Origin of the sequence: Streptomyces sp. NBC_00989 (assembly GCF_045162655.1) — a bacterium.
GTDB lineage: Bacteria > Actinomycetota > Actinomycetes > Streptomycetales > Streptomycetaceae > Streptomyces.
The window spans coordinates 3,621,622-4,544,367 of record NZ_CP108728.1; the positions used below are offsets into that span (position 1 = coordinate 3,621,622).

Sequence of the window (922,746 nt, forward strand, 5' to 3'; positions counted from 1 at the left end):
CCCGGCCAGCAGTTGTACGGCCAGCAGCCCTACCCCCAGCAGGGCCAGCCCCCGGCGCAGCAGCCCGCCCCGCCGTATCCCCAGCACCCGGGTCAGCAGCCTCCGCCGCCGTACCCGCAGCACCCGGGCTACGCCCAGCCGGACGGCGAGCAGACTCCGCCCCCGCCCCCTCCGCCCGCACCCCCGCAGCAGTAGGCGCACGCGAAGGGCGGCCGGTACCCACAGGTACCGGCCGCCCTTCGGCGTCGTAGAAACACGAACGGGATCGAGACCGGTTACCCGGCGTCGCCCGCGTCCGTCGAGATCAGTTCCCGGCAGCGCTTCACGTCCTGCGCGATCTGCTCCAGCAGGCCCTCCAGCGAGTCGAACTTCGCCTGGCCGCGCACGAAGGCGAGGAAGTCGACGGCGACATGCAGGCCGTACAGGTCGAGGCCGACGCGGTCGATCGCGTACGCCTCCACCGTGCGCTCGGTGCCGTCGAACTGCGGGTTCGTGCCGACGGAGATCGCGGCCGGCATGGCCTCTCCCTGGACGTGGAGGTAACCGGCGTAGACGCCGTCCGCCGGGATCGCCGTGTGGGGCAGGGTCTCGACGTTGGCCGTCGGGAAGCCCATCTCGCGACCGCGCTGGGCACCGCGCACCACGACACCCTCCACCCGGTGGGGACGGCCGAGAATCTCGCGGGCGCCCTCGACGTCGCCCTCGGCGACCAGGCGCCTGGTCAGTGTGGAGGAGAAGGGCTCGCCACCGCCCGCCGCACCGCTCACGTAAAGATCCACCACCTCTACCTCGAAGTCGTATGTCTTGCCCTGCTCGATCAGGAAGGCCACATTGCCCGCGGCCTTGTGGCCGAAGCGGAAGTTGGGGCCCTCGACGACCGCCTTCGCGTGCAGCTTGTCCACCAGGACCTTGACCACGAAGTCGGCCGGGGACAGCTTCGAGAACTCTTTCGTGAACGGCAGGATCAGCGCCGCGTCGACCCCCAGCTCGGCCATCAGTTCGGCACGACGGTGGTGCGGGGCGAGCAGCGGCGGGTGGCTGCCGGGGCGCACGACCTCGCTGGGGTGCGGGTCGAAGGTGACGACGACCGAGGGAACGCCCAGCTCACGGGCGCGCTCCACGGCATGCCGGATGATCAGCTGGTGCCCGCGGTGGACCCCGTCGTAAGAACCGATGGTGACGACGCTGCGCCCCCAGTCCTCAGGGATGTCCTCCAAGCCACGCCAGCGCTGCACTGTGACCGCTCCTCATCGAACCCGTGTCCGTATGTAGACCTGTGTCGTTGACCTCTTACGCAGGTCTAAGGGTGCCATGCCGGGGGCCTGTGGCCCGCATCGGCATAGAGGCTGTGACCGGGCGCACGTACAAAGGCCGCTATGCCGGAACCCCCACCCCGGCCAGGTTCTCGATCATGCGCCGCGTGCTGGGTCCGACCACCGCGGCCCAGTCCTCCGGGGTGTCGGCCAGCCAGCGGGCCATCAGGGCCGCGAAGCCGGGCACGTGGCGGCCCAGGTCGACGAGCCCGCGGTCGAAACGGGTCGCGCCCGCGGGGGTGCGGACGAGCAGCCGGCCGGTGCGGTGGACGAGGTCGCGGATCTCGTCGTCGTCGCGGCGGCCGGCCGTGTGCAGGAGTGCGTCCAGTACGGCGGGGTCGTGCTCGTGCGTGAGCTGGAACTCCAGGAGTTCGCGGCGCAGGGGGCGCGAGGCGGGGGTGCCGGGGGCGGCGAGCACGGCCGCGAGGGCGGTCCGCACCGACGCGGGACCGCCGTCGAGGAGGCCGGTGACCAGGGGGAACAGAAGGGCGCGGGCGGTGGGGCCGTGGTCGAGGCACCGGTCGACGTAGACGCCGAGGTGGGCGGCCGTCTCCGGCCACCGTACGGCCGTCTCGCGCACCAGGGCGGCGGCCCGGCGGGCGAGGGCCGGGGTCGCGACGTCGGCGAGCGTGCGGACCGCCTCGCTCGCGTGCGGTCCGTGCAGCCGGGCGCGGAAGGCCTCCAGGACCGGTTCGGGGTGCGTGGTCAGGGCAGCCGCCAGCGCGCTGGGCGGGAACTGCGGGTCGCCGGACGCGAAGTGCCGTAGCGCCTGCGGGAGATGGCGGGCGCGGGTGTGCGGATCGCGGACGAGGAGGGCGAGCGCGCCGCCGTGCAGGGTGGAGTCGGCGGGGCGGGCGAGGAGGAACTGGGCCGCGTAGCGCAGGAGTTCGCGGTCGGCCTCGGTCCGTACGTGCGGGGCGGCCCGCAGTCCGTACGCCACCGCAGCCACCCGGCGCGCCGGCCGCTCGTCGTGCGCCCACCGGTCCACGGCCCGGCACACGGCCGAGGGTTCCTCCTCGGCCAGTACGGCGAGGAGTTCGTCGGCCCGCCCATGCGCACAGCCGACGAGCACCTCCGTCAGATCGTCCAGCGCCCGCCGCCGATGCGTGTGCAGCAACGCCTGCGCGGCCGTCGCCACGGTCGCCTCCGGCGTCGCGGGCAACGGCCGCTCGTCGTCGAACCACCGGGTCAGCAACGGCTGTACGGCGGTGGGGTCGGCGGCGAGCAACTCGGCGGCGGTGTCCAGGAATCGGGCCGGCGCGGTGCCCTGCGGGGCGCCGTCGACGAGCACGAGCCGCCGCAGCAACGCGAGCCGCTCGCCCTGCGGCAGACGCAGCGCGGTCCAGAACTCCGGCGCGAACTCCTTCGGCACGCCCGCCTGTTGCTGCCTCCGCGCCACCAACTGGTCGGCCAGCAACCGCAACGCCCCGCTGTACGGCGTGGCATCGGGCACCCGCAGCAACACCCCGGCGAGCAGCCGCGCGGCCCACCAGGAGTCCGGGTCGGCGTCCAGGGCTCCCGCCAACTCCTCCAGCCGTACGGCCAGTTGAAGGGTGCCGTGTTGCCGGGCGAGGAGCAGGAGGGCCTGTACGACGGGGCCGATGCGGTGGTGCGGAACGGGGAGGGGATGCCCGGTCCGCGGGGTACGGGACCGGTGCACCAGGGCGCGCAGAGCTTCGTCGAGGTCCAGGTGCGTGCCCTGGATCCAGTCCGCCAACTCCTCGTGGGCGAACCGGTATCCGGTCCCGGCCGGCACGAGCAGGCCCTCGGTGAGGACGGCGGACGCCCACCCGGTGCCGCCGCCGAGCCGCGCCGGTGCGGGTCCCCACGGGAACACCACCTCGAACGACTCCCGGTCCAACTCCCCCTGCCCCGGCCCGAGACTGCGCCGCGCCGCCTCGTGCACCTGCCCGGACACCTTCGCCGCGAGTCGCCGTACGGCGGTGCCGCGCAGCCCGTTCTCGGCGGCTAGCCGGACCGCGATCCGGAGGCACATGAGGTCCAGGTAGGCCGCGAACACGTCGTCCCGGTCGAGCCGGGCGCCCGGGGATGCGGGCAGCGCGGCGAGCACCTCGGAGAGAAGCCGGAGGGTGAGGGGGTGACGGGCGTCGGCTCCGGTGAGGACGCCCTCCGGGAGTCCATAGGCGGCGCGGGCCCGGCGTGCTTCGTCCGGCCGCAGGTCACCAAGGTGAACGCAAGCCGGAAGCACCGCCCTGGGGGCTGCGCCCCCAGACCCCCCATCGGCCTGAACGGCCTCGTCCTCGAACGCCGGACGAGCTGAAGAACACGGACCGGCGTCATCAGGCGCGGGCGCCCCGGAATGAGCCGGACCGGCCGCGTCAGACACGGACGCCTCGAAGAAAAGCGGACCCGCACGGTCAGCCCCAGGCGCCCCGGAGTAAGCCGGACCTGCACGGTCAGCCGCAGACGCCCCGGAGCGATCCGGACCTGCATGGTCAGCCGCAGGCACCCCAGAGCGATCCGGACCGTCCTCGCCGACCGCAGGCCCGCCGGAAGAAGACCCGCCGTACAGCAGCTCCCCCGGAAAACCCGCCCCCGCTCCTTCCCAGTACTCCGCCCGACACCCCACCACCAACCGCGCCCCACTCTCCCGCAGCCACTCCCCCGTCCCCCGGGTCCACTCGTCCAGCCGGTGCGCCAGCACGGGCGGCATCTCCTCGGGCCCGTCGAGCAGCAGCAGCAACGGCCGCCCGGCGTCACGGGCGACCCGCGCCAGCCGCTCGGGCCCGACATCGCCGAGGTCACCGGAGTCCCCCGGCAGCGAGACGGACGCCGCGACGATCCGTGCCGCCCGCTCCACAGTCCTGCGCACCGCGTCCGCCACGGAAGCGTCCCCGTCCCGCAGATCGGCCCCGCGCAGCCACAGCGTGGGAGCCGGTTCGGCACCCCCGTTGCGCCGTGCGGCGAGCGCCGCGAGTTCCGTCGTACGGCCGCTGCCCGGGGCCCCGACGAGCCCGAGCACGGCGGCCGGGCCCGCGGCGAACTCGGTGAACTCCCTTATCACCGAGGGGCGTTCGACGGGCTCCATGACGCAGGAGCCCTCGGCGTCCCGACCTGGGCCTACGAACCCCGCGAGCGCCCCCGGCGGCCCGTCCGACCCCACCGAAGTCGCCGTCAGTTCCAGGACGCCCGCCAGGTTGAGGTCGGCGCCGTAGGCGGGCACGGTCGCCGCGTTGCGCGCGAGGAGGTCGCCCAGCCGCCCATTGATGTCATCCAACGACCGCTCCCCGCCCGGCACTTGCCGCAACGGCACCGCGAACCCGGTGTCCCGTTGCCCGGACTGCAACGCCGTGCCGAGGACGCCGATCACCGCGCCGGTCACCGCGTCGAGGACCGGCCCCCCGGCCGCTCCCCCACCCAGTCGCAGCGCGTCCCGCCCCGCCGTGCCGATCGCCAACTCCAGGGCGTCGTCGAGGAGATGGAAGCGGTCGGTGGCGGTGTAGGTCACGGAGGTCGCGCCCAGGAGGCGGGCCTCGCGCCAGCGGTCCGCGGCGACGCGTACGTAGGTGCCGGTCTCGACGCGGTCCCGGACGGTGACGGGGAGCGGGTCGACACCGAGGCCCTCGGTGCGGACGAGGGCGAGGTCGAGGGCGGGCAGCGGGGTCACCGCGTCGGCGGTCACCAGGCAGGTGCGGTCGCCGGCGGCGTGCAGGACCAGGCGGGGCAGTCCGTCGACCGCTTCGTGGCTGGTGATCACCGTGCCGTGGTGGTCGGCGACGAATCCGGTGCCGCGTGGGCGTCCGGCGAGGTCGCGGATGCGTACCAAGGACTCGTCCAGGTCGCGGACGCGCGCCGGGGCCGTGTCGTCGAGGTCGTCGACGGCGGGCGCGGCGCCCCGCGTCGATCGCTCCGCCCGTGCGTCTTCCCGCGTCCGACGGCCGCCGCCCGTCCGCGGGCCACGTCCCGCCATGGTCGAACCTCCCCGCCGTACCCATGCCCTGTGTTCGACGGTAGGCGTGGCGTGATCAGCGGGACAGATCGCGTGGTGAACGCGCCCCCTTCCGCTCCCTCGGTTCACTCCGAGCGCCTGCCCGGACGGGTGAATAGACGTGGTGGGTTGGATACACCCTAGGGGTGGGGGAACCGAGGGGGGACCGTGGAGCGGCGGGAACGTAGACCCCGTGACCGCCGCTCCACGGGCGGGACTTGAGGACCGGCCAGGTCCTCGGTCCCGCCCCCGGGGTGTCTCTCAGGCGAAGACGGCGAGGCTCTTGGCCTTGCCCTTCTGTTCCTCCACGAGTGCCAGGAAGCGGCCCTCGGGATCGAAGACGCCGACCGCGCCGGCGCCCGTGTACTCCTCGGGGATGTCCAGGCGGACTCCGTTGAGCAGCAGCTTGGCCCGCCTCTCGTCCACCGACCAGCGCGGGAACGCGGCCTCGGCGGCTTCGGCGATCGGCATCACGGTCAGCTCCTCCTGGAGCTGGTCCAGGGTCTTCGCCGCGTCCAGCTTGTACGGGCCGACGCGGGTGCGGCGCAGGGCGGTCAGATGGCCGCCCACGCCGAGGTCCTCGCCCAGGTCGCGGGCCAGGGCCCGGATGTAGGTGCCGGACGAGCAGACCACCGAGACCACCAGGTCCAGGACGGGGGTGCCGTCCTCGGCGACGGCGTCCCGGACGTCGTAGACCGCGAAGGAGGAGATGGTGACGGGGCGGGCGGGGATCTCGAAGTCCTCGCCATCACGGGCCCGTTTGTACGAGCGCACGCCGTCGATCTTGATGGCACTGACCTTGGACGGGACCTGCATGATCTGGCCGCTGAGCTTGGCGATCCCGGCGTCGACGGCGTCCCGGGTGACCTTCGAGGCGTCTGTCGACCCCGTGATCTCGCCCTCTGCGTCGTCGGTCAGGGTGCTCTGGCCCAGGCGGATCGTGCCCAGGTACTCCTTCTCCGTGAGGGCGAGATGCCCCAGGAGCTTTGTCGCCTTCTCGACTCCCAGGACGAGTACGCCCGTTGCCATCGGGTCGAGGGTGCCTGCGTGCCCGACGCGGCGGGTGCGGGCGATGCCGCGCATCTTGGCGACCACGTCGTGCGAGGTGAAGCCCGACGGCTTGTCCACGATGACAAGGCCGTCGGGCGTCCGGGTTTTCTCGGTCATTCGGCGGTGTCGTCCTCGTCGTCGTCCTCGTCGTCCGGCTTCTTGTACGGGTCCGCGTCACCCGCGTACGCGGCGCCCGCCGAGACCTCGCGTACCTTCTCGTCGGACTGCCGGGCCTTGTCGAGGAGGTCCTCGATGGTCTTGGCGGTGTCCGGGAGGGCGTCCGCGACGAAGGTGAGGGTCGGCGTGAACTTCACGCCCGCCGCGGCGCCCACCGCGGAACGGAGCACGCCCTTGGCGCTCTCCAGTCCGGCGGCCGCCTCGGCCCGCGCCTCGTCGTCCCCGTACACCGTGTAGAAGACGGTCGCCTCCCGCAGGTCACCCGTCACCCGGGTGTCCGTGATGGTGACGTGCGTGCCGAGCCGCGGATCCTTGATCCCGCGCTGCAGCTTCTTGGCCACCACCTCTCGGATGAGGTCCGCCAGCCTCTTGGCACGCGCGTTGTCGGCCACTGGTCCGTCTCCTTAGTAACTACGTCTTGCTGCAACTACGTCTTGCCGCTTGCTTCGCTCTTCGTCCGGCTTCAGTCTTCGTCGCTGTGGAGTCTGCGTCGAACGGAGAGCAGTTCCACCTCGGGCCGCGCGGCGACGAGTCGCTCGCAGCGGTCCAGTACGTCGGTGAGGTGTCCCGTGTCCCCGGAGACCACCGCGAGCCCGATCTCGGCCCTGCGATGGAGGTCCTGACTGCCCGTCTCGGCCGCGCTCACCGCGTACTTGCGCTGGAGTTCGGCCACGATCGGACGGACGAGAGAGCGTTTCTCCTTCAGCGAGTGGACGTCGCCGAGGAGCAGGTCGAAGGACAGAGTCCCCACATACATGTGTGTCCGGATGTCCCGCCGGTTCGGGGTATGGGCGCCGGTCTCGGACGCCGATACAGGAACCGTACACGCAACGGCCGGGGCCGATCGACGGAAATTCTCTCCGCCGACCGGCCCCGATCGCGTGCTGTGTCGATCAGCCGCGAGGCTTCTCGCGCATCTCGTACGTCGCGATGACGTCGTCGACCTTGATGTCGTTGAAGTTCCCGAGGTTGATACCGCCCTCGAACCCTTCGCGGATCTCGGTGACGTCGTCCTTGAAGCGACGCAGACCGGAGATGTTGAGGCTCTCCGCGATGACCTTGCCGTCGCGGACGAGGCGCGCCTTGGTGTTGCGCTTGACCTCTCCGGAACGGACCAGGACACCGGCGATGTTGCCCAGCTTGGACGACTTGAAGACCTCGCGGATCTCCGCCGTGCCGAGCTCGACCTCCTCGTACTCCGGCTTGAGCATGCCCTTCAGGGCCGCCTCGATCTCCTCGATGGCCTGGTAGATCACCGAGTAGTACCGGACGTCGACGCCCTCGCGCTCCGCCATCTGCGCCGCGCGGCCCGCAGCGCGGACGTTGAAGCCGATGACGATCGCGTCGGAGCCGGTCGCCAGGTCGATGTCCGACTCGGTGACCGCACCCACGCCGCGGTGCAGGACGCGGATGTCGACCTCTTCGCCGACGTCGAGCTGGAGCAGCGAGGACTCGAGAGCCTCCACCGAACCGGACGCGTCGCCCTTGATGATGAGGTTGAGTTCCTGCACCAGACCGGCCTTGAGGGCCTCGTCCAGGTTCTCCAGGGAGAACCGGACTCCGCGCCGGGCGAAGTTGGCGTTGCGCTCGCGCGCCGCGCGCTTCTCGGCGATCTGACGTGCCGTGCGGTCCTCGTCGACGACGAGGAAGTTGTCGCCGGCGCCCGGGACGTTGGTGAGTCCGAGGACGAGGACCGGAGTCGAGGGACCCGCCTCTTCCACGTTGTCGCCCTTGTCGTCGAGCATCGCGCGGACACGGCCGTACGCGTCGCCGACCACCATGGTGTCGCCGACCCGCAGGGTGCCGCGCTGGACCAGGACGGTCGCGACGGCGCCGCGGCCCTTGTCCAGGTGGGACTCGATCGCGATGCCCTGCGCGTCCTGCTCCGGGTTGGCCCGCAGGTCGAGCGAGGCGTCCGCGGTGAGGACCACGGCCTCCAGCAGGCTCTCGATGTTGAGGCCCTGCTTGGCGGAGATGTCGACGAACATGGTGTCGCCGCCGTACTCCTCGGCCACCAGCCCGAACTCGGTGAGCTGACCGCGCACCTTGGTCGGGTCGGCGCCTTCGACGTCGATCTTGTTGACCGCGACCACGATCGGCACGTCGGCCGCCTTGGCGTGGTTCAGCGCCTCGATCGTCTGGGGCATCACACCGTCGTTGGCCGCCACCACGAGGATCGCGATGTCGGTCGACTTGGCACCACGGGCACGCATGGCGGTGAACGCCTCGTGGCCCGGGGTGTCGATGAAGGTGATGCGACGCTCTTCGCCGTTGACCTCGGTGGCGACCTGGTACGCACCGATGTGCTGCGTGATACCGCCGGCCTCGCCCGCGATGACGTTCGTCTTGCGGATGGTGTCCAGCAGTCGGGTCTTACCGTGGTCGACGTGACCCATGACGGTCACGACCGGCGGACGCGCGACGAGGAACTCCTCGCCACCCTCGTCCTCGCCGAACTCGATGTCGAAGGACTCGAGCAGCTCGCGGTCCTCCTCCTCGGGGCTGACGATCTCGAGGACGAAGTTCATCTCGTCCGCGAGGAGCTTCAGCGTCTCGTCGGAGACGGACTGCGTGGCAGTGACCATCTCGCCGAGGTTCATCATCACGCCGACGAGCGACGCCGGGTTGGCGTTGATCTTCTCGGCGAAGTCGGTGAGCGAGGCACCGCGCGACAGACGGACGGACTGTCCGTTGCCACGAGGCAGCATCACACCGCCGACCGACGGGGCCTGCATGGCCTCGTACTCCTGGCGCCTCTGCCGCTTCGACTTGCGACCACGACGCGCGGGACCACCGGGACGACCGAAGGCGCCCTGTGTGCCACCGCGGCCACCCGGACCACCGGGACGGCCACCGAAGCCGGGACGGCCACCGCCGCCACCGGCGGGAGCACCCGGACGACCGGCGAAACCGCCGCCACCGCCACCGGGACCCGCGGGACGACCGGCGAAACCGCCACCGCCGCCACCCGGACGACCGGCGAAGCCGCCGCCGCCACCGGGACGACCGCCGCCGCCACCCGGACCACCGGGACGACCGCCGCCGGCACCGGGACCGCGGCCACCGGGGCCGCCACCGGGACGGGGGCTACCCGCAGCGGGACGCTGCGGCATCATGCCGGGGTTCGGACGGTTGCCACCGGGGCCACCGCCGGGACGCGGAGCGCCGCCCTGCGGGCGGGGCATGCCGCCCGGGCTCGGACGCGCGCCACCGGGAGCACCCGGACGGGCACCGCCCGCAGCGCCCTGGGGACGGGGACCGCCCTGACCGGCACCCTGCGGACGCGGAGCGCCGCCGGGAGCACCACCGGGACGGTCCTGACCGCCGGGACGCGGGGCACCGGGACGGGGAGCCCCGGGGCGCGCCATGCCGGTGGAACCACCGGAGGTGAACGGGTTGTTGCCCGGACGGGGACCGGCCGGACGAGCACCGGGACGCGCGCCCTGACCGGCCGGACGCGGAGCGCCGGGACGGTCGCCGCGGTCACTGCGCTCGGGACGGTCGCCCCGACCCTGACCACCCTGGCCGGGACCGGCCGGACGGGCACCGCCCGGACGGGGGGCCTGGCTCGCCGGACGCGGGGCGCCCGGACGCGGGGCAGAACTGGAACCGCCGGTGGAGGCAGGGGCGGCGGGAGCCGCCGCCGGAGCCGCCGGGGGGGCGGTGAACTCGGGCGTGGTCGGCGCCGGCGAGGCCGGGGCCGGACGCGGCGCGGGCCGCGGGCCCGGACGGGGACCACCGGCGGAGGCCGGTGCGGCGGGCGCGGCCGGGGCTGCGGGAGCCGCGGCGGCGCTCTCGGCGACGGCCGGCTTCGGGGCCGGCGGGCGCGGGGCAGCAGGACCCGGACGGGCACCCTGCGCCGGAGAGGGGGCGCCCGGACGTGCCGGGGCAGCCTTGCGTGCGGGGGCGGGCTTGCCGCCTCCGCTGCCCTGCTGGAGGGCGTCTGTCAGCTTGCGTACAACGGGCGCCTCGATCGTCGAGGACGCCGAACGGACGAATTCACCGAGTTCTTGGAGCTTGGCCATGACGACCTTGCTCTCCACCCCGAACTCCTTGGCGAGTTCGTATACCCGGACCTTAGCCACTTCGCTCCTTTTAGGTCCGGGTGCGTCCGGACCGTCGCTACTTCATGGGCGTACTCATCGCGTGCTCATCGAGTGCTCATCGCAATCTCGACCTACTTCCAACTCGCGGAATACCGGGCCGCACGGAGGTTCCGTACGACTCGCTCTTACGGTGTCGCCTGCTCGACGTAGAGGCGCAACGCCTTTGTGTCGAGCGCTCCCTGGGCACGCAGCGCCCGTGGGAACGCCCGGCGGCGTACCGCCAGGTCCAGACAGACCAGGGCGGGGTGCAGATACGCACCCCGGCCGGGCAGCGTACCGCGATGATCGGGAGCGCATTCGCCCTCGACCGCCACGATGCGCAGCAGTTCGTTCTTGGCCGCTCGCTCCCGGCACCCCACACAGGTGCGTTCAGGGCATGCGCGGGCTCGCGTCCGGCCAGACACTGCTAAGTCTACCTCCCCGCACCGACCTCACCCCTTCGGGGGAAGAATCGAACGGTTGTTGTCGTGATCTAAGCCACTCGCGGCCGAGATCTATTCCCCGCGCTGGTCGGACGGCTGTTCGGTGTCCGGGCGGATGTCGATGCGCCACCCCGTCAGCCGGGCCGCGAGTCGGGCATTCTGCCCTTCCTTGCCGATCGCCAGGGACAGCTGGTAGTCCGGCACCGTCACGCGCGCGGAGCGGGCCGCGAGGTCCACCACCTCGACCTTGGAGACCCGCGCCGGGGAGAGCGCGTTGGCCACCATCTCGGCCGGGTCGTCCGACCAGTCGACGATGTCGATCTTCTCGCCGCTCAGCTCGCCCATCACCGCGCGCACCCGGCCGCCCATGGGGCCGATGCAGGCGCCCTTGGCGTTCAGACCGCTGCGGGTGGAGCGGACGGCGATCTTCGTACGGTGGCCGGCCTCGCGCGCGATGGCGGCGATCTCCACCGACCCGTCGGCGATCTCCGGCACCTCCATGGCGAACAGTTTCTTCACCAGATTGGGATGCGTGCGGGACAGCGTCACTGACGGACCGCGCACACCCTTCGCCACCCGGACGACGTACGACCTCAGGCGCATGCCGTGCGGGTACGTCTCGCCGGGGACCTGCTCCTGCACCGGCAGGATGGCCTCCAGCTTGCCGATGTCGACGAGCACGTTCTTCGGGTCGCGGCCCTGCTGGACCACGCCGGTGACGATGTCGCCCTCGCGGCCCGCGTACTCGCCGAGCGTCGCGTCGTCCTGGGCGTCGCGCAGCCGCTGCAGGATGACCTGCTTGGCGGTGGTGGCGGCGATCCGGCCGAAGTCGGACGGGGTGTCGTCGAACTCGCGCGCCTCCTGCCCCTCCTCCAGGTCCTCGGGGTCCTCCTTCGCCCACACCGTCACGTGGCCGGTCTCCCGGTTGAGCTCCACGCGCGCGTGGCGGCGGCTCCCGTCCGTACGGTGGTAGGCGATGAGGAGGGCCGACTCGATCGCCTCGACCAACAGGCTGAAGGAGATCTCCTTCTCCCGCACCAAGCCCCGCAGGGCACTCATGTCGATGTCCACGGCTACGCCTCCTCTTCGTTCTCTTCGTTGTCTTCGATGTCGTCGTTCTTGGTCTTGCGGTTGAACTCGACCTGGACGCGGGCCTTGACGACGTCCGCGAAGGCGAGCCGCTTGGCGGTGGGCTTGCGCCCCTTCACGCCGGGCACCTCGACGTCGATGCCCTCGTCGTCCACCTCGATGATCCGGGCGACCAGCTCACCGCTCTCGGCCAGCTGGAACTTCACCAGCCGGTCGGTGGCACGTACGTAGTGACGGTGTTCGGTGAGCTCGCGCTCGGCACCGGGGGTCCCGACTTCCAGGGTGTACTCGCCCGCGCCCATCGCGTCGGTCTCGTCGAGCTTCGCCGAGAGCGCGCGGCTCACATCGGCGATCTGGTCCAGATCGGCGCCCGTATCCGAATCGACGACCACACGCAGCACCCGCTTGCGTCCCACCGAGTCCACCGCGACCTCTTCGAGATCGAGTCCCTGGGAGCCGACGAGCGGTTCCAGCAGTTCTCGCAGCCTCTCGCTCTGGGTCGTGCTCATCCGGGTGACTCCTCGGCCGCGTGTGCTGTTGTGGGTAGGGCGCGTGTCTGCACAAAGGGTATCCGGTCCGGAGGTGTGTTGCCGTCCACCTGCGGACGGACCGGTGCCGGTGACTACCGTCAGGCATACGCGCGGGTACCGTGATCACGGGCGTGCCGCCCTTCCCATGTTTTCGCCCGCCTTTTCGTTCGTACGAGCCCCCGAGGACGATCTGCCGTGCCGTTCCCCCCACCCTCGCGCACCCTTCTGGGACCGCGCAGAAGGAGCCTGCTCGCCTCGGCCGCCGGAGCCGCCCTCCTGGTGGGCTGCTCCACCGACGGCGCCGACTCCGGGACCACGGGCGGCAGCGAGTCGGCCGCCGAACACGCACGCGCGCGTGCGGCCTCCGACAGCGACACCCTCCTCCAGCGCTACGACGCGGTCCTCGCCGCGCACCCGACGCTGGCGGAGCGCCTGGACCCGCTGCGGGCGGAGGTCGTACGGCACGCGGCGGCCTTCGGCGGCAGCGGCTCGACACCATCCGCTACGGCCACTGCCTCACCGTCCGCTTCGGCTTCGGCTACGGCCGTACCCGCGACGCCGAGCGACGCCCTCGCCGAGCTGGCCGCCGCCGAGCGGGCCCTCGCCGACCGGCGGGCCAAGGCGCTGCTCGACCTGCCCGGTGAACTGGCCCGGCTGCTGGCCTCGGTGGCCGCGGCGGGGGCCGCGCACGCGTATCTGCTGACGGAGGGTGCCAAGTGAGCGAGGAGAAGGCCGCGGAACTGACCGCACTACAGGCCGCGTTGGCCGCCGAGCACGCGGCGGTGTACGGCTACGGCGTCGTCGGCGGGCGCATCCGCGAGGGCCGGCGCACCGAGGCCAAGGCGGCCTACGACGCCCACCGCGCCCGGCGCGACGCACTCGTGCGCGAGGTGCGGGACCTGGGCGGCAAGCCCGTGGCCGCGTCCGCCGCGTACGCGCTGCCGTTCCCGGTGCCGGACTCGGCGGCGGCCGTGGAACTCGCCGCGGAGCTGGAGGAGCGGGTGGCCGGGGTCTACTCCGATCTCGTGCGGGCCTCGACGGACGGGGTGCGCGGTACGGCGACGGAGGCGCTGCGGGAAGCGGCGGTCCGCGCGGTGCGCTGGCGCGGCGGGAGCGTACCCTTCCCTGGTCTCGCCGAGCGGGCCGCGACCCCCACGGCCTCGGCGACACCCACGGCGTGATCCGCACCGGGTTGCAAGACCGCAGGACCGTAGGAAGGGAACAACTCGCGCATGGCTTTCGAACCGCCGCGGCGTCTGGTGAGGGCGCTCGGGGAGACGGCACCGAGCGGTGACGACTGGTTGGAGAAGCTGCCCGAGGTGGCCCGACAGGCCGTTGATCTACGCGAGTTGACCGTCGAACGGGTGCAGGTGCCCGGCGGGCGCAGCAGTCTGGTCGTGCTGGTACGGCGGGCCGATGGGGCCCCGGCCGTGCTGAAGCTGGCCCCGCGCCGGGCCCGCCCGGAGAGCGAGCGTGCCGCGCTCGCCCGCTGGGGTGGGCTGGGTGCCGTGCAGCTCGTCGAGCCGTTCGGGGCCGAGGGTGTGCTGGTGCTGGAGCGGTTGCATCCTGACGTGTCGGTGCGGTCGTTGCCCGAGGCGAAGGCGTTGCTGGAGGCGGCGGGGACGTTGCGGCGGTTGTGGGTGGAGCCGCCCGGTGATCACGCGTTCGAGACCGTGGCCGAGCGGACGGGGCGGCAGGCGCGGGTGATGCGCGGCAGCGGGCCGGAGGTCGCCTCGTTGGTCTCGGCGGCGTTGGAGGCCCGGGAGTCCTTGTTGGCCGCGCCGCCCGAGGTTCGGTTGCTGCATGGGACGTTTCGGCAGAGCAAGGTGCTGGCTGCGGAGCGGATGCCGTGGCTTGCGGTGGGGCCGGATCCGGTCGTGGGTGAGTGTGCGTTCGATCTGGCTCGGTTGGTTCGGGATCGGGTGGAGGATCTGATCGCCACGCCTTCGGGGGCGTCCACAACTCGGCGGCGGATCAAGCGACTTGCCGAGTCCTTGGATGTGGATCAGGAGCGGTTGCGGGGGTGGACGTTGTTCCGGGCCGTTGAGTCCGGGGTGCGGGCACTGCGCGTGGGGCGGCCTCGGGATGCCGAGTTGTTGCTGGAATTTGCCGGGTGGCTATAGGTCGTGTGTTTTCTGCGGGTGCGTGGGGGCTGAGCGCGCCCACGCGGCGGAGCCGCACATTGCTACAGCCCCGCGCCCCTAAAGGGGCGCTCCAGTTGGCGTCAGTTTCGAGTCGCCGTCAGTTTCAGGGCCAGGACCGGGCAGTCGGAGGCCGCACGGCGAGCCCGTCTTATCGTGCGAGGTGGGATTGGCGCCCCGTCCACCAAGGGGTAGCCCCACTCGTCCAGGGTGATGTGGTCCGGGAGGAGTTCCGCGCACAGGCCGTGTCCCTGGCAGGACGTCCAGTCGATGTCGATCTTCTGGGGTGTCTTCTGGTCCATGGTCAGTGGGCCTCGTTCGGGATCGGGAGCAAGGGGGTGGGGTCGCTCGCGGTGCACAAGCCCCTTGCGTGGGCGTCCAGTTCAGGGGCGAAGGTGGTCAGCGCGCTGCGGACCAGGCGGATCGTGCCGTCGGGGTGGTGGCAGGCGCCTCGGCCCTCCACCAGGCCGGACCAACGGGACACGTCCTGGCGGGTGTTGGCCTGGGGGCCGGGGGTGGCCAGGGTCTGGAAGGCGGAGGCAATGCGCGGGAGGCCGTTGAGGCAGGGGCCGCACTGGCCCGCCGATTGCAGGGCCAAGTAGCGGAGAACGCGGGCGGTTTCGGCAACGCCGCAGCGGTCTGCCGGGAGTGCGGCGAGGACGCCCGCTCCCAAGTCGGCCGCGTCGAGCGTGCGTTGGGCTGCCTCTGTGGCCGGGATCCAGGTGCCGTGGTAGCCGCCGACCAGTACCGCCGACGTTCCGTCCAGGGGCAGGAGTCGGTTCAGGGGGAGGCCGAACGGGGCTTCCACCACCCGGACTTCGCGGCCCGGCGCGTGCAGGGTGCACAGGGTGCTGCCCGGCTGGGCGGGCGTGCCGGCGGTGCGGAACCAGTCGGCGCCGTAGCGGGCGACCAGGGCGAGGTGGGCCAGGGTTTCCACGTTCTGGACGAGGGTGGGGGCTTTGCGCACTCCGCGTTCGCGGACCGGCGGGTGCTGGTGGCGGGGCAGCGGGGCGTTGCCCGAGACGTACTGCGCCAGCGCCGATGCCTGGCCCGACAGGAAGCGTTTGGGGAGGCGGACGACCTGTACGGGAAGCGGGTCATTGCGTTGGGCCAGGGCCGACTCCAGGTAGGACGCGCCGTCCTCCACGGCCAGGTGTGCCTCCCCCGCGCCCACTGCCCGGGCGGCCAACTGGAGCCCGTCCAGGACGAGATGGGGTGAGAGGCGCAGGAGTGTCTTGTCCTTGCGGCTGGCCGGTTCACCCTCCGCGCCGTTCGCCACGACCACGGGTGCGCGGCCCGTGCGGCGGCTCGCGTCGGCCACCGCGACGAGTTTGCGGTACGTCGGGAACGCGGCGCCTCCGCGCCCGGTGAGGCCGGATTCGGCGACGGTTCTCAGCAGGCCGTCGGAATCTCCGTACGACAGTGGGCCGTAGCGGAGTTCGTGGGTGGAGAGGTCGGCCGCGGTGCCGCCGGGGGCGAGGAGGCGGGGGGACATGTAGACGTCGGTGAAGGTCGTGGTCGTGGTCACGATCGGGCTCCTTCGGCTGTGCGGAGCAGGGCTGCGGGGGTGCGGCGGGACTCGCGGGCGGAGTGGGCCAGGCGGATGCCGAAGGCGGCGACCACGGCGGCCACGCAGGACACGGTCAGCCAGGTCATCCAGTCGGTACCGGTGTCCGTGCCGATGCCGATGCCGTGGATCAGGGCGACCGGCCAGGAGGCGTACGCGAGCCAGTGGAGCGCCCGCCAGGTGCGGTGTCCGATGCGTTCCCTGAGGAGGCTGGTGACCAGGACCGCGAGCATCAGGTCGAGGGCGACCGTGCCGAGGCCGAGCCAGAACGGCTCGTAGTCGGAGACGAAGGGGACGACCGCGTCGACGACGGTGATGTTCACGTATCCGTCGATCACCGCCATCGCGATGTGCAGGGCCAGGAAGGCGGTCGCGGAGAGGGAGAGGGTGCGGTGCAGGTTCACCGTGCCGAAGCGGGGCAGGCCGGGGAGCCGGGTGCGCAGCCGGACCGCGATGCCGAGCAGGACCACGACCGTGAACAGGACGAGGCAGACGGCGCCCGTGGCGCGGTTGGCGTACCAGAGGATCTCGGAGCTCATGCGGTGACCGCCCGCTGGGTGGGCCAGCCGGGGGTCGTGACGACCGTGCCGTCCTGCGCCACCAGGCGGGCGGGGAGGCCCAGGCGTGTCAACCAGCGTTCCGCGCCCGCTCCCTTGACCAGGGACGCCGTGCTCGCCGCGTTGGCGTCGGCGCTCGTCGCGGCGGCGACCGAGACCGTGCGCCAAGGGCTGCGGACGGGGAGGCCGGTGCGCGGGTCGACGATGTGGTGCAGCTCGTAGCCGCCTCGGCGCCAGCGGCGGGCTGCCGTGCCCGAGGTGGCGAGGCCGCCGGAGCGCAGGCCGATCGTGGCGTACGTGCCGTGCGCGGGCGTCTCGTCGACGGAACCGGTGACGTCCTGGACGCGGATGTTCCAGCCGCCGGCCGGGGGCTCCCCCGCGACGGCCGTGTCGCCGCCCAGGCTCACCAGGACTCCGCAGCCGGCCACTTGGGCGAGCATCGCGGCGGCCTTGTCGGCGGCCCAGGCCTTCGCCGTGGCACCGAGGTCCAGGCGGACGCCGGCCGGGACGGTGACCGTGCCCGTCGTACGGTCCAGGTCGATCGTGCGCCAGCCCGGGGCGCGCTTCACGGTGAGCCGGATCGGGCGGTCGTCCTCTTGGACGAGGGTGAAGTCGCGGTCGTAGCCGATGGCGTTCATGGCCGAGCCGACCGTCGGGTCGACCGCGCCGTCCGTCGCCTCGGCGGCGCGCAGCGCGACCGCCAACGCCTCGGCGAGCAGCGGGCTCACGGTGACCGGGCGGCCCAACGAGGCGTCGAGCGCGGCCAGTTCGGAGTCGGTACGGAACCTGCTGCAAGCCGCGTCGACCTCGGCGAGGTGCCGGGCGAGGAGCAGGTTGCAGGAGTCCAGCAGGGCCGGGTCGGTGACGACCAGCCGGACGCTGGTTCCGAGAGCACGCCAGTCGGCGGCGGCCGTCGTGCGCGGGGGCGCGGTACTCGTACGTGTACTCATCACGACGCTCCCGACGTGGAGTCGGTGGAGCTGCCGGAGGACGACGTCACGCCGGACGAGGACGACTGGAGGTCCGACGACGAAGACGAAGATGAGGAGGATGAGGACGATGACGAGGTCGAACTGTCCGACGTGGACGAGGTGTTGGAGGAAGCGGACGGCGAGGGCGACGACGAACTCGTCGTGCCGGTGCTGCTCGCCGTCGTGTCCGCCTCCGCGTCCGACTGCATCGTGCCGACCAGGGCGAACACCCCGGCCGCCGCGGCCAGCGTGATCGCCGCCGTGGCGGCCGCGATGCGCCGCTTGCCTCTGCGGACCGCCGTAGCGGCCCCACGCTCCTTGACTGTCATGACCGTTCCCCTCCGCAGTGACGCTCTGTCACGTCCTACGGTCGGGGACCAGCCTGAGAGAAGTCTGTGAGGCGCCCATACGCCTCACCAGAACTCTCTGAGAGGAATCTTAAATTGCTTGAGGCTTCAACAAGCCCCCGGTTGATCGCCGCTTGCGCGGTACTTGCTTACGCGGTACTTGCTTACGCGGTGAGGCGCGCGATCGCCTCGTCGACCGTCAGTTCCTCGCGCTCGCCGGTCCTGCGGTCCTTCAGCTCCAGGACACCCTCGGCGGAGCGGCGGCCCGCGACGAGGATCTTCGGTACGCCGATCAGCTCCGAGTCGGTGAACTTCACGCCCGGGGACACCCCGGCGCGGTCGTCGACCAGGACGCGCAGGCCGGCCGCGCGCAGCTTCTCCGATACGTCCAGGGCGAGTTCGGTCTGGAGGGCCTTGCCCGCGGCAACGACGTGCACGTCGGCCGGGGCGACCTCGGCGGGCCAGCACAGGCCCTTGTCGTCGGCGGTCTGCTCGGCGAGGGCGGCGACCGCGCGGGAGACGCCGATGCCGTAGGAGCCCATGGTCACGCGGACCGGCTTGCCGTGCTGGCCGAGGACGTCGAGCTTGAGGGCGTCGGCGTACTTGCGGCCGAGTTGGAAGATGTGGCCGATCTCGATCGCGCGGTCCAGCTTGAGGCCGGTGCCGCACTTGGGGCAGGGGTCGCCCTCCTGCACGACGACGACATCGACGTACTCGCCGACCTCGAAGTCACGGCCCGCGACGACGTTCTTCGCGTGCGTGCCCGCCTTGTTGGCGCCGGTGATCCAGGAGGTGCCGGGGGCCACGCGCGGGTCGGCGATGTACGTGACCTTCTCGCCCAGGCCCTGCGGACCGACGTACCCGCGCACGAGGTCGGGACGGCCGGTGAAGTCCTCCGCCGTCACCAACTCCACTGCGGCGGGGGCGAAATGGGCCTCGACCTTGCCCAGGTCGACCTCGCGGTCACCGGGGACTCCTACGGCGACGATCTCGCCGTCGACCTTCACGAGGAGGTTCTTCAGGGTGGCGGAGGCCTCGACGCCGAGGTGGGCGGCGAGGGTCTCGATGGTGGGGGTGTCGGGGGTCGGGATCTCTTCGAGCGCGGGCACGCCGGCGGCGTCCACGGGCTTCAACTCGTATGTGATCGCTTCGGTGTTGGCGGCGAAGTCGCAGTTCCGGCAGTCCGCGAAGGTGTCCTCGCCTGCCTCGGCCGGGGCGAGGAACTCCTCCGACTTGGAGCCGCCCATCGCGCCCGCGGTCGCGGCGCAGATGCGGTAGTCGAGGCCCAGGCGCGCGAACACCTTCTGGTAGGCCTCGCGGTGCAGGGCGTACGACTTGGCGAGGCCCTCGTCCTCCGTGTCGAAGGAGTACGAGTCCTTCATCAGGAACTCGCGGCCGCGGAGGATGCCGGCGCGGGGGCGGGCCTCGTCGCGGTACTTGTTCTGGATCTGGTAGAGGATGACCGGCAGGTCCTTGTAGGAGGACGCCTGGTCCTTCACGATCAGCGTGAAGATCTCCTCGTGGGTGGGGCCGAGGAGGTAGTCGCCGCCCTTGCGGTCCTGGAGGCGGAACAGCTCGGGGCCGTACTCCTCCCAGCGGCCGGTCGCCTCGTACGGCTCGCGGGGCAGGATCGCGGGGAGCAGCACCTCCTGGGCGCCGATCGCGTCCATCTCCTCACGCACGATCCGCTCGACGTTGGAGAGGACCTTCTTGCCGAGGGGCAGCCAGGACCAGATGCCGGCCGCGGTGCGGCGGACGTAGCCGGCCCGCACGAGCAGTTTGTGACTGAGGACCTCGGCGTCCGCCGGGTCGTCGCGCAGCGTCTTCGCCATCAACTGGGACATGCGCTGGACCGGTGCGTTCGCCATGGTTCCTGTACTCCTGCCGGGAAAGGGTGATGGCTAGGAGGTTAGCCGGGCGTGCTGTGCCCGTGGAAATCGGTTAACGGCGGCGGAGTGGCAAGGGGGCGCCCATGACGGCGTACGGCTTCGGGGCGCTCGGGAACAGGACCTGGCGGGCGAGGTCCTCGTAGCCGAGGGAGCGGTAGAGGCCCCGGGCCGGGCTGTCGGTGTCGATCGCGGAGAGGATCGAGCGGGGTTCGGTGGCGGCGTCCGTGATGGTGGTGATCAGGGAACGGCCCGCGCCGCGGTTCTGGTAGTGCGGGTGGACGTGCAACTCGGTGATCACGAAGGAGTGGTCGAGCCAGTCGTCGTGGTCGCGGGCCCGGAGGTACGACTCCACGACCGTGGACCACCAGTGGGTGCGGTTGTTGGGCATGCCGTAGACGAATCCGACGAGGCGGCCTTCGGTCGTGGCGCCGAGGGCGCGGGCGCCGGGGTAGGTCATGTGGCGCAGGACGATCTGGCGTCGTACCGCTACCTCGTCCTGGCCCAGGCCGAATGCGAGTGCCTGTACAGCCAGGGCTTCGTCCACGTGGGCCGAGAGGTCCAGGGGGCCGATCACGACGTCTTCGGGGTGGCGGTGACCGTGACCGGGAAATCGCATGTGGGGAGAGTACAGGGGGGTGACGGTTGTCGTTCGAGTGCGGGTTGTACGCGGCTGGTCGCGCCCACGCGGCGGAGCCGCACATGTCACGGCCCGCGCCGCCAAGGGCCTCTAGAACAGGACGCTCATGAAGGCGCCGACCTCTTGGAAGCCGACCCTCAAGTACGCCCTTCTCGCCGGGGTGTTGAAGTCGTTCACGTAGAGGCTGACCATCGGGGAGACGTCCGCGAGCGCGTAGCGCAGGACCGCTGCCATCGCGGGGGCGGCCACGCCCATCCCCCGGTACTCGGGGGCCACCCAGACGCCCTGGATCTGGCAGGCCTTCGGTGTCGCGGCGCCGATCTCCGCCTTGAAGACGACCTTGCCGTACTCGTCGAGGCGGGCGAACGAGCGCCCGGAGCTTACGAGTTCGGCGACTCGGGCCTGGTAGAGGAGGCCGCCGTCGCCGGCCAGCGGGGAGACGCCCACCTCCTCGGTGAACATCGCCACGCACGCCGGCATGATCGTGTCCATCTCGTCCTTGCGGATACGGCGGACGTACGGGTCGGCGGCGATGTCGGTGGGCATGCGGTCGGCGACCATGAGGGGCTGGCGGGCGCGGACCTCGCGGGCCGGGCCCCAGCTGGGTTCGAGGATGCGCCAGAGTAGGGCCGTCGCCTCGGCGGGGCCGACGATCGAGGAGCAGCGGCGGCCGGCCCTGCGGGCGCGGTCGGCGAAGGCGCGGACGGCTCTGGGGGTCGCGCAGATCGGGACGAGGTTGGCGCCCGCGTAGCAGAGGGACGTCAGCATGCCGTCCTCGTACCAGCCCCACATCTCGCCGCCGAGCCGCCAGGGGTCGAGGCCCGCGACCTGCACCCGCGAGGTCACGAAGGCGTTCGTGACCGGCTCGCGGTCGAGCACGGCGAGCGCGGCGTCCAGGTCGCTCGGTTCGAGCACCCGAGAGGTGGTCTGGGTCAACACGTGCGAGGCCTCACCCTAAGGTCTGCTGATCTCCGCACTGTACCTGCGGAAGCTGAGCGGTGCCGCGTTGTGTTGCCGTTCGCTTCTCTTGCGGGGGTGGGCCAGCGCGCCGTCTCTGGGGGCTGCCGCCCCCAGCCCCCCGCTTCGGCCTGAACGGCCTCGTCCTCAAGCGCCGGACGGGCTGGTTTGTACCGACCTGTACCGACCTGTACCGACAAGCGAAGCCCGAGAACCCGACCGGCGAAGCCCAGGCCCGTGCCAAGGGAGACCCTGGCACCTCTGTAGGCGAAGCCTCAAGCCCTCGGCAAGAGAAGCCCCGAGGTCTGGATATGTGCACCCCCCAGGCCTCGGCCCGTGAAGCCCCACGACCCGACAAGCGCGGCCTCAGGACCCCGGCTTGCGAAGCCCCATGAACGACAAGAGCGGCCCCGAGACCTCGACAGCCGAAGCCTCAGGGCCTCGACAGGTGCGGCCCCCGGACCCAAGCCGCTGGGCCCCGGCTCCCGGCTCCCGGCTCCCGGCTCCCGGCTCCCGGCTCCCGGCTCCCGGCTCCCGGCTCCCGGCAAGGGAAGCCCCAGAACCTCGACGAGTAAAGCCCCTAGGCCTCGACAAATACAGCCCCGAGACCTGCCAGCGCGCCGCAGACCTCTTCAGCCCGCCGTAGATCTTCAGCCGGAGCCAGATCTCTGAGCCCGCCATGGATCTTCAGCTCACGCCAGACCCTGCAGCTCACATCGGACCCTTCAACCCGCCCAGATCCTCAGGCCGCGCCAAACCTCTGAGCCCGCCACTGGCCTTGGACCTGCACCAGACCCCTCAACCTGCCCCAGATCTTCAGCCCGAGCCAGGCCTCTGAACCCGCCCGGGATCTTCAGCTCACGCCAGAGCCTTCAGCCCGCCCAGATCCTCAGGCCGCGCCAAACCTTGCGACCCACCCCAGGACCTGCGACCCACCCCAGACCTTCAACCCACGCCAGGCCCTGTCAGCCCACCCCAGACCCTCAGCCCGAGCTGAACCTCTCGGCCCACCCCAGCTCCTCAAGCCCGAACCAGACCCCTCGGCCCCCGCAAGCCCCCCCCACCCGCGACGATCGACCCCTCAACCCGCAACCGACACCGAAGGCTCGCCGGAGGCGATTCCGTCCGCTTCCATCTGTTCGGCGATCTTCATCGCCTCCTCGATCAGCGTCTCCACGATCTTCGACTCGGGCACCGTCTTGATGACCTCGCCCTTGACGAAGATCTGGCCCTTGCCGTTGCCGGAGGCGACGCCGAGGTCGGCCTCGCGGGCTTCGCCGGGGCCGTTCACCACGCAGCCCATGACGGCCACGCGGAGCGGGACCTCCATGCCCTCAAGGCCCGCCGTGACCTCCTCGGCCAGCTTGTAGACGTCGACCTGGGCGCGGCCGCAGGAGGGGCAGGAGACGATCTCCAGGCGGCGGGGCTTGAGGTTCAGGGACTCCAGGATCTGGTTGCCGACCTTGACCTCCTCGACCGGCGGCGCGGAGAGGGAGACGCGGATGGTGTCGCCGATGCCCTGGGAGAGGAGGGCGCCGAAGGCCACGGCCGACTTGATCGTGCCCTGGAAGGCGGGGCCCGCCTCGGTGACGCCGAGGTGGAGCGGGTAGTCGCACTGCGCCGCGAGCTGGCGGTACGCCTCGACCATCACGACCGGGTCGTTGTGCTTGACCGAGATCTTGATGTCCTGGAAGCCGTGCTCCTCGAAGAGGGACGCCTCCCAGAGGGCGGACTCGGCGAGGGCCTCCGGGGTGGCCTTGCCGTACTTCTTCAGCAGGCGAGCGTCCAGCGAGCCCGCGTTCACACCGATGCGGATCGGCGTGCCGTGGTCCTTCGCGGCCCGCGCGATCTCCTTGACCTTGTCGTCGAACTGCTTGATGTTGCCGGGGTTCACGCGAACCGCCGCGCAGCCCGCCTCGATCGCGGCGAACACGTACTTCGGCTGGAAGTGGATGTCCGCGATGACCGGGATCTGCGACTTGCGGGCGATCGTCGAGAGGGCGTCGGCGTCGTCCTGCGTGGGGCAGGCCACGCGGACGATCTGGCAGCCGGACGCGGTCAGTTCGGCGATCTGCTGAAGCGTGGCGCCGATGTCCGACGTACGGGTCGTCGTCATGGACTGCACCGACACCGGCGCGTCGCCGCCCACCGCCACGGTGCCGACCTGGATCTGCCGGCTCTTGCGGCGCTCGGCGAGCCGGGTCGGAACGGACGGAATGCCGAGAGAAATCGCAGTCATCTGCTGTGCAACCCCAAGTCGTGGATCAAGGCCCCGGTCCCGGAACAGCGGGCTCCAGGCTTCGAGATTACGTCAACCGTGCGGGCCCGAGCACATCCCGGCCGTAAACCCACTCAATGGAGGACGGCCCCGCATCAAGGATGCGAGGCCGCCACGAACCAGGGGTGACTAGGAGATTTTCACTGGGTTAACCACGTCCGCCACGAGGACCAGCAACGTGAAGCAGACGAAGATCCCCGCCACCACATAAGCCACCGGCATCAGCTTCGCCACGTCGAACGGGCCCGGGTCCGGGCGCTTGAGCACCTTCGCCAGGTTCCGCCGCAGCGCCTCCCACAGCGCGCCCGCGACATGCCCGCCGTCGAGCGGGAGCAGCGGGAGCATGTTGAACAGGAAGAGGGAGAGGTTGAAGCCCGCCACCAGCATCAGGGCCATGGCCAACTGCTGGGTGGGCGGGATGTCCAGGGTGAAGATCTCGCCGCCCACGCGGGCCGCGCCGACCACGCCCATCGGGGAGTCGGCCTGGCGGGGGGCGCCGTCGAAGGCCGCGTTCCACAGGGCCGGGATCTTGCCGGGGAGGGCCGCGATGGAGTCGACGGCCTCGCCCATGCGGTCTCCCATCCAGGTGACCGAGTCGCCGAAGTCCTGGCGGACGATGCCGGTGGCCGCGCTGAAGCCGAGGAAGCCGGCGGTGACGTACTGGCCCTGGACGATCTGGCCGCTGGAGTCCTTCTTGGCGACCTGGTTCGACGCGATCTTCGCGTGCAGGGTGAGGGGCTGGCCCTTGCGCTCGACGACGATCGGGACCGTCTTGCCGGGGGTGGCGCGGATCAGGTCGGAGAGTTTGTTCCAGTCAGTGGTCCTGACCCCGTTGAAGCTGACGATCTTGTCGCCCGCCTTCAGGCCCGCTGCCGCCGCCGGGGAGGCCGGGTCGGACTTCTTGCAGGTGTCGCGGTTCTGGCTCTGCGCGATGACGCACTCGGAGACCGAGCTGACCGTGTTGGTCTGCTGCGAGATGCCGAAGCCCATCAGGACGGTGAGGAAGAGCGCCACCGCGAGGATGAGGTTCATGAAGGGGCCCGCGAACATCACGATGACCCGTTTCCAGGGCTTGCGTGTGTAGAACAGGCGGGACTCGTCGCCGGGCTCCAGCTCCTCGAAGGCCGCCGAGCGCGCGTCCTCGATCATGCTGCGCCAGGGCGAGGTGGAGCGGGACTCGATCTTGCCGTCGGGGCCGGGCGGGAACATGCCGATCATGCGGATGTAGCCGCCGAACGGGATGGCCTTGAAGCCGTACTCGGTGTCGCCCTTCCGCTTGGACCAGATGGTCGGGCCGAAGCCCACCATGTACTGGGGCACCCGGATGCCGAAGAGCTTCGCCGTCGAGAGATGCCCCAGCTCGTGCCAGGCGATCGAGACCAGCAGGCCGACCGCGAAGACGACTATGCCGAGGATCATCATCAGGGCTGTCATGCACGCGCCTCCGCGTTCGCCGTGGTCGTCTGCGCTGTCAGTTCGCGGGCCCGGGCGCGTGCCCAGGTCTCCGCTTCGAGGACGTCCGACACGGTGAGTGAAGTTCCCGTGGCCGGTGTCCCATGTTCCTCGACCACCCGTGTCACCGTCTCCATGATTCCGTTGAACGGCAGCGCGCCCGCGCGGAACGCCTCCACGCACTCCTCGTTGGCCGCATTGAACACCGCCGGGGCCGTACCCGCGAGCTGTCCCACATGCCGGGCGAGCCCGACCGACGGGAACGCGTCGGTGTCGAGCGGGAAGAACTCCCACGTCGACGCCTTGCTCCAGTCGAACGCGGGCGCCGCGTCCGGGACCCGCTCGGGCCAGCCGAGCCCGATGGCGATCGGCCCCCGCATGTCGGGGGGCGTCGCCTGGGCGAGTGTCGAACCGTCCGTGAATTCCACCATCGAGTGGACATACGACTGCGGATGCACGACCACCTCAATGCGATCGAAGGGAATGTCGTACAGCAGGTGCGCCTCGATCACCTCCAGCCCCTTGTTCACCAAGGTTGCGGAGTTGATCGTGATCACCGGGCCCATCGCCCAGGTGGGGTGCGCGAGTGCCTCTTCTACGGTCACTCGCGCCAAGTCGGCTTTGCTACGACCCCGGAAGGGGCCGCCGGACGCGGTGACGACGAGCTTGCGGACATCGGCTCGCGTACCGGCCGCGAGGGCCTGGAACAGCGCCGCGTGCTCGGAGTCCACCGGGATGATCTGCCCCGGCTTGGCCAGCGCCTTCACCAGCGGACCGCCGACGATGAGCGACTCCTTGTTGGCGAGCGCGAGGACGCGGCCCGCCTCCAGGGCGGCGAGGGTGGGCGCCAGTCCGATGGACCCGGTGATGCCGTTCAGCACGGTGTGGCAGTCGGAGGCGGCGAGTTGGGTCGCCGCGTCCGGTCCGGCCAGGATCTCGGGAAGCGGCTCCCCCGCGCCGTACTGCGCGGCGAGCGCCTCGCGCAGTGCCGGTACGACGTCCTCGCGGGCGACCCCGACCGTCCGCACCCTGAGCTGGTACGCCTGCTCGGCGAGAAGCCCGACCCGGCCGCCGTTCGCGGAGAGTGCGGTGACCTTGAAACGGTCCGGGTTGCGCAGCACCAGGTCGATGGCCTGGGTGCCGATGGACCCGGTGGACCCGAGGATCACCAGGGCCTTGGGACCGTCGCCCACGACGGGGTCGTAGACGAGATGTGGGTCGGCGAGGGGTGCTGGACTGTCGCTCATCCCTCCATTGTTGCCGCAACGCGTGGTCGGGGGGACAGCGGTTCCCTCGGGCGGGTGGCTTATCGGCTCTCGTCGGTGATTGAAGGGAAATCCCCCTTTGTGAATACGGCGTGAAGATCGTGTGATAACACTTCAGTCCTGCGCCGGTGGACGACCGGCGCGTGGACGACATCCTGGGGGGATTCTCCATGCGGATACGCGCTGCCCTGCCCGCACTCGCGGGCGCCGCGATACTCACCGGCACCTTGCTGAGCACTCCGGCCGAGGCGGCCGGCGGGGTCACGGTCTACCGCGTCTGGTTCGACAGCCCGGGTTCGGACAACCGGTCCAACACGAGCCTGAACGGCGAGTGGGTGCAGATCAAGAACACCAGCAGGTCGGCGATCTCGCTCAAGGGCTGGATCCTGAAGGACGTCTCCAACCACCGCTACACCTTCAAGAACATCAAGATCGGCGCCGGCAAGTACATCAAGGTGCACACCGGCAAGGGCACGGACACCGCGTCGAACACGTACCAGGGCCGTGCCGCCTATGTCTGGAACAACACCAGCGACACGGCGACGCTGACGAAGTCCAACGGCAGCAAGGTCGACACCTGTTCGTGGACGACGCGGGATCCGAGCGACAAGTACTGCTGAACGAGGGCTAGTTGACCGGTCGGTGGAGGTTGTCCGCCTTGGACGGGCCCGGGGTCGTGTCGGCGATCCAGGGTCCGTCGCCCGACGGGTCGACGATGCCTTCCTCCAGCCACGTGTACGCGCCGCCCATGACGCCCTTGACGACCTTGTGGTCGATCGTGTCGGTGTTGGTCCACAGTCGGCCGAAGAGTTCCTCGACGCGGATGCGGGACTGTTCACAGAAGGCGTCGGCGAGTTGGTAGGCCTCGCGGCCGTGATCGCCCTGGGTGCGCAGGAGTTCGGCCCGTACGCAGACCGCGCTCATCGCGAAGAGTTCCGCGCCGATGTCGACGATCCGGCCCAGGAAGCCCTGTTTGGTCTCCATGCGGCCCTGCCAGCGGGACATGGCGTAGAAGGTGGAGCGGGCGAGTTTGCGGGCGCCGCGTTCGACGTAGCGAAGGTGCCGGGAGAGGTCGATGCCGTGGCGGAACTCGCCGTAGGTACCCGGGAGTTGGCCGGTGCCCGCGACCAGCTTCGGGAGCCACTTGGCGTAGAAGACGCCCGCGTTGGCGCCCGCCTTCGCCTTGTCCTGGAGGGACTTGTCCGGATCGATGAGGTCGCCGGCGACCTTGAGGTGGGCGTCGACGGCCTCGCGGGCGATCAGGAGGTGCATGATCTCCGTCGAGCCCTCGAAGATGCGGTTGATACGGAGGTCGCGCAGGACCTGTTCGGCGGGGACCGCCTTCTCGCCGCGGGCCGCGAGGGACTCGGCCGTCTCGAAGCCCCGGCCGCCGCGGATCTGGACCAGTTCGTCGGCCATCAGCCAGCCCATCTCGGAGGAGAAGAGCTTGGCGAGCGCGCCCTCGATGCGGATGTCGTTGCGGTCCTCGTCGGCCATCTGCGAGGAGAGGTCGAGTACGGCCTCCAGGGCGAAGGTCGTCGCCGCGATGAAGGAGATCTTCGCGCCGACGGCCTCGTGCTCGGCGATCGGCCTGCCCCACTGCTCGCGGGCCGCCGACCACTCGCGGGCGATCTTCAGGCACCACTTGCCCGCCGCGACGCAGGACGCGGGGAGGGAGAGGCGGCCGGTGTTGAGGGTGGTGAGGGCGATCTTCAGGCCCGCGCCCTCGGGGCCGATGCGGTTGGCGGCGGGCACCCGGACCTGGTGGAAGCGGGTGACGCCGTTCTCGATGCCGCGCAGGCCCATGAAGGCGTTGCGGTTCTCGACGGTGATGCCGGGCGAGTCGGTCTCCACGACGAACGCGGTGATGCCGCCCTTGTGGCCCTCGCTCTTCGGCACCCGGGCCATCACGACCAGGAGGTCGGCGATCACGCCGTTGGTGGTCCAGAGCTTCACCCCGTCGAGGACGTACGAGTCCCCGTCCGGCACCGCGCTCGTCGCGAGCCGCGCGGGGTCGGAGCCGACGTCCGGTTCGGTGAGCAGGAAGGCGCTGATGGCGGTGCGGGCGCAGCGGGGCAGGAACTCCGCCTTCTGCTCGTCCGTGCCGAACAGTTTCAGCGGCTGCGGTACGCCGATCGACTGGTGGGCGGAGAGCAGCACACCGACCGCGGGGCAGGCCGAGCCCGCCAGCGCGAGCGCCTTGTTGTAGTACACCTGGGTGAGGCCGAGACCGCCGTACTTGGTGTCGATCTTCATGCCGAGGGCGCCGAGTTCCTTGAGGCCGCTGATGACCTCGTCGGGGATGCGGGCCTCACGTTCGATGCGGGCGGCGTCGATCTCCGTCTCGCAGAAGACGCGCAGCTTCGCGAGGAACTCCTCGCCGCGCCGGGAGTCCTCGGCGGCCGGGAGGGGGTGGGGGTGGATCAGGTCGAGCCGGAAGCGGCCGAGGAACAGTTCCTTGGCGAAGCTGGGCTTGCGCCAGTCCTGTTCCCGGGCCGCTTCCGCCACCTGCCGGGCTTCTCGCTCGGTGACGGTGGGTTTGCTGGATGGAGCGGACATGAGGCTCACCTCGCCGCGAATCGGGCCCTCGGACCATGGCGGTTACCGACGGGTGCTACCCGATCGTATGTACCCGATCCACCGCGAAGCAGCCACCCTTCGCGCGTCCGTTCAGCCGATGTCGACGGAGTACGCCTTTGTGTCAAGCCGCCCCGAGCCCTTGAAGACCTCGGTGCCGGACTCGATGCCGGAGACGTACTTGTCGTTGCTGAGCAGCTTGCGCCGGACGAGGGCCTGGGTGAAGTCGTCGATGTCGAGGGACGCCTTGGTGGTGTTGGTCCGGCGGACGAAGGAGTACACGTTCCAGCCGATGTTGCCCTGGTAGATGTCCCACATCGCGCCGTCGAGGCTGACGCTGCCGTACTTGGTGCCGAGCGGGCCCGCGCCGCCCTGCCGGTTGAGCCAGATCATGATCTCGTCGGTGGGCTGGTCCGCCCAGTCCGCGGTGTTCTTGGAGTGCAGCCACAGGTCGTACGCGACGTCGAGCGTGCCGGGGTTGCCGCTGAGCGAGAAGTCCCAGGTCGTCTTCACCGGCTTACGGTCACCGACGCGGATCGGCAGCCCGGTGGTGGCCTTGTCGACCTTCCAGCCCCAGTGCCAGCCGAGGACGGTACTGGCGAACGTCTTCACGTCCGCGTCGGTGCCCTTGCTGTTGTTGGCCCAGCTGAAGGACGTGCCCCACGAAATGGTCGACCCCGACCGGGAGTTGTCCCACACGCACTGGCTGCCGGTGGCCTTGTCGCGTCCCCACTGGTTGTTGTTGACGTAGTACTTGCCGAGCGTGACGGTGTCGTCGGCCGCGCACTTCCTGCTCGTCTCACCCGCCTGGGCGACGGTGACACCGGCGAGGGCCGCGAGCGCGACCGAGGCGACGGCGAGCACCTTCGCCTTCTTCGAGAGACGGGGTCTGCGGTGTTGCATCGGGGGTCCTTCCGGGGGACGGTTCGTCTACGACCCGTCAGCGGCCGTTACGACCTCTCAGTGGCCGCCGACCCGCCCGGAGGTTGCCTCACCGGCGCGGAGAATCTCGCCGGACCGGGGTTTCCCGAACAGTCGAGCCCGGTGTTCCGAGAAAGTGTCGAAGCGCTTCGACAACCTATGGACACCCACACCGCCTGAAGCTAATGTCGAACCACCCTCACTCGCCCTTGTCAGCAACGCGCACTGTCGAAGCGCTTCACAAAGCTTGGAGAGCTGGATGGTCACCCTCGCCGAGGTCGCCCAGCACGCCGGAGTCTCGGCGAGCACGGTGAGCTATGTCCTCAGCGGCAAGCGGTCCATCTCCGGAGCCACCCGGCAGCGGGTCGAGCAGAGCATCCGCGAGCTGGGCTACCACCCGAACGCGGGCGCCCGCGCCCTGGCCAGCAGCCGGTCGAACATCATCGCGCTGATGGTGCCGCTGCGCACCGACATGTACGTGCCGGTGATGATGGAGATCGCCATCGCCGTGGCGACCACCGCCCGCCTGCACGGCTACGACGTGCTGCTGCTCACCGGCGAGGAGGGTCCCGACGCGGTGCGCCGGGTCACCGGCAGCGGGCTCGCAGACGCGATGATCCTGATGGACGTCGAACTCGACGACGAGCGGCTGCCGTTGCTGCGCGGCACCGACCAACCCTCCGTACTGATCGGCCTCCCCGCCGACACCACCGGACTGACCTGCGTCGACCTCGACTTCGGGGCGACCGGCGCACTGTGCGTCGAGCACCTCGCCAAACTCGGTCACCACGACATCGCTGTCATCGGCGAGGCACCCGCCGTCTACGAGCGGCACACCGGTTTCGCCGAGCGCACCCTCGACGGACTCCGGTCCCGCGCCCGGGAGTTGGGCCTGCGCGTGCTGCACCGGCCGTGCGAGGGCGGGTACGACGCGATGACCGTGACACTGTCCCGGATCTTCGACGAGCGCCCCGGCACCACGGGCTTCGTCGTGCAGAACGAGTCGGCGGTCGAGCCGCTGCTCGCGCTGCTGCGCCAGCAGGGCCGTGCCGTGCCGGAGGACGTGTCGGTGGTCGCGGTCTGCCCCGACCAGGTCGCCACCCAGGCCTCGGTGCGGCTGACGTCCGTCGCCATCCCCGCGCAGGAGATGGGCCGTTACGCCGTGGAGCATCTGGTGGCCAAGCTGGACGGCCGCGGCAGCGACGAAGTCGTGCTGATCGCACCGGAGTTGACGATGCGGGCGAGTACGGGACCGGCACCCGCCGTTTCCTGACCCTTTCGACCTCAGAGCTCCACCCCTGTGCTGCCGCCAGGGCACCGCCATGTCTGCACTCCTCACAGGAGCCCTCACGTGAATCAGCCTGCCGAAAACCAGCTCAGCCAGGGCGCGGGTGCGGTCAGCCTCGCGCAGTCCTCCCCCACCGTCGGAACGTTCCGTGAGCGGGACGGCGCGCTGGAGTGGAGCGGGCGCCAGGAGACCGTACGGATCGAACCGTGGGGGCCTGACGCGGTGCGCGTCAGGGCCCGGCTCGGCGGTCCGCTGCTCGACGGGCTGCCCGGCGCCCTCCTGGACGAGGCGCCGGTCACCGAGGCCACCATCAAGATCGAGGACGCGCAAGGGACCCTGATCGTCGGCAAGTTGACCGTCGAGATCGACGCCGAGGGCCTCATCCGCTTCCTGCGTACCGACGACTCCGGCGAACTCCTCGCCGAGGCCCGCGCCCACTTCTGGTGGCCCGGCTCGCGCCTCTACACGGCGGTCGGCAACGGCCACCACCGCCTGGAGCAGCGCTTCGCCGCGTACGAGGACGAGAGGCTGTACGGGCTCGGCCAGCACCAGCACGGGAAGTTGGACCAGAAGGGGCTGGTCCTCGACCTGGTCCAGCGCAACGCCGAGGTCGGCATCCCGGTGCTCGTCTCCAGTCGCGGCTACACCCTGCTGTGGAACAACCCGGCGATCGGCCGCGTGGAGCTGGCCGGCAACGGCACGCGCTGGGTGGCCGATTCGGCCCGGCAGATCGACTACTGGATCACCGCGGGCGACCCGGCCGACGGGCAGCGCCGCTACAGCGCGGTGACGGGCCGTACGCCGATGCTGCCGAAGTGGGCGGCGGGCTTCTGGCAGTGCAAGCTGCGCTACCGCACGCAGGCCGAACTCCTCGCCGTGGCAAGGGAGTACAAGCGCCGGGAGCTGCCCCTCTCGGCGATCGTCTGCGACTTCTTCCACTGGACGCACCTGGGCGACTGGAAGTTCGACCCGGCGGAGTGGCCGGACCCGGCCGCGATGGTGCGTGAACTGGACGAGCTGGGTGTGAAGTTGGTGGTGAGCGTCTGGCCGTCGGTGTCTCCGCTCAGTGAGAACCACGGGGTGCTGGAACAGCGCGGCTACCTCATCGGCACGCAGTACGGCCCGATGGCCCACGCCGACTGGCCGGACAAGGGGGTCGCGTCGACGGTCCAGGTGGCCTTCTACGACGCCACGAACCCCGAGGCCCGGGAGTTCCTGTGGTCGAAGATCCGCGACAACTACCTTGTGCCGTACGGCATCACGGCCTTCTGGCTGGACGCCTGCGAGCCCGAACTGAAGCCGGGTTTCCCGGAGAACCTGCGCTACTGGGCGGGCCCGGGCCTGGAGGTCGGCAACCTCTACCCGGCGGAGAACTCCCGCACGTTCCACGAAGGGCTGCTGGCCGAGGGCGAGTCGGAGATCATCACCCTCAACCGCTCGGCGTGGGCGGGCAGTCAGCGCCATGGCGCCGCGCTCTGGTCGGGTGACATCGGCACCGACTTCCCGACCCTGCGCCGCCAGATCGCCGCGGGCCTCAACACCGCGCTGTCCGGCATCCCTTGGTGGAACACGGACATCGGCGGCTTCCACGGCGGCGACCCGGACGATCCGGCGTACCAGGAGGTCATGGTCCGCTGGTTCCAGTTCGGCGCGCTGTCCCCGCTGATGCGCCTGCACGGCTTCCGCGACCCGGGCATGCCGCTGGGCCCCGACATGACCGGCGGCCCCAACGAGGTCTGGTCGTACGGCGATCGGGCCCTGCCGATCCTGGAGAAGTACCTGCGGCTGCGCGAGCGCCTGACGCCGTACGTCCTGGACGTGATGCGTGCCGCGCACGAGGAGGGGCTGCCGGTGATGCGGCCGCTGTTCCTGGAGTTCCCCGGGGACCCGGCGACCTGGTCGGTCGACGACGCGTACCTCTTCGGCCCGGACCTGCTGGTCGCCCCGGTGCTGACAGCGGGCGCCACGGTCCGTACGGCGTATCTCCCGGCGGGCGCGTGGTGGACGGACGCGTGGACGGGCGAGACGTACGAGGGCGGTACGGCGGTCACGGTCGACGCCCCGCTGGACCGGATACCGCTGTTCCTGCGGGACGGGGCGACGCTGCCGGTGGCGGAGTAGCGGCCTCACGGCTCGGGTGGCCGGCTGGACGGCCGCCCGAGCCGTGACGCTTCCGTTGTGCGGAACTGTGGGCTCCGTCACAGCCGTATCGATCTTGTTCTGCTGGACTCCTCCGATGGTGTTACGCAAGCTCGCCACTGTTGCGGGCCTCGCCGCGTTCGCCCTGTACTTGTGGGGTCTGCTCTGCGTCCTGGGCGCGCTCGTCCAGGCCGAGGACGGCGGCGCCGACTCCTCGCCGGCACTGCCCTGCCGTACGACCAACGGGCAGGTCGACGGGCCGGAGGATCCCCGAGCCGCCCGAGTCGTGGACTACTCCGTGGACTTCGTCCCGCTCAGGTTCGTCTGCGAGATGACGGGCGGGGGCAGCTACGTCACCGAAACGGTTCCCGGCTACGTCAACCCGGCGGTGTACGGCCTCGCGTTGGCCGCCCTCGGCTGCTGGGTCGCCGCGCTCGTCGCGGCGCCGCCCGGCCCTCGCGGAGTACGAGGACCGGGCGGCTGAGCGGAGCACCGAGGTGCCCGGGTGGGTCAACTACTGGTGACGCTCTCGCTGTTGGTGGTGAAGTCCAGGCCGCCGGACGAGGACGTGATCTCGAAGCCGAACTGCAGGTCCCCGATGGTCACGTTGCCGAACCAGCCCTTGGTGTCCTTGATCCACTTGAGGATCGGCAGGACGTTGACCGTGCCGGAGCTGGAGTTGGAGGTGCGCACGAACGAGAACACGTCGTTGGCGCCGTTGTTGCCCTTGTAGACGGTCCAGGTGTGACCGCCCAGGGTGAGGGTGCCCTGCGAGGTGCCGAGCGGGCCGACGGCTCCGGTCTTGTTCATCCAGAGCATGATCTCGTAGTCGTAGTTGGTGTCCCAGATGTCGTACGACGTGTTGTACGCGCCGGACGACGGCACCGTGACGTTGTAGCTGCTGGTGAGCGAACCGAGCGAGGTGATCGACTTGTTGATCACCTTCTTGGCGTTGGGATAGGACTTGATGCCGCCGGTGTTGGGGTGGTTGGCGTTGACACCCCAGTTGGTACCGGAGTTGGCCCAGATGCACTGGCTGCCGGCGCCGGAGCCCCAGATGTTGTTGTAGAGCGTGTAGCCGTTCAGGGTCGTGTTGCCGTACTGGGCGCACGAGCTCCAGACCGCGGCGGAGGCGGGGGCCGAGGCGAGTGCGACGGTGGCGCCGAGCGCGAGGGCGGGGGCGAGAACGGCCGTGATGACGCGGCCCGGCTTGCGTGTTGCCATGGTGTCCCTTCCATGGGTGGGGGGAGTTGCGAGTGGCTACCGCGCCCCCAGGGTGAGGACGCGGTCTTCTCCGGCGACGAGGTCGAGCGGCTCCGTGCCGGAGGAAGTCCGGAGTTCGACGCGGTGAGTGCGGGACGGCCGGATCAGCGCTGTGGCGGAGTGGGGCGCCCAGCTCAGATCGACCTCCGCCCCGAACCTCGTGCGTACGCCGGTGAGTTGACCGTGCGGATACGCCGCCGGCAGCGCGGGCAGCAGGACCAGCCGGTCCGGGGTGGACTGCACGAGCGCCTCGACGACCACGCCGGGCAGGGTGTGCGCGGCGTCCGCGTTGTAGACGTCACGGTTCGGGTAGTGCGCGCTCATCAGCGAGGCGTGGAAGAAGTCTCCGTCCAGCACCTGGCCGAGGGCGTGCGCGACCCGTTCACCGTCCCGGAGACGGGCGGCGACGAGCGCGTGGTGGAGGTGCCCGTGCGCGGAGTCGTTCTCGGCGCCCCGGAGTTGGAGGGCGCGGTGCGCGGCGGCGGCGAGCTGCGGGGTGTCGTAGGGGTTGATCTCGTCGAGCGGCCAGACACCGTAGAGGTGACTGAGGTGGCGGTGGTCGTAGGTGTCGTCGAGGCCCGGCCAGGCCCATTCGGCAAGCGCGCCGTCGGAGTTGACCCGGTGCGGCGGCAGCCGGTCGGCGAGCGCACGCCAGCGGAGGGCCTCCGGCGTGTCCGGGTGGTACGCGGCGGCCGTGTCGAGCGCGTGCCGGGCGGCCGAGAGGTCCATCGCCGCGTTGATCGCGCCCCAACTGGCGTTCGCGGGACGGTTCTCGGGCGAGTAGGACGGGACGACTACCAGGTTCCCTTCGGGGTCGCTGCGGCTGAGGAAGTCCTCGTAGAACAGGGCGACTTCGGCGAGTGCGGCGGCGGTACGCGGATCGCGCGCACCGCGCGTCTCGTCGTGGTCGACCAGCGGCTTGAGCAGCCAGTCCGCCCCCGCGGTCCACAGGTGCAGCGGGTACTCGCGGCTGAAGTGGTACGACAGCCCGGACTCCCCGTCGGTGTGCGCGGGCGCGACGACACCCCGGGCGCCGAAGGCGGCACGGGCGTTCTCCCGCCAGTCACCGAGTTGACGGTGGATCAGGGAGGCGAGGGAGTCGGTGACTTCGGGGAGGGCGGCGCTCGCGGCGGACGCGGTCTGGAGGTTGAGGTTCGCGTCGTTGGTGAACGCCCCTGACCAGGCCGTGTTCCAGTCGCCGGTCCACAGTCCGGTGAGCCGGGGCGGGAGCAGGCCGCTGGCGGAGAGGAGGTGATAGCGGCCCGCGGCGAAGAGCCGTTCGAGGAGGGCGGGGCTGTGGGTGCGCTTCAGCAACTCGGCGCCGGGGAGGGCGCGTTCGGCTTCGTCGGCGTGGAGGTCGAGGGTGACACGGGCGTAGGCCGTGCGGTGGAGGGCGAGGTGGCGGTCGAGGAGGGCGCCGTAGGGCTGCTGCCGGTCGGCGAGCAACTCCCCCAGCGCGCGGGACTCTTCCACGACGTCCAGCTCGCCGGTGTGGCGCCGGACCCGGGTGAGGAGGAGGACATCGGCGGCCCCGGAGATCCGGACTCCCCCCGAGGTGAGCTGTGTTGTGCCGCCGGTGACCACGGCCAGGGTGACTCCGGTGTACGCGCGGTCGCTGTCGGGGTAGCGGACCCGGAGGGTGAGGACGGCACCGTCGGAGGTGAGGAGCGTGCCGTGGCCGACACCCAACCCCGCCGGCGCTCCCGGAAGTTGATGGTCCTGGGCGAGGTCGAGAGTGAGGTCGGGAGCCGTGATGTGCTGAACGATCACGTCGTCGGCGCGGGAGACGAAGACGCGGCTGCGCCAGTCGCCACAGCTGGCGTCGACCTCGCCGGTGGTGAAGTCGACGGTACGGCGGTAGTCGCGCCCTGCCGCGCCGGGCGGCCTGCGCAGCCGTAGCTGGAACGCCGGGTGGAAGGGCTGCACCCACTGGAGCGGGCGGTCGTCCGTGAACTCCTCGGCGGCGGTGAGGTCGCCGGCGAGCAACCGGTCCTGGAGCGCGGGGAGTTCGGCGGCCAGGTGCGGGGGCCGGGCGTGTTCGGCGCCGTTCGGGCGGACGAGGGTGTGGTGGGTGACGATGACGCGATCGTCATTCGGATCGCCGAACGCAAGGACGCCGTGGTGGCCGTTGCCGCTGAGGAAGGCGTCCTCCCAGCGGGTGGCGGGGAGAGGTTCCCAGGTGGCGTGCGCGAGGCCGGGTGGCGAGGGGTCGGTGGATGCGGGTTCGTCTGTCATGGTCGCAGCACCGCCGCGCCGTAGCGGCCGAGGGTGATCTCGCCCTCGGTGGTCATGTCGGTGAGCAAGTCATGGTGGGGTCCCGGGAGTTCGACGGTTACCGGTTCGCGGCCGTGATTGAGCAGGAACAGCAACTCCCCGCGCCGTACGGCCTCGACGCCCGACGGGAGCCCGGTCAGCACCGGACGGACGCCCGCGCCGTCGGCGACACGGGCGAGCAGGGCGCGCAGCGCGTGCGGTTCCGGGAGCGTCGAGACGTACCAGGACCTGCCCTTGCGCAGGACGGCGGGGAGGCCGTCCAACTCCCCGCCCTTGTACGGGATCACCTCGTCCACGGTGTCGTCCTCGGCCTCGATCTCCTCCGACCAGAGCGTCCCCCGGAAACCCGCGCACTCGACGGTCTCCCCCGCGTCGAGCGGCCACCACTCGTGCAGGGTGCGGATGCCGAACAGTTCGCGGAGCCGGGCGTCCATGCCGCCGGAACGCACGCGGTCGTCCTCGTCGGCGATGCCGGTGAGGAAACCGGAGACGAGGGTGCCGCCGCCGCGGACGTACGCGAGGAGGTTGTCGATCGCGGTGTCCGTGAGGAGGTAGAGCTGCGGGACGACGACCAACTTGTAGGCGGACAGGTCGTGTTCGGGGTGGGCGAAGTCGGCGGTGAGGTGGGACTCCCAGAGGGCGCGGTGCCAGGCGCGCAGGACCTCGGGATAGTCGACCTCGGTGGAGAGACGGCCGTCCTGCGCGCCCGCCCACCAGGCGTTCCAGTCGTGCAGGATCGCGATGTCGGAGGTGATGCGAGTGTCCGTCACCTCGGCTCCGATGCGCGCGAGTTCGGCGCCCAGCCGCTTGACCTCCTGGAACGTACGCCCCCGCTCCCCCGCGTGGCTGAGCATCCCGGAGTGGAACTTCTCGGCGCCCTGCCGGGATTGGCGCCACTGGAAGTAGCAGACGGCGTCGGCGCCCCGGGCCACGGCCTGGAGGGACCAGAGGCGGTTGAGGCCGCGTGGCTTCGGGTGGTTCACGCCGCGCCAGTTGACCGGTCCGGCCGCCTGTTCCATGAGCATCCAGGGGCCGCGCGCCTGCGAACGGGTCAAGTCCTGGACGAGCGCGGCACTTTGGGCACCGAGCGGATCACGCGGATCGGGATAGAGGTCGACCGAGACGACGTCCTCCTCCTCGGACCAGCGCCAGCCGTCCTGCCCCACCCACATCGGCATGAAGTTGCTGGTGACCGGAATGTGCGGGGTGTGCCGGCGGACGATGTCGCGCTCGGCGGTGTAGCACTCCAGGAGCATGTCGGAGGTGAAGCGCCGGAAGTCGAGCACGTGGGTGGGGTTGTTGAGGTAGTGGGCGTGGCGCGGCGGCAGGATGCCGTCCCAGGTGTCGTAGCCCTGGCTCCAAAATGCCGTGCCCCAGGCCGAGTTGAGGGCGTCGAGCGTGCCGTACTCGGTGCGCAGCCAGCGGCGGAAGGCGACGGCGGCCTCGTCGCCGTAGTCGAAGGTGCAGTACTCGTTGTTGATGTGCCACATCGTGAGCGCGGGGTGGTTGCCGTAACGGGCGGCCAGGGCCTCGGTGATGGCGGCTGCGTGGTGGCGGTAGACGGCGCTGGAGTGCGAGAAGTGCTGCCGTCCGCCCCACCATTCGATGCGGCCGTCGGCGTCGCGGGGCAGGGTCTCCGGGTGGAGGCGTCCCAGCCACGGGGGCGGTGAGGAGGTGGGTGTGGCGAGGACGACGCCGATGCCGTTGGCGTGCATCAGATCCATCAGCCGGTCGAGCCAGCCGAACTCCCGTGCGCCCGGCTCGGGTTCGAGCCTGGCCCAGGAGAAGACGCCGAGGGTGACGGAGTTGACGCCGGCGTCCTTCATCAGCCGGACGTCCTCGTGCCAGGTCTCCTCGGGCCACTGCTCGGGGTTGTAGTCACCGCCGAAGAGGACGCGCCCGCGGGTGGCGTCGCTGAGCTGAGGCATCAGATCCGCTCCCCGTACTGGATGCCGCGCCCGTTGGTGGCGAGGTACACACGTCCGTGGACGCGCGGGTCACCGGTGATGGCCTGCCCGGTCCAACCCCACTGGTGCTGATCGTCGTTGATGCGCACCCAGGTCTTCGCCTCGTCGTCGGAGCGGTAGACGGCGGTGATGGTCTCGGTGGAGCCGACCTGATAGATCGCGGGGTAGTCCGCACCGGCGGCGGCCCTGCCGAAGCCGAGGGTGTACGAGGCCCAGCAGCTGGCGACCTTCGAGAAGCTGACGCCCCCGTCGACGGACCGGTAGAGCCCGTTCCACTTGACGCTCAGCCACAGGTCACCGGACCTGCCGGGCGCGGCGACCAGTTGGAACTGGCTGTCCCCGGCGGGCAGCCCACTCGCACGCGCAGTGAACGAAAGGCCACTGTCAGTGCTGGCGTACAGCGTTCCTGTGTCGGTGTCGTACGCGTAGAAGAGCGCCGGGTCGGCCGGGTCGGCGACCGGCGTGGCGCCCTTCGGGAAGGAGGAGACCTCGGACCAGGTCGCGCCGTTGTCCGCCGAGCGGTGAGTCGCGTACTTCGTGCCGTCCCAGTGCACGAAGGACCACAGCAGCGTACCGCCGTCGGCGCTGGTGGCGATCGGCCCCGGTGGGTCCCCGGCGATGTCGGGCTGGGCAGCGAAGGGCGCCCAGCTCCGCCCGCCGTCGCGGGAGTACGCACCGTTGCCGCTGTCGCCGAAGCCCGTGCGGACGACGTACGACGGCCTGCCCGCGGCCTGCGCGAGTCCCGTCGCCGACCCGAACACGGGGTTCGTCGCCATGCCGCGCGACGGAGACGCCGTGAGCCGCTCGTGGTACATCACGCCGATGTCCCCCGAGGCGCTGATCAGGTGCGCCTCCCCGACCGGGGGCGAGATCAGCTGTCTCACGGACGTCTCCTCCAGGCCACGGATCCGCGGCGCCCAGTGGGTGAGGTCACGGGTGCCGTAGAGGGTGGCGCCGGTGCCGTAGACGACGTGCTTCGAGTCGTACGGGTCGACGGCCACGGCCTGGATCCACCAGCCGAACTTCGGCTGGTCCGCACCCCACTTGAGGAAAGGAGTCTCGGACACGTCGAAGACGGCGGCGTCCTTGAGGGACGTCCAGGTACGGCCGCCGTCGGTGGTCCGGTACAGGGTGTCGACGGCCGCCCAGCGGTTGTTGGTGGAGACGACGACGGTGCCGGCGCGACGGGCGTCGACGGCGACTCCGCCATAGCCGAAGGTGTCGGCGGACCCGTCGGACGTGGTCCCGCCCGGCTTCACCGGCGTGACCTCGCGCCAAGTCCCGCTCGCGACGGCCAACTTGTGCACACTGCCGGTGGACTGGCCGTTGGGCCCGGGCGCGTCGGCGTACGTCACGTACAGCTCGCGGGCGCGGACGTCGTACGCGGCCCGGATCGGGACCTTGGCGGAGGTGCCGGCGGGCTGCGCGGGGACGGCCGTCCAGGTGGTGCCGTCGGTGGTGCGGTAGAGGTTGACGGCGGCAGCGCTCCCGTCGCCGTCACCCCACCCGGCGTAGACGGCACGCCCGACGGCGACGAGGAAGGTGACGCCCTGGCCGCTCTGACTGGCGGTCGCCGGGAAGCCGCTGACGGCTGCCCAAGTGGCGCCCCGGTCGGTCGACTTGAGCAGCCCGTCGTGCCGGGTACCGAGCCACAGGGTGTCACTGTCACGCGGGTCGACCAGCAACCGCTCCCCCGCACCACGCCCGTCCTCGTTGCCGCCGAGCTTCACGGCGAGGTCGGTACGGGTCCAGGTGGCACCCCGGTCCTCGGAGCGGAGTACGGCACCGTTGCCCGCCCAGGACTGGGCGTACGTGCCGACGGCGAGATACAGCCGGTCCCGATGCGCGGGGTCGACGGCGAGCGCCTCCACCCCGAGCAAGTTCCAGTCGTCCCACCCGAGTTGATCGGTGAGCGGGGTCCAGCGCGCGGTCCGATCGTCCCAGCGGTAAGCGCCGCCGATGTCGGTACGGGCGTAGGCGAGGCCGCGGACGGAGGGGTGGAACAACACACCGGTGACGAATCCAGTGCCTCCGATTACGGCATTGCGCCAGCGGTAGGAGGGGGTTTCCGCCGCATGTGCCTTCGCGGCGACACCCGGCACGGCGGTGAGCGCGGCGGCGGCCGCAGTCCCGGCAAGAACGGCCCGGCGGCTCACTCGGGACGCAAGCATGCACATACCTCGCTGTATGAGATGGGGTAAGGAGAGACACTTAAGGGGCGCGGGGCTGTATCGATTTGCGGCTCCGCCGCGTGGGCGCGACCAGACCCCACTCACCCGCAGACAAAAGACAACCGATTCAGCCCTTGACGGCGCCGGTAAGCATCCCCTTCTTGAAATGCCGCTGTACAAACGGCGAGAGCACGGCCACCGGCAACAACGCCATCACCATGACCGCCATCTGCACGGCAAGCCCCGACAACTCCCCCGTCTTGATCGCCTGACCAAGCCCCACCGGAGCCTCCTGCTTCTGCACCAACTGGATCATGACGTTCTGCAACGGCATCATGTCCTGGTCGTTCAGATACAGCGAGGCGTTGAACCAGGCGCTCCAGTACCCCACGGCGTAGAAGAGCGTGATGACGGCGAGCACCGCCCGCGACAACGGCATCACGATCACCCACAGAATCCGGAAGTCACCGGCGCCGTCGATCCGCGCACTGTCGATGAGTTCCTGCGAGATCCCCATGAAGAACCCGCGCAGCACAAGGATGTTGAAGACACTGAGCGCGCTGGGCAGGATCAGCGCGAGATAGCTGTCGGTCAGGCCGAGCGACTGCACCAGCAGATACGTCGGAATGAGCCCGGCGCTGAAGAACATCGTGGCCAGCATCATCATCAGGATCCACCGGTGCCCCAGCGACCCGATACGCGAGAGGCCGTAGGCACAGAGGACGGACACCGCCATCGAGAACGCCGTGCCGACGACGGTGATGAGGACGCTGATGACCGCCGCGCGGGTGACCTGGCCGCCGCTGAGGAGTTCCCGGTAGGCGACGAAGGTGATGCCCTTGGGCACCATGACGAGCCCGCCGGCCTGGTCGATGGTCTTGCGTGAGGAGAGGCTGGTGACGAGGACGATCCACAGCGGGAAGAGGATGGCGAGACAGGCGAGCGTGAGGACGAGTCCCTTGCCCGCGAGCCCGACCTTGCCGGGTTCCTCCTCCCAGGTCGGCCGGGGCGGCGCGGCCCAACGGCCGGGCGGCCGTACGGACTTGGCAGACTCGGCGGGCCCGACGGGTTGGTCGATGACGGCGGTCACTTCTTGTACACCCCCTGCTCGCCCATGAGGTGGGCCACTTTGTTCGCGGCGAGGACCAGGCCGAGGCTGATCACGCCCTTGACGAGTCCGGCGGCGGCCGCGTAGCCGAAGTCCTGGTTGCGGACGCCGTTCCACCAGACGAAGGTGTCGAGGACCTCCGCCGCTCCCGGTCCCACGGCGTCGCGTTGGAGCAGGATCTGTTCGAAGCCGACGGTCAGCGCATCACCGACGCGGAGGACCAACAGCAGCGCGATCACCGGTCGTAGCGCGGGCAGCGTGACGTGCCACATCCGGCGCCAGCGCCCCGCGCCGTCCATCGCGGCGGCCTCGTAGAGATCGGGACTGACGGAGGACAGCGCGGCGAGGAAGACGATGATCCCCCAGCCCGCGTCCTTCCACACGCTCTGCGCGGTGATCAGGAACTTGAACGTGTCGGGGTCGGTCATGACGTCGAGGCCGTCGAACCCGTGTTGCCGCAGGAGTTGCGAGAACAGCCCCGCCCCGCCCAGCAGTTGCTGGAAGACGGCGATGACCAGCACCCAGGAGAAGAAGTGCGGGAGGTAGAGGATCGCTTGTGAGAGCGCGCGGACCCGGGGCCTGACCACGCTGTTGATGAGCAGCGCGAGCAGGATCGGGATCGGGAAGAACAGGATGAGTTGGAGGAAGAACAGAACGAGCGTGTTCTGTACGGCGTTCCAGAAGGACGAGTCCGCGAAGATCTGCTGGAAGTTCTCCAGGCCGACCCAGGGGCTGTGCAGCATCGAGACGATGCCGTTGTCGCTGACGTAGGGGTCGTAGTCCTCGAAGGCGACGATGTTGCCCAGGATCGGCAGGTAGTTGAAGACCAGGATGAGCAGGATCGCCGGCAGGGTCATCAGGAGCAGGACGCGGTCGCGTCTGAACCTGAGCCGCCAACTCACCTTTGCCTTGGGCTTGTTCTGCCGGGAGCCGGTGGCGCCGCCGGACGCCACCGGGGTCTTGCCCGTCGTGTCGGCCTCGGCCCTGCTCCGAGGCACCGTGCTGTGGGACACGGCCGTTCTCCTTGCCTCAGCGCCCGGTCAGCTCGCCGCCGTGCCGTTGTCGTCGAGCAACTTCTGGTACCAGTCGCGGAGTTTGTCGCCGCCCTTGCTCTTCCAGTCGGAGACGGCCTGCTGCATGTCGCTGATCTTCTTGCGGCCGCGGGTGATGTCGTCCTCCAACTGCTCGAAGTCGTTGGAGAGGTTGGTGTAGCGGCTCGGCTCGGTGATCTGCTGGCCGTAGAAGCTCGACTTCTTTGTGAAGGCGCCCATCCGCTGCTGCCACTCGACCTGCGCCTTGGCGACCTCGGAGAAGTCGGGGTGGGCGATCGTCGCGGCGGGGCTGGCGACCATCACGTAGGCGTTGATGACCTCGTTGTTGCCCTGGTCGGTCTTGGTGGGGACACCGTTCTTGACGGTGTAATGGGTGCCCTCCACGCCGTAGTTGGTGAGCATGTACTCCTTGGTGCCGTACGGCGCGGCGGTGACGTTGGCGACGGCCAGCGCGTCACGGATCACGGACTCGGAGGCCTTCTTGCTGACGAAGGCGAAGATGTTGGCCGGTTCGCCCGCCCAGAACGTCGGGTCGCCGCCGTCGTGGCCGAAGATGTCCATGCCCCAGATCTTGTAGTCCGGGTTCTGCGTGGCCTGTTCGGCGGTACGGCTCCACCACTGCGAGATGTCCTGGTTGTAGATGAGGAACTCGCCGGCCGCGAACTTGGGGCCCGGGTCGGTGGCCGCGCTCTTGCCCAACTTGGCGTCGGGGTGCACGTATCCGGCGGCGAACAGCTTGCGGGTCCACTCCAGCGCTTCGAGATACTCCTGCGTCTCGATGCGGTTGATCAGCTTGCCGTCGACGAGGTTCCAGCCGAGCGACTTCTCGCTGCCGGAGAGCACGCCCCAGGCGTTGAACGCGGTCCACTTCATGTCCAGGCAGGCCCAGCGCTTGGCCTTGGCGTTGGTGATCTCCTTGGCCAGGGCCATGAACTCGTCGGCGGAGGCGGGGACTTCGTACCCCTCCTTGTCGAAGATGTCCTTGCGGTAGAGCGGCACGATGTTGGGGACGTACGAGGACGGCATCGGCAGTCCGCGCAGCGCGCCGCCGAAGATGCAGCGCTGCCAGGCGTCGGACGGGATCGCCGCGAGGTTCGGGTAGTCCTTGACCTTGTCGCCGGCGAGGTAGGGGCCGAGGTCGGCGAACTTGCCGATGATGGCGCTGGGTATCTTGCCGCCCATGTTCCAGCCGGGGACGACCACGACGTCCGGGATGTCGCTGGAGGCGAGCACCGCGCCGAGCTTCTGGTCGTAGGTGTTGCCGTCCTGGTTCTGCCAGGTCACGTCGACGCCGATGAGGCTGTTCATCGCCTTGTAGTAGGCGTTGTCGCTCTTCGGCGGGGAGCCCCAGAACGGCGACATGATGGAGACCTTGCCGCCCTTGCCGAGCTTCTTCGGCACCGAGGTCTTCAGCGTGGCGAGGTCCAGCTTGCTGGAGAAGCCGATCGCGGAGCCGTTCTTGGACGCGAGGTCCGGGGTCACCACGTTGCTGGCCACGAAGGCGGGCAGCAGCTTCTTGACGCCCTTGCCCTCCGAACTGCCCCCGCCCGAGCCGCTGTCCGAGGCCCCGCAGGCGGAGAGCAGCGGTACTCCTCCCGCCACCGCTGCGGCGACGACCGCCGTGGAGGCGAGGAAGCTTCTCCGGCTGGGAGCGGAGGCGGCGGAGGCGTTCGGCGTCATTGCGTCAACCCTTCATGGCGCACCAGGACACCCGGCGGTGGAGCCGTCGGCTGCGGTGTCTTGAGTGGAACAGAGCACTTAGTCGAAGCGCTTCGATGTTGCTGCGAGGTTAAGTGAACACCCAAGGGTGCACAAGGGTCGCTCCCAAGATTCCTCCGAGGTGTGCGGCATGACCTGTCCGTATGTGCTGCTTGAAATAACGGTGAAGGTCTCTTGACACCTGACGCGCATCGAATCAGCATCGAAGCGCTTCGAAAGAGCCGCGCCGCTCCATCGCAAGGGGAACCCCACGTGACCGCACAAACGCCGCCTACGCCGCCTTTCCGCGATCCGCGCCTGCCGTTCGCGAAGCGCATCGACGACCTGCTGGCGCGGCTCACCCTCGACGAGAAGGTCGGATTCCTGCACCAGTACGCGCCCGCCGTGGAGCGCCTGGACGTCGCCGCGTTCCGCACCGGCCAGGAGGCCCTGCACGGCGTCGCGTGGATGGGCCCGGCGACGGTCTTCCCGCAGGCGGTGGGCCTGGGCGCGACCTGGAACGAGGATCTCGTACGACGGGTCGGCGACGCGGTGTCCAAGGAGGTCCGCGCGATGCGCGCCCGCGACGACCGCGTCGGCCTCAACGTCTGGGCCCCCACGGTGAACCTGCTGCGCCACCCGCTGTGGGGCCGTAACGAGGAGGGCTACTCGGAGGACCCGAAGCTGACCTCGGCGATCGCCACCGCGTACACGCGCGGCCTGCGCGGCGACCATCCAACGTACTGGCGCACCGCGCCCGTCCTCAAGCACTGGCTGGCGCACAACAACGAGACGGGCCGCGCCGTCTCGTCCTCCTCCGTCCGCCCGCGCGTGCTGCACGAGTACGACCTGCGCGCGTTCCGCGAGACGGTCGAGGCGGGCACGGTGGCTGGTGTGATGCCCGCGTACAACCTGGTCAACGGCCGCCCCAACCACGTCTCGCCCTATCTGCGCGAGCATCTGCGCACCTGGACCGACGAGGACCTCCTCGTCTGCTCGGACGCGGGCGCGCCCTCCAACCTGGTCGACTCCGAGCACTACTTCGACACCCACGAGGAAGCGACGGCGGCCTCGCTGCTGTCCGGTGTGGACAGCTTCACCGACCACGGCACGGACGGCTCGACGATCGTCGCGCGGGTCCAAGGCGCCCTGGACCAGGGCCTGTTGACAGAGGCGGACCTCGACACGGCGGTCCGCCGGCAGCTCTCGGTCCGGTTCCGGCTCGGCGAGTTCGACCCGGCGCACGACCCGCACGCCGACATCAAGGACTTCGACACCCCGGCCCACCGGGCCCTCGCCCAGGAAACCGCCGAGCAGGCGGTGGTCCTCCTCAAGAACGACGACGACCTGCTGCCCCTCGCCCACGACACGCGTCTCGCCGTCGTCGGTCTGCTCGCGGACGAGTGCAAACTCGACTGGTACAGCGGCACGTTGATCCACCGCTCCACTCCGCTGGAGGGTCTGTACGAGCGGTTCGGCGCCGAGCGCGTCGAGTTCGCGGAGGGCGTGGACCGGGTCCGGCTGCGCAGCTCCCAAGGCACCTTCCTGCACGTCCCGTTGGCGGACGGGCCCGACGAAGTACGCGGCGCCGAGGGCGCGTTGGACCCCGCCCTCCTCGCCGGCCGCACCGACCTCCCGCCGCTCACCACGGACGACACCGGCACCGAACTCGCCCTCGTCGACTGGGGCGAGGGCGTCCTCACCCTCCGCGCCCCCGACGGCCGTTACCTCTCGGTCGCCGACGACGGCTACGTCCGCGCCTCCGCCGACCAGCCCGGAGGCTGGGTCGTCCAGGAGACATTCCGCCTGGAACCCCACGAGAACGGTCACCTCCTGCTGCACATCGGTACGGGTCGCCACGTCTCTGTCGCCGCCGACGGCGTGAAGGTTGCCGAAGAGGGCGCGGAAGTTTTCGAGCTGGTGATCGCCGAGCGCGGCGAGGACGCGGTGGCCCGGGTCGCGGAGGCGGCGGACGTGGTGCTCGTCGTCGCGGGCAACGACCCGCACATCAACGGCCGCGAGACCGAGGACCGTACGACACTCCTACTCCCCGCCCACCAGCGGCGCCTGCTGCGCGCGGCCCGCGCCGCCAACCCGAACACGGTCCTGGCCCTGGTCTCCGCGTACCCGTACACGGTCGACCCCGCCGAACTCCCCGCGATCCTGTGGACCGCCCACGGCGGCCAGGCGGCGGGCACCGCCCTGGCCCGCGTCCTCGCCGGCGACGTCTCCCCCGCCGGCCGCCTCCCCCAGACCTGGTACGCCGCCGACACCGACCTGCCCGACCTCCTCGACTACGACGTGATCGGCGGCCGCCAGACGTATCTCTACTTCGAGGGCACGCCCCTGTTCCCCTTCGGCCACGGCCTGTCGTACGCGTCCTTCGCTTACGGCGACCTGACGGCACGGGTCGAACTCGGCGCGGTGCACGTGCGGTTCACGGTCACCAACACCGGCGATGTGACGGCAGACGAGGTGGCGCAGCTGTACACGCGCGCCGCCGACCCGTCGGTCCCGCGCCCGCGCCGCGAACTCGTGGCGCACCGGCGGGTGACGCTGGCACCGGGCGAGCGGGCCGAGCTGGACTTCCGACTCCCGCTGTCCGTCTTCGAGTTCTGGGACGTGGCCCGGGGTGGCCACCGCCTCGAACCCGGCACCTACGACCTGCTCGTCGGCGCTTCCAGCGAGGACATCCGCCTCCGTACGACGGTGACGCTCGACGGCGAGCCCGCGGCACCCCGCCCCCTCCTCCAACACGGCCTGGACGCGGCCGACTTCGACGAACAGTCGGGCGGCGAGATCGTCGACCGCGCGAAGGCGGCGGGCGACGCGGTGACCCCGGCACAGGGCGGTACGGCCGAACTGGTCTACCGGCACTGCGACTTCGGCGCCGGTGTCACGGAGGTGACCGTGGAGGTGGCGGGCGAGGGGGTCGTGGAACTGTCCCTGGACGGTGGCCCGGCGCTCGCCCAACTCGCCCTGCCGGCGCCGACGTCGGGCCCGTACGACTACACCACGCTCGGCGCCGTGATCGTCGCCGAGGGCGTGCACGATGTGCACCTCAGGCTGCGCGGGCCCTTGCGGCTCGCGCACGTCGGCTTCTCCGGCTGAGGGTCCGGAGAGGCCGACGCCAGTCCGAAAAGGCCGGCGGCAATGAAGGGGCCCGGCACCGGAAGGCATCGGTGCCGGGCCCCTTCGGGGAGGCTATATGAAAATGGATCCCATTAGCTAGGGCCGCTGGGTGAGAGAACGGTCAGAACGACCGTGTTCACCTGGCGGGCGGTCAGAGCGCGAGGCCCGTGAGGACCAGCACCCGCTCGTAGGTGTAGTCGTCCATCGCGAACTTGACGCCCTCGCGGCCGACACCGGACTGCTTGGCGCCGCCGTACGGCATCTGGTCGGCGCGGTAGGACGGGACGTCGCCGATCACGACACCGCCGACTTCGAGCGCGCGGTGGGCGCGGAAGGCGACCTGCACGTCGTGCGTGAACACCCCTGCCTGGAGGCCGTACTTGGAGTCGTTGGCGGCGGCGAAGGCGGCGGCCTCGCCGTCCACCTTCGTCACGGTCAGCACCGGCCCGAAGACCTCCTCGCAGGAGATCGTCGTATCGGCCGGTACGTCGGTGAGGACGGTCGGCGCGTACGAGGCGCCGTCGCGCTTGCCGCCGGTGAGGAGGGTGGCGCCCGCCTCGACGGCCTCCTGCACCCACGACTCGACGCGCTGCGCGGCGGCCTCGCTGACCAGCGGCCCGACGTCGGTCTTGTCGTCGCTCGGGTCGCCGGTGACCTGGGCCTCGACGGCGGCGACGATGCGCGGGAGCAGCCGGTCGTAGACGGAGGCGTCCGCGATGACCCGCTGCACGGAGATGCAGGACTGGCCGCCCTGGTAGTTGGAGAAGGTCGCGATGCGGGTCGCGGCCCAGTCGAGGTCGGCGTCGGAGGAGTAGTCCCCGAGGACCACGGCCGCGCCGTTGCCGCCCAGCTCCAGGGTGCAGTGCTTGCGCGGCACCGAGTCCATGATCGCGTAGCCGACCTTCTCCGAACCGGTGAAGGAGATCACCGGCAGCCGCTCGTCCTGGACGAGGGCGGGCATGTGGTCGTTGGCGACCGGCAGGACGCTCCACGCGCCGGTGGGCAGCTCGGTCTCGGCGAGCAGGTCGCCGATGATCAGGCCGGAGAGCGGGGTGGCCGGGGCCGGCTTGAGGATGATCGGCACGCCGGCCGCGATCGCGGGGGCGATCTTGTGGGCGCACAGGTTCAGCGGGAAGTTGAAGGGCGCGATGCCGAGGACGACGCCCTTCGGGAAGCGCCGGGTGAGCGCGAGCCGGCCCTGGCCGCCGGCGTCGGTGTCGAGGCGCTGGGCCTCGCCGCCGTTGAAGCGCCGGGCCTCCTCGGCGGCGAACCGGAACACGGACACCGCGCGGCCGACCTCGCCGCGCGCCCACTTGATCGGCTTGCCGTTCTCGGCGGAGATCAGCTGCGCGATCTCCTCGGTGCGCTCGACGAGACGCCGGCTGACGTGGTCGAGGGCGGCGGCGCGGACGTGGGCGGGGGTCGCGGCGAACTCGTCCCGTACGGCGTACGCGGCGGCCACCGCCTCCTCGACCTGGGCGTCGGTCGGCACGCTGACCTTGCCGACGAGGCGTCCGTCCCAGGGCGAGGTGACGTCGAAGGTGTCCTCGCCGGTGGCCTGGCGGCCGGCGAGCCAGAAGGCGTGGGTGACTGCCACAGTTTCGTTGGGCATTGCGTGTGCCGGCCCTTCCACGTTGGGGGTGCTTGTTCTCAGTGCTACTCGGTGTTTCTCGGTGCTGCTCGGTGCTTCTCGGTCAACGGTAGGTGCGGGGAAGCGGGGGTGCGTTTGTCCGAGCCGTAGCAGTGCCGGGCCGGGACACTCCAGTTCGGCAGATGCCGTGCCGCCTACTCCGCCGCGGCCGTCGCCTTCAGCGCGAGCCACAGCTCCATCCGTACGTCCGGATCGTCCAGGGACCGCCCGAGGATCTCCTCGACCCGCCGCATCCGGTACCGCAGGGTGTGCCGGTGCACCCCGAGGTCGGCGGCGGCCGCGTCCCACTGCCCGTGCCGGGACAGCCACGCCCGCAGCGAGGCGACGAGATCCCCGCGCCCGGTGGCATCGTGCTCGGACAGCGGCCGTAGCAACCCGTCCGCGAACGCGCGCACCGCGTCGTCGGCGAGCAGCGGCAGCACGGACCCGGCGGCCAGTTGCTCATGCTCGACGAGCACCCGCCCCCGCCTCCGCGCCACGGACAACGCCTGTTCGGCCTGCTTGTAGGCGGCCGCCGCGGCGATGGGCCCGGCGGGCGCCGAGAGCCCCACGACCAGGTCGTCCTCATCACCGGTGTGCTCCCCGGTGGCCGAGGAGGCCCGCTCGCCCTCCCGCGTCGCCGCGTACTCCCCGCACGCCTCGACGGCCGCGCCGCCGTCCACGGCCAGCACGACCAGCCGTTCCGGTCCTTCCGCCACGACGAGCACGGCTTCCCCGGACCGCGCGGCGGCCGATTCCACGGCCTCGGCGAGCCCGTCCAGGGCTTCACCGTCCGCCGACTCCCCCACGATGATCCGGAACGGCGCGTCGAGGAGCCCGCCGTACAGGTCCCCGGCGACTGCCCGGGCGTGGTCCGGGTGCCCGGCGAGCAGCATCCGCAGCACCGCCGCGCCGATCCGCTCCTGGGCGGCCTGAAGGGACCGCGAGCGTTCCGTGGTGAGGGTCAGGAGCGCGATCGCCGAGTGCACGGCGTACCGCTCCGCCGTCCCGAGCGCCGATTCCGTCCCTACGGCGAGTGCGGCGCGCGGGCGGCGGCCGGTGCCGAGGGTGTGCAGTTCGACGCGGTCCTCGTTGTCCGGGCCGCCCACCACCGAGGAGGCCGGCGCGGGCCGGTCCCGGAGCCGCTCCACGTCCGCCGTGAGCCGTGCGGCGCGGCGGCCCGCCCACTCCGGTGCGGTGGCGACGACGGCGCCTGACGCGTCGTAGAGCGCGGCCCAGCCGTCGACCTGCGCGGCGAGCGCGGCGAGGAGTCCCTCCGGGCCGTCGGTGAGGGCCTGCTTGGTGAGCTCGCGCTGCGCGGCGAATCCGGCGGTGACGGAGCGGTACTGGTCGGCGGCGATCGCGGCGGAGACGGCCTTGCTGATCGCGATGAACGGGGTGCGCCGGGGTACTTCGAGCAGCGGCAGCCCCTCCTGCTCGGCGGTGTCGACCAGCACCTTGGGAATCTCGTCGTAGTTGACCCCGACGGCGAACCCCAGCCCGACGACTCCCGCCCCCACCAGCCGCTTCACATACCGCCGCATGGCCTTCGCGTCGTCCGCGTCCAGCTTGAGGGCGGTGGTCAGCAGCAGTTCCCCGCCCTCCATGTACGGCACCGGATCCGCCAGCTCACTGACATGCGCCCACCGGACGGGCACGTCCAGCCGGTCCTCGCCGGCGCGCACGGTGAGCTTGAGCGCGGAGTGGTGGACGAGCGAGGCGAGCGTGGGGGGCATGGGGCCTTCAGCTGGAGGAAGAACAGACGATCACGGCGATCTTTTGGCCGTCGCGTATGAACGGGCTGTGTCGATTCTGCCTCACCGTATGGTCGGGGTGTGTCTGTATGTCCGGTTCAGAGGGCCGGGGCTCGCAGATCCACCAGTGACGGCGGAGTGTGCTTCCCCTCGACCGTCGTGAGCGACAGCACCGCGTGCCCCGGCGGCACCTCGTGCGCGAGCTGGGACGCGGACCACCGCTCCCGCTCGACCTGCCGTACGGTCACGGCCTCCGTCGTCACCGCCCGGCCCGTCACCAGCTTGCGCAAGGCGTGGATGGCCCGGGTCATCGGCTGGTCCGCGAAGACGGTGTGCTGGGCCACGTCCCGGGTCTCCACCCACTCCGTGCCCCAGGCGTGGGCGAAGCGGCTGCCGTCCCAGGTCGTGACTCCCGAGAAGGCCATCCGGCAGCCGACCGCTCCGTGCAGCGGTCCGTGCAGCGCCTCGGGGACGTCGCCGAGCGTGCGCAGGGCGAGGAGCACGCCCGCGTTCTGCGAGCGCAGACGCTGCATGCGCCGTACGGACTCGGTGGTCACCGTCCCGGTGGCGTCGTCGAGGACGAGACAGGCGAAGTGCCGGCGCCCGGTGTCGTGCACGACGTGGTCGAACTGGGCCAGAACCAGCCGGGTGATCAGCCGGGAGGCCTCCTCGTGCCCGTGGGCCGGCACGTCGATGCGGACCCGCAGCGGGTGATGGGCGACGGCGCGCAGCGAGAACGGCCGGACGGCCGCGTCGCCGGTGCCGAAGAAGTCGGCGAACACGGGCCGGTCCAGCAGCGCGAGCCGGTCGGCGAGCCCCGGACCGGGGTCGGCGGCGCCGCCGGTCTGACGGGCCCGGGCGTCGAGATCGCGGCGCAGGCCGGTGTGCTCCGGCGCCGACAGCGCCTGGCGCAGGGCGTCGAGCGCCGACGGTTCGCCCTCCAGGAGTTCCCGCAGGACGGGCAGGGGCGGGAAGGTGCCGTACACCGCCCGATACGGCCCGAGCAGCTGGGCGAGCGCGGTCGCGGCCCGCTGGGCGCCGGCGGTGTCGAGGTCTCCGACCAGTCCCTCGGCGAGGAACGCGGCGGCCGCGTCGGGGTCGGTGGTGTCGGCGTAGGGATCCAGGTCGTAGACGGAGGCGGGGTCCCCGATCCGCACCACGACGTCGTACGCCGAGTCCGGGCCGAGCGGGGTGCCGGCCGCGCAGACCGCGACGACGGCACACTGTCCGGTCAGCGCCCGCAGGGCGAGGGACTCGACGACCGGGGCGACCACATGCCTGGTCTTGCCGGAGCCGGACGGCCCCACGACGAGGAGCGAGGTGCCGAGTGCGTCGGGGCCGAGGGCCGTGCCCGCGCCGCGGTAGGCCGACGGCGTACGGTCCCCGGCCGTCCACTGTCCGATGCGCACCTGTCCGTCCAGCAGATCGTGAAGTGCGGCGCGGCCGGGCAGGTCCCGGGCTCCGGACGGGTGGACCCAGGCCGCCGCCCCCTTGCGCAGCACCGTGTCACTGAAGGCGGCCAACTGCGCTTCCCTGCGGGCGGTTTCCCACGCGTGACCGACCCGGGCGCAGTCCACGTCGTTCATACGGCCGGTGAGCACTTCGGCGGTGAGGAGCTCCGCCGTCTCGTGCTGGCCCGCCTCGCGCAGCTCGGGCCACTGGGCGGGCAGCACCGCGGCGGGCGCCGGCCGGGCCTCGCCCTCTCCCGTACGGCCGCGCGCGGCAAGTCGTTCCTTCGCGAGCGCCCACCAGCCGCCGAGCCGGGCGAAGGGCCACAGGACCAGCGCGGTGATGAGTCCGTACAGCGTGTCGGTGAAGAGCACCGACTGGAAGAGATCGGGGCCTCCGGCGATCAGGACGACAAGGGAGAACAGCGGGTCCTGGACCGGCAGTGGCTCCCAGCCGACACCGGGAAACGCGGAGGGAAAGACGAAGCTGAGCGCGATGAGACCGCCGACGAGCGCCAGCAGAGCGCGAGCGGGCTGTGGGCGACCGCCGACCACGTGCCGGGCCATCTCGAGCCAGCCGCCCAGCCTGACGACGGCGTAGACGAGCAGGGCGAAGAAGGCACCGTCGTAGACGCTGATGGCGTCCGCGCCCTGGTTCCCCTTGGGAGACACCGTTCCCGCCCACCACCAGTCGCTCGGGGTGAACAGCTTGAGCAGGGCCCACTGGTACGGAACGGCACCGTGACGCCAGAAGGACCACACGATCACCGCCACCACCAGGGGGACCAGCAGACCGAGGATCGCGACCGGGGAGAGCCGTGCCGATGCCTGGTCGGCCTTGGGCGGGCGGTATCCGTAGCGCCAGATGCCGGGTGCGGCGGCCGGCCGGGGCTCGTTCAGCCAGTCGGCGACGGCCGGGGCGAACCGCGGCGGCTGTTCGGGCGCGGGCGTCGTACCCGGTGTCCGCGCAGGCCGCGGCGGCATGGCCGGTACCTCCGGCGGCCGCGCCGGACGCGGCACAGGATTGGCCTGTGTGTGTCGCGCGTCCTGCGTCCCGTCGCTGTCCATCGCCCTTGCCCCCTGACCAGCCGTTCCGTCCACCGTCAGCGAGTCAATCTAACGCGCCTGGAAGGGGAGTTCACCGTTTACGCGGCCGGGCTCGCACGGATCCTCGCGATACCGGCACTGTCCACGGCGGACAACCGGCGTCGCCGACACCGCCCACATGGAGCATGCCCACCCCCCTCCACCCGCCCTAGCCTGCGAGAAAGGAAGAAAGCAGAAAAGCGTCCGCACCACCCCAGGAGCCCCTCATGACCGCACTTCCGCAGGAGCGCCGCGTTCTCACCGCCATCCCCGGCCCGAAGTCGCAGGAGTTGCAGGCCCGCCGTACCGCCGCGGTCGCGGCCGGTGTGGGCTCCGTGCTGCCCGTGTTCACCGCGCGCGCGGGCGGCGGGATCATCGAGGACGTCGACGGGAACCGGTTCATCGACTTCGGTTCCGGCATCGCCGTGACGAGCGTCGGCGCCTCCGCCGAGGCCGTCGTACGCCGTGCCACCGCACAGCTCGCCGACTTCACCCACACCTGTTTCATGGTCACGCCCTACGAGGGGTACGTCGAGGTCGCCGAGGCGCTCGCCGAGCTGACCCCGGGTGACCACGCCAAGAAGTCCGCGCTGTTCAACTCCGGCGCCGAGGCCGTCGAGAACGCCGTGAAGATCGCGCGGGCGTACACCAAGCGGCAGGCCGTCGTCGTGTTCGACCACGGGTACCACGGCCGGACCAACCTGACGATGGCGCTGACGTCGAAGAACATGCCGTACAAGAACGGCTTCGGGCCGTTCGCGCCCGAGGTCTACCGTGTGCCGGTCGCCTACGGCTACCGCTGGCCGACCGGTCCGGACAACGCCGGTGCCGAGGCCTCCGCGCAGGCCATCGACATGATCAACAAGCAGATCGGTGCGGACAACGTCGCCGCGATCATCATCGAGCCGGTCCTCGGCGAGGGCGGTTTCATCGAGCCGGCGAAGGGCTTCCTGCCGGCGCTGAGCGAGTTCGCCAAGGCCAACGGGATCGTCTTCGTCGCCGACGAGATCCAGTCCGGGTTCTGCCGTACGGGGCAGTGGTTCGCGTGTGAGGACGAGGGTGTCGTCCCGGATCTCATCACGACCGCGAAGGGGATCGCGGGCGGGCTGCCGCTCGCCGCCGTCACCGGCCGTGCCGAGATCATGGACGCCGCGCACGCCGGTGGGCTGGGGGGTACGTACGGTGGCAACCCCGTCGCCTGTGCCGGTGCGCTCGGCTCGATCGAGACCATGAAGGAGCTGGACCTCAACGCCAAGGCCAAGGCCATCGAGGGCGTCATGAAGGTCCGGCTCGGGGCCATGGCGGAGAAGTTCGACATCATCGGCGACGTGCGCGGGCGCGGCGCGATGATCGCCATCGAGCTCGTCAAGGACCGTACGACCAAGGAGCCGAACCCGGAGGCGACGGCCGCGCTCGCCAAGGCCTGCCACCAGGAGGGGCTGCTGGTCCTGACCTGTGGCACCTACGGCAACGTGCTGCGCTTCCTGCCCCCGCTGGTCATCGGGGACGACCTGCTGAGCGAGGGGCTCGACATCATCGAGCAGGCGTTCGCACGTATCTGAGCCACTCCCGCCCGTACATCCCGGCCACACACAACTCGCAGCTCCCACACAGGAGTTGGGCCTCACACGCCTCAACCGCCCCACCCGTTTCATCCACAGCGATTCCGGGACCGGTGCGGCGGGCGTCAGGCCGTGTGAAGAAGGTGTGCGGGGTGCATGACGGGACGCGATTCCGCCTGTCGTACCCGCAGCCGCTGCCGTAGGTTCTAACCAGATGAGAGATACACCCCGCCCACAGGGGACTGTGGGCGACTTCAGGCCGGGGCCTCCCCAGCTTCGACCTGGTCGTGCCATCGCGCACACAACAGGAGCCTCTGGCTCCGAATCTCCTCACCGATCGGACAGTCGCCCGCCCCAAACCCCCCGGGGCGGCCGGCCCGCCGATCCGGACGGCCGGCCTGGAACTACCCCCCCTGTTCCAGGTCGGCCGACCTCCTTTCTCTGGCTGCTTCTCGCCCTTCCCGCGTTCCTCTTCGCGGTGATCACCTGGCAGGTGGCGGCCGACGGCCCCCTCCTCCGCCTGGACACCCGCCTCAGCCGCGCACTCGTCCACCCGGACCGGGCCTCCGAACTCCTCGCCGACCTCGGCAACATCCAGGTCGCGGTACCCGTCCTGGTCGTCGTTCTCGTCTACGTCGCGTGGCGCGGCCGTGCCACAGGTACGGACCACTGGTGGCGGCCACCCCTCGCGGCGGCCGTGCTGATGGCCGTCGTCCCGGCGATCGTCGTCCCCGTCAAGGAACTGATCGCCCGCGGCGGCACCCCGGCGGTCCCGCCCGGCACCGGCTACTACCCCTCCGGCCACACGGCCACCGCGATGATCGCGTACGGCGCCTCGGCCCTGGTCCTCCTCCCTTGGCTCCGGCCGGCATACGCCCGGCGCGGAGCCGTCGTCCTCTGCGCCCTCCTCGTCGCCGGCGTCAGCTTCGGCCTGGTCCGCCGGGGCTACCACTGGCCACTGGACGTCGTGGCCAGCTGGTGCCTCGGTACGGTGCTGCTCGCATCGCTGCGGCTGTTCCTGGGCCGCGCGCGAAGCCGGGTTCAGCCGAAGTAGCCGTCGAACGTCTTCTGGAACTCCCAGTTCGAGTACCGGTCCCAGTTGATCGACCAGGTCATCAGGCCGCGCAGGGTCGGCCAGGTGCCGTGGGTCGCGTACGAGCCGCAACTCACCTTCTTCGTCAGGCAGTCCAGGGTCTTGGTGACCTCGGCCGGAGCGACGTAGCCGTTGCCCGCGTTGACCGACGCCGGCATGCCGATGGCGATCTGGTCGGGGCGCAGGGCCGGGAACACGTTGTTCGTGTCGCCCGCCACCGGGAAGCCCGTGAGCAGCATGTCCGTCATCGCGATGTGGAAATCGGCGCCGCCCATGGTGTGGTACTGGTTGTCGAGACCCATGATCGGGCCCGAGTTGTAGTCCTGGACGTGGAGCAGGGTGAGGTCGTCGCGCAGGGCGTAGATGACGGGCAAGTACGCACCGCACCTCGGGTCCTGGCCGCCGAACTTGCCGGTGCCGTAGAACTGGTAGCCCATCTGCACGAAGAACGTCTCGGGCGCCATGCTCAGCACGAACTTCGAGCCGTACCTGGCCTTCAGGGTCTTCAGGGCCGCGATCAGGTTGGCCACCACGGGAGTTGTGGGGCTCTTGAAGTTCGTGTCGCTCGCGTCGAGCGTGAGCGAGTGGCCCTCGAAGTCGATGTCCAGGCCGTCGAGTCCGTAGGTGTCGATGATGTTCGAGACGGAGGAGACGAAGGTGTCGCGGGCCGCCGTGGTGGTCAGTTGGACCTGGCCGTTGGCGCCGCCGATGGAGATCAACACCTTCTTGCCCGCCGCCTGTTTGGCCTTGATCGCCGCCTTGAAGTCGGCGTCGCTCTCGACGTTCGCGCACTCGCTGACCGGACAGCGGTTGAAGCGGATGTCGCCCGAGGTCGCGGAGGTGGGTTCGCCGAAGGCCAGGTCGATGACGTCCCAGCTGTCGGGCACGTCGGCCAGGCGCGTGTAGCCGGAGCCGTTGGCGAAGCTCGCGTGGAGGTAGCCGACCAGGGCGTGGGTGGGCAGGCCGGTGCCGGGACCCGAGCCGGTGGACGTCGTCGCGGTGACCGCCGTCGACTTCGGTGACTCGCCCGCGTCGTTCACCGCGGTGACCTGGAAGCTGTACGCCGTCGCGGCCGACAGCCCGCTCACGGTCGCCGAAGTGCCGCTCGCCGTCTGGACTTTGACCCCGTCGCGGTAGATCGCGTAGCTCGTCGCGCCGGTGACGGCGGACCAGGAGAGAGCGACGGAGGAGGACGTCACGGAGCCTGCGGCGAGGCCCGTCGGGGTGGCGGGCGGCTGTCCTACGTCCACTGCCGGGCCGGTGAGGGAGAGGTCGTCGGCGTAGTAGGCGCCGGTGGCGTACCAGCCGTGCGTGTAGATCGTGACCTTGGTGGTGGACGGGCCGGTGCGGAACGTGGTCTTCAACTGCTGCCAGTCAGGGGCCGATTGGGTCCAGGTGGAGACGTCGGTGGTGCCGGTGCCGCTCGCGCCGAGGTAGACGTAGCTGCCGCGGACGTAGCCGGCGAGCGAGTACTGCGAGTCCGGTTTCACGGTCACCGTCTGCGCGCACTGGGCGTAGTCGTTGCCGGCCGGGGTCGCCTGTAGCGCCGAACTGCCGCCGTGCACGGGCGACTTGACCGTCGTACCGCTGTTCGCGGTGCAGGACCAGCTGTCGAGGCCCGCTTCGAAGCCTCCGTTCTTCGCCAGGTCCGCGTCGGCCGCACGGGCGGCCGACGAGAGCGCGGTGAATCCGGACACGGCCAGGGCCAGGGCCGTGAGCATGGTGAGGACGGGTCTGGTGCGGTCCACAGGTGCCTCCGGGCATGGGGGAATTGGAGGGGTGGAGCGCGCCCAATTTGGTCCAGACCAATTAGCTTGTCAAGACCTCAATCAGTTACCCGTCCTCCCCCTCCATGGCCAGGCCCGCCGCCGCCTCGTGCATGGCGAGTTCGAGGAGTGCGGGGTCGGTGAGGGTGCCGGAGCCGTCCGGCGGTACCAGCCAGCGGACTCCGCCGGTCGACCGGCCGGGGTACGGCACGACGATCCAGGTGCCGAGTCCGGCCGACCGGATCCCGGTGCCCAGCCAGCGGGTCGCGGTGCCGGGCGGTACGAGGAAACCCATCCGTGCGTCGCCGAAGTCGACGAGTACCGGGCCCAGTTGATCGATGACCCTGGTGAGCACATCGAGCGTGGGATAGCCGAGCTCACCCGGCAGGATGAGTACGTCCCAGGCCTTGCCGGCGGGCAGCAGCGCGACCCCGAGGGGGTTGCGCTCCCATTCCCAGCGGCAGGCCTCCGGATCCGGAGCTACGGATGCCAGCCACTCGACGGCCGTCTTCGCCCCAGTCATGAGGAGACCTCCCTTTCTCATGTCGACGCTGGTCGCGTCACAGGAGAGAGGGAGGTCTCCGCCAGGCATTACGCGGGTTCCGGCACCCCGAAGGAGTGAACCGGATCACACCCGCCAGAAGGCGCGCGGCTCAGCTGTCGAAGCCGAGGCCCAGCTTGTCCATCGTCTTCAGCCAGAGGTTGCGCCGGCCGCCGTGGTCGTCCGCGCGGGCAAGCGACCACTTGGTGAGTGCGATGCCGGTCCAGGCGAAGGGCTCGGGCGGGAAGGGCAGCGGCTTCTTGCGGACCATCTCCAGTTCCGTGCGCTCGGTCCGCTCCCCCGCGAGCAGGTCCAGCATCACGTCCGCGCCGAACCGGGTCGCGCCGACGCCGAGCCCGGTGAAGCCCGCCGCGTACGCCACCTTGCCCTGGTGGGCGGTGCCGAAGAACGCCGAGAAGCGCGAGCAGGTGTCGATCGCGCCGCCCCAGGCGTGGCTGAAGTTGAGGCCCTCCAACTGCGGGAAGCAGGTGAAGAAGTGCTCGGCGAGCTTGGCGTACGTCTCCGGCCGGTCGTCGTACTCGGCGCGCACCCGGCCGCCGTACGGATAGATCGCGTCGTAACCGCCCCACAGGATGCGGTTGTCGGCGGAGAGCCGGAAGTAGTGGAACTGGTTCGCCGAATCGCCGAGCCCCTGGCGGTTCTTCCAGCCGATCGACGCCAACTGGTCGGCGGAGAGCGGCTCGGTCATCAGCGCGTAGTCGTAGACCGGGACGGTGTACGAGCGGACGCGCTTGACCAGGTTCGGGAAGATGTTGGTGCCGAGCGCGACCCGGCGGGCACGGACCGAGCCGTAGGGCGTGCGTACGGCCATGCCGGCGCCGTACGGCTTGAGGGCGAGGGCGGGGGTGTGTTCGTAGACGCGGACGCCCAGTTGGAGGCAGGCGCGCTTCAACCCCCAGGCCAGCTTTGCCGGGTTGAGCATCGCGACGCCGCGGCTGTCGTACAGGCCGGCCAGGAAGGTCGGGGAGTCGACCTGCTCGCGGACCGCTTCCGCGTCCAGGAATTCGGTATCGTCGGCGAGGCCCTTGCTCTCCAACTCGCCGTACCAGTCGTGGAGTTCCTCGGCCTGGTGCGGTTCGGTGGCGACGTCGATCTCGCCGGTGCGCTCGAACTCGCAGTCAAGGGAGTAGCGGGCGACCGCGCTCTCGATCGCGTCGAGGTTGCGGGCGCCCAGCTCCTCCAGTTTGTGGATCTCGTCGGGCCAGCGGGTGAGGCCGTTGGACAGTCCGTGGGTGAGCGAGGCGGCGCAGAAACCGCCGTTGCGGCCCGAGGCGGCCCAGCCCACCTCGCGGCCCTCCACCAGCACCACGTCCCGCTGCGGGTCGCGCTCTTTCGCGATCAGCGCGGTCCACAGTCCGCTGTAACCGCCGCCGACGACCAGCAGATCGCAGGTCTCGGCGCCGGTGAGCGCGGGTTCGGGGTGGGGCTTGCCGGGGTCGTCCAGCCAGTACGGGACCGGCCGGGCTTCGGAAAGGGACTTGGTCCAGCGTGTCATGGCGCTCGGGGCCATGATTTCAACTCCCTACAGGGATAGTGCGGTTACGCCTTTACCTTGTTGCGGCGGTTGGTGATCGCCATCGAGAAGAGCACCAACAATACGGCGACGAGGAACATGGCCGTACCGATGACATTGATCTGAACGGGTGTCCCGCGCTGCGCCGAACCCCAGACGAACATGGGGAAGGTGACGGTCGAACCCGCGTTGAAATTGGTGATGATGAAATCGTCGAAGGAGAGCGCGAAGGAAAGCAGCGCGCCCGCCGCGATTCCGGGGGCCGCGATGGGGAGGGTGACCCGGACGAACGTCTGCACCGGGCCGGCGTAGAGGTCCCGGGCCGCCTCCTCCAGGCGGGGGTCCATCGACATCACGCGGGCCTTGACGGCGGTGACGACGAAGCTCAGGCAGAACATGATGTGGGCGATCAGGATGGTGTAGAAGCCCAGTTGGGCGCCCATGTTGAGGAACAGGGTGAGCAGCGAGGCCGCCATGACGACCTCGGGCATCGCCATCGGCAGGAAGATCAGCGAGTTGATCGCGCCGCGTGCGCGGAAGCGGTAGCGGACCAGCGCGAAGGCGATCATCGTGCCGAGGACGGTGGCGCCGATGGTCGCCCAGACGGCGATCTGGAGGCTGATGCTCAGCGAGCCGCACATGTCGGCGACACCGCACGGCTGCTTCCAGGCGTCCAGCGAGAACTGCTGCCACTCGTAATTGAAGCGCCCCTTCGGCTTGTTGAAGGAGAACACCGTGACGATGACGTTCGGGAGAAGGAGATATCCGAGGGTCACCAGGCCCGCGATGACTACGAGATGGCGCTTGAACCAGCGTACGACGGCCATTTAAACCAGATCCTCCGTCCCGGACTTGCGAATGTAGATGGTCACCATGGCGAGAATGGCGGCCATGAGGATGAAGGAAAGAGCCGCCGCCGTCGGGTAGTCCAGAATCCGCAGGAACTGCGTCTGGATGACGTTTCCGATCATGCGGGTGTCGGTGGAGCCGAGGAGTTCGGCGTTGACGTAGTCACCGGCCGCCGGGATGAAGGTCAGCAGGGTGCCGGAGACGACGCCGGGCATCGACAGCGGGAAGGTGACCTTGCGGAAGGTGGTGAACGGCTTGGCATACAGGTCGCCGGCCGCCTCGTGCAGCCGTCCGTCGATGCGTTCGAGGGAGGTGTAGAGCGGAAGCACCATGAACGGCAGGAAGTTGTACGTCAGTCCGCAGACGACCGCGAGTGGGGTGGCGAGGACGCGGTCCCCCGATGTCCAGCCGAGCCAGTTGGTGACGTCCAGGACGTGCAGCGTGTTGAGGGCGCTGACGACCGGGCCGCTGTCCGCGAGGATCGTCTTCCAGGCGAGGGTGCGGATCAGGAAGCTGGTGAAGAACGGCGCGATCACCAGGATCATGATCAGGTTCCGCCAGCGTCCCGCGCGGAACGCGATGAGGTACGCCAGCGGATAGCCGAGCAGCAGACAGAGGATGGTCGCGGCGGCGGCGTAGAGGACCGAGCGCAGGAACTGCGGCCAGTACTCGGACAGCGCGTCCCAGTAGGTCGCGAAGTGCCAGGTGACCTTGTAGCCGTCCTCCAGGGAGCCCGTCTGGATCGACGTGGAGCCCTGGTAGATCATCGGCAGCGCGAAGAAGACGATCAGCCAGAGGATGCCGGGCAGCAGCAGCCAGTACGGCGTCCAGCGGCCCCTCTTCTTGCGCGCCGGCTTCTCCTCCGGCGCGGGCGCCAGGGGCGGCGCCTCGGTGACAGCGGCCATCAGGCGGCCTCCTCCTCGATGTCGACGCCCGCGTCGATGTCCTGCGCCGCGTCGAGGCCGAAGGTGTGGGCCGGGTTCCAGTGCAGGACGACGTCGGCGCCGGGCCGCAGCCGGATGTCGCGGTCGATGTTCTGGGCGTAGACCTCGAACTCGGGGCAGACCGGGCTGTCGATGACGTACTGGGTGGAGACGCCGATGAAGCTGGAGTCGGCGATCTTGCCGGTGATGCGGTTGCGGCCGGCCGGGATCTCGCCCGCGTCGTCGGCGTGCGTGAGGGTGATCTTCTCCGGGCGTACGCCGACCAGGACCTTGCCGCCGGTCGTCGTGGGCGCCGAACATCGCGCCTCGGGGAGGACGAGCTTGCCGCCGCCCGCCTTGAGGATGATCTCGTCGCCGCTCTTGGAGTCGACCTCGGCCTCGATGAGGTTGGAGGTGCCGAGGAAGTTGGCGACGAAGGTGGTGTTCGGGTTCTCGTAGAGGTCGCTGGGCGAGCCGAGCTGCTCGACGCGGCCCGCGTTCATCACGGCGACCGTGTCGGCCATGGTCATGGCCTCCTCCTGGTCGTGCGTGACGTGGATGAACGTGATGCCGACCTCGGTCTGGATGCGCTTGAGCTCCAGCTGCATCTGGCGGCGGAGCTTGAGGTCGAGGGCGCCGAGGGGCTCGTCGAGGAGGAGCACCTTGGGGTGGTTGATCAGCGCGCGGGCGACGGCGACACGCTGCTGCTGGCCGCCGGAGAGCTGGTGCGGCTTCTTGCGTGCCTGCTCGCCGAGCTGGACCAGGTCGAGCATGTCGACGACCTGCTGCTTCACCGACTTGATGCCGCGCCGGCGCAGACCGAAGGCGACGTTCTCGAAGATGTCGAGGTGCGGGAAGAGGGCGTAGGACTGGAAGACCGTGTTCACCGGCCGCTTGTACGGCGGGAGGTTGGTGACCTCCTGGTCGCCGAGGTGGACGGTGCCGGAGGAAGGTTCCTCCAGGCCCGCGATCATGCGCAGGGTGGTGGTCTTGCCGCAGCCCGAGGCGCCGAGCAGGGCGAAGAAGGAGCCCTGGGGGACGGTCAGGTCGAGCGGCTGCACGGCGGTGAAGCCGTTGTCGTACGTCTTGCTGATACCGGAGAGGCGGACGTCGCCGCTGTTGTCCTTGGTGTTCATCGTCGTCACGCCCCTGTGAGCTTTGCGAACTTCTGCTGGTATGACGTCTCTTCCTTCGAGCTCAGGGAGCGGAAGGCGTGCGACTTGGCCGCCATGGCCTTGTCGGGAAGGATCAGCGGGTTGCTCGCCGCCGACTTGTCGAGCTTGGCGAGGTAGGGCTTCACGTCCGCGACCGGGCTCACGTAGTTGACGTATGCGGCGAGTTCGGCGGCCGGTTCGGGCTCGTAGTAGTAGTCGATGAGCCGCTCGGCGTTCGTCTTGTGCCGCGCCTTGTTGGGGATCAGCAGGTTGTCGGTCGACGTCATGTAGCCGGCGTCGGGGATCACATAGCCGACGTCCGGGTTGTCCGACTGGAGCTGCACGATGTCGCCGCCCCAGGCGACGCACGCGGCGAAGTCGCCCTTGGTGAGGTCGGACGTGTAGTCGTTGCCGGTGAAGCGGCGGATCTGGCCCTTGTCGACGGCCTTCTGAAGGCGGGCGATGACCGCGTCGTAGTCGTCGGTGGTGAACTTCGCCGGGTCCTTGCCCATGTCGAGCATGGTCATGCCGACGCTGTCACGCATCTCGGTGAGGAAGCCGACTCGGCCCTTGAGCTTGGGGTTGTCGAGCAGGTCGGAGATCGACTTCACCTCGACGCCGTCGAGCGCCTTCTTGTTGTAGGCGATGACGGTCGAGATGCCCTGCCACACGTACGAGTACGCCCGGCCCGGGTCCCAGTCGGGGCTGCGGAACTGGTCCGACAGGTTGGCGTAGGCGTGCGGCAGGTTCGAGGCGTCCAGCTTCTGGACGTAGCCGAGGCGGATCATGCGGGCGGCCAGCCAGTCGGTGAGGACGATCAGGTCACGGCCGGTGGACTGGCCGGCGGCGAGCTGCGGCTGGATCTTGCCGAAGAACTCGTCGTTGTCGTTGATGTCCTCGGTGTACTTGACCTTGATGCCGGTCCGCTTGGTGAACGCGTCCAGCGTCGGACGGTGCTTGCCGCTCTCGTCCGTGTCGATGTACTCGGGCCAGTTCGAGAAGTCGATCTCCTTCTCCGTGGCCGAGTGGTCGTCGGCGGACACCCCGCCCTGCGTCTTGCCCGCCGCGGGGATCCCGCAGCCGCTCAGGGCCCCGAGTCCGCCGACCGCGAGCGCGCCGCCCGCGGAGGCGCGCAGCACCGAACGGCGGGTCATGGCGGACCGGCTCTTGCGGAAGCTGCGCCGTACGGCGGCCACTTCGGCCGGGGTCAGGCGGTCGGGCTCGTACTGCTTCATGCGCGTGCTGCCCTTTCGGGAGGAGACGGCCGCGGCTTCGGCGGCCGTCAGTTCTGCTATCGGTCCCCGAAGATCGTGCGGTGCCAGTCCTTCCTGGCCACTGCGGTGTTGTCGAACATGACGTGCTTGATCTGCGTGTACTCCTCGAACGAGTAGGCGGACATGTCCTTGCCGAAGCCGGACGCCTTGTATCCGCCGTGGGGCATCTCGCTGATGATCGGGATGTGGTCGTTGATCCACACGCACCCGGCCTTGATCTCGCGGGTGGCGCGGTTCGCCCGGTAGACGTCCCGGCTCCACGCGGAGGCGGCCAGGCCGTACGGGGTGTCGTTGGCGAGCGCGATGCCTTCGTCGTCGGTGTCGAAGGGCAGGACCACGAGGACGGGGCCGAAGAGCTCCGACTGCACGATCTCGCTGTCCTGGGCGGCGTCCGCGACCAGGGTGGGGCGATAGTAGGCGCCGTTCTTGAGATCTCCCTGAGGAGCCTCGCCGCCGGTCACCACGCGCGCGTAGCCACGCGCCCGGTCGACGAAGGCGGCGACGCGGTCGCGCTGGACGTGCGAGATCAGCGGCCCGAGGTCGGTGCCGGGGGCGAAGGGGTCGCCGACCCGGACGCCCGCCATGAGGGCGGCGGTCTTCTCGACGAACGCTTCATAGAGGGGCCTTTGCACGTACGCGCGCGTGGCGGCCGTGCAGTCCTGCCCGGTGTTGATGAGGGAACCGGCGACGGCTCCGTTGACGGCGGCTTCGAGATCCGCGTCGTCGAAGACCACGAAGGGCGCCTTGCCGCCGAGTTCCAGGTGGATGCGCTTGACGGTGGCGGTCGCGATCTCGGCGACGCGCTTGCCGACGGCGGTGGACCCGGTGAAGGAGGTCATGGCCACGTCCGGGTGACCGACGAGATGCTCACCGGCGACCTTCCCCGCGCCGGTGATGATGTTGATGACACCGTCCGGGATGCCCGCCTCCGTGGCGGCCTGCGCGAACATCAGCGAGGTGAGCGGGGTCAGCTCGGCGGGCTTCAGCACGATCGTGTTGCCGGCGGCGATCGCCGGGAGGATCTTCCAGGCGGCCATCTGGAGGGGGTAGTTCCAGGGCGCGATGGAGCCGACGACACCGATGGGTTCCCGGCGTACGTACGACGTGTGGTCGCCGGAGTACTCACCGGCGGACTGCCCCTGCAGATGCCGTGCGGCACCGGCGAAGAAGGCCGTGTTGTCGATGGTCCCCGGGACGTCGAACTCACGGGTCAGTTTGAGGGGCTTGCCGCACTGGAGGGACTCGGCGCGGGCGAAGTCGTCCGCGCGCTCGGCGAGCACGGCGGCGAAGCGGTGCAGCGCGTCGGAGCGCTCGCCGGGGGTGGCGCCCGACCAGCCCGGGAACGCGGCGCGGGCGGCGGCCACGGCCGCGTCCACGTCATCGGTTCCGGCCAGCTCGTACGTGTAGACGTCCTCGCCGGTGGCCGGGTCGACGACGGCGTGGGTGTGTCCGGAGGTGCCCTTGGTCAGGCGGCCCGCGATGAACTGCGCGCCGTCCGCGAAGTACTCCTGTGCGGGGAATCGTTCCGGGGTGACGCTGCCCGGGTTGTGCATGTCGCTCTCCTCCGCCTTCGCCCCGCTTCGTCCGCTGGCGGGTGGCGTAGCTCCAGCTCGATTTGAATGCCGATCCTGACAGAGCAAAGGGACTCCAACAAGTGATTCCGTTGTTGCCTTTTGGTTACGCGACGGAATCTGTCGACCAGGTGTCGAGTCCGTACGGAAAAGGGGGGACGGAGTGTCAGTGGTGCCTGCAAGACTCGCGTGTATGGACGGGATCACGGGGAAGCTCGCGGCGGGGGCCGCGGAAAAGATCGATTCGCAGGAAGCCCTGATCAGGGAAGTGCGCGCCGGGGCCAGGGTCAAGTACCTGCACTTCTGGGGCCACCGGCCACGCCCGGACGGACGCGTGAGCGCGAGCTGTCTGAGCCAGTGGTGGCCGTCGCCGTTCACGGTGGACGGGGTGACCTATGCGACCGCCGAGCACTGGATGATGGCCGGCAAGGCACGGCTCTTCGACGACGCGGAGGCTCTCGCGCGCGTCCTGGCGGCGGGGCATCCGTCCCAGGCCAAGAAGGCGGGGCGGCTGGTGCGCGGCTTCGACGAGGAGACCTGGGCGCGGGAGCGGTTCGGGATCGTCGTCGAGGGGAGCGTCCACAAGTTCGCGGGGGATGAGGAACTGCGGGCGTTTCTGCTGGGGACGGGTGAGCGCGTGCTGGTGGAGGCGAGTCCCGTCGACCGGGTGTGGGGCATCGGTCTGGCCGCGGACGATCCGGCGGCGGAGGATCCCGCGCGGTGGCGAGGGCCGAATCTGTTGGGGTTCGCGTTGATGGAGGCGCGGGGGCGGTTGCGAGAGGGGTGACGGGGGGCTGACGGAGGGGGCTGGGGAGGAGTTACGGGAGCCTCACCGGGTGGCTGTGGGAGGGGTGACGGGGCCTGACGGGGTGGGCTGAGCAGCCCCGGTGATTTCGGCGGGGGGGCCCTGGTGGTTTCGGCCGGGGGGCTCAGCGGCTGGGGTGCAGATGGCCCCGGTCACCGGGACACCGGTGGCGAGGCGGCTGGCGTAGCCACGGCTGGGGCGTGCAGGGTCGGTGGCCGGAACGGGCCGGGCCCGGGGGGTACGCGACCACAGCTGGCGGGCACACCGGCGGGCGGGAGCCGAGCCGTGCCTTCAGCGGATGCGGAAGGCGGGAGTTGAGGCCGCGCGCGCCGGTCAGCCCTGAGGCTGGAGTGGGGGTAGCTCAGGCGGCCGGGGTGTACATGACCACGCTCACCGGGACACCGGGTGGCAGGGCCCGCATGGCCACGGCTGGGGCAGGCACGGCCGGAGGCCGGAACAGGCCGGGGACGCGACCACGGCTGGCCGGCACACCGGCAGGCGGGAGCCGAGCCCTTGGCTTCAGCAGCCGTGGGAGGGGGACGGTGGCTTAAGCAGCCCCGGCGGTCTGACCGGGGGCTCAGCAGCCGGTGCGCACATGACCACCATCACTGGGACACCGGTGGCGAGGTGAGTGAGCCCGGGGGCTGCCGTAGGCCTGGGTCGTGAGCGCGGGCGGGTCCCGTCCCGGTCAGAGCTGGGGCTGGAGCGGTGCCGTCACGCTGGGGGCGGAGTTGTAGAAGGGGTCGGTGTCCGTGGTGTCGGTGTCGTCGCCGTGCCTCACGGCGAACGCGATGAAGACGACCATCAAGATGATCGTGGCGATGCCGAAGACGGTCCCGATGATGCCCGTGATCAGCCCCGCCTGGGCCTGACCGCGGTTCGTGGCCTCGCCCCGGTCGGCCCGCTTCTTGCCCTTGATGCCGAGGATGATCGCGGTGACACCGAGGCCCAGGGAGACGACGCCGTAGATGCAGAACAGGCAGCAGGACAGGATGCCCAGCACCATCGCCGCGGTGCCCATGCCGTTCTGCGGGGCCATCGGCATACCGGGCCAGCCGTAGCCCTGCGGGTAGCCGGGGTAGCCGTAGCCGCCGGGCATGCCCGGGCCTCCCGGCATTCCGGGGGCGCCTGGCATTCCGGGCCCGGGGCCGTTCGGCGGGGGCGGGCCGGGGGGAGTGCCGGGCGCGTTGGGGGTGCCGTAGGAGGGAGCGCCGTAGCTGGGGAGTCCGGGGGGTGTGCCGGGCGGGCCGTAGCCGGGAGCGCCGGGCGGAGTGCCGGGCGCGGCGGAACCGGGCGGGGCGAAACCATCGGCCGGCATGGCCGTCATGGTGGCCTGGTTGTGCACCGACGGCGACTGCGGCGGAGGCTGCTGGGCCACGGGCGGACGGTCCTGGGGGTGGGGCTGCTGTGCGGGGACGGGCGGCTGATCCTCCGGAGGAGCCCACGGTCCGGGCGCGGGCGACGCTGGCGGTTGCGTGCCCTTCTCCAAGGATGTCCTGTTCTCCGGCGGTGCCCACAGGTCGCGATCCGCCGCGTCCGCACCGCCGTCCGGCTGTGTCTGGTCCCCCACTGCCCCGTCCCCCTCGGTAGATCGTCAGACCGACCATGCTAGAGCGTCCGCTTGCCTGCTCCGTCACCTGGGCTGTCCCTCAAGGGTGGCAGGTCACCGAGGCCGCGAGCACCAAGGGCACGGGCACGAGTGACGCCCGGCGGGTTGGCGGTCGGCGGCTGGTACCACCATCGACCGGTGCCGCCCGCACCACCAGTACCGCCTGCGTCACCGGTCCCGCCCGGCATCACCACCGCTCGGGGCCGACGGCGCCGATACAAGCACAGGCACCGACCGCAGTCCCGTCCGACACCGGCCGGCACCACTCAAGGTCCCGTCAAGATCCCGCCCGGCACCTCCCATCCCCCCTCCCCTCCCCGACCCTCCCCGACCCTCCCCAGGCCACCCCCGTCCGCCCCGGCCTACGATGATCCCGAGTCATCGATCAGCCGATCACCCGCGTCCCGCTCGGCACTGCCCGGGGCGCCGTTCCGGGGAGGAACCTTGTCCGACCACAGCGCCGCAATCGCCGGCGGTCAGGCCCGTGACCTGCATGCCTTTATCGCCGGGTTGCCGAAGGCCGAGCTGCATGTGCATCACGTCGGCTCCGCCTCCCCGCGGATCGTCTCGGAGCTGGCCGCCCGGCACTCCGACTCCAAGGTGCCCACCGACCCCGAGGCCCTGGTCGACTACTTCAGCTTCACGGACTTCGCGCACTTCATCGACGTGTACCTGTCCGTGGTCGACCTCATCCGCACGCCGGAGGACGTACGGCTGCTGACGTACGAGGTCGCCCGGGACATGGCCCGCCAGCAGGTGCGGTACGCCGAGTTGACCATCACGCCGTTCTCGTCGACCCGGCGCGGCATCGACGAGCGGGCCTTCATGGACGCGATCGAGGACGCCCGCAAGGCGGCCGAGGCGGAGTTCGGGACCGTGCTGCGCTGGTGCTTCGACATTCCCGGTGAGGCGGGTCTTGAGGCCGCCGAGGAGACCGTGCGGCTCGCCACCGAGGATCGCGTACGGCCCGAGGGGCTGGTGTCGTTCGGGCTCGGCGGGCCGGAGATCGGGGTGCCGCGGCCGCAGTTCAAGCCGTACTTCGACCGGGCCATCGCCGCCGGCCTGCACTCCGTGCCGCACGCCGGTGAGACCACCGGCCCCGAGACGGTCTGGGACGCGCTGAACGATCTGCGCGCCGAGCGCATCGGACACGGCACCACCTCCGCCCAGGACCCCAAGCTGCTCGCCCATCTCGCCGAGCACGGCATCGCGCTGGAGGTCTGCCCGACCTCCAACATCGCCACCCGCGCGGTCCGCACGCTGGACGAGCACCCGATCAAGGAGTTCGTCCGCGCCGGGGTCGCGGTCACGATCAACTCCGACGACCCGCCGATGTTCGGCACCGACCTCAACAACGAGTACGCGGTCGCCGCCCGCCTCCTCGACCTCGACGAACGCGGTGTCGCCGACCTCGCGAAGAACGCCGTGCGGGCGTCCTTCCTGGACGCGGCCGGCAAGGCACGCATCAACGACGAGATCGACACGTACACCTCGGCGTGGCTCGCCCCCTGACAACCGGCGCTCCGCGGACAACCAGCAGAATGGGCCCATGCAGAACGTGACCGCCGTGGGCCATCGCGGCGACCCCTACCGTGTCCGCGAGAACACCATCGACTCGCTGCGTTCCGCGCTCGACCAGGGCGCGGACGCCGTCGAGTTCGACGTACGGCTGACCCGTGACGGCGTCCCCGTGCTGCTGCACGACGAGACGCTGCAACGGCTGTGGGAGCTGGACCGGCCGCTCAAGTCCCTGTCGGTGGACGAGGTGCGCGGGCTCACGGACGGCCGGGTGCCGACGCTGGTCGAGGCGCTGGCCGCGACCGAGGGCAGCCGGGTGATGGTCGACCTGCCCGGCCCCGCCGACCAGCGGGCCGTGCGCCGGATCGTGGACGTGATCCAGGAGTACGGGGCGGACGACCGGGTGTACTACTGCGCGGGCGCCGGCGCCATGCTCGCCGTCCGCGCGGCCGACCCGTCCGCCGAGATCGCCCTGACCTGGACCTCACTCGCGCCCCCGCGTCCGGCGGTGCTCGAAGCGGTACGGCCGCGCTGGCTCAACTACCGCTTCACGCTGGTGGACCGGGACCTCACCGCACGCGTCCACCGCGACGGCTACCTCCTCTCGGTATGGACCCCGGACACTCGCCGCTCGATGCGCCGCCTCCTCGACATGGGCGTCGACTCGATCACCACCAATCGCGTCGACGTGTTGTGCGGGCTCAGGAAGAAGGGCTGAGGACCGCACCCCGCTCCCCCGCCAACTCCCTTGGCGGGGCGATGGATCACACCTGGGAGCGCTGAGCCACCGTCGCCGGGTCGGTCGGGGTGGTGCGGGTGACGTACTGGGGGATCGGGGTGTTGTCCTTGCCGGTGTCGCGGGTGAGGCCGTAGCGGGTCGCGCCCTGGGCGGGGCCGGTGGTGATGTCCTGCTCGACCGCGTCCCAGGTGGTGGGGAAGACGTTGAGGCCGTAGTCGGCGCCGCGTTCGTTGTTGGTGAGGGTGACGCTGCCGTCGACGTAGAAGTACTCGTTCTGCCACATCTGTTGGGTGCCGGTGGGCAGGACGTCGTAGCCGGTGGTCGAGCTGCCCATGCCGGTGGCGGTGGTGTCGGTCGTGCTGACCGGGTCGTCCATGCGGCGGCCGCCGCCCGAGGCCACGTGGAACAGCTTGCCCTTCAGGGCGGTCCAACTCGGCATGACCAGCGCGCCGTTGCGGTACTGCGGTGAGATCTGCCAGCGGACGAGGACGTAACCCTGGCCGCTGAGCGTCACGTTGTCCCCGCGATGGTTCATCGTGGCGTGCGCGCCGCCGGTGCTGGTCACGCCGGACGCGGGGCGGTGCGGGAGCGCTGCGGGCCGGGTGCTGGCGTCCGGGGCGCGGTCCACCGCGTCGACGACCGAGCCGTAGGGGCCGGTGGTCGTCTTCGACGGGGAGGCGGACGGGGTCGGGGACGGGGAGTTCGACTCGGATGTGGACGGGGAGGGTGACGCGGTGGTCGTCGCGGTGCCGGTTCCCGGGCCGGGTGTGGTGGCCGCCGCCGTGGGGGTGAGGGCCTTCGGGGGTGGGTCGTTCGGGGAGTGCGTGACGACGTAGACGCCACCCGCGGCGATCGTCGCGCCGGCCGCCACGGCGACGGCGGGCTTGGTCAACACCCCGAGCATCTTGGCCGTCCAGCCGGCGGGCGCCCCGGCCGAACCGGCGACACCGGAAGCACCCGAAGCCCCGGCCGAGCCTGCGACGCCCGAAGCACCCGCAGCCCCTGCCGAACCCCCGATGCCCGAAGCGCCCGCGGACCCTGCCGAGCCCACGGAACCCGCCGCTCCTACGGCCCCGGCAGAGCCGGCCGCACCTGCGGAGCCAGCGACTCCAGCAGCACCGGAAGCCCCGGCCGCACCCGCCGAACCCGCAACTCCAGCGGCCCCCGCCGAACCGGCAGAGCCTACGGTCCCTGCCGCACCCACCGAGCCGACTGCACCTGCGGAGCCCGCGACGCCCCCGGCACCCGCAACGCCGGAAGCGCCCGCCGCGCCTGCGAAGCCTGCGCCCGTGGCGAAGCCCCCAGTGCCCGCCGCGCCGACGCCCCCGACAGAACCCGCAACTCCCGCCGCGCCAGCGGCCCCTGCCGCACCCGCAGAGCCGACAACACCTGCCGCGCCTGCGGCCCCTGCCGAGCCGACTGCACCCGCTGAGCCCGCGACGCCAGAAGCCCCGGCCGAGCCCGCGAACCCCGCTGCCCCGGCGAAGCCCCCAGTGCCCGCCGCGCCACCGGCCCCTGCCGAGCCCACGAACCCCGCTGCACCCGCGAAACCGGCGGCGCCCGCCGCACCGGTCGCCCCTGCCGTCCCGCTTGCCCCCGCCACGAACGCCGCGCCCGCCACCCCCGCCGCCGCAGCCGCCGTCTTCGCTCCGAACGCCAGTGACAGCGTGAAGCCGAGGGGCAGGGGGACGAGGGCGATGCCGACAAGGAGGCGTTCCGCCGGTACGACGGACTCGCGGGGGTCGCCGCAGTAGGCGCAGCCGCGCAGGTGGCGGGCGATGCGCTTGCGCCAGACCGAGTCGCGGCGGCCGTCCCAGCGGGCGGTGGCGTCGCGGAGGTCGGGGCACGCGCCGTCGAGGGCGCGGACGATGGACCGGGCGGTCTCCAGGCGTTCCTTCATGCGCTGGACGCGGACCGCCGCGTGCTGGCGGCTGATGCCGACCGCCGATGCCAGTTCGCGGCGGGTGAGTTCGCCCGCGACCTCCAGCCACCACAGGGAGAGGAGTTGGCGGTCCTCGTCGTCGAGCCAGCGCACCGCCTCCGCGACCTCACGCCGTTGACCTTCCAACTGGAGGCGCAGAACGGTCAGTTCGGCGAAGTCGACGGCGTCTCCTGGTAGCCCGTCCGGGAGTCGGTCGGGGGATTTGCGGCGGCGGGCCCGGTCCCGGATCTGGCGCATGGCGATCGCCACCAGCCAGGAGCGGAAGCTGTCGGGGTCGCGGAGCGATCCCAGGTGGTCGACGGCGCGGAGCATCGTCTCCTGGACCACGTCGTCCACGTCCGCATGGCCGTTGAGGGCGCGGCCGACCACGTTGTAGACCAACGGCAGCCAGCCCGCGACCAGTTCGTCCAGCGCCCGCCGGTCACCGCCCTGTGCCGCCGCGATGGTGGAGCGCCACTGCCGCCCGTCCATGTCGCTCCCCGCCCTCCCAGGCATCACCCGATGTCCTCAGACGTCACTTGCTGTACAGCAGCGTCCCGAAGCCGAGTTGGTCGAAACCGCCGCTGTTCGGGCCGTAGTCGCCGCCACCGCCCTCCGCACGCACCTTCTCAGCCATGAGGGTGACGAACGGGGCGGAGAGGCGCCGTCGGCGGGCGTAGTGGTTGTACAGAATCTCCCAAACGGGGCGAACGGCGCCCCGCGCTATGTCGGAGATCACAGGCTGTTCCATGTACCTGCCGTTGCCCTGGCCGCTGCGCCAGCCGTACGTCGTGAAGGGCACGGCCGCGCCGAGGTTGTACTTGGCGACGTACTCGGCGGCCTTCATGAACCGGTTGTCGAGGTAGCCGTACAGGTCGACGTCCTGGTTCCAGGCCATCTCGCAGATCGCGCCCATGAGGCCCATGCCCATCATCGTGTGGCCCTGGTCGCGGCCGCTCTCCTGCCACTGGGCGAGGTCCTGGCCGCCGTAGACGAAGGGGATGGCGTGCTTGAACGAGCCGTTGCCCGCGCCGGACTTCATGTAGGTGACGGCGCGCTGGAAGGTGACGCGGTCGTCGCAGAGGATGCCGATGGCCATGAGGGAGGCGACGTTGCACAGGTCCCAATTGGCCCAGTAGTTGGTGATGTTGGCGGTGTTGTGGCGGGTGAGGAAGTCGATGTTCATCGGCTGGAAGACCGTGCGCATCATCTTCTTGAAGCGGGCGAACGCGAAGTGCGGGTGGTCGCGGACGAGTTCGGCGGCGTTCGCGAACTGGTAGCCGTAGATGCCGGCGGCCAGGAAGCGGTCGGCGTTGCCGTTGACCGAAGTGAGCGTGGCCGACCAGGCGTTGAGGATGGCGACGGCGGTGTCGCCGTTGGCCTTCGTGCCGCCGATCTTCCAGCGCAGGGCGTTCTGGTAGGCGGCGTGGATGTCGTTGTAGAGGGTGACGTAGTTCTGGCCGGTGCCTCCGCGTACGACGACGGCCTGCGCGCGGGGCTGCCAACCGCTCGCGGAATGCCGGTTGTCGGTGAGCCTCGTCCAGCCCTTCAGCCAGGGGTCCTTGCGGGCGGCGACGCGGACCTTGGCGCGGTGCAGGTCACCGGCGTTGTGCAGCATGCCGGGGTGCGCGAGGGCCCGCGGCCGGGCGGTCGCGGTGCCGATGGCGGTGGCCGTACCGGTCTGCGCGGCGTCCGCCCCTCCCCCGGAGAACGCGGCGATACCGCCGCCGACGACTCCCGCCGCCGCGACTCCGCCGCCGAGGGTGAAGAGGCCCCGGCGGGTGAGGCGGTGCTTGTTGGTGGGCTTGCGTGCGCTGGTGGCCATGTGGGTGGCTCCGGTGCGTGAGGAGACTGGGGACGCAGAGGGAGACGGAGTGAAGGCCGCCGCGATAACAGTTTTTCCGGCGCCGACCGCAACTCCGATTCCGCCGTGCCGAGTTGACTCGATCCCGTAGGGGGTATCCCCGGCAAATCCCTTGTGCGGTACGGCAGTTGCTCCGGGTAGCACCAGGGGCGGGCGCCCTCCTCGCCGACGATCCGCCTGCGGCCGTGGCGGGCGAGGCTGATCACCGACAGCCACCGGAGATCCCAGGAGCAGCCGATGCGCCCCCGCCGTCGCACCACCGTCCTCACCGCCTCCCTCGTACTCGCCCTCGCGGCAGGGCCGTTGGCCGCACCCGCGTGGGCCGGGTCCTCGTCCCCCTCGGCCACCGCACGCGAGACGACCGGACCGGACGCCGACGCACTGCGCGCCGCGCTCGCCGGACTCCCCGACTCCGACGCCACGGCGGCTCTCGTACGGGTGGGAGGCACCGACGGGTCCTGGCGCGGCAGCGCGGGTGTGCACGATCTGGAGAGCGGTGCCGCCGCCGACCCCGACGCGCGCTTCCGCGCCGGTTCGACGACGAAGGTCGTGACCGCGGCGACCGTGCTGCGGCTCGCGGCGCGGGGGCGGATCGACCTGGACACACCGGTCCAGCACTACCTCCCGGGGCTCCTCACCAAGGCCTTCGAGCCCGTCTCCGTACGGCAGTTGCTGAATCACACGAGCGGCATCCAGGCCGGTGACGGTTTCGGGGACGCCTTCGAGGACCAGTACGCGCACCGCTTCGACACGCTCGCGCCGAGACAGGTGGTGGCGTCGGCGGTGGCGAAGGGACCCGAGTTCCGGCCGGGCACGCGGCAGGACTATCTCAACGTCAACTACACGATCCTCGGCCTGCTGATCGAGAAGGTCACGGGCCACTCGTACGCCTCGGAGGCCACCCGGCTCGTCCTGCGCCCGGCGGGCATGCGGGACACGTACTTCCCCGGCACCGATCCGTACATCCGCGGTCCGCACAACCACGGCTACCAGGCGGTCCACCAGCCTGACGGCACAACGGAGTTCGTGGACGTCACGGACTGGAACCAGGCGGACCGCCGGGCGGCCGGCGACATGATCTCGACGACCGCCGACCTGGAGCGGCTGATCACGGCGCTGTTCCGGGGCCGTATCGTGCCGGGCCCGCAGCTGAAGGAGATGTTCACGGTCCCGGCGGGTATCGAGGGCGCCAGTTACAGCGCCGGGCTCCAGCGCTTCGAGTACGGCGGGCAGGTGTACTGGCTCAAGTCCGGTGCCCGGTACGGATACAGCACGGTGGTCGCCGCCACCCGCGATCTGTCCCGCACCCTCGTCTACTCGGTCGGCTCGACGGACGCGAAGGGCGAGTCGATGAACGCGGTCGCGGAACGGATCGCGCTGGCGGCGCTCAAATAGCCAGGGCGGGGGCGGGAGTTGCCGCGAGTGTCACGGCCTCCAGGCGCTTGATCTTCTTCCGTACGACGTACAGCGGGACGATGCCGATGATCCCGAAGGACATGTCGATCACCGTCCACCAGAAGGGAATTCCGCGGATCGGCCCGCAGATCAGGGCGAGCGGGATGATCCCGGCGCAGGCGATCATCGCGAACTCGACGACCCAGATGTTGCGGACCGGGTCGCGGTAGGGGCCGTAGAAGGCGACCGCGATGACGAGGTGTGCGAAGGCCAGCCAGTCCGTGCCGTAGAGGAGGAAGGGGTAGTCGGTGTCGGCGGTGTCGAGTCCCTGTCGCACCTGCACGATCCAGTCCATCAGCGTGGGCAGGTAGTGCGGTACGGACAGGGACCTCAACACGTCCTCGGTCCAGCGGAGTTCGTGGACCAGCGGAAAGGCGGTGGCGCCACTGAGCACCAGACAGACGACGAACAGGACCAGCCAGGCGCGGATGCCCTTCAGGAGGGCGGCTCTGTCGTTCATGGCGGCAGCTTACGCTGAGAATTGAACACGTTCAAAACAATGCCGGAAGCTGTTGGCCGGCAGGTGTCGTCACGACGACCCGAGGCTCCGCCAGAAGTCCAGGTCGTGCTCCTGGGCGAAGTCACGGGTGGGCTTGGAGCAGGCGGCCGGCGGTTCGTTGCTCGACGGGGCCGTGTCGCAGGCCTTCAGGGACATCAGCTCGTCCGTCCTGGTGGTGTACTTCGGCCAGGTCGGGGTGCCCCGGCCGTTCGGGTCGCCGGTCGTCGTGAAGTGGTCCCAGAAGGTGATCATCTGCCGGGACAGCTCCAGTTGGTCGTCGTCGTAGGGCAACGTCTGGCCGAGGTAGTCCCAGAGGTAGCCGAGGTCGTCGACGTGGATGGCTCCGCCGAAGGGGAAGTCCTTTGCCGTGGCGCTCTGTTGCTGGAGTCGGTAGATCGACGTGAAGTGCGGGGTGTCGCTCTCGGCGAACTCGTAGGCGTACGTCGGCACCCACTTCGACAGCCGCGCCATCAGCTGTTGGCGGTCGTAGGAGGTGGAGCCGTTCTGGACGGCGGTCCAGGCCTGGCCCGGGGTGGGGTAGGCGGTGAGCGGGTACTCGGCGAGGACCTTGTCCGCGTTCGTGCCGTACGTCGACTTCACCGCCTGGGTGTACTGGTCGGCGGTCATCGGTGTGCCGAGGTAGTCGTAGTTCTGGAAGGTGAACAGGCCGCGTTCGCTGTTGGTCTGGCCCAGCATGACCGGGACCTTGGCGAGGTTCCCCGTCCGTACGGCCGTCCCCGGGTCCACCGGGAACGCGGTGCCGCCGAGGGACGGGCGGATCGGGGCCTTCAGTTGGGCGGCGACGATCGCGGCGGCCGGTTCGGCGCGCAGGCAGGCGAGGACGTCGGAGGCGGTGGCGCAGCCGATCTCCTTGACGAAGGCCTGGCTCTGCGTCTCACCGGCCGCCGCCGTCTGGAGGGCACAGCCGCCGCTCATGATGACCGCCCGCGCGAACAGGCCCTTGGCGGTGGGCGAGGCGAGCTGGTCGCAGACCGAACTGCCGCCCGCGGACTGCCCGGCGATGGTGACGTTCCCGGCGTCGCCGCCGAAGTGCCCGATGTTGGCCCGCACCCAGCGCAGCGCCGACTGCTGGTCCAACAGGCCGTAGTTTCCGGCACCGTTGGCGTTCTCGGCGCGCAGTTCGGGGAGGTTCAGATAACCGAGCGGGCCCAGGCGGTAGTTGACGGTGACGACGATCGCGCCCGTCTGCTGGACGAACTTGCGCGGGTTGGTGTCCTGCCCTGCGCCGCCGGTGAAACCGCCGCCGTGAATCCACACGACGACCGGGGTGTCGGTCCCGCTCCCCCGTGTACTCCCCTGTGGCGCATAGACGTTGAGGTCGAGGCAGTCCTCGGTGGTGATCGCCCTCTCGTAGCCGGGGTCCCAGCCGGAGGACTGAGCGCAGCGGTCGCCGAAGCGGGAGGCGTCGCGGATGCCGCTCCAGGCGGGGGCGGGTCGAGGGGCCGTCCAGCGGTTGGCGGCGGTGGGGGTCGCGGCGTAGGGGATGCCGAGCCATGCGTCGTATCCGGTCTGGGCCAGTCCCCCGACCTTCCCGGTGGTGGTGGCCACCACCAGGGACGAGCGTTGCGAACTCCCTTGTGCGGGAGGGGACTTCAGTGCGTGTACGGCGAGCGGGGACAGTAGCCCGAGGCCGAGCACGCTTACGGTTGCCAGGGTGGTGCGGACTCTGCTGCGGAGTGTGGTCGTCCTTCCCATGACCCACTTGTGTAACGTCTCGGCAATATTGTCGGCAAGATACGCGACAGGATTGGCTGCAATTGCCCCTACGGACGCGGGAGTTACGGCGTGCGCGTCTGTACGGCCGACGGCTCGACGGAACGCGCGGTCGACGCGGACGAGGTGGACGCCGACGCGGAGGGCGATGCCAATGCCGATGGGGCCGTGGACGGTGCCGTGGTGGGGGCCGGTGTGCGGCTCGGGATGCGGGGGTCCGCGGGGGAACTCGGGTCCGCGGTGGGGCTGGGTGCCCTCGTCCCGGACGAGGCGGGCGGGGGCGTGGGACTGCTGCTCGCGGGGGGCGGGGCGAGGGGGACCGTGGGGGTCGTAGGAGAGTCGTGGCCGGACAGGCGGAACGGGAGGGCCGCGAGGACGATCACCGCGCAGGTCGCGCCGGCGCCGATCGTCGCGCGGAGCAGGCGGCGGCGGCCCGCGCCGCGGCGGATCGACTCGTAGCGGCCTGGGGGTGGGCCGAGGTATGCGGCGGAGGAGGGGCGCAGGATGACCGTGAGGGGGTCGTCGAGGTCGGTCTCCGGGCCCTCGTCTCCCTCGTCAAAGTGTGTGGTCAAGGCTTCTCCTCAGATGGGCGCGGAGCAGTTCGCGGGCCGCGTGGAGGTCGGCCTTGATGGTTCCTTCCTTGCGTCCGGTCAGCACGGACACCTCCCGGATCGGCATGTCAGCGTAGTAGTGCAGGAGGATCGGGACGCGCAGTCGTTCGGGCAGGGACTGCACGAGCAGCCGTACCGAGGGGTCTTCCTGTTCGGTCGGTGGGCGGACCGCCTCCTCCGTGGTGGCGCGGCGCACGGCCCGGCGTTCGCGCTCCAGTTTGCGCCAGTGGTCACGGACGAGGTTGGCCGCGGTGACGTAGAGGAAGCCGCGCGGTTCCGTCACCTTCGTCCACCGGGCCCAGAGCCGGGTGAACGCCTCGGAGGCGATCTCGTGCGCCGTCTCGTCGTCGTCGACGAGACGGCGGCACCAGCCGGCGAGGCGCGGGTAGACGGCGGCGAACAGTTCGGACGCTGCCCTCTCGCGGGACCGTTTCAACGCTCTCCATGGTCGTGACGTGCGAAGTGGCTACAGGTACGGGAATTCAGCCGGTCAGCGTGGCGAAGACGATCACGTTGTCGAGGTATCCCGTACCGGTGCGGGTCCCGCCGCAGGTGATGAGACGCAGTTCGGGGCGGGCCACGTTCCCGTACACCTCGTCGGACGGGAAGTCGGCCTTGGCGACCGTCCGTACGGTGGTGACGGTGAACGTGGCCGTCGTGCCGTTCTCCAGGCCCGCCTCGATCCGGTCGCCCTTGCGCAGCTTCGCGAGGTGACGGAAGACACCGTCGCCGTACGCGCCGACGGTCACATGCCCGAGGATCACCGACGGCCCGGTCTGGCCGGGTGTCGGCGAGTGCCGGTACCAGCCCGCCCGGTCGTGCGCGGTGATCGGCGGCACCTGCACGGTGCCGTCCGAGGCCAGCCCCAGTTGCATGACCGGGGTGTCGACCCCGATCGCCGGGACGCGCAGGGTGACCGGGGCGGAACGCGCGAGGGCGTGTGCCGTCTTGGCGGAGGGCTGTGCGGAGGGCTTTCCGGAAGACGTCGAACTCCCCTGTTGCCGAGGGGCGTTCGCGGCCGAGGTCGTCCCGTGCCCGCCGCCGCAGCCCGCGAGCAGCGTCGCCGTCGCCGCGGTGACGAAGGCGCGCCTGGAGAGCGAGGTCATACGCCGGTCGTCCTCCGACGCCGTACGACGACGAAGGCGCCGCCGCCGACGACCAGCGCGGCGGCTCCCCCGCCGACCAGCGTGGTCGTCATGTCGTCGGACGACTTCGACACCGTCGTGACACCGGTGTCCGGGGCGCCGCTGGGGACTACGGCGACCTGGCTCGGGGCCCGGGTGGGCTCGGCGGACGGTACGGCGGAGGGTGCGGTGCTCGCGCTGCGGGTGGGTTCGGCGCTGGGGGCCGAGCTCGGCGCCCTGGTGGCGCTCGGCACCGGGGACGGGGACGCGGAGGACCCGGCCGCGAACACGGGCGCGGCGCTCGCCAGGACCGCGCCGCACGTAAGTGCCAGGGCGCTGAGGACAGTTCGGCGCATGAATCGCTCTCTCTCGTCGGCCGCCCCATCGGGTCCGTCGGACGGTCCGGCGGTGGGGCGGGTCAGTGATCGAGTGGAGAGACGAGGCAGCGGGAGGGCGGGTTGTAAAGAGCCGGCAAAGTCGGCCGGGGGGGGCATCCAATCGGCGGGGAAGGCGAGTTGGGCGGCACGTCACATGTTGATCATGTGTCCCGCGAGACCGTGCACCGCTTCCTTCACCGCCTCGCCCAGGGTCGGGTGGGCGTGCACGTTGCGGGCGACCTCGTGGACGGTGAGGTCCCACTGCTGGGCCAGGGTGAGTTCGGGGAGGAGTTCGGTGACGTCGGGGCCGATGAGGTGGCCGCCGAGGAGTTCGCCGTACTTCGCGTCGCTGATCAGCTTCACGAAACCGGTGGTGTCGCCGAGGCCGTGCGACTTGCCGTTCGCGGTGAACGGGAACTTCGCGACCTTGACGTCGTGCCCCGACTCCCGTGCCTGCGCCTCGGTGTAGCCGAAGCTGGCGATCTGCGGCTGGCAGTACGTGGCGCGCGGGATCATCGCGTAGTCCAGCTCCATCGTCTCCGCGTCCGCGAGGGTCTCGGCGGCGATCACGCCCATCGCCTCGGCGGCGTGCGCGAGCATCAGCTTCGCGGTGACGTCGCCGATGGCGTACAGGTGCGGGACGGACGTACGGCACCGGCCGTCGACGTCGATCGCGCCGCGCTCGGTCAGTCGTACGCCCGTGTTCTCCAGGCCGTAGCCGGTGACGTTCGGGGCGAAGCCGATCGCCTGCAACACCTTGTCGGCTTCCAGGACTTGCTGGGCGCCGTCCTTGCCGGTGACGGTGACGCGGACCTGCGGGCCCGACTCGTCGATCGACTCGACGCGGGTGGAGGTGAGGACGTCGATGCCCAACTTGCGGTACTGCTTGGCGAGTTCGGTGGAGACCTCGATGTCCTCGAGCGGTGCCACGCGGTCGAGGAACTCCACGACGGTGACCTTCACACCGTAGTTGTGCAGCACGTACGCGAACTCGATGCCGATCGCGCCGGCGCCCGCGATGACGATCGACCGCGGGAGGTCGTCGGCGAGGATCTGCTCCTCGTAGGTCACCACGCGTGCGGTGCGCTTGGTGCCGGGCAGCAGTCTGGGGGTGGCGCCGGTCGCGATGACGCAGTGCTCGAAGCCGATGGTGCGCGATTCGCCGTCGTAGCCCGCCACTTGGAGGGTGTGCGGGTCGAGGAACGTGCCGCGGCCGTCGATCTCCGTGATCTTGTTCTTCTTCATCAGATAGTGGACGCCCTTGACCCGGCCGTCCGCGACCCGGCGGCTGCGGCGGAACGCCTCGCCGTAGTCGAAGGAGACCTCCCCCTCGACCTTGATGCCGAAGGTCTTCGCCTCGCGGGTGAAGATGTGCGCCAACTCGGCGTTCCGCAACAGGGCCTTGGTCGGGATGCAGCCCACGTTGAGACAGACTCCGCCCCAGTACTTCTCCTCGACCACGGCGACCCGCTTGCCGAGTTGGGCGGCACGGATGGCGGCGACGTAACCGCCGGGGCCCGCGCCGAGTACGACGACGTCGAACCGCTCGTCCTGCGCATCCATCGATGGTTCCTTTCCCGGAGGGAGATCCTCGCCTGCTTCCAGGATGCACGCCCCCGGACAGGACCGGCGAACCCGGCAGGCCCTGCGAGGCCCGGTACGTCGAGGTCAGCCGGTCACGGGTTCGGGCCCCGGCGCGCTCTTCTCCCCCGCACCCGCCGCCGCAGCCCCGCGCCGGTACACGTCCTTGAGGAAGAGGATCAGGGCCGCGCCGAGCACCCACACCGGGAGGATCACCAGGGCGCGGGACAGGCCGTCGTTCTGGAACCGGGACAGGCCCTGCATCGCGCGGACGCCGACGCCCACCGGCAGGATCTCGGAGAGCGGACGCAGCCAGCCCGGCAGGTACGCCGCGGGCATGATCCCGCCGCTGCTGCTGTTGCCCAGGATCAGCATGAGGATCGAGGCGAGACTGACACCGGCCGAGCCGAACAGCCGTAGCAGCACCATCGTCGTACCGCCGACAGCGGCACCCATCAGCGCGATGACCGCGACGAGGGGCACGAAGGAGCCGGGCAGCGCGCCGAAGCCCGTGCTGCCGGCGATGGTGGCGATCAGGAGGCCGCCGACGATGCCGAACAGGGCCAGGCTGGCCATCCGCCAGCGGTACTGGAGGCGGGGGGCGAGTTGGTACGTCGTCATACCGAAGAGGTAGCCCGCGAGGACCAGGCCGAAGGCGGCATAGAACACGGAGAGGCCCCGGGTGTCCCCCGCCGCCGCCGGGGCGACGTCCTCGACGGCGAGTTCGTGCTGTTCGGCGTGGGCCACGGAGCCGAAGGCGGTGGTCACGGTCGCGGTGACGGCGGCCCCGTTGGCACTGCCGTAGAGCAGCTTTCCGTCGCCGAGGTAGGCGGCGTAGACCTTCCTGTCCTGTACGGCGTTCCGGGCGGCGGACTCGTCGGGGTAGGTCTCGACGGTGAAGCCGCCCGGGGCGACGCGGTCGAGGTCCTCGTTCAGGTGGGCCTGCGCGGTGCCTATCTCCGTTGTGCCGACGCGGAGTTGGTGGGGGCTCGGGGCGTGGAAGGCCGCGAGGTAGACGCTGACGAACACGGCGCCGATCAGCAGCACGACCGCCACGGGGAGCAGAACGGCACGCAGGTTTCCGGGGCCGGGCGGCGGGTGGGCCACGTCCAGGGCGTGCTTGTGCGGCTGTCGGGGGGCGCCGGTGGTGCCGGTGGCTCGGGGAGCGACTTGCTGGGACATCGGGAACGGTCCTAGATTAGAAGGCAACTGATAATATTTGTACATCACAATCAGCTGCCTTACAAAAGTGTCCGCCGAGAAGTGCCCGCGAGGCGCCCCGCAGAAGAGGTCCACTCCGTGAAGCATCCCGACCGCCGTACCGGCTATGTGGCCTGGCAGATCGGCCAGATCATGGCGGCCCGGATGGAGCGCGCCCTGCGCCCGCTCCAGCTGACCCTCGCCCAGCACCGGGCCCTGATGCAGGCCGTCCTCGACCCGGGGGTCTCCAGCGCGACCGCGGCGCGCCGGGCGGCGATCACCCCGCAGTCGATGGGCACGGCGGTCAACGGGCTGGTCGAGCGGGGCATGCTGGAGCGCCGCACCACCCCCGGCGACCGGCGCACCCAGCGCCTGCACGCGACGGAGGCCGGCGTACGGCTCGCGGCGGAGGCGGCGGAGACGGTCGACGCCGCCCACGCCGAGGCGCTTCAGGTACTGACGCCGGCGGAGCAGGAACAGACGCACGCACTGCTGCTCAAGCTGCTGGCTTCGCTGAATCCCTCGGCCCTGGAGGGCGACCTGTCCTGAAGGGCCGGCGGGTGACCTGTCCTGAAGAGTCGGCGGGCGCCCCGCCCTGAGGAGCCGGGCGCGGGGACTACTCCCACACCACCACGTTGCGCCGCACCGGCACCGTCGAGGGACCGCTGGCGAACAGTTCCGGTGAGTGCGCCCGGATGCGCTCGATGTCGCTGAAGACGGCCCGGAGATGGGTGCGCATCGCGGCGCGGGCGAGCGGACGCCACGGCGCTGTGCGAGGCGTTGCGGGCGGGCGGCATCCGCTGGATCGAGTTCACCCGCACCACTTCCTCCCTCGCCGCGCAGCTCCGCCGAGCGCTGGCCGACGGGCAGGACGGCGTCGGCGCGGGCACGGTGATGACGGCGGACCAGGCCGAGGAGCTGATCGACGCGGGGGCCCAGTACCTCGTAACTCCCGGCTGCCGCACCGGAGTCGCGGAGGTGGCGGCGGCGGCCGGGGTACCGGTCGTCATGGGCGCCCTGTCCCCGACGGAGGTCGGCATGGCACTCGACCTCGGCGTGGACGCGGTGAAGATCTTCCCCGCGCGTGCCTTCGGCCCCCGGCGCTTCCGGGACCTGGCCGGCCCCTTCCCGGACGTACCGCTGGTGGCGTCGGGCGGCGTCAACGCGGAGAACGCGGCCGGTTTCCTCGCGGCGGGGGCGCGTGCGGTGTGCGCCGGTTCGGAGGTCGTACCGCCCGCCGTCGTGGCCGCCGGCGACTGGCCCGAGATCACCCGCCGCGCCCGCGCCTTCACCGACTCCCTGCCGGCCGAGCCGTCGCCGGCGTAACAGAACAACCCAACAGGCCGACGGGTACGGCCAGTTGCTCCTACGCCGGTTCCGGCCGCGGGCGCCATGTCCCGTCGAGCGGAATACCGGCGGCCGCCGCGATCCGGTCGCGTGAGGCGAGCAGCCGGGCCCGCAGGGCAGGCAGGTCCACGCCCACCAGCACGCCGTCCCGTTTGACCACGCGACCGGCGACGAGCACGGTGTCCACCAGGCCGGGATGGCCGGCGCTGACGACGGTGCCGGCCGGGTCGGTGACCGGGAACACGGTCAGGTCGTCGGTGCGCAGCAGGACGAGGTCGGCGTCCTTGCCGGGCGTGACGCTGCCGGTGCGGGTGTCGAGCCCGCAGGACCGGGCGGCGTCGACGGTGGCGAACTCCAGCAGGTCGCGGGAGCGCAGGCCGCCGTCCAGACCGCGCTGCACGGCGAAGGCCGTACGCATGGTGGAGAACATGTCACCACCGACCGACGGGACGTCGTCGATGGACAGCGTCGGACGCAGACCGGCGGCCAACGCCCGTCCGGTGACCGGCGATCCGAACCCCATCTTCAGCTCGACGTCCGGGCTGATCGACAGCGAGGCGCCCGCGTCGGCGAGCATCCGCAGCTCTTCGTCGCTGATCCCGTTGGCGTGCACGAACGTGGTGGTGTCCCGCAGCAGGCCGTGTTCGTGAAGGCCGGTGACCGTCCCGGCGGCTTCGATGTGCAGGCTGGTGCGCAGACCGAGTTCGGCCGCCAGTTTCAGCTCGCGGGCAACGGTGTCCATGCCGGTGTCGTCGGGTCCGCGCAGGCCGAACGCCATGGTGACGAGGCCGTCGCCGGGCAGGTCGGAGCGGACGCGGCGGATGTCGGTGTCGACGGGGTCGGGGGTGCCCCAGCCGGCGCCGAGGCAGAAGATCGACCGTCCCGGCGCGTCCCGCAGCGCGGCGACGGCGGCGTCCTCGTGCGCGGGGGTCTGCGCCACGTGGTACCAGTCGAGCATCGTGGTCACCCCGGAGTGCAGGGCCTCCAGGCGGCCGAGCAGGGTGCCGGCGTAGACGTCCTCGGGCCGGTAGTGGGGTTTGACCGTGCGGTGCATGGCCAGCGCCCACTCGGGGAACGTCCAGTCCGCGCCGACGCCTCGGAACGCGGTCTGCCAGGAGTGGCGGTGGTTGTCGACGAAGCCGGGCATGACGATGCGGTCGGTCGTGTCGATCACCTCGGCGTCCGGCGCGTCGACGCGCTCGGCCACCTCGACGATCACACCGTCCTCGATCAGTACGTCACCGCGTTCGAGATCGCCGGCAGCCGGGTCCATGCTGACCACGGTGCCGCCGGTGAGCAGGGTCTTCTTCGTCATCGGACACGCTCCTGAATAGTGGGGGGTGGGGGTGTCGTCGGCCGCTCAGGTGGTCGCCGCTTCCGTCAGCACGGCGTCGGCCGCTTCGACCGCGTCCGCGACCAGGTCGGCCGTGTCCTCCGTGCCCGCCGCCAGCCGGACGAGCCCCAACGGGACCGATTCCGCGAGCTGTTCGTCGCTGAGCATTCCGCGCCACATGGACGCCGGATGCACGGCCAGCGACTCCACGCCACCGAGGCTGGCCGACCGGCGCGGGTAACGCAGCCGGCCGAGAAAGGCGTCGGCCATCTCGAATCCACCGGCGAACTCGATACCGAGCACCCCGCCGAAACCGCTCATCTGGTCCACGGCCACCTTGTGCTGCGGGTGCGTCGCCAGCCCGGGATAGTGCACCTTCGTCACCGCCGGATGCGCGCTCAACGCCTCAGCGAGGGCAAGGCCGTTGGCGTTGTGCCGTGGCACCCGCAGCGGCAGGGTGCGCATGCCGCGCAGCAGCAGCCACGCGTCGATCGGGCCGAGCGTGGCGCCGGTGAGGAGCCCGACGTCCCATATCCGGTCGAGGATCTCGGCCGGTCCGGCCAGCACTCCCGCGGAGACGTCGGAGTGGCCGTTCAGATACTTGGTCGCGCTGTGCCAGACCAGGTCGATGCCGAAGTCCACCGGCCGCTGGTTCAGCGGGGTGGCGAAGGTGTTGTCCGCCATGGTCAACACGTCGTGCGCACGGGCCAGTTCCGCTACGGCGCGCAGGTCGGTGATCTGCAGCAGCGGGTTGCTCGGGGTCTCCACCAGGATGAGCCGGGTCCGCGGGGTCAGCGCGCTCGCGAACGCCTCGGGGTCGGTCTGGTCCACCAGCGTGGTCGTCACACCGAACCGAGGCAGCAGGTTGAGCAGCACCGACGCCGTGCCCCCGTAGGTGGACCGCTGCCCGATGACATGGTCACCGGCGGACACCAGCGCCAGCACGGCCGTGGTGAGCGCGGCCATCCCGGACGCGGTGACCATGGCCGCCTCGGTGTTCTCCAACTCGGCTACGACGGCGGCGACTTGGGCATGGTTCGGGTTGCCGAACCGGGTGTAGAAGTCCTTGCCCCGCGGGTCCACGGCCCCTCGCGCGAACGTCTCCGCGTCCTCGGCCGAGAACGCCGCCGTCTGGTAGATGGGCGGGGCCACGGCACGGCTGGGATGGACCTCGCGATCGGCGTGAACGGTGATGGTGCTCTTGCCCGGCATGGCTGCCCTTCCGTGGACCTGGACCGTCGGTGCGACTCCCTGAAGCGTGACCGGCCGGCGGTCCGATGTGACCGGATCCCGGCAATTTCGGCAGCAAATTGCGCGCGGGGCGGGCGTAGAATTGTGGTAGCGGAGCCTCCATCGCAATAATCTGCCCCATGGATGATGTGGACCGGTCGATCCTGGCCGTACTCGAAACGCACGGCCGCATCAGCAACAACGAGCTCGCGGCCCGGGTCGGGCTCTCCCCGTCCCCCTGTCTGCGGCGCGTGCGCCAGCTGGAGGAGTCCGGGGTCATCCGCGGCTACCGCGCGCTGATCGACCCCGCCGCGATCGGCCGCGGTCTGCGGGTCTTCGCGGGCGTACGGCTGATGCGGCACACCCGCGCGGACGTGGTCGCCTTCGAGCGCGGGGTCACCCGGCTGCCCGCGGTGGTCGCCTGCCACCACATCACCGGCAACTTCGACTACCTGCTCCAGGTCGAGGTGGCCGACCTGCCGGCCTACGAGGACTTCCACGCCAACCAGTTGGCCACCCTCCCCGGCGTGGCCACGGTGACCAGCTACGTCACCATGAAGACCCTCACCGCCGACACCGACACGGGCACCGCATGACGGGGGTGGTCAGAGAGTGATCGTGCCCCGGATACAGACGACGGCGGCACCGCTGACCCACACGGTGCCGTCCGCGTCGGCGGTGATCTCGATGCTCGCGGCCCGCCCCAGCCGTGTGCCCTGCGAGACCCGGTAGAAGGAGGGCGCGGCGCCGGTGGAGGTGAGCCACTGACCGACGGCGGCGTTCATGCTGCCGCACGCCGGGTCCTCGGGCACACCGGCGCCGGGGGCGAAGGTACGCATCTCGAAGCGGTGCCGGGACCCGTCCGGCCAGGCCCCGATCGCGCCGACCATCGCCTCCGGGATGAGGGAGAGGTCGGGTTCGAGGGCGAGGACCTCCTCGGCCGTGGCCAACCGCACCACAGCCCACCCAGGCCCGTTGTCGACCCACTGATGGGCCACGACCCGGTCGCGCGAGATCCCGAACGCGCCCACGATCCGCAGCAGTTGATCCTCGTCGAGCGCCCCCTCACGCACCCGTGGCGGAGCGGCGAAGGCCAGCGTGCCCTCCCCCCGCCGCACGGCGACCAGTCCTACGGCGCACTCCTGCACGACGCGTTCGGCGTCCCGCGGTGTGCCACCGCCGTCCAGCCAGGCGCGCGCCGAGCCGAGCGTGGGGTGCCCGGCGAACGGCAGCTCTCCCTGCGGGGTGAAGATCCGCACCCGGTAGTCCGCCTCCGGGACGGTGGGCGGCAGCAGGAACGTCGTCTCGGACAGATTCGTCCAACGCGCCAGCCGCTGCATCTCCTCGTCGCCGAGGTCGGTCCCGTCCAGGACGACCGCGACCGGATTGCCGGAGTAGGGGCTCGTGGAGAACACGTCGACCTGCACGAACGAGCGGTTGCGCGGCATGGTCATCAGGCCCTTTCGAACGGCTGAGGGGAAAGCGGGTCCATCCCAGCGGGCGCCCGCCCGGCGAGGACAGGGCCAGTCACAACAAAGTGGATTGATATGCCCCATCCGAAGCACCGAGTGTCAGCCGAAGCACCGGATGTCAGCCGAAGTGCCGGACGCGGGCGGCCGTCGCCGGCGTGTACGGCAGCCAGTCCTGCGCCGACCCGCTCGCGACGAACCCGGCGACCGCGGTGGCGAAGGTGCGCCCCAGCTCCCGTACGGCATCGGTGACCCGCCCCAGCATCGGACTGTCGGGATAGGCGTCGAACGTGCCGAAGAGGAAGGGGAGTTCACCGCAGTGGGTGGCACCCAGGCCGTACGGATCCTCGGCCGGCCGGTGGTCGAACTCGTACACGTAGGTCGCGTTGCCACCCGCGGCGTGATGGTCGGCGATCCGCAACGAACCCTCCCGGAAGAGCCCGTCGGTCTGCGCGGCGGTGAACACCCGTGCGGCGGTGGGCTCTTCGAACCGGGCTGCGTACCGCTGGTAGAACTCGTGCGCTTGCTCGCCGAGTTGGCCGGTCAGCAGGTCCAACGCGCCATCAGGGGTGAGGTTCTGGATGCGCGGGTCGAAGGCGGTGAAGGCGGTCGCCTCGTCCCGGGCGGTACCGATCAGCAGCGACCTGCCTTCCAGCCCACCGTCCACGAGCGCCCGATGCATATCGCGGGGAACGCCGGGTCCGCCGAGCACCGGGTACATGGGCGGAGCGGCGTTGCCCGGACGCGCGAGCTGCCCCGCGAGCCGGCCGTAGGCGGACAGGAGCTGCTCAACGGGCAGTGCCCGCAAGGCGGTTGCCGTATCCGCTCCGCCCGGCACGCCGAGCAGCCGTAGATACGCTTCGGCGTTCTCGGCCGCGTGCTGCGGGTCCTGTGGCGGCAGGCCGAACGAGCCGCTCTGGAGCAGCACGCGGTTCACGAGTCCCGAGGTCCGCGGATCGAGCGCCAGCGCCAGTGCCGAATACGCTCCGGCCGACTGCCCGCCGACCGTCACCTCGCGCGGGTCACCGCCGAAGGAGGCGATGTTGTCCCGCACCCAGGCCAGCAGGGCGGCCTGGTCCTGGGCACCGAGGTTGGCGGCGCCGATCTCCGGCAGATACAGGTAACCCAGGGGCCCCACCCGGTAGTTGGCGGTGACCACCACGATGTCGCCGAGCGCGGCCAGCCGCCCGCCGTCGTACCAGTCCCAGCCGCCGGAGCCACTGGTGAAGCCGCCCCCGTGCCACCACACGAGGACCGGCCGGGGTGCGTTGTCCTCCAACGCCCCTGCCGGGACATGGACGTTGACGGTCAGGCTGCCGTCCTCGTCCCAGTCCGGCACGCGGGCCCCCATCACCCGTTCCAGCCGGGAGGGGCCCTGCGGAACCGCCGGCCCGGCCTGCACGGCCTCCCGCACCCCGGTCCACCCCGGGTGCGGCCGGGGCGGCGCGAACCGCAGCTCACCGACAGGCGAAGCGGCGTACGGGATCCCCCGGAAGGAGACGACCTGGCCCCGCGCGACGCCTCTGACCCGACCGCGATCCGTCTCCGTGACAGCCACCATCACGTTCACCCTCTTCTCTCCGTCGGTTGCTCTGCACCGTTTCTAGCCGCGAGCACCGATCTGAGCCAGAATGAGGAGACGGAAGCGTGAAAGAAGGACAGAGGACCGGGTCGACATGTCGAAAGCAAGCCATCCCTTGAGCGAGACGGACAGTCGGATCGCCGCCGCGATGCTGGCCTCCCCGCGGGCCTCGTGGCGCACGGTCGGCCGCGTCCTGGGCATCTCGGAGCGCACGGTGGTGCGTCGCGCGGGACCGCTGTTCCACGACAGGACGCTGCGCGCCACCGCCGTACGCAACCCGGTGTGGTTCCCCGACCTGATCCCGCTGGCCCTGCGCATCCGCTGCCGGCCGAACCAGATCAGCGCCATCGCCGCCACCCTGGCCCGGCGCCCCGACACCATCTGGGTGGACATCCTCGGCGGCGGCGACGAGATCTGCACGATCCTGTTCCTGGACGGCCCGGACGCCCGCAACTCCCTGCTCCTGCGCGACCTCCCGGCCACCCCCGCGGTCCAGTCGTGGACCTCGCACATCCTCCTCCGGGTCTTCCCGGCGGCCTTCGACTGGAGCGGCGGCCTGCTGACGGAGGCCGAACTGACCAGCCTCAGGCCGGAGTTGCCCGCCCCGGCCACCACCGCCGCGGCGGCCCACCCGTCCCTCCAGCCCCTCGACCACGCCCTGATCACGACCCTGGTCGAGGACGGCCGGGCCTCCTACGCCGACCTCGCCCGCCGCGCCGACACCACCGCGCTCACCGCCCGCCGCCGACTGGAGGCACTGGTCGGCGACCAGGTCCTCAGACTCGCGACCGAGGTCGACCTGGCCCGGCTGGGCATCCGCACCGAGGCGCTGCTGTGGATCACGGTCGCCCCCGGCGGCCTGGAGGAGACGGGCCGCGAACTCAGCCGCCACCCCCAGGTCCGCTTCGCCTCGGCCACCACCGGCACGGCCAACCTCCTCGTGGCCGTCGCCGCCGCCGACCTCAACGCGCTCTATCACTTCCTGAGCGACACGATCGGCGCGCTGCCCCACGTCTCCACGATCGAGGTGACCCCCATCCTGAGCGGGGTCAAGAGAACGGGCCTGGTACGCCCCGGCAGCCTGTGAACCGACCGCACAGCGCAGTGGCAAAAGACCGCCCTACAACCCCACGATCTTGTTCCACTCCTTCGCGAACTCCACCCGCTCCGTCGACGTGATGTCCCGCGCGATGGCGAGGTGCTTGCGCATCGTCGCGTCCGGGAAGATCAGCGGGTTCTCGGCCAGCTCCGCGGTGTCCTTGTCCTTGGAGGCCGCGAGGACGGCCTGCGCCGCCGGGACGGGGCAGACGTAGTTGACCCAGGCGGCGAGTTCCGCGGCGACCTCGGGGTCGTAGTAGTAGTCGATCAGCTTTTCGGCGTTCGTCTTGTGGCGGGCCAGGTCGGGGATCATCAGGGAGTCCGCCCAGAGTTCGGCGCCCTCCTCGGGGACGACGAAGCGGATGTCCGGGTTGTCGGCCTGGAGCTGGATCACGTCTCCGGAGTAGGCCTGGCAGGCGAGGACGTCTCCGCTGACCAGGTCCTTGGTGTAGTCGTTGCCGGTGAAGCGGCGGATCTGGTTCCGGCTGATCTGGGTCTGTACCTGGTCGCACACCTTGTAGAAGTCGGCGGCGGTCCACTTGGTGATGTCGACGCCGTTGCCCTGCATCAGCAGCGCGAACGCCTCGTCGAGCCCGGAGAGCAGCGTGACCCGGCCCTTCAGGTCGCTCGCCCACAGGTCGGAGACATGGCGGATCTCGCGGCCGAGCCTGCGGTGGTTGTACGCGATACCGGTGATCCCCGACTGCCACGGCACCGTGTACCGGCGCCCGGGGTCGAACGCGGGCGAGCTGAGCTGCGGGTCGAGGTACTTCGCCACGTTGGGCTGGCTCGACCGGTCCATCCGCTGGACCCAGCCGAGCCGGACGAACCGCGCGCACATCCAGTCGCTCATGACGATCAGGTCGCGGCCGGTCTGCTGGTGGTTCATGAGCGCCGGGCTGATCTTGCCGAAGAACTCGTCGTTGTCGTTGATCTCCTCGATGTAGTCGACGGAGATCCCGGTCTTCTTCTCGAACGCGTCCAGCGTGGGCCGCTTCGTCTGGTCGTCGTCATCGGTGTCGATGTACAACGGCCAGTTCGCCCAGGTCAGCCGCTTGTCCTTGGCGGACAGATCGGCACCGGCACGGTCCCCCGCCTTCACATACGCGGCGGGCACACCGCACCCGGCGAGCGCACCGAGCCCGGCGGCGGAGCCGAACGCACGCAACAAGGAGCGACGGGAGGGCGAGTACGACTTCGGAGTCTGGGGCACCCGCGCAGCATGACCCGCCGACCCGTGCCCGATCAATGGACGCTGCGTCGAGCGGCTTCGTACGGACCCGACACCTTGTCGATCGGTTGCCTGTGAAGTAACCGCCCGTTCACACCGCACGAGCGGGGCGGACAAGAGGGAACAGGGAAACAGCGCGGCCCCGGACGGTCAACTCCCGTCCAGGGCCGCGCGATTGTGCTCGGAAGAGCTACGCGTCCAGCGACGTCATCACGTGCTTGATCCGCGTGTAGTCCTCGAAGCCGTAGCCCGAGAGGTCCTTGCCGTAGCCCGACTTCTTGAAGCCGCCGTGCGGCATCTCCGCGACCAGCGGGATGTGGGTGTTGATCCACACGCACCCGAAGTCCAGGGACTTCGACAGCCGCATCGCGCGCCCGTGGTCCTTCGTCCACACCGAGGACGCGAGCGCGTAGTCGACGCCGTTGGCCCACTCGATGGCCTGGGCCTCGTCCGTGAAGGACTGGACGGTGATGACCGGGCCGAAGACCTCGTTCTGGATGATCTCGTCGTCCTGCTTCAGGCCCGAGACGACGGTCGGCGCGTAGAAGTAGCCGACCTCACCGACCCGGTGGCCGCCCGACTCCACCTTCGCGTGCGCCGGCAGCCGCTCGATGAAGCCGGTCACCTGCTTGAGCTGGTTGGCGTTGTTGAGCGGGCCGTACAGCACGTCCTCGTCGTCCGGCTGCCCGGTCTTCGTCTCGGCGGCGGCCTTCGCGAGCGCGGCCACGAACTCGTCGTGGATCGACTCCTGGACCAGCACGCGCGTCGCCGCCGTGCAGTCCTGGCCCGCGTTGAAGAAGCCCGCGACCGAGATGTCCTCGACGGCCTTGGCGATGTCGGTGTCCTCGAAGACCACGACCGGGGCCTTGCCGCCCAGCTCCAGGTGGACCCGCTTGAGGTCCTTGGACGCGGACTCGGCGACCGACATGCCCGCGCGTACCGAACCGGTGATGGAGGCCATCGCCGGCGTGTGGTGCTCGACCATCGCGCGGCCGGTGTCCCGGTCGCCGCACACGACGTTGAAGACGCCCTTGGGCACGATCGAGCCGATGATCTCGGCGATCAGGACGGTGGAGGCGGGGGTGGTGTCCGAGGGCTTCAGGACGACCGTGTTGCCGGCCGCGAGCGCGGGGGCGAACTTCCAGACGGCCATCATCATCGGGTAGTTCCACGGCGCGACCTGCGCGCAGACGCCGATCGGCTCGCGCCGGATGATGGAGGTCATGCCCTCCATGTACTCGCCGGCCGAGCGGCCTTCGAGCATCCGGGCCGCGCCCGCGAAGAAGCGGATCTGGTCGACCATCGGCGGGATCTCTTCGGAGCGGGTGAGCCCGATCGGCTTGCCGGTGTTCTCCACCTCGGCCGCGATCAGCTCCTCCGCGCGCTCCTCGAACGCGGTGGCGATGTCCAGCAGGAACTTCTGCCGCTTGGCCGGGGTCTCGTCCCGCCAGGCCGGGAAGGCAGCGGCGGCGGCCGCCATCGCGGCGTCCACGTCCGCCGTCCCCGACAGCGGCGCGGTCGCGTACGCCTCGCCCGTCACGGGGTTGACCACCTCGGTGGTCCGTCCGTCGACGGCGTCACGGAACTCACCGTCGATGTAGTTGCGCAGACGACGCAGCTCGGTGCTCACTGCCGGCCTCCTGTCGGGATTGATCGGGATTGAACTGTCCGTTGTGTCCAGTCACTTCTGTCCAGTCACTGAGACACCCACCCTAATCGCCCAGCCCACGTTTTCAACACCCCCGATTGCGCCAAGGCTACGAAATCCGCAAGTCTCGACCACGTAAACAACGAATTTCATCGAAGCGGCCTTGCGGAACGGTCGAGACGTCGTGCACAGTGAAGCCGTGGCCAGTCGCAGCGCAGAACCTAGGGACTCCCGCGAGTCCAGGAACGGGACTCCTCACCTGGATTCCGTCTCCCTCGCCATCATCGAGCAGCTCCAGGAGGACGGCCGCCGGCCGTACGCCGCGATCGGCAAGGCCGTCGGCCTCTCCGAGGCGGCCGTGCGCCAGCGCGTCCAGAAGCTGCTCGACCAGGGCGTCATGCAGATCGTCGCCGTCACGGACCCGCTCACCGTGGGCTTCCGCAGACAGGCGATGGTCGGTGTCAACGTCGAAGGTGATGTCGAGAACGTCGCCGACGCGCTGACGGCCATGCCGGAAGTGGAGTACGTGGTGATGACCGCGGGCTCGTACGACCTCCTCGCCGAGATCGTCTGCGAGGACGACGACCACCTGCTGGACGTCATCAACAAACGCGTCCGGGCTCTCCCCGGCGTGCGCTCCACCGAGAGCTTCGTTTATCTGAAGCTCAAGAAGCAGACCTACATGTGGGGAACCCGATAACCGTGAGCAAGGACCTCAGCCGCACCGCGTACGACCACCTGTGGATGCACTTCACCCGCATGTCCTCGTACGAGAACGCGCCCGTTCCCACGATCGTCCGTGGTGAGGGCACCTACATCTACGACGACAAGGGCAAGCGCTACCTCGACGGTCTCGCGGGTCTGTTCGTGGTCCAGGCCGGTCACGGCCGCGCCGAGCTGGCCGAGACCGCCGCCAAGCAGGCGCAGGAGCTCGCGTTCTTCCCCATCTGGTCGTACGCCCACCCGAAGGCCGTAGAGCTGGCGGAGCGTCTCGCCCACTACGCGCCGGGCGACCTGAACAAGGTCTTCTTCACCACCGGCGGCGGCGAGGCCGTCGAGACCGCCTGGAAGCTCGCCAAGCAGTACTTCAAGCTCCAGGGCAAGCCCACCAAGTACAAGGTCATCTCCCGCGCGGTCGCCTACCACGGCACCCCGCAGGGCGCCCTGTCCATCACCGGACTCCCGGCGCTGAAGGCCCCGTTCGAGCCGCTCGTCCCGGGCGCGCACAAGGTGCCGAACACCAACATCTACCGCGCCCCGCTCTTCGGCGACGACCCGGAGGCCTACGGCCGCTGGGCCGCCGACCAGATCGAGCAGGAGATCCTCTTCGAGGGCCCGGAGACCGTCGCCGCGGTCTTCCTGGAGCCGGTGCAGAACGCCGGCGGCTGCTTCCCGCCGCCGCCCGGCTACTTCCAGCGCGTGCGCGAGATCTGCGACCAGTACGACGTGCTCCTGGTCTCCGACGAGGTCATCTGCGCCTTCGGCCGCCTGGGCACGATGTTCGGCTGCGACAAGTTCGGCTACGTCCCGGACATGATCACCTGCGCCAAGGGCATGACCTCGGGCTACTCCCCGATCGGCGCCTGCATCATCTCCGACCGGCTGGCCGAGCCGTTCTACAAGGGCGACAACACCTTCCTGCACGGCTACACCTTCGGCGGCCACCCGGTCTCCGCGGCGGTCGGCCTCGCCAACCTCGACATCTTCGAGCGCGAGGGCCTCAACCAGCACGTCCTCGACAACGAGGCCAACTTCCTCCAGACCCTCCAGAAGCTGCACGACCTCCCGATCGTCGGCGACGTCCGCGGCAACGGCTTCTTCTACGGCATCGAGCTCGTCAAGGACAAGGCCACCAAGGAGACCTTCACGGACGAGGAGTCGGAGCGCGTGCTCTACGGCTTCGTCTCCAAGAAGCTCTTCGAGTACGGCCTCTACTGCCGCGCCGACGACCGCGGTGACCCGGTCATCCAGCTGTCGCCGCCGCTGATCTCCGACCAGTCGACCTTCGACGAGATCGAGGGCATCGTCCGCCAGGTCCTCACGGAGGCCTGGACGAAGCTCTAGCCTTCGGCGATTCAGCGGTTTATACGGCCCGGGGTGCACCCGTACGAGTGAGAAGGACGCACCCCGGGCCGTGTGCTGTCCGGGGTCGTACCCCCACCCTCCTTAGCGTGCCTGGTAACCGATCGGCCCCGTCCTCGTTCCCCCGCAAGGGGGACGCGGTACGGAAAACGGATCAGAACGAGGTGTACGCGCATGGTGGCCCCGCCGGACAACGACGTGCTCTGGGCACGTGCCCTGCACTTCCAGCACAACGACGGCACGCCCGCGCTCGGCGGCGTCTCGCTCGGTGTCCGGGAGGGCGAGATCCTCGCCGTCATGGGCCCGCGCGGCAGCGGCAAGACGACCCTGCTGCGCTGCCTCTCCGGTCTGGAGCGGCCCGGCCGCGGCGAGGTCTGGTTCAACAGCGTGCCCGTGCACACCATGGGCCCGATGACCCGCGAACGGCTGCGCCGCGACCGCTTCGGCTGGATCGACCCGGCGCCCGTGCTCGTCCCCGAGCTGAACGTCTGGGAGAACGCGGCCCTCCCCCTGATGCTGCGCGGCACCAGCCGCCGGCGCGCCAAGACCGCCGCCCTGGAGTGGCTGGACCGCCTCGACATCGGCGACCACGCCCGCAAACGCCCGCACGAACTGCGCCAGGCGGAGCGCCAGCGCGTCTCGATCGCCCGCGCGCTGGCCCCGGCACCCACGGTGCTGTTCGCCGACGAGCCGACGGCGCCGCTGCACCGCGCGGACCGCGCCCAGGTCCTGCGCACGCTCACGACGGCCGCCCGCTCGCACGGCATCACGGTCGTCCTCGCGACCCACGAGGCGGAGACCGCGGCCCTCGCGGACCGCACGGTGTCGCTCCTGGACGGACGCCGTGTGAACACGGTTCACCTTCCCCCGGTCACCGAGACGGAAGGCCGGGCCGCGTGCTCGCTCTCCGTCTGACCCGCGGCTCGCACCCCGCCGTCCAACTGCGCCGCCTGCTGGTCGCGGTGGCCTCGGCGGGCACGGGCTTCCTTCTCCTCTGCACCCTCGGCTACGCGATGGGCCACCCCGACTCCCCCGCCGCCGCGGCCCTCCGCCTCGCCTGGTGCGCGACCCCGATGGCCGCCACCGTGTACTTCGCGGTCGCCGTCGCCCGCACCGACCCGGCGACGAGACCCCGCCCCGGCCTCTCCGCGATCGGCCTCGGCCCCGGCCGCCTGATGGCGATCTCGGCAACCACGACGGCCCTCGCCTGCACCCTCGGCTCCATGCTGGCCCTGCTCTTCTTCCTCCACCTCCGCGGCGACCTCACGGGCATGCCCTTCGACGGAGCGGCGGCGGAGTTCCTCGCCTCGGAACAGCCCCTCCCCCTCCCCGCCGCGCTGACCCTCCTCGCCCTCGTCCCGGTGACCGCCTCCCTCGCGGTCGCCCTCGTCCTACGCCCCCGTGACCTCCGCCCCACCTCCGGGAAGGGCCCGGCACGGTCGTACGGCCGCTTCGGCGCCTACGGCCGCTCGGGCGCGCAGGAGACCTTCGGGACGTACGGCCGCTTCGGCGCGCGCCTGCGCGGTGGTGGCCGTAACGCCACGGAGGACGGAACCACCGAACAGCCCGAGCCGACCCCCGACCCTGACCCCTCCCGCCCCGCGGCCCCCCGTGAGGCCCCCCGAGGCCTCCCCTGGGGTATCGCGGTGCTGGCCGCCGGGCTCGCCGTGGAGGCGTACGCGAGCCGGGCGAAGGACGGCGGCGGGCTGTCCCTGCCCGGCGGGCTCTCGGACGGGCCCGCGAGCGTCCTGGTCGGCTGGGTGCTGACCGCGATCGGCCTGGCGCTGGCCGGTCCCGGGCTCACGCACCTCTGCGGGCGGCTGCTCCAGTCCGTCGGCCCCGGCGCGCTGCGGCTGCTGGCCGGGCGGGTGCTGATGGAGGAGGCGACCCGGATCGGACGCCCGCTGGGCGTGGTCTGCGCGGTGGCGTCCGGCGGCTTCGCGATGACGGCGCTCTACGACGCGGACGCCCCGGCCTTCGGCCCGCTGACCACCCTCGGCGGGCTGCTGGTGACCGGCTGCACGGTCGCGACGCTGCTGACCGCCGCGCTGGAGGCCAAGCACGCCCGCGCCGACACCACGGCCGCGCTGCTCCGCCTCGGCGCTCCCGCGACCATGCTGCGCAGCGCCGCCGCCCTGCGCGCGGGCGCGCTGCTCGCCCTGTTCCTCCCGTTGACCCTGGTGATTGCCGAGCTGGCGGCTCTGCCGCTGGCCGGCCGATGAGTTTTGTGCCGGACTCCGGTCTACCCACCGAATAGCACGCACGCCCGATGGGAGAGCCACCGCATGTACCAGCAGATGATCTTCGTGAACCTGGCCGTGAACGACGCCGCCGCGTCGAAGAAGTTCTTCACCGAGCTCGGTTTCTCGATCAACCCCCAGTTCAGCAACGACGAAACCACCTGCGTCGTGATCAGCGAGACGATCATCACGATGCTCCTCGAAAAGAAGCGCTACAGCGACTTCACGAAGAAGGAGATCGCCGACTCGGCCAAGACCAGCGAGGTGCTGCTGTGCCTGAGCGCCGAGAGCCGCGAGAAGGTCGACGAGCTGATCAACAAGGCGGTCGCGGCGGGCGGCACCGCCAACGACGACGTCCAGGACCAGGGCTTCATGTACGGCCGTTCCTTCGAGGACCTCGACAACCACTCCTGGGAGGTCGTGTGGATGGACCCGGCGGCCGTCCAGGGCTGACCGGTTGGATGCCTAGCATGGGCGCGTGCAGACGAGCCCGGCCCATGCGGCCCACCACGACGAACGCGAGATCGAGACGGTCGAGGACTTCGACGCGACCGTCTCGTCCCGCGGCACCCTCGCCGGATACCGCGTCCAGGCCGTCGATCTGACGGACCGTACGCGGGAGTTGCTCACCACGGACACCTCGGGCGCCGTCTTCCTCGGCTGCCCGATGCGCGACGAGGCGGCGGCGAAGATCCGCGCCGACGGCGCCCTGGTCTTCCCGCCCGTCCCGCACCTCCCGTTCGACCCCTACCGCGGCCATCTCTACACGCCCGCCGAGCTGTTCGACTCGCTCGGCAAGGGATACGAGCAGACCCCCGACGCGCTCGCGTACGCCTGGCTCCAGCGGACCAAGGCCGACGGCGACATATACGCGTCGATGCTGCGCGCCGTCCACGACGACTCCGTCACCGATGCCCTCGACGAACTCCTGCGCGGCGCCCGGGTGGTGGGCGTGATGGGCGGCCACGCGATGGCGCGCGGGACGGAGGCCTACGGCGGCGCCGCGCGCCTGGGCCGCGAACTGAGCCGCGCCGGGTACACCGTGGCGACGGGCGGCGGGCCCGGCGCGATGGAGGCGGCGAACCTGGGCGCGTACGCGGCGCCGTACGAGGACGACATGCTGGAGGAGGCGTGCGAACTCCTCGCTTCCTCACCGTCGTTCAGCCCCTCGATCACCGACTGGGCGCAGCGCGCCTTCGACGTCCGCACCCGCTGGCCGAAGGGCAACCACTCCATCGGCATCCCGACGTGGTTCTACGGCCACGAGCCGCCGAACGCCTTCGCCTCGCACATCGCCAAGTACTTCGCCAACGCCACCCGCGAGGACGGCCTGTTGGCCCGCTCGAACGCGGGTGTGGTGTTCCTGCCGGGCGCGGCCGGGACCGTACAGGAGATCTTCGACAACGCGACGCCCAACTACTACGAGTCGCGCGGCGAGCCCACGCCGATGGTTCTCGTGAACCGGGAGCACTGGACGGAACGGCTGCCGACCTGGCCGCTGCTGTGTGCACTTGCCCGGGAACGGCCGATGGAGGCCCGTATCGCCCTCGTTGACCGGATCGAGGAGGCTCCGGAGGCACTGAAACGTCTCACTGATTAAAGTGCAGGTAAAGGCAACTGCTGTACACCGCATATGCATTGACACTGCTTACGCAGCACTTATAGACCAGTGAGACTCCTGGGGGTAGTGGTGCCTCACCTCATTGCCGCCCCATCTCCCCCTAAACCCCCCGCAGTTGCACATCCCGTGAAGGGCAAACGTGTCCATATCTCGACGTTCCGTACGCATCCTCGGTGTCGCGTCCGCCTCGGCCGCACTCGCGCTCGGATTCGCGGGCAACGCGCTCGCCTGCAACATCAGCGAGTTCTCTGCCACAGCGACCTGTGACGGCTCCAACGGTGTCATCACCGTCACCGACAAGGACGCCTCCGCCACCGAGGCGACCATCACGGTGTTCCTGGAGAACAACGGCTCCGACGCCAAGCAGGTCGGCGAGGCGCAGACGGTCAAGGGCTCGGCCAAGGGCGAAACCGTGTCCTTCTCCGAGGACTGGCAGCCGAACGCCACGTACCGCATCCACGTCAAGGCCAGCAACAAGGTCGACGAGGACATCACGCCGAACCTGATCACCCCGTCCAAGGCCTGCGAGACGGAGTCGCCCAGCCCGACCCCGAGCGAGTCCTCTCCGGCCCCCTCGGACAGCGCCTCGACCCCGGCCGAGTCCGACACCCCGACCCCGTCGGCCTCGGAGAGCAGCAGCACCGCCCCCGCGACCACGACGGACAACGCGCCGTCTCCCGCGGCCGGTGACTCGAACCTCGCCGAGACCGGTGCCAACTCCAACACCGGCATGATCGCCGGCATCGCGGGCGCCCTCGTCGTCGTGGGCGGCGGAGCCGTCTACTTCGGCATGCGCCGCCGCGGTGCGAGCAACGGCAGCTGATCCAACGGCCGCCGAACAACCCGCTGTTGTGGCCCGTCCGGTTCGTGGGGACGGGCCACACACATGTCTACCGGCCGCCGAGTACGACGATCTCGGCCGCGTCGAACTCCACCCCGACCGTGCCCCCGACCTCCGGCGCCTCCCGCAGCGCACAGGCCGCCTCCAGGCGCGGGGCTTCCTCCGGCTGAAGCTGTACGGCGACATGGGTGCCCTTGAAGGTGCGGGCGGCGACCGTACAGCGCAGGCCCTCGTCGGCGGGCAACAGGCGTACGCCCGCGGGGCGTACGAGGAGCGTGTGGGTGCCCTGGGGGGCGTCCTCGGGCACCGGCAGCTTGCCCCAGGGGGTGTCGGCGGCCTCTCCGGCCACGGTCGCCCCGACCACGTTGTCGAAGCCGAGGAAGCGGGCCACGAACTCGTCGGCGGGGTGCTGCCAGACCTCAAGCGGCGTACCGGACTGGGCGATCCGCCCGTCCCGCATCACCACGACCCGGTCGGCCAGCGCGAACGCCTCGCCCTGGTCGTGCGTGACCGCGAGCACGGTCGTGCCCAACGTGCCGAACAGCTCCCGGAGTTCGACGACCAGGCGCTCCCGCAGTGACCGGTCGAGCTGACCGAGCGGTTCGTCGAGCATGAGGAGACGGGGCTGGGGCGCCAGGGCACGGGCGAGCGCCACCCGCTGCTGCTCACCGCCGGACAGCCCGGCTACGGCACGACGAGCCGCGCCCGGCAGCCCGACGAGGTCGAGCAACTCACCCACCCGGTCGTCCTGTTGCCTCTTCGACGCCCCGTGCATACGCAGCCCGAAGGCGACGTTGCCGGCCACGTCCCGCTGCGGGAACAGCTGATGGTCCTGGAACATCAGGCCCACGCCCCGCTTGTGCGCGGGCACACCCGACTGGTCCCGGCCGTCGAGCAACACCCGCCCGGAGTCCAGGGGTTGCAGCCCGGCCACCGCGCGCAGCAGCGTCGACTTGCCGCTGCCGCTGGGCCCGAGCACACACACGATCTCGTGCTCCACGACTCCGAGGTCGACGGCGTCCAGCACCGGGCGTCCGCCGAACCGTACGGTCGCACCCTCAAGGCTCAGCAGCGGCCTGTTCTGCGGCACGTTCGGCGGCGTGTTCGGCGGCGTGTTCGGCGGCATCTAGAACTCCCCCGTCCGGTCGGTGCGCAGCCGCTCCAGCACCAGCAGGGCCACCGCGCACACCACCATCAGAATCGTCGAAAGGGCCATCGCCTGGCCGTAGTTGAGATCACCGGGCCGGGACAGCAGCCGGGCCACCGCGACCGGCAGCGTCGGGTTGTCGGGCCGCGCGATGAACACGGTCGCCCCGAACTCACCCAGCGACACCGCGAACGCGAACCCGGCGGCGATCAGCAACGCCCGCCGTACTAGCGGCAGATCGACCTCCCGCCACACCCGCCACGGCGACGCCCCGAGCACGGCCGCCGCTTCCCTGAGCCGCCCGTCCACCGCCCGCAGCACGGGCAGCATCGTCCGTACGACGAAGGGGACGCCCACCAGCGCCTGCGCGAGCGGCACCAGGATCCATGAACTCCGCAGATCCAGCGGGGGTTTGTCGAGCGAGATCAGGAACCCGAAGCCGACCGTCACCGCGGACACCCCGAGCGGCAGCATCAGCAGCGCGTCGAAGCCCCGCACCAGCCGCCCGGCATCACGCCGGGTCAGCGCCGCGGCGGCGAGTCCGCCGATCACCACGGCGATGGCGGTGGCGGCGACGGCGTACTCCAGCGAGTTGCCGATCGCGGCGATCGGCGGGACCAGGAAGGTGCCGCCGTCGTCGTGGGTCAGCGCCCGGTAGTACCCGAAGTCCGGTGAGTCCAGCGACCGTTGGACCAGCACGGCGAGCGGCAGCAGAAGCAGGACGGCGATGGACGCGACGACTCCGGCCAGCAGGGTCCACTGCCCGGCCCCGCGCGGGCGCCGTGCGGTCACCGACGGGTCCACGAGCCGTAGGGCGCTCTCCCGTCGCCGTACCGTCCAGGCGTGGACGGCGAGGATCGCGCCCACCGCGACGAACTGGACGATCGTGAGCACGGCCGCCGTGGACAGGTCGAAGACCTCCGAAGTCTGACGGTAGATCTCCACTTCGAGGGTCGAGAAGGTCGGGCCGCCGAGGATCTGGACCACGCCGAAGGACGTGAAGGTGAAGAGGAAGACCATCAGCGCGGCGGCGGCCACGGCGGGCCCGAGCGCGGGCAGCGTCACCTTCCGCCAGGCCCGGAGCCGGGAGGCGCCGAGCATCCGCGCGGCCTCCTCCTGACGCGGGTCGAGCTGCGCCCAGAGGCCGCCCACCGTCCGTACGACGACCGCGTAGTTGAAGAAGACGTGCGCGAGCAGGATGGCCCACACGGTCGTGTCCAGCCGTACGCCCCACAGGTCGTCCAGGAGTCCGCCCCGGCCGACGAGCGCCAGGAACGCCGTACCGACGACGACCGTGGGCAGCACGAAGGGCACCGTCACGACGGCCCGCAGGACGTGCCGGCCCGGGAAGTCGAAGCGCGCGAAGACGTACGCGCCGGGGAGCGCGACCATCAGCGTGAGCGCGGTGGACGCGAGCGCCTGCCAGGTGGTGAACCACAGGACGTGCCGGATGTCGGACTGCGCGAGCACGTCCCAGATGCGGCCCAACTGCCAGGCGCCGTCGGCCTTGAGGCCGCGCGCGACGATCGCGGCGACGGGGTAGGCGAAGAACACCGCGAAGAACGCGACGGGCAGGGCCATGAGGCCGAGCCGTGTCGCGTTGCCCCGACGGGTCCGCCGCGGGGCTGCTTCAACCGCCGCTTCGGCTACTTCAGTACGAGCGAGGTCCACGACTTGACCCACTGGTCCCGGTCGGCGGCGATCTTCGCGGGCGCCATGGTCTCGGGGTCCGAGGCCTGGCGGCCGTACTTCACGAACTCCTGCGGCACCTGGGCGCCCTCGATCACCGGGTAGACGAACATGTTGAGCGGCATGTCCTGCTGGAACTCCTTGGTGAGCAGGAAGTCGAGGAACGCCTTGCCGCCCTTGGTGTTCTCGGCGTTGCTGAGCAGCCCCGCGTACTCGGTCTGCCGGAAGCAGGTGCCGTACGACACCCCGGTGGGCGCGGTGGTCGGCTTCGGGTCGGCGTAGATGACCTCGGCGGGCGGCGAGGAGGCGTACGAGACGACGAGGGGCCGGTCGCCGCCCGCCTTCTTGCCGCCGGCGGAACCGGAGAACTCCTGGTCGTAGGCCTGCTCCCAGCCGTCGACGACCTTGACGCCGTTGGCCTTGAGCTTCTTCCAGTAGCCCTGCCAGCCGTCGTCCCCGTACTGCGCGGCGCTGCCGAGCAGGAAGCCGAGGCCGGGCGATGAGGTGGCCGCGTTCTCGGTGACGAGGAGGTTCTTGTACTCGGGCTTGACCAGATCCGCGAAGGACGTCGGCGGGGTCAGCTTGTGCTTGCTGAAGTACGCCTTGTCGTAGTTGACGCAGATGTCGCCGGTGTCGATGGGCGTGACCCGGTGCTTGGCCTGGTCGACGCGGTACTCGGGCTTGACGAGGCCGGAGCCCTTCGCGTCGTAGGACTGGAAGAGGCCGTTGTCGAGCGCGCGGGAGAGCAGGGTGTTGTCGACGCCGAAGAAGACGTCGCCCTGGGGGTTGTCCTTGGTCAGGATCGCCTTGTTGACGGCCTGGCCGGCGTCGCCGTCCTTGAGGACCTTGACGGTGTAGCCGGACTGCTTCTCGAAGTCCTTGAGGACGCTCTTCGAGACGGCCCACGAGTCGTGGCTGACGAGGGTGACGGTCTTGGAGTCGCCACCGCTGCCGCTGTCGGACGAGCCGCACGCGGAGAGCGTGAGCAGGCCGAGGCCGACGGCCGCGGCCATGAAGGTCTTGGTGTGCACGGTTGTTTTCCTCCTGGGGTGTCCAGGAAGAGACGCGGCCCCGCCCACGGGATGTGGGCAGGGCGCAACAGCAAGAGTGGTGACCGAACTTCCTACCCAGAATGACCTGGGCGAGGTTCAGAGGGTCTGCGGACAATCCCGCACTCTCAGCGCTGTGGCGCTCCCCTGTCGGAATATGAAGATGTACCTACGCCGGTCAGCCTACCGCTCGGTCGCGGCGAGCTGGCCGCACGCTCCGTCGATCTCCTGGCCACGGGTGTCCCGGACGGTGACCGGCACCCCGTGGGCCGCGATGGCCTCGACGAACGCCTTCTCGTCCTCGGGCCGGGAGGCGGTCCACTTCGAGCCCGGCGTCGGGTTCAGCGGGATCAGGTTGACGTGCACGGGCTTGCCCTTGAGGAGGCGGCCGAGCCGGTCGCCGCGCCACGCCTGGTCGTTGATGTCGCGGATCAGCGCGTACTCGATGGACAGCCGGCGTCCCGACTTCGCCGCGTACTCCCAGCCGGCGTCGAGGACCTCGCGCACCTTCCACCGCGTGTTCACGGGGACCAGGGTGTCGCGCAGGTCGTCATCGGGCGCGTGCAGCGAGATCGCGAGCCGGCACTTGAAGCCCTCGTCGGAGAAACGGTGGATGGCCGGGACCAGTCCGACCGTCGAGACGGTGATCCCACGCTGCGAGAGCCCGAGGCCGTCCGGCTCCGGGTCGGTGAGGGCACGGATGGACTGGACGACCCGCTTGTAGTTGGCGAGGGGCTCGCCCATGCCCATGAAGACGATGTTGGAGAGCCGCGCGGGCCCGCCGGGAATCTCGCCGTCGCGCAGCGCGCGCATCCCGTCGACGATCTGGTGCACGATCTCGCCGGTCGACAGATTGCGGTCGAGTCCGGCCTGTCCGGTCGCGCAGAACGGGCAGTTCATGCCACATCCCGCCTGCGAGCTGATGCACATGGTGACCCGGTCCGGGTACCGCATCAGCACGGACTCGACGAGCGTCCCGTCGAACAGCCGCCACAACGTCTTGCGGGTGGTGTCCTGGTCGGTCGACAGATGCCGTACGACGGTCATCAGCTCAGGAAGCAGCGCTTCCTGCAGCTTGGCGCGCGAACCGGCGGGGATGTCGGTCCACTCCGCCGGGTCGTGCGCGAACCGCGCGAAGTAGTGCTGCGAGAGCTGCTTGGCGCGAAACGGCTTCTCCCCGATCGCGGCGACGGCTTCCTTGCGCTCGGCGGGCGTGAGATCGGCAAGGTGCCGCGGCGGCTTCTGGGCTCCGCGGGGGGCGACGAATGTGAGTTCTCCGGGCTTAGGCATGGCCCTACCAGTGTCGCAGACATACGAAGAGGGACTCGCCGCCCTGTGGACAACGAGCCCCTCACGTACAGAACCGCAGGTCGGACCCTGTTTCAGCCGGATCCGACGAACAGCACCAGCAACAGCCACACCACCGGAGCGGTCGGCAGCAGGGAGTCCAAGCGGTCCATGATGCCGCCGTGACCCGGCAGCAGCGTGCCCATGTCCTTGATGCCTAGGTCGCGCTTGATCATGGACTCGCCGAGGTCGCCCAGCGTGGCGCTGGCCGCGACCGCGAGGCCCAGGACGAGGCCCTGCCACCAGCTGCCGTCGTCGATCAGGAACTGCATGCACAGCGCGCCCGCCACCATCGCGAAGGACACCGCCCCGAACAGGCCCTCGCGGGTCTTTCCGGGGCTGATGCGCGGGGCGAGCTTGTGCGTGCCGAAGCGCCAGCCGACGGCATAGGCGCCCGTGTCGCTGACCACGGTCAGCAGCAGGAACGTCAGGACCCGCCAGGCGCCGTCGTCGGCGGTGAGCATCAGGGCGACGAACGTGGCCAGGAACGGCACGTAGAACGCCGCGAAGACGCCCGCCGTGACGTCCTTGAGGTAGCCCTCGGGCGGCTCCGTCATCCGCCATACGAGGACCGCGAGCGCCGTGAGCGCCATGGCGACCCAGGCGCCCTCGGGGCCCCGGACGTATCCGGCGACGACCATCGCCGCGCCGCCGACCGCGAGGGGCACGAGGGGCGCCTTGATGCCCTTGCGCTCCTCCAGCCGCGAGGTCAGCTCCCACAGGCCCACGATGACGGCGACCGCTATCACGCCGACGAACACGGCCTTGACGACGAACAGGGACGCGATGATCACCGCGCCGAGTCCGACCCCGACCCCTATGGCCGCACCGAGGTCCCGGCCCGCGCTCTTCTTCTGCGGGGCGGGCGCCGGTAGCGGGGCGTCGGGCATGGGCTCCGGATTCTGCGGCACCGCCCCGTAGGGCTGCACCTGCGGCGTGTCAGAGGGCTGCGTCCGCGGGTCGTACGGCTGCGACTGCCGTACGTCGTACGGCGGTTGCTGCGTCTCGTCGCGGAACAAGGGGCCGCTCAGCCGAGCGGCCCCCCGGTCGTCATCCTGGTGTCCGCCGTATGCGGGCTCGTCGGGCACGATGGGCATGGGGCGAGTCTGCTGCGCCTCAGGCGCATCGTACGTGGGACCCGCCGGGGCAGCCCCCTGGACAGGCCCCTGGTCGGACGGCCCCCAGTACCCGGCTTGTGGCGGTGCCCCCCAGGAAGAGTCGTTCATCAGACCTCGAGCAGCTCCGCTTCCTTGTGCTTGAGGAGTTCGTCCACCTGGGCGACGTACTTCGCCGTGGTGTCGTCGAGCTCCTTCTCCGCACGACGAACCTCGTCCTCGCCGGACTCCTTGTCCTTGACGAGCTTGTCCAGCGCGTCCTTGGCCTTGCGGCGCACGGCGCGGATGGACACCTTGGAGTCCTCGGCCTTGGTCCGGGCGACCTTGATGTAGTCCTTGCGGCGCTCCTCGGTCAGCTCGGGGAACGTCACTCGGATGATGTTGCCGTCGTTGCTGGGATTGACGCCCAGGTCCGAGTCGCGGATCGCCTGCTCGATGTTCCGCAGCGCGGTCTTGTCGAACGGGGTCACCACGGCCATCCGCGGCTCCGGCACGGAGAACGAGGCCAGCTGGTTGATCGGCGTCAGTGCGCCGTAGTAGTCGGCCACGATCTTGTTGAACATCGCCGGGTGCGCACGGCCGGTGCGGATCGCGGCGAAGTCCTCCTTGGCGACCACGACGGCCTTCTCCATCTTCTCCTCGGCCTCGAGGAGGGTCTCTTCGATCACCACTTGCTCCTGCGTGTCTTGAGTAGGCCCGGCTGCTGTGCTGTGTCGGCGTCGGCGGCCGGCTGCGTCGCGTCTTCTTCCTGCACGGTTCCCGACCGGCAGGACATTGTCCATCCCCCGGTCAGGGTCATCAGCCCTGGCTGCCTTGGTCACCCACAAGCGTGCCGATCTTCTCACCCTTGACGGCGCGGGCGATATTGCCCTCCGCCAGAAGCTCGAAGACCAGGATCGGAAGCTTGTTGTCGCGGCACAGGGTGATGGCGGTCATGTCCGCGACCTTGAGGTCCTGGGTGATGACCTCGCCGTAGCTGAGCGAGTCGAACTTGACGGCTTCGGAGTTCGTCTTCGGGTCGGAGTCGTAGACCCCGTCCACGCCGTTCTTGCCCATCAGCAGCGCCTCGGCGTTGATCTCCAGGGCGCGCTGGGCGGCGGTGGTGTCGGTGGAGAAGTAGGGCATGCCCATGCCGGCGCCGAAGATGACCACGCGGCCCTTCTCCAGGTGGCGCACGGCGCGCAGCGGGATGTACGGCTCGGCGACCTGGCCCATGGTGATGGCGGTCTGGACGCGGCTGTCGATGCCCTCCTTCTCCAGGAAGTCCTGGAGGGCGAGGCAGTTCATCACGGTGCCGAGCATGCCCATGTAGTCGGAGCGGGCCCGGTCCATGCCGCGCTGCTGGAGTTCGGCGCCGCGGAAGAAGTTGCCGCCGCCGATGACGACGGCGACCTCCGCGCCGTCCCGGACGACGGCCGCGATCTCACGGGCGATCTTGTGCACCACGTCGGGGTCCACGCCCAGGCCGCCGCCTCCGGAGAAGGCCTCTCCGGACAGCTTCAGCATGAACCGGCCGCGTACCTTGCCGTCGTCGCTCTTCTGGGGCTTGGTGGTCATGAAGTTCTCGCCTCTTCAACGTGGTCGCACATACGAAGAAGGCCACTGCCGGTGGGGTGTCGTTCGCATCCCATGCTCGGCAATGGCCTCCTCGTCAGATCTGCTGTCGTCCGCCACGCGCGCGTGCGCGACGGCGTACCGGGCCGACTTCTGACGACCCTAGCGGGATTCCGCGGGGCGTCGCGCGTCGATCGCGGTACGGACTCAGATGCCGACCTTGATGCGCGTGAAGCGCTTCAGGGTGACACCCGCCTCGTCCAGAACCTTCTGGACGGACTTCTTGGGGTCGAGCGCGTACGGCTGACCGAGCAGCGTGGCGTCCTTGAAGAAGCCGTTGACACGACCCTCGACGATCTTGGCGATCGCGGCCTCGGGCTTGCCCTCGGCGCGGGTGACCTCCTCGGCGATACGGCGCTCGGACTCGACGACCTCGGCCGGCACGTCGTCCTTGGCCAGGTACTTCGGCGCGAAGGCGGCGATGTGCTGGGCGACGCCGCGGGCGACCTCGGCGTTCGGCTTGTCCAGCTCGACGAGGACACCGATCTGCGGCGGCAGGTCGGGCATCGTGCGGTGCATGTACGCGGAGACGTAGCCGTCGGCGTACTGGGCGAAGCGGTCCAGGACGATCTTCTCGCCCAGGTTCGCGTTGGCCTCGTCGACGAACGCCTGAACCGTCTTGCCGGACTCGATCTCGGACGCGAGCAGCGCCGCGATGTCGGCCGGGGAGGTGGCGGCGACGTGCTGGGCGATCTGGTTGGCGACGGCCTGGAACTTCTCGCCCTTGGCGACGAAGTCCGTCTCGCACTTCAGCTCGACCAGGACACCGGAGGTGTTGTCGTCGGCGATGACGGAGACCACGGCGCCGTTCTCGGCGGAGCGGCCCTCGCGCTTGGCGACGCCCTTCTGGCCCTTGATACGGAGCGCCTCGACGGCCTTCTCGACGTTGCCGTCGGCCTCGTCCAGGGCCTTCTTGCAGTCCATCATGCCGGCGCCGGTGAGCTCGCGGAGCTTCTTGACGTCGGCGGCGGTGTAGTTCGCCATGATCTGAAAATCTCTTCTCGGAGTTCGAAGTCTCGAAGTCGGCGGCGGCCGCGTGGTGAGCGGGCTTCCGCCAAAGATCTACGGGCTACGAAGATCTAGGGGCTGTGGATGAACGGCGGGTGGCGCGGTCCGCACCACCCGCCGTCCTTCTGCCAGCCCTTTGGCCCGGAAGGTCAGGCCGTTGGCCGGAGGGTCAGGCCTGCTCGGCGTCGGCGGCCGGAGCGGCCTCGACCTCAGCCTCGGCGACCGGAGCGGCCTCGGCGGCGGGGGCCTCGACCTCGGCAGCGGCCTCAGCGACGGGAACCTCGTCGGCCTGCTCGGCGTCGGCGACCTTCTCCGTCTCGGCGGAGGTCTGCACCTCGGCCTCGGCGGCGGGGGTCTCGTCGGCCTTCTTCTCGCCCTCGAGCAGGTCGCGCTCCCACGCGGCGAGCGGCTCGCCGGCGGCCTTGTCACCCTTGGCCTCGGCGGCGACACCGGAGCGGCTGATGAGGCCCTCGGCGACGGCGTCGGCGATCACGCGGGTGAGCAGGGTGACGGAGCGGATCGCGTCGTCGTTGCCCGGGATCTTGTAGTCGACCTCGTCGGGGTCGCAGTTCGTGTCGAGGATGGCGACGACCGGGATGTTGAGCTTCCGGGCCTCACCGACCGCGATGTGCTCCTTCTTGGTGTCCACGATCCAGACGGCGCTGGGAACCTTGGACATCTCGCGGATACCACCGAGGGTCTTCTCCAGCTTGGCCTTCTCGCGCGAGAGCACGAGAAGCTCCTTCTTGGTGAGACCGGACGCGGCGACGTCCTCGAAGTCGATCTGCTCGAGCTCCTTGAGGCGCTGCAGACGCTTGTAGACGGTGGAGAAGTTGGTGAGCATGCCGCCCAGCCAGCGCTGGTTGACGTAGGGCATGCCGACGCGGGTGGCCTGCTCGGCGATGGCCTCCTGCGCCTGCTTCTTCGTGCCGACGAACATGACCGTGCCGCCGTGGGCGACGGTCTCCTTGACGAACTCGTAGGCGCGGTCGATGTACGACAGCGACTGGAGCAGGTCGATGATGTAGATGCCGTTGCGCTCGGTGAAGATGAAGCGCTTCATCTTCGGGTTCCAGCGACGGGTCTGGTGACCGAAGTGGACGCCGCTTTCCAGCAGCTCCCGCATCGTGACGACGGCCATGGCCGTTCTCCTTGATTTACTCGGTTGTGCCGCGAGCGCCGGACGGCACTCGCGCCTGACGCCCACGTGCGCGTGCCCAGAGGACCGAGGAGCGCTGACACCGGATTTTCGTCTTTCGACGGAGGACCGGATGCCGGGGCGTGCGAAGTCGACCCGGTGACCCGGATCGCCAAAGGAAGTGTACGGGACCCGCGAGGTACCGGGTGACGCCGTTGTCCACAACCGCCCACCGGTCCACAGCTCCCGGCCATGATCGGCGCGGATACGGCACGGTTCGCCCATGCGGATGCGACGAAATGACCGAACTGCGCGCACTGGCCCCGCCCTACTACTGACCCTCTTCCTGACCCTGCTGACCTGCACGGCCCGAGCGAACGACAGCCCTCCACCGACGCCCGGGGTCCCTGCCCCCTCCGTACCGGCGATCGCACGTACCTGGCCGGTGGGCTCACACCCTCCGGTCCTACGAGGCTGGGAACCCCCGGCGACGCCCTACGCCCGAGGCCACCGAGGCGTGGACCTGGCGACCCCGGCCGGCACCGAGGTACGAGCGGTGGCGGCGGGCCGGGTGTCCTTCGCGGGCCGGGTCGCGGGAAGGGGCGTGGTGTCGGTGGAGTTGGCGGGGACGGATCTCCGCACGACGTACGAGCCGGTGAGCGCGACCGTGAAGAAGGGTGCCGAAGTGAAGCCGGGCGAGGTGGTGGGGACGGTGGAGGTCACCGGCTCCCATTGCGCAACGACGTGCGTGCACTGGGGCTTGCTGAGAGGGGAGACGTACTTGAACCCGTTGGAGCTACTGCCCCCATGGCTGCTGAACAGAGGGCCGTCACGCTTGTTGCCGGTGCTAGGAGCGCCCCTTTAGGGGCGCGGGGCTGTATCGGATGTGCGGCTCCGCCGCTGGGCGCGCCCAGCCCCCACCGGGCCCACACCCGCGGCTCAACCCAGAACCCCCCGCAAAGCCATACTCACCGCAGCCTCAGTAATCACCGAAGGATCTTCCGCCGCCCCCAGCTCAATCCTGCGGACCGCCGCATCGACAACCCCCTGAAGCAACATCGCCGCAAGCCGCGGCTCCGCATGCCCCATGTCCCCCAACGCCTCGACGATCATCGCGACGAGCCCACCATGCGCGGCACGAATCTTTTCCCGCGCCCCCGCATCGAGTTCACTCGCGGAGATGGCGACAACAGCCCGATGCCGCCGATCCCCGACCAACGCGAGCTGCTGCCGCACATACGCCTCGACCTTGCCCTCCGCCGAGTCCGCCCGCCGCATCGCCGCCGACACATCCGCCGCCCAGACGGGAAAGTCAACCTCGCACAGTTCCTCGACGACAGCCGCCCGCGACCGGAAGTACTCGTACACGGACGACCGCGCGAGCCCCGTCCGCTCGGCCAGGGCCGGGAAGGTCAGCGCCTCCGTCCCACCCTCGGACAGCAGGGAACGAGCCGCGTCCAGCAGGGCGGCTCGCTGCATCGACCGGTGCTCGGCCACGGAGGCCGCTCGAATCCTTGGCACGTCAACCACTCTACGGACGGCGCACCCCCGGCGGGAGTGACCCGGGCCATGCAGGCACGATTCTGCGAGGTCAAGAAGGCCGGACGGCTTTCGCTCAACGGCCGAAACTCGCCAGCTTGGCGCGCAGCTGCAACACGGACTTGGTGTGGATCTGGCTGACCCGGCTCTCGGTCACCCCGAGCACGTTGCCGATCTCGGCGAGGGTGAGGCCCTCGTAGTAGTACAGCGTGACGACGGTCTTCTCCCGCTCGGGCAGCGTGTTGATCGCCCGCGCCAGGAACCGCCGCAGCTCCCTGCCCTCGGCCACCTCCACCGGGTTGTCGGCGGCGGTGTCCTCCAGCGTGTCCATCAGGCTGAGCCGGTCGCCGCCCTCGCCGCCGGCGTGCAGCAACTCCTCCAGGGCGACCACGTTCGCCAGCGACAACTGGCTGAAGACGGCGTGGAGTTCCTCCACCGCGATGCCCATCTCGGCGGCCACCTCGCCCTCGCTGGGCGTGCGCCTGAGCCGCGCCTCCAGCGTGGCGTACGCCCGCTCCACGTTCCGCGCCTTCTGCCGTACCGAGCGCGGGATCCAGTCCAGCGCGCGCAGTTCGTCGATCATCGCGCCCCGGATGCGGGTGATCGCGTACGTCTCGAACTTGATCTCCCGCTCGATGTCGAACTTCTCGATCGCGTCGATCAGTCCGAACACCCCCGACGACACGAAGTCCGCCTGTTCCACATTGGGCGGCAGCCCGACGCTCACCCGTCCCGCGACGTACTTCACGAGCGGCGAGTAGTGCAGGATCAGCTGCTCACGCAGCCGCTCGTCGCCCGTCGTCTTGTACGACCGCCACAGCTCGTCGAGCGTCGAGGGAGCGGGCGGCCGGACGCTGCCACCGTCGCGGGCGGCTGGGGGGATCGCCGCCCGGTCGGACCCGGAGGTGTGCTGGGGCATTCGTCGCCTTGTGCCGTTCTGCCGTGAAGTGGGGTTGCCTGGGTGAGCTGTCGGACTGATGTCGAGTTACCGGTCTGTCTGCCGGTCTGTGCCGGAATCCCCGTGAGCGTAGCGTGACTGGAGTGTCGCGGTGTGCGAAGGGCGGGGCTCGGACCGGGCACGGACGCGTTCGACGGGGTGCCGGAACGGGGCACTCCGATCGCTCTGCGTGATCATCGGAATGCGCCAACTGCGGGAATTCCCAAGGGTGTCGGGGTTCCCCCGGACGGCCGAACACACTCGGTCAGCGGCGCCCCCGATCGGGCCGGACCGAGATCATCGCCTGGCGTGTCAACTTCCAGCCGTCGCTGTGTCGTTCGACGTAACCAAGTGCTCGGAGTTCGTACAGTCTCGCGATCGCGTCGTCCTCCGTGGTCTGCGCACCGCGCGCGATCTCCCGTGGCGGTGCCGCCCTGTTGCCGGGCAGTGCGGCGAGGATCCGCCGGGCGGCAGGCTCCAACAGGTCGCGCGGGAGCACCGGTCCGCGTCGGTCCGGGGCCAGTTCGCCGATGTCGCCGACCAGTTCGACGATTTCCGCGGCGTCGGTGACCAGCACCGCGTCCCCGCGCAGGAGTTCGTGCACTCCGGCGGACAGCGCGCTCGTGGCCGGCCCGGGCACCCCTATCGTGTGGCGCCCCAACCGCTGCGCGGCCCGCGCCGTGACGAGCGACCCGCTCCGGTACGCGGCCTCGACGACCACGGTGCCCCGCGTGAGCGCCGCGATCACCCTGTTCCGGAGGATGAACCTGCTCGGCGTCGGATGCTCACCGGGCGGCAACTCGCCCACCACGAGCCCCTGTTCGGCGATCCTGCGGATCAACTCGGCGTGCCCGCGCGGGTAGGGCCGGTCGACACCGCAGGCGAGTACGGCGACGGTGACGCCGGTCGCGCCGAGGGCGCCGCGATGAGCGGCACCGTCGACTCCGTAGGCGCCGCCGGACACGACCACCCAGCCGTGTTCGGCCAGTCCGGCGGCGAGGGTGGCGGCCATGTGCGCGCCGTACTCGGTGCAGGCGCGGGCGCCGACGACGGCGACCGACTTGAGGGCCCACGTCCGCAGGTTGGGCCGCCCGCGCACCCACAGTCCGATGGGCCGCGCGTCCCCGAGATCGTCGAGCTGAGCGGGCCACTCGACGTCACCGGGACACACGAACCGGACGCCCGCGTCCTGCGCGACGGCCAAGTCCCGCCCAGGCTCGACCAGTCCGGCCCGCGCGCACAGCCCGGCCCACCGCTTGTCGGTCACCCCGACGAGCTGCGGCCCGCCGTTCCCGAGCCGCCGGGCGACCTCCACGGCCCCGAGCTCCCGGACCCACCGGCCGGCGACCTCGTCACCGGGTTCGACGACCCGGGCGAGGAAGACACGGGCAAGCAGATCGTCGCCCGTGCCATGAGCCCCGCCCGCGTCACGAATCCCGCCCGCGTCACGAATCCCGCCCGCGTCACGAATCCCGGTCGGGTCTTGAGCCCGGGTCGGGCCATCGGTCCGGGTCCGGTCATGGGCCTCGCCCGCGTCATGGGTCCGGGTCCGGTCATGGGCCCCGCCCGCGTCATCGATCCCGGCCCGATCACGACTCCCAGCCCAACCATCGACCCCGGTCCGGTCCTTGGCCCCGCCCGTGCCTTCGGCCCGGGTCATGTCATCGCCCCGATGGCCATCGGTACGCCTCGCGGTACGCCCGTGCGCAGTTGGAGCGCGAGGGCGACATCGGTCGCACCGGGCCGGTCATGGCCGACGAGGTCCGCGACCGTCCAGGCGACGCGCAGCACCCGGTCGAGCCCGCGCGCGGTGAGCGCACCGCGCTCCAGACTTCGCTCGGCCTCGTCCATCGCCCCGCGCTCGGCGTGCCAGCGGCTGCGCAGTTCGCGGCCGGGCACCTCGCTGTTGGTGCGCCAGGGCGTGTCCGCGAGCCGCGCCGCCGCCCGCTCCCTGGCCGCCCGCACCCGGTCCGCGACCGTCGCCGTGGACTCGCCCCGCGAGCCGCGCCCGGTGAGCTGGTCCCGGGTGACGCGGTCCACCTCCACCCGCAGGTCCACCCGGTCGAGCAGCGGCCCGGAGAGCCTGGCCTGGTACCTCCGGATCGACATCGGCGCGCACTCGCACAGGTCGTCGGTCTGCGAGAAACGGCCGCACGGACAGGGGTTGGCCGCGAGGACCATCAGGAACCTCGCCGGGAACCGGACCACGCCCGCACTGCGGGCGATCACCACATGCCCGGCCTCCAGCGGCTGCCGTAGCGCATCGAGGGCCTGGCCGCTGAACTCCGGGGTCTCGTCAAGAAACAGAACCCCTCGATGGGACAGCGACACGGCACCGGGCCGCGCGATCCCCTGGCCGCCCCCGACGAGGGCCTGCATCGTGGCCGAGTGGTGCGGGGCGCAGTAGGGAGCGACGTCGATCAGGGGTTTGCCCGGGGGCAGCAGGCCCGCCACCGAGTGCACCGCCGTGACTTCCAGCGACTCCTGCCGACCGAGCCGGGGAAGGACCGCGGGCAGCCGCTCCGCGAGCATCGTCTTCCCGGCCCCCGGCGGGCCTTCGAGGAACAGATGATGGCCGCCGGCCGCCGAGACCTCCACCGCCGTCCGCGCCGAGAACTGGCCGACGACATCGGCGAGATCATGCCCCGGGTCGTGCTGGGACGCGCCCACGCTGTGCATCCCCGTGGCAGCCCCCGTACCGGGCATGCGCAGCCCGGCGAGCAACGGGTCCGGGCGCCCCAACTCGTCCGGCTCCTCGTCGGGCACGGGTTCGTCGGCGAGGACGGCGATCAGCTGTCGCAGTGTGCGGACGCCCAGCACGGAGACGCCGGGTACGAGCGACGCCTCGGCGGCGGCGCATTCCGGCACGACGACCTGTTCGTATCCGGAGTCCGCGGCGGCCAGCACCGCGGGCAGGATGCCCCGGACCGGCCGGACCCGTCCGTCCAGACCGAGTTCGCCGATCATCACGATGTCGGCGAGCACACGCGGATCGATCCGCTCGGCAGCACCGAGCACGGCCGCCGCCACGGCGAGGTCGAAGCCGCTGCCGCTCTTCGGTACCGACGCCGGGCTCAGTCCCACGGTCAGTTTCTTCTGCGGCCAGGGAGCGCCCGAGTTGACGACCGCGGCCCGCACCCGGTCCTTGCTCTCCGTCAGGCTCTTGTCGGGCAGCCCCACCAGCGTGAACGCCGCGACCCCGGGTTCGAGGTCGGCCTGGACCTCGACCACCACACCCTCGACGCCCACCAGCGCCACCGAACACGTACGAGCGAACCCCATCTCAGGCCACCCCCCGCGCGTGCTCGACGACCGGCCCGCCGCGCCGGGGCAGGACGACGCCGACCAGGTCGATGCGGACCCCTCCCGGCGGGGCTCCGCCGTGCGTGTGGATCCACCGCTCGGCGAGGCCGCGTAGGCGCTCCGCCTTCTCGGGTGTGACGGCGGCCATCGGGTGCTCGAAGGCACCGGTCCGCCGTGTCTTGACCTCGCAGACCACCAGGACGTCGCCGTCCCGCGCCACGATGTCGATCTCGCCGGTCCTGCCACAGCGCCAGTTGCGCTCCAGGACCGTCATCCCGGCCAAGGCCAGCCGTCGTGCGGCCAGCGTCTCGCCGTACCTGCCGAGTGCACTGCGTGCGTTCATGTCGGCACCACCTCCGGCTCCAACCGTCACGCGGAACGGCCCACCAAGTGGATCTTGGTGGGCCGTTCAGTGATTGTGGAGAACTCCGTCACCCACACGAGTGAGAGCCACCGTGTGGATCCCCGCCGTCACCCGCCCGGCAGCTCCAGGTCGCTCTTGTTCAGCTCCTCGATGTTCACGTCCTTGAACGTGAGTACGCGGACCTGTTTGACGAAACGAGCCGGTCGATACATGTCCCACACCCAGGCATCCGCCATGGACACCTCGAAGAACACCTCGCCCTGGACCGAGTGCACCTGCATCTCGTAGTCGTTGGTGAGGTAGAAGCGCCGTTCGGTCTCGATCACATATTTGAACAGACCGACGACATCGCGGTACTCCCGGTAGAGCTTCAGCTCCATCTCGGTCTCGTACTTTTCGAGGTCCTCGGCGCTCATGGCATGTTCCCCTTCACCCGTGCGATCCCACCATTGTGCGCCAGTCCCGTAAGCCCCTAGACGATTTCGGTGTCGAGGGTCACGGGCCCGGCCGGGGGACCTTCGTCGAGCAGCCTGCGGAGCAGCTCGGCGAGTCTGGTCGGATACACCGTCTCATGCGCCCGGTCCAGTTCCCGGCACGTCCACCAACGCGCTCCGGAGACGCTGCGCCGCTCCAGCTCGGTGAGGGCCGTGGCGCCGGGCACGCCCTCGGCCGTGGCGGACGTCCTGGCCAGGTAGTACCACTCGTCCTGGTCCCAGCGGCGGCCCGCGAACGGGAAGGAACACGTCCGGGTCCACAGCACCGGGCCGAGCTCGACCTGGGTGATGCCGGTCTCCTCCGCGAGTTCCCGTAGGGCCGCCTCCTCGTGGGTCTCGTCGCCCTCCAGGCCGCCGCCCGGCGTGAACCACCAGTCGTCGGACGGATCGTCCGGCTCATGGCCGTGGAGCAGCAGGATGCGGTCCTGCGGGTCGAGGAGGATCACCCGGGCGACCTTGCGCAGACCGCCCTCGTACGAGTCGCCGTACGCGCCCTCCTCGGTGGCCTCAGCGGGCACCGGCGGGCTCCGTCCGGGTGCGGGCGCGGCGGCCGGCCGCCAGCTTGGCGATCGGGCCGTAGGCACCGCCGCCGAGGACGAGGACCGCGCCCGCGACGATGACGGCGAGGATCGTGCCCAGCGGGCCGGGGTGGGAGAGGCTGCCGAGCGGTTCGAAGCCGGTGGGACGCTCCAGCATGCCCTTCATGGGCCAGACGACGGCGTCGACGCGGGCGCTCACGGCGCTGCTCGCGACGGTGCCTCCGGCGACGTCCGTGAGGTGGGCGCTGGAGTCCAGGGAACCCTGGCGTTCGTCGCCGAGGAGGAACAGGCGGCCCTTGGGGACCTTCACCGCGGGGATCGTCTTGTCCTCGGCCGCGCCGCCCTTGAGGTAGTCCTCGGCGATCTGCTTGCCGTTGACGACCAGTTTGCCGTTCGTGCAGCAGGAGACGGTGTCGCCGCCGACGGCGACCACGCGCTTGACCACGGGCGCGTTCGTCACCCAGGTCTTGTCGGTGAAGACCACGACGTCGCCGCGGTGCACCTCGTCGCCGTCGACGCGCTGGGCCAGCACCCGGTCGCCCGCGTCGATCGTCGGCGTCATCGAACTGGTCGGCACCGTGTACGGCCGGTAGACGACCGCTCCCCAGCCGAAGCCCCCGAGGAACAGCACAAGGCCCAGCGCGACGGCCAGTCCGGACAGTCTCTGTCCGGTCCGGCTGCCCACCGGGCCCTTGCCTGTGCCACCGCCGGTACGCGGGGCCGTACGTGTTGCGCTCTCGCCACCCATGGGTCCGCACCCTACCCGGCGGTACCGAGGGTGGTCAGCCCTTCCTCCGGGACCAAGGTCACAAGCTCTACAAGGCCTTTACTCGTCCTTGCCCGACCGCTTGCGGCGCCACAGCACCAACGGCAGGACACCGACGAGGGCGAGGCCCTGCGGAGCGGCCGTCAGGAGGCGGGAGGCCGAGGCCTGGGTGTTGATGCCCGCCTGGTCGAAGGTGTCCGGGATCGGCAGCGTGCCCCAGCGGTTGATGGGCCAGGCCTTGACGATCGCACGGCCGACGACGTCCTTCACCGGGACCATGCCGTGGTGCTTGTCGGACTGGTTGTAGCGCGAGTCCCGCGAGTTCTGCCGGTGGTCGCCCATCACCCAGATGTCGCCCTTGGGGACCTTGACGGTGAACTGGCCGCCCTGGTCGTCGTTGGTGCACGGGGTGTTGCCGGGGTAGACGTACGGCTCGTTCAGCGCCTTGCCGTTGACCGTCAGCGGGCCGGTGCCGCTGCAGGAGATGGTGTCGCCGCCGACGCCGATGACCCGCTTGATGAGGTCCTTCTCCTGGGCGGACGGCATCAGACCGATCCAGCTGAGCACCGTCTGCAGGGCGTTGGGGTCGGCCGCGGGCTCGCCCGCCAGCCAGTCGTCCGGGTCGTGGAAGACGACGACCTCGCCGCGCTCGGGCTCGGAGCCGAACCACGGGGTGAGCTTGTCGACCAGGACACGGTCACCCTGCTGGAGGGTGTTCTGCATCGAGTCGGAGGGGATCGAGAACGCCTGCACCAGGAACGTCTTGATCAGCAGCGCGAGGACCAGCGCGATGACGACCAGGATCGGCAGCTCCTTCCAGAAGGAGCGCGGCTTCCTCGGCTGGGGGGTCGGGTCGCCCGGCCCCTGTTCCTCGGTGCGGGTCGCGTCGCCCGGCGCCGTGCCGTCCTCGTCAGCTCCGGAGTCACTCCCGGAGGTCACGGCGCTGTCCGCAACCGGGGCGGGTGCTTCCACGGGACGTCCGTGGTGCTCCTCGCCGTCGTGTCCGGACCGTGCGCCAACCGCCACATCCCCCACGCCAACTCCTTACTCTGTGCCACCGCCTGCCCCATCCTCGGCGCAGACCCACCACTCCCATAACGAGCGGGAGTTCCGCAGGGCTCGGGAGTTGAACCGATCCGTTCGGATCGACCGGGGCAACCCTATGCGACAGTTCGGGACCGGCGGTCGTCCCCGACACGGAGTTGGAAACCGATGCGAAGGTTTTAGGTTCGTCCAGGCTGGTCCAGTGGCCCATGGGCCAGGCGATCACCTTGGCCCGGCCCACCACCGAACTGAGCGCGACCGTGCCTCCGTAGCTGGTGTTCTGGTGTGCGCGGGAGTCCGCCGAGTTGCCGCGGTGGTCGCCCATCACCCACAACCGCCCCTGGGGGACGGTGATGTCGAACTTCGTTTCGGACGGGGCGTTCCCGGGATACAGGTAGTCGCCCTCGGTCAGGGGGACGCCGTTGACGGTCACCCGCCCTTGCGCGTCACAGCACTTGACGTGGTCGCCGCCGACGCCGATGACCCGCTTGATGAGGTCCTTCTCGTTGTCGGACGGCAGCAGGCCGATGAACTGGAGGCCTTCCTTGACCTGCTTGACCACGATGGGGTCGTTCTTCTTGGTGGTCTGCTCGTCCGCGAGCCAGCCGCCCGGGTCGTGGAAGACGACGACGTCGCCGCGCTTGGGCTCGGAGCCGAACCACGGGGTGAACTTGTCGACCAGGACGCGGTCGCCGATCCGGATCGTCTGCTCCATGGAGCCCGACGGGATCACGAACGCCTGGAGGAGGAAGGTCTTCAGGACGAGGGCTATGAGGACCGCGACTCCGACCAGGAGGGGTATCTCCCGGACCGCGGAGCGCCGTCGGCGCCGCTTGACCTTGCGCTGGAGCTTGCGCCGCTCGGCCCGGCTGCGGCCGGCTCCCCCGGCCGGGGCCAGCGCGCCCGCGCCCGCGCGCCGGAAACCGGTCGGCAGCAGGTTCTCGTTCCCGTAGGAGCCGCCCGGCGGCGTGGCGCCGCGGGGCTTGCCGCGGTTACCCATGGACGCCGTCCGCGGCGGGTACGCGCGCGTAGGCACCGGGTCGGACGAGGTGGGTCCAGTGCCCGGCGGGCCAGACGATCCAGTCGGCTCGGCCGATGACGTCACCAACGGGAATCATGCCTCCGCCCGGGTCACCCAGGTGGTCCCGGGAGTCACTTGAGTCGCCGCGGTGGTCACCGAGGACGAACAGCGTGCCGTGGGGCACGACCACGTCGAAGGCCACGCTGGACGGAGCGTCCCCGGGGTACAGGAACGCCGTCTCGTCGACCGACCGCCCGTTCACCTCGAGCCTCCCCTTGTCGTCGCAGCAGACCACGTGGTCTCCCCCCACACCCACAACGCGCTTGATGTAGTCGGCGTCCCCGAAATAGCCGGTTCCGTCGAACACGACGATGTCGCCGCGCCGCGGATGAGCACCAAAACGGTACGCCAACTTATTTACGAGAACGCGGTCGCCGATCCTCAATCCGGATTCCATGGATCCGCTAGGAATTTGGAATGGCTGCAGCAAGAAGGTGTTGAGCAGCAGCAGAAACACCAGACAGACCAGGGCAGTCAGGGTGATCCGGCCGCCGGGCAGCCACTCGGCGACCCGCGCCACCAACGCGAAACGCGACCGGTCCTCCGGCCCTCCGGTGTCCGAGGTGTTCTCGGAGTCGGAAGGGCGGGAGGAGCGGTCGCGCTCCGTGTGCTGTGCTTCGGTGTCCATCGGAGCCAGATGTTATCCGGCCCCGATATGAACCCCGTATCAAGCTCAGTTGTCGCGCTTCTCCTTGATCTTCGCGGCCTTGCCGCGCAGGTCACGGAGGTAGTACAGCTTCGCGCGACGGACGTCACCACGGGTCACGAGCTCGATCTTCTCGACGATCGGGGTGTGCACCGGGAAGGTGCGCTCGACGCCGACGGAGAACGAGACCTTGCGGACCGTGAAGGTCTCGCGGACACCGGCGCCCTGGCGACGGATGACTACGCCCTTGAACTGCTGCACACGGGAGCGGTTGCCCTCGATGACGCGGACGTGGACGTTGACGGTGTCACCCGGGCGGAAGGCCGGGATGTCGGTGCGCAGGGAGGCGCCGTCGACGATGTCGAGCAGGTGGGACATTTCGTCTGCTTTCTTCATCGATGCCACAGGTCACCGACGGGAGATAGGTGAAGGGAAGGATGCTGTCCGTGTCGGGGCGGGCGTCATGTCCCCCTGTGGCAGGGGCGCACGCCGGACGACGCACAACAGCGACCTATTCTTCCACGCCGTCCGGCCTGCGCCAAAATCGGCCGTACGGCTCCCCCGCCGGGTCCGGTGCCCAGCCCAGGATCGAGAGCATCTCGCGGTCCTTCTTGTCGAAGGTCTTGGGCTCGCAGCGCTCGATCAGGTCCGGGCGGTGGGCGGCCGTTCGCTTGAGCGCCTCGTCGCGCCGCCAGCGGGCGATCTTGCCGTGGTGGCCGCTGAGCAGTACGTCCGGGATCCCCTGGCCGCGCCACTGGGGCGGCTTGGTGTAGATCGGCCCCTCCAGGAGGTTGGCCATGGCCCCGGGCGCGAAGGAGTCGTCGCGGTGGGACTCGGCGTTGCCCAGGACACCCGGCAGCAGCCGTGCCACGGCCTCCGTGACGACCAGGACGGCCGCCTCCCCGCCGGCGAGCACGTAGTCGCCGATGGACACCTCGTAGACGGGCATCCGGGTCGCGTACTCGTCGATGACCCGCCGGTCGATGCCTTCGTAGCGGGCGGGCGTGAAGACCAGCCAGGGCCGCTCGGAGAGCTCTACGGCGAGTTCCTGCGTGAAGGGCCGGCCGCTGGGCGTGGGCACGATGAGCGCGGGCGCACCGGAGCCCGTCTCGTAGCCGTCGGCCAGGACGGAGTCCAGGGCGTCGCCCCAGGGCTCGGTCTTCATGACCATGCCGGGGCCGCCGCCGTAGGGGGTGTCGTCGACCGTGTTGTGGCGGTCGTACGTCCAGGAGCGCAGATCATGCACGTGCACGTTCAGCTGTCCACGCGCGCGTGCCTTGCCGACGAGGGAGACGTTCAGCGGTTCGAGGTACTCGGGGAAGATCGTGACGACGTCGAGCCTCATGCGTCGGCGTCCTCGGAAGAGTCTTCCTCCGAAAGGTCTTCCTCCGAAGAGTCGCCCTTGGAGGACACGATCTCCGCCTGGTCGTCGATCAGCCCGGGCGGCGGGTCGATGACCGCGCGCTGCTCCTCCAGGTCGATCTCGGTGACGATCGACTCGACGAACGGGATCATCACCTCGCTGCCGTCGGGACGCTCCACGATGAAGAGGTCCTGGGAGGGCAGGTGCGAGATCTCGGTGATCCGGCCGATCTCCTCACCGTCCTTGGTGACGACGTCGAGGTCCATCAGCTGGTGGTCGTAGTACTCGTCCTCCTCCTCGGGCAACTCCTCGGGATCGACCTCGGCGATCAGGAGGGTGTTGCGCAGGGCCTCGGCGCCGGTGCGGTCGCGTACGCCCTCGAAGCGCAGGATGAGGCGGCCGCTGTGGACGCGGCCCGTCTCGATGGTGAGCGGTCCCGTCGGGGCGGGGTCCGTGAACAGGACGGCGCCGGGGGCGAGTCTGAGCTCGGGCTCGTCGGTGCGTACCTCGACGGTGACCTCGCCCTTGATGCCATGGGCACGGCCGATCCGTGCGACTACCAGTTGCACGTGTCCACATCTCCTGTTTCATGCAGATCGGGCCGGGGACGGCCAGTGGCCCTCCCCGGCCCGAGCCGGTGTGCGATAAGCGTCAGCGGACGTGGTCCACGTCGACAAGGTCGACGCGGACACCTCGGCCGCCGATGGCGCCCACGACGGTGCGCAGAGCGCGAGCGGTGCGGCCGTTGCGGCCGATCACCTTGCCGAGGTCGTCGGGGTGCACCCGGACCTCCAGCACGCGCCCGCGACGCAGGTCGCGCGAGGCGACCTGCACATCGTCAGGGTTGTCGACGATGCCCTTCACGAGGTGCTCGAGAGCCTCCTCGAGCATGCTCAGGCCTCGGTCGACTCGGACTCGGCCGCAGCCTCGTCCTTCTTGTCAGCCTTCTTCTTCTGGGTGATCGCCTCACCCTTGCTCGTGTCGTCGCCACCGAGGGCGTCGAACACGGGACGCGCGGCCTTCGGCGCGGCCACGAGCAGCGGAGCCGGGGCCGGCAGGCCCTTGAACTTCTGCCAGTCGCCGGTGAGCTTCAGGATGGCGAGCACGGGCTCGGTCGGCTGCGCGCCGACACTCAGCCAGTACTGCGCGCGGTCGGTGTCGACCTCGATGCGCGAGGGGTTCTGCACCGGGTGGTACAGACCGATCTCCTCGATGGCCCGGCCATCACGGCGGGTACGGGAGTCGGCGACGACGATGCGGTAGTGAGGCGAACGGATCTTGCCCAGACGCTTCAGCTTGATCTTGACTGCCACGGGAGTGGGTTCTCCTGGTTTTGACGTGGTTGGGCACGGCGAGATGGCCGCGTGGGGTTGCGGTACCCGAGTGCCCGATGGACGCGTCAGCCGGAGGCGAGAGGGTTCCTGTGCGGCTGTCGAGTACAGCTAGCCATTGTGCCACACCCTGGCGGCCGGCCCGACCGGGGAGCATGCCCCCGCATGCCCCCGCCCATGCCGAAGCGACACCCGGCGCCGGGAGGTGACCGGCGCGGGTGTGCGCAACCCGGCCTGCGGGATGCGGCTGCCACGAGCAGCCGCGTCCTCAGGCCGCGCCCACGACCTCCGGGATGCGGAAGGGCTTGCCGCAGCCCCCGCACACGATCGGCGCCTGGGCCAGCACCGACGGGACGACCCGTACGTTACGACCGCAGTCGCACACCGCCTTGACGCGGACGCCGCCACCGGACGAGCCGTGACGGGCGGCCGGGCCGCGGAAGGTACGGGAGGTGTCGGCCGAGGTGGCGACGGTGTGGGCCTTGAGCGCGCGCTGGAGGCGCTCGATCGTCGGCCGGTAGCGCCGCTTGGCCTCGGGGTTGAGCTGGACCAGCGAGAAACCGCTGCTGGGATGCGGTTCGTCGGGGTGGTCCAGGCCCAGCTCCTCGGCGATCGCGAGGAATCTGCGGTTGTGGTAGCGGCCGGCGCGGGACGTGTCACGCACTCCACGCGAAGCGGCGATGCCATGGACTGCCTCATGCAGCAGTCGCTCGAAGGAGAGCTCGTGTCCGCAGGCGGACGACGACTCTCCGATCAGGGACTCGGGCGCGGCCAGATCGGGCAGTTCGGGGTGGTACCGCTGAATGTCGGCCCACGCCTCTGCCAGCTCTGCGGCGAGAACAGGTGGTGTCTGTGTCGTGCTCACGTAATGACAACGAGCCGGAGTGCCCCTGTGTTCCGATTCCGGGGCATCCCAAATAATTTGCACGTACCCGTCAGTTGCCGCTGATGCGTCCGGAGGAGGGCGGGTGCGCTGATCTGCGGAGAAGCCTCGCAGCTCAGCACAAGGTGGTGCGTAGGCCCACGTACGACCCGGCGCGTAGACGCTGTCCACGCGCCGGGGGAGCTGATGTCCGCCGTTGCGCAAGGGGCGTTTCGGTCGCTCTCCCGCCCGAGCCCGCCGCTTCAGTAGGCGCGCGCGACGATCGCGACGTTACCGGGTGCCGTGTCGGCGTCCGGTACCGACCCGTCCTCGGCGACCAGACACCGTACGGTCACCGCGTGCTCGGCCAGCTCGGCCTCGCCTTCTTCACCGAGGGTCGCCCACGGGATGCGCGCCCAGCCGCCCGCGGTGGCGGCCTCGACGGCCTCCGCGATCGTCGACACCTCGGAGGTCCGCGACTCGCGCCGCTCGCGGGACTGCCTCAGCAGCAGCGCCTGATCCTCCTCCAGGACTACGGGAAGCAGCTCTACGAGGGAGTCGATCGCCACCGGCTCCTTGCCGCCCGGGATGCGGCGGGCCAGCATCGCCGTGCCGTTCTCCAGGTCACGGGGTCCGACCTCGATCCGTACGGGTACGCCCTTCAGCTCCCAGTCGACGGCCCGGCGCCCGAAGGGGATGTCCGTGCGGTCGTCGACGCGGACGCGGACGCCCGCCGCCTTCAGCCGGGCCCCGATCTCGCGGACCTTGGCCAGAACCGCCTCGTCGCCCTTGATCGCGAGGACGACGACCTGGATCTGCGCCAGTCGCGGCGGCACCCGGAGTCCGTCGTCGTCGCCGTGCATCATCACCAGGGCGCCGATCATCCGCGTGGTGGAGCCCCAGGAGGTCTGCCAGACGAGTTCCTGCTTGCCTTCCTTCGACAGGTACCGCGTGTTGAAGGCCTTCGCGAAGTTCTGGCCCAGCTCGTGACTGGTCGCCATCTGCAGCGCCTTGCCGTCGCCCATCATCCCTTCCAGGGTGAGGGTGTTGATCGCGCCCGCGAACCGCTCCTTGACCGTCTTGCGGCCCGGTACGACGTCCATCGCGAGGACGTTGACCATGAAGTCCTCGTACACCTGACGGTGGATGTGCGCGGCGAAGTCGCGCGCCTCCTCGTAGGTCGCGTGCGCGGTGTGTCCCTCCTGCCAGAGGAACTCGCTGGTGCGGAGGAAGAGCCTGGGCCGCAGTTCCCAACGGACCACGTTCGCCCACTGGTTGATCAGCAGGGGCAGGTCGCGGTAGCTCTGCACCCACTTCGAGAAGTACTCGTTGATGATCATCTCGGAGGTGGGCCGGACGACCGCGGGCTCCTCCAACTCCTTGCCGCCGCCGTGCGTGACCACGGCCAACTCGGGCGCGAAGCCCTCGACATGGTCGGCCTCGCGGGCTAGGTAGGACTGCGGGATCAGCAGCGGGAAGTACGCGTTCTCGGTGCCCGTCTCCTTGATGCGGGCGTCCATCTCGGCCTGCATCCGCTCCCAGAGGCCGTACCCGTACGGTCGGATGACCATGGAGCCGCGCACCGGGCCGTTGTCGGCCAGTTCGGCCTTGCTGATCAGATCCTGGTACCAGCGCGGGAAATCGTCCGCCCTGGGAGTGAGTACGGGTGCCTTAGCCATGGCGCGATGGTACGGGCCCACGTTGCCGTCATGTGAATTCTCGCCACTCCCACAGGGAAGCCACAAGCCGGGCCCCACAACCCCTGGACGCCGTAGCGCGTGCGGAGTTTGCTGGCATACGGGGGAAGTGCGGGCGCACATCACGGGGGCCTCGGAAACGGGCACGGCCACATCTCTCGGCGGATTGGGGCGCTTTCCATGACACCTACGCTCGTGCGGCAGTACCTGCCTCATGCGGGGCCAGCGCCCCGCGTGGACCTGGGTGCACGCGCGCGTGACTGGTCCGAGATCCAGGAGCGGATGCTGGTGCCGCTCTACGAAGCGGTCTACGAGCGACTGGAAGTGGGACCCGGCACCCGGCTGCTCGGCCTCGGCTGCGGTTCCGGGCTGGCCCTGCTGATGGCGGCCTCCAGAAGCGCGACGGTCACCGGTGTCGAGCGCTCCTCCCCCGAACGGCTGACGCTCGCCCGTGAGCGACTGCTGCCGGCCGTCTGGTCCCCACGCGCGCGTGCGCAGACCCGGCTCGTCTACGGCTCCCCCAGGGACGCGGCCGACGCGGAGACGCCCGCGTACACCCTGGTGACCGCCTTCGAGCCCATCGGGTGTCTCGCGGGCGACTCGGAGGGCCTCGGCGACGTGCTCGCCGCCGCGACACCGCTCGCCGCGCGCGGGACGCCCGTGGTGCTGGCGGGCTGGGGTCCGCCGGAGCGGTGCGCGACCGCGTCCGTGCTGCGGGTGGCCACCAGGCTGGCGGACCCGCTGCGCGGCACGGGCAGTCCGCGCCCGGTCCTGCGCGACGACCTGGAGGAGGTCGCCCACCGCGCGGGCCTCAGGCCGGACGGCTCGGGCCGGGTCGCCTGCCCCTTCGGGTACGCCGACGTCGAGAGTGCCGTACGGGGGCTGCTGTCGACGGGGCTCTTCGACGCGGCGATCGTCGCGACGGACCAGGCGCAGGTGGACAAGGAGTTGGCGGAGGCGTTGCATCCGTATCGACGGCAGGACGGCACGGTGTGGATGCCGAACGTGTTCCGGTATCTGATCGCGCGTACGGCCTGAGGACGACTCGTCGCGCGTCCGACCTGAGGACGACTACGGCTCTTCCTTGAAGAGGCGCGTGACGCCCGCGATGCGGTACGCGTCCGTCTCCTCCAGGGTCTCGTTCTCCAGGAGGGCCGCCGCGAGCGCGTCCAACTGGTCGCGGTGGTCGCCGAGTTTGTGGATGGCCTCGTCGTAGCACTCGTCGACGATGCGGCGCATCTCGTCGTCGATCACGTCCAGGGTCTGGGGCGCGGCGGAGAGGCCGTAGGCCTGCTGGGCGTCGCTGGGGAGGGCGGAGAGGCGGCCGACGCGCTCGCTCATGCCCCAGCGGGCGACCATCCCGCGCGCGATGTTGGTGACCTGTTCGAGGTCGTTCTCGGCACCGGTGGTGATCACGCCGTAGACGACCTGTTCCGCGGCCATGCCGCCGAGGGCGCCGATGATGCGGCCGCGCAGGTACTCCTCGGTGTAGGCGTACTTGTCGGCGTCCGGCGTCGAGAGCGTGACGCCGAGGGCCCTGCCGCGCGGGACGATGGTGATCTTGCGGACCGGGTCGGCGCCGGGCTGGAGCATGCCCAGGAGGGCGTGGCCGCTCTCGTGGTAGGCGGTGCGGCGGCGTTCCTCCTCGGGCATCACCAGCGGGCGTTCGGCGCCCAGTTGGACCTTCTCCAGGGCTTCCGAGAGGTCGGTCTGGGTGACCTGGTCCTGCTTGCGTTTGACGGCGAGGAGGGCGGCCTCGTTGGCGAGGTTGGCGAGTTCGGCGCCGGTCATGCCCGGGGTCGTGCGGGCGACCTGGGCGAGGTTCACGTCCTTCGCGAGCGGGATCTCGCGGGTGTGGATCTCCAGGATCGCCTTGCGGCCACCCCGGTCGGGCGGGGAGACCACGACCACCCGGTCGAAGCGGCCGGGGCGGGTGAGGGCCGGGTCCAGGACGTCGGCGCGGTTCGTCGCCGCGATCACGATGACGCCCTCGGAGCCCGAGAAGCCGTCCATCTCGGTGAGGATCTGGTTCAGGGTCTGCTCGCGCTCGTCGTGACCGCCCATGCCGCTGCCGCCGCCGCGGGCCCGGCCGATGGTGTCGATCTCGTCGATGAAGATGATCGAGGGGGCCACCTTGCGGGCCTCCGCGAACAGTTCACGCACGCGTGAGGCACCGACACCGACGATCATCTCGATGAACTCGGAGGCCGACGCCGAGAAGAACGGCACCCCGGCCTCCCCCGCGACCGCCCGCGCGAGCAGCGTCTTTCCGGTGCCGGGCGGGCCCGAGAGCAGCACGCCCCGGGGCATCTTGGCGCCCATCTTGCGGTACGCGTCCGGGTTCTTGAGGAAGTCGACGACGTCGTTCAGCTCGCCCTCGACCTCGTCGATGCCGGCGACGTCCTCGAAGGTCGTGCGCTGCTTGCCCGGCTCCAGCTCGACCGGCTTGGGCGGGGCCTTGCGGCCGAGCATGCCGCCCGCGCCGCCGAGCCCCGAGCTCATCCGCCGCGCGATGAAGAGCCACAGGACCACCAGGAGCAGCATCGGGGCCAGCGAGATCAGCAGATTGGCCAGAAAGCTCCGGTGCTGTACGACGGGTTCCGCCGTGACGGTGACGTTGTGCTTGGTCAGGTCCTCCCAGAGCTGGTCGTCCGCGAAGGTCGGCCGCTCGGTGTCGAACTTGGTGTACTTGCCGTCGCCGTCGGGGTTGTCCTGGCCCTTCTTGAGCTGGCCCTGGATCGCGTTGCCCTTGGCGTAGATCTTGGTGACGTTGCCCGCGTCGACCTGCTTGCTGAACTCCGTGTACGAGATCGTCGGTTCGTCGCCCTCGTTGAAGAACGACAGGATGAGGTTCGCGACCAGGTACACGACCAGCGCGGTGAGGATCAGGCTCCACCAGCCGCCGCGCATCTTCCTCCCGCCCGGCGACGGCTTCGGGGGCTCGTCGGGGGTGCCCTCGGTACGCCAGGGCTGGTCGGGAGACTTGCGCGGCGGCGCGGGGTTGGTCATATCGGGACGTTACGACACGGACCAGGCGTCGGCACGCCCAGCATGCGCCGAGGGCGCCCTTCCGGAGAAGGGCGCCCTCGGCGACGTAGAAGACGGGCTGTCAGGCCATGAGCCCTGTGCGGCTCAGCCCATGAACTTCTTGAACTCGTCCGGCAGCTCGAAGTCCTTGCCGCCCTGCTCGGGCAGTCCGAACGCGTTGCCGCCCTGGGCCGCACCCGCCTCGCGGCGCTGCGCCTCCTCCAGCTCCTGCTGCTTGCGCTTCATCGGGTTGCCGGAGCGCTGCTTGCCCTTGGCCTGCTTGGGCTGCTTCTTGGTGCGGCCGGGGCCGCCACCCATGCCCGGCATCCCCGGCATGCCGGGCATCCCGCCACCCTGAGCCATGCGGGACATCATCTTGCGGGCCTCGAAGAACCGCTCGACCAGGCCCTTCACGGCGCTGACCTCGACGCCGGAGCCCTTGGCGATACGGGCTCGGCGCGAGCCGTTGATGATGGTCGGCTCGGCGCGCTCGGCCGGGGTCATCGACTTGATGATCGCGGCCGTGCGGTCGACGTCCCGCTCGTCCAGGTTGTTGATCTGGTCCTTGATCTGGCCCATGCCGGGGAGCATGCCGAGCAGCTTGCTGATGCTGCCCATCTTCCTGACCTGTTCCATCTGGGACAGGAAGTCGTCGAGGGTGAAGTCCTGGCCCTTCTTGGACGCCAGCTTGGAGGCCATCTTCTCGGCCTCTTCTTGGCTGAACGTCTTCTCCGCCTGCTCGATCAGGGTGAGCAGGTCACCCATGTCGAGGATGCGGGAGGCCATCCGGTCCGGGTGGAAGGCGTCGAAGTCGTCGAGCTTCTCGCCGTTCGACGCGAACATGATCGGCTTGCCGGTGACCGAGGCGATCGACAGGGCCGCACCACCGCGGGCGTCGCCGTCGAGCTTGGAGAGGACCACGCCGTCGAAGCCGACGCCGTCGCGGAAGGACTCGGCGGTGTTGACCGCGTCCTGGCCGATCATCGCGTCGACGACGAACAGGATCTCGTCCGGCGAGACCGCGTCACGGATGTCCGCGGCCTGCTGCATCAACTCCTGGTCGATACCGAGGCGGCCCGCGGTGTCCACGATCACGATGTCGTGGACCTTGGACTTGGCGAACTCGATGGAGTCCTTGGCGACCTTGACCGGGTCGCCCACACCGTTGCCCGGCTCGGGCGCGTAGACCGCGACACCGGCGCGCTCGGCGACGACGCTCAGCTGGTTCACCGCGTTCGGGCGCTGGAGGTCGGCGGCGACGAGCAGCGGCGAGTGCCCCTGGTCCTTGAGCCACTTGCCGAGCTTGCCCGCGAGGGTCGTCTTACCGGCACCCTGGAGACCCGCGAGCATGATCACGGTCGGCGGGTTCTTGGCGAAGCGCAGGCGCCGGGTCTCGCCGCCGAGGATCGTGACGAGTTCCTCGTTGACGATCTTCACGACCTGCTGGGCCGGGTTGTTGAGCGCCCTGTTGAGGTCAGCGCCGAGCGCGCGCTCCTTGACGTTCTTGATGAACGTGCGGACGACCGGAAGCGCCACGTCCGCTTCGAGGAGGGCGATCCGGATCTCGCGCGCGGTGGCGTCGATGTCCGCCTCGCTCAGACGCCCCTTGCCACGCAAATTCTTGAAGGTCGCTGAGAGGCGGTCGGAGAGAGTATCGAACACGGCGGCGTCGGTCCTCGGAGTCGGGGGCAGTGTGAGCGTCTTCCAGGGTATCCGGCCGCGCAAGCGAATCGTCCCCGCCCGCAGGGACGGAAACCCTGGGCGGGATCACGCCCGCAACGTCTCCTCCAGTTTCCGCGCGATCGCCGTGGCCTCCTCGCCCGGCAGGGGCATGCCCTCCCCGCCGGTGACGTAGAAGGCGTCCACCGCGTTCGAGCCCAGGGTGCTGACATGCATGCTTCGCACCCGGACCTTCGCCTCGTCCAACGCCCGCCCGATGCGGTGCAGCAGCCCCGGGGCGTCATGCGCGCGCACTTCGATCACCGTCGCGTGCCGGGAGGCCGCCGCGGCGACCGTCACGCGCGCCGGCGGGGCCACGACACCCCGGCGGCGCGGATACGCGGCGTCGCGCTCCGCGAGGCGCGCGGCGATGTCGAACGACCCGTCCAGGGCGCGTACGAGATCGGCGCGCAGCCTGGCCGCCTGGGGCAGGGAGCCGTACTCGGCGGCGACCCGCCAGTTCAGCAGCAGGATCGAACCCTCCACGCCGTCGGGCAGGTCGAGCGCGCGCAGCTCCGCCGTGCGGACCGTCAGGCGGTGCATCGCCAGGACGCCCGCCACCGCGGGGAGTACGCCCGGCTGGTCGGGGACGGCGATCAGGAGTTCCACGCCGAGGGGTTCGGGGTCGCCGGCGGGCTCGTCCTCGGACGGGGGTTCGGTCTGGGCGCGCAGGGCGAGCACCGGGCCGCCGGTCGCGACGGCCTCGATGGCGAGCCGTTCCTGTTCGGCGGTGGCCGCGCCCGCCTCGGGCTCCTCGGGGGCGTCCCCGGAGAGCACGGCGGCGACCCGCTTCACCAGGTCGGTGACGAGGCCGGCCCGCCAGGACGACCAGGCGGCCGGGCCGGTGGCCAGCGCGTCCGCCTCGGTCAGCGCGTGCAGCAGCTCCAGGGTGCTCGTCGTACCGACCGCCTCGGCGACCGAACGGACCGTCGCCGGGTCCTCCAGGTCGCGCCGGGTGGCGGTCTCGATGAGCAGCAGGTGATGGCGTACGAGCGTGGCGAGCACGGCGACTTCCGCGCGGTCGAAGCCGATGCGGGCGGCCACGTCCTTGGCGATGATCTCGCCGGCCACGGAGTGGTCGCCGGGCCAGCCCTTGCCGATGTCGTGCAGCAGCGCGGCGACCAGCAGGAGGTCGGGGCGGCTGACGCGGCGGGCGAACTCGGAGGCGCGGACGGCGGTTTCGATGAGGTGCCGGTCGACGGTCCAGATGTGCACGGCGTTGCGCTGCGGCCGGCAGCGCACCCGCTCCCAGTCCGGGAGGAGGCGGGTGATCAGCCCCTCCGCCTCCAGCGCCTCCCACACGTCCACCGTGGGCTGCCCGGAACCGAGCAGCGTCACGAGCTGTTCGCGCGCCTCGGCGGGCCAGGGTGTGGGCAACGGGCGCACGGTGGCCGCGAGGCGCCGTACAGCGTGCAGGGAGAGCGGAAGACCGGCCTGCGCGGCGGCTGCGGCGGCGCGCAGCGGGAGGACCGGGTCGCGTTCGGGGCGTGCGGCGCGGGCGAGCACCACCTCGCCGTCCTGTTCCACGACGCCCTCGGCCAGCGGGGAGCGCTCGGCGGCGGGTTTCGCGCCCCCGCCGAGCATGGCGCGCAGCCTCGGCCGCACAGCGCGCGACCGCAGCACGCGCCCCACTTCACGCCAGGTGACATCACTGGCGTACGACACGACGCGTGCCGCTTCGTAGACCTGCCGCAGCAGCGTGTCCGCGTCGAGGAGACCCAGCTCGGCGGCGACCTGGTCCTGCTCCTGGAGCGCGAGCCGGTCGGTCGCGCGCCCGGTGGTGAGGTGCAGGGCGTCGCGTACGTCGAGGAGCCGGCGGCGGGCGTCGGCGAGTCCTTCGCGCGGGGCGTCGGCGAGCCAGGAGGCCGCTACGGCGCGCAGCGCGGTGGCGTCGCGGAGGCCGCCGCGGGCCTCCTTGAGGTCGGGTTCGAGGAGGTACTGCAACTCGCCCTGGCGCTCGGCGCGTTCGGCGCAGAGTTCCTGGAGTTCGGGGAGGCGCTTGGGTGCCTGGTTGCGCCAGTCGGCGAGGACGGCCGTACGCAGTCCGGCGGTCAGGCCGAGGTCGCCCGCGATGTGGCGGGCGTCGAGGAGGCCGAGCTGGACCTTGAGGTCCTCGCCGGCGGTCTTGCGGGCCTCGGCGGGTGTGCGGACGGAGTGGTCGAGGGCGAGGCCGAGGTCCCAGACCGGGTACCAGATGCGGTCGGCGAGCGCGGCGACCGCGCCGGAGTCGCCGCCGTCGTGCAGGAGGAGCAGGTCGAGGTCGCTGCGCGGGGAGAGTTCGCCGCGGCCGTAGCCGCCGACCGCGACCAGGGAGACGCCCTTGAGGGCTTCGGAGCCGGCGGTGAAGAGGCCGGTCAGCCAGTCGTCGGTCAGTTCGGCGAGGGCTGCACGGCGCGGCGGCCCGGACCGCACCCCCTCAGTGAGGAGGCGCAGCCGGGCCGCCGCGTAGCCGCTGGGTCCGGAGTCCTCTGCATCCTTGCGCACGTCCGTACTCGTCACCCAGCGACTCCTGTTCGTTTCTTTTTAGAGCGCGTCCGGTCCGCGCTCGCCGGTCCTGACCCGGACGGCCGTCTCGACCGGGAGGGACCAGACCTTGCCGTCACCGATCTTGCCGGTGCGGGCGGCCTTGACGATGACGTCGATCAGCTGCTCGGCGTCGTCGTCCTCGGCCAGCACCTCGATGCGGATCTTGGGGACCAGGTCGACCGTGTACTCGGCGCCCCGGTAGACCTCGGTGTGTCCCCGCTGACGACCGTAGCCGCTCGCCTCGGTGACCGTCAGACCGTGGACCCCGAAGGCCTGCAGGGCTTCCTTGATCTCGTCGAGCCGGTGGGGCTTCACGACGGCGGTGATGAGCTTCATGCGTCCACCTTCTTCGTCTCCGTGGCAGAGGTGAGCGTGCCGCCGCTGAGGCCGCCACCGGCGCCGCTGAAGTCGTATGCGGTCTCGGCGTGCTCGGCCTGGTCGATGCCGGAGACCTCTTCGTCCTCGGTGACCCGCATGCCGATGGTCTTGTCGAGGAGGAAGGCGAGGATCGCGGAGACGATCAGGGAGTAGAAGAGGACCGCGAAGACACCGGCGCACTGGATCCAGAACTGGTGCATGCCTCCGCCGTAGAAGAGACCCTTCACGTCGGACTGGCCCTTGCCGCTGGCGAAGAGGCCGATCAGCAGGGAGCCGAGGATACCGCCGACCATGTGGACGCCGACGACGTCGAGGGAGTCGTCGAAGCCGAACTTGTACTTCAGGCCGACGGCGGCGGCGCAGCCGACACCGGCGATGGCGCCGACGGCGATCGCGCCCATCGGGGAGACCGCACCACCGGACGGGGTGATGGCGACCAGACCGGCGACGGCACCCGAGGCCGCGCCGAGCGTGGTGAAGGCGCCGTGGCGGATCTTCTCGTAGGCGAGCCAGGCGAGCATGGCGGCGGCGGTGGCGACCTGGGTGTTGACGAACATCAGCGCGCCGACGCCGTCGTCGTTGCCGAGCCACGAACCGGCGTTGAAGCCGAACCAGCCGAACCACAGGAGACCGGCGCCGAGCATGACCAGCGGAAGGCTGTGCGGACGCATGGGGTCACGCTTGAAGCCGACGCGCTTGCCGATGACCAGGATGACGCCGAGGGCGCCGGCACCGGCGTTGATGTGGACCGCGGTACCACCGGCGAAGTCGATCACGCCGAGCTTGTAGGCCCAGCCGTCGGCGCCCCACACCCAGTGGGCGACCGGGACGTAGACGACCGTGAGCCACAGCGCGACGAAGAGCGCCCAGGCCGAGAACTTGACGCGGTCGGCGATGGCACCGCTTATCAGGGCGGGCGTGATGACGGCGAACATCATCTGGAAGACCATGAACACGAAGATCGGGATGGTGTAGCCGTCCCACAGCTCCGTCAGTCCGACGTTGCTCAGGCCCAGCCAGTCGGAGTTGTAGCCGATGAAGCCGTTACTCGAACCGAAGGCGAGCGAGAAGCCGTAGAGAACCCACAGGATGGTGACGATCCCGATGCTGATGAAGCTCATCATCAGCATGTTCAGGGTGCTCTTGACGCGGACCATGCCTCCGTAGAAGAAGGCCAGTCCCGGTGTCATGAGCAGCACCAGGGCAGAACAGATCAGCATGAAGCCTGTGTTCGCGGAGGACAGTTTGGGTGCCTCAGCGGCAAGCGTGATGGCGGCTGATGCCATCGGCGTCTCCTCGTCGGTTGTACGGCCCCGTGCGGGCGAAGCCTGGATGCGGTCCGGTCAAGGCGGGGGGTCCGGTTATGCGCCATGAGATTGGCGCAGCGCGGTTTCCGTCGAAGCCCCTCGATGTTTCGCCGGAGTGACGAAGGCGCCGTGCGTGTTACGCGTCGATGAACCGCCGGATCTCCGGCCGCGCGATCGTTATCGTGGCGCAACCTTTTCCGACGGCGTGAAACCGGCCGCGGCCGGCCTTGCGACGACCTGGCGCGCGGGCGCCGGGGCATGGGGCGCAGACCCTTTCGGCGCTCTCCCGCGGACCGGCCGGGAGTCTCCCGGCGAGGCGGACGATTCCGGCCGTCCCACCGACACCGCGCACCGCCGCGCGGCCGGTCTTTCGAATACGAGTGCCGATGAACAGGACCGGCCGCGGTCGGCCCTCCGATGACCTGGCATGGGGGAGCCGAGTCGGGCGGTTCGGGAGGGCCGGCCGCGGCCGGGGCTAGGGGTGGTCAGACCGCTTCGGCGGTCTCCGGCAGCTCGATCGCGAGCCGGTCGGTGAGGTCGACGACCACGGCCAGTTCACCGAAGTCGCGGACCGCCGTGTCGACGGTCTTTCGGATACGGGTGTTGACGCGCTCGGAGCGCACCTTCTTGGCGACGGTCATCGCCTCGGTCGCCAGCACCGCGCTCTGCTCGGGTTCCCGCTGCAACAGGTGCACGGTGGCCATGCCGATGAGATTGAGTGCGTACGACCGCTGGTGCACGTCGTCCTTGGCGAAGAGGTCCACCGCCCGCTGCATGACGGGCTCGGCCAGCGAGGCGTAGGCGGGGCTGCGGCCGGCGACGTAGGCGAGGTCGCGATAGGAGTGCGAGTTCTCGCCGTACAGCTCGGCCTCGGAGAAGAAACGGATCCAGTCCGGGTCCGGGTCGTCCCAGTCGTGTACGTCCCCGAAGGTGTCCTCGGCCATCCGGACGGCCCGCTTGCACTTGCCGGGCTGCCCCATGTTGGCGTAGGCGCGGGCCTCCATCGCATACAGCATCGACTGGGTCCGCGGACTCGCGCAGTCCCGGCTGCCGTACTGCGCGAGGTGGATCAGCTCCAGCGCGTCGTCGGGCCGGCCGAGGTGGATCATCTGCCGGCTCATGCTGGACAGCACGTACGACCCGAGCGGCTTGTCGCCCGCCTCCTTGGCGGCGTGCAGGGCCAGCACGAAGTACTTCTGCGCGGTGGGCTGAAGCCCCACGTCGTACGACATCCAGCCCGCCAGCTCGGCGAGTTCGGCGGCGACCTTGAACAACTTCCGTGTGGTGGCCTCGGGTTGGGGCTCCTGAAGCAGGTCGGTCACCTCGTGCAGCTGTCCTACGACGGCTTTGCGGCGCAGGCCGCCACCGCACTGGGCGTCCCACTTGCGGAACATCGCCGTGGTGGACTCCAGCAGCTCCAACTCGGGCCTGGAGAGCCGCCCGACGTGCCGGGGGGCGCTCGCGGGCTCGGGCTCCGGCTGGTGGGCGGAGGGGCCGGGGACGAGCCAGCGCTGCATGGGTTCGATGAGGGACGGTCCCGCGGACAGGGCCAGCGAGGCACCGAGGAAGCCGCGCCGGGCCAGCATGAGGTCGCTGCGCGAGAACTCGCTGAGCAGCGCCACCGTCTGCGGGGCGGTCCACGGGAGGTCGACGCCGGACGCGGAGGGCGCCTGGCGGGCCGCGCGCAGACCGAGGTCCTCGACCGAGACGACACAGCCGAAGCGCTCGGAGAACAGCTCCGAGAGGATCCTCGGAATCGGCTCGCGCGGGTTCTCGCCGTCCAGCCAGCGGCGCACGCGCGAGGTGTCCGTCGAGATGTGGTTGGCCCCCAACTGCCGTGCCCTGCGGTTCACTTGACGCGCCAGCTCACCCTTGGACCAGCCGCTGCGCACGAACCACGAGCCGAGCAGCTCATTGGGGCGCTTCTCCGTACTGGTCGCGGTTGTCCCGCTTCCGCCGTTGCCGCCCACTGGAACGCCCCCATCCCTGGAACCACTTGTCGCCGCTGTGCGCCAAGCCCTATCAGAATGCCGGTAAATACGGCTTCCCGTCCCGCACTTGTCACCCTTCGAACGAGATGACGAGTTGCCTCCGGCATACCCACGAGTGCATGTGCCCCGAGGGCTTGTGCACTCAAAGTAATCCTACGATCACCCGTCCAGCCACGGCGATCGCGGAAACGCCACCATTCGCCACCCCTTCGAATGAACCTACGGTTGCCCACGCACGATTCACTTGACATAGGACGACCGGAAGTGGGCGCAGCGGTGCACGCAGGGGCGCGCACCGTCGAGCACACCACCCGAGTCGCTCCCGGACGCTGCCTGGACCACGCGGCGCGGGGCAGGCGTGAACACAGAGTGACGGCACGCATCCGTCTCGTAACCACCGGTGCGTTGGACCCGTTGGAGGGGGCATGGGCTTCACGATCGGCAGCAGCCGGGGTATCCGCGACATCCGGTCCGGCACGCGCCGCCGCGGCCGCGCGTCGGAGTGCACAGCGGTGGCCGAGTTCACCGGCCTCTGGGGCTGGGACGTGGTCGCGGGCGCACGGGCCGCGGGCGGCGCGTGTTCCTGCGGCGACACCAAGTGCCCCACGCCGGGCGCGCATCCGCTGACCTTCGCGCCCGAGGTGCGGGCCGGCGCGACCCTGGACGAAGTGACGGACGCCTGGGCCGAGTTGCCGGGCGCGGCGGTGATGCTCCCCGTCGGCCGCGCGTTCGACGTGATCGAGGTGGCCGAGCCCGCCGGGCGCCGCGCGCTGGCCCGCCTGGAGCGGATGGGCCTCCCGCTCGGCCCGGTCGCGGCGACCCCCGACCACCGCGCCCACTTCTTCGTCGCCCCCGGCGCGGCCGCCGAACTCCCCTCCCTGCTCTACCGCATGGGCTGGGACGACCCCACCTCCCTAGACCTGCGCGGCCTGGGCCCCGGCACCCACATCACCGCCCCGCCCTCCGACCGAGGCGGCCTGGGCCCGGTCCGCTGGCTCCGCTCCCCCGCCCTCGACTCGGCGACAAAGCCCCCGGCGGCAAGGCTGTTGCTGGGCACGCTGGCGTACGTGGCACACCGGTCCCGCGCATAGCCGCAGAACGCCGAAGTGCCCGTCCCCAACGGTGAGTTGGGGACGGGCACTTCTCTGAACGAGGCTGACTGCAGCGCGCCCCACAGGGGCGCGGGGCTGTGACGTTTGCGGCTCCGCCGCGTGGGCGCGACAAGCCCCCATCGGCCCGCGGAAAAAGAACCGCGCAACCCAGGGAACGTCAGTCGCCGATAAGGGCGTCAACAAACGCCTCCGCATCGAACGGCGCCAGATCGTCCGCCCCCTCACCCAGCCCGATCAGCTTCACCGGCACACCCAGTTCACGCTGCACGGCGATCACGATGCCACCCTTGGCCGTACCGTCCAGCTTGGTCAGCACGATGCCCGTGATGTCGACGACCTCGGCGAAGACCCGCGCCTGCACCAGCCCGTTCTGCCCGGTCGTGGCGTCGAGGACGAGCAGCACCTCGTCGAGCGGCGCATGCTTCTCGACGACCCGCTTGACCTTGCCCAGCTCATCCATGAGCCCGGTCTTCGTGTGCAACCGCCCGGCCGTGTCGATGAGGACGACGTCGACCCCCATCTCCTTGCCCTCCTTCACCGCGTCGAACGCGACGGAGGCGGGGTCCCCGGCCTCGGGCCCGCGCACGGTGTGGGCACCGACCCGCTCACCCCAGGTCTGCAACTGGTCGGCGGCGGCGGCCCGGAACGTGTCGGCGGCGCCGAGCACGACGGTCCGCCCGTCGGCCACCAGGACGCGGGCGAGCTTGCCGGTGGTGGTGGTCTTGCCGGTGCCGTTGACCCCGACGACCATCACGATGCCGGGCTTGCGGTCCTCGGGCTCGGTCTTGACCGTGCGGTCGACGTCGGTGCCGACCAGCTTGAGCAACTCCTCGCGCAGCAGGGTGCGCAGCTCCTGCGGGGTGCGGGTGCCGAGCACCTTCACGCGGGCGCGCAGGCCGTCGACCAGTTCCTGGGTGGGGGCCACGCCGACGTCGGCGGTGAGGAGGATGTCCTCGATCTCCTCCCAGGTGTCCTCGTCGAGGTGCTCGCGCGACAGGAGCGTGAGCAGCCCCTTGCCGAGCGCGTTCTGCGAGCGGGAGAGCCGGGAGCGCAGCCGGACGAGCCGTCCGGCGGTCGGCTCGGGAACATCGAGTGCGGCGGGCGGCTCCTCGACTACGACCGGAGCCGAGCCGTCCGGAAGATCCACCTCCTCTATCGTCCGGCGCGCTTCGTCGCGCGGCGTCTCGGCCTCGTCGCCGACGTGCGGCTCGGCCGGCGGGGCGGTGATGTCGGGCACGGAGGTGGGCGGCGGGGGCAGCGGCTTCTTGCGCCGGCTGCCGACGACGAGCCCGCCCAGCGCACCGAGCACGACCACGGCGATGACTACAGCAAGGATGACGGTTTCCATAACCCACCCAGTATCAGCCATGGGTCTCGCCGGGGCCCAGTGCGGGCACGGCCGGGGCGTCGGCGCCCCCTGACCCCGTACCCACCGGAAGGTCCGGACGGTCGCGGTCCCGGGCATGGCCATCTGATGCACCGTCAGCTACCGTCCCCCACCACACACGAAGGGGGACCTCCCATGCCCGTCTCGGTCGTACGCTTCAACCTCGTCGAACCCGGCGCGACCCCCGCCTCGCTGAGCGCCCGCTACCGGGCCGCCCTGGAGATGGCCGCGTACGCCGACGAGCACGGAATCACCACGGTGCAGACGGAGGAGCACCACGGTGTCGCCAACAACTGGCTGCCGTCGCCCTTCGCCTTCGCGGGCGCGGTGTTCGGCGCGACCCGGCACATCGCGGTGACCGTCTCGGCGATCATCGGCCCGCTGCACGACCCGCTGCGGCTGGCCGAGGACATCGCCGTACTGGATCTGCTCAGCGGCGGCCGGCTGGTGACCGTGGCCGGGATCGGTTACCGGCCCGAGGAGTACGCCCAGTTCGACGTGGACTGGAAGCGCCGGGGCAGACTCCAGGACGAGCTGCTGGAGACGGTCCTGAAGGCGTGGTCCGGCGAGGAGTTCGAGTACCGCGGCCGTACGGTACGGGTCACCCCGCGCCCCTTCTCCGACCCGCACCCCCTGCTCCTGGTCGGCGGCTCCTCCAAGGCCGCCGCACGTCGAGCGGCACGGCTCGGCCTGCCGTTCTTCCCCAGCGCGCACCTGCCCGACCTGGAGGCGTACTACAAGGACCGGCTCGTCGAGTACGGCACCGAGGGCTGGACCATGATGCCGGGGGCCGAGACCCCGCTGCTGCACATCGCCGAGGACCCGGACCGGGCCTGGGCCGAGTACGGGGCGCACTTCCTGCACGAGGCGCGGACGTACGCCTCCTGGCAGTCCGGGGACATCCGCTCGGCGGTGAAGTCGGGGGCCACGACCGTGGCGGAGCTGCGCGCGGAGGGCGTCTACCGCATCCTCACGCCGGACGAGTGCGTGGCTCTGGGCCTCGACAACCTCGTACTGCATCCGCTGTCGGGCGGGATGCCGGTGGACGAGGGATGGCGCAGCCTGCGGCTGTTCGCGGAGCGGGTGCTGCCGCGGCTCGGGGAGTGACCCCGATCCGGAGAGTGACCTTTACCCGCAACCGGTGGACCGGCCGGTCGACCGGTGGTCCACTGCGGTCATGACCTTGGCTGTGGATGTGTTCCTGCGTGACGCGGACGGCCAGTGGAACGTGCTCGACGTTCCGGAGGGCTGCAACGACTCGGCCGGCTTCGAGAACTGGCGCGAGACCGTCTGGGGTTCGGCGCCCGTGCGCTCGCTGGGCTGCGTGTACCTTCCCGTGCTGGCCTCCAGCGACCTGTACGTCGAGGCCTCGGACGTACCGGACTTCCTGCGCGAGCTCGCGCTGCTGCGGGCGCACCTCGCCGCCGTCGCCGCGGCGGTCGGCGAGCGTCCCGACCTCGTCGAGAGCCGCCTGGACAACATCGAGGCCGCCGCCCGGCGGGCCCGGGACATCGGCGGCGGCGTCCTCATCTGGTGAGTCCGGTGAATCCGCCGACGTACGGCGGAGGGGTTTCGGGGAGACGGGCGGCGGGGGATTGAGCCCGTCTCCCCGAGTTCATGGGACCCAGGTTCACGGGTCCCGGTTCTTGGGGGCTGGTCAGCCCATGTCCTCCAGCTTCTTGCCCTTCGTCTCCTTCACGAACTTCAGGACGAACGGGATGGAGAGCGCGGCGAAGACCGTGTAGATCACGTAGGTCGCGGAGAGGTTCCAGTCGGCCAGCGACGGGAAGCTCGCGGTGATGGCCCAGTTGGCGATCCACTGCGCGGAGGCGGCGACACCGAGGGCGGCGGCGCGGATCCTGTTCGGGAACATCTCGCCGAGGAAGACCCAGACGACGACACCCCAGGACAGGGCGAAGAACAGGACGAAGACGTGGGCCGCGACCAGCGCGGTCCAGCCCTGCGCGGACGGCAGCTTGCCGTCGACGAGGTGGTAGGAGAAGGCCCAGGCCTCCAGCGCGAGACCGACGACCATGCCGACCGAGCCGATGAGGGCCAGTGGCCTACGGCCGATGCGGTCCACGAAGATCATGGCGATCACGGTGCCGATGATGTTCACGATCGACGTCGTGAAGGAGTAGAAGAACGACTCCGTGGGGTCGACGCCGACGGACTGCCACAGCGTCGAGGAGTAGTAGAACGCGACGTTGATGCCGACGAGCTGCTGGAAGGCCGAGAGGCCGATGCCGACCCAGACGATCGGCTTGAAGAAGAAGCCGCCGCCGCCGAGCAGGTCCTTGAAGGTCGACTTGTGCTCGCTCTTCATCGCGTGCTCGATCTCGGCGACGCGGCCGTCCAGGTCGATGTCGTCGCCCTCGACCTCACGCAGCACCTCATGGGCGCGGTCCAGCTTGCCCACGGAGATCAGGAAGCGCGGGGACTCGGGGATGGCGAAGGAGAGCAGGCCGTAGAGGACGGCCGGGATCACCATGACGCCGAGCATGACCTGCCAGGCCTCGATGCCCATGAGCTTGCCGCGCTGGTCGCCGCCGGCGGCGTTCAGCAGGGCCCAGTTGACGAGCTGCGAGATCGCGATGCCGATGACGATCGCGGCCTGCTGGAAGGAGCCGAGCCGGCCGCGGTAGGCGGGCGGGGACACCTCGGCGATGTAGGCGGGGCCGATGACGGAGGCCATGCCGATGGCGAAGCCGCCGACGATCCGCCAGAAGGCGAGGTCCCAGAGCGCGAAGGGCAGCGCGGAACCGACGGCGCTGACGGTGAACATCACCGCGGAGATCTGCATACAGCGGATACGGCCGATGCGGTCGGCTATCCGGCCGGCGGTCGCGGCACCGATCGCACAGCCGATCAGGGCGATCGCGATGACCTGGGCGAGGGCCGCGGAGCCGATGTCGTAGCGACTGCGGATCGCCTCGACGGCGCCGTTGATCACGGAGCTGTCGTAGCCGAAGAGGAAGCCGCCCATCGCGGCCGCCGCCGCGATGAAGATGACGTGCCCGAGATGTTCGGGATGAGCCGACCCGGCTCCTGACTGAGGTGCCTGCGCAGTGCTGGTCACGTGTAACTCCTCGGGCCACCGGCGTCGCTGCCGGGGTGGGGGGGCGACCCTTCCAGTGGCGCACAGCTTCCCGCTGCCCACCACCTGAAGGTAAAAGCAACGCTGAAGAGACTATGCCTTCAAGTTTCGAAGTCAACAGGGGGTCTCTTGTGAGATTCAACGGTGCAGGTGATCGCCCAGCGTTCAACACTTGAACACTTCGTGAGGGTCTAGCGAAGGCGCTGTGAGATGACCTTCGAGACCCCGTCGCCCTGCATGGAGACGCCGTACAACGCGTCGGCGACCTCCATCGTGCGCTTCTGGTGGGTGATCACGATCAGCTGCGAGGCCTCCTGCAGCTCCTGCATGATCCGGATCAGCCGCTGGAGGTTGGTGTCGTCGAGCGCCGCCTCGACCTCGTCCATCACATAGAACGGGCTGGGCCGAGCCTTGAAGATCGACACCAGCAGCGCTACGGCGGTCAGGGACCGCTCCCCGCCGGAGAGCAGCGAGAGCCGCTTGACCTTCTTGCCGGGCGGCCGGGCCTCGACGTCGACACCCGTGGTGAGCATGTTGTCGGGATCGGTCAGGATCAGCCGTCCCTCGCCGCCCGGGAACAGCCGGCTGAAGACGCCCTCGAACTGGATGGCCGTGTCCCGGTAGGCCTCGGTGAAGACCTGCTCGACGCGCTCGTCGACCTCCTTCACCACTTGAAGCAGGTCGGCGCGGGTCTTCTTCAGGTCCTCCAGCTGCTCACTGAGGAACTTGTGCCGCTCCTCCAGCGCCGCGAACTCCTCCAGCGCGAGCGGGTTCACCTTGCCGAGCTGCTGGTACGCCCGTTCGGCCGACTTGAGCCGCTTCTCCTGCTCGGCACGGTGGAACGTACGGGGCTGGTTGCGCGGATCCTCCGGATCATCGGGCAGCACCTCACCCTCGGCGGCGAGCGAGGGCGGCACGAGCTGATGCGGCCCGTACTCCTCGATCAGCCCCGCCGGCTCCACCCCCAGCTCCTCCAGCGCCTTGGTCTCCAGCTGCTCGATCCGCATCCGCTTCTCGGCACCGAGCACCTCACCGCGGTGCACCGAGTCGGTCAGCTTGTCGAGCTCGCCCTTGAGGTCGCGCCCCTGGTTCCGGGCGGCGGCCAGCTCCTGCTCGCGGCGCGCCTTGGCGGCATCGGCGGCGGTGCGCTCCTCGTCGGCGCGGTGCAGCGACACCTCGACGTGCGCGAGCAGCTGCCGAGCCCCGAAGGCGACGGCCTCCGCCACACCGGCCTCATGCCGCAGCCGCGCGAGCCGCTGCTCGGCACGCGCGCGTGCCTCCCGCTCGGCCCGGGCCCCCCGATCCAGCGAATCGGCCCGCCCGGCAAGCCCCTTGACCCGCTCCTCATGCGTACGGACCTGAAGCCGCGCCTCCATCTCCGTCTGCCGGGCATTGGCCCCATCGGCGGCGAGCCGGTCCCGCACGGAGGTATCAGGCTCCTCCTCGACCGGCATCTCCTCGGCCACAGCCAGCCGCTCGGCCAGCACTTCAGCCTCTTCTACGGCCTTGTCGAGCGCGTCCTGCGCCCGCGCCGCCGCCGCGGTCGACCTCTCGGCTTCTCCAGCAGCCCCGCGCGCCTGCCCGGCCAGCCGCCCCAACTGCTGCGCTACGGCGGACTTCTCGCGCTCTGCCGCTCGGCGCCGCTCCCCCAACTCCTCTACCAGCGCGGTGCATTCCTTGCGGCGCTCGGCTGCGGTCTGCTGGGCGGCGGCCAACTCGTCGCAGCGGACGGCAAGTTCTTCGAGTTCGGCGGCGGCTTCGTCCACGGAGGCCTGGACTTCGAGGAGGCTGGGGGCGCCTGCGGAGCCGCCGTGCGCGAAGTGGGCGCCGAGCAGGTCTCCTTCGGCGGTGACTGCGGTCAACTCGGGGTGCGTGTATACGAGTTGCTCGGCGTCTTCGAGGGTGTCGACCACGACGTAGTTGTGGAGGAGGCGGCGGACTGCGGGCATGAGGTCGGAGGGGGCGCGGACGAAATCGGCGGCGAAGGGTTGTCTGTTGTCTGCGGGCACGTCGTGGCTGGTCGCGCCGTTCCCCGCGCCCCTCTGGGACGCCCCGGTCGCCGGAGAGGAATCGTTCCCGTCGCCTGCCAGCAGGAGAGCTGCCCTGCCGCCGTCCTGCTTGCGAAGCAGGCGGATCGCGTCCGCCGCCGACGCCGGAGTCGTCACCGCGATCGCGTCCGCCGCCGCGCCGAAGGCCGCCGCGAGGGCTGTTTCGTGGCCCGGGGTCACGCTCAGGAGTTCCGCCGCCGGGCCGAGGATTCCGGTGAGGCGGTCACGGGCGCCGAGCAGTATCCCTGTGCCGTCCTTGCGGCGCAGGCCCAGGGCGAGTGCCTCGTGGCGGGCCTGGGTGGCGGCGCGCTTGCGTTCTGCCGCCGTGGACGCCTCGCGGGCTGCCGTCAACCCGGCCTCCGCCTCGGCCAGTTGGCGCCTGGCCGCCTCGTGCCGCTCGGAGAGTTCCGCGTCGCCTGCGTCCAGGCCGTCGACCTCGGCCTGGAGCGTCTCGTACTCCTCCTGTGCGGTGACCGCTCGTTCCTGGGCCTCGTCGCGGGCGGAGGCCAGGCGATCGATCTCGGCCTGGGCGGAGGCTGCGCGTGAACGGGCCGCGTTGACCTGGCCGTTGAGGCGGGCGAGGCCCTCGCGGCGGTCGGCGATGGAACGGGCCACGTCCTTGAGCCGGCGTTCCTCGGCCGTCAACTCCCGCTCCAGGTCGGATCGGTGGGCGACCGTGTCCTCCAGGGCGTGCTCGGCCGCCTCCAGGGCTGCTTCGAGTTCCGCCTCCTGTTCGCGGATCCGGGCCGCCTCGCGCTCCATGTCCTCGGGGTCGCGCCCCCGCCGTTCCTCGGGCGGAGCCGACGTCGCGCTCTTCACGCGCGCGTCGGCCAGCGAGATCGTGCCGCGCACCCGCTCGGCCAGCTGGGACAACTCGTACCAGGTCTGCTGGGCGCGCTGGAGGCGGGGCGTGAGCTGCCGTACCTCGTCCTCCAGGAGGCCCTCGCGCTGGAGCGCCTTGCGCAGCTCCAGTTCGGCGGCCTCCTTGCGTCCCTTCAGCGCGGCCTCGTCGGCGATCTCGGTGTTCAGCGCCTGGCGCAGTCGTACGAGATCGTCGGCCAACAGCCTCAGACGCGCGTCCCGCAGATCCGCCTGGATGACGGCGGCGCGGCGGGCGACGGCGGCCTGGCGGCCCAGGGGCTTGAGCTGGCGGCGGAGTTCGTCCGTCAGGTCCTGCACGCGCGCGAGGTTGGCCTGCATCGCGTCCAGCTTGCGGAGCGCCTTCTCCTTGCGCTTGCGGTGCTTGAGGACGCCGGCCGCCTCCTCGATGAAGGCGCGGCGGCCCATGGGGTCGGCGTGGAGCACGGAGTCGAGCTGGCCCTGGCCGACGATGACGTGCATCTCGCGGCCGATGCCGGAGTCGGAGAGGAGTTCCTGGATGTCGAGGAGGCGACACGTGTCGCCGTTGATCTGGTACTCGCTGCCGCCGTTGCGGAACATGATCCGCGTGATGGTGACCTCGGCGTACTCGATGGGCAGCGCCCCGTCGGAGTTGTCGATGGTCAGGGACACCTCGGCGCGGCCCAGCGGGGGGCGGCCGGTGGTGCCGGCGAAGATGACGTCCTCCATCTTGCCGCCGCGCAGCGACTTGGCGCCCTGTTCGCCCATGACCCAGCTGAGCGCGTCCACCACATTGGACTTGCCCGAGCCGTTCGGACCGACGACGCAGGTGATCCCCGGCTCGAACCGGAGCGTGGTCGCCGAGGCGAACGACTTGAACCCCCGCAGGGTCAGGGCCTTGAGGTGCACGCCGCTGGACTCTACCTTCCGCTGCTCGCTCTCTCCATGAACGTCCGGTTCCCCGCGGTTTCGCCCTTGAACGTGCAGGGCACACCAAACGTTAAAGAGGGTGGAGGCAGGCGGGGGAAAGAAAGAAGGGACGCCGAAGCGTCCCTTGCAAACTCTGACAATTTAGCGGTTGATGCAGGCCACCCAACCACTGCTTGTCATGTGATGCGTCGCAGTGATCAGGTGAGCGCGGGCTCCGCCTGGCGTGCGTCGAGCTCGAGAAGCGAATCGTGAGTTGCGGCAGCCGTCAGCGCGTCGTTCTCGTCCTGGATCCGAACGAGCTCGGATTCCAGGTCCTGGACGCGTTGCTGGAGCCGTCGCATCTCGGCGAGGAGTCGCGGGTCGGAGCCGCCGACGTAACCGAGAAGCGCCTTTGCCATGATGGATGGTCCTCCACACTGAGTGACCGACCGAAGCGGTGTGGGTCGTGAGGGAATCGCACCCGCGATGCTTGACACAATCGAGTGTTGCTCTGCTGTTCTTCCATGCCAAACAGCTAAGGTGCGCGGGGCTTTCAGAGTCTCACCAAAAAGTTTGACGGTCAACACGATCACGCCCCGTATTGGCGGACGACCCGGGGGCACGCGGCCCTGACCGGGCGGCGCTGCGACTCCTGCGGGGTCTCGCTGGGTATGGCGATCATCCTTAGGTGCGGAGCCTGCCAGAGCGAGCCGTTCTTGGCAACCACCAGGCAATTTCTGCTGTGGGCAGCTGCCGGTGGCATGTCCCTCCGCTTCCGCCAGGGCCGCTTTACACCGTTTCGCAGTTTGTGCTCAGCGGATCGCGAAGCCGTCGTAGCCGCCGCGAGGTGTGTCCCAGATCTCGGTCACGCCATCCACGCGCCCGGGCGTGTCGTACCCCTGGAGCCAGTCGAGGAGTCCTTCGCAGCCCTCGCGCGCGCCCTCCGCGACCACTTGCACGCGTCCGTCGCCCAAATTGAGAGCAAAACCACTCAGGCCCCCGATCTCCAGGGCCTTGGCACGGGTAAACCACCGAAAACCCACACCTTGCACACGCCCTCGCACCCAGGCGACCATCCGCACATCCTCGCTCATGGCTGCAACCTAACCGGCCAAAACCTCTCTGGGCACTTGCTCCCCTCGCGCCATGCGGTACCGTCCGCCCCAATGAATCTCATATGAAACTCACTCGATCGAGTGAGCTGGGTCACCGCACGGACGAGTTGACCGCAAGGACGAAAGGCAAGGACATGGGACGCCACCGACGCTCCGCCGCCGGCCGCGCCGCCACGAGCCGCGCCACGGGGGTCACAGAGACGCACGGCTCATACACGAGCGGCTACGACCCGCATGACTCGTACGACTGGAACGACCGCTCCGACCGGAACGACCGCTTCGCCTGGAACCCGGCCGACGGCTCGACCATCGGCATGGCGCCCTATCTCCACCCGGAGGGTCCCGCCGAGTTCCACCAGCCCCACCCGAACCACCAGGCCCCCACGGACCACCGGGTCCACGAGAGCCGCGCGCACCACGAGACCCCGCCCAAGAGCGAAGCCCGGCTGAAGGCCGAGAGCCGCCTGAAGGCCGACTCCCGCCGCAAGAGCGAGGCCTATCTCTTCGCCACCGAGGAGGACTACGCCGTGGTCTTCCCCGAGGCGGCCGGCGCCACCTCCTCCCGGGGCGACGGCTCACGCCCGGGCCGCGGTCGCCGTCGTAAGCGCAAGAGCGTCGCGCCGGTCAAGGCGGGCCTGCTCGGTGTCTCCGCCGCGGTCGCCATCGGCACCGTGGCGGTCGCCGCGGGTGCGATGCCGGGGCTGGAGAACTACAAGCTCGGCGGCGGTGGCGGCTCGGACAAGGTGCAGGCGGCCGGTTCGCCGTCCAACTCCGCGACCGAGCAGGGCGGCACCTCCGGCAGCGCGGAGTCCCGCGACGACGGCTCGTCCACGAGCCGCGACGCGAACCGCGCGGCCTCCCCGTCGGCGGCTCCGACCAAGTCCGCCACCGCGCCCGCCACGAAGGCCCCGGCGAAGAAGCCGGCGGCCACCCCGACCGAGGAGCCGACGACCTCGACTCCTTCGGCGAAGCCCACTCCGGCGCCTACGCAGTCCGCCGACACACCGGTGACGGTCTCCGCGGAGGCCGCCGCCGAGGCCGCGGTCCTCAAGCTCGTCAACGAACAGCGCGCGATCGTCGGCTGCAGCCCGGTGGCCGCCAACAGCTCGCTGACCACCCTGGCCGAGAACTTCAGCCAGCAGATGGCCGACCAGGACTTCTTCGACCACACCGACCCCAGCGGGGCCACCCCCTGGGACCGGGCGGAGAAGCTCGGCATCACCAACCTCGGCGGCGAGAACATCGCCCGCGGCCAGGCCGACGCGGCCGCGGTCATGGACGCCTGGATGAACAGCCCCGGCCACAAGGCCAACATCCTGAACTGCGACTTCAAGACCCTGGGTGTCGGTGTGCACTTCGGCACCGGCGGCCCCTGGTGGACGCAGGACTTCGGGTACTAGTCCGAAGCCGTAAGACACCTGTCCGACACCGCAGGACTCCCACAGGGAGCGCTAACCACTGGTTAGTGCTCCCTTTTGGTTAGCGCTGCGTTCGCGTACGCTGAAGAAATGGACACGACCCAGGAGCGTACGGAGGAGCAGAGCTTCCCGTACAGCGTCTTCGCGAAGGCCTGCCCCTCCCGAGGCACCCTGGAGCACGTCACGGGCCGCTGGGGCGGCCTCACCCTGTGCGCGCTGCACGAGGGCTCGCTGCGCTTCAACGAACTGCGGCGCCGCGTCGACGGCGTGAGCGAGAAGATGCTCTCGCAGACCCTGCACGCCCTGGAGCGCGACGGCCTGGTCCACCGCGAGGCCCAGCCGACCAACCCACCGCGCGTGGACTACGAGTTGACCCCCCTGGGCCGCGGCATCGCCGAACGCCTCATGGGACTGGTCGACTTCGTGGAGTCCCGCATGGACGACGTCCTCACGGCCCGCACGCGCTACGACGAGTCGCGCGGGGGCCTCTAGACCGTCAGCGGCTTCTGGACCCGCGGTGCCCGCTAACCCTTCGGCGCCCGCTGGCACTTCGGGCAGAAGTAGCTGGACCGGTTCATCCACGCCCGCCGGCTCATCGGCGTACCGCAGCGACGGCACGGCAGACCCTCGCGGCCGTACGCGTCGAGCGAGCGGTCGAAGTAGCCCGACTCCCCGTTCACGTTGACGTACAGGCTGTCGAAGCTGGTGCCGCCCACGGAGAGGGCCGCGTTCATCACATCCCGTGCGTGGCCCAGGAGTTCGGCGGTGCGCGGGCGGGTGAAGGTCGCGGTCGGGCGTTCGTAGTGGACGCGGGCCCGCCAAAGGGCCTCGTCCGCATAGATGTTGCCGACTCCGCTGATCAACGACTGGTCGAGCAGGGCCCGTTTGATGGTCGTCCGCTTGCGGCGCAGGGCCTGGTGGAACAACTCGTCGTCGAACAACGGGTCAAGGGGGTCACGCGCGATGTGCGCGATGACGTCCGGCAAACCGTCCGGGGTGTTGTCGTGCAACGACAGCCCACCGAAGGTGCGTTGGTCGACGAAACGCAGCTCCGTGTCAAGGCCGTCGGCGAACCGCACCCGTACGCGCAGATGCTTCTCGTCGGGCAACTCGTGCGGCTGGACCAGGAGTTGACCACTCATCCCGAGGTGCGCGAGCACCGACTGGCCGGTGTCCTCCAACGGCAGCCACAGGTACTTGCCGCGCCTGCTCGGCGTACCGATCCGATGCCCCTTGAGCCGGTGCGCGAAGTCGTCGGCACCGGCGACATGACGCCGCACCGCACGCGGATGCAGCACCTCGGCGTCGGCGACGGTCCGCTGGGCGACCCACCGCTCCAGACCTCGCCGGACGACTTCGACCTCGGGCAACTCGGGCATGGCATCCCCTGTGGTCACGGGTGAATGAGCCGAGCGCCCGCCCCACTCGGGGACGGGCGCTCGGGTCGCGCTGTTCGGTCAGGCGGAGGCCGACGACGTGTCGGTGTTCTCCTCGGCAGGCTGCTCAGCGGCCTCGGCGGCGGTTTCGGTGGCCTGTTGTTCGGCCGCCTCCTTCGCCTTCTCGGCTCGCTCGTCCGCGTCGGCCCGGATGGACCGCCAGGCGGACTCGGCGGCCTGCTGCTCCGCCTCCTTCTTGCTGCGGCCGGTGCCGGTGCCGTACGAGACGCCTCCGACGCGGGCGGCAGCAGTGAAGGTCTTCTCGTGATCGGGGCCGGTCTCCGTGACCAGGTACTCGGGGACACCGAGCCCCTCGGTCGCGGTGAGCTCCTGGAGACTGGTCTTCCAGTCCAGGCCGGCACCGAGGTTCGAGGACTTCTCGATGAGCGGGTCGAACAGGCGGTGTACCAGTTCGGAGGCCGCGTCGAGGCCCTGGTCGAGATAGACCGCGCCGATCACCGCTTCCAGGGTGTCGGCGAGGATGGACGCCTTGTCCCGGCCCCCCGTGCCCTCTTCACCGCGGCCGAGCCGGATGAAGGAGCCGAGTTCCAGACCGCGACCGACCTCCGCCAACGCACGAGAATTGACCACCGCGGCCCGCAGCTTGGCCAGTTGGCCTTCGGGCAGGTCGGGGTGGGTGGTGTACAGCGTGTCCGTGACGACGAGGCCGAGCACGGAGTCCCCGAGGAACTCCAGCCGCTCGTTCGTCGGCAGACCGCCGTTCTCGTACGCGTACGAACGGTGGGTCAGCGCACGCACCAGAAGGGCGGACTCGAGGTGATACCCGAGCCGCCCTTCCAACAGCGTGTGGGACGAGGCCGTGTCCGCGTGCTTCTTGGCGACTGAGTCCGCCTTGACGTCAGACATGGTGCCTCTCACCAGCCGCTCAGACCTCGAGGACCTGGCGCTTGTTGTACGTGCCGCAAGAAGGGCACGCGATGTGCTGCTGCTTGGGCTCGTGGCAGCGCTCGCACGCAACCAGAGGGGTGACCGCAGCCTTCCACTGCGACCGGCGGTGGCGCGTGTTGCTGCGCGACATCTTCCGCTTCGGAACAGCCACGGCTACTTCTCCTGCTTCTCGTTGGCGCGCGCCGGTCGGGGCGCCTCGCCACTGATCTCGTCCTTCTCGCCGTCTTCGAGTGAACCGGCGAGTCCCTGCAGTGCCGCCCAACGGATGTCGACGGCGTCGTGGTGGTGGTCCGGGTCGTCCGTGAGCCGCACTCCGCACTCGGAGCACAGGCCCAGACAGTCGTCCTGGCACACCGGCTGCATCGGCAGTGCGAGCACCACCGCATCGCGCAGCACGGGTTCGAGGTCGAACAGGCCGTCCTCGATGAAGAGCCTGTCCTCGTCTTCCTCGGCGTCGTCGACCGGTTCCGCTTTCACACGGCCACGGTCGTCGGCGTCAGGGTACGAGAACATCTCCTGGAAGTCCGCTTCGAGCGACAGCTCAAGCGGCTCCAGACACCTTACGCACTCCCCCTTGGCCAGTGCACGGGCGGTGCCTGTGACAAGCACCCCTTCCATGACCGACTCAAGGCGGAGGTCGAGCTCCACCGGGGCGCCTTCCGGCACTCCGATGACTCCCTGGATCCCGAGATCCTTGGGAGCGTCGATCGAACGGTTCAGGCGCTGCAGCGCACCAGGACGCCGACCCAGCTCGTGAGTGTCGAACACGAGTGGGTTGCGGTGGTCGAGGCGGGCGTTCAGAGCCATCCCTGTCTTTCGGTCTGCTAGCTCAAGAGGACGCTGCCCTTCGGTGCTTCCGGGCAGCGTTGATCGCGGACGTACACGCGACCGAAGAGCCAGGATACTGGACCTTTCGCTCTCGGCCCAATCCGGTGTGCGCTCTCGGCCACCGGCCCGGATCGCTACAGGCCGCGACCCTGCTCGTACGCCCGCAGCTGCTCCGCGCTGATCATGCCGGTGTCGAAGAGGCTGGTCTCGTCGAGCGCGTAGCCCTGCTGAGCCTGGGCCTGCTGGTTCTGCTGCTGGTCGAGCTGGGCCTGCTGCATCTGGTTCGGGTCGTACACGGGCTGCTGGCCGGTGTCGTAGCCCTGATAGGCGTAGGGGTCGGCCTGCTGGTACCCGTACGGGTCCTGCTGCTGGGGCTGGGCGTAACCCTGCTGCTGGTAGCCGTACGGGTCCTGCTGCTGGGCGGTCTGCTGGTAGTCGTAGGCCGCCTGCGGGGCGTAGTCCTGCTGCTCGGGCTGGAGCGGGGTGGCCGAGACCGGGGTGTCCGTGACGGTCGCGAGGTCGGCGAGGTAGTCGGCGTCGCTGGTGTGCTGGACCTGGTTGCCGTCGTCGTCCAGGGCGAGCGCCCCGAGATCGTCGCTGGCGATCCGCCCGTGCAGCTTCTGCCGGCCCTTCCCTACGGCCTCCAGGGTCTTGGCGAGAACCGCCTCGAAGGCGCCGAGCTTGACGTCCACGTACGCGTCGGCGTCGCGGCGCAGGGTCTCCGGGTCGTGGCTGCGCTCGGGGGCGTCCTCGTCCTCGTAGCCCTGGTCGTCGATGCCGGGGCCGGTGCCGAGCAGCTTCTCGCGGCCCCGCCCGACCGAGCCGAGGGTCTTGGTGAGGACGACCTCGAAGTTGGCGAGCTTGGAGTCGACGTAGTCGTCGGCCTCCGCGCGGACCTCCTCGGCCTCCTGGCGGGCCTCGGCGAGGATGCGGTCCGCCTCGTTCTGCGAGCGGCGGGCGACCTCGGTGTCGGAGATCAGCGAGCCGCGCTCGGCGTGCGCGGTCTGGATGATCCGCTCCGCCTCCTGGCGGGCCTGCTCGACCATCTCGTGCCGGCCGCCGATCAGCTCCTGCGCCTCCGCCAGCGAGTCGGGCAGGGCCGCACGCACCTCTTCGAGCAGCGTGAGCAGCTCGGCGCGGTTGACCACGCACGAGGCCGACATGGGCATGGAACGGGCGCTGGAGACCGAGGCGACGATCTCGTCGAGCTTCTTCTGCACGTCCACCGTGTGCTCGCCACTCTCTACCGACGTGTTGGAGACGGACGGGTCGACTGTACGACCACTCCCGCCCCGCCCGACACCGGGTGACGCACTGTCAGTCCCTCAGGCCTTGCCGAGCCGCTCCGTGAGCGCTTCCAGGACCACGCCCGGCACCAGGTGGGAGATGTCACCACCCCACTGCGCGACCTCCTTGACCAGCGAGGACGACAGGAAGCTGTAGGTGGGGCTGGTCGGGATGAACAGGGTTTCGACGCCCGACAAACCGTTGTTCATCTGGGCCATCTGGAGTTCGTAGTCGAAGTCGCTGACCGCGCGCAGGCCCTTGACGATGGCCGGGATGTCGCGCTGCTTGCAGAAGTCGACGAGCAGGCCGTGGTAGGCCTCGACCTGGATGTTCCCGAACTCCGCGGTGACCTCGCGGATCAGCTCGATCCGCTCGTCGACGGTGAACATGCCCTTCTTCGACTGGTTGATCATCACGACGACGTGCACGACGTCGTACAGCCGGGAGGCACGGGCGATGATGTCGAGGTGTCCATTGGTGATGGGGTCGAACGACCCCGGACAAACGGCGCGGCGCAACTGAGTTCCCTCGCTCTCCGGTCCGGTCATCGTGCGTCTTCGCACGTAGAGGCGGCGCGACCGTACCAAAAGGTCCCCTCGCCGTAGCGACGGGCCCGGATCGCGTCGAATCCGTCCGGCCACCCGAATTCGCCGCCTCTGGTGCTGCGCTCCACGGTGACGAGCGCGTCCGGCGCGAGCCAGCCCCCGGACCGGAGTGTGAGCAGAATCTCCCGAAGATCGTGATCTGCGACAACGTACGGCGGGTCGAGGAAGACGATGTCGTACGGGTCAGCCGGCGCCGGCGTCTGGGCGATCTGCTCCGCTTTGCCCGCCCTGACCTCGGCGCCGGGGAGGCCGATGTTCTTGACGTTCTCCCTGATGACGCGGGCGGCCTTCGGGTCGGCCTCGACAAGGAGGGTGTGGCTCGCGCCGCGGGAGAGAGCTTCGAGGCCGATGGCGCCCGAACCGGCGTACAGGTCGAGGACTCGTTCGCCGTTCAGGGGGGCGCCGAGGAGGGACTGCCAGGTGGAGAAGAGGCCCTCGCGTGCGCGGTCGGAGGTGGGGCGGGTGCCGGTGCCTGCCGGCACGGCGAGTCGACGTCCGCCGGCTTCGCCGGCGATCACGCGGGTCATCTGGGGTCCTTGGTGGTGGGCGGCTTCAGGTTTCATTGTGGCTGGTCGCGCAGTTCCCCGCGCCCCTGGGGGTCACCGCTAGCCCTTATCCAAGTACTGCTCCCTCTCCTCGTCCAAGAGGGCGTCCAGGGCAGTCCTCAAGCCGGGAAGCCGCGTGAGTTCCGGATCGGCTGCCACGACACTCGTCGCCTCCTCCCTCGCCTCCGCGATGACCTCCTCGTCCTCGATGACCGACAGGACCCGCAGGGAAGTGCGGGCACCGGACTGGGCCTGCCCCAACACATCGCCCTCTCGGCGCTGTTCGAGGTCGATGCGGGAGAGTTCGAAGCCGTCGAGGGTGGAGGCGACGGCGTTGAGGCGTTGGCGGGCCGGGCTGGCCTCGGGCATCTCGCTGACCAGGAGACAGAGGCCGGCCGCCGAGCCGCGGCCCACTCGGCCGCGCAGCTGGTGGAGCTGGGAGACGCCGAAGCGGTCGGCGTCCATGATCACCATCGCTGTGGCATTGGGCACGTTGACGCCGACCTCGATGACCGTCGTGGCGACCAGGACGTCCGTGTCCCCGGCGGCGAAACGGCGCATCACGGCGTCCTTGTCGTCGGGGTGCATACGGCCGTGCAGCACCTCGATCCTCAGCCCCTGGAGCGGGCCCTTCGCGAGCTGGGCGGCGATGTCGAGGACCGCGAGCGGTGGGCGCTTCTCGGCCTCGTCCTCCGGGGACTTCTTCTTACCCTTGCCGGCCTTCTTGGGGTCGTCGTCCTCGTCACCGATGCGTGGGCAGACGACGTACGCCTGATGGCCGTTGGAGACCTCCTCGCGGACGCGCTCCCAGGCGCGGGCCAGGAAGTGGGGTTTGTCGGCGGCGGGGACGACATGGCTGGCGATGGGTGAGCGGCCCGCCGGGAGCTGGTCGAGGACCGAGGTCTCCAGGTCGCCGAAGACCGTCATGGCGACCGTGCGCGGGATGGGGGTGGCGGTCATGACGAGGAGGTGCGGGGGTTGCTTGCCCTTGCCGCGCAGGGCGTCGCGCTGCTCCACGCCGAAGCGGTGCTGTTCGTCGACCACGACCAGGCCCAGGTCGTGGAACTGGACCTTGTCCTCGATCAACGCGTGCGTACCGATCACGATCCCGGCCTCACCGGTGACGAGGTCCAGGAGGGCCTGACGCCGCCCGGCCGTCCCCATCGAGCCGGTGAGCAAGGTGACCTTGGTGGCCCGCTCGGCCCCGCCCAGCATCCCGCCCTCGGCCAACTCCCCCATCATCTCGGTGATCGACCGGTGATGCTGCTGCGCGAGCACTTCGGTGGGCGCGAGCATCGCGGCCTGCCCGCCTGCGTCGACCACGGCGAGCATGGCGCGGAGGGCGACCATGGTGTTGTGGGTCACGGTGAAGTTGTCGGTGACGTAGGCGTGGCTCGGGTGCGCGACGCTGATGCACTGGACAGGCTTGCGCCCGACATACTCCACTGCTCGGATTCCGCGGCGGAACGTGTTGTCTTTCGGCCTGGTCCTCACGCGTTCGGCCTTGCGGGCGAGCCTGAACGGTGCGTAGTCATCGGGCAGTGCCACGGAGACGTTGAAGGATGCCTTCTTCTGCAGGACACGCGCTCGACCGCCGAGTGAACGCACCAGCCAGGCAACGTCGTTCGCCAATACGAGCGAGGCAGAACAGAACGAGACGCTGAAGCCGTCTGCGCTGACGGTCCCGTCCGTGTCCATCAGCCCTTGCAGCAGAGCGAGGCGGTTCTTGATCGATGCGTTCTTGAACTCGTCGGGAACGGATTTGCCGTGCGATGTGACACCCCAGAGATTCAACCCACGCAGGGTCTGAATCACGGGGTTGCGGACGCCTCCGGCCCGGTGGGCGAGCTGAATGGTGAAGTCACAACGGGAGCCCTTCACCGGAACCACTTGGCACTCCGGGGCCACAGCTGTCGCCACGGCGTCACGGATCTCGTCGTCCATCGTGGAAAACCGCAGGTTGTGCCGAAAAGAGCCGTCTCCCAGAAGGAGACCGAAGAGGTAAGGATCGAGAGGCAGTCCGCAGTCGCCTCCGAGATCGACCGGGGCAGCTGTCGGGAGATACCACTTCGAGGATCCGTTGGCCTTGAACGTGTCCAGACGGATCTCCCGAGTCGTCATGACCTTGGGAACCTGACCTCCGTGCCACCCGCAGCTCGTGCCGACGATCCAAAGATGCTCGTCGTCGCACTCCACGTGGCTGCCGTCGGAAAGAACCAGGCGCCAGACCTCGCGCTCTCCCTGGGGGAAGACCCCATCGATCAGCGCGATCTCCCCGTCCGGCACTACAACCTCGTCCCCCGCCTTCAGATCGCCCATACGGCAGAACCCCGTGGGTGTGAGCACGAGCGAGTCGAGCGGCTGAGCCTTCCCCGACCCCACCTCCCCCTGCAACAGCCGATGCATCGGATGCTCCGTCGCCAAGTCGTCGAAGATCTCCTTGGACACCTTCACCTGCCCGTCCGTGAGCGTGAACGGAAGCCGGTCGTCGAAGGCGGTGAGGAGGCCGTCGGGGGACGGCTTGCGGGCTACGGCGGGGAGTTGGGCGTCCGCGTGGCGGCGGCGGGCGAGGGCGACCTGGAGGACGAAGGCCTCGTCCCACTTGAGGCGGTCGCGGGCTGCGGCGATGTCCGCCTTGGTGTGGGGGCGGTGGATCTTGAGGAGGGCTTCCGGGAGGGAGACCAGGCCGCGGCCCTCGCGGAGGGAGTCCGGGAGGGGGTCGACGGCTTCCTGGGCGCTGGGCAGTGCGGTTTGGAGCGCCTTGCCGATCTTCCAGGACTCCAGTTTGGCGGTGGCGGGGTAGATGGGGATCAGGGTGCCCGCCCAGGTCTCGACCGCTTCCTCGGCCTCGCCCTTCAGCAACTCGTATGCCGGGTGGGCGAGTTGCAGGCGGCGGTTGAAGACGGAGACCTTGCCGGCGAACATCGCGCGCGTGCCCGGCAGCAGTTCCTTGTGGGGTTTGTGAACTCCCGAGCCGAAGAAGACGAGTTGGAGCCGGCCGCTGCCGTCCGTGATCGTGACTTCGAGACGCTGGCCCTTGCCCCGGGGGGCCTTGCTGGACGCGAAGGTGTGCAGCCGGGCGTCGGCGACCTGGGCGACCACGGTGACGTGCTCGTCCATCGGCAGCTCGGCGAGGTGCGTGAGCTGGCCCCGCTCCTCGTACCGGCGCGGGTAGTGGTGCAGGAGGTCGCCCACTGTGTGCAGGCCGAGATGCTCGGCCATCACCTTCGCGGTGGCGGGGCCGAGCACCTTTTTCAGTGGTTCTTCCAGTGCGGGCACGAGATCCATTGCACACCACGTCACTGACAATGCCGTATACGTCTTGCGAAAGTCCTGGTCAGGTGGGTCGTTCGCGGCCTAGGATGGCGCGCTCCGGCCATCCCCCGCGGTCACCGCCTCACAGGGACCGCCCGACCCTCGCGCCGTTCGCACTTCCCCCACCTCGGCGCTGCGACGATGGACTCCCAGACCTCACAGTCATCCCAGGCATCCCAGTCACCTCACACGTTCCAGGTCGACCTGCGCGGTCTGGTGGACCTGCTCTCCCATCACCTCTACTCGAGCCCCAAGGTCTATCTGCGCGAGCTGCTGCAGAACGCGGTGGACGCGATCACCGCCCGCCGGGCCGAGCAGCCCGACTCCCCTGCCCTGGTGCGGCTGTTCGCCGACGGGGGCACCCTGCGCGTCGAGGACTCCGGCGTCGGGCTCACCGAGGCGGACGTGCACAACCTCCTGGCGACCATCGGCCGTAGCTCCAAGCGCGCCGACGGGCTCCAGGAGGCCCGTTCCGACTTCCTCGGGCAGTTCGGCATCGGACTGCTCGCCTGTTTCGTGGTCGCCGAGCGGATCCGGGTCGTCAGCCGCAGCGCCCGTACGCCCGACGCGCCACCCGTGGAGTGGACGGCGACCGACGACGGCTCGTACACCGTGCGGACCCTCCCCGACAGCGAACGCCCCGAACCGGGCACCACCGTGCACCTCGTGGCGCGCGCGGGCGCCGGCGAGTGGCTCACCAAGGAGCGGGTCCTCGCACTGGCGCGGGACTTCGGGGCGCTGCTCCCGTACGACGTGCGCGTGGACGGTGAGGCGATCACCGATCTGCCCGCGCCCTGGGACCGGTCGTACCCGAGTCCCAGCACCCGGCGGGTGGCGCTGGCCCGGCACTGTCACGAGCTGTTCGGGTTCACGCCGTTGGACTCGATCGACCTGTCGGTGCCGCTCGCGGGGATCCGGGGGGTGGCCTACGTCCTTCCCGGCGCCGTGAGTCCGGCGCAGCGGGCGAGTCACCGGGTGCATCTCAAGGGCATGTTGCTGACCGAGCGGGCCGAACAGCTGCTGCCCGACTGGGCGTTCTTCGTGCGCTGTGTGCTGGACACGGACAGTCTGCGGCCCACGGCCTCGCGCGAGTCGCTGTACGAGGACGAGACGCTGGCCGCCGTACGGGAGGCGCTCGGGGAGCGGATCCGGGCCTGGCTGACCGGGCTCGCGGCGGGTGATCCGGAGCGGCTGGCCGCGTTCCTGTCGGTGCACCACCTGGGGGTGAAGTCCCTGGCGCGGCACGACAAGGAGATGCTGCGCACGATGCTGCCGTGGCTCCCGTTCGAGACGACCGACGGACGGGTGTCCCTGGAGGAGTTCGCGCAGCGCCACCCGGTGGTGCACTTCACGCGGACCGTCGAGGAGTACCGACAGGTCGCGCCGATCGCGTCCGCGCAGGGCATCGGGGTGATCAACGGCGGTTACACCTACGACGGCGAGCTGGTCGAGGCGCTGCCGTCGGTGCGTCCGGGGACGGTGGTCGCCGAGCTGGACTCGGACACCGTGACCGCGCACCTGGACTCGGTCGACCCGGCCGAGGAGCTGGCCCTGGCGGACTTCCTCGCCGCCGCGCGGGCCAAGCTGGACCCCCTGGGCTGCGATGTCGTCCTGCGGGCCTTCCATCCGCTGTCGGTGCCCGCGCTGCACCTGGACGACCGCTCCGCCCGGCACGAGCAGGCCCGCGCGGAGGCCGAGGAGCAGGCCGACGACCTGTGGGCGGGCATCCTGGGCTCGCTGCGGGGCAGTGCTCCACGCGCGCGTCTCGTGCTCAACCACCTCAACCCGCTGATCCGGCGGATCAGTTCGCTGCGGGACCGGGACCTGATCGGGACGGCCACGGAGTCGCTCTACGGGCAGGCACTCCTGATGGCGCAGCGACCACTGCGCCCCGCCGATTCGGCACTGCTGAACCGGGCGTTCATCGGCCTCCTGGAGTGGGCCACACACGGGGAGGGTGACCACTGATGGCAGGGATCACGGACTTCGACGCGCTGCGCCGGGCGATGGCGGAGAACTCCGAGGAGCCGGAGGGACCGGCCCGCAACGCGCGCGCGGAGCAACTGCTCGCCGAGGCCGAGAAGTTGGACATCCCCCTCGCGGTGATCGAGGCGCTCGGGCACCAGCTGAAGGTCTACAACTACAGCTCCGAGAAGGACAAGATGTTCGTCCCCTTCGCGCGCCTGCTGCGCATGTGGGACGAGCGGCCCGAGGACTTCGACGAGTACGAGGTCCACTCCCTGCACTGGGTCTTCAAGTGGATGTCGTCCGGCATGCTCGGCCAGCCGCACATCCCGCTCGCCTCGATCGAGAAGTGGCTCGGCGAGATGGAGCACCGCTACCGGCTGGCCGGACACTCCGAACGGGCCGTCCGCAGCGCCGAGTTCAGCGTCGCCTCGCACGTCGGGGACCTGGCGCGGGCCGAGCGGGCGTACGCCGCGTGGCTGGCCGCCGACCGCGACACCATGGCCGACTGCCACGCGTGCGAGCTGCACAGCCAGGGCGAGTGGCAGGTGCAGCGGGAGCAGGACGCCGAGGCCCTCGCCCTGTGGGAGCCGGTCCTGGAGGGCGAGTTCACCTGCGCCCACGAGCCGCACACCGTCCTCGCGTCCTCCCTGGCCCCGCTGCTGCGCCTGGGGCGGGCCGACGAGGCGCGCGCCCATCACCTGCGGGGCTTCCGTCTCGTACGGCCCATGGAGAGCATGCGGGGCGCCTACGCGGACCATGTGGAGTTCTGCGCGCTGAGCGGCAACGAGGCGCGCGGTCTGGAGCTGCTCGCGGAGCGTCCGGCGTACTTCACGGACTCCGGGAACCCGCGCAGCGGGCTGGACTTCCTGTCCGTGGTGGCCCTGCTGATGGACCGCCTGACCGAGCTGGGACTCGGCGACCAACAGGTTCCGGGGCCGGCTGACCGCACCTGGACGGCACGCGAACTCGCCGCCCACGCACGCGTGGAGACCCTCTCCCTGGCCGCCCGCTTCGACGAGCGCAACGGCACGACCCACATCGGCGACCAGGCACGCACGCGCATGGACCAGCGGCCGCTGGTGGAACGGCTCCCCCTGGGAGTGCGTTCGGCGGGCCGGCCGGTCGCGGCACCCGTGACGAGCGCGTCGGTCCCGGAGAAGACCCCGGCGAAGGACCTCGCCGAACTCCTCACGGAGGCGCGGCGCCTGTCGGACACCCTCCAACCGCACGCCGTGGAGGCCTGGTTGGCGGTCTCCCGGGCCGCCGAGGGTGTCGAGCTGTCCGCCCGCGACCGCGCCGAGATCGCCGACCACCAGGCGATGGACCAGGGCCCCGAGGGCATCGCCCTCTTCGAGCGCGCGGCCCAGCTGTTCGCCGAGGCGGGCGACCCCGGGGAGGCGTGGGCGGCACGCGCGCGTGGAGCGTACGTACGCGCTCTCACGGGCGAGCTGGACGAGGCCCTCACGGCGATCGCCGAACCGTACGACGGGGTGCTCGCCCTGTACGCCGAGGACGGCACGGGCGTACGGCAGACGGCGGCCGTGCTGATGAGCCGCGCCCGCATCCTGATGCGGAGGGTGCACGGGGAGTCCCCCGACCACACCCCCGGCAGCGGGGACCTGGCCGCCGCCGAAGCCGCCGTACGGGAAGTGCTGGCCCTCGTCGAGGGGCAGCCCCTTCCGGGTGACGTGGCCGATGTGCGGCTGGCCGCGCGGGGTGCCGAGGGGCAGGCGATGCTGGCCGAACTCGCGGTGCGGGACGGGGATGTGGAGACGGCTGTCCGGCTGTTCGCGAAGGCGTCGACGGCGTTCGTGGTCGCGGGGCTGCCGTGGTTCGCGGTGGAGTACGAGGCGCGGCTGGCCGGGCTCGCCCATCACCTCGGCGACGTCACGGAGGCGGAGCGGGCGCTGCGGGCGGCCCTGGAGCACGGTGGGCCGTATCTGGAGGCCCCTGGACGGGCTCAGCTGCATCTCCAGCTCGCCGAGGTGCTCGGCGGCCGGGGACGGTCCGAGGAGGCCGCTGAGCACGCCCTGGAGGCAGCGCACTGGTCCGACGAGGCCGGCGAGGGCCCGACGCTGGGCGCCTGGGCACGGCACCAGCTCGGCGGCTTCCTGCTGCGCCAGGGCCGCTGGGCCGAGGCCGCCGAGGTGCTGGAGTCGGCGCTGCCCGACCTGACCGTCGAGACGCACGGCGACGGCGCGATCGTCCAGACGCAGTGGTGGCTCGGTGACTGTCTGAGCGAGCTGGGCGAGCACCGCGCGGCGGCCGAACGGCGGTTGCAGGCGGCCGAGATCGCCCGGCACTGGCCCGAGCAGAACGACCACGCGACCCTCGCCCACCTCGCCGCCGAGTCGCTGGGCCACGCGGAGCTTCCCACCGAGGCGGACCAGGCGTACGAGCGCGCGGGCGACCTGTGGCGGTCCCTGGGCAACGTGCACGGACTCGTCCGCTCGCTGCGCGCCCGCGCGTGGCTGGCGTTGCGCGCGGACCGGGGCCTGGACCGCGCGCGGGAGTTGATGGCGGGCGCGATCGAGGAGTGCGAGGCCGCGCTCCTCGTGACGGACGACCAGGAGGCACGGCAGCGGCTCACCGGCGAACTCGCCCACACGCACCGGCAGTTCGGCGAGCTGCTGGCCCGGTCCGTCGCCGAGGAGGCCGAGGACACCGCGATCCAGGCCGCGTTCGAGGACGCCCTGACGCAGACCGCGGAGGCGGTCACCGTGTTCGCCGCCCTCGGGGAGGGCGCGGTGCACACCCGCACCGGCGCCGAACTCGCCGCGGGCTGGCTGGAGGCCGACCTCAGTCGCCCAACCGACGCGGCGGCACGCGCGCGTGGCGTACTGAAGGCCTACGAAGGTGCCGACGACGGCGACGAGACGGTACGGGCCCGTCGTGCCGAGGCCGAGCAGCTCCTCCAGTTGATGGAGGAACAGACCGAGAAGTAGGGGAGGTTGACGCCTACTCCACGCCGATGAGCAGCAGGGCACCCTGTCGGCCGCCCCGGTACACCACCGTGTCGACGGCGAGGTACGACTCCCGGACGTGGATCTCCAGGATGTCGGCGACGCTCACGGGTGCCTCGTCGCCGAGGACGAGCGTGACGAGTTCACCGCCGGCCGCGAGCATGCGGTCGAGGACGGCCCGGGCGGTGGCCGTGACATCGGCGCCGATCACCGCCACATCGCCGTCGACGAGCCCCAGGACGTCCCCGGCCTGGCAGATGCCGGCCATGGTCCAGGACTGGCGTTCGGCGACGGCGACCTCGGCGTAGCGGGTCGCGCCCGCCGCCGAGGTCATCGAGACGACGTCCTCGTCGAAGCGCCGCTCCGGCTCGTGCACGGCGAGCGCGGCGATCCCCTGCACCGCGGAGCGCGTCGGGATCAGCGCGACCCGGATGCCCTCGGCGCGGGCCTGCTCGGCGGCAGCGGCGGCGGTGTGGCGCAGGTCCGCGTCGTTGGGCAGCAGCACGACCTCACGCGCGTGTGCCCGCCGCAGGGCCGCGACCAACTCCCCGCTGGCGGGCGGCTCCCCGGGGCGTGCGAGCACGGTGGTCGCACCGGCCTCCCCGTAGAGCCCTGCCAGCCCCTCCCCCGGCACCACGGCGACGACGGCCCGCTGCGCACGCTCCCTGGGCGGCCGTTCGGCACCAGTGGTGTGCACGTCACCGAGCCCGAAGTGGGTGATCCGGATCCGGTACGGCCGTCCGGCCTCGACGCCCGCTTCCACAGCGGCGCCCGCGTCGTCGACGTGCACGTGGACGTTCCACAGGCCGTCGCCGCCGACCACGACGAGCGAGTCGCCGAGGGCGTCGAGCCGCTCCCGCAGCCGCGTCACGGCGGAGTCGTCGGCCTCCAGGAGGTAGATCACCTCGAAGGCGGGGCCGCCCTCGCACGGGGTGCCTTCGGGAGCACCAGAAGCGTCGGAGGCATCGGAAGCGTGGGAAGCGAAAACATCCTCCACGCGTGTGTGCGTCTCGTCGGCGGCCACGCGTGCGTGCGTCTCCAGGGCCGTGAAGACCGGCACCTCCCCCGTGAACGTCTCCACCAGCGCGGCCAGCACCGCCACCAGCCCCCGCCCGCCCGCGTCGACGACTCCCGCGCGCTCCAGGACGGCCAGTTGCCCGGGGGTCGCGGCCAGCGCCGCGCACGCTCGCTCGTAGGCGGCCCGTGCGACGGTCCCGCAGTCGCCCTGGGTGTCGTCGGCCGCGTCCGCCGCGGCCGAGGCGACGGAGAGGACGGTGCCCTCGACGGGGTGGGCCACCGCGTGCCGGGCGGAGTCGGCCGCACGGCGCAGGGCGAGCCGTAGGCCCTCCCCGTCCGTGTGAGCCGTCTCACCGTCGGCGGCGAGGACCTGGGCCATGCCCCGGAGCAGCTGCGCGAGGATCGTCCCGGAGTTGCCGCGCGCCCCTATGAGCGCCCCGTGGGCCATCGCGCGGGCGGCGTCGGCCAGCGGCGGTTTCTGCTCGGTCAGGGTGCCGTGTCCGTCGAACACCGCCTCGACCGCGGCGGCGGCGGACTCCATGGTCAGGTACAGGTTGGTGCCGGTGTCCCCGTCGGCCACCGGGTACACGTTGATCGCGTCGATCTCCTCGCGCGCACGCCCCAGCGCCCGCAGCGCGAGACCGCACCAGGTGCGCACCGCGAGAGCATCGAAGAATGTCTGCGGCACCTGCGGCACCTGCGCCTCCTTGAGCTGCTGGACTGGCACGCAGCGTAGACCCCGGAACGGCCCGGGCCCGAGGAGGGCCGGAGCGGGCCCCCGACCAGGCATGGTAGTTTCGTTGTACTGGCGCGGTCGTTGTATGCTGCTCCGGTTGCCCGATCCCGATCGGGCCATCCCTCCCTGGCAGCGCCACTTCCAGATCCTACGATCTCGATCCCGGCATGCCGGGATCATCCGTAAGTGCATCTGTGCATCTGAAGTCTTTGGAGTGACCCGTGGCTGCCAACTGCGACGTCTGCGGCAAGGGGCCGGGCTTCGGCAACAACATCTCGCACTCGCACCGCCGTACGTCCCGTCGCTGGAACCCGAACATCCAGCGCGTCCGTACCGTGGTCAGTGGGACGCCGAAGCGCGTGAACGCTTGCACCTCGTGCATCAAGGCCGGCAAGGTCTCGCGCTGACGCACTGCTGAGCGCGCGGCCACTGCTGGTTCGCTGCATCGAGCCGGTCCACCTCGTGTGGGCCGGCTTTTTGCCGTGCCTTCTTAAAAGAAGCGCACGTCAGGAAACCCTCTCGTCAGGCTTCACGCCGTAGCGCCCACCCGTGATCCACCGGCCCGATCCCCCCACCCAGCGCGAACCCCGCCGCGATCGCCCCGGTGACGTAATCCTTCGCCACTGCCACCGCCTCCGGCACCGACTGCCCCTTGGCGAGCTGAGAGGCGATCGCCGAGGCGAGCGTGCAGCCGGTCCCGTGGGTGTGCCGGTTGTCGTGCCGGGGCGCGCGCAGCCAGTGCTCCTCGGAACCGTCGGTGAGCAGATCCACGGCGTCACCCGGCAGATGACCACCCTTGATCAACACCCAACGCGGCCCGTACGACAGCACGGCCGCCGCGGCCTCCCGCAACTGCCCCTCCGAGTCGACCCGCACGCCGGTGAGTTGCGCCACCTCGTCGAGATTCGGCGTCGCGACCGTCGCCACCGGCAGCAGCTTCGTCCGTACGGCGTCCAGCGCGGAGTCCGCCAGCAGCGAGTCCCCGTGCTTCGAGATGCCCACCGGGTCGACGACCGTAGGAACGTCCGTGCCGCCGATCAACTCCGCAACCGTCTCGACGAGTTCGGCCGACGCGAGCATCCCGGTCTTCACGGCCTGTACGCCGATGTCGTCGACGACGCTCCGGTACTGGGCGCGCACCGCCTCCGCCGGAAGTTCCCAAGCCCCTTGCACCCCGAGGGAGTTCTGCGCGGTGACCGCCGTGACGACGCTCATGCCGTGCACGCCGAGCGCGAGCATGGTCTTCAAGTCGGCCTGGATTCCGGCCCCGCCACCGGAGTCGGAGCCGGCCACCGTCAGTACGAGGGGCTTCACGACTCGATGTCCCCGAAGTGGTCCCAGCCGCCCTTGCTGGTCCACGGCGCCCCGTCGACCGTCACCTGGGGCAGCGCGGAGGGGTTGAGCACCTCGCCGATCACCTTCCAGCGGGCCGGCAACTTCACGTCCGGCGCGAAGGTCGCCACGATCGCGTGGTCCTCTCCCCCGGTGAGCACCCACTGGATGGGGTCGACGCCGACGGCCTGCCCGATGTCGTTCATCTGCGTCGGGACGTCGATCGCGCCGGACCGGATGTCGATGCGAACCTTGCTGGCCTCCGCGATGTGCCCGAGGTCGGCGATCAGCCCGTCGCTGACGTCGCACATCGAGGTCGCCCCGAGCCCGGCCGCCGCCGGACCCGCGTGATACGGCGGCTCGGGGCGCCGGTGCGCCTCCACGAACGCGCGCGGCGAACGGAAGCCTCGCGACAGCACCGCGAACCCGGCCGCGGACCAGCCCAGCCACCCCGTCACGGCGACCACGTCACCGGGCTGCGCGCCGCCCCGGGTCACCGGCTCGCGGCCGCGCAGATCGCCGAGCGCGGTGATCGACACCATGATCGTGTCGCCTCGTACGACATCGCCGCCGACCACCGAAGCGCCCGCGACCTGGCATTCGTCGCGCAGGCCGTCCATCAGCTCCATGGGCCAGGTGACCGGGAGTTCGGCCGGCACGACCAGACCGAGGAGCAACGCGGTCGGTACGGCGCCCATCGCGGCGATGTCCGCGAGGTTCTGCGCGGCGGCCTTGCGTCCGACGTCGTAGGCGGTGGACCAGTCGCGGCGGAAGTGGCGGCCCTCCAGCAGTATGTCGGTGCTCGCCACGACCCTGCGGTCGGGCGCGGCGACGACCGCGGCGTCGTCGCCGGGGCCGACCCGGACCGCGGGGGTGGTGGTGAGCCGGGAAGTGAGCTCCCTGATGAGCCCGAACTCCCCCAACTCACCGACGGTGCCCTTCATCGTTCGTCCTCTTCTCGTGACGGCAGCGCCCGGTCGCGAGCCGTCGGTGTGCTCGGTACGGTCGAGGTGACCGTCGACTTCAGTCGTGCCCACGTCCTGGCACGGCCGCGGGTCTCCCCGTGGCGAGCGGCGACGCGATACCGTGGCGTTCCTTTTCCCCACATGATCCTCGTGGCCGCCCTGGAGGTTCCGTGGTACAGGCGTACATCCTGATCCAGACGGAGGTCGGCAAGGCGTCGACCGTCGCCGACACGATCAGCAAGATTCCTGGAGTGATCCAGGCCGAGGACGTGACAGGACCGTACGACGTGATCGTGCGCGCCCAGGCCGACACGGTCGACGATCTCGGCCGCATGGTGGTCGCCAAGGTCCAGCAAGTGGACGGCATCACCCGCACCCTGACCTGCCCGGTGGTGCATCTGTAGCCCCCGTCTACCCTTGGCCGGTGAACTCTCTCCGTCACCGGCACCGTTCTGTCATCGGGCTGTCCGTGCTCGCCGCGCTGATCACCGTCGCGGGCTGCTCCTCAGCAGACGACAGCGTGTCGGCGGCGGTTCCCTCGCCGGGCGCGAAGGTCACCGGGCTGTGCCGGAACCTGGACAAGATGCTGCCGTCGAAGGTCGACGACCAGGGCCGCCGGGATCCCGAGCCCGCGTCCGCGCTGACCGCGGGCTGGGGGAACCCGGCGATCATACTGCGCTGCGGTGTCGTCAGACCCGCCAAGATGAACGACCCGGAGGCCGACGGCGTCGAGGTGAACGGCGTCGGCTGGCTCCTCCAGAAGGAGGACGACGGCTCGTTCCGCTTCACCACGACGCTCCGGAAAGCGTACGTAGAGGTGACCATCCCGAAGGACCGCACCGGGGACGGCATGGCGCCCCTGGTCGACCTCGCGAAGTCCGTGAAGAAGGCGATCCCCGCAGGGATCGCCGACTAGCTCGACCTGACCGAGCTGACCGAGCTGATCAGCGAAGTCCGGTCGACCGGCGCAGCGCCGCCTGCACCAGGAGGTCCACCAGCTCGCCGTAGGGCACGCCGCTGGCCTCCCACATCTTCGGGTACATCGAGATCGGCGTGAACCCGGGCATCGTGTTGATCTCGTTGATGACGAACTCGCCGTCTTCGGTAAGGAAGAAGTCCGCCCGCACGAGCCCCTCGCAGGAGGCCGCGTCGAAGGCGTCCACCGCGAGCCGCTGGACCTCGGCGGTCTCCTCCGGCGTCAGCGGGGCGGGCACGATCCCGGGCGTCGAGTCGATGTACTTCGCCTCGAAGTCGTAGTACGCGTGCTCCTGGGGCGGCGGAATCTCGGCCGGCACGCTCGCACGCGGCCCGTCCTCGAACTCCAGGACCCCGCACTCGATCTCGCGGCCGCGCAGCGCGGCCTCCACGAGGATCTTCGGGTCGTGCCGCTGCGCCTCCTCGATCGCCTCGTCGAGACCGGCCAGTTCGTCGACCTTGGTGATGCCGATCGACGACCCCGCGCGCGCGGGCTTCACGAACAGCGGCCAGCCGTGCTCGCCCGCGAAGTCGATGATCTTCTTGCGCGCGGCGGACTCGTCCCGCTCCCACTCACGGGGCCGGATCACCACGTAGGGGCCGACCTTGAGGCCGAACGAGGTGAACACCCGCTTCATGTACTCCTTGTCCTGGCCGACGGCCGAGGCGAGCACACCGGCGCCCACGTACGGCACACCGGACAGCTCCAGGAGTCCCTGAAGGGTGCCGTCCTCGCCGTAGGGGCCGTGCAGGACGGGGAAGACGACGTCGACCTCACCGAGGGCCTTCGGCACGGATCCCGGTTCGCTGACGACGACTTCACGGTTTCCGGGGTCGAGCGGGAGCACCACGCCACCCTCGCTCGACTCGGCGAGCTCGTCGACGTCGGGCGTACGGCGGTCGGTGATCGCCATCCGCTCCGGGGCGTCGGCGGTGAGGGCCCAGCGGCCTTCGCGGGTGATACCGATCGGCAGGACGTCGTACTTGGTCCGGTCGATGGCCGCGAGGACGGCGCCGGCGGTGACCACGGAGATCCCGTGTTCGGAGCTGCGACCGCCGAACACGACGGCCACACGCGGCTTGCGAGGCGGCTGCTCAGGGTTCTGGGAGAGGTTCTCGGTGCTCATATCGCGATGAGAGTACCCGGTGGTAGTGCTTCGAGTCAGCGTCCCGTTGACGAGCGGCGGTTCGATAAGCGCCCCGGAAGGGGCGCGGGGAACTGCGCGACAAGCCACTACGGCGCGGCAGCCGCACAACGACACCCAGCGGCACCCCGTGGCGGAGCACTCACCGACGCTCGGGCTTGGCGCTGCGCGACATCAGCTCCTTGACGGCCACCACCGGCGACTTCCCCTCGTGCACGATCTCGAACACCGTCTCCGTGATGGGCATGTCGACATCATGCCGACGGGCCAAGTCCAGCACGGACTCACAGGACTTGACGCCCTCCGCGGTCTGCTTGGTGACCGCGATGGTCTCCTGGAGGGTCATGCCCTTGCCGAGGTTCGTACCGAAGGTGTGGTTGCGCGACAGCGGCGAGGAGCAGGTCGCCACCAGGTCGCCGAGGCCCGCGAGTCCGGAGAACGTGAGCGGGTCCGCGCCCATCGCGATACCGAGCCGGGTCGTCTCGACGAGACCGCGGGTGATGAGCGAGCCCTTGGCGTTGTCCCCGAGCCCCATGCCGTCCGCGATGCCGACGGCGAGCCCGATCACGTTCTTCACCGCGCCGCCGAGCTCGCAGCCCACGACGTCGGTGATGGTGTACGGCCTGAAGTACGGCGTGTGGCAGGCGGCTTGGAGCCGGCGGGCAACGGCCTCGTCGGTGCAGGCGACCACCGCGGCGGCCGGCATCCGCGAGGCGATCTCGCGCGCGAGGTTGGGCCCGGAGACCACGGCGATACGGTCCCGGCCGACCTTGGCGACGTCCTCGATGACCTCGCTCATCCGCATGACGGAGCCGAGCTCGACGCCCTTCATGAGCGAGACGAGGACCGTGTCGGGCGCCAACAGGGGTGCCCAGTCGGCCAAGTTGGCGCGCAGCGTCTGCGAGGGGACCGACAGGACGGTGAAGTCGGCGTCGGCGGCGGCCTCGGCGGCGTCGGTGGTGGCCCGCAGGTTCTCCGGGAGTTCCACACCGGGGAAGTAATCGGGGTTCGTACGCGTGGAGTTGATGGCTTCCACGACTTCCGCGCGGCGCCCCCACAGCGTGACCTCGCACCCCGCGTCGGCGAGCACCATGCCGAAAGCCGTGCCCCACGAACCGGCGCTGAATACAGCCGCCTTGACCGGCTTGCTCACGTGCCCTGCCCCTCTTCCTGCTCGACCTTCGGCAGGATCGCCGAATCGGCCTGAGACTCCAACTCCTGTGTTTCCGCGGCCGTCCGGCGCCGCTGCTCGATCCGCTCACGGCGCGGGTCGTAGGGCGTCTCGGGTGCCTTCGCGCCGCGGATCTGCTCCAACAGGCGGGTGATGTCGGCCATGATGACCTCGGTCGCCTCCTTGAGGAGGTCCGGGCTCATCTCCTTGCCGTAGAAACGCGTGAGATCCACCGGCGGGCCCGCGAGCACATGGCTGGTCTTGCGCGGAAAGACGTGCAGCTTCTTGGCGTACGGCGGGAGCAACTCGTTGGCGCCCCACTGCGCTACGGGAATCACCGGGCACTGGGTCTGCAGGGCCACCCGCGCGGCACCGGTCTTGGCGGTCATGGGCCATTGGTCGGGATCCCGGGTGATGGTGCCCTCGGGATAGAACGCGACGCACTCACCGCGTTCCACGGCGGCGATCGCGGCGCGGAAGGCACTCAACGCGTCCGTGGTCTCGCGGTAGACGGGGATCTGTCCGGTGCCGCGCATCGCGGCGCCGACGAATCCCTTCCCGAAAAGGCCGCTCTTCGCCAGGAATCGCGGAACACGTCCGGTGTTGTACTGAAAGTGTCCGTATGCGAAGGGGTCCACTTGGGAATTGTGGTTCACCGCGGTGATAAACCCGCCCTCGGCCGGAATGTGTTCCATTCCACCCCAGTCCCGCTTGATCAGAACCACCAGCGGCGGTTTGCAGAGGACCGCTGCGAAGCGGTACCAGAACCCGATTCTGCGGCGGGGCACGCGAACACCTTCCTCTAGGACCTGGGGGGCCGCACAAGTGTCGCCCCAGGCCGTCGGTCTGTCGAGAACACCGTACGCCCCGCCACCGACACCGCCAGGGGTGCCGGGTGACAATGGCCGCGACAAGAGAGGGGCGGAACGCCCGTGCAGTGGACCTTGGTCATCCCCCTGAAGCCTCTGGCGCGCGCCAAGAGCAGGCTGTCGGACACCGCGGGCGACGGGCTGCGCCCGGGCCTCGCCCTCGCCTTCGCCCAGGACACCGTGGCGGCCGCGCTGGCCTGCCCGGCGGTCCTCGATGTGGCGGTCGTCACGGACGACGCCCTGGCCGGCCGGGAACTGGCCGCACTGGGCGCCCGCATCGTCGCGGACGAGCCGGGAGGGGGCCTGAACGCCGCCCTGCGGCACGCTACGGCGGTCGTGCGGGTTTCCCGCCCCGAAAGCGCGGTCGCGGCCCTGAACGCCGATCTGCCGGCTCTGCGCCCCGCGGAATTGGCCCGGGTCCTGGACTCGGCCGCTGAATTCCCCCGCGCTTTTCTCCCGGACGCGGCCACAATCGGTACCACGTTGCTCACCGCGCGAGAGGGCCGCGAATTGCGCCCGGCTTTCGGCACGGATTCCCGAGCCCGCCATCGCGCCTCCGGTGCGGTCGAACTCACCCTGGACGCGGTGGATTCCGTACGCCAGGACGTGGACACCGGCGAGGACCTGCGCGCGGCACTGGCCCTCGGGGTGGGGCCGCGCACGGCGGCAGCGGCGGCGGGGCTGCTGATTCCGGGACAGTAGCCGGCAGTAGGCTGCGCCCATGCAGGCGACCGCTTACACCTACGACGCCGGGACCCGTACCGGAAGTGTGCTGCTCGACGACGGCACCCCGGTGTCCTTCGACGCCGCCGCGTTCGACGCGGGCGGGCTGCGGCTGCTGCGGCCGGGACAGCGGGTGCGGATCGAGACCGAGGGCCCCGAGGACGGCCTCAGGGTCACGCTGGTGACGCTGCAGACCTTCTGAACGCCTTATCCCGTACGAGACGTCCTGAACGCCCGTACAGGGGCCGTGAATACGCCGCGGGCCGGACTCCCAGAGGGAGTCCGGCCCGGCGCGTGAGTGCCCTGCGCCCCGTGACTAGCGGGTGGCGGTGGCCTTCTTGGCGGTGGTCTTGCGCGCCGTCGACTTCTTGGCGGGGGCCTTCTTGGCCGTCGCCTTCTTCGCCGGGGCCTTCTTGGCGGTGCCGGTGGCCTTCTTGGCCGCCGTCTTCTTGGCCGTCGCCGTGGTCTTCTTGGCGGTGGCCTTCTTGGCCGTGGCCTTCTTCGCGACGGTCTTCTTGGCGACCGTCTTCTTCGCCACGGTCTTCTTCGCGGCGGCCGTCGCCTTCTTGGCGGTGGTCTTCTTGGCCGCGGCCTTCTTGACCGTCGCCGCAGCGGTGCCGCTCAGGCTGCCCTTGGGCGCCTTCTTGACGGCGACCTCGCCGCCGCGCGGGAGCTTCTTCGAGCCGCTCACCAGGTCCTTGAACCCCTGGCCCGCGCGGAAGCGCGGCACGGAGGTCTTCTTGACCCGAACCCGCTCGCCCGTCTGGGGGTTGCGGGCGTAACGGGCCGGACGGTCGACCTTCTCGAACGAACCGAAGCCGGTGACCGAAACCCGGTCCCCATTGACGACGGCACGGACGATGGCGTCCAGAACCGCGTCGACCGCCTCGGCGGCCTGCTGACGGCCGCCGACCTTGTCCGCAATCGCTTCTACGAGCTGCGCCTTGTTCACGTCTTCCCCTTCGGAGACATTGCCGGAACGAAACTGCTCCGGCTTTTTCGCACGTTAGGCAGATATATACCGCAAATCAAACACGAAACGGGCTAATCACCCGTGCGCCGCAACGAACTCGGCTGTCCTGGACTTGTTTCAGCGTTCCTCTTCCGGGAATCGACCCGCGTCGAGGTCCTCTGTGAACCGGTCCAGCCGCCTTGTCGCGTCGGCGAGATCGTGCTTGGCCGCGGCCGTAATGACCAGCAGCTTCCGGGCCAGCGCCATCCGTACGCCCTCCGGGACTTGCAGTGCGCGCACCCTTGTGTGCGCTTCCTTGAGTTGGTCCGCGACTGCCGCATAGAGCTTGAGTTGGCCGTCGTGTTCCATGCACAGATTGTGCCATCTGGGGCGAGTTGTCGCCTGCGGGGGTAGCAACTGGTGCCTCAAACAGCCTTCTGGAGCGCGGCGGCAGCCTTGGCTCAAAGCTGCGCCTACCCCGTCAACACCCTGTCTAACACAGGGAGTTGAGCAAAGCGTTGCAGGCGCGCAGGGCCGTTCGGGTGCAGACACGGCTGTACCCCCAATCGTGGCGATCGGGGGTACAGACGGGGTGTCGTGTGGCCGAATCTCGACTCGGGGAAGGCCTCGTGAGGTCCTTCGGGTCAGATCTGGACCGTCCGCGGCTTGTACGAGGGGCGCTTGGCCTCGTACGCGGCGATGTCGCCCTCGTTCTGGAGGGTGATGGAGATGTCGTCCAGGCCGTTCAGCAGTCGCCAGCGGGCGTTCTCGTCGAGTTCGAAGGCGGCGGTGATGCCTTCGGCGCGCACCTCGCGGGCCTCCAGGTCGACCGTGATCTCGGCCTGCGGGTCCTTCTCGGCGAGGTCCTGCAGCGCGTCCACGATCTTCTGCTCCAGAACCACCGTGAGCAGGCCGTTCTTGAGCGAGTTGCCGCGGAAGATGTCGGCGAACCGGGAGGAGATGACGGCCTTGAATCCGTAGTTCTGCAGCGCCCACACGGCGTGCTCACGGGAGGATCCGGTGCCGAAGTCGGGGCCGGCGACCAGGACCGTCGCACCCTTGCGCTCGGGCTGGTTGAGGATGAATTTCTCGTCCTTGCGCCAGGCCTCGAAGAGCCCGTCCTCGAAGCCGTCCCTGGTCACCTTCTTGAGCCAGTGGGCGGGGATGATCTGGTCGGTGTCCACGTTGCTGCGGCGCAGCGGGACGGCCCGGCCGGTGTGCGTGGTGAATGCTTCCATGACTCTCAGACTCCAGCGGGCACAGGGGCGTCGGACAGGTCGGCGGGCGAGGCCAGGTGGCCCAGCACGGCGGTCGCGGCGGCGACCTGCGGCGAGACGAGGTGCGTACGGCCGCCCTTGCCCTGCCTGCCCTCGAAGTTGCGGTTGGAGGTGGACGCGGAGCGCTCACCGGGCGCCAACTGGTCCGGGTTCATGCCCAGACACATCGAGCAGCCCGCGTGCCGCCATTCGGCGCCGGCCTCCTTGAACACGAGGTCCAGGCCCTCGGAGACGGCCTGCAGACCGACCCGCGCGGAGCCCGGGACGACCAGCATCCGTACGCCGTCGGCGACTTTGCGTCCCTCGACGATCGCGGCGGCCGCACGCAGGTCCTCGATACGGCCGTTGGTGCACGAACCTACGAAGACGGTGTCCACCTTGATGTCGCGCAGCGGCTGGCCGGCCTCCAACCCCATGTATTCCAGGGCCTTTTCGGCGGCGAAGCGCTCCGAAGCGTCTTCGTACGAAGCCGGGTCGGGGACGGTCGCCGAAAGCGGCGCGCCCTGACCGGGGTTGGTGCCCCAGGTGACGAACGGCGCCAGCGAGGGACCGTCGATGACGACCTCGGCGTCGAATTCCGCGTCGTCGTCGGTCTTCAGGGTCTTCCAGTACGCGACGGCGGCGTCCCAGTCCTCGCCCTCGGGGGCGTGGGCGCGGCCCTCGATGTACTCGAAGGTGGTCTCGTCGGGGGCGATCATGCCCGCGCGGGCGCCGGCCTCGATCGACATGTTGCAGATGGTCATGCGGGCTTCCATCGAGAGCTTCTCGATGGCGGAGCCGCGGTATTCGAGGATGTAGCCCTGGCCGCCGCCGGTGCCGATCTTCGCGATGATGGCGAGGATCAGGTCCTTGGCGGTGACGCCGTCGGGCAGTTCGCCGTCGACCGTGATGGCCATGGTCTTCGGGCGGGCCAGCGGCAGCGTCTGGGTGGCCAGCACGTGCTCCACCTGGGAGGTGCCGATGCCGAACGCCAGCGCGCCGAAGGCGCCGTGGGTGGAGGTGTGGGAGTCACCGCACACGACCGTCGTACCGGGCTGGGTCAGACCCAGCTGCGGCCCTACGACGTGGACGACACCCTGCTCGACGTCGCCCAGGGAGTGCAGGCGCACGCCGAAGTCGGCCGCGTTCTTGCGCAGCGTCTCCAGCTGTACGCGCGAGACCGGGTCCGCGATGGGCTTGTCGATGTCGAGGGTCGGGGTGTTGTGATCCTCGGTGGCGATGGTGAGGTCGAGGCGCCGCACCGGACGGCCCGCCTGACGGAGACCGTCGAAGGCCTGCGGGCTGGTCACCTCGTGCAGCAGGTGCAGATCGATGAAGAGGAGGTCGGGCTCGCCCTCGGCGCGCCGGACGACGTGGTCGTCCCAGACCTTCTCCGCGAGTGTCCTACCCATCGCTTTCCCTCCGGCCGGCGAAACAGCGCCGGCCCAACTAGAGATCTTGAGGAGACGGCGCTCGCACCCCTGGTTCACGGGCAGCCGCCGCCTGGCCCGTTGGTCTGCGGGCCGCTGTGCCTACAAGAGTTGCGCGTCTCACGAAAAAAGGAACTTGCGTTTCACAGAGTGAGACGCGAGTATCGTTTCATGGACAACAGTAGCGGCGTCGGCGTCCTGGACAAGGCAGCCCTTGTCCTGGGCGCTCTGGAGTCCGGTCCGGCCACCCTCGCGGGTCTGGTCGCGGCGACCGGGCTGGCACGACCCACGGCACACCGGCTGGCCGTGGCTTTGGAACACCACCGCATGGTGGCGCGCGACATGCAGGGCCGTTTCATTCTCGGTCCCCGTCTCGCCGAGCTGGCCGCGGCCGCCGGCGAGGACCGTCTGCTCGCCACGGCGGGCCCGGTGCTCACGCACCTGCGGGACATCACGGGCGAGAGCGCGCAGCTCTACCGCCGCCAGGGCGACATGCGCATCTGCGTCGCCGCGGCGGAACGCCTGTCCGGACTGCGGGACACGGTCCCGGTCGGTTCGACGCTCACGATGAAAGCCGGTTCGTCCGCGCAGATCCTGATGGCCTGGGAGGAGCCGGAGCGCCTGCACCGCGGCCTCCAGGGCGCCCGCTTCACGGCCACGGCCCTCTCGGGCGTACGGCGCCGGGGCTGGGCCCAGTCCATCGGCGAGCGTGAGCCGGGCGTCGCGTCCGTCTCCGCGCCCGTGCGCGGCCCGTCGAACCGCGTGGTGGCCGCCGTGTCCGTCTCCGGCCCCATCGAGCGCCTGACGCGCCACCCGGGCCGTATGCACGCCCAGGCGGTCATCGACGCCGCCGCCCGCCTCTCCGAGGCCCTGCGCCGCACCGGCTGATCCGCCGGGAACATCTCAAGAAGGGCCTGCCTCAACGCCGCGGCAGGCCCTTCGTCATGTCCTGTCCCCCAACTCCCGGTGAACCACGTCGGGTTGACGCACCGGGGCGGACAATGCGAAAGGCCCTCCACCGAAGTGGAGGGCCTTTCGTCTACGTACCCCCGACCGGATTCGAACCGGCGCTACTGCCGTGAGAGGGCAGCGTGCTAGGCCGCTACACAACGGGGGCCTAGATCGTGCGTTTCCGCAGATCTGAGCTGGTCTACCAGGACTCGAACCTAGAATGACGGTACCAGAAACCGTAGTGTTGCCAATTACACCATAGACCAAGGTGATTCAAGGTAAAGCGTACCCCCGACCGGATTCGAACCGGCGCTACTGCCGTGAGAGGGCAGCGTGCTAGGCCGCTACACAACGGGGGCCCTAGCGATCCTGCATGAGAGGTGGCGGGTGCGACCCGGACCACCTTCCTGGGAAGGATCTGTACCCCCGACCGGATTCGAACCGGCGCTACTGCCGTGAGAGGGCAGCGTGCTAGGCCGCTACACAACGGGGGCTTTGCAGAGTTGACCTCTGCGGTTGCAGATGAGCTCTGCGAGCTGGCCTACCAGGACTCGAACCTAGACTAACGGAACCAGAAACCGTCGTGCTGCCAATTACACCATAGGCCACTAAAACTCAACACCCTGCGGTGATCTTGTTCTAGCGTGCGCCTCCAGGTAGCTGACCTTTCGGTCTGTTCTCCGGCGGCGCAGGAAGAACATTACCTGAAGGTGGACGGGGCTCCAAAACGGGTATCAGGGCCGAGGAGCGCGGGGAGTTCGGCGAGTGAGGCGATCCGGTGGCGTCCCACAGGGGCCTCATCAGGGGCGGGCCCGCCGTGGCGGTCGATCCAGACGGACAGCAGACCGGCGTCCGCGGCTCCGCGCCAGTCGATCTCGGGGTGATCTCCGACATACGCCACCTCGTGCGGCGGCAGTCGCAGCGCCTCGCAGGCCGCGAGGAAGGCGCCGGCCTCGGGTTTGGAGACGCCCAGCTCGGCCGCGCACAGGACGGCCTCGAAGCGGTCGTACACACCGAGGGCGCGCAGCTTGCGGTCCTGGACGATGAGGCTGGAGTTGGAGAGGACGGCGTGCCGGTGGCTGGTCGCGAGGGCGTCCAGGACGGGCAGGACGTCCGGGAAGAGGGCCCAGGCGGTCTCGTAGTGATCCTTGTAGCGCCGGAACCAGTCCTCGGCCTCGGTGTCGGTCAACTCCCGCCCCAGGAACAGCCGGACGCGGTCCAGTCGCTGCCCCTCGAACGAGACCTCCCCGGCCGAGAACCGCGCCCAGTGGAACTCGGTGGCCACACGCCAGCGCTCCAGGGCGTCCGCCACGCTCGCGGGCCCGTCGACCAGCCCCTCGGCCAGCAGGTACTCACGCATCGCCGCGCGGTCCGCACCGGTGTAGTCGAACAAGGTGTCGTCGACGTCCCAGACAACGGCCCGAATGGTCATGATCCGACGGTAACCCGCGGCCCGGGGGCGCGTCTGCCCCCGGCCCGCGATCACACGGGGGCGACGAAGAAGTCCGTGACGAAGCAGGTGACTTCGCCGGCCGCCGTACGGCCGATCCAGGTGGGGTAGGCGCCGTCGCCCCAGCCGGAGGTGAAGGCGATCAGGTTGTGCCCGGTGTCGGGGGCGGTGATCAGGTGGGGTCCCGGGGCCCACTTGTTCTGATCGAAGGCGTCCCACAGCGGGCCCTCGTCCGCCACGCACTCCGGGAAGGAGCCGTCGACCGACGCGTCGTAGAACGCGCCCGTGCCGGCGTCGACGCCGTAGCCGTAGAACTCGTCCTCGGTGAGTTCGGCGAGGTTCTGGCCGGGCTGGAGGGCGAGTTCCCAGGTGGCGGTGGGTTCGTCCCGTATGACCAGGCGGGCGGCGGCCACGCGCAAGTGCGGGTCGTCGGACGGGGGTTCCTCGGGCTGGGTGAGGGTGGCGACGGCCGCGTCGACGCGGTAGTGGCCGGGGGCCACGGCGACCGTGAACGGTTCGGACTCGCCCTGGCCGAGGCCGACGAAGGGGTCGCAGGCCACCACCTGGCCGGTGGGGAGCCAGAGTTGGCCGCCGTCGACGAGGTGGATCACGCCGACCGTGCCGGTCTCGTCCTCCGTGAACGTGCTGCCGGGCGTGAACAGCCACGTGTAGTCACGTGCGGTCATCGGCATGAAAGGCGCCTCTCCTGAACGATCTTCAATGATCCGGAACCCTAACGCGCCGCACTGACAACGCCGAAGGGACGGCAGGCCGTTGCGGCTGCCGCCCCTTCACGCGCGGGTGCGTTACGCGGCCAGCTTGGCGAGGGCCGCGTCGATCCGGGCGAGGGTCTTCTCCTTGCCCAGGATCTCCAAGGACTCGAAGAGCGGCAGGCCGATCGTGCGGCCGGTGACGGCGACGCGGACCGGGGCCTGCGCCTTGCCGAGCTTGAGGCCGTGGGTCTCACCGGCGGCCAGGACGGCCTCCTTGAGGGCCTCGGCCGAGGTCCAGTCCGCGGACTCCAGCTTCTCGCGGGCCGTGCGGAGAAGGGCGTCGGAGCCCTCCTTCATGGCCTTCGTCCAGGACGCCTCGTCCTCGGCCGGCTCGGCGAGGAACAGGAAGTCGACGTTGTCCGTGATCTCCGACAACACCTTCAGGCGGGTCTGCGCGTGCGGCGCGACCGCCTGCCACTTGGCCTCGTCGAAGTCCTCCGGCGCCCAGGGGGCGAAGGGGGCCTGAAGCCAGGGGGCGCAGCGCTCGGTGAAGTCCTTCACGTCGAGCAGGCGGATGTGGTCGGCGTTGATCGCCTCGCACTTCTTCAGGTCGAAGCGCGCCGGGTTGGGGTTCACGTCGGAGATCTCGAAGGCCGCGACCATCTCGTCCATCGAGAAGACGTCCCGGTCGGCGGCGAGCGACCAGCCCAGCAGGGAAAGGTAGTTGAGCAGTCCCTCGGGCAGGAAGCCGCGCTCCCTGTAGAGGTTGAGCGAGGACTCCGGGTCGCGCTTGGAGAGCTTCTTGTTGCCCTCGCCCATCACGTACGGCAGGTGCCCGAAGGAGGGGATCTCCTTCGCGATGCCCAGGTCGATCAGCGCCTTGTAGAGGGCGATCTGGCGCGGGGTGGAGGAGAGCAGGTCCTCGCCGCGCAGGACGTGGGTGATCTCCATCAGGGCGTCGTCGACCGGGTTGACCAGCGTGTACAGCGGGGCGCCGTTGGCCCGGACGATGCCGTAGTCCGGCACGTTCTCCGGGGTGAACGTCAGCTCGCCGCGGACCAGGTCCGTGAAGGTGATCGTCTCGTCGGGCATCCGGAAGCGGACGATCGGCGTGCGGCCCTCGGCCCGGTACGCCTCGACCTGCTCGGCGCTCAGGTCGCGGCAGTGGCCGTCGTAGCCGGACGGCTTGCCGGCGGCGCGGGCGGCGTCGCGGCGGGCGTCCAGCTCCGCGGTGGAGCAGTAGCAGTGGTAGGCGCGGCCGGCGTCCTGGAGCTTCTGCGCGACGTCCTTGTAGATGTCCATGCGCTGCGACTGGCGGTACGGCGCGTGCGGGCCGCCGACCTCGGGGCCCTCGTCCCAGTCGAAGCCCAGCCAGCGCAGCGAGTCGAGCAGCTGGTTGTACGACTCCTCGGAGTCGCGGGCCGCGTCGGTGTCCTCGATGCGGAAGACCAGGGTGCCCTGGTGGTGCTTGGCGAACGCCCAGTTGAACAGGGCGGTGCGGACCAGGCCCACGTGCGGGTTACCGGTCGGCGAGGGGCAGAAACGGACGCGTACGGGTGCGCTAGCCACGCTTGACAACCTTGTTGGTGAGAGTGCCGATGCCTTCGATGGAGACGGCGACCTCGTCGCCGACGGTGAGCGGTCCGACGCCTGCCGGGGTGCCCGTGAGGATCACGTCGCCGGGGAGCAGCGTCATGGCCTCGGTGATGTTGACGATGAGATCCTCGATCGAGTGGATCATCTCGCTGGTGCGGCCGAGCTGTCGCTGCTGTCCGTTGACCGTGAGCTGGATGGTGAGGTCGCTCGGGTCGAGGTCCGTCTCCACCCAGGGGCCGAGCGGGCAGGAGGTGTCGAAGCCCTTGGCGCGGGCCCACTGCTTCTCGCGCTTCTGGACGTCCCGCGCGGTGATGTCGTTGGCGCAGGTGTAGCCGAGGATGACGTCCTTCACACGCTCGCGCGGGACCTCGCGGCACATCCGGCCGATGACGACGGCCAGTTCGGCCTCGTGGTGGAGGTCCTCGGTGAAGGAGGGGTACTGGATCTCGTCGCCGGAGCCGATCACCGAGGTCGACGGCTTGAAGAAGGCGAAGGGGACGTCCGGCACGTCATTGCCCAGTTCGCGGGCGTGCTCGGCGTAGTTGCGGCCGTAGGCGACGACCTTGTTCGGGAGGACCGGCGGCAGCAGCCTGACCTTGCTGAGCGGGACCTTCGTACCGGAGAGCTCGAAGTCCGCGAACGGGATGCCCTTGATGATGTCGAGGACGAGCTCGTCCGGCTTGTCGCCCTCGACCGCGCCGAAGGCGACGTTCCCGTCGATGGAGAATCTGGCGATGCGCACGGGATCCTGGCGCCCCTCACTGAGCTGGCTGGAGTCTGACGCTCCAGGCTAACGCGGTGCGGGGCCCCTCCTCGCGCGATTACTCCGCGGCGGCGGTGACCGGGATCTCCATGAGAATGGTGCGGCGCGGATTGGCGGTCTGGGCCGGCAGGTCGAGCGAGTGTTCCTGCAGCTCCGGCGTCTGCAGCGGCTCGGCGTCCGTGAGGTGCGCCAGCGTCGTGCGTCGCGGGTTGGCAATGTTGCGGAACATCATCGTGGTCTTCACTGTTGTACTCGACCCTCGTCAGTCCGTGGGTGGGCGGTTGGCAGATTGTGCCCTCATGTAAAGCGTCAGGCTAAACATCCAATTCCCGGCCGAAGACGCGAAGAGCCCCTGATCCATGTGTGAGTTTGCTCACCACCCCGTGGGCATACCGACCAATTCGGACCCGCAACTCACCTCAACGAAACGGACATTGCCCCCCTGAAGCTCCCATTCCGCTCCTGATCATGGCGACTTGGGCACATCCTGCGCCTCACAGGATGGTGGGGATTTGCCCACTTTGGAGTGAATAGCTTTCTACGTCTCGTGACACTGTCCTCACGGGGTGTCACACAGGTCACAGCCTGGCCTACGGGCCTTGTTGGAGATCCGGCACTGTGCTGGAATTCCACGGACCGCCGCAGAATCAGCCCGGCGCGCAGAGGGCGCAACGCAGCGCCGAGGGCGGCGGAAGGGGGAGCGCCGGTCACTCACGACCACACACTGGGGGGCGCGTTCAGGGCGCTCCCTAAGACGCCGACACCGTCCTTCCGTTCGCGCGGAGGGGCGCCTGGTCCAGAGGTTGCGACGCTAGTGCAGGGACGTTTCAAGAGGGATGGCAGTGCTTCGGCGGAGCCGGAGCCGCATGGCGGGGCTGGCCCCAAGACCGGCAGCTCCTCGCCCCAGCACGCCCAGAACCCGGGCCCGGCGCCGTCAGGTGACGGTGGAGGCCCCGGGCGCCCCGGTGTGTCCGCAGCCCCGACCCCCACGCCCCCGGTGAAGCCGCCGTCGGGCGCACCAGGACCCGGTTCGCGCGTCGCTCTGCGTAACTGGCGCATCTCCACGCGCCTGGTCTCGCTGCTCGCGCTCCCGGTGGTCGCGGCCACCTCGCTGGGCGCCCTGCGCATCAGCGACTCCATGACCGACATCCAGCAGCTCGACAACATGAAGCTGCTGACGGACATGACCAAGCAGGCCACCGAGCTGGCCACCGCGCTCCAGGAGGAGCGCGACCAGTCGGCCGGTCCCCTCTCGCACGGCGGCAAGGCCACCGACTACGAGGTCAAGGGCTACGAGGAGAAGACCGACCGCGCCCGCGACAACTTCATCAACGCCTCTGAAGAGGTGGACAGCGCCAGCAAGAGCGGCAACCTCCAGGGCGTCCGGGAGAGCCTCGTCGGTCTCGCGACCGAGCTGGACAACCTCGACAAGATCCGCAAGACGGCGTACCAGTCGAAGGGCAACTCGACGCAGACGGTCGACGCCTACCACCGGCTGATCAGCCAGCTGCTGGACCTCTCGCAGGACATGGCGGAGGCCACCAGCAACCCGGAGATGATCCAGCGCACCCGCGCCCTGGCGGCCTTCTCCGCCGCCAAGGAGTTCTCGTCCGTGCAGCGCGCCGTGATCGCGGCGGCCCTGCCGAACAACAACACGACGCAGGGCGATCTCTCCGCCAACGACCGGCTCTACGCCGACTCCGCTCTGGAGAGCGAGAAGTCGGAACTGAGCATCTTCCGCAACATCTACGGCAACCAGGGCGCCGAGGACCTCATCGCGCCCATCGAGGACGGCAACCCGACCATCGAGTCGGCCGACACCTACGCCCAGCGCGTCCTCGACAACGCCAACGGCCTGGCCTCGCTGGACAAGCGGTCCTACAAGGACTGGGTGGACGACAGCTCGACCAAGATCGAGCAGATGAAGAAGATCGAGCACACGCTCCTTGAGGACATGGAGCAGAAGGCCCGCGAGCTGCGCTCCGCCTCCGAGCGCGAGGCGATCATCTCCGGTGCGCTGATCCTGCTCGTGCTCGGCGTCTCCCTCGTCGGCGCCTTCGTCATCGCCCGGTCCATGATCCGCTCGCTGCGCCGCCTCCAGGAGACCGCCAACAAGGTCGCCCAGGACCGCCTGCCCGAGCTGGTCAAGCAGCTGTCCGAGTCCGACCCGCAGGACGTCGACACGTCCGTGGAGTCGGTCGGTGTGCACTCCCGGGACGAGATCGGCCAGGTGGCCGCGGCCTTCGACGACGTGCACCGCGAGGCCGTACGACTGGCCGCCGAGCAGGCCCTCCTGCGAGGCAACGTCAACGCGATGTTCACCAACCTCTCGCGCCGCTCCCAGGGCCTCATCCAGCGTCAGCTCTCGCTCATCTCCGAGCTGGAGTCCCGCGAGGCCGACCCGGACCAGCTGTCCTCGCTCTTCAAGCTCGACCACCTCGCGACCCGCATGCGCCGTAACGGTGAGAACCTCCTGGTCCTCGCCGGTGAAGAGCCCGGCCGCCGCTGGACCCGCCCGGTCCCGCTGGTCGACGTGCTCCGCGCCGCCGCCTCCGAGGTGGAGCAGTACGAGCGCATCGAGCTCTCCTCCGTGCCGACCACCGAAGTCGCCGGCCGTGTGGTCAACGACCTCGTGCACCTGCTCGCCGAGCTGCTCGAGAACGCGACCTCCTTCTCCTCGCCGCAGACCAAGGTCAAGGTCACCGGTCACGCGCTGCCCGACGGCCGTGTGCTGATCGAGATCCACGACACCGGTATCGGCCTCTCCCCCGAGGACCTCGCGGCGATCAACGAGCGGCTCGCCTCGCCGCCCACCGTGGACGTCTCGGTCTCCCGCCGCATGGGTCTGTTCGTGGTCGGCCGCCTGTCGCAGCGCCACGGCATCCGCATCCAGCTGCGTCCCTCCGACTCCGGTGGTACGACCGCGCTGGTCATGCTCCCCGTCGACGTCGCCCAGGGCGGCAAGAAGCCCGCTCCGGGCAAGCCCGGTCAGGCCGCCGTCGGTTCCGCGGCGGCAGCCGCCGCGGCCGGTGCCGGTGCGGCCCGCCGGGGCAACGGCCAGGGTGGCTCCGCGCTCGGCGCGGGTGCGCCCGCCCCCGGCAACGGTGGACTTCTCGGTGCCGGGGCCGCTCCGCGCGGCCAGGTCGGTGCCGGTCAGGGCCCGCGGGCCGCGCTGCCCGGTGCGGGCGGTGGACGTCCGGGTGGACCCGGCGCTCCCGGTGGTCCGGGCGGTGCGCGCGGACCTCAGGGTCCCCCGGCGCCGCAGGGCCGTCCGGCCGCGGGTTCCGGTGCCGGTCTCTTCGGTCAGGCACCCGGTGCCCCGCAGGGCATGCAGGCCGCCGGTCCGGGTACCCCGCAGGGCTTCGGCGACGGTCGTCAGGACGCCTTCGGCGGGATACCGCCGCAGAACAACCCCGTACCCCCGCAGCGCACGAGCAACGACGAGCCCGAGCCGCCCCGCGGTGGTGGCCGGCGTCGCGGCCGTCAGCCGCAGCTCCCGCCGCGCGGCGGCGCGCGGGCCGAGCTGCCCGGCGGCAACAACCAGCGCCCCAGCTGGAGCGACGAGAACGCGCAGCCCCCGCTGGGCCGCGGCAACCTCGACGCCCCGCGCGGTCACGACGAGCGGGACGCGGAGCAGACCTCCCGGATGCCGCGCATCGACGACCGCCAGGGCCCCGCGGCCACGACGGAGATGCCGGCGATACCGCGCCTCGACGCACAGGACAGCGGCCAGTTCCCGCGCCCGGGCACCAACGGGCAGCAGAACACGGGCCAGTTCCCGCGTCCCGGCGCCAACGGATCGCAGAACACCGGACAGTTGCCCCGACCGGGCGGACCGCAGGACACCGGCTCGTTCCCGCGGCCGGACGTCGACGCCCCGCGTCCCGGCGCCAACTCCCCGCAGAACGGCGGCCAGTTCGTCCGCTCGGATGTCTTCGGCGCTCCGAACAGCCCGGCCAACAACCCGTCGAACCCGGCCAACACGGGACAGTTCGCCGTCCCGCAGGCGTACGACCCCAGCTCCACGGGCCAGTTCGCGACACCCGGCTTTGACAACGGCTCCACCGGTCAGCACAATCTGCCGAACCGTCAGAACCCCGCGAACACCGGGCAGTTCGAGCGGCCGCAGGTGAACGGGAACCGCAACGGCGCCGATCTCGGCACCCAGCGGCCGCCCGCCCCGCAGCGTCCCACCCGCCAGGAGCCCGAGGCGTTGCCGCCTGCCACGGGTCCCGGTGACGGCAGGACGCCGCTGTACGACACGCTGGAGACCAACTGGTTCCACGGCCAGCAGGCGGAGCAGCAGGGCCAGACCAACGGCTCCGCCCCCGTCCCGCAGCCGCAGGCACCGTCGGCTCCGGCGACACCCCCCCAACGTCCCACGGGCGGTACCTGGCGCAGCTCGCCGAACGACGACCTCGTTCGGCAGGCAGAGCGTGTACGGCAACCGGCCGCGGGCGGCGTCACCACTTCCGGCCTGCCGCGCCGGGTGCCCAGGGCGAACCTCGTCCCGGGTACGGCTCAGCAGCAACAGCACCAAACCGGTCCGCAGGTCTCCCGTGCGCCTGACGACGTACGTGGCCGGCTGACCAATCTCCGTCGGGGCATCGCACAGGGTCGACAGGCCGGTACGGGTACCGGCCAGACCGGCAGCTTCCCCAGCCCCACTCACCAGCAGGAGCGTTAGTTGAGCCAGATGAGCCAGGCGGCACAGAACCTCAACTGGTTGATAACCAACTTCGTGGACAACACCCCCGGGGTGTCCCACACCGTCGTCGTGTCTGCCGACGGACTCCTTCTGGCCATGTCGGAAGGGTTCCCGCGCGACCGCGCCGACCAGCTCGCGGCCGTGGCCTCCGGGCTCACCTCGCTGACGGCCGGGGCATCCCGGATCTTCGAGGGTGGCGACGTGGCACAGACGGTCGTGGAGATGGAGCGGGGATTCCTCTTCCTCATGTCCGTCTCGGACGGCTCGTCCCTGGCAGTGCTCGCGCATCCCGAGTGCGACATCGGTCTCGTCGGCTATGAGATGGCACTGCTCGTCGACCGTGCGGGGGCGGTCCTCACACCGGACCTGCGCGCCGAACTCCAGGGCAGTCTGCTTCACTGACCGGCCCCGGCACCACCCGTCTCACCAAATCACCGTCCGGCCGCCACAATCCCCCCACCGGCCCTGTCAGACGGCTAGCCCGACCGACTTGCTGTCCCGCCCGGAGGATTCATGACCCCGCCCACCGCCTCTCATGATCCGTACGCCGAGCCGTACGGGGACGAGGGCGACCAGCCGCTGGTACGTCCGTATGCGATGACCGGCGGCCGGACCCGGCCGCGCTATCAGCTCGCCATCGAGGCACTGATCAGCACCACGGCCGACCCGGCAGCGCTGATGGGACTGCTCCCTGAGCACCAGCGCATCTGCCACCTGTGCCGCGAGGTCAAGTCGGTCGCGGAGGTGTCGGCACTCCTCGCCATGCCCCTCGGTGTGGCCAGGATCCTCGTCGCGGACCTCGCCGAGGCCGGACTGGTGGCCATCCACCAGCCGGGCGGCGACGAGAACAACGGCGGCGCACCGGACGTGACGCTGCTCGAAAGGGTGCTCAGTGGACTTCGCAAGCTCTGACGGAGGGCGGGCGACCACCTCCGCGAAGATCGTGGTGGCGGGTGGCTTCGGCGTCGGCAAGACCACGTTCGTGGGTGCCGTCTCGGAGATCAACCCGCTGCGCACGGAGGCCGTCATGACGTCCGCGTCCGCGGGCATCGACGACCTCACCCACACCGGGGACAAGACCACCACCACGGTGGCCATGGACTTCGGACGTATCACCCTGGACCAGGACCTGATCCTGTACCTCTTCGGTACGCCGGGTCAGGACCGTTTCTGGTTCATGTGGGACGACCTGGTGCGCGGCGCGATCGGCGCCGTCGTCCTGGTCGACACCCGTCGTCTCGCCGACTGCTTCCCCGCGGTCGACTACTTCGAGAACAGCGGGCTGCCCTTCGTCATCGCCCTCAACGGATTCGACGGCCACCAGCCGTACAACCCCGAAGAGGTACGCGAGGCCTTGCAGATCGGTCCGGACGCGCCGATCATCACGACGGACGCCCGGCACCGTTCGGACGCCAAGAGTGCGCTGATCACGCTGGTCGAGCACGCGCTCATGGCCCGGCTCCGGTAGTTTTCGGCGGGTCTCCGCATATGCAGTTCTCAAGTCGGCAGCGCCATACGGCAGTTGTCGTAGACGCCCCGGAGCCGGCTGTGGCCTTTGACACGGTCGGCCCCGGTGTTCATAACGTTTCGGCAGAGGAATCGGGTGGTACCGCAACGCGTCGCGGTCATCCGGTACCACTGCGCTAACAAAGCCCCGTCTTTTGGCGGGGCTCGCTCTTTATGACCGTTTTATCTGGGGCTTACATCACTCGGAATCCGCGGTTCCGACTGTTTGGAATCGCGCAGGCTGACGTGCTGGAATGCCTGAACTGCCCAATAGTCAACGACGTACTGATAGGCAGAGGTCGTTGACGGGCTTGAGACACTGCGGCACGACGATAGGTGCCGACCGCCGGAAGGTTGTTGGTCGAGTGAGGCGAAGCAAGAACGGTCCCGAGCCGTCGGCCCGGGGCAACTTCACCCCGCCGCCGCGCGGAGCGGCGCCCGCCCCTGTGCCAGGCTCGGAGCCCACGGCGCCACCCGCTCCGAGCGGCGGCCGTTTCTCCCCCCGCAACTGGCGGGTGCCGACCAGGCTGAACGCGATCCTGCTCATACCCGTGGTGGTCGGCCTCGTCATGGGCGGCTTCCAGGTGAAGAGCTCGATCGACACCTGGCAGAACGCCGAGGACGCGGAGAAGACCGCCCGCCTGGTGCAGGCGGCCCTGACCTACAGCAACGCGATCACCAACGAGCGTGACACCACCGCCGCGCCGCTGCTGCTGGGCAAGGGCGTGAAGGACCCGACGGTCGTCGCCGCCCGCAAGGCCACCGACGACGCCGCGGACACCTTCGACAAGGCCGCGCAGAACATGCCGGACCAGTCGGGCCTGGAGCGCCGGCTCAGCCGTTTCCGCAAGGTCGAGCCGCAGCTGACGTCCATCCGGGCCGCCGCGTACACCACCAAGTTCACGGGTGTGCAGACCGAAGAGGCCTACGTGAACCTGGAGCACCCGCTCCTCGAGTTCTCGAACGAACTGGGCCTCGGCACCGGCAACATCACCAGCTACGGCCGCTCGGTCTACGCCATCGCACTCGCCAAGGGCGCGCTCTCCCTGGAGCGCTCCATCGGCATGCACCTGCTGGTCAAGCCGGGCCCCGGCCAGGGCAGCCTCGCCACCCAGCGCACCGCCATCACCTCGTACGCGTACCTGGAGGGCATCGCCATCCAGGAGTACCAGGCCGGTGGTACCGACGCGGACATCGCGAAGCTGAACACGGCCATGGCGAAGGTCAAGACCGACGGCACGGCCATGGTCAAGCAGGCCGCCGAGCAGGCGAAGGCCGCCAACGAGACGTACGTGCCGCCGCCGGCCAACCCGATCGACATGATCACGGCGATGTCCCAGTTGCAGACCACGGACGCCTCGGCGCGCGCGGTTCTCGCCACGAAGGGCATCACCGCGCAGAACTGGTGGGCGGGCACGACCCTCAAGTACGAGGCGTACCGCAAGATCGAGGAGGACAAGGCCGACACCGCGGTGAGCGAGGCGTCGGACATCGCCGACAACGCCAAGCGGGACGCCATCATCACCGGTGCCGCCGTCGTCGTCGCCCTGCTCCTCGCCTTCATCCTGGCCGGTGCCGTCGCCCGCCAGATGAGCCGCGCGATGCGCCAGCTGCGCAACGCCGCCTTCGGTATCGCCGAGCAGCGTCTGCCGATGCTGGTCGACCAGCTCTCGCGCACCGACCCCGGCCGGGTGGACACCCGGATCTCGCCGATCCCGATCAACACGACCGACGAGATCGGCGAAGTCGCCAGAGCCTTCGACCAGGTCCACCGCGAAGCCGTACGACTGGCCGCCGAGCAGGCCCTCCTGCGAGGCAACATCAACGCGATCTTCACCAACCTGTCGCGCCGCAACCAGTCGTTGATCGAGGGCCAGTTGACCCTGATCACCGACCTGGAGAACAACGAGGCCGACCCGGACCAGCTGGAGAACCTCTTCCGCCTGGACCACCTCGCGACCCGTATGCGCCGCAACGGCGAGAACCTCCTGGTCCTCGCCGGCGAGGAGCCCGGCCGCCGCTGGGACCAGCCGGTCCCGCTGGTCGACGTGCTGCGCGCCGCCTCCTCCGAGGTGGAGCAGTACGAGCGCATCGAGCTGTCGGGTGTCCCGGAGGCCGAGATCCACGGCCGCGCCGTGACCGACCTCGTGCACCTGCTCGCCGAGCTGCTGGAGAACGCGACGACGTTCTCCTCCCCGCAGACCAAGGTGCGCGTGACGGCCACCCGTCTCCCCGACGGCCGCGTCATGATCGAGATCCACGACAAGGGCATCGGCCTCACCGCCGAGGACTTCGCGGACATCAACCACAAGCTGGCCAACCCGCCGACCGTGGACGTCGCGATCTCCCAGCGCATGGGCCTCTTCGTGGTCGGCCGGCTGTCCGACCGGCACGGCATCCGCGTCCAGCTCCGCCCCTCGGGCGAGCAGGCCGGCACGACCTCGCTGGTCATGCTGCCGGACGCGATCACGCACGGTGGCGGTGGTGAATCGCAGCTCCAGCGCGACGAGTTCACCGTCTCGCAGATCATGCCGGAGCAGCCGCAGCTCCAGTACCAGGGCGAGGACTTCAACCAGACCCCGCTGCGCACGGCGGCCGAGCTCGGCTTCGACGACACCCGCTACTCCGAGGTGCCGGACGACATCCGCGAGCTGGACCCGGTGGGCCGCTCGCTGATGCGCGAGGAGCGCCGCGCGGCCCTGGAGTCCCAGAAGCCGGGCCAGGAGCTGGAGGCGGGCGACTACCCGGAGTTCACCGAGTTCGACGCCCAGCAGCAGCCGTACGGCAACGGGCAGCAGGGCTACCAGGACCAGCCGACGGGCTTCACCGGCCAGCCCGCGTACGAGGAGCAGCAGCAGACGTCGTACGACGAGCCGCGCCAGCCCTCGTACGACGAGCAGTACTTCGCGCCGAACGGCACCGCGCCGCAGGCCGACTCCTTCCCCGACTCCTTCCCGCCGAACGGCGGTTACCCGGAGCCCGGGTACGCGGAGCCGGCGCAGGAGGAGCGCGCGGCGCAGCATCCCGCGAGCTCGGAGACGTTCTCGGGCTTCGAAGAGCCGTCCTACCAGGACGACTGGCCCCAGCAGGACGGTTACCGCAACGGGTACCCGGACCAGTACGCTCCGGAAGCGGAGTCCACGCAGGCCGCTGACGTCAGTGAGCGGGACCACGTAGGCTTCGAGCGTCCGGGACCGGCGCCCTCCGCCGTCCACGCACTGACCGACGCCGGACTGCCGCGCCGCGGTTCGGCCGCGAACGGCACGAACGGTTCGCAGCCCGCGCAGCCGGGGCCGTCGGCCGCCGCGCCGGAGAGCAAGGTCGATGTCTTCGGCACCGCGAACGGCAGCACCGGCGCCGTGGACTGGCGGTCGGCGAACGATCAGCGCTGGCAGCAGGCGTCGGCACTGAAGAAGCCCAAGGCGGGCGGGGTCACCTCCTCCGGCCTGCCGCGGCGGGTACCCAAGGCCAACCTGGTCGAGGGCACCGCCGAGAGCACCCCCCAGGGCGGCCCCCAGGTCTCCCGCGCTCCCGAGGACATCCGGGGCAGGCTCAGCAACCTGCGCCGCGGGGTCCAGCGGGGACGCAGCGAAGGCAGTGAAACGAACGGTCGGGGCTTCGGCACCGACAGCACCTACAACCAGGAGCGTTAGTGTGAGCCCGATGAGCCAGGCGGCGCAGAACCTGAACTGGTTGATCACCAACTTCGTGGACAACACCCCTGGGGTGTCCCACACGGTGGTGGTCTCCGCCGACGGACTCCTTCTGGCGATGTCCGACGGGTTCCCACGCGACCGTGCCGACCAGTTGGCGGCCGTAGCGTCGGGACTCACCTCACTGACCGCCGGTGCCTCGCGCATCTTCGAGGGCGGCAGCGTGAACCAGACGGTTGTGGAGATGGCGCGGGGATTCCTCTTCCTCATGTCCGTGTCCGACGGTTCCTCGCTCGCTGTTCTCGCACACCCCGAGGCGGACATCGGTCTCATTGGGTACGAGATGGCCCTTCTGGTGGACCGTGCCGGCACGGTCCTGACCCCGGACCTTCGAGCGGAGCTCCAGGGGAGCCTTCTCAACTAACAGACGGACGGTGCGTTTTGGCGTCCTGAGGCCATAAGGTTTCGGGACGCGGCTCCACATTGATGGGTGCCCGGCACAGTCGGAGGAGGAGAAAGTGGCAACACCCCCAGGCGGTTCGTCTTCGGGCAACTGGTCGTACGGCCCCGGCCAGGGGCAGGGCGACGGTTCCCAGAACCGGTACAACTTCCCCTCCTCGCCGTCCCCGCGCCGCCAGCAGCCGTACCCGCAGGGCCCCGGCCCTTCGCCGTACGACCAGCCGCCGGCGCCGCGCATCCAGCCTGTGCAGCCCCATCGACGCTCTCCCGAGTCGGCGCCCGCCGGGTCGACGAGCAATCCTCTGGTACGTCCGTACGCCATGACCGGCGGCCGGACGCGCCCCCGCTACCAGCTCGCCATCGAGGCGCTGGTGCACACCACCGCGCAGCCGCACCAGATGCAGGGCCAGTTGCCCGAGCATCAGCGGATCTGCAACCTCTGCCGGGAGATCAAGTCGGTGGCCGAGATCTCGGCCCTCCTGACGATCCCTCTCGGTGTGGCCAGGATCCTCGTCGCCGACTTGGCGGAGGCGGGCCTGGTCGCCATCCATCAACCCGGCGGCGACGAGAACGCCGGCGGCCAGCCAGATGTGACACTGCTCGAAAGGGTGCTCAGTGGACTTCGCAAGCTCTAGCGGCGGTCCTTCCCGCTCCACCACATCAGCGAAGATCGTGGTGGCGGGTGGCTTCGGCGTGGGCAAGACCACGTTCGTGGGGGCCGTCTCGGAGATCAACCCGCTGCGTACCGAGGCTGTGATGACGTCCGCGAGCGCGGGCATCGACGACCTCACCCACACCGGAGACAAGACGACCACGACGGTCGCGATGGACTTCGGCCGTATCACCCTGGACCAGGACCTGATCCTGTACCTCTTCGGTACGCCGGGTCAGGACCGCTTCTGGTTCATGTGGGACGACCTGGTGCGCGGCGCGATCGGCGCGATCGTGCTCGTGGACACCCGTCGTCTCGCCGACTGCTTCCCCGCGGTCGACTACTTCGAGAACTCGGGTCTCCCCTTCGTCATCGCCCTCAACGGATTCGACGGCCACCAGCCGTACAACCCCGAAGAGGTACGCGAGGCCCTCCAGATCGGCCCGGACGCGCCGATCATCACGACGGACGCCCGCCACCGCGCGGACGCCAAGTCGGCTCTGATCACGCTGGTCGAGCACGCACTCATGGCCCGCCTCCGGTAGCACGCGGCACGACGACATCGAGGGGCCAACTCCGGCTGGAGTCGGCCCCTTTGTCGTACCCCCCTGCCACAATGAACGCTCTTCGGTTCGGCGAGGGGGACGGGATGAGCGCGGAGGCGGCGGCACTGCGTCTGGGGACGACCGTGGTGAAGGCGGCGGCGCAGACGTGGCTGGGAGGCAAGCGGCGCGAGCAGGAGCGCCGGCTGCCGATGGACGATCTCGTACGGCTGCGGGTGTCGGGGCTGCGCCAACAGCGCAGCGTCCAGCGCCAGTTCGAGGAGATGGCCGACACGGTGGCCGCGCGGATCGAGCCGTTCCTGGCCCAAGAGTTCCGCGGCCTGGACGAGAGCGGCCGGGAGGCGGCGCTCAACGGGGTGTGCCACACCTTCGCGCGCGCCGACCTGTCGGACGAGGCGGTCCTGGCGGCCGACGCGCAGCCGGCCGAACTGATCCGCCGCATCACGGCGTCGGTGAGCCCGCCGGTCGGCCTGAACGAACCCGAGACGCGCCTCTACGAACTCCTCTTCAGCGAGTGCTGCGAGTACTACGTCAGCATCGTGCGGACCCTCCCGGTCTTCGAGGAACGGACTCTGGCCGAACTCCTGGCCCGCACCAGCTCGTTGAGCGACCGGGTCGCCCGCGTCCTCGAACGGCTCCCCGACCGCTCCCTGTTCGCCCCGGACGGCACCGACCAGGACCAGGAGTTCCGCCGCTGGTACATGGAGTTGGTCAGCAACACCCTCGACGAGGTCGAACTGTTCCGCCGTACGTCCGACCGCGCCGCCGCGCAGGTACGGCTGTCGGTGGCCTACGTCAGCCTGCGCGCCACGGGTGACGACGGAACCCGGCGCCGCTCCGTCCGCGCACTACCGCTCAGGCCGGACCTGAGCGGCTGGGAGGAGTCCGGGACGGAGAGTTCCGGGATGCGGGTGGAGTCCGCGCTCGGCGGGGCCTCCAGGGTGCTGTTGCGCGGCGAGGCGGGCTCCGGCAAGACGACGCTGCTGCGCTGGCTGGCGATCACGGCGGCCCGGGGCGCCTTCACCGCCGAACTGGCCGACTGGAACGGCCTCACGCCCGTCTTCGTCAAGCTCCGCGAGTACAGCGGCCGTCAACTCCCCAAGAAGCCCGAGGAGTTGCTGGACGGTGTCGCCGGGAACATCACCGGGATCATGCCCAGGGGCTGGGTGGAGCGCCAACTCCGGGACAACAAGGTCCTGTTGCTGGTGGACGGAGTGGACGAACTCCTCGGCTCGGAGCGGCGGTTGGTGCGTGACTGGCTGCGCAAGCTGCTTGGGGCCTACGGCGGCATACGGGTCGTAGTGACCTCGCGTCCGACCGCGGCCGGAGCGGACTGGCTGCGCCGGGAGGACTTCACCGCGCTCCACCTGGACCGGATGACCCCACCGGACCTGGCCGCGTTCGTACGGCAGTGGCACGAGGCCGTACGGGAACTGGGCGACGAACTCCCCTGCGGCGTCGACGAGTTGCCGCGCTACGAGCAATCCCTGCTCAACAGCCTCAAGGACCGCGCCCACCTCCAGTCCCTGGCGGGCACCCCGCTGCTCGCCGCCATGCTCTGCGCGATGCACCTGAACCGGGGCAGCCAACTCCCCCGCGACCGCATGGAGTTGTACCGCAACGCCCTCCACACCCTGGTCCACGACCGCGACGCCGACCGGAACGTACCGAGCGCGCTGGACAGCAAACTCAGCCTCAGCGACAAGCTGGTCGTACTGCGGGATCTCGCCTGGCGCCTCTCGGACAACAACCGTAGCGAGATCGCCCTGGACCAGGCGGCCGTCCATGTCGCCTCGAAACTCTCCGCGATGCGGCACCTGGAGGTACAGGACGGTCTCGGTGTCCTGGAACAGCTAAGGGACCGCTCCGGCATCCTCCGCTCCCCCGTCGAGGGCCGCCTCGACTTCGTCCACCGGACCATCCAGGAGTATCTGGCCGCGGAGGAGGCGACGGAGGAGGACCGGATCGGCAATCTGGTCGGGCGGGCGCATCTGGATCTGTGGCGCGAGACGATCATCATGGCCGCGGGGCATGCCAACTCCCGTCAGAGGCAGGAGTTGTTGGACGGGATCCTTGATCGGGCGGAGGCGGAGCCGCGGTATGCGCGGGGGCTGCGGTTGCTCGCGGCTTCGTGTCAGGAAACGTTGCCGACGATTCCGGACGGGCTGGCGGGGCGGTTGGACGGAGCTATGTCGGCGCTGCTTCCGGCTCGGCGGGTCACAGATCCCCCCGCTCTGGCTGCTGTGGGGACGAGCCTGTTGCGGCGATTGCCGCGTTCTCTGGGCGAATTGACGGAGAAGGCCGCGGTGCAGACGGTGCGAACCGTGGCGATGATCGGGGGTGAGGAGGCGTTGGTGTTGATGGTGGGGTACACGGGGGACCGGCGCCCCCGCGTCATCAACGAAATCATCGAAGCCTGGGCGTACTTCGATGCGGACGCCTACGGCGAGCAGGTATTGGCCGGGCTGCCGTTGGAGAAGCACGCCGTGAAGCTCAGGCACTCCCAGCAGTGGCGCGCAGCGACTCGGTTGAAGTCCATCACTAGGCTTTCGATCCACTACCCGTTCCCGGCACTCGCTGCCATGGACCAGCTCCCACCCATACAGCGCCTGTCGGTCTACAACCTCCGTGGTCCCGGAGACCTTTCAGTGCTGATGGCTCACCCACACCTGCAGTGGTTCACGCTCTTTGGGCAAGCAAAGCTGCACGGGCTCGAATCTGTGGAGAACCTACGGAGCCTCTTCCACCTGGGGCTCGGCCGCAGTGCCACGGCCGACCTGGACAGTCTGCGTCTTGGGCCGACAATGTCCTGGTTGAGCCTCTACGGGCTAAGCGGGACCAGCGAACTGACCGCCTTGAGGAATTTCCGCGATGTCGCAGACCTCTTCCTGTCGACCGCGAGCACATGTACGCCGCGTGGCCTGAGCAGCGTCTCCGCCATGCCCGGGCTCCATGTCCTCCGCTTCACCGCCATGCACTTGCCGGAATGGCTGACAGCACGTGAACCCCTTCCGGCCGAACTGCGGATGCTCACGCTGGATGGCTGCGTCATGCCTGGGGACCCCCATGCCTACCGCGACCTCAGTTCCCTCAACTCGCTGTCCATCAGATCCTGCCGGACTCCCGACGGCACCCCCATCACCGCCCTCGACCTCCCGGTCAAGAACCTCACCATCACCTGACCCACAAACGCCAACGGCCCCACCCTCCCGAAGAAGAGTGGGGCCGCCGTGAACGCGCTAAAAGAGGCTCAGTGCCAGCTGTGCGGAGCCCGGAATCCACCCTCGCGCTCCAGCCGACGCCAGCCGGCCTTAGGAAGCGGACGGTGAGCCGGAGCTTCGGCAGGCGTGGCCGCCGCGCGGGCCAGGAGGATGGCCGTGATGGCGGCGACTTCCTCGGGCTCGGCGTGGCCCTTCTCGACACGAATGTCAGGGGTGCTCATAGGTTCAGTCTCCGTGGCTGAGGTTTCCGCACGGGTAGCGCGGAGGGTCCGCTGGGTTACTGCGGGGGGTTGCCGTGCTTACGCGAGGGCAGGTCGGCGTGCTTGGTGTGCAGCATCGCTAGCGACTTGATGAGTACTTCGCGGGTCTCGGCGGGGTCGATGACGTCGTCGACGAGTCCGCGCTCAGCCGCGTAATACGGGTGCATCAGCTCGGACTTGTACTCCTTGACCATGCGCGTCCGCATCGCCTCGGGGTCCTCGGCGTCGGCGATCTGGCGGCGGAAGATGACGTTGGCGGCACCTTCGGCGCCCATCACGGCGATCTCGTTGGTGGGCCAGGCGTAGGTGAGGTCGGCGCCGATGGACTGGCTGTCCATGACGATGTAGGCACCTCCGTACGCCTTGCGCAGGATGAGCGAAATCCTCGGCACGGTGGCGTTGCAGTACGCGTAGAGCAGCTTCGCTCCGTGCCGGATGATTCCGCCGTGCTCCTGGTCGACGCCGGGAAGGAATCCCGGAACGTCCAGGAACGTAACGATCGGAATGTTAAAAGCGTCACACATCTGGACAAAGCGCGCAGCTTTTTCGCTGGCCTCGATGTCCAGGACGCCCGCGAGGGTCTGCGGCTGGTTGGCGACGATGCCGACGACCTGGCCGTCGAGGCGGGCCAGCGCGCAGATGATGTTGCGGGCCCAACGCTCGTGGATCTCCAGGTAGTCGCCGTCGTCGACGATCTCCTCGATGACCTTGGTCATGTCGTACGGCCGGTTGCCGTCGGCCGGGACCAGGTCCAGCAGGATGTCCGAGCGGCGCTCGGCCTCGTCGCTCGACTCCGCGCGGGGCGGGTTCTCGCGGTTGTTCTGCGGGAGCATCGACAGGAGGTAGCGCACCTCGGCGAGGCAGGTCTCCTCGTCGTCGTAGGCGAAGTGACAGACGCCGGAGGTCTCGGCGTGCACGTCGGCGCCGCCGAGGCCGTTCTGCGAGATCTCCTCGCCGGTGACCGCCTTGACGACGTCCGGGCCGGTGATGAACATCTGCGAGGTCTCGCGGACCATGAACACGAAGTCGGTGAGGGCGGGGCTGTAGGCCGCGCCGCCCGCACACGGGCCGAGCATCACGGAGATCTGCGGGATGACCCCGGAGGCCTTGGTGTTGCGCTGGAAGATACCGCCGTACCCGGCGAGGGCGGAGACGCCCTCCTGGATACGCGCGCCCGCGCCGTCGTTCAGGGAGACCAGGGGCGCGCCGGCCGCGATGGCCATGTCCATGATCTTGTGGATCTTCGTGGCGTGGGCCTCGCCCAGCGCGCCGCCGAAGATCCGGAAGTCGTGCGCGTAGACGAACACCGTGCGGCCCTCGACCGTGCCCCAGCCGGTGATGACACCGTCGGTGTACGGCTTCTTGGCCTCAAGGCCGAAGCCCACGGCGCGGTGCCGCCGCAGCTGCTCGACCTCACGGAAGGACCCGGGGTCGAGGAGCAGGTCGATACGCTCCCGGCCGGTCAGCTTCCCCTTGGCGTGCTGCGCCTCGGTCGCCTTCTCGCTCGGGCCGGCCAGTGCCCGCGCACGGATCTCGTGCAGTTCGGCCACTCGCCCGCGCGCGTCCGTCGGCTCACCCGGCGCCTCATCCAAAACGGTCATGTACTGACCCTACGAAGCACACCAAGGAAAGGGCGCCGTCGACTCTGCACAGTCTCCGGCCCGTTTTCCTGGTACCCCTGAACAGAACCTCACCGGCATGCAGCCGTTCCGACTGCTCACGGGGCATGCTGGTTGTAGGGGTTACACAAAGCCGACAGCTGAGAGCCACCTCACATTCAGGTGCGGCTGATGCCATCCCCAGGGTGATTTCCGGAGTGGCTCCCGGAGTGGTTCCCGCGTTGCCGGGGCCGCCCGGAGGGCGTACTCGTAGTAGTTGGCACAACACCCTGCGGATGATGTTGAAAATTGAATGGAATAGGTCTACGGTCCTTCGTGTTGGCATCGTTGAACGTTCAACAGATTCATCCCCGCACACTCCCTGTCCCCTTTAGGAGCACGTCATGGGCATCTTCGGCCGCAAGAACGACGACACCGACACCACCTCGGCCCCCGCCGCCGGCAACCCCGACCTCGCCGCGCTGACCGGCGACTACGCGATCGACCCGTCGCACACCACGCTCGGCTTCACCGCCCGCCACGCGATGGTCACCAACGTCAAGGGCAAGTTCCTCGACTTCACCGGCACGCTGCACCTGGACGGGTCCGACCCGGCCAAATCCACCGCGTCCTTCGACGTGAAGATGGACAGCATCGACACCGGCTCGGCGGACCGCGACGGTCACCTCAAGAGCGCGGACTTCTTCAAGACGGAGGAGTTCCCCACGATGACCTTCCGCTCCACCTCGGCCGAGGCCCTCGGCGGCGACGACTACCGCATCACCGGTGACCTGGAGATCCTCGGCACCACCAAGCCGATCACCATCGACCTGGAGTTCAACGGCGCCGCGAAGGACCCGTTCGGCAACGAGCGCGTCGGCTTCGAGGGCAAGGCCGAGATCCTGCGCTCCGACTTCGGCCTCACCTGGAACGCGGCGCTGGAGACCGGTGGCGTCCTCGTCTCCGAGAAGATCAAGCTGAACTTCGACATCTCGGCGATCAAGAGCGCCTGAGGCCCAGCCAGACCGCCAGATCCTCGATCTCGGCGTCCACGGCATCGGCGATGCTCCGGGTGAACTCGACGTCCTGATGGACGGCGTTCACCAGGAGCACGCCGGCCTTGCGGTCGGCGGTGGCGTCGACCTTTCCGACGAGCTGGTCGCCGTGCAGGATCGGCAGGGCGAAGTAACCCCAGCGGCGCTTCTCGGCCGGCTTGTACATCTCCAACTGGTAGTCGTAGCCGAAGAGTTCGGTGGTGCGCTTCCGGTCGTGAATCAGCCGGTCGAAGGGCGACAGCAGTGCGGCCCGGCCGGTGAACGGCCGCTCCAGGTACGCCGGATCGACCCGCCACTCCCCCTTCACCCCCTCGACGACGGCCGGTTCGCCGGCCCCGCCGACGACGGCGGGTTCGACCGGGAGTGCGGTGCCGGTGGCCCTGGCGATACCGAGCGCGCGCAGTCTCCGTTCGTCGCGGAGACGGCGCGCTTCTTCGCGCGGGACGGCGGGTTCGTCCGGGTAGACGCGTGCCGCCAGGTCCCAGAGGCGTTCTCGTCCCGCCCGCCCCGCGATCGCGACTTCCCCTCGCAGCACCATCAGCTCCAGGAGCTGGCCGACGTTGCGGTTGTGCGTCCAGCCGGAGGACTTCCACGGCACCGCGCACGTGTCGGGCAACTCCCTTGAGGTGAGCGGCCCTTGACCGCCGAGCCGCTCCAGGATGTCGCGCCTGCACGCGTCGTTGGCGGCGACCCACTCGCGGTAGTGCTTCGACTCCCTTTCCCATACGGCCATGTCGGCGCGGTAGAGCGCCAGGTCCTCGCTCGGGCGGATCATCGCGCGGAGTTCGAGGAGGCCGCGGTTCGCGAGCGCGGCGGTGAGGTCTTCCCGTGCGTACGACGAACCGAGGCGGCTCCACGCGACCAGGTCGGCGTTGGGCGCGATCGCGGCGGTCGGGTCGATCTGGAGCAGGGTCAACTGCCGTACGACGGAGTGCAGTTCGGTGGGGCGGTGGGCGTCGAGGAGTTGGGCCTGGACGGCGATGCGGCGGGCTTGGGGGCGGGTGAGTTCATGCATGGGTGCCAGTCTCCCGGGCTCCGTCGGCTCCGCGCCGCACAGCCGGGTCCCACAATCCGCGCACTTGGGTCCCACAACTCCGCCACGGCATCGACAGCACCTCGCGTTGCAATCGAGAACGCCGAGGTGTGAGGATGCCGCCATGGTTGACGACGGGGGGAGTTCCTCGCTGCCCGCACAGGCGCGAAGGTCACCGTTTGCTGAATATGCGGACATGGCCACGCCGGCATCGAGCGACTCGGATGTGTCCACACCGGACTGGCTCAAGCCGCATGTCCCCGGGGAGCGCGCCGGTCCGGCCGCACCACCGGACGCGGTACCGGCGCCGGCCGAGGCACCGAAGCCGCCCCGGGACGACCCCCCTCCCAAGGACCCCGAGGACCCCGAAGTGGCGGCCTGCAGGCGGGCGTTTGCAAAGCTGCTGGGCGAGTTCCGCAGCACGGCGGTCCTCGTTCCGCTCGGTGACGGACCCGGCCCGGACGAGGAACGCGGCCTGCTCACCGCGGACTTCGACGGCATCCGCTTCATCCTCGCCTTCTCCGACGAACAGGCCCTGGCCCGCTACGCCCAGGCACGCGGCGCGTACACCCGCGAGTGGACGTACCAGTCGATCCTCGGCGCCCGCTTGCTGGACGTGGCGGTGCCCGCGGCGGGAGTGCCGTGCGGGGTGGCGCTGGACTGCGCGGACGGACCGGACGGGATGGTGTTCCCGCCGGTGCGGGGGATCGTGCCGGACGAGGCGGCGCTCGACGGTGCCGACGACACCACGCGGGATGTGTCATGAGCGGCGGGGGCGGGTCCGGCGAGGACCTCAAGGCGCAGGGTCTGGAGCTCATCGCGAAGGGCCTGACCGAGGCGCTCGGTGAGCTCAAGGAACTGGGCATGGTCGGGGTGGCCGGCGCCGGGCGCGGCTTCAGCGACATCGGCCTGTCCGGACTGGAGCTGGGCACGGACGACGTGAAGGACGCGTTGGGCTCGTTCTGCACACGCTGGGAGTGGGGTGTGCGCACGCTGATCAACGAGGGGAACGAGTTCGCGCAGGGGGTCGGCCTGTCGGCGGGCACGTACTACGAGACCGAGCAGTACGTCGAGGGAACCTTCAAGGTCGTCGCGAACGCGGCGATCGGCAACCCGTACGCGTCCGAGGACGAGGTCACCCAGGAGGGCTGGGGCGACATCTACGACTCCGGGATCTACAGCGGCAACACGGACTTCAGCGCCGACTCGTGGAAGCAGGCGAACGAGAACGTCGAGCAGGGCTGGAAGGACGCGGGCCGGGACGTGATGACCTCTTCCACGATGGGCCCGATGGGCCTGAACCCGCAGAACCTGCACGGCACGCTCGGGGTGTCCGACACCGAGTACGAGAAGTGGCTGGACAGCACCTTCGGCCCGTCCGCCGAGGAGCGTGCCCAGGCCGCGCGGCAACAGCAGGGTGTGCAGGGCGAGGGGGGCGGCTGATGGGCCTCGGAGATCTCGTCGGCGACATCAAGGATGGTCTCAACTCCGGTCTGAAGGCCGGCGAGGACCTGATCGACGCGGGCGAGGAGAAGCTCGGCGAGGCCGTCGACTACGGCAGCGACAAGCTCGGCGACGGCCTCGACTACGTGGGTCTGGACAAGGCCGGTGACTGGGTCCACGAAGCGGGCGACCAAGTGGCCGCGAACCTGGGCGCCACCCCCAGCGAGCAGAGCCTGGGCCACACCGACGACCCCACCGAGCTGGTGCACGGCAACCCCGGGAAGGTCCGGGAGAGCGCCAAGCACCTGAAGGACTTCTTCACCGCCTTCGACCATGTCGGGCAGGGCATGAAGAAGGTGAGCTCGCCGGGGTGGAGCGGCGAGGCCGCGGACGCCTTCCGCGAGAAGTTCGAGATGCACCCCACCAAGTGGCTCCAGGCCGCCGATGCCTGCGAGGACGCGGCCACGGCCCTGGACTCGTACGCGGACACCATCAAGTGGGCGCAGGACAAGGCCCATGAGGCCATCGACCAGTACAAGCGGGGCACGAAGAGCTACGAGACCGCGGCCGACGCGTACAACAAGAAGGTCCGCGCCTACAACGCCAAGGGCCTGACCGGCGAGGACCCCGGCCCGAAGCCCGAGCCCTTCGACGAATCCGTGGGCAAGGCCGACATGAACAGGGCCGCGGACATCCTTGAGGACGCCCGCCGGGGCCGTAACGAGGCATCGGCCAGGGCCGCCGCCGCGATCAGGGCCGCCCTTGCCCACGCGCCCGCCGAACCGCCGCCGCTGGACCGCATCCAGGACGACGTCACCGACGGCTTCCAGGCGTACCACATGGAACTCGCCCACGTCGGCGGAGGCATCCTCAAGGGAACCGCGGGCCTGGTCAACCTCGCCCGCGGTCTCAACCCGATGGACCCCTACGCGCTGACGCACCCGGCCGCGTACTACCAGAACGTCAACATGACGCTCTCCGGCCTGGTCTCCACCGCCGCCCACCCCGAGCGTGTCCTCCAGGCCGCCGTCGACGGCTTCAAGAAGGACCCCTCCGAGTTCATCGGCCGTCTCATCCCCGAACTCGTCGGGACCAAGGGCGCGGGCCTGGCCAAGGGCGGGCTACGGCTGGCCATGGAGGAGGGCGCGGAGGGCGCCGCGTCGACCCTGGCGTCCAAGGGGGTGCGGTACGGGGAGGACCTGAGCAAGGCGGGCGTGCACGCGGACTCGGTCGAGTCCGGGATGGCGCAGAAGTTCCTGGACGACCAGCATCCGTCGCTCGATCACCTCGACGACGGTCTCCAGGACGCCCAGAAGCTCTCGCACGACGACTTCGACAAGCTCAGCTCCGAGCAGAAGCACGCGGCGGCCTCTGCCGAGCTGTATGACGGGGCGCACGCGTTCCCGGACACGGACGCGGCGATTTCGTACGGAAGGGATGTCTGGAACGACTACGCGGACAATCTCCCCGAATCAACGAAGAAGTCGCTTCTCGACTATACGAATGAGCTGGGCAAGCCGAATCCCGAAAACGCCACCTACAAGGAAATGAACGGGTACCTCCGCGGTAACGCCGACCTGGGTACTCCGGACGTCCTCCGGAATATCGAGAACACGGACAAGGCGCTGGCCGGAACCCCGGTGCCGCAGGACCTCACGGTGGTCCGCGGACAAGGCGTCGACTACTTGGGGGCCGATACACCCGCCGAACTCGTCGGCAGGAAGATCACGGACGAGGGCTACATCTCCACCTCGCTCGGCGACAACGGCGCCGTGCCCGCATACGCGAACAAGGAAGGCATCCTGCACCTCCGGGTTCCTGAGGGAACTCCGGCTCTATGGGTGGAGAATGTCGGCACGTTCGGTATGGGTGAGCGGGAGCTGCTCCTCGGACGCGGCACCTCGTACGAGGTGACGCGCGCCTTCATGGAGAACGGCCAGTGGCACATCTACGGCAACGTCCTGCCGAAGTAGCGGAAGAGGAAAGCTCAGATGAACTCCGACCATGACGCCAAGCCCCGCTTCGTCAAGCGAACGACCAACCCTCGCATCCACGAGGACGACGGGGCGGGCCTCATCGTCTCCGGGGGGCCGCCGCGCTACGCGTTCCGGACCAGCGGTTCCGTGCGCCACGTGGCTGTGGCCGACAACGGCAACGACCTGCTCGGCTACTTGTGGTTCAACGACGAGGACGAGGCGGCGAGTTGGGTCCCGATCAGGAAGAGAGGCGACGACGGCGTCAATCGGGGCGCCGTATGGACCGGTCGGCTTGAGGAGGCCAAGGCCCGCGGGCTCACGCCGTCCCAGGCGGTGACCGAGCTTGTCGAGCAGTGGCCTTCCTCCAGCTCGTCGCACATTGTCGAGGGTTCCCTCGCCGAGGCCACGAGCTTGCAAGCGCTCAGGGAACTCGCCGGCCACCCCCTTGTGGAACGCGTCAGGAAAGCCGCCGCCGCCTCCCTCTTCGGCCTGGCCATCGGCGACGCCATGGGCTACCCCACCGAGTTCCTGAACATGGCGCAGATCACCGCGAAGTTCGGTCCGTGGCTCAAGATGGGCCTGCCCCTTTCCGAAGGTGACATCGCCCGGGTCAGCGACGACACCCAGATGGCACTGGCCGTAGGGGAAGCCCTGGTGGAGGCGAGCGCAGGTGACCCCGCCCCCGGAACCCGAGTGACCCGAGGGACCCGCGGCGCGGCCGCAGCCGCCACCGCCCTCACCCCGGCCACGGTCGAAGCCGCCCTGCGCAAGCACTTCGTGGCCTGGCTGCACGACCCGGACAACAACCGCGCCCCCGGCCAGACCTGCCTCACCGCCTGCACCAACCTGGAACGCGGCCTGCGCTGGCAGGACGCCACCGTCCTCGGCTCCAAGGGCTGCGGCGCCAACATGCGCGTCACGCCGGTCGCCCTCATCCCCGGTCTGAGCGCCGAACAGCGGGCGGGAATCGCCCAGTTGCAGGCGGCGATGACCCACGGCCACCCCACCGCGCTGGCGGCGAGCGACCTCACCGCCCACGCCACGTGGCTCCTGGCCCACGGCTGCACCCTCGCCGACCTCCTCCCCCGCCTCCGCGCCTACGCGCAGGAGTCCCGCCACACCTACCACGCCGACTGGCTGGGCGACCTGTACGCCAAGGCGGGCGCCCCCGACCCGGCGGCGTTCATCGCCTTCGGCTGGGACGAGTGCCTGCGCGCCCTGGACACCGCGGCGACCGCCCTGCGCGCCATGGACCAGGAGAGAGACCCGTCCGAGGTGGTCGGCGCCGGCTGGGTCGCCGAGGAGGCCCTCGCCACGGCCCTGTACTGCTTCCTCGTCGTCGAGGGCGACGCACGCTCATCGGTCATGCGCGCCTCCCACTCGTCCGGCGACTCCGACTCGATCGCGGCTCTGACCGGAGCCTTCGCGGGGGCCAAGCACGGCCTCCTCTACTGGGTGCCGGAGTGGCGCGAGGCCCTGGAGTACAAGGACCGGATCACGGCGCTGGCCGCCGTATGGGACGACGCGGCCTGACGCGCGAAGGACGGACGACGGACAGAGGCAGACAGATGACGGTCGCCACCGCGGACCCCGCCCGGCGGGCGACGGCATGGCTCGACGCGCTCTACGGCGGGCTCGTCGAACTCGCCGTGCCGCACCCCGTGCACGAGACGAAATCGTCCTGGTTGATGGCCTGCCGCACCCTGAACCAGCCCGGCTTCCCGCGCACACCGATGCTGGCGGCCTCCGTCGTGGTGCCCAAGATCGGCGGCTTCCCCTTCCACCCGGCATCGAGCGCGCCCTTCGCGGACCTGGAACCGGCATCGCCGGAGGAGGCCGCCCGCCGGGTCACCGCCCAGAACCGCAGGATCAACGCCCGCGGCTGTGTCACCGCCGTCGACGCGATGATCGACGGCAGCCAGTCGGTCGCCCTGCCCTGGCAGCCGGCCCACGAGGCGCCCGGCTGGTGGAGCCGACTGCATCGCCGTTACTTCCCGGGCTTCGAGCACGTACCCGTCCACAATTGGACCGCCATCGTCCGAGCCGTCCGCGACCCGGGTCCGGGCACGCGTGGTGTGGTCTGGGTACGGCGGGAGATCGGCGGGCAGGAGGCGACCGGGAACCTGGTCCATGTGCACAACGACCGGGGGCAGGCGGTGTTTCTGGACGGGATCACCGCGGCCCTGGCCCGGCTCGACACGGAATCGGTGCGGGAACTGGTTCTCGTACGGCAACTGCCCTGACCCTGACCCGCTCAGCCGTACCCCACCGCGAACTCGCACCACACCACCTTCCCCGGCGCCCGTTCCCCCACCCCCCACTTGTCCGCGAGCACGGAGACCAGCATCAGGCCGCGTCCGTCCTCCGCGTGGAGGTCCCGGTACGGGGTCCTGACCTTGCGGAGTTCGCCGGTGCCGCTGTCGTGGACCTCGACGCGGAGGACTCCGTCCAGGTGGATACGGAGACGGAGGGCGAGGCCCCGGCCCGGTGGTACGCCGTGCAGGATCGCGTTCGTCGTCAACTCGCTTACGCAGAGCAGGACATCGTCGGTCCGGTCGGTGATCTCCCAGTCGGCGAGGGTGTTCCGGGTGAACTCGCGGGCCAGGGCGACTGATCTGCGGTCGCGTCGGTAGAACGCCTCGCGGGTGTGGCCTTGTTGGAGTTGTTCGTTCATGGGGCCACTGTCACAGGCAGTCACTATCGTGGGTCAGTGAGTGAGGTCGTATTTGTTTTCTCTACGACCTCACTACGACGACTTCGGGTGTGCGCGGGGGAAAGGGACACGCATGCAATCGGCGAAGCGGCCCAAGAAGGTCGGTACTTGGCAGGCGGTCGGCGGGCTCGTCGCCCATTACCGGAGGCAGGCCGGGCTCACACAGGAGCAGTTCGCGGAGATCGCGAACTTGCACGTTGACACCATCAGGTCCATCGAGCAGGGGCGGCTTGCGCTACAGGAGCATCGGGCGATCGAGTTCGATGAACTGCTGCACACGGGCGGGGCGTTGTTCGCCCTCGTGGACAAGTTGCCGGTGCGGGAGCGGATGCCGCAGTTCGCGCAGGGGTTAGTCGACATCGAGCAGAGTGCAGTCAGCATCCTCTCGTATCAGACACAGATGATTCCCGGCCTCCTACAGACGGAGGACTACTGCCGTGCGTCCTTCGAGAGCCGCTTCCCGCGCTTCGAGGACGAAACGGAGGAGCAATGGGTGTCCTCGCGGATGGAGCGGCAGAAGATCTGGCAGCGCAAGCAACCGCCGTTCGGTCACTTCATCTTGGAGGAGTCGATCCTGCGGACGGCCCTTGGCGGCCCGGAAGTCATGCGGGCGCAGATCCGTAACTTGCGGGATGCCTGCGACCTCGTTCACATGGGGATCCAGATCATGCCCATGGGGCGTGTACCGCACGCGGGTCTCGCTGGGCCAATGATCCTGTTGGAAACGCCCGATCACGATCACGTGGTCTACCTGGAGGTGCAGCGCGCAAGTTTCCTGGTGGACGATCCGGACGAGGTCAGCGTCTATCAGCTGAAGTATGGAATGCTGCGGTCACAGGCCCTCTCTCCCGACGAGAGTGCGCGCCTCCTGGACAGACTGCTAGGAGAGTGATGAACACCGCAGCACGGCAGCACTTGGCGTGGTTCAAGTCCAGCTACAGCAGCAGCGAGGGCGGCAACTGCATCGAAGTCGCTTACGACTGGCGGAAGTCCAGTTACAGCAGCAACGAGGGCGGGGACTGCGTCGAGGTCGCCGCCCATCCCGCCGCCATTCACGTCCGTGACTCCAAGGTCCCCGCCGGTGGCATCCTCACCGTCTCCCCCGGCACTTGGGCCGAGTTCCTCGGTCAGGTCACGCGTCCCTCAGCCTGAACGCCGTTCCCCCGACCACCAACAACCCCACCGCGTAAGCCGCCAGTACCCCCAACCCCGGCCACGGAGTGATCGCCAGCCTCTCCAGGTTCTTCGTCGCCTGGATGGAGAGGGCCGCCGGCATGGGGGTCCAGCGTTGCAAACGGTGTTGCCAGGTCGGGGAGTTGACCAGGCGGGACAGGATCGGGACGACGTAGAGGACGCCCAGGCCGAGCGTGATCGCGCCGCCCGTGTCGCGGAGCAGGGTCGCCAGGGACAGGCCCAGGAGTGCCACCAGGACGAGGATGAGGACCGAGCCGCCCGCCGCTCGGAGCGTCGCGCCGTCCGCCGGGGTCGGGAGGATCAGGCGGGCCAGGCCCAGGGAGGACAGCACCGCCAGTGCTCCCGCCGTCGCCGTCAGGAGCGACAGGGCCAGCGCCTTCGATGCCAGCACTCGCCACCGCCCCGGCATCGCCGTGAGCGTCGTGCGGATCGTGCCCGTGCCGTACTCCGCGCCCATCGACAGGACGCCCAGGACCAGACACAGCGCCTGGCTCAACTGGACCCCGGTCAGGGCCAGTTTCACCGTGTCCTCGTGACAGGCGGCGGGAGACGGGCACACCTGGGTCGTGAGCGACGAGGCCGCCGCCGCGCCGACCGCCAGTGTGAGAGCCACCGTTGCCGTCACGAGCCACCAAGTGCTCGGCAGCGTACGGAGTTTGGTCCACTCGGCGTGGAGAGAGCTCATCCACCTCACGCGTCGCGCCTCTTTGTCGTCCAGGCCGCCAGCAGCAGGGCCGCTACCGCGTAGGCCGCCAGGACCGCCAGGCCGTGGTACGGGGTGAGGGGGTAACAGCCGCTCTCCGGGAGGCAGTTGTGGTGGACCTGCGGGTAGTACGTGACCCCTTGCTGGATCGCGAAGGCCGCCGCCGGTGTCACCCTCAGCAGCCACTGCGCCGCGGGAAGCGGCAAGGCCACGGAGAGGATCTGCGGGAGGAGCACCAGGACCACCACCGTCGCGATCGTGCCCGCGCTGCTGCGCAGCACGACGCCCACGGCGAGGGCCAGGACCGCGACCAGTGACAGCAGTACCGCACTGCCCACGACCGCCCTCAGGGCCGGGTTGTCCAGGAGGGAGAGGTCGGGGAACGCGGGCGGCTTGAAGCCGTTCGAGCGCAGCGTCTTCTGGGCCAGGGTGAAGCCGATGGCCGTAGCCAGCAGGCCTGTTGTGAAGGTGACGGCCCCGATCACCGTCGTCTTCGCCGCGAGCACCTTCAGCCGGGACGGCGTCGCCGTGAACGTCGTACGGATCAGGCCTCGTTTGTATTCGCTCGTCACGAAGAGCGTGCCCAGGGTGGCCATGAAGAGGAGGCCCACGAACACCCCCTGGAAGCTCATCTGGACCATGTCGGGGTTGTTCTCGTCCGGGGCGATGTCCCCCTGGCCGGTGAGGGTGTGGACGCCGGCCGGGGTCACCGTCGACGCGCCCGGCCGTGTGCTTCCCGGCGGGGCGTCGGGGGCGGGGGCTCCTACGTCCGTGGCCGTCCAACTGCCCGCGTCCGACGTGCCCGTGAGGCCGAGGTGGTCGAAGGTGCCGGTGGCCTGGCCGCTGCCCGCCACCGAGCTCGTACCGCCGAAGGACCGGTGCACGACCTCACGGTTGGGAGCCGCCACGAACACCCCCACCTGAACCGTCCTCCCCAGCCCCCCGACCCGTACCTCCCCAAGGCGGGTCCATTTCTCACCGTCCACCGACGCGTAACCGGTCAGTTTTCCCCCCAGCCTTTTCAACCGGAGCCATTGCGGGGCTTTCGTCAGGTCGCCGCGAGGGCCCGCCGTGTCGTGGGTGAAGTTCCACTGCATACGGACCCCGTGCGCGGGCGTCGCCAGTACCGCCGCGTACGGCGCCCCCTGCTTCAGGCTCGACTTGACGATGATCCCGGCCTTGGTCCAGGGCTCCAGCGACTGCCCGGAGGCACTCTTCAGCCCGGTGACCCGGGCCGTGACCGTGCCGTCGCCGGTCAGCGGCCGATGGACGAACCGGAAGGAGTCGTTGACGACCTCGCCCCCCGGCCCGAGCACAACCGGCGGCCCACCACCGACACTTGACCCGCTGGCCCCCAGCTGACAGACCACGACCACGACCACGCCGGCGATCGCCAACACCACCACCCAGACCCTCACCGTCCAGAACTTCGCCCACTCGGCCCGCAGCAGCCGCCCGAAGCCGGCGCGAGCGGGATGGAGGGTGGACCGGTACGGAGGAACCGTCCTGGTCATCGTCACCGGGTCACCTCGTCCGCTTCTTCACCAGTCGCCGACGCGAACTCGACGGCGTCCCGGGTGAGTTCCATGTAGGCCTCCTCCAACGAGGCCCGGTGCGCGCCCACTTCGGCGAAGGGAACCCGGGACGCGGAGAGCACCTCCACGACCCGTTCGGCGGAGAGGCCGGTGACGGTGAGGACGTCGCGATCGATGACGGCGACCGTCCCGCCTTCCCGGGCGAGCAGTTCCATGGCCTCCGTACGGCTGCCGGTACGCAACCGCACCCGGTCACCGGAGGCCGCCGCGAGGAGGTCGGCCACGGCCGTGTCGGCGATGAGTCGCCCCCGCCCGATGACGACCAAGTGGTCGGCGGTGTCCTCCAGTTCGCTCATCAGGTGACTGGAGACGAGGATCGCCCGCCCCTCGGAGGCGAGGTGCCGGAGCAGGGTCCGGATCCACTGAATCCCTTCGGGATCGAGCCCGTTGACCGGCTCGTCGAGGATGAGCACCGGTGGGTCGCCGAGCAACGCGACGGCCATACCGAGCCGTTGCCGCATCCCGAGGGAGTAGCCCCCGGCCCTCCGCCGGGACGCCGCCTCCATCCCGACCTGTTCGAGCACCTCGTCCACGCGCCGCATGGACAGACCGTGGGAATGGGCCAGCCAACGGAGATGGTCACGCCCCCGCCGACTGGGATGCAGAGCGGCGGCGTCGAGGAGGGCACCGACCTCCAACAGGGGTGTACGCAGGGCGTGATAGGACCGGCCGCCGATCAACGCCTGGCCTCCGTCCAGGGCGTCCAGCCCCAGCACCGCCCGCATGGTGGTGGACTTCCCCGCCCCGTTGGGACCGACGAAGCCGGTGACCGATCCGGGCTCGACCCTGAAGGACAGCCCATCGACCGCGAGCGTCCGCCCGAACCGCTTGCGCAGGTCCCGGACTTCGATGCTTACATCGGTTGTGTGACTCATGCTGAGGGAGGCTAGGCGCGGCGGCCATCGCCCGTCGTCACGCGACGGGGGTCCCTCACGAGGGGGACGCCGGGCGGCACGGGGGTCGGCACAATGACCGGGTGGACGTGGAGGGGGCGTCGGGCGTGGAGGGTTGGGCATCGCCGGGCGGCGCGGTCGGGGCGGAGGCGCACGGGCTGGTGACGGCTGAGATCCCGGGCCGGGACGGGGCGGGCGTGGAAGAGACGTCGGGGGCGGGGCGGTCCGCGACGCCGGAGGACACCGCCGGGGCGGAGGAACACCGGCCGGTGGCAGCTGGTGTCCCGGGCCGGAACCGGCGTTTCCGTCGGCTGGTCGGCGTTGGGCGGCTGTGCCTTGCCGCCACCTCGCCGCGCGCCGGGCTCGTCGTTCCCGTCGCCCTGGCCGTTCTCTCGCTCTCCGAAGTCCTTCTCCGCAGCGGCGACTTGGCCGGGGGCTTCGCCGCCCTGTTGCTGCTCGGCCTCGCCTCCACGCTTCCCCTCAGCTTCGTCCTCGGCAGCGGACGGTTCGCCCGGAGCTGCGCCGCCCTCGCGCTCAGTGCCGCCTGTCTGCTCTCCCTCGTGCCCTTCGGAGGGCTCACCGCCGGCGGGGTCGTGGCCCAACTGGTGTGCGTGTACGTGCTGGGCCGCGCCGGAGCCACCCGCCTCGGCGGGCTGCTCGTCCTCCCCTACGTCGCGATCGCCCTCGCCAGCCACGAGGAGCTGACCCGGATCGTCGCCGTCCTCGTCGCGACCCTCGCCTCCGCCGCCGCGGCCACCGGCATCGCCCACCACGTCCGCAGCACGGCGCAGGCGCACAGCGCGACGGAACAGGCCTTCGCGGACACCCTCCTCGAACACGCCGCCCGGGGTGAACGGGCGCGGATCGCACGGGAGTTGCACGACGTCGTCGCGCACCACATCTCGATGATCGCCGTCCAGGCGGAGACCGCCCGCCTCACCACCCCCGGTCTCCCGGCCGAGGGCGCCACCCGCCTGCTCGCCATCGGCGACACCGCGCGCACCGCACTGACCGAGATGCGGCGGCTGTTGGGCGTGCTCCGCGAGGACGCCGACACCGGGGTCCAACGGCGTCCCCAGCCCGGCCTCGCCCAACTCATCGACCTGGTCGACGAGTCACGCGACGCGGCCGGGTCCCGCACCCGCCTCATCGTCAGCGGACACGTCACCTCGCTGGACCCCGGCATCGAGGTCACCGCGTACCGCATCGTCCAGGAGGCCCTCACCAACGCCCGCCGGCACGCGCCGGGCGCGGCAGTGGACGTAGAACTCCGGTACGGGGACGAGGACTTGGCGCTGCGCGTGCGTGACAACGGTCCGGGGTCCATCGGTCCGGGGTCCGCCGCCGCCCTCTCCGGTCACGGTCTGCTCGGGATGCGTGAGCGGGCCGCGACGGTCGGCGGGACACTGCGCACCGGGTCCGCTCCCGGCGGCGGTTTCCTGGTCGAGGCGCGGCTTCCCGTCAAGCCGGAGGAAGAGGCGGCGCGGTCATGAGCATCCGTATCGTCGTCGCCGACGACCACGAGATCGTCCGGTTCGGATACGCCGGACTCCTCGCCACCCAGGCCGACTTCACGGTCGTGGGCACGGCTCGCGACGGCGCCGAGGCGGTGCGCGTCTGCGCAGAGGAGTCACCGGACGTGGTGCTGATGGACGTACGGATGCCGGTCATGGACGGCATCGAGGCCACCGCGCGACTCCAGAACTGCCCTGCCGTACCAAGGGTGTTGGTGCTGACCACCTTCGACCTCGACGAGCATGTCTACGACGCGCTCGCCGCCGGTGCCAGCGGGTTCCTGCTGAAGGACGTGACCGCGGAACGGCTCTTCGAGGCGGTACGGGTCGTGGCCGCCGGTGAGGCGCTGCTCGCGCCCGGGATCACCCGGCGGCTGATCGCGGAGTTCGCGCGGATGCGCCCGAAGGCGCCCACGCAGGGCACGTTGGACGTCCTCACCCCGCGCGAGACCGACGTCCTGCGGCTGCTCGCGGAGGGCCTGTCCAACCCCGAACTCGCCGAACGGCTGCACGTGGGCGAGGAGACCGTGAAGACCCACGTCAGCCGCATTCTGTCGAAGCTGGGGCTGCGGGACCGTACGCAGGCCGTGGTGATGGCCTACGAGACGGGACTCGTCGTGCCGAGGACCGGCTGACGGCGACGGGCGCGCGGCACCGGCAGCAGCCACCACGCCGACGCCACCGACAACACCGCCCCGACCGCGATCCCTTCGAGCCGGGTGGGCAGCAGGCTCAGGGCGTCCTGGCCGAAGTAGCCGAGGAGGAGGGAGAGCGCGCAGGTCATTCCGGCTGCCCAGTAGGCGTAGTTGAGGGGCCGCAGCCACAACGCGACCGCCAGGACGGCGAACATCAGCGCCACGGCCGTGTCGCCGGTGACGCCGGCCAGCGCGACCCCCGCGGCCAGCAGCGTGCCGACCGTGGCTCCGGCCAGGCGCTCGACTCCCTTGCGCAGTACGTCTGTTCGGCCGCGGTTGCCGCTCGCGGCGACGTACGCGGTGAGGACGACCCACGGCCAGTGGTCGTCGAAGAGGAGATGCCCGAGGACGAAGGCGGCGGCGATCCCGACCGCCATCTGCACGGCCATGCGGGTGCTGGGGCGGGGGTGGAGACGGGAGCGGCGCGGGGGCTTTTCGGGGTCGGGTTCCGCACGCCAGTGCCTGGGAGCGAACCGGTCCCCCAGCACCTGCACCAGCCACACCCCGCCGCACGCCAACACCCCGACCAGCGCCGCCCACCCCCAAGTGACCAGCCCGCTCTGCGCCTTGGACGGCAGCGCGGGGCCGGGGACGACGAGGAGCGCCACGAGCGGAAGGGCGAGCAGGGTGCCGGCCTTGGTGGCGGCGGGGCCGTAGCGGCGGATCCAGATGGCCAGCGCCATGCCCGCCGTGTAGACGGCGGCACCGAGCGTGTAGTGGGAGGCGAGCAGTCGGCCGACGAAGATCGAGGCACCGGCCGTGACGGGCAGCAGCACGAGCGTGGTGAGCCTGCGACGGGTGTCGGCGGTGCGCTGGGAGCGGAACAAGGTGAGGGTCAGGGCGACCGCGAGGACCAGCACATCGGTGTGGAGTCCTTCGGCGCCCTCCAGCCAGAGGGCGGCGCCCCAGCTGAGCAGCACAGCGGTCATCGTCAGAGCCGCTTCGTACGCATTGCGTATTAGTTTTGCGGTCACTTCACGAGAGTAACGGGGACAGCTGGCTCTGAATAGTAAGCATCCGCGTACGATATCCGTCATGGATCATCTCCCCGAGGCCGCCCGCATCCGTCGTGGCGTCGTACGGCTGAACCGGCGGCTGCGGCAGGAACGCGGCAACGAGGCCGGGCTCACCCCGAACCAGCTGATCGTGCTCGGGCATCTGCACCGGCATCACTCCGCAACCCCCGGCGAGATCGCGGCGACCGAGCGGCAGCGGCCCCAGTCCCTCACCCGGACCTTCGCCGAACTGGAGGCGGAGGGGCTGATCGCGCGCGAGCCGGGCACCGTGGACCGGCGTCAGTCCGTCCTCACCCTGACGGCGAAGGGGCGACGGGCGCTGGACCAGGACATGACCGAGCGGGACGTGTGGCTGGCGGAGGCGCTGGCGGCGCTGAGCGCGACGGAGCGGGGGGTGCTGGAGCTGGCGGGGGCACTGATGGAGCGGCTGGCCGATGGCTGAAACAGACCCCTTGTGCGGGTGTTCACAGGGTTCCCATAATCCTTCAACAGATTTGACCAGCCCATGTCAGAAATTGGGCATTTCTTTGATGCTCTCGATTGACATGTGCGCGTCATCGCCACCCCCACGGAAGGCATCACGTTGAAGAAGCTCCTCACAGCCCTCAAGAGATGCGCGGCCGTCGGCGCCGCCGCTCTCGCGATCGCCAGCCTTCAGCCCGTCTCGGCCGCCCAGGCCGCCCCCACGCCCGTCGTCGGCGGAACCACCGCGACGCAGGGCGAGTTCCCGTTCATGGTCCGGCTCTCGATGGGCTGCGGTGGTGCGCTCTACACCCCGCAGATCGTGCTGACCGCCGCGCACTGTGTGAGCGGGACCGGTGCCAACACCAGCATCACCGCCACCGCGGGTGTGGTGGACCTCCAGTCCACCACCGGGCGGGTCCAGGTCAAGTCGACGTACGTGTACCGGGCGCCGGGGTACAACGGCAACGGCAAGGACTGGGCGCTCATCAAGCTCGCCTCGCCCATCACCACCGTGCCGACGCTGAAGATCGCCACGACCACGCAGTACAACACCGGGACCTTCACCATCGCCGGGTGGGGTTCGGCCAGTGAGGGCGGAGCTCAGCAGCGGTATCTGCGCAAGGCCACCGTGCCGTTCGTCAGTGACGCCACCTGCCGGTCCTACAGCGGGTACAGCGGGCTCGTCGCCAGTGACGAGATCTGCGCCGGGTACACGGCCGGCGGGGTCGACACCTGCCAGGGTGACTCCGGTGGGCCGATGTTCCGCCGGGACAGCGCCAACGCCTGGATCCAGGTCGGCATCGTCAGCTGGGGCATAGGGTGCGCCCGCGCGAACGCGCCCGGCGTGTACAGCGAGGTGTCCACGTTCGCCTCCGCGATCGCGTCGGCGGCGGCTTCGCTCTGACGTACGTCCTTCTTCTGCGGGTCCGGCGCCGCATGTGCGCCGGGCCCGTGTTTCTCGCCCCCGCAGCTCGCTCAGAACCCGCCGCCGAAATCCCCGCCGCCACCGCCGTCCCCGCCGCCACCGAAGTCTCCTCCCCCGCCGCCGAAGTCGTCGGAGTCGAAGTTCGCGCCGGAGACGTCGCCGCCGTCGTAGCCGCCGCTGCCGAAGTCGCCGTAGCCCGTGCCGTAGTCGGAGGCGTAGGACGGGGTGGACATCATGCTGCCGAGGACCGTGCCGACGAGGAGGCCGGGGAGGAGGCCACCGCCGAAGTAGCCGCCTGCCCAGGGGCCGTAGGCCGGGCCCGCGTCCCAGTAAGGGCGGCGGCCGTGGTCGGTGTCGACCTCGCGGATCATCGGGTCCCGGCCGTCCGCGAGACGGGCCTGGTCGGCCGCGCAGACCGGGACCTCGCGGGGTGCGCCGCCCTGCGGGGTCCAGGTGGCGTCGGCGACCGAGGGGCCGTGGCGCGGGTCGAAGAAGCAGGGGGCCCGGCGCTCGGGCAGCGGGCGGCCCTCGCGGCGGGCGGCGAGCTGGGCGAGCGAGAAGCGGCCATCCTCAAGGGCCTGGGTGACCGACCGGACGTCCTCGGGTTTCGTGGCCGCCGCCATGTACGACTTCGCCTGCTCGTAGGCGTCGAGGGCGCGTTCGTAGTCCGCGCGCATGGCGTCGTCGGCGCCGGGTTCGGCCGGGTGGAATTCGAGACGGTCCAGTTCCTCGCCGAACGCGGTGATGTCCTCGTCGACCACGACCCGCAGCTTGTCGAGCGCCGCGCGCTGCTCCTCCTCGCGGCGCCGACGGCCGCGCTTCACCAGCGTGTACGCCCCCGCGCCACCGGCGACCAGGACCCCGCCCGCGACGACCAGCGCGGTCGTGGAGACTCCCCCGCCGCCGTCCGAGGAGCCGCCCCAGGACGCGGGCGCCGAGCCGCCCATGCCGGCGAGCGCGCGGTCGGTGAAGTCGTCGAGCTGGGTCTTCGCGTCCTCGCCCTGCACGCTGGCGACCAGGTTCTTCACGGCCGCGTTCGACAGCACCGAGGAGTCGGCGCGGGCGTCGAAACGGTCGCCGAGGCGGATCGCGTAGAGGCCGGTGATGCCGGTGGCGGTGCGGAGGTTCGGGAAGAGGTTCGCCGTCGGGTAGTCGGCGGGGAGGACCGTGATGAACACGGGTTTGTCGGCCTTCTTGATCCGCTGCGCGAGCGCGTCGGCGGACGACAGTCCGGAAGCCGCGGGATCGACGTAGACCGGGCCCTCGCGCAGGGCCCGCCCGATCGTCGAGACGCCGGTGTCCGCGGCGGCCGGGGTCGCCATGGTCAGTGCGGCGAGCAGCAGGGCGAACAGCAGCCCGGGGAGGCTTCGGGTCCGTACGACGGCCTTCATGATTCGACGCTACCCGACACCGGTCTCGTTGGTCGGCCCACCTGTGTCCGCTCGTCAGCAGCCGCTCACCAGCTGATCCGGGCCGCCACCGGCAGGTGATCGCTCCCGGTCCCGGGCAGCACCCACGAACTCCGCGCCCGCACCCCCCGTACCAGAATCTGGTCGATCCGCGCGATCGGGAAGGACGCCGGCCAGGTGAGGCCGAAGCCGTTCCCGGCCGTCTCCTGGGCCGAACGCAGCCGCGAGGTGAGGCCGTGGAACGCGCGGTCGTCCGTGGTGCCGTTCAGGTCGCCGAGCAGCACCACCCGCTTGTTCGGCTCGGCGGCGACAGCCTTGGCGAGCGCGTCCGCGCCGAAGTCGCGCGAGACCGTCCAGAAGCCCTCTCTGGGCATCACCCGCACGGACCCCAGGTGCGCCACGTACACCGCCAGCGGCCCCCGGGCCGTGGCCACCGTGGTGCGCAGCGCCCGGACCTCGTCCGCCGCCTCCGCCTTCGACTCGGCCGGCTTGGTCTTCGCCAGCGGCCCGACATCGCCCCGTACGACGTTCACCGGCCGCGTGTCCGACAGCGGCAGCCTGCTCCACAGTCCGACCGTGCCCCGCACCACGTGGTACGGGTACGCCTTCGCCAGCCCCTTCTCGTACGTGCCCCGGGCCTGATCGGTCAGCTCCTCCAGTGCGAGCAAGTCGGCGCCGGAGAGTGCCAGTTGGCGGGCGGTGCCGGTCGGGTCGGTGTTGCCCGCGCCGACGTTGTGGCTCACCACGGTGAGGTCGCCGCCCGGGTGGGACTTGTCGGTGAGCAGCCCGCCGAAGAGGCTCAGCCACACCGTGACCGGCAGCACCAGCGCGACCACCGCCGAGGCGGAGCGGCGCCACAGCGCCCCGGCGAGCAGCACCGGGACGAACACGCCGAACCACGGCAGGAGGTTCTCCAGCAGGCTGCCGACGCCCCCGACGTTCGGGATGTGGGCGTGCAGCAGCATGAGCAGCCCGAGCAGCAGGGCCAGCGCCGCGAACACCGGGCCGCGCTTCCAGGGTCCGAGAGGAATCCGGGGGATCATCACCCCGTCACCCAAGTCGGCCCGGTGTTGCCGTCGCGTATGGGGTTTTCGATACGCGGACGATATGTGCCGACTCCTACCATCGGACCCATGCGTGTGCTGATCGTCGAGGACGAGCCCTATCTGGCGGAAGCCATCCGCGACGGCCTGCGCCTGGCGGCGATCGCGGCCGACATCGCCGGTGACGGGAACACCGCGCTGGAGCTGCTCGGCGTCAACAGCTACGACATCGCCGTCCTCGACCGCGACATCCCCGGCCCCTCCGGCGACGAGGTCGCCCGCCGCATCGTCGCCTCCGGCAGCGGTATGCCGATCCTCATGCTCACGGCCGCCGACCGCCTCGACGACAAGACCACCGGGTTCGAACTCGGCGCCGACGACTATCTGACGAAGCCCTTCGAACTCCAGGAACTCGCGCTCCGGCTGCGGGCGTTGGACCGCCGACGCGCCCACAACCGGCCGCCCGTACGGGAGTTGGCGGGCCTGCGCGTCGATCCGTTCCGCCGGGAGGTCTACCGGGACGGCCGCTATGTCGCGCTGACCAGGAAGCAGTTCGCCGTGCTCGACGTCCTCGTCGCCGCCGAGGGCGGAGTCGTCAGCGCCGAGGAACTCCTGGAGCGGGCCTGGGACGAGAACGCCGACCCGTTCACCAACGCCGTACGCATCACCGTCTCGGCCCTGCGGAAGCGGCTCGGCGAACCGTGGACCATCGCCACCGTGCCGGGCGTCGGCTACCGCATCGACACGCAACCCGAAGCCGAAGACCACGGAGCCGGCGGAGCCGACCGTGGATAGGGCGCCCGGGTTGAGCGTCCGCCTCAAACTCACCCTCAGCTACGCCGGATTCCTCATGGTGGCCGGTGCCTTGCTGCTCGCTGCGGTGTGGGTGTTCCTCCTCCGCTACGTCCCCGACCGGGCGATGCTCATCAACCCCGACGACAGGCCCACGCACGGCGTTTTCCCCATCCGGTCCGTCCTCCTGGACGTCTTCGCGCCGAGAGCGGCCGCCGTCCTCGCGTTCCTGCTGGTGTTCGGCCTCGTGGGCGGGTGGATCCTCGCCGGCCGCATGCTCGCCCCGCTGACCCGCATCACCGAGGCCACCCGCATGGCCACGGACGGCTCGCTCTCCCACCGCGTCCAACTCCCGGGCCGCAAGGACGAGTTCCGCGAACTCGCCGACGCCTTCGACGCCATGCTCACGCGGCTCGAAGCGCACGACGCCGAACAGCGGAGATTCGCGGCCAACGCCTCCCACGAGCTGCGCACCCCCCTGGCGGTCACGAAGGCACTGCTCGACGTCGCCCGCACCGACCCGGACCACGACACCGGCGAACTCGTCGACCGCCTCCACGTCGTCAACACCCGAGCCATCGACCTCACCGAAGCACTGCTCCTGCTCAGCCGCGCCAACCAGCGGTCCTTCACCCGGGAACCCGTCGACCTCTCCCTCGTCGCGGAGGAGGCCACCGAGACCCTCCTCCCCCTCGCGGAGAAGCACGGCGTCACCATCGAGACCGGCGGCGACATCACCCCCACCCGCGGTTCCCAGGCACTCCTGCTCCAACTGACCACGAACCTCGTGCAGAACGCGATCGTCCACAACCTCCCCGAGCAGGGCACCGTGTGGGTGACCACCGCCGTCGGGCCCACATCCGCGGTGCTCACGGTCGAGAACACCGGCGAACCGCTCACCCCGCACCAGGTCTCGACCCTCACCGAGCCCTTCCAGCGCGGCACCGAACGCGTCCACACCGGCCACGCGGGAGTCGGCCTCGGCCTGGCGATCGTCAAGACCATCACCGGCGCCCACGACGGCGCCCTCACCCTGACCCCGCGCCCGGCCGGCGGCCTCCGCGTCACGGTGGAGCTACCCGCCAACTGACCGCACCCCCCGCTCCGTTGAGGCAGCGGGGGGTGCGGGGCACGAGACAGTCGCTACGCCGCCTTGTACGCCTCCTCCAGCTTCTTCACGGCCGCCGCGTACTTCCCGGTCAGCAGCAGATGGTCCGCGTCGGCGAACGGCTTGGACACCGCCGCCGTGATGTTCTGGCCCACCTTCGCCTGCACGATCAGCCGCGCCTTGGTGACGAGCGCCTTGCCGGTCTCCGCCGAGCGGGTCTTCGCCGCGGCGGCCTCCAGCGCCTTCAGAGCGGCCGTGCCGCCCGTCGGTGCCTTCGTCACGGTCGTCAGGCCCCAGCCGTACGGGAACTGCGGATCGTACGTCGCGTCGCCCACGCTGATCGGCAGCTGGGCCTCCGACTTCGGCCAGGTGACCGGGAGTTGACCGGTGAAGGACCGCTTGCCGTAGAGCACGTCGGCCACACCGTCGCCCTCCGTGCCGGGCAGCCAGGAGGCGACCACGGCGTCGATCTTCGGGAGCCGGTCGCCGATCAGCTGCGGGCGCCCGGAGACGATCAGCACCGCGCACTTCATCGCCGCGCACACCTTGTCCACGGCTGCCTGGTCGGCGGGGGTGAGGGTCAGGTCGTTGCCGTTGCCGACATCGCCCACGCCCTCGGCGTACGGAGTCTCGCCGACCACGACCACACCGACGTCATAACCACTCGTCGAGGCGGAGGCGTCCTTGGAGTACGTGACGTTCCCGCCGGCGTTCTTCATGCCCTGGAGGATCGTCGTGCCGGTGGTGTTCGTGCCGGACGCGCCCTGCCAGGTGATGGTCCAGCCGCCGGTCTGGTTGCCGAGGTCGTCGGCGTTCGAACCGGCGACGTAGACCTTCTGCGACTTCTTCAGCGGGAGGACGTTGTTCGCGTTCTTCAGCAGCACCTGCGACTCGGCCGCCGCCTGCCGGGCCACGGCCCGGTGCGAGGTCGAGCCGATCTTCGAGGCGTTGCTCGTGTCGGCGTACGGCTTCTCGAAGAGGCCGAGCTTGAACTTCTGGGTGAGGATGCGCGACACGGCGTCGTCGATCCGCTTCTCGGTGACGTGGCCGGCCTTCACCTCGGCGACGAGCGTCGAGCTGAAGTCCTTGTAGCTGTACGGGACCATCATCATGTCGACGCCCGCGTTGACCGAGGTGCTGACGTGGGACGCGTAGTCGCCGGGGAGCTGGTCGATGGCGTTCCAGTCACTGATGACGAAGCCGTCGAAGCCCATCCGCTTCTTGAGGACGCCGTTGATCATGTCGGCGCGGGCGTGCATCTTCACCGGTCCCAGACCGTCGCCGACGATGTCGAGCGAGGAGTAGGACGGCATGACCGTGCCGATACCCCGGTCCACGGCCGTCTGGTACGGCGCCAGGTGGATGGCTTCCAGCTGCTGGCGGGTGACGGTGGTGACACCCTGGTCGATCGTGTACGTGCCCGTCGTGGAGGAGCCGTACGCGGTGCCGCCGTCGCCGACGAAGTGCTTGGCGGTGGCCAGGACCTTGTCGTCGTCCTTCAAGTCCTTGCCGTTCGCGGCGCCTTGGAGACCCTGGATCATCGTCTCCATGGACTGCACGAGCGCCGGGTCCTCACCGAAGGACTCGTAGGAGCGGCCCCAGCGTTCGTCACGGGTGACGCAGAGGCAGGGCGCGAAGTCCCACGGGACGCCGGTCGAGCGGACCTCGCTGGCCGTCACCGCGCCTGTCTTCTCGGCGAGTTGGGGGTCGCGGGTCGCGCCGATGCCGATGTTGTGCGGCATGATCGTGGCGCCGGCCAGGTTGTTGTGGCCGTGCACCGCGTCGACGCCGTAGATCAGCGGGATCTGGAACCGCGTCGCCTGCGCCCGGAGTTGGAACGAGTCGATCATCTTCGCCCAAGCGGCCGCCGTGTTGGGCGTCGGGGTCGAGCCGCCGCCGGAGAGCAGCGAGCCGAGGTCGTAGGTGGCGACGTCGGCGCCGGTGCCCACACCGCCGCGTTCGGCCTGGGTCATCTGCCCGGCCTTCTCCTCCAGCGACATGCGCTTCACCAGGTCGGCGACGCGCTTCTTGATGGGCAACTTGCTGTCCAGGTACGGCAGTCCGTGCGCGTCGATGACGACCTGCGGGTTCTCGGCCGGGGCCTTGGCGCCGGTGACCGTGAGCTTCAGCGGGATCGTCTCGGCGTTCTCGCCGGACTTGTCCTTGAGCGTGCGGACCTTGACGGTCCGGGTGGCGCCGGACGCGGTGCCCGCCGGGAAGGTGAGCGTGCCGGAGACCGGGGTGTAGTCCTTGCCCGAGGTGGCGGTGCCGGCGTCGGACGCGTAGGCGACGGTCACCGGGTCGTCGAGCGGGACGGCGCCGGTGGTGGCGACGGTGACCTTGACCGAGGCCGTACCGCCCTCCTTGACCGGGTAGACGGCCGAGTCGGTGGTGACGGAGGCACGCAGCGACTGGTCGGCCTTGCCGTACAACTCGACGTCGTCCATGGCGAATTGACCGTGGATGCCGACCGGGAGGGTGACCGCGTAGCCCCACATCTGCGTGAGTCCGAGGACGTGGTCGATGCCGCCGACGGGCTGGTAGTCCGTGCGGTAGACGAAGTTCGTGAACGGGATCTCGATCTGCTTCCAGCCCGTGAAGTCGTCCGTGAAGGACGTCGTCCACAGCTCGGAGGCCTCGCCGTTCGCGCCGCCGTCCTTGATCTCGAAGTTGGTCGACTTGCCGGTGTTCTGGCCGTCCCACCAGAAGCGGATGCCCTGGTGCACCGACCAGTCGTGTCCTGGCTCGGTCGCGGCGTAGTCGTGGGTGAAGCCGCCGTAGCCGCTGATGTCGTACGTGCCGGTGAGTACCTTCGCGCCCTCGGGGGCGTCCGGTCTCGCGGTCAGGGCGAGTTGGGGCGGGTCGTCGGTGTCACCGCCCCAGGTGAAGATGCCCTCGGCGGGCTGGCTCGCGAAGGGCACCTCGCCCTCGAAGCGGTCGACGGGCGTGGGGGCTGGGTCGGCGGCGGCGGCCGCCTGGGAGACGGCGGCCGGTGACAGCAGCGCGGCGCACAGGGCGGTGGAAACGAGCAGGGCGGTTCTTGGCATGGACCTTCCCTCGGCTCTGGAGCTCTGGTTCACTCTGGGTTCGCACAGTTCACTCATGACTTAGATCACGCCGTGAGTTAACTAACGGCCCGCAGACCCGTCAAGACATCTCGTCAAGAAGGGCTAACGCATCCATGTCCAGGAGAACCCCCCGCACGGCCCGGCTGCTCGTCGCCGGACTGCTCTCCGTGGCCGGCTTCACCGCGGCCGTACCCCCCGCACACGCGGCCGGTGAACAGGTCACCGCCTGGCTCACCACCACCGACGACGCCGCCGGACGCCATGTCACGCGCGGCCTCCAGGCCCAGACGCCGTTCGCCTTCTCGCCCGGGACGGGCGGCAGCGGCGAGAACATCACCGTCGACGAGAACACCCGCTACCAGACCTTCACCGGGGGCGGCGCGTCCTTCACGGACACGGCGGCCTGGCTGATGAACAGCAGCGGCGCGCTGTCGACGGCGACCCGGAACGCGACCATGACCAAGCTTTTCTCACCCACGGACGGCATCGGCCTGTCGTTCCTGCGCAACCCGATGGGCGCCTCCGACCTGGCCCGCTACGGCTACTCGTACGACGACGTGGCGTCCGGCCAGACCGACCCGAACCTCAACTCCTTCTCGATCGCGCACGACCTCGCGGACGTCGTCCCGCTGACCAAGCAGGCGCTCTCACTCAACCCCTCTCTGACTGTCATGGCCTCGCCATGGACGGCACCGGCGTGGATGAAGGACAGCGGCTCGCTCAACGGCGGCTGGCTGAAGTCCGAGGACTACGGCGCCTACGCCAACTACTTCGTCAAGTACCTCCAGGCGTACAAGGACCAGGGCGTTCCGGTCTCGTACGTGACCGTCCAGAACGAGCCGACGTGCTGCTCCGGCTACCCGTCGATGAGCTGGAACGCGTCCGGGCTCGCCTACTTCACCAAGAGCGAGCTGCTGCCGAAGCTCAACGCGTCCGGCCTGACCACGAAGGTGCTGGCGCACGACTGGAACTGGGACGTGTACGACTCGTACGCGGCCTCGACCGTGGACGACGCGGCCGTCCGCTCGAACCCCAACTTCGGCGGGATCGCCTGGCACGGCTACGGCGGTGACATCGCCAAGCAGACCACCGTCCACAACCAGTACCCCACCCTCGACGCCTTCGGCACCGAGCACTCCGGCGGCACCTGGATCGCCAACCAGCAGCGCGAGGACATGAACAACATCATCGACTACACCCGCAACTGGGCGAAGTCGGTGACCAAGTGGTCCCTCGCCGTGGACCAGAACATGGGCCCGCACAACGGCGGTTGCGGCACCTGCACCGGGCTGATCACCGTGCACAACGGCGACGGCGCGAGCGGGACCGTCGACTACACCGTCGAGTACTACACGATGGGCCAGTTGACGAAGTTCGTACGGCCGGGCGCCCAGCGGATCGCGTCCACGGCGTCCACGAACGTGCCGAACGTGGCGTGGCGCAACCCGGACGGCTCGAAGGCGCTGATCGCGTACAACGACGCGTCCACGGCGAAGACGGTGACCATCAACTGGGGTGGCCAGCACGCGACTTACTCCCTCCCCGGCAAGACGTCCGCCACGTTCACCTGGGCGGGCACGCAGTCCGGCGGCGGCAGCCAGACCGGCGCGTTCGTCGGCCTCGCGAGCAAGTGCCTCGACGTGGCCGGTGGTTCGACCACCAACGGCACGGCCGTCCAGCTCTACGACTGCAACGGCTCGACCGCCCAGCAGTGGACCGTGGGCACCGACGGCACGGTCCGCTCCCTCGGCAAGTGCCTTGACGTGACGTCGGCTTCGACGGCCGACGGGGCGAAGGTGCAGTTGTACGACTGCAACGGAACCGCCGCGCAACAGTGGTCGTACGACTCCTCCACCGGTGATGTGGTGAACACGGCGGCCAACAAGTGCCTTGACGTGACGGGCAATTCGTCGACGAACGGGGCGAGGGCGCAGATCTGGACGTGCACGGGGGCTGCCAACCAGAAGTGGCACTTGCAGTAGGCGGGGCGGGTCGTGTCCCGCCCTCGACGGGGGGGCGGGACATGAGACGTGTCGTAGGGGCGGTCGTGGGTGTGGCGGCCGGGGTGGGGTTACTGAGCGCGTGCAGTCCCGCGCAACTCCCATTGGCGGCGGCCTGGTTGGGCACGGACGGACAGCCGGTCGTGCTGGTGAAGCCGTGCGGTCACGACCGCGCGGGGGACATCGACCTCGGCAGTTGGACCGAGGAGGAAATGGCCGACGTGGCGAGCGAGACAGCGGAGAGCGCAAGCGCGGAGAGCCCAAGCTTGGGCACCGGCTGGCGGACACCCCTGGTAGGGCCCCCACTGGAGCCCTTCGGCACGACGACGTTCCCGCTCTTCGAGCCGCCCCGCTCGTGGCGGACCGAGGCGACCGGGCCTCAGAAGCTGGCGCCCGGCCGCACCTATTCCCTGACGTTCAAGGTGTTCGAGGGCGGCGGCGTCCAGTACACCGGCGATCTCTACTTCACCGCGAAGGACCTCACGTCGCTGCACCCCGGCCAGGTCTGGGCCGACGACCGCGCGATGAGCCGGGACGACTTCGACGACCTCGTGGACGACTCGTGCTGACCCGGGCCCGGGGTGCGGCGGGGGTTGTGGGTGTGGTGGCGGGGTGTCTGCTGCTGAGTGGGTGCGGGGCGGAGATACTGCCGCTGGTCGCCGTGGAGCAGGACACGCGCGGGGGCTTCACGGCGGTGCTGCGGCCGTGCGGCGACGACCTGATCACGGGACTGTCGCTCTTCGGAACGCACGGCGATCCCGAACAGAACCTCTCGGGCTGGGACACGACGGTCGACCGGAGCGGGGCCGACGCACGGTTCCCGCTGTTCTCACCGCCGGCCGGCTGGCGCGCCGCACCCGTGGGGCCGCAGCGGGTGGTGCCGGGCTACACGTACGAACTCGCCTTCGGCAAGGCCGTACCCAACTACGAGTACACCGGCACCGTCACCTTCACCGCCAAGAACCTGTCCACGCTCAAGCCCGGCCAGGTCTGGGCCGACGGGAAGGCCATGAGCCTCGGCGAGTTCGAGAAGCTCGCCGAGGACTCCTGCTGAACCCGGGGACGCCTACTCGGCCGGCTCGACGCCCGCGCGCAGCAGGCCGTAGGTGTACGCGTCCGCCAGTGCCTGCCACGACGCGGCGATGACGTTCTCCGCGACGCCGACCGTCGACCACTCCGCCGAACCGTCCGACGTGGCGATCAGGACGCGGGTCGTGGAGGACGTGCCGTGCTTGCCCTCCAGGATGCGGACCTTGTAGTCGACGAGCTCCAGCTTGGCGAGCTGGGGGTAGATCTTCTCCAGGGCGACGCGCAGGGCGCTGTCGAGAGCGTGGACCGGGCCGTTGCCCTCGGCGGTGGCGACGATGCGCTCGCCCTTGGCGAAGAGCTTGACCGTGGCCTCGTTGGCGTGGGTGCCGTCGGGGCGGTCCTCGACGATCGCGCGCCAGGACTCGACCTCGAAGTAGGAGCGGGCCTTGCCCTCCGCCTCCTCGCGGAGCAACAGCTCGAAGCTCGCGTCGGCGGCCTCGTACGTGTAGCCCTTGAGCTCGCGCTCCTTCACGCGGTCCACGACCCGGCCGACCAGCTCGCGGTCGCCGCTGATGTCGACGCCGAGTTCCTTGCCCTTGAGCTCGATCGACGCGCGGCCCGCCATGTCGGAGACCAGCATCCGCATGGTGTTGCCGACCTGCTCGGGGTCGATGTGCTGGTACAGGTCCGGGTCGACCTTGATCGCGGAGGCGTGCAGTCCGGCCTTGTGCGCGAACGCCGAGACGCCCACGTACGGCTGGTGCGTGGACGGGGTGAGGTTCACGACCTCGGCGATGGCGTGCGAGATGCGGGTCATCTCGCGGAGCTTGCCGTCGGGGAGGACCTTCTTGCCGTACTTCAGCTCCAGGGCCGCGACGACGGGGAAGAGGTTGGCGTTGCCGACGCGCTCGCCGTAGCCGTTCGCCGTGCACTGGACGTGGGTCGCGCCCGCGTCGACGGCGGCGAGGGTGTTGGCGACCGCGCAGCCCGTGTCGTCCTGGGTGTGGATGCCGAGCCGGGCGCCGGTGTCGGCGAGGACCGTGGAGACGACGGCCTGGATCTGCGCCGGGAGCATGCCGCCGTTGGTGTCGCAGAGGATGACGACGGAGGCGCCGGCCTCGGCGGCGGACCGTACGACCGCTTTCGCGTACTCGGGGTTCGCGCGGTAGCCGTCGAAGAAGTGCTCACAGTCGACGAAGACGCGGCGGCCCTGGGCGACCAGGTGGGAGACGGTGTCGCCGACCATCGCGAGGTTCTCGTCGAGGGTGGTGCGCAGGGCCAGCTCGACATGCCGGTCGTGGGACTTGGCGACCAGGGTGATGACGTCGGCGCCGGAGTCCAGGAGCGCCTTGACCTGCGGGTCCTCGGCCGCCTTGGCGCCCGCGCGCCGGGTGGCGCCGAACGCGACCAGCTGGGCGTGCTTGAAGTCGATCTCCTGCCGGGCGCGGGCGAAGAACTCGGTGTCCCGCGGGTTGGCGCCGGGCCAGCCGCCCTCGATGAAGCCGACGCCGAAGTCGTCCAGGTGCCGAGCGATGGCCAGCTTGTCCGCGACGGTGAGGTTGATGCCCTCCCGCTGCGCGCCGTCACGCAGGGTCGTGTCGAAGACGTGGAACGAATCGTCGAGTTCGCTGGTTTCCGTCATGGTCTCTGGCTCCTGAGGATCTGAATCTCGGTCTGTACCGGAATGACCGGCTCCACCGTCCCTCAATGATCCCTCGCACTGTTTTCCCGGCTGAAGGTGGGCCAGAAAAGCGAAAAACCCCTCGCGGGTGCGAGAGGTCTGCGCGCGGGTCGAGTGACGACGGTGGCCGCCCGTACCTGGTCGTACGAGGCGGTCACTGCGGACCGGCGCGCCTGCTGCCAATAATCGTGGCGAACGAGAACACGGACGCAGTCTGGCACACCCGCGCCCGTGCTCACCGTCCGTCTCATGATGCGAACAGTCGGTTGATCAACTCGCCTGGCGTACGAACACGTCCGAGACGCCGTTGGTGTCGCCCGCCACCAGGTCCGGGGACGCCGACTCGAACGCCACGACCGTGCCGTCGTCGTTGACGGACGGGTGCAGGGCCGGGAGTTCGCTACGGCCGCCCCAGCGGTCGGCGCTCATCAACTGCCTCTTGCCGGTGGCGAGTTCGAGCAGGTACACGGAACCTCCCGAGGTGTACGCGACCCGCTTGCCGTCCCCGGAGAGCGAGGGCTCCGCGCCCTTGGCGACCCGGGTCGTGGTCCGGGCGTCGAGGTCACGGACGTAGACGTACCGGCCGTGCCGGAAGGCGACCTTGCGGCCGTCCTCGCTGATGGAGGGCGCCGATGCCTTGTCGGCGGCCTTCTCCAGGGTGCCGGTGTCCAGGTCGCGGACGTGGACGGCGCCGCCCTGCTCGAAGGCGATGTACCGGCCGTCGTAGCTGATGGACGGGTTGGCCGCCGCCTTGCCCGTGGGGGCGCTGACCACGTCGGTGGCACCGCCGTTGAACGTGAAGCGGTAGATCCGGGGCTGCGGCGCGGGGTCGGTGGGGGTGGCGGGCAGGGTGGCGGCGTAGGTGATCCACCGGCAGCCGGGTTCCACGGCGGGCTGTCCCATCCAGGTGAAGCGGACGCCCTGGTAGGAGGCGAGGCCGGTCAGCTTGCCGACCGAGCGGTTGCGGATGAAGACCTCCGGGGCGCCGTCGGTCGCGTGCGGGGCCACGTAGCCGACCATGCGGCCGCTGGTGCAGGGCGTGCCCTCGGACGAGGGTTGCTGGGTGGCGTCGTTGACCTGGGAGATGCCGCCGGGCGCGTTGACGAAGACGCTTCCGTCCGACGTGAAGGAGAGGTTGCGTCCGTCCGCCAGCACCGGGTCGTGGGACGCCGTGGTGCGCTGCTGCCCGTCCCGCGTGAGGCTGATCCGTTCGGTGACGTACGGCATCGGGGCCGGGTGGGTGGCGAGCTTCCCCGAGTAGACGAACACGTCCGACTCCCCGTTGGTGTCGTCCGGCACCAGGTACGACACCGCCGAACTGAACGCCACCGTACGGCCGTTCGCGGTCAGCGCGTCCGGTCCGTCCTGGCTGATCCACGGGAGGGCGGCGCCCTTCCGCCCCGTCCGCAGGTCACGCACCCGGGTGCCGTCCTCGCCCGAGACGACGGCGTACCGGCCGTCCGCCGTGGCCGCCCCGGGGCGCCCTTCGGCGACGCGCCGCGACTTTCCGGTGCGCAGGTCGCGGACGTAGAGGCCGCCCTCGGCGTAGAGGAGGACGCGGCGGCCGTCCCCGGTGACGCGGACCAGGTAGGCGGGGCCGAGACCCGCGTCGACCTGGGTGCGCTCGCCCGTCGTCCGGTCCTTGACGTAGACGTCGGCCGGGTCCGTCTCGGAGTCGGTGCTGATGCCGTACGCGACCCGCTTGCCGTCGCTGCTCACCGAGGCGCCGTTCTTGTCGCCCTCCTCGGCCGGTGAGACCAGTTCGTCGGCGCCGGTGGCCGTGTCGCGGACGTAGAGGAGCCGGGTGGCCGCCGGGCCGCCGCGGTTGCCGAGGGTGTACGCGACGTGCGTGCCGTCCGGGCTGAGCGACTCCACGCGGCCCAACTCGTTTGATCCGGGCGGGTTTTCGGGCCACAGCCTCGTCGCGCTGCCGGTGGTGCGGTCGTACAGGTATGGGGCCGTGAACCGGGTGCCGGCGGAGAACGCGACCCGGCTGCCGTCCGCGCTCAACACCGGTGCGCTGTACGCGTATCCGGGCCCGAGGTCGATCGCGGTCACCCCGCCGGTGGCCAGGTTCTTCACCCGCAGGCAGGAGAAGGAGCGTGCGCAGCCGAAGCTCGGCGCGGTCGACGTGAACGCGACGGACCGGCCGTCGGCACTGATCGCGGCCTCGGCGGACGACCCGTCGGCCTGGCTGCCGTCGGCGGCGGTGCTGACCCGCTGCGCACCGGGCGGCCGGTGCGGTGCCGCGTCGGCCGGGACGGCGGCGGCGCTCAGCGCGAGGAGCAGCGCGGCCCCCAAGGACATACCGGCGGTGCGTCTGGACATCACCATGGCTTCCCCCGAAACCTCGTCTTCCCCCGGTCCCGCACCGGGGACTCACAGGGATGCAAACGCACCGGGTTCCAGGGGGTCAATCGGCCTTATTGCGTACAACCGGGACGGAAGGTCAGGCGTCCGCGAGGAGCCCCTCGTCCAGGAACTCCCGTACGTGGCCGAGAACTTGCGCCCGGTCCGTGCCCCGCAGCCCGATCGCCACGTGGATGGAGAAACCGTCGAGGAGAGCGCGGAGCCGGGCCGCGAACCGGTCCGGGTCGACGGCCCGGAACTCCCCCCGCGACACACCCTCCGCGATCAGCGCGACCAGGTCGCGATGCCAGACGCCCTCGATCGCGGCCTGCCGGTCGCGGGCGTCGTCGTCGGCGTTCTGCGAGCGGTTCCAGACCTCCAGCCACAGGGTCCAGTGCGGATCGCGGTGCCCGTCCGGGACGTACAGGTCGACGTACGCGTCGACGCGCTCGCGGACCGTGCCTCCCGTACGGGTGAGCAGGCGTCCGCGCTCGGCGCCCAGCCTGCCCTCGCTCCACTCCAGGGCCTGGAGCAGCAGTTCGTCCTTGGAGTGGAAGTAGTAGAGGAGATGACCGCTGCTCATGCCGACCTCGCGGCCGAGCGCGGCCATGGTGAGCTGCTCCAGGCCACGTTCGGCGATCATGCGCATGGCTGCGGCGAGGAGGTCCTCGCGCGGCGGCGCGTTCTTCCGCGCACCGGCCATCGTCCAACTCCCTCGCGCTGGGTTCTTAGACCTTCGGCTGCTGTTGGGTGATGCAGTGGATGCCTCCACCGCCCGCGAAGATCGTACGGGCGTCCACCAGCGTGACCGTCCGCTCGGGGAAGAGGCGCCGGAAGATCCCGGCGGCGATCTCGTCCCGCGGGTCGTCGAAGGCGCAGAGCACGACCCCGCCGTTGCAGAGGTAGTGGTTGATGTAGGAGTAGTCGACCCAGTCGCCGTCCTCGTCCTTGAGGACGGTCGGGGCCGGGACCTCGACGACCTCCAGGCGACGGCCCTTCGCGTCGGTCGCGGCGCGGAGGAGAGCGAGGTACTCCTGCGAGCGGGCGTGGTCCGGGTGGGCCGGGTCGCGCTGGCTGTGGACCAGTACGGTGCCGGGCCGGGCGAAGGCCGCGACGATGTCGACATGGCCCTGGGTGCCGAAGACGCCGTAGTCGCCGGTGAGGCCGTGCGGGAGCCAGATCGCCTTGGTGGTGCCGAGCCTGGCGTGGATCTCCGCCTCGACCTGCTCGCGCGTCCGGCCGGGGTTGCGGCCGGCGCCGAGCTGGACCGTCTCGGTGAGCAGGACCGTGCCCTCGCCGTCGACGTGGATCGCGCCACCCTCGTTGACGAGCGTGCTGCCGAGTGCGGGGACCCCGGCCAGGTCGGCGACATGGCGGGCGATCTTGGAGTCGTGCTCCCAGCGGGCCCACTCCTGGGCGCCCCAGCCGTTGAACGTCCAGTCCACGGCCGCCAGTTGACGGCCGTCGGTGACGAACGTGGGGCCGATGTCCCGCATCCACGCGTCGTCCAGCTCACGCTCGACCAGGTCGACGTCCGGGCCGAGCAGCTCGCGCGCCGACTCGCCCTGCCCCGGCCCGTGCACCACCGTCACCGGTTCGAAGCGGCGCACGGCACGGGCCACGGACGCCCAGGCGGCACGGGCCTCCGCCAGCTCCTCGGCGTTGGAGAAGGTCGGGTTGGGCCCGGGCCAGGCCATCCAGGTGCGCTCGTGCGGGGCCCACTCGGGCGGCATACGGAAGCTCATCAGAAGTCCCAGGTCTCTTGGTGCTAGAGGAAGTAGAGGCGGTTGAGGGCGACCGAGTCGGCGGGCTCGGAGCGCAACGGTTCGCCATCGAGGGTGACCAGGCCGGTCCGCTGGTCCACATCGACCGCTCCGGTACGGGAGTTGAGCCGCAGGTCGGCGGGCCCGATCCCCCGGGTGCCGCGAACCGCCACGCGCCGACGCCGAGTTGGCATGGCGTCGCCGCCCTGGTCCAGGGCCGCCTGGGCGACGAACGCCACGGAGATGTCGGCGGGCGTCGAACCGTGCGCGCCGAACTGCGGTCCCAGGACGAGGGGTTCGCAGGTGTCGGTCGCCGCGTTGGGGTCGCCGACCACGCCGTAGGCCGGGAACCCGGACTTCAGCACCAGCTGCGGCTTCGCGCCGAAGTACTCGGGCCGCCACAGCACGATGTCCGCGAGCTTGCCGACCTCGATCGAGCCGACCTCGTGCGAGAGTCCGTGGGCGATCGCGGGGTTGATGGTCAGTTTGGCGATGTAGCGCAGGACGCGGTCGTTGTCGTGGTCCGTCTCCGGAACACCGTCGAGCGCGCCGAGTTCGGCCTTCATCTTCCCGGCCATCGCGAACGTACGGCGCACGGTCTCACCGGCCCGGCCCATGCCCTGCGCGTCGGACGAGGTGATGCCGATCGCGCCCAGGTCGTGCAGCACGTCCTCGGCGCCCATCGTCCCGGCGCGGATGCGGTCGCGGGCCATCGCGGCGTCGCCGGGCAGGTCGGTCTTCAGGTCGTGGACGGAGACGATCATGCCGTAGTGCTCGGCGACCGCGTCCCGGCCGAAGGGGAGGGTGGGGTTGGTGGAGGAGCCGATGACATTGGCAACTCCCGCCATTTTCAGGACGTTCGGCACGTGTCCGCCGCCGCAGCCCTCGATGTGGAAGGCGTGGATCGTCCGGCCGTCCAGGACACGCAGGGTGTCCTCCACCGACAGGCACTCGTTCAACCCGTCGCTGTGCAGGGCGACTTGGACGTCGTACTCCTCGGCGACCCGCAACGCGGTGTCCAGCGCGCGGGTGTGGGCGCCCATGTCCTCGTGCACCTTGAAGCCGCCGGCCCCGCCCTCGGCCAACGCCTCGATCAGCGGCGCGTCCGAGGACGACGAACCCCGGCCCAGGAAGCCGATGTTGACCGGCCAGGCGTCGAAGGCGTTGAAGGCGTGGCGCAGCGCCCAGGGCGAGTTGACGCCGACGCCCCAGACCGGGCCGAACTCCTGGCCGATGATCGTGGTCACCCCGGAGGCGAGCGAGGCCTCCATGATGCGGGGCGACAGCAGGTGCACGTGGGTGTCGACCGCGCCGGCGGTGGCGATGAGTCCCTCGCCGGAGACGATGGAGGTACCGGTGCCGACGACGACGTCCACGCCGTCGAGGGTGTCGGGGTTGCCGGCCCGCCCGATGGAACAGATCCGCCCCTCCCTGATCCCGATGGACACTTTCCGGATGCCCTGCACGGCGTCGATCACGACGACATTGCTGATCACGACGTCACAGGTCTCGCGCACGGCGGAGGCCTTGAGGTGCAGTCCGTCGCGGGCGGTCTTGCCGAACCCGGCGAGGAACTCGTCGCCGTAGCGCTGCGAATCGGACTCCACGCGGATGGTCAGCCCGGAGTCGCCGAGGCGGACCCGGTCGCCGGAGCGGGGGCCGTGGGTGGCGGCGTACTCGTACGGGTTCACAGCTCAACTCCCAGGTAGCCGCAGGCAGTTGCGCGCCGTAGCGCCTCCGCCTTCGTGCCCGGCGCGTCCAGCGGGCCGTCGACGAGGCCCGCGAAACCGATCGCGATCCGCTCGCCACCGATCGGCAGCAGGCCGACCTCGGCGCTCTCGCCCGGGCCGAAGCGGACGGACGATCCGGCGGGCACGGCGAGGCGCATGCCGTAGGCCTCGGCGCGGGGGAAGTCGAGGCGCGGGTTGGCCTCGAAGAAGTGGAAGTGGGAGGTCACGGAGACGGGGACGGTCGCGGTGTTGGTGACGGTGAGCCGCAGGACCGCCTCGGGTTCGGCGTGCTCGGGGCCGGGGAGGAGCGCGCCCGGGGCATCGGCCGCGAGTCCCCCGCCGATCGGATCCGAGACCACCGCGAGCCGCGAACCGTCGTCGAAGACGGCCTCGACATGCACCTCGGTGACGATGTCGGCGACGCCCGGCAGGACGTCGTCGGGGCCGAGGACGGAACGGGCGCGCTCGATGGCCTCGGCCAGCCGCCTCCCGTCCCGGGCGGCCTCGCACACCGTGTCCGCGATGAGCGCGGTGGCCTCCGGCACGTTGAGCCGCAGACCGCGCGCCTTGCGGGCGCGGGCCAGTTCGGCGGCCGAGAACAGCAGGAGCCGGTCGCGTTCCGTCGGGGTGAGCCTCATCCCGTATCCCTCCTTTAGAGCATCACTCTAAACCGTAAAACCCATCTCCGGAATGGTTGACGCGCGAGCACGACTCGGTTCACATTGAACGTCACTCTAAGAAAGAGGTGGCCCACCATGCCGATCGAACAACGCGGAGTCGACACCATCCCGGACGCGGAACGCACCAGCGGTCCGCGTGACCTGGTGTCGATCCTGCTCGGTTCCAACCTCTGTCTCGGCGTGATCATCTTCGGCTGGCTGCCGCCGTCGTTCGGCCTCGGCTGGTGGGCGTCGGTGAGCTCGATCGTGGCGGGCACGGTGATCGGAACGGTGTTCACGGCCCCGCTGGCCCTGGTCTCGCTGCGCACCGCCACCAACCTGTCGACGTCCTCCGGCGCCCAGTTCGGGGTGCGGGGCCGGCTGGTCGGCTCGGTCGTGGGACTCCTCCTCGCCCTCGGCTACACCGCACTGACCGTGTGGATCGGCGGCGATGTGATGGTGGGCGTGCTGGGGCGGCTGTTCGGGCTGCCGGCGGACGGGGCGTCGTACGCCGTCGTGTACGCGCTGCTCGCGGCGGCGACCGTGGCGGGCGCGGTGTACGGGTACCGGGTGCTGCTGGCCATGTCCCGCGTCCTGTCCATCGGCATGACGGCGCTGCTGGCCCTCGGCGTGGTCGCGTACGCCCCGCACTTCACGACCGACGCGCTGCCAGGGGCGGGCGGCTATCTGCTGGGCGGGTTCTGGCCGACGTGGTGTCTGGCGGCGGTGGCCGCGGGACTGTCCGGGCCGATCGCGTTCATCACCCTCCTCGGCGACTACACGCGCTACATCTCCCCGGCCCGCCACACCTCCCGCACGGTCCTGCACGCGACCTGGCTCGGCCTGATCGCCGGTCTCCTGGTGCCCCAGCTCTTCGGCACGTTCACGGCGTACGGGGCGCGGGCGGCCCTCGACTACGCGGGCCCGCTGGTGTCGGCGTCGCCCACCTGGTACCTGGTCCCGCTCCTGCTCGCCGCCTCGGCGGGGTCGGTCGGCAACGCGGGCCTGATGCTCTACTCGATGGGCCTCGACCTGGACGCGATCCTGCCCCGCGCCTCCCGCGCCCGCGCCACCTGCACGGTCGCGATCGTCGCCACGGCCTGTGTCTTCGTCGGTCACTACGCCTGGAACGCGCAGTCCGCGATGACGTCCTTCGTGCTCCTGCTGACGGCGATCGGCACACCGTGGGCGGTGATCACCCTGATCGGCTTCGTGCGGTGCGGCGGGATGTACGACGCGGATGCCTTGCAGGTGTTCAACCGCCGCGCCCGGGGCGGGATTTACTGGTTCCGGGCGGGCTGGAACGTCCCGGCGGTCATCTCCTGGGCGGTGGGCGCGGGCGTCGGACTGCTGGCCGTGTCGCTGCCGTCGTACGAGGGTCCGCTGCTGTCGCTCACGGGCGGGGTGGACTGCAGTTTCCTGCTGTCGGGGGCGGTCGGCGGGCTGGCGTTCGTCCTGTTGACGACGAAGGCCGCCACGGACAGCGAGTCCGCGACGGCCCCCGAGGTGACCAGTGGTGTCTAGCCGAGCCGGTGCATCCAGCCGTGCTTGTCCGGGCTGTCGCCGCGCTGGATGTCGAGGAGGGCGCCGCGCAGGCGGAGGGTGACCTCGCCGGGCTCGCCGTCGGACTGCTTCCACTCGGCGCCGGTGCGCTTGACCGTGCCGACCGGGGTGATGACCGCGGCCGTACCGCAGGCGAAGACCTCGGTCAGCGTGCCGTTCTCGGAGTCGCGCTGCCACTGGTCGACGGAGACGCGGCCCTCCTCGGGCTCGTAGCCGAGGTCGCGGGCGAGGGTGAGGAGGGAGTCGCGGGTGACGCCCTCCAGGATGGAGCCGGTGAGCGTGGGGGTGATGATCTTGTTGCCGTACACGAAGTACAGGTTCATGCCGCCGAGTTCCTCGACCCACTTGCGCTCGACCGCGTCGAGGTAGCAGACCTGGGCGCAGCCCTGCTCGGCGGCCTCGGCCTGGGCGAGGAGGGACGCGGCGTAGTTGCCGCCGGTCTTGGCGTCGCCCATGCCGCCGGGGACGGCGCGGACGTGATCCTCGGAGACCCAGATGGAGACGGGCTGCACGCCGCCGGGGAAGTAGGCGCCGGCCGGGGAGGCGATGACCAGGAAGAGGTACTCGTTGGCGGGCTTCACGCCCAGGCCGACCTCGGTCGCGATCATGAACGGGCGCAGGTACAGGGACTCCTCGCCGCCGTGCGCCGGGACCCAGTCGCGGTCCTGCTGGACCAGCACGTCACAGGCCTCGATGAACGTCTCGACCGGCAGCTCGGGCATGCCGAGGCGGCGGGCGGAGGTCTGGAAGCGGCGGGCGTTCTTCTCGGGGCGGAAGGTGGCGACGGAACCGTCGGCCTGCCGGTAGGCCTTGAGGCCCTCGAAGATCTCCTGCGCGTAGTGCAGGGTCATGTTCGCGGGGTCGAGGGAGAGCGGGCCGTACGGCACGAGCTGGCCGTCGTGCCAGCCGCGGCCCTCGGTCCACTTGATCGTCACCATGTGGTCGGTGAAGTGGCGGCCGAACCCGGGGTTCGTCAGAATCGCGTCGCGCTCGGCGGCGGAAAGTGGCGAGGCCGAGGGCTTGAGCTCGATCGTGGGCGTCGTCATGAGTGGTTGTCCTTCACCGGTTGTGTGTGACGGGCCGCGCTCACGCCCTCGACTGCCAGTGGCCAGTGTTAGGACGTCCGAGCATTGCCTCATTCCGCGGCTCCGCGTTCGATTATCGCGCGGGGAGGACCGTGGACGAAAACGGCGTGAATGCGACCCAGGGATGATGGTGGCACCCGGCGGGGACGTAAGAAAAGCCGCCGGGTGCGGTTGCGACCCGGCGGCTTCGAAATACTGCGTGAGTTTTTCGAGTGGCGGCGGGGTCAGCCGGCTACTCGTACGGTCAACGCGTCGCCGATTTCCGACGTGCTGCGCGCGGGCTTGCCGGTGCGGTCCGCGAGGTCGGCGGAGACGGCGTCCTCGATGCGGACGGCCTCGGTCTCGTAGCCGAGGTGGCGCAGCAGGAGGGCGACGGACAGGACCGTGGCGGTGGGGTCGGCCTTGCCCTGGCCCGCGATGTCGGGCGCGGAGCCGTGCACGGGCTCGAACATCGAGGGGAACTCGCCGGACGGGTTGATGTTCCCGCTCGCGGCGACGCCGATGCCGCCGGAGACGGCCGCGGCGAGGTCGGTGATGATGTCGCCGAAGAGGTTGTCGGTGACGATCACGTCGAAGCGGGCCGGGTCGGTGACGAGGTAGATCGTCGCCGCGTCGACGTGGATGTAGTCGGTGGTGACCTCGGGGAACTCGGCCGCGACCTTGTTGAAGACGTTCGTCCACAGGTGGCCCGCGAAGGTCAGCACGTTGTTCTTGTGGACCAGCGTGAGCTTCTTGCGGGGGCGGGCCTGGGCGCGGGAGAAGGCGTCGCGGACGACGCGCTCGACACCGAAGGCCGTGTTGACGGAGACCTCGGTGGCGACCTCGTGCTCGGTGCCCTTGCGGATGGTGCCGCCGTTGCCGGTGTACGGGCCCTCGGTGCCCTCGCGGACCACGACGAAGTCGATCTCCGGCTCACCGGCGAGGGGGGTCGCCACTCCCGGGAGCAGCTTGCTCGGCCGCAGGTTCACGTGGTGGTCGAAGGCGAAGCGCAGCTTGAGCAGGAAGCCCCGCTCCAGCACACCGGACGGGACCGAGGGGTCACCGATCGCGCCCAGCAGGATCGCGTCGTGCGGCTTCAGCGCGGCCAGGTCGGCGTCGGTGAGGGTCTCACCGGTGGCGTGGTAGCGCCGGGCGCCGAAGTCGAACTCCTTGGTCTCCAGCTTCACATCCTGCGGAAGGACGGCGGAGAGGACTTTCAGACCTTCGGCCACGACTTCCTGACCGATGCCGTCACCGGGGATCACTGCGAGATCGATGCTGCGAGACATGCCCGCCACCGTACTCCGCGTCCCATGGGATGACACCGGGTGTCCATGATGCGGACGCCTCTCGGGGTGCGGTGTCGGCCGTTCGACGGACGTTCACCCTTACGCATGGCCCCCGTTGGACTTCTGGGGGAGCTTCATCGACATGACTGTGCTTATCGGGGGGACACCCCCCGAACCCCCCGTACCTGACGTCGGCATCCCGGAACACCTCGCGGTCCGGATGAGCATGGCCGAGCAGTACGAGTACCTGCGCACCAAGCTGACCAGGCGCCGCACCCTCGTGACGGCGGGCGCGGTGGCAGGCGGCCTGCTGACGGGGTGCGCCGGCAAGGGCGGCACCACCGACGGCAAGGCGGCACTCCCCTCCCCCGCCACGTCGAAGGTGCCCGGCGCCGTCGTCACCCCCTTCGGCCGCCATCTCGCCTTCGGCGCCGACCCGAAGACGGAGATGCGGATCTCCTGGCAGGTCCCGTTCGCGGTCAGGAAGCCGTACGTGCGCGTCGGGACGCGGCCGGACGACCTGAGCCGCCGGATCACCGCCGAGGTACGCGACCTGCACACCCCCGGGCTGACCGGCGTCCGCCCCGCGGTCGAGCAGTACTACGTCCACGCGGCCCTGGACGGCCTCCGCCCCGGCACGACGTACTACTACGGCGTCGGCCACGAGGGCTACGACCCGGCGGCACCGGCACACCGCCCGACGATCGGCTCGTTCCGTACGGCGCCGGCGAACCCGGAGAAGTTCGTGTTCACGGCCTTCGGCGACCAGGGCGTGAGCAACGCGGCCGCCGCCAACGACCACGTCATCCTGCGCGAGGACCCCGCCTTCCACCTCCACGCCGGTGACATCTGCTACGCGGACACCAACGGCCAGGGCAAGACGACGGACGGCTACGACCCGACGTACTGGAACCTGTTCCTCAAGCAGAACGAGCCCGTCTCCCGGTCCGTCCCGTGGATGGTGACGACCGGCAACCACGACATGGAGGCCTGGTACTCCCCCGACGGCTACGGCGGCCAGCTCGCCCGCTGGTCCCTCCCGGAGAACGGCTTCGACCCAACGCACGCGCCGGGCGTGTACTCCTTCGTCTACGGCAACGTCGGCGTCGTGGCGCTCGACGCGAACGACGTGTCGTACGAGATCACCGCCAACCTCGGTTACACGGACGGGAAGCAGACGAAGTGGCTGGACGGCCGGCTGCGTGAGCTGCGGGCGACGGAGGGGGTCGACTTCGTCGTGGTCTTCTTCCACCACTGCGCGTACTCGACCTCCTCGCACGCCTCGGACGGCGGGGTGCGGGCCGAGTGGCTGCCGCTGTTCGCGCGGCACGAGGTGGACCTGGTGATCAACGGCCACAACCACGTCTACGAGCGCACCGACGCGATCAGGGACAACGCGGTCGGCCGGGCGGTACCGATCGGCGCGTCCACCGATCCGACGAAGGACGGGATCGTCTACGTCACGGCGGGCGGCGGCGGGCGCGATCTGTACGGCTTCCCGGCGGGCGTCAAGGAGAGCTACGAGGGGCACGTCACGCGGCACGGGACGGTCGACACCATGCAGTGGGGCGAGGGCCAGCACACGAAGGCGGAGACGGTGGAGTGGTCGCGGGTGCGCTACCGGGGCTTCTCGCTGCTGTCGATCGAGGCGGAGAGCGGCAGTACGCCCCGGCTCAAGGTCTCGGCGCTGGACGGGGACGGCAAGCGCATCGACCACTTCGAGGTGCGGCGCGGTCACTGAGACCGCGCCGCACCCCGTGCGGGCGCGGCTCCCGGCTAATGGGTGGTGTTACTCCGGCTCAGTGGCCGGTCTCTCCGCCGTTGTCCCGGCGGTCGAGGGCGCGCTGGAGGGCGGCGGCGGCGTTCTTGCGCTCGGACTCGCTCGTGCGGGACACGTGGCGGACTCGGCGGCGGGCGGTCGTCTCGGCCATGGGGAACCGACTCCTTCGATAATTCCTGGAGTACTGAAGGGGGTTACGAGACGCCGGAAGAGGCGGGGAGCGACGGACCGCAGGGGTTGCCTGCGCGGTGTCCGGCTCACGACCGCCATTCGCTTGGTCTAGCGAGACGTTCGGCTCCTACAAAGCTAGGACAGGACCGCGCATCTGTCTCCACAATTACTCGGACTTCCTACTATCTGAGACGGTGAAACGAGTCACACGCGGCTGACCTGCGGTTTCCTTCCGGCCCGCAGCTCGCGGACCAGCGCCCTGACGACCGCCGTCGCCGCCAGCTCGGGAGTGGTCACATAGCCGACCTTCCGCGTCGGCCGCCGCACCCCGAGATCGGTGACCTCGACCGAGGGCGGCGCCCCGGTGAGGGAGAGCCTGGGCATGATGGCCATGCCGAACCCGCTGCCCACCATGGAGAGCACCGCCCCGTCGTCCTCGGCGCGCACCGTCGCCGCCGGGATCCAGTCCTGCGCGGCCCACCAGGCGCGTGTGTACGAGGAGCAGTTCTCGGCCCAGTCGACCAGCGGCAGCGAGCGCGGCGCCGGGTGACCGGCCGGGTGCACCAGCGCGTACGGCTCTTCCAGGAGTACGTCGCCCACCAGGCCCGGCGGGACCGGCGAACCGGTGCCGACGGTCGCGATACCGAGGTCGGCACGCCCCTCGGCCACCTCGCCGGCGGTGCCGGGCCCGATCTCGCGGACCACCCGCACGGTCGGCTCGATCCCGGGGTGGGAGACGGCGAGGCGCGCCAGTACCGGCGGCAGCAGATGCAGGGCCGCGCTCCGGAAGGCGGCGATGCGCAGCGGCCCGCCGACCACGGCCGTCTGGACGCCCCGCGTCTCGGCGACCATCACCTCCAGCATCCGCAGCACACGGCGTGCGTGCGCGACGGCCCGCGCACCGGCGGGCGTGGGCCGGGCACCGTACCGCCCGCGCTCGAACAGCACGACGCCCAGCTTCCGTTCGATGCCGCGCACCGCGTGCGAGACGGCGGACTGGGTGCTCCCGAGCCGGGCACCGGCGGCCGAGAAGCCGCCCTCGTCGGCGACCGCCACCAGGGTCCTGAGCTCCTGCGGCGCAAGATCGACAGACTGCACTCCGGGTCTCCCACCTGCTGCTATGAGGACGATTCATGGACCGACCCGTTCCATGAGCGCAACCGTCTCCCCGACCCCCGCATTCCTGCCTACGGTCCCGTCCCATGACCAAGACCGACATCGCGCTCACCGTGCACCAGACGTCCCGCCCGACCGGCTTCCCCACCCCCGCCCATTTCCGCTTCGTGGAGTCACCTGTCCCGGAGCCGGCCCCGGGCACCGCCCTGGTCGAGAACCTCTACTGGTCCGTCGACCCCTACCACCGCGAAATGATGGACGGCGACTTCGAGTTGAACGCGCCGCTGGAGGGCCGCGCCCTCGGCCGGATCGTCGCCTCCCGCGACCCGGCGCTGCCCGAGGGCGAGATCGTCTTCCACCGCTCGGGCTGGCGCACGCACTCGGTCCTGCGGCCCGAGGAGGTCCGCCGGCTCCCCCACCACGACGGGGTTCCCCTGTCCGCCTACCTGAGCGTGCTCGGGGGCACCGGTCTGACGGCGTACGTCGGCCTCACCCGGATCGCTCGACTCCGCGAGGGCGACGACGTGTTCGTGTCCGCGGCTGCGGGCGGAGTCGGCACGGCGACCGGACGCTTCGCGAAGCTGCTGGGGGCGGGCCGGCTGATCGGCAGCGCCGGCTCGGCGGAGAAGGTCAAGTACCTGACGGAGTACGTGGGTTACGACGCGGCCTTCGACTACCGCACTGCCCCTGTGGCCGAACTCCTCGCCGAGGCGGCCCCCGACGGCATCGACCTGTTCGTCGACAACGTCGGAGGCGACCATCTCGGCGCCGCCGTGGGCGCGTTGCGCGAACGCGGGCGCGTGGTGCGCATCGGCACGGTCGGCCAGTACAACACCCCGGACGCGCCGCCCGTGCTCTTCGACCACGCCGATGTCGTGGAGAAGAGCCTGCGCATCGAGGGCTTCCTGGTACGCGACTACCGGGACGTACAGGAGGAGTTGTACGAGTTCGCCGTACCGCGTCTGCGCGCCGGGACGCTGGCCCTGGACGAGACGGTGGTGGACGGCTTCGAGCTGATCGTGGAGGCGTTCCTGTCGATGCTGCGGGGCGGGAACACGGGCAAGATCCTTGTACGGGCGACAGCGTGACGGTTCGTCAGAGCACGTCCCCGTCACGCCAGTCGAAGAGGAGGTCGGCGCCGAGGTCGAGCGGCCCGGCGAGCGCGGGGCGGACGTAGGTGCTGTCCTCCTCCTCGGGCAGATGGACGATCCCGTCCGGCCCGAGGGCGGAGATCTTGCCGCCCCACAGCCGCCAGCCGCGCACGGTGTAGAGCCGGGCCCCGTCGTCACTCGCGCCGAGCAGCCCGACGTCGTAGGCGTGATCGACGATCCGCTCCAGCTCGGCCATGACGAGCCCGCCGTACCCCTTGCGCCGGGCGTCGGGCCGCACCCCGACCCCCTCCACGTACCCGACCCGCAGCCAGCGCCCCCGATACCGCGCCCGGCGCATGACGACCGAGCCGTGGGCGACGAGTCCGGTGTCGTCGGCGAGCAGCGCGTGGACGCCGCCGAGGCCGTGCTCCCAGTCCTGGTCGGTGAGGTCGCCGCCGAAGGCCGCGTCAAGGAGTTCACGGGCGGCGCGGAGGTCGGCCGGGGTGAGGTCGGCCGTGTGGACGGTGCGCATACGGATGGTCACGGGATCAGTATCGGAGACAGGGGCTCAGAGCGCTGCCGTCATCGCCATCATCACCGCATCGCGAAATCCGTACGGATCCTCGACCCACGGCAGATGCCCGGCGTTCGCCAGGGTCACCCGCCACACCTGCGGCAATGCCCGCACGAGCGAGTCGACCGCCGAGCGCGGCCGGATGTCCCGCTCCCCGTCCACGACGACCACGGGCAACTCCAGCGCCTGGCAGGCGGCGTGGCGGGCGGGGGTGCCGGCACTCCGCTTCGCCTCGGCGTTCAGGGCTTTGTTGCAGGAGAAGTTGATCGGAAACCAGGGGTCGGCCATCCGCTCGGCGTACTCGACCGCCCGCTCGCGGTCCGCGAAGTCGGCCGACCATTGCAGCACCGCCCGTTCACGGCTCTCGCCGGGCAACTCCCGCCAGCGGGCGAGCCGTTGGGGGTCTTCGCCGAGGCGCGCGAGGAGGTTCGCCTCGTAGGCGCCGTGCCAGTCGGCGTTCGGCCCGATACCCGTGCCGCTGACGTAGATCAGCGCGGCTACCCGTTCCGGGTGGGCGAGGGCGTAGTCCAGGGCGAGCGACGCGCCCCAGGAGTGGCCGAGCAGCACGATCCGCTCCAACGCGAAGTGCCGTCGTACGGCGTCGAGATCGGCCACGAACCGGTCGGTGGTCCACGGTCCCGCGCACGGCTCGGATCGCCCGCAGCCGCGCTGGTCCCAACGCACCACCGTGGCCCGGTCGTCGAGCATCCCGGCCACGTCCTCGGACATGTCCCACAGCCCGGGCCCGCCGTGGCACAGCACCAGGGGTGTGGTGCCGGATGTGCCACGGCCGGACCGGGAGCCCCACAGGCGTACTCCGTCGTCCGCCGTCACCGTGTCGTCGTCCGTACGGGTCAGGGTCATGACGGGGAGTCTGCCCGCTGAGAGCAGCGTGCGCGTCAGCCCATGTGCGGGTACGCGTAGTCCGTCGGCGCGACCAGCGTCTCCTTGATGGCGCGGGTCAGGGTCCAGCGCATCAGGTTCTGCGGGGCGCCGGCCTTGTCGTTGGTGCCGGAGGAGCGGCCGCCGCCGAAGGGCTGCTGGCCGACCACCGCGCCGGTGGACTTGTCGTTGATGTAGAAGTTGCCGGCCGCGTAGCGGAGCTTCTCCATCGTGTAGGCCGCCGCCGCACGGTCGTTGGAGATGACCGCGCCCGTCAGCGCGTAGTCCGAGACCGACTCCATCTGGGTCAGCATCTCGTCGTAGTTCTCGTCCTCGTAGACGTGGACCGCGAGGAACGGGCCGAAGTACTCCGTCGTGAAGACCTCGTTCGTCGGGTCGCTGCACTCGACGACCGTCGGGCGGACGAAGTAGCCGACCGAGTCGTCGTACGAACCGCCCGCGACGATCGTGCAGTTGGGGTCCGCCTTCGCGCGGTCGATCGCCGCCTTGTTCTTGGCGAAGGAGCGCTCGTCGATGACCGCGCCGATGAAGTTCGACAGGTCGGTGACGTCACCCATCGTCAAGTAGTCGACCTCGGCGGCGAATTCCTCCTTGAAACCGGAGTTCCAGATCGACGCCGGGATGTACGCGCGGGAGCTCGCGGAGCACTTCTGGCCCTGGTACTCGAAGGAACCCCGGGTCAGCGCCGTCTTCAACACGGCGCGGTCCGCGCTCGGGTGGGCGACGACGAAGTCCTTGCCGCCGGTCTCGCCGACCAGACGCGGGTACGAGCGGTACTTCTCGATGTTGTTGCCGACCGTCTTCCACAGGTACTGGAAGGTCTTGGTGGAACCGGTGAAGTGGATGGCGGCCAGGTCGCGGTGGACCAGGGCGACCTTGGAGACCTCGATGCCGTCACCGGTGACGAGGTTGATGACGCCCTTGGGGAGACCCGCCTCCTCCAGCAACTGCATGAGGAGGACCGCGGAATGGGTCTGCGTCGGGCTCGGCTTCCAGACCACCACGTTGCCCATGAGCGCCGGGGCCGTCGGCAGGTTACCGGCGATCGCGGTGAAGTTGAAGGGCGTGATCGCGTAGACGAAGCCTTCGAGCGGGCGGTGGTCGAGCCGGTTCCAGACGCCCGCGGAGTTCGCCGGGGGCTGCTCGGCGAGCAGGTCGCGGGCGTACTTGACGTTGAAGCGCCAGAAGTCGACGAGCTCGCAGGGACAGTCGATCTCGGCCTGCTGGGCGGTCTTGGACTGACCGAGCATGGTGGACGCGGCGAGGGTCTCGCGCCAGGGGCCGGAGAGCAGCTCGGCCGCGCGCAGGATGATCGCGGCACGGTCGTCGAAGGACATCGCGCGCCAGGCGGGCGCGGCGGCGAGGGCCGCGTCGATCGCGTCCTGGGCGTCGTCCTGGGTGGCGTTGGCGTACGTGCCGATCCGCGCCTTGTGGTTGTGCGGCTGTACGACGTCCACGCGCTCGCCGCCGCCCAGCCGCTTCTCGCCGCCGATGGTCATCGGCAGGTCGATCGGGTTCTCGGCCAGTTCCTTGAGCTTGACCTCAAGACGGGCACGCTCGGGAGAGCCGGGCGCGTAGCCGTGCACCGGCTCGTTGACGGGGGTGGGGACCTGGGTCACAGCGTCCATGAGATCCGTAACTCCTTGTACGTGAGCGGGTGTTGGGGTCAATCCCTGTTCAGTCCTTGGTAAGGGTCGAGCGTGCGAAGAAGAGGAGGTTGGCCGGCTTCTCCGCGAGCCGCCGCATGAAGTATCCGTACCAGTCCGTGCCGTAGGCCGTGTAGACGCGCATGCGGTGTCCCTCGGCGGCGAGCCGAAGGTGCTCGTCGCTCCTGATCCCGTAGAGCATCTGGAACTCGTACTCGTCGAGCTTGCGGCCCGCGCGGCGGGCGAGTTCCTGGCCGATGGAGATGAGGCGCGGGTCGTGGGAGCCGATCATCGGGTACCCCTCGCCCTCCATGAGGATGCGCAGGATCCGGACGTACGCCTTGTCGATCTCGTGTTTCTGCTGGTAGGCGACCTCGGCGGGCTCCTTGTACGCGCCCTTCACGAGCCGCACGCGGCTGCCGGCCTCGGCGAGGCGGCGGGCGTCGGACTCGGTGCGGAAGAGGTAGGCCTGGATGACGCAGCCGGTCTGCGGGAAGTCCTTCCGCAGTTCCTCGTGGATCGCGAACATCGAGTCGAGGGTGGTGTGGTCCTCGGCGTCGAGCGTGACGGTCGTACCGATGGCGGCGGCGGCCTCGACGACCGGCCGGACGTTGGCGAGGGCCAGCTCGTGGCCGCCGTCCAGCGCCTGCCCGAACATCGACAGCTTGATGGACATCTCGGCCCGGGTGCCCAGCTCCAACTCCTTCAGCCGGTCGACGAGTTGGAGGTAAGCGTCGCGGGCGGCGGCGGCCTGCTCGGGGGTGGTGATGTCCTCGCCGACGACGTCCATCGTCAGTTCGAGCCCCTTGGCGGTGAGCTCCTGGACGATCGGCACGATCTCGTCCACGGTCTCGCCGGGGATGAAGCGGTCGACGACCTGCTTGGTCACGGGCGCCGCCGAGATCAGCCGACGCATCTGATCGCTGCGCGAGGCGGCGAGAATCACGGGACCCAGCACGGGGCACCTCCACAGAACCAGCAGACAGGACCACCGTGAAACCTAGGGACCTCTCCGATCGTCGACCATCGACAGCTGTCACGCATCCGTGCGGCAGATCTCAGACAGATGTATGAAGGCGGCGCGAGAATGCGCGAGAATGCCCGGGTGACAACCGATTCCAGAGGCGACTACCAAGAGCTGGTCGACGAGATCTCGGAGCTCCTGGGCGCCCCGGCGACCCTGGAGAACCGCGACTTCGAGCTGATCGCCTTCGGGGCCTACGACGGTGAGGGCGACCTGGACCCGTCCGCGCTGGACCCGGTCCGCACCCGCTCGATCCTGACCCGGCGCTCCACGACGGCGATCCGCACGTGGTTCGAGGGCTTCGGCATCACGCGGGCGACCGGCCCGGTCCGGATCCCGCCCACCCCCGAGGCGGGGGTCTACCGCGGCCGCATCTGTCTCCCCGTACGCCATCGGGGTGTCGTCCTCGGCTACGTCTGGCTCCTGGACGACGACGATCCGGGCCCCGCCGCTCCACAACTGGACGCGGCGATGAAGGTGACGGCCCGGATCGGCGATCTCCTCGCGGACGAGGCGCAGGCGGGCGCCGACCTCACGCGCGAACTCCGCGCGGTCCTCACCGCCGAACGCGGCTGGCAACGGGACATGGCGGTCGCCGCCCTCCGCACGGCCCTCGGCCCGCGCGGCGACGGCCCCCACGCGGTGGTCTGCGTCGCCCCCTGGCCGTCCGCCGACCCGGACGACGCCCCGTCGGCCCGTACGATCCCGCACGCGACAGCACTGTGCACGGTGCCGTGGGGCGCGGCGGAGGAGCAGTGCCTGGCGGTACTGGTCCGGCTGCGCTCGACGGATGTACGGACTCCGGCGGCGAGCGCGGCGGCGCGGGTGCTGGGGGATGTGCGGGGGCCGGGGACGAATACGGCGACGCAGGCGCCGGGGAACACGCGGGGGCCCGGGGCAAGTACGGCAGCACAGGTACCGGGGAACACGCGAGGACCCGGGGCGAATACGGCAGCACAGGCGCCAGGAAACACACGAGCGCCCGGGGCAAGTACGGCAGCACAGGCGCCAGGGAACACGCGAAGCCCCGGGGCAAGTACCGCATCACGGCCCCCGGCAGACGGCCGGACTGCGGGGGCCAGCGGCACTTCGCAACCGTCTTCCGCCGGAGGCACTCCCACCGCGAACACCACCTCACGACCGCCGACAGACGGCCGGACTCCCCCGGCGAACACCACCTCACGACCGCCGACAGACGGCCGGACTCCCCCGGCGAACACCACCTCACGACCACCGGCAGACGGCCGGACTCCCCCGGCGGGCAGCGCCTCGCGACCGCCGCGCGAGGCCACCCCCGTCGCCGGTATCGGCACCCCCCGTATCGGCCTCACCGACCTGGGCACCGCCTGGCAGGAAGCCACGGCGGCGTGCCGCGCGGCCCTCGCGGAACCCCGGTTCGCCCCGGTGGCCGAGTGGGCGGGCATCGGTCCGTACCGCCTCCTGACCGCCCTCTCCCCCGAGTCCCCCCACGACCCCGCGGTGGCCCCGCTCCTCTCCCCCGCCCACCACGAACTCGCCCGCACGGCCGAGGTGTACCTCGACTGCGCGGGCCAAGCGGGGCGCGCGGCGGCCGAGTTGGGGATCCATCGGCAGACGCTCTACTACCGGCTGTCGCGGGTGGAGCAGTTGACGGGCCTGGACCTGGACGACGGGGAGGACCGGCTGCTGCTCCACATGGCGTTGAAGAGGGCGCGGCTGTAGGGATGGCCGGCCGGTGATCTACTGCTCGGCATGCCCCTGCTGATGCTCGATCTGGACAACACCCTGGTCGACCGCGACGCCGCGTTCCGGGACGCGGTGACGGAGTTCCTGGCCGCTCACGGACTGCCGGGGGACGACCTCGCCTGGCTGATGTCGGTCGACGCCAGTGGCTACACGCCGAGGCAGACCATCGCCGAGGCCATGACCGAGCGCTACGACGGGACCGTCCCCGAGGACGCGGTCCGGACGTTCCTCGACCGGGGCGCCGCCGACCGGGGCGCCCTGGCCGGGCCCACGCGCGACGCCCTCGCGAAGGCCGTCGCCGCGGGCTGGACGTGTGTGATCGTCACCAACGGCCGTGTCGCACAACAGGAGTTGAAGATCCGGAACACCGGGCTCGACGCGATCGTCCACGGCTGGGTGATCTCCGAGTCGGCCGGTCACAAGAAGCCCGCGCCGGAGATCTTCCACACGGCGGCGGCCGAGGTCGGGGCCGCCCTCCAGTCGTCCTGGGTCGTCGGCGACTCGGCGCACGCCGACATCCAGGGCGCGACGGGCATCGACGCGCGCAGTGTGTGGGTGTCGAACGGCCGCCCATGGACCGAGCCGGCGTTCCGCCCCACACACATCGCCGTCGACGCCGCGTCCGCGATCCGTCACGTCATCGGCGCCCCGGACACAACAGCCCGCTGAGCAGACGGACTTCAGCACACTTCAGTACTGCTGCTCTTCAGTACTGCTGCACTTCAGTACTGCTGCACTTCAGTACTGCTGCACTTCAGTACTGCCGCACTTCAGCGCTTCAGCACTGCCGCAGACCGGGCGCCGGGTCCTGGCCGGTGGAGACGTCGACCGCGGGGACGTTGCCCCAGGCGCCGTTGTCCAGCTGGGTCCAGTACCAGATGTCGTTGCCGCCCGGGTGCGGGTCGCCGTGGCCCCAACACTGGAACCAGCTGAACGTGCCGTTCAACTGGCCCCGGGTCGCGGAGCGGTAGGACCGGTCCGCGTACCCCTTCGCACCGGCCTTGTTGCCGCAGTACAGCCGGGCGTCGGAACGGACACCGCACTCGGCCCTCGCGGACTTCCCCGGCGTGGCGGCCGAGGTGGCACTCGCCGGCGACTGCGCCGAGGCCATCCCCAGCGCCAGCGCGCCCGCCATGGCCAGCATGGTGATCTTCTTCCGTACGTTCACTGCCTGCTCCTCGTTCCGTGCGGTGCCTGCTTGCACGGTGATCATGGAGGAGGCACGGAACGCCCCGCAGGGGCCGTACGAGTGAACGACGGCGATACCGCTCGTGTGGGTGACGTCACGAGACAACCCCGCCCCGGCCCGAAGGCGGGGCGGGGCCAGGGGAGTTGAGGGGCGGGCCGGTCAGACAGCGGCGGTGTCGATGCCGGTGCCTGTGTCGAACTGTCCCGTCCGCACGCTCGCGACGAAGGAGGAGAAGGCACCGGCCGGAAGGCCGAGAACCGGACCGCCAGGGTTCTTGGAGTCGCGGACGGGGACCACGCCGCGCGAGGCGACAAGGTTGGTGGCGACCTCCAGGCACTGGCCGCCGTTGTTGCTGTAGGAGGACGTGAACCACTGTGGGGTTTCGGTCGTCACGGGGTGCCCTTTCGTAACTGGCTGATCATGGCCACGGATTCGGCCTGCGAGCAGGCATGGGCCTGTAGCTGATGGTAGGCCGTGAGGATCGGCAGTACGAACGCGCTTTCCCGTTCCAGATGCCCTCGATGGGCGGACTCGGCGTACGACACGAGAGTGCGGTCCGGCAGGGTCAGCAGCGACACCGGAAGGTCGAAGGGCCTCTGCTCCCCCATGGCGAAGGGGGCGACCTGAAGCACGGTGTTGGGCAGTTCGGCGAATTCGAGGAGCCTGGCCAACTGGGCCTCCATGACGGCGGGTTCACCGACGGGCCGCCGCAGACAACTCTCGTCCAGCACGACGAAGACCAACGGCGAGGGCGTCCTGTCGAGCGTGGCCTGCCGTTCCGCGACGAGCGTGACACGTTCCTCGGCCTGGTCGTCCGAGATGGCTCCGCGTTTGACGGCACCCTGCGCGAGGACGGCCGCGTAGTCCGGTGACTGGAGCAGACCGGGGACGACACCGACTTCGTACAGCCGGATCTCGGCCGCCTGTGCCTCGTGGTCGATGAACTGCGGGAATCCTTCCAGGAGTCCGGCGTGCCGCACCTTGCGCCAGGCGCGTTCGAACATGTCGCCCGTCCCCAACGCGGCGTCGGCACTACGCGCGAGACGCAAGGTAGGAAGTTTGCGCCCGACCTCGACCGACGAGATGTGCGTACTGGAGTACCCCATCTCCTCGGCCAGCTTCTCCTGCGTCCACCCACGCGCCTCCCGTGCGCTGCGCAAACGCGCGCCGAACGCCGCCTGGGGTGAGCTGTCGGGATCCAATTCCCTGCGGTTCAAGGGACTTTCACCAACCTTTCGTTCCCGTCCGACAAGTTGAATGGTTCCCCGCCGCCGGTCACGCTCAACCTCTGAGTAGTGGAAGCGCTACGGAGAGGAGCGACCGTGCCCGACGAGAACGTACCCGTGAGATCCGAGCCCCCTCCGGCCATTTCACCGAATCCACCAATTCCGCCTGTCGGCACCCTCGTTGTGGACGCGCAGGGCCGGATCGGGGAGTTCCGCGGCGAGTGGTGCGGCGCGTGGTCCCTGCGCAGGGTCACCGGCGGCACGGAATGGACGGTGTCCCCCGAGGACGTACGACCCCTGACCCCCGAACAACGCCTCCGCGCCGAGACCGCCCGCGCCAACGCCCGAAGCCGAGGTGAGGTGTTGTGACCGTCCCGATCCGCCGCACGTTCCGCTTCGTCAACTGGACGCTACGGCCCGACCAGGACACCGACGCCCCACCGGTCGCCTACGCGTTCCGCTGCCTCGCGCTCAGGGACAACGACACCGAGTGCGCCGCGACCTCGCCCCCGAGCAACGACCCGACAGAACCCCAGACTTGGGCTTTCGCCCATCTGCGCGAGCACCCCGGGCACACCGGTTACGCCGAAGTGATCGAACGGCCGTGGGTGATGTGGGAGGAGGGTCCAACATGACTACCGCAAAAGGCAGTTGTGCACTGAGCATGGGGACGTGATGAAGCTTCTCCTCACCGACTCCGGCGTCAGGAACGCGAGCATCCTGGCGGCCCTGGTCGACCTCCTCGGCAAACCGATCGCCGAGGCCGACGCCCTCTGCATCCCCACCGCGGGATACGGCGGCCCGTACGGCGAACTGACTCCCCGCATCGGAGAGGCCTTCGTCGACTGGAAGCCGCCCACCGGTGACGACAGCGCGCTGGGAGTCGTCGACTTCTCCCTCTTCCCGCACCTCGACAACCCGGACTGCCCGGACAACACCATGGCCGAGGCGGAACGTTGGGCCGCGGGGCTACAGGGTCCGGCGTACGCCATCGACGCGCAGACCGCGATCAAGGTGACCGACGGCGGTGGCGTCGAGGTCGTGTCCGAGGGCCACTGGAGGCTGTTCAACGGAGCGACCGGTCCAGTGGCCCGGAATTGGAGCTGACCGGCGGTCCGGTCGGAACCTAGTGTCGATGCCATGACGACCGGCCCGGCCTCCGACTCCCCGACCCCCACAACCCCCAACTCCCCTGCCCCTGACGCCGCTTCGGGCCCACGCCCCTCGCTCCTCACCCGCCCCCTTCTCCTCCGTTTCATCAGCATGGTCGGCGCCAGTCTCAGTTTCTTCCTGCTGCTCTCGGTCGTACCGGCCTACGCGGCCGAGCGGGGCGGCGTGGGCGCTGCGGGGCTCGCGACCGGTTCGTTGATGCTCGCGACGGTTCTCGGGGAGTTGGTGACGCCCCGGCTCGTCGGCCGCTTCGGCTATCGACTCACCCTGATCGCCGGGCTGTTCCTGCTCGGCGCCCCGGCGTTGGTCCTGACCGTCTCGGGACAGGCCGCCTGGATCGCGGCGGTGTGCTTCGTGCGCGGACTCGGTTTCGCGCTGACGATCGTCGCGGGCGGCGCCCTCACCGCGTCACTGATCCCGGACGAACGCAGGGGCGAGGGGCTCGCGTTGGTGGGTGTGGTGTCCGGCGTGCCGTCGCTGGTCGCCCTGCCGCTGGGACTCTGGCTGGCCGACCGCGTGGGCTACGGCCCGGTCGCCGTCGCCGGTGGCCTCGCCGCGCTGGCCGCGATCGTCTTCGTCCTCGGACTGCCGGACCGAGCGGACCGAGCGGACCGGGCGGACCGTTCCGAGCAACCGCTGGGTGTCGTACGGGGGTTGCGCACGGGCGTGCTGCTCCGGCCGGTCCTGGTCTTCGCGGCCACCGCAACCGCCGCCGGCATCCTCGTCACCTTCCTGCCGCTGGCCGTCCCGTCTGCGTCCGCCGGGATCGTCGCGGTGGCGCTGTTCATGCAGACCGCCGCCTCGACCCTGACCCGCTGGCTCGCGGGCCGCCACGGCGACCGCCACGGCAGCGCGCGGCTCGTCCTCCCCGGCCTGCTCCTGTCGGCGGCGGGCGTCCTGGTCATCGCCCCAACCGCCCACCCAGTAGCGGTCATCGCGGGCACCGCCCTGTTCGGCGCGGGCTTCGGCATCACCCAGAACGCCACGCTGGCCCTGATGTACACCCGCGTCTCCGCCGCCTCGTACGGCACGGTCAGCGCCCTGTGGAACCTGGCCTACGACGGCGGAATGGGCGTAGGCGCGGCCGGCTTCGGCATCGCGGCGGGGCTGACGGGTTACCCGTGGGCCTTCGCGCTGACCGCGCTGCTGATGCTGGGGGCGGTGGCACCGGCGCTGCGGGACCGCCGAACACCCGCCGGATCACAGTGACTTACCCGCACACCCGCCGGATCACTGTGACTTCCGCGCACCCTCCAGCACCTGCCGCAGCCCCTCGGTGAGTTGACCGGCGTCCGGCGCGGTCTTCGGGTCGAAGGTCCACTGCATGATGAGACCGGACATCACGACCATGTAGAACGCGCCGAGCGTGTCGGCGGTCTCGTCCGACACCTCCTCCTCCGGTACGCCCATGAGCAGCGAGACCAGCCCTCGGCCGCCCTCGCGCTGCGCACGCGACAACTGGTCGCGCGCCTCCGGGAGTTGGTCGCCCATCGTCATGATCTCCGCGCTGAGCCGCCACATCGAGCCCGGCTCGCGCAGGGAGGCGACGACGTTCGACCACAGCTCCCTGAACCGCTCCAGCGAACCCGGCGCCCCGCCCAACTGGCCACCCCACTCGAAGGACATGTCGTCCACCAACGCGACATACGCCTGCGCGAGCAACGCGTCCTTCGAGCCGTAGTGGTAGCCGATCGACGCGAGGTTCGTCCCCGACTCCTTCACGATGTCGCGCGCCGTCGTGCGCGCGAACCCCTTCTCCAGCAGGCAGCGCTTCGCGCCTTCGAGCAGATCCTCACGGTGTCCCATGCGCGCCAGCCTACCGCCGATCCATACATCCGTCCCAGACGAGTGATTTACACACGCGTCATAGACACACGTTTAATACGCGCGTACATTCCCAGTCATGACGAACTCGACGCACTCGCACAACCCTCCGAGCACCCCCAACTCCCGCGCCGGACGCCGCGAATGGACCGCCCTCGGCGTGTTGATGCTCCCCCTGCTCCTCGTCTCGATGGACGTCTCCGTCCTCTACTTCGCCATCCCGGCGATCAGCGCGGACCTGGAGCCCAGCGGCACCCAGCAGCTGTGGATCTTCGACATCTACGCCTTCGTCCTGGCCGGCCTGCTGATGACGATGGGCTCGGTCGGCGACCGCATCGGCTACCGCCGGCTCCTCCTGATCGGCGCCGCGGCCTTCGGCGCCGCGTCCTTGACCGCCGCGTACGCGAACAGCGCCGAGACCCTCATCGCCGCCCGCGCGGTCCTCGGCATCGGCGGCGCGACCCTGATGCCCTCGACGATGGCGCTGCTGCGCACGATGTTCACCGACCCCGGCCAGCGCGCGAAGGCGATCGGTCTGTGGTCCGGCGTGATGACCGCGGGCGTCGCGCTCGGCTCGGTGCTGAGCGGTGTCCTGGTCCAGTACTTCTGGTGGGGCTCGGTCTTCCTGATCAACCTGCCCGCGATGGCGCTGCTGCTCCTGATCGGCCCGTTCCTGCTCCCCGAGTCGAAGAACCCCGCCCCCGGCCGCTTCGACTGGCCGAGCGTCCCGCTGTCCCTGGCCGGCGTCCTGCCCGTGATCTACGGCCTCAAGGAGATCCCCTCCGAGGGCTGGCACGCGCAGTACGTCGTCTCGATCACCGTAGGCCTGCTCTTCGCGGCCCTGTTCGTCCACCGCCAGCGCACCACCGCCTCCCCGATGATCGACCCCACCCTCTTCCGCGCCCGCGGCTTCGCCCCCTCCGTCGTCCTCAACCTCGTCTCCGCCTTCGGCATGATGGGCTCGGCCCTCTTCACCACGCAGTACCTCCAGTCGGTGCTCGGCAAGAGTCCGCTGGAGGCGGCCCTGTGGGCACTGCTCCCCTCGGTACCGATCGGCATGGCGGCCCCGCTCGCAACAACCCTCGTACAGAGGGGAGTCGACCGCGCCTACGTGGTCGCGTCGGGCTTCGCACTCGCCGCCTGCGGCTACGGCATGCTCGCCCTCACCGGCACCGACTCCCTCTGGCCGGCCCTGGCCGCCGCCGGTGTCCTCGCCTCCGGGATCGTCATGGTGATGTCCCAGATCATGGACCTCGCGATGGGCAGCGCACCGGTCGAGAAGGCGGGCGTCGCGTCCTCCCTGATGGAAACGGGCGCGGAGTTCGGCGGCGCCCTCGGCATGGCGGTCCTCGGCTCCATCGGTACGGCCATCTACCGCCACGGCATCCCGACTTCGGCTCCCGCCCCGGCCCACGAGACCCTCGGCGGCGCCCTGGCCGTCGCCCGCCAACTGCCGGGGCACGCGGGAGATGCCCTGACGGCGACCGCGCGACAGGCCTTCACCGACGGCATGCACGGCGCGGCTATCGCGGGTGCGGTGCTGCTGCTGGGGGCGGCGTTCGCGGCGGCGCGGACCCTGCGGGGCATCCAGGTGCAGGCACCCGAGCCGGTCGCGGCGGAGCCGCAGAAGGCCGAGGCATGATCCCCGACTGCACAGAAACGCCGGGCGGGTCGAGGATCATCTCCTCAACCCGCCCGGCGTTCTCGTCAAACGTCGGACAGGAGCGTCAGGCCAGGTTCACCGAACGGGCCGACGTCGCGCCGATCTCCTCGGCCACCTCCGCCAGCACACCCGCGGCGACCGTGTCGTCGACGGTCAGCACGGCCAGCGCCTCGCCGCCCGCCACCGACCGCGACACCTGCATACCGGCGATGTTGATCCCGGCCTCACCGAAGACACGGCCGACCGTGCCGACGACGCCCGGACGGTCCTCGTACCGCAGCACCACCATGTGGTCGGCGAGCGCGAGGTCGACGTCGTAGTCCCCGACCGCGACGATCTTCTGGAGGTTCTTCGGACCGGCGAGCGTCCCGGAGACCGAAACCTCCTCGCCGCTGCCGAGCGTGCCCCGCACGGTGACGACGTTGCGGTGGTCGGCGGACTCCGAGCTGGTCGTCAGCCGTACCTCGACACCCCGCTCCTGCGCGAACAGCGGAGCGTTGACGTACGACACGGTCTCGGCGACGACGTCCTCGAACACGCCCTTGAGCGCGGAGAGTTCGAGCACCTTGACGTCGTGCTGGGTGATCTCGCCGTAGACCTCGACGTCGAGGCGGACCGCGACCTCGCCCGCGAGGGCGGTGAAGATGCGGCCGAGCTTCTCGGCGAGCGGCAGGCCCGGCTTGACGTCCTCGGCGATGACGCCGCCCTGGACGTTGACCGCGTCGGGGACGAGTTCACCGGCGAGCGCGAGGCGCACCGACTTGGCGACCGAGACACCGGCCTTCTCCTGCGCCTCGTCCGTGGAGGCGCCGAGGTGCGGGGTGGAGACGACCTGGTCGAACTCGAACAGCGGGGAGTCCGTGCAGGGCTCCTTCGCGTACACGTCGAGTCCGGCGCCGGCGACGCGGCCCTCCTTGAGCGCGGAGTACAGCGCCTCCTCGTCGACGATCCCGCCGCGCGCGGCGTTGACGATGCGCACGGTCGGCTTGACCTTGCGCAGCGCCTCGTCGCCGATCAGACCGACCGTCTCGGGGGTCTTGGGCAGGTGCACGGTGATGAAGTCGGAGACTTCGAGCAGCTCGTCGAGCGACAGGATCTTGACGCCCATCTGGGCGGCCCGCGCGGGCTGGATGTAGGGGTCGTAGGCGACGACCTTCATCCCGAACGCGGACATCCGCTGCGCCACGAGGGCACCGATACGTCCCAGACCCACGACACCGAGGGTCTTCTCGGCCAGCTCGACGCCCGTGTACTTGCTGCGCTTCCACTCACCGTTCTTCAGCGCGGCGTTGGCCTGCGGGATGTGGCGTGCGGTCGCCAGCAGCAGACCGCAGGCCAGCTCGGCGGCGGTGACGATGTTCGAGGTGGGGGCGTTGACGACCATCACGCCGGCCTTGGTGGCGGCGGACACGTCGACGTTGTCGAGGCCGACGCCGGCTCGTGCGACGACCTTCAACTTCCGTGCGGCGGCGACCGCTTCGGCGTCGACCTTGGTGGCCGAGCGGATCAGGATGGCGTCCACGTCGGCGATCGCGGGGAGCAGCTCGCCCCGGTCGGCGCCGTTGCAGTGCCGGATCTCGAAGTCCGGGCCGAGGGCGTCCACCGTCGCGGGCGACAGCTCTTCAGCGATGAGTACGACAGGTTTCGAGCTCACGTGAGTCCTCACAAGTCCATTGCGTGCGGACGGCCGTCCCGACGGCCGCAGGCGGTGGAGGTACGGGCCGCGTGGAGACGCACGACGCTGTGGGCCTGACGCGTATGTAGTACGGCAGTGTAGTGGCGCTCCGACAGTCGTCCTGCGCCTCTGCGGAAGGATCACCCGTCCGAGGCTGGACGGGTTGGACAAAGGGGCCGGAGCGCTCGCTCCGGCCCCTCGGCCCTTCGGACTTACGCCTCTTCGTCGACCCAGCTCATCAGCTTGCGGAGCTGCTTGCCGGTCGTCTCCAGCAGGGACTCGGCGTCCTTCTGCTTGTACTCGTTGTACTTCTTCAGGCCACCGTGGTACTCGGCCATCCACTCACGGGCGAAGGTGCCGTCCTGGATCTCGGCGAGGACCTGCTTCATCGTGGCCTTGGTCTCGTCCGTGATGATCCGCGGGCCGGTGACGTAGTCGCCCCACTCCGCGGTCTCGGAGATCGACCAGCGCATCTTCTCCAGGCCGCCCTCGTACATGAGGTCGACGATGAGCTTCAGCTCGTGGAGGCACTCGAAGTACGCGATCTCGGGCTGGTAACCGGCCTCGGTCAGCGTCTCGAAGCCGGCCTTGACCAGCGCGGCTGTACCACCGCAGAGAACGGCCTGCTCACCGAACAGGTCGGTCTCGGTCTCCTCGGTGAAGGTCGTCTTGATGACGCCGGCGCGGGTGCCGCCGATGCCCTTCGCGTACGACAGCGCGAGCGCGAAGCCGTTGCCCGTCGCGTCCTGCTCGACGGCCGCGATACACGGAACGCCGCGGCCCTCCTCGTACTGGCGGCGGACGAGGTGGCCCGGGCCCTTGGGGGCGACCATGCAGACGTCGACGCCGGCCGGCGGCTTGATGAAGTCGAAGCGGATGTTCAGGCCGTGGCCGAAGAACAGCGCGTCGCCGTCCTTCAGGTTGTCCTTGATGGACTCCTCGTAGACCTGGGCCTGGATCGGGTCCGGCACCAGGATCATGATGACGTCGGCCTCGGCGGCGGCCTCGGACGGCGTCACCACGCGCAGGCCCTGCTCCTCGGCCTTCGCCTTGGACTTGGAGCCCTCGTGCAGACCGACGCGCACGTCGACGCCGGAGTCACGGAGCGACAGCGCGTGGGCGTGGCCCTGGCTGCCGTAGCCGATGACCGCGACCTTGCGGCCCTGGATGATGGACAGGTCGGCGTCGGCGTCGTAGAACAGCTCGGCCACTTTGGGTTCTCTCCTTGGAGTGCAGGTGTTGCGTCCCACCGTATGACGGCGGTGGGAATCGAAGTTCGGGGGTCTCGGAATGCGGGCGGCCGGGGCCGCCCGCACACGGGTCTACGCGGAGCGGTCGAGCGCGCGCAGCGAGCGGTCGGTGATGGAGCGGGCGCCGCGGCCGATCGCGATCGTGCCGGACTGGACCAGTTCCTTGATGCCGTACGGCTCCAGCATCTTGAGCATGGCGGACAGCTTGTCGCTGGAGCCGGTGGCCTCGATGGTGACGGCCTCCGGGGAGACGTCGACCGTCTTGGCGCGGAACAGCTGGACGATCTCGACGATCTGGGAGCGCGTCTCGTTGTCGGCGCGCACCTTCACCAGAACGAGTTCGCGCTGAACGGCCGATCCGGCCTCCAGCTCGACGATCTTCAGCACGTTGACGAGCTTGTTGAGCTGCTTGGTGACCTGTTCGAGCGGGAGTGCCTCGATGACGTTCACCACGATCGTGATGCGGGAGATGTCGGGGTGTTCGGTGACGCCGACCGCGAGGGAGTCGATGTTGAAGCCGCGCCGGGAGAACAGGGCGGTGATCCGGGCGAGGACACCTGGCTTGTTCTCGACCAGGACCGAGAGCGTGTGCTTGGACATTTCTCTTTCGTCTCTCTCGCTCAGTCGTCTTCGTTGTCGCCGAAGTCGGGGCGGACGTCCCGGGCGAACATGACCTCGTCGTTCGAGGTGCCGGCGGCGACCATCGGCCACACCATGGCGTCCTCGTGGACGATGAAGTCGATCACGACGGGGCGGTCGTTGATCGAGTTCGCCTCCTCGATGACCTTGTCGAGGTCGTCGGGGGACTCGCAGCGGATCGCGTAACAGCCCATCGCCTCCGACAACTTGACGAAGTCGGGGATGCGCGTGCCGGCGCTGGGCTGCTTGCCGTCGGCCTCCGGGCCGCTGTGCAGCACGGTGTTGGAGTAGCGCTGGTTGTAGAACAGCGTCTGCCACTGGCGGACCATGCCGAGGGCGCCGTTGTTGATGATGGCGACCTTGATCGGGATGTTGTTCAGGGCGCAGGTGGTCAGTTCCTGATTGGTCATCTGGAAGCAGCCGTCGCCGTCGACCGCCCAGACCGTCTGGTCCGGGGCTCCGGCCTTGGCGCCCATCGCGGCCGGGACCGCGTAGCCCATGGTCCCGGCGCCGCCGGAGTTGAGCCAGGTCGCGGGCTTCTCGTACTGGATGTAGTGCGCGGCCCACATCTGGTGCTGGCCGACGCCCGCCGCGAAGATGGTGTTCTCCGGGGCGAGTTGGCCGATGCGCTCGATGACCTGCTGCGGGGAGAGCGAGCCGTTGTCGGGCTGCTCGTAGCCGAGCGGGTACGTCTCGCGCCAGCGGTTGAGGTCCTTCCACCAGGCGCTGTAGTCGCCGGTGTGGCCCTCGCTGTGCTCCTTCTGCACGGCCTGCACGAGGTCGGCGATGACCTCGCGGGCGTCACCGACGATCGGCACGTCGGCGGCGCGGTTCTTGCCGATCTCGGCCGGGTCGATGTCGGCGTGGACGATCTTCGCGAAGGGCGCGAAGCTGTCCAGCTTGCCGGTGACGCGGTCGTCGAAGCGGGCTCCGAGGGCGACGATCAGGTCGGCCTTCTGCAGCGCGGTGACGGCGGTGACCGCACCGTGCATGCCCGGCATTCCCACGTGCAGCTCGTGACTGTCGGGGAATGCGCCGAGCGCCATCAGGGTGGTGGTGACGGGCGCTCCGGTGAGTTCTGCGAGGACCTTCAGCTCGGCGGTGGCGTGTGCCTTGAGGACACCGCCGCCGACGTAGAGGACGGGCCGCTTCGCGGCGGTGATCAGCTTGGCGGCCTCGCGGATCTGCTTGGCGTGCGGCTTGGTCACCGGGCGGTAGCCGGGCAGGTCCATGACCGGCGGCCAGGAGAAGGTGGTCTTCGCCTGGAGGGCGTCCTTCGCGATGTCGACCAGCACCGGGCCGGGGCGGCCGGTGGAGGCGATGTGGAAGGCCTGCGCGATGACGCGCGGGATGTCCTCGGCCTTGGTGACCAGGAAGTTGTGCTTGGTGACCGGCATCGTGATGCCGACGATGTCCGCCTCCTGGAAGGCGTCCGTGCCGATCGCCTTGGACGCGACCTGCCCGGTGATCGCCACGAGCGGCACCGAGTCCATGTGCGCGTCGGCGATCGGGGTCACCAGGTTGGTGGCGCCGGGCCCTGAGGTCGCCATGCAGACGCCGACCTTCCCGGTGGCCTGCGCGTAGCCGGTGGCCGCGTGGCCCGCGCCCTGCTCGTGGCGGACCAGCACGTGACGCACCCGCGTCGAGTCCATCAGCGGGTCGTACGCCGGAAGGATCGCACCGCCGGGGATGCCGAATACCGTGTCGGCCCCGACTTCCTCGAGAGAGCGGATGAGGGACTGCGCGCCCGTGACGTGCTCGGGGGCGGACTGCTGTCCTCCGGATCGGGGCCGCGGCTGCGGATGGGCCCCGGTGGCCTGCTCGGTCATCGTCATTCTCTTCTCGATGCTGAGGGTTTTTGCGAGGTTTGTGCGGGGTTCTGCTGCTGCACGACTGGTTCCTGTGCAACAAAAAACCCCTCGTGCCGTGAGGCAAGCGAGGGGAGCGCGCCGGGTGCGGTCGCTGGGAGTTCCGGGTCCGTCCGGACGTCACCAGCTTCAGCCGACGCGCTTTCCAAGTACGAGAATTCGGGTGCGCATGGCATTGACCCTCCCCCCGGCACGCATCCACTGTCAAGTGGGTGGGACGGGAGTCTCATTATGTGAGCGGAGGGCTGTTCCACCCCCGAGAACGACGGGCACACCACTGGTGTACACCCCCGCGCCGCCACCCGCGAACGCGGGCTCGGCCGGGCCGTGCGGCACCGGATAGTGACCGCGGGACAGGGCCCGGCGCAGCCGGTACTCGTCCAGCGGCGCGGAGAAGGCCATGCCCTGTCCGTGCGTGCAGCCCATCGCGCGCAGGGCGACCACCTGTTCCGGCAGGTCGACCCCGTCGGCCACGGACTGGAGGCCGAGGTCGCAGGCGATCCGCAGCAGCCCGCTGGTGATCTTGTGCAGCCGCGCGGACTCGACGACGCCCTCGACCAGACTGCGGTCCAGTTTCAGTACGTCGACGGGGAGCCGCCGCAGCGTCGTGATGGCCGCGTAGCCGCTGCCGAAGCCGTCGAGGGCGATCCGGACGCCGAGCCGCCGCAGCGCGGTCAGCCGGCGCTCCAGCTCGTCCAGGGAGACCCGCGGATCGGTGTCGGACAGCTCGATCACCAACGACCCCGACGGCAGCCCGTGCCGGGTCAGCAGGGCCTCGATCGAGCCGAGCGGCATGGAGCGGTCCAGCAGCCGCCGGGCGCTCATCCGCACGGCCACGGACACGGCGAGCCCGGTCGCGGTGCGCTCGGCGGCCTGCTCCACGGCCTCCTCCAGCATCCAGCGGCCCAGCTCGGCGGTCTTGTCGCTGTCCTCGGCCACCCGCAGGAACTCGGCCGGCGTGAACAGCACTCCCTGCGACGACCGCCAGCGCGCCTGCGTGGACACCGACGCGATCCGGCCGTCCACCAGCGACACCACGGGCTGGTGCAGCAGCGCGAACTCCCCGTCGTGCAGCGCGGCCCGCAGCCGCGTGGCCAGCTCCGCCTTCCGTACGACGTCCTGCTGCATCTGCGGGGCGTACAGCTCGACCCGGCCCTTGCCGGCACCCTTGGCGCGGTACATCGCGAGGTCCGCGTTGCGCAGCAACTCACCCGCGCCCAGGCCCGGTTCGGCGAAGGCGACGCCGATGGAGGCGGCGACGCGGACATCGTTGCCGTCGATCAGGTACGGCTGGGACAGCGTGATGCGCAGGCGGTCGGCGAGCTCCATGATGTGCCGCTCGCGGGCGGTGCGGTCCCGGGTGCCGTCGCCGACGATCAGGGCCGCGAACTCGTCGCCGCCGAGCCGGGACGCGGTGTCGCCGTGCCGGACGGCGCCGTCGAGTCTGCGGGCGGCCTGGATGAGGAGTTCGTCCCCGGCCTGGTGGCCGATGGTGTCGTTGACGGCCTTGAAGCCGTCGAGGTCGATGAAGAGGACGGCCGTGCCGCGGTCGGTGGAGCGGCGGCCGGAGAGGGCCTGCTGGACGCGCTTGGTGAACAGCGCGCGGTTGGGCAGGTCGGTGAGCGGGTCGTGCTCGGCGTTGTGCTGCAACTGCGCCTGGAGGCGCACGCGTTCGGTCACGTCCCGGCTGTTGAAGATCAGGCCGCCGTGGTGGCGGTTGACCGTCGACTCGACGTTCAGCCAGCCGTCGTCGCCGGAGCGGAAGCGGCACTCGATGCGGGTGGTGGACTCCTCGAAGGGGCTGGCGGTGAGGAAGCGGCGCACCTCGTGCACCACACAGCCGAGGTCCTCCGGGTGGATCAGCGAGGCCAGTTCGGTCCCTACCAGCTCCTCCGCGGCCTTGCCGTAGACACCGGCGGCGGCCGGGGAGACGTAGCGGAGGATGCCGTTCGGGGCGGCGATCATGATGACGTCGCTGGAGCCCTGCACCAGGGAGCGGAAGTGGTTCTCCTTCTGCGCCAGCTCCTGGGTGAGGGTGATGTTGTCGAGCAGCATGATGCCCTGGCGCACGACGAGGGCGAGGACCACGCAGCCCGCGGTGATGAGCACCACGCGGTCGGGGCTGCGGCCGTTGAGGACGTTGTAGAGAATCCCCAACGTGCAGACGGCGGCGGCGAGATACGGGGTGAGCGCGGCCAGCGAACCGGCGATGGGCCGGGTGACCGGATACCGCCCCTGGTCGGCGCCCGGCGCGGCGGCCTGCGGCTGGACGCCGGTGCGCTGTCCGGGCCGGTGCTCGTGCACCACGCGCGTGTGCCCGTCGCCCTCGGGCTGGGTGTGCCGGGGCGCGGCCCAGGGGGCGTAGGCGAGGAGCAGCGAGCCGGCGAACCAGCCCGCGTCGAGCAACTGGCCCGAGTGGTAGTTGTTGTGGAGCAGCGGCGAGGTGAACAGGGCGTCGCACATCACGGTCAGGGCCAGCGCGCCGATCGCGGTGTTCACCGCGGTGCGGTTGACCGAGGAGCGCCGGAAGTGCAGCGCGAGCACCATGCTGACCAGCGCGATGTCGAGCAGCGGGTACGCCAGCGACAGCGCGGTGTGGGCCACGCTGGGTCCGTCGAACTTGGCGGCCTGGGCCAGCGCCAGGCTCCAGGACAGCGTGAGCAGCGAGCCCCCGATCAGCCAGGCGTCCAGCGCCAGACAGACCCAACCGGCCTTCGTGACAGGCCTCTTGGCGAGGACCAGGAGTCCGACGATGGCGGGCGGCGCGAAGCACAGGAAGAACAGATCGGCGAAACTGGGGCTGGGCACGGGCCGCTCCAGGACGACCTCGTACCACCCCCAGACCCCGTTGCCCAGCGCCGCCATCGCCGAGGAGAGCGAGAACAGCAGCCAGGCGGGTCGAAAGCGGATACGGCGGCTTCGCGCGTAGAGGAAGCAGGAGACGGCGGCGGTACCGGCTGCCGCGCTGAGCCCGAAGTCGCCCATGATCAGGGCGAGTTGGGCGGACCCCCAGTCGAGCGCGGAACCGACGGCGTATCCCGCGCACACCAGGGCCAGGACGAGTTGCTGGACCAGGCTCCACGCGCCGCTCGTTCCCGGCGGTCGTGGCTGCCGCGCTCCCGGCGAAGTCCGGTCCCGGAGCGCCCCGTTGAGGGTGGTCGTCGGAGACGGTGGCGAACTCACCGGGCCCTCCCGGTCCGCGTCGCTCCCGGGTCCCGCGGGCCCCGGTGCGGTGGATGAGCGTGCCTGCGGCGGCTGTTGGGCCTGCGGTGGGGATGGCTGTGGTTGCCGTGCTGTCCGCCGCGGCCGCCATGCGCGCCGTGACCGCAGTGGTCGGCGTGCTGGCCGCGGCTGCGCGCGGCGGTGCGCCAGGGTCGCCGTCGGCGGCCCCGCCGCGTCGGATCGCTCGTCCATAGGCCGTGCATCGCCCGTCGCCCCCCTCACAGTCTGAAATGTCCATCCCCGGCGCCGAACGGTGCGCGGCGCAGCCCCTGCCGGGACGATACACCAGTCTCGTCACTCAGGGACATAGTTCCTCTACGCTCCGTAACGACCAGCGGAGATGCGTACACGCCGCGCTTCCGGGAGGTTGCGGAGGGTACTGGAAGCGGATTACCCGCCTGTTGCGGCTAGTTCCCCGGCTTCCCCGTTTCGCCCGTCGTAAGGATCACGTTGCGCAGCGGCCGCCGGTTCACGAATCGCCCCAACTGGTCGGCAACCAGACGCTTTGCACGCGGCAGGAACGCCGAGGTGGGCCCGCCGACATGCGGACTGATCAGCACGCCGGGCGCCTGCCACAACGGGTGCCCCTGGGGCAGCGGTTCGGGGTCGGTGACGTCCAACGCCGCGGTGATACGGCCGCTTTCGAGCTCCGCGAGCAGCGCCTTGGTGTCGACGACCGGACCGCGGGCCACGTTGACCAGCAGCGCACCGTCCTTCATCCGGGCCAGGAACTCGGCGTCGACCAGGTGACGGGTGCTCTCGTCCAGGGGCGTGGACAGGATGACGACGTCCGCTTCCGGGAGCAGGGCGGGCAGTTCGGCGAGCGGATGCACCGGCCCGCGCGCGGTGGTACGCGCGGAGCGCGCCACCCGCGCCACCCGCGCGAGCTCGAAGGGAGTGAGCCGGTCCTCGATGGCGGAACCGATCGCCCCGTAGCCGACGATGAGGACGGACCGGTCGGCGAGCGCCGGGTGGAAGTCGCCCTGCCAGTGCTCCTGTTGCTGCGCCCGCACGAACCCCGGGATACCGCGCAACGAGGCGAGGGTCAGCGCCAGCGCGAGTTCGGCGGTGCTCGCCTCGTGCACTCCGCGCGCGTTGCAGAGCCGCACCCCCGGGACGATGGACGAGAGGCTCGCGGTCATGTCGTCGATCCCGGCGGTGAGCGTCTGGATGACCTGCAGATTCCGCATCTGCTCCAGGGGTCGCGTCTTCACGGGATGACGCTTCATGTACGGCACGACGTATAGGACACAGTCCGCGGGATCACCGGGGAACTCCTGAGCGCCGTCCTCACCTCCGTCCCAGAACAGGTAGTTGGGGCCCTCGGGGAGCCCTTCGATCTCCTCCGGCGGGATGGGCAGCCACACGTCAACAGTCATGGTCAGGAGGCTATGTCAGGCACGCGCGCGTGCAGAGGTTAGGTTTGGGGGCCGGAGAGGGAGGGTCGCAAGCAGGTGGAGCGCAGGACGATCGGCGCGGGGGCGCTCGCTATGGGGGCCGTCGGACTCGGCTGCATGCCGATGCACTGGGCCTACAGCGGGTCGCGGCGGCGGGGCGACGAGTCGGTCAGGGCCGTGCACCGGGCGCTCGATCTGGGGGTGACGCTGCTGGACACCGCAGACATGTACGGCCCGTTCACCAACGAGCTGTTGTTGGGGCGGGTGTTGAAGGAGCGGCGCGAGGACGCGTTCGTGTCGACCAAGGTCGGCCTGCTGGTCGGCGAACAGCACATCGTGGCCAACGGCCGCCCCGGCTACGTCAGACGAGCGTGCGACGCGTCACTGCGCCGCCTCCAGACGGACGTGATCGACCTCTACCAACTCCACCGCGCCGACCCCGAGGTCCCCGTCGAGGAGACGTGGGGTGCGATGGCGGACCTCGTACAGGCCGGAAAAGTAAGGGCGTTGGGCATCTGCGCGGTAGGCGCCCGCTCCGCCCGCCGCCCCGGGGCACGCCTCCATGACGGAACGATCCGCCAACTCCAGCGCGTACAACAGGTGTTCCCGGTCACAGCGGTACAGGCCGAACTGTCGGTGTGGTCCCCGGAGGCCCTGGACGCGCTGTTGCCGTGGTGCGCGGCACGCGGCGTCGGCTTCTTGGCGGCCATGCCCCTGGGCAACGGCTTCCTCACCGGCACCCTCACCCCGGGCGAGGGCTTCGAACCGGACGACGTCCGCGCCCGCCACCCCCGCTTCACCGCCGAGATGACCGCCGCGAACCAGCCGATCGTCGCCGGCCTGCGCCGAGTCGCCCGCCGCCACGGCCCGGACGCGACCCCGGCCCAGGTGGCCCTGGCGTGGGTACTGGCCCAGGGGGCGCATGTGGTGGCGGTACCGGGCACGAAGCACGAGCGCTGGGTGACGGAGAACGCGGGGGCGACGGGGTTGCGGTTGACGGCGGAGGATCTTGCGGAGGTGGCGGAATTGCCGGGGGCGTTGGGGTCCTGGGACTGATCGCGGGATCGGTCGCGCGAGGGCAACGGCTCGATCGTGCGTCGGTGCGCGGTGATCGGGAACCCGGGCGGTGTGAGCGGTGTATGAAAAGTAGAACCAGCCGCGGGGCCCGGCAGTGAGCCCACCACAAGTACCCGCCGTACCCACTTGGTGAGTACCCGCCCGTCGAAGGGACCTGATCGTGCAACGTCGAGTCGTGTCGGCCGCCCTGGCCGTGACCGCACTCCTGCTGACGGCCGGCTGCTCCTCCGACGGGGGTGGCTCTCCGGGTGACGGCACGAGTGCGCCGTCCAGCAGCGGCGGTACGGCCACGGGGGCCTCGCCCTCCCAGCAGGCCGCCGAACAGACCCCGCCCGCCAAGGGCACCGTGAAGGTGCTGCGCACGGTCACCGAGGGCCTGAAGACGCCCTGGGGTCTCGCCCCGCTCCCCGACGGGAACCTCCTCGTCTCCTCGCGCGACGACGGCACGATCACCCGGATCGACGAGAAGACCGGCAAGAAGACCGAGCTGGGCAAGGTGTCCGGGGTCTCCCCGGCCGGCGAGGGCGGTCTCCTCGGCATCGCGCTCTCCCCGGACTACGCCTCGGACCACATGATCTACGCCTACTTCACCTCGGCCTCGGACAACCGCATCGTCCGCGTGCTGTACGACGAGAAGAAGCCGGCCGGTGAGCAGCTGGGCGCGCCCGACACCGTCTTCAAGGGCATCCCCAAGGGCTACATCCACAACGGCGGCCGGATCGCCTTCGGCCCGGACGGCATGCTGTACGCGGGCACGGGCGAGAGCGGTCAGCGGGGCCTGGCCCAGGACAAGAAGTCCCTCGGCGGCAAGATCCTGCGGCTCACCCCGGAGGGCGACCCGGCCCCGGGCAACCCGTTCCCGAACTCGCCGGTGTACACCTACGGCCACCGCAATGTGCAGGGCCTCGCCTGGGACTCCAAACAACGCATGTTCGCCTCGGAGTTCGGCCAGGACACCTGGGACGAACTGAACGCGATCACCCCGGGCGACGACTACGGCTGGCCGAACGCGGAAGGCAAGGGCGACAACGCCGAGTACCACAACCCGATCACCCAGTGGCACACCGACGACGCCTCCCCCAGCGGCATCGCCTATGCCGAGGGTTCCCTATGGATGGCGGGGCTCAAGGGCCAGCGCCTGTGGCGCGTCCCGCTGGACGGCACCAAGGCGTCGGCCGCCCCGCAGGCCTTCCTCACCGGCGAGTACGGCCGGCTGCGCACGGTGGTCTCGGCCGGCGACGACAAGCTGTGGCTCGTCACCAGCAACACGGACGGCCGGGGCACGCCTAAGTCGGGGGACGATCGGATTCTTGAGCTTCAGGTGACGTAGCGGACGCGTCGGCGGAGGGGTCCGGCAGGCGTACGACGACCTTGCCGGACTCCAGGTCTATCGGCCCGCGCCCGGGGTCTCCGTCCGCGACGTCGACCCTGGTCAGCTCAAGCCGGTTGGCCTCGTCCTGGGTGTGCTTGCGGCCCGGTGAGAACAACTCCTCGAACATGTTGAACACGGCGCCTCCCCTGTGCCGGTCCCCTACAGCGTACGACTCATCGCGCGGAGCGCACGGTGAGCGGGTCGGGCGGGAACAGCTCCAGCCGGTGGGCGACGGCCGCCGCCTCGCCCCGGCCCGAGACGCCGAGCTTGCCGAGGATGTTCGAGACGTGGACGCTCGCGGTCTTCGGCGAGATGAAGAGTTCCTCGGCGATCTGCCGGTTGGTGCGGCCGGCGGAGACCAGCCGCAGGACGTCACGCTCCCGGCTGGTGAGCCCGAGCGCCTCGACCGGGTCGGCGGGGTCGGCGGAGACCGCTCTCCCCGCCGGGACCTTCGTGAGGGTCAGCCGGGCCCGCTGGGCGAGCAGCGCGACGGAGTCGGCGAGCGGGCGGGCGCCCAGGTGGTCGGCCACGGCGGCGGACAGGCGGAGCAGTTCCGTGGCACGGTCCCGCTCGTCGTCACCCCCGTCCGGGTCGGACAGCAGCGCTTCGGCCAGCCGGTGCCGGACGCGGGCGAGGTCGTAGGGGCGGTCGAGGCATTCGAAGGCGGCGACCGCCTCGGACCAGTCGCCCGGGGTGGAGCGGCCCTCGGCGTGCAGGAGTTCGGCGCGCAGCCAGCGTTCGTGGGCCCGCCAGACGGGGACGTTGGTGGCGACCGGCTTGGCGGCCTCCCGGATGCGTTCGAGGATCTTGGCGCGGCCGGGCTCGGCGACGGGCAGACCGATGGCCTGGGTCTCGGCGACGGCCGCGGTCACCAGCAGGGGCCAGGCCTCGAAGTGCGTGCCGGGGCGGAAGCCGGAGTCCAGGACCAGTTCGAGGGTGGCGCGGGCGTCGAAGAGACGGCCCTCGGCGGTGGCGACCTGGAGTTCGATCCGCTCCAGCGGCAGATGGTGCTGGGGGGCGATGTCATGGGTGCCGAAGTGCTCGCGGGCAGCGGCCAGTTGGTCACGGGCCTCCGCCAAGTCACCTCGGGCGAGCGCGAGTTCGGAGCGGATCCGGGCGTGGAAACCGCGGGGTTTGGCGCTCTGGTCCACGCGCCGCGAGTTGGTCGCCGCCTCGGCGGCCTCGTCCCAGCGGCCGAGGGTGAACAGGGACTCGGCGAGGTTTCCCCAGATCCAGGCCTCTTTGTCGAACTGGCCGAACTTCCTGGCGAAGGCGATCCCGGTCTCCAGGATCGGTACGGCCTCGCGGGAGCGGCCGACCGTTTCGAGGAAGGAGGGAAGGTTCACATAGCTGCGGCCGGCGACGGTGGAGATGCCCTCCGCGACCGTTCTTTCGTTCACCTCGACCAGCTCCGCGAGGCCCGCCTCGACGTCACCGGACACGACCATGAGGCCGGCCAGGGTGAGGCGCGCGTCCAGCTCGATCTCGCGGGCGCCCACCATGCGGGCGTACTCGACCGCGCGCTCGGCGGCCACGTAGGCGTCCGGTCCCGGTACGTGCACCGTGGACCAGCCGGCGACCTTGGCCAGTACCTCCGCGTGCACCTCGGAGGGCGGCAGTCCGCGGACCAGCTCCTGGGCGGCGGCGAGTTCCGGCCAGCCGTCGCCGCGGGACTGGGCCCGGACCAGGACGGAGCGCTGCACCCAGAACCAGGCGGCCCGCAGCGGGTCACCCTCGTCCTCCAGGAGGTGCAGGGCCCGCTTGGTGATCTTCAGGGCGCGCTCGCGCTCCCCGCTCAGCCGCCCGGCGACGGCGGCCTCCGCCATCAGGTCGAGATAGCGCAGGGGTGTGGTCTCCGGGTCGCAGCCGCAGGGCGGGTACACCTCGGTGTAGTCGACGGGGCGCAGGCCGGCACGTACGGCGTCGGGGGCGGTGTCCCAGAGCTCCATCGCCCGCTCCAGGAGCCGTAGTTGCTCGGAGTGGGCGTGCCGGCCGCGGGCGGCGACGGAGGCGTCCAGGACGGCTGGGAGGGCCTTGGCCGCGTCGTGGGCGTGGTACCAGTAGCTCGCCAGGCGCATGACGCGCTGGTCGGCCGGGACGAGCGTGGGGTCGGCCTCCAGGACCTCGGCGTAACGGCGGTTGATGCGGGAGCGCTCGCCGGGCAGCAGGTCGTCGCCGACGGCCTCGCGGACCAGGGAGTGGCGGAAGCGGTAGCCGTCGTCGCCGGGGGCCGCCTGGAGGATGTTGGCGCCGACGGCGGCCCGCAGCGCCTCGATGAGGTCGTCCTCGGCGAGCCGGGCGACGGCGGCGAGCAGTCGGTACTCGACGGTGGAGCCGCCCTCGGCGACGATCCGGGCGACCCGCTGGGCGCTCTCGGGCAGCGACTCGACCCGGACGAGGAGCAGGTCGCGCAGGGAGTCGGTGAGGTTGCTGCGGCAGCCGTCGTGGGCGGCGACGGCGAGTTCCTCGACGAAGAAGGCGTTGCCGTCGGAGCGTTCGAAGATCTCGTCGACCTGGGCGGGGTCGGGTTCGGCGGCGTGGATGCCGGCGATCTGGCGGCCCACCTCCTGCCGGTTGAAGCGGCCCAGTTCGATCCGGCGGACCGTGCGGAGCCGGTCGAGTTCGGCGAGCAGGGGGCGCAGCGGGTGGCGGCGGTGGATGTCGTCGGCGCGGTAGGTGGCGAGGACGACGAGGCGGCCGGTGCGCAGGGTGCGGAAGAGGTAGGCGAGGAGGTGGCGGGTGGAGGCGTCGGCCCAGTGCAGGTCCTCCAGGGCGACGACGACCGTGCGGTCGGCGGCGACGCGCTCCAGGAGGCGCGCGGTGAGCTCGAAGAGGCGGGCCATGCCCTCCTCGTCGTGCCGGCCGGCCCGCCGGTCGGTGGGCGTCTCCGCCAACTCGGGGAGCAGCCGGGCGAGTTCCTCCTCCTGGCCGGCGGCGGCCGCGGACAGCTCGGCGGGCAGTTCGCGGCGCAGCGCGCGCAGGGCCGTGGAGAACGGGGCGAAGGGCAGTCCGTCCGCGCCGATCTCGACACAGCCGCCCAGCGCGACGACGGCGCCCCGGCGGCAGGCCGCGGTGGCGAACTCCTCGACCAGCCGGGTCTTGCCGACGCCGGCCTCGCCGCCCAGCAGTAACGCCTGCGGCTCGCCCGCGGCGGCGCGGGCGAGCGCATCGTTCAGCGTGTCCAGTTCGCCGGCCCGGCCGACGAAGACCGGACTGACGGACCTGGTCTCCACGCTTGCGAGCATGTCACGCGGGTCTGACAACGCGGCACCGGTTTTCGGGAGGGCGGCCGCGGGGAGGAGCGCCCCTCCGGCCTGCCGGGCGGGCGCCGTACGGCCGTCCTCCCGGGGCCGGACGGTCACGAGACGCGGGCGAACAGATGCCTGCGGGGGCCTTCGGTATGCACCTCGCCCTCGGCGGCCCGGCGGGCCTGCTCGCGGCGGGCGGCGCGGGCGCCACGGACGGCCTCGCGGGCCAGGCGCTCGTTCGCGGCCTGCCGGCGGAGTTCGGCGGAGCGGATCTGGTGGAGTTCGTACTCGAACATCTCAAGTCCCTTGGAAGAGGCGGTTTTTTCGGCTTCGCTTCTTGCGATGCCTCAACCTTCGTCTCCCAGGGGGGTCCGCCACATCGGGAGAGTTCCGCATCTTGCGGGGCCGGGCGGGCCTTAGACATGCGTAAGGGGTCTTAGGGCCTTCGTAAGGTGCTTACGAAGGCCCTAAGACCCCTGGTGTACGTGCGGTGGCGCGAACCGGCCGTCAGGTGGCCGACGGCAGGCTGAGCAGGACGTCGGTGTACTTCAGGACGGCCAGGAGCAGTCCTACGACACCGAGCGCGACGCCCGACCAGGCGACCGACTTGATCCAGGTGGCCTGCGGCTTGCCCGGGGTGCCGAACGCGGGCCGGACGAGGGCCGCGACACCGACGAGCAGGCCGACCAGGGCGAAGATGCCGGCCCACAGCGCGGTGGTGTGCCAGGCATCGCCGTAGACCTCCTTGATCTGGGTGGACACGCTCGCGGTGGAGGCGGTGTGGAGCTGGCCCACGAGGGTCTCGCGGGCGCCGGCGACGGTGCCGATCCAGCCGCCGGAGAGCGAGATGAAGCCGAGCGCGGCGGAGACCACGGCGGCCGCGCCCTGGCCGACGCCGGAGGGGCCTTCCACCTCGTCGTGCCGGAGCTTCGCGAGCTCGGCCGCGTACTCCTCCTCGGTGAGGTCGTCGTCGTGCTCGACCTCGTCCGCGGGCTGGTTCTCGCCTTCCGTCCCGGTCACTTCCTCGTCGGTCGTGGTGACATCGGTCTTCGTCACATCGGACTTGGTGACGTCGACGGTCTCCGCGTCGCTCTTCACCTCGGTGGCCTCGTTCGCGGCCTCGTCAACAGTCTTGGTACCCATGGTGCGCACGGTAGGGGTGATTTCTGAGAAGTTCCTTAAAGATCGCTGTTCCGCGCACGCGCGCGTGCCTCGCGCCACTCGGGGGCGAGCACGGACCACACCTCTATGTCGTGCCGTACGCCCCCGTGGGGGTGAGATTCGCGGAGGACCGCGTCCCTGGTCATGCCCATGCGGCGGGCAACATTCAGGCTCTTCTCATTGCCCGCGGCGGCGTGCCATTCGACGCGGTGGATGTCGCGCCGCTCGATCGCGAAGTCGATGAGAATCCGCATCGCGCGGGTGATCAGCCCACGCCCGGCAGCGGCGGGTTCCAGCCAGCAGCCGACCTCGCAGTTGCCCTGGTCGGCGTGGAAGTTCAGGAAGAGGACCCCGCCGACGAGCTTGCCGTCCAGCCAGATGCCGTGCAGGGACGCGCTGTCGGCGGCGCGCAGGTCGGCGTAGCGCTGGAGCTCCCCCCGCGCCGACTCGACGTCCGTCGCCTTCGAGCCGAAGGAGATGAACTGTCCGATGAACTCCCGGCCGCGCTCCAGGTGCGCGAGGAACTCCTCGGCGTGCCACGGCTCCAGGGGACGCAGTTCGGCTCCGCCGTCACCCAGGGATATCGCGTACATCCTGCTCCTGCTCCTTCGCCAGGACGTCCGCCACCTCGGCGTCCGTCGCGGCGGCCAGCCTCTCATGGGCGGCTCGGCACTCGGGCGGCTCGATGCTGATGCGGGGCAGGACGCGGTCGAGGCCGCGGGGCAGCCACCAGTTGGCGCCGCCGAGGAGGTGCATGAGGGCCGGCACCAGGAGGGTGCGCAGGACGAAGGCGTCCAGGGCGACGGCGGAGGCGAGCGCGATGCCGAACATGGCGATCACGCGGTCGCCGCTGAGCACGAAGGCGAGGAAGACGGAGATCATGATGACCGCGGCGGAGTTGATCACGCGGCTGGTCTCGGCGAGGCCGACGCGGACGGCTCGGCGGTTGTCGCCGGTTTCCAGCCATTCCTCGTACATCCGGCTGACCAGGAAGACCTGGTAGTCCATGGACAGCCCGAAGAGGACCGACACCATGATCACGGGGAGGAAGGGTTCGATCGGCCCGGCCCTGCCGAGGCCCAGGAACTCGCTCCCCCAGCCCCACTGGAAGATCGCGACGACGACTCCGAAGGCGGCGGCCACGGCGGCGACGTTCATCGCGGCGGCCTTGAGCGGGATGCCGATCGACCGGAAGGCCAGCAGGAGCAGCACACAGCCGAGCGAGATGACGACCCCGACGAACAGCGGGAGCTTGCCGACGATCACGTCGGCGAAGTCGTCGTAGCTCGCCGTCACCCCGCCGACGTGGATGTCGAGCGAGGTGCCCGTCTCGGCCCGGGGCAGCACCTCGGTGCGCAGCCGGTCGACGAGGTCGCTGGTCCTCTGGGACTGCGGCGCCGAGTCCGGTACGACCGAGAAGTACCCGGTGGAGCCGCCGCTGTCGTAGGTCACCGGGGTCACGGAGGCGACGCCCTCGGTGGTGCGCAGGGTGGCGTCGAGGTTGTCGAGGGTGAGCCTGTCCTCGGCGCTGTCGATCTTGGTGACGAGGGTGAGGGGGCCGTTGACGCCGGGCCCGAAGCCGTCCGCGAGGAGGTCGTAGGCCTGGCGGGTGGTCGAGGACTTCGGGTCGTTGCCCTGGTCGGAGGTGCCGAGGTGGAGGGCGAGGGTGGGCAGGGCGAGGACGGTGATGACGATCAGGGCGAGGGCGCCGAGCAGTTTCGGGTGGCGTTCTACGAACGCGGACCAGCGGGCGGCGAGGCCGGTGGGGAGTTCCGGCTGGGGTCCGTGGTCGGCCAGCCGGCGCCGTTCGCGACGGCTGAGGGCGCGCGGGCCGATGAAGGACAGCAGGGCCGGGAGAAGGGTCACGGAGGCCGCGACGGTGAGCACCACGGTCAACGAGGCGGCGATCGCGACCCCGTTGAGGAAGCCGAGCCGCAGGATCAGCATCCCGAGCAGGGCTATGCACACGGTGGCGCCCGCGAAGACGACCGCGCGCCCGGTGGTGACGACCGCGTTGGTGACCGCCTCGGTGACGGACAGCCCGCGTTTCAGGCCGCGTCGGTGCCGGGTGACGATGAACAGGGCGTAGTCGATGCCGACGCCGAGCCCGATCAGCATGCCGAGCATGGGCGCGAAGTCGGCGACGGTCATGGCGTGCCCGAGCAGCACGATCGCCGCGTACGCGGTGCCGACGCTCACCAGGGCGGTGCCGATGGGCAGGAGCGAGGCGGCGAGCGAGCCGAAGGCGAGGAACAGCACGAGGGCGGCGACGGCGACCCCGACGATCTCGGCGGTGTGCCCGCTCGACGCCTCGGTGAGCGCGACGGCGCTGCCGCCCAACTCGACCTGGAGCCCGTCGGTCTCGACGGCCTTGGCGGCGCTCACGACCGCCCGCGCCTCGGACGTGTCGATGTCCTCGGCCTGGTGCGCGAAGGTGACGGTGGCGTACGCGGTGCGCCCGTCGGCGCTGATCCGGCCCGTGCCCTGCCCGTCGTACGGACTGACCACGGAGGCCACTCCGGGCAGGCTCGCGATCCTGTCCAGGGCGCCGGTCATGGTCTGTTCGACGCCGGCGGCGCGGACGGAGCCGGGTGAGGTGCGCCAGACGACGGTGTCGCTGTCGCCGCCGAGCCCCGGAAACCCCTCCTTGAGCAACTCGGTCGCACGACCCGACTCGGTGCCGGGGGCCTCGTAGTCGTTCGAGTACGCCGAGCCGGTGACGGCGGCGGCCGCGGTGACCCCGCCGAACGCGACGAGCCACAGCAGGACGGCGGCGAGGCGGTGCCGAACACACCAGCGGGCGAGGGCTGCCACGAACGTGCTCCCGGGGATGGTGATTTGTGGATCTTTGACCGGGAACCGTCGCTCAAAGAATGAACAGCCCGCAAAGAACGGATGAGCAATACGGAGTTCACTCTTGCAGCAGAAAATGATCGTTTATGACGTTCGTGCGCTGAATCACGGGAGTGGGAGCCAGATCACAGGACAGTAACGGCAACTCTGTAGTCCTGGCTGTCGCCTTGACCGGTGGCTCAGTCGAACTGATCGCCGAGCGCCATCACCATCGCCCCGACGACCAACAGCCAAAGCGCCCGTCTGGTACGCCCCTTGGAACCGAGCACCGCCGCCAGCGCACACACCGCGGCGCCCACCGCATAGGCGGCCGGAACGAGCACCGGCGCGGATCCACTCGCCCGCAGCGCCGCCGCGGCCACTCCCACGAGGGCCAGCACGGCACCGGTCAGCGCGGCCGTCCAACGGGCCCGCCGCGCGTCCAGCGCCGGATCCCCGAAGTCCGGTATCTCGGAATCTCCGCGTCCGTCCATGGCGGGCGAGCGTAGCCCCTCCACCTGAGAAACCTGATGCGCGGCCAACCGACGTCCTCCACAATCTCGTTGCTTCCTCACTGCAACCTACGCAGAACCGGAGGACCCCGTTCACCGATGCCCGACACCGACCTGACCACCCGCCTGACCCACCCCCACTACCCGCGCAGCAACACCTACGACGCCCGCTGGACCATCGAGAACCAGATGGGGCCCCACGCCCTGTGGCTCCTGGAATGGCTGGCCCCGACGCTGGGCCTGGACACCCTGCGCCCCGGCGCGCGCGTGCTCGACCTGGGCTGCGGGCGCGCCATGACCTCCGTCTTCCTCGCCAAGGAGTACGACGTCCAGGTCACCGCCGCCGACCTGTGGGTGAAGCCCGAGGAGAACGCCGTACGGATCGCCGAGGCGGGTGTCGCCGACCGGGTGCTCCCCCTGCACGTGGAGGCACACGATCTCCCCTTCGGGGACGGCACGTTCGACGCGATCGTGTCGATCGACGCCTACCAGTACTTCGGCACCGCCGACCTCTATCTGCCCACCCTGACCCGGCTGTTGAAGCCGGGCGGCCGGATCGGCATCGTCGTCCCCGCCCTCCGGGAGGAACTGGCGGGCGACGAACCACCGGAGCACCTGAAGCCCTACTGGGACCCCGGCTTCTGGGCCTTCCACTCCCCCGCCTGGTGGCGCCGCCACTGGACCCGCGGCGGCACCGTCGAGGTCGAGGCCGCCGACTGGCAGCCCGACGGCTGGAAGGACTGGCTGTTGTGGAGCGAGGTGTGTGCCGAGGAGAGCCCGTACGCGTGGATGGCGGACATGGCGCGGGATTCGGTGAAGCTGGTGCGCGCCGATGAAGGACGCACCCTCGGCTTCGCGCGGGTCGTGGGCCGCCGGGTGTGATGACACACCTGATGACACGCCTAGGGGGATGCATCGCTACCGATGCATCCCCCTAGGGCTGTCGATGTCCTACGACCGGGCTGCTCAGCCTTCGCTGACGCCCAGCTGCTCCAGGATGAGCTCCTTGACGCGGGCCGCGTCGGCCTGGCCCCGGGTGGCCTTCATGACCGCGCCCACCAGCGCGCCGGCCGCTGCCACCTTGCCGCCGCGGATCTTGTCGGCGATGCCCGGGTTGCCGGTGATGGCCTCCTGGACGGCGGTGGTGAGGGCGCCGTCGTCGGAGACGACCTTCAGGCCGCGCTTCTCGACGACCTCGTCCGGGGTGCCCTCGCCGGCGAGGACGCCCTCGATGACCTGGCGGGCCAGCTTGTCGTTCAGGTCGCCGGCCGTGACCAGCTCGGTGACCCGGGCGACCTGCTCCGGCGTGATGGGCAGCTCGTCGAGCGACTTGCCGGACTCGTTGGCGCTGCGGGCGAGTTCACCCATCCACCACTTGCGCGCGGAGGCCGCGTCGGCACCGGCGTCGATCGTCGCGACGATCGGGTCGATGGCACCGGCGTTGAGGATCGACTGCATGTCGAACGCGGTGATCCCCCACTCCTCGCTCAGCCGGTTGCGGCGGGCCAGCGGCTGCTCGGGCAGCCCGGCGCGGATCTCCTCGACCCACGCGCGCGCGGGGGCCACCGGCACCAGGTCCGGCTCCGGGAAGTACCGATAGTCCTCCGCCTCCTCCTTCACGCGGCCCGAGGTCGTCGACCCGGTGTCCTCGTGGAAGTGGCGGGTCTCCTGGATGATCGTGCCGCCGGAGTTCAGCACCGCGGCGTGGCGCTGGATCTCGTAACGGGCCGCGCGCTCCACGGAACGCAGCGAGTTGACGTTCTTCGTCTCGCTCCGGGTGCCGAACTTCTCGCGGCCGTGCGGACGCAGTGACAGGTTCACGTCGCAGCGCATCTGCCCCTGCTCCATGCGGGCTTCCGACACACCGAGCGCCCGGATCAGCTCGCGCAGCTCGGCGACGTACGCCTTCGCGACCTCGGGAGCACGCTCTCCCGCACCCTCGATCGGCTTGGTGACGATCTCGATGAGCGGGATGCCGGCGCGGTTGTAGTCGAGCAGCGAGTGCGAGGCGCCGTGGATACGGCCCGTCGCGCCGCCGACGTGCAGCGACTTGCCGGTGTCCTCCTCCATGTGGGCGCGCTCGATCTGCACCCGGAAGGTCTCGCCGTCCTCCAGCTGTACGTCGAGGTAGCCGTTGAAGGCGATCGGCTCGTCGTACTGGGAGGTCTGGAAGTTCTTCGGCATGTCCGGATAGAAGTAGTTCTTCCGGGCGAAGCGGCACCACTCGGCGATCTCGCAGTTCAGCGCGAGGCCGATCCTGATCGCGGACTCGACGCCGATCGCGTTGACGACCGGGAGCGCGCCGGGCATGCCGAGGCAGGTCGGGCAGGTCTGCGAGTTCGGTTCGGCGCCCAGCTCGGTCGAACAGCCGCAGAACATCTTGGTCTTGGTGCCGAGTTCGACATGGACCTCAAGGCCCATGACGGGGTCGTACGACGCGAGAGCGTCCTCGTACGACTCCAGGTCGGTCGTGGTGGTCACGGTGAACTTTCCCTCTCAGCCCAGCAGGACGTCGTCGTCGCCCAGCCGCTTCAGCTCGCGGTACAGGATGGCGAGGCCGGTGACGATCGCGACGGCGGAGACCGTGGCGTCGATCAGACGGAGCGTGTCGTGCTCGGTGCGCGCCTTCTTGATCTGCTTGGCGACACCCAGCGCGCCGAACGCGGTGGTGGCGATGGACACATACGTGCCGGACTTCGACTTCTTGAAGCCCTTGGCCTTCGACAGTGCGTTGCTCACAGCGACGGTGCCTCCTCAAGCAGCGGGTGGCCCCACTTTTCCACGAAGGCGGCCTCGACGGCGGCGCCGACCTTGTAAAGCCGGTCGTCCTTCAGCGCCGGGGCGATGATCTGCAGCCCGACCGGGAGACCGTCCTCCGGCGCGAGACCGCAGGGCAGCGACATGGCCGAGTTGCCCGCCAGGTTGGTCGGGATGGTGCACAGGTCCGCGAGGTACATCGCCATCGGGTCGTCGGCACGCTCGCCGATCGGGAAGGCGGTGGTCGGCGTCGTGGGCGACACGATCACGTCGACGCTCTCGAACGACTTCTCGAAGTCGCGGGTGATGAGCGTACGGACCTTCTGTGCGCTGCCGTAGTACGCGTCGTAGTAGCCGGAGCTGAGCGCGTACGTCCCGAGCATGATGCGGCGCTTCACCTCGGGGCCGAAGCCCGCCTCACGGGTGATCGAGGTGACCTCTTCGGCCGAGTGGGTGCCGTCGTCGCCGACCCGGAGGCCGTAACGCAGGCCGTCGAAGCGGGCGAGGTTGGAGGAGCACTCCGAGGGCGCGATCAGGTAGTACGCGGACAGGGCGAGGTCGAAGGACGGGCAGTCCAGCTCGACGATCTCCGCGCCCAGTTCCTTCAGGACCGCGACGGCCTCGTCGAAGCGCTGGATGACGCCGGCCTGGTAGCCCTCGCCGCGGAACTGCTTGACGACGCCGACACGCATGCCCTGCACGCTGCCGTTGCGGGCGGCCTCGACGACCGGCGGGACCGGCGCGTCGATCGAGGTGGAGTCGAGCGGGTCGTGTCCGGCGATGGCCTCGTGCAGGAGCGCCGCGTCCAGGACCGTACGGGCACAGGGTCCGCCCTGGTCGAGGGAGGACGAGAAGGCGACCATGCCGTAGCGCGAGACCGCGCCGTACGTCGGCTTGACGCCGACGGTGCCGGTGACGGCGGCCGGCTGGCGGATGGAACCGCCGGTGTCGGTGCCGATCGCGAGCGGCGACTGGAAGGAGGCCAGCGCGGCGGAGGAACCGCCGCCGGAGCCGCCGGGGATCCTGGTGAGGTCCCAGGGGTTGCCGGTCGGCCCGTAGGCGCTGTTCTCGGTGCTCGACCCCATGGCGAACTCGTCCATGTTGGTCTTGCCGAGGATGACGACGTCGGCGGCCTTCAGCCGCTTGGTGACGGTCGCGTCGTACGGCGGGATCCAGCCCTCGAGGATCTTGGAGCCGACCGTGGTCGGGATGCCCTCGGTGGTGAAGATGTCCTTGAGCGCGAGCGGTACGCCGGCCAGGGGGCCGAGCTTCTCGCCCTTGGCCCGCTTCTCGTCGACGGCACGGGCCTGCGCGAGGGCGCCCTCGCGGTCGACGTGCAGGAAGGCGTGCACCTTCTCGTCGACGGCCTCGATCCGGGCCAGGTGGGCCTCGGTGACCTCGACCGCGGTGAGTTCGCCGGCGGCGATCTTCCCGGCGATCTCGGCGGCGGTGAGCTTGATGATGTTGCTGTCCGTCATGGTGTTCTAGTCCTCCCCCAGGATCTGCGGCACCTTGAAACGCTGCTGCTCCTGGGCCGGGGCGCCGGAGAGCGCCTGCTCGGGGGTGAGCGAGGGACGGACCTCGTCCGCGCGCATGACGTTCGTCAGCGGCAGCGGGTGGGAGGTCGGCGGTACGTCTTGGTCGGCGACCTCGCTGACGCGGGCGACCGCGCCGATGATGTCGTCCAGCTGTCCCGCGAAGTGCTCGAGCTCTTCGGGCTTCAGCTCCAGACGCGCCAGCCGGGCGAGGTGGGCGACCTCCTCGCGCGTGATGCCAGGCATGCAGCGTTCCTCTGGGGTGAGTGTGTGTGGTTTGGCGCCAATCCTATGGGGCGGGGGCCCTCAGCCGTTAAACGGTTTCGCCGGGACCCCGGTCCGGGGCGCCGTGTCAGACGAGGAACAGCAGGACGGCACTGATGAGCACAACGACCGCCGTGGCGAAGTGGATCCCGTACGCCACGGCCTTCTTGCCCCCGTTGCGCAGCACTATCAGGGTGTCGCCGAGCGGGACGAGCGCCACGCAGAGCATGAACCAGGCCTCGGCATCCACCCCGACGAAGACCAGCACCGCGAGGCCCACCAGGCCCAAGGTGCCGTCCCTGAGGCCCTTGATCGTGAGGTAGGCACCGGCGTCGCCGGCGGGATCGGCCGGGACTCCGTAACCGGCGGCGGCGGAGGCGGGCTGGAACAGGAACCGGTAGCCGAGGAACAGGCAGAACAGGTCGAGCACGACGGCCAGGGTGTAGGCGGTGATGGTCACGTCATTTCTCCTCACGGCTGTTTTCTAGCAGCGCTAGCTATTGGAGCGAAGCTAGCAGAGCGCCGACAGGAACGCTAGCGATGCTAGAATCCTGGGCATGACGATTCAGACGCGCCGCGAGCGCGAACGGGCGGAGCGGGAGCGGCTGATCGTCTCGGCCGCGCGGGAACTGGCCGAGACGGAGGGCTGGGACGCGGTGACGACCCGCCGGCTGGCGGCCGAGATCGAGTACAGCCAGCCCGTGCTCTACAGCCACTTCAAGGACAAGGGCGCCATCATGGCGGCGGTCGCGGTGGAGGGCTGCGCGGAGATCGCGGCCGAGATGCGTACGGCGCGGCTGGCGGCGAAGGACACGCGGGGGGCACTGACCGCGGTGGGCGAGACGTACACGTCGTTCGGACGCCGTCGCCCCGCGCTCTACGACGTGATGTTCACGCACACGGTGGACTTGCCGTTCGCCACCCCGGAGGCACCGGCGCCCTTGCAGGCGGCCTTCGGCGAGATCTTCCAGGCCGTCGAGCCCATCGCGGCCGAGGGCGACGACGTAGGCCTACTCACCGAGACCTACTGGGCGGGCCTGCACGGCTTGGTGACGTTGATGCGCAGCGGCCGCCTACCGGAGGGCGCACACGAGCAACGCTTGGCGCTGCTGATCGCCCACTTCACAACAGGGTTGCGCTGAGACACCCAAGGGGCGCGGGGAACTGCGCGACAAGCCACAACGGACCGGCACTCGCGAACGAACAGCCCCCCACCCCATTAGGCGCGGAAGGTCACCCGATCCGCCCCGGATCATCGGCCGCAGCCGCAGGCAAGGCCGCCCGAGGCCGCTGCCACCCCCGAGACCCCCGCGCCCGCAACCAAGCCGTCATGTCCTCGGGCGGCATCGCGGCAGCAACCAACCACCCCTGAACCGCATCACACCCCAGATCCCGCAACCGCTCCCACGTCTCGTCGTCCTCAACGCCCTCGGCGACGACGAGCAACCCCAGGGAATGCGCGAGATCAACGGTGCACCGCACGATCTCCGCGTCCTCCGTGTCCACCGCGAGCCGAGCCACGAACGACCGGTCGATCTTCAACTCGCTGACCGGCAGCCGCCGTAGATGCACCAAGGACGAGTACCCCGTGCCGAAGTCGTCGAGGGACATCTTCACGCCGTGCCCGGTCAGCCCGTTGAGGGTGTCGGCGGCGCGCTGGGGGTCCTCCAGGAGGACGTGTTCCGTGATCTCCAGTTGGAGCGAGCCCGGCGGGACGCCGTGCCGGGCGAGGCGCGCGGCGACCGAGCCCGCGAAGCCGGGGGTGTGGACGTCGCGCGGGGAGACGTTCACCGCGACCGGTACGAACAGGCCCTGGGCGCGCCATCGGGCGACCTGGGCGAGCGCCGTGTCGAGCACGTACTCCGTGAGATGGGGCATCAGCCCGGACGACTCGGCGATCGCTATGAACTCGTCCGGCGGCACCTTCCCGCGCTCCGGGTGCACCCACCGCACGAGCGCCTCCAGGCCGGCGACCTGACCGTCGAAACGGACCTTGGGCTGGTAGTGCAGCTGCACCTCGTGCGCGTCGAGGGCGCGCCGCAGATCGCCCAACAGGCCCAGCCGGTCCGGGGTGTTGGAGTCCCGCTTGGACTCGTAGACCTCGACGCCCGTACGGTCCCGCTTCGCCTGGTACATCGCGACGTCCGCCCGGCGCAGCAGTCCCTCGGCGTCGAGGGCGTGGTCGGGGAAGACGGCGACGCCCGCGCTGGCCTCCAGGACGAGGGTGAGCCCGTCGAGGTCGAGCGGGGAGCTGAGCGCGGCGACGAGGTTGCGGGCGACCCGGGTCGCGGACGTGGTGGAGTCGGCGACGGGCAGCAGGACGGCGAACTCGTCACCGCCGAGCCGCGCGGCCTCCGCCCCGCGCGGCAGCGCCACCCGCAGCCGGTCGGCTATCTGCAACAGCAGCCGGTCACCGGCGAGATGGCCCAGGGTGTCGTTGACCGACCGGAACCGGTCGAGGTCGATCAGCATCAGCGCGGCCTTGGCGCCGATGCGCTCGGCGTCGTCCAGCGCGGTCCAGATGCGCTCCAGGAGCCACTGCCGGTTGGGCAGCCCGGTCAGCGGGTCGCGCAGCTGTTCCTCCGCTCTGGCCCGAGCCATCCACAAGGTGGAGTCGAGGGCGATGAGCGGGATCGAGAACAGGGGCAGAAGGACCGGCTGGGCCACGGCGACCACGCAGATGAGTGGTGCGATGCCGAGCAGGGCCACGGCTACCAGCCCCTGTCTGACCAGGGCGGTGCGGGCGACGGTGGGCAGTCCGCCGTGGCGCGGGGCGTGCAGGTACCAGAGCAGGGTGCGGGTCACGGCGAGATAGGCGACGGCGACCAGGACCACTTCGGGAGCGGTGTAGACCGTCCAGGTGTCCGGGTTCCAGGGCTTCTCGACGGACGGCACCCGGCCGAAGGCGCCCAGTACGAGTGCTCCGGCGGCGATGCCGAGGATGTCCACCGCGCCGTGCAGCACGCCCTGGCGCCAGCGGTTGCGCCGGGCTATGCCGACCAGGACGACGACGGTGAGGCTGACCATGCCGGCGGCGACCCAGCCGTAGAGCAGCAGCACGCCGAGGGTGAGGGCGGCGCCCGAGCCGGTGCCGCCCCACCAGCGGGCGCGGCCGAGGGCGACGAGGTGGCCGACGATGATGCCGGTCAGGACGGCGAGCGACCAGCCGACCGTGCCGGACGGGAAGAGCGCGTGGTCGCCGGTGAACGCCCGGAAGAAGCCGGCGCCGAGGACGAACCCGGCCGCGACCACGACCGCCGTGGGCAGAGCGGGCCAGGTCAGATGGCGTTCGCCGTCGCCGGACAGTCCTGGGCCCGGGTCGGCCGAGAGTGGTGCGGAGTGGCGGGCATCGGGTGTGGAGTACTGTCCGGTGGCGCGCGGCTGTGCGCCCGGACGCTCCACGGGGCGCGCTCCCCAACGGCTCTCCCGCCAGGCGCCGGTGAGCCGGCGCAGCGGTGAGTCCGGGGGGGCGCTCTCGGTCGGTTCCATTCCCGTCCCTCTCACAGCCGGCGGTGCCCACGCCACGCGGTCCGATGCCCGATTTCCGTCAACGGCACCGCGTTTGGAAAACCCCTCCCCCTGCTCACCAAGAGCAGGGGGTTGCCCCAACCGCAGCTGGGCACGGCAGGTGCACACCTCAACAGTAGGCCGCAGAAGGCTTCCACGGGCAGCGGTCGTAGACGGTTGCCCGAATGCGACCCGGCCACCCGTATGCATCTGGTATGCGCCGATCGGGTGGCCTTCAACCGCTGCTCCTCGCTACTCCTCGACCGGAAGCGCGACTTCGGCGGCCGCCTCGGGTCCCTGTTCCAGCAGGACGGTGAAGCCGTCCTCGTTCAGAACAGGCACCTTGACCTGCATCGCCTTGTCGTACTTCGAACCAGGATTGTCACCTACGACGACGAAAGACGTCTTCTTCGAAACAGAACCGGTCACTTTCGCTCCCCGGCTCTGGAGGGCGTCCTTCGCCCCGTCCCGTGTGAAGTGCTCGAGTGTGCCGGTGACGACCACGGTCAGCCCTTCGAGGGGACGCGGGCCCTCGTCCTCACCGGAAGCCTCCTCCTCCATACGGACTCCGGCGGCCCGCCACTTGCGGAGGATCTCCTGGTGCCAGTCCTCGGCGAACCACTCTTTGAGCGAGGCGGCGATGATCGGGCCGACGCCCTCGGTGTTCGCCAGCTCCACCTCGTCGGCCTGCTCGATCCGCTCGATCGATCGGAACTCGCGGGCCAGCGCCTCGGCCGCGACCGGGCCGACATGACGGATCGACAGGCCGGTGAGGATGCGGGCGAGCGGGCTGTCCTTGGCCGCCGCGATCGTCTCCAGCATCGCGAGGGCGTTCTTCTTGGGCTCGCCCTGCTGGTTGGCGAAGACCGTCGCGATCTTCTCCTCGCCGGTCTTCGGGTCGCGCTTGGGCAGCCCGCTGTCCTGGTCGAGGACGTACGCCTTGATGGGCAGCAGCTGCTCGATGGTGAGGCCGAACAGGTCGCCCTCGTCCCGCAGCGGCGGTTCCGCCGGCTCCAGCGGCTTGGTGAGGGCCGCCGCCGAGACGTAGCCGAAGTGGTCGATGTCCAGCGCCTTGCGGCCCGCGAGGTAGAAGAGCCGCTCCCTCAACTGGGCAGGACAGGCACGGGCGTTGGGGCAGCGGAGGTCGATGTCGGCCTCCTTCATCGGCCGCAGCGGCGTCCCGCACTCGGGGCACTCGGCGGGCATCACGAACTCCCGCTCGCTGCCGTCGCGCAGGTCGGCGACCGGGCCGAGGATCTCGGGGATGACGTCACCGGCCTTGCGCAGCACCACCGTGTCGCCGATGAGGACGCCCTTGGCCTTGACGACCTCCTGGTTGTGCAGCGTCGCGAACTCGACCTCCGAGCCGGCCACCGTCACCGGCTCGACCTGGGCGTACGGCGTGACCCGGCCCGTACGGCCCACGCCCACGCGGATGTTGACGAGCTTGGTGTTGACCTCCTCGGGCGCGTACTTCCACGCGATCGCCCAGCGCGGGGCACGGGAGGTGGAGCCGAGCCGTCCCTGGAGGGGGATCTCGTCGAGCTTGACGACGACGCCGTCGATCTCGTGCGCCACGGAGTGACGGTTCTCGCCGTAGTACCTGATGAACTCCCGCACGCCGTCGAGGTCGTCGACCACCTTGTTGTGCGAGGAGGTCGGCAGGCCCCAGGTCTTCAGCAGGTCGTAGGCCTCGGAGAGACGGGTGAGGGCGTCGAAGCCCTCCAGGGCGCCGATGCCGTGCACGACCATGTGCAGGGGGCGGGTGGCGGTGACGCGCGGGTCCTTCTGGCGCAGCGAACCGGCCGCCGCGTTACGGGGGTTGGCGAAGGGCTTGTCGCCCGCCTCCACCAGGCGGGCGTTGAGCTCCTCGAACTTCTCCATCGGGAAGTAGACCTCGCCGCGGATCTCCACGAGGCCGGGCACGCGCTCGCCGGTCAGCCGGTCCGGGATCTCCGCGATCGTACGGACGTTGGGCGTGATGTCCTCGCCCGTACGGCCGTCGCCGCGGGTCGCCGCGCGCGTGAGGCGGCCGTGCTCATACGTCAGGTTGACGGCGAGGCCGTCGACCTTCAGCTCGCACAGGAAGTGGTAGTCCGGGGTGCCGACGTCCTTGTGGACGCGCTCGGCCCACGCCGCCAGCTCCAGGTCATCGAAGGCGTTGTCCAGGGAGAGCATGCGGGAGCGGTGGACGACGGAGGTGAACTCCGTCTCGTACGCCCCCGCGACCTTCTGCGTCGGGGAGTCCGGCGTGCGCAGCTCGGGATACTCCTCCTCCAACGCCTCCAGGGAGCGCAGGAGTCTGTCGAAATCCGCGTCGCTGACGACCGGGGCGTCGTTCACGTAGTACCGGAAGCGGTGCTCCTCGATCTGCTCAGCGAGCTGCGCGTGCTTCTCCCGTGCCTCTGCGGGCACCGTCGTCTCCGCCTGCCTGTCGCCGGCCACCGTGTTGTCCTTCCGTCACTCAGGGTTGTCCGCGAGGGATCTCGCCGCCCGGACGCAGTGGGCGAGAGCTCGGCGCGCGTACTCGGGAGAAGCCCCCGCGAGTCCGCACGACGGGGTGATCGTGACCGCCTCCGCGAGAAGTCCCGGTCGCAGCCCCAGCCTGCGCCACAGCGTCCTGACACCCATGACGCTACCGGCAGGGTCTGACAATGCGGAGTCCGTGCCCGGCACGACACCGGCGAACAGCCGGGTGCCGGCCTCGACCGCCTCACCGATCACGTCGTCGTCACGCTCGGTGAGGAGCGAGAAGTCGAAGGAGACCCCGGCCGCGCCCGCCCGGCGCAGCAGGGCGAACGGGACGTCCGGTGCGCAGGAGTGGACGACGACCGGGCTGTCCACGTGCACCCGGACGACCTCGCGGAGCGTGCTCTCGACGAGTTGGCGGTCGACGGCGCGGTAGGTGCGGTAGCCGCTGGCGGACCTGACCTGTCCGCGCAGGACTCCGATCAGGGACGGCTCGTCGAGTTGCAGCACGATCTGGGCGGCGGGGACGCGGCGTTGGACCTCGGCGAGGTGGTTGCGCAGGCCCTCGGCGAGCGAGCCGGCGAGGTCGCGGCACGCGCCGGGGTCGGAGAGCACGGCCTCGCCGTTCCTCAACTCCAGGCTCGCGGCGAGGGTCCAGGGGCCCACGGCCTGCACCTTGAGCGGCCCCTCGTACCCCTGGGTGAACTCCTCGAACGCGTCGAGGTCCTCCCCCAGCCACGCCCACGCCCGCTTCGTGTCCCGCCCCGGCCGGTCCCCGATCCGCCAACCACTGGGCTCCACACGCGCGTACACCTCGACGAGCAGCCCGGCGGTCCGGCCGATCATGTCCGCGCCGGGTCCCCGGGCGGGCAGTTCGGGCAGGAACGGGAAGTCCTCGAAGGCCCCGGTGGCGGTCTTCGCGGCCTCACGGGCGTCGGTGCCGGGCAGGGAACCGATGCCGGTGGCCGCGCCGAAGCTGAACGTAGGTTTGTTGCTCACCCCGGCAGCCTACGGAACCCTGGGGCAGGGGTGACGCCCCTGGGGCTGCGCCCCCAGACCCCCGCTTCGGCCTGAACGGCCTCGTCCTCAAACGCCGGACGGGCTGAGGGTGCAGACCGGTGCTTCAACGCATCCGGATCCCGAGCCCCTCCAAGAACGCGATCAGCCGCTCCGGGTCCGCGACCTCCAGGTTGTTCCGGAATCGACCGCGCTCCCAAGAGACGTCCGTCAGACCGTGCACGCTGCCGCTCCCGATGAACTCACCCTCGGTATCGAGCAGGGCGATGGTCATGCTGCCGTGGCAGCGGCAAATGTCGTCTATGAACTCGCCGGTCGTCGTGAGAGCCCGCAGTTCAGCCACGTCCTCGGAGTCGAAGACCTCGCCACAGATCCTGCGTTCGGCCAGCGGCCCCGCGAAGTCGCCGCCTTCGAGGACGACCGCGGCCTGCGTACGCCCCCAGACCTCGTCGAGCCAGTCCCGGACCTCCGCGCCGTTCGCCCTGTTCCTGCGCTCCGGCCCGCTCACCTTCCCGGCCGCACCGTCAGGTCGTTGACCTCCGCGTCCCCCGGCAGGTCGATCGCCATCAGGATCGTCGTCGCGACCGACTCGGGGTCGATCCACTGGGAGGGGTCGTACTGCTTGCCCTCCTGTTGGTGGACCTTGGCCTGCATGGGGCTGGCGGTGCGGCCGGGGTAGACCGAGGTGACGCGGACGCCGTTGGCGTGCTCCTCGTGGCGCAGGGAGTCCGCCAGGGCCTTCAGGCCGTGCTTGGACGCGGCGTACGCGGACCAGTCGGCGCTCGCCCGCAGGCCCGCGCCGGAGTTCACGAAGAGGACGTGGCCGCCGGACAACCGGAGTTGGGGCAGGAAGTGGCGGGTCAGTTCGGCGGGGGCGATCAGGTTGACGTTCAGCTGGTGGCGCCAGGTCTTGGGGGTCAGCTCGCCCACCGGGCCCAGGTCGACCACCCCGGCGATGTGCAGGAGCGTGTCCACCCGGTCGGGCAGGCTCTGGTGCGAGAACGCCCAGCTGAGTTTGTCCGGGTCGGCCAGGTCGCCCACCAGGGTGCGTGCCCCTGGGTACTCCCCCGCCAGTTCCTTCGCGCGGCCCGCGTCGCGCGCGTGGAGCACGAGTTCGTCCCCGCGCGCGTGCAGCCTGCGGGCGACGGCCGCGCCGATGCCGGAACCGGCCCCGGTGATCACATGTGTAGCCATGCCCGCCATGCTCGCATCACTGCATACCGAGCGACTCCTCCAGGTAGGCCAGCGCCCCCACCGGCTCCTCCGCGAAGAACACCAGGTCGGTCAGCGGGACGGGCAGGAACCCCTCGTCCTCCATGCGCCGGAACTGCGTCTTGAGGCCGTCGTAGAAGCCCGCGGTGTTCAGCAGCACCACCGGCTTGTCGGTGTGGCCGTGCTTCTTCAGCTCCAGGATCTCCGTCGCCTCGTCCAGCGTCCCGGTGCCGCCGACCATGATGACCACGGCGTCGGACTTCTCCAGGAGCAGCCTTTTGCGTTCGGCGAGGTCGGACGCGATCACCATCTCGTCGGCGCCCTCCCGTGCCGACGCCGCCAGGAAGGTCACCGAGACGCCCACCAGCCGTCCGCCGGCCGCCTGGACGCCGTCGGCGACCACCTTCATCAGCCCGGACTCGGAACCGCCCCACACGAGCGTGTGCCCGCCCTTGCCCAGCAGTTCCGCGAACTCACGCGCGGGGCGCGTGTAGCGCTCGTCCAGATCGGCGGCGGAGAGAAAGACACAGATCTTCATGTCGTCACCGTACGCGGGAAGAACCAGGGGTCCGCGAGTGCTTTTCCGGTATGGCCCAAGGACACACGATCACGATCGAGCAGGGCGACCGGCACGTCCGCGTCGTCCACGGCGACCAGGTGCTGGCGGAGAGCGACCGCCCCCTGATCCTGAAGGAGACCGGCTCCCCGGTGCGCTACTACCTTCCCCCGGAGGACGTGCGCCTCGACCTCCTGACCCCCTCCGAGACCCACACCCACTGCCCCTTCAAGGGCGACGCGTCCTACTGGTCGCTCCCCGACGCGGCCGACCTGGTGTGGGCGTACCCCGACCCCAAGCCCGACGTCGCGCAGATCAAGGACCACCTCTGCTTCTACGAAGTAGAAGTGTCGTGACCGATTAGTCGGAGTTCCTTCGGCAGTCTTCACTCGCATGGAGAAGAAGACTGTTTCGCGCGACGGCACCGCCATCGCGTACGAGTGCATCGGCGCGGGTCCGCCCGTCGTCCTGGTGGGCGGCGCGATGACGACGGGCGACGGGCTGCTGCCGCTCGCGGCGCAGCTCGCGCACCGGTTCGGTGCCGTCCCGTACGACCGCCGGGGTCGTGGCGCCAGTGGCGACACGGCCCCGTTCGCCGTGGCCCGCGAGGTCGAGGACCTCGCGGTGCTGATCGACGCCGTGGGCGGCAGCGCGGCCCTGTATGGCCACTCGTCCGGCGCCGCCCTGGTCCTGCACGCGGCGGCGAGCGGCCTGCCCGTGACCCAAGTCGCCCTCTACGAGCCGCCGTTCGCCCTCGACGCGACCGGCGCCAAGGAGCGCGCCGAATACACCGAGCGCCTCACGGAACTCCTCGCCGAGGGCCGCGACGGAGCCGCCGTCGGGCTGTTCATGGCGCTCACCGGCGCACCCCCGGAGATGATCGAGGGCGCCCGCAACTCCCCCATGTGGCCCGGCATGGAGGCCATCGCCCCCACCCTCGCCTACGACGACGCGGCCATGGGCGACGGCCTGGTGCCTGCGGAGCGGCTGGCGTCCCTGTCCGTCCCGGTGCTCACGATCGCGGGCGGCGCGAGCGCCGAGTGGATGCGGCAGGCCGCGCGGGCGGTGGCGGACGCGGCGCCGGACGGGACGTACCGCACCCTGGACGGCCAGGCCCACATGGTGGACCCGGTCGTTCTGGCGTCGCTGCTCACGGAGTTCTTCTCGGACTGACCACGGACGAGCCGCGGACAAGCCCCGGACGAGCCCTGTACCGGTCGGGTCAGGCCATCGCCGTCGCCGCGCGCGTGGTCGTCGCGATCGTCGCCGACCCCACCACGCGCGTGTCGTCGTAGAGCACGATCGCCTGGCCGGGGGCCACGCCCCGTACCGGCTCGGTGAACGTCACCTCCAGGGTGCCGTCGACGAGTTCGGCGGTGACCTCGGTCTCGCCGCCGTGGGCGCGGAGCTGGGCGGTGTAGGTGCCGGGGCCGGAGGGCGCCGTGCCGCACCAGCACGGCTTGACGGCCGTGAGGCCGCTGACGTCCAGGGAGGCGGCCGGGCCGACCGTCACCGTGTTGTCGACCGGGGAGATGTCCAGGACGTAGCGCGGCTTGCCGTCGGCGGCCGGGGTGCCGATGCGCAGGCCCTTGCGCTGGCCGATGGTGAAGCCGTACGCGCCCTCGTGCGAGCCGATGACGGAGCCGGACTCGTCGACGATGTCGCCCTCCGCCTTGCCCAGACGGTTGGCGAGGAAGCCCTGGGTGTCGCCGTCGGCGATGAAGCAGATGTCGTGCGAGTCGGGCTTCTTGGCGACCGCGAGGCCGCGGCGCTCGGCCTCCGCGCGGATCTCGTCCTTCGTCGTCACCGTGTCGCCGAGCGGGAAGAGGGCGTGCGCGAGCTGCCGCTCGTCCAGGACACCGAGGACGTACGACTGGTCCTTCGCCATGTCGGAGGCGCGGTGCAGTTCGCGGCTGCCGTCCTCGTTCACGATCACCTGGGCGTAGTGGCCGGTGCAGACCGCGTCGAAGCCGAGCGCGAGGGCCTTGTCGAGGAGGGCGGCGAACTTGATCTTCTCGTTGCAGCGCAGACAGGGGTTCGGGGTGCGCCCGGCCTCGTACTCGGCGACGAAGTCCTCGACGACGTCCTCGCGGAAACGGTCGGCGAGGTCCCAGACGTAGAAGGGGATGCCGATGACGTCGGCGGCGCGGCGGGCGTCCCGGGAGTCCTCGATCGTGCAACAGCCACGCGCGCCCGTGCGGAACGATTGCGGGTTCGCGGAGAGCGCGAGGTGGACTCCGGTCACGTCGTGGCCGGCTTCGGCGGCGCGGGCGGCGGCGACGGCGGAGTCGACTCCACCGGACATGGCGGCGAGTACGCGAAGGGTGCGGGGGCGCGGCGAGGTCTCAGTCATAACCCTTCCAGGGTACGGGGCATCGGGAACCGGGACCCGCGAGTATCCGTTGACGATCACATGGGGGAGACACAGAGCGGTCGGAGCCATCAGGACAGTCATGACGACGCTCGGGACGATCGGGCGGGGAAGCCACCTGGCGGCGCGGACAGGTCACCGGGTTCCACCGGCCGGCGGCCCGGGCGGCGGGCGCTGCTGATCGGCGGCGCCGTGGCCGCCGTAGGGACTGCCGTGTTGGCTCGGGACGAGTTGTCGCGGTTGTGGTGGCGGACGCCGGGGGTGGAGAAGCCGCGGACTCCGGGGGCGGTCGATTTCCGGGGGGCGACGTGGGTGGCGGCGTCCTCGGCGAACTACCGGCGGGCGGACCGTCCGGACGACTACGCGATAGACCGGGTGGTCATCCATGTCACGCAGGGCAGTTACGGCAGTGCCGTGAAGGCCTTCCAGGACCCCGGGCACCAGGCGGCCGCGCACTACATCGTCCGCGAGGGCGGTGCCATAACGCAGATGATCCGCGAGCTGGACGTGGCGTTCCACGCGGGGAACCGGGAGTACAACGAGCGCAGCGTCGGCATCGAGCACGAGGGCTTCGTGGATCGGAAGTCGTCGTTCACGGCGGCGATGTACACGAGCTCCGCGCGGCTGACGGCTCAGATATGCCGGCGGTACGGCATCCCCGTGGACCGGGAGCACGTCATCGGACACGTGGAGGTACCGGGGACCGATCACACGGACCCCGGGCGGTACTGGGACTGGGACCGGTACATGACACTCGTAAGGCGGGCACACCGGACACAAGGGTGATCTGCGTCACATGCCGCTTTGGCTATGAGTCGTTTCAGTCACGGCGGTGTCCGATGCGTCCCCTGCTCCAGAGGTGACCTGGGGCACGCCAACTCGGCTTTCACTCAAGGGGAGTTGGTGAGCGATCACGCACGCACACCTTTCATAGACTGCTCTGCTGACTACTAACAACCCCCCAGTCTTTACACAGCCCTTAGGTCAAATCTCTGGCCCCATGACACACACCAGCGAGCCCGCGTCCGGACAGAACGGCGACGCGAAGGGCAACCACCGCAAGTCCATGGCGGAGAAGCGCGAGCACGGCAAGGACCTCGCGCTGCGGGGCAAGGGTCTGCACCGGCGCAAGTTCCTCGGCGGTATGGCCGGGGCCGGCATCGCGGCGGTCGTCGGGGCCGGGACGGCCTTCTCCCTGCTGAGCGACGCGGCGAAGAACAAGGCGTCCGCGGCGGACAGCACCCTGGTCATCCCGGACCTCCTGGAGGGCAAGACCACCGACAGCACCACGACCTTCACCCTGGAGGCCAAGACCGGCACCGCCGAGGTGCTGAGCGGGGTCACCAGCGACACCATGGGCTACAACCAGTCGTTCCTCGGCCCCACCATGAAGTGGACGAACGGCGACACGGTCCTGCTGAACATCACCAACAGCCTGGGCGAGGACACCACCGTCCACTTCCACGGCGCCCACGTCCCGCCCAAGATGGACGGCGGTCCGCAGGTCGCCTTCTCCGACGGCACGACATGGTCGCCCACGTTCACGGTCAAGGACCCGGCCACCACGCTCTGGTACCACCCGCACGCGCTGGGTACCACCGCCAAGCAGGCCGTGCACGGCCTGGCCGGGATGATCATCGTCGAGGACTCCTCGGACGCGTCCGCCGCGCTGCCCAGCGACTACGGCGTCGACGACATCCCGCTCATCTTCCAGTGCCTCGCCACCGACAGCGCCGGAGACATCAAGTACGACCTGACGGGCTACCTCAGCAGCGGACTCAGCTACCCGCTGCTGTTGAACGGCACGAACGTCGACTCCACCACGCTCGGCTTCACCGCCACCAAGACCCGCACCCGGTTCCGGGCGCTGAACGCCTCGCCCTCCGACATCATCACCATCCAGCGCAGCGACGGCGGCACCCTCACCCAGATCTCCACCGACCAGGGCTATCTGACCGAGGCGACCGACGTCACGACCATCCGCCTGGTGGCCGGCGCCCGCGCCGAGTTCACGATGGACCTGTCGGCGGACGCCACGCTCCAGGCCGTCGTCACCACCGGCTGGGTCCGCGGCGGCAGTGGCACCTACGACGTCCTCGCCATCACCGCGAGCGGCACGGACACCCCGGACGACCTGCCGTCCAGCCTCAACACCATCGAGCGGTACGACACCAGCGACTTCACCGCCCGCACCATCACGCTCGGCCAGAGCGGCACCACCATGCTGATCAACGGCTCGGCCGGCACCAGCATGTCGTCCATGGCGATGATCAGCACCACGGTGGGGTCGAAGGAGATCTGGACGATCACCAACAGCACCCAGCTGGAACACTCGTTCCATCTGCACGATGTGCCGTACCAGCTCATCTCGATCAACGGTGAGACACCGACGGGCGTCGAACTCGGCTGGTACGACACCTACGAGGTGGTCGGTGGCGGCTCGATCCAGATCGCCATGGAGTTCACCGACTTCAGCGACGACACGTACATGTACATGCTCCACTGCCATCTCCTCCAGCACGAGGACGAGGGCATGATGGCCGCCCTGATGGTGACGGACAGTTAGCCGCGGGGAAACCCGGCCGGACCGGCCGGGTCGATGTGTTCCGGCGGTCGGTGGATCCCCCGGAACATGTCGGCCCGGCCTTCCGCGCTGCCGACGGCGCTACGTCAGTCCCGCCGCCCGCGCCCGCTCCACCGCCGGCCCGATCGCCTTCGCCACGGCCTCCACGTCGGCCTCCGTGGAGGTGTGGCCGAGGGAGAAGCGCAGGGTGCCGCGGGCCAGGTCCGGATCGGTGCCGGTGGCGAGCAGGACGTGGCTGGGCTGGGCGACGCCCGCCGTGCAGGCCGAGCCGGTGGAGCACTCGATGCCCTGGGCGTCCAGCAGGAGCAGCAGGGAGTCGCCCTCGCAGCCGGGGAACGTGAAGTGGGCGTTGGCCGGGAGGCGTTCCACCGGGTCGCCGCCGAGGATCGCGTCCGGGACCGCCGTACGGACGGCCGCGACGAGGTCGTCGCGCAGGGCGCCGATCTCGCGGGCGAACCACTCGCGCTGTTCGGCGGCGAGGCGGCCGGCGACCGCGAAGGAGGCGATCGCGGGGACGTCGAGGGTGCCGGAGCGGACATGGCGTTCCTGGCCACCGCCGTGCAGGACGGGTACGGGGGTGTACTCGCGGCCCAGCAGCAGGGCGCCGATGCCGTACGGTCCGCCGATCTTGTGCCCGGAGACGGTCGCCGCGGCGAGCCCGGAGGCGGCGAAGTCGACGGGGACCTGGCCGAAGGCCTGCACCGCGTCGGCGTGCAGCGGGATGCCGAACTCCCCCGCCACATCGGCGAGTTCACGGACCGGCAGGACCGTGCCGATCTCGTTGTTGGCCCACATCACGGTCGCCAGGGCGACGTCGTCGGGGTTGCGGGCGATCGCCTCGCGCAGCGCCTCGGGGTGGACACGGCCGTAGGAGTCGACCGGGAGGTACTCGACGGTGGCGCCCTCGTGCTCGCCGAGCCAGTGCACGGCGTCCAGGACGGCGTGGTGCTCGACGGGGCTGGCCAGGACGCGGGTGCGGGCCGGGTCGGCGTCGCGGCGGGACCAGTACAGGCCCTTCACCGCAAGGTTGTCGGCCTCGGTGCCGCCGGAGGTGAACACGACCTCGCTGGGGCGGGCGCCGAGCGCTTCGGCGAGGGCCTCCCGGGACTCTTCGACCGTACGGCGGGCCTTGCGGCCGGAAGCGTGGAGGGAGGAGGCGTTGCCCGTGATGCTCAGGTGGGCCGTCATCGCCTCGACTGCCTCGGGAAGCATCGGGGTGGTCGCGGCGTGGTCGAGGTATGCCATGGTGACGCCGATTCTACGGGCCCCGGTGGGCGCGTCGGAGGGGCGGGCGCCTCGACGGGATCCGGCCCGCCTCCTAGAAGCTCCAGGAGACCGTGCTGTCCAGCTGCATGAAGGCGACGAGGACCAGCAGATCGGCGATGCCGAGTCCCAGGCCGAGGAAGGCACGGCCGCGACGGGCGGTGCCGCGCCACAGCGCCGCGCCGGCCAGGGCGATGGCGATCGGGCCGAGGAAGACGTTGAGCACGAGCAGACCGACGAGGCCGAGGATGAAGGACGCGACGGCCATGCCGTCGGCGTCACGACGGCCGGTGGGCTTCACGTCGGCGTTGTTGTCGGTGGTGGTGGTTACCGGTGCGGTGAGTTGCATGTGGGTTCAGCTCCCGATGATCGGGCGGGTGGTGGGACGGGCGGTAACAGGGCGACCGGGACGGTCAGTTGGCGGCCGTACGGCTGCGGCGGCCGTGCCGCTCGCGGAGGGCGAAGATGCCCAGCCAGACGGCGATGACGGTGGCGGCGACGGCGGTGAAGGCGAGTGGCGCGTGGGCCACGGTGCCCACCACGACGCCGAACAGCAGGAGCGCTACGACGAGGAACAGCATGGGATGAATCCCCCTCCGGGCCGACCGGTACGTCCGGGACGGCTCTCGTTACGTTTCGGTGAACGGTTGTAGTAACACTTGTTCACTGAACTTGAGTCTAGCGCGTCCGACGACTTTCCAATTACGGAGAACAGTTGTTAACTGGATGACATGAGTCACACCCTCGGCATCCGGCAGGTACAGAAGCAGAAGACCCGACAGGCGTTGCTGGACGCCGCGTTGGGGCTGCTGGAGGAGCAGAGCCTGAGCAGTCTGGGTCTGCGCGAGGTCACCCGGGCCGTGGGCGTCGCCCCGACCGCCTTCTACCGGCACTTCCGCTCCACGGCCGACCTCGGGGTCGCGCTCGTCGAGGAGGCGCTGGGCAGTCTGCATCCGATGATCCGCCAGACGGTGGCCCCGGCGGACAGCGGCCAACGCATCACGCGCGCGGTCGAGTTGATCGCCCATCACGTGGACGCGTATCCGGCCCACGTCCGCTTCATCGCGCGCGAGCGGCACGGCGGGGTGCAGCCGGTACGGGAGGCCATCCGGGACCAACTCGCCCGGTTCGCCGAGGAGGTGAAGGCCGAGCTCGCCAAGGACCCGGAGTCACGGGGCTGGCGCGACGACGACCTGCTGATGCTGGCCCACCTCTACGTCGACCAGATGCTCATCACGGCCTCGCTCTTCCTGGAGGCACTGGAGGCGTCGGCCGAGGAGCGCGAGCGCGTGGCCCAACTCGCCCAGCAGCAGATGCGGTTGATCAGCGTGGGCCGCCGGCACTGGCTCGGCTGAGCGCCCACGCGGGACAGGCATACGACAGGGGCGGCGCGCCCGGTGTACGGGCGCGCCGCCCCTGTCGTGCGGAGCGCGGTCAGCCCTGCTGCGGGGCCCCGCTCATCTGGCCACCGCCGGGGCCGCCGCCGCACCCGCCGCCGGGGCCGCCGCCCTGGCCGCCCTGTCCGCCCCCGCCGCCGGGTCCACCGGTCGGCATGCCGGAGGGGTTGCCGGTCGGCTGCCCCGTGGGCTTGCCCGAGGCCGCGGCGCCCGTGGGCGCACCGGACGGGGCACCGCTGGGCCGTACCGTGGAATTGCCGGTCGGCATGCCGGAGGCAGCGGAACAGGACTGCGTGGAGCCGGAGTTGCCGCTGCCGGAGGACGACGACGAGCCGCTAGAGCCGCAGGCCGCCAGGGCCAGGGGCGAGAGCGCCAGCAGGGCCACTGCGGGGATGAGACGCGCACGCTTCATGAGAAACAACTCCAAAAACGATGAGGAGGCCGTGTGACGGGAACTCAATCAACGCCGCTTAGGGCTTCGTTGTCGGCGCCCTGTCCCCACCCTGTGCGCCGGGTAAAGGGCACCCCAAGAGACCGCCGTGACCAGGGACTTCGCGATCAGGCCTCGCCTACTCGCTGGTACAGCTCCGTGACAGAAGCGGCCGCCGCGGCCACCTCCGCGCGCACCTCCGGCGGTGCCACGACCTCCAACGCGTCGGCGAACTGGAGCAGTTGACGTGCCTCGCGGACGACGCCGTACGACAGACGGACCGTCACCCACTCGTTCTCGCCCTGGTTCTCGGGGAGTTCGGCGAGCGAGGAGGCGTTGAGGCGCAGGAACATGTCGAGGTGGGAGCGGCGGACCCGGACGGTGACGTCGAGCCCGCCGGGGCGTTCCTCGACCTGGCGGCGCAACTCCTCCCAGGCGTGGGCGAGTTCGATGCCCGGGCGGCGCTTCACCGGGTCGGGGAGGAGGGTGGCCGAGCGGACGCGGTCGGCGCGGAAGAGGCGGGGGCGCGCACGGCGGTCGGCGACGAGGTACCAGACACCGGCCTTGGAGACGAGGCCGTACGGGTCGACGGTGTAGGTGCTCGGATCCTTCGCCCCGCTGTGCCGGTAGCGCAGCCGCAGCCGCCGGTCCGCGAACACGGCATCCTGCAACACGTCCAGATCCACGGCGGGTTGGGGCCCGCCCTTCCAGCGCGTGGCGTCGACGAGGATGCGCCGGGAGGTCACCTCGGCGGCCGGCCGGTACGGCGCCGGCAGCGCGGCCATCACCTTGCGCAGCGCGGAACCGAGCGCGGCGTCGAGGCCGAGTGCGGCGTGGGCGCCCTGCGCGGCCAGGATGAACAGGGCGCGTGACTCGTCGGCGGTCAGTCCCGTGACGTCGGTACGGAACCCGGCGAGCAGCTCGATCCCGCCGTGCCGCCCACGCTCGGCGTACACCGGCACCCCGGAGGCGGACAACGCCTCGACGTCCCGGTAGATGGTCCGCACCGACACCTCCAGCCGGTCGGCGAGTTCATGCGCGGGGACGCGGCCCCGGGTCTGCAGCAGCAACAGGATCGAGAGCAGTCGGTCGGCCTTCACACGCCCAGAGTCCACCGCCCGAAACCCCGGCGCAAATGTTGACGGAAACTGTCAGGTTATGGGTCCACCATCAGCGCCATGAACACAGACGCCACGGACCCCCGCCCCCTCTACACCCGAGCCACCGAGCAGGCCGCCGCCCTGATCAGGACGGTACGGCCGGAGCAGCTGTCCGCCCCCACCCCCTGCACGGAGTTCGACGTACGCACCCTGCTGAGCCACCTCGCCGGCGGCGCCCACCGCATCGCGACGATCGGCGAGGGCGGCGACGGCATGGCCGTACACCCCTTCGTCACCGGCGTCGACGACGAGGGCTGGCCGGCGGCGTACGACGAGGCCCGCACCCGGGTCACGCGAGCCTGGGCGGACGACTCGCGGCTGGACGCGCCGGTACAGGTGCCGTGGGGAGAGGCACCGGGCCGCATCGCCCTCTCCGGTTATGTCATGGAGGCGGTCACCCACACCTGGGACCTCTCCGAGTCCCTGGGCCACCCCGTCCAACTCGACCCGGAACTCGCCGAGTTCGCACTGACCATCGCCCGCCGGGTCCTCCCCGACGAGCAACGGGACGCGGACACACCTTTCGACACGGCCCAGCCGGCACCCGAAAAGGCGGATGCCTACGGCCAGTTGGCGGCTTGGCTTGGACGAAAGCCGCTCGGCTGAGCCGGGTGCGGGCCAGCGCTCGGACTTGGCGGCCCCGCGGGGACGGAAGCCCCCTCAGCCCAGCCTCGCCCGTGCCAACTGCCGTGACTGTGCCACCAGTCGGTCTCCGCTGTCCCAGACCTCCGCGTCCTCCTCCAGGAAGCCGCCCGCCAGGTTGCGGGTGGTGATGGAGATGCGGAGGGGGCCCGGGGCCGGGCGGGCGCGGACGTGGACGGTGAGTTCGACCGTGGGGACCCAGCCCTTCAAGCCGATCTCGAAGGCGGTCGGGGGGAGCGCGTCCACCGCGAGGAGCAGGGAGAGGGGGTCCGCGTCGCGGCCGTCCGCCAGGCCGAACCAGGAGCGCATCTCACCCTTGCCGGAGGGGGCACCCAGGGCCCAGCCGAGGGTGGACGGGTCGAGCTTGAGCATCAGGCGGTCGGCGATCGCCGAGCTGCCGGAGACCGGGGCGGGACCGTCCTCCGGGCCGAAGCACTGGTCCATCGGCGGGAACACCGGCGGGCGGGCCGTCGTACGGACGTCGTCCGGGAGGGTGTCCAGGTCGCCGTAGGAAGCCAGGACGCGGATGCGCTCGACCTCCACGCCCTCGTCGTCGTACTGGAAGAGGGACGCCTGGCCCGTGGAGAGGGTGCGGCCGGTGCGGACGGTGTCCGTGCGGATGACCGCCGGGCCCGGCTGGGACGCGGTCAGGTAGTGCGCGGAGATCGTGAACGGGTCGCTGTGCGGGAGGGCGTCCGCGAGGGCCCGGCCCAGGACGGCGAGGAGGTACCCGCCGTTGACGGCGCTGATGATCGTCCAGCCGGCCGAGAGGTCGATGCCGTAGACGCCCGGCGCGCGACGGGTGACCGCCGTGTCGCGGTCGAACTCGCTGTCGCCGATCGTGGCCCGGGTTGCCTGTGCGGCCCGCGTGGGCGCCGGGGCGGATGCTGCTTCTCGCATGGATGAACCGTACAACAGGTAATTACTAAGCGGTAGCTTTGTTGTTGCGGGCAGATGAAACCACCGGCGAACCACCGGCAAACCACGGGGAACCCACCGGACCCCCTGGTGAGGAACCGGCAATTTCTTGGTAAGTGTCCGGACTCGTCCGTGACCCGCGGCCGGTGATCCGCCTCTTTGGGGGCATGAGCCTCACCGGGACCTCGTTCCTCTACACCGCCGTCGTGCTGACGGTCGTCGCCCTCATACTGCCGCTCGTGCTGTGGTCGCGGATGCGCGGCCCCAAGGCCGTACGCGTGGCGGCACGGGCCCTGATGCTGCTGTTCGCCCAGGCGACCGCCGTCACCCTGGTCTTCGTCATGGTCAACAACCAGAACAACCTCTACGACAACTGGGCCGACCTCCTCGGCACCGGCAACCACGTCCAGCAGGCCGCCGATCTCGGCAAGAACGGCACCGGCAACATCTCGCTGAAACGGTTGCCCAAGGTCAGGCAGCACTTCTCCCCCGCCGAGGGCGCCGGCATGCGCGCGGCCGGCGGGGTCGAGGTCACTCAGCTCAAGGGCCAGGTCTCCGGCGTCAATGCCGAGGTGTACGTGTGGCTGCCGCCGCAGTACAAGGAGCCCGCCTACCGGCACCACAAGTTCCCGGTCGTCGAGCTGCTGCCCGGCTATCCCGGTTCGGCGAAGGCCTGGTTCGGGTCGCTGCACGCCAACGCGCAGCTGCTGCCGCTGATGAAGAGCGGGCGGGTCGCGCCGTTCATCCTGGTCGCCCCGCGCACCAACCTGCTGGCCGGTGTCGACACCGGCTGCGCCAACATCACCGGCACGGTCAACGCCGACACCTGGCTGAGCGTCGACGTACCTCGGATGGTCATGGACAACTTCCGCGCCGAGCCCGCCCCTTCGGGCTGGGCGGTGGCCGGCTACTCGGCCGGCGCGCACTGCGCGGTCAAGCTCGCCGTCGCCCACCCTGACCGCTACCGCGCGGCCGTGGGGATGTCCGGCTACAACGACCCGATCGGCGAACGCAATTCACTCGCGGCGGCCAGCCCTGCCCTGCGCGCCGCGAACAACCCGTACCTGCTGCTGAAGGCGAAGAAGACCCCGCCGCCGATCGCGCTGTACATCTCCGGCGAGTCCGGCGACGGCTACGAGGCGGGCACGGCTCTGGCATCCGTCGCCGAGGCGCCGACGACCGTGCACGTGGTGTTCCTGCCGCGCAGCGACGGCGGTCACACGATGGCGCTGTGGCGGCCGCAGGTGAAGGCGGTGTTCCGCTGGCTGACGCTGGAGATGGGCAAGAACCATCCGCACGCGAAGACCGGCACGACGACTACTCCTCACGGACGGTCGACCTCCGGTTCCACGCACGCGGAGCTCGCCAGTGGAACCGCATCGCGAGCAGGCGCAGCACGAAAGCGGTGACGACCGCGAGCCCGCTGGTGAACGGGCCCACCAGGTCGTAGCGGATACACAGGGCGATCATGGTGGCCCCGACGATCGCGGGCACCGCGTACAGGTCGCGGTCCCAGCGCAGCAGCGACGGGGTCTCGTTGGCCAGCACGTCCCGCAGCACACCGCCGCCGACGGCGGACCCGAGACCGAGGGCCACCGAGGAGGTCAGGCCGAGCCCGTAGTCGTACGCCTTCACCGTGCCGGTGACGCAGAAGAGGCCGAGGCCGGCCGCGTCGAAGACGTTGACCCCGAACTGGATCCGCTCCACCTGCGGGTGGAGGAAGAAGACGAGCAGGGCGGCGAGGAACGGAGTGAGGAAGTACCCCAGGTCCGTGAAGGCGGCCGGGGGCACCGCCCCGATGACGAGATCCCGGAACACCCCTCCGCCCAGCGCGGTGACCTCGGCGAGCACGGCGATGCCGAACACGTCGAAGTTCTTGCGGACGGCCAGCAGCGCGCCGGAGATCGCGAACACGAAGATGCCGACGAGGTCGAGCGTGTGCTGGACGGAGGGGCTGAACAGTTGCTGAAGCACCCCACATTCTTACCTACAGAAGGGTGCCTCCCTTTCAAAGCAAGGGTTAAAGGGTCGGTTTCCCTGGCGTGAACAGCCAGGTCTGGAACAGGTCGTCGAGCTGTTGCCCGCTGATCCTCTCGGCGAGCTTGATGAACTCGGCGGTGCTCGCGTTGCCGTAGCGGTGCAGCTTCGTCCAGGTCGGCAGCAGCTTGAAGAACGCGGTGTCGCCGATGCGTTCGCGGAGCATCTGGAGGGTCATCGCGCCGCGCTGGTAGACGGCCGAGGCGAACATGGTGTCCCGCTGCGGGTCCGCCACGACGGTCTGCCAGAACGCGCTCTCGGCGGGGCGGGAGTTGTAGCCGGCGAGGAACGAGTCGTGCGCGGTGCGGGTGCCCTGGTGCTCGGCCCACAGCCACTGGGCATAGGTCGCGAAGCCCTCGTTGAGCCAGATGTCCTTCCAGTGCGCGACCGACACGGAGTCGCCGAACCACTGGTGGGCCAGCTCGTGCACGATCGTCGTCTCACTGCGCACGGCCGAGTAGGCGGGCTTGCTCTGCACCTCCAGCGAGAACCCGGCCTCCGGCATGTCGTCGACGATCGCGCCGGTCTCCTCGAAGGGATACGGCCCGAAGATCTGCGACCAGTAGTCGGTGGCGGCGGCCGTCACGGCGTACACGTCGACGCTGTTGCTGTTGGCGAGGACGGGGTCGATGGCGACGTAGATCGGCGTCCCGCCGGGGGTCGTTCCCGTCTTGACGTCGAACTTCCCGATGGTGGCGGTGGCGAGATAGGTCGCCATCGGCTTGCTCTCCCGCCAGTGGGTGTACGTCGAGCCGCCCTTGTCGTACGTCGAGACGAGCCGGCCGTTGGAGACACCGGTGAGCCCCTTCGGGGCCTTGATACGGATGTCGTAGGTGGCCTTGTCGGAGGGGTGGTCGCTGGACGGGAACCAGGTGGAGGCGGCGTTGGGTTCGCAGGCGACGAAGACGCCGTCGGCGGTCTTCATCCACCCGTAGTCGGAGCCGAACACGATGGGCCCGTTGAGGGGTTCGGGTACACCGCCGTAGGTGACGGCGACCGTGAAGTCCCTGCCCTTGCGGAGGAAGTCCCGCGGGGTGATGCGCAGTTCGTCACCGGAGCGGGTGAACTGGGCCCGTCTTCCGTTCACTTCGACCTTCGTGACCTCCAGCTTCTGGAGGTCCAGGTCGAAGGAGGAGAGGTTCTGGGTGGCGCGGGCGGTGAGTGTCGTACGGCCGTCGAGGCGGTCGGTGTCGGGGTTGTAGGCGACGTCGAGGGCGTAGTGCCGGGCGTCGAAGCCGCCGTTGCCCAGTTGCGGGAAGTAGGGGTCACCGATGCCGTCGGCGCCGGGGGTGGGGGCGGAGGAGGCGGCTATGACAAGAAAAGAGGCCGCCGCGGTTGCGAGGGCCCCCAGACGTGCCGAACGGGAGAGTGCCATGAGTCGTCCCTTCGGGTGCGTTTCCGATCAGACGGACACGCTCGACTCTGCACTCTCCCGTTTCGCCATGAACATGACTTTACCAACTTGTCATGTGCTACTTGGCAGTTGACTCCTGATCGCCGGATTCCGCTTCGGGAGTCTCCGTCTCGGACGTCTCCGTCTCGGGAGCCGCCTTCTCCGAGGCCTCCGCCTCCGGGGTCTCCACCTTCGGAGTCTCCACCTTCGGAGTCTCGGCCTCGGGCTGCGTCTCCGCCGACTTCTCCAGGACCGCGGCGCCCACCAGTTCCACCGCTTCCTTCGCGGCGGTCAGCAGGACGGTGTCCTGCGGGGCCTGGTCCGCGAAGTTCTCCGGGTGGTGGCAGGCGACCCGCTGGCCGGGCCGCAGCTCGATCAGCTGGGGTTCCGCCGTCCGGCAGATCTCCGTGGCCTTCCAGCAGCGCGTGTGGAAACGGCAGCCGCTGGGCGGGGAGATCGGCGAGGGGACGTCGCCCTTGAGCAGGATGCGCTCGCTCTTGGCACCCCGGCGCTTGGGGTCCGGCACCGGCACGGCCGACATCAGGGCCTTGGTGTACGGGTGCATCGGCGACTCGTACAGCTTGGTGCTGTCCGCGAGTTCGACGATCTTGCCGAGGTACATCACCGCGACGCGGTCCGAGACATGGCGTACGACGGAGAGGTCGTGCGCGATGATCACGTACGTCAGGCCGAGCTCCGTCTGGAGGTCGTCCATGAGGTTGACGACCTGCGCCTGGATCGACACGTCGAGCGCCGAGACCGGCTCGTCCGCCACCACGAGCTTGGGCTTGAGGGCGAGCGCGCGGGCGATGCCGATGCGCTGGCGCTGGCCGCCGGAGAACTCGTGCGGGTAGCGGTTGAAGTGCTCGGGGCTCAGACCCACCAGCTCCAGAAGGCGCTGGACCTCCTTGCGCACCCCGCCCTCGGGCTCCACGCCCTGGAGCCGGAACGGCGCCGAGACGATCGAGCCGATGGTGTGCCGGGGGTTCAGGGAGCCGTACGGGTCCTGGAAGATCATCTGGATGTCCCGCCGCAGCGGACGCATCCCGGCCGCGTTCAGGGTCGTGATGTCCTGGCCCTCGAAGTGGATCGAGCCGCCCGTCGGATCCTGGAGCCGGGTGATGACCCGGCCCATGGTCGACTTGCCGCAGCCCGACTCCCCGACGACGCCCAGGGTCTCGCCCTTGCGCACCTCGAAGTCGATGCCGTCGACGGCCTTCACCGCGGCGACCTGACGTTGCAGGATCCCCTTCTTGATGGGGAAGTGCTTCTTCAGGCCCTCGACCTTGAGCAGCACCTCACGGTCCTCCGAGGAGGCCGCCTGCTCCGGTACGACCGCGGTGGCGGTCTGTTTGTTCGTATCGCTCACAGCTTCGGCGCAATCTCTTCGGTCCAGATCCGCGTACGGTCCTCAGCCGGGAGGTGACAGGCGGACCAGTGCCCGCCGGGGACCAGCTCCAGCTCGGGGCGCACGGTTCGCGTGACGTCGCCCTTGGGGATGTCCGCGTACGGGCAGCGCGGGTGGAAGGCGCAGCCCGAGGGGACGTTGATGAGGCTCGGCGGCTGGCCCTTGACCGGGATGAGCCGCTCCGAGGTCTCCCGGTCGATGCGCGGCATCGAGCCCAACAGGCCCCAGGTGTACGGGTGTTGCGGCTTCTCGAAGATCTCGTCGACGGGACCGCGCTCCACGCACCGGCCGCCGTACATGACCAGGACGTCGTCGGCGATCTCGGCGACGACACCGAGGTCGTGGGTGATCAGGACGACCGCGGAGCCGAACTCCTTCTGCAGGTCCCGGATCAGGTCGAGGATCTGCGCCTGGACGGTCACGTCCAGGGCGGTCGTCGGCTCGTCCGCGATGAGCAGTTCGGGGTTGTTGACCAGGGCCATCGCGATCATGGCGCGCTGGCGCATACCGCCGGAGAACTCGTGCGGGTAGCCGTCGACACGCTTGGCCGGCTCGGGGATGCCGACCCGGTCGAGCATCTCGATCGCACGGGTGCGGGCGACCTTCTTGCTGACGTCGTGGTGGACCCGGTACGCCTCGACGATCTGGTCGCCGATCTTGTAGTACGGGTGCATCGCGGACAGCGGGTCCTGGAAGATCATGGACATCTGCCGGCCGCGGAGCTTGCGCACCTCGTCCGGCTGGGCGCCCACGAGTTCCTGGCCGTCGAGCCAGATCTCGCCGGTCATCCGCACGTTCTTGCCGCGCGGGCCGAGCCGGTGCAGGCCCATGATCGCCAGCGAGGTGACGGACTTGCCGGAGCCCGACTCGCCCACGATGGAGAGGGTCTTGCCCTTCTCCAGCGAGAAGCTGAGCCCGTCGACGGACTTGACCACGCCGTCGTCGGTCGGGAAGTGCACCTTGAGGTCGCGGACCTCGAGGAACGCGTTCGGGGCCTTGGCCGTGTCGACAGGCTCGCCGACCGCGGCGCCAGTCTTGGAAAGGTCGGTCACGAGAGCCTCACCCGCGGGTCGGCGGCGGCGTACAACAGGTCCACCAGGAGATTTGCGATCACTACGAAGAACGCTGCGAGCAGGGTCACGCCGAGGATCGGGGGCAGGTCGTTGCTCTCGATCGACTGCACCGCGTACTGACCGATGCCGTGCAGGGAGAACACCGACTCGGTGATCAGCGCACCGCCGAGCAGCAGACCGAGGTCCATGCCGAACACGGTGATGATCGGCGTCAGGGCGGCCCGCAGACCGTGCTTGACGACGACGTTGCGTTCCCGCAGGCCCTTGGCGCGGGCCGTGCGGATGAAGTCCTCGTTCATCGTCTCCAGCATGCCCGAGCGGGTGAGCCGCGCGTAGATGGCGGAGTAGAGGAGTGCGAGCGAACACCACGCCGGGAACAGCGTGTTGGCCCACTGCACGGGGTTCTCGGTGAACGGGACGTAGGTGCGGCCGAAGATCGGCCACTGGTACGTGAAGAGCAGGATGGCGAGGTTGCCCGTGAAGAACATGGGCAGCGAGACACCCGCGAGCGCCACGCCCATGAAGGCGCGGTCGAAGAACGACCGCGGCTTGAGCGCGGAGATCACACCGACCGTGACACCGGACAGCAGCCAGAGCACGGCGGCGCCGGAGGCCAGCGAGACGGTGACCGGAAGGCGGGAGGTGAGCTGCGGCCAGACCTCGACGTGGTCCTTGAAGGAGTAGCCGAAGCAGGGCGCGTCACAGTGCACCGTGGTGGGGCCGAGGTTGTAGGTGGCGCCCGCCACGATCCCCTTGATGAAGTGCCAGTACTGCAGGTAAAGGGGCTGGTCCAGACCGAGGTTGTGCTTGACCGCGGCGATGTCCGCCGCGGACGGGCTCTTCCCGATGTACTGCTGGGCCAGCTGGTCCGCGGTCTGGCCGGCGAGCCGTGGCAGCAGGAAGAAGATGCCGAAGGTGACCGCGGAGACGACCAGCAGCAGGATCACCGCTGCGACCGTCCGACGGAGAATGTACGAGATCACGGGGATCGGCGCTGGTGCCCGCGGGCCGCGAAGCCCACGGGCACCAATGCCTTCACCTGCCTTCCGGGGCTACGACTACTTCGTGGTGCCGATGTTGAGGTAGTCGTACTGGCCGCTGAAGGCCGCCGTCGACACCAGGTTGCTGTAGTTCGCCGGACGGGCGAGCAGGACCTTGAAGTAGGTCAGCGGAACGAGGGCCGCGTCGCTCATGGTCTGCTTGTCAATCTGTGCGTACATGCTGTTGCGGGTGGTCACGTCCTCCGTGCCGATGGCCTTGGAGAGAAGCTCGTTGACCGTCTTGTTGTCGTACTGCGACAGGTTGGTGTTACCCGAGGCGCCGATCGCCGCACCGTTCAGGATCTGCTGCTCGAAGCCGTAGCCGGAGGGCCAGTCGGCACCCCACTGCATCATGATCAGGCCGATGTTCTGGTTCTCGGTGAACTTCGGGACACCCGCGTAGTCGGTGAAGTACTTGCCCGACGGGTACTGCTTCAGGCTGGCGTTGATGCCGACGGCCTTCAGCGAGTTGATGATCGCGGTGGCCGCGGAGATCTCCTGCGGGCGGTCGCTGCGAGCCGAGAGGTTGGTCGAGATCGACGTCTTGCCGCAGGCCGTCAGCTGCTCCTTGGCCTTGGCGACGTCACCCTTGTTGCCGGTGGTGGCGTACTGGTCGGCCTTCTCGTAACCGGTGATGTCCGGCGGGAGCACGGTGGTGGCGATCTCACCGCGGATCGGGCCGCCCTCGGCGGTCTGCACGGAGACCTTGTCGATGGCGTACTCGACGGCCTTGCGGCAGGCGACGTTGTCGAACGGCTTCACCTTGGTGTTGATCGCCATGTAGACGAGACGGCCACCGAAGGTGTTGTCCGTGCCCGCCTTCTTGTCGGCGGAGGTCAGCAGCTGCGCCTGGGTCGCGGCCTGGACACCCGTACCGCCCATGTCGATCGCGTTGCCCGCGAGGACGTCCTTGTCGATCGTGTCGGCGTTGACCTTCAGGTTGACGACGATCTTGTCCGGGTACTGCTTGCGCAGCGGGTCGGTCTTCGGGTCCCAGTTCTTGTTGCGCACGAGGGTGGCCGACTTGCCGTCCTCGTAGCTGGAGAACTGGTACGAGCCGGAGGACACGATGTTCTTGACGTAGTCGACGCCCTTGTCCTTCGCCTGCGGCACCGGAGCCGTCTGCGGCGCCGCGACCAGGTAGTCGAACTCCTGGAAGGCCGTGTTCAGGTGGAAGACGATCGTGGTGTCGTCCGGCGTCGCGATGGACTTGAGGCCCTCGGCGCTCTTGTCCTTGTACGGGCCCTTGTAGTCCTTGCCGCCGACCAGGAACTGCTGGAAGTAGTTCGGGCCGAGGGAGAGCACGTCACGCGCGAAGTTCGAACGCTCCACGGCGTACTTGACGTCCTTGGACGTGATCGCCGTGCCGTCCTGGTACTTCAGGCCCGAACGCAGCTTGTACGTCCAGGTCTTGCCGCCGTCGCTGGAGACACCCTTGCTCGCGGCGAGGTCCGGGACCAGGGTGTTGCCCTTGGAACCGGGGCCGGGCTCGAACGTCATCAGCGGACGGGCGTACAGCCGGCTGAAGTTGTACATGTACGCGTAGTACGTGTTGCCCGGGTCGAACGAGTCCGGAACGTCGGACAGTTCGTAGGTGACCGTCCCGCCCTTGTGCGTAGAGGCGTTGACGACGTCCTTGGTCGCTGCGTTGGCCCCAGCCGCCTTGGTACCACCGTTGTCACTCTTACTGTCATCGGCCTTGCTGCAACCTGCCATGAGCAGTGTCGCAGAGCCGATGGCCGCAACTGCGGCCAGCGCTGACCTTCGCATGATGGTCTGCTTCCTCCATTGTCGGAAACTTGATGGACTCTCGGGTGCGGGCCCTAGCGGCTGCGGGGGTCGAGAGCGTCGCGGAGACCGTCGCCCAGCAGGTTGAACGCCAGGACGGTCACGAAGATGGCGAGGCCGGGCACGATCATGTACGCGGGGTCGACCTCGTAATAGGTGACCGCGTCCCGCAACATGCCGCCCCAGGATGCCTGCGGGGGCTGGATACCGACCCCGAGGAAGCTGAGGGACGCCTCGAAGAGGATGTTCGTCGGGATGAGCAGCGTCGAGTAGACGATGATCGGGCCGACCAGGTTGGGCAGCAGCTCCCGGAAGAGGATGTACGGCGCCTTGGCGCCCATGCCCCGGGAGGCGTCCACGAACTCCCGCTCGCGCAGGGCGAGGGTCTGGCCGCGAACGATCCGGCCCAGGTAGGGCCAGTTGAAGAAGCCGATGACGAAGATCAGCACGCTCAGGTGCAGCGGCAGGCCGCTGAGGCCGAAGGCGCCGCCCTGGAGGGTGGCCGAGATGGCGATGGCGAAGAGCAGGAGGGGGAAGGCGAGGAAGGTGTCCATCAGCCGGCTGATGATCGAGTCGACCCGGCCGCCGTAGTACCCCGCGACGACGCCGAGGATCGTGCCGATCACGTTCGACAGGATCGTGGCACCGAAGGCGACCACCAGCGACACCCAGGAGCCTTCGAGGATGCGGGTGGCGACGTCCCGGCCGAACTGCGGGTCCACACCGAGCGGGTGGTCCCAGCTCATGCCGCCCCAACCGCCCTTGGGCAGCGAGGTGTTGGCGTCGATCAGGTTCTGGTGGAAGGCGTCGGGATCCAGTCCGAACATCGACTGGATCGGACGGGAGAGTGCCGCGACCAGGATCAGCAGGACGACGATGACGCCGCCGGCGACGGCGACCCTGTCCTTCTTGAACCGGGTCCAGGCGATCTGTCCAAGGGAACGGCCCTCGATCTGCCCCTTCTCGGCGCCGACGAGCACAGCCTCCGGCTGCGCCCCGGCTTCCGCCCCCGTGGTCTCGATCGGTGCGGTCACTGTGACCCGACCCCTCTCGCCGGTGGTTACCGGCTTACGCCTGCCGCGGATTAGCGGCTTTGTCGACATGCAGTGGACATGGGTCCCTGGACCCTGTGTCTGAAACGCGAGTCTTCAGCGTGGCTGCGATCACCCGCCAGGCCTGACGGCGAAAGTATGCGCAACCGTGATGCTTAACGAGGGATTCCGTTATCCGAACAGTGGGTAACGGACCCCGGACGCCGGGCACTTGGGACAGAACGGAGATTCGGCGTCTTTCGGGGCACCACGCCGCTATCTACGCGCGAAGAAATGTGTCGTAGACGTAAATCCTGCGGAGAAGCGGAGAAGAGGACTCGCCGGGTCAGTATCCACCACGGACGGGTGGGTAGCCGTACCCGCCCGCCTGGGCGGGCGCCGCGTGGGCCTCGCGGTCGTAGAACGGGCGCGCGTTCGCCCGCAGCCAGAGGGCCACCGGGTCGTACTCGTCGGACATCGCCACGGTCGAGACCGGCAGCCCGTCCGGGACCACACCGATCGACTGCTGCATCATGCCGCGCACCGAGTCCACGGCCGGCGGACTGGTGTCGTAGACATCCAGACCGATCGCGAGATACGGCGCTCCGAGCGCGGGCTGCACCCAGGCGCGGCGCAGGGCGCGGACCGCCGGGGTGCGGTGGGCGTTCTGCGTGAGCAGGGCGTAGAACTGCGGGATCTCGATGCCCGGTTCGGACAGGCGGAGCGGTCCCGCGGGCTGGCGCTCCAGGCCGGTGGCGATCCGGCGCAGGTCCAGCCAGGGGATGCCGACGCCGCCGCCCGGCGCGTGCGGGTTGAGCCAGAGGCCGAAGTGGTCGGGGTACAGGGTGCGGGCCACGTCGAGGCCGTCGACCACTTCGTAGGAGCGGTTCCAGCCGCTCGCCGACAGTTCCTGGGCGGAGGTGACGCAGGGGGCGTAGCCGTACTTGTCGACCTGCATGTTTCCGTACTGGGCGTCCGGGGAGCCGGACTGGCCGTGCCAGAGGAGCATCCAGATCTGGCCGGAGTGGGGGGTCGCGAGCGCGCGCAGGAGCGCCTCGTAGGCGTCGTAGCGCCCGGGCGTCACCTGGCGCAGCATGTGCTCGACCTGGCCGGTCGCGGTGCCGCTGGCGCTCACGTGTCCGCTCCTTCTGGTAGGTGCCCTGCGTTCGGAAACAGCTTAAGCGCCCAATGGGTGGGGGCCTGGGGTGCGTTCGCGAGTGGCGGTGCGTTGTGCCTGAGCGCGCAGTTCCCCGCGCCCCCAGGTCGGCTGCCCTTCTCGGAACTTCTAGTGACCCTGCGTATAGAAGGGTCGCACTGTCTGGCGCATCCAGTCCGCCACCGGGTCCTGGGTCACGTCCAGGAGGACCAGGTTGACCTGCCAGGGGATCGTGGTGGTGCCCAGGGCCCGGGCCAGGGCCTCCATCGGGGCCGCTCTCAAGTCGCCGTCCCAGTTGGTGAGTTCGACGCCCACGAACATCACCGGGTCGGCCGTCTCGATGGCGGCCAGGCAGCGGCGGGCCGAGCCGACGACGCCGATGGCGGCGAACTCCGCGGAGGCCGCGGCGAGGAAGTCGACCGGGTCGTCCTGCCAGTCGGGTTCGAAGAGGCGGACCCGGCCGCCGCTGGTGGGGCCGTCGAGAGCCGTGCGGCCGATGCGGCACAGCTCGGCCACCGCGAGCGGCGGGAGCGGGACGCCGACCATGCCGCCCGGGTTCACCGCGATGCCGACCTGCGGCGGCAGCCCGCGCGCGAACTCCACCGCCGGCGCGATCGTGAACGACAGATGCGAGCCGACGACCTGACGGAACTGCTCCTCGGAGCTGAAGACCGGGACGTACGCCTGCCCCTCGATGTCCAGCGTCGGCAGGTCCAGGGGACCGCTCCGCTGGTCGCCGCCGCTGGGGAGCGGGACCCAGACGAAGCTGCGGCCGAGCACCTCGACGATCCGGCCGCCGGCCGAGGGCATGCCGAGGGACGCCGAGAGCACCTCCTCCAGCTCGTTGCCCGGCCAGCCGCCGTGCGGGTGGGGGTGGGGGTACGCCTGACCGGGGAAGTCCGCCGGGAAGTCCATCTACCTACCGCCTGCTGGTGAAACCGCCTGCTGTAACCCTGCTGTGGCTGAAAAGGCTAGCGGTTCAGTCCGCGAAGTCGATCCGGCGCAGCACGTCCGCCGCGTCCCGGTCCAGGAGGACCGCCGAGTCGACGCCCCGGGGCAGATCACCGCGCTCCACCGAGCGCAGCAGCCGGGCGGCGGCCCTGCGGTGCCGCAGGAACGCGTACCGCGAGACTCCGCGCCCTCGCTCGCGCTGGCCGTCGAGCGCGAGATCCGGGCTGACGTCGAGGAACACCAGGTGCAGCGCGCCGCCCCGGCGTCCGGCGGCCCGGGCCAGCCAGCCGCGCACCCAGGTCTGCGTACCGCAGTCGTGCACGACGGCTCCGGACGCGGAACGCAGCACGCGGTGCAGCCCGGCGTAGTGCGCGACGCGGACCAGGGGGCGGTAGACCGCGTACGGAAGGACGCCCGACATACGGGACATACGGGCGTCCCAGCGGTCGCGGGTGTCCTGGCTGTCGACGCGGACGCCGGCGCCGCCCGCCACCGCGCGCCGCATCAGCGTGGACTTGCCGCTGCCGGGCAGGCCGGTGACCACGACCAGGTCGCGGGAGCCGAAGAGGAGTCCGTGCGGACTGCGGCCGGCGCGCTCGCGGAGATCGCGGACCGTCCGCACCGGGTGGGCCGGGCATGCCTCCCTGGCCGGGGCCGAGGGCTGCTTGGGCAGCGCTACGGCCGAGGTCGTGGCGTACACCGTGGTCCTTGTCACCGTGATCGTCCTCCCTGCGGGGTCAGGAAAGGTTCTCCCCACTGAACGTAAAGAGAAGGTAATGCACGGTGTCTCGCGGTTCCGTTCGCGTCCGGCCACAGGCCTGTTACAAAGCCTGTGCGATGATGTGCCCGCCTAACTGCATACCGGCCGCTTGAATCCGCGCGGGAGAGTCCCCGGTCGTACGTCGTCAGTCGTACGTCATCCGGGGCGCCGAAGGAGCAAGTCCCTCCCTTGAATCTCTCAGGCCCCGTTACCGCGCGGGCGAGGCACATCTGAAAAGCGGACCGCCCTCCCGGTGGTCCCACCCAAGGTGCAACCCATGTCCCGCTTGCGGTCATGGCGAACCTCTCAGGTCCCGATGACAGATGGGGAGGAACGACCTCGCCGTCATGCCTTGGGAGACCGACCGATGAGCAGTACCGCCCCCCGTCGTACCGCGCTCGACGCGCTGCACCGCTCGCTCGGTGCGACGATGACCGACTTCGCCGGCTGGGACATGCCGCTGCGCTACGGCTCGGAGCGCGACGAACACCTCGCCGTCCGCACGAGGGCCGGCCTCTTCGACCTCTCCCACATGGGCGAGATCACGGTCACGGGACCGGACGCGGCCCGTCTCCTCAACTACGCCCTCGTGGGCAACATCGCCTCCGTGGGCCTCGGCCGCGCCCGCTACACCATGATCTGCCGGGCCGACGGCGGCATCCTGGACGACCTCATCGTCTACCGGTTGGCCGACACCGAGGCTGCGTCTTCTACCTACATGGTGGTGGCCAACGCCTCCAACGCCCAGGTGGTGTTGGACGCGCTGGTGGAACGTGCCGAGGGCTTCGACGCCGTCGTCCGCGACGACCGGGAGGCGTACGCCCTGCTCGCCGTCCAGGGTCCCGAGTCCCCCGGCATCCTCAAGTCGCTCACCGACGCCGACCTCGACGGCCTGAAGTACTACGCCGGTCTGCCCGGCACGGTCGCGGGCGTCCCCGCGCTGATCGCCCGCACCGGCTACACCGGCGAGGACGGCTTCGAACTGTTCGTGTCGCCCGCCGACGCGGAGAAGCTGTGGCCGGCGCTGACCGAGGCCGGGGCGCCGGTCGGGCTGATCCCGTGCGGGCTGTCCTGCCGGGACACCCTGCGCCTGGAGGCGGGCATGCCGCTGTACGGGCATGAGCTGTCGACCGGGTTGACGCCGTTCGACGCGGGGCTCGGCCGGGTCGTGAAGTTCGAGAAGGACGGCGACTTCGTCGGGCGCGGCGCCCTGGAGGCCGCCGCCGAGCGCGCCGCCGAGCGGCCGCCGCGCGTCCTCGTCGGGCTCGTCGCCGAGGGCCGCCGGGTCCCGCGCGCCGGGTACCCCGTCGTCGCCGACGGCCAGGTGATCGGCGAGGTCACCTCCGGCGCCCCCTCCCCCACGCTGGGCAAGCCGATCGCCATGGCGTACGTCGACGCCGCGCACTCGGCGCCGGGTACGGCCGGTGTCGGCGTGGACATCCGGGGCAGTCACGAGCCGTACGAGGTCGTGGCGCTGCCGTTCTACAAGCGCGAGAAGTGACAGTCGTCGTAGCGTCACGTCTGTGACCCGGGGCGGATCGCCCCTGCATGCCGATGTCCTCCGTAGTCCCCCATTCATCAGCACTCCCCCGCGTACAGGAGAATTCAGGCCATGAGCAACCCCCAGCAGCTGCGCTACAGCAAGGAGCACGAGTGGCTGTCGGTCGCCGAGGACGGCGTCTCGACGGTCGGCATCACCGAGTTCGCGGCCAACGCGCTCGGCGATGTCGTCTACGCCCAGCTCCCCGACGTCGGCTCCACGGTGACCGCGGGCGAGTCCTGCGGTGAGCTGGAGTCGACGAAGTCGGTGTCCGACCTGTACTCGCCCGTCGGCGGCGAGGTCACCGAGATCAACGAGGACGTCGTGAACGACCCGTCGCTGGTGAACTCGGCCCCCTTCGAGGGCGGCTGGCTGTTCAAGGTGCGCGTCGCGGAGGAGCCGGGCGACCTGCTCTCCGCCGACGAGTACACCGCGTTTTCCGCCGGCTGAGGAGTCGTAGCACCATGTCTGACCACACGTCCGACCACACGTCCGTCCTGAACACTCCCCTGCACGAGCTCGACCCGGACATCGCCGCGGCCGTCGACGCCGAGCTGCGCCGGCAGCAGTCCACGCTGGAGATGATCGCCTCGGAGAACTTCGCTCCGGTCGCGGTCATGGAGGCGCAGGGCTCGGTCCTCACCAACAAGTACGCCGAGGGGTACCCGGGCCGTCGTTACTACGGCGGCTGCGAGTACGTCGACGTGGCCGAGCAGATCGCGATCGACCGGGTCAAGGAGCTGTTCGGCGCCGAGTACGCCAATGTCCAGCCGCACTCGGGCGCCTCCGCGAACCAGGCCGCGCTGTTCGCGTTGGCCCAGCCCGGCGACACCATCCTCGGCCTGGACCTGGCGCACGGCGGCCACCTCACCCACGGGATGCGGCTGAACTTCTCCGGCAAGCAGTTCAACGTGGTCGCCTACCACGTGGACTCCGCGACCGGTCTGGTCGACATGGCCGAGCTGGAGAAGCTCGCCAAGGAGCACCGCCCGAAGGTGATCATCGCGGGCTGGTCGGCGTACCCGCGCCAGCTGGACTTCGCCGAGTTCCGCCGGATCGCGGACGAGGTCGAGGCGTACCTGTGGGTCGACATGGCGCACTTCGCGGGCCTGGTCGCGGCCGGTCTGCACCCGAACCCGGTGCCGTACGCCGACGTCGTCACGTCCACCACCCACAAGACGCTGGGCGGCCCGCGCGGCGGGATCATCCTCGCCAGGAAGTCCTTCGCGAAGAAGCTCAACTCGTCCGTCTTCCCCGGCTTCCAGGGCGGTCCGCTGGAGCATGTGATCGCCGCGAAGGCGGTCTCGTTCAAGGTCGCGGCGGGCGAGGACTTCAAGGAGCGGCAGCGGCGTACGGTTGAGGGTGCGCGGCTGCTGGCCGAGCGGCTGGTGCGGGACGACGTGAAGGCCGTAGGGGTCGACGTCCTGTCCGGTGGTACGGACGTGCACCTGGTCCTGGTCGATCTGCGCACCTCCGAGCTGGACGGCCAGCAGGCCGAGGACCGGCTCCACGAGGTCGGCATCACGGTCAACCGGAACGCCGTCCCGAACGACCCGCGGCCCCCGATGGTGACGTCGGGTCTGCGCATCGGTACGCCGGCGCTGGCGACCCGCGGCTTCACGGCCGAGGACTTCGCCGAGGTCGCGGACGTGATCGCCGAGACGCTCAAGGCACCCAGTCCCTTCGGGGAGGCCGACGTGGCGGCCCTCAAGGCGCGGGTGACCGCGCTGGCGGAGAAGTACCCGCTGTATCCCGGGCTGTAGCCCCTCGGGGACACCGGCGCACACTGGGAGGTGCGCGCCGGTGTCCTACCCCTTGCACCACCCCGCACGTCCTGCGTTCTGAGGAGTCACCGTGGCCATCTCGGTCTTCGACCTGTTCTCGATCGGCATCGGCCCGTCCAGCTCCCACACGGTCGGCCCGATGCGGGCGGCCCGCATGTTCGCGCGCCGGCTGCGCAACGAGGAACTGCTGGACTCCGTCGCCTCCGTCCGCACCGAGCTGTACGGCTCCCTCGGCGCGACCGGCCATGGGCACGGCACCCCGAAGGCGGTGCTGCTCGGCCTGGAGGGCGAGTCGCCGCGCACGGTGGACGTGGAGGGGGCGGACGAGCGGGTCGAGCGGATCAAGGAGGCCGGGCGCATCCGCCTCCTGGGCGAGCACGAGATCCCGTTCTCCTACGACTCCGACCTGAAGCTGCACCGCCGGAAAACCCTGCCGTACCACGCGAACGGCATGACGCTGTGGGCCTACGACACGGCGGGTACCGAGCTGCTGTCGAAGACGTACTACTCGGTGGGCGGCGGTTTCGTGGTCGACGAGGAAGCCGTCGGCGCCGATCGCATCAAGCTGGACGACACGGTCCTCAAGTACCCGTTCCGCACGGGCGACGAGCTGCTGCGCCTCACGCAGGAGACGGGCCTGTCGATCTCCGCGCTGATGCTGGAGAACGAGCGCGCCTGGCGCACGGAGGAGGAGATCCGGACCGGGCTGCTGGAGATCTGGCGCGTGATGCAGGCGTGCGTCTCGCGGGGCATGTCGCGGGAGGGCATCCTGCCCGGCGGCCTCCGGGTCCGGCGCAGGGCGGCCATGTCGGCACGCCAACTCCGGGCGGAGGGCGACCCGTTGGCGCACGCGATGGAGTGGATCACGCTCTACGCGATGGCGGTGAACGAGGAGAACGCGGCGGGCGGCCGCGTGGTCACCGCCCCCACGAACGGCGCGGCCGGCATCATCCCGGCGGTCCTGCACTACTACATCAACTTCGTGCCCGGCGCGGACGAGGACGGCGTGGTCCGCTTCATGCTCGCCGCCGGCGCGATCGGCATGCTCTTCAAGGAGAACGCCTCCATCTCCGGCGCCGAGGTCGGCTGCCAGGGCGAGGTCGGCTCCGCCTGCTCCATGGCGGCGGGCGCCCTGGCCGAGGTCCTCGGCGGCAGCCCCGAACAGGTCGAGAACGCGGCCGAGATCGGCATGGAACACAATCTCGGCCTCACCTGCGACCCCGTCGGCGGCCTCGTCCAGATCCCCTGCATCGAACGCAACGGCATGGCCGCGGTGAAGGCGGTCACCGCCGCGCGGATGGCCATGCGGGGGGACGGGTCGCACAAGGTGTCCCTCGACAAGGTCATCAAGACGATGAAGGAGACGGGGGCGGACATGAGCGTGAAGTACAAGGAGACGGCCCGGGGCGGGCTCGCGGTGAACATCATCGAGTGCTGAGGATGTAGGCCCTGACCAGCGCGTTCTCAAGCTTTCAGGACTCGGTGCGAAACGGGTTCCAGCGGCTGGTCCTGAGGGGTGTGGAAGGCGGCGCGGAAGGGCGCGTGGGTGGGGGAGGTTCCGTCGTGGGGACCGGCTCCTGGCCCTTGGACAACGTACGGGCGTACTCGGCATAGGCGCCCAGGTCCGCGTCGTCCAGTGTTCTGATCAGAGCCCGGAACGACTCGGCGGTCTTCCATCGAGCCGTGTCACGGATCAGCGCATGCGCGCACCCGGTGAGCGAGACCTGATGCAGGGCGGTGAGGCACTCGAGCATGGGACGTGTGCGCATGAGGCTGGTGTCGCCGTGGAGCGCTGGTTCGACGTAGGCGTCGAGTCCGGCGGCGCACAGTGCGGACATGGCGTCCACGCGTTGCTCAAGAGGATGTCCGGTCACGTGTGCCCGTATGGCCTCCTTGTCCTTCTGGTCCAGCGCGAGTGTGCTGTCGTCGGCCCGGCCCTGACGGAGATAGATGCGGAGGATGAGTGCTTCCATCGAGGCACCGTCGTCCGGGATTGCTTCGAAGTCGGCCAGACGCTGCGCCGCCGAGGTGGTGTCGGTCCGGGCCAGGTGGCGCAGCAGCCCGGCCGCCGCATGGTGATGGTGGTGTTCGCGCAGCATGTGAAGGCTGCTGAGCAGTTCCTCGGTCGGGGCCAGCGCGATCGGGGTGAGGAGGTCGTCGTGGGCGTGGCCCCGGGCGTGCAGTGTCTGCAGCAGGGCCGCGCGGTCGCCCGGTGAACGAGCGGCCGTCGCGTTGAGCAGCCGGTCGCGGTCGCGGGTCCGGCCGTGCTGTTCGAGCCAGCACCAGAGTTCGGCGACATCCGCGATGGGCCGGTCGGCGACGTCGGTCAGCAGCCGGTTGCCGTCCACCGGGCGCCCCGCCTCGCGGAGGGCGTCGATGAATTCGCTGATCCGCTCGATCGGGCCGAGGGAAGCGGCCTGACGCAGCAGATACAGGACAGCCGTTTCATGGCCGGCCGCACGCAGGGAGTCGCCCAGCGCGATGGTGTCCGCGGTGGTGAGCCCGGTCGCCGACCATCTCAATACGGCCTGGGCCCGGGATTCCATGCCCATGGACCACAGCACCTCGCAGAGGTCCTGTACCTGCGGGGGCGCGGTGGTCGCCCGGACCGTCTCGCGCAGGAGTTCGTCGGCTGCTTGCGGGTGGTCGGCCTGGTCCATGGCCTGCAGTACACGCACGATGTCCGCTGTCGGTCTGCGGGAGACGACAGCGGCGGACTGCCGATACAGCTCGAACGCCTTCTCCTTCTGGCCCATCACCAGCAGCGCGTCCGCCAGCCGGGCGGTCTCCTCCAGGGATGACGTGGTCGCTGCCTTCAGTACCCGGTCGGCGTCCGCACCCATCTCCGCCGACCACAACGCGCCCGCCAGGTCCAGGATCTGCTCGGTCGTGCGCAGCCTCTCCGTCGCCGCGTTCATCAGCCATTCGGCTTCCGTCACACGTTGAGCAGAGCGCAACGCCTTGACGACCGCGGCGACTTCGTCCCCCGCGCACCCCGCCCTGGCACCCAGTAGATGATCGACGTCCTCGCTGTTGTCCGTGGCGTGGAGGGCGTCGACGAGTTCGACGATGTCCTGTGCCCTGCGCCCGGCCGCGGCCGGCAGCACGATGTCGGCGTCCTGTGTCCGCGTTCCGCCGCGCAGCAGCCACACCAGCGCCGCGACTTCCTGTGCCGGCCGCAACTGGGCGGCGAGGGAGAGCAGTTCGTCCGCCAGCGCGGTGTCCGCGGGGTCGTCGCCCTCCCGCAGCCGGGTGGCGTGGGCGATGATGGCGCGCGGTTGGTTCCGGAGCGCGGCCCTCAGTCGTTCCGGGACACGGTCCTCGGAAGTCTCACGAGTCGTCGTCCGGTCCCGCAGCCCGATGCTGTGGCGATTGCGGGCGAACGCGAGGGTCCGTCCCGCGTTGCTCAGCCGCTGTTGCGGCAACGGCCGCCCCTTGGCGCGCAGTTCGGTGTGCAGGTGCTCGTAGATCTTGCCGACTTCCAGTACGTCCCCGCCGTCCGGCGTACCGCCGTTCAGGAGCTGCACCAGTTCACCGGTGAACGCCGTGTACGGCTCCCCGGGCGGTGCCTGGGCCAGCCGGGTGGCCGCGGACGCGGTCAGCAGATAGGAACCGGCGATCCGCGCCTGCTCCGCCATCTCCACCGGCCCGCTCATGCCCCCGGTGATGGCCTGGCCGCTGTAGCAGCAGTCGAGGATCACCACCTTGTTGACGTTCCTGCCCGCGTTGAGGATCTCCCGGCGGATCTCGTCGAAGTTCACCGTGGTGTACGGGCGGTCGGGGTCGGAGGACGGCAGGGTGAGAAGCAGCCCGTCGATGTCGGGGTGGGTGAGTCCGTGGCCCGCGTAGTAGATGAGCAGGGTGTCCTCGGTACGCCGGGCGGTGTCATGGATGACGTCGAGGACCTCCGCGGCGGAGGCCGGGTCCGTCACCCGGATGCAGTGTTCCCGGGGCAGACCCCAGACGGTGGAGTCCTCCAGGAGTTCCCCCAGGGCGGTGATGTTGTTCTTCACCGCCGGGAGGTCCTCCAGCTTGTCGCTGGCGAAGGTCGATGAGCCGATGAGTACGGCGTAGGAGCCCGAGGGGTCAGCCAGTTCCATCGACACCACCCGGCTCCCGCCCCAGCACACCCGCCGCGTCCGGCGCCGACAGTGTCTCGACCAGCCGCCGCACCGTCTCCGGCGACGCGTTCTCCACCGTGATCGTCACCCCGTCCGAGGGCCGGGCGAAGGTGAACGTGGCCGCGCTGCGGCAGCGGGCGCTGCGCCAACTCGCGTACGCGAGGGCCAGGTTACCCACCGCCACGGCCTGGGTGACGATCACGTCGACGAATTCCAGACCGCCCATGCCGCCGGGCGTGGGATCGCTGTCCAGGCGGACCTCGTCCGGTCCGTCATCGTCGTCACGAAGCCAGCGGTACAGATCCTTCAGTTCGGAGCCGTCTCCGTCCGACATTCTGATCTGAAGTCGCATTCCATCCCCCGTCCACAGCGCTCGGCGTCCCGGCCGAGCACTCTCCCAGCGGGATATTTGCACACCGGACGCCGACAAGTGGGAGATACGGCTTTCTTCTGATTCTCCAGAGACCGCGGGCACCGTTCCCTTGTTCAGGTCGTGGAGCAGGATGACGCCGTCACGGTGGGTCCGGTCGAGTACCCGTTGGGTGACGGTCAGGACGACCTGCGGCGGATCCACCAGACGCACAACCCCGCGAGCCCCGCCGCCACCAGCAGGCACAAAGAGGAGAGCTGGCGGCCGGAACAGGCCCGGGACACCCGGCAGTTGGAGAAGGGCGACGAGTTGTGCTGAATCGAACCCCGCCCCGGAGCCGGTGACCGAGCTTCAACTCCCCCTGACAGCTTTGCCCTTGGGGCCGGGCGTGCCCTTGTGGCAGGGCATGGCCGCCCGCTCGTCACACTTCCCTGTACGGACCGCCCGCGCACCGGCACGAGGACTATGCTGCTGTACGGACGTCCCAGACCCCGGCGGCTCGTCGTAGCTCGACACAGATCGTTGCGGGGAGCGGATTCTTCGTCCGTCGCCCGGCGCATCCCCGGAGGGATCCGGGTGGGTCCGCCGTCCTGGAGCGCAGGCCCTCGGACCAACCCACGTTCCCTCTCCGCCGACCGTACGCCCCTGCCGGCAGCGCGCCCCGGGCGCCTGAACTCCCGTCGTCACCACGCCCGTTGCCGGATGGTCCCCCGAACCGAGGCGTCATGCACCGCACTCAGCTCACCGTCCACCGCCATGACAGAAGGAAACGGGCCCTGATCACCCTGGTCGGCGAGATCGACCTGGACTCGGCCCCGCTGGTGCGCACGGCACTGGCGCAGTGCCTGCACGACGGCATCCGTACCCTCGACAGCGACCTCGCCCTCGTCACCTTCTGCGACTGTAGCGGCCTCAACACCTTCCTCCGCGCGGCACAGCGGACCGCCGAAGCCGGCGGCACCCTGCGACTTCACCACCCGCCACCGGTACTTGGCCTGATCCTCGCTCTCACCGGCTCCGAATTCCTGCTCCTCGGCGTCCCGTTGGGGCGTCTGTCATCGCCTGTGGAGGATGTCCCGGGTCCCGTCGCTCACACCCCACCGCACCGAACGGTTCCGCTCGCCTCCCTACTCTCGGAAGACGCACGGTGACCGCCGTGACCGCCCGGCCGGGGTGGGTCCGGACATCTCCCGCGAACAGCCCAACAGCCGTACGCCCGGAGGGACTTCGGAACAGCCTCTGGACGCGGTGGCTCGAATGAGGTCCGGCAGCCGGTCGGCCCGTATCCAGGTGCTGGTCGCCGAGCAGGCGGCGCGGCGTGGCGCGCGGGCCGGTGTGGTGGACGTGTGCACCGCGGCCGTGGCCGCGCTCCCGGTCGGTGGGGCGGGGCTGTCCGCGATGTCCCGCACCTCGGCGAGCCATCCGTTGTGCAGCACCGACGACATCAGCGAGCAACTGGAGGAACTGCAACTGACGTTGGGCGAGGGCCCGTGCGTGGACGCGTTCCTGGAGGGGTCGGCGGTGCTGACGCCGGACCTCCTCACCGGTCAACTCCAGGACCGCTGGGCCGTGTTCGCGGACGCGGCCCTGGAAGTCGGGGCACGCGCGGTGTTCGCCCTCCCTCTCCAGGTCGGGGCGATCAGCCCGGGGGTCCTGGATCTGTACGCCGACGTGCCGACCGTACTGGACGCCGAACAGCTGGCCGACGCCCTCGCGTTCGCCGATCTCGCGACGCTGCTCCTGCTCGACGCGCGGATCGACGTGACAGGCGGGCCGCCCGGTCGGCAGAACCCGGCTGAACGGGACTTCGAGGACCTGGACGGATACCGCGCGGAGATCGACCAGGCCACCGGCATCCTCACCGTCCAGCTCGGCATCGGCATCGACGAGGCCTTCGTACGGCTGCGCGCGCACGCCTACATGCGGGGGCGTCGGCTCGCCGACGTGGCCTCCGATGTCGTGGCCCACCGGCTCCGTTTCTCCCCGCACGCGGAGCCGGACCGGGACGACCGGGACGACCGGGACGACCGGGACGACGAGGACACCTGACACATCGACCGCGGCCGGCGGACGTGCCGCACTTCCCGCCCCCTCCCGGCGGGACCCAGTCTCCAACGAAGGTGACACGATGAATCAGCAGCTCCTGGCCAAGACCTTCGTCGAACTGGCGGACAACCTGGTCGCCGACTTCGATCTGATCGACTTCCTGCGCCTGCTCACCGACCGTTGCGTGGGCATGCTCGGAGCCGACGCGGCGGGCGTGCTGCTCGCGGACCGCGACGGCGAACTGCGTGTGATGGCGGCCTCCGACGAACAGGTACGACTCCTGGAACTGTTCCAGCTCCAGAACGACGAGGGCCCTTGCCTGGAGTGCTTCCGCTCCGGCGTACCCGTGATCGTCGCCGATCTGACCCGGGAGGCCGAGCGCTGGCCGCGCTTCGTCACGACGGCCCACCGCATCGGTTTCACCGCCGTACAGGCGCTGCCGATGCGGCTGCGGGACGAGGTCGTCGGCGCCCTCAACCTCTTCCGGGTCGCCCCCGGTCCGTTCGACCCGGCCGGCACACTGATCGCCCAGGCCCTGGCCGACGTAGCCACCATCAGCCTGCTCCAGCAACGCTCCAGCCACCGCAGCACGATCCTCAACGAGCAGTTGCAGACCGCGCTGAACAGCCGTGTCCTGATCGAACAGGCCAAGGGCAAGCTCGCCGAGCGCCTCGGCATCGACATGGAGCGCGCCTTCACCACCCTGCGCGGCTACGCCCGCGCGCACAACCGGCGCCTGTCGGATGTGGCCCGCGCCTTCGTGGACGACTCCGAGCCCCTGCCGGGTCTGGGGTCGTGAGGCGGCTGCGGTCGGTGTCCTCACCTGCTGTTCCACGGTCCGGACGGCCGCCGCCGCTGTGGGGCGACGGCGGCCGTGGCCACGAGGATGAGAGGCCCCCCTCCACCGTTTCCTCGCGCGTGTCCTCCACAGCGGCGGGTCTGGTGCACCCCGTCCGGAACTGCCGGGAGAACGGAGCTGGAGCCGCGCACTCCGGCGATGCGGCTCCGGCCGGTCTCGATTCCGGCTCGGGGGCTGGGAGCCTGGGCGGGGAGATTCGCCGGTACCGGACATGCGTGGTCGCGGTCCCGTTCTTCCCTCCTTGGACCCTAGAGCAGACAGGGGCAAAGCGGAACAGTGCCTTACGCGGGACCCGCAGCCGGGGCGGGAGCCGGAGCCGGAGCCTGAGCGATCGGGTAGCGGTGGACAGGTGGCAGGCCGGGCAACAACCCCGGCCAGACCGTGTCGATGACATGCGCGCTCGGCGTGAACAGCGGCTGGGGCAGGGTGGGCAGGTCGGCGACCTCGTGCCACTCCCAGCGGTGGATCAACTGCGGTTCGGTGACGGTCGGTCGGCCGCTCCAGGCGGTGACTCGGACGGCACCCGTCATCCGGGGAATGCCGTGCGTGGAGTCCATCAGGAGGGCCAACAGCCGCGCACCGCCCGGGAGCGGGTCCGCCTTCAGGCCGGTCTCCTCCTCCAACTCCCGTACGCCCGCCTCCAGAAACCCCTCGCCGGCGTCGTTCTTCCCACCCGGCAACTCCCAGACTCCGCGCACCGACCAGCCCAGCAGGATCCGCCCCGCCGCATCGGTGACGACGACACCGGCACCGGTGAGGGCGTGCGGCGAGGGCCGCTTCTTGCCCGCGTACGTGGCAAGTGCGGGCGCGGGGACGGGATCACGCAGGACGACGAACGCGAGCCCGTCCGCGTCGTACCGCTCGGCCACCGCCCAGCCCGCGCACAGCACTCCGATCTCCTCGTCGTCGAGGGCGATGGAACGCCCTCGCCCTCCATCGAACACGTCCTCCGCGACAGGTGTGACGACGCAGACGACACCCCCCGGTCGCAGCCGCTCCCGCAGCCGGTTCATCACGCGGGTCCGGTCGTGGACGAAGGCCCAGCTGAGACGGAAGGTGATCAGGTCGTAGGCGGGACGCGGCAGGGCGTCGAGGCTGTCGCGCTCGATGTCGAACAGGTGGTAGTCCACCGCCGAGGCGGTGGCGGAGGGCCGGGTCTCGGCGCGGGCACGGGCGAGTGCGGCGGGCGCGAAGTCGACGGCGTCGACCTCGTACCCCAACTCGGCCAGATGGCGGGCGAGTTCACCCAGCCCGCAGCCGATGTCCAAGGCGAATCCGCCACCGCCACCGTCACCGTCGCGGGAGGGGGCGGGTGCGTGCTCGGCGAGGAGCGCGCGTTCGGAGTCACGGAGTGGGCTGAAGGTGTTGCCGTCGGCGTAGTGCGCGTCCCATGCGTCGGTCACGGGGTTCTCCTTTCGAGGCGGCGGACAGGGGCACTGCGGTCACCGGTCGTTCGACAGGGCCAGGAGTTCCGCGAACAGCCCGCCACCGTGGGCGAGTTCGTCGTACGTGCCCTGTTCGGCGATGCGGCCGTGCCGCATGACCACAACCCGGTCGGCGATCTTCGTGTTGACCAGTTGGTGGGTGACCACGATCGTCATGCGGTGGGCGGCGATCGCCTTGATCTGTTCGAGGATGGCGTGTTCTCCCCGCGCGTCCATCTGACTGGTCGGCTCGTCGAGGATCAGCAGATCAGGCTGCCGGTACAGGGCCCGCGCACACGCCAGCCGCTGCCACTGCCCACCGGACAGTTCGGTACCGCCCCACAGCTCGCGGGCGAGCAACGTGTCGAGTCCACAAGGGAGTTCCTCCACCGCGTCCCGCAGTCCTACGGCGTCCAGCGCCTCCCACACCAACATGTCGTCCCCCGTGCGGGGCTGGCCGAGGGTGACGTTGTCGCGGACGTTGAGAGGCCACTGGGCGAAATGCTGAGGCACCAGTCCCGACAACTCCCACAGCCCGTCCGGGGCGAGACCGGTGAGGTCGTGCCCGTTCCAGCTGACGGTGCCCTTGTCGGCGAGGAAGATGCCCGCGAGGAGCCGGGTCAGCGTGGACTTCCCGGAACCGTTCTCGCCGACCACGGCGAGGATCTCCCCGCGCCGCACGGTCAGCGAGACGCCGGCCACCGCCGGGATCTCCTTGCCCGGGTAGCAGTAGACCGCCTCGTCCAGCCGGATCTCCGCCACCGGCTCCCCCGGTCCCAACTCCCCTCGTTTCGGAGCGCGTTCGGCGGCGAAGGCGAGGAAGCCCTCCAGGTCGGCGAGGTAGAGGGCGGTGTGGAACATCGCGGCGCCGTAGACGACGAGCTGGCCCAGCGCGGCGAGGGTGGTCTGGACGGCGACGACCGCCGTGGCGGCGATGGCGGGTTCGACGCGTCCGGTGGCGGCCAGCCAGGCGAGCGCGGCCCAGGTCGCGATGAGGAAGACACCGCCGATCGCCGAACTGGCCAGCACGATCCGCAGCATGCGCGGCGCCACGTCCAGGACCCGGCGGTCGATGCGTTCGGAGATCGTACGGTGCCAGAACCCGAGGTAGGGGACCATGCCGTTGGCGCGGATCTCGTCCGAGAACTTGGGGCTGGTCACCCAACCCCGCATGTTCTGGCGGACGTTGCGGTCACCGATGTTGGCGTAGTGCGTCTCGTACTGGACCTTGGCGTGCAGGATCGCGCCCACGCCGGCGGGCACGACCGCGAGCAGCAACAGGGGCAGCATCAGCGGGTGCAGCACGGACAGCACCCCGCTCGCGCTGACCATCCGGACCACGGCGGCGGTGAAACGCGTCGCGTCCTGCACCATCACATGGCCCCGGATCACCCCCATCTCCGCGGCCTCCTGCCGGTCCGCGAACCCGTCCTCGGCGCGCGCGGCGGCCTCCACCCGGCACACCGCCTCGACGAGGGCACTGTCCGCCGCCGTGGTCAGCCGCGGGGTGATCCGCCCGTCCGCGTACGAGGACAACGCGCTCGCCACCCGGCCGACCGCCGCCGCGACGGCGATGACCAGCAGCGCGGGCAGCGCCTGATGCAGCCGGTCCGCCACGGGCCCGGCGGCCAGCACCGAGCGCATCGCCCGCGCGGTCGCCAGCAGCAGCACTACGGCGCTCGCGCCTACGGCCAGTTGGCAGCCGGCCAGCAGCAGCACGGCGGCCCGGTCGATGGCCCACGCCATCCGCGCGGTCTGCGCGAGCACGGAGGGCAGCCGCGCGCACAGCTTCCCGAACTCGGCCTCGGCCAGCGGGTTTTGGGCGTGCCGGCCCTCGTAGCGGATCTCGGCGGGTTGGGGTGGTGGCACGCGCGAGGCGGTTCCGGGCGGGGGTGTCGGGCCGGTCGCAGGGGACTGCGATGTCGTCCCGGGCGCCGGCGTCCGGTCTGTCGCCCCGGCGCTCATCGGGCCGCCCCGTCGGCCCGGCGGGGCGTCAACTGCCGTTCGGGCAGCCGGTGTTCGAGGTGAGTCATACGGCAGCCTCCCCCGACGGCACCCGCACCAGCCGCGCGGTCGCCCGCCGTGTGCAGGGCGGTCAGGCAGAACAGGGCGCGTTTCTCCTCGGGGATGAGTCGGCGGCCGTAGCCGGTGAAGAACGCGGTTCTCAGGCGGGGTTGTCCGGCCCAGGGTCCGCAGGCGAGGGGGACGAAGTCCTGGACGACGGGGGCGAACCGCGCACGGTCGAAGTCGATCAGCGCCAGGGGTTCCCGGGTGCCGGACCACCTCAGGGTGTGCTCGTCCAGGTCTCCGTGGATGTAGCCGAGCGGGACGCGCCCCACGGCGCGCAGTTCGGCGGCATGGGCCAGCACGAACTCCCTTTCCGCGGGCGGCATTTGGTCGCCCGCCGCGTGGACGCTCCGCTCGGCGCTGTCGGCGGTGCGCCGCAAGGCCCGCGCCGCTTCCTCGCGGGCCGCGGGGGTCGGTTTTCCGGCCTGGTGCAGTTGGGCGACGAGGGCGCCGGCCTTGCGGTGCACCGTCTCCAGTGCGGCGCCGGTCGCCCTGAGGGCGTTCAGGGGGGTACCGGGGAGGGCGGTCATGATCAGGGCGAGGTGCTGGGCCGAGGTCGCGGTGAGGCGGGGTGCGCGGCCGGGGCCGAGGTAGGACACGGCGTGCCGGTGGGCGAAGGTCTCGCGGGTGAAGGCGAGGGGGGACGCGGCGAGTTTCACGCGGAAGCGCTGTCCGCTGTCCGGCCCTGTCGTCGCGCGTCGACCGCTCTGCGGTCGCGTCGTCACCTCCCATACGCGCGGGGAGCGGTCGGCGGCGGTGTCGTCGAGGTGGGTGAGGGGGCCGATGACGGATTCGGCCCAGGCCCGGACGGGGTCCGGCAGTGTGGTCGCTCCGGTCATGCCCCCCACCTCGGTGCGCGTCGTGACGTATCCGCGTCGGCGGCGGCCGCCGCGTCAACCTCGTGCATCGCGACAGGGAACGGGAAGGTGATCGCGGGGGTGCGATGTTCGAACGCGAGCGGGACGAGGGCGGGGACGGGCACGGGATTCATGGCAACCTCCTGCGGTCGGTGCAGTGACTCGGTGCCTGAAGAACGTGCCTGATCAAGAAGCCGTCACAGGTACGGACGGGCGAACCGTCGGACGAACGTCCGAGGATGCGGGTGTGGCCCTAGGGGCCGCTGGGAGGTGCGGTCACGATCCGGTGTTCGATCGGGCGTACAGAGGGCCGTCACCTGATCGAGGGATTGCCGGACAGCACTGAACCGTCCCGGTGGCGCGGGGGATTGGCCACCGGGACGGTGAATCGGGCGGGGCTCTCAGCCGCGCGGTGCGGTCAGGCCGGGGCGCCGACGGGGAGGTCCGACGCATCGTCGGGGCGTACCTCGCCGTCCTCGTCGATGTCCGGCGGGATCGTCGACAGGGCGCTGGCGTGGAGGTCCTTCGTGCGCAGCATCGTGAAGCCGATGATCGCGGCGACGAAGCCGAGGATCGCGCTGAGGGTCATCGCTCCGTGGAAGGCGTTCATGAACGCGTCCTGTCCGGCGGCCAGTACCTTCTCGCGCAGCGGGCCCGCGGCCTGGGCGACGGCGTCGAGGCCGCCGGCGCTGATGCCGTGGGCGGCGCTCTCCGCGGTGTCGCCGCCGAGCTGCTTGCCGACGGCCGAGGAGGTGAAGTCCTTGGACACGGTGTGCTGGAAGTAGGCGCCGATGCCGGCGATGCCGACCGCGATGCCGACCTGCTGGAAGGTCTCGTTGATGCCGGACGCGACACCGGACTTGGCCGGTTCGGCGACTCCGATGGCCAGGGCGGCGCGGGCCGGGTTGAAGGCGCCCATGCCGAGGCCGGAGATGACCAGCGCCGGGACGAGCACGGTCCAGGACGAGTCGGCCTCGGTGAGGTTCAGGCAGAGGATGCCGATGGCCATGACCAGGGTCGAACCGCCGAGCAGGATCCGGAAGGGGACCTTGCCGATGAGTCCGCCGCCGAGGGCACCGGCCACGAACATCGCACCGGTCAGCGGCAGGAACCGTAGACCTGTCCCCCACGCGTCCACGTGCAGCATGTTCTCCAGGTAGCTGGTCTCGAAGAACACCGAGGGCAGGGCGCCCGCGTTGCCGATCATGGCGACGAGGGAGATGCCGACGAAGGTGGGGCTGCGGAAGAACGCCGGGTCGATCAGGGCGCGTTCGCCCAGACGGCGCTCGATGGCGACGAAGACGACCAGGAAGAGGACGCTCGCCGCATAGAGGCCGAGCGTGTTGCCGCTGGTCCAACCCTCCACCGGGCCACGGATGGTGGCGTAGACGAGGGCGCCGAGCGCGAGGCTGAAGGTGCCGAGGCCGGCCCAATCGGTGGGGTGGGCGCGCTTGTTGAGGGACTCGCGGACGCGCAGCGCGCCGATGAGGATGGCGAGCACGCCGACCGGCACGTTGATGTAGAAGATCCAGCGCCAGGACAGCGAGTTGATCAGCGAGCCGCCGATGAGCGGGCCGGTGGCCACGGCGAGACCGACGGCGGCGCCGAACGCGGTGAACGCGGTGGCCCGTTCCTTGCCGTGGAACTCATGACTGAGCATCGCGGGACCGACCGCGAACATGATGGCCGCGCCGACCCCCTGGATGGCCCGGAACCAGCTCAACTCCCCTGCTCCGTCGGCCAGTCCGCAGGCCAGGGACGCGGCGGTGAAGACGGCGAAGCCGACCTGGAAGAGCTTCTTGCGGCCGATCCGGTCGGCGAGCGAGCCCGCCGCGACCAGGAAGATCGCCAGCGTGAGGGCGTAGGCGTCGAACACCCACTGGAGGTCGGCGAAGCTGCTGCCCAGCGACTTGTGGATCTGCGGCAGCGCGATGGAGACCACGCTCAGGTCGAGCATCAGCATGAACGAGCCCAACGCCACGATCCCGAGTGTCCACCACCTAGTGGGAGATGGTGCGCGTTCTGCGGACATGCGGGGACCTTCCAATCAACAGGAACTCTGGACCTTAGGATCACTAGATGATGGAAATCTAGATGATTGGAAAGCCGGGAGTCAATGCCATCACGACCGGCGCGGCGAACACGGTCACCCGGAGTGACGATCGCCGGGCACGACAAAGCCCGCGGCGCCGGTCGGCACCACGGGCTCGGGCGAGTTCGAGGGTGTACTACGTCAACTCGCTTACGTTCTCCGTGAGTTGGCGGGCGTTCTACGTCAAGTTACGGGCTTTCTCCGTCAGTCCGAGCAGACCGACGCGGGCCAGCGGCCGGCCATCAGCGTGCCGAGCATCTTGCGCAGCACCCCGCGCTCGTCCTCCGAGAGCGCGCCGAAGAACGCCGACTCGACCTCCGTGGCCACCCGGTCCGCCGTCGCGAGCGCCTCGCGGCCGGTCTCGGTGAGGATCAGGTTGTAGCGCCGGCGGTCGGCGGGGTTGCGGCGGCGCTCCACGTGCTCGTTGCGCTCCATCTCGTCGATCACCGTCACGACCGTGGTCGGATCGAGGTTGAGCAGCCGGCTCAGGTCCTGCTGGGAGAGCTCGGGTCCGCCGGCCAGCGCGGCCAGCACGAAGAAGTAGCGGATGCGCATACCGACCGCGCCCAGCGCCTTCTCCACGTCCTCCACCAGCACCAGCCCCGCCTTGTGGAGCAGATAGCCGGGACGCTCGGCGATGAGGAAGTCCTCCCGGGGGGACACCCCGTACTGCTCCGTGCCGCCAGTGCGCACCATGAGCCGGCTCCTTCGATCGTCGCAATCTCCACCATCGAAGATACAACGTTCTACGGCCGCGGAACCCCCCGTCCGCCAGGGAAATCGCCCCGGCGGCACCCCGCCGACACGGCGTCCCGGTCGCCCCGCGGCGATCCCCGGGTCACACGGAATTCATCGGTCCGCCGCCCATGGCAACCCCCCGGACGGTTATCCCGACGCAAAATCCAACGGAATACAGTCGTCCGCATCCCGCGAAATGGAACGAGCCGTTCTCCAGAGACCATCGAGGTCAGCCACTCGGTGATCGATCACAGAATCGAACGTTCGAGAGGGAAAAGGAAACGCCGGGTGACCTGAGTCACGTGGCACCAAGTAGCGCGCCTGCTACGCTCTCGAAGCGCCTGGCCAGAACATTGCAGTCTGCGACCGGGCCGCACACGGGGAAGAACACGGGGACGAAACCGCGCTTCGCGCAACGGGGGTTTCACAATGGTTCAAGATTCCATCAGCTGTTGTATCGGACAACGCTGACGACGAGGAAACCGCGCCCATCGGCGCTGGTCAGACACTGGTGAACTGACTCTTTCGCACAGTGCTGCGCTTTTTCGGCAGCGCGTCGTGCGCTCTTTTCGCCTGCATTCTCCACCACGACGTGTATTCACGCGCAACATTCGCACGTCCACTTTCAGGTCCGTTTATCGGGCACGGCTGTGTCATCACGCCGCTGCCCTCTCAGGCATGGAATGGAAAGCTCATGAAAAGCTCAAGCAAGCAGTCTAGTACTGCCCTCGCGGAGGATCTGGAGGGCTGGCTCGGCGACCCGGAAGTGGAATCCAACGCTGTGTCGTTCGCCGGCGCGCTGGCGCTCGACGAACGGGACGAACTCCCGTCCGCCGGTATCGACCAGGTCCGCGCCTTCGGTTTCAACCGGTATTTCGTGCCCGAGCGGCTCGGCGGTGATCTCCGGGCCGCCGAGGACATCCTGATGCTGACCCGGGTGATCGCCCGCCGGGACATGAACGTCGCGGTGAGCGAGAGCACACAGGTGTGGATGATGCTCGCGTGGATCGGCGGCGACGCCGAGCAGCAGGCGAAGTACGCGGCGACGGTCCTGCGCGGCGGGGTCGTCCCGTGTCTGGCCTACTCCGAGCCGGGGCACGGCGCCGACCTGGCCGCCAACCGCTTCACGGCCGCCCCGGACGGCGATCAGTACGTCCTGTCCGGCGAGAAGTGGCCGATCAACCGGGGCCGCACCTCCACCCACGTGGTCCTGCTCGGCACCACCGGCGACGAGCACACCCCGGCCAAGCGCCAGCAGTCGATGTTCCTGGTGGACCGCTCGCAGGTGATCTCCGGCGAGGTGACCGGCGTGCCCCGCGTCCCGACCTACGGTCTGCGCGGCTGCGACATCAGCGGCGTCGCCTTCGACAACGCCCGCGTGGACGCCACGGCCCGGCTCGGCGCCGAGGGCGAGGGCCTCGAACTCGCCCTGCGCGGCCTGCTGATCACCCGCACCTTCTGCACCGGCCTCTCCCTGGGCACCGGCGACACCATGCTGCGCACCGTGGCCGGCTTCCTGTCCGACCGCATCCTCTACGACGGCCCCGCGAACGAGATCCCGTACGTCACCGAGTCCCTCGCCAACTCCTACCTGAGCCTGCTGGTCGCGGAGTGCGAGAGCCTCGTCGCGATGCGCGGACTGCACCTGTACACCGAGCAGTTCAGCATCTGGGGCAACCTCGCGAAGGTGCAGGTGGCCCGGCTGGTCGACACCAACAGCAAGGTGCTGGCGCGCACACTGGGCGCCCGGTACTTCCTGCGGGCCGCCGAACACGTGGGCACGTTCCAGAAGATGCTCCGTGACGGTGCCGTCGTCTCGGTCTTCGACGGCAGCGAGCCGGTCTGCCTGGACAGTCTCGCGCTCCAACTCCCCACGCTGGCCAAGGCACATGGGCGCGACCCGGACGAGGACTGGCGTCCGCTGTACGACCTGCGGGCCGAGCTGCCCACTTTCGAACCGCACCGGGTGAGTGTGTTCGGACGCGGCAGGGACGCCACGTTCGCCAGCCTGCCCGCGCTGATCACCCGCCTCGCCGAGCTGACGCCGTCGGCCGGCTGCGACGAGGACCGGCTGACCGCACTGCGCGGCCAAGCCGACGACCTGCGGCGGGAGTTGGACGCGCTGCTCGCCCGGGTGACCGAGATCCGGCGCTCGACGGCCGGCCGGCCCTCGGAGCCCACCACGTCCAGCAAGTCCACCGCGCCCCGGCTGATCCGGGTGGCGGAGGAACTCTGCTCCCTGCACGCGAAGGTCGCGGCCCTCGGCGTGTGGCTGTTCAACCGGGACCACCTCGACGCCTTCTTCGCCGACGGCGAGTGGCTGCTGGCCGCGCTGACCCGCCGCCAGGTCCACCAGTACGAGGTCGGCGACCTCGAACAGGCCACCGCCCGGCGGCTGTTCACCCGCATGAACACCCAGCGTGCCGACAACGAGTTCTTCTCGGTCCGCCAGGTGCGCATGGCCGAGCCCGGAGCGCGCGAGGCGGGCCGGGACGACGACCTGTCCACGACCGCCGCGTGAACGACATCCCTGACCACGACCACATACCGGCCGGAAGGTACTGACCAGCGATGACCACGACCAGCACCAAGAACCTGACACTCGACGACGTGAAGAAGGTCCTCGTCGAAGCGGTGGCCGCCGAAGCCGGCGTCGCACCCGCCGAGTTGGAGACCGACCGGCCCTTCACCGACTACGGCCTGGACTCCATGGCCGCGCTCTCCGTCGGCATGGAGATCGAGGACACCTGCGGTCTCTCCGACCCGCCGGTGGACCTCCTCTGGGACCACCCGACGGTGGACACCCTGGCCGAGGCCCTGTGGAAGCTGATGAACGCCGAGCCCGTCGCCGCCGGCGCCGCCACCTCCGCAGGGGACGGTCAGCGATGACGACGCCCCACTCGGTCAACGCCCAGCAGGCCGGCCTCTGGTTCATCCACGAGGCCGACCCGGAGTGCTCCGCGTACCACATCGTGTTCGGCGCGGAGGTCACCGCCGATCCCCAACTAGGCACCCAGGTAGGGGAGATACTCGCCGACCTGACCCGCGAGCACGACGCTCTCCGGATCGGCTTCCGCGCCGGTCCGGCGGGTCCGGAGCAGTTCGTGCGGGACGCCGTACCGCTCGACATCCGCCGTACCGACGCACGGGAGCTGGGCCCGGAGGCACTGCGCGACCTCGTCCGCACGGACACCCGCAGCCCCTTCGACCTCGCCCAACCTCCGCTGTGGCGCGTGCACTTGTACCGCACCGGCGAGCGCACCTGGGTGTTCGCCGTCGTGATGCACCACATCGCGGCCGACTTCTGGTCGCTGGCCCTGCTGCTGTCCGAGGTGCGCAGCCGGCTGGAGGGCACCCCGAACCGGTTCACGCTCGACGGCGGCGCCTTCGCCGCGTACGCCGAACGCCAACAGGCCTTCCTCGCCGGCGAGAACGCCCGCACGCTCCTCGACGCCGAGGCGAAGCGGCTGGCGGACATACCGCCCGCGCTGGATCTGTACGGCGACCGGACGCGCCCGCCCGTGCTGTCCTACGACGGCGGTTCGGCGCCGTTCGCGCTGTCCGTCACGGCGACCGAGGCGGTACGGCGGCTGGCGCGGGAGACCTCGTCGACGCCGTACACGGTGCTGCTGTCCGCGTACTTCGTACTGCTGAGCCGGTTGAGCGGTCAGTCGGAGATCGTGGTCGGCACCCCGACCTCGGGGCGGCTGCACCGGCAGTTCCGGGACGCGCTCGGCAACTTCGTGAACACCGTGGTCGTACGGGGCGAGGTGGACGAGGAGGTGACGTACCGCCAGTCGCTGGCGGCCTCGCGTGAGCGGGTGTCGGAGGCGATGCGGGCGCAGGAGCTGCCCTTCCCGTGGCTGGTACGGGAGTTGGCGCCGCCGCGCGATCCGAGCCGGACGCCGTTGTACCAGGCCGGTTTCGCCTGGGACCGGCTGCCCTTCCTCAACGACATGGACGCGTTCTTCCTGCTGGAGCCGGGCCCGGACGCCGAGTTGGCGATCGCGGGCGCGATCCTGCGGCCGTATCCGCTGCCGCAGCAGGAAGGTCAGACCGACCTCTGGGTCGAGATGGGCGCGGAGCGCGACGGCGCCTTCGCGGGGGTGCTGCGCTACAACACCGACATCTTCGGGGCGGGTACGGCACGGGAGTTGGCGGACGCGTTCGTCACCACGGTGGAGACCCTGGCCGGCCGCCCGGACGAGCCCCTGCGCGAGCTGGTGCGCGGCGACGAGCGGCAGCGGGCACGCCTCGCCGAGTGGGGTTCGGGACCCGAACGCGCCCTGCCCGCGGCCCGGTTGCCGGAGCTCTTCCGCGAGCAGGTGCGGCGGACGCCCGACGCGGTCGCGTTGGCCGCGGACGGCGAGGAGTGGAGTTACGGCCGTCTGCTCACCTCGGTCGAGGAGACGGCGGCCGCGTTGCGGGCGGCCGGGATCACCCCGGGTGACCGGGTCGCGGTGATGGTGGAACGCGGTGCGCCGCTGTTGGCCGCGCTGCTGGGGGTGCTGGAGGCCGGGGCGGCGTATGTGCCGCTCGACCCCAACCTGCCGGTGGAGCGGCTGACTTACATGGCCGAGGACTCCCGGGCCCGGCTGCTGTTGAGCCAGTCCGGTCTGCGGGAGAGCCGGCTGCCGGGGCTTCCGGTGCTGGGTCTGGACGACCTCGGGGCCGGGGTACTGCGCGGCGACGCGGGTGACGGGACGGACGGTGAAGTGGCCGCCGCGAGCGGCGACACGACGGCAGCCGCCTCCGCGGACCCGACCGCCGGTCCCTCCGACCTCGCCTACATCCTCTACACCTCGGGCTCCACCGGCCGCCCCAAGGGCGTGGCCATCCCCCACCACGCGCTGACGAACCTGCTGCTCGCGATGCGCGAGACCACCGGCTTCGGCGCCTCGGACAGTCTCCTCGCGGTCACCACGATCTCGTTCGACATCGCCGGACTGGAGCTGTATCTACCGCTGTTGACCGGCGGCCGGGTCGTCGTGTGCGACAGCGCCACCGCCGCCGACGGTGCCGCGCTCGCGGTGCGGATCCAGGAGTGCGGTGCCACCTGGATGCAGGCGACGCCCACCTCGTGGCGGATGCTGCGCGACGCCGGCTGGACGGGTGCCCCGCAGCTGAACGTGTTGTGCGGTGGGGAGGAACTCCCCCTGGATCTGGCCGAGTTCCTGTCCTCCCGGGTCGCGAGCCTGCGGAACGTCTACGGCCCGACCGAGACGACGATCTGGTCCACCGCCGGTGTGGTGGAGCCCGCGTCGGGCATCGACATCGGCGCTCCCCTCGACAACACCCAGCTGTACGTGCTGGATCCGCAGGGCCGGAGCGTGGAGCCCAGTTTCCCGGGCGAGTTGTGGATCGGCGGGGAGGGTCTGGCCGTCGGGTACTGGGACCGGCCGGAGTTGACGGAGGAGCGGTTCGTGACCGGGCTGCCGGCCGCACCGGACCAGCGGCTCTACCGCACCGGTGACCGGGCGCGCTGGAGCAGCGAGGGGCGGCTGCTGCACCACGGGCGACTGGACAACCAGGTCAAGCTGCGCGGCTACCGCATCGAACTCTCCGAGGTCGAGACGGTCCTGGAAGCGGTCGACGGCGTCTCCACAGCGGTCGTCGTGGTCCGTGACGACCGGCTTGTCGCCTATCTACTCGCGGAGAACGGCGCCGAGTTGAAGGCGTCCGAGGTCAGGTCGGCGGCCGGGGTGTCCCTCCCGCCGTACATGGTGCCCGGCATCGTGATGGTGCTGGACGAGCTGCCGCTGACGGCGAACAAGAAGATCGACCGCAATCGCCTGCCGGAGCCCGTGGTCGCCTCGGACGCCGGGTTCGAGAAGCCGCGTGACGCCACCGAGATCACCCTCGCGCGGATGTGGACGGAGATCCTGGGCCTGTCCCAGGTCGGCGTCCACGACCACTTCTTCGACGTGGGCGGGCACTCCCTGCTCGCCGTCCGGCTCAGTTCGGCGATCCGCGCCGAGTGGGACGTGGAGATCCCGATCTCGGTCATGCTCGGCCGGCAGGGCACCGTCGCCGAACTCGCCGCGATCGTCCGGTCCGGCGGCCAGGAGACCGCGCGCGGCCCGCTCGTCGTGCTGCGCGAGGGCGACCCGGAGCAGCGCCCGGTGTTCCTGTTCCACCCCTTCGGCGGGACCGTCTTCTGCTACGTCGAGCTGACCCGCCATCTCCCACCCGGCAGGCCGGTGTTGGCGATCGAGGCGCCCGGCATCCAGAACGAGGGCGAGGCCGAGATCAGCGTGGAGGCCATGGCCACCCGCTACATCGACCTGCTGAGGGAGGTGCAGCCCAACGGGCCGTACGCGCTGGGCGGTTGGTGCTTCGGCGGGGTCATCTCCTACGAGGTCGCGGGCCAACTGCGCGCGCTCGGCGAGGAGATCGAGTTCATCATCGGCATCGACAGCCGGGCACCGGTCGAGGCCAACATCCCGGAGTCCGCGGACGACTCGACGATCCTGTCCTGGTTCGCCCGCGACCTCGCCGTACCGGCCGGGAAGACCCTGGACATCCCGGCGGACGACCTGCGCGCCCTCGGCGGCGACGCCGCGTTCGACCACATCCTCCAACAGGCGGCCGCGATAGGCGTCTTGGCCGAGGACGCGGACCGCGCGACGATCCTGCGCTACTTCGAGGCCTACCTCGCCAACGGCATCGCCCTTCAGACCTACCTCCCCGAACCGGCCGACCTCGACCTGGTGCTGCTGCGCGCGGCCGACGAACAGGCCGACTACGGGCCCAAGCTCGGCTGGGAGGCCCTGATCAAGGGCGAGTTGCACGTCATCGACGTCTCCGGGGACCACAACTCGGTGATGTACCCGCCGTACGCGGAGCTGGCGGCCCGCGCGATCGCCCCCCACATGGAAGGACCCACCGATGACCAAAACTGAGCAGGTCACGGCCGAGTACGCGTTCCACCTCCCGGTACCGCCCGACGAGGCGTTCGCCCTGATCTCCGACCCCGTCCAGGACCCGGTCTGGCAGGCGGCCTGCGTGGACGTGACGCTCCTCGACGGCCCCGCACGGCCCGGCGGCCGGTACGAGATCACGTTCCAGCTGATCGGCAAGCGGATGCAGTTCACCGTGGAGATCAGCGAGTTCGAGCCCGGCCGGCGCTCCAGGTTCCACACCGTCGAGGGGCCGTTCGGCTACGTCGGCACCTACGAGTACGTGGAGCGCGAGGACGGCACCACCACCGTGCACTGGACGTTCGAGGTGGACCCCGGGGACTACTTCGGGATCATGCCGAAGTCCCTGCTGCGCAAGGTGCTCGTCAACTCGGTCAAGAAGGACTCCGGAAAGCTCGCCGCACAGCTCGGACAGGGAGCGCGCAACCGATGAAGACCCGCCAGGAAGAGAACCACAAGGTCGTCGTGACCGGCCTCGGCGAGACCACCCCGCTCGGCGGGACCGTCGCCACCACCTGGGACGCGATGCTGCGCGGCGAGAGCGGACTCGGGCTGCTGGAGGACGAGTCGTGGGCCAAGGACCTGCCGCCGCTGCTCGGCGGACGCGCAAAGGTCGACCCCGGTGCGGGACTTGAGCACCGGCAGCGCCGACGCCTCAGCCGTTCCGCCCAGTTCGCGGTGACGGCCGCGGCGGAGGCCTGGGCCGACGCGGGCCTCGACGACGGCACCACGGCCCCGAGCCGGGTGGCCGTGGTCGTCTCGGCCGCGCTGGGCGACATGACCTCGATCATCGACGGCTGGGAGACCCTCAAGACCCGGGGCTGGCGGCGCGTACCGCCCATGACCGTCCCGATGTCGATGGGCAACGGCTCGGCGGCGGCCGTAGCGCTGCTGGTCAACGCGCGCCTCGGCGTGCACGCCACCGTCAACGCCTGCTCCTCCGGGACCCAAGCCCTCGTCACAGCAGCGGAGTTGATCCGGCGCGGGGAGGCGGACGTCGTGGTCGCGGGCGGCGCGGAGGCGCCGCTGCACCCCATGGTCCTGTCCTCGTTCGCGGCCATGCGGGCACTCTCGCAGCGCTTCGACGACCCGGCGTCCGCCTGCCGTCCCTACGACGCGGACCGCGACGGCATGGTCCTGGGCGAGGGCGCCGGCATCCTCGTACTGGAATCGGAACGCCACGCACGCGAGCGCGGTGCCCGGATCTACGCCGAGTTGGCGGGAGTTGGGATCACCTCGGACGCGTACCACATGGTCCAGCCCGAGCCGAACGGCACCGGCACCGCCGCGGCCGTCCGCGCCTCGCTCGCCGACGCGGGCGTGACCCCGGCGGACGTGGCCCACTTCAACGCCAACGGCACCGCGACCGCACCCGGCGACGCGGCGGAGGCACGCGCGGTGATGACGGTGTTCGGCGACGCGGACGGAGACGCCACCCAGGGTCCGGCCGTGTCCGCGAACAAGTCGATGACCGGGCACAGCCTCGGCGCGGCCGGCGCGATCGAGTCGATCACCACCGTCCTCGCCCTCCACCACGGCCTGGTACCGCCGACCCGCAACTTCACCCGCCTCGACGAGGGCCTCTCCGTCGACGTGGTGCACGGCGGCCCGCTCAAGCTGGGCCCCGAGCAGATCGTCGCGGTCAAGAACTCGGCCGGGTTCGGCGGCCACAACGTCGCGCTCACCTTCCGCGCCGAGAAGGGCAAGTGACGTGACGTCGACTCTGGAGGCCGCAAGGGCTGTTCGCGCTACGACGGCCCCCTCCTCGGCCGCTCGCACCGGGCACCGGCACTCCTCGCTCACCGTCCGGGGCAAGGACCGGCCCGGCATCGTCGCGGCGGTCGGCGCGGTGCTCGGTGAGCACGGCGCGAACATCGTCTCCCTCGACCAGTACTCGGACAATCCGCAGGGCGGCGCGTTCTTCCAGCGCACGGTGTTCGGCCACGACCACCTCGGGGCGGCGCTGCCCGCGATCGAGGACGGACTGCGGCAACGGCTCGCCGGGGACTTCGAGTTGGAGTTCACGCTGCGGGACCTGTCGGTGCCCAAGCGGGTGGCGATCTTCGCGTCGAAGTCCGACCACTGTCTGCTGGACCTGCTGTGGCGGCACCGGCGCGGTCAGCTCCCCGTCACCGTCGCGATGGTGATCTCCAACCACCCGGACACGGCGGAGGAGGTCCGGTCGTTCGGGATCCCCTTCTTCCACGTGCCGACAACTGGCGCTGACAAGTCGGCCGCGGAGGCTGAGCAGTTGAGGCTGCTGCGGGGCAACGTCGACTTCGTCGTCCTGGCCCGCTACATGCGGATCCTGTCGGCGGACTTCATCGAGCGGCTGGACGTGCCGATCATCAACATCCACCACTCCTTCCTGCCGGCGTTCATCGGCGCGGGCCCCTACGCCAAGGCCAAGGAACGCGGCGTGAAACTCGTCGGCGCGACGGCCCACTACGTCACCGAGAACCTCGACGAGGGCCCGATCATCGAGCAGGACGTGGTCCGGGTCAGCCACGCGGACACCGCCGCCGAACTGCAACGACGCGGCGCCGACGTGGAACGGGCGGTGCTCACGCGAGCGGTGCAGTGGCACGGCGAGGACCGCGTGCTCCGCCACGGCAACCACACGATCGTCTTCGCATGAGCCGACTCGGAGATGTGGACGTGCTCGTGACCGGCCTGGGCGCCATGACCCCGCTCGGCGCGACGGCACCCGAATCATGGCAGGCGCTGCTCGACGGACGCTCCGGTGTGCGCGCCCTGCATGACGAACACGGCTCCTGGCCCGAGGAGTTACCGGTGCGGATCGCGGGCTCGGTGTCCGCCGACCCGGTCGACGTCCTCGGCCGGGTGCACGCCCGCAAGCTGGACCGCGGTGAGCAACTGGCCGTGGCGGCGGCCCGGGAGGCCTTCCAGGACGCGGGCCGGCCCCCGGTCGAACCCGAGCGGCTGGCCGTGGTCGTCGGCACCGGCATCGGGGGCGTGCTGAGCACGCTCGGCCAGAACGACGTCTACGAGCGGTCCGGCATGCGGAAGTTGTCGTCGTACGCCGTCCCGATGCTGATGCCGAACGGCCCGGCGGCCTGGGTCAGTATCGACCTCGATGCCCGGGCGGGCGCCCGTGCCCCGGTCAGCGCCTGTGCCTCGGGCGCCGAGTCCATCGCCCTGGCACTGGACCTGATCCGCCTCGGCCGCGCCGATGTCGTGGTGGCCGGGGGCACCGAGGCGAGTCTGCATCCGCTCATGGTCGCCGCGTTCGCGCAGATGAAGGCGCTCTCCCGGCAGGAGGGCGACCCGGCCGCCGTGTCCCGGCCGTTCGACGCCGACCGCTCGGGGTTCGTGATCGCCGAGGGCGCGGCCGTACTGGTCCTGGAACGCGCCGAGTTCGCCCGCGCCCGGGGTGCCCGCGTCTACGGCGCGGTGGCCGGTGCGGCCGTCACCTCCAGTGCCCGGCACATCTCGGCGTCCGACACCGAGGGGCAGGTCAGCGCGATCCAAGCGGCCCTGCGGGACGCGGAGTTGGAGCCCGCCGACATCGGCCATGTGCACGCCCACGCCACCTCGACACCGGGCGGCGACCTCGCGGAGGCCGACGCGGTGACGAAGGCGCTGGGTACGCACCCGGTGGTGACGGCGACCAAGTCGATGACGGGCCACATGCTGGGCGCGTCGGGGGCGTTCGGCGCCATGTCCGCCCTCCTCTCGCTGCGCCACGGGGTCGTCCCGGCCACCCGCAACCTCGACGCCCTCGACCCGCAGATCAACCTTGACGTGGTCAACGGCGAGAACCGCGGGGGCAGTTGGGACGCGGCACTGGCCAACTCCTTCGGCTTCGGCGGCCACAACGTCAGCCTGGTCCTGAAGCGGACGCCATGAAGCAGGAGCGAAGGAACACGGCACTGACGATCGGCGTACTGGGCACGGGCGACATCGCCGTCGCACTCGCGACGATGTTCGCCCGTGCCGGGCACGAGGTACGGACCGGCGGGCGCCACGAAGAGGTCGTGGCAGCGTCCTCGGTCGTGATCCCCGCCGTCCTCGGCGTACCGGGAGCGGTGCAGCGACTCCGGCCCTGGCGGGGCGAGTTGCGGGGGAAGATCCTGGTGGACATCACCAACCCGTTCACCGGCGGCCACGTCGACTTCGTGGGCCCCTGGGCCACCGGCGGCACTCCGGACCTGGCCGCCGCGTTCCCCGGGGCACGGCTGGTGGGCGCCTTCAAGAACGTGTGGTGGGAGGGGTTCGACGGCACCCCCGACCCGTCCGTCCCCGAAATCCACGTGATCTCCGACGACTTGGAGGCGAAACGGACGTTCCTTGGGCTGTGCGCGGGAACGCCCTTCACCTACGTCGACGGAGGCGGGCTGGACCAGGCGCGGCGGGTGGAACGGATGGCGTTGCGCGGGGTGGGGTCGGCGGGAGTGTTCGCGGAGGCACACCCCGCCGCCGTATAAGGCGGGCCGGAGGCGGGCAGTGATCATGGCGTCGTCTCAGCACTGTGAAGGGATTCACCGTGACCGTCGCGCCTCCCCCCATCCCCAGGGCCGCGGGTTCGCTGCCGCTTCTGGGCCACGCGATCCCCCTCCTCCGCGACAACCTCGGATTCGTCGCCTCCCTGCGCAGCTACGGCCCGCTCGTCGAGATCCGGCTCCAGCCCGGCCAGTCCACCATCGTCGTCAACGATCCGCCCCTGATCCGGGCCATGCTGGTCGACCTCGCCCCCACCCTCGACAAGGGCCGGTTCTTCGAGAAGATGGGCCAGTTGCTCGGCGACAGCGTCGTCACCGCGGCGGGCACCGAGCACGTGCGCAAACGGCGTCAGCTCCAACCGGCGTTCCGGCACGCCGAGATCACCCGGTACGTCGACATCATGCGCGAGCAGGTCACCGCCGCGGTGAACGGCTGGCGGTCCGGCCAGGTCCTCGACGTCCGCGAGGCCATGGTCCGGCTGTCCCTCGACATGCTGGCCGCGACCGTGTTCTCCGGCAGCATCGACGACGACGCCTTCCGCCGGCTCCGCGAGGACCTGTCGGTGGTCATGAACGGCGTCGGCGCCCGCATCATGCTGCCGGACTGGGTGGAGAGGCTCCCGCTGCCCGCCAACCGCCGCTTCACCGCGGCCCGCGACGCCGTCCGCGCGACCATCGACACGGCCGTCGCCGAACTGCGCGCCGCCGACCGGGACACCGGCGACATGCTCTCCCTGCTGCTCCGGGCAACCGACGAGGAGACCGGCCGGCCGCTCACCGCCCACCGGATCTGCTCCGAGATCCTCACCCTGGCCGTGGCCGGCACGGAGACCACCGCGTCGGTCCTGTCCTGGGTGCTGTACGAGCTCGCCCGCAACCCCGACATCGACGCCCGCGTCCAGGACGAGCTCGACACCGTCCTCGGCGACCGCCCGGTCACCTTCGAAGATTTGTCCCAACTCCCCTATCTGGCAAGGGTGATCCGCGAGACCCTACGGCTCCACCACACGGGCTGGCTGGTCACCCGCCGCACGCTCACCGCGACGCGGCTGGGCGACTGGGAGATCCCGGCCGACACCGAACTGGCGTACTGCCAGCACGCGTTGCACCGCGACCCGGCGCACTTCCCCGACCCGCTCGTCTTCGACCCCGACCGCTGGCTGGACGACGGCCGGCGGCGTTCCGCCGCTCCCGTTTCCCAGCTTCCTGATGAAACGTTCCTGCCGTTCGGTGCGGGCAAGCACAAGTGCATCGGCGACCGTTTCGCCCTGGCCGAGATCACCACCGCGATCGCCACCCTGACCCGCGCCTGGCACCTCGACCTCACCACCGACCGGGCCGTCCGCCCGGTGGCCCGCGCGACGGTCCGGCCCAGCACCCTCCGGATGACGGCCCGGCCCCGGACCCGGGCCCGCCCGACGACCATCTGACGGCCACCCGCCGACATCGTGGGGGCTCGCGCCGTACGACGCGGGCCCCACGTGCGACGACGACGGAATCCAGCCCTTTCCGGACTGGAGTAACGTGGCATTACCGAGCGCACCTCGCACGCCGTCAGCCGTTTCGGCGTCGCCCTCGGGGAACGGCAACGCCGGATCGCATCGCGTCCGGCCGGAGAAGAGCCGCCCCACATGAGCCTGATGAGTCTCGGAGTACTGCACTCCTCCCGCAAGGAGAACGAGTTCCGTCTGCCGCTGCACCCCCGCCACCTCGACCGGATCGCCCCGGACATCCGGGAACGAATCTTCCTCGAACAGGGCTACGGCGAAAGGTTCGGCATCGCCGACGACGCGCTGCGCCCCCTCGTCGGCGGACTCCGTTCCCGTGAGCGCCTGGTCGCCGAGTGCGACATCATGCTGCTGCCCAAGCCCATGCACGAGGACCTCGCCGAGCTGCGCGAGGGCCAGGTGCTGTGGGGCTGGCCGCACTGCGTGCAGGACGAGAAGACGACGCAGATCGGCATCGACCGACGGCTGACCCTGATCGCCTGGGAGGCCATGAACCACTGGACGTCCACGGGCGCCTTCAGCGTCCACGTCTTCCACAAGAACAACGAGCTCGCCGGCTACTGCTCGGTGCTGCACGCCCTCCAGCTCGGCGGGCTGACCGGGAGCTACGGCCGCCGGCTGCGCGCGGTGGTCATAAGCTTCGGCGCCACGGCACGCGGCGCGGTCACGGGCCTGGGCGCGATGGGCGTCTCCGACGTCACGGTGCTCACACAGCGCGCCGCGGCGGCCGTGGCGTCGCCGATGCCGTCGGTCGTGATGGGGCACTTCGAGGAGCAGGAGGACGACCCGACGCGCCTCCAGGCGGTCACCGGGCTCGGGCCCGTCCCGCTCGCGCAGTACCTCGCCGGGTTCGACATCGTCGTCAACTGCGTGCTCCAGGACACCGACGCGCCGCTCATGTTCGTCAACAACGAGGAACTCGCGCTGTTCCAGCCGGGGACCTTCTTCATCGACGTGGCCTGCGACGAGGGCATGGGCTTCGCCTGGGCCCGGCCGAGCGGCTTCGGCGACCCGATGTCCACGGTCGGACCGGGCTGCCACTACTACGCCGTGGACCACAGCCCGTCCCACCTGTGGAACTCCGCGACCTGGGAGATCAGCGAGGCGCTCCTGCCGTATCTGGGTACGGTCATGAGCGGCCCCGGCGCGTGGGACGACGACGTCACGGTACGGAAGGCCATCGAGATCCGGGACGGTGTCGTCCAGAACTCGAAGATCCTCTCCTTCCAGCACCGGTCGGCCGCCTACCCGCACGCCCCCGAGGCACAAAGGCCCGAAGGTCATGAGGTAAGGCGGCCTGACGGCAAGGCAGTTGGTGGTCCGGTGCCGGTCTAGTGGTCTAGCTCCGGTTGACCCCGGTGGCCACCGCGTGGCCGATGAAGAGATAGACGAGGGCGGGCAGGCCGTAGTTGACCACGGTGCGCCAGTCCGCCGAGTGGATGGTGAACAGGTTGTGCGACCAGCCCGACAGCCAGTTGGCCGCGTCGTGGACCCAGTCGACCGAGCTGTTCGCGCCGTTGGCGTTGAACAGATAGAGAGCGATCCACAGGATCAGGATCAGTGCCGCGATGTCCGCGATGACGGAGATGACCGTCCCCGCGGGGCTTCCGCCGTAGCGTCTGGACATGTTCAACGGATGGCCCGGAACGCCGAGTTGAAACCTCTCGGCGTCCGGTGCCGTCAACGGCGGGCCAGTTGGCGCTCGCCGCCGGCACCCGGCTGGTACGGCAGGCCGTAGTGCTTGAAGACGCCTTCCTCCTGCTCGGCGGGCAGTACGTCGTCCGTGCCGATCGAGGGGGCCAGCTTCACCAGCGCCTTGGGATACCCGACCTTGACGTAGTCCGGACCCACGATCGCGTGGTCCAGCGGGACGAAGACCAGCCGGTGCCGCGTGGGCAGTCCGACCCGGACCGTGGCCATGGCCGGCTCGTCGGTGGCGGTGTCCACGTACACGGCCTCCAGCACACCGATCTTGTGCGACTCCGCATCCACGACGTCACGCTCCCGCCACTCCCGGACATCGGCGATGCGAATCATGACCTTCTCCTTCGAACGGCTCGCCCACCGGTGGCGGCCCACTGCCGCCACAATCGGTCGATCTCGGCGCACATCACCACGGCTTCCCGCCCTGCCAGGTCCTATTCAGCCAGGTCGGCGCGAGAATCAGGACGCACACCGCGGGCCTCCCGGGAGCGGCACCCCGGCGTCACCGGCCGACGGACGGCCCGCCCGGAAAGTGGCGCTCGATCACCCGTGCCACCCCGTCCTCGTCGAGGGAGAGCGTGACCTGGGCGACCGCGTCCAGCACACTCGGGTGCGCGTTGGCGACGGCGTACGGCATGCCCGCCCAGGCCAGCATCGGGAGGTCGTTGGGCATGTCGCCGAAGGCCATCGTCTCGGCGGCGGTGATGCCGCGGTCGGCCGCGAACCGCCGTAGGGCATGGGCCTTGCTCACGCCCAGGGCGATGGCCTCGACCAGTCGCTCGCCGTTGGAGTGGTAGACGGTGACCAGGTCGGCCAGTGCGGGGGCGGCGAGGGCGAGCAGCTCGTCGGCGGTCAAGTGCGGGTGCCGGCCGACCAGTTTGGGCGCCGGGCGGTCCCACAGGCCGGCCTCGCCGGGACGCCGGACGGTGATGTCGTCGTCCCAGGCCCCGGCCTCGTAGAGGTCGTCGCCGTGGAGTTCGTCGGCGTACTCCACCGCGAGGCCGAGGCCCGGGATCGCCGCCCGGAGCCGACGGACGGTCTCGGCGAGGGTGCGCGGGTCGATGGCCTGCTCCGCCACGACGGTTCGGGTGCCCATGTCGTAGAGGAACGCCCCGTTGGAACAGATCGCCGTCCCGAACGCGCCGAAGGCGTCCGCGATGGGGTCCATCTGGCGAGGCGGCCGCCCGGTGGCGAACACGAACTCGGCGCCCGCGTCCCGGACTCGGGCGAAGGCCTCGACGGTGCGGGCGGAGACGGTGCCGTCCTCGCGCACGACGGTCCCGTCGAGGTCGGTGGCGACGAGCCGGGGCCGAACACCGCTGCTGGTCGTCCGCGTCATGCGTGGCTCCTCGCCGCGAGATGTTCTGCCGGGGTGGGCCGGCCGGTAACTCCCCGATGGGGGTGGGTGGTTCGCGTACGGCGACCACGGGGCCGACACGATCACCCTATGCAGGTCCGGCCCGCTCGGTAGAGTGGCCCGATCACCCGCCCGGTGGGCCGGTCGGCGTCGTCCTCGCCCAGGAGGACACGAAAGGGAGAGATGACCATCGCCCCCGCCAGCGACCCCGCACTCGTCCGCGCCCTGCTCACCGAGCAGTTCCCGCACTGGTCCCGACTCCCCCTGGTTCTCGTGGAACCCGCCGGTTCGGACCACGTCATCCACCGCCTCGGCGACACCATGTCCGTACGACTGCCCCGCAGCGACTGGGCCGACGGCGAGGCCGCCAAGGCACACACCTGGCTCCCCCTCCTCGCACCCCAACTGCCCCTGGCCGTCCCGGAACCGCTCGCGCTCGGCGCACCCGGCCGCGGCTACGCGTGGCACTGGTCCGTCACCCGCTGGCTGGACGGAACGACGGCGACCGTGGAGGGCCTCGCCGACCCCGACCTGGCCGCAGATCAACTCGCCGACTTCCTACGGACGTTGCAGCGCGTCCCCGCCGCCGGCACGCTGCGCCCCGGCCCCCACCCCGAGCTGACCCGCCCGCCGTTGGCCACCCGCGACCGCGACACCCGGGCGGCGATCGAGGCCGTGGCCGGCGTCTTCGACACCGCCGCCCTGACCGAGATCTGGGACAACGCGCTCGACGCCCCCGCCTGGGACCGCGAACCGGTCTGGTGCCACGGGGACTTCCACACGGGCAACCTGCTCACCGTCGACGGCCGTATCTCCGCCGTCATCGACTTCGGCGGGCTGAGCATGGGCGACCCCGCCTGTGATCTGGTCGTCGCCTACACCCTGTTGTCCACCACGACCCGCCCGCGCTTCCGCACCGCGCTCGGCCTGGACGACGCCACCTGGACGCGCGGCATGGGCTGGGCCATGACCACCGCCCTGAACGCGTACACGAGTTACGCGGCCACCGAACCCCGCGTCGCCCGGCAGACCACCCGCCAGCTCACCGAGGTCCTCACCGAGCACGCGGGTGTCACCCCAACAGACCGGCGGGCGCCCGCAGTTCGGAATGAAGCGGCAGCCGGACTCTGAAGGTCGCCCCCCGCCCGGGCGCCGAGTCGACCTCGACCCGACCCGCGTGCGCACCGACCAGGGAGTCGACGATGGCCAGCCCCAGCCCGGCGCCACCGGTGGCGCGCGTACGAGACGTGTCGGCACGGTAGAAGCGTTCGAAGATGTGGGCGGTCTGGGCCGGGGTGAGCCCCGGCCCCTCGTCCGCCACCTCCAGGACCGCGTCCTCGCCGAGCGTGCCCACACCGATGCGGATCGCGGTGCCGGGCGGGGTGTGGGCGACCGCGTTGCCGACGAGGTTGGTCACGACCTGGCGCAGCCGGGCCTCGTCGGCCAGGGCGGGAGCCGAGGCGGGGGCGCCGACGCCGTCCGGGCCTGTGAGGGCGACCGGGCGGGCCGCGTCCAGGGCCCGTACGTCGTGCAGGGCGTCGGCGGCGAGGGTGCGCAGGTCCGTGGGGGCCAGTTCGAGGGCCGGGCCCGGCTCGCCGGTGGTTCCCAGGCTGTGCTCGTCGAAGCGCGCCAGCAGCAGCATGTCCTCCACCAGCCGGGCGAGGCGGTCCGACTCCCGCGCGATGCGGGCCATCGTGGCGTCGATGTCCTCCCGGTCGGAGACCGCGCCCATGCGGTGCAGATCCGTGAGGCCCTTGATGCCGGCCAGCGGGGTGCGCAGCTCGTGGCTGGCGTCGGCGACGAAGCGGGTCATCCGCGCCTCGGACTCGGCACGCGCGGCGAACGCGGTCTCCACCTGGGCGAGCATGCCGTTCAGGGCGGTGGCGAGACGGCCCATCTCCGTGTGCGGGCCCGCCAGTTCGGGGACGCGGCGGGACAGGTCACCGGCCGCGATCTCGGCCGCCGTCTGCTCGATACGGGTCAGCGGGCGCAGCCCGGAACGCACCGCGAACCACCCGGCAAGACCCAGGACGACGAGCAGCCCGAGCCCGGTGGTCTCGTAGATGTGCCACATCCGGTCCACCGTGCCGTCCACCTGGCTCATCGACGCCGACACGACCACGCTGCCGCCCGCACCACCGCCCGCCAGCGTGGCACGGGGCACCCGGGGCACGACGATCGACCGCCACCGGGCGTCACCCGAAGTACCGGCCACGGTGAACGGCTTGCCCGCGCGGGCGGTGACGGCGGGCGCGTCCAGCCTGGGCAGGTCCGGCCCCGACGCGTCCTCGGTGCGTTTCGGACCGGCGAGCGAGTCGATGCTGCTCTCGACGGCGCCGTCCTCGTCCACGTACGTGATGACGGGGTTGCCCAGCACCTCCGTGCTGAAGTCGGTGAGACCGGCCGGCGGTCTCCCGTCGGCCCCGGTCTTCGCCACGGTCGGCGGGAGCAGGGCGAACACCTTGGCGGAGGCCCGGAGTTGGGCATCCACGCGGTCCACCATGTACGCGCGCAGGGCGTTCCCGGTGACCAGGCTGAACGCGGTGAACCCGGCCGTCAGCAGCACCACGGCAATGAGCAGCACCCGGCTCCGCAGCGAGGCCCGCGCCCAAAGGACGCGCGGCCGGAAGGAGTTGGTGCTCATGCCCGCGGCCCGCGCAGGACGTACCCGACTCCGTGCACCGTGTGGATCAGCTTCGGCCCGCCGTTGTCCAGCTTCCGGCGCAGATAGCTGATGTACGTGTCGACGATGCCGGTGTCGCCGCCGAAGTCGTACTCCCACACCCGCCCGAGGATCTGCGCCTTGCCGACCGTGCGCCCGGCGTTGGTCATCAGGTAGTGCAGCAGCCGGAATTCGGTCGGTGAGAGCCGTATCGGCTCGCCCGCGCGGGTCGTCTGGACGCCCTCCGGGTCGAGTTCGAGGTCGGCGACCCGCAGCAGCGCCGAGGGGTCGCCGCTCGTGCGGCGCAGCACCGCGCCGATCCGGGCGATCAGTTCCTGGAGGTCGAAGGGCTTGGTGACGTAGTCGTCGCCGCCCAGGAGCAGCCCCTCGATCTTGTCCTGGGTGGCGTCGCGGGCGGTGAGGAACACGACCGGGATGTGCCCCGCGCGCGAGTCCGCACCCCGCTGCTCGCGCAGCCGCCGGATCACCTCGAAGCCGTCCATGTCGGGCAGCATCACGTCCAGCAGGACCAGATCAGGCGACACGTCACGGGCCCCGTCCAGCGCCTCCTGCCCGGTGGCCGCCGAGGCGACCGTGAAACCGGCGTGCCGCAGCGCCGCGCACAGCAGCTCCCGTACGGTCGGTTCGTCGTCGACGACCAGCAGGTTCACGTCCGTCGTGGTGGGCCGGGACAGGTGCGGTCCCGCCCGCTCAATGGTCGCCAAGGGGTGCCTCCAGGGGGCCGGGACCGGTTCCCGGCGCCGGGGTGTGCGAGGACGCGGCCGACGGGGACTTGCGCGCGAGGATACGGCGGGGGGACGTCATTCCTCCGTAAAGGTCCGCTGTGCGCAGCAGGCTGCCCAGGAATCCGGCCACGCCTCCGGCGAGCAGCCCGAACACCACCGTCCACAGCACGCTGCCGCTCAGCTCGGCCCGCGTGCCGCCCATCTCACTGCCGAACATGCTGACGCCGAAGTTCCCGGACGCCCCGGCCAGCCAGGCCGCCGAGCCCAGGACGACCGCCGTGACGAGGCCGAACCGCTCGGCCATCCCGAGGTGCCGGGCCAGCGGGCCGTCGTAGCGGTGCAGCGGGCGGGTGTGCGCCGGGACCGTGTTCCGGGCGGCCGCATAAGCGCAGGTCAGCAGGATGACGGCGGTCACCGCGAGCGCCGCGGGCCACAGCGGCCAGCCTCCGGCCGACAGACTCCCGAGGTGTTCGGTACGGTCCGTCCGCTGCGCGGCGGCGGTCTGCTGTCCGCCGCCCAGGGCGCCCATCAGCGAGGCGAGCGGATTGCCGCCCTGGCTCTGCACGGGGTGCGTCGCGGCCGTCCACGGCGCGCCCACGCCCAGCGTCAACAGGACGGCCAGCGCGTTCGGCGCCGCCAGCAGCACCCCACCGGCCACCGTCCCGACCCGCCCACCGGTCACCGCTCCCACGAACGTCAACAGCGCCGTCGGTACGGCGACCAGGACCAGGAGCGCGCGCAGGACGGCCGAGAGACTCGGCGCCCACCCGGGCCGCACCCGGTCCACCGCGCCGCCCAACGGCACCCGCACCCGCCGGCCGACCAGGCACCCCAGCGCGAGCACCACGGCCACCCACACCAGCGCGCCGAACGCGGTCGCGCCGACATGGACGTCGTACGACATCGTCGTGTCCTGCGCCGAAGCGCTGCCGCCACCACCGCCGAACATTCCGCCCAGCGCGCCCGTCGCGCCACTGCCGGCACCGCTCGTCCCGGCGCTCTGCCCTCCACCGCCGAGCCCCTTGCTCATCGCCGACGCGGGCATGCTGAACGTCCCGTGCGCGAGGGTGGCGACGAGCACGAAGGCGACCAGCGCCGCCGCTCCGGCACCTGCGGCCCGGGCGCCCAACTCACTTGCGGTGACCGGCCGTTGCCGCAGTCGCCGCGAGAACACCAGCCACAGCACCACGGACCCGGCCAGCGTCACCCCGAGCGGCATGACCGAGGCCGCCCCGCTCATCGACGGGCTCATCCCGCCCCCGCCGAAGAGCCCGGACAGCATCGAACCCAGCGATCCCGAACCGCCAGTGTTCGCGCCGGAGTTGACCGACCCGGCACTCACCGATCCGCCAACCGCCATGGCGGTCAAGGCCATTGCCATCGTGCCCGGCGATCCCACCGAACCCGCCCCCAGCAGCCACAGCGCGAGCCACGCCACGGCGGCCATCGCGACGAGCCCGCACAGCGCGGCCGCCGCCCCTTCGAGGGCGCTCGCTCCCAGGCCGTCCGGCAGGGCCACCGAGGCAGGACGGGAAACAGGGCGGGACCTTGCGGTCGTAGAGGCAGAGGCAGGCATCGCGGGAACCCTCCGGAGCGTTTCGGGGACGTCGTCCGCACAAGGTGGCGTACGCGATTGCCGGGTTCCGGAGAGGTTCTGGGAGGTTTCTGAGAGTCGGCGCGGAACGGGCGCAGGTCACCGGCGCGGGGCGGCGCACGGCCGACCGGGTTCCCAGGAAGTTCCCAGACGCGCCGCAGTTCCGCCAGTCCGTCGGCCGTGCGGAAGGGCGCGGCCACGTCGTCCTGGGCCTGCCACTCGCCGTAGGCGTTGGTCTCGTGCAGGAAGAACGGGGCCATCCGCTCCCCGCCCTCGTCGGGATCCTCGGCGAGGGCCACCACCTGGTTCGGCCCGATCGGGCTGGGCCCGGGGTCGGGGCGGCCCAACTCACCGACCTCGTCGCGGTAGTACTCCCACACCTCGGGCACGGAGGGGACGAACCCGTCGGCGATCCAGGCGGCCCGGCGCGCCGGCGTGACGCGCACCGTACGGCCCCGGTAGCTGAACGGCTCCCCCGCGAAAGCCGACTTGAGGGTGGTCACCACCTCGGTGACCCGCTTGGCCCGCTCCTTCATCGGCACGTCGAACATGGCGAACTCCTCGCGCACATACCCGCCCGCGACGATCAGGTCGACGCGCCCCCGGCTGATGTTGTCGAGGACCGCCAACTCCTCGGCGAGGCGCAGCGGATCACGGACCAGGCGGGTCCAACGGGTCCAACGGGTCCGACAGGTAAGACAGGTAAGAAGCGGGCCCTGCGGAAGCCGAAGTTCCCCCAGGGGCTACCGGGCAGTAACCGCTTCCCCCTACGCTGCTGCCGCCAACAAGGCTCCAACGAGGCCACGGTGAAGGGGACTTGACCCATGAAGGCGATAAGACGGCTGGCCGCGCTGCTCGGCGCGACGGCCCTGCTGCTGACGGGGGCCGCGGGCAACGCCCATGCGGCGGCGGCGAAGTTCTCCGAGACGACGACGATCGGGACGCACAACGCGTACGAGAAGGACAAGTACACGTACTGGGCGCAGGCGTTGGACTCCGGGGCCTCACTGCTCGAACTGGACGTCTACGTCGACAGTTTGAGCAAGCGGTGGCGCGTCAGCCACAGCGACCTGCTCTCCAACGACAACAACTGCGAGTACGCGAGCACCCCCGCCGATCTGTACAGCAAGGACCGCAACCAGGACCTCGGCAGCTGCCTCGACAACATGGCCGCCTGGAACACCCTGCACCCGGACCACGCGCCCATCATCATCAAGGTGGAGATGAAGGTGGGCTTCAACCAGACCATCGGCCTCGGCCCGACCGCGTTCGACACCCTGGTCTCACAGAAGCTCGGCAGCAGCGTCTACAAGCCCTCCGACCTGCTCGGCTCCTCGTACTCCACGCTCGACGCGGCGGCGAAGGCGAACGCGTGGCCGTCCCGCGACGACCTCAAGGGCAAGTTCATCTTCGAACTGATCCCCGGCACGGTCGAGCAGTCCAACCCGTTCGACAGCTACTGGACGGACCAGGAGTACGGCGACCATCTGCGCGACCTGTACGCGGCCGGCACGATCGCGCAGGCGCAGGCCTTCCCGGCGGTGCTGGGCGCGGCGAACGGCGACCCCAGGGCGAGCCGTTGGACGTCGGACACCTCGATCCGCCCGTGGTTCATCTTCTTCGACGGTGACGCGGCGACCTACGTCAACAACGGCTACGACACGTCGTTCTACTCCACGAACCACTACATCCTGATCATGACGGACGCGTACGCGGTGGCCCCGGCGATCTCCTCGACCGCCCCCACGGACGCGGAAGTCGCCGCCAAACTGGCACTACTGGCAGCGGATCACGCAAGCGTGATCACTTCTGACTGGTCGTCGAAGTCGGCGTCGGTCCTGTCGTCGGTGGCCACCAGAACCTGAGGTTCCGGATCCTGGGGACGGGGCACAAGTCCCCCATGTTGCATGGCATCGACGTAAGCGCGTTCCAGTCCACCGCGTACGACACGGACGGCTCCTCCTTCGTCTTCATCAAGGCGACGGAGGGCCGCTCGTACGTCAACCCGAGACTCACCGCGCAGACGAAGACGGGCCGTGACGCGGGACTGGTCGTCGGTTTCTACCACTTCCTCTGGCCGGGCGACATCACGGCCCAGGCGGAGTACTTCGTCAGCAAGGCCCCCGAAAAGGCAGGCGACTTGCTGGCCGTCGACTGGGAGACCACGGGCGACGGCACCCACGCCACGAACGCGGAGAAGGACAGCTTCATCCGCAAGGTGAAGGCCCTCCGCCCGAACAACCGGGTCCTCCTCTACTGCAACCGCAGCTTCTGGCTGACCCTCGACAAGACCTCCTACGCGGGCGACGGCCTGTGGATCGCCGACTACACGACAGCCGGCAAGCCCCGCATCAAGGCGGACTGGACCTTCCACCAGTACACGTCCGACCCCCACGACAAGGACGTCGCCGACTTCACGGCCAAGGCGTCCTTGCAGACGTGGGCGAAGGACGCCTGATGGCCGTGCGAGCCGTCGGGTGAGCAGTGGTGCGAGCCGTCGAGTGAGCGGTCGGGTGAGCCGGCCCCTCAGCCCTTGAAGTCCCCGGTCCGCTCCGGCGAAGCCTCCGCCAGCCCCTTCACGATCCCGTCGACACCCTCCCGCAGCCCGTACACCGGCGTCTCCGGCTGCTGCCGCCAGGACTCGTCGAGGCTGCCCGCGTCCACCGTGTCGAAGCCGAGGTCGTTGATCAGGGCGCGGACCACACGCTTCGCCGCCTCGTCGTCGCCGGCCACCGGGAGGGCGAGGCGGTCGGGGGCGCCGGCCGGGCGGGGGCGGTCCAGGATGTCCTGGGCGTAGGTGCCGTTGAAGGCCTTGATCACGGTGTGGCCGATCTGCCGCGCGGTCCAGCGGCTCTCGGTGAGGCCCTCGTCGAGGATCGCGGCGATCCGGCCGTCACGCGCGGGGTAGTAGTTCCCGGTGTCGATGACCGCGACGTTCTCCGCCGCGCCGTCGAGGAAGCCCTTGGGCAGGCTCGGGACCGCCTTCAAGGGGACGGTGACCACGACGACCTCGGCCCCGTTCGCCGCCTCCTCGACCGGTACGGGGGTCGCCCCCGTCTCCTCGGCCAGCGCGGTGAGCGTCTGCGGGCCGCGCGAGTTGGCGACGGAGACGTCGTGGCCGAGTGCGGTGAGCCGCCGCGTGAGGTTGCCGCCGATGTTGCCCGCGCCGATGATGCCGATCTTCATGACAGACCCTTCGCCGATCCCGAATTCATGCACGCGCATGCTTCTGGATGGCCACAACCCCGGGCGGCCATCGCCTATTCCGAGTCCTCCGCCAGACGAGTGACAAGTACACGAGCGACAGGCAACGGCGACGGCGAACGACGGACAAACGGCCGACCGCCCCGGAACCTGCTCCCCGAACGGATCCTCCGACTCCGCCCGAAGCACCTCCGCCGCCGTCTCCCACCACCTGGAGGAACTGCCCGTCGGCACCACCCACGCCCTGCTCCTGCGCGACGGCCGCCCCCTCGCACAGGGCCCGGCGGCCGACGTGCTCACCAGTGACCAGGTCGGCAAGTGCTTCGGCCTGCCGCTGGTCCTGGAGCGGCACGAGGACCGCTGGAGCGTACGGATCAGACGCGGCTACCGGACATGACCCGCCGGACATGACGGAAGGGGCGCCCGTCCACGGTAGGACGGGCGCCCCTTCCGGCCGGTCGGGTCACTTGTTCAGGTGGGCCCAGAACTCGTCGAACGACAGGACCTTGTCCCCATTGAGGTCCCGGCTCTTGATGATGGCCTCGGCGACCGTCTCGGTGACGTTCCAGTCGCCTCCCTGAGCCAGGGCGGTCTTGAACTCGGCCGCGGTGATGAAGCCGTCACCGTCCGTGTCGATCCGCTGGAAATGCTTGCGTGCTTCCTCGATGTCCGCCACCGGATCCGCCCCTTCGTAACGCTTTACTGCCTGTTGACGGACGTCAGACTAACCGGCCGCGCGAGCCCGCAGCGCGGCGACCACCCACGCGAACTCCGGCCGGTGCGCCGCCGCGGGCTCCCCGCCCTTCACCGTGGCCAGCAACTCCCGGTACCGGGCGAGCCGTTCGTTGGACGCCGACTCCATCCGTTCGAGTACGACGGCCGGGTCGCCGCCGTCGCCCAGCACCTCCCGCAGGATCACCTCCGCCTCCGGCGACTCGGGGGCGATCCCCCGCTGCCTGGCCTCCGCACCCAGCTGCACCAGCCGCATGGGGAACCAGGTGGACCGCCCGCGGACGGCGGCGCGCTCCTGGTCCGAGGCATTGAACTCGACGGCCTTGCGCATCTGCGCGCGGAACTCCGGGTCCTGCACCATCTCCGCCAACTCCACCCAGGCGTCGACCTGTTCGGGGGTCGGGTCGTCCGGCAGGTCCACCGCGATGGAGCGCATCCGCTCCTTGATGCACGGATCAACGGCGTCGAGGTCGTGGAACAGTTCCTCCACGAACTCCTCCATGATCCGCCTGCGTTCGGCCGCCGACAGCCGTGCCAGCTTGTTCATCAACGTCATCTCCTCCGCGGTCGAGCCGCGTCTCGCGACGGTCGACAGCACCGCACGGGTCACCCGCAGCGAACGGATCTGCGCGTCCAGCGCCACGACATGCGCGGCGGCCACCTCGGCGACCGTCTTCTCACCGGCCAGCACCTTGCGCACGTCGTCCAGACCGAGGCCCAACTCGCGCAGGGTACGGATCAGTTCGAGGCGGGCGGCGCACTCGGCGTCGTAGAGCCGATAGCCGCCCGCGGAGCGGGTGACCGGGGTGAGGACGCCCTCGTCGGACCAGTAGCGGATGGTGCGCACGGTCAGTCCGGTGGACCTGGCCAGTTCCCCGATGGTGAGGAGTCCGGTGCCGTCGTCGATCATGTCTGGAGTGTGGGCCTTCCAGTGGGTGGAGACTCAAGCGGCGCGAGGAGCTTGGTGATGGAGACTCTCAGGGACATTCTCGACGCGGTGGCCCGGGACGACCTCCCGCCGGCGGACGGCCGCGTGACCGTCGTACCGCAGACGTCCGAACGGGACGCGGGAGTGCTCGCCTTCACCGCGCACGCGGTCGTCTTCCTCGACGAGGATCCGCGGTGGGTCCACGACACCCTCGCCGCCGTGCCGTGCGACGCGCTCGCGGCGCCGATGAACCCGTATTTCCTGATGGCCCTGCTGGAGCGGACGGGCCGCAGGGCGGAGACGATCGACGCGATGCTCGTGGGTTCCCCGCTGCCGGGCCAACCCCCGCTCCCCCTGCGGGAGATCACGGACGGCGACCATCCACGGATCGTGTACGCCCGCGGCCGCCGCGACGACGTGCGCGCCTGGACGACGGACGGCGGTGTGCTGGTGCTGGGCCGCGGGGTCGGGGGCCGCCTTGAGGTCTCCGTGGAGATCGACGAGGACGTACGACACCGGGGGCTGGGGCGCGCGCTGGTGGCCGCCGCCCGGCACCTCACCACCGAGCCGCTGTGGGCGCAGGTCGCGCCGGGGAACGCCCGCAGCATGCGGGCGTTCCTGGCGGCGGGCTACCGCCCGGTGGGGTCGGAGGCGGTGCTGCTCAGCGCCCGATAGGCCGTACTTGTACCGGATGAAACGCGGCGGGTCTCAGCGGAAGATGCCGGTGTGGCCCAGCGAGTAGCGCCCCGGCTGCGGGTACACCGCGAGACCGTGCGGCCCCCCGCCGACCTTGATGCGGGCGAGCTGGGTGCCGGTGCGGGTGTCGATGGCGTAGACCTCGGAGTTGTAGCGGCCGGACAGCCACAGGACCTTGCCGTCGGCCGAGACGCCGCCCATGTCGGGGCTGCCGCCGTTCGGGAGGTGCCATTTCTTCGTCAGCTTGTTCTTCGTGAAGTCGAAGATGGAGATGGTGCCTTCGCCCCGGTTGGAGATGTACATCTCGCGCGAGTCCCGGCTGATGTACAGGCCGTGGCAGCCCTTGCCGGTGGGCAGGAAGTCCGGCTTGGCGAAGGTGTCGCCGTCCAGGACCCACATGCCGTTGGCCATCATGTCGGCGATGTAGAACTTCCTGCCGTCCGGCGAGATCTTGACGTCCTGCGGCATCGAGCCGTGGAACGGGAGCTTCTGCTGACCGATGACCTTCATCTTCTCGGTGTCGACCTTGAGCAGTTCGCCGCTGAACTCGCAGGAGACGACGAAGTACCGCCCGTCCGGGGAGAAGTCGGCGTGGTTGACGCCGTAGCAGCTGACCGGCACGGCCTTCACGGTCTTCATCGTGTGCGCGTCCCGGAACACCAACTGCCGGTCCAGCGAGGCCATGACGATCGCGTACTTCCCGTTGGGCGTGAAGTACAGGTTGTACGGGTCGTGCACGTCGACGGGCTTGCCGGCCCTGCCCGTTCGCGGGTCGATCGGGGTGAGGGTGTTGCCCCGGTCGTTGTTGACCCACAGCGTCTTCAAGTCCCAGGAAGGGACGACGTGTTGGGGCTGCGCGCCGACCGGGATGGTCTCGACGACCTTGTACGTCCTCGGGTCGATCACCGAGACCGTGTTGGCGTTGGTGTTGGGGACGTAGACCCGGGACGGGAAGTCCCGTACCACCGGGGAGAGTTGGTTGGGCCGGTCGGCCGCGTACACGTCGGCCGGGTCGAGCACCGGCGGCATACCGGGCAGCGCCCGCGCGACCTGCGCCTTCTTCTCCTGCTGCGGCGGCGGCGCGGCCTGGGTGCCGAGGGCCTCGTCGGCGTGGTCCTGCGATCCGCAGCCGGCGAGGGCGGCCAGCGCGGCGAGCGCGGCGCCGCCGACCAGGACGCGGGCGGCGCGGGTGAGGGGGATGTGTCGCATCAGCTCAGCAGCTCCGTGGTCGTCACCGCGCGCAGTCCGCGGCGGTCGAGTTCTTCCAGTACGGCGGGGAGCGCGGCGACCGTGTCGGCGTACCCGAAGTGCATGCTGACGACCGACCCGTCGCGGACCTCGGCGCGCACCTTGCGGGTGACGGCGGGGGCGCCGGGCGCGGTGAAGTCGAGGGAGTCGACGTCGTAGGACAGCACGTGCGGGTAGCCCACGCGGTGGGCCAGGCGCTGGACGAGCGGGGACGCGGCCGGGGCGCGCGAGGGCCTGAACCAGGTGCCGATCGAGCCGGTGAGCCGCTTGAGGCGGTCGGCACAGCCGGTGATCTCGGCCAGCGCGTCGGCCTCGGACAGGGTGTTGACGGCGATGTGCCGCTGGGTGTGGTTGCCGAGGTCGTGGCCGCCGTCGAGGATGCGGCGGGCCATCCCGGGGTGGGTGTCGAGCCAGGTCCCGACGGCGAGGACGGTGACGCGGGCGCCGTGTCTCTCGGCCTCGGTGAGGAGCGCGGTGGCGATCTCGGGGTCGCCCTGGCCGTGGAAGGTGAGCGCGATCCTGGGGTGGTCGCGGGGTCCGTGGGTGATCTGCGCGGGCTGGTGGGGGAAGGCGCGGGGGGCGGGGGCGGTGAGCGGCGTCGCCTTGGCGGCGGGGGCCGGTCCGCTGGCGGGGGCGGCGGGGGATGCGGTGGAGCCGGTCGTGGCACATCCGGCGGCGAGAGCGCCCCCGGCGACGAGCCCGGCACCCGCACGCAACGCCGTACGGCGGTCGGTCGTGGTCACCCGCCCCATTTAAGGGGCGCCGAGTAAGAAACCGGGGCATTAACCCGTTCGGGGGACCCACACGGGTCGCGCCTGGAACGAGGGTTCACAACAGCACCCGAAGGGGCGCGGGGCTGTGTCGATTTGCGGCTCCGCCGCGTGGGCGCGACCAGCCACGACGGCGCCGCGGAAAACCGACAACCTACCGCGGCGTCACAACAGCCCGCTCAGCGATCAGAGACCCGCATCTCGAACCACGTCGTCTTCCCACGCGGCAGCAGATCGACGCCCCACCGATCGGAGAGCTTGTCGACGAGGAACAGCCCCCGTCCACTCAGGTCCATCTCCTGTACCGGCATCAGACACGGCAACCCACGCGAGGGATCCCGAACCTCGACCCGGATCCAGCCCCGCCGCCGCTTCATCCGCAGCCCGAACACCCGGGCGCCGGTGTGCCGTACGGCATTTCCGACGAGCTCCGAGACAAGTAAGACGGCATCCTCGGTCAGTTTCGGACTGAGCCCCCAGTGCCGCAGAACGACGATCTGGGTGAGCCGGCGGGCCGTCGCGGCGGACTCCGGACGGGACGGGAGCGGAACTTCCGCCTCCGTCGGATTGCCGAACAACTCGATCGCCTTGAGCGCCCGCTCGTCCTCGACCGCAGGCGACCAGCGCGCCGCGGTCGCACGGCCTTGTCCCCGCGGCTGTCCGATACCTTCCAGCCCCGCCATGCGTCCATCATGGCGGCCCCGAACGGGCTCCGGGGCGGTTCCGGAGGAATACGCCCCCCGGAAGCCCCCGTTCCGCGACATCCGATTGGCATGTGCCAATGGCATTGCAGGGCTTGTCACAGCCCCTCCGACCTGCGGTGAAGGCTCTGTTGGAGGCAATCGCCAGGCTCCCTCGACAAGGCAGGCTTAAGGTCACGTTAAGGTTCCCATAAACCGCCTCACCGAGGGACCCGTATGAGACATCACGTCAATTGCAAGTGGTTGAGCGGTATTTGACGGTCCAGTACACCCGGGTTGACGGTCCGGTTCAGAGGAACTTCGCCTTGCCAGGGCCCTCTTCGACGAAGCTCCGCATCCCCCGCTCACGGTCCTCGGTCGCGAACAGCCCCGCGAACCACGTGCGTTCGACCGCGAGCCCGGTCTCGATGTCCGTCTCCAACCCCGTGTCGATCGCTTCCTTCGCCGCACGCAACGCGATCGCCGGACCCTGCGCCAACTTCGCCGCCCACGCATGCGCTTCGGTGAACACCTCGGCGGCGGGGGCGAGTCGGTCGACGAGCCCCAGCGCCAACGCCTCGTCCGCCCTGACCATCCGACCCGTGAAGATCAGGTCCTTCGCCTTCGACGGACCGATCAGCCGCGCCAGCCGCTGCGTGCCGCCCGCACCCGGAATCAGCCCCAGCAGAATCTCCGGCTGCCCCAACTTCGCGTTGTCCGCCGCGATCCGGAAGTCCGCGCACAACGCCAACTCACAACCCCCACCCAGCGCATAGCCCGTGATCGCAGCCACCACCGGCTTCGGAATACGGGCCACCGCCGTGAACGACTCCTGCAACGCCCGCGACCGTACGACCATCGCCGCATGGTCCATACGCTGCATCTCCTTGATGTCCGCGCCGGCCGCGAACACCTTCTCCCCGCCGTAGACCACCACAGCGCGCACGTCATCACGACGGCTCGCCTCCTCGGCGAGTTCCTTGAGGCGGTCCTGGGTGGCGACGTCCAGCGCGTTCATGGGCGGGCGGTCGAGGCGGATGGTGCCGACGCCCTCGGCGACTTCGAGATTCACGGTCATGAGGGCAGGTTAACGCGCGCTAACGACAACGGGCCCGGTGCTGTGTGTCACAGCACCGGGCCCGTACATCAACTAATGACTGCCGACAACGACCGCCGACCGGAGGCTTACGCCTTCCACTTGGCCCACGACATGTTCCAGCCGTTGAGCCCGTTGTCCGGCGCCACGGTCGCGTCGTTGGAGTGCTTGACGACGACCACGTCACCGATCATCGAGTGGTTGTAGAACCAGGCGGCCGGAACGCTGCCGCTGTAACCGCCCTTGACGTCCTGGAGACCGACGCAGCCGTGGCTGGCGTTGTAGTTGCCGAAGGCGCCGCCGCCCCAGTAGTTGCCGTGGATGAAGGTGCCGGAGGTGGTGAGGCGGATGGCGTGCGGGACGTCCTTGATGTCGTACTCGCCGCCGTAGCCGACCGTTTCACCGTTCATCCGGGTCACTTCGAGCTTCTGGCTCATGACCATCTGGCCGTTCCACGTGTCGTAGCCGGGCTTGCCGGTGGTGACCGGGATGGTCCTGATGGTCTTGCCGTCCTGGGTGACCTTCATGGTGTGCTTCTTGGCGTCGACCACGGAGACCTGGTTGCGGCCGATGGTGAAGGAGACCGTCTTGGACTGCTTGCCGTAGACGCCCGAACGGCCTTCGACGCCGTCGAGGTTGAGCTTGACGGTGACCTTGGTGCCGGACTTCCAGTAGTTCTCGGGGCGGAAGTCGAGGCGGTCGTTGCCGAACCAGTGACCCTCGACGTCGACGGCCGGCACGGTCGTGATGGTGATGGCCTTCTTCACGTCGTCGGGGTGCGTGATGCCCCGGGTGAAGTTGACCGAGAACGGCATCCCGACGCCGACCGTGGAGCCGTCCTCCGGGGTGAAGTCACCGATGAAGGTGTTCTTCGGGGTCAGCGTGGTGAAGCTGGAGTCCTCGGCGGCGACCCGGCCGTCGGAGTCCTTGGCGACCGCGTGCACGGTGTACTTGGTGGAGGCCGCGAGATGCGTCGCCGGCGTCCAGCTCGCGCCGCCGCCGGTGATCGCGCCGGAGACCTTGGCGCCGTCGGAGTCCTTGACCTCGACCTCGGTCAACTTGCCCTTCGCGGCGCTGATCTTGAGGGCGCCGCTGGTGTCGACGGACTTCGAGCCGTTCTTGGGGGCGATGGTGACGACCGCCTGCGACTGCTTGGTCTCGGCCGTGTCCGACCCCTTGGCCTTGCTGTCGCTGGAGCCGGACCCGGAGTCGGAACCGCCGCCGCCCCCGCACGCGGTGACGGCGAGCAGCAGTACGCCGAGGATCAACGCCAGCAGCCCCTTGTTCCTCCGGCCGCGCGCGTCCCCCGACGCCCCCGATATCGGTCGCACGTTCAAGACTTTCTCCCCTCGCCGGGCCTGGTCCGGCCCGCACACCCCAGCGCATCTGACGTGCGCATCCGCGCATATTAACCGCCAGGTTTTGAGCTTCATGTCAGGCGAATGTCACCATTCGGTCGCAACTTCAACTGCCGCCTGACACAGGCTCCCCGCCCCGTCTCCGATCACGTGCGGGCACCGCTCGCTCGAAGGCTCCGGTCACTTGAGGGCACTGCCCGCCTTCCACTCCTTCCAACCCATGTTCCACCCGCCGAGGCCATTGTCCGGAGCGACCTGTTTGTCGTTGCTGTGCACGACCTCGACGACGTCCCCGACGAGGCTGCGGTCGAAGAACCACCCGGCCGGGGTGTCCGAGCTCCCGCCCTTCACATCGCGCAGACCCACGCACCCGTGGCTGACGTTGACGCGTCCGGGGGCGGTCGGCGCCCAGTAGTTGCCGTGCAGGAAGGTGCCGGAGTCGGTGAGCTTCATGGCGTGCGGGACGTCGGGGATGTCGTACTCGCCGCCGAAGCCGACCGTGCGGCTGTTCATACGGGTCACCTCCAGCATCTCCATGACCACCATTTTCCCGTTGTACGTGGTCTTCCCGGGGGCGCCCGCGGTGATCGGCACGGTGGCCAGCAGGTCGCCGTCGCGCCGCACCTCCATCGTGTGCCTGGCGGCGTCGACGAGGGAGGCCTGGCTGCGGCCGACGGTGAAGGAGAACGTCTTGTACTGGAGGCCGTAGACGCCCTTCGCCCCTTCCACGTCCCGCAGGCGCAGCGAGACGGTGACCTGGGTGCCGGGTTTCCAGTAGGTCTCGGGGCGGAGGTCGAGACGGGCCTTGCCGAACCAGTGCGGGCGGATCTCGACGGCGGGTTTCGCGGTGACGTGGATCGCGCGCTCGACGGCGGCCCGGTTCTCGATCTCCCGGTTGAAACCGAGGGAGACGATCATCCCGGTGCCGACGGTGGCGCGGTTCTCCGGAGTGACGTAGGAGATGAACCGTTCGTCGGGGACGTAGGTCGTGAACGTGGTGTGCCGGGCGGAGCGGCGGCCGTGGCCGTCGAGGGCGACCGCGTCGACGGTGTACGCGGCGGCGAGTGCGAGCCGTCCGTCCTCGGGTTCCCAGCGCAGTCCGTCGTCGGAGATGTGGCCCGGGACGGGACTGTCCTGGGCGTCCTGCTCCTTCACGACCTGCACGGACTCCAGGCGCCCGCTGGGCACCCGGACCACGAGCCGCTGGTCCGGTTTGACTCCTTTGCTGGCGTCCTCGGGCGAGATCCGGATCACATCCTCGGGCGCCGGTGCCTTGCCGAAGATCTCGTCGATACCGCTCCCGCCCGAGCCGTCCGAAGTACAGCCGGCGGCTCCGGCCAGCAGTCCTGCCCATGTCAGTACGGCGGCCAGTGCGAACCCTGCGCGTCGCGCGCGCCCTTGTGCATGCCTCACGGGGTGCCCAACGAGCGGGCACGCTCCGGGGAAACGTGAGTGCGACCCAAGCTCTGGGCAGAACAGTGGGGAGAACGACATGACAAGGGACCGTGACCGGGACGCCGCGCCCCCTTCACCTCGTCGTTCCATGAGCCGCAGGAGGCCGGACGGTGTCGAGCGCAGCCGAGCAGGAGGCCGTGCAGGAGGAGCGCGTCGACGACGGCGTGCCGATGGAGCGATCCGTCGTCGAGACGGCCGTGCCGTCGCCACGCGCCGCGCCCGTCCTGAACGGCGCCCCGCACACGGGGCCGCCGGTGCCCGTGTGGCCGGGGACGCCGATGCCGTTGGGGGCCCGGTTCCGGGTCGGCCCGGACGGGGTGGCGGGCACCAACTTCGCGCTGTGGGCGGGGGGTGCGGAGGCGGTCGAGCTGTGCCTGTTCGACGCGGAGGGCGTAGAGATCAAGGTCCCGCTCACCGAGCTGACGCACGAGATCTGGCACGGCTTCCTGCCGCACGTCATGCCGGGACAGCGCTACGGCTTCCGGGTGCACGGCCGCTGGGACCCGTGGACCGGCGCCCGCTGGAACCCGGCGAAGCTGCTCCTCGACCCCTACGCCCGTGCGGTGGACGGCGAGTTCGGGCTGCCGCCCGAGGTGTACGCGCACGTCCGTGACTGGCCGCAGCAGCAGGTCGCGGACACCGTGCGCGACGACCGCGACTCCGCGCCCCACGTCCCGAAGGGCGTCGTAGTCCACGACGACACCACCGACGACGAGTGGATGGACGACCGCCGCCCGAAGACACCGTGGGCGGACTCGGTCATCTACGAACTCCACGTCGGCGGCTTCACCAAGCTGCACCCCGGCATACCCGAGGAACTCCGGGGCACCTACGCCGGGTTGGCGCACCCTGCGGCGATCGAGCACCTGGTGAAGCTGGGCGTGACGGCCGTGGAGCTGCTGCCCGTCCACCAGTTCGCGCACGAGGACCATCTGCTGCGCAAGGGCCTGAAGAACTACTGGGGTTACAACTCGATCGGCTACTTCGCCCCGCACGCGGGCTACGCGGCGACCGGCACGGCGGGCCAACAGGTCGGCGAGTTCAAGCGGATGGTGCGGGCCCTGCACGAGGCCGGGATCGAGGTCATCCTCGACGTGGTCTACAACCACACGGCGGAGGCGGGCGAGTTGGGCCCGATGCTGTCGTTGAAGGGCATCGACAACCGCGGCTACTACCGACTCCAGAGCGACGCCCGCCGCTACGCGGACTACACCGGCTGCGGCAACACCCTGCACGTCGTCCAGCCGCACGTGCTCCGGCTCATCACCGACTCCCTGCGCTACTGGGTCACCGAGATGGGCGTCGACGGCTTCCGCTTCGACCTCGCCGCCGCGCTGGCCCGCTCGATGCACGACGTCGACATGCTGTCCCCGTTCCTCGCGGTGATCGCTCAGGACCCGGTCCTACGGCGGGTGAAGCTGATCGCCGAGCCGTGGGACGTCGGCTCGGGCGGCTACCAGGTCGGCGCGTTCCCACCGCTGTGGACGGAGTGGAACGACCGTTACCGCAACGCCGTCCGGGACTTCTGGCGGGGCGCGCTGCCGGACGTACGGGACCTCGGGTACCGCCTGTCGGGCTCCAGCGACCTGTACGCGTGGGGAGGCCGCCGCCCCTACGCCTCGGTCAACTTCATCACGGCGCACGACGGTTACACCCTGCGGGACCTGGTGTCGTACGAGCGCAAGCACAACGAGGCCAACGGCGAGGGCAATCGGGACGGCACCGACGACAACCGCTCCTGGAACTGCGGGGTCGAGGGCGAGACCGACGACGAGCGGGTGAAGGCGCTGCGGCGACGGCAGTTGAGGAACCTCCTCACCACCCTCCTGCTCTCCACGGGTGTGCCGATGCTGGTCGCGGGTGACGAGCTGGGGCGGACGCAGCGGGGCAGCAACAACGCCTACTGCCAGGACAACGAGATCAGTTGGGTGGACTGGGGCCTGCGGGAGGACCCCGGCTGGCGGGCGCTGACCGATCTCACCGCCCGGCTGATCGACCTGCGCCACCGCCACCCGGTGCTGCGCCGCCGGGCGTTCTTCTCCGGGCGGGCCCATTCGGCGGACGGCATAAGGGACTTGGCCTGGTTCACCGCGCGCGGCACGGAGATGACGGAACGGGACTGGTACGCGCCTGCCGCCACCCTCGGCATGTACCTCTCGGGCCGGGACATCCCCGGCCGCGACGAACGCGGCGCCCCGATCGTCGACGACAGCTTCCTCGCCGTCCTGCACGCGGGGCACCGGCCGGTGAGCTTCGTGCTGCCGGGGCCGCCGTGGGCGGAGCGGTACGAGGTGGTCGTCGACACGTCACGGGAGGAGCAGGGGGAGGCGCCGGGGGTGGTGCACCGTGCGGGGACGGCGATCACGGTGCCGGCCAGGGCTGTGCTGTTGCTGAAGGTGGGCTGAGAGGCGGCTGAGGGACGACCGGGGTCGCGGCCGGGGTGACGTTTCAGGTCCGTGAACTCCGGGGCTGATGGCTGGGCTTGGGGCGGGCCCGGTGATCACATGGAGGGCGCCCCCCACGGCTTCCGCCCGCTCCCGCCGTCTTCCCCACAAGGACCTCGCATGCCCGAGATATCCCGCCGCGCCTTCGGCGGCCTGGTCGGCGGCGGTGCCGTCACCGCCGTCGCCGGTACGGCCACCACCGCCGAGGCCGCCGGATCCGCCCCCGCCGAGCGCCCCTTCAAGGCCCGCCCCGCCACCTCCGGCAAGCGTCCCAACCTCCTCGTCATCCTCGGCGACGACCTCGGCTGGGCCGACCTCTCCTCCTACGGCGCCCCGCACATCAGGACGCCGAACCTGGACCGGCTGGCCCGGCAGGGGGTGCGCTTCACCGACGCGTACTCGGGGTCGGCGACCTGCTCCCCGACCCGGTTCAGCCTGTACACCGGGCGCTATCCGGGCCGTACGCCAGGCGGGTTGGCCGAGCCGATCGCCAACAGGACGCAGGGGCTCGACCCGAGCCACCCCACTCTCGCCTCCCTGTTGAAGAAGGCGGGCTACTCCACCGCCCTCATCGGCAAGTGGCACTGCGGCTGGCTGCCCGACTACAGCCCCACGAAGTCGGGTTGGGACGAGTTCTTCGGCAACCACGGGGGCGTGCTGGAGTACTTCTCCAAGCTCGGCCAGCTCGGCGACTACGACCTCTACGAGGGCGACGCGACCTACAAGGACCTGCGCTACTACACCCAGGTGCTGACCGAGCGGGCCGTGGAGTACGTCGGCCGCGAGCACCACCAGCCCTGGCTGCTGAACCTCAACTTCACCACCCCGCACTGGCCTTGGCTCGCGGAGGGCGACGAGGACACCGGCGCCGGGATCGCCGCGAAGATCCGGGCGGCCACGACCCCGGCCGGCATCACCGCCGCGCTGCTGCACAACGACGGCGGGTCGGTCGAGAAGTACACGGAGATGGTCGAGAGCCTCGACGCGGCCGTCGGCGAGGTGCTGGCCGCGCTGCGCCGGTCCGGGCAGGAGGAGAACACGCTGGTGTACTTCGCCAGCGACAACGGCGGTGAACGCTGGTCGTACCTCTGGCCGTTGAGCGGTGAGAAGTCCTCCCTGCTGGAGGGCGGCATCCGGGTCCCGACGATCGTCCGCTGGCCGCACCGCGTCGACGGCAACCAGGTCAGCCACGAGCCGAACTTCTCCCCCGACTGGACGGCGACCTTCCTGGAGCTGGCCGGTGCCCGCCCCGACCCGGCGTACCCCCTGGACGGCACCAGCCTCGCGGGCTATCTCCTGAAGGGCGAACAGCCGCCCGAGCGGGAGCTGTTCTGGCGGGTGCGGGCCAACCGGGCGCTGCGGCGCGGTGATTGGAAGTACTACCAGGACGCGGCCGGGGCCGATCACCTCTATCACCTGTCCGCGGACAACCGCGAGCAGGCCGATCTCGCCCCGGACAGGCCGGAGTTGCTCGCCGAGCTGAAGGCGGCCTGGGAGAGGACGAACGCCGGGCTGCTGCCGTATCCGGCCGCCTAGGAGCTGCCCGTCAGCCGAGAATCCCCCGGTCGTACGCCACCGCCACGGCGGCCGCGCGGTCCTTGACGCCCAACTTGCCGTACAGGTGGGTGAGATGGGTCTTCACGGTCGCCTCGCTGATGAAGAGTTCGCGGGCGATCTCGCGGTTGGAGGTGCCCTTGGCGACCAGGGCCAGGACCTCGCGTTCGCGGGCGGAGAGCGGTTCGTTGCCCGGGGACTGGGGGCTGCGGACCGCGGAGACCAGGCGGGAGGCGACGGCGGGCGAGAGGACCGTGCGGCCTTCCGCCGCCCCACGGACGGCGGTGAAGAGTTCGTCGCGCGGGGCGTCCTTCAGCAGGTAACCCGTCGCGCCCGCCTCGATCGCGGGGAGCGTGTCGGAGTCGGTGTCGTACGTCGTCAGGACGAGCACCTTCGCGCGGGCTGAGCGGCGGGTCAGCTCGCGGATGGCGTCGACTCCCCCGCCGCCCGGCATGCGCAGGTCCATCAGGATGACGTCCGGGTCGAGGGCGGCGGCCCGCTCCACGGCCTCGACGCCGTTGGACGCCTCGCCCAGGACGCGGAATCCGGGCGCGGACTCGAACATGCCGCGCAGACCGTCCCGTACGACGGGATGGTCGTCGACGATCAACAGGGAGATCAGCAACTCGTCACTCATGGCGGACCAACGGTACGCGAGCCGACAGGGCCGTGCCGTGCCCCGGCTCGGTCTCGATCGCGAGGGAGCCCGCGATGCGCTCGGCGCGGGCGCGCATACCGTCGAGGCCGAAGCCGCCGGTGCGGGTGCGGTCGGGAAGGGCGAGCGGGTCGAAACCCCGGCCGTCGTCGCGGATGTCGAGGATGACGTCCTCGCCGAGGAAGGAGAGGGTCACGCCGACGCGGGTGGCCCGGGCGTGCCGGGCCGCGTTCGACAGGGCCTCCTGGGCGATGCGCAGCAGGGTCGCGGAGACCTCGTCGTGGAGGTGCTCGGTGATGCCGGTGACGGTGAACTCGGCGCGGACTCCGGTGCGTTCGCCCCACTCCGCGACCGTGTTCTTCAGTGCCTCGGGCAGTCCGTCGTTCTCCAGGGCCATGGGGGCGAGGTTCTGCACGGACCGGCGGGCCTCGCCGAGGCTGTGCCGGGCGAGGTTGGAGGCGCGGTCGAGGTGGGTGCGGGCGGTCGCCAAGTCGGGTGCGTTCGCCACGACTTGGAGCTGGGCGATGATGCCGGTCAGGCCCTGCGCGATGGTGTCGTGGATCTCGGCCGCCAGCCGCCTCCGCTCGTCCGCGACCCCGGCCTCCCTTGCCTGGACGAGGAGTTGGGCGTGCAGCGCGGCGTTCTCGTCGAGGGCCTGCTGGAGCGCGGTGTTGGTGCGTTCGAGTTCGGCGATGGTCTCGTTGCGCTCGTGGGACCGCAGCGTCTCCTGCTGGGTGAGATGCGCGATCGCCATCTGAAGGCCGGAGTTGGCGGCCACGAGCGCCACGAAGAGCACCCATTGCAGCCCGCTCCCGAGCGGCAGCCCACCCGCCTGCGCACCGGCCACGGTGACCGCGCTCGCGAACAGCCCCACCCGCTGCGCCACCGTGCCCGGGATCAGTTCGTCGGCGTCCATGAAGCCGGAGGCGGCGTAGAACGCGAAGAACGGGTCGATCCAGGTGAGGGCGAAGCCGATGGCCCAGCGGACGACGTAGTACGCCGTCCCCGCCCGCGACGGGGTCCGGCCGCGGCCGGGACGGCGGGAACGGGTGCCGTGCCACCACAGCTGGAGGACGAGCGCGGCGCCGGCCAGACCCCAGCCGGTCCACCACTCGGCGGCGGTGTAGTCGAACAGACCGGAGGAGGCGAGCGCGAGGACGACACTGATACCGAGCAGCCCGTACGGCCCCCATGTGTGCAGCTGCTCCCAGCGCCGCTCGATCTGCCCGTCCCTGGTGGTCATCTCCCCAGTCTGCACGGCTGTTCCCCCTACTCCCAGCGGAACCAGCGCGAGGCGCCGGCCGTCAGCAGTACGGTCCACGCGACCAGTACGCCCAGGTGGGTCCAGCCCGGCCAGTTCCCGGCCGCCGCCCGGTTGAGGGCCTCGGCGGCGGCGCCGAACGGGGTGTAGCCGACGATGCGGGCCATGACGTCCGGCATGGAGTTCACGGGGATCCACACGCCCGCGCAGAACATCATCGGGAAGAACACCGCCGACCCGATCGCACCGGCGATCTTCGTGGTCCGGGACAGCGCGGAGACCACCGCGCCCAGCGCGAGCGCGGCCAGGACGGCGAGGACCAGGGCGAGGAGGTAGCCGCCGGGCTGCTTCGGCAGGCGTACGTCGAAGGCGAGGCGGCCGACGATCAGCGCGCACAGGGCGGACGCGAGGGCGGCCGTGCCGTAGACGACCATCTGGGCGGCGAGCAGGGCGGTGGGCCGGACCGGGGTGGCGGACATGCGGCGGAGGATGCCGCGTTCGCGGTAGCCGGTGAGGTTCTGCGGCATGGACTGGAGCGCGCCGACGATCATGCCGAGCAGGACGGTGACCGGGACGTACACGTCGATGGTGCGCAGGCCGCCCAGGTCGGCCTCGTGGTGGCGGAAGCCCGGGATGGAGCCCAGGATCACCAGCAGCAGGGTCGGGAACAGCAGGATCCAGAAGAGGGCGCCCGGTTCACGGCGGAAGAGCCTCAACTCGGTGCGCAGGACTGCGGTGTTCATGCGGAGACCTCCGTCAGGTCCAGGAACGCGTCGTCCAACGTGGCGTCGGAGACCCGGAGTTGGTGGGCGGTGATGTGGTTGCGGGCGAGCAGCGTGATGACGGCGTTGACGGTCTCGTCGGAGCCGGAGAGCGTGATCCGGCCGTCCTTGCGGGCCACGGACGTGAGCGCGGGCAGCGCGTTCAGGTCACCGTCGTCCAGCGACGCCGAGGGCGTGAAGCTGATGACGGTGGAGCCCGCCGAGCGCCGGATCAACCCGTCCGGGGTGTCCAGGGCGGCCACCCGCCCCCTGTCGATCACGGCGATCCGGTCGCACAGCCGCTGCGCCTCCTCCATGAAGTGCGTGACCAGCAGGACGGTGACCCCGCTCGCCCGCACGTCCTCGATGAGCTGCCAGGTGTCACGGCGGGCGCGCGGGTCGAGGCCGGTGGTCAGTTCGTCGAGGACGACGACCTTGGGGTCGCCGATCAGCGCGAGCGCGATGAACAGACGCTGCTTCTGGCCGCCGGACAGCTTCGCGAACCGGGTGGTGAGCTTGGCGGTCAGCCCGAGGCGTTCGGCGAGGGGCCGCCAGTCGGCGGGGTGCGGATAGAAGGACGCGTACAGCTCCAGCGCCTCGCGGACGGTGAGCTTGGCCTGGAGCTCGCTCTCCTGGAGCTGGGCGCCGAGGACCCGCGCGACCTCCGCGTGGTCGGCGACGGGGTCGAGGCCGGCGACCCGGACCCGGCCCGCGTCGGGGACGCGCAGGCCCTCGACGCACTCGACGGTGGTGGTCTTGCCGGCGCCGTTCGGGCCGAGGATCCCGAAGATCTCGCCCTCCTCGACGGCGAACGAGACCCCGTCCACGACGGCCCGGCCGCCGTAGGACTTCCGTAGTGCGGTGACTTCGATGACTGGTGTGGCTGGCATGTTCCGAGGGTCCCGCCGGGGCCGGGCCGGGCACATCGGCCATCGCGCTCGACCGGACATCAACCGATCGGTTGATGCCCCGCTACGACCCCCTGGTCGGCCAAAACTCGGTGGGCACTGTCAGTGGTGGTCCGTAGGCTCGCCCGTGATGACCACGACACCCGCCTCCGCCGAGGACCACCCCGACCGGTCCGCCGTCCGCACCCTGCTGCGGCTGTGGCCGTACGTCCGCCCCGTGCGGGTACGGCTGTTCGCCGCGGCCGGGGTCGCCGTCGTCGCGTCCTGTACGGGGCTGGTGTTCCCGCTCGTCCTGAAGTGGATGGTGGACGGACCGGTCGCCGACCGGGACACGGCGGGCGTGTGGCTCGGGGCGCTGTACCTGCTGCTGCTCGGGATCGCGGAGGCGGGACTGTTCGGGCTGCGGCGCTGGCTGGTCGCGCGCCCGTTGTCACATGTCGAGGCGGAGATGCGGGCGGATCTGTACCGGCATCTCCAGCGCCTGCCGGTGTCCTTCCACGACAGATGGCCATCGGGCCAGCTCCTCTCCCGGGGCACCACAGACCTGATGCTGCTCCGGATGTTCCTCGCCTTCCCCCTGACGTTCCTGCTGGTCAACGCCGTGACGATCCTGGTCGGCGTGATCATCATGCTGCTCCAGGACTGGACGCTGGGGCTGGTCATCCTGGGTCCCGCCGTGCCGGTGATCGTCATGTGCGTGGTCTTCGAGCAGCGGTACGCGCATGTGGCGCGCCTCGCGCAGGACCAGGTCGGCGACCTGACGACGGTCGTCGAGGAGAGCGTGCTCGGCATCCGCATCATCAAGGGCTTCGGCCGTCACCGCAGCCAGGCCCGCGCCTTCCGCGAACTCTCCCGCACCCTGCGCGGCACCGAACTCCGCAAGGCCCGACTCCTCGCCACGATCTGGGGCGTCATCGTCACCCTCCCCGAACTGGCCCTCGGGGCGACCCTGGTCCTGGGCACGGTGCAGGTCGCGGACGGGAACCTGTCGGCGGGCACGCTGGTGGCGTTTCTTTCGACGGCGCTCGCGTTGCGCTGGCCGGTGGAGTCGATCGGCTTCCTGCTCGCGATGAGCCAGGAGGCGGCGACGGCGACGGAGCGCTACTTCGAGGTGATGGACGAGAACCAGGAGGAGGAAGCACCCTCAGGGGTCGCGCCCCAAAGGGGCGCGGGGAACGGCGCGCTCAGCCCCCACGAACCGGCACCCGAAAACGACGGCATCCGTTTCTCCTCCGTCTCCTTCCGCTACCCCGACGCCCCGGCCGATTCCCCACCCACCCTCGACCGCATAGACCTGCACATCAGATCCGGCGAGTCCATGGCCCTGGTAGGCGCGACCGGCACCGGCAAGACCACACTCACCGCCCTCGTCCCCCGCCTCCACGAGGTGACCTCCGGCCAGATCACACTGGACGGCAAGGACATCACGGCCATGCCCCGCCAAACGCTGCGCGCCATGGTGGCCGTGGCCTTCGAGGAACCGACGTTGTTCTCGGCAGGCGTCGGGGAGAACGTACTCATGGGAGCCGAAGAGGGCGCGGGACAACCGGAGTTGGAGCACGCACTGGCGGTCGCACAGGCCGACTTCGTGCACACCCTCCCCCAGGGCACGGACACCCAGGTAGGCGAACAGGGCCTGAGCCTCTCCGGCGGCCAGCGCCAACGCCTCGCACTGGCAAGGGCGGTGGTGGGCAAACCCCGTTTCCTGGTCCTCGACGACCCGCTCTCCGCGCTGGACGTCCACACCGAGGCGGCCGTCGAAGCAGCCCTCCGCCAAGTCCTGGCCGACACAACGGCGTTGATCGTGGCCCACCGCCCGTCCACGGTCCTCCTCGCCGACCGCGTGGCCCTGCTGTCCGACGGCCGCATCACGGCGGTCGGCACCCACCAGGAACTCCTGCGGACGAACGCGGAGTACGCGTACCTGATGTCGGGCGCCGAGCGCCCCAAAGGTGCGCGGGGCAGTATCGATATGCGGCTCCGCCGCGGGGCGCGACCAGCCCCCACCGGCCCGCAGACACAGAACCACCCAGTCGGTGAGCAGGAGGACGCACGATGACCGCCCCGACCACCTCCGCACCGCCCACCGACCCGGACGACACCCCCGAACCCCCGCCTCCGCACAAGCCCGCCGCAGGCGACCCCTTCGACCACGACGACCTGCCCACTCCCCCGGGCGCGACCGCCACCCTCCTGCGTTCCCTGCTCGCCCCGATGAAGGCACGGGTCACGTTCACCACGCTCCTCCTGCTGCTCCAGCAGGCGGCCGTACAGGTGGGCCCGCTCCTGGTGGCGTACGCCATCGACCGGGCGGTGCCCGCGTTCCGCGATCACGACCGCGGCCCGCTGATCGCCGTCGGGGTGGGCTACCTGCTCTGCGCGCTGATCTCCGGCGGACTCCAGTACGCGTTCATCGGCGCCTCCGCCCGCGTCAACCAGGACGTGCTGCTCGATCTGCGCGGCCGTATCTTCCGGCACGCGCAGGCGCTCAGCATCGACTTCCACGAGCGGTACACGTCCGGCCGGCTCATCTCCCGTTCCACCACGGACATCGAGGCCCTGCGCGAACTGCTCAGCGAGGGGCTCCAGGAGCTGATCACGGTCGTCCTGTCGTTCGTGTACATCTCGGCGATGCTGCTCTGGCTGGACCTGGGTCTCGGCGCGGTCGCGGTGGCGTCCTTCGTGCCGTTGTACCTGCTGGTGCGGATCTACCAGCGGCGCGCGGTGCGGGTGTACGGGGTCCGCTCCACGGCGATCGCGCGCGTGATCGTGAAGTTCGTCGAGACGATGAACGGCATCCGCCCGGTCCGCGCGTTCCGCCGCGAGGACGTGAACGACGCCGACTTCCGGGTCCTCAACCGACGGCACGAACGGTCCAACGGCGACGCCCTGTTGGAGATGGCCCGCTATGTCACCGGCTCCCGCCTGGTCGCCAACACGGCCGTCGCGGTGATCGTCCTGTGGGGCGCGACCCGGGTCGCGGACGGCTCACTGGAACTGGGCGTACTGGCCGCCGCGGTGCTGTATCTGCGGCGGCTCTACGACCCGATCGACCGGCTCGGCATGTTCCTCAACTCGTACCAGTCGGCCGCGGCTTCCCTGGAGAAGATCGCGGGCCTGCTGGCCCAGACCCCGTCGGTCCCCGAACCCTCAACCCCTGTCCAGCTCCCGGCACTTGAGTCGGAGCAGCCCGGCCGCGAGGTCGTCTTCGACGGCGTCCGCTTCGCCTACCGCACCGGCGGCGAGGTCCTGCCCGTCTTCGACCTCACCCTCCCCGCCGGCCAGACCGTCGCCGTCGTCGGCTCCACCGGCGCCGGCAAGTCCACCCTGGCCAAGCTGCTGGCCCGGTTCTACGACCCCTCGGACGGGCGGGTCCTGCTCGACGGGGTCGATCTGCGCGAGCTGTCCGTGCCCGAACTGCGGCGCGGGGTGGTGATGGTGACGCAGGAGGCGTTCCTGTTCTCCGGCACGGTCGCCGAGAACATCGCGATCGGCCGCCCGGACGCACCGCGTGAGGAGATCGAGCGGGCGGCGAAGGCTATCGGCGCGCACGACTTCATCAGCGCGCTGCCCGACGGCTACGACACGGACGTACGCAAGCGGGGTGGCCGTATCTCGGCGGGTCAGCGCCAACTCGTCGCGTTCGCGCGGGCGTTGCTGGCCGACCCCGCCGTCCTGATCCTCGACGAGGCGACCAGTTCGCTCGACGTCCCGGGCGAACAGGCCGTACAGCGCGCCATGTCGACGGTCCTGCGCGGCCGTACGGCGGTGGTGATCGCGCACCGGCTGTCCACGGTCGAGATCGCGGACCGGGTGCTGGTCATGGAACACGGCCGGGTCGTCGAGGACGGCACCCCGGCCGAACTGATCGCGGGCACCGGCCGGTTCTCGGATCTGCACCGGGCGTGGCGGGACAGCCTGGCGTGAGCGCGGGGTCCGCAGTCCCGCGGTGTCCGCAGTCCCGCGCCGTCCACCCCGAGGACACCGGTGGAGGGGCTCAGGAGAACCACACCTCCCCGATGTTCGCCTCACCCTCCTCGTTGCGTTCGACGACGAACGTCGACTCGACGCGCTCATCGTCCGCGTAGACGGACAGCGCGCCGCCGGTCAGCACGTGCAGCAGACCGTCGTAGTCGGCGAAGTCCTCGTCGTCGTCGCCCAGTTGACCGGGGTCGATACCCGCGGCCGCCAGCGTGGCCCGAAGGTCGCCGGTGACATCCAGTTCGTCGAAGCCCTCGACCGCGAGGTCCGGGGCACCGGGCACCGCGACCAGGATCTTCAAGTAGGCCGCTCCGAAGTCCCGTTCACAGACGGCGACGATCCGGGCGTCGGGATGCCTCTTCTTCTGGGCCCTGAACTCGTCCTCCAGCGCGCTGGACAGCACCCCGTCCTCGACGAGCGCCGGGTCGGTGATCTTCACCGTCGAGCCCCAGGCGGCCGCGCGTACGACGTCCAACTCCCCCCGGTCCACAGCGCTTTCGGGATGCCCCAGCGGGGCCGGAGCCTCCGCACTGCGGATCGTCGCGACGGACGACAGGGACGACACGGCCGCCCTCGCCGCCTCCGGGTCATGGGCCGTGACGGGCGGTCGCTCCTCGGGTCGTAGCGGAGGTGCGAAGGGCGGCTGGACCACGACCAGATGCGCGTGCCCGCCGTGTCGGGGGGCCACCCGTGTTCCGGGAGATACGGGGCTCATGGCGCCGAGCGTATGCCGCGGCCCCGCGCCGGCCTGTGAACACCCTGTGGAGAAGGCGGGTTGACCCGGTCACCGAAGCGCGGATCGGCCTCGGCATGTACATGGGCGTGTCTAGCGTGTGGTCCGTTCGTCGGCGCCACATCGACCACGGGGGCCCCTGGTGCCGCGCGAACACCCCATGCCTATTGGGCCCCCACGGGGACTTCACGTGCAAACACCCATACGCCACCGGCGGTTGCGCGCACTGCGGCGGTCGGTCGTCGCGCTCGCGTGCGCCTCGGTCATGGCGCTCACCGGCCTTCCGGGGATCACGGCGGCGGATGCCGCGCCGAGACCGCTGGACCCGGGCAAGCGCTGTGACGAGTTGTACGGCCTGCCCTCCAACACCCGCCCGACCACGGGGCTGCCGCAGTTCGACGCGTCCCGGGCGACAGCTCAGTGGGACGACTACGCGTACGTCAATCCGGCCAAGGAGTGGGACGGGCTCGGGGCGCCGTCCGCCGCCCAGCAGGCCGCGCTGTCCGAGCTGACCAAGGCTCCGGCGACGCAGCCCGACCGGGTCTGGTGGAGGTGGCTCCAGCAGAAGGACAAGTACCCGAACTTCACGGACTATCGGGACGCCGTGTTCATCCCGAACTCCGGGAACGACCCGCGCGGCAAGGCCTTCGAGCAGAAGGTGATCAAGGATCACGGGCTGGTCGGGCCCGAGTGGATCTGCCAGAAGGAGGTCGAGTTCAAGGACCCCGACACCGGCAAGACCTACCGGCGCAAGCTCGACGCGTACAACACGCGCACGAAGCAGATCCTTGAGATCAAGTCCAACGGCAGCCCGGACCGGACGCAGGTCCCCAAGGATCTGGCGTGGGCCAAGGACCCGGCGTGGAAGGACAGCAAGGTCAAGTACGTCTTCGCCGAGCCGCAGAAGGCGGACGCGAAGAAGTTCCTGGGGAACATGCGGCAGCTCGCCGGGGACCGGGTCACCGAGTACAACTACCGTACGGACCGGGTGGAGTTGGCGCCCAGGAGCGGCGGTCAGCGCGCGACCAGCGGGCTGATGCAGCCGCCCGGCCAGTCCGGCTCGACACGTGGTGGGCTCACCGATCTGATCCGTGAGTCGCGGCCCACGCCGAAGACCATGGCGGACTTCCTGAACGCCAAGAACGCCGCCAACCCGGGTGGTCTGCCGCGCGGTCCGGGCGGTGTCGACTTCTCCACGCTGGACCTGAAGTACGTCGGCAAGCCGGTCAGAGGCAAGGGCGTCGACTTCGCGTTCGACGCCAAGGAGGACCCCACCGAGCAGTCCGGCTGGGGCGGCAAGGCCAACTCCCAGCTGATCTCCGACGCGTTCTTCACCTGGCTCGCGCTGACCCCGGACAAGTTCTGGGTCAATCTCAACCCGGACGAGCCGGACCGCATCATGGACGCCAAGTTCGGCAGGACGGACGCGGGTCGGGTGCTGCTGGAGGCCGACCTCCAGATGAAGCACGACTTCTACAAGGCCATGGACCCCGCCACCGACCTCGGCAAGCGCTACTGGGCGGCCCTGCCCAAGGAGAACGGCAAGCCCTGCATGCCCGGTCTGCGCAACTGGATCGAGCCGAAGACCGCGCAGGTCCGTGAGCAGGACGGCGGCATCTACATCCTCGACACCCCGCTGCGCCTGAAGTCGACCGCGCAGACCACGGTCACCCAGGGTCCCGGCGAGCCGATCTGCACCCCGGACGAGGCCACGACCAAGGCGGCCCAGCGGGTCATCGACCAGATGATCGTGCCCGCGGTGGAGAAGACCATCAACACCGCACCCCAGTACGCCGATCTGCGCCGCGTCTACACCGCGCGCGTGGCCGCCGAGTACATCCGCCAGCAGGACGCCAAGTCGCCCACCGACTACCACGCCATCATCGACAGCGGCGACGCCTCCCGCTGGCCGCTGCGCGCCCCCAACCAGGACTGGACCCGCGAGGCCCTGTTCCAGAAGTACCGGAACATCTACACGCACGGCGAGTTCACCTACGACGTCCCCGACGCGAACGGCACCGTGCAGGTCTACATCGTGGGCGGCGTCGACCTGTCGAAGCAGCCCAAGCAGAACGTCGGCAAGGTCCAGTTCACCGCTCAGCACCGCTACCTGCCCCGGCAGACGCGGACCAGCGTGAAGACCCTCACCGACAACACCGACACGACGGGGCAGTTGCTCCTCGGCGCGAACACGGCCGCCGACGACACCGGCACGTCCACCCCCACCCCGACCCCGACACCCACCCCGACGCACACCGGGCAGCCGACGCCCACTCCGACCCACAGTGGTGGAGGCGGCGGGAGCACACCCGCACCGGCACCCACGACACCCGCACCCGACGACCCCGGCGGCGACCTCGCCCACACCGGCAACGACGCGCCGGTCGGCCTGATCGCGGGCATCGCCGGCGTCCTCGCCGTGGCGGGCCGAGCGCTCGTGTGGTGGATGCGCCGCCGTAGGACCGCGCAGGGGTAACTCCCGGCGGCAGTACATCTGTCGGGGCCGGTACGCGCACTCCGCGTACCGGCCCCTCGGCGTGCGGCGCGCGATATTCGATGGGCAACCGCGCTCACGCTCGGTAATCTTCGTTGCCTCCAACCACCCCCGGATCGCTCACGGCTGCGCGCGCCCGGCAGCCTGGGCAAGGAGGCACATGATCGACGCGTACGAGGATCCCGGGACACCCGACTGCCGGGGCGGCTGGCGGTTCCTGTGGTGGCTGGTGCTGCGGCAACCGGGGCGTGCGGTGTCCGGGGCGCTGCTGTCGAGCGTGTGGATGGTGCTGATGGCTGCGGCGCCGTATCTGATGTCCAAGGCGGTCGACGACGGGCTGGTGCCGGGCGACCTGGGCGCGCTGGCCTGGTGGACCGGGGTGCTGTTCGTGGTCGGCGCGGTCAACTCGTGGCTGAGCATCATGCGCCACCGCACGATGACCCGGGTCCGCATCGACGCCAACTTCCGTACGGTCAAACTGATCGTCGGCCAGACGGTCCGGCTGGGTGCCGTGCTCTCCCGCCGGGCGCGGGCCGGTGAGGTGATCACCACCGGCGTCGGCGACGTATGGACGATCGCCCAGTCCCTCACCGTCGTCGGCCCCGGCTTCGGCGCCCTCGTCGTCTACGGCGTGGTCGCGGGCGTGCTGCTGTCCATCTCGGCGCCGCTGGCCGCCGTAGTGCTGCTGGGTGTGCCGGTGATCGCGTTGCTCGCAGGGCCGTTGACGCTGCGGCTGCAGAGCGTGGAGACGGAGTACCGGGAGCGGCAGAGCGTGCTGACCGCGCGCATCGGCGACCTCGCGGGCGGTCTGCGCGTCCTCAACGGCCTTGGCGGCAAAGGGCTGTTCGCGGACGCGTTCCGCCAGGACTCGCAGCGGCTGCGCGCGCAGGGCTACCGGGTGGGCTCGGTGGCCAGCTGGGTGCAGGCGATCGGGGTCGGGCTGCCGACGCTGTTCCTCGCCGTCGTGACCTGGCTCGCCGCCCGGCTCGCGGCCCAGGGGCAGCTCAGTATCGGCGAGTTGGTCGCCGTGTACGGCTATGTCGCGGTGCTGATCGGCCCGGTGGCGTTCTTCGTGCAGATGGTCTACGAGCTGAGCCGGGGCGTGGTGGCCGCGCGCAGGGTCGTAGAGCTGCTGCGGCTCGAACCCGTGCCGGACAAGGGGGAGTTGGACGCTCCCGCCGAGCCGGCCATCCTGCACGATCCCGACTCGGGGGTGCGGGTGCTGCCGGGGCGGCTGACCGCGCTGGTCGGGGCGCGGCCCGCCGACGCGCTGGCCGTGGTGGACCGGCTAGGGCGGTACGCGCCGTCGGTGGCGACCTGGGGCGGGGTGCGGCTCGACGCGATTCGGCTGGAGCAGGTGCGGGCGCGGATCCTGGTCGCCGACAACGAGGCCGACCTGTTCGCCGGACCGCTGGCGGAGGTCGTGTCCGGGCGCCGGGAGCGGTCGGCGGCGGCGGTGGCGAAGGCCGTGCGCGCGTCCGCCGCCGACGACATCGTGCAGGGGCTGCCGGAGGGTCTTGACTCGGAGGTGGCCGCACAGGGGCGCAGCCTCTCCGGGGGACAGCGTCAACGGGTGCGGCTGGTACGGGCGTTGCTCGCCGAGCCCGAGGTGCTGCTCGCGGTGGAGCCGACCTCGGCGCTCGACGCGCACACGGAGGCGGCGGTCGCGCGACGGCTGCACGCGGAGCGCACGGGCCGTACGACGGTGGTGACCACGACGTCCCCGTTGGTCCTCGACCACGCGGACACCGTGCACTACCTGGTCGACGGCAAGGTCGCGGCCAGCGGCGGCCACCGCCGGCTGCTGGCGGAGGAACCCGGCTACCGCGCACTGGTGGCCCGGGACGCGGAAGAGGAAGAGGTCGTACGGTGACGCAGTCCTCACTGGCGAAGGGGACACAGTCCTCACTGGCCAAGGGTCAACTGCCCGTCGCGGGACGGGCGGACGTGCGGCGGGCCGCGCTGCGCCTGGTGCGGGCGGACCGGCGGGCGTTCGCCGTCGTGCTCGTCGTGAACGCGCTGGCCGCCGGGGCCGGGCTCGCCGGGCCGTGGCTGCTCGGGCGGATCGTGGACGAGGTGCGGGCCGGGGCCGGGGTGGGGGTGGTGGACCGGCTGGCCCTCGTCATCGTGGCGTGTGCGCTGGCCCAGTTGCTGCTGGCGCGGTGGGCGCGGTACGTGGGGCACAGGTTCGGTGAGCGCACGCTGGCCCGGGTGCGGGAGGACTTCGTCGACCGGGCGCTGGCGCTGCCCGCGTCGGTGGTGGAGCGGGCCGGAACGGGCGATCTGACCGCGCGCGGCACGGCGGACGTGGCGATCGTGGGCACGACCCTGCGTGATGTCGGACCCGAACTGCTGGTCTGCTCGGTGCAGGCGCTGTTCGTGATGGGCGCGGTTTTCGCGCTCGACCCGCTGCTCGGGCTGTTCGGGGTGCTGGGTCTGACGCCGATCTGGTTCGCGCTGCGCTGGTATCTGCGCCGGGCCCGGGACGGCTATCTCGCGGAGGGCGCGGCCAACTCGGAGGTCGCCGAGAGCCTCACGGCGACCGTGGCCGGGGCGCGCACGGTGGAGGCGTTCCGGCTCCAGGAGCGGCGGGTGACCGCGAGCCGCGACACGCTGCGGACGGCGCTGCGGAGCCGCCTGTACACGCTGTTCCTGCGGACGGTGTTCTTCCCGGCGGTCGAGGTGTCGTACACGATCCCGGTGGCGGGCGTGCTGTTCGTCGGCGGCTGGCTGCACGGGCGCGGGGAGGTGGGCCTGGGCGCGGTGGTGGCGGCGGCGCTGTATCTGCGGCAGTTCACCGACCCGCTGGACGAGATCCTGATGCGGATCGAGCAACTCCAGAGCAGCGGCGCCTCGTTCGCCCGCGTGGAGGGGCTCGCCCGGGCACCCCGCGCGGAGGGCGACGGTGCCGCCCCGGTTCCGGCGGACGACCGGATCGACGTGACGGGCGTGCGGTACGCCTACGAGCGCGGCGGCGAGGTGCTGCACGGCGTCGACCTGACCGTACGGCCGGGTGAGCGGCTGGCGGTGGTCGGCCCGTCCGGCGCCGGGAAGACCACGCTGAGCCGGCTGCTCGCGGGCGTCGACGCGCCGACCGAGGGCACGGTGACCGTGGGCGGGGTGCCGGTCCACGGGCTGGAACCGGAGACGCTGCGCCGTCAGGTGGTGCTGGTCACCCAGGAGCACCACGTGTTCCTGGGCTCGGTCCGTGACAACCTCCTGATCGCCGAACCGGCCGCCACGGACGAGGAGTTGTGGGCGGCCCTGACGGCGGTCGGCGCCGAGGAGTGGGTGCGGGAGCTGCCGGACGGCCTGAACACCCGGCTGGGCGCGGGCGGTTCGGTCACGGACGGCTCACAGGCCCAGCAACTCGCCCTGGCCCGCGTCGTGCTGGCCGACCCGCACACGCTGATCCTGGACGAGGCGACGGCCCTGCTGGATCCGGCCACCGCCCGTCACACCGAGCGCGCCCTGGCCGCCGTACTGGAGGGCCGTACCGTCATCGCCATCGCCCACCGTCTGCACACCGCCCACGACGCGGACCGGGTCGCGGTCATGGAGAACGGCCTGCTGACCGAACTGGGCCCGCACGAGGAGCTGGTGGCGGCGGAGGGGGCGTACGCGGCGCTGTGGCATTCGTGGCACGGGGAGCGGCCGGGCAGCGCGGCCCCCTGACCCGACCCGGCGGCCCGGAGACTTGCTCGGACGGTGTCGCCGAAGGCGTCCTCGTCCGGTGATCAGGGGTGCGCTCGGCCGTCGAAGTACCCGAGTCCGTGGAGCCACGGAAGCTGAGCGGCGTACCCGAAGGCCCACGCGGAGACCGCGCCGACAAGGACGAGGAGAACCGTGTTCAGCGTCCAACGGCGCCTGGTCCCGGGGGTGTTCAGGAGGTTCGCCATGACGGTGAGGGCGATGACGAGGGCGCCCTCCGCCACGAGCGCGGCTACCGCCTGCGGCTGGTGATCCGCCGTCCGGAGTTCGGCGGCCGTCACCGCGCCGACGGCCGCGGCAGCTCCCACGGCCACGACGGTCAGCAGGAGCAGCGCCCGGAAGAGCAGGGGCCGCTTCCGGCGCCCTTGCCTCCACCACGACGACAGAGCCCCCTTCATGTTCCCGAAGTGCTCGCCGATCCGGCTCGTGGCCGCGGGCGACCGGAAGGAGCGATCGGGCCGGTTCCGGGCGAAGATGCGCTCACCACGCGCCTGGAAGAGACCGCGCAGCCGATCCCACCACCACTCGACCGCCGGGCTGGAGCCGGAGAAACGACCGGTGTACGCACTGGCGGCGGGTGCGTGCCAGGACACCTTCGCGCTTCCGTTCCACGTCGAAGTGCCGAGCACGAGACCGAGCACCTGAGGCTGTTCTCGCTCAAGGGACTTCCAGGACTCCCGCAGGAGACGCGCTTCAGACTGGTCCGGCTCCGGAGGCCTCCCGTTCTTCTGCCTGAGCCATACGATCCGGCGCCGGCCGCCGAGGGTTCCGCGGGCCAGCACGCCGCCATGGGTGAGGTCTTCGACGGCCCAGTGGACTCGCACACCCGGTGTGGCGGCGGACAGCCGCAGCCATCCGGTCATCGGCCGGTACCCGGACAGGTACGTCGGCGGCCGGACACCCACCACGCCCCTGACGGCCTCGCGGTCAACGCCACCCACGTACCAGGCGAGTTCAGGCTGTCCGGGGAGACGCCACTTCTTGGGCACGTGGGCGGCTTCGGGAGGCGTCGAACGCACATGCCGCAGGGGGTAGCGGCGCAGTTCCGTCGGGAGCTCCGTGGCCAGGACCGTCAGCCAGAGAAGTCCGAGCGGGATCATGAGCCACATCGTGGTGCGCGCCCAGTACATCGATCCGACGCAGGCGAGCACCTGCACGATGCTCAGGTAGATCCGGGGCCTCGCCGCCGGCGGGGTCTTCAGCGGAGGTTCGAGGCCGGAGACGACGCTGTGGTCGGCGTTGTAGAACTCCCTGGCTTCCGTCCTGTTTCGGGCCGAATTCTCATAGCCCCTGAGGAACAGGGCGACGGACCAGGCCCGCGGCATTTCGGGCTTCTCCGCGGAACGCGGAACAGGCAGCGGCGTGTTGTCCGCCGGAGCGGAGTCCTTCGGCCCCGACGCGTCCCGCTTCCTCGATCGTTCCCATGCTTCCCATGATGTCCGCAGTTCAGAGCGCCGCTCATCCTGATCGACCGGCGTCAGAAGCGGCAGGCACACCTTGAGGATGTGCTCGAACTGGTGCGGCTCCATGGGCCTGTGGTGAAGCAACGCCTTCGACAACGCGTCGTCAGTGATGAGGCGTTTGTCGCCTTTCCCGTCCGCGTTGATGGCCTCGACGACCTTGCGCTGACTGCCGAGCGTCTCGTCGATCAGCTTGAGCAGCGCGTTGCGTACGCCGATCCAGGCGGCCGGCACATTCCTCGCGACCAGGACTTCTTCCTTGAGAGGGCTTCGACCGCCGACCTGTTTTCTTCCTCCCTCGCCTCCCCGCTCCGCGTTCTCTCCGGTTTTCTCAGCCACCTGCACCCCTCCTGAGCTGGGAAGACGTTTTCTTCCAGTACCTGTTATCGGCTGGCCAGAAATCCTGGCCCACTGCTTTCGTGGCGTGTGGGGCCGCTCCCGGAGAGGGCCCCCACACCCATCGGTTCGTCCTGCCCCTCTTTCGTGGCGCGCGGCAGGACGTTCCCCGCACCTTGGAAGGGGTTCCGCATGACCGACGTGCTGACCCTGGCAACAGCTGTTGCCGGCGCCCTACAGGCAACGCTGCTGGTCGTCCACAGCATGCGGACGCGAAGGAAACGGCCCACCCCGCCGCCGCAGGTGCGGCGCCTGCCGAAGCGGATCAGGCGGGTGAGGCGCCGACGGTAACTCCATCGCGAGGTCGAACTCCCGCCCGTCTCCAGGCGGGAGGAGTGATCGTGTCCACCTTCACCGAACCGCTCGACTTCCGTCTGCTGCCGCTCGCGCCCAGCACGCCACCACGCCTTCCGGCGACCACTGCCCCACGCCCGCCCCATTCGTCGCCCCACCCCGGGATCCGCCCGTTCAGCCCAACGAGGCGCACAGCGACGGGAAACGGGAGGCCTGAGCCACCGGGCATCACCAAGTCGCGGTCCGTATAACGGACATGAACATCCGGACAACGAACGATTTCCGGCCAACCTGCTGACGCGGCCCTGACAGAAAGCGGGAACTGCTGCCACTCTTCCCACTGGCGCTTCACAGCAACCCCACAGCTCCACTCCTGTGATCCCTGTGATCTCCCCTGGTCGCGCGATCCGCGACCGTCCTGAAGGAGTCAGTGTTGAGAAGCAATTCCTCTCGCAGACGCACCTCCCACATAGTCGCCGTAGCCGGCGTCACCGCTCTGCTCGCCGCGGCCGTCCAGGCCGGCGCGACCTCCTCCGCCGCTCCGGCCAAACCCCTTGCGAGCAAGGGGAATCCGGCGCACACGGCCGTCTCGCTCTCCCCCTCGCAGCGCGCCGAGCTGCTCCGCGACGCCACGTCGGCGCGGACCTCGACGGCGAAGGACATCGGCCTCGGCACCAAGGAGGCGCTCGTCGTCCGCGACGTCATCAAGGACGCCGACGGCACGGTCCACACCCGCTACGAGCGCACCTACGGCGGACTCCCGGTCCTGGGCGGCGACCTGGTCGTCGACACCGCCAAGTCGGGCGCGACCACGCACGTCGTCAAGGCGACGAACGCCGCCATCAAGGTCGCCGACCTCACCCCGGACGTGACGACGGCGGCGGCCGAGAAGCAGGCCGTCTCGCGCGCCAAGGCCCTCGGCTCCACCAAGTCGGCGGCGGACTCGGCCCGCAAGGTGATCTGGGCGGCGAGCGGCAAGCCGGTCCTCGCCTACGAGACGGTCGTCGGCGGCCTCCAGGACGACGGCACCCCGAACGAACTCCACGTCATCACCGACGCGGCCACCGGCAAGAAGCTCTACGAGTACCAGGGCATCGAGAACGCCACCGGTGTCGGCAACACCCAGTACAGCGGCCAGGTCTCGCTGACGACGACCCAGTCGGGCTCCAACTACAACCTGACCGACGGCGACCGCGGCGGCCACAAGACGTACAACCTGAACCACGGCACGTCCGGCACCGGCACCCTGTTCTCCCAGACCAGCAACACCTGGGGCAACAGCACCACGTCGAACGCGGCGACGGCCGGCGCGGACGCGCACTACGGCGCGGCGGAGACCTGGGACTTCTACAAGAACACGTTCGGCCGCAGCGGCATCAAGAACAACGGCGTCGGCGCCTACTCCCGTGTCCACTACGGGAATTCGTACGTCAACGCGTTCTGGGACGACGGCTGCTTCTGCATGACGTACGGCGACGGCTCCGGCAACGCGGACCCGCTGACCGCCATCGACGTGGCGGGGCACGAGATGAGCCACGGCGTCACCTCCAACACCGCCGGGCTCAACTACTCCGGTGAATCGGGCGGGCTGAACGAGGCGACCTCCGACATCTTCGGCACGGGTGTCGAGTTCTACGCCAACAACTCGACCGACGTGGGCGACTACCTCATCGGCGAGAAGATCGACATCAACGGCGACGGCACGCCGCTGCGTTACATGGACAAGCCGAGCAAGGACGGCGGCTCGGCGGACAGTTGGTACTCGGGTGTCGGCAACCTCGACGTGCACTACTCCTCGGGCATCGCCAACCACTTCTTCTACCTGCTGAGCGAGGGCAGCGGCGCCAAGGTCATCAACGGCGTCAGCTACAACTCGCCCACCTCGGACGGACTTCCGGTCACCGGCATCGGCCGCGACAAGGCGCTGCAGATCTGGTACCGCGCGCTCACCACGAAGTTCACGTCCACCACCAACTACGCGGCGGCCCGCACCGGGACGCTCGCGGCGGCCGGTGAGCTGTACGGCACGACGGGCGCCGAGTACAAGGCGGTGCAGGACGCGTGGGCGGCCGTCGCGGTCGGTGCGCGCTCCGGTGGCGGCGGCGGTGGCGGCACGTCGTTCGAGAACACGGCCGACGTGTCGATTCCGGACAACGGGGCGGCAGTCACCTCGTCGGTCACCGTGTCCGGGCGGACGGGCAACGCGCCCTCGAACCTCTCGGTCACGGTCGACATCACGCACACCTGGCGCGGTGACCTGGTGATCGACCTGGTGGCTCCGGACGGGTCGACGTACCGCCTGAAGAACTCCAGCTCGTCCGACTCCGCGGACAACGTGCAGGCCACCTACACGGTCAACGCGTCCTCCGAAGTGGCCAACGGCGTCTGGAAGTTGAAGGTCCAGGACGTAGCTGCACAGGACACCGGCTACATCAACAGCTGGAAGCTTACGTTCCCGTAAAAACCAGCCGTCCACTTCCGGCCGCACGAATTGGGCGCCGCCTCGGGGTTTCAACTCCGGGGCGGCGCTCTGTTGTGGACGTTTACATTGCCGCAATGTTTCTCGGACAGTCGATTTTCAGCCAACATCACTTGGGGGTCCTGACATGTACGCGCCCCTGATGCCACTCTTCCCTCACGCCGCTTCAGCACAGCCAATTCACAACCCGCTCCGGTCAGTAACCCCACGCTGCCGGACTCCCCCACAGAGGAGCTTGCGTGACCCCCCTCTACGCGCGTCACAAGCGCACCACCCTGGCCATCGCCACCGCGGTCGCCGCTGGAGCCCTGCTCGCCACCGGTGTCTCCACCGGTGCCTCCGCCCAGCCCGCCGCGGGCAAGGCGGCCCCTCTCGCCGCCGCCCCGCAGCTGCTCTCCAACTCCGCGCGTGTCGCGCTGGTCCAGGAGAAGCAGGCCGCCGCGCCCGAGACCGCCCAGCAGATAGGCCTCGGCACCAAGGAGAAGCTGGTCGTCAAGGACGTCGTCAAGGACGTCGACGGCACGGTCCACACCCGCTACGAGCGCACCTACGCGGGCCTCCCGGTCCTCGGTGGCGACCTGGTCGTCCACACCGCGGCGTCGGGCAAGACCGAGGGTGTCACCAAGGCGCACTCGGCGGCCATCAAGGTCGCCACCGTCACGCCGAAGATCTCCACCGCCAAGGCCGAGAAGCAGGCGCTGACCATCGCCCAGGCCGCCGGCTCCGACAAGACCGCCGCCGACGGTGCCCGCAAGGTCATCTGGGCCGGCAGCGGCACCCCCGTCCTCGCCTACGAGACGATCGTCGGCGGCTTCCAGGACGACGGCACCCCCAACCAGCTGCACGTCATCACCGACGCGGCCACCGGCAAGAAGCTCTTCGAGTACCAGGGCATCGAGAACGCCACCGGCACCGGCAAGACCCTGTACTCGGGCACCGTCAGCCTCACCACCACGCTGTCGGGCACGACGTACTCGCTGACCGACGCCTCGCGCGGCAGCCACAAGACGTACAACCTGAAGCACGGCACGTCCGGCACCGGCACCCTCTTCACCAACACCACCAACACGTGGGGCACCGGCGCCGCCTCCAGCTCCACCACCGACGTGACCGCCGCCGCGGACGCCGCCTACGGCGCCCAGGAGACGTGGGACTTCTACAAGGACACGTTCGGCCGCAGCGGCATCAAGAACAACGGTGTCGGCGCCTACTCCCGCGTCCACTACGGCAGTTCGTACGTGAACGCGTTCTGGGACGACAGCTGCTTCTGCATGACGTACGGCGACGGGTCGAGCAACACCCACCCGCTCACCTCGCTCGACGTGGCCGGCCACGAGATGAGCCACGGCGTCACCTCCAACACCGCGGGCCTGAACTACTCGGGCGAGTCCGGCGGCCTGAACGAGGCGACCTCGGACATCTTCGGCACCGGCGTCGAGTTCTACGCCAACAACAGCAGCGACGTCGGCGACTACCTCATCGGCGAGAAGATCAACATCAACGGCGACGGCACCCCGCTGCGCTACATGGACAAGCCGAGCAAGGACGGCGGCTCCAAGGACTCCTGGTCCTCCACCGTCGGCAACCTCGACGTGCACTACTCGTCGGGCGTCGCCAACCACTTCTTCTACCTGCTGTCCGAGGGCAGCGGCGCGAAGACCATCAACGGCGTGAGCTACAACTCGCCCACGTCCAACGGCTCCACGGTCACCGGCATCGGCCGCGCCAAGGCGCTCCAGATCTGGTACAAGGCGCTGACGACGTACTTCACGTCGACCACCAAGTACGCGGGCGCCCGCACCGGCACCCTGAGCGCGGCGGCCGCCCTGTACGGCTCCGGCTCCACCGAGTACAACGCGGTGGCGGCGGCCTGGTCGGCGGTCAACGTCAGCTGACGCCAGCCGAGTTGACAGTCAAGCGGTAAGGGCGGTACCCGGAGCGAAGGCATCTCCGGGTACCGCCCTACTCTTGGGTTCCATGTCCTTCACGTACGACGACGTCGGCGCGACCCGCGAACGCGGCTTCTGCCCCCCGGGCTTCCACCCCCTCTATGTGCGCACCCGGATCGGCGAGGGCGAGAAGGTCTTCCGCCGGGCGTCCGAAGCGGTCCTGACCTGGGAACTGCACCGCGAGATGGGCGTAGGCATCGAGGCGAGCGCCGAAAAAGCGGCCCCCGGCGTAGACGTAACGGTTACTCTCGCCGGCCTCATCAAAGCCCCCTGCCGCATCGTCTGGACGGTCGAGGAACACCGCAGGTCCGGCTGGGCCTACGGCACCCTCCCCGGCCACCCCGAATGCGGCGAGGAAGCCTTCGTCGTCGACCGCACAGGCGACGGCACGGTCTGGCTGACGGTCTCGGCCTTCAGCCGAGGCGCCAAGTGGTACGCACGCCTGGGCGGCCCGGCAACCCGCGGCTTGCAGCACGCGTACGCACGCCGGATCGGCAACACACTGCGCCAGATGTGCGCGCCGTACTCGGAGGTGTGAGGGGGCGAGCCGATGTCCGGTTGTTCGGAGGTGTGAGGGGGGCAAGGGAAGTCCGGCGCTCACGACAGCTTTCAGGGGCGCGGGGAACTGCGCGACCAGCCCCCACCGGACCCGCAGCCAAAGCACCGGACTTCCCAGCGGAGTGCTACCGCATCAACACGCCCGCGCCTTCCACCCCGTCCTCCAAAGGCACCGCCACCAACCCCAACTCCGCACCGGACGCCAGCAGTCGATGCGCGGGCAGGATCCGGACCGTGTACCCATAGGGCCCGGTGCGATCAAGGGCGAGCGGCCCCTCGTACAACCAGTGCCCCTCCGCATCCGGACCCCCCGCCGGCTTCAAGGGAACCGTCGTCGCGTCCCCGATCCGGTCCTCCGGGTCCACCCGCCCCGACACCGCCTGCACTTCGACGTCGTCCGGAGCAAGCCCGGCCAGCCCCACCCGCACCCGGAGATTGAGCGTCGTACCGAGTTCCGCGGTGGCCGTAGCCGCGGACGTCTCCACATGGTCGACGGTCACCCCGTGCCAAGCGGAGCGCACCCGCCCCTTCCACACGGCCAGTTCGCGCGCCGCGTCCGGGGTCATCGCGCGATGGGCGTGCGCGGCCGGGGCGTACAGCCGCTCCACGTACTCCCGCACCATGCGCCCCGCCAGCACCTTCGGACCGAGCAACGTCAGTGTCTGGCGGACCATTTCGATCCAGCGGTCGGGCAGCCCGTCCTGGCCGCGCTCATAGAAGCGCGGGGTGACGCGCTGCTCCAGGAGGTCGTAGAGCGCGGCGGCCTCCACGTCGTCCCGGTGGTCGGGGTCCGTGGCGGTGCCGTCCGCCGTGGGGATGGCCCAGCCGAAGTCGGGCTGGAACCACTCGTCCCACCAGCCGTCCAGCACCGAGAGGTTGAGGCAGCCGTTCAGGGCGGCCTTCATACCGCTCGTGCCGCAGGCCTCCAGCGGGCGGAGCGGGTTGTTGAGCCAGATGTCGCAGCCGGGGTACAGCTTCTGCGCCATCGCCATGCCGTAGTCGGGGAGGAAGACGATGCGGTGCCGGACGCGCGGGTCGTCCGCGAACTTCACCAACTCCTGGACCAGCCGCTTGCCCCCGTCGTCCGCCGGGTGCGCCTTGCCCGCCACCACGATCTGGATCGGGTGGTCGGGGTGCAGGAGCAGATCCATCAGCCGGTCGCGGTCGCGCAGCATCAACGTCAGGCGCTTGTACGACGGGACGCGGCGCGCGAATCCGATGGTGAGGACGTCGGGGTCGAGCACGCCGTCGATCCAGCCCAACTCGGCCGACCCCGCGCCGCGTTGACGCCAGGACGCGCGGAGCCGTTCCCGTACCTCCACGACCAGCTGCTCACGCAGATCGCGGCGCAGTTCCCAGATGTCCTGGTCCGGGATCTCCGCGACCGCGTCCCAGCGGTCCGAACCGCCCACCGTCAGCGCGTCCTCGGTGCGCTGGGCGCCGATCTGCCGCGCGCCCAGCCGGAACACCTCGGGGGCGACCCAGGTCGGCGCGTGCACCCCGTTGGTCACGGAGGTGATCGGCACCTCCTCGGCGTCGAACCCCGGCCAGAGACCGGAGAACATCTCCCGGCTGACCTGACCGTGCAACAGGGAGACGCCATTGGCCCGTTGACCCAGCCGCAGGCCCATCACGGCCATGTTGAACAGGTTGGGTTCGCCGCCCGGGTAGGTCTCCATGCCGAGGCTCAGGATGTGCTGGACGTCCATGCGCGGGAGTTCGGCCTCCGGCCCGAAGTGCCGGGCCACCAACTCCCGGTCGAAACGGTCGATTCCGGCCGGTACGGGCGTGTGCGTGGTGAAGACCGTGCCGGCCCGCACCGCCTCCAGACCCGCGGCGAAGTCCAGCCCCGCGTCGCAGAGTTCGGCGATCCGCTCCAGGCCGAGGAAGCCCGCGTGCCCCTCGTTCGTGTGGAACACCTCGGGCTCGGGGTGACCGGTGAGGCGACAGTACGTCCGCACCGCCCGCACACCCCCTATGCCGAGCAACATCTCCTGGAGCAGCCGGTGTTCGCTGCCGCCGCCGTAGAGAACGTCGGTCACGCCGCGCTCACTGACGTCGTTCTCCTCGACGTCCGAGTCCAGCATCAGCAGCGGCACCCGGCCGACCTGCGCGAGCCAGATCCGGGCCCGCAGCGAACGGCCGCCGGGCAGCGCCAGGGAGACCTGGGCCGGGGAGCCGTCCTCCTCCCGCAGCAGCGCCACCGGGAGTTCGTTGGGATCGAGGACCGGATAGTGCTCCTGCTGCCAGCCGTCCCGGGACAGCGACTGGCGGAAGTAGCCGTGCCGGTAGAGGAGTCCGACACCGATCAGCGGTACGCCGAGGTCGCTGGCCGATTTGAGATGGTCGCCGGCGAGGATGCCGAGGCCGCCGGAGTACTGCGGCAGGGCGGCCGTGACACCGAACTCGGGTGAGAAGTAGGCGACGGCGGCGGGCAGTTCACCGCCCTGGGTCTGATACCAGCGGTCACCGCCCACATAGTCGGCGAGGTCGCCCGCGACCTCGGTGAGCCGGCGCAGGAAGTGGTGGTCCTCGGCCAGCTCCGCGAGCCGCTCGGCGGACACGCTGCCGAGGAGTCGTACGGGATCGCGTTCCGACGCGGCCCAGTGCTCGGGATCGACGGACTGGAAGAGATCACGCGTGTCGGCGTGCCAGGACCAGCGCAGATTGCGCGCCAGATCACTGAGAGGTCGGAGGGGTTCGGGGAGAACGGGACGGACGGTGAATCGACGGATCGCCTTCACAGCTCCACCTCGGCGCTTCGCTGGATGACACACGGCTATGTGTGTCGTCGTGTGTGATGACGTTACCGGCGATGGTGTCGCCCTCGCTGGGGGCTTCGCCCCCAGACCCCCGTCGGCCTGGACGGCCTCGTCCTCAAACGCCGGACGGGCTGGATTTTGCCGACCTGGGCTGGAGGGGAACCGGCCTGTGCTGAAGAAGTTGAACCGGCATGTACTGAAAAGGCGCCCTCATGCGCCATTGTGGTGCTTCGCACCGCACGAGAGGCTGCCCCGTGGAGAGTTGAAGGAGGGGAACTCGACATGGCACGGACGCGTACGCGGCGTCTGCGCCGGGCGGGGGGACTGACCGCGGTCACCACAGTCGTGGTGCTTTCGGCCATCACCCTGCCCGCGCACGCCGCACCGGAGGGGACCATACTCGGCGCCGGTGAACCCGGCTCCGTCAGCGGTAGCTACCTGGTGACGTTGAAAGGGGGGACGAAGGCTCCGTCGGCGGCAGGCAAGGGGCTCGCCGAGAAGTACGGGGCGAAAATAAGCCACACCTACGGCACGGCCCTCAACGGCTACGCCATCGAGGCGAACGAGAGACAGGCGAGACTCCTCGCGGCGGACGCGCGGGTCGCCTCGGTCGCCCAGGACACCCGCGTCACCGTGGACGGCGTCGGCCGCGTGCAGCGCAACCCGCCGTCCTGGGGCCTGGACCGTCTCGACCAGCCGAGCCTGCCGCTGAACAAGAGCTACACCTCGCCGGCCTCCGGGGGCAGCGGGGTGACGGTCTACGTGATCGACACCGGCATCCGCGTCACCCACAAGGACTTCGGCGGCCGGGCGAGCTACGGCTGGGACTTCGTCGACAACGACACCACCGCCCAGGACGGCAACGGCCACGGCACCCATGTCGCCGGCACGATCGCCGGCACCACGTACGGCGTCGCCAAGAAGGCCAAGGTCGTCGCCGTACGGGTCCTGGACAACGCCGGAGCCGGTACGACCTCGCAGGTCATCGCGGGTATCGACTGGGTCACCCGGCACGCGCGCAAACCCGCGGTCGCCAATCTCAGCCTGGGCGGCTACCACAACGCCCAGCTGGACACGGCCGTACGCAACTCGATCGCCTCCGGTGTCACGTACACGGTCGCGGCGGGCAACGACGGGCTGCCGGCCGGTCTGTACTCCCCCGCCGACGTCAAGGAGGCCGTCACGGTCGGCGCCACCGACAAGAACGACGCCCGGGCGGCCTTCTCGAACTACGGCCCGGCCGTCGACCTCTTCGCCCCGGGCGTCTCGATCACCTCCGCGTCGTACGCGAGCGACACGGGCAAGGCGACCTTCTCCGGTACGTCGATGGCGTCACCGCACGCGGCCGGCGCGGCGGCCGTCTATCTCGCCGGTCACCCGCGCGCCACACCCGCGCAGGTCTCCGCGGCACTCGTCGCGGGGGCGGTTTCCGGCAAGGTGTCCGGCGAGGGACCCGGTTCGCCGGACAAACTCCTGCAAGTACCGCGGTCCTAGTGCGAGAGTGTCGGGACCGGCCCCGTTCGCCCAGGACGGGGCCGGATCTTTCTGTGGAGATCTGCGCGTAAGTAGTTAGCAACCTGCCGGATTGCTAACCCGAATAGGGTGGGAAGGCTCCACCGGTATGCCCCCAGACGCACCACGGGATCTCCTTCGCAGGACCCACCTCCCCACATCCATCCGCCCACACCCACGTTGACGCGGACAGGAGCGGTCATGCCCGCCACGCACCACTCGTCAGCACCCCCGACATCCGGCACGGCCACGCCCCCCGTGCGCCCCGCCGGCACGGCACCACCCGCCCCGGAGCCACCCTCCGCGGACGGCACACCTCCCGGCATCGGACGCATCCCCGTCCTCGATGTCCGGCCGGTCGTCCAGCACGGCCACCGGTCCGCCAAGGCGGTGACCGGTGAGGCGTTCGAGGTCTCGGCCATCGTCTTCCGCGAGGGCCACGACGCGGTCGCCGCCAACGCCGTGCTCTACGACCCGGACGGCCACCCCGGCCCATGGACCCCGATGCGGGAGCTCGCCCCGGGCTCCGACCGCTGGGGCGCCACCGTCACACCCGGCGAACCCGGCCGGTGGACCTACACCGTGGAGGCCTGGAGCGACCCGGTCGCCACCTGGCGCCACCACGCCCAGATCAAGATCCCGGCCGGTATGGACACGGACCTGGTCCTGGAGGAGGGCGCGCGCCTGTACGAACGCGCCATCACCGGCGTACCGAAGGGCAAGGGCCTCCGCCCCGTCCTCCGCGCCGCCGTGTCCGCTCTCCGCGACGAGACCCGCCCGGCCGCCGCCCGCCTCGCCGCCGCACTGACGCCGGAGGTGGACGGGGTGCTGGCCCGCCATCCCCTACGGGAACTGGTCACGGCCGCCGAACCGCGCCCGCTGCTGGTCGAGCGGGAGCGGGCTCTCTACGGCGCCTGGTACGAGTTCTTCCCGCGTTCCGAGGGCACTCCGGCCCAGCCTCACGGCACGTTCCGTACGGCCGCGAAGCGGCTGGACGGCATCGCGGCGATGGGCTTCGACGTCGTCTATCTGCCGCCGATCCATCCGATCGGGAGCACCTTCCGCAAGGGCCCCAACAACACCCTCTCCGCCGGGCGTGAGGACGTCGGCGTCCCCTGGGCGATCGGCTCCCCGGAGGGCGGGCACGACGCGATCCACCCGCAGCTGGGCACGCTGGAGGACTTCGACGCGTTCGTCGCGCGGGCCGCCGAGCTGGGCATGGAGATCGCGCTCGACTTCGCGCTCCAGTGCTCCCCCGATCACCCGTGGGTGGAGAAGCACCCGGAGTGGTTCCACCACCGCCCGGACGGCACGATCGCGTACGCGGAGAACCCGCCGAAGAAGTACCAGGACATCTACCCGATCGCCTTCGACCGGGACATGGACGGCCTGATCACCGAGACCGTCCGCGTGCTGCGGCACTGGATGGACCACGGCGTGCGGATCTTCCGCGTGGACAACCCGCACACCAAGCCGGTCGTGTTCTGGGAACGGGTGATCGCCGAGATCAACGGCGCCGACCCGGACATCATCTTCCTGGCCGAGGCGTTCACGCGTCCGGCGATGATGGCCACCCTGGCGCAGGTCGGCTTCCAGCAGTCGTACACCTACTTCACCTGGCGCAACACGAAGGAAGAACTCACCGAATACCTCAGCGAGTTGTCGGGCGAGGCGGCTGCCTACATGCGGCCGAACTTCTTCGTGAACACCCCGGACATCCTGCACGAGTTCCTCCAGGAGGGCGGTCGGCCCGCCTTCGAACTGCGCGCGGTACTGGCGGCGACCCTCTCTCCCACCTGGGGGGTGTACAGCGGGTATGAGTTGTGCGAGAACACCCCGTTGCGGCCCGGCAGCGAGGAGTATCTGGACTCCGAGAAGTACCAACTCCGTCCCCGCGACTGGGTGTCGGCCGAGCGGGAAGGACGTAGCATCGCGCCATTGCTGGGCAAGCTCAACGACATCCGGCGCCGCAGCCCGGCGTTGCGGCAGCTGCGTGACCTCCACTTCCATCAGACGGATCAGGAGGCGGTGATCGCGTACTCGAAGCGGAACGGTTCGAACACGGTTCTGGTGGTCGTCAACCTCGACCCTCACCACACCCAGGAGGCCACGGTCTCGTTGGACATGCCGCAACTCGGCCTGGAATGGCACGAGTCGGTACCGGTGCGCGACGAGCTCACCGGTGAGACCTATCACTGGGGCAGGGCCAACTATGTGCGCCTGGAGCCGGGTAACCGGCCCGCACACATCCTCACCGTCCTGCGACCGTCCCCGCAGATCGGAGGGTCACCCACCATATGATCGTCAACGAGCCCGTCCCGGACACCTTCGAGGACACTCCCGCCAAGGACCGGGACCCCGAGTGGTTCAAACGCGCCGTCTTCTACGAGGTCCTGGTCCGCTCCTTCCAGGACAGCAACGGCGACGGCGTCGGTGACCTCAAGGGCATCACCGCCAAACTCGACTACCTCCAGTGGCTCGGCGTCGACTGCCTCTGGCTACCCCCCTTCTTCAAATCCCCACTCCGCGACGGCGGTTACGACGTCTCCGACTACACCGCCGTACTCCCCGAATTCGGCGACCTCGCCGACTTCGTCGAGTTCGTCGACTCCGCCCACCAACGCGGCATGCGCGTCATCATCGACTTCGTCATGAACCACACCAGCGACCAGCACCCGTGGTTCCAGGAATCCCGCAAGGACCCCGACGGGCCCTACGGCGACTACTACATGTGGGCCGACGACGACAAGCAGTACCCCGACGCCCGCATCATCTTCGTCGACACCGAAGCCTCCAACTGGACCTTCGACCCCGTCCGCAAGCAGTACTTCTGGCACCGCTTCTTCTCCCACCAGCCGGACCTCAACTACGAGAACCCGGCCGTGCAGGAAGAGATCATCTCGGCGCTGAAGTTCTGGCTGGACCTGGGCATCGACGGCTTCCGCCTGGACGCGGTCCCGTACCTGTTCGCGGCCGAGGGCACCAACTGCGAAAACCTTCCGGCAACCCACGAGTTCCTCCGCCGGGTGCGCAAGGAGATCGACGCGCAGTACCCCGACACGGTGGTGCTGGCGGAGGCGAACCAGTGGCCCGAGGACGTCGTCGACTACTTCGGCGACTTCCGGAGCGGCGGCGACGAGTGCCACATGGCGTTCCACTTCCCGGTGATGCCGAGGATCTTCATGGCGGTCCGCCGGGAATCGAGGTATCCGGTCTCGGAGATCCTGGCCAAGACCCCGGCGATCCCGTCCGGCTGCCAGTGGGGCATCTTCCTGCGCAACCACGACGAGCTGACCCTGGAGATGGTCACCGACGAGGAACGCGACTACATGTGGGCGGAGTACGCGAAGGACCCGCGTATGCGCGCCAACATCGGTATCAGGCGGCGGCTGGCCCCGCTCCTGGACAACGACCGCAACCAGATCGAGCTGTTCACGGCCCTGCTCCTGTCGCTCCCCGGCTCGCCGATCCTCTACTACGGCGACGAGATCGGCATGGGCGACAACATCTGGCTCGGCGACCGCGACGCCGTCCGCACGCCGATGCAGTGGACACCGGATCGCAACGCAGGTTTTTCGTCCTGTGACCCCGGCCGACTGTCACTGCCGACCATCATGGATCCCGTCTACGGCTACCAGGTCACCAACGTCGAGGCGTCGATGTCGTCGCCCTCCTCGCTGCTGCACTGGACGCGCCGCATGATCGAGATCCGTAAGCAGAACCTGGCGTTCGGCCTCGGCTCGTACCGGGAACTGCCGTCGTCGAATCCTGCGGTGATCGCGTTCCTGCGCGAGTACGAGGACGACCTCGTCCTGTGCGTGAACAACTTCTCCCGGTTCGCGCAGCCGACGGAACTGGACCTGCGGGCGTTCAATGGGAGGCATCCGGTCGAACTGTTCGGCGGGGTGCGCTTTCCGGCCGTAGGACAGCTGCCGTACTTGCTGACGCTGGCGGGCCACGGCTTCTACTGGTTCAGGCTCCGCAAGGAAGCCGCCTAGATCCCGGCCGGTCCCTGCGGGGCGGGGCGGTTTCGGTTTCCCCCGCCCCGCCCGGGGCACGCAACAGTGACACCCCGACCCACCCCCGGGGAAAGGAACGTGACGCCATGGCGGAAACTGTCACACTTTCCGGCCGGACCAGTCCCGGTCACGGCCTCCTCGCGTCGCTCGACCCCCTCCTTCGGGAGTGGCTGCCGAGGCAACGGTGGTTCGCGGGCAAAGGCCGTCCCGTCACGGGTTTCTCGCTGGTGGCGGCGACGGAGCTGCTGCCGCTGGACGGCAAGCTGGGCCTGTACCACCTCCTGGTCCGCGCCCACCAGTCCCCAGCCCCCGGCGACTGCTACCAGCTCCTCATAGGCGTGCGCGAGGCGCTGTCACCCCGGCTCGCGCCCGCGCTGATCGGACATGTGGAGGAGGGCCCGTTCGCCGGTCACACGGTGTACGAGGCCCTGTACGACCCCCGGCCCGCCGAGGTGCTCCTGGAGGCGCTGCGCTCCCAGGCCCGCATCGGCGGGCTGCGCTTCGAACGGGCCCCGGACGCCCCCGACATCGGCCCCGGCCTGACACCACGCCTGATGACGGCCGAGCAGTCCAATTCGTCGGTGGTCTACGGCGATACGTTCATCCTGAAACTGCTGCGCAGGATCGTGCCCGGCACCAACCCCGACCTGGAACTCCCGCTGGCGCTGGCCCTGGAGGGCTGCCCCCGGGTACCGGCCCCGACGGCGTGGCTCCGCGCGGAATTCGCCGACGAGCCGTACGTCCTGGGAGTCCTCCAACCATTCGTGCAGGGCGCGGCGGACGGCTGGGAACTGGCGCTGAGCGAACTGTCCAAGGGCGAGGACTTCGGCGCGGAGGCGAGGTCGCTGGGCAGGGCGACGGCGGAGGTCCACGTGGCGTTGGCGCGAGCGCTGCCGACGATGACGCTGGGGCACGCGCAGTTGGAACTCCTGGTCACCGGCATGACCGAGCGCCTGGACGCGGCGGCACAAGCGGTACCGGCCCTGCGCCCGTACGCTCCTGGCCTGCGCTCGGCGTTCTCGGCCCTGGCGGACCTGGCGGCGGAGGGTCACACCTGGACCGCCCAACGCATCCACGGCGACCTGCACCTGGGCCAGTGCCTGCACTCCCCCTCCGGCGAATGGTCCCTGATCGACTTCGAGGGCGAACCGTCCAGACCCCTCGCGGAACGCCGCATGCCCCAGCCTCCGGTACGGGACATCGCGGGGATGCTCCGTTCTTTCGACTACGCGGCCCACTCGACGACACCGCCGGCACCGGCCTGGGCGGACACGGCCCGGGCGGCGTACTGCTCGGGGTACGCGGAGGTGACGGGCGTGGACCCCCGCACGGACCCGGTCCTGCTCCGCGCATACGAGACGGACAAGGCGATCTACGAGGTCCTCTACGAGGCCCGCCACCGCCCCGACTGGCTCCCGGTGCCGTTGTCGGCGATCCGCCGCCTGGCCAACCCCAAGACCTGACCCCACCCACCACCCCGAACTCACCCCGACCCCACCCCGCCTCAGGAGGCTCCACCCGTGACCCCGCGTCCCCCGTCCAACGGTTCGGATCCAAAGCCGAGGAAGAAAACGGCCGAGGGGAAGAGCGGTGCGGAAGTGCAGTTGACGGCTCCTGGGGGGAAGGGGCGCGGTGGGGGCGGCGGCACGAAGAAGACTGCGGGTGAGGGGGCGACGGGCAAGGGGGGCGCGGGCAAGAAGGCTGCGGGCAAGGGAGCGGCCGCGAAGAAGGCGATGAAGAAGAGGGGCGGGACGGAGAGCGCCGTCGCGAAGAAGGCCGGTACGAAGGGTGCGGCGGCTGGGAAGGCTGAGCCCGGGGAGGCTGAGGCCAAGAGGGCGTCGACGAAGAACGCGTCGGCGGCGACGGCTGAGCCCCGGAAGGCCGAAGCCAAGGGGACGGCGGCGAAGAGCGCACCGGCTGCGACGGCTGGATCGGGGAAAACCAAAGCGAAGGGGACGGGGACCAAGAACACCCCGGCTGCGACGGCTCGCCCCGCGAAGGCCGAGGCGAAGGGGGCTACGGCGAAGAACGCCCCGGCCGAGACGGCTGGACCCGGGAAGACCGAAGCGAAGGGACCGGCGACCAAGAACGCGCCGGCCGAGACGGCTGAGCCTGGAAAGGCCGCCGCAAAGAGGACGACGACGAAGAACGCCGGTACGAAGAAGGCAGCGGCAACGAAGGCGGCGGCCAAGAACGCCGTGATCAAGAAGGCGGCGGCCAAGAAGGCGGCGACGAAGAACGCCATGGCGAAGACTGGTTCGGCGGAAGAGACCTCGGCGACAAGAGCTGCGACGGAGAAGGCCATGACGAAGACGGGCGCCGCGAAGACGGGTACGGCGAAGAGGACGAGCGTGACGGCCAAGGTCCCGGCGGAGACGGGCTCGGCAGAAGAAGTCGTGGCGGAAACGAGCAGCGCGAGGAAGACCGTGACGAAGAGGACCGCGAAGAACTCCGTGACCAAGAAAGCCGCCGCCAAGAAGGGCGCCGGGAAGAAGAACTCGGCGAAGAAGGGCCTGACCAGGAAGACGATCGCGGCTGACGAGAAGCCCACGCGGAGGACGGTGACCGCGGACACGGGGGTGGATTCGGAGGCGGATTCTCCCTCGCCGGAAAGCGCGGCTTCCGCATCCGAAGGGGCGACTTCCACGCCGGAGCAGGTGGATTCCGCACCGGATCAGGGAGCTTCCGAACCGGAGCAGACGGCTGCCGCGACGGAGCAGGGACCTTCCGCATCGGATCAGGCGGCTGCCGCTCCCGGCATCGCGTCCACCTCGGAACTGGGACCGACCTCGGAGCCAGGTCCCACCTCGGAGTCAGGTCCCGTTTCGGAGCCGGCCACGCCGGTGGCAGCCAAGGCCGCAGAGCCGACCACATCTTCGACACCGCCCGCTGGACCAGTCCCGACCGTGCCGACGCCCCTGGCCGAAACCTCTGAGTCACCCACACCGCCGACCCCGTCCACTGCGCCGACCTCGCCCACCGCACCGGCTTCGACAGCGGCTCCGGCTCCGCTGTCGGCACCGGCTAGCGCCCCGAAGTTGGCCACACCGCCGACACCGACCACGGAACCGGCCCCGGCGCTGACCTCGCTGACGGCCCCGGCTGACACACCGAAGCCGGCCACACCGTCGCCACTAACCGCACCCGCTCTGGACCAGACTCCGGCCGACGCCCCAGAGTCAGCCATACCTCCGACCCCGGCCAACGCCATGGAGTCGAGCACACCCCCGCACACCGCACCGGCCTCACCCACGCAACCGGCCTCGGCCTACGCCCCGAAGCCGACCGCCCCACCGACGCCGACCGCTGCCCCGAAACTGCCCGCCGCTCCCACTTCGACGCCGACCTCGTTGACGGCCGCGACTGACACCCCGGAACCGACCACCACGCCGGCCTCGCCCGCGGCTCCCGCTTCGACACCGGCCCCGCTGATGACCTCGGCTGACACCCCGAAGGCGGCTGCCGCACCGGCGACGCCATCCACCGCAGAGGCCTCCGCCGACACCCCGAAGGCGACTACGCCGCCGACCTCGGCCGAGTCCTCGAAGCCGACCACATCCACGCCCCCACTGGCAGCACCCGCCGACACCCCGAAGTTGCCCACGCCCCCCGCCCCGCCCACCACAGCGACCCCTGCCCCTGCCTCGGCCCCGCTACCGACCCCGGGCAACACCCCGGAACCAGCCCCAGCATCCACCCCACCAACCTCCCCCACCCCCGTAACTCCCCCCACCCCCACCGCTCCCCCCAACACCACCATCTCCCCCGCCCTGGACGCCACAGACCGCGACCGACTCCTCCACGGCACCCACCACGCCCCCCACTCCGTACTCGGCGCCCACCAGGTCTCCGGCGGAGTCGCGTTCCGGGTGTTTCGGCCGTTCGCGCTCGGAGTGACCGTCGTGGCCGGGCAGTTGAGGGCCGAGTTGCATGACGACGGGGACGGGTTCTTCTCCGGGTTGCTGCCCCTCCACGGTGTGCCGGAGTATCGGCTCGCCGTGGCCTACGAGGGCACCGTGCAGGAGGTCGAGGACGCGTACCGGTTCCTCCCCGCGCTCGGCGACCTGGATCTCCATCTCATCGGCGAGGGTCGGCACGAGGAGCTGTGGCAGGCGCTCGGGGCACGGACGATGACGCATCAAGGCGTCACCGGTACCCGTTTCACCGTGTGGGCGCCGGACGCGCAAGGCGTTCGCCTCGCCGGTACCTTCAACTTCTGGGACGGTACGGGCGCCCCGCTGCGCTCACTCGGCGGCACCGGTGTCTGGGAACTGTTCATGCCCGGCATCGGCGAGGGCGAGCTGTACAAGTTCGAGATCACCCGGCCCGACGGTTCCAAGACGCTCCGCGCCGACCCGATGGCCCGCCGCACCGAGGTCCCGCCGAGCACCTCCTCGATCGTCCACGCCTCGCACTACGAGTGGAACGACGAGGAATGGCTCGCCCAGCGCGCCGAAGTCCCCGCCCACGAGGCCGCCTTCTCCGTCTACGAGCTCCATCTCGCCTCCTGGCGCCCGGGATTGACGTACCGCCAACTGGCCGAGCAACTCCCCGCCTACGTCAGGGACTTGGGGTTCACCCACGTCGAGATGATGCCGGTCGCCGAGCACCCCTTCGGCGGCTCGTGGGGTTACCAGGTCACCGGCTTCTACGCCCCGACCGCCCGCCTCGGCACCCCCGACGACTTCAAGTTCCTCGTCGACGCCCTGCACCAGGCGGGCATCGGCGTCCTCATGGACTGGGTCCCGGCCCACTTCCCGCGCGACGACTGGGCGTTGGCCGAGTTCGACGGCCGCCCCCTGTACGAGCACGCGGACCCGCTCCGTGCCGCGCACCCGGACTGGGGCACCCTGGAGTTCGACTTCGGCCGCCGTGAGGTGCGCAACTTCCTTGTGGCGAACGCCGTCTACTGGTGCCAGGAGTTCCACATCGACGGCCTGCGCGTGGACGCGGTCGCCTCGATGCTCTACCTCGACTACTCACGCGAGCCGGGCCAGTGGACCCCGAACGAGCACGGCGGCCGGGAGAACCTCGACGCCGTCGCCTTCCTCCAGGAGATGAACGCGACCGTGTACCGCAGGGTGCCCGGTGTCGTGACGATCGCCGAGGAGTCCACCGCCTGGGACGGCGTCACGCGCGCCACGCACCACATCGGACCGGGCGGATTCGGCGGCCTGGGCTTCGGGTTGAAGTGGAACATGGGCTGGATGCACGACTCGCTCGACTACATGTCGCACGAGCCCGTCCACCGCAAGCACCACCACGGCGAGATGACCTTCTCCATGGTCTACGCCTACAGCGAGAACTACGTCCTCCCCATCTCCCACGACGAAGTGGTCCACGGCAAGCGCTCGTTGGTGTCCAAGATGCCCGGCGACTGGTGGCAGCAACGCGCCAACCTCCGCGCCTACCTCGCCTTCATGTGGGCCCACCCCGGCAAGCAACTCCTCTTCATGGGCCAGGAGTTCGCCCAGGGCGCGGAGTGGTCGGAGACCCACGGCCCCGACTGGTGGCTCCTCGACCCGGCCTACGGCGCCGAGGCCGACCACCGAGGCGTGCGCGACCTCGTCCGCGACCTCAACACGGTGTACCGCCACACCCCCGCCCTCTGGCAACTCGACACCGACCCGGCCGGCTTCCAGTGGGTCACGGGCGACGCCTCCGAGGACAACGTCTTCGCCTTCCTCCGCTACGACACCGACGGCTCCCCCCTCCTCGCCGTCAGCAACTTCTCCCCCGTGGTCCGCCACGACTACCGCCTCGGCACCCCCGACGACATCCCCGCCTGGCACGAAACCCTCAACACCGACACCGCCCTCTACGGCGGCAGCGACATCACCAACCCGGATCACATCAAGCCCGAACCCCAACCGTGGCACGGCCGCCCGACGAGTATCCGGGTGACGTTGCCGCCGCTGGCAACGGTCTGGCTGCGCCCGGCATAGGTACCTGGCGATGTAAGTGCCGGCCGGCAAAATCCAGCCCGTCCGGCACTTACTGACGCAGGCCGGCACTACTCAGCCCGTCCGGCGTTTGAGGACGAGGCCCCTTCAGGGCCGATGGGGGTCTGGGGGCGCAGCCCCCAGGACGCCCACACCAACACCGGTCACCAACACCGGCCACCCTCACACCGCCTCCGCCTCCGACAAGCTCAGCGGCAGCGAACCCGTATGCAACACCCCCAACCTCTGCGTAGCCCGAGTAAGCGCCACATACAAATCACTCGTCCCGTATCGCCCCGGCTCGACAACCAACACCGAGTCGAACTCCAGCCCCTTCGCCTGCCGAGGATCAAGCAGAACAACACTCCGCGTCAGATCCGGCTCGGCGCCGGCCGTGACCCCGTCCAGCCGCGCAGCCAACCTCCGGTGCAGATCCCGCGGCGCGATGATCGCCAACCGCCCCTCCGCAGGGGCGAGTTCACCCACGGCCTTGGCAACGGCACCCGGCAGATCGTCGGTGGCCCGCACCCAGGGCCGTACACCAGTGGTCCGCACGGAACTCGGCGGTTCGAAGCCGGGATTCTCCGCGCGGACGACCGCCGCCGCGAGGTCCATGATCTCGGCGGGCGTGCGGTAGTTGACGCCGAGGCGGGTGTGGTCGAAGCGGTCCTCGACGTACGGGGCGAGGATCTCCGACCAGGAGCCCACACCCGCCGCTTCCGCCGTCTGGGCCGGGTCGCCGACCAGGGTCATCGACCGGGTGGGGCTGCGCCGCATCAGCAACCGCCAGGCCATCGGGGAGAGTTCCTGCGCCTCGTCGACGATGATGTGCCCGAACGCCCAGGTCCGGTCGGCCGCCGCGCGTTCCGCGGCACTGCGGTGATCCTCCTCCTCATGACGCTCCGCGAAGCGCTCCGCGTCGATGATGTCGTGCGCGGACAGCACCTCGGAGCCCTCGGGGTCGCCCTCCTCCTTGTCCTCGAACTCGAACGTCCGGGAGGCGAAGGAAACGTCCAACACCCCCTGCGCGAACGACACCTGCTCCTCCCGCTCCCGCTGCACCCGTGCCCGCCGCACCCGGTCGTCCCGCCCGAGGAGTTCCGCGGCCTCGTCGAGCAGCGGTACGTCCGCCACGGTCCACTCGCGGGTCACCGGGCGGCGGATGGCGTCCGCGTCGTCGTCGGAGACGTAGCCCACGGGGTCGGCGAGGAAGTCCGCGACGAGGTACTGCGGGGTCAGGCGCGGCCACAACTGGTCGATGGCGGCCCAGACTTCGGGGTTCTCGGCGAGTTCGTCGCGGATCTGGGTGATGTCGCTGGGGTCGAGGAGGTTGCTGCCGTCGAAAGGGTCGGTGCCGATGCGTTCGGCGACCATCTCGGTGAGCGTGTTGAGGATGTGCCCCTCGAAGTGCTCCCGGGACTCGTTGTGCGGGAGCCCGGCCTCGCGGGCGCGGTCGCGGGCCACCCGTACCAGGCCGTCGTCGAGCATGAGGATCTCGCGGTCGTGCTCGATCGCGATCACCGGGTCGGGCAGCGACTGCCAGTCGCGTACGACGGCGGCGAGGACGTCGGCCATGTCGGCGCGGCCCTTCACCGCGGCGGCGGCCCGGCTGTCGCCGGCCGTGGCCTTCACGCCGGGGAACAACTCGCCGACGGTGGCGAGGAGTACGCCGGTCTCGCCGAGGGAGGGCAGCACCTCGCCGATGTAGCCGAGGAACGCGGGGTTCGGTCCGACGATCAGGACGGCGCGCTTGGCGAGCAACTCCCGGTATTCGTAGAGGAGATACGCGGCCCGGTGCAGCGCGACGGCGGTCTTGCCGGTGCCGGGGCCGCCCTCGACGACGAGCACCCCGCGGTGGGGCGCGCGGATGATCTCGTCCTGTTCGGCCTGGATGGTCTGCACGATGTCGCTCATCCGGCCGGTGCGCGCGGAGTTGAGCGCGGCGAGCAGGACGGCGTCGCCGCTCGGGTCCTCGTGGCCGGTGCGGGTGGCGTCGCCGAGGTCGAGGATCTCGTCGTGCAGGGCGGTGACGCGGCGCCCGTCGGTGGTGAGGTGCCGACGGCGGCGCAGGTCCATCGGGGTGTGGCCGGTGGCCAGGTAGAAGGGGCGGGCGACGTCGGCCCGCCAGTCGATCAGGATCGGCGTGAGATCGGCGTCGTCGGAGCGGATGCCGATACGGCCGATGTGGTGGGTGACGCCGGAGGTCAGGTCGATCCGGCCGAAGCAGAGCGAGCCGTCCACGGCGTTCAGCGCGGCGAGCAGCCCCGAGCGCTCGGCGACCAGGATGTCCCGCTCCAGCCGCGCCTGCATGGGCGTGTTGCCCTGCCCGAGCGCGTCCGTGACGGAGTCCTCGGTGGCACCGCGCAGCGCGTCCACGCGTGCGTACAGACCGTCGATGAATTCCTGCTCACCGTGAATTTCATCGCTGTTTGACAATTCCACTCCCGGACCTATATACTGTGCTCACTGAGCCTCTTTGCGACCCAATTCCCGTGAAGTCGCGAACCATTGAATATACGCAAAAGAATCCCCCGAGCGCAATTGCTCAGGGGATTTTCTCGTTTCCGGGTTCGTTTCCAGGTTCGTTCCCGGGGTTCAGATCACATCGGCTCGGATCACGTCGGCCAGTTCCTCCAGCAGCCGTCGCTTGGGCCGGGCCCCCACCATGGCCTTCACCGGCTCACCGCCCCGGAAGACCATGAACGTGGGCATCGAGAGGACCTTGTAGGCGTTCGTGGTCTCCGGATTCTGGTCCACGTTCAACTGCACCACCTTGAGGCGGTCGGCCTCCTCGGCGGCGAGGGCCCGCAGTACCGGTCCCATCTGCCGGCACGGCGGACACCAGTCCGCCGTGAACTCCACCAGCACCGGCAGCTCGGCCCCGATCACCTCCGCCGCGAAATTCCCGTCCGTCACGTCCATTACGTGCGTCACGTCGATCACAGTTCATGCCCTCCCAGTTCGCACAACGGTGGTGGCTCCTCGACGGTCGCCAGCCGCACCCCGATCTCCGCCCGGACCGCCTGCAACTCCCCGATCAGGGAATCCAGTTCACCCAGCTTCCGCCGGTAGACCGCGAGCGAGGCCGGGCACGAGTCGCCCTCCGGGTGCCCCGCCCGCAGGCACTCCACGAAGGGCCGCGTCTCCTCCAGGTCGAACCCGAAGTCCTGCAAGGTCCTGATCTGCCGGAGCAGCTTCAGATCGCCCTCGTCGTACGTCCGGTACCCGTTGCCGCCCCGCCGCGCGGGCAGCAGCCCCCGCGCCTCGTAGTACCGCAACGCCCGCGTCGTGGTCCCGGCCCGCGCGGCCAGCTCGCCGATTCGCATGCCTACGACGGTAATCCTTGACGTCGGCGTCAGGGCAACAGCGGTTTGCGCTCCACCGGGGAGGTCAGCACGATCGACGTCGTGGTGCGCCCCAGCGCGGAGACCGCTTCCAGGACCTCCTCCAGGTGGACGGTGTCCCGGACGGCGACCTTGAGGATCCAGCAGTCCTCGCCGACGACGTGGTGCACCTCGGTGATCTCGGGCCACCCGATCAGCTCCAGGGTGCGGGGGTGCTTCAGGGTGTAGCCGCCGTGCGGGTCGACCCGGATGAACGCCTGGATGCCGTAGCCGAGCCGGCCGGGGACGACATGGGCGCCGTAGCCGCTGATCACACCCGCGGCCTCCAGCCGGCGGACCCGTTCGGTGACCGCCGCCGGGCTCAGCCGGACGCGTCGTCCGAGCTCGCTGAGCTTGATCCGGCCGTCGGTCTGGAGGAGGTGGAGGATCTGCCGGTCCACCGCGTCGAAGGCCACCGGTGTTTCGTCGGCGGTCGCTCGCGGATGCCGTGGTTCTTTTGGTGCGGCGGCCTGAACTCCCATGTCCCCCCTTCAGATCCCGCGGATACACCCGAAGAATTATGGCCATGGAAAAGGCACGGGACGTCCTGGTCATCGGCGGCAGCCGCTACTTCGGCAAGCGGCTGATCGCGCGGCTGCTGGCCGCCGGGGACCGGGTCACGGTCCTCAACCGGGGTTCGTCGCCGCCGCCCGCCGAGGTCGTCCACCTGACCGCCGACCGCGACGACGAGGACGCGCTGCGCGCCGCTCTCGGCCCGCGCACCTTCGACGTCGTCGTCGACCAGGTCTGCTACACCCCGCGCCAGGCGGCGATCGCCCGCCGCGTGTTCACCGGCCGCACCGGCCGCTATGTGATGACGTCGACGGTCGAGGTGTACGAGGACGAGGACTCGTCCGCGCCGGTGAGCGAGGCGGCCGTCGATCCGCTCGCCGTGACCGTCGACCTCGAACTCCCCTGGGACGAACCGGAGTTCCGCGACGCGCACTACGGCGAGGGCAAGCGGCAGGCGGAGGCGGTGTTCGCGGCGGCCGGACCGGAGTTCCCGTACACGGCGGTCCGCGTGGCCCATGTCCTGGGCGGCGCCGACGACTTCACCGGCCGCCTGGCCCACTACGCGGACCGCATCCGCACCGGCGAGCCCATCGCCGTCCCCGCCACCAACCACCCGGCGACGTACATCCACGTGGACGAGATCGCCGGCTTCCTGTTCTGGACGGCGGGCCAGGACTTCACCGGCCCGGTCAACGCGGCCTCCCACGACCCGCTGACCACCCAGGACCTGTGCGAGGCACTCGCCGCCCAACTCCCTTCCGGCAAGGTGGCGTTCCGGACGGCGGAGGAGGGTGAGATCCCCTCTCCGTTCTCCTTCGCCCGCTCCTACGGCATGGACAACTCCCGTGCCACGCGGCTCGGTTACACCTTCACTCGGGCCCGGGAGTGGCTGCCGGAGTTGGTGCGGTAGCCGAGGGCGCCACCCCGAGCAGCCGGCGCGTCAACTGGTCGTGGTCGGAGAGGAGTTCGTCGAGGGCCGCGCGGAGGTCGGCCGGTTCCGTACGGAGCGACTCGCGCTCGGCCGCGATGAGGACGGACCGGCGTACCAGCTCCTTCGTGAAGGACGCCGTCGTGCCCTCCGTGCGGGTCACCACCTCGGCGGTGGTCTCCTCGTCGAGGTCCAGGCCGGTGCCGTAGAGGCCGAGGAGGCGGGCGCGGCCCGGGGCGTCCGGGAGGGGGATCTCCACGGCGAGATCGACGCGGCCGGGGCGTTGGACCAGGGCCGGTTCGAGGAGGTCGGCGCGGTTGGTGGTGAGGAGGAAGGCCACGTCGGCGTCGTCGCCGAGGCCGTCCATCTCGTTCAGGATCTGGAAGAGCAGGGGCTGTTCGCCGCTGCCGTGGTCGCGGGCCTCGGCGATCAGGTCGCAGTCCTCCAGGACGACGAGCGCGGGCTGGAGCATCCGGGCCAGGGCGCAGGCGGGGCCGATCGCGTCGATGCTCGTGCCGGAGAGGACGACGACCGTGAACTGCGGGAGGTGGGAGAGGAGATAGCGGATCGTGTGGGTCTTGCCGGTGCCGGGCGGGCCGTAGAGGAGGAGGCCGCGGCGCAGGTGCTGGCCGGCGGCGCGGAGTTGCTCGCGGCGGCGGGCCACGCCGACGACCTGGCGCTCGACGCGCTCCAGCAGGCCCTCGGGGAGCACGATGTCGTCACGGGTCAGGCCGGGGCGGCGGTGGAAGCGGAGCGGGCCGAGGCCGTGGCCGAACTCGGAGCCCTCGAAGGAGAGCACCTGGCCGCGGAAGATGTTGTGCTCGCGCACCAGCACGTCGATCTCGGCGAGCAGCCGGTCCGCGAACTCCTTGTCCCGCGCGAGGACTTCGATCTCGACCTTGTCGCGCCCGTACTCGTCGGCCGGTCCGCGCAGCAGCACCGCGAACCGGTCCTCGCCGTCCGCGCCGAGGTAGAACCCGCAGGAGACACAGGCGAGTTCGTCGTCGGGCGAGACCGGCAGGTGGGCGTAGTCGACGGCGCCGATCGTGAACCGGTCGTGGCGGTCGGCGGCTTCGAGGATGTCGCCGAGGGTGAGGTCGGTGCGGTTCTGCGCGCCGCGCATGCCGATCAGTTCGTACGAGCGCCCGTCCCCGGCGAACCACTTCTCCAGCGCGAGCTGCACGTTCGGGAGGTCGTACGGCGGATACGCGGCCTTGACGACGGGCCGGTCGCCGGGGGCGGTGCCGAGGTGGGCGCGGAGGCGTTCGGTGAGGTTGCGGGCGGGGTCGTACTCCTTGGATCCGGGGTGGGCGACCGCGGCGAGGAACTGGTGGAAGAGTTCGCCGACCTGGTGCAACGACAGGGGCGAGGACTCGCGTTCGGCGCCGTACCGGCGCTCGTGCTCGGCCTCGCTCATGAACTCCGATCCGCCCGGTTCGCCCATGTCTGCCTCCATAGTTCCGAAGTCACGACGTTTCGGACCAGAGTGTCAGACCAGGACCCCTCGGACGTCAGACCATGACCCCGGCCGACGTCTCCACCTCCAGCAGGGACGCGCTCTCCCGCTCCTCGTCGAAGGCCTTCCGGCCGCCGCGCAGCCCGAACAGCCGCTTGGCCAGGGCGATATAGAGGACGGCGAGGATGTTGAGGACGAGGGTGGCGATCTTCAACCAGCTGATGTGTTCGGTGAGTTCGTAGACCTCAAGCGGCAGGAACGCGGCGGTGGCGACCACCGTCAGGTACTCCGCCCAGCGCTTGGCGTACCAGAGTCCGCCGGCCTCGACGAGTTCGATCAGCGCGTACGCCAGCAGCAGGACGGCGACCAGGACCAGCGTGGAGTGCTTGTAGCCGAAGGTCTTCTGTATGGTGCCGACGATCGGCGAGTGGTCGAGGTCGTAGTGGAAGTGCCTGAAGACCGGCCGGAAGACCTCGAGGTACTCGTCGAAGAGCTGGCGCACCGAGTCCTGGCTGTTGCTGAACTTCCACACGGCGGCGGCGACCAGCACGATGAACACCCCGCGCACGGCCCGCTCGATCGCCAGGAACCGCAGGATGAACAGGTCCCGCAGCACCTTGCCGCGCGGCACCAGCGGGGCGTGGTCGGCGGGTCCGGAGCCGTGCGGTTCGCCGAGGACGAAGTCGCCGCAGCGCAGACAGCGCCAGGCCTCCCCGAACCCGGTCTCGGCGCGCAGCCTCTCCCGCAGTGCCGTCTCGTCGGGCGCGTACGTCGCGTGCCCGTGCCGTGCGCAGTGCCGCCGGTCCCAGTCGATCTTCATGCCCATGGCCCCCGTGACTCCCACCGAACGCGAACGTGCCGTGCGCGCCGGAGGTTTCCGGCACGGCACGGCACGCTAGTGCATCTGCTTGAACGTCCGCCCCGGAGGGCGGGTGACGCGGTGTGGACCGGGCGGCTGAGCGACGGGGGGACACCCAGCCGCCCGGCGTCTTCGGGGCGTCCGGACCGTGTTCAGGTCGGCCCGGGCGCCACGTTCGGGAGGGGCGCTCAGGCCTTGGCGAGTTCCTTCTCGCCGCCCTGCTCGGGCACTCCGTCGAGGTGCTCGTCGCCGTCCTTCTCGTCGAGCAACGTCTTCTCGTCGAAGGGGAGTTCACCGGCGAGGACCCGGTTCACCCGCTCCTTGTCGACCTCGCCGGTCCAGGTGCCGATGAGCAGCGTGGCGACGGCGTTGCCGGCGAAGTTGGTGACGGCGCGGGCCTCGCTCATGAAGCGGTCGATGCCGATGATCAGGCCGACACCGTCGACCAGGGCCGGCTTGTGCGACTGGAGACCGCTGGCGAGTACGGCGATACCGGAGCCGGAGACACCGGCCGCGCCCTTGGAGGCGACCATCATGAAGAGCAGCAGGCCGATCTGCTGGCCGATGCTCATCGGCTGGTCCATCGCGTCGGCGATGAACAGCGAGGCCATCGTCAGGTAGATCATCGTGCCGTCGAGGTTGAAGGAGTAGCCGGTCGGCACGGTGATGCCGACGACCGGGCGGCTGACACCCAGGTGCTCCATCTTCGCGATGAGCCGCGGCAGCGCGGACTCGGAGGAGGAGGTGGAGACGATCAGCAGGAACTCGCGGCCGAGGTACTTCAGCAGCTGGAAGAGGTTGACCTTGGCGACCAGCTTGGTCAGCGTGCCGAGCACGACGACGATGAAGAGCGCACAGGTGATGTAGAAGCCGGCCATGATCGCGCCCAGTGCTTTCAGCGCGTCCATGCCGGTCTCGCCGATCACGGCGGCCATCGCGCCGAAGGCACCGACGGGCGCGGCCCACATGATCATGCCGAGGATGCGGAAGACCAGCTTCTGGATGTACTCGACACCGCGCAGCACCGGCTCGCCGCTCCGGCCCATGGCCTGGAGCGCGAAGCCCGCGAGGAGCGCGATCAGCAGCGTCTGGAGGACCTGGCCCTCGGTGAACGCCGACACGAAGGTGGTCGGGATGACCCCGAGCAGGAAGTCGACCGGGCCCTCGGCGGCGGCCTGGGCCTGCGTGTGTCCGACGCCCTTGACGGCCTCGGTCAGGTGCATGCCGCTGCCCGGGTGGATGATGTTGCCGACGACCAGGCCGATGGCCAGCGCCACGAACGACATCCCGACGAAGTAGGCGAGCGCGAGTCCGCCGACCTTGCCGACCTGAGCGGCCTTCCGGACCGAGCCGACGCCGAGCACGATCGTGCAGAAGATGATCGGCGAGATCATCATCTTGATCAGCGCGACGAAGCCCGTGCCGAGCGGCTTGAGCTCCTTCGCGAAGTCCGGCGCGGCGAACCCGACGGCGATGCCGAGGGCGACCGCGACGATCACCGCGATGTAGAGGTAGTGGGTGCGGTCCCGCTTCACGGGCGGTGCTGCGGGTGCGGCAGGTGCGGGTGCGGGGGTGCTGGCCACGGCTGCCCTCCTTGACGACGTCATCGGCATCATCCGGCGTGCGGCTCACGACCGGCGGAACCCGGGTGGCGAGTGCGGCTCACGTCCGGGGATTCATGGGTTCTACGGGTTCTACGGCGGTCCGCACTGATCGATGTGCGGCCTGCTCCGGGAGGCGACTGCTTCCGGGGGTTGCGGTGACTATCTCCCGGCTTGTGAGGGCGGTCACCCTTACGTTCATTTAGTTCGCGCTTATCAGGAGAGGCACACTGACGGCATGCGCCTCCCGCACGTCCCCAGCCCCCGCAGCCTGGCCGGCCAGCTCTTCGCCATGCAGGCCGTGCTGATAGCGGTCGTCGTCGCGGGGTACGCGCTGTTCACCTACGTCAGCGACGGCAGCCAGGCCGAGGACGCGGCCGGGCGTCAGGCCATGGCGGTGGCGCGCTCGGTCGCGGACTCGCCGTCGGTGGTGGCGGCGATCGGTACGTCCGATCCGACCGCGCATCTGGAGGCGTACTCCGTGCGCGTCCAGCGGGACACCGAGGTCGACTTCGTCACGATCATGAATCCGCAGGGCATCCGCTGGACGCACCCCAAGACGAGCGAGATCGGGAAACCCTTCCTCGGCCACATCGCCCGCGCCCAGCAGGGATACTCCTTCACCGAGACCTTCACCGGCACGCTCGGCGCGTCCGTCCGCGCGGTCACCCCCGTCTACGACACCGGCCACACCCGGGTCATCGGCCTGGTCAGCGCCGGCATCCGGGTCGAGGCGATCACGCAGCGGGTACAGGACCAGGTCACGGCGCTGATCGGGGTGGCGGCCGGTGCCCTGGCACTGGGTGCCGTAGGAACGTACGTCGTGAACGCCCGCCTCCGCCGCCACACCCACGGCATGAACGCGACCGAGCTGAGCCACATGCACGACTACCACCAGGCCGCGCTGCACGCGGTGCGCGAAGGGCTGCTGATGCTCGACGGTCAGTACAGGGTGGCGCTGATGAACGACGGCGGGCGGGAACTGCTCGGGGTGACGGAGGACGTGGTGGGCCGGTCGGTGGCGGACCTGGGCCTGCCCGCGCCGCTGACGGGGGCGCTGCTGTCGTCGGAGGAGCGGGTGGACGAGGTGCATCTGACGGCGTCCCGGGTGCTGGTGGTGAACACGTCGCCGGTGTCGGGCGGTGAGCGCCGGGGAACGGTGGTGACCCTCCGGGACGTCACCGAACTCCAGTCCCTGATGGGCGAGTTGGACTCGGAGCGCGGCTTCACGCAGGCGCTGCGCTCGCAGGCCCACGAGGCGGCGAACCGCCTGCACACGGTCGTCTCGCTGATCGAGCTGGGCCGCGCGGAGGAGGCGGTGGACTTCGCGACGGCCGAACTGGAGCTGGCCCAGACGCTCACCGACCAGGTCGTCTCGGCGGTGAACGAGCCTGTGCTGGCTGCCCTGTTGCTGGGCAAGACGGCGCAGTCCAACGAGCGGGGCGTCGAGTTGGTGGTGTCCGAGGACAGCGGCATGGACGACGGCCTGCTGCCGGATTCGTTGTCCGCGCGGGACTTGGTGACCATCCTCGGGAACCTGATCGACAACGCGGTGGACGCGGCACAGGGCAGCCTGCGGGCGCGGGTCACGGTGACGGCGTACACGGAGGCGGACGAGGCGGGCTCCGCGCTGGTGCTGCGGGTCGCCGACACCGGTTCGGGAGTGGATCCGGCACACGCGGAGGCGGTGTTCCAACGGGGCTTCTCGACGAAGCCGGCCGGGCCCGGTGGTCGGGGGCTGGGGCTGGCGCTGGTCCGCCAGGCGGTGAACCGGCATGAGGGCACGTTGACGGTGGCCGAGGCGGAGGGAGGCGGGGCGGTGTTCGAGGTGCGGCTGCCTTTGTGGGGGGCGTCGGCGTCGGCGTCGGCGTCGGCGTCGGCGTCGGCGTCGGCGCAGGGTTCGGTTTCTTCTCAGGATTCTGCTTCGTCCCAGGGTTCTCTTTCCAAAGGTGGCACCTCATGACTACGGCCGAGCCGATCCGCGTACTCATCGTGGAGGACGATCCCGTCGCCGCCGACGCGCACGTGATGTACGTAGGACGGGTCCCGGGGTTCGTGGCGGTGGGCAAGGCGCACACCGGTGCGGAGGCGCGGCGGGCGCTGGAGCGCACGCAGGTGGACCTGTTGCTGCTGGACCTGCATCTGCCGGACGCGCACGGGCTGCAACTCGCGCGGTCCTTGCGGGCGGCCGGGTATCACGCCGACGTCATCGCGGTGACGTCGGCACGGGATCTGGCCGTGGTGCGGGAGGGGGTGTCGCTGGGGGTCGTCCAGTACGTGCTGAAGCCGTTCACGTTCGCGACCCTTCGGGATCGGCTGGTGCGCTATGCCGAGTTCCATGCGGCGGCGGGCGAGGCGAGCGGCCAGGACGAGGTCGACCGGGCGTTGGCCACGCTGCGGGCGCCGTCGCCCGCGGCGCTGCCCAAAGGGCTGAGCGCGCCGACGTTGGAACGGGTGACCGTCACCCTGCGGGACTGCGGGGAAGGGCTCACCGCGGCGGGGGTCGCGGAGGCGGTGGGGATCTCCCGGATCACGGCTCGGCGGTATCTGGAGCACTTGGTGGAGGCGGGAAGGGCGGCGAGGAGTCCTCAGTACGGGACTGTGGGGCGGCCCGAGTTGCAGTACCGGTGGGTCAAGGGGTAGGCGGGCGGGGCGAGTTGAAGGGTCTGGCGTAACTGAGGACTTGGTGCGCGAGACCGACGACGATGAGCGCCTCGCAGACGGACAGGGCGAGCAGGCCGGGTGACGTCTGACCGGCGGCCCAGTAGACGACGAGACCGGCGAGCGGGACGACGCAGAACGCCAGCAGGTCGATCACACACTGGATGGCCTTGCGGGAACGGCGCCGGGTGTCGGACCGGTGGGCTGTCTCCCAGGCGAACACCGTCTGACCGTCGGTGAGTTCGGCGAGCCGGGGCCCCAGGTCGTCCCGTACGTACGTCCCGATCGCGGAGATCTTCTCGTCGTTCACGAGGTAGGTCCAGCCGAGCACGACACACACCGGCGGCAGCGCGAGCAGCATCTCGGACTGCTTGGCCTGGGCCGCGGCGGCGATGACGGCGGCGACGACGGTGAGGGTGACGTAGAGGAGGTTGTCGCGGAAGCCGATACGGGTCTTCTGCTCGTCCTTGACGGTCTGGTACTCGGCGAGGAGCAACTGGCCCACGGTGACGTCACGTTCCGGCATTGCCCTGGCCTCTCCCCCGAGTGGTGCCAACACAGCATCTGCGCAGGCGACTTGGAAGTACCTTAAGGGAGTGTCTGAGATGCCTGAGTTGCAACCCACTGTCGCGGTGCTGACCGCGCTGCCGCTGGAGTACAAGGCCGTGCACGCCCATCTCACGGACGTACGGAAGCGGGAGCATCCGCGAGGCACCCGGGCCGTGGTCGGCCAACTCCCCGGAACACCCTGGTCCGTCGCCCTGGTCGAGATGGGCGAGGGCAACCTGACGGCCGCCGCGCTCACCGAGCGCGTGATGACATGGCTGGAGCCGCAGGCGGTGCTGTTCGTGGGGGTCGCCGGGGGCCTGAAGAGCGACATCGGCCTGGGCGACGTAGTGGTGGCGACGAAGGTGTACGGCATCCACGGCGGCAAGGAGACACCGGAGGGCTTTCTCGTACGGCCGGAGGCGTGGCGGGCCTCGCACCGGCTGACCGCGGCCGCCCGGGAGGCGCTGCGGGACGACCCCCATGCCCACCTGAAGCCGATCGCCGCGGGCGATGTCGTCCTGGCCGCACCCGAATCCGCGCTCGCGGAACACCTGCGGAGGCACTACAACGACGCGGCGGCCATCGAGATGGAGGGCTCGGGGGTCGTGAGCGCCGTGGACCTCGCCGGCGGGGACGCCCTGGTGATCCGGGGCATCAGCGACCGGGCCGACGCGGACAAGTCCCGTACGGACGAGGAGGGTTGGCAGCCCCGGGCCGCCGAGAACGCGGCCGCCGCCGCGGTGGCGGTGCTGCGGGAGCTGCGGCCGTTCCGTGGTGGGCGGGTCGGGGGTTCCGACAGGGAGGTCGAGGACTCCGAGGAGGGGCCCCATCGGGGGGCTACGGGGGCGACGGGGGCCACGTACGGAGGGGATCACCTCGACTTCCGGGGGAGCACCTTCAACGGGCCGTTCGTCGCCAAACGGGTGGGGCGGGAGAACGGGGAGCGGTAACAGCGGGGCGGGGCGCGGGTCCGTTCACGGTCCGGTGCCGGTTGCTACTGCCGCGTTGCCTGCGGTGCCGGCGGGGTTCATCGGGCGGGGCGAGGACTTGGCGCGGCTGTTTCCGGTACTGGACCCGGCCGCGGCGTCCGATCTGCCTGTGGTGATCTGCGCGGTGTCGGGGCTGGGCGGGATCGGGAAGACGTCGTTGGCGTTGCGTGCCGCGCACAAGGCAGTGCGGGACGGGTGGTTTCCGGGCGGGACGTTGTTCGTCGACTTCCGGGGGTACGACGAGGATCCGGTCACGGCGGATCAGGCGGTGGTCGCGCTGCTGGACGGGATGGGGGTGCGGGGGGCGGATCTTCCGCAGACGACGGCGGGGCAGTACGGGCTGTATCGGCGGCTGTTGGCGGAGGAGCGGCGGTCGATGTTGCTGGTCCTCGACAATGCGTCGGATGCGGGGCAGGTGATGCCGCTTGTGCCGGGGACGGATCATCACCGGGTGCTGGTCACCTCCCGGGACCGGCTGACTGATCTGGACGCTCAGCTGGTCGACCTCGATGTCCTCAACGCGGCGGATGCCACCGACCTCATCGACAGGTCCTTGCGGCTCAGCGACCGCGGCGACGATCGGGCGACGCGCGAACCGGAGGCTGTCTCGGAGCTCGCTACGCTCTGCGGCCACCATCCGCTCGCCCTGAGGATCACCGCCGGCATGCTGCGCAAGCGCCGCCACCGCTCCGTCGCATCCTTCGTGGACGAGTTGCGGGGTGTCGAGGATCGGACGGCGGCTGTCGGACTCCGCCCGGTCTTCGAAGCGGCGTACCGGCAACTGCCGCCCGAGCAGGCCCGGTTGCTCCGTCTGCTCGCCCTGGCTCCGGCGGCCGAAGTCGGCAGCGAAACGGCCGCCGCGCTGGCGGACCTCAGCGTCGACCGAACGCTCACCCTGCTCGAAGAGCTCGCCGCATGCAACCTTGTCACGCCTGTTCCGAGTGGGGCGGACGTGCGATGGCGGTTGCATGACTTGGTGCGGGCGTTCGGGGAGGGTGTGGTCAAGGGGGATGTGGGGTTGCGGGAGGAGGGGGAGACGGCGCGGGAGCGCGTGCTGGAGTTCTACTACCGGTGGGCGGGTGCGGCGGATGACTGGTTGCGATGGCTGCCGGGGATGCCGGTGCCAGAGCTGTTTGTAGATCGGGCGGGTGCGTTGGCGTGGTTTGACGGCGAGCGGGCGGGGTTGGTGGCGGTGGTGCAGTGGGCGCGGGAGGAGCGGTTCGCGGGCACGGCGGTGTGGCTGTCGCAGTGTCTGGGGGAGTTTCTGGACTGGCGGCGCTCTTTCGAAGACAAGATCACGGTGTGCGGTGTCGCGCGGGAGGTCGCCCACCGCGCCGGTGACCGGGTGGGTGAGGCCAGTGCGTGGACCGGCCTTGGCATCGCCCTGCAGCAGACGGGCCGGGCGGAGGAGGCCATCGACGCCCACATCCGCGCCCGCGACCTGTTCCAGGCCGCCGGGGACCGTCACCGCGAGGCTTTCGCGTGGGGCAACCTCGGCAGCGCCTTGCGGCAGGCGGGCCGAGCGCAGGAAGCCGTCGACGCCCACATCCGCGCCCGCGACCTCCTCCAGGCCGCCCGGGATCGCCCCCGCGAGGCCATGGCGTGGAACAACCTCGGCAACGCCCTGCGGGAGGCGGGCCGGCCGGAGGAAGCTATCGACGCTCACACCCGCGCCCGCGATCTGCACCAAGCCGTCGAGGACCGCCACGGCGAAGCCAGGGCCTGGTACAACCTCGGCAACGTCCTGCGGGACACGGGCCGGGGGGAGGAGGCGATTGAGGCGTACGAGAAGGCATTGAACGGCTACCGGGAGTTCGAGGACTGGTACCGGGCAGGCCGCGCCCTCTCCAGCCTCGCCCGCGCCCACCAGCAAGCCGCCCGCCCCGCCGAGGCCCGCACCCACTACCTCCAGTCCGCCGACGCCTACACCCGAGCCGACGCCCCCGCCGAAGCCGCCCGAGCCCAATCCCGCGCAGACGCATTGACCTGACTAGACCACTCCACTTACCTTCACCGGGCAGCCATCCGCCCAGGCCACAACGTAGTGAGCCCGTAGGAGGTCATGCCCGTGCGCCCCACCGCCGCCAGCCCCCACCGAACTGCCGTACTCACACCTCTAGTTGCTCTCGCCGCTCTCTCCCTCGCCGCGACAACCCTCACCGCCTGCGGCAGCGGTTCCGGCAGCAGCCCCGACACCGTCAAGATCTCCTTCAAGCAGTCGACGGACAACTCCATCAAGGTGATGGACACCTACCTCGCCGACATGAAGAAGCAGTTCGAGAAGCAGTACCCCGGCAAGAAGGTCGAGCTCGTCCCCATCAAGGCCCCGGACTCGGAGTACTACACCAAGCTCCAGCAGATGCTCCGCTCGCCGAAGACCGCCCCGGACCTGGTCTACGAGGACACGTTCCTCATCAACAGCGACATCACGTCCGGGTACTTGAAGCCCCTCGACGCCTACCTCGACAAGTGGCCGGACTGGAACCAGTTCATCGACACGGCGAAGTCGGCGGCGAAGGCCGAGGACGGGAAGACGTACGGCGTCCCGGACGGCACGGACACGCGAGGGCTCTGGTTCGACAAGGGGATCTTCAAGAAGGCGGGTCTGCCCGCGAATTGGCAGCCGAAGACGTGGGACGACGTGCTCGCCGCGGCCCGCACGATCAAGCAGAAGGTCCCGAACGTCACCCCCCTCAACGTCTACACCGGCAAGCCGGCCGGCGAGGCAGCCACCATGCAGGGCTTCGAGATGCTGCTCTACGGCACCAACGACGGCTCCACGGACCCCCTTTACGACAAGTCGTCGAAGAAGTGGATCGCCGGCGGCCAGGGTTTCAAGGACTCCCTCTCCTTCGTCCACACGGTCTACAAGGAGAAGCTCGGCCCGGACGTCTCGGACGCCCTCGACCCCAACATCCAGACCTACGTGGCCGGTGAACTGCTCCCCAAGGGCAAACTCGGCATCGCGCTCGACGGATCGTGGCTGCCCCAGGCCTGGTTGAAGGGCAGCGGGCACGAATGGCCGGACTGGTCAAAGGAGTTGGGCCTCGCGTACATGCCCACGCAGCAGGGCCAGGCGCCCGGCAAGGTGAGCATGTCCGGCGGCTGGACCTGGGCGATCCCCTCCAAGGCCGGCAACCCCGACCTGGCCTTCGACTTCATCAAGACGATGCAGACGAAGGCGAACGCGGAGAAGTGGTACATCGCCAACTCCGGTATCTCCGTGCGGAAGGACGTCGCCGCCGACCCCGCCTACGCGACCGCCCAGCCCGGCATCAAGTTCTTCACGGACCTGGTCGCGAGCACGCACTACCGCCCCGCCTACCCGGCGTACCCGAAGGTCTCCACCGCCATCCAGGAGGCGATGGAGGGCGTGACGACGGGCGACATGTCGGTGGACAAGGCGGCGAGTTCGTACGACGACGAGCTCAAGTCGGCCACGAACAACCAGGTCACCGAGAAATGAGCGGCGGCGACCGCCGATGACCACAGCACCGCAGCACCCGGGCCCGGCCGTGACGAAGGTCCCCGCCGGGCCCGGCGGCCCCGACACCTCAACTCCCCAACTGCCCGCCCAGAAACGTCCGTTCGCCCAGACCCTCACGCGCATCCTCCCCCTCTCCCCCGCCCTGATCCTCCTGCTCCTCTTCCTGGCCGGCCCGATCGCGTACTGCGCCTACATCGCCTTCACCGACCTCCAGCTCACCGGCCAGGCCCACTCCTCCTTCGTCGGCTTCGCGAATTTCCGTACGGCCTTCAAGGACACGGAATTCCTGAACGCCGTATGGCTGACGCTGGTGTTCACGGTCCTGTCGTCCCTGATCGGCCAGAACACGATCGGCCTTGCCCTGGCCGCACTGATGCAGCGCGCGTCAAAACCGGTGCGCACGTTCACGGGCGGAATCGTCATCACGGCGTGGGTACTCCCGGAGGTGGTGGCGGGCTTCCTCCTCTACGCCTTCTTCCGCCGCGAAGGCACCCTGAACGCCATCCTGGACTGGCTCCATCTCCCCTCCCAGAACTGGCTGTTCACGCTCCCGATCCTCGCGGTGTCCTTCGCGAACGTATGGAGGGGCACAGCATTCTCGATGCTGGTCTACTCCGCCGCTCTGAACGAGATCCCCAAGGAGATCACCGAAGCGGCGGAGGTCGACGGCGCGAGCGGCTGGCGCCGGATGTGGCACATCACGCTGCCGATGATCCGCCGCTCGATCGGCACGAACCTGATGCTGAACACCCTCCAGACCCTGTCCGTCTTCGGTCTGATCTGGGTGATGACGAGAGGCGGCCCGGGAGACAGGAGCCAGACCCTCCCCCTCTACATGTACGAACAGGCGTTCCAGAACAGCATGATCGGCTACGCCACGGCGGTCGCACTGCTCCTGCTCCTGGTCGGCTCGCTCTTCTCGGTGATCTACATGCGCCTGCTGCGAACGGAGGTCTGACCCATGGCACTCACCCTCTCCTCCCGCCGCACGAGCCGACGCCTGGCGGCGGACGCGGGGCTGCTGGTGGTCGCGGCGACGTTCGTGCTGCCGCTGCTCTGGGTGGTCCTGTCGTCCCTCGACGCCCACGCGGACCTCAAGGTGAAGGCCCCCGACGGTCTGACCCTGGACAACTTCCACGCGATCCTGAACTCGGACATCACCTTCACGCCCCTGCTCAACAGCCTGATCCTGTGCGGGTTCGGGACGCTGCTGACGGTGGTGTGCGCGGCGCTGGCGGCGTACCCGCTGTCGCGGTTCCGGTCGCGCCTGAACCGTCCGTTCCTGCTGACGATCCTCTTCGCGACGAGCCTTCCGATCACGGCGATCATGGTGCCGGTGTACGCGTTGTTCGTGCAGGTGAATCTCATCGACACCATGCAGGGCACGATCTTCTTCTTCGCCGCGTCCCAACTCCCCTTCGCCATCTGGCTGATGAAGAACTTCATGGACGGCGTACCGAAGGAACTGGAGGAGGCGGCGTGGACCGACGGGGCGTCGTCACTTCAGTCCCTCGTACGGATCGTTCTTCCGCTGATGGGGCCGGGCGTCGCGGTGGTGACCGTCTTCTCGTTCGTGATGATGTGGGGGAACTTCTTCGTCCCGTTCATGCTGCTGCTCACTCCGGACCAGATGCCGGCGAGCGTGAGCATCAATGAGTTCTTCGGGAATCGGGGGATGGTGGCTTACGGGCAGTTGGCCGCGTTCTCGGTTGTTTATTCGACGCCGGTGATTTTGTTGTATGTGCTGGTGGCGCGGCGGTTGGGTGGGGGGTTTGCTTTGGGTGGGGCTGTTAAGGGGTGATTCCTTCGGCTCGGGTGCGGGCTCGGGCGGCTTCGGTGGGGGCGTCGGCGCGGGTGAAGGCGTCGGCGGACTGGAGAAAGTGAGTGCGGGCCTCGGCTGGGCGGGCGGCGTGCTGGTGGGCGAGGGCCAGGTTGTAGAGGGTCCCGCCTGCCCGGTACCAGTCCTCGAACTCCCGGAAGCCGTCCAGGGCTTTCTCGTACGCCTGAACCGCCTCCTCTACACGGCCCGCCTTCTGCAGGGTGGCGCCGAGGTTGTTCCACACGCTGGCCTCGCTGTGGCGGTCTCCGACGGCCTGGTACAGGTCACGGGCCCGAATGTGGGCGTCGATGGTCTCCTCTACACGGCCCGTGGCACCCAGGGCGTTGCCGAGGTTGTTCCACGCCCTGGCCTCGCTGTGGCGGTCCCCGACTGCCTGGTGCAGGTCGCGGGCTTGGATGTGGGCATCGATCGCCTCCTCCACCCGACCCGCCTCCTGCAGCGCGTTGCCGAGGTTGTCCCACGCCCTGGCCTCTCCGAGGCGGTCCCCGGCCGCCTGGTCCAGGTCACGGGCCCGGATGTGGGCATCGATCGCCTCCTCCACCCGACCCGTCTCCCGCAGGGCGCTGCCGAGACTGGTCCACGCGATGGCCTCCCCGACCCGGTTACCGGCGCGGTGGGCGGCCTCCCGCGCGACACCGCACACCGTGATCTTGTCGTCGAAAAGGCGCCGCCAGTTCAGATACTCCGCCAGACACTGCGAAAGCCACACCGCCGTGTCCGCGAACCGCTCCTCCCGCGCCCACTGCACCGCCGCCACCAGCCCCGCCCGCTCCCCGTCAAACCACGCCAACGCCCCCGCCCGATCCGCGAACCGCTCCGGCACTGGCATACCCGGCAGCCACCGCAACCGGTCATCAGCGGCATCCGCCCACCGGTAGTAGAACTCCAACACCCGCTCCCGCGCCGCCTCCCCCTCCTCCCACAACGCCGCGTCCCCCTTGACCACACCCACCCCGAACGCCCGCACCAAGTCGTGCAACCGCCACCGCCCACGCCCGCTCCCCCGCTCAACAAGGTGCGCGCGGGACAACGCATCGAGCACACGCACCGGCGGAGTCTCCGCCCCGTCCAGCACGGCGACGACCTCGGCCGTCACCTCGGGCCCCGGAGCCAGGGCCAACAGCCGCAGCAACCGGGCCTGCTCAGCCGGCAAACGCCGGTACGACAAGTCAAAGGCGGCGGCAACGCTGCGCTCGCCGTCGTCGAAGTGCGGGAGTAGTCGGTCACCGGACTCGGCGAGTTCTGCGACGAGTTCGGCCACGAGCTTGTCCCCGTCGAGGACGAGCAAGGCCGCGGCGATCTGAAGGGCCAGAGGCAAATGCCCGCAGAGCAAGGCGAGTTCGACAGCCGCGTCACTCTCATTCGCCACCCGCGCATCACCCGGAGCGGCGATCCGCAACGCCCGGTCCAGAAGGCCGTACGCCTCCTCCGGACTCAACTCCCCCAACGGCAGCAGCCGCGCGCCCAGTTGGGGCAACTTACTCCGCGAGGTGGCAAGCAGCCGGTGCCGCACACCCCCCGGATGCAACGGACGCACCTGCTCCGCCGAAGACGCGTTGTCGGCCAGGACCAGCACCGCCCCCAACTCCCGCTCCCGCGCCCGAAGCACCGAGCGATACCACGCGGCCCGTGCGTCCACCCCGTTCGGAATGTGCTCCGGAGGCGTCCCCAGGGCCCTCAGCAGGTCCTCCAGCGCTTGCTCCGCCGTCACGTAATCGTCGTCGTACCCATGCAAGTTGACGAAGAGCACCCCACCCGGGAACCACCCATTCTTACGGGCTGCGTGTGCCGCCTCCACCGCGAGCGCGGTCTTGCCGATACCACCGAGCCCGGACACCGCGGCGACCAACACGGCTCCCGGCGCTTCACCGCCATCCGGGTCGAACGCGCCGAGCAGCTCCGCGAGTTGGTCACGGCGACCGGTGAACCCGGCGACCTTCGGTGGCAGGGCATCCAACGCGGTGGGCGCCGGCCCGTGCTGGTGGCAATCCACCTGCTTCGCGATGAAGTCCCCGTTGAACTCCCCGCCCCGGAAATCCTGGTGATCCCCGCCGTACCGCTCGCCCATCGTGCCGTCCCCGTGCCGCTGCCCCCGAATCGCGTGCCAACACGGTACGCCTACGGCCCCCGCCCAACACCCGGTCTGGCCAGGCGACTTGGCAGTACCTTGAAGAGGTGCCCGACACACCGCCCACGGTCGCCGTCCTGACCGCACAGCCGCTCGAATACACGGCAGTACGTGCCCACCTGACGGACATCGAGAAGCGGGTACACCCCACCGGCACGCGCGCCGAGACCGGCCAACTCCCCGGCACTTCCTGGCGCGTGGCCCTGCTGGAGATGGGCGAGGGCACACGCGGGGCGGCGGCGCTCACCGAGCGGGTGATGTCGTGGTTCAAGCCGGACGCGGTGCTCTTCGTCGGTACGGCGGTAGGTCTACGGGAGGACATCCGCGTCGGCGACGTCGTGATCGCGACCAAGGTGTACGCCGTCCACGGCGGCAAGGAGACCCCGGACGGCTTCCTCGACCGCCCGGAGACCTGGCACGCCCCGCACCACCTCGAACAGGCGGCGCGCCACGCCCTACGGGGACACCAGCACGTCCGCTCCCACTTCGAGCCGATCGCCGCAGGTGACGTGACCATCGCCGACCCCGCCTCCCCTCTCGCCCAGCGCATCCACCGCCGCTTCAACGACGCGGTGGCCGTCGAGACGGAGGGTTCCGGCGTCGCTCACGCGGCCCATCTGGCAGGTACGGCAGGGGCGTTGATCATTCGAGGGATCAGCGGCAGCGCGGGCGCGGAGCCCGACGACCGGACGGCGGCGACGAACGCGGCCGAGGCGGCCGTAGCCGTACTGAAGGAATTGGAACCGACCCCACCCACTGCCGCCAGGCCGACCCCTGCACCGACCCACGGCCCGGTGCCGACCGCCACTGCCGTCCTCCCACCCCGCCCCCTCGGCTTCACCGGCCGATCGGCGGAACTGGAGCGTCTGCTCCCCCACCTCGCCCCGACCTCACCCGAAGTACCCGGCCGCCCCGTCCTGATCTTCGCCGTCACCGGAATGGGCGGCATCGGAAAGACAGCACTGGCGATCGAGGCCGCACACCGGGCACGCGATGAGGGCTGGTTCCCGGGCGGAACGCTCTTCGTGGACCTGCGGGGTTACGACGACAACCCCGTCACCGCCGATCAAGCGGTCGTGGCCCTGCTCGACGCGCTCGGAGTCCGGGGCCCGGATCTGCCCCACACGACAGCTCAGCAGTACGACCGATACCGCCAACTCCTCACCGAGCAGCGGGAACGGACCCTGCTCGTCCTGGACAACTCCTCGGACCCGTCCCAGTTCCTCCCACTCCTCCCCGGCACGGACCACCACCGGGTCCTGATCACCTCCCGGGACCGCCCGCACGCCCTCCCCGTCCGCCTCATCGACCTCGAATCACTCACTCCGGACGAGTCGGCCGCCCTCATCACCCGCGCCCTCCACGACACGGACGAACGGGACGACCGCCCGGCCCGGGAGCCCGACGCACTGCACGAACTGACCGCCCTGTGCGGGCACTTGCCCCTCGCCCTCCAGATCGCCGCCGGCATGCTGCGCAAGCGCCGGCATCGCGGCATCGCCTCACTGGTGACCGACATCAAGGAAGCCGAGGACCCAACTGCCGTACTCGACAAAGGCAGTCCGGGCAGCGACCTGTACGGCCGCTCACTCGTCCTCCGACCGGTGCTGGAGACGTCGTACCGCCGGCTGCCGCCCGACCAGGCCCGGTTGCTACGACTGCTGGCCCTCGCACCCGGGGCGGAGACGGGCACGGAGGCCGTGGCCGCGCTGGCCGATGTCACCGTGGGGGCTGCTCTGACCTTGCTGGAGGATCTGGCGGCTACTCATCTGGTCACGTCAGACGAGCATGTCGATGGCTCGGCTTCCGGTGGGCGGTGGCGGTTGCATGACTTGGTGCGGGTGTTCGGGGTGGGTGTGGCCAAGGGGGATGCGGGGTTGTGGGAGGAGGGGGAGGCGGCGCGGGGGCGGGTGCTGGAGTTCTACCACTGCTGGGCGGGTGCAGCTGACGACCGGCTTCGGTGGCTGCCCGGTATGTGGGAACCAGAGCAGTTTGTGGATCGGGCGGGGGCGTTGGCGTGGCTGGATTCGGAGCGGGCGGGTCTGGTGGCGGCGGTGCAGTGGGCGCGGGAGGAGCGGTTCGCGGCCACGGCGGTGCTGCTGTCGCAGTGTCTGGTGGAGTATCTGGACTGGCGGCGTTCTTTCGACGACTGGATCACGGTGTGCGGTGTCGCGCAGGAGGCCGCCCATCGCGCCGGTAACCAGGCGTGGGAGGCCAGCGCGTGGAACAGCCTCGGCAACGCCCTGCGGGAGGCGGGCCGGACGGAGGAGGCCATCGACGCCCACACCCGCGCCCGCGACCTGCACCAAGCCGCCGGAGACCGCCCCCGCGAGGCCATGGCGTGGAACAACCTCGGCAACGCCCTGCGGGAGGCGGGCCGGGTGGGGGAGGCGATCGACGCCCAAACCCGCGCCCTCAACCTGTTCCAGAGCGTCGGGGACCGCCCCAACGAGGCCTCGGCGTGGAACAACCTCGGCTTCGCTATGTGGGAGGCAGGCCGGGCTGAGGAGGCCATCGACGCCCGCACCCGCGCCCGCGACCTGTTCCAGGCCGTCGGGGACCGCCATGGCGAGGCCCTCGCATGGAACAACCTCGGCGCCGTCCTGGGTGGGCTGGGCCGGATGGAGAAGGCGATTGACGCGTACGAGAAGGCCCTGGAGCGCTACCAGGAGTTCGAAGACTGGTACGGGACGGGCCAGACTCTCTACAACCTGGCTCTCGTCCACTAGTCCGCCGCCCGCCCCGCCGAGGCCCGCACCCACTTCCTCCACTCCGCCGACGCCTACACCCGAGCCAGCGCACCCACCGAAGCAGCCAAAGCCCGCACCCGAGCCAACGCCCTGGAGTAGCCCTTCCTCCTCACCCCCATAACCGCAAGCGCAGGCAACGCATCGTGCAAGGCCGTCAGCGCAGGACCTCGGTCACCACGCAGCCGGATCGGGTCGACACCTGACGCATATGCGATGACTTCGAGCGGGACGTCCGTATCACCACGTTCACCGCGTTCACGGCATTCGATCTCGCAGACGGTTCCGAGCGCGACACACACCGCCACGACAAGCCGCCGCTACGTCACCTTCGGCCGAACGACATTGCGGCAGTGGGCGATCCCCCTGCCCACCCTTCTCCCCTAAACACGGCCATACAGACTCCAGTTGAGGGCACCCGCTCCGAACCGCACCCGCGACGCTACAACCGGCCCCCCACGATCGACGCGAGCCGGCCAAGACCGTCGATGCGCCAGTCAGCCGCCGCCACCACCTCGGGATCATCCGCCCACAGGTGCCCCCACGGACCACGGCGGATGTGCGCGACGCGCAGCCCTGCCCGCTTGGCGGGGAAGATGTCGTTGGCCGGATGGTCACCCACGTAGACCGTCCGGTCCGGTGCCGCCTGGGCCGCCTCAACTACCCGGCCGAAGAACTCCAGTTGCGGCTTGGCCACTCCCCACTCCCCCGACGTGACGACGAGGTCCACCGGCAGGTCGAGGGCGCGCAGCAACTCGCCGGCGCGGGACGTCTGGTTCCCGGCGACGACGACACGCACCCCTAGTGCGCGCAGCGCGGACAGGGCCGGGCGGACATCGTCGTAGAGGTCGCTCTCGTCGAGATACTCGCCACGGCCGGCCGCTTCGCGAGCACGGTATTCGGCGGCGACGTCGATGCCCGGCCGAGCGAGGCGGAGCGCCTCCGCATTGTCCTGACCCCTGGCCACGACCGCCCCGACGAGCGCGGAGACGGTATGGCGGGGAACGTCCAGCCAGTCGGCCCACGACTGCCAGTACCGGTCGTCCCTGGTGATCGTCTCGCCGACGTCGCACACGACGGTCTCAATCATCTCTTCGCCTTCACCGCCGCCCATCTCTCACCTCTCACAGACCGCCCACAGCCCACCCCCCGGACACCCACCATCGAATTCCCGCCACCCCCCACTTCCCCCCACACCCGATCACCACCCCCACCACAAACGCACTCCCCTTCGAACCCCGCCCACACACCCGACGCCGACCGAGCACCCCCCGCCGGCCCCCAGCCCCCGCCGCACCAGGCGAATGGCAAGGTAGAGCGGCATATTCACCGCCGGGCAGTCGCCGCCAGAGGCCCCTCAGCCACCCCCCACCCACCACTCACCGTCACCGACCACCCCCACCCCGCCCGCGATGGATCTCCGTGGTCCGACCGAATCCGTACGTTCCTACAATCCGTAATCCTGGCCGAACAGACCGTAGTAACCGCACCCAGGCACCCCTAGCTTGTGGCCCGTGCGCCGACCCCCAGCTCAGCCCAGCCAGTCCACGCCGCCCACGCCGCCGTTCAACGCGCCCGCCGCCCACCGGCTCCGTACCGCTCTCAACATGGGTCCCGAACACGTGGCGTACGGCATGCGCGCCTCGTACGGGCTCCCTTACGTCACGCCTGACCTGGTCATCGCCTGGGAGCGTGGACTCACCGCGCCCTCCGGTCCCGAACTCACCGCGCTCTCGGGCGTGTTGTGGTGCTCCCCGGCCGAACTCATCGGCAAGCCACGCACGCTGCGTGAGCATCGCCTCGCCCGGGGCCTTCCACCGGAGGACGTCGCCCGGGCCGTCGGGCTCGAACTCCTCGCGTATCTACGGATGGAGGAGCACGACGAGTGGCACGGCACCGAGCGCCAGTCCTCCGCGCTCGCCGATCTCCTCGACCTCTCGCTGCCGGACTTCATCAGCGTCACCGGCCGCGACACCCGCCTCGCGGAGTTGCTGCGCAGCGCCATGACCACCCGCTGGCAGGCCTACGTACGCCAGATCGGCAAGATGGTGCCCCTGGACCGGCGTCTCCTGGAGGACTCCCTCCAGGAGTTGCACGACGACTACCAGGCGCAGATGGTCGCCACCCTCAGCTGGGGCGGCGGCAACTCCGCCGTCGAGGCGGGCGAGGCCGGCCGGGACTTCCTCGACCAGATCATCAGCCGTTTCTGGTCCATGGTCGAGAAGAGCACCTACTGAAACTCGGTCTGAACACTCGGTACCAAAACCCGGCCAGAAGCCGGAAGTTGGAAGCCAGAAGCTGGAAGCTGGAGCCCCGACAGCAGAAGTCGGAATCTAGAAAACCGACTCCGCCTCGTCCATCCGGTCCTTCGGCACCGTCTTCAACTCGGTGACCGCCTCGGCCAACGGCACCATCACCACGTCCGTCCCGCGCAGCGCGGTCATCCGCCCGAACTCCCCCTGGTGCGCGGCCTCCACCGCGTGCCAGCCGAAGCGCGTCGCCAACACCCGGTCGTACGCGGTCGGTACGCCGCCGCGCTGGATGTGGCCGAGGATGACCGGCTTGGCCTCCTTGCCGAGGCGGCGCTCCAACTCGTAGGCCAGCGCCGTGCCGATGCCCTGGAAGCGCTCGTGGCCGAACTGGTCGATCGCGCCCTTGTTGTAGTCCATGGACCCCTCGGCGGGGTGCGCGCCCTCGGCCACGCACACGACGGCGAACTTCTTGCCACGGGCGAAGCGTTCCTCGACCATCTTGACCAGGTCGGCGGGGTCGAAGGGGCGCTCGGGCAGGCAGATGCCGTGCGCGCCCGCCGCCATCCCGGACTCCAGCGCGATCCAGCCCGCGTGCCGGCCCATGACCTCGACGACCATCACCCGCTGGTGCGACTCCGCCGTCGTCTTCAGGCGGTCCATCGCCTCCGTCGCGACCCCGACCGCCGTGTCGAAGCCGAACGTGCGGTCCGTCGACGAGATGTCGTTGTCGATCGTCTTGGGGACTCCCACGACCGGCAGGCCGGCGTCCGACAGCATGCGCGCCGCCGTCAGCGTCCCCTCCCCGCCGATCGGGATCAGCGCGTCGATCCCGAAGTCGCGCGCGATGTCCAGCGCGTTCTCGCACGCCTCGCGGAGGCGGTCCCGCTCCAGTCGTGACGAACCCAGGATCGTGCCGCCGCGGGCGAGGATGCCGCTGACCGCGTCCAGGTCGAGGGTGCGGTAGCGGCCGTCGAGCAGGCCGGCGTAGCCGTCCTCGAAGCCGATGACCTCGTCGCCGTAGTTGTCGACCGCTCGGTGCACGACCGATCGGATCACGGCGTTCAGGCCGGGGCAGTCGCCGCCTGCGGTGAGAACTCCGATACGCATCGTGCTGTGTCTCCTGCTCGCTGTTGAGACCGGTGAGCCGGACCCGATTGTTTCACGTCCCTCAGGGCGTCGCCGCTCCCGCCGGACCGAGGGGCGTCTTAACCACCCCCGGAGGTATTGTCAAGAGGGTTCTGCTCACCTCGGTGGGCGATTTTTATGACCGCCGACGGCCACCGAAACACCGGTCGGAAACCACCGGAAACCATCGGAAGATCACCGAACCGGAGAGGGAGAACAACCCTGTGACCCGCAGCGTGTACGTGACCGGGATCGACCGCGGCGACGGCCGTCAGGTCGTCGAGCTGGGGGTCATGGAGCTCCTGACCCGCCAGGTCGACCGGGTGGGGGTGTTCCGCCCCCTCGTCCACGACGGCCCCGATCGCCTGTTCGAACTGCTGCGTGCGCGCTACCGGCTCTCCCAGGACCCCGCGACCGTCTACGGCATGGACTACCACGAGGCCTCCGCCCTCCAGGCCGAGCAGGGGACCGACGAGCTGGTGTCGACGCTCGTCGACCGGTTCCATCTCGTCGCCCGTGACTACGACGTCGTCCTCGTCCTCGGGACCGACTACGCGGACACGCAGTTCCCGGACGAGCTGTCCCTCAACGCCCGCCTCGCGAACGAGTTCGGCGCCTCCGTGATCCCCGTCGTCGGCGGCCGCAAGCAGACCGCCGAGTCCGTCCTCGCGGAGACGCGCAACGCCTATCGCGCCTACGACGGCCTCGGCTGCGACGTCCTCGCCATGGTCACCAACCGGGTCGCCCGCGAGGACCGGGACGAGATCGCCCAGCGGCTCACCACCCGGCTGCCGGTGCCCTGTTACGTCGTACCGGACGAGCCCGCCCTCTCCGCGCCGACCGTCGCGCAGATCACCCACGCCCTCGGCGGCAGGGTGCTCCTCGGGGACGACTCCGGGCTCGCCCGGGACGCGCTCGACTTCGTCTTCGGCGGCGCGATGCTGCCCAACTTCCTCAAGGCGCTGACCCCGGGCTGCCTCGTCGTCACCCCGGGCGACCGCGCCGACCTCGTCATCGGCGCGCTCGCCGCGCACAGCGCCGGCACCCCGCCGATAGCCGGCGTCCTGCTCACCCTGAACGAGGTGCCCAGCCACGGGATCCTCACCCTCGCCGCCCGCCTCGCACCCGGCACCCCGGTGGTCTCCGTGGCCGGCACCTCCTTCCCCACCGCCGCCGAACTCTTCTCCCTGGAGGGGAAGTTGAACGCGGCCACCCCGCGCAAGGCGGAGACCGCGCTCGGCCTCTTCGAGCGGTACGTCGACACCGGCGACCTCCTCAAGCGCGTCTCGGCGCCGAGCAGCGACCGGGTCACCCCGATGATGTTCGAGCACACGCTCCTGGAGCGGGCCCGCTCCGACAAGCGCCGGATCGTCCTCCCCGAAGGCACCGAGGCCCGCGTCCTGCACGCCGCCGAGGTGCTGCTGCGGCGCGGTGTCTGCGAGTTGACCCTCCTCGGCCCCGAGGACCAGATCCGCAAGAAGGCCGCCGACCTCGGCATCGACCTCACCGCGGCCCAGTTGATCGACCCGCACACCTCCGAACTCCGCGACCGCTTCGCCGAGAAGTACGCCGCCCTGCGCGCCCACAAGGGCGTGACCGTCGAGCTGGCCTACGACGTCGTCGCCGACGTGAACTACTTCGGGACGTTGATGGTCCAGGAGGGGCTCGCGGACGGGATGGTCTCCGGCGCCGTGCACTCCACGGCGGCCACCATCCGGCCCGCCTTCGAGATCATCAAGACCAAGCCGGACGCCGACATCGTCTCGTCCGTCTTCTTCATGTGCCTCGCCGACAAGGTCCTCGTCTACGGCGACTGCGCCGTCAACCCCGACCCGAACGCCGAGCAGTTGGCCGACATCGCCATCCAATCGGCCGCCACCGCCGAGCAGTTCGGCGTCCCGGCGCGGATCGCGATGCTGTCGTACTCGACGGGTACGTCCGGCTCGGGCGCCGACGTCGACAAGGTGCGCGAGGCGACCGAACTGGTCCGGCTGCGGCGGGCCGACCTGCGCATCGAGGGGCCGATCCAGTACGACGCCGCCGTCGAGCCGAGTGTCGCCGCCACCAAGATGCCGGAGTCCGAAGTCGCCGGTCAGGCAAGCGTGTTGATCTTCCCCGACCTGAACACCGGCAACAACACCTACAAGGCCGTGCAGCGTTCGGCCGGCGCGATCGCCGTCGGGCCGGTGTTGCAGGGCTTGCGCAAGCCCGTCAACGACCTGTCCCGGGGCGCCCTCGTCTCGGACATCGTCAACACCGTCGCCATCACGGCGATCCAGGCGCAGAACCCGAACGAGAAGGCCTCCCAGCAGTGACCGCGACCCGTGTCCTCGTCCTCAACTCCGGCTCCTCGTCGGTGAAGTACCAGCTGCTCGACATGCGCGACGGCGAGCGGCTCGCCATGGGGCTCGTCGAGCGCATCGGCGAGGAGACCTCCCGGCTCAAGCACACCTGCGTCACGACCGGCGCCGTACGGGAGTTCACCGGCCCGGTCCCCGATCACGAGGCCGCCCTGAAGGCCGTAGCGGATGAACTGACCAGGGACGGGCTCGGGTTGGGCTCCCCCGAGCTGGCCGCCATCGGGCATCGGGTCGTGCACGGTGGGCAGACCTTCACCGCGCCGACCATCGTCGACGACGCCGTGCTCTCCGAGATCGAACGGCTCATCCCCGTCGCGCCGTTGCACAATCCGGCGAACCTCGTCGGGATCCGGACCGCGATGGCGCTGCGGCCCGATCTGCCGCAGGTGGCCGTGTTCGACACCGCGTTCCACACGACGATGCCGGAGTCGGCCGCGCGGTACGCGATCGACGTGGCGACCGCGGACGCGTACCGGATCCGGCGGTACGGGTTCCACGGGACCTCGCACGCGTATGTGTCGCGGGCGACGGCGAAGCTGCTGGGGAAGGCGCCCGAGGACGTCAACGTGATCGTGCTGCACCTCGGGAACGGGGCGTCCGCCTCGGCCGTACGGGGTGGGCGGTGTGTGGACACCTCCATGGGGCTGACGCCGTTGGAGGGGCTGGTGATGGGGACGCGGTCGGGAGACCTGGATCCGGCCGTCATCTTCCATTTGATGCGTGTTGGCGAAATGTCCACCGACGAGATCGACACTCTTCTCAACAAGAAGAGCGGTCTGATCGGGTTGTGCGGGGACAACGACATGCGGGAGATCCGGCGCCGGATCGACGAGGGTGACGAACAGGCGGAGTTGGCCTTCGACATCTACATTCACCGATTGAAGAAGTACATCGGCGCCTACTGCGCGGTACTCGGCCGGGTGGACGCGGTCGCCTTCACAGCGGGAGTCGGGGAGAACGCGAGTGCGGTGCGGGAGGCTGCCGTCGCGGGCCTGGAGCTGCTGGGGCTTGAGGTGGACGGCGTGCTGAACGCCGTACGGAGTGATGAGCCGCGGCTGATCTCGCCCGCGTCCGGGCGGGTCGCGGTCGCGGTGGTGCCGACGGACGAGGAATTGGAGATCGCGACACAGACCTATGCACTGGTCGGAAATTACAACGCCTGAGCGCATGCCCGCCCATTTGTATCTTCCGCCAGACGGAATATTCCGTAGCGAAACAAACCGATAGGATCGTCCCATGCGCCGTTCGAAAATCGTCTGTACTCTCGGCCCCGCGGTCGACTCCCACGAACAACTGGTGTCGCTGATCGAGGCCGGCATGAATGTGGCCCGCTTCAATTTCAGCCACGGCACCCACGCCGAGCACCAGGGGCGGTACGACCGCGTCCGTGCCGCGGCCAAGGAGACCGGCCGTGCCATCGGCGTCCTCGCCGACCTGCAGGGCCCGAAGATCCGCCTGGAGACCTTCGCCGAGGGTCCCGTCGAGCTGGTGCGCGGTGACGAGTTCACCATCACCACCGAGGACATCCCGGGCGACAAGACCATCTGCGGTACGACGTACAAGGGCCTGCCCGGTGACGTCTCCCGCGGCGACCAGGTCCTCATCAACGACGGCAACGTCGAGCTGAAGGTCCTCAGCGTCGAAGGCCCCCGCGTGAAGACGATCGTCATCGAGGGCGGCGTCATCTCCGACCACAAGGGCATCAACCTGCCCGGCACGGCCGTGAATGTGCCCGCGCTGTCCGAGAAGGACGTCGAGGACCTGCGCTTCGCGCTGCGGATGGGCTGCGACATGGTCGCCCTGTCCTTCGTCCGCGACGCGAGCGACGTGTACGACGTCCACAAGGTGATGGACGAGGAGGGCCGCCGGGTCCCCGTCATCGCCAAGGTGGAGAAGCCGCAGGCGGTCGAGAACATGGAGTCCGTGGTCGCGGCGTTCGACGCGGTGATGGTGGCCCGTGGCGACCTCGCCGTGGAGTACCCGCTGGAGAAGGTCCCGATGGTGCAGAAGCGCCTGGTGGAGCTGTGCCGGCGCAACGCCAAGCCGGTGATCGTGGCGACCCAGATGATGGAGTCGATGATCACCAACTCCCGCCCCACGCGCGCCGAGGCCTCCGACGTGGCCAACGCGATCCTGGACGGCGCGGACGCGGTCATGCTGTCCGCCGAGTCCTCGGTGGGCGCCTACCCGATCGAGACCGTGCAGACGATGTCGAAGATCGTCCAGGCGGCCGAGGAGGAGCTGTTCTCCAAGGGCCTGCAGCCGCTCGTGCCGGGCAAGAAGCCGCGTACGCAGGGTGGTTCGATCGCGCGTGCCGCGTGCGAGATCGCCGACTTCCTCGGCGGCCGGGCCCTGGTGGCCTTCACGCAGTCCGGTGACACCGCCCGCCGGCTGTCCCGCTACCGCGCCTCCCAGCCGATCGTCGCGTTCACGACCGACGAGAGCACCCGCAACCAGCTCACGCTCAGCTGGGGCGTGGAGTCGCACGTGGTGCCGTTCGTCAACAGCACGGACGAGATGGTCGACATGGTCGACGGCGAGATCGCCAAGATCAACCGCTTCAACCCGGGCGAGACCGTCATCATCACCGCCGGCTCGCCTCCCGGCGTGGCCGGCACGACGAACATGCTCCGCGTCCACCACCTCGGCGGCGGCGAGGGCAACTGACACACCGCTGAAGGAACTTGTACGGCGCTGAGGGCGCCCCCTGTGGCAGGGGGCGCCCTCAGTTTGTGCGCGGCTCCCGAACGGGCCTGTGCGGACGCTCAGTCGGTCTGGTAGCTGTGCAGTCCGGGGACGGTCAGCGTGCCGCCGAACTGGCCGGCCTGGACCACCTTCACGTTGGTGAAGTAGATCAACGGGATGTTCAGCGGCGGCGGGTTGTCCGGGTCGAACGTGATCGGGATCAGACCGAACAGGTTGCCCGAGATGGACTCCGTGTACATCACGGTGTCGCCGTCGCGGATGGTGGACGTCGAGCCCTTGGCCGCCTGCACGTGGTAGGTCTTGCCGGACTGCTTGTCGTTCACCGTCTGGTGCAGGTCGCCGATGTCGGTCCCGCTGGAGATGACGTACTTCAGGACCTTCTTGACCTTGCCGCTGGCGGTCTTCACCTCGACGACGCCCTGGTAGTCGGCACCCTTGAGCAGCAGCGAGCTGGCGTTCAGGTACCACGGGTCGTCGGGCAGCAGCACCTTGTTGTCGACGCCGCTGGTGTCGTCCGTGGCGACCGGGCAGTCCGAGGTGTCGGCGCTCTCGCTCGCGGACGGGCTCGGAGTGGCCGTAGCGGTCGCGGTGGCCGTGTCGTCGGCCGCCTTGGACGCCGTGTCGGTCGTGTCCTTGACGGTGTCGTCCACCGTGTCGGTGACCTTCTTGGCCGTGTCCTTGACGGTGTCGGACGCGCTGGAGGAGTCGTCCGAGGACGTGTCCTTCGAGGCGCTCGCCGAGGCGGACGCGGTCGGCGTCGGGGTGGCGCTCGCCGTCGAGTCGGAGCTCGACGAACCGCCGGTCAGGAGGTCGGTGATGGCGTCGCCGATGGTGTCCAGCAGGTTGCCGCTGCTCGCGGACGCGGAGGGCGTCGCGGTGGCGGTGCTGCTCGACGAACCGCTCGAATCCGCCGACTTGCTCGCGGACGCGGACGGCGTGGGCGTGGCCGTGTCGTCGTCGGAACCTGAATCCGACGACCCCGAAGACGTCTTGCCCGAGTCCTTCGTGTCGGAGCTCGCGTCGTCCGTGGCCGTGGCCGAGGGCGTCGCGTCGTCCTTGGACGAGTCGGCGGACTCGCTCGCGGACGTGGACGGCGTGGCAGACGCACTCGACGTCGACTCGGCGAGGGCGGCGACACAGTCCTTGTACTCGTCGGCCGTCAGGCTCTTCGACGACGGCGAGGTCGTCGCACCGTTGTCGGCGAGGGCGAGCGAGGACGTGAAACCGAACCCCATGATCACGGCGGTCGGCATCGCCACCGTGGCTATCGCCTTGCCGGCGGGCATGTGGAGCCTGGTGAACAGCGGCTTCTTGGGTGCCGCATGCCGCGGCCCGGTTCTCACACGGGACTCGTCCACATCAGTCCCGTGGGTCACCTCGTCAGCCGGCACTGTGCCTCCCGTTCGCCCCGTTGTTCACCGGGCTCGTTCCTGACAGATCGTTCGGCTCGCTCGCACCGTCGGCGGACTCGTGCGGCGCGGACTCCTGAGGCGCGGTCTCGTAGTACGACGCGGACTCATGAGGTGCGGCTTCGTACGGAGCGGCCCCCGCGGGGGCGCCGCCCTCTCCCTGCGCGACGTCCTGGAGCGCCTGCGGCTCCGGCGGTGCGCCCGGCGCCCACGACACGGCCAGCGCCCCGCCGACCATGGCGAGGAGGAAGCCGATCAGGAAGCCGCCGAGGTTGGACACGGGGATGGACACCAGCGCCAGCAGGATCGCCGCGACACCCGCGAAGGTGCGGACGTGCTTCTGGAACCAGAGGCTGAAGCCCAGGACGACCAGCAGTACGCCGATGATCAGGGACCCGGCGCCCGCGGTGGTGGCCATCGCCAGCGTCAGATGGCCCACCTGGAGATGTGCGTACGGGAAGTAGGCGATCGGGAGTCCGCCGAGCATGACGAACAGACCGGCCCAGAACGGCCTCGTGCCACGCCAGGCACGAAACTGCAGCCTCCGGCGGGCGAACTGGCCGGATGCGGCAGGAGTCTCGGCGCTCATGGAAAACAGCTCCCTGGTACGGCGTTGCTGTGGTGGAGAGTTGCACCTCGTGTGAAGGCGCTGGTGGAAGGTGGACGGGCGGGGGCGCCACCGGCTCCCCCGCCCGCCGTCAAGTGCCTAGTAGCACTCGTGGGTGCCGGCCGAGACCGACATCTTCAGCCCGCTGAGCTTGAAGGTTCCGGCAGTGGTGGCCCACGCCGTCTGCTTCACGTTGGTCAGCTCGGCCGACTCGGCCTGCTGGGCGAAGCCGTACGGGTTGGCAGCCTCGCTGCCACCCTTCATGCCCGGACCCTTGCCGCCCTTGTCGGCGCCCGTGTTGCCGGCCGCCACACCGATGTCGATGTTGTGGAACACAGCGTCTGCGCTGAGGTCCTCGACGTCGATGTACAGGTTCGACGCCTCGACCGGCGTACCGCCGCCGCCCGCCTTCAGCACGAGGCTGACGGAGCCGAGCAGCGGGATGTTCGGGGTGACCACCGACTGGCACATGTTGGTGATCGACGCGGACTTGAACGACGAGACCGCGACGGGGTGGAGCGACTTGCTGCCGTCCAGGTTGTAGCCCGAGTCCAGGGCTCCGTACTGGGCGAAGCCCGTGCCGTTGAGCTGGTCGGCCGTCACCTTGAACGACTGGCCGGAAACGCTGAATGACGCGGCGAGAGCACCCTGCGCGAGGGCGACACCTATACACGCCGTAGCGGCGACGCTGGGCACCATGACCACAGCGAAGCGCTTCCATCTCGTCCCGCCACGCACCTGGGACTCCATATTTCCTCCTTCTCGGACGTACATCTCCTGGCCCTGACTGCCCCCTATTGGCGGCTCAGCCGGGCAGGGATGGGAGAAGTGCTACGTCCTCGGGAAGGGGAGCGCCCGTCCTCGGAGGCGCGAACCGCGCACCGATCACCGGCGATCACCCCCGAGCGACAACCACTGGTCGCGCCTGACGCACATCACGCACAACCTTGCTGGACAGGCTCCGCCGTGCGGCGAAGACCCCCCTGCCCAAGAGCCGACTCCATTGTTTCCGGCTCTACTCGGTGGGGACCCAGGAGACTCCGTCGGCCCGACCGGCTGTCGGGGTACGGAATTGGACCGAGCGTCGCCGATCGTGGTGCATTCTCGCCGCCCGCACAAGGGGCTTCGTTACTGGGTAGTAACGGCCGGATAACCGAACAACGACCCGCCGGTATCGGTCGACGACGCTGGGTGTCATCGTGGGCCAGGACAAATCAGTTGACACCTGGGCGGAATCCGACAGATCAACGCCCTCGACTTACTCCAAGTAACAGCGGCCGCGATTACCAAGATTTGGTAAAGCGCGGCCGCAGTGACACTCCGTCGGCAAATCTTTCACTCCGGCAACACAGGTCACGAGGTTTACCGACTGGTCAGAACCGGCCCCGCACCCCGCTCAGAACAGCGCCCGCGCCAGCGCCCGCCGGGCCGCCGTCACCCTGGGGTCATCGGCCCCGACAACCTCGAACAACTCAAGCAGCCGCAGCCGTACGGCATCCCGGTCGTCACCCACCGTGCGCCGCACGGTGTCGATCAGCCGGCTGAACGCGTCCTCGACATGACCGCCCACCAGGTCCAGGTCGGCGGCGGCGATCTGCGCCGGCACGTCACCCGGCTTCGCGGCGGCCTCGGTGCGCACCTGCTGCGGGTCCAGCGTCGACACGCGGTGCAGCAACTCTGCCTGGGCGAGCCCCAGTTTGGCCTCGGAGTTGCCCGGGTCGTCGCTCAGCACGTTCCTGTAGGCCTGCACGGCCCCGCCGAAGTCCCCCGCGTCCAGGGCCTGCACGGCGGCTTCGAGCAGCGCGTCGTACGGTCCCGCCGGCACCTCGGCGACCACCTCGGGCCGGTCGCCCGGCGCGGCGTCGGGGTCGACGTCGAGACCGGTGAGACCGAAGCGCTCCTCGGCGACCTGGATCAACTGGTCGAGGGTCTGCCGGATCTGCTGCTCGCCCGCGGCCCCCTGGAAGAGCGGCAGCGCCTGGCCGGCGACCACCGCGAAGACGGCCGGGATGCCCTGCACCCCGAACTGCTGCATCAGCATCTGATTGGCGTCGACGTCGATCTTGGCAAGGACGAAGCGCCCGTTGTAATCGAGCGCGAGCCGCTCCAGGATCGGGCTCAGCTGCTTGCACGGCTCGCACCACTCGGCCCAGAAGTCGATGACGACCGGGACCTCGGTGGACCGCTGCAGGACCTCGCTCTCGAACCCCGCCTCATCTACGTCGATCACCAGGTCGGCCGGGGAGACGGCCCCGCCGCCGCCCTGCCTGGCGGTCTCGGCGCGCGCCTGCTCCGCCTTGACCTTGGCCTCCTGGGCCGCCTTCACCGCGGCGAGGTCGACGACTCCGCTCATGGACATGTTCCGTGGCTGCATGCGTCTATCCTCCCCCGTCCGCCCGTGTGAATGAAAAGCGTTGTGAAAGCCGGTCTGTCGCAAGCCTGTTGTGACCTGTTCGACGCCGGGTCCCCACCCCGCGCCCAGTGGTTACGCTACGACCCGTAGCGTAATAGCACAGGCCCCTTCCCGGATACGGATACCCGGTGATCTCCCTCACTGCACCACAGGAACCGCCGGTTATGGTCAAGGGATGCAGAGCAGCACTCCCGTCCCACGCGCCGCGGGACGCCCCCGCAGCGCCACCGCGGACACCGCGATCCTGGCGGCGACCCGGGAGGCACTGGTCGAACTCGGCTGGTCCAAGCTCACGTTGGGAGACGTCGCCACGCGCGCGGGGGTTGCGAAGACGACCCTCTACCGCCGCTGGGCGGGCAAGAACGAACTCGTCGTCGACGCGGTCGCCGAACTCTTCGACGAACTCCACCTCCCCGACCGGGGCACCCTGGCCGCCGACATCGAGGGCGTCGTCCTCCAGTTCGCGGCGATCCTGGCCCGCCCGGAAGCCAAGAGCGGACTGATGGCGGTGGTCGCCGAGTCCATCCACGACGACGCCCTGCGCGACCGCATCCGCGAGTCGATCGTCGACCGCCAGAAGTGCCTGGTCCTGGAGGGCAGGGCACGGGCCCAGGCCCGCGGCGAACTCCCCCCGGAGACCGACCCGAAGGAAGCCGCCCGCACGGCCGACCTCATCTTCGACGTGGTGGCGGGCGCGGTCGTCCACCGCACCCTGGTCAGCGCGGAACCGGCCGACGAGGAGTGGGTCCACAGCTTCACCCAGGTCCTCCTACTGGGCCTGACCTCACTCAGCAACCCGTAGCGCCTGTCCAGCGGATCAGGCCGCAGACACGAGCCAGGCACGCACCTCCGAGGCACTCCCGCCCACCGCCGCGGCTCCCCCGCCCCCGGCTGCACCCACCTCCGCGGACGCGGGGCCCGGCAAGCACACCTGCGACGTTGTTATCGGGACACGGGCCCGGCAAGCACACCCGCAACCCTGCCGCCGGCCGCCGACTCCCCCGTTCCCAGCTCCACCCACCTCCGCAGACACGGGACCCGGCAGGCACACCTGCGGCGTCGTCATCGGTCGCCGCCTTCCCCGCCCCCGGCTGCACCCGCCTCCGCCTCGCAGCGGCACGCACCGGGCCCCGGTCACCGGCGCCGATCGGGCCCCGCCGGTCGCCCGCGGCCCGATCCCCCGGACAGGTCTAGAAGCCCGCGGGCTCCGTGTAGACCCCCCACTCGTCCCGCAGTACCCCGCAGATCTCGCCCAGCGTCGCCTCGGCGCGCGTCGCGTCCAGCATCGGTCCGATCATGTTCGACCCGTCCCGCGCGGCCGCGAGCATCGCGTCCAGGGCCGCCGCTACGGCCGCCTCGTCCCGTACGCCCTTGCGCGCGCCCAACTCCCGGATCTGGTCCCGCTCCACCTCGTGGCTGACCCGCAGGATCTCCAGGTCGCCGGTGACGGACCCGTGGTGGACGTTCACGCCCACGACCCGCTTGTCGCCCTTCTCCACGGACCGCTGGTACTGGAACGCGGCCTCGGCGATCTCGCCGGTGAACCAGCCGTCCTCGATCCCGCGCAGGATCCCGGAGGTGATCGGCCCGATCGGGTGCTGACCGTCCGGGTGGGCCCGCAGTCCCCGCTCCCTGATCTGCTCGAAGATCTTCTCGGCGTCCGCCTCGATCCGGTCGGTGAGCTGCTCGACGTACCACGAACCGCCCAGCGGATCCGCCACGTTGGCGACCCCGGTCTCCTCCATCAGCACCTGCTGCGTCCGCAGCGCGATCTCCGCCGCCTGCTCACTGGGCAGCGCGAGGGTCTCGTCCAGGGCGTTGGTGTGCAGCGAGTTGGTCCCGCCGAGCACGGCCGCGAGCGCTTCAACTGCCGTACGGACCACGTTGTTGTACGGCTGCTGCGCGGTCAGCGAGACGCCGGCGGTCTGGGTGTGGAAGCGCAGCCACTGGGCCTTCTCGGACCGCGCCCCGTAGACGTCCCGCATCCAGCGGGCCCAAATCCTGCGTGCCGCGCGGAACTTGGCGATCTCCTCGAAGAAGTCGACGTGCGCGTCGAAGAAGAAGGACAGGCCGGGGGCGAAGACGTCCACGTCCATGCCGCGGGACAGGCCGAGTTCGACGTACCCGAAGCCGTCCGCGAGGGTGTACGCCAGCTCCTGCGCGGCCGTGGAACCGGCCTCGCGGATGTGGTAGCCGGAGACGGACAGCGGCTTGTAGGCGGGGATGCCGGTCGCGCAGTACTCCATGAGGTCGCCGATGAGGCGCAGGTGCGGCTCGGGCTCGAAGAGCCACTCCTTCTGGGCGATGTACTCCTTGAAGATGTCCGTCTGGAGCGTGCCGTTGAGGACGGAGGGGTCGACTCCCTGCCGCTCGGCCGCCACCAGATACATGCAGAAGACCGGGACGGCCGGTCCGCTGATCGTCATGGAGGTCGTCACGTCGCCCAGCGGGATGCCCTTGAAGAGGACCTCCATGTCGGCGGCGGAGTCGATGGCGACCCCGCAGTGCCCGACCTCGCCGAGCGAGCGCGGGTCGTCGGAGTCCCGGCCCATGAGGGTCGGCATGTCGAAGGCCACGGAGAGCCCGCCGCCTCCGTTGGCCAGGATCTTCTTGTACCGCTCGTTGGTCTGCTCGGCGTTCCCGAACCCGGCGAACTGCCGGATCGTCCACGTCCGCCCCCGGTAGCCCGTGGCATGCAGCCCGCGCGTGTAGGGGTACTCGCCGGGCCACCCGATCCGCTCGAAGCCGTCGTACTCGTCCCCGGGGCGAGGCCCGTACACCGGCTCCACGGCATCCCCGGAGAGCGTGGTGAAATCGGCCTCACGCGTGCGTGCGGCGTCGAACCGGGCCTGCCAGCGTCGGCGGCCCTCTGCGATGGCGTCAGCGTCCATACCTTCGAATTTACTAGGACGTCCTAGTAAATGTCGATGGGCGACCGCCGTACGCGACCCGTACGGCGGTGAAAGCGGTGAGACTCAGACCTTCGCGGCGACCGGAGCCGGCTCGGCGAAGTGGCCCTCCAGCTCGCGGCTGATCTTCCGCTCGACGAAGAAGGCGGCGGTCGGGATCGTCCCGGCCAGCAGCACCCAGAGCTGCTTCCCGACCGGCCACTTCGCCTTGGAGCCCAGGTCGAAGGCGAAGAGGAGGTACACGACGTACAGCCAGCCGTGCGCGATGGCGACGACCTCGGTGAAGCTCCCGGCGCCGTCGATCTTCAGGAGGTACTTGGCGATCATGCTCAGGCAGAGCAGGACCAGCAGCACACCCGTGGTGTACGCCAAAACGCGGTAGCGGGTGAACACGCTCTTTTTCATGAGGACGAGCGTAACCACCCGTTCCGGGCGATCTTTCCCCGGGTCGACCCCCGACCGAGCCCCCGGGTCACTCCTCGTCGAAGTCCTCCGCGGCGACCCTGAGCGGCCGCAGCATCGCGAAGATCTCCCCGCACTCCTCGGCGTCGTAGGCCCCGAGACCGAAGTCCATCTCCATGAGGTCGCGGGTGGCCGCGTCGCAGACCTCGCGGCCCTTGTCGGTGATGGAGGCGAGGGTGCCGCGGCCGTCGTTGGGGTTGGGGCGCTTGGCGACGAGGCCGGACCTGACCAGCCGGTCCACGGTGTTCGTCACGGACGTGGGGTGCACCATGAGCCGCTCGCCGATCTTGGACATCGGCAGCTCGCCCGCCTTGGAGAAGGTGAGCAGGACCAGTGCCTCGTAGCGCGCGAAGGTCAGTCCGTACGGCTTGACGACCGCGTCGACCTCGGCGAGCAGGATCTGCTGCGCCCGCATGATCGAGGTGATGGCGGCCATGGACGGCACGTTTCCCCAGCGCTGTTTCCAGTGTTCGTCGGCGCGGGCGATGGGGTCGAAAGGAAGACTGAGCGGCTTTGACACGGCACCAGACCTTACCGGCCGGTCACATCGTGGTCAGCCCCGTCTCGCCCATCGGTCCGGGAACCCCGCTCGCGTGCCCGCTTCCGGTCCCGCGAGGCCGTACCCGTGTGCCCGGTGTCGTATCGGAGCAGGCCGTGCGCCTTGTGCCAGGATTACTGACTGATTGTCACTGAATATCCCTCTTGCGCAAGGGAGCAGCATGTCCCGGCTGATCCGCACGTTCGCGGCGCTCACGGTCCTCGGGCTCGCGGTGGGCTGTTCGTCCGCGTCCGACGTCGACGAGGCCTCCGTCGCCGGTGCCCGGTCCAAGGGTCCGGCGGGCGACATGACCTTCTGGGTCGACCCGGCGAGCCCGGCGGCCGAGCAGATCCAGATGTGGGAGCGGGAGGGTCGCACGCAGGACGCCGCCCTGCTCAAGCGGATCGCCGACGAGCCGGCCGCGCTGTGGCCGGCCGGCGAGATCGACCCCGGCCCGGTGATCAAGGCGGCGACGGCGGCCGCGCGCCAGGAGGGTCGTACGGCGGTCTTCGTGGCGTACGACATTCCGCACCGCGACTGCGGTCAGCACTCGGCCGGCGGGGCGGTGGACGCGGACGCGTACCGGGCGTGGATCGGGAAGTTCGCCGAGGCGCTGGGGAGTTCCAAGGCGCTGGTCGTGCTGGAGCCCGATGCCGTCGCGCACATGGTGGACGGCTGCACACCCGGCGAATACCAGGGCGAGCGGGAGCAGTTGCTGAGCGAGGCGGTCGTGAGGCTGAAGCAGCAGTCGGGGACGAGGGTGTATCTCGACGCGGGCAACCCGGCCTGGATCAGGGACCCTTGGAAGCTCGTGGAGCCGCTGAAGCGGGCCGGTGTCGAGGAGGCCGACGGGTTCTCCCTCAACGTGTCGAACTTCCAGACGGACGCGGTGACGAAGAAGTACGGCGTCCAGTTGTCGCGGAACCTCGGCGGCAAGCACTTCGTCGTCGACACCAGCCGCAACGGCAACGGGCCGCTGGCCGGCGCCTGGTGCAATCCGCCGGGCCGGGGTCTGGGCACCCGGCCGACCACCGACACCGGCGAGCAGTCCCTGGACGCCTACCTGTGGATCAAGCGGCCCGGCGCCTCGGACGGCACCTGTGAGGGCGGTCCCGACGCGGGGCAGTGGTGGCCGGAGTACGCCTTGGAGCTGGCACGCAACTCCAAGGCGTAGACCGGCGGTTCACCGACTTCAGTTCACCTGGATCCACTTGGCCTCCGACGGCGTGCCCTGCGCGTCCGTCACGAAGAGCATGTACCAGCCGGGCGGCACCAGGGCACGGTCGTTCGGTACGTCCACCGTCACCGACTTGCCGTCCTTGACGAGGCCGAGCTCGATGGAGCGCTGCTCGACGTCCGTCGTGTGCGTGACCGAACTCGGGCGCATCAGGCGGGCCTTGACGACGCGGTCGGGGTGGTCGGTGCGGAAGGTCGCGCGGTGGTGCCGGTCCAGGGTCTCCGGACCGTCCTGCAGTACCGGCCTGTTGGTGCCGTTCTTGTGGAGCGCGGGCGGGGTGAAGATCTCCATGCGCTGCTCGAAGTGGCCCAGTTTGGTGTTGGCCTGGTCGTCGAAGAGCGGGTCGGAGCCGAAGGTGACGACTCTGCCGTCGGGCAACAGCAGTGCCTCGGAGTGGTAGTTGCGGCCGACCATCGGGGCGGCGGCCTCGCGGAAGGCGTTGCCCTTCGGGTCGTAGAACTGCGCCTTGTGGATGTTGCTGGCGCTGCGGCCGCGGTAGTCCGAGGAGCCGTTGGTGGTGAAGACCGAGTCGTCCGGCATGATCACGCTGTTCAAGTACCGGGTGCCCTGGGGGAGGTTGGGGCCGTCCTTGAAGACGGGGCTGTCCTGCTTGAGGTCGACGACCGCGGTGCGTGAGGTCGACTTCTTGGACTCGCCGACGCCTCCGCCGCCGAGGATCATCACCTTCTGGTCCTGTGCGGGCGGCAGCAGGAGCGAGGACGAGGTCTCGGTCTCGTCGGGGTCGCTGAGGCCCGCCACCTTGGTGAACTTGTTGGTCTTCAGGTCCCAGAGTCCGGCGTCGCGGCCCTTGTCGGCGGGTCCGTAACCGGCGTTGGAGGCGGGGTAGAAGAGCTTGCCGCCCTTGGTGAGGAAGAGGGCCGGGTAGGTGGGGAAGTACCTCTTGGGGCCCGGGGTCCACTTCTTGGTCTTCGGGTCGTAGATCTCGTTGTCGCCCTGGTCGATCACGCCGACGTCGTCGAGGCCGGAGACGGCGAGGACGCGGCCGTCGTCGAGGCCGACGAGGGTCGGGTACCAACGGGCCTTCTCCATCGGGTCGACGGAGATGTACCGCTCGGCCTTCGGGTCGAACTCGTAGGCGGCGCGGATGCCTTGGTAGTCCTGCTTCTCCAGGGTGATCTTCTCGGAGAGGCCGTACGTGTTGTTCGCGTCGATGCCCTTGAGGCCGACGATGTCGTACTGGGCCTGGTTCTCCGTGACCGACATGGGCCCCGCCTCGGCGGCCTCGACGAAGACGCGGACCTCGCTCGCGGTGACCTTGGTCTGCCAGGGCTGCATCACACCGCGGGCGTTGTACGTCACCTTGAACTCGCGCTTGGCCTTGGGGACGGTGACGTCGAACTTGGTCATGTAGTCGACGCCGGCCGGTGAGCGGAAGCGGGTGCCCTTCTTGAGGAACATCGGCTTGTTGGGGTTCTCGTTCTTGACGCGCATACCGCCGCCGGCCCGCTTGACCTCGCCGTCGAGGAGTTCGTAGCGGGCGGTGCCGCCGGCCACCAGGAGGTTGCCGCTGGGGAGTTGGCTGTGTCCGCCGCAGAAGAAGTCGACCGGGGTCGGGATCTTCTTGAAGGTGTTGGCCTTCGGGTCCCACAGGACGGTGTCGAAGGACCCGGCGTTGAACTTCTTCTGCTCGTTGCCGGAGCCCGCGACGATCAGCACCTTGCCGGTGTGCAGCAGCGAGGCGTGGATGGCGTTGGTGCGGTACTCCTTCGGGATGTCGATCTGGTCCCAGGAGCCGTACTTGGCCATGTAGCCCTGCCGCGTGATCTTGTACTCGTGGTACTGCTCGCCGGCGAAGTCCAGGGCGGCCGGGGCGTTGAGACCGGCCAGGACGGCGATCCCGCCGATGCCGAGGACGGTCTTCCTGGTTTTCTGGGACGGCTGGAAGGCCATGGTCTAGTTGCCCCCTGTCGTGGTGCTGGAGACGGACGGACCGGCCCCGGTGGTGGCGAGCGCGGGCTCGGCGGTGTCGAGGGTGCGCGCGCCGCCGAGCAGCGACCGGCGTTCCCGGCGCTCCTTGAGCAGCGAGCCGACCCAAACCCCCAGCGGGGCAAGGGAGATGAGCATCGCGAGGACAGCCCAGGTGCGCATGGCCGCGTGGGTGTGGTCGAGGATCACCGAGGCGGCCAGCGAGGTCGCCAGGAGGATCGCCCAGAAGAGATGGATGCGGAAGGTCATCACCCGGTCCGGGCTGGCGTCGCCGCCCTTGGGGGTGACGACGAACCGGCTGGGCCGACGGATGAGCGCCTCGCCGAAGGACTTCAGATAGATCGGCGCGGAGAGCGCGGACATCGCCATGCCCGCGAGACCACCGGAGCCCTCCGGCTCGTGCGGGGAGACGTTGTGCCGCCGGTTCCAGAGATAGAGCCCGATCTGAAGGGCGGCGGCGTCGCTGTAGAGCATCAGCCACACCGAGGCGGCGACCTGGGTGCCGGATGCCCCGAACCACAGGAACAGGAAGCAACTCATGATGCCCAGCAGCCAGTTGACGGCCGTCATCGGGTAGTAGACGAGCATCATCGTGTACGAGAAGAGCCGCCCCGGAGGCATCGTGAACGGCGCCTTCCAGTACTGCTTGATGAGCGTCTCGTACGTGCCGCGCGACCACCGCATCTGCTGCGTGAAGAAGTCGGTCCAGGAGGCCGGCCCCTCCCCCACCGCGAGCACGTCGGGTGTGTAGACGGACCGCCAGTGCGTGCGGGTCAACGGGTTGCGGTGCCGGTGGAGTTCGAAGCCGGTGGCCATGTCCTCGGTGATGGAGTCGTAGAGCCCGCCGATCTGCTTGACGGCGGCCATCCGTACGACGTTGTTGGTGCCGACGAACATGGGGGCGCGGTAGCGGTTGCCGGCGCGCTGGATCAGCGCGTGGAAGAGGAACTGCTGCGACTCGGCGGCCTTGGTGACGGGGTTGTGGTAGTTCCCGTACACCTGCGGTCCCACGACGAAGGCGACGTCCGGGTCGCGGAAGTAACCCATCATGCGCTCAAGGAAGTTGGGGAGCGGCACGTGGTCGGTGTCGACGGAGGCGAAGAACTCGTAGTCGCCGCCGTGCATCGCGATCCAGGCATTGTAATTGCCGTGCTTCGTACGGGCCTTGTGGACACCCTTGGGGCGGTTCCACTCGGGAACTCCGTGCCGCGTGAAGTGCCGTACGCCCAACTCGGCGCACAGGGCCTTGGCCTGCTCGTCGTCACCTTCGTCGAGGAGCCAGACGTCCACCGGGCCGGTGTGCGTGACGTTGACCGCGCCTTCGAGGGTGGCGCGGACCATGGAGAGGGGTTCCTTGCCCGGGACGTACGTCGTGAGGAAGGCGACGCGGGTGCCGGCGGCGGGGACGACGGGGATCGGGTCGCGGGCGACCAGCGTGGCGTGGGCGACGGAGGCGACGTTGACGACCATGAACAGCTCGATGAGCCCGATGGCTATCAGCATCGTGATGTCGAGCCCGACCATCCACTCCTGACCGCCCTCGCGCTCGACCCAGTGGGAGGGCCAGACGAGATAGACGAGCAGGGCGGCGGTGAGCACCGGGGCGAGGCTCATCAGGAGGACAGCGCGTATTCGGTGGGGCTCGCGCGAGAGGAGCGAGGTGTACTGCACCTGGTACGACGCACCGGACGGCTCCGTGAGCGGTCCGGCCAGTCGGCTGTAGGTGTCGTAGTCGTAGCCCTCCGGCCGCACAGCGCCCTCCAATGATTGAGGAGTGATCGACGCCCGGGGACCGGGGAACCATCCGTTGGGTTCCGAAGATCGACCAGGCCGATACCCACACACAAGTGGACATACTGGGGCATGTCGAACTGGGTGCGTCCAGGTGGGTGGGGAGTTGCCCCCGGCGGCGGAACGGGTGCCTCCGGCGGTGGAGCGGGACGCTTCCCGCGGTGGAACGGGATGCTTCCCGCGGTGGAACGGGGTGCGGGGGCGGAGAGGGGTGCGGGGGCGGCTCGGGGAGAATGCCCCGGTCATGATCCTCAGCAGCGTCCCGGGAGGCACCCGTATGCACGACACCGCCGATCTCGTCGCCGAGACCTACGCGCTCGGCGCCGGACCGTGGACGCTGACACCCGTCACCCGGGGCGCGCTGGGCCAGATCTGGAAGCTGTCCGGCAACGGTTCCTCATGGGCCGTCAAGGAACTCCTCTTCGGCTGCGACGAGGACCAGGTCCGCAAGGAGGCCGCGTTACGGGAGGCGTCGGAGCGGCTGGGCATCGCGTCGCCACGGCTGATGCCCAACCGGGAGGGGCGCACGTCTCCCACCTGGACCCCGGCTCCGCTCCCGACTCCGGTTCCGGCTCGGCTGCCGACTCCGGCTCGGCTTCCCGTTCTTCCGCCGGCTCCCACATCAAGCTGTACGACTGGATCGACGGCGCCCCCGCGGACGTGTCCGACCCGGACGTCCTGGACTGGTTCGGGCGGACCATGGCGCTGCTGCACAGGGCGGGCGAGGGCGGGAACGGGATGCCGGACGCCTGGTACGAGCGGTGCCCGGGGGACGACGAGTGGGCGGCGCTGCACGCGGAGGTCCGGCGGGCGGGGTTGCCGTGGGCGGACGCGCTGGGCCGGTTCATCGCCACCCCCGCACGGGAGTTGGCGCACTGGGTGACCCCGTCCGACCCCGCCGACCTGGTGACGTCCCACCTCGATCTGCAACCCCAGAACGTCCTGGTCGGCCCGGACGGCCCCGTCCTCCTCGACTGGGACAACGCCGGATCCGCCTCCGCGGAACGGGAGTTGGCGCGCGCCCTGTTCGTGTGGTCGGGCGGGAACGAGGGGGACGTGGACGCCGGCGTGCGGGTGGCGCGGGCGTATCGGGGTGCCGGGGGCCGTGCCGTCGTACAGGGTCCGCAGTCGTTCTCGATGCTCTTCGCCACCGCGCTCAACTACATCCAGGTACAGGCCGAGTGCGCGATCGACCCGAAAGTGACCGCCGAACAAAGGGAGTTCGCGAGCGGTCAGGTCGTGGTGTGGCTGGGCCGGGTGCCGGACCTGGCGGTGGTGTCGCGGTTGAGTACGGCGTTGGAGCGGGTGGGGTGACCGACTGCGGTTCTGTGGCGGGGAGTTGGGGATGACGGTTCTGGTGTCGGTGTGGGGCGCGGCTCCCGGGGTCGGCAAGTCGACGCTGTGCGCCGGGCTGTCCCGGTCGCTCGCCGGGGCGGGGCTGCGGGTGGATCACTTCCGCGAGGAGGAAATCCTGAGCCGTCCTCAATTCGCCGCGGTGGCCGAGGAGTTCGGGGCGACGGGAGCGGTCGGCCCGGAGACCCTGGTCGCGGCGACCGCACGCTTCGGTGAGTCGGTACCGGCTCACGGCGACGACGTGGTGATCGCGGACGCGCTGGTGCCGTTCGTGCCGACGTTGCCGGCGATGGGGCACGGCGAGGAGGCGATCGACGCGTTCATGACCGACCTCGCGAGCGTGCTGGCGCCGGTCCGCCCGGTCGTGGTCTTCCTTGACGGGGACACCGGGACGGCGCTCTCCCGTGCCGGGGAGCGGGAGGGGCCGAAGTGGCTCGACTGGAACGTCGGAGTGGATCGAGCCGATGAGCTGACGTCGGGTGAGGTGCTGGGGGCACTGACTCAAGGCCTCAAGCCCTGGCTCGCCCCCTGGCTCCCCTACACCCCTGGCTCCCCTACACCCCTGACTCGCCCCGACGGCAACGCTCCCGCTACTCCGCCAGGTGCCGTTCGACCGTGTCCACCTTGGACGTGAGGCCGTCCGTCACGCCGGGGCGGATGTCCGCCTTGAGGACCACGGAGACGCGCGGGGCGCGGGCCTCCACGGCGGCGACCGCGCGCTTGACCACGTCCATCACCTCGTCCCACTCGCCCTCGATGCTGGTGAACATCGCGTCGGTGCGGTTGGGCAGACCGGACTCACGGACCACGCGGACGGCGTCGGCGACGTACTCCCCCACGTCCTCGCCGACACCGAGCGGTGTCACGGAGAAGGCGACGATCATGCGTTCACGATCCCATCGTGGCGGGCGCGGGAGGCGATGACCGCGTTCTCGGCCTCGCGCTTGAGCTTGCGCTCGGCGAAGAAACCGCCGGTGGGCAGCACGGAGAGGACGAAGTAGAAGGCCGCCGTCTTGGCACCCCACTTGGTGCGGTTCCAGGCGTCGATCCAGAAGAGGACGTAGAGGATGAAGAGGACACCGTGGACCATGCCCATGACGGGCACCGCGTTGAAGTCCGTGGTCCGCTTCAGCACCGAGCAGACGAGCAGGAGGAGGAAGGACACGGCCTCGGGGGCCGACACCAGGCGGAGGCGGCGGATGGCGGTGGCGGTCTTGATGTCCACAGGTCACCTTCGGTGAGGGAGACGTCCACAGTTTGTGAACGCGAGCACAAACGTTCACCCATTGTGGCAAACGGCTGAGCGAGCCGAGACTGGGGGTCCGCAGCCGAGCCCCGGGAGTGCACGTGCAGTTCGTTTTCTTCATGACACTGCCCGGACTGGTCGTACTCCTGACCGCGCTCGCCTTCCTCGACCAGCTGCTCCTGAAGATGGGCCGCGCCGGAATGCTCCCCTGGCGGAACTCCGGGCGCCAAGGTCAGATATCCGCGACCGGCTTCGAGCAACTCCACGCGAGCCTCTCCCCGGGCAAACAGACCGAACTGAAGGAACGCCAGAGCGCGCTGATCATGCGGGACGACGAGGAGGACGGCGCGCCCCCCTGGTCCACGGTCGACCTGGGCGCGGGCACGGCGGTCATCCGGTTGAAAGGGTCCCGCGATACGGCGTAGCACCGGGCTACGACGTCGTACTGCGGCCCTACGGCCCGGCCACACGCTGGAACACCGCCCGCCGGCACGCCGTAGCCGCACACGGCTGCACGCCTTGGGCTCACCCTGGATCCGCCCCGCGACAGACCCCGAGCCCGTCCCGAATCCCCCTGACCCGCCCCCCACACGCACGCCCCTGACCCGCCCAGAGTTCGCCGCCGGCTCTGCCCTAGGGGGCAGGTCAGGGTCGTTCTCCACCCACGGGCCCTGTCCTGGACCGGGCCCGTGCGGTTACCTTCGCAGCGTGGCGATGTTTCGACTCCAGGGCAGCAAGGTGCTCGCCGTCGACATGACCGGGGACGCCGTGAAGGCGAAGAACGGCTCGATGGTCGCGTACGACGGGCAGATGGCCTTCAAGAAGATGAGCGGCGGCGGTGAGGGCATCCGGGGGATGGTGACCCGGCGGCTCACCGGTGAGCAGATGACGGTGATGGAGGTGAGGGGGCAGGGGACGTGCTGGTTCGCGGACCGGGCCTCCGAGATCAACCTCGTGAATCTCCAGGGGGACAAGCTGTACGTCGAGTCGAGCAACCTGCTCGTGACCGACGCCGGGCTGCGGACGGGGACCACGTTCACCGGGCTGCGCGGCGCCTCGCAGGGCAACGGGCTGTTCACGACGACCGTCGAAGGACATGGCCAGGCGGCGATCATGTCGGACGGACCGGCGGTGGTGCTCCGGGTCAGCCGGCAGTACCCGCTGACCGTCGACCCCGGCGCGTACATCGCGCACCAGGGGAACCTCCAGCAGTCCTTCCAGTCGGGTGTGACCTTCCGCACGCTCTTCGGGGAGGGCGGCGGCGAGGCCTTCCAGATCCGCTTCGAGGGCGACGGACTCGTCTACGTCCAGCCCAGCGAGCGGAACACGATCGCGGGGGACGTGTGACATGACGTTCACCGAGATCAACTCGAAGATGATCCAGGCCACCGTCATGCCGGGGCAGCGGCTGTTCAGTCAGCGCGGCGCGATGCTCGCGTACAAGGGCGACGTCTCCTTCACCCCCAACATTCAGGGCGGCCAGGGCGGCGTCATGTCGATGCTCGGGCGCCGGGTGGCGAACGAGGCGACCCCCCTGATGACCGTCGAGGGCAGCGGCACCGTGATGTTCGGTCACGGCGGCCACCACATCCAGATCATCAACCTCACCGGCGACACCCTCTACGTGGAGGCCGACCGCCTCCTCGCCTTCGAGGGCACCCTCCGGCAGGGCACGATGTTCATGGGCTCGCAGGGCGGCGTCATGGGCATGGTCCGCGGCCAGGTCACCGGCCAGGGCCTGTTCACGACCACCCTCCAGGGGCAGGGCTCGGTCGCCGTGATGGCCCACGGCGGTGTCTTCGAGGTCCCGATCACCCCCGGCCGTCCCGTCCACGTCGACCCGCAGGCCTACGTCGCCCACCACGGCGACGTACGCAACAAGCTGTCCACGGCGCTCGGTTGGCGCGACATGGTGGGCCGGGGCTCCGGCGAGGCGTTCCAGTTGGAGCTGAGCGGCAGCGGCGCGGTGTACGTCCAGGCGTCGGAGGAGAAGCTGTGAGCCAGTACGCGGGGTCCGGCCCCACGATCTACGACCCGATGACCCTCCCGGTCGACGACAACGTCAACAAGTACACCTTCTGCGTGGAGCTCAAGGGGAGCCAGTGGTTCCTGCAGAAGGGGAAGATGATCGCCTACTACGGCTCGATGGAGTTCAACGGCATCGGGCACGGGCGACTCGACCGACTTGTCCGTACGTCCTTCCATTCGCCTCTGCACGCGAGCGACTGGGTCGTGGCGGACGGCTCGGGCAAGATGCTGCTCGCCGACCGGGCCTTCGACGTCAACGCGTACGACCTCGTTGACGCCAACATGACCATTCGCTCGGGCAACCTGCTCGCTTTTCAGCCAAGTCTCGCTCTCAAGCAGTCGATTGTTCCCGGCTTCCTGACACTCATCGGAACCGGCAAGATCGTGGCCGCGTCGAGCGGCCCGGTGGTGTTCATGGAACCCCCGATCCGGGTGGACCCGCAGGCCCTCGTCGGCTGGGCCGACTGCCCCTCCCCCTGCCATCACTACGACCATGCGTACATGACCGGCCTGATGGGCGGCCTACGTGCGATGACGGGCATCGGCGGGGCCTCCGGCGAGGAGCACCAGTTCGAGTTCGTCGGCGCGGGCACGGTGCTGCTCCAGTCGTCCGAGGCACTGATGGCCGAGCAGGCCACAGGGGTTGTCCCGCACGAGCCCGGGGTACCGGGTGGGGGCGGGACCCCCACAGGCCCCGCACAGCAAGCGGGCGCACCGCGCCTTCCCGGACAGCTGGGGGACCTCCAGCGTCGCTTCGGGCTGTGAGCGGTAGTCTGCGGAGTGTGACGTCGAACATGTGCGCGCCGTCACGCCACCCTCACTAGTTCGCCTTTCAACATTTTAGGTAGACTTCATTCATGGAGACCGAGACGGCCACGCGCTGGCTGACCGAAGAGGAGCAGTGCGCCTGGCGCACCCACCTGGAGGTCAACAGGCTGCTGACGTACCAACTCGAGAAGGATCTGCAGCCGTTCGGCCTGACGATGAACGATTACGAGATCCTGGTGAATCTCTCCGAGGCGGAAGGCGTACGGCTGCGGATGAGTGACCTCGCGGCCGCCACCCTCCAGTCCAAGAGCCGCCTCTCGCACCAGATCACCCGCATGGAGAACGCGGACCTGGTCCGCCGTGAGAACTGCGAGTCGGACCGCCGGGGCCTGTACGCGGTGCTGACCGAGCACGGCCTGGAGACGATGAAGAAGGTCGCGCCCCACCATGTCGCCTCGGTACGGCGCCACTTCATCGACCTCGCCACGCCCGAGGGCCTGTCCGACCTGAGCAAGACCCTGAAGCCGATCGCGGAACACCTTCGGGGCCAGCGGGGACGTCCCTGACAACAAGCAGTTGAGCGGAAGGCCGGAGTTCGCAATGAGCTCCGGCCTTCCGCATCACCCTTGTTTTTCAGGGGCGCGGGACTGTGTCACTTCGCGGCTCCGCCGCGTGGGCGCGACCGGCCACGACGGACCGGCAGCCAAGACACAGCCCCCGCACCCCCAGCCACCACCCCGGCGACCACAAAACAAACCCCCAATGGCACCCGCCCAACAAGCAGCCCCGTCACCACCGACCCACCCGAACTCCCCGCGTTCACCGCCATGTTGACCCACGCCCCCGCCTGCGTCCGCGCCTCCGGTGAAGCCACCTCGTCGGCCAGCAGATACGCCGTGGTCAACGCCGGTGCCACAAAGAACCCCGCACACCCCACCGCCACGGTGAGTGACAGCAGCCCCGGCGCACACCCCGCCGCCGCCAACGCCAGACCGAGCCCCAGCGACGCCCCCGAAAGCCGAACCCGCGCGGCCACACGCCAGTTCACCGCGCCGTTCAGGAGCCCACCCACCGCACTGCCCGCCGACACCGCGGCCAGTACCCAGGGCACCACGTCGTCGCCGTACCCCCGCTGTTCCACGAACGCCATCACCAACAGATAGACCGCACTCAACGCGAGGCCCATCCCCCCGGCCACGACAACCGGACCGAGCAGCCCGCGAACCCTGGTGAGCCTCAACCCCCGCCCGGCGCCCGCGGATACGCGCGCACCGGACAGCGCCGGTGACCTGACGAAGGCGAACGTCCCGGTCACGATCAGGGCCGCGCTGAGCAGGACCCCGGCGGCCGGTGGAGCGAAGCCGAGCACACCGCCGACCGCCAACGGGCCGACGACGTACAGGAGTTCCTCCGCGACGCCGTCGAGGCTGTACGCGCGCTGCAACAGCCCACGGTCACCGACGAGTTCGGCCCACACGGAGCGCATCGTGGGTCCAAGCGGGGGCGCGCACATGCCGGTGAGCGCGGCCACCGCGCCGAGCACCACAACCGGCGTTCCGGGGCGCCACGTCACCGCCGCGAGGACGCACAGGAGACCGCCGTAGAGCATCGCCATGGGGAGGAGGGCGCGGCGGGGGCCGTGGCGGTCGACCAGGGCCGCGCGCAGGGGCAGCAGGAGGACGGTCGCGGTGCCGAAGACGGCCATGACCGTGCCGGCGGCGGCGTAGGAGCCGGTGGCGCGGACGACCGCGAGCATGACCGCCGGCGAGACCATGCCGTACGAGAGCCGGCCCACGAGCGCGGCGGCGAACGTGCGGCGGGCGTACGGGACTTGGAGCACGACGGCATACGAAGGGCACGCCGAAGTCGGCGTGGAAGAAGACGCGGACATGCGAGAGGTTCCTCAACTGGAGGCAGGGAAAGGGGACGCCTGTGCGCCGCGACGGCGATGCGATGTGGTCGCTGCCGTGCGCGGGCCGAGGCGGGCCCTAGGCCAAGAGGAGGAACATGCGGTCAACGTACCAACGGGACACGGCCGTTGACCATCGGGTTAGCCGTCGATGATCCCCGCGATCACCCCTCCGTGATCCCCGCGATCAACCTTCTGTGATCCCCGCGATCAGCTCGTCCGCCGCCCTGTACGGATCCAGCTCGCCTGCCACGACCCGTTCCGCGAGAGCACCGACCCGTCGGTCCCCGTGCAGGTCACCGATGCGGGCCCGCAACGCGGTGACCGCGATCGTCTCGACCTCGCGGGCCGCCCGGGCCGCGCGGCGCTCCGCGAGGACGCCGTGCTCCTCCATCCACGCCCGGTGCTTCTCCAGGGCCTCCACGACCTCGTCGATGCCCTCGGAGCGGGAGGCGACCGTCTTGACGATCGGGGGGCGCCAGTCGCCGGGGCCGCGGGACTCGCCGAGGCCGAGCATGTGGTTCAGCTCGCGGGCGGTGGCGTCGGCGCCGTCGCGGTCGGCCTTGTTGACGACGTAGACGTCGCCGATCTCCAGGATTCCGGCCTTCGCCGCCTGGATGCCGTCGCCCATCCCCGGGGCCAGGAGCACGACGGAGGTGTCGGCCTGGGAGGCGATCTCGACCTCCGACTGGCCGACCCCGACCGTCTCGACCAGGATCACGTCGCAGCCCGCCGCGTCGAGGACGCGGATGGCCTGCGGGGCGGACCAGGCGAGGCCGCCGAGGTGGCCGCGGGTGGCCATCGAGCGGATGTAGACGCCGGGGTCGGAGGAGTGGTCCGACATGCGGACGCGGTCGCCGAGCAGGGCGCCGCCCGAGAACGGCGAGGACGGGTCGACGGCCAGGACGCCGACCCGCCTGCCCTGCTTGCGGTACGCCGTGACCAGCGCGGACGTGGACGTCGACTTGCCCACGCCCGGCGATCCGGTGAGGCCCACGACGTAGGCTCCGCCGGTCAGCGGTGCGAGCGTCGCCATGACCTCCCTGAGCTGGGGGGACGCCCCCTCCACCAGGGAGATCAGCCGGGCCACGGCCCGCGGCCGGCCTTCCCTGGCCTGGGCCACCAGCGAGGCGACGTCCTCCATCACAGCTCCGTTCCTAGAGATATCCGTACGACGTGCTCAGGCCTTGGGTACCCGCACGATCAGCGCGTCACCCTGACCGCCGCCGCCGCACAGCGCCGCCGCGCCGACCCCGCCGCCGCGCCGCTTGAGCTCCAGGGCCAGGTGCAGGACCAGGCGGGCGCCCGACATGCCGATGGGGTGGCCCAGGGCGATGGCTCCGCCGTTGACGTTCACCTTTTCCGTGGACACCCCGAGGTCCTTCATTGACTGGACCGCGACGGCGGCGAAGGCCTCGTTGATCTCGATCAGGTCCAGGCTCTCGACCTCCAGGCCCTCCTTCTTGAGGGCGTGCAGGATCGCGTTGGAGGGCTGCGACTGGAGCGAGTTGTCGGGTCCCGCCACATTTCCGTGGGCGCCGATCTCGGCGATCCACTCCAGGCCCAGCTCCTGCGCCTTGGTCTTGCTCATCACGACCACGGCCGCCGCACCGTCCGAGATCTGCGAGGAGGTGCCGGCGGTGATCGTGCCGTCCTTGGTGAACGCCGGGCGCAGCTTGCCGAGCGACTCGACCGTGGTCTCCGCGCGGATGCCCTCGTCCTTGCTGAAGACGACGGCCTCGCCCTTGCGCTGCGGGATCTCGACCGGGGTGATCTCGGCCTCGAAGACGCCGTTCTGCTGGGCGGCTGCCGCCCGCTGGTGGGAGAGGGCGGCCACCTCGTCCTGCTCGGGGCGGGCGATGCCGAGGCGTGTGTTGTGCTTCTCCGTGGACTCGCCCATCGCGATGTTCTCGAAGGCGTCGGTCAGGCCGTCGTAGGCCATCGCGTCGAGCATCTCGATCGCGCCGTACTTGTATCCCTCGCGGGACTTGGGGAGCAGGTGGGGGGCGTTGGTCATGGACTCCTGGCCGCCCGCGACGATCACGTCGAACTCACCTGCACGGATGAGCTGGTCGGCGAGCGCGATGGCGTCGAGGCCCGAGAGGCACACCTTGTTGATGGTGAGCGCCGGGACGCTCATGGGGATGCCCGCCTTGACGGCGGCCTGGCGTGCCGGGATCTGCCCTGCCCCGGCCTGGAGCACCTGGCCCATGATCACGTACTGCACCTGGTCGCCACCGATACCCGCACGGTCGAGGGCGGCCTTGATCGCGAAGCCGCCGAGGTCGGCTCCGGAGAAGGACTTCAGGGAGCCCAGCAAGCGTCCCATGGGCGTCCGGGCGCCCGAGACGATCACCGAGGTCGTGCTGTTCGTTCCAGACATGAGGTGCGATCCCCTTCCAGCGTGTTTCAGCTGAGGAGTGAACGAGGGTTTACTTGAAATGTACTGAGCGGTAGTCCACCCCGTCATCGGGCCGTCGGTGTGATCGCGCGCACGTTGCGTAACCATCGCGCTAGCGCTGCACTACATACATGCTGACGCGAATCGACCACATCGGGATCGCCTGCTTCGACCTCGACACGACCGTCGAGTTCTACCGGGCCACGTACGGCTTCGAGGTGTTCCACTCCGAGGTCAACGAGGAGCAGGGCGTACGCGAGGCCATGTTGAAGATCAACAACACGGACGACGGCGGCGCCTCCTACCTCCAGCTCCTCGAACCCACCCGCGAGGACTCCGCCGTGGGAAAGTGGCTGGCGAAGAACGGGGAGGGGGTCCACCACATCGCCTTCGGCACGGCGGACGTCGACACGGACTCCGAGGACATCCGCGGGAAGGGCGTACGCGTTCTGTACGAGGAGCCCCGGCGCGGTTCCATGGGGTCACGGATCACGTTCCTGCACCCAAAGGATTGCCATGGCGTACTGACAGAACTGGTCACTTCGGCGCCTGTTGAGTCACCTGAGCACTGACCCTCGTACATATGGGCCGGTAGGGTTGGGGTCGGTCGTCGCTCGCAACCAGGGCAACGGCATGCCGGGGTCCGGGTTTCGGGGGGCGAGCGTCGGGCAGCAGCCCATGCTCCGTCGTTGATCTGACACCATTCCCCGGGAGCACCGTTCGATGGATGGACGGCGCTCGTTGGAGTAAACCGCGACCAGGGGACGGATGGGACCGCGCAGTGCGGGGCTACGAACGCCAGGAGCGAGAGCCGGCGGCTGACGTCGACCACCTCTCTCGGTTCGAGGCCGAGATGGAGCGGCTGAAGACCGAGCGGGAAAAGGCGATCCAGCATGCCGAGGACCTCGGCTACCAGGTCGAGGTGCTGCGCGCCAAGCTGCACGAGGCGCGCCGCACCCTCATGTCCCGACCGGCTTACGACGGCGGTGACATCGGCTATCAGGCCGAGCAGATGCTTCGTAATGCCCAGGTCCAGGCCGACCAGTTGCGGCAGGACGCCGAGCGGGAGCTGAGCCAGGCCCGCGCGCAGACCCAGCGCATCCTCCAGGAGCACGCCGAGCAGGCCGCGCGCCTCCAGGCGGAGCTGCACCAGGAGGCGGTGACCCGGCGCCAGCAGCTCGACCAGGAGCTGGGCGAGCGCCGGCAGACCGTCGAGTCGCACGTCAACGAGAACGTGGCGTGGGCCGAGCAGTTGCGCGCCCGCTCCGAGTCCCAGGCCCGTCGGCTCGTCGAGGAGTCCCGCACCGAGGCCGAGCAGGCGCTGGCCGCCGCCCGTGCCGAGGCCGAGCGGGTCGCCACCGAGGCCCGGCAGCGGCTGGAGATGGACGCCGAGGCGGCCCGCGCGGAGGCCGAGCAACTCCTGCGCCGCGCCCGCACGGACGCCGAGCGGCTGCTGAACGCGGCTTCCTCGCAGGCCCAGGAGGCCACCGACCACGCCGAGCAGCTGCGCAGCTCAACGGTCAACGAGTCGGATTCCGCCCGCCGTCAGGCCACCGAGCTGAGCCGGGCCGCCGAGACCCGCATGGCCGAGGCCGAAACCTCACTGCGTGAAGCGCGCCTGGCGGCGGAGAAGGTCCTCTCCGAGGCCAAGGAGGCCGCCGCCAAGACCCTCTCCAGCGCCGAGTCCGCCAACGAGCAGCGCACGCGGACGGCGAAGGAGCAGGTCGCCCGGCTGGTCACGGAGGCCACCAAGGAGGCCGAGACCACCAAGGCGGACGCCGATCAGATCGTCGCCGACGCCCAGGCCAAGGCCGACAAGATCGTCGCGGAGGCCGAGGACAGCGCGCGGAGCCTCACCGCCGAGGAGACCGCCTCCCAGCTCGCGAAGGCCGCCCGTACCGCCGAGGACGTCCTCGACAAGGCGTCCGAGGAGGCCAAGAACACCACCAAGGCCGCCACCGAGGAGGCCGAGCGGATCCGCTCCGAGGCGGAGGCCGAGGCCGACCGGCTGCGCGCCCAGGCGCACGACATCGCCGAGGGGCTCAAGGGCGCGGCGAAGGACGACACCAAGGAGTACCGGGCCAAGACGGTCGAGCTGCAGGAGGAGGCGCGCCGGCTGCGCGGCGAGGCCGAGCAGCTGCGCGCCGACGCGGTCGGCGAGGGCGAGCGCATCCGTGCCGAGGCCCGCCGCGAGGCCGTCCAGCAGATCGAGGAGGCGGCCAAGACCGCCGAGGAACTGCTGTCCAAGGCCCGGGTGGACGCCGACGAGCTGCGCCAGACCGCCACCACGGACAGCGAGAAGGTCCGCACCGAGGCCATCGAGCGCGCCACCACGCTGCGCCGGCAGGCCGAGGAGACCCTCGACCGCACCCGCAAGGAAGCCGAGCGGCACCGCTCGGAGGTCATCGAGCAGTCCGAGGGCATCAAGGCCGACGCCGAACAGGCCGCACGCGACCTGCGCGACGAGACCGAGCGGGCCATAGAGGCACGCCGCGAGGAGGCCGCCGAGGGCCTGACGCGGCTGCACGCGGAGGCCGAGGAGCGGCTCGCCGCTGCCGAGCAGGCGCTCACCGACGCCCGCGAGGAGGCCGAGCGGATCCGCCGCGAGGCCGCCGAGGAGACCGAGCGACTGCGCGGCGAGGCCGCCGACCGCATCCGCTCCCTCCAGGCGCAGGCCGAGGCGGAGGCCGACCGGCTGCGCAACGAGGCCGCGGGCGACGCGTCCGCCTCGCGTGCCGAGGGCGAGGCCATCGCCGTACGTCTGCGGTCCGAGGCGTCCGCCGAGGCCGAGCGGCTCAAGACCGAGGCGCAGGACACCGCCGACCGCGTCCGCGCGGAGGCCCAGGCCGCCGCCGAGCGACTGGCCACGGAGGCGTCCGAGACGCTGGCCGCCGCCCAGGAGGAGGCCGTACGGCGTCGTCGTGAGGCCGAGGAGCTGCTCGGGTCGGCCCGTGAGGAGGCCGGGCAGGAGCGCGAGCAGGCCCGCGAGCAGAGCGAGGAGCTGCTGGCCTCGGCGCGCAACCGCGTCGAGGAGGCGCAGTCCGAGGCGCTGCGGCTGGTCGAGGAGGCCGACCGGCGCGCCACCGAGATGGTGTCGGGCGCCGATCAACACGCCCACCAGGTACGGGAGTCGGTCGCCGGGCTGCACGAGCAGGCCCAGGAGGAGATCTCCGGGATCAGGTCGGCCGCCGAGCACGTGGCGGACCGCACCCGGCGCGAGGCGCAGGAGGAGGCGGACCGGGTCCGCGCCGACGCGTACAGCGAGCGGGAGCGGGCCACCGAGGACGCCAACCGCGTCCGGCGCCGGGCGGCCGAGGAGACGGACGCCGCCAAGGCCCTTGCGGAGCGCACCGTTTCGGACGCCATCGCGGAGTCCGAGCGGCTGCGGTCGGAGGCCGCCGAGCACGCCCAGCAGGTGCGCACCCAGGCCGCGGACACGATCGCGCAGGCCGACCAGGACGCGGCGCGGGCCCGGGCGGACGCCCGCGAGGACGCCAACCGGATCCGTTCGGACGCGGCGACGCAGGCCGACACCCTCATCACCGAGGTGACGGCGGAGGCGGAGCGGCTCCAGACGGAGACGATCAACGAGGCCGAGCGGGTGCGCTCGGAGGCCGTGGCCAAGGCCCAGAAGCTCGTCTCGGACGCGACCGGGGACGCGGAGCGGCTGCGTGCCGAGGCCGCCGACACGGTGGGTTCCGCGCAGCAGCAGGCCGAGCGGATCCGCAACGAGTCCAACCGTCTCAAGGCGGACGCGGAGGCGCAGGCCGAGCGGGTCACCTCGGCGGCGCGCGAGGAGTCCGAGCGGATGCTGGACGAGGCCCGCAAGGAGGCCAACAAACGGCGCTCCGAGGCGGCCGAGCAGGTCGACACCCTCATCACGGAGACCGCGGCCGAGGCCGACAAGCTGCTCAGCGAGGCCCAGCAGCAGGCGCAGAAGACGACGGCGGACGCCGAGGCGCAGGCCGACTCGATGGTCGGCGCGGCCCGCACCGAGGCCGACCGGCTGGTGTCCGAGGGCACGGTCGAGGGCAACTCCCGGGTGGAGCAGGCCCGTACGGACGCGGACGAGCTGCTCGTGGGCGCGCGCCGGGACGCCACCGCCATAAGGGAGCGGTCCGAGGAGCTGCGCGACCGCATCACGACCGAGATCGAGAACCTGCACGAGCGGGCCCGCCGTGAGTCCGCCGAGACGATGAAGTCGGCCGGCGACCGCTGCGACGCGCTCATCAAGGCGGCCGAGGAGCAGCTCGGCAAGGCGCAGATGAAGGCCAAGGAACTGGTCTCGGAGGCCAACTCCGAGGCGGGCAAGGTCCGTATCGCCGCCGTGAAGAAGGCCGAGGGTCTCCTCAAGGAGGCCGAGCAGAAGAAGTCCACGCTGATCCGCGAGGCCGAGGACCTGAAGGCGGAGGCGATCCGCGAGGCCCGCCGCACGGTCGAGGAGGGCAAGCGCGATTTGGAGGTGCTCGTCCGCCGCCGCGAGGACATCAACGCCGAAATCTCCCGTGTCCAGGACGTCCTGGAAGCGTTGGAGTCTTTCGAGGCCCCGACAGCGGCCAAGGACGGCGGGGTCAAGGCGGGAGCCACCGCGGGCGCAACTCGTTCGGGTGGCAAGTCGGTTGAAGGTTAAGAAGCCCCTGTGAGATTCAGGGTGATCTGGGGCCTTTGACCGAGTCTTTGGCAAGCGGTCCGACGGTTAGCCACTCAAAAGGGGTGTCATTCTCCAGATCAAACACGCATCCGCTCGATGACACACCGCTTCGGCCCCTAGGATTCCACCTATCACCTCACCGGTCTCATTCGACAGGAACCCCATGAGCGACACTTCCCCCTACGGCTTCGAGCTTGTGCGGCGTGGGTACGACCGCGCTCAGGTGGACGAACGCATCTCGAAGCTCGTCTCCGACCGTGACAGCGCTCTGGCTCGTATCACTGCTCTTGAAAAGCGCATCGAGGAGCTCCACCTCGAAACGCAGAACGCCGCGGCCCAGGTAAGCGACGCAGAGCCGTCGTACGCGGGTCTCGGCGCGCGGGTCGAGAAGATCCTCCGCCTCGCCGAGGAAGAGGCCAAGGACCTGCGCGAGGAGGCACGGCGCGCGGCCGAGCAGCACCGCGAACTCGCGGAGTCCGCTGCACAGCAGGTCCGCAACGACGCAGAATCGTTCGCTGCGGAGCGCAAGGCCAAGGCCGAGGACGAGGGCGTCCGGATCGTCGAGAAGGCCAAGAGCGACTCCTCCCAGCTGCGTGGCGAGGCTCAGAAGGACGCGCAGCAGAAGCGCGAGGAGGCCGACGCCCTCTTCGAGGAGACCCGCGCCAAGGCCGCGCAGGCCGCCGCCGACTTCGAGACGAACCTCGCCAAGCGGCGCGAGCAGTCCGAGCGCGACCTGGCGTCGCGTCAGCAGAAGGCCGAGAAGCGCCTCGCGGAGATCGAGCACCGCGCGGAGCAGCTCCGGCTGGAGGCCGAGAAGCTGCGTACGGACGCGGAGCGTCGCGCCCGTCAGACGGTGGAGACGGCTCAGCGCCAGGCCGAGGACATCGTGGCCGACGCGAACGCCAAGGCCGACCGCATCCGTTCGGAATCCGAGCGCGAGCTGGCCGCCCTGACGAACCGTCGCGACAGCATCAACGCCCAGCTGACGAACGTGCGCGAGATGCTCGCCACGCTCACGGGTGCCGCGGTGGCCGCCGCGAGCTCGCCGGTCGAGGACGAGCCGATCTCTCGTGGAGTTCCGGCTCAGCAGTCCCGGTAGGCAAGCGATTGCCAGTAGGTATGTGAACGCCGGCTGAGGCTCGCATTCCCTTCGGGGGTGCGGGCCTCAGCCGCGTCTCGGCGCTGCCTCAGCCGTGTCCGGCCAGCAGGGGCAGGTACACGTCGTCGACGATCCCGACGAGGGTGGAGTCGGCGACCGGGTCGCGGGACAGGGCCATCTCGTACCGCAGCAGGTCCGCGGGGATGGTGACGGCCCGTCGGGGAAGGTCGGCGGTGGGGATCTCACCGCGCTTCACGGCCCGCTGAAGCAGCGTCAGCAGGATGTCGTGCATGATCCCGAAGACCTTCGGGTCCAGGTCGACCGCCTCCGCGAGCAGGCCCCGGATGACGTCCGGGCCGAGTTCCCGTTGCCGATCGGCCATCAGCCGCAGCAGGGTCAGCACGTCCTCGCGCAGCTCCCCGGTGTCCGGCACCTGGTCGACGATGAAGCCGGTGCGGTGCGGCAGGGCGGCCTTGACGAGTTCGGCGCGGTTGGGCCAGCGGCGGTAGAGGACCTGCTTGCCGGTCCTGGCCCGGGCCGCGACGCCCTCCATGGTGAGGCGGGCGTAGCCGACCTCGGCGAGTTCCTCCCAGACGGCGTCCAGGATGTCGGCCTCCAGCGCGGCCCCGCGCCGCCGCGTCTGCTCTCCGGTCATCACCGGCACCTTCCCCTCAGGAGACCTCAGGAGACCTCAGAAGTCTTTAGGAGACCTTGCGTCTCTTATCGGGTCCAGCCTATCGTGGTCGCAATAAGAGACGCAGCGTCTCTAAGGGGGAATCGCCATGCCCGCCGCCACCGTCCACTCCGCCGAACGCCTGGACCCCGCCGTCCGCAAGCTCGCCGGCATCCTCGTCCTCGGCGCCCTCGCCCCGCTCCTCGACAGCACGATCGTCTCCATCGCCCTGCACACCCTGGGCCACGACCTGAACGCGTCGACGGCGAGCCTGCAATGGGTCAGCACCGCGTATCTCCTCGCCCTCGCCACGGTCGTGCCGGTCTCCGGCTGGGCCGTCGAACGCTTCGACTCCCGGAGCGTCTGGCTCGGCGCGCTGACCCTCTTCCTCGCCGGGTCCCTGCTCTGCGGGCTCGCCTGGAACATCGGCTCGCTGATCGCCTTCCGGGTCGTGCAGGGCATCGGCGGCGGCCTGCTGCTGCCCGTCCTCCAGACCCTGGTCATGCGCGCCGCCGGCGGCCGCAGCCTCGGCCGCCTGATGGCGGCGATCACCCTGCCCGCCATGGTCGTCCCGATCCTCGGCCCGGTCGTCGGCGGCCTGATCGTCGGCCACCTCAGCTGGCGCTGGATCTTCTACGTCAACCTGCCCGTCTGCCTGCTGGCCCTCGCCCTGGCCTGGCGCGGCGTCCCGAAGGACACCCCACGCCCCGGCCACCACCTGGACCTGACCGGCCTCCTGCTCCTCTCCCCCGGCCTCGCCACCGTGGTCTACGGCCTGTCCGAGACCGGTGCCGCCCGCGCGACGGCGATCCCGGTGGGCGCCGTACTCATCGCCCTGTTCGCCCGCCACGCGCTGCGCGCCCGCGAACCCCTCGTGGACCTGCGCCTGTTCCAGGACCGCGCGTTCGCCGTCTCCTCGATCCTGACGTTCCTGAACGGGCTCGCCCTGTTCGGCGGGATGTTCCTGCTCCCCCTCTACTACCAACAGGCGCGCGGCGAGGGCGTGATCGCGGCCGGGCTGCTGCTGGCGCCGCAGGGTCTTGGCAGTCTGCTGGCCCGGGTCACCGGCCCGCTGACCGACCGGCTCGGGCCGCGCCCGGTCACCGTGGCGGGCATGCTGCTGTGCGCGCTGGGCACCCTCCCCTTCCTTCTCCCGCATCCCGGCGCGGCCCTGCTCCTCGGCGCGCTGGTCGTGCGCGGCCTCGGGGTGAGCGCGGCCAACATGGCGGTCATGGTGGGCGCGTATCAGGGTCTCGACCGCGCCCGCATCCCGCACGCGAGCACCACCGTCCGGATCGTGCAGCAGCTCGGCGGGTCCGTCGGCACGGCCGTACTGGCGACGGTCCTCGCGCACGGGCACGGCGGCTCCGCCTTCCCGCGCGCGTTCGCCTGGGCGACGGCGTTCACCGTTGTTGCCTGCCTCGTCGGACTCTGTTTGCCCGTTCGGGTGGCATCCGCCGAACGCCCGTCTTAGCGTGGCCGCATGATCGAGCTCGAGGGGCTGACCAAGCGGTACGGCGAGAAGGTGGCGGTCAACAACCTCACCTTCGCCGTCAGACCCGGCATCGTCACGGGCTTCCTCGGCCCGAACGGCGCCGGCAAGTCGACGACCATGCGCATGATGCTCGGTCTCGACCGGCCGACCGCCGGTGACGTACGCATCGACGGCCAGCGCTACGACCAGCTCAAGGACCCGCTGAAGTACATCGGCGCCCTCCTCGACGCCAAGGCCATGCACGGCGGGCGCAGCGCCTTCAACCACCTGCTGTGTCTCGCGCAGAGCAACGGGATCCCCAACAGCCGCGTCCACGAGGTGCTGGACACCGTCGGTCTCACCGCCGTCGCGAAGAAGAAGGCCAAGGGGTTCTCGCTCGGCATGGGCCAGCGGCTCGGTATCGCGGGCGCGCTGCTCGGCGATCCCCGCATCCTGATGTTCGACGAGCCGGTCAACGGGCTCGACCCCGAGGGCATCCACTGGATCCGCAACCTGATGAAGTCCCTTGCCGGACAAGGCCGTACGGTCTTCGTCTCCTCGCACCTGATGAGCGAGATGGCGCTGACGGCCGACCACCTCGTCGTCATCGGCCAGGGCCGCCTCCTCGCGGACACCTCCATGGCCGACTTCATCCAGCAGAACTCGCGCTCCTACGTCCGGATCCGCACCCCGCAGCGCGAGCGGCTGCTCGATGTCCTGCACCAGGCCGGGATCACCGTCGTCGAATCCGGCAGCGGCGTTCTCGAAGTCGACGGGGGCAAGTCCGAGCAGATCGGTGAGCTGGCCGCGTCGCACCAGCTCGTGCTGCACGAACTGAGTCCCCAACAGGCCTCCCTGGAGGAGGCGTTCATGCAGTTGACCGCGGAGTCGGTGGAGTACCACGCGCATTCCGACCCATCAACACCTCTTCCCGCGGCACCTGCCGAACAGCAGGGCTGGGGCGACGGCTGGAAGAAGGGCTGACATGGCGACGACCCAGGTCATCCGGTCGGAGTGGACCAAGATCCGTTCCGTCGCGTCGACGGTGTGGACGCTCTCGCTGGCCGTGGTGGTGACGATCGGGCTCGGCATGCTCATCTCGGCGCTGTCGAAGAGCCAGTTCGACGACATGAGCGCCAAGGACAAGCTGTCCTTCGACCCGACGTTCATCAGCTTCGCCGGGATGAGTCTCGGTCAGCTCGCGATGATCGTGTTCGGGGTGCTGGTCGTGTCGAACGAGTACAGCACCGGCATGATCCGCACCTCGCTCGCGGCCGTCCCGCAGCGCGGCACCTTCCTCTTCAGCAAGATCGCGGTGGCCGCCGGGCTGTGTCTCGTGGTCGGGCTGGTGACGAGCTTCCTCACGTTCTTCCTCGGGCAGGCGATGCTCGGCTCCCACAGGGCGGAGATCGGCGACCCGGGCGTGCTGCGCGCGGTGATCGGCGGCGGGCTCTACATGACCCTGATCGCGCTGTTCTCCATGGGCGTCGCCTCGATGCTGCGCTCGCCGATGCTGTCGCTGGGCATCCTGATGCCGTTCTTCTTCCTGATCTCCAACATCCTCGGCAACGTCTCCGCGACGAAGAAGATCGGCCAGTACCTGCCCGACCAGGCCGGCAGCAAGATCATGCAGGTGGTCACGCCGGTGGACGACTCCGCGCCGTACGGGCCGTGGGGCGGGTTCGGGATCATGGCGCTGTGGGTGGTCGCCTCGCTCGTCGGCGCGTACGTCCTGTTGAAGCGCCGGGACGCGTAGCCGAGGCCATTGCTTTACTTTCCCTTGGGCGGAACCGTCAGCGCCCCGATATCCTCCTAACCCTTACGGGGGCGTGTGCCCTGCTGTCCTGATCCTTTCGATGGGTGCGGAGCATGATCGAGGCTGTCGGCCTGACCAAGCGCTACGGCGACAAGACCGCCGTGTACAACCTTTCCTTCCAGGTGCGGCCCGGTGCCGTCACCGGTTTCCTCGGGCCCAACGGCTCGGGCAAGTCGACGACGATGCGCATGATCCTCGGCCTGGACAACCCCACGTCAGGACAGGTGACGATCGGCGGCTTCCCCTACCGCAAGCTGCCGAACGCACCCCGTCAGGTCGGCGCCCTCCTCGACGCGAAGGCCGTGCACGGCGGCCGCAGCGCCCGTAGCCATCTGCTGAGCCTGGCCCAGCTCTCGGGCATCCCGGCCCGGCGCGTGGACGAGGTGCTCGGGGTCGTGGGCCTCCAGGACGTGGCGAGAAAGCGCTCCAAGGGCTTCTCCTTGGGTATGGGCCAGCGGCTCGGCATCGCCGCCGCGCTCCTCGGCGACCCGCAGGTCCTGCTCTTCGACGAGCCGGTCAACGGCCTCGACCCCGAGGGCATCCTCTGGGTGCGCAACCTGATGAAGGCGCTCGCGGCGGAGGGCCGTACCGTCTTCGTCTCCTCGCACCTGATGAGCGAGATGGCGCTGACCGCCGACCACCTCATCGTGATCGGGCGCGGGCAGCTCCTGTCGGACATGAGCGTGCGGGACTTCATCTCGGCGAACTCCGCCGACTTCGCGCGCGTGCGCACCCCGGACACCGAGCCCCAGCTGCGCGAGAAGCTGACCTCCGCGCTGACCGAGGCGGGCGGCCACGTCCTGCCCGAGCAGGACGGCGGGCTGCGCGTGACGGGACTGCCGCTGCCGCGCATCAGCGACATCGCGCACGACACGGACGTACGGCTGTGGGAGTTGTCCCCGCATCAGGCCTCGCTTGAGGAGGCGTACATGCGGATGACGCAGGGCGCGGTCGACTACCGCTCGACGATCGACCAGAAGGCCGGCCTGATGCAGCAGCTGCCGCCGGGCGCGCAGCCGCCCATTCCGGTACCGGGCCAGGGCCAGCCGGGCTGGTACGCGCCGCCGTCGCCGCAGCAGGGTGGCCAGCCGTTCGCGATGGGCCGGCCCGCGGCGAATCCTTACGGCGCCCCGAACCCGTACGGCGCCCCTGCGGCGCCCGGCGCGGCGATGCCGGGCTCGTACGGGCCCCCGGCGCCCATGGCTCCCCAGGCGCCGTCACAGCCGCCTCAGGGCCCGGCTCAGGATGCGCCCGCGGTTCAGGCACCCGATGCCGCCCCGGCTCCCGCTCCGGCCGCGCCCGCGCCCGCGCAGCCCGCCGCCGCCTCCTCCCCCGCACCCGCCGCCGACCTGACCAAGCCCGAGGACGCCCGATGAGTACGCCCCAGCCCCCGATGCCGCAGGCAGCCGCGCCCAACTGGCAGGCGGCGCCCGGTCCTTCGTACGGCGGGTACACCTCGCCGATCCCGGTGGTGCGCACGCATCTCGGGCATGCGCTCGCCTCCGAGTGGACGAAGATCAAGTCGGTCCGTTCGACGCTCTGGACGCTCGGTGTGTTCGTGGTCCTCGTCGTCGGCATCGGCCTGCTCGCCGCCGTCGTGGTCAGCAACTCCTCCTCGGAGCTGCGCGGCGAGAACCCGCTCTCCTACGGCTTCTTCGGGCTGCTGCTCGGCTGCATGTGCATCATCACGCTCGGCGTGCTGACCACGGCCTCGGAGTACGGCACCGGCATGATCCGCACGACGATGACCGCGTGCCCCAGCCGCGGCCGGGTCCTCGCGGCGAAGTCGATCGTGTTCTTCGGGGTCGCCTTCGTGGTGACGCTGGTGGCCTCGGCGTTCGTCGCCTTCGTGGACGCCTCGCTGCTGGAGAACAACGGCGCGAAGGACCCGTCCGCCTCCGAGTGGCTCAAGGGGACCGTCGGCGTCTCCCTCTACATCGCGCTGCTCGGGCTGCTCTCGCTGATCGTCGGCTCGATCATCCGGCACTCGGCGGGCGCGATCACCGTCATGATCGGCGCGGTGCTCGCCCCGCTGGTCATCGCGCTGTTCATGTTCTCGCAGTCCCTGGAGGGCGTCCGCGAGAAGCTGTTCGAGTACTCGATCCCGAACCAGCTCAGCGTCTTCTACTCCAACTCCCTGACGGAGAGCGGCCCTTCGGGCTGGGACCCGCTGTGGATCATCGTGGGCGTGACGGCCGTGGCGTTCGCGGGCGCCGTCGCGCTGCTGGAGAAGCGGGACGTGTGAGCCGTACCACTTTCTAGCAGGTCGGCCTAGAACCTCGGCGCGTTCCTGGACCGCTGCACCCGTGTGGTGCGGCGGTCCTTCGCGTTCCAGCAGGCCTTGTGCCAGTGGCGGCGGTCGTCGACGCCCGCGTGCTCCGGCCAGGCCACGACGTGCGGGACACCGGAGGGGATCTGCTGGTCGCAGCCGGGGCAGCGGTACGTCTTGCCCTGTGCGCTCGCCCCGGCGACGTGGCGCACGCTCCACTCCTCGCCCTGCCAGTGCTCGGTGGACTGCCAGCCGCCGTAGCGGCCCGAACGCTCGTCGTCGGCACTCTGGCCGGCGGAACCGGGCTCCTTGGGTCGGTTGCGACGCGGGGACACAGAACACCTCACGGGGCTATACAGGAGGCAAGGGCTGTGTCCAGCCTACGTGGCCCGCGCAGGGGTACGCGAAGGGCATCAACCCGTACAAGTCCCCCTCGGGACCGCGCATTCTGCAGACAATCCGCAAATCTCTCCGCCAGGCCGTGTCCTCGGCACGTGTCGGGCGGTTATGCCCGGTGGGGGAGCTCCGTGTCGGAGCCAAGGAAGCAGGAAAAGCCATGCGCGTCGGAAGTTTTGTGTTGGCGGCCCAGTTCCCGGGGCAGGGCCAGGGGGAGGCCCTGCACCGCGCGGTCCGCTCGGTGGAGGTCGCGGAGGAGGCCGGACTCGACACGGTCTGGCTGGCCGAGCACCATTTCGTGCCCTACGGCACCTGCCCGTCCGCGATCACCCTGGCCGCGTTGCTGCTGGGCCGCACCCGGCGCATCCGCGTCGGCACCGCGGTCAGCGTGCTGCCCACGGTCCACCCGGTCGCCCTCGGCGAGCAGGCCGCGCTGCTGCACGTGACGAGCGGCGGGCGCTTCTCGCTGGGCGTGGGGCGCGGCGGGCCGTGGGTCGACCTGGAGGTGTTCGGCTCGGGTCTCGCCGCGTACGAACAGGGGTTCCCGGAGTCGCTCGATCTGCTGATGCGCTGGCTGCGCGAGCCGTCGGTCGCGGGCACCGGGGACCGCTTCGCGTTCCGTGAAGTGCCCGTCGTACCAAGGCCGTCGGAGGCGCTGTCGGACGCGCCGGGCCCCGAGGTCGTCGTCGCCTGCACCTCGCCCGCGAGCGTGCGGCTGGCGGCCGAGCGGGGCCTGCCGATGCTGCTGGGCATGCATGTCGGGGACGAGGAGAAGGCCGAGATGGTCGCCCTGTGGCGGCAGTCGGCGCGGGCGGCCGGGCGGCCGGTGGAGGAGATCCGCGGCGCGGCCCATGTGTCGGCCGGCGTCTGCCAGATCGCGGACAAGCGCGCGGACGCGGTGGAGGCCCTGGTGAAGGCGATGCCGGGCTGGCTGAAGCAGGGGCTCGACGCCCACGTGACGGTGGACGACCGCGAGCGCCGGATGCGCGACCCGCTCGCGTACACCGAACTCCTTTGCGGACTGCACCCGGTGGGCACCCCGCGGCTGTGCGTGGACCGCCTCGCGGCGACCTCCGAGCGGACCGGCATCTCCCGCTTCGCGCTGCTCGTCGAGGGGTCCGGGGACCTCGCGGCGACCGAGGAGAACGTACGGCGGCTCGGCGCCGAGGTGCTCCCGCACCTCGGCTGAGCGAACCGCGCTGGACGATCCGCGGGGAGCTTGCCGCCCCGTACAGAGCACCTCCCGCGTACGGAGCGGCAAGCAAGTGCGCCGTCGCCGCGTCAGCAGTCCCTGAACTCCGGGGACTGGTTGAGCAGTTGGCTGCGCACGGAGGTGAAGCGGGCCAGCGTCTCGTCGACCGTGCCGTCCAGCGGGAACACCGCCACCCGGTGGCAGTTCTGGAAGGCCAGGCGTACACCGAAGTGCCGCTGCAGCGCGCCGCGTATCGCGTCACTCGCGAGCGCACGCAGCAACTGACCGCGTGCCTGCTCGTCCGGCGGCGGCGTCTGGTTGTCGGCGAACGCACCGCCGTCGACCTTCAGCTGAGCCACCAGGGAGCTGATCATCTCCCATGCATAGGGCAGGGAGGTCCGGACGCAGTCGACGAATTCAGCTTCGTCGACCTCGCCTCGCTCGGCCTTTTCGAGTAGGGCCGGTGAGACGTCGAGCGACATGGGTTCTCCTCTCGCACCCCCAACGCGCGGGGGTTGCCGGACAGATAAGGGAGTCCGCGATTACGAACACGCTGCGTACACGTCTCGCGACCTCCCGTTTATACGGTAGGCAACGGAGGGGGGCGGCACCAGGAGAATGCGTACATAGGGAACTCTCAATAGGCCCACAATCGGCCATGAATGAACAAGGGGCGTCACGGGTCTTCCAGGGCGAATCGCGTGCACCCACGCCCGTCGAGTAGCGTTGCCCACCATGCGTCTCGTCATTGCCCGGTGTTCCGTGGACTACGCGGGCCGGCTCACCGCCCACCTGCCCTCCGCCCCCCGTCTGATCCTGGTGAAGGCGGACGGCAGCGTCTCGATCCACGCGGACGACCGGGCCTACAAGCCCCTCAACTGGATGTCGCCGCCCTGCACGTTGAAGGAGGGTTCCGGCGAGGACGAGGGTGTCTGGACCGTCATCAACAAGGCCGGCGAGAAGCTCATCATCACGATGGAGGAGATCCTCCACGACTCCTCGCACGAACTCGGCGTGGACCCCGGCCTGATCAAGGACGGCGTGGAAGCGCACCTCCAGGAGCTGCTCGCCGACCGCATCGACACCCTCGGCGAGGGCTACACGCTGATCCGCCGCGAGTACATGACGGCCATCGGCCCGGTCGACATCCTGTGCCGGGACGCCGAGGGCCAGACCGTCGCGATCGAGATCAAGCGGCGCGGCGAGATCGACGGCGTGGAGCAACTCACGCGCTATCTGGAGCTGTTGAACCGCGATCCCCACCTCGCCCCGGTCCGCGGCATCTTCGCCGCCCAGGAGATCAAGCCCCAGGCCCGCGTCCTCGCCACGGACCGCGGCATCGGCTGCACGGTCCTGGACTACAACGCCCTCCGCGGCATCGAGGACGACAAACTGCGCCTGTTCTGACCGGACTTCGCCAGACCTTCGACAGACACTGGCTTCGCTACGACGAAAAGGGCCGGTTCCGATCATCGGAGCCGGCCCTTTCGTGTCGTACGGAGGGTCAGATGACGGCACCCGCACTACTCGACGTGTCCGCGCCGGAACTCTCGGGCGCGACCGAACTGGCCGTCTCGACGGGGGCACTTGAGGCCGCGCCGCTCGCCGAGGTGTCGGCGGACGGGGTGATCGACGGCGTGGGCGAATCGGTCGGCGTCGGGGACTCGCTCGGCGACGGCGACGCCGAAGTGCTCGGGGACGTCGACCTCGTGGGCGTCGGGCTCGACGAAGTCGGCCTGCTCGTCGGGGACTTGGTCGGCGACGGAGTGTGCGACCCGTTCCCCGTCCCGCTCGGCTTGTCCGAAGGCGTCCCGCCGTCCGTCGGCGTCGGATCGTCCGACGTCCCGTAAGTCCCGTCCGGACCCGGGTCGGTGGGCCGACTGGTGGCCGTACCGGTGTCGCTGCCGTCGCCCTTCTTCGCGGGGTCGGCGCCGAGGCTGTCGTCGCCGGCGCCCTGGCTGGCGGACGGGTTGACGCCGACCTTGTCGGACGGGTTGTCGGCGTTGTTGTTCGACGTGGCGCCCAGGGTCACCACCGTGCCGAGGACGGCGGCGAGCAGGACGCCCGCGCCGGCCGCGACGAGGTTGCGCCGGGCGTAGCCGCGCAGGCCGCCCCGGGCCTTGTTGTGGGACTTCGGGGGCGAGGGCTGGTGCGCGACGAGGGTGTAGGTGTCGCCGGGCAGCTGGAGCGGCGGGAAGGGCGCCGGTATGCCGCCGGGCGGTGAGGCCGACTCCTCGTGGCGCGCGTCGGGCACTTCCTCGCCGGCCGTGGAGCCGAGGGCGAGCGCGATGCCGGACCGGTCGGCGACCAGGGCGAGGGCACGGCGGCCCGCGACGGCACCGCGCTTGTCGGCGGCGGCGCCGCGCAGGCCGATGGACGACTCCAGCTCGGCACGGGCCCGGTCGAGCTCGCCCTCGCAGAGCGCGAGGACGCCCGACTCGTGCTGGAAATAGGCCTGTTCACCCACGTCGTCGGCGAGCTGGGCGGCCTCGGCGCCGGAACGCAGCGCGTGCTCCCAGGCGCTCCAGTGCAGTCCGGCGGCGAACGCGGGCGCCGCCGTGCGGGCCAGGTGGACCGTGGTGCTCTCCTCGCCGTCGCCGGGCGGTGTCGTCGCCGGCAGGAGGGCGACGAGCGCGGCGAGCAGGGCGTCCGCCTCGGCGCACACGCGCGCGGGCGTGACCGAGGGGTGCCCGGCCCACCAGGAGTAGTGCAGGGCGGCGATGAGGGCACCGGACGCGACGTCGTCGCCGTATCCGGCGGCCTCCAGCTGGGTCTGGACGCCGACGGCGAGCCGGTAGCGGGAGCCGACCGGGGAGACCAGTCCGCAGCCCGCGAGTTCGCCGAGGGCGGCGTCCGCGTGGGTGTCGCCGACGAGCGCGGGCAGATGCGCCTGGTGCGGCACCTCGCCGCCGAGCGCGACGGCGAAGCGCAGGGTGGCCCGGGCCGAGGTGCTGAGCCGGGAGGCGAGCAGGGGCGCGGGCGCGGCGGCCTCGCCGAGGGACGGCAGGGGTACGGAGTCGCCCTCTTCGGAGTCGAGGGGCGGGGCGTCGAAGGGCGCGTCGACCGGGGGCGCGTCCTGGAAGACGCCGAACTCCTCGACGGCGCTGGTGCCGACGCGCATTTGGTCGCGCTGGCGGAGCAGGGCGCCGGCCTGGACGAAGCGCAGGGGCAGGCCCTCGGACTCGAAGTACAGGTCGCCCGCCCAGTTCGCCTCCTCCTCCGTGAGGACGCGGCCCACGGCACGCTCCAGGACCTCCACGGCGCCGGGCCGGCCGAGGCCGCCGAGGAAGACCTCCTCGATGGCGGAGTCCGCGGACGGTGCCGGGATCTCCGGGGTCGCGGCGATCAGGAAGGCGCACTCGGGTGTCGCGTCGAGGAGGTCGTCGAGGGCCGCGGCGCCGAACTCGATGTCGTCCAGGACGACGACCGCGCCGATCTCCCGCGTCAGCGCGAGGAGTTCCGCGCGTTCGGGCCGGTGCAGGGGTGCGTCGTAGACGGCGTGGAAGAGGTCGTGGAGGAGGTCGGTGGCGGTGCGGTGGAAGCCGGTGAGGCGGATCACGCCGTCGGGGGCGAGGTCCAGGCAGTCCTCGGCGACGAGGTCGAGCAGGCTGGTGCGACCGGAGCCCGAGGGGCCGGTGAGGCGTACGGAACGGCCGCGGGCGAGCAGCCGTACGAGACGCTCGCGCTCCTCCTGGCGCTCCAGGAGCGGCAGTTCGGGGCGATTCAGGCCGGGCGGGACCGGTGGTCTGGCCGCGCGGGCGGCCTCGGCGCGCTCGGCGGCGCCGAGCTTCGCGGGCCGGCCGGGCCGCCTGCCGGGCGGGCAGACCTCGATCTCGCTGCCGTCGACGGGGTTGACGGTGAGCAGGAGGTCACCGGTGACCAGCTGCACGGTACGGGCGAGTGCGGGTGTGTGCTGGCCGAAGTCGGGTGTGAGGGGTTCCCGGGGCTGGCGCTGACGCGACGACGTGCCGTCGCCGTCATGGCCGTACTCCTCGGGTCCCCGGTCGATCGGGTCCATAGGTCCAAGCCCCCCAAAAGCGTCGTGTGCGGGTCGACAGGACCCAAGGCCCCTCCCGGCCTTGTGCACACCGCGCTGTCGCTTCTGGTCCGGGCCCGCTCGAAGGGTTTTAAGGCAGCGGGCGACCGAACCCTAAACCTTCGCACAGTATCTACGACAGGCCGGGGTACCGCGCCGTCCGAGACGTCACAGTCTCGTGAGGATTGTGCGTGGTGCACATGTCCCGGGCACCTGACGTGGGCTCTTCCGAGAAGCGTGACACTTTCGGCGAAAGTGTCACACCCTGGGAAGCGACTCCACCCCGATGCCGCCCTCGATGGCGAGGATGCGGTGCAGCCGGGTGGCCACGAGCAGGCGCTGCATCTGCGGCGGTACGCGGCGCAGCACGAGGCGGCGGCCGCAGCGGCCGGCCCGTCGGTGGGCTCCCATGATGACACCGAGGCCGGTGGCGTCCCAGGAGTCGAGCTCGGACAGGTCCAGCACCAGATCGCCGACTCCGTCGTCGACGGCCGAGTGCAGGACCGTACGGGCGTCCGCCGCGCTGCGGACGTCGAGGCGGCCCCCGACGACCAGCTCGACGTGGTCGCCCCTGATGTACATATGCGCTCCCCGTGAGTGCGGTGGCGTACTCCGTGATGTAGGTGATGCAACCTCTGACTGCGTGAAGTGCCACGAGGTTGCCGTCTGTGAGCGAACCGATACCGAATTCACCCCTGCGCGTGATGGGTCAGGGGCGTGTGCGGTTTCAGTGCTTGTAGAAGCCCTGCCCGCTCTTGCGTCCGATGTCACCGGCGTCCACCATTCGGCGCATCAGCTCCGGCGGGGCGAACTTCTCGTCCTGCGACTCGGTGTAGATGTTGCTCGTCGCGTGCAGCAGGATGTCGACGCCGGTGAGGTCCGCGGTGGCCAGCGGGCCCATCGCGTGGCCGAAGCCCAGCTTGCAGGCGAGGTCGATGTCCTCGGCGGTGGCGACGCCCGACTCGTACAGCTTCGCCGCCTCGACGACGAGCGCCGAGATGAGACGGGTCGTCACGAACCCGGCCACGTCACGGTTGACGACGATGCAGGTCTTGCCGACGGATTCGGCGAACTCCCTTGCGGTGGCGAGGGTTTCGTCGCTCGTCTTGTATCCGCGCACCAGCTCGCACAGCCCCATCATCGGGACGGGCGAGAAGAAGTGCGTTCCCACGACGCGCTCCGGACGCTCCGTCACGGCCGCGATCTTCGTGATCGGGATGGCGGAGGTGTTGGAGGCGAGTACGGCGTCCTCGCGTGCGATCTTGTCCAGCGCGCGGAAGATCTCGTGCTTGATTTCGAGCTTCTCGAAGACGGCCTCGACGACGATGTCCGCGTCGGCGACGGCGTCGAGGTCGGTGGTCGCGGTGATGCGTCCAAGGGCCGCGTCGGCGTCGTGCGCCTCCAGCTTGCCCTTGCTCACGAACTTGTCGTACGAGGCCTTGATGCCGTCGGTTCCGCGCTTGAGGGCTTCGTCGGTGACATCGCGCAGGACGACGTCCCAGCCCGCCTGCGCGGAGACCTGGGCGATACCGGAACCCATGAGTCCGGCGCCGATGACGGCAAGCTTCCGTGCCACTGTGCGACTCCCCTTTGAAACGCTTACAGCGTGTATCCGTATGCCTCTCGGCGGACACTAGCGAAGGTGCGGCGCTGTGTGACCGGTTAGTAACGCGCGTCACGTCTCATCTGACGGACATCACACCGGCACGGGTCATTCGACCGCCCGTACGGCCTAGTTGAGCACCGGCCGACCCTGACTACGCTGGCCGCATGGTCAATCTGACACGCATCTACACCAGGACCGGCGACCAGGGCACCACCGCCCTCGGCGACATGAGCCGGGTCGCCAAGACCGACGTCCGCATCTCGGCGTACGCCGACACCAACGAGGCGAACGCGGCGATCGGCACGGCCGTCGCCCTCGGCGCCCTCGACGAGGACATCGTCAAGGTCCTCACCCGCGTCCAGAACGATCTCTTCGACGTGGGCGCGGACCTGTGCACGCCGGTGGTCGAGAACCCTGAGTTCCCGCCCCTGCGGGTCGAGCAGTTCTACGTCGACAAGCTGGAGTCGGACTGCGACCACTTCAACGAGCGGCTGGAGAAACTCCGCTCCTTCATCCTCCCCGGCGGCACCCCGGGCGCGGCCCTCCTCCACCAGGCGTGCACGGTCGTACGACGGGCCGAGCGCTCGACGTGGGCGGCCCTGGAGGTCCACGGCGAGGCGATGAACCCCCTGGCGGCGACCTACTTGAACCGCCTCTCCGACCTGCTGTTCATCCTGGCCCGCACGGCCAACAAGGAGGCGGGGGACGTCCTTTGGGTGCCCGGCGGGGAGCGCTGACCGGCAGCGGCGGGCGGTGAGCGGGGCCAAGCGGCGTCACCAGTGCGCGAGTTGGGGGTTTAGCACACGCGCACCGAAGTGGTCCAGACCTATTGACCCGTGGTCCAGACCTTTCTATTCTCGCGGCACTGCGGGTGCGAAGGCTCAGTCGCGCCCCGACATCCCCGACACCCCCCGCCAAAGGCGCGCGACGGTGTCGAGAGGGCGAGCGCGCGAAGGCCCGAAGGGCCGAGCACGGTCGCCCTCTCGACACCGGCTCCAGCGCGCCGGAGGCGTAAAAACAAAAGAGGAGGCGCTCAATGCGCTTCAGACATCGAGCAGTTGCCGGGTTCGCGACCCTGCTGCTCCCGCTCGCCGCTCTCGTCGGTCTGGCCGGTCCCGCGCAGGCCGCGTCGACCGCGACCGCCACCTTCACCAAGACCAGCGACTGGGGTACCGGCTTCGGCGGTCAGTGGACCGTCAAGAACACCGGTACCAGCGCGATCAGTTCATGGACGGTCGAGTGGGACTTCCCCTCCGGTACGTCCGTCACCTCGGCCTGGGACGCGGACGTCACCAACTCCGGCACCCACTGGACCGCGAAGAACAAGTCGTACAACGGCACCATCGCCGCGGGCGCCTCCGTCTCCTTCGGCTTCAACGGCGCCGGCAGCGGCTCGCCCTCCAACTGTTTGCTGAACGGCGGCAGTTGTGACGGCGGCACCACCGTCCCCGGTGACGCGGCCCCCTCCGCCCCCGGCACCCCCACCGCCTCCGCGATCACCAACACCTCGGTGAACCTCTCCTGGAGCGCGGCCACCGACGACAAGGGCGTCAAGAACTACGACGTCCTGCGCGACGGCACCAAGGTCGCCACGGTGACGACGACGTCGTACACGAACACCGGCCTGACCGCCGGCACCGACTACTCGTACACCGTGCAGGCCCGCGACACCGCGGACCAGACCGGCCCGGTCAGCGGCGCGGTCGCCGTGCACACCACGGGCGGTACGACCACTCCCCCGACCACCGGCAGCAAGGTCAAGCTCGGGTACCTCACCGAGTGGGGCACCTACACCCGCAACTACCAGGTCAAGAACCTGGTGACCTCCGGCTCGGCCGCGAAGATCACGCACATCAACTACGCCTTCGGCAACGTGACCAACGGGCAGTGCGCGATCGGTGACGCCTACGCCGACTACCAGAAGACGTTCACCGCCGACCAGTCGGTCAGCGGCGTCGCCGACACCTGGGACCAGCCGCTGGCCGGCAACTTCAACCAGCTGCGCCAGCTGAAGGCCAAGTACCCGAACATCAAGATCCTCTGGTCCTTCGGCGGCTGGACCTGGTCCGGCGGCTTCGCGCAGGCGGCGGCCAACCCGACCGCGTTCGCCAACTCCTGCTACAACCTGGTCGAGGACCCGCGCTGGGCCGACGTCTTCGACGGCATCGACATCGACTGGGAGTACCCGAACGCCTGCGGCCTGTCCTGCGACACCAGCGGCGCGGCGGCGTACAAGAACCTGATGTCCGCCCTGCGCACCAAGTTCGGCTCCAACTACCTGGTCACCGCCGCCACCACGGCGGACGGCACCTCAGGCGGCAAGATCGACGCCGCCGACTACGCGGGCGCGGCCCAGTACGTCGACTGGTACAACGTCATGACGTACGACTTCTTCGGCGCCTTCAACGCCACCGGCCCCACCGCCCCGCACTCCCCGCTCACCACCTACAGCGGCATCCCGACCCCCGGCTTCACCACGGCCGACGCGATCGCCAAGTTCAAGTCGAAGGGCGTGGCCGCGAGCAAGCTCCTCATCGGCATCGGCTTCTACGGCAGAGGCTGGACCGGCGTCACCCAGGACGCCCCGGGCGGCACGGCCACCGGGCCGGCACCCGGCACCTACGAACAGGGCATCGAGGACTACAAGGTCCTCAAGACGTCCTGCCCCGTCACCGGCACCATCGCGGGCACGGCGTACGCCCACTGCGGCAGCAACTGGTGGTCCTACGACACCCCGAGCACGATCGCCGGAAAGATGAGCTGGGCCAAGACCCAGGGTCTGGGCGGCGCGTTCTTCTGGGACTTCAGCGGCGACACCAGCAACGGTGAGCTGGTGAGCGCCATCAACAGCGGGCTGAGCTGATCCCCACGCTGCTCAGCGCCCTGCCGCGGACAGACCTCTCCGGTCTGTCCGCGGTGCGTTGTGTGGAAGGTCTTGCGCAGGGCGCGTTGTGCGCGGGGCGCGCCCCCGGCGTGCACCTCACAGGGTCCTTCGGCCCGTGGCCGCGGGCCGGACGGCTGCTGGGAGCACTCCGTCGACCTGGGGCATCGTGGTCTCCCAGCAACGAACGGAACAGCGCAGTACGGGGGAAATCATGAAGCGCAGGTCCACCATGTCCCGCATCACGAAGCGGCCCGTCACCTCCTGGGCCGCGCTCGCGGGCGCCTTCGCCGCAGCCGTCATGGCAGCCTGTCCGGTCGACGTCACCGTGACCTTCGGCTCCGCACCCCGCACCGTCGTCAGTCAGGCCGACGTACCCAACCCGGTGTGTCCGGTCAGGCCACGTTGACCCGCTGGCCGGGAGGAGCCGCCTCCAGCCAGGCCAGGAAACCGGTCAACGCGTCCTCGCTCATGGCGAGTTCGAGGCGTGTGCCCCGGTGCAGGCAGGTGAGGATCACCGCGTCGGAGAGCAGGGCGAGTTCCTCCTCGCCCTCGGGGAGGCGGCGGCCGGCGACCTCGATCGCCGAGCGTTCCAGCGTGCGGCGCGGGCGGTAGGCGTAGGAGAAGACGCGGTACCACTCGATGCGGTCGCCGTTGTAGCGGGCGACGCCGTAGCTCCAGCCCTTGCCGTTGGTGTCGGGTTTCTCCGGTACGTCCCAGCGGAGCGAACAGTCGAAGGTGCCGCCGGAGCGCTGGATGAGTCTGCGGCGCAGGCCGAAGACGAACAGCCCCACCACTACCAGGGCCACAACAATTCCGCACACAGTCAGAGCGAGGACCATCGACACCGACCTCCTCGTCTCCTAGGTAAAACAGGTAACGGAACGGAAAAAACACCCACATTCGCCTCAGCCGCGGCTGGGGCCGGATTCCTCCGGTCCCAGCCGCGGCTGAGTCACGTCATCGCGCCAACTCTGGGTTCAGCGCGTCTCCGCCGCACGCAGTCGGACGTCCGCGCGGCGCTCGGCGGACTCGTCGCCCTCCGCCTTCGCGCGCTCCAGCTCCCGCTCCACGCGCTGGACGTCGATCTCGTCCGACAGCTCGGCGATCTCGGCGAGCAGCGACAGCTTGTTGTCCGCGAACGAGATGAAACCGCCGTGCACCGCGGCGACGACCGTCCCGCCGTCGCTCGTGCGGATGGTCACCGGGCCCGACTCCAGCACACCGAGCAGCGGCTGGTGACCGGGCATGACGCCGATGTCGCCGGACGTGGTGCGCGCGACGACCAGGGTGGCCTCGCCGGACCAGACCTGGCGGTCCGCGGCGACGAGCTCGACATGCAGCTCAGCAGCCAAGGTGGGCTCCTCGGGTCACCACCCGGCGGTCGTGCCGGGTGTTGGGTCAATTCTAATGGGCGTGAAAGAGGGGGTGGGACACGCCCCACCCCCTCAGGTGAAGCACGGGGTCAGGAGACGCCCAGCTCCTTCGCGTTCGCCTTCAGGTCCTCGATACCACCGCAGAGGAAGAACGCCTGCTCCGGGAAGTGGTCGTACTCGCCGTCGATGATCGAGTTGAAGGCCACGATCGACTCGTCCAGCGGGACGTCCGACCCGTCGACGCCGGTGAACTGCTTGGCGACGTGGGTGTTCTGGGACAGGAAGCGCTCCACGCGACGGGCACGGTGGACGGTGAGCTTGTCCTCCTCGCCCAGCTCGTCGATACCGAGGATCGCGATGATGTCCTGGAGGTCCTTGTACTTCTGGAGGACCGTCTTGACGCGCATCGCGGTGTTGTAGTGCTCCGCCGCGATGTAGCGCGGGTCCAGGATGCGGGACGTGGAGTCCAGCGGGTCCACGGCCGGGTAGATGCCCTTCTCGGAGATCGGACGGGAGAGAACCGTCGTCGCGTCGAGGTGGGCGAACGTGGTGGCCGGGGCCGGGTCGGTCAGGTCGTCCGCGGGGACGTAGATCGCCTGCATCGAGGTGATCGAGTGACCGCGGGTCGAGGTGATGCGCTCCTGGAGGAGACCCATCTCGTCGGCCAGGTTCGGCTGGTAGCCCACCGCGGAGGGCATCCGGCCGAGCAGGGTCGAGACCTCGGAACCGGCCTGCGTGAAGCGGAAGATGTTGTCGATGAAGAACAGCACGTCCTGGTTCTGCACATCGCGGAAGTACTCCGCCATGGTCAGACCGGCCAGGGCCACGCGCAGACGGGTGCCCGGGGGCTCGTCCATCTGGCCGAAGACGAGCGCCGTCTTGTCGATGACGCCCGAGTCGGCCATCTCCTCGATGAGGTCGTTGCCCTCACGGGTGCGCTCGCCGACACCGGCGAACACGGAGACACCGTCGTGGTTGTTGGCGACGCGGTAGATCATCTCCTGGATGAGCACCGTCTTGCCGACGCCGGCACCGCCGAACAGGCCGATCTTGCCGCCCTTGACGTACGGGGTCAGCAGGTCGATGACCTTGACGCCGGTCTCGAACATCTCGGTCTTCGACTCGAGCTCGTCGAAGCGCGGGGCCTTGCGGTGGATGGACCAGCGCTCGCCCGTGTACTTCTCGTCGCTGTTCAGCACCTCACCGAGGGTGTTGAACACCTTGCCCTTGGTGAAGTCGCCGACCGGGACGGTGATGCCCGTGCCCGTGTCGGTGACGGCGGCCTGGCGGACCAGACCGTCGGTGGGCTGCATCGAGATCGTGCGGACCAGGCCGTCACCCAGGTGCTGGGCGACCTCCAGGGTCAGCGTCTTCTTCGCACCGTCCAGGGCCGGGTCGGCCACCTCGACGTGCAGAGCGTTGTAGATCTCCGGCATCGCGTCGACGGGGAACTCCACGTCGACGACCGGGCCGATGACCCGGGCGACGCGGCCCGTGGCAACGGCCGTCTCAACTGTCGTCGTCATTACTTGTCACTCCCCGCGGTCGCGTCGGCCAGGGCTGCGGAGCCACCGACGATCTCGCTGATTTCCTGGGTGATTTCGGCCTGGCGGGCCGCGTTGGCAAGACGGGAGAGCGTGGTGATCAGGTCTCCCGCGTTGTCGGTCGCCGACTTCATCGCGCGGCGGGTGGCGGCGTGCTTGGAGGCAGCCGACTGGAGCAGCGCGTTGTAGATACGGCTCTCGACGTACCGCGGCAGCAGGGCGTCCAGGACGTCCTCCGCCGACGGCTCGAAGTCGTACAGCGGAAGGATCTCGCCCGAGGGCACGTCCTCCGCGACCTCTTCGAGGCTGAGGGGCAGCAGCCGGCTGTCGATCGGCGTCTGCGTCATCATCGAGACGAACTCGGTGTAGACGATGTGGAGTTCGTCCACGCCGCCCTCGGCCGTGTCCTTCTCGATGGCCTCGATGAGCGGACCCGCGACCTTCTTCGCGTCCGCGTACTCGGGCTGGTCGGTGAAGCCGGTCCACTGCTCCGCGATCTTGCGCTCACGGAAGTTGTAGTGGGCGACACCGCGGCGGCCGACGATGTACGTGTCGACCTCCTTGCCCTCGGCCTCGAGACGCGCGGTCAGCTGCTCCGCGGCCTTGATGGCGTTGGAGTTGAAGGCGCCGGCCAGACCGCGGTCGCTCGTGAGGAGCAGCACCGCGGAACGGGTCGGCGTCTCGGCCTCGGTGGTCAGCGGGTGCCGGGTGTTGGAACCCGTACCGACCGCCGTGACCGCACGCGTCAGTTCCTTCGCGTACGGCGTCGAGGCCTGCACCTTGCGGTGCGCCTTGACGACGCGCGAGGCGGCGATCATCTCCATCGCCTTGGTGATCTTCTTGGTCGCGGTGACGGATCGGATGCGACGCTTGTAGACCCGGAGCTGGGCTCCCATGAGTCAGGTCCCTTCCTACGTCACTTGGCCGCGGCCGGGGCGTCCTCGCCGAGGAGCTTGCCGTCCGAGGTCTCGAACTGCTTCTTGAACTCGGCGATCGCGTCCGCGGCGGCGGTGAGGGTGTCGTCCGACATCTTGCCGCCCTCCTTGATGGAGGTCATGAGGCCCTGCTCCTTGCGGTGCAGGTACTCCAGGAGCTCCTTCTCGAAGCGGCGGATGTCGGCGACCGGTACGTCGTCCATCTTGCCGGTGGTCGCGGACCACACGGAGACGACCTGGTCCTCGGTGGGCATCGGCTGGTACTGCGGCTGCTTGAGCAGCTCGACCAGCCGCTGACCGCGCTCCAGCTGGGCCTTCGACGCGGCGTCCAGGTCGGAACCGAAGGCGGCGAACGCCTCCAGCTCGCGGTACTGGGCGAGGTCGAGGCGCAGTCGGCCGGAGACCTGCTTCATCGCCTTGTGCTGCGCGGAACCGCCGACTCGGGAGACGGAGATACCGACGTTCAGCGCGGGGCGCTGACCGGCGTTGAAGAGGTCCGACTCCAGGAAGCACTGGCCGTCGGTGATGGAGATGACGTTGGTCGGGATGAACGCCGAGACGTCGTTGGCCTTGGTCTCGACGATCGGCAGACCGGTCATCGAGCCCTTGCCCATCTCGTCGGAGAGCTTCGCGCAGCGCTCCAGCAGACGGGAGTGCAGGTAGAAGACGTCACCCGGGTAGGCCTCGCGGCCCGGCGGACGGCGCAGCAGCAGGGACACGGCGCGGTAGGCGTCGGCCTGCTTGGAGAGGTCGTCGAAGATGATGAGGACGTGCTTGCCCTCGTACATCCAGTGCTGGCCGATGGCCGAACCGGTGTACGGCGCCAGGTACTTGAAGCCGGCCGGGTCGGACGCCGGGGCGGCGACGATGGTCGTGTACTCCAGCGCGCCGGCCTCTTCGAGCGCACCACGCACGGAGGCGATGGTGGAGCCCTTCTGACCGATGGCGACGTAGATGCAGCGGACCTGCTTGTTCACGTCGCCCGAGCGCCAGTTGTCGCGCTGGTTGATGATCGTGTCGACGGCCAGGGCGGTCTTGCCGGTCTGGCGGTCGCCGATGATCAGCTGACGCTGGCCACGGCCGATCGGGGTCATCGCGTCGACGGCCTTGTAGCCGGTCTCCATCGGCTCGTGCACCGACTTGCGGACCATGACGCCCGGGGCCTGCAGCTCCAGCGCGCGGCGGCCGGTGGTCTCGATCTCGCCGAGGCCGTCGATCGGGTTGCCGAGCGGGTCGACGACACGGCCGAGGTAGCCCTCGCCGACGGCGACGGACAGGACCTCTCCGGTGCGGGTGACCGGCTGGCCCTCCTCGACGCCGCTGAACTCGCCGAGGATGACGGTACCGATCTCACGCTCTTCGAGGTTGAGCGCGAGACCGAGGGTGCCGTCCTCGAACTTCAGCAGTTCGTTGGCCATGGCCGAGGGCAGGCCCTCGACCTTCGCGATGCCGTCGCCGGCAAGGGTGACCGTACCGACCTCCTCGCGCGAGGCCGCGTCCGGCTTGTACGACTGGACGAAGTTCTCCAGCGCGTCCCGGATCTCCTCCGGCCGGATCGTGAGCTCCGCCATCTGGGTTCCCTGCTCTCCTTGTTGGGCCCGAAGTTTCACTTGGGGGGATGGGGGGACTCCCCCCCATGACGAGGTGAATCCTCTGCACGGCCCAACTCGGGCCGCCTTACTACGTCTTTGTATGGGTGCTGCTAGCTCGCCATGCGGCGGGTGGCGTCATCGAGGCGGTCCGCGATGGAGCCGTTGATGACCTCGTCGCCGACCTGCACCCGGATGCCGCCGAGGACCTCGGGGTCCACGTCGATGTTCAGGTGCATGTGGCGGCCGTAGAGCTTCGCGAGGGCGGCGCCCAGGCGCTGCTTCTGCGGGTCGCTCAGCGGGACCGCCGTGGTGACGACCGCGACCAGGCGGCTGCGGCGCTCGGCGGCGAGCTTGGAGAGGGACTCGAGTCCCGCTTCCAGGCTACGTCCCCGGGGCGCGGTCACCAGGCGGGTCACCAGTCGCTCGGTGGCCGGCTTGGCACGGCCGCCGAGCAGGCTGCCGAGCAGCTCGCTCTTGGCCGCGGTGCCGGCGGCGCGGTCGGTCAGCGCGGCGCGCAGTCCGGTGTTCGAGGAGACGATCCGGCCGAACCGGAACAGCTCGTCCTCGACGTCGTCGAGCTCGCCCGACTGCTGGGCGGAGGTGAGGTCGGCGGTGGCCGCCAGCTCCTCCAGCGCGTCCACCAGGTCGCGGGACTGCGACCAGCGGGAGCGCACCATGCCGGACAGCAGGTCGAGGGCGGGGCCGCCGACCTGGGCGCCGAGCAGGCGCTCGGCAAGCTGGGCCTTGGCCTCGCCGTCCTGCGCCGGGTCGGTGAGGACCCGGCGCAGGGACACCTCACGGCCGAGCAGCGCGGTGACGGCGGCCAGCTCGTCGGCGAGCTGCGCCGCGTTCACGGACGTGGAGTCCGTCAGCGCGTCGAGACGCTCACGTGCGGCTGCCAGGGCCTCGCGGCTCGCTCCGTTCATCGTGCGGCCTCGGCCTTCTCCTCGAGCTCATCGAGGAAACGGTCGATCACACGGCTCTGCCGGGCGTGGTCCTCGAGGGACTCGCCGACGAGCTTGCCGGCCAGGTCGGTGGCGAGCTTGCCCACGTCCTGGCGCAGCGCCTGCGAAGCGGCCTTGCGGTCGGCGTCGATCTGCGTGTGACCGGCGGCGACGATCTCCTCGCGCTGCCGCTGGCCTTCCGCGCGCATCTCGGCGATGAGCGTGGCGCCCTGCTCCTGCGCCTCCTGGCGCAGCCGCGCGGCCTCGTGCCGGGCCTCGGCGAGCTGAGCCTTGTACTGCTCAAGCACGCTCTGTGCCTCGGTCTGGGCGGCCTCGGCCTTCTCGATACCGCCCTCGATGGCCTCGCGCCGCTCGTCCAGAACCTTGTTGATGTTCGGGAGGAGCTTCTTGGCGAGGAAGCCGAAGACGATGACGAAGGCGATCAGGCCGATGACAAGCTCAGGGATCGGCGGGACGAGAGGGTTTTCCTTCTCGGCCGCCAGAATGAGCAGCTGGCTCATGTCAGTGCCTTTCGTCTAGTGGGCTGTTGCTGATCGACTGATCAGACGCCGTAGACGAACGGCATGACCAGGCCGATGAGGGCAAGGGCCTCACAGAAGGCGAAGCCGAGGATCTGGTTGGCGCGGATCAGGCCGGCAGCTTCGGGCTGACGGGCAAGAGCCTGGGTGCCGTTGCCGAAGATGATGCCGACGCCGACGCCCGGACCGATGGCGGCGAGGCCGTAGCCGATGGAGCCGAGCGAACCGGAGACGGCAGCGAGGGTCTCAGTGGCAGCCATGCTGATTCTTCCTTATCTGTACGGACCGGCGGGGGTTGGCCACCGGACGCTAAGGGGGGTTCTGGTGGGGGGTGCTCAGTGGTGCTCGGCGAGCGCGCCCTGGATGAAGGTGCAGGTCAGCAGCACGAAGACGTACGCCTGCAGAGCCTGGATGAAGAGCTCGAAGGCCGTCATCACGAGGACCATGACGAACGAGACACCCGCGTAGGCGATGCCGATGCCGTTGAGCAGGTACCAGCTGGCGATCGTGAAGAGCAGCAGCAGGGTGTGGCCCGCGAACATGTTCGCGAACAGTCGCACCGCGTGCGTGAACGGCCGGACGATCAGGTTCGAGAGCAGCTCGATGCCCATCGCCAGCGGGAGAACCGCGCCGAGCGACTTGTCGTAACCGCTGAAGTTCTTGAAGGCACCGACGAATCCGTGCCGCTTGAAGGTCAGCGACACCCACAGGATGTAGACGATGCCCGCGAGAACGGCCGGGTAGGAAATGATCGCCGTCACCGGGAACTGGGCGACCGGGACGATCGACCAGACGTTCATCATCCAGATGAAGAAGAAGAGCGAGACGACGAGCGGTACGTACTTCTCGCCTTCCTTCTTGCCGATGGTCTCGTAGACGACACCGCGGCGGATGAAGTCGTAGCCGGACTCGGCGACCATCTGGAGCTTGCCGGGGACGACCTTCGGCTTGCGGAAGGCGGCCCAGAAGAAGCCGATGATGATGACCGAGCCGAGCAGCGCCAGCAGCATCGTCTTGTTGAAGTACAAGTTGCTGTCGCCGTCCCCCATCAGGGGCTTGAACAGGAACGAGTGCAGGCCGGGAGCCGGGAAGCCACAGCCGTCGAAGATGTGGCAGTCGGTCTCGAAGGCGAGCACCTGCGTCGGGTCAGCACTCACCGCGGGCTCCTTCAGCGTGGCGCATAGGTACGGCAACCTCGTTGTGTCGGCGCGGCGCGCAGCCGCGGTTCGGCACTGGACTGGTGTTACGGATGTGGGGGCGGCAGTGGGGCATCGAGCCTCGCGATTGAGCAGGCGTCAGCTCAGATGCCCGCGCCCGCGATGCCGCAGTTGGCACCGGACGATAGCAGGGTCGCTTACGTGCTCTTATCCCGGCCCTACCTCTCACGACGAGTGCCCCGACTTCTCGGGCTCGACGTAGAGGATTTTGGCCTTCATGTGGGCACGGGTCTGCGCGGCGGTCCAGACGATGGTTCCGGCGAGCAGGGTGAACGCGAAGGCCTTGGGATTGAACAGCGTGGTGTGCTTGAACGCGGCGAGGAAAATGAACAACAGAAGAATCTGCGCCGCGAAGAGCATGAGGCCCATCGCCTGGAACAGGTGCGGAAGCGATTTGGCAGTGCGCTGCAGAACGTAGAGCCCGATTCCCATGAAGAGGATCACGATCAGCGTCCCAACGGCTGCCCCAACAGCTCCTTCGCCGCCGGCGACCACGGCACTGACGACGGCGGCAATCGCGCCGACGGCAGCTGTGGGCACAGCGGCTTGAAGGAGAATCCGGGCGTCATTGGACGGCATGGCGGCAACTCCGCTTGCTAAGGGGGGCGTGTCGTCATGGACGAGCGTAGTCCCGGGATGAGAGAGAACCTCACGCCAATGGACCGTCGCACTACGGTCCTTCGGCTCTGTCCCGGGTTCTCGTGAACCGTATCACAAACTATTTGATGCGGTCTTTACCTAGAAGGTGTGCTTGCTGTCACACATGAGAGTGACAGTGCGCGTCTGTGCAAAATAGCGGCCAACTTGTCTGGTATAGGGAGGCTTTGTCCTCCCACGAGATGGCAACGCTTTAGTCAGATTCTTACCTTGGCGTCAGCGCGAGGACTCCGCTTTACGTCCGTCCAGCAGGCGCGGACGGGGGCCGACAGCGGTCGCCCCGTTGACTCCTGACACTCCGGTGACAACCGGAGGACGCGGGTCGCGGTCCTCCTCCGCCAGCACGGCCACGGGGTCAACTGCGGCCCTGCGACGGCGATATCGCGGCGGCACCAGGTGCTCGGCCCAGCGCGGGGCGCGCGGCGTGAAGCGCGGCAGCAGGAGCAGCAGCAGGCCGATCGCGCTCAGGAAGACGATGCCGAGGACGATCCACATCGACGCCGAGTTGACCGAGTAGGACAGCGCCCCGAACGCGATCAGCGCCGACCAGAAGTACATGATCAGCACCGCCCGGCTGTGCGAGTGGCCGATCTCCAGGAGCCGGTGGTGCAGATGGCCGCGGTCCGCGGCGAAGGGCGACTGGCCGCGCCAGGTGCGGCGGACGATCGCCAGCACCAGGTCGGCGGCCGGCACCGCGATGATCGTCAGCGGCAGCAGCAGCGGGATGTAGACCGGCACCGTCTGGTGCACCGCCGCCTTCTCGGAACCGACGAACAGCTGAAGCGCGTCCGGGTCGACCTGCCCCGTGATGGAGATCGCACCCGCGGCCAGCACCAGGCCGATCAGCATCGAGCCGGAGTCACCCATGAAGATCCGCGCGGGGTGCATGTTGTGCGGCAGGAAACCCAGGCACATGCCCATCAGGATCGCCGAGAAGAGCGTGGCCGGGGCGGCGGCCTCGATGCCGTACGAGTACCAGATCCGGTAGGCGTACAGGAAGAACGCGGCTGCGGCGATGCACACCATGCCGGACGCGAGGCCGTCGAGGCCGTCGACGAAGTTGACCGCGTTGATGGTGATGACGACGAGGGCGACCGTGAGGAGGGTGCCCTGCCACTGGGTCAGCGCCACGTTGCCGATGCCCGGGATGGGCAGCCACAGGATCGTCAGACCCTGCATGACCATCACGCCGGCGGCGATCATCTGGCCGCCCAGCTTGATCAGGGCGTCGATCTCGAACTTGTCGTCCAGGACACCGATCAGCCAGATCAGCGCCGCTCCGGAGAGCAGGGCGCGCGGCTCGTTCGAGTTCTCGAAGACCTCGCTGAGGTTGGTCAGATGGTCGGCGACCAGCAGACCGGCGCACAGACCGAAGAACATGGCGATACCGCCGAGCCGCGGAGTGGGTTCCCGGTGCACGTCACGGGCCCTGATCTCCGGCATCGCCCCGGCCACGATCGCGAACTTCCGCACCGGCCCGGTCAGCAGATACGTCACCGCGGCCGTCACGCAGAGCGTCAGCAGGTATTCACGCACAGGCTTCCCCACAGGTCTCGCTGGCCATCACAGCCCCACACCCTAGCGAGGGACGCATATGGTTGGGGACTTCCGGGTAGCGACGATGGTTGCACGTGTGGCTGTGTACCTGGGTCCGGGTACCCCCGTTCAGCCCGGATACGGCAGGAATCCACCCACAAGATCCCGCACTTCGTCACGGGTCCGCCGGGCGTCGACCCGCCCGCGCAGCACACCCGCCATCAGCGCCGCGATGCCCGCCATCTCGCCCTCCCCCATGCCCTGCGTGGTCACCGCGGCGGTACCCAGCCGCAGCCCGCGCGAGTCGCCGTGCGGCAGCGCGCAGCAGTCCAACACCATTCCTGCGGCGGCGAGTTGACCGCGCGCGGCGCGTCCGTCGACGCCGAGGGGCAGCGGATCGGCGGTGATCAGATGGGTGTCGGTCCCACCCGTCGTGACGACCAGCCCCTCCGCCGCCAGCCCGGCCGCGAGCACCCGGGCGTTGGCGACCACCTGATGGGCGTACGCCGTGAAGGCCGGGGTCGCCGCCTCGCCGAACGCGACGGCCTTCGCCGCGATGGTGTGCATCTGCGCGCCGCCCTGCGTGAACGGGAAAACGGCCCGGTCCACCCGCTCGGCCAGCTCGCTCCCGCACAGCAGCATCCCGCCGCGCGGCCCGCGCAGCACCTTGTGCGTGGTCGCGCAGACGACATCGGCGTACGGCACCGGGTTCGGCGCCGCTCCCCCGGCGACGAGCCCGATGGGATGCGCGGCGTCGGCGATGAGATAGGCGCCCACCTCGTCGGCGACCTCGCGGAAGAAGGCGTAGTCGATGTGCCGGGGATAGGCGATGGACCCGCACACGATCGCCTTGGGCCGATGCGTACGGGCGAGGGAACGCACCTGCTCGTAATCGATGAGCCCGGTCTCCGCGTCCACCCCGTACCCCACGAAGTCGAACCACCGCCCGGAGAAGTTCGCGGGCGACCCGTGCGTGAGATGCCCGCCGTACGGCAGCCCCAGCGCCAGCACGGTGTCACCGGGCCGCAGCAGCGCGGCGTACGCGGCGAGCACGGCCGAAGACCCGGAGTGCGCCTGCACGTTGGCGTGCTCGGCCCCGAACAGCGCCTTCGCCCGTTCTACGGCGACGCGCTCGGCGACGTCGACGATCTCGCAGCCGCCGTGGTGGCGGGCGCCGGGGTATCCCTCGGCGTACTTGTTGGCGAGCGGGGAGCCGAGCGCGGCCAGCACGGCGGGCGAGGTGAAGTTCTCGGCGGCGACCAGCTGGAGCGTCGTCGACTGCCGGGTCAGCTCCCCGAGCAGGATCTCGGCCAGCTCGGGGTCCTGCCGACGCAGGACATCGGCCTCAAGGACAGGGGTGACCGACATGGTGGACTCCGGACCGTCGACGGTGACGTACGTCCAATGTAGGCCCGGGACGCGTGGGGCGCGCGGCCGTTGTCAGGTCTTCGCGGGTACGCCTGTGAGGGCGGTGACCACCGGGTCGATCGCCTGGTTTATCTCGTCGCCGATGGAGCGGAAGAACGGGAGGGGGGCGCCGTACGGGTCGAAGACCTCGTCCGCTTCCGCCGTGGGGGCCAGGAGCCAGCCGCGCAGGGCCGCCGCCGCGCGGACCAGGGCGCGGGCGCGGGCCACCATGCCGTCCTCCAGGGGTGGGAGGGTCGCGGGGTCTATGGCCTTCACCAGGCGGGTGAACTCCTTCAGGGTGAAGGTGCGCAGGCCCGCCGAGTGGCCCATGGAGATGACCTGGGCACGGTGGTCACGGGTGGCCGTCAGGACCAGGTCGGCGCGGATCACGTGGTCGTCGAGCAGCTCTCGGCCGGTGAACCCGGAGGGGTCCGCGCCGAAGTCGGTGAGGACGGTCGCCGCGTTGGTCTCCATGGGTGCGCCCTCATGGCCCCACGTGCCGGCGCTCTCCACGATCAGCCCGCCCCACAGCGGGTCGCCGAGCCGGTCCGCCAGGGCATGACGGGTCAGCCGCTCGGTGATCGGCGAGCGGCACACGTTGCCGGTGCTGACGTGGAGGATGCGGAAGCTGTCCATGGGAAGCCCGAAGGTCCCCGTCACTTCCCCGTTGCCTATGCCACGCCCCGCGTCAGGGGCTGTCAATTCGCCACCTCGAGGTCGGGTACGACCTTGCGCAGCTCCTCCGCCGAGATCGCGCCCGCGCGCAGCAGCAGCGGCACCTCGCGCGTGACGTCGACGATCGACGACGGCACGTTGCCGGGCGTCGGACCGCCGTCGAGGTACACGGAGACCGAGTCGCCGAGCATCTGCTGGGCCGCGTCACAGTCCTCCGGCGCGGGGTGGCCGGTGAGGTTCGCCGAGGAGACCGCCATCGGGCCGACCTCCGTCAGCAGCTCGATCGCGACCGGGTGCAGCGGCATCCGTACGGCGACCGTGCCCCGGGTGTCCCCCAGGTCCCACTGGAGGGACGGCTGGTGCTTGGCGACCAGCGTGAGGGCGCCCGGCCAGAACGCGTCGACGAGTTCCCAGGCCAGCTCGGAGAAGTCCGTGACGAGGCCGTGCAGCGTGTTCGGGGAGCCGATGAGGACGGGGGTGGGCATGTTGCGGCCCCGGCCCTTGGCGTCCAGGAGATCGGCGACGGCCTCCGAGGAGAACGCGTCGGCCCCGATGCCGTAGACCGTGTCGGTCGGCAGGACCACGAGTTCGCCCCGGCGGACGGCGGACGCGGCCTCGCGCAGACCCGTCGTGCGGTCGGTCGCGTCGTTGGTGTCGTATCGCCGTGCCATGTCTAGCGGGCCTCCTCGTACACGTACTGCTGCGGGTCGAAAGTCGGGGCGCAGGTCACGGCGTCGCCCGGCGGGCGGTCGCGAAGCGCGGGCGGTTGTTGAGATCGGGGTGGTCGGCCGCGTCGGCCCAGCCACGCTCCTCGGTGAAGATCCACGGCACCTGACCGCCCTGGGTGTCGGCGTGCTCGATGACGACGACACCGCCGGGACGGAGAAGCCGGTGTGCGGTGCGTTCGATGCCGCGGATCAGGTCGAGGCCGTCCTCGCCTGAGAACAGGGCGAGTTCGGGGTCGTAGTCCCGGGCCTCGGGAGCGACGTACTCCCACTCCGTGAGCGGGATGTACGGCGGGTTGGAGATGACCAGGTCGACATGGCCGTCGAGGTCGGGGAAGGCGTCGAGGGCGTTGCCCTGCCGCAGGTCGACGCGGGAGCCCTCCATGTTCTTGCGGGTCCACTGGAGGGCGTCCTCGGACAGCTCCACCGCGTGCACCCGGGAGCGCGGGACCTCCTGCGCGAGGGCGAGCGCGATGGCGCCGGAGCCGGTGCAGAGGTCCACGATCAGCGGCTCTACGACGTCCATCGCGCGGACCGCGTCTATGGCCCAGCCGACCACCGACTCGGTCTCGGGGCGCGGCACGAACACGCCCGGCCCCACCTGGAGTTCGAGGTACCGGAAGAAGGCCCGGCCGGTGATGTGCTGGAGCGGCTCACGCTGCTCGCGCCGGGCGATGGTCTCCCAGTAGCGGGCGTCGAAGTCCACGTCCTTCACGGAGTGCAGCTCGCCCCGCTTCACACCGTGCACGAACGCGGCGAGCTCCTCCGCGTCGTTGCGCGGCGAGGGCACGCCGGCGTCGGCCAGCCGCTGGGTGGCCTGGGCCACCTCTGCTAGCAGCAGGTTCACGCAAGTCCTCCGTGTCGTACTCGTCCGTGCCGAACGTGCCGTGCGTGCCGTGGTGTTACGCCGCCGCGAGCTTGGCGGCCGAGTCCGCGTCGACGCAAGCCTGGATCATCGCGTCGAGGTCGCCGTCGAGGACCTGGTCCAGGTTGTACGCCTTGAATCCGACGCGGTGGTCCGAGATGCGGTTCTCCGGGAAGTTGTACGTACGGATCTTCTCGGAGCGGTCGACCGTGCGGACCTGGCTGCGGCGGGCGTCGGCGGCATTCTTCTCCGCCTCCTCCTGCGCCGCGGCGAGCAGCCTGGAGCGCAGGATACGCAGTGCCTGCTCCTTGTTCTGCAGCTGGCTCTTCTCGTTCTGGCAGGAAGCGACGACTCCGGTCGGAATGTGCGTGATGCGCACCGCGGAGTCGGTCGTGTTGACGGACTGACCGCCGGGGCCCGAGGAGCGGTAGACGTCGATGCGGAGGTCGTTCGGGTTGATCTCGACGTCGACCTCCTCCGCCTCGGGGGTGACCAGGACACCGGCCGCCGAGGTGTGGATACGGCCCGCGGACTCGGTCGCCGGGACGCGCTGCACGCGGTGCACGCCGCCCTCGTACTTCAGCCGCGCCCAGACACCCTGGCCGGGCTCGGTCGCGCCGTTGCCGCCCTTGGTCTTCACGGCGACCTGGACGTCCTTGTAGCCGCCCAGCTCGGACTCGGTGGCGTCGATGATCTCGGTCTTCCAGCCGACGCGCTCCGCGTACCGCAGGTACATGCGCAGCAGGTCACCGGCGAACAGGGCGGACTCGTCGCCGCCCGCGCCCGCCTTGACCTCGAGGATCACGTCCTTGTCGTCGTTGGGGTCACGCGGCACGAGCAGCAGCCGCAGCTTCTCCGTGATCTCCTCGCGCGTCTTCTCCAGCTCCTTGACCTCGGCCGCGAACTCCGGGTCGTCGGCGCCGAGTTCACGCGCGGTCTCGATGTCGTCGCCGGTCTGCTTCCAGGAGCGGTACGTGGCGACGATCGGGGTGAGCTCGGCGTAGCGCTTGTTCAGCTTGCGCGCGTTGGCCTGGTCGGCGTGGACCGACGGGTCGGCGAGCTTCTTCTCAAGGTCGGCGTGCTCGCCGATGAGGTCCTCGACAGCCTCGAACATCTTGGGCTCCTGAAATGCGAACGGAAGGGAAGGCGGGCGACCAAAAACGCCGGTCCCGGCACGCCTGTGGAGGGCGTGGCCGTGGACCGGCGAAATGGAGCTCGCTACTTCGTGGAGCCGGCAGCAGCCTTGCCGAAGCGGGCCTCGAAGCGGGCCACACGGCCACCGGTGTCGAGGATCTTCTGCTTGCCCGTGTAGAACGGGTGGCACTCGGAGCAGACCTCGGCGCGGATGTTGCCGCTCGTGATCGTGCTGCGGGTGGTGAACGACGCGCCACAGGTGCAGCTGACCTGGGTCTCGACGTACTCGGGGTGGATCTCGCGCTTCAAGGGTGTCTCCTAGTTTCGGGAGGGCGCCGGGTCGCTCCGCGGGTTGCGGGGCGTGAACCGGGGCCGACTGTCCAGTCTGCCAGCACTGGAGCCATCTCCCAAAACCGGGGGTTCGCGTTGTCTATTCCCCTGCGGGCCGGTGGGGGCTGAGCGCGCCCCGCGGCGGAGCCGCAAATCGACACAGCCCCGCGCCCCTTAAGAGCTTGTCACCACTCCCTTGGCTTCACCGGTCGCCGTGCCCTTGGTCGCCGCCGCCGGGATCGGCTGGTCGTTCTTCAACGCCGTCCACACCATCTGGGCCTTCGACTTCTCCACGATCACGCGGTTCGGGTTGGCCGGGTCGTACTCGACGGGCATCGTGACCATGTTCATGTTCTTGGAGCTGATGGTCTTGAGGCCGTTGGCGAAGGACGTGAGGGAGTTCACCGAGCCGAGGTCGGAGTCGGTGGTGACGGCCTTGGTGGCGGTGTTGGCGAGGTCGTAGAGCTTGGTCGGGCTGGTGAGGACGCCGATGTGCTTGACCTGGTTGACCAGGGCCTTGATGAAGGCCTGCTGGAGCTGGATGCGGCCGAGGTCGGAGCCGTCGCCGACGCCGTGCCGGGTGCGGACCAGGCCGAGGGCCTGCTGGCCGTTCAGCGTGTGGGTGCCGGCCTTGAGGTCGAGGTGGCTCTGCGGGTCCTTGATGGCCTTGGTCGTGGTGACCGGGACGCCGCCGAGTTCGTCGATGAGTTTCTCGAAGCCGGCGAAGTCGACTTCCAGGTAGTGGTCCATGCGCAGCCCGCTGATGGACTCGACGGTCTTCACCGTGCAGGCGGCGCCGCCGGTGGAGTACGCCTCGTTGAACATCACGCCGGACGCGGCGTCGTGGGTGACGCCCTTGGTGTCGGTGCACTCGGGGCGGTCGACGAGGGTGTCGCGCGGGATGGAGACCACGCTGGCCTTCTTGTGGCCCTTGTAGACGTGCACGATCATCGCGGTGTCGGAGCGGGCGCTGCCGTCGTCGGTGCCGCCGCCCAGCTTCTTGTTGGTGCCGGAGCGGCTGTCCGAGCCCAGGACCAGGATGTTCTCCGAGCCGTTGTCGACCCTGACCGGACGGTCGGTACCGAGGGCCTGGTTGATGTCGACGCTCTTGATGTTGCCGTTGAGCTTGAAGTACACGTACCCGGCGCCGGTGCCGCCCAGCACGACGACGCCCGCCGCGACCCAGGCCGTGATCAGCAGGGCCTTGTGACGCGGACTGCGGTCCTTCTTACGGCGTCCTGCGCGGTGGCGCGGGCCGTTCGTGCCGTCCTTGCCCGGTATGGCGGGCTCCGGCGTGCTCTCGGCGGACATGGGCTCCTCGCATCTCGTTCCGGTCGGTTACCCCCTGCTTTCAGGGTTCAGGCCTGGCCGAAGCGACCGATACCGCTCAATCCTCGCTCTATGGTCGCTCCGCCAGGTCAGACAGGGAAACTCGGGAAAGGGTTGCACAACGCAGAGTGCCCATCGCGTACGGCGATGGGCACTCTGCGTAGTCGCGTGAGCGGATTTCGCCCCGCTCACCTGCGATTTCAGCCGAAGATGTCGTACTGCTGGAAACCGGTGCCGAGCGACTTCGGTGTGCCGAAGATCTCGCTCGTGGCCTTGCCGGTGCCCGGGTAGAGGTAGAACGCGTTGCTCGCGTTGCGGATCAGGAGGTCGGCCTTGCCGTCGCCGGTGAAGTCACCGACGGCGTCGAAGGCGTTGTAGCTGCCCCAGGTGCGCACCTTCACGCGGGCCGCGAAGGCACCCGTGCCGGCCTTGCCGGCGCCCTTGTACAGGTAGACGGCGCCGGTGCTCTTGTTGCGGGCGAGCAGGTCGGCCTTGCCGTCGCCGTTGAAGTCGCCGTGGCCGACCAGCACGTTGTACTGGCTCCAGCCGCCGCCGACCCGCGACGGCGAGGCGAAGGTGCCGTTGCCCTTGCCCGGGTAGATCCACAGCACGCCGGCGCTGTCGACCGAGACCAGGTCCGGCAGGTAGTCGCCGGTGACATCGCCGGGGGCGATGATCCGGGTGCGGGTCTTCCAGTTGGCGAAGATCTTGGTGCTGACCCAACTGCCGTCGTCCCGCGCGCTGTTGAGCTGGAAGTGGTCCCAGTAGACCGCGCCGGAACTGATCCGGTAGACCCAGTCCTGGTAGCCGTCCCGGTTCAGGTCGGCCGACCGGACCTGGTTGACGGCGCTCCAGTCGCCCAGGGACACGCGCGTGGCCAGCGAGGTGCCCTTGGAGTCCAGCTCGTAGCCCACCTTGTTGGAGGACTTGCGGGCGTAGACGTCGGCCTTGTTGTCGGTGTAGCTCAGGTTGCCGTCGTCGACCTGTGCGTAGGCCGCGCCGACGTAGGCGCTGACCTTCGTGAAGACGCCGTAAGTGCCCTCGACGACACAGTCGTTGACCGTGCTGGCGTCACCGTCGTCGCCGCTCCAGGAGACGACACCGACGATCCGGCCGCCGACGACCAGCGGGCCGCCGGAGTCGCCGTTGCAGATGGCCGTCGTACCGGTGTCGCTGCCGGTGGCGGGCGTGCCCGCGCAGATCATGTGGGCCTTGATGACCAGGCTGCCGTAGGCGCCGACGCAGGTGGCGTCCGACTGGATCGGCAGCGTGGCCGTCTTCAGCGTCTCGGAGATGTCCTCGGTCTGGGAGCTGGTGCGGCCCCAGCCGTAGACCTTGGCGGTCTTGGCGGGCGTGCCCGTGTACGACGCCGTGTCGGTGTTCGTCGTCATCCGGATCGGGGTCGCCTTGACGGGGGCCGCCAGGGTGAGGACCGCGATGTCGTTGTCGATGGTCGTCGCGTTGTACGACGGGTGGTTCCACTGGCGCAGGACCGCGGTGGCCTGGCCGCCGTGCAGGTCGGCGTTGCCGTCGGCGTCGGTGGTCGGCAGCACGGTAGCGCTGGTGACGACGGCGCCGTACTTGGCCCAGTTGTAGCCCTTGACGCAGTGCGAGGCGGTCAGGATCTTCGACGGCGAGATGACCGAGCCACCGCAGAAGAAGCCGATGTCGTCGCTCTCGCTGGTGGTGCCCTTGTCGTCGTAGTACCAGAGCTGCGCCATGAACGGCGCGGTGTTGATGGTGGTCGTCGTGCCGCCGATGATCTTCGGGCTGACGGCCGTGCCGGTGGTGCTCGCGCTCCGGGACGCCTTCTTGGTCGTCTCCCCGGCGGTGTCGTCACCGGCCTGTGCGCCCACGATGCGCTTCTTCAGCGTGGCGAGCGACGGCTGGGCCACGACGGGCTTCACGGTCGGCGTCGGCAGCGCGGTGGCCGCGCCGGCGGACGTCGTCATCAGCGCGGCGGCCACGGCGGCGGCTATACCGGCCGCGGCGACAGGCAGGGCAAAACGTATCCTGCGTCTGTGCCGACCGGCCCCAGGCATGGGCGTACCCATTCAAGTCCCCCCTCGGGATCAGAAGTTCGGACGATTGTCGAAAACAAGTCCGAAGGGCGCGATCGTACAGCGGGCCACTGACAACGCAGAGGGCCGCCCCCTTAACAGGGGGCGGCCCTTTGATAACGCCGGCTTGTCTTAGTCGCCGTTCCCAGGAGTGGTCTTCTGGATCTGGAGCAGGAACTCGGCGTTCGACTTCGTCTGCTTCATTTTGTCGAGGAGCAGCTCGATCGCCTGCTGCTGGTCGAGCGCGTGCAGCACACGGCGCAGCTTCCAGGTGACGGCCAACTCGTCGCTGCCGAGCAGGATCTCTTCCTTACGGGTACCGGACGCGTCGACGTCCACCGCGGGGAAGATGCGCTTGTCGGCGAGCTTCCGGTCGAGCTTCAGCTCGGCGTTGCCCGTGCCCTTGAACTCCTCGAAGATGACCTCGTCCATGCGCGAGCCGGTGTCGACGAGCGCGGTGGCGAGGATGGTCAGCGAACCGCCGTCCTCGATGTTGCGCGCGGCACCGAAGAAGCGCTTGGGCGGGTACAGCGCCGTGGAGTCGACACCACCGGACAGGATGCGGCCGGAGGCCGGGGCCGCGAGGTTGTACGCACGGCCGAGACGCGTGATCGAGTCGAGGAGCACAACGACGTCGTGGCCCAGCTCCACCAGTCGCTTGGCGCGCTCGATGGCGAGCTCGGCGACCGTGGTGTGGTCCTCGGCGGGACGGTCGAAGGTCGAGGAGATGACCTCGCCCTTCACCGACCGCTGCATGTCGGTGACCTCTTCCGGACGCTCGTCGACCAGGACGACCATCAGGTGGCACTCGGGGTTGTTGTGCGTGATCGCGTTGGCGATCGCCTGCATGATCATGGTCTTGCCGGTCTTCGGCGGGGCCACGATCAGACCGCGCTGGCCCTTTCCGATCGGCGCGACGAGGTCGATGATGCGGGTCGTCAGCACACCCGGGTCGGTCTCCAGGCGGAGCCGGTCCTGCGGGTACAGCGGCGTCAGCTTGTTGAACTCCGGCCGCCCGCGCCCGGATTCGGCACCCATGCCGTTCGCCGAGTCGAGACGGACCAGCGCGTTGAACTTCTCGCGGCGCTCGCCGTCCTTGGGCTGACGGACCGCGCCGGTGACGTGGTCGCCCTTGCGCAGACCGTTCTTACGGACCTGGGCGAGCGAGACGTACACGTCGTTCGGGCCCGGCAGGTAGCCGGACGTACGGATGAACGCGTAGTTGTCGAGGATGTCGAGGATGCCCGCGACGGGGATCAGGACGTCGTCGTCGGCGACCTGCGGCTCGCCCGTGGCGCCGCCACCGAACTCGTCACGTCCACGACGGCCACGGCGGTCCCGGTAACGCCCGCGCCGACCGCGCCGGCCTCCGTCGAAGTCGTCGTCGTCCTGCGGGCCGTTGTCGCGCTGCTGCCGGTCCTGACGGTCCTGGCGGCCACCGCTCTGCTGCTGGCGGTCCTGCTGCTGGCGGTCCTGCTGCTGACCGCCCTGCTGCTGCCGGTCCTGACGGCCGCCGACCTGCTGCTGGCCGCTGCCCTGCTGCTGGCCGCTGCCCTGCTGCTCGTCACCCTTGCGGCGGTCGCCGCGGTCACGGTCCTGGCGGTCCTGACGGCCACCGCGGTCGCGGTCGCGACGGTCCCGGCGGCCCTGACGGCCGTCGTCACCCGCGTCGCCCCTGGCCTCGCCCTGCGCGGCGGCGGGCGCCTCGGCCTTCGGCTCGCTCTTCGCCTCGGCGGTGATCGTCTCGGGGCTGCCTGCCTCGGCGGTCGCGCGGCGACGACGGCGCTCAACTGGGGCGTCATCACTGGCGGGTTGGCCGGGAATCTCGATCTGCTGCTGGGCCACGGCCTTCTCGGCGGCGACCTTCTCGGCCTTCTGCTCGGCCGGGGCGGCCGCCTCGTCGCCCGTGCGGGTCTTGGAGGTGGCGCGGCGCTTCGGCTTGGTCTCGGTGGCGGTCTCGGCCTTGGCCGGAGCACCCCCGCCGGCCTGCGCGTCCTTGATGACCTCGATCAGCTGGCTCTTGCGCATACGCGCGGTGCCCCTGATGCCGAGGCCGGATGCGACCTGCTGCAGCTCGGCCAGCACCATGCCGTCGAGGCCGGTACCGCGGCGCCGCCGGGAGCCGGCACCGGTGGCAGGCGCGGAGGCGTCCGTGGCGGGCGCGGCAGCGGTCTCCTCGACACGTGCGCCCATCAGATCGGTGGTGTCGCTCACGAAGGGTCCTTCCCTGGAGCGGACGTCGGCCTGTCTGGCTCGGCGACCGGTTGTGCTGTCCGGCTTCGGTTCTTGCTGTGTGAACCGTGCCGGGGCGGTGGTCCGCCTAAGCGGCGGAAGAGATTGCTGGTGACGGCGCTTCCCGAAGCAGTGGCACCGAGTGTCTGTGTCACGTGGCTTGGTCGCACCAATTCCGGAGCGTGCCCGGCGAACCGCTCTGTGCCCCTACAGAACACGGTGCGGCTTGGGAGGCTCCCGGAAGAATGTCTGTCCCTGACGGGGACAACAAGCACCTCGCCATGGTGGGGTCGGGTGCAGACTTGAGATTAACACTACCGGATCCAACAAACATTCCCCCTCTCGAAATCCGGCGACGGTACGTAGTCAATTGACGGTGGAGGACGCGAGCGGCAGTACGCACGCGCCCTGTGCGTCGAGATCCAGCCGGTTCGCGGCCCAGCCCTCACCGGCGAGGTGGGACACCTTGTCGGCGTTGTCGGCGTCGACAAGTGCCAGCACGGTCGGTCCGGCGCCGGAAATCACGGCCGGAACTCCGTCCGCCCTCAAGCGGTCCACGAGCGCCGCGCTTTCGGGCATCGCCGGAGCGCGGTATTCCTGGTGCAGGCGGTCCTCGGTGGCGGGCAGCAGCAGCTCGGGGCGCCGGGTGAGGGCCTCGACGAGCAGTGCGGCGCGGCCCGCGTTGGCGGCGGCGTCGACGTGCGGGACGCTGCGCGGGAGCAGGCCGCGCGCGGTCTCGGTGAGCACCGGCTTCCCGGGCACGAAGACCACCGGAACGATGGAATCGGCCGGGTCCATCCTGATCGCCCGCGCGGCTCCGCCGTCCATCCAGGAGAGCGTGAAGCCGCCCAGCAGACAGGCCGCCACGTTGTCGGGGTGGCCCTCGATCTCGGTGGCGAGTTCCAGCAGGGCCGTGTCGTCGAGCCGGGAGTCCCCGCCTATGGTCACGGCGCGCGCGGCGACGATGCCGGCGCAGATGGCGGCGGAGGAGGAGCCCAGGCCGCGGCCGTGCGGAATGCGGTTGGCGCACACGATCTCGAGGCCGCGCGGCTGTCCGCCGAGCAGGTCGAAGGCTGTGCGCAGGGACCGTACGAGGAGGTGGTTCTCGTCGCGCGGGAGGGTCTCGCTGCCCTCGCCGGCGATGTCGATGAGCAGCCCGGAGTCGGCGACACGGACGACGACGTCGTCGTAGAGCCCCAGCGAGAGGCCGAAGGCGTCGAAGCCCGGGCCGAGGTTGGCGCTGGTGGCGGGGACGCGCACCCGGACGGCGGCGGCGCGGAAGGCTGGACCGGCCATCGCTCGATGACTCTCCTTGAGCTGCGTGACTGTCGAAGACATTCGATGAGATTCGATAGGTACGTGAAGACCCTCGGGCCGTGGAGACGGCGCGGTGCCGAGCCATGCGCGCAGGCATATGCGGCGGGCGGGTTCGGTACAGCCTATCGAAGGAAGGTTCTGTGGCGACATAGGGCGCACAGGAGGCGCACGATGCGTGTCGTAAGCCCCCCGTGCACCCCCCGTAGGGATCTTCCTACGGGGGGCTTTCGAGGTGTCTCGCTACGCGAGGCCGAGCCGCTCGGCGGCCGTCGCCGCGTCGACCGGGACGGTGACGGGCTGCGGGGCGCCCGCGACGGCCCAGTCGGGGTCCTTCAGACCGTTTCCGGTCACCGTGCAGACGATGGTCTGGCCCGGGTCGACCTTGCCCTGCTCGGCCGCCTTCAGCAGACCGGCGACGGAAGCGGCGGACGCGGGCTCGACGAAAACGCCCTCCTGAGCGGCCAACAGCCGGTAGGCGCGCAGGATCTCACGGTCCGTCACCTCGTCGATGAACCCGCCGGACTCCTCCCGCGCGTCCAGCGCGAACTGCCAGGACGCGGGGTTGCCGATGCGGATCGCGGTGGCGATCGTCGACGGGTCCTTGACGATCTCGCCGCGCACGATGGGCGCGGACCCGGACGCCTGGAACCCCCACATGCGCGGGGTCCTCGCGGCGATGCCGTCGCCGGCGTACTCCTTGTAGCCCTTCCAGTACGCGGTGATGTTGCCCGCGTTGCCCACCGGCAGGACGTGGACGTCGGGCGCGTCGCCGAGCATGTCGACGATCTCGAAGGCGGCCGTCTTCTGGCCCTCGATGCGCACCGGGTTGACCGAATTGACCAGCGCCACAGGGTAGTTGTCGCTCAGCTCGCGGGCGAGGGTGAGGCAGTCGTCGAAGTTTCCGTCGACCTGGAGGATCTTCGCGCCGTGGATGAGGGCCTGGCCCATCTTGCCGAGCGCGATCTTGCCGCGCGGCACGAGGACGGCACAGACCATCCCGGCGCGTACGGCGTAGGCGGCGGCGGAGGCCGACGTGTTGCCGGTGGAGGCGCAGATGACGGCCTGCGCGCCCTCCTCCTTGGCCCGCGTGATGGCCATGGTCATACCGCGGTCCTTGAAGGACCCGGTGGGGTTGGCACCCTCCACCTTGAGGTGGACCTCGCAGCCGGTGCGCTCGGAGAGCACCTGCGCGGGCACGAGGGGCGTTCCGCCCTCGCGGAGGGAGACGACCGGCGTGCTGTCGGACACCGGGAGCCGGTCCCGGTACTCCTCGATGATTCCGCGCCACTGGTGGGTCATTGCTGGTTACTCTCCTTCAACCCGCATGATGCTGGCGACACCCCGCACGGTGTCGAGCTTGCGCAACGCCTCGACGGTCCCGCCCAGGGCGGCGTCGGACGCGCGGTGCGTGACGACGACGAGGGATGCCTCGCCGTCCTTCCCCTGCTGCCGAACCGTATCGATCGAGACTCCGTGCTCGGCGAACACGGTGGCGACCTGTGCGAGAACACCCGGTTTGTCGGCGACGTCGAGGCTGATGTGGTACCGCGTGACGACCTGGCCCATGCCCGACACCGGGAGCGCGGCATACGCCGACTCGCCGGGCCCGGTGGTCGAGTTGAGCCGGTTGCGGCACACGGCGACGAGGTCGCCGAGCACGGCGGAGGCGGTGGGGGCGCCGCCCGCGCCGGGGCCGTAGAACATCAGCTGCCCGGAGGCGTCGGACTCGACGAACACGGCGTTGTAGGCGCCGCGTACGGAGGCGAGCGGGTGGCTGAGCGGGATCATCGCGGGGTGCACGCGCGCGGTGACGGATCCCCCGTCCTCGGCCCGCTCACAAATAGCGAGCAGCTTGATGGTGCAGCCCATGTTCTTCGCGGAGGCGAAGTCGGAGGCGGTGACCTCGGTCATGCCCTCGCGGTAGACGTCGTCGAGACGCACGCGCGTGTGGAAGGCGATTCCGGCGAGGATGGCGGCCTTGGCGGCGGCGTCGAAGCCCTCGACGTCGGCGGTGGGGTCGGCTTCGGCGTACCCGAGGGCGGTGGCCTCGTCGAGGGCCTCCTGATAACCGGCGCCCGTGCTGTCCATCTTGTCGAGGATGAAGTTGGTCGTCCCGTTGACGATGCCCAGCACCCGGTTGACCTTGTCACCGGCGAGGGACTCGCGCAGCGGCCGGATCAGCGGAATGGCACCGGCGACGGCGGCCTCGTAGTACAGGTCCTTGCCCTGCTGCTCGGCGGCGGCGTGCAGCGCGGCACCGTCCTGGGCAAGCAGCGCCTTGTTGGCGGAGACGACGGAGGCACCGTGCTCGAAGGCGGCGGTGATGAGGGAACGGGCAGGCTCGATCCCCCCGATGACCTCCACTACGACGTCGATGTCGCCGCGCTTGACGAGAGCGGTGGCATCGGTGGTGACGAGGGCGGGGTCGATGCCTTCGCGGACCTTGGAGGGCCGCCGTACGGCGACGCCCGCGAGCTCGACGGGTGCGCCGATGCGGGCGGCGAGGTCGTCGGCGTGCGTCGTCATGATGCGCGCCACCTCTGAGCCGACCACTCCACAGCCCAGCAGCGCCACCTTCAGCGGACGCGTACGCATCATCCGACCTCGTTTCCTCATACCGTCATCGGTTGGACCAGTCTCACTCACCGGACGGGAGTTTCTATCCATAGTCCGGATCGTGAGACATCGATTTCATTTCTGCGGGGGTGGAAGACCGGAGATCTTCCACCCCTTTCCTGCTTCCTCTTTTATCGAAGATCTCAGCCGACATCGAGCCGGAGCAGGTCCTCCTCCGTCTCCCGGCGGACGATGACCCGCGACTCCCCATCCTTCACGGCGACGACCGGCGGCCGGAGCACATGGTTGTAATTGCTGGCCATGGAACGGCAGTACGCACCCGTGGCCGGTACGGCGATCAGGTCACCCGGTGCCAAATCCCCCGGCAGAAAGGCGTCCTTGACCACGATGTCCCCGCTCTCGCAGTGCTTGCCGACGACCCGCGCGAGCATGGGCTCGGCGTCGGAACGCCGGGACACGAGAGCGACGCTGTACTCGGCGTCGTAGAGCGCGGTCCGGATGTTGTCGGACATGCCACCGTCGACCGACACATACGTCCGCAGCCCGTCGAGGGGCTTGATGGTGCCGACCTCGTAGAGCGTGAAGGCGGTCGGCCCGACGATGGCGCGCCCGGGTTCGACGGAGATACGAGGGGTCCGCAGCTTCGCGGAGTCGCACTCGCGGGTGACGATCTCGGTGAGCGCCTTGGCGATCTCGTGCGGTTCGCGGGGGTCGTCGTCGCTGGTGTAGGCGATCCCGAGCCCACCACCGAGGTCGATCTCGGGCAGCTCGACACCGTGCTCGTCGCGGATGTCCTTCAGCAGCCCGACCACACGATGGGCCGCGACCTCGAAGCCGGACATGTCGAAGATCTGCGACCCGATGTGGCTGTGAATCCCGATGACTTCGAGCCCGTCGAGCTGAAGGGCGCGGCGCACGGCTTCGGCGGCCTGCCCGCCGGCAAGCGGAATCCCGAACTTCTGGTCCTCGTGGGCGGTGGCGATGAACTCGTGGGTGTGCGCCTCCACGCCCACGGTGATCCGGATCTGCACGCGCTGCCGCTTGCCGAGGGACTGCGCGATATGGGCGACCCGCACGATCTCCTGGAAGGAGTCGAGAACGATCCGCCCGACACCGGCGTCAATGGCCCGGTGGATCTCGTCCGTGGACTTGTTGTTGCCGTGGAAGGCGATGCGGTCGGCGGGCATACCGGCGGAGAGAGCGGTGACGAGTTCTCCCCCGGAACACACATCGAGGTTGAGCCCCTCCTCGTGCAGCCACCGCACGACGGCACGGGACAGGAACGCCTTCCCGGCGTAGAAGACGTCGGCGTCGTGCCCGAACGCGGTACGCCAGGCCCGGGCCCGCTCCCGGAAATCGGCCTCGTCGAGAACGTAGGCCGGAGTGCCGTGCTGCTCGGCCAGCGTCTTCACGTCGATACCGCCGACGGTGACGACACCGTCCGAGTCACGACCGACGGTCTGCGCCCACACCTTGGGGTCGAGTTCGTTGAGGTCGGCGGCCGGGGCGGAGTAGTGCCCCTCGGGCAGAACGTCGGCGTGACGGGGCCCGGCGGGATGTGCGGAACGGCTCATGTCGTATCTCTTCTGTCTCTTCCTGGCGCTCAGATTTCGGAGGACTTCTTGGCGCTCAGAGGTATTGGGGTGCGTCGATGCCGAGCAGGGAGAGGCCACCGGCCAGCACCACCCCGGCAGCTTCGGCAAGCGCGAGCCGGGCACGGTGGGCGGCCAAGGGTTTCTCGTCCCCGAGCGGAAGCACCGCGGGGAGCAGACCGAGAGTCGCATCGGCTACGGCGACCAGGTGACGGGCCAGCAGGTCGGGAGCGCGGTGCGCTGCCGCGCGGGCGAGGAGGCGGGGGTGGTCGGCGAGAAGGGGGAGGACGGGGGTCGTGTCCTCTTGTACGTCTTGCCGTACGTCCTGTTGTGCGTCTTGTCGTACGTCCTGTCGTACGTCGCCGGGTGCGGCGGTGAAGCCGAGGTCGGCGGCGTTACGGCTGACGGCCCGGGTGCGGGCGTAGGCGTAACGGACCCGGAAGAGAGGGTTGCTCTCCCGCTGCACGAGGTGGTCGGCGGTGAGGCGGGGCCGGTCGTGGGGGGCGGGGTACAAGAGGGCCCAGCGAGCGGCGTCACGGCCGAGGGTCAGCAGTTCCGCGGGGTCGGCGACCGGGACGGGCCGGACGTTGACGTCGGGGGGAGCGGGGGCGGGGGCCGGTGCGGGGGCGTCTGCCGGTGCCGGTGCCGGTGCGGGTGCCGATGCCGCCGGGGTGCCGTATGCGTCGACCTCGATACCGAGGACCGCCGCCCACTCGGGCTCGGGGCGGGCCTCGCAGGTGGTGCGGACGAGGGCGCCCTGCGAACGCAGGAGGCGGGCGACGACGTCCATGACGACGAGGGCGCGGGGGTCGTGGGGGGCGCGCAGTTGTACGAGGCGGGCGTTGGGAATGAGCGTGTCGGGGCTGTTGGGGGCGGGGCGGCGGGTGAGCGCGTCCGCGCTGCTGGGGGTGGGTTGGCGGGTGAGCACCTTTGGGATGCCGGAGACGTGTTCCGGGGGAAGCGCGTCCGGGCCGCCGGGGACGGGGTGCTGGGTGAGCGCGTCCGGGCTGCCGGAGACGTGCTGGCCGGCGAGGGTGTCCCGGCTGATGCCGGCCGCAGCCTCATCGGCGAACCCGTACCGCGGGCCGCGCCGCAGGATCTCCTCGACGAGCGCGGTGGACGCCGTACTCCCGAGGCTGATGTTGAGGAACCCGGGCCCGGTGATCTCGACACCGCTGACGCCATGCGCACCGGCGAGATGCGGCCGCAGCAGTTCGGCGACACGGCGGGGGGTCTCCCCGGCGGGCCGGGCGAGCTGGAGGGCGATGTTGGTGGCGTAGTCACCCCACCCGCCGGCCCCCGGCACGGTCACCGACGCCTTCTCCGGCACGACGACGTGCAGCTCCCCCTCCTCGACAGCACGACGCACCGCGCGCAGCACGGTACGGGAGAGCTCGACGGGGGTCACGGGACAAGCGTATGGGAGGAGGGGGGTGGGTAGGCCAGCCGGTTTGTCCGGGGGTCCGGGATGTGGACACGGGAGGATGGATCGGGTCGGAGTGTGCGGGCACGGGGGGGCGGGCTCAGGAGGGATGACGGCAAGGAGCCGACCGTGCATCCGCGGAGGTGGACCTCTATGGCGGAGGTGGGTCTATATAAGAGGTGGGTCTCTATATAAGGGGAGCAAGCATGGAGACCAACAGGTGGCGACAACTGGAAAGCCTGGCCTGGAGGCAACCTCGGCCTCGGCCTCACTCTCAGCCGCCGCTACGCCCACCCCGCCCGGCCCGCTCACCCTCACCGGCGCCGGCACCGAAGGCACCACCGATGGAAAGGCCGTCGGCCGGATCATGTGGATCCCTCGGGCCACGCGGCTCACGCCGCCCCCGCTCGATCAACTGCCGTACGAGAGTGATCAGTTCAGCAGGTTCGAAGGGCTTGGCGAGAAACGCGTCGACGCCGACGTCGAGCCCGCTGTCGACCTCGTACTGAGTGCACGCGCTCACGATGGCGAGGGGCAGATCACGGGTCCGGGGATCGCTACGCAGCCGCGCGGCAGTCCGCAGCCCGTCCAGCCGAGGCATGACGACATCCAGGGTCACGACATCAGGCCGCACTTGATGAATGACGTCCAGACACTCGGCACCATCGGCCGCGGTCACGACCTCGAGACCCTCCAGCTCGAGATTGACCCTGATCAACTGCCGGATGACCTTGTTGTCGTCCACAACAAGCACCCGACCCGACGCGCCTGGCACAACTCGAGAGTAGGTCCGGACCGGCCACCGCGTCCGGGTTTTCCCCACTTCCACCCCCCGCGAGCGACCCGACACACCTCCCCGACCACCTTCCTGACCACCTCCCTGACCACCGAGAAACCTGTTCATGAACACCCGTAAGGAGCTGGTAGGGTTCTACCCGTCGCCGCAAACACAGCGCCGACACGCCCCCGTAGCTCAGGGGATAGAGCAACGGCCTCCGGAGCCGTGTGCGCAGGTTCGAATCCTGCCGGGGGCACTCGCCAGTCAGCCAGCAAAAACCATGCTCTGACCTGTGCGGATGCCGACACGAGAGAGCGGGAGTCAGTCTCACTGACTCCCGCTCTTTCTCGTTGTCTCTCACCGTTCGCGCACTATCTGCGATACACGCGACACACTTCCGTAGCCCCTCCGCAGCCACTGCCTTGACCAGCCGGACTGCGCCCCTGACACTCGATGTATGACATCTGTACGACAGGGCCCAGGAAGGAGGAACGATGACCCCTGAAACCCGACCCAAGAGAGGCAAGGCAGCCCCTGCTAGCTCGAAGCACGGCGAGACCAGCGTCACGCGCAGCAAGACTGCCAAGTCTGCCGCGATCGCCAAGGCCATGAAACCTGCTGCGCTCGCCAAGAAGAAACCCGCTAAGTCTGGGCAGTACCGGCCATCACGCTTGCCAGCAGGCAGCTACACCAGTTCCACCGAAGTGGCTCAAGTCCGGCTAAGGCCTGACGAGATGGCAGACCTGCGATTGGTCATGCAGTCGCTCAATCTGGCATCAGTCTCTGATGCACTTCGCGAGGGACTCCGCCTCCTCTCACGCGAGGCGGCAGAGGTGGCAGCCTCTGAGGAGATTCGAGCCTTCTATCAAGGGGACGCGGCTCCTCTCCCAACAGGCGCATTGCCCGCTACTGCGGAAGAACTGGAAGCGGCAGACGAATTCGAATGGTGAACGCTGGGACCGCAATGCGTGGCGAGGTCTGGGGATGCGCACTGCCAAGAATTGGTCCGCACCCCGTAGTAATCCTCACGGTCAATCGCATCGCAGAGCCGCTAGCAGCCGTTACCGTCGCGCTGGTCACAGGCACGTCTGGACCCGCCTCAACTCACGTCGCGATCGGGCCTGAGTGTGGCGTAACTAAGTATCCCGAGTCCTATGTGAACTGTACCGACCTGCACACGGTGCCTAAATCAAACCTCCGCAAACGTCTAGGTCTTCTAGACCCAAGCGAGTTGAAGCGAATTGAGGATTGCGTTCGCGTGATCCTGGGATTGTCATAGAGCACTCGGGCAATAGAGTCACGAATGAAGGCGGCGACCGATGTTATTGGGTCGCCGCCTTCATTCGGCTATCTCAGGCTGCGTCGCCCTCTTCCTCCAATGCCCTTGCGATCTTCTCGTTTGCCGCTTCCTCGTGTCCGTCGATGCAGCCGTGGTACCGGCGGTGGATTACCTCCGGGGAGTTGCCGACGCGCCGGGCTACTTCGGCGATCGGGACTCCCGCGTTGAGCCACCGCGTGATGCAGGCGTGCCTCAGGTCGTACGGGCGCCCGGCCAACGGCGAGACGACCCGCTCAGGCGGGAGGGCGAACAGCCGGGCTTCCTCCCAGACGCGCCAGTACGTCGACGAACCGACGACTCCCCCGCGCTCGTTGCCGAATACGCGCCCTTCCTTGGCGGTTCCGAACTCCTTCAGGTGGGCCCGCAGGATCTCGACCAGAACGGGCGGGATGGGGACCGGGCGGTCCGTGTCCGCCTCGCGCGCCTTCAGCCCCCGGCGGTCGTGCCGCTCCCCCGAATCGGTCCACTGCTTGCCGGAGACGGGACGCGTCTCCCGAAGCGTGAGCGTGCCCCAACCCGCGTCCGGCAGATGGCAGTCGGACAGCCTCAGCCCGACTGCCTCAGCGGGCCTGAGGCCCGCGTAGTACAGGACCGCGTAGAAGGCCGCCAGGCGCCGCCCACGGTTGCGGTCCCACGAACCGACGTAGGAGACCGCAGTGAGCAACTGGCGCCCCTGTACGGCGTTCACGAGGACGCGTCGGTCCACCACCGCGCCGGAACCCACGCGCTTCTTGTGGGCGCCCTGGAGGGGGTTCTCCGGGAGTTCCTTGGCGGCCACGGCGTGTTCGAGGGCCGTGTTCAGGACCCGGCGCCGGCGCTTGTGTGTCTCCCCCGCCGCCGGGGTGCCGTCGAGCCGGTAGCTGAGGCGGTACAGCACGTCCTCGAACACCTCAAGGTCGACCAGCTCGAAAACCGGACGGTCCTCCTTCGTGAGCCACTCGTAAGCGTCCTTCAGTTCGGCCGGCGGCTCATTTCCCGCGTTCGCGGGGACGATCGCCCACCGGAACGCCAGGCGCAGGGACTTGTCCTCAGGAGTGTTCTCGCCTCGCTTCACCATGGCGAGCGACACGGCCGCGAGACCGTCCGCCATGCCCTCACGGGTCTTGGCGGCACTCATGCGCCACCGCCCGGCGACGTACTTCCGGCAGAACTCGAACCACCGCAACGACGGCTTGGCCGCAGTCGCCGTTGCCGCCGCCTCTTCTGCCGCGCGGACTTCGGACTCAGGCTGTCCGCTTGCGATCTCGAACGCTTCGCCCCGGCGCATGGCCTGCCGCAGCTCCGAGCGTCGGCTTTCGGCGAGTGCCGACGTGGCGAACGTCGCGCTGCTCACCTTCCCGCCTACGACCCACCGGAGTTGATACGGCCGCGCCTTGCGGTCGACCTTCGTGACCTTCCATAGCCGGACGTCGAGGGAGTACCCCAGCCTCGCCTCCCCGTGCGGGCGGAGAGGCGAGGCGTCTTCGGTCGTGCTCACGCGGCATCCTCCCGCTCCGCAAGCCAACGCTCGTATTCGGATCGGCGGATGCGGACGTCGCCGTTCGGCAGCTTGATCGAGCGTGGTCCCTTCCCGAGTTGGCGCCACCGGTAGAACGTCGACGGAGCCACCTTCAGATCGGTGATGACTTCCGCGACGGTCAACTTCTCGTCCAGCGTGCGGGCGCTCATAGCGCCGTCCCTTCGGCTTCGGTCGACCCGGACAGCCCGGACAGCTCCAATTCCGACTGTCCGGGTTGTTCGTGCTGGTCAGAGGGGGTAACCGGACAGTCGGACAGTGCGGACACCTCTTGGGCGCCCTGTGTCCGGGTCTCGGTGTCCGGGAAGTACCGGCCGCCGGCGTCCTTGGTGAGCTGTCCGGCCTCGGCCATGCGTGAGCACGTCCGGCGGATCGTGTCCATGTCGACGTGCGGCAGCTCGCCCGCCATGTCCTTGGGCTTCGCGCCGGGGTGGGCGCGGACGTAGCGGAGGATCGCGGCTCGGGTGTCGCCGACGGTGTGGTCGGTGGCGGGGCCGTCCAGCAAGTGCCAGGCTCCGGAGGCGGGTTGGAAGCTGAGGGCGTATTCGGCTTCGTCCACGTCGCGGCCGGTGACGTGCAGGATGCCGTCGGCCTGCCCGCGGGCCCGTTTCAGTACGAGCGTGGCGTCCGCGGCGCCTGCGATGCCGTTGGTCCCGGAGACCTCGGTCAGGAAGTCGTCCGAGCCTGCCTTGCGGACGTGGTGGACCAGGACGACGGCGATGCCGTAGTGGTCCGCGAGGCGCTTCGCGTAGCCGACGGAGACGTAATCGGCGTCGTACGCGGACACCCCTTGCGGGGCTTGGCCGCGCATCTTGGCGAACACGTCGATGACGACCAAGCGGGCGTCCGGGTTGCGGTCCAGCCACTGCGCGATGGCCTCGGTCCCGCCCGCAGGGAAGGGCGGGCACTCGGTCACCAGGGTCAGCCCAGCGGGCGCCGGCTGTCCTCCCAACAGCTTGCCCATGCGGGTCTGGAGACGGCGCGGGGTGTCTTCCAGGGCGAGGTAGAGGACCGGTCCGCCCTCGACTGGCACGGAGTCGAAGGCCTGGCCCCCGGCGGCGACCGCGAGGGCGAGTCCGAGGGAGAGCCAGGACTTCCCGACCTTGGGCGGTCCGGCGAGCAGGCTGACCCCTTCGGCGAGGATGCCGGGCACCGCCCATTTCGGGTCGGGGAAGTCCGCGGCCATGAGCTGATCGGCCGTCCACGCGGTCCGCGGGCGTTCCCGCTTCGGCGGCGGCACGGTGGGGAGTTGGGGGTCGCTGGGGACGGAGTACAGGTGCAGAGGCGGGATCGGGTTGGCGCTCATGCCGCGACCGTCCGAGGGCGCCGGGCGCCAGCCCTGAGCCCGGAAGCGATCGTGCGCCGTGCCTCGCGCTCGCCCTGCCCCACCTGGAGTGCGGCAGTCAACAGCCAGCCGGTCACGTCGACTTCGGCCAGCTCTCCCCCGGCGACAAGCTGTCCGAGGGCGACGGACGCGATGTACAGCTCGTTGTTGTGCTGGTCCTCGCCAGAGCCGGTGACCCGCTCGACTTCCCCGTTGACCGCTGCGTTCAGGAAGGCAGTGCGCCGTCCGCGACCGGAGAGGGCAACCCGGATTGGCTTCTGCGGGGGCAGCGGCGCAGGGCGCAGTAGTTCGGCGAGCCAGACCGGCAGGGGCGTTGCGGGACCGTTGTGAGTGACCTCGTAGGGGCGTCCGTTGAAGGTACTGCCCGCGCCGACGACGAGTCCGCCGGCGGCGCGGGTGTCGACCTTCCAGCCGAGCCCGCGGGCGCTGTCCCCTGCGGTGTTGCGCAGGATCTCGCCCTCGGGGGCGTTGAAGTAGAGGTGCGTGCCGCCGCTCCAGGTGCGGACCGTGTACGTGTCGGCGGGGAAGGGCTGGCCATGGCGTTCGCAGAGCAGGGCGAGGACATCGGCGCCGTCGGTGACGCCGTGTTCGGCCCAGTGCGCCGGCGGGGTGTCGTCGGCGTGCTTGGGCCTGTCCAGGTCAATGACGACCAGGTTGGAAGGTCCCGTGGCGATGCCGAGGTTGAAGGCGCCGACGCGCCAGGCGACGGTGATGCGGTCTTGGTCGGTGGTGGCGCGGGTCTCCCAGTCGGAGAGCGCGGGCCGCTTGTCGCCGGGGATCAGGGGGAAGACGTGCCAGCCTCGTGACGCTACGTCGAGCGCTGAGGCGAGCTGGGCAGAGCCGTCCGTGTGCGGCATGCTTGAGGGTTCCTGTTCTGTCTTCGGATGGACAGGGAGAACCGCGGCGGCGGGCGACCTTGCTGGGGAGTCCCGCCGCCGCGGCATTGCTACTGGTGCTTGGCCCAACGGGCGTACTGCTGTCGGACGTAGTGGCGCGGGTCGCAGATGACGGACGCGTCGTCCATGTCCATCAGTCGCTGAGCCGCATTGGTCGCGACGTCGCCCGCGTCGTCGCCGGTCGTTCCCTGGAGTGCGATGCGGTCCAGGACGGCCGCTTTGCGGAGCCAGAAGTCACGGTCCGCGCCATCGCCAGACCGGTCCTTTACGACCGTCCGGGCAACCGCGGCCGTCCAGGCGATCTCACAGACGATGGTGGGAGCGGTGGCGTAAGCGTCTTCCGGCGTCGGCCACACTGTCGGACCCACCTCGACCTCATGCAGCCGCTGGGCAACGGCGTGCAGCTTGGCGTCCAGCACGGCGGGCGGGTGGGTGGTGAAGGCGTGCAGGGCGACGGTGGCGGCGATGATGACGTCGCACAGTTCGTCGGCCACGTCCGCGCGGGTGTGGGTGGTGCCCTTGCGGGGGTTCTGGCCGGTCATCCCGATGTACGCGGCCGACGCCTCCCCCGCTTCCTCAACTACCTTCATCAGCCGCATCGCCGTCTCGTGCTCGCCGGTGCCGTTGGCGGTGTTCAGCGCGGTGACGATGCGGGCCGTGACGGGCCACAGAACAGCACTCATGAAAGTCCCTCCGGGACTGGTCAGTTGCGGTGGTCGTTGTGGGTGCGGGCGAAGATCCCGCGCGTGTGGGTGGTCGTGTTCTCCTGCGTGATCGGGCCGGTGTAGTGGTGGTGATGGGTGTCGGGGGTGGCCTCGCCCGTGCGGCGCATGAGCCGGGCAAGGGCGAGCACGAAGGCGGTGGGTGCGCCGAAGACGAGACCGCACACGAGCGGGTCGGCGAACTGGGAGACGTACATGAGCACGGCGGCCGTGCCGCCGACCATGGTGGTGGCGGTGGCTCCGGCGAGCATGAGGACGCTCGCGTCGGTGGCGCCCTGGCTCATCGGGGGCCGCCCCGGCTGCGCGACAGGCGGGGCGTCGCCCCGGGCGGGGACGGGGGTGGTGTCGCGGTAGGCGGTGGGCTGGTAGGCGTCGGCGATGATCCGGCGAGCCTCGCTCGCCGCTTCCGCGTCGGTCATGCCGACGTCGGGCCTGGTCCGGCGGGGGGTGGTCTCGGGGTGCATGCGGGGTCCCTTCTAGTGGCCGATGCCGGGGAGGGCGTCGGTCACGGCGGTGACGAGATGATCGACGGTGTCGGCGGCGCCGGTGCGTGCGAGGTAGAAGCCGAAGAGCGCGACGACGACGGCCGCGCCGGCGCCCACCGCGCGGAAGCGCAGCAGCAGCGCGGCCACCACGGCGAGCAGCAGTACGAGCGGGATGGTGAGGACCACGGGGCCTCCAAAGTCAGCGGGTGCCGGCGCGGTAGGTGCGCGCGGCGCGGTTGTAGATCCAGCGGCCGACGCGTATGCGCTTGCCGGTGGCGTCGCAGCGGCGGCAGTCCTTGCCGCGCTTGGCATGTCCCTTGCGGTTGGTCTTGAGGGCGTGGCCCATGCCGGCGCACTTGCGGCAGTCGCCGAACGGGCTGAGCCAGCACTTGGCGCTGTAACACAAAGTGATGACGAGTAGGCAGGCGGATGCGAGCAGGGGAAGGCTCATCAGGGGCCTCTCAGGCAGGTTTTGAGGGTTTCCGCAGGTGGACCGCTATCTGCTAGCGACCTGATCAGGCGCGGTTTGGGTCGCTAGCAGGGTCGCTTGCGCAAGCGACGGGCGGTGCTTGCGCAAGCGACCCCGGAGACCTATCCGGCGTCGCGCTTTTCGTTGCGCTGAGTAATCGCGGCGGCGAGGTCGTCGCGCTTGATGCCGCGCTTGTTGACCGTCTTGCCGTCGATGCGTCGGCTGATCTGGTCGGTGCCGACGCCGAACGGCTTGAGTGCTGCGGTGAGCGCTTCGGCCTTGGGCTTGGCGTCCAGTTCGGCCCACGGGCCGTAGACGTCGGGGCGCAGGTCGGCGAGGCGGTCGACGATGGTCTCCGACCACACCTTGACCTCGCCCTTGCCCAGCACCTGCGCGACGTCGTCCAGGACCGTCGCGGACACCTCCGGTGCCGGAGCCTCGCCGGCCGCGTCGCCGGAGAGCGTGCCCTCGGCCTCCCGCAGCGCAGCCGCGCGGGTCAGGACGCGTTCGGCATCGCGGCCGTCGGCGAGGTAGGTGCGCACGATCCCGGAGTCGTCCGACATGCCCTTGAGCAGACCCACACCCTTGTGGGACTTGAGCAGCTTCGACGCGTCCAGACCCTCCGAGTACGAACCGGCGCCAAGGATGGTGTCCGACACCTGGTAGGCGCCGACCCGCAGCGCGAACCGCGCCTGGTGCTGGTCACGCAGCTCGGAGGGGCAGGCCTTGTCGTCCGGCTTCTGCGTGGACGTCATCACACTCACGCCGACTGCCGGAGCAACCCGGGCGAGGTAGACGAGCAGGGACAGGATCTCCTTGCCGTGCTCGGGGTGCTGCAAGTACTCCTGCACCTCATCCACCACGAACAGCGTCAGGGGCATGTTCAGCTTCTTGTCCCGGCTGATCTCCGGGGTCAGCTTGCCCTCGGGGCAGACATGCAGCGGCAGTTCGGACAGCCGGTGGTAGCGGTCCTCGACATCCGCCTTCAACTCCCGCAGCGACGTCAGCAGATGCGCCACCGGGTCGATGCCGTTCTTCGGCACGATGCCGAACCCGATGCGGTGCGCGACCAGCGCGAACTTGCGCCAGTCCGGCGACGCCTTCCCGTCGAACACGTACAGGCGCACGTACGGGTCCAACGCGGCAGCGAGCGCGATCGTCCGGGCAGAGAACGTCTTCCCCTGCCGCGGGACCGCGCCGACCAGCAGGGACAGCCACAGCATGGTGGCCATGACCGCGTTGCCGCGCTCGTCGACACCCCACGGGAACGGCTTCCAGAAGTCCACCCGAGTCGCCCCCAGCAACGGCGACTTGCCGGACGGAACGGCGAGCGGGTCACGATCGGCGATCCAGTACGACACCCGACGCTCACTCGTCTCGTCCTTGTCCAGGAAAAGCTGAGTGGCGGCGATGTCCATGCCCGACGCGAGCTTGGTGTGCGCGTTGAGCGCGTCCTTGAAGGACTTGCCGAACGGCAGGTCAACGACCACACGCCACCCGTCGCCGTCACGGCCGATCGGCCGCGGGAAGGCGATGTTCTGGTCCTTGCTGGTCAGCCCGGACACCTCATGCGCACGGATGACGATGTCCGAGGACAACTTGCGCTTGCGGAACGTCACCTTGGCCAGATCGATCAGCGGCCGATCGGCCGGCGCCCCGACCACACCCAACGTCGTCATCAGCGCGGCCACGGCGAGCAGCAGCAGCCAGGACGGCGCCATGACGAACAGAGTCAGGGTGGCGGCGAGGCCGACGATCCCGGCGAGCGTGGCCACGATCCCGCGCAGGCGGACGCGGTCGTTGCGCTGCCGCGAGAGCTTCAAGTACTCGGCAGCGTCCTCGTTGGCCACGGAGTTCAGGCGCAGCGACTTGCCTTCCGCGTCGAACACCCACCGGCCGACCGTGGTCGACCAGCGCCACGCCCCGCGCGGCGAGTACCACAGCACCTTCGGGGTGTAGATGCACGGCAGGCGTACGGCGTGGTAGCCGATCACAGCCGAGTAGTGGCGAACGGCCCACTTGCGTACGGCCGTTCGCTGGTCGGGCAGCTTCACCCAGTCCGGCAGCACCGGCATACGGGCCTTGTCCCTGGCCTCCATCCATTCCGCGACCGAGGGCGGGTAGACCTCGCGCGGCGGGTCGACCGGCGCCCCCTCGCTCAGGCCGTCGGCCTCCGGGTCGTCGGTGTCGGGGAGTTCGGCCTCCCACTCGCCCGGCTTCACGTCCGCCTCGGCAGGGGTGGTGGGCGGGGTGGGGTTCTTCTTCAGCGGGAACGGCAGCACGTCGGCCGTCGGCTGTTCGGTGCCCTCCGGGTCCCCGGCGGGCGTGAAGGTGGTGGTCTCGGTCACGATGTACGTACTCCTTCGGGAGTCGAAGGGTCCGGCCGGCTTGCTGTGGAAGGTCGGGCGGCCGGACCCGGGATTTGGGGTGTTTCAGGCCGCGCGCTGTTCTTCGGGATAGGCGCAGGTCACGCAGGTTCCGAGCGAGCTGGGGATGACGTATCCGGCGTCCTGCCGGCACTGCGGGCAGGTGCGGCGTGCGCACATCGCCTTGGCGAGCGCGGCGCGCTTGGCCGGCGTCATGGGCCGTACCGGCTTGGCGCGGTCGACGCGGTAGAGATAGGCGACCAGCGGGCCGCGCCGGTAGCGCGGCCGTAAGACCTGCGCCGCGATCGGCTGGCCACCCGGCCGTAAGCCCCGGGCACGGAGCTGACGGCGGGTCGCGAGGCCGTCGGGGGCGTACCGCCACGGGTAGGTGGGGACGCCGAAGCGGGCGCCGTTCGGGTCGAAGCACTTGCCGAACGACCCGGCCATCAGGCCACCCGCTTCCAGGCGGCCCGGAGGCGGACCTCGGATGCGGAGTGGCCGGCCGCGCGGAAGCGGATCGCCATCTCGCGGTACGACAGGGCGGGCGTCTCGCTGGTGCGGATCTCGTCGACCAGGCCGTCAAGGTCCGCGTCCGTAAGGGCGGGAGATGCCCACCCGAGAGCGGGTACGGGCTCGGAGCGTCCCCAGACGGGGAGTTCCCAGGTAGGCGTGACGCCGGGTGTGACGGGTCGCGTCACGCTGGTCAGGGCCCTGCCGGTGTCCTCGCCCTGCCGTGCGGTCTCCAGCGTCGACCAAGCGCGCGACAGACTCTGAGCGGTCCTGGCCTGCACCCGTGCGACGCTCGCCCCGGCAGCCGTCACGGCCGTCAACCGGGTTGCCTCCGTGGCGGCTTCGGCCCGCAGGCGGGCGCGGGCCACGGCGGCTTCGTCGCGCGCTTCCTGCTGAATACCCCGGATCGCGTCCAGCGCGGTCGGGGTGAGCGCGGTCCGCTCCCACATCCCGTGGACCAGCCATAGGGCCTTCGCTGCGATCGGCAGCCACGCCACCGCCAGCCACGCCCCGGAGGACGCCTCTGCGGTGAGCGCGTGGGCGATAAGGACGCCGGCCGCGATGGCACCGAAGCACCAGCCGACCCCGGTCACCGTGCGGGAGTGGTCGCCCTGCGCGGCCAGGCGCCGTTCGTAGGCGAGGGTTGCCAGCCAGCCGCCGTCGATGCCGAGTCCGACGATCAGGGCGACGGGCCACGGCATCGCGCTGCCGAGCCACATCGTGACGACGGCGAGCGTGAGGACCATGGACACGGCCGTCATGGCGACGGCGGGCAGGACGGTCTTGGCGTTCTTGGTCCTCATGCCGCCTCCTCGCGGTCCGGGGTGTGGGTGCCGGGCCGTCCGGTGCGGCGGCCTGCGGTCGTGGTGCAGTCGGGCGTGGCGGCGGCAGGGTCGTACCAGCCGCCGCCGGCGCGTTTGGCCGTGTACATGGCCTCATCCGCGAGCCGCATCAGCAGCGACAACGCCACCGGACCCCCTTGAGGGGCGTCGGGGAGGAGGTCGCTGGTGAGCGAGGCACCGATAGAGACACCGACCGACAGGTCGGTGCCCTCGAAACGGAACGGGGCGGTGATCGCGTCGTGCAGCGCGTCCAGCAGCAACGACAGGGCGTGCGCACGAGGCAGCGGGATGGCCGCGATGAACTCGTCTCCCCCGAGCCGTCCTACGACCGCGCCGGGGTAGGCGGCCACGGCGTCGTTCAGGCTCGCGGCGGTGTTGCGGATCGCCGCGTCCCCCGCGGCGTGGCCGGCCGTGTCGTTGAGGGCCTTGAAGCCGTCCAGGTCGACCATGACCACGGCCGTGTGCATCTGACGGCCCAGAATCCGCAGGGCCCCCCGCTCGAACGCGGCACGAGTCCACAGACCCGACAGAGCGTCGCGGCGGGCCGCCATCAGACGACGGCCCATCAGGAGTCCGTGGACGCCCCATCCGCAGGCCAGCGGGCCCGCCGCCGAAAACGTCGTCAGCAGAGCGCTCATGCCGCACCCCCGTCGAAGGAAGGGTTGGCCAGACCGGTCTGCGCGGCGATCTCGTCGCCGGTCAGCACGGTCCGTTCGTCCATGACGTGCGCCACGGTGCGGATCTCGCGCCACAGGTGACCGACCTTGCGGCGGGCCATGCCCTGCACCATCCCCCAGGACTTGCCACCCTCCGGAACGCACGTGCGACCGAGGCGATAGCCGAACTGGCGCAGGACATCGATGGCCAGCTCACGGTCATGAGCGGCAGCACACGCAGCAGCGCGCTCCGGCGTCCACAGGCCGTAGGCCATCAGGTAGGCGACGTGGGCAAGTTCACCGGCCGCACACTGCGCGGCGTAGTGCCACGGCGGGGTGTCCTGCGTCTGGTGCGCGGTGTTGCCGGTCACGGCCCACTGGCCAGGCTCCGGCTCCCAAGCGATGACCTCGGACGTAATGACGTGCATGCCGTACGTCATGGACAACACGGCGTGCCCAGCCTCGTGAAAGGCCATACCCAACCGGGCCTGCCTGTAGGTCAGCGGCATGTTCAGGAACGGCCGCGGCTTGCCGGTGTGGTCGGACAGCGCCTCGGGGGCAGGGTTCATGGTGGTCATGCCGCGACCCCCTTGCGTGCCGTGCGACAGCGAGCGGGGCGGACCAGGGGGACGACGTCGAACAGGTCCGGGTTGTCCTCGATGACCTGCGCGGCGATGCGGACCAGGTCGTCAGGGAAGTTCGGGTTGTCGGCGAGGATGTCGCGCGCCGCGTCCTCACGGGCCGCGCGCTCTTCGTCCGACTCGCCGTTGACCCCGAGCCACAGCTCAACCGGGGTACCGAGCGCGAGTTCCGTGAAGTCCTCGGCAGAGATGGCCTGTTGGCGATCGATATACGCACGCAAAGTGCTCTCCTGAGTCGAAGGAACAGAGAGAACCGCGGCGGCGGGCGACCTTGCTGGGGAGTCCCACCGCCGGGTTGGACAGCCGGAGCCGCCCCGCCCAAACATGCGATACATGCTTGAACATGTCTCTCACAGTGGCGCGCCCGGTTACGGCTGTCAAGTCCTTCGCTGTTTTCGGGTCGCCCTGCGACGTGACATCAGGTTGCCGCTCCAAGGCGGGACGAAGTCACCACGCCGCTGGACGACTTGGGACGTCCTCGCTAGCGTTCAGGAAGTCATGCACGTCCCTGGACGTCCCCAGGAGTTGGAATGGCGAACGAACGCCTACGGTCGGCGATGCTGACGCACGGCATCACGGTCGACGTCATGGCGACCCACGTGGGAGTGGACCCCAAGACCGTCGAGCGCTGGATCACACAGGATCGCGCCCCGTACCGTCGCCACCGCCTCACCATCGCCGCGTTCCTACACGAAGACGAGACGTACCTCTGGCCAAACGGACTTCCCGACGGCCAACGGCAGGACGCGTCCGACGCTGAGGTCTTGAAGGTCTACCCGCACCGCTCCTACGTTCCGCCGGAACTCTGGTTGCAGCTCTTCGGCCGGGCAACGCGAGAGATCGGCGTGCTCGTTCACGCCGGCGTCTTCCTGGCGGAGAACCCGCGATGGCCACAACTACTGCGACAGAAAACGTCGTCCGGTGTGCGGGCCCGGATTCTGCTAGGCGATCCCCAGAGTCCAGAGATCCAGCGGCGCGGGGAAGAAGAGGAGATCGGCGAAGGCGTCGCGTACAAGGTGCGCGAGGTCATGAAGCTCTACCGCCCGCTGTACTCAGTCCCGGGCATCGAGTTCCGGATGCACAGGTCGACTCTCCACAACTCCCTCTACCGCTCCGATGACGAGTGGCTGGTCAACACACAGGTGTACGGCGTGAGCGCCCCCATGGCCCCGGTGCTCCACCTCCGCCGTGTCGCCGGAGCCGAACTGGTCTCGACATACCAACAGAGCTTCGAGAAAGTGTGGTCAGAAGCCGCCCCCATAGAAGGGTCCTCATGAGCAGCCGCACCGACTACTTCAACGATCCCGCCGCACCGAAGGCCAACAGCATCGTGCCTGCCGTGACCGCGTTCGTCGTGAACAACGAGGGCGCAGTACTCATGGAGCAGCGTTCGGACAATGGCCGCTGGGGCATGCCGGGAGGTGTTCAGGAAGTCGGGGAGGACATCGCCGGTACGGTCGTTCGGGAAGTTCTGGAAGAGACGGGTATTCACGTCGAAGTGGTCGGCTTGGTTGGGATTTTCACCGACCCTGGACACGTCATCGCCTTCGCGGACGGGGAAGTGCGTCAGGAGTTCTCACTCTGTTTCCGGGCCCAGCCAATCGGCGGCAAGATCAAGGTCAGCTCGGAATCTTTCGCTGTGCGCTGGATTTCCAAAACTGAGCTGGACTCTCTCAACATCTCGCCAACCACGCGGCGACGCCTTGACGAGGGATTCCGTAACGCCAAGGTCCCCGTGATCAGTTGAGCTTCGCCACCATCGACTCAGCATGACGCCGCCGCACCCGGGCCACCCTCGCCATGAGTTCGGGCCGGGCTGCGGATACTGCCCGGAAGACGACATGTTCCGGGCCGTATCGCTCCAGGACTTCGGAGAGCCGTTCATCAGGGTCCACCAGATCCCCGACCGGACTACTGGTCAGGTCGCAGTAAGTGATGGCATCTACCAACTCGGGGTCAGTGAGTTCAAACTCGCCAAGCGCATCAGCCAACCCAAGTTCGGACGCCTCCCACGAAGAGGACGTATGGAAGGCCACGATGCTGCACAACCGCGGGTCGGCCCCAACGACATCGCGCAGGTACCGGGCCCCGTCAATCATGTGCTGTCCGGTGTCAACGGCAGCTTCGGCATACCCGATGTCGTGCGCGATGGCAGCGGCGGCCAACAGTTCGGCGTCTTCACCCAGAGTCGGTGCCAGAGTCAGTGCCTGGAAGTAGACCCGCTGGGAGTGGGCCCACCTCTGCGGCAGGGGTTCAGCCAACAGCGACTTAGCAAGGTCATGGGCCCACTTGGCCAATTGCATTTTCCAGCCTCCGTGGCAATTGGGAGTTCAGGAAGAAGAGCTGACGAACCGACCAACTCCGTGTCGCGCTTCGACATGGCCGGCAGTCTCCAGCTCACGCACGGCGCGGCGAACGGTGCCGCGAGACACCCCGTACTTCTCAACGAGGGCCGCTTCGCTCGGAAGACGCGTACCGGCAGGCAACTTGCCCTTCCGGATCTGCTTCAACAAGTCCGCCATGATCTGTTCGTACGGCGCGGTCCCAGCGTCCCCAGCAACCTTGCGGCCAACGCCCGCGACAGTCTTGACATCCCCCGACTCTTCGAGGCTACGCAAGGCACGCCGAACCGTCGTACGCGCCACCCCGAACTCGCGCCCGATGTCGGCCTCGGACGGCAACCCATCCGGGTAGGACCCGGCGGCGATCCGCTCGCGCAACGCCTGAGAGATCACCTGATACGTCCCGCGTGGGTTGGGGCTCGGCACGCATTCCTCCTTCGGACACTGTCGCGTTCCAGCTTCCCACGCCCACCCGAAGAGATGGAGTGTCCAACCTGTCCGGCTGTCCGGTTGGGGACCTCACCTGCGCAAACACCCCGGACAGCTCATATTGCAGGTGTCCGGGCTGTCCGGTTACCGAGGCTGTAACCCCCGGGGGTTACAGCCTCGGCGTAGCCGCCCCTTGAGAGGTCGCAGGCACCGAAGGTGCCTTCCTCTTAATCCCGAACGAGAACCCCATCGATCGCCCATCCATCGATAACGCCTACGGTCGACATCAGCCCAGATGCAATATCCGATTTCGCCGCGGGGTCCCGGAGAGCCGCTCTAACCATCGCCAGCAGTTGCACTCCGGACACGAGGCAATGATTCCTATCCCTAACATATTTCAGCATTTGATCAGGGAAGTCGACCTCCCCCCTTTCATCAGGCTTCCTCTCTCGCCAAGTATTCGCCACCAAAATAGGCTTCGGCTGGCCCTCTCCAGCAGAAATCTCCTCAGAAACCCACTTCTCCAACTGCGAAGCATTCTTCTCGGCGGCACTCTTGGCGAGGCCTTTAACCTCGACTACTGCCACTTTCCCACCGTAAGAGACTCGAAGGTCGGCGCGACCTTCTACCGCGTCCATGATGTCGAACCCGAACAGCTCAAAGGCTCGCCTGACCTGCCCCTCCAAGGAACTCCCTTGACCATAGACAAGAACCTTCCACAGATCATCTTCTGCTTGCTCAGCCTTGACATCGTCAATTTTACCGAGGATGCGCCCTAGGTTCGCCTCTAGTTCGGCAAGACGAGAACTACGGTCGGCCGCTTCCGGAAAGGAATACTCATCAGCCCAGTCGGGTTTTTGTTCCGACTTTGGAGCAATTACACCCGTCACCCAGTTGATGAGCTTCTGGGGCGCATCAATCCAGTTCTCGGTCACTGCGACAGGAAGCCTATAGCCATCTTCGTCAACACTCACGCACCAAGGCTCCGGAAGAACAAAATGCCAGCCCCCACCAGGATTCTCCTGGGCCGATCCAACAACCTTGTCCGTACCCTTGATATAGAACATCGGATCACCGGGGTATTTCCGCAGCACTCCTCGATAGACGAGCCACCCCTCAGCCTCTCGCCAAAGCGAGGGCGCGTGACGACCGTGCGGCTGCAGCTTCGACCCCTTACCTGGATCCAATCCCAGAGCGAACGGAAGGGCATCGCGCAACTCAATAATCGTTTTCCGCGTACCCGCCATCGGATTCCCAGGCGACTTTTGCCCTGTGTCGATCCGAATAGCATCATTCATCGCGGGGAAAACAATCAAGCTACGGCCAAGCTTGGCCAGCTCCTCGAACTCCGCCTTACGTCGATTACGCGCCGTCACAAGCACCGACGCCTCACCGATCGAGAGGTAAGGCCGCTGCCCCGGGCTAAACCTCATAAATGTTTGCGAAATGTCCCAAATCACAAGGTCATAGTCGAAACATGACTCAGATGACTCAAATGCGACATTTTGTGCATTTTCTACACTAAAGAGACAATCGAGGAGCATGATGCGCATTACCAAATCATGGCATGCGCCTGGGCTCCGCCACATCGCTTTAGGGCACCTCTCGCGCTTCTCCAGTAAGGACACAGGAACGAGAGAGTCAGGCTGGCACCTGCCCCTGATAGCTCAGGCGATCCCACCCCAGCCAGTCGAGCGCGTGAGTAGTGCGTGAGCCACGACTCCATAAGAGCCCGGGCGGGCTACTACGCAGGTCAGAGACACTTTCACCCAAGCCATGCGCGTTCTCTCCGGAGCCACGTCGCACTCCTCGGCGAGGGCCACTTCTGAAGAAAGGGGCCGCTCCGCAGGCAGCGCTCCCGACTCAATCCGCTGTTTGAGGGCGTCTACAACCCCATTTCGAGGCTGTCGCTGGCCGGCCCATTTAGCCCCTTCTCGTGGAACGCGAGCGCAGAGCGCACTACGGTGCCCAAGGTTACGCCTGCAGGCAGCACCGACGACGGGACGAACGCACACCATCACTGACTGCCCATCCTCCGAGTGTCCCAGCTGTCCGACTGTCCGGTTGAGGCTGTCACCTGTACAAACAGCCCGGACCGCTCACGGTGTGGGTGTCCGGGGTGTACGGCAATAGACGGCTGCCCCCTAGGTGTTGCAGCCTGTCGGCGAAGCCGACCTCTCGTTGGGCGTAGGAGCCGGAGGCGACTTTCGATCTGACCTGCCCGTGAGTGGGTCACGTAGAGCGTGACAACTGGCGCGTGCACGGACGAACGCCCGCGGACACTGCCCACCGTTTCCCCAGTTTGGACGGCAAGCGCCTGCTCTCATCGCCGCAGAACTTCCCTCACCCCACCAAGGCGGCTCGCTCCTCACCGAGCACAGGCCCAACCAGCGCTACAGAGTCCTTTCGAGATTACCTGTCACGCCATCGAGACCACCACAGCTGGTTTGACTTTTCCCCGAGGTGAACCATGTGCAACCGACCTGCGTAGGAAGCTAGTCCTGGTGTCGTCTTGCTCCTCTGGCCTGATATTTGTTCCTGTGTCCAGCTGTCCAACTCTGGAACGTAGATGGCATGCCACAATCTCGTAGATGAGTCGCCAATATGGACCATATGCAGTCGCCCATTAAAAACCGCAAGAGCCGGAGATGCCTTACTTTTTTGGCCGCCAACTCTTTTTTCAGACCACTCTATCGACAATTCCCCTTTATCTACAATGGAGATTTCTCCTTTACTGTGCCAAATCTGATTGGATTTCCTCCCCAGGTGCACCAGATGCAATGTATTTTCCATGATGGCGATCGCCGGGCGCGCCTTACTTGCAAATAGACCATGTTCGGAATTTCCTGGAATCTCCTGGGACTCCAACTGGTCTTTGCGAAGTAACGTGTGGACAATATCCCGACGCTTATTCCGGTAGAATATATGAAACATCCCATCAGAAAATGCCATCGCGGGCCAAATATGTGCAGCCAGGCTCCAGCCTTGTGCATTCTTTGGCTCAGGATCATCCTCATTGAACACCCAGCCGGGTTCGACAGAAGCCCTGAATATCCTCCCCGAGCCAGAATCGGGAAATACCATTAGACCGCGCGCCATAGTAGGCGCCTGTTCGGCACGCAAGGTCAGAACCTCACGGTCAGAGTTCCACTCCCCCGATTCCCGAATAGACGACCACCAGATGCGGCTCGATTTATCACCCAGGTGAACCATTACCAGCCCCCAAGATGTAGAGCCATCGAGGGCAGGTTGCGATTTGCTCTTTTTGGGCCGCTCGCCATGGTCGTCGATAAGCCTTACATTTTCCGTCCAGGGCATAGTTCCTCCAGGGCTTACACTCATCAACATCGCGACCCGAGCCACAAGGAATTGTCAATAAGCCCTGCGAGTATCCCCCTGGCCTTCGATTAGGTCAAGCCTCACTACCACGCGAAGCATCGGCAGGAATATCATTCACATATTTTACCGGTATGGACGTGACGTGGGTTGTCGCTAGATGGCCACCGTGGCGAGTGTTTCCACATTTTGTTATCTCCAACTGACGACGCGCAGTGAACCGACCGCCTCACCCCAACTGGGCAGGCACAAGCGCCCGGCCGGTTGCCACCGTGTCATTCACCGCCGTTCGCAGAGGTTCAAACGAGACCAAAAGCCCACTCCTGCACACCGACCAGCCGCCCCCCCCCTGAGCGCAGCCCAACGACCCTCAACCCAATTGGAAAGCATGCACTTGGCTGGGCTTGCAGCGGGCGTTGGCGTACGGCCTGCGCTAGCACTGCGGCTAGACCGAGCGGTGGGCGAACTCCTAATGCGGCGGCAAGACGGCATCGGCGCTGACAGCAGCGACTGCAACTCTGACCACACACTTGGCGATCGGCCGACCCGGCGACCCAGGCGGCTAGTGCGACATAGCTCCCACCAACACAGTGTGTGTCCCCATGGCACATCGGATTGACTCCCGCGCAGGTCAGACATAGTGAGAGGCTCGATCGGCACAATCACTCCGGAGGTGTCCGGGCTGTCCGGCTGTCCGGTTAAGTCCCTCACCTGCACAAACAGCCCGGACACCTCAAAGTCTCGCTGTCCGGGCTGTCCGGTTACAGAGAGGCTGTAACACCCCGGGGTGTTACAGCCTGCCGACGAAGCCGACCTCTCAACGGGCGCAGGAGCCGGAGGCGACTTCCGACTTCGCACTATCTGCGATACAGGAGGGCACCACACGCTTCCGAGGATCAAGGAACCTGCTGGTCAGGGCCGATTCGCAAGCCGAACGCTGATTGTGCTCCGGAGCCGTGTGCGCAGGTTCGAATCCTGCCGGGGGCACCTGTTATGAGGTGCCTAAAGACCCCGCCATCAGCGCTTCAGCTGAAGACGGGGTCTTCGCGTACGTGCAGGCGGGTGTCGATGAAGGCCGCCGATCTTCAGTGACCGCACTGCAACGGCATGTTGATCTCGAAAAGTCTCCTGGCAGGTCAGCCGGGGTTCTGCGTATCCCTGCGCCTGGTCGCGCGGATCCGCACGTGCTGTGCCTCGACCGGTTCATAGTGACGACAGCCGGTGTGATCGAGGGCGCCTCGATCTCCCTTCAGACGAAGATGTGACAGGGCATCATTCGACGAGTCCATGGCGAGGCGGAGATGAAGGACAGCGAGTCTGAGCGTGAGGCCGATGGCTCTTTGCCGACGACGCAGGAGGTTCGCGAAGCCTGGGCCGCGGAGGCGTACTCCGTCCTCGTGGGTGTGGCGCGCAGCTATCACGCCGTCATCACTTACAAGGAGTTGGCTGAGGAGATCCAGAGCGGGACGGGATTCCGTACCAGAGTTCGCTTGCATCACTGGATCGGCTCCACACTCGGCAAAGTGGTCCGTGAAGCGCATCGTCGTGGCGATCCGCCACTGACCGCGCTGGTGGTTCACAGCGACGACGGCATGGTGGGCAACGGCTACAAGGAAGTGCTCGAAGTCGCTGGAGAACCGCCGGTGGAGGACGTGTTGGAGCGTGAGCAGCATGCCGCCGATGCCCGACTCGCTTGTTATCGGCACTTCGGGGCGACCCTGCCACCCGACGGTGGCGTGCCCGCGCTCGCTCCCAGACATCAGGCAGCCGTCGAGCGCCGGCGCGAGCGCGTCGAAAAGCCTCCGCGGATCTGTGGCAGTTGCTTCGTCCAGCTCCCCTCGACGGGCGTTTGCGACTCGTGTGGTTAGCCGTCGTAGAGCAGCATCCAGAGCCGTACGGCTAAGCCCTGGGCTTCTCGCAGTCCGAAGATTCTGTCCGCCCCGGCCTGTCGACCTGCCGACCTGTTGCCCGGGTCGCCGACCCCAACAAGCCGGCCGGCCAGTCCACTTGGTTCTGAAGGCTTCGCTGCTTGTCCGCCCGATACAGCTTGATGGCCTTGTTCACGAACAGGTGGACGTAGCCGCAGCGCCAGCAGATCAGGCCGGGTGGCGTTCTCGTCGGCCCAGGCCAGTTTCATGAATTCCGTGCCGGCGCTGTTGAGGAGGGTGCCCCGGTCGCGGAACAAGTCTCCTTGGCAGACCTGGCACTTGAGCCAGATGTCGCCCAGTGCTGTGCGTACCGGTTTCTTCGCCGTCGGTTGAACGTCCCCGTCCCTGCCGTGTGGTCGGGACGAGGTTGCCCACGCGTGGCCCCGGTGCGGGCGGTGGAGCAGCGGCCGGGGTGAGGGTGGGGGTGCGAGGCGGCAACTCTTGGGCCGTTGGGCCGACTTGGTGATGGTCGGTCGCGATTTGCCGAGCCGAGCTGACCGCGTTCGGCGGTCATCGGCCGTGTTCGTCGTTGGTCGGCGCAGACGCGAGCGGCGCGCCGCCCCTGGATGGGGAAGCGCGCCGCAGGTCTCATGTCACCTCATGGCGTCACGGGGTCATGGCGTCATGACGTCGTAGTGCAGGTGATCAGTGGTGGCCCCCACCGCCACCGTGACCGCCGCCGTTGTGACCGCCGCCTCCGTTGTGGCCGCCGCCGCCGTGGCCGCCGCCCTGGCGGCCCCAGGACTTGTCGTCCACGAGGCGGCGGTGGTCGTTGCGGAGGGTGGCGGTGTCGGAGCGGTTGTCCCAGGCGTAGTCGCGGCGGTCCTGGTAGACGTCGTGGGCGTTGTCGCGGCCCTTTCCGGTGTGGACGCGGACGGTGGCGTGGCCGTCGAGGCGGTAGTGGCGGAAGGTGTAGGTCTTGCCGTCCTTGCCCGACAGCTTCCAGCCGTCGAGGTTGACGCTGCGGCGGTCGTGGTTGGTGATCTCCACCCACTCGTTGTTCAGGGAACGGGCGGAGCGGTCGTCCGGACCCGGAGAGTCGGCTTGTACGCGGGTGATCTCCACGCTCGGCCGGGCCGCGTGGTCGGCCGCGGTCGCCGGCAGTGCCGCCGCGCCGACGAGAGCGCCGGCGGCCAGAGCGGCTGCGGCCAGACGACGGACGGACACGGAAGGTGAAGAGGTCACGGGTTCCCCCAGCATGGTGCGGGCACTTCCCTGGATACGGCTACGGCCGGACCCCGGGCTGTGCGGTGTGCGGGTGGCGGCCTGTTGGCCGCACACCCACACCTTCTCCACCGGACGGACGGGATATGAGCGATACGTGAATCGTGTTACGAGTCGGTCGTATTTCCGTGACTGTCGGCTGTACCGTCCATTTATGTGCGTGATGCACCAGGTTGACGCCTTGGCGAGCGGACGGGCCTTGTGGGTACTGGACCGACCTCCGCGATCGCCAGGGTGCGCCACCCCAGGCCCGTCGGGAGCGTCACCCGAAAGTGGGTAACGGCGGGCCTCCCACCTGCGCATTGTTACTGGTAGTAACAGTTCTTCGCCGTTCCTGATGCCGGGTCACCGAAGACGGTGTTGGCGCACGGGGTGCCGCCCGTGAAACTGCCGTAGAAGTACTGGCCGCCCGCCCCGTACGCCACCTCGTGCGTGCCGGAGAAGGAGCAGGCGCCGTTCTCCGCCGCGCATGTCGTCCAGGTCGCGAACGTCGGGGGTGGCGATACGACGTAGCAACTCTTCGCCGTGCCCGAGATCGGGTCGCCGAAGACCGCGTTGGTGCACGGGGTGCCGGCCGGCAGCGTGGCGTAGCGGTACGAACCGGCGGCGCCGTACGCGACCGTCATCACGCCGGAGAACGAGCAGGTGCTGTTCTCGGACGCGCACTGCGACCAGATGTCTGTCGCGGGGGGTGCCGCCTCCGCGTAGCAGGACTTCACCACTCCGGATGCCGGGTCGCCGAATACGGCCGTGGTGCAGGGAGTTGAGCCGGTGGCTGTCGTGTAGTTGAAGCGGCCGTTCGCGCCGAAGGCCACCGCCGATGTGCCGTTGAGCGCGCAGGTGCCGTTCTCGCTCGCGCACTGGGGCCAAGTGCCGGGCAGGGCTTGAGTGGTGGAGCCTGTGGTGTTTCCCGTTGTGGTGTACGCCGCCACGTAGTCGACGCTCAGTGTGCCCCCTGACGATGTCGAGGCCGTCGGAGTCGTGCAGCCGCAGGTCGCGTCGGGGAACGTGCCGCCCATCGCCAGGTCCAGGATGATCGACTGGTTGTGGTCGAAGGCTGCCTGCCAGGTGGCCGTGCCTACTTGGGCCTCGGTGACCGAGTAGTAGGCGCTGCCGTCCAGGTAGAACGTGATCGTCTCCGCCGATGTGTTGGTGCGGTCGAGGATCATCGCGTAGGCGTGGAAGCCGCTCTGGCAGCCGGAGCAGGCGCGCAGGCCGCTGCTGATTCCGGTGCCCTCGTTGCAGGGGCCACCCGGGGAGGTGCCGCAGTGGATGGTGCCGGCCACGTCGGAGAGGGCGTTGACGTCCTCCATGACGTCGATCTCGCCGTTCTCCGGCCACTGGCCGGGGCCCAGCATCCAGAAGGCGGGCCAGTAGCCCAACCCGCTTGTCGGGCTGGGCTGTTGGATGGACGCGGTGACCTCCAGCTTGCCGCCGGCCGGTGCGCCCACGTTCGCGGTCGGGGTCTGGATCCTGCCCGAGGTCCACGAACTGCCGGAGCCCAGCGCGGTGATGTCCAGGTTGGCGTTGCCGTCGAGGTGGGTGTTGGCCGTCGAGTCGGTCATCGTCTCGATCTCGCCGGTTCCGAAGCTGGAACCCGGGCCGGTGTCGAACTTCCAGTTGGCCGACGAAGGGGCCGATCCCGCCGGGCCGTTGAAGTCGTCGGTGAAGACGGTGGACCAGCCGGAGGGGGCTCCGGGGGCGGCAGCCGTCGCGGGCTGGGTGGTCGTGGCGCCGTAGAGCAGGGCGACCATCGGGGCCAGGGTCGCCAGCCAGACAAGGCGTCTCGACCGCGGCCCGCGTCCGGTGGTGCGGGTGTCCTTCGATCCGAACTTCCATCTGAGCTTCGATCTGAACATCGTCCGGCCTCCCATGTGAGGATCTGGCGGAACGTGCGGTACGTGCGGAACCCGGCGGCCGGTGGATTGAAACGTTCAATCCACCGGCCGACCGAGCGGAAGCGGCATGGGCATGGGCATGGGCATGGGCATCAGACGTGCGGCTACTGCACGTAACAGGACTTCGCCGTGCCCGACACCGGATCGCCGAAGACCGCGTTGCCGCACCCGGTGGACCCGGTGACCGACCGGTACACGTACCGTCCGGCCGCGCCGTACGCCACCTCGTGGGTGCCGGAGAAGGTGCAAGTGCCGTCTTCCGCGGCGCAGTTGGTCCACGTGGCGAAGGACGGCGGTGCGCCGATCAGGTAGCAGGACTTGGCGGTGCCCGAGGCCGGGTCGCCGAACACCGCGTTGGTGCACGCCGTACCGCCGGGCAGGGTCGCGTAGGTGAAGGAGGTGCCGGCGCCGTAGGCGACCGTCATCACGCCGGAGAAGGCGCAGGTGCCGCCCTCGGTGGCGCAGGAGGTCCAGATGTTGGTCGCGGGTGGGGCGCTCTGGCCGTAGCAGGACTTGGTGGTGCCGGAGATCGGGTCGCCGAAGACCGCGTTGGCGCAGGGCGTGGAGGCGGTCTCCGTCGCGTAGTTGAACCTGCCGCTCGCGCCGTAGGCCACGGCCGTCGTCCCGCTGACGGCGCAGGTGGCGTTCTCGCTCGCGCACTGGGCCCAAGTCCCGGGCAGGGCCTGCACAGTTGAGCCGGTTCCCCCGCCACCGCCGCTGCTGCCGGAGGTGAACGGCTGGAAGATCCGTGCGAAGTCACCGGTGTTCTGGCTGACGCCGGTGCACGTGCCGGAGGCCGAAGTCTGGCCGGGGCAGCCGCCGTTGTCGCGGTTCTGCGACCAGTACGAGACCAGCGCGATCCCTCGCGAGGCGTCGAAGGCCTCGACGCTGCGGGCGTTGTCCAGGGTGAAGATCTCGCCGGCGCTGTCGTTCTGGCCGATCATCGGGGTGTTGCCGAGCTTGGCGTACGCAGCGGACGTGGAGATGCCGAACGCGCTCGCGACCTGGTTCGCCGCGGCGTCCACGGCCGTGTTGGCGGCGTTGCCCATGTCGGTGCCCGAGGAGCCGTAGTCCATGGTCATCAGGTTGACGATGTCCGGGGTGAAGCCGTTGGAGCGGGCGTTGTCGAGGACGTTCACGCCGTCGCCCGAGAGGCCGCTGGGGAGGGCCGGGAGCGTGAACGAGACGGAGAGGGCACGGCCGTTGTTGGCGGCCCAAGTGCGCACCTGGGCAAGGGCCTTGTCGCGGCGGTCGATGCCGGACGAGTTGGTGAGGGACGCCGATTCGATGTCGAAGTCGACGTGCGAGAGGTTGAACGTGGTGATGACGTTCTCGATCTGCGCTGCCGCCGCCTCCGGGCTGGAACAGGAGTCGCCGATCTCGGTGAGCGCGGTGTCGGCGCCGTAGCCGCCGAACGAGACGGAGACGTCGCCGCCTTGGGCGCGCAGGGCGTCCATCTGCGCCTGGAGTGAGGCCTGTTCGCCGATCTGCCAGTTGCAGCCGGGGCCGTCGACGAACGCGATGGTGAAGAACTTGGTGCCGTAGTTGTTGGCCACGTCGGTGAGGGAAACGTTTCCCGACCACGTGTCCGCGAACGGCGCGAAGACATGGGCGGGCCAGGGGTTCGGGGCGGAGGCCGCCGACGCGGGTGCCGCCGCCGAGGTGAGGCCGGCCGCCGCGAGGGCTCCGGTCAGCAGGGCGGCGGAGAGAAGGGAACGGGAGCGGGAACGGGGGCGGGAGCGGGGGCGAGGGCGGGAGCGGGGGCGAGGGCGGGAGAGAGAGCGGGATCTCGATCGGGTACGCATGCGCTACCTCCATGGGGGGGAGATGGGGGGTGAATCGATTCAATCCCTGATCGATATTGGTTCAGACCAATGCGCCGTGTGGGCCCAGGGAAGCAGTGCCGACAGGGGCGAGTCAAGGCAAGGGCGGGTCAAGAGACGTGGGCGGCTGTCGCGGGTGTCGTGACGGGCACGGATTGGTTGCGGGACGGCGCCGCTCCCCCACAACTGCCTTCCACCGGCGGCACCATGACGTCCCATGGGGAGCTTGAGCGGGGGCAGCGGGCGCAGCGGTGGCCGAGATCGCTACGTCGACTTCTTGCGGGCGTGGGCGATCGTGCTGGTGGTGTTCGGGCACTGGCTGATCACCGGGTTGGTGCGCGACCCCGACGGGGCCATCAGCGCACCGGAGTTGCTCGTCACCGTGCCCTGGACCCAGTGGCTGACTCTGGGGTTCCAGATCATGCCGCTGTTCTTCCTGGCCGGCGGCCACGCGGCCGGTGGCTCCTGGGCGCGGGCCCGCAACGAGGGCCGTACGGCGACCGGTTGGGTGGGGCAGCGGGCGCTACGGCTGCTGCTGCCGGCCGGGGTGTACAGCGGGCTGGTGCTGCTCGCCGTCGCGATCTGCTCGGCGGTCGGGGTGGACCCCGGCATCCTCGCGCTCGTCGGGTGGGCGATGGCCATGCAGTTCTGGTTCCTGCCGGTGTATCTGCTGCTCAGCGCGGCAACTCCCGTTCTGCACGCGGCACATCGGCGATGGGGGCTGCGTGTGCCGGTGGTCATGGGCGCGGTGGCGCTCGTCGCCGACGCACTCGTCGTCACCGTGCACGCGCCCTTCGTCGGGCTGCTCAACTACGTGCTCGTGTGGGGCGTCGCCTACCAACTGGGCTTCTGCTGGCGGGACATGCTGCTCACCGAACGGTCCGCGCTCCCCGCCCTCATGGCCGCGGGCGGTGCGGCCGTCTTCGCCGCGCTGATCACGTTCGGGCCGTTCCCGGTGAGCCTGATCCTGGTGACCGGGCAGAGCCCCAGCAACACCAATCCCCCGTCCGCCGCCATGCTGGCCTGGGCGGTCGGCCAGGTCGGGCTGGCGCTGCTGCTCGCGCCCGTGCTGCGGCGGCTGCTGGAACGCGGGCAACTCTGGGGACTGGTACGGCCGTTGGGCGGCGCCAGCATGACGCTCTACCTGTGGCACATGCTGCCGGTGCTGATCGTCGCCGCCGCCTTCTATCTCACCGGGCTCGCCCCCGAACCGGCCTACGGGTCCGGGAGTTGGTGGGCGCTGAGGGTGCCCTGGCTGGCCGTGCTCGGGGTCGTGCTGGTGGGGGTCGTAGCGGCGCTGCGGCCGTTGGAGCGGGCGCTCCGCGTGGTCTACGAGCGGACGCGGCCCGGTGATCTCCCGCGTCGGCCTTGGGCGTTGTGGGGCGGGCTGGCGGCGAGTGTGAGTGCGCTGATCTGGTTCTCCGGGCACGGGTTCGCCTACGACGGGCGGTTCCCGGTGGTGCCCGCGTTGGGGCTGGTGGTGGGGGTCGGGCTGGTCATGGTGATGGGGCGGGACGGCTCGCGCTCTCCCGCCCCATCACCCTCCAACAGCGCTAGTGCCTACGGCACTTCGACACGTCGATCCGTACGATCTGCGGGTCGTGGTCGCTCGCCTGGTCCGCGAACTCCGCGTTGATGTGCACGACGTCGTAGTTGAACGACGTCACCGCGGGGCTGGTCAGGATGTGGTCCAGGGTCTGGGAGTTGCCGTCGTAGACGTAGGTGTAGCGCTCGGCGGCGGGGAGGGTGGTGATCAGGGGCTTGAGGACCTTGTCGGCCGTCAGGGTGGTCACCGTCTGGGAGAACTCGTAGTCGTTCAGGTCGCCGAGGACGACCGCCTTGGCGTTCCTGTCCGCCGCCAGCAGGGACTTGACGAAGGTGTTGACCTCCGCCGCCTGGGCCGCGCGCTGGGTCTCCGAGCTGCGGGCCGGGGGCTGGTAGCGGCCGTGGATCGGCTGGTCGCCGCCCTTGGAGATGAAGTGGTTGGCGATCACGAAGACCTGCTCGCCCTGGAAGGTGAACTCGCCGACCAGCGGCTTGCGGCTGTCCTCCCAGGCGGCGTTGGCCGGGTCGATCCGGCCCGGGGAGTAGGTGAGTTCGACGCCCTTGCGGGTCTTCACCACGATCGTGGCCGTGGTCGCGTCGCCGCCCTTGTGGTCGGTGAAGGAGACCCGCTTGGGGTTGAAGAGAAAGACCTGGCGGATGTTGCCGCCGGGCTCGCCGCCGTCCTGGTTGTTGGTCGGCGAGATGTAACGCCACTTGTACACCGGGCCACCGGCCGCGCGGACCGCGTCCGTGAAGCGCTTCAGGGTGCCCTCGGCCGTCACCGTGCCATCGTTCGTCGCGCCGTTGTCGTCCTGGATCTCCTCCAGGGCCACGATGTCGGGCGAGTTGAGGTTGACCGCGACGCCCTCGGCGAGCCGGTCGAACTTCTCCTGGGTGTCGAGCGCGTCCAGGTTCTCCACGTTGTACGTGGCGACCGCCAGCTCGTCCTTCTTCTGACGGCGGGTCACTTCCTGCTTCAGGCCCTTGTCGACGAGCGTGCCGAGCTGGGTGGCCTGGACGTTGTAGCCGCCGTAGGTGGAGTAGTCGAGGGGACCGGTGGTCGTACCTGACAGTTCGTCACCGACGTTGGCCGCGGGGAAGGTTGAGGCCGTGTCGAGCGACATGACCTCGATACGGCCGGTGTTGGGCTGGTCGTAGGAGGAGTACAGGGTGCCGCCGCGGGCGGTGGCGTTCTCGTCCGGCTTGACCGTGACCCACAGCTCGCCGTAGGCGTCCGAGGCGCCGACCACACGCGCGTCCGCGAACGTGACCCGCATGCCCTCCAGGGACTCGAAGAAGTCCTGGGCGTAGACGGCCGGTTGGAGCGCGAGGGACTCGATGCTGCCGCCGGACGCGGTCGGGATGTAGGCGTCGGGGACCGAGGTGGCGTCCAGTGTCACGGCGTCCGGCAGGGCGTTGGCGCTGGAGAGGACCGTGGTGGTCGGGCCGGTGATCTCGGTGTTCGACTGGCTGGTGCTGCTCGGGTAGTACTCGCTGACCTTGCCGGTGACCAGGACCGAATCACCCACCGCCACCGTGGGCTTGGCGGAACCGGTGTAGACGAACACGGCCTCGCTGGTGCGCGGGTCGGTGTCCGGCGTCGGGTCCTGGATCCAGTAACCGAGGGACCCGCTGCCGCGGACGCCGGTGACGATGCCCGGGACACGGGTGACCGTCTGGCCGGCGTACGGCGAGAGGCGGGTCGTGCCCTGGATGTCGTGGACGCGGACGGTGCCGGGGTCGGTGGGCGAGCCGCCGTCACCGCCGTCACCGCCGCCGTCGCCCGAACCGGGCGTCTGACCGGCCGAGTTGACCGGTGACGGGGTGCCGCTCGTGAAGTCCGCCGCGTTGTCGTCGGTGTCGGCGAGGGAGTCGGCGCGGGCGACCGCGGCCGTGTTGGAGGCGCCGGTGGCCGGGCCGCTGCCCTCGCGGACGACCGCGGTGCCGTAGCCCGTGAGGTCGACGATGCGGGTGTCGGCCGCGCAGTCCGCGGCGGTCTTGCAGGTCAGCGCGGTGGTGCCCGAGACCAGGGCGATCGTGCCGGAGGTCGCGCTCATGGCGATCGAGCCGGTGGCGTCGGTGGTCGGCAGCGCGGTGGTGCCGCCGCTGCCGGTGCCCTCGCCGACCAGGTAACGGGCGCCGGGGGCGATCGCGCCGGTGAGGGCGGTGACCTGCCAAGTGGAGCCGGAGGAAGGCGTACCGGGCAGGTACTGGACGCTGTAGCCCGACAGGTCGTAGGCCGTCGAACCGGCGTTGCCGAGTTCGACGAAGTCCCGGGTCAGTGTCGCTCCCGAGTTGCCCCCGCCGCCGTACACCTCGGCAATGACCGCCGAGGCGGACGGAGTTGCGGACGCGGCGGGCAGGGCGGTGAAGGCGAATGCTCCCGCCGCGCCCACCGAGACGATCGCTTGGGCGGTGCGACGGGCGCGGGGTCTGCGCCCTTCAGGTCTGGACACGCTGGCGGTCTCCTCGTACTTCGTGTAGCTGCCGATACCGGGTGCCTGTGGGGAGTCGGCTCAAGTTACGCGCGTAGAAAGGGAGTTGCCAGAGGGCCTCACGTTAAATCCAGGGAACAAGTGAGTGCGGGGACGGCTGTGACGGCCGCGAAAGTGACGTTCCACACATAACCCCGGTGATCAACTGGACAACTCGCCCTATTTCAGCGGACCTTGAGAGCTCCCGGGGCGTAACAGGTTCACCGTTCAACCGTAGCTTTTTCCGATTTGATCCAGTTCACTCGGGATGGTTTGCCATAGGGCACAAGTCCGTTTAGTCCCGAGGAAGCGTGTGCGAGATATGTCCAATTCATCCGATTCGTCGCAAGTCCCCTTCGCTCCCCACCCGGTGACCGCCGCCGAGGTCATCCCCGGCGATCTGATCGCCCTGACCCCGGCCGACGCCGAACGCGCCTGCTGGTACGTCGTCACCCACACCCTCCCCGAGACCCCCGAGACGATCCGCGTCACCTTGCGGCCGCCGCTCGGCGGGACGGACCGCGACGAGGTGCTCGGCCGCGACCGCCGGGTGATCAGCGGGTGCCGGCGACTGGACGTGGGCGCGGTGCCGCGACTCGTCTCCGACGACCTCGCGTCCGTCGAGTTCCGGGAGGGCGACCGGGTGAGTTCGTTGCGGGTGGTGGATCCGGGGGCGGGCGAGGTGTCGTACGTGCGGCGGTGGGGGCTGTGGCATCGGGATCTGGATGGAGGGTCGGGGGATGACGTTCTGACCGACGCGGAGGTTCGGGGGTGGGGTGGTTCGGCGGTTGCGGGGGCCGGCTCGGGGCCGCTGGGTGCTGGTGCGGAGGTACCGGGTGCTGGTGCGGACATGTCGGGCACCGGCTCGGAGACGCCGGGTGCTGGTGTGGGCGTCGGTGGTGAGTTCGTCGTACGGCATCATGCGCGGCCGGAGCGGGTGGCGGCCGTGGGTGGGCCGCGGCGGGTGGTGGTCACCGGGCTGGGGGCGGTCACGCCGCTCGGGGTCGGGGTCGACGAGTTGTGGCGGGGGCTGCTCGACGGGCGGCACGGGATACGGGAACTGGACGGGGAGGAGTTCGCGGAGCTGCCCGTGCGGGTGGCCGGGACCGTGCCGGTCGATCCGATGGAGCTGCTGCCGCGTCAGGCGGCGCGGCGGATGAACCGGGCCGCGCAGTTCGCCGTGCTGGCCGCGCGGGAGGCGTGGGGTGACGCCGGGTTCGTGGCGGGCGGCACACGGGAGAGCGGGCTCGATCCGGAGCGGGTCGGGGTCAGTCTCGGGGCGATCCTCGGAGACGCGTCCGTGCTCGTCGGCGGCGACCGCAAGCTCCGGGACAAGGGGCCGCGCGGCGTCTCGCCGCTCACCACGCCCATGACCGTTCCGTCGCAGGCCGCGTCCCAGGTCTCCCTCGACCTGCACATCACCGGCGAGGCCCGCACGGTCACCGCGGCGTGCGCCTCCGGCACTGAGGCGATCGGGGCGGCCATCGACCGCATACGGTACGGCCGGGTCGACGTCGCCCTCGCGGGCGGGGCCGAGGCGGTCGTCACGCCGGCGATCATGGCGTCGTTCGCGGCGATGCGGGCGTTGTCCACGCGGGGGTTGGCGGACGGTTCGTCGCCGTCACGGCCGTTCGGCAAGGACCGGGACGGGTTCGTGAACGGGGAGGGTGCGGGGGTGCTCGTCCTGGAGGCCGAGGAACACGCACGTGCGCGTGGAGCGCGGATCTACTGCGAGGCGGCGGGGTGGGGGCTGTCCGCCGACGCGCACCACATGGCGGCGCCGGATCCGTCCGGCGCCGGGGTCGCACTCGCCGTGCGGCGGGCGGTGCGGGACGCGGGCGGGCATGTCGCGGACGTCGTCCACGTGAACGCGCATGCCACGGCGACGGTGGAGGGGGATCTCGCTGAGGCGGGGGCGTTGCGGGCGGTGTTCGGTCGCAGAAACGTTCCTGTCACCGCGATCAAGGGGCATCTCGGGCATCTGCAGGGGGCTGCGGGCGGGGTTGAGGCTGTGGCGACGGTGCTGACGTTGCATCACGGGGTGGTGCCGGCGACCGTGGGGGCGGCGAGTGAGCTGGATGACGCGATCGGGCTGGATGTCGTGATGGGGGTTGCGCGGGAGTTGCCTGGGGGTGGGGCTGGGGGTCAGCTCGGGGGTGCGTCCGGTGGTCTGCCTGGGGTGGGGGATCTCGCGTTGAGCAATTCGTTTGGGTTTGGGGGGCATAACGCGGTGTTGGCGTTGCGGCGGGTGGGGTAGCGCTGCGGGGCCCCTCCGGGGGGAGTTGGGGAGAGGGCTGCGGCTCGGGGAGTTTGCGGGAGGGGGCCGTCTTGGGCTGAGGCTTTGCGGGGGGGGCTTTGCGGGGGGGGCGGGGCTTTGCCGGGGGCGCGGTGACGGTGGCAGTGACGGTGGGGTCGGGCTTCGCGGGGACTGGCGAGCGGACTGCGGCTCAAGCGGTTCGCTTGCCGAGGGGCTTCGTTGCCGGGGGCATCGCCCGGGGTTTCTTCGCGGGCGCGGTGGACTTCGTGGCGATGGCAGTGGGGTGGGTAGCGCTACGTGGAGACTGGCGAGGGGAATGGCGTACAAGCCGCTCGCTTGGCGGGAGTTGACTTCTTCACCTGCGGCGCCTTCGCGGTCGCGGTGGCCGTGGGTTGAGTAGCTCTACGCGGGGACCCGTAAGGAGGCTGCGGCTCAAGCCGTTCGCTTGCGGGCCGCCTTCTTGAGCGAGGTCTTCGCCAGCGCGGTGGACTTCGTGGCGGTGGCGGTGTGGCGGGTAGCGCTACGCGGAGACTGGCGAGGGGAATGCCGTACAAGCCGCTCGCTTGGCGGGAGTTGACTTCTTCTCCAGCGGCGCCTTCGCGGTCGCGGTGGCCGTGAGTTGAGTAGCTCTACGCGGGGACCCGCAAAGAAACTGCCGCTCAAGCCGCCCGCTTGCTGGGAGTTGGCTACTTCGCCAGCGGCGCCTTCGCGGTGTCGGTGGGCGTGGGTTGGGTAGCTCTGCGCGGGGAGCCGTGAGGAAACTGCCGTTCAAGCCGTTCGCTTGCGGGGAGTTGCCTTCTTTGGTGGGGTCTTCTTCGCGGTTGCCGTCGTCTTCGTCGCTGTTGTCTTTTTGGTCGTTCGCGTCGACTTCTTCGCTGGTGCCGGGGGCTGGGACTTCTTCGTCGTTGTCGTCTTCTTCGTTGCCGTGGAGGTCGACTTCTTGCCGGGGGTCTGTTTGGGGGTTGCTCGGGGGGAGATACGGCTGACCTGGGCCTTCGGTGCCGTTTCCTTGTCGGCTGGGTCCTCGCCTCGTGATTCCTTTGCCTCGCGGACGCTCTTCTCCAGGGCCGCCATCAGGTCCAGGACCTTCGCGCCGGGAGCCGGGGACGGGGACGTCGCGGGCTGTTCGCCGGAGGCCTTCGCGGTGATCATCTCCTCGACCGCCTCGCGGTAGTCGTCGTGGAGGTCCGCGAGGTCGACCTCGCCCAGGGTGTCCATGAGGGCGTCCGCGAGGTCGAGTTCCTTGTCGCGGACGGTGACGTTCGTGTCCGGGGCGACGCCCTCGGGGACGCGGATCTCGTCCGGCCAGAGCAGGCCGTGCATGGCGATCACGTCGTCGACCACGCGCAACATGCCGAGGCGTTCGCGGCCTCGTAGCGCGTACTTCGCGATGGCCACCTTCTGGCTGCGCTTCAACGCCTCGCGCAGCAGGGTGTACGGCTTGGCCGCGGGGACACCGCTCGCGGAGAGGTAGTACGCCGCGTCCATCTGGAGCGGGTCGATCCGGTCGGCCGGCACGAACGCCACGATCTCGATCGTCTTCGCCGTCGGGATCGGCAGCTGGGCCAGATCCTCGTCCGTGATCGGGATCATCGTGCCGTCCGCGTCCTCGTACGCCTTGCCGATCTCGGCCTGGGCGACCTCGCGGTCCTCCAGTTCACAGACCTTGCGGTAGCGGATGCGGCCGCCGTCCTCCGTGTGGATCTGGCGGAAGGAGATGGAGTGGCTCTCGGTCGCGTTCACCAGCTTGATCGGGATGCTGACCAGGCCGAAGGAGATGGCGCCGTTCCATATGGATCGCACCTGCCGCACCCGCCTTCCGATTTCGGCTCGTGACTCCGGCTCGTGATTTCGGCTCGTGACTCCGGCTTACGGTTCCGCATCGCGATTCCGGCTCGCGTCCGGTTTGTCACGTTTCCGTGGGATTCTCATCGTATGACGCCGATCACAGAGGTGGAGGGGCGAAGGGTCACGCTCAGCAACCTGGACAAGGTGCTGTACCCGGCGACCGGGTTCACCAAGGGCGAGGTCCTGCACTACTACGCGACCACCGCCGAGGTTCTGCTGCCCCATCTGCGCGACCGGCCGGTGTCCTTTCTGCGGTATCCGGACGGGCCGGACGGTCAGGTGTTCTTCACCAAGAACGTGCCGCCGGGTACGCCCGACTGGGTCACCACCGCGGAAGTGCCCCGGTCGGAGGGGCCGGCCCGGATGGTGCTGGTGCAGGATCTGGCGTCCCTGATGTGGGCGGCGAATCTCGTCACCGAGTTCCATACGCCGCAGTGGGTGATCGGGGCGCCCGGTGTCGCCGACCGGCTCGTCTTCGACCTTGATCCGGGGGCGCCCGCGACCGTCGTGGAGTGCTGTGAGGTTGCGGTGTGGCTGCGGGAGCGACTGGCGGCGGACGGGATCGAGGCGTACGTCAAGACGTCCGGGGCGAAGGGGTTGCATCTGTTGGCGCGGGTGGCGCCGGTGTCTTCGGAGCGGGCCGTCGAGTACGCGAAGGCGTTGGCCGTGGAGGCGGAGGCGGCGCTGCCTCGGCTTGTCGTGCATCGGATGACGCGGAGCCTGCGGGTGGGGAAGGTGTTCGTCGACTGGAGTCAGAACGCTGCGCGGAAGACCACGGCCGCGCCGTATACGTTGCGGGCACGGGCGGCGGAGTGTGTGTCGGCACCGGTGACGTGGGAGGAGGTGTCGATGTGCCGGAATCCGGATCAACTTACTTTTGTGGCACGGGAGTTGGAGGTACGGCTGCTTGAGTACGGCGATCTGCTGGAACCGTTGCTCGACGCCGGATCAGCGGGAGCCCTGCCTTGACGAGGGGGCACGTGGGATACGCCTGGTTCTCACCAAGTGAACGTTGGGCCGCCCGCTTCCTGGTCAGTGTCGGGGTTCACGGTGTCGAGGAGCGCGCCCGCCCCACCCCGGCCCGCCCCATCCCGTCCCGTCCCGGCCCGCCCCGCCCCGTCCCGCCGAGCCCTTCGCTCATCGGAACCCACGGACACCCCGCACCGCTGAAGCAACCCCGACGGATGCCCCTCACACCCTCCCCCATGTATGCCGATCCCGCGCCATCGCATGCAGCGCCTCCACATCCGCCGGCTTCAACACCCCGCCCGTCCTTGCCAGTCCGGACAGTTCCGTGTCCTGGAGTACACGGACCTCGCGCGGCGGAGTCGTCACGCGGACGTCCGCCGGGCCGACCAGGGCGAGGACCGGGTGGACCTCGGCCGTCAGCGCGTACGACGCGCGATCCGCGTCGGAACGGGCTCGGCGGAGCAGGGGGAGGGGGTCGCGGCGGCCCAGGGTGACCATGAGGTCGGCGATCTGGACGCGTTGTTTGCGGGCGTACAGCGTGTGGACGGCGAAGAGGCCGCCGGGGCCGATCAGCAGGTGGTGGAGGCGGTCGCCGCCGGGGAGGGGGATCGAGTGGAGGGCGTGCCAGCCCGCGCCGTCCAGATCGTCCAGGGCTTCGCCCACCGCCTGTTCCGCCGACAGGGCTCGGCGGCGTGGGTCGGGGCGGAGGCGGTGCTGGGGGCCCGGGTCGCGGTCGAGGGCCACGTGGAGGGCCTCGCCGGGGCGGTTGGGCGCCAGGTCGTCGTCGGGGTGGAGGGTCAGACGGGCCAGTTCCGCCGGGGTCGGTACCGGTGGCGGGCCCACCGTGACCGGGCCGGTGAGGAAGGGGCCGAGGGCGTGCAGGACGTCCTCTCTGCGCTCCTCGCTCAGCAGGTTGATCCTGGCCGCCTCCCTGTCGTACCAGGCGACGTTCCTTCCGTCGGTGTGGCAGACGTACAGCCGTTCCTGACCATGTCGCCAGGTCGGTATGACGCGCAGTCCGTTCATGCACCATCACCCCTCGACCATGGGAACAGGCGGGGTGCTCAAGGGGCAAGAACCCGGTTACCTTTGGGTCAGTCGCTGGGGCTTGGGGAGGCGCCGTTGCGGACGCGCAGGAAGCAACCCGACGTACCCGCTCCGGACAGTCCGTGGAGCGAGATCACGCCCGGTCTGTGGATGGGCGGTCACGAGTTCAGGGGGCGGTCGGGGCAACTGGAGTTCGCGGTGGTGCGGGACGAGTTCGATCTCGTGCAGACGCTGCTACGGCTGCCGGGGCACGGGCCGGACACCGGCGTCGAGCACCATGTGTGGCCGATTCCGGACGGGCCGCTGGACGGGACGCAGCTCGCCGGCGTGATGCGGCTGGCCGTCGCCGCCTGCGACGCGCTGGACGAGGGGCGGAAGGTCCTCGTGCGCTGCTATCACGGCTACAACCGGTCGGGGCTGGTCGTCGCGCACGCGCTGGTCCGCCGCGGGTACTCCACGGAGGAGGCGATACGGCTGATCCGCGCCCGCCGGTCGCCGTGGGCCCTCCACAACGAACTGTTCGTCGAGTACCTGCGGACGGGGCTCTCCACGGCCCGGCTGCTGGAGGAACTGGCCGAGTAATCGTTCCCTCAACCCACCCGCACACATGAACAAAAAGGACTTCCCTACGAATAGGGTGTACGGGTCCCATACTCGCGCCCCGCAGGAGAGCAGTGCCGCCCAGTCGTCCCGTGCGTGCCGCCCGCACCACCGCCACCGTCGCCCTGCTGCTCGCGACCGCGGTGGCCTGCGGTGACACCGGCGCACTACGGGGCGCGGGTGCCACCCCTACGGCGACCAGTCCCGCCAAGCTTTGGCCGAATCTGTCGCCCGCCTCCTCCCCCGCCTACGACTTCGACGAGGCGGACACGGAGACCGTGAAGGGCGTCACCGTCCCCGGCGACGACATCCGCAAGGTGGACCCGGTCGCCGTCGTACGGGCCGAGATCGCCGCGAATCCCAGCGACTACGACGGCTCCAAGGCGCCGTACCGCGGGACGGCCGAGCGGATCGGCGACTGCGAGAAAGGCGGGGACCGTAGCGCCTGCCCGGTCCTCAAGCCCTACTACCGCGACCTCACCGGCGACGGGCACGACGATCTGACGCTCGGGTTCCGTCTGCTGCCGACCAAGATGACCGCCGTGCGCGTCTACACCGTCGAGAAGCACCGGCTCGTGCAGGTCATGGCCAACGACGACGCGGTCAGCGGGGTCGAACTGGCCGGGCGCTCGGTGATCATCCGCTCGCCGTCGGAGCTCGCCGGGTACGAGTACCGCGTGCAGTGGACGTGGGACGCGGACCAGAAGGCGATGCTGCTGACCCACGACGAGTTCCTGCGCACGGGCAGCCGTAAGCACGGGGTCCGCCGCGCGACACCGGTGCCCACCGCCGCGGCGACGTCGTGACGAGGCTCGCGCTGCCCCGGTGGGCCGGGACCCTCGCCTTCAAGGCCGGCGTGTTCATCACCGTGATGTGCTGCGCGCTGGCCGCCCTGCTCGGCGTACTCGTGCATGTCTCGGTGACCGATCAGACCGTCGGCCAGGCCCGTGGCCTCGCCTTGTCGCGACTGAAGGAGGCGACGACGCAGTACGAGGCCGGGGACTCGCTCGTGCACGGCGCCGGCGTCGATCCCGAGGGCCTGCCCGTGCCGCTACGGCAACTGGCCGCGGCCGGGGAGCGCGGCACGATGGTCGGCACGCATCGGGGGCGCCCCACGATGTGGGCGGCGGGGCCCGCCTCCGGCGACCGGGTGCTGGCCGTCGGGGTCGACTACTCGCAGGGCTCGAACACCATCGCCGGGCTGGACCGCGCGATCGTCTGGTCCTCGGCGCTGGCGATCGGGGCGACGCTGCTGGTCGGCGCGTTCGCGGTGACCCGGGTGACCCGGCGGTTGCACGGGACCGCGCAGGTCGCCCGGCGGATCAGCGCGGGTGACCTGGACGCGCGGGTCGACGATCCCCGTACGAAGGACGCGACCCTGCCTCAGGACGAGGTGGCCGCGGTGGCCGCCGCGCTGGACACGATGGCCTCGTCGTTGCAGGGGAAGTTGCTGAGCGAGCAGCGGTTCACGGCGGATGTGGCGCACGAGTTGCGGACGCCGTTGACCGGGTTGCACGCGGCGGCCGAGCTGTTGCCGCCGGGGCGGCCGACCGAGTTGGTGCGGGATCGGGTGGCCGCTTTGCGCACCCTCACGGAGGACCTGCTGGAGATCTCCCGGCTCGATACGCGGCGGGAGAAGGTGGAGTTGGACGCCGAGCGGTTGGGGGCGGTGGCCGAGCGGGTCGTGCGGGCGTCGGGGGCGGGGGCGGAGGTCGTCGTCGTACGGGATGAGTGGGTGGAGACGGATCGGCGGCGGCTGGAACGGGTGCTGGGGAATCTTGTCGCCAACGCGCACCGGCATGGGCGGGGGCCTGTCGTGGTGACCGTGGAGGGACCGGTGGTGACCGTGCGGGATCACGGGGACGGGTATCCGGAGTATTTGGTTGAGCATGGGCCGCAGCGGTTCCGGACGGAGGGTGGGGCGACGGGGCATGGGCTGGGGTTGACCATCGCGTTGGGGCAGGCGGAGGTGCTGGGGGCGCGGTTGGAGTTCGCGAACGTGGATGCCGGTGATGGTGGCGGGGCGCTTGCGAGGTTGACGCTCGGATAGGCGGAGAGTTCGGGAGTGCAGGTGATTCGTTGGCTGCCGGCCGTCGACGGCTGGTCGCGCCCGTGTGGACCAGTGTGACGAGCGGGGCCCCTCTCCTCCTCCTAATGTGGCGAATAGTCAGGTTCGTCCCATTCATGGAGGTACCCGCATGTCCCTCAGCCTCTCCCTCCGCCGTCTTGGTATAGCGGTTGCCGCCGGTGCGCTTGTGACCGCCGCCGCCGTTGCGCCCGCCGTGGCCGACGACGAATGGGGCGACGAAGACCCGGGCGTCAGCCGTCAGGACGACGGTGGGTGGAACCAGCAGGGTGACGAGGACTTCGGCGGCCGCGGTGACTACGACCACCAGGGCGGCCACGGCGACCACGACAACCCGCGCTACTACCGGGGTGTCGTCACGGCCGGTCAACTCGCCCTGCGTTCCCGCCCGGACCGCGGCAGCAGGATCATCCGGTACGCCTACCGCGGCGAGCACGTCTCCATCTTCTGCAAGACCAACGGCTCCAACGTCCAGGGCAACCACCTCTGGTACCTGCTCACGGACGGCACCTGGGCCTGGGGCTCGGCGCGCTACATCGACAACATCGGACCCGCGCCCCGCTGGTGCTGACGGACGAGACACACGCGCCACCCAAGGCACACAACCCGCCCCATTTGGGTAAGTTCCGGACATGACCAACGCCGGAACCACCGTCACAGCGGACCTTCCCACACCCGCTGTACGCCTCCCCCGGCGCCGTGGCATCGAACTCACCCTCATCGTCGTGGCCGTCCTGCTCTCCGTGTACGGCTACTGCGCTGTCGGTCTCGCCAAGAACGGCACGGTCCCGCCCGGCGCCGCCGGCTACGGCGCCGGGCTCGGCGTGCTCGCCCTGCTGGCCCACATCGCGGTGCGCCTGCGGGCCCCGTACGCCGACCCGCTCCTGCTCCCGATCGGGGTGCTCCTCAACGGCCTCGGGCTCGTCCTCATCTACCGGCTCGACCTGGAGACCCCCGGCGACCGCGCGGCGCCCACCCAACTCGTGTGGTCCACCCTGGGCGTGACCCTCTTCATCGTCGTAGTCGTGGCCCTGCGCGACCACCGCGTGCTCCAGCGCTACGCGTACGTCTGCGTGGCCGCCGCCCTCGTCCTCCTCACCCTCCCGGTCCTCTTCCCGGCCGTGAACGGTGCCCGGATCTGGATCCGGATCGCCGGATTCTCCATCCAGCCGGGCGAGTTCGCGAAGGTGCTGCTGGCGGTCTTCTTCGCCGCGTACCTCGCGGCCAACCGCAACGCGCTCGCCTACGCCGGCCGTCGCGTCTGGCGCCTCCAGCTCCCCACCGGCCGCGTGCTGGGCCCGATCGTCGCGATCTGGCTGCTCAGCGTCGGCGTCCTGGTCATGGAACGCGACCTCGGCACCTCGCTCCTCTTCTTCGGCCTGTTCGTGACCCTCCTCTACGTCGCCACCGGCCGCACCGGCTGGATCGCGGTCGGCCTTCTGCTCGCGGCCCTCGGCGCGGTCGCGGTCGGCCGGCTCGAACCGCACGTCCACAGCCGGGTCCAGGACTGGCTGCACCCCTTCGCCTCGATCGACGCGGGCCAGGGACCGAACCAACTCGCCCAGTCCCTCTTCGCGTTCGCGGCCGGCGGCATGCTCGGCACGGGCCTCGGCCTCGGCCACTCCATCCTCATCGGCTTCGCCGCCAAGTCGGACTTCATCCTGGCGACAGCGGGCGAGGAACTGGGCCTGGCCGGCCTCTCCGCGATCTTCATCCTCTACGGCCTTCTCGTGGAGCGCGGCTACCGGGCGGGCCTGGCCCTGCGCGACCCCTTCGGCCGGCTGCTCGCGGTCGGGCTCGCCTCGATCGTCGCGCTCCAGGTGTTCGTGATCGCGGGCGGGGTGACCGGCCTGATCCCGCTGACCGGCATGGCGATGCCGTTCCTTGCCCAGGGCGGCTCCTCGGTCGTCACCAACTGGGCGATCGTGGCCCTGCTGATCCGGCTGAGCGACTCGTCCCGCCGTCAGTACGACATCGAGGTGGCCGCGTGACCGACTCCATGACCCGCCACATCCGCCTCGCCGCGGCCTTCTGCACCCTGCTCCTGCTCGCCCTGCTGGTGAACGCCACCCGCATCCAGGTCTTCCAGTCCCGGACCTACGACGACAACATCGCCAACCGCCGCCACACCATCGCCCGTTACGACCAGCCGAGGGGCGGCATCCTCGTCGGCGGCAAGCCCATCACCGGCTCCCGCGACTCCGGCGAGCAGCTCCGCTACGAACGGACGTACAGGAACGGCCCGTTGTACGCACCGGTCACCGGCTTCGCCTCGCAGGAGTACGGCACGACGTTCCTGGAGCACTCCGAGGACGGCATCCTCTCCGGGACCGATTCGCTGCTCTCGCCGTTCCCTCTGTGGAACGACCTGACCCGCGCCCAGAACCCCGGCGGCAACGTCGTCACCACCCTCAACCCGGCCGCGCAGCAAGCGGCGTACGACGGACTCGGTACGCGCACGGGCGCGGTCGCCGCGATCGAACCGTCGACCGGCCGCATCCTCGCCCTCGTCTCGACCCCGTCCTACGACCCCGGCGCCCTGTCGGGCAACGGCCGTACGGCGAACCGCAGTTGGTCCCGGCTGAACGCCGACCCGGACAAGCCGATGCTCAACCGGGCGGTACGGCAGACCTATCCGCCGGGTTCGACGTTCAAGGTGGTCACCGCGGCGGCGGCGCTGGACGCGGGGGTGGTGACGGACCTGGACGCGGCGACCAACTCCCCCGACCCGTACACACTCCCCGGCACGTCTACGACGCTCACGAACGAGGGCGACGGGTGCGTGGACGCGCCGCTCCGGTCCGCCTTCGAGTGGTCGTGCAACACGGTGTTCGCGAAGCTGGGCGTGGATGTCGGCGTGCGGAACATGAGCACCACGGCGGAGGCGTTCGGCTTCAACGACGCCGGCGTGAGGATCCCGTTCTCGGTCTCCCCCAGCACCTTCGACACGACGCTGGACAAAGCCCAGTTGGCGCTGTCGTCGATCGGGCAGTACAACACGCGGGCCACGCCCTTGCAGATGGCGATGGTGGCGGCGGCCGTCGCGAACGGCGGGCAGGTGCGGGAGCCGTACCTGGTGGAACGGACCACGCGGCGGGCCGGCGAGACGGTGTCGACGCCCGGCTCGCGCCCCGTCCGCCAGGCGATGCACCCCGCAACTGCCGTACAGATGAAGGAACTCATGGAGGACGTGGTCACCGAGGGCACCGGCACGAACGCGGCCATCCCCGGCGCGACCGTCGGCGGCAAGACCGGCACCGCGCAGCACGGCATCGGCAACTCCGGTACGCCGTATGCCTGGTTCGTGTCCTGGGCGCAGGGCGAGCGGGACATCGAGCCGAAGGTGGCGGTCGCGGTGGTGGTGGAGGACGCGTCGGCGGACCGGTCGGACATCAGCGGCGGCGGGGACGCGGCGCCGATCGCGAAGGCGGTGATGGAGGCGGTGCTCGGTCCCTGAGACGGGGCCTACCGGAAGACGGTCACCCGACCTACCGTTCGGTCATGACCGATCCTTTAAGCACACCCGCGCACGAACTCGCCCAGGTCAACATCGGACGCCTTCAATTCCCCCTGGACTCGCCGGAGTTGAAGGACTTCGTGGACGCCCTCGATCCCGTGAACGCCGTAGCCGACGCGGCCGAGGGTTTCGAGTGGCGCCTCCAGTCGGACACCGGCAACGCGACCGACGTCCCCGTCCTCGGCGACGACTGGCTGATCATCAACATGTCGGTGTGGCGCGACCCGAACGCCCTGACCGCGTTCATGTACCAGGGGCAGCACCGCGAGTTGCTGGCCCGCCGCCGTGAGTGGTTCGAGCGGATGCGGGAGGCGATGACGGTCCTGTGGTGGGTCCCGGCCGGCCACCGCCCCACGGTGGCGGAGGCGGAGGAACGGCTTCTACACCTGCGGGCACATGGGCCGACGCCGTACGCGTTCACGTTGCGGACGTCGTTCGAGCCGACAAGTCCCGCGGACAACAAGTCCCGCGTAGGGGATTGACGAGCTTGCTGACAGGCAGTCTCATAAGACCTCGGAGGATGTGACCACGGGTAACACGTTGATCCGCGAGGTGGGAGAACCATGACGACCCTGACCGAGGCCGACGCGATCGACGGGCTGCGTGACGCGCTCGGCCTGCTCAAGGACCGTGAGCAGGTCGCCGAGCGGCTGCTCGCGTCCTCCGCCAAGCACTCCTTCGATCCCGACAAGGAACTCGACTGGGCCGCGCCCTTCGAGGACGGCAAGTGGTTCTGGCCGCCGGAGTTGGTCTCCCTGTACGACACCCCGTTGTGGAAGCGGATGGGCGAGGAACAGCGCATCCTGCTCTCCCAGCACGAGGCCGCGGCGCTCGCCTCGCTGGGTATCTGGTTCGAGTTGATCCTGATGCAGCTGCTCGTCCGGCACATCTACGACAAGGCGGCGACGAGTGCGCATGTGCGCTATGCGCTGACCGAGATCGAGGACGAGTGCCGGCACTCGAAGATGTTCGCGCGGCTGATCTCGCGGGGGGACACGCCCTGGTATCCGGTGAGCCGGGCCCATCAGAACCTCGGCCGGCTCTTCAAGACGATCTCCACCACGCCGGGTTCGTTCACGGCCACGTTGCTCGGTGAGGAAGTCCTCGACTGGATGCAGCGGTTGACGTTTCCGGATGAGCGGGTGCAGACGCTGGTCCGGGGGGTGACCCGTATCCATGTGGTGGAGGAGGCGCGCCATGTCCGTTACGCCCGGGAGGAGTTGAGGCGGCAGATGGTGACGGCGCCGCGGTGGTCCCAGGAGTTCACGCGGGTCACCTCCGGGGAGTTCGCGCGCATCTTCTCCATCGCCTTCGTCAACCCCGAGGTCTACACGAACGTGGGGCTCGATCAGCGGGAGGCCGTGGCTCAGGTGCGGGCGAGCGGGCATCGGCGGGAGGTCATGCAGTCCGGGTCGAAGAAGCTGACGGACTTCTTGGACGACATTGGCGTACTTCGGGGTGTTGGGCGACGGCTGTGGAAGGCGTCGGGGCTACTGGCCTGAGTTCAGTCCGGCCCGGTGGGGGCTGCTGGCTTGAGTTCACAGTCCGGCCCGGTGGGGGCTGGTCGCGCAGTTCCCCGCGCCCCTAAATGACATGGGCCGGCCTGCGTTTTCAAGGGGCGCGGGGCTGTGTCGATATGCGGCTCCGCCACGTGGGCGCGACCAGCCACAGCGAACCCGCACCCGCCCGACTACCCTGCACCCATGCCCCCCGCCGCGCCCGCCTACCGCCGTCTCAACGTCGAGGAGCGGCGCAGCCAGCTCCTCGAAGCCTCGCTCACCCTCTTCGCGCACCGCGCTCCCGAGGAGGTCTCCCTGGACGACGTGGCGGAAGCGGCCGGGGTCTCGCGCCCCCTGGTGTACCGGTACTTCCCGGGCGGCAAGCAGCAGCTCTACGAGGCCGCCCTCAGGTCCGCCGCCGATGAACTCCAGCAGTGTTTCGACGAACCCCGCGAGGGCCCGCTCCTCTCCCGCCTCGCCCGCGCCCTGGACCGCTACCTCGGCTTCGTCGACCAGCACGACGCCGGTTTCAGCGCCCTGCTCCAGGGCGGCAGCGTCGTAGAGACGTCCCGTACGACGGCCATCGTGGACGGGGTCCGCAGGGCCGCCGCCGTGCACATCCTCAGCCATCTCGGCGTAGCCGAACCCGGACCCCGCCTGCGGATGACCGTACGGATGTGGATCACGGCCGTGGAAGCCGCGTCTCTCATCTGGCTCGACGAGGACAAGCAGCCGCCGCTGGACGAGTTGCGGGACTGGCTGGTCGAGCAGTTCGGGGCGGTGCTGTCGGTGACCGCCCGGCGGGACCCGCAGACGGCCGCGCTGGTCCAGGGCCTCGCGGCGGATGGCTGAGACTGGTCCCGTGAAGAGCGAAGAGACCCCGTTCGAGGGCGGCCCGATGGACGGGCGTTCCCTGCCCGTGCTGCTCGGCCCGACCGGAACCCCGCCGAAGACGTACCGCATCCCGGTCCCCGACGACGCCGGCGGCCCGCCCACGGTCCTCGTGTACCGCAGGGTCCCCCGGGGCCACAGCAAACGGCTCGGCCTCCCCAAGGGCTGGAAGTACGAGTTCGACCCGGAGGGGAAGCGGAGCGGCGCTCTGAAGTGGCCATGGTCCAAGCCAGCCGCCACGCCGGGCGGCAAGCCGGACGACACCCACGGGTGACGGGGTTGGGCCGAACCGCGCACACCCGGCGCGCGGACCCGCCGCCCCCGACTGATGCTCACGGTGCGGGGCGGAAGGCCCGCCGCGCACCGGAGGTGATGACGTGTCAGGAAGGCTTCTGCGTCTGGTCTGTACGGCAGCGGTGGCGGCCGGCACCGTCCTCGCACCGCTGCCCGCCGCGGCCGTACCGGAACCGCAGGCGCCCGGACAACGCCCCGTGGCCGAGCTGCTGACGGACCTTCAGACCCTGTACCGCGATGCCGAACAGGCCACGGAGACGTACAACGCCACTGAGGAGAAGCTGAAGAAGCAGCGCGCCGAGGTCGACCGTCTCGACTCCGAACTCTCCCGCGCCCGCCTCTCCCTCCACGACAGCCGCGGCGCCGCGGGCCGGCTGGCCCGGCAGCAGTACCAGAACAGCACCGCCATCTCCCCGTACGTCCGCCTCCTGCTCGCCCGCGATCCGCAGCACGCGCTCGACGAGGGCCATGTCATCGGCCAGTTGGCGCGGGAGCGCGCCGAGACGGTGGGCCGGCTGGTCGGCAGCGAGAAGAAGAGCGACGGCCTGGCCCGCGAGGCCCGCAAGGCCCTGGACACCCAACTCACCCTGGCCGCCCGCCAGAAGAAGGACCAGGACGACGTACGCAAGCGCCTCGCCGACATCGAGAAGCGCCTCACCTCCCTCACCCCCGGCCAACTCACCGCGCTGGCCGCCTTCGAGAAGACCGACGTCGACAAGGCCCAGCAGAAACTGGTCGCTTCAGGCGCCCTGGGCGACGACTCCCGCGAACCGTCGCGGGAGGGAGACCGCGCGCTCCGCTACGCCGTACAGCAGATCGGCAAACCGTACGAGTGGGGCGCGGAGGGACCGAAGACGTACGACTGCTCAGGCCTGACGTCGGAAGCGTGGGGCCATGCGGGCACCCCGATCCCGAGGACGAGCGAGGAACAGTGGGCCGACCTGCCGAGAGTCCCACTGAACGAACTCCGCCCGGGTGACCTCGTCATCTACTTCCCCGAGGCGACACACGTGGCGTTGTACTTGGGCGCGGGCCAGGTGGTCCAGGCCCCCCGCACAGGCGAGAAGGTCCAGGTATCCCCCGTGGCGTCCTACCCGATCCTGGGAGCCGTACGTCCAGATCTGCGCCCGGAAGAAGCGGCGCGGGGCTGAGACATTGTGCGGCTCCGCCGCGTGGGCGCGACCAGCCACAACGAGCCCGCAGCCGCCAACTCCCCACAACCCCAACGGCGACTAGGCCCCGGCAACAGAAGCCAGGTACGCACCCGTCTTCTCAGGCTCGTAGAAGAAGTTCTCGAAGTCGGCGGGGTCATCAAACGCGTTGGCGAACCGATCCGCCACCGGCTGCAACTGCCCAGCCGCCCCAATGAGGTTGAGAATGTGCTCCGGCGGCGGAGACAGCATCGCGTTGGTCCACTTCGTAACGTGCCGCGCAGTCTCCCAGTACCGCTCGAACGTCGCGGCCATCCAGTCCCCGTCGAACTCCTTCTCACCGTGCTCAAGGATCGACGCGAGATACGAAGCCGCGCACTTGGACGCCGAGTTGGACCCCTGCCCGGTGATCGGGTCGTTCGCGACGACGACATCCGCGACGCCCAGCACCAGACCGCCACCCGGCAGCTGACCGACCGGGTTACGGACGGTGGGCGCGTACCGCCCGGCCAACGTCCCACCCGCGTCCGTGAGTTCGACGTCCCGCGCCCGCTCGTACTCCCACGGCGTGAACTTCTCCATGAGTTCCAGGGTCAGGGAGAGATGCTCCGCCGGGTCCTTGACGCCGTTGAAGACGTCCAACGGTCCACCGGGTATGCCCTCCCAGAACAGGATGTCCGCACGCCCGGACGTGGTGAGCGTCGGCATGACGAACAGCTCGCCGACGCCGGGCACGAGGTTGCAGCGGACCGCGTCGTACTCCGGGTGCTCCGGGCGCGGGCCCAGACCGTGGACATAGGACACCGCCAGGGCGCGCTGCGGCTCGGTGTACGGGGAACGCTCCGGGTCGCGGGCGAACATCGAGACCAGTTCGCCCTTGCCCGCCGACACGAGCACGAGGTCGTACGTACGGGAGAAGTAGTCGAGGTCCCCAACTGCCGCGCCGTGGATGACCAGTTGACCGCCGCGCTGGGCGAAGGTCTCCATCCAGCCGGCCATCTTGACCCGCTGGTCGACCGACTGCGCGTACCCGTCGAGCTTGCCCACCCAGTCGATCGCGCGCTGGGTCGGCCCCGGGTCGTGCGAGCCGGGGGCGGCGACCGAGACGCCGAGTCCTTCGATCTTCGGGGCCTGGGACTCCCAGAAGTTCAGCTGGAGATCGCGCTCGTACTGAAGTGCCGTGGTGAACATGCACTGCGTCGACATGACCCGTCCGGAGCGGATCTCGTCCGCCGTCCGGTTCGACATCAGGGTGACCTCGTACCCGTGCGACTGGAGTCCGAGGGCGAGTTGGAGCCCGGACTGGCCGGCTCCGACGACGAGTATCTTCCGCATACGGGTGGTGGCTCCTTGGTCGCGACTGATCGAGGACTGGCTCTCGAGGACTGCTCGGGGGCTACTCGGGGGTGACGTCCAGCGCGTGGCCGACGAGCGCGAGCAGCGTCTCGATGGCCGAAATCCGCCGCCGCGCATCCATGATCATGACGGGTACGTGCGCGGGGATCGTCAACGCCTCCCGCACATCCTCCGGGTCGAACCGCTCGCTGCCTATGAAGTGATTGACCGCGACGATGTACGGCAGCCCGCAGCTCTCGAAGTAGTCCAGCGCGGGGAAGCAGTCCTTGAGACGGCGGGTGTCGGCCAGCACGACGGCGCCGATCGCGCCGCGCACCAGGTCGTCCCACATGAACCAGAACCGCTGCTGTCCCGGCGTACCGAACAGGTAGAGCACCAGGTCGTCGTCGAGCGTGAGACGGCCGTAGTCCATGGCGACCGTGGTCGTCATCTTGCCGGGGGTGGCCGTGAGGTCGTCGGTGTCCTCGCTGGCCTCGGTCATCAGCGCCTCCGTCTGGAGGGGCTGGATCTCCGAGACGGCGCCGACCATGGTGGTCTTGCCGGCGCCGAAGCCGCCGGCCACCACGATCTTCGCGGCGACGGGCGCGCGGGTGCGGTCCGTCTGCCAGGGCCGCAATTCCTCCTCGTCGTTGAGGAGTTGCTTCTCGTCGTTGAGGAGCGGGGAGACGCCGTAGGCGGCGGCGTCAGAGACGACGGAGTCCACTCAGCACCTTTTCCAGCAGAGCGCGGTCAGGACGGCCCGTACCGTGAGCGGTTCCGGTTCCGTACACACGGATCTTTCCCTGGTCGGCGAGATCGCTCAGGAGCACGCGGACCACACCGAGCGGCATCTTCAGCAGCGCGGCGATCTCGGCCACCGTGCGCATACGGCGGCAGAGTTCGACGATGGCCCGCATCTCGGGCATGACCCGGGTGTTGAGCGAACCGTTCGTCAACTCCTTGCGCTCCTCCGGGGCTTCGAGCGCCGCCACGAAGGTCTCCACCAGGAGGACATGGCCGAATCGGGTCCGGCCGCCGGTGAGCGAGTAGGGGCGTACCCGGGCGGGTTTGCGGTCGCCGCCGCGCACCGGGAGCTTGTTGGGCGTACGGCTCATCGCGCACTCCCCGCGGTCGCGTCCTCGAAGGATTTCCGTAGCTCGCTGCGGAGTTCGGGCGTCAGCACATGGCCGGCCCGTCCGACGAAGAGCGCCATGTGGTACGACACGACGCTCATGTCGCAGTCCGCGGCGCCGTGCACGCCGAGCAGCGAACCGTCGCTGATCGACATCACGAAGAGGCTGCCCTCCTCCATCGCGACCATGGTGTGCTTCACCGGGCCGGAGTCCATCAGCTTCGCGGCGCCGATGGTGAGGCTGCCGATGCCGGAGACGATGGTGGCGAGGTCCGCGGCGGAGCCTCGCGGTCCGCTGCGCTTGGTTTCGAGAGCTTCCTTGGCCTCGGCGTTCCTCCCCGGATCGGAGGAGAGGAGCAGCAGGCCGTCGGAGGAGACGACCGCGACCGACTGGATGCCGGGCACCTCCTCGACGAGGTTGCTCAGCAGCCAGTGCAGGTTGCGGGCTTCACTGCTCAGTCCGAAGGTACTGGGCGCGGTCAACTGCTTGCCTCCTCGACGGTGCCCCCCGTGGGTTCTTCGGATGGTGCGGTTGCGCTTCGCGGGGCCGGGACCGGGTTCTGGCCGGTCTTCTCGGCGATTTCCGCTTCTACGTCGCGGTAGCCGGCGGAGGCTCCTGCGCGGAAGCCGCCGAGTCTGCGGCGCAGGGCTTCGGCGTCGACCGTGCCGGTTCGCTGGCGCGGGGCTTGGGCGGGCTGGGTGATCTTGGGGGTGCGTTTGGGGAGGCCCTTGTCCGTGACGGGGTCCTCGTCCTGGGCTCGCTCGTGCTCTACGGCTTCGGCTTCGCCGTCAGCCGGGATCTTGCTCCCACCCGCACCGCCCGTGCGGCCATCGTCGTCGGGTGCGGGTGGCCCCTGTGGGGCGAACTCACCGTCGGCGGCCAGCCGTTCGTGCGCGGCCCCCCTCGCGTCTGCTCCCCGTCCGCCTGCCGCTCGCGGGGCTTCCGTCGCGGCTCGGTCCTCCGGCGCCAGCGGCAGCAGGAGTTCCATCGTCATCTCCGCGGGAGACTCCGCCGGAATCTCCACCGGATTTTCCGCCGGAGACTCCGCCGACGTTTCCGCCGGGGTCTCCCGGACCGCCTGCTCCGCCAAGGCCACCAGGGGGTCCTTGTGTTCCGAACGGCCGTGCAGGACGTTGGAGTTGGACTCCGCGGAGGCGCCGGGGAGGGAGTAGGAGTGGGTGTCGCCGGTCACCGGGGTGGTGGACGGGACCGCTGATGCGGGGGCGGTGGCGAGCAGGGGGCCGGGGAGGACCACCACCGCCGCGATGCCGCCCTGCTTCTGGTCGCGGAGCTGGACCCGGACGCCGTGGCGGTGGGCCAGGCAGGCCACGACGTACAGGCCCAGGCCCAGACCCTCCTCGCCCTCCTGGTCGTAGGGGGACTCCGGGTCGAACTCGGTGAGGCGGGCGTTGAGGCCGGCCATGCGGCTGATGGTCATGCCGATGCCCTCGTCCTGGACGGAGAGCATGACCTCGCCGTTCTCCAGGAGCCAGCCGGAGATCTCCACGGGGGCGTCCGGCGGGGAGAACGAGCTTGCGTTCTCCATCAGTTCGGCCAGCAGGTGGCTGATGTCGTCGGCCGCGAAGCCCGCCACGTGCGCGTGCGGGGGGAGTGCCGAGATGCGGACGCGTTCGTAGCGTTCGATCTCGCTGACCGCCGCGCGGACCACGTCGACCAACGGGACGGGCCCGGCGTGCTGTTGGACGTGTTCGGTGCCGGCGAGGACGAGGAGGTTCTCGCTGTGGCGACGCATGACCGTGGCGAAGTGGTCGAGCTTGAAGAGGGTGGAGAGCCGGTCGGGGTCCTGCTCGCGCTCCTCCAGGCCCTCGATGACGGCGAGTTGGCGCTCGACCAGGCCGAGGGTGCGCAGCGCGAGGTTGACGAAGGTGCCGCCGATGCTGGTGCGCAGCCGCTCCAACTGGCCTGCCGAGTCGGTGACTTCGGCGCGTAGTTCCTCACGGGCGTCGGCCATCTTCTGGCGCTGTCCGACGAGGTGCTTGCGGTCGGCCTCCAGGGTGGCGATGCGCTCGTGGAGGGCGGCGGCGTGCGCGTGCAGGGAGTTGACCGAGCGGACGACCTGGGCGAACTCGTCGTTGCGGCCGGTGAACTTGATGGGCTCCTCGGCCGCCGGGTCCTCGGCCTCGGCCAGGCGCGTCGAGCCGCGGCGCAGGACGGAGAGCGGGCGGGTGAGGGTGCGGGCCATCGCGGTGGCGATACCGACGGCGAGCAGCATCAGCGCGCCGAGGACCGCGATGCGGATCTCCAGCGCGGTGACGTCGTCGTCGCGGAGCTGGGCGAGGAGCTTGGCGCGGTCCACGTAGAGCGCGGACTCCTCGCCGCGCATCAGGTCGACGCGGGCGGAGAGCGCCGCGTCGATCTTCTTCGTGCTGGTGTCCAACTGGCCGTCGGACAGCGTGGGTTGGGCGGTGAGAGAGGTGAGGTACTTCTCGGCGGAGTTGACGTCGGACCCGGTGACCACGGAGTCGTAGCCCGCGACGGCGTCCTTCGTCGCGCCCTCGCGGAAGTCGGCGAGGGCGGCGTCGGAGCGCAGCCGGGCCTGCTGGGCGGCGGCGCTGAGGGCGTCGCGCTCCTTGGACTGGGCCTTCGTGGAGGTGGTCTCGGTGACGGAGAGACCGGTGATGGGGCTGATGACCGTCTCGGTGGTCGTCGGCACGTTCAGGGCGGCCAGCAGCAGTCCCCGGGCGGCGGCGGCCTGCTGGACGGCGGCGTCGAGTTCGGCGAGCGCGTAGGCGCCGGAACCGGCCCGCGGCGGCATCTGCTCCGCCAACTGCTCGGCGAGCCGGTGCAGTTCGGTAATGGCACCGGAGTACGCGACATGCGCCTCCAGCGCGCTGCTCTTCCCGGTGAGCGCGGCCCGTCGTACGGCGGCGACGTCGTCGAGGTCCGAGCGGAGCGCGGCGGAGATGTCGGTGTCGGCGCGGAGTTCCTCGACCTGGCGGTCGACGCGGGCGCTGCGGTCCTCGTCGGGGGCCTGGGACTTGGGGCGGCCGGCGGCGATGTACGAGGTGACCTCGTCCCGCTCGTCGGCGAGCGAGTGGGCCAGCGACAGCGCGTCCTGCGTCTGCCCGGCGAGGGTCACCAGGTCCTGGGAGTCGCTCAGTTGGCCCGAGGCGGTGATGAGGGAGGGAACACCGGCCGCGGCGATGGCGGCGGCCACGACGGCTACGGCGATGATGAGCCGGTTGCGTACGTGGGTGCGGCGCCCCCTGCCCGCGGGGTCGGGCGTGGCGGCACCGGTGGCGCCCCCCTGAGGGGCCGTCTGCTTGCCTGTGCGCCGCGGCCGCTTTTTCTGCACCGGTGCTCGCATTCCTGACTCGTGATACCCATGGGCCCGGGTGACGCTCCGTCATCCCGGTACGGCGACCCTCCCAGTGCCGGTAGGCAGTGGCCGCGCATCGTCCGGCCCGCCACCCGAAGGAGTGAACCCCGGAGGGGAGTTGGCGGGCAAGTTCCGGCGGCCGGTCCGGGGCCCTCGCGCACCGCGCCGGTTGGACGTGAGCGGCGCGCTTTGGCAGGATTCGCCGCCACGCATTCTCGGAGTGATCCATTCCAGCCCAAACCAGGCGCCTGACCTGCACGACTGCGCCCATTCGACCATGAGTGCCAACCTTTCGCGGAGCCTGTGAAGAGGTCGTGCAGACTGGCTGAATGCGTACGGAACTTGTGTCGGAACCCGGCGACCCGGACCGCCCCAACGAGGACTTCGCGAGTGTCGGCCTTCCGGCCTCGGGACAGGGCGGTTCGCTGATCGTCCTGGACGGGGTGACACCACCGAGAGGGGAGACGGGCTGTCTCCATTCGGTCCCCTGGTACACCGCGCGCCTGGGCGGCGCGCTGACCGAACTGACCGTTTCCTGCCGGGATCTGACCCTGGCGGAGATTCTCTCCCGGGCGATCCTCCGAACAGCTGAGGCCCACGCCACCACCTGTGACCTTTCTCACCCACGCACCCCACAGGCAACGGTCGCACTGGCCCGCTGGTCCCCCCAGGAGGTCGAATACCTGGTCCTCTCGGACTCCGCGCTGCTGGCCGAATCCCCGGCCGGCGAGGTGACCGCCGTACTGGACGACCGCCTCTCCCGCCTCCCCCGCTCGGCTCTCGCGACGGACGCCATGATCGACACCACGCTCCGTAACAAGGAGGGCGGCTTCTTCACGGCCGCCGCCGATCCGTCGGTCGCGGCACGCGCGGTGACGGGTTCGCTCCCCCGCGCCGACGTCCGCGCCCTCGCCGCCCTGACGGACGGGGCGACGCGGTGGGTGGAGAAGTTCGGCCAGGGCGACTGGGCGGACTGCCTCGCTCTCGTACGGAAGGAGGGGGCGCCGGAGCTGGTGACCCGGGTACGGGCGCTGGAGCGGGCGGACGCGGAGGAGCGGACGTATCTGCGGCGGAGCAAGACGCACGACGACGCGACGGTCGTGTACGCCGAGCTGTGACCGGCCGCTACGCCGGTGCCACCTCTCCCTTCGGTGTCGTCTCTCCGTCGGGTGTCACTTCTCCATGACGCCGTTCAACTGGTGGAGCAGCCGGGCCAGTTCGGCGACCTCGCGGCGGTCCCAGTGGGAGAGCTGGCTGACGTAGCGGGCCCGCCGGGCCTCGCGGACGTGGACGACCCGGCGGCGGCCCTCGTCGGTGAGGTCGACCAGCCAGGCCCGGCCGTCCGCCGGGTCGGGCTCGCGGGCGATCAGGCCCAGGTCCTCCAGGGCGCGCAGCTGGCGGGACATCGTGGCCTTGCCGACGCCGATGTAGGCGGCCAGTTCGGTGGCCCGCTGCCTGCCGTACTCGTCGAGCCGGACCAGCAGGCCGTACGCGGCGGACTCCAGGTCGGGGTGGACCTCGCGGGCCATCTCCCCCTGGTTGGCCCGGGCCCGGCGGAGCAGGAACGTCAACTCGCGCTCCAGGGACAGGTATTCGTGGTCCACGGCGAGTCCGTCGGGGCCCACGGACAACGCGCCGCCGTCTCCGGGAAGCCCGCTGCCGTTCCTGTCCTCGCCCTTGTGCACGTCAGCACCCATTGGTCCGCTTTCCCGATCGTGAAAGTTTCCGCCAAACACCGTCATCGCCGCAGCTCCGCCAGTATTTCGCAGGGCTGGACCAATGGCGTCGTCCGGACCCCCTTCCCAGGACACGGACGTGCGACAAAGGCCCGGGCCCCCTCGCGAGAGGGGACCCGGGCCCTCATCTACCGGTCGCGTCCGTCACGCCGCCACCGGAACCTCCGACGTCGCGCCGTTCGTCGCCGGCGACAGCGCCAGCTCCAGGACCTGGCGGACGTCCGTCACCGCGTGGACGTCGAGCTTGTCCAGGACCTCGGCCGGGACGTCGTCCAGGTCGGGCTCGTTGCGCTTCGGGATGATCACGGTGGTGACCCCGGCCTGGTGCGCGGCGAGCAGCTTCTGCTTCACACCGCCGATCGGGAGGACCCGACCGGTCAGGGAGACCTCACCCGTCATCGCCACGTCCGTGCGGACCAGGCGGCCGCTGAGCAGCGACGCCAGGGCCGTCGTCATCGTGACACCCGCGCTCGGGCCGTCCTTCGGCACCGAACCCGCCGGGAAGTGGATGTGCACGCCCCGGTCCTTCAAGTCGCCGACGGGCAGCTCCAGTTCGGCGCCGTGCGAGCGGAGGAAGGACAGGGCGATCTGCGCGCTCTCCTTCATCACGTCACCGAGCTGACCGGTCAGGGTCAGACCCGCCGCCCCCGTCTCCGGGTCGGCCAGCGACGCCTCGACGTAGAGGACGTCACCGCCCGCGCCGGTGACCGCGAGACCGGTGGCGACACCGGGTACGGCCGTGCGGCGCTCGGCCGGGTCCTGGGCGGACTCGGGGACGTGGTGCGGCCGTCCGATCAGACCGCGCAGATCGGCGTCGGTCACCGTGAACGGCAGCTCCCGCCGGCCCAGTTCGTGCTGGGCCGCGATCTTGCGCAGCAGCCGGGCGACGGACCGCTCCAGGGTGCGGACACCCGCCTCACGGGTGTACTCACCGGCGAGCTTGCGCAGCGCGCTCTCGTCGATGACGACCTCGTCGTCCTTGAGCCCCGCCCGCTCCAGCTGGCGCGGGAGCAGGTGGTCACGGGCGATGACGACCTTCTCGTCCTCGGTGTAACCGTCGAGCCGGACCAGTTCCATCCGGTCGAGCAGCGCCTCCGGGATGGCCTCCAGAACGTTCGCCGTCGCGAGGAACACGACGTCGGACAGGTCGAGTTCGACCTCCAGGTAGTGGTCGCGGAAGGTGTGGTTCTGCGCGGGGTCGAGGACTTCGAGAAGTGCCGCCGCCGGGTCACCCCGGTAGTCGGACCCCACCTTGTCGATTTCATCCAGCAGGACCACCGGGTTCATGGACCCGGCCTCCTTGATGGCCCGGACGATACGACCGGGGAGGGCACCCACGTACGTACGCCGGTGTCCACGGATCTCGGCCTCGTCCCGAACCCCGCCCAGCGCGACCCGCACGAACTTCCGCCCCATCGCGTGCGCGACGGACTCGCCGAGCGAGGTCTTGCCGACACCGGGCGGGCCGACGAGGGCGAGCACGGCACCACCGCGCCGACCTCCGACAACACCCAGGCCCCGCTCCGCGCGCCGCTTGCGCACGGCCAGGTACTCGGTGATGCGCTCCTTCACGTCGTTCAGACCGGCGTGCTCGGCGTCCAGGATCGCCTTGGCGCCCTGGATGTCGTACTCGTCCTGCGTCCGTTCGTTCCACGGCAGTTCGAGGACGGTGTCCAGCCAGGTGCGGATCCACGACCCCTCGGGCGACTGGTCGGAGGACCGCTCCAGCTTCTCGACCTCCTTGAGCGCGGCCTCGCGGACCTTCTCGGGAAGATCGGCGGCCTCGACCCGGGCGCGGTAGTCGTCGGACTCCTCGCCGTCGCTCGTGTCCCCGTTCAGCTCGCGCAGTTCCTTGCGGACGGCTTCGAGCTGGCGCCGCAGCAGGAACTCGCGCTGCTGCTTGTCGACGCCTTCCTGCACGTCCTTGGCGATGGTCTCGGCAACGTCCTGCTCGGCGAGGTGGTCGCGCAGGTGCTGAGTAGCAAGCTTCAGCCGGGCCACCGGTTCGGCGGTCTCCAACAGCTCGATCTTCTGCTCGGTGGTGAGGAAGGGTGAGTAACCGGAGTTGTCGGCGAGCGTGGACACATCGTCAATGGCCTGCACGCGGTCGACGACCTGCCAGGCCCCCCGCTTGCGCAGCCACGCGGTGGCCAGCGCCTTGTACTCCTTCACCAGCTCGGAAACGGAGCCGGGCAAGGGTTCGGGCAGGCTCTCGTCGAGCGCGGTGCCCTCGACCCAGAGCGCGGCACCGGGCCCGGTGGTCCCGGCCCCGATCTTCACGCGGCTACGGCCGCGGATCAGCGCACCCGGATCACCGTCGGCCAGCCGGCCGACCTGCTCGATGGTGCCGAGCACACCCGTGCTCGCGTAAGTCCCGTCGATGCGTGGCACCAGCAGGACCTTGGGCTTTCCGGGCTCGGACCGCGCGGCGGCCTGGGCGGCCTCCACGGCGGCGCGTACATCGGTGTCGTTCAGGTCCAGCGGAACCACCATTCCGGGCAGCACGACCTCGTCGTCGAGCGGCAGCACGGGCAGGGTGAGCGGTGTGGACGTCGAAGCCATGATCTCCCCTTAGGCAGTCAAGTTGAGCTATGCCGACTCAATGCTTGGGCGACTTCGATTGTTCCCCACCTGGTGTTCGCCCTGAGCGATCAGCGGTAGCGCACCGGGCTCCGTGCAGGTCAACACGGAAATGGGGCGAGGGCTTCCCGGGGAGCGGGGTGCGTTGGAGGGGTGCGCTGACGGGACGGCCGGGGCTCGACGCCCGATCTCGACGGTCGGCCTCAGCGGTCGATGTCAGTGGCGCCTGCCACGATGCCCGGACACGACGCCATCACGATCAGGAGAGACGCATGGGCACCTGGGACACCGGTCCCTTCGACAACGACACCGCTGCGGACTGGTGCGGCGACCTCGACGACGCCTCTCCGGACGCGCGTCAGGGCTTGGTGCAGGACGCACTCGTCCGAGCGGCCGACAGCACCGACTGCCTCTACGCGAACGTCGGCGACGAAGCCGTTGCGGCAGCGGCCCTGGTCGCCGCGCAAAGCCCCGGCGGCGAGCCCGCCCACCCCCACTACGGACCGGACGAGCCGCTCCCCGACCTCACCGGTCTACGCGCCCTCGCCCTCCAGGCCCTCGACCGCGTCATGACCGAACCGTCCGAACTCCTGGAGCTCTGGGACGGACGGGACGGCGCCCCCTGGCGGGCGTCGATCAACCGACTCCGCGGCACGCTCACGCCCCAGCCGCCCGGAGAACAGCTCAGCCTGAGCTGAACCCCCGCCGACGGCCCAACCGCCCGTTCCCCCTCCGGAAGGTCCACATGAGCTGGGACGTTCTTCTCCTCCACCTGCCCGACGACATCACCTCGGCGCAGGACATACCCGACGGCTACGCCCCGCGCCCACTCGGCCCACTGCACGAGGCCCTCGCGACCGTGAGCCGAGCCGAGCCCGAAACCGACCTCGCGGATCCCACCTGGGGCGACCTCACCGGACCCACCTGGTCCATCGAACTCAACATCGGCTCGGAGGATCCCGTGGACTCGATCATGTTGCACGTCCGCGGCTCCGGCGACGACGTGCTCGACTCCGTGTTCCGTCTCGCGGGCGCCTTCGGCTGCAAGGTGCTGGACTGCTCGTCAGGAGAACTGATCACTCCGGGAGTGCCCTCGGGCTGGCACGCGTTCCAGGAGTACCGCGACCGCATCGCCGACACCACACGCTGACTCGTCACGCCGCCACGCGCCCCGGTACGTCCGACAGCAGCTCGAACCACACGACCTTGCCCTGGGCCGGCCCCATCACGAAGCTCCCCCAGGCATCGGCGCACAGCTCCACGAGGGCGAGCCCGCGACCTCCTTCTCCGGGTCGGCGGACAACAACTGCGTCGAACTCGCCGCATCGGACACCGCCCTCGCCCTCCGCGAAAGCGACACCCCCACCACCGTGCTCCACACCCACCGCCCCCAACTCACCGCCCTCCTACGCCACATCCGGACCACCACCCCCCGTACCGTCACCCCGTGACAGAGCCGGAAACCAAGACCGAAACCCAGACCCTCCTCGCCGCCTACGACGAGCAGCTGCGCGCCACCCCTCCCATTCCGCCGGCCGGCGTGACGTACGAGGAGGACGGGCCGCTGTTGCGGACGGTCGGGCAGGGCCGGGGGTTTGTGAGTGGGGCGCGTGACCTCGGGGTGTACGGGGCCGAGCTCGACGCACTGATCGTCCGGCAGCAGGACTTCTTCGCGGCGCGCGGGGAGGTCATGGAGTGGAGGACCCGCGCTCATGACATCCCGGCCGACGTCCCGGACCGGCTGCGCGCGGCGGGGTTCGTGGCCGAGGAACCGGCGACCGTGCTGATCGCGCGGGCCGCTGAACTGGCCGTAGGGGAGCCCGTGCTGCCGGAGGGAGTCACGGTCCGCCGGGTCAGCGCCGAGGCGGATCTGCGGCGGCTCGGGGCACTCCAGTCGGCCGTCTGGGGCGGGGACCTGGACTGGCTGGCCACCGACCTGCTCGGCCGGATCGCCGCCGCTCCGGACGAGATGGCCGTCTACGTCGTCGAGGCGGCGGGCGAGATGGTCTGCACGGCCTGGCTCGCCTTCCGGCCGGGGACGGAGTTCGCCAGCCTGCTGGGCGGCTCGACGCTCGCCGCTTGGCGCGGCAAGGGCATCTACCGCGCCCTCGTCACCACCCGGGCCGCCCTCGCCGCCGCCCGCGGAGTCCCGTACCTGCACGTGGACGCCTCGGACGACAGCGCACCCATCCTGCGCCGCCTGGGCTTCCACGCGGTCACGACGACCACGCGGTACGTGTGGTCACCGGGCCGAGCAGATCAACCGGATCAACCGGATCAGGTGAGCGTGCGGCCCAAGTAGGCCAACAGTTGGCCGTGCGGGGCCGCGCCTGGCCGAGGCTGGACCTCGGGACCGAAGACACCGGGTATCCGGTACGCGTCGAAGCCGCCCATCCCCCGCATCACCGACAGGAGTTCCGCGCACAACTCCTCGTCCACTGAAGCCTGTTGGCCGGTCGCCACCGCCAGGTCCACGCCGTGGACGCAGACCTCCGTGAAGTGGATCAGCGCGGCCATCGGGCCGGGCAGCGCGCCGAGCGAGATGTGGACGGTCGTATCGAGGGCGCCGGGGCGGTTCCAGGCCGTGCGGTCCGCCTCCGCCGCCTCGGTGTACGCGGCTTCCGGGTCGGTGCCCAGCCAGTCGGACTCGTGCTCGGCGCCCGGGTCGGCACCGTTCAGTTCGGCGGCGAAGATACGCATGCCGCCCACCGTGTGGTTGAGGACGGCCCGGGCGTCCCACTCCGCGCACGGGGTGATGTTCGCCCACTGGGCCTCGGCAACTCCCGCCACCACCAAGCCAGTTGAATCGATCGCCCGCTCTATCCGCCGTACCGCATTCGTATCCGTCATCCGGACCTCCCCCGTCCAAGACCGCGATCGGCTCGCCACGCCATCGCTACACCCCCGCAACGGCATTCACAGCCAACTGCCGCAAAATGCAAGCAGATTCACAGTCGGCGGGCTGTGCCTACGGGGACACGGGGGATGCGATGGGCGACGCGGTGGGTGAGGGGCAGCAGCGGCGCGGGCCCGGCAGGCGGGCCGTCGTGGCCGGAGCCGCCGTGGTCGCGACGGCGGCGGCGATCCCGGTGACCGTCCTCGCCGTGAAGGGCGACAAGAAGCCCCCGGCAGGCGAACCGGCCGCACCCGTACGGAACTTGACCTCCCCGTCGCCCTCCCCGCGCACCCGCGCCCGTGGCGACGACCGCCCCAACATCCTCGTCGTCGTCACCGACGACCAGCCCAAGGACACCGACTGGGCGACCCCTCAGACCGTCGACTGGCTCGGCGACCACGGCGTCACCTTCGAGCGGGCGCACGCCAACACCCCGCTGTGCGCGCCCTCCCGCGCCTCGATCATGTCGGGGCGGTACGCGCACAACCACGGCGTCCTGGACACCCGCCACCCCTACCACCTGGACCAGCACACCACCGTGCAGAGGCAGTTGCACGACTCCGGTTACCGCACGGGCCTGTTCGGCAAGTACCTCAACTACTGGCACACCGGCGACAACCCGCCCCACTTCGACGAGTGGCTGCTCCAGGAACCGGTGGCGTACTACAACGGCCATTACAACGACGGCGGGACCGTCCGGAACATCCCCGGCTACAACACCACCGTCATCAAGGACCGCGCCCTCGCCTTCATCGACGGGTCGCGGACGGACCGGCGGCCGTGGTTCGCCTACGTCGCCACACGTAGCGCCCACGAGTTCAACATCCCGGAGAAGAAGTACGCCGACACGCGTGTTCCGGGGTGGGCCGGGCGGCCGTCCGTCTTCGAGAGCGACAAGGACGACAAACCCGCGTTCCTCCGCAAGGCCAAGCACGGTCTGGCCGCCGGACAGGCCCTGCGCGCCCGCCAGTTGAGAACCCTGCTGTCCGTGGACGACGCGATGCGCGACTTCCGCGACAAGCTGCGGGCGCTCGGCCAGCTGGAGAACACGCTCGTGCTGTACACCAGCGATCACGGGCTGTGCTGGGGCGACCACGGCTGGCTGCGCAAGTCGGTGCCGTACCGGCCGAGTCTGGAGGTGCCGTTCCACCTGTCCTGGCCGGCCCGCGGTCTCGACCGGGGCACCTCGGACGACCGTCTCACCGGTCACGTCGGCATCGCGCCCACCCTCCTCGACGCGGCCGGCATCACCCCGGACACCCCGCACGACGGGCACTCGCTCCTCGGCACCGCCGACCGGGACCATCTGCTCGCCGAGTGGTGGTGGAACCGGCAGGACAAGGAACCGATCCACACCTGGGCGACGTACATCGGCAAATCCGAGCAGTACACGGAGTACTACCGCACCCGCCTCGACAAGAACGGCCTGGCGACGAACGGCGACGGCAAGGTGCTCTTCCGCGAGTACTACGACCTGCGCGCCGACCCCTACCAGCTCACCAACAAGCTGCACGAGGCAACCGCCGGGCAGGAAGCCCGACTTGGCATCCCGGCACTGGCCAAGAAGCTGAACGCGGCCAGGCGGGCGGGGAGTTAGACCCGGGCGACCTCAACCCGGGCCGTACCGAGCCGAGTCACCCTCGCGGCCCGCTGCCAGCGCCGTATCAGCGGCCAGGTCGCGACGCCTATCGCGAGCGAGATCAGATGGCCCCAGTTCGTCATGGGGTCGGTGAACGCGATCAGGTCCGCGACCAGCGACCAGCCGAACAGGCCGATCAGCGGCAGCCCCAGCCACGGCCGCAGCAGACCGGCCAGCGCTCCTATGCTCGCGGCGACGCCGAAGCTGATGCCGTAGTCGAGGCGGTGGAGCGAGCTGTCGGGGAGGTGGCCCGCCAACACCGCGATGCCCACGGTCCCTTCGGTCGCGAGCGTGGCCAGGATGTGCCCGGACAGGAACACCCCGGCGGCCCGCGCCCCGCCGATCCGCCGCTCCAGCGCGGTCAGCACGAGCAGGAAGAGGACCGCGTACGGCGACATCATCCCGCCCACGATCCACAGCGCGCTGGCGATCAGCACGAGGAACGGGTCGCGGAGCAGGTGGGCGACATCGGTGCTGGAGGCCTGGTGCAGTTGGTTCACGAACGTGGGACCGGCGTACTGCGCGACGAGCGAGGTGACGAGGAGCAGCACGCCGTAACAGAAGGTGAACGGCGTCCCGGTGGGCGTGGGCAGCAGCCGCCAGGGGTGGAGGCCGCGCAGCGCGACCAGGGCTCGCGGTTCCGCGGGAACGGCCGGGGTCGAAGCGGTGACGGACACCGCGGCCGGACCGGGACCCGCGAGCCCCAACTCCCTGTCGGCGTCCAGCGCTTCCCGCTGTCTCGGCATCGCGTCCAACAGCCCGGGATCCAGGGGCGAGGCCGACCCGGGTTCCTCGGCCAGGGGCCCGCCCGGAGGCGTGGCGGTGGCCTGGGTGTCGGCCGTCGCGATCCGTTCCACGGTGAGGCGCTCCTTCCGTTTCACCCCACCCTTCGCCGTCCCACCTGCCGCTGTCTATGACCGACGCCACGCGAGAGCCGATTCACAGCAACCTGAAAGCCTTCTTACGCGTCCGCGGGTACCGTGCGCGGATGACCACCGCGTACGACACCCCCGTTGTCCTGGACCGTCGCGAGGGCCCCTACGGCGAGGTGGTGCTGCGCCGGCACGGGGAGTTGCTCCAGATCATCGCCAACGGGTGCTTCCTGATGGACACTTCGGACGGCCGCTCGGAGCGGCTGCTGGTCGACGCCGCACGCGATGCCCTCGACTCACGCCCCGAACCGCACGTGTTGATCGGCGGGCTCGGCGTCGGTTTCTCGCTCGCCCATGCCGCCGCCGACACTCGGTGGGGCCGGATCACGGTCGTCGAACGGGAGCCCGCGATCGTCGAATGGCACCGTTCAGGCCCGCTGTCGGCGCTCTCCGCGGCCGCTCTCGCCGACCCGCGGACCGACATTGTGAAAACGGACCTGGTCGCATTTGTTAATGAGACTTGCGCCACTTTCGACGCGCTCTGCCTCGACATCGACAACGGCCCCGGCTGGACCGTCACCGACAGCAACGACAGCCTCTACTCACCGGCCGGACTGGCAAGCTGCGCAAGGGTGTTGAGGCCGGGCGGGGTCCTTGCCGTGTGGTCGGCGCAGCCCTCTCCGGAATTTGAGCGAACCTTATGGAATGCCGGGTTCCAGCAGGTGCGTACCGAAGAGATCCCCGTTGCCCGAGGCGTTCCCGACGTCGTGCACCTCGCCGTACGACCTGGATAGCAAAGGCGACGTCACTCCCCGTACTCTGCTTCCCTGACGCAGATCATTCAAGCGTCAAGCGCAGTCATGGGATCACCCCACATGGTTCCGGAAAGCACACTTCAGGGGCGGGCGATGGAGCAGACACACACCTCCCACAACGGTACGGCCACGGCCACGCCGGGCGCGCAGCGCCGGGTGCTCGTGGTCGAGGACGATCCGACGATCGTCGACGCCATCGCGGCCCGTCTGCGCGCCGAGGGATTTCTCGTGCAGACCGCGGGCGACGGGCCGTCGGCCGTCGACACCGCCGAGGCCTGGCAGCCCGATCTGCTGATCCTCGACATCATGCTGCCCGGCTTCGACGGACTGGAGGTCTGCCGCCGTGTGCAGGCCGCCCGCCCGGTGCCGGTGCTGATGCTCACCGCGCGCGACGACGAGACCGACATGCTGGTCGGGCTCGGGGTCGGCGCCGACGACTACATGACCAAGCCGTTCTCGATGCGGGAGCTGGCGGCGCGCGTGCATGTCCTGCTGCGCCGCGTCGAGCGTGCCGTGGTGGCCGCGTCCACCCCCCGCTCGGGCATCCTGCGGCTCGGCGAGCTGGAGATCGACCACGCGCAGCGCCGGGTACGGGTGCGCAGCGAGGACGTGCATCTCACGCCCACCGAGTTCGACCTGCTGGTGTGCCTGGCGAACACCCCGCGTGCCGTGCTCTCGCGCGAGCAGCTGCTCGCCGAGGTGTGGGACTGGGCGGACGCCTCCGGCACCCGCACCGTCGACAGCCACATCAAGGCGCTGCGCCGGAAGATCGGTGCCGAGCGGATCCGCACGGTGCACGGCGTGGGCTACGCACTGGAGACACCGACGCCATGAGCGAAGGGCCGACGTCACGGAGGAGCCCCGGGGAGCCCTGGGGCGGCGTACGCCCGTTCTCGATCAAGACCAAGCTGGGCGCGCTGGTCGTCATCGCGGTGCTCATCACCACCGGGCTGATGATGATCGCCATGCGCACGGCGACGGAGCTGCGCTTCATCACGGTCTTCTCGATGATCGCCACACTGCTGATAACGCAGTTCGTGGCCCATTCGCTCACCGCGCCGCTGGACGAGATGAACACGGTGGCCCGGTCCATCTCGCGCGGTGACTACACGCGCCGGGTGCGCGAGAACCGCCGCGACGAACTGGGCGACCTGGCCGGGACGATCAACGTCATGGCCGACGAGCTGGAGGCCCAGGAGCGCCAGCGCAAGGAACTCGTCGCGAACGTCTCGCACGAGCTGCGCACCCCGATCGCGGGCCTGCGCGCCGTACTGGAGAACGTCGTCGACGGCGTCTCGGCCGCCGATCCGGAGACCATGCGGACGGCGCTGAAGCAGACGGAGCGGCTCGGCCGGCTGGTCGAGACGCTGCTGGACCTCTCCCGGCTGGACAACGGCGTCGTACCGCTGAAGACGCGCCGCTTCGAGGTGTGGCCGTATCTCTCGGGCGTGCTCAAGGAGGCCAACATGGTCGCCTCCGCGCGCGCGGGCATCGCGTCGGGCTCGGGGAGTCACACGCGGACGGACGTCCATCTGCACCTGGACGTGTCCCCGCCGGAACTGACCGCGCTCGCGGACCCGGAGCGCATCCACCAGGTCGTCGCCAACCTGATCGACAACGCGGTCAAGCACAGCCCCGCGCACGGCCGGGTGACGGTGAAGGCGCGGCGCGGGTCGCTGCCCCAGTCGCTGGAGCTGGAGGTCCTGGACGAGGGACCCGGCATCCCGAAGGCGCAGTGGGCGCACATCTTCGAGCGGTTCAACCGGGGAGCGGTCAGCTCGCCGCACGGACCGGGCAGCGACGGCGGTACGGGCCTCGGCCTGGCGATCGCCCGCTGGGCGGTGGATCTGCACGGCGGCCGGATCGGTGTGGCCGAATCCGACCGTGGCTGCAGGATCATCGTCACCCTCCCGGGACTGTCTTCCGTGCCAAGTTGACGTAAAGTTCGAACCGGAGCCCCAAGATCCACGACGGTCCGCACTGACGGACACGTGTGATCAGGCACAGGCCCGCGCCATCGGCGCGTCCGGCCCGCATCGACGCGTCTCTTCCGTAGCGGAACCACGCTTGTTTCCCGCCATTTCAGCGCTCGAAACACACTTTCCGATGTGACTTACGCGACGATGGACCGGCCCGACCTGACCTTGGCGGTCATGGGGGCGTAGCCTTAATTCCCGCTGTCCATCACCTTGTGAAGCGGAAGAGGGCGGTTGCCGCCGTGTCGTCACAGTCCCCCAGTAACTCGACCATCTCGACCGAGTCCGACCAAGCCGCGGGTAAGAATCCCGCGGCGGCGTTCGGGCCCAACGAGTGGCTCGTCGACGAGATCTATCAGCAGTACCTCCAGGATCCGAACTCGGTAGACCGAGCCTGGTGGGACTTCTTCGCCGACTACAAGCCGGGCGCGGCTGCCGCCCCGACCTCGACTTCGGCGGGTACTGCGGCCGCGGGGGCCGCAGCGCCCACCCCCCCGGCCCAGGCCGCACCCGTAACCCCGGCTCCGGCTCCGGCCGCTCCTGCCGCACCCCCGGCTCCGGTGGTCCCCGCGCCGGCGCCCGCAGCGGCCGCTCCGGCCCCTGCGCCGGCTCCCGTCGCCGCTCCGGCCCCCGTGAAGGCAGCGGCCCCGGCCGCCCAGCCGAAGAAGGCCGAGCCCGCGACCGAGGCCCCCGGTGGCCCGGAGTTCGTCACGCTGCGCGGTCCCGCCGCCGCGGTCGCGAAGAACATGAACGCGTCGATCGAGGTCCCCACCGCCACGTCGGTGCGCGCGGTCCCGGTCAAGCTGCTCTTCGACAACCGCATCGTCATCAACAACCACCTGAAGCGTGCCCGGGGCGGGAAGATCTCCTTCACCCACCTCATCGGCTACGCGATGGTGCAGGCCATCAAGGCCATGCCGTCGATGAACTACTCCTTCCAGGAGAAGGACGGCAAGCCGACCCTGGTCAAGCCGGAGCACGTCAACTTCGGTCTCGCCATCGACCTGGTGAAGCCCAACGGCGACCGCCAGCTCGTCGTCGCCGGCATCAAGAAGGCCGAGACGCTGAACTTCTTCGAGTTCTGGCAGGCCTACGAGGACATCGTCCGCCGCGCCCGCGACGGCAAGCTGACGATGGATGACTTCACGGGCGTCACCGTGTCGTTGACCAACCCCGGCGGCCTCGGCACCGTCCACTCGGTGCCGCGTCTGATGCCCGGTCAGTCGGTCATCATGGGCGTCGGCTCGATGGACTACCCGGCCGAGTTCCAGGGCACGAGCCAGGACACCCTCAACAAGCTCGGCATCTCGAAGGTCATGACGCTCACGTCGACCTACGACCACCGGGTCATCCAGGGCGCCGCCTCCGGCGAGTTCCTCCGGATCGTCGCGAACCTCCTGCTCGGCGAGAGCGGCTTCTACGACGAGATCTTCGAGGCGCTGCGCATCCCGTACGAGCCGGTCCGCTGGCTCAAGGACATCGACGCGTCGCACGACAACGACGTGACGAAGGCCGCCCGCGTCTTCGAGCTGATCCACTCCTACCGGGTCCGCGGCCACGTCATGGCCGACACCGACCCGCTGGAGTACCGCCAGCGCAAGCACCCCGACCTGGACATCACCGAGCACGGCCTCACCCTGTGGGACCTGGAGCGGGAGTTCGCGGTCGGCGGCTTCGCCGGCAAGTCCCTGATGAAGCTGCGCGACATCCTCGGCGTGCTGCGCGACTCCTACTGCCGCACCACCGGCATCGAGTTCATGCACATCCAGGACCCGAAGCAGCGCAAGTGGATCCAGGACCGCATCGAGCGCTCGCACTCCAAGCCGGAGCGCGAGGAGCAGCTGCGCATCCTGCGCCGCCTGAACGCGGCGGAGGCCTTCGAGACCTTCCTCCAGACGAAGTACGTCGGCCAGAAGCGCTTCTCCCTGGAGGGCGGCGAGTCCGTCATCCCGCTCCTGGACGCGGTCATCGACAGCGCGGCCGAGTCGCGCCTCGACGAGGTCGTCATCGGCATGGCCCACCGCGGCCGCCTGAACGTCCTGGCGAACATCGTCGGCAAGTCGTACGCCCAGATCTTCCGCGAGTTCGAGGGCAACCTCGACCCGAAGTCGATGCACGGCTCCGGCGACGTGAAGTACCACCTGGGCGCCAAGGGCACGTTCACCGGCCTGGACGGCGAGCAGATCAAGGTCACCCTCGCGGCGAACCCGTCCCACCTGGAGACGGTCGACCCGATCATCGAGGGCATCGTCCGCGCCCGCCAGGACATCATCAACAAGGGCGGCACGGACTTCACGGTCCTGCCCCTCGCCCTGCATGGTGACGCGGCCTTCGCGGGCCAGGGCGTGGTGGCCGAGACGCTCAACATGTCGCAGCTGCGCGGCTACCGCACCGGCGGCACGATCCACATCGTCATCAACAACCAGGTCGGCTTCACGGCCGCCCCGGAGTCGTCCCGCTCGTCGATGTACGCGACGGACGTGGCGAGGATGATCGAGGCCCCGATCTTCCACGTGAACGGCGACGACCCGGAGGCCGTGGTCCGCGTGGCCCGCCTGGCCTTCGAGTTCCGTCAGGCGTTCAACAAGGACGTGGTGATCGACCTCATCTGCTACCGCCGCCGCGGTCACAACGAGTCGGACAACCCGGCCTTCACCCAGCCCCTGATGTACGACCTCATCGACAAGAAGCGCTCGGTGCGCAAGCTGTACACCGAGTCCCTGATCGGTCGCGGCGACATCACCCTTGAGGAAGCCGAACAAGCCCTCCAGGACTACCAGGGCCAGCTGGAGAAGGTCTTCACGGAGGTCCGCGAGGCGACGGCCCAGCCGGGCGCCGCCCCGATGTCGGACCCGCAGGCGGAGTTCCCGGTCGCGGTCAGCACCGCGATCTCCACGGAGGTCGTCAAGCGGATCGCCGAGTCCCAGGTCAACATCCCGGACACCTTCCACGTCCACCCGCGCCTGCTCCCGCAGTTGCAGCGCCGGGCGACGATGGTCGAGGACGGGACGATCGACTGGGGCATGGGCGAGACGCTCGCGATCGGCTCCCTCCTCCTGGAGGGCACCCCGGTCCGCCTCTCCGGCCAGGACTCCCGCCGCGGCACGTTCGGCCAGCGCCACGCGGTCCTCATCGACCGTCAGACGGGCGAGGACTACACCCCGCTCCAGTACCTCTCCGAGGAGCAGGCGCGCTACAACGTCTACGACTCCCTCCTCTCCGAGTACGCGGTCATGGGCTTCGAGTACGGCTACTCGCTGGCCCGCCCCGACGCGCTCGTGATGTGGGAGGCGCAGTTCGGCGACTTCGTCAACGGCGCGCAGTCGGTGGTCGACGAGTACATCTCGGCGGCGGAGCAGAAGTGGGGCCAGACGTCCGGCGTCACGCTCCTGCTCCCCCACGGCTACGAGGGCCAGGGCCCGGACCACTCCTCGGCCCGCGTCGAGCGCTTCCTCCAGCTCTGCGCGCAGAACAACATGACGGTCGCGATGCCGACCCTGCCGTCGAACTACTTCCACCTCCTGCGGTGGCAGGTGCACAACCCGCACCACAAGCCGCTGGTGGTCTTCACCCCGAAGTCGATGCTGCGCCTCAAGGCCGCCGCGTCGAAGACGGAGGAGTTCACGACGGGCCAGTTCCGCCCGGTCATCGGCGACGCGTCGGTGACGGACCCGGCGGCCGTCCGCAAGGTCGTCTTCGTCACGGGCAAGCTGTACTACGACCTGGACGCCGAGCGGGTCAAGCGCGGCTCCACGGACACGGCGATCATCCGGCTTGAGCGGCTGTACCCGCTGCCCGGTGCCGAGGTCCAGGCCGAGATCGCCAAGTACCCGAACGCGGAGAAGTACCTCTGGGCCCAGGAGGAGCCGGCCAACCAGGGCGCCTGGCCGTTCATCGCCCTGAACCTGATCGACCACCTGGACCTGGCGGTCGGCGCGGATGTTCCTCACGGGGAGCGGTTGCGGCGGATCTCCCGCCCGCACGGCTCGTCCCCGGCGGTGGGGTCGGCCAAGCGGCACCAGGCTGAGCAGGAGCAGTTGGTGCGGGAGGTGTTCGAGGCTTAGGTCTCGACGTCCCTGGTCTTACGTACGGTGGGCCCGGCTCCGAGTCTTTGTGACTCGGGGGCGGGCCCATCGCCGTATCCGCGCGCGGATCAGAAGCCGGGGGGCGGATCGCAGAAGACGGCGAGGTGGCGGGCCCAGGCGGCTTCGGGGGCGCGGCGGGTGGCGCTATATGCCCTCAAGTAGCCGACCTGTGCGACGAGTTCACGGGCGGTGCCGGTCTTCCGCAGAAGGTCCTCGGCCCGCTCGTAGAAGTCGGCGCAGTCGGTGTGGGTCGCCGCCCGGCTCCAGAGCATGAGGGGGAAGCTCAGGGACTTGGCCAGGTCGAGGCCGGTGGTCGGCGTGGTCGCGTCGGCGTGCCGGCACAGGAGCGGTACCGCCTCAAGGGGCGCCTGCGCCCAGTCGACGCCGCCTGTCCCGTGGAGCCGGAGCCCCTGCAACGGGCCTCTCGACACCGCTTCCCAACGGCGCCGCCATGCCTGAAGCGAACGGTCCTTACCGTCCTGGCTTCGGACGAAGACGTTCCGCTCCCGTCCGAGGGCGGCTCCGTCCAAGAGTCGCCAGTTCTCCACGGGGAGATCCCACAGCAGCTCGCTCGGCAGGGAGAACTGGACGGTTGCCATGGCGCCGGGCGTCTCGGCCTCCGACAGCGCGTCCACGAGATGCCGGTGCAGTCGCTCCGGCAGGTCTCCGGCCCGCCCGCCCGACATGTCCTCCCCTAAGCCCACCACCCCGTTGCCCCGCACCAGGACAATGCTCCAGCCGTAGGCCTCGGGACCGACGCGCTCGATCTCCACGCGCACAGCGGGTCCGATACGGGTGAAGTCCGTGTCCACGCGGCTGAAGGCGGCGCCGACGTCGTGGCCGCCGGTGCCCGTGAGGCGTTGTCGGGCCGTGTCGGTCCAGTTCCGCAGCGCGGCGAGTGCGGGAGCCTGGGCCGGGCCGCTGCGGGTGGCCTGGTAGGCCCAGACGCGTGCGGTGTACAGGAGCAGGCGTTCGTCGGTGGCGAGGTGGTTCAGGTATCCGGCGCCGTCCCGCCAGTGGGGCAGGGGAACGGCTGGCCGTTCTCGTGGCCCGAGCAGTTCCAGCACCATCTTCGGATCGATGGGCGGTTCCAACTCGGCGAGCAGACCGTAGAGTTCGGTCCGCTCGTCGGGTGGGAGGGCTGGGGTCGACCTGTCGGTCCGCCAGAGTTGAAGGCCGGTCCACGTCATGTAGGGACCTCGTTCGGCGAACCGCTCGGCGTGGTGCCGGTCATGGGCCCGTACGAGCCCGTGCCACAACTCGATGCCCGTGGGGCCCTCTTCGCACAGTGCCCGCAGCGCTTCGATGGGGACCGCCTCGCCCCTCCCGCCGCCGTCGGCCCGCCGGGACTTGACGACACCGATGACGGAGCCGTCCTGTTCGTCGACGACGGGGCCGCCCGCGCTTCCGAGGGGGATCAACTCGCCGTCCAGCAGGAGGGTGTCCCGGCCCATCCGTCCGGAGACCGTGGCCGCCGTGGAGACGACCCGGGGCGCGTCCAAGGGGCCATCGGCGCCGTACAGCATCGCCGCCGGTGCATTGCGGCCGACCGGCCGGTCCGTGAGCCACAGGCAGTCGACTCCGGCCACGTCGGGTACGTGCAACAGCGCCAACTCGCCTGCTTCGCGGACCCGTTCGACCTGGTGGCGGCGGCCGTCCATGGTCGTGATGCCGACACCCGACTGCCGGTCGCGCCCTTTGACCACGTGGGCCGCGGTGACCACCCAGCCGGGTGCCAGGAAGAAACCACTGGCCGATACGACACCCTGCGCGCCGGCTGGGGCGTGGACGCGAACGAGGGCGCGCCGGACGAGTTCATCCCGGTCGGCCCCCGATGCGGTCGGGCTCCCCTCCTCGGAGGCGGACACCCTCAGCGCGGGGACCGCCTCCGCCCAGGCCCCATCCTTCGTGGTGATCAGCGCGTGGCCGCCGCTGATCAGGAGGTCGTTGGCGTCCTGGAGGTCGTCCCAGCCGTCGTAGACGATCAGCCAGCGGAGGCCGGCCTCGCGCAACTGCCGGAAAAGTTCGTGGAGTTGGGGGATGTCGTTGGCATGGGGCGCAAGTGTGGATCCGAAGCGTCGGGCATCGCCGAGTCGCGTCACGTGGTCCTGGGCCCGGATCCACCCCACGAAGTCGTAGTCGCCTGCGAACCGGCGTACGAACTCCGCCGCGAGCTGTGTCTTGCCGGACGACGGCGGTCCGACCAGGGCGCAGGCCGCGGAATCTCCTTGCGCGGTCGACAGTTGCTCGCGCAGCTGTCCGAGCAGGTCTTCCCGGAGGACGTAACCCGGCGAGGGTGTGGGCACCATGCCCCACACCACCTGGACAGGTCCGGGAAAGTCGAAGTCCGGGGCTTCGGGCAGGTGAGCGCCTGAGGCGTCGACGCCCAGCATGTCCAGCAGCCGCCATCTGGCCATGCGCTCGGTCAAGTTGGCCAGGGAGCCGACCGGTTCCAGGCCCAAGCTCCAGTGCAGCGGAGGCAAGGGAGCGCTGACATCGACAGTGACAACCAGCTGTTCGGCCATCGCCACAAGGGTTGCCAGTGCCACCTCGAACACTTTGCAGCCGTCGCCAAGAAGGAGGAGCACCGGCGACACGAACGCCTCCCGCAACTCCTCGACGTCGGTCCACATCCGCAGATCCACGTCGTATCCGGCAGTGCCCAGCACGTGGGCCATCCAGAGCGCCCACTCCCTGTCGTCCGCCATGTAGAACACGGCAAACCGCTCACGCCGCACCTCCGGCGCCTCGAACCGCCCCAACACCACCCGGGACACCTCAGCGAACGCCCCCGGAACCCCCTCCTCCCACGAAGGCACCGCACCCGTGTCCCCAGCCAACCGAGCCAACGCCAACGCCGGAAAATTGCGCGCCCCGCGCCCGAAGTGCCGCTCCACGTACTCCCCGCAGTGCTTGAGCACGAGCAGCGCGTCCCCCCGGGGCAGCAGCCGCAGCAACTCCTCCCGCACCCCCGGAACGAACTCGTACCAGCCCTCCCCGTCCCCCCGCTTCAACAGCCCACTGAGCAGAACCTCGGCAAGCACAGACGGCCCACTACGCGGCTGTACCGCCCGCTGGACGAGCTGCATCACCGGCAGGCTCAGCGGTACGGCGGAGAAGGACACGGCGAGGGACACGGCCTGGCGGGAGGCCGAGCGGCGGAACGCGGTGACGAGTGGGCTGGGGTCGGCGGGCGGGCGTTCGGGCCTGGGCGGGGCCCCGGGGTGGCCGGCGTGCACCCACGCGGCCGCCGCGGGCAGGGAGAGGCCGGTCCCGCCGGAGAGCAACCGGGCCCAGGTGCCGAGCGCGGCCCGGGTGGGCCCGAGCACCGGCACCGGGAGCGCGCCGGCCGGTGCCTCGCCCTCGGCCGGCCTGAACTCCAGCCTGGCGCCCAGCCCTTCGCGGCGACGCAGCGTGCCCGGGAGAGCCGGAAGGTGCGTGCGCCGCCACAACCGCTGCGGCAGGGGCTGGACTACGGCGACGGGCGCGGCCTGCGTCCAGTGGTGCAGCAGCCGTTGAAGTTGGCCCGAGCGCCACAGCGGGCCCGCGCAGTCGCTGAGGACGAGGGTGAGTTGGCGTCCCGTGGGGTCGCGCAGTTGCTCGGCGGCGCGCAGGGCACGGCCTGGTTCCCGCGAGGTGCCGATCGCCAACTGGCCGTCGGCGCCCTGGTGGACGTAGTGCACCTGCACCTCGCGGAAGGCGCCGAGGCCCGCGCAGATCTGGCGGAGTTCCTCAAGTGTGCTGTCCCAGACGGAGGTTGAGGTGGACGCGTCCATGAGCAGCCGCATCCGGGCCTCGCGGCGCGCGCCGGGTATGAGCACCGGGGTGAACAGGCCGGTCTCCGCGGCCCGTTCGGCGGTGGCCTGTTCGTCGAGGCGGTGGGCGGTGCCGCGGACGGGCGGGTGGTAGCGCTGGAGCGGGCGCAGGGCGCGCTGGAGGGCGAGGGAGTTCGGGAGAGCGGTCGCCACGGGGATGCGGACGGGGACGAAGTCCGGTTCGGGGGCGGCCTGTTCGCCGCCTTCGCGGAGTGTGGGGCGCGGACGGTCGGCGTAGAGGTGGGTGCGGTCGTCGGACGGAGCGGGGGTGGGGGCCGCCGTGGAGTCGGGGCGGGGTGTCGGCTCCTGTGGGGCGGGGATGCTCGAAGGTTCGTCCGGCGGGTCCGTCGCCGACTCCGGTTCCGCCGGGGTCACTTCCGCGCGCGACACGTGTTCCGCCAGCCACAACGCCTCCGCCAGTTCGCGTGCGCTGGGCTCGACGCCCAGCCGTGCGCGCAACCGCTCGGCGAGTCCGCCGAGCGGCCCGTCGGCGACGGGGGTGTCGGGAGGCATCGGGGGACGCGTCGGAGGAGCCGTCATCAGCGCGTTCCGTGCTCGCCCTGGTCCAGCGGCCTCATCAGCAGTTCGGCGAGTCGCTGCCGGTCCGGCTCGCTGTCGCGTACGGCTTCCTGGGTGAGGTAGATGGCGTTGAGGAGTTGGTCGGCGGCGCGCAGGGAGCCGGGGCTCGACTCCAGGAACTCGCGGATGAGTTCCTCGTTGCCGGACGTGTCCGTGTCGCCGAAGTGGGCGCGGACCATGGCGTCGAGGCGGGCGGTGCCCCACTCGTCGTTGCGGGGCGAGGGCAGGTCGAGGTGGAGGCAGCGGCGCAACAGCGGTGCGGGGAAGTCTCGTTCACCGTTGCTGGTCATCACGACGACGGGAAAGGCGCGGCAACGTACCCGGCCCTCCTCGACGGGGGCGCGGTCGCCGTCGTCGGTGAGGACCTGGACCTCGGGCTGTCTGCGGGCGATCCGTTGCAGCTCGGCGATGCCGAACTCGCCCTCTTCCAGGGCGTTGAGGAGGTCGTTGGGCAGGTCGATGTCGCTCTTGTCGAGTTCGTCGACGAGGAGGACGCGGGGCCGGGTGCGGGGCAGCAGGGCGGTGCCGAGCGGGCCGAGGCGCAGGTACTCACCGATGTCCTCCGTGTAGGGCTCGCCCAACTCCTTTGCCATCTGCATGTCTTGGAGGCGGGCGATCGCGTCGTACGTGTAGAGGCCGTCGCGCAGGGTGGTGCGGCTGACGATGGGCCAGTGCAGGACGCGACCGAGGCCGAGTTCGTGCGCGAGGGCGTGGGCGAGCGTCGACTTGCCCGAGCCCGGGTCGCCGGTCACCAGCAGCGGGCGCCTCAAGTAGAGGGCGGCGTTGATGAGTTCGAGTTCCTCCGGGCGCCAGGTGAGGCCGCCCGCGCCCCGGGTGCCTAGGCGGCGCGTCGACTCGGTGCCCAGCGGTGGGACCGTCCCGACGACCGGACCGCCGTCGAAGTCGCGCCACGGCGGCGGCGCGGGCAGCCGCCCGACACCGTCGTGCGGCTCACCGGAACCCCGGAAGACGAACCAGTCGGGGGTGGTCACGGGAGTCTCCTTCTGCCGGGCGGTCACAATCCACGGGTCGCGGTGGGGAGTTGGCGGGTCACGGGGAGTCCAGCGGGTCGTCGCAGACCGGGAGGGGGCGCCGCGGATCGTCGTAGAGGAGCGCGACGTGCGCCGTCCAGGACGCGTCCTCGCCGCCTTCCTCACCGGCCTGTTCCCGGAGGGCTCGCAGCCGCTCGGGGAGGGCCGCGGCGCCGTCGACCGAACCGAGCAACTGCGCGGTACGGCCGTACAGTTCGCCGCAGTCCACGCCGCACGCGCGCGCGTGCTCGCCCTTGAGGCTCCACAGGGCGACGCCGTATCCGGCGCCGATCGCGTCGGTCAGCGAGTCGGCGTCCTGCTGCGGAGGGCGGCACAGGACCGGTACCGCGTCGTGCGCCGCCGCCTCCAGCGCCTCTTTCGCGTACTCGGGCGAGTGCACCGGCAACGCCTTGAGCGCGCTCCCGGCGACCCCGTCCCAGCGCTCCCGCCACACCGGGGCGGGCTCGCCACGCCGGTTCAGCGAGCGCAGCACGACCTGCCGCTGTGCGCCCATGGACGGCTCGGCGGTCCGCGGCCACTGGTGCGCGTCCAGCCCGAAGTGCTCGACGGGCAGGGCCAGTTCGAGGCGGGCACGGCGGTGTTCGGCGTCCAGTTTCCGGAACGCCCGCCGCAACGGCTGGTGCAGCGCGCGCTGGAGATCGGCGAGCGGGGCACCTTCGTCCTCGGTGTCCTCGTCGAGCATCCGCGCGGTGTCGGGTCCGTCGGGCCAGGACCAGACGCGCCAGTGGAAACGGTCGCCGGGGCCGTACGGGTTGAGTTCCAACTCGACGGCCACGACGGGCCGTTCACCGTCCGGGACGACGGGCCCCGCACTGCCGTGGACATCGGTGTCGTCCGCGAGCCGGTCGTCACCGAGGGCCAACTCCCGGTCGTCGTCGGCCCGTTCGCGCAGCAGCGCCGCGAACGGGCCGGGGAGCTGCTCGATCCGCGCCTTCACCCAGCGCTCCAGTTCGGCCACGGCGTCCGGTGCCCGGCGTCGGCAGGACCGGGCCACGGCGAGCAGATAGTGCAGCGCGACGATGTCGGCGCCGTCCGGCTGGTCGTGCGCCCAGCCCTGCCCGTCGCGCCAGTCGACCGGGGCCAGCTCGTCCTCCCACAGCGGCTCGTAGCCGAGCACGCGGCTGATCATCCGCTGCAACTCGGCCGACGAGACGGGCCGCGGCAGCTCGGCGAGCAGCGCGGACGCCTCGGCGCTGTCCCGCGCTCCCCAGCCGCCCGCCCGCGGTTCGCCCTGCAACCGCACCCAGTTCGGGCCGGCCGTCACGCGGTGATGCCACCGGTCGTGCCTGCGGATGAGCGCCGCGTACGGGTCGGCGCCCAGGCTGTTCTCGCCGCCCACGGCGCGCGCCTCGCGGAAGCCGCGCAGTGCCGTCGCCGCGACGGCCAGGCCGCCGTCCTTGCCGGTGCGGCGGGCCTTGACGATGCCCGCGACGACTCCGTGGTCACGGTCAAGCAGGGGGCCGCCGGAGGCGCCGTGCGGTATCTCCATGTGGGGCGCGAGGGTGAACCCGTAGGAGCCGTCCCTGCCGTTGCACTCGCTGTGCCCGTTCCAGCGCTGGGGTGCGCCGCCGGTCGGGGTGCGCCAGCCGAACGCGGTGACCTGGTGCGGCGGGTCGTAGCGATCGGTCAGCCGCACGCACGCGTGGCCGTTCGCCGCGTCATCCGCCAGGCGGACGAGGGCGAGGTCCTGTTCGGGGTCGGTACCGCCGCCGAGCCAGTAGGCGAGCCGGGCGGGGGTGTCGAGTTGATAGCCCTGTACGCGTAGCGTGCCCACGCTTTCGGCGCCGCCCGCGAGGGGCAGGACGTGCGCGCAGGTCAGCACCCAGCCGGGCGCGACGAGGAAGCCACTCCCCCAGAGCGTGCCGGGCGCCGCGTCCGGGCCGATCCGGACGGTGGCGCGTATCGCCAACTGTTCCAGCTGGCCGGTCATGTGGTGGCGGCGTTCCGGCCGTCGTGGAGCGCCGTGACGGTGGCGTCCCCTGCGGTGCGCACGCTGTCGCCGCGCCAGGTGAGCGTGATCGACAGGGCCGCCTTGGCCTCACCGTCGGCGAGCAGCGCCACGGCCTTGCCCGGCTTCATCGCCAGTTCCACCCCGAAGGTGGCGCTGACCTCGTCGGGCCGCACGGCACGCGCCGCCGCCAGCACGGCACCGCCGACACCGCTGACCAGTTCGTTGAGCTGGTCGATCCGCGCGGCCATGTGATCGAGGGCGCCCACGTCCTCGTACGCGAACTCGTCGGCCCCACCGGGCACTTCATCGGCCGACAGCACACTGACCCGGGCGAGCACCCGCTCTCCCCCGGGCAGCTCGATCTCCTGGATCTTCCGTTCCATCACGCCCCCGTACGACGATCCCGTCCGCCTGTGGTCATTGTGCCCAGGCACGCACGCGTGAGGTGCGGGATCGGAACCATTGCCCCCCGCATAACCTGGGGGTGTCAGATCCACGCCCCCAGGAGAATCCCCCGTGTACTTCACCGACCGAGGCATCGAAGAGCTCGAAAAGCGACGCGGCGAGGAAGAGGTCACCTTCGAGTGGCTCGCCGAGCAGCTCCGCACCTTCGTCGACCTGAACCCGGACTTCGAGGTCCCGGTGGAACGCCTGGCGACCTGGCTCGCGCGACTGGACGACGAGGACGACGAGGAGTAGTTCCTACGACGGTGCCGCCCGCGTGTGTCAGTCGCGCGAGCGCGCGAGGTCGTAGACGAGGCCCAGCGTTCCGTGCGCCAGGAGCAGCGCCCCCGCGACGATCCAGCCTCCGCTACGGCGTCGTAGGCCCCAGGTCGTGAGCGGGAGGCCCGCCGCCATCTGGGTCAGGGCGACGGCGCGTGCCCTGGGGGTGCCGGACCAGGGCATCCAGGGGCCGAGGCGGCTGTTGTCGACCGCGTCGAGTTCCGCGCGGACGGCCTCACGCCAGCCCGCCCACTCGACCTGCCGGGCGTCGGGGCGGACGCGGGCGATCTCCCGGAGGCGGTCGGCGGGTTCGCCCGGGGTGAGGCCTGTGGGGAGGTCCACTCCCGCGCGCGTGAGGACGGCCAGGAGGCCGCGGAGGCGGGCGCGGGCGTCTGCTTCGGGGTCAGGTTTCGTCAGCTGGTCCAGGGACTGCAGATCCAGGACGGGGTCCAAGCCCAGGCGGGCGGCGAAGGTACGCATGGCCTCGTCCTCGCCGGCCGGGGTGCCGTCGGTGAGCCAGACGTAGCCGACGGGACGGCGGAATCCCGAGGCCAGGGTGTAGCCCGCACGGTCGGCGTCCCACCACAGGGCGAGCACCGGCCAGGGGGCGCCGACGGCGAGCGCGGTGGCCCAGCCGGTGAGGACGCGGTCGACCGGTTCCTCCCCGTGCAGCCAGGGCTTGCCCTCGGGGACGAGCACGCTCCAGCCGTCGCCCGCGCTGGTCAGCAGCATGCGTTCGCGGAGCGGGTGGGCCGCCTGGGCGACGGACTCGGGGTCGGCCCGGCAGAGCAGCAGGGCGCCCGGGGTGGCACCGGTCCGGTGTCTGGCCTGGGGCTTCTCCGTGGACATGATCACACGCTAGGGCAATGCACCCCTTTCCGCCGGTTGTTCGATGTCCGGTGATCACCGGAACGAGTGTCTTGACTTTCCCCATCCGCGATATATCGTGTTTCTCGGGAGACGCGATATGGCGCGTCGTGTCCTGTCCGGTTAGGCCGAGGAGGTCTGCATCATGTCCGAGTGGTCCGTCGCAGAGCCCAAGAAGCTCACGTTCGACGAGCCCGTGAGCGATCTCCACGTGCGCATCGTCAACGGAACGGTGAACGTCGTGGGGACGGACGAGGGTTCCGCCCGCATGGAAGTCTCCGAGATCGACGGGCCGCCCCTGGTGGTGACCCAGACGAACGGCACGCTGACGGTGGCGTACGAGGACCTGCCCTGGAAGGGCTTCCTCAAGTGGCTCGACCGGAAGGGCTGGCGGCGCAGCGCGGTGGTCTCCCTGGCCGTTCCCGCGAACACCCGGGTCGAGGTCGGGGTGGTCGGCGCCGCGGCCGTCGTCTCCGGGATCAGCGGGCCCTCGGTGGTGCGGGGGGTCACGGGCGACACGACCCTCGTCAGCCTCTCCGGCTCCGTCCGCGCCGAGACGGTCTCGGGAAACCTGGAGGCCCAGGCCGTCACCGGCGACCTCCGCTTCAACTCGGTCTCCGGCGACCTCACCGTCGTCGAGGGCTCGGGCCCCTCCGTGCGCGCCGAGTCCGTGAGCGGCTCGATGATCGTGGACCTCGACCCGGACGGCCCGACCGACGTCCGGCTGACCAACGTCTCGGGCGAGATCGCCATCCGGCTGCCGCACCCGGCGGACGCGGACGTCGAGGCCAACACGGCGAGCGGTTCGATCTCCAACGCCTTCGACGGACTGCGGGTGCACGGCCAGTGGGGCGCCCACAAGATCACCGGCCGCCTGGGCGCGGGCACCGGAAAGCTCCGCGCTACGACCGTCTCCGGTTCGATCGCCCTGCTGCGCCGCCCGGCGACGGAGGACGAGGGCGAGGACGGACCTTGGGACGGGGACACGGAGACGACCGTCTCGGCGACACGGGCCGACAAGACACCTCGGCCTGACAAGACACCTCGGCCCGACATGACGAAGGGGCCCGATGTGGTGACGGAGCCCGATGTGGTGACGGGGCCTGAGGACAGTGGGCCGGGCGACGCGGCCGAGAAGGCGGAGCCCCAGGACAAGGGGCCGGACACGTCGGACGCCTCTGCGGACGCGCCCGCGCCGGACGCTTCGGACGGCACCGCGGGCATCTCCGCCCCCGGCGTGACGGGCGACGCTTCCGGCGCCGACCCTGTGGACGGGGCTCAGGGCGACTCGGGGGACAATTCCGTTTCCGGCCCGGACGGTGCTTCCGGCACCGCCGGGGCCGACGGCACGACCGACAAGAAGGTGCTCTGACATGCCTCCCGTCTTCGCCCACGGCCGCCTCCGCCTCTACCTGCTGAAGCTGCTGGACGAGGCCCCCCGACACGGCTACGAGGTCATCCGCCTCCTGGAGGAGCGCTTCCAGGGGCTGTACGCACCTTCGGCGGGCACGGTCTACCCGCGCCTGTCCAAGCTGGAGGCCGAGGGGCTGGTCACCCACACCACCGAGGGCGGCCGCAAGGTGTACGCCATCACGGACGCCGGCCGCGCCGAACTGGCCGACCGCAGCGGCGAGTTGGCCGACCTGGAGCTGGAGATCCGCGAGTCGGTCGCCGAACTGGCCGCCGAGATAAGGGCCGACGTCCGGGGCGCGGCGGGCGACCTGCGGCGCGAGATGCGCGCGGCGGCCTCCGAGGCCCGGCAGGGAAACGGGACTGCCAGAGGCCGACGGAGCGAACACGAAGGCCCTGCCGGGGACTTCACGGACTTCGGTGACAAGGAGTCGTGGCGCGCCGCCAAGGAGGAGATGCGCCGCGCCAAGCAGGAGTGGAAGGAGCAGGCCCGCCGCGCCAAGGACGAGAGCCGCCGGGCCCGCGAGGAGGCCCAGCAGGCCCGCCGCCAGGCCAAGGAGGCGCAGGCGCGGGCGTGGGCACAGGCCCAGGAGGAGATGCAGCGCATCGGCCGCCAGGTCCAGGAGCACGCACAGGACCACTTCGCGCGCGGCGACTGGCCCACGGGCGTACGCGAGAGCCTGACCGAACTGGCCAAGGAATTCGGCGACTTCGGGAAGGAGTTCGGCAAGGACTTCGGGTTCGGGCGACCGGCGGCCGGCAAGTCCGCACCGGCGTCGGCCCCCGAGTACAGCCAGACCCCGGAGGACTTCCCGGCCGAGTACGAACCGACCTGGGCGCACGAGGACTCCACCGGCGAACCGGCCCGCGACCTGGACCGACTCCTCGACCGCTTCCGGGACGACATCCGTGACGCGGCCCGCGACCGCGGTGTCACCGAGGACCAACTCCGCGACACCCGCCGCCACTTGTCCGCGGCGGCGGCACACATCGGGGCGGTGCTGCGAGGCGGCCACAAGGCCTGAGCCGACGCCGCGAACCGCAGGTGGTGCGCCCCGGAATCAACCCCAGGCGCACCACCCCGCACGACCCCGCACCTGACAGGCAAGCCGCGCCGAGCAAGCCGGCGCGATTACTCGACCCGCCGCCCTCAACGGGCCGCCCTCAACTCCCAACCCGCCACCCTCGACCCGCCGCCCTCAACTGGCCGCCCGAGCCTCTCCCCCGCCGTACAGCACCCGTGTCACCGCCTCGTGCGTCACCCCGTGATCGGCGAGCACCTCGCCCGGCACGCCGGGGAGGACGGTGAGCGCGAGGAGGAAGTGCTCGTCGCCGATGTGCCGGTCCCGGTGGGCGACGGCGATGCGAAGGGACTTCTCCACGACGTTCTTGGCGCCGCGGCTGAAGGTACGGCGGCCCGACCACGACTCCCTGGACTTCCGCTCGCCGGACATCGCCCCGACACCGTGCACCTCCTCGACCCGGGCGACGATCTCCGAGACGTCGATACCGAGCCCGGCAAGCGCGTCGGCCTCGGCCTGCGAGAGCCCCGCCCGTCGGCGCGCGTCGCCCAGAGCCTGTCGTACGGACTCCTTGCGTTCCTCGGGAGTGAGACCGAGGGCGGTCAGGGCGAAGGAGGCCCGGCTGCCCTGGCGGTCGAGGAGGGCGAGCAGCAGGTGATCGGCGTCGACGGAACCGGCCCCCGACCGCTCACACTGCTCCACCGCGCCCCGCACCACGGCCCGGGCGTCCTTCGTGAACCGTTCGAACATCACTGCCTCCCGTACTTCTTGTGCACGGCCTGCCTGCTGACACCGAGTTCCGCGGCGATCTCCTGCCACGACCAGCCCTGGTTGCGCGCACTGCGCACCTGCACCGCCTCCAACTGCTCCACCAGCCTGCGCAGCGCGGAGACGGCACGCAGGCCGACCCGTGGATCACGGTCACCCGCGCGCTCGGCGAGATCCGTTGCTTCGGTCATGACGTCAACCTACGTTGACACGCCTCGCCTGTCAACCAAAGTTGACATCCGGCGGCGGCAAACGCCGACGGCCGGCCCGGGGAACCGGACCGGCCGCACAAAGCCACGCACAGGGAAGGGAGTTGCTACCCGGGGTTGCCAATCGGGTTGCTAACCGTTCGTGAGGACGATCTTGCCGAACTGGCCGCCTGAGTCGAGCCGTTCGAAGCCCTCGCGGGCGCGGTCCATGGGCAGCACCTCGTCGATGACCGGACGGACACCGGTGGCCGCGCAGAAGGCGAGCAGGTCCTCCAGCTCGTCCTTGGTGCCCATGGTCGAGCCGACGACCTTGAGTTCGAGGAAGAAGATGCGGGTGAGTTCGGCGTGCGAGGGCCGGTCACCGCTGGTGGCACCGGAGATGACGAGCGTGCCGCCGGGCTTGAGCGATTTCACCGAGTGGGACCAGGTGGCGGCGCCGACGGTCTCGATGACGGCGTCGACCCGCTGCGGCAGCCGCGCCCCCGGCTCCACCGCCTCGATCGCACCGAGCTCCAGCGCCCGCTTCCGCTTGGCCTCGTCCCGGCTGGTCGCGAAGACGCGCAGCCCGGCCGCCTTCGCGAGCACGATGGCGGCGGTGGCGACACCGCCGCCGGCGCCCTGGACGAGCACCGAATCACCGGGCCGTACACCGGAGTTGGTGAAGAGCATGCGGTACGCCGTGAGCCAGGCCGTAGGCAGGCAGGCGGCCTCCGCGAAGGACAGTTCCTTCGGCTTCGGCAGGACGTTCCAGGTCGGTACGGCGACCCGCTCGGCGAAGGTGCCCTGGTAGTGCTCGGTGAGGATGGAACGGGGTTCCTTGGGGCCGACGCCGTGGCCGGTCTGGCCGATGACGGAGTGCAGGACGACCTCGTTGCCGTCCTCGTCGACACCGGCGGCGTCGCAGCCGAGGATCATCGGCAGCTTGTCCTCCGCGAGGCCTACGCCACGCAGGGACCACAGGTCATGGTGATTGAGGGAAGCGGCCCTGACGTCGACGACACTCCAGCCCGGCCGGGCCTCGGGGGCGGGACGCTCCCCCAACTCAAGGCCGGAGAGCGGCTGGTCGCGGTCGATTCGGGCGGCGTAGACGGCGAACATGACCATGACGATAGGCTCCGCCGGTTGACCAGGGAACTACCTCGCGCTGTGACACATGCCCTGTTGCGGAGGTGGGGCGGGGTGTTTGCCGGGGAGCGGGGTTTTCGCGGCACAGGCTGGGGTGTCTTCGAGGGAGGCGAGGCGGGATCCCTGAGCCGCGCCGAGAACCACCCGCAGCCGCCGGCCGTCCCCGACCCCCACGGCAGAGGCCCACCCCTCGCGTCACCCGAACGGGCGGGCAGGTGGGTAAAAAGAAGGGCCCCGGCCTGGTGGGCGGGGCCCTTCGGGGTTACCGGCGGGCGACGCCCTCGGCCCGTGCCGCCGCGGCCACAGCCGCGGTGACCGCGGGCGCGACCCGCTCGTCGAACGGTGACGGGATGACGTAGTCCGGGGCGAGGTCGTCGCCGACGACGCCGGCCAGCGCCTCGGCCGCCGCGATCTTCATCCCCTCCGTGATCCGGGAGGCCCGCACCTGGAGCGCCCCGGCGAAGATGCCCGGGAACGCCAGCACGTTGTTGATCTGGTTCGGGAAGTCCGACCGCCCGGTGGCGACGACCGCCGCGTACTTGTGCGCCACATCCGGGTGCACCTCGGGATTCGGGTTGGCCATCGCGAAGACGAACGCGCCCTCCGCCATGGAAGCCACCGCGGGCTCCGGCACCGTACCGCCGGAAACCCCGATGAAGACGTCGGCGCCTTCCAGCGCCGCCTCCAACGACCCGGAGATACCCGCCTTGTTGGTGATCTCGGCGAGTTCACGCTTCACCGGCGTGAGGTCGTCCCGGTCGCGCGAGACGATGCCCTTGCGGTCGGCGACGGCGACATCCCCGAGCCCCGCCTCCAGCAGGAACTTGGCGATGGCCACGCCGGCCGCGCCCGCGCCGGAGATGACGGCCCGCAGCTCGCCGAGCTCGCGCCCGGTCAGCCTCGCCGCGTTCCGCAGCGCCGCCAGCGTCACGATCGCCGTACCGTGCTGGTCGTCGTGGAAGACCGGGATGTCCAGCCGCTCCTGGAGCCTGCGCTCGATCTCGAAGCAGCGCGGCGCCGAGATGTCCTCGAGGTTGACGCCCCCGAAGGAGGGCGCGAGGCGCACCACGGTCTCGATGATCTCGTCGACGCCGGTGCAGTCCAGCGCGATCGGCACCGCGTCCACGCCGCCGAACTGCTTGAACAGGATCGCCTTGCCCTCCATGACCGGGAGGGAGGCCTCGGGACCGATGTCGCCGAGTCCGAGCACCGCCGTACCGTCCGTCACGACGGCGACCACGGACGACTTCCATGTGTAGTCGTGGACGAGTTCCGGCTGCTCCGCGATCGCGGTGCACACGCGCGCGACGCCGGGTGTGTACGCGAGGGACAGGTCGTCCTTGTCGCGGATCGGCACGGTGGCCTGCACGGCCATCTTGCCGCCGCGGTGCAGCGCGAACGCCGGATCGAAGGAATCGAGGGGCTCGGCCCCGCCGTCCTGATCCGTACTGCTGTCGCTGCGAGGATTGACGATCTCCGCTGCCACTTTGTCTTACCCCTTAAGTCTTCATTGATTTTGAGGGTGGCCACTCCCTGGTGAGGGGTGGGCGGGCACCGCGCAGGGCCCAGAGAATTGATGCGTACGAGCACCTGCGCGACGGGCGCGCCGCACACGCGCCCTGAGCCCCGGATGAGGGGTGTAAAGACCCTTCTTACCGGACGGACACCGCCGAGGACGAGTCCAATAGGCGCAAGGTCACATCTCGTCCGCCACGGGCGGAACGATGATCGATCACATCGTGAGACATACCGAAGATCTTCCGGCCGGAAGGAGTGATTCCCGTAGATGGTCCGCGCGAGGGCCGTCCTGATGTACCGACCTGATGCGATTCGGGGGTCACCCGTTATCCGATTTTGACATGGAGAGTCCCCTGAATGGTTCAGTCCGAATGGCAAGATGCCCTAATCACACGAGGTCGCGACACCCGAAGGTGTGTGTTCTCGTCGACCCGTCGGCACCGCCATCCATCCGCCGGAGGAACTCACCATGACCGCAAGATTCACCCGTCGTACGACCGCCCCGCACACCCGGCTGGCAGCGGTCGGTGCGATCGCGGTCGCCGGCACCCTGCTGCTCACCGGCTGTGGTGACCAGACCAAGAAGGACGACTCCAGCACCGCGTCCACCAGCTCGGCGCCGCTGGCGAGCAAGCTGCCCGCGGCGATCCGCGACAAGGGCGTCGTCAAGGTCGGTTCGGACATCGCGTACGCGCCGGTCGAGTTCAAGGACGACTCCGGCAAGGTCGTCGGCCTGGACCCGGACCTCGCGGCCGCGATGGGCAAGCAGCTCGGCGTGACGTTCGAGTTCGAGAACGGCACCTTCGACGCGCTGCTCACCGGTCTGCGCTCCAACCGCTACGACATCGCCATGTCCGCGATGACGGACAACAAGAACCGCCAGGAGGGCGTCGACCCCGACACGGGCAAGAAGGTCGGCGAGGGCGTCGACTTCGTCGACTACCTGACCGCCGGTGTCTCGATCTACACGCGCAAGGGCGACACCGAGAACATCACCTCGTGGTCCGGCCTGTGCGGCAAGAAGCTCGCGGTCGAGCGCGGCACGGTCTCCGAGGACCTCGCCAAGACCGAGACGAAGAAGTGTACGGGCGGCAAGAAGATCACCATCGAGGCCTTCGACGACGACCAGCAGGCCCAGACCCGCCTGCGCTCCGGTGGCGCGGACGCGGCCTCCTCCGACTTCCCGGTCGCGGCCTACGCGGTGAAGACCTCCGGCGGCGGCAAGGACTTCCAGCTCGTCGGCGACCAGGTCGAGGCGGCGCCGTACGGTATCGCGGTCGCCAAGAGCGACACGCAGCTGCGGGACGCGCTGCAGGCCGCGATGGACGCCGTGATCAAGAGCGGTGAGTACGAGAAGATCCTGACTAAGTGGGGCGCCGAGGACGGTGCCGTCAAGTCGTCCGTGATCAACGGCGGCAAGTGACCGCGGGTCCGCCGTCGTTGAGAGGCAGCATCCGTGACTACTGACATCGACGGGACGCCGGGGCCGCAGGACGCTCCCCCGGCCTCCCCGAAGCCCATCAAGGCCATTCCGGTCCGGCACTACGGGCGGTACCTCTCCGCCGTCATCGCGATCGGCATCCTGGTCGCGATCGTCTACGCGTTCGGCCAGGGCAAGATCAACTGGCATGCCGTACCGGACTACTTCTTCGACCACCGGATCATGACCGGTGTCTACAAGACCCTCCTCCTGACGGTCCTGTCGATGGTCATCGGCATCGTCGGCGGCATCGGCCTCGCGGTGATGCGGCTGTCGAAGAACCCGGTGACCTCGTCGATCGCCTGGTTCTACATCTGGTTCTTCCGCGGCACCCCGGTCCTGGTCCAGCTGTTCCTCTGGTTCAACCTGGGCCTGGTCTTCGAGTACATCAACCTCGGTCCGATCTACAAGAACTACTGGTCGGACTTCATGACGCCGCTGCTGACGGCGCTGCTCGGCCTGGGCCTCAACGAGGCCGCGTACATGGCCGAGATCTGCCGCGCCGGTCTGCTCGCCGTCGACGAGGGCCAGACCGAGGCCTCGCACGCGCTGGGCATGAGCCACGCCAAGACGCTGCGCCGGATCGTGATCCCGCAGGCGATGCGCGTGATCGTGCCGCCCACGGGCAACGAGGTCATCAACATGCTGAAGACGACCTCGCTCGTGGCGGCCGTCCAGTATCCGGAGCTCTTCCGGTACGCCCAGGACATCGGCCAGAACTCCGGTGCCCCGGTGGAGATGTACTTCCTCGCCGCCTCCTGGTACCTGATCATGACGTCGGTCCTGAGCGTCGGGCAGTACTACGTGGAGCGGTACTACGCCCGCGGTTCCAGCCGCGCGCTGCCGGCGACGCCGTACCAGAAGATCAAGGCGAACATGCTGTCCATCGGCCGTCCGAAGGGAGGCGCGGCATGAGCCCCAAGCTCGACAAGACCGACTCCGCCACGAACGACCCGTCCGACCCGTCGGTCCCGATGGTCAAGTCCGAGGGTGTGCACAAGTCGTTCGGCCCGGTCGAGGTCCTCAAGGGCATCGACCTGGAGGTGAAGTCCGGCGAGGTGTTCTGCCTCATCGGCCCCTCCGGCTCCGGCAAGTCGACCTTCCTGCGGTGCATCAACCACCTGGAGAAGGTCAACGCGGGACGGCTGTACGTCGACGGCGAGCTGGTCGGCTACCGCCAACAGGGCGACAAGCTCTACGAGTTGCGTGATCGTGAGGTCGCGGTGAAGCGCCGGGACATCGGCATGGTCTTCCAGCGCTTCAACCTGTTCCCGCACATGACGGCCGTGGAGAACATCATCGAGGCGCCCGTGCAGGTCAGGGGCGTCAACAAGGGCCAGGCCAAGGAGCGCGCGATGCAGCTCCTGGAGCGGGTGGGGCTGTCCGACAAGGCGCAGAACTACCCCTCGCAACTCTCCGGCGGTCAGCAGCAACGGGTGGCCATCGCACGGGCGTTGGCGATGGACCCGAAGCTGATGCTCTTCGACGAGCCGACGTCGGCCCTCGACCCGGAGCTGGTCGGTGACGTCCTCGACGTCATGCGCGACCTCGCCGAGTCCGGCATGACGATGATCGTCGTCACCCACGAGATGGGCTTCGCCCGCGAGGTGGGCGACAGCCTCGTCTTCATGGACGGCGGCGTGGTGGTCGAATCCGGCCACCCGCGCGACGTCCTGACGAACCCTCAGCACGAGCGGACACAGGGGTTCTTGTCCAAGGTGCTCTAGCGGTACGTGGGTTGAGGGGCGGTACGGAATCCCCGTACCGCCCCTTTTCACGTACTGGCAGGCCTACTTGAGCGCGAGCAGCACCGTGTCAGAAGGCGAGCACCACACCGCCCGCGCCTCCCCGAACCCCTTCTCACGCAGCACGCGCGCGTGCCACGCCGCCGAGGGCATGTCGCCGTCCGCGTGCTCGCCGTAGATCTCGTAGCGACGGGCCGTCGGCTCGGCGAGGACCGGGTCCTGGGCGGCGAGTTGCCACCACTCGGCCCAGTCGAGGGCGCCGTTCCGCTTGGCCTGATCCATCTGTGTGTGCCGATGCGCCCGCTCCGCCGCGTTGATCCTGGGCGTCGACTCGTCGATCATGTGGTCCGCGTTCATGAAGACACCGCCGTCGCGGACGAGTCCGGCGACCTGACCGTAGAGGGCCGCGAGGGGTTCGCTGTGCAGCCAGTGAAGGGCCGTGGCGGTCAGGACGGCGTCGTACGCGTCGTACGGCAGCTTCGTCGTCCACTCCGGGTCCTTGAGGTCGGCGGTGACGAAGGTGACGCGCTCGTCGCCGTCGAAGGTGCCGCGGGCGATGGCGAGGAGGGCGGGGTCGAGGTCGACACCGGTGCTGGTGGCGTCCGGGAAGCGGGCGAGCAGCCGGGCGGTGATGCTGCCGGTGCCGCAGGCGAGGTCGAGCACGCGGGGTGCGGGGCCGGTGAGGGCCTCGACCATGTCGAGCATGATGCGGAAGCGGTCCTCCCGGTCGGGCATGTACCACTCCTGCTGCCGGTCCCAGCTCTCCTGCCAGGCCTGCCAGTCGGTTCCGATACCGGTCGTCATGTGGACCCCCTGTCCAGTCACTGTCGTAATACCCTGGAAGCACGATCAGCTGTTACCCGACCGCATGCAAGACCATAGAGCGCCTCCGTAAGGACTACAAGTGGAACTGGCCTATTACTCGGACTATGCCGTGCGCCTCGTCAACACCGAGGAGCCGGCGCGGGGCAAGGACGCCCTGACCTCGGTCGAGGCCGTGCGTGACCTGTTCGGTGGCAATCAGGAGGCGGCCCGCCGCGCCGCCGACGCCGACGTCACGCGCTTCCGTTCGGTCCGGGCGCGGCTGCGGGCGGTCTTCGAGTCGGCGGACAGCGGCGACGAGACGCTCGCGGTGAACCTGCTGAACTCACTCCTGCTGGAGTTCCCGGTCAGCCCGCAGATCTCCGGGCACAACGTCCGCGACGACGACGGCCGCCCGAAATGGCACATGCACCTCGCGGACCACCCGTCGAACGCGACGGCCGGCTACGCGGCGATCGCGGCGATGGGCCTGGCCTTCCACCTCACCGAGTACGGCGTCGACCGCCTGGGCCTGTGCGAGGCGGCGCCGTGCCGCAACGCCTACCTGGACACCTCGACGAACCGCTCCCGGCGCTACTGCTCGGACCGCTGCGCGACCCGAGCCAACGTGGCCGCCTACCGGGCCCGGAAGCGCCTGGAGGCCGACCGGTCGGACAGGACGGGCCTGGCGGCCGAGAGCGCCCAGCGGACGAGCGCGACCGGCGAACGCTGACCGGACTTGAGCGGCCGGTACCGAAAACGCACCTTGCCCAGCACCAGATCCTCGGGAACGGCGCCGTAGTCGGTGCTGTCGCCACCGGCGAACGCGTTGTCCCCGAGCACCCACCACCCCCCGTCACGCCGCTCCACGGCCCGCTTGACGACCAGCAGGTCCTGCTGGAACGGGTGCCGCAGCACGACGATGTCGCCGGGCCCGATCCGCGCCCCGTACTGCACCACCAGCAGATCCCCGTGGACCAGCGTCGGCACCATGGACGGCCCGGTCACCTCGGCCGTCCCGAAGGGCAGTGCGGCCCTCCCGCGCTCGGTCTCCTGCGACAGCTCCGGCATCCCCGGCACCTCCCCGGTCCTATCCTCCACCAGTCTGAGTCCGACCCTGGACTTTTGTCCTAAGCCCATGGGGGCACTCGCGAAATCAGCTTCTCCAGGGAGTAATGTCCCACCTGAGAAGACGATCACGAGGAAGGAACGCTCCATGCTTTCCCGCCTGTTTGCCCCCAAGGTGAAGGTCAGCGCGCACTGCGACCTGCCCTGCGGTGTGTACGACCCGGCCCAGGCCCGCATCGAGGCGGAGTCGGTGAAGGCCGTGCAGGACAAGATGGCCGCCAACGACGACCCGCACTTCCAGGCGCGCGCCATCGTCATCAAGGAGCAGCGCGCCGAGCTCGCGAAGCACCACGTCTCGGTGCTCTGGAGCGACTACTTCAAGCCCCCGCACTTCGAGAAGTACCCGGAGCTGCACCAGCTGGTCAACGACACCCTGAAGGCCCTCTCGGCCGCCAAGGCGTCCACCGACCCGGCGACGGGCCAGAAGGCGCTCGACTACATCGCCCAGATCGACAAGATCTTCTGGGAGACCAAGAAGGCCTGACACCCAGTCGGCCCGGCCCGGCCGACCGGCGATCGGTGCACCATCGACGGTCAGCGGGCGCGGGGAAGGGGCTCCACCGGTTCACCGGTGGAGCCCCTTCGTCATGTGCCGGGTCTTTTCGGCGGGGGCGTCAACTGCCCGCTCCCATGCCATCCTGGACGGCGTGAACCGCGACGATCTCGTACGGCTGCGCCAGGCCCGCGACCGCATGAACCGCGAGTACGCCGAGCCGCTCGACATGGCCTCGATCGCGCGGACCGCGCTGATGTCCCCGGGCCACTTCCAGCGCAGCTTCCGCGCCGCGTACGGGGAGACGCCGTACAGCTACCTCATGACCCGGCGGATCGAGCGGGCGAAGGCCTTGCTGCGGCGCGGTGATCTCAGCGTGACCGAGGTGTGCATGGCCGTCGGCTGTACCTCGCTCGGTTCGTTCAGCTCGCGCTTCACCGAGCTGGTCGGCGAGACCCCGAGCGCCTACCGGGCCCGCTCCCACGAGGCGGGCGCCGTGATCCCGTCCTGCGTGGCCCGCACCTTTACCCGGCCCAACCGGGCGGGACCGCCGCTCCGCCCCTAGCCTGTCGTCCATGGACCTGAAACTCCGCCAGTGCTTCATCGCCGTCGACGACCACGACAAGGCGCTCGCCTTCTACTGCGACGTCCTGGAGCTGGAAATCCGTAACGACGTCGGTTTCGAGGGCATGCGCTGGGTGACCGTGGGGTCGCCGTTGCAGCCGGACGTGGAGATCGTCCTGGAGCCGCCGGCCGCGAACCCGGACGCCTCCCCCGCCGACAAGCAGGCCATGGCCGAACTGCTCGCCAAGGGCACCCTGCGCGGGGTCAACTTCACCACCGCCGACTGCGACGCCCTCTACGCCCGTGTCCAGGAGTCCGGCGCCGAGGTGGTCCAGGAGCCGACGGACCAGCCGTACGGCGTCCGCGACTGCGCGTTCCGCGACCCGGCCGGGAACATGCTGCGGTTCATGCAGCGCAACGGCGACTGAAGGACGGGACCGAAAATCACGCGGGCGGGGCGCGGCCTCCCGCCTACGATCACGCCATGAGCGCACCGACCGTCCGCTGGACCCACGCCTTCGTCGACCGCCCGCTCGGCCTCCTGGGCCCGGCGCACGCCTTCTGGACGGCGGTCACGGACACCCGGCTGTCCGAACTCCGCGGTGACCAGGGCGAGTTCGTCACCCTCCTGGCCGAGGGCGCGGACGCCTGTGTGAAGGTCCAGGGCGTCGAGGCGGGCCCGGGCGGCGCTCATCTCGACTTCTCCGTCGAGGACGTACCGGCGTTCGTGGGCGCCGCGCTGCGACTCGGCGCGGAGACCGTCGCCGAGCACGAGAGCTGGGCCGTACTGCGGTCCCCCGCCGGGCAGTTGTTCTGCGCCGGCCCCTGGCACGGCGAGTCCGTACGACCGCCCGTCGTGGCCGGCAGCCGCCTCGACCAGGTCTCCCTCGACATCGGACCCGGCTCCTACGACGCCGAAGTCGCCTTCTGGAGCGCCCTGTTGCCCGACTGGGCCTCGCTGGCGGGCGCGCTCCCCGAGTTCCATGTGCTCAAGCCCCCGCCCGGCCTGCCGATCCGCGTCCTGCTCCAACGCCTCGGCGCGGAACGCCCCGCCGCCGCCCATCTCGACCTGGCCTGCGCGGACATCGACGCGACCAGGGAACGGCACGAGCGGCTGGGCGCGACCGTCGTGTCCCACGGCAAGCACTGGACGGTGATGCGGGACCCGGCGGGCGGTACGTACTGCCTGACCGGGCGCGACCCGGAGACCGGCGGGCTCCCTAACCGCCCCTGACGCAGACGACGATCACCCGGGGGTCGTCATACCGCGAGTCCGTCGGCCTCGGACAGGCGCTCGCCGTGTCCTGGCTGTCCTGCCTCAGCAACGGCGGCGTCCCGCCGGGCTCGTGCGGCCCGCCCGGGTCCTGAAGCCACAGCGTGAGCCCGCCCCCGACGACCACGGCGACCGCCCACGCCACCAGGACCCGGCGCCATAATCGGCTCAAGCCGTCCACACCTCCACGTCCACCACGGCGTCCACCGGAATCGGCCCGTAGACGTGCGGGAACTCCTCCCCACCCGGCTCCGGCGCCTCGTACTTCAGCGGTACGCCGAGCCGTCCCGGGTCCACGGCCAGGACCACCAGGTCGTCGGGGCCGTCGTAGGAGCCGTACAAGAAGGCTGCCACGCGCGGGAGTTGGGCGCGGGTCGAGCAGTGGATGAAGCCCTCCTCCTGGAGGGTGCGGCCGCGGGTCGACCACTCGTAGGTGCCGCGCTCGCGGGCCGCGTCCCAGAGGGCGCGTTCGGTGATGTGGAGGATGGTGGTGGCGGTGGTGGGTTCGGATTCCGGCATGGGGTCACGCTACGGCCCGAGCCGCGCCGCCCGCGCGCGCAGGTAGCGCTGCTCGGTCAGGCTGAGGGTCCTGGCCGCCGCCGACTCGTAGGCGGCCCGGGCCGCGGTGAGATCGCCGGCCCGTTCGAGGAGGTGGCCGCGGACCGCGTCGGGGCGGTGCCCCTCCCCCAACTCGTCCGCCAGCAGGTCCAGTTCGGCCAGGCCCGCGTGCGGGCCGTCGACCATGGCGACGGCGACGGCCCGGTTGAGGCGTTCGACGGGGCCGGGGACCAGGCGCACCAGCACCTCGTACAGGCCGAGGATCTCGTGCCAGTCCGTCGCCCGCGCCGATGACGCCTCGTCGTGCACGGCGGCGATCGCCGCGCGCAACTGGTATGGCCCGGCGGGCCCTTGGGACAGCGCACGGGTGACGAGGGCGACGCCCTCCTCGATCGCCGCCTTGTCCCAAAGGTCGCGGTCCTGTTCGTCGAGGGGGACGAGTTCGCCGTGCGGGCCGGTGCGGGCGGCCCGGCGGGCGTCGGTGAGCAGCATCAGCGCGAGCAGCCCCGCCACCTCGCCGGCCTCGGGGAGCAGTCGGTGCACGGCACGGGTCAACCGGACGGCCTCGCCCGCGAGTTCGCGCCGCGTGAGACTCGGGCCGGACGTCGCCGTATAGCCCTCGTTGAAGATCAGGTACAGCGTGTGCAGGACGGCGGGCAGCCGCTCGGCCCAGTTGTCCGGCCGCCCGAAGCGCACACCGCGCACCTTCGCCTTCGCCCGGCTGATCCGCTGCGCCATGGTCGCCTCGGGGACGAGATACGCCCGGGCGATCTCGGCCGTCGTGAGCCCGCCGACCGCGCGCAGGGTGAGCGCGATCTGCGCGGTCGGGGTCAACTCCGGGTGGCAGCAGAGGAAGAGCAGGGAAAGGGTGTCGTCCTCGCGCGGCGGCTCGGCCGAGTACGGCTCCCGGGGTTCGAGGGCCGCCGCCTTCTCCTCCCGCGCCCGCCGCGCCTCCTCGGCGCGCAGCGCGTCCGTCAGCCGCCGCGAGGCGACCCGGATCAGCCAGCCGCGCGGATTCTCCGGCACCCCGTGCTCCGGCCACTGCCGGGCGGCCGCGAGCAGCGCCTCCTGTACGGCGTCCTCGGCGGCGTCGAAATGGCCGTACCGGCGCACGAGCGCGCCGAGGACCTGCGGCGCGTGGCGGCGCAGCAGGTCCTCGATGCCGGTGGTCCCGGTGGTGTCGCGCATACGGCTCAGATGTCCGCGGTACCGCCCTGGATGGGGCGGATCACCACCGCGCGGTTGGCGGCGCCTTCGGGCTGGGGGCAGCGGGTGACGCGGTCGGCGATCTCCGTGACCCGCTCCAGGCTCGCGCACTCCAGGACCCAGTAGCCGGCCATCAGCTCCTTTGTCTCGCTGTACGGCCCGTCGGTGATCACGGCCTTGCCGTCCGCGCCCAGCGCCACCAGCCGGGTCCGCGCCGGCTCGGTCAGCCCCTGCGCGTCGATCAGCTCACCCGTCTCGGACAGGTCGTCGTTGATGGCACCCATGTGGGCGAACATGGCCTGCATCTCCGCCTCGCTCCACGCCGGGGAACCCGGGGTGGGCTTGCCCTGCATGCCGTCGTAGTCCGCCTGTGTGCCCTGCACCATGACCAGGTACTTCATGAGTCCGCTCCTTCGGCTCGCGCCACCCGTGCCGGGCGGCTGTCACAGGAGACATCGGAGCCGGGCCGGGATTCTCGACACGGTTCAGGATTCTTTCGGGCCGGATTCGGTTCCGGGCTTCCCTTCGGGCTCGGTGCCCTCGCCGACGTACGCCTCGCACTCGGGGTTCCGGCACGGGCCGGCCACCCACTTCGGCACCCATGCGCCCAGTGTCTTGTACCGCCTCACGACGGTGGCCACCGGCTGTCCGCAGACGGGACAGGTGTGCTCGTCTCTGCCCATGTCCTCAGCCTAGGACCGTACGGGGCTCGCGCCACATCGGATACATGCGCGGGCCGTCCGGGAGGTCGAGGGTGCGGTCGGTGAACGAGTACCCGAGCCGCTCGTACAGCTTGGTGCTGCGTTCGCTGCTCGCCTCCAGGTACGCGGGCAGGCCCTCGCGGTCGCAGCGGTCCAGGACGTGCCGGATGAGCGCGGCGCCGAGGCCCTCGCCCTGCCGGCCCGGTGCGACGGCGATCATCCACAGGTACTCGTGGGCGCGGCCGGCGGGATGCCCCTCCTCCATGAGCCGGGCGATCGTCTCGACCCGCTCGTTGTCGGGATCCACGAACTCCCGCAGCTGTACGGCCTCGTCCTCGCCGCCCTCCGCATGCGCCTCGCCCGGTACCGACAGCCACAGCGCGCACGCCGCGCCGTCCTCGGCGAGGTCGATACGGCCGTCGGCGAACACGGCGTCGGTGAAGGCGGCCATCAGCTTGTGGTGAGTCGTACGGCGGTACTCGGCGTCGGGGAAGATCCAGCCGCTGACCGGATCGTCCTGGAAGGCCTCGTCCAACAGCCGGACGACCAGCTCTCTGTCGCCCTCGTCCGCCGCCCGTATCGCCACGCCCATGATCCGCCCCTTTAGCTCTCAACGACCGTCACCTGAACGGTCGTTGAGCCTAGCGGGACTTACGGGCAAGTGAGCCGAAGGGGCCTCTCGACAACGCCACGCGCCGGTAGGCGCATATTGAACACAGCGGCGCCCCGGAGGCGAACCGAGCCACAAAAAAGAGGGGCCCCGCGCACCGTGGGGATGCGCGGGACCCGCCCGTCCGGGGCCCGGTGGCCGTGCGGAGTCAGGGCCGCACGGCTCCCGAAGGCTCCGGAGTCATCAACTGCTGCGCCGGGTCACGAACTCGGCCAGCGCGAGCAGACCGCCCGCGTCCTGCGGGTCCGGGATCGCCCGGGCCAGCTCCTGCACGGCCCGTCCCATCCGGTCGGCCGCCTGGTCCTGCGCCCAGTCCCGGCCGCCCGCCCGCTCGACGGCGAGCGCGGTGCGCTCCAACTCCCCTTCCTCGTACGGCAGTCCGTACAGTTCCGCGAGTTCGGCCGCCGCCGGTGTGCCCGAGGTGAGGGCGGCGACCACGGGCAGGGACTTCTTGCGGACGGCGAGGTCGGCGCCGGCCGGTTTTCCGGTGCGGCCGGGGTCGCCCCATATCCCGATGACGTCGTCGATCAGCTGGAAGGCGAGCCCGGCCTGGCGGCCGAACGCGTCCAGCGCCTCGACGTCCTCGGCGGACGCCCCCGCGTACAGCGCGCCCACCGCGCAGGCGCAGCCGAGCAGCGCGCCGGTCTTGGCCTCGGCCATGGCGAGCACCTCGTCGAGGGTGACCTCGCCGGGGGCGCGCTTCTCCATGGCGGTGTCCGCGTGCTGGCCCTCGCACAGTTCGACGACACAGTTCGCGAGCCGAGCGGCGGCGGCCGGGGCCGCCGGGTGCGGGTCCTCGGCGAGCAGCCGGAGGGCCAGCGCCTGGAGGGTGTCCCCGGCGAGGATCGCGTCGGCGTCGCCGAACACGGTCCAGGCGGTGGGCCGGTGCCTGCGGGTGGCGTCCCGGTCCATCACGTCGTCGTGCAGCAACGTGAAGTTGTGGACCAGCTCCACCGCCGCCGCGGCCCGCAGTGCGCTCGCCCGTACCCGCTCGCCCCCGAGTGCGGTGGCGGCGGCCAGGACGAGGGCGGGGCGGATCGCCTTGCCCGCGTTGCCCGCCGCCGGGGTGCCGTCCGCGTGCTCCCACCCGAAGTGGTAGAGCGCGATCCGGCGCATCGAGCCGGGCAACGAGTCGATCGCCGCGCGCAGTTCGGGGTCGACGGACGTCCTGGCCCCCTCCAGGATCACCGCCGCCTCGTGCCCGTCGGCCGGCGGTGTCCCGTCGGCGCGCTGTCTCGTCTCCGTCCTGAACTCGGCCATGGGGTCCCCCTCGGACAGTCCGCGGACGGTGACGCCTGCGCTGCGACCGGTCGCATACGACCGGGGTGTACCCGCCCTGACGGGCGGGGACACCGCGTCCATCTGCTGAAACGTCACCTCCAGCGGCCGATCTCGACGTTCTCCAGGACGCCGAGGGCGTCCGGCACGAGGACGGCCGCCGAGTAGTAGGCCGTCACGAGGTAGTTGATGACCGCCTGTTCGTTGATGCCCATGAAGCGCACCGACAGGCTCGGCTCGATCTCGTCCGGGATGCCGGCCTGCTGGAGGCCGATGACGCCCTGTTCGGCCTCGCCGGTACGCAGGGCGATGATCGAGGTGGTCCGCCGGTCGCTGACCGGGATCTTGTTGCACGGGTAGATCGGCACACCGCGCCAGGTCGGGATGCGGTTGCCGGCGACGTCGATGGACTCCGGGACCAGGCCGCGCTTGTTCAGCTCGCGGCCGAACGCGGAGATCGCGCGCGGGTGGGCGAGGAGCATCTTGGTGCCGCGCCGCCTGCTGAGCAGCTCGTCCAGGTCGTCCGGGCCGGGCACGCCGTCGTGGGGCTGGAGCCGCTGGTCGTACTCGCAGTTGTTGAGCAGGCCGAACTCGCGGTTGTTGATCAGCTCGTGCTCCTGGCGCTCCTTCAACGCCTCGACGGTGAGCCTGAGTTGCTGCTCCGTCTGGTTCATCGGCTGGTTGTAGAGGTCGGCCACGCGCGAGTGGATGCGCAGGACGGTCTGGGCGACGCTCAGTTCGTACTCGCGCGGCTTGGCGTCGTAGTCGACGAACGTGTGCGGGATGTCCGGCTCGCCGGAGTGGCCCGAGGCGAGGTCGATGGACTTCTCGCCGTACTTGTTGGTGCGCTGCTCCGGGATCGCGCGCAGTTGCGCGAGGTGGTCCCGCAGGGTCTCGGAGCGCTCGGCGACCTGCTCGACGTCTCCGCGGGCCAGGATCAGCACCGTGCAGGCGGTGTCCGCGCGGGCCGTGTACTCCCAGATGGACTCCGGGTCGAGCAGTGCCTGGTCGCCGAAGTAGGCGCCGTCGGCGAGGACTCCGAGGACCGTGTCGTCGCCGTACGGGCCCGTGCCGACCTTCTCCACCCTGCCGTGCGCCAGCAGGTACACCTCGTCGGCCTGGCCGCCGAACGACGCGATCGCCTCCCCCGGGGCGTACTCCCGCTGCCGGCAGCGGGTGGCCAGCTCCGAGAGCACCTCCTCGTCCTCGTAGTCCCGCAGCGCGGGCAGTTCGCCGAGCTCCGCGGGAATGACCTCGACGCGGTCGCCGGTCTTCACGAATGTCACCCGGCCGTCGCCCACGGAGTAACTCAGCCGTCGGTTCACCCGGTATGTGCCACCCTGCACGTTCACCCACGGCAGCGTGCGCAGCAGCCAGCGCGAGCTGATCTCCTGCATCTGCGGCGCGGACTTCGTGGTCGTGGCCAGGTTCCGCGCAGCCGCCGTACCAAGACTCTGCTGCGGCTTGTTCTGCTCCGCGCGGACCTCTTCGCCTACCGACATAGAGAAATGCCCTCCCCATTCATGCCCGGCACCTGTGCGCCCGGCATCGTTCTCGCGCATCAGCATTTCTCACGGAGCGTGCTGATGGTATTACCCAAAAGAGCGGGAATGGATCTTCAACTGCTGGGCACAGGGGCTGTTTACGTCGAATGTTGTTCGAGTTGCTGCCGGGTCCGGCGTTGTCCGGATCAGCTCGCACACCGTACGAACAAGTCGTCCGTACCGCGCTTTTTCGGTACAAGCAGCGATACGAGACGGCCTTGAACGGCGGCCGTCGCACAGCACGAAGGAGGCGTTCATGGCCTCACCCATGTCCGCGGGCGGTTTCCTGGCCGGTCTGAAGGCGGAGGGCGTCAAGGTCGTCGAGGTCGGCGACTGGGAGCACCACAACCGCAACCACAAGGGCCCGTGGGGGCCCGTCCACGGCGTGATGATCCACCACACGGTCACCAAGGGCAGCGCGCACACGGTGGGCCTGTGCCGCGAGGGCCGCCCGGACCTGCCCGGCCCGCTCTGCCACGGCGTCATCACCAAGGACGGCGCCCTCCACCTGGTCGGCTACGGCCGCGCCAACCACGCGGGCCTCGGCGACGACGACGTCCTGCGCGCGGTGATCGCCGAGAAGGCGCTGCCGCACGACAACGAAGCCAACACCGACGGCAACCGGCACTTCTACGGCTTCGAGTGCGAGAACCTCGGCGACGGCGAGGACCCGTGGCCCGAGGCCCAGTTGGAGACGATCGAGAAGGTCTGCGCGGCGATCTGCCGCCACCACGGCTGGACGGCGCGCTCGGTGATCGGGCACCTGGAGTGGCAGCCCGGAAAGGTGGACCCGCGCGGGTTCACGATGAACTGGCTGCGCGACCGGGTCCACGACCGGCTGAAGTGACCACCGGGTGATACGGGGCGCCGGGTGGCACGGGCGGCATGGGTGACATTGGTGGCACAGGTGACACGGGGTGCCGCGTGACACCGGCGTCACGGATGACATGGATGCCCCGGGTGACAGGGGCGCCTCTGACAACCCTGGTGATCCGAATGCCCCGGGCGCTCCGGGCACTCCGGGCACCCCGGGCACCCCGGCCGACATGGCCTCCCCGGGCGACGCGGGCGATCGGGCAGCCCGGACGCCCCGGGTGACAATGGTGCCGTGACCAGCCCCGACCTCGCCGCGCTACGGCCCCGGCTCCCGTCGCCGGTGGAGGAGATCACGGACGGGCGCTTCGGCCGGCACGGCGTCCGGCTGCTGCTCAAGCGGGACGACCTGATCCACCCGGACCTCATCGAGAACAGACCGACTGGCGTAGGTGGTTACTGACCTGGTCTTTATTGGTTGGACAGCCACCTACACCTTCACTGAAGGTGGTTCTCACTATGGGTGCGATTACAGATCCGGCCAAGCTGTGCGATCTGTACCTCAGGCGCAGCACTTGGCAAGACGACAAGACAACGCTGAAGAAGCATGAGCGCGATCTCAGGGAACGTGCTGCGCGCGAGGGGCTGACGGTCCGTAAGGTCTGGATTGAAGAACTCTCTGCGTTCAAAGCAGGCGTCACCCGCGATGAGTTCGACAAGGCCATTTCCGCTGTAGTGGCTGATGCAGTTCGGCACCTGTTCGTGTGGAAGCTCGACCGACTGAGCCGTCAGGGCATGGGACAGGTCGGCAACGTACTCGACCAGTTCGAGAAAAAGGGCGCTCGTCTCGTCGCGCACATCGACGGCCTGGACAGCAGCATCCCGCAACATCGCGGGCTGTTTGCATGGTTGGCCGAACAGGCGCGCTCAGAGTCGTACAACACGTCAGTCCGTACACGCAGCACCAAAGCAGAGAAGAAGCTTTCTGGCGCATGGCCTGGCGGCCAGCCTCCCTACGGATTGCGTGTGCGCAAAAAGAGCACGCAACACAACCCGAAGGAGTATGCGACTGCGCGCAGAATCGCTAAGGAATTGCTGGACAACAAATCGGCCCAAGTGATTGCCGACGAACTGAACTCCGAGGGCCTGAAGACTCGGCGCGGCGGTATGTGGCGGTCATCGACGATTACGCAACTCGCTCACTCCCCTGCTTGGGCGGGGCTGATGCCGGTCCACGAGCGCTACACCGACGACAAGGGGCGGGAGCGGTGGCGGCTGACCGACACGCCCATGATGGGCGAGGAAGGGAAACCGGTCAGCGTGGGCGAGGGTGTCATCACGGTGGGTGAGCGGGCCCGTATTCTCGCTGGCCTGCAATCCCGCACATCGGATTCGTTCGCCGGTGGCAGGCGTGGAAAGCCTGGGGCACAGTCGCTCCTGTCGAGTTTCGCGAAGTGCGGCCGGTGCGGCGGCAACATGACCAAGAGCGGGCAGCAATACCGCTGCTATCGGCGTGTCAACCTCGGGAAAGCAGCATGCAAGGGAATGACTGTGCTCGTGAAGGATCTCGACCGTGCTATATCGGCGGCCTTCATGGTGCGCGTGCGCTCGTTCTCTAGCGATCACGCGCTCTTTCACGAACTTGCTAACCGGTGGCTCGCCTACGACGATCCGGAAAGAGAGGCTCGGCGAATTGAGCTGATCGCCACTGTGGCCGATGCTCAGTTGCGGTTGTCGAAACTGGATGACGCGTATTTCGTCCACGGGCGATTCAAGGGGGCCGAAGGTGAGCACCGGTACTTGAGTATGCGGGAAGCGATCGACGGTCAGCTTGAATCCGCAAATGATGAACTGTCAGAAATCAAGGCGGCCACAGACCTTTCGATTCTCTATGATCCTGAACTCCTGCGCTCAGCATGGCGTGCCGCAGATCAGGAGAAAGCTCGGATGCTGCTCCGGGTCGTGCTGCACTCGTTCACTGTCCTTCCTCCACGTGGCCAGGGGTGCAAGCGAAGTTGGCTCTCACTGCTGGCGGACTGCTGCTTCCACTGGGTGGGCGAGAAGCAACAGCCGTTGCGGCGTGATCCGGAACGCGTAGGCGGCATCGTCATGTTCGAGGGCGACCCGTACTTGGTCGACCTGATTGCGTAGACCTGAGGTCCCCTGATCTGCACCTTTGCCACGCGGCCGGCCGTAGAGGCTTTGGGCGGGAGCTGCCATGGGGCGAGTGAACAGGGGGCCTTACGCTCGCCAGCGGATCGGGCAGTCTCTTGGAGCCTGCCCGCGTTTAGCCCGATCGGCCCCCTGTTCTTCGAGGCTCGCCCCATGGTGGCTGCCTAAAGCCTCGTAGGCCGTCCGCCCCCAGCCACGTCGACCCGACCACGACGGCGCGCCATTTAGATCTAGTGAAGAAGAGTTCGACCGATGGGGCCGGTGCACGATCAACGCTCAAGGCTTGCCCGGTGTCGGGCGGTTGCCGACCGGACGGGACCGGCCGAAGGCCGCACGCCCGGCCGGGGCGGCAGGACCGCCCGGCGCGCCGAAGGCGCGCCCTTGAGTAAGTAGAGAAAAGTTACTCCGATCCCAAGACCCGGCGATACGTTCGCCTTCACGACTGGCTACCTGGCGCCCCGTGAGGGTCCGGGCTGGCGGCCTGCTGCGGCCGTACGGCTCCGTAGAGGCTCGGGGGCTGGCCTACCTGACGGGCGGCCGGTTGAAGCGCGTGAGGGCCCGTCGGGACGTGTCTGCGGTCTCGTACGTCAGGGACCAAGGGCCGCTGTTGATCGTGAACGACTTGTCGAACCCGACCCACATGCCCTCCATGCTCCGGCCGGTGATCTCGACCAAGAGCTGTACGGCGCCGTGGTAAACCGCCCCCTTGTAGTACCCCTCTGCCGCTGTGCGCTCGGTCCACGTGCCCGTGAGTGCTGGGCCATCCTTGGTGAGGTCCACGAAGATCGGGGAGTCGTTAGACCCAGGCAGGCTCTCGCCGTGCAGTCGGTTCCCCACCTGCCGCATGATCACGTAGTGATGTCGTGTGACCTTGCCTCGACTCGTGCTCTCGTAGGTGTAGCGGCTGTGCCAGATCCCGGACAGGGAGTCCGCGTCGGGCTGGTCACCACTGAGCACGTGGACGGACAGGCCCAGAGCCTGAGCGATCGGGGCCAGCCAGTCGCGCGGCGTGCGCTTCCCTGTCTCGTACCGGTAGATCTCTTGCCTGCCTAGCTTCTCGGGGCCCACGCCAGCAACGCGGCACGCTTCCCTCGCCAACCGCGCTTGGGACCAACCGAGTTGTTCCCGCCGGTCGCGAATCCGTTCCCCGATATTCATACCCTCCATTGTGGCCTACATCGGGCCTACAGGTGGGCCCACATTGGGCAGCTAGTTGCGGATTCACGGGTGTCACAGGATCGACTCATGACGATGACTGAGGCCGAAAGGAACAGTGCTCCAAGGCTGTTGCCCTGGAGCACAGAGGATGGCAAGAGGTGCTTTCTGATCTCCGATGGGTCTGACAGCTTCCTGTCCCGCAGAGCTGATGACGTCGAACAGATGCAGCTCGCCTTGGGCTCTGAACTCCTGGAGCAGGTCATAGAAGTGCTGGAGGACCCCACGGTGTCCCCCCGTGAGCTGCGCTTTTTTGGGAAGACTCTGGCCCACGCTCTGCGTGACACGCTAAAGGTTGCCGAGAGTCGCGGCGCTCGACTCGGGATTGCGCCTGGCATGGATGCCGACGACGGCGAATCGACGGAGGGCACATGACGAAACTTGGTCGGAGGATTGGAGACTTTGCCGGTCCGCTGTTGATCATCGCGATATCGGTATCGTGCGGCCTGGTCGTCGGCTTCGTAGTCGCAAGCTCCAACTGAGAATCCCGCTCCCGTCACCCTCTCATTCCCCCCAAGTCGCAGAGGGCGGCGGGAGCGGGGCACGGAGTAGGTAGGGCCCCGCCTGGTGCACCCAGGACGGGGCCCTTCTGCATGTCCTGACCTGCGCTCTTGTCACCTACACCAGTGGGCGTACACTCGATCGGCAACAAGTGGCGCAAGCTCGCGCCGAACCTCACGGCGGCGGCCGGACGGACGGTCGTCACGTTCGGCGGCGCCTACTCCAACCACCTGCGCGCCACCGCCGCCGCGGGCCGCCTCCTGGGTCTGCCCACGGTCGGCGTGGTCCGCGGCCAGGAACTGTCCGACCGCCCGCTCAACCCGTCCCTGGCCCGCTGCGCGGCCGACGGGATGCGCCTCCACTTCGTCGACAGATCGACGTACCGGCGCAAGACCGGGCCGGAGGCGCTGGCCGCGATCCTGCGCGCGGCGGACGCGGAGGGCGCCTACGTCGTCCCCGAGGGCGGCAGCAACTCCCTTGCCGTACGCGGCTGCCGGGCCCTGGGCGAGGAACTGCGCGCGCGTGCCGCCGTCGATGTCCATGTCGATGTCGTCGCCCTGGCGTGCGGGACGGGCGGCACGCTGGCCGGCTTGGCCGCCGGACTGGCCCCTGACCAGCGGGTGTTGGGAGTACCGGTCCTCAAGGGCGGCTTCCTGACCGCCGACATAGAGAGCCTTCAGGAGCGCGCCTTCGGTGGTCGGCGCGGCGACTGGTCGCTCGACGACCGCTTCCATTTCGGTGGCTACGCACGCGTGCCGGCCGAACTCGACGCCTTCGCCGAGGACTTCGAGCAACGTCACGGCCTGCCCGTCGAGCGTCTCTATGTCGCCAAGTTGCTGTACGGACTTGTCGTCCTCGCCGATGAGGGCGCCTTCCCGCGCGGGACGACGATCGCGGCGGTCGTCACCGGGCGCCCGTTCTCATGAACAGCCGCCCGGCGCCGTAGAAACCGCTGGGCCGCCTCCAGGTGCCGTAGCCACCCATGGGCGCTCCGCCGGAGTCGCGGATCGACGCAGCCCCGCGCCCCTTCAGGGTTCTGGCGAACCGTGAATGGCCTCGCCCGACCGGCTCACGCCGCCTCCCGGTAAGCCGCCGCCTCCTCCAGGTCCAGCCTGCGGAGCAGGGTGCGGAGCATCTCGTCGTCGATGTAGCGGCCGTCGCGGAGGCGGACGAACATCGAGCGTTCGGCGCTGATCATCTCGCGGGACAGGCGGCGGTAGGTGTCGTCGACGGTCTCGCCGGTGACGGGGTTGGTGGCGCCGAGACGCTCCCAGACGGCGTTGCGGCGGCGCTCCAGGACCTCGCGGAGGCGGTCGGCGAGCGGAGGGGGCAGGGCGTTGCGTTCGTCCTCCAGAAGGGCCTCCAGGCGTTTTTCGGCGACGCGGGAGGCCTGCGCCTGGGCGTTGGCCTCGGCGAGCGTCTCGGCCTGCTGGTCGCGGCCGGGGAATTTCAGGAGGCGGATGATCGGGGGCAGGCTCAGGCCCTGCACCACCAGCGTCCCGATGACCGTCGTGAAGGTCAGGAACAGGATGAGGTTGCGCTGCGGGAAGGGGTCGCCGCCGTGCACGGTGAGCGGGATCGAGAAGGCGATGGCCAGGGAGACCACGCCTCTCATGCCGGCCCACGCGGTGGTCATCGCCCCCTTCCAGGTGGGGTTGTCCTCGCGTTCCCTGATCCGCGCCGAGAACATGCGGGGCAGGAAGGCGGCCGGGTACACCCACACGAACCGGGTCGCGACGACCACCAGGAAGAGGGCGATCGCGTACCAGGCGGCGTCCAGGCCCCGGTACTCACCAAGGCCCTTGAGGACCACGGGCAGTTGGAGCCCGATCAGGGCGAACACCGCGGACTCCAGGACGAAGGCGACCATCTTCCACACGGCCTCCTCCTGGAGGCGGGTCGCGAAATCGACCTCCCACGCGCGGTGGCCCAGGTAGAGCGCGACGACCACGACGGCGAGCACCCCGGAGGCGTGTACCTGCTCGGCGACCCCGTAGGCGACGAACGGGATCAGCAGGGAGAGCGTGTTCTGCAGCAGCGCCTCCTTGAGGTGCGTGCGCAGCCAGTGGATCGGCACCATCATCAGGAGCCCGACCCCGACCCCGCCGACGGCCGCGAGCAGGAACTCCCAGATGCCCCCGGCCCAGGTGGCGCCTTCACCGATCGCGGCCGCGAGGGCCACCTTGTAGGCGGTGATCGCGGTGGCGTCGTTCAGCAGGGACTCGCCCTGGAGGATCGTCGTGATCCGCGAGGGCAGTCCGACCCGGCGGGCCACCGCGGTCGCCGCGACCGCGTCCGGCGGCGCCACCACCGCGCCCAGCACCAGGGCCGCGGTCAGCGGCAGCCCCGGCACGATCACGTACGCGGCCCAGCCGACGACGAACGTGGCGAAGAGCACGTAGCCGACCGACAGCAGTGCCACGGGCCGCACTTGGGCCCGCAGATCGAGGTACGAGCTGTCGGTGGCCGACGTGTACAGCAGCGGGGGCAGCAGCAGCGGGAGCACGACCTCCGGGTCGAGGGTGTAGTCGGGCACCCCCGGGACGTACGAGACCACCAGCCCGACCGCGACCAGCAGCAGCGGCGCCGGCACCGGGGTGCGCCGGGCCGCGGCGGCCACCACGGCGCTCCCCGCCACCAGCAACAGCAGTGGCATCACGTCCATCGTCCTCGCCCGCCCTCGTTTTTCCGCGCGGCCAACCGCACACCCGTCGTAATCTGGCAATCATGAAACAGTGCACGCACGCCGACGCGCTGCCGCTTCCCGAACCGGGGCCCCAGAGCGAGACCTGTCTGGAGTGTCTGGCGGCAGGCACCCACCCGGTGCAGCTGAGACTGTGCCTCTTCTGCGGCCATGTCGCCTGCTGCGACTCCTCGCCCCTGCGCCACGCCTCAGCACATCACAAGGACTCCGGACATCCGGTGATGCGGACGTTCGAGGTCGGGGAGAGTTGGCGCTGGTGCTTCGTCGACCACGTACTCCTGTGACCCCGTAATCCGGCCGCTTGTTTCCCGCCCGTTTCGACGGTTCGACCGTCTGACGTCTGGGTACGTCAACCCGGCGCGCGCTCTTCCCAATTGGGCCCGCAGGACCCCTAGCCACGGAGCGTATCCGTAGGTTTACTATGAGTGACAACATGGGGTTGGGGTCCCGGGGACAGAAAAGTTCGGAGCGCGGTAGCGTCACCGCTGAACCAAGTATCGCGTTACCCCGGGGGGCGACCCCTGGGCCCCCGAAAGAGCTTGTACCACCTTGGAGGTGAGGGTGTCCCAGATCGCAGGCGAGCCCGCGACCCAGGACTTCGTGGAAGTCCGGCTGCCGGCTGCGGGCGCATACCTGTCGGTGCTGCGTACGGCCACGGCCGGCCTCGCAGCCCGTTTGGACTTCACCCTCGACGAGATCGAGGACCTTCGCATCGCGGTGGACGAGGCCTGCGCGATCCTGCTCCAGCAGGCCGTGCCGGGCTCGGTGCTCAGCTGTGTCTTCCGCCTGGTGGACGACTCGCTCGAAGTCACCGTCTCCGCCCCGACGACGGACGGTCACGCCCCCGCGCGCGACACCTTCGCCTGGACCGTGCTCTCGGCCCTCGCGGGCAAGGTCTCATCGGCAGTCGACGAGGACAAGACCGTTTCGATCAGCCTCTACAAACAGCGCGGCGCGGGACCCGGGCCGGCGTGAGGAACGGGGACGGGCCGGTGCGGGACGAAGAGCGCGGCACACGGGAGCTGCCGGCCGAGGGCGGCCCGGGCGGATCCCGCCTCACGGCGGACGGAAGCCCCCTCGTGCCGCGCGGCGGAATCCCGGAACAGGCCCGGCCGCACCCGGAGGAAGAACCCTCGGAGGCCGGTGTGATGGACGACGGTCAACGTGAGCAGGACGGTGCCGTGCGTATTGGTGGGGTCTCCCCCGTTGCCGGGGGTTCCCCCGCTCCGACTGGGTCGAGCGCGGGGGAGGAGGCGAAAGCTCGGGAAGGGGCGACGGGCCAGGCGATGAGCGAGCACGAGCGGGACAACGTGGCGGGCACGCAGAGCGTGCAGGTCACACGGCACGACCCCCAGGACCGCAGTGGGGCGCGCGCCCTCTTCATCGAGCTGCGCACGCTCGATGGCGGCAGCGTCGAGTACGCGGAGCTGCGCAACCGGCTGGTCCGTATGCACCTGCCGCTCGTCGAGCACCTCGCGCGCCGCTTCCGCAACCGCGGTGAGCCGCTGGACGACCTGACCCAGGTCGCCACCATCGGCCTGATCAAGTCGGTCGACCGCTTCGACCCGGAGCGCGGCGTCGAGTTCTCGACGTACGCGACCCCGACGGTCGTCGGCGAGATCAAGCGGCACTTCCGTGACAAGGGCTGGGCGGTGCGCGTCCCGCGCAGGCTCCAGGAGCTGCGCCTGTCGCTGACCACGGCGACGGCGGAGCTCTCGCAGCGGCACGGCCGCTCCCCCACGGTCCATGAGCTGGCCGAGAAGCTGGGCATCTCGGAGGAGGAGGTCCTGGAGGGCCTGGAGTCGGCCAACGCCTACTCCACGCTGTCCCTGGACGTCCCCGACACGGACGACGAGTCCCCGGCGGTCGCGGACACGCTCGGCGCGTACGACGAGGCCCTGGAGGGCGTCGAGTACCGCGAGTCGCTCAAGCCGCTGCTGGAGGACCTGCCGCCCAGGGAGAAGCGCATTCTGCTGCTCCGCTTCTTCGGCAACATGACGCAGTCGCAGATCGCGCAGGAGGTCGGCATCTCGCAGATGCACGTGTCCCGGCTGCTGGCCCGGACACTGGCCCAGCTGCGGGAGAAGCTCCTCGTCGAGGAGTGATCCGCCCGCCGGAGTCAGCTCTTCGGCTCTTCGGTACCACGGCCGGGCCCTCGGATTCCGAGGGCCTGTGTCGTCGCCGGGTTCACCAGCAGCACCAGCGCCGCGATCGCGACGACCGCGATCGCGATACCGGCCGGGATGGCCACGCTGTCGGCCTGGAGCAGGTTGTAGGCCACGGGCAGCGCCATGACCTGGGTGATGACGGCGGGGCCCCGGCTCCAGCTGCGCAGCCCGAGCAGTCCGCGGGCGGCGAGCAGCGGCAGCAGCGCGAGCACCACCAGGGTCACGCCCCCGGTCACGGCCTGCTGCCGGTCGTCCGGTTCGCCGGTGAGACCCAGGACGAGCAGCCACACCCCGGCGACGGCGAGCACGAGCCCCTCGACGGCGACGAGGGCCGCCGCGTAGGTCAGACGGCGCGGACGGGGTCCGTCGGGGCCGTCGGTCTCCGGGGCGGGGGTCTGCTCAGCGCTCACCCCAGCAGGGTAGCCCTCGGGATCCGGCCCCAGGTGTGCAGGCTCACGCCGTCTCCTCTTACCCAACCCCTACCTCGGTATGGGCCGGGTACCCCCCAGTAGGTACGCTGCAACTCATGCGTGCACTTCTCGTGGTCAATCCGGCGGCAACCACCACAAGCGCACGTACGCGCGACGTCCTGCTCCACGCGCTCGCGAGCGAGATGAAGCTGGAGGCGGTCACCACCGAGTACCGCGGCCACGCGCGCGACCTCGCCCGGCAGGCCGCGGAGACCGGGAACGTCGACCTGGTCGTGGCCCTCGGCGGCGACGGCACGGTCAACGAGGTCGTCAACGGCCTGCTGCACACCGGCCCCGACCCGGAGCGCCTGCCCGGCCTCGCGGTGGTCCCCGGCGGCTCCACCAACGTCTTCGCCCGCGCCCTGGGGCTGCCCAACGACGCCGTGGAAGCGACCGGCGCCATCCTGGACGCCCTGCGCGAGGGCAGCGAGCGCACGGTCGGCCTGGGGCTGACCTCCGGGACGCCCGGCACCGAGGACGAGGCCGTGCCCTCGCGCTGGTTCACCTTCAACGCCGGGCTCGGGTTCGACGCCGGGGTGGTCGGGCGGGTCGAGCAGCAGCGGGAGCAGGGCAAGAAATCGACGCATGCGCTGTACGTGCGTCAGGTGGTCCGGCAGTTCCTCGGTGAGCAGCACCGCCGGCACGGGACGATCACGCTGGAGCAGCCCGGCGGCGACCCGGTCACCGATCTCGTGGTGGCCATAGTCTCGAACACCTCGCCCTGGACGTATCTCGGCAATCGCCCGATGTACACGTCACCTAAGGCGTCGTTCGATAAAGGCCTCGACGTACTCGGTCTCAGCCGCCTGTCCAGCGCCGCGGTTGCCCGGTATGGCACCCAGTTGCTCACTTCGTCCCCCGAACGCGGACCCCATGGCAAGCACGCTGCGGCTCTGCACGACCTGAGCGAGTTCACCTTGCATTCGAAGGTCCCGTTGCCCCTCCAGATGGACGGCGACCACCTCGGACTGCGTACGAGCGTGACGTTCACAGGCGTACGCCGTGCACTGCGTGTGATTGTGTGAGCAGAAAGGGCTGAAGTCCTTTCACTCGAACGTTTAGACCAGGGTCCACCCCATGGAAGTACGGCTGTGACCTAGTCGACACCGAGGAATCAAAAAAAACTTTCCGGAAGGGGTTGTATCCGCCGCTGAGGTTTGCGAGTCTCTACGTGGCGATCGAGACGGCCCGCAACACCGGCCTCCACGGATCACCGGAACCCCTCTTCAATCCACAGGACCTCCGCCAGTGAACCTGGCGTTCGGCCCTTCACTTGTTGAGGGATTCGTGAAAGCGTTCACATTCACAAGCAACCCGCACGTAATACCAAGGAGAGGTAGCAGCCATGGACTGGCGTCACAACGCCGTTTGCCGCGAGGAAGACCCCGAGCTCTTCTTCCCCATCGGCAACACCGGTCCTGCGCTGCTGCAGATCGAGGAAGCCAAGGCCGTCTGCCGTCGCTGTCCCGTTATGGACCAGTGTCTGCAGTGGGCGCTCGAGTCCGGCCAGGACTCCGGCGTCTGGGGTGGTCTCAGCGAGGACGAGCGCCGCGCCATGAAGCGCCGCGCCGCTCGCAACCGTGCCCGTCAGGCCTCCGCCTGACGCCCACCCCGCTAACAGCCTGAGCTTGGCGGCGCGTACAGCGAGTACGCATCTCCCGCCCCCGAGCCGCAGCGCGCAGTACCCCCGATGCGCATAGCAACGAGCGACTGGCCCCGGACCATCAACTGGTCCGGGGCTCTTTGCTGTTCAAGACCGCGCGCATACGGCCGCCCGAGTACGCGCGTAGGACCGTTCAAGCACCCGCGTACGTACGGCTGTTGACGCCCGCATGTGTGGAGGTCCTGTGCACATACGTCACTTGTGCGCCTGCACCGGGACGTCCAGGATGACCCGGGTCCCCCGCTCGGGCCCCGCCACCATGTCGAACGTGCCGCCCAACTCGCCCTCCACCAGGGTCCGTACGATCTGCAGGCCCAGGTTGCCGGAGCGGTGCGGGTCGAATCCCTCGGGGAGGCCTACGCCGTCGTCCTGCACGGTGACCAGGAGGCGGGCCTCCTTCGAGGTGCCGCCGCGGACGGCCGAGACCTCGACCGTGCCCGTCTCGCCCTCGCGGAAGCCGTGTTCGAGGGCGTTCTGCAGGATCTCGGTGAGGACCATGGAGAGCGGGGTCGCGACCTCGGCGTCCAGTATCCCGAAGCGACCGCTGCGCCGGCCGGTGACCTTGCCCGGGGAGATCTCGGCGACCATCGCGAGCACCCGGTCGGCGATCTCGTCGAACTCCACGCGCTCGTCCAGGTTCTGGGACAGCGTCTCGTGCACGATCGCGATCGAGCCGACCCGGCGTACGGCCTCCTCCAGGGCCTCCCGGCCGCGCTCGGAGTCGATCCGGCGGGCCTGGAGACGCAACAGGGCGGCCACGGTCTGGAGGTTGTTCTTCACCCGGTGGTGGATCTCCCGGATGGTCGCGTCCTTGGTGATCAACTCCCGCTCGCGGCGCCGCAGTTCGGTGACGTCCCGGAGCAGCACCAGTGAACCGATGCGGGTTCCCTTGGGTTTGAGCGGGATCGCCCGGAACTGGATCACCCCGTCACGCGCCTCGATCTCGAACTCGCGCGGCGCCCAGCCGCTCGCGACCTTGGCCAGCGCCTCGTCCACCGGGCCCCGGGTCGGGGCGAGTTCGGCGGTGGTCACGCCCAGGTGCTGGCCGACGAGGTCGGTGGCGAGGCCCATGCGGTGGTACGCGGACAGCGCGTTGGGCGAGGCGTACTGCACGATGCCCTCGCCGTCGAGGCGGATCAGGCCGTCACCGACGCGCGGCGAGGCGTCCATGTCGACCTGCTGGTTCGGGAACGGGAAGGAACCGGCCGCGATCATCTGCGCGAGGTCCGACGCGCTCTGCAGGTAGGTGAGTTCGAGGCGGCTGGGGGTGCGCACGGTGAGGAGATTGGTGTTGCGCGCGATGACACCCAGGACGCGCCCGTCCCGTCGTACCGGAATCGACTCGACGCGGACGGGGACCTCTTCGCGCCACTCCGGGTCGCCCTCGCGGACGATGCGGCCCTCGTCCAGGGCCGCGTCCAGCATGGGGCGGCGGCCGCGCGGGACGAGGTGGCCGACCATGTCGTCCTGGTACGAGGTGGGACCCGTGTTCGGCCGCATCTGGGCGACGGAGACATAGCGGGTGCCGTCGCGCGTGGGGACCCACAGGACCAGGTCGGCGAAGGAGAGGTCGGAGAGCAGCTGCCACTCCGAGACCAGCAGGTGGAGCCACTCGAGGTCGGAGTCGTCGAGTGCGGTGTGCTGGCGTACGAGTTCGTTCATGGAGGGCACGTCTGCGAGCGTACCCGCCGGTCTGTACCTGTCCTAAAAACACCCGCGGGCCGCGGCGCCTGAGAGGGACCCTCAGCCCTCTCGGCACCGCAGCCCGGAGCAGCAACGGCCACGGGGTGTGCGGTCCCGATCGGCCGATGGATGAGGAGCCGGGGCAGTCAGGGCAGAGAGCCTCGGTTCCTCGGTCCGTCTTCCTGTGCGGGGAAGACGGAGGCTTACGCCTTTAACACATTGTGGACTAGACCACATTCCGTGTCCATGCTTTGAAGGATGTTGGAAAGCCTAACGGTGTCCGGTCCTGTGCGGGGCTGATTGGTCATGCGAATTTCCGCGGCTGGAACGGAACACGGGCTCAGCGGGTCTCCGTCACCTTGGCCAGGGCGCGGGGCGCGTCCGGGTCCTGGCCGCGGGCGATGGTGACCTCGTAGGCGAGGAGCTGGAGCGGGAGGATCTCCAGGATCGGCTGGAGTTCCTCGGGGACGCCCTCCACGGGCAGGACGAAGCCGGCCGAGGCCTGGTCGACCTGGCCTGCCGGGCCGATGACGACCAGGTCGGCGCCCCGGCCGCGCAGCCGGTCGAGGACGGGCTGGAGGGCGGTGCCGCCCTTGCCGTCGGTCACGACCGCGATGACCGGGGAGACGTTGTCGACCATGGCGAGGGGACCGTGCAGGAGGTCGGCGCCGGAGTAGGCGAGAGCGGGGATGTAGCTGGTCTCCATCAGTTTGAGAGCGGCTTCCTTGGCGGTGGGATAGCCGTAGCCGCGCGAGGTGATCACCATGCGTTCGGCGAAGCGGTAGCGGGAGGCGAGGGTGCGGACCTCGTCCTGGCGGGCGAGCAGCCGCTCGGCGAGGTCGGGCAGCGCCTTGGCCGCCGCGCCGTCGCCGCCGCGCAGGCCCTCGACGAAGAGGTAGAGCGCGAGCAGGGAGGCCGTGTACGTCTTGGTCGCGGGGAGGGCCTTCTCCGGGCCCGCCATGATGTCGATGTGGTACTCGGAGACGGCGGCCAGCGGTGAGTCCGGGTTGTTGGTCACGGCGACCGTGATCGCGCCGGCCTCGCGGGCGGCCCGGGTCGAGGCCACCAGGTCCGGGGAGCCGCCGGACTGGCTGACGGTGACGACGAGGACGTCGGTCAGGTCGGGGCGGGCGCCGTAGGCCGTGGTCGTCGACATCGAGGTGAGTCCGCAGGGCAGGCCGAGGCGGATCTCCAGGAGGTACTTGGCGTACAGGGCCGCGTTGTCGGAGGTGCCGCGGGCGGTGAGCAGCACGAAGCGGGGCTTGCGTACGGCCACCTCCTGGGCGACCTGGCGGATGCGCGGGGCGCCCTCGTCCAGGATGCGGCGCAGGACCGCGGGCTGTTCGGCCATCTCGCGGGCCATGATCCGGCCGGGGAGTTCGCTGTCGGGGGCCGGGGTCGTGGCGGTCATGCGGGGTCCTCCGGAGGTCGGTCGTGGCAGTGGTGCGGTGTCCATTTCACCCCCTCTGAGGGAGGTACGCCTCTGTTGGGCGGTTACCGGTTTCCGGACAGGCTGCGAACTCTGGGAGGCAAGGGCCTCCTCTGTTAGATTGGTGCGCGGATTGGTCTAAACCACACAGCACCTCCGGGTTCCTCGAAGCCCCTCTGCAGAACGGCAGGCCAGCGTGGAAGTTGTCATCGTTCCGGACGCCAAGTCGGGCGGCGAGCTGATCGCCGAGGCCATGGCACAGCTCCTCCGGCGCAAGCCGGACGCCCTTCTCGGCGTGGCCACCGGGTCGACGCCGCTGCCCATCTACGAAGCCCTCGCCGCCAAGGTCCGCGCCGGAGCCGTGGACACCTCGCGGGCGCGGATCGCCCAGCTCGACGAGTACGTGGGGCTGCCCGCCGAGCACCCGGAGTCGTACCGCTCGGTCCTGCGGCGCGAGGTGCTGGAGCCGCTCGGGGTCGGGATCGACGCGTTCCTCGGACCGGACGGGACCGCCGAGGACGTGCTGGGGGCGTGCGAGGCGTACGACCGGGCGCTGGGTGAGGCCGGCGGGGTGGACCTACAGATACTGGGGATCGGGACCGACGGGCACATCGGGTTCAACGAACCGTGCTCGTCGCTGGCCTCGCGGACCCGGATCAAGACGCTGACCGAGCAGACGCGGGTGGACAACGCGCGGTTCTTCGACGGCGACATCGAGCAGGTCCCGCACCACGTCATCACGCAGGGCATCGGCACCATCCTGGAAGCCCGGCACCTGGTGCTCCTCGCGACCGGTGAGGGCAAGGCGGACGCGGTCGCCGCGACCGTGGAGGGACCGGTCGCCGCGGTGTGCCCGGCGTCGGCACTCCAGTTGCACCGGCATGCGACGGTCGTGGTCGACGAGGGCGCCGCGTCCAAGCTGAAGCTCGCGGACTACTTCCGGCACACATTCGTCAACAAGCCGGACTGGCAAGGGATCTGACCCGGTCTCACCTGCGTACGTGCCGGTGCCGGGCCCCCTCGTGGAGGGCCCGGCACCGGTGTATTCGGAGGTGTTCCCCCGGGTCGGGGTCGCTCCCCCGGCTCATGGTCACGCCCCGGCGACGACCTCCGCCGCCGCCTGGCCGCAGACACGGGCCGCACCGTGCGTCGCGATGTGCAGGGCGCCTCGGGGCGGGGCCTGCGGTACGCCCATCTCGACCACGACGGTGTCGGGGCGGGCGGCCAGCAGGGTGTCGAGGGTGGCCGCCATCCAGGGGTGCCGGTGTTCGTCCCGGACCACGACGACGATCCGCCGCGCCCCGGCCGCGTTCAGGACGTCATCACCCACGTCCTCCCCGGCGAAGCCCCCCGTCTCCGTGCCGGGCAGCAGCCGGACCAGCTCCGCACCCACGCCCCAGGGAGTCTCGTCGCCGACGGCGATGTTGGCGACCGGGGTGAGGAGGGCTACGTAGGGCGCTTCGGTGAGCGGGGTGAAGTCGTCGGTGCCGGTGACCGTGAGGGCGCGGCGGGCGGCGACGAGACCGACATCCACGCGCGTCACGCCTCCTGCCGAGGCGGGCGCCGGTTCCGAAGCGGCGGCGGCACCCGAAGCCGTCCACTGCGCCAGTCCCCGCACCCGTTCCGCCGCTTCGGCCAGCCGTTCCTCCGGCAGCTCTCCCGACCGCACCGCCCCCACCAGCGCGTCGCGCAGGCGTCGTACCGTCTCGTCGTCCGCGAGGCCTCCGCCGACGCAGATCGCGTCCGCGCCGGCGGCGATCGCGAGGACGCTGCCGCGTTCGATGCCGTAGGTGGCGGCGATGGCCTGCATCTCCATGCCGTCGGTGACGATGAGGCCGTCGTAGCCGAGCCGGCCGCGGAGGAGGTCGGTCAGGACGCGGAGGGAGAGGGTGGCCGGGTGGTCCGGGTCCAGGGTGGGGACCAGGATGTGGGCGCTCATCACCGCGCGGGTGCCGGCGGCGATGGCCGCGCGGAACGGGAGCAGTTCGCGCTGCTCCAGGACCGTCGGCTCCGCGTCGATGCGCGGCAGCGCGTGGTGGGAGTCGACCGCCGTGTCGCCGTGGCCCGGGAAGTGCTTCGTGCACGCGGCGACGCCCGCCGACTGGAGGCCGGTGACGTAGGCCGCCGTGTGCCGGGCGACCAGCTCCGGGTCGGCGCCGAAGGAACGGACGCCGATGACCGGGTTGGAGGGGTTGGAGTTGACGTCGGCGGAGGGGGCCCAGTTCAGGTTCACTCCGCATTCCGCGAGTCTGCGGCCCAGCTCGTGGGCCACCGCCCTCGTCAGGTCCACGTCGTCGACCGCGCCGAGCGCGTGGTTGCCCGGGAAGGAGGAGCCCGTGCGGGCCTCCAGGCGGGTGACGTCTCCGCCCTCCTCATCGATCGCGACCAGCACGTCGTCCCGTTCGGACCGCAACTGGGCGGTCAGCGAGGAGAGTTGCTCGAGTGACGCGATGTTGCGGCCGAACAGGCCCACCGAGGCCAGGCCTTCGCCGAGGCGCCGCAGTAGCCAGTCGGGGGCCGTGGTGCCGGGGAAGCCGGGCTGCAGGACGGTGAGGGCGTCGCGCGTCAGGCCATCTTTTACAGAATCAGACGCTGTGGTACCGCTGGCGAGTGTCGTCATCGGTTGGCGTTATCCCTTCACAGCGCCCGCGGTCAGCCCCGCGGCCATCTTGCGCTGGACGATGAGGAACAGGACGACGATCGGCACGGCCATCATCGTGGCGCCGGCCATCATCGGGGCGTACTCGGTGCCGTGCTTGGTGGTGAAGTTGCCGAGCCAGACGGTCGCCGTCTGGTGCTCCTGGCTGAGCAGCATGAGGGCGTACAGGTACTCGTTCCAGGCCTGGATGAAGCCGTAGACCGAAGTGGCGACCATGCCCGGGGCCAGGAGCGGGAAGACGACGCGGATGAAGGCGCCGGTGCGGGAGCAGCCGTCGACCATGGCCGCCTCCTCCAGCTCCTTCGGGATGTTGACGATGAAGCCGCGCAGGGTCCACACCGTGAACGGGAGGATGAACGTCAGGTACGTGATGACCAGGCCCGAGAGCTTGTCGTACTGGTCGAGGTCGTTCAGCAGCAGGAAGACCGGGATGATCATCGAGACCAGCGGGACCATCTGGACCGCGAGGATGCCGACGATCACGACCTTGCGGCCGCGGAACGCGAAGCGGGAGATGGCGAGCGCGGCCAGCAGGCCGACGACGACGCCGATCACGACCACCGAGAGGGACACGATGAGGCTGCGGCCGACCGGGCCCCAGAAGTCGGCGATGTCCAGCGCCCGGCGGAAGTTGTCGAGGGTGATGCCGGTGGGCAGCAGGCTCGGGTCCGGGTCGATGGCGTCCTTCGCCGGTTTGAACGCCGTGTCGAGCATCCAGTAGAGGGGGAAGCCGACGACGACGAAGACGAGCAGGCCTACGAGGTTCCAGCCCAGCTTCGACTTCCGGCGGCCACCACCCGATGTCTTGGGCGCATCGGTCGTGAGCGCGCTCATTCGACCTCTCCGATCTGAAGCATCTGACGCATGTAGACGGCGACGACCCCGAGCAGCAGCACCACCGTGACGAGGGCGATCGCGGAACCCTGTCCGTAGTCGTTGACGACGAACGCGCGGTCGTACGAATAGGTGCTGAGCAGTTGGAAGTCGGCCTCGGGGTGACCACCGCGCATCACGAACACCTGCGGGAAGACACCCATGTCCCAGATCACCGACAGGGTCGTGAGCATCACGATGATCGGCTTGAGGATGGGCAGGGTGACATAGCGGAAGACACCCCACGCGCCGGCGCCGTCGAGGCGGGCGGCCTCCTCCAACTCCTGGGGGACCTGGGTGAGTCCGGCGCTGAGGGTGATCACCACGAAGGGCACCGCGCCCCACACCACCAGCAGCATGATGACGAGCAGGCCCTGCGGTCCGCTCGCGAACCAGTTGTGGCCGATCATGTCGACGCCGGGCAACTTGCTGAGCAGCGCGTTGAAGACGCCGTAGTCCGAGTCGAAGAGCCACTTGAAGACGGTGGTCGCGACGATGACCGGCATGCCCCAACTGGCCACCAGGACAACGTTGATGAGGGTTTTCACCCAGCCGGAGACCTTCTGCTGGAGCAGGGCGAGGGCCATGCCGGCGACCATCGTGAAGATGACCGAGCCGGCCGCGAAGACGATCGTGCGGACGACGACGCCCCAGAACTCGCCGTCGCCGAGGATGCCGGAGAAGTTGTCGAAGCCGATCCACTCGGCGGGCTTGAAGCCCCACAGCTGGGACTGGCCGAAGGACTGGAAGGACAGCGTGACCAGGCGGACCAGCGGATAGCCCATGACCAGGCCGAGGATGAGCAGGCAGGGCGCGAGCAGCAGCCAGGGGACGCCGGTCCCTCTCGACGTCCCCCGTCTGCGGGGTGCGTCGGAGACGCGCGGTGGGGGCGCCTGCCGCGGCGGCGGCACCTTGGCGGGGGTGGTCGTGTCGGCACTCATCACGCGCTCCTCGGCGATCCCTCAGGTCGTACGGCCGTGCTTCCTACGAGTCGCGGGGCCCTGCCCCGAGGACACCTCGATGTCCGACAGGACATCTCGGTGTCCAACAGGGCCCCGCACTCAGGTCACTTGGTGTTGATGACCTTGTCGATCGCGGTGTCCGCTTCCTTCGCGGCGTCCTCGACCGACTTCTTGCCGGTGCCGATGTTCTGCAGCATGGTCTGGAGGACCTGGGCCTTCTCGACCTGGCCCCAGCCGGGTGCCATCGGGACGAACCAGTTGGACTCGGCCGCGGTGGCCGGGACCGCCGTCGCGGGGTCGCTCTTCAGCGTCGCGAGGTCGGTCTTGTTGTTCGGCAGGTTGCCCTTGGCGATCAGGCCCTTCTGGCCGGACGGACCGGTGAAGGCGTTGATCCACTCGGCGGCGAGCGCCTGCGCCTTGGACTTGACCGGGATGGCCAGGTCCGAACCGCCCAGGAACACGGGCATGTTCTTGCCGGACGGGCCGGGCATCACGAAGTTGACGAGGTCGGTCTTCAGCTTGCCGCCCGTCTTGTCGTTCTTCGGGTCGGCGGCGGTCGCGCCCTCCCACGCGGCGGCGAAGATCATGGACGCCTTGCCCTGGCCGTACACGATGTAACGGTCGGACTCGTCCTTGGTCTTGTCGCCGTGCATGTACTTGTCGATGACCGACTTCCACTCGTTGAGTCCCTTGATGGACTCGGGCGAGGAGAGGCTGGCCTTCCACTGGTCACCGGACTGGGTGGCGATGGCGCCGCCGGCGTCGTAGACGAAGGACATGGCCGCGTACCAGTCACGGGTGGGCTGGTACCAGGCGCTGAACTTGCTGCCTTCCTTCTTCTGGATCTTGTCCAGGTCGGCGGTCAGCTCGGTGTACGTCGTCGGCGGGGCCTTGATGCCGACCGAAGCGGCGATGTCCTTGCGCCAGTTGGCGACGCGGCCACCGGCGTAGTACGGGACGCCGTAGGTCTTGCCGTCGTAGGTCACCGAGGCCTTGAGGCCGTCGAGCCAGGCGGAGGAGTTGGTGAACTTGGCCGGGTCCACGGGTGCGAAGGCGCCCTTGACCATGTAGCCCAGCATCTCGGTGTTGCCCATCTCGACCACGTCGGGCGCCTTGTCGGTGGCGAGGACCGCGTCGAGCTTGGTGTTCTTGTCCGGCCAGCCGTAGTACTCGTGCTTGATCTTGACGCCCGGGTGCGCCTTCTGCACGGCCGCGTCGGCCGCCTTCACCAGCTGGGGCCAGTTGTTCTGCGCGTCGACGGTGAGCCAGACGGTCAGCTCCTTGGCGTCGGCGCCGCTGTTCGAAGAGCTCTTGTCGTCGTTGCCCCCGCACGCCGCGATGGAGACCATCATGCCCGCGATACCGATCGCGGCTATCAGCTTGCGCTTCACGCCACCCTCCTCAGGGATGCCTGCCACACCTCCCGCCCAAGAGCCGGGACCTGAACCAATGGTGTAGACCAGTACCGGGAGCTTGGACCAGACCACAGAGCCTGTCAAGAGCCCCCGAAACACCCCTGACCAGCCGTTATGCGACCTACATATGCAGGAACCTTTAAGTAAGAAGGCAGCGAAAACACCGGTGCCGGAGTACTGTCGTCCGCTAGACCACTTGGCGCTGTGGACTAGACCAAAAGAGACGGCGACGGTATACAGAGGGGATCACCAAGTGACCCTTGTCCGGAGCCGGGAAGGCGGAGCATGAGCACCGACGTCAGCAGTGCGGAGAACGAGGGTGGGGCCACCGTCCGCACCGCGCGTGTGCCCAAGTACTACCGCTTGAAGAAGCACCTGCTGGACATGACGGAGACACTGGCGCCGGGCACCCCCGTCCCGCCCGAGCGCACCCTCGCGGCGGAGTTCGACACCTCGCGCACCACCGTGCGCCAGGCCCTTCAGGAACTCGTCGTCGAGGGCCGCCTGGAGCGCATCCAGGGCAAGGGCACGTTCGTCGCCAAGCCGAAGGTCTCGCAGGCCCTCCAACTCACCTCGTACACCGAGGACATGCGGGCCCAGGGCCTCGAACCCACCTCGCAGCTCCTCGACATCGGCTACATCACCGCCGACGACACCCTCGCCGACCTGCTGGACATCACCGCCGGCGGCCGGGTCCTGCGCATCGAGCGGCTGCGCATGGCCAACGCCGAGCCGATGGCCATAGAGACGACCCACCTCAGCGCGAAGCGCTTCCCCGCGCTGCGCAGGTCACTCGTCAAGTACACGTCGCTGTACACCGCGTTGGCCGAGGTCTACGACGTCCACCTCGCCGAGGCCGAGGAGACCATCGAGACCTCGCTGGCCACCCCGCGCGAGGCCGGCCTGCTCAGCACCGACGTCGGCCTGCCCATGCTGATGCTCTCCCGCCACTCCCTCGACAAGGAGGGCAAGCCGGTGGAGTGGGTGCGGTCGGTGTACCGGGGGGACCGCTACAAGTTCGTGGCGCGACTCAAGCGCCCACAGGACTAGGGGACTTACGGAGTTACCGGGGTTGCTCTACGTTCCTCCCGTCGCCGCATGGACGGGAGGACCACCCGGTGCGTACCGCGAACGTCCGAACCATCGTCGTCTGGACCCTCGTCGCGCTCGTCGGCGCGGCGGGCTGGTCCGTGCTCGCGCTGGCGCGGGGCGAGAACGTGTCGGCCGCCTGGATGGTCGCCGCCGCGCTCGGCTCGTACGCCATCGCCTACCGCTTCTACGCGAAGTTCATCGTCCACAAGGTCCTGAAGGTCGACGGCACCCGGGCCACCCCGGCCGAACGCCTCGACAACGGCATGGACTACCACCTCACCGACCGCCGCGTCCTGCTCGGCCACCACTTCGCCGCGATCGCCGGCGCCGGACCGCTCGTCGGACCCGTACTCGCCGCCCAGATGGGCTACTTGCCCGGCACGATCTGGATCGTCGTCGGTGTCATCTTCGCGGGCGCGGTCCAGGACATGGTGGTGCTGTTCTTCTCAACCCGCCGCGACGGCAGGTCACTTGGGCAGATGGCCCGCGAGGAGATCGGCCCGTTCGGCGGTGCGGCCGCGCTGCTCGCCACCTTCGCCATCATGATCATCCTGCTCGGCGTGCTGGCCCTGGTCGTCGTGAACGCGCTGGCCTCCTCCCCCTGGGGCACCTTCTCCATCGGCATGACCATCCCGATCGCCCTCCTGATGGGCTTCTATCTACGGGTACTTCGCCCCGGCCGGGTCTCCGAGGTCTCCCTGATCGGCGTGGCCCTGCTGCTGCTCGCCCTGGTCGCGGGCCGCTGGGTCGCCGAGTCGTCCTGGGCCGGCACCTTCACCCTCGCGCCCTCGACGCTGGTGATCTGGCTGGTGGGCTACGGCTTCGTCGCCTCGATCCTGCCCGTCTGGACCCTGCTCGCCCCGCGCGACTACCTCTCCACCTTCATGAAGATCGGCACGATCGGCCTGCTCGCGATCGGGGTCGTGGTCGCCCTGCCCGCCCTGAAGATGCCCGCCGTCACCGACTTCGCCAAGCACGGCAACGGCCCGGTCTTCGCCGGCTCGCTCTTCCCCTTCGTCTTCATCACGATCGCCTGCGGCGCCCTGTCCGGCTTCCACTCGCTCATCTCCAGCGGTACGACGCCGAAGATGATCCAGAAGGAAACCCAGATCCGCATGATCGGCTACGGCGCGATGCTGATGGAGTCGTCGGTCGCCGTCATGGCGCTGGTCGCCGCGAGCATCATCGACCCGGGTCTGTACTTCGCGATGAACGCCCCGTCGGGCGCGATCGGCACGACCGTGCAGAACGCCTCGCAGGTGGTGAGCAGTTGGGGCTATCACATCTCCCCCGCCGACCTCGCGCAGGCCGCGAAGAACGTCGACGAGGCGAGCCTGCTGTCCCGCACCGGCGGGGCGCCCACCCTCGCGGTCGGCGTCTCGGAGATCTTCTCCAAGGTCACCGGCGGGAGTCTGCGCGCCTTCTGGTACCACTTCGCGATCATGTTCGAGGCGCTGTTCATCCTCACCGCGCTGGACGCGGGCACGCGGGTGGGCCGGTTCATGCTCCAGGACATGCTGGGGAACGTCTACCGGCCCTTCAAGAACGTGAGTTGGAAGCCGGGCCTGGCCCTGACCAGCGCCGTGGTCTGCGCCCTCTGGGGCTACTTCCTCTGGGTCGGCGTGCACGAACCCCTCGGCGGGATCAACCAGCTCTTCCCGATCTTCGGCATCTCCAACCAGCTCCTCGCGGCCGTCGCCCTGGCCGTCTGCACCACCCTCCTGGTGAAGTCCGGACGCCTCAAGTGGGCCTGGATCACCGGGATTCCGCTCGCCTGGGACGCGACGGTCACCCTGACCGCGAGCTGGCAGAAGGTCTTCTCCAGCGACCCGAAGGTCGGCTTCTTCAAGCAGCGCTCGGTGTTCCAGGACGCGATCGACGCGGGCAGGGTCCTGCCGCCCGCCAAGTCCATGGACGACATGCACACCGTCGTCACCAACTCCACGGTGGACGGGGTGCTTTCGGCCATTCTCGCGGTGCTGGTCGTGGTCGTGATCACGGACGCCCTTCGCGTCTGCGTTCGACACGTCCGCCGCCCCGCGCTCTCCACGCTGAGCGAGACGCCGTACGTCGAGTCGAAGATCGTGGCGCCGGCCGGGCTGATCCCGACCCGGGAGGAGAAGGAAGAGGAGGCGGCACGCGATGTGGTCGGCGCTCAGGCGGGCGACTAGCGGAGTGCGCTGGTATGTCCGGGAGTTGATGGACGAGTCGGCGTACGACCGGTATGTCGCGCACGTACGCCTGGACCACCCCGAGGCGGAGGTCCCCGGCCGCCGCGACTTCGAACGGATGCGGACGGACCGCCAGGAGGCCGACCCACGCCAGGGATTCCGCTGCTGCTGACACCGATGTCAGGCCCGATGTCAGGCCTTCACCGAATCGACATGACGATATGCGGACGAGGTCTTTCGCTGCGGCGACACCGTGACCTACATTGCCTGCGCGTTACACAGGTGATCAGCGAGGGGACGGAGCCGCGAAATGTCAGATGTGCCTGAAGTTCCGCCCGAAGTGGCCGCACCGGTGGTGACTCCGGTCCGCGCCGTCATCGCCGTCTGCCTGTTCGCGCCCTTCGTGGCGCTGCTCTGGGTCGGCTCCTACACCAAGATCGACCCCACGTTCATCGGCATCCCGTTCTTCTACTGGTACCAGATGCTCTGGGTGCTGATCTCGACGGCGCTGACGATGACCGCCTACAAGCTGTGGCAGCGCGACCAGCGGACCCGCCATGGAGGTAACCGGTGAACGACGGCGTGAACGGCGTCGCCCTCGGCGTCTTCATCTTCTTCTTCCTGGCCGTCACGGTCCTGGGCTTCCTGGCCGCCCGCTGGCGCCGGGCCGACAACGAGCAGAGCCTCGACGAATGGGGCCTGGGCGGACGGTCGTTCGGCACCTGGGTCACCTGGTTCCTGCTCGGCGGCGACCTCTACACGGCGTATACGTTCGTCGCGGTCCCGGCGGCGGTCTACGCGGCGGGCGCGGCCGGCTTCTTCGCGGTGCCGTACACGATCCTCGTCTACCCCCTCATCTTCACGTTCCTCCCCCGCCTCTGGTCGGTGTCGCACAAGCACGGATACGTGACGACGTCCGACTTCGTGCGCGGCCGCTTCGGCTCGAAGGGCCTGTCCCTGGCGGTGGCGGTCACCGGCATCCTCGCGACGATGCCGTACATCGCACTCCAACTCGTCGGCATCCAGGCCGTGTTGGATGTCATGGGCGTGGGCGGCAGCGCGAGCTCCAACTGGTTCGTGAAGGACCTGCCGCTGCTGATCGCGTTCGCCGTGCTGGCCGCGTACACCTACTCGTCCGGCCTCCGCGCCCCCGCGCTGATCGCGTTCGTGAAGGACGGGCTGATCTACCTGGTCATCACGGTGGCGATCATCTACATCCCGATCAAGCTCGGCGGCTTCGACGACATCTTCAGCGCGGCGGGCGCCAAGTTCAAGGCGGCGGGAGCGGGCGGACTCGTCCCCGCACCGGCGGGCCAATGGACGTACGCCACACTGGCGTTGGGCTCGGCACTGGCGTTGTTCATGTACCCCCACTCGATCACGGCGACCCTGTCCTCCAAGAGCCGCAACGTGATCCGCCGCAACACCACGATCCTGCCCCTGTATTCACTGATGCTGGGCCTGCTGGCGCTGCTCGGCTTCATGGCGATCGCGGCGGGCGTCAAGGTCACCAACGGCCAACTGGCGATCCCGCAGCTGTTCGAGAACATGTTCCCGGACTGGTTCGCGGGCGTGGCCTTCGCGGCGATCGGCATCGGCGCCCTCGTCCCGGCGGCCATCATGTCCATCGCGGCGGCGAACCTCTTCACCCGCAACATCTACAAGGACTTCATCAAACCGGACGCGACCCCGGCCCAGGAGACAAAGGTCTCCAAGATCGTCTCGCTCCTGGTGAAGGTCGGCGCCCTCGCCTTCGTCCTGACGATGGACAAGACGGTCGCCATCAACTTCCAGCTCCTGGGCGGCATCTGGATCCTCCAGACCTTCCCGTCCCTGGTGGGCGGCCTCTTCACCCGCTGGCCCCACCGCTGGGCCCTCCTCGCCGGCTGGGCGGTCGGCATGATCTACGGCACCCTCGCCGCGTACGGCGTGGCCTCCCCGACCCAGGACCACTTCGGCGGCTCGTCCAAGGAGATCCCCGGCATCGGCGAGATCGGCTACATCGGCCTGACGGCGTTCGTCCTGAACGTCGTGGTCACGGTGGTCCTCACGTTCGCCCTGAAGGCGTTCAAGGCCCCCGAGGGCATCGACGAGACCAGCCCCGCCGACTACACGGCAGACGCAGGCGACCCGGGCGTAGAGGTGGAGCTGCCTCCGGCGACTGCTGGCGCCGCCCACTGAGCCCACCCAGGGGCGCGGGGCTGTATCGATTTGCGGCTCCGCCGCGTGGGCGCGCCCAGCCACGACGAACCCGCAGCGGGCCACCGAAAAGCAAGTCACTCGGCGGCCCGCTGTCGTACACACTCACCCCCATGGACATCCTCATCCGCCGAGCAATCCCCACCGAATACGAAGACCTCGGCAACATCACAGCACAGGCCTACCTACAGGACGGCCTCCTCGACTACGGCGACGACGACCCCTACCTCCCCGTACTGAAGGACGTGGCAAGCCGAGCCGCAGCCGCCGAGGTCCTCGTCGCGGTGGACGGCGAACACCTCCTCGGCGGAGTCACCTTCGTCCCCGGCCCCGGCCCCGTCGCCGACATCGCGACAACCGGCGAGACAGAGATCCGCGCACTGGCGATCGCCCGCACCGCCCGCGGCCGAGGCGCCGGCGAGGCCCTGGTCCGCGCCTGCATCGACCGCGCCCGAGCCACCGAGGGCTGCGAGGCCGTGGTCCTGTCGACCCAGAGCTCGATGCACGCGGCCCACCGCATCTACGAACGCCTGGGTTTCGTCCGCACCCCCGACCGCGACTGGAACCCCGTGCCACACCTGGACGATCTCACTCTGCTCACCTACAAGCTGACACTCTGAAACCACCGCGACACAACATCTGGTGGTGGCGTGACAGGCGAGCACAAGATGTATGCTCATGCTCGCTGTCGCCGCAGGGGAATCCGGTGCGAATCCGGAACTGTCCCGCAACGGTGTACTTACGTGCATATGCACGCATGGTCAGTCCGAGGACCTGCCGACAGCTCGCGTCCGGCCACCCGGCCAGGGCGCATGACGTCCGGGCCTCGTGGAGTGGGCCGGTGGACGCGACGCCCCGTGCGCTCGTGTACTGCCGCCTGCCCTCGGCGAGGCCCCGTGCCGAGCGAGGGAGAGCCCCACCGTGACCATCGCGCCAGCAGAGCCGGCATCAGCGACCCAGGTGAACAAGGCGATCGTGGCGACCGCGACCGGAACCGACGTTCCCGGTACGGCCGTTCCCGGAGCTACCGTTCCCGGAGCCGACGGCCCGGGTACCGCGATCCTGCGGACCCTGACCGAGCTGACCGCCGACCTCCCCGACGCCGACCCGGGCCGGGTCGCCGCCGCCACGTTGCGCGGCCGGTCCGCGCACGCGGACGTGGCGGAACTGCGCGAGCTGGCCACGGAGGCGGCCGCCGGTCTCATCTCCGAGGACCCGGTCTACTCCCGGCTGGCCGCCCGGCTGCTGACGGTCGGCATCGCCGCCGAGGCCGCCTCCCAGGGCGTCACGACGTTCACCGAGTCCGTCGCCGTGGGCCACCGCGAGGGCCTCATCGCGGACCGCACCGCCGAGTTCGCGACGCTGCACGCGGCCCGCCTGGACGCGCTGATCGACACGGAGGCCGACGACCGCTTCGGCTACTTCGGGCTCCGGACGCTGTACAGCCGTTACCTCCTGCGGCACCCGATCACCCGCAAGGTCATCGAGACCCCCCAGCACTTCATGCTGCGCGTGGCCGCCGGTCTCGCGGAAGACGACTCGACCCGTGCCCTGGACGAAGTGGCCGCGCTCTACCGCCTGATGAGCCGCCTGGACTACCTCCCGTCCTCCCCCACCCTCTTCAACTCCGGCACCCGGCACCCCCAGATGTCGTCCTGCTACCTCCTCGACTCCCCGCTGGACGAGCTGGACTCCATCTACGACCGGTACCACCAGGTCGCCCGCCTCTCGAAGCACGCCGGCGGCATCGGTCTGTCGTACTCCCGCATCCGCAGCCGCGGTTCGCTGATCCGGGGGACGAACGGGCACTCCAACGGCATCGTCCCGTTCCTGAAGACGCTGGACGCCTCGGTCGCCGCGGTGAACCAGGGCGGCCGGCGCAAGGGTGCCGCCGCGGTGTACCTGGAGACCTGGCACTCCGACATCGAGGAGTTCCTGGAGCTGCGGGACAACACGGGTGAGGACGCCCGTCGTACGCACAACCTGAACCTGGCGCACTGGATCCCGGACGAGTTCATGCGCCGGGTGAACGAGAACGGCGACTGGTCGCTGTTCTCCCCCGCCGACGTGCCCGAGCTGGTCGACCTGTGGGGCGACGAGTTCGACGCCGCGTACCGCAAGGCCGAGGCGCAGGGGCTGGCCAAGAAGACCATCCCGGCCCGTGACCTCTACGGCCGCATGATGCGCACCCTCGCGCAGACCGGCAACGGCTGGATGACCTTCAAGGACGCGGCCAACCGCACCGCCAACCAGACCGCCGAGCCGGGCCACACGGTCCACTCCTCGAACCTCTGCACGGAGATCCTGGAGGTCACGGACGACGGCGAGACGGCGGTCTGCAACCTCGGTTCGGTGAACCTGGGAGCGTTCGTGGTCGACGGTGACATCGACTGGGAGCGGCTGGACGAGACGGTCCGGACCGCCGTCACCTTCCTCGACCGTGTCGTGGACATCAACTTCTACCCGACCGAGCAGGCGGGCCGTTCCAACGCCCGCTGGCGCCCGGTCGGCCTGGGCGCGATGGGCCTCCAGGACGTCTTCTTCAAACTCCGCGTCCCCTTCGACTCCCCGCAGGCGCAGGCACTTTCGACGCGTATCGCCGAGCGCATCATGCTCGCCGCGTACGAGGCCTCGGCCGAGCTCGCCGAGCGCAACGGCCCGCTGCCGGCCTGGGAGAAGACCCGTACGGCGAAGGGTGTGCTGCACCCCGACCACTACGACGTGGAGCTGACCTGGCCCGAGCGCTGGACGGCCCTGCGGGAACGTATCGCCCAAGTCGGCATGCGCAACAGCCTGTTGCTGGCGATCGCCCCCACGGCCACCATCGCGTCCATCGCGGGCGTGTACGAGTGCATCGAGCCGCAGGTCTCGAACCTGTTCAAGCGCGAGACGCTGTCCGGCGAGTTCCTCCAGGTCAACTCGTACCTGGTGAACGAGCTGAAGCAGCTCGGCGTGTGGGACGCCCGCACCCGTGAGGCGCTGCGCGAGGCCAACGGCTCGGTGCAGGGCTTCAGTTGGATCCCGGCCGAGGTCCGCGCCCTGTACCGCACGGCGTGGGAGATCCCGCAGCGCGGCCTGATCGACATGGCCGCCGCCCGCACCCCGTACCTGGACCAGTCCCAGTCCCTGAACCTGTTCCTGGAGACGCCGACGATCGGCAAGCTCTCCTCGATGTACGCGTACGCCTGGAAGCAGGGCCTGAAGACGACGTACTACCTGCGCTCCCGCCCGGCGACCCGCATCGCCCGCGCGGCCCAGGCCCAGGCTCAAACCCCCATCCCCGTACAGCAGTTGACCCCCGACGAAGACGCGGTCGCCTGCTCCCTTGAGAACCCCGAGTCCTGCGAGGCCTGCCAGTAATGACGACCGAAGCCAAGAACCTCCTCGACCCGGGCTTCGAGCTGACCCTCCGCCCCATGCGCTACCCGGACTTCTACGAGCGCTACCGGGACGCGATCAAGAACACCTGGACCGTCGAGGAGGTCGACCTCCACTCGGACGTCGCCGACCTCGCGAAGCTGACGCCGGGTGAGCAGCACATGATCGGCCGGCTGGTCGCGTTCTTCGCGACGGGCGACTCGATCGTGGCGAACAACCTCGTGCTGACGCTGTACAAGCACATCAACTCCCCCGAGGCGCGGCTGTACTTGAGCCGTCAGCTCTTCGAGGAGGCGGTGCACGTCCAGTTCTATCTGACCCTCCTGGACACCTACCTCCCCGACCCGGAGGACAGGGCGGCCGCCTTCGACGCGGTGGAGAACATCCCCTCCATCCGCGAGAAGGCCGAGTTCTGCTTCAAGTGGATCAACGAGGTCGAGAAGCTGGACAGCCTCCAGACCCAGGCCGACCGCCGCCGCTTCCTCCTCAACCTGATCTGCTTCGCCGCGTGCATCGAGGGGCTGTTCTTCTACGGCGCGTTCGCGTACGTCTACTGGTTCCGCAGCCGGGGTCTCCTGCACGGCCTCGCCACCGGCACCAACTGGGTGTTCCGCGACGAGACCATGCACATGAGCTTCGCCTTCGAGGTGGTCGACACCGTCCGCAAGGAGGAGCCGGAGCTCTTCGACGACCAGCTCCAGCAGGAGGTGACCGACATGCTGCGCGAAGCCGTCGAGGCGGAGCTGCAGTTCGGGCGCGACCTGTGCGGTGAGGGTCTGCCGGGCATGAACACGGACTCGATGCGCCAGTACCTGGAGTGCGTCGCGGACCAGCGCCTCCAGCGACTGGGCTTCGCCCCGGTCTACGGCTCCGAGAACCCCTTCTCCTTCATGGAGTTGCAGGGCGTCCAGGAGCTGACCAACTTCTTCGAGCGCCGCCCGTCGGCGTACCAGGTCGCGGTGGAGGGCACGGTCGACCTGGACGAGGACTTCTAGATCTCTTTGCCCGAGGACTCATAGCCCTCTTTATCTGCCTCTTACTTCGCGGACGGCCCATGGAGCTTCCATGGGCCGTCCATGGAGTTTCTATGGAGCGGCAAAGTTCATGGGGTGCGTCTGTTCGCGGTCTCGTCGCCCCGGCTACGTTCTGCCCGTCCTGTTCATGCCATTCACCAGTGGCCCCACAGGACGCTCAAAGTGTCATGCCCATGACGACGTCATCTGCCGCCGCTACGCGCGTCACAGGCCTGCCACCACGCCGAGGAACCCCACTCCAAATGGAGGCAGTACCCCATGCGTGAGAAGCCCAGACGGAGTCTGCGAAGACTGCTGACCGCCGCCATCCCCGCCCTCACCCTCAGCGTCTTCGGGCTCGTGGCGGCCTCCCCCGCCGACGCGCAGCCCGCCCCCCAGGCAGCCGTCCAGTCCGCCCAGGTCTCCAAGGTCACCCAGAACTCCAAGGCCCTGACCTCCCCCGCGGCCCAGGCGGTCCACTCGACCGGCAAGGCCGGACAGAAGGTGCCGACCGAGCACCTGTGCGCGGCCGCCGCCCCCGGTCACGCGTCCTGCTTCGCCCAGCGGCGCACCGACATCAAGCAGAAGCTGGCCGCCGCCGTGCACTCGGACGCCGCGGCCGCGGTCTCCGGGCTGAGCCCGGCCAACCTGCACAGCGCGTACGCGCTCCCCTCGACCGGCGGCTCCGGCCTGACGGTCGCGGTGGTCGACGCGTACAACGACCCCAACGCGGCCTCGGACCTGGCCACTTACCGCTCCAACTTCGGCCTGTCGGCCTGCACGGTGGCCAGCGGCTGCTTCAAGCAGGTCAGCCAGACCGGCTCGACCACCTCCCTGCCGACGAACGACACCGGCTGGGCGGGCGAGGAAGCGCTCGACATCGACATGGTCAGCGCGGTCTGCCCGAACTGCAACATCATCCTGGTGGAGGCCACTTCGGCCACCGACGCCAACCTCGGTGCCGCCGAGAACGAGGCCGTCGCCCTGGGCGCGAAGTTCGTCTCCAACAGCTGGGGCGGCGACGAGGCCTCCTCGCAGACCTCCGAGGACACCTCGTACTTCAAGCACCCGGGCGTCGCGATCACCGTCTCCTCCGGTGACGAGGCCTACGGCGCCGAGTACCCGGCAACGTCCCAGTACGTGACCGCAGTCGGCGGCACCGCCCTGTCGACGTCCTCCAACACCCGCGGCTGGACCGAGTCCGTGTGGAAGACCAGCAGCACCGAGGGCGGCGGCTCCGGCTGCTCCGCCTACGACGCGAAGCCGACCTGGCAGACCGACACGGGCTGCACCAAGCGCATGGAGGCCGACGTCTCCGCCGTCGCCGACCCCGCCACCGGCGTGGCCGTCTACGACACCTACGGCGGCTCCGGCTGGGCGGTCTACGGCGGCACCAGCGCCTCGTCCCCGATCATCGCGGGCGTCTACGCGCTGGCCGGCACCCCGGGCTCCAGCGACTACCCGGCGAAGTACCCCTACTCCCACACCAGCAACCTGTACGACGTCACGAGCGGCAACAACGGCTCCTGCACGACGAGTTACTTCTGCACCGCGGGCACCGGCTACGACGGCCCGACCGGCTGGGGCACCCCGGACGGCACCGCCGCCTTCACCTCCGGCACCACCACGGGCAACACGGTGACCGTCACCAACCCGGGCAGCCAGTCCACCGCGACCGGCTCCACGGCCAGTCTGCAGATCTCGGCCACGGACAGCGCGAGCGCGACCCTCACCTACAGCGCGAGCGGGCTGCCGACCGGCCTGTCGATCAGCAGCTCGACCGGGCTGATCTCCGGCACCGCGTCCACCGCCGGCACGTACGCCGTCACGGTGACCGCGACCGACTCCACCGGCGCCTCCGGCTCGGCCTCCTTCACCTGGACGGTCAGCACCTCCGGCGGCGGCAGCTGCACCTCGGCCCAGCTCCTGGGCAACGCGGGCTTCGAGTCCGGGAACACCACCTGGACCGCGAGCAGCGGGGTCATCACCAACGACACCGGCGAGGCGGCCCGCACCGGTTCGTACAAGGCCTGGCTCGACGGCTACGGCTCCACCCACACCGACACCCTGTCCCAGTCGGTGACGATCCCGTCCGGCTGCACGGGCACGACCTTCACCTTCTACCTGCACGTCGACACGGCTGAGACCACCACCAGCACGGCGTACGACAAGCTGACGGTCACCGCCGGATCCACCACCCTGGCCACCTACTCCAACCTCAACGCGGCCACCGGGTACGTCGCGAAGTCCTTCAGCCTGTCCTCCTTCGCCGGCTCCACCGTCACGCTGAAGTTCAGCGGCGTCGAGGACTCCTCCCTCCAGACCAGCTTCGTCCTCGACGACACCGCCGTGACGACCAGCTGACCCCCGCATGAGCTGGACCCCGGCCGTCTCGCAGCGGCCGGGGTTCTGTCATGTCCACGGATAATTCACAGTTCACGAGGGATCCGGATGCGTCCGTGACACGTCAAAGCGGCAAAGGAGGCCCCCATGCGTCGATCGATTCTCGGCCCGTCCCTCGCCGTCGCCACCCTGGCGCTCGCCCTCACGGGCTGCGGCGGCACGAAGTCCGACACCGGCAGCGGCAGTGTGTCGCCGTCGTCCTCCCCCACGCCGAGCAAGAGCCGGTCGGCCTGTACGGCGAAGGAGACACTCGCCGCCACCGACACGAACGGCACGTTCTGCGTGACGACCGGCAACACCGTCCGCATCCTGCTGGACGGGACGACCACCCGCCCCTGGGCGCCGGTCAAAACGGTGGGCAGCGGCCTGAAGGCCACCAACAGCGGGATCCTGATCCGGCCCGGCGACGCGAGCAACGCGTACGAGGCGGTCTCGGCCGGGACCGTGAAGCTCACGTCGTCCCGGCCGCTGTGCGCGACCGCGCCCCACAAGATCTCGTGCAAGGGCATTCAGGAATGGTCGGTCACCGTCGTGGTGTCGAAGTGATCATCCGGTGGGCGGTCCTAATCTGACGGTCGATGCGCCGGTCGTGCGCGATGCCGAGCAGCGACGGGAAGGCCACGGCCACGAAGACCGCGACGACGGCGAGGAGGGCGATGAGGTTGTCCATGGCTGAGTTCATGGACATGAGTCTCGTCCTTTTCACTCCTTACCGTGAGTGGCAGGACTGCCGTACACCCTCGATTTACTGCCACATGTGGCGCACACTGGCAGCATGCTGAAGAACGTGGCCGTGGTCCTGCTCGACGGAGTCGCCCCCTTCGAACTCGGCGTCGTCTGCGAGGTGTTCGGCCTCGACCGCCGCGACGAGGGGCTGCCGGTCTACGACTTCGCGGTCGCCTCGGCCGAGGGCCCGACGCTCACCACCCACGCGGGCTTCTCCCTGACCGTCGAACACGGCCTGGAGCGCCTGGAGAGCGCGGACCTCATCGCCGTACCGGCCGGTGCGACCTATGCGGAACGGGAGTATCCGGAGGAACTCCTCGATGCCCTGCGGCGGGCCGTGGACCGGGGTGCCCGGGTACTCAGCGTCTGTTCGGGCGTGTTCGTGCTGGCCGCCGCCGGGCTGCTGGACGGGCGGCGGTGCGCGGTGCACTGGCATCACGCGGAGCTGCTCGCCCGCCGGTATCCGAAGGTCGTCGTGGAGCCGGACGTGCTGTACGTCGACGAGGACCCGGTGATCACGTCCGCCGGTACCGCGGCCGGCATCGACGCCTGTCTGCACATCGTGCGCAAGGAGCAGGGACCGGAGGTCGCCAACGCCATCGCGCGGCGCATGGTCGTCCCCCCGCACCGCGACGGCGGCCAGGCCCAGTACATCGAGCGGCCGCTGCCGCGCTCGCAGTGCGACACGGTGGGCGAGGTGCTGGTGTGGATGGCGGAACACCTCGACCAGGAGGTGACCGTCGAACAGCTCGCCGCCCGCGCCCTCATGTCACCGCGCACCTTCGCCCGCCGCTTCCAGCAGGAGACCGGGACCACGCCGTACCGCTGGATCCTGCGCCAACGGGTGCTGCTGGCCCAGCAGTTGCTGGAGGGGACGGACGAGACGATGGACGCGATCGCCTGGCGCGCCGGCTTCGGCACCGCGCCCGCCCTGCGCCACCAGTTCGTCCGGGCGCTGGGCACCACCCCGAACGCCTACCGGCGCACGTTCAGGGGCCCGGAAGCCGCCTGAACGCACGCCCGTCACCTCACCTCGGGATGGGCCTGAGCAGCAGCCGGTGCGGTCGCAGGGTGATGCCGACGCGAGTGGTGTCGTTGGAGCCGGACACCTGCTCGAAGCGGTACTTCGTCGCCACCGCCGCCGTGACCAGGCTCAGTTGGGCCATCGAGAAGTGGTCGCTGGGACACTTCCGGTTGCCGTTGCTGAACGGGCTCATGGCGAACTTCGGTACGTCCTTGGACCGTTCCGGAAGCCAGCGGTCGGGGTCGAACTCCTCGTTGTGCGCATACGAACGCGCGTCGCGCTGGATCGCGTACGGACTGTAGATGATGTCGGCCCCGGCTGGAATCCGATAGCCGCCCAGTTCGGCGTCGGCGACCGCCCGCCGCGTCAATATCCATACGGCGGGACGCAGCCGCATCGCCTCGACGACGACATTGTTCGTGTGCGTCAGCTTCCGGACGTCGTCGAATGCCACCGGGCGGCCGCCCGTCACGGATTCGACCTCTTCGCGTACCTTGTCGGCGTGTTCCGGGTGTTCGGTGAGGACCTGGAGCAGCCACATGATCGTGGACGCGATTGTTTCGCTTCCGGGGGTGAGGATCGCGACGACCTGGTCGTGGATCTCCTGTTCCCCGATCGGGTCGCCATTGTCGTCCGTCGCCTCCAGCAATGCCGTCAGCAAATCGTCCGGCTTTTGACCAGATTCGCGGCGCTCGGCGACGATCTCGTCGACGAGGAGATGCAAATCGGCCAGCGCCCGGTTGAATTCGCGGTTGGCCGGGAGGGGCAGCCGGTAGAGCGGCCCGGCCGGTATCACCATCCGCCGGTACATGCCCCGGAAGACGGTGGCGAGCGCGACGCACAGCCGCTCGGCGCGCTCGTCCATGAAGTCGCCGCGCAGCAGGCAGCGGGCCGCGATCCGCACGGCGACCCGGAAGGACTCGGAGGTGCAGTCGATCGTCCCGCCCGCCTGCCAGCGCTCGGTGAGCGCGTGCGCCTCCTCCTCCATGATCGGCCCGTAGGCGGGGATCGCGTCGAGCTTGAACGCGGGCTGGATGATGCGCCGTTGGCGCCGGTGCAGGGACCCGTTGGCCGTGGCCACGCCCTCCTTGCCGAGCAGTCCCTCCAGGGACTCCCACAGCGGGCCCGCGATGATGAAGTCGGGGTTCAGCGCCAGGGCGCCGGTGAGGGCCGGCGCGGTGACGGCGTAGACCGTCTTCGGGCCGAGCCGCAGCCGGACGACGTCGCCGTGGTCGCGGAGTTGGGCCATGAAGGCCAGGGGGTCGCGGACCAGCTTCCAGCCGTGGCCGAGAAGCGGGACCCTGCCGCCCGCGACGGGCGGCTCCAGCAGCTCGGGCACCTCGGATGCCGCGGGCTTCACAGATTCGACGGTCATTTCTCACCTGCCGCTTCGTTGTTGACGTACGGGGGTGTGGACCGGTCGTCCCAGCTGTCGACCATGTAACGGCCGGACTCGTGGTGGAACCAGTAGACGGTGCTGAACCAGTTCCGCATATTGCCGAGGCAGGTCCGTACCGCGGCGCTCAGTTCCATTCCGCGCACGGTGCCGTCGTCGAGCCGGTCGGCGAGACGTAAGGTGTCCTGTTCCGCGACGAGGAATTCGGCGATGCATTCCTCGATACGGCGCCTCAGTTCGGCGACCGCTTCTTCGAGAGTCAGCCCCTCGTGTTTGATGAGGCTGATTCCGAGATTGTGGACCTCGTCGCCCGCGAGTTCCTTGGGCAGGGAGCAGAGGTCGTTGTACCAGGCGGCGAATTCCTGGCTGAGCAATGCCGCCCGCCGATATCCCGGGTGTTTCCTCACGCCGTCCGGGAGTTCACAGTCCGCGCTCGCCTCCAGCAGATCCGTCCAGATCCAGTGCGCGAAGGTGAGCCGGCGCAGTGCGAGGTATTCCTCGACCGTGGGGACGGTCCCCTCGGTGCGGTTGCGGAATTCACGGTCGTAGGCCTCGATGACCGCGTGGAAGTGCCGGGCGAACCGCGCGTTCCAGGTGTCGGGCAGGAACGAGTAGATCCGCATCATGCTGTCGGCGAACCCCGCGACCAGGGGATCCGGGTGGAGCAGATGGTGCCGTGGTGAATCCAGTGCCGCGTGCAACCGGAACCTCAACCGCCGCCAGGCGTCCGGCCGTTGGTGCACGATGTCCCGGTCGTGGCGGTCGTCCCAGACGAAGAACCACGCGCTGTAGTCCGCTATCGCCTGGAGCACCTCGTCCGGTGCGCCCAAGTAGTACCCGGCCATCAGGTCCGTGTAGCAAAGACCGTCGGCATATTCCCTTACCTTGTCCGCCGGCATGAGACGCTTTTCCAGCAGCCAGACACGTGTCTTCTCCTGGAGCCTCGGCCAATACGGATGCAGTTGCCGGGGAAACGCCGCCTCGATCGCCGGGAGAGAGAGCGACGGTGGAACCGCGATCGCCGTCGTTACCGTTGCCGTCGTCGATGTGGTGCTGTGTGAGAAAGCAGGCACGAACAAACCCCTCTCAGCCGCCAGTTGCGCACGCCCCTCCCGCTGTGCCGGGCGTGCGCCGTTGCGTATCCCCGCACTTCCTATTCAGCACCACAACTGACCGTTCTGGGAACGGATTTGCTCCCTTCACTACCCCCAAGTGCCGAGAATCCCCCCTTGTGTGACCGATTCTGGATCATTACGCGAGCACAAACGATCGAATGTGCGAGGGACAGACGAACGGCGCCTGGTCAGGGAGTTGCACCTGAACAGACGCCGTGCGTAAGGGAGATGGGTCGACCGCTGGGGCCGGCCGGGTCAGTCGTTGGCGACCACGGGGTAACGGGGCTCGTTCTCGGCCATCTGCCGCAGCGCGTCCTTGCGGTCACGCTTGGAGAGCCGGTCGATGTAGAGGTAGCCGTAGAGGTGATCGGTCTCGTGCTGCAAACACCGAGCGAAGTAGCCGGTGCCGCGGACCTTGACCGGGTTGCCTCGCTCGTCCTGACCGGTCACCTCGGCGTAGTCGGGCCGCGCGAGCGGCGCATACGCGGTCGGCACCGACAGACACCCCTCGTTGCTCTCGTCCAGATGCCGCTTGTCGGCGGGCAGATCGACGAGCTTCGGATTGCAGACGACACCGACATGCCGTTTGCCCTCGTCGTCCATGCAGTCGTAGACGAAGACCTTCAGGTCCACGCCGACCTGGTTGGCGGCGAGACCCACGCCCTCGGCCGTGCGCTGCGAGGCGAACATGTCCGCCACCAGCGTCTCCAGCTCCGCGCCGAAGTCGGTGACGTCCTTGCACTCCTTGTGCAGCACCGGATTCCCGACGACCGTGATGGCCCGCGAACTCCCCCGCTCCCGCCAGGCCGCCTCACGCTCCTCGGTCCCCTCGGTGTCGACGACAAACCCCTCGTCATCCACGGGGAGCACGCCCACGTGCTGCTGATCGGTGTCCTGCTGCGCCATGACCGACGTAAGCCTTCCTAGGTAAAACAGGGGGAGATGTTGCGGGTACAGGGTACGCGGATGCTTTTAGGGGCGCGGGGCCGTGTCAATGTGCGGCTCCGCCGCGTGAGCGCGACCAGCCACGACGGCGCGGCACCAGACCACCGGCCTCAGCAGACCTCTTCCAGATCCCGCCAGTCCCGGGAGTCAGGGCTGTCGGCAACCCACCCGTCCAACAACCCCCGAACAAGCGACGCGGGGGCCGCAAGCCCACACTCCCGCTCAGGCACCCACAACTGCCCGTCCGTCCGGTGACCGAGCGGCCCAGGATGCCCCGGCTCACTGTGGTCATGCGGATCAAGATGCTCCCCGTCACCCTCGTCAGAAGGCATCCGGGACTCGGAACACATCCGGCACAGCAACCGCACGGAAGACGACCAGTCCTCCGCCGCGAACCCCGCGTCCGCCGCCAACTGCTCCAGCGCATCCCGGTCGGCCTCGGCGGCAGCCTCAAGCAGGACCACCCACGTAGGCACAGGAGACGGCGCCCACAACTCGATCTCGTCGAACACGGGGTACGAGTGCCCGGCCGCCGTCGTCCGCTCCCCGTGCGGCACCCCGTCGTGCAGGACGACCTCACCCCACCGTCGCCCGGACGAGGGAAGCGGAATGGACAGCACCTCGATCCGCGCGGGATCCAGCCGCCGCCCCCACACGACCTCGGCCTCCCCTTCCGGAGACAGCCGTACGGCCGCGCTGCCGAGATCCATCCCGGCCGGCTCACCCGCTCCGGTGACCCCGCCCGGCACCCGCAGCCCGTACGCCTGCCAGGCCCGCCGCGCCAGCGGCCAGTCCTGAAGCGCGGTGGCCGCGATACCAACGTTCCACCAGTCAGGTGCGCCGGCCTCCCGGTCGAGCAGCGCGACGGCCCGCAGCCCGGCCGCCCGCGCCTGCTCCCAGTCGTGCCGGAACTTGTGCAGCAGGGCGAGGTTGAACCAGGACTCGGACAGCCAGGGCTCCAGATCGGCGGCCCGCGTCAGCAGCGCGCCCGCGTCCTCGTACCGACCGTCGCCGATCAGCGTGAACGCGCGGTCTGTGGCCTGCCGCCAGGAGGCGGAGGGCCGGTGCCGTCCCTTGCCGAAGATCCTCACGATTCCCGCCTGCCAGTTCCGTTCAGTGGGCTGGCTCTGCCCCCGGACACCCTCTTCTTCGCATCCAACCACGTACGACTGGGAGGGCGCTCATTACCCATGGGTTACCCAGCCGAAGGCAAGGTCAGACAGTCCCGGGACAGTACCCGGGCCAGTGCTTCCACGACCTCGGGAGCGTAGTCCCCGGCGGTCCCGAGGCGCAGCTCCTCCAACGCCTGGAGGGGCCCGCCGGGGCCGCCTGCCCGGGTTTTCTCCTCGTACGCGTTCACGGCCCGGACGATCCGCGCGGAGAGCGGCTGCTCCCGGCACGGGTCGGCCTGCCGCTCCACGACGGCCGCCACCTGAGGACTCACCCCGGTCTGCCGTACGACGGCCCCGCCGAGCAGCGCTATCCGCCGCTGCTCCTCGGCGGGGAGTACGGCGGTGGCGCCGGCCGGTACCGGGTCGACGAGGCTGAGCTGGCCGATGTCGTGCATGAGGGCGGCGTACTCCAGGACGGTGAGGTCGGGCTCGGACAGCCCCAGGTCCCGCCCGACCGCCTGGCACAGCGCGGCGACCCGGCGGGCGTGCCCGGCAGGCGTGTAACCGGCTATCTCGGTGGACCGGGCGAGGGAGGCGATGGTCTGCCGGTAGGTGTCCCGTACGGCCGCGTACCGCCGGAACGACAGCTGGGTCAGCAGCAGTGGCAGCGAGAACACGGGCAGCGCCCACAGCCCCACGACGGCGACCGCGAGCGCCATCACCGCACCGGTCGCACACACCGCCGACCCGATCCCGGGCATCCCCCGCAGCTCGTCCCGGAGCAGCGGCCCGAACGGCCACCGGGTCCGCGAGTGCGCGAGCGCGGCGGCGAGCACGGCGTCGCAGAGCGCGGTGAGGGAGAGCAGCGCGAGGAGCAGCAGGGCGTAGGCGGGCCCGCCCCAGTGCCCGAACACGCCCTGGTTGTACAGGGGTTGGAAACAGACGGCCGCGAAGCCGACGGTCAGGACGCGGCGGGCCATGTGGTCGGGCGTGCGGCTCCGGCCGCGTGCGATGTGCGGGACGCAGCCGACGAGGGCGGCCGCCACTACCACGGAGACGACCTGGAAGAGGCCGTGGTGGGTGGGCTGGCCGGCGTCCGCGCCGAGCAGGGCGTAGGAGAGGGCGCCGGCCGCGCCGAGGGGAGCGGTCTCGCGGAGACCGGTTCCGTTCCAACGGCTCAACTCCCCTACGGCGACGAGTACTCCGAAGGCGAGGGCGACTCCGGGTTCTTCGAGGCCGGTGCGGAGGGTGAGGGTGAGGGAGGTCAGGGCGAGGAGGGCGGCGGAGGTGTGGATGAGGGTGAGGGTGAGAGGGGGGCGGGGTGAGGGCATTTGGTCAACCCCTCAACGCACTGGAAACGGGCGGGCTGGGTGGGAAGACGATGGATGACTGGACCTCGTCGGCGGTCACCGCCGGGTGCCATCCGCACCGCCCCAGCGCCCGCACCAACGCCCGCACCATCAACGGGTCGAACTGCGTACCGGCACAGCGCGACAGCTCCTCCAGCGCGGCGGACACCGGCCGAGCCCTCCGGTAGGACCTCGTGGACGTCATGGCGTCAAACGCATCGGCAACGGCGACCACCCGCGCGGACTCCGGGATCTGACTCCCCAACAGCCCGTACGGATACCCACTCCCGTCCAACCGCTCATGGTGGTGCAGGACAGCCGCACGGGCCTCACCGAGGAAACCGATCCCCCGCACCATCTCGTGCCCGTACTCGGGATGCAGTTCGATCACCCGGCGCTCCTCGGGAGTGAGCGGCCCGTCCTTGCGCAGCAACCGCGTAGGCACGCCCAGCTTCCCGACGTCGTGCAGGATCCCGGCGAAGCGGAGCACTTCCACCCGCGAGTCGTCCATGCCCAGTTCCCGCGCGATCATCATCGACGCCTGTCCGACCCGCTCACTGTGCCCGCGGGTGTACCCGTCCTTGATGTCGACGGCCTGCACCAGCGCCCGGATCGTCGCCTGATGCGCGGCACGCTCCTGGTGATACTGGGCGAACACCCACCAGGACACCCCCATCGGCAGCAGCACGAGCAGCGCGGCGACGGGGCCGTAGGGACTGCGCCACAGGACGGCCATCATCAGCCCGGCGAGCCCGTGCACGCCGATGGGCGCGAGGGACCGTAGGAACAGCCCTCGCCAGGCCCGTCGTACGGGCATCCGCTCGGCCAGCGCGAGAATCCCGCCGTCGAGCACGGTGAGGACCAGGCAGAAGGCGAGGACGGCGGCCAGCGCGGGCACCAGCGCGTACGGGAAGTCGGACGCGACGACGGCGTTGCGCCCGCCCAGCGCCCAGTGCACACGTGCCGCCGCCCACACGCCGAGCACGAGCTGCGCGGCCCGCCAGCTGCGCCGCAGCCAGGGCGAGCCCTGCTCGACGCGGGAGAACAGCGCCCCCGGCAGCGGTACGAGCGCGGCGGCGGGCGGTGGGAGGAGGAAGGCGGCGGCGAGCAGCACGGGGTAGAACGTGCCCGCGAAGCGGCGCCGGGCGACCTGCTCGCAGCCGGCGTACAGCGCGGCCAACAGCGCGACCGCCCACCAGGGTGCGTGGACGGTCGGCAGCGGAAGCAGGCACCAGAGGGCGCCGGCGACGACACAGACGACGTACGCGCGTGCCCGTGCCGGTGTCGCCTCCATGGCTGACGCCCTTCCCCCGACCATGCCTGTCCAGGCCGAGGAGCCTAGGGCGGTCGGGGGCGGGCTGCGGGCGTATCACCCGCGGATTAGCACGTTCGAGTGACGATCGCCCGTTCAGGAAACGGTCGGGAGGCCAGGACTCAGGCCGGGACCGGGGTCAGGATTCCTGGGGGGCGGCCGTCAGGTCGTGGTCGGGCACGGCCTGCCCGGAACGGATCAGGTCGAGCCGTCCCAGGACCTTGGCCCGCAGGTCGGTCGGCACGTCGTCCCGGCCGCAGCACCGCTTGACCAGCTTCTTCACGGCCTCTTCGAGCCCGTACTTCTCCAGGCACGGCGAGCACTCCGTGAAGTGCTGCTTGAACTTGGCGCGGTCGACGTCCGGCATCTCGCTGTCGAGGAACTCGTAGAGATGGTCGAGGACCTCACTGCAGTCCGTTTCGTGCGGCTCTCCGCAGCTCATGAGCCCGAGCCTTTCGCTTCGTTCGACTCTCCGGCACCGGCCGGGACCAGTCCGCGGTCACGCGCGTAGTCCTCGAGCATGCCGCGCAGTTGACGACGGCCCCGGTGCAGCCGGGACATCACCGTACCGATGGGTGTCCCCATGATGTCCGCGATCTCCTTGTACGCAAAGCCCTCGACGTCCGCGAGATAGACGGCGATGCGGAATTCCTCGGGGATCGCCTGGAGCGCTTCCTTCACGTCCGAGTCGGGCAGGTGGTCGAGCGCCTGCGACTCGGCGGAGCGCAGACCCGTCGACATGTGCGACTCGGCACGCGCGAGCTGCCAGTCCTCGATCTCCTCGGCCGCGGAGCGCTGGGGTTCACGCTGCTTCTTGCGGTACGAGTTGATGAACGTGTTGGTGAGAATCCGGTACAGCCACGCCTTGAGGTTGGTGCCCTCGCGGAACTGGTGGAAGGACGCGTACGCCTTCGCGTACGTCTCCTGCACCAGGTCCTCGGCGTCGGCCGGGTTTCGCGTCATGCGCAGCGCGGCCGAGTACATCTGGTCGAGGAATTCGAGCGCGTCCCGCTCGAAGCGCGCACTGCGCTCCGAGGTCGATTCCGGTGTGACCTCGCTCGTGCCCTGGCCCTCGGGCTGCTCCGCCTGGCCGTGTTCGGTCCCTGCGTCGGTACCGGGAACCGGACCCACCTCCTCAAGATTCCGGGCAGCACCGAAGCCGATGCCACCAGAATCGGAGGATAGACGACGATCCGGTCCGCCCGCCGCCCCAATAGGGGTGGCCTTGGTCGCGTGCAGCACCGACCAGTCCAGGTCGGAGCGGCTGCTACGGGCCGGGCAGAAGGTCGAACCCATGCGGCGGACTTCCTTTCTACGACTCTCTGTGTTCGCCACAACAGTGGTAGGGGCCCCGGCATTCCCGCCCTTTACCCGAGTGTTCGAGTCCACTCCACCACGCGCCCCGTGATGATCTCCAGCGCCTCGTCCTGCCCGATCTCCGCCCGCTTGGGCACGGCGAAGCCATGATCGCCGTACGGCACCTCGACCAGTTCGAAAGCCCCCTCGGGGAACTCCGCCGGTTTCCCGAAGGGATCGTTCCCGCCCTGCACGACGAGCGTGGGCACCCCGGCGGCGAGCAGTTCGCCGGCCCGCGACTTCTCGGGCCTGCCCGGCGGATGCAGCGGAAAGCTCAGGGCCAGCACGGCGGCGGCGCCCAGCTCCGCAGCCGTACGACAGGCCACGCGGGCTCCGGCGCTACGGCCCCCGGAGATCACCGGCAGGCCGGGCTTCGCGACCGCCGGCCAGATCCCCCGCCACCCCACGTCGAGCGTCTTGGGCGCGGGCGCCACCTTCTTCCCGGCGACCCGCCACGGCTGCTCGACGAGCGCGACGGTGACGCCGTGCGCGGGGAGTGCGGCGGCGAGGGCCTGGAGATCCCGCGCCTCGATGCCACCGCCGGCGCCGTGACTGACGGCGAGGACGAGGCGCGCCTTCTTGGCCTGGTGCCAGGTGATGCGGGCGGTCCCCGCGTCGGTCTCGATGATCTCGCTGGAAATGATCTCGCTCACGCTAGAAGAGTGTGCCCTCCTCGGGCCCCTCCAGCTCCTTCAGCAGCTCCGGCCCGTTGTTGCGGACGTTGCTCACGGCCGTGGACACCGGATACGCGCGCATCAGCCCGGCGGGCGGTGGGGCGAGCAGCTCGCGCAGGTCGTCCGGGTCGGTACGGGAGGGGTCGAGCCAGGAGTCCCAGCGGTCCGGGGTGAGCATCAGGGGCATCCGGGGATGGATGTCGGCCAGCGCGTGCGGCCCCTCGGCCGGGGGCACCGCCAGCGGGGTCGTCTCCGCCTCGGTGGTGATCACCGAGCAGGTGACCCACCAGGCCAGCGGATGGTCGTCGGGCAGGGTCTTGTCCCGCCAGAACTCGTACAGCCCGGCCATCGCGAAGACCGACCCGTCGGCGGGCAGCACGAAGTACGGCTGCTTGCGCTGCCGCTTCTTCCTGCCCTCGACCTCCAGCTCCCGCTCGTCCTTGGCGGTGACCCACTCGTAGTAGCCGTCGGCGGGGATGATGCAGCGCCGGGTCGAGAAGGCGCGACGGTACGACGGTTTCTCGTGCACGGTCTCCGCGCGGGCGTTGATCATCCGCGCCCCGCCCTCGGGGGTCTTCGACCAGCTCGGCACCAGCCCCCACTTGAGCCGGCGCAGCTGGCGAACCGGCTTCGGACTCTCCGCGTCCTTAAGTGGACGGTCGAGGACTGCATAGACCTCTTTGGTCGGGGCCACGTTGTAGTCGGGGGCCAGAACCTCCTCGGGCTCCCACTTCTCGATCTCAAAGACTCCTGCGAGATCCTCTGGCCCACGACTCGCTGCATACCGTCCGCACATACGTGCCAGACTGCCAGATTCCACGAGACCTACGGGAGCCTCCGCCACCCATGGACAGCACCGCAATCCCCTCGATCACCGCCCTCTGGGACGAGGTCTTCGGCAGCCAGCCGGACCCGGATCTGTGGGTGGTGATCGCCACCATGGTCGCCGCCCTGGCCGTGGTCGTCCCGCACAGCCTGTGGCGCCTCTCCCGCAATGCCATCACCATCGCCCACGAGGGCGGCCACGGCCTGGTGGCCCTGCTCACCGGCCGCACCCTCACCGGCATCCGCCTGCACTCCGACACCAGCGGCCTCACGGTCAGCCGGGGCAAGCCGCACGGCCTCGGCATGATCCTCACGGCGGCCGCCGGCTACACCGCTCCCCCGCTCCTGGGCCTGGGCGGCGCGGCCCTCCTGGGCGCCGGCCACATCACCCTCCTCCTGTGGCTGTCGACCCTCCTCCTGATAGCCATGCTGGTGATGATCCGCAACGCCTACGGCGCCCTCACGGTCATCCTCAGCGGCGCGGCCTTCCTGCTCGTGTCCTGGCTGACGGGCCCCCAGGTGCAGGCGGCTTTCGCGTACGCGGTGGTGTGGTTCTTGCTGCTGGGTGGCGTACGTCCCGCTTTCGAACTCCAGGCGAAGAGGGCGAGGGGCGGCGCGGGCGACTCCGACGCGGACCAACTGGCCCGTCTGACCCACGTACCCGCTGGCTTGTGGTTCTTCCTGTTCCACATGGTGTCCCTGTGCTCGCTGATAGGCGGCGGGCGGTGGCTGCTGGAGCTGTGACAAGCCCCGAAGGGGCAAGTCACCAAGGGCGCGGGGCTGTGTCTATCTGCGGCTCCGCCGCGCGGGCGCGACCAGCCACGACGGCGCGGCACCCGAAAGACGGCCTACTTATACAGTGGGTCACATGGCCCCGAACAACGACCAAACCGCCCTCTGGCCCGCTCCCCACGCCCGCGGAGCCGTCGACGCGACGGTCCACGTCCCGGGGTCCAAGTCCGTCACCAACCGCGCCCTCGTCCTCGCCGCCCTCGCCAGCGAACCGGGCTGGCTGCGCCGCCCCCTCCGCTCCCGGGACACCCTCCTGATGGCCGGCGCCCTGCGCGCGATGGGCGTAGGCATCGAGGAGGGCGTGGGCACGGAAAAGGGCTCGGGCGAGTTCTGGCGGGTCATTCCCTCGGGCCTGCACGGCCCGGCCACCGTGGACGTCGGCAACGCGGGCACGGTGATGCGCTTCCTGCCGCCGGTCGCCGCCCTGGCCGACGGCCCCATCCGCTTCGACGGCGACCCGCGGTCCTACGAACGCCCCCTGCACGGTGTGATCGACGCCCTGCGCGTCCTCGGCGCCCGGATCGACGACGACGGCCGGGGCGCGCTGCCGCTGACGGTGCACGGCGGGGGCGCGCTGGACGGCGGGCCGGTGGAGATCGACGCGTCCTCGTCGTCCCAGTTCGTGAGCGCCCTGCTGCTCTCCGGACCGCGCTTCAACCAGGGCGTAGAGGTCCGCCACATCGGCTCCTCGCTCCCCTCGATGCCGCACATCCGGATGACGGTCGACATGCTGCGCGCGGTCGGTGCCCAGGTGGACACCCCGGAGTCGGGCGGCGAGCCCAACGTCTGGCGGGTGACCCCGGGCGCGCTGCTCGGCCGGGACCTGACGGTCGAGCCGGACCTGTCGAACGCCCAGCCCTTCCTCGCCGCGGCGCTCGTCGCCGGCGGCAAGGTCGTCGTACCGGACTGGCCGGCCCGTACCACCCAGCCCGGTGACCGGCTGCGGGAGATCTTCACCGAGATGGGTGGTTCCTGCGAACTCACCGAGTACGGGCTGGAGTTCACCGGTTCGGGTGCGATCCACGGTATCGACGTGGACCTCGGCGAGGTCGGCGAACTGACCCCGGGTATCGCGGCCGTGGCCGCCCTGGCGGACTCCCCGTCCACGCTCCGGGGCGTAGCGCATCTGCGGCTGCACGAGACCGACCGGCTCGCCGCGCTCACCAAGGAGATCAACGAGCTGGGCGGTGACGTGACCGAGACCGCCGACGGTCTGCACATCCGCCCGCGCCGCCTGCACGGCGGGATCTTCCACACGTACGAGGACCACCGCATGGCCACCGCGGGCGCGATCATCGGCCTCGCGGTCGAGGGCGTGCAGATCGAGAACGTGGCGACGACGGCGAAAACCCTTCCGGACTTCCCCGACCTGTGGACCGGGATGCTCGGGAGCGATGGGGCGTAGGGGACACACGCCATGCGTCGCTACGGCAAGAACACCGACGAGGACGACATCCGCCAGCGCCCGAACCGCAAGGGCAACCGGCCGCGCACCAACATCCGCCCCAAGCACGAGGAAGCGGTCGAGGGCATGGTCCTCACCGTCGACCGGGGCCGCCTGACCTGCCTGGTCGAGGACCGGGTCGTGATGGCGGTCAAGGCCCGCGAACTGGGCCGGAAAGCGGCGGTGGTCGGTGACCTCGTCGGCATCATCGGCGACCTCTCCGGCGACAAGGACACCCTCGCCCGCATCATCCGCATCGAGCCGCGCACCTCGGTGCTGCGCCGCACGGCCGACGACGACGACCCGTACGAGCGCGTGGTCGTCGCCAACGCCGACCAGCTCGCCATCGTCACCGCCCTCGCCGACCCCGAGCCGCGCCCGCGTCTCATCGACCGCTGTCTGGTCGCGGCCTACGACGGCGGCCTCGACCCGCTGCTCGTCCTGACCAAGTCGGACCTGGCCTCGCCCGACCAACTCCTGGAGATGTACGGCGCGTTGGGCGTCCCCTACGTCGTCACGAGCCGCGAGGAGCTGGAGAACGGCACCGCGGTGGAGCGGGTCCGCAAGCAGCTCGACGGCAAGATCACGGCGTTCGTCGGGCACTCCGGTGTCGGCAAGACGACCCTCGTCAACGCGCTGGTCTCGCTGGAGCGGCGGCGCAGCACCGGCATCGTCAACGCCGTCACCGGCCGCGGCCGGCACACCACGACCTCGGCGCGCGCGATCCCGCTGCCGGACGACTCGGGCTGGGTCGTCGACACCCCGGGCGTCCGTTCCTTCGGCCTGCACCACGTGGACCCGTCCCGGGTGATCAAGGCCTTCCCCGACCTGGAGCCGGGCACGGAGAACTGCCCGCGCGCGTGCAGCCACGACGAGCCGGACTGCGCCCTGGACCAGTGGGTGGCCGACGGTCACGCGGACCCGCAGCGGCTGTACTCGCTACGGCGGCTGCTGGCCACCCGCGAGCGGACGGAAGGCGACTGATCACCGGCTGACCACCGCGTGTTTGTGGGGACTCAAGTTCGGTAAGTGCATAATCGCACCGAGCCGGACAAACGGGAGGACAGCACATGGCGTGGCTGCTGGTTGTCGTGGCCGGAATTCTGGAGACCGGGTTCGCCGTGTGCCTGAAGCTGTCCCACGGCTTCACGCGCCTGTGGCCGACGGTCGCCTTCTGCTCCTTCGCCCTGGGAAGTTTCGGCCTGCTCACCCTCTCCCTGAAGAAGCTCGACGTGGGCCCCGCCTACGCCGTGTGGACCGGCATCGGCGCGGCCGGCACGGCGATCTACGGCATGGTCTTCCTCGGCGACCTGGTGTCGACGCTGAAGCTCGTGTCGATCAGCCTCGTCATCGTCGGCGTGATCGGCCTCCAGCTGTCGGGCTCCGCACACTAGGCGGGTCCGTCAGGCACCCAGGACCCTATGGGTCGGCGTCAGCGCACCGCGCACCAGCTCGCCGACCCCGCCCTCGCCCGGCGGTGCCGCCACGCAGGACAGCGCCAGCCGTACGACGAGTTCGCAGGAGCGGGCCAGATCGGCGGTGTCCGGCTTGGCCGCGCCGGGTCCGGCCAGCGCCGCTACGGCACGGTCGCGGACGACGGCCACGAAGTCACCGGGTGAGGGCAGCGGCCCGTCGGCCCGGCGCTGTGCCGGTACGGCGGAGGAGGACGGCACCGCGGACAGGGTCGGCGAGGGCAGCCGTTCGCTCCAGCAGCCGGTGAGCATCGCCCGTACCAGCGCGTTCTCGCGGGCCGCCGACGTGGTCCACTCGGCGGTCGCGGTCAGCCGCTCGCGGGCGTCGCTGTGACTCCCGAGTGCCCGCTCGACGCCGACGAGATACCCGTCGGCCTCCCTTCTGACCAGCGCCCGCGCGAGCCCCTCCTTGCTCCCGAACTCGTTGTACAGCGTCTGCCGGGACACTCCGGCGGCGGCGGCCACGTCCACCATCCGTACGGTGGACCACGACCGGCGCGCCAGCGCCGTATAGGCGGCGTCCAGCAGGGATTCCCGCGCTGCAGGCATCATTCGCCTCCCTGGGGCGAGCGGCTCTGCGCCCAGATTTGACGCGCACGGGAGCACTGTCAAGGGTTCGCGGCGGTGCCGGGGGGCGCACTTCGGCCATTGCGCGCGGGAGTTGGGCCGGGGGCCGCTGACAGGTTCCGGGCGGAAGCCGTGCGCGGTCGCCCCGGCCGATGGTCCCCGACCTCCCGTTTCGCCCACCGGACCCTGTAGCCCCGGCGCGACCCCTGAAGATACGGTTCACGCATGGCCGACTATCACGATGACCTGCGCCTCGCCCACGTCCTCGCGGACGCCGCCGACGCCGCGACGACCGCGCGGTTCAAGGCCCTCGATCTCAAGGTCGAGACCAAGCCGGACATGACTCCGGTCACCGAGGCCGACAAGGCCGCCGAGGAACTGATCCGCGGCCACCTGCAGCGCGCCCGCCCGCGCGACGCGGTCATCGGCGAGGAGTACGGCAGCGAGGGCACCGGCCCGCGCCGCTGGGTGATCGACCCGATCGACGGCACCAAGAACTACGTACGCGGCGTCCCGGTCTGGGCCACGCTGATCTCCCTGATGGAGGCGGCGGAGGGCGGCTTCCAGCCCGTCGTCGGCCTGGTCTCCGCACCGGCGCTCGGCCGCCGCTGGTGGGCCGCGAAGGGCCACGGCGCCTACACCGGCCGCAGCCTGTCCTCCGCGTCCCGGCTGCGCGTCTCCCAGGTCTCGAAGCTGACGGACGCCTCCTTCGCGTACTCCTCCCTCACCGGCTGGGAGGACCAGGGCCGCCTCGGCGGCTTCCTCGACCTGACCCGCGAGGTGTGGCGCACACGCGCGTACGGCGACTTCTGGCCCTACATGATGGTCGCCGAGGGCGCGGTGGACATCTGCGCCGAACCCGAACTCTCCCTCTGGGACATGGCGGCCACCGCGATCATCGTCACCGAGGCCGGCGGCACCTTCACCGGCCTCGACGGCCACCCGGGCCCACACAGCGGCAACGCGGCCGCGTCGAACGGCATCCTGCACGACGAGTTCCTGGGGTATCTCAACCAGCGCTACTGACCTGACTTACGGCCTGACCTGCGCGTTACCCCCTCCCTCAGGCCCCCTGGGCCGTCGTGGGGCCGTCATCGGTCTTCGGGCCGACCTCGAACGCGCCGTTCACCGCCTCCCGTGTCCGCTTCTCGCTGCTCGGCTTCTCCCCCGCGTCCAGCAGAACGGACGCGTAGAAGTGCCTCAGGGCGTGCATGCCGTTCTCCCTGCCTCGCGGCACGCCCACGATGTCGAGGGCGGGGCGCCACGCCACGCGGTTGAAGACCACGCGATTGACCGCACGCTCTCCGACGTTGGTGAAGAGCAGGGAGGCGGTCACCGGCGGACCGTCGACCGACCGCCACGGCAGCGTTACGGCCGTGGGTGGGTGCTTCGCGATGTGGTCCTCAAGCGACCGCGCGACGCTCTCAGGCAGCGGGACAGCGCGCGTCTTGCCACCCTTGGGGAGAGCGAACACCTGCTTACCCGCGATGAGCTTGACCCGTCGCACAACGTGAACCACCCCTTCCACGAAGTCCACGTCGTCAACGGCCAGACCAAGCACTTCGCCCTGCCGCATGCCGCATCCGCCGGCCAGGTCCACCGTGGCTCGGTACCGTTCCGGCAGTGCCGAACGCATGGCGAGCACGCGCTCAGGACGCCACGGCACGATCCGGCGGGGTTCCAGCTTGGGCGCCTTCACCGACGACGAACGGCAAGGGTTGAACGGGATCAGACGGTCGTCGACGGCCGCCGCCAACATCGCGTTGAGGTTCGCGAAGATGACCCGCTGATAGGCGGGAGCTACTCCCCCGTCTTGGAGCTTCCGCCGTGTGTCCTTCCACAGGTGAACGGCCCGAACAGCGGTCCCGGTGTTCGAGCACCGGGGCCGCGCGCCGTTGAAGTCGGGTTTCCGGCTCCCCTCAGCGCTGCTCGTACGAGCCGAGCAGCGGAGGCAACCGGCCGCAGAGAACTGCGGTGGATGAGTGGTCTCTTTCGGGGACGCGGCTGCCGGATCAGGTACAGCTCGCTAGGGCCCCGTCGTAGGCAGAGACCTGACCTTTCGGTCTGCCATCCGGACTGCCAAGGGATCGCCTGCCGCGAGGCAGACGACTGTCCGGTGCCCTCCCCCCGTCCACTGCAGGGCTCCTGATTGCGCGTTCTTGCAGTTCAAGCAGGTGTGACGCATCCCCTCTACGTTACTTAGGGGGGTTGCGCTCTTTCTTGATAGGCACCGCAAGCAAACGGGAGAGGTGCGCGCAACCCCCTCTAGCGATAGAGTTCGCTAGCCCCCCTAGACGAGGAGTGGAGAGCTGTGCACGACGACATGAAGCGGGTCGCTGAGATTGCGGCCCCGGTCGACCGGGCCAAAGCAGCGATCGACCTGATGGCGACCTATCAGGGATGGGTGCTTGAGCTGTCCCGCATTCGTCGCGAGGCCATCGAAGAAGCGCAGGCGTCCGGCATGACTCAGACCGAAATCGCCGCGCAGCTCGGGGTGAGCCGAGGCCGCGTAGGGCAGCTGGCGTCCGCCGGTCCGCCCCCGGAGCGCGCGTTCTTCGGCACAAACCTGGTGACCGTGTCGCTCGGTGGCAAGCCCGAGGCAGGAAAGGGCCCTGACCAGAACCCGAGTGAGGTCGTGACCAGAGAGGACCTCAAGAACTTCGACCACCTGCGCAAGCTGCTGAGTGGGATGAAGCTTGAGGCCGAGTACGAGGTGATCCCGACGACGGGAATCGTCAACCTCAACCGCGACAACCACGTGGTCGTCTGTGGACCGCGACTGTCGCCCATCGTCGCCCAGGTGCTCGAAGGGGACGACAACCTGCGCTTTGAGAAAGACCGAGCCTGGCACCTGGTGGACCAGAAGGCCGGCAAGGAGTACCGATCGCCGATGGATGAGGACGGCACTGCCGGCGACTTCGGCTACCTGGGCCGACTCCCCCGATTGGACGGCCGTGGCACGTTCTTGTACATCGCCGGAATCCACGCCATAGGCGCCAACGGGGTCGTGCACTACTTGGAGAACAACCTCGCCGAGCTGTACCGAGAAGTTCGCACCCGCCGGTTCTCGACCCTCATTTCCTGTCGCTACGACCCCAAGACGCTCGACGTACTGGAGAGCCGCCGCGTCACCCCGCTGTACCGACACGAGGGATGATCATGCGCGTCTGCATGGACACACAACCCGGGGGAGCCAACCCCAATGAGGACTGGGTAGCAGGAACACCCACGCTCGCCGTCGTGCTGGACGGACTCAGCACGGCAGGCCTCACCACGGGATGCCGACACGGCGTCCCCTGGTACGTCGCACACCTCGGCGGTCAGCTTCTTGCGACCCTCGCAGACCCAGACCGCCAACTCACAGACGGATTGGCGGACGCTCTCGAACGTGTTGCAGGGCTGCATCCCGAGTGCGACCTCAAGAATCCAGGGACGCCGTCCGCCACGGTCGCGGTCCTGCGGCATCGAGACAGCCTCTTGGACCATCTCGTCCTCGCAGACTCCCCCATCGTGTTCGAGGTGCCTCAGGGCTACTCGGTGATCACTGATCTCCGAGTGGACGACATCCTGCCCGAGATGAGAGCTGAGGTTGAGCAGCACGAGACTCACACCTCACAGCACAGGGAAGCCGTGCAACGATTCGTGCTCGCGCAGCGGCAAGTACGCAACACGGCAGAGGGGTACTGGGTGGCTGCGGCAGATCCAGAAGCAGCAGAGCACACCCTGACCGGCACGACATCACTCGGAGAAGTGCACGCTGCCGTCGTGATGTCTGATGGCGTATCAAGGCTCGTGAACGAGTACGAGATGGCGACCTGGTCGGAAGCGTTCGCCACGCTCCGGGCGGGAGGTCCCCGTGAACTGATCGACACCGTACGCAGGGTTGAGGCCACGGACCCCACTGGGCGCCGGTGGCCGCGGTACAAGTCCGGGGATGATGCCGCAGTGGCCTTCTGCCAATGGTGACTTGACCAGCGGAAAGCGCATGAGGCTCTGACATCAATGGCTGACGTGGACGATCACGAATGGCGTGACCGTTGGCAGAGCCGTGTCATCGTCCGTAAGCACTCGTTTTGGACTCCAGCGCACGGAGTTGCTTTGGCCCCAGCGGCGGGTCACAGGGGGCGTGTTGGTGTGATTCACGCCCCTGTAGCAAGGCGATTTGGCCCCACTTCGATCGGGTGGTTCCGCTTCTTGATCGTCTTGGGCTTGCGGCCGGCTCGTCGGCGCCGCCAGGATCGGCTGCATGATCAAGGGTGTGATGTTCGACTTCTCCGGGACCCTCTTCCGGATCGAATCGGCCGCGCAGTGGTTGCGCGCGGTGGCAACGAAGGCCGGTCTGGACGTGCCCGAGGGTGAACTCGACGCGTGCGTCAGCCGGCTGGAAGAGTTCGGGGCCCAGCCAGGAGGGGTTCCTCCGCGCACAGTGCCGCCCCATCTGGAGGCGCTGTGGCGGGAGCGCGATCTGACCGCCGAACGACACCGGGCTGCCTTCACAGCCCTTACCCGGGAAGCGAAACTGCCTGCGGCTGACCTGGCCGAGGCCCTGTATGGACGTTCCCAGGTGTCCGGGGCATGGCTGCCTTATCCCGACACCGAGGAAACCCTCCGCGCCCTGCGCGGGCGAGGCATCCCGGTCGCTGTCGTCAGCAACATCGGCTGGGACATGCGCCCTGTCTTCCGCGACCACGGTGTCGATGACCTCGTGGACGCCTACTTCCTCTCCTTCGAGCGCGGGGTGAAGAAGCCCGATCCCCGGATCTTCCAGATGGCGTGCGAGGAGCTCGGAGTGGCGCCCGGCGATGCACTCATGGTGGGAGACGAGCGTGTTGCGGACGTCGGCGCTGCCACGTTGGGATGCCGGGTCCACCTGGTCGATCCCCTGCCCGTTGACCAGCGTCCCGGTGCGCTGGCCGAGGTGCTCCAGCTCCTCTGAGGTGCCCGACCGGGGCGACTTTCGGCGCGATGTTGAGGGCCCGGCGATCGTACGCCGTCCAGTCCTCGGGCTCGATACCGCGCAAACGGACCCGCTTACCAGCCCGGAACGAAGTCATCCCCTCTCCGATCACGCCGCAAGATGCGATGCGCAGGCCCTCCTGACCCGGACCTGAACTGTGTCGTCATACCGGTGGAGCCAGATCAACTTGGTACGTCAGTGGAGCCCCGAAACGCTGGTGCGCTAGTGCCCAAAGAAGAGCTTGCAAACAGCGGGACCATTGGCAGAGTCGTGTCATCAGGGTTGTTCTGCATCAGGACCTCCCCCGCTCCGCGATCAGTACGCGAGCCAGGATGCGCACCAGCGTGGTGTCCGGCTGGACAAGGTCGGCGTGCTCGCGGTGTGCCCACACGTCCCGCCCCGGTCCGCTCATGCTCTCCTCGTGCCAGAGGTGAACTGCGTCGTCGGGGTCGGTGATCGGCTCGTCGCAGTGACGGCAGAAGCGCCAGGTCATGACGCACCCGCGATCTGTGTGTGGCAGGGGCAGGTGCAGCGTCGTACCAGGACCAGGCCGGCCCCGTGGGGTAGTGGGATGTCCTTGGTCTGACGGCATTCGTGGTGCAGTTCCTGGTATCCGTCCAGGGCGGCCACCGCGCACTCGGCGGAGCGCATCGAGGTGTCGTCGATGGCCGCAGTCACGGGCGCGCACCGAGGTTCTCGTAGTGGTCGCACAAAGCGTTCAAGGTGCGCGCCAGGCGTCGGGCATAGCCGACTTCTACGCCGAATCTACGGATCGGCTCGGCACTGAGTTTTCCCTGTGCCTCGCCTACGCAGGCGAGCGCGCAGTACCGGGGGATGCTGTCCTTCTTCAACCGCCTGACGGACTGCTCGACCTCGGGGATGAGCAGCTCCAGGTGGCCCCGAATCATCTGCGTCAGCATCTCCAGCTCATCAGCGGTTGGGGGCAGCGCCACGGCGTCGGGGTCCAGCAGAATCTGCACGGTCTCGCGCATGACGGTGATGTCAGGGCGATCGGCTTGCTGGCGCTCAGTGCCTTCGGATGCTGCGGTAGTGCGGTTCGCCATGTCGACCCCTGCCCAGTCGGCCACGCCCCGGGCCGTTCACGTGGTCGCCGGGTCTCGTCATGCCTCTTGAAGGTAGGAGTGCGATGGACGCCCATGCCAGCAATGTGCAGATCTTTGCATTCATGCCAACGAGCCTTGTTCCTTGGCGAGTTCGGCCTCTTGACCAGCTACGCCATTTGTCGGAGCGTGTCGCAAAGAACTGCACATCTCATGGATGGAGACAGTCATGTCGCTACGGTTCATCGGGATCGATCCCGAGACCAAGACCGCGGACTCACCGACCGTGTGGGTCGACCAGGAGAAGGGCGAACTCGTCTTCCAGGGATGGAAGCCCGACCCTCAACTCGAAGCAGAGTGCGCCGCGTTCGAGGTACCAGGTCATGCCGTCGGCATTCCGCTGGACGAGGCCGTCATCCGCATCCCGGCCAGGATGGTGCACATGATCAGGGAGGCGTGCGATGTCCTCGATCGTTCCGACGATCGCTGAACTCATGGACGAGTGCACACGCTCCGCTGTGCACCTTGAGATGCGAGATCACTACGGGGTGGCCGCAGAGGCTGACGACTTGCGGACCTGGTTGGAGACCGGCCGTCTCGACACCGACCCCGGATCGCCGGACTGGGCACCCTGGGTGGACCTGGTCTCCTCTGCCGTGGCGCGCGGCGTCGCGGTGCAGCGCGCCCGGATCGTGTCCGAACCCGTCTCCGACTACATCCGCTACGAACACGCCTCCACCGGCGTCAACGTGCACGCCGGGGAACAGGTGCGCTGGTTGCCCCGCCGCCGCGCCTCGGATATCGCCCTGCCGGGCAACGACTTCTGGCTCTTCGACGACCAGGTGATCCGGTGGGGCTACTTCTCCGGCGACGGGGCCATGGTCGGGCACGAGGTCTCCGAGGACCCTGCCGCCGCGAAGCTGTGCGCTGAGTCCTTCGAGGCCGTATGGACGCGCGCGATCCCGCACGACCAGTACCAGATCCACTGACCAGAAAGCACCGGCAGCCAACCCATGCCCGCCTCGCCCTCCTCATCTGCCCAGGCCGCACGTGAAGCCGTCGCCCACCGGCTGCGCGACCTCCGCAAGGAAGCCGGCCTGACGGTCGTGCAGTTGGCTGCCGCGTGCGGCTGGCACTACTCCAAAACCTCACGCATCGAGAACGCCCTCACCGGGCCCTCCGCGAACGACATCCGACGGTGGTGCACCGCGACCGGGACGGACGGACAAGCGCAGGATCTCGTCGTGCAGTCCATCAACGCCGAGTCGATGTACCGGCAATGGCGCGACCAGGTCCGCGCCGGACTGCGCCACATCCAGGACAGCAGAATGCAGGCGTCCCGCGAGACCGAGAACTTCCGGATCTATTCCTCCAGCATCGTCCCCGGCCTGTTGCAGACAGAGGGCTACGCTCTCGCCGTCCTCGGTATCGCCGCAGCTGTCCACGACCTGGACATCGACGACAGCGCGCAGGCCGCGCGCGCTCGGCTCGAACGCTCCCGCATCATTCACGAACAGGGACACCGCTTCGTCGTGGTCATCGAGGAAGCCGTCCTGCACTCCCAGGTGGCCGACCCCGACTCGATGGCAGCGCAACTCGGCTACCTCCTCACCGCCGGCGCCCTACCGGCCGTCTCCCTCGGTGTCATCCCCATGACCATCCGTCGGACGCACTGGCCCGAGGAGACCTTTCACCTCTACGACGACAAGCACGTCTCCGTCGAGCTGGTGTCCGCCGAGGTGAACGTCACCCAGCCCTCCGAAATCGCCCTGTACGCGAAGGCATTCGAGCAGCTGCGCAGCATGGCCGTGTACGGCGCGAACGCTCGCGCTCTGATCGTGAAAGCCATCGAAGCCCTACGCTGAGCCCGGACTTCGACCAAATCGGTGGCCGATCTACATCCACCCATCGGTTGCCGCTCAGCATCGTCACAACACCGGTAGACGTTGCCGTTCGCAGACCAGGGTCTGCCCCGGAGGCGACTTAAGATCCAGGTCATGACGGACATCCCCGATGAATTGATCAAGCTGGAACGTTCCTCCGAAGACGCCCGCCGACAGCTCACCGGTCTTGATGGTGAGGAGTACGAGGCTCAGTGGAAGACGTGGCGTACGGCAGCCGAGAACTTTCAGGCCGCGGTGACCGTATACGCGACGCTCGAAGACGTGACCATGTCGCGGCATGAGGTGGAGCAGGCGGCGAAGCGGGCTGTACGGCACGCCGAGCCCGCTGATGCCTGACCTACGAGCTCCCGGGCCGGCTCTCCAAGGGCTACTCACCGACGGCAGTCCGTTACTGAGATTCACGGCGTGATGTCGCGACGAGATGGACGCTGAACTGCGCGGACTTGTCTTCATCCGACGACAGCACGCCAAGATCACCAGCAGCTCTTCCCTGACCGGAGGGCCGTGATTAGGGTGTTGCGATGCCTATGGATCATTTCGCCTGGTCGTCGATCGCCGCCGAGGGCTTCCCCTTTCCTGAAGGCGTTCCGGCATCCCGGCTCAGTGATGAGCTGTCAGTCATGCTGGTCTCACCTGACCCCAAGGTCCGCGATGATCAGGCGTATACCGCCGCCGCGCACTGGATAGATGAAGGCCATCTCGATGAGGTCCTGGAGGACCTTGGAGACACGGCCGCGGGTCGCTTCAAGCATCCCGAGATACAGGCGCGGACGTTCGCGCCGCTCGTCTTGCGATGCGTGCTGGCACGCGCAGTGGCAGCGCCCGGCGCCGCGCCGAAGGCCGCCGCTGAGCGTTGGTATGCCCCCTTCACCGCCTGGTATCCGGCTGAGAGCGACACCCGTGGCTGGGACGACTCCCTGGGCTGGCTGCACGCCGTCGCGCATGGCGCCGACGCGGCCGCGGCGTTCGCGCAGGCGTTGCCGGGTCGGCGCGCGGAGTTGCTGGAGCTGTGTGCCCGCCGGATGACGGCTGCGGTCGACTACCGGTATGTACAGCTGGAGGATGCCCGTCTGGCCCGTGCGATCGGCCGCATCCTGCTCGTGCCCGGCCTGTCGGCTGAGCAGGCCACGGGGTGGCTGAGCGTGGTGACCAAGGCGCTGGAGGCCGGCGGTTACGGTCCGGTGCCTCCGTGGGCGTTCAACACGATTGCGACCCTGCAGTCGCTGCATCTGCATCTGACCCGCGGCCTTGCCGAGGGAGGGGTTCCTTCCCACGCTGCCGTCGTTGCCGAGGAAGTGGCCGCCATCCTCCGCCTGCCCTATCACTGGCTCGCGTGACAGGGACCGCAAGCTGGTTCCGGGCTACCGATGATCCCGGCATGCTGCCGCCGGAGAAAGACAAATCCGCGCAGTTCAGCGTCCATCTCGTCGCGACATCACGCCGCGAATCTCAGTAGACCAGTACGCCCCGGCTTCTTGTGGTCCGCTTCCTCACTGAAATCAGGCCGGTCTTGCAAGTCGTCGCTACCCCACGCGACCAACTGAGTTACAACCTTCTCTACTGGTTTCAAGGCGGCTCGCTCCGCTCCCCGCGCGCGGCCCGGCCCCCGGCCGGGCCTGCGCTCCTGTCTCCGCCCCGCTCCAGCCCGGCCGGCGCCCGTGCCGCACTCAAAGCATGCAGCCGCCTGATGCCAGAGAATGGGGTACGTCGTGGCTGGGGCGGTCGGCTCCGCGGCTTTACGGAGCCACTTTGGCGCGAGCCTCGAAGATCATGGCCCCAACGTCGTGCTTTAACGGGCAGGTCCACAGACTGCCCGACGCGCCGGAAGCTTACGGGGCCATGATCACTCACGCCAAAGCAGCGCCACCCCAAAGCCGCTCCGCCGACCGCGTTGTGCCGCACGCCCATTTACCGAGGTGACCTTCGAAGCTCACGGATAAAAAGGTCAACCGACCTACAGCGCCAATCATCTGCCATCAGCATTTCCATGGCTGCTTTCAAGGCATACTCACGCCCTATTTCGGCGCAATCACCGCCGGGGAAATATCGCTCATTAAAATCTCGCAGTTTCGGCACATCGATTCGCTCACCCTCCAGACATCCCAGCCACTCATTCATGACACGTTCGTCATGCACGTCCACATAGTCCGGCGGGGAGTCTAGAACCTCAACGGGGAGTCCACCGCCACCGTTTATCAGCGCACGCGAAGACTCGAAGAAAGCCTCAAATTCGGAATCAGTGCCATTTTGCGCTGGAAAAAGAGACGGGCCACTAGCCGAGATATGCAGAAGCCAGACAGCACCGGGAAGCATGGCCGGTTCGCGCACTTGCTGACGGTATTCCTGCATGACGATTGAATGCAGATCCTTCGCCAGCCAGCTATAAGACTCCGGATGCTCTCGAAGCAGCATGCCAGCCATGCCGTAGACGTAGGGAGCCACGCCTAGCACGAAGGAGTCGTAGTCTCGGCTCAGTCCAAAATAGGGCCCAATGGTACGCATCCCATAACCGGACCTCTCCTGCCACTTCTCCAGCTTCCTGGGCCCGCCCTCGTCGGGAAGTCGCCCACAAGATATGAGTATCGAGATCTCCAACAGGCCAGGTATATAATCCCCGATGAAGCCACCGTATCGGCCGGCCGCATCGCGTCCAGCAATATGAATAGACTCCAGGGAATCCATATATAGGGATACCAGTGAAGGATTCCGCAAGCCAATGCGCGCGAGTCCGCCCAGATAGTTGGCAGAATACTCAAGATCCCGAAGCTTGGAAAGTATAGAAATCTTGTCAACTGCTTCCCATACGACACCATCGAGTGTTGCGCTAACGCCCTCCAAGTCGATACTCTTCGTCACGCGTCGATGCTGCGAAAGGATGTCGACTACAAGGCGTTGATTTTCCCCATCCAACTCTAACGTGTAAACACGGTAGTTGTGCGAGCCCCACTGGCGACGCAGGTTGGAAATCCGTTCATTAGTCGCACTTCCTTTGAGTACGACATGAAACAGGAACAGCGGCTTAACGAAGTCATCGACGTCTCGGGACAGGACTTTCATGGCATTGTTTGCCATTCCAGAGCTGGCTTTGCTCTCTACCTCAAATATCATCAGAGGCATCCACCTGTCGCCTGCGGCGTACCACGCCAAATCAACTGCTGCACTTTTTCCGCCTACGCGACGTTCCCGCTCCACCTCATAGCCGAGACACTCACCGAGCTTGGCAAGAGCCTCTATGACTTGCAGCCCCGGGTGTAGGACGTGCTCAGGCATAGGTCACTTCCAGTTAGGCCAGAGGAGGGCCGCTAGTCGAGATGTGAAGTCAGAATGAAAGGTTTTCAAGATCTTCGACGATAGCTTGGAGCAAGGCAGCCTGCACAAACTGAAACCGCTCAGGAGCGAGCGTTTGAGGTGACGTATCCCCGGATGCGTACTTAGCGAATGCAGCGCCGATCTTAATTCTCTTCTTTGCCACATCGCCAGCTTTACCGTGATCTACATCATGCTGGAGACCTGTCCGAAGAAGATTAACGTCCTCGAACGACGAGGGGATCTGCTCTAGACGTTGTCCAGGTCCTTCCCGCAGCGTGAAGTACAGGTCACCGATCATCTTCGAGTAGCCTTCAAAGTTCTCTACTGGCTCACGAATTCCTGATAGCGCTGTCACCGTCCTATTAGTTAGCTTAATAAAGTCCTTCCCCGTCTTTGCTGAATGCTCCTCATTTCTGAGCGATACTAGAGATGCGACTCGCTGTCCGAGTCGATCGATCTCTTCCCGAACCCCTGAAGCACCTTCTTGGGTGCCAAAGATATCAATCCATGACGGGTCGGATAGAAGCAGTTTACGCATCAGAATTTCGTGGCGGATACGCGGCCCGGCTTTCACATTCGCAGACAATGTGCGCTGGTAATCCAAGTAAGAACCATCCGTAGCACGAGTCCCTAGCTCATTTTGATGAGCTAGCTCTGCACCGAACTTTTCGACGAATCCTCTGAAGCGCTCCTCCGTGCCATCGACGTGTCCCGTATCGACAATGTCCGCAGCGAGTGTGATCAGGGACTGAATAGTGCTCCGATTCCGCAGGAAGGTACTTTTCCCTGCAAACACGCGGTCCAGGTAGTCAAGCGTGCCGGTCAGGCGGGCCGCGATCTGTGAATTTTCAGAAAACGCAACGTGAGACTCGGCAAATTCCTTCAAGTCCTCGTAGCGCAGCCGCATTCCGAAGCCCTCGGATTCGAGCGCCAGCGTCTTGACTGCGATATCAAAGTAGGCCTTGCGGGAATTGCTTGCAGCAACTTTCTCCTGGAAGAAATTGTGAGCAGCAAGCTGTCGAGCAAACCTAGTCAGACTACTGTTGATAGAATTCAACTTCTCCGCGGAGGTCAGCATCATCCCTTGCTGTAGACGCTGAAAGAAGCCCTGAATTTCATCGTCTGTCGCATCGGTGATTTCATCATACTGAATCTCGAAATCGTCGAAACTGTCGGTCACGGTGTAAGGAAGCTCAGAGTATGTATGGCCACCGAATTTCTGGGCGGTCTCCTCCGAAAGGCGGAGTTTGTTTTCAAAAAACTCCCAGATTGCGGAGAGTCGCTGCTGACCATCGACAACGTCGAACTCGTCGGGATCGCTCGCAGTTTTAGCAAAATAGAATTTAGGAAGCTTCCACCCATTAAGGATGGAGTCGATGAGCAACTGCTTTCGCTCTGGCGACCAAACCTCGTCCCGCTGCCAATCCGGGATGTCATACCGACCTCGGCGCTTGAAGATTTTGTCAAGCGCGATGCTGCGCGGTTCCATCTTCATATGCTTCTCCACGACGTTGCCATCAGGCATGGATCTTGAAGACACATTAGCGTCCGAGCGCACTCTCTGAGTACGAAAGTGGTTATCTTGGCCATCCTTGTGCTAAGACCCATCGCAGCCGATCAGCTACGGCCGACCAGCCCACGGGACCAAGATGACCACCTGGCAGAGGATTCGAGACGAAGAGGCCATGCCAGAACCGTGCCAGGTCGTGCGTCGTGCGGGGAACCACGGGGAATGGCGGGAACCAAGTCGTTGGCCAGCCGGGTGCCGTAGCAGCTCCGCCGCAGGTCAGCGCAGCAACTGCCACCAGGAGACTCAAGTTTCCCAAGCTGAGAGCGCGAGTTTCGGTCTCATGGCCCACTGGCGGATGAGGCCGCATTAGGTCAGGCATCTCACGGGTAACCTCACGAGCGATGCATCCAGGGGTGGGGGGCAGCGAGCGTGCGCGCCGAGGATCTGACTCAAGTGGAACTGCGTGTTCGGGACGCGTTCTCCCGCGGCGAGAGGCTGGATCTGCGGGCAGGCGATCCAGATGAGGACCGCCTGGCTAACAGCAGTCGCTGGGGGCCGGAGCGTACGGTCAGGGGTGCTGCGCTTACGTGGTTGCTACTTGACGGCGCTGTCGCAGAGCCGGGGCACGTCCCCGCACTGCGGCTGGACGGCGCACGCGTGGACGGATCGTTGGAGCTCGACTATGCCGAGATCCCGTACCGCGTCACCATGGACGGTTGCGACTTCCGAGACAGAGTCACCCTTTACAGTGCGCGCACCCGGCAGTTCAGCCTGAAGCGCTGCCGCCTTACCCGGTTCTATGCAGCCAATGCGTCAGTCGACGGCGACCTAAAGGTTCGTCATTCCCAGCTGGACGGCTTGCTGAACCTGGACGGTACTCACATCACCGGCATCCTCAACCTCGACGGGAGCCAACTGAGCAACTCCGAGGGTCCCGCCCTGACCGCCAACCGCCTTCAGGTAGAAGATCACATATGGATGCGCTGTGGCTTCACTGCGGAAGGCGAAGTGATCCTGCGTAGCGCTCACGTCGGCGGTGACCTCGACATGAGTGGCGCCCAGCTCTTGAAGCCTGGAGGCATAGCGCTGAAGGCCTCACGGATGCATGTCGAGGGCGACATGGTCTGCGACCGGATCAAGACGGTGGGCGAAGTCGATATTCCAGGCGCCAGAGTCGACGGGGTCGTTCGCTTTTGGAACGCACAGTTGCGCAACCCGGAACGCAGGGCGCTGCACGGATACCACCTTCAGGTTGGCACAAGCCTGCATCTCAACAGCGGCTTCACCGCGGAAGGGAGTATCGATCTGGCTGGAGCCAGGATCAACGGCCGGATCACCCTGCGGGATGCGCAGATCACGGCTCCGGGTCGCGTCGCGCTTGCCATGCCGCACATCCAGGCGGAGGAGGTTGATCTGCGGATGGCTGAGCGGCCGCAGGGCCTAGTTGATCTCCGTCACGCGATGGTTGGGATCATCCGAGACGCATCGCAGAGTTGGCCCGACGAGCTGAAGGTCGACGGTCTACGCTACGACCGGTTCGAGGACCCACTGCCGCCGAGACAACGCATACGGTGGCTGCTTCGCGACAGATCCGGTTACGCCCCGCAACCGTTCGAACAACTGGCCCTTGCATACCGCTCGATAGGCCACGATGACGAGGCACGCACCATCTCGCTGCTTAAGGAGCGCCTCCGTCGCAGAACCCTGCCACGGCATGCCCGCATCTGGGGAACGATCCAGGACATCACTGTCGGCTACGGCTACCGGCCGATGCGCGCCGGCCTTTGGCTGATAGGCCTGCTGGCACTCGGCTCGATTGTCTTCACGGCCCAGCGCCCTATCCGCACCGCCCCTGATAGCACGGAGGTCTTCAACCCCGTGATCTTCACCCTTGACCATTTGCTCCCTGTTATTGGCCTCGGGCAGGCGACAGCATTCACTCCCACGCCGGGCACTCAGTGGATCGGCTACTTTCTTACCGGCTGCGGATGGATCCTTGCGACGACGATAGTCACCGGCGTCACACGTTCCCTCAACCGGCGCTAGGCACAGGACATGACGGCCTGCTCCGACCTCTCTCAACTGTGGAAGGGTGACGCACCCTGCCACACACCGCCGTCTCAGTTTCCGTCTCATTCACCCTCGTTCGCCGCCGTTCAGGCAAGGCCACGGGCCCTCCTTGGCAGCCCTGCGGACCGTCATGAACGCAGGTGAACGGCCCCGAACGACGCCCATGACCCCACCACCACAGTTGGAAAGCGTGTTGGAGGTGCACCGATTCATGGGCGGATTGGAGGCAGCTTCCGGCGCCTCCAACCGCGGCGACTGCTACGGACCGTGTCTCGGCCACACGCCACCAGGATGAAGCCGACCACGCTGATTGCAGCAGAGCAGGTGGCAAGGACATCGCCAAGCGGCTGGCGGTCTCCGGTCGAGGAACCTGCGGCGCGTATCAACTGCCCTACTCCGAGGGCCAGTACGCCCCAGCTCGCCAGGGTGCTGGCGTGTCGGCGGTGTTGCCGCCAGACAAGCCACACGCCAAGAGCTAGGCAGATAGCACCGCTACTGCAGAAAGTGACTGCGCTGAACATTTCCCGCCTCCGGACGGAAGCGTACCGATCCAGGAGAGTTGAGGAGCCGATGTGTTGATGGCAACGACGACACAGAGACCGAAGCCGCGAGCGTCAGCGATCAGCTCACAGGCGGCCGAAGCCAGTGCCCAACGAGTTGCCCGAACCTATGGACAGACGCTCAGACTGTGGTGCGAAGTCCGCGCACCACAACCGCACCAGATCCAGCGGGGAACAGCGGGGAACCACGGTGAAAGCAGCCCAGCCCGACGAGGCCGTACCCGAACCGTTCGCCCAGGTCAGCGCCCGGCCCAGCCCCAAATGCCCGCAGCTTCCCAAGCTGATGTCCGGAGACGAGCTGGGCATTGCCACGGCGGCCTCGCCGGGCCGCCTGTGGGCCGTCCGAGCGTGGCCAACGACGACCAGCAACGACCAATGACGGCCGCAACCACGCAGCTCGTCGGCGGAGTGGAGGGTGACCCCGCACCCCACCGACGAGCACGATCAATACCAGCGCTACTGAGCACCACGGGACGCCCGCACACGCCCCCAACCGGCCGCGCACGCCCTCTTGTTGACCCGTGCTTTACCTGCGACTCTGAGAGCGCCCCCACTTGTGAACTTGTGAATCCGGTAACTAACGGACCCCGGCCGGCAAGCGACGGACCGAGGTCCGCGAAGCGACGCGGATTCCCCAGGAGGTGACCTCATCCCATGCCGCACCCGCACCCTTCGCCGCAATCCACACTGGTCCGCGACGCCATGAGCACGGTGGTCCTCACCATCGGCCCCGACCACACCCTCCGCCAGGCAGCCGCCCTGATGTCCTCGCGCCACGTCGGCGCGGCCGTGGTCCTCGACCCGGACGCCGGCGGCATCGGCATCCTCACCGAACGCGACATCCTCAACTCGCTGGGCCTGGGCCAGAACCCGGACACCGAGCGCGCCCACGCCCACACCACCACCGACGTCGTCTTCGCCACCCCGGCCTGGACCCTGGAGGACGCGGCCAGCGCGATGGCCCACGGCGGCTTCCGCCACCTCATCGTCCTGGACCGCGCCGAGCCCGCCGGCATCGTCTCGGTCCGCGACATCATCCGCTGCTGGGCACCGGCACGGCAGCAGGTACCGGCCTGACAGCCGGCCGGGGCGATCCGACCGAGCGATCCAAGCGATTGGACTAAGTCCAAGTCCGGCACCTCTCCAAAGTCACACCTATTCGGAAACTGGTCAGCCTGCTGTTAGGCTGGCGAGCATGAGTGACCTTCTGGAGCGGCTGCGCGGACGCGGATGGCGGATGACCGCACAGCGGCGCGTCGTGGCCGAAGTGCTCGACGGCGACCACGTCCACCTGACCGCCGACGAGGTCCACTCCCGTGCCGTGGCCAAGCTCCCGGAGATCTCCCGGGCGACCGTCTACAACACGCTGGGCGAGCTGGTCTCGCTCGGCGAGGTCCTCGAAGTCTCCACGGACAAGCGGGCCAAGCGCTACGACCCGAACGCGCACAGCCCGCACCACCACCTGGTCTGCGCCCAGTGCGGCCAGATCCGCGACGTCCACCCGGGCGGCAACCCCCTCGCCGACCTCCCCGACTCGGAGCGCTTCGGCTTCACGGTCTCGGACGTCGAGGTGACGTACCGCGGGCTGTGCCCGAACTGCGCGAGCGCGTAGCAAGTCCCTTCACAGGCCCCGGAGTCCGTTCGACACGGACGCCGGGGCTTTGTGCTGCGTACGGGCTTCCCGAATCTGACGGACCGTCATATCGTCGTGCGGCACCCCCCACCCGTACAGACAGACGTACCGCCCTCCGCAAGGAGCAACCGTGGGAGACCCGCACCCAAAACTCCACGCCACCCAACTGACCCGCACCTTCGGCCGCACCCCGCACCAGGTGGACGCGCTCGGCCCCCTCGAACTCACCGTCGCCCCCGGCGAGTTCGTCTGCCTGGTGGGCCCGTCCGGCTGCGGCAAGTCCACCCTCCTCCGCATAGCCGCGGGCCTGCTGCGCCCCACCACAGGCACCCTGGAGATCCGCACGTCGCCGCAATCCGACATGCGGCTCCGCCGCGCGGCCCACCCGGCGGCCATGATCTTCCAGGACTACGGCATCTACGACTGGAAGTCGGTCCAGGCGAACGTCCGCTTCGGCCTGGACATCCAGCGCGTCCCGCGCCGCGAGGCGAACGCCCGGGCCACCGAGTGGCTGACCCGCCTGGGCCTCGCCGACTTCGCGCACGCCTACCCGGCGACCCTCTCCGGCGGCATGCGCCAGCGCGTGGCCATCGCCCGCGCACTCGCCGTAGAACCCGAACTCCTGCTGATGGACGAGCCGTTCGCCGCCCTGGACGCCCAGCTCCGCACGATCCTCCAGGACGAACTCCTCGACCTCACCCAGACGTTGCACACCACGACCCTCTTCATCACGCACAGCCTGGAGGAGGCACTGGTCCTGGGCGACCGCGTCCTGGTGATGTCCGCGCGCCCGGGCCGGATCATCGCCGAACACCGCCCGCCGTTCCCCCGCCCACGCACCGGCGACATCCGGGACACCCCCGAATTCACCGCCCTGAAGAGCGAGTTGTGGGGGCTGCTACGGAAGGAGGCGGTACCGGCATGACCACCATCGCCCCCGACCGCCAGGAGTCGGTCCTGGTCCGCCGCCCCGGCCCCCACGAACTCGACCCCCTGCGCACCCACCGCCGCCGACGCGCCCTGGAACTCACCCTCGCCGTGGCGGTCCCCCTCGCCCTGGTCCTGTGGTGGCAACTGGCCGCCACCCAGGGCTGGATAGACCCCCGCGTCTACCCGTCCCCCTCCACGATCCTCTCCGACGGCTGGTCCCGAGCCGCCGCCGGCGACCTGTGGCCGGACGTCTGGGCCACCACGAAACGCGTCCTCGGCGGCTACGCGATAGGCACGGCGACCGGCTACGCCCTGGGCCTGCTGATGGGCTCCCTGTCCCTGGTCCGAGCCGCGCTGGAACCGCTGCTGGACGCCCTGTACGTAGTACCGAAACTGGCCCTGCTCCCGATCTTCCTGAACATGTTCGGCCTGGGCGAGGGCCCCCAGATAGCGCTGGTGGCGGCGACGGTCTTCTTCTTCGTCTGGATCTCGACGATGTCGGCGGTGATGGCGATCCCCTCCGGCCACCGGGACGCGGGCCAGGTCTTCGGCGCGACGCCATGGCAGATGTTCCGCCACGTCCTCCTCCCGGCCTCCCTCCCCTCGGTCCTGGTGGGCGCACGGATAGCGGCGGGCGTGGCGGTCCTGGTCATCGTCGCCTCGGAACAGATCGCCGCGACGAACGGCCTGGGCCACCTGATCTTCGACTCCCGCGCGCTGTTCGAGAACGACGTGATGTTCGTGGGCATCGTGTGCGTGGCGGTCCTGGGGGTCGTCTTCTCCGAACTGGTGCGGATAGCAGGCCGGTTGCTCACACCGTGGGCACCGAGGGACCGAGGACGGGGCCAGTCATGAGAAGGCGTGCGTACGGTGTGACGGTCGCCGTGGCGGCCCTGCTGGCATCGGCGGGCTGCTCGTCCAAGTACGCGGGGGACAGCGGGACTTCAGGCACAACCGCCGCGGGCCACCGCACGGTCACACCGGTGGACGGCTGCGGCAGGTCCTCCTGGACGGACCCGGTGGACCTCTCCCCCACCCGCGTCCCGGCCCGCTGCGAACCCCTCGCCCCTTCCGCCCAACCCCTCCCCAAAACGCGGAAGTTGACGATCGCGACGGGCACGCTGAGCGCGGAGTACGTAGCCCCGCTCGAAGTGGCCGTCGACAAGGGCGAGTTCAAGAAGGAGGGCCTGGACGTCACCCTCAAGATCCTCCCGACCCCGGACGCGTTGCCCCTGCTGGCCAAGGGAGACATAGACGCGATGTGGGCGGCCCCGGAGGCGGCCGTCATGAACGGCGTCGAGGGCGGCTTCGACATCAAGTGGGTGGCCGGGAACTTCTCGCCCGACCCGAAGTCGAAGAGCGGCTTGTGGGTGAAGCTGAAGAAGGGCGAGGCGGCGGCCGACGTCCGGATGGCGGGCCGCAGGATGGGCACCATGATCGGCAAGGGCTCGGTGATCGCGTACCCCATGGAGAAGGCCCTCGCGACCCACGGCGGCGGCCTCGACAAGATCCAGTACCAGCAACTCGGCTCGGCCGACGTCCTCACCGCCCTCCAGAACGGCGGCGTCGACTCGGCCTGGCTCCTGGACCCCGTCTGGCGCAAGGTCGACGACAACCCCCAGTACGCCTTCCTGGGCGGCCAACCACCGGGCGAGCCCCTGGGCGGCATGCTGTACGGCCCCAGCCTCCTGAACGACGACGTGGACGCCGGCGTGGCCCTCCTGCGCGCCTACATCCGCACGGTGAACACGTACTTCGCGGGCGACTACAAGAGCGACCCGAGCTTCGTCACGTACCTCGCGAAGCTCCTGAAGATCGACGCGTCGGTCCTGAAGTCGACCCCGTCACTGACCATGGACTGGGAGATCCGCGCGGGAACGACGACCCGGTTGCAGTCGGCGTACAAGGCGGCGGGCGTATCGAAGGGCCCGGCACTCCCGGAATCCAGGACCGTGGACCGCTCGCTGTACGAGGAAGCGGTGGGCCACCAACCGTAGAAACACCGAGGGCCGGAACCCTTTCGGGTTCCGGCCCTCGGTGTTCAGTAGCGGGGACAGGATTTGAACCTGCGACCTCTGGGTTATGAGCCCAGCGAGCTACCGAGCTGCTCCACCCCGCGCCGTTGTGATTGCAACGCTACGTCAGACGGGCGGACAGAAGCAAATCGCTTATCAACCCAGGTCAGCCCCACCCAGCCCGTCCGGCCTCCACTTTCAGCACAGGCCGGCACAACTCAGCCCGTCCGGCCTCCACTTTTCAACGCAGGCCGGCACCACTCAGCCCGTCCGGCGTTTGAGGACGAGGCCCCTTCAGGGCCGATCGGGGGGGCTAGGGGGCGCAGCCCCCAGGCGGGGCGGAAGGGGCGGCAGCCCCTGGGGATGGGACGGGTAGGGGCGGCGGGGGCGAAAGAAACTCACCCCGAACCACCAACCCCCTACGCCGTCAACTCCTGCCGCAACGCATCCCGCAACCGAGCCGCCCGCTCAGACACCTCACCAGGCCCCAGCGTCACCGCCCGATCAGCCCACCGCTGCCCCTCGGCCAACTCCCCCCGCCGCGCGTAAACCAGCGCCAACCGCAACGCCGCCCGCCCATGCCCCGCATCCGCAGCCCGAGCCCACCACACCGCAGCCTCAGGCTCACTCCCCTCCCGAGCGAGCAACAGCCCAAGATTGAAAGCCCCGTTACGAGACCCGGCCTCGGCGGCTTCCCGATACCACCGGGCCGCCTCGACGACATCCCCGCGCGCAGCGGCCAGCATCCCGACCCGAACCTGCGCCCGCCGATGCCCCTGCGAAGCCGCCCGCTCGTACCACTCCTCACACTCGGTCTTCTCATGCACCTGCTCACCCAGCTCGTGGGCGGGCGCCGGCGGCCGCCGAGCATCAAGCACCGAGGCCAACCGATAGGCGGCCTCCGCACTCCCCCCACCAGCCGCACACCGCAGATGCCGCTCGGCCTCCCGCTCGTCCCCGTCCCGCAGCCGAGCGATCCCGACCTGCAACGCCGCTTCCGTGTGCCCGGCAGCGGCGGCCCGCTCGTACCAGGGCAGCGCGACGCCCTCGTCGCCCCGCCCGGCGAAGAGGATCCCGAGGTTGAACGCGGCGTCCACGCTCCCGGCCTCGGCCGCCTTGGAGAACCACGGCTCGGCCCCGGTCGCGTCACCGCCCTGGAGCAGCAGCACGGCCAGCGCGTTGGCGGCCTCCCGGTGCCCGGCGTAGGCAGCCCGCCGGTACCACTGCTCGGCCTGCGCGGTACGCGCCTGCTCGGCGCAGAGGAGCCCGAGGTTGTACGCGCCGTTCACGTCCCCGGCGTCCATCGCGGCCCGGTACCACCGCTCGGCGGTCTGCGTCTCACCGCGCTCGGCGTGCAGCGCGCCCAGCGCGTTGGCCGCGTTGCCGTCGCCGTCCTGGGCGGCCCTGAGCCACCACACGGCGGCGCTCTCGGTGTCGCCGGCGTCGCGCAGCAGGAACCCGAGCGCGCAGGCGGCCCGCGCCTCCCCGTCCTTGGCGGACGTCAGATACCAGCGCCCGGCCTCCTTGAGCTCGCCCCGCTTCTCCAGGATCGCCCCGAGTTGCAGCGCGGCCCGCTGATGCCCGCGCGCGGCGGCCTGCCGGTACCACTGCTCGGCCTCGTCCCCTGGGGACCCCGAGGCTCCTGGGACTCCTGGGACTCCGGAGGTTCCTGGGGCCGAAGCGACACCGTTGTCACCCCCAGCCCCACGCCCGTCCCCAACCCCACGCGCGTCCCCAACCCCACGCCGGTCCCCGCCGTCGTACTCGCGCTCGTCCTCGTGCGGCACCCGCCGGTCAAGCGCCCGCGCCAGCCGGTACGCGGCCTCGCGGTGCCCGCGTTCGGCGGCGGACCGCATCCACTGCTCGGCCGCGCTGTCCCCGCGGTGCTCCAGCAGATCGGCGAGCGCGTACGCGCCCAGCGCGTGGCCCTGTTCGGCGGACTGGCGCAGCCAGTACTCGGCGGCGGGCTCGTCGCCGCGCTCGCGGTGGTACCGGCCGAGCGCGTGCGCGGCGGCCGCGGAACCCGCCACGGCCGCGATCCGCCACCAGCCGGCGGCCTCGTCGGGGTATCCGCGCTGGTGCAGGAGGACGCCCAGGTTGTTGGCGGCGGCCCGGTCGCCCTCGGCGGTGGCGGCACGCAGCAGGGGCTCGGCTCCGTCGAGATCACCGCGGCGCAGCAGCATCGCTCCGAGGACACTCGTCGCCTCGACGTCGCCGGCCTGTGCGGCGAGCCGTGTGCGTGCCTTGTCGACAGCCTCCCCGTCACCGGACTCGTCCCGGTCGGAAGGCTGCACAAAACGCCCTGTATCCAACAGAGTTGCCTTGTCCCCCATAACGTCCATCGTCGCACCACCTGCAACCTGGGTACACCTGGTATACCGCAGCCAGTGAGGTCTCTACAGCGTTTTGTCGACATGCCCACAGAGAGACAAGCGAAACACGGTTTCGCCAACTCCCCCCGGCGGCACGGCCGTCACCCTCGTCGGCACATGCGTTCGCACAGCGCGAAGGCCCGGATCCTTAAAGGATCCGGGCCTTCGCTAGCAGTAGCGGGGACAGGATTTGAACCTGCGACCTCTGGGTTATGAGCCCAGCGAGCTACCGAGCTGCTCCACCCCGCGCCGTTGTGTTGCAACCGTACCACGGGCGTGAGGTGGGCTTTTACCTATCCGCTGCTGGTGCTGCTGCTCGGACTCGGACTGCTGGTGCTCTTGCCGCTGCCCTTGCTCTTGTCTGCCGCGGCCTGCGCGTCCTCCGCCCGCTGCAGCGCGGACTGGAGATCCTTCTGCGCCTGCCCGTACGCCTCCCAGTCGCCCTTCTTCAACGCCTGTTGCCCGGCGTCGAAGGCCTTCTGGGCGTCGCTCAACGCGGCCTGGACCGTGGGGTTGCTGGATGTCGGTGGAGTGGTGGTCTCGTCCGGTGGCGGCGTCGTCGTACTCTCCGCCCCGAAGACCTTGTTGAGCCCCTCGTCCAGTGTGTCCTCGAAGGCGGTCTTGCCTCCGTAGGCCACCAACACCTTGCGCAGGAGCGGGTACTTGAGTCCACCACCGCGTACGTAGACGGGCTCCACGTACAGCAGTCCGCCGTCGAGCGGCACCGTCAGCAGGTTGCCGTACTCGATGTCGGAGTCGCCGCCCTTGAGCAGCTTGATCGACTCGGCGATGTCCTGTTCGGAGTTGAAGGCACTCTGCACCTGTTTGGGCCCGCCGACGGTCGTACTGGTCGGCAGCTTCAGGATTCTGATCTTGCCGTAGTCCGGGGTACCCGCCTCGGAGTCGACGGCCATGAAGGCGCTCAGGTTGTCTCTGCCGTTCGGCGTGAACGTCGTCGTCAACGAGAAGGCCTGCGCGGGCTGGTCCGGCATCTTCATGCTCAAGTAGTACGGCGGCACCGCGCTGTTGGACTGGTTCGTCGGGTCGTTCGGGACCTGCCACACCTCGCTGCCGCTGAGGAAGGTCTGCGCGTCCGTCACGTGGTAGCGGGTGAGCAGTTCGCGCTGGACCTTGAACAGATCCTGCGGGTACCGGAGATGGGCCATCAGCGAGGACGAGATGTCCTTCTTGGGCTCGACCGTGTTCGGGAACGCCTTCATCCAGGTCTTCAGGACCGGGTCCTCGGTGTCCCACTGGTAGAGCTTGACGGCACCGGTGTACGCGTCGACGGTCGCCTTCACCGAGTTGCGGATGTAGTTGACCTGGTTCTGCTGGGCCACCACCGCGCGGTTGTTGTTGGTCGCCGTCAGCGAGTCCGCCGTGGTGTCCCCGAGGGTCGTCCGCGAGGCGTACGGGTATCCGTTGCTCGTCGTGTACGCGTCGACGATCCACTGGATACGGCCGTCCACGACCGCCGGGTAGGCGTCGCCGTCGATGGTCAGCCAGGGCGCGACCGCCTCGACGCGCTCCTTGGGCGTGCGGTTGTACAGGATCCGCGAACCCTCGCCGATCGCACCGGAGTACAGGATCTGCGGCTCGTTGAACGCCACCGCGTACGCCGCCCGGTTGAGCGGGTTCGAGAGGTTGACCCCGCTCTTGCCGGTGTAGCTGGTGGTCTTCTCGCCGCTGTCGTCGGAGTAGTCGATCTCCTTCTGGGGACCGCCGACGATCGAGTACGTGGTGGTCTTCTCGCCGTAGTAGATCTGCTGCTCGTACTTGCCGAGGTCACCCGTGGACGGCAGATCGGACTCGGTGAAGACCGGCCGGCCCTCGGAGTCGACCGCGGTGCCCTTGGCGGCGACCACGCCGTAGCCGTGGGTGTAGCGGAAGTGGTCGTTGATCCAGTTGTTCTTCGGAATGCCGTTGAGGTTCAGCTCACGCAGACCGATGACCGTGTCCTGGTCCTTGCCGTCCTTGCTGTAGCGGTCGACATCCAGGTTGGTCGGGAACGCGTAGTAGTTCCTGATCTGCTGGAGCTGCTGGAACGTGGGCGACACGACGTTCGGGTCCACGATCCGGATGCTCGCCGTGGAGTCGACGTCGGAGCGTAGCTTGGTCTTGTCCTTGGTGGTGCTCGTCCCCGAGTACTCCGTGACCTTGGTGTCGTCGATGCCGTAGGCCTCGCGCGTCGCCTTGAGGTTCTTCTGGACGTACGGGGCTTCCTTGGCCTGCTCGTTCGGCTGGACCGTGAACTTCTGGACGATCGCCGGGTACAGGCCGCCGATGAGGATCGCGGAGAGCACCATCAGGCCGAAGCCGATGACGGGCAGCTGCCAGGTGCGCCGCCACAGGGTGGCGAAGAACAGCAGCGCGCAGATGACGGCGATGCAGAACAGGATCGTCTTGGCCGGCAGATACGCGTTCGCGTCGACGTATCTCAGGCCCGTCCAGTCACCGGTCGCCTTGAAGTCGCTGGATTTGACCGCGAGTCCGTACCGGTCGAGCCAGTAGGCCACCGCCTTGAGCGCGACGAAGATGCCCAGCAGCACCGACAGATGCCCGGTGGCCGCGGCCGTGGCACGCGCGCCCGGGCTGGTGATGCGCAGCCCGCCGTACAGGTAGTGCGTCAGCGCGGCGGCGAGCAGCGAGAGGATCGCGGCGGCGAAGCCGAAGCCGAGCAGGAAGCGGTACCAGGGCAGGTCGAACGCGTAGAAGGACACGTCGAGGTGGAACTGCGGGTCCTTCTGGTGGAAGGGCACGCCGTTGACCCACATCAGCCAGACCCGCCACTGACTGGACGCGGACGCCCCCGCGATCAGCCCCACCAGGGCGGTGATCGCCAGAAGCAGCCACTTCTTGTACGGCGCGATGCCCATCCGGTAGCGGTCGAGGCTCTGCTGCTCCATCGACATCGCGCTGAGCGGCGGGCGCAGGCGGTGCGCCAGCCAGATGTTCACGCCCACCGCGGCCGCCATCAGCAGGCCGAAGACGAAGAAGAGTCCGATCTTCGTCGTCAGGGTGGTGGTGAACACGGACGAGTAATGCACCGACCGGTACCAGAGCCAGTCCGTCCAGAAGCCCGCGAACATCGTGAACGTCATGCCGAGTACGGCAAGGACGCCCAGTGTCATGAGCAAAGTCCGGACGCGCCGGGACGGGCGGCCCACTCTGATCCGCGGCCCTGTCGGGCCTCCGCCGCGGTCCGGCATCTGGAAAGCCAAGGTGCGCACCTCGAAGTTCGCTGTTGGTCGCTGTCGTTGCGTCAGGTCCCCGGTTTCGCGGACCCTCCGTAGCCCCGCGTGATCGCGGGCCCACACCTATGCAACTTACTCACCGTTTACTCGGTTCCCGATTCCGGCCATGAACGAGGCAGGATTGTGACCATGTCCAACACTCCCATGGCAGCGAACCCCCTCACCCGGGCCGTACTCGAGATCGACGAGTACGCCTCCGGCCTCGGCTGGGACCAGCCCGCTCGCCTCTTCGCCCTGGTAGACACCGCGCGGCTGCGGGCCCAGGAACCCGGTCTCGCGGCCCAACTCGGCCTTCAGGAAGAGTCCGCGACCATCGGTCTCACCCCGATCGAGCAGGAGGAGATCCCGGCCGGAAAGCCGCTGGACGAGTTCCTCGGCACGATCGCCTGGCCCGACGCGGTCGTCGGCTGCGCGCTCACCGTCGAGCGGCTGATGCTGCCGCCGTCCGCCGAGGCCTCCGTCCCGGACGGGCTCAGCGAGAAGAAGCTCACCCAGTGGGTCGCCCAGCACCCGGACCGCCAGGAGGTCCGCATGACGGTCGCGGTCCTGCGCGACGGCACCCGCGACTCGGCCCTGCGCCTGCGCGAGAAGGACTCCCCCACGGAGGTCCTCACGGGCGGCACCCTGGTCCCCGGCCTCGCGGAGGCCCTGTCGGCGACCTTCGAGGACTGACGTCGTCCGCTAGCCAGGACTCCGGTTCCTCGCGTACGACTCCGGGGGCGCCCTCTGTCTGAGGGCGCCCCCGGAGTCGTAGGCGAGGTCTTCTGAGTCGTACGCGAGGTCTTCTTAAGAAGAGGCTCGTTTTGAGAAGAGGCTTGTTCAGCCCTTGGTGGTGCACTTCGGGAGGTCGTCGGTCTTGCCGCTGTTGATCAGCTTCAGGGAGCTGATCGCGTCCTTGATGGTGTTGACCTTGACGAGCCTGAGGCCGCCGGGGGTGTCCTTGGCGGCCTCCGCGCAGTTGTCGGCGGGGGTCAGGAAGTACTGGGCGCCCTTGCTGCGCGCGCCGACCGTCTTCATCGAGATGCCGCCGATGGGGCCGACCTTGCCGGTGTCGTCGATCGTGCCGGTGCCGGCGACGAACTTGCCGCCGGTGAGGTCGCCCGGGGTGAGCTTGTCGTAGATGCCGAGCGCGAACATCAGGCCGGCGCTCGGGCCGCCGACGTCGGCGAGCTTGATGTCGATGGTGAACGGGAACGTGTGGTCGGTCCCGGCCGAGATGCCGACGATGGCGCGCTTCGTACCGCTGTCGTCGGAGGTCGCGGTGGTGATCGTGATCTTCTTCGTCGCGGTCGCCGTCCTGTTCGCCTTCACGGCGGCGGCCTGCTCCTTGGCGGGCACGATCGTGAACACGACGTCCTCACCGGGCTTGTGCTTGGTGACCAGCTTCGCGACGTCGTCGGGCTGCTTCACCGTCGTACCGTCGACGGCCTTGATCACGTCACCGGCGTGCAGCTTGCCCTCGGCCGGGGTGCCCTTGACGACCGTCGAGACGATCACCCAGGACTTCACCGGGACGCCCAGCTGGTCCAGGGCGGCGACCTTGGCGCTCTCCTGGGACTGGCTGAACTCCTCGGCGTTCTCCTGGGTCGACTGCTGCTCCGTCTTGCCGTCCGGGTACAGCGTGTCGTGCGGGACGATCTTGTCGTCGTGGGCGAGCCAGCCGTACACGGCTTCGATGAGGTTCATGTTGTAGTCGGCGCTGGTGACGCGGACCGTCGTCATGTTCAGGTGACCGGTCGCCGCGTAGGTCTTGCGCCCGGTGATCTGCAGCACCGGCTCGCCGTCGTGGTCCCCGAGCGTGTTCACCGTCGGGCCCGGCGACATCTCCGAATACGGGACGTTGATGAGGACTCCCGCGCACAGGAGCGCGATCAGCATCAGGGTGGAGGCGAGCATCGTCGCGGTGCGGCGTGGCATGGCACGACAGTACGGGACGCGTCTGTCAGCGCACCGTCAGGGCCGCCTTCCGATCATGTGCCGGAGTGGGACTTCTCCATGGCCTCGCGGAAGCGGGCGTAGCCGTCCAGTTCCGGGCCGTCGCTGCGCATCTTGCGGGTCCGGTTGGCCCAACTGCCCCACAGACCGGCACCTATCGCAGCCACCAGCGGAATCAACAACCAGGCGAGTGCCGCCATGCCGACCTCCCAACCCCGGATGAGTGACCTCAACTGACTGATCAGCAGATTAGCCAGCCCACTGACAACGCTCGTGCCCGGGGGGCGGTTACGCAACCGGAGGGCGGGTGAGAAGTACATGAGTGCGCATCAGCAGGCGCCGACCCACTCCTCGGTGCCGTCGGAGAACTTCTGGTGCTTCCAGATCGGCACCTCGTGCTTGAGGTCGTCGATCAGCTTCCGGCACGCCTCGAAGGCCTCACCCCGGTGCGGACACGACACGCCGACGACGACCGCGAGGTCCCCGATGCCGAGATCCCCCACACGGTGGACGGCGGCCAGCGCCCGCACCGGATACTCCGCGACGACCTTCTCGGCGATGCGCCGCATCTCGGCCTCGGCACTGGGGTGGCAGGAGTACCCCAGGGCGTCGACATCGGCACCGCTGTCGTGATTGCGCACGGTCCCTACGAAGAGGGCCATCCCACCGGCGGCATCGTCCCCCACGGCCTTGAAGACCTCGTCCACGGAGAGCGGCGTCTCCCGGATCCCGATCAGCTTGATGGGATCCTGCGCGGCCTGCTCACCGGGATGGTCGATCGTGGGTGCCATGCCTCCATCGTGCCCCACCCCGCCGACAGCGAGGAATAGCACTTTCACCAAGCACGCGCGTGTGGGGACTTGGAGCCTTCTACAGGAGGGTGATCGGTGGTTCCGGAGCGGGTCAGATCCGCCGCCGGGCCTTCCGCGCCCGCCGTACGACCGCCGCCGCGCCCAGCAGCGCGACCGTCGCGCCCGCGGCACCCGCCGCCGTCGCGTCCTTGCGGCCGAGCCGTCGCCCGACGACCGTGTGCCGCCCGGAGACCTCCTCCAGGAGCTCCGCGAGCACTTCCTCGTTGGTCCACTGCGGCCGCCAGCCCGCGTCGTGCAGCCGGCTCCCGCTCACCACCCAGGGGTACATCGTGTACGCCAGGTCGCCGGCCGGGGACGGGGTGAGCCCGATCCGGTGCAGCCGGGCCGCCGCGCCGAGCGCGACCGCGGACGGCAGCTCCATACGGCGGATGCCGCTGAGCTCCTCGACCTCCTCCTGCTCCAGCCACCCGTCGCAGCCGACGGCCAGCTCCCCCTCGACCTTCTCCAGGACGGCGTACTCCAGGGCACTGCACAGGTCCTCGACATGGCAGAACTGCCAGGCGGGCCGCGACCCGGCCACCACCAGCAGCCGGGGCGACTCGAAGTACCTGGTCAGCGCGGTGTCGGTGCCTCCGACGAGCACTCCGGGGCGTACGACGGTCACATTGAGCCCGGGATGCGCCCTGGGCGCGCGTCGCGCGAGCCGCTCGACCTCCAGGAGGTCGCCGACACCGGTGGCCTCCGCGGTGGCGCGCAGTTCGGCGTCCTCCGAGAGCGGCAGTTCGTTGTCGGGCAGCGCTCCGTAGACCATCGCCGAGGTGCACAGCACGACCCGGTGGACACCGGCGGCCGCGGCGGCGGTCAGCACGGTCTGCGTCCCCCGCACGTTGTACGCCGAACGGGCGGCCGGGTCCGTCTCCAGGTCGAGATCGAGCGCCAGATGGACGACGACGTCCGCGCCGCGCAGCTTCTCCGCGATGGCCGGATCCCGTACGTCGAGGATGTGCCACTGCGCCGCGGCGCACTCGCCGCGCCGCTCGTCGATGGCGATGACCTGCTTGATCTCCTCGGAGGCGGCGAGCCGCTCGGTCAGCAGCGCCCCGACCCCGGACGCGGCGCCGGTGACCGCGACGACGGGCCCGCGCACGGCGGGACTGGTTGAGTGGTTTCGCGCTGCGCGAACCTGCGGATCTGGGGAACTCACCGGGCGTCTCCAGCGGTTGTCTTCAGTACGGATGCGCGTGACGCGTCCGGACCAGGTGGCATCCATCCTGCCGCAGGCCGGGTCTCGGCGAAGCACCGAGGCCCGATCGGCCCGCGGTGTCTACGCTGGGTGGTGTTGAAGGGCAGTCGTGCCGTCGGAGAGAACCGGCGGCCTTAACAGCCGAGGAATCCCGTGAGTGACACCCCATTCGGATTCGGCCTTCCGCCGGAGGAGCCGGACGACGGCGACGAGGGCAAGAAGAAGGACCAGGAGAGCGGTGGTGGTCAGGGGCCGGCCAACCCGTTCGGTTTTGGCGGGCTGCCCGGTGCCGGGGGCTTTGGCGGCCCCGGTGCGGACAATCCGCTCGCAGCCATGTTCGGCTCCCTGAACCCCACCGACCTGGGCGCCGCGTTCCAGCAGCTGGGCCAGATGCTCTCGTACGAGGGCGGCCCGGTGAACTGGGACATGGCCAAGCAGATCGCCCGCCAGACGGTCTCCCAGGGCACGCAGGACGGCACGAAGGACGCGAGTATCGGTCCCGCCGACCGCACCGCGGTCGAGGAGGCCGTGCGCCTCGCCGACCTGTGGCTGGACGACGCGACCTCGCTGCCGTCGGGCGCCGGCACCGCCGTGGCGTGGTCCCGCGCGGAGTGGGTCGAGGCGACCCTGCCCGCGTGGAAGGAGCTCGTGGACCCGGTCGCCGAGCGCGTCGGCGCGGCCATGGGTGACGTCCTGCCGGAGGAGATGCAGGCCATGGCGGGCCCGCTGATCGGCATGATGCGCTCGATGGGCGGCGCCATGTTCGGCACGCAGATCGGGCAGGCCGTGGGCACGCTCGCGGGCGAGGTCGTCGGCTCGACCGACATCGGTCTGCCGCTCGGCCCGATCGGCAAGGCTGCGCTGCTGCCGCTGAACATCGAGGCGTTCGGCAAGGACCTGGGCATCTCCCAGGAGGAGGTGCGGCTCTACCTCGCCCTGCGCGAGGCGGCCCACCAGCGCCTGTTCGCGCACGTGCCGTGGCTGCGCTCGCACCTGTACGGCGCGGTCGACGGGTACGCGCGCGGGATCAAGGTCGACACCGCCAAGCTGGAGGACGTGGTCGGCCAGTTCGACCCGCAGAACCCGGAGCAGCTGCAGGACGCCCTCCAGCAGGGCATGTTCCAGCCGGAGGACACCCCGGAGCAGAAGGCCGCGCTGGCCCGTCTGGAGACGGCTCTGGCGCTCGTCGAGGGCTGGGTGGACGCGGTGGTCCACGCGGCCGCGAAGCCGCGTCTGACGTCGGCCGACGCGCTCCGCGAGACCCTGCGGCGCCGTCGCGCGACGGGTGGTCCCGCCGAGCAGACGTTCGCCACGCTGATCGGCCTGGAGCTGCGCCCGCGCCGGCTGCGCGATGCCTCTCGCCTGTGGGCCTCGCTCACGGACGCGCGCGGTGTCGACGGCCGGGACGGCCTGTGGGCCCACCCGGACATGCTGCCGACGGCCTCCGACCTGGACGACCCGGACGGCTTCGTGCACCGCGAGCAGCTGGACTTCTCCGAGCTGGACAAGATGCTCGGCGAGGCGGCGAACGGCACCGCGGAGAAGCCGAACCTGACGAAGGACGAGGACTCCAAGGACGACGACACCGAGTGAGCCTGTACGACGACGCGGTCCTCGTACTGAAGAGCTACGAGGACCAGACGGACCTGCGCCAGACCTACCTGGACCACCTGGCCGCCCACCCGGACGGCATGTGGAAGTCCTGCCACGCCGGTCATGTGACGGCGAGCGCCCTGGTGATCGACCCGGAGCACGGCAGGGTCCTGCTGACCCTGCACAAGAAGCTGCGGATGTGGCTCCAGATGGGCGGCCACTGCGAGCCGGAGGACACCTCCCTGGAGACGGCGGCCCTGCGCGAGGCCACGGAGGAGTCCGGCATCACCGGACTGAACCTGCTCCCGGGCGGCCCGGTCCGCCTGGACCGGCACCCGATCCCCCCGCCGTGCCACTGCCACTACGACGTCCAGTACGCGGTGCTGGCACCCCCCGGCGCCGTCCAGGAGATCAGCGACGAGTCCCTCGACCTGCGCTGGTTCCCCTACGCCGAGGTGCCGTCCGTAGCGGACGAGTCGGTCCTACGGCTGCTGGAGGCGACGCGCGCCAGGCTCTGAGCCGGGTGTGGCAAGCGCTGAACGTGTAAGGGGCGCCCGCGATTGCGGGCGCCCCTTACGTTGGTTTTCCGGACGCTCAGCTCCAGACGTTGCCCTGGTTCTGTGCGTGCGCGCCGTGCTGGCCCATGCCGAACTGGGCGGCGACGCCCTGGCCGATCGCGGCGTTCTGCGGCGGGAGCAGTTCGCTGGGCTGGACGAGCGCGTAACCGCTGCCCATGAAGCTCAGCTCCCAGCCCTCACCGGTGTTGCCGCGGCGCCGCCACACCCCGGAGGAGTGCGTCTGGGCCTGCATCTGGACACGCAGTCCCGTGGACCAGGCGACGATCGCGTCGGCGTCGCAGTTGACGTACTTGTCGGGCGTGACCTGCATCATCAGCGGCGCGCCCGAGGTCATCAGGGCGACCTTGCCGCGGCCGGTGATGTTGAGCTGGTACTTCCCGGAGCCGGAGATGCCGTACAGGCTGTCCACGGCGATGACCTCGTGGTGCAGCGAGGAGTCCATCGCGAGGACGTAGCTGCTGTCGACGGTCAGGCCGTCCTGCTCCACATCCACTACGTGGATGTGCTGGGCGAGGTTGGCGAGGAAGACCGTGCCCTGCCCGTGGCAGCGCATCAGGCTGAGGCCCTCGCCGGTGAAGGCACGCGCGCGTCCCTGCTGGTTGTTCTGGTACTCGGCGTCGAACTCGACGAGCCCCTGGTAGGCGACCATCGTGCCCTTGCGGGCGAGGATGTCGTCGTGGCCCTCCAGGACGACGCGCAGCATCTGCTTGTTCTGCAGGCTGTAGCGGTCCTGGGACTGCGAGTCGTTGAACGCGAAAAGCGGGCTCTGCATGGTGTCGTGTCCCCCCTCAGCCCCGGAACCGGAGACGGTCGGTGCTGTCCTCGCTGGGCTGGACGACGACGATGCCCGTCCCGGAGAAGGCCATCTGGTAGGCCTCACCGCTGCCGCGGCCGATCAGCGACTGCGCCTTGAAACTGCGCTTGCCCTTCACCTTGAGGTTCGGGGACCAGGCGACGAGCGCGTCCGGGTCGACGTACGTCTCGTCCTCGCCACCACCGCAGTCGACGACGATCGGCTTGCCGCGGGAGGTCAGCGCGACCCAGCCCTGGCCGGTGATCTTGGTGTTCCACAGACCCTGTCCGGCGAACTTCGCCAGCCCCTTGACCCGCTCCACGCCCCAGGTGAGGTGGGAGTCGAAGGCGAGCAGGTTGGTGGCGTTGACGGAGATTCCGTCGCCGTTGAGGTTGATCACGACGACGTCCGCGCCGTAGTCGGCGAGGTAGAGCAGTCCGTCCCCGGAGCACTTCATCAGGGGCGCGCCCTCGCCGGTCATCCAGTCGCGCGCGATCTGGCGCACGGCCGGCGGGTTGGGCTCGTACTGGATGAAGCCTTCGTAGGCGATCATCGAGCCCACGCGCGCGAAGAGGTCGCTTCCGGTCTGCATGGCGACCTTCAGCATGTTGTTGCCGTGGTTCTCCATGCGGGCGGAGACGGGTGCGGGGGCATAGCCCGCGAGCGGCTGGTTCATGACGGGCTCCCTCAGACCTCGTACGGCTGGACGACGATGAAGTTCCCGGGGGCGGCCCGGAACTGCAGGTTGACGCTCTCGCCCGTGTCGCCCGGGTACGCGTTACGGCGCATCCGGACCTGGCTGGAGACGATCACCTGGGCTGCCGCGGACCAGGCGACGACCGCGTTGCAGTCGGCGAACGTGGTCGGCGTGACCGGCAGCACGACGGGCGAGCCGTGGGTCTTCACGACGATGGTGCCGGTCCCCTGGAACTGCATCGTGAACAGCGCGCCCCCGGGGATGCCGTGTCCCTCGATGCGCCGGACTTCGTACTGAAGGCTCTCGTCGAAGGCAAGAACGTTCTCGGCGGAGACGCAGATCGCGTCCCCCTGGAGCTCGACGGGGTGCAGGTGGGTGGAGTTCTCGGCGAGGAACACCTGGCCCTGGCCCGTGCAGCGCATCAGCTGCATCTCCTGGCCGGTCGCGTTGCCGACGATCCGGCCGGCGAACCCGGCGCCCTTGTAGCCGAAGTCGACCTTGCCCTGGTAGAGCACCATGCTGCCCTGACGGGCGAGCACGGGCTGGCCGCCGATGCCGAGGTCGACGCGGACGAGCTTCTTGTTCTGCTGCGTCCAGCGCTGCCCGGTGGGCGTCTCCTTGAACTTCTCCAGCGCGGCCGACACACCGGCGCCCTGAGGAGCACCCTGGGGCACTCCGTAGCCGGCCGCTTGCCCCGGGACCTGCCCGAACGCGGGCGGCTGCTGCCCGTAGCCGGGAGGCGCGGGCGGCTGGCCGTAGCCAGGGGGCGGAGTCGGCTGACCGTAGCCGGGCGGCGGGCCCGGCGCGGGCGGAGCCTGGGGCTGCGCGTAACCGGGCGGCGGAGGCGGGCTCTGGCCGGGGGCCTGCTGTCCGTACGGCGCCTGCGGCTGGCCGTAGGGCGCGGGCACGGGACCCGGGGGCGGCACCGTGCCCGCCCCGGGCGGGGTCAAGGGCGCGATGATGGTCGGCGCGGCGTGCACGGAGGGCGCGGGCGCCGGCGGGGGCGCGTACCCCTGCGCGACGGGCTGGGGGGCCGGAGCGGGTGCCGCGGGAGCGCCGAACGCGGGCGGGGCGAAGCCGGGGGCGGCACCGGACTGCGGCGGCGCGGGCTGCGCCTGCTGCGGCTCGGGCGCCTCCTCCTCCGCGACCTCGCCGCCGAAGTTCTTCAGCAGCGCGTCGAGGCCACCGTCGAAGCCCTGGCCGACGGCCGCGAACCGCCAGACGTCCTTCAGGTAGAAGTCACCCAGCATCACGGCCCGCTCGGTGGTGAACTCCGACCCGTTGAACGAGTAGCGCGCCACCTCCTCGCCGCCCGCGACGATCCGGACGTACCCAGGGGCGATCTGCGACATCTGCCCGGCGCCGTCGAGCGTCGCCGTGAACGCCAGTTTGTGGATCTGCGGCGGGATCTTGTCGAGCGTGACCCGGAAGGACTCCGAGTCGCCCGCCTGGGCACCCAGGAGCTGGATGGACTCCTCGGGGGACTTCGGCTGGTTGAAGAACACGAAGTACCGGTCGTCCGAGAGCCGCTCCTCGGCGTCGAGACCGAAGCAGCTGATGTCGAACGTCAACCCGGGGCCGGTGATCTGCACGCCTACGTACAGATCCGTGCCCGCGGTGAGGTCACTGATCTTGGCCTTGTGGCCGCGTTGGAATTCCCTGGCCATGCGTAACGACCGTCCCCCATCCCGATGCAAGTGCGTCGCGTCAGGCTAACGGCAATCTCTGACACCGGAGTAAGTCGGTACAGACCCGGTACACAATCCCCCACAAGGGGGCCTCACTCGTCGCGGGCGCCCGGCGGATGGGGCAGCCGCTCGGCCGCGACCACGCCTTCGAGATAGCCCTTGGCCCGCTCGGTGCGCGGATACGCCTCCAGGAGCCGCCAGAACCGCGGCCCGTGTCCGGGCACCAGGAGGTGCGCCAGCTCGTGCAGCAGCACGTAGTCGACGACGTACTCGGGCATGCCCTGCAGCCGGTGGGAGAGGCGGATGCTGCCCTCGGACGGCGTGCAGGAGCCCCAGCGCGTGTTCTGGTTGGTGACCCAGCGCACGGAGGTGGGCCGGGCACGGCCGTCGAAGTACTGGGCCGACAGTCGCTCGGCACGCTCGGACAACTCCGCGTCACCGAGCACGCGTTTGCTTTCCTGGGCGGCCAGCTTGTCGAGCATGACGGTGACCCAGCGCTTCTCCTCCGCCTCGGACATGCGGGCGGGGATGAGCACGACGGTGCGATCGCCCTCGCGGTACGCGGAGACCGTCCTGCGCCGACGCGCACTCCTGCGGACCTCGATCGCGCTCGCCCCCGAGCCGCTTGGCGGCTGGCTCGTCGTACTGCGCTGTGGTTTTCCGGCGCTGTGCAGTGGGTCGGCGGGCACGGCACGACGTTACCCTCTGCACACGCGGGAAGTCCCGACTCCGGGGCGGTTTCGGTATCGATCCGCCACCAAGCGTTTGATTCGTACGACGAATCCCACAGCCTGTGGACAACTTTCTGCACCCGACGCCCGGGCCGGGCAGGCTGGCATCGCAGGCGGAGCACCGACCGGTTCCGCCGGCACACGGGACGCACTTCCTAGGGCTACGGGGGCCTGTCATGCATCCGATGGTGAAGCCCGCGCTGCGGCGCGGCTGGCGGGATCTCAACACCGTGCAGTTCGGGATGACACCGGCGCACGCCATGACGCTGGGCCCCATGGACGCGGCGACGGGCAGTTTCCTGGACCTGCTCAACGGCACGCGCGGACTGCCCCTCCTGCGCGAGGAGGGACACCGGATGGATCTGCCCGAGGGCCATGTGGACCAGCTGGTGGAAGGACTGGCGCAGGCCGGTCTGCTCGACGACGCGCGAGGCGGCGGGCCGGCCGCAGACGCCCTCCGTACGAAGAAGGACGTCCTCGACCGCCTGCGCCCGGACCTCGCGTCGCTCTCCCTGATCACCGGCGAGCCGGGCGAGTCGATGGGCCGTCTGGCGGCGCGTCGCGAACTGCGGGTGCAGGTGAGAGGCGCGGGCCGGGTGGGCGCGGTGCTGGCCGCGCTGTTGTCGGGCGCGGGGGTCGGCGAGATCGACGTACGCGACGGCGGTCACACCGAGCCATGGGACGTCGCGCCGGGCGGGCTGCCCGCCGAGGCGGTCGGCGAGCGCCGTGACGAGGCGGCGCGCCGCGCGGTACGCCGGGCGGCACCGGGCCGCCCGCCGCGCAGGACCTCGCAGGCCACGGCGGAGGAGGGCGACCCCGGTTTCTCCCTGGTGATCCTCGCCCCGCGCGACGACGTCGCCGTGCACGCGCCCGACCCGGCCGACGCCACCGGCTTGATCGTCTCGGGGACCCCGCATCTGTACGCCGGTGTCGTGGAGGGCACGGGAGTCGTGGGCCCGCTGGTCCTGCCCGGCGAGACGTCCTGCGCGGGCTGCCTGCACCACGCGCGCACCGACCGGGATCCGACCTGGCCGCGGCTGGTCGCGCAGTGGCGCTCCGGCAGGCAGCCGCAGGTGCGGCCCTGCGATCTGACGCTGGCCACGACCGTCGCCGGGCTGGCGGCCGCGCACGCGCTGGCCTTCCTGGACGGGCTGTCGCCGTCGAGCGCGGGCGCGCGGTGGGAGGTCTCGCTGCCCGGTCTGCACTGGCACGCGCGGCCGGTCTGGGCGCATTCCGCCTGCCCGTGCGGAGCCGCGGAGAAGGGTGCGAAGAAAGGTAAGGAGGGACACACCTCTACGGACGAGGATCGACACGCGACAATGGCAGAGGACCGGCCGTCGAGGGATGTGCGCCGTAAGGCAGACTCGGCCCGGCCGGCCGGGACTTGGAGGGCGCATGTCTGATCTTCCCCGCAAGGCGGTCACCCGCACCGCCAAGCTCGCCGCGCTCCCGCTCGGCTTCGCCGGGAGAGCGACGTGGGGGCTCGGGAAACGGATCGTGGGCGAGTCCGCGGAGATCGTCGGCCGCGAGCTGCAACAGCGCACGGCGGAGCAGCTGTTCAAGGTGCTCGGCGAGCTCAAGGGCGGTGCGATGAAGTTCGGGCAGGCGCTGTCCGTCTTCGAGTCGGCGCTGCCCGAGGAGGTCGCCGGTCCCTACCGTGCCGCCCTGACCAAGCTCCAGGAGGCGGCGCCGCCGATGCCGACACGCACCGTGCACGGTGTGCTGACTGAGCGGCTCGGCGAGGACTGGCGCGAGCTGTTCCTGGAGTTCGAGGACAAGCCCTCGGCCGCCGCGTCGATCGGCCAGGTGCACCGGGCGGTGTGGCACGACGGCCGCGAGGTCGCGGTCAAGGTGCAATACCCGGGCGCCGGTGAGGCCCTCCTGTCCGACCTTACCCAACTGAGCCGTTTCGCCCGCCTGTTGGGCCCGCTCATCCCCGGGATGGACATCAAGCCCCTCATCGCCGAGCTCCGCGACCGGGTCTCCGAGGAGCTGGACTACGGCCTGGAGGCGCAGGCCCAGCAGGTGCACGCGGAGGAGTTCGAGGGCGACCCGGATGTCATGGTGCCCGCCGTGGTCCACCAGTGTGACCAGGTCCTGGTCACCGAGTGGATCGACGGGATTCCGCTGTCGGAGGTGATCGCCGACGGCACCCAGGAGCAGCGCGACCGGGCAGGCCAGCTCCTGGCCCGCTTCCTCTTCTCCGGCCCGGCCCGCACGGGCCTCCTCCACGCGGACCCGCATCCGGGCAACTTCCGTCTGCTGCCCGCCGACCCGGACGGCAAGGGCGACTGGCGACTGGGTGTCCTGGACTTCGGCACGGTCGACCGCCTCCCGGGTGGCCTGCCGACGCCGATCGGTGACTCCCTGCGCATGACGCTCGACGGCGACGCCGAGGCGGTCTACGAGCTGCTGCGCACGGAGGGCTTCGTCAAGGACTCGATAGAGCTGGACCCCGACGCCGTCCTCGACTACCTCGTGCCGATCATCGAGCCGGCGCAGGTCGACGCGTTCACCTTCAGCCGCAGCTGGATGCGCAGCCAGGCGGCCCGCATCGCCGACCCCCGCTCCCCCGCCCACCAGTTGGGCAAGCAGCTCAACCTGCCCCCGGCGTACCTCCTGATACACCGGGTGACATTGAGCACAATCGGCGTCCTGTGTCAGTTGGGCGCGACGGTGCGGCTGCGCGAGGAGCTGGAGGAGTGGCTGCCGGGGTTCGTGCCGGAGGACCCGGACGAGTACGAGGAGTTCCTGGACGAGGAGGACCCCGCGGCGGAGGCGTGAGCCGAGCCGCGGACGGCGCGAATCGGGTCGGTGGTAGGGCGAGTACGACCTACCACCAGGCCGAGTCCAGCCGTCCCTCGATCGCCCTGAGGTTCTCCCTGGCGCAGGTGTCGCAGAAGTAGTGCCTGGTTCCGTGCTCCACGGAGCAGGTCCAGGTGGGCTGTGGGCCTTCGGACCGGGTGCCGCAGCGGGCGCACACGAGGGGCCGGGGCTCCGTGGTGGAGGCGCCGGTGTCACTGCCTCCGGGAAGACTCGTCACGCGGCGACGATAACGCCGCGGCCGTGGATCGGCGGGCAGAACGCACCGCGGGGCCGGTCCGTTCGGACGGACCGGCCCCGCGGGGGAGCTTTCGCCTCCCGGGATCGGGAGGCCACCGCTTCAGGTGTGATCGATTACTGCATGACGGCCATGGCGAGCGCACGGCGGGCGCGCATCGAAGCGCGCTCGGCCCTGCGCTGCATCCGGCGGGCGGTCACCAGGCGCATGGCCCGGCGTTCCCGCTCGGCCTCGTGCAGGCGCTCGTGCATATGCGCACGGGCCAGGGCTTCTGGGATGAGTTGCATCTCTCGGGTCCTGTTCTGGCGCGACTCGGTCGCACCCGGGGTGGTGAAGTCTGGGATCGCGGAGCCCACGGGCTCGCTGGGAGTGGACGGCTTCATCGGGGCCTGCTTCTTGGGGTCGTGCGTGAGGGGGCGGTCGATCGTTCCGAGGGTGATGTTCATGCCGTGACCGGGTTCTTGCGCGGACGGCCACGCGGCCGCTTGCGGGCCACGACGACACCCTGGACGAAGAGCTCGCCACCCCAGACGCCCCAGGGCTCACGCCGCTCCTTGGCGCCGGCGAGGCAGGCCTCGATCAGCGGGCAGGTGCGGCAGAGGGACTTGGCGTACTCGACATCGGCCGGCGACTCGGCGAAGAAGACCTCCGGGTCGTAGGAACGGCAGGGGACGGGCACGCCCAGGTTCTCGATGGCGTCGTCGAGCGCGGTGAGCGTAGTGAGCGGAGTCAAGGTGGAGTCCTCCGTGAGGCCGGGCGGGGGGATCGTTTCGGAAGGCGGTACGGACGGGGCGTGCGCTTCGAGTTGCACGGTTGTTCTTCCTCGTCTGGTCGGTCCGGCCCTGTTGGGCCGGTTGTCGGCTTGGTACCGGGTTCTTTTCTTGTCCCGAGGCCCCTTCGCTCCGTCGTCCCCGTTCGGGGAAAACAGAAGGGCCGCGGATCCCGGATGGGGTTCCGCGGCCCTGAAGGCGCCGGCCTGATCGAATCAGGCTGGATCACTCCAGGGTTCTGGCCCACGGAAGGCCCACATCTGGTGGTGCTGCGTCGTCTGCTTCCGGCTTCCGGCACCGGGTGCAAAGGCATAGGCCTGCGCCTGTGCCCCTACTGCTTCCAGTGCCTTGGTCGGTCGCTCATTGCGCTCACGGATGGGAAGAACCGCGAGAGACACGGCGGACGCCGGACGGGCGGCAGAGATGCCGGACAGACCGGTGCCCAGGTTCGAAACGCCGAGGATGCACAGGGAGACGACCGAGGGATCGGTCATTTTCACGGTGCTGGCGTAGCTGGTGTTGATGCTGATCACTGGAATCGCCTCCTCTCGGCGTCTCGGGGGACCGGGGGTGAGACCGGTCCTTCGGATATGCAAGTACAGCACGGAATCAGGGCCTTCGAGAAGGCCCCCTGTTCCCGTGTCTAAGAACCTATGGGGATTGCTGGGGCATGCGCAAACTATTTTCTCGACGAGTTTGAATCAGTCCTCCGCGACGCCCTCCGCAGGCTCCTGACCGCCGCAGATGGCCAGGACGTCGGCCCCGTAGCGGTTGAGCTTGCGGACGCCGACGCCGGGGATCCGCGCGAGTTCGCCGTCGTCGTCGGGGACGGTCTCGGCGATCGCCATCAGCGTCTTGTCGGTGAAGACGCAGAAGGCGGGCTGGCCGCTGCGCTGCGCCTGGACCTCCCGCCACTCGCGCAACCGCTCGTAGAGGCCCTCGTCCATGTCGGAGGGGCAGTCCTCGCAGCGCATCAGCTTCATCTCGCCGGCCTCGGTGAGCGTGCGGCCGCAGACCCGGCAGCGGGCCACCGTGCGCTGCGCCCGGCGCGGTACGGCCTTGGGCGCGCCCGTGAAGCCGCGCTCGATGCTTCCGGGGGCGACGGTGCCGGGTCTGCCCGCGACGCCGGTCGAGCCGGGGCGCAGGCCGTCCAGGAAGCGGCTGGGGCGGCGGTTGGGGCGGCCGCCGGGTGAGCGGGAGAGGGCCCAGGAGACGTGGAGCCGCTCCCTGGCGCGGGTGACTCCGACGTAGAGGAGCCGGCGCTCCTCCTCGATCTGTTCGTCGGTCTTCGCGTAGGTGATGGGCATCATGCCCTCGGCGACACCGACCAGGAAGACGACGTCCCACTCCAGGCCCTTGGCCGAGTGCAGGGAGGCGAGGGTGACGCCCTGGACGGTCGGGGCGTGCTGGGCGTTGGCCCGCTCGTCGAGTTCGGCGACCAGGTCGGCGAGGGTGACTCCGGGTCTGGCCGCGGCGAAGTCCTGGGCCAGGTTGACCAGGGCCGCCAAAGACTCCCAGCGCTCTCTGACGGCGCCGGAGCCGGCCGGGGGCTCCGTGGTCCAGCCCTCGCCGGAGAGGACGGCACGGACCTGGGAGGGCAGGTCGATGACGTCGTCGAGGAGGGAGTCGTTGCCGCCGAAACGGGCCGCGCCGCGCAGGGCGATGCCGGCCTTGCGGACCTCGGGGCGGTCGAAGAACCGCTCGGCGCCGCGCAGTTGGTAGGGGACCCCGGCGTCGGCGAGGGCCTGTTCGTAGGTCTCGGACTGTGAGTTCGTGCGGACCAGGATCGCGATCTCGCTCGCCGGGACGCCCGCGCCCATGAGGTCGCGGATGCGGCGGGCGGCGCCCTCGGCCTCGGCGGGCTCGTCGCTGTACTCGACGTAGACGGGTTCGGGGCCCGCGGTGCGCTGGGAGATCAGCTCCAGCCGGTGGTCGGCGGCCCGGCCGCTGGCCTGGGAGAGCAGGCCGTTGGCGAGGTGGACGACCTGGGGTGTGGAGCGGTAGTCGCGGACCAGCTTGACGACGGTGGCGCCGGGGTGGCGGGTGCGGAAGTCGAGAAGGTGGTCCGGCGTCGCTCCGGTGAACGAGTAGATCGTCTGGCTGGCGTCGCCGACGACGCACAGGCTGTCGCGATCGCCCAGCCACAGCTCCAGGAGGCGCTGTTGGAGCGGGCTGACGTCCTGGTACTCGTCGACGACGAAGTGCTGGTACTGCGAGCGGACCTGCTCGGCGATGTCGTGCCGGTCCTGAAGGACGGCAACGGTGAGCAGCAGGACGTCCTCGAAGTCGATGACCGCGCGGTCGCGCTTGACGTCCTCGTAGGTGGCGTAGAGCTGGGCGATCTCGGCGGGGGCGCGGGGGACGTCGCGGCCCGCCTTTGCCGCCGCGGCCGCGTAGTCGGAGGGAACGGTCTGGGTGACCTTGGACCACTCGATCTCCGCGGTGACGTCCCGCAGTTCGCCGCGGTCGAGGCGGATGCGGCAGGCGGCCGCCGCGTCGGCGACGAGCTGGATCTTGCGGTCGACGAGCCGGGGCATGCTGCCGCCGATCGCTTTCGGCCAGAAGTACTGGAGCTGGCGGAGCGCGGCCGAGTGGAACGTCCGTGCCTGCACTCCGGTGGCTCCGAGCTGGCGCAGCCGGCCGCGCATCTCGCCTGCTGCGCGGTTGGTGAAGGTGACGGCCAGCACGCTGGAGGACTGCAGGACCCCGGCGCGCACTCCGTAGGCGATGCGGTGGGTGATCGCCCGGGTCTTGCCCGTGCCGGCGCCCGCCAGCACGCACACCGGACCGCGCAGGGCGGTGGCCACCTCGCGTTGCTCGGGGTCGAGTCCTTCGAGCACCGCGTCGGCCGAGTCCGGTACCTGCGGGAAGAGGGAGGAGTGCGTTGCTGCTGTCACACGGCCATGCTGCCAGGTCGCCGGAGACCGGTGAGTCGGTTGTCCACAGGGAGGCACCCGCAGTCGTACTAATGCGGCAGGCGTCACGTGCCACGGGATACCCCCGGCGGGAATGGCGGGTGCGTCGCGTACGTTCCCTCCACTGCGAGGACCTATCCCCTGAGCTGTTGAGGAGCGCGAGAGAATGTCGGGCACCGTGACGATGTACAGCACCACCTGGTGCGGTTACTGCCGTCGGCTGAAGAGCCAGATGGACCGCGAGGGCATCGCGTACAACGAGGTCAACATCGAGCTGGACCCGGATTCCGCGGCGTTCGTCGAGAAGGCGAATGGCGGGAATCAGACGGTCCCCACGGTTTTGTTCGAAGACGGTTCGACGCTTACGAACCCTTCGCTGGCCCAGGTCAAGCAGAAGATCGGCGCCTGACCGACGCTCCGCGCGCGGCTCCGCGGAAGGCGGCCCCTGATGTCAGGGGCCGCCTTTTTGTCGTTCTCCTCGTGTCGGTTGTTCTCCTCGTGCTGGTCGTTCTCCTCACGCGACCGGCTTGTCCCACACGGCGACGTAGCGCCACAGGAGCCGTCGCCGGAACCGGGCCCCGGGCAGCAGGCGCCGGACGGCCTCGCGGACCTCTCCCCAGCACATGGCCGAGTCCTCGATCGGCATGCCGACGGGGCCGAGTTTCCCGCCGTGTCGTCGGGCCAGGAACCGGCTCACGGGCAGCCCGCAACCGCTGATCACCCAGTCCGGGAGCGTCTTGTTGTACGCCAGGCCGACGATCACCAGTCGGCCGCCGGGAGCCGTCAGGCGCACGAGGCGTCCGACGGCGTCCTCGAACTCCGTGTGGTGGACGACGGCGACCGCGCTGACGAAGTCGTACGTGCCTTCGTCGAGTGAGTCGGGTGAGTCGGGCGAGGGGCCGTCTAGGTAGTCCGCCTCCACGAAGGTGACGTTCTCCGGCACGTCCGCGCGGGCGAGCCGGATCATCTGCGGCGAGCGGTCCACGCCCGTCACGGAGCCGGCCCTGCTCGCCAGCTTGCGGGCCAGCAGGCCGTCCCCGCAGCCGACGTCCAGGGCGGCGCGGCAGCCGTCGGGCACGGCGTCCACCACCACGGGGTGGTAGTGGACGTTGTGGTTCCAGTACGGGTCGGCCATCCGCACCCCACTCATCCGCGCCCCGTCGTCCGGCCTCCTGGGCCCCTCAGACGAAGGTCCGCGTCGGCAGCGGCTTGCCGTACCAGAGCTCGATCAGACGGGCCGCGATCGAGATGCCGTACGGCGGCAGCACCTCTTCGGACTCGAAGGCCGCGCGCAGTTCCTCGCGGGAGAACCAGCGGGCCTCGTGGATCTCGTCGCCGTCGACGTTGATGTCGGTCGAGGTGGCGCGGGCCATGAAGCCCAGCATGAGGCTGGACGGGAAGGGCCAGGGCTGGCTGGCGACGTACTCGACGTGGCCGACGGTGATGCCGGCCTCCTCGAAGACCTCGCGGCGCACCGACTGCTCGATGGACTCGCCGGGCTCCACGAAGCCGGCGAGCGTCGAGAAGCGGCCCTCGGGCCAGTGGACCTGGCGGCCGAGCAGGATGCGGTCCTCCTCGTCGGTGACGGCCATGATCACGGCGGGGTCGGTGCGCGGGTAGTGCTCGGCGCCGCAGGCCGGGCAGCGGCGGATGTGGCCAGCCGCGGCGATCACCGTGCGCTCGCCGCAGCGGGAGCAGAAGCGGTGCAGGCGCTGCCAGTTCTCCAGGGCGACCGCGTGCACCATCAGGCCCACGTCCCGGGGTGACAGCAGCAGGCCGGCCTCGCGCAGGCCCGCGGGCCGCGCCGACTGGTCGATACGGCCGGGCAGGGCGTCCTTCTGGAGGGCGAAGTAGCTGACGCCGTCGTCGTCGGTGCCCAGGAAGTAGCGGTGCGCCTCGGTGAGGGGGGCCTCGAAGGACGGGGTCATGACGAGTTCGGTCTTGCCGTCGGGTGTCTCGTCGATGAGGACCTGGCCGCCGGAGACCACGAAGCAGCGGGTGGTGGGGTGGCTCCATGCCGCGGCGAGCCAGGCCTCGTCGAGCCGGTGGTGGGCGGCTCGGTCGATGCCGCTCGGGGCGGTGAGCGAGATGGGTCGGTCGGCTGTGTGGTCGGTCCAGGTGGTCACGGGTGCTTCCAACTCCCCCGGCAATGCGGATTGTTTCGGCGGGCGGTTCAGCGGGACGTACGGCAGGAGGCGACCGGGTCCGGCGGGGACGGGGTGTGCGGGGCGGTTCTTCCAGTGTGCCTCGCGCGCGTAGCCGTTCCGGATCGCGGGTTCGTCAGGGCGCGCGGCGCCAGGTGTCGGCGAGGTCTCCCCACAGGTGGGCGGTGGTTTCGACGCCCTTCAGGAGGAGGTCCAGTTCGACCTTCTCGTTCGGGGCGTGCCAGCCGTCGGAGGGGACGGAGATGCCCAGGAAGAGAACGGGTGCCGTGAGGACTTCCTGGAGGTCGGCGGCCGGTCCCGAGCCGCCCTCGCGGGTGAAGAGGACGGGTTTCTCGAAGGCGCGGGCCATGGCGCGGACGACCGACTGGAGCGCCGGGTGGTCCAGAGGCGTCAGGCACGGGCGCGTGGCCGCGCTGAACGTGATCTCCTGCCGGATTCCGTCGGGTACTTGCCCGTCGGCCCAGGCTCGGACGGCCTTCTCGATGTGGTCGGGGTCCTGTCCCGCGACCAGCCGGAAGGAGAGCTTCACCATGGCCGAGGACGGGATGATCGTCTTGCTGCCGGGGCCCTGGTAGCCGCCGCCGATGCCGTTGACCTCGGCCGTGGGGCGGGCCCAGATGCGCTCCAGGGTGGTGTGTCCGGCCTCGCCGTGGGTGGCGTGCGACTTGGCGGTGCGCAGCCACTCCTTGTCGTCGAAGGGCAGCTCGGCGAAGAGCTCGCGCTCCTGGTCGGTGAGTTCGACGATGCCGTCGTAGAAGCCGGGGACGGCCACGCGTGCGTGCTCGTCGTGCAGTGCGGCGACGAGGCGGGCGGCGGCGGTCGCCGGGTTGGGCACGGCACCGCCGAAGGAGCCGGAGTGGACGTCCTGGTCGGGGCCGTGCAGCCGGATCTCGCACTCGGCGAGGCCGCGCATACCAGTGCACACCGTGGGGGTGTCCTCGGACCACATGCCGGTGTCGGAGACGATCACGGCGTCGGCGGCGAGCCGGTCGGCGTGCTCCTCGACGAGCGCCCGGAAGTGCGGGGAGCCGGACTCCTCCTCGCCCTCGATCAGGAGCTTCAGGTGGACGGCGGGGGCGGTGCGGCCGGTGGCGGCGAGGTGGGCGCGGACGCCGAGTGTGTGGAAGAACACCTGGCCTTTGTCGTCGGCCGCCCCGCGCGCGTAGAGGCGGTTCTCCTGGACGACGGGCTCGAAGGGCTCGCTGTCCCAGCCGTCCTCGCGGGCGGCGGGCTGGACGTCGTGATGGCCGTAGACGAGGACCGTGGGTGCCTCGGGGTCGTCGGAGGGCCATTCGGCGAAGACGGCGGGGGCGCCGGGAGTCGGCCAGACCTCGGTGGTCGGGAAGCCGGTCTTCCGGAGTGTGGCGGCGAGCCAGTCCGCGCTGCGCCGGACGTCGGGCGCGTGGTCGGGCTGCGCCGACACGGACGGGATGCGCAGCCACTCGGCGAGGTCGTCGAGGAAGGCTGCGCGGTGCTGCTCGATGTACGTGCGGACCGCGCTGACGGCACTGTCAACGGTGTGGCTCATGGTCACGAGCCTATCGGCCCGCACTGACATCCTCGGTGGGCGGTTCCTCACAGTTTGCTTGCGCGCCCGGCTCCTCCAGCAGCAGCCGCTCCAGCGCGGCCCGGTCCGGGAGGTTGTCCGGCCGTACGACCTCGCCGCCGCGCACGTACAGGAACGCGGCCGTGACCGCCTCCAGGGGCACGCCCTGCCGCTCGGCCCAGGCCACCCGGTAGATCGCGAGCTGGAGCGGGTCGGCGGTGCGGGTGCGGCTGGTCTTCCAGTCGAGGACCTCGTACGTCACCCCGTCGCCGTCGCCCTGTCTGTAGACGGCGTCGATACGACCCCGTACGACGCGGCCGGCGATCGCGAGCTCGAAGGGGGTCTCGACGCGGTAGGGCGTGCGCCGGGCGTACTCGGTGCGTTCGAAGGCTTCCTTGAGGGCTTCCAGGTCGCGTTCGTCGGCGATCTCGGCCTCGCTGCCGGGCAGTTCGTCCGGCTCCAGCATGGGCAGGGTCAGCTCTTCGAAGCGTGACTCCACCCAGGCGTGGAAGCGGGTGCCCCGGCGTGCGGCGGGTTGCGGTGGGCGCGGCAGCGGGCGCGCGAGTTCCTGGGCGAGCGCGTCCGGGTCGGCGGCCAGAAGCATCAACTGGGTGGCCGTGAGGGAGGCCGGCAGGGGGACGTCGGTGACTCCCCGGCGGGCGCGCAGGAGTTCCCCCGTGAGGGCGTCGAGGTCGCGGTCCCAGGAAGCGATGGCGCGGGCCTCCTCGGGGGTGAGGCGGCTCCCGGGCGGTTCCGTGGGGTGCGGGCGCGCGCCCCCTGGCGCACTGGAGTGTTCGGCGGAGTGCGGGGCCGTCGCCTGGTGCGGGACGGTCGGGCGGTCCGTGGTCCAGGCGTCCCAGTCGGCGGGGTCGTCCTCCGGGAGGGCGTTCTCGGCTGCGGCCTCGGTTTCGGCCGCAGTGTCCGGGAGGGACTCCTCATAGGGAGGCTCCCCGAAGGGGGGCTCTTCGTAAGGAGGTTCGTCGTCCTCCGGTGGTGGAGGCCAGTCCGGGTCGTCGTGGGCGTTCGGGTCGTGCGTGGCCGCGGGGTGGCCCTCGTCGTGGGAGGCGAGGTGCTCCAGGTGCTCCAGGACCCTCCTGGCCGCCGTACGGCGGTGGGCCAGCGCGGTGTCGTCCAGGGGCAGCGGCCAGGCCTGGTCGGCGGTGGCCGTGTGCAGGGCGGGGTTCTCCGCGTCGTCCTCGGGCCGGTCCGCCCAGGCCTCGATCTCGCCGTACCCGGCAGCGCAGTGGTCGTGGAGGGCCTGTAGGAAGTCGGAGGGGCCGCGGGGTTTCTTCTGGGTGGGACCCCACCAGTGGCCGGAGCCGAGCAGCAGGGAGCGGGGGCGGGTGAAGGTGACGTAGCCGAGGCGGAGTTCCTCGGTGTGCTGGTGGTCCTTCATGGCCTCGTGGAAGGCCTTCAGGCCCTTGGCATCCCAGGAGGCCACGTCGGGCAAGGTGGCGGTGTCGCCGCGCAGCGTGTGCGGGAGGACCTTGCCCTGGGCGGTCCACTTCTCGCGGCCCTGGCTGCTGGGGAAGGTCCCGGTGACCAGGCCGGGGACAGCCACGACGTCCCATTCCAGGCCCTTGGACTTGTGCGCGGTGAGCACCTTGACGGTGTTCTCGCCGCCCGGCAGCGCGTTGTCGAGGCCCTTCTCGTACTGGGCGGCGGTGCGCAGGAAGCCGAGGAAGGCGAGCAGGGTCGCCTCGCCGTCGCCCGCGGCGAAGGAGGCCGCGACGTCCAGGAAGTTCGACAGGGTCTCGCGGCGGCGGGCGGCCAGGGCGTGCGGGGACGCCGCCAGTTCGACCTCCAGGCCGGTGACGGCGAGGACGCGGTGCAGGACGTCCATCAGGGGGTCGGACAGGGAGCGGCGCAGGTCGCGCAGTTCGGTGGCCAGGTGGGCGAAGCGCACGCGCGCGTCCGGTGAGAAGGGCAGCCCGTCGTCGTCCCCGGTGCGGTCGGCGCCGTAGAGGGGTGTCTCCAGGAACGTGTCGAGGGCGTCGGCGAGCGATATCACCTCGGAGGGGTCGACCCCCTCGACGGCCTCGGCGAGTCGGCGGTCGGGGTCTTCGTCGTCCCCCACGCGCGTGTGCGTCACCAGGAGGCGGGCGCGCCGGCCCAGGAGGGCGAGGTCGCGCGGGCCGATGCGCCAGCGTGGGCCGGTCAGCAGCCGGACCAGGGAGGCGTTGGCGCCGGGGTCCTGGAGGACTTCGCAGACGGCGACGAGGTCGGCGACCTCGGGCAGGTGCAGCAGCCCGGAGAGCCCGACCACCTCGACCGGGATGTCGCGGGCGACGAGGGCACCCTGGATCTCGGCGAAGTCGGTGGCCGTGCGGCACAGGACGGCGATCTCGCCGGGTGCCTTCCCGGTCCGTACGAGGTGGGCGATGGAGTCGGCGAGCCAGCCGATCTCCTCGGTGTGGGTGGGCAGCAGCGCGCAGCGGACCATGCCGTCGCGCTCGGCGCCGGGGGCCGGGCGGAGGGCCTCCACGCCCGCGTGCATGGCGCGCAGGGGTTCCGCGAGGTTGTTGGCGAGGTCGAGGAGGCGGCCGCCGCTGCGGCGGTTCTCGCTGAGCGACTGGCGGGCGGCGAGGCGGCCGTCGGCGTGTGCGAAGTGCTCAGGGAAGTCGTCGAGGTTGGCGACGGACGCGCCGCGCCAGCCGTAGATCGCCTGGCAGGGGTCGCCGACCGCGGTCACCGGGTGGCCCGTGCCGGCGCCGAACAGGCCTGCCAGGAGGATGCGTTGGGCGACCGAGGTGTCCTGGTACTCGTCGAGCAGCACCACCCGGAACTCGTCGCGCAGGATCTCGCCGACTTCTGGGCGGGTGCGGGCCAGGGTCGCGGAGAGGGCGATCTGGTCACCGAAGTCGAGCAGGTCGCGCTCGCGCTTGGCGGTCCGGTAGCGGCTCACCAGCTCGGTGAGTTCACGCCGTGCGGCGGCCGCCTCGGGGACCTTGCGCAGCTCGGCGTTGCTGAGCTTGCGGCCCTCCAGGTCGCGCAGCAGCTCGGCGTCGTACGCGCGCAACTCCTCGGGGCGTACGAGGTGTTCGGACAGCTCGCCGTCGAGGGTGAGGAGGTCGCTGACGAGGTCCGGGAAGGAGCGGGTGAGTGCCGGGTAGGGGCCGGGGGCCTCGCGCAGCACGCGCGCGGCGAGCTGGAAACGGGTGGCGTCGGCGAGCAGGCGGGCTGTTGGTTCGAGGCCGATGCGCAGGCCGTGGTCGGTCAGGAGGCGGCCCGCGAAGGCGTGGTACGTCGAGATCACGGGCTCGCCCGGAGGGTTGTCCGGGTCGATGACGTCGGGATCGGTGACGCCCGCCTTGATGAGCGCCTTGCGGACGCGCTCGGCGAGTTCACCGGCGGCCTTGTTGGTGAAGGTCAGGCCGAGGACCTGCTCGGGGGCGACCTGGCCGGTGCCGACCAGCCACACCACGCGGGCCGCCATCACCGTGGTCTTGCCCGACCCGGCTCCGGCCACGATCACCTGCGGGGCGGGCGGCGCGATGATGCAGGCCGTCTGCTCCGGGGTGAAGGGGATGCCGAGGAGCTCCTTGAGCTGATCGGGATCGGTGATACGGGCGGGCATGTCGGAGAGGCTAGCGGCGGCCACTGACAGTCGAGGACCAATCGCCCTCAGGGGCAGAAGAAGCGCAGGTCAGCACATGTGGTGCGATACGTCACGCGAGTTACTCGACGACGTGTCGTCCCTCGGGCCGCGCGCTGCAAGAGGCCCGGAACGCGCAGTGCGTGCAGTGCTGCCCCGCCGTGGGCGTGAACCGTTCGTCGAGGACCTTGCCCGCTGCCGTGGCCAGCAGCTCACCGGCCCACTCCCCCTCCAGGGGCTCCTGGGCCTGCACCTTGGGCAGGGTCTCGCCGCCGTCCCGTTGCGCGGCGCCCTGGCGCAGCTGGACGAGTTCGGCGCCGCCCGGTTCGGGGCGGACTCCGTCGAAGGCCTCGTCGACGGCACCCTCGCGGACCGCGATCTGATAGACGGCGAGTTGGGGGTGACGCTCCACCTCGCGGGCGGTCGGCGTCTGCTTGCCGGTCTTGAAGTCGACTACGTAGGCACGTCCTTCGCCGTCCGCCTCGACGCGGTCCATGGAGCCGCGGATGCGCACTTCGTAGTCGCCCGCTCCGAGGGTGACGTCGAAGTCGTGCTCGCTGGCGACGGGCGTGCGGCCGGTGCGGACGCCGTTGGAATCGACGTGCCACTTCAGGAAGCGTTCGAGCGCCACGCGCGCGTTGTTCTTCTCCTGCACCGACTTCCAGGGCGCGTCGAAGGCGAGCGCGTTCCACACGGTGTCGAGGCGCTCCATGAGGACGGCGAGATCGGCCGGAGTGCGTCCGGAGGCGACCTCGTCGGCGAGGACATGCACCACGTTCCCGAAGCCCTGGGCGGCGGTCGCGGGCGCGTCGGCCTTCACCTCACGGCCCAGGAACCATTGCAGGGCACAGGTGTTGGCGAGCTGGTCGAGGGCGCTTCCGGAGAGCACGACGGGCTGGTCGCGGTCGCGCAGCGGCACCTTGCTCTCGGTCGGCTCGTACATGCCCCACCAGCGGTACGGGTGCGCGGACGGGACCAGCGCGCGGCCCTCCTCGTCGGCGAGCGCGGCCAGCCGGGCCAGCCGGCGCGCGGCGGCCTCCCTGAGGGTGTCGGACACGCGCGGGTCGACGGTCGTGGCGCGCAGCTCGGCGACCAGTGCGGCGACCGACAGCGGACGGCGCGGGCGGCCGGTGACGTCCTTGGGCTCGACGCCGAGTTCGGTGAGGAAGCGGGACGGCTGGTCGCCGTCGTCCGCGGGTGCCTTCACGGCGGTGACGACGAGTCGCTCACGCGCGCGTGTCGCGGCGACGTAGAACAGGCGGCGTTCCTCGGCGAGCAGGGCCCCCGGGGTGAGTGGTTCGGCGAGTCCGTCGCGGCCGATGCGGTCGGCCTCCAGGAGGGAGCCGCGTCGGCGCAGGTCCGGCCACAGGCCCTCCTGGACGCCGGCCACGACGACCAGGTTCCACTCCAGGCCCTTGGAACGGTGCGCGGTCATCAGGCGTACGGCTTCGGGGCGTACGGCACGCCGCGTGAGCGTGTCGGCGGCGATGTCCTCGGCGTCGATCTCCTCCAGGAAGTTGAGGGCGCCCCGGCCCCCGGTGCGCTCCTCCGCGCGGGCCGCGGTCGCGAACAGCGCGCACACCGCGTCCAGGTCACGGTCCGCGTTGCGCCCGGCCGCGCCGCCTCGCAGTGCGGCCCGCTGCAGGCGCCCGGGCCACGGCGTGCCCTGCCAGAGGTCCCACAGCGCCTCCTCGGCGTTACCGCCGCCCGCCAGTCGCTCCCGTGCCTTGCGCAGCAGCGCGCCCAGGCGCTGGGCTCCACGCGCGTACGTGGGGTCGTGCGCGACCAGCCGCTCCGGCTCGGCCAGCGCCCGCGTGAGCAGCTCGTCCGAGGGCGGCGGCACGGGATTGCCCCCGGCCCGCTCCTCCTCGCGCAGCGCCCGGCCCAGGCGGCGCAGATCAGCGGCGTCCATGGCGGCGAGCGGCGAGGCGAGCAGGGTGAGCGCGGTTTCGATGTCGAGCCAGGAGGGGGCGGCAGGCTCTCCGGAATCGGCTTCCGGCGTAGCCTCTTCGCGCTCGTGCTCCTGCTCGGCTTCCGCCGTGGCCTGCCCGTCGTCGGCTTCCGCCACGGCGTCTTCAACGGCGTCGTCTACGTCGTCGGTCTCCCCAACGGCCGGTACGGCTTCGGTGTCGTCCTCGGGCCGTGCCGAAGCCTCCGCCGTCGCCACCGCCCGCAATGCCGTCAGCAGTGGTGCCACCGACGGTTCGTGGCGCAGGGGCAGGTCGTCGCCGTCGATGTCCAGGGGGACGCCTGCCGCCGTGAGGGCGCGTCGGATCGTGGGGATGGTCCGGGAGCCGGCGCGCACCAGGACGGCCATGTCGCTCCAGGGGACGCCGTCCTCCAGGTGCGCCCTGCGGAGGATGTCGGCGATGTTGTCCAGCTCCGTGCCGGACGTCGGGTACGTGTACACCTCGACGCGCCCGCCGTCCCGTACCGGGGACAACTCGCGGTGGGCGCGCACCTTCTGCGCCGGGAGCCTGGTCAGGGGCATGCGCTGGGTCAGCAGACGGGTGGCGGTCAGCAGGGCGGCGGCGGAGCGGCGGGAGGTCCGGAGCACCTCCACGGGGGCCGGGCTGCCGTCCGCGCGCGGGAAGGCGCTCGGGAAGTCCAGGATGCCGTTCACGTCGGCGCCCCGGAACGTGTAGATCGACTGGTCGGGGTCGCCGAAGGCGACGAGGGTGCGGCCACCACCGGCGAGGGCGTCCAGCAGTCGTACCTGGGCCGGGTCGGTGTCCTGGTACTCGTCGACGAACACGGCGTCGTACTCCGCGGCGAGCCGCTCGGCGACCTCGGGGCGGTGGGCGAGCAGCACCGCGCGGTGGACGAGTTCCGCGTAGTCGAGCACTCCTTGGAGGTCGAGTACGTCGAGGTACTCGGCGAGGAACGCGGCGGCGGCACGCCAGTCGGGGCGCCCGATGCGACGGGCGAAGGCGTCCAGGGCGCCGGGGTCCAGGCCCAGTTCGCGGCTGCGGGCCAGGACCGCGCGGACCTCGTCGGCGAAGCCGCGGGTGGTGAGGCAGGCCCGCAGTTCGTCGGGCCAGCGCACGTGGGCGAGACCGAGCCGCTCCAGGCCGGGCTGACCGGCGAGCAGTTCGCGTACGGCGACGTCCTGTTCGGGGCCGGACAGCAGCCGTAGCGGCTCGACGAACAGGTCGCTGTCCTGGTGGGCGCGGACCAGGGCGTAGCAGAACGAGTGGAAGGTGGTCGCGCGGGGCGCGCGGGCGGCGCCGATGCGCAGGGCCATGCGGTCGCGCAGTTCGACGGCCGCCTTGCGGCTGAACGTCAGCACGAGGATCCGCGCGGGGTCACCTCCCCGGGCGATCCTGGCCGCGACGGACTCCACGAGGGTGGTGGTCTTGCCGGTGCCGGGACCTGCGAGGACGAGCAGCGGACCGGTCTCGTGGTCAACCACAGAGCGCTGTGGCGCGTCCAGACGAGGGGGAACCGGCCGGGTCGGCGGGGTACGCACCAGTCGGTAAGCGCCACGGTTCCCCTGTCGCCCCTGGGGGTGCGACAGGCGCCTGGTGGAGGAAGAGGAGCTCACGTGGTTCGCCGGTCCTGGTGGGTGTGCTGGTTGCCTGACCACCGCGCGTGGAGAGCGGTGACCGCGAGGTGAGGGGGACAGGTGCAGCCGACGCTACGCCGACGGGTCGCGGGGAAGCAGGGCTTCCGCTCGTTCCCCCACGGCTCGCGCGACCCTCGCGTCCCTCGCCCCTCGAACGTACGGCATGCCACGGACGTGCCGGGTTTCCCCCGTACGGGCCACAGGTCGCCCCGTGGCGCGTCCGATGGCGGAAGCTGTCAGGTGTGACCGTCCGCGCGCTCGCCGCCGTCCCATCGCGCCCGTTTCATGTCGACGCGCGGCAGATGACCCTCGGCGGCTCTGCTCGCCTCCTTCAGAGGAGTGCCCTCCGCGCGGTAGGTGTCGAGGGCCTCCAGTTCGTGGCCCGGGAGCAGCACGCCGTCCGCGCGGACGACCCGCCACCACGGAACGGCTCCTCCGTAGAGGGCCATCACGCGGCCGACCTGGCGCGGGCCGCCCTCCTCCAGCCATTCGGCGACGTCTCCGTACGTCATGACGCGCCCGGGCGGAATCCGTTCGGCCACGTCGAGGACGCGCTCCGCGTACTCGGGCAGCGCGTCTCCGTGCTCAGGGCCGGTGTCGTCCGGAAGGCTCTCCTCGCTCATCCGCCCCATCCTGCCGCACCCCACCGACAGTGCGACGCGCTGGCGACTCTGCGTATCCCTCGCCCCGGAGCGGCGCGTGGGGCAGACTGTGCGCCCCCGCATTTGCACCCTGATGCCCCCGTGTGTCGGTGGGGCATGCCACCATCGTGCGGGCGGTGACTGGTGATACGAGATCAAGAAGAGACGATGAAGCAGCAGGGTGTGCACCCCGAAGACGCGGAGGGTACCTCTGACGCTGCGTCGCGCCCGGACACCGCCGACACGACCGGCCATGAGCCCTCGGAGGGTCCCGCCGAGACCCCTGACCCCAGCCCCACGCCCGGCCCCGTGCCCGGTCTCGACGACTGCGGCGACGACCCGCACGTCGAAGAGGTCGAGGGCGACGAACCACTGCTCCCCGCGCGCGTGCACCGCCCTTCCGACCTCATGCGCCTCCTAGTGGGCTTTCTCGCGATCGTCGTACTGCTCGCGATCGCCGCGTTCGCGCACGGCACGACCTCGGGGCTCGAACAGGACATCAACAAGGGCACCGGGCAGGCGCCCGACCTGCTGATCAAGATCGCGGGGCTGGCGTCCAGCATCGCCATCCTGCTGGTGCCGGTCGCCTTCGCGATCGAGCGGCTGATCAAGCGGGACGGGCTGCGCATCGCCGACGGCGTGCTCGCGGCGGTCCTCGCGCACGGAGTGACACTCGCCACGGACCTGTGGGTCGCCAAAGCCGCCCCGGGCTCCATCCAGGAGGCGCTCACCCAGCCCTCCCCCGGCGACATCCACGCCCTCACCGACCCGGTGCACGGCTATCTGGCGCCCGTCATCGCGTACATGACGGCCGTAGGCATGTCCCGGAGGCCGCGCTGGCGCTCCGTGCTGTGGATCGTGCTGCTGCTCGACGCCTTCTCGATGCTGGTCACCGGGTACACGACGCCGTTCTCGATCATCCTGACGGTGCTGATCGGCTGGACCGTCGCCTACGGGACGCTGTACGCGGTGGGCTCGCCGAACGTCCGTCCCACCGGACGGACGCTGATGGCGGGTCTGCGGACGGTCGGCTTCCACCCGGTGGGCGCGGCCCGCGAGGAGGCCGTCGACACGGAGAACGGCGACCGCGGCCGACGGTATTTCGTGACCCTGGAGGACGGTCCACCGCTGGACGTCACCGTGGTCGACCGGGAACAGCAGGCTCAGGGCTTCTTCTACCGCGCGTGGCGCAATCTGACGCTGCGCGGCTTCGCGACCCGCAGCAGCCTCCAGTCACTGCGCCAGGCGCTGGAGCAGGAGGCCCTGCTGGCCTATGCGGCGATCGCGGCCGGGGCCAACGCCCCGAAGCTGATCGCCACCTCGGAGCTCGGCCCCGACGCCGTGATGCTCGTCTACGAGCACACCGGCGGACGCACGCTCGACTCGCTCGCGGACGAGGAGATCACCGACGATCTGCTGCGCCTCACCTGGCACCAGGTGCAGGCGTTGCAGTCGCGGCGCATCGCCCACCGCAGGCTGGCCGGTGACGCGATTCTGGTGGATCGTTCCGGCAAGGTGATCCTCACGGACCTGCGCGGTGGCGAGATCGCGGCCGGTGAGCTGCTGTTGCGCATGGACGTCGCCCAGTTGGTGACGACGGTCGGCCTGCGGGTGGGCGCCGAGCGCGCGGTGGCCTCGGCGGTCGGTGTCCTCGGGCCCGACGCCGTGGCCGACTGTCTGCCGATGCTCCAGCCCATCGCGTTGTCGCGCTCCACGCGCGCGACGCTGAGACGGCTGTCCCGGGAGCGCGCCCAGCGGGAGCGCGACGCGATCATCGAGGCGTCCCGGCAGACCAGGCTGGCCCACGCGGAGGTGACCCCGGAGGGGTCCACTCCCGTACTCGGGAAGCCTGACAAGAAGGCCGACAAGAAGGCCGTACGCGCGGAGCAGCGGGCCGAGAAGCGGGCCATCGACGAGGCGTTGGACGAGGCCCGTGAGGAGGATCTGCTCACCCAGATCCGGCACCAGGTGCTGTTGATCAGGCCGCAGGCGCCTGTTGAACCGGCCCGTCTGGAGCGGGTGCGGCCGCGCACGCTGATCAGTTTCATGGCGGGTGCGATCGGTGCGTACTTCCTGCTGACGCAGCTCACGCATATCGAGTTCGGTCCGCTCGTCGCCAACGCCCAGTGGGGCTGGGTGGCGGCGGCCGTGCTGTTCTCGGCACTGAGCTACTTCGCGGCGGCGATGGCCCTCCTGGGGTTCGTGCCGGAGCGCGTGCCGTTCCTGCGGGCCGTGGCGGCGCAGGTCGCCGGGTCGTTCGTGAAGATCGTGGCCCCGGCCGCGGTCGGCGGTGTCGCCCTGAACACGCGCTTCCTGCAGCGTGCCGGGGTGCGGCCCGGGCTCGCGGTGGCGAGTGTCGGCGCGTCGCAGTTGTTCGGTCTTGGCTGCCACATTCTGATGCTGCTGTCGTTCGGCTACCTGACCGGCACCGAGAAGACGCCGTCCCTGTCGCCGTCCAGGACGGTCATCGCCGGTCTGCTGACGGTGGCGGTGCTCGTGCTCGTGGTGACCTCGGTGCCGTTCCTGCGGAAGTTCCTCGTCACGCGCGTGCGGTCGCTTTTCGCGGGCGTCATCCCGCGCATGCTCGACGTGCTGCAGCGGCCGCAGAAGCTGATCACCGGCATCGGCGGCATGCTCCTGCTGACGGCCTGCTTCGTGATGTGCCTGGACGCGTCGATCCGGGCGTTCGGCGACGACTCGACGTCGCTCAGCCTGGCCAGCGTCGCGGTCGTCTTCCTCGCGGGCAACGCGCTCGGTTCCGCGGCCCCGACCCCGGGCGGTGTGGGCGCCGTCGAGGCGACCCTGACGGTCGGTCTGATCGCCGTGGGCCTCCCCAAGGAGGTCGCCGCTCCGGCGGTGCTGCTGTACCGGCTGCTGACACTGTGGATTCCGGTGCTGCCGGGCTGGCTGTTCTTCAACCACCTGTCCCGCAAGGGCTCCTTGTAGAGCACGCACACGCACGGACGCGTACACACGTGGTGCACGCACGCGTGCGTACCTCGTACGGCCCGCGCCCCGAGCGCACCGCCGCATGCGACCCCAGGATGGGATCATGCCGAACCCCTCCCGGCTGCGTGCCGCTGCCCTGACCGCCACCGTCGTCCTGCTGTCCGCCACGCTGGCGGGCTGCGGCGGCTCCAAGGACGAGGATCCGACGGCCCAGAAGCTGAGCTGGAAGGACTGCCCGGCCCCGTCCGAGTCGGAGGGCGGCGGCGCCGCGCCGTCGCCGCTGCCGAACGGCGACAAGTGGCAGTGCGCCACCATGAAGGCGCCGCTCGACTGGAGCAAGCCCAAGGGCGACACGATCGGGCTCGCCCTGGTCCGGGCGAAGGCCAGCGGCGCCGCGAGCAAGCGGCTCGGCTCGCTCGTCTTCAACTTCGGCGGCCCGGGCGGATCGGGCGTCATCACACTGCCCGCGTTCGGCGAGGACTACGCGACCCTGCGCACCCGCTACGACCTGGTGAGCTTCGACCCACGCGGGGTGGGCCGCAGCGCCGGCGTCGAGTGCGAGAGCGACTCCCAGCTCGACCAGTACTTCCAGCAGGACGCGACCCCGGACGACGCGGCCGAGCGCACCAAGCTCCTGGCCAACACCAAGCAGTTCAACGCGGCCTGCGAGAAGCACTCCAAGAAGATGCTCCCCCAGGTGCGCACCACCGACGCGGCCCGCGACATGGACCTGATGCGCCAGGTCCTCGGCGACGACAAGCTGCACTACTTCGGCATCTCCTACGGCACCGAACTGGGCGGCGTCTACGCTCACTTGTTCCCCAAGCACGTGGGCCGCGCCGTCTTCGACGCGGTCGTCGACCCCACCCAGAACTCCGAACAGGGCTCCCTGGGACAGGCCAAGGGCTTCCAGCTCGCGCTCGACAACTTCGCCGACGACTGCACGTCGAAGACCACGTCCTGCCCGGTCGGCGACACCGCGCAGGACGTCAAGGACCGCATCGCCAAGCTGCTCAAGGACCTCGACAGCAAGCCGATCCCGGGCATCTTCCCCCGCCGGCTGACCCAGACCGCCGCCACGAACGGCATCGCGCAGGCGCTGTACTCGAAGGACTTCTGGGAGTACCTCACCGAGGGGCTCGAACAGGCCTACAGCGGCGACGGCAAGGTGCTCATGGCGCTGTCCGACTCGATGAACGGGCGCAGCGAGAACGGCGAGTACAGCAACATCACCGCCGCGAACGTCGCCATCAACTGCGCCGACGACAAGCCGAGATACACCACCGACTATGTGGAGCAGAAGCTGCCCGAGTTCCGGGCCGCCTCTCCCCTCTTCGGCGACTTCCTGGCCTGGGGCATGGTCACCTGTACCGACTGGGCGGTGCCGGGCGCCGCCGCCCATCCCGACGTGAGTGCGGCCGGTTCGGCGCCGATCCTCGTCGTGGGCAACACCGGTGACCCGGCGACGCCGTACGAGGGCGCGCGGAAGATGGTGGACGCGCTGGGCAAGGGCGTCGCGGTCGAGCTCACGTACAAGGGCCAGGGGCACGGCGCGTACGACAGCAAGAACAAGTGCGTGCAGAGCGCGGTGAACGGCTATCTGCTCAACGGGAAAGTCCCGGCGGCCGGCACCGTCTGCTCCTGAACCCATCCCCGAAATCCGGGAAAAAGTGCAGGTCAAAAGGTTATCCACAGGCTGTCACGGGTTCGGCTCGCGCCGCCTAATATGGCCTGACCGCCATCCGCGGCGTGACGCGGACGGCCTGCGAGGGGGGAATGCACATGGCGCGCTTCGTACGGTGGACGGCCCTGATGGCCGCCGCCGCACTGCTGACGGCCGGCTGTAGCAGCGGCTCGTCCGACGACGGCAAGGACGGCGCGGGCGCGGGGGACGCCAAGCCGTCCACGGCCGACTCGTCCTCTGCTACGTCCGCCGCGGCCGCGCTGCCCGCGTCGCTGACCGCGCAGAAGCTCGACTGGGGACGCTGCAAGGCCACCGCCGACTCGGCCGCGCCGAGCAGTGACTGGCAGTGCGCGACGCTCAAGGTGCCGCTGGACTGGGCGAAGCCGGGCGGCTCCACGATCGGGCTCGCGCTGATCCGCTCCAAGTCGACGGGCGGCGACCGCATCGGCTCGCTGCTGTTCAACTTCGGCGGCCCCGGCGGCTCGGGCGTGGACTACATGCCGGCGTACGCCACCACGGTGTCCGCGCTGCACGAGCGCTACGACCTGGTGAGCTGGGACCCGCGCGGGGTGGCCGCCAGCGAGGGCGTCCGCTGCCGCGGCGACAAGGCGATCCAGGCCTCGGAGGACATCGATGCCACGCCGGACACACCGGCCGAGGAGAAGGCGTACTTCCAGGACGCCACCGCCTTCGGCAAGGGGTGCGAGAAGGCCGCCGGAAAACTGATGTCGCATGTGTCGACGACCGACACGGCCCGCGACATGGATCTGATGCGCCAGGTCCTGGGTGACACGAAGATGCACTACTTCGGCATCTCGTACGGCACCGAACTCGGCGGTGTGTACGCCCACTTGTTCCCGAAGAACGTGGGGCGGCTGATTCTGGACGCGGTCGTCGACCCGAGCGCCGACTCGGTGGGCCACGCGCTGAACCAGACCCGGGGCTTCCAGCGCGCGCTGGACGACTACCTCAAGTCGAGGGACCAGGATCCGGCTCAGGGCTCGAAGAAGATCGCGGCGCTGCTGAAGCGGATCGACGCCAAGCCGCTGGCCACCTCGACCGGACGGAAGCTGACCCAGACGCTCGCACTGACCGGCATCGTCCTCCCGCTGTACAGCAAGCAGAGCTGGCCCACGCTGACCAGCGCCCTGAACTCCGCGGAGGAGGGCGACGGTTCGGAGCTGCTGGCGCTCGCCGACGGCTACAACGACCGTGACAGCGCGGGCCACTACGGCACGACGACCCATTCCCAACGGGTCATATCGTGCTTGGACGACAAGCAGCGGCCGACGCCGGAGCAGACGCAGAAGCTGCTGCCCGAGTTCGAGAAGATCTCCCCCGTGTTCGGCGACTTCCTGGGCTGGGACACGGCCGGGTGGTGCCACGACTGGCCGGTGGCCGGACAGTACGACACCCCGGAGGTCAGCGCGCCCGGTGCGGCGCCGATCTTGGTGGTCGGCAACACCGGGGACCCGGCGACGCCGTACGAGGGTGCCCGCAAGATGGCCGACGAGCTGGGCAAGGGCGTCGGGGTGGAGCTCACCTGGAAGGGCGAGGGACACGGGGCGTACGGGAGTGGGAGCGACTGTGTCGACTCGACGGTGGACGCGTATCTGCTGAAGGGGACGGTGCCCAAGGACGGGAAGGTCTGCGCCTCGTAGCCGGGACGGTCGGGGCGACAGAGGCAACGGGGGCAGCGGAAAGGGGCCCGGCACCTGTGGTGCCGAGCCCCTCCCGGGAAAGCATGTGTCTAGTAGACCGGCTTGTCGGGCTCGATCTGGTTGACCCAGCCGATCACGCCGCCGCCGACGTGGACGGCGTCCGCGAAGCCGGCCGACTTGAGGACGGCGAGGACTTCCGCACTGCGGACACCCGTCTTGCAGTGCAGGACGATCTTCTTGTCCTGCGGGAGCGTCTCCAGGGCGGTGCCCATGAGGAACTCGTTCTTCGGGATCAGCTTGGCGCCGGGGATCGAGACGATCTCGTACTCGTTGATCTCGCGTACGTCGATGATCTCGATGTTCTCGCCGTCGTCGATCCACTCCTTGAGCTGCTTGGGAGTGATCGTCGAGCCGGCGGCCGCCTGCTGGGCCTCCTCGGAGACGACGCCGCAGAAGGCCTCGTAGTCGATGAGCTCGGTGACGGTCGCGTTCGGGCCGCAGACCGCGCAGTTGGGGTCCTTGCGGACCTTGACCTGGCGGTACTGCATCTCCAGGGCGTCGTAGATCATCAGGCGGCCGACGAGCGGGTCGCCGACGCCGGTGAGGACCTTGATCGCCTCGGTGACCTGGATGGAGCCGATGGACGCGCACAGCACGCCCAGGACGCCGCCCTCGGCGCAGGAGGGGACCATGCCGGGGGGCGGGGGCTCCGGGTAGAGGCAGCGGTAGCAGGGGCCGTGCTCGGACCAGAAGACGGAGGCCTGGCCGTCGAAGCGGTAGATCGAGCCCCACACGTACGGCTTGTTCAGCAGCACGGCGGCGTCGTTGACCAGGTAGCGGGTCGCGAAGTTGTCCGTGCCGTCGACGATCAGGTCGTACTGGCTGAAGATGTCCATCACGTTCTCGGCCTCGAGCCGCTCTTCGTGGAGGATCACGTTCACGTACGGGTTGATGCCCAGCACGGAGTCGCGCGCCGACTCGGCCTTGGAGCGGCCGATGTCGGCCTGGCTGTGGATGATCTGGCGCTGCAGGTTCGACTCGTCGACCTCGTCGAACTCCACGATGCCGAGCGTGCCCACGCCCGCCGCGGCCAGGTACATCAGCGCCGGCGAACCCAGACCGCCGGCGCCCACACAGAGCACCTTGGCGTTCTTCAGCCGCTTCTGCCCGTCCATGCCCACGTCGGGGATGATCAGGTGGCGGGAGTACCTGCGGACCTCGTCTACGGTGAGCTCGGCAGCCGGCTCGACCAGGGGTGGCAGCGACACGGGAACTCCGTTGGTCGGTCAATCACTACAGTTGTTCTCCCCATAACACTGCCATGCCCTTCTTCATTCCGAGACACCCGTTCCGATCCGCGAGACGATCTCGTCCCAGTAGCCGGGCATCGTCTCCCAGGGGTCGGTGCGGCCGCCGTGATCGGTGCGGTCGGTGAAGTAGATGGTCGAGGCGCCCTGCCAGCGGGCGATGCGCAGCGCCTCGTCGAGATGGCCGCGCGGGACGCCGTGCACGAAGTGGCAGAAGCGTTCGGGCGGGTGGTCGGCGGTCCACTCCGCGACCTGCGACCAGCGGTAGTCGCTCCAGGGTCCGGAGAACGTCACCAACTGGTCGGCGCACTCGGCGTATCCGGGGTACGGGTGGGTGCCGTGCCCCAGGACGATGTGGGCGCCGTCACGGATCTCGCGGAGCGCGGTGACCGTGCGGCGGGCCTCGGGGAGTGCGGCCCGGTCGGTGGGACAGCGGTCCAGGAGGAAGCCGTCGACCTGGTACCAGTCGCGGTAGCGGTGCGCCTCGGAGATCAGGTCGCCGAAGGCACGCGCGCCGTGGGCGGCGTCCAGGTGGCCGAGGACCCGGACGCCGGTGTTGCGGAGCCGCCCGGCCGCCTCCAGGCAGTGCGGGTCGGGGCGGGCCCCCGGGCCCGAGGAGACGTTGAGGACGACCCAGTGCAAGGGGGTGCCGGGGCGGGTGAGTTCGCCCCATTCGGCCGGGGCGACCAGGGGGTGCGCGTAGCCGGGGATGCCGAAGCCGGTGCGGACACCTGTGCTCGCGGTGCCCGGGGTCGTGCTGGTCAGATGCGGCACGCCGCCTCCATCCAGATGTCGGCCAGGGACTCTTCGAGGTTGATCCGGGGCCGCCAGCCGAGCCGGTCGCGCGCGGTGCGCACATCGGCCTGCTGCCAGCTCCCGCAGCCGTCCGGGTACGGGTACGCGACCGGGGCCGCGTGGTCCGGGTCGGTGCGAGGGTGGCCGATGGCGGCGCGCAACGGGCCGGGCGGGCCGTCGAGTTCGTGCAGCGCGCCGCCGTATCCGGCGACGCGGGCGAGCACGGCGGCGGCGTCGCGCAGCCGGACCGCGCGGCCCGAGCCGATGTTGATGACGCCCTGCGCGGCGGAGAGCGAGGCGGCGTGGACGGCGCGGGCCACGTCCCGTACGTCGACGAAGTCGCGCTGCGCGCCCAGGCCGCCGAGCTTGAGTTCGCCGTCGCCGGACTGCATGGCCCGGCGCATGGCCTCGGCGAGCCGGCCGAGCGGGGAACCGGCGGGGGTGCCGGGTCCGGCGGGTGAGAAGACGCGGAGCACTACGGCGTCCAGGCCGGAGCCCAGGACCAGTTCGGTGGCGGCGAGTTTGCTGACGCCGTACGGGCCGCCGGGGCGGGGTACGGCGTCCTCGGCCGTGGAGGAACCGGGCTGGCTGGGGCCGTACTCCGCGCCGCACCCGATCTGCACGAGCCGGGCTCCGCAGCCGCTGCGGCGCAGGGCCTCGCAGACGGTGGCGACGGCGACGGTGTTGTGGCGGGTGAGTTCGCGGGCGCCGCCGCGGGTGGCACCGGCGCAGTTGATGACGACTCCGGGGTGGACGGCGTCCAGGAAGCGGGTGAGCGCTCCGGGGCTGCCGGTCGCGAGGTCGAAGCGGACGTCGGCGTCGTCGCCGCGGCCGAGCGCGGTGAGCTGGACGGCCGGGTCGGCGAGCAGGCGGTCGGCGACGAATCGGCCGAGGTAGCCGTTGGCTCCGATCAGCAGGACCCTCATCGGACCGCTCCCGGGGCCGACTCTCCGGATCGGCAGGTGATCATCTGGTGTTCTCCTTCACAGGGTGATGCGGTTGCCTCCGGCGGTGGGGCCGGGCGCCTGCGGCTGGGTGACGCGTCTGATCGGTGCTGGTCATCGGCGGTGTCACCGCGGTTCGTTCGCCGGCGCGTGCGCGGAGGCTCTGGTCAGCGTGCGGGTGGTGTGGAACAGGAGGGCCAGGGCGGCCGCTCCGCAGGCCAGGGCGGGGATGCCGCCCGGGCCCCAGGACTCCAGGACGGTTTCGACTGGGGTGGCCAGGAAGCCGCAGCCGGGGAACCGGCCGACGAGGTCCAGGGCCAGGGCTGTCGCCTCCGTCGCGGCCGCCGCGCCGAGCGCGAGGGTCGGGGCGTGGGTGAAGCCGTGGATGGTGAGGAGGCGGGCGAGCAGCAGGAGGGCGCCCAGGGTGATGGTCTGGGCGTACGCGGCAGGCTCGCCCAGAGCCGCGCCGCAGAGGGCGAGGAGGGCGGTCAGGGCGCACAGAAACAGGGCGAACGTGCCGAGCAGCAGAGGTCGCACGGAGTCGGCGAAGTCCTCGAGTCCGCGACTGGTCGCGAGCTTGCGCCGGGCGCGTACGGCGAAGTGGTGGGCGCACCAGGCGGCGGGGGCGCAGGCCAGGGTGAGGGCGAGGACCGGTGCGGTGGCCGTGGGCCAGGCTCCGTTCGCCAAGCCGGTCGGCAGGCCGTCGGGACCGCCGTCGTCCGAGGCGCGGAGCAGTCCGTCGCCGAGGAGGGCGTAGGCGAGCAGCCAGTAGGTCCACAGGCGGGTGCCGGCGGGCGTGCGCCACGCGTGTGTGCCGGGCGGGTTGCTCAGCGGGCCACGGCCGAGAGCGATGCGCACCGCGAGCGCCACGGCGAGCACACCGACCACGGCCACCGTCAGCCGCAGCTGGCCCTCCGTGAGCCGCACCCCGGTCACGGCCGCGGCGCACAGGACTCCGGGCAGCAGGGCGAGTACGGCCCAGCCGGCGCGGGGCGGCTGCGCGGCCTCGGCCTCGTGGGACGGGGCGGCCGCGTCGTCGCGGGGCACGCGTGCGTACATCTCCTCGGCGAGCGAGAACACGTCCCGGTGCCGGAAGCGGGCGGCGGTCCGGTCGGTGACGCCGTGCGCCTCCAGCCCTGCCGCGATCTCCAAGGGGTCGACGGCCCGTTCGCACAGCTCGCGGTGACGGTGCATCAGGGCCTTGACCGGGTCGGCGGCGCCGCGGCGGGTGGGGGCGGACTTGCGGTCGGTCGCGCGGGAGGTCGGTTCGGGCGCCGTACGGGGGTGCGGCTGCTCGGCGTCGTCTGCGGGGCGGGCGGCACGTGGAGCGGGGGCGGCAGTGATCGGGGCGGCGGCGTCGGTGTCCTGGCCGGCGACCGGTGGGGCTTCGTCGCGGTCGGCGGCGACAAGGACGTCATCGGTGTCCCGGCCGACGGCCGACGGATCGCCGGGCACTTCTCCCTCCGCCTGCGGCTCCTCACTCCCCCCGAGCCACTCCTCCGACCGCGCATCCCACGCCTCCGCGCTGCCGGGCGTCCCGGGGCGGTCGAGTTCGCCGAGGCCGCTCATCGGGCTGCCTCCGTCGTCGGCAAGGGAGTTGTGGCGCGTACCGGCGCTCCCGTGGCCCAGGTGGGACCGCCGCGGGCGACGACGCGGGCCATGGGGCCGGTCCAGCGGCCGGGGACGTGGGCCTCGGCGGGGGCCGCGAAGGGAAGGGGTTCGCCTGCCTCGTCCAGGACGACCCGGCGGACCGGGGAGTGCGAGACGATCTCCAGGTAAATGCCGTGAAATGCCTCGATGTTCTGCTCGACGGTGAACAGTTCGAGTGCGCGGGCGCGTGCGGCGGCGCCCAGGCGCTCACGGCGCTCCGGGGCGTGCAACAGGCTCACGCACGCCTCCGCGAGCGCCCGCGGATTGCGCGGGGGGACGACGAGCCCCGTACCGCCGATGACCTCGACCACCGCGCCGACGTCCGTGGAGACGGTCGCCCGGCCGCAGAACATGGCCTCGACCAGGCTGAGCGGGAAGCCCTCGACGACGCTGGAGAGGACGATCACCGTGCCGGCCGCGTACGCCTCGGCGAGCGTGGGCGCTTCCGGGCCGCCGATCTCCTCGAAGGACACCGGGTTGTCGCCGACCGCGTGCACGCCCTCGGCCTCGTCGGGGAAGAGTTGTGCGGCCAGCGCCCGGCAGTGGCCCAGGTAGGCCTCACCCTCGGCACCGGACGGCGCGCCGACGATCCGCAGGCGTGCCTTGGGCTCGTCCTTGCGGATCTCGGCGAAGGCGTGAAGCAGGGAGATCAGGTCCTTCGCCGGTTCGATACGGCCGACCCACACGAGCGTGTCCGGGTCCGCGCCGTCGGGCGCCTCGCCGACCTCCGCGAACCGGGACGCCTCCATGCCGGGGTAGACCGTGCGGAGTTTCGTACGGTCGGCGCCGCAGCGTTCCTGCCAGCGGCGGGTGTGGCTGTTGCCGGGGGTGATCAGCTCGGCCCGCCGGTAGATCTCGGCGGCCAGCCTGCCGTGGAAGGCGGCGAGCAGGGCCCGTACGGCGGGCGGGGCGTCGGCGGAGGCCAGGTAGTGCGTCCGCAGCTGCACGCCGTACTCGGTCACGAGCAGCGGCACGCCGGCGAAGTGGCGGGCGAGCAGCCCGGGCAGGGCAGCGGTGCCGCCGGCCGTCGCGTGGCAGAGGTCCACGGAGCCGAGGGCGTCGTCCTCGTACCAGTCGAGCGAGAGGGGGCGCAGGGCGCGCTCCAAGTGCGCGGCGACGGTGAGGAGTTCGGGTACGCGCGCCTCGCGTGCCGTACGGAGTGCGCCGGGCGCACGACAGGCGCGTTCCAGCGCACGTACGGCGCTCTCGGAGCGCAGCGCGGCCACGAGTCCGCCCTCGTCGCGGGCGAGTTCCGCGAGCCCGTACAGCGCGTTGGCGAAACGGTCCGCCACATCGGCGGAGGGCGCCCCTGGATCGCCCGGCACCCCGTCCGCCACCTCCGAGGCCTGCTCGTCCCCCGCGCACAGCACGGCCGCCAGCTCCTCGTAGCACTCGCCGAACCGCCGGCGCGCACGGCGCCCGAGGGTTACCCCGTCGTCCTCGGCGGTCCACAGCGGCGCGGTACGCACCCGGCTTACCTGGGGCGGCAGTTCGAGCCAGCCCTCGTCCTCCTGGCGCTCGCTGCGACTGAGCGCGTAGACGTCGAACTCATGCTGCCCGAGCCCGCGTACGAGCCGGTCGCACCAGAGTCTGGCGTCACCGCTCACATACGGATAGCCACCCTCCGTAAGCAGTCCTATGCGCACGGGCACACCCCCGATCTCCCATATGGGGAGCCGCCGTTGACCCGGCGGCTCGCAGCGGGACGAACGTATGCGGACAAGGCGGTGGCGCGACGGACGGTTGTCCATCGCGCCACCAAAAGGGGTGAACGGGCGTAACTTTCCCGTGCGGATCGCGTTCCGTCGCGCTAAGAGATCAATCGCGCACGGAACGTCAGACCGCTGTCGTGCCGTCGCTACGGGTCCGTAGCGACGAGCCCGTCATGTCGCGGGGACGGCACCGTCCCGTCGTGGCGACGGCACAGTCCGGTCGTGAGGACGGCACCGTCTCGTCCTCGCGACGGCGCCGTCACGTCGTCGCCAACTCCCGTCGGGCCGACCTCCGTTGGGCCGCGACCTGCGGATCGAGGGCCGGTACGGCGGCCAGGAGCTGCTTCGTGTACGGGTCCTGCGGGGCGTCGTAGACCTCGTCGGCGGGGCCTTGTTCAACGATCCTCCCGCGTCGCATCACCGCGACCCGGTCGCTGACCTGGCGGACGACGGCGAGGTCGTGGGCGACGAACACGAGCGCGAGGCCGAGTTCGCGCTGGAGTTCGCCGAGCAGGGCGACGACCTGGGCCTGTGTGGTGACGTCGAGCGCGGAGACCGGCTCGTCGCACACGATCACGCGCGGGTCGGCCGCGAGCGCCCGTGCGATGCCCACGCGCTGGCGCTGGCCGCCGCTGAACTCGTGCGGGTAGCGGTCGTAGTGCGCCCCTTCGAGCCCCACCCGCTCCAGGAGTTCGCGTACGCGCCCCCGGATGCTCTCCTCGTCGCGCTCGCCACGCGCGCGGAGCGGGTCGGCGATCGACTCCCCCACGCTGCGACGGGGGTTGAGCGAGGAGACGGGGTCCTGGAACACCATCTGGACGTCGGGGCGGACGCCGCCGCCGGGCTTGATCTCGCCGGCCGTCGGCTTCAGGAGTCCGACCAGCATCCGGCCCAGCGTCGTCTTGCCGCTGCCGCTCTCGCCCACGATGCCGAGGGTCTCGCCCCGGTGGACCGTCAGCGACACGTCGTCCACGGCCGCGAACGCCCGCTTCCCGCGCCCGAATTCACGCCGTAGGCACGTCGCCTCCAGGACAACGTCCGCGGGCTCTGTGGACGCCGCTGAGAGGGCGCGGGGCGCGTCCACGCGCGGGACCGCGCCGAGCAGGTCGCGAGTGTACGGCTCGGCCGGCGCCCCGAGGACGGTGCCCACCGGCCCGTGTTCGACGGCCCGCCCGTGCCGCATGACCAGGATCTCGTCGACGCTCTCGGCGGCGACGCCCACGTCGTGCGTGACGAGCAGCAGCCCCAGGCCGGTCTCCTCGCGGAGCGTGTGCAGCAGGTCGAGGATCTGCGCCTGGACGGTCACGTCGAGCGCTGTCGTCGGCTCGTCGGCGATCAACAGGTCCGGTTCGCAGGCCAGGGCCATGGCGATGAGGGCGCGTTGCCGCATGCCGCCGCTGAACTCGTGCGGGCGCGAACGGGATCGCCGTAGCGCGTCCGGAATGCCGACCCGGTCCAGTACCTCGACGGCACGCGCGCGTGCGGCCCGACGGGACACGCGCGTGTGCACCCGATAGACCTCGGCTATCTGGTCGCCGATCGCGTAGTACGGGTCCAGGGACGACAGCGGGTCCTGGAAGACCATCGCGGCCTTGCCGCCGCGCAGCCGGTGCAGGTCCGCGTCGGACGCCTCCTGTACGTCGATGCCGGCCACCCGCACCGAGCCGCCGACGTCGGCCCCCGTGCCGCGATGCAGCCCCAACAGGGCCGAGGCGACCGTGGACTTGCCCGAGCCGGACTCGCCGACCAGGCCCAGCGCGGCGCCCTTCTCCAGCCGGAAGGAGAGGCCGTCGACGGCGCGCAGCGACCCGAACCCGACCGTCAGGTCGGTGACTTCCACCAGCACGTCCATAGAACTCATGCCCGTACCCGAACTCATGCGAGCACCACCCGTCGGTCGGCCACCGCGTACAGCACGTCCGCGACGGCGTTGGCGATGACCACGAAGAAGCCGATGACCAGGACCATGCCGACGACCACCGGCAGGTCGACGACATTGACGGCGTGGACGAGTTCCTGTCCGATGCCGGGCAGCCCGAAGAGCGTCTCGGTAAGCACCGCGCCGCCGACCGCCGAGCCGACGTTGTTGGCGTTGAGCGCGATGATCGGCGCGAACGCCCCGCGCAGCGCGTGCCGCCCGATGATCGACCGTTCACCGACGCCGTACGCGCGGAACGTGCGGATGTGGTCCTCGGCGAGCGTCTCCAGCATCGACGCCCGGGTGAGCCGGGCGAACGCGGCGGCCTCGATGAGGGCGAGCGAGAGCCAGGGCAGCAGCAGGTTCCAGGCCCACTGTTCGGGGTCGTCGGTGAGGGCGACGTACTGCGGGAAGGGCAGCAGTTGCAGCTGCCCGCAGACGACGATCATCAGCACCAGGCCGATCACGAACACCGGGGTGGCGACGCCCGCGAGGGTGATGCCGGTCAGCAGGCGCTCGGTGAACCGGCCGCGCCGCCACGCGGACAGGATGCCCGTGCCGACGCCGAGGATCAGCCACAGCACCATCGCGCCGAACACGAGCGACAGGCTGACCGGCAGCTTCGACAGGATCAGCTGGGTGACCTGCTGGTCGCCCTGGTACGACTGGCCGAGGCAGGGCGCCGAGCAGTGCTCCACGGAGGTGCCCGTCGAGTAGTCCTGGCCGACGAGGATGCCCTGGAGGAAGTGCCAGTAGCGGAGGTACAGCGGGTCGTCGAGCCTCAACTGCTGGGCCACCTGGTGCACTTGCTCCGGGGAGCAGCGCGGGCCGCAGGTGATCTGGGCGACGTTCCCGGGGGTGACGAAGAAGACGACGTAGACGATCACCGAGATGGCGAACAGGGTGATCACGGTGCCGATGCCCCGGCGCAGGACGAAGCCTCCGAAGCCGCTCATCCCTGGGCCTCCTTTTCCGTACCGGCTTCCTTCTGGGCGCTCGCGTCCACAGCCGTTGCCTTCTGGGCACTCGCTTCCGCAGCCGTTGCGTTCTTGGAGTGCGCGTCCCCGGCGGTGGCCTTCTTGGAGTGCGCGTCCTCGGCAGTGGCCTTCTTGGAGTGCGCGTCCGAAGTCGTCGCCTTCTTTGTGCTCGCGTCCGCCTTCGCCTCACGTTTGCGGCCGGTGCCGATGCGCAGGCGGGAGGCCGCGCGCGGGTCGAGGGCCGTGCGGATGCCGTCGCCGAGGACGGTCAGCGCCAGGACGGTGAGGAAGAGGGCACCGGCGGGCAGCAGCAGGTATTGCGGGGCTGCCTGGTACCAGACGTCGGCGGCGGTGAGCATCTGTCCCCAGGAGGGCGTCGGCGGCTTCACGCCGACGCCGAGGAAGGACAGCGCGGCCTCGGCGCTGATGTTCATCGGGAAGAGCAGCGCGGCGTACGTGATGACGGGCGCGGCGAGGCCGGGCAGCAGTTCGCGGCGGGCGATCCGCCAGGTGTTCCAGCCGCTGAGCCGCGCGGCGGAGACGTAGTCGAGCCCTTTGAGGGTGAGGGTCTGGGCGCGCACGATCTTCGCGACGTTGCCCCAGGCGATCAGACCGATGACGAGTGAGACCAGCAGGGGCCGCGGGAAGCTCCCGGGCACGATCGCGAGCAGCGCCAACGACATGATCATCAACGGCATCGCCACGATGATGTCGGTGATCCGGCTCAACAGTTGATCAACCCATCGACTGCCGAGCCCGGCGCCGACACCGATCACGACGCCGATGAAGACCTGTACGACGGTCGCCCCCAGCGCAACGCCGAGCGAGACCCGCGCGCCGTACGCGAGGCGGGCGAACAGGTCGCGGCCGGTCTGCGGTTCGATGCCGAGCCAGTGGTCGCCGGTGATGCCCCCGAAGGAGCCGGTCGGCACCCCTCCGCGCGCGGAGTCGATGAGCGAGGGGTGGTAGGTGAAGGGGTCCTGGCCCTCGATCGCGGTGAGCAGCGGCGCGGCGAGCGCGACCAGGACGAGCAGGGCGACGACGACCGCCGCGACGAGGGCGGCGCGCTGCGCACGCAGCCGCCGCCAGAACTGACGGGCCCCCGAGGCAGCCGGGACGGAGACGTCCGCCCCGGCTGCCTGAGAGGCGACAAGTGCCTCACTCATGGGGTTACTTGACCGCGACCTGGGAGATGTCCAGAACGCCGGTCCAGTCGCTGATCACGACGTTCCTGATGTCCTTGCCGACCAGTCGCTTGTAGACGGGGTGGAACAGCGGCACGGTCAGGGCCTGCTCGCCGATCTTCTTGTCCAGTGCGCCCCACCGCTTGGCGGCCTCGTCAAGATTCGTCAACTTGTTGATCGAGTCAATCTCGGCATTGACCGACTTGTCATTGAGCAGGCCGGTGTTGAAGTTCGCGCCGTCCTTGACGATCTGACGGCCGTCGAAGATCGGGGCGAGGAAGGGACCGCCGGAGGGCCAGTCGGCACCCCAGTGGGCGAGGAAGAAGCCCGGCTCGGTCTTGACGCTGTGGATCTTGTCCTTGTAGTCGTTGATCTCCAGGCCCTGGAGCTTGACGGTGATGCCGGCCTTCTTGAGGGCGTCCTGGATCGCGGTGGCGATCTCGGGGCTGGTCTCGAAGTCCTTGTCGTTGGAGTGCGTCAGGGTGACGGTGATCCCCTTCGGGTAACCGGCCTCCTTCAGCAGCTCCTTGGCCTTGGCCGCGTTGCCGGAGGCGCCCGCCGGGAAGAGGTCGTACGGGTCGTACCCGAAGGACTTCTGGTTCGGCAGGAAGGTGGTCGCGGCCTCGGCCAGCGACGAACCGCCCGCCGCGTTCACCACGGACGACCGGTCGATGGCGTACGAGATCGCCTGTCGCACCTTGACGTTGTTGAACGGCGCGACCGTGGGGTTGAACGCGATGTAGTTCGTGTAACCGAAGTGCCCGGTGCCGACGCGCGCCGCGAGTTCCTTGTCGCCGGTCACCTTGGCGAGCTCGGCGGGACCGAGGTTGGTGTCGGTGGTGACAGCGGCGGCGTCCGTACCCTGGGACGCGGACAACCGCTGGTTGATCACGGACGAGTCGAGCCCCGAATTCACGTCGATCTTGTCCGGGTAGGCCTTGCGCTCGGCGTCCGTCGCGGTGGACCAGTACTTGTTGCGCTCAAGGACGATCGTCTCACCGTCGTTCTGGTTGCTGACGACCTTGTACGGCCCCGACGAGATCGGGTGCTGCTCGTACTTCGTCCCCGTGTCCTTCGCCTTCGGGACGGGCGTGAACTGCGTCTGCGTGGCGAGGTACGGGAACTCGCCCTCGGGCTTGTTGAGATGGAAGACGATCGTACGGCTGTCGGGAGTCTCGATCGCGCTGAGCCCCTTCTTGTCCTTGTACGGCCCCTGGTAGTCGGCCGCGCCGACCAGCCAGTCCCGCAAGTAGGGCGCACCGCCGGAGAGTTCGGCGGCGAAGGAGCGCTCGATGCCGTACTTGATGTCGGCCGAGGTGATCGCGGTGCCGTCCTCGTACTTGAGGCCCTTCTTCAGGGTGTACGTCCACACGGTCGCGTCCTTGTTCGGGCGCCCGGTGTCGGTGGCGAGGTCCGGGACGACCTTGGCGCCGGCCGCGCCGTTCTCGCGGTTGCGAGTGGTAAGGGTGCGGAACACGAGGGACGGGACGTTGCCGCCGCCGGAGGTGTACAGGCGGGCCGGGTCGAAGTCCTCCTGCGGCTGCGAGTTCAGGACCGTGAGCGTGCCGCCCTTGTGGGGCGCGGAGTCGCCACCGGAGCCCTTGGCATCGTTGTCCTTCGGGCCGCAGGCGGCGGCGCCCGCGGCCACGGCCAGGCTGACGGATGCCACGGCCACGCGCCGGGCTATGACGGACGGTTGACGCATCGGAATGACGACCTCTCGGATGACTTTCGAGGATCCCGCTGGGGTCTCCAGGAGATTTCTCGAATAGTGAGACTGATGGACGAGGAGTGAGACGGAAGTGAACAGCCGTCTGCCCAGGCGTCAGGTCGTCGAAAAAGCCCTGCCGAGGTCACACGGGCAAGGGCGTGGTGGTGCGGGTCGCGACACGAACGCCAGGGGCGGTGTTCAGCGACAGAGAATGTCGGCCACGCAGATCGGGGTCACGCCGATGAGCGCCAGCTGGATGGCGGCGCGGTTCGGAACATGACTAGACCACATGCGCAAAAATATGATGGAAGTTGCGGCTCGTGTCAATGTGACATAAGCGTCGTCGGTCAACTGCCCGGGTACGGCCAGGGGTTCGCCAGACAGTGGATCCCGTCGTGGTCGAGGAACTTGGTCTGCTGCTGCATGACGGGCGCCAACTCGCCGTCCTTGTCGCAGGTGACGTGCCCGTAGCCGAGACGATGACCGACCTCATGGTTGATCAACATCTGTCGATACGCGTACATCTTGTCCCCATATGTTGACGACCCCTGTGCCCATCGATACGCATTGATCAACACACGTTCGGTGGCCGCCGAGTCGCACGACACGTTGTCCTCGGTGGTGTCGAGCCCGGACTTGGCACACCACGTGGCGGTGGTACCAGGGCTCGCGAGGGTGATCACGAAGTCCGGTTTGCCCGTGTAGATGCGCTCGAAGGTACGGGCGCCGTTGTGGGCCCAACTCCGCTTGTCGTTCAACGTCTTCTGCACGGCCTGCGCGAAGAGCGTCCCGTCGAGCCCGAGCCCCTGCTCCACGTCCACGCGGTACGTGTACTTGCGCCCCTTGCTGGGCGCCTTGTCGACACCGGGCACCGCGTCGAACTTGTCCGGCCCCTTGAGCTTGGCGCTGAGCGGGTACTTCTTGGCCATCTTCTGGGCGTACGTCAGGGCCACCACGCGCGGAGAACCGGACGGGCTGACCTCCGGCGAGGCCGTCGCTCTCGCGTCCCGGGCCCGATCGGTGGCCGCCTGCGACCGCACATCGTCCCTGTCACCGTCCTTGGCGACCTGCCCGGCCACGATGACGGCCAGCACGGTGGTGACGGCGGCGGCCGCGATACCGGTGTACGTCCGCCCCTTACGCCCCTTGGCGGGCGCGGAGTCAGGCCCGGCAGGAGGCGCGTCGGCGTCGGTGTCGTCGGCACTCTCGGGGGTCCAGGTGGTGACGGAGCCGTACGGGTCGGAGGGGTGCGTCGCGACACCGGTCCGGGGCGCGAAGACGTCATCGTCCCCTTCGAAGGCGTCGACGTACTCCTGCCGGGGACTACGCCCGGCGTGCCCACCTCGCCGCGAACCGGCTTGAGAGGCCTGGCGCTGCCGAGGGATGGGCAGCCCCGGCCCCGAAGCGGAGGGCATACCGGCAACCGGAGCTTGGGGCACGCCACCAGGTGTACCGGCCCCACTGGGCAAGCCCTGAGAAACACCGAGCCGCCCGCCGGTCTGCCCCCTCAACTCACCCCAACCGCCCCCGGATTCAGCCTGCTCGGGATGACCGGCACGCGCGCGTGGGGTGCCGTCGGACACACGAGGGACCCCGCGCGCGGGAGTGCCATCGGGCAGCCTCGGGAAACCGTGAGCCGGGGTTCCGTCGGGGAGCCTCGGAAACCCATGAGCAGGGGTGCCATCGGAAAAGCGGGGAGTCCCGTGCGCAGGTGTGCCATCGGGAAAGCGGGACGTGCCATGCGCAGGCGTGCCGTCCGACGCACGCGGAACACCGCGAGCCGGGGTGCCGTCCGGAAGCCTCGGAAACCCATGAGCCGGAGTGCCATCGGCCACCCTGGGAAACCCGTGGGCCGGCGTGCCGTCCGGAAGCCGGGGAACACCGTGAGCCGGAGTGCCGTCCGCGAAACGCGGCCCACCCTGCGCGGACCAGCCGTCCGGCAAAGGCGGGACCCCGCGCGCGGGAGTGCCATCAGGGAGACGCTGTCCCCCAGCCGCAGGAGCACCGCCGAAGAAACGCGGCGACCCATGAGCAGGGGTCCCATCAGGAGGACGCGGGCCACCTTGAGCAGGCGGCTGCCCCTGGAAACGCGGCACTCCGTGAGCAGAGGTCCCCTCCGGAGGACGCGTCCCACCTTGAGCGGGCGGCCGTCCCTGGACACGCGGCACCCCATGAGCGGGAGTCCCGTCCACGGAACGCGGTGCGCCCTGCACGGGCGGCGCCCCTTGGAAGCGCGGCACGCCATGAACTGGAGTCCCACCCGCAAAACCCGGTACCCCACGAGCCGGCGTCCCATCCGGCAGGCTCGACGCCCCGTACCCCGGATTCCCGCCGGCCGAAGACTGCTGTTGCCCAGGTATCGCCCCAAACCCAGGACCAGGACCAGCCCCAGAAGAACCAGGCTGATTCCCCTGCCCCGCCTGCCCCCTCTGAGGCCCGCGAGCCACCTGGGCCCCCTGAGACCCCCGAGCCGCCCCCTGCGCACCCCGAGAAGCGTCCCGAGCGCCCGCGCCCGTTCCGCCCTTCCCTGCCCCTGCGCCTACGTCCGCGGAGTCACCCTTCGCAGGGGACCTACGGCGACTATGGCGTCCCACGTCGCCCCCTCAACTCCCCGCGTTCGTATCGTCGACCGTGCCATCGCCCCCGGCACCGGATCCGGACCCCGCGCCCGCTCCGGCTCCCGTTCCCGCGCCGCCGGCATCACTCACCGTACTCACCGAACCGCCACCCCGGGACCCCCGCGCACCGCCCCCGCCACCTCGGCCGAAACCATCCGCCTCACCGGCACGTCGTCCCCGCACGGCACCGGCACCGGGATCCGCTTCCGCACCGGCATCCGCAACGCTGTCGGCACCGGCTCCCGACGGCTCCCCCAGCTTCCCGAACCCGCCGGACTCGCCGAACTCGCCCAACTCCCCCGCATCCGCGAGGAGTTCACGGAACGCGGCCGCCACCGTCTCCGGGTATTCCATCATCGCGACGTGCCCCGCGTCCGGCAGGGACAGCAGGCGGGAGTCGCGGAAGGCGCGGGCCGCTCGCTGGGCCATGCGGTAGCCGACCAGCTGGTCTCGGCCGCCGTAGACGAGGAGGGTCGGGGCGAGGACGCGTTCGGCCTGGCGCCAGAGGCCGTGTTGGCCGCCCAGGGTGTACGCGTTGACGATGCCCCGTGAGGAACGGGCCATCGCGTCCCAGAAGTACGGCAGTTGGAGTCGCCGCTCCAGCTCCTCGACCGCGTGCCGGAACGCCTCCGGTGTCACCATACCGGGATCGCCGTAGCAGAGGCCGAGGACGCCGCGGACGCGCTGTTCGGCCGTCCAGTCCCTGCTGATGCGGGTGAACAGGGACGCGATCCCCGGTACGCCCAGCAGCGCCGTCGGCACCGCCGAGCGCTGGACGCGGATCTCCGGCAGCGCCGGTGAGATCAGCGTGAGCGTGCGGACGAGGTCCGGGCGCACCGCGGCAACGCGGGTCGTGATCGCGCCGCCCAGCGAGTTGCCGAAGAGGTGTACGGGGCCGCGCCCGGCCGCGTCGAGGTAACGGATGACCGCGCGCGCGTGCCCCGTGACGGAGTAGTCGCCGTCGTCCGGTGGCGGGGAGTCGCCGAAGCCCGGCAGGTCCAGGGCCTCGCTGTCGACCAGGCCGTCGAACTCGGCCATGAGCTGCGACCAGTTCTGCGAGGAACCGCCCAGCCCATGGACGTACAGCGCGGGCGGCAGCCCTTCGCGCACCGCCGCTCTCGACCGCACCGTCAGCGTGATCCCCGGCAGCCCGACCGACCTGAGCCGCTCCCCCTCGCCGACCCTGACGGGCGCCACCTTGGGGAGCACGCTGGCGGCCGACACGGAGGGCAGCTCTGTCGAAGACATGCGGCAATGTTACGAGACGATCACGCAGTAGCTCGTGTGTTCGCCGTCACAAGCCCTACGGCAGCCCTCCTGCCCCCCTTCCTGCCACGCCTGCGCCGCCCTTCCGTCGCCCTACGGCGTCCGCCATGGCACCCCCGCCCGGTGTCTCCTAGGCTCAGGACGTACAGGAAGGGAGCCCGCCATGACCGTCGACCCAAGCGATCCGGAGACGTTCGAGGACGAGAGCGCCACCCCGTTCGACGTCGAAGCCCCCGAGGACGACACCACCGACGAACAACCGACCGACGTCGACCCGAACAAGGCCAACGAGGCCGACGTGGCGGAACAGGCCCGTGTCGTCGCCCTCGACGAAGACGACTATCGGTGACACCGACCGGGCTCTTCAGCGGTCGGACCGGGCCGCTTCAGTAAGAAGAAGCCGCCTACCCTCGACCCGCCTGCGACCTCTACATCCCCTTCTAGAGGCATTCGCACCGCTTTCACCATCGTCCGGTACGTGAAATTCTGCGCTCGCACCGCGCACACCACGGTTACCGAAAAGTACGATGGCGGCGCGGCGCTCACCGCATGAGGACGACATTTGGGAGGCGGCGTGACAGCCATCGAGCAGACAGAGGCGGCGCGCCCGCGGGGCACCCGCCTGCCGCGCCGTGCCCGACGGAACCAGCTGCTGGGCGCCGCCCAGGAGGTCTTCGTCGCACAGGGTTACCACGCGGCCGCGATGGACGACATCGCCGAGCGCGCCGGCGTCAGCAAGCCGGTGCTCTACCAGCACTTCCCCGGCAAGCTCGACCTCTACCTCGCCCTCCTCGACCAGCACTGCGAGTCGCTGATCCAGGCGGTGCGCACCGCGCTCGCGTCGACGTCGGACAACAAGCAGCGCGTCCGGGCGACCATGGACGCGTACTTCGCCTACGTAGAGGACGACGGCGGCGCCTTCCGGCTGGTCTTCGAGTCGGACCTGACGAACGAGCCCGCCGTGCGCGAACGCGTCGACAAGGTGACGAACGAGTGCGCCGAGGCGATCTGCGAGGTCATCGCCGAGGACACCGGCCTGTCGCGGGCCGAGTCGATGCTGCTGGCCTCGGGTCTCGGCGGCCTCGCCCAGGTCGTCGCCCGCTCCTGGCTGCACAGCGACCGCAGTGTCCCGCGCGACCAGGCGGTCCAGCTGCTGGCTTCGCTGGCGTGGCGTGGCATCGCCGGTTTCCCGCTGCACGGGAACGAGCAGCACCACTGACGGCCGCCGACCGCCATGAAGTCGACGGGCGGCCGTTTGTTCCCACCCGCTGTTCGCTCTTGGCGTTCCGGCGCGGAACATCTACGCCCCCTCGCCGGGCTAATGTGTGCTGCGTACGGCGCGGAAGATCGCGCACTTTGCTGACCGTCGGAGGGACATAGCCGTGGAGGTCAAGATCGGCGTGCTGCACACGCCTCGCGAGATCGTTCTGGAGACCGGTCAGAGCGCCGAGGAGGTCGAGCAGGCCGTGGCCGAGGCGCTGACCGGGAAGGCTCCGCTGCTGAGCCTCGTGGACGAGCACGGCCGCAAGGTCCTCGTCCCCGCCGACCGGCTCGCCTATGTCGAGCTCGGCGAGGCGGCCCCGCGCAAGGTGGGCTTCGGCGCGCTGTAGTCGCGAACGGACGAGGGGGCCCGGTGACCGTGGAGGTCACCGGGCCTCCTCGCGTTTCCACCACAGATGGAGCACAAGTCACCCACAGGGGAGGATTGCATTCCGCAGGTCACGGGTATGACCGGCTACGACCGCACAACGACGCCGGCCGTGGGAGGGACCCCCGTGATGATCCTGGAAGCGCTCGGCTCCGCTGTGCTGGGTGTGCTGCTCGCGTGGGCCGCCACGCACCGGCTCGCACACCGCCTGCCGACCCGCCCCCTGGTCTTCTCCACGGGTGTCGCCGGAGCTCTTTTCGGTGACTTCGTCACCCACAGCGCGCTCGGCCCCGGCAGCGGCCTGGCGAGCCTGCTCGGCGCGGCGGTCGTCTCCGCCGCCTCGCTCTCGCTGCTCCTTCGACCCGCGAGACGACTCCGGGGACGGTCCGCCCCCGCCTAGCCGTACGGACCTCGGTGGCACTTAGGCGGCGAGCCCCAGGGCCGCCATCCGCTTGGTGTGCGCCTCGGTGATCCGGGAGAACATCCGGCCCACCTCCGCGAGGTCGAAGCCGTCCGCCACGCCACCCACGAGCATCGTCGAGAGCGCGTCCCGGTCGGCGACCACCCGCTGGGACTGCGACAGCGCCTCACCCATCAACCGCCGTGCCCACAGGGCGAGTCGGCCACCCACGCGCGGTTCCGCGTCGATCGCCGCGCGGACCTTCTCCACGGCGAAACTGGCGTGCCCGGTGTCGTCTAGGACGCCGAGCACGAGCGAGCGGGAGTCCTTGTCGAGGCGGGCGGCGACCTCGCGGTAGAAGTCGCTGGCGATCGAGTCGCCGACGTACGCCTTGACGAGCCCTTCCAGCCAGTCCGAGGGTGCCGTCTGCTTGTGGAAGCCGTCGAGGGCGGCGACGAACGGCTGCATCGCGTCGGTCGGCTCGGCCCCGATCTCCGTGAGCCGGTCCCTGAGCTGCTCGAAGTGGTGGAACTCGGCCGACGCCATCTTCGCCAGCTCCGCCTTGTCGGCGAGCGTCGGCGCCAGCTTGGCGTCCTCCGCGAGCCGCTCGAACGCCGCCAGCTCGCCGTACGCGAGCGCGCCGAGCAGGTCCACGACCGCGTTGCGGTACTGCGGGTCGGCGGAAGCCGTGGCCCAGTCCTGGGCGGCGACTCCGGTGGGTTCGGCGGGCGCGTCGGAGGCGTTGTCAGCGGTCGTCATGAAGCGCACAATAGCCCGCTCACAGCACGCCGGAAGTCCCTGGTCAATCAGTGTGACGACGACTACGTGACCAAATCGGCCAACGCATGTGCGTGATTCCGGGGTATGGTGGTAATGCGCCCGCCGAGTATTCGCCGGGCCGCACGAATGAGGATGCCCGGTCGGTGGCCCGATCGGCTCCGACCCGACAGCCCTCCTCGCCCGTACGGCATGTTGCGTACGTCGTTCGGAGGGGGACCCTCAGCGGTTCGAGCGCTAGAGCGTCGGCAGTGGTCCCGTGCAGTACGGCTTGCCCTCGCGGGTCGTCCGTAAGGCAGCCGACGTCCCCGGCACGGTCCTGACACGACCCCCGCGCTCGCCTCGCACCGCGCACACAGAAGAGGCAGCACCCTGACTACTTTCCGAGAGCTCGGAATCCTTCCCGAGACCGCTGAGGCCCTTGAGGCCGTCGGTATCGTCTCCCCCTTCCCGATCCAGGAGATGACGCTCCCCGTCGCCCTTTCCGGCACGGACGTCATCGGCCAGGCCAAGACCGGCACCGGCAAGACGCTGGGCTTCGGCCTCCCGCTCCTCGAGCGCGTGACCGTGCCCGCAGACGTCGAGGCCGGCCGCGCCAAGCCCGAGCAGCTCACCGACGCCCCGCAGGCGCTCGTCGTGGTCCCCACGCGCGAGCTGTGCACGCAGGTCACGAACGACCTGCTGACCGCAGGCAAGGTGCGCAACGTCCGCGTCCTCGCCATCTACGGCGGCCGGGCCTACGAGCCGCAGGTCGAGGCGCTCCGCAAGGGCGTCGACGTCATCGTCGGCACCCCGGGCCGCCTGCTCGACCTCGCGGGCCAGAAGAAGCTCGACCTCAAGCACATCCGGTCACTCGTCCTCGACGAGGCCGACGAGATGCTCGACCTGGGCTTCCTGCCCGACGTCGAGAAGATCATCAACTTCCTGCCGGCCCGCCGTCAGACGATGCTGTTCTCGGCGACCATGCCGGGCGCCGTCATCGGTCTCGCGCGCCGCTACATGACGCAGCCGACGCACATCCGCGCCACCTCGCCTGACGACGAGGGCGCGACGGTCGCGAACACCAAGCAGTTCATCTACCGCGCGCACAACATGGACAAGCCCGAGCTCGTCGCCCGCATCCTGCAGGCCGAGGGCCGGGGCCCGGTCATGGTCTTCTGCCGTACGAAGCGCACGGCGGCCGACCTCGCCGACCAGCTCCAGCAGCGCGGCTTCGCGTCCGGCGCGGTCCACGGCGACCTCGGCCAGGGCGCCCGCGAGCAGGCGCTGCGCGCGTTCCGCAACGGCAAGGTGGACGTGCTCGTCTGCACCGACGTCGCCGCCCGCGGTATCGACGTCGAGGGCGTCACGCACGTCATCAACTACCAGTCGCCCGAGGACGAGAAGACCTACCTGCACCGCATCGGCCGCACCGGCCGCGCGGGCGCCAAGGGCATCGCGGTCACGCTCGTCGACTGGGACGACATCCCGCGCTGGCAGCTCATCAACAAGGCGCTGGACCTCGGTTTCCCGAACCCGCCGGAGACGTACTCCACGTCCCCGCACTTCTTCGAGGAAATGAACATCGCCACGGGCACCAAGGGTGTCCTGCCCCGCTCGGAGCGCACGCGCGCCGGGCTGGCCGCGGAGGAGGTCGAGGACCTCGGCGAGACCGGCGGCCGCGGCGGTCCGCGTGGCCGGGGCGGTCGCGACGGCGGCCGTGGTGGCCGAGACGGCGGTCGTGACGGCGGCAGGGGCGGTCGCGACAGCGGCCGTGACAACAGCCGCGACAACCGCGACGAGTCCCGTTCCGCCGACACCGAGCGCGCGGCGCGCACCCCGCGCCGCCGCCGTCGTACTCGCAACGGCGCCCCGATGGAAGGGACTTCGGCGGCTACGGCCGTGACGTCGTCCACTCCGGAGGAGACCGCGCTCGCCGCGTCCGAGGACACCGCGACCCGCACCCCGCGCCGTCGTCGCCGCACGCGCACCGGAGCGACGGGAGAGCAGCTGCCGGCCACGGCGGTCACCTCCACGCCCGCTTCCGAGGTCGCGGAGAGCGCCGTAGCCGCGGCTGAGGGTCCGTCCCTGGACGCCCCGACGACGTCGCGCCGTCGGCGTACGCGGAAGTCGGCGGAGCCCGCGGTCGCCGTGGTCGAGGCCGAGGTCGTGACCCCGATGGTCGAGGCCCCCGTGGTCGGGACTCCGGTCGAGGAGACCAAGCCGCGTCGCCGGACCCGTAAGGCCGTACAGGCCGCGGAGCCGGTCGAGGCCGCGCCCGAGACGGCGGCCGTGGCCGCTGTCGACACGGTCGAGGCCGTCGAGACCAAGCCGCGCCGGACCAGGGCGCGGAAGACCGCGGCTCCGGTCGAAGCGGTCGAGGTCGTCGACACGGTCGAGGCCGTCGAGGAGACCAAGCCGCGTCGCCGTACCGCGACCCGCAAGGCCGTCGCCGAGATCCCCGCGCAGGTGGTCGAGGAGCAGGACAGCGCCGTAGCGGCCACGCCCCGTCGCCGCACCCGCAAGGTCGCGGAGCCGGTGGTGGAGGCCGTGGAGACGCCCGTCGTGGCGGAGACCAAGCCGCGGCGGACCCGGAAGACCGCGGCTCCGGCCGAGGTCGTCGCCGTCGACACCGCCGAGGGTGTCGAGGCCAAGCCGCGCCGGACGCGCAAGACGGCCGCCGCCGTCGTAGCCGTGGAGGCACCGGCGGAGGTCGTCGAGGCGAAGCCGCGCCGGACCCGCAAGGCCGCCGTCGCCGTCGAGGCGCCGGCGGAGGTCGTCGCCGAGGCGAAGCCGCGTCGCACGCGTAAGGCCGCAGTGGCCGCCGTGGACACGGTCGAGGCCGTCGAAGCCAAGCCGCGCCGGACCCGCAAGACGGCCGCCGCCGAGATCCCGGCGCAGGTGGCCGAAGAGGCGGAGGTCAAGCCGCGTCGTCGTACGACCCGCAAGGCCGCCGAGGCTCCGGTCGTCGTGGAGACGGCGGAGGCGCCCGAGGCGAAGCCGAGGGTGCGCCGTCCCCGCAAGACCGCGGCGACGGCGGCAGCGGAGGCCGGCGAGGCCTGACCGACTCAGTGACGCCGATGGCCCGATCCACGTGAAGTGGGTCGGGCCATCGGCGTTCCACCAAGCCCGTCAACCCTGGTTACACCCTCCCGTCCCCAGCGCGCTCAGGCTCGCCGGTTAACCTCTACCCATGAGTAGGCCGCCCTCCTTCACCCCGCCCCCCGGCGCTCGCGCGTACCCCCTGCGGACCGCTCGCGGTGAGTTCGCCGTCGTGGACTCGCCCGTGGGCGACGGCGTCGAGGCGAAGGGGGTCGCGCTGTTGCTGCCGGGGTTCACCGGCAGCAAGGAGGACTTCAACCCCTTGCACGAGGCGCTGGCCGCGCGCGGGTATCGGACCGTGGCCGTGGACGGGCGCGGTCAGTACGAGACGGACGGGCCTGCGGACGACGAATCCCCTTACGCCCAGGACGAGTTGGCGCGGGACGTGCTCGCGCTGGCCGAGACCGTGGGCGCGCCGGTGCACCTGCTCGGGCACTCCTTCGGCGGCCACGTCGCGCGGGCGGCCGTACTGCTCGACCCCACGCCGTTCGTGTCGCTGACGCTGATGGCGTCGGGGCCGGCGGAGATCTCCGTCTCCCAGCAGCAGCGCGTGAAACTGTTGCGGGACGCGCTCGCGGTGATGTCGATGGCCGAGGTGTGGGACGCGATCCAGGCGATGGAGGCACCGGAGGAGACCGAGACCGGCGGTGCGCTGGACGAGGGGCTCGACGACCGGGCCGACCTGCGCCGCCGCTGGCTGGGCACGAAGCCGGCTCAACTCCTCGCCGCGGGACGCCAGTTGTGCGGGGAACCGGACCGGGTGGCCGAGCTGGCAGCGGTACCGCTGCCCTGCCACGTCCTGTCGGGCTCGCGGGACGACACCTGGCCGGTGCCGCTCCTGGACGACATGGCCGTACGGCTGAAAGCGCGGCGGACGGTCATCGCGCGGGCCGAGCACTCGCCGAACACGGACCAGCCGGCCGCGACGGCGAAGGCGATCGCCGACTTCTGGGACGACAACTCCCGCTAGACAGCGGTCAGTACTGCGTCTGCAGGTGCTCCCAGAACCCGTCCCGCAGCGCGCGCCGCAGGTCGGCCTGGCCGCGCAGGGAGTACTGGAGCAGCCCCTCCGCCTCGACCAACAGGTCCTGGTCGACCGACCCCGGCAGATAGGGATGCCCGGGCAGCAGGTCCACCAGCGCTTCCCTCCCCCGCGCCGCGAGCCACTTCGCGGCGATCTGCGCGCCCACGAAGCGGACGTCGTCGCGGGTGGGCCGGGTGGCGGCGGCCTCGTAGACGGCGGACGCGCGCCGGGAGACGTACGGCTTGAAGAAGTCGAGGTCGAAGGTGCGCTGGCTGTCGACCTCCCACAGGAGCGGCTCCGCCTGGTTACGGCCCTCCGGGGCCTCGATGCCCCACAAGTGGACGCGGGCGCCGTACCCTTGGGCCGCCTCGACCGCGGAGACCAGGTCCTCGTCGCCGCCGATGAGGGCCGCGTCGCTGATGGCGCGGTGCCGGGCGAGGGACTCCAGGTCGGAGCGGATGAGTGAATCGACGCCCTTCTGCTGGTTGTTGGCGTTGAGGTTGCCCAACCGCACCTTCACGTCCGGGAGTTCGGCGATGGCCTGCTGCTCGGCGGTGTGGATGCGGCGCCGGGCGCCGTCGTACCAGTAGACGCGCAGCAGCCGGCTGTCCGCGAAGATCGTGCGGGCCTTGTCGATGAGCGCCTCGATGAGGCCCTCGGTGTCGAGGTCGAAGGTGCGCCGGTCCTCGGTCCCGGAGACGAGCCGACCCGCGGCTGCATACAAATACCCGGCGTCGACGAAGATCGCATGCGTCGAGGGCGTCTTCGCCACTTCGGCGAGCATGCGCTGCAGCAGCTCGTTCGTGCGGTCGATGCGGGCGCTGAGGGCCTCTAGGTCGTCGTTCATCGCTTCCATTGTCCCGGCGGTCACGCTGCGAACACAACCGGTCCCGGTCAGTCTCGCGCCGATCTCTTACCAGTCAGTAATTAGGCGTTCGAAAAATTTCCTTAGCGTAGGGAATGTTTGTAACACGCATCCCGTTGACTACATACGTAACCAAGTAGTTCTCCTCAGGAGGATGACCAGACGAAGGGAGAAGCCCATGCGCTTCGAAATCATGCGTCTCGACGAGGTCGACGGCACCACCGTGGACAGCACCGTCGTGGATGCCGCCTCCGTCAATCGGATCGTGCAACAGGCCGCTGCCATTGGACAGCGCCTGTGGATCCGCCCCGCCGAGACCAAGGCCTCGTAACACTCGACGCCGCGTAGTACCTACGACGTAACACCGACGACGTACCACTGACGACGTAATACCGACGACAGAGCCCGCGATCCTCATGCGGATCGCGACCACACTTCAGAACCCCCGTACGGCACCGATGCCGTGCGGGGGTTCCGCGTGTACGAGCCGCCTACGGCGATCAGCTCGCCCGGATCACCTGGGTGATCCCGTTGATGATCTGCTGTACGGCGATCGCGGACAGCATCATCCCGGCGAGCCGCGTCACCAGCACCACACCGCCGTCCTTGATGACCCGGATGATCAGCAGCGAGTACCGCATCACCACCCACAGCACGACGTGGATGGCGAGGATCGCCACCCACACCGACACCTGCGAGGCCACGCTGTCGGCCTTCTGCACGGCGAGGATGACGGACACGATCGCACCGGGCCCGGCGAGCAGCGGCATGCCCAGCGGTACGAGCGCGACGTTGACGTCCTTGGTCTGCTTGGGCTCGTCGGTCTTGCCGGTGAGCAGGTCGAGCGCGATCAGCAGGAGGAGCAGCCCGCCCGCGATCATCAGCGCGGGCACGGAGACATGCAGATAGTCGAGGATCTGGTGCCCGAGCAGCCCGAAGACGGTGATGACACCGCCGGCCACGCACACGGCCTGCAACGCCATCCGCTTCTGCACCTTGGACGGCCGTCCGGCGGTCAGCGCGAGGAAGATCGGGGTGATCCCGGGGGGATCCATGATGACAAAGAGGGTCAGGAAGAGGGAGCCGAAGACGGCGACGTCGAACATGGGTGGGCCACGAGCCTTGCAGAGAGGTGAGCGGAGACAGCCGGGGGACGGACGGGAGCGGTGCGGGCGTCAGGCTCCGCCGGTCCCCGGCACCGGGAACGCCCCGGTAGCGCGCCGCGTGATCTCGCCGTACACCTCGGGATCGGTGGTGTACTCCCCGAGCCGCACGCTCTTACGGCTCCCGTGATAGTCGCTGGACCCGGTGGCCAGCAGCCCGAGCTCCTTGGCGAGCCCTCGCAACCGCACCCGCGTCTCGGCATCGTGATCCATGTGCTCGACCTCGATGCCGTCGAGCCCGGCGGCGGCCATCTCGGCGATGGCGGCCTCGGGCACCGTGTGCCCCCGCTTGCTGGCACCGGGATGCGCGAACACGGTCACGCCCCCCGCGGCCTTCACCAGCCGAATCGCCTCAAAGGGATCGGTCTCGTGCTTGGCCACATGAGCGCGCCCACCGTCGGCCAGCCACTCCACGGTGAACGCGTCGTTCACGGTCGGCACAACACCCGACTCGACGAGCGCGGTGGCCACATGAGGCCGCCCGACGGACCCTTCCCCGGCGATCCGGGCAACCTGCTCCCAGGTCACCGGCACACCCAGCTCCTGAAGCCGCTCCACCATCGCCCGGGCCCGAGGCACCCGATCGTCCCGAACCAACTCCCGCTCAGCGAGCAGAGCAGGCTCCTCGGGGTCGAAGAGGTAGGCCAGCATGTGCATGGACACCCCGTCGATCCGACAGGACATCTCGGCCCCGGTGACCAACGTGAGCCCGGCAGGCAGAGCCTCGATCGCCTCCGCATACCCACGGCTGGTGTCGTGATCGGTCAGCGCAACAACGTCCAGCCCAGCGGCACCGGCATTCCGCACCAGCTCAGCGGGCGTGTCCGTACCGTCGGAGGCCGTGGAGTGACAGTGCAGATCGATACGCACGACACGAACTCCAGACGGTGACAATACGAAAAGGGACCACTCAAGGGTAACGGCAACCCCGGTGGCCTCTAGGACACCGCTAGGGCATCCCACCTAAGGGGCGCGGGGCTGTGTCAATGTGCGGCTCCGCCGCGCGGGCGCGACAAGCCCCCACAGGCCCGCACCCGCCCCACAACCGACCGAGGCACCCCCCTAGGCGCTACGGCTCCAGCAAGCGCGGCGAAAGCGCCCCACACGGCACCAGGTCAACCTCGGCCCCCGCATCCCGCAGATCCGTCAGCACCAGCTCGTCGTACATCAACAGCCCCGACTGCTCAGGCCAGACCACAGCCCACAGCCACAGCCCCAACGCCTCCCCCGCGAAAACGGCCCGATCATCCGGCGCCGTAGAGACATGCCACAACGGCGTAGGCCGCCCCGCGGCAAGCAGCTTCGCCTGAGGAGGCTTCTCCACGTTCATATAAGGCCCAGGATCCGGCCCGTCGATCCCCGCATACCGCGCCCCGAGCCCGACACCGAGCTCCTCGGCGACAAGGATCAACTCCCCAAGCCCCCCGAGCGGCCCGGGCCCCGTGCACGCGACGGCCGTAGCCCGCCCCCCACTACGGTCGTCCCCGGCGCACGCCACCCCCGTGAACAGCCATCCGACCGGCAGCGGCCACGGCATCCACACGGGCACCTGCGTGCGATGCACGACAACGCTGAGCGCCTCGACGCTGGGCGGGATCACGGGCTGCAGCGGATGCACCGTCCCGTGGAGATCGCACTGCCAGGAATCGGCGAAGAGTCCGGGAGCCCTGACCCGGCCACCACACTTCGGGCAACTGGGTTCGCCCCTCATAGGGCCCCACGGTCCTACCCTCACCCGCGCACGTCAAGGACGATCACCCGTCCGGCCGGGCCACTCACGGAGCGAAACTAGATGTAGCTTGCATTCATTACCTTGCCTAACTTACTATGTGCATATACCAACTACTCGGGAGGAAGCATGGACGACCCCTTCGACAAGGGAGCCGACACCGGCACGGGCAGCATCCTGCGGCAGCCCAAGGCGGTCTGGGCCACCGCGGGCGCCTCGGTCGTCGCCTTCATGGGCATCGGACTCGTCGACCCGATCCTGCCGTCGATCGCCAAGGGCCTGGACGCCACGGCGAGCCAGGTCTCCCTGCTCTTCACCTCGTACTTCCTGATCACCGCCATCGCGATGCTGGTGACCGGCTTCGTCTCCAGCCGGATCGGCGGCAAGAAGACCCTGCTGCTCGGCCTCGCCCTCGTCGTGGTCTTCGCCGGTCTCGCCGGCACCTCCGGCTCGGTCGGCGAACTCGTCGGCTTCCGCGCCGGCTGGGGCCTCGGCAACGCGCTCTTCGTGTCCACGGCCCTCGCCGTCATCGTCGGCGCGGCGGCCGGCGGCAGCGCCGCGGCGATCCTGCTCTACGAGTCCGCCCTCGGCCTGGGCATGGCCTGCGGCCCGCTGCTCGGCGCCCTGCTGGGCAACCAGAGCTGGCGCTACCCCTTCTTCGGCACCGCGTTCCTGATGGCGATCGGCTTCCTGTGCATCACGGTGTTCCTGAAGGAACAGCCGAAGCCCGCACAGAAGACCTCGCTGCTGGACCCGCTCAAGGCGCTCGGCCACGGCGGACTCGCCTCGGCCGCCGTCTCGTCGTTCTTCTACAACTACACGTTCTTCACCGTGCTGGCCTTCACCCCGTTCGTGCTGAACATGACCCCGTACAAGTCCGGTGCCGTGTTCTTCGCCTGGGGCGTGCTGCTCGCCGTCTTCTCGGTCTTCGTCGCCCCGCGCCTCCAGGCCCGGTTCGGCTCCCTGAAGGTGCTCGGCGGTTCGCTGGTGCTCCTCGCCGTCGACGTCCTGGTCCTCGGCTACGGCAGTCACACCACCGCCGTCGTCTGCACGATCCTGTCCGGTGCCTTCATCGGCGTGAACAACACCGTCTACACCGAGCTGGCCCTGGGCGTCTCGGACGCGCCGCGCCCGGTGGCGAGCGCGGGCTACAACTTCGTCCGCTGGTTCGCCGCCGCGGCCGCGCCGTTCTTCGCCCCGAAGATCGAGGGGTGGAGCAACATCCACATCCCGTTCGTGGTCGCGGCGATCACCGCGGCACTGGGCGCGCTGGTGGTCCTCGTACGACGGAACGCGCTCACCCACGAGGCCGAGGAGCTGGAGCCGAGGCACGCGACGGAGGACAGTGTCGCGGTGTTCGCCAACTGACGGATTCCGGCCGGGTGTTGGTGACATCGGTCACGCACACGGCCGGTCGGAAGGTCAGTCCAGCGGGACGGATCTACGGGACGGGTCCCGTAGATCCGTCCCGTTCGTCAACCAGCGCTCCTGGAGGGCCTGCGCGCCGTGGACGCGTTTCCAGGCGGCCTCGTTCGGGGTCATGGGCAGCAGCGGCAGGAAGCGCACCGGGTCGAGGGGCTCGTCGAGTTCGAGGTCCTCGACCAGGCCGCCCGGCTCGGCGACCAGTACCGAGGTGAACGGGGCGCCGGGCCACAGGGGTTCGCCCACGTCGAGGGAGGCGCCGGGGGCCACGACCACACCTTCGACCTGCGGGGACGCGGCGAGCACGGCAAGGGGTCGTAGCACCTTGTCGGTGTCGGCGAGGCCGCCGCGGACGGAGAGGACCAGCTCGGCGCGTGGGCCAGCGACCGGGTCGGCGAGCATCGCCGTGGGGTCGCTCATGGGCTGCGCGGACATACCGAGGGTGGCGTAGCGGACGACGGTCCCGTCCTGGTTGTCGCCCGGGAAACGCAGGACCTCGACGCGGTCCGTGCCGAGGAAGGTGACCGCGGCGCGGGCGTCCGGTTCGCCCAGCGCGGTACGCAACCGTGCCTCGACCAGAGCAAGAACATCAACCATGCGGCGAGCATAGAACTCGTCAGTACCGGGCAAAGCAGCGCCTTGACAGTTCAGTCGGCTGATAGTCTTGGCCGGTCGTTCGGGGCAGCACGCAGAAGCGTCGCGATCAAGTCCCGACGCCGTTGAGACTCCCCCACGGGGGACCGGCCGGAGGAGGTGGGGCTGCAATGGACCGAAGTCGGCCTGGCAGTACCACCCGCTCTTCCGGCCGCTGATGTCGTCGCTCTGGCTCTAGCCTCCCCAGACGGCTGCCGCCTCTCGCACTTCTTCACTGTCGCGGAAGAGCACTTCGTTTCCTTTTCCTGATCTGCCTGATCTGTTCGGTGTATCCGATCCGACCGATCCGTCTGTTCCGAAGTCAGTGCCTGTATCAGTAACGAAGTTCGCCACCGCGACGGTGCGGTGCTCCCCGCTTTGTGGACGTGCCAAACATCCGTACCCAGGACGTCCCCATTCCGGGCAGTTCCAACCGTCGTCGGCGCCTTTCGTTGCTCGTCGCGAAGGAGCCCGCCATGTCGATGATCCGCGACCTGCGTGCCGTGGTCCGCCCGTCCCGTCCCTCCCTGCGCAAGGACGGCGGCGCGTACGACACCACCCGCGACCCCGGCACCCCCTCGGCCGTCGTCGACTGCGCCGTCTACCGCGACGGTGCCCGCGCCGACGTCGGCAAGCCGCTGACCCCGCACGAGGCGATGCGCCTGGTGCGCCGCGACGGCGGCTTCGTGTGGATCGGGCTGCACGAGCCCACCGAGGCCGAATTCGCCGTCATCGCCCGGGAGTTCGGGCTCCACCCGCTCGCCGTCGAGGACGCCGTACAGGCCCACCAGCGGCCCAAGCTGGAGCGCTACGACGACTCCCTCTTCACCGTCTTCAAGACCATCCACTACGTCGAGCACGACCAACTCACCGCCAACAGCGAGGTCGTTGAGACCGGCGAGGTCATGTGCTTCACCGGGCGGGACTTCTTCATCACCGTCCGGCACGGCGGGCAGGGCTCGCTGCGGGCGCTGCGGCACCGGCTCCAGGACGACCCCGAGCTGCTCGCCCGCGGCCCCTCGGCGGTGCTGCACGCGATCGCCGACCACGTCGTCGACGGCTATGTCGCGGTCGCGGACGCGGTGCAGGACGACATCGACGAGGTCGAGACCGAGGTGTTCACACCGGGCCGCAAGGGCGGGGTCTCGCGCGGTGTCGACTCGGCGCGGATCTACCAACTCAAGCGCGAGGTACTGGAGTTCAAGCGCGCGGTATCGCCGCTGCTGCGTCCCATGCAGCTGCTGAGCGAGCGGCCGATGCGGCTGATCGACCCGGACATCCAGAAGTACTTCCGCGATGTCGCCGACCACCTCGCCCGGGTCCACGAGCAGGTCATCGGCTTCGACGAGCTGCTCAACTCGATCCTCCAGGCCAACCTCGCGCAGGCGTCCGTCGCCCAGAACGAGGACATGCGGAAGATCACCGCGTGGGCCGCGATCATCGCCGTACCGACGATGGTGACGGGCGTCTACGGCATGAACTTCGAGCACATGCCCGAACTGCACGCGAAGTACGGGTATCCGGCGGTGCTCGCCTTCACCGTGACGGTCTGTCTGGCGATCCACCGCACGCTGAAGCGCAACGGCTGGCTGTGACGGACGTGGATAGGCTGACCACCATGACCAGCGAGCTGCTCGACCAGGCCCTCGTCGAGGAGGCCACGAAGAAGTCCGGTCTCGTCTGGGTCAACGGCCCGGGCGTACCGGCCCGCGCCCTGTGGCACGTCTGGCACGAGGGCGCGGCCTGCCTCATCGGCGACGGACCGGGCGAGCAGCCGCTGCCGGGACTGACCGACGGCGGCCCCGCCGAGGTCACGGTCCGCAGCAAGGACAAGGGCGGCCGGCTGGTCTCGTGGACCGCGAGGGTCGTCGAACTGGCCCCGGACTCCGAGGCCTGGACGGCGACAGTCGCCGAGCTGAAGGGCAAGCGCCTCAACGCCCCCGACGGCGAGGCGATGACGGCCCGCTGGGCCCGCGAGTGCCGGGTGCTGCGCCTGGAACCGACGGGAGCGACGGCCGACCTGCCGGAGGGTTCGCTGGCGGAGCCTCCGCTGCCGACCCCGGCGACGACCCGTCAGCCGATGCCGGCCGGGCTGCCGCGCCTGCTCCTGAAGAAACGCAAACGCCGGTAACCACCGCGACCACCGCTAGGAAGACGGCAGTTGCTTGCCGTAGTCGACAGTGTCGTCGCCCTTCGGCTGCGTCACCGTGAAGCCCTTGCCCCAGTCCGAGAAGGTCAGGGTGCCGGCGCCGCCCGCACGGACCAGCCGGAGCGGATACGGCTTGCCCTCGAGCGACACGTCGAGCGTGCCGCCGGATCCGTCGTCGCCGGTGATGCGGATCGTCCGGACACCGTTCTGCGCGTGGTGTCCGTCCGTCGCGAGTGAACCGTGCAGGGTCAGCAAGCTGGAGAGGAGGACGTCCTTGTCCGTGAAACCACTGAACTTCTTGTACGAGGGGTCGCCCTGCGGCACCTTCACGTACTTGCCGTGGAGCGTGTCGCCGGCGCCCGAGTCCCCGTTGCTGTTCCAGAAGTCCGCGTCGGCCTTCAGGTACAGCTCCTCGCCGATCCGCAGCAGCCCGAAGGTCGACCCCTTCGAGGTGACCGACCCGCTGCCGCCGTCGGACTTCAGCCGCATGTCGAGCGTGTACGTCCGCCCGCTGGTGACGACGGTCCCGGACAGCCGTACGGCGTCGGCGGCGCCCGCGGCCGTGACCGACTTCGACTGGATCTTGTCGGCGGCCAGCTTGCCGACCCCGTTGGTCCCCGCGTCCGGGTCCCCGCCGCCGCACCCCGTCAGGGCCAGGACACAGACCGCGCCGAGCAGCGCCGCACGACGGTTTCGGACCTGGGGGATCGCAGTCACAGGTGGGGTGCCTTCCGGTGCGGGGGGCGATGGCGTACGGCAGCGTACCGGGGCCGCGGGACGCCGACGGAGCCAGTCCGTCCGGACCGCCCACCAGCGCGGATCACATACGGACGGGCTAGCCTGAAGCCCATCCGAGCAGGCAATTCGGAACATCCGGAAGCCACAGAATCCATCGGAATACCAGGACAGAAAGAAGGAGGTGCGGCCATGGCAGCCGGCGCTCCCCGAGTCTTCGTGTCGCACCTCTCCGGTGTCGCCGTCTTCGACCCGAACGGCGACCAGGTGGGCCGCGTGCGCGACCTCGTAGCCATGCTCCGCGTGGGCCGGCGGCCCCCTCGGCTGCTGGGCCTCGTCGTCGAACTCTCCACCCGGCGCCGCATCTTCCTGCCGATGACCCGCGTCACCGGCATCGAGTCCGGTCAGGTCATCACGACCGGTGTGCTGAACGTCCGCCGCTTCGAGCAACGCCCCACCGAGCGGCTGGTGTTCGGCGAACTCATGGACCGGCGCGTCACCCTCGTCGAGACCGGCGAGGAGGTCAGCGTCCTCGACCTGTCGGTGCAGCATCTGCCGGCCCGCCGGGACTGGGAGATCGACCGGATCTTCGTACGGAAGGGCAGGACCGGCGGAGCCTTCAGGAGGGCCAAGGGCGAGACGCTGACCGTGGAGTGGTCCGCCGTCACCGGTTTCTCCCTGGAGGAGCAGGGACAGGGCGCGGAGAGCCTCCTGGCCACCTTCGAGCAGCTGCGCCCCGCCGACCTCGCCAACGTTCTGCACCACCTCTCCCCCAAGCGCCGGGCCGAGGTCGCCGCCGCCCTCGACGACGACCGCCTCGCCGACGTCCTCGAAGAACTCCCGGAGGACGACCAGATCGAGATCCTCGGCAAGCTGAAGGAGGAGCGCGCGGCGGACGTCCTGGAGGCGATGGACCCGGACGACGCGGCCGACCTCCTCTCCGAACTCCCCGAGGACGACAAGGAGCGCCTGCTGAACCTGATGCAGCCCTCCGAGGCAGCGGACGTACGCCGCCTGATGTCGTACGAGGAGCACACCGCGGGCGGCCTCATGACGACCGAGCCGATCGTCCTGCGGCCCGACGCGACCGTCGCCGACGCGCTCGCCCGGGTCCGCAGCGCCGACCTCTCGCCGGCCCTCGCCGCCCAGGTCTACGTCTGCCGCCCGCCCGACGACACCCCGACCGGCAAGTACCTCGGCACGGTCCACTTCCAGCGGCTGCTGCGCGACCCGCCGTACACCCTGGTCAGCGCGATCATCGACGACGACCTTCAGCCGCTGGACCCGGACGCGACGCTTCAGCTCATCGCCGGGTTCTTCGCGACGTACGACATGGTCGCGGCGCCCGTGGTCGACGAGACCGGGTCGCTGCTCGGCGCGGTGACGGTGGACGACGTGCTGGACCACATGCTGCCGGAGGACTGGCGGGAGACCGAGTTCCACCTCGACGAGGGCGTGGACGAGGGAGTGGACGAGCACGAGGCAGTGGCGACAGAGGCATCGGCAGAGGAATCGGCAGAGGCGGAGGAGGTGGCGGCTCATGACTCCTGAGCGCGAGACCACACGCGAGCGGACACCGGCGGGCGCGACCGCCACCACCCGGACCCGGGCCCGGCTCGACCAGCCGCGACCGCCCCGGCGCCGGTTCCTGCCCGAGTACGACCCGGAGGCCTTCGGGCGGCTGTCGGAGCGGATCGCGCGGTTCCTGGGCACCGGGCGGTTCATCGTCTGGATGACGGTCGTCATCATCGCCTGGGTGCTGTGGAACATCTTCGCGCCGCGGGACGTGCGGTTCGACAACTACCCGTTCATCTTCCTGACGTTGATGCTGTCGTTGCAGGCCTCGTACGCGGCCCCGCTGATCCTGCTCGCGCAGAACCGGCAGGACGACCGCGACAAGGTCAACCTGGAGCAGGACCGCAAGCAGAACGAGCGGTCGATCGCCGACACCGAGTACCTCACCCGCGAGATCGCCAGCCTGCGCATCGGCCTGGGCGAGGTCGCGACCCGGGACTGGATCCGCTCCGAACTCCAGGACCTGGTGAAAGAGCTCGAGGAACGCGCGGACGGTCACCACAGGCACGTCGTATTCCCGGCAGAACGGTCGCGCGGACGTGACGTAGACGACCGGTGACGGGCTTACCTGGGGCCCCGCGCGGCGCCGTACCATCGACCCTATGGCTACGGAAGACGCGGTGCGTGAAGCGCTGTCGACGGTGAACGACCCCGAGATCAACCGACCCATCACCGAGTTGGGGATGGTCAAGTCGGTGGAGATCGGTGCGGACGGAGCGGTCGCGGTCACCGTGTACCTGACGGTCTCCGGCTGTCCCATGCGCGAGACGATCACGCAGCGCGTGACGGAGGCGGTCCTGGGTGTCGAGGGCGTCACCGGTGTCGACGTCACCCTGGACGTGATGAGCGACGAGCAGCGCAAGGAACTCGCGACCGCCCTGCGCGGTGGCAAGACCGAGCGCGAGGTCCCCTTCGCGCAGCCCGGCTCCCTCACGCGCGTGTACGCGGTCGCCTCCGGCAAGGGCGGCGTCGGCAAGTCCTCGGTGACGGTGAACCTCGCGGCCGCGATGGCCGCCGACGGCCTGAAGGTCGGTGTCGTCGACGCCGACATCTACGGCCACAGCGTGCCGCGCATGCTCGGCGCGGACGGCCGTCCCACCCAGGTCGAGAACATGATCATGCCGCCGTCCGCGCACGGCGTGAAGGTCATCTCCATCGGCATGTTCACGCCGGGCAACGCGCCGGTGGTGTGGCGCGGCCCCATGCTGCACCGCGCGCTCCAGCAGTTCCTGGCGGACGTGTACTGGGGCGACCTGGACGTCCTGCTGCTCGACCTCCCGCCGGGCACGGGCGACATCGCGATCTCCGTCGCCCAGCTCGTCCCGAACGCCGAGATCCTGGTCGTGACGACCCCGCAGCAGGCGGCGGCCGAGGTCGCCGAGCGGGCCGGCTCCATCGCCGTACAGACCCACCAGAAGATCGTCGGCGTCGTCGAGAACATGGCGGGCCTGCCGTGCCCGCACTGCGGCGAGATGGTCGACGTCTTCGGCACGGGCGGCGGCCAGTCGGTGGCGGACGGCCTGACCCGCACGACGGGCGCCTCGGTCCCGGTGTTGGGCAGCATCCCGATCGACGTCCGCCTCCGCGAGGGCGGCGACGAGGGCAAACCGGTCGTCCTGACGGACCCTGACTCCCCGGCGGGCGCGGCACTGCGCGCGATCGCGGGGAAGCTCGGGGGCCGCCAGCGAGGCCTTTCGGGCATGTCCCTGGGGATCACCCCGAGGAACAAGTTCTAGGGATCTTCTTACGCGAATTCCCTCACCCGGACTCTTCTACGACGAGGGGGGCGCCGTCCCACCGGACGGCGCCCCCTCGTCGTAACCGCCGCTACTGGGCGTAGGTCGCGATGTCCTTGATCATGGCGAAGCCGAGCCCGTACGCGCTCATGCCCCTGCCGTACGCCCCCACGTGCACGCCCTCCTGAGTCGACCCGGCGAGGACCCAGCCGAACTCGGACTCGCGGTAGTGGAAGGGCGTCGGTACGCCGTCCACGGGGAGGGACAGGGTCGACCAGTCGTCGCCGGCGAGGTCGTCGGCCAGCACCCACGCGGTCTCGGTCTGCTGCTCCAGCCAGTCGTCGCGCAGGGTGTGGTCCATCTGGCCGGGCCAGGTGAAGGACAGCAGCCCCACACCGGCGAGCCATGCCGCCGAGGAGACCGAGGTCGCCTCCAGGAGGCCCGTGCCGTCGGCGGTGCGCCGGGCGGGATTGCCCGCGACGGTGACGACCACCGCGAACTTCTCCTTGTCCTCCGTGCCTTCGTTGCGTACGGAGGGCTCGTCGCCGTGCCCGATCGAGCCGTGTTCGACGGCTCCGTCCGCCGCCATGCCCACCTGCATCAGCCAGCGCGGTCCCGTGAAGGCCTCGTCGAGGCCGTACCACGGGAAGGGCGCCAGCAGGTAGCCGTCGACCGTGCGCCGGGCGGAGGGGAGTTGTTGTCCACCCTCCGCGGCCGGCGCCTGCGCGCCTACCCGACTCGTCGTCTCCATGCTCCGGACGCCTCCTCGTTCTCGTCGGACCGGGGCGGCCCGCCCCCCTTCGGGCGACTCGCCCGGTCCGCACAACAACTCGGCAGCATAGCCACCTCGTGCGAGGCAGCCCGGAAAGCGCCCGGCGCGCGAGGCGCACAGAGGCCGTGTTCAGGCCGTACGGGGGCGTGGAACGGGCTGGAGAGGTATGAAACGCGTCACGTAGGAGGCAGTGAGACGACTGTCCCCGTACGGCTCAGGTGGCGTCCGCGTCGAAGGGCGGACGGTCGTCCTTCTCGGGGTCCTCGGGCTTCTTGGTCATGTCGAGACGACCGCTCGAAGAGGGCGCGGAACTCGGGGTGTCCGCGCTCTGGACCGCCTCCGTGACCTCGGCCATCTCCTTCTTCAGGTCGAAGCCGTTGCGGATCTCCTTGAGCCCCAGTTCGTCGTTGTCCAGCTGCTTGCGCAGGAACGTCTTGGGGTTGAGGTCCTCGAAGTCGAAGTCCTTGAACTCCGGTCCCAGCTCCTCGCGGATGTCCGCCTTGGCGCTCTCCGAGAACTCTCGGATCTTCCGGATCGTCCGCATGACGTCCTGGATGACCTTCGGGAGCTTGTCCGGACCGAAGACGAGCACGGCGAGCACAATGATCGTCACCAGCTCGAGCGGTCCTATGTCATTGAACACCTGAAGCTCCTTGCGATGTCCTCGGTCCTCGGCCCTCGGTGGTCTGTGCGCGTCTTCCGTGGTCCGGGCCGGGTCCACGGTACCCGGCCATCCCACCCGACCGGTACTGTCCCGGGGGCTACGAGTGGGTGTACACGACCGGTTTTCCGGGTTGTTTGCCTAGTGGGAAGGGTCGCGGGGCTCTCACCTGTGACGTTTCTGTCAATCACCGGTCGATGAGCCGAGAACGAGCGACACGGTCATGTTCTTGCCGGCCCGCCGCAGGGTCAGCCGCAGCTGGTCGCCCGGCCGATGGGCACGCGTCCTGACAATGAGCTCGTCACCGGAGTGGACCCGCTCGCCGTCGACCTCGGTGATGACGTCGCCCGCCCTGAGCCCGGCCTTGGCACCGGGACCGCCCGCGGTGACGGCGGGCCCGTCACCGCTGCCCTTCGTGGCGACACGGGCACCGTCCCCGGCGTAGTCCATGTCGAGGGTGACGCCGATGACCGGGTGGGTCGCCTTCCCGGTGTTGATCAGCTCCTCGGCGACACGCTTGGCCTGGTTGACGGGAATGGCGAACCCGAGCCCGATGGACCCGGCCTGCCCACTCTCCGTCCCGTCCCCGTCCCCGGCCCCGTCATCGGCGGACCGGATGGCCGAGTTGACCCCGACCAGCCGCCCCTGCGCGTCGAGCAAGGGCCCACCGGAGTTGCCGGGATTGATGGGCGCGTCGGTCTGCAGGGCATCGACATACGACACATCGCTCCCGTCCGAGGCCTCACCGCCGGCCGTGATGGGCCGCTCCTTGGCGCTGATGATCCCGGAGGTCACGGTGTTGTCGAGATCGAAGGGCGCGCCGATCGCGACAACGGGGTCCCCCACCCGCACGTTGTCCGAGTTCCCGAGCGGCATCGGCTTCAGCCCCCGCACCCCGCGCACCTGCACGACGGCGAGGTCGTACCCGGTGTCGTGCCCGACGACCTTGGCCTTGACGGTCTGTCCTCCACTGAAACTGACGGATATCGTCCCGTCGCCGCCGGCGGGCTGGACGACATGGTTGTTGGTGAGGATGTGCCCCCGCGTGTCCAACACGATCCCGGTACCGGTCCCCGACTCCTCATCACCGCTCACATGCAGAGTCACCACACTGGGCAACGCCCGAGCCGCAATCCCGGCAACACTCCCAGGCGCCCGCCCACCGTCCTCTTTCCCGGCCTGCGGCAACACGACGTCCCCACCAACACCGTCCCGCTCCAGCCGCGCCCCTACGACCCCACCGACACCACCGGAGAGAAGAGCGAGGGCGACGGCAGACCCGACGAGGAGCTTCCGGGTGCGGGTGCGCTGCTGTTCGGGTGTGAGGGTCGGGGCGCCGGTCTGCTGGAGGGGGGCGGGAGAGGCCCAGGGGTCGTAGCGGTGCCAGGGGTTGGCGGGTTCGGTGGGAGTGGGGTCTTGGACGGGGGTGGGCTCGGTGGGCGCGAGCTCTTGAACGGAGATGGGTACGGGTGCCGGGTCTTGGGCGGGGGCGAGGTCCGGGGAGGGGGTGGGTGAAGAGTGCAGGACGGGGGCGAGGGCCTGGTCCGGCGCAGCATCCTCCGCCAAAACCGCACCCGGTACCGGATCACCCGTCGCGTCCGGCGCCGCAGGACCCCGTCCACGAGCCCACCACTTCGTCTCCGCGGGCCCCCGCTCCGGTGTCCCCTCGTTCATGGTCCCCCCACAACTGGCCGCGCCACCCCGTACTCCCCGGATTCAACCAGGTTCGCGGGCCGTGGCGCAGGGCCCGGTCAGTGGAGTGGGTGGGAGGGGGTCGAGGAGGTGGGAGTGGGGGACGAGGTGGTGTCGGGGGCCGGTGCGCGGAGCAGGCCGGGGGCCATGACCTCGGGGGCCGTGGACCACGACGTGAGGGCGACCGGCGGAGTCGCGTTGAGCGGGCGTATCAGGGGGGACATGACCGCCGCTCCGGCCATCACCGGCGCGGTGAGCGTGTGCATGACCTCGTCACCCCGGGCGACCGCTGGCGACGGCACTCCGGGCAGGAGCGGTGCGGAGACCGAGGTCGGCGGTACCGCGGTGTCGCCGAGCATCGACCGCTGGCTCGTGCCCTGGGCGAGCAGGGGGCCGACCGCACGGCGCCGCCCCGCGTCGGAGGCCGCCGCCGCGCCCGTGCCCTGCGTACGCGCCGGTGTCACACCCGTACCGCCCCGCGCTTCCGCGGCCGTGTCGCCCGGAGCGACCGTGGCCACCCCGCCCAGCGCGATCGCGGCCAGCGACACCGCCCCGGCGGCGACGAACGCGAACCGCATCCCGCGCGAGGCGGAGCGGTCGGTGTCGTGCCGGCTGACGTCATGGATACGGAAGCCTTCACGGGCGGCCCGGGACGTGGACCGGGACGAAGACTGAGCCTGGGCCGAAGGCGTCAGGGCCCTGGCGACGTGCGGGGCCGCGGGGACGTAGCCGAACTCGAACGCGTCGAGCGGGCCGTCTCTTTTGACGCCGAAGACACCGATCCCGGCGGCGAAGAGTCCCCCGCCGGGCGGCTCCTCGCCGTCCGTGTCGCCGCCTCCCCCGGGAAGCCCCTGGAGACGGGCCAGGAAGCTCTCGGAGGGGGGCGGTGGGGCCATTTCCGCGAACACGTTCTTCAGTCGGCGCTGCGCGTCGGCCTCGGCCTTGCACTTCGTGCAGGTGGCCAGGTGCGCCAGTACGCGCTCGCGCGACTCATGACCGAGCTCCCCGTCCACCAGGGCGGAAAGTCGGTCTCCCAGATGCTGCTCCGCAGGCGTAGGACGTGATCCACTCACGCGGTCGCGCCCCCTCCCCCCAGCGCGGGCACACGCGCCACGAAGGAACGGCGCTCGGCCCGTGCTTCCGGCGAGCGGTGCGCGAGGGCCTTGCGGAGCTGGGAGCGGCCGCGGTGGATCCGGGAACGGACCGTACCGAGCTTGACGCCCAGGGTCGCGGCGATCTCCTCGTACGAGAGACCCTCGATGTCGCACAGGACGACCGCCGCCCGAAACTCCGGGGCGAGGGTGTCCAGGGCCTGCTGGACGTCCGCGTCGAAGTGCGCGTCGTTGAAGACCTGCTGGGGTGACGGCTCGCGGCTGGGCAGGCGCTCGGCCGCGTCCTCCCCCAGCGCGTCGAAACGGATGCGCTGCTTGCGGCGGACCATGTCCAGGAAGAGGTTGGTGGTGATGCGGTGCAGCCAGCCCTCGAAGGTGCCGGGCGTGTACGTCGACAGCGAACGGAAGACCCGGACGAAGACCTCTTGTGTGAGGTCCTCGGCGTCGTGCTGGTTCCCCGTCAGGCGGTACGCGAGCCGGTACACACGGCCGCTGTGGGTGCTGACGATCTCCTCCCAGGTGGGCGGAGTCCACGCCTGCCCGTCCGCGTCGGTGGAGAAGGTCGCGGTCTGGGCATGGTCAGCGGCGTGGCTGTGGTCAGCAGCGGTGTCGTTCACGGATTTCGGCCTGCCCGCCGATCCGAGAAAGCGCCGGAGCACTCCTCCCCGATCCACAGGTACAGCCGCACCTCCCCTGTCGGCTCTGGTGGTGTCCAGTGGAGCCCCTACCATAGCCACCTCGCCCGTTAGCTCCGGATAAGCGGTTTTACGAGAATTTGATACACGCTCATACCGACCTGGCGGTGGTGCGAGCCGATGCCCGTGCCCCTGCTCGGGCCGCTGTCCGACGTACTGATCCATCCTCATCCCCCGCTCTTCCCTCCGGCCGCGTCCCCCAGTGCATTCCTCCCCCTCTAAACGCCCGGTCCCATCAGCAGGTTCCCGGCACCAACGGATACAGTCACGCCCAGGCAACCACGGGGACAGGAGAGGGTCATTACCGGCAACCGGCAGACGAGCTGGGCGTTCGCCGACGCCTATGTCGCCGAGGACGAAGCACTGCGCTGGGCCCGTGACCGGGCCCGCGAGGCAGGGCTGCGCTCGGTGTCGCCCGGCACGGGCGCCGCGCTGCGGATGCTCGCCGCCACCGTGGACGCGAAGGCGGTGGCGGAGATCGGCACCGGGACCGGCGTCTCCGGAATGCATCTTCTGTACGGCATGCGGCCGGACGGGGTACTGACCACCGTCGACCCCGAGCCGGACCACCAGCAGTTCGCCCGCCAGGCCTTCCGCGCCTGCGGCTTCGCCAGCAACCGGGCCCGCTTCATCCCGGGCCGCGCCCTGGACGTGCTGCCCCGGCTCGCGGACGCCGGCTACGACCTGGTGTTCTGCGACGGCGACCGCCTGGAATTCCTGGACTATCTCGCTGAATCGTTGCGCCTGCTGCGTACGGGTGGCCTGGTGGTCTTCGAGGGCGTCTTCGCCAACGGCCGCACCGTCGACTCGAGCCCCCAGCCCACCGAAGTCCTCCGGCTGCGGGAACTGCTGCGCGCCGTGCGCGAGAGCCCGGACCTGGTGCCGTCGCTGCTCCCGGTGGGCGACGGCCTGCTGTGCGCCGTCAAACGGTAGACAGGCCCCAACCGGCGGTCGGGCCACGGGACTTCGGGACAGAACCCACAAGACTTCGGGACAGGACTCCGGGAAAACAGCTGCCCCGGCACCGTCTCGGGTGCCGGGGCAGCTGAAGGGGTATGGTCGCGTTCCGCCGCGTCAGCCGACGACCTTCTTGAGGGCGTCGCCCAGCGCGTCGGCCTCGTCAGGGGTCAGCTCGACGACGAGCCGCCCGCCGCCTTCGAGCGGAACGCGCATGACGATGCCCCGCCCCTCCTTGGTCACCTCGAGCGGGCCATCGCCCGTCCGCGGCTTCATGGCCGCCATGCTCGTTCCCCTTCCTGAAACCAGCTCATCGTCGCCGACGGCCCCATGGAGGGCACGCGCGGCCCCTAATGAGACACGCGTCACCGGCATCGAACACATTGCTTCCAAGCCATTATCCCGCATCTCAGGACCCGATGACCAACATCAGTCGGCATCGCTTGGGCAACGCGCGCGAGCAAAACCACTCAATTCGCCGATGTGACTGCGATACTTCGCCGCCGCGCCGACCCCGGCCGCCCCGATCCGGCCCTGAATTCTTTGACGCAGGTCACACGTCCGGTCCGGTGCGTGGACGGTGATCTCCGCCATGCTGTCCTACGGACGTACGGCGTACCGACCGGTACGCCGGAGCCGCGACACCCGAGGGGATACGCCATGGCCGACACCGTGCTCTACGAGGTGAGCGACGGACTCGCGACGATCACGCTGAACCGCCCCGAGGCGATGAACGCGCTGAACATCGCGACCAAGGTCGCCCTCCGGGAGGCGGTCCAGTCCGCGGCGGACGACGACGCCGTACGGGCCGTGCTGCTGACCGCGGCCGGGGAGCGGGCGTTCTGCGTGGGCCAGGACCTCAAGGAGCACATCACGCTGCTCGCCTCCGACCGGGAGGCCGGGACCGGGGCCACGATGACCACGGTGAAGGAGCACTACAACCCCATCGTGCGGGCGCTGGCCGGCATGGCGAAGCCCGTGGTCGCCGGGGTCAACGGAGTCGCCGCGGGCGCCGGTTTCGGGCTCGCCCTGGCCGCGGACTACCGGGTCGTGGCGGACACGGCCGGCTTCAACACGTCCTTCGCGGGAGTCGCCCTGACCGCGGACTCCGGCATCTCCTGGACGCTGCCCCGGGTCGTCGGTCCGGGCCGCGCGTCCGACCTGCTGCTGTTCCCGCGGACGATCACGGCGCAGGACGCGTACGACCTGGGGATCGCCAACCGGCTCGTCCCCGTCGGCGAGTTGCACGCCGAGGCGGAGAAGGTCGCTCGGCAGCTGGCGGATGGCCCGACGGTGGCTTACGCGGCGCTGAAGGAGGCGGTGGCGTACGGCCTGACGCACACCCTTGAGGAGACCCTTCAGAAAGAAGACGAACTTCAATCTCGGGCGGGCGCGTCGGAGGACCACGCGATCGCTGTGCAGGCTTTCGTCAACAAGGAGAAGCCGAAGTATCTGGGTCGATAGCGCCGTCGGGGGCCGCGGGACCGTTGTGGCTGGTCGCGCCCACGCGGCGGAGCCGCACATCGATACAGCCCCGCGCCCCTAACCGGCGCTTCTCGCCACGCAGGCTTCCAAGTGGTCGTCGACCAACCCGCACGCCTGCATCAGTGCGTACGCCGTCGTCGGGCCGACGAACTTCAGGCCCCGCTTCTTCAGTGCCTTGGACAGGGTCGTCGACTCGGCCGTGACCGCCGGGACGTCTCCGAGGGTCCTCGGGGCCGGGCCCGGGGTCGGGGCGTGGGACCAGATGAACTCGTCGAGCTCGCCCGGGGCCCAATCCGCCAGCACGCGCGCGTTGGCGATCGTCGCGTCGATCTTGAGGCGGTTGCGGATGATGCCGGCGTCGGCGAGGAGACGTTCGCGGTCGGTGTCCGTGAAGGCGGCGACCTTGGAGATCTGGAAGCCGTCGAACGCGGCCCGGAAGCCCTCGCGGCGGCGCAGGATCGTGATCCAGGAGAGACCGGACTGGAAGGCCTCCAGGCTGAGCCGCTCGTACAGGGCGTCATCGCCGTGGACGGGGCGGCCCCACTCCTCGTCGTGGTACGCGACGTAGTCCTCCGTGGACAGCGCCCAGGGGCAGCGCAGAGCGCCGTCCGGACCGGCGACGGCCCCGCCGTCGCTCACTGCTGGTCGCCTTCCAGCGGCTTCCGCATGGAGACGTGGGCGGTGGCCTGCGCGCCCGCCAGCGCGGACTCCAGGTCCGCGATCCGGGCGTCGCGCTCGGCGAGTTCGGCGGCGAGGCGGCTCAGTACGTCGTCCACCTCGTCCATGCGGTAGCCCCGCGCGGCGAGCGGGAAGCGCAGCGTCTCGATGTCGGCGTGGTTCACCGGCCGGTCCTGGGGCAGCGGGTCGTCGAGGCGCTCGGGCGCCGCGTCGGGCAGCGGGGCGCTGTCGCCGCCGCCGATCACCGAGAGGGTCACGGCGCCGACCACGACGGCGAGCCCGACGACCAGGAACAGGAACATGAACATCTCTGAGGTCTCCACGGGCGTCGATGTCGGACGTGCCGAAGCCGAATGTGTCAGGGTCCGATCGTGCCATGCGACGCTGACAGTTAGGGTCACAGGCGGCTGAAGACCGGTACGCACTAGGAGAGGTCACAGGGGATGCTCAGGCTGGGCAGGCGTGAATTCGACACGCACGAGCCGGTGATCATGGCGATCGTGAACCGGACCCCGGACTCCTTCTACGACCAGGGGGCCACGTTCCGCGACGAGCCCGCCCTCGCGCGCGTGGAGCAGGCGGTCGCCGAGGGCGCCGCGATCATCGACATCGGCGGGGTCAAGGCCGGCCCCGGCGAGGAGGTGACCGCCGCCGAGGAGGCACGGCGCACGGTCGGCTTCGTGGCCGAGGTGCGGCGGCGCTTCCCGGACGTGATCATCAGCGTCGACACCTGGCGGCACGAGGTCGGCGAGGCGGTCTGCGAGGCCGGAGCGGATCTCCTGAACGACGCGTGGGGCGGCGTGGACCCCCGGCTCGCGGAGGTTGCCGCGCGGTACGGCGTGGGACTGGTGTGCACGCACGCGGGGGGCGCGGAGCCACGCACACGGCCGCACCGGGTGACGTACGACGACGTCATGGCCGACATCCTGCGCGTGACCATGGGCCTCGCCGAACGGGCCGTAGAGCTGGGCGTGCCCAGGGAGTCGGTGTTGATCGATCCCGGGCACGACTTCGGGAAGAACACGCGGCACAGTCTGGAGGCGACCCGGCGGCTCGGCGAGATGGTCGAGACGGGGTGGCCCGTGCTGGTGTCGCTGTCCAACAAGGACTTCGTGGGCGAGACCCTCGACAAGCCGGTCAAGGAGCGGGTTGTGGGGACGCTCGCGACCACCGCCGTGTCGGCGTGGCTGGGTGCGCAGGTGTATCGGGTGCACGAGGTCGCGGAGACGCGGCAGGTGTTGGACATGGTGGCGTCGATCGCCGGGCATCGGCCGCCGGCGGTGGGGAGGCGGGGGCTGGCGTAGGCCCGCGGCGGAGCCGCTGATGAATGCAGCGCCCCCGCCGCCCCTACCCGTCCCATCCCTGGGGGCTGCGCCCCCAGACCCCCGCTTCGGCCTGGACGGCCTCGTCCTCAAACGCCGGACGGGCTGACTTCTACCGGCCGGCTTCCTTCGAGACCAGCGCGACCGCCTCGTCCACGTCGTCCGTCACGTGGAACAGCAGCAGGTCCTTCTCCGACGCCTTGCCCTGGGCGATCAGCGTGTTCTTCAGCCAGTCGACCAGGCCGCCCCAGTACTCGCTTCCGAAGAGGACGATCGGGAAGCGGGTGACCTTCTGGGTCTGTACGAGGGTGAGGGCCTCGAAGAGTTCGTCGAGGGTGCCGAGGCCGCCGGGCAGGACCACGAAGCCCTGGGCGTACTTGACGAACATCATCTTGCGGACGAAGAAGTAGCGGAAGTTCAGCCCGATGTCGACGTAGGCGTTGAGCCCCTGCTCGAAGGGCAGCTCGATGCCGAGGCCGACGGAGATGCCCTTGGCCTCCAGGGCGCCCTTGTTGGCCGCCTCCATGGCCCCGGGGCCGCCGCCGGTGATCACGGCCCACCCGGCCTCCACGAGGGCGTGTCCGAGCCGTACGCCCGCCTCGTACTCCGGTGAGTCCGGCTTGGTGCGGGCCGAGCCGAACACGCTGATCGCGGGCGGCAGTTCGGCCAGGGTGCCGAAGCCCTCGATGAACTCCGACTGGATCCGCAGGACGCGCCACGGATCGGTGTGGACCCAGTCCGAGGGTCCGCCCGCGTCCAGGAGGCGCTGGTCGGTCGTGCTCGCGGTCACCTGATCGCGCCGCCGGAGGACCGGTCCCAGGCGCTGCTCCTCCGGTGGCTGCTGCTTGCCCTCCGGGTTGCCTGTAGCCATGTGCGCTCCCTCCACTTGCAGGTGTTTCGTACCTCAGCGTAGGTCTACGCGGGTTACGGAGGGGGGACATACGGATGTCAGGCGGTGAGCCAGTCCCGCAGTCGCCGCTCCGCCTCGGGGATGAGAGCCGCCTCGACCCTCTCGTCCACCTTGTGGGCGAGGAGTTGGGCACCTGGGCCGTAGTTCACCGCGGGGACACCGAGCGCGCTGAAGCGGGCCACGTCGGTCCAGCCGAACTTGGGGCGGGCCTCGCCGCCCACGGCCGCCATGAAGGCCGCCGCGGCCGGGTGGGTCAGGCCGGGGCGGGCCCCTCCTGTGTGGTCGTCGACGACGAACTCGTCGACCCCGCAGTCCGCGAAGTAGTCCCGTACGAAGGCCTCGGCCTCCTCCTCGCTACGGTCGGGCGCGTAGCGGAAGTTGACGACCAGGGTGCACGCGTCGGGGATGACGTTGGTGGCCACTCCCCCTTCGACACGCACCGCGTTGAGGCCCTCGTGGAACTGGAGGCCGTCCACGACGGGTGTGCGGGGCTCGTACGCGGCGAGCTTGGCCAGCGCGTGCGAGGCCGCGTGGATCGCGTTGGAGCCCATCCACGCGCGCGCGGAGTGCGCTCGTTCACCCTTGAACTTCAGGAACACCCTGAGCGTGCCCTGGCAGCCGCCCTCGACCTGGCCGTCCGTCGGCTCCAGGAGGACCGCGAAGTCGCCCTCCAGCCAGTCGGGACGGACTTCGGAGACGTGCTTGAGGCCGTTGAGATGGGCGGCGACCTCCTCGTTGTCGTAGAAGACGAAGGTGAGGTCGCGTTTGGGGGCCGGAACCGTTGCGGCGATGCGGAGTTGGACCGCGACGCCGGACTTCATGTCGCAGGTGCCGCAGCCCCACAGGACGCCGTTCTCGTCGAGGCGCGAGGGGACGTTGTCGGCGATCGGGACCGTGTCGATGTGGCCCGCCAGGACGACGCGTTCCGGACGCCCGAGGCTGGTCCGCGCGACGACGTTGTTGCCGTACCGGTCGACCGTCAGGTGCGGCAGGGTGCGCAGCGCGGTCTCGATCGCGTCCGCGAGGGGCTTCTCGCTGCCGCTCTCCGAGGGGAAGTCGACGAGCTGCGCGGTGAGCCGTGCGGCGTCCAGCGTGAGGTCAAGTGCGGTGTCGGGCATGGCGTCGACCCTAACGCGAAGGGCCTCTCCACCGTTTGTCCACACCCGGCGCAGCGGTAACAGGAGCCTCCGCTACCTTGTGGGGATGCTGCAGTCCCCCACCCCCAAGAAGCGTCGACGCGGCCGCCTCTTCCGGTTCGCGTCGGCCCTCGTGGTGCTGCTCGCGGTCGCGGGCTATCTGCTCGTCCAGTACGTCACCGGCGGCCGGGGCGGGCCCGGTTGCAAGGTGGTCTCCGGCAAGGACGACGGCCAGGCGTACGAGTTCTCCCAGGAGCAGACGATGAACGCGGCGACGATCGCCGCCGTCGGCACCGGGCGCGGGATGCCGGAGCGGGCCGTGACGATCGCCCTCGCGACCGCCCTCCAGGAGTCGCAGCTCGTCAACATCCAGCACGGCGACCTGGATTCGCTCGGCCTGTTCCAGCAGCGGCCCTCGCAGGGCTGGGGCACCAAGAAGGAGATCCTGGACCCGACGTACGCGGCGGGCGTCTTCTACGAGCACCTGTCCAAGGTGGACGACTACCAGAAGCTCCCCCTCACGGTCGCCGCGCAGCGCGTGCAGCGCAGCGGTTACCCGGAGGCGTACGCCAAGCACGAGCCCGAGGCCACGCTGCTGTCCGCCGCCCTCACCGGGCAGGCGGCCGCCACGCTGACCTGTCAGGGCCTCCCGGACACGACCCAGGCCGACACCGGCCCGGACGCCGTACGGGCCGCGCTGGTACGGGACTTCGGGCGCACGGTGTTGAAGGAGACCGGTGCGGAGGTGACCGGAGGCGGCTCGGCATCGAAGGACAAGTCCACGGCGAAGGCCAAGTCCACGCCGACGCCCAGTGCGAGCGCGACCGGCGGGAGCAGCACCGTGACCCTGCCGGTGCGGTCCGGCAGCACGACAACCGGATGGCAGCTCGCGCACTGGGCGGTGGCCAACTCCTCGGTGCTGCACATCGAGCGCGTGTCGTACGCCGGCCGTGAGTGGGCCGCCGGCAGCGCGGACGACCCGTGGCACTCGTCCGCCACGGAGGCCTCCGGCGGGGTGCGCATAGTGACCGAGCGGCAGGGCGCGGAGAAGTAGCCGGGCAGTCGTACGGGTCCTCACCCGTAGGGGTCATGCCCGGTCGATGCGGGGCTGGGGGTGCGCAGGTCTTCGGGCCGTCACCCCCACATGCGCCGAAACCCTTGAGAACAAAGGGCTGTACGCATTCGGCAGACTTTCGGACCGGGCGCTCTTTGTCCGTTTTTATCCGTAGCTGATAATGCGACGCATTGCCAACTCTTTACGTTGCCGCTCCGCAACCTTCGCGTGCTTCGAGCGGTAGTCACTGCGTCCGAGCCCGGAGATCAACACAAGGAGCATCATGTCCCTCCCCCTGACCCGCCGGATCGCCCGTGCCGCGCTGCTCGTCGCAGCGGGAGCGGCAGCCGGGGTCGGTGCGGCCGGCTCCGCCAGTGCGGCCCCCTCCCTGCCGGCCACCCCGAACCTGGGCGCGCTGACCGCCCTGGACGGGGCAAGCGTCGGCAACACGGTCGACGGCGCGAGCCAGAACGTCACGGGGGTCGCCGGCAAGTCCGGTGGCCAGACGCTGGAGAAGGCGGTGCCGGCCGCGGGCAAGACCGGCGGGAAGGTTGCCAAGACCGTGGCTCCGGCCGCGCAGCATGTTGCCGGGGACACCGCGGGGCAGGCCGGAGGCCTGCTCGGTGACACGGCCAAGACGGCGACTGCGGGTGGTGGGTTGCCGACTGACGCGGTGACCAAGGGTGGGTTGCCCACGGCCCAGGAGCTGCCGTTGAAGGGGCTGCCGCTCGGCTAGTTCGGCCGCGTTTTAGTGCACCTGCGTTGAAGGGGTCCAGGGAGTTCCCTGGACCCCTTGCCGCGTCGTTCTGCGGCTTACGCCGGTGGGGGCTTGTCGCGCCGTTCCCCGCGCCCCCGGGGGGTTTCAGCTGAGCCTGTTTACAGCTGCCCTTACTCGCTCATCCGTCGCCGTCAGGGCCACTCGTACGAAGTGTTCGCCCGCCTCGCCGTAGAAGTCGCCCGGTGCCACCAGGATGCCCAGGTCGGCCAGGTGGGCGACCGTCTTCCAGCAGGACTCGTCCCTCGTTGCCCACAAGTACAGGCTGGCCTCGCTGTGTTCGATGCGGAAGCCGTGGGCGACGAGGGCCTCGCGCAGGGCGGTGCGGCGGGTCAGGTAGCGCTCGCGCTGTTCCTGGACGTGGGTGTCGTCGCCGAGGGCCGCGATCACCGCTGCCTGGGTCGGGGACGAGGTCATCATGCCGCCGTGCTTGCGGATCTCCAGGAGCGGGGCGAGGACCGCCGGGTCGCCGGCGAGGAAGGCCGCGCGGTAACCGGCGAGGTTCGAGCGCTTGGAGAGGGAGTGGACGGCGACGATCCCGTCGTAGGAACCGCCGTTGACGTCCGGGTGGAGGACCGAGACCGGGTCGGCATCCCAGCCCAGTTCGAGGTAGCACTCGTCGGAGAAGACGAGGATGCCGTGCTCGCGGGCCCAGGCGACGATCCGGGTCAGCTCGTCCTTCGGGAGGACCTTGCCGGTGGGGTTCGACGGGGAGTTGAGCCAGAGGAGCTTCAGTCCCTCGGGGTTCAGCTGTGTCGGGTCGTCGTAGGTCTCGTACTCGGCGCGGGCCAGGCGGGCGCCGACCTCGTACGTCGGGTACGCGAGGCGCGGGTAGGCCACACGGTCGCCCGGGCCGAGGCCCAGGTGGGTGGGGAGCCAGGCGACGAGTTCCTTGGAGCCGACGATCGGCAGGACGTGGCGGTGGGTCACCTCACGGGCGCCGAGGCGGCGCTCCACCCAGCCGGTGATCGCGTCACGCAGTGCCGGTGTGCCCCAGACCGTCGGATAGCCGGGCGAGTCGGCCGCGGCGATCAGCGCTTTCTGGATCAGGTCGGGAACCGGGTCGACCGGGGTGCCGACGGACAGGTCGACGATGCCGCCCGGGTGCGCTGCGGCCGTCTTCTTGTACGGCTCCAGCTTGTCCCAGGGGAAGGTGGGCAGGCGGTCGGTGACTGCGGACACGATGACTGGCTCACTTTCTGGTGCGTGCGCCCCGTACAAGCGCGCCGCGCAGCCGTCGTACGGCAAACGCCTCGGCCCCGTAGGGCGCTGATCGGGCGTGATCAGGCCGTACGGGACCGAGGCGGCGCGTCTGTGCGGGCCGCTCTTACTGGTTCTGCGGCGGCAGCGCGGCGACGAAGGGGTGGTCGCGCTCGATCAGGCCCAGCTTGCTGGCGCCGCCGGGGGAGCCGAGCTCGTCGAAGAACTCGACGTTGGCCTTGTAGTAGTCCTTCCACTCCTCGGGAGTGTCGTCCTCGTAGAAGATCGCCTCGACCGGGCACACCGGCTCACAGGCTCCGCAGTCGACGCATTCGTCCGGGTGGATGTACAAGGACCGGGAGCCCTCGTAAATGCAGTCGACCGGGCACTCCTCGATGCACGCCTTGTCCTTGACGTCGACACAAGGCTGCGCGATGACGTAGGTCACGCTGTCGTTCCTCCTCGATAGGGCGCTGGCGGGCCTCCGTAGGCTCCGCCGCCAGGCGCGCTGGAGCGCGGCGTCGTCCATGCCCGCACCTAGTATCTCCGTTCCGGGGCGTGATCCATACAGGAGGGGTGAACTGACCTGTGGAAATCTCTGCGGCTGGACGTCTTGAGGTCCGGATCACCGCTGCTGACGTGGGCAAACGGGTGTCCGTCAGGCGCTTGACAGGTGCTGAAGACACGACGGAGAAGTTCACCGACACGGTGGGTGTTCTCACATCATGGGACAGCGGTGTGCTGACGATCACACGGAAGGGTGGCGAGTCCGTCCGTATTTCGGAATCCTCGCTGGTCGCGGGCAAGATCGTCCCGGCCGCTCCGGCCCGCCGCCGGGGACCGTCCGCCACCTACCGGGAGTTGGCCCAGGTCTCCGCGCGCGCGTGGCGGCCGGTGGAGAGCGAGCGGCTCGGCGAGTGGGAGCTGCGCGCCGCCGCCGGATACACCCGGCGCGCCAACTCCGTGCTGCCGCTCGGCGATCCCGCCCTGCCCCTGGACGAGGCCCTGACCGCCGTACGACGGTGGTACGGCGACCGGGGCCTGCCCGCGTACGTCCAGACCGCGACCGGCGGCGAGGGCACGCAGGAGTTGCTCTGCGCCGAGCTCGAACAGCGCGGCTGGACCCGCGAGGTCACGGCCGAGCTGTGGATCGGGGCCCTGGCACCCCTCGCCGACCGAGCCGACACCGACACGTCCGGGGTCGCGCTGTCCAGGGCCGCCGACGAGGCGTGGCTGGCCCGCTACCAGCGCAAGGGGGTGAGCGACGTGGCCCTGAAGGTGCTGGGGAGCGGACCCTCGGTGTGGTTCGCGACCGTGCCCGGAGAGAACGCGGATTCGGCTCCCGCCGCGATCGGGCGGTGTGTCGTCGACGGACGGTGGGCCGGTTTCGGCGCGGTCGAGGTCGATCCCGCGCTACGGCGGCGGGGGCTGGGCTCGCTCGTCATGGCCGCGCTGGCCTCGCGGGCGCTGGACGAGGGGGCGTCGGCCGCGTGGTTGCAGGTCGAGGCGGACAACGCGGGGGCGCGGGCGCTGTACTCCGGGATGGGGTTCTCGGCGCATCACGCCTACCACCACTATCGCGACGGTTCGTCGTGAAGGGGTTCGAGTTCGCCATGCCGGGCCCCTGTCCGCCGCCGCCTGAACGGGCCGCTGAGGTACGTCGGTTGTTCGCCGAGGAGGCTCGGGCCGAGCGGCCCGATCTCGCGACGCTGTGTCTGCTCGTGGGGGCGGCGGCGGACGGGGCGTTGGACGACGCGGGCATCGACTCGGCGCAGATCGAACTGGACCGGCTGGCAGGGCAGTTGCCCTTCCGGCCCGGCGCGCCGCTCGCCTGGGCCGACGCACTGCGTCAACTCCTGGGCGTGCGGTTCGAGTTCCGCGGTACGCCCGGCGACTATCAGCGGCTGGAGTCCTCGTTGCTGCACGAAGTACTGCGGCGGCGGCGCGGGTTGCCGATCCTGCTGTCCGTGGTGTGGATGGAGGTCGCTCGGCGGGCGGGGGCGCCGGTGTACGGGGTCGCGTTGCCGGGGCACTTCGTGGTGGGGTTCGGGGCGGCTGAGGAGCAGGTACTCGCCGATCCCTTTGATGGCGGGCGGGTGTTGGCGGGCGGTGACGCGGAGGTGTTGGTGGCGGGGGCGACCGGGGCCTCGCTGGAACCCGGGATGCTTGTGCCTGCGGCGCCTCTGGAGGTGGTGTCTCGCGTCCTGAACAACATCCGGGCGTGGGCTGCGGCTCGGCCTGAGCGGTCGGATGTTGCCCTGTGGGCCGTTGAGTTGGCGTTGCTGCTGCCTTCGCATCCTGCGCGGTTGCGGTATGAGCGGGCTCAACTGCTTGTGCAGCGCGGGGATTTCCTCACCGGGGCGGATGAACTGGAGGCGTATGCGGAGGTGGTGGCTGTGGTGGATGCGCCCGCGGCCGATCAGGTGCGGGGGCAGGCTCATTCGGCTCGGGCGATGTTGAACTGACTTTCGCCTATTCGCCGTTGGAGGTTTGGCCGTCTTGCGTCTGATGGCGCGTTGGGGCTGGTCGCGCAGTTCCCCGCGCCCCTGGGTGGGCTGCCCTGACCCGTGCTCTACAGCCAGCCCTTCTCCCTTGCGATCCGTACCGCTTCCGCCCTGTTCCGTACCGCCAGTTTCTGGATCGCCGTCGACAGGTAGTTGCGGACCGTGCCCTGGGACAGATGAAGGGCCGTGGCCAGCTCCGCGTTCGTGGAACCGTCCGCCGCCGCCCGCAGCACCTCTCGCTCGCGGTCGGTCAAAGGGTTGGCGCCCTCTGCCAGGGCCGCTGCCGCGAGGGTGGGGTCGATGACCCTCTCCCCTGCCAGTACTTTCCTTACCGCTTGGGCCAGTTGGGCCGCCGGGGCGTCCTTCACCAGGAAGGCGTCGGCGCCCGCCTCCATCGCGCTGCGGAGGTAGCCGGGGCGGCCGAAGGTCGTGAGGACGACCAGCTTCACCTCGGGGAGCGCCTTGTGGAGTTGGGCCGCTGCCTCGATGCCCGTGCAGCCCGGCATCTCGATGTCGAGGAGGGCCACGTCCACGTCGTGCTGCCGTACCGCCGCCAACACCTCGTCGCCGCGTGCCACTTGGGCGACGACCTCGATGTCGTCCTCCAGGCCGAGCAGTGCGGCCAGTGCCTCGCGGACCATCGACTGGTCCTCGGCGAGGAGGACCTTGATCGTACGGCTCATGCGGGCGATCCTACGTCCGTCACGGCGACCGGAGTTGCGGCGGGCACCCGTGCGACCAGCCGGAAGCCGCGTTTAAGGCGGGTCGCCTCCAGGGAGCCGCCGGCCTTCTCCAGGCGCTCGGTGAGGCCGGTCAGTCCGTTGCCGGGGGCCTTGCCTGAGCCGCCCGAGCCGTTGTCCTCCACGGAGAGTTCGAGCATCGGGCCGTCCAGCGTCTGGCGCCGGACCAGTTCCACGACGCAGCGCTGGGCGCCGCTGTGCCGTACGACGTTCGTGATCGCCTCGCGCAGGGCCCAGGCCAGGGCCGACTCGCTCTCCTCGGACACGGCCGTCAGGTCCGGTTCCGCGGGGAGGTCCGCGATGACTCCCGCCGCCGTCAACGCGACCTGTGCGCCCGCCAGTTCGCCGGCCAGGCGGGGGCGGCGGTAGCCGGTGACCGCCTCGCGGACGTCCACCAGGGCCTGGCGGCTGACCTGTTCGATGTCGGCGACCTGCTGGGCCGCCTTGTCGGGGTGGCCGGGGAGCATCCGGCCGGCCAGTTCGCTCTTCAGGGTGATCAGGGAGAGGGAGTGGCCGAGGAGGTCGTGCAGGTCGCGGGCCAGGCGCAAGCGCTCCTCGTTGGCGGCCAGTTGGGCGACCGTGGCGCGGGCCTTGCGCAACTCGACCGTCGTGCGCACCAGTTGCCGTACTCCTGTCATGGAGTAGCCCACCAGCAGCACGATCAGGAACAGGCCCCAGGCGTCGTCCAGGTCGTCGACGAACCATCCCGCCAGCATCATCGCGGCCGTGGTCAGCGGGATCGTCCAGTAGGCGGCGCTCAGAGGGAGGGTGACCCCGCAGGAGACGGAGACGTACACGAAGAGGCCGAGCCAGGAGTGGCCGAGAGAGACTGTCAGGGCTACCGCCAGTACCCACAGGACGGCGACCAGGGCGGCGACGGTCCAGCCGGAGTAGGGGCGGCCCATGGTGCGGAAGACGACGGCCAGGTAGGTCCCGGTGAAGGCCACCAGGCCCACCCAGCCGGCCGTCGTGGCCGCGGTGGTGTGGTGGCCGCCTGTCAGGTCCTGCACGGGTGCGCCGAGGAAGACCAGCCAGGGCAGGATCCACACCAGCTTGCGCAGCACCTCGCCCCGGTTGCGGGGCGGCTGCCCGATCCGCACCAGCCGCTCCGCCCGGGCCTCCTCGTCGGACCGCAGGTCTTCGGTCATCGCGCTCACGCCTTCAGCGTGTCCTTCCGGTACAGCCACGCCGCCCCGCCCGCGAACAGGACGAAGTAGACGACGAGGAGGGTGACGTCCTTGGCGTGGGGCGACTGGCTCTGCTCGATCGCCTGCCCCAGCGCAGCGTACGCGTGCGTGGGCAGCCACTTCGCGATGTCCTGCAGCCAGTCGGGGAACGTCGTGGCGGGCATCCACAGGCCGCCCAGCATCGACAGTCCGAAGTACGTGATCATCGTGATCGGCCGGACCGCGTCCCCGCTCGCCATGTACCCGATGGCCACCCCGAGCGCGGCGAAGACCAGGCTGCCGGCCCAGATCGCGCCGGTCAGCGCGACCCACTGCCAGGCGTCCAGCCGTACGTCCTTCACGGTCGCGGCGACGATGAAGACGACGATGATGGAAGGCAGGCTGACCACGGCGGCGCTGGCCGTCTTCGCGATCACATAGCCGCGCCCCGGCAGCGTGGTGAGCCTCAACTGCCGTACCCAGCCGCTCTCCCGCTCCTTCGCGATGCGCTCGCTGTTGCCCATCAGGACGGCGGTCAGGGCGCCGAAGGAGGCCATCGAGACCATCATGTAGGTGGCGACCGTGAGGCCAGTGCCGTCGATCTTGTCGGTGCCGCCGGCGCTGCCCGCGATCAGCAGGAACAGGGCCGAGGGGTAGATCACCGAGAAGAACAGGAACTTGCGGTTGCGCAGGGCGCGGGTGAGTTCCAGCTTGATCAGGCTGTTCATGACTGCTTGGCCTCCTCGGCGGCGGTGATGGCGACGAAGGCCTGCTCCAGGCCGAGCCCGGCGACTTCGAGGTTGCGGGGGTAGACGCCGAGGCCGTAGAGCGCGTGGACGGTCGCGTCGGCGTCGGTGGACTGGATGCGGATGGTCTGGCCGGAGATGTCGATCGAGGTCAGGAACGGGAGGGAGCGCAGTGAGGTCTCGTCGATCTCGCCCTCCAGGTCGAAGGCGACCTTGCGTGCGCCCGCCTTCGCCTTGATCTCGGCGGCGGTGCCGTCCGCGAGGAGCCGGCCGCGGTGCAGGACCAGCACGCGGTCCGCGATGGCGTCGGCCTCTTCGAGGTAGTGGGTGGCGAAGAGGACCGTACGGCCCTGGTCGGCCTGTTCGCGCATGGTGGCCCAGAAGGCCTGCCGGGCGGTGACGTCCATGCCGGTGGTCGGCTCGTCGAGGACGATCAGGTCGCTGTCGCCGGCGGTCGCGAGGGCGAAGCGGACGCGCTGGGCCTGGCCGCCGGAGAGCTTGTTGACCTTGCGGTCGGCGATCTGGGCGATGCCCGCGCGGGCGATCACGTCGGCGGCCTTGTACGGCTTCGGGTGCAAGTCGCAGGCCAGCCTGACCAGTTCACCGACGGTGACCTCGTCCATCAGCCCGCCACTTTGCAGCATCGCGCCCACCCGCCCGGCGACGATGGCCTCACGCGGGCTGGTCCCGAAGACCTCGACCTTGCCGGTGTCGGCCTGCTTGAGACCGAGCAGCAGATCGAGGGTGGTCGACTTGCCGGCCCCGTTCGGCCCCAGCAGGGCCACCGTCTCCCCCGGGTGCAGCACGAGCGACAGCCCGTCCACGGCCCGTACGTCGCCGTAGCTCTTGCCCACCTGATCGAACCCGACCACCGGGGTGGCCGTCGCGGCTGTTGTCGTCATGGCATCCATCGTGGCCGCCGGGACCGGGGCCGCGGCAGTGTCGGCGGTCCTGAGTGGCGGATGACAGATGTCATGCGGAGCGGATGACGGAAAGCCGGTCGGCCTCCACAAGCCGGCCGGCCCCCGCCTCCGGGTCGGGGAGGTGGGGGCCGGTCGGAGGAATGTCCGTCACGTGGTGCCGGTCACGTGTTGCCCGTCACGAGAAACTTGTGTCCGTTGTATTCGAGCCAGATATCAATGGCCTTGTGGTCGGTGAAATTCTTCGAGCAGTAGACCCACTTACCGAAACCGGCTTTGTTGACGCACTTTCCCTTGCGGTTTCCCGTGAGCCAGTACCCGGTGACGGACTTGTGGTCGTTCTTCTCGTCCCGCACGTAAATGCCGTCGTCGCCCCGGTCGAAGCAGACGCGCCCGCTCGGGCTGCCGATCGCGCAGGCATCGCCCCGCTGATTGAAATAGCCGAGCTCGTCCGGGTCGTAGGCGGTTTCGATCCCGGTGTTGACCTCCCAGGAGGCCGCCGAGGCGGATCCCGTGAACACACCGAGAATCCCGATGGCGACCGCGGCTGAAACCATGGGCACGGCAAGACGACGCCGCATACTTCCCCCTTGCATTCCGATCGTCAATTGCTGAGCGGAATGGTGACGATACGCGCCGCGGCCGTCTTTCCACGCAGCGCCTCGCGCAGACCGACAGCCACGTCAGACGCCGCCACAGCTGTCTTCGAACCGTTTCCCCGCTCGAACTGCACGCCGGCGAACGTGGCGCCGTAGAGCTTCTTCAGCTCGACGAGGTCGTAGTGCTCGACCAGTTTGCCGTTCACGGCCTGCACGCTCAGGAACTTGTAGATCGAGTTCTGCGGGCTGAACGACACCGCGTGCGTGGCGTCCGTCTGGACCGTCACGTTGGCCGACATCGCGAGCTTCGCGAACTCCTTCATCTCGCGGTCGACCTCGGCGTTGGTGATCGTCGGCTGCTTGGTGGTCGTCGGGACCGTCACCGCGGTGGCCGTGCCGGTCTCCACCTCGGCGCGGTACGCCTCCGCCACGGCCGTGACGGAGCCGGCCGCGTCGATGGCCTTGCCCGCCTTGCCGTAGACGGCGACCGCCTTGTCGGCCTTGAACTCGATCGTGCCCTCGGTCACCGAGCCGGAGCCGGAGCCGCCGCCGAGGTCGGTGAGGGCGGCGGTCAGCTTCTCCTCGTCGACCGGCATCTCGGGCTGGACCACCCGGTGCTGGCCGAAGAGCGAGCCGATCACGGAGACCGGGTTGTAGTCGCTGGTGGCCGCCTTGCTGACGGTGGACGCGAAGTCGAACTGAAGCCCCGCCTGGTCCGGCTTGAGCGAGACCGTCTTGCCGCCGACCGACAGCTTCAGCGGCTTGTTCACGCGGTCGCCGAACGCGTCGTCGAGCTTCTTGACGGCGTCGTCACGGGTGCCGCCGCCGATGTCGACGCCGAGCACGGTGGTGCCCTTGGGCACGTCGGTGTGGTTCATCAGCAGCCCGGCGCCGTACGCGCCGCCCGCGATGACGAACACGCCGACGACGAGCAGGACCAGCTTGCTGCGGCCCTTCTTCTTTTTCTTCGCGCTCTTGCCCGCGTTCTTGCCGGCGGGCGCGCTCTGCGCCGAACCGGGGTCGGGCAGCTTCGGGGGCGTGTGCGGCAGCGGGCCGTCGGGGTGGGTACCGGTGCCGAACGGCGAGTTCCCGGCGCCCGGGATGACCGGCATACCGCTGGTGACGGTGTGTCCGGAGACCTGGTCGGCGGGGGCGCCGTAACCGGGGCCACCGGGCCCGGGGGCCGGCTTCTGCGGGGTGAGGATCGCGGTGTCGTCGCTGAGACCACCGCCGGGGATCATGCCGGGGAGACTCGCGCCGCCGGGGGTGCCGGGGCCCATACCGGGACCGCCAGGACCCATACCGGGGCCACCGGGACCCGCGCCGGGACCGCCGGGACCCATACCCGGGCCGCCGGGACCAGCGGGACCCGTGCCAGGACCGCCAGGAGCCCTGCCGTGTCGGCCGGAGGGCGCACCCGGGGTGCCGGGACCGCCAGGGCCTCCGGGACCGCCGTTCGTGCCGCCAGATCCGTCGGCGTAGCCGCTCAGCGCGCTGGGCGCGCCCGGTGCTCCGCCCATGGGGCCGGGCGGCAGCATCAGGCCGCTGCCGGTGACCGGACCGCCGGTCGGGCCCGCGGGACCCTCGGGACCGCCCTGGCCGCCGCGCCCGTTCGGGCCGTTGAAACCGCTGGGTCCGCCGGGACCGCCCGGACCTCCGGGGCCCATGCCCTGCCCGTTGGGACCGGGGAACTGTTCGGCTCGCCCGCCGGGGCCGCCGCCCCCGGGGAAACCGCCCAGCTCGCCCTGGCCGTTGGGCTCGGGGTAACCACCCTGGCCGCCTTGGCCGTTGGGGCCGGGGAAGCCGGCCTGCTGGCCGTTGTCCGAGAAGTACGGCAGGTCGTCGCGGCGGGGCTCGCCGGGGCCGCCGTTGGGGCCGGTGTTCGGGCCACCGCCGTTCGGGCGTGATCCGTTGCCCAGCGGGCCGGCCCCCAGTGCTTCCGTCACGTCGAAGGAACCGGTGCCGCCACCGTGCCCGGGGGCCACGGGTCCGGCGCCGGTGGCGCCGCCGATTCCGGCGCCGTTCGTACCGCCGCCGTTCGCGCCGGCCTGACGGACGGCGCTCGTCACGTTCATGCCGCCGACCACACCACCGGGACGGCCGGCACTCGGCCGACCCGGACCGGGCGCTCCGGCGGCAGGCGGCGCACTCGGGGTGCCCGCGGCCGAACCGCCGGGAATCCCGGCGCCGTTGGTGCCGCCACCGCCCTGACCGCCCTTCGCGGGGCCGGACTTGCGGGGCGCGAACCAGTCGCTCGGCTTCTCCTCGGCGCCGGGCAGCGCGAGTTCGGCGGACGGCTCGACGACGCCGCCCGTGGGCAGCGCGGAACTCGGCAGCTGCGTCTCGGCGGTCGTGGATCCGTCGCCGGACCCGGTGTCCGCGACGGGCGTGCGCACGACGACAGGCGGAATGGGCCGCGAACCGGGGATGTTGATCCGGATCCGGGTCGTCAGCGTCGTCTCGGTCTTGCGTTCCTCCGGCTGCGCGGCCGAACGCCCCGCATCCGTACGGTCGTCGGAAGCCGCGGGCGTCCCGTACGGCGGGGTCCCCGAGGGGTAAGCGGCTCCGCCGCGCCCGTCGGGCCCGGAGGACGGAGTGTCAGTTTCACGACTCAAGGCAGGTTCTCCCGGTTGGCTCCGCCGCCCGACACCCACGGGCGACTCGGCGGCGCGCACCACCATACTGGCCACTTCTTGGCGGTATCCCACGGCCGCTGGGGAAACCCACACCGGACTCGCACGCGCGCGTCGCCGCGAAGTGGTACGTCACTTGCCAAGTCGGACGTCAGGGCCGGTTGGTTGCCGCCCCAAACCCAACGTGGCACAGATCACAGCTACGGCCATCCCGCCGAGCAGGAACAGATAGGAACCGACGCCCGCACCGAAGAGGAAGTCGCCTTCCGGGCGGCTGGCGGTGAGCAGGATGACGGCGACCATCCAGCCGGCGGCGGGCGCCACGGCACCGCCCCGGCCCTCGGTCGCTCTCGCGCCACCGACGAACGCCCCGGCCGCTCCCACGAGCGCGAGCAGCAGCCCGCCCGGGAACCACGCGGCCTGCACGAGCGCCCCGGCCGCCCCGACGACCGCGCCGAGCACGAAGAGCCCCAGGTAGGCCAACACCCGCAGCGCGGACGGCCGTTGCAGCGGCTGGGCGAGCAGGCTCCCGCCGTTGGTGGCGCTCATCACAGGCCCAGCCCTTCGAAGAGGTCGGTCTCGGGCGCACCGTCACTCACCGCAGGATGCGCCAACTCGTAGTACTCGGTGGTGAACAGGGGCTGCGCGAGGTCGTTGGAGAGCGCGAAGTACGGCTGGTCCGGGGCCACTTCGAGCTGCGTGGCGTGCGCGCGCATCGCGGCGGTCTTGGCCGCGGCGTACGCGGCGGCGTCGATCGCGGTGGTGATCCGCCCGTCGTCCACGACACCCGGTACGTCGTCCACGGCGGCCGTCTCCGCGAAGGGAAGCTCCGGCAGCGCGTCACGCAGCCGCGCGAAGCCCTCCTCGACGACGGTCCGGGGTACGCGGTTCCAGTAGACCTTGGCGATCGACTGCCCCGCGTCGGCGGCGAGTTCGGCCGCGCGCATGGCCACGCGGTGGGCCTGGATGTGGTCGGGGTGGCCGTAGCCGCCGTCGGGGTCGTAGGTGACGAGGACCTGTGGGCGCACTTCGCGGATGACCTCGACGAGATGTCCGGCGGCCTCGTCGACGTCGGCCTGCCAGAAGCAGGCGGGGTCGTCGTTGTCCGAGGTGCCCATCATCCCGGAGTCCCGGTATCTGCCGGGGCCGCCCAGGAGGCCGTGGTCGGTGACCCCGAGCGCCTTCATGGCGGCGGCGAGCTCGCGCTCCCGCTCCTCGGCCAGTCCGGCGCCCGACAGATGCCGCAGCGCGGGCGGGATGACCTCGCCGCGCTCTCCGAGGGTGCACGTGACCAGCGTCACGTGGGCACCCTCGGCCGCGTACTTGGCCATCGTCGCGCCGTTGTTGATCGACTCGTCGTCCGGGTGCGCGTGCACCAGCAGCAGACGACGGGCGGGCAGTTCCGTCATGGACCCACCCTACGAGGCCCCCACCCCGCCCCCGCTCACCCCTGCCCGCCCTTCACCCCTCGTCGTCGAGGACGTGAGCGATGGCGAGCGCGATTCGCTCGATCCAGTCGATGGCATCGTTCACCGAGGCCTCGTCGATGGAACGGCGTTCCTTGAGGTCACCGTCGACCAGGTCGGCGTCGTGCGCGATCTTGTTCCGCCGCTGAGTGATCTCCAGATAGCGACTGCGAAGGGTCTTTTCATTCAGCGAGGTACGGCCCTGGAAGAACGACTCGTTGATCCATCCTGCACTGAGGTACCAGACCTTCTTGTCCGTCACCAGCTTGAGCACTTCGGAGATCTTCCCGGGATGCTGGAGCGACTGAGCTGCGAGCTTGTCGCGCAGATGCTCGACAACCGCATCGGGCAAGGTGACATCACCTCGCTGCACCGCCTCGATCCTGTGCAGCGGCAACTCATAGACCCTCAGCTGGTACGGCATGTCGGGGCTGGCCTTGGCGGCTAGCTCGGCGACCCGGCGCAGCACCTCTTCATGCAGCCAGTGATCGATCGCTGCGACGGCCTGAACCCAGGCCGCCCGGTAGAAGTCGTCGATGTCGATCGTGGGCGATCTGAAAGGGGTGAGCATCCTGCCCGCTTCGACCATGCGCCTGGCGTACGACAGGTTCGCCATGAACGCCTCGAACTGACGCGTCTGCGGTCTGGGAACGGACATGCGTAACCCCCGTGCTAACTCATCGCCACGATCTCTACCGGCACGATTCCCGAGCCGTACGGGGCTGAGTCAAGCTGGGCGGGCCGGCTCGCACCAAGGTGGCCGATTCCTGTCTCTCAGTTGCCGGATCGCACCTCTCCCCCGTCTCCGTAGCGCGGCAGGTTGCCCGTGGAGATCGTCCAGTCGGCGATGGTGACGTCCTCGCCATAGACGAAGTCCTTGCGGGTGGCGTAGCGGGGGCCGTCGGGGGTGGCGTGGATGTCGGTGAGGACGGCGCCCTCGCCCGTGCGGGGGTCGAAGATCACGTAGACGGGAATGCCGAGCAGGGGATAGTCACGCATCTTGCTCACCCAGTCGTTGTCCGGGTTGGAGCGCGACACGACTTCGATGGCGGCGATGAGCGTATGTGGGTCGAACGCACCGTCGCCCTCCATGTCCGCCATGGCGATCACCATCACATCGGGGTGACGCATGATGCCCTCGGCCGCGGCCTCCACGTCCGGCTCCCCCGTGTGGGCCACGAGTTCCTCCGGCATGACCTTCTCAAGGCGCTTCCGGAGGTGCAGCACGGTGAGTTCGTGCGGCTTCACGGGCGACATCATGTCGTGGACGATCCCTTCCTTGGTGATCTCAAATTTGCCCGGGATGGTGTCGTCCATGGACTCAAGGAAGTCCCGCATGGCCCGGTAGAAGTGGGAAGCGCCCTGCTGCGCGTTGTCCGAGGCGATGGTCATGGCGCTCGCTCCTCGTCGTCTGTGCCTGGGGGCAAGGATCGTCCCCTTCATGCTAGGTGGCCCCTGGAAGATCGGTTCGGCAGTCATGGCAGCGTCCTGGGATAGGTGAGCGGAAGGCGTGGTCGCAGCCTTCGCAGTTCTGGAGCGGGTGCCGTACGGCTGGTGGCGGGGCCGGGGCACGGAATGGTGGTGGGGGCGGGAGTTGGGCTGTCAGGCGGTGGGCCAGCAGGGCTGCGGGGCGGCGTAGGCCTTCAGGCGGGAGGTCTGCGGTCAGGGCGTGGCGTACGGCTGTGAGGGTGACGTCTCGCTCCAGCCAGGCCGCGACACCAGGGGCCAGGTGGGCCGTGTCGCAGGCCGACAGGAGGAGGTCAGGGGCGTAGCAGCGCAGGTCCGCGAGGAGATCCGTGGCCGTCTGGAGGAGGGCGGGGGCCGGGCACGCCGGGCGCGGTACGGCGGGGAGGGGCTTGCGGGGTGACCGTTCGCGGCGGGCTGCGGCTGCGGGTGCCTTCGGTGCCGCGTGCGGGTCCCTACGGCGGCTGCCGGGCTGGTTGCAGGAGATCGTGCGGGTGATGATGCGGCCGTCGGGGACCCGGTGCCGTTGGCGACGAAGGTAGCCGTGGGTCTCCAACTCCCGTAGCGCGGCGGCGATTCGGGTCGTGCCCTCCGGGAAACGGGCCGCGAGCGACTTGATGTCGACGCGGGCGCCCGCCGGGAGGGACTGGATGTGGACGCCGAGGCCGATCGCGAGCCCTGACAACTCCGGGTGCTGGGCGAGGTGGTTGCCGATCACCGTGAAGCGGGCGGTGTGGCGGGCGTTGTCGTGCGTGAGGCCGCCGTGACCGTGACCGTTGGGCCGCCGGTTCGGGTGGTTCGCGTGAGGGTTGGCGGCGTGCAGGGACTGGGCGCGCGGGGGCGCGCTAATGTCGTGTGTATCCATCGGGAAGGTTGAGTCTTCCTAGGTGGTCAGGCCCTCGCCTTGGGATTGCCGTCCCGGCGAGGGCCGTCGTATGTCTGCGGTTGTTTGCACTGAGCGTAGATCACGCAACCTGCCCGGAATCCAGCCCAGTTGATGATGTTCACCCGGATGGGTGAACGGTGGGCCCGGCTGCCGGGAGGGTGGGGTGGGGCTTGGTGGGGGTTCTTTCACCGTCGTGGTTCTTGGGGAAAGGCGCCCCTTGCACCGGAGTTCGGGTTTCCGGGGTTCGGTGCGCGGTCCAGTACCAGTTCGGCCCAGACCGTCTTGCGGGGGCGCGGTCCCGGGTCCCAGCCCCAGCGGTCGGCGAGCGCCTCGACGATCAGCAGGCCCCGGCCCGACTCCCCGTCCTGCGTGGGGTCTTGGGGGAGCGGCGGACGGTCACCCCGGGTGCGTTGGTAGCGAGTTCGGCGACGATCTGACGGGCCGGGTCCAACGGGACGGCCCAGGCGCCGAGTTGTTCGGTGGCCAGGAGGCGGGCAAGGCGGGCTCCGCGAGGTGTGGGGGACAACTGCACCGTGAAGTTGCGGGTGGGGATGTCGAGTTGGGGTTGGGAGGCGGTGGATTCCTGGATCACGTCACTCAGCGTGGCCGCGCATGCTTACCGTGAACAGTGACATGGCCGTTGCGTACGGTGACTGTCCAGGCGTTGTCCGGTCGTGTCCGGGCTGTCGGGCCGGGTCGCGCGGGTAGGGGCGTCGCGGCACGGTCGTACGGATCAGGAGGGGTGCGAGATGTCGGTGCACGCGGGCGAGGGACAGCTCAACGGCGAGTCGGACGAGCCGGGTTGGGAGGTGGACCCGGACGACGAGTGGGGGTTGGCGGTCCTCGCGACGGTCGGGCGGCAACTGAAGCTGCGACGGGAGGCCGTGGGGATGCGGGTCCCGGACTTCGCAGTGGCGGTGGGGTACGGCGAGGACCTCGTCTACAAGATTGAGGGTGGGAAGCGGATCCCCCGGCCCGAGTATCTGGACAAGTCCGAAGAGGTGATGCGGGCGGACGGGCTGATCTCGGCGATGAAGGAGGACGTGGAGAAGGTCCGGTATCCCAAGAACGTGCGGGACTTGGCGGAGGTCGAAGGGCGGGCGGTGGAGATCGGGGTGTACGTGTGCAGCAGCATCCCCGGTCTGTTGCAGACGCCCGAGCATGCGCGAGCCCTGTTGGAGTCGTGGCAGCCCGCCTACTCGCCAGAGGACTTGGAACGGCGGGTAGCCGCCCGCATGGCCCGGCGGAGCGTGTTCGATCGGTCGCCTGCCCCTGCACTCAGCTTCGTCCTGGAAGAAGCGACTCTGCGCCGCAAGGTTGGAGGCACAATGGTGCGGCGACAGCAGTTCGAACGTCTGCTGGAGGTGGGGCGGTTGAACAACGTCACGCTTCAGGTGATGCCCACGGACAGCGCGGCCCATCCCGGCATGAGCGGCAGGATCGAAGTGCTGAAGTTCGAGGACGGTACAGCAGTGGGGCGTTCCGATGGTGCGTTCAGCGGTCGTCCAACCTCGGATCCGAGGCAGCTTCGTATCCTTGAACTGCGGTATGGCACCATCCGGGCGCAGGCCCTCCCGCCACGGGAGTCGCTGGCGTTCATCGAACAACTGCTGGGAGAAACATGATCCGCGAGCCCGAACTGGCCTGGTTCAAGAGCAGCTACAGCGACGGCCCTGACGGGGACTCCTGTGTAGAGATCGCGGTAGCGCCCCGCACGGTCCACATCCGCGATTCCAAGACCGCCGAAGGCCCCCGCTTCGCCGTCGCCCCGACCGCGTGGGCGAACTTCGTGACGTACGCGTCCCAGAGCTGACCAGCACCCCCTCCGCGAGAGTGTGACACTTCGCGCGGAAGTGTCACACTCTCGCGGGCGACAACCCAACCGGGACGAGCAGAGTGGGCACCGCTCAACTCGGAAGCCCGCTACGGCTACTCGACTTCGACCTCGGGTACGTCGACCTCGGCACCCAGGGAACGGGCGATGGCCGTGAACTCGTTCAAGGCGGACTGAAGGTCGCGGACGATCTCCTCGGCGATCACCTCGGGCGCCAGGCCGCTGTCGGCGTCGTCGAGGGCGGGGTCCTTCATCCACGTGATGTCGAGGTTGACCTTGTCGCGGGCGATCAGGTCCTCGTAACTGAACTTCCTGAAGGGCCCGTTGTCGTCCTCAGACTCGACTCGGGCCGACCTGGGCTCCTCGGGGCGGTAGGCCGCGACGAAGTCGTCAAGGTGGGCCCGGGTGAGAGGGCGCTGCTTGAGTGTGAAGTGCTGGCCGACGCGGAGATCGTAGATCCAGGTCTCGGTGGTGTGCGGCTTGCCGTCAGCGCGCGGGGCTTTCTTGTCGAAGAAGAGGACGTTGGCCTTGACGCCACCGGCGTAGAAGATGCCGGTCGGCAGCCGCAGGATGGTGTGGAGGTCGAACTCGTCGAGAAGCTTTCGGCGGACCTTCTCACCGGCCCCGCCCTCGAAGAGGACGTTGTCCGGCAGGACGACAGCAGCTCGGCCGCCAACTGCCGTGAGCGACATGATGTGTTGCAGGAAATTCAGCTGCTTGTTGGTCGTGGTCGCGGTGAAGTCGTCGCGGTCGTACTGGATGTCCTCCTTCTCGACATCGCCGTCCTGGCCGATCACGGTGATCGCGGACTTGCGGCCGAAGGGAGGGTTCGCGAGGACGAGGGTCGCGTGATGACCGCTGGGCTTCTCGGCGAGCGCGTCACCGACGCTGATGAGGCTGGGTCCGTCGCTCTTGCCGATCCCGTGGAGGAGCATGTTCATCGCGGCGAGGCGGGCGGTGCCGGTGACAAGTTCGTTGCCCCAGATTTTCCGGCCGCTGTCGTACGCCATACGCTCGTCCAGCGACATCTTCTTCATGTGGTGGTCGCGGATGTAGGAGTGGGCCGCGATGAGGAAGCCGCCCGTACCGCAGGCCGGGTCGGTGATGGTGTCGTCCGGGCCGGGCCGGGTGACGTCGACCATGGCGTCGATGAGCGCGCGAGGAGTGAAGTACTGGCCGGCGCCGGTCTTGGTGTCCGAGGCGCCCTTGGACAACAGCCCCTCGTAGGCATCGCCCTTGAGGTCCGTCCCCGTGACGGTCCACTCTTCCTTGCCGATCAAATCGACGACCAGCTTCTCCAGAAGAGCGGGCTTGGTGATCCGGTTCTGGGCGTCGGCGAAGATCGTCCCGATGGTGGTGTCGGGGAGGCGGCCGAGGTGTTCGAGAGCATTGCGGTAGTGCTTCTCCAACTCGGGACCGCGCTTACCGACGAGTGACTTCCAGTTGTACTCGGCAGGCACGATCGCGCTCATGTCCCGCCCGTCCCACGGGTCGTTCTCGAACTCGTCAACCATCTTGAGGAAGAGCAGGTACGAGAGCTGCTCGACGTACTCGATGGTGGACATGCCGTTGTCGCGGAGGACGTTGCAGTAGTTCCAGAGCTTGGAGACCAGGGTGTTGGTCTGGGCGGCGACTTTGGCCGTCTCAGCCGGCTCGGTCGCGGGCTGCTGGGGGTCTGCGGTGGCGGTCACAGGTCGAACTCCTGCTGGACTGCGTTGGCGGGGGCGGGGGTTGGTGCGGGCGCGATGAGCGCTGCGGCTCGCGGGGCGAGCGCCTTTGAGGAGCCCCTAGCAGCTGCTTTGCGGGGCCCCTTGGACTTGGGCGGAGCGGCTCGGGTGGCGGTGATTCGAGTAAGGGAAACACTGGCATGTTCGTCAGAAGGATCCTGAGCAACGAGGCCTCCTTGAAATGCTTTCTGAAGCAGACGCATTCGCAGCCCCCTTGACCGTTGCAACACAGTATCGGACACGGAACTAAGCCTCCGAACCCATGACAGTTCAGAACTCACCTGCTCCAATAGCTGACGCTGCACCGACAGCACCGGCAAGGGAATTGGAAGTTCCGCCAACAGTTTAGAGTTCAGGTTGTATTGCCCTGCCGAGGATGCCGCAACCCTCTGAATGTGGCGACGCCAAGTTCTGCTCTGTGTCACCATCGCAACCCATCGGGGGTCAACAAATTCCGAGTTCAGCTTGAAACGGATGAGGTACGAGGCAAACGCATAGTCCATGTCGCGCTCGACTACGCCAACTCGGCCGATCAGAGCAGGACTTCCGTTCGTTCGCACGAACAAGATTTCACCACGCCGCACGTGATAGCCCGAGAGGTCCAAGGCGCCATCCAGCGCACGCTTGACATCACCGGTATCGATTTCTCCGTCTTGAATATTGGGGATACGGAGAACCGGATCCCCAACACCGCCATATTCACACTTAGTGGACGTCCCATAGCCGTAGCCCCAAGCAAGATCGCCGAGACTGGCGAGCATCCACCCCTCAGGGATCACCATCCCCGGTAGCTGAATCGCGTCAGTTGACTTCCAGCGCTTTCCACCCAGGCGTCTCGTTGCCGACCGGATCTGCTCCAGCGAGACGTTGCAGACCGAAGGCGTGGCCGAGTCCAACTGTCCCAAGACGGCCCGATCGGAAAGGGTGCTGGCCAGCGAGTTACAGCGCGCCCTCATTTTCGATACGGAACCCATTGCCGCGTCAAGCCGCGACAGCTGCTCTTCGAGTGCATCCACAATGCGCCGTTGCTCCGTGAACGGCGGCAGTGCAACCGGCATCCTCCGCAGCGCCTCTTGCGACAGGTTGCGCATCGCATCCTTGGTGCCGCTCGCCTTGGCCTCAACATATGATCGAGCCTGCGGAGAGCGCAAAAAGTGGACGAGCCAGCGCTTACTTACACAGTCTCGCGGGACAAGGCGCAGGCTCTTGTCCGACAACAACAACCTGGGCCTGCATGACCCAACCAGAACCGGAGCCCCAACGTACGCTTTAGTGTTAGCCCGACTTACGAGGAGGTCGCCCGAAGAGATCTCATAAGCTGGGTCAAATTCACGCCCTTTTGGAACCGCCTTGTTCTCATTGGCGTCAAATTCTCCCCACGTCATGGCGCTTACCTTGATGACGCCCCACTCGTGGGGTTGAGCGGGACGCGGTTCACAAGTGAACGATTTCCCTGCCTCGATGCGATGCAGCAAATCCCCCAGCTCAGCCCAAACCCACCCGGCCGGAAGCTCTCTCTCCCCGTCCACGCTCACGCTCAAGCCAATTCCTGATTCAGCTCATCCAACAGTTCCAACGCCTTGTCCTTATCCCCGAACGCGCGCATGAAGCCCCGACCGCCACCACGCTCGGAGAACGGCGCATGCCCGAAGTCCCCCGGCTCGATGCCGACGTCGACAGCAATGGCGTTCTTTATCCGGTCCAGCCACCACAGCTGGTCGTCCGTGAACTCCACGCCCGCCTGCCGCTGCCGCAGCAACCAGCCCTCGAAGCGCTCCTCGACCACCGTACGGTACGGACGCAGCTCATCGTCGGCGCCGAGCTCGAAGCGGATGAGCCGGACCAGATCGCCGAGGCCCGCCTCCTTGCCGGGGCTGGCCGCCACCTTGCCGAGCTGGTCGTAGAGGTCCCAGAGAACACCCGTCGTCCAGGAACGGTTCGTCGCCCGGATCCGGCCCGCGAGTTCCTTGAGCGCGTCCCTCGCCTCACGCGGACTCACCCGCGCGCCACTGCCCAGGGCGACCCTGATCGCCGCGTTCTCGTCGCGCTGTTCCTTCGTGAGCAGCGTGTTCCACTCGGCGAGTTCTTTGCGAGCCCTCTCCTCGCGCGGTATCTCACGCAGCTCGGTGACTCGTACTTCCGTCGTCTCGTCGTACGTCAGGTCCTGCTGGTGACGGATCTCCAGGATCAGCTTGCGCAGCTCCGGCTGGGAAGTCAGCGGGGCCACCGCGTCCTGGACCAGCTTCTTGGCGAGCTCAGGACCCCCTTCACGCCGGGCACGATCCTGGGTGTCGACGTCCACCGCGTCGGCGATACGGCGCGCCAGGTCGGCCAGAGAGGTACCCCCGGACGTCTGGGCCAGCAGCTTCTTCTCCTCGCCGCCCAACTGGCGGTCGATACGGGCCAGTCGACGCCCCAGTGTCTCCGCCTCGTCCGCCGTCAACGAGCGCGTACCGGCCTTGTCGAGGAGTTTCGCCAGCGAGACGCCCTTCTCACCTGCCGGGATCAGCGGTTGGGCATCCACCAGAGATGAGTCGGTCACCCCCACCGCATCGATCAACACGAACCGGTCCTTGGCCAGATCCGGCGCCGCCTCTGGCGTAACCGCCTTCAACTCGTCCGCGTCGATCGAACGCGCACCCCGCCCCTTCATCTGCTCAAAGAGCACCGGGCTCTTGATCGAACGAAGGAATATCACGCACTCCAGCGGCTTCACGTCCGTACCCGTGGCGATCATGTCGACCGTCACCGCGACCCTCAACCTGGCCGAGTTGCGCAGGTCGTTGATGAGCGAATCGGGGTCGTCCCCGTTCTCCCGCGATCGGTAGGTGATTTTCTTCGCGAACTCGTCGCCCCTGCCGAAGACCTGCTTGACCTGCTTGAGCACCTCGTCGGCATGGTCGTCGCCAGCCGCGAAGACGAGGGTCTTGGGGAGGTCGGCGCGTCCCGGGAACCAGCGCTGCCAGTTGTTCCTGTACGTCGTCAGTACAGCGCGGATCTCGTCCGCGGTGATCACCGTGCGGCCCAGTTGCGCGACCGTGTACTCGAAGTCCTCGTCCAGTTCCTCGTACCGCTGTGCCCGCGTCTGCCGGTCACGGATCCGCACGGTCGTACCCGCCTCGATCTTCGCGCCGCCGTCCTCGCGGATGTCCGTGTTGAGGCGCACGATGTCGAAGTCGACGTTGACTCCGTCGGCCACAGCCTGTTCGAAGGTGTACTGCGAGACCATGTTGTTGTCGAAGAACCCCTTGGTCTGGCGGGTGGGCGTGGCGGTGAGGCCGACGAGATGGGCGTCGAAGTATTCCAGGACGCCACGCCACAGGCCGTAGATGGAGCGGTGGCATTCGTCGATCACGATCACGTCGAAGGACTCGATCGGGATGTCCGGGTTGTACTCGACGCTGATCGGCTCGTCCGCCTCGTAGGTCTCGTCCAGGGCCGAGGCCGTCGTGTTCTCGCGGTCCGCGGGTTCCGGCTGCTGTGTCTCCGGCTCGTCCGACTCCGGTCCGTCCGCCACGGTTTCGCCCTTAAGGAGCGCGTACATCCGCTGGATTGTCGAGATCACTACGGACGACGTCTCCTGGAGCCCACTGCGGCCCAGCATGTCGACGTTGTAGAGGTCGGTGAGCTTCCGGTTCTCGTCGGGCGTGCGGTACTTGTCGAACTCTGCGTGCGCCTGTCGACCGAGGTTGTTGCGGTCGACAAGGAACAGGACCCGACGGGCGCCCGCATGGCGCAGCAGGCGGTACGTCTCCGTGACGGCCGTGAAGGTCTTACCCGCTCCCGTCGCCATCTGGATCAGCGCGCGCGGCTTGTCGGCGGCCAGGGACCCTTCCAGGCCCGTGACAGCGTCCACCTGGGCCATGCGCAGGCCGTGCGTCTCCAGGAGCGGCATGCTCGTGCGTAGGGCCGCCCGGAAAGTGGGAGCCGCCCGATTCTCGTCGGCCTTCTTCATCCAGGCGGCGAAGGTCTCGGGGCGGTGGAAGGCGAAGACCTCACGCGAACGGGCGTCCGGATCAACCCGGTTGAGGAAGTACGTCTCCGTACCCGTGGTGGCGTACCGGAACGCGAAGGGCTCCTCCCGGCGCCATACAGCCATCGCGTGCTCCTTGAGCACACCGGCCGCGTACCGCTCGTTCTGGGCGAGAGCGCCGGCGAGCGGCGTTCCCTCGCGCTTGGCCTCGATGACGCCGACGATCTTTCCGTCGACGTAGAGGACGTAGTCGGCTCGGCCGGTGGCCACCGTGAACTCACGGATGGCAACGCCCCTGCCCGCGAGCGGGTTGGCGTCTGCCTTGTCCTGGATCAGCCAGCCCGCCTTGGACAGCATCGCGTCGATCTTCGCGCGTGCCTGCACCTCGTTGAGCGGCGCGGGGCGCTGCGCGCGCTCGACGATGGCCTCGCGTGCGGCGGAGGCAACCTTGCGCGGCTGGAGGCGCTCGCGGTTGTACTGCTGCTGATGAGCCGCCCGCAACTCTGCGACCTGCGCCCGCAGTTCCTCGTTCTGCACGGCGTACGCGGCCTTGGTCTGTTCCGCGCTGGCGATGAGCGCCTCGGTCTCGGCACGCGCCCTTCGCTCGGCCTCCAGGCGGTCGCTCGTCTCGGAAAGCTTCACGCGCGACTCGGCCAACGCGCGGCGATGCCCCTCCAACGCCTCTTCGAGCTCAGCGATTTCCTCCGGCTCGGCAGAGGATGCCTCGCCCGGGAGTGTCGGCGGTACGAATGCGGCGACGGTCCGTGTGCCGCCCATGGCCCGGTCGAAGAGGTCGCCCAACTTCCAGCACAACTCCAGCGCTTCGAGTGCCTTCGTCGTGTCGAAGAGGTGGTTGTGCGCGGCGTCGTTCCGGCCTCGGCGCAGCTTGTCGAAAGCGTCACGGCTCCAGCCGACGAGTACGCCCTGTCGAGTCAGCGCGTTGAGGCGATCGACCTGCCGGGTGCCTTCGACGCGGGTTCCGGTACGGGTGACGAACTCCTCGGCGAGCACCTCACCGAACTGGCCAGCGCTGACGTACGCGGCGTTCGGGTTGGTCAGGACGGTGAGCTCTGCCTGGGAACCGTAGATCGCCAGGAGAGGCTGATGTCCGTACAGCCGCCCGAAGTTGGGCGACGCCTTCGCCAGTTCCCGAAGCCGATCGTCACCACTGTTTCTGTCCACGCGCCGCTGCCCCAGCCTTTGCTTGTCCTCGGTCCGTCAAGCTTACGGAGCCGAACGATCTGGGGTGGCAGAACCGGACGGGCCAAGGGCAACGTCTGGCCCCTCGTCTCCCGAGGGGCCGGAGCCGGTCAGAACTTGATGCTGCCGATCATGCTCGCGATGTTCGTCGTGAGATCGCTGATCGTGGGCGCGATGGTCGAGGAGGCCAGATAGAACCCGAGGAGGACACAGACGACCGCGTGTCCGCCCTTCAGCCCTGATTTCTTGACCAGAAGGAAGACGACGATCGCCAGCAGCACCACCGCCGAAATCGAGAGTGCCACGGCGGCTCACCTCCAATGATCCCAGGGACTAGGGGGGTCGGACTATGGGGGCAATGGGGTCCATGGGGTGGACCCCTAGAGCAAATCGGTACAGCAAATCCATACAGGAGCCAGCAGGTTCATACCCACGCAGCGCTAGTGATCATAACTATCCGCGCTCGCGCATCGCTCGGCGCACAGCCGCACAAGGGGGCGCATGGCCAATATGGTCGGGGCATGACGACCGAGGCTGACTCCTTCCCCCGCCGGCACGCCCGTACCCAGCGGTTCACGCTCGGCGCGCCGCGCGCGTTCACCGTGTCGCCCGACGGTTCGCGGGTCGTGTTCCTGCGCTCCCCCTCCGGCACGGACCGGGCGAACGCGCTGTGGGTCCTCGATCCGGCGGCCGGCACCGAGCGCGTCGCGGCCGACCCGCGCGCCCTCCTGGGCGGCGCCTCGGAGCACCTCTCGCCCGAGGAGCGGGCGCGCCGCGAGCGCACCCGCGAGGGCGGCGCGGGGATCGTCGGCTACGCGACCGACAGCGAGGCCGAGTTGGCGTCTTTCGCCTTGTCAGGACGGCTTTTCACGGCCGAGCTGCGGGCCGGCACCGCACGTGAACTCACCGTCCCCGGACCGGTGATCGACCCCCGCCCCGCTCCCGACGGACGGCACATCGCCTACGTCACGGGCGGCGCCCTGCGTGTCGTGGGAGCCGAGGGTGACGGCGACCGCCCGCTCGCCGAGCCGGAGTCGGACCAAGTCACCTATGGACTGGCCGAGTTCATCGCGGCCGAGGAGATGAGCCGTACGCGCGGCTTCTGGTGGTCGCCGGACTCGGAGCGGCTGCTGGTCGCCCGCGCGGACGACACGCCCGTACAGCGCTGGTGGATCGCCGACCCGGCCCATCCGGAGCGCGAGCCGCAGCGCGTCGCGTACCCGGCGGCGGGCACGGCCAACGCGGACGTACGGCTGTACGTGATCGGGCTGGACGGGACGCGCACGGAGGTCGTCTGGGACCGGGCGCGGTACCCGTATCTGGCGCGAGTGCACTGGTCAGCGGCGGGTGCGCCGCTGCTGCTCGTGCAGGCCCGGGACCAGCGCAGCCAGCTGTTCCTCGCCGTGGAGCCCGACTCGGGGGCGACCCGGATGGTGCATGCCGACGAAGATCCAGTTTGGCTTGATCTTTTCCCTGGCGTGCCGTGCTGGAGCCCTTCGGGACAGCTCGTGCGGATCGCCGACGAGGGCGGTGCCCGGGTGCTCGCGGTGGGTGAACGCCTGCTCACAGGGCCGCAGTTGCACGTCCGCGCGGTGCTGGACGTCTCGGACGACAGCGTGCTGGTCTCGGCCTCGGCGGGCGAGGCCGCGCCCGCCCCGGAGACCGGCGAGGTGCACGTGTATCGCGTCAACGAGCTCGGCCTGGAGCGTCTCTCGCAGGAGCCCGGCGTGCACGCGGCGGTGCGCGCCGGGGGCGTGACCGTGCTGATCTCGGCGGTGCCGGACCGGCCGGGCACGCGGGTCCAGGTGCTGCGCGGGAACAAGAAGGCGGTGCCGATCGCGTCGTACGCCGAAGATCCCGGTCTGTCCCCGCGCATCACGTTCACCGAGGGGGGCGCACGGCGCGTCCCGTGCGCCCTGCTTATGCCACGGGACTACGACGGGACCTCTCCCCTTCCGGTTTTGATGGACCCCTACGGCGGTCCGCACGGCCCGCGCGTGGTCGCCGCGCACAACGCGCACCTCACGTCACAGTGGTTCGCCGACCAGGGTTTCGCGGTGCTCGTCGCCGACGGCCGCGGCACCCCGGGCCGCTCACCGGCATGGGAGAAGGCCGTCCACCGCGACTTCACGGTCTCCCTCGACGACCAGATCGACGCCCTCCAGGACCTCGCCAAGTCCCACCCGCTCGACCTCTCCCGGGTGGCCATCCGCGGCTGGTCGTACGGGGGTTGGCTCGCGGGGCTCGCCGTACTGCGCCGCCCGGACGTCTTCCACGCGGGCATCGCGGGCGCCCCGGTCACCGACTGGCGGCTCTACGACACGCACTACACGGAGCGGTACCTGGGCGACCCGGCCAAGGACCCGGAGTCGTACGCGAAGAGCAGTCTGGTCACCGACGACGGACTGTCCTCCCCCGCCGACCCGCACCGCCCGCTGATGGTCGTGCACGGCCTCGCCGACGACAACGTGGTGGTCGCGCACGCCCTGCGGCTGTCCTCGGCCCTGCTGGCCGCCGGCCGCCCGCACGAGGTGCTGCCGCTGTCCGGGGTGACCCACATGACCCCGCAGGAACAGGTCGCGGAGAACCTGCTGCTGCTTCAAGTGGACTTCCTGAAGCGGGCGTTGGGGATGGTCTAGGTACGGCAACGGACCGGGGCGACATGGCGCGCCCCGGTCCGTTTACGGCACCCGCACGGCCGTACGTCAATCAGGTTGACGCGTCCGTATATCGAGATCGGGTCGGCCGAGTTGCCTGCGTGTTAACGCAATTGATGCCTGTTTGTGTGGTTATTCCGCCCCATCCGCGAGATCGTCCGGGGTCGCTCCGGGGGTTTCCTCCTGGGGTACGACCGTCTTCTCCTCGGCGAAGTGACAGGCCGAGTCGTGTGCCGCGGGGCCGCTCGCGAGCCGGAACTCGGCGGGCACGGCGAGCAGCGGCACCTCCAGTGAGCAGCGCTCCTGCGCCTTCCAGCAGCGGGTGCGGAAGCGGCACCCGGAGGGGATGTTCGTCGGCGACGGCACGTCACCGGCGAGGATGATCCGCTCACGGTGGTCCCGCGCGTCCGGGTCGGGCACGGGCACGGCGGAGAGCAGCGCCTGGGTGTACGGGTGCGTCGGGTGGTCGTAGATCTCCTCGTCCTTGCCGATCTCCACGATCCGGCCGAGGTACATGACCCCGACCCGGTCGGAGATGTGCCGGACGATCGACAGGTCGTGCGCGATGAAGATGTACGACAGGTCGAACTCGTCCTGGAGGCGGTCGAGGAGGTTGATGACCTGGGCCTGTACGGAGACGTCGAGCGCGGAGACGGGTTCGTCGGCGACGATGACCTCGGGGCGCAGCGCCAACCCCCTCGCGATGCCGATGCGTTGGCGCTGGCCGCCGGAGAACTGGTGCGGATACCGGTTGATGTACTCGGGGTTGAGCCCGACCACGTCCAGCAGATCCTGAACTCGCTTGCGCCGGTCGCCCTTCGGCGCCACCTCGGGGTGGATCTCGTACGGCTCCCCGATGATGTCGCCCACCGTCATCCGGGGGTTGAGGGAGGTGTACGGGTCCTGGAACACCATCTGGATGTTGCGCCGGGCGGCCTTCAGGGCGCGGCCGGACATACGGCTGATGTCCTCGCCCTTGAACTTGATCGACCCCTCGGTCGGCCGCTCAAGATTGACCAGCATCTTGGCGACGGTCGACTTGCCGCACCCGGACTCCCCGACGATGCCGAGGGTCTCTCCCCTGTTGAGCGCGAAGTCCACACCGTCGACCGCCTTGACGGCACCGACCTGCTTCTTGAAGAGGATGCCCTGGGTCAAGGGGTAGTGCTTGACGAGTCCGGTCACTTCAAGGATCGGCTCAACTGTTGATCCTGCTACGGCCGTCGGCTCAGCCATTGAGGCACTCCCTCCAGAAGTGGCAGGCGCTGCCCCGGTGTTGATCCACCTCGTACAGCTCGGGTTCGTCGGTCCGGCACACGTCCTGGGCCATCGGGCAGCGGGGGTTGAAGGCGCAGCCGGGCGGGATGTGCATGAGGTTCGGCGGCAGGCCCTTAATGGCGTAGAGCTCCTGGCCCTTCTGGTCCAGGCGCGGGATCGAGTCCAACAGGCCCTTGGTGTACGGGTGTGCGGGCGCCTTGTAGATGTCGTGGACGGGGGCCGACTCGACGATCCGGCCCGCGTACATCACGGCGATCTTGTCGGCGACGTCGGCGACGACTCCGAGGTCGTGGGTGATGAGGATGAGCCCCATGTGCAGCTCGCGCTGCAACTCGGCCAGCAGGTCCATGACCTGGGCCTGGACGGTGACGTCGAGGGCGGTGGTGGGTTCGTCGGCGATGATGAGCGCCGGCTCCAGGGCGAGCGCCATGGCGATCATGATGCGCTGGCGCATACCGCCGGAGAACTGGTGCGGATAGTCACGGACGCGCTGAGCGGCACCCGGGATCCGCACCCGGTCCATCAGCTCGACGGCCTTGGTCCGCGCGTCCTTTCGGGACATCCCCCGGTGCACGACGAACATCTCGCCGAGCTGGTCGCCCACGGAGAGCACGGGGTTGAGCGAGGACAGCGCGTCCTGGAAGATCATCGCCATCTCGGCACCGCGGACCTTGCGCCGCTCTTCTTCCTTGAACTTCAGCAGATCCTTGCCCCGGAAGAGAATCTCGCCGCCGGTGATCTTCCCGGGCGGCACGTCGAGAATCCCCATGACAGCCTGCGCGGTCACGGACTTCCCGGACCCCGACTCCCCCAGCACGGCGAGGGTCTCCCCCTCGTCCACGCTGTAGTTGACCCCGTTGACGGCCTTGGCGACCCCGTCCCTGGTCCTGAACTCCACATGCAGATCCCGCACTTCGAGCAGCATGACGCCGGTCACCTCACCTTCGGATCGAGGGCGCCGCGGTTCGCGTCGCCGAGCAGCAAGAACGGCCGTACGGCGAACGCCGGCACGGGCGAGGGACACCGCGCGGGCCGCGCACCCGTGGCCACCGCTCGCGCCCCGGCAGGGGCCCGGAACCCCGGAACCGGACGGCCCAAATCCAGCACCGTCACGCCGTCACCTCAGCTTCGGGTCGAGGGCGTCGCGTACCGCGTCGCCGAGCATGATGAACGCGAGGACGGTGATCGCCAGGGCTCCGGCGGGCCAGAGGAGCATGTGGGGGGCGTTGCGGATGTACTGGGACGCCGCGGAGATGTCGATGCCCCAGCTGACCGTGGGGGGCTTCAGGCCCACGCCGAGGTACGACAGGGTCGCCTCCAGCGAGATGTACGTGCCCAGGGCGATCGTGGCGACGACGATCACCGGAGCGACCGCGTTCGGGGCGATGTGGCGTAGCAGGAGGCGGGAGTTGGAGGCGCCCAGTGCTCGCGCGGCCTGGACGTAGTCGTTCTGTTTGGCGGTGATGACCGAGCCGCGGGCGATGCGGGAGATCTGCGGCCAGCCGAGCAGGACCATGAAGCCGATCACCGGCCAGACCGTGTTGCTCGTCACCACGGACAGGAGCACCAGGCCGCCGAGGACCACCGGGATCGCGAAGAAGATGTCCGTGACCCGGGACAGGATCGAGTCCCACACCCCGCCGAAGAACCCGGCGAGCCCGCCGAGCACCGCCCCGAAGAAGGCGACGCCCAGCGTGGCGAGGACGCCCACCGTGACGGACGTACGGGTGCCGTAGACCGTGCGCGTGTAGACGTCGCAGCCCTGGCCGTCGTAGCCGAAGGGATGGCCCGGCTGGGAGCCCTCCTGGGCCTTTGCGAGGTCGCACTTGAGGGGGTTGCCCGAGGCGATCAGCGAGGGCCAGAGCGAGATGACGACCAGGAAGAGGATGACCAGCGCGGAGATGATGAAGACGGGGTTGCGGCGCAGGTCGCGCCAGGCGTCGGACCAGAGACTGCGGGGCTTCTCCTGCGGTCCCGTGCCCTCCGGTCCCCCGGGTGCCCGTCCGCCGGAGGCTGATGACTGCTGCTCCAGGGTTTCCGCCTCGCTCGTGGCGAGGTCCATGGTGCCGCCCATGCCGGTCCCGGCGATGGCGCGCTCCGGTTCGAACGGCTGCTCAGGCATAGCGGATCCTCGGGTCGAGTACGGCGTACAGGAGGTCGACGAGGAGGTTGGCGACCAGGAAGACGAGGACCAGGACCGTCACGAAGCCGACCACCGTCTGGGTGTTCTGGCGCACGATCCCCTGGTAGAGCTGGTAGCCGACCCCGTGGATGTTGAAGATTCGCTCGGTGACGATCGCGCCGCCCATCAGCGCGCCGATGTCCGTGCCGATGAACGTCACCACGGGGATCAGCGAGTTGCGCAGCAGGTGACGGACGATCACCCGGCGTCTCGGCAGGCCCTTCGCGACGGCCGTACGGACGTAGTCGGAGCGCCTGTTCTCCGCGATGGACGTCCGGGTCAGCCGGGTCACGTACGCGAGGGAGACCGAGGCCAACACCAGCCCGGGGACGATCAGTTCGCTGAAGGTCGCCTCCGGGGAGACGGACGGTTTGATCCAGCCCCATTCGACGCCGAGCAGCAGTTGCAGCAGCAGACCGGTGACGAAGGTCGGGATGGAGATCACGACGAGGGTGAGCAGCAGCACCGTGGTGTCGATCGGGCGGCCGCGCTTGAGGCCGGTGATCACACCCAGCGCGATGCCGACGACGATCTCGATGAGGATCGCCACGAGGGTCAGCCGGATGGTGACCGGGAACGCGGTCGACATCAGCTCGGTGACTTTCTGGCCGTTGAACGCCGTCCCGAAGTCACCGGTGAAGACGTTCCCCATGTAGGTCAGGTACTGCTGCCACACGGGCTTGTCGAGGCCGAACTCCCGCTTGAGCTGGGCGGCCGTCGACGGGTCGCACTGCCGGTCGCCGCACAGGCCCGCGACGGGGTCGCCCATCACGTTCACCATCAGGAAGATCAACAGTGTCGCGCCGATGAAGACCGGGATCATCTGCAGCAGGCGCCGGATTACGTACCGTCCCATGGGGGCTCCGGGGATCGTGGGGGCGGGCCACGGCGGACCCGCCCCCGGTGCGACTCGGGCTCAGCTGACCTTGATCTCGTTGTAGACGGGGACGCTGAACGGGTTGAGCGCCACGTTGGAGAGCCGGTCGGAGTAGCCCGCGCTGCCGTTCTGGTACCAGAGCGGGATGGCGGCCATGTTGTCGCGGACGACTTCCTCGGCCTGCTGGAAGAGCTTGATCGCCTTGCTCGTGTCCGTCTCGGCGTTGGCCTGGTCCACGAGCTTGTCGAAGTCCTTGTTGGACCACTGGCCGTCGTTGGAGGAGGCGTTGGTGTAGTACAGCGGCTGGAGGAAGTTCTGGATGAGCGGGTAGTCCATCTGCCAGCCGGCGCGGAACGGCCCGGTCATCTTGTGCTGGCCGATCTGGTTCCTGAAGTCCGCGAAGGTGCCGACCGGGTTGCCGACGCACGCCTTGTCGTTGCCGAGCGCGTTGTTGATGGAGTTGCACACGGCGTCCACCCACTCCTTGTGCGAGCCCGTGTCCGCGTTGTACGTGATCTTGACCTGGCCGCCGGGGATGCCGCCGCCCTCCTGGACGAGCTTCTTCGCCTCGGTGGGGTCGTACTTGCAGGCGTCCCCGCACAGCCCGTCCTGGAAGCCGCCCTCGGTGCCGAGCACCGGTGAGGTCCAGTCGCTGGCCGGGGTGCGGGTCTTCTGGAAGATCGTGCTGGTGATCTGGTCCCGGTTGATCGCCATGGACAGGCCCGTGCGGACCTTCTCCGAGCCGCTCTTGTTCCAGTTCTTGTCGTAGTACGGGAACGCGAGGGTCTGGATGATGCCGGCGGGCGTGTTGATGTACCGGTCGCCGAGGTCGCTCTTGACGTTCTTGAGCTGCGAGGCGGGGATGTCGTCGACGAGGTCGAGGTTGCCGGCCATCAGGTCGGTGTAGGCGGTGTTGTTGTCGGTGTAGACCTTGAGGGTCACGCCACCGTTCTGGGCCTTGTCCTCACCCGTGTACCCGTCCCACTTCTTGAGCTGCATCTGCGAGCCCTTGGTGTACGAGGAGATCGTGTACGGGCCGTTGCCGACCGGCTTCTTCAGCCAGCCCGCGTGGTCGGAGAAGAACGTCGACGGCAGCGGCGAGTAGGCCGCGTAGCCGAGGGTGTCCGGGAAGGTCGAGAACTTCTGGGTGAGCTTGATGGTGAAGGTGTCGGTGCCGGTCACCTTGAGCCCGGTGAGCGTGGTCGCGCTCTGCGAGCCGCTGTCGGGGTGGACCTTGTCGTAGCCCTCGATGTACCCGAAGAAGTACGCGTTCTTCTGGTTGTTCTTGAGGCTGGCGCCGTAGTTCCACGCGTCGACGAACGACTTCGCGGTGACGGCCTCGCCGTTGCTGAACTTCCAGCCGCTCTTGACCGTGACCGTGAAGTTCTGCGAGTCCGTGGTCTCGATCTTGTCGGCGAGCATGTCCTCGGCCTTGCCGGACTTCGGGTCGTACCGCTTGAGTCCGCGGAAGACCATGTCGAGGACCTTGCCGCCCTGCACCTCGTTGGTGTTGGCCGGCTCCAGCGGGTTCTGCGGGTCTCCCCAGGAGGCGCTGAGCACCGCGCTGTCGTCACCACCGCCGCCGCTACTGCTGCTGCCGCCGCTCCCACAGGCGGTCGCCGCGAGGGCTACCGCCGCCGCGCAAGCGGCCCATTTGGCGTGCGTGGCTCCACGCATCGAGTGCCTCCTCAGGAAAGCCGGTCCATGCTGATCCGTTACCGGTCAATATCGGCTTAAAAGGAGCACATCGCCTGCGGGCCCACCCGTTCGAGGGACCTCCGGCCCCTGTTCGGTCGATCTTCGGCATGGAGCACAATGGATCACCGCGAAGCGATGCGGAACCGTTGGATTGTGACGTTCCGCTGTACGCATTCCGATACACCAGCGTCCGGATAACGAACTCATTGCCCGTTTCGCGTAGTTAGCCCGATCTAAAACACAGATCGATCACGGCACGCTACTCGCGTAGCTACGGAGCGGTAAACCCAGCGCAAAGAAGGTAAAGAGAAACCCAAGTCGGTCCAGATTTTATTGACCTTGCATGAATTGCGTTGAAAAAGTCCGGCGTAGCCCGTAGGGGAGTGCCCTGCGGAGTCTCACTCAGACCCCCTTGGGCCAGGAGCAGCATGATCTCCCCAATCCGACCCGCGGTCCCGCTCGAGGTGACCGACGAGAGCCTCGAGAAGTCGATCACTTCTCCCGACTCGAAGGGCAACGAGAGCCGGTCCCCGGGTCAGCTCGCGTGGCGCCGTTTCAAACGGGACCGTACGGGCGTCATATCGGCGATCATCGTGATCTTCTTCTTCGCGATCGCGCTGGCCGCGCCGCTGATATCCAAGCTCTACGGGAAAGATCCGTACACGACGTACGCGAGCCAGGACCCGGGTCTGCTCGACGCCTTCTCGTACCCGGCGGGTCCCAACGGCGGGATGAGCTCGCAGTTCTGGTTCGGCATCGAGCCGCAGCTGGGCCGCGACGTCTTCACCTTCCTGCTCTACGGCATCCGGACCTCGCTCGGCATCGCCCTGGCCGCCACCCTCATCACCACCGCCCTCGGCGTCGTGGTCGGCGTGGCCGCGGGCTACGTGGGCGGCAGGACGGACTACATCGTCGGCCGGATCATCGACATCGTGCTGTCGATCCCCTCGACGCTGTTCATCATCGCCTTCATGCCGGTGGTGTTCGGACTGTTCGTCGCCGCCGACGACAACATCCCCACCTGGCTGCGGGCCACCACGCTCATCATCATGATGTCCTTCTTCGGCTGGGCGTCGATCGCCCGTCTGCTGCGCGGCCAGGTACTCGGCCTGCGCGAGCGGGAGTTCGTCGAATCCGCCAAGGTGACCGGGGCGTCACCGGCGCGCATCGTGTTCAAGGAACTGCTGCCCAACCTGTGGACCCCGATCCTCATCCAGTCCACCCTCATGCTCCCGGCCTACGTGACCGCTGAGGCGGGCTTCGCCTTCCTCGGCGTCGGCATGATCGACCCGACTCCCGACTGGGGCGTCATGATCCAGCGGGGCGCCCAGTTCTACACCCAGGACTTCACCTTCATGCTCTTCCCGGGCCTGGCCATGGTGATCTTCGTCCTGGCGTTCAACCTGCTCGGCGACTCGGCGCGCGACGCGCTCGACCCGAAGTCCAAGCGCTGACCCATCCCTCATCTCCGGCCCGGTCAAAGTCGTCCGGCTGGTCCCGTCCCACCCGTAAGGCAGGGCTACTGTGTCTTTTTCCCGTAGAAACTTCATGATCGCCACCGGTGTGGTGGCCGCGTCGAGCTCGGTGCTGACCGCCTGTGGCGGCGGCAACTCGACCTCGAACAGCAAGGTCCCCTCGGTCAGCAAGGCCAAGCAGAGCAAGATCGAGGTCGGCACGAAGGCCGACTCGACCGGCCCGGCTCCCGAGGTCGCCGGCGCGGTCAAGGGCGGGACGATCTACGGGCTCGACCAGTTCGACATGGACCACCTCGACCCGGCCCAGATCTACGTCTCCACCGAGATCCTCATCACCACGCCGATCATGCGCGGCCTGACCGGCTACAAGCTCGACTCCAAGGGCGGCGCCACCCTGGTCGGCGACGTGGCCACGGACGCGGGCACGGCCAAGGACGGCGGCAAGACCTGGTCGTTCACCATCAAGGACGGCATCAAGTGGGAGGACGGCTCCGACCTCTCCATGGACGACGTCCGCCACACCTTCGAGCGGCTCTTCGCCTCCTTCGTCACCGAGGGCCCGCGCTACGTCCAGCAGTTCCTGGTGGGCGGCGACAAGTACACGGGCCCCTATGGGGGCAAGAACCTCGACTCCATCGAGATCGACGGCAAGACCGTCACCTTCCGCCTCAACGAGGCCCGCGGTGACTTCAACTTCACGCTGGCCGAGCGGGCGTACTCCTTCGTGAAGAAGTCGAAGGACACCAAGGAGAAGTACGACAAGCAGCCGTTCTCCTGCGGCCCGTACAAGATCTCCTCCCGTGACGTCGGCAAGTCGCTGACGTACACCCGCAACGAGCACTGGGACGCGGCGACGGACCCGATCCGCAACGCCTACCCGGACAAGTACCTCTTCCAGTTCGGCTTCGAGCTGCTGGCGTCGACCGACCGCTACATCGCGGACAAGGGCAACGACCAGTACACGATGTCGATCTTCAACGAGGTCGCCCCCGAGCGGATAGCCACGGTCCTCACCAACGCGAAGCTCAAGCAGCGGGTGCTCACCGCGGTCGACACGGTCACCTACTACTGGCCGATCAACACCACCCGGATCACGGACGTCAAGGTCCGCCAGGCCATCAACTACGCCTGGCCGAACCAGCAGTTGCAGACCATCCGCGGTGGCGCGTCCACCAGCGAGATCGCGACCACCATCTTCAGCCCGGTGACGCCCGGTTACACGGACTTCGACCTGTACGGCAAGACCACGAAGCCCGGCGGCGACCCGGTCAAGGCCAAGGCCCTCCTCAAGGAGGCCGGCAAGGTCGGACAGAAGCTGGTCATCGCCTACCAGACGTCGGACAACGCGGTGAAGCAGGCCGTCGCGATCAAGAACGCGCTGGAGGCGGCCGGCTTCACGGTCGTCAACAAGCAGATCGACAAGTCGACCTTCTACACCCAGATCGGCAAGATCGACAACACGTACGACCTGTTCGCGGCCGGCTGGAGCCCGGACTGGCCGGGCGGCTACTCGGTCTTCTACCCCTGCTGGGACGGCGAGAACATCGGCGACGGCCGCAGCAACTACGCCCAGCTGAAGAACGCGAGCGTCGACAAGGCCATCGCGGCCGCCTCCCTGATCACCGACTCGGACGCGGCCAACAAGGCCTGGGGCGCCATCGACAAGCAGGTCATGGAACTCGCGGCCTGTGTCCCGGACTACCACGCCATCCGCAACTGGATGCACGGCTCGAAGGTCGGCGGCTTCGTCTACGACGCCGGGAACACCGGCATCGCGCTCACGAGGCTCTACGCCAAGGCGTAGGCACCACACGGCACCAGGGGGCGGCCTCACCGGGCCGCCCCCCACCGGCCCCACACCCCTCACGCCCCGGCAACGGCGCCTCGCCCGGAGAGTCCTGACCCCATGTTCCGCTTCCTTGTCCGCCGTACGATCGGCGCGCTGGTCATTCTGCTGATCATCAGCGCCATCACCTTCTGGCTCTTCTACGCCGTCCCGCGTGACCCGGCCATGATGTCCTGCGGCAAGAACTGCACGCCGGCCTCGCTCGCGCAGATCCGGCACAACCTGGGCATCGACCACCCGATCCCGGTCCAGTACTGGGACTGGCTGAAGGCCATCTTCGTCGGGCGTGACTACAGCGGCTTCGGACACTGCAACGCTCCGTGCCTTGGCTACTCGTTCGCCAACAACGAGCCCGTCTTCGGCACGATCATGGACCGGCTGCCGCTGACCCTCTCGCTGGCCTTCGGCTCGGCCGTCATCTTCCTGACCTTCGGTGTCGGCACGGGCATGATCGCCGCGCTGAAGCAGGGCAAGTTCCTGGACAAGTTCGCGACCTCGGCGTCGCTGCTCGGCTCCTCGCTCCAGATCTACTTCGTCGGCTACATCGCGCTGTACTTCCTGGTCTTCAAGGCGGGCATCCTCGACCAGCCCTCGTACACGCCGCTGACCGAGAACCCCGTCTCCTGGTTCTCCGGCCTGCTCCTGCCGTGGATCGTGCTGTCGATCATCTTCACCGCCAACTACACCCGCATGGCCCGCTCCCAGCTCGTCGAGCAGCTCACCGAGGACTACGTCCGCACCGCCCGTGCCAAGGGCCTCTCGCGCGCGAACGTGTTCCTGCGCTTCGCCTGGCGCGGCGCCATGGGCCCGATCGTCACCGTGTTCGGCATCGACCTGGGCACGCTGATCGGCGGCGCGATCATCACCGAGCAGGTCTTCAGCCTCCAGGGCATCGGCCGGCTCGCGGTGACCTCCGTCAACCAGAGCGACCTGCCGATGCTGCTCGGCGTCACCGTGCTGGCGGCCGCCGCGATCGTCTTCTTCAACATCATCGTCGACGCCGCCTACGCCTTCATCGACCCGCGGATCCGGCTCGCCTGACCCTCCGCCCGTACCCCCTACCCCCCGCATCGCCCCCAGGAGCGTCTCCGTGACGAGCACCGATCAGCAGCCCTTCCTCTCCGTCAGGGATCTCAAAGTCCACTTCTCCACCGAGGACGGCATCGTCAAGGCCGTCGACGGGCTCTCCTTCGACCTCGCCAAGGGCAGGACGCTCGGCATCGTCGGTGAGTCGGGCTCCGGCAAGTCCGTCACCAACCTGACGATCCTGGGCCTCCACGACCGCGACCGTACGGCGATCGAGGGCGAGATCCTGCTCGACGGCAAGGAGCTGCTCACCGCCTCCGAACGGGAGCTGGAGCGGCTCCGCGGCAACAAGATGTCCATGATCTTCCAGGACGCGCTGGCCTCGCTGTCGCCGTACCACACGGTCGGCAAGCAGATCAGCGAGGTGTACCGCAAGCACACCGGCGCCTCCAAGAAGGAGTCCCGCGAGCGGGCGATCGAGATGCTGAAGCGGGTCGGGATCCCCCAGCCCGAGGTCCGGGTGGACGACTACCCGCACCTGTTCTCGGGGGGTATGCGCCAGCGCGCGATGATCGCCATGGCGCTGGTCTGCGACCCCGAGCTGCTGATCGCGGACGAGCCGACGACGGCCCTCGACGTGACGGTCCAGGCCCAGATCATGGACCTGCTGAAGGACCTCCAGCAGGAGTTCGGCACCGCCATCGTGTTCATCACCCACGACCTCGGTGTCATCGCCGACATCGCGGACGACGTCCTGGTGATGTACGGCGGCCGGTGCGTGGAGCGCGGCACCAAGAAGGAGGTGCTGACGGACCCGCAGCACCCCTACACGCTCGGTCTGCTCAGCTCCATGCCGAGCCTCGAAGGACCGGTCGACGTACCGCTGATGCCCATCCCGGGCTCGCCGCCCTCGCTGCTCAACCCGCCGTCCGGCTGCCGCTTCCACCCGCGCTGCACCTTCGCCGAGAAGGTCGAGGGCGGACGGTGCTCCAGCGAGCGGCCCGTGCTGGAGGTGGTCGACGGCCGGGGCTCCGCCTGCCACCTCACCACCGCGCAGCGCCAGGAACTCTTCGCCGACCTTCTCGCCGTAGCCCAGCACAACTGACGTACTAGAAACGGGACTTCCCATCATGAGCGACACGAACCCCCTCCTGGACGTCAGCGGGCTGACCAAACACTTCCCGATCAAGGGCGGCTTCCCGATCCGGCGTACGGTCGGTGCCGTCCAGGCGGTCGACGGGCTGGACTTCCAGGTCGGCGAGGGCGAGAGCCTGGGCCTGGTCGGCGAGTCGGGCTGCGGCAAGTCGACGACGGGCCGCCTGATCACCCGGCTCCTGGAGCCGACCGGCGGCACGGTCCGCTACCGCGGCCAGGACATCACCCACGCCAGCCGGAAACAGCTGGCGCCGATCCGGTCCGAGATCCAGATGATCTTCCAGGACCCGTACGCCTCGCTGAACCCGCGGCAGACGGTCGGCAAGATCGTGTCGGGCCCCATGGAGATCAACGACATCAGCCCGGCCGGCGGCCGCGAGGCCCGCGTCCGTGAGCTGTTGGAGATCGTCGGCCTCAACCCCGAGCACTACAACCGCTTCCCGCACGAGTTCTCCGGCGGCCAGCGCCAACGCATCGGCGTGGCAAGGGCGTTGGCCCTCGAACCGAAGCTGATCGTCGCGGACGAGCCGGTCTCCGCCCTGGACGTGTCGATCCAGGCGCAGGTCGTGAACCTGCTCCAGAAGGTCCAGAAGGAACTCGGCATCGCGTTCCTGTTCATCGCCCACGACCTGGCGATCGTCCGGCACTTCTCACAGCGGGTCGCGGTGATGTACCTCGGCAAGATCGTGGAGATCGCCGACCGCGACGACCTGTACGGCAACCCGCGTCACCCCTACACGCGAGCCCTGTTGTCCGCCGTGCCCGAGGCCACGGTGGACGAGACGCCCGCCCGGGACCGCATCCGGCTGGTCGGTGACGTGCCGTCGCCGATCAACCCGCCCACCGGCTGCCGCTTCCGCACCCGCTGCTGGAAGGCGACGGAGAAGTGCGCGACGGATGCTCCGCCGCTGGTGCAGGTCGAGGGCAACAAGCCGGGCCACCTGACCGCATGCCACTACCCCGAGACGGCGGACACCGTTCCGGCACCCCGTCTCTCCAAGGACCCCGAGGCGGCGGCCTGACACACCCCTTTAGTCAGCCGCCCCCTTCAGGAACGGACTTTCACCGGCCCATTGACCCGAGCCCATGACCGTCCGGTTCCAGGGGATGAAGGCCCGCGCCCACCCAGGCGCGGGCCTTCGCCGTCCCCTTCTCCCGTGCCACACTGCCGCAGTGGTCGATCGCTCGTTCGCGGATCCCTCGCTCGCCGCGCTGTACGACACCCTCAACCCGTGGGGGCCCGGTGACGACTTCTGTCTCGGGCTGGTCAGGTGCGCCGACTCCGTGCTCGATGTCGGGTGCGGTACCGGGCGGTTGCTCGGGCGGGCCCTGCGGGAGGGGCATCGAGGGCGGCTCATGGGGATCGATCCCGCCGCCGCCATGCTTGCGCTGGCGCGGGCCCGTGAACCCGGCGTCGAGTGGGTGCTCGGGGATCTGCGGGCGCGGGAGTGGCACGGCGAGTTCGAACTCGCCGTCATGACCGGGCACGCCTTCCAAGTACTGCTCGGCGACGAGGAGTTGCGCCTCGCCCTGAATGCCGTGCACGCCGCTCTCGTGCCGGGCGGGCGGTTCGTGTTCGAGACGCGGAATCCGGGGGCCCGGGCCTGGGAGAGGTGGACGCCGGATCGGGTGCGGGAGCTTCCCGACGGGCAAGGCGGGGTCGTACGCGTGTGGCACGAGGTCGAGTCCGTGGCACCTGGCGGCGACCGGGTCACGTTCACCGAGACCTTCGACGGCGCTCGGTGGGAACGGCCGCAGGTCGACCGGACCACCCTACGATTCCTCGGCACCGGCACTCTGGACGGCTTCCTCGGCGAGGCGGGGTTCGCTGTCGTCGAGCGGTACGGCGACTGGGAGCGGGGGCCGTTGACCCCTGACTGCCCCGAAATCATCACCGTGGCCGAAGCCGTGGGTCACCAATTCGCCTAGGGCGCCTTCGAGTTGTCGTGGGGCCACACGCTTCTTGGCCGGTGTCGGGCCGCGGAAGCCCGACACCGGCCAAGAAGCGGACGGTCCGACGGTCACGTCTCCGCGCCGTCGGGCCGGCCGGTTCCTACTCGTCCAGCGACTCCTCCAGCGCGACCAACGCCGGGTCCAGGACGATGTCCTCGTCCCGTGCCTCGATCGTCGGCTCCTCCGGGAAGTGGCAGGCCGTCAGGTGGGCGGGGCGGTTGCCCTCGATCTGGATCAGGGGCGGTTCCTCGGTCGCGCACTTGTCCTGCGCCTTCCAGCAGCGGGTGCGGAAGCGGCAGCCGGTGGGCGGGTTGATCGGCGACGGTACGTCGCCCGCGAGGCGGATGCGTTCGCGGCCGGCCGTTTCGTTGTCGCTGAGGTTCACCTCGGGCACCGCGGACAACAGCGCGTGGGTGTACGGGTGCCGGGGGCGGGTGTAGATGGAGTCGCGGTCGCCCACCTCGATGATCTTGCCGAGGTACATGACCGCCACGCGGTGCGAGAAGTGCCGTACGACCGCGAGGTCGTGGGCGATGAACAGGAACGCGATGCCGAGTTCCTTCTGGACCTTCTGGAGGAGGTTCACCACCTGGGCCTGGATCGAGACGTCCAGGGCGGAGACCGGTTCGTCCGCGACGATCAGCTTCGGTTCCAGGGCCAACGCCCTTGCCACGCCGATGCGTTGACGCTGGCCGCCGGAGAACTCATGCGGGAAGCGGTTGTAGTGCTCGGGGTTGAGACCGACGATCTCCAACAGCTCACGGACGCGGGCCTCGCGGCCACCGGCCGGGTTGATGTCGTTGATCTCCATCGGGCCCGAGATGATCTTGCCGACCGTCTGCCGCGGGTTCAGCGACGAGTACGGGTCCTGGAAGATCATCTGGATCTCGGACCGGATCGGCGCCAGCTGTTTCCGGCTGGCGTGGGTGATGTCCTGGCCGCGGTAGGAGATCTTGCCCGCCGTCGGCTCCAGCAGACGGGTGATCAGGCGGCCCGTCGTCGACTTGCCGCAGCCCGACTCGCCGACCAGGCCGAAGCTCTCCCCCACGTGCACGGTCAGGTCGATGCCGTCGACGGCCTGGACGGCGCCGACGGTACGGCGGACCGGGAAGCCGCCCTTCACCGGGAAGTGTTTGGTCAGGCCCTCCACCACCAGCAACGGGTCGCCGGAGGCTTCCGGTACCGCGTCGCGCGGGGCGGGCAGGACGAGGTCCTCTGTCATGACGTCTCCTCCTAGCCCAGTCGGGGCTTGATCTCTTCGATGAAGATGCTGCGTTTCTCGTCCGCCGTGAGGTGGCATGCCGAGGCGCGGTCGGGGGCGAGCAGTGGGCGTTCGGTGGCACAGCGGGTGCCACCGACCCGGTCCTGGAAGGTACAGCGGGGGTGGAAGCGGCAGCCCGTCGGCGGGTTGAGGAGCGAGGGCGGGGCGCCGGGGATCGGGTCCAGGGGCGCGCTCAGGTCCGAGTCCAGGCGCGGCATGGAGTTCAACAGGCCCCAGGTGTAGGGGTGTTGGGGTGAGCGGAGGACCTCGTTCGTCGTGCCGCGCTCCACCGCGTTGCCCGCGTACATCACCATGATGTCGTCGGCCATGTCGGCGATCACGCCGAGGTCGTGCGTGATGAAGACGATCCCGGAGCCGAACTCCTGCTGGAGGTCCTTCAGGAGGTCGAGGATCTGGGCCTGGACCGTCACGTCGAGGGCCGTCGTCGGCTCATCGGCGATCAGCAGGTCCGGGTCGCAGACCAGCGCCATGGCGATCATCGCGCGCTGGCGCATACCGCCGGAGAACTGGTGCGGGTAGTCGTGCGCCCGTTCCTTCGGGTTGGGGATGCCGACCTTGCCGAGCATCTCCACCGCCCGCGCCCAGGCGACCTTCTTCGAGGCGCCCAGGTGCTTCATGTACGGCTCGGCGATCTGGCGGCCCACCGTGTAGTACGGGGAGAGGGCGGTCAGCGGGTCCTGGAAGATCATGGCGACCTTGTTGCCGCGCAGTTTCTCCATCTCGGGCTCGCGGGCCGTGGTCAACTCCTGGCCGTCCAGGAGGATTTCGCCCTCGACGGTGGTGAACATCGGGTTGTGCAGGCCGAGGATCGTCAGGTTGGTGACCGACTTGCCGGAGCCCGACTCCCCCACGATGCCCAGTGTCTTGCCGCGTTGGACGTCGAAGGAGAGACCGTCGACGGCGCCCACGACGCCGTCCTCGGTCTTGAAGCTGACGTGCAGGTCCCGCACCGAGAGAAGCGCACCCGCGTCGGCCGGCGAGGGAGCTCCGGCTTCCTTGGTCAATGTGGTCACGAGTGCTCCTAGGCCAGCCGCACGCGCGGGTCGATGAAGGCGTAGCAGGCGTCGACGATGATGTTGAAGAGAAGGATCATGGTGGCGGAGAAGATCATCACGCCCAGCAGCAGCGGCAGGTCGCTGAAGAACACCGCCTGGACCGCGAGGTTGCCGAGGCCCGGCAGGCTGAAGGTGTACTCGGTGATGATGGCGCCGCCGAGCAGTGCGCCCAGGTCGATGCCGAAGATGGTGACGATGGGGATCAGCGAACCGCGCCAGGCGTAGCGGAAGAAGACGTATCTGCGGGACATGCCCTTCGCCTTGGCGGTGCGGACGTGTTCCTCCTGGAGCTGTTCGATCATCGCCGAGCGCGCCATACGGGTGTACTGCGCGGCGAAGATCGTGGACAGCACCACCCAGGGGATGATCAGCCCGGTGAACCAACTGACCGGGTTCGCGGTGAAGTTGTTGTACGCCGGCTTGTCGAAGATGTGGGTCTGGTAGACGAGCAGTGCCAGTGCCAGTGGGCCCAGGAAGTAGATCTGCATCGAACTGAGCACCATCGCCCCGGCCGTGGCCGTCTTGTCGATGATCGTGCCGCGCTTCCAGGCGGCGAGCAGTCCGGTGCCGAGGCCGATGAGCAGGAAGAAGAAGGCGCCGCCGAGGGTGAGCGAGATGGTGGTGGGCAGCCGGTCGATCAGCGTGGCCCAGACCTGGTCGTTGGTGTGGTATGAGTACCCGAAGCACGGGGCGGGGCAAGGGCCTTGGGCAAAGCCGTTGCTGCCCATGACGAGGTTCTTCAGGAAGATCCCGTACTGCGTGCTGATCGGCTTGTCGAGGCCGAGCACATGGTGGATGTTCGCGAGGCTGGTCGGGTTGCACGTCTTGCCGCACATCAGCAGGCCCGGGTCGCGTGGCATCCCGAAGAACAGCAGGAACGTGACGATGCTCAGCAGGAAGAGGATGACGACGGCGCCGAGGGTCCGGCGGACGAGGAAGCGCAGCATGACAGGGGCAGCTCTCTGACGTCGGCGTGCCGCCCGGCACCCGGTGCGTCGCCCCGAGGGGCGCGAGCACCGGGTGCCGGACGGACGGCGGTTACTTGACGAACAGGCGACGCGGGTCGACGCCACCGATGACGTCGTCGTAGACGAGGCCGCCGACCTTGGAACCGGCGATCTGAGTCTGCTTGTAGTACGCGGTCGGGACGAAGGCGACGACGTCCTTCACCAGGTACTCGTCGATCTTCTCCCAGGCGGCCGCGGCCTTGACCGGGTCGGTGATCTTGTTCGCCGCGTCGATGTCGGCGTTCACCTTGGGGTCGTTGACCTGCGGGTAGTTCTGCGCACCGTCGGCGATCCCGCGTCCGTCGTACAGCGGCGGGATGACGGTCGACGCGGACGGCCAGTCGGCACCCCACGCGGTGTGGAAGATGTCGTAGTTGTTGTCCAGCTTGGAGATCTGGTCGTAGTAGGTCTCGGCCGGGATCTCCTGGCGCTGGACGTTGAAGCCGGCCTTCTTCAGACCCGCCGCCATGGCGGTCGAGTACTGCTGGCCCTCGGGGGTGTTGGTGTAGCCGAAGGTCAGCTTCATGTTGAGCTTGCCGGCCTTCTTCAGCAGCGCCTTGGCCTTCACCGGGTCACCGGCGGGCTGCTTCTTCTTGCCCCACGGGTCGAACGCGGCGTTGTAGCCGGAGACGGTCGGGCTGAGCGTGCCGCCGGCGACCTCCATCGCGTCGGTGCCACCGAAGGCACGGATGAACGGCGTGATGGGCAGCGCGTAGGCGATGGCCTCACGGACCGTCTTGTCCTTCATGGACGCGTGGCTCATGTTGATGTTCATCTGTCCCACGTACGGCTGGTAGCCGGAGATCGTGCGGGACTTCATCTTCGGGTCCTTGAGCACGCTGGACAGGTTGCCCGCGTCGACCTGGTTGCTGAAGCTGACTCCGGCCTGGTCCGCGCCGCTGTCCGCGAGGAGCGCCTTCGTCGACGTCTCGAACTGCTGGTTGAACGTGAAGTTGAACTGGTCCACGTACTGGTGACGGATCGGGTCCGTCTTCGGGTCCCAGTTGGTGTTCTTCACGAGCACCATCGACTTGCCGGACTTGAACGACTGGATCTTGTACGGACCGGTCACCACCGGGGTCTTGTCGTACTTCGCCTGGGTGTCACCCTTGGCGGACACGATCGAGTAGCCGGCCATGGCGAGCGCGTACGGCAGGTCCGAGTGCGGTGTCTTGAAGTGGAAGATGATGGTCTTGGCGTCCGGGGTCTCCAGGACGCTGCTCGGAAGGTGCTTGCCCTTGTAGGGGCCGTCCGGCAGCAGCTTGCGGTAGTCGGCGCCGGAGGCGTCGGCCAGCCACTGCTGGAGGTACGACGGGCCCTGGTTGATGAAGGGCGCGAAGAGCCGCTCGACGGTCTGGCGTATGTCCGTGGACGTGATCGGCGTTCCGTCCTGGAACTTGATGCCGTCCTTGAGCGTGTACTTCCAGGTCTTGCCGCCGTCCGTGGTGGTACCGGAGTCGGTGGCGAGGTCGCCGACGACCTCGTGCGACTTGCCGTCGGTGCTGGTCGACTTGTAGCCGGTCAGACCCCGGTGGATCAGCTGCGACAGGGCCATCTCGTCGGAGACGTAGATCTGGCCCGGGTCGAGGTGGGCGAAGCTGTCACGCTGGAGAACCTCCATCGTGCCGCCCGTCTTGGCGCCGGCCACGGCCGCGGCCGGTCCGGTGGAGTCCGCGGCGTCGCCGAACTTGATCGACTTCTGCTGTCTTGCCGCGTTCTCCTTGTCCTTCTTGTTGTTGTCGCTCGCGTCGCTGCCGCCCTTGCTGCAACCGGTGAGCACAAGAGCCCCGGCCGCGAGCACGGAGAGCGCGGCGTATACGTGGCGTCCGCCCCTACTCATCACTCAGTTTCCACCCATCTGTGTGTCACCAGTGCACAAAGGAATTCCCGTGCTGGATCGCCGTGCTGGATTGCTGTGCTGTGTTGCCGTGCGGTATCCGGGCGAGGACGCCCACCAACGGACGGTCAGCGCGCCGTCTTGGGATCGAAGGCGTCCCTGACCGAGTCCCCGAGCAGGTTGAAGGCCACGATGAAGATGATCATCGAGACACCCGGGAAGAACATGTAGGTGATGTCGTTCGACATCACGAGTTCGGTGGACGCCTTGGAGAACATCTGTCCCCAGTCCGGCGTCGGTTCGACGATGCCCACGCCCAGGTAGGACAGGCCTGCCTCGGCGGTCACGAAGCCGGGAAGCATGTACGTGGACTGCACGAGGATCGGCGTGACCACGTTCGGCAGGATCTCTCTGCTGATGATCCGCCAGGACGAGGCTCCGCTGACCCGGGCCGCCTCGATGAACTCCCGTTCGCGCAGCGCCAGACTGGTGCCGCGCAGGATCCGGGCCAGGCTCATCCAGCCCAGGAACCACTGCACCGCGATGAGCGCCACGACACGGACGTAGGTCGGCGTCTCGTCGGTCGGGCTCACGAAGAGCGACACGACAACCGGCATGCTCGCGATGAAGAACAGCTGGGCGGGGAAGGCCAGCAGGAAGTCGATGACCCGGCTGATGAAGTAGTCGGACTTGCCGCCGAGGAAGCCGGCCGCGACGCCGAGCAGGATGCCCGTGAGGACGGTCGCGACCGTCACGCAGACGGAGATCATCAGCGAGGTGCGGATGCCGTAGAGGAGCTTGGTGAACACGTCGTAGCCGTTGCCCGGTTCGAGGCCGAACCAGAACTGGCTGCTGATCCCGCCGTTGGGCTGCAGCGGGACGCCCGCGCTGTCGAAGAGCTCGGGGCGTTCGTCCGCGTACACGGTGTACGGGTCCTTGCCGTACAGCTTGGAGATCAGCGGTGCGAGGAGTCCGACGAGGAAGAAGAAGACCACGACGTACGCCGAGAGGACGCCGGTGCGGTCGCGCTTGAAGCGGATCCACATCAGCTGGCCGGGCGACCGGCCCTCAAGTTTCTTGGCCTCGGGTTCCGCCTGCGGCCCCGGTTCGCCGTCGACGACGACCGAGGTTCCGCCGTCCTCAATGTCGATAGGACTTGTCACTGTTCGCCCATTTCACAGGTGTGGGTGTGCCGAGCGGGCGACCGCAGCAGGATGTGCGCGATCACCGGTCGGAGCTAGGAGAGAGGTACGGAGCGTCCCGGTGCGGCGGGAGATCCCGCAGCCGGACGCGCGTAGTTGAACGGCGGCACTGAACCGCCGGCCGACTCCTTCAGAGCCAATCTCCGTATGGGCGGCCGAAGTTGCGACTGACGGACGGCGTGTCCCACCTGGCGTTCGTGACACCACGCATGGGGCTCCTCCTCATGACTCCACGTGTTCACCAACAGGAGGGGGTTCACGTCTTTCCCCCGCCACCCCTGGCGGAGGGTCAGACACCCCCTGGTGCTCGCGAGTCGGCGCCGTCCCCACGGCGCGATGACCCATTGACCCGAGCGCTACGCGGCTAACTATCTGCCATGGGCCAGGTGCCGACCACAGTCTTTAAATCTCAGTTCAGTCACAGCTTGCGTGCACATCTTCCAAAATCCGGACAAAGGGTTTGGCGGAACATCCCTGCGAAACGGACTTGTTACACACCTATCGAGCACCGTCGTCCGGATAACGGACAGTCAGGAGAAGAAAACCACTTGCGTCCGGCGTGCGGAGAGGAACCTCGACGACACCAACCGGGAGAGCGGCGGACCCGTGGAACGACGGTCCGCATTCGGACGACTATATCGAGACAGGGTCACGGGCACAGGACCCGGGAACTCCAGGGCACGATCGTAGGGAAAACCCTGCACCGGCACCCTGCGCACCGGTTGCGCGCTGTCACCGCCACTGCCCCGATCGCGCTCCGGACACACGACTTGCTCGGCACCGCCTTGCACCGGATCGCGCCGTCCGCGTTGATCGAGTAGATCTCGTGCTGCTCGGCGTGCGTGATACCCCACGGCTTCTTGACGAGGGCCCACGTCACGGTCGTCCTGCCCCGCTCACAGATGACCACGGCCGCACTGGCGGACGCGACCGGACCGACCACGAGACGGGATGCGCACCACCCGTCGCGGCCGCTGTGGCCGCCAGCTTCCTGTTCATCTGTACTCCCCGTTTCCCGCCGCTCGTACCTTGTGCAAACGCTGTGAGCGAAGCCTCCAAGCGGTGCCCGGTCACGGCTTTCCTCGCCGGGGCCGGGCCGGCGGTCACCGAGCGGTGCGGCGACGGGGACCGCGGGAACGGACTGAGCCCGGGCACCCCCAACAGCGGGGTGCCCGGGCTCAGTTGGCCGGTATCAGAGGCTCAGGCGGCCTGAGACCGTATGCGTCACGCGTGCTTGGCGCGGCTCGCGGAGCGGCCGCGCTCCTTCTGGTCGAGGACGACCTTGCGGATACGGACGGACTCCGGGGTCACCTCGACGCACTCGTCGTCGCGGCAGAACTCCAGGGACTGCTCCAGGGAGAGCTTGCGCGGCGGCACGATCGCCTCGAAGGAGTCGGCGGCGGCCGACCGCATGTTGGTGAGCTTCTTCTCCTTGGTGATGTTCACGTCCATGTCGTCGGCGCGCGAGTTCTCGCCGACGATCATGCCCTCGTACACCTCGGTGCCGGGGTCGGTGAACAGCACACCGCGCTCCTGGAGGTTCGTCATCGCGAACGCGGTGACGGCACCGGCGCGGTCGGCGACCAGCGAACCGTTGTTACGGGTCGTCAGCACACCGAACCACGGCTCGTGGCCCTCGTGGATGGAGTGGGCGATGCCCGTGCCGCGCGTCCCGGTCAGGAACTCGGTACGGAAGCCGATGAGACCGCGGGACGGGACGACGAACTCCAGGCGGACCCAACCCGAGCCGTGGTTGGACATGTTGTCCATCCGGCCCTTGCGGACGCCCATGAGCTGCGTGACCGCGCCCATGTGCTCCTCGGGCACGTCGATCGTCATGCGCTCGACCGGCTCGTGCACCTTGCCGTCGATGATCTGCGTGACGACCTGCGGCTTGCCGATGGTCAGCTCGAAGCCCTCACGGCGCATCTGCTCGACCAGGATGGCCAGCGCCAGCTCACCGCGGCCCTGCACCTCCCAGGCGTCGGGACGCTCGGTGTCGAGCACGCGCAGCGAGACGTTACCGATCAGCTCGCGGTCCAGGCGGTCCTTGACCTGACGGGCGGTCACCTTGCGGTCCTTGACGGCCGCCTTCGCGGAGGCGCCCTTGCCGGTGCCGCCGCGGCCGACCAGCGGCGAGGTGTTCGTACCGATGGTCATGGAGATCGCCGGCTCGTCGACCGTGATGAGCGGCAGCGCAATCGGGTTCTCGGGGTCGGCGAGGGTCTCGCCGATCATGATGTCCGGGATACCGGCGACGGCGCAGATGTCACCGGGGCCCGCCATCTCGGCCGGCTTGCGGGTGAGCGCCTCGGTCATCAGCAGCTCGGTGATGCGCACGTTGGACATCGTGCCGTCGCGCTTGATCCACGTGACGGTCTGGCCCTTGCGCAGCTCGCCCTGCTCGACGCGGAGCAGCGCGATACGGCCGAGGAAGTTGTCGGCGTCCAGGTTGGTGACGTGCGCCTGGAGGGGGGCGGCCTCGTCGAACTCGGGGGCCGGGACGTGCGACAGGATCGTGGAGAAGAACGGCTCCAGGCTGTCGCTGTCCTGCGGGACCGTGCCGTTCTCCGGCTTGGTCAGCGAGGCCACACCGTCACGCGCACACGCGTAGACGATGGGGAACTCGATCTGCTCCTCGTCCGCGTCCAGGTCCAGGAACAGGTCGTAGGTCTCGTTGACGACCTCGTCGATCCGGGAGTCCGGGCGGTCCGTCTTGTTGATGCACAGGATGACGGGCAGGCGCTGCTGGAGCGCCTTGCGCAGCACGAAGCGGGTCTGGGGCAGCGGGCCCTCGGACGCGTCGACGAGCAGCACCACCGCGTCCACCATCGACAGACCGCGCTCGACCTCGCCACCGAAGTCGGCGTGGCCCGGGGTGTCGATGATGTTGATGGTGATGACGTCGCCGCCATCCTTCGGGTGGTACTTCACGGCCGTGTTCTTGGCCAGGATCGTGATGCCCTTCTCACGCTCCAGATCGTTCGAGTCCATCATTCGGTCGTCGAGCGATTCGGCGGCGTGCGCGGCGAAGGCACCGGCCTGCTTCAGCATGGCGTCGACGAGGGTCGTCTTCCCGTGGTCGACGTGGGCGACGATGGCGACGTTGCGGATGTCGTGGCGCGTGGCCATATTGCGGCGAACTCCCGGAGAGTGAGGAAGGCCTGCGCGTACGTCTGTGTTACGCGGACCCTGCCGGGCTGGACACGCCACGGCCTTACCCCATCGTACGTGGCGTACGGGGAAGGGGCCTCCGCAGGGCCTTACGGGCGGCGGCGGGACGGGGTCAGACGGGCTCGGTCGCCGGGGAACCGGCGGGGCACAGGCGCTGTGCCGCGGTGCGCGCAGCGGTGTCGTCGGAGGGCTGGGAGCAGGGCAGGAATCCCTCGGCGACCGTCTCCCAGGTCCGCACTCGGCCCCGCACCGGCGCGTTGTACCCACAGGTGTAAGTGAAATGGGCCTCAACCAGGCTTATCGATCCCCAGGAGTAGTACGGGCCCTCCAGATCCCCGGTGTCCAGGAAGTACTGCGACTGCTCGGGCCGCATCACCTCCGACGGACCGGCCAGGGCGTTGTCCGTCTTCAACCGGTCGCCCAGGGCCTTGATCACGCGGGCCGCGCCGACCCCCTTGGGCGTACGCGAGACGACGACCCGGTAGACGGTGTCGTCGACGGGCTTGAGGGTCGCCCCGTAGTGCTCGGTCCCCTTGGGGAAGGTGACCGGGTCCGCGAGCGTGGTCAGTTCCTGCCACTGCCGCACACCGGACCACCGGTACGTCCCGTGCGCGCAGATCGTGGCCGCGTCGGCGGCGAGCCGGCTGCTGCCCGCCGTGACACCGCAGCCCGCCGAACCAACGCCCAGCACCACCACGGCCACCGCCGCGCTCCAACCCCGCACAACCCACCCCCGTACGACAACCGCCGCCCCGCGAGTAGCTGCGGGACGGCGGCCGTGCTCGTCATGTGCGGGTGATGTTAATCCCTAGCTCTTGGTCGGGCTGGCCGAGGGGTGGGCGCCCTTCTTCAGGAAGCCCATGTCCTCGTAGACCGGGGTCTGGAAGCCGAAGGAGCCGGCGTTGACGACGGTTCTGCGGGCGGCCGTGAGCTGGGGGCGCTGGTAGAGGGGGATCGAGCCGGCCGCCGCCCAGATGCGGGCGTCGGCCTTGCGGACCAGGGCGGCGGACTCGTCCTCGTCGAGGGTGGAGGCGGCCTGGTCGAAGAGCTGGTCGACCTGGTCGGTGCCGACGCGGGTGTAGTTCTGCTCGACGTTCAGGGAACCGTCCGCGGCCGGCACCGGCTTGGCGAAGATCGGGCGGGCGTCGGTGGCGGGGAAGGCGGACGCGGGCCAGGAGTAGAGGGCGAGGTCGTACTGGCCGGACGCGATGTGGTCCTTGAAGTAGCTGTCGTCGGAGACCTTGGTGATCTCGGTGCGGATGCCGACCTTCTCCAGCATCCGGGAGATGCTGTCGGCGACCGCGCTCAGCGACTCCGAGCCGGTCCCCGAGGGGAGCACGAAGCGGAGGGTGAGCGGCTTGCCGTCCTTGGCGAGCGGCCCGTTCTTCGCGCCGGCGGGGGCGGCCGTGCCCTTGGGGGCGTACGCGCCGGGCGCGCCGCCCTGCTTGACCTTGCGGCCGTCGTACTGCTTGCCGTCGGCGAGGTGCTTGGAGCCCTCGTCGCCGCCGTGCCCGGACGCCTTGTCGTGCTTCTTGGTGTGGTCCTGCGGGTCCTTGTTGTCGTCGCCGACGATGTACTGCCCGTCGGATCCGCCCTCGGACTCGGCCTCGTCGTCGGACTTCTTGCCCTTCTTGCCCTCGGCGCCGGCGGCCTTCTCGCCCTTCTCCTTGAGCGGTCCGCCGGGCACCCAGCCGGCGTCGGCGAGCAGCGCCTGCGCCTCCGCGGTGTCGTGGTCGCCGAGCGCGCCGCTGTTGTCGGCGTACGCGGTCTGGCCGGAGAGCGCGAGATGGCTGCCGACCGGCACGGCGGGCAGACCGAGCGGCTTGAGTACGACCTTCGCCAGCTCGGTGCGGTCGAGCGCGCGGGCCACGGCACGCCGGACGCGCTCGTCGGCGAGGGGGCCCTCGGAGCCGTTGAGGGCGAGCTGCGTGTAGGCGGGCTCGAAGGAGCGGCGGACGGTGAAGGCGCGCAGCGCGTCCTGCTGGCGCAGGTACTTGGCGAGCGCCTTGCGCGCCTTCTTGCCGAGCTTCTTCTTCTCCTTCGGGCTCTCGTTCTTGCTCTCGTCCCCGCTCGTGGGGCTCGCGCCCTGGAGCGGGGTGCTCGTGCCCTTCGCGCGGCCCGCGAGCGCGATACGGCCCGCGTCGGCGGGGTCGATCTCGGCCAGGTCGACCGTGCCGTCGGCGAGCGCGGCGGCCCGCTTGTCGAGGGGTACGGCGTGCAGCACGATCTGGGAGAGCTTCGCGGGCCGGCCCCACCAGTGCGGGTTGCGGGCGAGGACGATCTCCTTGTCCTTGCGGTCGATCTTGTGCACCGCGAAGGCGCCGGCGGTGACCTTCAGCTTGCGGCGCGCGCCGTCGTTGAAGGCGTCCGGGGTGCCCATGACGTCCTTGGGGTACAGCGGCGAGAACAGTGACTTCCAGTCGGCGTACGGCCTGCTGAAGGTGACCTTGACCTCTAGGTTGCTGGCGCCGCGCTCGATCTTCTCGATGCGGTCGTAGCCGGCGTTGCGGGCGGTCCAGTACGCGGAGTCCTTGCCGGACAGGGCGCGCCACTGGGCGGCGAAGTCGGCGGCGCCGATCTCGCGGCCGTCGCTCCACACGGCCTGCTGGTCGAGCTTGTAGAGGACGACCTGCTTGGGTTCGGTGTCGACGACCTTCGCGGACTCCAGGTAGTCGGCGTCACGCTGCGGCCTGCCCTGCGCGTCGAGCCGGAACATCGCGGGCAGCACGGCCTGGGCGACGCGGGTGGTGGCGTCGTCGGCGTCCGACTGGAACGTGTTGAGGGTCTCCGGTACGTCGTCCACGGCCCAGTTCAGGGTGCCGCCGTCGGCGACCAGGTCACGGCCGACGGGCGCGATGTCCTGGCCGGCCAGCGGCTTGCCCGACTCGTCGTCGGAGCCGCACGCCGCGAGGGTGGGCACCGCGAGCGCGCCCGCGGTGAGGAAGGCGACCGAGCGCATGACCGCGCGCAGTCTGACGCCGTCGTGGGACATCACTGCTACCTCCGGTAAGCCGCGGGACTTCTGATCACTTTTGGGCGTATATGGAGCTGATCAGATCTTTGCGGCCACTGAAGAGGAAACGGTTCGGCCATGAAGGGCGACACGGCGAGGGGCGCCGGGAAGCCCACCCGTGCGGCGCAATGTTCGAATCTGCCCCCGTACACACCAACACACCCCGGCCAATCCGTGCACACCGCTTCCCACCGGGAGGTGTGGCGCGCAACACTCGCAGGCGCATGAACGTTGCCGTCCAGGGCCGACGCCCGCGGAAGTGAGGTCACGTCATGTCCGTGCACGACGAACTGACGTCAGTCCAGCGCTGTCTCGACGACCTGTTCAGGTCGGTGGGACGGCTGGAGAACCAATTCGGCAGCGGCGGCCTGGAAATGCGCAGGGTCAAGGCCGACGCCGACCGGCTGCGCGAGAGCGTCGCGCTGCTGCGCGACGCCGCACCAGGGATCGAGCGCCCCCGGCGCCCCGATCTCGTCTCCATCCCCGACACCCCCTACGACAACACCCTGTGGACGGACTCGGACGACGAAGGACTCGGCGCCCACGACCGCCACGCACCCTGAACCGACCGGAGTCCTGACTTGGCCACTGGTACGGAACCCCATCTGAACAGCGGCGGCGTACACACCGGTACGCGCGCCGCGATCGACGCCCCGCATCTGCGGACCGACCGCTGGTGGCTGGCCCCGGCCGGCACCGCCGCCGGACTGCTGGCCTTTATCGTCTACTCGACGTGGCGGGCCTTCGCGGACTCGAACTACTACTCGGCGCCCTATGTCTCGCCGTTCTACTCGCCCTGTCTGGCCGACCGGTGCCGGACGATGCACGCGGGCCCGAACGCGGATCTCTTCGGGAGCTGGTGGGGCATCTCCCCCGCCATCATCATCCTGATCTTCCCGCTCGGCTTCCGCCTGACCTGCTACTACTACCGCAAGGCCTACTACCGGGGCTTCTGGGCCTCGCCCCCGGCCTGCGCGGTGGCCGAGCCGCACAAGAAGTACAGCGGCGAGACCCGCTTCCCGCTGATCCTCCAGAACGTCCACCGGTACTTCTTCTACGCGGCGATCCTGGTGGCGGGCACCCTGACGTACGACACCGTGCTGACCTTCCGCGACGAGCACTACCACTGGGGCCACATGGGCCTGGGCACCCTCGTCTTCCTGGCCAACATCGTGCTGATCTGGGCGTACACCCTCTCCTGCCACTCCTGCCGGCACATCGTCGGCGGCAAGCTCAAGCACTTCTCCAAGCATCCCGTGCGCTACAAGGCGTGGAAGTTCGTGGGGAAGCTGAACAACCGTCATATGCAGCTCGCCTGGGCGTCGTTGATCAGCGTGGCGGCTGCCGACTTCTACGTGTACCTGGTCGCCTCCGGCGCTTTCAACGATCCGAGGTTTTTCTGATGTCCGTGGTCGAGCGACAGGAGTGGGACGTCGTTGTGGTCGGTGCCGGTGGCGCCGGTCTGCGGGCCGCCATCGAGGCGCGCGAGCGCGGTGCCCGTACGGCGGTGATCTGCAAGTCGCTGTTCGGCAAGGCCCATACGGTGATGGCCGAGGGCGGCATCGCGGCGGCGATGGCCAACGTCAACGAACACGACAACTGGCAGGTCCACTTCCGCGACACCCTGCGCGGCGGCAAGTTCCTCAACCAGTGGCGCATGTCCGAGCTGCACGCGAAGGAAGCCCCGGACCGCGTATGGGAGTTGGAGACCTGGGGCGCCCTCTTCGACCGCACGAAGGACGGCAAGATCTCCCAGCGCAACTTCGGCGGCCACGAGTACCCGCGCCTCGCGCACGTCGGCGACCGTACGGGACTTGAGCTGATCCGCACGCTCCAGCAGAAGATCGTGTCGCTCCAGCAGGAGGACTACAAGGAGACCGGCGACTACGAGTCCCGCCTGAAGGTCTATCAGGAGTGCACCGTCACAAGGGTGTTGAAGGACGGCAGCCGGGTCTCGGGCGTCTTCGCCTACGAGCGCGAGACCGGCCGCTTCATGGTCCTCGAAGCCCCCTCCGTGGTGATCGCGACCGGCGGGATCGGCAAGTCCTTCAAGGTGACGTCGAATTCGTGGGAGTACACGGGCGACGGGCACGCGCTGGCACTGCTCGCCGGGGCACCTCTCCTCAACATGGAGTTCGTGCAGTTCCACCCGACGGGCATGGTCTGGCCGCCGTCCGTGAAGGGCATCCTCGTCACCGAGTCGGTGCGCGGTGACGGCGGAGTGCTGCGCAACTCCGAGAACAAGCGGTTCATGTTCGACTACATCCCCGACGTCTTCAAGGAGAAGTACGCCGAGTCGGAGGCGGAGGGCGACCGCTGGTACGAGGACCCCGACAACAACCGGCGTCCCCCCGAACTGCTCCCCCGCGACGAGGTCGCCCGCGCCATCAACTCCGAGGTGAAGGCGGGCCGCGGCTCACCCCACGGCGGGGTCTTCCTGGACGTGTCGACGCGCATGCCGGCGGAGGTGATCCGGCGCCGACTCCCGTCCATGTACCACCAGTTCAAGGAGCTGGCCGACGTCGACATCACGGCGGAGGCGATGGAGGTCGGGCCGACCTGTCACTACGTGATGGGCGGCATCGCGGTCGAGTCGGACACGGCGGCGGCACGCGGGGTGCCGGGGCTGTTCGCGGCCGGTGAGGTGGCCGGCGGCATGCACGGCTCCAACCGGCTGGGCGGCAACTCCCTGTCCGACCTGCTGGTGTTCGGCCGCAGGGCGGGCTGGCACGCGGCGGACCACGCGGCCGACCTGGCGGACAGCCGCCCGCTGGTCGACGACACCGAGGTCGACCTGGCGGCGGCGGAAGCGCTGCGCCCCTTCTCGGCCGAGGGCCCGGAACCGGGCGAGGAGAACGGCCGTACGCCCGAGAACCCGTACACCCTCCACCAGGAACTCCAGCAGACCATGAACGACCTCGTCGGCATCATCCGCCGCGAGGGCGAGATGGAACGGGCGCTGGAGAAACTGGCCGATCTGCGGGTACGGGCCCGCCGGGCGGGAGTCGAGGGCCACCGGCAGTTCAACCCCGGCTGGCATCTCGCCCTGGACCTGCGGAACATGCTGCTGGTCAGCGAGTGCGTGGCCCGGGCCGCGCTGGAACGCACCGAGTCGCGCGGCGGGCACACCCGCGAGGACCACCCCGGTATGAACCGCGACTGGCGCCGCCTCAATCTGATCTGCCAACTGACCGACCCCAACGGCGGGTTGGCGGCCGCGGACCCGGTGTCCGGCCAGATCTCCCTGACCCGCGAGACCACCGATCCCATCCGCGCCGACCTGCTCGCCCTCTTCGAGAAGGAAGAGCTGGTCAAGTACCTCGCCGAAGAGGAGCTGTACGAGTGAGCAGCTACGAGGCCCGCTTCAAGGTGTGGCGGGGGGACGTCAAGGGCGGCGACCTGGAGGACTTCAAGGTCGAGGTCAACGACGGCGAGGTGATCCTGGACATCATCCACCGCATCCAGGCCACCCAGGCCTCCGACCTCGCCGTGCGCTGGAACTGCAAGGCGGGCAAGTGCGGTTCGTGCTCGGCGGAGATCAACGGCCGCCCCCGGCTGATGTGCATGACCCGCATGTCCGTCTTCACCCGCGAGGAGACGATCACGGTCACCCCGCTCCGCGCCTTCCCCGTGGTCCGCGACCTGGTCACGGACGTCGGCTTCAACTACCAGAAGGCCAGGGAGATTCCGTCGTTCGTGCCGCCGGAGGGGGTCGCGGCCGGCGAGTACCGGATGATGCAGGAGGACGTCGACCGCTCGCAGGAGTTCCGCAAGTGCATCGAGTGCTTCCTGTGCCAGGACACCTGCCATGTCGTCCGGGACCACGAGGAGAACAAGACGGCGTTCGCCGGTCCCCGATTCCTCATGCGGGTCGCGGAGTTGGACATGCACCCGCTGGACGCGGCGGCCGAGAGCGGCCTCGACCGCAAGAAGACCGCCCAGGACGAACACGGCCTCGGCTACTGCAACATCACCAAGTGCTGTAGCGAGGTCTGCCCCGAGGGCATCCACATCACGGACAACGCGCTGATTCCCTTGAAGGAAAGGGCAGTTGACCGGAAGTACGACCCGCTGGTGTGGCTGGGGTCGAAGATCATGAGGCGTTCTTCAGAAGGGTGAGGACCTCGCCGAGGTGGTGCTCGGCGATGCCCCGCATGAACTCCGGGTCGTGGAAGTCCCCTACGTCGAGGAGACGGAGGGGGCCTGCCACCAGGGAGAGGTGCGTCGCCGCGCGGTAGAGGCGCAGGCGGTCGGGGTCGAGGTTCTCGGTGCGCAGGGGGTCGTAATGGCGGCCGAAGCGCAGGCGGAGGAAGACGTGCTCCCACTCGACGTCGAAGTACATCAACCCCTCGATGTCGATGAGGGCGAGTTCGCCGTCGGAGGTCACGCGGACGTGGTCGCCGCCGAGTTCACCGTGGATGAGGGCGGGGGGCTCGGTGCGGGGGCGGACCTGCGCGGCCAACGCGCCCAGCCAGTCGGCCAGTTGGGTGTGGACGGCGGTGACTCTGGGCTCGCGTGCGGCGAGTTCGGCGAGGTCGCTCAGGGCACGTTCGGCTACGACCTCCGCGCACGAACCGCCGTACGAGGAACCGCCGTTGTCGACGACGGCGACCTTCCCGAAGCGCGGGCCCGTGCAGGCGTGCAGGGTGTCGAGCAGGGCCGCCATCTTCTCCAGCGCCTCCGCCTTCGGTACGGCGGCCGGGGCCCCGTTCAGCAGGTCCTCCAGGGTGCCGCCCGGGAGGTCCTCGACGATCGCCGCGTCCGCCGGGAGGTGGGTGTGCGTGGGATCGGCGTGGAGGAGTCGGGGGGCGCGGACGCCGGCCGCGGCGAGGCGGTTCGCCGCCGTGGTGAAGAGGGTGAGGCCGGAGGCGTGGGAGAAGGGGTCGCGGGGGTCGCCGGGGCCGGCGTCCCAGAGGTCCTCGTCCGGGGACCAGACGTAGGCGACGGCGGTCGAGCGGTCCTCGAAGGCGAGGCGGTAGACGCCCTTCTTCGAGCCGCCCCGGATGCGGGTGACTGCCGTCGGGGTGCGGTTGAGGGCGGCGCGGGCCAGCGGGGTCAGGTCGGTGCGGGTGAGGGCCTTGCGGCTGGCGGTCACAGAGTCCCGGGGCGCTGCGCGCGCCACTGGAGTACACCGCCGAGGATGATCAGGGCGAGCGCCATGGCCGCGCCCACGTTGTCCATGGCCAGGGAATCCGCCCACCAGTGCACGGACATCCCCGTCCCCATGCCCAGTGCCGAGGTCAGCGCGCCGTAGCCCCACAACTCGGGCCGTACGACCCTGCCTCGCGCCATCGGCGGCATCCAGCCGGTCGTCGCCGTGACGACTCCGAGCGCCGCCAGCAGCAGCAAGGCCGCCGCGGCCAGCCATGTCAACACCATCGCCCACCCCCATCAGACGTGACAGATCATCGCACCCGCAGCTGTGAACAGCACCGTATTTGCACGGCACTTGACCTCGCGCTCAGTGCACCCAGCCCTCCCGGTACGCCGTCCAGTCCGCCTCCGTCGCCGCGAAGTCGACGTACAGGGCGACGCCGAAGTTCGTACGGTCCGCGTCCGTGCGGGACAGGCCGAGGCGTACGCCGCGTACGGCGGCGGGGACGGTCTCGGCGGCGCCGCGGTGGCCGAAGCGGTTCTCGTGGAAGAAGGGCAGGCCCATGAGGAGGTCGGTGGAGTCCGGGGTGACCTCCAGGGCGAGGGAGGTCTGCTGGGCCACATAGCCGCCGTAGAGACTCTGGAGGGGCTGCATCGTGTCGTACGACATGACGGCGATCTGGTCGACGCGGCGGGCGACCTGGCCGAAGTACGCCTGCGACCACCACTTGGGGTGGTTGGTGACGGTGCCCCAGAAGGAGTGGAAGGCGGGGAGCGGGTCGATCTGGTGGGCGGCGACGGAGAGTTGGGCGTGGTGTGCCTGGGTGACCGCGTGGAGTCGGTCGAGGAGGTCGAGGTAGTTCGCGTCGCCGGAGTGGAGGGGTTCCAGGTCGAAGTGGGCGCCCTCGAAGCCGGCGGCGAGGATCTGGCGGGTCGAGGTGACGATGGCTGTGCGGGTCGCGGCGTTCTGCAGGCGCAGGCCGTCCGGGCTCTCGGTGGCGAGCTTGTCGCCCAGCCAGGCCTGGACGCGGACCCCGGGCAGTTCCCTGTGCACCGACTCGATCAGCCAGGCCGCCCTGGGGTAGTCCGACTCCGGGAGGGTGCCGTCATGCTCCAGCGGGCCTGAATGGACGTACAGGTCGCGGATACCGGTGCTTTTCAGCCGACTGGCCAGCGCTGCCATGTCCGCGTCGGTCTTACGACCGTCCACCCACGCGTGCCCCAGCCAGATCGCGTCCTTGCCCCTGGTGTACGTGCCGTCGGACACCTCACCGGCGTAGTTCACACGAAGGGCGACCTCAGCACCGAGGATGGCCAACAACAGGGCAAGCACAATCCCGACCACACCCCGCCGAACCCACTTCGTTCTCCCACCCCGCCCACCCGTACTACTTTCGTCGTCGGGTGCGGGTGGCCCTTGTGGGGGTACGGCGCCATCGGCGGCATCGGGTGAACCGGCCGCCGCAGGCCCGTCGGTCGCCGCAGGCCCGTCGGTCGCCGCAGGCCCGTCGGTCGCCGCAGGCCCGTCGGTCGCCGCAGGCCCGTCGGTCGCCGCAGGCCCGTCGGTCGCCGCAGGCCCGTCGGTCGCCGCAGGCCCGTCGGTCGCCGCAGGCCCGTCGGTCGCCGCAGGCCCGTCGGTCGCCGCAGGCCCGTCGGTCGCCGCAGGCCCGTCGGTCGCCGCAGGCCCGTCGGTCGCTTCGCTCCCGCCGCGCCTCCCGGTTGCCGGTTCCCCGGGCTCCGCCCCGTCACCCTCTGCCAAGCGAGCCGGAGCCGTGCCCTCCCCCGGCTCCGGATCAGCCGGCGCGTCCCCAGCCTCAGCCCCGGCTTCCAGACCGGCTGGCGCTTGCGCCTCCCCGTCCTCCGGCCCCGTGTGCAGGTCTCCCCCAGGTATCCCCGGATCAGCCCCGGCCCCCGCACCCGCATCCGCATCCACCGCTACGCCTCCCTCACCAATCACCGGCTCAGCAGACGCAGCCCGCTCCCCGTTTGCTGACCCCTCCCCTACTTCCAGCGCAGCCCCTGTTTCCCCTTCCCCCACGCCCACTCGCCCCGAGCCCATCCTCGGCTCCGGTCTCGAACCCGACCCCCCTGCGTGCCCCATCCGCGCGCCACCCCTCCCCATAGCCGAACACCTCGTACCTCACGCACACCCCACCCACCCCCACGTCCCACCCGAGGCCCATCCCGGTCGCGCGTCCGCAATCCTGCTCATACGCTCCGAAATGTGACGTCATCCTTGATACGGGGCCGGCCGCGGCGCGGGACCTCCCACATATCCGTGCGGGTGGGGCACGCCGTGTTGGGTGGGGCGGTCGGGGTCGTGTGGCTGGTGTTGCCGGTGATGACGATCAATGCGGAGGTTCCGGTTGCGGCCGCCCGGGGTGGGCCCGTCGCCGCCGCGGCCGGGCACGGGGAACGGGACGCCGAGGGGACGACGTCCGGCGCCGACCTCGTCCTGCCCCTCCTCGCCGTGGGCGGAGTGGGCGTACTCGCGGGGTACGGGTATGTACGCCGCACCCGTAGGGGCCGTACCCGTACTACTCCCGGTGTCGTGTCAGCCCAACCGCCCGTGACCCCGCTCCCCACACTGGAACGCCAGGCCGGTACCGCCCTCGTCCAGGCCGACGACTGCCTGCGCACCAGCCGTGAGGAACTCGCCTTCGTCGAGGCCCGGTTCGGGGCGGCGGCCGTCGAACCGTTCGTACGGGCCCTGCGGGAAGCCGAGCGTGAACTCTCCGCCGCCTTCTCGATACGCCTGCGCTACGGGCACGGGGTCCCGGAGGAAGAAGCCGCCCGGCGGCAGGCCCTCGCCGGCATCGTCGGACGCTGCGCCGAAGCCGGGCGGCGACTGGACACGGAAGCACCGGCGTTCGATCAACTCCGGGCGCTGGAGCGGGAGATGAACGAGGCGCTCGGCGTCGCGGAGGCACGGTTCCGCGAACTGACCGGCCGCACAGGGGGCGTTGAAGCCACACTCGCCGGCCTGCGACACGCTCACTACCCGGCACCCGCAACCACGACCTCCATCTCCGCCTCGACCTCCGTCTCCGCCCCGACCTCGGCTACCACCGTCACCGGATACGTCGAACAGGCCAAAGACCGGCTCGTGTTCGCCACCACCCATCTCAACCAGGCCCGCCAAGCCGCCGACTTGGGCCACACCGGCGAAGCCATCCGCGCCCTCCGCGCCGCCGAGGGCGCCATCAGCCAGGCCGACACCTTCCTGAACGCCGTCGACCGGCTCGCCAACTCACTCGCAGACGCAGCCGAGTTGGTGCCGGCCACTCTCACCGGCGCGGAAGCCGACATCGCGAGGGCGACAACCAAAGGAGCCACCGGTCCGCTCCACACCCAGCTCGCCCACACCCAACTCACCCAGACCCAGCTCGCCCACGCGCACACCACCCTCGCCGCCGTACGAGAGGAACTGACCGGCGACCACTCCTACGGCTACGACCCCCTCGACGCCCTGCGCCGCATCGTCCAGGCCATGCTGCCGCTGGGCGCGACGCGGGACGGAGTCCTCAGTGCCGCCGCATGGCTCGTCGCGCGGAACGACGTCGGCTCGGCGGACGGTTTCGTGGCTACGCACCGGGGTGCCGTGGGCGTAGAGGCCCGGACCCGGCTGACGGAAGCGGAACTGCTGCTCAAGACCGACCCCGCCGCAGCGGACGTACCCGCGCTGGACGCCAGGGAGTTGGCCGAGCAGGACGTCCGGGTACACGGAAACCCGTACGCCGGTGCCGCCGACGAGCACACGAGCGGGGTCGGCGGGGCGGTCCTCGGCGGGATCCTCCTCGGCGAGGACCCGGACGGCGGCCCACCCCTCGCCTTCGGCGGACCGGCCACCCGGAAACGCCGGGGCCTCCCGCCGACGTAGAACACCGCAGTCGGCATCAGCGAGCACCGGCACAAGCCAGACCAGAATCCAGCCGCCCCAGAACAACCAGAGCTGTGCACGCCGTCAGAACCGTCAGAGCTGTCCGAGGCGTCAGAACAGACTCAACAACGCCTCCGCCGGATCCACCATCCCGTTCTCCCCGTCCGGCAACGGCAGTTCGAACCACACCGTCTTTCCGCGTGGCGTCCGGCGCGAGCCCCAGGCCGCCGACAACAGGCCGACCAGCTGGAGGCCCCGGCCGCCCTCGTCCGTGTCGCGGGCGCGGCGGCGGCGCGGTTGGACGAGGCCCGCGTCCCAGACCTCGCACACCAGGGTGCGGTCCAGCAGCAGGCGCAGCCTGATCTCGCCCTCGCCGTACCGCAGCGCGTTCGTCACCAGCTCGCTGACGAGCAACTCGGTGGTGTCGACGAGGGGTTCGAGGTCCCAGGACTTCAACTGGGCGCGGGCGTACTCGCGGGCGCGGCCCACGCTGCGTGGTTCGCGCGGCAGGGTCCAGTCGCCGACCGAGTCGGCCGGCAGGCCCTGGACGCGGGCCATGAGGAGCGCGATGTCGTCCTCGCCGTGGTGGGTGTCGAGGGTGCTGAGGACGTGGTCGCAGACGTCCTCCAGGTCGCGGTGGGTCTCGGCGTTCAGTGCCGCCGCGGTGGACGGGTTGCCGTCGGAGGAACCACGGGTCGCCGGGTCGGTGAGGGCGCCTACGAACGCCTGGAGGCCCTCGTCCAGCGGATGGTCGCGGGATTCGACCAGTCCGTCCGTGTAGAGCGCCAGCAGTGCGCCTTCGGGGAGTTCGACCTCGACCTCCTCGAAGGGTTCGCCGCCGACCCCCAGGGGCATGCCGGGCGGGACGTCGAGCATCAGGGCGGCCTCGCCCGGTTCCACCAGGACCGGTGGTAGGTGGCCCGCGTTGGCGAAGGTGCAGCGCCTGGTCACCGAGTCGTAGACCGCGTAGATACAGGTCGCGAGGTACACCTCGGCGAGGTCGGCCTCGCGGGGGCGGCGGGCCGCCCGGGTGGCCTGCTGGACTCCGCCGGGTGTGCCGAGGCCGCGGGCGATCTCGTCCAACGCCGAGAGGACTTCGGCCGGTTCGAGGTCCAGGAGGGCCAACGTGCGGACCGCCGTGCGGAGTTCGCCCATCGCCACCGCCGCGCGTAGACCTCGGCCCATCACGTCCCCCACCACCAACGCCGTGCGGTGGCCGGGGAGTTCGATGACGTCGAACCAGTCGCCGCCGACCTCCGTCGCCGCGTTCCCGGGAAGGTAGCGGCAGGCGATGTCGAGGCCGGAGGCCTCCGGGTCGCCGGGCGGGAGGAGGGACCGCTGCAGTATCAACGCCCGTTCGTGCTCGCGCCGGTACAGCCGCGCGTTGTCGATACAGACGGCGGCCCGCGCCGCCAGCTCCACCGCGAGATCCCGGTCCCGGTCCCCGAACGGCTCGCTGCCCTTCGTACGGGCGAACTGCGCGAGTCCCACGACCGTGTCGTGGGCGACCATCGGAACGACCAGCGTGGACTGGACCGGGCCGCCCTCCTCGGCGGCGACGGACTGCGGGCGCGCGGTGCGCAAGGCGTCCGCGCAAGGCGAGTTGAAGGGGTAGTGGTGGACCGCGCCCACCGCGACAGGTGCGCCGCCGCCTACGAAGGGGGCGTCGGAGACCGCGCTGGCGAAGGCCACCCGACGGAGTTCCGCGCTGCCGTCGGCGCGGCCCGGCGGGGTCTCGTCGCCGGCCAGGAGGCCCTGGTAGAGGTCGACGGTCGCGAGGTCGCAGAAGCCGGGGACGACGACGTCGAGGAGTTCGCGGGCCGTGGTCTCCAGGTCGAGGGAGTTCCCGATGCGGGCGCCGGCCTCGTTCAGAAGGGCGAGATTGCGCCGCGCGGACGCGGCCTCACGGGCGGCGGCGCGACGGTCGGTGACATCGGTGCCGAGCCAGGCGATGCCGATGGGGCGGCCGCTGCCGCTGTGCACGCGGTAGAGGTTGATGGACCAGTGGCGGCGCTCTTCGGAACCCGGCACGAGGCCGGTGACCTGCATGTCCGTGATGGAGTTGCCGGTCTCCAGGACGCGGCGCAGGGTCGCGCTGACCCGCTCGGCCTCGGGGCTCTGCAGATAGTCGTGGACGCCCCGGCCGCGGTGGTCGTCCGGGGTGCCGCCGAAGGTGTTGGCGATCTGCTGGTTGGCCCGCCGGACCCGCAGGTCGGGGTCGATCAGCAGGAAACCGAACGGAGATTGACCGAATATCGACTGCGAAGCGGCGAGATCGGTCTCGATCCGACGCAGGATGCGGACGTCGACGACGATGCAGACGGCGGCCCGCTCGCCCTCCTCGGTCCGGGTCGGCATCACATAGACCTCGGCGAGACCTTCCTTGCCCGGCTCACCCTCGGCGGTCTCCGGCACCTTGAAGGGGACCACTCCGGTCCACTCCCGGCCGTCCAGGATCTCGGCCATCTTCCGCTGGCCGCGCTCGTGCAGTTCGGGGTCGACGAACGCCTCGATGGGATCCATGCCCACCGCGCGCTCCGTGGGGATGCCGAACAGCTGCTCGGCCCGCAGGCTCCACTGGTCGACGAGCCCGTCGGGGCCTATGGAGAAGGAGGCGACCTTGATGTAGTCGTAGATCGAGCCGGGTGGGCTGCTCTGCCACATGGCGTCGCCGACGGTCATCGCGTCACCGCCGGACATGCCGGCCATGACGTCCGCGGCGGACACGCCGTCGTCGCCGGGCACGTCGATGAGACCCGCGGCCTCAGCCCTCGCGCGGTCCGACGGGTCCTCGGACTCCGTGGCCTTCGCTGGTATCTCGCTCACGCGAACCGTCCCCTCCAGCTCACCGCGTCCGGCACCGGTCACCGGGGGCGGCTGCCCGCAGTATCCAGCACTACGGCGCCGCACAACACGGTGTTCACGATCACAGGACAATCCCGATGCATTTCGGACCTGCCTGCGACAACACTCCCAGTCTTCTAACCAGCGGACACGCAGTCGAACCACGCCTGACGACAACCGTCACAGGCCTGAACCAGTCGATGGACACGGCTGTCCGGTTCGTACAGCTGTGTTCGCCCTCGGCTCACCCCGGTACGGCCAGTTCGAACCACACCGTCTTGCCCGTCTCCCCGGGCCGGGTGCCCCAGCGGACGCAGGCGCCGGCGACCAGTTGGAGACCCCGGCCGCTCTCGTCCTCGGGGCGGGCGACGCGCTCGCGGGGAGGATCGGGCAGCGGGTCGGAGACCTCGACCAGCAGCACGCCGGCCGGGCCGACGGGCCGCACCAGCCGGACGCCGATGGGCCCGGTGGCGTGCCGCAGCGCGTTGGTCACCAGCTCGCTGACCAACAGCGCCGCGATGTCGGCGAGGGCGTCGAGATCCCAGTCGCGCAACTGACCGCGGACGGCGGAGCGCGCGGTGCGGACGGCTCCGGGGTCCGCGGGAAAGGTCCACTCGGCGCAGTCGCCTTCGGTGTCGATCAAGCCGATCACATCCCGGGCCAGCCAGCTCACCCATGTCCGATTTCATGGGGTTAATGGGCACATACCCGATATTCAGGGCCCGGTACCGTCCCCAAGGGCGCACTGTGGCACGAACGGCGTACGCCGATCCCGGCGCGCTCCACCATCTCGGGCTACGGCGACGCCCGCGCGCCCGGCGGCACGGTGCACGGCGGCGGGTTCAGCGCGCCCGGCGACAAGGCGGACGAGGACGGCGACTTCAGCGGGCTCCCGCGTCGACAAGCGCGAGCGTCTCCCGTACGGCCGGCACGTCCTGGTCCAGCCAGTCGACGGTCCAGATGTCGGCGGGGGCGAGCCAGCGCAGTTCGTCGTGGTCCTCCAGGGGCTCGGGCGCCGCCGAGCCGGGGAGCAGCCGGGCCGTCCAGACCTGGAGGACGTACGGCGGCTTCAGCGGCCACTGGCCCGGGACGCGCTCTACGGTCTCGGCGTCGACGCCGAGTTCCTCGCGCAACTCGCGCACCAGCGCGGTGTCGGGGCGCTCGCCGGGCTCGACCTTGCCGCCGGGGAGTTCCCAGCGCCCGGCCAGTTCGGGAGGTGCGCTGCGGCGGGCGGCGAGCAGTCGGCCGCCGTCGAACAGGGCGGCCCCGACCACCACGATCCGTGTCGTCATGCGCCGGAGCCTACGGGGCGTGGGGGCGCGGTCAGTTGCGGGTGGCGTCCTCGCTCTGCCCGATCCGCTCGACCCAGTACAGCTGCTTGTGCCCGCGGTCGTCGAGGCTGTCCGCGATCTTCTGGGCCTCGGCGCGGGTCGCGTACCGCCCCACGCGGTAGCGATTGCCGTTGTCGTCCTGCCGTATCACGAGCCAGGGAAGAGTGATCGTGCCGTCGTTCATCGCCATCGCGCCCCTCCGCCTCCTGCTCGCGGTTCGTGCCGTGCCCCACCCCATAAGGAAACCGCAATCCGCATATGCCGGAGCCTACGCCTAACCTTCACGCAGCGAATACGGCTTTTCACAAAGAGGTACGCAACCAGCCAGGACGGAGGGGGCGCACGATGGCGAACGCGCCGCTGGCGCACCTCGATGCATCCGGTGAGAGGCACGCTACAGGCGCCGTGAACGACCTGCGAGAAAGACCGGAATCCAACGGCGCGCAGGGCAGGGCGGATTGACGGGTTCCGGCGACAAATGCCTTAAGGGGTGGACTACTTCACACTGGGCGCACTACTCGGTGCGCTACTTGACCGGCAAGTGGTAAGCGATCCGGTAGCGGTCGGCCGGGACCACGACATCGGCCGTCTCCACCGGGCGCCCCGAGGCGTAGTACGTGCGCTGGATGACCAGGACCACATGCCCGGGGACTCCCCCCAGGGCGAGCAACTCCTCGGCGAGACCCGGCCGGGCGCCGACCTCCTCGGTGACGTTGTCCACGACGACGTCGATCGCGCGCATCCGCTCGACGACCCCCATGCCGCCGAGCGGCCCCTCCTCGGGCAGCATCACGGGCGTACGGCCGGTCACCGCGAGGGGCTCCCAGGACGTGGAGAGCATCATCGTCTCACCGGCGTCCCGGAACACGTACTTCGTGCACATCACGCGCTCGCCGGGCTGGAGCGCGAGCCGCTCGGCGATGGCGACGCCGGCCTCGGCCTGCTCGCTGCTGGACTCCCAGGTGCCGCGCGCCTCCCCCTCGGCCTGCTCCTGCCGGAACGGGGTCGCACCGGCGGGCGGCCGGAACCCGGAGCGGGAGACGCGCCGCGGCACGGGACGCTCGCGTACGTACGTCCCCGACCCGGAGCGGCCCTCGACCAGCCCCTCGGCCATCAGCACCTTGCGCGCCTCCAGGGCGACCGTGTCGGACACCCCGTACTCCTCGCGGATCCTGGCCTGCGAGGGGAGCCGGGTGTGCGGGGGCAGCTGGCCGTCGACGATCTTCTTGCGGAGATCACCCGCGACGCGCAGATACGCCGGCTGCTCACCGAATGTCACTGGCCACTCCCATCAGGTTGTACAGACAGCGACAGCCTGGCAACCGTGGGTTGTGCCATGCAAGCAAAGGCCAGAGAATCACTCGATGTGATGACTTATCCCCGGTGTGGGCTTTACCCAGGCACTTTCTCCCCGCTATAGGAGCCGTCACACCTCCATGCCGCCGGCGTCTCCCCCGCCGTCCCCGCCACCGTCGTTCTCGTCGTACGACGGAGGGGTCGTGGCGAGCCCCAGAGCCTTGCGGGCGGTGACCGACTTCTGGGGATCGATCAGGTCGGCGCCCTTGTCGTAGTGCCCGTAGAACTCGTCCGCGTCCGAGGACTTGGCCGCCTCCGCCCACTCCTTCTGTGCCGCCCGCAGATCCTTGACCAGGGCCGCGACCGGCTTCTCGGAGGCGCCGGGCCACTCATGGCTTTCGAGCGGGTCGGCCTGCTGGGTCAGCGCGGTCGAGACCCGGCCCGCCCAGGCCTTGTGTCCCGGCAGGTCGTCCTCGACGTACTGGGCGTCGGGCGCCGAGTCCAGCGCCGAGTTGAGGACGTGGGCCGCCTTCAGATACGCGACCTGGTCGGAGTCGAGGGTCGTGGCGTCGTTGCGCAGCGAACCGCCGGGCAGGCTCGCCTCCTCGTCCGTGTTGCCGAACACGCAGGTGATCTCGCGGTCGCCCAGGCTCCAGCTCCGCGAGGTCGGGGTGACGTAGTAGATGTCCACGTCGTCGGGTACGGCCCAGCCGTCCATGGCGTAGGCGTCCTGGAGCGCGTAGCACTTGTCGTCGGCGGTGGCGGTGACCTTCTTGTCCCCGGGGTACGAGCCGCTGTCCATCCGCACGACGGCGAACACCTCGCCGTCGTGCTCGCCGTCGCAGGACACCACGTCGAAGTCGTACGTCATGCCCTCCAGCGAACCGCTGGGCGCGTCGAAGCACTCGCCCTTGACGGGAGAGGTGCTCGAGTTGGTCCGCGCGCTGTCCTTCACGCCGTCCCAGACGTCGCTCGCCACGCCGGTCGCCCCGAGCACCCACACGATCAGCCCGAACGCCGACAGCACCATGCCGGCCGCCGCCATGCTCCGGCCGCGCTCGCCCCGCTTCTTGATCTGGTTCAACGCGACCAGCCCGAGGACGAATCCGACCCCCGGGACGCAGCACAGGACGCCGAGCACGAGGGCGGCGACGGACATGCCGTTGAGGGGCGCGGGGGTGTTGTACGGGGTGTAGCCCTGGGACCAGGTCTGGTAGGGCTGCGGGCCAAAGGGACCCGGAGGGGTCTGCGGGCCCTGGGGGTACGGGGCGTAGGGGGTCTGCGGCGGTGTCCCGTACGGGGGTTGGGGCTGGGCGCCGTAGGGGGTGTGCGGGTCCTGCGCGGGCGGGGCGTACGGGTCCTGTGACGGCGGGGCGTACGGGTTGTACGGGGTGGATGCCTGCGGGGAGGGAGGCGGGCCCGGGGCCGGGGGCTGGTCCTGGGGGCTCTCGGGGCCCTGGGCGGGCGGACCTTGGGGCTCCGGGGGCGGAGGTATGGACACGGGTACCGTGCTCCTGGTTCAGGCGGGGATCTCCGGAGGGAGAGCTGGAGATCTTCAGATACGGAACTGACGTACGACTTGGCGCATGGTAAGCGCGAGGTGAGGGGGGGCGGAATGCGGGTTGCGCGAGCAGCCATAGGGGCGGTGAACGCGCTTACGGCGCGGTGGGCGGGGGCGGTCGACGGGGGCACGGTGTTCTCGGCGGCGGGGGTGTGGCCGTTGCTGGCCCTGCTGGCGGACGGTGCCGGGGGTGCGGCGCGGGCGGAGCTGGCGGACGCGGTGGGGCTGCCGGCGGATCAATCGGCCGCCGCGGCACGGGAGTTGCTGGGCGGGCTGGCGGCGATGCGGGGCGTGGACTCGGCGCTCGGGCTGTGGACGAAGCGGACGCTGGAGCTGCGGGAGGCGTGGGCGGCGGGGCTGCCGGCCGAGGCGCACGGGGTGCTCACGGGGGACCTCGGGGCGGACCGCGCGGCCCTGGACGCGTGGGCCTCGAAACGGACCGGCGGGCTGATCGAGCGGATGCCGGTGGCGCTGACGGACGACACCGAACTGGTGCTGGCGAGCGCGCTGGCCCTGCGCACGGAGTGGCTGCGGCCGTTCGTCGAGGTGCCGATGGAGAGCCTGTACTGGAGCGACCGGGTCCCGCTCGGCCTGTTCCGCAGCACGGCCCTCCTGGACCGGATCGGCGTGGCGGACACACCGGACGGCCATGTCACCCAGCTGAAGGTGCTGGGCAGTACGGCCATCGACGTCCACCTCCTGCTCGGGGAGGAGGGGATGACGTCAGGGCAGGTGCTCGGCGCGGGCGTGGGCATCCTGGACGGCCGTCATCCCGTAGTACCCGGAGACCGGCTCCCCTACGGCGACCCGGGCCCGGGCCTGAGCGTGGCGAAGGAACGCTGCACGAGCCCACAGCCACCCTCGCTCGACGTGACGACGGCGGCGTACGACATGAGTGCGCACCATGATCTCCTGCGCCTGCACCGCCTGTTCGGCCTCACGGCGGCGCGGGACGCCGCGGTGGGGCACTTTCCCGGGATCAGCGGGTTCCCGCTGGCGATCGGATCGGCGGAACAGTCGACGACGGCGAGGTTCGGCGCGCTCGGCTTCCGCGCGGCGGCGGTGACGGCCATCGCCGCCATGCCCGGCGGTGCCCCGCCCGACCTCCGTTACGTGACCACCACCATCACCGCCCGCTTCGACCGCCCCTTCGCCTTCCTCGCCCTGCACCGCCACACACGGTTGGTGCTGGCGGCGGGCTGGGTGACTGAACCGGAGCCGTTCCCCGAGCAGGACTGGGGCTGATCATCGGGTGCCGGGCGGCCGACGATAGCCTTCCCGTGCGCGATCTTGTGATCGGACGATCTTGCGCTACGGGACTCATGGGGGCGGAATTGGGAGCGGTCGGGGGGATGACGGTGCACGGCGCGGGGGTTGGAGGCGCGGAGGTTCAGGGCTCGGCGGTCGGGGGCACGGCAGTGGGCGGAACGGCGCCGAGCGACACGGCAGTCGGCGGCACCACCGTCGAGCGCACCGTCGACGCGGTCAACCGGCTGACGGCGCGCTGGGCTGACGCGGCGACCGGGGGCACGGTGTTCTCGGCGGCCGGGGTGTGGCCGCTGCTGGCGTTCCTCGCCGACGGGGCGTGGGGTGCCGCGCGGGCGGAACTGGCGGACGCGGTGGGCATGCCGGCCGACCAAGCGGCGCGCGCCGCACGGGAGTTGCTGGCCGCGATGGCGTCGATGCCCGGTCTGAACTCCGCGCTCGGACTGTGGACCCGGCGCGAACTGACCGTACGGGAGGAGTGGCGGGCCGGGCTGTCGGCGGACACGCACGGCGTGCTCACCGAGGATCTCCCGGCCTCGCAGCGGGCGTTGGACGCGTGGGCGGCCGAGCGGACGGGCGGGCTGATCGAGCGGATGCCGGTCGCATTGGACGAGGGCGTGCTGATGGTCCTGGCGAGCGCGCTCGCGCTCCGCACCGAATGGCCGCGCCCCTTCGGCGAGTTGAGGCTCAGCCCGGACGCCGGGCCCTGGCAGGGACGGCAGTTGACCGGCCTGCACCGCACCGGTGTCCGCCTGGACCGGGTGGGTGTGGCGAGCGGCCCGCACGGATACGTCACCGAGCTGAAAGTCCCCGGCGACAACGGGATCGACGTCCACCTGCTGCTCGGCGAACAGCGCATGACCCCAGGGCAGGTGCTGGGCACGGGAGTCGACGTGCTGGCCCGCCGGCTTCCCGTGGTGCCGAGCGGCCAACTCCCGTACGGAGACGTGGGACCGGGCCTGCGCGTCGAGCAACAGCCCTGCGCCGCACCGCAGCCGCCGCAGCTGTCCGTGACGACGGTGGCGTACGACATGCGGGCGCGGCACGATCTCCTGGACCTGCACGGCCTGTTCGGGCTCACGACGGCGATGGACACCGCCGACGGCCACTTCCCCGGCATCAGCCCCGCCGCGCTGGCCATCGGGCAGGCCGAACAGTCCACGACGGCCCAGTTCGGCGCGCTCGGCTTCCGCGCCGCCTCGGTGACCGCGGTCGCGCCCGTCTACGGCGGTGCCCGGCCCCAGCTCCGCCACACGACCACCGTCGTCACGGCCCGCTTCGACCGCCCGTTCGGCTTCCTGGCGGTACACCGGGAGTCCCGCCTGATCCTGACGGCGGGCTGGGTCACGGATCCGACGCCGTACGGGGGCTAGGAGGTAGGGAGGACTCGGGGCCGGGTGCGCTCCGTACGTGGTAATCCCCCGCGCGCCACCCACCCACGCCCCGCGGCGCACCCCATCGTCGAACGGTGCCCAAACCGACCCGCCTGCTGCTCCCGCTCCTCGCCGCCGCCCTGCTCCTCCCCCTGCCCCTTCCCCCGGCGTCCGCCGCGTCCCTCCCCCACCCCCACTCCCGCGACGACTGCGACGTGCGCGGCTGGGCCCCCTCCGCCACCCGGATCGACCCGAGCGACACGTACCACCCGTACGTCGGCAACGGCTATCTCGGCACCCGCGTCCCGCCCGCCGGCGCGGGCTACGCCGCGTCCGGTGAGAAGACCGGCTGGCCGCTGTACACCCCGCGCTACGACGGCGCGTTCGTCTCCGGCCTCTACGCCCGCGGCCCCGCGAACACGGCCGGCCGCGAGGCCCTCGCCGCGCTCCCGAACTGGACCGGGCTCGACGTCACGGCGGGCGCCGAGACGTTCGGCGGTGGGAGCGGCGGCCGGGTCAGCCACTACCGCCAGACCCTCAACCTCCGTTGCGGGTACGTCCGTACGTCCTTCACGTGGACCACCACGGACGGCCGCCGCACCGACCTCGCCTACGACGTCCTCGCCGCCCGCGACACCCCGCACACCGGCGCCGTACACCTGCGCGTGACCCCGCACTGGGACGGCGAACTCACCCTCACCGACCGCCTCGACGGCCGCGGCGCCCGCCGTATCACGCGGACCGACGGCGGCCGGGTCGGCGACCGCACCATCGGCGTGGCGTTCCGCACGGACGGGACGAATGTCGACGGTGCCGTCGCGTCTGTGTTGGACGCGCCCGGGCGGCGTGCCCAACAGCCCGGTAATCAGGGCGAGTTGAGCGCCAGCCAGTCGGCCGTCCTCCCCGTCCGCTCCGGGCGTACCTACACCGCCACCAAGTACGTCGGCGTCGACACCAGCCTCACCTCCCACGATCCCCGTTCCGCCGCCCAGGACGCCGCCGGGCGGGCCGCGCGGCGCGGGTGGGATGCGCTGCTCGCCTCACACACCGCCGCGTGGCGGGCGCTGTGGTCGTCCGACATCGAGGTTCCGGGGCATCCGGACCTCCAACTGTGGGCCCGTTCCGCCCAGTACGGGCTGCTGTCCGCGCTGCGCCCGGGTGCCCGTGACAGCATCGCGCCCGCCGGTCTGACCAGCGACAACTACGCCGGCATGGTCTTCTGGGACGCCGAGACCTGGATGTTCCCCTCGCTGCTCGCGACCCGTCCCGACCTCGCCCGCCCGGTCCTCGAATACCGCTACCGCACGCGCACGGCCGCCGCCGAGAACGCCGCGAAGACCTCGGTGAAGGGCCTGTTCTTCCCGTGGACGAGCGCGAGTCACGGCCGGCTGTGGAACGAGTGCCAGAGCTGGCAGCCGCCGCACTGCGTCACCCAGAACCACCTCCAGGGCGACATCGCCCTCGCCGCCTGGCAGTACTACCTCGCCACCGGCGACCGAACCTGGCTCCGCACCCGCGGCTGGCCCCTCCTCAGCGGCCTTGCCCAGTACTGGACTTCGAGGGCCACGAAGAACTCCGACGGCTCGTACTCCGTCAAGGAGGTCGCCGGGCCCGACGAGTACAGCAATGGCGTCGACGACGGCGTGTACACCAACGCCGTCGCTTCCACCGCGCTGCGCGCCGCGACCGACGCGGCCCACGCCCTGGGCACCGACGCCCCCGCCGACTGGCTCACCGTCGCGAACCGTCTGCGCATCCCCTACGACCCGAAGCGCAAGATCTTCCTCCAGTACGACGGCTACGGCGGCTCCCGGATCAAGCAGGCCGACACCGTGCTGCTGATCTACCCGCTGGAGTGGCCCATGCCGGCCGGTGCCGCGGCCGCCACCCTCGACTACTACGCCCAGCGCACCGACCCGGACGGCCCCGCCATGACCGACGCCGTCCACGCGATCGACGCGGCGGCGATCGGCGAGCCGGGCTGTGCCGCGTACACCTTCCTGCGGCGGGCCTACCAGCCCTTCGCGCGCGGCCCGTTCGCCCTCTTCTCCGAGTCGCGCGGCGACAAGGCGGGCGCGTCCGACCCTCTCGCGGGCTCCCCCGCGCAGGACTTCCTCACCGGCAAGGGTGGCTTCCTCCAGGTCTTCACCCACGGCCTCACCGGCCTGCGCCTGCGCCCCGACGCCCTCCACCTCGACCCGACCCTCCCGCCCCAACTCTCCGCCGGCGTACGCCTGTCGGGGCTCCGCTGGCGCGGTCGTACGTACGACATCGCCATCGGGCCGGAGACGACGACCGTACGGCTGCGGACGGGCGCGCCCTTCTCGCTGGACACCCCCGAGGGGCGCCGCACCCTCTCCGGCACGGTCACCCTCAGGACCCGGCGCCCGGACCTCGCCCCCACCACCGACCTGGCCCGCTGCCGCCCGGCGACGGCGACCTCCTCGGAGTCCGGCCTCTACCCGGAGGCGGCCGTGGACGGCAGCCCCGCGACCGCCTGGTCACCGGCCACCGACCGTGCCGCCCTCACCGTCGACCTGGGGTGGCCGGTGCGCGTCGGGACCGTCCGCCCCACGTGGACGAAACAGCCGGGGTCGCACACGGTGGAGGTCTCGGCGGACGGGCACGCGTGGCACGCCCCGGACGGGACGCCAGCCCGGTACGTCCGCGTCACCGTGCGGGGCGGTGTGGGCGCCGCTCTCGCCGAACTCGACGTGCGCTCGTGACGGCCGAACACCCCTGAGGGCACGGTCAGTTGGCCTCCGTGGCCAGTCTCCGCTGTTCCTCCTCCACGATGCGGCGGGCCAGCGTGGCGTCCGATATGTCGATCGCGTCCGGGGTGGCGTCCGCGAGGGCGCTGCGCCGGGCGAACCGGTCGAAGAGGCGGTCCTTGTTCTTGAGGATGGTCAGGAGCCGGTCGTCCACGCTGTCGGTGGCGAGCATGCGGTGCACCTGGACCGTGCGTATCTGGCCCATGCGGTGGACGCGGGCCACGGCCTGGTGCTCCACCGTCGGCTTGACCTGGGGTTCGCAGAGGATGACCAGGGAGGCGGCCTGGAGGTTGAGGCCGACCCCGCCCGCCTCGATCTGGGAGAGCAGGACGGCGTGGCCGGGGGCCTGGGTGAAGTCGTCGACGAGTTGCTGTCGGCGGGCGGCCGGGACGCTTCCGGAGATGGGCCCGAACACCCCCTTCTCCAGGGCCTGTTCCACCGCGGCGAGCACGTCCCGGAAGTAGGAGAAGATCACCACTTTCGCCCCGTTGCCCGCGGCTTCGGCGACCAGTTCCCGAAGTCGTTGCAGCTTCGCGGACTTCTCGGTGTCCGCGTAGGCGGCCCGGCGCATCGCCATGAAGTTGCCGTCGCCGACCGCGCGGTCGTACGCCTCGCGGTCGGCGACGCCGAGCTCCACCCACTCGTCGACCTGGACCAGGGCGGGCAGTTCGGTGAGCACGTCCTCCTGGTTGCGGCGCAGATAGGCGGGGGCGACGGACTTGCGAAAGGCGTGCGGTCCGGCCGCCGCCGTGCCGTTGCGGACGGTCGGCAGCAGGTCGGGGCGGAGGTGGCGGACGAGGGTGCGGAACTCCTCGACGTGGTTCTCCATGGGCGTGCCCGTGAGGAACAGGACGCGGTCGCAGCGCTCGGTCCACAGGGCGACCGACTTGGTGCGGCGGGTGTCCGGGTTCTTCACGTAGTGGGCCTCGTCCACGACGAGCATGCCCGGGGTGGGGCCGGTCGGCGCCTCGTCCTTCTCGGTCCTCACCTTGCCCTTGGGAGACTTGCTCCTCGGAGAGTTGGCCGCCGACGACCCGACTTCCGGCGCGGGCAAGGTGTGCAGCGTGTCGAAGGTCGTGATCGCGACCCCGCCGCGCTCGCTCCACTCCCCGAAGGCGTCGAGCCGGTCCGGCCCGTGCACGGGCAGCGCGCGCAGGGTGCTGCGGGCGCCGATCTCGCGCGTCCAGTTGATCAGCACGCTGGCCGGGCAGACCACCAGGAAGTGGCTCTGCCCCTCGGCCGCGAGATGGGCCAGCGCGGCGATGGCCTGGACCGTCTTGCCGAGCCCCATCTCATCCCCGAGGACGACCCGGCGCTGAGCCAGGGCGAACCGCGCCCCGAACGACTGGTATCCGCGCAGCGAGACCCGGCGATGGGTGTCGTCCAGTGGCTGCGCGTGCACGCGCTCGGCCAGCTCAGCCGGAAGGAAACCCTCGCTCGCCGCGAGGTCCGGCTGCTGCCCGTCGACCTCGGCGAGCTGGCTGTAGTACTCGGCGGACCGCAGCTCGAAGTCGACCCACGCCTCGATGTCGGAGACCGGCGGGCGCAACAGGTCGGTGGAGGCCTGCGCGATCAGCAGCCGTACGTCCTTGGCGGCCGTGTCGGCGACCAGCTCGTGCAGTTCGGCGACCGCGGCGAGCGCGCCGTCTCTCCGCTTGCGTCCGGCGAGTGCCATCAGCAGCCTGCTGCTGGCGGGCCGGGCCACGGGCAGCAGCGCGCCGAGCCGCTCGTCGAGCCGGGCAGCGGCGTCCAGGGCGCGGCGCAGCTCGGGTCCGGCCTCGACGAGCCGCTGCAACGCGATGACCAGGGCCGTGGTGCGCGGCTCGGGGTGGTCGACGTCGATGCGGACGGAGACGGTCTCCGCGACGGCCCGCGCGATCTGCCGGGCCGCGGCGAGGGCCCGGTCGGCGGTCTGCTGTCCTACGCCGGGCAGCTGCCGCAGTTCGTACCGGCTCGCCTCGTGCACCGCGCGCACGGAGGTCAGCCCCGCCGCCTCCACGGCCCCCAGCCGCAGCCGCCCCTCGGTGACGTCCTTCAGCCGGGCGACGGGGATGGACTCCAGCTCCTGCGCGACGAGTTCGGTCCGCAGCGGCTCCAGCGCGGAGCGGACGGCGTCGAGGGCGCGGGTGTGGTCCTCGCGCAGGGCGCGCGCCACGTCGTAGAGCCGCGTGCCCCGCGCACACAGCTCCCTGGCCCGCCGTCCGGCCCGCGGAAACTCGCCCTCCATGTCACCCCCCGCTCCCCATACGTCTCGCTGTGCACCCATCGTGGCACGCACCACTGACAACGGGAGCGGGAGCAGGCGGATGAGGGTTCTCAGCCGGCCGTCGGCCCTCCCTCACGCGTCGAACCCCGTGGCCCGGGTCCGCTTCTCCCACGCCGCGATGTCACCACGCACCTGCTCCAGCTGCCCGAGCACGGCGTCGACCGCGTCGTCGCCCAACGGCAGGTGCAGCGGGGTGACCTCGGCGTCCAGCGCGGCGAGGATGAGGGCCGCCGCCTTCGCGGGGTCGCCGGGCTGGACACCGCCGCCGCTGTCGACGGCCCCGCGGGTCGCGCTCACCTTGGCGTACAGGCCGCTGTCGGCGCTGACCCCGGCCCGGCTCGTGTCGAACAGTGCGGTCCGGAAAGCGCCCGGCTCCACGATCAGCACCTTGATGCCGTACTCGGCGACCTCGTCCGCGAGCCCCTCGGAGAGTCCCTCCAGGGCGAACTTCGTTCCGCTGTACGCCGAGAAGCCCGCGAAGGACATCTGCCCGCCCATGCTGCTCATCTGCACGATCGCCCCGGAGCGCCGCTCCCGCATGAACGGCAGCACCGCGCGCGTGAGGGCCGCCGGCCCGAAGACATGCAGGTCGAACAGGTCCCGCAACTCCTGCTCGGTGGTCTCCTCGAAGGCCCCGACATGCGTACGGCCCGCATTGTTGACGAGGACGTCGATCCGTCCGTGCCGCGCCACCACGTCCCGTACGGCTGCCTCGGCGGCCCCCGTGTCGGTGACGTCCAGGCGCAGCGTCTCCATCTGGTCGGGACGGGCGGCGACGAGATCGTCCAGCCCCTCGGTCCGCCGGGCCGCGCCCACCACCACGTCACCGGCCGCGAGCGCCGCCTCGACGATCGCCCGCCCGAACCCGCTGCTCGCGCCGGTGACCAGCCACACCTTGTTCATGAAGACTCCAGGACTCGCGGTGAGTTCACGTGCTTCTGTCACCAACCACCCTGTGGGGAAAGCCGGTTGCCCGTCCAAGACCCGCCCTGATAACCGTTGGCCATGCCGACGGACGTCCATGTGCGGGACCTGCGCTACTTCGTCGCGGTCGCCGAGGAGCTCCACTTCACCCGCGCGGCCGAGAGGCTGTACGTCTCGCAGCCCGCCCTGAGCAAGCAGATCCGGGCGTTGGAACGGCAGTTGGGCGCCGAACTGTTCCGGCGCGACCGGCAGGGCGTGGCGCTCACCGCCGCCGGTGCGGCTCTGCTGCCGTACGCCGAGCGGGTGTTGGCGGTCTGGGCGGAGGGCGCGTCCGCGCTGGCGGAGGTGAGCGCGGCCGAGCGCAGCACGCTGGTGGTCGGGATGAGCACCAGCCCGGGCCGGGGCGGCCTGCTGCCCGCGATCCGCTCCCGTTTCACGGCCGCGCATCCGGAGGCGAACGTACGCCTGCGGCAGGTCAGTTGGGACGACCCGACGGCCGGTCTCGCGGACGGCGACGCGGACGTGGCGTTCGTCTGGCTGCCGCTGCCCGACGCGGAGCGCTACGGCTGGACGGTCGTAGCGGAGGAACCCCGCCTGGTCGCGCTCCCGGACACCCACCCGCTGGCCGCCCGCGCGGCGGTCGACTTCGCGGACCTCGTCGACGAACCGTTCCTCGCCCTGCCGCCCGACGCGGGCCCCCTGCGCGACCACTGGCTCGCCCTGGACGAACGCGGTGGCCGACTACCGCGCATCGGCGCCGAGATCGCGAGCACGGAGGAGACGTACGAGGCGCTGGTCGCCGGTCTCGGCGTCTGCCTGGTCGCCACGGGCAACGCCCATCTGATCACCCTCGGCGGTGTCATCACCCGCCCGGTGCACGGGATTTCGCCGAGCCGTTACGCCCTGGCCTGGCGGCGGGAGGACGACGGACGGCCGCTGGTCCGGGCGTACGCGGAGGCGTGTCGCCTGGGGGCGGGGCGCTGATCGAACGCGTCTGCGACACGGTTACGATGAGCCGTTTTCGGGGGCCGGGGTTCGGGGTTCGAGGGGAACCATGTCCACAGGGGGAAGCATGTCCGTACGACGGACAAGACGCACACCACTCGCATCGCTCGCGTTCGTCGGTGTGGCCGCGCTCGCGGGGCCGTTGCTCGTTCCCGCAGCGTCCGCGCAGGCGGCGTCGGGCTCGTTGACCGTCACGACGCTGGGGCGGCACGGTGCGAAGGTGGCGACGACGGTGACCGTCGTCAACGCGTCGTCCGGCGAGACCCGTACCGTCAAGTCGGGCAAGCGGCTCAGCCTGCCGGCGGGCACGTATCTCGCGATGGCCGACATCTACGAGAGCACCACGGACGGTCTGGGCACCGACACCCTCGGCGCGCAGGTCGTGTCCGTGTCGGGGGCCAAGTCCACGACGCTGGACGCCCGCAAGGGCAAGGCGGTGAAGGTGTCGCTCGACACCCCGGCCGATGTCACCGAGCCCGCCACGATCGGCGCGCAGGTGTGCTCCGCCGACGCCAACATGCCCTCCGCCGTCGCCGTGAGCGGCGGGAACCGCGCGGGGTCGCTCTATGCCATCCCCAACTCCTCCAAGCGGCTTCAGTTCGGGTACATGGCGCAGTGGTCCGGCAACGACAGCTATGTCGCGGTCAAGAACACGACCGGCATCCCGGCCGCGCCCGGCGGGTCGTTCAAGCGGTCCAAGCTGGCGACGATGCGTTTCTCGGTGCGCGGCGGGACGCAGATGGCGAACGAGCACGACGTCGCGCTCCAGGCCGCCCCGAAGGTCGACAACTGCACGACCGATCTGTACGCCAACGTCAACGGCGGCAGCGCGCCGTACAGCGCCACCGCCCATGTGACGCCGGGGAGTTGGCAGCCGCGCGACGACATCTTCGCGAGCAACGGTGACGACGTCGGCGGCGGTTTCCCGGCGGTGCGGACGCTGAAGGCTGGGCAGAGCTTCACCCAGTCGTTCGGGCGGGCCGTGTGGAGCCCCATGCACTACCTGCCGACGGTCTGGCAGAAGTCCGTGAACTTCATCCCGGACGCGCTGATCGGCGACCCCGACGTGGGCACGAGCGGAGCCGATCCGACGAAGGAGACGGTGGTCCTGTCCAAGGGGAGCACCACCGTCAAGAAGAAGACCCTGACCAACTGGGGTGACGGCGACGCCGACTTCGCCGCCCGTATCCACTCGGCCGGCACCTACCGGCTGACCGTGGACGCCCACCGCTACCGCCCGGGCATCACCTTCCCGTCCGGCATGCTGTCGTCGCGCGTCACCCTGGACTGGCGGTTCAAGGCCGACCCAGCCAAGTCGGTGGTCGCCCCCGTCTTCATGACCCGCTTCCTGCCCGCCGGCCTCGACAGCCGCAACCGGGCGAAGGCGAACAGCACCACCTCGGTCACGGTCGGTGCGGGCCGCGGATCCCAGGGCCCCGACGTCAAGTTCACCAAGTCGACGGTCAAGTCCCTGAAGGTCTGGGCGTCTTCGGACGGCGGCAAGACCTGGAAGGCCGTCTCCGTCACCCGCTCCGGTACGTCCTGGAAGGCCTCCGTGCACAACCCGGCCTCCGGCGCGGTCGCCCTGCGTTCCCAGGTGACCGACTCCGCCGGCGGCACGTCAGTGGAGACCGTCTACCGCGCCTACGCCATCGGCTGATCCGCCCTGCTCTCCGCCTCGGCCCCCGTCCCGGCCGCCGGCTCCGACCCCGTCCGCACAGGGCTGGTCGCCGGCCGGGGTGGACGGTTCGGGCGTGGGTGACGTCGAGGGCTGGGACGGGGTCGAGGGCTCGGACGGAGTCGTCGGCTCGGACGGAGTCGTGGGATCCGGGGTGGCGGGATCCGGGGTGGTGACGGGGTCCGGGGTCTCCTCCACGGGAGTGCTCGGTGTTCCGTCGCCCTCGCAGCCGGTCTCCGGGGTCGTCGGCTCGGGGTCCGGCTTCGGGTCATCGGTCTTGGGCGGCGCGGGAGTTGGCTCCGTGGGCGTCGGGTCGGGGGGCGTCGGGTCGGAGGGCGTGGGCTCCGTGACCGTCGGCGGCTCGGGAGCCGGCTTCGTGGTCACCGGCGGTGTGGGCGTCGGCTCAGGTTCCGGTTCCGTGGTCACCGGCGGGGCGGGAGCCGGCTCGGTGGTCACCGGCGGCGGCTCAACAGGTGCTGTAGGAACCGGAGTTCCCCCACCACTCCCCACCGGCGCCACGCTCGACCCGCCCCCGCCCCCGGTACCGCCAAGTACGGCCGGAGACAGGTCATTTATGGACCCGTCCGCCGCAGGAGCCGTAGAACCCCTGCGGTCGCCCGGCGTCTTCGAGGGCTTCCCCGTGCGCGGCTGGGATGCCACCGGGGCCTGGGACACCGGGACTTCGGCCACCGGCCCCTTCGCGACCGGGATCTCCGTGGCGTCGGTGCCGCCGAGGAGGACGCAGACCGCGACGGCGCCCGCCACGGCCGTACCGACAGCGGCCGCCATCTGCGTCTTTGACGCGCCGACCGCCACATGCCGTACGCCGTGCAGGAACCCGGCGCCATGACCACCGGCAGCCGTGACCGCGCCCGCGGAGCCCGCGCCGAACGCGGCGAGCAGGTACTTGCCCGCGCCACCGAGGACGAACACGAGCAGGGCCGGTGCGACGAGCGCGGGCAGCCGGTCGTTGGCGCGCATCAGGGCCGCGAGGCGGGCGCGGCAGTCGTCGCACGCGTCGACGTGGCCGAGGAGGCGTTCGGACTGCCGCTCGGTGGCGCCGCCGCGCACGTACGCGGGCATACGGGCCCAGTGGACCTGGCACGCGGGATCGTCCGGGGCGCCGGTCTGCTCGCGCAGGAACGCCTGCCGCATGCCCTCGCGCGCACGGTGCAGCAGTACGGCCGTGGCGCCCTGCTTGGTGCCGAGCTGGGGGCCGATCGCGGCCAGCGGCAGGCCCTCCGCCTCGGCCAGCCACAGCGCCTTCACCCAGCGCTCGGGCAACTGCTCAAGTACCCGTACCAGCAGGTCCGTTGAGGACACCTGCTCGGCCGGGTCGCTCCCGTGGCCCTGGACGTGCACAGGGTCCGCGCCGGCCCGCTCGTCGGTCTGCGGATCGTGCGGTGTCTCGCGTGCGGCGCTCCCCGCGGCCGTGGCGAGGTGCTTCACCGTCGTCATGAGGTACGCCGGTACGTTCTCGATCTCATGGCCGGCGGACAGCCTGCGCCACACCCTGAAGTGCGCCTCGGCGACGAGGTCTTCGGCGACCCAGGTGTTGTGGGTGAGCGAGCGGGCGTAGGCGACGAGGCGCGGCTGCTGCTCCTCGTAGATCCGGGCGTACGCGGCGGCGGGACCGTCGTTCATGGCAGCAACGCTCCAGTTGCCAGGGGGGCGGGGAAGGATTTGTAAGCCTAGATGGCGAAACTTTCAACTAAAGTTGCAGCAACAACGGAAGGTGACCCAGATCACATCAACCAACTTCCGTAACGGCGTAATCAAGCGCCCCTCCGTGCGCTCAAGGAGGGTGAGTCGGCACAACCGGCCGCCGCCCCACCCGAATCGGAGACCGCCCATGCGCCACGTCACCCTGGAACAGCCCACCAGCGCCCGCCTGCTGGCCGACGACGACCAGGAGTTGGCCGTGACGGCCACCCTCCGCTACTCCTCCGGCGACCCCTTCGCCGTCCAACTCCTCTTCCCCGCCTGGATATCGCTCGACGGCAAGAAGGTGACGTGGACCTTCGCGCGGGCACTCCTGGAGGAGGGTCTCGCCACCCCCGCCGGGATGGGCAACGTGCACATCCGGCCATACGGCCCCGCCCACACGGCGGTTGAGTTCCACTCGCCGGAGGGCATCGCGATGATCCGCTTCGACACGGTCGCCCTGCACCACTTCCTGCGCCGCACGTACCGGGTGACCGAGCCGGGCCGGGAGGCCCTGGAACCGTCCCTCGACCGGGGTCTCGCCTCGCTGCTCGACGGCGCGTGACACCCGCGGCCACGTTTCGGTGCGATCGCGGTTGGCATATTCTGCAAGGCCTCTTGATGTGATCTGGTTCGCCGGTACCCCCCGCCACGCACGAACGGTGCCCGTCTGGAGAAAGCTGCCCCCATGAGCGAATCGCCGCACAGGACGCCCCGCACGCCCACCCGTGCCGTCGTCGTCGGAGGCAGCCTCGCCGGCATGCTCGCCGCCGCCGCCGTCAGGGACCACGTCGACACCGTCGAGATCATCGAGGCGCACGAGCTGCCCGAGGGGCCCGAAGCACGCCCTGGTGTTCCCCAAGCCGCGCATTTCCACGTCCTGTTGTCGGGCGGCGCGAACGCGATCGAGGACCTGTTGCCGGGCACGGTCAAGGAGTTGTCGTCCGCGGGCGCCAACCGGGTCCCCATGACGACGAACATGCTGATCCACTCGCCCGAGGGCTGGTACCGGCGCTGGGAACGGGACAGCCACTACCTGATCACCGCGAGCCGCGACCTGACGGACTCCGTCGTCCGCAGGCAGGTGCTGAAGGACCCGCGCGTCAGCGTGCGCCCGCACACCAAAGTCACCGCCCTGCTGGGGAGTTCACGCCGCGTCACCGGCGTACGGCTGCGCGCGGCGGACGGCACCGAGACCGAGCTGACCGCGGACCTGGTCGTCGACGCCTCCGGAAGGGCGTCCCGAACTCCGCGGTGGCTGGGCGAGTTGGGCGTCCCGGGCCCGGCCCAGGACAGCATCGACTCCGGCATCGCGTACGCCAGCCGTATCTACCGCGCCCCGGTCCCCACCCACAACTGGCCCGTGATCAGCGTCCAGGCCGACCCCCGGCGCGGCGAACCCGGCCGCACGGGCGGCATCGTCCCCATCGAGGACGGCCGCTGGCACGTCAGCCTGATCGGCACCCCCGGCGCCCAACCCTCCCGCGAGGCAGCCGAGTTCGAGCCCTACGCCCGCACGCTCCGCCACCCGGTCATCGCCGACCTCCTGTCCCACGCCGAGCCCCTCACCGACGTCGCCCTCACCCACAGCACGGTCAACCGCCGCCACTACTACGAACGCCTGAAGTCCTGGCCCGAGGGCCTGGTCGCCCTGGGCGACTCGGTCGCCGCGTTCAACCCGGTGTACGGCCACGGCATGTCGGTGGCGGCCCTCGGCGCGGTAGCCCTGCGCACCCAGCTCTCCTCCCGCGGCCTCACCAACGGCCTCTCCCGCAAGGCACAACGGGCCATCGCGGCCCCCGTCGAACTCGCCTGGAGCCTCGCCGTGAGCCAGGACATCCACTACAGAACGACAAAGGGCAGGAACGCGGGCCCGGCCGACCGCCTGTTGCAGCGCTACGTCAGCCGCTTGTCCCACACCGCCACGGGCTCGTACCACGTGGCCACCGCGATGACAGAGGTCCTGACCCTCCAGTCCCCGGGCACGGCCCTGCTCCGGCCGAGTGTCCTCGCGGCGGCGCTGATCGGACCGTTGCGACCACAGCTGGACGGGCCGACGTTCACGGCCGGGGAACGGGAGTTGCTGGCCGAGGCGGGGATCTTGTTGCCCGGGATGGGCGGGTAGCGCGCCGGGATTGTCAGTGGCGGCTGCTTCCATGAAGCCATGAGCACCGTGCACGAGGCCGCCGCCCTCCTCCCCGACCCCGCCGAACTCCGCGCCCACCTGCGGGCGTTGGCCTTCCTCGACGTGACGATCGGCGACGATCCGCAGTTCGCGCAGTACACCTTCGACGCCGACTGGGGCCCGGGCGAGGAGGTGGCCCTGATGAACAACGGCTCCGGTGACGACTTCTCCGTCCACCTCACCCCGGCCGGCATGCTCATCCGCGGCTTCGACCACGAGTCGGCGATGAGCCCGTACGGGACGGACGACGAGCAGGTCTGGCCCGGTGTCATCGACGAAGTGCCCGCCGCACTGCGCCCGTTGCTGGACGAACCCGCCTTCTACGACGAGGGAGTCGGCGCACCTCGGATCACCGTCTGCCTGTGGCGCGAGACCGGCGACACCGCATGGCGCACCGGCTCGGCCATCGGCTTCCCCGTCGGCAGTGAGGACCCGGACGGCTCCGACTTCCTCTTCCACCTCCTCACCGACCGCTCTCCCGAGGCCGTCCAGGCCCACTTCGAGGACTACTACGAGCGTCCCGTCCCCCTCGACGCCGTCCGCCACGTCCTCGCCGGACACCCCGTGACCCCGGCGATCGCGGCGGCCCTCAACCCGGCCGGGGTCAAGTAGCCGAGCAAGAGACCGTGGGCCAGGTCCAGTTGCCGTTCGCCTGGATGGTGGCGCCCCAACTGTTGCCAGAGCCGTTGGGTTTGGCGGTCAGTACCTGTGAACTGGGGTACGTGGCGGCGATGTTCCAGGTCGCGAGGATCTTCGCGGGGGACGGGACGTTCATCGTCACGGTCCAGGTGTTGGAGCCGCTCACCGTGACGTTGAGGTTGTAGCGGTCGCTCCACTGCTGGCCGGCCGACAGGGTCGCCGTGCAACTGCCGGTGTTCCCACCGCCGTTGCCGCCGCCGTCGGGGGCCACGGCGCGGCCCGTCGTCGGGGAGATCGTTCCGGCGCAGAGGTTGCGGGCGGCCAGGCCCTGGGCGATGCGGGGGATCGCCGCGACCGTGTTGGCGGGCCAGTCGTGCATGAGGATGATCTGGCCGTTGGTGAGCCGGGCGGCCGCCTGGACGATCGCGTCGGTGCTCGCGCCGTTCCAGTCCTGCGAGTCGACGTCCCAGATGATCTCCGTCAGACCGTACTTGGCCTCCACGGCCTTCACGGTCGCGTTGGTCTCGCCGTACGGCGGGCGGAAGAGCTTGGGGGTGCCGCCGCCCGCGGCCGCGATGGCCTGCTGGGTCCGGGAGATCTCCGAGTCGATCGTCGCCTGGGTCTGCTGGGTGAGGTGCGGGTGGGTGTAGCTGTGGTTGCCGACCCACATGCCGGCGTCGACCTGGGCCTTCACCTGTGCCGGGTAGGCGGCCGCGTACTGGCCCTCGTTGAACATCGTGGCCCGAAGACCGTTCTGCTTCAGGGCGTTGAGCAGGGTCGGGGTGTTGCCGGACGGGCCGTCGTCGAAGGTGAGCCCGACGTACCCGCCGCAGGTGGCGGCCTGCGCCGGAGCCGCCGCGCCGACGGCGAGGGTGCCCGCGGCGGCCAGGGCGACGACGGCCAGCCTGGCGACCAGGGATCGCAGGGAACGTAACGAGAAGAAGTGCGGTGCGGGTTTCATGTGAAGTGGTCCTCCAGCATTGGGAGTTGAGGGGCGGTCAGCTCGCCGTGCAGGAGACCGTGGGCCAGGTCCAGTTGCCGTTCGCCTGGATGGTGGCGCCCCAACTGTTGCCGCTGCCGTTGGGCTTGGCGGTCAGCACCTGTGAACTGGGGTACGTGGCCGCGATGTTCCAGGTGGAGAGGACCTTCGCGGGGGACGGGACGTTCATCGTCACGGTCCAGTCGCTGGAGCCGGAGACCGCCACGTTGAGGTTGTAGCGGTCGCTCCACTGCTGGCCGGCCGACAGGGTCGCCGTGCAGCCGCTGCTGCCGCCCCCCGAACTCGTGCCGCCCACCGTGATGTTGGAGTTGCCGCTGCTCTGGTAGCCCTCGGTCGCGAGGATCATGTAATAGCTGAAGCTGCCGAGGGGCATTCCGGCGCGGGCCCAGGCGTCGAAGTGGTTGCCGGTGGTGATGGTGCCGCCGGTGCGCTTCGTCTGCCGGACGCTCCAGTACTGGTCGAAGGTCTTCGTGCCCTCCACCGAAGGGGCGTTGTAGCGCGTGGTCTTGTAGATGTCGTACGTGCCGCCGTCGCTGGTGACAGTGCCCATGTACGTGCCCGTGGGCCGGTAGGTGCCCCAGTTGTCGACGATGTAGTACTCGACGAGCGGGTTCGACGTCCAGCCGTACAGCGACAGATAGCCGTTGCCGGACGGGTTGAAGGTCCCCGAGTACGTCACGCTGCGGCGACCGCCGGTGCTCCAGCCCTTGCCCGCGACGAAGTTGCCGGTGTTGCTCCACGTGGTGCTGTAGTTGCCGGCGGAGCCGAGGTTCATGGAGACCGACCCCTGGGTGTCGGTCCAGAACGAGTAGTAGTAGCCGTTGTTGGTGCCGGTCTGGTTCGTGGTGACGACCGTGTCGGCACTGGCGGTGCCGGGCAGGGTCATCGCGGCCAGGAGTGCCAGCAGCAGGGTGCAGACGCCACTGACGAACAGCCTGAAGGGGTTGGGTCGGGGTGGGGGTGCGAGTGCGGGTGCGTTGCTCATGCGGGTGCTTCCTCCTCGTCCTCTCACATCACGGTCACGACGGCGTCAGTGTTGGTCTGCCCCTGTCAACTGTCAATAGTTTCGGTTTCGATTACGAAATATTCGCCGCTCGCCGACGCGTGACGCTATGCCGAATTCCCCAGCTCAGAAGCTCAATTGAACGATTCACGCCAGGAGGTCGCCCATGGATCGTCGACAATCAAGATCCGACCGTCGAATGTTTTCGCCCGAATGTTTCGAAGAATTCCCCGATCATACGAACCGCTATCCCACGGTCGCCGAAGTCACCCGGTCCGCCCGGCGGTTGGTGTCCAGACATCCCGAAGCCAGCCGACTTCGCCGGATCGGGAGGTCCCGCGCGGGCCGTCCGATCCTGCTGCTGTCCGTGGGGCACGGATCGCGCCACGTTCTCGTGGTCGCCGGACCACACCCCGACGAGCCGGTCGGCGGCACGACCGCGCTCGTCCTGGCGGAGCAAGTGGCGCGCGGGGAACGGCTGTTCGCGGCGACCGACCCCGCGATCGTCACCTGGGACATCGTCCTGTGCCTCGACCCGGACGGCGCGGCCGTGAGCGAGGCCGGAGCGGAGGGAGCGCCGACCACGGCCGCACCCGCACCCGCACCCGCACCCGCACCCACCCTGCGCGGCTACTACCGCACCACCTACCGCCCGATCGCCGCCGAGCAGCCGGAATGGGCACCGATCGTCTCGCGCCAACTCCCGGAGAGCCGGGCGCTGTTCGAGGTCATCGACGACCTGCGCCCCTTCATCCAGTGCTCCCTGCACAGCACCGATATCGGCGGCAGCTGGGTCCAGTTGACCCGCGACCTCCCCGAACCGGCCGCCCCCTTCCACGCGTCCGCCGCGGAACTCGGCATCCCCTCCGACACGGCACGTACGACGCCCTGTACTGGGACAACCCCAGCCCCGCGGTCCATGTCCTGCCCCCGCCGGACGACACCGCACGCCTGGCGGCCGGTTCGGAGAACATCGGGGCGTCCACCTGGTGCGCACCCCTGCGGTACGGCGGAGTCACCGCGATCGTCGAAGTCCCCATGTGAGCAAGCGACTTGGCCGAGGACCTGTCCCCGTACCCGGACGCCGGACACGCTCTGCGCGACCTGGCCCCGCGCTGGTCCGGGACGGCGGCCGCCAAGTGACCGCCGTACTCGAAAGGGCACGCGCCTTCCTGCCACCGCCCGGGCACGACCCGCTCAGACGCGTGCTGAAGTGCATGGCCGACGGCCTCTACGACATGGTCGCCGAGTCCTGGCAACCGCTGGCCCGCCAGGCCGCCGCCGCGTCGGCCGGCGACGACCCGCGGCGACTGACGACGGCCCAGGTCTCGGCCCTGAACATCGTCGCCCGCCGCCAGCCGATCCGCGCGGCAGGCCTTCTGCTACGGCTCCTGGAGGCATCCGACGACCAGGCCGCCCCGGCGCTGTACCGGGAGTTGGACGAGCTCTTCACCGCGTGGTGCGCGGACGCCGAAGAGGCCCTGCGGGTGCGCTGGGTACCGGTCCACGACCAGGTGGAACACCAGGCACGTACCGTCCTGGCCGGTGCCGAGAGCGCGTTGAAGTCCCTCCGCTGACCACGTGACGGACCCCGACGGACCCAGGGTGACCGTGCTTGGCGGCGCGCTCCTCACCGCCGGGCGAGCAGCGCGTCCACCCCGAACTCGAACCGCTCCTCGAACGACGCCGGCGCGAGATGTCCCGCCACGCGGTGGAGCGCGGGATGGGTCGTCTCGGAGATCGCCCGCGCCAGGATGTCGCCCAACGGCCGGTGATCCACGGCCTGTTCCTCCTGCGTGAGCCCCAGCGCGAAGTAGACGACGGCCCACGAGGTCCACGCTGCCTCGCGGTCGCCCAGGCCGCACGCGAGCAGCGCCTCGACCAGGCTCTCCGCGTAGGACAGGGTCATGGGCTCGGCGGCGTACGTGCCGACCACGAGTGCCGCGCCGTCGCGATGGGACAGCAGGGCTCGGCGGAACCGGCGGGCCAGTTCGCGGGCCCGTTCGGCGGGGACCTCCGGCAGGCCGGTGAGCGGGATCTCGCCGAGTACGGCGTCCGCCATCAGCTCCAGCATCCGGGCCTTGGTCTTCACATGCCACTGCACGGTGTTGATCCGCACGCCGAGCCGGTCGGCGACAGCGCGCGTGGACACCGCGTCCAGGCCCTTCTCGTCCAGGAGGTCCAACCCCGCGCGGATCACCGCGGCCGGATCCAGTCGGTCGCTCTGTTGCTTGTTGGTCACTGACCTAGTTTACTGCACCCGAAGACTCTAGGTCAGCGACCAAGAAATGGGTGATCTCATGGCAGCACAGCGAGTGGCGGCAGAGCGGGTGGCAGCACAGCGGACGGAAACAGCGCAGGTCGTCATCGCCGGAGGCGGCCCCGTCGGCCTCTGGCTGGCCGCCGAACTCCGGCTGAACGACATCTCCGTCACCGTCCTGGAGATCCGCACCGAGATCGACGACCGCTCCAAGGCGCTCACCGTGCACCCGCGCGGCGTCGAGGTGCTGGCCTCCCGCGGTATCCACCAGCGCTTCCTCGACGAGAGCCTGAAGATCTCCACCGGCCACTTCGCCAACCTGTCCAACCGGCTCGACTTCTCCGTCCTGGACACCCCGTTCCCGTACACCCTCTTCATCCCCCAGGCCCGCACCGAGGCGCTCTTCGAGGAGTACGCCCGCGGACTCGGCGCCACCATCCGGCGCGGGCATCGCGTCACGGGCTTCACCGAGGACGCGGACTCGGTGACCGTCCAGGTCGAGGGGCCGGAGGGGCCGTACGCGATCGAGGCCGAGTACATCGCGGGCTGCGACGGCACCCGGAGCACCGTGCGCGAGGCGGCCGGCATCGGCTTCCCCGGCACGGACTCCCGCTACCTCGGCTGGCTCGGCGACGTCCTCTTCGACAACCCGCCCGCGCCCGGCTTCAACCGCTTCACCGAGCGCGGCGGCCTGATGATCGTGCCCCTGCCCGACAATCGGTGGCGCATCGCCGGCACCAGCCCCGACAGCGAGACCACCGAGTGGCCCGGCGACTTCACGATGGACGAACTGCGGCAGAAGGTCGTCGACATCGCCGGCGACGACTTCGGCATGCGCGACCCGTCCTGGCTCTCCCGCTACGGCAACGCCACCCGGCTGGCCACCCACTACCGGCGTGGCCGCGTCGTCCTCGCGGGCGACGCCGCCCACCAGCACTTCCCCACCGGCGGCGTCGGCATGAACGTCGGTTTCCAGGATGCCTTCAACCTCGGCTGGAAGCTGGCCGCGACGATCGACGGCTGGGCCTCGGAGGGCCTGCTGGACAGCTACCACACCGACCGCCACCTGGTCGGCGAGCAGCTGATGGAGCACAGCCGCGCGCAGACCTACCTGTTCCAGGCCTTCGCACCCGAGGGCCTGGCCCTGCGCGACCTGCTGAGCCGGATGATCCCCGAGTCACGGGAGTTCAGCGACGTACTGGCGGGCCGCCTGACCGCCCTGGACGTCGCCTACCCGAGCACCGACCCCGCGGCCCACCCGGTGACCGGCACCCGTGCCCCCGACCTCCCCCTCGTGGACACGGACGGCACCCTGTTCGGCGCGCTGCGGGCGGACTCGTACGTCCTGCTCGACTTCACGCCCGACGGCGCGCTCGCCGACCGCGCCCGGCAGCGGATCACCGTGCACGCCGGGGCACCCAACCGCACGCGGCCCGCGTGGTCGGACGTACGCGCCGCCCTGGTCCGCCCCGACGGACATGTCACGTGGGCGTGGACGGAGGAGGACGACACGAAGCTGGCGGCGCGGGTGGACGCGGCCCTCACCACGGCCCTCGGCCTCTAGGAAGGACCGGACCCATGGATCTCGGACTGAAGGACAGGGTGTACGTCCTCACCGGCGGCACGCGCGGACTGGGCTACGCCGTCGCCCGCGAACTGGTCGCCGACGGCGCCAAGGTGGTCGTCACCGGCCGCGACGAGAAGCGCGCGGCGGAGGCCGCGGCCGAGCTGGGACCGAACGCGGCCGGAGTCGCCGTGGACAACTCCGACCCCCGGGCACCACGTCAACTGATCGCCACCGCAAGGGAGTTGTTCGGCGGCTTCGACGGCGTCCTCGTCAGCGTCGGCGGCCCGCCCGCGGGCGACGTGGCGGCCACCACCGACGAACAGTGGCAGGCGGCGTTCGAGTCGGTGTTCCTGGGCGCGGTACGACTGGCCCGAGCGGCGGCGGGGAGTTGCGGCCCGGCGGCACCATCGGCCTCGTCCTCTCCGGCACGACCCACGAACCGGCCCCGGGCATGGCCATCTCGAACGGCCTGCGCCCCGGCCTGGCCGGCTTCGCGAAGTCCCTTGCGGACGAACTGGGCCCCCGCGGAATCCGCGTCGTAGGCCTCCTCCCGGGCCGCATCGCCACGGCCCGGATGCGCGAGCTGGACGGCCTCTCCCCCGACCCCGACGCCCGGCGGGCCGCCAACGAGTCGGCGATTCCGCTGCGGCGGTACGGGACGCCGGAGGAGTTCGGGCGGGCGGGCGCGTTCGTACTGTCACCGGCGGCGTCGTACGTCACCGGAGTGATGGTGTCGGTGGACGGCGGGGCCCGGCGCGGCTTCTGACGGCGTGCACGCACGGGACGCGGGGGGGCGCTTGTTCGGTTCCCCGCGCCCCGTGGCGTACGCCTGCCCGGTAGGGGGTACGCCCGCGCCGAAGCCGGGCCGGAGGCGGACTCCGCACTCCGGACCGGCCGAAAACCGTCAAACGGTTCTTGCCGAAAAGCAGCCAACGGACCCCGGAATGAGCACAATTGGGATTGTCGGCAGTTCTGCTCACATAAGGGGGAATGAGCGGTGACGCGTGTTGTAGGCATCGACCTCGGGACCACGTACTGCGCGGTGGCGGTGGCGGACCGTTCGGGAAGGCCGTCCATCGTCCGCAACCGGGAAGGCGAGAACATCACCCCGTCCGTGGTGATGTTCCAGGGCGACACCGTCGTCGTCGGTTCCCAGGCGAAGCGGTCCGCGGCCACGGCTCCCGACCACGTGGTGCAGTTCGTCAAGCGCTACATGGGGGACGCCAACCCCGTCTACCACTCGGAGTCCGGTACGCCGTACCGCCCCGAGGAGATCTCCGCCCTGCTGCTCAAACGCCTCAAGGAGGACGCCGAGATGATGCTCGGCGAGCCCGTCGAGCAGGCGGTCATCACCGTGCCCGCGTACTTCGACGACGTCCGGCGCAAGGCGACGCAGGACGCCGGGCGGCTCGCCGGTCTCGAGGTGCTGCGCATCGTCAACGAACCCACCGCGGCCGCGCTCGCCTACGGCCTCGACCAGGCGTCCGAGGACGGCGAGGGCGCCGCGGACATCGGCACCGTGCTCGTCTACGACCTGGGCGGCGGCACCTTCGACGTCACCGTCATGCGGGTCGAGGACGGCGACTACACGGTGATCGCCACCGACGGGGACCGCAACCTCGGCGGCTTCGACTGGGACGGCGCGCTGATGAACTACCTCAACGGCGCCTTCGTGGCCGCGGGCGGTCCGGACCTCACCGAGGACAGCGCGCTACAGGCCGAGTTGCGCGACAAGGCGGAGATCGCGAAGCGGACCCTCTCCAACGCCCCGCAGTCCGTCGTCGTCCTCTCCGCGGGCGGCCGCCACGAGCAGATCCGGGTGACCCGCGAGAAGTTCGAGGAGATCACCGCCGAACTGCTCGACCGCACCCGCATCATCACCGAGGGCGTGCTGGAGGAGGCGGGGCTCGGCTGGTCCGGCATCGACCGGCTGCTGCTGGTCGGCGGCTCCACCCGGATGCCCATGGTGCAGGACCTGATCCAGCGGCTCGCCGGGAGAGAGCCGGAGCGCGGCATCGCCCAGGACGAGGTGGTCGCGCTCGGCGCCGCGCTGATCGGGCTGGACGCGGCGGTGCGTGCCGAGGAGGCGCAGGAGAAGCGGAAGTACGTCGGCAGCGGGGCGACCGTCGACTCCGCCCCCGGTGACGGCCTGGCCCGCCTCACCAAGGGGAAGGTGAAGTCCATCCGCGACGTCACCTCGCAGTCGCTCGGCATGATCGCGACCCGCATAGAGGACCACGACCTCCAGTACAACGCGGTGATCATCCCGCACAACACACCCGTCCCGGCCAAGAAGAGCGACACCTTCCACACCCTCGTCGACCAGCAGAACCGGCTCAGGGTCCAGGTGACGGAGGGGGACGACGAGGACCTGGAGTACGTGAAGACGGCCGGGGAGGGCACCCTCGACATCCCTCGGTACCCCAAGGGCGCGCCGTTCGAGGTGTCGTACTCCTACGACGTGGACGGTGTCATCCACGTCGAGGTGAAGGACGTCACGACGGGCAAGTGGCTCGGCGAGTTCGAGCTCGAACGCCCCGACAACCTGAACGCCGCCGAGCTGGCCGAGCTCGGTGACCGTGTCGCCCGCATCCCGACCCTCTAGGTCCCGACCCTCCAGCGGGAGCCGGCAGCGATGACGACCGAGGACATACCCGACTACTACGCGGAGTTCGGCATCGACCGGTCCGCGTCCGCGGACACGGTGAAGGAGAAGCTCGACCGGTCGTTCCGCACCTGGTCGAGCCGGGCCAGCCGGGCCCCCGACGCCACGAAGCGGCGGGAGGCCGAGGACAAGGTGGCGCTGATCGCCCGGGCACGGAAGGACCTGCTAGACAGCCCCGCCCAGCGCCACGCCTACCACCTCAGGCTGGACCAGGCACGGCAGCGCCCGCGCACACCGGAACCGACACCCGGACCACGGACGCAGCCGCACCCACAGACCCAGCCGCACCTGCAACCCACCCTGGGCGGCCGGGACTGGGTGGGACACGCCCGCAGTCTGATCGACCAGGGCAACACCGAGGGCGCGCTGTACGAACTGCGGCAGGCCGTGCACTACGACGACGGCAACGGCGACGCCTGGCGCCTGCTCGGTGCCGTCCACGCCGCCCAGGGTCGGTGGAACGACGCGTTGCAGGAGTTCCAGCGGGCCCTCGCGCTGCACCCCCGCGACGCGCTCACCCACACCCTGATCGCCCAGGTGCACGAGCAACTCGGCAACCCCACCACCGCCGCCAACTGGCATCTGGCGGCAGCCCGACTCGCGCCCGACGACACCGACATGCGGGTCACCGCCGCCAACAGCCTTTACCAGGCGAAGCGTTACGACGAGGCGCTGAGCAACTACGAGCAGGCCCTGGCGCAGCGGTCCGGCGACCCGGCCGTCCGCGACCAGATCGGCCGGATCTGGTCACTGCGCGCCGAGGGCGCCATGGTCTGGCACCCCGTCAGACAGCGGTACGTCATCGCCTCGGAGAGCAGCGTCTCGATGGTCACGCACTGCGTGGACCAGGCGCTGGCCGTCGGCATCTCGGACCCCGGGCTCACCGCCCGCCTGAACGACTACCGGGTGGAAGCCGACATCGCACCGGCCAAGACCTGGCGCTGGCACAAGAGCATGGCCGTGATCATGGGCATCTGCCTCATGTTGACGTGGGTGTCGACGACGCTGACCGTGCTGGCCGTAGCCGGATTCCTCTTGCTGCCGATCGTGATGGGAGTCAAACCGCGCTGGCAGCACGCCTACAACGACCTGCCCCCGCACCTAAGGCCGCAGACCAGGAGATTCTCATGACCACTCCACCGCACGTACCCCAGCCGGAGGCAACACCCGCCCCTCAGCCGGAGACACCGCCCGTCCCCCAGCCCGAGGCACTGCCCTTCCCCCGGCCGGAGGCACCGCCATTCCCCCAGCCCGTGGAACCGGCCGAACCACCGCCCGGCCCGGTGGCGCAGCCCGCCCCGGCGGCGGCGCAGCCCGACCCGTTCGCCGTCGTGGCCGACGCGGTCGACGGCATGCGCGACGAACTGGCCGCCCTCGGCGACCAGTTCCGCCGCCGGCTGCTCAACGACCGGGAGGTCCGCCGAAGTCTCGACGGACTGCTCGCTGAACTCGACCACGCGCACCAGGCCGCCGAAGGCCGCGTCGTACAGCCACTCCTCTACGACCTCGTCCTCCTCGTCGACCGGATCGAACGGCAGGCCGCACAGGACGACGCCCTCGTCGGCTCCGTCGCGGGGGAGCTGCTCGCCCTCCTGGAGAAGTACGGCATGACCCGCATCCCCGTCACCCGCAGCCCGTTCGACCCCGATACGCAGGAGGCCGTCGGAGCGCTCGCCGCGCTCTCGCCGGAACAGGACGGAGAGGTCGCCGAAGTGGTCCGACACGGCTACCGGATGGACACCCGCATCGTGCGACCGCAACAGGTCCGCGTCTACACCGAGCGGTGAGCGGGGGCTGGACGAGCACCGTCCACGCTCTTGCTCACGGGCGTCGACTCCGCTGAACGGCGAGGCCCGGTGACCGCTGTCGTCGAGGCGGCGGCCGCGGCAACTTGGGACAGGCCGGGCCAACGCCCGCGTACCGCGTACCGCGTGCTCTATCCGCTTCCGTCGCACTGGATCCCCAGGTCGTGCGGGATGTCAGCACCAAGTCCGGTGACCGGCTCGATCTGCGTTGAGGGGGATCTCCAGACGATCAAGCACCCCTCGGTAGGGTCGGTCGACATGGGCAACCACGCCACCCAACGGCAGACCGGCCAGAACTCGATGTCGCGAACCGACGCCGTGTGGGCATGAGCGTCTATGTGTGGATCCTGCCCGCGGTGATCGCCGCCGCCTGGATCCTGTCGTGGTGGGGCCAGCGGTGGATCCGGTGGACTCTGCTGCCCACCGGGGCCGTCGTCTCCGTGCTCTTCGTCGTCACGGGGTTCCACCTGCCGGTGCCGCCATTCAGCCCGGACAGCGGCTGCACCCGCGAACAGGTCCAGTGCATGAATGCGCGTCCGGTCTTCTGGCTGGAGACCGGACTGTTCGGCTTCGTGTGCTGCGTGCTGTTGCTGATCCCGACGATCGTGGCCGAGATCGTCAACCGGGTCGAAACCCGGGCCTCCGCGGACTCACCGGGCCTGCCCTCAAAGGAAGCGTGACCCCAACGCCCCAGGGCCCCGGCGTTTGCCTCGGACGTCCGGTTGATCAGGTGATGGCATAGAGGGAGAGGACGCGGCGGCGTTCGGTGTGGGCTCGACGTCCGGTGGCGGTGTTGACGTACCCGGAGAGCGTGAGCTCGGCGGCGACACGTGGGCCCCCGACGAAAGAGAGCACGGAGATGAGGCCCCGGCGGACAGCGGACTCCACCGCATCCACGTGCTCCCCACGACAGGACCCAGCCGACAACGGCCGCCGCCGGACCGTCAGTTGGAGACTCGGCGTCCCCTCCACACCAGAATCACCTCGCCCACGAGCGCGAGGATCACCAGCACCGCACAGCATCCGAAACCGAGCAGCCCGGCCGCGACCACGTAGAGCGAACCCGGGTCCGTGCACGCCCAACTGGACGAGCAGTTGACGGTCCCCGGGTCCGCCGGCGGCCCCATCGCGAGCCAGCCGATGACGACGCAGAGCACGGAGACGACGGCCGCGGCGGACAGCAGGACCCACCGGATCCGCCGGGCGCCCCACCACGACAGGATCCATCCCACGACGATCACCGCCGGCAGGACGAACACGTAACCGGGGACTATGCCCACTGTGAATCGCTCCGCGACATCGAGGTGAGGCCGGTCTGCCGCTGGGTGATGTGGTTGCCCATGTCGATCAACCCTACGGTGGGGTGCTTGCCGGCCGGCAGGTCACCCGTCGGCTTCCGCGTCCTCAACCCCCAGGCCGAGGTCGAGCCGGGCGATGCTGTACGTCGTCTCGGCCATAACCCGATTGCGTCAAACGAGTAGGAAAAGTGCCACGGCCCAGATCTGCGCAGGACCCCAGAGCCCTGAAAAAGGCGTGGGTGGAGTTCCCGTCGCCCCCGTCGCATCGAGCAGCGCAACGTCCGCACGGGAAAAACCAAGGGCCCGACTCCGAAGACCCGGACCCTCTCTGACCTGCACAGCTGCCAGACCATCGACGTTCGAGTGATCGCATCCAGCGCCGATCCAGCACCGTGGGACTGGTCCAGCACGTCCAGCCGCGCCGGCGCGGTGCGAAGAAGTCTCCGGCAGGTCGGCCGACGGGCACGGCCGGTCGGCACACCTCCGGTGGCGTGGAGGACACCGATCAGGGGGATCAACCCCGGCTGCGGCCTCATCTCGTGCTCTTCGGTCCCGGCAACCCTGACCATGCGGAGTCGCCCCCCGGTGCCCATCGAAGCAAACATCCAAGAACCACCATCTCAGGACGGAGCGCTCATCTCGGCATCCGAAAACGCGTCAGTCCTGGGAGCGGGGAGCGGAACCGTGCCGTTGAGGATCGCGTCCAGGGCCTGGCGAACCTCGCGGCCCGGCCCGACCGCGAGTCCCTCCCCCAACCGACGGGCAAGGCTCGCGTACACCGCGTAAGCGTCATGGGTTCGGCCCTCGCCGTGCAACGCCGACATCAGAAGGGCGACTCCGCGCTCCCGGAGCGGATGCTCCCCGACGTGCCGCAGAAGGCGCGGAATCACCCCGCTGCCGCGACCGGTCGCGATCGACAGGGCGAAGTATTCCTCGGCCGCGATCGCCTGCTGCTCCTCCAGCGCCGCCGTGTGCGAGGCGAGACTCGGTACATCGAGCCCGTCGTACACGCCGCCACGCCACAGCGCCAGCGCGCGCTCGTACAGGCCGAGGCTGGACTCGACCCGCCCGAGCGCCTTCGCCGACTCCGCCTCGACATGGAGCCGGGAGAACACGACGTGGTCGATCCGTTCGGCGTCGATGCCGAACACGCACCCGTCCCGGACCCGGTCGAGACACATGTCGGAGGCGCCCGATGCCGTGATCGCCCGCCGAATGGAGCCAAGGCAGTTCATCACCTGCTCGCGTGCCGTCCGCGGCGGGCCGGTATCCCACATCGCGTCGATGAGCGCATTCGTGGAAATAAATGCGTTGGGTCGCGTCATCAAGGCGGAAAGAATGATCCATTCACGCCTGCGATTAACGCCGATGCTGGACCGGAGGGGCTCGGCATACGGTTGCCCGAGAATCCCGAAGTCGGGCATCGACCATCCCTTCCAATAAAAGACGGAGGCAAGGAGATTCGCACAAAACCAACAGGAAGCCGCTGCCATACGTTTGAAAGTGTAGGCGCCGCAGACTCCTTTGTTGCGCCTGAGCACGACTCTTTATGGCTCTTTGGGGCCGCCTTGGGGGACCGCATGTACATCCGCTCCCTGCGGCCCGGCGATGACCTGGTGATGGAGCGGTGATGGGGAGGCGATGGAGCGACCTGACATCTTCTTGGCCATCCGGCTCGCTGGAACCAAGAAGGGCCACCCTGTGGATCAAATGGTTCTCAAAGCCCAGCAATGGGTCAATGCAACATACACAGGAATATCCGGTTACAACCCGTGCACCGAGAACGGAATGACCGGCTGGGAGACGATCTACTGCCTCACCCGGGCACTCCAGCACGAACTCGGCATCACCACACTGTCCGACAACTTCGGGCCGACGACATGGGCGGATCTCAACGCGTACGGCCCGGTCGGGCGGGATTCCGCCAACATAAACATGCGGACCATCGCAGAGGCGGCCCTCTACTGCAAGGGCTACAGCGGCGGCGACATCGACGGCGGCTTCAACGTGGACACCGGCAGCGGCCTGACCGCGCTGGTCGCGGACATGGGTCTGCAGGTTCCGCCCGCCGACTCCCAAATCTACGACGTGGACCCGAAGGTCTTCAAAGCACTGCTGACCATGGACGCGTACGTGATAACGGCCGGCGGCTCCGACACGATCCGGACCTGCCAGCAGTGGCTCAACGACGCGTACTACCAGAAGGGCCAGTTCTTCATCGGACCGTGCGACGGGCACTTCTCCCGCAATGTCCAGCAGGCCCTGGTACTGGGCATCCAGTACCAGATGGGCCTGACGGACAGTCAGGTGACGGGTGCCATCGGACCGACCACCGAAGGGGCGCTCAAGACGGTCTCCTATGTGTCCAGCGGCTCACAGGACTCGGGGTCGGCCGGCTGGGTCCGGTTGTTCCAGTGTGCCCTCACGTTCAACAACTTCGACGCGCACTGGGGGGACGGCGGCGGCACGTTCGGTTCCGACCTGGCCTACACGGTGATGCGTTTCCAGCAGTTCTGCTCGCTGGACGCCAACGGCGCCGCCGACTACGAGACATGGATGTCGCTGCTGGTGTCGACCGGGGACCCGGACCGCAAGGGCACCGCGTTCGACTGCATGTATCCGCTGAACGCGACGACGGTCCAGACGGTGAAGGACAACGGGTACTCGATAGTCGGCCGCTACCTCATCGGCGGCACGAGCAAGGTGCTGACCAACTCCGAGATCGCGCTCATCTTCGACAACGGCCTGTCCCTCTTCCCGATCTATCAGGACGAGGGCAACGTGATCACCGACTTCGGCCCCGAACTGGGGGTCGCGGCCGGAAACGACGCGGCTGGAGCCGCGATGGACTTCGGTATCCCCTACGGCACGGTCATCTACTTCTCGGTCGACTTCGACGCGACCGACGCGGACATCACCAGCGTGATCATCCCGCACTTCCAGGGCATCAACGACGGGGTGGGCGCGTACGGCAGCCTGTACGCGATCGGTGTGTACGGGTGCCGGAACACCTGTATCCGGCTGGCGGCCGAAGGCCTCACCACCCGGAGCTTCGTCAGCGGCATGTCGACCGGCTACAGCGGCAATCTCGGCTACCCGCTCCCGGACAACTGGGCCTTCGACCAGATCAAGGACTTCACGCTGGCACCCGGCACCAGCGGCGCGGTGGAGATCGACAACGACATCGTCTCGGGCCGGGATCTGGGCGTCGACAGCGTGACCCGGCCGCGCGATCCCAACGACGGCTTCTACACCTATCTGATCTGGCTCGAAGCCAGGGCCGGCCAGTGGATCGATCAGGGGCACACCTCCCGGTCCGCGTCCGAACTGGTCGCGCAGTACCTCCGGGCACGCGACGGGCTCTACAAGTTCACGGGCGCCGACACCACCTTCGGCTCGCTCGACCAGGACTTCGTCGACTTCGTGAACGCCTATCCCGACGAGCCGTTCGCGAGCCCGCTGCGCGACCCCGACCTGCTGTGGGATTCCGACGTCGCCCACTTCGGCGCGTCGTACGGCGCCGTCATCACCACCGGTCTCGATGACGACCTCACATCGGCCAACCTGGCGGACTTCGGGACCTGGGGCGGCGATCTCGTCAGTGTGCTGGGGCAGTTCCACCAGAGCGGGCTGTCCGCCGACCAGGCATACGACTACGCCGCCGGCCTGATCGGCGCCAAAGGTGAGGGCACCTACTTCTCGCTTGCCGATGTCCTCGCCGACATCGACGCGTGGATCCTGGGCCACGGCGCCTTGCAGGACTCAAGCCAGACGCTGTCCGCGGCGTTCAAGGCGAACTACGCGTCGTCGGCCGCTTCCGTCGCACGACGCAAGGCGTTCTACGCGCTCCGGTTCGGCAGTTCGTCCGACACCTTGGGAACGGCGGCCGTGAACGCGATGGTCCGCGGCACCGACGAGATGGCCGTCATCCGCGGAGCCTTCTGGTACGACCAGTTCGGATCGGTGACCTGCCCCTCTCCTGAATTCATGTCCGCCGACGCGATCGGTGGTGTGGCGACGGCATTCCGCGACGCCATCCTCCAGTACTGCTCATGACGAATCGAGGACGTGACATGAACGATCCGAAGGTCACCCGTCGACAGGTCCTGGCCCTTGGAGGTCTGACACTGGGCGTCGCCACCATCACCGTCGCCGGTCTGGGCGGACCGGCGTGGGCCGATTCCGCGGCCTCGGACGTAGTGCTGGTGCCGGTCGGCGCGAGCCCGGTCGCGGTCCTTCCCGGCGTCGGTGTCCAACCGGCGGCGTTCCCCAGACAGTTGGCCGTACAGGTCCAGCACGCGGGGACGAATCTTCCGGCCGGGACCGAAGTGACCGTCACCTACGACCCTCGGCTCTACTCCCCGCTGCCCGCCGCGGTGGCCACCGTCGACGACCGCCGGCTGCGCACGACGAGCACGATCACCACCGACCCCAGGACGACACTGGCGACCTGCACGGTCACCCTGGCCGAAACCGTCGCCGCGGGCAGTGATCCGGTGGTTGTCGTGGGAACCGCCTACCCCGTGCTCTATCCGCGCGATCTCGTCGTCGGGCCCGCGGACTCGACCGCCGCCGTGAGCCGGAAGAACGCGAAGGCGAGCGGTCGGCAGAGCCTCCAGCCGCACCGGCCGAGCACGTTCGGCGGCGTCGCCACACCATGGGGCCTTGAGGTCAGCGGTGTCTGGGGCCGCCACGAGTGGGGGAACGGAAAGCGGTGGTACTACTATCCGGTGCAGGTTACGGTGCAAAGCGTCGGACCGGGCCCCGCCCCCGCGACCGCGTCCTTCTCCGTGGCGCTGGATCCCCAGATCGTGAGCGACGTCAAAGTCGCCGACGCCCGGCTCAATCACACAGCGCACGACGCCGGTGTACGACTCCTTTCGCGTACCCGGACCAGGTCGCTGTTCGAAACCAAGTGGAGCACAACGGTGAAGCTCAAGTCCGGTGACCGGCTCGATCTGAGCCTGGAGGTGACGACACGGAAGCCGGCGGGCGATCTGCCGACCATCAAGCACCCCTTGATAGGGCTGATCGACACGGGCAACCACGTCACCCAACGGCAGACCGGCCGGAACTCGATGTCACGGACCGATGCCGTGTGGCAATAGTCAGTGGATACGTGTGGATCCTGCCGACGATGACCATCGTCGGCTGGATTCTGTCGTGGTGGGGAACTCGGCGGATCCGGTGGTGCCTGCTGTCCGCCGCGACCGTCATATCGGTGGCCTGCCTCCTCATCGGGTACCACGAGAAGGGACCGCAGATCAGCCCCGGAACCGTCGGCTGCTCACCGGCCCTGGAGTGCATGGACTGGCGTGGGATCTACTGGCTGGAGGCCGGACTGATCGGCTTCGTATGCTGCCTGGCGCTGCTGATCGTGACCACCGTGGCCGAAATAGCGCTCTGGTTCGATCGTCGAGGGACGGCCTCCGCGGAATCACCCGGCTGACGTGACCGAGGCACGGTGCCACCGCGCCGACCGCGACGGCACGGCGGAGGTGCTCTCGTCTCCGTCCAGCAAAGGGCCGGGCTCGACAGAGCCCGGCCCTTTCCGAAGCGCACGCTTGACCCAATGGCTCACATGCAGAGAACGAACGATCACACGTTGAACCTGAACTCCACCACATCCCCGTCCTGCATCACATAGTCCTTGCCCTCCATACGGGCCTTCCCCTTGGCCCGGGCCTCCGCCACCGACCCCGTCTCCACCAGGTCGGCGAAGGAGATGACCTCCGCCTTGATGAAGCCCTTCTGGAAGTCGGTGTGGATGACGCCGGCGGCCTCGGGGGCGGTGGCGCCCTTCTTGATGGTCCAGGCGCGGGATTCCTTGGGACCTGCCGTGAGGTAGGTCTGGAGGCCCAGGGTGTCGAAGCCGACGCGGGCCAGGGTCGTCATGCCGGGCTCCTCGACGCCGACCGACTCCAGGAGCTCCATCGCCTCCTCCTCGTCGAGCTCGGCGAGGTCCGCCTCCAGCTTGGCGTTGAGGAAGATCGCCTCGGCGGGGGCGACCAGGGCGCGCTGTTCGGTCTTGAAGTCCTCGTCCACCAGCTCGTCCTCGTCGACGTTGAAGACGTAGAGGAAGGGCTTGGTCGTCAGCAGGTGCAGGTCGTGGAGGAGTTCCTCGTTGCCGGAGCCCTGGACGATGCCCTGCGAGAAGAGGGTGTCGCCCTTCTCCAGGATCTCCTGCGCCGCCTCGACCGCCGCGACCTTCGGGCCGATGTCCTTCTTGATGCGCGACTCCCGCTGGAGGCGCGGCAGGACCTTCTCGATGGTCTGGAGGTCGGCGAGGATCAGCTCGGTGTTGATCGTCTCGATGTCGTCCTTGGGCGAGACCTTGCCGTCGACGTGGACGACGTTCTCGTCCTTGAAGGCGCGGATGACCTGGCAGATCGCGTCGGACTCACGGATGTTCGCGAGGAACTTGTTGCCCAGCCCCTCGCCCTCCGACGCGCCCTTCACGATGCCCGCGATGTCGACGAAGTCGACCGTCGCCGGGAGGATCTTCTGCGAGGAGAAGATCTCGGCCAGTTTCGTCAGGCGCGCGTCGGGGACGCCGACCACGCCGACGTTCGGCTCGATCGTGGCGAACGGGTAGTTGGCCGCCAGCACGTCGTTCTTGGTCAGGGCGTTGAACAGGGTCGACTTGCCGACATTCGGCAGACCGACGATTCCGATCGTGAGCGACACGTTGCGACTTCCCGTACGTGAGTGGCGTGAGAGCAGTGGAGGGGACCGGCTGGGGCCGCGGAGACTGGCGCCCGGGGGCCGATCCACCAGTCTACGGCGTGAGCCGCGCCCTCCCGGCTCCGCGTCGAACACGTGGCCAAGCTCTGCCCATCGGCGTGTCTGAGGACCTATTCGGCACATAAACCGACCTAAGTTGGTCCAGTGGAGCAACACAGGACACGACCCCCACAGCCCGGCGCAAGACGCGGGGCCCCGCCTCTGCCCCCGCAGGCGGGCCGGGGCCCGAACGGCGGCCCGGCCCGCACGACCCGCCCGGGCCCGCAGGCACGCGGCACCGCACAGCGCCGTCCGGCGGGCGTACGACGCCCGAGCCCCGCGGCGGCCCAGACCGTACGTCAGCTGCCGAACCCCCGGCTCACCGGGCTCGGCGGCGGGCTGTTCTGCGCGGCCGTGATGTTCGTGCTCGGGTGCATCGACCAGTTCCTGTTCGGGGCGTCGCTGACCGTCTACGGGGTGCTGTTCCTGCCGGTGTGCGTGCTCACTGCGGTCTGGATCCGGCGCGGCGACCTGCTGACCGCGCCGGTCGTCGTCCCGATCGCCTTCGCCGTCGGCCTCTTCCCGGTGGCCGACGGCAGCGGCGGCCTCACCAACCGCCTGGTGGGCGTCTTCACCGCCCTCGCCACACAGGCCGGCTGGCTGTACGGCGGAACACTCGTCGCCGGGCTCATCGCGACCGTCCGCAGGGTTCGGCTGCTGAAGCGCCGCCGACAGACGTGACTCCCCGGCCCCGACTCGGTTTCGAGTGCGGGTCCGGAGGCTGATCCGCGGCGGAACTTACCACGTCGCCCGAGCCGTCCGGACCCGTACGAGCCCCCGTCACCCGCTCCACCGGAGCACACAACCGACAACCAGCCCCAGCCGTCGCCGGCGCCCCTAGAAACCCCTAGTCATCCCCCGCCGCGTGCATCGCCGCCCCCACGATCCCCGCGTTGTTCTGCAGCTGTGCCGGGACGATCTCGGCCTTGATGTCCTCGATGAAGTGCAGGAACTTGTCGGCCTTGCGGCTGACTCCGCCGCCGATGATGAACAGCTCGGGTGAGAACAGCATCTCGACGTGGGCGAGGTACTTCTGGACGCGGTGGGCCCAGTGTTCCCAGGTCAGCTCGCCGTCCTCCTTGGCCTTGCTGGAGGCCTTCTTCTCGGCGTCGTGGCCGTTCAGTTCGAGGTGGCCCAGCTCCGTGTTCGGGACGAGGACGCCGTTGACGAAGAGGGCGCTGCCGATGCCCGTGCCGAAGGTCAGCAGGATCACCGTGCCCTTGCGGCCCTGGCCGGCGCCGAAGTGCATCTCGGCGACGCCCGCCGCGTCCGCGTCGTTGACGACGGTCACCGGGAGGCCGCCCAGCCTGTCGCTGAACAGCGCGCCCGCGTCCGTGTCGATCCAGCTCTTGTCGACGTTCGCCGCCGTACGGATCGTGGCCCCGCCGGTGACCACACCTGGGAACGTGAGCCCGACCGGTCCCGTCCAGCCGAAGTGGTCGACGACTTCCTTCACGCCGTCGGCCACCCCGTCCGGTGTCGCCGGGTGCGGGGTCAGCACCTTGCACCGCTCTTGGGTCAATTCGCCCTTGTCCAGGTCCACAGGGGCGCCCTTGATCCCGGATCCACCGATGTCCACGCCGAAGATCTGCATGGATCCACGCTACGACGAACGACTGACAGTCACTGCCCGGAGGGTGCCGTACGGTCCGAACCGGTGCGCTCGGCGACCAGTGCGGCCGCCTCTTCGCGCAGGTCACGGCGGAGTTCCTTGGGCAGCGAGAACGTGATGGACTCTTCGGCCGCCTTGACCAGCTCGACGTCCTCGAAGCCGCGCCCGGACAGCCACTCCAACACCTGTTCGACCAGGATCTCCGGTACGGAGGCGCCCGAGGTCACGCCGACCGTGGTCACGCCCTCCAGCCAGGCCTCCTCGATCTCGTCGGCGAAGTCCACCAGGTAGGCGGCGCGGGCGCCGGCCAGCTTGGCGACCTCGACGAGCCGTACGGAGTTGGAGGAGTTCTTCGAGCCGACCACGATCACCAGGTCGGCCTCCTCGCCCATCTGCTTCACGGCGAGCTGACGGTTCTGCGTGGCGTAGCAGATGTCGTCGCTGGGCGGGGAGATGAGCTGCGGGAACTTCTCCTTCAGGGCGTCGACCGTCTCCATGGTCTCGTCCACGGAGAGGGTCGTCTGGGAGAGCCAGACCACCCTGGACGGGTCGCGCACCTCGACCTTGGAGACGTCGGACGGACCGTCGACCAGGGTGATGTGGTCGGGGGCCTCTCCGGAGGTGCCGATGACCTCCTCGTGGCCCTCGTGGCCGATCAGCAGGATGTCGAAGTCGTCGTTGGCGAAACGGACGGCTTCCTTGTGGACCTTGGTCACCAGGGGGCAGGTCGCGTCGATCGTGGCGAGCCGGCCCTGCTTGGCCTCGTCGTGGACGACGGGCGCGACGCCGTGCGCGGAGAACATCACGATGTTCCCCTCGGGGACCTCCTCGGTCCGCTCGACGAAGATCGCGCCCTTCTTCTCCAGGGTCTGGACGACGTACTTGTTGTGCACGATCTCGTGCCGGACATAGATCGGAGCCCCGTACTGCTCAAGGGCTTTCTCGACGGCGATCACGGCGCGGTCCACGCCCGCGCAGTAGCCCCGGGGGGCGGCGAGCAGGACACGGCGGCCAGACGAAGCAGTCATGCGTCCCATCGTAAGGCCGCGCTCGACGGGTCAAAGATCGCCTCCTTGGGGAGACTGGCGTGGGGAGACTCGCGGTGGAGTGGGAGGGGTGGGGGCCGGGCACGACGTACGGGAGACGCGAGATGGCGGACACGGGCACGGACACGACGACCACGGCCGGCGACGGGCCCCAGCTGCGGCGCAGCCTCGGGTTCCGTGATCTCGTCGTCTACGGGCTGCTGTTCATCGCCCCCATGGCGCCGGTCGGCGTGTTCGGCACCCTGGACGCCAAGTCGCACGGCGCCGTCGCGCTGGTCTACATCGTGGCCACGGTCGCGATGGCGTTCACCGCGTTCAGCTACGCGCAGATGGTGCGGGTCGTCCCCCAGGCGGGCTCGGTGTTCGCCTACGCGCGCGTGGGGCTCGGCAAGGAGGCCGGGTTCATCGCCGGCTGGATGGCGATGCTCGACTACGTCCTGATCCCCGCCGTCGCGTACCTCTTCTCCGGGATCGCCATGAACGCGCTGGTCCCGGACGTCTCCCGGTGGGTGTGGACCGCGCTGGCCGTCGTCATCACCACCTGCCTCAACCTCTGGGGTGTCCGCGCGGCGGCCCGCGTCGGCTTCCTGGTCCTCGCGATGGAGATCGTCGTCCTCGTCATCTTCATCGTGTCGGCGATCGTCGTCCTCGCGCGCGACGGCGCCGAACGGGGCTGGCTGTCACCGCTCTCCGGGGACGGCACGCAGGGCGCGTTCGCGCTGTCGGCGGTGATCGGCGCGGTCTCGGTCGCCGTCCTGTCCTACCTGGGCTTCGACGCGGTCGCCACCTTCGCGGAGGAGGTGACCGGCGGCTCCGAGAAGGTCGCCAGGGCGCTGCTGTTCTGCCTCGCCCTGGCCGGTGTGCTCTTCATCGCCCAGTCGTACCTGGTCGCCCTCCTGGAGCCGACGACATCCGCACAACTCGCCGCCGACGCGGGGAAACAGGGATCGGCGTTCTACGACGCGGTCGACGTCTCGGTCGGCAGCTGGCTGCACAACCTGGTCGCCGTCAGCAAGGCGATCGGCGCGGCGTTCGCGGCCCTGGCCGGGCAGGCCGCGGCGGGCCGTCTGGTGTTCGCGATGGCCCGCGACCGGCGCCTCCCCCGCGCCCTGTCGAAGACCGACGACGGAGTACCGCGCGTCGCACTGCTCTCGGCAGCCGTCGTCACCCTGATCGCCGCGGTCTGGGCGGCCCGCCGCGACGACGGCCTCGACCACCTGGTCTCGGTCGTCGACATCGGCGCCCTGACCGCGTTCACGCTGCTGCACGCGAGCGTGGTGGGCTGGTTCGCGGTACGGCGGCAGGGTGGCCCGGTGGTGTGGTGGCGGCACGTGCTGGTGCCGGTGCTGGGGGCGGCGATCACCATCGCCGTGATCGTGGAGGCGTCCGGAACCGCGCAGGTGGTGGGCGCGATCTGGCTGGCGGTGGGGTTGGTGGTGCTGGCGGTGCAGTCGCGCGCGGCGATCCGGCAGTAGTTACCGGGCGCGGCTGGGGGCGTGCGTCTCCTGGGGCTCCGCCCCATGTCCCGCCCCGCCCCGCACCTCGACCCCGTTGTCACAGGTGGCCGATACCCTCGGGCGCATGGCTCTCAACAACGCTCCGGACGCGCCGCTCCCCGTCGGTGAGGTCTCCCGGCTGATCGGCGGGTGGATCGATCGGCTCGGTGCGGTGTGGGTCGAGGGGCAGATCACCCAGTTGTCGCGGCGGCCAGGTGCCGGTGTCGTGTTTCTGACATTGCGTGACCCGTCGTACGACATCTCGGTGAGCGTGACCTGCTTCCGGCAGGTGTTCGACGAGGTCGCCGATGTCGTCAGCGAAGGCGCGCGGGTGGTCGTCCTCGCGAAGCCGGAGTGGTATGCGCCGCGGGGGCAGTTGTCGTTGCGGGCCACCGAGATAAGGCCGGTCGGGGTCGGTGAACTCCTCGCGCGGCTTGAGCAGTTGAAGAAGTCGCTGGCCGCGGAGGGGCTGTTCGCGGCCGATCGGAAGAAGCCGTTGCCGTTCCTGCCGCAGCTGATCGGGCTGGTCTGCGGGCGGGCCTCGGCGGCCGAGCGGGACGTCCTGGAGAACGCGCGGCACCGCTGGCCCGCCGTCCGTTTCGAGGTGCGCAACGTGCCCGTGCAGGGCGTGCACGCCGTGCCGCAAGTCGTGCAGGCCGTCAAGGCGTTGGACGCGCTCGACGGTGTGGACGTGATCATCGTGGCGCGGGGCGGCGGCAGCGTGGAGGACCTGCTGCCGTTCTCCGACGAGCAGCTCGTACGGGCCGTGTCGGCCTGTCGTACGCCCGTGGTGTCCGCGATCGGGCACGAGCCCGACAACCCCCTCCTGGACTACGTCGCCGACCTGCGCGCCTCCACCCCCACCGACGCCGCGAAGAAGGTCGTACCGGACGTCGGCGAGGAGTACGAGCGCGTACGGCAGCTGCGCGACCGGGCGCGGCGGTGTGTCGTCGCGTTCGTGGACCGGGAGGAGCGCGGGCTGGCGCAGGCGTTGTCGCGGCCGTCGATACAGGATCCGCACCGGATGATCGACGAACGCGCGGACCATGTCGCCGCCCTCCTCGACCGCGGCCGACGCACCCTCGGCCACCTCCTGGACCGCGCCGACTCGGAGCTGACCCACACGCACGCGCGCGTGGTGGCCCTCTCCCCCGCGGCCACCCTGAAGCGGGGGTACGCGGTGTTGCAGCGGGCCGACGGGCATGTCGTCCGGGACCCGGACGAGGTGAGCGCGGACGAAACGCTCCGCGCGCGGGTCGCCGAGGGCGAGTTCACGGTTCGGGTCGAGGCGTAGTTCCTGTTGATGCATAGGGTGGGCGAATGACCAGCAAGGTGACGGAAGAGTCGCTCGGATACGAGCAGGCACGCGACGAGCTGATCGAGGTCGTACGGCGGCTGGAGGCGGGCGGCACGACCCTGGAGGAGTCGCTCGCACTCTGGGAGCGCGGCGAGGAACTGGCCAAGGTGTGCCGCCGCTGGCTGGACGGCGCCCGGGCCCGGCTGGACGCGGCACTGGCGGAGGAAGAGCAAGAGGGCTCGGCCGCGGGGGCGGCCGGCGACGGCGAGTAGCGGGAGCGGGCGGCTGACGCGGCTGGCGGCTGACGGGTGGCGGATCGCAAGTAGCGACTAGTTGGCGGCCAGCAGCAAGCCACAGCAGCCACCAGTTGGCAGCACCAGCGGACACCTGGCAAGGAGCCCCCACGGCGATTCCCTGTGATGCGGATCACCATACTCCAGTTTTGGTTGAACGTTGAACCTCTCATCGCGTACGGTCGGTCTCGTCAGCCTATCCGGACCATGGTCCGGTTCCGGTTTCCGGCTATCCGAGGAAGTTCTCGTATGTCTCTCGTTCTTGACCCCGCCGCCCAGGACCTGCTGTTCCGCGAGGCCCGCACCGCGAACACGTTCACCGACGAGCCGGTGACGGACGAGCAGGTGCAGGCGATCTACGACCTGGTCAAGTACGGCCCGACCTCCATGAACCAGTCGCCGCTGCGCATCACCCTGGTCCGCTCCCCCGAGGCCCGCGAGCGTCTCGTGCGGCACCTCTCCGAAGGCAACCAGAAGAAGACCGCCGCCGCCCCGCTGGTCGCGATCCTCTCCGCGGACAACGAGTTCCACGAGGAACTGCCGAACCTGTTCCCGCACTTCCCGCAGGCCAAGGACGCCGTCTTCGGCGAGCGTTCGGTCCGCGAGGGCAACGCCGCGCTGAACGCCGCCCTCCAGGCCGCGTACTTCATCATCGGCATCCGCGCCGCCGGCCTCGCCGCCGGCCCGATGACCGGTCTCGACTTCGCGGGCGTCCAGAAGGAGTTCCTGGACGGCGACCACACCCCGTTCGTCGTCATCAACATCGGCAAGCCGGGCGAGGACGCCTGGTTCCCGCGCTCCCCGCGTCTGGAGTACGACGAGGTCGTCACGACCGTCTGAGCACCGAGCGGCAGCGGCAGAAGACATGACGAAGGCCCCCGGCACCGCGCCGGGGGCCTTCGCCGCAACCGTCCGTCCACCGCCTCAGCCGTCCGTCTACTTCGTCTGAAGCGCCTTCGCCATCTCCGTCAGCTGCGCGAACGACCCCGTGCCCGCCACGACCGTCGTCGACCCCTTGTCCGCGAGCACGAGGGCGTCGTAGCGGCCGCCGGTGTATCGGGTCCAGGTGCGGCCGTCGATGTCCTGGGTCGTCTTCGTCGCGGTGCCGCCCTGGCTGGCGGTGTCGACGAAGTCGGCGGGCTTCTGAGTCGACTGCTCTATCTGCACGTACTGTCCGCCAGGGGCACTGAACCCGAGGTGCCAGGCGTTGAACGCGGCGCCGTCGTAGCTGACCGAGGTCGCCTTCCAGGTCTTGGACAGGCCCTCCGGGGCCGCCACCGGGTACGGCGCCGCACGGCGTGCCGTGAGCAGCTCCACGCGGTAGTCGACCCGCTTGATGTCGGGAGCGTGGTCGCTGTGCGGGATGAAGATGTAGACGATCGCCGCCGCGATCCCGATCAGGCCCAGGGAGAGGATCATGTCCCGGACCGTCTTCTGCTTACCGTTCGAACCTGCCACGTCCCTATCGTCGCAGGTGCCCTGGTCCGCTCATCCGTGGGCCCCCCTGCTCATTTTGTCTGCCTGGCGATAGAGTCGGGGCCATACCCTCATCCGGCCGTCGTCGTATCAGAAAGGTGCGCTCCGATGACCGAGCATCATCATCTGCCGTCCGAACTCGAAGTCCCCTCCGAGGCCCCCGACCGCAACCTCGCCCTGGAACTCGTCCGGGTGACCGAAGCCGCCGCGATGGCCGCGGGCCGCTGGGTCGGGCGCGGTGACAAGAACGGCGCCGACGGTGCCGCCGTGCGTGCCATGCGGACCCTCGTCTCCACCGTCTCGATGAACGGCGTCGTCGTCATCGGTGAGGGCGAGAAGGACGAGGCGCCGATGCTCTTCAACGGCGAGCGCGTCGGTGACGGGACCGGGCCGGAGTGCGACATCGCCGTCGACCCGATCGACGGGACCACGCTCAACGCCAAGGGCATGCCGAACGCGATCGCCGTGCTGGCCGCCGCGGACCGGGGTTCGATGTTCGACCCGTCCGCGGTCTTCTACATGGACAAGCTCGTCGCCGGGCCCGAGGCGGCCGAGTTCGTCGACATCGAGGCCCCGATCTCGGTCAACGTGCGCCGGGTCGCCAAGGCCAAGCGGGTCACGCCCGAGGACGTCACCGTCGTCGTCCTGGACCGGCCGCGGCACGACGGCATCATCAAGGAGATCCGGGAGACCGGTGCGCGGATCAAGCTGATCTCCGACGGCGATGTCGCGGGCTCGATCCTGGCGCTGCGCGAGGGCACCGGCGTAGACCTGCTGCTCGGCATCGGTGGCACGCCCGAGGGCATCATCTCCGCCTGTGCCGTGAAGTGCCTCGGGGGCGTGATCCAGGGCAAGTTGTGGCCGAAGGACGACGCCGAGCGGCAGCGGGCGCTGGACGCCGGGCACGACCTGGACCGCGTGCTCACCACCGACGACCTGGTGTCCGGCGAGAACGTGTTCTTCGTCGCGACCGGGATCACCGACGGCGAGCTGCTGCGGGGTGTTCGCTATCGCGCGGAGACCGCGACCACCGACTCCATCGTGATGCGGTCGAAGTCCGGGACCGTCAGGCGAATCGATTCGGAACACCGGCTGAGCAAGCTGCGGGCGTACAGCGCGATCGACTTCGACCGGGCCAAGTAACCACCACGCAGGCACGAAAGAAGCCACGACCGCACGGTCGTATGTGAAAGAGGCGCCCCCGGTGCGGTGGGGGCGCCTCTTCTGCGTCGGTCAGCCTGCCGCCGCTATACGGCCCGCGGCACGGGCCTTCTGGAGTTCCAGATCGCGGCGGCGGCGCCTGGCCAGGACCACGCGGCGTTCGGCGGCGGTGAGGCCGCCCCAGACGCCGTACGGCTCGGGTTGCAGGAGCGCGTGCTCTCGGCACTCGACCATGACCGGACAGCGGGCGCAGACGCGCTTGGCGGCGTCCTCGCGGGAGAGTCGGGCGGCGGTGGGTTCCTTGGAGGGTGCGAAGAACAGGCCTGCCTCGTCGCGCCGGCACACCGCTTCGGTGTGCCATGGAGCGTCTTGGTCCCTGTCTCGCGCAGGCACCCGCTGAGCCGGAACAGCAGCTACCTGCAGGGACGAATGCGGCGGTTGCAGCACGGTCTACTCCTGACGACGGCTTCGCGAGCGAGAGACGATGCAGCAAGGCCTACCCGCTGTGCGCGCGCCTATGCACTGAGTTCCGAACCGCTGGTTTTAGGGCGCTTCTGCGCGATGTCAGGGGCGGACGGGCGTGGACCGATCAGCTCCACATGTGTCCCGATTCACAACCGTCAACGGTCCAGGTGTTTGCGCAAACCCTTGTCGACCTTTCGCTGAACCCGATCGAGAATGTCCGCAACGAGCTTGCCCCGCTTGGGTTTTGCCTCGATGTTTCCGAGTACGGCCCACCCGTCGACGTAGATCACGGGCGCGTCCGGCTCGACCGAATCCAGCGTGTCCACCTCGAAGTTGCCGAGGACGCCGCCGCCGGTGCCGCGCAGCGACACGTTCTCCGGGACGCGGATCTCGACGTTGCCGAAGACCGAGATCGCCTTGATGACGACCTGCTGGTACTCGAAGATCGCCTCGCTGAGGTCGATCTCGACACTGCCGAACACGGCGTACGCGTGCATACGGCGGCCCGCGCGCCAGCGGCCCTTGCGCATCGCGGCGCTGAACACCGCCACCACGTGCTGGTCGGCCTCGGCCGGGATCGCGCCCTCCGCCGGGCGGTTCGGAGCCGGGCTGTACGACGGGGTCGTCGCCCGGTGTCCATGGGCGGCCGGCAGATCCTGGATGAAGACCTCCAGCTCACCGACCGTCTTGGCGCTCAGCACCCCCTCGACCCGCTCGGCGTGCTCGTCCGCGTCCAGGCGCCCCTCGGCCAGGGCCTCGCGCAGGATGTCGGCGATGCGGTCACGGTCGGCGTCCGAGGCGCGCAGCGACGGGGCGGCGGGCGCGGGCTGCGGGGCCGTGGGGGCGGATGCGGGCTGCTTCTGAAGGTCCACGGCAGCAGCGTACCGAAACGCGATAGATCGCGACTAGGGGTGTGGACAACGTTGGCGTGGCGGCAATGCCCGGAAGAACTGAGCCTTACCTCACAAGCTCGGTGTCAGTGGCAGGTTCTACGCTGGTCGGTGCCCGCCAATGGCGGCTGGCCGCGCTGTCTGTCGAAAGAGGAATGGGCGACATGCCTGAGTTCGCGTACACCGATCTGCTCCCCATGGGAGAGGACACCACCCCGTACCGGCTGGTGACCTCCGAGGGTGTCTCCACCTTCGAGGCCGACGGGCGGACGTTCCTCAAGGTCGAGCCCGAGGCGCTGCGCACGCTCGCGGCCGAGGCCATCCACGACATCCAGCACTATCTGCGGCCCGCCCACCTCGCACAGCTGCGCCGGATCATCGACGACCCCGAGGCGTCGAACAACGACAAGTTCGTCGCGCTGGACCTCCTGAAGAACGCGAACATCGCGGCCGCCGGTGTGCTGCCCATGTGCCAGGACACCGGTACGGCGATCGTGATGGGCAAGCGCGGACAGAACGTCCTCACGGAGGGCGGCGACGAGTCGGCCCTGTCGCGCGGCATCTACGACGCGTACCTCAACCTCAATCTGCGGTACTCGCAGATGGCCCCGCTGACCATGTGGGACGAGAAGAACACCGGGTCGAACCTGCCCGCCCAGATCGAGCTGTACGCGACCGACGGCGGCGCCTACAAGTTCCTGTTCATGGCGAAGGGCGGCGGCTCGGCCAACAAGTCGTTCCTCTACCAGGAGACGAAGGCGGTCCTCAACGAGGGCTCCATGATGAAGTTCCTGGAGGAGAAGATCCGTTCGCTCGGCACGGCGGCCTGCCCGCCGTACCACCTGGCGATCGTGGTCGGCGGCACCAGCGCCGAGTACGCGCTGAAGACCGCGAAGTACGCCTCCGCGCACTACCTGGACGAGATCCCGGCCGAGGGCTCGGAGTTGGGGCACGGCTTCCGGGACAAGGACCTGGAGCAGAAGGTCTTCGAGCTGACGCAGCGGATCGGGATCGGGGCGCAGTTCGGCGGCAAGTACTTCTGCCACGACGTGCGCGTGGTCCGCCTGCCCCGGCACGGCGCCTCGTGCCCCGTCGCCATCGCCGTGTCCTGCTCGGCCGACCGGCAGGCCGTCGCGAAGATCACCGCCGAGGGCGTGTTCCTGGAGCAGTTGGAGACGGACCCGGCGCGGTTCCTGCCGGAGACCACCGACGAGCACCTGGACTCCGCCGAGGACGTCGTCCGCATCGATCTCAACCAGCCCATGGACGACATCCTCGCCGAGCTGACCAAGTACCCGGTCAAGACCCGGCTCTCGCTCTCCGGGCCGCTCGTCGTGGCGCGTGACATCGCGCACGCCAAGATCAAGGAGCGGCTCGACGCGGGCGAGGAGATGCCGCAGTACCTGAAGGACCACCCGGTGTACTACGCCGGTCCCGCCAAGACGCCCGAGGGGTACGCGTCCGGGTCCTTCGGGCCTACGACCGCCGGGCGCATGGACTCGTACGTCGAGCAGTTCCAGGCGGCGGGCGGGTCCAAGGTGATGCTGGCCAAGGGGAACCGGAGCAATCAGGTCACCGACGCGTGTGACGCGCACGGCGGCTTCTACCTCGGGTCGATCGGTGGGCCCGCGGCGCGGCTCGCCCAGGACTGCATCAAGAAGGTCGAGGTCGTCGAGTACGAGGAGCTCGGCATGGAGGCGGTCTGGAAGATCGAGGTCGAGGACTTCCCGGCGTTCGTCGTCGTCGACGACAAGGGCAACGACTTCTTCCAGAACCCGGCGCCTGAGCCTACGTTCACGCATATTCCGGTGCGGGGGCCTGGGCTGGTCTGATTTCGCCCCCGCCGCCCCTACCCGTCCCATCACCAGGGGCGCTGCCCCTTCGGCCCCGCCAGGGGGCTCCGCCCCCTGGACCCCCATCGGCCTGAACGGCCTCGTCCTCAAACGCCGGACAGGCTGGATGTAGCCGGCCTGGGCTGAAGAGGGCGCCGCCCGGGCCGAAGTGGGTGCCGCCTGGCCTGAAATGGGTGCCGCCTGAGCTGAAGAGGGTGCCGCCCGTGTCGAGTGGTGTTCCGGGATGCGCAAGCTCCTGGCCCGTGTCCCATTTCATCCCGGGAAACGGTGGGACGGCATTTTTGTGAGGCTTGCCGGAAAAGCTCCGACCTGGCTGGATCACAGCCCGTGATCCTCAGTCACGACTCGGAGGAAACCCCCCATGATCCGACGCACTCTGCGCAACGGTCTCGTCGCCGCGATCGCAGCCGTCGCCGTCTTCCCCGTCACAGCCGTCGCCGCCACCAACTCCCCGGCTCCCCACGCCCGGCACCACGTCGTGACGGCGCCCCGGCACACCTGGGGGCGCGTCACGACCCACCGCCACACCCGCCTGAACGTCCGCTCCGGCCCCGGCACCGGCTACCGCGCCGTCGGGTCGCGGCCGGTCGGGCGGAGCCTCCCCATCGTCTGCGAGACGCGCGGGTCGAGCGTCTTCGGCAACCACCGCTGGTACAAGCTCCCGCACCACGAGGGCTACGTCTCCGCGCACTACGTCCACAACCGCAGCACCGTCCGCTGGTGCTGACCCTCGTCTGACCCACGGCACCACCCGACGGGGCGTCCCAGTGCGTCCCGTCGGGTGGTGCCAGGTCAACACCCCTTCATATTCCGGTGATCGGGGTGTGGCGCGCGGCCGGCCCCGGGAACGGATCACGGCGGTCACCCCCGGTCACCCCGGTTCGGCGAGGGAGCAGGATGGAAAGCCACGTGACGGTCGAGAGACAGCGGCTCCTGACGGACCGGCTCCGCCTCCTCAAGCAGCGGACCGGGCTGAGCCTGGCCGCGCTGGCGTCCGTCACCCCGTTCAGCAAGTCGACCTGGCACCGCTATCTCAACGGCGACCAACTCCCGCCCCGGGCAGCCGTGGAGGCCCTCGCCCGGCTCGCCCGGACCGACCCCGGCGCGCTGCTCGCCCTGTGGGACGCGGCGACTCAGGAGCGGTTCAGCCCCGGTCCCCCGCCGCCGGAACCCGCGGTCCCGTCCGTACGGCCCCGACGCCTCCGTCACCCCGCCCGTGCCCTCGTCGCCCTCGCCGCCATGGCCGCCACCGTCGCGGTCACCGCCGGTGCCACCGACGTCCTCGATCACGATGTGGCGGTGGAGCACACGGTCGCCTCCTGCCGGTACCCGGGCGGCCAGCGCTCGGACGGTCACAGTGGCCCGATGCCGGCCGCAGCCGACCCGCGCGGGGCGCGAGTGTGTGCCGAGGCGGGCGGGAAGCCGGTGTGCGCCGGGCCCGGCCACTGAGCCGGGACACTCCGTTTCGATCCGCTGCGGTGGGAACACGGGGCGTGTCCGCGATGCTGTCCCCCACAGGAGGTGATCGGCGATGGCCGACGGTCAGACAGTGGGTCCGTTCCGTATCGAGCACGATTCGATGGGGGAGGTTCGTGTCCCGGTCGACGCGAAGTGGCGGGCGCAGACCCAGCGGGCGGTGGAGAACTTCCCGATCTCGGGGCAGCGGATCGAGCGCGCCCACATCGAGGCGCTGGCCCGCATCAAGGGTGCCGCCGCGAAGGTGAACGCCGAACTCGGCGTACTGGACAAGGACATCGCGGAGGCGGTCCAGGAAGCCGCGCGTGAGGTCGCCGGCGGGAAGTGGGACGAGCACTTTCCCATCGACGTGTTCCAGACCGGGTCCGGGACCTCGTCCAACATGAACACCAACGAGGTGATCGCCACCCTCGCGACCGAGCGGCTCGGGCGGGATGTCCACCCGAACGACCACGTCAACGCCTCGCAGTCGTCCAACGACGTCTTCCCGTCCTCCATCCACATCGCGGCCACCGGTGCCGTCATCCACGACCTGATCCCCGCCCTGGAGCACCTCGCGGGCGCGCTGTCGCGCAAGTCCGTCGAGTTCGCCGATGTGGTGAAGTCCGGGCGGACCCACCTGATGGACGCCACGCCGGTGACGCTGGGGCAGGAGTTCGGCGGGTACTCGGCGCAGGTGCGTTACGGCGTCGAGCGGTTGCAGGCCTCACTGCCCCGGCTCGCCGAACTGCCGCTGGGCGGTACCGCCGTCGGGACCGGGATCAACACCCCGCCCGGGTTCTCCGCCGCCGTGATCGCGGAGGTCGCGCTGGTCACCGGGCTGCCGTTGACCGAGGCGCGGGACCACTTCGAGGCGCAGGGCGCGCGGGACGGGATCGTCGAGACCAGCGGGCAGTTGCGGACCATCGCCGTAGGGCTGACGAAGATCGCGAACGATCTGCGGTGGATGGCGTCCGGGCCGCGGACCGGGCTGTCGGAGATCTCGCTGCCCGATCTGCAGCCGGGGTCGTCGATCATGCCCGGCAAGGTCAATCCGGTGATTCCGGAGGCCGTGCTGATGGTCGCCGCGCAGGTCGTCGGGAACGACGCGGCCGTCGCCACCGCCGGGGCCGCGGGCAACTTCGAGCTCAACGTGATGCTGCCGGTGATCGCCAAGAACGTTCTGGAATCGATTCGGCTGCTCGCCAACGTGTCGCGGCTGCTTGCCGACCGGACCGTCGAGGGGATCGTCGCTCACCGGGAGCGCGCGCGTGAGTACGCCGAGTCCTCGCCGTCCGTGGTCACTCCGCTCAACAAGTACATCGGGTACGAGGAGGCCGCCAAGGTCGCCAAGAAGGCGCTCGCGGAACGGAAGACGATCCGCCAAGTCGTGCTGGAGAACGGCTATGTGGAGCGCGGTGACCTGACCGTCGCGCAGCTCGACGAGGCCCTCGATGTCCTGCGGATGACGCGTCCGTAACCAATTGTCGCCATGGCGCGAACCGTGACGCGCACCGCAGCGTCGTATGCCCGGGGCACCTAATATCTGTTCATGGCAGACGGTGGAGCGGTGCGAGCGGTGGAAGCGGGTACGTCTACGGCCTTCTGGGCGCCCGGGAGTCAGATCCTGTGGCGCTATCGGGAGAACGCCGGACGGCGCTACCACATCGCCCGCCCCGTCACGGTCGTCCGCGACGACGAGGAGCTGCTCGCCGTCTGGATGGCGCCCGGCACCGAGTGTGTGAAGCCGGTGCTCGCGGACGGTACGCCGGTGCACCTGGAGCCGCTGGAGACCCGGTACACGAAGCCGCGCACGGTCCAGCGCGACCACTGGTTCGGTACCGGTGTGCTGAAGCTGGCGCGGCCCGGTGAGCCCTGGTCGGTGTGGCTTTTCTGGGAACCCGGATGGCAGTTCAAGAACTGGTACGTGAACCTTGAGGAACCACAGCTCCGTTGGGACGGCGGAGTCGACTCGGTGGATCACTTCCTGGACATCTCCGTGCACCCGGACCGCAGTTGGCGCTGGCTCGACGAGGACGAGTTCGCGCAGGCCCAGCGGGACGGGCTGATGGATCCCCAACTCGCCGAGCGGGTGCGGGAAGCGGGCTGGTCGGCGGTCGAGACGATCCGCTCGTGGGGGGCTCCGTTCGCCGACGGCTGGCAGCACTGGCGCCCGGATCCGTCCTGGGCTGTACCTTCACTTCCGGAGGACTGGGACCGCACCCCCGCGCACATGTCCACATGAGACCCTTGATGCGCCCCCGGTCCTCAACCGTAGGATCGTCCTCCGCAAGGGCACAGACAACTCCCGGGGTATGCACCGGGACTGACCAGACGTCACCGAGGGGCGGCAGGACGTGAGCGAGGGGTATCAGGGCACCACCGGACCGGGCCGCCGGCCCGCCGGTGACACAGGAACAGCCTCTGACCACGCGGGAATTCCGTTCCTGGGGCACGTATTCCGGGTATCGGCATTTCGGCGGGACGATCCGCACGCGCGGCGTGCGGTCCCGGACGGACGGATTCGACACGCGTGACGGAGCACCCCACCTCCTTCGAGCGCCCGAGCGGCGCCGACCCCGCAGACCCCCGCGGGGCGCTCCTGCACACCTCGACGCCGTCCAGGCCGTCCGGTGGAGCCGGCTTACCGGCACAGGCACGCACCGGCGAGCCGCCGGGTACGAGCACGTCCCGCGCCAAGGGGAAGGACCCGGCAGGTACCCCTGTGAAGCCCGACACCGCAGGTGGCTCCGAGCACTCCCAGCCCTCGGCCGCCGAACCCGACGCCCACCGCCCGCGCCCCGCACCCGACGGCATCCCGGCCCAGCCGGGCGGCGCGGAGATCTCCGACGCCGCCGCCAAGGAGCGCCGTACGGGACAGGGGCTGCCGCCCGCCGGTCCCATGCCGATGCGGCGGGACGGGGACCGGCTGCGCTTCGTGGGCGCCGCGACCCGGCGGATCGCCCGCGGCATCGACCTCGACGAGATCGTCATGGGGCTGTGCCGGGCGACCGTGCCGACGTTCTCGGACGCGATCCTGGTCTATCTCCGCGACCCGCTGCCCGTGGGCGACGAGCGGCCCACGGGTCCCGTCGTGCTGCGGCTGCGCCGTACCGACCGCATCCCGGAGGAGCGGGACACGGAGAACGGCTTCATGCCCGCGATACAGCCGGAGCAGCCCTCCGAACTGTCCGCGGTCACCGCGGAGTTGTGCGAGGTACGGCCCGGCGGTGCGTTGAACGAGGTGCTGCGGGGCGTACGTCCCGTCTTCGCCGACTCTCCCGCCGCGCGCGCCGCGCTGCCGGAACTCCTCGGCGAGGGCGGCGAGTTGATCGTCCCCGCCGGTCAGCGCGCGATCCTCGCGCCGCTGCGCGGCCGGCGCCGGGTGATCGGCGCCGCGCTCTTCCTGCGCCGCCCCGAGCGCATGGCGTTCGAGGCCGACGACCTCCTGGTCGCCGCCCAACTCGCCACGCACAGCGCCCTGGGCATCGACAAGGCGGTGCTCTACGGCCGTGAGGCGTACATCGCCGACGAGCTCCAGCGCACCATGCTCCCCGAGACCCTCCCGCGCCCCACGGGCGTACGGCTGGCGTCCCGGTACCTCCCGGCCGCGGAGACGGCCCGCGTCGGCGGTGACTGGTACGACGCGATCCCGCTGCCCGGCAGCCGGGTCGCCCTGGTCGTCGGCGACGTCATGGGCCACTCCATGACCTCGGCCGCGATCATGGGCCAACTCCGCACCACCGCACAGACGTTGGCCGGTCTCGACCTGCCCCCGCAGGAGGTCCTGCACCACCTCGACGAACAGGCCCAGCGGCTGGGCACCGACCGCATGGCGACCTGCCTCTACGCGGTCTACGACCCGGTCTCGCACCGCATCACCATCGCCAACGCGGGACACCCGCCGCCGGTGCTGCTGCACCTGGGCGGCCGGGCCGAGGTCCTGCGGGTGCCGCCCGGCGCCCCGATCGGTGTCGGCGGCGTCGACTTCGAGGCCGTGGAGCTGGACGCCCCTGCGGGAGCGACTCTGCTCCTCTACACGGACGGGCTCGTCGAGTCGCGGCTGCGGGACGTCTGGACCGGGATAGAGCAGCTGCGCGAGAAGCTCGCCGCGGTCGCGCAGCTCACCGGACCCGATCACCCGCCGCCCCTGGAAGCCCTGTGCGACGAGGTGCTCGACATGCTCGGCCCGGGCGACCGGGACGACGACATCGCGCTGCTCGCCGCACGCTTCGACGGGATCGCGCCCAGCGACGTGGCGTACTGGTTCCTCGACCCGGAGGACTCGGCCCCCGGCCAGGCCCGCCGGCTGGCCCGGCGCGCGCTGGCCCGCTGGGGCATGGAGGACATGAGCGACTCCGTGGAACTGCTGGTCAGCGAGGTCGTGACGAACGCCGTACGGTACGCGTCCCGGCCGGTCACGCTACGGCTGCTGCGGACCGACGTGCTGCGCTGCGAGGTCGGCGACGACGTGCCCCAGCTGCCGCGGCTGCGGCAGGCGCGGGCCACGGACGAGGGCGGACGCGGGCTGTATCTGGTCAACAGACTGGCCCGTCGGTGGGGAGCCACCCGGCTCAGCACCGGGAAGGTGGTCTGGTTCGAACTGAACCGGAATTAGACATCGTCCAAAAGTTGCCGACATACCGGCGTCGGAGTTGACTGCTGGGGTACGCGAAGCGAAAGCGACCTACTTTCTTCCGAACAGGAGGACGCTCGTGACGCAGGCACCCCAGCACACTCCGTACACCACGAACAACGTCGGCATCCCGGTGGAGAGCGACGAACACTCGCTCACCGTCGGACCCGACGGCCCGATCCTGCTCCAGGACCACTACCTCATCGAGAAGATGGCCCAGTTCAACCGGGAACGGGTCCCCGAGCGGGTGGTGCACGCCAAGGGCAGCGGCGCGTACGGCTTCTTCGAAGTCACCAACGACGTCAGCCAGTTCACCAGGGCCGACCTCTTCCAGCCGGGCAAGCGCACCGAGATGCTGGCCCGGTTCTCCACCGTCGCCGGTGAGCAGGGCTCGCCCGACACCTGGCGCGACCCCCGTGGCTTCGCCCTCAAGTTCTATACAGAGCATGGCAATTACGACATGGTGGGCAACAACACCCCGGTCTTCTTCGTCCGGGACACCATCAAGTTCCAGGACTTCATCCGCTCGCAGAAGCGCCACCCGGCGACCGGGCTGCGCAGCAACGACATGCAGTGGGACTTCTGGACCCTCTCCCCCGAGTCGGCACACCAGGTGACCTGGCTGATGGGCGACCGGGGCATCCCGAAGACGTACCGCCACATGAACGGCTACAGCTCCCACACCTACATGTGGATCAACGGCGCCGGTGAGCGGTTCTGGGTGAAGTACCACTTCAAGACCGACCAGGGCATCGAGTACCTCACCCAGGCCGAGGCCGACGAGCTGGCCGGGTCCGACGGCGACAAGCACCGCCGGGACCTGCACGAGTCGATCGAGTCCGGGAACGCGCCGAGCTGGACCCTGAAGGTCCAGATCATGCCGTTCGAGGACGCGGCGGACTACCGCTTCAACCCCTTCGACCTGACGAAGGTCTGGCCGCACGGGGACTACCCGCTGATCGACGTCGGCCGCATGACCCTGAACCGCAACCCCGAGGACTACTTCGTCCACATCGAGCAGGCCGCCTTCGAACCGTCGAACCTGGTGCCGGGCATCGGCCCCTCGCCGGACAAGATGCTGCTGGGCCGGCTGTTCTCGTACCCGGACACCCACCGGTACCGGATCGGCCCCAACTACGCCCAGCTGCCGCCCAATCGGCCGCACTCCCCGGTCAACTCGTACGCCAAGGACGGCCCGATGCGGTACGAGGCGTCCAGCGCGGCACGGCCGTACGCCCCGAACTCCTACGGCGGCCCCGCGGCCGACTACGGGCAGTTCGGCGACCCGGCCAGCTGGCAGACCGCCGGTGAACTGGTCCGCGAGGCAACGAAGTCGCACCGCGAGGACGACGACTGGGGCCAGGCGGGCACGATGGTCCGCGAGGTCCTCGACGACGCGGCCCGCGACCGGCTCGTCTCGAACATCACCGGTCACCTGAAGGCGGACGTCTCCCGCTCGGTCCTCGACCGCGCCCTGCGCTACTGGCAGAACGTGGACAAGGAACTCGGCGACCGGATCGCCGCGAACTTCGAGTAGCGGTACGGGAGTTCACCCAGCGGTACGAGAGAGGGCGCCCGGCGAAGTGCCAGGCGCCCTCTCTCTGCGTGTGACCTGACTACTGGTCGAGCTGGTCGAACGGGTTGTCCGTGTCGTCGTCGCTCGGTGTCGTCGGCGAACTGATCGTCGGCGTCGGGGTGGGTGTCGGGGTCGGCGTGGGGGTCGGCGTCGGGGTGGGTGACTCCGTCGTCGGGGTCGGCGACGGGCTCTTCGTCGTCGGCGTCGCGGACGGCGTCGCCGACGGGGTCGGGGTCGCCGTCGGCGTGAAGTCCGGCTCGACGGCCGCGCCCTGGTCCGTGTCCAGGTCGAACTTGCCGTTCGCCTTGGTCACTCCGAACATGTACGTCGCCCAGATCTGCGCCGGGTAGCCACCACCGTTGATACGGCCGCCGCCCGCGGTGATCAGACCGGTCGCGCCGGTCAGCGGGACCTGGGCGCCACTGCCGGCCTTCTCGCCGAACAGGCCCACCGAGGTGACCAGGTCGGGCGTGTAGCCGGTGAACCAGGCCGACTTGTTGTTGTCGGACGTACCCGTCTTGCCCGCGACCTGCTGCCCGTCGCGCTTGCTGTTCTCGGCCACCGACACCTTCGCCGTACCGTCGTCGACCACACCGGTCAGCACCGAGGACACCGTGTCGGCGGCCTCGCGCGGGATGACCTGCGAGCCGATCGGGTTCGGCATGGTGACCGTGCGCGTGTTGTGCGCGACCGACTTGATGAGCGCCGGGGTGACCTTCTTGCCGTGGTTGTCGAAGGTGGCGTAGACGCCGGCCATCTCCATCGGGCTCGCGCCCATGGTGCCGAGGGTCTGTGCGGGTACGGCCTTCAAGTCGCCGGTGTCCATGCCCAGTTCGCCCGCGGTCTTCATGACCTTGTCCATGCCGACGTCGACACCGAGCTGCGCGAAGACCGCGTTGATCGACTTGTTCATCGCCGTCTGGACGGTGACCTTGCCGTAGTCCTGGTCGTCCTCGTTCTCCGGCGCGAACGCGATGTCGCTGCCCACGACCGGGCGCTTGCTGGTGCCGTCGTAGAGCGTGTTGGTCGTGATCGTCTTGCCGGACTGCGTCTTGGCCTCGTCGGCCAGGGCCGCGGCCAGGATCACCGGCTTGAAGGTGGAGGCGGGCTGGTAGTCGGTGCGGGTCGCGTTGTTCGTGAAGTGCTTCAGATAGTCCACGCCGCCGTACATCGCCACGACCGCGCCCGTCTTCGGGTTCACGGACACCGCACCGGGCTGGACGTTCCCGTCGACCTTGCGCTTCTTGGCGTTGAGCTTGCTGGTCAGCTGGGACTTGACCGACTTCTCCAGCTGGGCCTGCTTCTTCTTGTCGATGTTGAGCGTGATCGTCCAGCCGCCCGCGCTGACCAGCGTCTCGGCGTCCTTGGTGTTGGCGGCCTGCCCCGAGGCGATCAGCTGGTTCTCCAGGGCCTCGTTGGCGGCGGTCACCATGTAGCCGGTCTGGCCCGCCATGCCGGCCTCGGCCTTGGGTGCCTTGGGGACCGCGAACTTCATGTCCTCACGCTTGGTGGAACTCAGCCAGTCCTGCTCGACCATGTTGTCCAGGACGTAGTTCCAGCGCGCCTCCACCAGCTTCTTGCCGGTGTCGCTCGCGATCGCCCAGTCGTACTGGTTCGGCGCCTGGAGGAGCGCGGCGAGATAGGCGCCCTGCTCGACCGAGAGGTCCTTGGCGTCGACGCGGTAGTAGGCCTGGGCGGCGGCCTGGATGCCGTAGGCGCCACGGCCGTAGTAACTGGTGTTGATGTACCCGGCGAGGATGTAGTCCTTGGACTTCTCGCGGTCCAGCTTCAGCGAGATGACCATTTCCTTCAGCTTGCGCGTGACGGTCTGGTCCTGCGTCAGGTAGAAGTTCTTGACGTACTGCTGGGTGATCGTCGAACCGCCCTGCGCGCCCTTGCCGGACAGCGTGTTCAGCAGTCCGCGGGCGGTGCCCTTGAGGTCGACGCCGGCGTCGCTGTAGAAGGTCTTGTTCTCGGCGGCGACGAAGGTCTCCTGAACAGGCTTGGGCACCTGCGAGAGGTCGACGTTCTCGCGGTTCACATCGCCCTTGCGGGTCAGGATCGAGCCGTCGCTGTACTTGTAGACGTTGCTCTGGAGCTTCGCGTCGGCGTTGCCCGCGGGGATGCTGATCATCATGTAGAGCACGATGAACGCGCCGATACCGAGCAGGCAGAGGCCGAGGAACGTACCGAGGATCTTCTTCCAGGTGAAGAGCCTGCGTATGAAGCTCTTGCCGTCCTTGGCGCTCTTGCCTTCCGCGGCTCCCGTGGCGCCCGTGGCGCCCGTGCCGTCCGCCCCTGACGAGCGGCGGGTCTTGGGCGCAGCGCGGTGGCCACCGCGTTGGCGCGCTCGTCTCTCTTCCGCTCGTCCCATGAGTCCGTTTCGCTCCGCTTCGCTCTCTTGTGCTCTGGTGTCACACAGGTTCACCCGTCAAGTCAGCTCAGAAAGCTAACACCAGGAGTTGTGACAAAGGGCTGTCGATCCGGTCCATTACGGACGTGACAATCAGCACCCGTCCTTATGGAACCGACGTACGAGCGGGGTTGAAGGTTGCCGTACCCGGGTAAAGTGATATCACTTTGATTAAACCAAGCTACGGGGGAACGCCATGACCACCGAAGTACCCGCAGACGTGCCCAACATGCCTGCCCCGCGCGTGCGGGAGTTCACCGCGCACAGCATCGGCGGCGGGCTCGCGCTCGTCCTCGGTCTGGCCGGGCTGCTCGTCTCCGCCGGGCTGCTGGTCACAGCCGGTGCGGTCGACGCGGGCGGCGCCAAGGCCGCGCTGATCATCGGCGGCATCCTCGTCCTGCTCGCCGCGTTCATCGCGATGCGCGGGCTGAACACGGTCGCACCGGGCGAGGCGCGGGTCGTGCAGCTCTTCGGGCGGTACCGGGGGACGATCCGGCAGGACGGGCTGCGCTGGGTGAACCCGTTCACCTCGCGCACCAAGATCTCGACCCGCGTCCGCAACCACGAGACCCCGGCCCTCAAGGTCAACGACGCCTACGGCAACCCGATCGAGCTCGCCGCGGTCGTCGTCTGGAAGGTCCGCGACACCGCGCAGGCCACCTTCGAGGTCGACGACTACACCGAGTTCGTCGCCACCCAGACCGAGACGGCCGTACGGCACATCGCCATCGAGTATCCCTACGACGCCCACGACGAGGGCGGGCTCTCGCTGCGCGGCAACGCCGAGGAGATCACCGAGAAGCTCGCCGTCGAACTGAGCGCGCGTGTCGAGGCGGCCGGCGTCCAGATCATCGAGTCCCGCTTCACGCATCTCGCGTACGCGCCCGAGATCGCCTCGGCGATGCTCCAGCGGCAGCAGGCCGGTGCGGTCGTCGCGGCCCGGCGGCAGATCGTGGACGGGGCGGTGGGCATGGTCGAGGCCGCGCTGGCCCGGATCACCGAGCAGGACATCGTGGAGCTGGACAACGAACGGAAGGCGGCGATGGTGTCCAACCTGTTGGTCGTGCTCTGCGGGGACCGGGCGCCGCAGCCCGTGCTGAACACGGGCACCCTGTACCAGTGACCGAACCTTCCGAGGCCTCCGAGGCGAAGCGTCAGCCGCAGCAGCGCAAGCAGGTGCTGCTGCGGCTGGACCCGTCCGTGTACGAGGCGATCGCGCGGTGGGCCGGGGACGAACTGCGGTCCGCCAACGCGCAGATCGAGTTCCTGCTGCGCAGGGCGCTGGCGGAGGCGGGGCGGTTGCCCGGTGAGGCCGGACCGCTGCCTCGTCGTGGCCGCCCACCAGCGCCACCTCAATGACAGAACCGTGACAATCGGCTCCCACCTGCACGGCAGTACCGCCCGCCATGATCTACACACCGTGCGTATACACGCCAGGTATACCCCGTGTGTAGAGTGCTCGGCATGTCCATCGGTCACACCCTTCTGGGGCTCCTGGAGTCCGGCCCGCGTCACGGTTACGACCTGAAGCGGGCCTTCGACGAGAAGTTCGGTCACGACCGGCCGCTGCACTACGGCCAGGTCTACTCGACGATGTCCCGACTGCTGAAGAACGGTCTCGTCGAGGTCGACGGCATCGAGGCCGGCGGCGGTCCCGAGCGCAAGCGGTACGCGATCACCGACGCCGGGGTCACCGACGTACAGAAGTGGCTCGCGACGCCGGAGAAGCCCGAGCCGTATCTGCAGTCGGCCCTCTACACCAAGGTCGTCCTCGCGCTGCTCACCCACCGGAACGCGGCCGAGATCCTCGACGTGCAGCGCTCCGAGCATCTGCGCAGCATGCGCATCCTGACCGACCGCAAGCGCAAGGGCGATCTCGCGGACCAGCTGATCTGCGACCACGCCCTCTTCCATCTGGAGGCCGACCTGCGGTGGCTGGAGCTCACCGCCGCGCGCCTCGACAAACTCGCCGAGGTGGTTGCCAAGTGACGACACATCCCGCCGGTTCCCTGCTCGCGGCCCATGAGCTGCGCAAGGCCTACGGTCCGACGACCGCGCTGGACGGCGCGGAGTTCTCCATCCATCCCGGTGAGGTCGTCGCCGTGATGGGGCCCTCCGGGTCGGGGAAGTCCACGCTGCTGCACTGTCTCGCCGGGATCGTGCCGCCCGACTCGGGCTCGATCACGTACAACGGGCAGGAGATGGCGACCATGAGCGACGCCGAGCGCAGCGCGCTGCGCCGCTCGGAGTTCGGGTTCGTGTTCCAGTTCGGGCAGTTGGTGCCGGAGCTGACGTGCGTCGAGAACGTCGCCCTGCCGCTGCGGCTGAACGGCACGCACCGCAAGGAGGCCGAGCGGGCCGCGCTGAACTGGATGCAGCGGCTGGAGGTCGACGACCTCGCGAAGAAGCGGCCCGGTGAGGTCTCCGGCGGGCAGGGGCAGCGCGTCGCCGTGGCCCGCTCGCTGGTCACCAGCCCGCGGGTGCTGTTCGCCGACGAGCCGACCGGCGCGCTCGATTCGCTCAACGGCGAGCGCGTGATGGAGCTGCTGACCGAGGCGGCCCGGTCCACCAACGCGGCCGTCGTGCTGGTCACGCACGAGGCACGGGTGGCCGCCTACTCGGACCGCGAGATCGTCGTACGGGACGGCAAGTCCAGGGACATGGAGCGCATCGTATGAACCTGCGTCAGTGGGGGGCCGATCTGGCCATGGGGGTGCGGTTCGCCTTCGGCGGCGGGCGTGAGGGCTGGGTACGGGCCGTACTGACGGCCGTCGGCGTCGGGCTCGGGGTGGCGCTGCTGCTGCTCACCACGGCGCTGCCGAACGCGCTGTCCGAACGGGACGCGCGCGGCAACGCCCGGATGGACTTCACGTACAGCGGGAAGCGGTTGGCGAAGGCGGACAACACCGTCATCGTCGCCGACACGGACACCACGTTCCGCAGCAGGGACGTCCGCGGCCGGCTGCTGGAGCCCGAGGGCGCCGAGGCGCCGCTGCCGCCGGGAGTCGCGAAGTTCCCCGCGCCGGACGAGATGGTCGTCTCCCCCGCGCTGGACAAGCTGCTGAAGTCGGACTCCGGGAAGCTGCTGCGCGAGCGCCTGCCCTACCAGATCTCCGGCACCATCGCGGACCAAGGGCTCATCGGGCCCGCCGAACTCGCCTACTACGCGGGCGGGAAGGGACTGGAAGGGCGTCAGTCCGGGGGCACCGTCGAGCGCATCGACTACTACGGGCCCTCCCCGGGCAGCCAGCCGGACAAGCTGGACCCGGTGCTGCTCCTGCTGATCCTGATCGTCTTCGTCGTACTGCTGCTGCCGGTCGCCGTGTTCATCGCCGCGGCCGTGCGCTTCGGCGGCGAGCGCCGGGACCGGCGGCTCGCGGCGCTGCGTCTGGTCGGTGCGGACGGGCGGATGGCGCGCCGGATCGCGGGCGGCGAGGCGCTCGCGGGGGCGCTCCTCGGGCTCGTCTTCGGCACCGGATTCTTCCTGGCCGGGCGGCAGTTGGCGTCCCTGCTGGATGTGCGGGACATCAGCCTGTACCCCAGCGACCTCAACCCGTCGCCCGCGCTCGCCCTGCTCGTCGCCGTCGCCGTACCGGCCGCGGCCGTGCTGGTGACGCTGTTGGCGCTGCGCGGGGTCGTCATCGAACCGCTCGGTGTGGTCCGCAAGGCGAAGCCGCCGCGACGCCGGCTGTGGTGGCGGCTGCTGCTGCCGCTGGCCGGCCTCGCGATGCTCTACCCGATGACCGGCAAGGGCGACTCCAACGGCAACTTCAACCAGTGGCTGGTGATCGGCGGCACGGTCCTGCTGCTCGTCGGTGTCACCGCGCTGCTGCCCTGGGTCGTCGAGGCCACCGTGGCCCGGCTGAACTCCGGCTCGGTGTCCTGGCAACTCGCCGTCCGCAGGCTCCAGTTGAGCAGCGGTGCGGCCGCCCGGATGGTCAACGGCATCGCCGTCGCGGTGGCCGGGGCGATCGCCCTGCAGATGCTGTTCTCCGGCGTCCAGGGCAGCTACACCAAAGCGACCGGCAACGATCTGAACCGGGCCCAGATGGAGGTCTCCATCGACAGCGGCACCTCGCTGGCCGACGCCGACCGGAACATCGCGGGGACCAAGGGCGTGAGCCGTACGTCGGCCATCTCGCAGACCACGGTCGGCGACCGGGCGAAGAACCCGAACGACGAGCTGGGAGTGGCCGTCGGCAGCTGTGCCCAACTGCGTGAGGTGGCCCGCCTGACGGCCTGCCGCGACGGTGACGTCTTCCGGATCACCAGCAGCGACAGCGGGACCGCCGCCATGACGAAGCGGCTGTCCAGGGCCGGCGGAACGGTGTACTTCGACCCGTCGTACGACGAGATGCCGAGCGCTCCGGGTGCCTGGAAGGTACCGGCCGGAGTGAAGACGGCTACGCCTCGCGAGGACCCGACCGGCTACGCCCGTGACGGGCTGCTGATCACCTCGGGCGCGCTGCCCGCGAACGGGATGAAGGGCCTGGAGCAGAAGGTGTTCGTCTCGCTCGACGAGTCGGTGCCGGACGCGAGCGACTACGTACGGAACACCGTCGCGACGATGGACCCGCTGGCGGACGTGTTCACCCTGGCGAGCAACGACGTGTCGCCGCAGTTCCGTTCGATCCGCACCGGGCTGTTCGTCGGTGCCACCTGTGTGCTGCTCCTCATCGGGGCGAGCCTGCTGGTGTCGCAGCTGGAGCAGTTGCGGGAGCGTAAGAAGCTGCTGTCGTCGCTGGTCGCCTTCGGCACCCGACGGCGCACGCTGAGCCTGTCGGTGCTGTGGCAGACGGCGATCCCGATCGGGCTCGGCCTGGTGCTGGCCACGGTGGTGGGGCTGACGCTGGGCGCGGTGCTGCTGAAGATGAGCGCCACAGCGGTGCGCATCGACTGGGCCAGTGTGCTGGCGATGTCCGGCATCGGCGCGGGGGTGGTCCTGGCGGTGACCCTGCTGAGCCTGCCGCCGCTGCTGCGGATGATGCGGCCGGACGGGCTGCGCACGGAGTAGGGCCTGTCCCCGCCCCGTCCGCGACCCGTCCGCCCGCCCGGCGTCAGAGTCCGTACTCCCGCACCACGCGCCGGACTTGGGCGAACAGCATGCCCACGTTCACGGACTTGCGGCAGACGACCACGGCGACGACGTCCTGTTGCTCGGTCATCCGGACGAACAGATGGGTGAGGTTCTCGCTGTTGACGAGGATCTCCTGGAAGTAGTGGTGGTCACTGGTGATCCCGCGACGCTCCTTGAAGACGTCCTCGATCATCGCGACCGTCCGGCCCTGGAACAGGTCGAGGGTCGCACCCGCCAGCAGGTCGAGGACCTCTGGCGGGTGGTTGTCGATGGTCTCGTACGACAGCAGCATGCCGGTGGACATGTCGACCACACCCGAGGCCACACAGTCGGGGGCATCGGTGCGGAGGGTTTTGACCAGGCCCATCACCTGGTCGGAGAATCCTGGGGTCATACGTTTCGTCGCCATCCCTTCACACTCCTTCTGACGCCTTCTCAGTGAGGATCGACTCGATGCGGTCGAGCGTCGGCCGGGCCGCGAGGTGCAGCCGGTCCACGTCCATCCCCTCGTCGCCGAGCACCACCATCAGCGCGGTGTCGCCGACGGCGTAGGTCGCGGCGCAGCCGTGACTGCCGTACGTCACCGTCTGGCGCAGCGTGCCGCGGTCGGTGGCCGCGGCGGTGCGCCGGGCCAGGCCCAGGCCGGCCGCGGCCAGCGCGGCGAGGGCCTCCGGGTCGATCGTGTCGGCGGTGTCGGCCGCGATGAGCAGTCCGTCGGCCGCCGTGAGCGCGGTGTCGGTGATGCCGGTCACCTGTTCCCGCAAGGTGCGCATTTCCAATGTCAGGGCTTTGTGATCCACTTACTCAACTCCCCTAAAACTGATCGCATTTCGTCCGTCGTGTTCATTTCGGGGTTCCGTTCCGCAGCCGGAAGAACCCTTTCCAACCCGCCCCGCTCTTTTCGGGGACGAGAGTTTCGGTGATGCCGCTGGCGCCCGGATTCCGCCGGGGCAGAGTGGTGGGAGCGGTGAACTGCGGTGGCGCGGGCGCCGGTTGACGACGGCGTACGGCGGGCGCCTCGGGCGGCAGCCGGACCGCGATCGGCACGGGTGCGTCCGCGCACTCCAGCAGCCCCTCGGCGAGCATCCGGGCGACCTCGGCGGTGACGGTGTAGACCGCGCGCCCGGTACGGAACGCGAGATCGCGGGCGGTACGGCGGCCGTCGACCTGGCCGAGCAACTCCCGTTGCAGCAGCCCGAGTCCGGCCTCGTCCAGGACATGCGCCGGGGGTCGCGGACGTTCCCGGTCGGGGCGTACGGGATACGGCAGCGCGGCGATCGCGGCGGCTTTCCGGGCCGCGTCCTGGAGCAGCCGGGCCGACGGCTCGCCGAGCGAGACCGGGGCGAACGGCCTCTCGTCCGGGGCGAGTTCGCAGTCGTCGACGTCTCCGGCGACGACCGCGAAGGCCGCGTCGTGGAGGGCCAGCACACACACGATCCGCAACTGGGCGGCGCCCGCGTACCCGTGGGCGACCAGCCCGTCCAGCGGCCAGCGCGTGCCGCCCGACTCCCGTACCAGATCGGCCCATTGCTCCCCGCCGATCCGGCCGGAGCGCAGCAGCAGCGCCTCGGGGCCGGGAGCGCCGGGACTCTCCACGGCGACGACGAGTCCGCGGCGCAGATGGAAGGTGCCGCCGGGTCTGCCCGACACCCGCAGTCCCCCGGTGAACTCCTCGCGCCCACAGGTCGCGAGAGCCCGCGCGAGCAGGTCGTGACCGGCCCGGCCGAGGGAATCCCGAATGCCCGACATCACTCCCCTAGGCTTTTCGTACACGCAACTGACGTGTAGCGCTGAGGGGTGAAGGTGTATCAGTCCGCGCGCATATTCCGGACGGGTTCTTCCTACCTGCCTGCGGGTGACGGAAGTTGAGAACTCCCGCCGTTCGATTTCCTTTGTCCGACGCTCATTTGACCGAACGGGGACGGGTCAGTGGCCGGTCGGCGCGGGCCGGTCGCCACCGCCCAACACCCGTACCGGCAGAGGTCGTAGCGCCTCCCGGAGGGCGGCGGCGAGTTCCTGGTACTCGGCGCGGCGGGCCGCGCCGGTGCGCATCGCGAGGGCGATCCGGCGGGTCGGGGCGGGCTCGGTGAAGTACCCGGTGAGGAGTCGGTCGCTGCGGGTCGTCTCGACGCGCACGGCGGTACGCGGCAGCAGCGTGACCCCGAGCCCGCCGGCGACCAGCTGCACCAGCGTGGACAGTCCCGCCGCGGTCGTGGTCACCGGAGCGTCCGCCCGCCCCGCCTCCCGGCAGATGTCGAGCGCCTGGTCGCGCAGACAGTGCCCCTCGTCGAGCAGCAGCAGGTTCAGCTCGCGCAGCGCCTCACGCGGGATGCCGGACCGGCCGCCGAGGGGATGGCCGAGCGGGGTGACGAGCACGAAGTCCTCGTCGAACAGCGGCAGTTCGACCACGCCCGGCACCCCCAGCGGCACGGCGAGCAGCAGCAGGTCGAGGCGCCCGGTGGTCAGCCCCTCCAACAGGTTCGCGGTCTGCTCCTCGTGCACCTGGAGGTCGAGGTCCGGGTACCGGTCGTGCACCAGCAGCAGCACGGTCGGCAGCAGATACGGCGCGACGGTCGGGATGACCCCGAGCCGCAGCGCCCCGGTGAACGGCGCCCGCACCGCCTCCGCCTCCTCCAGCAGCGCCACGACCTCCTCCAGCACCGCCTTCGCCCGCACGGCGAGCCGCTCACCGGCGGGCGAGAGGAGCACCTTGCGGGTCGTGCGCTCCAGGAGGGTGACCCCGAGGGTCTCCTCCAGCGCGGCGACGGCACCGGAGAGGGCGGGCTGGCTCATCCCGATCGCGGCGGCGGCGTCCCGGAAGTGGAGGTGCTCGGCGACCGCGGAGAAGGCGCGCAGCTGCGCGAGGCTGGGCTGGCGCCTCTTACTTGTATTACTTACGGTCACTGATAACCGCCTCCGATCAACACGACCCAGTGTAGCTATTTCCACAATCAATGCACGTTGTGCCAGGATCAGGGCCGACCAACCCACGAGAAGCACCCATTCCGCTTGAGTGTTTCTCCGCTGCAAGGAGAGCCCGTGCTCACTGTCGGTGACAAGTTCCCGTCGTTCGATCTGACCGCCTGTGTCTCGCTGGAGAAGGGCCAGGAGTTCCAGCAGATCGACCACAAGACCTACGAGGGCAAGTGGAAGATCGTCTTCGCGTGGCCCAAGGACTTCACCTTCGTGTGCCCCACCGAGATCGCCGCCTTCGGCAAGCTGAACGACGAGTTCGCCGACCGTGACGCCCAGGTGCTCGGCTTCTCCGGCGACTCCGAGTTCGTCCACCACGCCTGGCGCAAGGACCACGACGACCTGCGCGACCTGCCGTTCCCGATGCTGGCCGACTCCAAGCACGAGCTGATGCGCGACCTCGGCATCGAGGGCGAGGACGGCTTCGCCAAGCGCGCGGTGTTCATCGTGGACCAGAACAACGAGATCCAGTTCTCCATGGTGACCGCGGGCTCGGTCGGCCGTAACCCGAAGGAGGTCCTCCGGGTCCTCGACGCGCTCCAGACCGACGAGCTCTGCCCGTGCAACTGGACCAAGGGCGACGACACGCTCGACGCGGGCGCGCTGCTGGCCGGGAAGTGACCTGAGATGTCACTGGACGCCCTGAAGTCCGCCATACCGGACTACGCCAAGGACCTGAAGCTCAACCTCGGTTCGGTCATCGGCAACTCCGACCTGCCGGCGCAGCAGCTGTGGGGCACGGTCCTCGCCACGGCGATCGCGTCCCGATCGCCGCTCGTACTGCGGGAGTTGGCGCCCGAGGCGAAGGCCAACCTGTCGCCGGAGGCGTACGGCGCGGCCAAGTCCGCCGCCGCGATCATGGCGATGAACAACGTCTTCTACCGGACGCGTCATCTCCTGTCCGACCACGAGTACGGCACCCTGCGCGCGGGCCTGCGGATGAACGTCATCGGCAACCCCGGGGTCGACAAGGTCGACTTCGAGTTGTGGTCGTTCGCCGTGTCGGCCATCAACGGGTGCGGGATGTGTCTCGACTCGCACGAGCAGGTGCTGCGCAAGGCGGGCGTCGAACGGGACGTGATCCAGGAGGCGTTCAAGATCGCGTCCGTGGTTCAGGCGGTGGGGGTCACGTTGGAGGCGGAAGCGGTTCTGGCCACCGTGTGACTTCGGCTGCCCGTCCGTCTCGCCGGCCCCTGTTTCCCGCTCACCCACCCGCTCACTGCCGGTGAACGGGTGGGTGAGCGGGAAGTCGTGCTTCTACGGCGCCTGGTCCGACGGCTCGGAATCGGTCGGCGTCGACGACACCGCCGTCGCCCCCCGCGGCTTCGGGGACAGACTCGACGCCGGTTCCTGGGAGTACGACTTCAGGTAGCTCACCACCGTGTTCAGCACCGCCACCAGCGGCACCGCCACGACCGCTCCACCGATCCCCGCGACCATCCCACCCGCGGCGACCGAGAGGACCACCGCGAGGGGGTGCACCCGGACCGCGCGGCCCAGGATGAAGGGCTGGAGGATGTGGCCCTCGATCTGCTGGACGGCGAGGACCACCGCCAGGGTCATCAGGGCCGTGAACACGCCCTGGGTGACCAGCGCGACGACGACCGCCAGCGCGCCTGAGGCCACCGCGCCGACCAGCGGGATGAACGAGAACAGGAAGATGAAGACGGCGAGCGGCACGGCCATCGGCACACCGAGGAAGTAGATGCCGACGCCGATGCAGACCGCGTCGATGAACGCGACTATCACCGTGCCGCGGACATAGGCCGTCAGCGTGCGCCACGCGCGCGGGCCCGCGCCCGCCATCGCCGGCCGGGCCGCCGCGGGCACCAGCTTCAGCGACCACTGCCAGATGCGCGGGCCGTCGTAGAGGAGGAAGAGGGTCGAGAAGACCGTCAGGAGGATGCCTGTCAGGGCCTCGACGATGACCTGGACGCCCTCCAGGCCGGCCGAGGTGATCTGGTCGGTGTTGGCGCCGATGGCCTCGCGGAGGTTCTTCGCGATCTGGTTGATCTGCTTCTCGGTGACGTGGAACGGGCCCTTGAGCAGCCAGTTGCGCAGGTCGTCGACGCCGTTCTGGACCTGGTCGGAGAGGTTGTCGATGTTCGCCATGACCTGCCAGGTCACGAACCAGCCGATCAGCCCCATCACGACGAAGCCGAGGATCGCGGTGAGCGCCGTGGCGACCCCGCGCGGAAAGCCGTAGCGGATCAGGCGGGTCACCGTCGGCTGGAGCAGGGCCGTGATCAGGAGTGCGGCCACGAAGGCCAGGACCACCAGTTGGACGGCGCTGATGACGCGCATCAGCACCCAGACCGTGCCGGCCAGGATCAGCAGCCGCCAGCCCGCCTCGGCGGCGACGCGCACTCCCCAGGGCACGGCGAGCGCCGGCTCGGGACGGTCGCGGGCGATGACGACGGGTACCGGTGCGGGCTGCGGGGGCAGGGGGTCGTCGGCGGGCGGTTCGGGCGCGGCCTCGGCGTGTTCCTTCGCCACTTCGGCGCGGCGCTCGTCCAACCGCTCCCCCATCTCGCTCAGTCCGGCACCGACCTTGCCGAGCCATCCTGGTACTCGCGACATGATTCGTCCTCTTCCCCCGTCTTGCCCCACTACTCCCCCCTGGAGTCGCTGCGTGTCCGACCGTACAGGGCGAAGGCCCCTCCCCCTATGACGGGGAGGGGCCTCGTGAGGTTGAGCGGACCGGAATGGACGTCCGGTCCAGAACCGGTTCCAGTACCACCAGAGCCGGTTCTAGTACCAGTTGTTCGCCTGCCAGAAGGACCAGGCCTCGCACGGGCTGCCGTAGCGGCTGTCCATGTAGTTGAGGCCCCACTTGATCTGGGTGGCCGGGTTCGTCTGCCAGTCCGAACCGACCGAGGACATCTTGGAACCGGGCAGGGCCTGGAAGAGGCCGTAGGCGCCGGAAGAGGCGTTGACCGCGCGGTAGTTCCAGCTGGACTCGTGGTCCACGATGTTGCTGAAGCACTGGTACTGGCCGCTGGGCACCATGGAGGCGGCCATCGACTGGATCTGCGCGACCGTGTAGGAGCTCTGCACGGGGAAGCTCGACGAGGAACTGCCGGCCTTGGCTGCCGCGGCCTTCGCCTCGGCCTTCTCCTTGGCCAGCTTCTCCGCCTTCTCGGCAGCCGCCTTCTTGGCGACGGCGGTCTTGGCGGCGGCCAGGCGGGCCGACTCCTCCGCGTCCTTCTTGGCGCTGGCGTCGGCCTGGATCGCCTGAGCGTCGGCCTGCTGCGTCAAGGAGGCGGTCTGCACCTGGGCCTGCTGGCCCGTGGGGATGTCCGCCAGGAGCGTGGTGTCGGCTGCCGTCGTCTCGGCGTCATTGTTCTGCGCCTGTGCGACGCTGCCCGAGGCAACGCCTACGACGCTTCCGACGGCGGTGACCGCGGTGGCCGAAGCCACTGCGAATCCCCGGACCGAAATCCGGCTCACACGGTTTCCTTCCAGCATCGCCCGCTTCGGTGACCCTGGCGGACGCAATCGTGCCCCTGAACGCTGGCCTCCCAACTACGGGGTCACGGGAGGCACGGGCCCGGTGGGCAACTCCCGCTCGGGGAGCGCCGCGTGAAGAGCGGGCGGCATACGACTTCGCTGTGGAGTTGGCTGTGATGCTCAAGTGGTGCGTACCGCTGGGGGTACACGTGTGTCGTATGCGGGGCCTGACAGGAATGAGACTCTGCCGTAACCGGACGCCGGGTGGCAATTCTGAGTTGCGTGTGAAAGCTCACATCCCGTTTGCCCCACGGGATTTGGAGAAACAGCAAGACGCCGAAGCGCCGCCCCGCTAAGCTCATCGGCTTTACGGAGCGGCGCCAACTGGCCTGTACTACCTCAGATTTGGCCGTCCTCCAGCATTTCGGTCACAAGCGCCGCGATCTGGGACCTCTCGGACCTCGTGAGGGTCACATGCGCGAAGAGCGGATGACCCTTCAGCTTCTCCACCACAGCGACGACACCGTCGTAGCGGCCGACCCTGAGGTTGTCCCGCTGGGCCACGTCATGGGTGAGGACCACCCGCGAGTTGGCGCCGATCCGGGACAGGACGGTCAGCAGGACGTTCCGCTCCAGGGACTGTGCCTCGTCCACGATCACGAACGCGTCGTGCAGCGAGCGGCCGCGGATGTGGGTGAGCGGCAGGACCTCCAGCATCCCGCGGGCGGTGACCTCCTCGATGACCTCGCGGCTGGTGACCGCGGACAGCGTGTCGAAGACCGCCTGGGCCCAGGGGCCCATCTTGTCGGCCTCGGAGCCGGGCAGGTAGCCCAACTCCTGTCCGCCCACCGCGTACAGCGGCCGGAAGACCATCACCTTCTTGTGCTGGCCCCGCTCCAGGACCGCCTCCAGGCCCGCGCAGAGCGCGAGCGCGGACTTGCCGGTGCCGGCCCGGCCTCCCATCGACAGGATCCCGATGTCCGGGTCGAGCAGCAGATCCAGCGCGATGCGCTGCTCCGCGCTGCGGCCCTTGATGCCGAACGCCTCCCGGTCGCCCCGTACGAGGCGGACGTTGCCCTCGGCCGTGACCCGGCCCAGCGCCTTGCCGCGCTCGGACTGGATCGTGAGACCGGTGTGGACGGGGAAGTCGGCGGCCTCCGGGACGAAGACGTGGCCCTCCTCGAAGAGGATGTCCACCTGTTCGCCCGGCAGGACCAGTTCGGACATTCCGGTCCAGCCGGAGGAGCCCGTGATGGCGAGCTCCGCGCGGTACTCCTCGGCGAGGAGTCCGACGGAGGATGCCTTGATCCTGAGCGGAAGGTCCTTCGACACGACGGTGACGTCGTACCCCTCGGCCTGCAGGTTGCGGGCGACCGCGAGGATGCGGGAGTCGTTGTCCCCCAGGCGATAGCCGCTGGGCAGCACGCTGGGGTCCGAGTGGTTGAGCTCGACCCGGACCGTTCCGCCGAGTTCCCCGATCGGGATGGGGGCGTCGAGGCGACCGTGCCGGACCCGGAACTCGTCCAGCATGCGCAGGGCCTGCCGGGCGAAGTAGCCGAGTTCGGGATGGTGCCGCTTGGCCTCCAGCTCTGTGACCACGACGATCGGCAGCACGACTTCGTGCTCGTCGAAGCGGTTCAGTGCGTTCGGGTCGGCCAGCAGAACGCTGGTGTCGAGAACATAGGTGCGCCGGTCAGGCATGCGGCGCTTTGTGCTGGTCACCACGGAAGGACGTACCCCCTCGGAAGAGGTCGGGGAGCGACGGAGAGGAGCTGGACCGGTCCAGGCCGCGATGCGCGGGCCGAGAACCGGCCCTCCGTCTCGCCCGTACTGACCGCACGGTCGAACTGGTGCAAAGGGCCTCCCGGGCGGACGGCCCCGTGCCGTCCGCTGAGATACGACACCCGTGGTTCGGGCGTCGACCTGCTTGGCTTATGCCCTCGAACATGCGCCGCCATGCCACGGCATATGACGGCGCCCTGGTGAACTCCTTGTTACTTACGTCCCAAGGGGGGTGGTACCGGGGTTCTGTCCGTCATTCGCCGTAGCGGCCCGATCCTTCTCCGCTACGGCCGTCACGCGCCGTAGCGGCCTCTTCATCCGCCGTAACGCCGGTGTCGCGCCGCGTAGTCACGCATCGCGCGCAGGAAGTCGACCTTGCGGAAGGCCGGCCAGAAGACCTCACAGAAGTAGTACTCCGAGTGGGCCGTCTGCCAGAGCATGAATCCGGACAGCCGCTGTTCGCCGCTCGTGCGGATCACCAGATCGGGGTCGGGCTGGGCACCCGTATAGAGGTGCTTGCCGATGAGGTCGACGTCCACGTGGTCGGCGAGCTCCTCCATGGAGGTGCCCTTGTCGGCGGCGTCCAGGATCATCGAGCGGACCGCGTCGGCGATCTCCTGGCGGCCGCCGTAGCCGATGGCGACGTTGACGAGTATCCCGTCGACGTGCGCGGTGGACTCCTCCGCCTCCTTGAGGACGGACTGCATCCCCGACGGCAGCAGGTCGAGGGTGCCGACGTGGTGCACACGCCAGCGGCCGTCCGCGGCGAGGGAACTGACGACGTTCTCGATAATGCCGAGCAGGGGGCCGAGTTCGTCCTGGGGGCGGTCGAAGTTGTCCGTCGACAGCAGCCACAGGGTGACGACCTCGACGTCCGTCTCGCTGCACCAGCCGAGGAACTCCTCGATCTTGTCGCCGCCGGCCTGGTGCCCCTGGACGGTGGTGGAGCCGGCGGCCTTCGCCCAGCGCCGGTTGCCGTCCATGATGACGCCGACGTGCTTGGGCACCGACGCGTGGTCGAGATGGCCTCCCACCCTGCGTGCGTAGAACCTGACCAGCAGGCGGCGCAGGGTGTCGCGCACGTTCACGTGTTGTCAGCCCCTCCGTGGATGGCAGTCCCCGGCTGCGAAGCCTACCCCCGCTGTGACACCGATTCCCCAAGGGGTGTCTGGGCTCATCCCGGTTCGGCACGAAGGTCGGACCCGAGCGGGACGCGAGCCGGACGCGGGCGGGACACCAGTCGGACGCGAGTCGGACGCGGTTCGTCCTCGATGTCGCCCCCGGCTCACTGTCGGGCTCGCTCGTCGGCGGGCGCGGGGGCCGGTGCCGCGGGGCACAAAAAAATCGGGCCGGTCCGTGGGGGGGATACGGACCGGCCCGAGGGGGGGTTTCCACCATAACCCTTCGTAAGTGATGCTGCGTGCATCAGCGCGCCACAACTACTCTCCGAAACCGGCCGACGACGCGTCAGGGGGTGCGGAAGCCCCGATTCCGGCCCTGATCATGGCTGATTCACAGCGGATTCCAAGGAGAACGTGGAGATTTTCCACCGACCCCCGGCATGTCGCTCTCAGGGGTGACGCCGTCAGCGAACGTCCACTTGACGGGGCAGGGCACCGCGCGGCCCCCTCCACCGCACGGTGCCGACCGCGCAGCTTTGCTCACGCGAATTACCTTGGTCCGAACCTACGCGAGGTGACGGGCGGGATGCGAGTCGATCTCGATAACGATGTGGAAAACCTGTGTACATATGAGGGACGTGAGGTGACGGGATTCCGGCCGGGCGTGGCCGGCACGATCCCGGACGCGCCGAGCGGGACCGGCACGGGGTGAGGGCGTACCGAGGTCGGGCGGGGCGGGCCCGGACATGTGTACGGCGACAACCACAGGACTACCGCAGGACTACCGGAGGACCACCGCAGGATTACGGCCACACGGGCGCGCGGGATTTCGCCAATCGGCGCGCGGCGCCGGGAGACCGGGCTGTCACGCGAGCGGCTTGCGGATGTCGAAGAGGTGGCGGGTGCTGTGGGTCACGAACGGGCCCGTGGTCTCGATCTGCTTGTGCAGGGCGCGGAGTTGGGGCTCGTAGGCCTCGACCGTGAAGTCCGGGACCATCCAGATCACCTTGCGGAGGAAGTGGACGACGGCCGCGATGTCGTAGAACTCCATACGCAGCCGCTCGGCGCGGACGTCGACGATCTCAAGGCCCGCCGCCTCGGCGCCCACCCGTTCGCGTTCGGGGTCGCGGGCGCCGCTCACGGACTCCGGCTGGGGGCCGAGGAAGTGCTCGACGAGTTCGAAGGCGCTGCGGGGGCCGACGTGTTGGGCGAAGTACGTGCCGCCGGGGCGCAGGACGCGGGCGATCTCCGGCCAGTGGGCGCGGACCGGGTGGCGGCTCAGGACGAGATCGAAGGCGGCGTCGGCGAAGGGCAGCGGGGCGTCCTCGGCCGCGGCGACCACCACGACACCGCGCGAGCGGAGCAGTTCGGTGGCCTTGGCGACGTTCGGCGGCCAGCCCTCGGTGGCGGCCACGAGCATCGGGGGCTGCGCGGCGGCCCGGCTCAGGGCGAAGTCGAAGACCTCCCCTCCCCCGGTCTGGACGTCCAGGGCGGTGGTCGCGCGCGAGAGACGGTCCCCGGCGGAACGCGCGTACCCCCACGAGGGGCGTGCCTCGGTGGCCCGGCCCACGAACCAGGAGAAGTCCCAGCCCTCGGTGGGGACGGCGACGCCCTCCGCGACGAGGTCCTCGAAGCTGCCCGTGCTGCTCCCGCTGTTGTCCATGGGGCGATGGTCGCAGGGCGTTGTCGGTGGGCGCTGCTAATTTCCGAAGCATGACCGACGACGGAGCTACGGACGCGCTGTACCACCGCGACGAGAAGGCGATGCTGCACGCGAGCCTGGACCGGGTCCGGGACGCGGTGCTGTGGAAGCTGGACGGACTGGACGAGGAGCAGGCCAGACGCCCGATGACGCCCTCGGGCACGAGTCTGCTGGGGCTGGTGAAGCATCTGGCGTCGGTGGAGTACGGCTACTTCGTGGAGAGTTACGGCCGCGAGGTGGAACCGCTGTGGTTCGACCCGTACCAGGACGAGGACATGCGTGCGGGCCCGGACGAGACGACGGAACAGATCGTCGCCTTCTACGGCCGTGCCCGCGCCGCCGCCGACCGCACGATCACGGAGCTGCCGCTGGACGCGGTCGGCCGGCCGCCGTGGCGCAAGCACTCCGTGTCCCTGCGCTGGGTGCTGGTGCATCTGATCGAGGAGACGGCGAGACACGCGGGGCACATGGACATCGTGCGGGAGCTGATCGACGGGGCGGCCGGGGATCACCGGCCGTCGTAGCCGACAAGTCGTGGCCGTGGCCGTCAGGGGACGAGTGCCCTGACCTCCTCCGCCGCGAAGCGTACGAAGGCCTCCGGGTCGGGTTCGTCACCGGTGGGCTGGAGGATCACCGTGTCGGCGCCGGCCTCCGCGAGGCGCTGGACGGCCTTCGCGACGGCGCCCGCGTCACCGGCGACACCGAGGTCGGGGACCGACTCCACGCCCTCGCCGGTGAGTTCGGCGCGCAGGCGGGCGGCGGCGTCGGGACCGGTGGCGGTGAGGAGATAGACGACGACCTTGTGCGGCTCGGTGCGACCGGCCGACTCCCGCCCCTCGTCGATGAGTTGACGGGCCCGTCGTACGCCGTCCGGTGCGGTGCTCGCGGTGAGGATCGTGCCGTCCGCTGCCGCGCCGGAGAGGCGCAGGGTGCGGGGGCCGGTGGCGCCGGCGAGGATCTCGACGGGACCGGCCGGCGGCCAGTCGAGGGCGACGTCGTCGAGCTTGACGTACCGCCCGTCGGTCGTGAGGCGCTCACCGCGCAACAGGGCGCGCAGCGCGTCGAGATGCTCGCGCAGCAGGGTCACCGGGGACTCGACACGGGCGCCGACCTGGCCCATCCAGTCCTGTACGCCGTGCCCGACGCCGATGATCGCGCGTCCCGGGAACAGCCGGTCCAGCGTGGCGACCTCCATCGCGGTGATGGCGACGTTCCGCAAGGGCACCGGCAACAGCCCTACCCCGACCCGCACTTGCTCGCTCCACGCGAGAGCGGCGGCCGCTGCCGAGATCCCGCCCTCCCGGAAGCAGTCCTCCCACAGCCAGAGCTCCTCGAGCCCGGCGGTATCGGCGAGTCGGACGACGGCTCGCAGTCGCTCGGGGGGAAGTTGGGGACGGAATACAGCGCCGAGTCCGGTCATGGGTTCTTCCTACCTGTGGGGAGTGCCGCAGACAACAGCTTTACGAGTGACTGGAATTGGGGTTCGCGCGCTCGTACCGCAGGAGTACGACCCCGTTGCCGAAGGTGCGTGACTCGGTGAGGCGGAGCGGGGTGCGGGTGTCGGAGACGGGGAACATGGGCTTGCCGCGGCCGAGGACGACCGGGTTGACGTACACCTTGATCTCGTCGACGAGGCCGAGGCGGAGGAAGGTCGCGGCGAGGTCGGCGCCGCCGAGGCCCAGGTCACCGCCGGGCTGTTCCTTGAGGGCCAGCACCTCCTCGGGGACGACCTCGGGGACGATGGTCGTGTTCCAGTCGGCGGGGCCGCTGGGCAGGGTCCGCGAGTACACGATCTTCGGCATGTCCCGCCAGATGCGGGCGAACTCGGCGATGACGGCCGGGGAGTTGGGGTCCGCGTCGGCGGTGGGCCAGTAGGCGGCCATCAGTTCGTGGGTGACGCGGCCGTCGACGAAGGCGCCCATGTGCTTGACGGTGTCGTTCATGTGCTGGTGGAGTTCCTCGTCGACCATGTGCCAGTCGATGTCCCGGTCGGGGCCCTCCATGTAGCCGTCGAGGGACACGGACATCATCAGGCTGATCTTCCGCACGGGTGCACCACCTCGTTCACAGTCGGCCTCCCGGGTCGGGCACCGGGTTCACCACCGTCTCACGCCACCGCGAACGCCCCCAGCACCACACCGGTGAACGCTCCCCCGAGCATGAACGGCCCCAGCGGGATCGCCGTCTTGCGGCTCGCCCGGCGCAGGGCGACCATGCCGAGGCCGTAGACCGCGCCGTACAGAATTCCCGCGAAGGCGCCCGTGACGAGGACCGGCCAGCCGTACCAGCCGAGGGCCGTGCCGAGGCCGAGGGCGAGTTTCACGTCGCCGAGGCCCATGCCGGAGGGGTTGATGAGGTACAGCACCAAGTACCCGGCGCCGAGGGCGAGTCCGCCGAACAGGGCGGTGGGCCAGGACCCGGCGTCGGCGGGGAGCGCGGCCGCGATGCCGAGGAGGGCGAGGGTGGCCGCGGCGAGGGGGAGGGTGAGGACGTCGGGGAGGCGGTGGACGCGGAGGTCGACCAGTGCGAGGAGCACGGCGACGGGGGTGGCCAACAGCCAGACGACGAGTTCGGGGCGCGGGCCGGTGGCCGCGGCGAGAGCCGCGCAGACGAGGGCGGTCGTGGCGGACACGGCGGGGGTGCGGGGGCCGTAGGAGCCGCAGGAGGTGGACGGCGGCCGGTCTCCGTATGCGCCGCCGGTGGTGTCGATGGTGCAGCGGGCTCGGCCGAGCCAGCCGTCGAACGGGCCCGTGATCGGGTGGCCGTCGGGGCACTCCCCGTTCCAGGGTTCCTCGGGGTCCACGGAGAGGCGGTGGGCGGCGCGGGGCAGCAGGAGGCCCGACCACGCGCCCCACAGGGCACCCACGAGGATCAGAATCAGGCGCACGCCGGGACGATATCCGGATACGGCGGGCGGGGCATGGGCCTGTGGGCCCATGTAGGGCCTACTCCCGTGTGGATACGGTCGGTTGACACCGGATCGATCCGTGGTGGCTTGTGGCGCAGGAAGGTGACCTGACATGGGGCGACGCTGGAGTGACGGCCGGGGGAAGCTGATCGTGCACGGGGCCGCGGGGGCGGTCGCCGTCCGGCTGGAGCTGGCGACCTCCTACCGCGCGCGTACGAAGGGGCTGCTCGGCCGGGACGCGATCGACGGAGCGATGCTGCTCTCGCCGGCGAGCAGTGTGCACACGTTCCGGATGCGGTTCCCGATCGATGTGGCGTACCTGGACCGGAACTTGAAGGTCGTCGCCGTGCACACGATGAGGCCGGGGCGGCTGGGGCTGCCGCGGTTTCGGTCCCGGCACGTGCTGGAGGCGGAGGCGGGGGTCATGGCGGGGTGGGGGCTGGGGGTGGGGGTTCGGGTGGTGGTGGAGACGGAGTAGGGGGACGGGACGGGGTGGGCGGAGTCGGGGGCAGGTCCGGCACCTGTTCCGCCACGCCGTACACGCGGAACGGGTAGCGGGCGGTGTCCGCGCCGTACCCCGTCTCGACCGGCTCGATGCCGCACCTGACCGAGCGTCCGTCGGGGAGCGCAGCCCAGTACGCGCTCGGCGGGAACGACTCCGCGGGGTGGAGAACCGAACTGCCCACCCTGGCCGCGACACCGAGGGCGAGGTCCGCTTCCTCGTGTGCCACGTCGACCGCCTCGTCGGGCAGGTCCAACAAGTCGGCCAGGGCGCCGGAGTTGGGCGAGGCTCCGGTCCGCCACGACGAAGAGGTTCGCGAGCAGCGACTTCATCCATGGTCCCCGGGTCGAAGAACGGCCGGTGGCGTCAAGGTGACAGCGTGCCGTCGGCTGTCAGCCGGGCCAGGGCCTCTCGGCTTCGGGGCACGGTGTCGTGCCGGCGGAGCATCGCCACGGCCTGGTCGGTGACGAACCCGAACCGGGCGTACCGCTCGGCGAGTTCCATCGCCCACGGAGTGACGAGGGTGTCGTCGTCGACGTACATGCCGAGCCAGGTGAAGACCTCGCCGGCAATCCAGCCGCCGATCCACGTCACCCAGCGCCGGACGAAGCGCGCCGCCTCCTCGCTGTCCGCGTCCCCGGGTACGCCGGGGATGCCGAGCAGCGCGCACTCACGCATCGCCTCGGTCATCCTCTCCTCGGTGACCAGGCGTGCATACGGCATCAACTCCCGCATGACCTGGCGGACTTCGAGCCAGGCGGGCGGTTCCTCGTCCTCGTGGCCGCGCCAGGAGGGGGCGGGGACCGGTTCGGGCACGGGCTCGGGCGGAGCGCAGGCCTGGAGAATCGCCCGTGCGCGGGTGATGTTCTCTTCGCTCTCCGGCAGTTCCACCGGCCATTGGAAGCCGGCGCCCCAGCTGTAGGGGAGTTCCCGTACGGCGGGGGGAAGCAGGGCGTGCTCTCCCTGCGCCGGGCGCTGTGCACGGGCGTCGTAACCGGGGCGGCGCAGGGAGAGCAGTGCGTCCCGCGCCTGTGAGCGGCTGCTCTCGCTCGCGCTGTCGTCCTGTACGACGCGCAGCAGGGCCTGCTCGCCGTGGGGTGCGCCGAGGACATGCAGCAGGTTCACCGCGTCATGGGCGGCGAGCCCGCTCTCGACGCAGCGCTCGGCCGCCGCCGCGACACCCGCTTCGTCGTACGGCTTCCGCTGGAGCCAGCGCAGCACGTCATGGGCCCAGCCTGCGAGCGCCTGGTCGGTCAACACCCCGACAATCAGGTCCAGTTGATCCTCCAGCCACCAGGCCGGTACCGGCGGTTGCGCTGTGCCCGCCCACTCCCGCAGGACATCGGCGATGCCCTCACGGGTGAACCGGTCGGCCGTCGGCATGACGTGGGCCAGCCGGTACCCGGCCTCGTTACGGATCCGGTCGAAGAGTTCCCACGACTCGTCGCTCCAGACGCGAGGCACTGGTGACGCCGACGGGCCCGAGAGCGCGGCCGTCAGTGCCTCAAGGGCGGCTCGCTCGGTCGCCTCCGTAGGCGCCAGTTCCTCCAGCGCCGACTTCCGTTCCCAGGTCAGGTCGTTCCACGGTGAGGGGAGCCGCCGCATGTCCGCGGCCAGCAGGTGATGTGCGGTCACTGTCCGGCCCGCTCCGTTCCACTGGTCGTCCGCTGGTCCGCTCGTCCGCTCCACGTCAGGAAACACCCAGATACCGCATGGCGGTCTTCGGGTCCTTCATCTTGCCCGAGTCCCGTGCCGCCTGCCGCTCGGCCGGAGTCTTCCTGCTCCATGCGTCGTTCATCGCCTTGAGCTGCCGGGCCGAGATGTCCTGGCCGGCGACGCGAAGGTCGAGGCCGTTCTCGGCGAGAGTCCGCGCGGGAGTGCCGTCCGGGACGGTGCCGGTCTTCTTGTCCTTCTGGAAACCGTCGAACACCTTGTCCCAGCCGTCCTGCGTCTCGATCTCGTAGCGCGCCTTCCGACCAGGGTTCGCCTTCTGCCAGTCGGCCAGTTTCCGCGCCTGGGCACGGATCGAGGCCTGGGTGGCGGCCTGTCCCGTGTTCTTGACCTCCACGACGTTGAGGGTGCCGTCCTTGCCCTTGTAGACCACGTCGGCGTCGTCGATGCCGCTGAGATCGGCGGTGGTGCCGTCGCCCATGTCCACGGTCTGGCGGCCCTTCTTCGCGCCGACGCCGGCGTAGACCTTGGTGCCCTCGGCGGCATCGTCCGCGGCACGCGTCGCGGCCTTGACCTCGGCCATGGCTTCGGCCAGTTGGTGACGGTCGCCGGCCCTGAGCACGGGGCCGCCGAGCGAACCGCGGCTCTGGCTGTCGATGGTCGTGTTCTTCAGCATGTCCGCCAAGTCCTTGAGGGACTGCGTCAGTTCGGCCTTCCCGATCTCCCCCTTGCTCAGGTCCGGGCTGTCCTTGGCCTTGGCGACGAGGTCGTCGATCTTCTTCTCGTCGAGCGTGAACCGGTCGCCCTTGGGCGTCTTCTGCTTGTCCTTGGCGTCCGTGATGGCCTTCTTGGCCTCGTCCGCCGCGTGCTGCAAGTCCGCGGCCCGGGCCGCCGCGTCGGCCTCGTCCGCCTGCTTGCGGGCGTCCTCGGCCTCCTTCTTGGCGTCCTCGTCGCAGCCGTCCTCGGCGAGGAGGACGTACGGGGAGGCGCCGGCGGCGAGGACGGTGGTGCCGGTACCGGAGGAACCGGTGAGGATTCCCGGGGTGTCGGGACCATTGCCGTCGTACGGGATCCGGTGGCTCGGTGCGCCGATCGTGCAGCCGGTCTTCTCGGCCTTGTGCTCCGCTTCCTCGGCCGCGTCGTCGGCTTCCTTGGCGGCCTTCTCGGCGCCCTCGACGTCACCGGCCTTGGCCGCCTTCTTCGCGTCCTCCGCCGCTTTGGCCGCCTTTTCGGCGAGCGCGCCGAGCTTTCCCAGTTTGCCGATCTTGCCGAGGTCGCCGACCTTCTCGACGATCTTCGCGCCGTCGTAGCCCGGGATGAAGAGGGAACCGACGTTCCAGAGCACGTGGGTGACGGCGCGCGTCTTGTCGCCGTTGTTCCAGTCCTTGGCGACGTCGTCACCGATGAACACGTCGTAGAGAACCGTGCCACCCGTCTTGACGGAAGCGCCGGTCCAGTCCCACAGGGCGCCGCCGTAGTCACCGTCGGACCACTTCTTGCCGGCGTCCTTGGAGTTCTTCGACCAGTCGTCGCCGAGCTGTTTGCCGTAGTCGCCGATGCCCTTCAGGGTGTCCATCGGGTGGCGGACCATGTCGTAGATACCGGTGAGGTCGCCCCAGACGCCGTCCACGAAGAGGCCTTGGCCGACTTGCTTGACCTGGTCGCCGGCACAGCCGAAGAAGGCACCGACGCCGGAGAAGCAGCCGTCGTCGCCTCCGTCGTCGTTCTTGTCATCGGCGGGGGCGGGCTTCTTGTCGTCGACCGGGTCGGGATCGGTGGTGGTGGTAGTGCCGGTGCCGCCGCTGCCGCCGGTGGTCCCGCCATTGCCATTGCCGTTGCCATTGCCGTTGTTGTCGGCGTTGTCATTGCCGGCGGTCGTGTCCGTGTCGCCGCCCGTCGAGGCAGGGCAGGCCATGCCGGTGACCTTGCAGACCTCCGACTGGATGCCGCTGAAGATCTGGGTACCGAGGCCGCTGACCAGCAGGGCGGTGATGATCGCGGCGACGATGGCGATGAACCCGGCGTACTCGACCGCCGTCTGCCCGTCGTCCCGGCGCCAGCGGATCAGCCGGGACAGGGAGAACGGCCGGCGCTCGACACGTTCCAACCCGGCGAGCGCGTACCACTGACGGCTCTCGGGACGGGACAGGAAGAAGAGGATCAGGACCGGCAGCAGAAGCTGGAGACCCCCGCGCGCGGACCCGGAGGCGAGGTTGACGACACCGCCGAGGATCAACCAGCCCTGTACGGCGACGAGTCCGCGCCGGACGCGGACCCCGCCCTCCCAACTCCGCCGGGCGAGCCACCAGCCGAGGACGCCCGGCGCGGCGGCGTACGCGACGAGGGCGATGACCTGTCCGTCGAGGGCGTCGTACGACGTGGCGGTCATCAGCAGGCCGAGCCCACCGACGACGGTGACCGCGAAGAGCGCGTGCACCAGCACCAGGGCGGTGACGAGCGGCACGGGCATGTCCTGACGCCCCCGCAACCCGCTTCCCCCGCCGGCTCCCCCCATCGAGGCCATGTTTCCCCCGTCCCCCGCCATCGCTCACAAGACCGCCTGAGCTTCCAGAGACTAGGCAGGGGATCGATGCCCGAGATGGGCCCGTGGGCCCAAATCGGTACCCAGGCTGCCGCTGGGCCCGGACCAGAACGATGGTGACGACTCGTGAGGGCCCAGTCGGCTCAGGCTCAGGCCGCGGTCTCCTGCTGGCGGCTCTCGAGTGCCTTCGCGGCCTTCCGCCTCCCGGAGGCCCGGACGTCGACCGGAGTGCCGGCGCCCTTGCCCGGGGTGTCCTTCCAGACACGGATCTTCTCGACGACCGCGGTGAGCCGTGCGTCCGCGGGTTTCACATCGATGGAGAACAGTGACTCGTCCGGCCGGCTGTCGTCGCCGCCCCATCGGACCACACCGTCGAGTTCGGCCAGGATGTCGCGGATCACCATGAGCTGGGGGGAGAAGAACCCGCCCTCCGACCCGGCCGGGTAGGAGCCCGGGCGGATCTGTACGGCCGTGCCCGAGGCCTGGTTGGACTCCGTCAGCCCCTTCTTGACCTCGCTCGGAGCGCGCCAGCCGATGACATCGCCCTTGCGCAACTCGTCGACCTCGTAGTGGAAGCGGCGGATCACGTGGACCAGGACGGCCTCCACGTCCCCGATGCAGACGTCGATGGAACATTCCGTGCCGGGGACCGGGCGCGTCCACACCGTCGAGATGTCGTTGGTCTTCTCCACCAGCTCCCACCCGTTGAGGGAGGTGGGCCGCGCGGTGTCCTCGGTGTCCGAGGCGGTTTCCTCGGCGGCGGCGGGAGCCGCCGTCAGGAGCCCGCCGGTGAAACCGGCCAGGCCCAGAACTGTCGTGCCCTTTACCGCCGTGCGTCTCGTGATGTGAGCCATCCCGCTGAATCTCCCTTTCGTTTCACTTGTTCTCGATGAAGAACATCAACGCCACCGTGGGAAGGAGGACCAGCAGTGAACTGGCCGTCCAGTAACGCCGTTTGGCGGCATCCCGCTTTCGGCGCATCGCGAGGTTGACCGGAATCCACAGCCCCAGGAACGCCGCCCACATCGGTACCAGCACCAGCAGCCAGGGCAGCATGCCGTCGTTCTCCGTGGGCTCCCGGTGTGTGATTCCCAGGCCCGCGAGGGGGTAGTTCACCGCGAACAGCACGAGGGCCCAGACGGGGATCACGGCGACAATCCCGAGTACGAGATTGACGACGACGGGAGCTGCCCAGGTCCGGCGGGCCGAAGGTGTTCGGGCGGAAGTGTCAGGAGCTGTGCGGGAGTTCATAGATTGCGCACGATCTTGTAGTACTTCTCCAATACCTGGTACAGGCCGCCGACTTGTCTGCCGTACTCCTGGGCGGCGTCGTTGGTTCCGTTGTATCGCGCCAGGATCGCCTGGGAATCGGCGTCGCTCGTGTCCAGGCCGGGCCGGGACAGGCCGATCTGGTACGCGTTGTAGATCGTCAGGTAGGCGGCCGTCTTCACGTTGTACACCGGATCGTCGTGCAGTTGGGTCCACACGTCCGTCAGGTTCCCCGCGGTCCCCGGGACCAGCAGCGTGCCGTTGATGATTCCCTGCTGGACGCAGTAGTTCCGCGCCTCGATGGCGACCCAGCCGAAGATCTGTCCCCACCCGGTGCTGCAGTCGTCCTTCAGACCGTTCTGTACGGCGAGATCCGCGACGGGGTCCAGCGGGTTGAACTTGCGCAGCTCCCAGAGCACCGGGGCCTGGATCAACGCCTTGCGCAGTTTGAGCTGGCGGGCGAGCGAGGTGAAGAGCCAGTCCGCGCCGACGACGAGATCGAACGCCTCGGTGTTGGATATTCCGCCCAGGGTCGCCCAGTCGCTGTCGGTCCAGCCGTCTCCGCCGGTTTCGGGGACCCCGATGTCCTCCAGGTATCCGCGCACCTCCTGCAGCATGGCGTCGCGGTAGGTGTCGTCGAACTCGGCGTCCAGCCCGTCGGTGTACGAGCCGGGGTCGAAGGTGTTCTGGCCGACGTCCCGGCCGGACGCGACGTTCTTGTCGATCTCGATGGAGCCGGTTCCCGACCCGACGGTGACGGTGGCGATCTGGTCGAAGGCCCAGTTGTTGGACAACGGGTATCCCAGGTTTCCCGAGAAACCGCTCGACATGTCCGAGACGAAGCTGGCGTCGGCGTAACCCGCCACCATGGCCCGTGAACACACGTTCCGCGGACCGTAGATGCCGACCAGGTACCGGGAGTTCTCCTGGACGACCCGATAGATCCCACGGAAGTGGGGAAGGACGTAGTCGGTCACGTCCGCGTCGAGCGCGTCGTAGTCGACGGCGAAGTAGATGCGGGTTCCGTCCTTGAAGCCGTGGTACTTCGCCCACTCGATCGCGTCGTAGGCGTCGTACGTCCCCTGGGGGTAGTTGAAGTACGCGTTGCTGCCGCCCCATGTCTGGTAGATCGGGAAGCAGCTCAGCCCCGCGTCGGCGATGGTCGCCAGTTCGCCGGGCTTGATCACCTTGTCCAGGGTGGTGTTGGGCACGTTGGACAGGTAGCGGCCGACGTATTTGTAGCCGGCCGCTTTGAGAGCCGCCGCCCTCTCGGCGGTGACGGTGGTGACGCAGTCGCAGGCCGTGCCGGGACGGGACTGGTCACCGTAGGAGACCAGCAGGGACGCCCAGGTGGGGAAGTCGGCGTTTCCGGTCTGGGGAAGACCGACGTAGGCCTGGAAACTCGTCGTCTCCGCCGCCAGCGCGGAGGTGTACGAACTCGAGAACACGGTGCTGCTGCGCTGGTTGAGGATCAGCGCGGCCGAGTAGAGGGACACCCAGGCACCCGAGCTGCCCACCGTGAGGGTGTGGGCCTTGATGCCCGTCTGGGTCGCCGGGCCGAAGACCCCGTTGGCCACGCCGTCCGCCAGGCCGATCTCGTACTGGATCGCGTAAAGCATGGACTTCGCGACGTCGCGGGAGTGATGGCCGTCGCAGGGGATGATGAAGAAGTCCGCGCGGGTCACGTAGCGCCCGTTCAGCCACTGCTGGATCGAACGGATACCGGTACTGCCCGCGCTGTCCCCGTAGTCCACCAGCACGTAGGGGTCCATGTTGAGCAGCGCCTTGAGCACCTTCGGCGTCACGTCACTTCCGGTGTAGACCCCGCCCACACCCATGTCGGACTTCAGCTTCGTCACGGCGGCCTCGACGCGCGAGTTGTAGGTGCCGTCGATCTCACCGCCGTCGTAGCCCTTGCAGTAGAGGCCGGACTGGATGATCCGGCAGAAGTTGGCGGAGGGGACCGTCGAGGCGTTCAGCTTCGGGTACTTCGACGTGAGCGTGCTCAGGGTGGTGGGACCGAAACTGTTGGACAGTGCGGTGATTCCCAGCTCGTACTGGAGTGCCCGGGTGAGGGCGTACATCGTGTTCCAGCCGGTCTTGCCGTCCTCGTCGACCGTCATGCCGATGATGCTGCCGTACGTCGCGTTCACGAATCTCTGCGCGCGCTGCACTAATTCGTCAGCCATGAGTCCACTTCTCCTGTGGTCGCTTCTGCGGTGGGGCAACAAAAGGAGAGGCGTAAGCCGCACGTTCGCCGTGGCCGTTCGACCGCTTGAAACGAGATCGGCTTACGCCTCATTTCAGTACAGCCGCCGCTAGCAGCTGTAGCTTTCCTTGCCGTTGACGAGATAGCCGGTTTCGGCCTCGGTCTCCAGCAGGTACGCCACGGTGAAGCACCCACCGGAGCCGGTCGTTATGTACACGGGGCCGGCATACGAGCTGAAGGTGCCGGAGTCATAGCCGCAGGCGGAGCTGGACGTGGTGCCCGGACAGGCCTGCAGATACATCCAGTTGGCGCCGCCGGGCGTCTGGTTGTAGAAGACGACGCAGAGGTACCCGCCGCCCACGTAGGCGGCCATGCTGCCGCTGACCGCCCCCGTGTCGCCGGGCAGGGAGGCGTCGATGTAGGCCAGGGTGTTGTAACTCCCGCCGCACACCGTCGAAGCGGCGGCGACGGCCTGCGGGTCCGACGCGGCTGCCTCGGCGGTGGCGGTGTCGGCTCCCGCGGCCAGCCGGACGGCGACGCCGTCGCTGCGGGTCGCGACAGCGGAACCCGTCGATCCGGGGCTCTCGGCCACCGAAGCCCGAGTGGTCAGGCCCAAAAGAACCAGCACCGCGAAGGACACGGTCACTAATCGCCGTATGATGTACAGGGGACGCACAGATTCCACTCCTGTCGTGCTCCGCTGCGCGGCATCCCGGTTATACGGTTGGTAGCCTGGGCCGGGATGCCCACAGTTGAGGTGATAGCGAATTCGGAGATCTTGATGTCATCCGTGGGAGTACCGGCAGATGATTTTCTCAGGCCGCCATGGAATTGACCAAGTCCGATGCACTCCGAAAACAGCCGAATTGGCTGGTTGTAAGCGGTTACTTGAAATGCGCTCGTGATTGCATCGGTATGAAATTCGCGCACAACCAAAAGCGGCGTTCAAGCGTCCCCGGGCAGCTTCTTCGGTGGTGTACGCGCGGTGACCATGTTCACGAAGGCCGCTACGAACCGACCGAGGCTCCCGTCGTGGACGGATGACCTTGCCAGTCACCGTTCAGAACCGAAGCCTCGATGTGCCGTCAGCCGGCCACCGTCCGCCTCGCCAAGCCGCCTGCGTCGCCGGGGCGTTCGGGCTGTCGCCGGCGGAGCGGCTGGTCGGGCTCCAGGAGGCACAGGACAGGCGCCCACAGACGTACGTCGTCACTGCCCGCCGCCGCATGGATGAGCGCGGAAATCTGCTTGTTGCCGCCCATCCCCAGAAGTGCGGGGGGGGCCGAGGACGTCATGCTCGGTCAGATCCAACCGGACGACTCCGCTTCCGCGAGAGCTGCCCGGTAGGCGGCGGTGGCCTCACGCACTCTGCGCCGCATCGCCGCGGAGTCGTCCGTTACGTAGTGCCCGAAGCGCTCGTGCCCATCTGGACCGGATGGACGACACAGTGCTGCCCTCGGCGGCCTCCCGTGACCTCATCCGCAACGTTGCCCACGAACTGTGAGGACGCCACCGTGATCCACATCAACTGGGAAGCCCCGTACTGCGGGGAAGGCAACAACTGCTTCCGCATAGGCACCGACCCTCAAGGCAACGCCTGCATCGCGGTCGCCGGACAGGAGGGCCGCTGCCTCACCGACACCCGCGAAGCCCTCCGCACCCTCATCCGGGACATCAGGGCAGGCAAGGCCGTCCACCTGCTGGAGAACTGACCGCGGGCGACCTGGAATCCTCGCTCAGCTCTCCGTGCGCGGGAACGTCACCTCGACCCGTCGGTTCTTCTTGCGGCCGGCCTCCGTGGAGTTGTCGGCGATCGGGTACTGCTCGCCGTAGCCGCGTACCTCGAAGGTGATGTTCGGGCTGTTCAAGTCCGCGTCCAGGACGGCCTGTACGGCGTCGGCGCGCTGCTTGGACAGGACGTCGCCGTGGGCGGACGAGCCGAGGTTGTCGGTGAAGCCGAAGACGCGGACCGTCGACGCGTTCTGCTTCTTGATCTCCGCGGCGATCGTGTCGATACGGGACTTCGCCTCGGCGCTCAGCTTGGCGCTGTTCTTGCTGAAGAGGACCTCGGCCTGGAGGGCGAAGGTCACGTCCGAGTTGGTGTCCTCACGGCGTTCCTCGCCGCCCTGGTCCTCCACGACGGACTTGATGTCCAGGACCTTGGGATCGGCGAGCGTCGCGCCCTCGGGGAGTTTCAGGTCCGGGTCGTTCGGGTCGACCTTCACCGGGGCGGAGGCCGAGGCCTCGGTGCCCGGCGGGACGCTCGGACTCGGGGCGTCGTCGGCATGCGCCGCCACCGCGCCGACGATGTTCGCGGCGACCATGATCGTGGCGGCGGTCACGACCAGGGCGAGACGGGGAGTGGTGGTCACGGCCGCCTCACCCGGAGATCTTGATCGTGGCGACGGCGAACGTCGGTAGCTCGAAGGAGACTTCGGTCGTAGTCGTCGGGGGTGCTGGGAACTGCATGAAGACAGCCAGCTCGTCACCCGACTTGATCGTCGTGAAGCCGGTCGTCGTCAGCGGACGGCCGTCCGTGTCGCGCAGCACGTAGTAGCGCTTCTTGCCCTTCGAGTCCACGAGCGTGGCGCCGCCGAGCGACGGGCCGTTCCTGATGACCTCGGTCTCGTTGCCGCTCAACGCGGCCGGGACCACGACGCTTTTGTCCGCGTCGTTCCTCAGACTGCCGTTCACCGTGACGAAGCCACCGGAGTCCCGGGTGGCGGAAGTGATGTCCAGGATCAGGCCGTTCGAGCCCTTCACCTCGGCCAGGGGCGCGTCCGACTGGCCCTCCTGAGCACTCGGATCCGATCCACCGCTCTTGGAGGCCGACGCCGGAGTATCCGGTTTCTTGTCGTCACCGCCACCCCCGCAGCCGGCCACGCCGAGTGTCAGGCCGGTCGCAACAGCCAGTGCGACCAACCCTCTGCGGGCCGTCGAAGTGAACCGAATGCTCATGACTCTGCTTCCTTCATCACTCGTCGTTCGCTAGTCAGTCGGCCAGGTGGACGTCGAAGAGGTCCTCGGGGCCCGGCAGATCGGTGAGATCCGTCGGGTCCAGGTCCCAGTCCTTGTTGTTCTTGCAGGTGAGCTTCGGCAGCACGTCGTCCCCGGCGCCCGCGCCAGGGAGTTGGAACGTGCAGAGCGGCTCGATCACGGCGGTGGCATGAGCTTTCGAGTACGTGCTCTCCGTGCCGGGGACGATCGAGTCTCCGACCGGTTCGTCACTTTCGACGGCGACCTCGTAGCCCGGGGGGAGCCCCGGTTCCCACTGGCACCCGGCCCCGGGCACGTGGGCGTCGTTCTGGCCCGCGAGTTGGCCGGCACGCCCGCACGAATCGACGAGTCCCGCCACCTTGCCGTCGAAGATCTCCTGCCACTTGGTCGGGTCGAGTACGTTCTCCACCCACTTGCCCGCAAGTTGGTCCCGGGTGTCCTGGGCCGCCGCGAGCGCCGCCGCGTCGGCGGCTGTCTGGGCGCCGCTCCGGTTCACCGCGGCCTGGCCGACCGCGACGTAGGCGAACGCGAGGAAGAGCAGACCCGCCACCACCGTGATGTAGATGGGGAAGGCCTGCCCTGCGTCGCTGTACCTACGGGGCCGCATCAGCCGCCGGTGACTTCGGAGATCTTGTTGTTGATCGCGTCGAGGATCGACTGTCCGATGGACGTACCCGTGATCGCCAGCACGATCGCCACCACCACGGCGATGATGCCCAGGTACTCCACCGCGGTCTGCCCCTTGTCGCCGGCACGGCGCTGAAGGGCCTCGACGGTCGTGTTCTTCCAGCCGGTCACGCGCGCCTTGGTCGCAACGGCGGTCTTCAGCATCAGGTCGCTCATGGTGTTCCCCTCCGAGTGACGCGTTACCGGCTTCCTCGTCGCCGGTGCCGCTTTCGACATGAGAACGGTATGCCCGATCCAGAGGTACGCCAGAGGGTCCCAGGGCCCAAAATCGGGCCCAATCGGAGTCCCGTCCTTCGCACTGGGCCCGCCCGTCGCCGAACCGGGCCCGCAGGCCCGGCAGTTGGGTCCTCCGTCGCGACATCGCGCGTCACCCCAGCCCTCGGGCCGAACCCGGCGCCGTACCAAGCCACTTGGCCGCGGCCTCGGAGCGGCTGGTGCTGTGGAGTTTGGCGAAGATGCGGTTGATGTGGTTCTTGACGGTCTTCTCGGAGATGAAGCAGGTGGCGGCGATCTGCTGGTTGGTCATGCCGGACGCGATGTGGTCCATGATCTCCGCCTCCCTCGCGCTCAGTTGGAACCGTGACCTGTCCAAGGATGACTGTCTCACAGGTGGTTGCAGTTGCGAAAGGCCTTCTGGCGAATTCAGCCGGGAGTTGGGCCTTGACGGGGCCGTTCCGTTTGCATCCGCACCTAGTTGAGAGTCGTAGGAGCCCAGGCCCTCGGGCAGGGACGGGGGCGTCCGGGCCGCCTGTTCCTGTCGTAGCCGTGCCAGCAGTGCGCCCGCCGCCGATGGCGTGAAATGGGCCCTGCCCTGCCTGATGTCCCTTACGGCGGCGACCAGTTCGTCCGCCGTGAACTCGCCGTGGACCAGATAACCGCCCGCCCCGCGCCGCAGCGCCTCCTGGACGATCTCCGACTCCCTGCTGTACGTGAGCATCACGACCGGCGCGATCCGCACCAGGTACGGCAGCGCCGAGATGCCGTCCACGCCCGGCATGCGGACGTCCAGGAGGACCACGTCGGGGCGGTGGAAGTGGGCCGCCTCGTAGGCCTCACGGCCGTCCGCCGCCTCCGCTACGACCGTGATGTCCGCGCGGCCCGACAACAGGGCCGTCAGGCCCGCCCGGACCACCGGGTTGTCGTCGGCCACGACGACCCGGAGGGACGAAGTCGCGGCCGGTTGCGGGAAGTTGTGGAACGGGTTCGGTGGCGGCTGGGGAGCGCCGGGGTGGGGCGTCGTCTGGTCCGGCATGGCTGCCTCCTCTCGGATCTCTCAAGTCACTTGGATGTGTGGGGGGATGGGTGCGGCTTACGTCGTCAGGGCTCCCAGCGGGAGTTCCAGGCGGACCTCCGTGCCCGTGTCGTGGCCGCCTCTGCCGATGCGGATGCGGGCGCCCACCGACGCCGCCCGTTCGACCATGCCGACCAGGCCGAAGTGGCCTGCCCTGCGCAGCTGTTCGAGGGTGGTGCCGGGAGGCAGGCCGCGTCCGTCGTCGTAGACGCTGATGCGCAGGAGGCTGTCGTGGACCCCGGCCTCCACGTCGACCTTGGTGGGGGTCCCGTGGCGGTGGGCGTTCTCCATCGCTTCCGTCGCGATGGTGAGGAGTTGGCGCGCCACGGCGGGCGGGACCGGCGGTACGCCGTGGTCTCCCGTCGGGCGGTAGGTCGTGGGCAGGCCGGTCCGGGTGCTGAAGTCCCTTGTGCGGGCGGCCAGTTCCACGAGTACGTCCGTGCCCTCGTCCGGGTTCGACTCGCGCCGCAGGTCCGCCAGGAGTTCGCGGGACTCCGCGGCCGCCCTGCGGGCCGAGCGGGCCACCAGCTCCGCCTGCTGTCTGATCAGGGTCGGATCCATGCGGTCCGCGCCCGCCGAACCCGCCAGGCCGTCCGCCGCGAGCGCCACGCCGTGCAGGGTCTTCGCCACCGAGTCGTGCATCTCCCTTGCCAGGCGCGCCCGTTCCGCTCCTACCGCCTCCGTTACGGCGAGACGGGCCTGGACCGTCGTCAAGGCCGTCGTGGCTTCGCCGAAGCGGAGCATCAGCTTGCGCAGGGTCACTCCCACCGCGCCGGCGATCACGCACAGGCCGGGGAGCAGGAAGGTCTGCGCCACGACCTTGTGGGAGTCCGCGGCGGCGGTCTGCGCCAGCACGAGGATCACCGCCTGGAGGCTCGCGAAGCAGCCGGCGCCTCGCCAGCCGTAGACGATGCCGGCGAGGAGGGGGGTGCAGACGCTGACGTAGGCGAGCGTGCTGGTGGGCCCTGCCGAGATCAGGAGGAGTGAGCCGAAGAGGGTGTCCACGGCGAGGAGGGAGGGGTGGCGTAGGAGCAGGGGGCCGAAGCGTTCCCAGTCCCTGAAGAGGACGTAGGACGCCATGAACGTGACTACTACGGCTGCGCCCACCAGGCGGGTGGCTACGCCTGGCGTGGCGTTGACCAGGGCGGAGGGGGCGGCCAGGGCGATCATCGCCAGGCGGAAGCCGAAGACCTGCCTGCACATTGCCTGTAGGGCGCTGATCTGGATGGGCAGGGCCACTTCCCGGCCTTCGGCCGGGATCGGATTCCCACCCGCACCACCCGCACCACCCGCACCGTCCGTGCGGCTTTCGTTGTCGGGTGCCGGTGGCCCCTGTGGGGCTCCCTCGCCGTCTGCGGCCAACCGTTCCAGGCCCGGCTGCGCCGGCACCCCCGGCAACCTCGGCGCCGTGGACCCCGCCCGCGCCCATCCCTCCGGCAACGCCGGCGTCACCGTCGTCACCGGAATGTCCGTCGCCCCCGACCGCACATGGTCCGGCAACACGGTCCCCGCCGGCGGTGTCGTGATCTCCGTCGGTTTGGGGCGCCGTCGCAGCAGTCCCGTACGTTCACGTTCGTCCGTCGTCGCCATCGTTCAAGTCGCCCCCGTCCACCCCTACTTGCCCGTGATCGTGCTGAAGTCCGTGCCGGAGCCGAGCAGCAGCCCCGCGCCGAGGAGCAGCATCGTGGCCGGGACCATGAACGTGGTGATCATCATGGTGGCCTTGGGGACCGCACGGGCCGCCTTCCGCCGGGCGTTCTGCGCGTCCGTGCGGCGCATGTCCTTCGCCAGCGACACCAGCGTGTCGACGATCGGCGCGCCCAGTTCCTCGCCCTGCTGCAACGCCGTGACGAACATGGCGACCTGCTCGCTGTCGTTGCGTCGGCGGAGTTCCGCGAAGGCGGCGCGGCGGCTCATGCCGAGGTCCATCTGGCGGAGGGTGATGCGGAGTTCGTCCGCCCACGGGCCCTCGTACTTCGAGGCGACGCGGTCCAGGGCCTGGCGGAAGCCCAGCCCCGCGCTCACCACCACCGCGAGGACGTCGAGGAAGTCCGGCAGGGTCCGCTCGATCACGTCCTTGCGGATGCGGATCGCCGACCAGATGCCGACCTCCGTCCAGAACGCGCCGAAGGCGAACAGGATGAGGGCGACGACGTAGTGCCCTTCGAGCAGCATCAGCAGGCCGCCGAAGCCGCCGAGGAAGCCGTAGACCGCCCGGCGGGCCGCGTAGCGGTCGATGGTCAGGCCGCCGGGGTTGCCCGCGAGGTCTATCTTGCGGCGGTACTTGGCGACCAGCTTGGGGCCCATGAGGCGGAGGACCATCGGGGCGTAGCGCATGCCCATGCGGTCGATGAGGGAGTCGACCGCGCCGGTGCGGGTCGCGCCGACCTCCAGGGCCAGGACGAGGTCGCTGGGGAGTTTCGCGTCCGCGCGGTACATGCGGATGCCCGCGAAGATGCCCCACACGCTGAGGCCCATCACCAGGCCGAGTGCCAGTGCCGTCATCGGGTTTCCTCCTCTCGGATCTCAGACGTCGATGCGTGACAGGCGGCGGATGAGGATGAAGCCGACCGCGTACAGCCCGAACGCGATGATCACGCAGGCCTGGCCGATCGGGGAGCCCGTCATCCGTTCCAGGGCACCGGGTTTGACGCCGTCCATCAGGAAGAGGGCGCCCACGCCCATCACCGGAACGGCGTACGCGGTCATGTTGACCTGGGAGAGCTGGGTGCGGACCTCGCGGCGGGTCTCCTTGCGTTCCTCCAGGGTCTCCGTGAGGTTGCGCAGGGCGCTGACCACCTGGCCGCCCGCCCGGTTGGAGAGCACCAACGTCGTGACGAGGACGACCAGTTCGCGGGACGGGAGGCGGTCCGCCAGTTCGCTGAGCGCGTCGTCCATGGAGGCGCCCACCGCCAACTGGTTAGCCACCTTGGCGAGTTCCTCGCCCGCCGGTGCCTCCAGTTCCTCCGCCGCCATGCTGATCGAGGTGCGCAGCGCGAGGCCCGCATGGGTGGCGTTGGCCATGATGCGGGCCAGTTCGGGGAGTTGGTTGATGAACTTCTCGATGCGCTTCTGGCGTTGCCAGTTGAGGAACTGGATCGCCACCCCGATGCCCAACAGCCCCGCGATCGGCCCGAAGAAGGGGGCCAGGGAGGCCTGCCCGATCAGCCAGAGGGCCGCCACCGTGGCCAGCATGTAGACGAAGAACTCGCCCGGCGTCATGTCCAGCCCCGTTGCCGCCAGGCGGAGTTCGAGCTGCCGGCCGAGCCGCGTACGGCGCAGTCTGCGGTCCAGGGCGGGGAAGCGGCGGACGCGGCCCACCTGGATCTGGCCGGTCGACGACAGCCGGTCGACCAGGGCCGCGCGCTGCGCCCTGCCGGTGGCGTAGGCGTGCACGCCGGCGACACCCAGGACACAGGTCAGCAGGGTGACGCCGGTGGTGAGCGTGACGATCGTCTGGAGATCCATGGGGTCGGTCCCTACCTACTGGCTTCTCTGAGGGCGAGCTGTTCCGCGGTGTGGGCGACGCCGAAGGCCTGCGGCAGGGGCTGGCTCGCCATGTAGAGCCGGTCGGCGGTGCGGCGCGAGAGCGGGAAGTACTCGAACGTGCCGTAGACCCGGCCGTCGGCGGAAATGGGCTGCGGGCTGAAGCGGGCCACCGTCGCCAGCCGGTACGGCTCGCTGCCGTGGCTGTCGAGGAGGGCGATCTCGGTGATGCGGCGGGCGCCGTCGGCGAAGCGGGTGAGCTGGATGATGACGTCGATGGCGCTGTTGATCTGGTCGTGGAGGGCTTCGAAGGGGATCTCGACCTCGGACATGGACGCCAGGGTCTTCAGGCGCATCAGCGCGTCCTCCGCGCTGTTGGCGTGGACGGTGGCGAGCGAGCCGTCGTGGCCCGTGGACATCGCCTGGAGCATGTCGAGGGATTCGCCGCCGCGGACCTCTCCTACGACGATCCGGTCGGGGCGCATACGCAGCGAGTTGCGCACCAGGTCGCGGATCGTGACCTGGCCCTTGCCCTCCACGTTCGGGGGGCGTGCCTCCAGGCGGATCACGTGCGACTGCTGGAGCTGGAGTTCGGCGGAGTCCTCGATGGTGATGATGCGCTCGGTCTCCGGGATCAGTCCGGAAAGCGCGTTGAGGAGTGTGGTCTTCCCGGTGCCGGTCGCGCCGGACACGATGATGTTGAACTTCGCGTGCACCAGGCCCGCGAGGAGATACAGCATGTGCTCGTCGAGCGAGCCGAAGCCGACCATCTCCTGGAGCGTGAAGGAGCGCGGGAAGCGGCGGATGGTGAGCGTGGCGCCGGTCAGCGAGAGCGGCGGGATGATCACGTTGACGCGCTCGCCGGACGGCAGTCGCGCGTCGACCATCGGATTCGACTCGTCCACGCGGCGGTTGACCGTCGAGACGATGCGCTCGATGGTCTGCATCAGCTGGTCGTGGGAGGGGAAGCGGAGCGGCAACTGCTCGACGCGGCCGCCGCGTTCGACGAAGATCGCGTCCGGGCCGTTCACCATGATCTCGGTGATCGACGCGTCCTCCAGGAGCGGTTCGAGTATGCCGAGGCCGAGCGCCTCGTCGACGACCCGCCGGATCAACTGCGAACGCTCGACCGTCGAGAGGA

General features: G+C 69.7%; 811 protein-coding genes, 8 tRNA genes, 10 pseudogenes and 3 riboswitches (2 of these 832 cut by a window edge). Of the genes and pseudogenes, 330 read left to right on the top strand and 499 right to left on the bottom strand.

The annotated features are described in order from the left end of the window. Positions 1–195, top strand: partial view of an SCO5717 family growth-regulating ATPase gene (locus OG714_RS15445; protein ID WP_406121443.1) — the 3' end only. The gene continues 3,303 nt to the left of window position 1, outside the view; 195 of the gene's 3,498 nt are visible here — the last part of the coding sequence; its start codon lies beyond the left edge, outside the window; the stop codon is at positions 193–195. Positions 196–275: 80 nt separating this feature from the next. On the opposite strand, the gene OG714_RS15450 is transcribed toward OG714_RS15445, so the two are convergent. From OG714_RS15450 to rimP, 9 genes are all read right to left on the bottom strand, one after another. Next, on the bottom strand, positions 276–1,235 hold the full coding sequence (locus OG714_RS15450) for a bifunctional riboflavin kinase/FAD synthetase (protein ID WP_406121445.1): 960 nt from the start codon (positions 1,233–1,235) through the stop codon (positions 276–278). A 139-nt stretch (positions 1,236–1,374) separates the two neighbouring features. Beyond that, entirely contained in the window at positions 1,375–5,244 is a 3,870-nt protein-coding gene (locus OG714_RS15455) for a trypsin-like peptidase domain-containing protein (protein WP_406121447.1), read from the bottom strand. Positions 5,245–5,523: 279 nt separating this feature from the next. Continuing rightward, a complete protein-coding gene (gene truB / locus OG714_RS15460) occupies positions 5,524–6,429 on the bottom strand; it encodes a tRNA pseudouridine(55) synthase TruB (protein WP_406121448.1) in 906 nt (301 codons plus the stop codon). Then, positions 6,426–6,881, bottom strand: coding sequence for a 30S ribosome-binding factor RbfA (gene rbfA / locus OG714_RS15465; protein ID WP_019064766.1), 456 nt, complete (start codon positions 6,879–6,881; stop codon positions 6,426–6,428). The genes truB and rbfA overlap by 4 nt, the downstream gene beginning before the upstream one ends. Before the next feature lie 71 nt (positions 6,882–6,952). Then, a complete protein-coding gene (locus tag OG714_RS15470; protein ID WP_019064765.1) occupies positions 6,953–7,246 on the bottom strand; it encodes a DUF503 domain-containing protein in 294 nt (97 codons plus the stop codon). A gap of 136 nt (positions 7,247–7,382) precedes the next feature. After that, entirely contained in the window at positions 7,383–10,574 is a 3,192-nt protein-coding gene (gene infB / locus OG714_RS15475; protein ID WP_406121451.1) for a translation initiation factor IF-2, read from the bottom strand. A 146-nt stretch (positions 10,575–10,720) separates the two neighbouring features. Further along, complete coding sequence (locus tag OG714_RS15480; protein ID WP_406121454.1) at positions 10,721–10,999, bottom strand: YlxR family protein; 279 nt, start codon at positions 10,997–10,999, stop codon at positions 10,721–10,723. A gap of 90 nt (positions 11,000–11,089) precedes the next feature. After that, positions 11,090–12,088, bottom strand: coding sequence for a transcription termination factor NusA (gene nusA / locus OG714_RS15485; RefSeq protein ID WP_406121456.1), 999 nt, complete (start codon positions 12,086–12,088; stop codon positions 11,090–11,092). A 2-nt stretch (positions 12,089–12,090) separates the two neighbouring features. After that, positions 12,091–12,615 carry a ribosome maturation factor RimP gene (rimP, locus tag OG714_RS15490; RefSeq protein WP_406121457.1) on the bottom strand — a complete coding sequence of 175 codons (525 nt, stop codon included), beginning with the start codon at positions 12,613–12,615 and terminating at the stop codon, positions 12,091–12,093. 216 nt (positions 12,616–12,831) lie between these two features. On the opposite strand from rimP, the gene OG714_RS15495 reads away from it, so the two are divergent. Genes OG714_RS15495 through OG714_RS15505 form a run of 3 tightly spaced genes read left to right on the top strand, consistent with a single transcriptional unit; the run spans position 12,832 to position 14,759 of the window. Then, entirely contained in the window at positions 12,832–13,356 is a 525-nt protein-coding gene (locus OG714_RS15495; RefSeq protein ID WP_406121459.1) for a hypothetical protein, read from the top strand. Continuing rightward, positions 13,353–13,817, top strand: a complete 465-nt coding sequence (locus OG714_RS15500; RefSeq protein ID WP_406121460.1) for a ferritin-like domain-containing protein — start codon at positions 13,353–13,355, stop codon at positions 13,815–13,817. The genes OG714_RS15495 and OG714_RS15500 overlap by 4 nt, the downstream gene beginning before the upstream one ends. A 51-nt stretch (positions 13,818–13,868) precedes the next feature. Continuing rightward, complete coding sequence (locus OG714_RS15505) at positions 13,869–14,759, top strand: aminoglycoside phosphotransferase family protein (protein ID WP_406121462.1); 891 nt, start codon at positions 13,869–13,871, stop codon at positions 14,757–14,759. A gap of 101 nt (positions 14,760–14,860) precedes the next feature. Here the strand turns inward: OG714_RS15505 and OG714_RS15510 are convergent, their stop codons facing one another. Genes OG714_RS15510 through OG714_RS15525 form a run of 4 tightly spaced genes read right to left on the bottom strand, consistent with a single transcriptional unit; the run spans position 14,861 to position 17,851 of the window. Next, complete coding sequence (locus OG714_RS15510) at positions 14,861–15,079, bottom strand: ferredoxin (RefSeq protein WP_406121464.1); 219 nt, start codon at positions 15,077–15,079, stop codon at positions 14,861–14,863. A gap of 2 nt (positions 15,080–15,081) precedes the next feature. Then, the gene (locus OG714_RS15515; RefSeq protein ID WP_406121466.1) at positions 15,082–16,305 is read right to left on the bottom strand and encodes an NADH-ubiquinone oxidoreductase-F iron-sulfur binding region domain-containing protein; all 1,224 of its coding nucleotides are present in this window, start codon (positions 16,303–16,305) and stop codon (positions 15,082–15,084) included. Further along, entirely contained in the window at positions 16,302–16,883 is a 582-nt protein-coding gene (locus OG714_RS15520; RefSeq protein WP_399006539.1) for a ferric reductase-like transmembrane domain-containing protein, read from the bottom strand. The genes OG714_RS15515 and OG714_RS15520 overlap by 4 nt, the downstream gene beginning before the upstream one ends. Then, entirely contained in the window at positions 16,880–17,851 is a 972-nt protein-coding gene (locus OG714_RS15525; RefSeq protein ID WP_406121468.1) for an FAD:protein FMN transferase, read from the bottom strand. The genes OG714_RS15520 and OG714_RS15525 overlap by 4 nt, the downstream gene beginning before the upstream one ends. A gap of 15 nt (positions 17,852–17,866) precedes the next feature. On the opposite strand from OG714_RS15525, the gene OG714_RS15530 reads away from it, so the two are divergent. Then, positions 17,867–18,271 (top strand): hypothetical protein, encoded by a 405-nt coding sequence (locus tag OG714_RS15530; protein ID WP_406121470.1) that lies wholly within the window; start codon positions 17,867–17,869, stop codon positions 18,269–18,271. Positions 18,272–18,383: 112 nt separating this feature from the next. Here OG714_RS15530 and OG714_RS15535 read toward each other — a convergent pair whose 3' ends face one another. The 6 genes from OG714_RS15535 to dxr form a co-directional block, all read right to left on the bottom strand. Then, positions 18,384–20,087, bottom strand: coding sequence for a proline--tRNA ligase (locus OG714_RS15535; RefSeq protein WP_406121472.1), 1,704 nt, complete (start codon positions 20,085–20,087; stop codon positions 18,384–18,386). A 73-nt stretch (positions 20,088–20,160) separates the two neighbouring features. Next, positions 20,161–20,724 carry a GNAT family N-acetyltransferase gene (locus OG714_RS15540; protein WP_406121473.1) on the bottom strand — a complete coding sequence of 188 codons (564 nt, stop codon included), beginning with the start codon at positions 20,722–20,724 and terminating at the stop codon, positions 20,161–20,163. Between the two features lie 111 nt (positions 20,725–20,835). Beyond that, complete coding sequence (locus OG714_RS15545) at positions 20,836–21,684, bottom strand: GNAT family N-acetyltransferase (RefSeq protein WP_406121475.1); 849 nt, start codon at positions 21,682–21,684, stop codon at positions 20,836–20,838. 1,099 nt (positions 21,685–22,783) lie between these two features. After that, positions 22,784–23,941, bottom strand: a complete 1,158-nt coding sequence (gene ispG, locus OG714_RS15550) for a flavodoxin-dependent (E)-4-hydroxy-3-methylbut-2-enyl-diphosphate synthase (protein WP_019058785.1) — start codon at positions 23,939–23,941, stop codon at positions 22,784–22,786. Between the two features lie 168 nt (positions 23,942–24,109). After that, positions 24,110–25,402: a M50 family metallopeptidase gene (locus tag OG714_RS15555; RefSeq protein ID WP_406131831.1), complete on the bottom strand. Its 1,293-nt coding sequence runs from the start codon at positions 25,400–25,402 to the stop codon at positions 24,110–24,112. 8 nt (positions 25,403–25,410) lie between these two features. Further along, positions 25,411–26,679: a 1-deoxy-D-xylulose-5-phosphate reductoisomerase gene (gene dxr / locus OG714_RS15560; protein WP_406121477.1), complete on the bottom strand. Its 1,269-nt coding sequence runs from the start codon at positions 26,677–26,679 to the stop codon at positions 25,411–25,413. A 188-nt stretch (positions 26,680–26,867) separates the two neighbouring features. Here dxr and OG714_RS15565 point away from each other — a divergent pair, with 188 nt between their 5' ends. Further along, positions 26,868–27,317, top strand: coding sequence for a lamin tail domain-containing protein (locus tag OG714_RS15565; RefSeq protein ID WP_406131833.1), 450 nt, complete (start codon positions 26,868–26,870; stop codon positions 27,315–27,317). Between the two features lie 7 nt (positions 27,318–27,324). On the opposite strand, the gene OG714_RS15570 is transcribed toward OG714_RS15565, so the two are convergent. Together OG714_RS15570 and OG714_RS15575 are read right to left on the bottom strand one after the other, a co-directional pair. Next, on the bottom strand, positions 27,325–29,256 hold the full coding sequence (locus tag OG714_RS15570) for an acyl-CoA dehydrogenase family protein (protein ID WP_406121478.1): 1,932 nt from the start codon (positions 29,254–29,256) through the stop codon (positions 27,325–27,327). A gap of 111 nt (positions 29,257–29,367) precedes the next feature. Then, positions 29,368–30,177, bottom strand: a complete 810-nt coding sequence (locus OG714_RS15575; RefSeq protein ID WP_406121480.1) for a GH12 family glycosyl hydrolase domain-containing protein — start codon at positions 30,175–30,177, stop codon at positions 29,368–29,370. Between the two features lie 277 nt (positions 30,178–30,454). Between OG714_RS15575 and OG714_RS15580 the strand changes: the two genes are divergently transcribed. From OG714_RS15580 to OG714_RS15590, 3 genes are all read left to right on the top strand, one after another. Next, on the top strand, positions 30,455–31,468 hold the full coding sequence (locus tag OG714_RS15580) for a LacI family DNA-binding transcriptional regulator (RefSeq protein WP_406121482.1): 1,014 nt from the start codon (positions 30,455–30,457) through the stop codon (positions 31,466–31,468). Positions 31,469–31,546: 78 nt separating this feature from the next. Then, positions 31,547–33,604, top strand: coding sequence for a TIM-barrel domain-containing protein (locus tag OG714_RS15585; RefSeq protein ID WP_406121484.1), 2,058 nt, complete (start codon positions 31,547–31,549; stop codon positions 33,602–33,604). 115 nt (positions 33,605–33,719) lie between these two features. Further along, entirely contained in the window at positions 33,720–34,106 is a 387-nt protein-coding gene (locus OG714_RS15590; RefSeq protein WP_406121485.1) for a hypothetical protein, read from the top strand. Between the two features lie 26 nt (positions 34,107–34,132). Here the strand turns inward: OG714_RS15590 and OG714_RS15595 are convergent, their stop codons facing one another. The 7 genes from OG714_RS15595 to OG714_RS15625 form a co-directional block, all read right to left on the bottom strand. Then, positions 34,133–34,846 carry a glycoside hydrolase family 12 protein gene (locus OG714_RS15595; RefSeq protein WP_406121487.1) on the bottom strand — a complete coding sequence of 238 codons (714 nt, stop codon included), beginning with the start codon at positions 34,844–34,846 and terminating at the stop codon, positions 34,133–34,135. A 36-nt stretch (positions 34,847–34,882) separates the two neighbouring features. Then, positions 34,883–37,120 carry a glycosyl hydrolase family 95 catalytic domain-containing protein gene (locus OG714_RS15600; RefSeq protein WP_406121489.1) on the bottom strand — a complete coding sequence of 746 codons (2,238 nt, stop codon included), beginning with the start codon at positions 37,118–37,120 and terminating at the stop codon, positions 34,883–34,885. Next, positions 37,117–39,087: a beta-galactosidase gene (locus OG714_RS15605; protein ID WP_406121491.1), complete on the bottom strand. Its 1,971-nt coding sequence runs from the start codon at positions 39,085–39,087 to the stop codon at positions 37,117–37,119. The genes OG714_RS15600 and OG714_RS15605 overlap by 4 nt, the downstream gene beginning before the upstream one ends. Then, the gene (locus OG714_RS15610) at positions 39,087–41,297 is read right to left on the bottom strand and encodes a 1,4-beta-glucanase (protein WP_406121492.1); all 2,211 of its coding nucleotides are present in this window, start codon (positions 41,295–41,297) and stop codon (positions 39,087–39,089) included. The genes OG714_RS15605 and OG714_RS15610 overlap by 1 nt, the downstream gene beginning before the upstream one ends. Positions 41,298–41,424: 127 nt before the next feature. Beyond that, positions 41,425–42,387, bottom strand: coding sequence for a carbohydrate ABC transporter permease (locus OG714_RS15615; RefSeq protein WP_406121494.1), 963 nt, complete (start codon positions 42,385–42,387; stop codon positions 41,425–41,427). Beyond that, on the bottom strand, positions 42,384–43,418 hold the full coding sequence (locus OG714_RS15620) for an ABC transporter permease (protein WP_406121496.1): 1,035 nt from the start codon (positions 43,416–43,418) through the stop codon (positions 42,384–42,386). The genes OG714_RS15615 and OG714_RS15620 overlap by 4 nt, the downstream gene beginning before the upstream one ends. A gap of 27 nt (positions 43,419–43,445) precedes the next feature. Continuing rightward, complete coding sequence (locus tag OG714_RS15625) at positions 43,446–45,137, bottom strand: extracellular solute-binding protein (protein WP_406121497.1); 1,692 nt, start codon at positions 45,135–45,137, stop codon at positions 43,446–43,448. A gap of 291 nt (positions 45,138–45,428) precedes the next feature. Between OG714_RS15625 and OG714_RS15630 the strand changes: the two genes are divergently transcribed. After that, positions 45,429–48,266, top strand: coding sequence for a glycoside hydrolase family 3 C-terminal domain-containing protein (locus OG714_RS15630; protein WP_406121498.1), 2,838 nt, complete (start codon positions 45,429–45,431; stop codon positions 48,264–48,266). A 172-nt stretch (positions 48,267–48,438) separates the two neighbouring features. On the opposite strand, the gene OG714_RS15635 is transcribed toward OG714_RS15630, so the two are convergent. From OG714_RS15635 to OG714_RS15645, 3 genes are all read right to left on the bottom strand, one after another. Continuing rightward, a complete protein-coding gene (locus OG714_RS15635) occupies positions 48,439–49,884 on the bottom strand; it encodes an aldehyde dehydrogenase family protein (protein WP_406131834.1) in 1,446 nt (481 codons plus the stop codon). Positions 49,885–50,072: 188 nt separating this feature from the next. Continuing rightward, a complete protein-coding gene (locus OG714_RS15640; RefSeq protein ID WP_406121499.1) occupies positions 50,073–51,653 on the bottom strand; it encodes a PucR family transcriptional regulator in 1,581 nt (526 codons plus the stop codon). Positions 51,654–51,769: 116 nt separating this feature from the next. Further along, positions 51,770–54,187 carry an ATP/GTP-binding protein gene (locus OG714_RS15645; protein ID WP_406121501.1) on the bottom strand — a complete coding sequence of 806 codons (2,418 nt, stop codon included), beginning with the start codon at positions 54,185–54,187 and terminating at the stop codon, positions 51,770–51,772. Between the two features lie 245 nt (positions 54,188–54,432). On the opposite strand from OG714_RS15645, the gene gabT reads away from it, so the two are divergent. Together gabT and OG714_RS15655 are read left to right on the top strand one after the other, a co-directional pair. After that, the gene (gene gabT, locus OG714_RS15650) at positions 54,433–55,767 is read left to right on the top strand and encodes a 4-aminobutyrate--2-oxoglutarate transaminase (RefSeq protein ID WP_406121503.1); all 1,335 of its coding nucleotides are present in this window, start codon (positions 54,433–54,435) and stop codon (positions 55,765–55,767) included. Positions 55,768–56,245: 478 nt separating this feature from the next. Next, positions 56,246–56,821 (top strand): phosphatase PAP2 family protein, encoded by a 576-nt coding sequence (locus OG714_RS15655; protein ID WP_406121505.1) that lies wholly within the window; start codon positions 56,246–56,248, stop codon positions 56,819–56,821. Here OG714_RS15655 and OG714_RS15660 read toward each other — a convergent pair. The 8 genes from OG714_RS15660 to OG714_RS15695 form a co-directional block, all read right to left on the bottom strand. Then, positions 56,809–58,581, bottom strand: a complete 1,773-nt coding sequence (locus OG714_RS15660; protein WP_406131835.1) for a chitinase — start codon at positions 58,579–58,581, stop codon at positions 56,809–56,811. The two genes, OG714_RS15655 and OG714_RS15660, sit on opposite strands and share 13 nt — an antisense overlap. Positions 58,582–58,693: 112 nt before the next feature. Beyond that, positions 58,694–59,149 carry a hypothetical protein gene (locus OG714_RS15665; protein WP_406121506.1) on the bottom strand — a complete coding sequence of 152 codons (456 nt, stop codon included), beginning with the start codon at positions 59,147–59,149 and terminating at the stop codon, positions 58,694–58,696. A 130-nt stretch (positions 59,150–59,279) separates the two neighbouring features. Then, a complete protein-coding gene (locus tag OG714_RS15670) occupies positions 59,280–60,698 on the bottom strand; it encodes an NAD(P)/FAD-dependent oxidoreductase (RefSeq protein ID WP_406121508.1) in 1,419 nt (472 codons plus the stop codon). A 29-nt stretch (positions 60,699–60,727) separates the two neighbouring features. Beyond that, positions 60,728–61,528, bottom strand: coding sequence for an ABC transporter permease (locus OG714_RS15675; RefSeq protein ID WP_406121510.1), 801 nt, complete (start codon positions 61,526–61,528; stop codon positions 60,728–60,730). Continuing rightward, positions 61,529–62,455 carry an ABC transporter permease gene (locus tag OG714_RS15680; protein WP_406121512.1) on the bottom strand — a complete coding sequence of 309 codons (927 nt, stop codon included), beginning with the start codon at positions 62,453–62,455 and terminating at the stop codon, positions 61,529–61,531. Continuing rightward, positions 62,455–63,609 (bottom strand): ABC transporter ATP-binding protein, encoded by a 1,155-nt coding sequence (locus tag OG714_RS15685; RefSeq protein WP_406131837.1) that lies wholly within the window; start codon positions 63,607–63,609, stop codon positions 62,455–62,457. The genes OG714_RS15680 and OG714_RS15685 overlap by 1 nt, the downstream gene beginning before the upstream one ends. 5 nt (positions 63,610–63,614) lie before the next feature. Beyond that, entirely contained in the window at positions 63,615–64,862 is a 1,248-nt protein-coding gene (locus OG714_RS15690) for a PotD/PotF family extracellular solute-binding protein (protein WP_406121514.1), read from the bottom strand. 56 nt (positions 64,863–64,918) lie between these two features. Then, positions 64,919–66,454, bottom strand: a complete 1,536-nt coding sequence (locus tag OG714_RS15695) for a gamma-aminobutyraldehyde dehydrogenase (protein ID WP_406121516.1) — start codon at positions 66,452–66,454, stop codon at positions 64,919–64,921. A gap of 211 nt (positions 66,455–66,665) precedes the next feature. Between OG714_RS15695 and OG714_RS15700 the strand changes: the two genes are divergently transcribed. Then, positions 66,666–67,259, top strand: coding sequence for an NADAR family protein (locus OG714_RS15700; protein WP_406121518.1), 594 nt, complete (start codon positions 66,666–66,668; stop codon positions 67,257–67,259). A gap of 706 nt (positions 67,260–67,965) precedes the next feature. Here the strand turns inward: OG714_RS15700 and OG714_RS15705 are convergent. Continuing rightward, complete coding sequence (locus OG714_RS15705; protein WP_406121520.1) at positions 67,966–68,655, bottom strand: DUF4190 domain-containing protein; 690 nt, start codon at positions 68,653–68,655, stop codon at positions 67,966–67,968. Positions 68,656–69,330: 675 nt separating this feature from the next. On the opposite strand from OG714_RS15705, the gene OG714_RS15710 reads away from it, so the two are divergent. Both OG714_RS15710 and OG714_RS15715 read left to right on the top strand, forming a co-directional pair. Further along, the gene (locus OG714_RS15710; protein WP_406121522.1) at positions 69,331–70,398 is read left to right on the top strand and encodes an adenosine deaminase; all 1,068 of its coding nucleotides are present in this window, start codon (positions 69,331–69,333) and stop codon (positions 70,396–70,398) included. A 37-nt stretch (positions 70,399–70,435) separates the two neighbouring features. After that, complete coding sequence (locus OG714_RS15715; RefSeq protein ID WP_406121524.1) at positions 70,436–71,122, top strand: glycerophosphodiester phosphodiesterase; 687 nt, start codon at positions 70,436–70,438, stop codon at positions 71,120–71,122. A 46-nt stretch (positions 71,123–71,168) separates the two neighbouring features. On the opposite strand, the gene OG714_RS15720 is transcribed toward OG714_RS15715, so the two are convergent. After that, positions 71,169–73,556 carry an RNA polymerase sigma factor gene (locus tag OG714_RS15720; RefSeq protein WP_406121526.1) on the bottom strand — a complete coding sequence of 796 codons (2,388 nt, stop codon included), beginning with the start codon at positions 73,554–73,556 and terminating at the stop codon, positions 71,169–71,171. A gap of 43 nt (positions 73,557–73,599) precedes the next feature. Beyond that, a complete protein-coding gene (locus OG714_RS15725; protein ID WP_406121528.1) occupies positions 73,600–74,889 on the bottom strand; it encodes an alginate lyase family protein in 1,290 nt (429 codons plus the stop codon). Between the two features lie 276 nt (positions 74,890–75,165). Here OG714_RS15725 and OG714_RS15730 point away from each other — a divergent pair, with 276 nt between their 5' ends. Continuing rightward, positions 75,166–76,323: a serine hydrolase domain-containing protein gene (locus OG714_RS15730; RefSeq protein ID WP_406121530.1), complete on the top strand. Its 1,158-nt coding sequence runs from the start codon at positions 75,166–75,168 to the stop codon at positions 76,321–76,323. Here the strand turns inward: OG714_RS15730 and OG714_RS15735 are convergent. The 8 genes from OG714_RS15735 to OG714_RS15770 all read right to left on the bottom strand — a co-directional run bounded on the left by OG714_RS15735 (position 76,316) and on the right by OG714_RS15770 (position 83,491). Beyond that, complete coding sequence (locus OG714_RS15735) at positions 76,316–76,843, bottom strand: hypothetical protein (RefSeq protein ID WP_406121532.1); 528 nt, start codon at positions 76,841–76,843, stop codon at positions 76,316–76,318. The two genes, OG714_RS15730 and OG714_RS15735, sit on opposite strands and share 8 nt — an antisense overlap. 69 nt (positions 76,844–76,912) lie before the next feature. After that, positions 76,913–78,598 (bottom strand): carboxylesterase/lipase family protein, encoded by a 1,686-nt coding sequence (locus OG714_RS15740; RefSeq protein ID WP_406121534.1) that lies wholly within the window; start codon positions 78,596–78,598, stop codon positions 76,913–76,915. Positions 78,599–78,681: 83 nt separating this feature from the next. Further along, positions 78,682–79,188: a hypothetical protein gene (locus OG714_RS15745; RefSeq protein WP_406121536.1), complete on the bottom strand. Its 507-nt coding sequence runs from the start codon at positions 79,186–79,188 to the stop codon at positions 78,682–78,684. Then, positions 79,172–79,663 carry an RNA polymerase sigma factor gene (locus OG714_RS15750; protein WP_366490236.1) on the bottom strand — a complete coding sequence of 164 codons (492 nt, stop codon included), beginning with the start codon at positions 79,661–79,663 and terminating at the stop codon, positions 79,172–79,174. The genes OG714_RS15745 and OG714_RS15750 overlap by 17 nt, the downstream gene beginning before the upstream one ends. A 46-nt stretch (positions 79,664–79,709) precedes the next feature. Beyond that, a complete protein-coding gene (locus OG714_RS15755) occupies positions 79,710–80,333 on the bottom strand; it encodes a class F sortase (protein ID WP_406121538.1) in 624 nt (207 codons plus the stop codon). Next, entirely contained in the window at positions 80,330–80,707 is a 378-nt protein-coding gene (locus OG714_RS15760; RefSeq protein ID WP_406121540.1) for a sortase-dependent protein, read from the bottom strand. Before OG714_RS15760 ends, OG714_RS15755 begins: the two co-directional genes overlap by 4 nt. Positions 80,708–80,878: 171 nt before the next feature. Then, positions 80,879–82,291 (bottom strand): dihydrolipoyl dehydrogenase, encoded by a 1,413-nt coding sequence (lpdA, locus tag OG714_RS15765; protein ID WP_406121542.1) that lies wholly within the window; start codon positions 82,289–82,291, stop codon positions 80,879–80,881. 105 nt (positions 82,292–82,396) lie between these two features. Further along, on the bottom strand, positions 82,397–83,491 hold the full coding sequence (locus tag OG714_RS15770) for an ABC transporter permease (RefSeq protein WP_406121544.1): 1,095 nt from the start codon (positions 83,489–83,491) through the stop codon (positions 82,397–82,399). Between the two features lie 117 nt (positions 83,492–83,608). Between OG714_RS15770 and OG714_RS15775 the strand changes: the two genes are divergently transcribed. Beyond that, positions 83,609–84,058: a MarR family winged helix-turn-helix transcriptional regulator gene (locus OG714_RS15775; protein ID WP_406121546.1), complete on the top strand. Its 450-nt coding sequence runs from the start codon at positions 83,609–83,611 to the stop codon at positions 84,056–84,058. Positions 84,059–84,125: 67 nt separating this feature from the next. Here OG714_RS15775 and OG714_RS15780 read toward each other — a convergent pair whose 3' ends face one another. After that, a complete protein-coding gene (locus tag OG714_RS15780; protein ID WP_406121547.1) occupies positions 84,126–84,248 on the bottom strand; it encodes a hypothetical protein in 123 nt (40 codons plus the stop codon). A gap of 41 nt (positions 84,249–84,289) precedes the next feature. Here OG714_RS15780 and OG714_RS15785 point away from each other — a divergent pair, with 41 nt between their 5' ends. Further along, the gene (locus OG714_RS15785; protein ID WP_406121549.1) at positions 84,290–84,835 is read left to right on the top strand and encodes a bifunctional 4-hydroxy-2-oxoglutarate aldolase/2-dehydro-3-deoxy-phosphogluconate aldolase; all 546 of its coding nucleotides are present in this window, start codon (positions 84,290–84,292) and stop codon (positions 84,833–84,835) included. Between the two features lie 40 nt (positions 84,836–84,875). Here OG714_RS15785 and OG714_RS15790 read toward each other — a convergent pair whose 3' ends face one another. Together OG714_RS15790 and OG714_RS15795 are read right to left on the bottom strand one after the other, a co-directional pair. Next, the gene (locus OG714_RS15790) at positions 84,876–86,171 is read right to left on the bottom strand and encodes an amidohydrolase family protein (RefSeq protein WP_406121551.1); all 1,296 of its coding nucleotides are present in this window, start codon (positions 86,169–86,171) and stop codon (positions 84,876–84,878) included. Positions 86,172–86,216: 45 nt separating this feature from the next. Then, positions 86,217–87,401: a trans-sulfuration enzyme family protein gene (locus tag OG714_RS15795; RefSeq protein WP_406121553.1), complete on the bottom strand. Its 1,185-nt coding sequence runs from the start codon at positions 87,399–87,401 to the stop codon at positions 86,217–86,219. A gap of 158 nt (positions 87,402–87,559) precedes the next feature. On the opposite strand from OG714_RS15795, the gene OG714_RS15800 reads away from it, so the two are divergent. After that, a complete protein-coding gene (locus tag OG714_RS15800; protein ID WP_406121555.1) occupies positions 87,560–88,015 on the top strand; it encodes an Lrp/AsnC family transcriptional regulator in 456 nt (151 codons plus the stop codon). Positions 88,016–88,024: 9 nt separating this feature from the next. On the opposite strand, the gene OG714_RS15805 is transcribed toward OG714_RS15800, so the two are convergent. Continuing rightward, positions 88,025–88,873 carry a PhzF family phenazine biosynthesis protein gene (locus OG714_RS15805; protein WP_406121557.1) on the bottom strand — a complete coding sequence of 283 codons (849 nt, stop codon included), beginning with the start codon at positions 88,871–88,873 and terminating at the stop codon, positions 88,025–88,027. Positions 88,874–89,009: 136 nt separating this feature from the next. Further along, positions 89,010–90,449, bottom strand: a complete 1,440-nt coding sequence (locus tag OG714_RS15810; RefSeq protein WP_406121559.1) for a carboxylesterase/lipase family protein — start codon at positions 90,447–90,449, stop codon at positions 89,010–89,012. Positions 90,450–90,564: 115 nt separating this feature from the next. Between OG714_RS15810 and OG714_RS15815 the strand changes: the two genes are divergently transcribed. Next, positions 90,565–91,557: an Lrp/AsnC ligand binding domain-containing protein gene (locus OG714_RS15815; protein WP_406121561.1), complete on the top strand. Its 993-nt coding sequence runs from the start codon at positions 90,565–90,567 to the stop codon at positions 91,555–91,557. Between the two features lie 33 nt (positions 91,558–91,590). Here the strand turns inward: OG714_RS15815 and OG714_RS15820 are convergent, their stop codons facing one another. Together OG714_RS15820 and OG714_RS15825 are read right to left on the bottom strand one after the other, a co-directional pair. Continuing rightward, the gene (locus OG714_RS15820) at positions 91,591–92,781 is read right to left on the bottom strand and encodes a spermidine/putrescine ABC transporter substrate-binding protein (protein WP_406121563.1); all 1,191 of its coding nucleotides are present in this window, start codon (positions 92,779–92,781) and stop codon (positions 91,591–91,593) included. 208 nt (positions 92,782–92,989) lie between these two features. After that, positions 92,990–94,429, bottom strand: coding sequence for a gamma-aminobutyraldehyde dehydrogenase (locus OG714_RS15825; RefSeq protein WP_406121565.1), 1,440 nt, complete (start codon positions 94,427–94,429; stop codon positions 92,990–92,992). 202 nt (positions 94,430–94,631) lie between these two features. Between OG714_RS15825 and OG714_RS15830 the strand changes: the two genes are divergently transcribed. From OG714_RS15830 to OG714_RS15860, 7 genes are all read left to right on the top strand, one after another. Beyond that, positions 94,632–95,147 carry an Lrp/AsnC family transcriptional regulator gene (locus tag OG714_RS15830; protein WP_406121567.1) on the top strand — a complete coding sequence of 172 codons (516 nt, stop codon included), beginning with the start codon at positions 94,632–94,634 and terminating at the stop codon, positions 95,145–95,147. After that, positions 95,132–96,511, top strand: coding sequence for an aspartate aminotransferase family protein (locus OG714_RS15835; protein WP_365306954.1), 1,380 nt, complete (start codon positions 95,132–95,134; stop codon positions 96,509–96,511). Before OG714_RS15830 ends, OG714_RS15835 begins: the two co-directional genes overlap by 16 nt. A gap of 192 nt (positions 96,512–96,703) precedes the next feature. Then, positions 96,704–97,444 (top strand): ABC transporter ATP-binding protein, encoded by a 741-nt coding sequence (locus tag OG714_RS15840; protein WP_406121569.1) that lies wholly within the window; start codon positions 96,704–96,706, stop codon positions 97,442–97,444. Then, on the top strand, positions 97,426–98,751 hold the full coding sequence (locus tag OG714_RS15845; protein WP_406121571.1) for a hypothetical protein: 1,326 nt from the start codon (positions 97,426–97,428) through the stop codon (positions 98,749–98,751). The genes OG714_RS15840 and OG714_RS15845 overlap by 19 nt, the downstream gene beginning before the upstream one ends. Before the next feature lie 63 nt (positions 98,752–98,814). Then, positions 98,815–99,222, top strand: a complete 408-nt coding sequence (locus tag OG714_RS15850) for a VOC family protein (protein WP_406121573.1) — start codon at positions 98,815–98,817, stop codon at positions 99,220–99,222. Positions 99,223–99,247: 25 nt separating this feature from the next. After that, complete coding sequence (locus tag OG714_RS15855; protein ID WP_406121574.1) at positions 99,248–100,369, top strand: LOG family protein; 1,122 nt, start codon at positions 99,248–99,250, stop codon at positions 100,367–100,369. Between the two features lie 160 nt (positions 100,370–100,529). Beyond that, positions 100,530–101,213, top strand: a complete 684-nt coding sequence (locus OG714_RS15860; RefSeq protein ID WP_406121575.1) for an LAETG motif-containing sortase-dependent surface protein — start codon at positions 100,530–100,532, stop codon at positions 101,211–101,213. A 67-nt stretch (positions 101,214–101,280) separates the two neighbouring features. On the opposite strand, the gene OG714_RS15865 is transcribed toward OG714_RS15860, so the two are convergent. From OG714_RS15865 to rpsB, 9 genes are all read right to left on the bottom strand, one after another. After that, on the bottom strand, positions 101,281–102,357 hold the full coding sequence (locus OG714_RS15865; protein ID WP_406121577.1) for an ABC transporter ATP-binding protein: 1,077 nt from the start codon (positions 102,355–102,357) through the stop codon (positions 101,281–101,283). Then, the gene (locus OG714_RS15870) at positions 102,358–103,959 is read right to left on the bottom strand and encodes an ABC transporter permease (protein WP_406121579.1); all 1,602 of its coding nucleotides are present in this window, start codon (positions 103,957–103,959) and stop codon (positions 102,358–102,360) included. It lies immediately after the preceding gene. Between the two features lie 65 nt (positions 103,960–104,024). After that, entirely contained in the window at positions 104,025–105,080 is a 1,056-nt protein-coding gene (locus OG714_RS15875) for a thiamine ABC transporter substrate binding subunit (RefSeq protein ID WP_406131838.1), read from the bottom strand. An 89-nt stretch (positions 105,081–105,169) separates the two neighbouring features. Next, a riboswitch (TPP riboswitch) is annotated at positions 105,170–105,275 on the bottom strand. Between the two features lie 24 nt (positions 105,276–105,299). Beyond that, positions 105,300–106,406, bottom strand: coding sequence for a 23S rRNA (adenine(2503)-C(2))-methyltransferase RlmN (gene rlmN, locus OG714_RS15880; protein ID WP_266862729.1), 1,107 nt, complete (start codon positions 106,404–106,406; stop codon positions 105,300–105,302). 92 nt (positions 106,407–106,498) lie between these two features. Next, positions 106,499–107,689 (bottom strand): phosphatidate cytidylyltransferase, encoded by a 1,191-nt coding sequence (locus tag OG714_RS15885; RefSeq protein ID WP_406121581.1) that lies wholly within the window; start codon positions 107,687–107,689, stop codon positions 106,499–106,501. After that, positions 107,689–108,246 carry a ribosome recycling factor gene (gene frr / locus OG714_RS15890; protein WP_019058716.1) on the bottom strand — a complete coding sequence of 186 codons (558 nt, stop codon included), beginning with the start codon at positions 108,244–108,246 and terminating at the stop codon, positions 107,689–107,691. Before frr ends, OG714_RS15885 begins: the two co-directional genes overlap by 1 nt. A 130-nt stretch (positions 108,247–108,376) precedes the next feature. After that, positions 108,377–109,135 carry a UMP kinase gene (gene pyrH, locus OG714_RS15895; RefSeq protein WP_033282640.1) on the bottom strand — a complete coding sequence of 253 codons (759 nt, stop codon included), beginning with the start codon at positions 109,133–109,135 and terminating at the stop codon, positions 108,377–108,379. Between the two features lie 204 nt (positions 109,136–109,339). Then, a complete protein-coding gene (gene tsf, locus OG714_RS15900; protein WP_406121583.1) occupies positions 109,340–110,176 on the bottom strand; it encodes a translation elongation factor Ts in 837 nt (278 codons plus the stop codon). Between the two features lie 193 nt (positions 110,177–110,369). Continuing rightward, positions 110,370–111,341, bottom strand: coding sequence for a 30S ribosomal protein S2 (gene rpsB / locus OG714_RS15905; RefSeq protein ID WP_406121585.1), 972 nt, complete (start codon positions 111,339–111,341; stop codon positions 110,370–110,372). Positions 111,342–111,621: 280 nt separating this feature from the next. Here rpsB and OG714_RS15910 point away from each other — a divergent pair, with 280 nt between their 5' ends. Continuing rightward, entirely contained in the window at positions 111,622–112,203 is a 582-nt protein-coding gene (locus OG714_RS15910; protein ID WP_406121587.1) for a murein hydrolase activator EnvC family protein, read from the top strand. A gap of 74 nt (positions 112,204–112,277) precedes the next feature. On the opposite strand, the gene OG714_RS15915 is transcribed toward OG714_RS15910, so the two are convergent. The 18 genes from OG714_RS15915 to proS all read right to left on the bottom strand — a co-directional run bounded on the left by OG714_RS15915 (position 112,278) and on the right by proS (position 127,286). After that, on the bottom strand, positions 112,278–112,835 hold the full coding sequence (locus OG714_RS15915; RefSeq protein ID WP_406121588.1) for a TetR/AcrR family transcriptional regulator: 558 nt from the start codon (positions 112,833–112,835) through the stop codon (positions 112,278–112,280). Between the two features lie 118 nt (positions 112,836–112,953). Further along, positions 112,954–113,796 carry an RNA polymerase sigma factor WhiG gene (whiG, locus tag OG714_RS15920; RefSeq protein ID WP_019058710.1) on the bottom strand — a complete coding sequence of 281 codons (843 nt, stop codon included), beginning with the start codon at positions 113,794–113,796 and terminating at the stop codon, positions 112,954–112,956. Positions 113,797–114,079: 283 nt separating this feature from the next. Beyond that, positions 114,080–115,474, bottom strand: coding sequence for a DNA-processing protein DprA (gene dprA, locus OG714_RS15925; protein WP_406121590.1), 1,395 nt, complete (start codon positions 115,472–115,474; stop codon positions 114,080–114,082). Next, entirely contained in the window at positions 115,471–117,096 is a 1,626-nt protein-coding gene (locus OG714_RS15930; RefSeq protein ID WP_406121592.1) for a YifB family Mg chelatase-like AAA ATPase, read from the bottom strand. Before OG714_RS15930 ends, dprA begins: the two co-directional genes overlap by 4 nt. A 1-nt stretch (position 117,097) precedes the next feature. Next, on the bottom strand, positions 117,098–117,460 hold the full coding sequence (locus tag OG714_RS15935) for a YraN family protein (RefSeq protein WP_406121594.1): 363 nt from the start codon (positions 117,458–117,460) through the stop codon (positions 117,098–117,100). A gap of 128 nt (positions 117,461–117,588) precedes the next feature. After that, positions 117,589–117,897, bottom strand: coding sequence for a DUF2469 domain-containing protein (locus tag OG714_RS15940; RefSeq protein WP_003965949.1), 309 nt, complete (start codon positions 117,895–117,897; stop codon positions 117,589–117,591). Between the two features lie 56 nt (positions 117,898–117,953). Continuing rightward, positions 117,954–118,493, bottom strand: coding sequence for an NUDIX hydrolase (locus OG714_RS15945; protein ID WP_393044792.1), 540 nt, complete (start codon positions 118,491–118,493; stop codon positions 117,954–117,956). Then, positions 118,483–119,262 carry a signal peptidase I gene (gene lepB, locus OG714_RS15950; protein ID WP_406121596.1) on the bottom strand — a complete coding sequence of 260 codons (780 nt, stop codon included), beginning with the start codon at positions 119,260–119,262 and terminating at the stop codon, positions 118,483–118,485. The genes OG714_RS15945 and lepB (OG714_RS15950) overlap by 11 nt, the downstream gene beginning before the upstream one ends. A gap of 78 nt (positions 119,263–119,340) precedes the next feature. Then, complete coding sequence (lepB, locus tag OG714_RS15955; protein WP_406121598.1) at positions 119,341–120,315, bottom strand: signal peptidase I; 975 nt, start codon at positions 120,313–120,315, stop codon at positions 119,341–119,343. After that, positions 120,203–121,324, bottom strand: a complete 1,122-nt coding sequence (lepB, locus tag OG714_RS15960; protein ID WP_406121600.1) for a signal peptidase I — start codon at positions 121,322–121,324, stop codon at positions 120,203–120,205. Before lepB (OG714_RS15960) ends, lepB (OG714_RS15955) begins: the two co-directional genes overlap by 113 nt. Then, complete coding sequence (gene lepB / locus OG714_RS15965; RefSeq protein WP_406121601.1) at positions 121,317–122,033, bottom strand: signal peptidase I; 717 nt, start codon at positions 122,031–122,033, stop codon at positions 121,317–121,319. Before lepB (OG714_RS15965) ends, lepB (OG714_RS15960) begins: the two co-directional genes overlap by 8 nt. Before the next feature lie 45 nt (positions 122,034–122,078). Then, a complete protein-coding gene (gene rplS / locus OG714_RS15970) occupies positions 122,079–122,429 on the bottom strand; it encodes a 50S ribosomal protein L19 (RefSeq protein WP_019058701.1) in 351 nt (116 codons plus the stop codon). 133 nt (positions 122,430–122,562) lie between these two features. Then, positions 122,563–123,396, bottom strand: coding sequence for a tRNA (guanosine(37)-N1)-methyltransferase TrmD (trmD, locus tag OG714_RS15975; RefSeq protein ID WP_406121603.1), 834 nt, complete (start codon positions 123,394–123,396; stop codon positions 122,563–122,565). Further along, positions 123,393–123,983: a ribosome maturation factor RimM gene (gene rimM, locus OG714_RS15980; RefSeq protein WP_406121605.1), complete on the bottom strand. Its 591-nt coding sequence runs from the start codon at positions 123,981–123,983 to the stop codon at positions 123,393–123,395. The genes trmD and rimM overlap by 4 nt, the downstream gene beginning before the upstream one ends. 82 nt (positions 123,984–124,065) lie before the next feature. After that, on the bottom strand, positions 124,066–124,305 hold the full coding sequence (locus tag OG714_RS15985; RefSeq protein WP_005479813.1) for an RNA-binding protein: 240 nt from the start codon (positions 124,303–124,305) through the stop codon (positions 124,066–124,068). A gap of 2 nt (positions 124,306–124,307) precedes the next feature. Beyond that, on the bottom strand, positions 124,308–124,727 hold the full coding sequence (gene rpsP, locus OG714_RS15990) for a 30S ribosomal protein S16 (RefSeq protein ID WP_406121608.1): 420 nt from the start codon (positions 124,725–124,727) through the stop codon (positions 124,308–124,310). 286 nt (positions 124,728–125,013) lie between these two features. Next, on the bottom strand, positions 125,014–125,610 hold the full coding sequence (locus tag OG714_RS15995; RefSeq protein WP_019058697.1) for a hypothetical protein: 597 nt from the start codon (positions 125,608–125,610) through the stop codon (positions 125,014–125,016). Between the two features lie 260 nt (positions 125,611–125,870). Next, positions 125,871–127,286, bottom strand: a complete 1,416-nt coding sequence (gene proS / locus OG714_RS16000; RefSeq protein WP_406121610.1) for a proline--tRNA ligase — start codon at positions 127,284–127,286, stop codon at positions 125,871–125,873. 198 nt (positions 127,287–127,484) lie between these two features. Here proS and OG714_RS16005 point away from each other — a divergent pair, with 198 nt between their 5' ends. Beyond that, entirely contained in the window at positions 127,485–128,342 is an 858-nt protein-coding gene (locus OG714_RS16005) for an SAM-dependent methyltransferase (RefSeq protein WP_406121611.1), read from the top strand. Positions 128,343–128,375: 33 nt separating this feature from the next. On the opposite strand, the gene ftsH is transcribed toward OG714_RS16005, so the two are convergent. The 6 genes from ftsH to OG714_RS16035 all read right to left on the bottom strand — a co-directional run bounded on the left by ftsH (position 128,376) and on the right by OG714_RS16035 (position 138,231). Then, positions 128,376–130,313: an ATP-dependent zinc metalloprotease FtsH gene (ftsH, locus tag OG714_RS16010; RefSeq protein WP_406121613.1), complete on the bottom strand. Its 1,938-nt coding sequence runs from the start codon at positions 130,311–130,313 to the stop codon at positions 128,376–128,378. Between the two features lie 123 nt (positions 130,314–130,436). Beyond that, positions 130,437–131,993 (bottom strand): signal recognition particle protein, encoded by a 1,557-nt coding sequence (ffh, locus tag OG714_RS16015; RefSeq protein ID WP_406121614.1) that lies wholly within the window; start codon positions 131,991–131,993, stop codon positions 130,437–130,439. A 105-nt stretch (positions 131,994–132,098) separates the two neighbouring features. Next, the gene (locus OG714_RS16020) at positions 132,099–134,549 is read right to left on the bottom strand and encodes a [protein-PII] uridylyltransferase (RefSeq protein ID WP_406121616.1); all 2,451 of its coding nucleotides are present in this window, start codon (positions 134,547–134,549) and stop codon (positions 132,099–132,101) included. A gap of 24 nt (positions 134,550–134,573) precedes the next feature. Next, the gene (locus OG714_RS16025) at positions 134,574–134,912 is read right to left on the bottom strand and encodes a P-II family nitrogen regulator (RefSeq protein ID WP_003997576.1); all 339 of its coding nucleotides are present in this window, start codon (positions 134,910–134,912) and stop codon (positions 134,574–134,576) included. After that, positions 134,909–136,240: an ammonium transporter gene (locus tag OG714_RS16030; RefSeq protein WP_406121618.1), complete on the bottom strand. Its 1,332-nt coding sequence runs from the start codon at positions 136,238–136,240 to the stop codon at positions 134,909–134,911. Before OG714_RS16030 ends, OG714_RS16025 begins: the two co-directional genes overlap by 4 nt. Positions 136,241–136,746: 506 nt before the next feature. After that, positions 136,747–138,231, bottom strand: coding sequence for a hypothetical protein (locus tag OG714_RS16035; RefSeq protein ID WP_406121620.1), 1,485 nt, complete (start codon positions 138,229–138,231; stop codon positions 136,747–136,749). A gap of 446 nt (positions 138,232–138,677) precedes the next feature. On the opposite strand from OG714_RS16035, the gene OG714_RS16040 reads away from it, so the two are divergent. Then, a complete protein-coding gene (locus OG714_RS16040) occupies positions 138,678–139,343 on the top strand; it encodes a bifunctional DNA primase/polymerase (RefSeq protein WP_406121622.1) in 666 nt (221 codons plus the stop codon). Between the two features lie 178 nt (positions 139,344–139,521). Here the strand turns inward: OG714_RS16040 and ftsY are convergent, their stop codons facing one another. Then, positions 139,522–140,712: a signal recognition particle-docking protein FtsY gene (gene ftsY / locus OG714_RS16045; RefSeq protein WP_406121624.1), complete on the bottom strand. Its 1,191-nt coding sequence runs from the start codon at positions 140,710–140,712 to the stop codon at positions 139,522–139,524. Positions 140,713–140,886: 174 nt separating this feature from the next. Here ftsY and OG714_RS16050 point away from each other — a divergent pair, with 174 nt between their 5' ends. Beyond that, the gene (locus OG714_RS16050; protein ID WP_318019065.1) at positions 140,887–141,858 is read left to right on the top strand and encodes an LLM class flavin-dependent oxidoreductase; all 972 of its coding nucleotides are present in this window, start codon (positions 140,887–140,889) and stop codon (positions 141,856–141,858) included. 70 nt (positions 141,859–141,928) lie between these two features. After that, entirely contained in the window at positions 141,929–142,288 is a 360-nt protein-coding gene (locus OG714_RS16055; protein WP_406121627.1) for a hypothetical protein, read from the top strand. A gap of 120 nt (positions 142,289–142,408) precedes the next feature. Here the strand turns inward: OG714_RS16055 and OG714_RS16060 are convergent, their stop codons facing one another. The 4 genes from OG714_RS16060 to OG714_RS16075 form a co-directional block, all read right to left on the bottom strand. Next, the gene (locus OG714_RS16060) at positions 142,409–143,830 is read right to left on the bottom strand and encodes a sugar porter family MFS transporter (RefSeq protein ID WP_406121629.1); all 1,422 of its coding nucleotides are present in this window, start codon (positions 143,828–143,830) and stop codon (positions 142,409–142,411) included. A gap of 209 nt (positions 143,831–144,039) precedes the next feature. After that, the gene (smc, locus tag OG714_RS16065; RefSeq protein WP_406121631.1) at positions 144,040–147,645 is read right to left on the bottom strand and encodes a chromosome segregation protein SMC; all 3,606 of its coding nucleotides are present in this window, start codon (positions 147,643–147,645) and stop codon (positions 144,040–144,042) included. A 218-nt stretch (positions 147,646–147,863) separates the two neighbouring features. Beyond that, positions 147,864–148,064 (bottom strand): hypothetical protein, encoded by a 201-nt coding sequence (locus tag OG714_RS16070; RefSeq protein ID WP_033282668.1) that lies wholly within the window; start codon positions 148,062–148,064, stop codon positions 147,864–147,866. Positions 148,065–148,457: 393 nt separating this feature from the next. Continuing rightward, positions 148,458–148,739, bottom strand: coding sequence for an acylphosphatase (locus OG714_RS16075; RefSeq protein ID WP_406121634.1), 282 nt, complete (start codon positions 148,737–148,739; stop codon positions 148,458–148,460). Positions 148,740–148,894: 155 nt separating this feature from the next. On the opposite strand from OG714_RS16075, the gene OG714_RS16080 reads away from it, so the two are divergent. Further along, positions 148,895–150,160, top strand: coding sequence for a CAP domain-containing protein (locus OG714_RS16080; RefSeq protein ID WP_406121635.1), 1,266 nt, complete (start codon positions 148,895–148,897; stop codon positions 150,158–150,160). Between the two features lie 108 nt (positions 150,161–150,268). Continuing rightward, the gene (locus tag OG714_RS16085) at positions 150,269–150,670 is read left to right on the top strand and encodes a winged helix-turn-helix transcriptional regulator (protein WP_406121637.1); all 402 of its coding nucleotides are present in this window, start codon (positions 150,269–150,271) and stop codon (positions 150,668–150,670) included. 32 nt (positions 150,671–150,702) lie between these two features. Here the strand turns inward: OG714_RS16085 and mutM are convergent, their stop codons facing one another. From mutM to OG714_RS16125, 8 genes are all read right to left on the bottom strand, one after another. Continuing rightward, positions 150,703–151,557, bottom strand: coding sequence for a bifunctional DNA-formamidopyrimidine glycosylase/DNA-(apurinic or apyrimidinic site) lyase (gene mutM, locus OG714_RS16090; protein WP_406121638.1), 855 nt, complete (start codon positions 151,555–151,557; stop codon positions 150,703–150,705). Between the two features lie 78 nt (positions 151,558–151,635). Then, entirely contained in the window at positions 151,636–152,481 is an 846-nt protein-coding gene (gene rnc, locus OG714_RS16095) for a ribonuclease III (protein WP_406121639.1), read from the bottom strand. Between the two features lie 19 nt (positions 152,482–152,500). After that, positions 152,501–152,674, bottom strand: coding sequence for a 50S ribosomal protein L32 (gene rpmF / locus OG714_RS16100; RefSeq protein ID WP_015657589.1), 174 nt, complete (start codon positions 152,672–152,674; stop codon positions 152,501–152,503). Positions 152,675–152,676: 2 nt separating this feature from the next. After that, on the bottom strand, positions 152,677–153,330 hold the full coding sequence (locus OG714_RS16105; protein WP_406121640.1) for a YceD family protein: 654 nt from the start codon (positions 153,328–153,330) through the stop codon (positions 152,677–152,679). 155 nt (positions 153,331–153,485) lie between these two features. After that, positions 153,486–154,577: an ATP synthase F0 subunit B gene (locus OG714_RS16110; RefSeq protein ID WP_406121642.1), complete on the bottom strand. Its 1,092-nt coding sequence runs from the start codon at positions 154,575–154,577 to the stop codon at positions 153,486–153,488. A gap of 99 nt (positions 154,578–154,676) precedes the next feature. Continuing rightward, on the bottom strand, positions 154,677–155,186 hold the full coding sequence (gene coaD, locus OG714_RS16115) for a pantetheine-phosphate adenylyltransferase (RefSeq protein WP_019058670.1): 510 nt from the start codon (positions 155,184–155,186) through the stop codon (positions 154,677–154,679). After that, positions 155,183–155,806 carry a 16S rRNA (guanine(966)-N(2))-methyltransferase RsmD gene (gene rsmD, locus OG714_RS16120; protein WP_406121644.1) on the bottom strand — a complete coding sequence of 208 codons (624 nt, stop codon included), beginning with the start codon at positions 155,804–155,806 and terminating at the stop codon, positions 155,183–155,185. Before rsmD ends, coaD begins: the two co-directional genes overlap by 4 nt. 42 nt (positions 155,807–155,848) lie before the next feature. Continuing rightward, entirely contained in the window at positions 155,849–159,076 is a 3,228-nt protein-coding gene (locus OG714_RS16125; RefSeq protein WP_406121646.1) for a helicase-related protein, read from the bottom strand. Between the two features lie 168 nt (positions 159,077–159,244). Between OG714_RS16125 and OG714_RS16130 the strand changes: the two genes are divergently transcribed. Next, entirely contained in the window at positions 159,245–161,071 is a 1,827-nt protein-coding gene (locus OG714_RS16130) for an HSP90 family protein (protein ID WP_406121648.1), read from the top strand. Beyond that, positions 161,071–164,016, top strand: a complete 2,946-nt coding sequence (locus OG714_RS16135; protein ID WP_406121649.1) for a tetratricopeptide repeat protein — start codon at positions 161,071–161,073, stop codon at positions 164,014–164,016. Before OG714_RS16130 ends, OG714_RS16135 begins: the two co-directional genes overlap by 1 nt. 13 nt (positions 164,017–164,029) lie before the next feature. Here the strand turns inward: OG714_RS16135 and OG714_RS16140 are convergent, their stop codons facing one another. Next, entirely contained in the window at positions 164,030–165,748 is a 1,719-nt protein-coding gene (locus OG714_RS16140; RefSeq protein WP_406131839.1) for a DAK2 domain-containing protein, read from the bottom strand. 260 nt (positions 165,749–166,008) lie between these two features. On the opposite strand from OG714_RS16140, the gene rpmB reads away from it, so the two are divergent. Then, entirely contained in the window at positions 166,009–166,194 is a 186-nt protein-coding gene (gene rpmB, locus OG714_RS16145; RefSeq protein WP_003973430.1) for a 50S ribosomal protein L28, read from the top strand. A gap of 115 nt (positions 166,195–166,309) precedes the next feature. Here rpmB and thiD read toward each other — a convergent pair whose 3' ends face one another. Together thiD and OG714_RS16155 are read right to left on the bottom strand one after the other, a co-directional pair. Next, positions 166,310–167,101 (bottom strand): bifunctional hydroxymethylpyrimidine kinase/phosphomethylpyrimidine kinase, encoded by a 792-nt coding sequence (gene thiD / locus OG714_RS16150; protein WP_406121651.1) that lies wholly within the window; start codon positions 167,099–167,101, stop codon positions 166,310–166,312. Continuing rightward, on the bottom strand, positions 167,098–168,063 hold the full coding sequence (locus OG714_RS16155) for a thiamine-phosphate kinase (RefSeq protein WP_019058663.1): 966 nt from the start codon (positions 168,061–168,063) through the stop codon (positions 167,098–167,100). The genes thiD and OG714_RS16155 overlap by 4 nt, the downstream gene beginning before the upstream one ends. Before the next feature lie 191 nt (positions 168,064–168,254). Between OG714_RS16155 and OG714_RS16160 the strand changes: the two genes are divergently transcribed. After that, entirely contained in the window at positions 168,255–168,488 is a 234-nt protein-coding gene (locus OG714_RS16160) for an Lrp/AsnC family transcriptional regulator (RefSeq protein ID WP_019068732.1), read from the top strand. A gap of 20 nt (positions 168,489–168,508) precedes the next feature. Beyond that, entirely contained in the window at positions 168,509–169,000 is a 492-nt protein-coding gene (locus OG714_RS16165) for a DUF3515 domain-containing protein (RefSeq protein WP_406121653.1), read from the top strand. A 28-nt stretch (positions 169,001–169,028) separates the two neighbouring features. On the opposite strand, the gene OG714_RS16170 is transcribed toward OG714_RS16165, so the two are convergent. The 3 genes from OG714_RS16170 to OG714_RS16180 form a co-directional block, all read right to left on the bottom strand. Continuing rightward, positions 169,029–170,186: a D-alanine--D-alanine ligase family protein gene (locus tag OG714_RS16170; RefSeq protein ID WP_406121655.1), complete on the bottom strand. Its 1,158-nt coding sequence runs from the start codon at positions 170,184–170,186 to the stop codon at positions 169,029–169,031. A 160-nt stretch (positions 170,187–170,346) separates the two neighbouring features. Next, complete coding sequence (locus OG714_RS16175) at positions 170,347–171,357, bottom strand: NAD(P)H-dependent glycerol-3-phosphate dehydrogenase (protein ID WP_406121657.1); 1,011 nt, start codon at positions 171,355–171,357, stop codon at positions 170,347–170,349. After that, positions 171,354–172,163, bottom strand: a complete 810-nt coding sequence (locus OG714_RS16180) for a lysophospholipid acyltransferase family protein (RefSeq protein ID WP_406121658.1) — start codon at positions 172,161–172,163, stop codon at positions 171,354–171,356. Before OG714_RS16180 ends, OG714_RS16175 begins: the two co-directional genes overlap by 4 nt. A gap of 144 nt (positions 172,164–172,307) precedes the next feature. Here OG714_RS16180 and cofC point away from each other — a divergent pair, with 144 nt between their 5' ends. Both cofC and OG714_RS16190 read left to right on the top strand, forming a co-directional pair. Next, positions 172,308–172,946 carry a 2-phospho-L-lactate guanylyltransferase gene (gene cofC / locus OG714_RS16185; protein WP_406121660.1) on the top strand — a complete coding sequence of 213 codons (639 nt, stop codon included), beginning with the start codon at positions 172,308–172,310 and terminating at the stop codon, positions 172,944–172,946. A 19-nt stretch (positions 172,947–172,965) separates the two neighbouring features. Continuing rightward, positions 172,966–173,169 (top strand): hypothetical protein, encoded by a 204-nt coding sequence (locus OG714_RS16190; protein WP_327401063.1) that lies wholly within the window; start codon positions 172,966–172,968, stop codon positions 173,167–173,169. A gap of 114 nt (positions 173,170–173,283) precedes the next feature. On the opposite strand, the gene OG714_RS16195 is transcribed toward OG714_RS16190, so the two are convergent. From OG714_RS16195 to leuC, 4 genes are all read right to left on the bottom strand, one after another. Continuing rightward, positions 173,284–173,919: an HU family DNA-binding protein gene (locus OG714_RS16195; RefSeq protein WP_406121662.1), complete on the bottom strand. Its 636-nt coding sequence runs from the start codon at positions 173,917–173,919 to the stop codon at positions 173,284–173,286. Positions 173,920–174,057: 138 nt separating this feature from the next. Further along, positions 174,058–174,288 carry a hypothetical protein gene (locus OG714_RS16200; RefSeq protein ID WP_033282690.1) on the bottom strand — a complete coding sequence of 77 codons (231 nt, stop codon included), beginning with the start codon at positions 174,286–174,288 and terminating at the stop codon, positions 174,058–174,060. A gap of 275 nt (positions 174,289–174,563) precedes the next feature. Further along, positions 174,564–175,157: a 3-isopropylmalate dehydratase small subunit gene (gene leuD / locus OG714_RS16205; RefSeq protein WP_406121664.1), complete on the bottom strand. Its 594-nt coding sequence runs from the start codon at positions 175,155–175,157 to the stop codon at positions 174,564–174,566. Positions 175,158–175,162: 5 nt separating this feature from the next. Continuing rightward, a complete protein-coding gene (leuC, locus tag OG714_RS16210) occupies positions 175,163–176,587 on the bottom strand; it encodes a 3-isopropylmalate dehydratase large subunit (RefSeq protein WP_406121666.1) in 1,425 nt (474 codons plus the stop codon). A gap of 189 nt (positions 176,588–176,776) precedes the next feature. Between leuC and ndgR the strand changes: the two genes are divergently transcribed. Continuing rightward, positions 176,777–177,493, top strand: coding sequence for an IclR family transcriptional regulator NdgR (gene ndgR, locus OG714_RS16215; RefSeq protein WP_019068721.1), 717 nt, complete (start codon positions 176,777–176,779; stop codon positions 177,491–177,493). Positions 177,494–177,649: 156 nt separating this feature from the next. Here ndgR and OG714_RS16220 read toward each other — a convergent pair. From OG714_RS16220 to OG714_RS16265, 10 genes are all read right to left on the bottom strand, one after another. Beyond that, positions 177,650–177,722, bottom strand: a tRNA-Glu gene (locus OG714_RS16220). Positions 177,723–177,750: 28 nt separating this feature from the next. Continuing rightward, positions 177,751–177,822, bottom strand: a tRNA-Gln gene (locus OG714_RS16225). Between the two features lie 20 nt (positions 177,823–177,842). Beyond that, positions 177,843–177,915: transfer RNA gene (locus OG714_RS16230), tRNA-Glu, on the bottom strand. A 62-nt stretch (positions 177,916–177,977) separates the two neighbouring features. Then, positions 177,978–178,050: transfer RNA gene (locus OG714_RS16235), tRNA-Glu, on the bottom strand. Between the two features lie 42 nt (positions 178,051–178,092). Further along, positions 178,093–178,164 (bottom strand) — tRNA-Gln (locus OG714_RS16240). A gap of 92 nt (positions 178,165–178,256) precedes the next feature. Further along, the gene (locus OG714_RS16245; RefSeq protein WP_406121668.1) at positions 178,257–178,988 is read right to left on the bottom strand and encodes an HAD family hydrolase; all 732 of its coding nucleotides are present in this window, start codon (positions 178,986–178,988) and stop codon (positions 178,257–178,259) included. A gap of 50 nt (positions 178,989–179,038) precedes the next feature. After that, complete coding sequence (locus OG714_RS16250; RefSeq protein ID WP_406121670.1) at positions 179,039–179,698, bottom strand: DUF4241 domain-containing protein; 660 nt, start codon at positions 179,696–179,698, stop codon at positions 179,039–179,041. A gap of 114 nt (positions 179,699–179,812) precedes the next feature. Next, the gene (gene gltX, locus OG714_RS16255; RefSeq protein WP_406121672.1) at positions 179,813–181,297 is read right to left on the bottom strand and encodes a glutamate--tRNA ligase; all 1,485 of its coding nucleotides are present in this window, start codon (positions 181,295–181,297) and stop codon (positions 179,813–179,815) included. Next, entirely contained in the window at positions 181,281–182,057 is a 777-nt protein-coding gene (locus tag OG714_RS16260; protein WP_406121674.1) for a fumarylacetoacetate hydrolase family protein, read from the bottom strand. Before OG714_RS16260 ends, gltX begins: the two co-directional genes overlap by 17 nt. A 79-nt stretch (positions 182,058–182,136) precedes the next feature. Continuing rightward, positions 182,137–182,322 (bottom strand): hypothetical protein, encoded by a 186-nt coding sequence (locus OG714_RS16265; protein ID WP_019058645.1) that lies wholly within the window; start codon positions 182,320–182,322, stop codon positions 182,137–182,139. Between the two features lie 570 nt (positions 182,323–182,892). Between OG714_RS16265 and OG714_RS16270 the strand changes: the two genes are divergently transcribed. The 9 genes from OG714_RS16270 to OG714_RS16310 all read left to right on the top strand — a co-directional run bounded on the left by OG714_RS16270 (position 182,893) and on the right by OG714_RS16310 (position 196,801). Next, complete coding sequence (locus OG714_RS16270) at positions 182,893–186,765, top strand: nitrate- and nitrite sensing domain-containing protein (protein ID WP_406121676.1); 3,873 nt, start codon at positions 182,893–182,895, stop codon at positions 186,763–186,765. Between the two features lie 9 nt (positions 186,766–186,774). After that, positions 186,775–187,188, top strand: a complete 414-nt coding sequence (locus OG714_RS16275; RefSeq protein WP_005479910.1) for a roadblock/LC7 domain-containing protein — start codon at positions 186,775–186,777, stop codon at positions 187,186–187,188. A 111-nt stretch (positions 187,189–187,299) separates the two neighbouring features. Continuing rightward, a complete protein-coding gene (locus tag OG714_RS16280; RefSeq protein WP_019058642.1) occupies positions 187,300–187,698 on the top strand; it encodes a DUF742 domain-containing protein in 399 nt (132 codons plus the stop codon). Then, complete coding sequence (locus tag OG714_RS16285) at positions 187,679–188,254, top strand: ATP/GTP-binding protein (RefSeq protein WP_006375318.1); 576 nt, start codon at positions 187,679–187,681, stop codon at positions 188,252–188,254. Before OG714_RS16280 ends, OG714_RS16285 begins: the two co-directional genes overlap by 20 nt. 403 nt (positions 188,255–188,657) lie before the next feature. Next, positions 188,658–191,945: a nitrate- and nitrite sensing domain-containing protein gene (locus OG714_RS16290; protein WP_406121678.1), complete on the top strand. Its 3,288-nt coding sequence runs from the start codon at positions 188,658–188,660 to the stop codon at positions 191,943–191,945. A 10-nt stretch (positions 191,946–191,955) separates the two neighbouring features. Next, positions 191,956–192,369 carry a roadblock/LC7 domain-containing protein gene (locus tag OG714_RS16295; protein ID WP_406131840.1) on the top strand — a complete coding sequence of 138 codons (414 nt, stop codon included), beginning with the start codon at positions 191,956–191,958 and terminating at the stop codon, positions 192,367–192,369. A 94-nt stretch (positions 192,370–192,463) separates the two neighbouring features. After that, the gene (locus OG714_RS16300; protein WP_026150694.1) at positions 192,464–193,039 is read left to right on the top strand and encodes a DUF742 domain-containing protein; all 576 of its coding nucleotides are present in this window, start codon (positions 192,464–192,466) and stop codon (positions 193,037–193,039) included. Further along, positions 193,020–193,601 (top strand): ATP/GTP-binding protein, encoded by a 582-nt coding sequence (locus tag OG714_RS16305; protein WP_060901234.1) that lies wholly within the window; start codon positions 193,020–193,022, stop codon positions 193,599–193,601. Before OG714_RS16300 ends, OG714_RS16305 begins: the two co-directional genes overlap by 20 nt. Before the next feature lie 71 nt (positions 193,602–193,672). Next, positions 193,673–196,801 (top strand): NACHT domain-containing protein, encoded by a 3,129-nt coding sequence (locus tag OG714_RS16310; RefSeq protein ID WP_406121680.1) that lies wholly within the window; start codon positions 193,673–193,675, stop codon positions 196,799–196,801. A 68-nt stretch (positions 196,802–196,869) separates the two neighbouring features. On the opposite strand, the gene OG714_RS16315 is transcribed toward OG714_RS16310, so the two are convergent. Together OG714_RS16315 and OG714_RS16320 are read right to left on the bottom strand one after the other, a co-directional pair. Further along, positions 196,870–197,061, bottom strand: coding sequence for an acyl-CoA carboxylase subunit epsilon (locus OG714_RS16315; RefSeq protein ID WP_019058638.1), 192 nt, complete (start codon positions 197,059–197,061; stop codon positions 196,870–196,872). A 56-nt stretch (positions 197,062–197,117) separates the two neighbouring features. Continuing rightward, positions 197,118–198,701 carry an acyl-CoA carboxylase subunit beta gene (locus OG714_RS16320; RefSeq protein WP_406121682.1) on the bottom strand — a complete coding sequence of 528 codons (1,584 nt, stop codon included), beginning with the start codon at positions 198,699–198,701 and terminating at the stop codon, positions 197,118–197,120. Positions 198,702–199,102: 401 nt separating this feature from the next. On the opposite strand from OG714_RS16320, the gene OG714_RS16325 reads away from it, so the two are divergent. Next, positions 199,103–199,711 carry a YceI family protein gene (locus tag OG714_RS16325; protein WP_406121684.1) on the top strand — a complete coding sequence of 203 codons (609 nt, stop codon included), beginning with the start codon at positions 199,103–199,105 and terminating at the stop codon, positions 199,709–199,711. On the opposite strand, the gene OG714_RS16330 is transcribed toward OG714_RS16325, so the two are convergent. Continuing rightward, positions 199,698–200,768, bottom strand: a complete 1,071-nt coding sequence (locus tag OG714_RS16330; RefSeq protein ID WP_406121686.1) for a DNA glycosylase AlkZ-like family protein — start codon at positions 200,766–200,768, stop codon at positions 199,698–199,700. The two genes, OG714_RS16325 and OG714_RS16330, sit on opposite strands and share 14 nt — an antisense overlap. A gap of 214 nt (positions 200,769–200,982) precedes the next feature. Here OG714_RS16330 and OG714_RS16335 point away from each other — a divergent pair, with 214 nt between their 5' ends. The 5 genes from OG714_RS16335 (at position 200,983) to OG714_RS16355 (ending at position 206,448) form a co-directional block, all read left to right on the top strand. Beyond that, the gene (locus OG714_RS16335; protein ID WP_406121687.1) at positions 200,983–201,552 is read left to right on the top strand and encodes a hypothetical protein; all 570 of its coding nucleotides are present in this window, start codon (positions 200,983–200,985) and stop codon (positions 201,550–201,552) included. Then, on the top strand, positions 201,549–202,229 hold the full coding sequence (locus tag OG714_RS16340; RefSeq protein WP_406121688.1) for a hypothetical protein: 681 nt from the start codon (positions 201,549–201,551) through the stop codon (positions 202,227–202,229). The genes OG714_RS16335 and OG714_RS16340 overlap by 4 nt, the downstream gene beginning before the upstream one ends. Then, complete coding sequence (locus OG714_RS16345) at positions 202,229–204,202, top strand: putative T7SS-secreted protein (protein WP_406121690.1); 1,974 nt, start codon at positions 202,229–202,231, stop codon at positions 204,200–204,202. The genes OG714_RS16340 and OG714_RS16345 overlap by 1 nt, the downstream gene beginning before the upstream one ends. A 450-nt stretch (positions 204,203–204,652) precedes the next feature. Beyond that, positions 204,653–205,738 (top strand): ADP-ribosylglycohydrolase family protein, encoded by a 1,086-nt coding sequence (locus OG714_RS16350; RefSeq protein ID WP_406131841.1) that lies wholly within the window; start codon positions 204,653–204,655, stop codon positions 205,736–205,738. Positions 205,739–205,773: 35 nt separating this feature from the next. Next, positions 205,774–206,448, top strand: a complete 675-nt coding sequence (locus OG714_RS16355) for a toxin glutamine deamidase domain-containing protein (RefSeq protein ID WP_406121692.1) — start codon at positions 205,774–205,776, stop codon at positions 206,446–206,448. A gap of 11 nt (positions 206,449–206,459) precedes the next feature. Here the strand turns inward: OG714_RS16355 and OG714_RS16360 are convergent, their stop codons facing one another. Further along, the gene (locus OG714_RS16360; protein WP_406121694.1) at positions 206,460–206,879 is read right to left on the bottom strand and encodes an ATP-binding protein; all 420 of its coding nucleotides are present in this window, start codon (positions 206,877–206,879) and stop codon (positions 206,460–206,462) included. A 112-nt stretch (positions 206,880–206,991) separates the two neighbouring features. Here OG714_RS16360 and OG714_RS16365 point away from each other — a divergent pair, with 112 nt between their 5' ends. Both OG714_RS16365 and OG714_RS16370 read left to right on the top strand, forming a co-directional pair. Then, on the top strand, positions 206,992–207,810 hold the full coding sequence (locus OG714_RS16365; RefSeq protein ID WP_406121696.1) for a helix-turn-helix domain-containing protein: 819 nt from the start codon (positions 206,992–206,994) through the stop codon (positions 207,808–207,810). After that, positions 207,810–208,070 carry a DUF397 domain-containing protein gene (locus tag OG714_RS16370; RefSeq protein WP_406121698.1) on the top strand — a complete coding sequence of 87 codons (261 nt, stop codon included), beginning with the start codon at positions 207,810–207,812 and terminating at the stop codon, positions 208,068–208,070. Before OG714_RS16365 ends, OG714_RS16370 begins: the two co-directional genes overlap by 1 nt. Here the strand turns inward: OG714_RS16370 and OG714_RS16375 are convergent. From OG714_RS16375 to OG714_RS16385, 3 genes are read right to left on the bottom strand one after another with little or no spacing between them, the layout of a single operon-like run. After that, complete coding sequence (locus OG714_RS16375; RefSeq protein ID WP_406121699.1) at positions 208,051–208,797, bottom strand: ABC transporter permease; 747 nt, start codon at positions 208,795–208,797, stop codon at positions 208,051–208,053. The genes OG714_RS16370 and OG714_RS16375 overlap by 20 nt on opposite strands. Before the next feature lie 5 nt (positions 208,798–208,802). Beyond that, complete coding sequence (locus OG714_RS16380; RefSeq protein ID WP_406121701.1) at positions 208,803–210,329, bottom strand: hypothetical protein; 1,527 nt, start codon at positions 210,327–210,329, stop codon at positions 208,803–208,805. 2 nt (positions 210,330–210,331) lie between these two features. After that, entirely contained in the window at positions 210,332–211,285 is a 954-nt protein-coding gene (locus OG714_RS16385; RefSeq protein WP_406121703.1) for an ABC transporter ATP-binding protein, read from the bottom strand. Between the two features lie 347 nt (positions 211,286–211,632). On the opposite strand from OG714_RS16385, the gene OG714_RS16390 reads away from it, so the two are divergent. Both OG714_RS16390 and OG714_RS16395 read left to right on the top strand, forming a co-directional pair. Beyond that, on the top strand, positions 211,633–212,796 hold the full coding sequence (locus OG714_RS16390; protein WP_406131842.1) for a sensor histidine kinase: 1,164 nt from the start codon (positions 211,633–211,635) through the stop codon (positions 212,794–212,796). Continuing rightward, positions 212,793–213,452, top strand: coding sequence for a response regulator (locus tag OG714_RS16395; protein WP_406121705.1), 660 nt, complete (start codon positions 212,793–212,795; stop codon positions 213,450–213,452). Before OG714_RS16390 ends, OG714_RS16395 begins: the two co-directional genes overlap by 4 nt. Here the strand turns inward: OG714_RS16395 and OG714_RS16400 are convergent. Next, positions 213,416–214,486, bottom strand: a complete 1,071-nt coding sequence (locus OG714_RS16400) for an FUSC family protein (protein ID WP_406121707.1) — start codon at positions 214,484–214,486, stop codon at positions 213,416–213,418. The two genes, OG714_RS16395 and OG714_RS16400, sit on opposite strands and share 37 nt — an antisense overlap. 61 nt (positions 214,487–214,547) lie before the next feature. On the opposite strand from OG714_RS16400, the gene OG714_RS16405 reads away from it, so the two are divergent. Together OG714_RS16405 and OG714_RS16410 are read left to right on the top strand one after the other, a co-directional pair. Beyond that, positions 214,548–214,970 carry a MarR family winged helix-turn-helix transcriptional regulator gene (locus OG714_RS16405; protein WP_406121709.1) on the top strand — a complete coding sequence of 141 codons (423 nt, stop codon included), beginning with the start codon at positions 214,548–214,550 and terminating at the stop codon, positions 214,968–214,970. A gap of 141 nt (positions 214,971–215,111) precedes the next feature. After that, complete coding sequence (locus OG714_RS16410) at positions 215,112–215,897, top strand: trypsin-like serine protease (protein WP_266867738.1); 786 nt, start codon at positions 215,112–215,114, stop codon at positions 215,895–215,897. A 71-nt stretch (positions 215,898–215,968) separates the two neighbouring features. On the opposite strand, the gene OG714_RS16415 is transcribed toward OG714_RS16410, so the two are convergent. Then, positions 215,969–217,309 carry a hypothetical protein gene (locus OG714_RS16415; RefSeq protein ID WP_406121711.1) on the bottom strand — a complete coding sequence of 447 codons (1,341 nt, stop codon included), beginning with the start codon at positions 217,307–217,309 and terminating at the stop codon, positions 215,969–215,971. A gap of 65 nt (positions 217,310–217,374) precedes the next feature. Beyond that, positions 217,375–218,370, bottom strand: a complete 996-nt coding sequence (locus OG714_RS16420) for an endonuclease/exonuclease/phosphatase family protein (RefSeq protein WP_406121713.1) — start codon at positions 218,368–218,370, stop codon at positions 217,375–217,377. A gap of 90 nt (positions 218,371–218,460) precedes the next feature. Between OG714_RS16420 and OG714_RS16425 the strand changes: the two genes are divergently transcribed. Together OG714_RS16425 and OG714_RS16430 are read left to right on the top strand one after the other, a co-directional pair. Beyond that, positions 218,461–219,165, top strand: coding sequence for a response regulator transcription factor (locus tag OG714_RS16425; RefSeq protein WP_406121714.1), 705 nt, complete (start codon positions 218,461–218,463; stop codon positions 219,163–219,165). Beyond that, the gene (locus OG714_RS16430) at positions 219,158–220,252 is read left to right on the top strand and encodes a sensor histidine kinase (protein WP_406121716.1); all 1,095 of its coding nucleotides are present in this window, start codon (positions 219,158–219,160) and stop codon (positions 220,250–220,252) included. Before OG714_RS16425 ends, OG714_RS16430 begins: the two co-directional genes overlap by 8 nt. A 53-nt stretch (positions 220,253–220,305) precedes the next feature. Here the strand turns inward: OG714_RS16430 and OG714_RS16435 are convergent, their stop codons facing one another. After that, positions 220,306–223,317 carry a glycoside hydrolase family 3 protein gene (locus OG714_RS16435; RefSeq protein WP_406121718.1) on the bottom strand — a complete coding sequence of 1,004 codons (3,012 nt, stop codon included), beginning with the start codon at positions 223,315–223,317 and terminating at the stop codon, positions 220,306–220,308. 134 nt (positions 223,318–223,451) lie between these two features. Between OG714_RS16435 and OG714_RS16440 the strand changes: the two genes are divergently transcribed. The 3 genes from OG714_RS16440 to OG714_RS16450 are packed head-to-tail and all read left to right on the top strand — an operon-like array spanning position 223,452 to position 226,392. After that, a complete protein-coding gene (locus tag OG714_RS16440; protein ID WP_406121720.1) occupies positions 223,452–225,320 on the top strand; it encodes a ricin-type beta-trefoil lectin domain protein in 1,869 nt (622 codons plus the stop codon). A 41-nt stretch (positions 225,321–225,361) separates the two neighbouring features. Then, positions 225,362–225,907: a hypothetical protein gene (locus OG714_RS16445; RefSeq protein WP_406121722.1), complete on the top strand. Its 546-nt coding sequence runs from the start codon at positions 225,362–225,364 to the stop codon at positions 225,905–225,907. Then, the gene (locus OG714_RS16450) at positions 225,901–226,392 is read left to right on the top strand and encodes a hypothetical protein (protein ID WP_406121724.1); all 492 of its coding nucleotides are present in this window, start codon (positions 225,901–225,903) and stop codon (positions 226,390–226,392) included. Before OG714_RS16445 ends, OG714_RS16450 begins: the two co-directional genes overlap by 7 nt. Positions 226,393–226,404: 12 nt before the next feature. On the opposite strand, the gene cimA is transcribed toward OG714_RS16450, so the two are convergent. The 6 genes from cimA to ureA all read right to left on the bottom strand — a co-directional run bounded on the left by cimA (position 226,405) and on the right by ureA (position 234,528). Continuing rightward, positions 226,405–228,009: a citramalate synthase gene (gene cimA / locus OG714_RS16455; protein WP_406121726.1), complete on the bottom strand. Its 1,605-nt coding sequence runs from the start codon at positions 228,007–228,009 to the stop codon at positions 226,405–226,407. Positions 228,010–228,318: 309 nt separating this feature from the next. Further along, a complete protein-coding gene (locus OG714_RS16460; protein ID WP_406121728.1) occupies positions 228,319–230,376 on the bottom strand; it encodes a hypothetical protein in 2,058 nt (685 codons plus the stop codon). A gap of 121 nt (positions 230,377–230,497) precedes the next feature. Next, complete coding sequence (locus tag OG714_RS16465; protein WP_406121729.1) at positions 230,498–231,100, bottom strand: TetR/AcrR family transcriptional regulator; 603 nt, start codon at positions 231,098–231,100, stop codon at positions 230,498–230,500. Positions 231,101–231,125: 25 nt separating this feature from the next. Next, positions 231,126–232,142 (bottom strand): agmatine/peptidylarginine deiminase, encoded by a 1,017-nt coding sequence (locus tag OG714_RS16470; protein ID WP_406121731.1) that lies wholly within the window; start codon positions 232,140–232,142, stop codon positions 231,126–231,128. A 23-nt stretch (positions 232,143–232,165) separates the two neighbouring features. Continuing rightward, positions 232,166–233,851: an urease subunit alpha gene (locus tag OG714_RS16475; RefSeq protein WP_406121733.1), complete on the bottom strand. Its 1,686-nt coding sequence runs from the start codon at positions 233,849–233,851 to the stop codon at positions 232,166–232,168. Continuing rightward, the gene (ureA, locus tag OG714_RS16480) at positions 233,848–234,528 is read right to left on the bottom strand and encodes an urease subunit gamma (protein ID WP_406121735.1); all 681 of its coding nucleotides are present in this window, start codon (positions 234,526–234,528) and stop codon (positions 233,848–233,850) included. The genes OG714_RS16475 and ureA overlap by 4 nt, the downstream gene beginning before the upstream one ends. Before the next feature lie 117 nt (positions 234,529–234,645). On the opposite strand from ureA, the gene OG714_RS16485 reads away from it, so the two are divergent. Beyond that, positions 234,646–236,073, top strand: a complete 1,428-nt coding sequence (locus OG714_RS16485) for a cytosine permease (RefSeq protein ID WP_406121737.1) — start codon at positions 234,646–234,648, stop codon at positions 236,071–236,073. Here OG714_RS16485 and OG714_RS16490 read toward each other — a convergent pair. Continuing rightward, on the bottom strand, positions 236,070–237,158 hold the full coding sequence (locus OG714_RS16490) for a branched-chain amino acid aminotransferase (RefSeq protein WP_406121739.1): 1,089 nt from the start codon (positions 237,156–237,158) through the stop codon (positions 236,070–236,072). The genes OG714_RS16485 and OG714_RS16490 overlap by 4 nt on opposite strands. A 263-nt stretch (positions 237,159–237,421) precedes the next feature. Next, the gene (locus OG714_RS16495; protein ID WP_406121741.1) at positions 237,422–238,465 is read right to left on the bottom strand and encodes a 3-isopropylmalate dehydrogenase; all 1,044 of its coding nucleotides are present in this window, start codon (positions 238,463–238,465) and stop codon (positions 237,422–237,424) included. Between the two features lie 142 nt (positions 238,466–238,607). Here OG714_RS16495 and OG714_RS16500 point away from each other — a divergent pair, with 142 nt between their 5' ends. Continuing rightward, positions 238,608–240,206, top strand: coding sequence for a purple acid phosphatase family protein (locus OG714_RS16500; protein WP_406121743.1), 1,599 nt, complete (start codon positions 238,608–238,610; stop codon positions 240,204–240,206). Between the two features lie 58 nt (positions 240,207–240,264). Here OG714_RS16500 and OG714_RS16505 read toward each other — a convergent pair whose 3' ends face one another. Together OG714_RS16505 and OG714_RS16510 are read right to left on the bottom strand one after the other, a co-directional pair. Beyond that, positions 240,265–240,396 (bottom strand): hypothetical protein, encoded by a 132-nt coding sequence (locus tag OG714_RS16505; protein ID WP_366362211.1) that lies wholly within the window; start codon positions 240,394–240,396, stop codon positions 240,265–240,267. Positions 240,397–240,620: 224 nt separating this feature from the next. After that, a complete protein-coding gene (locus OG714_RS16510; protein WP_406121745.1) occupies positions 240,621–241,514 on the bottom strand; it encodes a LysR family transcriptional regulator in 894 nt (297 codons plus the stop codon). A gap of 104 nt (positions 241,515–241,618) precedes the next feature. Here OG714_RS16510 and OG714_RS16515 point away from each other — a divergent pair, with 104 nt between their 5' ends. Then, on the top strand, positions 241,619–242,620 hold the full coding sequence (locus OG714_RS16515; protein ID WP_406121747.1) for an NADP-dependent oxidoreductase: 1,002 nt from the start codon (positions 241,619–241,621) through the stop codon (positions 242,618–242,620). Positions 242,621–242,627: 7 nt separating this feature from the next. On the opposite strand, the gene OG714_RS16520 is transcribed toward OG714_RS16515, so the two are convergent. From OG714_RS16520 to OG714_RS16535, 4 genes are read right to left on the bottom strand one after another with little or no spacing between them, the layout of a single operon-like run. Continuing rightward, positions 242,628–243,167 (bottom strand): GNAT family N-acetyltransferase, encoded by a 540-nt coding sequence (locus OG714_RS16520; RefSeq protein ID WP_406121749.1) that lies wholly within the window; start codon positions 243,165–243,167, stop codon positions 242,628–242,630. Between the two features lie 24 nt (positions 243,168–243,191). Beyond that, positions 243,192–244,061, bottom strand: a complete 870-nt coding sequence (locus OG714_RS16525) for an alpha/beta fold hydrolase (protein WP_406121751.1) — start codon at positions 244,059–244,061, stop codon at positions 243,192–243,194. 35 nt (positions 244,062–244,096) lie between these two features. Beyond that, positions 244,097–245,728, bottom strand: a complete 1,632-nt coding sequence (pruA, locus tag OG714_RS16530; protein ID WP_406121753.1) for an L-glutamate gamma-semialdehyde dehydrogenase — start codon at positions 245,726–245,728, stop codon at positions 244,097–244,099. A gap of 49 nt (positions 245,729–245,777) precedes the next feature. Further along, positions 245,778–246,704 (bottom strand): proline dehydrogenase family protein, encoded by a 927-nt coding sequence (locus OG714_RS16535; protein WP_406121755.1) that lies wholly within the window; start codon positions 246,702–246,704, stop codon positions 245,778–245,780. Positions 246,705–246,833: 129 nt separating this feature from the next. Between OG714_RS16535 and OG714_RS16540 the strand changes: the two genes are divergently transcribed. Continuing rightward, on the top strand, positions 246,834–248,471 hold the full coding sequence (locus tag OG714_RS16540; protein WP_406121757.1) for a helix-turn-helix domain-containing protein: 1,638 nt from the start codon (positions 246,834–246,836) through the stop codon (positions 248,469–248,471). A 30-nt stretch (positions 248,472–248,501) separates the two neighbouring features. Then, positions 248,502–249,164 (top strand): HAD family hydrolase, encoded by a 663-nt coding sequence (locus OG714_RS16545; RefSeq protein ID WP_406121759.1) that lies wholly within the window; start codon positions 248,502–248,504, stop codon positions 249,162–249,164. Positions 249,165–249,273: 109 nt separating this feature from the next. Here OG714_RS16545 and OG714_RS16550 read toward each other — a convergent pair whose 3' ends face one another. From OG714_RS16550 to OG714_RS16560, 3 genes are all read right to left on the bottom strand, one after another. Beyond that, positions 249,274–249,663 carry a hypothetical protein gene (locus OG714_RS16550; RefSeq protein WP_406121761.1) on the bottom strand — a complete coding sequence of 130 codons (390 nt, stop codon included), beginning with the start codon at positions 249,661–249,663 and terminating at the stop codon, positions 249,274–249,276. Between the two features lie 180 nt (positions 249,664–249,843). Then, on the bottom strand, positions 249,844–250,077 hold the full coding sequence (locus OG714_RS16555; protein ID WP_406121763.1) for a DUF397 domain-containing protein: 234 nt from the start codon (positions 250,075–250,077) through the stop codon (positions 249,844–249,846). Next, positions 250,074–250,901 carry a Scr1 family TA system antitoxin-like transcriptional regulator gene (locus tag OG714_RS16560; protein ID WP_406121765.1) on the bottom strand — a complete coding sequence of 276 codons (828 nt, stop codon included), beginning with the start codon at positions 250,899–250,901 and terminating at the stop codon, positions 250,074–250,076. The genes OG714_RS16555 and OG714_RS16560 overlap by 4 nt, the downstream gene beginning before the upstream one ends. A gap of 192 nt (positions 250,902–251,093) precedes the next feature. Here OG714_RS16560 and OG714_RS16565 point away from each other — a divergent pair, with 192 nt between their 5' ends. The 4 genes from OG714_RS16565 to OG714_RS16580 are packed head-to-tail and all read left to right on the top strand — an operon-like array spanning position 251,094 to position 253,289. Then, entirely contained in the window at positions 251,094–251,279 is a 186-nt protein-coding gene (locus tag OG714_RS16565; protein WP_406121767.1) for a hypothetical protein, read from the top strand. Then, the gene (locus OG714_RS16570; RefSeq protein ID WP_406121769.1) at positions 251,276–251,545 is read left to right on the top strand and encodes a hypothetical protein; all 270 of its coding nucleotides are present in this window, start codon (positions 251,276–251,278) and stop codon (positions 251,543–251,545) included. The genes OG714_RS16565 and OG714_RS16570 overlap by 4 nt, the downstream gene beginning before the upstream one ends. Before the next feature lie 40 nt (positions 251,546–251,585). Next, entirely contained in the window at positions 251,586–252,017 is a 432-nt protein-coding gene (locus OG714_RS16575; protein ID WP_406131844.1) for a hypothetical protein, read from the top strand. Between the two features lie 33 nt (positions 252,018–252,050). Beyond that, a complete protein-coding gene (locus OG714_RS16580; RefSeq protein WP_406121770.1) occupies positions 252,051–253,289 on the top strand; it encodes an MFS transporter in 1,239 nt (412 codons plus the stop codon). Between the two features lie 21 nt (positions 253,290–253,310). Here OG714_RS16580 and OG714_RS16585 read toward each other — a convergent pair whose 3' ends face one another. After that, positions 253,311–253,886 carry a TetR/AcrR family transcriptional regulator gene (locus OG714_RS16585; protein ID WP_406121772.1) on the bottom strand — a complete coding sequence of 192 codons (576 nt, stop codon included), beginning with the start codon at positions 253,884–253,886 and terminating at the stop codon, positions 253,311–253,313. A gap of 97 nt (positions 253,887–253,983) precedes the next feature. Here OG714_RS16585 and OG714_RS16590 point away from each other — a divergent pair, with 97 nt between their 5' ends. Further along, complete coding sequence (locus OG714_RS16590) at positions 253,984–255,546, top strand: MFS transporter (RefSeq protein WP_406121773.1); 1,563 nt, start codon at positions 253,984–253,986, stop codon at positions 255,544–255,546. Positions 255,547–255,631: 85 nt separating this feature from the next. On the opposite strand, the gene serA is transcribed toward OG714_RS16590, so the two are convergent. The 6 genes from serA to OG714_RS16620 all read right to left on the bottom strand — a co-directional run bounded on the left by serA (position 255,632) and on the right by OG714_RS16620 (position 265,600). Further along, a complete protein-coding gene (gene serA / locus OG714_RS16595; RefSeq protein ID WP_406121775.1) occupies positions 255,632–257,221 on the bottom strand; it encodes a phosphoglycerate dehydrogenase in 1,590 nt (529 codons plus the stop codon). Between the two features lie 233 nt (positions 257,222–257,454). Continuing rightward, a complete protein-coding gene (ilvC, locus tag OG714_RS16600; protein WP_019068660.1) occupies positions 257,455–258,453 on the bottom strand; it encodes a ketol-acid reductoisomerase in 999 nt (332 codons plus the stop codon). Between the two features lie 111 nt (positions 258,454–258,564). Continuing rightward, positions 258,565–259,092, bottom strand: a complete 528-nt coding sequence (gene ilvN / locus OG714_RS16605; protein WP_033282732.1) for an acetolactate synthase small subunit — start codon at positions 259,090–259,092, stop codon at positions 258,565–258,567. A gap of 20 nt (positions 259,093–259,112) precedes the next feature. Further along, a complete protein-coding gene (locus tag OG714_RS16610; protein WP_406121778.1) occupies positions 259,113–260,966 on the bottom strand; it encodes an acetolactate synthase large subunit in 1,854 nt (617 codons plus the stop codon). Between the two features lie 237 nt (positions 260,967–261,203). After that, complete coding sequence (locus OG714_RS16615; RefSeq protein WP_406121780.1) at positions 261,204–264,182, bottom strand: putative bifunctional diguanylate cyclase/phosphodiesterase; 2,979 nt, start codon at positions 264,180–264,182, stop codon at positions 261,204–261,206. A gap of 446 nt (positions 264,183–264,628) precedes the next feature. Next, positions 264,629–265,600: a 2-hydroxyacid dehydrogenase gene (locus OG714_RS16620; RefSeq protein WP_406121782.1), complete on the bottom strand. Its 972-nt coding sequence runs from the start codon at positions 265,598–265,600 to the stop codon at positions 264,629–264,631. Positions 265,601–265,675: 75 nt separating this feature from the next. Here OG714_RS16620 and OG714_RS16625 point away from each other — a divergent pair, with 75 nt between their 5' ends. Both OG714_RS16625 and OG714_RS16630 read left to right on the top strand, forming a co-directional pair. Then, positions 265,676–266,674 (top strand): aldo/keto reductase, encoded by a 999-nt coding sequence (locus OG714_RS16625; RefSeq protein WP_406121784.1) that lies wholly within the window; start codon positions 265,676–265,678, stop codon positions 266,672–266,674. A 196-nt stretch (positions 266,675–266,870) separates the two neighbouring features. Beyond that, positions 266,871–268,025 carry a PQQ-dependent sugar dehydrogenase gene (locus OG714_RS16630; protein ID WP_406131845.1) on the top strand — a complete coding sequence of 385 codons (1,155 nt, stop codon included), beginning with the start codon at positions 266,871–266,873 and terminating at the stop codon, positions 268,023–268,025. On the opposite strand, the gene OG714_RS16635 is transcribed toward OG714_RS16630, so the two are convergent. The 7 genes from OG714_RS16635 to OG714_RS16665 all read right to left on the bottom strand — a co-directional run bounded on the left by OG714_RS16635 (position 267,982) and on the right by OG714_RS16665 (position 275,802). Further along, complete coding sequence (locus tag OG714_RS16635; RefSeq protein WP_406131846.1) at positions 267,982–268,194, bottom strand: DUF6191 domain-containing protein; 213 nt, start codon at positions 268,192–268,194, stop codon at positions 267,982–267,984. The genes OG714_RS16630 and OG714_RS16635 overlap by 44 nt on opposite strands. Positions 268,195–268,240: 46 nt before the next feature. Then, on the bottom strand, positions 268,241–271,312 hold the full coding sequence (locus tag OG714_RS16640) for an AAA family ATPase (protein WP_406131847.1): 3,072 nt from the start codon (positions 271,310–271,312) through the stop codon (positions 268,241–268,243). A gap of 113 nt (positions 271,313–271,425) precedes the next feature. Further along, the gene (locus tag OG714_RS16645; protein WP_406121785.1) at positions 271,426–271,611 is read right to left on the bottom strand and encodes a hypothetical protein; all 186 of its coding nucleotides are present in this window, start codon (positions 271,609–271,611) and stop codon (positions 271,426–271,428) included. Positions 271,612–271,822: 211 nt separating this feature from the next. Further along, the gene (locus OG714_RS16650) at positions 271,823–272,458 is read right to left on the bottom strand and encodes a hypothetical protein (protein ID WP_406121787.1); all 636 of its coding nucleotides are present in this window, start codon (positions 272,456–272,458) and stop codon (positions 271,823–271,825) included. A 35-nt stretch (positions 272,459–272,493) separates the two neighbouring features. Further along, complete coding sequence (locus tag OG714_RS16655; RefSeq protein ID WP_406121789.1) at positions 272,494–273,069, bottom strand: GNAT family N-acetyltransferase; 576 nt, start codon at positions 273,067–273,069, stop codon at positions 272,494–272,496. Beyond that, complete coding sequence (locus OG714_RS16660) at positions 273,047–275,290, bottom strand: MMPL family transporter (RefSeq protein WP_406121790.1); 2,244 nt, start codon at positions 275,288–275,290, stop codon at positions 273,047–273,049. Before OG714_RS16660 ends, OG714_RS16655 begins: the two co-directional genes overlap by 23 nt. Before the next feature lie 218 nt (positions 275,291–275,508). Then, a complete protein-coding gene (locus OG714_RS16665; protein WP_406121792.1) occupies positions 275,509–275,802 on the bottom strand; it encodes a hypothetical protein in 294 nt (97 codons plus the stop codon). 117 nt (positions 275,803–275,919) lie between these two features. Here OG714_RS16665 and OG714_RS16670 point away from each other — a divergent pair, with 117 nt between their 5' ends. Continuing rightward, the gene (locus tag OG714_RS16670; protein WP_406121793.1) at positions 275,920–276,702 is read left to right on the top strand and encodes an SAM-dependent methyltransferase; all 783 of its coding nucleotides are present in this window, start codon (positions 275,920–275,922) and stop codon (positions 276,700–276,702) included. Positions 276,703–276,786: 84 nt separating this feature from the next. Here the strand turns inward: OG714_RS16670 and gatB are convergent, their stop codons facing one another. The 5 genes from gatB to OG714_RS16695 form a co-directional block, all read right to left on the bottom strand. Then, entirely contained in the window at positions 276,787–278,301 is a 1,515-nt protein-coding gene (gatB, locus tag OG714_RS16675) for an Asp-tRNA(Asn)/Glu-tRNA(Gln) amidotransferase subunit GatB (protein WP_406121795.1), read from the bottom strand. A 15-nt stretch (positions 278,302–278,316) separates the two neighbouring features. Continuing rightward, on the bottom strand, positions 278,317–278,559 hold the full coding sequence (locus tag OG714_RS16680; RefSeq protein WP_019068646.1) for a hypothetical protein: 243 nt from the start codon (positions 278,557–278,559) through the stop codon (positions 278,317–278,319). Beyond that, positions 278,556–280,055 (bottom strand): Asp-tRNA(Asn)/Glu-tRNA(Gln) amidotransferase subunit GatA, encoded by a 1,500-nt coding sequence (gene gatA / locus OG714_RS16685; RefSeq protein WP_406121797.1) that lies wholly within the window; start codon positions 280,053–280,055, stop codon positions 278,556–278,558. The genes OG714_RS16680 and gatA overlap by 4 nt, the downstream gene beginning before the upstream one ends. Before the next feature lie 6 nt (positions 280,056–280,061). Continuing rightward, complete coding sequence (gatC, locus tag OG714_RS16690) at positions 280,062–280,358, bottom strand: Asp-tRNA(Asn)/Glu-tRNA(Gln) amidotransferase subunit GatC (protein WP_007384860.1); 297 nt, start codon at positions 280,356–280,358, stop codon at positions 280,062–280,064. Positions 280,359–280,464: 106 nt separating this feature from the next. Continuing rightward, on the bottom strand, positions 280,465–280,836 hold the full coding sequence (locus OG714_RS16695; RefSeq protein WP_406121799.1) for a DUF4267 domain-containing protein: 372 nt from the start codon (positions 280,834–280,836) through the stop codon (positions 280,465–280,467). A 97-nt stretch (positions 280,837–280,933) separates the two neighbouring features. Here OG714_RS16695 and OG714_RS16700 point away from each other — a divergent pair, with 97 nt between their 5' ends. Continuing rightward, positions 280,934–281,518, top strand: coding sequence for a TetR/AcrR family transcriptional regulator (locus OG714_RS16700; RefSeq protein WP_406121801.1), 585 nt, complete (start codon positions 280,934–280,936; stop codon positions 281,516–281,518). A gap of 91 nt (positions 281,519–281,609) precedes the next feature. Here OG714_RS16700 and OG714_RS16705 read toward each other — a convergent pair whose 3' ends face one another. The 6 genes from OG714_RS16705 to OG714_RS16730 all read right to left on the bottom strand — a co-directional run bounded on the left by OG714_RS16705 (position 281,610) and on the right by OG714_RS16730 (position 289,119). After that, complete coding sequence (locus tag OG714_RS16705; protein ID WP_406121803.1) at positions 281,610–283,865, bottom strand: putative bifunctional diguanylate cyclase/phosphodiesterase; 2,256 nt, start codon at positions 283,863–283,865, stop codon at positions 281,610–281,612. 270 nt (positions 283,866–284,135) lie between these two features. Then, positions 284,136–286,328, bottom strand: coding sequence for an NAD-dependent DNA ligase LigA (gene ligA / locus OG714_RS16710; RefSeq protein WP_406121804.1), 2,193 nt, complete (start codon positions 286,326–286,328; stop codon positions 284,136–284,138). A gap of 15 nt (positions 286,329–286,343) precedes the next feature. Then, positions 286,344–287,351: a methionine synthase gene (locus OG714_RS16715; protein ID WP_406121806.1), complete on the bottom strand. Its 1,008-nt coding sequence runs from the start codon at positions 287,349–287,351 to the stop codon at positions 286,344–286,346. Between the two features lie 124 nt (positions 287,352–287,475). Then, a complete protein-coding gene (locus OG714_RS16720; RefSeq protein ID WP_406121807.1) occupies positions 287,476–287,877 on the bottom strand; it encodes a hypothetical protein in 402 nt (133 codons plus the stop codon). Next, a complete protein-coding gene (locus OG714_RS16725) occupies positions 287,874–288,572 on the bottom strand; it encodes an SDR family oxidoreductase (RefSeq protein ID WP_406121808.1) in 699 nt (232 codons plus the stop codon). Before OG714_RS16725 ends, OG714_RS16720 begins: the two co-directional genes overlap by 4 nt. Positions 288,573–288,579: 7 nt before the next feature. After that, positions 288,580–289,119 (bottom strand): TIGR00730 family Rossman fold protein, encoded by a 540-nt coding sequence (locus tag OG714_RS16730; protein WP_406121809.1) that lies wholly within the window; start codon positions 289,117–289,119, stop codon positions 288,580–288,582. 50 nt (positions 289,120–289,169) lie between these two features. On the opposite strand from OG714_RS16730, the gene OG714_RS16735 reads away from it, so the two are divergent. Beyond that, a complete protein-coding gene (locus OG714_RS16735; protein ID WP_406121811.1) occupies positions 289,170–289,493 on the top strand; it encodes a DUF427 domain-containing protein in 324 nt (107 codons plus the stop codon). Between the two features lie 37 nt (positions 289,494–289,530). Further along, positions 289,531–290,310 carry an alpha/beta fold hydrolase gene (locus OG714_RS16740; RefSeq protein ID WP_406121813.1) on the top strand — a complete coding sequence of 260 codons (780 nt, stop codon included), beginning with the start codon at positions 289,531–289,533 and terminating at the stop codon, positions 290,308–290,310. A gap of 49 nt (positions 290,311–290,359) precedes the next feature. Here OG714_RS16740 and mnmA read toward each other — a convergent pair whose 3' ends face one another. Then, positions 290,360–291,490: a tRNA 2-thiouridine(34) synthase MnmA gene (gene mnmA / locus OG714_RS16745; protein WP_406121815.1), complete on the bottom strand. Its 1,131-nt coding sequence runs from the start codon at positions 291,488–291,490 to the stop codon at positions 290,360–290,362. A 60-nt stretch (positions 291,491–291,550) separates the two neighbouring features. On the opposite strand from mnmA, the gene OG714_RS16750 reads away from it, so the two are divergent. After that, positions 291,551–292,294, top strand: a complete 744-nt coding sequence (locus OG714_RS16750) for an N-acetylmuramoyl-L-alanine amidase (RefSeq protein ID WP_406121817.1) — start codon at positions 291,551–291,553, stop codon at positions 292,292–292,294. A 214-nt stretch (positions 292,295–292,508) separates the two neighbouring features. Further along, the gene (locus tag OG714_RS16755) at positions 292,509–294,074 is read left to right on the top strand and encodes a multicopper oxidase family protein (RefSeq protein WP_406121818.1); all 1,566 of its coding nucleotides are present in this window, start codon (positions 292,509–292,511) and stop codon (positions 294,072–294,074) included. A 99-nt stretch (positions 294,075–294,173) separates the two neighbouring features. On the opposite strand, the gene OG714_RS16760 is transcribed toward OG714_RS16755, so the two are convergent. The 3 genes from OG714_RS16760 to OG714_RS16770 all read right to left on the bottom strand — a co-directional run bounded on the left by OG714_RS16760 (position 294,174) and on the right by OG714_RS16770 (position 295,936). Further along, positions 294,174–295,337 (bottom strand): cysteine desulfurase family protein, encoded by a 1,164-nt coding sequence (locus tag OG714_RS16760; protein WP_406121820.1) that lies wholly within the window; start codon positions 295,335–295,337, stop codon positions 294,174–294,176. 73 nt (positions 295,338–295,410) lie between these two features. After that, positions 295,411–295,704, bottom strand: a complete 294-nt coding sequence (locus OG714_RS16765) for a DUF4190 domain-containing protein (protein WP_406121822.1) — start codon at positions 295,702–295,704, stop codon at positions 295,411–295,413. A 64-nt stretch (positions 295,705–295,768) separates the two neighbouring features. Next, positions 295,769–295,936, bottom strand: a complete 168-nt coding sequence (locus tag OG714_RS16770) for a hypothetical protein (RefSeq protein ID WP_406121824.1) — start codon at positions 295,934–295,936, stop codon at positions 295,769–295,771. Positions 295,937–296,086: 150 nt separating this feature from the next. Here OG714_RS16770 and OG714_RS16775 point away from each other — a divergent pair, with 150 nt between their 5' ends. After that, entirely contained in the window at positions 296,087–296,710 is a 624-nt protein-coding gene (locus tag OG714_RS16775; RefSeq protein ID WP_406121825.1) for a TetR family transcriptional regulator, read from the top strand. A gap of 79 nt (positions 296,711–296,789) precedes the next feature. On the opposite strand, the gene OG714_RS16780 is transcribed toward OG714_RS16775, so the two are convergent. Further along, positions 296,790–297,164: a hypothetical protein gene (locus OG714_RS16780; RefSeq protein ID WP_406121827.1), complete on the bottom strand. Its 375-nt coding sequence runs from the start codon at positions 297,162–297,164 to the stop codon at positions 296,790–296,792. Positions 297,165–297,310: 146 nt separating this feature from the next. After that, positions 297,311–298,282 carry a helix-turn-helix transcriptional regulator gene (locus OG714_RS16785; RefSeq protein ID WP_406121829.1) on the bottom strand — a complete coding sequence of 324 codons (972 nt, stop codon included), beginning with the start codon at positions 298,280–298,282 and terminating at the stop codon, positions 297,311–297,313. A 78-nt stretch (positions 298,283–298,360) separates the two neighbouring features. On the opposite strand from OG714_RS16785, the gene OG714_RS16790 reads away from it, so the two are divergent. Continuing rightward, the gene (locus OG714_RS16790; protein ID WP_406121831.1) at positions 298,361–298,948 is read left to right on the top strand and encodes a TIGR03086 family metal-binding protein; all 588 of its coding nucleotides are present in this window, start codon (positions 298,361–298,363) and stop codon (positions 298,946–298,948) included. Positions 298,949–299,002: 54 nt separating this feature from the next. On the opposite strand, the gene OG714_RS16795 is transcribed toward OG714_RS16790, so the two are convergent. Next, positions 299,003–299,884: a thioesterase family protein gene (locus OG714_RS16795; protein WP_406121833.1), complete on the bottom strand. Its 882-nt coding sequence runs from the start codon at positions 299,882–299,884 to the stop codon at positions 299,003–299,005. A gap of 185 nt (positions 299,885–300,069) precedes the next feature. Between OG714_RS16795 and OG714_RS16800 the strand changes: the two genes are divergently transcribed. Further along, a complete protein-coding gene (locus tag OG714_RS16800; RefSeq protein WP_406121835.1) occupies positions 300,070–301,311 on the top strand; it encodes an alpha/beta hydrolase in 1,242 nt (413 codons plus the stop codon). Here OG714_RS16800 and OG714_RS16805 read toward each other — a convergent pair. From OG714_RS16805 to OG714_RS16850, 10 genes are all read right to left on the bottom strand, one after another. Then, positions 301,220–301,876: a trimeric intracellular cation channel family protein gene (locus OG714_RS16805; protein ID WP_406121836.1), complete on the bottom strand. Its 657-nt coding sequence runs from the start codon at positions 301,874–301,876 to the stop codon at positions 301,220–301,222. The two genes, OG714_RS16800 and OG714_RS16805, sit on opposite strands and share 92 nt — an antisense overlap. A 46-nt stretch (positions 301,877–301,922) precedes the next feature. Beyond that, positions 301,923–303,314 (bottom strand): M1 family metallopeptidase, encoded by a 1,392-nt coding sequence (locus OG714_RS16810; RefSeq protein ID WP_406121838.1) that lies wholly within the window; start codon positions 303,312–303,314, stop codon positions 301,923–301,925. Positions 303,315–303,411: 97 nt separating this feature from the next. Continuing rightward, positions 303,412–304,701 carry an ABC transporter ATP-binding protein gene (locus tag OG714_RS16815; RefSeq protein ID WP_406121840.1) on the bottom strand — a complete coding sequence of 430 codons (1,290 nt, stop codon included), beginning with the start codon at positions 304,699–304,701 and terminating at the stop codon, positions 303,412–303,414. Continuing rightward, positions 304,698–305,792, bottom strand: coding sequence for an ABC transporter ATP-binding protein (locus OG714_RS16820; RefSeq protein WP_406121841.1), 1,095 nt, complete (start codon positions 305,790–305,792; stop codon positions 304,698–304,700). Before OG714_RS16820 ends, OG714_RS16815 begins: the two co-directional genes overlap by 4 nt. Beyond that, positions 305,789–306,796, bottom strand: coding sequence for an ABC transporter permease (locus OG714_RS16825; RefSeq protein ID WP_406121843.1), 1,008 nt, complete (start codon positions 306,794–306,796; stop codon positions 305,789–305,791). The genes OG714_RS16820 and OG714_RS16825 overlap by 4 nt, the downstream gene beginning before the upstream one ends. A 75-nt stretch (positions 306,797–306,871) precedes the next feature. After that, complete coding sequence (locus OG714_RS16830; RefSeq protein WP_406121845.1) at positions 306,872–308,623, bottom strand: ABC transporter substrate-binding protein; 1,752 nt, start codon at positions 308,621–308,623, stop codon at positions 306,872–306,874. 53 nt (positions 308,624–308,676) lie between these two features. Then, the gene (locus tag OG714_RS16835) at positions 308,677–309,675 is read right to left on the bottom strand and encodes an ABC transporter permease (RefSeq protein ID WP_406121846.1); all 999 of its coding nucleotides are present in this window, start codon (positions 309,673–309,675) and stop codon (positions 308,677–308,679) included. Positions 309,676–310,018: 343 nt separating this feature from the next. Further along, positions 310,019–310,807 (bottom strand): enhanced serine sensitivity protein SseB C-terminal domain-containing protein, encoded by a 789-nt coding sequence (locus tag OG714_RS16840; RefSeq protein ID WP_406121848.1) that lies wholly within the window; start codon positions 310,805–310,807, stop codon positions 310,019–310,021. A gap of 150 nt (positions 310,808–310,957) precedes the next feature. Beyond that, positions 310,958–311,743, bottom strand: a complete 786-nt coding sequence (locus tag OG714_RS16845) for an enhanced serine sensitivity protein SseB (RefSeq protein WP_406121850.1) — start codon at positions 311,741–311,743, stop codon at positions 310,958–310,960. Between the two features lie 64 nt (positions 311,744–311,807). Further along, positions 311,808–312,500: an AAA family ATPase gene (locus OG714_RS16850; RefSeq protein ID WP_406131849.1), complete on the bottom strand. Its 693-nt coding sequence runs from the start codon at positions 312,498–312,500 to the stop codon at positions 311,808–311,810. Positions 312,501–312,649: 149 nt separating this feature from the next. Further along, a riboswitch (glycine riboswitch) is annotated at positions 312,650–312,763 on the top strand. Between the two features lie 143 nt (positions 312,764–312,906). Here OG714_RS16850 and gcvT point away from each other — a divergent pair. The 4 genes from gcvT to OG714_RS16870 all read left to right on the top strand — a co-directional run bounded on the left by gcvT (position 312,907) and on the right by OG714_RS16870 (position 317,301). Beyond that, on the top strand, positions 312,907–314,040 hold the full coding sequence (gene gcvT / locus OG714_RS16855) for a glycine cleavage system aminomethyltransferase GcvT (RefSeq protein ID WP_406121851.1): 1,134 nt from the start codon (positions 312,907–312,909) through the stop codon (positions 314,038–314,040). A 111-nt stretch (positions 314,041–314,151) separates the two neighbouring features. Continuing rightward, the gene (gcvH, locus tag OG714_RS16860; RefSeq protein WP_019058529.1) at positions 314,152–314,529 is read left to right on the top strand and encodes a glycine cleavage system protein GcvH; all 378 of its coding nucleotides are present in this window, start codon (positions 314,152–314,154) and stop codon (positions 314,527–314,529) included. Between the two features lie 14 nt (positions 314,530–314,543). Further along, a complete protein-coding gene (gene glyA / locus OG714_RS16865) occupies positions 314,544–315,842 on the top strand; it encodes a serine hydroxymethyltransferase (protein WP_406121853.1) in 1,299 nt (432 codons plus the stop codon). Positions 315,843–315,933: 91 nt separating this feature from the next. Then, a complete protein-coding gene (locus OG714_RS16870) occupies positions 315,934–317,301 on the top strand; it encodes an L-serine ammonia-lyase (RefSeq protein ID WP_406121855.1) in 1,368 nt (455 codons plus the stop codon). 34 nt (positions 317,302–317,335) lie between these two features. Here the strand turns inward: OG714_RS16870 and OG714_RS16875 are convergent, their stop codons facing one another. The 3 genes and pseudogenes from OG714_RS16875 to OG714_RS16885 all read right to left on the bottom strand — a co-directional run. Next, the gene (locus OG714_RS16875; RefSeq protein WP_406121857.1) at positions 317,336–319,963 is read right to left on the bottom strand and encodes a caspase family protein; all 2,628 of its coding nucleotides are present in this window, start codon (positions 319,961–319,963) and stop codon (positions 317,336–317,338) included. Continuing rightward, positions 319,950–320,336, bottom strand: coding sequence for a hypothetical protein (locus OG714_RS16880; RefSeq protein WP_406131850.1), 387 nt, complete (start codon positions 320,334–320,336; stop codon positions 319,950–319,952). The genes OG714_RS16875 and OG714_RS16880 overlap by 14 nt, the downstream gene beginning before the upstream one ends. A gap of 105 nt (positions 320,337–320,441) precedes the next feature. Continuing rightward, positions 320,442–320,531, bottom strand: a pseudogene (locus OG714_RS16885) (polysaccharide deacetylase family protein); the annotation flags it as partial. Positions 320,532–321,079: 548 nt separating this feature from the next. Between OG714_RS16885 and OG714_RS16890 the strand changes: the two are divergent. From OG714_RS16890 to OG714_RS16900, 3 genes are all read left to right on the top strand, one after another. Further along, positions 321,080–321,505 (top strand): STAS domain-containing protein, encoded by a 426-nt coding sequence (locus OG714_RS16890; protein ID WP_406121859.1) that lies wholly within the window; start codon positions 321,080–321,082, stop codon positions 321,503–321,505. Between the two features lie 106 nt (positions 321,506–321,611). Further along, positions 321,612–322,403, top strand: a complete 792-nt coding sequence (locus OG714_RS16895; RefSeq protein ID WP_406121861.1) for an ANTAR domain-containing protein — start codon at positions 321,612–321,614, stop codon at positions 322,401–322,403. Positions 322,404–322,482: 79 nt separating this feature from the next. Beyond that, the gene (locus tag OG714_RS16900; RefSeq protein WP_406121863.1) at positions 322,483–323,199 is read left to right on the top strand and encodes a GAF and ANTAR domain-containing protein; all 717 of its coding nucleotides are present in this window, start codon (positions 322,483–322,485) and stop codon (positions 323,197–323,199) included. Between the two features lie 341 nt (positions 323,200–323,540). Here OG714_RS16900 and OG714_RS16905 read toward each other — a convergent pair whose 3' ends face one another. The 6 genes from OG714_RS16905 to OG714_RS16930 form a co-directional block, all read right to left on the bottom strand. Further along, positions 323,541–324,662, bottom strand: a complete 1,122-nt coding sequence (locus OG714_RS16905) for a bifunctional class I SAM-dependent methyltransferase/NUDIX hydrolase (protein ID WP_406121865.1) — start codon at positions 324,660–324,662, stop codon at positions 323,541–323,543. Between the two features lie 39 nt (positions 324,663–324,701). Then, positions 324,702–326,648, bottom strand: a complete 1,947-nt coding sequence (locus OG714_RS16910) for an ATP-binding cassette domain-containing protein (RefSeq protein ID WP_406121867.1) — start codon at positions 326,646–326,648, stop codon at positions 324,702–324,704. Beyond that, on the bottom strand, positions 326,645–327,589 hold the full coding sequence (locus OG714_RS16915; protein WP_406121868.1) for a phosphotransferase enzyme family protein: 945 nt from the start codon (positions 327,587–327,589) through the stop codon (positions 326,645–326,647). The genes OG714_RS16910 and OG714_RS16915 overlap by 4 nt, the downstream gene beginning before the upstream one ends. Beyond that, positions 327,586–327,741: a hypothetical protein gene (locus tag OG714_RS16920; RefSeq protein ID WP_406121870.1), complete on the bottom strand. Its 156-nt coding sequence runs from the start codon at positions 327,739–327,741 to the stop codon at positions 327,586–327,588. Before OG714_RS16920 ends, OG714_RS16915 begins: the two co-directional genes overlap by 4 nt. Before the next feature lie 284 nt (positions 327,742–328,025). After that, on the bottom strand, positions 328,026–329,588 hold the full coding sequence (locus OG714_RS16925; RefSeq protein ID WP_406121872.1) for an MFS transporter: 1,563 nt from the start codon (positions 329,586–329,588) through the stop codon (positions 328,026–328,028). 315 nt (positions 329,589–329,903) lie between these two features. Then, positions 329,904–330,395: a MarR family winged helix-turn-helix transcriptional regulator gene (locus OG714_RS16930; protein ID WP_406121874.1), complete on the bottom strand. Its 492-nt coding sequence runs from the start codon at positions 330,393–330,395 to the stop codon at positions 329,904–329,906. A gap of 736 nt (positions 330,396–331,131) precedes the next feature. On the opposite strand from OG714_RS16930, the gene OG714_RS16935 reads away from it, so the two are divergent. The 10 genes from OG714_RS16935 (at position 331,132) to OG714_RS16980 (ending at position 344,663) form a co-directional block, all read left to right on the top strand. After that, positions 331,132–332,958 (top strand): acyl-CoA dehydrogenase family protein, encoded by a 1,827-nt coding sequence (locus tag OG714_RS16935; RefSeq protein WP_406121876.1) that lies wholly within the window; start codon positions 331,132–331,134, stop codon positions 332,956–332,958. A 50-nt stretch (positions 332,959–333,008) separates the two neighbouring features. After that, on the top strand, positions 333,009–333,326 hold the full coding sequence (locus OG714_RS16940; protein ID WP_406121878.1) for an acyl carrier protein: 318 nt from the start codon (positions 333,009–333,011) through the stop codon (positions 333,324–333,326). Then, positions 333,323–337,339 (top strand): non-ribosomal peptide synthetase, encoded by a 4,017-nt coding sequence (locus tag OG714_RS16945; protein ID WP_406121880.1) that lies wholly within the window; start codon positions 333,323–333,325, stop codon positions 337,337–337,339. Before OG714_RS16940 ends, OG714_RS16945 begins: the two co-directional genes overlap by 4 nt. After that, positions 337,326–337,790: an SRPBCC family protein gene (locus OG714_RS16950; RefSeq protein ID WP_406121881.1), complete on the top strand. Its 465-nt coding sequence runs from the start codon at positions 337,326–337,328 to the stop codon at positions 337,788–337,790. The genes OG714_RS16945 and OG714_RS16950 overlap by 14 nt, the downstream gene beginning before the upstream one ends. Beyond that, complete coding sequence (locus tag OG714_RS16955; RefSeq protein ID WP_406121883.1) at positions 337,787–339,067, top strand: beta-ketoacyl-[acyl-carrier-protein] synthase family protein; 1,281 nt, start codon at positions 337,787–337,789, stop codon at positions 339,065–339,067. The genes OG714_RS16950 and OG714_RS16955 overlap by 4 nt, the downstream gene beginning before the upstream one ends. 1 nt (position 339,068) lies before the next feature. Next, positions 339,069–339,995, top strand: coding sequence for a formyltetrahydrofolate deformylase (gene purU, locus OG714_RS16960; RefSeq protein WP_406121884.1), 927 nt, complete (start codon positions 339,069–339,071; stop codon positions 339,993–339,995). Continuing rightward, on the top strand, positions 339,992–341,227 hold the full coding sequence (locus tag OG714_RS16965) for a beta-ketoacyl-[acyl-carrier-protein] synthase family protein (protein ID WP_406121886.1): 1,236 nt from the start codon (positions 339,992–339,994) through the stop codon (positions 341,225–341,227). The genes purU and OG714_RS16965 overlap by 4 nt, the downstream gene beginning before the upstream one ends. After that, positions 341,224–341,805, top strand: coding sequence for an NADPH-dependent F420 reductase (locus OG714_RS16970; protein ID WP_406121888.1), 582 nt, complete (start codon positions 341,224–341,226; stop codon positions 341,803–341,805). The genes OG714_RS16965 and OG714_RS16970 overlap by 4 nt, the downstream gene beginning before the upstream one ends. Positions 341,806–341,864: 59 nt before the next feature. Further along, the gene (locus OG714_RS16975; RefSeq protein ID WP_406121890.1) at positions 341,865–343,250 is read left to right on the top strand and encodes a cytochrome P450; all 1,386 of its coding nucleotides are present in this window, start codon (positions 341,865–341,867) and stop codon (positions 343,248–343,250) included. 201 nt (positions 343,251–343,451) lie between these two features. Continuing rightward, positions 343,452–344,663 carry a N(5)-(carboxyethyl)ornithine synthase gene (locus OG714_RS16980; protein ID WP_406121892.1) on the top strand — a complete coding sequence of 404 codons (1,212 nt, stop codon included), beginning with the start codon at positions 343,452–343,454 and terminating at the stop codon, positions 344,661–344,663. A gap of 4 nt (positions 344,664–344,667) precedes the next feature. On the opposite strand, the gene OG714_RS16985 is transcribed toward OG714_RS16980, so the two are convergent. From OG714_RS16985 to OG714_RS16995, 3 genes are all read right to left on the bottom strand, one after another. Beyond that, positions 344,668–344,955: a hypothetical protein gene (locus tag OG714_RS16985; RefSeq protein WP_406121894.1), complete on the bottom strand. Its 288-nt coding sequence runs from the start codon at positions 344,953–344,955 to the stop codon at positions 344,668–344,670. Between the two features lie 53 nt (positions 344,956–345,008). Beyond that, a complete protein-coding gene (locus OG714_RS16990) occupies positions 345,009–345,365 on the bottom strand; it encodes a PRC-barrel domain-containing protein (protein ID WP_406121896.1) in 357 nt (118 codons plus the stop codon). A gap of 169 nt (positions 345,366–345,534) precedes the next feature. After that, positions 345,535–346,371, bottom strand: a complete 837-nt coding sequence (locus tag OG714_RS16995; RefSeq protein ID WP_406121897.1) for an HAD family hydrolase — start codon at positions 346,369–346,371, stop codon at positions 345,535–345,537. A gap of 201 nt (positions 346,372–346,572) precedes the next feature. Here OG714_RS16995 and OG714_RS17000 point away from each other — a divergent pair, with 201 nt between their 5' ends. Continuing rightward, complete coding sequence (locus tag OG714_RS17000; RefSeq protein ID WP_406121899.1) at positions 346,573–347,520, top strand: aminoglycoside phosphotransferase family protein; 948 nt, start codon at positions 346,573–346,575, stop codon at positions 347,518–347,520. On the opposite strand, the gene OG714_RS17005 is transcribed toward OG714_RS17000, so the two are convergent. Genes OG714_RS17005 through OG714_RS17020 form a run of 4 tightly spaced genes read right to left on the bottom strand, consistent with a single transcriptional unit; the run spans position 347,462 to position 352,131 of the window. Further along, positions 347,462–349,033, bottom strand: a complete 1,572-nt coding sequence (locus OG714_RS17005; RefSeq protein WP_406121900.1) for a sensor histidine kinase — start codon at positions 349,031–349,033, stop codon at positions 347,462–347,464. The two genes, OG714_RS17000 and OG714_RS17005, sit on opposite strands and share 59 nt — an antisense overlap. Continuing rightward, positions 349,030–349,776, bottom strand: coding sequence for a response regulator transcription factor (locus OG714_RS17010; RefSeq protein WP_406121902.1), 747 nt, complete (start codon positions 349,774–349,776; stop codon positions 349,030–349,032). Before OG714_RS17010 ends, OG714_RS17005 begins: the two co-directional genes overlap by 4 nt. Beyond that, positions 349,763–351,244: a streptophobe family protein gene (locus OG714_RS17015; RefSeq protein ID WP_406131851.1), complete on the bottom strand. Its 1,482-nt coding sequence runs from the start codon at positions 351,242–351,244 to the stop codon at positions 349,763–349,765. Before OG714_RS17015 ends, OG714_RS17010 begins: the two co-directional genes overlap by 14 nt. Further along, entirely contained in the window at positions 351,163–352,131 is a 969-nt protein-coding gene (locus tag OG714_RS17020; RefSeq protein ID WP_406131852.1) for an LLM class flavin-dependent oxidoreductase, read from the bottom strand. Before OG714_RS17020 ends, OG714_RS17015 begins: the two co-directional genes overlap by 82 nt. An 84-nt stretch (positions 352,132–352,215) precedes the next feature. Here OG714_RS17020 and OG714_RS17025 point away from each other — a divergent pair, with 84 nt between their 5' ends. Together OG714_RS17025 and OG714_RS17030 are read left to right on the top strand one after the other, a co-directional pair. Beyond that, on the top strand, positions 352,216–353,256 hold the full coding sequence (locus OG714_RS17025) for a phosphatidylinositol-specific phospholipase C domain-containing protein (RefSeq protein ID WP_406121903.1): 1,041 nt from the start codon (positions 352,216–352,218) through the stop codon (positions 353,254–353,256). A 35-nt stretch (positions 353,257–353,291) separates the two neighbouring features. Continuing rightward, entirely contained in the window at positions 353,292–353,849 is a 558-nt protein-coding gene (locus OG714_RS17030; protein WP_406121905.1) for a glycoside hydrolase family 25 protein, read from the top strand. Positions 353,850–353,917: 68 nt separating this feature from the next. On the opposite strand, the gene OG714_RS17035 is transcribed toward OG714_RS17030, so the two are convergent. Continuing rightward, the gene (locus OG714_RS17035; RefSeq protein WP_406121907.1) at positions 353,918–354,577 is read right to left on the bottom strand and encodes an NADPH-dependent F420 reductase; all 660 of its coding nucleotides are present in this window, start codon (positions 354,575–354,577) and stop codon (positions 353,918–353,920) included. 217 nt (positions 354,578–354,794) lie between these two features. Between OG714_RS17035 and OG714_RS17040 the strand changes: the two are divergent. After that, positions 354,795–354,992: pseudogene (locus tag OG714_RS17040) on the top strand (ABC transporter ATP-binding protein); the annotation flags it as partial. Between the two features lie 66 nt (positions 354,993–355,058). Here the strand turns inward: OG714_RS17040 and OG714_RS17045 are convergent. Together OG714_RS17045 and OG714_RS17050 are read right to left on the bottom strand one after the other, a co-directional pair. Then, positions 355,059–355,271, bottom strand: coding sequence for an EF-hand domain-containing protein (locus OG714_RS17045; RefSeq protein ID WP_019060883.1), 213 nt, complete (start codon positions 355,269–355,271; stop codon positions 355,059–355,061). A gap of 48 nt (positions 355,272–355,319) precedes the next feature. After that, on the bottom strand, positions 355,320–356,237 hold the full coding sequence (locus OG714_RS17050; RefSeq protein ID WP_406121910.1) for a MerR family transcriptional regulator: 918 nt from the start codon (positions 356,235–356,237) through the stop codon (positions 355,320–355,322). 57 nt (positions 356,238–356,294) lie between these two features. On the opposite strand from OG714_RS17050, the gene OG714_RS17055 reads away from it, so the two are divergent. Then, positions 356,295–356,930 (top strand): GNAT family N-acetyltransferase, encoded by a 636-nt coding sequence (locus OG714_RS17055; protein WP_406121911.1) that lies wholly within the window; start codon positions 356,295–356,297, stop codon positions 356,928–356,930. A gap of 33 nt (positions 356,931–356,963) precedes the next feature. Here the strand turns inward: OG714_RS17055 and OG714_RS17060 are convergent, their stop codons facing one another. The 6 genes from OG714_RS17060 to OG714_RS17085 all read right to left on the bottom strand — a co-directional run bounded on the left by OG714_RS17060 (position 356,964) and on the right by OG714_RS17085 (position 363,516). After that, positions 356,964–358,160 (bottom strand): hypothetical protein, encoded by a 1,197-nt coding sequence (locus OG714_RS17060; RefSeq protein ID WP_406121913.1) that lies wholly within the window; start codon positions 358,158–358,160, stop codon positions 356,964–356,966. After that, a complete protein-coding gene (locus OG714_RS17065; protein ID WP_406121915.1) occupies positions 358,160–358,951 on the bottom strand; it encodes a polysaccharide deacetylase family protein in 792 nt (263 codons plus the stop codon). The genes OG714_RS17060 and OG714_RS17065 overlap by 1 nt, the downstream gene beginning before the upstream one ends. Before the next feature lie 197 nt (positions 358,952–359,148). Next, the gene (locus OG714_RS17070; protein ID WP_033282803.1) at positions 359,149–359,652 is read right to left on the bottom strand and encodes an anti-sigma regulatory factor; all 504 of its coding nucleotides are present in this window, start codon (positions 359,650–359,652) and stop codon (positions 359,149–359,151) included. 307 nt (positions 359,653–359,959) lie between these two features. After that, complete coding sequence (locus tag OG714_RS17075) at positions 359,960–360,727, bottom strand: enoyl-CoA hydratase/isomerase family protein (RefSeq protein ID WP_406121917.1); 768 nt, start codon at positions 360,725–360,727, stop codon at positions 359,960–359,962. Positions 360,728–360,834: 107 nt separating this feature from the next. After that, positions 360,835–362,082, bottom strand: a complete 1,248-nt coding sequence (locus OG714_RS17080) for an Ig-like domain-containing protein (protein ID WP_406121918.1) — start codon at positions 362,080–362,082, stop codon at positions 360,835–360,837. A gap of 201 nt (positions 362,083–362,283) precedes the next feature. Further along, positions 362,284–363,516 carry an Ig-like domain-containing protein gene (locus OG714_RS17085; RefSeq protein ID WP_406121920.1) on the bottom strand — a complete coding sequence of 411 codons (1,233 nt, stop codon included), beginning with the start codon at positions 363,514–363,516 and terminating at the stop codon, positions 362,284–362,286. A gap of 152 nt (positions 363,517–363,668) precedes the next feature. On the opposite strand from OG714_RS17085, the gene glgX reads away from it, so the two are divergent. Beyond that, positions 363,669–365,963 carry a glycogen debranching protein GlgX gene (gene glgX / locus OG714_RS17090; RefSeq protein ID WP_406121921.1) on the top strand — a complete coding sequence of 765 codons (2,295 nt, stop codon included), beginning with the start codon at positions 363,669–363,671 and terminating at the stop codon, positions 365,961–365,963. Positions 365,964–366,122: 159 nt separating this feature from the next. Then, the gene (locus OG714_RS17095; protein WP_406121923.1) at positions 366,123–367,538 is read left to right on the top strand and encodes a sulfatase; all 1,416 of its coding nucleotides are present in this window, start codon (positions 366,123–366,125) and stop codon (positions 367,536–367,538) included. A gap of 10 nt (positions 367,539–367,548) precedes the next feature. On the opposite strand, the gene OG714_RS17100 is transcribed toward OG714_RS17095, so the two are convergent. From OG714_RS17100 to OG714_RS17115, 4 genes are read right to left on the bottom strand one after another with little or no spacing between them, the layout of a single operon-like run. Further along, a complete protein-coding gene (locus OG714_RS17100) occupies positions 367,549–368,193 on the bottom strand; it encodes a response regulator (RefSeq protein WP_406121925.1) in 645 nt (214 codons plus the stop codon). Beyond that, on the bottom strand, positions 368,186–369,454 hold the full coding sequence (locus OG714_RS17105; RefSeq protein ID WP_406121926.1) for a sensor histidine kinase: 1,269 nt from the start codon (positions 369,452–369,454) through the stop codon (positions 368,186–368,188). The genes OG714_RS17100 and OG714_RS17105 overlap by 8 nt, the downstream gene beginning before the upstream one ends. 26 nt (positions 369,455–369,480) lie before the next feature. Next, complete coding sequence (locus OG714_RS17110) at positions 369,481–370,215, bottom strand: ABC transporter permease (RefSeq protein ID WP_406121928.1); 735 nt, start codon at positions 370,213–370,215, stop codon at positions 369,481–369,483. Then, the gene (locus OG714_RS17115) at positions 370,212–371,123 is read right to left on the bottom strand and encodes an ATP-binding cassette domain-containing protein (RefSeq protein ID WP_406121929.1); all 912 of its coding nucleotides are present in this window, start codon (positions 371,121–371,123) and stop codon (positions 370,212–370,214) included. The genes OG714_RS17110 and OG714_RS17115 overlap by 4 nt, the downstream gene beginning before the upstream one ends. 148 nt (positions 371,124–371,271) lie before the next feature. Between OG714_RS17115 and OG714_RS17120 the strand changes: the two genes are divergently transcribed. Next, positions 371,272–373,200: an ABC transporter ATP-binding protein gene (locus tag OG714_RS17120; RefSeq protein ID WP_406121931.1), complete on the top strand. Its 1,929-nt coding sequence runs from the start codon at positions 371,272–371,274 to the stop codon at positions 373,198–373,200. Continuing rightward, positions 373,197–375,068 carry an ABC transporter ATP-binding protein gene (locus tag OG714_RS17125; protein WP_406121933.1) on the top strand — a complete coding sequence of 624 codons (1,872 nt, stop codon included), beginning with the start codon at positions 373,197–373,199 and terminating at the stop codon, positions 375,066–375,068. Before OG714_RS17120 ends, OG714_RS17125 begins: the two co-directional genes overlap by 4 nt. A 70-nt stretch (positions 375,069–375,138) precedes the next feature. On the opposite strand, the gene OG714_RS17130 is transcribed toward OG714_RS17125, so the two are convergent. After that, positions 375,139–375,837 (bottom strand): DUF6333 family protein, encoded by a 699-nt coding sequence (locus OG714_RS17130; protein WP_406121935.1) that lies wholly within the window; start codon positions 375,835–375,837, stop codon positions 375,139–375,141. Between the two features lie 208 nt (positions 375,838–376,045). On the opposite strand from OG714_RS17130, the gene OG714_RS17135 reads away from it, so the two are divergent. From OG714_RS17135 to OG714_RS17145, 3 genes are all read left to right on the top strand, one after another. Beyond that, positions 376,046–378,331 (top strand): hypothetical protein, encoded by a 2,286-nt coding sequence (locus OG714_RS17135; protein WP_406121937.1) that lies wholly within the window; start codon positions 376,046–376,048, stop codon positions 378,329–378,331. A 178-nt stretch (positions 378,332–378,509) separates the two neighbouring features. After that, positions 378,510–380,222: an ABC transporter transmembrane domain-containing protein gene (locus tag OG714_RS17140; RefSeq protein ID WP_406121939.1), complete on the top strand. Its 1,713-nt coding sequence runs from the start codon at positions 378,510–378,512 to the stop codon at positions 380,220–380,222. Positions 380,223–380,257: 35 nt separating this feature from the next. Further along, positions 380,258–382,024, top strand: a complete 1,767-nt coding sequence (locus tag OG714_RS17145) for an ABC transporter ATP-binding protein (RefSeq protein WP_406131853.1) — start codon at positions 380,258–380,260, stop codon at positions 382,022–382,024. Between the two features lie 62 nt (positions 382,025–382,086). Here OG714_RS17145 and OG714_RS17150 read toward each other — a convergent pair whose 3' ends face one another. Continuing rightward, entirely contained in the window at positions 382,087–383,859 is a 1,773-nt protein-coding gene (locus OG714_RS17150) for a hypothetical protein (protein ID WP_406121941.1), read from the bottom strand. Positions 383,860–384,643: 784 nt separating this feature from the next. On the opposite strand from OG714_RS17150, the gene OG714_RS17155 reads away from it, so the two are divergent. The 3 genes from OG714_RS17155 to OG714_RS17165 all read left to right on the top strand — a co-directional run bounded on the left by OG714_RS17155 (position 384,644) and on the right by OG714_RS17165 (position 389,176). Further along, entirely contained in the window at positions 384,644–386,671 is a 2,028-nt protein-coding gene (locus OG714_RS17155; RefSeq protein WP_406121943.1) for a M4 family metallopeptidase, read from the top strand. A 257-nt stretch (positions 386,672–386,928) separates the two neighbouring features. Further along, positions 386,929–388,584: a M4 family metallopeptidase gene (locus OG714_RS17160; protein ID WP_406121945.1), complete on the top strand. Its 1,656-nt coding sequence runs from the start codon at positions 386,929–386,931 to the stop codon at positions 388,582–388,584. Between the two features lie 82 nt (positions 388,585–388,666). Beyond that, a complete protein-coding gene (locus OG714_RS17165) occupies positions 388,667–389,176 on the top strand; it encodes a DUF1990 family protein (protein ID WP_406121946.1) in 510 nt (169 codons plus the stop codon). A 145-nt stretch (positions 389,177–389,321) separates the two neighbouring features. On the opposite strand, the gene OG714_RS17170 is transcribed toward OG714_RS17165, so the two are convergent. Next, positions 389,322–391,940, bottom strand: a complete 2,619-nt coding sequence (locus tag OG714_RS17170; RefSeq protein WP_406121948.1) for a glycosyltransferase family 1 protein — start codon at positions 391,938–391,940, stop codon at positions 389,322–389,324. A gap of 300 nt (positions 391,941–392,240) precedes the next feature. On the opposite strand from OG714_RS17170, the gene OG714_RS17175 reads away from it, so the two are divergent. The 5 genes and pseudogenes from OG714_RS17175 to OG714_RS17195 form a co-directional block, all read left to right on the top strand. Then, on the top strand, positions 392,241–393,452 hold the full coding sequence (locus tag OG714_RS17175) for a S8 family peptidase (RefSeq protein ID WP_406121950.1): 1,212 nt from the start codon (positions 392,241–392,243) through the stop codon (positions 393,450–393,452). Positions 393,453–393,671: 219 nt separating this feature from the next. Beyond that, complete coding sequence (locus OG714_RS17180) at positions 393,672–395,771, top strand: alpha-1,4-glucan--maltose-1-phosphate maltosyltransferase (RefSeq protein WP_406121952.1); 2,100 nt, start codon at positions 393,672–393,674, stop codon at positions 395,769–395,771. Further along, positions 395,768–397,468 carry a maltose alpha-D-glucosyltransferase gene (gene treS / locus OG714_RS17185; protein ID WP_406121954.1) on the top strand — a complete coding sequence of 567 codons (1,701 nt, stop codon included), beginning with the start codon at positions 395,768–395,770 and terminating at the stop codon, positions 397,466–397,468. Before OG714_RS17180 ends, treS begins: the two co-directional genes overlap by 4 nt. A gap of 107 nt (positions 397,469–397,575) precedes the next feature. Further along, positions 397,576–398,952 carry a maltokinase N-terminal cap-like domain-containing protein gene (locus OG714_RS17190; protein ID WP_406121956.1) on the top strand — a complete coding sequence of 459 codons (1,377 nt, stop codon included), beginning with the start codon at positions 397,576–397,578 and terminating at the stop codon, positions 398,950–398,952. Positions 398,953–399,222: 270 nt separating this feature from the next. Then, positions 399,223–400,035, top strand: a pseudogene (locus OG714_RS17195) (hypothetical protein); the annotation flags it as partial. A gap of 722 nt (positions 400,036–400,757) precedes the next feature. Here the strand turns inward: OG714_RS17195 and OG714_RS17200 are convergent. Next, positions 400,758–401,093: a hypothetical protein gene (locus tag OG714_RS17200; RefSeq protein ID WP_406132247.1), complete on the bottom strand. Its 336-nt coding sequence runs from the start codon at positions 401,091–401,093 to the stop codon at positions 400,758–400,760. On the opposite strand from OG714_RS17200, the gene glgB reads away from it, so the two are divergent. Then, on the top strand, positions 401,086–403,434 hold the full coding sequence (glgB, locus tag OG714_RS17205; RefSeq protein ID WP_406131854.1) for a 1,4-alpha-glucan branching enzyme: 2,349 nt from the start codon (positions 401,086–401,088) through the stop codon (positions 403,432–403,434). The genes OG714_RS17200 and glgB overlap by 8 nt on opposite strands. A gap of 180 nt (positions 403,435–403,614) precedes the next feature. On the opposite strand, the gene OG714_RS17210 is transcribed toward glgB, so the two are convergent. From OG714_RS17210 to OG714_RS17225, 4 genes are all read right to left on the bottom strand, one after another. Further along, positions 403,615–405,867 (bottom strand): HelD family protein, encoded by a 2,253-nt coding sequence (locus OG714_RS17210; RefSeq protein ID WP_406121957.1) that lies wholly within the window; start codon positions 405,865–405,867, stop codon positions 403,615–403,617. A 159-nt stretch (positions 405,868–406,026) separates the two neighbouring features. Next, on the bottom strand, positions 406,027–406,353 hold the full coding sequence (locus tag OG714_RS17215; protein WP_406131855.1) for a thioredoxin family protein: 327 nt from the start codon (positions 406,351–406,353) through the stop codon (positions 406,027–406,029). Positions 406,354–406,370: 17 nt separating this feature from the next. Then, positions 406,371–406,757 (bottom strand): MerR family transcriptional regulator, encoded by a 387-nt coding sequence (locus tag OG714_RS17220; protein ID WP_406121959.1) that lies wholly within the window; start codon positions 406,755–406,757, stop codon positions 406,371–406,373. A gap of 29 nt (positions 406,758–406,786) precedes the next feature. Next, positions 406,787–407,296, bottom strand: coding sequence for an Lrp/AsnC family transcriptional regulator (locus OG714_RS17225; protein WP_406121961.1), 510 nt, complete (start codon positions 407,294–407,296; stop codon positions 406,787–406,789). A 38-nt stretch (positions 407,297–407,334) separates the two neighbouring features. Here OG714_RS17225 and OG714_RS17230 point away from each other — a divergent pair, with 38 nt between their 5' ends. Then, entirely contained in the window at positions 407,335–408,237 is a 903-nt protein-coding gene (locus OG714_RS17230) for an NAD-dependent epimerase/dehydratase family protein (protein WP_406121963.1), read from the top strand. Here the strand turns inward: OG714_RS17230 and OG714_RS17235 are convergent. From OG714_RS17235 to OG714_RS17245, 3 genes are all read right to left on the bottom strand, one after another. Further along, a complete protein-coding gene (locus tag OG714_RS17235; RefSeq protein WP_406121965.1) occupies positions 408,197–409,699 on the bottom strand; it encodes an AAA family ATPase in 1,503 nt (500 codons plus the stop codon). The two genes, OG714_RS17230 and OG714_RS17235, sit on opposite strands and share 41 nt — an antisense overlap. A gap of 67 nt (positions 409,700–409,766) precedes the next feature. Then, positions 409,767–410,531: a DUF2127 domain-containing protein gene (locus tag OG714_RS17240; protein WP_406131856.1), complete on the bottom strand. Its 765-nt coding sequence runs from the start codon at positions 410,529–410,531 to the stop codon at positions 409,767–409,769. A gap of 227 nt (positions 410,532–410,758) precedes the next feature. Next, entirely contained in the window at positions 410,759–412,186 is a 1,428-nt protein-coding gene (locus OG714_RS17245) for a cation:dicarboxylate symporter family transporter (protein WP_406121967.1), read from the bottom strand. 223 nt (positions 412,187–412,409) lie between these two features. Here OG714_RS17245 and OG714_RS17250 point away from each other — a divergent pair, with 223 nt between their 5' ends. After that, the gene (locus tag OG714_RS17250; RefSeq protein ID WP_406121969.1) at positions 412,410–414,134 is read left to right on the top strand and encodes an ATP-binding protein; all 1,725 of its coding nucleotides are present in this window, start codon (positions 412,410–412,412) and stop codon (positions 414,132–414,134) included. Beyond that, the gene (locus tag OG714_RS17255) at positions 414,131–414,814 is read left to right on the top strand and encodes a response regulator (RefSeq protein ID WP_406121971.1); all 684 of its coding nucleotides are present in this window, start codon (positions 414,131–414,133) and stop codon (positions 414,812–414,814) included. The genes OG714_RS17250 and OG714_RS17255 overlap by 4 nt, the downstream gene beginning before the upstream one ends. On the opposite strand, the gene OG714_RS17260 is transcribed toward OG714_RS17255, so the two are convergent. Then, entirely contained in the window at positions 414,804–415,358 is a 555-nt protein-coding gene (locus tag OG714_RS17260) for a hypothetical protein (protein ID WP_406121973.1), read from the bottom strand. The genes OG714_RS17255 and OG714_RS17260 overlap by 11 nt on opposite strands. Positions 415,359–415,437: 79 nt before the next feature. On the opposite strand from OG714_RS17260, the gene OG714_RS17265 reads away from it, so the two are divergent. From OG714_RS17265 to OG714_RS17285, 5 genes are all read left to right on the top strand, one after another. Beyond that, a complete protein-coding gene (locus tag OG714_RS17265) occupies positions 415,438–416,331 on the top strand; it encodes a 5'-methylthioadenosine/S-adenosylhomocysteine nucleosidase (protein ID WP_406121975.1) in 894 nt (297 codons plus the stop codon). Between the two features lie 55 nt (positions 416,332–416,386). After that, complete coding sequence (locus tag OG714_RS17270) at positions 416,387–418,360, top strand: tetratricopeptide repeat protein (protein WP_406121976.1); 1,974 nt, start codon at positions 416,387–416,389, stop codon at positions 418,358–418,360. Positions 418,361–418,432: 72 nt separating this feature from the next. Beyond that, positions 418,433–419,836 carry an extracellular solute-binding protein gene (locus tag OG714_RS17275; protein ID WP_406121978.1) on the top strand — a complete coding sequence of 468 codons (1,404 nt, stop codon included), beginning with the start codon at positions 418,433–418,435 and terminating at the stop codon, positions 419,834–419,836. Positions 419,837–419,852: 16 nt separating this feature from the next. Continuing rightward, entirely contained in the window at positions 419,853–420,815 is a 963-nt protein-coding gene (locus OG714_RS17280; RefSeq protein ID WP_406121980.1) for a carbohydrate ABC transporter permease, read from the top strand. 3 nt (positions 420,816–420,818) lie between these two features. Then, positions 420,819–421,658 (top strand): carbohydrate ABC transporter permease, encoded by an 840-nt coding sequence (locus tag OG714_RS17285; protein ID WP_384155819.1) that lies wholly within the window; start codon positions 420,819–420,821, stop codon positions 421,656–421,658. On the opposite strand, the gene OG714_RS17290 is transcribed toward OG714_RS17285, so the two are convergent. Further along, positions 421,648–423,765: a tetratricopeptide repeat protein gene (locus OG714_RS17290; RefSeq protein WP_406121982.1), complete on the bottom strand. Its 2,118-nt coding sequence runs from the start codon at positions 423,763–423,765 to the stop codon at positions 421,648–421,650. The two genes, OG714_RS17285 and OG714_RS17290, sit on opposite strands and share 11 nt — an antisense overlap. Positions 423,766–423,872: 107 nt before the next feature. Between OG714_RS17290 and OG714_RS17295 the strand changes: the two are divergent. Together OG714_RS17295 and OG714_RS17300 are read left to right on the top strand one after the other, a co-directional pair. Beyond that, positions 423,873–424,544, top strand: a pseudogene (locus OG714_RS17295) (nucleosidase); the annotation flags it as partial. Between the two features lie 198 nt (positions 424,545–424,742). Beyond that, positions 424,743–426,674 (top strand): annotated as a pseudogene (locus tag OG714_RS17300) (tetratricopeptide repeat protein). Between the two features lie 340 nt (positions 426,675–427,014). Here OG714_RS17300 and OG714_RS17305 read toward each other — a convergent pair. Further along, the gene (locus OG714_RS17305) at positions 427,015–427,662 is read right to left on the bottom strand and encodes an HAD family hydrolase (RefSeq protein ID WP_406121983.1); all 648 of its coding nucleotides are present in this window, start codon (positions 427,660–427,662) and stop codon (positions 427,015–427,017) included. Between the two features lie 424 nt (positions 427,663–428,086). On the opposite strand from OG714_RS17305, the gene OG714_RS17310 reads away from it, so the two are divergent. Continuing rightward, positions 428,087–428,809 carry an XRE family transcriptional regulator gene (locus OG714_RS17310; protein ID WP_406121985.1) on the top strand — a complete coding sequence of 241 codons (723 nt, stop codon included), beginning with the start codon at positions 428,087–428,089 and terminating at the stop codon, positions 428,807–428,809. A gap of 96 nt (positions 428,810–428,905) precedes the next feature. Here the strand turns inward: OG714_RS17310 and OG714_RS17315 are convergent, their stop codons facing one another. Beyond that, positions 428,906–429,931, bottom strand: a complete 1,026-nt coding sequence (locus OG714_RS17315) for an ATP-dependent 6-phosphofructokinase (RefSeq protein ID WP_406121986.1) — start codon at positions 429,929–429,931, stop codon at positions 428,906–428,908. Positions 429,932–430,173: 242 nt separating this feature from the next. On the opposite strand from OG714_RS17315, the gene pta reads away from it, so the two are divergent. From pta to pyk, 3 genes are all read left to right on the top strand, one after another. Continuing rightward, on the top strand, positions 430,174–432,264 hold the full coding sequence (gene pta, locus OG714_RS17320) for a phosphate acetyltransferase (protein WP_406121988.1): 2,091 nt from the start codon (positions 430,174–430,176) through the stop codon (positions 432,262–432,264). Beyond that, a complete protein-coding gene (locus OG714_RS17325; protein WP_406121990.1) occupies positions 432,261–433,472 on the top strand; it encodes an acetate kinase in 1,212 nt (403 codons plus the stop codon). Before pta ends, OG714_RS17325 begins: the two co-directional genes overlap by 4 nt. 73 nt (positions 433,473–433,545) lie before the next feature. Beyond that, positions 433,546–434,976, top strand: a complete 1,431-nt coding sequence (gene pyk / locus OG714_RS17330; RefSeq protein ID WP_406121992.1) for a pyruvate kinase — start codon at positions 433,546–433,548, stop codon at positions 434,974–434,976. A gap of 98 nt (positions 434,977–435,074) precedes the next feature. Here pyk and OG714_RS17335 read toward each other — a convergent pair whose 3' ends face one another. The 4 genes from OG714_RS17335 to OG714_RS17350 form a co-directional block, all read right to left on the bottom strand. After that, positions 435,075–436,406, bottom strand: a complete 1,332-nt coding sequence (locus tag OG714_RS17335; RefSeq protein WP_406121994.1) for a hypothetical protein — start codon at positions 436,404–436,406, stop codon at positions 435,075–435,077. After that, on the bottom strand, positions 436,396–437,013 hold the full coding sequence (locus tag OG714_RS17340; RefSeq protein ID WP_406121995.1) for a DUF6114 domain-containing protein: 618 nt from the start codon (positions 437,011–437,013) through the stop codon (positions 436,396–436,398). The genes OG714_RS17335 and OG714_RS17340 overlap by 11 nt, the downstream gene beginning before the upstream one ends. 117 nt (positions 437,014–437,130) lie before the next feature. After that, complete coding sequence (locus OG714_RS17345; RefSeq protein ID WP_406121997.1) at positions 437,131–437,781, bottom strand: DUF6230 family protein; 651 nt, start codon at positions 437,779–437,781, stop codon at positions 437,131–437,133. Positions 437,782–438,427: 646 nt separating this feature from the next. Next, positions 438,428–439,405 carry a tetratricopeptide repeat protein gene (locus tag OG714_RS17350; protein ID WP_406121999.1) on the bottom strand — a complete coding sequence of 326 codons (978 nt, stop codon included), beginning with the start codon at positions 439,403–439,405 and terminating at the stop codon, positions 438,428–438,430. Between the two features lie 214 nt (positions 439,406–439,619). Here OG714_RS17350 and OG714_RS17355 point away from each other — a divergent pair, with 214 nt between their 5' ends. Continuing rightward, positions 439,620–440,246, top strand: coding sequence for a TetR/AcrR family transcriptional regulator (locus OG714_RS17355; protein WP_406122001.1), 627 nt, complete (start codon positions 439,620–439,622; stop codon positions 440,244–440,246). A gap of 388 nt (positions 440,247–440,634) precedes the next feature. On the opposite strand, the gene OG714_RS17360 is transcribed toward OG714_RS17355, so the two are convergent. The 3 genes from OG714_RS17360 to OG714_RS17370 all read right to left on the bottom strand — a co-directional run bounded on the left by OG714_RS17360 (position 440,635) and on the right by OG714_RS17370 (position 443,335). Continuing rightward, positions 440,635–442,335: a methylmalonyl-CoA mutase gene (locus OG714_RS17360; protein WP_406122002.1), complete on the bottom strand. Its 1,701-nt coding sequence runs from the start codon at positions 442,333–442,335 to the stop codon at positions 440,635–440,637. Positions 442,336–442,419: 84 nt separating this feature from the next. Continuing rightward, positions 442,420–442,758, bottom strand: a complete 339-nt coding sequence (locus OG714_RS17365) for a DUF3817 domain-containing protein (RefSeq protein WP_406122004.1) — start codon at positions 442,756–442,758, stop codon at positions 442,420–442,422. A 67-nt stretch (positions 442,759–442,825) separates the two neighbouring features. Next, positions 442,826–443,335, bottom strand: coding sequence for a MarR family winged helix-turn-helix transcriptional regulator (locus OG714_RS17370; protein ID WP_393762694.1), 510 nt, complete (start codon positions 443,333–443,335; stop codon positions 442,826–442,828). 199 nt (positions 443,336–443,534) lie between these two features. Between OG714_RS17370 and OG714_RS17375 the strand changes: the two genes are divergently transcribed. Next, complete coding sequence (locus OG714_RS17375; protein WP_406122006.1) at positions 443,535–444,527, top strand: glycoside hydrolase family 6 protein; 993 nt, start codon at positions 443,535–443,537, stop codon at positions 444,525–444,527. A gap of 18 nt (positions 444,528–444,545) precedes the next feature. Here OG714_RS17375 and OG714_RS17380 read toward each other — a convergent pair whose 3' ends face one another. Both OG714_RS17380 and OG714_RS17385 read right to left on the bottom strand, forming a co-directional pair. Beyond that, positions 444,546–446,501, bottom strand: coding sequence for a galactose oxidase-like domain-containing protein (locus OG714_RS17380; RefSeq protein WP_406122007.1), 1,956 nt, complete (start codon positions 446,499–446,501; stop codon positions 444,546–444,548). A gap of 3 nt (positions 446,502–446,504) precedes the next feature. Beyond that, positions 446,505–448,289 carry a glycosyltransferase family 2 protein gene (locus OG714_RS17385; protein WP_406122009.1) on the bottom strand — a complete coding sequence of 595 codons (1,785 nt, stop codon included), beginning with the start codon at positions 448,287–448,289 and terminating at the stop codon, positions 446,505–446,507. Between the two features lie 316 nt (positions 448,290–448,605). Here OG714_RS17385 and OG714_RS17390 point away from each other — a divergent pair. Then, positions 448,606–449,642, top strand: a pseudogene (locus OG714_RS17390) (phosphotransferase). A gap of 31 nt (positions 449,643–449,673) precedes the next feature. After that, positions 449,674–450,315 carry a hypothetical protein gene (locus OG714_RS17395; RefSeq protein ID WP_406122011.1) on the top strand — a complete coding sequence of 214 codons (642 nt, stop codon included), beginning with the start codon at positions 449,674–449,676 and terminating at the stop codon, positions 450,313–450,315. Here the strand turns inward: OG714_RS17395 and OG714_RS17400 are convergent. Then, positions 450,272–450,565, bottom strand: a complete 294-nt coding sequence (locus OG714_RS17400) for an MTH1187 family thiamine-binding protein (protein WP_406122013.1) — start codon at positions 450,563–450,565, stop codon at positions 450,272–450,274. The two genes, OG714_RS17395 and OG714_RS17400, sit on opposite strands and share 44 nt — an antisense overlap. Further along, positions 450,562–450,906 carry a DUF3817 domain-containing protein gene (locus tag OG714_RS17405; RefSeq protein WP_406122015.1) on the bottom strand — a complete coding sequence of 115 codons (345 nt, stop codon included), beginning with the start codon at positions 450,904–450,906 and terminating at the stop codon, positions 450,562–450,564. Before OG714_RS17405 ends, OG714_RS17400 begins: the two co-directional genes overlap by 4 nt. Before the next feature lie 122 nt (positions 450,907–451,028). Between OG714_RS17405 and OG714_RS17410 the strand changes: the two genes are divergently transcribed. From OG714_RS17410 to OG714_RS17430, 5 genes are all read left to right on the top strand, one after another. After that, entirely contained in the window at positions 451,029–451,352 is a 324-nt protein-coding gene (locus OG714_RS17410) for a DUF6191 domain-containing protein (protein WP_406122016.1), read from the top strand. Between the two features lie 289 nt (positions 451,353–451,641). Next, positions 451,642–452,274, top strand: coding sequence for an AIM24 family protein (locus OG714_RS17415; RefSeq protein WP_327407071.1), 633 nt, complete (start codon positions 451,642–451,644; stop codon positions 452,272–452,274). A gap of 1 nt (position 452,275) precedes the next feature. Further along, the gene (locus OG714_RS17420; RefSeq protein ID WP_406122018.1) at positions 452,276–452,926 is read left to right on the top strand and encodes an AIM24 family protein; all 651 of its coding nucleotides are present in this window, start codon (positions 452,276–452,278) and stop codon (positions 452,924–452,926) included. Beyond that, the gene (locus OG714_RS17425) at positions 452,923–453,720 is read left to right on the top strand and encodes an AIM24 family protein (protein WP_406122020.1); all 798 of its coding nucleotides are present in this window, start codon (positions 452,923–452,925) and stop codon (positions 453,718–453,720) included. Before OG714_RS17420 ends, OG714_RS17425 begins: the two co-directional genes overlap by 4 nt. 92 nt (positions 453,721–453,812) lie before the next feature. Further along, positions 453,813–454,289 (top strand): MarR family transcriptional regulator, encoded by a 477-nt coding sequence (locus OG714_RS17430; RefSeq protein WP_366489925.1) that lies wholly within the window; start codon positions 453,813–453,815, stop codon positions 454,287–454,289. Between the two features lie 86 nt (positions 454,290–454,375). Here OG714_RS17430 and OG714_RS17435 read toward each other — a convergent pair whose 3' ends face one another. The 3 genes from OG714_RS17435 to OG714_RS17445 form a co-directional block, all read right to left on the bottom strand. After that, positions 454,376–455,614, bottom strand: coding sequence for an MFS transporter (locus OG714_RS17435; RefSeq protein ID WP_406122022.1), 1,239 nt, complete (start codon positions 455,612–455,614; stop codon positions 454,376–454,378). A gap of 205 nt (positions 455,615–455,819) precedes the next feature. Further along, on the bottom strand, positions 455,820–456,776 hold the full coding sequence (gene meaB, locus OG714_RS17440; RefSeq protein ID WP_406122024.1) for a methylmalonyl Co-A mutase-associated GTPase MeaB: 957 nt from the start codon (positions 456,774–456,776) through the stop codon (positions 455,820–455,822). A 36-nt stretch (positions 456,777–456,812) separates the two neighbouring features. Further along, on the bottom strand, positions 456,813–458,015 hold the full coding sequence (locus OG714_RS17445; protein WP_406122026.1) for an acetyl-CoA C-acetyltransferase: 1,203 nt from the start codon (positions 458,013–458,015) through the stop codon (positions 456,813–456,815). Positions 458,016–458,164: 149 nt separating this feature from the next. Between OG714_RS17445 and mce the strand changes: the two genes are divergently transcribed. The 3 genes from mce (at position 458,165) to OG714_RS17460 (ending at position 463,783) form a co-directional block, all read left to right on the top strand. Continuing rightward, the gene (gene mce / locus OG714_RS17450; protein ID WP_019073152.1) at positions 458,165–458,605 is read left to right on the top strand and encodes a methylmalonyl-CoA epimerase; all 441 of its coding nucleotides are present in this window, start codon (positions 458,165–458,167) and stop codon (positions 458,603–458,605) included. A 209-nt stretch (positions 458,606–458,814) separates the two neighbouring features. Then, positions 458,815–462,663, top strand: coding sequence for a polarized growth protein Scy (scy, locus tag OG714_RS17455; protein WP_406122028.1), 3,849 nt, complete (start codon positions 458,815–458,817; stop codon positions 462,661–462,663). Between the two features lie 184 nt (positions 462,664–462,847). Beyond that, positions 462,848–463,783 (top strand): cellulose-binding protein, encoded by a 936-nt coding sequence (locus tag OG714_RS17460; RefSeq protein ID WP_043683045.1) that lies wholly within the window; start codon positions 462,848–462,850, stop codon positions 463,781–463,783. An 88-nt stretch (positions 463,784–463,871) separates the two neighbouring features. Here OG714_RS17460 and OG714_RS17465 read toward each other — a convergent pair whose 3' ends face one another. After that, positions 463,872–464,438 carry a TetR/AcrR family transcriptional regulator gene (locus tag OG714_RS17465; RefSeq protein ID WP_406122030.1) on the bottom strand — a complete coding sequence of 189 codons (567 nt, stop codon included), beginning with the start codon at positions 464,436–464,438 and terminating at the stop codon, positions 463,872–463,874. 127 nt (positions 464,439–464,565) lie between these two features. Between OG714_RS17465 and OG714_RS17470 the strand changes: the two genes are divergently transcribed. The 5 genes from OG714_RS17470 (at position 464,566) to OG714_RS17490 (ending at position 469,991) form a co-directional block, all read left to right on the top strand. Continuing rightward, on the top strand, positions 464,566–465,930 hold the full coding sequence (locus OG714_RS17470; protein ID WP_406122031.1) for an MDR family MFS transporter: 1,365 nt from the start codon (positions 464,566–464,568) through the stop codon (positions 465,928–465,930). Positions 465,931–465,939: 9 nt separating this feature from the next. Further along, on the top strand, positions 465,940–466,914 hold the full coding sequence (locus OG714_RS17475; RefSeq protein ID WP_406122033.1) for an ABC transporter ATP-binding protein: 975 nt from the start codon (positions 465,940–465,942) through the stop codon (positions 466,912–466,914). A 1-nt stretch (position 466,915) separates the two neighbouring features. Then, positions 466,916–467,686 carry an ABC transporter permease gene (locus OG714_RS17480; RefSeq protein ID WP_406122035.1) on the top strand — a complete coding sequence of 257 codons (771 nt, stop codon included), beginning with the start codon at positions 466,916–466,918 and terminating at the stop codon, positions 467,684–467,686. A gap of 113 nt (positions 467,687–467,799) precedes the next feature. Beyond that, a complete protein-coding gene (locus tag OG714_RS17485; protein ID WP_406122036.1) occupies positions 467,800–469,122 on the top strand; it encodes an ABC transporter ATP-binding protein in 1,323 nt (440 codons plus the stop codon). Beyond that, positions 469,119–469,991: an ABC transporter permease gene (locus tag OG714_RS17490; RefSeq protein WP_406122037.1), complete on the top strand. Its 873-nt coding sequence runs from the start codon at positions 469,119–469,121 to the stop codon at positions 469,989–469,991. The genes OG714_RS17485 and OG714_RS17490 overlap by 4 nt, the downstream gene beginning before the upstream one ends. Positions 469,992–470,017: 26 nt before the next feature. Here OG714_RS17490 and OG714_RS17495 read toward each other — a convergent pair whose 3' ends face one another. Then, positions 470,018–470,350 (bottom strand): ATP/GTP-binding protein, encoded by a 333-nt coding sequence (locus OG714_RS17495; RefSeq protein ID WP_406122038.1) that lies wholly within the window; start codon positions 470,348–470,350, stop codon positions 470,018–470,020. Between the two features lie 221 nt (positions 470,351–470,571). Here OG714_RS17495 and OG714_RS17500 point away from each other — a divergent pair, with 221 nt between their 5' ends. Then, positions 470,572–471,600 (top strand): LLM class flavin-dependent oxidoreductase, encoded by a 1,029-nt coding sequence (locus tag OG714_RS17500; protein ID WP_406122039.1) that lies wholly within the window; start codon positions 470,572–470,574, stop codon positions 471,598–471,600. A 92-nt stretch (positions 471,601–471,692) separates the two neighbouring features. On the opposite strand, the gene OG714_RS17505 is transcribed toward OG714_RS17500, so the two are convergent. Next, positions 471,693–472,085: an SCO5389 family protein gene (locus OG714_RS17505; protein ID WP_393034818.1), complete on the bottom strand. Its 393-nt coding sequence runs from the start codon at positions 472,083–472,085 to the stop codon at positions 471,693–471,695. A 253-nt stretch (positions 472,086–472,338) separates the two neighbouring features. On the opposite strand from OG714_RS17505, the gene nucS reads away from it, so the two are divergent. After that, positions 472,339–473,010: an endonuclease NucS gene (gene nucS / locus OG714_RS17510; RefSeq protein ID WP_405990778.1), complete on the top strand. Its 672-nt coding sequence runs from the start codon at positions 472,339–472,341 to the stop codon at positions 473,008–473,010. Between the two features lie 97 nt (positions 473,011–473,107). Here the strand turns inward: nucS and OG714_RS17515 are convergent, their stop codons facing one another. From OG714_RS17515 to OG714_RS17525, 3 genes are all read right to left on the bottom strand, one after another. Continuing rightward, on the bottom strand, positions 473,108–475,621 hold the full coding sequence (locus OG714_RS17515; protein ID WP_406122041.1) for an ATP-binding protein: 2,514 nt from the start codon (positions 475,619–475,621) through the stop codon (positions 473,108–473,110). Between the two features lie 276 nt (positions 475,622–475,897). Beyond that, positions 475,898–476,221 carry an STAS domain-containing protein gene (locus OG714_RS17520; protein ID WP_019060737.1) on the bottom strand — a complete coding sequence of 108 codons (324 nt, stop codon included), beginning with the start codon at positions 476,219–476,221 and terminating at the stop codon, positions 475,898–475,900. 145 nt (positions 476,222–476,366) lie between these two features. Then, positions 476,367–477,215, bottom strand: a complete 849-nt coding sequence (locus tag OG714_RS17525) for a 3-hydroxyacyl-CoA dehydrogenase family protein (RefSeq protein WP_019060736.1) — start codon at positions 477,213–477,215, stop codon at positions 476,367–476,369. Between the two features lie 194 nt (positions 477,216–477,409). Between OG714_RS17525 and OG714_RS17530 the strand changes: the two genes are divergently transcribed. The 3 genes from OG714_RS17530 to OG714_RS17540 all read left to right on the top strand — a co-directional run bounded on the left by OG714_RS17530 (position 477,410) and on the right by OG714_RS17540 (position 480,535). Continuing rightward, entirely contained in the window at positions 477,410–477,982 is a 573-nt protein-coding gene (locus OG714_RS17530; RefSeq protein WP_406122043.1) for a cob(I)yrinic acid a,c-diamide adenosyltransferase, read from the top strand. Positions 477,983–478,281: 299 nt separating this feature from the next. Continuing rightward, complete coding sequence (locus tag OG714_RS17535; RefSeq protein WP_406122044.1) at positions 478,282–480,108, top strand: glycosyl hydrolase family 18 protein; 1,827 nt, start codon at positions 478,282–478,284, stop codon at positions 480,106–480,108. Positions 480,109–480,340: 232 nt separating this feature from the next. Further along, complete coding sequence (locus OG714_RS17540; protein WP_406122045.1) at positions 480,341–480,535, top strand: hypothetical protein; 195 nt, start codon at positions 480,341–480,343, stop codon at positions 480,533–480,535. Here OG714_RS17540 and OG714_RS17545 read toward each other — a convergent pair. From OG714_RS17545 to OG714_RS17670, 26 genes are all read right to left on the bottom strand, one after another. After that, positions 480,522–480,968 carry a DUF2550 domain-containing protein gene (locus OG714_RS17545; protein ID WP_329257486.1) on the bottom strand — a complete coding sequence of 149 codons (447 nt, stop codon included), beginning with the start codon at positions 480,966–480,968 and terminating at the stop codon, positions 480,522–480,524. The two genes, OG714_RS17540 and OG714_RS17545, sit on opposite strands and share 14 nt — an antisense overlap. Before the next feature lie 138 nt (positions 480,969–481,106). Next, entirely contained in the window at positions 481,107–481,481 is a 375-nt protein-coding gene (locus OG714_RS17550) for a F0F1 ATP synthase subunit epsilon (protein ID WP_365309655.1), read from the bottom strand. A 110-nt stretch (positions 481,482–481,591) separates the two neighbouring features. Then, positions 481,592–483,028, bottom strand: coding sequence for a F0F1 ATP synthase subunit beta (atpD, locus tag OG714_RS17555; protein WP_019060726.1), 1,437 nt, complete (start codon positions 483,026–483,028; stop codon positions 481,592–481,594). Beyond that, complete coding sequence (locus tag OG714_RS17560; RefSeq protein WP_406122048.1) at positions 483,028–483,942, bottom strand: F0F1 ATP synthase subunit gamma; 915 nt, start codon at positions 483,940–483,942, stop codon at positions 483,028–483,030. The genes atpD and OG714_RS17560 overlap by 1 nt, the downstream gene beginning before the upstream one ends. Positions 483,943–483,962: 20 nt before the next feature. Further along, positions 483,963–485,552, bottom strand: a complete 1,590-nt coding sequence (gene atpA / locus OG714_RS17565) for a F0F1 ATP synthase subunit alpha (protein WP_406122050.1) — start codon at positions 485,550–485,552, stop codon at positions 483,963–483,965. A 131-nt stretch (positions 485,553–485,683) separates the two neighbouring features. Continuing rightward, complete coding sequence (locus OG714_RS17570) at positions 485,684–486,499, bottom strand: F0F1 ATP synthase subunit delta (protein WP_406122052.1); 816 nt, start codon at positions 486,497–486,499, stop codon at positions 485,684–485,686. After that, positions 486,496–487,038 (bottom strand): F0F1 ATP synthase subunit B, encoded by a 543-nt coding sequence (locus OG714_RS17575; protein WP_200679770.1) that lies wholly within the window; start codon positions 487,036–487,038, stop codon positions 486,496–486,498. The genes OG714_RS17570 and OG714_RS17575 overlap by 4 nt, the downstream gene beginning before the upstream one ends. A 41-nt stretch (positions 487,039–487,079) precedes the next feature. Then, on the bottom strand, positions 487,080–487,316 hold the full coding sequence (locus tag OG714_RS17580) for a F0F1 ATP synthase subunit C (protein ID WP_067273352.1): 237 nt from the start codon (positions 487,314–487,316) through the stop codon (positions 487,080–487,082). Positions 487,317–487,391: 75 nt separating this feature from the next. Then, positions 487,392–488,228 (bottom strand): F0F1 ATP synthase subunit A, encoded by an 837-nt coding sequence (gene atpB, locus OG714_RS17585; protein ID WP_406131857.1) that lies wholly within the window; start codon positions 488,226–488,228, stop codon positions 487,392–487,394. Between the two features lie 210 nt (positions 488,229–488,438). Beyond that, positions 488,439–488,852 carry a hypothetical protein gene (locus tag OG714_RS17590; RefSeq protein ID WP_406122053.1) on the bottom strand — a complete coding sequence of 138 codons (414 nt, stop codon included), beginning with the start codon at positions 488,850–488,852 and terminating at the stop codon, positions 488,439–488,441. Positions 488,853–489,146: 294 nt separating this feature from the next. Further along, complete coding sequence (locus tag OG714_RS17595; RefSeq protein WP_406122055.1) at positions 489,147–490,466, bottom strand: MraY family glycosyltransferase; 1,320 nt, start codon at positions 490,464–490,466, stop codon at positions 489,147–489,149. Between the two features lie 129 nt (positions 490,467–490,595). Beyond that, the gene (gene glyA, locus OG714_RS17600; RefSeq protein WP_406122057.1) at positions 490,596–491,834 is read right to left on the bottom strand and encodes a serine hydroxymethyltransferase; all 1,239 of its coding nucleotides are present in this window, start codon (positions 491,832–491,834) and stop codon (positions 490,596–490,598) included. 72 nt (positions 491,835–491,906) lie between these two features. Further along, the gene (locus tag OG714_RS17605; RefSeq protein ID WP_026150979.1) at positions 491,907–492,575 is read right to left on the bottom strand and encodes a low molecular weight phosphatase family protein; all 669 of its coding nucleotides are present in this window, start codon (positions 492,573–492,575) and stop codon (positions 491,907–491,909) included. Further along, the gene (locus OG714_RS17610) at positions 492,572–493,219 is read right to left on the bottom strand and encodes an L-threonylcarbamoyladenylate synthase (protein ID WP_019060715.1); all 648 of its coding nucleotides are present in this window, start codon (positions 493,217–493,219) and stop codon (positions 492,572–492,574) included. Before OG714_RS17610 ends, OG714_RS17605 begins: the two co-directional genes overlap by 4 nt. 55 nt (positions 493,220–493,274) lie before the next feature. After that, the gene (gene prmC, locus OG714_RS17615) at positions 493,275–494,120 is read right to left on the bottom strand and encodes a peptide chain release factor N(5)-glutamine methyltransferase (protein WP_019073183.1); all 846 of its coding nucleotides are present in this window, start codon (positions 494,118–494,120) and stop codon (positions 493,275–493,277) included. Positions 494,121–494,175: 55 nt separating this feature from the next. Next, on the bottom strand, positions 494,176–495,252 hold the full coding sequence (gene prfA, locus OG714_RS17620) for a peptide chain release factor 1 (RefSeq protein ID WP_366098241.1): 1,077 nt from the start codon (positions 495,250–495,252) through the stop codon (positions 494,176–494,178). 104 nt (positions 495,253–495,356) lie between these two features. After that, complete coding sequence (gene rpmE, locus OG714_RS17625; protein WP_019060712.1) at positions 495,357–495,581, bottom strand: 50S ribosomal protein L31; 225 nt, start codon at positions 495,579–495,581, stop codon at positions 495,357–495,359. A gap of 195 nt (positions 495,582–495,776) precedes the next feature. Continuing rightward, positions 495,777–496,913: an LCP family protein gene (locus OG714_RS17630; RefSeq protein WP_406122061.1), complete on the bottom strand. Its 1,137-nt coding sequence runs from the start codon at positions 496,911–496,913 to the stop codon at positions 495,777–495,779. A 218-nt stretch (positions 496,914–497,131) separates the two neighbouring features. After that, positions 497,132–498,973, bottom strand: a complete 1,842-nt coding sequence (locus OG714_RS17635) for a trypsin-like serine protease (protein WP_406122063.1) — start codon at positions 498,971–498,973, stop codon at positions 497,132–497,134. Positions 498,974–499,123: 150 nt separating this feature from the next. After that, a complete protein-coding gene (gene rho, locus OG714_RS17640) occupies positions 499,124–501,205 on the bottom strand; it encodes a transcription termination factor Rho (protein ID WP_406122064.1) in 2,082 nt (693 codons plus the stop codon). Between the two features lie 384 nt (positions 501,206–501,589). Next, positions 501,590–502,519 carry a homoserine kinase gene (thrB, locus tag OG714_RS17645; RefSeq protein WP_365309631.1) on the bottom strand — a complete coding sequence of 310 codons (930 nt, stop codon included), beginning with the start codon at positions 502,517–502,519 and terminating at the stop codon, positions 501,590–501,592. A gap of 261 nt (positions 502,520–502,780) precedes the next feature. Next, positions 502,781–503,839 carry a threonine synthase gene (thrC, locus tag OG714_RS17650; protein ID WP_406122066.1) on the bottom strand — a complete coding sequence of 353 codons (1,059 nt, stop codon included), beginning with the start codon at positions 503,837–503,839 and terminating at the stop codon, positions 502,781–502,783. A 6-nt stretch (positions 503,840–503,845) separates the two neighbouring features. Beyond that, the gene (locus tag OG714_RS17655) at positions 503,846–505,138 is read right to left on the bottom strand and encodes a homoserine dehydrogenase (RefSeq protein WP_406122067.1); all 1,293 of its coding nucleotides are present in this window, start codon (positions 505,136–505,138) and stop codon (positions 503,846–503,848) included. A gap of 161 nt (positions 505,139–505,299) precedes the next feature. Then, entirely contained in the window at positions 505,300–506,691 is a 1,392-nt protein-coding gene (gene lysA, locus OG714_RS17660) for a diaminopimelate decarboxylase (RefSeq protein WP_406122068.1), read from the bottom strand. Between the two features lie 55 nt (positions 506,692–506,746). Beyond that, positions 506,747–508,117, bottom strand: a complete 1,371-nt coding sequence (gene nrtL, locus OG714_RS17665) for an ArgS-related anticodon-binding protein NrtL (protein ID WP_406122070.1) — start codon at positions 508,115–508,117, stop codon at positions 506,747–506,749. Between the two features lie 289 nt (positions 508,118–508,406). Next, entirely contained in the window at positions 508,407–508,886 is a 480-nt protein-coding gene (locus OG714_RS17670) for a response regulator (protein ID WP_406131858.1), read from the bottom strand. A 208-nt stretch (positions 508,887–509,094) separates the two neighbouring features. Between OG714_RS17670 and OG714_RS17675 the strand changes: the two genes are divergently transcribed. From OG714_RS17675 to OG714_RS17685, 3 genes are all read left to right on the top strand, one after another. Next, positions 509,095–509,166 (top strand) — tRNA-Arg (locus OG714_RS17675). Positions 509,167–509,404: 238 nt separating this feature from the next. Continuing rightward, positions 509,405–509,860, top strand: a complete 456-nt coding sequence (locus tag OG714_RS17680) for a hypothetical protein (RefSeq protein WP_406122072.1) — start codon at positions 509,405–509,407, stop codon at positions 509,858–509,860. Positions 509,861–509,874: 14 nt separating this feature from the next. Next, a complete protein-coding gene (locus OG714_RS17685; RefSeq protein WP_406122073.1) occupies positions 509,875–510,189 on the top strand; it encodes a type II toxin-antitoxin system PemK/MazF family toxin in 315 nt (104 codons plus the stop codon). 73 nt (positions 510,190–510,262) lie between these two features. Here the strand turns inward: OG714_RS17685 and OG714_RS17690 are convergent, their stop codons facing one another. The 14 genes from OG714_RS17690 to OG714_RS17755 form a co-directional block, all read right to left on the bottom strand. Continuing rightward, on the bottom strand, positions 510,263–511,726 hold the full coding sequence (locus tag OG714_RS17690; protein ID WP_406122075.1) for a tyrosine-type recombinase/integrase: 1,464 nt from the start codon (positions 511,724–511,726) through the stop codon (positions 510,263–510,265). Continuing rightward, positions 511,723–511,917, bottom strand: a complete 195-nt coding sequence (locus OG714_RS17695) for a helix-turn-helix domain-containing protein (RefSeq protein WP_329349390.1) — start codon at positions 511,915–511,917, stop codon at positions 511,723–511,725. The genes OG714_RS17690 and OG714_RS17695 overlap by 4 nt, the downstream gene beginning before the upstream one ends. Then, positions 511,914–513,071, bottom strand: a complete 1,158-nt coding sequence (locus tag OG714_RS17700) for an AAA family ATPase (RefSeq protein ID WP_406122077.1) — start codon at positions 513,069–513,071, stop codon at positions 511,914–511,916. Before OG714_RS17700 ends, OG714_RS17695 begins: the two co-directional genes overlap by 4 nt. Then, positions 513,068–513,967 carry a bifunctional DNA primase/polymerase gene (locus OG714_RS17705; protein WP_406122079.1) on the bottom strand — a complete coding sequence of 300 codons (900 nt, stop codon included), beginning with the start codon at positions 513,965–513,967 and terminating at the stop codon, positions 513,068–513,070. The genes OG714_RS17700 and OG714_RS17705 overlap by 4 nt, the downstream gene beginning before the upstream one ends. A gap of 89 nt (positions 513,968–514,056) precedes the next feature. Continuing rightward, entirely contained in the window at positions 514,057–514,689 is a 633-nt protein-coding gene (locus tag OG714_RS17710) for a MazG-like family protein (protein WP_406122080.1), read from the bottom strand. 20 nt (positions 514,690–514,709) lie between these two features. Continuing rightward, on the bottom strand, positions 514,710–515,192 hold the full coding sequence (locus OG714_RS17715; RefSeq protein ID WP_406122082.1) for a hypothetical protein: 483 nt from the start codon (positions 515,190–515,192) through the stop codon (positions 514,710–514,712). A gap of 12 nt (positions 515,193–515,204) precedes the next feature. Beyond that, positions 515,205–515,399, bottom strand: a complete 195-nt coding sequence (locus OG714_RS17720) for a hypothetical protein (RefSeq protein ID WP_406122084.1) — start codon at positions 515,397–515,399, stop codon at positions 515,205–515,207. A 13-nt stretch (positions 515,400–515,412) separates the two neighbouring features. Next, positions 515,413–515,664, bottom strand: a complete 252-nt coding sequence (locus OG714_RS17725) for a hypothetical protein (RefSeq protein ID WP_406122085.1) — start codon at positions 515,662–515,664, stop codon at positions 515,413–515,415. 140 nt (positions 515,665–515,804) lie between these two features. Beyond that, positions 515,805–518,030, bottom strand: coding sequence for a cell division protein FtsK (locus OG714_RS17730; protein ID WP_406122087.1), 2,226 nt, complete (start codon positions 518,028–518,030; stop codon positions 515,805–515,807). An 84-nt stretch (positions 518,031–518,114) separates the two neighbouring features. After that, entirely contained in the window at positions 518,115–518,495 is a 381-nt protein-coding gene (locus tag OG714_RS17735) for an RRQRL motif-containing zinc-binding protein (RefSeq protein WP_406122089.1), read from the bottom strand. Further along, on the bottom strand, positions 518,495–519,361 hold the full coding sequence (locus OG714_RS17740) for a protein spdB (RefSeq protein WP_406122091.1): 867 nt from the start codon (positions 519,359–519,361) through the stop codon (positions 518,495–518,497). Before OG714_RS17740 ends, OG714_RS17735 begins: the two co-directional genes overlap by 1 nt. Then, entirely contained in the window at positions 519,358–520,038 is a 681-nt protein-coding gene (locus tag OG714_RS17745; protein WP_406122093.1) for a GGDEF domain-containing protein, read from the bottom strand. Before OG714_RS17745 ends, OG714_RS17740 begins: the two co-directional genes overlap by 4 nt. Then, entirely contained in the window at positions 520,035–520,634 is a 600-nt protein-coding gene (locus OG714_RS17750; protein ID WP_406122095.1) for a hypothetical protein, read from the bottom strand. The genes OG714_RS17745 and OG714_RS17750 overlap by 4 nt, the downstream gene beginning before the upstream one ends. Further along, on the bottom strand, positions 520,631–520,918 hold the full coding sequence (locus OG714_RS17755) for a hypothetical protein (RefSeq protein WP_406122096.1): 288 nt from the start codon (positions 520,916–520,918) through the stop codon (positions 520,631–520,633). The genes OG714_RS17750 and OG714_RS17755 overlap by 4 nt, the downstream gene beginning before the upstream one ends. 309 nt (positions 520,919–521,227) lie before the next feature. Between OG714_RS17755 and OG714_RS17760 the strand changes: the two genes are divergently transcribed. Then, the gene (locus tag OG714_RS17760; protein ID WP_406122098.1) at positions 521,228–521,974 is read left to right on the top strand and encodes a helix-turn-helix domain-containing protein; all 747 of its coding nucleotides are present in this window, start codon (positions 521,228–521,230) and stop codon (positions 521,972–521,974) included. Further along, complete coding sequence (locus tag OG714_RS17765) at positions 521,971–522,444, top strand: NUDIX domain-containing protein (RefSeq protein WP_406122100.1); 474 nt, start codon at positions 521,971–521,973, stop codon at positions 522,442–522,444. The genes OG714_RS17760 and OG714_RS17765 overlap by 4 nt, the downstream gene beginning before the upstream one ends. Here OG714_RS17765 and OG714_RS17770 read toward each other — a convergent pair. From OG714_RS17770 to OG714_RS17785, 4 genes are all read right to left on the bottom strand, one after another. Next, complete coding sequence (locus tag OG714_RS17770; protein WP_406122102.1) at positions 522,437–523,000, bottom strand: HD domain-containing protein; 564 nt, start codon at positions 522,998–523,000, stop codon at positions 522,437–522,439. The genes OG714_RS17765 and OG714_RS17770 overlap by 8 nt on opposite strands. A gap of 27 nt (positions 523,001–523,027) precedes the next feature. Continuing rightward, complete coding sequence (locus OG714_RS17775) at positions 523,028–523,465, bottom strand: GntR family transcriptional regulator (protein ID WP_406122104.1); 438 nt, start codon at positions 523,463–523,465, stop codon at positions 523,028–523,030. Between the two features lie 230 nt (positions 523,466–523,695). Next, positions 523,696–525,021: a hypothetical protein gene (locus tag OG714_RS17780; protein ID WP_406122105.1), complete on the bottom strand. Its 1,326-nt coding sequence runs from the start codon at positions 525,019–525,021 to the stop codon at positions 523,696–523,698. Between the two features lie 859 nt (positions 525,022–525,880). Then, positions 525,881–526,786 carry a hypothetical protein gene (locus OG714_RS17785; protein WP_406122107.1) on the bottom strand — a complete coding sequence of 302 codons (906 nt, stop codon included), beginning with the start codon at positions 526,784–526,786 and terminating at the stop codon, positions 525,881–525,883. 1,319 nt (positions 526,787–528,105) lie between these two features. Between OG714_RS17785 and OG714_RS17790 the strand changes: the two genes are divergently transcribed. Then, positions 528,106–528,672 (top strand): hypothetical protein, encoded by a 567-nt coding sequence (locus OG714_RS17790; RefSeq protein WP_406122109.1) that lies wholly within the window; start codon positions 528,106–528,108, stop codon positions 528,670–528,672. Here the strand turns inward: OG714_RS17790 and OG714_RS17795 are convergent. The 4 genes from OG714_RS17795 to OG714_RS17810 form a co-directional block, all read right to left on the bottom strand. Beyond that, a complete protein-coding gene (locus OG714_RS17795; protein WP_406122110.1) occupies positions 528,669–528,989 on the bottom strand; it encodes a hypothetical protein in 321 nt (106 codons plus the stop codon). The genes OG714_RS17790 and OG714_RS17795 overlap by 4 nt on opposite strands. A gap of 388 nt (positions 528,990–529,377) precedes the next feature. Then, positions 529,378–529,932: a lamin tail domain-containing protein gene (locus OG714_RS17800; protein ID WP_406122112.1), complete on the bottom strand. Its 555-nt coding sequence runs from the start codon at positions 529,930–529,932 to the stop codon at positions 529,378–529,380. Between the two features lie 329 nt (positions 529,933–530,261). Beyond that, positions 530,262–531,815, bottom strand: a complete 1,554-nt coding sequence (locus OG714_RS17805) for a glycoside hydrolase family 16 protein (protein WP_406122114.1) — start codon at positions 531,813–531,815, stop codon at positions 530,262–530,264. A 143-nt stretch (positions 531,816–531,958) separates the two neighbouring features. Continuing rightward, complete coding sequence (locus OG714_RS17810; protein WP_406122116.1) at positions 531,959–533,659, bottom strand: chitinase; 1,701 nt, start codon at positions 533,657–533,659, stop codon at positions 531,959–531,961. A gap of 235 nt (positions 533,660–533,894) precedes the next feature. Here OG714_RS17810 and OG714_RS17815 point away from each other — a divergent pair, with 235 nt between their 5' ends. Then, entirely contained in the window at positions 533,895–535,313 is a 1,419-nt protein-coding gene (locus OG714_RS17815; protein WP_406122117.1) for an acyltransferase, read from the top strand. Here the strand turns inward: OG714_RS17815 and OG714_RS17820 are convergent. After that, positions 535,231–537,618 carry an endonuclease/exonuclease/phosphatase family protein gene (locus OG714_RS17820; RefSeq protein ID WP_406131859.1) on the bottom strand — a complete coding sequence of 796 codons (2,388 nt, stop codon included), beginning with the start codon at positions 537,616–537,618 and terminating at the stop codon, positions 535,231–535,233. The two genes, OG714_RS17815 and OG714_RS17820, sit on opposite strands and share 83 nt — an antisense overlap. A gap of 400 nt (positions 537,619–538,018) precedes the next feature. Between OG714_RS17820 and OG714_RS17825 the strand changes: the two genes are divergently transcribed. Further along, entirely contained in the window at positions 538,019–539,953 is a 1,935-nt protein-coding gene (locus tag OG714_RS17825; protein WP_406122118.1) for a beta-ketoacyl-[acyl-carrier-protein] synthase family protein, read from the top strand. A gap of 768 nt (positions 539,954–540,721) precedes the next feature. On the opposite strand, the gene OG714_RS17830 is transcribed toward OG714_RS17825, so the two are convergent. Continuing rightward, a complete protein-coding gene (locus OG714_RS17830) occupies positions 540,722–541,765 on the bottom strand; it encodes a Ku protein (protein WP_406122120.1) in 1,044 nt (347 codons plus the stop codon). A gap of 123 nt (positions 541,766–541,888) precedes the next feature. On the opposite strand from OG714_RS17830, the gene ligD reads away from it, so the two are divergent. After that, the gene (ligD, locus tag OG714_RS17835) at positions 541,889–542,770 is read left to right on the top strand and encodes a non-homologous end-joining DNA ligase (RefSeq protein WP_406122121.1); all 882 of its coding nucleotides are present in this window, start codon (positions 541,889–541,891) and stop codon (positions 542,768–542,770) included. 222 nt (positions 542,771–542,992) lie between these two features. Here the strand turns inward: ligD and OG714_RS17840 are convergent, their stop codons facing one another. Then, entirely contained in the window at positions 542,993–543,796 is an 804-nt protein-coding gene (locus OG714_RS17840) for a nuclease-related domain-containing protein (RefSeq protein WP_406122122.1), read from the bottom strand. A gap of 96 nt (positions 543,797–543,892) precedes the next feature. Between OG714_RS17840 and OG714_RS17845 the strand changes: the two genes are divergently transcribed. The 11 genes from OG714_RS17845 to OG714_RS17895 all read left to right on the top strand — a co-directional run bounded on the left by OG714_RS17845 (position 543,893) and on the right by OG714_RS17895 (position 553,855). After that, positions 543,893–544,399 (top strand): dual specificity protein phosphatase family protein, encoded by a 507-nt coding sequence (locus OG714_RS17845; RefSeq protein WP_406122124.1) that lies wholly within the window; start codon positions 543,893–543,895, stop codon positions 544,397–544,399. A 110-nt stretch (positions 544,400–544,509) separates the two neighbouring features. Beyond that, positions 544,510–545,223: a hypothetical protein gene (locus OG714_RS17850; protein ID WP_406122125.1), complete on the top strand. Its 714-nt coding sequence runs from the start codon at positions 544,510–544,512 to the stop codon at positions 545,221–545,223. After that, the gene (locus OG714_RS17855; RefSeq protein ID WP_406122127.1) at positions 545,220–546,467 is read left to right on the top strand and encodes an ATP-binding protein; all 1,248 of its coding nucleotides are present in this window, start codon (positions 545,220–545,222) and stop codon (positions 546,465–546,467) included. The genes OG714_RS17850 and OG714_RS17855 overlap by 4 nt, the downstream gene beginning before the upstream one ends. Positions 546,468–546,615: 148 nt before the next feature. After that, positions 546,616–547,074, top strand: coding sequence for an SH3 domain-containing protein (locus OG714_RS17860; protein WP_406122129.1), 459 nt, complete (start codon positions 546,616–546,618; stop codon positions 547,072–547,074). 61 nt (positions 547,075–547,135) lie between these two features. Then, positions 547,136–548,494, top strand: coding sequence for an FtsW/RodA/SpoVE family cell cycle protein (locus OG714_RS17865; RefSeq protein ID WP_406122131.1), 1,359 nt, complete (start codon positions 547,136–547,138; stop codon positions 548,492–548,494). Positions 548,495–548,502: 8 nt separating this feature from the next. Continuing rightward, on the top strand, positions 548,503–549,960 hold the full coding sequence (locus OG714_RS17870; RefSeq protein ID WP_406131860.1) for a penicillin-binding transpeptidase domain-containing protein: 1,458 nt from the start codon (positions 548,503–548,505) through the stop codon (positions 549,958–549,960). 44 nt (positions 549,961–550,004) lie between these two features. Beyond that, positions 550,005–550,502, top strand: a complete 498-nt coding sequence (locus OG714_RS17875) for a DUF3291 domain-containing protein (protein ID WP_406122133.1) — start codon at positions 550,005–550,007, stop codon at positions 550,500–550,502. Positions 550,503–550,583: 81 nt separating this feature from the next. Further along, a complete protein-coding gene (locus OG714_RS17880; protein WP_406122135.1) occupies positions 550,584–551,522 on the top strand; it encodes a diiron oxygenase in 939 nt (312 codons plus the stop codon). 201 nt (positions 551,523–551,723) lie between these two features. Then, positions 551,724–552,371, top strand: coding sequence for a TetR/AcrR family transcriptional regulator (locus tag OG714_RS17885; protein WP_406122137.1), 648 nt, complete (start codon positions 551,724–551,726; stop codon positions 552,369–552,371). 10 nt (positions 552,372–552,381) lie between these two features. Then, a complete protein-coding gene (locus OG714_RS17890; RefSeq protein WP_406122139.1) occupies positions 552,382–552,684 on the top strand; it encodes a hypothetical protein in 303 nt (100 codons plus the stop codon). Between the two features lie 103 nt (positions 552,685–552,787). After that, positions 552,788–553,855 carry an NlpC/P60 family protein gene (locus OG714_RS17895; RefSeq protein WP_406122141.1) on the top strand — a complete coding sequence of 356 codons (1,068 nt, stop codon included), beginning with the start codon at positions 552,788–552,790 and terminating at the stop codon, positions 553,853–553,855. A gap of 81 nt (positions 553,856–553,936) precedes the next feature. On the opposite strand, the gene OG714_RS17900 is transcribed toward OG714_RS17895, so the two are convergent. The 5 genes from OG714_RS17900 to OG714_RS17920 all read right to left on the bottom strand — a co-directional run bounded on the left by OG714_RS17900 (position 553,937) and on the right by OG714_RS17920 (position 559,639). After that, entirely contained in the window at positions 553,937–555,190 is a 1,254-nt protein-coding gene (locus tag OG714_RS17900; RefSeq protein WP_406122143.1) for a styrene monooxygenase/indole monooxygenase family protein, read from the bottom strand. Between the two features lie 61 nt (positions 555,191–555,251). Then, complete coding sequence (locus OG714_RS17905) at positions 555,252–555,914, bottom strand: GTP-binding protein (RefSeq protein ID WP_406122145.1); 663 nt, start codon at positions 555,912–555,914, stop codon at positions 555,252–555,254. Next, the gene (locus tag OG714_RS17910) at positions 555,895–556,305 is read right to left on the bottom strand and encodes a DUF742 domain-containing protein (protein ID WP_033282123.1); all 411 of its coding nucleotides are present in this window, start codon (positions 556,303–556,305) and stop codon (positions 555,895–555,897) included. Before OG714_RS17910 ends, OG714_RS17905 begins: the two co-directional genes overlap by 20 nt. Then, the gene (locus tag OG714_RS17915) at positions 556,302–556,805 is read right to left on the bottom strand and encodes a roadblock/LC7 domain-containing protein (RefSeq protein ID WP_406122147.1); all 504 of its coding nucleotides are present in this window, start codon (positions 556,803–556,805) and stop codon (positions 556,302–556,304) included. Before OG714_RS17915 ends, OG714_RS17910 begins: the two co-directional genes overlap by 4 nt. Then, positions 556,802–559,639, bottom strand: coding sequence for a nitrate- and nitrite sensing domain-containing protein (locus tag OG714_RS17920; protein WP_406122149.1), 2,838 nt, complete (start codon positions 559,637–559,639; stop codon positions 556,802–556,804). Before OG714_RS17920 ends, OG714_RS17915 begins: the two co-directional genes overlap by 4 nt. A 353-nt stretch (positions 559,640–559,992) precedes the next feature. On the opposite strand from OG714_RS17920, the gene OG714_RS17925 reads away from it, so the two are divergent. After that, positions 559,993–560,781 carry a protein phosphatase 2C domain-containing protein gene (locus OG714_RS17925; RefSeq protein ID WP_406122151.1) on the top strand — a complete coding sequence of 263 codons (789 nt, stop codon included), beginning with the start codon at positions 559,993–559,995 and terminating at the stop codon, positions 560,779–560,781. A 54-nt stretch (positions 560,782–560,835) separates the two neighbouring features. Here the strand turns inward: OG714_RS17925 and OG714_RS17930 are convergent, their stop codons facing one another. Further along, a complete protein-coding gene (locus tag OG714_RS17930) occupies positions 560,836–561,360 on the bottom strand; it encodes a MarR family winged helix-turn-helix transcriptional regulator (protein WP_406122153.1) in 525 nt (174 codons plus the stop codon). 183 nt (positions 561,361–561,543) lie between these two features. Next, positions 561,544–563,961: an endopeptidase La gene (lon, locus tag OG714_RS17935; protein ID WP_406122154.1), complete on the bottom strand. Its 2,418-nt coding sequence runs from the start codon at positions 563,959–563,961 to the stop codon at positions 561,544–561,546. A 290-nt stretch (positions 563,962–564,251) separates the two neighbouring features. Between lon and OG714_RS17940 the strand changes: the two genes are divergently transcribed. The 4 genes from OG714_RS17940 (at position 564,252) to OG714_RS17955 (ending at position 566,281) form a co-directional block, all read left to right on the top strand. Then, the gene (locus OG714_RS17940) at positions 564,252–564,677 is read left to right on the top strand and encodes a DUF4259 domain-containing protein (RefSeq protein WP_406122156.1); all 426 of its coding nucleotides are present in this window, start codon (positions 564,252–564,254) and stop codon (positions 564,675–564,677) included. Between the two features lie 47 nt (positions 564,678–564,724). Then, positions 564,725–565,129 (top strand): hypothetical protein, encoded by a 405-nt coding sequence (locus tag OG714_RS17945; protein WP_406122158.1) that lies wholly within the window; start codon positions 564,725–564,727, stop codon positions 565,127–565,129. Positions 565,130–565,223: 94 nt separating this feature from the next. Further along, the gene (locus OG714_RS17950; protein ID WP_406131861.1) at positions 565,224–565,430 is read left to right on the top strand and encodes a DUF397 domain-containing protein; all 207 of its coding nucleotides are present in this window, start codon (positions 565,224–565,226) and stop codon (positions 565,428–565,430) included. Then, complete coding sequence (locus OG714_RS17955) at positions 565,427–566,281, top strand: GNAT family N-acetyltransferase (protein WP_406122160.1); 855 nt, start codon at positions 565,427–565,429, stop codon at positions 566,279–566,281. Before OG714_RS17950 ends, OG714_RS17955 begins: the two co-directional genes overlap by 4 nt. Here the strand turns inward: OG714_RS17955 and OG714_RS17960 are convergent. After that, positions 566,257–566,829: a TIGR03086 family metal-binding protein gene (locus OG714_RS17960; RefSeq protein WP_406122162.1), complete on the bottom strand. Its 573-nt coding sequence runs from the start codon at positions 566,827–566,829 to the stop codon at positions 566,257–566,259. The two genes, OG714_RS17955 and OG714_RS17960, sit on opposite strands and share 25 nt — an antisense overlap. An 86-nt stretch (positions 566,830–566,915) precedes the next feature. On the opposite strand from OG714_RS17960, the gene OG714_RS17965 reads away from it, so the two are divergent. Next, positions 566,916–568,472, top strand: a complete 1,557-nt coding sequence (locus OG714_RS17965; RefSeq protein WP_406122164.1) for a sulfatase — start codon at positions 566,916–566,918, stop codon at positions 568,470–568,472. Here OG714_RS17965 and OG714_RS17970 read toward each other — a convergent pair. Further along, a complete protein-coding gene (locus OG714_RS17970; RefSeq protein ID WP_406122165.1) occupies positions 568,469–569,371 on the bottom strand; it encodes a rhomboid-like protein in 903 nt (300 codons plus the stop codon). The genes OG714_RS17965 and OG714_RS17970 overlap by 4 nt on opposite strands. 131 nt (positions 569,372–569,502) lie before the next feature. Between OG714_RS17970 and OG714_RS17975 the strand changes: the two genes are divergently transcribed. The 4 genes from OG714_RS17975 (at position 569,503) to OG714_RS17990 (ending at position 576,241) form a co-directional block, all read left to right on the top strand. Next, complete coding sequence (locus OG714_RS17975) at positions 569,503–570,180, top strand: spermidine synthase (RefSeq protein WP_406122166.1); 678 nt, start codon at positions 569,503–569,505, stop codon at positions 570,178–570,180. A 114-nt stretch (positions 570,181–570,294) separates the two neighbouring features. Next, complete coding sequence (locus tag OG714_RS17980) at positions 570,295–571,035, top strand: response regulator transcription factor (RefSeq protein WP_033282112.1); 741 nt, start codon at positions 570,295–570,297, stop codon at positions 571,033–571,035. Further along, on the top strand, positions 571,032–572,138 hold the full coding sequence (locus OG714_RS17985; protein ID WP_406122168.1) for a sensor histidine kinase: 1,107 nt from the start codon (positions 571,032–571,034) through the stop codon (positions 572,136–572,138). The genes OG714_RS17980 and OG714_RS17985 overlap by 4 nt, the downstream gene beginning before the upstream one ends. A gap of 281 nt (positions 572,139–572,419) precedes the next feature. Beyond that, positions 572,420–576,241, top strand: a complete 3,822-nt coding sequence (locus OG714_RS17990) for a multifunctional oxoglutarate decarboxylase/oxoglutarate dehydrogenase thiamine pyrophosphate-binding subunit/dihydrolipoyllysine-residue succinyltransferase subunit (RefSeq protein WP_406122170.1) — start codon at positions 572,420–572,422, stop codon at positions 576,239–576,241. A gap of 89 nt (positions 576,242–576,330) precedes the next feature. Here OG714_RS17990 and OG714_RS17995 read toward each other — a convergent pair whose 3' ends face one another. Genes OG714_RS17995 through OG714_RS18010 form a run of 4 tightly spaced genes read right to left on the bottom strand, consistent with a single transcriptional unit; the run spans position 576,331 to position 584,042 of the window. After that, positions 576,331–580,617 carry an SAV_2336 N-terminal domain-related protein gene (locus OG714_RS17995; protein ID WP_406122172.1) on the bottom strand — a complete coding sequence of 1,429 codons (4,287 nt, stop codon included), beginning with the start codon at positions 580,615–580,617 and terminating at the stop codon, positions 576,331–576,333. Further along, positions 580,617–581,648, bottom strand: a complete 1,032-nt coding sequence (locus OG714_RS18000) for an AAA family ATPase (RefSeq protein WP_406122174.1) — start codon at positions 581,646–581,648, stop codon at positions 580,617–580,619. The genes OG714_RS17995 and OG714_RS18000 overlap by 1 nt, the downstream gene beginning before the upstream one ends. Before the next feature lie 58 nt (positions 581,649–581,706). Next, complete coding sequence (locus tag OG714_RS18005; protein WP_406122176.1) at positions 581,707–583,638, bottom strand: trypsin-like peptidase domain-containing protein; 1,932 nt, start codon at positions 583,636–583,638, stop codon at positions 581,707–581,709. Then, the gene (locus tag OG714_RS18010) at positions 583,635–584,042 is read right to left on the bottom strand and encodes a CU044_2847 family protein (RefSeq protein WP_406122178.1); all 408 of its coding nucleotides are present in this window, start codon (positions 584,040–584,042) and stop codon (positions 583,635–583,637) included. The genes OG714_RS18005 and OG714_RS18010 overlap by 4 nt, the downstream gene beginning before the upstream one ends. Positions 584,043–584,175: 133 nt before the next feature. Here OG714_RS18010 and OG714_RS18015 point away from each other — a divergent pair, with 133 nt between their 5' ends. Continuing rightward, on the top strand, positions 584,176–584,358 hold the full coding sequence (locus tag OG714_RS18015; protein WP_005312030.1) for a DUF6104 family protein: 183 nt from the start codon (positions 584,176–584,178) through the stop codon (positions 584,356–584,358). 27 nt (positions 584,359–584,385) lie between these two features. On the opposite strand, the gene OG714_RS18020 is transcribed toward OG714_RS18015, so the two are convergent. Continuing rightward, positions 584,386–585,231: a hypothetical protein gene (locus tag OG714_RS18020; RefSeq protein WP_406122180.1), complete on the bottom strand. Its 846-nt coding sequence runs from the start codon at positions 585,229–585,231 to the stop codon at positions 584,386–584,388. A 163-nt stretch (positions 585,232–585,394) separates the two neighbouring features. Here OG714_RS18020 and OG714_RS18025 point away from each other — a divergent pair, with 163 nt between their 5' ends. Continuing rightward, on the top strand, positions 585,395–586,621 hold the full coding sequence (locus OG714_RS18025; protein WP_406122182.1) for a DUF4097 family beta strand repeat-containing protein: 1,227 nt from the start codon (positions 585,395–585,397) through the stop codon (positions 586,619–586,621). A gap of 1 nt (position 586,622) precedes the next feature. Beyond that, a complete protein-coding gene (locus OG714_RS18030; RefSeq protein WP_406122183.1) occupies positions 586,623–587,684 on the top strand; it encodes a helix-turn-helix transcriptional regulator in 1,062 nt (353 codons plus the stop codon). 174 nt (positions 587,685–587,858) lie between these two features. On the opposite strand, the gene OG714_RS18035 is transcribed toward OG714_RS18030, so the two are convergent. The 4 genes from OG714_RS18035 to OG714_RS18050 form a co-directional block, all read right to left on the bottom strand. After that, positions 587,859–588,431: a Clp protease N-terminal domain-containing protein gene (locus tag OG714_RS18035; RefSeq protein ID WP_406122185.1), complete on the bottom strand. Its 573-nt coding sequence runs from the start codon at positions 588,429–588,431 to the stop codon at positions 587,859–587,861. After that, on the bottom strand, positions 588,431–588,640 hold the full coding sequence (locus OG714_RS18040; RefSeq protein ID WP_266772466.1) for a helix-turn-helix domain-containing protein: 210 nt from the start codon (positions 588,638–588,640) through the stop codon (positions 588,431–588,433). The genes OG714_RS18035 and OG714_RS18040 overlap by 1 nt, the downstream gene beginning before the upstream one ends. A 150-nt stretch (positions 588,641–588,790) precedes the next feature. Then, positions 588,791–589,756 (bottom strand): zinc-binding dehydrogenase, encoded by a 966-nt coding sequence (locus tag OG714_RS18045; protein WP_406122187.1) that lies wholly within the window; start codon positions 589,754–589,756, stop codon positions 588,791–588,793. A gap of 289 nt (positions 589,757–590,045) precedes the next feature. Then, positions 590,046–591,269, bottom strand: coding sequence for an NADP-dependent malic enzyme (locus OG714_RS18050; RefSeq protein ID WP_406122188.1), 1,224 nt, complete (start codon positions 591,267–591,269; stop codon positions 590,046–590,048). A 501-nt stretch (positions 591,270–591,770) separates the two neighbouring features. Here OG714_RS18050 and OG714_RS18055 point away from each other — a divergent pair. The 3 genes from OG714_RS18055 to OG714_RS18065 are packed head-to-tail and all read left to right on the top strand — an operon-like array spanning position 591,771 to position 594,508. Beyond that, on the top strand, positions 591,771–592,724 hold the full coding sequence (locus tag OG714_RS18055; RefSeq protein ID WP_406122190.1) for an ABC transporter substrate-binding protein: 954 nt from the start codon (positions 591,771–591,773) through the stop codon (positions 592,722–592,724). Positions 592,725–592,757: 33 nt separating this feature from the next. Further along, a complete protein-coding gene (locus OG714_RS18060; RefSeq protein ID WP_406122192.1) occupies positions 592,758–593,696 on the top strand; it encodes an amino acid ABC transporter permease in 939 nt (312 codons plus the stop codon). Positions 593,697–593,755: 59 nt separating this feature from the next. Then, on the top strand, positions 593,756–594,508 hold the full coding sequence (locus tag OG714_RS18065) for an amino acid ABC transporter ATP-binding protein (RefSeq protein ID WP_406131862.1): 753 nt from the start codon (positions 593,756–593,758) through the stop codon (positions 594,506–594,508). A 63-nt stretch (positions 594,509–594,571) separates the two neighbouring features. On the opposite strand, the gene OG714_RS18070 is transcribed toward OG714_RS18065, so the two are convergent. Then, positions 594,572–595,330: a class I SAM-dependent methyltransferase gene (locus tag OG714_RS18070; RefSeq protein ID WP_406122194.1), complete on the bottom strand. Its 759-nt coding sequence runs from the start codon at positions 595,328–595,330 to the stop codon at positions 594,572–594,574. A 100-nt stretch (positions 595,331–595,430) separates the two neighbouring features. On the opposite strand from OG714_RS18070, the gene OG714_RS18075 reads away from it, so the two are divergent. Further along, entirely contained in the window at positions 595,431–596,060 is a 630-nt protein-coding gene (locus OG714_RS18075) for a CGNR zinc finger domain-containing protein (RefSeq protein WP_406122196.1), read from the top strand. Here OG714_RS18075 and sodX read toward each other — a convergent pair. Beyond that, positions 595,964–596,398, bottom strand: coding sequence for a nickel-type superoxide dismutase maturation protease (gene sodX / locus OG714_RS18080; protein ID WP_406122197.1), 435 nt, complete (start codon positions 596,396–596,398; stop codon positions 595,964–595,966). The two genes, OG714_RS18075 and sodX, sit on opposite strands and share 97 nt — an antisense overlap. 145 nt (positions 596,399–596,543) lie before the next feature. Between sodX and sodN the strand changes: the two genes are divergently transcribed. The 4 genes from sodN (at position 596,544) to OG714_RS18100 (ending at position 598,746) form a co-directional block, all read left to right on the top strand. Further along, positions 596,544–596,939: a superoxide dismutase, Ni gene (sodN, locus tag OG714_RS18085; RefSeq protein ID WP_019058247.1), complete on the top strand. Its 396-nt coding sequence runs from the start codon at positions 596,544–596,546 to the stop codon at positions 596,937–596,939. A 163-nt stretch (positions 596,940–597,102) separates the two neighbouring features. Continuing rightward, positions 597,103–597,513 (top strand): helix-turn-helix transcriptional regulator, encoded by a 411-nt coding sequence (locus OG714_RS18090; protein WP_019058262.1) that lies wholly within the window; start codon positions 597,103–597,105, stop codon positions 597,511–597,513. A 10-nt stretch (positions 597,514–597,523) separates the two neighbouring features. Continuing rightward, positions 597,524–597,940, top strand: coding sequence for a VOC family protein (locus OG714_RS18095; RefSeq protein WP_403985196.1), 417 nt, complete (start codon positions 597,524–597,526; stop codon positions 597,938–597,940). 56 nt (positions 597,941–597,996) lie between these two features. Next, the gene (locus OG714_RS18100) at positions 597,997–598,746 is read left to right on the top strand and encodes a VOC family protein (RefSeq protein ID WP_406122200.1); all 750 of its coding nucleotides are present in this window, start codon (positions 597,997–597,999) and stop codon (positions 598,744–598,746) included. Here OG714_RS18100 and OG714_RS18105 read toward each other — a convergent pair. The 8 genes from OG714_RS18105 to OG714_RS18140 form a co-directional block, all read right to left on the bottom strand. Then, positions 598,733–598,966 carry a hypothetical protein gene (locus OG714_RS18105; RefSeq protein WP_406122202.1) on the bottom strand — a complete coding sequence of 78 codons (234 nt, stop codon included), beginning with the start codon at positions 598,964–598,966 and terminating at the stop codon, positions 598,733–598,735. The two genes, OG714_RS18100 and OG714_RS18105, sit on opposite strands and share 14 nt — an antisense overlap. Further along, positions 598,954–599,304, bottom strand: a complete 351-nt coding sequence (locus tag OG714_RS18110; protein WP_406122203.1) for a DUF952 domain-containing protein — start codon at positions 599,302–599,304, stop codon at positions 598,954–598,956. Before OG714_RS18110 ends, OG714_RS18105 begins: the two co-directional genes overlap by 13 nt. A gap of 9 nt (positions 599,305–599,313) precedes the next feature. Then, a complete protein-coding gene (locus tag OG714_RS18115; protein WP_406122204.1) occupies positions 599,314–600,531 on the bottom strand; it encodes an RNA polymerase sigma factor in 1,218 nt (405 codons plus the stop codon). Between the two features lie 5 nt (positions 600,532–600,536). Continuing rightward, complete coding sequence (locus tag OG714_RS18120; RefSeq protein WP_406122206.1) at positions 600,537–600,950, bottom strand: YciI family protein; 414 nt, start codon at positions 600,948–600,950, stop codon at positions 600,537–600,539. A gap of 84 nt (positions 600,951–601,034) precedes the next feature. After that, positions 601,035–601,232, bottom strand: coding sequence for a hypothetical protein (locus OG714_RS18125; protein WP_406122207.1), 198 nt, complete (start codon positions 601,230–601,232; stop codon positions 601,035–601,037). 4 nt (positions 601,233–601,236) lie between these two features. Further along, positions 601,237–601,842, bottom strand: coding sequence for a GNAT family N-acetyltransferase (locus OG714_RS18130; RefSeq protein ID WP_406122208.1), 606 nt, complete (start codon positions 601,840–601,842; stop codon positions 601,237–601,239). A 261-nt stretch (positions 601,843–602,103) separates the two neighbouring features. Further along, positions 602,104–603,180: a family 2 encapsulin nanocompartment cargo protein polyprenyl transferase gene (locus tag OG714_RS18135; RefSeq protein ID WP_406122209.1), complete on the bottom strand. Its 1,077-nt coding sequence runs from the start codon at positions 603,178–603,180 to the stop codon at positions 602,104–602,106. 113 nt (positions 603,181–603,293) lie between these two features. After that, complete coding sequence (locus OG714_RS18140) at positions 603,294–604,700, bottom strand: family 2B encapsulin nanocompartment shell protein (protein WP_406122211.1); 1,407 nt, start codon at positions 604,698–604,700, stop codon at positions 603,294–603,296. Positions 604,701–604,998: 298 nt separating this feature from the next. Here OG714_RS18140 and OG714_RS18145 point away from each other — a divergent pair, with 298 nt between their 5' ends. The 3 genes and pseudogenes from OG714_RS18145 to OG714_RS18155 all read left to right on the top strand — a co-directional run bounded on the left by OG714_RS18145 (position 604,999) and on the right by OG714_RS18155 (position 607,706). Beyond that, positions 604,999–605,589 (top strand): N-acetylmuramoyl-L-alanine amidase, encoded by a 591-nt coding sequence (locus tag OG714_RS18145; RefSeq protein ID WP_406122213.1) that lies wholly within the window; start codon positions 604,999–605,001, stop codon positions 605,587–605,589. 261 nt (positions 605,590–605,850) lie between these two features. Further along, positions 605,851–605,994: pseudogene (locus OG714_RS18150) on the top strand (1-aminocyclopropane-1-carboxylate deaminase); the annotation flags it as partial. An 80-nt stretch (positions 605,995–606,074) separates the two neighbouring features. Continuing rightward, positions 606,075–607,706: a recombinase family protein gene (locus OG714_RS18155; RefSeq protein ID WP_406122215.1), complete on the top strand. Its 1,632-nt coding sequence runs from the start codon at positions 606,075–606,077 to the stop codon at positions 607,704–607,706. A 543-nt stretch (positions 607,707–608,249) separates the two neighbouring features. On the opposite strand, the gene OG714_RS18160 is transcribed toward OG714_RS18155, so the two are convergent. After that, entirely contained in the window at positions 608,250–608,894 is a 645-nt protein-coding gene (locus tag OG714_RS18160; RefSeq protein WP_406122217.1) for a helix-turn-helix transcriptional regulator, read from the bottom strand. 78 nt (positions 608,895–608,972) lie between these two features. Between OG714_RS18160 and OG714_RS18165 the strand changes: the two genes are divergently transcribed. Both OG714_RS18165 and OG714_RS18170 read left to right on the top strand, forming a co-directional pair. Then, on the top strand, positions 608,973–609,317 hold the full coding sequence (locus tag OG714_RS18165) for a hypothetical protein (RefSeq protein ID WP_406122219.1): 345 nt from the start codon (positions 608,973–608,975) through the stop codon (positions 609,315–609,317). Between the two features lie 251 nt (positions 609,318–609,568). Beyond that, positions 609,569–610,369, top strand: coding sequence for a 1-aminocyclopropane-1-carboxylate deaminase/D-cysteine desulfhydrase (locus OG714_RS18170; RefSeq protein ID WP_406122221.1), 801 nt, complete (start codon positions 609,569–609,571; stop codon positions 610,367–610,369). Between the two features lie 143 nt (positions 610,370–610,512). On the opposite strand, the gene OG714_RS18175 is transcribed toward OG714_RS18170, so the two are convergent. Continuing rightward, complete coding sequence (locus tag OG714_RS18175) at positions 610,513–612,108, bottom strand: Na+/H+ antiporter (protein WP_406122223.1); 1,596 nt, start codon at positions 612,106–612,108, stop codon at positions 610,513–610,515. A 62-nt stretch (positions 612,109–612,170) separates the two neighbouring features. On the opposite strand from OG714_RS18175, the gene OG714_RS18180 reads away from it, so the two are divergent. From OG714_RS18180 to OG714_RS18190, 3 genes are all read left to right on the top strand, one after another. Further along, on the top strand, positions 612,171–612,431 hold the full coding sequence (locus OG714_RS18180) for a UBP-type zinc finger domain-containing protein (protein WP_406122225.1): 261 nt from the start codon (positions 612,171–612,173) through the stop codon (positions 612,429–612,431). Positions 612,432–612,708: 277 nt separating this feature from the next. Then, positions 612,709–613,122 carry an anti-sigma regulatory factor gene (locus OG714_RS18185; RefSeq protein ID WP_019058277.1) on the top strand — a complete coding sequence of 138 codons (414 nt, stop codon included), beginning with the start codon at positions 612,709–612,711 and terminating at the stop codon, positions 613,120–613,122. A gap of 17 nt (positions 613,123–613,139) precedes the next feature. After that, the gene (locus OG714_RS18190; protein ID WP_406122227.1) at positions 613,140–614,252 is read left to right on the top strand and encodes an RNA polymerase sigma factor SigF; all 1,113 of its coding nucleotides are present in this window, start codon (positions 613,140–613,142) and stop codon (positions 614,250–614,252) included. A 14-nt stretch (positions 614,253–614,266) separates the two neighbouring features. On the opposite strand, the gene OG714_RS18195 is transcribed toward OG714_RS18190, so the two are convergent. Then, a complete protein-coding gene (locus tag OG714_RS18195; RefSeq protein WP_406122228.1) occupies positions 614,267–614,725 on the bottom strand; it encodes a hypothetical protein in 459 nt (152 codons plus the stop codon). Between the two features lie 116 nt (positions 614,726–614,841). Here OG714_RS18195 and OG714_RS18200 point away from each other — a divergent pair, with 116 nt between their 5' ends. Then, positions 614,842–615,810 (top strand): diacylglycerol/lipid kinase family protein, encoded by a 969-nt coding sequence (locus OG714_RS18200; protein WP_406122230.1) that lies wholly within the window; start codon positions 614,842–614,844, stop codon positions 615,808–615,810. 320 nt (positions 615,811–616,130) lie between these two features. Continuing rightward, complete coding sequence (locus tag OG714_RS18205) at positions 616,131–616,388, top strand: WhiB family transcriptional regulator (protein ID WP_006142322.1); 258 nt, start codon at positions 616,131–616,133, stop codon at positions 616,386–616,388. Positions 616,389–616,643: 255 nt separating this feature from the next. Here OG714_RS18205 and OG714_RS18210 read toward each other — a convergent pair whose 3' ends face one another. After that, entirely contained in the window at positions 616,644–618,110 is a 1,467-nt protein-coding gene (locus OG714_RS18210) for a sensor histidine kinase (RefSeq protein ID WP_406131863.1), read from the bottom strand. Positions 618,111–618,471: 361 nt separating this feature from the next. Further along, entirely contained in the window at positions 618,472–619,542 is a 1,071-nt protein-coding gene (locus tag OG714_RS18215) for an SIS domain-containing protein (protein ID WP_406122232.1), read from the bottom strand. 214 nt (positions 619,543–619,756) lie between these two features. Between OG714_RS18215 and nagB the strand changes: the two genes are divergently transcribed. Next, a complete protein-coding gene (gene nagB, locus OG714_RS18220; protein ID WP_406122234.1) occupies positions 619,757–620,542 on the top strand; it encodes a glucosamine-6-phosphate deaminase in 786 nt (261 codons plus the stop codon). Positions 620,543–620,650: 108 nt separating this feature from the next. Here nagB and OG714_RS18225 read toward each other — a convergent pair whose 3' ends face one another. The 4 genes from OG714_RS18225 to OG714_RS18240 form a co-directional block, all read right to left on the bottom strand. Beyond that, on the bottom strand, positions 620,651–622,180 hold the full coding sequence (locus tag OG714_RS18225) for a glycoside hydrolase family 3 protein (RefSeq protein WP_406122236.1): 1,530 nt from the start codon (positions 622,178–622,180) through the stop codon (positions 620,651–620,653). Between the two features lie 9 nt (positions 622,181–622,189). Further along, positions 622,190–623,053, bottom strand: coding sequence for a carbohydrate ABC transporter permease (locus OG714_RS18230; protein WP_406122238.1), 864 nt, complete (start codon positions 623,051–623,053; stop codon positions 622,190–622,192). Then, positions 623,050–624,036 carry a carbohydrate ABC transporter permease gene (locus OG714_RS18235; protein WP_406122240.1) on the bottom strand — a complete coding sequence of 329 codons (987 nt, stop codon included), beginning with the start codon at positions 624,034–624,036 and terminating at the stop codon, positions 623,050–623,052. Before OG714_RS18235 ends, OG714_RS18230 begins: the two co-directional genes overlap by 4 nt. 122 nt (positions 624,037–624,158) lie before the next feature. Next, positions 624,159–625,445: an extracellular solute-binding protein gene (locus tag OG714_RS18240; RefSeq protein WP_406122242.1), complete on the bottom strand. Its 1,287-nt coding sequence runs from the start codon at positions 625,443–625,445 to the stop codon at positions 624,159–624,161. Positions 625,446–625,754: 309 nt separating this feature from the next. Here OG714_RS18240 and OG714_RS18245 point away from each other — a divergent pair, with 309 nt between their 5' ends. From OG714_RS18245 to OG714_RS18290, 10 genes are all read left to right on the top strand, one after another. Further along, positions 625,755–626,519, top strand: a complete 765-nt coding sequence (locus OG714_RS18245; RefSeq protein ID WP_366489788.1) for a GntR family transcriptional regulator — start codon at positions 625,755–625,757, stop codon at positions 626,517–626,519. Between the two features lie 68 nt (positions 626,520–626,587). Next, positions 626,588–628,732 carry a carbon starvation CstA family protein gene (locus tag OG714_RS18250; protein WP_406122243.1) on the top strand — a complete coding sequence of 715 codons (2,145 nt, stop codon included), beginning with the start codon at positions 626,588–626,590 and terminating at the stop codon, positions 628,730–628,732. Beyond that, a complete protein-coding gene (locus OG714_RS18255) occupies positions 628,704–628,904 on the top strand; it encodes a YbdD/YjiX family protein (protein WP_406122245.1) in 201 nt (66 codons plus the stop codon). Before OG714_RS18250 ends, OG714_RS18255 begins: the two co-directional genes overlap by 29 nt. Before the next feature lie 138 nt (positions 628,905–629,042). Next, positions 629,043–629,306 (top strand): DUF3311 domain-containing protein, encoded by a 264-nt coding sequence (locus OG714_RS18260; protein ID WP_406122247.1) that lies wholly within the window; start codon positions 629,043–629,045, stop codon positions 629,304–629,306. After that, positions 629,303–630,913 (top strand): monocarboxylate uptake permease MctP, encoded by a 1,611-nt coding sequence (mctP, locus tag OG714_RS18265; protein WP_406122248.1) that lies wholly within the window; start codon positions 629,303–629,305, stop codon positions 630,911–630,913. Before OG714_RS18260 ends, mctP begins: the two co-directional genes overlap by 4 nt. Positions 630,914–631,044: 131 nt before the next feature. Beyond that, positions 631,045–631,551: a GNAT family N-acetyltransferase gene (locus tag OG714_RS18270; RefSeq protein WP_406122250.1), complete on the top strand. Its 507-nt coding sequence runs from the start codon at positions 631,045–631,047 to the stop codon at positions 631,549–631,551. Positions 631,552–631,596: 45 nt separating this feature from the next. Continuing rightward, positions 631,597–631,728, top strand: a riboswitch (cobalamin riboswitch). A 124-nt stretch (positions 631,729–631,852) separates the two neighbouring features. Continuing rightward, positions 631,853–634,291, top strand: a complete 2,439-nt coding sequence (locus tag OG714_RS18275; protein ID WP_406122252.1) for a ribonucleoside-diphosphate reductase subunit alpha — start codon at positions 631,853–631,855, stop codon at positions 634,289–634,291. Next, positions 634,291–635,304 (top strand): ribonucleotide-diphosphate reductase subunit beta, encoded by a 1,014-nt coding sequence (locus tag OG714_RS18280; RefSeq protein WP_318018734.1) that lies wholly within the window; start codon positions 634,291–634,293, stop codon positions 635,302–635,304. Before OG714_RS18275 ends, OG714_RS18280 begins: the two co-directional genes overlap by 1 nt. Before the next feature lie 297 nt (positions 635,305–635,601). Beyond that, positions 635,602–637,686, top strand: coding sequence for a putative Ig domain-containing protein (locus OG714_RS18285; RefSeq protein ID WP_406122254.1), 2,085 nt, complete (start codon positions 635,602–635,604; stop codon positions 637,684–637,686). A gap of 126 nt (positions 637,687–637,812) precedes the next feature. Then, positions 637,813–638,271, top strand: a complete 459-nt coding sequence (locus OG714_RS18290; RefSeq protein WP_405990885.1) for a hypothetical protein — start codon at positions 637,813–637,815, stop codon at positions 638,269–638,271. Here OG714_RS18290 and OG714_RS18295 read toward each other — a convergent pair. After that, positions 638,249–638,413, bottom strand: coding sequence for a hypothetical protein (locus OG714_RS18295; RefSeq protein ID WP_406122255.1), 165 nt, complete (start codon positions 638,411–638,413; stop codon positions 638,249–638,251). The two genes, OG714_RS18290 and OG714_RS18295, sit on opposite strands and share 23 nt — an antisense overlap. Before the next feature lie 87 nt (positions 638,414–638,500). On the opposite strand from OG714_RS18295, the gene OG714_RS18300 reads away from it, so the two are divergent. Continuing rightward, positions 638,501–639,463 carry a GlxA family transcriptional regulator gene (locus OG714_RS18300; RefSeq protein WP_406122257.1) on the top strand — a complete coding sequence of 321 codons (963 nt, stop codon included), beginning with the start codon at positions 638,501–638,503 and terminating at the stop codon, positions 639,461–639,463. Positions 639,464–639,479: 16 nt separating this feature from the next. On the opposite strand, the gene OG714_RS18305 is transcribed toward OG714_RS18300, so the two are convergent. From OG714_RS18305 to OG714_RS18350, 10 genes are all read right to left on the bottom strand, one after another. Further along, on the bottom strand, positions 639,480–640,850 hold the full coding sequence (locus OG714_RS18305; RefSeq protein WP_406122259.1) for a cytochrome P450: 1,371 nt from the start codon (positions 640,848–640,850) through the stop codon (positions 639,480–639,482). Next, on the bottom strand, positions 640,847–641,944 hold the full coding sequence (gene cyc1 / locus OG714_RS18310; protein ID WP_406122260.1) for an epi-isozizaene synthase: 1,098 nt from the start codon (positions 641,942–641,944) through the stop codon (positions 640,847–640,849). The genes OG714_RS18305 and cyc1 overlap by 4 nt, the downstream gene beginning before the upstream one ends. A gap of 297 nt (positions 641,945–642,241) precedes the next feature. Further along, the gene (def, locus tag OG714_RS18315; RefSeq protein WP_406122262.1) at positions 642,242–642,892 is read right to left on the bottom strand and encodes a peptide deformylase; all 651 of its coding nucleotides are present in this window, start codon (positions 642,890–642,892) and stop codon (positions 642,242–642,244) included. A 149-nt stretch (positions 642,893–643,041) separates the two neighbouring features. Beyond that, a complete protein-coding gene (locus OG714_RS18320; RefSeq protein ID WP_033282065.1) occupies positions 643,042–644,022 on the bottom strand; it encodes a tetratricopeptide repeat domain-containing protein in 981 nt (326 codons plus the stop codon). A 104-nt stretch (positions 644,023–644,126) separates the two neighbouring features. Then, positions 644,127–645,374 carry an HD-GYP domain-containing protein gene (locus OG714_RS18325; RefSeq protein ID WP_406122264.1) on the bottom strand — a complete coding sequence of 416 codons (1,248 nt, stop codon included), beginning with the start codon at positions 645,372–645,374 and terminating at the stop codon, positions 644,127–644,129. Between the two features lie 4 nt (positions 645,375–645,378). After that, positions 645,379–646,686: an HD-GYP domain-containing protein gene (locus OG714_RS18330; protein ID WP_406122266.1), complete on the bottom strand. Its 1,308-nt coding sequence runs from the start codon at positions 646,684–646,686 to the stop codon at positions 645,379–645,381. Positions 646,687–646,843: 157 nt separating this feature from the next. Next, positions 646,844–647,146 (bottom strand): mycothiol system anti-sigma-R factor, encoded by a 303-nt coding sequence (rsrA, locus tag OG714_RS18335; RefSeq protein WP_327401405.1) that lies wholly within the window; start codon positions 647,144–647,146, stop codon positions 646,844–646,846. Next, positions 647,143–647,835: an RNA polymerase sigma factor SigR gene (gene sigR / locus OG714_RS18340; RefSeq protein ID WP_327407085.1), complete on the bottom strand. Its 693-nt coding sequence runs from the start codon at positions 647,833–647,835 to the stop codon at positions 647,143–647,145. Before sigR ends, rsrA begins: the two co-directional genes overlap by 4 nt. A 236-nt stretch (positions 647,836–648,071) precedes the next feature. Then, positions 648,072–648,701: an alpha/beta family hydrolase gene (locus OG714_RS18345; protein ID WP_406131864.1), complete on the bottom strand. Its 630-nt coding sequence runs from the start codon at positions 648,699–648,701 to the stop codon at positions 648,072–648,074. 13 nt (positions 648,702–648,714) lie between these two features. Then, positions 648,715–649,530, bottom strand: a complete 816-nt coding sequence (locus OG714_RS18350; protein WP_406122267.1) for an SOS response-associated peptidase — start codon at positions 649,528–649,530, stop codon at positions 648,715–648,717. A 50-nt stretch (positions 649,531–649,580) separates the two neighbouring features. Here OG714_RS18350 and OG714_RS18355 point away from each other — a divergent pair, with 50 nt between their 5' ends. From OG714_RS18355 to OG714_RS18370, 4 genes are all read left to right on the top strand, one after another. Further along, the gene (locus tag OG714_RS18355) at positions 649,581–650,303 is read left to right on the top strand and encodes a M50 family metallopeptidase (RefSeq protein ID WP_406122269.1); all 723 of its coding nucleotides are present in this window, start codon (positions 649,581–649,583) and stop codon (positions 650,301–650,303) included. A 124-nt stretch (positions 650,304–650,427) separates the two neighbouring features. Next, the gene (gene aroA / locus OG714_RS18360; RefSeq protein WP_406122271.1) at positions 650,428–651,756 is read left to right on the top strand and encodes a 3-phosphoshikimate 1-carboxyvinyltransferase; all 1,329 of its coding nucleotides are present in this window, start codon (positions 650,428–650,430) and stop codon (positions 651,754–651,756) included. A gap of 12 nt (positions 651,757–651,768) precedes the next feature. Further along, positions 651,769–652,779, top strand: a complete 1,011-nt coding sequence (gene rsgA / locus OG714_RS18365) for a ribosome small subunit-dependent GTPase A (RefSeq protein WP_405950462.1) — start codon at positions 651,769–651,771, stop codon at positions 652,777–652,779. Between the two features lie 86 nt (positions 652,780–652,865). Next, a complete protein-coding gene (locus OG714_RS18370; RefSeq protein WP_019058315.1) occupies positions 652,866–653,189 on the top strand; it encodes a multidrug efflux SMR transporter in 324 nt (107 codons plus the stop codon). Between the two features lie 9 nt (positions 653,190–653,198). On the opposite strand, the gene OG714_RS18375 is transcribed toward OG714_RS18370, so the two are convergent. Beyond that, positions 653,199–653,819 (bottom strand): TetR/AcrR family transcriptional regulator, encoded by a 621-nt coding sequence (locus tag OG714_RS18375; RefSeq protein WP_406122273.1) that lies wholly within the window; start codon positions 653,817–653,819, stop codon positions 653,199–653,201. A 240-nt stretch (positions 653,820–654,059) separates the two neighbouring features. On the opposite strand from OG714_RS18375, the gene hisN reads away from it, so the two are divergent. Then, positions 654,060–654,860, top strand: a complete 801-nt coding sequence (gene hisN / locus OG714_RS18380) for a histidinol-phosphatase (protein WP_406122275.1) — start codon at positions 654,060–654,062, stop codon at positions 654,858–654,860. A 37-nt stretch (positions 654,861–654,897) separates the two neighbouring features. On the opposite strand, the gene OG714_RS18385 is transcribed toward hisN, so the two are convergent. Further along, entirely contained in the window at positions 654,898–655,593 is a 696-nt protein-coding gene (locus OG714_RS18385) for a tyrosine-type recombinase/integrase (RefSeq protein ID WP_406122277.1), read from the bottom strand. 552 nt (positions 655,594–656,145) lie between these two features. Between OG714_RS18385 and OG714_RS18390 the strand changes: the two genes are divergently transcribed. From OG714_RS18390 to OG714_RS18400, 3 genes are all read left to right on the top strand, one after another. After that, on the top strand, positions 656,146–656,991 hold the full coding sequence (locus OG714_RS18390) for a sigma factor-like helix-turn-helix DNA-binding protein (RefSeq protein ID WP_406122279.1): 846 nt from the start codon (positions 656,146–656,148) through the stop codon (positions 656,989–656,991). After that, positions 656,988–657,800 (top strand): hypothetical protein, encoded by an 813-nt coding sequence (locus OG714_RS18395; protein WP_406122280.1) that lies wholly within the window; start codon positions 656,988–656,990, stop codon positions 657,798–657,800. Before OG714_RS18390 ends, OG714_RS18395 begins: the two co-directional genes overlap by 4 nt. Positions 657,801–658,080: 280 nt before the next feature. Then, on the top strand, positions 658,081–658,770 hold the full coding sequence (locus OG714_RS18400) for an HAD family hydrolase (RefSeq protein ID WP_406122282.1): 690 nt from the start codon (positions 658,081–658,083) through the stop codon (positions 658,768–658,770). Positions 658,771–659,083: 313 nt separating this feature from the next. Here OG714_RS18400 and OG714_RS18405 read toward each other — a convergent pair whose 3' ends face one another. The 3 genes from OG714_RS18405 to OG714_RS18415 are packed head-to-tail and all read right to left on the bottom strand — an operon-like array spanning position 659,084 to position 659,855. After that, a complete protein-coding gene (locus tag OG714_RS18405) occupies positions 659,084–659,284 on the bottom strand; it encodes a hypothetical protein (RefSeq protein ID WP_406122284.1) in 201 nt (66 codons plus the stop codon). Next, positions 659,281–659,469: a hypothetical protein gene (locus OG714_RS18410; RefSeq protein ID WP_366491258.1), complete on the bottom strand. Its 189-nt coding sequence runs from the start codon at positions 659,467–659,469 to the stop codon at positions 659,281–659,283. The genes OG714_RS18405 and OG714_RS18410 overlap by 4 nt, the downstream gene beginning before the upstream one ends. Beyond that, entirely contained in the window at positions 659,466–659,855 is a 390-nt protein-coding gene (locus OG714_RS18415) for a DUF6415 family natural product biosynthesis protein (RefSeq protein WP_406122286.1), read from the bottom strand. The genes OG714_RS18410 and OG714_RS18415 overlap by 4 nt, the downstream gene beginning before the upstream one ends. A 226-nt stretch (positions 659,856–660,081) precedes the next feature. Here OG714_RS18415 and OG714_RS18420 point away from each other — a divergent pair, with 226 nt between their 5' ends. From OG714_RS18420 to OG714_RS18440, 5 genes are all read left to right on the top strand, one after another. After that, entirely contained in the window at positions 660,082–660,342 is a 261-nt protein-coding gene (locus OG714_RS18420; protein ID WP_406122289.1) for a hypothetical protein, read from the top strand. After that, on the top strand, positions 660,314–660,841 hold the full coding sequence (locus OG714_RS18425; RefSeq protein ID WP_406122291.1) for a DUF6879 family protein: 528 nt from the start codon (positions 660,314–660,316) through the stop codon (positions 660,839–660,841). Before OG714_RS18420 ends, OG714_RS18425 begins: the two co-directional genes overlap by 29 nt. Positions 660,842–660,865: 24 nt before the next feature. Continuing rightward, entirely contained in the window at positions 660,866–661,717 is an 852-nt protein-coding gene (locus tag OG714_RS18430; RefSeq protein WP_406122293.1) for a helix-turn-helix domain-containing protein, read from the top strand. 132 nt (positions 661,718–661,849) lie between these two features. Then, on the top strand, positions 661,850–662,092 hold the full coding sequence (locus OG714_RS18435) for a hypothetical protein (protein ID WP_406122294.1): 243 nt from the start codon (positions 661,850–661,852) through the stop codon (positions 662,090–662,092). Between the two features lie 185 nt (positions 662,093–662,277). Beyond that, positions 662,278–663,093, top strand: a complete 816-nt coding sequence (locus OG714_RS18440; RefSeq protein WP_406122296.1) for a DUF2785 domain-containing protein — start codon at positions 662,278–662,280, stop codon at positions 663,091–663,093. Between the two features lie 571 nt (positions 663,094–663,664). Here OG714_RS18440 and OG714_RS18445 read toward each other — a convergent pair. Both OG714_RS18445 and OG714_RS18450 read right to left on the bottom strand, forming a co-directional pair. Next, entirely contained in the window at positions 663,665–665,026 is a 1,362-nt protein-coding gene (locus tag OG714_RS18445; RefSeq protein WP_406122297.1) for a hypothetical protein, read from the bottom strand. A gap of 49 nt (positions 665,027–665,075) precedes the next feature. After that, the gene (locus OG714_RS18450) at positions 665,076–666,560 is read right to left on the bottom strand and encodes a DUF262 domain-containing protein (protein ID WP_406122299.1); all 1,485 of its coding nucleotides are present in this window, start codon (positions 666,558–666,560) and stop codon (positions 665,076–665,078) included. Between the two features lie 444 nt (positions 666,561–667,004). Between OG714_RS18450 and OG714_RS18455 the strand changes: the two genes are divergently transcribed. The 7 genes from OG714_RS18455 (at position 667,005) to OG714_RS18485 (ending at position 673,765) form a co-directional block, all read left to right on the top strand. Further along, positions 667,005–668,621 (top strand): hypothetical protein, encoded by a 1,617-nt coding sequence (locus tag OG714_RS18455; RefSeq protein ID WP_406122301.1) that lies wholly within the window; start codon positions 667,005–667,007, stop codon positions 668,619–668,621. A gap of 774 nt (positions 668,622–669,395) precedes the next feature. Beyond that, a complete protein-coding gene (locus tag OG714_RS18460; RefSeq protein ID WP_406122303.1) occupies positions 669,396–669,584 on the top strand; it encodes a hypothetical protein in 189 nt (62 codons plus the stop codon). 323 nt (positions 669,585–669,907) lie between these two features. Continuing rightward, positions 669,908–670,282, top strand: coding sequence for a cyclic nucleotide-binding/CBS domain-containing protein (locus OG714_RS18465; protein ID WP_406122304.1), 375 nt, complete (start codon positions 669,908–669,910; stop codon positions 670,280–670,282). Between the two features lie 118 nt (positions 670,283–670,400). Beyond that, the gene (locus tag OG714_RS18470; protein ID WP_406122306.1) at positions 670,401–670,817 is read left to right on the top strand and encodes a Fur family transcriptional regulator; all 417 of its coding nucleotides are present in this window, start codon (positions 670,401–670,403) and stop codon (positions 670,815–670,817) included. A gap of 151 nt (positions 670,818–670,968) precedes the next feature. Next, positions 670,969–671,763: an ABC transporter ATP-binding protein gene (locus OG714_RS18475; RefSeq protein ID WP_406122308.1), complete on the top strand. Its 795-nt coding sequence runs from the start codon at positions 670,969–670,971 to the stop codon at positions 671,761–671,763. Further along, positions 671,760–672,623: an ABC transporter permease gene (locus tag OG714_RS18480; RefSeq protein ID WP_406122310.1), complete on the top strand. Its 864-nt coding sequence runs from the start codon at positions 671,760–671,762 to the stop codon at positions 672,621–672,623. The genes OG714_RS18475 and OG714_RS18480 overlap by 4 nt, the downstream gene beginning before the upstream one ends. Beyond that, positions 672,620–673,765 carry an ABC transporter substrate-binding protein gene (locus OG714_RS18485; RefSeq protein ID WP_406122311.1) on the top strand — a complete coding sequence of 382 codons (1,146 nt, stop codon included), beginning with the start codon at positions 672,620–672,622 and terminating at the stop codon, positions 673,763–673,765. The genes OG714_RS18480 and OG714_RS18485 overlap by 4 nt, the downstream gene beginning before the upstream one ends. 48 nt (positions 673,766–673,813) lie before the next feature. Here the strand turns inward: OG714_RS18485 and OG714_RS18490 are convergent. The 4 genes from OG714_RS18490 to OG714_RS18505 form a co-directional block, all read right to left on the bottom strand. Further along, positions 673,814–673,887 (bottom strand) — tRNA-Met (locus OG714_RS18490). Positions 673,888–674,202: 315 nt separating this feature from the next. Beyond that, entirely contained in the window at positions 674,203–676,125 is a 1,923-nt protein-coding gene (locus OG714_RS18495; RefSeq protein ID WP_406122313.1) for a tetratricopeptide repeat protein, read from the bottom strand. Positions 676,126–676,330: 205 nt separating this feature from the next. After that, a tRNA-Met gene (locus OG714_RS18500) sits at positions 676,331–676,404 on the bottom strand. A gap of 44 nt (positions 676,405–676,448) precedes the next feature. Then, positions 676,449–679,364, bottom strand: coding sequence for a UPF0182 family protein (locus OG714_RS18505; RefSeq protein ID WP_406131866.1), 2,916 nt, complete (start codon positions 679,362–679,364; stop codon positions 676,449–676,451). Between the two features lie 174 nt (positions 679,365–679,538). On the opposite strand from OG714_RS18505, the gene OG714_RS18510 reads away from it, so the two are divergent. Continuing rightward, the gene (locus tag OG714_RS18510; RefSeq protein ID WP_406122314.1) at positions 679,539–680,081 is read left to right on the top strand and encodes a PPA1309 family protein; all 543 of its coding nucleotides are present in this window, start codon (positions 679,539–679,541) and stop codon (positions 680,079–680,081) included. A gap of 147 nt (positions 680,082–680,228) precedes the next feature. Here the strand turns inward: OG714_RS18510 and OG714_RS18515 are convergent, their stop codons facing one another. The 4 genes from OG714_RS18515 to OG714_RS18530 all read right to left on the bottom strand — a co-directional run bounded on the left by OG714_RS18515 (position 680,229) and on the right by OG714_RS18530 (position 683,360). Beyond that, complete coding sequence (locus tag OG714_RS18515; RefSeq protein WP_406122315.1) at positions 680,229–681,326, bottom strand: PDZ domain-containing protein; 1,098 nt, start codon at positions 681,324–681,326, stop codon at positions 680,229–680,231. 53 nt (positions 681,327–681,379) lie between these two features. Next, positions 681,380–681,544, bottom strand: a complete 165-nt coding sequence (locus tag OG714_RS18520; protein WP_406122317.1) for a hypothetical protein — start codon at positions 681,542–681,544, stop codon at positions 681,380–681,382. A gap of 129 nt (positions 681,545–681,673) precedes the next feature. After that, positions 681,674–682,135 (bottom strand): molybdenum cofactor biosynthesis protein MoaE, encoded by a 462-nt coding sequence (locus OG714_RS18525; protein ID WP_406122318.1) that lies wholly within the window; start codon positions 682,133–682,135, stop codon positions 681,674–681,676. Between the two features lie 112 nt (positions 682,136–682,247). Beyond that, entirely contained in the window at positions 682,248–683,360 is a 1,113-nt protein-coding gene (locus OG714_RS18530; RefSeq protein ID WP_033282043.1) for an SDR family oxidoreductase, read from the bottom strand. Between the two features lie 192 nt (positions 683,361–683,552). Here OG714_RS18530 and OG714_RS18535 point away from each other — a divergent pair, with 192 nt between their 5' ends. Together OG714_RS18535 and OG714_RS18540 are read left to right on the top strand one after the other, a co-directional pair. After that, complete coding sequence (locus OG714_RS18535; RefSeq protein ID WP_406122320.1) at positions 683,553–684,992, top strand: zinc-dependent metalloprotease; 1,440 nt, start codon at positions 683,553–683,555, stop codon at positions 684,990–684,992. Next, positions 684,989–685,510 carry an NUDIX hydrolase gene (locus tag OG714_RS18540; protein ID WP_406122322.1) on the top strand — a complete coding sequence of 174 codons (522 nt, stop codon included), beginning with the start codon at positions 684,989–684,991 and terminating at the stop codon, positions 685,508–685,510. The genes OG714_RS18535 and OG714_RS18540 overlap by 4 nt, the downstream gene beginning before the upstream one ends. A gap of 76 nt (positions 685,511–685,586) precedes the next feature. On the opposite strand, the gene OG714_RS18545 is transcribed toward OG714_RS18540, so the two are convergent. From OG714_RS18545 to OG714_RS18560, 4 genes are all read right to left on the bottom strand, one after another. Next, entirely contained in the window at positions 685,587–686,342 is a 756-nt protein-coding gene (locus OG714_RS18545; protein WP_406122324.1) for an AIM24 family protein, read from the bottom strand. A 16-nt stretch (positions 686,343–686,358) separates the two neighbouring features. Beyond that, positions 686,359–687,039, bottom strand: a complete 681-nt coding sequence (locus OG714_RS18550; protein ID WP_406122326.1) for an AIM24 family protein — start codon at positions 687,037–687,039, stop codon at positions 686,359–686,361. 11 nt (positions 687,040–687,050) lie between these two features. Continuing rightward, complete coding sequence (locus OG714_RS18555) at positions 687,051–688,727, bottom strand: TerD family protein (protein ID WP_406122328.1); 1,677 nt, start codon at positions 688,725–688,727, stop codon at positions 687,051–687,053. Positions 688,728–688,840: 113 nt separating this feature from the next. Continuing rightward, on the bottom strand, positions 688,841–689,437 hold the full coding sequence (locus tag OG714_RS18560) for a M48 family metallopeptidase (protein ID WP_328679205.1): 597 nt from the start codon (positions 689,435–689,437) through the stop codon (positions 688,841–688,843). Between the two features lie 218 nt (positions 689,438–689,655). On the opposite strand from OG714_RS18560, the gene OG714_RS18565 reads away from it, so the two are divergent. Together OG714_RS18565 and OG714_RS18570 are read left to right on the top strand one after the other, a co-directional pair. Further along, positions 689,656–690,882, top strand: a complete 1,227-nt coding sequence (locus OG714_RS18565) for a ThiF family adenylyltransferase (protein ID WP_406122330.1) — start codon at positions 689,656–689,658, stop codon at positions 690,880–690,882. Continuing rightward, positions 690,875–692,263, top strand: coding sequence for an ABC1 kinase family protein (locus tag OG714_RS18570; protein WP_406122331.1), 1,389 nt, complete (start codon positions 690,875–690,877; stop codon positions 692,261–692,263). The genes OG714_RS18565 and OG714_RS18570 overlap by 8 nt, the downstream gene beginning before the upstream one ends. Positions 692,264–692,312: 49 nt before the next feature. On the opposite strand, the gene OG714_RS18575 is transcribed toward OG714_RS18570, so the two are convergent. From OG714_RS18575 to OG714_RS18595, 5 genes are all read right to left on the bottom strand, one after another. Beyond that, a complete protein-coding gene (locus OG714_RS18575) occupies positions 692,313–692,522 on the bottom strand; it encodes a hypothetical protein (protein ID WP_406122333.1) in 210 nt (69 codons plus the stop codon). 134 nt (positions 692,523–692,656) lie between these two features. Then, positions 692,657–692,986, bottom strand: coding sequence for a hypothetical protein (locus tag OG714_RS18580; protein WP_406122335.1), 330 nt, complete (start codon positions 692,984–692,986; stop codon positions 692,657–692,659). Next, positions 692,983–693,351 (bottom strand): WhiB family transcriptional regulator, encoded by a 369-nt coding sequence (locus OG714_RS18585; protein WP_019058340.1) that lies wholly within the window; start codon positions 693,349–693,351, stop codon positions 692,983–692,985. The genes OG714_RS18580 and OG714_RS18585 overlap by 4 nt, the downstream gene beginning before the upstream one ends. A 174-nt stretch (positions 693,352–693,525) precedes the next feature. Beyond that, a complete protein-coding gene (locus OG714_RS18590; protein ID WP_406122337.1) occupies positions 693,526–693,843 on the bottom strand; it encodes a hypothetical protein in 318 nt (105 codons plus the stop codon). Between the two features lie 168 nt (positions 693,844–694,011). Continuing rightward, positions 694,012–696,207 carry an ATP-dependent DNA helicase UvrD2 gene (locus tag OG714_RS18595; protein ID WP_406122339.1) on the bottom strand — a complete coding sequence of 732 codons (2,196 nt, stop codon included), beginning with the start codon at positions 696,205–696,207 and terminating at the stop codon, positions 694,012–694,014. 184 nt (positions 696,208–696,391) lie between these two features. Between OG714_RS18595 and OG714_RS18600 the strand changes: the two genes are divergently transcribed. Continuing rightward, the gene (locus OG714_RS18600) at positions 696,392–696,634 is read left to right on the top strand and encodes a mycoredoxin (RefSeq protein ID WP_406122341.1); all 243 of its coding nucleotides are present in this window, start codon (positions 696,392–696,394) and stop codon (positions 696,632–696,634) included. Positions 696,635–696,739: 105 nt separating this feature from the next. Here the strand turns inward: OG714_RS18600 and OG714_RS18605 are convergent, their stop codons facing one another. The 6 genes from OG714_RS18605 to OG714_RS18630 form a co-directional block, all read right to left on the bottom strand. Beyond that, complete coding sequence (locus OG714_RS18605; RefSeq protein WP_406122342.1) at positions 696,740–697,375, bottom strand: class I SAM-dependent methyltransferase; 636 nt, start codon at positions 697,373–697,375, stop codon at positions 696,740–696,742. Positions 697,376–697,406: 31 nt separating this feature from the next. Continuing rightward, positions 697,407–698,351: an NAD(+) diphosphatase gene (nudC, locus tag OG714_RS18610; protein ID WP_019058345.1), complete on the bottom strand. Its 945-nt coding sequence runs from the start codon at positions 698,349–698,351 to the stop codon at positions 697,407–697,409. 154 nt (positions 698,352–698,505) lie between these two features. Further along, positions 698,506–699,918: a dipeptidase gene (locus OG714_RS18615; RefSeq protein WP_406122344.1), complete on the bottom strand. Its 1,413-nt coding sequence runs from the start codon at positions 699,916–699,918 to the stop codon at positions 698,506–698,508. Positions 699,919–699,928: 10 nt separating this feature from the next. Next, a complete protein-coding gene (locus tag OG714_RS18620) occupies positions 699,929–703,513 on the bottom strand; it encodes a UvrD-helicase domain-containing protein (protein WP_406122346.1) in 3,585 nt (1,194 codons plus the stop codon). A gap of 100 nt (positions 703,514–703,613) precedes the next feature. After that, a complete protein-coding gene (locus tag OG714_RS18625) occupies positions 703,614–707,075 on the bottom strand; it encodes an ATP-dependent helicase (RefSeq protein ID WP_406122348.1) in 3,462 nt (1,153 codons plus the stop codon). A gap of 257 nt (positions 707,076–707,332) precedes the next feature. Next, on the bottom strand, positions 707,333–707,719 hold the full coding sequence (locus OG714_RS18630) for an MGMT family protein (RefSeq protein WP_406122350.1): 387 nt from the start codon (positions 707,717–707,719) through the stop codon (positions 707,333–707,335). Positions 707,720–707,905: 186 nt separating this feature from the next. Here OG714_RS18630 and OG714_RS18635 point away from each other — a divergent pair, with 186 nt between their 5' ends. The 3 genes from OG714_RS18635 (at position 707,906) to OG714_RS18645 (ending at position 714,031) form a co-directional block, all read left to right on the top strand. After that, a complete protein-coding gene (locus tag OG714_RS18635; RefSeq protein ID WP_406122352.1) occupies positions 707,906–710,683 on the top strand; it encodes a YbhN family protein in 2,778 nt (925 codons plus the stop codon). 106 nt (positions 710,684–710,789) lie between these two features. Further along, entirely contained in the window at positions 710,790–712,331 is a 1,542-nt protein-coding gene (locus OG714_RS18640; protein ID WP_406122354.1) for an alpha/beta hydrolase, read from the top strand. A 137-nt stretch (positions 712,332–712,468) separates the two neighbouring features. Then, positions 712,469–714,031 (top strand): alpha/beta hydrolase, encoded by a 1,563-nt coding sequence (locus OG714_RS18645; protein ID WP_406122356.1) that lies wholly within the window; start codon positions 712,469–712,471, stop codon positions 714,029–714,031. Positions 714,032–714,120: 89 nt separating this feature from the next. On the opposite strand, the gene moeZ is transcribed toward OG714_RS18645, so the two are convergent. From moeZ to OG714_RS18705, 12 genes are all read right to left on the bottom strand, one after another. Beyond that, the gene (gene moeZ / locus OG714_RS18650; protein WP_406122358.1) at positions 714,121–715,299 is read right to left on the bottom strand and encodes an adenylyltransferase/sulfurtransferase MoeZ; all 1,179 of its coding nucleotides are present in this window, start codon (positions 715,297–715,299) and stop codon (positions 714,121–714,123) included. Between the two features lie 63 nt (positions 715,300–715,362). After that, on the bottom strand, positions 715,363–716,112 hold the full coding sequence (locus OG714_RS18655) for a spherulation-specific family 4 protein (RefSeq protein WP_406122360.1): 750 nt from the start codon (positions 716,110–716,112) through the stop codon (positions 715,363–715,365). Further along, the gene (locus OG714_RS18660) at positions 716,100–717,059 is read right to left on the bottom strand and encodes an NAD(P)-dependent oxidoreductase (protein ID WP_033282020.1); all 960 of its coding nucleotides are present in this window, start codon (positions 717,057–717,059) and stop codon (positions 716,100–716,102) included. Before OG714_RS18660 ends, OG714_RS18655 begins: the two co-directional genes overlap by 13 nt. A gap of 144 nt (positions 717,060–717,203) precedes the next feature. Continuing rightward, a complete protein-coding gene (locus tag OG714_RS18665; protein WP_406122362.1) occupies positions 717,204–718,646 on the bottom strand; it encodes a hypothetical protein in 1,443 nt (480 codons plus the stop codon). Continuing rightward, a complete protein-coding gene (locus OG714_RS18670) occupies positions 718,643–720,373 on the bottom strand; it encodes a DUF3492 domain-containing protein (RefSeq protein ID WP_406122364.1) in 1,731 nt (576 codons plus the stop codon). Before OG714_RS18670 ends, OG714_RS18665 begins: the two co-directional genes overlap by 4 nt. 325 nt (positions 720,374–720,698) lie before the next feature. Beyond that, positions 720,699–722,300 carry a dipeptide ABC transporter ATP-binding protein gene (locus tag OG714_RS18675; RefSeq protein WP_406122366.1) on the bottom strand — a complete coding sequence of 534 codons (1,602 nt, stop codon included), beginning with the start codon at positions 722,298–722,300 and terminating at the stop codon, positions 720,699–720,701. A gap of 14 nt (positions 722,301–722,314) precedes the next feature. Then, positions 722,315–723,313 (bottom strand): ABC transporter permease, encoded by a 999-nt coding sequence (locus tag OG714_RS18680; RefSeq protein WP_406122368.1) that lies wholly within the window; start codon positions 723,311–723,313, stop codon positions 722,315–722,317. Next, a complete protein-coding gene (locus OG714_RS18685; RefSeq protein ID WP_406122370.1) occupies positions 723,310–724,500 on the bottom strand; it encodes an ABC transporter permease subunit in 1,191 nt (396 codons plus the stop codon). The genes OG714_RS18680 and OG714_RS18685 overlap by 4 nt, the downstream gene beginning before the upstream one ends. 4 nt (positions 724,501–724,504) lie before the next feature. Continuing rightward, on the bottom strand, positions 724,505–726,223 hold the full coding sequence (locus OG714_RS18690) for an ABC transporter substrate-binding protein (RefSeq protein ID WP_406122372.1): 1,719 nt from the start codon (positions 726,221–726,223) through the stop codon (positions 724,505–724,507). Positions 726,224–726,427: 204 nt separating this feature from the next. After that, complete coding sequence (locus tag OG714_RS18695) at positions 726,428–726,520, bottom strand: Ms4533A family Cys-rich leader peptide (RefSeq protein ID WP_406131867.1); 93 nt, start codon at positions 726,518–726,520, stop codon at positions 726,428–726,430. A 56-nt stretch (positions 726,521–726,576) separates the two neighbouring features. Then, positions 726,577–728,325 carry a DUF3152 domain-containing protein gene (locus tag OG714_RS18700; protein WP_406122374.1) on the bottom strand — a complete coding sequence of 583 codons (1,749 nt, stop codon included), beginning with the start codon at positions 728,323–728,325 and terminating at the stop codon, positions 726,577–726,579. Between the two features lie 507 nt (positions 728,326–728,832). Then, on the bottom strand, positions 728,833–730,095 hold the full coding sequence (locus OG714_RS18705; protein WP_406122376.1) for an alpha/beta fold hydrolase: 1,263 nt from the start codon (positions 730,093–730,095) through the stop codon (positions 728,833–728,835). A 181-nt stretch (positions 730,096–730,276) separates the two neighbouring features. Here OG714_RS18705 and OG714_RS18710 point away from each other — a divergent pair, with 181 nt between their 5' ends. From OG714_RS18710 to OG714_RS18725, 4 genes are all read left to right on the top strand, one after another. Then, complete coding sequence (locus OG714_RS18710; protein ID WP_406122378.1) at positions 730,277–730,462, top strand: hypothetical protein; 186 nt, start codon at positions 730,277–730,279, stop codon at positions 730,460–730,462. A gap of 225 nt (positions 730,463–730,687) precedes the next feature. Beyond that, positions 730,688–731,332 (top strand): TetR/AcrR family transcriptional regulator, encoded by a 645-nt coding sequence (locus tag OG714_RS18715; RefSeq protein ID WP_365305190.1) that lies wholly within the window; start codon positions 730,688–730,690, stop codon positions 731,330–731,332. Positions 731,333–731,495: 163 nt separating this feature from the next. Beyond that, positions 731,496–731,723: a DUF3107 domain-containing protein gene (locus tag OG714_RS18720; RefSeq protein ID WP_019072095.1), complete on the top strand. Its 228-nt coding sequence runs from the start codon at positions 731,496–731,498 to the stop codon at positions 731,721–731,723. A gap of 168 nt (positions 731,724–731,891) precedes the next feature. Next, positions 731,892–732,161: a hypothetical protein gene (locus tag OG714_RS18725; protein WP_365305191.1), complete on the top strand. Its 270-nt coding sequence runs from the start codon at positions 731,892–731,894 to the stop codon at positions 732,159–732,161. 21 nt (positions 732,162–732,182) lie between these two features. Here OG714_RS18725 and OG714_RS18730 read toward each other — a convergent pair whose 3' ends face one another. Beyond that, positions 732,183–732,920: a ferritin-like fold-containing protein gene (locus tag OG714_RS18730; protein WP_406122381.1), complete on the bottom strand. Its 738-nt coding sequence runs from the start codon at positions 732,918–732,920 to the stop codon at positions 732,183–732,185. Positions 732,921–733,400: 480 nt separating this feature from the next. On the opposite strand from OG714_RS18730, the gene OG714_RS18735 reads away from it, so the two are divergent. After that, positions 733,401–735,980, top strand: a complete 2,580-nt coding sequence (locus tag OG714_RS18735; RefSeq protein WP_406122383.1) for a DEAD/DEAH box helicase — start codon at positions 733,401–733,403, stop codon at positions 735,978–735,980. A 130-nt stretch (positions 735,981–736,110) separates the two neighbouring features. After that, positions 736,111–736,989 (top strand): alpha/beta fold hydrolase, encoded by an 879-nt coding sequence (locus OG714_RS18740; RefSeq protein ID WP_406122385.1) that lies wholly within the window; start codon positions 736,111–736,113, stop codon positions 736,987–736,989. Between the two features lie 7 nt (positions 736,990–736,996). On the opposite strand, the gene OG714_RS18745 is transcribed toward OG714_RS18740, so the two are convergent. Further along, positions 736,997–737,890 (bottom strand): NYN domain-containing protein, encoded by an 894-nt coding sequence (locus OG714_RS18745; RefSeq protein WP_403981015.1) that lies wholly within the window; start codon positions 737,888–737,890, stop codon positions 736,997–736,999. A 196-nt stretch (positions 737,891–738,086) separates the two neighbouring features. Between OG714_RS18745 and OG714_RS18750 the strand changes: the two genes are divergently transcribed. After that, positions 738,087–738,239, top strand: coding sequence for a hypothetical protein (locus OG714_RS18750; protein WP_019058373.1), 153 nt, complete (start codon positions 738,087–738,089; stop codon positions 738,237–738,239). Between the two features lie 169 nt (positions 738,240–738,408). On the opposite strand, the gene OG714_RS18755 is transcribed toward OG714_RS18750, so the two are convergent. From OG714_RS18755 to OG714_RS18765, 3 genes are all read right to left on the bottom strand, one after another. Further along, positions 738,409–739,014, bottom strand: coding sequence for a MarC family protein (locus OG714_RS18755; RefSeq protein ID WP_406122388.1), 606 nt, complete (start codon positions 739,012–739,014; stop codon positions 738,409–738,411). Between the two features lie 69 nt (positions 739,015–739,083). Next, positions 739,084–739,941, bottom strand: coding sequence for a PHP domain-containing protein (locus OG714_RS18760; protein WP_406122390.1), 858 nt, complete (start codon positions 739,939–739,941; stop codon positions 739,084–739,086). A gap of 199 nt (positions 739,942–740,140) precedes the next feature. Then, positions 740,141–740,782 carry a DUF6758 family protein gene (locus tag OG714_RS18765; protein WP_406122392.1) on the bottom strand — a complete coding sequence of 214 codons (642 nt, stop codon included), beginning with the start codon at positions 740,780–740,782 and terminating at the stop codon, positions 740,141–740,143. 147 nt (positions 740,783–740,929) lie between these two features. Here OG714_RS18765 and OG714_RS18770 point away from each other — a divergent pair, with 147 nt between their 5' ends. Beyond that, positions 740,930–742,168, top strand: coding sequence for an MFS transporter (locus OG714_RS18770; RefSeq protein WP_406122394.1), 1,239 nt, complete (start codon positions 740,930–740,932; stop codon positions 742,166–742,168). A 54-nt stretch (positions 742,169–742,222) separates the two neighbouring features. Here OG714_RS18770 and OG714_RS18775 read toward each other — a convergent pair whose 3' ends face one another. Further along, positions 742,223–742,819, bottom strand: coding sequence for a suppressor of fused domain protein (locus tag OG714_RS18775; protein WP_406122396.1), 597 nt, complete (start codon positions 742,817–742,819; stop codon positions 742,223–742,225). Between the two features lie 512 nt (positions 742,820–743,331). Here OG714_RS18775 and OG714_RS18780 point away from each other — a divergent pair. Both OG714_RS18780 and OG714_RS18785 read left to right on the top strand, forming a co-directional pair. Then, positions 743,332–744,450: a magnesium and cobalt transport protein CorA gene (locus OG714_RS18780; protein ID WP_406122398.1), complete on the top strand. Its 1,119-nt coding sequence runs from the start codon at positions 743,332–743,334 to the stop codon at positions 744,448–744,450. A 23-nt stretch (positions 744,451–744,473) separates the two neighbouring features. Beyond that, positions 744,474–744,986 (top strand): hypothetical protein, encoded by a 513-nt coding sequence (locus OG714_RS18785; protein ID WP_406122400.1) that lies wholly within the window; start codon positions 744,474–744,476, stop codon positions 744,984–744,986. A gap of 15 nt (positions 744,987–745,001) precedes the next feature. On the opposite strand, the gene OG714_RS18790 is transcribed toward OG714_RS18785, so the two are convergent. Beyond that, positions 745,002–745,721, bottom strand: coding sequence for a hypothetical protein (locus tag OG714_RS18790; protein WP_406122402.1), 720 nt, complete (start codon positions 745,719–745,721; stop codon positions 745,002–745,004). Between the two features lie 210 nt (positions 745,722–745,931). Between OG714_RS18790 and OG714_RS18795 the strand changes: the two genes are divergently transcribed. From OG714_RS18795 to OG714_RS18805, 3 genes are read left to right on the top strand one after another with little or no spacing between them, the layout of a single operon-like run. After that, on the top strand, positions 745,932–747,290 hold the full coding sequence (locus OG714_RS18795) for a magnesium transporter MgtE N-terminal domain-containing protein (RefSeq protein WP_406122404.1): 1,359 nt from the start codon (positions 745,932–745,934) through the stop codon (positions 747,288–747,290). Further along, positions 747,280–747,873 (top strand): DUF1003 domain-containing protein, encoded by a 594-nt coding sequence (locus tag OG714_RS18800; RefSeq protein ID WP_406122406.1) that lies wholly within the window; start codon positions 747,280–747,282, stop codon positions 747,871–747,873. The genes OG714_RS18795 and OG714_RS18800 overlap by 11 nt, the downstream gene beginning before the upstream one ends. A gap of 43 nt (positions 747,874–747,916) precedes the next feature. Then, positions 747,917–749,050 (top strand): Mrp/NBP35 family ATP-binding protein, encoded by a 1,134-nt coding sequence (locus OG714_RS18805; protein ID WP_329256892.1) that lies wholly within the window; start codon positions 747,917–747,919, stop codon positions 749,048–749,050. A gap of 91 nt (positions 749,051–749,141) precedes the next feature. On the opposite strand, the gene OG714_RS18810 is transcribed toward OG714_RS18805, so the two are convergent. The 5 genes from OG714_RS18810 to sigE all read right to left on the bottom strand — a co-directional run bounded on the left by OG714_RS18810 (position 749,142) and on the right by sigE (position 753,946). Continuing rightward, the gene (locus OG714_RS18810; protein ID WP_406122408.1) at positions 749,142–749,801 is read right to left on the bottom strand and encodes a hypothetical protein; all 660 of its coding nucleotides are present in this window, start codon (positions 749,799–749,801) and stop codon (positions 749,142–749,144) included. A gap of 235 nt (positions 749,802–750,036) precedes the next feature. After that, on the bottom strand, positions 750,037–750,465 hold the full coding sequence (locus tag OG714_RS18815; RefSeq protein ID WP_406122410.1) for a sec-independent translocase: 429 nt from the start codon (positions 750,463–750,465) through the stop codon (positions 750,037–750,039). A 201-nt stretch (positions 750,466–750,666) separates the two neighbouring features. Beyond that, positions 750,667–752,049 carry a trypsin-like peptidase domain-containing protein gene (locus tag OG714_RS18820; RefSeq protein WP_406122412.1) on the bottom strand — a complete coding sequence of 461 codons (1,383 nt, stop codon included), beginning with the start codon at positions 752,047–752,049 and terminating at the stop codon, positions 750,667–750,669. 185 nt (positions 752,050–752,234) lie between these two features. Then, complete coding sequence (locus tag OG714_RS18825; RefSeq protein WP_406122414.1) at positions 752,235–753,248, bottom strand: anti-sigma factor family protein; 1,014 nt, start codon at positions 753,246–753,248, stop codon at positions 752,235–752,237. Beyond that, a complete protein-coding gene (gene sigE, locus OG714_RS18830) occupies positions 753,245–753,946 on the bottom strand; it encodes an RNA polymerase sigma factor SigE (protein WP_019072074.1) in 702 nt (233 codons plus the stop codon). The genes OG714_RS18825 and sigE overlap by 4 nt, the downstream gene beginning before the upstream one ends. Before the next feature lie 270 nt (positions 753,947–754,216). Between sigE and OG714_RS18835 the strand changes: the two genes are divergently transcribed. Then, entirely contained in the window at positions 754,217–754,915 is a 699-nt protein-coding gene (locus tag OG714_RS18835; protein ID WP_200686647.1) for an O-methyltransferase, read from the top strand. 141 nt (positions 754,916–755,056) lie between these two features. Here OG714_RS18835 and OG714_RS18840 read toward each other — a convergent pair whose 3' ends face one another. Both OG714_RS18840 and OG714_RS18845 read right to left on the bottom strand, forming a co-directional pair. Then, positions 755,057–755,224: a DUF3117 domain-containing protein gene (locus OG714_RS18840; protein WP_003966491.1), complete on the bottom strand. Its 168-nt coding sequence runs from the start codon at positions 755,222–755,224 to the stop codon at positions 755,057–755,059. A gap of 144 nt (positions 755,225–755,368) precedes the next feature. Then, positions 755,369–755,533, bottom strand: a complete 165-nt coding sequence (locus tag OG714_RS18845) for a hypothetical protein (protein ID WP_406122416.1) — start codon at positions 755,531–755,533, stop codon at positions 755,369–755,371. Positions 755,534–755,599: 66 nt separating this feature from the next. Between OG714_RS18845 and OG714_RS18850 the strand changes: the two genes are divergently transcribed. Then, positions 755,600–756,403, top strand: a complete 804-nt coding sequence (locus OG714_RS18850) for an enoyl-CoA hydratase/isomerase family protein (RefSeq protein WP_406122418.1) — start codon at positions 755,600–755,602, stop codon at positions 756,401–756,403. 78 nt (positions 756,404–756,481) lie between these two features. Here the strand turns inward: OG714_RS18850 and OG714_RS18855 are convergent, their stop codons facing one another. Both OG714_RS18855 and OG714_RS18860 read right to left on the bottom strand, forming a co-directional pair. After that, complete coding sequence (locus tag OG714_RS18855) at positions 756,482–757,063, bottom strand: DNA-3-methyladenine glycosylase I (RefSeq protein WP_406122420.1); 582 nt, start codon at positions 757,061–757,063, stop codon at positions 756,482–756,484. Beyond that, positions 757,060–757,410, bottom strand: coding sequence for a DivIVA domain-containing protein (locus OG714_RS18860; RefSeq protein ID WP_406131868.1), 351 nt, complete (start codon positions 757,408–757,410; stop codon positions 757,060–757,062). The genes OG714_RS18855 and OG714_RS18860 overlap by 4 nt, the downstream gene beginning before the upstream one ends. Positions 757,411–757,545: 135 nt before the next feature. Here OG714_RS18860 and folP point away from each other — a divergent pair, with 135 nt between their 5' ends. Further along, entirely contained in the window at positions 757,546–758,406 is an 861-nt protein-coding gene (gene folP, locus OG714_RS18865; RefSeq protein WP_406122422.1) for a dihydropteroate synthase, read from the top strand. A gap of 130 nt (positions 758,407–758,536) precedes the next feature. On the opposite strand, the gene OG714_RS18870 is transcribed toward folP, so the two are convergent. Then, positions 758,537–759,295: a TIGR00730 family Rossman fold protein gene (locus tag OG714_RS18870; RefSeq protein ID WP_019058183.1), complete on the bottom strand. Its 759-nt coding sequence runs from the start codon at positions 759,293–759,295 to the stop codon at positions 758,537–758,539. A gap of 77 nt (positions 759,296–759,372) precedes the next feature. Further along, complete coding sequence (gene dapE, locus OG714_RS18875; protein ID WP_406122425.1) at positions 759,373–760,452, bottom strand: succinyl-diaminopimelate desuccinylase; 1,080 nt, start codon at positions 760,450–760,452, stop codon at positions 759,373–759,375. Between the two features lie 85 nt (positions 760,453–760,537). On the opposite strand from dapE, the gene OG714_RS18880 reads away from it, so the two are divergent. After that, positions 760,538–761,524, top strand: coding sequence for a heavy metal transporter (locus OG714_RS18880; RefSeq protein WP_406122427.1), 987 nt, complete (start codon positions 760,538–760,540; stop codon positions 761,522–761,524). 283 nt (positions 761,525–761,807) lie between these two features. Continuing rightward, positions 761,808–762,260, top strand: coding sequence for a hypothetical protein (locus OG714_RS18885; protein ID WP_019072065.1), 453 nt, complete (start codon positions 761,808–761,810; stop codon positions 762,258–762,260). A gap of 126 nt (positions 762,261–762,386) precedes the next feature. Here OG714_RS18885 and OG714_RS18890 read toward each other — a convergent pair whose 3' ends face one another. Together OG714_RS18890 and fdxA are read right to left on the bottom strand one after the other, a co-directional pair. Beyond that, on the bottom strand, positions 762,387–763,481 hold the full coding sequence (locus OG714_RS18890; RefSeq protein WP_406122429.1) for a bifunctional succinyldiaminopimelate transaminase/glutamate-prephenate aminotransferase: 1,095 nt from the start codon (positions 763,479–763,481) through the stop codon (positions 762,387–762,389). 145 nt (positions 763,482–763,626) lie between these two features. Further along, positions 763,627–763,947: a ferredoxin gene (fdxA, locus tag OG714_RS18895; protein ID WP_019058397.1), complete on the bottom strand. Its 321-nt coding sequence runs from the start codon at positions 763,945–763,947 to the stop codon at positions 763,627–763,629. Between the two features lie 140 nt (positions 763,948–764,087). Here fdxA and OG714_RS18900 point away from each other — a divergent pair, with 140 nt between their 5' ends. Both OG714_RS18900 and OG714_RS18905 read left to right on the top strand, forming a co-directional pair. Beyond that, positions 764,088–765,095: a GNAT family N-acetyltransferase gene (locus OG714_RS18900; RefSeq protein WP_406122432.1), complete on the top strand. Its 1,008-nt coding sequence runs from the start codon at positions 764,088–764,090 to the stop codon at positions 765,093–765,095. A 17-nt stretch (positions 765,096–765,112) separates the two neighbouring features. Further along, complete coding sequence (locus tag OG714_RS18905; protein ID WP_406122434.1) at positions 765,113–765,964, top strand: transglutaminase-like domain-containing protein; 852 nt, start codon at positions 765,113–765,115, stop codon at positions 765,962–765,964. Positions 765,965–766,071: 107 nt separating this feature from the next. Here OG714_RS18905 and OG714_RS18910 read toward each other — a convergent pair whose 3' ends face one another. From OG714_RS18910 to OG714_RS18965, 12 genes and pseudogenes are all read right to left on the bottom strand, one after another. Next, a complete protein-coding gene (locus OG714_RS18910; protein ID WP_406122436.1) occupies positions 766,072–766,686 on the bottom strand; it encodes a response regulator in 615 nt (204 codons plus the stop codon). Next, entirely contained in the window at positions 766,683–767,891 is a 1,209-nt protein-coding gene (locus OG714_RS18915) for a sensor histidine kinase (protein ID WP_406131869.1), read from the bottom strand. The genes OG714_RS18910 and OG714_RS18915 overlap by 4 nt, the downstream gene beginning before the upstream one ends. Positions 767,892–767,896: 5 nt before the next feature. Beyond that, complete coding sequence (locus OG714_RS18920; protein WP_406122438.1) at positions 767,897–768,637, bottom strand: ABC transporter permease; 741 nt, start codon at positions 768,635–768,637, stop codon at positions 767,897–767,899. Then, positions 768,634–769,557 carry an ABC transporter ATP-binding protein gene (locus OG714_RS18925; RefSeq protein ID WP_406122441.1) on the bottom strand — a complete coding sequence of 308 codons (924 nt, stop codon included), beginning with the start codon at positions 769,555–769,557 and terminating at the stop codon, positions 768,634–768,636. The genes OG714_RS18920 and OG714_RS18925 overlap by 4 nt, the downstream gene beginning before the upstream one ends. Positions 769,558–769,739: 182 nt before the next feature. Further along, a complete protein-coding gene (locus OG714_RS18930; RefSeq protein ID WP_406122443.1) occupies positions 769,740–770,156 on the bottom strand; it encodes a hypothetical protein in 417 nt (138 codons plus the stop codon). Positions 770,157–770,179: 23 nt separating this feature from the next. Beyond that, the gene (locus OG714_RS18935; RefSeq protein ID WP_406122445.1) at positions 770,180–772,789 is read right to left on the bottom strand and encodes a hypothetical protein; all 2,610 of its coding nucleotides are present in this window, start codon (positions 772,787–772,789) and stop codon (positions 770,180–770,182) included. A gap of 150 nt (positions 772,790–772,939) precedes the next feature. Further along, a complete protein-coding gene (locus OG714_RS18940; RefSeq protein ID WP_406122447.1) occupies positions 772,940–773,356 on the bottom strand; it encodes a DUF6113 family protein in 417 nt (138 codons plus the stop codon). Then, positions 773,356–774,216 (bottom strand): N-acetyl-1-D-myo-inositol-2-amino-2-deoxy-alpha-D-glucopyranoside deacetylase, encoded by an 861-nt coding sequence (gene mshB, locus OG714_RS18945; RefSeq protein WP_406122449.1) that lies wholly within the window; start codon positions 774,214–774,216, stop codon positions 773,356–773,358. The genes OG714_RS18940 and mshB overlap by 1 nt, the downstream gene beginning before the upstream one ends. A gap of 52 nt (positions 774,217–774,268) precedes the next feature. Next, positions 774,269–774,931, bottom strand: a complete 663-nt coding sequence (locus OG714_RS18950; protein ID WP_406122451.1) for a hypothetical protein — start codon at positions 774,929–774,931, stop codon at positions 774,269–774,271. A 116-nt stretch (positions 774,932–775,047) separates the two neighbouring features. After that, complete coding sequence (locus tag OG714_RS18955) at positions 775,048–775,665, bottom strand: Uma2 family endonuclease (protein WP_406122453.1); 618 nt, start codon at positions 775,663–775,665, stop codon at positions 775,048–775,050. 52 nt (positions 775,666–775,717) lie between these two features. After that, the gene (locus OG714_RS18960) at positions 775,718–776,602 is read right to left on the bottom strand and encodes a helix-turn-helix domain-containing protein (protein ID WP_406122455.1); all 885 of its coding nucleotides are present in this window, start codon (positions 776,600–776,602) and stop codon (positions 775,718–775,720) included. Between the two features lie 206 nt (positions 776,603–776,808). Further along, a pseudogene (locus OG714_RS18965) lies at positions 776,809–777,215 on the bottom strand (ATP-binding protein). Between the two features lie 157 nt (positions 777,216–777,372). Here OG714_RS18965 and OG714_RS18970 point away from each other — a divergent pair. Continuing rightward, positions 777,373–778,248 carry a helix-turn-helix domain-containing protein gene (locus tag OG714_RS18970; RefSeq protein WP_406122457.1) on the top strand — a complete coding sequence of 292 codons (876 nt, stop codon included), beginning with the start codon at positions 777,373–777,375 and terminating at the stop codon, positions 778,246–778,248. Beyond that, entirely contained in the window at positions 778,245–778,436 is a 192-nt protein-coding gene (locus OG714_RS18975; protein WP_406122459.1) for a DUF397 domain-containing protein, read from the top strand. The genes OG714_RS18970 and OG714_RS18975 overlap by 4 nt, the downstream gene beginning before the upstream one ends. Positions 778,437–778,552: 116 nt before the next feature. Here the strand turns inward: OG714_RS18975 and OG714_RS18980 are convergent, their stop codons facing one another. The 4 genes from OG714_RS18980 to OG714_RS18995 all read right to left on the bottom strand — a co-directional run bounded on the left by OG714_RS18980 (position 778,553) and on the right by OG714_RS18995 (position 785,662). Then, positions 778,553–780,148 (bottom strand): N-6 DNA methylase, encoded by a 1,596-nt coding sequence (locus OG714_RS18980; RefSeq protein ID WP_406122461.1) that lies wholly within the window; start codon positions 780,146–780,148, stop codon positions 778,553–778,555. Beyond that, complete coding sequence (locus OG714_RS18985) at positions 780,145–781,275, bottom strand: restriction endonuclease subunit S (protein ID WP_406122463.1); 1,131 nt, start codon at positions 781,273–781,275, stop codon at positions 780,145–780,147. The genes OG714_RS18980 and OG714_RS18985 overlap by 4 nt, the downstream gene beginning before the upstream one ends. A 446-nt stretch (positions 781,276–781,721) precedes the next feature. Continuing rightward, positions 781,722–785,339 (bottom strand): DEAD/DEAH box helicase family protein, encoded by a 3,618-nt coding sequence (locus OG714_RS18990; RefSeq protein WP_406122465.1) that lies wholly within the window; start codon positions 785,337–785,339, stop codon positions 781,722–781,724. 128 nt (positions 785,340–785,467) lie between these two features. Further along, positions 785,468–785,662, bottom strand: a complete 195-nt coding sequence (locus OG714_RS18995) for a hypothetical protein (RefSeq protein WP_019058412.1) — start codon at positions 785,660–785,662, stop codon at positions 785,468–785,470. A 216-nt stretch (positions 785,663–785,878) separates the two neighbouring features. Between OG714_RS18995 and OG714_RS19000 the strand changes: the two genes are divergently transcribed. Continuing rightward, positions 785,879–787,996: a prolyl oligopeptidase family serine peptidase gene (locus tag OG714_RS19000; protein WP_406122468.1), complete on the top strand. Its 2,118-nt coding sequence runs from the start codon at positions 785,879–785,881 to the stop codon at positions 787,994–787,996. 150 nt (positions 787,997–788,146) lie between these two features. On the opposite strand, the gene OG714_RS19005 is transcribed toward OG714_RS19000, so the two are convergent. From OG714_RS19005 to OG714_RS19025, 5 genes are all read right to left on the bottom strand, one after another. Continuing rightward, positions 788,147–789,250, bottom strand: a complete 1,104-nt coding sequence (locus OG714_RS19005) for an ABC transporter ATP-binding protein (protein WP_406122470.1) — start codon at positions 789,248–789,250, stop codon at positions 788,147–788,149. Further along, complete coding sequence (locus OG714_RS19010; protein ID WP_406131870.1) at positions 789,243–790,217, bottom strand: ABC transporter ATP-binding protein; 975 nt, start codon at positions 790,215–790,217, stop codon at positions 789,243–789,245. The genes OG714_RS19005 and OG714_RS19010 overlap by 8 nt, the downstream gene beginning before the upstream one ends. A gap of 192 nt (positions 790,218–790,409) precedes the next feature. Next, positions 790,410–791,414, bottom strand: coding sequence for an ABC transporter permease (locus OG714_RS19015; RefSeq protein WP_406122471.1), 1,005 nt, complete (start codon positions 791,412–791,414; stop codon positions 790,410–790,412). After that, positions 791,407–792,330, bottom strand: a complete 924-nt coding sequence (locus OG714_RS19020) for an ABC transporter permease (RefSeq protein WP_406122473.1) — start codon at positions 792,328–792,330, stop codon at positions 791,407–791,409. Before OG714_RS19020 ends, OG714_RS19015 begins: the two co-directional genes overlap by 8 nt. 60 nt (positions 792,331–792,390) lie before the next feature. Further along, positions 792,391–794,028 carry an ABC transporter substrate-binding protein gene (locus tag OG714_RS19025; protein ID WP_406122476.1) on the bottom strand — a complete coding sequence of 546 codons (1,638 nt, stop codon included), beginning with the start codon at positions 794,026–794,028 and terminating at the stop codon, positions 792,391–792,393. Positions 794,029–794,477: 449 nt separating this feature from the next. On the opposite strand from OG714_RS19025, the gene OG714_RS19030 reads away from it, so the two are divergent. The 6 genes from OG714_RS19030 to OG714_RS19055 all read left to right on the top strand — a co-directional run bounded on the left by OG714_RS19030 (position 794,478) and on the right by OG714_RS19055 (position 801,480). Further along, on the top strand, positions 794,478–795,503 hold the full coding sequence (locus tag OG714_RS19030; protein WP_406122478.1) for an ABC transporter permease: 1,026 nt from the start codon (positions 794,478–794,480) through the stop codon (positions 795,501–795,503). A 94-nt stretch (positions 795,504–795,597) separates the two neighbouring features. Further along, a complete protein-coding gene (locus OG714_RS19035) occupies positions 795,598–797,328 on the top strand; it encodes an ABC transporter substrate-binding protein (RefSeq protein ID WP_406122480.1) in 1,731 nt (576 codons plus the stop codon). Between the two features lie 102 nt (positions 797,329–797,430). Further along, positions 797,431–798,411: an ABC transporter permease gene (locus tag OG714_RS19040; protein WP_406122482.1), complete on the top strand. Its 981-nt coding sequence runs from the start codon at positions 797,431–797,433 to the stop codon at positions 798,409–798,411. Between the two features lie 49 nt (positions 798,412–798,460). Next, positions 798,461–799,501: an ABC transporter ATP-binding protein gene (locus tag OG714_RS19045; RefSeq protein WP_406122484.1), complete on the top strand. Its 1,041-nt coding sequence runs from the start codon at positions 798,461–798,463 to the stop codon at positions 799,499–799,501. Positions 799,502–799,526: 25 nt separating this feature from the next. Beyond that, complete coding sequence (locus tag OG714_RS19050; RefSeq protein WP_406122486.1) at positions 799,527–800,573, top strand: ABC transporter ATP-binding protein; 1,047 nt, start codon at positions 799,527–799,529, stop codon at positions 800,571–800,573. A gap of 151 nt (positions 800,574–800,724) precedes the next feature. Beyond that, positions 800,725–801,480: a methyltransferase domain-containing protein gene (locus OG714_RS19055; protein WP_406122488.1), complete on the top strand. Its 756-nt coding sequence runs from the start codon at positions 800,725–800,727 to the stop codon at positions 801,478–801,480. Between the two features lie 124 nt (positions 801,481–801,604). Here the strand turns inward: OG714_RS19055 and OG714_RS19060 are convergent, their stop codons facing one another. The 8 genes from OG714_RS19060 to OG714_RS19095 all read right to left on the bottom strand — a co-directional run bounded on the left by OG714_RS19060 (position 801,605) and on the right by OG714_RS19095 (position 814,053). Beyond that, positions 801,605–802,726 (bottom strand): ABC transporter ATP-binding protein, encoded by a 1,122-nt coding sequence (locus tag OG714_RS19060; RefSeq protein WP_406122490.1) that lies wholly within the window; start codon positions 802,724–802,726, stop codon positions 801,605–801,607. 11 nt (positions 802,727–802,737) lie between these two features. Continuing rightward, positions 802,738–803,799 (bottom strand): ABC transporter ATP-binding protein, encoded by a 1,062-nt coding sequence (locus OG714_RS19065; RefSeq protein ID WP_406122492.1) that lies wholly within the window; start codon positions 803,797–803,799, stop codon positions 802,738–802,740. Between the two features lie 8 nt (positions 803,800–803,807). Beyond that, complete coding sequence (locus tag OG714_RS19070) at positions 803,808–804,788, bottom strand: ABC transporter permease (RefSeq protein WP_406122494.1); 981 nt, start codon at positions 804,786–804,788, stop codon at positions 803,808–803,810. A gap of 91 nt (positions 804,789–804,879) precedes the next feature. Next, positions 804,880–806,688, bottom strand: coding sequence for an ABC transporter substrate-binding protein (locus tag OG714_RS19075; protein ID WP_406122496.1), 1,809 nt, complete (start codon positions 806,686–806,688; stop codon positions 804,880–804,882). Between the two features lie 125 nt (positions 806,689–806,813). Further along, positions 806,814–807,848, bottom strand: a complete 1,035-nt coding sequence (locus tag OG714_RS19080; protein ID WP_406122498.1) for an ABC transporter permease — start codon at positions 807,846–807,848, stop codon at positions 806,814–806,816. A gap of 1,263 nt (positions 807,849–809,111) precedes the next feature. Then, positions 809,112–811,019 (bottom strand): translational GTPase TypA, encoded by a 1,908-nt coding sequence (gene typA / locus OG714_RS19085; protein ID WP_406122500.1) that lies wholly within the window; start codon positions 811,017–811,019, stop codon positions 809,112–809,114. 154 nt (positions 811,020–811,173) lie between these two features. After that, entirely contained in the window at positions 811,174–811,764 is a 591-nt protein-coding gene (locus OG714_RS19090; protein ID WP_406122503.1) for a hypothetical protein, read from the bottom strand. Between the two features lie 105 nt (positions 811,765–811,869). Beyond that, positions 811,870–814,053 carry an ABC transporter family substrate-binding protein gene (locus OG714_RS19095; RefSeq protein ID WP_406122505.1) on the bottom strand — a complete coding sequence of 728 codons (2,184 nt, stop codon included), beginning with the start codon at positions 814,051–814,053 and terminating at the stop codon, positions 811,870–811,872. A gap of 293 nt (positions 814,054–814,346) precedes the next feature. On the opposite strand from OG714_RS19095, the gene OG714_RS19100 reads away from it, so the two are divergent. From OG714_RS19100 to OG714_RS19115, 4 genes are read left to right on the top strand one after another with little or no spacing between them, the layout of a single operon-like run. Further along, on the top strand, positions 814,347–814,637 hold the full coding sequence (locus OG714_RS19100) for a hypothetical protein (protein WP_019058435.1): 291 nt from the start codon (positions 814,347–814,349) through the stop codon (positions 814,635–814,637). 18 nt (positions 814,638–814,655) lie between these two features. Beyond that, positions 814,656–815,477 carry a hypothetical protein gene (locus OG714_RS19105; RefSeq protein WP_406122507.1) on the top strand — a complete coding sequence of 274 codons (822 nt, stop codon included), beginning with the start codon at positions 814,656–814,658 and terminating at the stop codon, positions 815,475–815,477. After that, on the top strand, positions 815,477–817,420 hold the full coding sequence (locus tag OG714_RS19110; protein WP_406122509.1) for a fumarate reductase/succinate dehydrogenase flavoprotein subunit: 1,944 nt from the start codon (positions 815,477–815,479) through the stop codon (positions 817,418–817,420). Before OG714_RS19105 ends, OG714_RS19110 begins: the two co-directional genes overlap by 1 nt. Then, entirely contained in the window at positions 817,417–818,193 is a 777-nt protein-coding gene (locus OG714_RS19115) for a succinate dehydrogenase/fumarate reductase iron-sulfur subunit (RefSeq protein WP_406122511.1), read from the top strand. The genes OG714_RS19110 and OG714_RS19115 overlap by 4 nt, the downstream gene beginning before the upstream one ends. On the opposite strand, the gene OG714_RS19120 is transcribed toward OG714_RS19115, so the two are convergent. The 3 genes from OG714_RS19120 to OG714_RS19130 all read right to left on the bottom strand — a co-directional run bounded on the left by OG714_RS19120 (position 818,168) and on the right by OG714_RS19130 (position 820,927). Further along, a complete protein-coding gene (locus OG714_RS19120) occupies positions 818,168–819,169 on the bottom strand; it encodes a phosphotransferase family protein (protein WP_406122513.1) in 1,002 nt (333 codons plus the stop codon). The two genes, OG714_RS19115 and OG714_RS19120, sit on opposite strands and share 26 nt — an antisense overlap. Further along, complete coding sequence (locus tag OG714_RS19125) at positions 819,166–819,453, bottom strand: hypothetical protein (RefSeq protein ID WP_406122515.1); 288 nt, start codon at positions 819,451–819,453, stop codon at positions 819,166–819,168. Before OG714_RS19125 ends, OG714_RS19120 begins: the two co-directional genes overlap by 4 nt. A gap of 82 nt (positions 819,454–819,535) precedes the next feature. Further along, on the bottom strand, positions 819,536–820,927 hold the full coding sequence (locus OG714_RS19130) for a hypothetical protein (protein ID WP_406122517.1): 1,392 nt from the start codon (positions 820,925–820,927) through the stop codon (positions 819,536–819,538). A 582-nt stretch (positions 820,928–821,509) separates the two neighbouring features. Here OG714_RS19130 and OG714_RS19135 point away from each other — a divergent pair. Further along, a complete protein-coding gene (locus tag OG714_RS19135) occupies positions 821,510–823,048 on the top strand; it encodes a hypothetical protein (RefSeq protein ID WP_406122519.1) in 1,539 nt (512 codons plus the stop codon). A gap of 111 nt (positions 823,049–823,159) precedes the next feature. Here the strand turns inward: OG714_RS19135 and OG714_RS19140 are convergent, their stop codons facing one another. From OG714_RS19140 to OG714_RS19165, 6 genes are all read right to left on the bottom strand, one after another. Continuing rightward, a complete protein-coding gene (locus OG714_RS19140; RefSeq protein ID WP_406122521.1) occupies positions 823,160–825,874 on the bottom strand; it encodes a SpoIIE family protein phosphatase in 2,715 nt (904 codons plus the stop codon). Between the two features lie 262 nt (positions 825,875–826,136). Continuing rightward, the gene (locus OG714_RS19145) at positions 826,137–826,544 is read right to left on the bottom strand and encodes an ATP-binding protein (RefSeq protein WP_406131871.1); all 408 of its coding nucleotides are present in this window, start codon (positions 826,542–826,544) and stop codon (positions 826,137–826,139) included. 229 nt (positions 826,545–826,773) lie between these two features. Next, entirely contained in the window at positions 826,774–827,184 is a 411-nt protein-coding gene (locus tag OG714_RS19150; RefSeq protein WP_406122523.1) for a (deoxy)nucleoside triphosphate pyrophosphohydrolase, read from the bottom strand. Positions 827,185–827,215: 31 nt separating this feature from the next. Continuing rightward, positions 827,216–827,407: an SPOR domain-containing protein gene (locus OG714_RS19155; RefSeq protein ID WP_033286475.1), complete on the bottom strand. Its 192-nt coding sequence runs from the start codon at positions 827,405–827,407 to the stop codon at positions 827,216–827,218. A gap of 342 nt (positions 827,408–827,749) precedes the next feature. Continuing rightward, positions 827,750–828,502 (bottom strand): GntR family transcriptional regulator, encoded by a 753-nt coding sequence (locus tag OG714_RS19160; protein ID WP_318018629.1) that lies wholly within the window; start codon positions 828,500–828,502, stop codon positions 827,750–827,752. A 147-nt stretch (positions 828,503–828,649) separates the two neighbouring features. Next, the gene (locus OG714_RS19165; protein ID WP_406122525.1) at positions 828,650–830,020 is read right to left on the bottom strand and encodes a DUF4190 domain-containing protein; all 1,371 of its coding nucleotides are present in this window, start codon (positions 830,018–830,020) and stop codon (positions 828,650–828,652) included. 114 nt (positions 830,021–830,134) lie between these two features. Between OG714_RS19165 and OG714_RS19170 the strand changes: the two genes are divergently transcribed. The 3 genes from OG714_RS19170 to OG714_RS19180 all read left to right on the top strand — a co-directional run bounded on the left by OG714_RS19170 (position 830,135) and on the right by OG714_RS19180 (position 835,445). Then, complete coding sequence (locus OG714_RS19170; RefSeq protein WP_406122527.1) at positions 830,135–831,325, top strand: serpin family protein; 1,191 nt, start codon at positions 830,135–830,137, stop codon at positions 831,323–831,325. Positions 831,326–831,432: 107 nt separating this feature from the next. Further along, positions 831,433–832,719, top strand: a complete 1,287-nt coding sequence (locus OG714_RS19175; RefSeq protein ID WP_406122529.1) for a serpin family protein — start codon at positions 831,433–831,435, stop codon at positions 832,717–832,719. Between the two features lie 95 nt (positions 832,720–832,814). Further along, positions 832,815–835,445, top strand: a complete 2,631-nt coding sequence (locus tag OG714_RS19180; RefSeq protein ID WP_406122531.1) for a glycosyl hydrolase family 65 protein — start codon at positions 832,815–832,817, stop codon at positions 835,443–835,445. Positions 835,446–835,470: 25 nt separating this feature from the next. Here OG714_RS19180 and OG714_RS19185 read toward each other — a convergent pair whose 3' ends face one another. Then, the gene (locus OG714_RS19185; protein WP_406122533.1) at positions 835,471–837,717 is read right to left on the bottom strand and encodes a DEAD/DEAH box helicase; all 2,247 of its coding nucleotides are present in this window, start codon (positions 837,715–837,717) and stop codon (positions 835,471–835,473) included. Positions 837,718–837,828: 111 nt separating this feature from the next. Then, positions 837,829–838,659: an oxidoreductase gene (locus OG714_RS19190; protein ID WP_406131873.1), complete on the bottom strand. Its 831-nt coding sequence runs from the start codon at positions 838,657–838,659 to the stop codon at positions 837,829–837,831. Positions 838,660–838,761: 102 nt separating this feature from the next. Here OG714_RS19190 and OG714_RS19195 point away from each other — a divergent pair, with 102 nt between their 5' ends. Further along, positions 838,762–839,664, top strand: a complete 903-nt coding sequence (locus OG714_RS19195; RefSeq protein WP_406122535.1) for a LysR family transcriptional regulator — start codon at positions 838,762–838,764, stop codon at positions 839,662–839,664. A gap of 88 nt (positions 839,665–839,752) precedes the next feature. After that, positions 839,753–841,345, top strand: a complete 1,593-nt coding sequence (locus OG714_RS19200) for a hypothetical protein (protein ID WP_406122537.1) — start codon at positions 839,753–839,755, stop codon at positions 841,343–841,345. Here the strand turns inward: OG714_RS19200 and OG714_RS19205 are convergent. After that, the gene (locus OG714_RS19205) at positions 841,307–843,007 is read right to left on the bottom strand and encodes a sigma-70 family RNA polymerase sigma factor (RefSeq protein ID WP_406122539.1); all 1,701 of its coding nucleotides are present in this window, start codon (positions 843,005–843,007) and stop codon (positions 841,307–841,309) included. The two genes, OG714_RS19200 and OG714_RS19205, sit on opposite strands and share 39 nt — an antisense overlap. Positions 843,008–843,215: 208 nt before the next feature. Between OG714_RS19205 and OG714_RS19210 the strand changes: the two genes are divergently transcribed. The 3 genes from OG714_RS19210 (at position 843,216) to OG714_RS19220 (ending at position 845,864) form a co-directional block, all read left to right on the top strand. Continuing rightward, a complete protein-coding gene (locus OG714_RS19210) occupies positions 843,216–843,632 on the top strand; it encodes an SsgA family sporulation/cell division regulator (protein WP_406122541.1) in 417 nt (138 codons plus the stop codon). Between the two features lie 123 nt (positions 843,633–843,755). Beyond that, on the top strand, positions 843,756–845,192 hold the full coding sequence (locus OG714_RS19215) for an NAD(P)/FAD-dependent oxidoreductase (RefSeq protein ID WP_406122543.1): 1,437 nt from the start codon (positions 843,756–843,758) through the stop codon (positions 845,190–845,192). A 39-nt stretch (positions 845,193–845,231) separates the two neighbouring features. Next, entirely contained in the window at positions 845,232–845,864 is a 633-nt protein-coding gene (locus OG714_RS19220) for a hypothetical protein (RefSeq protein WP_406122545.1), read from the top strand. On the opposite strand, the gene OG714_RS19225 is transcribed toward OG714_RS19220, so the two are convergent. Together OG714_RS19225 and OG714_RS19230 are read right to left on the bottom strand one after the other, a co-directional pair. Further along, entirely contained in the window at positions 845,857–846,852 is a 996-nt protein-coding gene (locus OG714_RS19225; protein WP_406122547.1) for a polysaccharide deacetylase family protein, read from the bottom strand. The genes OG714_RS19220 and OG714_RS19225 overlap by 8 nt on opposite strands. Positions 846,853–846,889: 37 nt before the next feature. Next, positions 846,890–847,876 carry a glycoside hydrolase family 11 protein gene (locus OG714_RS19230; RefSeq protein ID WP_406122549.1) on the bottom strand — a complete coding sequence of 329 codons (987 nt, stop codon included), beginning with the start codon at positions 847,874–847,876 and terminating at the stop codon, positions 846,890–846,892. A gap of 217 nt (positions 847,877–848,093) precedes the next feature. Between OG714_RS19230 and OG714_RS19235 the strand changes: the two are divergent. Further along, positions 848,094–849,471: pseudogene (locus OG714_RS19235) on the top strand (M14 family zinc carboxypeptidase). A gap of 53 nt (positions 849,472–849,524) precedes the next feature. Here the strand turns inward: OG714_RS19235 and OG714_RS19240 are convergent. Next, entirely contained in the window at positions 849,525–850,136 is a 612-nt protein-coding gene (locus OG714_RS19240; protein ID WP_406122551.1) for a TetR/AcrR family transcriptional regulator C-terminal domain-containing protein, read from the bottom strand. Positions 850,137–850,194: 58 nt separating this feature from the next. Between OG714_RS19240 and OG714_RS19245 the strand changes: the two genes are divergently transcribed. The 6 genes and pseudogenes from OG714_RS19245 to OG714_RS19270 all read left to right on the top strand — a co-directional run bounded on the left by OG714_RS19245 (position 850,195) and on the right by OG714_RS19270 (position 856,871). Beyond that, the gene (locus OG714_RS19245) at positions 850,195–851,718 is read left to right on the top strand and encodes an FAD-dependent monooxygenase (protein ID WP_406122553.1); all 1,524 of its coding nucleotides are present in this window, start codon (positions 850,195–850,197) and stop codon (positions 851,716–851,718) included. A 14-nt stretch (positions 851,719–851,732) separates the two neighbouring features. Next, positions 851,733–852,487, top strand: a pseudogene (locus OG714_RS19250) (SDR family oxidoreductase). A gap of 231 nt (positions 852,488–852,718) precedes the next feature. Continuing rightward, complete coding sequence (locus OG714_RS19255) at positions 852,719–854,326, top strand: Hsp70 family protein (protein ID WP_406122555.1); 1,608 nt, start codon at positions 852,719–852,721, stop codon at positions 854,324–854,326. Positions 854,327–854,356: 30 nt separating this feature from the next. Next, positions 854,357–855,517 (top strand): tetratricopeptide repeat protein, encoded by a 1,161-nt coding sequence (locus OG714_RS19260; RefSeq protein ID WP_406122557.1) that lies wholly within the window; start codon positions 854,357–854,359, stop codon positions 855,515–855,517. Then, positions 855,514–856,173, top strand: coding sequence for a nucleotide exchange factor GrpE (gene grpE, locus OG714_RS19265; RefSeq protein ID WP_406122559.1), 660 nt, complete (start codon positions 855,514–855,516; stop codon positions 856,171–856,173). The genes OG714_RS19260 and grpE overlap by 4 nt, the downstream gene beginning before the upstream one ends. A gap of 344 nt (positions 856,174–856,517) precedes the next feature. Next, positions 856,518–856,871 carry a hypothetical protein gene (locus OG714_RS19270; RefSeq protein WP_406122561.1) on the top strand — a complete coding sequence of 118 codons (354 nt, stop codon included), beginning with the start codon at positions 856,518–856,520 and terminating at the stop codon, positions 856,869–856,871. Positions 856,872–856,917: 46 nt separating this feature from the next. On the opposite strand, the gene OG714_RS19275 is transcribed toward OG714_RS19270, so the two are convergent. From OG714_RS19275 to OG714_RS19285, 3 genes are all read right to left on the bottom strand, one after another. Beyond that, positions 856,918–857,079, bottom strand: a complete 162-nt coding sequence (locus OG714_RS19275; protein WP_406132248.1) for a hypothetical protein — start codon at positions 857,077–857,079, stop codon at positions 856,918–856,920. Between the two features lie 56 nt (positions 857,080–857,135). Beyond that, positions 857,136–857,471 carry a hypothetical protein gene (locus tag OG714_RS19280; protein ID WP_406122563.1) on the bottom strand — a complete coding sequence of 112 codons (336 nt, stop codon included), beginning with the start codon at positions 857,469–857,471 and terminating at the stop codon, positions 857,136–857,138. 638 nt (positions 857,472–858,109) lie between these two features. Then, positions 858,110–858,913 (bottom strand): BTAD domain-containing putative transcriptional regulator, encoded by an 804-nt coding sequence (locus OG714_RS19285; protein ID WP_406122565.1) that lies wholly within the window; start codon positions 858,911–858,913, stop codon positions 858,110–858,112. Between the two features lie 364 nt (positions 858,914–859,277). Between OG714_RS19285 and OG714_RS19290 the strand changes: the two genes are divergently transcribed. The 3 genes from OG714_RS19290 to OG714_RS19300 are packed head-to-tail and all read left to right on the top strand — an operon-like array spanning position 859,278 to position 862,938. Then, entirely contained in the window at positions 859,278–861,545 is a 2,268-nt protein-coding gene (locus OG714_RS19290; RefSeq protein WP_406122567.1) for a glycoside hydrolase domain-containing protein, read from the top strand. Between the two features lie 17 nt (positions 861,546–861,562). Continuing rightward, complete coding sequence (locus tag OG714_RS19295) at positions 861,563–862,597, top strand: hypothetical protein (RefSeq protein ID WP_406122568.1); 1,035 nt, start codon at positions 861,563–861,565, stop codon at positions 862,595–862,597. Further along, positions 862,588–862,938, top strand: a complete 351-nt coding sequence (locus OG714_RS19300; protein ID WP_406122570.1) for a hypothetical protein — start codon at positions 862,588–862,590, stop codon at positions 862,936–862,938. Before OG714_RS19295 ends, OG714_RS19300 begins: the two co-directional genes overlap by 10 nt. Positions 862,939–863,087: 149 nt before the next feature. On the opposite strand, the gene ychF is transcribed toward OG714_RS19300, so the two are convergent. Continuing rightward, positions 863,088–864,176: a redox-regulated ATPase YchF gene (gene ychF / locus OG714_RS19305; protein ID WP_327401569.1), complete on the bottom strand. Its 1,089-nt coding sequence runs from the start codon at positions 864,174–864,176 to the stop codon at positions 863,088–863,090. A 201-nt stretch (positions 864,177–864,377) separates the two neighbouring features. On the opposite strand from ychF, the gene OG714_RS19310 reads away from it, so the two are divergent. Next, positions 864,378–864,953 carry a DUF6542 domain-containing protein gene (locus OG714_RS19310; protein WP_406122572.1) on the top strand — a complete coding sequence of 192 codons (576 nt, stop codon included), beginning with the start codon at positions 864,378–864,380 and terminating at the stop codon, positions 864,951–864,953. Positions 864,954–865,119: 166 nt separating this feature from the next. On the opposite strand, the gene ppgK is transcribed toward OG714_RS19310, so the two are convergent. Together ppgK and OG714_RS19320 are read right to left on the bottom strand one after the other, a co-directional pair. After that, the gene (gene ppgK, locus OG714_RS19315; protein ID WP_406122574.1) at positions 865,120–865,866 is read right to left on the bottom strand and encodes a polyphosphate--glucose phosphotransferase; all 747 of its coding nucleotides are present in this window, start codon (positions 865,864–865,866) and stop codon (positions 865,120–865,122) included. A gap of 29 nt (positions 865,867–865,895) precedes the next feature. Next, positions 865,896–866,921: a 4-hydroxy-3-methylbut-2-enyl diphosphate reductase gene (locus OG714_RS19320; RefSeq protein ID WP_406122575.1), complete on the bottom strand. Its 1,026-nt coding sequence runs from the start codon at positions 866,919–866,921 to the stop codon at positions 865,896–865,898. A 113-nt stretch (positions 866,922–867,034) separates the two neighbouring features. On the opposite strand from OG714_RS19320, the gene OG714_RS19325 reads away from it, so the two are divergent. From OG714_RS19325 to OG714_RS19340, 4 genes are all read left to right on the top strand, one after another. Next, positions 867,035–868,405: an APC family permease gene (locus tag OG714_RS19325; RefSeq protein WP_406131874.1), complete on the top strand. Its 1,371-nt coding sequence runs from the start codon at positions 867,035–867,037 to the stop codon at positions 868,403–868,405. A gap of 106 nt (positions 868,406–868,511) precedes the next feature. Further along, positions 868,512–869,720 (top strand): exodeoxyribonuclease VII large subunit, encoded by a 1,209-nt coding sequence (xseA, locus tag OG714_RS19330; RefSeq protein WP_406122576.1) that lies wholly within the window; start codon positions 868,512–868,514, stop codon positions 869,718–869,720. A 26-nt stretch (positions 869,721–869,746) separates the two neighbouring features. Beyond that, the gene (locus tag OG714_RS19335) at positions 869,747–869,995 is read left to right on the top strand and encodes an exodeoxyribonuclease VII small subunit (protein WP_406122577.1); all 249 of its coding nucleotides are present in this window, start codon (positions 869,747–869,749) and stop codon (positions 869,993–869,995) included. 270 nt (positions 869,996–870,265) lie between these two features. After that, positions 870,266–870,856: a malonic semialdehyde reductase gene (locus OG714_RS19340; RefSeq protein WP_406122578.1), complete on the top strand. Its 591-nt coding sequence runs from the start codon at positions 870,266–870,268 to the stop codon at positions 870,854–870,856. Between the two features lie 96 nt (positions 870,857–870,952). Here the strand turns inward: OG714_RS19340 and OG714_RS19345 are convergent, their stop codons facing one another. Then, positions 870,953–871,474, bottom strand: a complete 522-nt coding sequence (locus OG714_RS19345) for a DUF4245 domain-containing protein (RefSeq protein WP_406122580.1) — start codon at positions 871,472–871,474, stop codon at positions 870,953–870,955. Positions 871,475–871,600: 126 nt separating this feature from the next. Between OG714_RS19345 and glpX the strand changes: the two genes are divergently transcribed. Next, the gene (gene glpX, locus OG714_RS19350) at positions 871,601–872,635 is read left to right on the top strand and encodes a class II fructose-bisphosphatase (protein WP_033286599.1); all 1,035 of its coding nucleotides are present in this window, start codon (positions 871,601–871,603) and stop codon (positions 872,633–872,635) included. Positions 872,636–872,725: 90 nt separating this feature from the next. On the opposite strand, the gene OG714_RS19355 is transcribed toward glpX, so the two are convergent. Next, positions 872,726–873,100, bottom strand: a complete 375-nt coding sequence (locus tag OG714_RS19355; protein WP_026150672.1) for a WhiB family transcriptional regulator — start codon at positions 873,098–873,100, stop codon at positions 872,726–872,728. Between the two features lie 173 nt (positions 873,101–873,273). Next, on the bottom strand, positions 873,274–873,990 hold the full coding sequence (locus tag OG714_RS19360) for a DUF1707 domain-containing protein (protein ID WP_406122582.1): 717 nt from the start codon (positions 873,988–873,990) through the stop codon (positions 873,274–873,276). Between the two features lie 182 nt (positions 873,991–874,172). Between OG714_RS19360 and OG714_RS19365 the strand changes: the two genes are divergently transcribed. The 7 genes from OG714_RS19365 to OG714_RS19395 all read left to right on the top strand — a co-directional run bounded on the left by OG714_RS19365 (position 874,173) and on the right by OG714_RS19395 (position 883,489). Beyond that, the gene (locus OG714_RS19365) at positions 874,173–875,840 is read left to right on the top strand and encodes a fumarate hydratase (protein ID WP_406122584.1); all 1,668 of its coding nucleotides are present in this window, start codon (positions 874,173–874,175) and stop codon (positions 875,838–875,840) included. Positions 875,841–876,222: 382 nt separating this feature from the next. Further along, complete coding sequence (locus OG714_RS19370; protein WP_406122586.1) at positions 876,223–876,588, top strand: SH3 domain-containing protein; 366 nt, start codon at positions 876,223–876,225, stop codon at positions 876,586–876,588. 182 nt (positions 876,589–876,770) lie between these two features. Next, complete coding sequence (locus OG714_RS19375; RefSeq protein WP_406122588.1) at positions 876,771–877,310, top strand: helix-turn-helix domain-containing protein; 540 nt, start codon at positions 876,771–876,773, stop codon at positions 877,308–877,310. Positions 877,311–877,392: 82 nt separating this feature from the next. Then, positions 877,393–878,796: a class II fumarate hydratase gene (locus OG714_RS19380; RefSeq protein WP_406122589.1), complete on the top strand. Its 1,404-nt coding sequence runs from the start codon at positions 877,393–877,395 to the stop codon at positions 878,794–878,796. 72 nt (positions 878,797–878,868) lie between these two features. Further along, positions 878,869–879,561: a DUF402 domain-containing protein gene (locus OG714_RS19385; protein ID WP_406122591.1), complete on the top strand. Its 693-nt coding sequence runs from the start codon at positions 878,869–878,871 to the stop codon at positions 879,559–879,561. A 288-nt stretch (positions 879,562–879,849) separates the two neighbouring features. After that, a complete protein-coding gene (locus tag OG714_RS19390) occupies positions 879,850–881,934 on the top strand; it encodes a SpoIIE family protein phosphatase (RefSeq protein ID WP_406122593.1) in 2,085 nt (694 codons plus the stop codon). Between the two features lie 97 nt (positions 881,935–882,031). Beyond that, the gene (locus tag OG714_RS19395; RefSeq protein WP_406122595.1) at positions 882,032–883,489 is read left to right on the top strand and encodes a catalase; all 1,458 of its coding nucleotides are present in this window, start codon (positions 882,032–882,034) and stop codon (positions 883,487–883,489) included. Positions 883,490–883,568: 79 nt separating this feature from the next. Here the strand turns inward: OG714_RS19395 and OG714_RS19400 are convergent, their stop codons facing one another. After that, on the bottom strand, positions 883,569–885,902 hold the full coding sequence (locus tag OG714_RS19400; protein WP_406122597.1) for a transglycosylase domain-containing protein: 2,334 nt from the start codon (positions 885,900–885,902) through the stop codon (positions 883,569–883,571). Between the two features lie 235 nt (positions 885,903–886,137). Here OG714_RS19400 and OG714_RS19405 point away from each other — a divergent pair, with 235 nt between their 5' ends. The 5 genes from OG714_RS19405 to OG714_RS19425 all read left to right on the top strand — a co-directional run bounded on the left by OG714_RS19405 (position 886,138) and on the right by OG714_RS19425 (position 890,955). Further along, the gene (locus tag OG714_RS19405) at positions 886,138–887,064 is read left to right on the top strand and encodes an SPFH domain-containing protein (protein ID WP_406122599.1); all 927 of its coding nucleotides are present in this window, start codon (positions 886,138–886,140) and stop codon (positions 887,062–887,064) included. Further along, positions 887,061–887,300, top strand: coding sequence for a hypothetical protein (locus OG714_RS19410; RefSeq protein ID WP_406122601.1), 240 nt, complete (start codon positions 887,061–887,063; stop codon positions 887,298–887,300). The genes OG714_RS19405 and OG714_RS19410 overlap by 4 nt, the downstream gene beginning before the upstream one ends. 105 nt (positions 887,301–887,405) lie before the next feature. After that, on the top strand, positions 887,406–887,930 hold the full coding sequence (locus OG714_RS19415; RefSeq protein WP_366431369.1) for a PadR family transcriptional regulator: 525 nt from the start codon (positions 887,406–887,408) through the stop codon (positions 887,928–887,930). Then, complete coding sequence (locus OG714_RS19420) at positions 887,927–888,619, top strand: ABC transporter ATP-binding protein (RefSeq protein WP_406122603.1); 693 nt, start codon at positions 887,927–887,929, stop codon at positions 888,617–888,619. The genes OG714_RS19415 and OG714_RS19420 overlap by 4 nt, the downstream gene beginning before the upstream one ends. Continuing rightward, complete coding sequence (locus OG714_RS19425) at positions 888,616–890,955, top strand: ABC transporter permease (protein WP_406122605.1); 2,340 nt, start codon at positions 888,616–888,618, stop codon at positions 890,953–890,955. Before OG714_RS19420 ends, OG714_RS19425 begins: the two co-directional genes overlap by 4 nt. A gap of 43 nt (positions 890,956–890,998) precedes the next feature. Here the strand turns inward: OG714_RS19425 and OG714_RS19430 are convergent, their stop codons facing one another. The 4 genes from OG714_RS19430 to OG714_RS19445 all read right to left on the bottom strand — a co-directional run bounded on the left by OG714_RS19430 (position 890,999) and on the right by OG714_RS19445 (position 893,922). Continuing rightward, positions 890,999–891,427, bottom strand: a complete 429-nt coding sequence (locus OG714_RS19430) for a hypothetical protein (RefSeq protein ID WP_026150674.1) — start codon at positions 891,425–891,427, stop codon at positions 890,999–891,001. 4 nt (positions 891,428–891,431) lie between these two features. Continuing rightward, positions 891,432–891,791 (bottom strand): roadblock/LC7 domain-containing protein, encoded by a 360-nt coding sequence (locus OG714_RS19435; RefSeq protein ID WP_019058494.1) that lies wholly within the window; start codon positions 891,789–891,791, stop codon positions 891,432–891,434. Positions 891,792–891,861: 70 nt separating this feature from the next. Continuing rightward, the gene (locus OG714_RS19440; RefSeq protein WP_406122606.1) at positions 891,862–892,767 is read right to left on the bottom strand and encodes a MarR family transcriptional regulator; all 906 of its coding nucleotides are present in this window, start codon (positions 892,765–892,767) and stop codon (positions 891,862–891,864) included. Positions 892,768–892,944: 177 nt separating this feature from the next. Further along, positions 892,945–893,922, bottom strand: coding sequence for a LysR substrate-binding domain-containing protein (locus tag OG714_RS19445; RefSeq protein WP_406122608.1), 978 nt, complete (start codon positions 893,920–893,922; stop codon positions 892,945–892,947). A gap of 135 nt (positions 893,923–894,057) precedes the next feature. Here OG714_RS19445 and OG714_RS19450 point away from each other — a divergent pair, with 135 nt between their 5' ends. Both OG714_RS19450 and OG714_RS19455 read left to right on the top strand, forming a co-directional pair. After that, positions 894,058–894,612 (top strand): peroxiredoxin, encoded by a 555-nt coding sequence (locus OG714_RS19450; RefSeq protein ID WP_019058497.1) that lies wholly within the window; start codon positions 894,058–894,060, stop codon positions 894,610–894,612. 6 nt (positions 894,613–894,618) lie between these two features. After that, positions 894,619–895,155, top strand: a complete 537-nt coding sequence (locus OG714_RS19455; protein WP_406122610.1) for an alkyl hydroperoxide reductase — start codon at positions 894,619–894,621, stop codon at positions 895,153–895,155. Between the two features lie 93 nt (positions 895,156–895,248). Here the strand turns inward: OG714_RS19455 and OG714_RS19460 are convergent, their stop codons facing one another. From OG714_RS19460 to OG714_RS19480, 5 genes are all read right to left on the bottom strand, one after another. Further along, positions 895,249–896,571, bottom strand: coding sequence for an AI-2E family transporter (locus OG714_RS19460; protein ID WP_406122612.1), 1,323 nt, complete (start codon positions 896,569–896,571; stop codon positions 895,249–895,251). Between the two features lie 171 nt (positions 896,572–896,742). Beyond that, the gene (locus OG714_RS19465) at positions 896,743–897,441 is read right to left on the bottom strand and encodes a lytic transglycosylase domain-containing protein (protein WP_406122614.1); all 699 of its coding nucleotides are present in this window, start codon (positions 897,439–897,441) and stop codon (positions 896,743–896,745) included. A 399-nt stretch (positions 897,442–897,840) separates the two neighbouring features. Continuing rightward, positions 897,841–899,166, bottom strand: coding sequence for a PhoH family protein (locus OG714_RS19470; protein ID WP_406122616.1), 1,326 nt, complete (start codon positions 899,164–899,166; stop codon positions 897,841–897,843). A gap of 371 nt (positions 899,167–899,537) precedes the next feature. Then, positions 899,538–900,311, bottom strand: coding sequence for an isoprenyl transferase (locus OG714_RS19475; RefSeq protein ID WP_406122618.1), 774 nt, complete (start codon positions 900,309–900,311; stop codon positions 899,538–899,540). Positions 900,312–901,209: 898 nt separating this feature from the next. Continuing rightward, positions 901,210–902,007: a class I SAM-dependent methyltransferase gene (locus OG714_RS19480; RefSeq protein WP_406122620.1), complete on the bottom strand. Its 798-nt coding sequence runs from the start codon at positions 902,005–902,007 to the stop codon at positions 901,210–901,212. A 50-nt stretch (positions 902,008–902,057) separates the two neighbouring features. Between OG714_RS19480 and OG714_RS19485 the strand changes: the two genes are divergently transcribed. Further along, positions 902,058–902,570, top strand: coding sequence for a DinB family protein (locus OG714_RS19485; protein WP_406122621.1), 513 nt, complete (start codon positions 902,058–902,060; stop codon positions 902,568–902,570). Between the two features lie 23 nt (positions 902,571–902,593). On the opposite strand, the gene OG714_RS19490 is transcribed toward OG714_RS19485, so the two are convergent. Genes OG714_RS19490 through OG714_RS19500 form a run of 3 tightly spaced genes read right to left on the bottom strand, consistent with a single transcriptional unit; the run spans position 902,594 to position 904,933 of the window. Further along, entirely contained in the window at positions 902,594–903,466 is an 873-nt protein-coding gene (locus OG714_RS19490) for an LLM class flavin-dependent oxidoreductase (RefSeq protein WP_406122623.1), read from the bottom strand. Positions 903,467–903,506: 40 nt separating this feature from the next. Further along, on the bottom strand, positions 903,507–904,094 hold the full coding sequence (locus OG714_RS19495; RefSeq protein ID WP_406122625.1) for a dihydrofolate reductase family protein: 588 nt from the start codon (positions 904,092–904,094) through the stop codon (positions 903,507–903,509). A gap of 59 nt (positions 904,095–904,153) precedes the next feature. Continuing rightward, positions 904,154–904,933: a prepilin peptidase gene (locus tag OG714_RS19500; RefSeq protein WP_406122626.1), complete on the bottom strand. Its 780-nt coding sequence runs from the start codon at positions 904,931–904,933 to the stop codon at positions 904,154–904,156. 133 nt (positions 904,934–905,066) lie between these two features. On the opposite strand from OG714_RS19500, the gene OG714_RS19505 reads away from it, so the two are divergent. After that, complete coding sequence (locus OG714_RS19505) at positions 905,067–905,432, top strand: DUF192 domain-containing protein (protein WP_406122627.1); 366 nt, start codon at positions 905,067–905,069, stop codon at positions 905,430–905,432. A gap of 390 nt (positions 905,433–905,822) precedes the next feature. On the opposite strand, the gene OG714_RS19510 is transcribed toward OG714_RS19505, so the two are convergent. The 6 genes from OG714_RS19510 to OG714_RS19535 all read right to left on the bottom strand — a co-directional run bounded on the left by OG714_RS19510 (position 905,823) and on the right by OG714_RS19535 (position 913,793). Further along, on the bottom strand, positions 905,823–907,091 hold the full coding sequence (locus OG714_RS19510; protein ID WP_406122629.1) for a hypothetical protein: 1,269 nt from the start codon (positions 907,089–907,091) through the stop codon (positions 905,823–905,825). Between the two features lie 55 nt (positions 907,092–907,146). Continuing rightward, positions 907,147–909,597 (bottom strand): hypothetical protein, encoded by a 2,451-nt coding sequence (locus OG714_RS19515; protein WP_406122631.1) that lies wholly within the window; start codon positions 909,595–909,597, stop codon positions 907,147–907,149. 221 nt (positions 909,598–909,818) lie between these two features. Continuing rightward, on the bottom strand, positions 909,819–910,523 hold the full coding sequence (locus OG714_RS19520) for a hypothetical protein (protein WP_406122632.1): 705 nt from the start codon (positions 910,521–910,523) through the stop codon (positions 909,819–909,821). Between the two features lie 22 nt (positions 910,524–910,545). Then, positions 910,546–910,818, bottom strand: a complete 273-nt coding sequence (locus tag OG714_RS19525) for a hypothetical protein (RefSeq protein ID WP_406122634.1) — start codon at positions 910,816–910,818, stop codon at positions 910,546–910,548. A gap of 98 nt (positions 910,819–910,916) precedes the next feature. Further along, a complete protein-coding gene (locus tag OG714_RS19530) occupies positions 910,917–913,127 on the bottom strand; it encodes a glycoside hydrolase domain-containing protein (RefSeq protein ID WP_406122636.1) in 2,211 nt (736 codons plus the stop codon). Between the two features lie 129 nt (positions 913,128–913,256). After that, positions 913,257–913,793, bottom strand: a complete 537-nt coding sequence (locus OG714_RS19535) for a hypothetical protein (protein ID WP_406122637.1) — start codon at positions 913,791–913,793, stop codon at positions 913,257–913,259. An 865-nt stretch (positions 913,794–914,658) separates the two neighbouring features. Between OG714_RS19535 and OG714_RS19540 the strand changes: the two genes are divergently transcribed. Continuing rightward, positions 914,659–914,856, top strand: a complete 198-nt coding sequence (locus OG714_RS19540) for a hypothetical protein (RefSeq protein WP_406122639.1) — start codon at positions 914,659–914,661, stop codon at positions 914,854–914,856. A 24-nt stretch (positions 914,857–914,880) separates the two neighbouring features. Here the strand turns inward: OG714_RS19540 and OG714_RS19545 are convergent, their stop codons facing one another. From OG714_RS19545 to OG714_RS19585, 9 genes are all read right to left on the bottom strand, one after another. Then, positions 914,881–915,468: an OmpA family protein gene (locus tag OG714_RS19545; protein ID WP_406131875.1), complete on the bottom strand. Its 588-nt coding sequence runs from the start codon at positions 915,466–915,468 to the stop codon at positions 914,881–914,883. Positions 915,469–915,523: 55 nt separating this feature from the next. Beyond that, positions 915,524–916,102 (bottom strand): hypothetical protein, encoded by a 579-nt coding sequence (locus tag OG714_RS19550; RefSeq protein ID WP_406122640.1) that lies wholly within the window; start codon positions 916,100–916,102, stop codon positions 915,524–915,526. 34 nt (positions 916,103–916,136) lie between these two features. Next, positions 916,137–916,748: a pilus assembly protein TadG-related protein gene (locus tag OG714_RS19555; RefSeq protein ID WP_406122642.1), complete on the bottom strand. Its 612-nt coding sequence runs from the start codon at positions 916,746–916,748 to the stop codon at positions 916,137–916,139. Further along, positions 916,748–916,984: a Flp family type IVb pilin gene (locus OG714_RS19560; protein WP_406122644.1), complete on the bottom strand. Its 237-nt coding sequence runs from the start codon at positions 916,982–916,984 to the stop codon at positions 916,748–916,750. The genes OG714_RS19555 and OG714_RS19560 overlap by 1 nt, the downstream gene beginning before the upstream one ends. 211 nt (positions 916,985–917,195) lie before the next feature. Then, positions 917,196–918,080 carry a response regulator gene (locus OG714_RS19565; RefSeq protein ID WP_406122645.1) on the bottom strand — a complete coding sequence of 295 codons (885 nt, stop codon included), beginning with the start codon at positions 918,078–918,080 and terminating at the stop codon, positions 917,196–917,198. A gap of 57 nt (positions 918,081–918,137) precedes the next feature. Beyond that, entirely contained in the window at positions 918,138–919,709 is a 1,572-nt protein-coding gene (locus OG714_RS19570; protein ID WP_406122647.1) for a sensor histidine kinase, read from the bottom strand. A 24-nt stretch (positions 919,710–919,733) separates the two neighbouring features. Beyond that, positions 919,734–920,624 (bottom strand): DUF5936 domain-containing protein, encoded by an 891-nt coding sequence (locus tag OG714_RS19575; RefSeq protein ID WP_406122649.1) that lies wholly within the window; start codon positions 920,622–920,624, stop codon positions 919,734–919,736. Positions 920,625–920,645: 21 nt separating this feature from the next. Continuing rightward, positions 920,646–921,587 carry a type II secretion system F family protein gene (locus OG714_RS19580; RefSeq protein ID WP_406122650.1) on the bottom strand — a complete coding sequence of 314 codons (942 nt, stop codon included), beginning with the start codon at positions 921,585–921,587 and terminating at the stop codon, positions 920,646–920,648. A gap of 11 nt (positions 921,588–921,598) precedes the next feature. Further along, on the bottom strand, positions 921,599–922,746 hold the 3' portion of the coding sequence (locus OG714_RS19585; RefSeq protein ID WP_406122652.1) for a CpaF family protein. It continues 193 nt past the right edge of the window; the window shows 1,148 of its 1,341 coding nt (coding positions 194–1,341); its start codon lies beyond the right edge, outside the window; its stop codon occupies positions 921,599–921,601.

Coding starts and splice junctions, on each gene's coding strand:
- OG714_RS17865 (WP_406122131.1), top strand. CDS start 547,136: ATGACCAACGCCGGAACCACCGTCACAGCGGACCTTCCCACACCCGCT.
- glyA (WP_406121853.1), top strand. CDS start 314,544: ATGTCTGACCACACGTCCGACCACACGTCCGTCCTGAACACTCCCCTG.
- hisN (WP_406122275.1), top strand. CDS start 654,060: ATGGCCGACTATCACGATGACCTGCGCCTCGCCCACGTCCTCGCGGAC.
- OG714_RS18555 (WP_406122328.1), bottom strand. CDS start 688,727: ATGGCCAGGGAATTCCAACGCGGCCACAAGGCCAAGATCAGTGACCTC.
- OG714_RS17345 (WP_406121997.1), bottom strand. CDS start 437,781: ATGGAGTCCCAGGTGCGTGGCGGGACGAGATGGAAGCGCTTCGCTGTG.
- OG714_RS16575 (WP_406131844.1), top strand. CDS start 251,586: ATGAAGCTTCTCCTCACCGACTCCGGCGTCAGGAACGCGAGCATCCTG.
- OG714_RS18800 (WP_406122406.1), top strand. CDS start 747,280: ATGACTCCTGAGCGCGAGACCACACGCGAGCGGACACCGGCGGGCGCG.
- OG714_RS16025 (WP_003997576.1), bottom strand. CDS start 134,912: ATGAAGCTCATCACCGCCGTCGTGAAGCCCCACCGGCTCGACGAGATC.
- OG714_RS18165 (WP_406122219.1), top strand. CDS start 608,973: ATGACGATGACTGAGGCCGAAAGGAACAGTGCTCCAAGGCTGTTGCCC.
- OG714_RS19195 (WP_406122535.1), top strand. CDS start 838,762: ATGCCGACGGACGTCCATGTGCGGGACCTGCGCTACTTCGTCGCGGTC.
- OG714_RS17885 (WP_406122137.1), top strand. CDS start 551,724: ATGCCCCCCGCCGCGCCCGCCTACCGCCGTCTCAACGTCGAGGAGCGG.
- OG714_RS17870 (WP_406131860.1), top strand. CDS start 548,503: ATGACCCGCCACATCCGCCTCGCCGCGGCCTTCTGCACCCTGCTCCTG.
- OG714_RS18640 (WP_406122354.1), top strand. CDS start 710,790: ATGCCGAACCCCTCCCGGCTGCGTGCCGCTGCCCTGACCGCCACCGTC.
- OG714_RS15870 (WP_406121579.1), bottom strand. CDS start 103,959: ATGGCCCTGCCCGTCGCGTTCTTCGCGGTGTTCTTCGCCTACCCCGTC.
- OG714_RS18850 (WP_406122418.1), top strand. CDS start 755,600: ATGGCCGACACCGTGCTCTACGAGGTGAGCGACGGACTCGCGACGATC.
- OG714_RS18880 (WP_406122427.1), top strand. CDS start 760,538: ATGCTGCAGTCCCCCACCCCCAAGAAGCGTCGACGCGGCCGCCTCTTC.
- sodN (WP_019058247.1), top strand. CDS start 596,544: ATGCTTTCCCGCCTGTTTGCCCCCAAGGTGAAGGTCAGCGCGCACTGC.
- OG714_RS19425 (WP_406122605.1), top strand. CDS start 888,616: ATGAACCTGCGTCAGTGGGGGGCCGATCTGGCCATGGGGGTGCGGTTC.
- OG714_RS15760 (WP_406121540.1), bottom strand. CDS start 80,707: ATGCGCCGAACTGTCCTCAGCGCCCTGGCACTTACGTGCGGCGCGGTC.
- OG714_RS19100 (WP_019058435.1), top strand. CDS start 814,347: ATGTCCGTGCACGACGAACTGACGTCAGTCCAGCGCTGTCTCGACGAC.
- OG714_RS19175 (WP_406122529.1), top strand. CDS start 831,433: ATGACGGTGCACGGCGCGGGGGTTGGAGGCGCGGAGGTTCAGGGCTCG.
- OG714_RS18765 (WP_406122392.1), bottom strand. CDS start 740,782: ATGAGGGGCGAACCCAGTTGCCCGAAGTGTGGTGGCCGGGTCAGGGCT.
- OG714_RS17725 (WP_406122085.1), bottom strand. CDS start 515,664: ATGAGCCTTCCCCTGCTCGCATCCGCCTGCCTACTCGTCATCACTTTG.
- OG714_RS17875 (WP_406122133.1), top strand. CDS start 550,005: ATGACCGATCCTTTAAGCACACCCGCGCACGAACTCGCCCAGGTCAAC.
- OG714_RS16635 (WP_406131846.1), bottom strand. CDS start 268,194: ATGTTCGAGGAGTTGTTCTCACCGGGCCGCAAGCACACCCAGGACGAG.
- OG714_RS18725 (WP_365305191.1), top strand. CDS start 731,892: ATGATCCTGGAAGCGCTCGGCTCCGCTGTGCTGGGTGTGCTGCTCGCG.
- OG714_RS16945 (WP_406121880.1), top strand. CDS start 333,323: ATGACGACGCCCCACTCGGTCAACGCCCAGCAGGCCGGCCTCTGGTTC.
- OG714_RS16700 (WP_406121801.1), top strand. CDS start 280,934: ATGACGATTCAGACGCGCCGCGAGCGCGAACGGGCGGAGCGGGAGCGG.
- OG714_RS17060 (WP_406121913.1), bottom strand. CDS start 358,160: ATGCGACACATCCCCCTCACCCGCGCCGCCCGCGTCCTGGTCGGCGGC.
- OG714_RS17840 (WP_406122122.1), bottom strand. CDS start 543,796: ATGAACGGACTGCGCGTCATACCGACCTGGCGACATGGTCAGGAACGG.
- OG714_RS16440 (WP_406121720.1), top strand. CDS start 223,452: ATGTCCAGGAGAACCCCCCGCACGGCCCGGCTGCTCGTCGCCGGACTG.
- OG714_RS16640 (WP_406131847.1), bottom strand. CDS start 271,312: ATGCTCGCAAGCGTGGAGACCAGGTCCGTCAGTCCGGTCTTCGTCGGC.
- coaD (WP_019058670.1), bottom strand. CDS start 155,186: ATGACCGGACCGGAGAGCGAGGGAACTCAGTTGCGCCGCGCCGTTTGT.
- OG714_RS17505 (WP_393034818.1), bottom strand. CDS start 472,085: ATGTCGCTCGACGTCTCACCGGCCCTACTCGAAAAGGCCGAGCGAGGC.
- OG714_RS17580 (WP_067273352.1), bottom strand. CDS start 487,316: ATGGCTGCCACTGAGACCCTCGCTGCCGTCTCCGGTTCGCTCGGCTCC.
- gatC (WP_007384860.1), bottom strand. CDS start 280,358: ATGCCTGGCATCACGCGCGAGGAGGTCGCCCACCTCGCCCGGCTGGCG.
- OG714_RS18680 (WP_406122368.1), bottom strand. CDS start 723,313: ATGAGCGGCTTCGGAGGCTTCGTCCTGCGCCGGGGCATCGGCACCGTG.
- OG714_RS16875 (WP_406121857.1), bottom strand. CDS start 319,963: ATGGAACTGGCTGACCCCTCGGGCTCCTACGCCGTACTCATCGGCTCA.
- OG714_RS16950 (WP_406121881.1), top strand. CDS start 337,326: ATGACCAAAACTGAGCAGGTCACGGCCGAGTACGCGTTCCACCTCCCG.
- OG714_RS15540 (WP_406121473.1), bottom strand. CDS start 20,724: ATGCGATTTCCCGGTCACGGTCACCGCCACCCCGAAGACGTCGTGATC.
- OG714_RS17695 (WP_329349390.1), bottom strand. CDS start 511,917: ATGAGCGCCCGCACGCTGGACGAGAAGTTGACCGTCGCGGAAGTCATC.
- OG714_RS18920 (WP_406122438.1), bottom strand. CDS start 768,637: ATGAACAGCCTGATCAAGCTGGAACTCACCCGCGCCCTGCGCAACCGC.
- sodX (WP_406122197.1), bottom strand. CDS start 596,398: ATGCCGGAGCTGTCGCAGGAGACCGAGCGCGGGAGGGCCGCACTGCCC.
- OG714_RS16965 (WP_406121886.1), top strand. CDS start 339,992: ATGAGCCGACTCGGAGATGTGGACGTGCTCGTGACCGGCCTGGGCGCC.
- OG714_RS17630 (WP_406122061.1), bottom strand. CDS start 496,913: ATGTCCGCCGAGAGCACGCCGGAGCCCGCCATACCGGGCAAGGACGGC.
- OG714_RS16545 (WP_406121759.1), top strand. CDS start 248,502: ATGCCCCTGCTGATGCTCGATCTGGACAACACCCTGGTCGACCGCGAC.
- OG714_RS15910 (WP_406121587.1), top strand. CDS start 111,622: ATGCGGATGCGACGAAATGACCGAACTGCGCGCACTGGCCCCGCCCTA.
- pyrH (WP_033282640.1), bottom strand. CDS start 109,135: ATGACCACCAAGCCCCAGAAGAGCGACGACGGCAAGGTACGCGGCCGG.
- OG714_RS16250 (WP_406121670.1), bottom strand. CDS start 179,698: ATGCCGATGACCGCACGTGACTACACGTGGCTGTTCACGCCCGGCAGC.
- OG714_RS16910 (WP_406121867.1), bottom strand. CDS start 326,648: ATGAGCGCCGGGGCGACAGACCGGACGCCGGCGCCCGGGACGACATCG.
- OG714_RS16810 (WP_406121838.1), bottom strand. CDS start 303,314: ATGGCACTCTCCCGTTCGGCACGTCTGGGGGCCCTCGCAACCGCGGCG.
- OG714_RS18450 (WP_406122299.1), bottom strand. CDS start 666,560: ATGAAGATGGAACCGCGCAGCATCGCGCTTGACAAAATCTTCAAGCGC.
- OG714_RS17590 (WP_406122053.1), bottom strand. CDS start 488,852: ATGCCGTCCAATGACGCCCGGATTCTCCTTCAAGCCGCTGTGCCCACA.
- OG714_RS17945 (WP_406122158.1), top strand. CDS start 564,725: ATGAGCTGGGACGTTCTTCTCCTCCACCTGCCCGACGACATCACCTCG.
- OG714_RS16135 (WP_406121649.1), top strand. CDS start 161,071: ATGGCAGGGATCACGGACTTCGACGCGCTGCGCCGGGCGATGGCGGAG.
- OG714_RS17995 (WP_406122172.1), bottom strand. CDS start 580,617: ATGACGGCTCCTCCGACGCGTCCCCCGATGCCTCCCGACACCCCCGTC.
- OG714_RS19245 (WP_406122553.1), top strand. CDS start 850,195: ATGGCAGCACAGCGAGTGGCGGCAGAGCGGGTGGCAGCACAGCGGACG.
- OG714_RS15455 (WP_406121447.1), bottom strand. CDS start 5,244: ATGGCGGGACGTGGCCCGCGGACGGGCGGCGGCCGTCGGACGCGGGAA.
- OG714_RS19480 (WP_406122620.1), bottom strand. CDS start 902,007: ATGGACAACAGCGGGAGCAGCACGGGCAGCTTCGAGGACCTCGTCGCG.
- OG714_RS17880 (WP_406122135.1), top strand. CDS start 550,584: ATGACGACCCTGACCGAGGCCGACGCGATCGACGGGCTGCGTGACGCG.
- OG714_RS15665 (WP_406121506.1), bottom strand. CDS start 59,149: ATGACTGGGGCGAAGACGGCCGTCGAGTGGCTGGCATCCGTAGCTCCG.
- OG714_RS17005 (WP_406121900.1), bottom strand. CDS start 349,033: ATGAGCACCAACTCCTTCCGGCCGCGCGTCCTTTGGGCGCGGGCCTCG.
- OG714_RS15720 (WP_406121526.1), bottom strand. CDS start 73,556: ATGGACGGGCGGCAGTGGCGCTCCACCATCGCGGCGGCACAGGGCGGT.
- typA (WP_406122500.1), bottom strand. CDS start 811,019: ATGGCCACGCGCCACGACATCCGCAACGTCGCCATCGTCGCCCACGTC.
- rnc (WP_406121639.1), bottom strand. CDS start 152,481: ATGTCTGACGTCAAGGCGGACTCAGTCGCCAAGAAGCACGCGGACACG.
- OG714_RS17610 (WP_019060715.1), bottom strand. CDS start 493,219: ATGGCACGGCGATACGACACCAACGACGCGACCGACCGCACGACGGGT.
- OG714_RS16760 (WP_406121820.1), bottom strand. CDS start 295,337: ATGGCATACCTCGACCACGCCGCGACCACCCCGATGCTTCCCGAGGCA.
- OG714_RS16005 (WP_406121611.1), top strand. CDS start 127,485: ATGACACCTACGCTCGTGCGGCAGTACCTGCCTCATGCGGGGCCAGCG.
- OG714_RS15525 (WP_406121468.1), bottom strand. CDS start 17,851: ATGAGTACACGTACGAGTACCGCGCCCCCGCGCACGACGGCCGCCGCC.
- OG714_RS19125 (WP_406122515.1), bottom strand. CDS start 819,453: ATGGTGTTGACATGGCTGGCCGCGGCGGCCTTGCTGCTGCTGGCGGCG.
- ftsY (WP_406121624.1), bottom strand. CDS start 140,712: ATGGAAACCGTCATCCTTGCTGTAGTCATCGCCGTGGTCGTGCTCGGT.
- OG714_RS17805 (WP_406122114.1), bottom strand. CDS start 531,815: ATGTTCAGATCGAAGCTCAGATGGAAGTTCGGATCGAAGGACACCCGC.
- OG714_RS16295 (WP_406131840.1), top strand. CDS start 191,956: ATGAGCCAGGCGGCGCAGAACCTGAACTGGTTGATCACCAACTTCGTG.
- OG714_RS17860 (WP_406122129.1), top strand. CDS start 546,616: ATGTCCCTCAGCCTCTCCCTCCGCCGTCTTGGTATAGCGGTTGCCGCC.
- OG714_RS17235 (WP_406121965.1), bottom strand. CDS start 409,699: ATGGGCGAACCGGGCGGATCGGAGTTCATGAGCGAGGCCGAGCACGAG.
- OG714_RS17305 (WP_406121983.1), bottom strand. CDS start 427,662: ATGATTGAGACCGTCGTGTGCGACGTCGGCGAGACGATCACCAGGGAC.
- OG714_RS17100 (WP_406121925.1), bottom strand. CDS start 368,193: ATGAGTGACGAGTTGCTGATCTCCCTGTTGATCGTCGACGACCATCCC.
- OG714_RS17275 (WP_406121978.1), top strand. CDS start 418,433: ATGCCCGTGCGCCCCACCGCCGCCAGCCCCCACCGAACTGCCGTACTC.
- OG714_RS18545 (WP_406122324.1), bottom strand. CDS start 686,342: ATGCAGAGCCCGCTTTTCGCGTTCAACGACTCGCAGTCCCAGGACCGC.
- OG714_RS18255 (WP_406122245.1), top strand. CDS start 628,704: ATGTGGTCGGCGCTCAGGCGGGCGACTAGCGGAGTGCGCTGGTATGTC.
- OG714_RS17130 (WP_406121935.1), bottom strand. CDS start 375,837: ATGAGCCCCGTATCTCCCGGAACACGGGTGGCCCCCCGACACGGCGGG.
- OG714_RS19270 (WP_406122561.1), top strand. CDS start 856,518: ATGAGCGTCTATGTGTGGATCCTGCCCGCGGTGATCGCCGCCGCCTGG.
- prfA (WP_366098241.1), bottom strand. CDS start 495,252: ATGTTCGAGGCTGTCGAGGACCTCATCGGCGAGCACGCCGACCTTGAG.
- OG714_RS15790 (WP_406121551.1), bottom strand. CDS start 86,171: ATGACGAAGAAGACCCTGCTCACCGGCGGCACCGTGGTCAGCATGGAC.
- OG714_RS18180 (WP_406122225.1), top strand. CDS start 612,171: ATGAAACAGTGCACGCACGCCGACGCGCTGCCGCTTCCCGAACCGGGG.
- OG714_RS19320 (WP_406122575.1), bottom strand. CDS start 866,921: ATGGGACGCATGACTGCTTCGTCTGGCCGCCGTGTCCTGCTCGCCGCC.
- proS (WP_406121610.1), bottom strand. CDS start 127,286: ATGGCTAAGGCACCCGTACTCACTCCCAGGGCGGACGATTTCCCGCGC.
- OG714_RS17110 (WP_406121928.1), bottom strand. CDS start 370,215: ATGAACACCGCAGTCCTGCGCACCGAGTTGAGGCTCTTCCGCCGTGAA.
- OG714_RS16780 (WP_406121827.1), bottom strand. CDS start 297,164: ATGAAGCGTGCGCGTCTCATCCCCGCAGTGGCCCTGCTGGCGCTCTCG.
- OG714_RS16845 (WP_406121850.1), bottom strand. CDS start 311,743: ATGGACTTCCCGGCGGACTTCCCCGGTCAGGCGTACCCCCACCCCCAC.
- atpD (WP_019060726.1), bottom strand. CDS start 483,028: ATGACGACGACAGTTGAGACGGCCGTTGCCACGGGCCGCGTCGCCCGG.
- OG714_RS19440 (WP_406122606.1), bottom strand. CDS start 892,767: ATGTCGGGCATTCGGGATTCCCTCGGCCGGGCCGGTCACGACCTGCTC.
- OG714_RS18425 (WP_406122291.1), top strand. CDS start 660,314: ATGTCCTCGATCGTTCCGACGATCGCTGAACTCATGGACGAGTGCACA.
- OG714_RS18510 (WP_406122314.1), top strand. CDS start 679,539: ATGTCCAACACTCCCATGGCAGCGAACCCCCTCACCCGGGCCGTACTC.
- OG714_RS17685 (WP_406122073.1), top strand. CDS start 509,875: ATGCGTGGCGAGGTCTGGGGATGCGCACTGCCAAGAATTGGTCCGCAC.
- OG714_RS17095 (WP_406121923.1), top strand. CDS start 366,123: ATGCCCGAGATATCCCGCCGCGCCTTCGGCGGCCTGGTCGGCGGCGGT.
- OG714_RS16915 (WP_406121868.1), bottom strand. CDS start 327,589: ATGACCGGAGCGACCACACTGCCGGACCCCGTCCGGGCCTGGGCCGAA.
- mshB (WP_406122449.1), bottom strand. CDS start 774,216: ATGACGGAACTGCCCGCCCGTCGTCTGCTGCTGGTGCACGCGCACCCG.
- OG714_RS16990 (WP_406121896.1), bottom strand. CDS start 345,365: ATGATTCGCATCGCCGATGTCCGGGAGTGGCGGGAGCGTGACGTCGTG.
- lepB (WP_406121596.1), bottom strand. CDS start 119,262: ATGGGTGGCGAGAGCGCAACACGTACGGCCCCGCGTACCGGCGGTGGC.
- OG714_RS17925 (WP_406122151.1), top strand. CDS start 559,993: ATGCGTACGGAACTTGTGTCGGAACCCGGCGACCCGGACCGCCCCAAC.
- OG714_RS15810 (WP_406121559.1), bottom strand. CDS start 90,449: ATGGTGGCTGTCACGGAGACGGATCGCGGTCGGGTCAGAGGCGTCGCG.
- OG714_RS16515 (WP_406121747.1), top strand. CDS start 241,619: ATGACCAAGACCGACATCGCGCTCACCGTGCACCAGACGTCCCGCCCG.
- rsgA (WP_405950462.1), top strand. CDS start 651,769: ATGCGTCGCTACGGCAAGAACACCGACGAGGACGACATCCGCCAGCGC.
- OG714_RS17740 (WP_406122091.1), bottom strand. CDS start 519,361: ATGAGGACCAAGAACGCCAAGACCGTCCTGCCCGCCGTCGCCATGACG.
- OG714_RS15600 (WP_406121489.1), bottom strand. CDS start 37,120: ATGACAGACGAACCCGCATCCACCGACCCCTCGCCACCCGGCCTCGCG.
- OG714_RS15685 (WP_406131837.1), bottom strand. CDS start 63,609: ATGAACACCAAGGACAACAGCGGCGACGTCCGCCTCTCCGGTATCAGC.
- OG714_RS18615 (WP_406122344.1), bottom strand. CDS start 699,918: ATGAGCCACACCGTTGACAGTGCCGTCAGCGCGGTCCGCACGTACATC.
- OG714_RS16340 (WP_406121688.1), top strand. CDS start 201,549: ATGAGCGGCGGGGGCGGGTCCGGCGAGGACCTCAAGGCGCAGGGTCTG.
- OG714_RS16085 (WP_406121637.1), top strand. CDS start 150,269: ATGGACACGACCCAGGAGCGTACGGAGGAGCAGAGCTTCCCGTACAGC.
- OG714_RS18110 (WP_406122203.1), bottom strand. CDS start 599,304: ATGCCGGAATCCGAACCCACCACCGCCACCACCATCCTCCACATCACC.
- atpA (WP_406122050.1), bottom strand. CDS start 485,552: ATGGCGGAGCTCACGATCCGGCCGGAGGAGATCCGGGACGCGCTGGAG.
- OG714_RS18885 (WP_019072065.1), top strand. CDS start 761,808: ATGTCCCTCCCCCTGACCCGCCGGATCGCCCGTGCCGCGCTGCTCGTC.
- OG714_RS17165 (WP_406121946.1), top strand. CDS start 388,667: ATGTCCTTCACGTACGACGACGTCGGCGCGACCCGCGAACGCGGCTTC.
- OG714_RS18950 (WP_406122451.1), bottom strand. CDS start 774,931: ATGTCCGTTCCCAGACCGCAGACGCGTCAGTTCGAGGCGTTCATGGCG.
- OG714_RS16370 (WP_406121698.1), top strand. CDS start 207,810: ATGAACACCGCAGCACGGCAGCACTTGGCGTGGTTCAAGTCCAGCTAC.
- OG714_RS19005 (WP_406122470.1), bottom strand. CDS start 789,250: ATGGCTGAGCCGACGGCCGTAGCAGGATCAACAGTTGAGCCGATCCTT.
- OG714_RS19225 (WP_406122547.1), bottom strand. CDS start 846,852: ATGAAACCCGCACCGCACTTCTTCTCGTTACGTTCCCTGCGATCCCTG.
- OG714_RS16080 (WP_406121635.1), top strand. CDS start 148,895: ATGGGACGCCACCGACGCTCCGCCGCCGGCCGCGCCGCCACGAGCCGC.
- OG714_RS17260 (WP_406121973.1), bottom strand. CDS start 415,358: ATGCCGGAACGTGACGTCACCGTGGGCCAGTTGCTCCTCGCCGAGTAC.
- OG714_RS18305 (WP_406122259.1), bottom strand. CDS start 640,850: ATGACCGTCGAATCTGTGAAGCCCGCGGCATCCGAGGTGCCCGAGCTG.
- OG714_RS19110 (WP_406122509.1), top strand. CDS start 815,477: ATGTCCGTGGTCGAGCGACAGGAGTGGGACGTCGTTGTGGTCGGTGCC.
- OG714_RS16670 (WP_406121793.1), top strand. CDS start 275,920: ATGCCCGACACCGACCTGACCACCCGCCTGACCCACCCCCACTACCCG.
- OG714_RS19325 (WP_406131874.1), top strand. CDS start 867,035: ATGGCGGACACGGGCACGGACACGACGACCACGGCCGGCGACGGGCCC.
- OG714_RS17735 (WP_406122089.1), bottom strand. CDS start 518,495: ATGGCCGGGTCGTTCGGCAAGTGCTTCGACCCGAACGGCGCCCGCTTC.
- OG714_RS18010 (WP_406122178.1), bottom strand. CDS start 584,042: ATGGAACGGAAGATCCAGGAGATCGAGCTGCCCGGGGGAGAGCGGGTG.
- OG714_RS18785 (WP_406122400.1), top strand. CDS start 744,474: ATGACCAGCGAGCTGCTCGACCAGGCCCTCGTCGAGGAGGCCACGAAG.
- OG714_RS18125 (WP_406122207.1), bottom strand. CDS start 601,232: ATGGGCAGAGACGAGCACACCTGTCCCGTCTGCGGACAGCCGGTGGCC.
- OG714_RS15930 (WP_406121592.1), bottom strand. CDS start 117,096: ATGGGGTTCGCTCGTACGTGTTCGGTGGCGCTGGTGGGCGTCGAGGGT.
- OG714_RS17530 (WP_406122043.1), top strand. CDS start 477,410: ATGGTCAATCTGACACGCATCTACACCAGGACCGGCGACCAGGGCACC.
- OG714_RS15580 (WP_406121482.1), top strand. CDS start 30,455: ATGGTCACCCTCGCCGAGGTCGCCCAGCACGCCGGAGTCTCGGCGAGC.
- OG714_RS16650 (WP_406121787.1), bottom strand. CDS start 272,458: ATGGGTACCAAGACTGTTGACGAGGCCGCGAACGAGGCCACCGAGGTG.
- OG714_RS15605 (WP_406121491.1), bottom strand. CDS start 39,087: ATGCCTCAGCTCAGCGACGCCACCCGCGGGCGCGTCCTCTTCGGCGGT.
- OG714_RS15610 (WP_406121492.1), bottom strand. CDS start 41,297: ATGCTTGCGTCCCGAGTGAGCCGCCGGGCCGTTCTTGCCGGGACTGCG.
- OG714_RS16200 (WP_033282690.1), bottom strand. CDS start 174,288: ATGGAACACGACGGCCAACTCAAGCTCTATGCGGCAGTCGCGGACCAA.
- OG714_RS18550 (WP_406122326.1), bottom strand. CDS start 687,039: ATGAACCAGCCGCTCGCGGGCTATGCCCCCGCACCCGTCTCCGCCCGC.
- OG714_RS19200 (WP_406122537.1), top strand. CDS start 839,753: ATGTCCGTACGACGGACAAGACGCACACCACTCGCATCGCTCGCGTTC.
- OG714_RS16155 (WP_019058663.1), bottom strand. CDS start 168,063: ATGAAGGGCACCGTCGGTGAGTTGGGGGAGTTCGGGCTCATCAGGGAG.
- OG714_RS17940 (WP_406122156.1), top strand. CDS start 564,252: ATGGGCACCTGGGACACCGGTCCCTTCGACAACGACACCGCTGCGGAC.
- OG714_RS17680 (WP_406122072.1), top strand. CDS start 509,405: ATGACCCCTGAAACCCGACCCAAGAGAGGCAAGGCAGCCCCTGCTAGC.
- OG714_RS16750 (WP_406121817.1), top strand. CDS start 291,551: ATGGGGGAGACACAGAGCGGTCGGAGCCATCAGGACAGTCATGACGAC.
- OG714_RS17380 (WP_406122007.1), bottom strand. CDS start 446,501: ATGGCCTTCCAGCCGTCCCAGAAAACCAGGAAGACCGTCCTCGGCATC.
- trmD (WP_406121603.1), bottom strand. CDS start 123,396: ATGAGGCTCGACGTCGTCACGATCTTCCCCGAGTACCTCGAACCGCTG.
- OG714_RS15815 (WP_406121561.1), top strand. CDS start 90,565: ATGTCGAAAGCAAGCCATCCCTTGAGCGAGACGGACAGTCGGATCGCC.
- OG714_RS16495 (WP_406121741.1), bottom strand. CDS start 238,465: ATGTCTCGCAGCATCGATCTCGCAGTGATCCCCGGTGACGGCATCGGT.
- OG714_RS19485 (WP_406122621.1), top strand. CDS start 902,058: ATGACCGACGACGGAGCTACGGACGCGCTGTACCACCGCGACGAGAAG.
- OG714_RS16755 (WP_406121818.1), top strand. CDS start 292,509: ATGACACACACCAGCGAGCCCGCGTCCGGACAGAACGGCGACGCGAAG.
- OG714_RS15690 (WP_406121514.1), bottom strand. CDS start 64,862: ATGAAGCAGTACGAGCCCGACCGCCTGACCCCGGCCGAAGTGGCCGCC.
- OG714_RS18730 (WP_406122381.1), bottom strand. CDS start 732,920: ATGACGACCGCTGACAACGCCTCCGACGCGCCCGCCGAACCCACCGGA.
- aroA (WP_406122271.1), top strand. CDS start 650,428: ATGGCCCCGAACAACGACCAAACCGCCCTCTGGCCCGCTCCCCACGCC.
- OG714_RS18565 (WP_406122330.1), top strand. CDS start 689,656: ATGCATCCGATGGTGAAGCCCGCGCTGCGGCGCGGCTGGCGGGATCTC.
- OG714_RS18065 (WP_406131862.1), top strand. CDS start 593,756: ATGGTCAAGTCCGAGGGTGTGCACAAGTCGTTCGGCCCGGTCGAGGTC.
- OG714_RS18915 (WP_406131869.1), bottom strand. CDS start 767,891: ATGACCGAAGACCTGCGGTCCGACGAGGAGGCCCGGGCGGAGCGGCTG.
- OG714_RS16985 (WP_406121894.1), bottom strand. CDS start 344,955: ATGTCCAGACGCTACGGCGGAAGCCCCGCGGGGACGGTCATCTCCGTC.
- OG714_RS17075 (WP_406121917.1), bottom strand. CDS start 360,727: ATGACCGTGAATCTCGAAGTCGCCGAGGGCGTCGGCACCATCCGCCTC.
- OG714_RS19000 (WP_406122468.1), top strand. CDS start 785,879: ATGACGACCGAGGCTGACTCCTTCCCCCGCCGGCACGCCCGTACCCAG.
- OG714_RS19575 (WP_406122649.1), bottom strand. CDS start 920,624: ATGACGGCACTGGCACTCGGCCTGGTGATGGGCCTCAGCGTGTGGGGC.
- OG714_RS17435 (WP_406122022.1), bottom strand. CDS start 455,614: ATGTCCGCGTCTTCTTCCACGCCGACTTCGGCGTGCCCTTCGTATGCC.
- cimA (WP_406121726.1), bottom strand. CDS start 228,009: ATGACGGAAACCAGCGAACTCGACGATTCGTTCCACGTCTTCGACACG.
- OG714_RS18840 (WP_003966491.1), bottom strand. CDS start 755,224: ATGGCGGCCATGAAGCCGCGGACGGGCGATGGCCCGCTCGAGGTGACC.
- OG714_RS19220 (WP_406122545.1), top strand. CDS start 845,232: ATGAGCACCGTGCACGAGGCCGCCGCCCTCCTCCCCGACCCCGCCGAA.
- OG714_RS16800 (WP_406121835.1), top strand. CDS start 300,070: ATGAGCCTCACCGGGACCTCGTTCCTCTACACCGCCGTCGTGCTGACG.
- OG714_RS15715 (WP_406121524.1), top strand. CDS start 70,436: ATGCAGAACGTGACCGCCGTGGGCCATCGCGGCGACCCCTACCGTGTC.
- OG714_RS15595 (WP_406121487.1), bottom strand. CDS start 34,846: ATGGCAACACGCAAGCCGGGCCGCGTCATCACGGCCGTTCTCGCCCCC.
- OG714_RS18905 (WP_406122434.1), top strand. CDS start 765,113: ATGCCGGGCCCCTGTCCGCCGCCGCCTGAACGGGCCGCTGAGGTACGT.
- OG714_RS16190 (WP_327401063.1), top strand. CDS start 172,966: ATGCAGGCGACCGCTTACACCTACGACGCCGGGACCCGTACCGGAAGT.
- OG714_RS18385 (WP_406122277.1), bottom strand. CDS start 655,593: ATGTTGGCGGCGGCCGTCGACGACCGTCTGATCCCGTTCAACCCTTGC.
- OG714_RS19400 (WP_406122597.1), bottom strand. CDS start 885,902: ATGGGACGAGCGGAAGAGAGACGAGCGCGCCAACGCGGTGGCCACCGC.
- OG714_RS19020 (WP_406122473.1), bottom strand. CDS start 792,330: ATGGGACGGTACGTAATCCGGCGCCTGCTGCAGATGATCCCGGTCTTC.
- thrC (WP_406122066.1), bottom strand. CDS start 503,839: ATGACCCACCAGTGGCGCGGAATCATCGAGGAGTACCGGGACCGGCTC.
- OG714_RS18020 (WP_406122180.1), bottom strand. CDS start 585,231: ATGTCCACGGAGAAGCCCCAGGCCAGACACCGGACCGGTGCCACCCCG.
- OG714_RS19215 (WP_406122543.1), top strand. CDS start 843,756: ATGAGCGAATCGCCGCACAGGACGCCCCGCACGCCCACCCGTGCCGTC.
- OG714_RS15840 (WP_406121569.1), top strand. CDS start 96,704: ATGGTGGCCCCGCCGGACAACGACGTGCTCTGGGCACGTGCCCTGCAC.
- OG714_RS18775 (WP_406122396.1), bottom strand. CDS start 742,819: ATGGTTGATGTTCTTGCTCTGGTCGAGGCACGGTTGCGTACCGCGCTG.
- rplS (WP_019058701.1), bottom strand. CDS start 122,429: ATGTCCCACCTGCTCGACATCGTCGACGGCGCCTCCCTGCGCACCGAC.
- OG714_RS16385 (WP_406121703.1), bottom strand. CDS start 211,285: ATGAGTCACACAACCGATGTAAGCATCGAAGTCCGGGACCTGCGCAAG.
- OG714_RS16375 (WP_406121699.1), bottom strand. CDS start 208,797: ATGAGCTCTCTCCACGCCGAGTGGACCAAACTCCGTACGCTGCCGAGC.
- OG714_RS18710 (WP_406122378.1), top strand. CDS start 730,277: ATGACCGTCGACCCAAGCGATCCGGAGACGTTCGAGGACGAGAGCGCC.
- OG714_RS16765 (WP_406121822.1), bottom strand. CDS start 295,704: ATGCAACTCACCGCACCGGTAACCACCACCACCGACAACAACGCCGAC.
- OG714_RS17520 (WP_019060737.1), bottom strand. CDS start 476,221: ATGTACATCAGGGGCGACCACGTCGAGCTGGTCGTCGGGGGCCGCCTC.
- OG714_RS17770 (WP_406122102.1), bottom strand. CDS start 523,000: ATGCAATTGGCCAAGTGGGCCCATGACCTTGCTAAGTCGCTGTTGGCT.
- OG714_RS17285 (WP_384155819.1), top strand. CDS start 420,819: ATGGCACTCACCCTCTCCTCCCGCCGCACGAGCCGACGCCTGGCGGCG.
- OG714_RS19285 (WP_406122565.1), bottom strand. CDS start 858,913: ATGCCCGACTTCGGGATTCTCGGGCAACCGTATGCCGAGCCCCTCCGG.
- OG714_RS18645 (WP_406122356.1), top strand. CDS start 712,469: ATGGCGCGCTTCGTACGGTGGACGGCCCTGATGGCCGCCGCCGCACTG.
- OG714_RS18605 (WP_406122342.1), bottom strand. CDS start 697,375: ATGAGTGGGGTGCGGATGGCCGACCCGTACTGGAACCACAACGTCCAC.
- OG714_RS19150 (WP_406122523.1), bottom strand. CDS start 827,184: ATGACGACACGGATCGTGGTGGTCGGGGCCGCCCTGTTCGACGGCGGC.
- OG714_RS15935 (WP_406121594.1), bottom strand. CDS start 117,460: ATGAACGCACGCAGTGCACTCGGCAGGTACGGCGAGACGCTGGCCGCA.
- OG714_RS15555 (WP_406131831.1), bottom strand. CDS start 25,402: ATGATGATCCTCGGCATAGTCGTCTTCGCGGTCGGCCTGCTGGTCTCG.
- OG714_RS18735 (WP_406122383.1), top strand. CDS start 733,401: ATGACGCTCCCCGTCGCCCTTTCCGGCACGGACGTCATCGGCCAGGCC.
- lon (WP_406122154.1), bottom strand. CDS start 563,961: ATGGCTTCGACGTCCACACCGCTCACCCTGCCCGTGCTGCCGCTCGAC.
- OG714_RS16315 (WP_019058638.1), bottom strand. CDS start 197,061: ATGAGCACCCCTGACATTCGTGTCGAGAAGGGCCACGCCGAGCCCGAG.
- OG714_RS18285 (WP_406122254.1), top strand. CDS start 635,602: ATGCGTGAGAAGCCCAGACGGAGTCTGCGAAGACTGCTGACCGCCGCC.
- OG714_RS18870 (WP_019058183.1), bottom strand. CDS start 759,295: ATGGCTACAGGCAACCCGGAGGGCAAGCAGCAGCCACCGGAGGAGCAG.
- OG714_RS18630 (WP_406122350.1), bottom strand. CDS start 707,719: ATGAGCGAGGAGAGCCTTCCGGACGACACCGGCCCTGAGCACGGAGAC.
- OG714_RS18260 (WP_406122247.1), top strand. CDS start 629,043: ATGTCAGATGTGCCTGAAGTTCCGCCCGAAGTGGCCGCACCGGTGGTG.
- def (WP_406122262.1), bottom strand. CDS start 642,892: ATGGCGCAGCAGGACACCGATCAGCAGCACGTGGGCGTGCTCCCCGTG.
- meaB (WP_406122024.1), bottom strand. CDS start 456,776: ATGGAGGACGTCGCCTCGCTGGTGGCCCAGGCCAGGGAAGGCCGGCCG.
- OG714_RS17215 (WP_406131855.1), bottom strand. CDS start 406,353: ATGGACGTGACGGACGGGAATTTCGCGGCGGAGGTGATCGGGGCCGAG.
- OG714_RS16405 (WP_406121709.1), top strand. CDS start 214,548: ATGGATCATCTCCCCGAGGCCGCCCGCATCCGTCGTGGCGTCGTACGG.
- glpX (WP_033286599.1), top strand. CDS start 871,601: ATGACCGAGCATCATCATCTGCCGTCCGAACTCGAAGTCCCCTCCGAG.
- OG714_RS17705 (WP_406122079.1), bottom strand. CDS start 513,967: ATGCCGCACACGGACGGCTCTGCCCAGCTCGCCTCAGCGCTCGACGTA.
- OG714_RS18200 (WP_406122230.1), top strand. CDS start 614,842: ATGCGTGCACTTCTCGTGGTCAATCCGGCGGCAACCACCACAAGCGCA.
- OG714_RS18355 (WP_406122269.1), top strand. CDS start 649,581: ATGGACAGCACCGCAATCCCCTCGATCACCGCCCTCTGGGACGAGGTC.
- OG714_RS17515 (WP_406122041.1), bottom strand. CDS start 475,621: ATGGACCCGATCGACCGGGGACCCGAGGAGTACGGCCATGACGGCGAC.
- OG714_RS19545 (WP_406131875.1), bottom strand. CDS start 915,468: ATGGTCGCCGCGAACATCGTCGGCGCGGTGGCGGCGCATGCCGACGAC.
- OG714_RS18210 (WP_406131863.1), bottom strand. CDS start 618,110: ATGAACGAACTCGTACGCCAGCACACCGCACTCGACGACTCCGACCTC.
- OG714_RS16730 (WP_406121809.1), bottom strand. CDS start 289,119: ATGAAGATCTGTGTCTTTCTCTCCGCCGCCGATCTGGACGAGCGCTAC.
- OG714_RS16345 (WP_406121690.1), top strand. CDS start 202,229: ATGGGCCTCGGAGATCTCGTCGGCGACATCAAGGATGGTCTCAACTCC.
- OG714_RS16940 (WP_406121878.1), top strand. CDS start 333,009: ATGACCACGACCAGCACCAAGAACCTGACACTCGACGACGTGAAGAAG.
- OG714_RS19340 (WP_406122578.1), top strand. CDS start 870,266: ATGTCTCTCGTTCTTGACCCCGCCGCCCAGGACCTGCTGTTCCGCGAG.
- OG714_RS16935 (WP_406121876.1), top strand. CDS start 331,132: ATGAAAAGCTCAAGCAAGCAGTCTAGTACTGCCCTCGCGGAGGATCTG.
- OG714_RS15700 (WP_406121518.1), top strand. CDS start 66,666: ATGGACGGGATCACGGGGAAGCTCGCGGCGGGGGCCGCGGAAAAGATC.
- OG714_RS17120 (WP_406121931.1), top strand. CDS start 371,272: ATGACCACGACACCCGCCTCCGCCGAGGACCACCCCGACCGGTCCGCC.
- OG714_RS17255 (WP_406121971.1), top strand. CDS start 414,131: ATGACTACGGCCGAGCCGATCCGCGTACTCATCGTGGAGGACGATCCC.
- OG714_RS15800 (WP_406121555.1), top strand. CDS start 87,560: ATGGATGATGTGGACCGGTCGATCCTGGCCGTACTCGAAACGCACGGC.
- OG714_RS18745 (WP_403981015.1), bottom strand. CDS start 737,890: ATGAACGACGACCTAGAGGCCCTCAGCGCCCGCATCGACCGCACGAAC.
- OG714_RS19430 (WP_026150674.1), bottom strand. CDS start 891,427: ATGGCGACGAAACGTATGACCCCAGGATTCTCCGACCAGGTGATGGGC.
- OG714_RS16580 (WP_406121770.1), top strand. CDS start 252,051: ATGACGACCGGCCCGGCCTCCGACTCCCCGACCCCCACAACCCCCAAC.
- OG714_RS18440 (WP_406122296.1), top strand. CDS start 662,278: ATGCCTATGGATCATTTCGCCTGGTCGTCGATCGCCGCCGAGGGCTTC.
- OG714_RS19010 (WP_406131870.1), bottom strand. CDS start 790,217: ATGCTGCTCGAAGTGCGGGATCTGCATGTGGAGTTCAGGACCAGGGAC.
- OG714_RS15660 (WP_406131835.1), bottom strand. CDS start 58,581: ATGCTCACGGCCCTGGCCCTGGCCGTGTCCGGATTCACCGCGCTCTCG.
- OG714_RS18485 (WP_406122311.1), top strand. CDS start 672,620: ATGAGAAGGCGTGCGTACGGTGTGACGGTCGCCGTGGCGGCCCTGCTG.
- OG714_RS15730 (WP_406121530.1), top strand. CDS start 75,166: ATGCGCCCCCGCCGTCGCACCACCGTCCTCACCGCCTCCCTCGTACTC.
- OG714_RS19380 (WP_406122589.1), top strand. CDS start 877,393: ATGGCCGACGGTCAGACAGTGGGTCCGTTCCGTATCGAGCACGATTCG.
- treS (WP_406121954.1), top strand. CDS start 395,768: ATGATCGTCAACGAGCCCGTCCCGGACACCTTCGAGGACACTCCCGCC.
- OG714_RS15725 (WP_406121528.1), bottom strand. CDS start 74,889: ATGGCCACCAGCGCACGCAAGCCCACCAACAAGCACCGCCTCACCCGC.
- OG714_RS18755 (WP_406122388.1), bottom strand. CDS start 739,014: ATGTTCGACGTCGCCGTCTTCGGCTCCCTCTTCCTGACCCTCTTTGTC.
- OG714_RS19070 (WP_406122494.1), bottom strand. CDS start 804,788: ATGCTGCGCTTCCTCGTCCGCCGGACCCTCGGCGCCGTCGTCATCCTC.
- OG714_RS16460 (WP_406121728.1), bottom strand. CDS start 230,376: ATGTCCAGACGCACCGCCGGTATGTCCTTGGGGGCCGCGCTGCTCCTC.
- OG714_RS16030 (WP_406121618.1), bottom strand. CDS start 136,240: ATGGCATCAGCCGCCATCACGCTTGCCGCTGAGGCACCCAAACTGTCC.
- OG714_RS17070 (WP_033282803.1), bottom strand. CDS start 359,652: ATGGCGGGGCTGGAAGGTATCGGACAGCCGCGGGGACAAGGCCGTGCG.
- OG714_RS16355 (WP_406121692.1), top strand. CDS start 205,774: ATGACGGTCGCCACCGCGGACCCCGCCCGGCGGGCGACGGCATGGCTC.
- OG714_RS17220 (WP_406121959.1), bottom strand. CDS start 406,757: ATGCGAATCGGCGAGCTGGCCGCGCGGGCCGGGACCACGACGCGGGCG.
- OG714_RS17560 (WP_406122048.1), bottom strand. CDS start 483,942: ATGGGAGCCCAGCTCCGGGTCTACAAGCGTCGCATCCGATCCGTCACC.
- OG714_RS17190 (WP_406121956.1), top strand. CDS start 397,576: ATGGCGGAAACTGTCACACTTTCCGGCCGGACCAGTCCCGGTCACGGC.
- OG714_RS18175 (WP_406122223.1), bottom strand. CDS start 612,108: ATGGACGTGATGCCACTGCTGTTGCTGGTGGCGGGGAGCGCCGTGGTG.
- OG714_RS19520 (WP_406122632.1), bottom strand. CDS start 910,523: ATGGCTCACATCACGAGACGCACGGCGGTAAAGGGCACGACAGTTCTG.
- OG714_RS15740 (WP_406121534.1), bottom strand. CDS start 78,598: ATGGGAAGGACGACCACACTCCGCAGCAGAGTCCGCACCACCCTGGCA.
- OG714_RS17500 (WP_406122039.1), top strand. CDS start 470,572: ATGCGCGTCGGAAGTTTTGTGTTGGCGGCCCAGTTCCCGGGGCAGGGC.
- OG714_RS19365 (WP_406122584.1), top strand. CDS start 874,173: ATGCCTGAGTTCGCGTACACCGATCTGCTCCCCATGGGAGAGGACACC.
- OG714_RS19555 (WP_406122642.1), bottom strand. CDS start 916,748: ATGCGGCCCCGTAGGTACAGCGACGCAGGGCAGGCCTTCCCCATCTAC.
- OG714_RS17140 (WP_406121939.1), top strand. CDS start 378,510: ATGATCGACGCGTACGAGGATCCCGGGACACCCGACTGCCGGGGCGGC.
- OG714_RS15795 (WP_406121553.1), bottom strand. CDS start 87,401: ATGCCGGGCAAGAGCACCATCACCGTTCACGCCGATCGCGAGGTCCAT.
- OG714_RS18495 (WP_406122313.1), bottom strand. CDS start 676,125: ATGGACGTTATGGGGGACAAGGCAACTCTGTTGGATACAGGGCGTTTT.
- OG714_RS17745 (WP_406122093.1), bottom strand. CDS start 520,038: ATGAGCGCTCTGCTGACGACGTTTTCGGCGGCGGGCCCGCTGGCCTGC.
- OG714_RS19170 (WP_406122527.1), top strand. CDS start 830,135: ATGCGGGTTGCGCGAGCAGCCATAGGGGCGGTGAACGCGCTTACGGCG.
- ligD (WP_406122121.1), top strand. CDS start 541,889: ATGACGCCGATCACAGAGGTGGAGGGGCGAAGGGTCACGCTCAGCAAC.
- OG714_RS17975 (WP_406122166.1), top strand. CDS start 569,503: ATGACCACCGCGTACGACACCCCCGTTGTCCTGGACCGTCGCGAGGGC.
- OG714_RS19205 (WP_406122539.1), bottom strand. CDS start 843,007: ATGAACGACGGTCCCGCCGCCGCGTACGCCCGGATCTACGAGGAGCAG.
- lysA (WP_406122068.1), bottom strand. CDS start 506,691: ATGAGCCGTTCCGCACATCCCGCCGGGCCCCGTCACGCCGACGTTCTG.
- OG714_RS16320 (WP_406121682.1), bottom strand. CDS start 198,701: ATGACCGTTTTGGATGAGGCGCCGGGTGAGCCGACGGACGCGCGCGGG.
- OG714_RS18660 (WP_033282020.1), bottom strand. CDS start 717,059: ATGAGGGTCCTGCTGATCGGAGCCAACGGCTACCTCGGCCGATTCGTC.
- OG714_RS16415 (WP_406121711.1), bottom strand. CDS start 217,309: ATGAAGGCCGTCGTACGGACCCGAAGCCTCCCCGGGCTGCTGTTCGCC.
- OG714_RS17470 (WP_406122031.1), top strand. CDS start 464,566: ATGCCCGCCGCCACCGTCCACTCCGCCGAACGCCTGGACCCCGCCGTC.
- OG714_RS17445 (WP_406122026.1), bottom strand. CDS start 458,015: ATGTCTGGAACGAACAGCACGACCTCGGTGATCGTCTCGGGCGCCCGG.
- OG714_RS19185 (WP_406122533.1), bottom strand. CDS start 837,717: ATGGAGGGCGAGTTTCCGCGGGCCGGACGGCGGGCCAGGGAGCTGTGT.
- OG714_RS15670 (WP_406121508.1), bottom strand. CDS start 60,698: ATGGCCCCGAGCGCCATGACACGCTGGACCAAGTCCCTTTCCGAAGCC.
- glyA (WP_406122057.1), bottom strand. CDS start 491,834: ATGTCGGTCACCCCTGTCCTTGAGGCCGATGTCCTGCGTCGGCAGGAC.
- OG714_RS17490 (WP_406122037.1), top strand. CDS start 469,119: ATGAGTACGCCCCAGCCCCCGATGCCGCAGGCAGCCGCGCCCAACTGG.
- OG714_RS17225 (WP_406121961.1), bottom strand. CDS start 407,296: ATGGGAGTTCAGGCCGCCGCACCAAAAGAACCACGGCATCCGCGAGCG.
- OG714_RS17545 (WP_329257486.1), bottom strand. CDS start 480,968: ATGGTCCTCGCTCTGACTGTGTGCGGAATTGTTGTGGCCCTGGTAGTG.
- OG714_RS18525 (WP_406122318.1), bottom strand. CDS start 682,135: ATGGCACCCACGATCGACCATCCCGGTGAGCAGGCCGCGCAGGATCCC.
- OG714_RS18845 (WP_406122416.1), bottom strand. CDS start 755,533: ATGGCGGAGATCACCGTCCACGCACCGGACCGGACGTGTGACCTGCGT.
- dprA (WP_406121590.1), bottom strand. CDS start 115,474: ATGACCCGGGCCGAAGGCACGGGCGGGGCCAAGGACCGGACCGGGGTC.
- ilvN (WP_033282732.1), bottom strand. CDS start 259,092: ATGTCCAAGCACACGCTCTCGGTCCTGGTCGAGAACAAGCCAGGTGTC.
- OG714_RS16610 (WP_406121778.1), bottom strand. CDS start 260,966: ATGACGATGACCGAGCAGGCCACCGGGGCCCATCCGCAGCCGCGGCCC.
- OG714_RS19190 (WP_406131873.1), bottom strand. CDS start 838,659: ATGAACAAGGTGTGGCTGGTCACCGGCGCGAGCAGCGGGTTCGGGCGG.
- OG714_RS16620 (WP_406121782.1), bottom strand. CDS start 265,600: ATGACTGTTGACGTGTGGCTGCCCATCCCGCCGGAGGAGATCGAAGGG.
- OG714_RS17245 (WP_406121967.1), bottom strand. CDS start 412,186: ATGATGCCGATGACGTCGTCAAGGAGGGCAGCCGTGGCCAGCACCCCC.
- OG714_RS18300 (WP_406122257.1), top strand. CDS start 638,501: ATGCTGAAGAACGTGGCCGTGGTCCTGCTCGACGGAGTCGCCCCCTTC.
- OG714_RS15735 (WP_406121532.1), bottom strand. CDS start 76,843: ATGAACGACAGAGCCGCCCTCCTGAAGGGCATCCGCGCCTGGCTGGTC.
- OG714_RS19050 (WP_406122486.1), top strand. CDS start 799,527: ATGAGCGACACGAACCCCCTCCTGGACGTCAGCGGGCTGACCAAACAC.
- OG714_RS19550 (WP_406122640.1), bottom strand. CDS start 916,102: ATGAGCATTCGGTTCACTTCGACGGCCCGCAGAGGGTTGGTCGCACTG.
- OG714_RS18115 (WP_406122204.1), bottom strand. CDS start 600,531: ATGCGCGACACCACCGGGACCACCGGCATCGAGGACCTGCTGCGCCGC.
- pyk (WP_406121992.1), top strand. CDS start 433,546: ATGCGCCGTTCGAAAATCGTCTGTACTCTCGGCCCCGCGGTCGACTCC.
- OG714_RS15940 (WP_003965949.1), bottom strand. CDS start 117,897: ATGAGCGCCGAGGACCTCGAAAAGTACGAGACCGAGATGGAGCTGAAG.
- rpsB (WP_406121585.1), bottom strand. CDS start 111,341: ATGGCCGTCGTCACGATGCGGGAGCTGCTGGAAAGCGGCGTCCACTTC.
- OG714_RS19435 (WP_019058494.1), bottom strand. CDS start 891,791: ATGCGCACCTTGCGGGAACAGGTGACCGGCATCACCGACACCGCGCTC.
- OG714_RS18810 (WP_406122408.1), bottom strand. CDS start 749,801: ATGGAGACGACGAGTCGGGTAGGCGCGCAGGCGCCGGCCGCGGAGGGT.
- ureA (WP_406121735.1), bottom strand. CDS start 234,528: ATGAGGCTCACCCCGACGGAACGCGACCGGCTCCTGCTGTTCTCGGCC.
- OG714_RS17930 (WP_406122153.1), bottom strand. CDS start 561,360: ATGGGTGCTGACGTGCACAAGGGCGAGGACAGGAACGGCAGCGGGCTT.
- OG714_RS16970 (WP_406121888.1), top strand. CDS start 341,224: ATGAAGCAGGAGCGAAGGAACACGGCACTGACGATCGGCGTACTGGGC.
- OG714_RS18780 (WP_406122398.1), top strand. CDS start 743,332: ATGTCGATGATCCGCGACCTGCGTGCCGTGGTCCGCCCGTCCCGTCCC.
- OG714_RS16335 (WP_406121687.1), top strand. CDS start 200,983: ATGGCCACGCCGGCATCGAGCGACTCGGATGTGTCCACACCGGACTGG.
- ppgK (WP_406122574.1), bottom strand. CDS start 865,866: ATGCAGATCTTCGGCGTGGACATCGGTGGATCCGGGATCAAGGGCGCC.
- OG714_RS18690 (WP_406122372.1), bottom strand. CDS start 726,223: ATGCGTCAACCGTCCGTCATAGCCCGGCGCGTGGCCGTGGCATCCGTC.
- OG714_RS17485 (WP_406122036.1), top strand. CDS start 467,800: ATGATCGAGGCTGTCGGCCTGACCAAGCGCTACGGCGACAAGACCGCC.
- OG714_RS15590 (WP_406121485.1), top strand. CDS start 33,720: ATGGTGTTACGCAAGCTCGCCACTGTTGCGGGCCTCGCCGCGTTCGCC.
- OG714_RS19295 (WP_406122568.1), top strand. CDS start 861,563: ATGAACGATCCGAAGGTCACCCGTCGACAGGTCCTGGCCCTTGGAGGT.
- OG714_RS19210 (WP_406122541.1), top strand. CDS start 843,216: ATGCGCCACGTCACCCTGGAACAGCCCACCAGCGCCCGCCTGCTGGCC.
- OG714_RS15985 (WP_005479813.1), bottom strand. CDS start 124,305: ATGCTCGAGGAGGCTCTCGAGCACCTCGTGAAGGGCATCGTCGACAAC.
- OG714_RS16655 (WP_406121789.1), bottom strand. CDS start 273,069: ATGTACGCGATATCCCTGGGTGACGGCGGAGCCGAACTGCGTCCCCTG.
- OG714_RS15805 (WP_406121557.1), bottom strand. CDS start 88,873: ATGACCATGCCGCGCAACCGCTCGTTCGTGCAGGTCGACGTGTTCTCC.
- OG714_RS17790 (WP_406122109.1), top strand. CDS start 528,106: ATGAAGGACAGCGAGTCTGAGCGTGAGGCCGATGGCTCTTTGCCGACG.
- OG714_RS19060 (WP_406122490.1), bottom strand. CDS start 802,726: ATGACAGAGGACCTCGTCCTGCCCGCCCCGCGCGACGCGGTACCGGAA.
- OG714_RS15470 (WP_019064765.1), bottom strand. CDS start 7,246: ATGTATGTGGGGACTCTGTCCTTCGACCTGCTCCTCGGCGACGTCCAC.
- xseA (WP_406122576.1), top strand. CDS start 868,512: ATGGCTCTCAACAACGCTCCGGACGCGCCGCTCCCCGTCGGTGAGGTC.
- OG714_RS18975 (WP_406122459.1), top strand. CDS start 778,245: ATGATCCGCGAGCCCGAACTGGCCTGGTTCAAGAGCAGCTACAGCGAC.
- OG714_RS18270 (WP_406122250.1), top strand. CDS start 631,045: ATGGACATCCTCATCCGCCGAGCAATCCCCACCGAATACGAAGACCTC.
- OG714_RS15575 (WP_406121480.1), bottom strand. CDS start 30,177: ATGCAACACCGCAGACCCCGTCTCTCGAAGAAGGCGAAGGTGCTCGCC.
- OG714_RS17765 (WP_406122100.1), top strand. CDS start 521,971: ATGAGCAGCCGCACCGACTACTTCAACGATCCCGCCGCACCGAAGGCC.
- OG714_RS17475 (WP_406122033.1), top strand. CDS start 465,940: ATGATCGAGCTCGAGGGGCTGACCAAGCGGTACGGCGAGAAGGTGGCG.
- OG714_RS15565 (WP_406131833.1), top strand. CDS start 26,868: ATGCGGATACGCGCTGCCCTGCCCGCACTCGCGGGCGCCGCGATACTC.
- OG714_RS19515 (WP_406122631.1), bottom strand. CDS start 909,597: ATGCCCGTGCCGCTCGTCACCGCCCTGGTGCTGGTGCACGCGCTCTTC.
- OG714_RS18155 (WP_406122215.1), top strand. CDS start 606,075: ATGGGTGCGATTACAGATCCGGCCAAGCTGTGCGATCTGTACCTCAGG.
- OG714_RS18420 (WP_406122289.1), top strand. CDS start 660,082: ATGTCGCTACGGTTCATCGGGATCGATCCCGAGACCAAGACCGCGGAC.
- OG714_RS15695 (WP_406121516.1), bottom strand. CDS start 66,454: ATGCACAACCCGGGCAGCGTCACCCCGGAACGATTCCCCGCACAGGAG.
- OG714_RS16395 (WP_406121705.1), top strand. CDS start 212,793: ATGAGCATCCGTATCGTCGTCGCCGACGACCACGAGATCGTCCGGTTC.
- gatA (WP_406121797.1), bottom strand. CDS start 280,055: ATGACGGACAGCAACATCATCAAGCTCACCGCCGCCGAGATCGCCGGG.
- OG714_RS19075 (WP_406122496.1), bottom strand. CDS start 806,688: ATGAGTAGGGGCGGACGCCACGTATACGCCGCGCTCTCCGTGCTCGCG.
- OG714_RS18955 (WP_406122453.1), bottom strand. CDS start 775,665: ATGACCATCGCCTCGGACAACGCGCAGCAGGGCGCTTCCCACTTCTAC.
- tsf (WP_406121583.1), bottom strand. CDS start 110,176: ATGGCGAACTACACCGCCGCCGACGTCAAGAAGCTCCGCGAGCTCACC.
- OG714_RS18035 (WP_406122185.1), bottom strand. CDS start 588,431: ATGTTCGAACGGTTCACGAAGGACGCCCGGGCCGTGGTGCGGGGCGCG.
- OG714_RS17125 (WP_406121933.1), top strand. CDS start 373,197: ATGACCGCCCCGACCACCTCCGCACCGCCCACCGACCCGGACGACACC.
- mutM (WP_406121638.1), bottom strand. CDS start 151,557: ATGCCCGAGTTGCCCGAGGTCGAAGTCGTCCGGCGAGGTCTGGAGCGG.
- OG714_RS17480 (WP_406122035.1), top strand. CDS start 466,916: ATGGCGACGACCCAGGTCATCCGGTCGGAGTGGACCAAGATCCGTTCC.
- OG714_RS18805 (WP_329256892.1), top strand. CDS start 747,917: ATGGCTACGGAAGACGCGGTGCGTGAAGCGCTGTCGACGGTGAACGAC.
- OG714_RS16055 (WP_406121627.1), top strand. CDS start 141,929: ATGACCTTGGCTGTGGATGTGTTCCTGCGTGACGCGGACGGCCAGTGG.
- OG714_RS19135 (WP_406122519.1), top strand. CDS start 821,510: ATGACGATCAATGCGGAGGTTCCGGTTGCGGCCGCCCGGGGTGGGCCC.
- OG714_RS18970 (WP_406122457.1), top strand. CDS start 777,373: ATGTCGGTGCACGCGGGCGAGGGACAGCTCAACGGCGAGTCGGACGAG.
- OG714_RS19335 (WP_406122577.1), top strand. CDS start 869,747: ATGACCAGCAAGGTGACGGAAGAGTCGCTCGGATACGAGCAGGCACGC.
- OG714_RS15875 (WP_406131838.1), bottom strand. CDS start 105,080: ATGGCCGCGGCCGTCGGCCTCGGCCTGCTCACGCTCTCCGCGTGCGGC.
- OG714_RS17290 (WP_406121982.1), bottom strand. CDS start 423,765: ATGGGCGAGCGGTACGGCGGGGATCACCAGGATTTCCGGGGCGGGGAG.
- OG714_RS19580 (WP_406122650.1), bottom strand. CDS start 921,587: ATGGATCTCCAGACGATCGTCACGCTCACCACCGGCGTCACCCTGCTG.
- OG714_RS17365 (WP_406122004.1), bottom strand. CDS start 442,758: ATGAAAAAGAGCGTGTTCACCCGCTACCGCGTTTTGGCGTACACCACG.
- OG714_RS17960 (WP_406122162.1), bottom strand. CDS start 566,829: ATGACGGATACGAATGCGGTACGGCGGATAGAGCGGGCGATCGATTCA.
- OG714_RS18280 (WP_318018734.1), top strand. CDS start 634,291: ATGACGACCGAAGCCAAGAACCTCCTCGACCCGGGCTTCGAGCTGACC.
- OG714_RS16725 (WP_406121808.1), bottom strand. CDS start 288,572: ATGGCGGGCATGGCTACACATGTGATCACCGGGGCCGGTTCCGGCATC.
- OG714_RS15570 (WP_406121478.1), bottom strand. CDS start 29,256: ATGTCCGCTCCATCCAGCAAACCCACCGTCACCGAGCGAGAAGCCCGG.
- OG714_RS16490 (WP_406121739.1), bottom strand. CDS start 237,158: ATGACGACGCCCACGATCGAGCTCAAGCCCTCGGCCTCGCCACTTTCC.
- OG714_RS17980 (WP_033282112.1), top strand. CDS start 570,295: ATGGAGCAGACACACACCTCCCACAACGGTACGGCCACGGCCACGCCG.
- OG714_RS18375 (WP_406122273.1), bottom strand. CDS start 653,819: ATGATGCCTGCAGCGCGGGAATCCCTGCTGGACGCCGCCTATACGGCG.
- OG714_RS18405 (WP_406122284.1), bottom strand. CDS start 659,284: ATGACCTGGCGCTTCTGCCGTCACTGCGACGAGCCGATCACCGACCCC.
- lepB (WP_406121600.1), bottom strand. CDS start 121,324: ATGGGTAACCGCGGCAAGCCCCGCGGCGCCACGCCGCCGGGCGGCTCC.
- OG714_RS16050 (WP_318019065.1), top strand. CDS start 140,887: ATGCCCGTCTCGGTCGTACGCTTCAACCTCGTCGAACCCGGCGCGACC.
- OG714_RS18045 (WP_406122187.1), bottom strand. CDS start 589,756: ATGTTCGCCGTCTACGCCGCCCGAATCGACCGCGACCAGCCGCTCTCC.
- OG714_RS18520 (WP_406122317.1), bottom strand. CDS start 681,544: ATGGCGGCACTCGCCTGGTTGTTGATTCCGCTGGTGGCTGCGATAGGT.
- OG714_RS17900 (WP_406122143.1), bottom strand. CDS start 555,190: ATGCGGAAGATACTCGTCGTCGGAGCCGGCCAGTCCGGGCTCCAACTC.
- OG714_RS18515 (WP_406122315.1), bottom strand. CDS start 681,326: ATGCCACGCCGCACCGCGACGATGCTCGCCTCCACCCTGATGCTGATC.
- OG714_RS17535 (WP_406122044.1), top strand. CDS start 478,282: ATGCGCTTCAGACATCGAGCAGTTGCCGGGTTCGCGACCCTGCTGCTC.
- OG714_RS18205 (WP_006142322.1), top strand. CDS start 616,131: ATGGACTGGCGTCACAACGCCGTTTGCCGCGAGGAAGACCCCGAGCTC.
- OG714_RS17315 (WP_406121986.1), bottom strand. CDS start 429,931: ATGCGTATCGGAGTTCTCACCGCAGGCGGCGACTGCCCCGGCCTGAAC.
- OG714_RS18860 (WP_406131868.1), bottom strand. CDS start 757,410: ATGTTCATGTTCCTGTTCCTGGTCGTCGGGCTCGCCGTCGTGGTCGGC.
- OG714_RS17760 (WP_406122098.1), top strand. CDS start 521,228: ATGGCGAACGAACGCCTACGGTCGGCGATGCTGACGCACGGCATCACG.
- OG714_RS17175 (WP_406121950.1), top strand. CDS start 392,241: ATGGCACGGACGCGTACGCGGCGTCTGCGCCGGGCGGGGGGACTGACC.
- rlmN (WP_266862729.1), bottom strand. CDS start 106,406: ATGCCTAAGCCCGGAGAACTCACATTCGTCGCCCCCCGCGGAGCCCAG.
- OG714_RS17985 (WP_406122168.1), top strand. CDS start 571,032: ATGAGCGAAGGGCCGACGTCACGGAGGAGCCCCGGGGAGCCCTGGGGC.
- OG714_RS17055 (WP_406121911.1), top strand. CDS start 356,295: ATGGAGACTCTCAGGGACATTCTCGACGCGGTGGCCCGGGACGACCTC.
- leuC (WP_406121666.1), bottom strand. CDS start 176,587: ATGGGTAGGACACTCGCGGAGAAGGTCTGGGACGACCACGTCGTCCGG.
- OG714_RS16735 (WP_406121811.1), top strand. CDS start 289,170: ATGGCCCAAGGACACACGATCACGATCGAGCAGGGCGACCGGCACGTC.
- OG714_RS15640 (WP_406121499.1), bottom strand. CDS start 51,653: ATGCCCCCCACGCTCGCCTCGCTCGTCCACCACTCCGCGCTCAAGCTC.
- lepB (WP_406121601.1), bottom strand. CDS start 122,033: ATGGACACCGAAGCACAGCACACGGAGCGCGACCGCTCCTCCCGCCCT.
- OG714_RS18120 (WP_406122206.1), bottom strand. CDS start 600,950: ATGAAGTACCTGGTCATGGTGCAGGGCACACAGGCGGACTACGACGGC.
- OG714_RS15510 (WP_406121464.1), bottom strand. CDS start 15,079: ATGGACCAGAAGACACCCCAGAAGATCGACATCGACTGGACGTCCTGC.
- OG714_RS18985 (WP_406122463.1), bottom strand. CDS start 781,275: ATGCGCAACCTGTCGCAAGAGGCGCTGCGGAGGATGCCGGTTGCACTG.
- OG714_RS16930 (WP_406121874.1), bottom strand. CDS start 330,395: ATGGTGCGCACTGGCGGCACGGAGCAGTACGGGGTGTCCCCCCGGGAG.
- OG714_RS17180 (WP_406121952.1), top strand. CDS start 393,672: ATGCCCGCCACGCACCACTCGTCAGCACCCCCGACATCCGGCACGGCC.
- OG714_RS17570 (WP_406122052.1), bottom strand. CDS start 486,499: ATGAACGGAGCGAGCCGCGAGGCCCTGGCAGCCGCACGTGAGCGTCTC.
- OG714_RS18445 (WP_406122297.1), bottom strand. CDS start 665,026: ATGCCTGAGCACGTCCTACACCCGGGGCTGCAAGTCATAGAGGCTCTT.
- OG714_RS18005 (WP_406122176.1), bottom strand. CDS start 583,638: ATGACCGGCCAGCTGGAACAGTTGGCGATACGCGCCACCGTCCGGATC.
- OG714_RS16790 (WP_406121831.1), top strand. CDS start 298,361: ATGAACACAGACGCCACGGACCCCCGCCCCCTCTACACCCGAGCCACC.
- OG714_RS18100 (WP_406122200.1), top strand. CDS start 597,997: ATGAGCGCACCGACCGTCCGCTGGACCCACGCCTTCGTCGACCGCCCG.
- OG714_RS18030 (WP_406122183.1), top strand. CDS start 586,623: ATGCCTCCCGTCTTCGCCCACGGCCGCCTCCGCCTCTACCTGCTGAAG.
- OG714_RS18675 (WP_406122366.1), bottom strand. CDS start 722,300: ATGAGTTCTATGGACGTGCTGGTGGAAGTCACCGACCTGACGGTCGGG.
- OG714_RS17465 (WP_406122030.1), bottom strand. CDS start 464,438: ATGACCGGAGAGCAGACGCGGCGGCGCGGGGCCGCGCTGGAGGCCGAC.
- OG714_RS17700 (WP_406122077.1), bottom strand. CDS start 513,071: ATGAGCGCCAACCCGATCCCGCCTCTGCACCTGTACTCCGTCCCCAGC.
- OG714_RS16590 (WP_406121773.1), top strand. CDS start 253,984: ATGACGAACTCGACGCACTCGCACAACCCTCCGAGCACCCCCAACTCC.
- OG714_RS16445 (WP_406121722.1), top strand. CDS start 225,362: ATGAGACGTGTCGTAGGGGCGGTCGTGGGTGTGGCGGCCGGGGTGGGG.
- OG714_RS16920 (WP_406121870.1), bottom strand. CDS start 327,741: ATGAATCCCGTGCCCGTCCCCGCCCTCGTCCCGCTCGCGTTCGAACAT.
- OG714_RS18770 (WP_406122394.1), top strand. CDS start 740,930: ATGGACGACCCCTTCGACAAGGGAGCCGACACCGGCACGGGCAGCATC.
- OG714_RS16075 (WP_406121634.1), bottom strand. CDS start 148,739: ATGAGCGAGGATGTGCGGATGGTCGCCTGGGTGCGAGGGCGTGTGCAA.
- OG714_RS19490 (WP_406122623.1), bottom strand. CDS start 903,466: ATGACCGGACTCGGCGCTGTATTCCGTCCCCAACTTCCCCCCGAGCGA.
- OG714_RS19260 (WP_406122557.1), top strand. CDS start 854,357: ATGACGACCGAGGACATACCCGACTACTACGCGGAGTTCGGCATCGAC.
- OG714_RS16900 (WP_406121863.1), top strand. CDS start 322,483: ATGAATCAGCAGCTCCTGGCCAAGACCTTCGTCGAACTGGCGGACAAC.
- OG714_RS18960 (WP_406122455.1), bottom strand. CDS start 776,602: ATGGATACACACGACATTAGCGCGCCCCCGCGCGCCCAGTCCCTGCAC.
- rsrA (WP_327401405.1), bottom strand. CDS start 647,146: ATGAGCTGCGGAGAGCCGCACGAAACGGACTGCAGTGAGGTCCTCGAC.
- OG714_RS16465 (WP_406121729.1), bottom strand. CDS start 231,100: ATGGCCGGTGCGCGGAAGAACGCGCCGCCGCGCGAGGACCTCCTCGCC.
- OG714_RS18600 (WP_406122341.1), top strand. CDS start 696,392: ATGTCGGGCACCGTGACGATGTACAGCACCACCTGGTGCGGTTACTGC.
- OG714_RS17015 (WP_406131851.1), bottom strand. CDS start 351,244: ATGGCCGCCGTGGCGTGGCTCGCGCTGTGGCTGCTGGGGGCGGGTTCG.
- OG714_RS16310 (WP_406121680.1), top strand. CDS start 193,673: ATGAACGCTCTTCGGTTCGGCGAGGGGGACGGGATGAGCGCGGAGGCG.
- OG714_RS17825 (WP_406122118.1), top strand. CDS start 538,019: ATGTCCAATTCATCCGATTCGTCGCAAGTCCCCTTCGCTCCCCACCCG.
- OG714_RS18290 (WP_405990885.1), top strand. CDS start 637,813: ATGCGTCGATCGATTCTCGGCCCGTCCCTCGCCGTCGCCACCCTGGCG.
- OG714_RS17780 (WP_406122105.1), bottom strand. CDS start 525,021: ATGCGCATCATGCTCCTCGATTGTCTCTTTAGTGTAGAAAATGCACAA.
- OG714_RS16425 (WP_406121714.1), top strand. CDS start 218,461: ATGCGTGTGCTGATCGTCGAGGACGAGCCCTATCTGGCGGAAGCCATC.
- OG714_RS18695 (WP_406131867.1), bottom strand. CDS start 726,520: ATGTGGTCTAGTCATGTTCCGAACCGCGCCGCCATCCAGCTGGCGCTC.
- OG714_RS18750 (WP_019058373.1), top strand. CDS start 738,087: ATGCGCTTCGAAATCATGCGTCTCGACGAGGTCGACGGCACCACCGTG.
- OG714_RS19505 (WP_406122627.1), top strand. CDS start 905,067: ATGGGGCGACGCTGGAGTGACGGCCGGGGGAAGCTGATCGTGCACGGG.
- OG714_RS17035 (WP_406121907.1), bottom strand. CDS start 354,577: ATGAAGATCGGCATCATCGGCGCGGGCAACATCGGCGGCAACCTCACG.
- OG714_RS19385 (WP_406122591.1), top strand. CDS start 878,869: ATGGCAGACGGTGGAGCGGTGCGAGCGGTGGAAGCGGGTACGTCTACG.
- OG714_RS16245 (WP_406121668.1), bottom strand. CDS start 178,988: ATGACCATTCGGGCCGTTGTCTGGGACGTCGACGACACCTTGTTCGAC.
- OG714_RS17460 (WP_043683045.1), top strand. CDS start 462,848: ATGAGCGACACTTCCCCCTACGGCTTCGAGCTTGTGCGGCGTGGGTAC.
- OG714_RS17025 (WP_406121903.1), top strand. CDS start 352,216: ATGAAGGCGATAAGACGGCTGGCCGCGCTGCTCGGCGCGACGGCCCTG.
- OG714_RS18435 (WP_406122294.1), top strand. CDS start 661,850: ATGACGGACATCCCCGATGAATTGATCAAGCTGGAACGTTCCTCCGAA.
- OG714_RS15680 (WP_406121512.1), bottom strand. CDS start 62,455: ATGGCCGCTGTCACCGAGGCGCCGCCCCTGGCGCCCGCGCCGGAGGAG.
- OG714_RS15865 (WP_406121577.1), bottom strand. CDS start 102,357: ATGCCGCCGAACACGCCGCCGAACACGCCGCCGAACGTGCCGCAGAAC.
- OG714_RS18140 (WP_406122211.1), bottom strand. CDS start 604,700: ATGTCGGTAGGCGAAGAGGTCCGCGCGGAGCAGAACAAGCCGCAGCAG.
- ispG (WP_019058785.1), bottom strand. CDS start 23,941: ATGACTGCGATTTCTCTCGGCATTCCGTCCGTTCCGACCCGGCTCGCC.
- OG714_RS16830 (WP_406121845.1), bottom strand. CDS start 308,623: ATGCGAAGGTCAGCGCTGGCCGCAGTTGCGGCCATCGGCTCTGCGACA.
- OG714_RS17400 (WP_406122013.1), bottom strand. CDS start 450,565: ATGATCGTCGCCTTCTCCGTGACACCGCTCGGTGTCGGCGAGGACGTG.
- OG714_RS18370 (WP_019058315.1), top strand. CDS start 652,866: ATGGCGTGGCTGCTGGTTGTCGTGGCCGGAATTCTGGAGACCGGGTTC.
- OG714_RS18940 (WP_406122447.1), bottom strand. CDS start 773,356: ATGAGCGCCACCAACGGCGGGAGCCTGCTCGCCCAGCCGCTGCAACGG.
- OG714_RS17635 (WP_406122063.1), bottom strand. CDS start 498,973: ATGCCTGGGGCCGGTCGGCACAGACGCAGGATACGTTTTGCCCTGCCT.
- OG714_RS18230 (WP_406122238.1), bottom strand. CDS start 623,053: ATGAGCGCGCTCACGACCGATGCGCCCAAGACATCGGGTGGTGGCCGC.
- OG714_RS18705 (WP_406122376.1), bottom strand. CDS start 730,095: ATGTCTTCGACAGAGCTGCCCTCCGTGTCGGCCGCCAGCGTGCTCCCC.
- OG714_RS19025 (WP_406122476.1), bottom strand. CDS start 794,028: ATGCGTGGAGCCACGCACGCCAAATGGGCCGCTTGCGCGGCGGCGGTA.
- OG714_RS16420 (WP_406121713.1), bottom strand. CDS start 218,370: ATGATCCCCCGGATTCCTCTCGGACCCTGGAAGCGCGGCCCGGTGTTC.
- gabT (WP_406121503.1), top strand. CDS start 54,433: ATGACCGCACTTCCGCAGGAGCGCCGCGTTCTCACCGCCATCCCCGGC.
- OG714_RS16665 (WP_406121792.1), bottom strand. CDS start 275,802: ATGGACGGACGCGGAGATTCCGAGATACCGGACTTCGGGGATCCGGCG.
- rsmD (WP_406121644.1), bottom strand. CDS start 155,806: ATGAAACCTGAAGCCGCCCACCACCAAGGACCCCAGATGACCCGCGTG.
- OG714_RS17785 (WP_406122107.1), bottom strand. CDS start 526,786: ATGCCCTGGACGGAAAATGTAAGGCTTATCGACGACCATGGCGAGCGG.
- OG714_RS18325 (WP_406122264.1), bottom strand. CDS start 645,374: ATGCCCTCACCCCGCCCCCCTCTCACCCTCACCCTCATCCACACCTCC.
- OG714_RS18470 (WP_406122306.1), top strand. CDS start 670,401: ATGAGTGACCTTCTGGAGCGGCTGCGCGGACGCGGATGGCGGATGACC.
- OG714_RS16330 (WP_406121686.1), bottom strand. CDS start 200,768: ATGCATGAACTCACCCGCCCCCAAGCCCGCCGCATCGCCGTCCAGGCC.
- OG714_RS19015 (WP_406122471.1), bottom strand. CDS start 791,414: ATGCCTGAGCAGCCGTTCGAACCGGAGCGCGCCATCGCCGGGACCGGC.
- OG714_RS15675 (WP_406121510.1), bottom strand. CDS start 61,528: ATGGCCGTCGTACGCTGGTTCAAGCGCCATCTCGTAGTCATCGCGGGC.
- OG714_RS16325 (WP_406121684.1), top strand. CDS start 199,103: ATGGGCATCTTCGGCCGCAAGAACGACGACACCGACACCACCTCGGCC.
- OG714_RS16485 (WP_406121737.1), top strand. CDS start 234,646: ATGCCGATCGAACAACGCGGAGTCGACACCATCCCGGACGCGGAACGC.
- dxr (WP_406121477.1), bottom strand. CDS start 26,679: ATGAGCGACAGTCCAGCACCCCTCGCCGACCCACATCTCGTCTACGAC.
- OG714_RS16525 (WP_406121751.1), bottom strand. CDS start 244,061: ATGACCCTGACCCGTACGGACGACGACACGGTGACGGCGGACGACGGA.
- OG714_RS17655 (WP_406122067.1), bottom strand. CDS start 505,138: ATGATGCGTACGCGTCCGCTGAAGGTGGCGCTGCTGGGCTGTGGAGTG.
- OG714_RS16895 (WP_406121861.1), top strand. CDS start 321,612: ATGAGGTCCGGCAGCCGGTCGGCCCGTATCCAGGTGCTGGTCGCCGAG.
- leuD (WP_406121664.1), bottom strand. CDS start 175,157: ATGGAAGCATTCACCACGCACACCGGCCGGGCCGTCCCGCTGCGCCGC.
- OG714_RS17105 (WP_406121926.1), bottom strand. CDS start 369,454: ATGACCACCAGGGACGGGCAGATCGAGCGGCGCTGGGAGCAGCTGCAC.
- OG714_RS16585 (WP_406121772.1), bottom strand. CDS start 253,886: ATGGGACACCGTGAGGATCTGCTCGAAGGCGCGAAGCGCTGCCTGCTG.
- OG714_RS19560 (WP_406122644.1), bottom strand. CDS start 916,984: ATGAGCGACCTGATGCTGAAGACCGCCGTTGCGACCAAGGCGCGCGTG.
- OG714_RS18395 (WP_406122280.1), top strand. CDS start 656,988: ATGATCATGCGCGTCTGCATGGACACACAACCCGGGGGAGCCAACCCC.
- OG714_RS16275 (WP_005479910.1), top strand. CDS start 186,775: ATGAGCCAGGCGGCACAGAACCTCAACTGGTTGATAACCAACTTCGTG.
- OG714_RS17250 (WP_406121969.1), top strand. CDS start 412,410: ATGCGCCTCCCGCACGTCCCCAGCCCCCGCAGCCTGGCCGGCCAGCTC.
- OG714_RS18620 (WP_406122346.1), bottom strand. CDS start 703,513: ATGCCCGCCCGTATCACCGATCCCGATCAGCTCAAGGAGCTCCTCGGC.
- OG714_RS18330 (WP_406122266.1), bottom strand. CDS start 646,686: ATGGAGGCGACACCGGCACGGGCACGCGCGTACGTCGTCTGTGTCGTC.
- OG714_RS17350 (WP_406121999.1), bottom strand. CDS start 439,405: ATGCAGCCACGGAACATGTCCATGAGCGGAGTCGTCGACCTCGCCGCG.
- thrB (WP_365309631.1), bottom strand. CDS start 502,519: ATGGCCGGTCCAGCCTTCCGCGCCGCCGCCGTCCGGGTGCGCGTCCCC.
- grpE (WP_406122559.1), top strand. CDS start 855,514: ATGACCACTCCACCGCACGTACCCCAGCCGGAGGCAACACCCGCCCCT.
- OG714_RS18665 (WP_406122362.1), bottom strand. CDS start 718,646: ATGAGCGGCCTCGGCGAACTCGACCGCCCCGGGACGCCCGGCAGCGCG.
- OG714_RS18910 (WP_406122436.1), bottom strand. CDS start 766,686: ATGAGCCGTACGATCAAGGTCCTCCTCGCCGAGGACCAGTCGATGGTC.
- OG714_RS16040 (WP_406121622.1), top strand. CDS start 138,678: ATGGGCTTCACGATCGGCAGCAGCCGGGGTATCCGCGACATCCGGTCC.
- OG714_RS18070 (WP_406122194.1), bottom strand. CDS start 595,330: ATGACGACCGGTATCGGAACCGACTGGCAGGCCTGGCAGGAGAGCTGG.
- OG714_RS15850 (WP_406121573.1), top strand. CDS start 98,815: ATGTACCAGCAGATGATCTTCGTGAACCTGGCCGTGAACGACGCCGCC.
- OG714_RS16435 (WP_406121718.1), bottom strand. CDS start 223,317: ATGCCAAGAACCGCCCTGCTCGTTTCCACCGCCCTGTGCGCCGCGCTG.
- OG714_RS15770 (WP_406121544.1), bottom strand. CDS start 83,491: ATGTCCCAGCAAGTCGCTCCCCGAGCCACCGGCACCACCGGCGCCCCC.
- OG714_RS16105 (WP_406121640.1), bottom strand. CDS start 153,330: ATGGCTCTGAACGCCCGCCTCGACCACCGCAACCCACTCGTGTTCGAC.
- OG714_RS18040 (WP_266772466.1), bottom strand. CDS start 588,640: ATGACCGAAGCAACGGATCTCGCCGAGCGCGCGGGTGACCGTGATCCA.
- folP (WP_406122422.1), top strand. CDS start 757,546: ATGCTCAGGCTGGGCAGGCGTGAATTCGACACGCACGAGCCGGTGATC.
- OG714_RS19570 (WP_406122647.1), bottom strand. CDS start 919,709: ATGGCGACGACGGACGAACGTGAACGTACGGGACTGCTGCGACGGCGC.
- OG714_RS18570 (WP_406122331.1), top strand. CDS start 690,875: ATGTCTGATCTTCCCCGCAAGGCGGTCACCCGCACCGCCAAGCTCGCC.
- mnmA (WP_406121815.1), bottom strand. CDS start 291,490: ATGACTGAGACCTCGCCGCGCCCCCGCACCCTTCGCGTACTCGCCGCC.
- OG714_RS17965 (WP_406122164.1), top strand. CDS start 566,916: ATGCAAGCAGATTCACAGTCGGCGGGCTGTGCCTACGGGGACACGGGG.
- OG714_RS17710 (WP_406122080.1), bottom strand. CDS start 514,689: ATGAGTGCTGTTCTGTGGCCCGTCACGGCCCGCATCGTCACCGCGCTG.
- OG714_RS18465 (WP_406122304.1), top strand. CDS start 669,908: ATGAGCACGGTGGTCCTCACCATCGGCCCCGACCACACCCTCCGCCAG.
- OG714_RS18160 (WP_406122217.1), bottom strand. CDS start 608,894: ATGGAGGGTATGAATATCGGGGAACGGATTCGCGACCGGCGGGAACAA.
- whiG (WP_019058710.1), bottom strand. CDS start 113,796: ATGCCCCAGCACACCTCCGGGTCCGACCGGGCGGCGATCCCCCCAGCC.
- OG714_RS17430 (WP_366489925.1), top strand. CDS start 453,813: ATGGAGACCGAGACGGCCACGCGCTGGCTGACCGAAGAGGAGCAGTGC.
- OG714_RS18145 (WP_406122213.1), top strand. CDS start 604,999: ATGGCCTCACCCATGTCCGCGGGCGGTTTCCTGGCCGGTCTGAAGGCG.
- OG714_RS17115 (WP_406121929.1), bottom strand. CDS start 371,123: ATGCCAGCCACACCAGTCATCGAAGTCACCGCACTACGGAAGTCCTAC.
- OG714_RS18055 (WP_406122190.1), top strand. CDS start 591,771: ATGACCGCAAGATTCACCCGTCGTACGACCGCCCCGCACACCCGGCTG.
- OG714_RS16645 (WP_406121785.1), bottom strand. CDS start 271,611: ATGTTCGAGTACGAACTCCACCAGATCCGCTCCGCCGAACTCCGCCGG.
- OG714_RS16470 (WP_406121731.1), bottom strand. CDS start 232,142: ATGAGCTTCCGTATGCCGCCCGAGTGGGCCCCGCACGAGCGCACCTGG.
- OG714_RS16505 (WP_366362211.1), bottom strand. CDS start 240,396: ATGGCCGAGACGACCGCCCGCCGCCGAGTCCGCCACGTGTCCCGCACG.
- OG714_RS16280 (WP_019058642.1), top strand. CDS start 187,300: ATGACCCCGCCCACCGCCTCTCATGATCCGTACGCCGAGCCGTACGGG.
- OG714_RS18245 (WP_366489788.1), top strand. CDS start 625,755: ATGAGCACCGACGTCAGCAGTGCGGAGAACGAGGGTGGGGCCACCGTC.
- OG714_RS19370 (WP_406122586.1), top strand. CDS start 876,223: ATGATCCGACGCACTCTGCGCAACGGTCTCGTCGCCGCGATCGCAGCC.
- OG714_RS18580 (WP_406122335.1), bottom strand. CDS start 692,986: ATGAACATCACCCTCGGAACGATCGACCGCCCCCTCACGCACGACCCC.
- OG714_RS15780 (WP_406121547.1), bottom strand. CDS start 84,248: ATGCGCACCCATCTCCGGGCCGTCTTCAGCGACATCGAGCGCATCCGG.
- OG714_RS16705 (WP_406121803.1), bottom strand. CDS start 283,865: ATGGAACCGACCGAGAGCGCCCCCCCGGACTCACCGCTGCGCCGGCTC.
- OG714_RS18430 (WP_406122293.1), top strand. CDS start 660,866: ATGCCCGCCTCGCCCTCCTCATCTGCCCAGGCCGCACGTGAAGCCGTC.
- OG714_RS15885 (WP_406121581.1), bottom strand. CDS start 107,689: ATGAACGACTCTTCCTGGGGGGCACCGCCACAAGCCGGGTACTGGGGG.
- OG714_RS18400 (WP_406122282.1), top strand. CDS start 658,081: ATGATCAAGGGTGTGATGTTCGACTTCTCCGGGACCCTCTTCCGGATC.
- OG714_RS19405 (WP_406122599.1), top strand. CDS start 886,138: ATGACCACCGAAGTACCCGCAGACGTGCCCAACATGCCTGCCCCGCGC.
- OG714_RS16070 (WP_033282668.1), bottom strand. CDS start 148,064: ATGGCAAAGGCGCTTCTCGGTTACGTCGGCGGCTCCGACCCGCGACTC.
- OG714_RS17230 (WP_406121963.1), top strand. CDS start 407,335: ATGGCCATGGAAAAGGCACGGGACGTCCTGGTCATCGGCGGCAGCCGC.
- OG714_RS19460 (WP_406122612.1), bottom strand. CDS start 896,571: ATGTCGCGAGTACCAGGATGGCTCGGCAAGGTCGGTGCCGGACTGAGC.
- OG714_RS17415 (WP_327407071.1), top strand. CDS start 451,642: ATGTTTCGACTCCAGGGCAGCAAGGTGCTCGCCGTCGACATGACCGGG.
- OG714_RS17910 (WP_033282123.1), bottom strand. CDS start 556,305: ATGAGCCGTACGCCCAACAAGCTCCCGGTGCGCGGCGGCGACCGCAAA.
- OG714_RS18415 (WP_406122286.1), bottom strand. CDS start 659,855: ATGGCGAACCGCACTACCGCAGCATCCGAAGGCACTGAGCGCCAGCAA.
- OG714_RS18225 (WP_406122236.1), bottom strand. CDS start 622,180: ATGACGACACTCGCCAGCGGTACCACAGCGTCTGATTCTGTAAAAGAT.
- OG714_RS17815 (WP_406122117.1), top strand. CDS start 533,895: ATGGGGAGCTTGAGCGGGGGCAGCGGGCGCAGCGGTGGCCGAGATCGC.
- ftsH (WP_406121613.1), bottom strand. CDS start 130,313: ATGACCAACCCCGCGCCGCCGCGCAAGTCTCCCGACCAGCCCTGGCGT.
- OG714_RS16540 (WP_406121757.1), top strand. CDS start 246,834: ATGCGCGAGAATGCCCGGGTGACAACCGATTCCAGAGGCGACTACCAA.
- OG714_RS19415 (WP_366431369.1), top strand. CDS start 887,406: ATGTCCATCGGTCACACCCTTCTGGGGCTCCTGGAGTCCGGCCCGCGT.
- gcvT (WP_406121851.1), top strand. CDS start 312,907: ATGAGCAGTACCGCCCCCCGTCGTACCGCGCTCGACGCGCTGCACCGC.
- OG714_RS19530 (WP_406122636.1), bottom strand. CDS start 913,127: ATGGCTGACGAATTAGTGCAGCGCGCGCAGAGATTCGTGAACGCGACG.
- OG714_RS19040 (WP_406122482.1), top strand. CDS start 797,431: ATGTTCCGCTTCCTTGTCCGCCGTACGATCGGCGCGCTGGTCATTCTG.
- OG714_RS16125 (WP_406121646.1), bottom strand. CDS start 159,076: ATGGATCTCGTGCCCGCACTGGAAGAACCACTGAAAAAGGTGCTCGGC.
- OG714_RS18295 (WP_406122255.1), bottom strand. CDS start 638,413: ATGTCCATGAACTCAGCCATGGACAACCTCATCGCCCTCCTCGCCGTC.
- OG714_RS19095 (WP_406122505.1), bottom strand. CDS start 814,053: ATGTCCCACGACGGCGTCAGACTGCGCGCGGTCATGCGCTCGGTCGCC.
- nucS (WP_405990778.1), top strand. CDS start 472,339: ATGCGTCTCGTCATTGCCCGGTGTTCCGTGGACTACGCGGGCCGGCTC.
- ndgR (WP_019068721.1), top strand. CDS start 176,777: ATGGACAACAGTAGCGGCGTCGGCGTCCTGGACAAGGCAGCCCTTGTC.
- OG714_RS16775 (WP_406121825.1), top strand. CDS start 296,087: ATGAGTCACACCCTCGGCATCCGGCAGGTACAGAAGCAGAAGACCCGA.
- OG714_RS18025 (WP_406122182.1), top strand. CDS start 585,395: ATGTCCGAGTGGTCCGTCGCAGAGCCCAAGAAGCTCACGTTCGACGAG.
- OG714_RS17000 (WP_406121899.1), top strand. CDS start 346,573: ATGACCATCGCCCCCGCCAGCGACCCCGCACTCGTCCGCGCCCTGCTC.
- OG714_RS18505 (WP_406131866.1), bottom strand. CDS start 679,364: ATGCCGGACCGCGGCGGAGGCCCGACAGGGCCGCGGATCAGAGTGGGC.
- OG714_RS17280 (WP_406121980.1), top strand. CDS start 419,853: ATGACCACAGCACCGCAGCACCCGGGCCCGGCCGTGACGAAGGTCCCC.
- OG714_RS16890 (WP_406121859.1), top strand. CDS start 321,080: ATGCACCGCACTCAGCTCACCGTCCACCGCCATGACAGAAGGAAACGG.
- OG714_RS18130 (WP_406122208.1), bottom strand. CDS start 601,842: ATGGGCGTGGCGATACGGGCGGCGGACGAGGGCGACAGAGAGCTGGTC.
- OG714_RS17715 (WP_406122082.1), bottom strand. CDS start 515,192: ATGCACCCCGAGACCACCCCCCGCCGGACCAGGCCCGACGTCGGCATG.
- OG714_RS17240 (WP_406131856.1), bottom strand. CDS start 410,531: ATGAAGATCGACTGGGACCGGCGGCACTGCGCACGGCACGGGCACGCG.
- OG714_RS15755 (WP_406121538.1), bottom strand. CDS start 80,333: ATGACCTCGCTCTCCAGGCGCGCCTTCGTCACCGCGGCGACGGCGACG.
- OG714_RS19035 (WP_406122480.1), top strand. CDS start 795,598: ATGATCGCCACCGGTGTGGTGGCCGCGTCGAGCTCGGTGCTGACCGCC.
- OG714_RS15535 (WP_406121472.1), bottom strand. CDS start 20,087: ATGGCGAACGCACCGGTCCAGCGCATGTCCCAGTTGATGGCGAAGACG.
- OG714_RS16365 (WP_406121696.1), top strand. CDS start 206,992: ATGCAATCGGCGAAGCGGCCCAAGAAGGTCGGTACTTGGCAGGCGGTC.
- OG714_RS19565 (WP_406122645.1), bottom strand. CDS start 918,080: ATGCCGGACCAGACGACGCCCCACCCCGGCGCTCCCCAGCCGCCACCG.
- OG714_RS16380 (WP_406121701.1), bottom strand. CDS start 210,329: ATGACCAGGACGGTTCCTCCGTACCGGTCCACCCTCCATCCCGCTCGC.
- OG714_RS19290 (WP_406122567.1), top strand. CDS start 859,278: ATGACCGGCTGGGAGACGATCTACTGCCTCACCCGGGCACTCCAGCAC.
- OG714_RS17340 (WP_406121995.1), bottom strand. CDS start 437,013: ATGAGCGCCGAGACTCCTGCCGCATCCGGCCAGTTCGCCCGCCGGAGG.
- OG714_RS16740 (WP_406121813.1), top strand. CDS start 289,531: ATGGAGAAGAAGACTGTTTCGCGCGACGGCACCGCCATCGCGTACGAG.
- OG714_RS16995 (WP_406121897.1), bottom strand. CDS start 346,371: ATGACGCGGACGACCAGCAGCGGTGTTCGGCCCCGGCTCGTCGCCACC.
- OG714_RS18740 (WP_406122385.1), top strand. CDS start 736,111: ATGAGTAGGCCGCCCTCCTTCACCCCGCCCCCCGGCGCTCGCGCGTAC.
- OG714_RS18350 (WP_406122267.1), bottom strand. CDS start 649,530: ATGTGCGGACGGTATGCAGCGAGTCGTGGGCCAGAGGATCTCGCAGGA.
- OG714_RS17540 (WP_406122045.1), top strand. CDS start 480,341: ATGAAGCGCAGGTCCACCATGTCCCGCATCACGAAGCGGCCCGTCACC.
- OG714_RS17375 (WP_406122006.1), top strand. CDS start 443,535: ATGTCCCGGCTGATCCGCACGTTCGCGGCGCTCACGGTCCTCGGGCTC.
- gcvH (WP_019058529.1), top strand. CDS start 314,152: ATGAGCAACCCCCAGCAGCTGCGCTACAGCAAGGAGCACGAGTGGCTG.
- OG714_RS18215 (WP_406122232.1), bottom strand. CDS start 619,542: ATGACCGCCACGACCCCGGCCCCCGACAGCGAACTCCCCGGCCGGATC.
- OG714_RS18135 (WP_406122209.1), bottom strand. CDS start 603,180: ATGGCCGAGTTCAGGACGGAGACGAGACAGCGCGCCGACGGGACACCG.
- OG714_RS18930 (WP_406122443.1), bottom strand. CDS start 770,156: ATGCGGCGTCGTCTTGCCGTGCCCATGGTTTCAGCCGCGGTCGCCATC.
- OG714_RS19030 (WP_406122478.1), top strand. CDS start 794,478: ATGATCTCCCCAATCCGACCCGCGGTCCCGCTCGAGGTGACCGACGAG.
- OG714_RS16170 (WP_406121655.1), bottom strand. CDS start 170,186: ATGAGCACCGAGAACCTCTCCCAGAACCCTGAGCAGCCGCCTCGCAAG.
- OG714_RS16770 (WP_406121824.1), bottom strand. CDS start 295,936: ATGCTGTTCCTCGTCGTAGCGCTCCTGCTGTTCGGCGTCGTGGTGGGC.
- OG714_RS17810 (WP_406122116.1), bottom strand. CDS start 533,659: ATGCGTACCCGATCGAGATCCCGCTCTCTCTCCCGCCCTCGCCCCCGC.
- lpdA (WP_406121542.1), bottom strand. CDS start 82,291: ATGGATGCGCAGGACGAGCGGTTCGACGTCGTCGTACTCGGCGCGGGC.
- OG714_RS19455 (WP_406122610.1), top strand. CDS start 894,619: ATGTCACTGGACGCCCTGAAGTCCGCCATACCGGACTACGCCAAGGAC.
- OG714_RS18095 (WP_403985196.1), top strand. CDS start 597,524: ATGGACCTGAAACTCCGCCAGTGCTTCATCGCCGTCGACGACCACGAC.
- OG714_RS16880 (WP_406131850.1), bottom strand. CDS start 320,336: ATGCGACTTCAGATCAGAATGTCGGACGGAGACGGCTCCGAACTGAAG.
- OG714_RS15505 (WP_406121462.1), top strand. CDS start 13,869: ATGGCTTTCGAACCGCCGCGGCGTCTGGTGAGGGCGCTCGGGGAGACG.
- OG714_RS15625 (WP_406121497.1), bottom strand. CDS start 45,137: ATGACGCCGAACGCCTCCGCCGCCTCCGCTCCCAGCCGGAGAAGCTTC.
- rimP (WP_406121457.1), bottom strand. CDS start 12,615: ATGAGCACGACCCAGAGCGAGAGGCTGCGAGAACTGCTGGAACCGCTC.
- OG714_RS18635 (WP_406122352.1), top strand. CDS start 707,906: ATGAAGCAGCAGGGTGTGCACCCCGAAGACGCGGAGGGTACCTCTGAC.
- OG714_RS16130 (WP_406121648.1), top strand. CDS start 159,245: ATGGACTCCCAGACCTCACAGTCATCCCAGGCATCCCAGTCACCTCAC.
- OG714_RS19230 (WP_406122549.1), bottom strand. CDS start 847,876: ATGAGCAACGCACCCGCACTCGCACCCCCACCCCGACCCAACCCCTTC.
- OG714_RS19155 (WP_033286475.1), bottom strand. CDS start 827,407: ATGAACGACGGCACGATCACTCTTCCCTGGCTCGTGATACGGCAGGAC.
- truB (WP_406121448.1), bottom strand. CDS start 6,429: ATGACCGAGAAAACCCGGACGCCCGACGGCCTTGTCATCGTGGACAAG.
- mce (WP_019073152.1), top strand. CDS start 458,165: ATGCTGACGCGAATCGACCACATCGGGATCGCCTGCTTCGACCTCGAC.
- OG714_RS17420 (WP_406122018.1), top strand. CDS start 452,276: ATGACGTTCACCGAGATCAACTCGAAGATGATCCAGGCCACCGTCATG.
- OG714_RS17050 (WP_406121910.1), bottom strand. CDS start 356,237: ATGATCGACGACGGCACCGGACTCCTCACCATCGGGGAACTGGCCAGG.
- OG714_RS16955 (WP_406121883.1), top strand. CDS start 337,787: ATGAAGACCCGCCAGGAAGAGAACCACAAGGTCGTCGTGACCGGCCTC.
- OG714_RS16980 (WP_406121892.1), top strand. CDS start 343,452: ATGAGCCTGATGAGTCTCGGAGTACTGCACTCCTCCCGCAAGGAGAAC.
- OG714_RS17395 (WP_406122011.1), top strand. CDS start 449,674: ATGACGGTTCTGGTGTCGGTGTGGGGCGCGGCTCCCGGGGTCGGCAAG.
- OG714_RS17065 (WP_406121915.1), bottom strand. CDS start 358,951: ATGGGGCGGGTGACCACGACCGACCGCCGTACGGCGTTGCGTGCGGGT.
- OG714_RS17360 (WP_406122002.1), bottom strand. CDS start 442,335: ATGGACGCTGACGCCATCGCAGAGGGCCGCCGACGCTGGCAGGCCCGG.
- OG714_RS17575 (WP_200679770.1), bottom strand. CDS start 487,038: ATGAGCCAGCTGCTCATTCTGGCGGCCGAGAAGGAAAACCCTCTCGTC.
- OG714_RS18685 (WP_406122370.1), bottom strand. CDS start 724,500: ATGAGTGAGGCACTTGTCGCCTCTCAGGCAGCCGGGGCGGACGTCTCC.
- OG714_RS18925 (WP_406122441.1), bottom strand. CDS start 769,557: ATGACGACAACAGCCGCGACGGCCACCCCGGTGGTCGGGTTCGATCAG.
- OG714_RS17800 (WP_406122112.1), bottom strand. CDS start 529,932: ATGCTGGGGGAACCCGTGACCTCTTCACCTTCCGTGTCCGTCCGTCGT.
- OG714_RS18480 (WP_406122310.1), top strand. CDS start 671,760: ATGACCACCATCGCCCCCGACCGCCAGGAGTCGGTCCTGGTCCGCCGC.
- OG714_RS17750 (WP_406122095.1), bottom strand. CDS start 520,634: ATGACCACCATGAACCCTGCCCCCGAGGCGCTGTCCGACCACACCGGC.
- OG714_RS16500 (WP_406121743.1), top strand. CDS start 238,608: ATGACTGTGCTTATCGGGGGGACACCCCCCGAACCCCCCGTACCTGAC.
- OG714_RS17355 (WP_406122001.1), top strand. CDS start 439,620: ATGCAGAGCAGCACTCCCGTCCCACGCGCCGCGGGACGCCCCCGCAGC.
- pruA (WP_406121753.1), bottom strand. CDS start 245,728: ATGGACGCTGTGACCCAGGTCCCCACCCCCGTCAACGAGCCGGTGCAC.
- OG714_RS16360 (WP_406121694.1), bottom strand. CDS start 206,879: ATGAACGAACAACTCCAACAAGGCCACACCCGCGAGGCGTTCTACCGA.
- OG714_RS16795 (WP_406121833.1), bottom strand. CDS start 299,884: ATGCGAGAAGCAGCATCCGCCCCGGCGCCCACGCGGGCCGCACAGGCA.
- OG714_RS17265 (WP_406121975.1), top strand. CDS start 415,438: ATGCCTGAGTTGCAACCCACTGTCGCGGTGCTGACCGCGCTGCCGCTG.
- OG714_RS18795 (WP_406122404.1), top strand. CDS start 745,932: ATGGCAGCCGGCGCTCCCCGAGTCTTCGTGTCGCACCTCTCCGGTGTC.
- OG714_RS15645 (WP_406121501.1), bottom strand. CDS start 54,187: ATGGACAGCGACGGGACGCAGGACGCGCGACACACACAGGCCAATCCT.
- OG714_RS15520 (WP_399006539.1), bottom strand. CDS start 16,883: ATGAGCTCCGAGATCCTCTGGTACGCCAACCGCGCCACGGGCGCCGTC.
- dapE (WP_406122425.1), bottom strand. CDS start 760,452: ATGCCCGACACCGCACTTGACCTCACGCTGGACGCCGCACGGCTCACC.
- OG714_RS17030 (WP_406121905.1), top strand. CDS start 353,292: ATGTTGCATGGCATCGACGTAAGCGCGTTCCAGTCCACCGCGTACGAC.